The organism is Virgibacillus natechei, assembly GCF_026013645.1.
GTDB lineage: Bacteria > Bacillota > Bacilli > Bacillales > Amphibacillaceae > Virgibacillus_L > Virgibacillus_L natechei.
The window spans coordinates 2,825,901-3,748,646 of the sequence record NZ_CP110224.1; the positions used below are offsets into that span (position 1 = coordinate 2,825,901).

General features: G+C 39.3%; 812 protein-coding genes, 40 pseudogenes, 11 riboswitches and 1 other annotated feature (2 of these 864 running past the window's edge). Of the genes and pseudogenes, 243 read left to right on the forward strand and 609 right to left on the reverse strand.

Features of this window, described 5'->3' with window-relative positions:
- Both OLD84_RS14530 and OLD84_RS14535 read right to left on the reverse strand, forming a co-directional pair.
- Positions 1–676, reverse strand: partial view of a 2-keto-4-pentenoate hydratase gene (locus OLD84_RS14530; protein ID WP_209464297.1) — the 5' portion only. Its footprint begins 119 nt before the window's first position; the window shows 676 of its 795 coding nt (coding positions 1–676); the start codon lies at positions 674–676; the stop codon falls past the left edge of the window.
- Between the two features lie 11 nt (positions 677–687).
- Positions 688–2,145 carry an aldehyde dehydrogenase gene (locus OLD84_RS14535; RefSeq protein ID WP_264917217.1) on the reverse strand — a complete coding sequence of 486 codons (1,458 nt, stop codon included), beginning with the start codon at positions 2,143–2,145 and terminating at the stop codon, positions 688–690.
- A gap of 214 nt (positions 2,146–2,359) precedes the next feature.
- Here OLD84_RS14535 and OLD84_RS14540 point away from each other — a divergent pair.
- Positions 2,360–2,838: pseudogene (locus OLD84_RS14540) on the forward strand (IS5/IS1182 family transposase); the annotation flags it as partial.
- Positions 2,839–3,176: 338 nt separating this feature from the next.
- Here the strand turns inward: OLD84_RS14540 and OLD84_RS14545 are convergent.
- From OLD84_RS14545 to OLD84_RS14575, 7 genes are all read right to left on the reverse strand, one after another.
- Positions 3,177–3,644 carry a RidA family protein gene (locus OLD84_RS14545; protein WP_209464734.1) on the reverse strand — a complete coding sequence of 156 codons (468 nt, stop codon included), beginning with the start codon at positions 3,642–3,644 and terminating at the stop codon, positions 3,177–3,179.
- Between the two features lie 1,260 nt (positions 3,645–4,904).
- The gene (locus OLD84_RS14550; RefSeq protein ID WP_209464733.1) at positions 4,905–5,141 is read right to left on the reverse strand and encodes a ferredoxin family protein; all 237 of its coding nucleotides are present in this window, start codon (positions 5,139–5,141) and stop codon (positions 4,905–4,907) included.
- 70 nt (positions 5,142–5,211) lie between these two features.
- Positions 5,212–6,228 (reverse strand): amidohydrolase family protein, encoded by a 1,017-nt coding sequence (locus OLD84_RS14555; protein WP_209464732.1) that lies wholly within the window; start codon positions 6,226–6,228, stop codon positions 5,212–5,214.
- Positions 6,229–6,298: 70 nt separating this feature from the next.
- The gene (locus OLD84_RS14560) at positions 6,299–7,306 is read right to left on the reverse strand and encodes a VOC family protein (RefSeq protein ID WP_209464731.1); all 1,008 of its coding nucleotides are present in this window, start codon (positions 7,304–7,306) and stop codon (positions 6,299–6,301) included.
- A gap of 25 nt (positions 7,307–7,331) precedes the next feature.
- On the reverse strand, positions 7,332–8,399 hold the full coding sequence (locus OLD84_RS14565; RefSeq protein WP_209464730.1) for an NAD(P)/FAD-dependent oxidoreductase: 1,068 nt from the start codon (positions 8,397–8,399) through the stop codon (positions 7,332–7,334).
- A gap of 37 nt (positions 8,400–8,436) precedes the next feature.
- Positions 8,437–8,925, reverse strand: a complete 489-nt coding sequence (locus OLD84_RS14570; RefSeq protein ID WP_209464729.1) for an aromatic-ring-hydroxylating dioxygenase subunit beta — start codon at positions 8,923–8,925, stop codon at positions 8,437–8,439.
- Complete coding sequence (locus OLD84_RS14575; protein ID WP_209464728.1) at positions 8,922–10,205, reverse strand: aromatic ring-hydroxylating oxygenase subunit alpha; 1,284 nt, start codon at positions 10,203–10,205, stop codon at positions 8,922–8,924. Before OLD84_RS14575 ends, OLD84_RS14570 begins: the two co-directional genes overlap by 4 nt.
- A 417-nt stretch (positions 10,206–10,622) precedes the next feature.
- Here OLD84_RS14575 and OLD84_RS14580 point away from each other — a divergent pair, with 417 nt between their 5' ends.
- Positions 10,623–11,507: a LysR family transcriptional regulator gene (locus OLD84_RS14580; protein WP_209464727.1), complete on the forward strand. Its 885-nt coding sequence runs from the start codon at positions 10,623–10,625 to the stop codon at positions 11,505–11,507.
- Positions 11,508–11,694: 187 nt separating this feature from the next.
- On the opposite strand, the gene OLD84_RS14585 is transcribed toward OLD84_RS14580, so the two are convergent.
- From OLD84_RS14585 to OLD84_RS14600, 4 genes are all read right to left on the reverse strand, one after another.
- Positions 11,695–12,963, reverse strand: coding sequence for a TRAP transporter large permease (locus OLD84_RS14585; protein ID WP_209464726.1), 1,269 nt, complete (start codon positions 12,961–12,963; stop codon positions 11,695–11,697).
- Positions 12,964–13,449, reverse strand: coding sequence for a TRAP transporter small permease (locus tag OLD84_RS14590; protein WP_209464725.1), 486 nt, complete (start codon positions 13,447–13,449; stop codon positions 12,964–12,966). It lies immediately after the preceding gene.
- A gap of 117 nt (positions 13,450–13,566) precedes the next feature.
- A complete protein-coding gene (locus OLD84_RS14595) occupies positions 13,567–14,634 on the reverse strand; it encodes a TRAP transporter substrate-binding protein (protein ID WP_209464724.1) in 1,068 nt (355 codons plus the stop codon).
- A 543-nt stretch (positions 14,635–15,177) separates the two neighbouring features.
- Positions 15,178–16,380: a 4-hydroxybenzoate 3-monooxygenase gene (locus OLD84_RS14600; RefSeq protein WP_209464723.1), complete on the reverse strand. Its 1,203-nt coding sequence runs from the start codon at positions 16,378–16,380 to the stop codon at positions 15,178–15,180.
- Between the two features lie 345 nt (positions 16,381–16,725).
- Here OLD84_RS14600 and OLD84_RS14605 point away from each other — a divergent pair, with 345 nt between their 5' ends.
- Complete coding sequence (locus OLD84_RS14605) at positions 16,726–17,661, forward strand: amidohydrolase family protein (protein ID WP_209464722.1); 936 nt, start codon at positions 16,726–16,728, stop codon at positions 17,659–17,661.
- A 418-nt stretch (positions 17,662–18,079) separates the two neighbouring features.
- On the opposite strand, the gene OLD84_RS14610 is transcribed toward OLD84_RS14605, so the two are convergent.
- The 3 genes from OLD84_RS14610 to OLD84_RS14620 all read right to left on the reverse strand — a co-directional run bounded on the left by OLD84_RS14610 (position 18,080) and on the right by OLD84_RS14620 (position 20,600).
- Entirely contained in the window at positions 18,080–18,745 is a 666-nt protein-coding gene (locus OLD84_RS14610; RefSeq protein WP_209464736.1) for a VOC family protein, read from the reverse strand.
- Positions 18,729–19,673 carry a ketopantoate reductase family protein gene (locus OLD84_RS14615; protein WP_209464721.1) on the reverse strand — a complete coding sequence of 315 codons (945 nt, stop codon included), beginning with the start codon at positions 19,671–19,673 and terminating at the stop codon, positions 18,729–18,731. The genes OLD84_RS14610 and OLD84_RS14615 overlap by 17 nt, the downstream gene beginning before the upstream one ends.
- Positions 19,674–20,078: 405 nt before the next feature.
- Positions 20,079–20,600 carry an aldehyde dehydrogenase family protein gene (locus OLD84_RS14620; protein ID WP_209464735.1) on the reverse strand — a complete coding sequence of 174 codons (522 nt, stop codon included), beginning with the start codon at positions 20,598–20,600 and terminating at the stop codon, positions 20,079–20,081.
- 200 nt (positions 20,601–20,800) lie between these two features.
- On the opposite strand from OLD84_RS14620, the pseudogene OLD84_RS14625 reads away from it, so the two are divergent.
- A pseudogene (locus OLD84_RS14625) lies at positions 20,801–21,994 on the forward strand (transposase).
- A gap of 251 nt (positions 21,995–22,245) precedes the next feature.
- Here OLD84_RS14625 and OLD84_RS14630 read toward each other — a convergent pair.
- From OLD84_RS14630 to OLD84_RS14660, 7 genes are all read right to left on the reverse strand, one after another.
- Positions 22,246–23,715 (reverse strand): aldehyde dehydrogenase family protein, encoded by a 1,470-nt coding sequence (locus tag OLD84_RS14630; protein ID WP_209464720.1) that lies wholly within the window; start codon positions 23,713–23,715, stop codon positions 22,246–22,248.
- A gap of 97 nt (positions 23,716–23,812) precedes the next feature.
- The gene (locus tag OLD84_RS14635; protein WP_245301709.1) at positions 23,813–23,950 is read right to left on the reverse strand and encodes a hypothetical protein; all 138 of its coding nucleotides are present in this window, start codon (positions 23,948–23,950) and stop codon (positions 23,813–23,815) included.
- A 684-nt stretch (positions 23,951–24,634) separates the two neighbouring features.
- Positions 24,635–25,630 (reverse strand): catechol 2,3-dioxygenase, encoded by a 996-nt coding sequence (locus tag OLD84_RS14640; protein ID WP_209464719.1) that lies wholly within the window; start codon positions 25,628–25,630, stop codon positions 24,635–24,637.
- Between the two features lie 320 nt (positions 25,631–25,950).
- On the reverse strand, positions 25,951–26,142 hold the full coding sequence (locus tag OLD84_RS14645) for a 4-oxalocrotonate tautomerase (RefSeq protein WP_209464299.1): 192 nt from the start codon (positions 26,140–26,142) through the stop codon (positions 25,951–25,953).
- Between the two features lie 107 nt (positions 26,143–26,249).
- A complete protein-coding gene (locus OLD84_RS14650) occupies positions 26,250–27,035 on the reverse strand; it encodes a 2-keto-4-pentenoate hydratase (RefSeq protein ID WP_209464718.1) in 786 nt (261 codons plus the stop codon).
- 13 nt (positions 27,036–27,048) lie between these two features.
- Positions 27,049–27,843 carry a 2-keto-4-pentenoate hydratase gene (locus OLD84_RS14655; RefSeq protein WP_209464717.1) on the reverse strand — a complete coding sequence of 265 codons (795 nt, stop codon included), beginning with the start codon at positions 27,841–27,843 and terminating at the stop codon, positions 27,049–27,051.
- Between the two features lie 11 nt (positions 27,844–27,854).
- Positions 27,855–29,312, reverse strand: a complete 1,458-nt coding sequence (locus tag OLD84_RS14660) for an aldehyde dehydrogenase (RefSeq protein ID WP_264917218.1) — start codon at positions 29,310–29,312, stop codon at positions 27,855–27,857.
- Positions 29,313–29,612: 300 nt separating this feature from the next.
- On the opposite strand from OLD84_RS14660, the gene OLD84_RS14665 reads away from it, so the two are divergent.
- Positions 29,613–30,404, forward strand: a complete 792-nt coding sequence (locus OLD84_RS14665) for an IclR family transcriptional regulator (protein WP_245301656.1) — start codon at positions 29,613–29,615, stop codon at positions 30,402–30,404.
- A 411-nt stretch (positions 30,405–30,815) separates the two neighbouring features.
- On the opposite strand, the gene OLD84_RS14670 is transcribed toward OLD84_RS14665, so the two are convergent.
- The 9 genes from OLD84_RS14670 to OLD84_RS14710 all read right to left on the reverse strand — a co-directional run bounded on the left by OLD84_RS14670 (position 30,816) and on the right by OLD84_RS14710 (position 41,273).
- The gene (locus tag OLD84_RS14670; RefSeq protein ID WP_209464221.1) at positions 30,816–31,790 is read right to left on the reverse strand and encodes an NAD(P)H-dependent flavin oxidoreductase; all 975 of its coding nucleotides are present in this window, start codon (positions 31,788–31,790) and stop codon (positions 30,816–30,818) included.
- A 226-nt stretch (positions 31,791–32,016) separates the two neighbouring features.
- Positions 32,017–32,997: an MBL fold metallo-hydrolase gene (locus tag OLD84_RS14675; RefSeq protein ID WP_209464220.1), complete on the reverse strand. Its 981-nt coding sequence runs from the start codon at positions 32,995–32,997 to the stop codon at positions 32,017–32,019.
- A gap of 210 nt (positions 32,998–33,207) precedes the next feature.
- Entirely contained in the window at positions 33,208–34,620 is a 1,413-nt protein-coding gene (locus OLD84_RS14680) for a hypothetical protein (protein ID WP_209464219.1), read from the reverse strand.
- Between the two features lie 432 nt (positions 34,621–35,052).
- On the reverse strand, positions 35,053–36,645 hold the full coding sequence (locus tag OLD84_RS14685; RefSeq protein ID WP_209464226.1) for a long-chain-fatty-acid--CoA ligase: 1,593 nt from the start codon (positions 36,643–36,645) through the stop codon (positions 35,053–35,055).
- Positions 36,646–36,756: 111 nt separating this feature from the next.
- Entirely contained in the window at positions 36,757–37,536 is a 780-nt protein-coding gene (locus tag OLD84_RS14690; RefSeq protein WP_209464218.1) for a putative hydro-lyase, read from the reverse strand.
- Positions 37,537–37,582: 46 nt separating this feature from the next.
- Positions 37,583–38,545, reverse strand: a complete 963-nt coding sequence (locus OLD84_RS14695; RefSeq protein ID WP_209464217.1) for a 5-oxoprolinase subunit C family protein — start codon at positions 38,543–38,545, stop codon at positions 37,583–37,585.
- 1 nt (position 38,546) lies between these two features.
- Positions 38,547–39,311 (reverse strand): LamB/YcsF family protein, encoded by a 765-nt coding sequence (locus tag OLD84_RS14700; protein WP_209464216.1) that lies wholly within the window; start codon positions 39,309–39,311, stop codon positions 38,547–38,549.
- Positions 39,312–39,338: 27 nt separating this feature from the next.
- Positions 39,339–40,064 (reverse strand): 5-oxoprolinase subunit PxpB, encoded by a 726-nt coding sequence (gene pxpB / locus OLD84_RS14705; protein ID WP_209464215.1) that lies wholly within the window; start codon positions 40,062–40,064, stop codon positions 39,339–39,341.
- 51 nt (positions 40,065–40,115) lie between these two features.
- Positions 40,116–41,273, reverse strand: coding sequence for an NRAMP family divalent metal transporter (locus OLD84_RS14710; protein ID WP_209464225.1), 1,158 nt, complete (start codon positions 41,271–41,273; stop codon positions 40,116–40,118).
- A gap of 289 nt (positions 41,274–41,562) precedes the next feature.
- Between OLD84_RS14710 and OLD84_RS14715 the strand changes: the two genes are divergently transcribed.
- Together OLD84_RS14715 and OLD84_RS14720 are read left to right on the forward strand one after the other, a co-directional pair.
- Complete coding sequence (locus OLD84_RS14715; protein WP_209464214.1) at positions 41,563–42,012, forward strand: SRPBCC family protein; 450 nt, start codon at positions 41,563–41,565, stop codon at positions 42,010–42,012.
- An 89-nt stretch (positions 42,013–42,101) separates the two neighbouring features.
- Complete coding sequence (locus OLD84_RS14720) at positions 42,102–43,490, forward strand: tetratricopeptide repeat protein (RefSeq protein WP_209464213.1); 1,389 nt, start codon at positions 42,102–42,104, stop codon at positions 43,488–43,490.
- A gap of 32 nt (positions 43,491–43,522) precedes the next feature.
- Here OLD84_RS14720 and OLD84_RS14725 read toward each other — a convergent pair whose 3' ends face one another.
- The 4 genes from OLD84_RS14725 to OLD84_RS14740 all read right to left on the reverse strand — a co-directional run bounded on the left by OLD84_RS14725 (position 43,523) and on the right by OLD84_RS14740 (position 47,634).
- Entirely contained in the window at positions 43,523–44,056 is a 534-nt protein-coding gene (locus OLD84_RS14725) for a GNAT family N-acetyltransferase (RefSeq protein WP_209464212.1), read from the reverse strand.
- Complete coding sequence (locus OLD84_RS14730) at positions 44,056–45,120, reverse strand: AbrB family transcriptional regulator (protein WP_209464211.1); 1,065 nt, start codon at positions 45,118–45,120, stop codon at positions 44,056–44,058. Before OLD84_RS14730 ends, OLD84_RS14725 begins: the two co-directional genes overlap by 1 nt.
- Before the next feature lie 320 nt (positions 45,121–45,440).
- Positions 45,441–47,357 (reverse strand): zinc ribbon domain-containing protein, encoded by a 1,917-nt coding sequence (locus OLD84_RS14735; protein WP_209464210.1) that lies wholly within the window; start codon positions 47,355–47,357, stop codon positions 45,441–45,443.
- Positions 47,358–47,433: 76 nt separating this feature from the next.
- Positions 47,434–47,634, reverse strand: a complete 201-nt coding sequence (locus OLD84_RS14740) for a superinfection immunity protein (protein WP_245301654.1) — start codon at positions 47,632–47,634, stop codon at positions 47,434–47,436.
- A gap of 291 nt (positions 47,635–47,925) precedes the next feature.
- On the opposite strand from OLD84_RS14740, the gene OLD84_RS14745 reads away from it, so the two are divergent.
- From OLD84_RS14745 to OLD84_RS14765, 5 genes are all read left to right on the forward strand, one after another.
- The gene (locus OLD84_RS14745) at positions 47,926–49,368 is read left to right on the forward strand and encodes a TcaA NTF2-like domain-containing protein (RefSeq protein WP_209464208.1); all 1,443 of its coding nucleotides are present in this window, start codon (positions 47,926–47,928) and stop codon (positions 49,366–49,368) included.
- A 20-nt stretch (positions 49,369–49,388) separates the two neighbouring features.
- Positions 49,389–50,195, forward strand: coding sequence for a hypothetical protein (locus tag OLD84_RS14750; RefSeq protein ID WP_209464207.1), 807 nt, complete (start codon positions 49,389–49,391; stop codon positions 50,193–50,195).
- Positions 50,196–50,476: 281 nt separating this feature from the next.
- Positions 50,477–50,899, forward strand: coding sequence for a hypothetical protein (locus OLD84_RS14755; protein WP_209464206.1), 423 nt, complete (start codon positions 50,477–50,479; stop codon positions 50,897–50,899).
- Between the two features lie 298 nt (positions 50,900–51,197).
- The gene (locus OLD84_RS14760) at positions 51,198–51,893 is read left to right on the forward strand and encodes a hypothetical protein (protein ID WP_209464205.1); all 696 of its coding nucleotides are present in this window, start codon (positions 51,198–51,200) and stop codon (positions 51,891–51,893) included.
- Between the two features lie 95 nt (positions 51,894–51,988).
- The gene (locus OLD84_RS14765) at positions 51,989–52,354 is read left to right on the forward strand and encodes a thiol-disulfide oxidoreductase DCC family protein (RefSeq protein WP_209464204.1); all 366 of its coding nucleotides are present in this window, start codon (positions 51,989–51,991) and stop codon (positions 52,352–52,354) included.
- Between the two features lie 207 nt (positions 52,355–52,561).
- Here OLD84_RS14765 and OLD84_RS14770 read toward each other — a convergent pair whose 3' ends face one another.
- The 7 genes from OLD84_RS14770 to OLD84_RS14800 form a co-directional block, all read right to left on the reverse strand.
- A complete protein-coding gene (locus tag OLD84_RS14770; protein WP_245301653.1) occupies positions 52,562–54,076 on the reverse strand; it encodes a sodium:solute symporter family protein in 1,515 nt (504 codons plus the stop codon).
- Between the two features lie 154 nt (positions 54,077–54,230).
- Positions 54,231–55,601: an LLM class flavin-dependent oxidoreductase gene (locus tag OLD84_RS14775; RefSeq protein ID WP_209464202.1), complete on the reverse strand. Its 1,371-nt coding sequence runs from the start codon at positions 55,599–55,601 to the stop codon at positions 54,231–54,233.
- 45 nt (positions 55,602–55,646) lie between these two features.
- Positions 55,647–56,315 (reverse strand): carboxymuconolactone decarboxylase family protein, encoded by a 669-nt coding sequence (locus OLD84_RS14780; protein ID WP_209464201.1) that lies wholly within the window; start codon positions 56,313–56,315, stop codon positions 55,647–55,649.
- A gap of 197 nt (positions 56,316–56,512) precedes the next feature.
- Positions 56,513–56,624, reverse strand: a riboswitch (SAM riboswitch).
- Positions 56,625–56,798: 174 nt separating this feature from the next.
- Positions 56,799–58,214 carry an APC family permease gene (locus tag OLD84_RS14785; RefSeq protein WP_209464200.1) on the reverse strand — a complete coding sequence of 472 codons (1,416 nt, stop codon included), beginning with the start codon at positions 58,212–58,214 and terminating at the stop codon, positions 56,799–56,801.
- 574 nt (positions 58,215–58,788) lie between these two features.
- Entirely contained in the window at positions 58,789–59,682 is an 894-nt protein-coding gene (locus OLD84_RS14790) for a cation diffusion facilitator family transporter (protein WP_209464199.1), read from the reverse strand.
- A gap of 11 nt (positions 59,683–59,693) precedes the next feature.
- Positions 59,694–59,996 (reverse strand): ArsR/SmtB family transcription factor, encoded by a 303-nt coding sequence (locus OLD84_RS14795; RefSeq protein WP_209464198.1) that lies wholly within the window; start codon positions 59,994–59,996, stop codon positions 59,694–59,696.
- Between the two features lie 202 nt (positions 59,997–60,198).
- Positions 60,199–60,807, reverse strand: coding sequence for a transglutaminase-like domain-containing protein (locus tag OLD84_RS14800; RefSeq protein ID WP_209464197.1), 609 nt, complete (start codon positions 60,805–60,807; stop codon positions 60,199–60,201).
- Positions 60,808–61,131: 324 nt separating this feature from the next.
- On the opposite strand from OLD84_RS14800, the gene coaW reads away from it, so the two are divergent.
- Entirely contained in the window at positions 61,132–61,935 is an 804-nt protein-coding gene (coaW, locus tag OLD84_RS14805; protein ID WP_209464196.1) for a type II pantothenate kinase, read from the forward strand.
- Positions 61,936–62,341: 406 nt separating this feature from the next.
- Here coaW and queE read toward each other — a convergent pair whose 3' ends face one another.
- Genes queE through queC form a run of 3 tightly spaced genes read right to left on the reverse strand, consistent with a single transcriptional unit; the run spans position 62,342 to position 64,157 of the window.
- Positions 62,342–63,064 carry a 7-carboxy-7-deazaguanine synthase QueE gene (gene queE / locus OLD84_RS14815; protein WP_209464195.1) on the reverse strand — a complete coding sequence of 241 codons (723 nt, stop codon included), beginning with the start codon at positions 63,062–63,064 and terminating at the stop codon, positions 62,342–62,344.
- On the reverse strand, positions 63,064–63,498 hold the full coding sequence (queD, locus tag OLD84_RS14820) for a 6-carboxytetrahydropterin synthase QueD (RefSeq protein ID WP_209464194.1): 435 nt from the start codon (positions 63,496–63,498) through the stop codon (positions 63,064–63,066). The genes queE and queD overlap by 1 nt, the downstream gene beginning before the upstream one ends.
- Positions 63,495–64,157, reverse strand: coding sequence for a 7-cyano-7-deazaguanine synthase QueC (queC, locus tag OLD84_RS14825; RefSeq protein WP_209464193.1), 663 nt, complete (start codon positions 64,155–64,157; stop codon positions 63,495–63,497). The genes queD and queC overlap by 4 nt, the downstream gene beginning before the upstream one ends.
- 167 nt (positions 64,158–64,324) lie before the next feature.
- Positions 64,325–64,369, reverse strand: a riboswitch (PreQ1 riboswitch).
- A 173-nt stretch (positions 64,370–64,542) separates the two neighbouring features.
- On the opposite strand from queC, the gene OLD84_RS14830 reads away from it, so the two are divergent.
- Entirely contained in the window at positions 64,543–65,061 is a 519-nt protein-coding gene (locus OLD84_RS14830) for a YbaK/EbsC family protein (RefSeq protein ID WP_209464192.1), read from the forward strand.
- 157 nt (positions 65,062–65,218) lie between these two features.
- Here the strand turns inward: OLD84_RS14830 and OLD84_RS14835 are convergent, their stop codons facing one another.
- Complete coding sequence (locus OLD84_RS14835) at positions 65,219–65,605, reverse strand: DUF3006 domain-containing protein (RefSeq protein ID WP_209464191.1); 387 nt, start codon at positions 65,603–65,605, stop codon at positions 65,219–65,221.
- A 275-nt stretch (positions 65,606–65,880) separates the two neighbouring features.
- Here OLD84_RS14835 and OLD84_RS14840 point away from each other — a divergent pair, with 275 nt between their 5' ends.
- From OLD84_RS14840 to OLD84_RS14860, 5 genes are all read left to right on the forward strand, one after another.
- Positions 65,881–67,185 carry an MBL fold metallo-hydrolase gene (locus OLD84_RS14840; RefSeq protein ID WP_264917219.1) on the forward strand — a complete coding sequence of 435 codons (1,305 nt, stop codon included), beginning with the start codon at positions 65,881–65,883 and terminating at the stop codon, positions 67,183–67,185.
- Between the two features lie 3 nt (positions 67,186–67,188).
- Positions 67,189–67,452: a DUF3006 domain-containing protein gene (locus OLD84_RS14845; RefSeq protein WP_209464190.1), complete on the forward strand. Its 264-nt coding sequence runs from the start codon at positions 67,189–67,191 to the stop codon at positions 67,450–67,452.
- Between the two features lie 330 nt (positions 67,453–67,782).
- On the forward strand, positions 67,783–68,214 hold the full coding sequence (locus tag OLD84_RS14850) for a MarR family winged helix-turn-helix transcriptional regulator (RefSeq protein ID WP_209464189.1): 432 nt from the start codon (positions 67,783–67,785) through the stop codon (positions 68,212–68,214).
- Positions 68,211–69,410 (forward strand): MFS transporter, encoded by a 1,200-nt coding sequence (locus OLD84_RS14855; RefSeq protein WP_209464188.1) that lies wholly within the window; start codon positions 68,211–68,213, stop codon positions 69,408–69,410. Before OLD84_RS14850 ends, OLD84_RS14855 begins: the two co-directional genes overlap by 4 nt.
- A gap of 224 nt (positions 69,411–69,634) precedes the next feature.
- Positions 69,635–70,900 carry a GTPase family protein gene (locus tag OLD84_RS14860; protein ID WP_209464187.1) on the forward strand — a complete coding sequence of 422 codons (1,266 nt, stop codon included), beginning with the start codon at positions 69,635–69,637 and terminating at the stop codon, positions 70,898–70,900.
- A gap of 207 nt (positions 70,901–71,107) precedes the next feature.
- Here the strand turns inward: OLD84_RS14860 and OLD84_RS19480 are convergent, their stop codons facing one another.
- The 4 genes from OLD84_RS19480 to purU form a co-directional block, all read right to left on the reverse strand.
- Entirely contained in the window at positions 71,108–71,185 is a 78-nt protein-coding gene (locus tag OLD84_RS19480; RefSeq protein ID WP_390337027.1) for a putative holin-like toxin, read from the reverse strand.
- Positions 71,186–71,379: 194 nt separating this feature from the next.
- Positions 71,380–71,796 carry a helix-turn-helix domain-containing protein gene (locus tag OLD84_RS14865; protein WP_209464186.1) on the reverse strand — a complete coding sequence of 139 codons (417 nt, stop codon included), beginning with the start codon at positions 71,794–71,796 and terminating at the stop codon, positions 71,380–71,382.
- Between the two features lie 766 nt (positions 71,797–72,562).
- A complete protein-coding gene (locus tag OLD84_RS14870; protein WP_209464185.1) occupies positions 72,563–74,098 on the reverse strand; it encodes a Na+/H+ antiporter NhaC family protein in 1,536 nt (511 codons plus the stop codon).
- A gap of 818 nt (positions 74,099–74,916) precedes the next feature.
- Entirely contained in the window at positions 74,917–75,816 is a 900-nt protein-coding gene (gene purU, locus OLD84_RS14875; protein ID WP_209464184.1) for a formyltetrahydrofolate deformylase, read from the reverse strand.
- Between the two features lie 257 nt (positions 75,817–76,073).
- Here purU and OLD84_RS14880 point away from each other — a divergent pair, with 257 nt between their 5' ends.
- From OLD84_RS14880 to OLD84_RS14895, 4 genes are all read left to right on the forward strand, one after another.
- A complete protein-coding gene (locus tag OLD84_RS14880; RefSeq protein ID WP_209464183.1) occupies positions 76,074–76,352 on the forward strand; it encodes a hypothetical protein in 279 nt (92 codons plus the stop codon).
- 125 nt (positions 76,353–76,477) lie between these two features.
- A complete protein-coding gene (locus OLD84_RS14885) occupies positions 76,478–78,121 on the forward strand; it encodes an ATP-binding protein (RefSeq protein WP_209464182.1) in 1,644 nt (547 codons plus the stop codon).
- Positions 78,122–78,137: 16 nt separating this feature from the next.
- A complete protein-coding gene (locus OLD84_RS14890; RefSeq protein ID WP_209464181.1) occupies positions 78,138–78,845 on the forward strand; it encodes a response regulator in 708 nt (235 codons plus the stop codon).
- A 181-nt stretch (positions 78,846–79,026) separates the two neighbouring features.
- Entirely contained in the window at positions 79,027–80,364 is a 1,338-nt protein-coding gene (locus OLD84_RS14895) for a CitMHS family transporter (RefSeq protein WP_209464180.1), read from the forward strand.
- A gap of 122 nt (positions 80,365–80,486) precedes the next feature.
- On the opposite strand, the gene OLD84_RS14900 is transcribed toward OLD84_RS14895, so the two are convergent.
- Positions 80,487–80,774 (reverse strand): DUF4190 domain-containing protein, encoded by a 288-nt coding sequence (locus tag OLD84_RS14900; protein ID WP_245301651.1) that lies wholly within the window; start codon positions 80,772–80,774, stop codon positions 80,487–80,489.
- 750 nt (positions 80,775–81,524) lie between these two features.
- On the opposite strand from OLD84_RS14900, the gene OLD84_RS14905 reads away from it, so the two are divergent.
- On the forward strand, positions 81,525–82,082 hold the full coding sequence (locus tag OLD84_RS14905) for a biotin transporter BioY (RefSeq protein WP_209464178.1): 558 nt from the start codon (positions 81,525–81,527) through the stop codon (positions 82,080–82,082).
- A gap of 148 nt (positions 82,083–82,230) precedes the next feature.
- Here OLD84_RS14905 and ptsG read toward each other — a convergent pair whose 3' ends face one another.
- On the reverse strand, positions 82,231–84,279 hold the full coding sequence (gene ptsG / locus OLD84_RS14910) for a glucose-specific PTS transporter subunit IIBC (RefSeq protein WP_209464177.1): 2,049 nt from the start codon (positions 84,277–84,279) through the stop codon (positions 82,231–82,233).
- A 164-nt stretch (positions 84,280–84,443) separates the two neighbouring features.
- Positions 84,444–85,286, reverse strand: coding sequence for a glucose PTS transporter transcription antiterminator GlcT (glcT, locus tag OLD84_RS14915; protein ID WP_209464176.1), 843 nt, complete (start codon positions 85,284–85,286; stop codon positions 84,444–84,446).
- A 362-nt stretch (positions 85,287–85,648) separates the two neighbouring features.
- Between glcT and OLD84_RS14920 the strand changes: the two genes are divergently transcribed.
- Positions 85,649–85,909, forward strand: coding sequence for a holin (locus OLD84_RS14920; RefSeq protein WP_209464175.1), 261 nt, complete (start codon positions 85,649–85,651; stop codon positions 85,907–85,909).
- A gap of 269 nt (positions 85,910–86,178) precedes the next feature.
- Here the strand turns inward: OLD84_RS14920 and OLD84_RS14925 are convergent, their stop codons facing one another.
- The 3 genes from OLD84_RS14925 to dcuS all read right to left on the reverse strand — a co-directional run bounded on the left by OLD84_RS14925 (position 86,179) and on the right by dcuS (position 90,304).
- Positions 86,179–87,855, reverse strand: a complete 1,677-nt coding sequence (locus tag OLD84_RS14925) for an SLC13 family permease (protein ID WP_209464174.1) — start codon at positions 87,853–87,855, stop codon at positions 86,179–86,181.
- 122 nt (positions 87,856–87,977) lie between these two features.
- Positions 87,978–88,700, reverse strand: a complete 723-nt coding sequence (locus tag OLD84_RS14930; protein WP_209464173.1) for a response regulator — start codon at positions 88,698–88,700, stop codon at positions 87,978–87,980.
- On the reverse strand, positions 88,697–90,304 hold the full coding sequence (dcuS, locus tag OLD84_RS14935; RefSeq protein ID WP_209464172.1) for a DcuS/MalK family sensor histidine kinase: 1,608 nt from the start codon (positions 90,302–90,304) through the stop codon (positions 88,697–88,699). The genes OLD84_RS14930 and dcuS overlap by 4 nt, the downstream gene beginning before the upstream one ends.
- A gap of 382 nt (positions 90,305–90,686) precedes the next feature.
- Between dcuS and OLD84_RS14940 the strand changes: the two genes are divergently transcribed.
- A complete protein-coding gene (locus OLD84_RS14940; protein WP_209464171.1) occupies positions 90,687–91,907 on the forward strand; it encodes an EAL domain-containing protein in 1,221 nt (406 codons plus the stop codon).
- A 371-nt stretch (positions 91,908–92,278) separates the two neighbouring features.
- A complete protein-coding gene (locus tag OLD84_RS14945; RefSeq protein ID WP_319961333.1) occupies positions 92,279–93,097 on the forward strand; it encodes a YkvI family membrane protein in 819 nt (272 codons plus the stop codon).
- Between the two features lie 463 nt (positions 93,098–93,560).
- Here OLD84_RS14945 and OLD84_RS14950 read toward each other — a convergent pair whose 3' ends face one another.
- On the reverse strand, positions 93,561–94,574 hold the full coding sequence (locus tag OLD84_RS14950) for an NADP-dependent oxidoreductase (protein ID WP_209464170.1): 1,014 nt from the start codon (positions 94,572–94,574) through the stop codon (positions 93,561–93,563).
- Positions 94,575–94,871: 297 nt separating this feature from the next.
- On the reverse strand, positions 94,872–95,321 hold the full coding sequence (locus tag OLD84_RS14955; RefSeq protein WP_209464169.1) for a GNAT family N-acetyltransferase: 450 nt from the start codon (positions 95,319–95,321) through the stop codon (positions 94,872–94,874).
- 256 nt (positions 95,322–95,577) lie between these two features.
- Between OLD84_RS14955 and OLD84_RS14960 the strand changes: the two genes are divergently transcribed.
- Together OLD84_RS14960 and OLD84_RS14965 are read left to right on the forward strand one after the other, a co-directional pair.
- Positions 95,578–96,567: a TIGR00341 family protein gene (locus OLD84_RS14960; protein WP_209464168.1), complete on the forward strand. Its 990-nt coding sequence runs from the start codon at positions 95,578–95,580 to the stop codon at positions 96,565–96,567.
- Between the two features lie 126 nt (positions 96,568–96,693).
- The gene (locus tag OLD84_RS14965) at positions 96,694–97,116 is read left to right on the forward strand and encodes a DUF3908 family protein (RefSeq protein ID WP_209464167.1); all 423 of its coding nucleotides are present in this window, start codon (positions 96,694–96,696) and stop codon (positions 97,114–97,116) included.
- A 109-nt stretch (positions 97,117–97,225) separates the two neighbouring features.
- On the opposite strand, the gene OLD84_RS14970 is transcribed toward OLD84_RS14965, so the two are convergent.
- Positions 97,226–97,780, reverse strand: a complete 555-nt coding sequence (locus OLD84_RS14970; RefSeq protein ID WP_209464166.1) for a transposase — start codon at positions 97,778–97,780, stop codon at positions 97,226–97,228.
- Positions 97,781–98,101: 321 nt separating this feature from the next.
- On the opposite strand from OLD84_RS14970, the gene OLD84_RS14975 reads away from it, so the two are divergent.
- The 3 genes from OLD84_RS14975 (at position 98,102) to OLD84_RS14985 (ending at position 101,585) form a co-directional block, all read left to right on the forward strand.
- A complete protein-coding gene (locus OLD84_RS14975) occupies positions 98,102–98,632 on the forward strand; it encodes a hypothetical protein (RefSeq protein ID WP_245301650.1) in 531 nt (176 codons plus the stop codon).
- A gap of 814 nt (positions 98,633–99,446) precedes the next feature.
- Positions 99,447–100,676, forward strand: a complete 1,230-nt coding sequence (locus tag OLD84_RS14980; protein ID WP_264917220.1) for an IS4 family transposase — start codon at positions 99,447–99,449, stop codon at positions 100,674–100,676.
- A gap of 294 nt (positions 100,677–100,970) precedes the next feature.
- Positions 100,971–101,585 carry a hypothetical protein gene (locus OLD84_RS14985; RefSeq protein ID WP_209464461.1) on the forward strand — a complete coding sequence of 205 codons (615 nt, stop codon included), beginning with the start codon at positions 100,971–100,973 and terminating at the stop codon, positions 101,583–101,585.
- Positions 101,586–101,627: 42 nt separating this feature from the next.
- Here the strand turns inward: OLD84_RS14985 and OLD84_RS14990 are convergent, their stop codons facing one another.
- Positions 101,628–102,092, reverse strand: a complete 465-nt coding sequence (locus OLD84_RS14990) for a VanZ family protein (protein WP_209464460.1) — start codon at positions 102,090–102,092, stop codon at positions 101,628–101,630.
- A 166-nt stretch (positions 102,093–102,258) separates the two neighbouring features.
- Here OLD84_RS14990 and OLD84_RS14995 point away from each other — a divergent pair, with 166 nt between their 5' ends.
- Positions 102,259–103,572, forward strand: coding sequence for a lysine N(6)-hydroxylase/L-ornithine N(5)-oxygenase family protein (locus OLD84_RS14995; protein WP_209464459.1), 1,314 nt, complete (start codon positions 102,259–102,261; stop codon positions 103,570–103,572).
- A 452-nt stretch (positions 103,573–104,024) separates the two neighbouring features.
- Here OLD84_RS14995 and OLD84_RS15000 read toward each other — a convergent pair whose 3' ends face one another.
- Positions 104,025–104,498 carry a hypothetical protein gene (locus OLD84_RS15000; RefSeq protein ID WP_209464458.1) on the reverse strand — a complete coding sequence of 158 codons (474 nt, stop codon included), beginning with the start codon at positions 104,496–104,498 and terminating at the stop codon, positions 104,025–104,027.
- Between the two features lie 575 nt (positions 104,499–105,073).
- On the opposite strand from OLD84_RS15000, the gene OLD84_RS15005 reads away from it, so the two are divergent.
- The 5 genes from OLD84_RS15005 (at position 105,074) to OLD84_RS15025 (ending at position 110,610) form a co-directional block, all read left to right on the forward strand.
- Positions 105,074–105,349 (forward strand): hypothetical protein, encoded by a 276-nt coding sequence (locus OLD84_RS15005; protein WP_209464457.1) that lies wholly within the window; start codon positions 105,074–105,076, stop codon positions 105,347–105,349.
- A 412-nt stretch (positions 105,350–105,761) separates the two neighbouring features.
- The gene (locus tag OLD84_RS15010) at positions 105,762–106,106 is read left to right on the forward strand and encodes a hypothetical protein (protein WP_209464456.1); all 345 of its coding nucleotides are present in this window, start codon (positions 105,762–105,764) and stop codon (positions 106,104–106,106) included.
- Positions 106,107–106,172: 66 nt separating this feature from the next.
- Positions 106,173–106,805 carry a gluconate 2-dehydrogenase subunit 3 family protein gene (locus OLD84_RS15015; RefSeq protein ID WP_209464455.1) on the forward strand — a complete coding sequence of 211 codons (633 nt, stop codon included), beginning with the start codon at positions 106,173–106,175 and terminating at the stop codon, positions 106,803–106,805.
- A 258-nt stretch (positions 106,806–107,063) separates the two neighbouring features.
- Complete coding sequence (locus OLD84_RS15020) at positions 107,064–108,770, forward strand: GMC family oxidoreductase N-terminal domain-containing protein (RefSeq protein WP_209464454.1); 1,707 nt, start codon at positions 107,064–107,066, stop codon at positions 108,768–108,770.
- A 133-nt stretch (positions 108,771–108,903) separates the two neighbouring features.
- Positions 108,904–110,610, forward strand: a complete 1,707-nt coding sequence (locus OLD84_RS15025) for a GMC family oxidoreductase N-terminal domain-containing protein (RefSeq protein WP_209464453.1) — start codon at positions 108,904–108,906, stop codon at positions 110,608–110,610.
- A gap of 433 nt (positions 110,611–111,043) precedes the next feature.
- Here OLD84_RS15025 and OLD84_RS15030 read toward each other — a convergent pair whose 3' ends face one another.
- The gene (locus OLD84_RS15030; RefSeq protein ID WP_209464452.1) at positions 111,044–112,189 is read right to left on the reverse strand and encodes a dicarboxylate/amino acid:cation symporter; all 1,146 of its coding nucleotides are present in this window, start codon (positions 112,187–112,189) and stop codon (positions 111,044–111,046) included.
- Positions 112,190–112,968: 779 nt separating this feature from the next.
- Positions 112,969–113,067: pseudogene (locus OLD84_RS15035) on the reverse strand (family 1 glycosylhydrolase); the annotation flags it as partial.
- A 268-nt stretch (positions 113,068–113,335) separates the two neighbouring features.
- Here OLD84_RS15035 and OLD84_RS15040 point away from each other — a divergent pair.
- The 5 genes from OLD84_RS15040 to OLD84_RS15055 all read left to right on the forward strand — a co-directional run bounded on the left by OLD84_RS15040 (position 113,336) and on the right by OLD84_RS15055 (position 117,954).
- Positions 113,336–113,845, forward strand: a complete 510-nt coding sequence (locus tag OLD84_RS15040; protein ID WP_209464451.1) for a methylated-DNA--[protein]-cysteine S-methyltransferase — start codon at positions 113,336–113,338, stop codon at positions 113,843–113,845.
- A gap of 229 nt (positions 113,846–114,074) precedes the next feature.
- The gene (locus OLD84_RS19340; protein WP_319961344.1) at positions 114,075–114,497 is read left to right on the forward strand and encodes a hypothetical protein; all 423 of its coding nucleotides are present in this window, start codon (positions 114,075–114,077) and stop codon (positions 114,495–114,497) included.
- Between the two features lie 65 nt (positions 114,498–114,562).
- Positions 114,563–114,898 (forward strand): hypothetical protein, encoded by a 336-nt coding sequence (locus OLD84_RS19345; RefSeq protein ID WP_319961345.1) that lies wholly within the window; start codon positions 114,563–114,565, stop codon positions 114,896–114,898.
- A gap of 45 nt (positions 114,899–114,943) precedes the next feature.
- The gene (gene tnpB / locus OLD84_RS15050) at positions 114,944–116,116 is read left to right on the forward strand and encodes an IS200/IS605 family element RNA-guided endonuclease TnpB (protein ID WP_209464450.1); all 1,173 of its coding nucleotides are present in this window, start codon (positions 114,944–114,946) and stop codon (positions 116,114–116,116) included.
- 134 nt (positions 116,117–116,250) lie between these two features.
- Positions 116,251–117,954 carry a transglutaminase domain-containing protein gene (locus OLD84_RS15055; RefSeq protein WP_209464449.1) on the forward strand — a complete coding sequence of 568 codons (1,704 nt, stop codon included), beginning with the start codon at positions 116,251–116,253 and terminating at the stop codon, positions 117,952–117,954.
- Positions 117,955–118,086: 132 nt separating this feature from the next.
- Here OLD84_RS15055 and OLD84_RS15060 read toward each other — a convergent pair whose 3' ends face one another.
- From OLD84_RS15060 to OLD84_RS15095, 7 genes and pseudogenes are all read right to left on the reverse strand, one after another.
- Positions 118,087–118,911, reverse strand: coding sequence for an alpha/beta fold hydrolase (locus OLD84_RS15060; protein WP_209464448.1), 825 nt, complete (start codon positions 118,909–118,911; stop codon positions 118,087–118,089).
- 378 nt (positions 118,912–119,289) lie between these two features.
- Positions 119,290–120,642, reverse strand: coding sequence for a tripartite tricarboxylate transporter permease (locus OLD84_RS15065; protein WP_209464447.1), 1,353 nt, complete (start codon positions 120,640–120,642; stop codon positions 119,290–119,292).
- 3 nt (positions 120,643–120,645) lie between these two features.
- Positions 120,646–120,882, reverse strand: a complete 237-nt coding sequence (locus tag OLD84_RS15070) for a hypothetical protein (protein ID WP_209464446.1) — start codon at positions 120,880–120,882, stop codon at positions 120,646–120,648.
- 117 nt (positions 120,883–120,999) lie between these two features.
- Positions 121,000–121,493: pseudogene (locus tag OLD84_RS19485) on the reverse strand (hypothetical protein).
- Positions 121,494–121,807: 314 nt separating this feature from the next.
- Positions 121,808–123,355 (reverse strand): BCCT family transporter, encoded by a 1,548-nt coding sequence (locus OLD84_RS15085; RefSeq protein WP_209464445.1) that lies wholly within the window; start codon positions 123,353–123,355, stop codon positions 121,808–121,810.
- Positions 123,356–123,728: 373 nt separating this feature from the next.
- The gene (locus OLD84_RS15090; protein WP_209464444.1) at positions 123,729–123,953 is read right to left on the reverse strand and encodes a hypothetical protein; all 225 of its coding nucleotides are present in this window, start codon (positions 123,951–123,953) and stop codon (positions 123,729–123,731) included.
- Positions 123,954–124,031: 78 nt separating this feature from the next.
- Positions 124,032–124,373 carry an ASCH domain-containing protein gene (locus tag OLD84_RS15095; protein WP_209464443.1) on the reverse strand — a complete coding sequence of 114 codons (342 nt, stop codon included), beginning with the start codon at positions 124,371–124,373 and terminating at the stop codon, positions 124,032–124,034.
- A gap of 158 nt (positions 124,374–124,531) precedes the next feature.
- On the opposite strand from OLD84_RS15095, the gene menC (OLD84_RS15100) reads away from it, so the two are divergent.
- Complete coding sequence (gene menC, locus OLD84_RS15100) at positions 124,532–125,641, forward strand: o-succinylbenzoate synthase (protein ID WP_264917499.1); 1,110 nt, start codon at positions 124,532–124,534, stop codon at positions 125,639–125,641.
- Positions 125,642–126,311: 670 nt separating this feature from the next.
- Here the strand turns inward: menC (OLD84_RS15100) and OLD84_RS15105 are convergent.
- From OLD84_RS15105 to OLD84_RS15125, 5 genes are all read right to left on the reverse strand, one after another.
- Entirely contained in the window at positions 126,312–127,292 is a 981-nt protein-coding gene (locus OLD84_RS15105; protein WP_209464442.1) for a carbohydrate kinase family protein, read from the reverse strand.
- Between the two features lie 72 nt (positions 127,293–127,364).
- Positions 127,365–127,859, reverse strand: coding sequence for a PTS sugar transporter subunit IIA (locus OLD84_RS15110; protein ID WP_209464441.1), 495 nt, complete (start codon positions 127,857–127,859; stop codon positions 127,365–127,367).
- Positions 127,860–127,883: 24 nt separating this feature from the next.
- Complete coding sequence (locus OLD84_RS15115) at positions 127,884–129,332, reverse strand: glycoside hydrolase family 32 protein (protein WP_209464440.1); 1,449 nt, start codon at positions 129,330–129,332, stop codon at positions 127,884–127,886.
- Positions 129,333–129,358: 26 nt separating this feature from the next.
- Entirely contained in the window at positions 129,359–130,774 is a 1,416-nt protein-coding gene (locus OLD84_RS15120; protein WP_209464439.1) for a sucrose-specific PTS transporter subunit IIBC, read from the reverse strand.
- Between the two features lie 166 nt (positions 130,775–130,940).
- Positions 130,941–131,927: a LacI family DNA-binding transcriptional regulator gene (locus OLD84_RS15125; protein ID WP_209464438.1), complete on the reverse strand. Its 987-nt coding sequence runs from the start codon at positions 131,925–131,927 to the stop codon at positions 130,941–130,943.
- 121 nt (positions 131,928–132,048) lie between these two features.
- Positions 132,049–132,093, forward strand: a riboswitch (PreQ1 riboswitch).
- A gap of 8 nt (positions 132,094–132,101) precedes the next feature.
- Between OLD84_RS15125 and OLD84_RS15130 the strand changes: the two genes are divergently transcribed.
- Entirely contained in the window at positions 132,102–132,587 is a 486-nt protein-coding gene (locus tag OLD84_RS15130) for a QueT transporter family protein (RefSeq protein WP_209464437.1), read from the forward strand.
- 211 nt (positions 132,588–132,798) lie between these two features.
- Here the strand turns inward: OLD84_RS15130 and OLD84_RS15135 are convergent, their stop codons facing one another.
- From OLD84_RS15135 to OLD84_RS15150, 4 genes are all read right to left on the reverse strand, one after another.
- On the reverse strand, positions 132,799–134,178 hold the full coding sequence (locus OLD84_RS15135) for a DHA2 family efflux MFS transporter permease subunit (protein WP_406724068.1): 1,380 nt from the start codon (positions 134,176–134,178) through the stop codon (positions 132,799–132,801).
- An 813-nt stretch (positions 134,179–134,991) separates the two neighbouring features.
- Positions 134,992–135,309 (reverse strand): TM2 domain-containing protein, encoded by a 318-nt coding sequence (locus OLD84_RS15140; protein ID WP_209464436.1) that lies wholly within the window; start codon positions 135,307–135,309, stop codon positions 134,992–134,994.
- Between the two features lie 684 nt (positions 135,310–135,993).
- Positions 135,994–137,370 (reverse strand): LLM class flavin-dependent oxidoreductase, encoded by a 1,377-nt coding sequence (locus OLD84_RS15145; protein ID WP_209464435.1) that lies wholly within the window; start codon positions 137,368–137,370, stop codon positions 135,994–135,996.
- Between the two features lie 67 nt (positions 137,371–137,437).
- Complete coding sequence (locus tag OLD84_RS15150) at positions 137,438–138,646, reverse strand: acyl-CoA dehydrogenase family protein (RefSeq protein WP_209464434.1); 1,209 nt, start codon at positions 138,644–138,646, stop codon at positions 137,438–137,440.
- A gap of 294 nt (positions 138,647–138,940) precedes the next feature.
- Positions 138,941–139,052: riboswitch (SAM riboswitch) on the reverse strand.
- Between the two features lie 363 nt (positions 139,053–139,415).
- On the opposite strand from OLD84_RS15150, the gene OLD84_RS15155 reads away from it, so the two are divergent.
- The 4 genes from OLD84_RS15155 to OLD84_RS15170 all read left to right on the forward strand — a co-directional run bounded on the left by OLD84_RS15155 (position 139,416) and on the right by OLD84_RS15170 (position 143,273).
- Positions 139,416–139,820: a DoxX family protein gene (locus OLD84_RS15155; protein ID WP_209464433.1), complete on the forward strand. Its 405-nt coding sequence runs from the start codon at positions 139,416–139,418 to the stop codon at positions 139,818–139,820.
- A gap of 303 nt (positions 139,821–140,123) precedes the next feature.
- Positions 140,124–140,230: riboswitch (SAM riboswitch) on the forward strand.
- 491 nt (positions 140,231–140,721) lie between these two features.
- A complete protein-coding gene (locus tag OLD84_RS15160; protein ID WP_209464432.1) occupies positions 140,722–141,555 on the forward strand; it encodes a MetQ/NlpA family ABC transporter substrate-binding protein in 834 nt (277 codons plus the stop codon).
- Positions 141,556–142,611, forward strand: a complete 1,056-nt coding sequence (locus tag OLD84_RS15165; RefSeq protein WP_209464431.1) for a methionine ABC transporter ATP-binding protein — start codon at positions 141,556–141,558, stop codon at positions 142,609–142,611.
- Complete coding sequence (locus OLD84_RS15170) at positions 142,608–143,273, forward strand: methionine ABC transporter permease (RefSeq protein ID WP_390337014.1); 666 nt, start codon at positions 142,608–142,610, stop codon at positions 143,271–143,273. The genes OLD84_RS15165 and OLD84_RS15170 overlap by 4 nt, the downstream gene beginning before the upstream one ends.
- 375 nt (positions 143,274–143,648) lie before the next feature.
- Here OLD84_RS15170 and OLD84_RS15175 read toward each other — a convergent pair whose 3' ends face one another.
- The 3 genes from OLD84_RS15175 to OLD84_RS15185 all read right to left on the reverse strand — a co-directional run bounded on the left by OLD84_RS15175 (position 143,649) and on the right by OLD84_RS15185 (position 147,320).
- On the reverse strand, positions 143,649–144,872 hold the full coding sequence (locus OLD84_RS15175) for a Zn-dependent hydrolase (protein WP_209464430.1): 1,224 nt from the start codon (positions 144,870–144,872) through the stop codon (positions 143,649–143,651).
- 47 nt (positions 144,873–144,919) lie between these two features.
- On the reverse strand, positions 144,920–146,113 hold the full coding sequence (locus tag OLD84_RS15180) for a hypothetical protein (RefSeq protein ID WP_209464429.1): 1,194 nt from the start codon (positions 146,111–146,113) through the stop codon (positions 144,920–144,922).
- Between the two features lie 373 nt (positions 146,114–146,486).
- Positions 146,487–147,320 carry an MBL fold metallo-hydrolase gene (locus OLD84_RS15185; protein ID WP_264917500.1) on the reverse strand — a complete coding sequence of 278 codons (834 nt, stop codon included), beginning with the start codon at positions 147,318–147,320 and terminating at the stop codon, positions 146,487–146,489.
- Between the two features lie 445 nt (positions 147,321–147,765).
- On the opposite strand from OLD84_RS15185, the gene OLD84_RS15190 reads away from it, so the two are divergent.
- The 3 genes from OLD84_RS15190 to OLD84_RS15200 all read left to right on the forward strand — a co-directional run bounded on the left by OLD84_RS15190 (position 147,766) and on the right by OLD84_RS15200 (position 151,654).
- Positions 147,766–148,566 (forward strand): N-acetylmuramoyl-L-alanine amidase, encoded by an 801-nt coding sequence (locus OLD84_RS15190; RefSeq protein WP_209464428.1) that lies wholly within the window; start codon positions 147,766–147,768, stop codon positions 148,564–148,566.
- A 618-nt stretch (positions 148,567–149,184) separates the two neighbouring features.
- Entirely contained in the window at positions 149,185–149,853 is a 669-nt protein-coding gene (locus OLD84_RS15195) for a hypothetical protein (RefSeq protein WP_209464427.1), read from the forward strand.
- Positions 149,846–151,654, forward strand: coding sequence for a hypothetical protein (locus tag OLD84_RS15200; RefSeq protein ID WP_209464426.1), 1,809 nt, complete (start codon positions 149,846–149,848; stop codon positions 151,652–151,654). Before OLD84_RS15195 ends, OLD84_RS15200 begins: the two co-directional genes overlap by 8 nt.
- A 141-nt stretch (positions 151,655–151,795) precedes the next feature.
- Here the strand turns inward: OLD84_RS15200 and OLD84_RS15205 are convergent, their stop codons facing one another.
- The 6 genes from OLD84_RS15205 to OLD84_RS15230 all read right to left on the reverse strand — a co-directional run bounded on the left by OLD84_RS15205 (position 151,796) and on the right by OLD84_RS15230 (position 161,974).
- The gene (locus OLD84_RS15205) at positions 151,796–153,538 is read right to left on the reverse strand and encodes a hypothetical protein (protein WP_209464425.1); all 1,743 of its coding nucleotides are present in this window, start codon (positions 153,536–153,538) and stop codon (positions 151,796–151,798) included.
- Between the two features lie 188 nt (positions 153,539–153,726).
- A complete protein-coding gene (locus OLD84_RS15210) occupies positions 153,727–154,338 on the reverse strand; it encodes a hypothetical protein (protein ID WP_209464424.1) in 612 nt (203 codons plus the stop codon).
- A gap of 55 nt (positions 154,339–154,393) precedes the next feature.
- Positions 154,394–154,654 (reverse strand): DUF4282 domain-containing protein, encoded by a 261-nt coding sequence (locus tag OLD84_RS15215; RefSeq protein ID WP_209464423.1) that lies wholly within the window; start codon positions 154,652–154,654, stop codon positions 154,394–154,396.
- Between the two features lie 129 nt (positions 154,655–154,783).
- Positions 154,784–156,106, reverse strand: a complete 1,323-nt coding sequence (locus OLD84_RS15220) for a hypothetical protein (protein WP_209464422.1) — start codon at positions 156,104–156,106, stop codon at positions 154,784–154,786.
- Positions 156,107–156,542: 436 nt separating this feature from the next.
- Complete coding sequence (locus OLD84_RS15225; protein WP_209464421.1) at positions 156,543–160,901, reverse strand: AAA domain-containing protein; 4,359 nt, start codon at positions 160,899–160,901, stop codon at positions 156,543–156,545.
- A 503-nt stretch (positions 160,902–161,404) separates the two neighbouring features.
- Entirely contained in the window at positions 161,405–161,974 is a 570-nt protein-coding gene (locus tag OLD84_RS15230; protein WP_245301676.1) for a GmrSD restriction endonuclease domain-containing protein, read from the reverse strand.
- 164 nt (positions 161,975–162,138) lie between these two features.
- Here OLD84_RS15230 and istA point away from each other — a divergent pair, with 164 nt between their 5' ends.
- A complete protein-coding gene (gene istA / locus OLD84_RS15235) occupies positions 162,139–163,617 on the forward strand; it encodes an IS21 family transposase (RefSeq protein WP_264917223.1) in 1,479 nt (492 codons plus the stop codon).
- A complete protein-coding gene (gene istB / locus OLD84_RS15240) occupies positions 163,610–164,338 on the forward strand; it encodes an IS21-like element helper ATPase IstB (RefSeq protein WP_264917224.1) in 729 nt (242 codons plus the stop codon). Before istA ends, istB begins: the two co-directional genes overlap by 8 nt.
- Here istB and OLD84_RS15245 read toward each other — a convergent pair.
- From OLD84_RS15245 to OLD84_RS15260, 4 genes are all read right to left on the reverse strand, one after another.
- Positions 164,333–165,646: a DUF262 domain-containing protein gene (locus OLD84_RS15245; protein ID WP_264917225.1), complete on the reverse strand. Its 1,314-nt coding sequence runs from the start codon at positions 165,644–165,646 to the stop codon at positions 164,333–164,335. The two genes, istB and OLD84_RS15245, sit on opposite strands and share 6 nt — an antisense overlap.
- 684 nt (positions 165,647–166,330) lie before the next feature.
- Positions 166,331–166,735 (reverse strand): hypothetical protein, encoded by a 405-nt coding sequence (locus OLD84_RS15250; protein ID WP_209464737.1) that lies wholly within the window; start codon positions 166,733–166,735, stop codon positions 166,331–166,333.
- A gap of 148 nt (positions 166,736–166,883) precedes the next feature.
- The gene (locus OLD84_RS15255; protein ID WP_209464738.1) at positions 166,884–167,324 is read right to left on the reverse strand and encodes a hypothetical protein; all 441 of its coding nucleotides are present in this window, start codon (positions 167,322–167,324) and stop codon (positions 166,884–166,886) included.
- Between the two features lie 393 nt (positions 167,325–167,717).
- A complete protein-coding gene (locus tag OLD84_RS15260) occupies positions 167,718–167,906 on the reverse strand; it encodes a hypothetical protein (RefSeq protein ID WP_209464739.1) in 189 nt (62 codons plus the stop codon).
- A gap of 629 nt (positions 167,907–168,535) precedes the next feature.
- Here OLD84_RS15260 and OLD84_RS15265 point away from each other — a divergent pair.
- Positions 168,536–171,058 carry a YheC/YheD family protein gene (locus OLD84_RS15265; RefSeq protein WP_209464740.1) on the forward strand — a complete coding sequence of 841 codons (2,523 nt, stop codon included), beginning with the start codon at positions 168,536–168,538 and terminating at the stop codon, positions 171,056–171,058.
- A gap of 1,118 nt (positions 171,059–172,176) precedes the next feature.
- On the opposite strand, the gene OLD84_RS15270 is transcribed toward OLD84_RS15265, so the two are convergent.
- The 4 genes and pseudogenes from OLD84_RS15270 to hag all read right to left on the reverse strand — a co-directional run bounded on the left by OLD84_RS15270 (position 172,177) and on the right by hag (position 175,755).
- Entirely contained in the window at positions 172,177–173,478 is a 1,302-nt protein-coding gene (locus OLD84_RS15270) for a PD-(D/E)XK nuclease family protein (protein ID WP_209464741.1), read from the reverse strand.
- Between the two features lie 88 nt (positions 173,479–173,566).
- Positions 173,567–174,058, reverse strand: coding sequence for a hypothetical protein (locus OLD84_RS15275; protein ID WP_209464742.1), 492 nt, complete (start codon positions 174,056–174,058; stop codon positions 173,567–173,569).
- A 458-nt stretch (positions 174,059–174,516) separates the two neighbouring features.
- A pseudogene (locus OLD84_RS15280) lies at positions 174,517–174,630 on the reverse strand (flagellin); the annotation flags it as partial.
- Between the two features lie 345 nt (positions 174,631–174,975).
- Complete coding sequence (gene hag, locus OLD84_RS15285; protein ID WP_209464743.1) at positions 174,976–175,755, reverse strand: flagellin Hag; 780 nt, start codon at positions 175,753–175,755, stop codon at positions 174,976–174,978.
- Positions 175,756–176,121: 366 nt separating this feature from the next.
- Between hag and OLD84_RS15290 the strand changes: the two genes are divergently transcribed.
- Both OLD84_RS15290 and OLD84_RS15295 read left to right on the forward strand, forming a co-directional pair.
- The gene (locus OLD84_RS15290; protein ID WP_264917226.1) at positions 176,122–176,469 is read left to right on the forward strand and encodes a transposase; all 348 of its coding nucleotides are present in this window, start codon (positions 176,122–176,124) and stop codon (positions 176,467–176,469) included.
- 23 nt (positions 176,470–176,492) lie between these two features.
- Entirely contained in the window at positions 176,493–177,335 is an 843-nt protein-coding gene (locus OLD84_RS15295; protein WP_264917501.1) for an IS3 family transposase, read from the forward strand.
- Between the two features lie 232 nt (positions 177,336–177,567).
- Here the strand turns inward: OLD84_RS15295 and OLD84_RS15300 are convergent.
- A pseudogene (locus tag OLD84_RS15300) lies at positions 177,568–177,654 on the reverse strand (SEC-C metal-binding domain-containing protein); the annotation flags it as partial.
- Between the two features lie 262 nt (positions 177,655–177,916).
- On the opposite strand from OLD84_RS15300, the gene OLD84_RS15305 reads away from it, so the two are divergent.
- On the forward strand, positions 177,917–178,249 hold the full coding sequence (locus OLD84_RS15305) for a coiled-coil domain-containing protein (RefSeq protein ID WP_209463917.1): 333 nt from the start codon (positions 177,917–177,919) through the stop codon (positions 178,247–178,249).
- A gap of 790 nt (positions 178,250–179,039) precedes the next feature.
- On the opposite strand, the gene OLD84_RS15310 is transcribed toward OLD84_RS15305, so the two are convergent.
- From OLD84_RS15310 to OLD84_RS15345, 8 genes are all read right to left on the reverse strand, one after another.
- Positions 179,040–180,461 carry an RNA-binding domain-containing protein gene (locus OLD84_RS15310; protein WP_209463916.1) on the reverse strand — a complete coding sequence of 474 codons (1,422 nt, stop codon included), beginning with the start codon at positions 180,459–180,461 and terminating at the stop codon, positions 179,040–179,042.
- Positions 180,462–180,774: 313 nt separating this feature from the next.
- Positions 180,775–181,350: a DUF4256 domain-containing protein gene (locus tag OLD84_RS15315; RefSeq protein WP_209463915.1), complete on the reverse strand. Its 576-nt coding sequence runs from the start codon at positions 181,348–181,350 to the stop codon at positions 180,775–180,777.
- A gap of 76 nt (positions 181,351–181,426) precedes the next feature.
- Entirely contained in the window at positions 181,427–181,828 is a 402-nt protein-coding gene (locus OLD84_RS15320; protein ID WP_209463914.1) for a VOC family protein, read from the reverse strand.
- Between the two features lie 94 nt (positions 181,829–181,922).
- Positions 181,923–183,623, reverse strand: a complete 1,701-nt coding sequence (locus OLD84_RS15325; RefSeq protein WP_209463913.1) for a DUF6612 family protein — start codon at positions 183,621–183,623, stop codon at positions 181,923–181,925.
- Between the two features lie 368 nt (positions 183,624–183,991).
- Positions 183,992–185,062 (reverse strand): HD-GYP domain-containing protein, encoded by a 1,071-nt coding sequence (locus OLD84_RS15330; RefSeq protein ID WP_209463912.1) that lies wholly within the window; start codon positions 185,060–185,062, stop codon positions 183,992–183,994.
- 183 nt (positions 185,063–185,245) lie between these two features.
- Entirely contained in the window at positions 185,246–185,593 is a 348-nt protein-coding gene (locus OLD84_RS15335) for a hypothetical protein (RefSeq protein WP_209463911.1), read from the reverse strand.
- A gap of 403 nt (positions 185,594–185,996) precedes the next feature.
- Positions 185,997–186,875 (reverse strand): ribokinase, encoded by an 879-nt coding sequence (gene rbsK, locus OLD84_RS15340; RefSeq protein WP_209463910.1) that lies wholly within the window; start codon positions 186,873–186,875, stop codon positions 185,997–185,999.
- Between the two features lie 704 nt (positions 186,876–187,579).
- A complete protein-coding gene (locus OLD84_RS15345; protein ID WP_209463909.1) occupies positions 187,580–188,401 on the reverse strand; it encodes a polysaccharide deacetylase family protein in 822 nt (273 codons plus the stop codon).
- Positions 188,402–188,857: 456 nt separating this feature from the next.
- Between OLD84_RS15345 and OLD84_RS15350 the strand changes: the two genes are divergently transcribed.
- The gene (locus tag OLD84_RS15350) at positions 188,858–189,697 is read left to right on the forward strand and encodes a malate synthase (protein ID WP_209463908.1); all 840 of its coding nucleotides are present in this window, start codon (positions 188,858–188,860) and stop codon (positions 189,695–189,697) included.
- Between the two features lie 429 nt (positions 189,698–190,126).
- Here the strand turns inward: OLD84_RS15350 and OLD84_RS15355 are convergent, their stop codons facing one another.
- The 5 genes from OLD84_RS15355 to OLD84_RS15375 are packed head-to-tail and all read right to left on the reverse strand — an operon-like array spanning position 190,127 to position 194,687.
- On the reverse strand, positions 190,127–191,359 hold the full coding sequence (locus OLD84_RS15355) for an NAD(P)/FAD-dependent oxidoreductase (protein ID WP_245301632.1): 1,233 nt from the start codon (positions 191,357–191,359) through the stop codon (positions 190,127–190,129).
- Positions 191,346–191,696 carry a Rieske (2Fe-2S) protein gene (locus OLD84_RS15360; RefSeq protein WP_209463907.1) on the reverse strand — a complete coding sequence of 117 codons (351 nt, stop codon included), beginning with the start codon at positions 191,694–191,696 and terminating at the stop codon, positions 191,346–191,348. Before OLD84_RS15360 ends, OLD84_RS15355 begins: the two co-directional genes overlap by 14 nt.
- Positions 191,697–191,756: 60 nt before the next feature.
- Entirely contained in the window at positions 191,757–193,220 is a 1,464-nt protein-coding gene (gene betB / locus OLD84_RS15365; RefSeq protein WP_209463906.1) for a betaine-aldehyde dehydrogenase, read from the reverse strand.
- 28 nt (positions 193,221–193,248) lie between these two features.
- Positions 193,249–193,605 (reverse strand): Rieske (2Fe-2S) protein, encoded by a 357-nt coding sequence (locus tag OLD84_RS15370; RefSeq protein WP_209463905.1) that lies wholly within the window; start codon positions 193,603–193,605, stop codon positions 193,249–193,251.
- Positions 193,605–194,687, reverse strand: a complete 1,083-nt coding sequence (locus tag OLD84_RS15375; protein ID WP_209463904.1) for an amidohydrolase family protein — start codon at positions 194,685–194,687, stop codon at positions 193,605–193,607. Before OLD84_RS15375 ends, OLD84_RS15370 begins: the two co-directional genes overlap by 1 nt.
- A gap of 468 nt (positions 194,688–195,155) precedes the next feature.
- Here OLD84_RS15375 and OLD84_RS15380 point away from each other — a divergent pair, with 468 nt between their 5' ends.
- Positions 195,156–196,052, forward strand: a complete 897-nt coding sequence (locus tag OLD84_RS15380; RefSeq protein WP_209463903.1) for a glycine betaine ABC transporter substrate-binding protein — start codon at positions 195,156–195,158, stop codon at positions 196,050–196,052.
- Between the two features lie 176 nt (positions 196,053–196,228).
- On the opposite strand, the gene OLD84_RS15385 is transcribed toward OLD84_RS15380, so the two are convergent.
- Positions 196,229–197,071, reverse strand: coding sequence for an SAM hydrolase/SAM-dependent halogenase family protein (locus OLD84_RS15385; protein WP_209463902.1), 843 nt, complete (start codon positions 197,069–197,071; stop codon positions 196,229–196,231).
- A gap of 186 nt (positions 197,072–197,257) precedes the next feature.
- Positions 197,258–197,527: a binding site (T-box leader), on the reverse strand.
- A gap of 140 nt (positions 197,528–197,667) precedes the next feature.
- Positions 197,668–198,405 carry a type II toxin-antitoxin system prevent-host-death family antitoxin gene (locus tag OLD84_RS15390; protein WP_209463901.1) on the reverse strand — a complete coding sequence of 246 codons (738 nt, stop codon included), beginning with the start codon at positions 198,403–198,405 and terminating at the stop codon, positions 197,668–197,670.
- An 816-nt stretch (positions 198,406–199,221) separates the two neighbouring features.
- Between OLD84_RS15390 and OLD84_RS15395 the strand changes: the two genes are divergently transcribed.
- Both OLD84_RS15395 and OLD84_RS19490 read left to right on the forward strand, forming a co-directional pair.
- Entirely contained in the window at positions 199,222–199,458 is a 237-nt protein-coding gene (locus OLD84_RS15395; protein ID WP_209463900.1) for a hypothetical protein, read from the forward strand.
- Between the two features lie 394 nt (positions 199,459–199,852).
- Entirely contained in the window at positions 199,853–200,143 is a 291-nt protein-coding gene (locus tag OLD84_RS19490) for an Abi family protein (RefSeq protein ID WP_406724882.1), read from the forward strand.
- Positions 200,144–200,407: 264 nt separating this feature from the next.
- Here the strand turns inward: OLD84_RS19490 and OLD84_RS15400 are convergent, their stop codons facing one another.
- From OLD84_RS15400 to betB (OLD84_RS15410), 3 genes are all read right to left on the reverse strand, one after another.
- Entirely contained in the window at positions 200,408–200,671 is a 264-nt protein-coding gene (locus OLD84_RS15400; RefSeq protein ID WP_209463898.1) for a carbon-nitrogen hydrolase family protein, read from the reverse strand.
- Positions 200,672–201,016: 345 nt separating this feature from the next.
- Positions 201,017–202,699 carry a choline dehydrogenase gene (gene betA / locus OLD84_RS15405; protein WP_209463923.1) on the reverse strand — a complete coding sequence of 561 codons (1,683 nt, stop codon included), beginning with the start codon at positions 202,697–202,699 and terminating at the stop codon, positions 201,017–201,019.
- Positions 202,700–202,785: 86 nt separating this feature from the next.
- Positions 202,786–204,243, reverse strand: coding sequence for a betaine-aldehyde dehydrogenase (betB, locus tag OLD84_RS15410; protein WP_209463922.1), 1,458 nt, complete (start codon positions 204,241–204,243; stop codon positions 202,786–202,788).
- A 214-nt stretch (positions 204,244–204,457) separates the two neighbouring features.
- Here betB (OLD84_RS15410) and cudC point away from each other — a divergent pair, with 214 nt between their 5' ends.
- Both cudC and OLD84_RS15420 read left to right on the forward strand, forming a co-directional pair.
- The gene (gene cudC / locus OLD84_RS15415; protein ID WP_209463897.1) at positions 204,458–205,033 is read left to right on the forward strand and encodes a choline uptake/conversion transcriptional regulator CudC; all 576 of its coding nucleotides are present in this window, start codon (positions 204,458–204,460) and stop codon (positions 205,031–205,033) included.
- A gap of 488 nt (positions 205,034–205,521) precedes the next feature.
- Positions 205,522–206,427 carry a glycine betaine ABC transporter substrate-binding protein gene (locus OLD84_RS15420; protein ID WP_209463896.1) on the forward strand — a complete coding sequence of 302 codons (906 nt, stop codon included), beginning with the start codon at positions 205,522–205,524 and terminating at the stop codon, positions 206,425–206,427.
- A gap of 499 nt (positions 206,428–206,926) precedes the next feature.
- On the opposite strand, the gene OLD84_RS15425 is transcribed toward OLD84_RS15420, so the two are convergent.
- The 10 genes and pseudogenes from OLD84_RS15425 to OLD84_RS15465 form a co-directional block, all read right to left on the reverse strand.
- Positions 206,927–207,247: a type II toxin-antitoxin system RelE/ParE family toxin gene (locus OLD84_RS15425; protein ID WP_209463895.1), complete on the reverse strand. Its 321-nt coding sequence runs from the start codon at positions 207,245–207,247 to the stop codon at positions 206,927–206,929.
- A complete protein-coding gene (locus OLD84_RS15430; protein ID WP_209463894.1) occupies positions 207,234–207,500 on the reverse strand; it encodes a type II toxin-antitoxin system Phd/YefM family antitoxin in 267 nt (88 codons plus the stop codon). Before OLD84_RS15430 ends, OLD84_RS15425 begins: the two co-directional genes overlap by 14 nt.
- Before the next feature lie 208 nt (positions 207,501–207,708).
- On the reverse strand, positions 207,709–207,873 hold the full coding sequence (locus OLD84_RS15435; protein WP_209463921.1) for a sigma factor: 165 nt from the start codon (positions 207,871–207,873) through the stop codon (positions 207,709–207,711).
- 930 nt (positions 207,874–208,803) lie between these two features.
- Positions 208,804–210,303: a malate dehydrogenase (quinone) gene (mqo, locus tag OLD84_RS15440; protein ID WP_209463893.1), complete on the reverse strand. Its 1,500-nt coding sequence runs from the start codon at positions 210,301–210,303 to the stop codon at positions 208,804–208,806.
- 21 nt (positions 210,304–210,324) lie between these two features.
- Positions 210,325–211,050, reverse strand: coding sequence for a FadR/GntR family transcriptional regulator (locus OLD84_RS15445; protein ID WP_209463892.1), 726 nt, complete (start codon positions 211,048–211,050; stop codon positions 210,325–210,327).
- A gap of 84 nt (positions 211,051–211,134) precedes the next feature.
- Positions 211,135–211,455, reverse strand: a pseudogene (locus OLD84_RS19495) (L-lactate permease); the annotation flags it as partial.
- On the reverse strand, positions 211,424–211,732 hold the full coding sequence (locus OLD84_RS19500) for an L-lactate permease (protein ID WP_406724087.1): 309 nt from the start codon (positions 211,730–211,732) through the stop codon (positions 211,424–211,426). The pseudogene OLD84_RS19495 and the gene OLD84_RS19500, both read right to left, overlap by 32 nt.
- Positions 211,733–212,088: 356 nt before the next feature.
- Positions 212,089–212,283: a hypothetical protein gene (locus OLD84_RS15455; protein WP_209463891.1), complete on the reverse strand. Its 195-nt coding sequence runs from the start codon at positions 212,281–212,283 to the stop codon at positions 212,089–212,091.
- Between the two features lie 50 nt (positions 212,284–212,333).
- Entirely contained in the window at positions 212,334–213,827 is a 1,494-nt protein-coding gene (locus OLD84_RS15460) for a xylulokinase (RefSeq protein ID WP_209463890.1), read from the reverse strand.
- A 2-nt stretch (positions 213,828–213,829) separates the two neighbouring features.
- On the reverse strand, positions 213,830–214,084 hold the full coding sequence (locus OLD84_RS15465) for a hypothetical protein (protein ID WP_209463889.1): 255 nt from the start codon (positions 214,082–214,084) through the stop codon (positions 213,830–213,832).
- A 315-nt stretch (positions 214,085–214,399) separates the two neighbouring features.
- Here OLD84_RS15465 and OLD84_RS15470 point away from each other — a divergent pair, with 315 nt between their 5' ends.
- Positions 214,400–215,530 (forward strand): NADH-dependent flavin oxidoreductase, encoded by a 1,131-nt coding sequence (locus OLD84_RS15470; protein WP_209463888.1) that lies wholly within the window; start codon positions 214,400–214,402, stop codon positions 215,528–215,530.
- A 149-nt stretch (positions 215,531–215,679) separates the two neighbouring features.
- On the opposite strand, the gene OLD84_RS15475 is transcribed toward OLD84_RS15470, so the two are convergent.
- Positions 215,680–216,501, reverse strand: coding sequence for a glycerophosphodiester phosphodiesterase (locus OLD84_RS15475; protein WP_209463887.1), 822 nt, complete (start codon positions 216,499–216,501; stop codon positions 215,680–215,682).
- Between the two features lie 199 nt (positions 216,502–216,700).
- Positions 216,701–216,982: pseudogene (locus tag OLD84_RS15480) on the reverse strand (endonuclease); the annotation flags it as partial.
- Positions 216,983–217,033: 51 nt separating this feature from the next.
- Between OLD84_RS15480 and OLD84_RS15485 the strand changes: the two are divergent.
- The 6 genes from OLD84_RS15485 (at position 217,034) to OLD84_RS15510 (ending at position 223,502) form a co-directional block, all read left to right on the forward strand.
- The gene (locus OLD84_RS15485) at positions 217,034–217,624 is read left to right on the forward strand and encodes a helix-turn-helix domain-containing protein (RefSeq protein WP_264917227.1); all 591 of its coding nucleotides are present in this window, start codon (positions 217,034–217,036) and stop codon (positions 217,622–217,624) included.
- A complete protein-coding gene (locus OLD84_RS15490; RefSeq protein ID WP_209463885.1) occupies positions 217,582–217,785 on the forward strand; it encodes a DUF2187 family protein in 204 nt (67 codons plus the stop codon). The genes OLD84_RS15485 and OLD84_RS15490 overlap by 43 nt, the downstream gene beginning before the upstream one ends.
- Before the next feature lie 193 nt (positions 217,786–217,978).
- Positions 217,979–219,307, forward strand: a complete 1,329-nt coding sequence (locus tag OLD84_RS15495; RefSeq protein ID WP_209463884.1) for a S8 family peptidase — start codon at positions 217,979–217,981, stop codon at positions 219,305–219,307.
- Between the two features lie 158 nt (positions 219,308–219,465).
- Positions 219,466–220,797: an N-acetylmuramoyl-L-alanine amidase gene (locus OLD84_RS15500; RefSeq protein WP_209463883.1), complete on the forward strand. Its 1,332-nt coding sequence runs from the start codon at positions 219,466–219,468 to the stop codon at positions 220,795–220,797.
- Between the two features lie 315 nt (positions 220,798–221,112).
- Entirely contained in the window at positions 221,113–222,468 is a 1,356-nt protein-coding gene (locus tag OLD84_RS15505; protein ID WP_209463882.1) for an amidohydrolase family protein, read from the forward strand.
- 761 nt (positions 222,469–223,229) lie between these two features.
- The gene (locus OLD84_RS15510; protein WP_209463881.1) at positions 223,230–223,502 is read left to right on the forward strand and encodes an MFS transporter; all 273 of its coding nucleotides are present in this window, start codon (positions 223,230–223,232) and stop codon (positions 223,500–223,502) included.
- A gap of 237 nt (positions 223,503–223,739) precedes the next feature.
- On the opposite strand, the gene OLD84_RS15515 is transcribed toward OLD84_RS15510, so the two are convergent.
- Positions 223,740–224,099 carry a small nuclear ribonucleoprotein gene (locus tag OLD84_RS15515; protein ID WP_264917228.1) on the reverse strand — a complete coding sequence of 120 codons (360 nt, stop codon included), beginning with the start codon at positions 224,097–224,099 and terminating at the stop codon, positions 223,740–223,742.
- 179 nt (positions 224,100–224,278) lie between these two features.
- Between OLD84_RS15515 and OLD84_RS19505 the strand changes: the two are divergent.
- A pseudogene (locus OLD84_RS19505) lies at positions 224,279–224,332 on the forward strand (SipW-dependent-type signal peptide-containing protein); the annotation flags it as partial.
- Between the two features lie 149 nt (positions 224,333–224,481).
- On the opposite strand, the gene OLD84_RS15520 reads toward OLD84_RS19505, so the two are convergent.
- From OLD84_RS15520 to OLD84_RS15565, 10 genes and pseudogenes are all read right to left on the reverse strand, one after another.
- On the reverse strand, positions 224,482–224,604 hold the full coding sequence (locus tag OLD84_RS15520) for a hypothetical protein (protein WP_264917229.1): 123 nt from the start codon (positions 224,602–224,604) through the stop codon (positions 224,482–224,484).
- 12 nt (positions 224,605–224,616) lie between these two features.
- The gene (locus OLD84_RS15525; protein WP_342589364.1) at positions 224,617–224,808 is read right to left on the reverse strand and encodes a sigma factor; all 192 of its coding nucleotides are present in this window, start codon (positions 224,806–224,808) and stop codon (positions 224,617–224,619) included.
- A gap of 7 nt (positions 224,809–224,815) precedes the next feature.
- The gene (locus tag OLD84_RS15530; RefSeq protein ID WP_209463880.1) at positions 224,816–224,956 is read right to left on the reverse strand and encodes a hypothetical protein; all 141 of its coding nucleotides are present in this window, start codon (positions 224,954–224,956) and stop codon (positions 224,816–224,818) included.
- 281 nt (positions 224,957–225,237) lie between these two features.
- Positions 225,238–225,429 (reverse strand): annotated as a pseudogene (locus OLD84_RS15535) (GDP-mannose 4,6-dehydratase); the annotation flags it as partial.
- Positions 225,430–226,182: 753 nt separating this feature from the next.
- On the reverse strand, positions 226,183–226,518 hold the full coding sequence (locus OLD84_RS15540; RefSeq protein ID WP_209463879.1) for an AtuA-related protein: 336 nt from the start codon (positions 226,516–226,518) through the stop codon (positions 226,183–226,185).
- Complete coding sequence (locus tag OLD84_RS15545) at positions 226,482–227,822, reverse strand: acyclic terpene utilization AtuA family protein (RefSeq protein ID WP_209463878.1); 1,341 nt, start codon at positions 227,820–227,822, stop codon at positions 226,482–226,484. Before OLD84_RS15545 ends, OLD84_RS15540 begins: the two co-directional genes overlap by 37 nt.
- A gap of 37 nt (positions 227,823–227,859) precedes the next feature.
- Positions 227,860–229,179, reverse strand: coding sequence for a CitMHS family transporter (locus OLD84_RS15550; protein ID WP_209463877.1), 1,320 nt, complete (start codon positions 229,177–229,179; stop codon positions 227,860–227,862).
- 189 nt (positions 229,180–229,368) lie between these two features.
- Positions 229,369–230,736: a sigma-54 interaction domain-containing protein gene (locus tag OLD84_RS15555; RefSeq protein WP_245301630.1), complete on the reverse strand. Its 1,368-nt coding sequence runs from the start codon at positions 230,734–230,736 to the stop codon at positions 229,369–229,371.
- Between the two features lie 413 nt (positions 230,737–231,149).
- Positions 231,150–232,562, reverse strand: coding sequence for a YfcC family protein (locus tag OLD84_RS15560; protein ID WP_209463876.1), 1,413 nt, complete (start codon positions 232,560–232,562; stop codon positions 231,150–231,152).
- Between the two features lie 177 nt (positions 232,563–232,739).
- Positions 232,740–233,864, reverse strand: a complete 1,125-nt coding sequence (locus OLD84_RS15565) for a M20 peptidase aminoacylase family protein (RefSeq protein WP_209463875.1) — start codon at positions 233,862–233,864, stop codon at positions 232,740–232,742.
- A 340-nt stretch (positions 233,865–234,204) separates the two neighbouring features.
- Here OLD84_RS15565 and OLD84_RS15570 point away from each other — a divergent pair, with 340 nt between their 5' ends.
- From OLD84_RS15570 to OLD84_RS15590, 5 genes are all read left to right on the forward strand, one after another.
- A complete protein-coding gene (locus OLD84_RS15570) occupies positions 234,205–235,047 on the forward strand; it encodes a MurR/RpiR family transcriptional regulator (protein ID WP_209463874.1) in 843 nt (280 codons plus the stop codon).
- A 186-nt stretch (positions 235,048–235,233) separates the two neighbouring features.
- Positions 235,234–236,028: a GNAT family N-acetyltransferase gene (locus OLD84_RS15575; RefSeq protein WP_209463873.1), complete on the forward strand. Its 795-nt coding sequence runs from the start codon at positions 235,234–235,236 to the stop codon at positions 236,026–236,028.
- A gap of 18 nt (positions 236,029–236,046) precedes the next feature.
- A complete protein-coding gene (gene menC / locus OLD84_RS15580; protein WP_209463918.1) occupies positions 236,047–237,156 on the forward strand; it encodes an o-succinylbenzoate synthase in 1,110 nt (369 codons plus the stop codon).
- Positions 237,157–237,249: 93 nt separating this feature from the next.
- Positions 237,250–238,335, forward strand: a complete 1,086-nt coding sequence (locus tag OLD84_RS15585; protein ID WP_209463872.1) for a YkvI family membrane protein — start codon at positions 237,250–237,252, stop codon at positions 238,333–238,335.
- Positions 238,336–238,396: 61 nt separating this feature from the next.
- Entirely contained in the window at positions 238,397–238,615 is a 219-nt protein-coding gene (locus tag OLD84_RS15590) for a beta family protein (protein WP_264917502.1), read from the forward strand.
- Here the strand turns inward: OLD84_RS15590 and OLD84_RS15595 are convergent.
- The gene (locus OLD84_RS15595; protein WP_209463870.1) at positions 238,610–239,179 is read right to left on the reverse strand and encodes a sce7726 family protein; all 570 of its coding nucleotides are present in this window, start codon (positions 239,177–239,179) and stop codon (positions 238,610–238,612) included. The two genes, OLD84_RS15590 and OLD84_RS15595, sit on opposite strands and share 6 nt — an antisense overlap.
- Positions 239,180–240,016: 837 nt before the next feature.
- On the opposite strand from OLD84_RS15595, the gene OLD84_RS15600 reads away from it, so the two are divergent.
- Positions 240,017–240,793 carry an SDR family NAD(P)-dependent oxidoreductase gene (locus OLD84_RS15600; protein WP_209463869.1) on the forward strand — a complete coding sequence of 259 codons (777 nt, stop codon included), beginning with the start codon at positions 240,017–240,019 and terminating at the stop codon, positions 240,791–240,793.
- 238 nt (positions 240,794–241,031) lie between these two features.
- Here the strand turns inward: OLD84_RS15600 and OLD84_RS15605 are convergent, their stop codons facing one another.
- The 11 genes from OLD84_RS15605 to OLD84_RS15655 form a co-directional block, all read right to left on the reverse strand.
- Complete coding sequence (locus tag OLD84_RS15605) at positions 241,032–241,247, reverse strand: hypothetical protein (protein WP_209463868.1); 216 nt, start codon at positions 241,245–241,247, stop codon at positions 241,032–241,034.
- A 261-nt stretch (positions 241,248–241,508) separates the two neighbouring features.
- Positions 241,509–241,715: a sigma factor gene (locus tag OLD84_RS15610; protein ID WP_264917503.1), complete on the reverse strand. Its 207-nt coding sequence runs from the start codon at positions 241,713–241,715 to the stop codon at positions 241,509–241,511.
- Between the two features lie 840 nt (positions 241,716–242,555).
- The gene (locus tag OLD84_RS15615; RefSeq protein ID WP_209463866.1) at positions 242,556–243,149 is read right to left on the reverse strand and encodes a hypothetical protein; all 594 of its coding nucleotides are present in this window, start codon (positions 243,147–243,149) and stop codon (positions 242,556–242,558) included.
- Positions 243,150–243,295: 146 nt separating this feature from the next.
- Positions 243,296–243,979, reverse strand: a complete 684-nt coding sequence (locus OLD84_RS15620) for a DUF4145 domain-containing protein (RefSeq protein ID WP_209463865.1) — start codon at positions 243,977–243,979, stop codon at positions 243,296–243,298.
- Positions 243,980–244,090: 111 nt separating this feature from the next.
- Complete coding sequence (locus OLD84_RS15625; RefSeq protein WP_209463864.1) at positions 244,091–245,773, reverse strand: UvrD-helicase domain-containing protein; 1,683 nt, start codon at positions 245,771–245,773, stop codon at positions 244,091–244,093.
- Entirely contained in the window at positions 245,758–247,824 is a 2,067-nt protein-coding gene (locus OLD84_RS15630; RefSeq protein ID WP_209463863.1) for an ATP-dependent nuclease, read from the reverse strand. The genes OLD84_RS15625 and OLD84_RS15630 overlap by 16 nt, the downstream gene beginning before the upstream one ends.
- A gap of 596 nt (positions 247,825–248,420) precedes the next feature.
- Entirely contained in the window at positions 248,421–249,347 is a 927-nt protein-coding gene (locus OLD84_RS15635) for a DnaD domain protein (protein WP_245301633.1), read from the reverse strand.
- 230 nt (positions 249,348–249,577) lie between these two features.
- On the reverse strand, positions 249,578–249,823 hold the full coding sequence (locus OLD84_RS15640; protein ID WP_209463861.1) for a sigma factor: 246 nt from the start codon (positions 249,821–249,823) through the stop codon (positions 249,578–249,580).
- A gap of 506 nt (positions 249,824–250,329) precedes the next feature.
- Complete coding sequence (locus OLD84_RS15645; protein ID WP_209463860.1) at positions 250,330–250,890, reverse strand: sigma-70 family RNA polymerase sigma factor; 561 nt, start codon at positions 250,888–250,890, stop codon at positions 250,330–250,332.
- 696 nt (positions 250,891–251,586) lie between these two features.
- The gene (locus tag OLD84_RS15650) at positions 251,587–252,150 is read right to left on the reverse strand and encodes a sigma-70 family RNA polymerase sigma factor (RefSeq protein ID WP_209463859.1); all 564 of its coding nucleotides are present in this window, start codon (positions 252,148–252,150) and stop codon (positions 251,587–251,589) included.
- 677 nt (positions 252,151–252,827) lie between these two features.
- Positions 252,828–253,430: a hypothetical protein gene (locus OLD84_RS15655; protein WP_209463858.1), complete on the reverse strand. Its 603-nt coding sequence runs from the start codon at positions 253,428–253,430 to the stop codon at positions 252,828–252,830.
- Between the two features lie 299 nt (positions 253,431–253,729).
- On the opposite strand from OLD84_RS15655, the pseudogene OLD84_RS15660 reads away from it, so the two are divergent.
- A pseudogene (locus tag OLD84_RS15660) lies at positions 253,730–253,948 on the forward strand (transposase); the annotation flags it as partial.
- 188 nt (positions 253,949–254,136) lie between these two features.
- Here OLD84_RS15660 and OLD84_RS15665 read toward each other — a convergent pair.
- The 11 genes and pseudogenes from OLD84_RS15665 to OLD84_RS15715 form a co-directional block, all read right to left on the reverse strand.
- Positions 254,137–255,135 carry a bacteriophage abortive infection AbiH family protein gene (locus OLD84_RS15665; RefSeq protein WP_209463857.1) on the reverse strand — a complete coding sequence of 333 codons (999 nt, stop codon included), beginning with the start codon at positions 255,133–255,135 and terminating at the stop codon, positions 254,137–254,139.
- Positions 255,136–255,507: 372 nt separating this feature from the next.
- On the reverse strand, positions 255,508–256,449 hold the full coding sequence (locus OLD84_RS15670) for an Abi family protein (protein WP_209463856.1): 942 nt from the start codon (positions 256,447–256,449) through the stop codon (positions 255,508–255,510).
- Between the two features lie 719 nt (positions 256,450–257,168).
- Positions 257,169–258,014, reverse strand: a complete 846-nt coding sequence (locus OLD84_RS15675) for an IS3 family transposase (RefSeq protein WP_319962306.1) — start codon at positions 258,012–258,014, stop codon at positions 257,169–257,171.
- 20 nt (positions 258,015–258,034) lie between these two features.
- Positions 258,035–258,382, reverse strand: coding sequence for a transposase (locus OLD84_RS15680; protein WP_264917226.1), 348 nt, complete (start codon positions 258,380–258,382; stop codon positions 258,035–258,037).
- A 116-nt stretch (positions 258,383–258,498) separates the two neighbouring features.
- Positions 258,499–258,897, reverse strand: a complete 399-nt coding sequence (locus tag OLD84_RS15685) for a hypothetical protein (protein WP_209464744.1) — start codon at positions 258,895–258,897, stop codon at positions 258,499–258,501.
- Between the two features lie 190 nt (positions 258,898–259,087).
- On the reverse strand, positions 259,088–259,264 hold the full coding sequence (locus OLD84_RS15690) for a HEPN domain-containing protein (protein ID WP_209464745.1): 177 nt from the start codon (positions 259,262–259,264) through the stop codon (positions 259,088–259,090).
- 21 nt (positions 259,265–259,285) lie between these two features.
- A complete protein-coding gene (locus OLD84_RS15695; protein WP_264917510.1) occupies positions 259,286–259,474 on the reverse strand; it encodes a hypothetical protein in 189 nt (62 codons plus the stop codon).
- A gap of 42 nt (positions 259,475–259,516) precedes the next feature.
- Positions 259,517–259,783 (reverse strand): annotated as a pseudogene (locus OLD84_RS15700) (transposase); the annotation flags it as partial.
- 416 nt (positions 259,784–260,199) lie between these two features.
- Positions 260,200–261,489, reverse strand: a complete 1,290-nt coding sequence (locus OLD84_RS15705) for a GntP family permease (protein WP_209464747.1) — start codon at positions 261,487–261,489, stop codon at positions 260,200–260,202.
- A 100-nt stretch (positions 261,490–261,589) separates the two neighbouring features.
- Positions 261,590–263,101 (reverse strand): CoA-acylating methylmalonate-semialdehyde dehydrogenase, encoded by a 1,512-nt coding sequence (locus OLD84_RS15710; RefSeq protein ID WP_209464748.1) that lies wholly within the window; start codon positions 263,099–263,101, stop codon positions 261,590–261,592.
- 62 nt (positions 263,102–263,163) lie between these two features.
- Positions 263,164–264,060: an NAD(P)-dependent oxidoreductase gene (locus tag OLD84_RS15715; protein ID WP_209464749.1), complete on the reverse strand. Its 897-nt coding sequence runs from the start codon at positions 264,058–264,060 to the stop codon at positions 263,164–263,166.
- A 326-nt stretch (positions 264,061–264,386) separates the two neighbouring features.
- Here OLD84_RS15715 and OLD84_RS15720 point away from each other — a divergent pair, with 326 nt between their 5' ends.
- Complete coding sequence (locus tag OLD84_RS15720; protein WP_209464750.1) at positions 264,387–264,992, forward strand: TetR/AcrR family transcriptional regulator; 606 nt, start codon at positions 264,387–264,389, stop codon at positions 264,990–264,992.
- A gap of 667 nt (positions 264,993–265,659) precedes the next feature.
- Here OLD84_RS15720 and OLD84_RS15725 read toward each other — a convergent pair.
- The 3 genes from OLD84_RS15725 to OLD84_RS15735 form a co-directional block, all read right to left on the reverse strand.
- A complete protein-coding gene (locus OLD84_RS15725) occupies positions 265,660–266,214 on the reverse strand; it encodes a hypothetical protein (RefSeq protein WP_209464751.1) in 555 nt (184 codons plus the stop codon).
- Positions 266,215–267,174: 960 nt separating this feature from the next.
- Positions 267,175–267,606 carry an IS200/IS605 family transposase gene (tnpA, locus tag OLD84_RS15730; RefSeq protein ID WP_209464752.1) on the reverse strand — a complete coding sequence of 144 codons (432 nt, stop codon included), beginning with the start codon at positions 267,604–267,606 and terminating at the stop codon, positions 267,175–267,177.
- A 1,053-nt stretch (positions 267,607–268,659) separates the two neighbouring features.
- Positions 268,660–269,430, reverse strand: coding sequence for an SDR family NAD(P)-dependent oxidoreductase (locus OLD84_RS15735; protein WP_209464753.1), 771 nt, complete (start codon positions 269,428–269,430; stop codon positions 268,660–268,662).
- A 560-nt stretch (positions 269,431–269,990) separates the two neighbouring features.
- On the opposite strand from OLD84_RS15735, the gene OLD84_RS15740 reads away from it, so the two are divergent.
- Together OLD84_RS15740 and OLD84_RS15745 are read left to right on the forward strand one after the other, a co-directional pair.
- Positions 269,991–270,338 carry a transposase gene (locus OLD84_RS15740; protein WP_264917226.1) on the forward strand — a complete coding sequence of 116 codons (348 nt, stop codon included), beginning with the start codon at positions 269,991–269,993 and terminating at the stop codon, positions 270,336–270,338.
- A 23-nt stretch (positions 270,339–270,361) separates the two neighbouring features.
- Positions 270,362–271,204, forward strand: coding sequence for an IS3 family transposase (locus tag OLD84_RS15745; RefSeq protein WP_264917501.1), 843 nt, complete (start codon positions 270,362–270,364; stop codon positions 271,202–271,204).
- 36 nt (positions 271,205–271,240) lie between these two features.
- On the opposite strand, the gene OLD84_RS15750 is transcribed toward OLD84_RS15745, so the two are convergent.
- The gene (locus OLD84_RS15750; protein WP_209462393.1) at positions 271,241–271,471 is read right to left on the reverse strand and encodes a hypothetical protein; all 231 of its coding nucleotides are present in this window, start codon (positions 271,469–271,471) and stop codon (positions 271,241–271,243) included.
- 699 nt (positions 271,472–272,170) lie between these two features.
- On the opposite strand from OLD84_RS15750, the gene OLD84_RS15755 reads away from it, so the two are divergent.
- Both OLD84_RS15755 and OLD84_RS15760 read left to right on the forward strand, forming a co-directional pair.
- On the forward strand, positions 272,171–272,488 hold the full coding sequence (locus tag OLD84_RS15755) for a hypothetical protein (protein ID WP_209462394.1): 318 nt from the start codon (positions 272,171–272,173) through the stop codon (positions 272,486–272,488).
- A 216-nt stretch (positions 272,489–272,704) separates the two neighbouring features.
- Complete coding sequence (locus tag OLD84_RS15760) at positions 272,705–273,091, forward strand: integrase core domain-containing protein (RefSeq protein WP_390336675.1); 387 nt, start codon at positions 272,705–272,707, stop codon at positions 273,089–273,091.
- A 55-nt stretch (positions 273,092–273,146) separates the two neighbouring features.
- On the opposite strand, the pseudogene OLD84_RS15765 reads toward OLD84_RS15760, so the two are convergent.
- The 19 genes and pseudogenes from OLD84_RS15765 to OLD84_RS15855 all read right to left on the reverse strand — a co-directional run.
- A pseudogene (locus tag OLD84_RS15765) lies at positions 273,147–273,511 on the reverse strand (NAD-dependent epimerase/dehydratase family protein); the annotation flags it as partial.
- Positions 273,512–273,793: 282 nt separating this feature from the next.
- Complete coding sequence (locus tag OLD84_RS15770) at positions 273,794–274,519, reverse strand: 7-cyano-7-deazaguanine synthase (protein ID WP_209462397.1); 726 nt, start codon at positions 274,517–274,519, stop codon at positions 273,794–273,796.
- A 195-nt stretch (positions 274,520–274,714) separates the two neighbouring features.
- Positions 274,715–275,706 (reverse strand): annotated as a pseudogene (locus tag OLD84_RS15775) (NAD-dependent epimerase/dehydratase family protein).
- A gap of 185 nt (positions 275,707–275,891) precedes the next feature.
- Positions 275,892–276,986, reverse strand: a complete 1,095-nt coding sequence (locus tag OLD84_RS15780) for a glycosyltransferase family 4 protein (RefSeq protein ID WP_209462398.1) — start codon at positions 276,984–276,986, stop codon at positions 275,892–275,894.
- Complete coding sequence (locus OLD84_RS15785) at positions 276,983–277,855, reverse strand: NAD-dependent epimerase/dehydratase family protein (RefSeq protein ID WP_209462399.1); 873 nt, start codon at positions 277,853–277,855, stop codon at positions 276,983–276,985. The genes OLD84_RS15780 and OLD84_RS15785 overlap by 4 nt, the downstream gene beginning before the upstream one ends.
- Positions 277,852–278,493 carry a sugar transferase gene (locus tag OLD84_RS15790; protein ID WP_209462400.1) on the reverse strand — a complete coding sequence of 214 codons (642 nt, stop codon included), beginning with the start codon at positions 278,491–278,493 and terminating at the stop codon, positions 277,852–277,854. Before OLD84_RS15790 ends, OLD84_RS15785 begins: the two co-directional genes overlap by 4 nt.
- Positions 278,494–279,061: 568 nt before the next feature.
- Positions 279,062–280,342, reverse strand: a complete 1,281-nt coding sequence (locus OLD84_RS15795) for a nucleotide sugar dehydrogenase (RefSeq protein WP_209462566.1) — start codon at positions 280,340–280,342, stop codon at positions 279,062–279,064.
- Positions 280,342–281,355: an NAD-dependent epimerase gene (locus OLD84_RS15800; protein ID WP_209462401.1), complete on the reverse strand. Its 1,014-nt coding sequence runs from the start codon at positions 281,353–281,355 to the stop codon at positions 280,342–280,344. Before OLD84_RS15800 ends, OLD84_RS15795 begins: the two co-directional genes overlap by 1 nt.
- A 12-nt stretch (positions 281,356–281,367) precedes the next feature.
- Positions 281,368–282,483 (reverse strand): glycosyltransferase family 4 protein, encoded by a 1,116-nt coding sequence (locus OLD84_RS15805; RefSeq protein WP_209462402.1) that lies wholly within the window; start codon positions 282,481–282,483, stop codon positions 281,368–281,370.
- 404 nt (positions 282,484–282,887) lie between these two features.
- Complete coding sequence (locus OLD84_RS15810; RefSeq protein ID WP_209462403.1) at positions 282,888–283,922, reverse strand: hypothetical protein; 1,035 nt, start codon at positions 283,920–283,922, stop codon at positions 282,888–282,890.
- A gap of 4 nt (positions 283,923–283,926) precedes the next feature.
- A complete protein-coding gene (locus tag OLD84_RS15815; protein ID WP_209462404.1) occupies positions 283,927–285,351 on the reverse strand; it encodes an oligosaccharide flippase family protein in 1,425 nt (474 codons plus the stop codon).
- A gap of 214 nt (positions 285,352–285,565) precedes the next feature.
- The gene (locus OLD84_RS15820; protein WP_209462405.1) at positions 285,566–286,900 is read right to left on the reverse strand and encodes a hypothetical protein; all 1,335 of its coding nucleotides are present in this window, start codon (positions 286,898–286,900) and stop codon (positions 285,566–285,568) included.
- 294 nt (positions 286,901–287,194) lie between these two features.
- On the reverse strand, positions 287,195–289,021 hold the full coding sequence (locus tag OLD84_RS15825) for a polysaccharide biosynthesis protein (protein ID WP_209462406.1): 1,827 nt from the start codon (positions 289,019–289,021) through the stop codon (positions 287,195–287,197).
- A gap of 52 nt (positions 289,022–289,073) precedes the next feature.
- Positions 289,074–289,679 carry a response regulator transcription factor gene (locus OLD84_RS15830; RefSeq protein WP_209462407.1) on the reverse strand — a complete coding sequence of 202 codons (606 nt, stop codon included), beginning with the start codon at positions 289,677–289,679 and terminating at the stop codon, positions 289,074–289,076.
- 183 nt (positions 289,680–289,862) lie between these two features.
- Positions 289,863–290,528 (reverse strand): response regulator, encoded by a 666-nt coding sequence (locus OLD84_RS15835; protein WP_209462408.1) that lies wholly within the window; start codon positions 290,526–290,528, stop codon positions 289,863–289,865.
- A gap of 494 nt (positions 290,529–291,022) precedes the next feature.
- Positions 291,023–291,787, reverse strand: coding sequence for a tyrosine-protein phosphatase (locus OLD84_RS15840; RefSeq protein WP_209462409.1), 765 nt, complete (start codon positions 291,785–291,787; stop codon positions 291,023–291,025).
- A gap of 392 nt (positions 291,788–292,179) precedes the next feature.
- Positions 292,180–292,944 (reverse strand): tyrosine-protein phosphatase, encoded by a 765-nt coding sequence (locus OLD84_RS15845; RefSeq protein ID WP_209462410.1) that lies wholly within the window; start codon positions 292,942–292,944, stop codon positions 292,180–292,182.
- 643 nt (positions 292,945–293,587) lie between these two features.
- Entirely contained in the window at positions 293,588–294,286 is a 699-nt protein-coding gene (locus OLD84_RS15850; protein ID WP_209462567.1) for a CpsD/CapB family tyrosine-protein kinase, read from the reverse strand.
- Positions 294,261–295,025, reverse strand: a complete 765-nt coding sequence (locus OLD84_RS15855) for a YveK family protein (protein ID WP_209462411.1) — start codon at positions 295,023–295,025, stop codon at positions 294,261–294,263. Before OLD84_RS15855 ends, OLD84_RS15850 begins: the two co-directional genes overlap by 26 nt.
- Before the next feature lie 284 nt (positions 295,026–295,309).
- Between OLD84_RS15855 and OLD84_RS15860 the strand changes: the two genes are divergently transcribed.
- The 9 genes from OLD84_RS15860 to OLD84_RS15900 all read left to right on the forward strand — a co-directional run bounded on the left by OLD84_RS15860 (position 295,310) and on the right by OLD84_RS15900 (position 304,486).
- Positions 295,310–296,392, forward strand: coding sequence for a C40 family peptidase (locus OLD84_RS15860; protein WP_209462412.1), 1,083 nt, complete (start codon positions 295,310–295,312; stop codon positions 296,390–296,392).
- Between the two features lie 530 nt (positions 296,393–296,922).
- Positions 296,923–297,639, forward strand: coding sequence for an Rpn family recombination-promoting nuclease/putative transposase (locus OLD84_RS15865; RefSeq protein ID WP_209462413.1), 717 nt, complete (start codon positions 296,923–296,925; stop codon positions 297,637–297,639).
- On the forward strand, positions 297,636–297,959 hold the full coding sequence (locus tag OLD84_RS15870) for a hypothetical protein (RefSeq protein ID WP_209462414.1): 324 nt from the start codon (positions 297,636–297,638) through the stop codon (positions 297,957–297,959). Before OLD84_RS15865 ends, OLD84_RS15870 begins: the two co-directional genes overlap by 4 nt.
- A 345-nt stretch (positions 297,960–298,304) precedes the next feature.
- Positions 298,305–298,466 carry a hypothetical protein gene (locus OLD84_RS15875; protein ID WP_209462415.1) on the forward strand — a complete coding sequence of 54 codons (162 nt, stop codon included), beginning with the start codon at positions 298,305–298,307 and terminating at the stop codon, positions 298,464–298,466.
- Positions 298,467–299,285: 819 nt separating this feature from the next.
- A complete protein-coding gene (locus OLD84_RS15880; RefSeq protein ID WP_209462416.1) occupies positions 299,286–300,446 on the forward strand; it encodes a sensor histidine kinase in 1,161 nt (386 codons plus the stop codon).
- Positions 300,424–301,056, forward strand: a complete 633-nt coding sequence (locus OLD84_RS15885; protein ID WP_209462417.1) for a response regulator — start codon at positions 300,424–300,426, stop codon at positions 301,054–301,056. The genes OLD84_RS15880 and OLD84_RS15885 overlap by 23 nt, the downstream gene beginning before the upstream one ends.
- Positions 301,057–301,180: 124 nt before the next feature.
- A complete protein-coding gene (locus tag OLD84_RS15890; protein ID WP_209462418.1) occupies positions 301,181–302,113 on the forward strand; it encodes an ABC transporter ATP-binding protein in 933 nt (310 codons plus the stop codon).
- A gap of 13 nt (positions 302,114–302,126) precedes the next feature.
- Complete coding sequence (locus tag OLD84_RS15895) at positions 302,127–303,386, forward strand: ABC transporter permease (RefSeq protein WP_209462419.1); 1,260 nt, start codon at positions 302,127–302,129, stop codon at positions 303,384–303,386.
- Positions 303,386–304,486: an ABC transporter permease gene (locus OLD84_RS15900; RefSeq protein WP_209462420.1), complete on the forward strand. Its 1,101-nt coding sequence runs from the start codon at positions 303,386–303,388 to the stop codon at positions 304,484–304,486. The genes OLD84_RS15895 and OLD84_RS15900 overlap by 1 nt, the downstream gene beginning before the upstream one ends.
- A gap of 575 nt (positions 304,487–305,061) precedes the next feature.
- Here OLD84_RS15900 and OLD84_RS15905 read toward each other — a convergent pair.
- A complete protein-coding gene (locus tag OLD84_RS15905; protein ID WP_209462421.1) occupies positions 305,062–306,018 on the reverse strand; it encodes an NERD domain-containing protein in 957 nt (318 codons plus the stop codon).
- Between the two features lie 7 nt (positions 306,019–306,025).
- Positions 306,026–306,190, reverse strand: coding sequence for a hypothetical protein (locus tag OLD84_RS15910; protein WP_209462422.1), 165 nt, complete (start codon positions 306,188–306,190; stop codon positions 306,026–306,028).
- Positions 306,191–306,531: 341 nt separating this feature from the next.
- Between OLD84_RS15910 and OLD84_RS15915 the strand changes: the two genes are divergently transcribed.
- Positions 306,532–306,762, forward strand: coding sequence for a hypothetical protein (locus tag OLD84_RS15915; RefSeq protein ID WP_209462423.1), 231 nt, complete (start codon positions 306,532–306,534; stop codon positions 306,760–306,762).
- A gap of 120 nt (positions 306,763–306,882) precedes the next feature.
- Here OLD84_RS15915 and OLD84_RS15920 read toward each other — a convergent pair whose 3' ends face one another.
- From OLD84_RS15920 to OLD84_RS15940, 5 genes are all read right to left on the reverse strand, one after another.
- Entirely contained in the window at positions 306,883–307,512 is a 630-nt protein-coding gene (locus OLD84_RS15920; protein ID WP_209462424.1) for an SGNH/GDSL hydrolase family protein, read from the reverse strand.
- A gap of 306 nt (positions 307,513–307,818) precedes the next feature.
- Entirely contained in the window at positions 307,819–309,195 is a 1,377-nt protein-coding gene (locus OLD84_RS15925) for an alkaline phosphatase (RefSeq protein WP_209462425.1), read from the reverse strand.
- Between the two features lie 1,142 nt (positions 309,196–310,337).
- Positions 310,338–311,276, reverse strand: coding sequence for a nuclease-related domain-containing protein (locus tag OLD84_RS15930; RefSeq protein WP_209462426.1), 939 nt, complete (start codon positions 311,274–311,276; stop codon positions 310,338–310,340).
- 802 nt (positions 311,277–312,078) lie between these two features.
- Entirely contained in the window at positions 312,079–312,615 is a 537-nt protein-coding gene (locus tag OLD84_RS15935; RefSeq protein ID WP_209462427.1) for a transcription repressor NadR, read from the reverse strand.
- A 126-nt stretch (positions 312,616–312,741) separates the two neighbouring features.
- Positions 312,742–313,881, reverse strand: a complete 1,140-nt coding sequence (locus OLD84_RS15940; RefSeq protein WP_209462428.1) for an IscS subfamily cysteine desulfurase — start codon at positions 313,879–313,881, stop codon at positions 312,742–312,744.
- 326 nt (positions 313,882–314,207) lie between these two features.
- On the opposite strand from OLD84_RS15940, the gene nadC reads away from it, so the two are divergent.
- From nadC to OLD84_RS15960, 4 genes are all read left to right on the forward strand, one after another.
- On the forward strand, positions 314,208–315,038 hold the full coding sequence (gene nadC, locus OLD84_RS15945; RefSeq protein ID WP_209462429.1) for a carboxylating nicotinate-nucleotide diphosphorylase: 831 nt from the start codon (positions 314,208–314,210) through the stop codon (positions 315,036–315,038).
- Positions 315,039–315,104: 66 nt separating this feature from the next.
- Positions 315,105–316,217 (forward strand): quinolinate synthase NadA, encoded by a 1,113-nt coding sequence (gene nadA / locus OLD84_RS15950; protein ID WP_209462430.1) that lies wholly within the window; start codon positions 315,105–315,107, stop codon positions 316,215–316,217.
- Between the two features lie 751 nt (positions 316,218–316,968).
- The gene (locus tag OLD84_RS15955) at positions 316,969–317,886 is read left to right on the forward strand and encodes a DUF2628 domain-containing protein (protein WP_209462431.1); all 918 of its coding nucleotides are present in this window, start codon (positions 316,969–316,971) and stop codon (positions 317,884–317,886) included.
- 96 nt (positions 317,887–317,982) lie between these two features.
- Entirely contained in the window at positions 317,983–318,378 is a 396-nt protein-coding gene (locus OLD84_RS15960; protein WP_209462432.1) for a secondary thiamine-phosphate synthase enzyme YjbQ, read from the forward strand.
- Between the two features lie 379 nt (positions 318,379–318,757).
- Here the strand turns inward: OLD84_RS15960 and OLD84_RS15965 are convergent, their stop codons facing one another.
- The 8 genes and pseudogenes from OLD84_RS15965 to OLD84_RS15995 form a co-directional block, all read right to left on the reverse strand.
- Positions 318,758–319,612, reverse strand: a complete 855-nt coding sequence (locus tag OLD84_RS15965; protein ID WP_209462433.1) for an ROK family protein — start codon at positions 319,610–319,612, stop codon at positions 318,758–318,760.
- Between the two features lie 79 nt (positions 319,613–319,691).
- Positions 319,692–320,648 carry a mannose-6-phosphate isomerase, class I gene (gene manA / locus OLD84_RS15970; protein WP_209462434.1) on the reverse strand — a complete coding sequence of 319 codons (957 nt, stop codon included), beginning with the start codon at positions 320,646–320,648 and terminating at the stop codon, positions 319,692–319,694.
- Between the two features lie 92 nt (positions 320,649–320,740).
- On the reverse strand, positions 320,741–322,672 hold the full coding sequence (locus OLD84_RS15975) for a BglG family transcription antiterminator (protein WP_209462435.1): 1,932 nt from the start codon (positions 322,670–322,672) through the stop codon (positions 320,741–320,743).
- A gap of 174 nt (positions 322,673–322,846) precedes the next feature.
- Positions 322,847–322,979, reverse strand: a pseudogene (locus tag OLD84_RS19510) (hypothetical protein); the annotation flags it as partial.
- Between the two features lie 83 nt (positions 322,980–323,062).
- The gene (locus tag OLD84_RS15980; RefSeq protein ID WP_209462436.1) at positions 323,063–324,451 is read right to left on the reverse strand and encodes a glycoside hydrolase family 1 protein; all 1,389 of its coding nucleotides are present in this window, start codon (positions 324,449–324,451) and stop codon (positions 323,063–323,065) included.
- A 13-nt stretch (positions 324,452–324,464) separates the two neighbouring features.
- Entirely contained in the window at positions 324,465–324,770 is a 306-nt protein-coding gene (locus OLD84_RS15985) for a PTS sugar transporter subunit IIA (protein ID WP_209462437.1), read from the reverse strand.
- A 74-nt stretch (positions 324,771–324,844) separates the two neighbouring features.
- Entirely contained in the window at positions 324,845–326,131 is a 1,287-nt protein-coding gene (gene celB / locus OLD84_RS15990) for a PTS cellobiose transporter subunit IIC (RefSeq protein ID WP_209462438.1), read from the reverse strand.
- Positions 326,132–326,175: 44 nt separating this feature from the next.
- Positions 326,176–326,484 (reverse strand): PTS sugar transporter subunit IIB, encoded by a 309-nt coding sequence (locus OLD84_RS15995; protein WP_209462439.1) that lies wholly within the window; start codon positions 326,482–326,484, stop codon positions 326,176–326,178.
- A gap of 174 nt (positions 326,485–326,658) precedes the next feature.
- On the opposite strand from OLD84_RS15995, the pseudogene OLD84_RS16000 reads away from it, so the two are divergent.
- Positions 326,659–326,908: pseudogene (locus OLD84_RS16000) on the forward strand (IS5/IS1182 family transposase); the annotation flags it as partial.
- A gap of 211 nt (positions 326,909–327,119) precedes the next feature.
- Here the strand turns inward: OLD84_RS16000 and OLD84_RS16005 are convergent.
- From OLD84_RS16005 to OLD84_RS16045, 9 genes are all read right to left on the reverse strand, one after another.
- Positions 327,120–328,202 carry a Gfo/Idh/MocA family protein gene (locus OLD84_RS16005; protein WP_209462440.1) on the reverse strand — a complete coding sequence of 361 codons (1,083 nt, stop codon included), beginning with the start codon at positions 328,200–328,202 and terminating at the stop codon, positions 327,120–327,122.
- A 206-nt stretch (positions 328,203–328,408) separates the two neighbouring features.
- Entirely contained in the window at positions 328,409–328,678 is a 270-nt protein-coding gene (locus OLD84_RS16010) for an LUD domain-containing protein (protein WP_245301500.1), read from the reverse strand.
- A 66-nt stretch (positions 328,679–328,744) separates the two neighbouring features.
- Positions 328,745–329,515, reverse strand: coding sequence for a DeoR/GlpR family DNA-binding transcription regulator (locus OLD84_RS16015; protein WP_209462441.1), 771 nt, complete (start codon positions 329,513–329,515; stop codon positions 328,745–328,747).
- 89 nt (positions 329,516–329,604) lie between these two features.
- Positions 329,605–331,668 (reverse strand): bifunctional aldolase/short-chain dehydrogenase, encoded by a 2,064-nt coding sequence (locus OLD84_RS16020; protein WP_209462442.1) that lies wholly within the window; start codon positions 331,666–331,668, stop codon positions 329,605–329,607.
- 122 nt (positions 331,669–331,790) lie between these two features.
- Positions 331,791–333,047 (reverse strand): L-rhamnose isomerase, encoded by a 1,257-nt coding sequence (gene rhaA / locus OLD84_RS16025; RefSeq protein WP_209462443.1) that lies wholly within the window; start codon positions 333,045–333,047, stop codon positions 331,791–331,793.
- Positions 333,044–334,468: a rhamnulokinase gene (rhaB, locus tag OLD84_RS16030; RefSeq protein WP_209462444.1), complete on the reverse strand. Its 1,425-nt coding sequence runs from the start codon at positions 334,466–334,468 to the stop codon at positions 333,044–333,046. The genes rhaA and rhaB overlap by 4 nt, the downstream gene beginning before the upstream one ends.
- 119 nt (positions 334,469–334,587) lie before the next feature.
- Positions 334,588–334,902 carry an L-rhamnose mutarotase gene (rhaM, locus tag OLD84_RS16035; protein ID WP_209462445.1) on the reverse strand — a complete coding sequence of 105 codons (315 nt, stop codon included), beginning with the start codon at positions 334,900–334,902 and terminating at the stop codon, positions 334,588–334,590.
- A 310-nt stretch (positions 334,903–335,212) separates the two neighbouring features.
- Positions 335,213–336,028: an AraC family transcriptional regulator gene (locus OLD84_RS16040; RefSeq protein WP_245301501.1), complete on the reverse strand. Its 816-nt coding sequence runs from the start codon at positions 336,026–336,028 to the stop codon at positions 335,213–335,215.
- 81 nt (positions 336,029–336,109) lie between these two features.
- Positions 336,110–337,255, reverse strand: coding sequence for a glycerate kinase (locus OLD84_RS16045; RefSeq protein WP_209462446.1), 1,146 nt, complete (start codon positions 337,253–337,255; stop codon positions 336,110–336,112).
- Between the two features lie 177 nt (positions 337,256–337,432).
- On the opposite strand from OLD84_RS16045, the gene OLD84_RS16050 reads away from it, so the two are divergent.
- Entirely contained in the window at positions 337,433–338,617 is a 1,185-nt protein-coding gene (locus tag OLD84_RS16050) for a Gfo/Idh/MocA family protein (protein ID WP_209462447.1), read from the forward strand.
- Positions 338,618–338,669: 52 nt separating this feature from the next.
- Here the strand turns inward: OLD84_RS16050 and OLD84_RS16055 are convergent, their stop codons facing one another.
- The 4 genes from OLD84_RS16055 to OLD84_RS16070 form a co-directional block, all read right to left on the reverse strand.
- Complete coding sequence (locus OLD84_RS16055; protein ID WP_209462569.1) at positions 338,670–340,691, reverse strand: beta-galactosidase; 2,022 nt, start codon at positions 340,689–340,691, stop codon at positions 338,670–338,672.
- Between the two features lie 79 nt (positions 340,692–340,770).
- Complete coding sequence (locus OLD84_RS16060) at positions 340,771–341,595, reverse strand: sugar phosphate isomerase/epimerase family protein (RefSeq protein WP_209462448.1); 825 nt, start codon at positions 341,593–341,595, stop codon at positions 340,771–340,773.
- A gap of 74 nt (positions 341,596–341,669) precedes the next feature.
- Complete coding sequence (locus tag OLD84_RS16065; protein ID WP_209462570.1) at positions 341,670–342,842, reverse strand: dihydrodipicolinate synthase family protein; 1,173 nt, start codon at positions 342,840–342,842, stop codon at positions 341,670–341,672.
- A 14-nt stretch (positions 342,843–342,856) separates the two neighbouring features.
- Entirely contained in the window at positions 342,857–344,005 is a 1,149-nt protein-coding gene (locus OLD84_RS16070) for a Gfo/Idh/MocA family protein (RefSeq protein WP_209462449.1), read from the reverse strand.
- A gap of 338 nt (positions 344,006–344,343) precedes the next feature.
- Between OLD84_RS16070 and OLD84_RS16075 the strand changes: the two genes are divergently transcribed.
- The 3 genes from OLD84_RS16075 to OLD84_RS16085 are packed head-to-tail and all read left to right on the forward strand — an operon-like array spanning position 344,344 to position 347,182.
- Complete coding sequence (locus OLD84_RS16075; RefSeq protein ID WP_209462450.1) at positions 344,344–345,348, forward strand: TRAP transporter substrate-binding protein; 1,005 nt, start codon at positions 344,344–344,346, stop codon at positions 345,346–345,348.
- Between the two features lie 22 nt (positions 345,349–345,370).
- Positions 345,371–345,859: a TRAP transporter small permease gene (locus OLD84_RS16080; RefSeq protein ID WP_209462451.1), complete on the forward strand. Its 489-nt coding sequence runs from the start codon at positions 345,371–345,373 to the stop codon at positions 345,857–345,859.
- A gap of 24 nt (positions 345,860–345,883) precedes the next feature.
- Entirely contained in the window at positions 345,884–347,182 is a 1,299-nt protein-coding gene (locus OLD84_RS16085) for a TRAP transporter large permease (RefSeq protein WP_209462452.1), read from the forward strand.
- Positions 347,183–347,320: 138 nt separating this feature from the next.
- Here OLD84_RS16085 and OLD84_RS16090 read toward each other — a convergent pair whose 3' ends face one another.
- The 8 genes from OLD84_RS16090 to OLD84_RS16125 form a co-directional block, all read right to left on the reverse strand.
- Positions 347,321–349,192: a DUF2264 domain-containing protein gene (locus tag OLD84_RS16090; protein WP_209462453.1), complete on the reverse strand. Its 1,872-nt coding sequence runs from the start codon at positions 349,190–349,192 to the stop codon at positions 347,321–347,323.
- A 29-nt stretch (positions 349,193–349,221) separates the two neighbouring features.
- Positions 349,222–351,060 (reverse strand): heparinase II/III family protein, encoded by a 1,839-nt coding sequence (locus OLD84_RS16095; protein WP_209462454.1) that lies wholly within the window; start codon positions 351,058–351,060, stop codon positions 349,222–349,224.
- Between the two features lie 116 nt (positions 351,061–351,176).
- Entirely contained in the window at positions 351,177–352,535 is a 1,359-nt protein-coding gene (locus OLD84_RS16100) for an ABC transporter substrate-binding protein (RefSeq protein ID WP_209462455.1), read from the reverse strand.
- A 119-nt stretch (positions 352,536–352,654) separates the two neighbouring features.
- Complete coding sequence (locus tag OLD84_RS16105) at positions 352,655–353,488, reverse strand: carbohydrate ABC transporter permease (protein WP_209462456.1); 834 nt, start codon at positions 353,486–353,488, stop codon at positions 352,655–352,657.
- Between the two features lie 12 nt (positions 353,489–353,500).
- Positions 353,501–354,424: a carbohydrate ABC transporter permease gene (locus OLD84_RS16110; protein ID WP_209462457.1), complete on the reverse strand. Its 924-nt coding sequence runs from the start codon at positions 354,422–354,424 to the stop codon at positions 353,501–353,503.
- Between the two features lie 94 nt (positions 354,425–354,518).
- Positions 354,519–355,160 (reverse strand): YesL family protein, encoded by a 642-nt coding sequence (locus OLD84_RS16115; RefSeq protein ID WP_209462458.1) that lies wholly within the window; start codon positions 355,158–355,160, stop codon positions 354,519–354,521.
- Positions 355,161–355,757: 597 nt separating this feature from the next.
- Positions 355,758–359,765: a glycoside hydrolase family 30 protein gene (locus OLD84_RS16120; RefSeq protein WP_209462459.1), complete on the reverse strand. Its 4,008-nt coding sequence runs from the start codon at positions 359,763–359,765 to the stop codon at positions 355,758–355,760.
- 531 nt (positions 359,766–360,296) lie between these two features.
- The gene (locus OLD84_RS16125) at positions 360,297–361,067 is read right to left on the reverse strand and encodes a sugar phosphate isomerase/epimerase family protein (protein WP_209462460.1); all 771 of its coding nucleotides are present in this window, start codon (positions 361,065–361,067) and stop codon (positions 360,297–360,299) included.
- 348 nt (positions 361,068–361,415) lie between these two features.
- Between OLD84_RS16125 and OLD84_RS16130 the strand changes: the two genes are divergently transcribed.
- From OLD84_RS16130 to OLD84_RS16145, 4 genes are read left to right on the forward strand one after another with little or no spacing between them, the layout of a single operon-like run.
- Positions 361,416–362,600, forward strand: coding sequence for a galactokinase (locus OLD84_RS16130; protein WP_209462461.1), 1,185 nt, complete (start codon positions 361,416–361,418; stop codon positions 362,598–362,600).
- Positions 362,597–363,598: a UDP-glucose 4-epimerase GalE gene (gene galE / locus OLD84_RS16135; RefSeq protein ID WP_209462462.1), complete on the forward strand. Its 1,002-nt coding sequence runs from the start codon at positions 362,597–362,599 to the stop codon at positions 363,596–363,598. The genes OLD84_RS16130 and galE overlap by 4 nt, the downstream gene beginning before the upstream one ends.
- On the forward strand, positions 363,598–365,076 hold the full coding sequence (gene galT, locus OLD84_RS16140; protein WP_209462571.1) for a UDP-glucose--hexose-1-phosphate uridylyltransferase: 1,479 nt from the start codon (positions 363,598–363,600) through the stop codon (positions 365,074–365,076). The genes galE and galT overlap by 1 nt, the downstream gene beginning before the upstream one ends.
- A 9-nt stretch (positions 365,077–365,085) precedes the next feature.
- Complete coding sequence (locus tag OLD84_RS16145; protein ID WP_209462463.1) at positions 365,086–366,132, forward strand: aldose epimerase family protein; 1,047 nt, start codon at positions 365,086–365,088, stop codon at positions 366,130–366,132.
- 98 nt (positions 366,133–366,230) lie between these two features.
- On the opposite strand, the gene OLD84_RS16150 is transcribed toward OLD84_RS16145, so the two are convergent.
- The 3 genes from OLD84_RS16150 to OLD84_RS16160 form a co-directional block, all read right to left on the reverse strand.
- The gene (locus tag OLD84_RS16150) at positions 366,231–367,403 is read right to left on the reverse strand and encodes an ROK family transcriptional regulator (protein WP_209462464.1); all 1,173 of its coding nucleotides are present in this window, start codon (positions 367,401–367,403) and stop codon (positions 366,231–366,233) included.
- 87 nt (positions 367,404–367,490) lie between these two features.
- Entirely contained in the window at positions 367,491–368,282 is a 792-nt protein-coding gene (locus tag OLD84_RS16155; protein WP_209462465.1) for an SDR family oxidoreductase, read from the reverse strand.
- Between the two features lie 255 nt (positions 368,283–368,537).
- Positions 368,538–368,945, reverse strand: a complete 408-nt coding sequence (locus OLD84_RS16160) for a hypothetical protein (RefSeq protein ID WP_209462466.1) — start codon at positions 368,943–368,945, stop codon at positions 368,538–368,540.
- A gap of 64 nt (positions 368,946–369,009) precedes the next feature.
- On the opposite strand from OLD84_RS16160, the pseudogene OLD84_RS19515 reads away from it, so the two are divergent.
- Positions 369,010–369,264, forward strand: a pseudogene (locus OLD84_RS19515) (transposase); the annotation flags it as partial.
- Between the two features lie 112 nt (positions 369,265–369,376).
- Here OLD84_RS19515 and OLD84_RS16165 read toward each other — a convergent pair.
- The 31 genes and pseudogenes from OLD84_RS16165 to OLD84_RS16310 form a co-directional block, all read right to left on the reverse strand.
- Entirely contained in the window at positions 369,377–370,030 is a 654-nt protein-coding gene (locus OLD84_RS16165) for a response regulator (protein WP_209462467.1), read from the reverse strand.
- The gene (locus OLD84_RS16170; protein ID WP_209462468.1) at positions 370,020–371,234 is read right to left on the reverse strand and encodes a sensor histidine kinase; all 1,215 of its coding nucleotides are present in this window, start codon (positions 371,232–371,234) and stop codon (positions 370,020–370,022) included. Before OLD84_RS16170 ends, OLD84_RS16165 begins: the two co-directional genes overlap by 11 nt.
- A gap of 191 nt (positions 371,235–371,425) precedes the next feature.
- Complete coding sequence (locus OLD84_RS16175; protein WP_209462469.1) at positions 371,426–372,091, reverse strand: FAD-binding protein; 666 nt, start codon at positions 372,089–372,091, stop codon at positions 371,426–371,428.
- Positions 372,092–372,164: 73 nt separating this feature from the next.
- Positions 372,165–372,296: an FAD-binding protein gene (locus OLD84_RS19520; protein WP_209462470.1), complete on the reverse strand. Its 132-nt coding sequence runs from the start codon at positions 372,294–372,296 to the stop codon at positions 372,165–372,167.
- Positions 372,287–372,712, reverse strand: coding sequence for a hypothetical protein (locus tag OLD84_RS16180; protein WP_209462471.1), 426 nt, complete (start codon positions 372,710–372,712; stop codon positions 372,287–372,289). The genes OLD84_RS19520 and OLD84_RS16180 overlap by 10 nt, the downstream gene beginning before the upstream one ends.
- Positions 372,713–372,726: 14 nt before the next feature.
- Positions 372,727–372,984: an FAD-binding protein gene (locus tag OLD84_RS16185; RefSeq protein WP_209462472.1), complete on the reverse strand. Its 258-nt coding sequence runs from the start codon at positions 372,982–372,984 to the stop codon at positions 372,727–372,729.
- A 288-nt stretch (positions 372,985–373,272) separates the two neighbouring features.
- Positions 373,273–373,515 carry a ferredoxin gene (locus tag OLD84_RS16190; protein ID WP_209462473.1) on the reverse strand — a complete coding sequence of 81 codons (243 nt, stop codon included), beginning with the start codon at positions 373,513–373,515 and terminating at the stop codon, positions 373,273–373,275.
- Between the two features lie 18 nt (positions 373,516–373,533).
- The gene (locus tag OLD84_RS16195) at positions 373,534–374,508 is read right to left on the reverse strand and encodes an NAD(P)/FAD-dependent oxidoreductase (RefSeq protein ID WP_209462573.1); all 975 of its coding nucleotides are present in this window, start codon (positions 374,506–374,508) and stop codon (positions 373,534–373,536) included.
- 83 nt (positions 374,509–374,591) lie between these two features.
- Positions 374,592–374,825 (reverse strand): annotated as a pseudogene (locus tag OLD84_RS16200) (SDR family oxidoreductase); the annotation flags it as partial.
- Between the two features lie 330 nt (positions 374,826–375,155).
- The gene (locus tag OLD84_RS16205; RefSeq protein ID WP_209462475.1) at positions 375,156–375,320 is read right to left on the reverse strand and encodes an SDR family NAD(P)-dependent oxidoreductase; all 165 of its coding nucleotides are present in this window, start codon (positions 375,318–375,320) and stop codon (positions 375,156–375,158) included.
- Between the two features lie 21 nt (positions 375,321–375,341).
- The gene (locus tag OLD84_RS16210) at positions 375,342–376,604 is read right to left on the reverse strand and encodes a cytochrome P450 family protein (RefSeq protein WP_209462476.1); all 1,263 of its coding nucleotides are present in this window, start codon (positions 376,602–376,604) and stop codon (positions 375,342–375,344) included.
- A gap of 371 nt (positions 376,605–376,975) precedes the next feature.
- Positions 376,976–377,134 (reverse strand): hypothetical protein, encoded by a 159-nt coding sequence (locus OLD84_RS16215; RefSeq protein WP_209462477.1) that lies wholly within the window; start codon positions 377,132–377,134, stop codon positions 376,976–376,978.
- 178 nt (positions 377,135–377,312) lie between these two features.
- Entirely contained in the window at positions 377,313–377,510 is a 198-nt protein-coding gene (locus OLD84_RS16220) for a hypothetical protein (RefSeq protein ID WP_209462478.1), read from the reverse strand.
- A 96-nt stretch (positions 377,511–377,606) separates the two neighbouring features.
- Positions 377,607–378,770, reverse strand: coding sequence for a family 43 glycosylhydrolase (locus OLD84_RS16225; RefSeq protein ID WP_209462479.1), 1,164 nt, complete (start codon positions 378,768–378,770; stop codon positions 377,607–377,609).
- Between the two features lie 16 nt (positions 378,771–378,786).
- On the reverse strand, positions 378,787–380,001 hold the full coding sequence (locus OLD84_RS16230; protein WP_209462480.1) for a sn-glycerol-1-phosphate dehydrogenase: 1,215 nt from the start codon (positions 379,999–380,001) through the stop codon (positions 378,787–378,789).
- A gap of 29 nt (positions 380,002–380,030) precedes the next feature.
- The gene (locus OLD84_RS16235; RefSeq protein ID WP_209462481.1) at positions 380,031–381,821 is read right to left on the reverse strand and encodes a glycoside hydrolase family 127 protein; all 1,791 of its coding nucleotides are present in this window, start codon (positions 381,819–381,821) and stop codon (positions 380,031–380,033) included.
- 30 nt (positions 381,822–381,851) lie between these two features.
- Positions 381,852–383,336, reverse strand: a complete 1,485-nt coding sequence (locus tag OLD84_RS16240; protein ID WP_209462482.1) for an alpha-N-arabinofuranosidase — start codon at positions 383,334–383,336, stop codon at positions 381,852–381,854.
- A 69-nt stretch (positions 383,337–383,405) separates the two neighbouring features.
- The gene (locus OLD84_RS16245; RefSeq protein ID WP_209462483.1) at positions 383,406–384,041 is read right to left on the reverse strand and encodes a YesL family protein; all 636 of its coding nucleotides are present in this window, start codon (positions 384,039–384,041) and stop codon (positions 383,406–383,408) included.
- Between the two features lie 116 nt (positions 384,042–384,157).
- Positions 384,158–385,000, reverse strand: coding sequence for a carbohydrate ABC transporter permease (locus tag OLD84_RS16250; RefSeq protein ID WP_209462484.1), 843 nt, complete (start codon positions 384,998–385,000; stop codon positions 384,158–384,160).
- Entirely contained in the window at positions 385,001–385,933 is a 933-nt protein-coding gene (locus OLD84_RS16255; RefSeq protein WP_209462485.1) for a carbohydrate ABC transporter permease, read from the reverse strand. It lies immediately after the preceding gene.
- 69 nt (positions 385,934–386,002) lie between these two features.
- A complete protein-coding gene (arfA, locus tag OLD84_RS16260; RefSeq protein WP_209462486.1) occupies positions 386,003–387,514 on the reverse strand; it encodes an arabinosylfuranosidase ArfA in 1,512 nt (503 codons plus the stop codon).
- A 169-nt stretch (positions 387,515–387,683) separates the two neighbouring features.
- The gene (locus OLD84_RS16265) at positions 387,684–389,021 is read right to left on the reverse strand and encodes an ABC transporter substrate-binding protein (RefSeq protein ID WP_209462487.1); all 1,338 of its coding nucleotides are present in this window, start codon (positions 389,019–389,021) and stop codon (positions 387,684–387,686) included.
- Positions 389,022–389,343: 322 nt separating this feature from the next.
- Positions 389,344–390,414: an arabinan endo-1,5-alpha-L-arabinosidase gene (locus OLD84_RS16270; RefSeq protein ID WP_245301502.1), complete on the reverse strand. Its 1,071-nt coding sequence runs from the start codon at positions 390,412–390,414 to the stop codon at positions 389,344–389,346.
- A gap of 495 nt (positions 390,415–390,909) precedes the next feature.
- Positions 390,910–392,067, reverse strand: a complete 1,158-nt coding sequence (mmsB, locus tag OLD84_RS16275; protein ID WP_209462488.1) for a multiple monosaccharide ABC transporter permease — start codon at positions 392,065–392,067, stop codon at positions 390,910–390,912.
- A 3-nt stretch (positions 392,068–392,070) separates the two neighbouring features.
- On the reverse strand, positions 392,071–393,606 hold the full coding sequence (gene mmsA / locus OLD84_RS16280; protein ID WP_209462489.1) for a multiple monosaccharide ABC transporter ATP-binding protein: 1,536 nt from the start codon (positions 393,604–393,606) through the stop codon (positions 392,071–392,073).
- A gap of 83 nt (positions 393,607–393,689) precedes the next feature.
- Positions 393,690–394,769: a multiple monosaccharide ABC transporter substrate-binding protein gene (chvE, locus tag OLD84_RS16285; protein WP_209462490.1), complete on the reverse strand. Its 1,080-nt coding sequence runs from the start codon at positions 394,767–394,769 to the stop codon at positions 393,690–393,692.
- A gap of 252 nt (positions 394,770–395,021) precedes the next feature.
- Positions 395,022–395,285: a substrate-binding domain-containing protein gene (locus tag OLD84_RS16290; RefSeq protein ID WP_264917232.1), complete on the reverse strand. Its 264-nt coding sequence runs from the start codon at positions 395,283–395,285 to the stop codon at positions 395,022–395,024.
- A gap of 107 nt (positions 395,286–395,392) precedes the next feature.
- Positions 395,393–395,818: a hypothetical protein gene (locus OLD84_RS16295; protein WP_209462491.1), complete on the reverse strand. Its 426-nt coding sequence runs from the start codon at positions 395,816–395,818 to the stop codon at positions 395,393–395,395.
- A gap of 82 nt (positions 395,819–395,900) precedes the next feature.
- Positions 395,901–396,746: a carbohydrate ABC transporter permease gene (locus tag OLD84_RS16300; protein WP_209462576.1), complete on the reverse strand. Its 846-nt coding sequence runs from the start codon at positions 396,744–396,746 to the stop codon at positions 395,901–395,903.
- A 48-nt stretch (positions 396,747–396,794) separates the two neighbouring features.
- Positions 396,795–397,673: a carbohydrate ABC transporter permease gene (locus OLD84_RS16305; protein WP_209462492.1), complete on the reverse strand. Its 879-nt coding sequence runs from the start codon at positions 397,671–397,673 to the stop codon at positions 396,795–396,797.
- A 64-nt stretch (positions 397,674–397,737) separates the two neighbouring features.
- Positions 397,738–398,991, reverse strand: coding sequence for an extracellular solute-binding protein (locus tag OLD84_RS16310; protein WP_209462493.1), 1,254 nt, complete (start codon positions 398,989–398,991; stop codon positions 397,738–397,740).
- A gap of 336 nt (positions 398,992–399,327) precedes the next feature.
- On the opposite strand from OLD84_RS16310, the pseudogene OLD84_RS19575 reads away from it, so the two are divergent.
- Positions 399,328–399,552 (forward strand): annotated as a pseudogene (locus OLD84_RS19575) (transposase); the annotation flags it as partial.
- 691 nt (positions 399,553–400,243) lie between these two features.
- On the opposite strand, the pseudogene OLD84_RS19525 reads toward OLD84_RS19575, so the two are convergent.
- The 10 genes and pseudogenes from OLD84_RS19525 to xylA (OLD84_RS16355) all read right to left on the reverse strand — a co-directional run.
- Positions 400,244–400,303: pseudogene (locus OLD84_RS19525) on the reverse strand (IS200/IS605 family transposase); the annotation flags it as partial.
- A 55-nt stretch (positions 400,304–400,358) separates the two neighbouring features.
- Positions 400,359–400,598, reverse strand: coding sequence for an IS200/IS605 family transposase (gene tnpA / locus OLD84_RS16315; RefSeq protein WP_209462494.1), 240 nt, complete (start codon positions 400,596–400,598; stop codon positions 400,359–400,361).
- Between the two features lie 214 nt (positions 400,599–400,812).
- Entirely contained in the window at positions 400,813–401,943 is a 1,131-nt protein-coding gene (locus OLD84_RS16320; protein WP_209462495.1) for a GntR family transcriptional regulator, read from the reverse strand.
- 170 nt (positions 401,944–402,113) lie between these two features.
- Positions 402,114–403,577 (reverse strand): L-arabinose isomerase, encoded by a 1,464-nt coding sequence (gene araA, locus OLD84_RS16325; protein WP_209462496.1) that lies wholly within the window; start codon positions 403,575–403,577, stop codon positions 402,114–402,116.
- Positions 403,578–403,603: 26 nt separating this feature from the next.
- Positions 403,604–405,274, reverse strand: coding sequence for a ribulokinase (locus OLD84_RS16330; RefSeq protein WP_209462497.1), 1,671 nt, complete (start codon positions 405,272–405,274; stop codon positions 403,604–403,606).
- A gap of 12 nt (positions 405,275–405,286) precedes the next feature.
- Positions 405,287–405,985 (reverse strand): L-ribulose-5-phosphate 4-epimerase, encoded by a 699-nt coding sequence (gene araD / locus OLD84_RS16335; RefSeq protein ID WP_319961430.1) that lies wholly within the window; start codon positions 405,983–405,985, stop codon positions 405,287–405,289.
- A 246-nt stretch (positions 405,986–406,231) separates the two neighbouring features.
- On the reverse strand, positions 406,232–407,215 hold the full coding sequence (locus tag OLD84_RS16340) for an aldo/keto reductase (RefSeq protein ID WP_209462498.1): 984 nt from the start codon (positions 407,213–407,215) through the stop codon (positions 406,232–406,234).
- Between the two features lie 99 nt (positions 407,216–407,314).
- The gene (locus OLD84_RS16345; RefSeq protein ID WP_209462499.1) at positions 407,315–408,739 is read right to left on the reverse strand and encodes an endo-1,4-beta-xylanase; all 1,425 of its coding nucleotides are present in this window, start codon (positions 408,737–408,739) and stop codon (positions 407,315–407,317) included.
- Positions 408,740–408,873: 134 nt separating this feature from the next.
- The gene (xylB, locus tag OLD84_RS16350) at positions 408,874–410,373 is read right to left on the reverse strand and encodes a xylulokinase (protein ID WP_209462500.1); all 1,500 of its coding nucleotides are present in this window, start codon (positions 410,371–410,373) and stop codon (positions 408,874–408,876) included.
- Between the two features lie 24 nt (positions 410,374–410,397).
- Positions 410,398–411,723 (reverse strand): xylose isomerase, encoded by a 1,326-nt coding sequence (gene xylA / locus OLD84_RS16355; RefSeq protein WP_209462501.1) that lies wholly within the window; start codon positions 411,721–411,723, stop codon positions 410,398–410,400.
- Positions 411,724–412,096: 373 nt separating this feature from the next.
- Here xylA (OLD84_RS16355) and OLD84_RS16360 point away from each other — a divergent pair, with 373 nt between their 5' ends.
- Positions 412,097–412,705 carry a YesL family protein gene (locus OLD84_RS16360; RefSeq protein ID WP_209462502.1) on the forward strand — a complete coding sequence of 203 codons (609 nt, stop codon included), beginning with the start codon at positions 412,097–412,099 and terminating at the stop codon, positions 412,703–412,705.
- Between the two features lie 26 nt (positions 412,706–412,731).
- On the opposite strand, the gene OLD84_RS16365 is transcribed toward OLD84_RS16360, so the two are convergent.
- The 3 genes from OLD84_RS16365 to OLD84_RS16375 form a co-directional block, all read right to left on the reverse strand.
- Entirely contained in the window at positions 412,732–413,553 is an 822-nt protein-coding gene (locus OLD84_RS16365) for a carbohydrate ABC transporter permease (RefSeq protein WP_209462503.1), read from the reverse strand.
- 15 nt (positions 413,554–413,568) lie between these two features.
- Positions 413,569–414,447 (reverse strand): carbohydrate ABC transporter permease, encoded by an 879-nt coding sequence (locus OLD84_RS16370; RefSeq protein WP_209462504.1) that lies wholly within the window; start codon positions 414,445–414,447, stop codon positions 413,569–413,571.
- A 194-nt stretch (positions 414,448–414,641) separates the two neighbouring features.
- Positions 414,642–415,961, reverse strand: a complete 1,320-nt coding sequence (locus OLD84_RS16375) for an extracellular solute-binding protein (protein ID WP_209462505.1) — start codon at positions 415,959–415,961, stop codon at positions 414,642–414,644.
- 152 nt (positions 415,962–416,113) lie between these two features.
- Between OLD84_RS16375 and OLD84_RS16380 the strand changes: the two genes are divergently transcribed.
- Both OLD84_RS16380 and OLD84_RS16385 read left to right on the forward strand, forming a co-directional pair.
- Positions 416,114–417,304: an ROK family transcriptional regulator gene (locus tag OLD84_RS16380; protein ID WP_209462506.1), complete on the forward strand. Its 1,191-nt coding sequence runs from the start codon at positions 416,114–416,116 to the stop codon at positions 417,302–417,304.
- A gap of 110 nt (positions 417,305–417,414) precedes the next feature.
- Positions 417,415–419,022 carry a glycoside hydrolase family 43 protein gene (locus OLD84_RS16385; RefSeq protein WP_209462507.1) on the forward strand — a complete coding sequence of 536 codons (1,608 nt, stop codon included), beginning with the start codon at positions 417,415–417,417 and terminating at the stop codon, positions 419,020–419,022.
- A 119-nt stretch (positions 419,023–419,141) separates the two neighbouring features.
- On the opposite strand, the gene OLD84_RS16390 is transcribed toward OLD84_RS16385, so the two are convergent.
- From OLD84_RS16390 to xylA (OLD84_RS16425), 8 genes are all read right to left on the reverse strand, one after another.
- Complete coding sequence (locus OLD84_RS16390; RefSeq protein WP_209462508.1) at positions 419,142–420,047, reverse strand: dienelactone hydrolase family protein; 906 nt, start codon at positions 420,045–420,047, stop codon at positions 419,142–419,144.
- A gap of 569 nt (positions 420,048–420,616) precedes the next feature.
- Positions 420,617–421,978 carry an MATE family efflux transporter gene (locus OLD84_RS16395; protein ID WP_245301504.1) on the reverse strand — a complete coding sequence of 454 codons (1,362 nt, stop codon included), beginning with the start codon at positions 421,976–421,978 and terminating at the stop codon, positions 420,617–420,619.
- Between the two features lie 244 nt (positions 421,979–422,222).
- Positions 422,223–423,389 carry a Gfo/Idh/MocA family protein gene (locus OLD84_RS16400; RefSeq protein WP_245301505.1) on the reverse strand — a complete coding sequence of 389 codons (1,167 nt, stop codon included), beginning with the start codon at positions 423,387–423,389 and terminating at the stop codon, positions 422,223–422,225.
- Entirely contained in the window at positions 423,383–424,501 is a 1,119-nt protein-coding gene (locus OLD84_RS16405; protein WP_209462509.1) for a Gfo/Idh/MocA family protein, read from the reverse strand. The genes OLD84_RS16400 and OLD84_RS16405 overlap by 7 nt, the downstream gene beginning before the upstream one ends.
- Before the next feature lie 500 nt (positions 424,502–425,001).
- Positions 425,002–425,652: a ThuA domain-containing protein gene (locus tag OLD84_RS16410; protein ID WP_209462510.1), complete on the reverse strand. Its 651-nt coding sequence runs from the start codon at positions 425,650–425,652 to the stop codon at positions 425,002–425,004.
- 384 nt (positions 425,653–426,036) lie between these two features.
- Positions 426,037–427,434 (reverse strand): MFS transporter, encoded by a 1,398-nt coding sequence (locus tag OLD84_RS16415; protein WP_209462511.1) that lies wholly within the window; start codon positions 427,432–427,434, stop codon positions 426,037–426,039.
- Between the two features lie 245 nt (positions 427,435–427,679).
- A complete protein-coding gene (gene xylB, locus OLD84_RS16420; protein ID WP_209462512.1) occupies positions 427,680–429,179 on the reverse strand; it encodes a xylulokinase in 1,500 nt (499 codons plus the stop codon).
- 26 nt (positions 429,180–429,205) lie between these two features.
- Complete coding sequence (gene xylA / locus OLD84_RS16425) at positions 429,206–430,531, reverse strand: xylose isomerase (RefSeq protein ID WP_209462513.1); 1,326 nt, start codon at positions 430,529–430,531, stop codon at positions 429,206–429,208.
- A 295-nt stretch (positions 430,532–430,826) separates the two neighbouring features.
- Here xylA (OLD84_RS16425) and OLD84_RS16430 point away from each other — a divergent pair, with 295 nt between their 5' ends.
- On the forward strand, positions 430,827–432,014 hold the full coding sequence (locus tag OLD84_RS16430; protein WP_209462514.1) for an ROK family protein: 1,188 nt from the start codon (positions 430,827–430,829) through the stop codon (positions 432,012–432,014).
- A gap of 192 nt (positions 432,015–432,206) precedes the next feature.
- Here OLD84_RS16430 and OLD84_RS16435 read toward each other — a convergent pair whose 3' ends face one another.
- The 12 genes from OLD84_RS16435 to OLD84_RS16490 form a co-directional block, all read right to left on the reverse strand.
- The gene (locus OLD84_RS16435) at positions 432,207–432,866 is read right to left on the reverse strand and encodes a bifunctional 4-hydroxy-2-oxoglutarate aldolase/2-dehydro-3-deoxy-phosphogluconate aldolase (RefSeq protein ID WP_319961443.1); all 660 of its coding nucleotides are present in this window, start codon (positions 432,864–432,866) and stop codon (positions 432,207–432,209) included.
- 13 nt (positions 432,867–432,879) lie between these two features.
- A complete protein-coding gene (locus tag OLD84_RS16440) occupies positions 432,880–433,818 on the reverse strand; it encodes a sugar kinase (RefSeq protein WP_209462515.1) in 939 nt (312 codons plus the stop codon).
- Between the two features lie 13 nt (positions 433,819–433,831).
- A complete protein-coding gene (locus OLD84_RS16445) occupies positions 433,832–434,680 on the reverse strand; it encodes an SDR family oxidoreductase (RefSeq protein ID WP_209462516.1) in 849 nt (282 codons plus the stop codon).
- Entirely contained in the window at positions 434,667–435,752 is a 1,086-nt protein-coding gene (gene uxuA / locus OLD84_RS16450) for a mannonate dehydratase (protein ID WP_209462517.1), read from the reverse strand. Before uxuA ends, OLD84_RS16445 begins: the two co-directional genes overlap by 14 nt.
- A gap of 39 nt (positions 435,753–435,791) precedes the next feature.
- Positions 435,792–436,193: a VOC family protein gene (locus OLD84_RS16455; RefSeq protein ID WP_209462518.1), complete on the reverse strand. Its 402-nt coding sequence runs from the start codon at positions 436,191–436,193 to the stop codon at positions 435,792–435,794.
- A 16-nt stretch (positions 436,194–436,209) separates the two neighbouring features.
- Positions 436,210–437,310, reverse strand: coding sequence for a Gfo/Idh/MocA family protein (locus OLD84_RS16460; RefSeq protein WP_209462519.1), 1,101 nt, complete (start codon positions 437,308–437,310; stop codon positions 436,210–436,212).
- A 65-nt stretch (positions 437,311–437,375) separates the two neighbouring features.
- Positions 437,376–438,515, reverse strand: a complete 1,140-nt coding sequence (locus OLD84_RS16465; RefSeq protein ID WP_209462520.1) for a Gfo/Idh/MocA family protein — start codon at positions 438,513–438,515, stop codon at positions 437,376–437,378.
- Between the two features lie 105 nt (positions 438,516–438,620).
- A complete protein-coding gene (locus OLD84_RS16470) occupies positions 438,621–439,682 on the reverse strand; it encodes an endo-1,4-beta-xylanase (RefSeq protein WP_209462521.1) in 1,062 nt (353 codons plus the stop codon).
- 48 nt (positions 439,683–439,730) lie between these two features.
- Positions 439,731–441,239, reverse strand: a complete 1,509-nt coding sequence (locus OLD84_RS16475; RefSeq protein WP_209462522.1) for a GH39 family glycosyl hydrolase — start codon at positions 441,237–441,239, stop codon at positions 439,731–439,733.
- Between the two features lie 42 nt (positions 441,240–441,281).
- Complete coding sequence (locus tag OLD84_RS16480; protein WP_209462523.1) at positions 441,282–442,160, reverse strand: carbohydrate ABC transporter permease; 879 nt, start codon at positions 442,158–442,160, stop codon at positions 441,282–441,284.
- A 12-nt stretch (positions 442,161–442,172) separates the two neighbouring features.
- Positions 442,173–443,033 (reverse strand): ABC transporter permease, encoded by an 861-nt coding sequence (locus OLD84_RS16485; RefSeq protein WP_245301510.1) that lies wholly within the window; start codon positions 443,031–443,033, stop codon positions 442,173–442,175.
- Between the two features lie 208 nt (positions 443,034–443,241).
- Entirely contained in the window at positions 443,242–444,882 is a 1,641-nt protein-coding gene (locus OLD84_RS16490; RefSeq protein WP_209462525.1) for an extracellular solute-binding protein, read from the reverse strand.
- 650 nt (positions 444,883–445,532) lie between these two features.
- Here OLD84_RS16490 and OLD84_RS16495 point away from each other — a divergent pair.
- Positions 445,533–446,147, forward strand: coding sequence for a YesL family protein (locus OLD84_RS16495; protein WP_209462526.1), 615 nt, complete (start codon positions 445,533–445,535; stop codon positions 446,145–446,147).
- Between the two features lie 41 nt (positions 446,148–446,188).
- Here OLD84_RS16495 and OLD84_RS16500 read toward each other — a convergent pair whose 3' ends face one another.
- From OLD84_RS16500 to OLD84_RS19355, 4 genes are all read right to left on the reverse strand, one after another.
- A complete protein-coding gene (locus OLD84_RS16500) occupies positions 446,189–448,288 on the reverse strand; it encodes an alpha-glucuronidase family glycosyl hydrolase (protein WP_209462527.1) in 2,100 nt (699 codons plus the stop codon).
- 30 nt (positions 448,289–448,318) lie between these two features.
- The gene (locus tag OLD84_RS16505) at positions 448,319–449,011 is read right to left on the reverse strand and encodes a GntR family transcriptional regulator (protein ID WP_264917233.1); all 693 of its coding nucleotides are present in this window, start codon (positions 449,009–449,011) and stop codon (positions 448,319–448,321) included.
- Between the two features lie 611 nt (positions 449,012–449,622).
- The gene (locus OLD84_RS19350) at positions 449,623–449,754 is read right to left on the reverse strand and encodes a hypothetical protein (protein ID WP_319962310.1); all 132 of its coding nucleotides are present in this window, start codon (positions 449,752–449,754) and stop codon (positions 449,623–449,625) included.
- A 9-nt stretch (positions 449,755–449,763) separates the two neighbouring features.
- On the reverse strand, positions 449,764–449,916 hold the full coding sequence (locus tag OLD84_RS19355) for a hypothetical protein (RefSeq protein WP_319961450.1): 153 nt from the start codon (positions 449,914–449,916) through the stop codon (positions 449,764–449,766).
- A gap of 446 nt (positions 449,917–450,362) precedes the next feature.
- Here OLD84_RS19355 and OLD84_RS16515 point away from each other — a divergent pair, with 446 nt between their 5' ends.
- A complete protein-coding gene (locus OLD84_RS16515) occupies positions 450,363–451,448 on the forward strand; it encodes a glycosyltransferase family 2 protein (RefSeq protein WP_209462528.1) in 1,086 nt (361 codons plus the stop codon).
- 15 nt (positions 451,449–451,463) lie between these two features.
- Here OLD84_RS16515 and OLD84_RS16520 read toward each other — a convergent pair whose 3' ends face one another.
- A complete protein-coding gene (locus OLD84_RS16520) occupies positions 451,464–451,943 on the reverse strand; it encodes a hypothetical protein (RefSeq protein ID WP_209462529.1) in 480 nt (159 codons plus the stop codon).
- A 68-nt stretch (positions 451,944–452,011) separates the two neighbouring features.
- Positions 452,012–452,395 carry an alpha-helical endospore appendage domain-containing protein gene (locus OLD84_RS16525; RefSeq protein WP_209462530.1) on the reverse strand — a complete coding sequence of 128 codons (384 nt, stop codon included), beginning with the start codon at positions 452,393–452,395 and terminating at the stop codon, positions 452,012–452,014.
- A 239-nt stretch (positions 452,396–452,634) separates the two neighbouring features.
- Between OLD84_RS16525 and OLD84_RS16530 the strand changes: the two genes are divergently transcribed.
- A complete protein-coding gene (locus OLD84_RS16530; protein WP_209462531.1) occupies positions 452,635–453,996 on the forward strand; it encodes a collagen-like protein in 1,362 nt (453 codons plus the stop codon).
- Positions 453,997–454,419: 423 nt separating this feature from the next.
- Here OLD84_RS16530 and OLD84_RS16535 read toward each other — a convergent pair whose 3' ends face one another.
- Positions 454,420–454,536: a putative holin-like toxin gene (locus OLD84_RS16535; protein WP_245301506.1), complete on the reverse strand. Its 117-nt coding sequence runs from the start codon at positions 454,534–454,536 to the stop codon at positions 454,420–454,422.
- A gap of 367 nt (positions 454,537–454,903) precedes the next feature.
- On the opposite strand from OLD84_RS16535, the gene OLD84_RS16540 reads away from it, so the two are divergent.
- Positions 454,904–455,167, forward strand: coding sequence for a ribbon-helix-helix domain-containing protein (locus OLD84_RS16540; protein WP_209462532.1), 264 nt, complete (start codon positions 454,904–454,906; stop codon positions 455,165–455,167).
- The gene (locus tag OLD84_RS16545) at positions 455,157–455,564 is read left to right on the forward strand and encodes a type II toxin-antitoxin system VapC family toxin (protein ID WP_209462533.1); all 408 of its coding nucleotides are present in this window, start codon (positions 455,157–455,159) and stop codon (positions 455,562–455,564) included. Before OLD84_RS16540 ends, OLD84_RS16545 begins: the two co-directional genes overlap by 11 nt.
- 102 nt (positions 455,565–455,666) lie before the next feature.
- Here the strand turns inward: OLD84_RS16545 and OLD84_RS16550 are convergent, their stop codons facing one another.
- The 10 genes and pseudogenes from OLD84_RS16550 to OLD84_RS16595 all read right to left on the reverse strand — a co-directional run bounded on the left by OLD84_RS16550 (position 455,667) and on the right by OLD84_RS16595 (position 467,090).
- Positions 455,667–456,218: a GNAT family N-acetyltransferase gene (locus OLD84_RS16550; RefSeq protein ID WP_209462534.1), complete on the reverse strand. Its 552-nt coding sequence runs from the start codon at positions 456,216–456,218 to the stop codon at positions 455,667–455,669.
- A 423-nt stretch (positions 456,219–456,641) separates the two neighbouring features.
- A complete protein-coding gene (locus OLD84_RS16555) occupies positions 456,642–457,610 on the reverse strand; it encodes a sugar phosphate isomerase/epimerase family protein (protein ID WP_209462535.1) in 969 nt (322 codons plus the stop codon).
- A complete protein-coding gene (locus tag OLD84_RS16560; RefSeq protein WP_209462536.1) occupies positions 457,607–458,659 on the reverse strand; it encodes a Gfo/Idh/MocA family protein in 1,053 nt (350 codons plus the stop codon). Before OLD84_RS16560 ends, OLD84_RS16555 begins: the two co-directional genes overlap by 4 nt.
- Before the next feature lies 1 nt (position 458,660).
- Entirely contained in the window at positions 458,661–459,674 is a 1,014-nt protein-coding gene (locus OLD84_RS16565) for a Gfo/Idh/MocA family protein (protein ID WP_209462537.1), read from the reverse strand.
- A gap of 14 nt (positions 459,675–459,688) precedes the next feature.
- Positions 459,689–460,407: pseudogene (locus tag OLD84_RS16570) on the reverse strand (ThuA domain-containing protein).
- Between the two features lie 28 nt (positions 460,408–460,435).
- The gene (locus OLD84_RS16575; RefSeq protein ID WP_209462538.1) at positions 460,436–462,109 is read right to left on the reverse strand and encodes a glycoside hydrolase family 13 protein; all 1,674 of its coding nucleotides are present in this window, start codon (positions 462,107–462,109) and stop codon (positions 460,436–460,438) included.
- Positions 462,110–462,277: 168 nt separating this feature from the next.
- Entirely contained in the window at positions 462,278–463,297 is a 1,020-nt protein-coding gene (locus tag OLD84_RS16580) for a LacI family DNA-binding transcriptional regulator (RefSeq protein ID WP_209462582.1), read from the reverse strand.
- A gap of 244 nt (positions 463,298–463,541) precedes the next feature.
- Positions 463,542–464,384, reverse strand: a complete 843-nt coding sequence (locus OLD84_RS16585) for a sugar ABC transporter permease (RefSeq protein ID WP_209462583.1) — start codon at positions 464,382–464,384, stop codon at positions 463,542–463,544.
- A 5-nt stretch (positions 464,385–464,389) separates the two neighbouring features.
- A complete protein-coding gene (locus OLD84_RS16590; RefSeq protein WP_209462539.1) occupies positions 464,390–465,691 on the reverse strand; it encodes a carbohydrate ABC transporter permease in 1,302 nt (433 codons plus the stop codon).
- A 124-nt stretch (positions 465,692–465,815) separates the two neighbouring features.
- Complete coding sequence (locus tag OLD84_RS16595) at positions 465,816–467,090, reverse strand: sugar ABC transporter substrate-binding protein (RefSeq protein WP_209462540.1); 1,275 nt, start codon at positions 467,088–467,090, stop codon at positions 465,816–465,818.
- 253 nt (positions 467,091–467,343) lie between these two features.
- On the opposite strand from OLD84_RS16595, the gene OLD84_RS16600 reads away from it, so the two are divergent.
- Entirely contained in the window at positions 467,344–469,110 is a 1,767-nt protein-coding gene (locus OLD84_RS16600; RefSeq protein WP_209462541.1) for an alpha-glycosidase, read from the forward strand.
- Between the two features lie 177 nt (positions 469,111–469,287).
- Here OLD84_RS16600 and OLD84_RS16605 read toward each other — a convergent pair whose 3' ends face one another.
- The 4 genes from OLD84_RS16605 to OLD84_RS16620 are packed head-to-tail and all read right to left on the reverse strand — an operon-like array spanning position 469,288 to position 474,460.
- Positions 469,288–470,448, reverse strand: coding sequence for a mannitol-1-phosphate 5-dehydrogenase (locus OLD84_RS16605; protein WP_209462542.1), 1,161 nt, complete (start codon positions 470,446–470,448; stop codon positions 469,288–469,290).
- The gene (locus OLD84_RS16610; protein WP_209462543.1) at positions 470,449–470,889 is read right to left on the reverse strand and encodes a PTS mannitol transporter subunit IIA; all 441 of its coding nucleotides are present in this window, start codon (positions 470,887–470,889) and stop codon (positions 470,449–470,451) included.
- Positions 470,890–470,905: 16 nt separating this feature from the next.
- Positions 470,906–473,014, reverse strand: coding sequence for a BglG family transcription antiterminator (locus tag OLD84_RS16615; protein WP_264917234.1), 2,109 nt, complete (start codon positions 473,012–473,014; stop codon positions 470,906–470,908).
- A 3-nt stretch (positions 473,015–473,017) separates the two neighbouring features.
- Positions 473,018–474,460: a PTS mannitol transporter subunit IIBC gene (locus tag OLD84_RS16620; protein ID WP_209462545.1), complete on the reverse strand. Its 1,443-nt coding sequence runs from the start codon at positions 474,458–474,460 to the stop codon at positions 473,018–473,020.
- Positions 474,461–475,006: 546 nt separating this feature from the next.
- Between OLD84_RS16620 and OLD84_RS16625 the strand changes: the two genes are divergently transcribed.
- A complete protein-coding gene (locus OLD84_RS16625; protein WP_209462546.1) occupies positions 475,007–475,384 on the forward strand; it encodes a hypothetical protein in 378 nt (125 codons plus the stop codon).
- 275 nt (positions 475,385–475,659) lie between these two features.
- Positions 475,660–477,612, forward strand: coding sequence for an SEC-C metal-binding domain-containing protein (locus OLD84_RS16630; RefSeq protein ID WP_209462547.1), 1,953 nt, complete (start codon positions 475,660–475,662; stop codon positions 477,610–477,612).
- A gap of 184 nt (positions 477,613–477,796) precedes the next feature.
- Here the strand turns inward: OLD84_RS16630 and OLD84_RS16635 are convergent, their stop codons facing one another.
- The 3 genes from OLD84_RS16635 to OLD84_RS16645 form a co-directional block, all read right to left on the reverse strand.
- The gene (locus OLD84_RS16635; RefSeq protein WP_209462584.1) at positions 477,797–478,777 is read right to left on the reverse strand and encodes a tRNA dihydrouridine synthase; all 981 of its coding nucleotides are present in this window, start codon (positions 478,775–478,777) and stop codon (positions 477,797–477,799) included.
- A 341-nt stretch (positions 478,778–479,118) separates the two neighbouring features.
- Positions 479,119–480,354, reverse strand: coding sequence for an Nramp family divalent metal transporter (locus tag OLD84_RS16640; RefSeq protein WP_209462548.1), 1,236 nt, complete (start codon positions 480,352–480,354; stop codon positions 479,119–479,121).
- A 128-nt stretch (positions 480,355–480,482) separates the two neighbouring features.
- Positions 480,483–480,785: a hypothetical protein gene (locus OLD84_RS16645; RefSeq protein ID WP_209462549.1), complete on the reverse strand. Its 303-nt coding sequence runs from the start codon at positions 480,783–480,785 to the stop codon at positions 480,483–480,485.
- A gap of 580 nt (positions 480,786–481,365) precedes the next feature.
- Between OLD84_RS16645 and OLD84_RS16650 the strand changes: the two genes are divergently transcribed.
- The 4 genes from OLD84_RS16650 to OLD84_RS16665 all read left to right on the forward strand — a co-directional run bounded on the left by OLD84_RS16650 (position 481,366) and on the right by OLD84_RS16665 (position 485,455).
- Complete coding sequence (locus tag OLD84_RS16650; RefSeq protein ID WP_209462550.1) at positions 481,366–482,289, forward strand: carbohydrate ABC transporter permease; 924 nt, start codon at positions 481,366–481,368, stop codon at positions 482,287–482,289.
- The gene (locus tag OLD84_RS16655) at positions 482,286–483,104 is read left to right on the forward strand and encodes a carbohydrate ABC transporter permease (RefSeq protein WP_209462551.1); all 819 of its coding nucleotides are present in this window, start codon (positions 482,286–482,288) and stop codon (positions 483,102–483,104) included. Before OLD84_RS16650 ends, OLD84_RS16655 begins: the two co-directional genes overlap by 4 nt.
- Before the next feature lie 19 nt (positions 483,105–483,123).
- Complete coding sequence (locus OLD84_RS16660) at positions 483,124–484,443, forward strand: ABC transporter substrate-binding protein (RefSeq protein ID WP_209462552.1); 1,320 nt, start codon at positions 483,124–483,126, stop codon at positions 484,441–484,443.
- A 94-nt stretch (positions 484,444–484,537) separates the two neighbouring features.
- The gene (locus tag OLD84_RS16665; RefSeq protein ID WP_209462553.1) at positions 484,538–485,455 is read left to right on the forward strand and encodes a glycerophosphodiester phosphodiesterase; all 918 of its coding nucleotides are present in this window, start codon (positions 484,538–484,540) and stop codon (positions 485,453–485,455) included.
- Between the two features lie 128 nt (positions 485,456–485,583).
- On the opposite strand, the gene hxlB is transcribed toward OLD84_RS16665, so the two are convergent.
- The 6 genes from hxlB to OLD84_RS16695 all read right to left on the reverse strand — a co-directional run bounded on the left by hxlB (position 485,584) and on the right by OLD84_RS16695 (position 489,220).
- Positions 485,584–486,141, reverse strand: coding sequence for a 6-phospho-3-hexuloisomerase (gene hxlB / locus OLD84_RS16670; protein WP_209462554.1), 558 nt, complete (start codon positions 486,139–486,141; stop codon positions 485,584–485,586).
- Positions 486,142–486,143: 2 nt separating this feature from the next.
- Positions 486,144–486,785 (reverse strand): 3-hexulose-6-phosphate synthase, encoded by a 642-nt coding sequence (gene hxlA, locus OLD84_RS16675; RefSeq protein WP_209462555.1) that lies wholly within the window; start codon positions 486,783–486,785, stop codon positions 486,144–486,146.
- Between the two features lie 212 nt (positions 486,786–486,997).
- Positions 486,998–487,369, reverse strand: a complete 372-nt coding sequence (locus OLD84_RS16680; protein ID WP_209462556.1) for a winged helix-turn-helix transcriptional regulator — start codon at positions 487,367–487,369, stop codon at positions 486,998–487,000.
- A 525-nt stretch (positions 487,370–487,894) separates the two neighbouring features.
- Positions 487,895–488,029 carry a YvrJ family protein gene (locus OLD84_RS16685; RefSeq protein WP_209462557.1) on the reverse strand — a complete coding sequence of 45 codons (135 nt, stop codon included), beginning with the start codon at positions 488,027–488,029 and terminating at the stop codon, positions 487,895–487,897.
- A 690-nt stretch (positions 488,030–488,719) separates the two neighbouring features.
- Positions 488,720–488,938: a DUF2922 domain-containing protein gene (locus OLD84_RS16690; protein ID WP_209462558.1), complete on the reverse strand. Its 219-nt coding sequence runs from the start codon at positions 488,936–488,938 to the stop codon at positions 488,720–488,722.
- Between the two features lie 45 nt (positions 488,939–488,983).
- Positions 488,984–489,220 carry a DUF1659 domain-containing protein gene (locus OLD84_RS16695; RefSeq protein WP_209462559.1) on the reverse strand — a complete coding sequence of 79 codons (237 nt, stop codon included), beginning with the start codon at positions 489,218–489,220 and terminating at the stop codon, positions 488,984–488,986.
- Between the two features lie 234 nt (positions 489,221–489,454).
- On the opposite strand from OLD84_RS16695, the gene OLD84_RS16700 reads away from it, so the two are divergent.
- The 3 genes from OLD84_RS16700 (at position 489,455) to OLD84_RS16710 (ending at position 492,358) form a co-directional block, all read left to right on the forward strand.
- Complete coding sequence (locus OLD84_RS16700) at positions 489,455–490,477, forward strand: LCP family protein (protein WP_209462560.1); 1,023 nt, start codon at positions 489,455–489,457, stop codon at positions 490,475–490,477.
- A 204-nt stretch (positions 490,478–490,681) separates the two neighbouring features.
- Positions 490,682–491,080 carry a glycerol-3-phosphate cytidylyltransferase gene (gene tagD, locus OLD84_RS16705; RefSeq protein WP_209462561.1) on the forward strand — a complete coding sequence of 133 codons (399 nt, stop codon included), beginning with the start codon at positions 490,682–490,684 and terminating at the stop codon, positions 491,078–491,080.
- 234 nt (positions 491,081–491,314) lie between these two features.
- Positions 491,315–492,358, forward strand: a complete 1,044-nt coding sequence (locus OLD84_RS16710) for an LCP family protein (protein WP_209462562.1) — start codon at positions 491,315–491,317, stop codon at positions 492,356–492,358.
- A 50-nt stretch (positions 492,359–492,408) separates the two neighbouring features.
- On the opposite strand, the gene OLD84_RS16715 is transcribed toward OLD84_RS16710, so the two are convergent.
- Both OLD84_RS16715 and OLD84_RS16720 read right to left on the reverse strand, forming a co-directional pair.
- Entirely contained in the window at positions 492,409–493,494 is a 1,086-nt protein-coding gene (locus tag OLD84_RS16715) for a glycosyltransferase family 4 protein (protein WP_209462563.1), read from the reverse strand.
- Positions 493,495–493,690: 196 nt separating this feature from the next.
- Complete coding sequence (locus OLD84_RS16720; RefSeq protein ID WP_264917235.1) at positions 493,691–497,188, reverse strand: peptidoglycan-binding protein; 3,498 nt, start codon at positions 497,186–497,188, stop codon at positions 493,691–493,693.
- Positions 497,189–497,804: 616 nt separating this feature from the next.
- Here OLD84_RS16720 and OLD84_RS19530 point away from each other — a divergent pair.
- A pseudogene (locus tag OLD84_RS19530) lies at positions 497,805–498,498 on the forward strand (YheC/YheD family protein).
- 67 nt (positions 498,499–498,565) lie between these two features.
- Here the strand turns inward: OLD84_RS19530 and OLD84_RS16735 are convergent.
- The 17 genes from OLD84_RS16735 to galU all read right to left on the reverse strand — a co-directional run bounded on the left by OLD84_RS16735 (position 498,566) and on the right by galU (position 524,102).
- The gene (locus OLD84_RS16735) at positions 498,566–501,631 is read right to left on the reverse strand and encodes a peptidoglycan-binding protein (protein WP_264917236.1); all 3,066 of its coding nucleotides are present in this window, start codon (positions 501,629–501,631) and stop codon (positions 498,566–498,568) included.
- A 202-nt stretch (positions 501,632–501,833) separates the two neighbouring features.
- Positions 501,834–503,594 carry an acylphosphatase gene (locus tag OLD84_RS16740; protein WP_209464519.1) on the reverse strand — a complete coding sequence of 587 codons (1,761 nt, stop codon included), beginning with the start codon at positions 503,592–503,594 and terminating at the stop codon, positions 501,834–501,836.
- Positions 503,595–503,874: 280 nt separating this feature from the next.
- Entirely contained in the window at positions 503,875–505,464 is a 1,590-nt protein-coding gene (locus OLD84_RS16745; protein WP_209464520.1) for an acylphosphatase, read from the reverse strand.
- Between the two features lie 177 nt (positions 505,465–505,641).
- Positions 505,642–507,252 carry an ATP-grasp domain-containing protein gene (locus OLD84_RS16750; protein ID WP_209464521.1) on the reverse strand — a complete coding sequence of 537 codons (1,611 nt, stop codon included), beginning with the start codon at positions 507,250–507,252 and terminating at the stop codon, positions 505,642–505,644.
- A 58-nt stretch (positions 507,253–507,310) separates the two neighbouring features.
- A complete protein-coding gene (locus tag OLD84_RS16755; RefSeq protein ID WP_209464522.1) occupies positions 507,311–508,189 on the reverse strand; it encodes an acylphosphatase in 879 nt (292 codons plus the stop codon).
- Positions 508,190–508,215: 26 nt separating this feature from the next.
- Positions 508,216–508,914 carry an ATP-binding protein gene (locus tag OLD84_RS16760; protein WP_209464523.1) on the reverse strand — a complete coding sequence of 233 codons (699 nt, stop codon included), beginning with the start codon at positions 508,912–508,914 and terminating at the stop codon, positions 508,216–508,218.
- 42 nt (positions 508,915–508,956) lie between these two features.
- Positions 508,957–510,588: an acylphosphatase gene (locus OLD84_RS16765; RefSeq protein WP_209464524.1), complete on the reverse strand. Its 1,632-nt coding sequence runs from the start codon at positions 510,586–510,588 to the stop codon at positions 508,957–508,959.
- Between the two features lie 39 nt (positions 510,589–510,627).
- On the reverse strand, positions 510,628–512,076 hold the full coding sequence (locus OLD84_RS16770; RefSeq protein WP_264917237.1) for an ATP-grasp fold amidoligase family protein: 1,449 nt from the start codon (positions 512,074–512,076) through the stop codon (positions 510,628–510,630).
- A gap of 1 nt (position 512,077) precedes the next feature.
- Positions 512,078–514,216, reverse strand: coding sequence for a glycosyltransferase family 2 protein (locus tag OLD84_RS16775; RefSeq protein ID WP_209464526.1), 2,139 nt, complete (start codon positions 514,214–514,216; stop codon positions 512,078–512,080).
- Positions 514,209–516,179 carry a glycosyltransferase family 2 protein gene (locus tag OLD84_RS16780; RefSeq protein ID WP_209464527.1) on the reverse strand — a complete coding sequence of 657 codons (1,971 nt, stop codon included), beginning with the start codon at positions 516,177–516,179 and terminating at the stop codon, positions 514,209–514,211. The genes OLD84_RS16775 and OLD84_RS16780 overlap by 8 nt, the downstream gene beginning before the upstream one ends.
- 28 nt (positions 516,180–516,207) lie before the next feature.
- Positions 516,208–517,815: an ABC transporter ATP-binding protein gene (locus OLD84_RS16785; RefSeq protein WP_209464528.1), complete on the reverse strand. Its 1,608-nt coding sequence runs from the start codon at positions 517,813–517,815 to the stop codon at positions 516,208–516,210.
- Positions 517,787–518,569: an ABC transporter permease gene (locus OLD84_RS16790; protein ID WP_209464529.1), complete on the reverse strand. Its 783-nt coding sequence runs from the start codon at positions 518,567–518,569 to the stop codon at positions 517,787–517,789. Before OLD84_RS16790 ends, OLD84_RS16785 begins: the two co-directional genes overlap by 29 nt.
- 57 nt (positions 518,570–518,626) lie before the next feature.
- Positions 518,627–519,403: a glycosyltransferase family 2 protein gene (locus OLD84_RS16795; protein WP_209464530.1), complete on the reverse strand. Its 777-nt coding sequence runs from the start codon at positions 519,401–519,403 to the stop codon at positions 518,627–518,629.
- Between the two features lies 1 nt (position 519,404).
- Positions 519,405–520,553 (reverse strand): glycosyltransferase, encoded by a 1,149-nt coding sequence (locus tag OLD84_RS16800; RefSeq protein ID WP_209464531.1) that lies wholly within the window; start codon positions 520,551–520,553, stop codon positions 519,405–519,407.
- A gap of 18 nt (positions 520,554–520,571) precedes the next feature.
- Positions 520,572–521,702, reverse strand: a complete 1,131-nt coding sequence (locus OLD84_RS16805) for a glycosyltransferase (protein WP_209464532.1) — start codon at positions 521,700–521,702, stop codon at positions 520,572–520,574.
- A 195-nt stretch (positions 521,703–521,897) separates the two neighbouring features.
- The gene (locus tag OLD84_RS16810) at positions 521,898–523,205 is read right to left on the reverse strand and encodes a UDP-glucose dehydrogenase family protein (RefSeq protein WP_209464533.1); all 1,308 of its coding nucleotides are present in this window, start codon (positions 523,203–523,205) and stop codon (positions 521,898–521,900) included.
- A 12-nt stretch (positions 523,206–523,217) separates the two neighbouring features.
- On the reverse strand, positions 523,218–524,102 hold the full coding sequence (gene galU / locus OLD84_RS16815) for a UTP--glucose-1-phosphate uridylyltransferase GalU (protein WP_245301689.1): 885 nt from the start codon (positions 524,100–524,102) through the stop codon (positions 523,218–523,220).
- Positions 524,103–524,286: 184 nt separating this feature from the next.
- On the opposite strand from galU, the gene OLD84_RS16820 reads away from it, so the two are divergent.
- Positions 524,287–525,600 carry a nucleotide sugar dehydrogenase gene (locus tag OLD84_RS16820; protein WP_209464534.1) on the forward strand — a complete coding sequence of 438 codons (1,314 nt, stop codon included), beginning with the start codon at positions 524,287–524,289 and terminating at the stop codon, positions 525,598–525,600.
- A gap of 267 nt (positions 525,601–525,867) precedes the next feature.
- Here OLD84_RS16820 and OLD84_RS16825 read toward each other — a convergent pair whose 3' ends face one another.
- From OLD84_RS16825 to OLD84_RS19365, 4 genes are all read right to left on the reverse strand, one after another.
- Positions 525,868–527,505 carry an aryl-sulfate sulfotransferase gene (locus OLD84_RS16825; protein WP_209464535.1) on the reverse strand — a complete coding sequence of 546 codons (1,638 nt, stop codon included), beginning with the start codon at positions 527,503–527,505 and terminating at the stop codon, positions 525,868–525,870.
- Between the two features lie 404 nt (positions 527,506–527,909).
- Positions 527,910–528,860, reverse strand: coding sequence for a hypothetical protein (locus OLD84_RS16830; RefSeq protein ID WP_209464536.1), 951 nt, complete (start codon positions 528,858–528,860; stop codon positions 527,910–527,912).
- A gap of 559 nt (positions 528,861–529,419) precedes the next feature.
- On the reverse strand, positions 529,420–530,586 hold the full coding sequence (locus tag OLD84_RS16835; RefSeq protein ID WP_245301690.1) for a YeiH family protein: 1,167 nt from the start codon (positions 530,584–530,586) through the stop codon (positions 529,420–529,422).
- Positions 530,587–531,084: 498 nt separating this feature from the next.
- Positions 531,085–534,234, reverse strand: coding sequence for a S8 family serine peptidase (locus OLD84_RS19365; protein ID WP_209464537.1), 3,150 nt, complete (start codon positions 534,232–534,234; stop codon positions 531,085–531,087).
- Between the two features lie 635 nt (positions 534,235–534,869).
- Here OLD84_RS19365 and OLD84_RS16850 point away from each other — a divergent pair.
- Positions 534,870–535,316 carry a flavodoxin domain-containing protein gene (locus OLD84_RS16850; protein WP_209464538.1) on the forward strand — a complete coding sequence of 149 codons (447 nt, stop codon included), beginning with the start codon at positions 534,870–534,872 and terminating at the stop codon, positions 535,314–535,316.
- Positions 535,317–535,637: 321 nt separating this feature from the next.
- On the opposite strand, the gene OLD84_RS19535 is transcribed toward OLD84_RS16850, so the two are convergent.
- Positions 535,638–535,829: a PIN domain-containing protein gene (locus OLD84_RS19535; RefSeq protein WP_390336652.1), complete on the reverse strand. Its 192-nt coding sequence runs from the start codon at positions 535,827–535,829 to the stop codon at positions 535,638–535,640.
- Between the two features lie 240 nt (positions 535,830–536,069).
- Between OLD84_RS19535 and OLD84_RS16855 the strand changes: the two genes are divergently transcribed.
- Positions 536,070–537,104, forward strand: a complete 1,035-nt coding sequence (locus OLD84_RS16855; RefSeq protein ID WP_245301691.1) for a dipeptidase — start codon at positions 536,070–536,072, stop codon at positions 537,102–537,104.
- Between the two features lie 192 nt (positions 537,105–537,296).
- Here OLD84_RS16855 and OLD84_RS16860 read toward each other — a convergent pair whose 3' ends face one another.
- The 3 genes from OLD84_RS16860 to OLD84_RS16870 form a co-directional block, all read right to left on the reverse strand.
- The gene (locus OLD84_RS16860; RefSeq protein WP_209464539.1) at positions 537,297–537,491 is read right to left on the reverse strand and encodes a hypothetical protein; all 195 of its coding nucleotides are present in this window, start codon (positions 537,489–537,491) and stop codon (positions 537,297–537,299) included.
- A gap of 64 nt (positions 537,492–537,555) precedes the next feature.
- Positions 537,556–538,305: an HIRAN domain-containing protein gene (locus OLD84_RS16865; RefSeq protein WP_209464540.1), complete on the reverse strand. Its 750-nt coding sequence runs from the start codon at positions 538,303–538,305 to the stop codon at positions 537,556–537,558.
- Positions 538,302–539,078 (reverse strand): HipA domain-containing protein, encoded by a 777-nt coding sequence (locus OLD84_RS16870; protein WP_319962312.1) that lies wholly within the window; start codon positions 539,076–539,078, stop codon positions 538,302–538,304. Before OLD84_RS16870 ends, OLD84_RS16865 begins: the two co-directional genes overlap by 4 nt.
- Positions 539,079–539,601: 523 nt before the next feature.
- Between OLD84_RS16870 and OLD84_RS16875 the strand changes: the two genes are divergently transcribed.
- Complete coding sequence (locus tag OLD84_RS16875; RefSeq protein ID WP_209464541.1) at positions 539,602–540,207, forward strand: hypothetical protein; 606 nt, start codon at positions 539,602–539,604, stop codon at positions 540,205–540,207.
- Between the two features lie 188 nt (positions 540,208–540,395).
- Here the strand turns inward: OLD84_RS16875 and OLD84_RS16880 are convergent, their stop codons facing one another.
- Positions 540,396–541,481, reverse strand: coding sequence for a glycosyltransferase family 4 protein (locus tag OLD84_RS16880; RefSeq protein WP_209464542.1), 1,086 nt, complete (start codon positions 541,479–541,481; stop codon positions 540,396–540,398).
- Positions 541,482–541,719: 238 nt separating this feature from the next.
- Positions 541,720–541,829: riboswitch (TPP riboswitch) on the forward strand.
- Positions 541,830–541,929: 100 nt separating this feature from the next.
- Here OLD84_RS16880 and OLD84_RS16885 point away from each other — a divergent pair.
- The 3 genes from OLD84_RS16885 to OLD84_RS16895 are packed head-to-tail and all read left to right on the forward strand — an operon-like array spanning position 541,930 to position 544,473.
- Complete coding sequence (locus OLD84_RS16885) at positions 541,930–542,931, forward strand: ABC transporter substrate-binding protein (protein WP_209464543.1); 1,002 nt, start codon at positions 541,930–541,932, stop codon at positions 542,929–542,931.
- 52 nt (positions 542,932–542,983) lie between these two features.
- Complete coding sequence (locus OLD84_RS16890) at positions 542,984–543,748, forward strand: ABC transporter permease (protein WP_209464544.1); 765 nt, start codon at positions 542,984–542,986, stop codon at positions 543,746–543,748.
- Positions 543,745–544,473, forward strand: coding sequence for an ABC transporter ATP-binding protein (locus OLD84_RS16895; protein ID WP_209464545.1), 729 nt, complete (start codon positions 543,745–543,747; stop codon positions 544,471–544,473). Before OLD84_RS16890 ends, OLD84_RS16895 begins: the two co-directional genes overlap by 4 nt.
- A gap of 197 nt (positions 544,474–544,670) precedes the next feature.
- Here OLD84_RS16895 and OLD84_RS19370 read toward each other — a convergent pair whose 3' ends face one another.
- From OLD84_RS19370 to OLD84_RS16910, 3 genes and pseudogenes are all read right to left on the reverse strand, one after another.
- Positions 544,671–544,832 (reverse strand): hypothetical protein, encoded by a 162-nt coding sequence (locus tag OLD84_RS19370; RefSeq protein ID WP_319961477.1) that lies wholly within the window; start codon positions 544,830–544,832, stop codon positions 544,671–544,673.
- A gap of 368 nt (positions 544,833–545,200) precedes the next feature.
- Complete coding sequence (locus OLD84_RS16905; protein WP_209464546.1) at positions 545,201–545,380, reverse strand: hypothetical protein; 180 nt, start codon at positions 545,378–545,380, stop codon at positions 545,201–545,203.
- A 124-nt stretch (positions 545,381–545,504) separates the two neighbouring features.
- A pseudogene (locus OLD84_RS16910) lies at positions 545,505–546,414 on the reverse strand (PhzF family phenazine biosynthesis protein).
- A gap of 625 nt (positions 546,415–547,039) precedes the next feature.
- On the opposite strand from OLD84_RS16910, the gene OLD84_RS16915 reads away from it, so the two are divergent.
- The 5 genes and pseudogenes from OLD84_RS16915 to OLD84_RS16935 all read left to right on the forward strand — a co-directional run bounded on the left by OLD84_RS16915 (position 547,040) and on the right by OLD84_RS16935 (position 551,031).
- On the forward strand, positions 547,040–547,444 hold the full coding sequence (locus OLD84_RS16915) for a hypothetical protein (protein WP_209464547.1): 405 nt from the start codon (positions 547,040–547,042) through the stop codon (positions 547,442–547,444).
- Between the two features lie 159 nt (positions 547,445–547,603).
- Positions 547,604–548,347 carry a threonine/serine exporter family protein gene (locus OLD84_RS16920; RefSeq protein ID WP_209464548.1) on the forward strand — a complete coding sequence of 248 codons (744 nt, stop codon included), beginning with the start codon at positions 547,604–547,606 and terminating at the stop codon, positions 548,345–548,347.
- An 18-nt stretch (positions 548,348–548,365) separates the two neighbouring features.
- Positions 548,366–548,806 (forward strand): annotated as a pseudogene (locus OLD84_RS16925) (threonine/serine exporter family protein); the annotation flags it as partial.
- Between the two features lie 102 nt (positions 548,807–548,908).
- Positions 548,909–550,387, forward strand: coding sequence for a glucose-6-phosphate dehydrogenase (gene zwf, locus OLD84_RS16930; RefSeq protein WP_390336651.1), 1,479 nt, complete (start codon positions 548,909–548,911; stop codon positions 550,385–550,387).
- A 20-nt stretch (positions 550,388–550,407) separates the two neighbouring features.
- A complete protein-coding gene (locus OLD84_RS16935) occupies positions 550,408–551,031 on the forward strand; it encodes a cyclase family protein (RefSeq protein ID WP_209464551.1) in 624 nt (207 codons plus the stop codon).
- Between the two features lie 1,064 nt (positions 551,032–552,095).
- Here OLD84_RS16935 and OLD84_RS16940 read toward each other — a convergent pair.
- From OLD84_RS16940 to OLD84_RS17040, 21 genes are all read right to left on the reverse strand, one after another.
- Entirely contained in the window at positions 552,096–552,413 is a 318-nt protein-coding gene (locus tag OLD84_RS16940) for a hypothetical protein (protein WP_209464693.1), read from the reverse strand.
- Positions 552,414–552,795: 382 nt separating this feature from the next.
- Positions 552,796–555,858: an efflux RND transporter permease subunit gene (locus OLD84_RS16945; RefSeq protein WP_209464694.1), complete on the reverse strand. Its 3,063-nt coding sequence runs from the start codon at positions 555,856–555,858 to the stop codon at positions 552,796–552,798.
- Positions 555,859–555,861: 3 nt separating this feature from the next.
- Complete coding sequence (locus OLD84_RS16950) at positions 555,862–556,743, reverse strand: efflux RND transporter periplasmic adaptor subunit (RefSeq protein ID WP_209464695.1); 882 nt, start codon at positions 556,741–556,743, stop codon at positions 555,862–555,864.
- A 28-nt stretch (positions 556,744–556,771) separates the two neighbouring features.
- Positions 556,772–557,650, reverse strand: coding sequence for a TetR/AcrR family transcriptional regulator (locus OLD84_RS16955; RefSeq protein ID WP_209464696.1), 879 nt, complete (start codon positions 557,648–557,650; stop codon positions 556,772–556,774).
- Positions 557,651–557,920: 270 nt separating this feature from the next.
- On the reverse strand, positions 557,921–558,412 hold the full coding sequence (locus OLD84_RS16960) for a competence protein ComK (RefSeq protein ID WP_209464697.1): 492 nt from the start codon (positions 558,410–558,412) through the stop codon (positions 557,921–557,923).
- A 1,209-nt stretch (positions 558,413–559,621) separates the two neighbouring features.
- Entirely contained in the window at positions 559,622–559,915 is a 294-nt protein-coding gene (locus OLD84_RS16965; RefSeq protein ID WP_209464698.1) for a hypothetical protein, read from the reverse strand.
- A 126-nt stretch (positions 559,916–560,041) separates the two neighbouring features.
- A complete protein-coding gene (gene fabZ / locus OLD84_RS16970) occupies positions 560,042–560,464 on the reverse strand; it encodes a 3-hydroxyacyl-ACP dehydratase FabZ (RefSeq protein ID WP_209464699.1) in 423 nt (140 codons plus the stop codon).
- 115 nt (positions 560,465–560,579) lie between these two features.
- Positions 560,580–560,918, reverse strand: a complete 339-nt coding sequence (locus tag OLD84_RS16975; RefSeq protein WP_209464700.1) for a DNA-directed RNA polymerase subunit beta — start codon at positions 560,916–560,918, stop codon at positions 560,580–560,582.
- A gap of 80 nt (positions 560,919–560,998) precedes the next feature.
- A complete protein-coding gene (locus tag OLD84_RS16980; RefSeq protein WP_209464701.1) occupies positions 560,999–561,832 on the reverse strand; it encodes a flagellar hook-basal body protein in 834 nt (277 codons plus the stop codon).
- A gap of 14 nt (positions 561,833–561,846) precedes the next feature.
- The gene (locus tag OLD84_RS16985; RefSeq protein WP_209464702.1) at positions 561,847–562,653 is read right to left on the reverse strand and encodes a flagellar hook-basal body protein; all 807 of its coding nucleotides are present in this window, start codon (positions 562,651–562,653) and stop codon (positions 561,847–561,849) included.
- 170 nt (positions 562,654–562,823) lie between these two features.
- Positions 562,824–563,825, reverse strand: a complete 1,002-nt coding sequence (gene mreB / locus OLD84_RS16990; RefSeq protein WP_209464703.1) for a rod shape-determining protein — start codon at positions 563,823–563,825, stop codon at positions 562,824–562,826.
- Between the two features lie 926 nt (positions 563,826–564,751).
- Positions 564,752–565,036 carry a sporulation transcriptional regulator SpoIIID gene (gene spoIIID, locus OLD84_RS16995; protein ID WP_264917238.1) on the reverse strand — a complete coding sequence of 95 codons (285 nt, stop codon included), beginning with the start codon at positions 565,034–565,036 and terminating at the stop codon, positions 564,752–564,754.
- 562 nt (positions 565,037–565,598) lie between these two features.
- Entirely contained in the window at positions 565,599–566,612 is a 1,014-nt protein-coding gene (locus OLD84_RS17000) for an AimR family lysis-lysogeny pheromone receptor (protein WP_209464705.1), read from the reverse strand.
- Between the two features lie 307 nt (positions 566,613–566,919).
- The gene (locus tag OLD84_RS17005) at positions 566,920–567,798 is read right to left on the reverse strand and encodes a stage II sporulation protein SpoIIQ (RefSeq protein WP_209464706.1); all 879 of its coding nucleotides are present in this window, start codon (positions 567,796–567,798) and stop codon (positions 566,920–566,922) included.
- Between the two features lie 254 nt (positions 567,799–568,052).
- Positions 568,053–569,234, reverse strand: coding sequence for a stage II sporulation protein D (gene spoIID, locus OLD84_RS17010; RefSeq protein ID WP_245301708.1), 1,182 nt, complete (start codon positions 569,232–569,234; stop codon positions 568,053–568,055).
- A gap of 186 nt (positions 569,235–569,420) precedes the next feature.
- Positions 569,421–570,386 (reverse strand): ABC transporter ATP-binding protein, encoded by a 966-nt coding sequence (locus tag OLD84_RS17015; protein WP_209464707.1) that lies wholly within the window; start codon positions 570,384–570,386, stop codon positions 569,421–569,423.
- A gap of 1,051 nt (positions 570,387–571,437) precedes the next feature.
- Positions 571,438–572,355, reverse strand: a complete 918-nt coding sequence (locus OLD84_RS17020; protein ID WP_209464708.1) for a S66 peptidase family protein — start codon at positions 572,353–572,355, stop codon at positions 571,438–571,440.
- Between the two features lie 143 nt (positions 572,356–572,498).
- The gene (locus tag OLD84_RS17025) at positions 572,499–574,172 is read right to left on the reverse strand and encodes a peptide ABC transporter substrate-binding protein (protein ID WP_209464709.1); all 1,674 of its coding nucleotides are present in this window, start codon (positions 574,170–574,172) and stop codon (positions 572,499–572,501) included.
- A gap of 499 nt (positions 574,173–574,671) precedes the next feature.
- On the reverse strand, positions 574,672–575,682 hold the full coding sequence (locus tag OLD84_RS17030) for an ABC transporter ATP-binding protein (protein WP_209464710.1): 1,011 nt from the start codon (positions 575,680–575,682) through the stop codon (positions 574,672–574,674).
- Positions 575,683–575,690: 8 nt separating this feature from the next.
- Entirely contained in the window at positions 575,691–576,647 is a 957-nt protein-coding gene (locus OLD84_RS17035) for an ABC transporter permease (RefSeq protein WP_209464711.1), read from the reverse strand.
- Position 576,648: 1 nt separating this feature from the next.
- Complete coding sequence (locus tag OLD84_RS17040; RefSeq protein ID WP_209464712.1) at positions 576,649–577,581, reverse strand: ABC transporter permease; 933 nt, start codon at positions 577,579–577,581, stop codon at positions 576,649–576,651.
- Positions 577,582–578,478: 897 nt separating this feature from the next.
- Here OLD84_RS17040 and OLD84_RS17045 point away from each other — a divergent pair.
- Complete coding sequence (locus tag OLD84_RS17045) at positions 578,479–580,548, forward strand: glycoside hydrolase domain-containing protein (protein ID WP_209464713.1); 2,070 nt, start codon at positions 578,479–578,481, stop codon at positions 580,546–580,548.
- On the opposite strand, the pseudogene OLD84_RS17050 reads toward OLD84_RS17045, so the two are convergent.
- From OLD84_RS17050 to OLD84_RS17060, 3 genes and pseudogenes are all read right to left on the reverse strand, one after another.
- Positions 580,524–581,408: pseudogene (locus tag OLD84_RS17050) on the reverse strand (IS3 family transposase); the annotation flags it as partial. The gene OLD84_RS17045 and the pseudogene OLD84_RS17050 sit on opposite strands and share 25 nt — an antisense overlap.
- Positions 581,354–581,917: a transposase gene (locus tag OLD84_RS17055; RefSeq protein WP_264917239.1), complete on the reverse strand. Its 564-nt coding sequence runs from the start codon at positions 581,915–581,917 to the stop codon at positions 581,354–581,356. The pseudogene OLD84_RS17050 and the gene OLD84_RS17055, both read right to left, overlap by 55 nt.
- Before the next feature lie 75 nt (positions 581,918–581,992).
- The gene (locus OLD84_RS17060; protein ID WP_209463051.1) at positions 581,993–582,541 is read right to left on the reverse strand and encodes a hypothetical protein; all 549 of its coding nucleotides are present in this window, start codon (positions 582,539–582,541) and stop codon (positions 581,993–581,995) included.
- A 191-nt stretch (positions 582,542–582,732) separates the two neighbouring features.
- Here OLD84_RS17060 and OLD84_RS19580 point away from each other — a divergent pair.
- Positions 582,733–582,964: pseudogene (locus OLD84_RS19580) on the forward strand (IS4 family transposase); the annotation flags it as partial.
- Positions 582,965–583,333: 369 nt separating this feature from the next.
- Here the strand turns inward: OLD84_RS19580 and OLD84_RS17065 are convergent.
- The 17 genes from OLD84_RS17065 to OLD84_RS17145 all read right to left on the reverse strand — a co-directional run bounded on the left by OLD84_RS17065 (position 583,334) and on the right by OLD84_RS17145 (position 599,184).
- Positions 583,334–583,876 (reverse strand): DUF6241 domain-containing protein, encoded by a 543-nt coding sequence (locus OLD84_RS17065; RefSeq protein WP_209463050.1) that lies wholly within the window; start codon positions 583,874–583,876, stop codon positions 583,334–583,336.
- A 119-nt stretch (positions 583,877–583,995) separates the two neighbouring features.
- Positions 583,996–584,346: a hypothetical protein gene (locus OLD84_RS17070; protein WP_209463049.1), complete on the reverse strand. Its 351-nt coding sequence runs from the start codon at positions 584,344–584,346 to the stop codon at positions 583,996–583,998.
- A gap of 290 nt (positions 584,347–584,636) precedes the next feature.
- Positions 584,637–584,882: a hypothetical protein gene (locus OLD84_RS17075; RefSeq protein ID WP_264917240.1), complete on the reverse strand. Its 246-nt coding sequence runs from the start codon at positions 584,880–584,882 to the stop codon at positions 584,637–584,639.
- Positions 584,883–585,280: 398 nt separating this feature from the next.
- Positions 585,281–586,609 (reverse strand): UDP-N-acetylglucosamine 1-carboxyvinyltransferase, encoded by a 1,329-nt coding sequence (murA, locus tag OLD84_RS17080; protein WP_209463047.1) that lies wholly within the window; start codon positions 586,607–586,609, stop codon positions 585,281–585,283.
- Positions 586,610–586,643: 34 nt separating this feature from the next.
- Positions 586,644–587,360, reverse strand: a complete 717-nt coding sequence (locus OLD84_RS17085) for a YwmB family TATA-box binding protein (RefSeq protein WP_209463046.1) — start codon at positions 587,358–587,360, stop codon at positions 586,644–586,646.
- A 272-nt stretch (positions 587,361–587,632) separates the two neighbouring features.
- Positions 587,633–587,869 (reverse strand): DUF1146 family protein, encoded by a 237-nt coding sequence (locus OLD84_RS17090; RefSeq protein ID WP_209463045.1) that lies wholly within the window; start codon positions 587,867–587,869, stop codon positions 587,633–587,635.
- 180 nt (positions 587,870–588,049) lie between these two features.
- Positions 588,050–588,445, reverse strand: coding sequence for a F0F1 ATP synthase subunit epsilon (locus OLD84_RS17095; RefSeq protein WP_209463044.1), 396 nt, complete (start codon positions 588,443–588,445; stop codon positions 588,050–588,052).
- 144 nt (positions 588,446–588,589) lie between these two features.
- Positions 588,590–589,999: a F0F1 ATP synthase subunit beta gene (gene atpD, locus OLD84_RS17100; protein ID WP_209463043.1), complete on the reverse strand. Its 1,410-nt coding sequence runs from the start codon at positions 589,997–589,999 to the stop codon at positions 588,590–588,592.
- 42 nt (positions 590,000–590,041) lie between these two features.
- A complete protein-coding gene (atpG, locus tag OLD84_RS17105) occupies positions 590,042–590,905 on the reverse strand; it encodes an ATP synthase F1 subunit gamma (RefSeq protein ID WP_209463042.1) in 864 nt (287 codons plus the stop codon).
- 95 nt (positions 590,906–591,000) lie between these two features.
- Positions 591,001–592,515, reverse strand: a complete 1,515-nt coding sequence (gene atpA / locus OLD84_RS17110; RefSeq protein WP_209463041.1) for a F0F1 ATP synthase subunit alpha — start codon at positions 592,513–592,515, stop codon at positions 591,001–591,003.
- Positions 592,516–592,536: 21 nt separating this feature from the next.
- Positions 592,537–593,079 carry a F0F1 ATP synthase subunit delta gene (locus OLD84_RS17115; protein WP_209463040.1) on the reverse strand — a complete coding sequence of 181 codons (543 nt, stop codon included), beginning with the start codon at positions 593,077–593,079 and terminating at the stop codon, positions 592,537–592,539.
- Positions 593,076–593,582 (reverse strand): F0F1 ATP synthase subunit B, encoded by a 507-nt coding sequence (gene atpF / locus OLD84_RS17120; protein ID WP_245301555.1) that lies wholly within the window; start codon positions 593,580–593,582, stop codon positions 593,076–593,078. Before atpF ends, OLD84_RS17115 begins: the two co-directional genes overlap by 4 nt.
- Positions 593,583–593,735: 153 nt before the next feature.
- A complete protein-coding gene (gene atpE / locus OLD84_RS17125) occupies positions 593,736–593,942 on the reverse strand; it encodes a F0F1 ATP synthase subunit C (RefSeq protein ID WP_209463038.1) in 207 nt (68 codons plus the stop codon).
- Positions 593,943–593,986: 44 nt separating this feature from the next.
- The gene (gene atpB, locus OLD84_RS17130) at positions 593,987–594,715 is read right to left on the reverse strand and encodes a F0F1 ATP synthase subunit A (RefSeq protein ID WP_209463037.1); all 729 of its coding nucleotides are present in this window, start codon (positions 594,713–594,715) and stop codon (positions 593,987–593,989) included.
- A gap of 33 nt (positions 594,716–594,748) precedes the next feature.
- Positions 594,749–595,144: an ATP synthase subunit I gene (locus OLD84_RS17135; RefSeq protein WP_319961492.1), complete on the reverse strand. Its 396-nt coding sequence runs from the start codon at positions 595,142–595,144 to the stop codon at positions 594,749–594,751.
- Between the two features lie 434 nt (positions 595,145–595,578).
- Positions 595,579–597,765, reverse strand: a complete 2,187-nt coding sequence (locus OLD84_RS17140; RefSeq protein WP_209463036.1) for a S8 family serine peptidase — start codon at positions 597,763–597,765, stop codon at positions 595,579–595,581.
- Between the two features lie 834 nt (positions 597,766–598,599).
- Positions 598,600–599,184, reverse strand: a complete 585-nt coding sequence (locus tag OLD84_RS17145; protein WP_209463035.1) for a TetR/AcrR family transcriptional regulator — start codon at positions 599,182–599,184, stop codon at positions 598,600–598,602.
- A gap of 250 nt (positions 599,185–599,434) precedes the next feature.
- Between OLD84_RS17145 and OLD84_RS17150 the strand changes: the two genes are divergently transcribed.
- Positions 599,435–599,773: a DMT family transporter gene (locus OLD84_RS17150; RefSeq protein ID WP_209463057.1), complete on the forward strand. Its 339-nt coding sequence runs from the start codon at positions 599,435–599,437 to the stop codon at positions 599,771–599,773.
- Positions 599,770–600,087 (forward strand): DMT family transporter, encoded by a 318-nt coding sequence (locus tag OLD84_RS17155; protein WP_209463034.1) that lies wholly within the window; start codon positions 599,770–599,772, stop codon positions 600,085–600,087. The genes OLD84_RS17150 and OLD84_RS17155 overlap by 4 nt, the downstream gene beginning before the upstream one ends.
- 90 nt (positions 600,088–600,177) lie before the next feature.
- Here the strand turns inward: OLD84_RS17155 and upp are convergent, their stop codons facing one another.
- The 38 genes from upp to OLD84_RS17345 form a co-directional block, all read right to left on the reverse strand.
- On the reverse strand, positions 600,178–600,807 hold the full coding sequence (gene upp / locus OLD84_RS17160) for a uracil phosphoribosyltransferase (protein WP_209463033.1): 630 nt from the start codon (positions 600,805–600,807) through the stop codon (positions 600,178–600,180).
- Between the two features lie 253 nt (positions 600,808–601,060).
- The gene (locus tag OLD84_RS17165; RefSeq protein ID WP_209463032.1) at positions 601,061–602,296 is read right to left on the reverse strand and encodes a serine hydroxymethyltransferase; all 1,236 of its coding nucleotides are present in this window, start codon (positions 602,294–602,296) and stop codon (positions 601,061–601,063) included.
- 70 nt (positions 602,297–602,366) lie between these two features.
- Positions 602,367–602,948 carry a TIGR01440 family protein gene (locus OLD84_RS17170; protein ID WP_209463031.1) on the reverse strand — a complete coding sequence of 194 codons (582 nt, stop codon included), beginning with the start codon at positions 602,946–602,948 and terminating at the stop codon, positions 602,367–602,369.
- A 108-nt stretch (positions 602,949–603,056) separates the two neighbouring features.
- Complete coding sequence (locus OLD84_RS17175; RefSeq protein ID WP_209463030.1) at positions 603,057–603,665, reverse strand: low molecular weight protein arginine phosphatase; 609 nt, start codon at positions 603,663–603,665, stop codon at positions 603,057–603,059.
- Between the two features lie 462 nt (positions 603,666–604,127).
- Complete coding sequence (locus tag OLD84_RS17180) at positions 604,128–604,682, reverse strand: manganese efflux pump MntP (RefSeq protein ID WP_209463029.1); 555 nt, start codon at positions 604,680–604,682, stop codon at positions 604,128–604,130.
- Between the two features lie 63 nt (positions 604,683–604,745).
- Positions 604,746–605,783, reverse strand: a complete 1,038-nt coding sequence (locus OLD84_RS17185; protein WP_209463028.1) for an L-threonylcarbamoyladenylate synthase — start codon at positions 605,781–605,783, stop codon at positions 604,746–604,748.
- Positions 605,784–606,373: 590 nt separating this feature from the next.
- On the reverse strand, positions 606,374–606,775 hold the full coding sequence (locus OLD84_RS17190; RefSeq protein ID WP_209463027.1) for a GNAT family N-acetyltransferase: 402 nt from the start codon (positions 606,773–606,775) through the stop codon (positions 606,374–606,376).
- Between the two features lie 69 nt (positions 606,776–606,844).
- Positions 606,845–607,477 carry a stage II sporulation protein R gene (gene spoIIR, locus OLD84_RS17195; protein WP_264917506.1) on the reverse strand — a complete coding sequence of 211 codons (633 nt, stop codon included), beginning with the start codon at positions 607,475–607,477 and terminating at the stop codon, positions 606,845–606,847.
- A gap of 410 nt (positions 607,478–607,887) precedes the next feature.
- A complete protein-coding gene (gene prmC / locus OLD84_RS17200; RefSeq protein WP_319961497.1) occupies positions 607,888–608,757 on the reverse strand; it encodes a peptide chain release factor N(5)-glutamine methyltransferase in 870 nt (289 codons plus the stop codon).
- Positions 608,750–609,820 carry a peptide chain release factor 1 gene (gene prfA / locus OLD84_RS17205; RefSeq protein ID WP_209463024.1) on the reverse strand — a complete coding sequence of 357 codons (1,071 nt, stop codon included), beginning with the start codon at positions 609,818–609,820 and terminating at the stop codon, positions 608,750–608,752. Before prfA ends, prmC begins: the two co-directional genes overlap by 8 nt.
- Positions 609,821–609,957: 137 nt before the next feature.
- Positions 609,958–610,383, reverse strand: coding sequence for a hypothetical protein (locus OLD84_RS17210; protein WP_209463023.1), 426 nt, complete (start codon positions 610,381–610,383; stop codon positions 609,958–609,960).
- Positions 610,384–610,638: 255 nt separating this feature from the next.
- Positions 610,639–610,797 (reverse strand): hypothetical protein, encoded by a 159-nt coding sequence (locus OLD84_RS17215; RefSeq protein ID WP_245301546.1) that lies wholly within the window; start codon positions 610,795–610,797, stop codon positions 610,639–610,641.
- A gap of 33 nt (positions 610,798–610,830) precedes the next feature.
- Positions 610,831–611,004, reverse strand: a complete 174-nt coding sequence (locus OLD84_RS17220) for a Fe3+ hydroxamate ABC transporter substrate-binding protein (protein ID WP_209463022.1) — start codon at positions 611,002–611,004, stop codon at positions 610,831–610,833.
- Positions 611,005–611,335: 331 nt separating this feature from the next.
- Entirely contained in the window at positions 611,336–611,959 is a 624-nt protein-coding gene (locus tag OLD84_RS17225) for a thymidine kinase (RefSeq protein WP_209463021.1), read from the reverse strand.
- Positions 611,960–612,659: 700 nt separating this feature from the next.
- The gene (locus OLD84_RS17230; protein ID WP_209463020.1) at positions 612,660–612,905 is read right to left on the reverse strand and encodes a type B 50S ribosomal protein L31; all 246 of its coding nucleotides are present in this window, start codon (positions 612,903–612,905) and stop codon (positions 612,660–612,662) included.
- Between the two features lie 712 nt (positions 612,906–613,617).
- On the reverse strand, positions 613,618–614,094 hold the full coding sequence (locus OLD84_RS17235) for an SRPBCC family protein (RefSeq protein ID WP_209463019.1): 477 nt from the start codon (positions 614,092–614,094) through the stop codon (positions 613,618–613,620).
- Between the two features lie 98 nt (positions 614,095–614,192).
- Positions 614,193–614,939, reverse strand: coding sequence for an SDR family NAD(P)-dependent oxidoreductase (locus OLD84_RS17240; protein WP_209463018.1), 747 nt, complete (start codon positions 614,937–614,939; stop codon positions 614,193–614,195).
- Positions 614,940–615,089: 150 nt separating this feature from the next.
- Positions 615,090–615,551: a GNAT family N-acetyltransferase gene (locus OLD84_RS17245; protein ID WP_209463017.1), complete on the reverse strand. Its 462-nt coding sequence runs from the start codon at positions 615,549–615,551 to the stop codon at positions 615,090–615,092.
- A 70-nt stretch (positions 615,552–615,621) separates the two neighbouring features.
- Complete coding sequence (locus OLD84_RS17250; protein WP_209463016.1) at positions 615,622–616,086, reverse strand: GNAT family N-acetyltransferase; 465 nt, start codon at positions 616,084–616,086, stop codon at positions 615,622–615,624.
- Positions 616,087–616,659: 573 nt separating this feature from the next.
- Complete coding sequence (locus tag OLD84_RS17255) at positions 616,660–617,661, reverse strand: LLM class flavin-dependent oxidoreductase (RefSeq protein WP_209463015.1); 1,002 nt, start codon at positions 617,659–617,661, stop codon at positions 616,660–616,662.
- 329 nt (positions 617,662–617,990) lie between these two features.
- Positions 617,991–619,271, reverse strand: a complete 1,281-nt coding sequence (gene rho, locus OLD84_RS17260) for a transcription termination factor Rho (protein ID WP_209463014.1) — start codon at positions 619,269–619,271, stop codon at positions 617,991–617,993.
- 546 nt (positions 619,272–619,817) lie between these two features.
- On the reverse strand, positions 619,818–620,780 hold the full coding sequence (gene glpX, locus OLD84_RS17265) for a class II fructose-bisphosphatase (protein WP_209463013.1): 963 nt from the start codon (positions 620,778–620,780) through the stop codon (positions 619,818–619,820).
- 110 nt (positions 620,781–620,890) lie between these two features.
- Entirely contained in the window at positions 620,891–622,180 is a 1,290-nt protein-coding gene (locus OLD84_RS17270) for a UDP-N-acetylglucosamine 1-carboxyvinyltransferase (protein WP_209463012.1), read from the reverse strand.
- 321 nt (positions 622,181–622,501) lie between these two features.
- The gene (gene fsa / locus OLD84_RS17275) at positions 622,502–623,143 is read right to left on the reverse strand and encodes a fructose-6-phosphate aldolase (RefSeq protein ID WP_209463011.1); all 642 of its coding nucleotides are present in this window, start codon (positions 623,141–623,143) and stop codon (positions 622,502–622,504) included.
- A 99-nt stretch (positions 623,144–623,242) separates the two neighbouring features.
- The gene (fba, locus tag OLD84_RS17280) at positions 623,243–624,106 is read right to left on the reverse strand and encodes a class II fructose-1,6-bisphosphate aldolase (RefSeq protein ID WP_209463010.1); all 864 of its coding nucleotides are present in this window, start codon (positions 624,104–624,106) and stop codon (positions 623,243–623,245) included.
- Between the two features lie 100 nt (positions 624,107–624,206).
- Complete coding sequence (locus OLD84_RS17285; RefSeq protein WP_209463009.1) at positions 624,207–624,566, reverse strand: response regulator; 360 nt, start codon at positions 624,564–624,566, stop codon at positions 624,207–624,209.
- Between the two features lie 781 nt (positions 624,567–625,347).
- On the reverse strand, positions 625,348–626,964 hold the full coding sequence (locus OLD84_RS17290; RefSeq protein ID WP_209463008.1) for a CTP synthase: 1,617 nt from the start codon (positions 626,962–626,964) through the stop codon (positions 625,348–625,350).
- A gap of 281 nt (positions 626,965–627,245) precedes the next feature.
- Positions 627,246–627,758: a DNA-directed RNA polymerase subunit delta gene (gene rpoE / locus OLD84_RS17295; protein WP_209463007.1), complete on the reverse strand. Its 513-nt coding sequence runs from the start codon at positions 627,756–627,758 to the stop codon at positions 627,246–627,248.
- 780 nt (positions 627,759–628,538) lie between these two features.
- On the reverse strand, positions 628,539–631,781 hold the full coding sequence (icmF, locus tag OLD84_RS17300) for a fused isobutyryl-CoA mutase/GTPase IcmF (protein ID WP_209463006.1): 3,243 nt from the start codon (positions 631,779–631,781) through the stop codon (positions 628,539–628,541).
- Positions 631,782–631,881: 100 nt separating this feature from the next.
- The gene (locus OLD84_RS17305) at positions 631,882–632,526 is read right to left on the reverse strand and encodes a TetR/AcrR family transcriptional regulator (protein WP_209463005.1); all 645 of its coding nucleotides are present in this window, start codon (positions 632,524–632,526) and stop codon (positions 631,882–631,884) included.
- Positions 632,527–632,531: 5 nt separating this feature from the next.
- On the reverse strand, positions 632,532–633,467 hold the full coding sequence (gene meaB, locus OLD84_RS17310; protein ID WP_209463004.1) for a methylmalonyl Co-A mutase-associated GTPase MeaB: 936 nt from the start codon (positions 633,465–633,467) through the stop codon (positions 632,532–632,534).
- Between the two features lie 109 nt (positions 633,468–633,576).
- Positions 633,577–634,716 (reverse strand): acyl-CoA dehydrogenase, encoded by a 1,140-nt coding sequence (locus tag OLD84_RS17315; RefSeq protein WP_209463003.1) that lies wholly within the window; start codon positions 634,714–634,716, stop codon positions 633,577–633,579.
- Positions 634,717–634,730: 14 nt separating this feature from the next.
- Positions 634,731–635,867, reverse strand: coding sequence for an acyl-CoA dehydrogenase (locus tag OLD84_RS17320; protein WP_209463002.1), 1,137 nt, complete (start codon positions 635,865–635,867; stop codon positions 634,731–634,733).
- 53 nt (positions 635,868–635,920) lie between these two features.
- A complete protein-coding gene (locus OLD84_RS17325) occupies positions 635,921–636,772 on the reverse strand; it encodes a 3-hydroxybutyryl-CoA dehydrogenase (RefSeq protein WP_209463001.1) in 852 nt (283 codons plus the stop codon).
- 168 nt (positions 636,773–636,940) lie between these two features.
- The gene (locus tag OLD84_RS17330; RefSeq protein WP_209463000.1) at positions 636,941–638,131 is read right to left on the reverse strand and encodes an acetyl-CoA C-acetyltransferase; all 1,191 of its coding nucleotides are present in this window, start codon (positions 638,129–638,131) and stop codon (positions 636,941–636,943) included.
- A 161-nt stretch (positions 638,132–638,292) separates the two neighbouring features.
- Positions 638,293–640,401: a (Fe-S)-binding protein gene (locus tag OLD84_RS17335; protein ID WP_209462999.1), complete on the reverse strand. Its 2,109-nt coding sequence runs from the start codon at positions 640,399–640,401 to the stop codon at positions 638,293–638,295.
- 805 nt (positions 640,402–641,206) lie between these two features.
- A complete protein-coding gene (gene argS / locus OLD84_RS17340; RefSeq protein WP_209462998.1) occupies positions 641,207–642,877 on the reverse strand; it encodes an arginine--tRNA ligase in 1,671 nt (556 codons plus the stop codon).
- Positions 642,877–643,317, reverse strand: a complete 441-nt coding sequence (locus OLD84_RS17345; protein WP_209462997.1) for a YwiB family protein — start codon at positions 643,315–643,317, stop codon at positions 642,877–642,879. Before OLD84_RS17345 ends, argS begins: the two co-directional genes overlap by 1 nt.
- 150 nt (positions 643,318–643,467) lie before the next feature.
- Here OLD84_RS17345 and OLD84_RS17350 point away from each other — a divergent pair, with 150 nt between their 5' ends.
- Positions 643,468–645,501 (forward strand): transglycosylase domain-containing protein, encoded by a 2,034-nt coding sequence (locus tag OLD84_RS17350; protein ID WP_209462996.1) that lies wholly within the window; start codon positions 643,468–643,470, stop codon positions 645,499–645,501.
- 242 nt (positions 645,502–645,743) lie between these two features.
- Here OLD84_RS17350 and OLD84_RS17355 read toward each other — a convergent pair whose 3' ends face one another.
- The 3 genes from OLD84_RS17355 to OLD84_RS17365 form a co-directional block, all read right to left on the reverse strand.
- Positions 645,744–646,256: a YwhD family protein gene (locus tag OLD84_RS17355; RefSeq protein WP_209462995.1), complete on the reverse strand. Its 513-nt coding sequence runs from the start codon at positions 646,254–646,256 to the stop codon at positions 645,744–645,746.
- Positions 646,257–646,327: 71 nt separating this feature from the next.
- On the reverse strand, positions 646,328–646,822 hold the full coding sequence (locus tag OLD84_RS17360) for a YwgA family protein (RefSeq protein ID WP_209462994.1): 495 nt from the start codon (positions 646,820–646,822) through the stop codon (positions 646,328–646,330).
- A complete protein-coding gene (locus OLD84_RS17365) occupies positions 646,812–648,131 on the reverse strand; it encodes an HD domain-containing protein (protein ID WP_209462993.1) in 1,320 nt (439 codons plus the stop codon). The genes OLD84_RS17360 and OLD84_RS17365 overlap by 11 nt, the downstream gene beginning before the upstream one ends.
- An 87-nt stretch (positions 648,132–648,218) precedes the next feature.
- On the opposite strand from OLD84_RS17365, the gene OLD84_RS17370 reads away from it, so the two are divergent.
- A complete protein-coding gene (locus tag OLD84_RS17370; RefSeq protein WP_209462992.1) occupies positions 648,219–649,070 on the forward strand; it encodes a lipoate--protein ligase family protein in 852 nt (283 codons plus the stop codon).
- 232 nt (positions 649,071–649,302) lie between these two features.
- A complete protein-coding gene (locus OLD84_RS17375) occupies positions 649,303–650,052 on the forward strand; it encodes a hypothetical protein (protein WP_209462991.1) in 750 nt (249 codons plus the stop codon).
- 136 nt (positions 650,053–650,188) lie between these two features.
- Here OLD84_RS17375 and pta read toward each other — a convergent pair whose 3' ends face one another.
- Positions 650,189–651,160 carry a phosphate acetyltransferase gene (gene pta / locus OLD84_RS17380; protein ID WP_209462990.1) on the reverse strand — a complete coding sequence of 324 codons (972 nt, stop codon included), beginning with the start codon at positions 651,158–651,160 and terminating at the stop codon, positions 650,189–650,191.
- A gap of 226 nt (positions 651,161–651,386) precedes the next feature.
- Between pta and hemQ the strand changes: the two genes are divergently transcribed.
- From hemQ to OLD84_RS17395, 3 genes are all read left to right on the forward strand, one after another.
- Positions 651,387–652,136 (forward strand): hydrogen peroxide-dependent heme synthase, encoded by a 750-nt coding sequence (gene hemQ, locus OLD84_RS17385; protein WP_209462989.1) that lies wholly within the window; start codon positions 651,387–651,389, stop codon positions 652,134–652,136.
- Positions 652,137–652,471: 335 nt separating this feature from the next.
- The gene (gene gerQ / locus OLD84_RS17390) at positions 652,472–652,969 is read left to right on the forward strand and encodes a spore coat protein GerQ (RefSeq protein ID WP_209462988.1); all 498 of its coding nucleotides are present in this window, start codon (positions 652,472–652,474) and stop codon (positions 652,967–652,969) included.
- A gap of 123 nt (positions 652,970–653,092) precedes the next feature.
- The gene (locus tag OLD84_RS17395) at positions 653,093–653,344 is read left to right on the forward strand and encodes a hypothetical protein (RefSeq protein ID WP_209462987.1); all 252 of its coding nucleotides are present in this window, start codon (positions 653,093–653,095) and stop codon (positions 653,342–653,344) included.
- 2 nt (positions 653,345–653,346) lie between these two features.
- Here the strand turns inward: OLD84_RS17395 and OLD84_RS17400 are convergent, their stop codons facing one another.
- The 5 genes from OLD84_RS17400 to OLD84_RS17420 form a co-directional block, all read right to left on the reverse strand.
- Complete coding sequence (locus tag OLD84_RS17400; protein ID WP_209462986.1) at positions 653,347–653,718, reverse strand: DUF423 domain-containing protein; 372 nt, start codon at positions 653,716–653,718, stop codon at positions 653,347–653,349.
- A gap of 646 nt (positions 653,719–654,364) precedes the next feature.
- On the reverse strand, positions 654,365–654,676 hold the full coding sequence (locus OLD84_RS17405) for a DUF5327 family protein (RefSeq protein WP_209462985.1): 312 nt from the start codon (positions 654,674–654,676) through the stop codon (positions 654,365–654,367).
- Positions 654,677–654,793: 117 nt separating this feature from the next.
- Positions 654,794–654,949 (reverse strand): hypothetical protein, encoded by a 156-nt coding sequence (locus OLD84_RS17410; RefSeq protein WP_209462984.1) that lies wholly within the window; start codon positions 654,947–654,949, stop codon positions 654,794–654,796.
- A gap of 221 nt (positions 654,950–655,170) precedes the next feature.
- Positions 655,171–655,473: a phasin family protein gene (locus tag OLD84_RS17415; protein ID WP_245301545.1), complete on the reverse strand. Its 303-nt coding sequence runs from the start codon at positions 655,471–655,473 to the stop codon at positions 655,171–655,173.
- A complete protein-coding gene (locus OLD84_RS17420; RefSeq protein WP_245301544.1) occupies positions 655,473–657,128 on the reverse strand; it encodes an ABC1 kinase family protein in 1,656 nt (551 codons plus the stop codon). Before OLD84_RS17420 ends, OLD84_RS17415 begins: the two co-directional genes overlap by 1 nt.
- Positions 657,129–657,318: 190 nt before the next feature.
- On the opposite strand from OLD84_RS17420, the gene OLD84_RS17425 reads away from it, so the two are divergent.
- Positions 657,319–658,668 (forward strand): YjiH family protein, encoded by a 1,350-nt coding sequence (locus OLD84_RS17425; RefSeq protein WP_209462983.1) that lies wholly within the window; start codon positions 657,319–657,321, stop codon positions 658,666–658,668.
- Positions 658,669–659,359: 691 nt separating this feature from the next.
- Here the strand turns inward: OLD84_RS17425 and OLD84_RS17430 are convergent.
- The 3 genes from OLD84_RS17430 to ku all read right to left on the reverse strand — a co-directional run bounded on the left by OLD84_RS17430 (position 659,360) and on the right by ku (position 662,934).
- Positions 659,360–660,187 carry a sugar nucleotide-binding protein gene (locus OLD84_RS17430; protein WP_209462982.1) on the reverse strand — a complete coding sequence of 276 codons (828 nt, stop codon included), beginning with the start codon at positions 660,185–660,187 and terminating at the stop codon, positions 659,360–659,362.
- Between the two features lie 39 nt (positions 660,188–660,226).
- The gene (locus OLD84_RS17435; protein ID WP_209462981.1) at positions 660,227–661,231 is read right to left on the reverse strand and encodes an acyltransferase family protein; all 1,005 of its coding nucleotides are present in this window, start codon (positions 661,229–661,231) and stop codon (positions 660,227–660,229) included.
- Between the two features lie 848 nt (positions 661,232–662,079).
- Positions 662,080–662,934 (reverse strand): non-homologous end joining protein Ku, encoded by an 855-nt coding sequence (ku, locus tag OLD84_RS17440; protein ID WP_209462980.1) that lies wholly within the window; start codon positions 662,932–662,934, stop codon positions 662,080–662,082.
- Positions 662,935–663,047: 113 nt separating this feature from the next.
- On the opposite strand from ku, the gene OLD84_RS17445 reads away from it, so the two are divergent.
- Positions 663,048–664,862 (forward strand): DNA ligase D, encoded by a 1,815-nt coding sequence (locus OLD84_RS17445; protein ID WP_209462979.1) that lies wholly within the window; start codon positions 663,048–663,050, stop codon positions 664,860–664,862.
- 57 nt (positions 664,863–664,919) lie between these two features.
- Here the strand turns inward: OLD84_RS17445 and OLD84_RS17450 are convergent, their stop codons facing one another.
- The 17 genes and pseudogenes from OLD84_RS17450 to OLD84_RS17530 form a co-directional block, all read right to left on the reverse strand.
- On the reverse strand, positions 664,920–665,069 hold the full coding sequence (locus OLD84_RS17450; protein WP_209462978.1) for a hypothetical protein: 150 nt from the start codon (positions 665,067–665,069) through the stop codon (positions 664,920–664,922).
- A 27-nt stretch (positions 665,070–665,096) separates the two neighbouring features.
- The gene (locus OLD84_RS17455) at positions 665,097–665,537 is read right to left on the reverse strand and encodes an OsmC family protein (RefSeq protein WP_209462977.1); all 441 of its coding nucleotides are present in this window, start codon (positions 665,535–665,537) and stop codon (positions 665,097–665,099) included.
- A gap of 36 nt (positions 665,538–665,573) precedes the next feature.
- Positions 665,574–666,746, reverse strand: coding sequence for a chromate efflux transporter (gene chrA, locus OLD84_RS17460; RefSeq protein ID WP_209462976.1), 1,173 nt, complete (start codon positions 666,744–666,746; stop codon positions 665,574–665,576).
- Between the two features lie 136 nt (positions 666,747–666,882).
- The gene (locus OLD84_RS17465; protein ID WP_209462975.1) at positions 666,883–668,277 is read right to left on the reverse strand and encodes an L-cystine transporter; all 1,395 of its coding nucleotides are present in this window, start codon (positions 668,275–668,277) and stop codon (positions 666,883–666,885) included.
- Between the two features lie 262 nt (positions 668,278–668,539).
- Positions 668,540–668,975, reverse strand: a pseudogene (locus OLD84_RS17470) (OsmC family protein).
- 96 nt (positions 668,976–669,071) lie between these two features.
- Positions 669,072–669,845 carry an acyl-[acyl-carrier-protein] thioesterase gene (locus OLD84_RS17475; protein ID WP_209462974.1) on the reverse strand — a complete coding sequence of 258 codons (774 nt, stop codon included), beginning with the start codon at positions 669,843–669,845 and terminating at the stop codon, positions 669,072–669,074.
- Between the two features lie 130 nt (positions 669,846–669,975).
- Complete coding sequence (locus OLD84_RS17480) at positions 669,976–670,674, reverse strand: ABC transporter permease (protein ID WP_209462973.1); 699 nt, start codon at positions 670,672–670,674, stop codon at positions 669,976–669,978.
- Entirely contained in the window at positions 670,674–671,522 is an 849-nt protein-coding gene (locus tag OLD84_RS17485) for an ABC transporter ATP-binding protein (protein WP_209462972.1), read from the reverse strand. The genes OLD84_RS17480 and OLD84_RS17485 overlap by 1 nt, the downstream gene beginning before the upstream one ends.
- A gap of 167 nt (positions 671,523–671,689) precedes the next feature.
- A complete protein-coding gene (locus tag OLD84_RS17490; RefSeq protein ID WP_209462971.1) occupies positions 671,690–672,634 on the reverse strand; it encodes a response regulator transcription factor in 945 nt (314 codons plus the stop codon).
- A gap of 363 nt (positions 672,635–672,997) precedes the next feature.
- Complete coding sequence (locus tag OLD84_RS17495; RefSeq protein ID WP_209462970.1) at positions 672,998–674,920, reverse strand: FtsX-like permease family protein; 1,923 nt, start codon at positions 674,918–674,920, stop codon at positions 672,998–673,000.
- The gene (locus OLD84_RS17500; RefSeq protein WP_209462969.1) at positions 674,910–675,668 is read right to left on the reverse strand and encodes an ABC transporter ATP-binding protein; all 759 of its coding nucleotides are present in this window, start codon (positions 675,666–675,668) and stop codon (positions 674,910–674,912) included. The genes OLD84_RS17495 and OLD84_RS17500 overlap by 11 nt, the downstream gene beginning before the upstream one ends.
- Before the next feature lie 100 nt (positions 675,669–675,768).
- Entirely contained in the window at positions 675,769–676,761 is a 993-nt protein-coding gene (locus OLD84_RS17505) for a sensor histidine kinase (protein WP_209462968.1), read from the reverse strand.
- 5 nt (positions 676,762–676,766) lie between these two features.
- On the reverse strand, positions 676,767–677,444 hold the full coding sequence (locus OLD84_RS17510) for a response regulator transcription factor (RefSeq protein ID WP_209462967.1): 678 nt from the start codon (positions 677,442–677,444) through the stop codon (positions 676,767–676,769).
- A 525-nt stretch (positions 677,445–677,969) separates the two neighbouring features.
- Positions 677,970–678,498: pseudogene (locus tag OLD84_RS19540) on the reverse strand (DUF488 domain-containing protein).
- A gap of 314 nt (positions 678,499–678,812) precedes the next feature.
- Positions 678,813–679,085 (reverse strand): 4a-hydroxytetrahydrobiopterin dehydratase, encoded by a 273-nt coding sequence (locus tag OLD84_RS17520; protein WP_209462966.1) that lies wholly within the window; start codon positions 679,083–679,085, stop codon positions 678,813–678,815.
- A gap of 794 nt (positions 679,086–679,879) precedes the next feature.
- Positions 679,880–680,653: a TerC family protein gene (locus OLD84_RS17525; protein WP_209462965.1), complete on the reverse strand. Its 774-nt coding sequence runs from the start codon at positions 680,651–680,653 to the stop codon at positions 679,880–679,882.
- Positions 680,654–680,957: 304 nt separating this feature from the next.
- The gene (locus OLD84_RS17530; protein WP_209462964.1) at positions 680,958–682,706 is read right to left on the reverse strand and encodes a phospho-sugar mutase; all 1,749 of its coding nucleotides are present in this window, start codon (positions 682,704–682,706) and stop codon (positions 680,958–680,960) included.
- Between the two features lie 171 nt (positions 682,707–682,877).
- Here OLD84_RS17530 and OLD84_RS17535 point away from each other — a divergent pair, with 171 nt between their 5' ends.
- A complete protein-coding gene (locus OLD84_RS17535; protein WP_319961528.1) occupies positions 682,878–683,981 on the forward strand; it encodes an AI-2E family transporter in 1,104 nt (367 codons plus the stop codon).
- A 21-nt stretch (positions 683,982–684,002) separates the two neighbouring features.
- Entirely contained in the window at positions 684,003–684,194 is a 192-nt protein-coding gene (locus OLD84_RS17540; RefSeq protein ID WP_209462962.1) for an SE1832 family protein, read from the forward strand.
- A 26-nt stretch (positions 684,195–684,220) separates the two neighbouring features.
- Here the strand turns inward: OLD84_RS17540 and OLD84_RS17545 are convergent, their stop codons facing one another.
- The gene (locus tag OLD84_RS17545) at positions 684,221–686,068 is read right to left on the reverse strand and encodes a cation:proton antiporter (protein WP_209462961.1); all 1,848 of its coding nucleotides are present in this window, start codon (positions 686,066–686,068) and stop codon (positions 684,221–684,223) included.
- A 399-nt stretch (positions 686,069–686,467) separates the two neighbouring features.
- Between OLD84_RS17545 and brnQ the strand changes: the two genes are divergently transcribed.
- Positions 686,468–687,769: a branched-chain amino acid transport system II carrier protein gene (gene brnQ / locus OLD84_RS17550; RefSeq protein WP_209462960.1), complete on the forward strand. Its 1,302-nt coding sequence runs from the start codon at positions 686,468–686,470 to the stop codon at positions 687,767–687,769.
- Positions 687,770–688,335: 566 nt separating this feature from the next.
- Positions 688,336–690,489 (forward strand): DNA helicase RecQ, encoded by a 2,154-nt coding sequence (gene recQ / locus OLD84_RS17555; protein ID WP_209462959.1) that lies wholly within the window; start codon positions 688,336–688,338, stop codon positions 690,487–690,489.
- A 925-nt stretch (positions 690,490–691,414) separates the two neighbouring features.
- Here the strand turns inward: recQ and OLD84_RS17560 are convergent.
- The 5 genes from OLD84_RS17560 to OLD84_RS19385 form a co-directional block, all read right to left on the reverse strand.
- Positions 691,415–691,768 (reverse strand): GNAT family N-acetyltransferase, encoded by a 354-nt coding sequence (locus OLD84_RS17560; RefSeq protein WP_209462958.1) that lies wholly within the window; start codon positions 691,766–691,768, stop codon positions 691,415–691,417.
- Positions 691,769–692,018: 250 nt separating this feature from the next.
- The gene (locus OLD84_RS17565) at positions 692,019–692,336 is read right to left on the reverse strand and encodes a GNAT family N-acetyltransferase (protein ID WP_209463054.1); all 318 of its coding nucleotides are present in this window, start codon (positions 692,334–692,336) and stop codon (positions 692,019–692,021) included.
- Positions 692,321–693,292, reverse strand: a complete 972-nt coding sequence (locus tag OLD84_RS17570) for a C45 family autoproteolytic acyltransferase/hydrolase (protein WP_209462957.1) — start codon at positions 693,290–693,292, stop codon at positions 692,321–692,323. The genes OLD84_RS17565 and OLD84_RS17570 overlap by 16 nt, the downstream gene beginning before the upstream one ends.
- A 120-nt stretch (positions 693,293–693,412) precedes the next feature.
- Positions 693,413–693,727 (reverse strand): GNAT family N-acetyltransferase, encoded by a 315-nt coding sequence (locus OLD84_RS19380; protein WP_319961531.1) that lies wholly within the window; start codon positions 693,725–693,727, stop codon positions 693,413–693,415.
- Positions 693,696–693,986 carry a hypothetical protein gene (locus OLD84_RS19385; protein ID WP_319961533.1) on the reverse strand — a complete coding sequence of 97 codons (291 nt, stop codon included), beginning with the start codon at positions 693,984–693,986 and terminating at the stop codon, positions 693,696–693,698. Before OLD84_RS19385 ends, OLD84_RS19380 begins: the two co-directional genes overlap by 32 nt.
- A gap of 707 nt (positions 693,987–694,693) precedes the next feature.
- On the opposite strand from OLD84_RS19385, the pseudogene OLD84_RS17580 reads away from it, so the two are divergent.
- A pseudogene (locus OLD84_RS17580) lies at positions 694,694–696,095 on the forward strand (purine-cytosine permease family protein).
- Between the two features lie 40 nt (positions 696,096–696,135).
- On the opposite strand, the gene OLD84_RS17585 reads toward OLD84_RS17580, so the two are convergent.
- Both OLD84_RS17585 and OLD84_RS17590 read right to left on the reverse strand, forming a co-directional pair.
- The gene (locus tag OLD84_RS17585; protein ID WP_209462956.1) at positions 696,136–697,170 is read right to left on the reverse strand and encodes a S66 family peptidase; all 1,035 of its coding nucleotides are present in this window, start codon (positions 697,168–697,170) and stop codon (positions 696,136–696,138) included.
- Positions 697,171–697,221: 51 nt separating this feature from the next.
- Complete coding sequence (locus OLD84_RS17590; protein WP_209462955.1) at positions 697,222–697,974, reverse strand: GNAT family N-acetyltransferase; 753 nt, start codon at positions 697,972–697,974, stop codon at positions 697,222–697,224.
- Positions 697,975–698,110: 136 nt separating this feature from the next.
- On the opposite strand from OLD84_RS17590, the gene OLD84_RS17595 reads away from it, so the two are divergent.
- Positions 698,111–699,340 (forward strand): Zn-dependent hydrolase, encoded by a 1,230-nt coding sequence (locus tag OLD84_RS17595; RefSeq protein WP_209462954.1) that lies wholly within the window; start codon positions 698,111–698,113, stop codon positions 699,338–699,340.
- Positions 699,341–699,464: 124 nt separating this feature from the next.
- On the opposite strand, the gene OLD84_RS17600 is transcribed toward OLD84_RS17595, so the two are convergent.
- The 9 genes from OLD84_RS17600 to OLD84_RS17640 form a co-directional block, all read right to left on the reverse strand.
- The gene (locus OLD84_RS17600) at positions 699,465–700,691 is read right to left on the reverse strand and encodes a CynX/NimT family MFS transporter (protein WP_209462953.1); all 1,227 of its coding nucleotides are present in this window, start codon (positions 700,689–700,691) and stop codon (positions 699,465–699,467) included.
- A 207-nt stretch (positions 700,692–700,898) separates the two neighbouring features.
- On the reverse strand, positions 700,899–701,906 hold the full coding sequence (locus OLD84_RS17605; protein ID WP_209462952.1) for a ketoacyl-ACP synthase III: 1,008 nt from the start codon (positions 701,904–701,906) through the stop codon (positions 700,899–700,901).
- Between the two features lie 139 nt (positions 701,907–702,045).
- Positions 702,046–702,489, reverse strand: a complete 444-nt coding sequence (locus OLD84_RS19545; protein WP_390336769.1) for a DUF4269 domain-containing protein — start codon at positions 702,487–702,489, stop codon at positions 702,046–702,048.
- Positions 702,490–702,519: 30 nt separating this feature from the next.
- Positions 702,520–702,927 carry an NUDIX hydrolase gene (locus OLD84_RS17615; protein ID WP_209462951.1) on the reverse strand — a complete coding sequence of 136 codons (408 nt, stop codon included), beginning with the start codon at positions 702,925–702,927 and terminating at the stop codon, positions 702,520–702,522.
- 287 nt (positions 702,928–703,214) lie between these two features.
- A complete protein-coding gene (locus OLD84_RS17620; RefSeq protein ID WP_209462950.1) occupies positions 703,215–703,664 on the reverse strand; it encodes an SgcJ/EcaC family oxidoreductase in 450 nt (149 codons plus the stop codon).
- Positions 703,665–703,868: 204 nt separating this feature from the next.
- Positions 703,869–704,219, reverse strand: a complete 351-nt coding sequence (locus OLD84_RS17625; RefSeq protein ID WP_209462949.1) for a DUF2200 domain-containing protein — start codon at positions 704,217–704,219, stop codon at positions 703,869–703,871.
- Between the two features lie 376 nt (positions 704,220–704,595).
- On the reverse strand, positions 704,596–705,183 hold the full coding sequence (locus OLD84_RS17630) for a class I SAM-dependent methyltransferase (protein WP_245301542.1): 588 nt from the start codon (positions 705,181–705,183) through the stop codon (positions 704,596–704,598).
- Between the two features lie 4 nt (positions 705,184–705,187).
- The gene (locus OLD84_RS17635) at positions 705,188–705,628 is read right to left on the reverse strand and encodes an Rrf2 family transcriptional regulator (protein WP_209462948.1); all 441 of its coding nucleotides are present in this window, start codon (positions 705,626–705,628) and stop codon (positions 705,188–705,190) included.
- Between the two features lie 167 nt (positions 705,629–705,795).
- On the reverse strand, positions 705,796–707,034 hold the full coding sequence (locus tag OLD84_RS17640) for an aminopeptidase (RefSeq protein ID WP_209462947.1): 1,239 nt from the start codon (positions 707,032–707,034) through the stop codon (positions 705,796–705,798).
- 217 nt (positions 707,035–707,251) lie between these two features.
- Between OLD84_RS17640 and OLD84_RS17645 the strand changes: the two genes are divergently transcribed.
- Positions 707,252–707,590: a winged helix-turn-helix transcriptional regulator gene (locus OLD84_RS17645; RefSeq protein WP_280953288.1), complete on the forward strand. Its 339-nt coding sequence runs from the start codon at positions 707,252–707,254 to the stop codon at positions 707,588–707,590.
- A gap of 23 nt (positions 707,591–707,613) precedes the next feature.
- Here OLD84_RS17645 and hutG read toward each other — a convergent pair whose 3' ends face one another.
- From hutG to megL, 8 genes are all read right to left on the reverse strand, one after another.
- Positions 707,614–708,567, reverse strand: coding sequence for a formimidoylglutamase (gene hutG / locus OLD84_RS17650; RefSeq protein ID WP_209462945.1), 954 nt, complete (start codon positions 708,565–708,567; stop codon positions 707,614–707,616).
- Positions 708,564–709,817, reverse strand: coding sequence for an imidazolonepropionase (gene hutI / locus OLD84_RS17655; protein WP_209462944.1), 1,254 nt, complete (start codon positions 709,815–709,817; stop codon positions 708,564–708,566). The genes hutG and hutI overlap by 4 nt, the downstream gene beginning before the upstream one ends.
- A gap of 5 nt (positions 709,818–709,822) precedes the next feature.
- Positions 709,823–711,469 (reverse strand): urocanate hydratase, encoded by a 1,647-nt coding sequence (gene hutU / locus OLD84_RS17660; protein ID WP_209462943.1) that lies wholly within the window; start codon positions 711,467–711,469, stop codon positions 709,823–709,825.
- 5 nt (positions 711,470–711,474) lie between these two features.
- Positions 711,475–712,971 (reverse strand): histidine ammonia-lyase, encoded by a 1,497-nt coding sequence (hutH, locus tag OLD84_RS17665; RefSeq protein WP_209462942.1) that lies wholly within the window; start codon positions 712,969–712,971, stop codon positions 711,475–711,477.
- A 338-nt stretch (positions 712,972–713,309) separates the two neighbouring features.
- Positions 713,310–713,525 carry a hypothetical protein gene (locus OLD84_RS17670; RefSeq protein WP_209462941.1) on the reverse strand — a complete coding sequence of 72 codons (216 nt, stop codon included), beginning with the start codon at positions 713,523–713,525 and terminating at the stop codon, positions 713,310–713,312.
- 148 nt (positions 713,526–713,673) lie between these two features.
- Positions 713,674–714,201, reverse strand: coding sequence for an acyl-CoA thioesterase (locus tag OLD84_RS17675; protein WP_209462940.1), 528 nt, complete (start codon positions 714,199–714,201; stop codon positions 713,674–713,676).
- 56 nt (positions 714,202–714,257) lie between these two features.
- Positions 714,258–715,700: a cardiolipin synthase gene (gene cls / locus OLD84_RS17680; RefSeq protein WP_209462939.1), complete on the reverse strand. Its 1,443-nt coding sequence runs from the start codon at positions 715,698–715,700 to the stop codon at positions 714,258–714,260.
- 186 nt (positions 715,701–715,886) lie between these two features.
- The gene (megL, locus tag OLD84_RS17685; protein ID WP_209462938.1) at positions 715,887–717,071 is read right to left on the reverse strand and encodes a methionine gamma-lyase; all 1,185 of its coding nucleotides are present in this window, start codon (positions 717,069–717,071) and stop codon (positions 715,887–715,889) included.
- 167 nt (positions 717,072–717,238) lie between these two features.
- On the opposite strand from megL, the gene rarD reads away from it, so the two are divergent.
- The 5 genes from rarD (at position 717,239) to OLD84_RS17710 (ending at position 723,231) form a co-directional block, all read left to right on the forward strand.
- Positions 717,239–718,135, forward strand: a complete 897-nt coding sequence (gene rarD / locus OLD84_RS17690) for an EamA family transporter RarD (protein ID WP_209462937.1) — start codon at positions 717,239–717,241, stop codon at positions 718,133–718,135.
- Positions 718,136–718,798: 663 nt separating this feature from the next.
- A riboswitch (SAM riboswitch) is annotated at positions 718,799–718,918 on the forward strand.
- 112 nt (positions 718,919–719,030) lie between these two features.
- Complete coding sequence (locus OLD84_RS17695; RefSeq protein ID WP_209462936.1) at positions 719,031–720,749, forward strand: O-acetylhomoserine aminocarboxypropyltransferase/cysteine synthase family protein; 1,719 nt, start codon at positions 719,031–719,033, stop codon at positions 720,747–720,749.
- Positions 720,750–721,105: 356 nt separating this feature from the next.
- Positions 721,106–722,017 carry a GDSL-type esterase/lipase family protein gene (locus OLD84_RS17700; protein WP_209462935.1) on the forward strand — a complete coding sequence of 304 codons (912 nt, stop codon included), beginning with the start codon at positions 721,106–721,108 and terminating at the stop codon, positions 722,015–722,017.
- Between the two features lie 5 nt (positions 722,018–722,022).
- Positions 722,023–722,658, forward strand: coding sequence for a YpmS family protein (locus OLD84_RS17705; RefSeq protein ID WP_209462934.1), 636 nt, complete (start codon positions 722,023–722,025; stop codon positions 722,656–722,658).
- A 162-nt stretch (positions 722,659–722,820) separates the two neighbouring features.
- A complete protein-coding gene (locus OLD84_RS17710) occupies positions 722,821–723,231 on the forward strand; it encodes an RDD family protein (protein WP_209462933.1) in 411 nt (136 codons plus the stop codon).
- A gap of 165 nt (positions 723,232–723,396) precedes the next feature.
- On the opposite strand, the gene OLD84_RS17715 is transcribed toward OLD84_RS17710, so the two are convergent.
- Positions 723,397–724,026 (reverse strand): hypothetical protein, encoded by a 630-nt coding sequence (locus tag OLD84_RS17715; RefSeq protein WP_209462932.1) that lies wholly within the window; start codon positions 724,024–724,026, stop codon positions 723,397–723,399.
- Between the two features lie 233 nt (positions 724,027–724,259).
- Here OLD84_RS17715 and OLD84_RS17720 point away from each other — a divergent pair, with 233 nt between their 5' ends.
- The 4 genes and pseudogenes from OLD84_RS17720 to OLD84_RS17735 all read left to right on the forward strand — a co-directional run.
- Positions 724,260–725,882 (forward strand): ABC-F family ATP-binding cassette domain-containing protein, encoded by a 1,623-nt coding sequence (locus tag OLD84_RS17720; protein ID WP_209462931.1) that lies wholly within the window; start codon positions 724,260–724,262, stop codon positions 725,880–725,882.
- Between the two features lie 153 nt (positions 725,883–726,035).
- A pseudogene (locus OLD84_RS17725) lies at positions 726,036–726,297 on the forward strand (NUDIX hydrolase); the annotation flags it as partial.
- A gap of 213 nt (positions 726,298–726,510) precedes the next feature.
- On the forward strand, positions 726,511–727,074 hold the full coding sequence (locus OLD84_RS17730; RefSeq protein ID WP_264917241.1) for a helix-turn-helix domain-containing protein: 564 nt from the start codon (positions 726,511–726,513) through the stop codon (positions 727,072–727,074).
- Positions 727,020–727,904: pseudogene (locus OLD84_RS17735) on the forward strand (IS3 family transposase); the annotation flags it as partial. The gene OLD84_RS17730 and the pseudogene OLD84_RS17735, both read left to right, overlap by 55 nt.
- Before the next feature lie 179 nt (positions 727,905–728,083).
- Here the strand turns inward: OLD84_RS17735 and OLD84_RS17740 are convergent.
- Both OLD84_RS17740 and OLD84_RS17745 read right to left on the reverse strand, forming a co-directional pair.
- The gene (locus tag OLD84_RS17740; RefSeq protein ID WP_209464027.1) at positions 728,084–729,043 is read right to left on the reverse strand and encodes an L-threonine 3-dehydrogenase; all 960 of its coding nucleotides are present in this window, start codon (positions 729,041–729,043) and stop codon (positions 728,084–728,086) included.
- A gap of 36 nt (positions 729,044–729,079) precedes the next feature.
- The gene (locus OLD84_RS17745; RefSeq protein ID WP_209464028.1) at positions 729,080–730,270 is read right to left on the reverse strand and encodes a glycine C-acetyltransferase; all 1,191 of its coding nucleotides are present in this window, start codon (positions 730,268–730,270) and stop codon (positions 729,080–729,082) included.
- 246 nt (positions 730,271–730,516) lie between these two features.
- Here OLD84_RS17745 and OLD84_RS17750 point away from each other — a divergent pair, with 246 nt between their 5' ends.
- Complete coding sequence (locus OLD84_RS17750) at positions 730,517–730,648, forward strand: hypothetical protein (protein WP_264917242.1); 132 nt, start codon at positions 730,517–730,519, stop codon at positions 730,646–730,648.
- 145 nt (positions 730,649–730,793) lie between these two features.
- Here the strand turns inward: OLD84_RS17750 and OLD84_RS17755 are convergent, their stop codons facing one another.
- Both OLD84_RS17755 and OLD84_RS17760 read right to left on the reverse strand, forming a co-directional pair.
- Positions 730,794–731,603: a 3D domain-containing protein gene (locus OLD84_RS17755; RefSeq protein ID WP_209464029.1), complete on the reverse strand. Its 810-nt coding sequence runs from the start codon at positions 731,601–731,603 to the stop codon at positions 730,794–730,796.
- A 443-nt stretch (positions 731,604–732,046) separates the two neighbouring features.
- Positions 732,047–732,922 carry a DUF1002 domain-containing protein gene (locus OLD84_RS17760; RefSeq protein WP_209464030.1) on the reverse strand — a complete coding sequence of 292 codons (876 nt, stop codon included), beginning with the start codon at positions 732,920–732,922 and terminating at the stop codon, positions 732,047–732,049.
- Positions 732,923–733,838: 916 nt separating this feature from the next.
- Between OLD84_RS17760 and OLD84_RS17765 the strand changes: the two genes are divergently transcribed.
- Both OLD84_RS17765 and OLD84_RS17770 read left to right on the forward strand, forming a co-directional pair.
- Positions 733,839–735,044 (forward strand): MFS transporter, encoded by a 1,206-nt coding sequence (locus OLD84_RS17765; protein ID WP_209464031.1) that lies wholly within the window; start codon positions 733,839–733,841, stop codon positions 735,042–735,044.
- Positions 735,045–735,208: 164 nt separating this feature from the next.
- On the forward strand, positions 735,209–735,454 hold the full coding sequence (locus OLD84_RS17770) for a YuzB family protein (RefSeq protein ID WP_209464032.1): 246 nt from the start codon (positions 735,209–735,211) through the stop codon (positions 735,452–735,454).
- Between the two features lie 131 nt (positions 735,455–735,585).
- Here OLD84_RS17770 and OLD84_RS17775 read toward each other — a convergent pair whose 3' ends face one another.
- Genes OLD84_RS17775 through OLD84_RS17795 form a run of 5 tightly spaced genes read right to left on the reverse strand, consistent with a single transcriptional unit; the run spans position 735,586 to position 739,608 of the window.
- The gene (locus OLD84_RS17775; RefSeq protein ID WP_209464033.1) at positions 735,586–736,755 is read right to left on the reverse strand and encodes an iron-containing alcohol dehydrogenase; all 1,170 of its coding nucleotides are present in this window, start codon (positions 736,753–736,755) and stop codon (positions 735,586–735,588) included.
- A 14-nt stretch (positions 736,756–736,769) separates the two neighbouring features.
- A complete protein-coding gene (locus OLD84_RS17780) occupies positions 736,770–737,147 on the reverse strand; it encodes a RidA family protein (RefSeq protein ID WP_209464034.1) in 378 nt (125 codons plus the stop codon).
- 38 nt (positions 737,148–737,185) lie between these two features.
- Positions 737,186–737,812: a lysozyme family protein gene (locus OLD84_RS17785; RefSeq protein WP_209464035.1), complete on the reverse strand. Its 627-nt coding sequence runs from the start codon at positions 737,810–737,812 to the stop codon at positions 737,186–737,188.
- 6 nt (positions 737,813–737,818) lie between these two features.
- Entirely contained in the window at positions 737,819–738,250 is a 432-nt protein-coding gene (locus tag OLD84_RS17790; protein WP_209464036.1) for a hypothetical protein, read from the reverse strand.
- 11 nt (positions 738,251–738,261) lie between these two features.
- The gene (locus tag OLD84_RS17795; protein ID WP_209464037.1) at positions 738,262–739,608 is read right to left on the reverse strand and encodes an MATE family efflux transporter; all 1,347 of its coding nucleotides are present in this window, start codon (positions 739,606–739,608) and stop codon (positions 738,262–738,264) included.
- Between the two features lie 154 nt (positions 739,609–739,762).
- Between OLD84_RS17795 and OLD84_RS17800 the strand changes: the two genes are divergently transcribed.
- Positions 739,763–741,382 (forward strand): long-chain fatty acid--CoA ligase, encoded by a 1,620-nt coding sequence (locus OLD84_RS17800; RefSeq protein WP_209464038.1) that lies wholly within the window; start codon positions 739,763–739,765, stop codon positions 741,380–741,382.
- A 199-nt stretch (positions 741,383–741,581) separates the two neighbouring features.
- Here the strand turns inward: OLD84_RS17800 and OLD84_RS17805 are convergent, their stop codons facing one another.
- Positions 741,582–743,216 (reverse strand): glutathione ABC transporter substrate-binding protein, encoded by a 1,635-nt coding sequence (locus tag OLD84_RS17805; RefSeq protein ID WP_209464039.1) that lies wholly within the window; start codon positions 743,214–743,216, stop codon positions 741,582–741,584.
- A 385-nt stretch (positions 743,217–743,601) separates the two neighbouring features.
- On the opposite strand from OLD84_RS17805, the gene OLD84_RS17810 reads away from it, so the two are divergent.
- The 4 genes from OLD84_RS17810 to OLD84_RS17825 are packed head-to-tail and all read left to right on the forward strand — an operon-like array spanning position 743,602 to position 747,535.
- Positions 743,602–744,504 (forward strand): ABC transporter permease, encoded by a 903-nt coding sequence (locus OLD84_RS17810; RefSeq protein ID WP_209464040.1) that lies wholly within the window; start codon positions 743,602–743,604, stop codon positions 744,502–744,504.
- Positions 744,505–744,521: 17 nt separating this feature from the next.
- On the forward strand, positions 744,522–745,478 hold the full coding sequence (locus tag OLD84_RS17815) for an ABC transporter permease (protein WP_209464041.1): 957 nt from the start codon (positions 744,522–744,524) through the stop codon (positions 745,476–745,478).
- A 40-nt stretch (positions 745,479–745,518) separates the two neighbouring features.
- Positions 745,519–746,553, forward strand: coding sequence for an ABC transporter ATP-binding protein (locus tag OLD84_RS17820; protein ID WP_209464042.1), 1,035 nt, complete (start codon positions 745,519–745,521; stop codon positions 746,551–746,553).
- Positions 746,525–747,535 carry an ABC transporter ATP-binding protein gene (locus OLD84_RS17825; RefSeq protein WP_209464043.1) on the forward strand — a complete coding sequence of 337 codons (1,011 nt, stop codon included), beginning with the start codon at positions 746,525–746,527 and terminating at the stop codon, positions 747,533–747,535. Before OLD84_RS17820 ends, OLD84_RS17825 begins: the two co-directional genes overlap by 29 nt.
- Positions 747,536–747,832: 297 nt before the next feature.
- On the opposite strand, the gene OLD84_RS17830 is transcribed toward OLD84_RS17825, so the two are convergent.
- The 9 genes from OLD84_RS17830 to OLD84_RS17870 all read right to left on the reverse strand — a co-directional run bounded on the left by OLD84_RS17830 (position 747,833) and on the right by OLD84_RS17870 (position 759,252).
- Entirely contained in the window at positions 747,833–749,998 is a 2,166-nt protein-coding gene (locus OLD84_RS17830) for a TRAP transporter permease (protein WP_209464044.1), read from the reverse strand.
- A 24-nt stretch (positions 749,999–750,022) separates the two neighbouring features.
- Positions 750,023–750,556, reverse strand: a complete 534-nt coding sequence (locus OLD84_RS17835) for a DUF1850 domain-containing protein (RefSeq protein WP_209464045.1) — start codon at positions 750,554–750,556, stop codon at positions 750,023–750,025.
- Entirely contained in the window at positions 750,556–751,572 is a 1,017-nt protein-coding gene (locus OLD84_RS17840) for a TAXI family TRAP transporter solute-binding subunit (RefSeq protein ID WP_209464046.1), read from the reverse strand. The genes OLD84_RS17835 and OLD84_RS17840 overlap by 1 nt, the downstream gene beginning before the upstream one ends.
- A gap of 314 nt (positions 751,573–751,886) precedes the next feature.
- Positions 751,887–752,207, reverse strand: coding sequence for a hypothetical protein (locus OLD84_RS17845; protein ID WP_209464047.1), 321 nt, complete (start codon positions 752,205–752,207; stop codon positions 751,887–751,889).
- A gap of 158 nt (positions 752,208–752,365) precedes the next feature.
- Positions 752,366–755,539: a DEAD/DEAH box helicase gene (locus OLD84_RS17850; RefSeq protein WP_209464048.1), complete on the reverse strand. Its 3,174-nt coding sequence runs from the start codon at positions 755,537–755,539 to the stop codon at positions 752,366–752,368.
- 218 nt (positions 755,540–755,757) lie between these two features.
- Positions 755,758–756,951, reverse strand: coding sequence for an MFS transporter (locus OLD84_RS17855; protein ID WP_209464049.1), 1,194 nt, complete (start codon positions 756,949–756,951; stop codon positions 755,758–755,760).
- 204 nt (positions 756,952–757,155) lie between these two features.
- Positions 757,156–757,872, reverse strand: coding sequence for a sulfite exporter TauE/SafE family protein (locus OLD84_RS17860; RefSeq protein ID WP_209464050.1), 717 nt, complete (start codon positions 757,870–757,872; stop codon positions 757,156–757,158).
- 90 nt (positions 757,873–757,962) lie between these two features.
- Positions 757,963–758,595 carry a superoxide dismutase family protein gene (locus OLD84_RS17865; RefSeq protein WP_209464051.1) on the reverse strand — a complete coding sequence of 211 codons (633 nt, stop codon included), beginning with the start codon at positions 758,593–758,595 and terminating at the stop codon, positions 757,963–757,965.
- A gap of 384 nt (positions 758,596–758,979) precedes the next feature.
- Complete coding sequence (locus OLD84_RS17870) at positions 758,980–759,252, reverse strand: histidine phosphatase family protein (protein ID WP_319962313.1); 273 nt, start codon at positions 759,250–759,252, stop codon at positions 758,980–758,982.
- 94 nt (positions 759,253–759,346) lie between these two features.
- Between OLD84_RS17870 and OLD84_RS17875 the strand changes: the two genes are divergently transcribed.
- Complete coding sequence (locus OLD84_RS17875; protein WP_209464053.1) at positions 759,347–759,739, forward strand: class I SAM-dependent methyltransferase; 393 nt, start codon at positions 759,347–759,349, stop codon at positions 759,737–759,739.
- Between the two features lie 192 nt (positions 759,740–759,931).
- Here the strand turns inward: OLD84_RS17875 and OLD84_RS17880 are convergent.
- Both OLD84_RS17880 and OLD84_RS17885 read right to left on the reverse strand, forming a co-directional pair.
- A pseudogene (locus OLD84_RS17880) lies at positions 759,932–760,086 on the reverse strand (asparagine synthase).
- A gap of 105 nt (positions 760,087–760,191) precedes the next feature.
- Entirely contained in the window at positions 760,192–760,521 is a 330-nt protein-coding gene (locus OLD84_RS17885) for a DUF378 domain-containing protein (protein ID WP_209464054.1), read from the reverse strand.
- 216 nt (positions 760,522–760,737) lie between these two features.
- Between OLD84_RS17885 and OLD84_RS17890 the strand changes: the two genes are divergently transcribed.
- Positions 760,738–761,667: an AEC family transporter gene (locus OLD84_RS17890; protein ID WP_209464055.1), complete on the forward strand. Its 930-nt coding sequence runs from the start codon at positions 760,738–760,740 to the stop codon at positions 761,665–761,667.
- A gap of 73 nt (positions 761,668–761,740) precedes the next feature.
- Positions 761,741–762,154, forward strand: coding sequence for a YugN family protein (locus tag OLD84_RS17895; RefSeq protein ID WP_209464056.1), 414 nt, complete (start codon positions 761,741–761,743; stop codon positions 762,152–762,154).
- 63 nt (positions 762,155–762,217) lie between these two features.
- On the opposite strand, the gene OLD84_RS17900 is transcribed toward OLD84_RS17895, so the two are convergent.
- Positions 762,218–762,742, reverse strand: a complete 525-nt coding sequence (locus OLD84_RS17900; protein WP_209464057.1) for a DoxX family protein — start codon at positions 762,740–762,742, stop codon at positions 762,218–762,220.
- A gap of 291 nt (positions 762,743–763,033) precedes the next feature.
- On the opposite strand from OLD84_RS17900, the gene OLD84_RS17905 reads away from it, so the two are divergent.
- The 7 genes from OLD84_RS17905 to OLD84_RS17935 all read left to right on the forward strand — a co-directional run bounded on the left by OLD84_RS17905 (position 763,034) and on the right by OLD84_RS17935 (position 769,749).
- Positions 763,034–763,756: a hypothetical protein gene (locus tag OLD84_RS17905; protein WP_209464058.1), complete on the forward strand. Its 723-nt coding sequence runs from the start codon at positions 763,034–763,036 to the stop codon at positions 763,754–763,756.
- 30 nt (positions 763,757–763,786) lie between these two features.
- A complete protein-coding gene (locus tag OLD84_RS17910; RefSeq protein ID WP_209464059.1) occupies positions 763,787–764,179 on the forward strand; it encodes a GntR family transcriptional regulator in 393 nt (130 codons plus the stop codon).
- 2 nt (positions 764,180–764,181) lie between these two features.
- Positions 764,182–765,060: an ATP-binding cassette domain-containing protein gene (locus OLD84_RS17915; RefSeq protein WP_209464060.1), complete on the forward strand. Its 879-nt coding sequence runs from the start codon at positions 764,182–764,184 to the stop codon at positions 765,058–765,060.
- Between the two features lie 92 nt (positions 765,061–765,152).
- Entirely contained in the window at positions 765,153–765,914 is a 762-nt protein-coding gene (locus OLD84_RS17920; protein WP_209464061.1) for a MerR family transcriptional regulator, read from the forward strand.
- A gap of 207 nt (positions 765,915–766,121) precedes the next feature.
- Positions 766,122–767,054: an ABC transporter ATP-binding protein gene (locus OLD84_RS17925; RefSeq protein WP_209464062.1), complete on the forward strand. Its 933-nt coding sequence runs from the start codon at positions 766,122–766,124 to the stop codon at positions 767,052–767,054.
- Positions 767,047–768,288 (forward strand): ABC transporter permease, encoded by a 1,242-nt coding sequence (locus OLD84_RS17930; protein WP_209464063.1) that lies wholly within the window; start codon positions 767,047–767,049, stop codon positions 768,286–768,288. The genes OLD84_RS17925 and OLD84_RS17930 overlap by 8 nt, the downstream gene beginning before the upstream one ends.
- 327 nt (positions 768,289–768,615) lie before the next feature.
- Positions 768,616–769,749 carry an N-acetylmuramoyl-L-alanine amidase family protein gene (locus OLD84_RS17935; protein WP_209464064.1) on the forward strand — a complete coding sequence of 378 codons (1,134 nt, stop codon included), beginning with the start codon at positions 768,616–768,618 and terminating at the stop codon, positions 769,747–769,749.
- 120 nt (positions 769,750–769,869) lie between these two features.
- Here OLD84_RS17935 and OLD84_RS17940 read toward each other — a convergent pair whose 3' ends face one another.
- Complete coding sequence (locus OLD84_RS17940; protein WP_209464065.1) at positions 769,870–770,055, reverse strand: hypothetical protein; 186 nt, start codon at positions 770,053–770,055, stop codon at positions 769,870–769,872.
- Positions 770,056–770,243: 188 nt separating this feature from the next.
- On the opposite strand from OLD84_RS17940, the gene OLD84_RS17945 reads away from it, so the two are divergent.
- Positions 770,244–770,708 carry a YndM family protein gene (locus OLD84_RS17945; protein WP_209464066.1) on the forward strand — a complete coding sequence of 155 codons (465 nt, stop codon included), beginning with the start codon at positions 770,244–770,246 and terminating at the stop codon, positions 770,706–770,708.
- An 84-nt stretch (positions 770,709–770,792) separates the two neighbouring features.
- On the opposite strand, the gene OLD84_RS17950 is transcribed toward OLD84_RS17945, so the two are convergent.
- The 3 genes from OLD84_RS17950 to OLD84_RS17960 are packed head-to-tail and all read right to left on the reverse strand — an operon-like array spanning position 770,793 to position 772,983.
- A complete protein-coding gene (locus OLD84_RS17950) occupies positions 770,793–771,215 on the reverse strand; it encodes a DUF1801 domain-containing protein (protein ID WP_209464067.1) in 423 nt (140 codons plus the stop codon).
- 33 nt (positions 771,216–771,248) lie between these two features.
- Entirely contained in the window at positions 771,249–772,430 is a 1,182-nt protein-coding gene (locus tag OLD84_RS17955; RefSeq protein WP_319961557.1) for a DUF4349 domain-containing protein, read from the reverse strand.
- A gap of 10 nt (positions 772,431–772,440) precedes the next feature.
- A complete protein-coding gene (locus OLD84_RS17960) occupies positions 772,441–772,983 on the reverse strand; it encodes an MFS transporter (RefSeq protein WP_319961559.1) in 543 nt (180 codons plus the stop codon).
- Between the two features lie 252 nt (positions 772,984–773,235).
- On the opposite strand from OLD84_RS17960, the pseudogene OLD84_RS17965 reads away from it, so the two are divergent.
- The 3 genes and pseudogenes from OLD84_RS17965 (at position 773,236) to OLD84_RS17975 (ending at position 775,800) form a co-directional block, all read left to right on the forward strand.
- Positions 773,236–774,591, forward strand: a pseudogene (locus tag OLD84_RS17965) (transposase).
- Between the two features lie 171 nt (positions 774,592–774,762).
- On the forward strand, positions 774,763–775,182 hold the full coding sequence (locus OLD84_RS17970) for a hypothetical protein (protein ID WP_209464068.1): 420 nt from the start codon (positions 774,763–774,765) through the stop codon (positions 775,180–775,182).
- Between the two features lie 33 nt (positions 775,183–775,215).
- Positions 775,216–775,800, forward strand: coding sequence for a VanZ family protein (locus OLD84_RS17975; RefSeq protein WP_209464069.1), 585 nt, complete (start codon positions 775,216–775,218; stop codon positions 775,798–775,800).
- Positions 775,801–776,000: 200 nt separating this feature from the next.
- Here OLD84_RS17975 and OLD84_RS17980 read toward each other — a convergent pair whose 3' ends face one another.
- The 3 genes from OLD84_RS17980 to OLD84_RS17990 are packed head-to-tail and all read right to left on the reverse strand — an operon-like array spanning position 776,001 to position 776,635.
- A complete protein-coding gene (locus OLD84_RS17980) occupies positions 776,001–776,144 on the reverse strand; it encodes a hypothetical protein (protein WP_209464070.1) in 144 nt (47 codons plus the stop codon).
- The gene (locus OLD84_RS17985; RefSeq protein WP_209464071.1) at positions 776,119–776,313 is read right to left on the reverse strand and encodes a hypothetical protein; all 195 of its coding nucleotides are present in this window, start codon (positions 776,311–776,313) and stop codon (positions 776,119–776,121) included. Before OLD84_RS17985 ends, OLD84_RS17980 begins: the two co-directional genes overlap by 26 nt.
- A gap of 1 nt (position 776,314) precedes the next feature.
- Positions 776,315–776,635, reverse strand: coding sequence for a helix-turn-helix domain-containing protein (locus OLD84_RS17990; RefSeq protein WP_245301643.1), 321 nt, complete (start codon positions 776,633–776,635; stop codon positions 776,315–776,317).
- 177 nt (positions 776,636–776,812) lie between these two features.
- Between OLD84_RS17990 and OLD84_RS17995 the strand changes: the two are divergent.
- Positions 776,813–778,168, forward strand: a pseudogene (locus OLD84_RS17995) (IS1182 family transposase).
- Positions 778,169–778,339: 171 nt separating this feature from the next.
- Positions 778,340–778,675, forward strand: coding sequence for a hypothetical protein (locus tag OLD84_RS18000; protein ID WP_209464072.1), 336 nt, complete (start codon positions 778,340–778,342; stop codon positions 778,673–778,675).
- 44 nt (positions 778,676–778,719) lie between these two features.
- Here the strand turns inward: OLD84_RS18000 and OLD84_RS18005 are convergent, their stop codons facing one another.
- The 7 genes from OLD84_RS18005 to OLD84_RS18035 all read right to left on the reverse strand — a co-directional run bounded on the left by OLD84_RS18005 (position 778,720) and on the right by OLD84_RS18035 (position 784,436).
- Entirely contained in the window at positions 778,720–779,028 is a 309-nt protein-coding gene (locus tag OLD84_RS18005) for a hypothetical protein (protein WP_209464073.1), read from the reverse strand.
- A gap of 255 nt (positions 779,029–779,283) precedes the next feature.
- Positions 779,284–779,961 (reverse strand): DUF1129 family protein, encoded by a 678-nt coding sequence (locus OLD84_RS18010; protein WP_209464074.1) that lies wholly within the window; start codon positions 779,959–779,961, stop codon positions 779,284–779,286.
- A 1-nt stretch (position 779,962) separates the two neighbouring features.
- Positions 779,963–780,286, reverse strand: coding sequence for a PadR family transcriptional regulator (locus OLD84_RS18015; RefSeq protein ID WP_209464075.1), 324 nt, complete (start codon positions 780,284–780,286; stop codon positions 779,963–779,965).
- Between the two features lie 117 nt (positions 780,287–780,403).
- Positions 780,404–780,736, reverse strand: coding sequence for a hypothetical protein (locus OLD84_RS18020; RefSeq protein ID WP_209464076.1), 333 nt, complete (start codon positions 780,734–780,736; stop codon positions 780,404–780,406).
- A gap of 10 nt (positions 780,737–780,746) precedes the next feature.
- Positions 780,747–781,790 carry a ribonucleotide-diphosphate reductase subunit beta gene (locus OLD84_RS18025; protein WP_209464077.1) on the reverse strand — a complete coding sequence of 348 codons (1,044 nt, stop codon included), beginning with the start codon at positions 781,788–781,790 and terminating at the stop codon, positions 780,747–780,749.
- Complete coding sequence (locus tag OLD84_RS18030; RefSeq protein ID WP_209464078.1) at positions 781,771–782,205, reverse strand: flavodoxin; 435 nt, start codon at positions 782,203–782,205, stop codon at positions 781,771–781,773. Before OLD84_RS18030 ends, OLD84_RS18025 begins: the two co-directional genes overlap by 20 nt.
- Positions 782,202–784,436 carry a ribonucleoside-diphosphate reductase subunit alpha gene (locus OLD84_RS18035; RefSeq protein WP_209464079.1) on the reverse strand — a complete coding sequence of 745 codons (2,235 nt, stop codon included), beginning with the start codon at positions 784,434–784,436 and terminating at the stop codon, positions 782,202–782,204. The genes OLD84_RS18030 and OLD84_RS18035 overlap by 4 nt, the downstream gene beginning before the upstream one ends.
- A 362-nt stretch (positions 784,437–784,798) precedes the next feature.
- Positions 784,799–784,991: riboswitch (cobalamin riboswitch) on the reverse strand.
- A gap of 361 nt (positions 784,992–785,352) precedes the next feature.
- Between OLD84_RS18035 and gdhA the strand changes: the two genes are divergently transcribed.
- Both gdhA and OLD84_RS18045 read left to right on the forward strand, forming a co-directional pair.
- Positions 785,353–786,729, forward strand: a complete 1,377-nt coding sequence (gene gdhA, locus OLD84_RS18040; protein WP_390336982.1) for an NADP-specific glutamate dehydrogenase — start codon at positions 785,353–785,355, stop codon at positions 786,727–786,729.
- A 478-nt stretch (positions 786,730–787,207) separates the two neighbouring features.
- Entirely contained in the window at positions 787,208–788,776 is a 1,569-nt protein-coding gene (locus tag OLD84_RS18045; protein WP_209464095.1) for a BCCT family transporter, read from the forward strand.
- Positions 788,777–789,035: 259 nt separating this feature from the next.
- Here OLD84_RS18045 and OLD84_RS18050 read toward each other — a convergent pair whose 3' ends face one another.
- From OLD84_RS18050 to OLD84_RS18100, 12 genes and pseudogenes are all read right to left on the reverse strand, one after another.
- Positions 789,036–789,686 carry a DUF421 domain-containing protein gene (locus OLD84_RS18050; protein ID WP_209464081.1) on the reverse strand — a complete coding sequence of 217 codons (651 nt, stop codon included), beginning with the start codon at positions 789,684–789,686 and terminating at the stop codon, positions 789,036–789,038.
- 110 nt (positions 789,687–789,796) lie between these two features.
- A complete protein-coding gene (locus OLD84_RS18055) occupies positions 789,797–790,105 on the reverse strand; it encodes a hypothetical protein (protein ID WP_209464082.1) in 309 nt (102 codons plus the stop codon).
- Between the two features lie 308 nt (positions 790,106–790,413).
- Complete coding sequence (locus OLD84_RS18060; RefSeq protein ID WP_209464083.1) at positions 790,414–790,683, reverse strand: hypothetical protein; 270 nt, start codon at positions 790,681–790,683, stop codon at positions 790,414–790,416.
- A 10-nt stretch (positions 790,684–790,693) separates the two neighbouring features.
- On the reverse strand, positions 790,694–791,374 hold the full coding sequence (locus tag OLD84_RS18065) for a hypothetical protein (protein ID WP_209464084.1): 681 nt from the start codon (positions 791,372–791,374) through the stop codon (positions 790,694–790,696).
- Positions 791,375–791,652: 278 nt separating this feature from the next.
- A pseudogene (locus OLD84_RS19585) lies at positions 791,653–791,980 on the reverse strand (IS91 family transposase); the annotation flags it as partial.
- A gap of 188 nt (positions 791,981–792,168) precedes the next feature.
- Complete coding sequence (locus OLD84_RS18070) at positions 792,169–793,662, reverse strand: Mur ligase family protein (RefSeq protein WP_209464085.1); 1,494 nt, start codon at positions 793,660–793,662, stop codon at positions 792,169–792,171.
- A gap of 800 nt (positions 793,663–794,462) precedes the next feature.
- The gene (locus tag OLD84_RS18075) at positions 794,463–794,624 is read right to left on the reverse strand and encodes a hypothetical protein (protein WP_209464086.1); all 162 of its coding nucleotides are present in this window, start codon (positions 794,622–794,624) and stop codon (positions 794,463–794,465) included.
- 102 nt (positions 794,625–794,726) lie between these two features.
- Positions 794,727–795,116, reverse strand: coding sequence for a hypothetical protein (locus OLD84_RS18080; RefSeq protein ID WP_245301644.1), 390 nt, complete (start codon positions 795,114–795,116; stop codon positions 794,727–794,729).
- A 1,135-nt stretch (positions 795,117–796,251) separates the two neighbouring features.
- The gene (locus OLD84_RS18085) at positions 796,252–796,812 is read right to left on the reverse strand and encodes a hypothetical protein (protein WP_209464087.1); all 561 of its coding nucleotides are present in this window, start codon (positions 796,810–796,812) and stop codon (positions 796,252–796,254) included.
- A gap of 349 nt (positions 796,813–797,161) precedes the next feature.
- A complete protein-coding gene (locus OLD84_RS18090) occupies positions 797,162–797,707 on the reverse strand; it encodes a hypothetical protein (protein WP_209464088.1) in 546 nt (181 codons plus the stop codon).
- 9 nt (positions 797,708–797,716) lie between these two features.
- Positions 797,717–798,904, reverse strand: a complete 1,188-nt coding sequence (locus OLD84_RS18095) for a ParM/StbA family protein (RefSeq protein ID WP_209464089.1) — start codon at positions 798,902–798,904, stop codon at positions 797,717–797,719.
- Positions 798,905–799,204: 300 nt separating this feature from the next.
- Positions 799,205–801,253 carry a catalase gene (locus tag OLD84_RS18100; protein ID WP_209464090.1) on the reverse strand — a complete coding sequence of 683 codons (2,049 nt, stop codon included), beginning with the start codon at positions 801,251–801,253 and terminating at the stop codon, positions 799,205–799,207.
- 67 nt (positions 801,254–801,320) lie between these two features.
- Here OLD84_RS18100 and OLD84_RS18105 point away from each other — a divergent pair, with 67 nt between their 5' ends.
- Entirely contained in the window at positions 801,321–801,515 is a 195-nt protein-coding gene (locus tag OLD84_RS18105; RefSeq protein ID WP_209464091.1) for a hypothetical protein, read from the forward strand.
- A gap of 16 nt (positions 801,516–801,531) precedes the next feature.
- Here OLD84_RS18105 and rlmN read toward each other — a convergent pair whose 3' ends face one another.
- Positions 801,532–802,602 carry a dual-specificity RNA methyltransferase RlmN gene (gene rlmN, locus OLD84_RS18110; RefSeq protein WP_209464092.1) on the reverse strand — a complete coding sequence of 357 codons (1,071 nt, stop codon included), beginning with the start codon at positions 802,600–802,602 and terminating at the stop codon, positions 801,532–801,534.
- A 218-nt stretch (positions 802,603–802,820) separates the two neighbouring features.
- Here rlmN and OLD84_RS18115 point away from each other — a divergent pair, with 218 nt between their 5' ends.
- On the forward strand, positions 802,821–803,837 hold the full coding sequence (locus OLD84_RS18115; RefSeq protein WP_209464093.1) for an LLM class flavin-dependent oxidoreductase: 1,017 nt from the start codon (positions 802,821–802,823) through the stop codon (positions 803,835–803,837).
- Positions 803,838–803,895: 58 nt separating this feature from the next.
- Here the strand turns inward: OLD84_RS18115 and OLD84_RS18120 are convergent.
- The 8 genes and pseudogenes from OLD84_RS18120 to OLD84_RS18155 form a co-directional block, all read right to left on the reverse strand.
- Positions 803,896–804,780, reverse strand: a pseudogene (locus OLD84_RS18120) (IS3 family transposase); the annotation flags it as partial.
- On the reverse strand, positions 804,726–805,289 hold the full coding sequence (locus OLD84_RS18125) for a transposase (RefSeq protein ID WP_319961569.1): 564 nt from the start codon (positions 805,287–805,289) through the stop codon (positions 804,726–804,728). The pseudogene OLD84_RS18120 and the gene OLD84_RS18125, both read right to left, overlap by 55 nt.
- Positions 805,290–805,364: 75 nt before the next feature.
- On the reverse strand, positions 805,365–806,153 hold the full coding sequence (locus OLD84_RS18130) for an ion transporter (protein WP_209463410.1): 789 nt from the start codon (positions 806,151–806,153) through the stop codon (positions 805,365–805,367).
- 130 nt (positions 806,154–806,283) lie between these two features.
- The gene (locus OLD84_RS18135) at positions 806,284–807,540 is read right to left on the reverse strand and encodes a CYP152 family fatty-acid peroxygenase CypC (protein ID WP_209463409.1); all 1,257 of its coding nucleotides are present in this window, start codon (positions 807,538–807,540) and stop codon (positions 806,284–806,286) included.
- Between the two features lie 319 nt (positions 807,541–807,859).
- Positions 807,860–808,471 (reverse strand): NAD(P)H:quinone oxidoreductase, encoded by a 612-nt coding sequence (wrbA, locus tag OLD84_RS18140; protein WP_209463408.1) that lies wholly within the window; start codon positions 808,469–808,471, stop codon positions 807,860–807,862.
- Between the two features lie 89 nt (positions 808,472–808,560).
- Complete coding sequence (locus OLD84_RS18145) at positions 808,561–809,001, reverse strand: small multi-drug export protein (protein ID WP_209463407.1); 441 nt, start codon at positions 808,999–809,001, stop codon at positions 808,561–808,563.
- Between the two features lie 288 nt (positions 809,002–809,289).
- Positions 809,290–810,075 carry a carbon-nitrogen family hydrolase gene (locus tag OLD84_RS18150; protein ID WP_209463406.1) on the reverse strand — a complete coding sequence of 262 codons (786 nt, stop codon included), beginning with the start codon at positions 810,073–810,075 and terminating at the stop codon, positions 809,290–809,292.
- Between the two features lie 709 nt (positions 810,076–810,784).
- The gene (locus tag OLD84_RS18155) at positions 810,785–810,985 is read right to left on the reverse strand and encodes a DUF3231 family protein (protein ID WP_209463405.1); all 201 of its coding nucleotides are present in this window, start codon (positions 810,983–810,985) and stop codon (positions 810,785–810,787) included.
- 120 nt (positions 810,986–811,105) lie between these two features.
- On the opposite strand from OLD84_RS18155, the gene OLD84_RS18160 reads away from it, so the two are divergent.
- A complete protein-coding gene (locus OLD84_RS18160) occupies positions 811,106–812,167 on the forward strand; it encodes an NAD(P)/FAD-dependent oxidoreductase (RefSeq protein ID WP_209463404.1) in 1,062 nt (353 codons plus the stop codon).
- A 331-nt stretch (positions 812,168–812,498) separates the two neighbouring features.
- Here the strand turns inward: OLD84_RS18160 and OLD84_RS18165 are convergent, their stop codons facing one another.
- Both OLD84_RS18165 and OLD84_RS18170 read right to left on the reverse strand, forming a co-directional pair.
- A complete protein-coding gene (locus tag OLD84_RS18165; RefSeq protein ID WP_209463403.1) occupies positions 812,499–813,209 on the reverse strand; it encodes a hypothetical protein in 711 nt (236 codons plus the stop codon).
- Between the two features lie 220 nt (positions 813,210–813,429).
- Positions 813,430–813,843 (reverse strand): MarR family winged helix-turn-helix transcriptional regulator, encoded by a 414-nt coding sequence (locus OLD84_RS18170; RefSeq protein WP_209463402.1) that lies wholly within the window; start codon positions 813,841–813,843, stop codon positions 813,430–813,432.
- A gap of 158 nt (positions 813,844–814,001) precedes the next feature.
- Here OLD84_RS18170 and OLD84_RS18175 point away from each other — a divergent pair, with 158 nt between their 5' ends.
- On the forward strand, positions 814,002–815,048 hold the full coding sequence (locus OLD84_RS18175; RefSeq protein WP_209463401.1) for an NADH:flavin oxidoreductase/NADH oxidase: 1,047 nt from the start codon (positions 814,002–814,004) through the stop codon (positions 815,046–815,048).
- 224 nt (positions 815,049–815,272) lie between these two features.
- On the opposite strand, the gene plsY is transcribed toward OLD84_RS18175, so the two are convergent.
- From plsY to aroD, 11 genes and pseudogenes are all read right to left on the reverse strand, one after another.
- On the reverse strand, positions 815,273–815,896 hold the full coding sequence (gene plsY, locus OLD84_RS18180; protein WP_209463400.1) for a glycerol-3-phosphate 1-O-acyltransferase PlsY: 624 nt from the start codon (positions 815,894–815,896) through the stop codon (positions 815,273–815,275).
- Between the two features lie 91 nt (positions 815,897–815,987).
- Positions 815,988–816,335: a hypothetical protein gene (locus tag OLD84_RS18185; protein ID WP_209463399.1), complete on the reverse strand. Its 348-nt coding sequence runs from the start codon at positions 816,333–816,335 to the stop codon at positions 815,988–815,990.
- A 343-nt stretch (positions 816,336–816,678) separates the two neighbouring features.
- Positions 816,679–817,200, reverse strand: a complete 522-nt coding sequence (locus tag OLD84_RS18195; protein WP_209463417.1) for a nucleotidyltransferase family protein — start codon at positions 817,198–817,200, stop codon at positions 816,679–816,681.
- A gap of 216 nt (positions 817,201–817,416) precedes the next feature.
- Entirely contained in the window at positions 817,417–817,566 is a 150-nt protein-coding gene (locus tag OLD84_RS18200) for a hypothetical protein (protein ID WP_209463398.1), read from the reverse strand.
- 99 nt (positions 817,567–817,665) lie between these two features.
- The gene (gene chrA, locus OLD84_RS18205) at positions 817,666–818,847 is read right to left on the reverse strand and encodes a chromate efflux transporter (protein ID WP_209463397.1); all 1,182 of its coding nucleotides are present in this window, start codon (positions 818,845–818,847) and stop codon (positions 817,666–817,668) included.
- 15 nt (positions 818,848–818,862) lie between these two features.
- Positions 818,863–818,963, reverse strand: a pseudogene (locus tag OLD84_RS18210) (PadR family transcriptional regulator); the annotation flags it as partial.
- A 69-nt stretch (positions 818,964–819,032) separates the two neighbouring features.
- On the reverse strand, positions 819,033–819,632 hold the full coding sequence (locus OLD84_RS18215; RefSeq protein ID WP_209463396.1) for a response regulator transcription factor: 600 nt from the start codon (positions 819,630–819,632) through the stop codon (positions 819,033–819,035).
- A complete protein-coding gene (locus tag OLD84_RS18220; RefSeq protein ID WP_209463395.1) occupies positions 819,629–820,768 on the reverse strand; it encodes a sensor histidine kinase in 1,140 nt (379 codons plus the stop codon). Before OLD84_RS18220 ends, OLD84_RS18215 begins: the two co-directional genes overlap by 4 nt.
- A 347-nt stretch (positions 820,769–821,115) precedes the next feature.
- A complete protein-coding gene (locus tag OLD84_RS18225) occupies positions 821,116–822,168 on the reverse strand; it encodes a Delta(5) desaturase DesA (RefSeq protein WP_209463394.1) in 1,053 nt (350 codons plus the stop codon).
- A gap of 243 nt (positions 822,169–822,411) precedes the next feature.
- A complete protein-coding gene (locus OLD84_RS18230; RefSeq protein WP_209463393.1) occupies positions 822,412–823,545 on the reverse strand; it encodes an MFS transporter in 1,134 nt (377 codons plus the stop codon).
- Positions 823,546–823,763: 218 nt separating this feature from the next.
- The gene (aroD, locus tag OLD84_RS18235) at positions 823,764–824,522 is read right to left on the reverse strand and encodes a type I 3-dehydroquinate dehydratase (RefSeq protein WP_209463392.1); all 759 of its coding nucleotides are present in this window, start codon (positions 824,520–824,522) and stop codon (positions 823,764–823,766) included.
- 256 nt (positions 824,523–824,778) lie between these two features.
- Here aroD and OLD84_RS18240 point away from each other — a divergent pair, with 256 nt between their 5' ends.
- From OLD84_RS18240 to OLD84_RS18270, 7 genes are all read left to right on the forward strand, one after another.
- Positions 824,779–825,414, forward strand: coding sequence for an NUDIX hydrolase (locus tag OLD84_RS18240; RefSeq protein ID WP_209463391.1), 636 nt, complete (start codon positions 824,779–824,781; stop codon positions 825,412–825,414).
- A 424-nt stretch (positions 825,415–825,838) separates the two neighbouring features.
- Entirely contained in the window at positions 825,839–826,798 is a 960-nt protein-coding gene (locus OLD84_RS18245) for a PstS family phosphate ABC transporter substrate-binding protein (RefSeq protein WP_209463390.1), read from the forward strand.
- Positions 826,799–826,896: 98 nt separating this feature from the next.
- Positions 826,897–827,844, forward strand: a complete 948-nt coding sequence (gene pstC, locus OLD84_RS18250; protein WP_209463389.1) for a phosphate ABC transporter permease subunit PstC — start codon at positions 826,897–826,899, stop codon at positions 827,842–827,844.
- Position 827,845: 1 nt separating this feature from the next.
- Positions 827,846–828,730, forward strand: a complete 885-nt coding sequence (gene pstA / locus OLD84_RS18255; protein WP_209463388.1) for a phosphate ABC transporter permease PstA — start codon at positions 827,846–827,848, stop codon at positions 828,728–828,730.
- 26 nt (positions 828,731–828,756) lie between these two features.
- A complete protein-coding gene (pstB, locus tag OLD84_RS18260; RefSeq protein ID WP_209463387.1) occupies positions 828,757–829,581 on the forward strand; it encodes a phosphate ABC transporter ATP-binding protein PstB in 825 nt (274 codons plus the stop codon).
- Between the two features lie 380 nt (positions 829,582–829,961).
- Positions 829,962–830,510: a hypothetical protein gene (locus OLD84_RS18265; RefSeq protein ID WP_209463386.1), complete on the forward strand. Its 549-nt coding sequence runs from the start codon at positions 829,962–829,964 to the stop codon at positions 830,508–830,510.
- 96 nt (positions 830,511–830,606) lie between these two features.
- Positions 830,607–830,744 carry a hypothetical protein gene (locus OLD84_RS18270; protein WP_209463385.1) on the forward strand — a complete coding sequence of 46 codons (138 nt, stop codon included), beginning with the start codon at positions 830,607–830,609 and terminating at the stop codon, positions 830,742–830,744.
- A 54-nt stretch (positions 830,745–830,798) separates the two neighbouring features.
- Here OLD84_RS18270 and OLD84_RS18275 read toward each other — a convergent pair whose 3' ends face one another.
- The 7 genes from OLD84_RS18275 to OLD84_RS18305 form a co-directional block, all read right to left on the reverse strand.
- Entirely contained in the window at positions 830,799–831,962 is a 1,164-nt protein-coding gene (locus tag OLD84_RS18275) for a toxic anion resistance protein (RefSeq protein ID WP_209463384.1), read from the reverse strand.
- Positions 831,959–832,603: a 5-bromo-4-chloroindolyl phosphate hydrolysis family protein gene (locus OLD84_RS18280; RefSeq protein ID WP_209463383.1), complete on the reverse strand. Its 645-nt coding sequence runs from the start codon at positions 832,601–832,603 to the stop codon at positions 831,959–831,961. Before OLD84_RS18280 ends, OLD84_RS18275 begins: the two co-directional genes overlap by 4 nt.
- 660 nt (positions 832,604–833,263) lie before the next feature.
- Positions 833,264–833,908 (reverse strand): SDR family oxidoreductase, encoded by a 645-nt coding sequence (locus OLD84_RS18285; protein WP_209463382.1) that lies wholly within the window; start codon positions 833,906–833,908, stop codon positions 833,264–833,266.
- A 147-nt stretch (positions 833,909–834,055) separates the two neighbouring features.
- Complete coding sequence (locus tag OLD84_RS18290) at positions 834,056–834,391, reverse strand: MGMT family protein (protein ID WP_209463381.1); 336 nt, start codon at positions 834,389–834,391, stop codon at positions 834,056–834,058.
- A 514-nt stretch (positions 834,392–834,905) separates the two neighbouring features.
- On the reverse strand, positions 834,906–836,420 hold the full coding sequence (locus tag OLD84_RS18295) for a succinyl-CoA:acetate CoA-transferase ScpC (RefSeq protein WP_209463380.1): 1,515 nt from the start codon (positions 836,418–836,420) through the stop codon (positions 834,906–834,908).
- A 130-nt stretch (positions 836,421–836,550) separates the two neighbouring features.
- On the reverse strand, positions 836,551–837,195 hold the full coding sequence (locus OLD84_RS18300) for a LytTR family DNA-binding domain-containing protein (RefSeq protein ID WP_209463379.1): 645 nt from the start codon (positions 837,193–837,195) through the stop codon (positions 836,551–836,553).
- Positions 837,196–837,234: 39 nt separating this feature from the next.
- Positions 837,235–838,485, reverse strand: coding sequence for a winged helix-turn-helix domain-containing protein (locus OLD84_RS18305; RefSeq protein ID WP_209463378.1), 1,251 nt, complete (start codon positions 838,483–838,485; stop codon positions 837,235–837,237).
- Between the two features lie 163 nt (positions 838,486–838,648).
- Here OLD84_RS18305 and OLD84_RS18310 point away from each other — a divergent pair, with 163 nt between their 5' ends.
- From OLD84_RS18310 to OLD84_RS18335, 6 genes are all read left to right on the forward strand, one after another.
- The gene (locus OLD84_RS18310; RefSeq protein WP_319961582.1) at positions 838,649–840,115 is read left to right on the forward strand and encodes a flavin monoamine oxidase family protein; all 1,467 of its coding nucleotides are present in this window, start codon (positions 838,649–838,651) and stop codon (positions 840,113–840,115) included.
- 139 nt (positions 840,116–840,254) lie between these two features.
- Positions 840,255–840,806, forward strand: a complete 552-nt coding sequence (locus tag OLD84_RS18315; protein ID WP_209463377.1) for a hypothetical protein — start codon at positions 840,255–840,257, stop codon at positions 840,804–840,806.
- A 116-nt stretch (positions 840,807–840,922) separates the two neighbouring features.
- Complete coding sequence (locus OLD84_RS18320; RefSeq protein WP_209463376.1) at positions 840,923–842,140, forward strand: DUF418 domain-containing protein; 1,218 nt, start codon at positions 840,923–840,925, stop codon at positions 842,138–842,140.
- A 406-nt stretch (positions 842,141–842,546) separates the two neighbouring features.
- Positions 842,547–843,308 carry a transposase gene (locus OLD84_RS18325; RefSeq protein ID WP_209463375.1) on the forward strand — a complete coding sequence of 254 codons (762 nt, stop codon included), beginning with the start codon at positions 842,547–842,549 and terminating at the stop codon, positions 843,306–843,308.
- Between the two features lie 196 nt (positions 843,309–843,504).
- Positions 843,505–844,950 carry a potassium/proton antiporter gene (locus OLD84_RS18330; RefSeq protein ID WP_209463374.1) on the forward strand — a complete coding sequence of 482 codons (1,446 nt, stop codon included), beginning with the start codon at positions 843,505–843,507 and terminating at the stop codon, positions 844,948–844,950.
- Positions 844,951–845,115: 165 nt separating this feature from the next.
- Complete coding sequence (locus tag OLD84_RS18335; protein ID WP_209463373.1) at positions 845,116–846,588, forward strand: flavin monoamine oxidase family protein; 1,473 nt, start codon at positions 845,116–845,118, stop codon at positions 846,586–846,588.
- A 53-nt stretch (positions 846,589–846,641) separates the two neighbouring features.
- On the opposite strand, the gene OLD84_RS18340 is transcribed toward OLD84_RS18335, so the two are convergent.
- The 4 genes from OLD84_RS18340 to OLD84_RS18355 all read right to left on the reverse strand — a co-directional run bounded on the left by OLD84_RS18340 (position 846,642) and on the right by OLD84_RS18355 (position 849,623).
- Positions 846,642–847,295, reverse strand: coding sequence for a ribonuclease H family protein (locus OLD84_RS18340; protein WP_209463372.1), 654 nt, complete (start codon positions 847,293–847,295; stop codon positions 846,642–846,644).
- A gap of 65 nt (positions 847,296–847,360) precedes the next feature.
- Positions 847,361–847,510, reverse strand: coding sequence for a small acid-soluble spore protein O (sspO, locus tag OLD84_RS18345; protein WP_209463371.1), 150 nt, complete (start codon positions 847,508–847,510; stop codon positions 847,361–847,363).
- Positions 847,511–847,618: 108 nt separating this feature from the next.
- Positions 847,619–848,794, reverse strand: a complete 1,176-nt coding sequence (locus OLD84_RS18350) for a hydroxymethylglutaryl-CoA synthase (protein ID WP_209463370.1) — start codon at positions 848,792–848,794, stop codon at positions 847,619–847,621.
- 472 nt (positions 848,795–849,266) lie between these two features.
- On the reverse strand, positions 849,267–849,623 hold the full coding sequence (locus OLD84_RS18355; RefSeq protein ID WP_209463369.1) for a hypothetical protein: 357 nt from the start codon (positions 849,621–849,623) through the stop codon (positions 849,267–849,269).
- 444 nt (positions 849,624–850,067) lie between these two features.
- Here OLD84_RS18355 and OLD84_RS18360 point away from each other — a divergent pair, with 444 nt between their 5' ends.
- The 3 genes from OLD84_RS18360 (at position 850,068) to OLD84_RS18370 (ending at position 852,924) form a co-directional block, all read left to right on the forward strand.
- Complete coding sequence (locus OLD84_RS18360) at positions 850,068–851,453, forward strand: class II fumarate hydratase (RefSeq protein WP_209463368.1); 1,386 nt, start codon at positions 850,068–850,070, stop codon at positions 851,451–851,453.
- Between the two features lie 140 nt (positions 851,454–851,593).
- Positions 851,594–852,382 carry an N-acetylmuramoyl-L-alanine amidase gene (locus OLD84_RS18365; RefSeq protein ID WP_209463367.1) on the forward strand — a complete coding sequence of 263 codons (789 nt, stop codon included), beginning with the start codon at positions 851,594–851,596 and terminating at the stop codon, positions 852,380–852,382.
- A gap of 83 nt (positions 852,383–852,465) precedes the next feature.
- Positions 852,466–852,924, forward strand: a complete 459-nt coding sequence (locus OLD84_RS18370; protein ID WP_209463366.1) for a YndM family protein — start codon at positions 852,466–852,468, stop codon at positions 852,922–852,924.
- Positions 852,925–853,435: 511 nt separating this feature from the next.
- On the opposite strand, the gene OLD84_RS18375 is transcribed toward OLD84_RS18370, so the two are convergent.
- The 8 genes from OLD84_RS18375 to OLD84_RS18410 all read right to left on the reverse strand — a co-directional run bounded on the left by OLD84_RS18375 (position 853,436) and on the right by OLD84_RS18410 (position 860,838).
- Positions 853,436–854,125 (reverse strand): LrgB family protein, encoded by a 690-nt coding sequence (locus tag OLD84_RS18375; RefSeq protein WP_209463365.1) that lies wholly within the window; start codon positions 854,123–854,125, stop codon positions 853,436–853,438.
- Entirely contained in the window at positions 854,118–854,489 is a 372-nt protein-coding gene (locus OLD84_RS18380) for a CidA/LrgA family protein (protein WP_209463364.1), read from the reverse strand. Before OLD84_RS18380 ends, OLD84_RS18375 begins: the two co-directional genes overlap by 8 nt.
- 137 nt (positions 854,490–854,626) lie before the next feature.
- Positions 854,627–854,764: a hypothetical protein gene (locus OLD84_RS18385; RefSeq protein ID WP_209463363.1), complete on the reverse strand. Its 138-nt coding sequence runs from the start codon at positions 854,762–854,764 to the stop codon at positions 854,627–854,629.
- Between the two features lie 394 nt (positions 854,765–855,158).
- Positions 855,159–856,193, reverse strand: coding sequence for a Gfo/Idh/MocA family protein (locus OLD84_RS18390; protein WP_209463362.1), 1,035 nt, complete (start codon positions 856,191–856,193; stop codon positions 855,159–855,161).
- Positions 856,194–856,204: 11 nt separating this feature from the next.
- Positions 856,205–857,185, reverse strand: a complete 981-nt coding sequence (locus tag OLD84_RS18395) for an ABC transporter permease (RefSeq protein WP_245301584.1) — start codon at positions 857,183–857,185, stop codon at positions 856,205–856,207.
- Positions 857,166–858,692, reverse strand: a complete 1,527-nt coding sequence (locus tag OLD84_RS18400; RefSeq protein ID WP_209463361.1) for a sugar ABC transporter ATP-binding protein — start codon at positions 858,690–858,692, stop codon at positions 857,166–857,168. The genes OLD84_RS18395 and OLD84_RS18400 overlap by 20 nt, the downstream gene beginning before the upstream one ends.
- 71 nt (positions 858,693–858,763) lie before the next feature.
- Positions 858,764–859,726 carry a substrate-binding domain-containing protein gene (locus tag OLD84_RS18405; RefSeq protein WP_342589360.1) on the reverse strand — a complete coding sequence of 321 codons (963 nt, stop codon included), beginning with the start codon at positions 859,724–859,726 and terminating at the stop codon, positions 858,764–858,766.
- A 122-nt stretch (positions 859,727–859,848) separates the two neighbouring features.
- Positions 859,849–860,838 carry a LacI family DNA-binding transcriptional regulator gene (locus tag OLD84_RS18410; protein ID WP_209463360.1) on the reverse strand — a complete coding sequence of 330 codons (990 nt, stop codon included), beginning with the start codon at positions 860,836–860,838 and terminating at the stop codon, positions 859,849–859,851.
- A 208-nt stretch (positions 860,839–861,046) separates the two neighbouring features.
- On the opposite strand from OLD84_RS18410, the gene OLD84_RS18415 reads away from it, so the two are divergent.
- The gene (locus OLD84_RS18415; protein WP_209463359.1) at positions 861,047–862,015 is read left to right on the forward strand and encodes a sugar phosphate isomerase/epimerase family protein; all 969 of its coding nucleotides are present in this window, start codon (positions 861,047–861,049) and stop codon (positions 862,013–862,015) included.
- A gap of 325 nt (positions 862,016–862,340) precedes the next feature.
- Here the strand turns inward: OLD84_RS18415 and OLD84_RS18420 are convergent, their stop codons facing one another.
- Positions 862,341–862,799 (reverse strand): hypothetical protein, encoded by a 459-nt coding sequence (locus tag OLD84_RS18420; protein ID WP_209463358.1) that lies wholly within the window; start codon positions 862,797–862,799, stop codon positions 862,341–862,343.
- Between the two features lie 5 nt (positions 862,800–862,804).
- Positions 862,805–863,593, reverse strand: coding sequence for a hypothetical protein (locus tag OLD84_RS18425; protein WP_209463357.1), 789 nt, complete (start codon positions 863,591–863,593; stop codon positions 862,805–862,807).
- Between the two features lie 185 nt (positions 863,594–863,778).
- On the opposite strand from OLD84_RS18425, the gene OLD84_RS18430 reads away from it, so the two are divergent.
- Complete coding sequence (locus OLD84_RS18430) at positions 863,779–864,297, forward strand: CBO0543 family protein (protein ID WP_280953316.1); 519 nt, start codon at positions 863,779–863,781, stop codon at positions 864,295–864,297.
- A 51-nt stretch (positions 864,298–864,348) separates the two neighbouring features.
- On the opposite strand, the gene metA is transcribed toward OLD84_RS18430, so the two are convergent.
- Together metA and OLD84_RS18440 are read right to left on the reverse strand one after the other, a co-directional pair.
- On the reverse strand, positions 864,349–865,257 hold the full coding sequence (gene metA / locus OLD84_RS18435; protein ID WP_209463413.1) for a homoserine O-acetyltransferase MetA: 909 nt from the start codon (positions 865,255–865,257) through the stop codon (positions 864,349–864,351).
- Between the two features lie 84 nt (positions 865,258–865,341).
- On the reverse strand, positions 865,342–866,457 hold the full coding sequence (locus OLD84_RS18440) for a 5-methyltetrahydropteroyltriglutamate--homocysteine S-methyltransferase (protein ID WP_209463355.1): 1,116 nt from the start codon (positions 866,455–866,457) through the stop codon (positions 865,342–865,344).
- A gap of 65 nt (positions 866,458–866,522) precedes the next feature.
- A riboswitch (SAM riboswitch) is annotated at positions 866,523–866,628 on the reverse strand.
- A 63-nt stretch (positions 866,629–866,691) separates the two neighbouring features.
- Between OLD84_RS18440 and OLD84_RS18445 the strand changes: the two are divergent.
- A pseudogene (locus OLD84_RS18445) lies at positions 866,692–866,946 on the forward strand (SDR family oxidoreductase); the annotation flags it as partial.
- Positions 866,947–866,971: 25 nt separating this feature from the next.
- On the opposite strand, the gene OLD84_RS18450 reads toward OLD84_RS18445, so the two are convergent.
- Both OLD84_RS18450 and OLD84_RS18455 read right to left on the reverse strand, forming a co-directional pair.
- Positions 866,972–867,493, reverse strand: coding sequence for a D-glycero-alpha-D-manno-heptose-1,7-bisphosphate 7-phosphatase (locus tag OLD84_RS18450; protein WP_209463353.1), 522 nt, complete (start codon positions 867,491–867,493; stop codon positions 866,972–866,974).
- Positions 867,494–867,532: 39 nt separating this feature from the next.
- Positions 867,533–867,955 carry a pyridoxamine 5'-phosphate oxidase family protein gene (locus OLD84_RS18455; RefSeq protein ID WP_209463352.1) on the reverse strand — a complete coding sequence of 141 codons (423 nt, stop codon included), beginning with the start codon at positions 867,953–867,955 and terminating at the stop codon, positions 867,533–867,535.
- 181 nt (positions 867,956–868,136) lie between these two features.
- Between OLD84_RS18455 and ggt the strand changes: the two genes are divergently transcribed.
- Positions 868,137–869,786, forward strand: coding sequence for a gamma-glutamyltransferase (gene ggt / locus OLD84_RS18460; RefSeq protein WP_209463351.1), 1,650 nt, complete (start codon positions 868,137–868,139; stop codon positions 869,784–869,786).
- Positions 869,787–869,822: 36 nt separating this feature from the next.
- The gene (locus OLD84_RS18465) at positions 869,823–871,430 is read left to right on the forward strand and encodes an L-lactate permease (protein WP_209463350.1); all 1,608 of its coding nucleotides are present in this window, start codon (positions 869,823–869,825) and stop codon (positions 871,428–871,430) included.
- Positions 871,431–871,677: 247 nt separating this feature from the next.
- Here OLD84_RS18465 and OLD84_RS18470 read toward each other — a convergent pair whose 3' ends face one another.
- Positions 871,678–874,581, reverse strand: coding sequence for a DEAD/DEAH box helicase (locus OLD84_RS18470; protein ID WP_209463349.1), 2,904 nt, complete (start codon positions 874,579–874,581; stop codon positions 871,678–871,680).
- A 118-nt stretch (positions 874,582–874,699) separates the two neighbouring features.
- Complete coding sequence (locus OLD84_RS18475; RefSeq protein WP_209463348.1) at positions 874,700–875,098, reverse strand: (deoxy)nucleoside triphosphate pyrophosphohydrolase; 399 nt, start codon at positions 875,096–875,098, stop codon at positions 874,700–874,702.
- Positions 875,099–875,291: 193 nt separating this feature from the next.
- Between OLD84_RS18475 and OLD84_RS18480 the strand changes: the two genes are divergently transcribed.
- From OLD84_RS18480 to OLD84_RS18495, 4 genes are all read left to right on the forward strand, one after another.
- The gene (locus tag OLD84_RS18480) at positions 875,292–875,552 is read left to right on the forward strand and encodes a PDDEXK family nuclease (protein WP_209463347.1); all 261 of its coding nucleotides are present in this window, start codon (positions 875,292–875,294) and stop codon (positions 875,550–875,552) included.
- A gap of 118 nt (positions 875,553–875,670) precedes the next feature.
- On the forward strand, positions 875,671–876,801 hold the full coding sequence (locus OLD84_RS18485) for a glycerate kinase (RefSeq protein ID WP_209463346.1): 1,131 nt from the start codon (positions 875,671–875,673) through the stop codon (positions 876,799–876,801).
- 169 nt (positions 876,802–876,970) lie between these two features.
- The gene (iadA, locus tag OLD84_RS18490) at positions 876,971–878,122 is read left to right on the forward strand and encodes a beta-aspartyl-peptidase (protein WP_209463345.1); all 1,152 of its coding nucleotides are present in this window, start codon (positions 876,971–876,973) and stop codon (positions 878,120–878,122) included.
- A gap of 163 nt (positions 878,123–878,285) precedes the next feature.
- Entirely contained in the window at positions 878,286–878,405 is a 120-nt protein-coding gene (locus OLD84_RS18495; RefSeq protein ID WP_209463344.1) for a DUF4023 family protein, read from the forward strand.
- 91 nt (positions 878,406–878,496) lie between these two features.
- On the opposite strand, the gene OLD84_RS18500 is transcribed toward OLD84_RS18495, so the two are convergent.
- From OLD84_RS18500 to OLD84_RS18525, 6 genes are all read right to left on the reverse strand, one after another.
- Positions 878,497–880,098 carry a glutathione ABC transporter substrate-binding protein gene (locus OLD84_RS18500; protein ID WP_209463343.1) on the reverse strand — a complete coding sequence of 534 codons (1,602 nt, stop codon included), beginning with the start codon at positions 880,096–880,098 and terminating at the stop codon, positions 878,497–878,499.
- A gap of 411 nt (positions 880,099–880,509) precedes the next feature.
- Complete coding sequence (locus OLD84_RS18505; protein WP_209463342.1) at positions 880,510–881,385, reverse strand: Cof-type HAD-IIB family hydrolase; 876 nt, start codon at positions 881,383–881,385, stop codon at positions 880,510–880,512.
- An 822-nt stretch (positions 881,386–882,207) separates the two neighbouring features.
- Positions 882,208–882,762 carry an NADPH-dependent FMN reductase gene (locus OLD84_RS18510; RefSeq protein ID WP_209463341.1) on the reverse strand — a complete coding sequence of 185 codons (555 nt, stop codon included), beginning with the start codon at positions 882,760–882,762 and terminating at the stop codon, positions 882,208–882,210.
- Positions 882,763–883,095: 333 nt separating this feature from the next.
- Complete coding sequence (locus OLD84_RS18515) at positions 883,096–883,380, reverse strand: hypothetical protein (protein ID WP_209463340.1); 285 nt, start codon at positions 883,378–883,380, stop codon at positions 883,096–883,098.
- A gap of 48 nt (positions 883,381–883,428) precedes the next feature.
- Entirely contained in the window at positions 883,429–883,839 is a 411-nt protein-coding gene (gene spx, locus OLD84_RS18520; RefSeq protein WP_209463339.1) for a transcriptional regulator Spx, read from the reverse strand.
- Between the two features lie 69 nt (positions 883,840–883,908).
- Positions 883,909–884,535 carry a TetR/AcrR family transcriptional regulator gene (locus tag OLD84_RS18525; RefSeq protein ID WP_209463338.1) on the reverse strand — a complete coding sequence of 209 codons (627 nt, stop codon included), beginning with the start codon at positions 884,533–884,535 and terminating at the stop codon, positions 883,909–883,911.
- Between the two features lie 482 nt (positions 884,536–885,017).
- Between OLD84_RS18525 and OLD84_RS18530 the strand changes: the two genes are divergently transcribed.
- Positions 885,018–885,722: an NAD-dependent protein deacylase gene (locus tag OLD84_RS18530; RefSeq protein ID WP_209463337.1), complete on the forward strand. Its 705-nt coding sequence runs from the start codon at positions 885,018–885,020 to the stop codon at positions 885,720–885,722.
- A 71-nt stretch (positions 885,723–885,793) separates the two neighbouring features.
- On the opposite strand, the gene OLD84_RS18535 is transcribed toward OLD84_RS18530, so the two are convergent.
- The 4 genes from OLD84_RS18535 to OLD84_RS18550 all read right to left on the reverse strand — a co-directional run bounded on the left by OLD84_RS18535 (position 885,794) and on the right by OLD84_RS18550 (position 889,625).
- Positions 885,794–887,017 (reverse strand): hemolysin family protein, encoded by a 1,224-nt coding sequence (locus OLD84_RS18535; RefSeq protein WP_209463336.1) that lies wholly within the window; start codon positions 887,015–887,017, stop codon positions 885,794–885,796.
- A gap of 147 nt (positions 887,018–887,164) precedes the next feature.
- Positions 887,165–887,584 (reverse strand): arsenate reductase (thioredoxin), encoded by a 420-nt coding sequence (arsC, locus tag OLD84_RS18540; RefSeq protein ID WP_209463335.1) that lies wholly within the window; start codon positions 887,582–887,584, stop codon positions 887,165–887,167.
- A gap of 380 nt (positions 887,585–887,964) precedes the next feature.
- Positions 887,965–889,263, reverse strand: a complete 1,299-nt coding sequence (locus OLD84_RS18545) for an arsenic transporter (protein WP_390336832.1) — start codon at positions 889,261–889,263, stop codon at positions 887,965–887,967.
- A gap of 17 nt (positions 889,264–889,280) precedes the next feature.
- On the reverse strand, positions 889,281–889,625 hold the full coding sequence (locus tag OLD84_RS18550) for an ArsR/SmtB family transcription factor (RefSeq protein WP_209463333.1): 345 nt from the start codon (positions 889,623–889,625) through the stop codon (positions 889,281–889,283).
- Between the two features lie 168 nt (positions 889,626–889,793).
- On the opposite strand from OLD84_RS18550, the gene OLD84_RS18555 reads away from it, so the two are divergent.
- Positions 889,794–889,997 (forward strand): H-type small acid-soluble spore protein, encoded by a 204-nt coding sequence (locus tag OLD84_RS18555; RefSeq protein WP_209463332.1) that lies wholly within the window; start codon positions 889,794–889,796, stop codon positions 889,995–889,997.
- A gap of 61 nt (positions 889,998–890,058) precedes the next feature.
- Here the strand turns inward: OLD84_RS18555 and OLD84_RS18560 are convergent, their stop codons facing one another.
- On the reverse strand, positions 890,059–890,775 hold the full coding sequence (locus OLD84_RS18560; protein WP_209463331.1) for a hypothetical protein: 717 nt from the start codon (positions 890,773–890,775) through the stop codon (positions 890,059–890,061).
- A gap of 191 nt (positions 890,776–890,966) precedes the next feature.
- Here OLD84_RS18560 and OLD84_RS18565 point away from each other — a divergent pair, with 191 nt between their 5' ends.
- The 5 genes from OLD84_RS18565 to OLD84_RS18585 all read left to right on the forward strand — a co-directional run bounded on the left by OLD84_RS18565 (position 890,967) and on the right by OLD84_RS18585 (position 894,518).
- On the forward strand, positions 890,967–891,266 hold the full coding sequence (locus OLD84_RS18565; protein WP_209463330.1) for a YfzA family protein: 300 nt from the start codon (positions 890,967–890,969) through the stop codon (positions 891,264–891,266).
- Between the two features lie 27 nt (positions 891,267–891,293).
- Entirely contained in the window at positions 891,294–891,665 is a 372-nt protein-coding gene (locus OLD84_RS18570) for a GntR family transcriptional regulator (RefSeq protein WP_209463329.1), read from the forward strand.
- A gap of 5 nt (positions 891,666–891,670) precedes the next feature.
- Positions 891,671–892,537 carry an ABC transporter ATP-binding protein gene (locus OLD84_RS18575; protein WP_209463328.1) on the forward strand — a complete coding sequence of 289 codons (867 nt, stop codon included), beginning with the start codon at positions 891,671–891,673 and terminating at the stop codon, positions 892,535–892,537.
- Positions 892,530–893,135, forward strand: coding sequence for an ABC-2 transporter permease (locus tag OLD84_RS18580; protein ID WP_209463327.1), 606 nt, complete (start codon positions 892,530–892,532; stop codon positions 893,133–893,135). Before OLD84_RS18575 ends, OLD84_RS18580 begins: the two co-directional genes overlap by 8 nt.
- Before the next feature lie 150 nt (positions 893,136–893,285).
- The gene (locus tag OLD84_RS18585) at positions 893,286–894,518 is read left to right on the forward strand and encodes a dicarboxylate/amino acid:cation symporter (RefSeq protein WP_209463326.1); all 1,233 of its coding nucleotides are present in this window, start codon (positions 893,286–893,288) and stop codon (positions 894,516–894,518) included.
- 66 nt (positions 894,519–894,584) lie between these two features.
- Here the strand turns inward: OLD84_RS18585 and OLD84_RS18590 are convergent, their stop codons facing one another.
- The 6 genes from OLD84_RS18590 to OLD84_RS18610 form a co-directional block, all read right to left on the reverse strand.
- Positions 894,585–894,890: a hypothetical protein gene (locus OLD84_RS18590; RefSeq protein ID WP_209463325.1), complete on the reverse strand. Its 306-nt coding sequence runs from the start codon at positions 894,888–894,890 to the stop codon at positions 894,585–894,587.
- On the reverse strand, positions 894,856–895,260 hold the full coding sequence (locus tag OLD84_RS18595; protein ID WP_209463324.1) for a retropepsin-like aspartic protease: 405 nt from the start codon (positions 895,258–895,260) through the stop codon (positions 894,856–894,858). Before OLD84_RS18595 ends, OLD84_RS18590 begins: the two co-directional genes overlap by 35 nt.
- A complete protein-coding gene (locus OLD84_RS18600) occupies positions 895,257–895,514 on the reverse strand; it encodes a hypothetical protein (protein WP_209463323.1) in 258 nt (85 codons plus the stop codon). Before OLD84_RS18600 ends, OLD84_RS18595 begins: the two co-directional genes overlap by 4 nt.
- A gap of 102 nt (positions 895,515–895,616) precedes the next feature.
- Positions 895,617–895,721 carry a hypothetical protein gene (locus tag OLD84_RS19550; RefSeq protein ID WP_390336835.1) on the reverse strand — a complete coding sequence of 35 codons (105 nt, stop codon included), beginning with the start codon at positions 895,719–895,721 and terminating at the stop codon, positions 895,617–895,619.
- Between the two features lie 135 nt (positions 895,722–895,856).
- Positions 895,857–896,453, reverse strand: coding sequence for a YpjP family protein (locus tag OLD84_RS18605; protein WP_209463322.1), 597 nt, complete (start codon positions 896,451–896,453; stop codon positions 895,857–895,859).
- Positions 896,454–897,163: 710 nt separating this feature from the next.
- The gene (locus OLD84_RS18610; protein WP_209463321.1) at positions 897,164–898,585 is read right to left on the reverse strand and encodes a SpoVR family protein; all 1,422 of its coding nucleotides are present in this window, start codon (positions 898,583–898,585) and stop codon (positions 897,164–897,166) included.
- Between the two features lie 194 nt (positions 898,586–898,779).
- Here OLD84_RS18610 and OLD84_RS18615 point away from each other — a divergent pair, with 194 nt between their 5' ends.
- Complete coding sequence (locus tag OLD84_RS18615) at positions 898,780–899,169, forward strand: protein YmzB (protein WP_209463320.1); 390 nt, start codon at positions 898,780–898,782, stop codon at positions 899,167–899,169.
- Here the strand turns inward: OLD84_RS18615 and yhbH are convergent.
- The 3 genes from yhbH to OLD84_RS18630 all read right to left on the reverse strand — a co-directional run bounded on the left by yhbH (position 899,166) and on the right by OLD84_RS18630 (position 902,738).
- Positions 899,166–900,335, reverse strand: coding sequence for a sporulation protein YhbH (gene yhbH, locus OLD84_RS18620; RefSeq protein WP_209463319.1), 1,170 nt, complete (start codon positions 900,333–900,335; stop codon positions 899,166–899,168). The genes OLD84_RS18615 and yhbH overlap by 4 nt on opposite strands.
- 110 nt (positions 900,336–900,445) lie before the next feature.
- Positions 900,446–902,344, reverse strand: a complete 1,899-nt coding sequence (locus tag OLD84_RS18625) for a PrkA family serine protein kinase (RefSeq protein ID WP_209463412.1) — start codon at positions 902,342–902,344, stop codon at positions 900,446–900,448.
- Between the two features lie 253 nt (positions 902,345–902,597).
- Positions 902,598–902,738, reverse strand: a complete 141-nt coding sequence (locus OLD84_RS18630; protein WP_209463318.1) for a hypothetical protein — start codon at positions 902,736–902,738, stop codon at positions 902,598–902,600.
- On the opposite strand from OLD84_RS18630, the gene OLD84_RS18635 reads away from it, so the two are divergent.
- Both OLD84_RS18635 and OLD84_RS18640 read left to right on the forward strand, forming a co-directional pair.
- The gene (locus OLD84_RS18635; RefSeq protein ID WP_209463317.1) at positions 902,718–904,382 is read left to right on the forward strand and encodes an alpha/beta hydrolase; all 1,665 of its coding nucleotides are present in this window, start codon (positions 902,718–902,720) and stop codon (positions 904,380–904,382) included. The two genes, OLD84_RS18630 and OLD84_RS18635, sit on opposite strands and share 21 nt — an antisense overlap.
- Before the next feature lie 17 nt (positions 904,383–904,399).
- Positions 904,400–904,603: a hypothetical protein gene (locus tag OLD84_RS18640; protein WP_264917243.1), complete on the forward strand. Its 204-nt coding sequence runs from the start codon at positions 904,400–904,402 to the stop codon at positions 904,601–904,603.
- Positions 904,604–904,624: 21 nt separating this feature from the next.
- On the opposite strand, the gene OLD84_RS18645 is transcribed toward OLD84_RS18640, so the two are convergent.
- The gene (locus OLD84_RS18645; protein WP_209463316.1) at positions 904,625–905,488 is read right to left on the reverse strand and encodes a DUF421 domain-containing protein; all 864 of its coding nucleotides are present in this window, start codon (positions 905,486–905,488) and stop codon (positions 904,625–904,627) included.
- Between the two features lie 110 nt (positions 905,489–905,598).
- On the opposite strand from OLD84_RS18645, the gene OLD84_RS18650 reads away from it, so the two are divergent.
- Entirely contained in the window at positions 905,599–905,946 is a 348-nt protein-coding gene (locus OLD84_RS18650) for a DUF4363 family protein (protein WP_209463315.1), read from the forward strand.
- Between the two features lie 70 nt (positions 905,947–906,016).
- Here the strand turns inward: OLD84_RS18650 and OLD84_RS18655 are convergent, their stop codons facing one another.
- On the reverse strand, positions 906,017–907,216 hold the full coding sequence (locus OLD84_RS18655) for a phosphoglycerate dehydrogenase (protein WP_209463314.1): 1,200 nt from the start codon (positions 907,214–907,216) through the stop codon (positions 906,017–906,019).
- 15 nt (positions 907,217–907,231) lie between these two features.
- Positions 907,232–908,314, reverse strand: a complete 1,083-nt coding sequence (serC, locus tag OLD84_RS18660) for a 3-phosphoserine/phosphohydroxythreonine transaminase (RefSeq protein ID WP_209463313.1) — start codon at positions 908,312–908,314, stop codon at positions 907,232–907,234.
- A 734-nt stretch (positions 908,315–909,048) separates the two neighbouring features.
- A riboswitch (glycine riboswitch) is annotated at positions 909,049–909,129 on the reverse strand.
- Positions 909,130–909,253: 124 nt separating this feature from the next.
- Positions 909,254–909,333, reverse strand: a riboswitch (ZMP/ZTP riboswitch).
- Positions 909,334–909,611: 278 nt separating this feature from the next.
- Between serC and OLD84_RS18665 the strand changes: the two genes are divergently transcribed.
- Complete coding sequence (locus OLD84_RS18665; RefSeq protein ID WP_209463312.1) at positions 909,612–910,655, forward strand: C45 family autoproteolytic acyltransferase/hydrolase; 1,044 nt, start codon at positions 909,612–909,614, stop codon at positions 910,653–910,655.
- A gap of 92 nt (positions 910,656–910,747) precedes the next feature.
- Here the strand turns inward: OLD84_RS18665 and OLD84_RS18670 are convergent, their stop codons facing one another.
- The 3 genes and pseudogenes from OLD84_RS18670 to OLD84_RS19555 form a co-directional block, all read right to left on the reverse strand.
- Positions 910,748–911,323 (reverse strand): hypothetical protein, encoded by a 576-nt coding sequence (locus OLD84_RS18670; protein WP_209463311.1) that lies wholly within the window; start codon positions 911,321–911,323, stop codon positions 910,748–910,750.
- Positions 911,324–911,367: 44 nt separating this feature from the next.
- On the reverse strand, positions 911,368–911,631 hold the full coding sequence (locus OLD84_RS18675; RefSeq protein WP_209463310.1) for a hypothetical protein: 264 nt from the start codon (positions 911,629–911,631) through the stop codon (positions 911,368–911,370).
- 294 nt (positions 911,632–911,925) lie between these two features.
- Positions 911,926–912,003 (reverse strand): annotated as a pseudogene (locus tag OLD84_RS19555) (hypothetical protein); the annotation flags it as partial.
- A 744-nt stretch (positions 912,004–912,747) separates the two neighbouring features.
- Here OLD84_RS19555 and ahpC point away from each other — a divergent pair.
- From ahpC to OLD84_RS18690, 3 genes are read left to right on the forward strand one after another with little or no spacing between them, the layout of a single operon-like run.
- The gene (gene ahpC, locus OLD84_RS18680) at positions 912,748–913,317 is read left to right on the forward strand and encodes an alkyl hydroperoxide reductase subunit C (protein ID WP_209463309.1); all 570 of its coding nucleotides are present in this window, start codon (positions 912,748–912,750) and stop codon (positions 913,315–913,317) included.
- Between the two features lie 14 nt (positions 913,318–913,331).
- Positions 913,332–914,882 (forward strand): alkyl hydroperoxide reductase subunit F, encoded by a 1,551-nt coding sequence (gene ahpF / locus OLD84_RS18685; protein WP_245301581.1) that lies wholly within the window; start codon positions 913,332–913,334, stop codon positions 914,880–914,882.
- A 46-nt stretch (positions 914,883–914,928) separates the two neighbouring features.
- Entirely contained in the window at positions 914,929–915,297 is a 369-nt protein-coding gene (locus OLD84_RS18690) for a hypothetical protein (protein WP_264917244.1), read from the forward strand.
- A 111-nt stretch (positions 915,298–915,408) separates the two neighbouring features.
- Here OLD84_RS18690 and OLD84_RS18695 read toward each other — a convergent pair whose 3' ends face one another.
- Positions 915,409–916,407, reverse strand: a complete 999-nt coding sequence (locus OLD84_RS18695) for a virulence RhuM family protein (protein WP_209463307.1) — start codon at positions 916,405–916,407, stop codon at positions 915,409–915,411.
- 241 nt (positions 916,408–916,648) lie between these two features.
- Between OLD84_RS18695 and OLD84_RS18700 the strand changes: the two are divergent.
- A pseudogene (locus tag OLD84_RS18700) lies at positions 916,649–917,511 on the forward strand (spr1629 family repressor/antitoxin); the annotation flags it as partial.
- Between the two features lie 364 nt (positions 917,512–917,875).
- The gene (locus OLD84_RS18705; RefSeq protein ID WP_209463306.1) at positions 917,876–919,399 is read left to right on the forward strand and encodes an AbgT family transporter; all 1,524 of its coding nucleotides are present in this window, start codon (positions 917,876–917,878) and stop codon (positions 919,397–919,399) included.
- Positions 919,400–920,269: 870 nt separating this feature from the next.
- On the opposite strand, the gene hprK is transcribed toward OLD84_RS18705, so the two are convergent.
- On the reverse strand, positions 920,270–921,184 hold the full coding sequence (gene hprK / locus OLD84_RS18710; protein WP_209464783.1) for an HPr(Ser) kinase/phosphatase: 915 nt from the start codon (positions 921,182–921,184) through the stop codon (positions 920,270–920,272).
- Positions 921,185–921,525: 341 nt separating this feature from the next.
- On the opposite strand from hprK, the gene OLD84_RS19560 reads away from it, so the two are divergent.
- The gene (locus OLD84_RS19560) at positions 921,526–921,606 is read left to right on the forward strand and encodes a putative holin-like toxin (protein WP_390336843.1); all 81 of its coding nucleotides are present in this window, start codon (positions 921,526–921,528) and stop codon (positions 921,604–921,606) included.
- Between the two features lie 490 nt (positions 921,607–922,096).
- Here the strand turns inward: OLD84_RS19560 and OLD84_RS18715 are convergent, their stop codons facing one another.
- Positions 922,097–922,222, reverse strand: coding sequence for a hypothetical protein (locus tag OLD84_RS18715; RefSeq protein WP_264917245.1), 126 nt, complete (start codon positions 922,220–922,222; stop codon positions 922,097–922,099).
- A 308-nt stretch (positions 922,223–922,530) separates the two neighbouring features.
- Here OLD84_RS18715 and OLD84_RS18720 point away from each other — a divergent pair, with 308 nt between their 5' ends.
- A protein-coding gene (locus OLD84_RS18720) for a hypothetical protein (protein WP_209464782.1) crosses the window boundary here: on the forward strand, positions 922,531–922,746 show its 5' portion. It continues 15 nt past the right edge of the window; the window shows 216 of its 231 coding nt (coding positions 1–216); the start codon lies at positions 922,531–922,533; the stop codon falls past the right edge of the window.

The following is a 922,746-nucleotide window of genomic DNA, read 5'->3' on the forward strand; positions in this document are numbered from 1 at the left end:
TTAATGTAATCCCGTAGTTTGCTAGTTTATTAGCCAACCAGGCAACGCATTTTGCTGGGTCTCCTAATGCCGCTGCGCCAACACCAGTGTTTTGCAGGACATCATTTTTGTAGAGCACCATTCCCATTTGCTTTAAGTCTACGTCTGCAATTTTTTTGGGGTTTCCACCAAGTACATATAATCCGGATGAAGCATTATCTGCAACCGTATCCGCTAATGTGATCTTCCAATCTTTAATGCGACTGTCTATAATTTCAAGCGCTGGAACAACTGCATCCGTTGCTTTTAATACATCTAATGACGTTACATTTGGTCCAACTAAATCGTCTTTCAAAATAAAGGCAATTTCACCTTCTACTTTTGGCTGCAGGACACGATCTGTTGAAACTGTTCCTCCATTTTCAACGCTCATCTGATCTAATAAATGTCCATAATCTGGTTCACCTACACCTAACGCTTCTTGCATTACTTTAGATGTTAAGCCAATCTTTTTCCCTGTAACCCGTTGCCCGCTATTCACCTTTTGTTCGATCGTGTGTAACTGTACGTGATAAGCGTCATCAACGGAGAGTTCAGGATCCAGCCCTGTAATTGGCTGAACCCCTTCCTTTTTACTCCAAGCATCGGCTAAATGCTTCGCATGACTTACCGTTTTCGGTGTGTGTTCGGTTTTCATTTAAGATCCTCCTACATTTTGAGCGTAATATTTGTTAATTCCGAGTAGAAATCAAAACTATGAGCTCCACCTTCGCGACCAATACCACTATGTTTCATCCCGCCGAATGGTGTGCGTAAATCACGTAGGAACCATGTGTTAACCCAAACGATACCAGCTTCGATTTGTCTGCTGAAACCAGTGGCGCGTTTAACATTACTCGTCCATAAACTTGCACTTAAACCGTAATGTGTATCATTTACTTGTTCCAGTACTTCTTCTTCTGTATCAAAAGGAACAACGGTTACAACTGGTCCAAAGATTTCTTCGCGTACACATCTTGAATCTTTTCCTAAACCTGTAATAATTGTTGGTTCCACGAAAAAGCCTTTGTCAAATCCTTCAGCAGCTTTACCACCTGTCAAGAATGTTCCACCTTCTTCTTTCGCAATATCCAAGTAGCCAAGCACTTTATTATAGTGTTCTTCACTAACTAATGCGCCAACCTTTGTATCTGCATCGAACGGATCACCGACAACTAATTCTTTTGCTTTTGCTGAAAATCGCTCCAGAAATTCATCGTAAATCGGACGCTCCACATAAATTCTTGAACCACATAGACAAACTTCGCCTTGATTAATGAAACTAGAACGAACGGTTGTCTCAATCATGTCTTCCATGTCAGCATCTGCGAAAATAACGTTTGGATTTTTGCCACCAAGTTCAAAGGACAGTTTTTTCAATGTTGGTGCTGCAGCCTTCATAATTTCAGTTCCTGTTACCGTTTCACCAGTAAAGGCAATCGCATCGACATCTTCATGGGAAGAAAGAGCTGCTCCTGTATCACCAAATCCATGAACCATGTTTACCACACCATCTGGTACACCGGCATCCTTACAAATTTGTCCCAGTATGGTCGCTGTTATTGGTGTCACTTCAGATGGCTTCATCACAGCCGTATTACCCGCCGCAAGCGCTGGAGCCAACTTCCACGTCATAAGAAATAATGGTAAGTTCCATGGATTAATGAGCCCCACAACACCCACTGGACGACGAATAGCATAATGGATAGCTAAATCATCTTGCTCATAAGCTTCTGTTCCTACTGATGTCATATAGTCAGCAAAGAAATAGAAATTATTCGCTGCACGATCGATATCAACATTCGTGGAAAGCCATAATGGTTTGCCTGTATCCAAGGATTCAAGTCTCGCCAATTCATCTTTTCTTTCCAAGATCAAATCACCAATTTTACGAATGATGTTGGAGCGCTTTCGTAAAGGCATATTTGCCCATTCACCTTTGAGTGCTTTTCTGGCAACACTTACTGCTTGATCAACCTCTTCTTTTCCGCCCTCTGCAATATTTCCTAATACCTCTTCTGTTGCTGGATTCACGTTTTCAAACGTTTTTCCATTGGTTGATTGTACATATTCTCCATTAATGAAATGCGAACAATTCATTACATCCTGTTTCGTTTCGGTTTGCATAGAGAAAACCTCCTTGTATTTTTGGAAACGCATACATTATTTCCGATGTATATAAAGTGTATTTCTACTTCATCAACATATTATAAATACGATTTGGAGACTTTAAAAGGCATTTATTCCTATATGCGCAACAAAATAAAAAATTAAAGTTAATACGGTCGGAATATTCAGTGATAATTTTAATTCTATTTTTTGCCAAAAAGACAAACCCTAAATTGCGGAAGGCTTTATTATGAATCACATCGTCGCTATTGACGCAACCCATTTAAAAGCACGTGATCAGGCTCCACCAAAAGAAGAAAAATCAAAACCTGAGCCGAGAAAATGCAGGCGAAAATCCAAAGAAGAGCGTGAACAATAGCTTATCGAACAAAGCAGAAAAAGAAGCGAACCTTCCACTTTACGAAAAGAAAATAGAAGCTCAGTTAGATGTGCCTTTAAACGAGTTATGTGCTGGAGAACCTCAAGACCTAAAGTAGGGTGTGAAAAAGAACAGTGAAGGAAAGAACCTCGTATGGTTTGGATATAAAGGACACTTAGCAATTGGCAAATCAAGTCAATATATTTTGCAGTCTCTCTTTTCGTTTTGCAGTCTGAATGACGGAAAGGCAGCTTCCCATTGTTAAAAGGTATCGTGAACGTCTATCCTTATCTTCATTGAACTACCAAACAACATGTATCGGTTATAACTACTTTATGCTAAATCAAATTCCGAAATCAAACGTAAGGCATTTCAGGGAAGTATCCACCAAATCAGGAGTCGGCAAAGGTTGAAAAAGGGAAGAAGTAATTAACACCGCATTTCCACTTGATCAACCTTCACCTAGCTCTCCTTTAGCAATAAGAACTGCCTCTACATTTTGCTTACATAAATAGTAGGCACACGAAAAGATCAATAACTCCTCCACCAATTATGGCGACTTTCTTCACGAAGGAAAAACCATCTTCCTTGTCATTATTCATGAATTAATGTATACAAAGAGATTAAACAATATTAAACTATAATTCAGCTAGAGAAAATTTACCTTTCATTACTCTGGTTTTAATTCTACAATCATTTCAATTTCTACTGGCATACTAAATGGTAGCTCATTAGTTCCAACACCTGTACGTGCATGCTTACCATTCTCACCAAAAATCTGTTCTAATAATTGAGAAGCCCCATTAACTACATAAGGCTGTTCATTAAACCCAGGTGCGCTATTAACAAATGCTAATACTTTTACGACCTTATTTATACGATCTAGATTACCAAGGTGATCCTTTAAAACAGCTAGTAAATTAATCATCGTTTGCCTAGCAGCTTTAGATCCTTCCTCTATTGTCAATTCCTTTCCTAATTTTCCTGTGTACATAAATTCACCATTTACTTTACAATCATTACCTGATGTGTAAACCAAATTACCTGTAGTGACTGCATGAATAAATGAAGCGGGAGGTGCGGAAACCTCTGGAAGCTCAATTCCTAATTCTTTTAATCGTTTATCAATGACTGACATTAAATCACTCTTTCTCTTATCTTTATTAAAAATTTTCTTGATTAACTAGATTTTGTTGCTTAAGTGTTCTCACTCAAACCTGCTGTTTTTTCAAGATACTTTTAATGTGCCCGATTAGTTTAGTACAGTATTAATAAATTCTCTTAATTATTGAAAATAAGATTTGGTAAGAATGTTACAACTTGCGGAAATGCAACAAAAATGATTAGCCAGAATATAATGGCATATAGGAATGGCCAGATCCCCTTAAAGGTAGATTCCAGCGGAAGATCTTTAGCTACACCTTTAAAATAAACACACTAGCGTTACATTAATAAGTTCTAGTTGTCAAATGGTAAAATATGGGTTATATTTATACTTGCTGATTACAATCAACATTCAGTTTTTTACCCATTTTTACTTTGAAGAAAAAAAGACAACAGAACTCTTTAAGTAGTCCTTCATCCATTTTTATTTATATAACTGTTTAATTAATCGGGTCGTAGGTTAGATCATCTAAATGCGAAACATCTACTGATCCACTATTAAGTTGCCATATACAGATAGTCTGTATTAAAAAACAGATTTCCAAAGTTATTTTGATTCTCGTAAGTGCAAGAGTGCAACGAATGAGGTGGTTCGTTTTGAAACCCCAACAGGTGAGCCAACACAATTAAATTGGAAAGAAAACATTAGGTATATAACGCTAGATGGTGAAATATTTATGAGAATGTCGGTGTGCTTTCACTTTCCTGTTTGAGTTTTCGAACATTTCATTTATCTATCTCCAAATCTATTTATGCAGTAGGAAGATATATCCTAACTGCCAAGCTGCAAATGTGCTCCTCACCCCATCTAACCTCACAGTGTAAGAGCCGGTCTCTTTTCAATTAACACCGAATAGCTTTGAAATAAATTCCATACTAGCACCACCTTTAATGTATTATACCACAGGTTAGAAAAGATATAATAGTGCTACTTCAAATGATCCCTCAAATTCTACAATTAAAAAACAACAAACAAAAAACACCCATCACCATCACTATGATAAAGTAATAACAAAATCATAGCCGGGTGATCAGATGTTTAATCAATGTAGTATCGTTCAACAGATTCTATCCATTCCCTTAAATCCTGGAATCCAAATCCTTGTCCACCATTACTTCAGGAAATCGCAAATCTACCAAGCGAGCTCCCTACTTTAGAAAACTTGGTTGTCACCAAGGTTTTCGGTGACAGCCTTAGTTGCACTTATGCAGTAAGAAATATGGATATATTTTCTTAACTGCCAAAAAAGCTCTCAGCCTTTTCCAGATATACTTCTTGTGCAGGATTTAAATCATGCTCATCCACGATTGCATCGACTGGACAAGCAGCTACGCAAGCACCGCAATCAATACATGTGTCTGGATCAATAAAAAATTGGTCGGGTCCCTCTACGATACAGTCGACCGGACAAATACTAACACATTCTCCTGATTTTTCACTAAGACACGGTTCCGTTATAACAAATGCCAAGGTTATCCTCTCCTTTTATTCTTGTTGTATGCGTATCTTTCACTAGTATTCTACCTATCTATTTACGTTTCTACATATATTCTTCTTTATCCAAATTTAAAAATTGTAACGCATTAAGACCATGGATTTGGTTCTTTTCATCGTCATTTAGTGTTGTTAATCGATCAACAACTTTTCCAGATGGAGCTTCACGTAATAAAAAAGGATAGTCAGAACCAGCTATTATTTGGTCCACTCCAAACCGGTCAATCATAAATTGCAAGTTGTTTTCATCGTAAACAAGTGAATCATAATAAAGTAATTTCGCATAGTGACTAGGTGGATTCTCGGTCTTTCTTATATGGGGCCACACATTCCAGCCCTTGTCCATTCGTGGTAATAAATACGGCAGAGCCCCACCACCATGCGCAAAACATATTTTTAAATTCGTATATTTGTCTAACATTCCACTCATAATAATACTTCCTGCTGCTAATGCAGTTTCGGAAGGCATTCCGACCATATACATGAAGTTATGGCGCGGCATTCGTTCGCCTCCTAATGTTTCCCAAGGATGAACAAACAATGGAACTCCCTGTTCATTTGCAGCCTGAAAAAAAGGTTCGAGTTCTGGATCGTCTAAATTCTTACCGTTCACATTACTACCTATTTGAATCCCTTTTAAGCCTAATTCATTAACTAATCGTTCCATTTCCTTTATTGCAATATCAACATCTTGCAGGGGAACGGTACCTAAACCAATAAACCTTTTTGGATGTTCTTTTGTGATCGATGCAATAAAATCATTTTGGAATCTTGCTAGCTCTAACCCTTGTTCAGGCTCTGACCAGTAGCTGAATGTAACGGGAATAGGTGATAATACTTGGATATCAATTCCTTCATTATCCATATCTTCCAAGCGCTTTTCTGTATCCCATGCTTGATCCGTTATTTCTCTAAATTTCTTTCCCTTTATCATGATATTGGCGCCACAGTCACATGTTTTCTCTAAACTAGGCCAACGATCATCACCATATTTTTCGGCTAAGTTTAAAAATTCCTCTGAAATAATATGCGTATGAAAATCAATTTTTAAGTTACGTTGCACGAATGAACTCTCCTAGCATTCCTATTTTTTAATGAGAGATAGACGACTTATATCGTCTACCTCTTCCGCGTTATTCACCAATTTTCGCGCCATAGGTGAAATAAGATTCCGGTGGTGTACTTCCCCACATTTCTAGTCCTAATTGACCGATTTCTGGTCCCCATTCAATTGGTTCCCAATCTGGTGAGAAAATCAGGAATCCACCAGTCCAAATTTCTACTCGATGGCCAGAAGGCTCAAAGACATAGATGAATTGTGCACCACTTGTTCCATGCTTACCAGGACCCCACTCAATTTCAATATCATTTTCTGCCATGATATTTGCTGCACGAATAAGTTCATCTGGAGAATCCAGGTAATAGGCTAAATGATGGAAAGATGCACCATCTTGATTGGCGTTTCTCATGAGTGCCATTTCGTGTGCAATATTCGTTCTACTCAACCATGAACCTAGGCGTACATCTTCTTTATTCTGAATATAATAACGATGATGAATACCTAGCAGATCGGTCCACCATTGTTGTTCTTTTTTCACATCATTAACCATCATATTAACATGATCAAAACGACGAGGTGAAACGCCTTTAAAGCTATATTTACTTGGATGGCTCGGTAATTTTGACTGCAATTTCGGATCATTCGTTTCAAATAATTCTTTTTCCCAATATAGTTCAACCGGGAATCCAGAAGGGGATTTAAAATGAATCGCATCGCCTAAAGCTCGCTTCTGTCCACCTGCTACCCATATAAAGTCAATATTCATTTCTTTTAATTGCTTTTCGAATAGCTTTAGTGACTCCTCCGTGCTTACACGCCAACCCATACGATTTACTTCAGATACATTCGATTCTCTTAATACCAGCGTATAATCATCAAAATCCTGCCATGCTCGTAAGTAAGCGCGGTCCCCATCTCTTTCTGTTAATACGAGTCCCATTACTTCTGTAAAAAACCATAACGATTTTTCGAAATGTGTGACACTAATTTCTACATGACCGATATGCGCTACGGTTCGTAAATGTTTTTCTAACCTCTCCTGTGCGGTTTCTTGATTTAAGATTTCTTTTTCTGTTTTCATGATTGATAGCCTCCATATTTAATTTTTAGTAGACAACTTCTTTTTCCTTACTTTCTTTCTTAACTGCCTTTTCTTTCTTCTCTTTCTTTTCCTTCTTATTCTCTTCCCTACTCATAATAGACGTACTATGAGCAGTGTGTAAGGAGGCTTTTGGATCCATGTAGACGATCGCATTACTTACTGCAATCGGAGCTTCGCCAAAGCCAGTTGCCATTAATTTAACCTTGCCTTCATAGGTAGATATATCCCCAACGGCATAGATACCAGGTACAGTCGTTTCAGCTTTCGAGTTTGTTAGAATGCAATTGTTCTTTATTTCCAATCCCCAGTTATTAATGGGTCCTAAATTGGATATAAAACCATAATTCACGATATAGTCATCCGCTTTAAGTTCCATATTCTCATCGCCTTTTGCTTTTTTAAGCGTTACGTTTTCAATTTTATCCTCCCCCATTATTTCAGTTGGAATATATGGGGTTAAGACATCAACCGAAGATTCCTCCATTAATTTCACACTATAATCATGGGCCCTGAATCGATCCCTTCGATGGACAATGGAGACGTTTGACGCTATATTCTCTAACATTAAAGCCCAGTCTACGGCTGAATCGCCGCCACCAAAAACAACGACATCCCTATTTTTAAAATCAGTTAAATTTTCGATACGATAATGCAGGTTCTTTCCTTCGAATTGATCTTCATTATCCAAATTCATGGTTCTTGGTTTGAAGGCTCCGTTCCCTGCAGTAATAATAATGGTTTTCGAATAATGGGTTTGCGTACTTGTTTTTATCGTAAAAATATCGTCTTCCTTTGTTACATCCATTACTTCTTCATTTAAGCAAACATCATTCTCGAATTGATCCATTTGTTTAATCAGTCCATCTACCAAATCACTTGCTTTTATCTTTGGAAACCCAGCTACATCATAAACAAATTTATCCGGATATAATGCTGCAAGCTGACCGCCTAATTCTGGTAAACTCTCAATAATTTTCACACTTTTTTGACGCATACCTGCATAAAAAGCAGTAAATAAACCAGCAGGGCCTCCACCTATAATGGTCATATCGTATACTTCGCTTTCATTCATACTTCCAGCCACCACCTTTCAATCTTGATAGATTACGCTATAGAATCAAACTAATTTTTCCATGCGGTCTCAGGCTATCTAGATGTAAGACAACCTTTTTACTTTTTATCTTAAGTTCACCATTCTGTAGGACGAGTTCATACGTATGTTTTCCAATGAACGTGTCCATGACTTCTCTTTTCGTTCGGTGTATTGTAAAATTACACTCCACTGTGATGACATCTGAATCCAAATTACTGACCAATATATTATTATAATTATGGACCGTGGTAGAGTGTGGATACTCGACATGGGCCTCTTTCTTTAATAATCTTTCTGCACGTTCCTGGAGTCGCGCTCGATTATCATGCGAAATGAATAAAGATTTTGTTGGATCAGCTTCCGGATCACCTAAAGGTGGTACGGTGTAGGTACCATCATCCGTAAATAGTGCAGGCCATTCCATTAATCTCCACTCATCTAATATTTTTGCTTCCGTATAAAGAAAATCAACCACATCTTGACGTGTTAACGTAGTTACAGTCATCGTTGAGCGACCTCCTTCTCCTTGTTCAATGATTCTTGGATTCTAGCATTATACTGTCTCCAGAAATTCCTCATTTGGACCTCATCTGTTGCCATTGCATTCCCTGCTCCTCTTACCATGCCTTTGGAAATATCGTTCCACTCAACTTCTTCGTTATTGTTATAAGCTTCTTGACATAATTCTAATGCTTCATTATCATCTGGAGTCGCAAAGCCACCTGGGCCTAAAAACTCTAGGAAGTTATCATTTCTTGCCATCCGATGCGTCTCTTCTTCTCCCTTAGGTGCTAGTGAATAGCCGGATACTTCCATGTAACCAGGAGATGTCGGATAAAATGTTCTTGCCGTCACAGCCATAATATCGTTAATTACCAGGTTAGGAAATATTACAATGTTACGGTTATAGTTGGCTATTCGGTCCGCACGTTCCTCGCCATACCGATCAGCAAGTTTAACCTTCATTCGCTCCATATCTTGCTTCAATTCGTCATCCCAAATAGGCGTCCATTGTGCAACCGGCCTTCCCCAAGGAGCTATATATTCTATAACAGCATGACCGTTATCGAGTTCCACGCCTTCTCCTTCTAATTTCACATTCTTTAATTCGGGATCTTGGGCTTGCTTAATATCAAAATACGTTTTATGCGTAGGCATTCCATGATATAAGTCAACACTGTTTTCAGCTAACAACTTCCAATTCGCTCTTACGCTATATTCCTGCACGCCACCTTGTGCTTCTAACCCATATTCTGATTGATCTACTACAAGGTCAATATATTCTTTCGCATTTCCTAAATATTCATCTAATGAAATAGCATCTTCGTCAAAATTCACAAATACAAACCCACGATAGTTCTCTACTCGTTTAACCGCTTTCATATTCTTCGTACCTTCAGCGTTAAAATCTTCAGGAAAACCATCCTTCCCAGGCATGCCTACCAACTCACCATCATTTTTAAAACTCCAAGCATGGTAAAAACAACGGAAAACTCTTGAATTTCCTTCATTTTCTCTGGCAATTAGTGCACCGCGATGTGGGCATGTATTGAATAGTGCCCGAATTTCGCCATCCTGACTACGTACAAATAATAAATTACGCCCGCCTACTTTTTTGCGTTTATAATCGCCTAATTCCGCTATCTCTGTGTCATGACCAATAAATAACCAACACTTATTAAAAATTTCTGCTCGTTCTCTTGCTAACATTTCTCTATCTGTAAATACACTTCTATTAACAAGAAATTCACTTTTTTCTACGTTGTCACGTATAAATTGATCCATTTGATACCCTCCATTTTATAATTAAATCGTTCATAGTAATGTTTCCTATCAGTTTTCACTTATCGGCTTATTTTCCAATTGGAGTTCCTTCAATTACTTCAACACAATGTAACCACTTACATTATGTAGTAGAATCCCCCCTTACTGATAGTCGAATAATTAATAGTTGGTTTAACTCTTTTCTTACCATTCATTATAAGTGCCCTATTCGTTAAATACCAATTGAAAAAAATTTTGATATTTGAAGAATTCCAAAAAAATATTTATACACACTTTTTCGAATATAATTTATAATTCAGCCCTTCTGTTACTTTAGTTGACATTACGCTGTTTTTTGACCTATTATTGAATGGCATTTATTAAGGGGATCACCTTAAGTAATCGATTTTAATAAAAGCACATTCAGGAGGTAATAACATGAATGAAAGTCAGTTACAAACCTTTCTTACTGTAGCCAAATATAAGAGTTATTCAAAAGCTGCAGTTATTCTTAATGTTACGCAACCAACCATCACATCACGAATAAAAGCATTAGAAGACATCCTACAATGTGAACTTTTTAAAAGAATTGGACATGAAATCTTCTTAACAAAAGAAGGGAATATGTTTATCGATTATGCGAATAATATTTTAATATATATTACACATTCAAAAGAAATTACAAACATGGTTAAAGACCCCGTCATAAAAGTCGGTTTCTCCCCTGGATACGCTTATTCCTTTATTATAGAACTTCTGAAAACGATTAAATCAACTGGCGATATCGATATTCAAGTAATAGAAGGCCATGATTCCGTAAGTTTAAATGAAAGGGTTTTATCAGGTGAAATTGACTTAATTTTTAGTAGAGATGTTCTATCAAACAACCAAAACCTTATTTCAGAATATCTATTTGATAATAATCTGGTGCTTGTACTGCCAGCAAATCATCATTTATGTGAAAAACAAACGCTTCAAATAGATGACTTAAATGGGGAGTCGATTATAAGTTATAGCAGAAATTCCTCCTTATGGAAGTTAATTGATGAACAACTCATTCGTGCACAAAATATAACCCGAATAGATGTCGATAATAATGAAATGCTTTTAAAGGCTGTTGCCAATGAGATAGGAATTGGGATTATACCTGAACTAGGTATTGACACAAGGTATGAAACGGAAGTAGAAATCCGGGAAATAAGTAACATTTATAACATCCCGAATAAGGTTTACGTCCAATACCGCAAAAATCCCCAAATAGAAAGCCTTGCAAAAAAGATCATTTACTCCATTATCCAACATAAGTATTCAGGGTTCTATTGAGGAGTGTGGGACGGGACCGTTCCTTGTCCTTTATAATGAATCTAAAGTGAAAAGAAGAATTTATTTCTGAAATAAAAGAAGGTGCTCAGCTTATTTCTGAACACCTCGGCTATTTTACGTTTAATTGAACTTCAAAACACCACATGATCTGATCCGGTTTAAAAAGTTTATATTTCGACATTTACACCTACAACCAAAGAGGGAACATTACGATATAAGGGAAAAGTACCATTAAAACTAAAGCAATAAGTAATGCTAAAATAAGGTACATTGATTGGTAAGAAACCTTTAACAATGGTACTTTTACTATATCCGTTGTTACTAGCAAAGTTTGTCCAAATGGTGGTGTACACATACCAATTGCAGTATTAACAATAACCAACACCCCAAAATAAACAGGATCTATCCCCATTGTTTCAATTACTGGTAAAAACATTGGCACAACAATCACGATAATCGCAATTGTATCTACAAACATACCAAATACCAAGAGAATGAGATTAATGATAAGAAGTGTAATTAGCGCGCTGTCACTAATATTCATAAAACCGGATACGATCATACTAGGAATGTTTTCATATGCCAGAACATATGCCAATAAATAGGCATTTGCAATAATGAACATAATTGTCGCTGTTGTTTTTGCTGAATTAAAAATCACTGTTCCTAATTCCTTGAATTTTAGTTCGCGATAAACGAACATTCCTATAATAACAGCATAAACAACTGCAACCACCCCAGATTCCGTTGGTGTAAATATACCTAAAAAAACCCCACCAATTAAGATGATCGGTGTTCCAAGTGCCCAAAAAGCATTTACGAGCGCTTTACCAAAATCTTTTATTTCAAAAGGTTTTCCGCTTCCTTTATAGCCTCTTTTTCTAGAAATTAAGTAGACTCCACCAAGCATGACGCCTCCTACGATGATACCTGCTGGAATTCCAGCAGTGTATAAGTCTGAAATGGAAGATCCGGAGAGGCTCCCATATACAATTAATGTTATACTTGGAGGTATAATTGCTCCTAATGGACTTGCGGTTGAAACGACGGACGCTGCGAAATCCTTGTCATATCCCTTATTCACCATTGCAGGTATCATAAGTGATGACAAAGCTGCTGCAGTTGCAACCGCACTCCCAGAGATAGCTGCAAAGAATACACAGCCCAGAATGGTTACCATTGCCAAACCACCTGTAGTACGTCCTATAAGTGAATTTGCTAAATTAATGATTCGTTGGGCAAGTCCCCCGGTCAACATCAGATTGCCAGCAAGAATAAAGAAAGGGATCGCCATTAAAGCAGAGTTATTTACCCCTGTGAAAAGCTGCTGAATGATAATCATAGGATTGATATCCGCGAGTATAATATAAACCATTGAGGAGAGGCCTATTGTAAACCCTAAGGGAACTCCTAATAGAAATAATAGTACAATTAGAACAAAAAATAATATTATCATTTACTCGTTGCCTCCTTTTTCTGCATGACGATCTTTGCCAATTCTGGCGATCAAGTGGATAATCATGATAGCTGCAGAAATAGGTAATACTGCATATACAATTCCCATAGATATTACCATATTCGATGAGGTCTGCGGTCCGACTACTTCGAGTGTGTCTAAACCAAATTTCACAAGAATCCCAGCATATAAAAGCATAGCAATCCACTGAAAAGGTGCAAACCATTTTCTTAAAGAGGGTTTCCATTCTTCAAATATAGAGACAGTGATATGGCTTTTGTCCCTAACTGCCAAAGCTGCCCCCAAAAATATCATTGCAATCATTAAAAACCTTGCTAGTTCATCTGTCCAGACTGCTCCACCCTCAAATACCGAACGTGCAATAATCTGTACGGTTAATATAACCGTCATAACTGATAAGAAAATTGTAATGAGGTTGCGTACAATTAGATCAATCCAATAACTGATTTTTTCTACAATACCCATACTCTGTCACCTCTTTTTCTATTGAGGGTATTTTTTATATAGCAGGATTTTTTATTTAAAGCAGCCGCTACTTCGTAATAGAATGAAATGTTTTCCTATATTCATCAAAATTATTTGTTATTCTGTCATACCTAAAATTTCGCTTAACAGGTCAGTCCCATGTTGGTCAGTCCAATTTTGATAAATGCCTTCCACTTTTTCTTTAAATAGATCTAAATCCAATTCATTAATTTCCATCCCTTTTTCTTCCAAAACATTCTCATATTCCGCTTCATTTTCTTCGTTTTCTTTATTTATTTCTGTCAGCACTTCTTCACTGGCTTCAAGTATTGCAACTTGAGCATCTTCTGGCAAAGATTCAAAACGATCTTTACTGCCCATTAGGAAAGCGAATGCAAAATTGATGCCTGTCTTAGATACATGGCTGTTGACGTCATTAATATTCTCATCGTCATTAATATCCATCGTATTTTCCTGGCCATCAATTGCACCTTGTTCGAGTGCGGTATATGCGTCACCAAAATTCATACTCTGCGGGCTTGCTCCTAGAGCTTCATACGCCTCTATGTAGATAGGGCTTTCACTTACACGGACGGTAAGGCCATTGAAGTCATCAAGGCTCTCAATAGGTCCAGTTGACGTGGAAACATGTCTGAAACCCCTGGCCATTAGACCAAATGTTTTTAGATTCACTTCTTCTGTTATGGCACGATACTTATCTTCCGTCTCAGTACCTATAAATTCATTTACATGATCCCATCCATCAAAGAGATAGGGTAAATCCAATACAGATGTTTCAGGAGCAAAACCTGATACGGCCGGACCAGTAATCATGCCTAAATCAAGTGTTCCAAACTGCATTGCTTCTAGTAATTCTCTATCTGTTCCCAATTGACGAAATGGGTAAATTTCTATTTGTACCTTTCCATCTGTTTTTTCTGCTACAAGCTCTTTAAACCGAAGTGATGCAGTATGGTAATTGGTTGATTCCGGTGTTTGATGCCCTAATCGAAGTGTTATAACATCCCCATCTTCTCTTATCTGAGGATCTTGACTAACATTAGCTGCTACAGGATTACCTGCTGCTTCGCTTGTTGTTTCTATATTAGGGTTTGAATATCCCCCGCAAGCCGACAGAAATAGGAAAAGAGAGAAAATAGCTGCTAAAAGAATTCTTTGTGGCATAATCTCATTCCTTCCTACATTTTATTACCTTTACTTTAAATTGTAATAATTCATCTATATCTAAATATCCGAATGAATAGTCAAATATCTGATTTAAACGATTAAACGTTGTTCATTAATCAACCACTCTATTTGCGCCTATCGAAAATTTCTGGATTAGCGATTACAAAAGTACCATATCAATCCTTAGACCAATGCGTTGACACACCGTACTGTGGATCCGTTCCTTATCCTGTAAATTTTTGTTTAATGATAGACAGGTTTGAGAGTATTCTCTGGAAGAGATGTTTTTTGTAAAGTTCATTCATTTTAGAGTGAAACGGTAAAACATCATTTCAGATAATTAATGGTTAATCTTATATAGTTTTATAGACAGGATAAAGGTTTTCATTAAGCAAAAGTGTCTCCTTATACTTATCTCCAGGTAATATAGTGAATTATTATTCAGTGAAGGTACCACTTCCTCCCTCACTGAATATGCTGCTTTCAAAATCTCGCGCTGGGGGGATTACTTTCCATGCGATAGTTATGATAAGACCTCTTCTATTTATGTGCTCCACTGGCCACCCTTGGTATGTCAACTTTTAGATCAGCGTAATTTTCAGCTATCGTACTTGAAGCAGCAGTTGATGAAGATATATGCTCCAATTCAGCAAGCTGGACGCCATGCTCAAAAGTTGTTTTCTGATGATTGTGATGAAGTAAATTAGTCATTTGACTAGCAAACCTTTGTGCTTTCCAGCCACGACGAACACAAGCGTCCGAGTATTGATCAAGTAATACATCACTATTCGTTTCATAAAAATGCTTTAATCCTTCTGCTAGTACCTGTACATCACCAATTGCAAGGTTCATTCCTTTTGCCCCCGTTGGTGGAACAATATGAGCGGCATCTCCCGCAATATAAAGACGACCATATTGCATCGTTTCACACATAAAACTCCTCATGGTAACTATGTTTTTTTGGGTGATCGGACCCTCTTCCAAAGTCCAGCCATCTAAATCAACTCTCGCGTGAAGTTCAGACCAAATCCGCTCATCCGACCAGTTGCTGATATCATCAGATGGATCAACCTGCAGATAATAGCGTTGTACATTTGGTGACCGTGTACTAAGTAAAGCAAACCCACGCTCGTGATACGTATAAATTAATTCATCACTTGCTGGTGGAGTTTCTGTTAAAATACCTAACCATCCAAATGGGGGAGTATACTCCGATTCGTGTAAATACTCTTTTGGAATTGCTTTTCTACTTGGTCCGTGATATCCATCACACCCAGCAATAAAATCGCACACTAATTCTTGATTTTCTCCATTATGTTGGAAACAAATTTTGGGTTCCGTTGTATCAATATCATGCAAACTTACATTATCTGCATTAAACAGAATCTTGCCCCCCACTTCCAATCTTGCCGAAATTAAATCTTTGAGAACTTCATGTTGCGGATAAATCATAATTTCTTTTCCACCTGTAAGTTTTTCAAAATCAATCCTGTGACGCTTTCCACTAAACTGAAACTCAATTCCTTTATGGGGCTGTCCTAATTCCATCATCCGGTCCCCAACACCTGTTTCATTCAATAAATCGATCGTCCCCTGTTCCAATACTCCAGCGCGAACTGTGTTCTCAACCTGCTCCCTTGATTTTCTTTCAATGATAACGGAATCAATTCCTTGTAAATGTAATAAATGTGACAGCATAAGCCCTGCAGGACCTGCACCAATAATCCCTACTTTTGTACGCATATATGAGCATCTCCCTTATAATTTGTTTTAATTTGATCAATAGCATTAGATGTATTCTAATTTCCTCGGTAGACTGACCATTAATAAAGTGTAAGTTACCGACTATTTCCCCCCTTAACCTAATTTGCAAACGCTTTCTATTCTTGCTAAAAAAATATAAGATGAAGAATGTTTATATTATTAATTTATCAGCACATATTTAATATCTCAATCCTTAAATTCCTCTATATGAAACTATGGGCTTTTTATTTCTAAAAATTCATATAAGATTGAAATATAGAGTTAATGATTTGACATATGTCTGGAACTGTCTGGCATTTGTTAAGGAAGGGGAGAGGACAATTTATGTTCGACTTGCATACACATTTTATACCCAATGATGTTTTATCTTGGCTTAGAGAAAACAAAAAAAAGGTTAATGCGAAATGGGTGACAAAATTTGATGACAAGCATGAATTCTTGGTAGTCAATGAAAAATGGGGGTTTGAATTAAAGCCTGCCTTTTATGATTTTTCAGTATTCAAACAGGAATCAGCATTAGCAGGAATTACACATTCCGTTATTTCACCGATTCCTCAATTATTCATGTATGATTTTGATGACGGCATTACATCAGAGGTTTCGCAAGTCTACAATTCTTCATTGGTTAAGTTAGTAAATGATTCACCTGATACAATTTCTGCTTTAGGAACTTTACCACTGACAAATCCAGAACAAGCTGCAAGCACACTGAATAAAGCGATGCATCAAGGATTAAAGGGTGCTATCATTGGGCCTGGGCTAGATGACAAGCCACTTTCAGACGAATTTTTTACACCTTTATTTGAAGAAGCCAACAGACTGAAGGCTATTTTATTCATTCACCCACTTTTAAGTACGGACCCACGAATAAAGTCAAAAAAAATGCCGAATCTTATTGGGGTCCCTTGGGAAACCACGGTTTGTGCAACCGATATTCTGTTAAGTGGTTTAATTGACAAGTATCCTGATGTAAGAATTCTATTCGCTCATGGTGGGGGGTTCCTTCCCTATCAAATTGGCAGGCTTGATAAAGGATATGAGCAGTGGGATCAGGTCTCATCCAACTTACAGGCGCCACCATCAGAATACTTAAAAAGGTTCTGGTATGATTCCGCTTTATGGAATCAGGAAAGTTTAGAGTTTTTAACTAAAACTGTTGGCGAAAATCGCGTAGTACCTGGGTCCGACTTTCCCTTTGATTTAAGTGTTTGGCCACCGGAATCTAAGACTGATAGAGGTGTTCATTCTCTGTTGGGATAGTTTAAAGGATTAGTGGGAAATATGCTTAGTCCATACTTTAAAACCTCTAGGTTGATAGCCATATAAAAGAATTTATGCGTTAATAGAGATTAAAGACTTTGTTAGAAATTATTTCAACACAATGGACAATGGAAAAGGCTTTCTTTCTAAGTTTATTTAGAAAGAAAGCCTTTTATTAGCCCTTGTTCAATTCTTCCAAATAAAAGAGCACACTACACATCATCTATCATTGTTTATATACTTTCTAACATGTTCTTGTATTTGTCTGTCATATCTAAACTATTCTGTTGTTGGAATGGAGCAATCTGCTTACTAGCTTTTACCTTTTCATCCTTTTTACTTAACACGTTTATAACGCCTAGCAGTTAGCAGGATGTTCTAGTACAGCTACACCAGCTCTTAATGTGTCAAAAAGGTTTTATTTAATGGTTTGTTTTACAGGTTGCACACTTGGAGTCCCGTAATTATAAAAACTTTCCGGAAGTCTTGGTTCGAACCATATCGAGCTTTTTTCAAGGTCTGATTTATTGGAAACATCCCATACAACTGTTTCCCAATCCGGATCAAAGATGAGATACCCCGAATCTCCAAAAAGCTCTATACGATTACCACCAGGTTCGTAAATATATAAAAAATATGCTTGGGTCGTCCCATGTTTACCAGGCCCCATCTCGATTTCAATCCCGTAATCGGCACAAAGATCTGCAATGTCAAACAAATGCTGCGGATATCCGTACCAAAAAGCCACGTGATGAAGTCGACCCTTTTGTCCGGAGGCATCACGTACCATGGCAATTTCATGAACGAGATTGGACACACTTAACCATGCCCCTATTTGAGTTTTTTCTTCACCCAGTTTTAATTCTCTCAGATTGAAGCCGAGTTCATTTTGCAAGAAATTTTGATTGGGCTCAACATCGGAAGCCATGATGTTGACATGATCAAGACGTCGTGTCGGTACTCCTCTTAAAGGGCGTTTTTGAGGGCGATTTTTTAGTAAGCTCTTTTCCCTCGAGGGAACGTTACAGTACTCAACATCCCATAAGATTTCAAATAGGTTCTTTAGTTTATTCAGTATCTGTATTTAGTTTTTGCATATTATACGTATTTTCAATTGTACAGATTAAGTCATACAATGCCTCAGTATATGGAACCTCCATATTTACTTCTTGAGCCTTTTTAACAATTCCACCGTTAATAAATTCATTTTCTGTTTTTCTTTTATTAATAATATCTGCAGACATGGATGTAAAATGGTCTTTATGAAATTCAATTGATTCTGTTAAACTATTTATTACTGTTTCCTCTGAAGCAGCTACGCCGTGAGCATTTGCAACTGCAACAGCTTCTTTTGCAATTGTATAAGCAAGATATTTCCCTTGTTCTGTAACAGCCATTCCCCCACATGGTATTCTGCACACAGCTGTGGTTGCATTAATTGCAGCATTAAAAGCAACTTTTTCCCAAATAGATACCATTACATCTGGAGCAATTTGACTATTTAGACCTGCATCTTGAAGTGCGTCATTAATGATATACAGCATTTTATTTTCTTCGCCATTTGCGGACATAATTTTTGTATATCCTGAACCATGTGAACTGATATGTCCTATTCCCTTGACATCACTTGGATAATTTGTAACCCCGGCAATAATATGATCGTGTGGAACATATTCACTGATTAATTCGATATTCCCTAATCCATTTTGAAGAGTTAGCACATGAGTGTCTTTACCCAAGAATTTTTTTGCCGACTCTAAAGCAGATCTTGAATAGATTGCTTTTGTAAGTAAAATGGCCAAATCTACTTCTTCATTTATATCTTCTGCAAATGCAGCCTTGATAGGAATCAAATGATCTCCATCATCACCTTCTAGATATAAACCTTGGTTATTTAGTTTTTCTATAACAGCTGGAACAACATCAACCATCGTAATATCATAACCGTGCAGTGCTAATCTGCTTCCAAAAAGCATTCCCATTGCACCGGAACCAATAACTACTATTTTCACAAAGAACCCTCCTATGTAATAACAATAAAGTTATTTACTCTTGAAGTATCAAACCCGCATAAAACCGTTCTAAATTTAAATCAAACACAAAGATGAATTTTAAGAATAATGGTAGTGAAGTTGTTTAAAAGGTAATATTTAAACAGCTTTATTGTCATTCAACAATATTTTTCTATTTTCATTTTAATAAAGAATGTTTTTGATAAATCATGATAAGTTGATCTAAATTCTGGCTACAGCAACCTGTATCATTTCTTTTCTCATTTGAAGGATCCTGCGTTCTAATTCATCTATCTCTGTAAATATCATACAAATTCCCACAATTACCCATTATCTTCAACTATTCATCTTTTAAACGTCTTTATTTGTTTTGAAACACCTTTATTAAACAACGTTACGCCTATACTAATCCATTTCAAAAAAGATATTTTCTTTCTTCTTTTGAACGGAAATCCATTTTACAGTTGTAAATTCTTCTAAAGCCCATTCGTCATTATAGTGCTCAAGACCTGAAGCCTTTTCGCCGCCAAATGGCATTGTTTCCTCATCCTTTACCGTTTGCTCATTAACATGTGTCATACCACTTTCTACCTTTCTAGCAAATGATATTCCTTTTTCTAAATCAGTTGTAAATACGGCAGAACTTAGTCCAAACTCAGTATCATTTGCTAATTCAAGAGCTTCTTCTTCAGTATCAAAAGAGATAGCGGAAAGGGCCTGTCCGAATATTTCTTCCTTTGCAATCGTAGAATTATTGGTCACATTTGTAAGGACGTAAGGAGTTATTACATTTCCTACCCGTTCTCCTTCTAACGCAACAGTCGCTCCTTCTTTCTTTGCTGTTTCAATTAAATTCTGAATTCTTTTTATCTGTTTTTCATTAATAACAGGTCCATTGATAACATCTTCAAAATGCTCCTTGTATATTTTATCTTACTCTAAATACAACTTTAATCATTTTGTAGAAAGGTCAGTCAAATCATTAATGAACTATTCATTGGAATGAATTTCATAATCCCTATCCCTTGTGCCCCAATGGGTTTGAGACATAAAAAAGGAAGTACCTCCCCAAATCTTGTATAATGGTAGTTAACACACAACCAAAAAAGATTGGAAGAATACTTCCTATGACCATTATACGACAACCAAGCTTATTTGGCATCCAAGAACTTTATGAGATGGAACCTACCCAACGTTATGATCGATTATTTCTGCGATAGACTTGGATGCTATCTACCATGAAATAACAAAAAATCACGACTTGGTGCACCATAGAACTAAATTATTCAGCAATGATTATTTCTATCTTTGTACGAATTGTGGAGCGTATCCCAACCATTAAAGACCACATTAAGCGTCTGAATGATGATTTGGTATTTAAACTAAATTGTGGGTTTCTTGTGTCTGACCATACTCCCTCTGAAGCTGCCTATTCTCGTCTATTAACCAAGCTTAGTGACTCTAACGTTTTAGAGAAAGTACAAGGAAGAGCGTGATCAATGGTTAGTTGAACAGGCGGAAAAAGAAGCCAATCTTCCCCTTTACAAAAAGAAAATAGAAGCGCAATTAGATGTCCCGTTAGCCAAATTACGTGCTGAAGTTCCTCAACACCCCAAGTGGGGTGTTAAAAGGAACAGTGAAGGGAAAAATGTTTTTTGGTATGGCTACAAAGGTCACTTAGCTGTTAGTACATCAAGTCAATACATTTTACAGTCCCTTTTTTCTTCAGGCAGTCTGAATGACGGAAAGGCAGCAATTCCATTATTAAAGGGTGTTGACGAATGCTTATCTCTTCCATCTTTGCGCTATCAGACCATGGATGCTGGCTATGACTACGATCCGATATACGAGCAAGTACATCGAATGGGAAATCAATCTGTCATCGCTTATAATAAGAAAAATGAAGGGGAGCCCATTGGATTTGATAAACATTTCGCCCCGACCTGTTTTCGAGAGCGAGAGCATTCCTATCGTTATGACAGTTTTGATGCCAAATATGAACATTGAAATATACAAGCCCAAAAGAATGTAGTGAATGTCCCTTAGCTACCGAAGATATCTGCCAAAAAGTTTATAAAGTGAAAATCACAAACGACCTTCGTAGATATACAGCACCAGCTCGTGGATCAAAAGCATCGAAAAACATTTTTAAACGTCGCAGTTCTGTTGAACGCGTAAATGGGTATCTCAAGGAATATTTTCAACTGAATAACGTTTGTTATCGAACTGAAAAACGTGCAAAAGTTCATTTCGACATTGTAACATTAGTTTATAATGCATCAAGATTAGCAAGTGATCGAATTGATTTACTGTTAAACTAGCAACAAGTCGCTTAAGTAATTTTCTTAAAAATAATAATTTAAAATTCTGCAGGTCTGTGTACTTTTAAAAAGAGAAATTATGAAATAGATTCATTGATATAATTTTTTAATTAGATGTTATAGTTGTTTTTACATATGATCCATATTTAAAGTACAAATCCTGGAGTCCATCGTTTTTTGAGTTTATATTTCGTCCAGGTAACCCATTTCCATGTTGAATTATATTAATTTGACTTATAGATAATAAGGCTTTAAAAAGGAAACACACGATCTTCTTTTTGAACAGAAATCCATTTCATCGTTGTAAACTCATCCAGGACCCACTCTCCACCAAATCGACCAATACCCGAATCTTTTACCCCACCGAAAGGAACTGTCGGTTCGTCATTAACGGTTTGATCATTAACGTGAGTCATTCCACTTTCGACTTGTTTGGCGAATTCTTCTCCCCTTGCAAGATCACTAGTGAAAATCGCTGAACTTAATCCGTATTCCGTATCATTTGCTAACTGAATTCCCTCTTCATCAGAATCAAACGGAATTAGAGTAGCAAGAGGACCAAAAATCTCACTTTGGGCAATCGTCATGTCATTGGTCACGTTTGTAAAGACAAATGGGGTAATCACATTACCTGCTCGTTTCCCTTCCAGTGAAACAAGAGCCCCTTCTTTCTTAGCGGTTTCTATCAAACCCATAATAGTTTCAATTTGTTTTTCATTCGCAATTGGACCAATTATATTTTTAGAATCTTTCGGATCCCCATAAGGGAGTTCAGAAGCCCTTTTTGTGAATTTTTCTGCGAATTCATCGTAAATGTCTCGATGAACTAAAATTCGGTTCACAATCATACAAATTTGTCCTTGATGAACGAACTTCCCGAATATTGCTGCATTCACAGCCTGGTCTACATCGGCATCCTTCAACACAACAAACGGGCTATTACCTCCTAATTCCAAAGCCACTCGTTTTAAATGTTTTCCAGCTAATGAGCCAATATGACGGCCAACCTCTGTCGATCCAGTAAAAGATATAAACTTTGGAATCGGATGTTCCACAAAATAATCACCAGTCTCCGAAGAACTAGTTATAATCAAATTAAAAACACCCGCCGGTAACCCTGCCAATTCAAAGACTTTAGCAATCACGCCACCGCCGGTGATCGCAGTTTGCAAAGCAGGTTTGTGAACTACTGCATTCCCTGCCGCAATCGCAGTAACAACAGATCGCATCGATAGATTGAGAGGAAAATTAAACGGACTGATGACGCTCATCACACCAATAGGGAAACGATAAATTCTATTTTCTTTCCCTGGAATAGCAGATGGTTCTGTTTTCGGTTCCATTCTGTGGGGAAACGTTTTCGCTTCATTCATAATATCCAAAGTAAGCTGAACCTCTAGATTTCCTTTCAACACGGTTCCTCCAGCTTCACGTGCAATGATATCAACAATTTCCTTTTTGTTTTCCTCCATAATACGTATAGCTCTTTCCAGGACATCCACTTTTTCTTCTTTGGATGTTATTGCCCATTTTTTCTGGGCTCTTTTTGCCGAGTTATAAGCCTCATCTACATCTTCTTTACTTGCTAGTACAACTTTTGCAAATTCACTATTGTCAAATGGGTCTTCAATCGTCGCAACTTTCCCTGAAGTACCTTCTTTCCATTTCCCACCGATAAATTGTTTGTTTACACCTTCAAAAACTTTTGCCTTTGTTGTCATCCTCGACATTCCTTTCTTTTATTTTATTCGTATACAAAATCAGGCCATTCAATTGGTAAACTTAGTTCGGCCCCATCATGAACCGCTCCCTCTCTTTTCATCCTCTCCCCGATGCCGGTATTTTCATGGATCCTACTGTATCACTTTCCAGTACTCCGGCTCGAAGGACCTGTTCACGCGTATATTTTTCGAGTATCACAGATTCGATCCCTTGAAGATGCAATAGATTTGACAATATTAACCCTCCTTGATTCATTATCCATTTTCATCTTTCTTCTTGTAACACACTCTATTGTTAACGTTTTCAAAGTCATGAAAAAGGATTTATAATTAATTATGCTACATATTTTGTGAAAGAAAAGTCACCAATTCCCCTATGAGCAAAAATTTTTAATTCTTTTAATAATATAGCCTAAAAGCACAATTGATTTGTTCATTTTAATTTCAAAGGGGCGTAAAGACGCCCCTTTCCTCCGGTCTGAGTATTGCAGGTTCTATTTACCAAGAGTTGGGCTAACTTAACAAATTTTACTTTAAATCAAGATTATCTACCTAATTCCTTTGCACTCTTCCCACCAATGCCCCAGTGTGTTTTTAGAATTTCCGTAATGATCACACGTGCATTTTCTTTAGTGCATTCAATGACTCACTAACCGTATCGGCGACATTTTTTATTAATGCATTAATTTTCTCTTGTGTTCAACCTTTCATCATTTGTATATTAACTAGCAGCAAGAACCCCGTCCCTTCAATTTATTCCTAATTCTTAAAGCGATACATCATCTAAACCATTTATATATAGCGCTTACAAACGTAATACTCTAATAACCTAGGCTGACCAGAATCCTCCCTATTCACAAGTCTCGAATTGACATAATATTCTTATGAATAAACATCAGCCTAATCTGTCAACAAGGTTTTATTCAATGGTTTGTTTTACAGGTTGCACACTTGGAGTCCCGTAATTATAAAAACTTTCTGGAAGTCTTGGTCCGAACCATATCGAGCTTTTTTCAAGGTCTGATTTATTGGAAACATCCCATACGACTGTTTCCCAATCCGGATCAAAGATGAGATACCCCGAATCTCCAAAAAGCTCTATACGATTACCACCAGGTTCGTAAATATATAAAAAGTACGCTTGGGTCGTCCCATGTTTACCAGGTCCCATCTCTATTTCTATCCCGTAATCAGCACAAAGATCTGCAATATCAAATAAATGCTGCGGATAACCGTACCAAAAAGCCACGTGATGAAGTCGACCCTTTTGTCCGGTGGCATCGCGAACCATGGCAATTTCATGAACGAGATTGGACACACTTAACCATGCTCCTATTTGGGTTTTTCCTTCACCCAATTTTAATTCCCTCAGATTGAACCCGAGTTCATTCTGTAAAAAATTTTGATTGGGCTCAACATCAGAAGCCATGATGTTAACATGATCAAGACGTCTTGTCGGTACTCCTCTTAAAGGGCGTCTTTGAGGGCGGTTTTTTAATAAGCTTTTTTCTTCCGATGGGGCCTTGTAATAATCAACATCCCACAATAGTTCAAATTGATGCCCATCTGGCGAAAGGAACTGATAAGCAGGTCCATGCCCTCTATCGCCTTCAATCCACCCCTGTCCAACACCAGCTTCCTCCAGGGACATTGCAGATTCTTCCAATGCCTCAGGTGAAGATGTCCTCCAAGCAATGTGACCTAATCCGGCATGTGACGCCTCAGTAACTTTGAGTGAATGATGGTAAAAATCTTCGTATGCTCGCAGATAAACAGATTGCCCTTTACGCTCCGTTTCCGTTAAACCCAAAATTTCCTTAAAAAACCACAATGTTTCCTCCAATTTTGGCGTTAACAGTTCCACGTGTGCTAATTGAGCTACAGGTGGTTTTTCTAATCTAGATCTTGTTCTCATTTTTCGGTCTCCCCTTTTCAGAATAGTAGTTCCCTTCACTATCTTTTTCCCCAGAAGCACTAACCTCTTCGCCAAAGGCTTGGTGCCCCCACTTTATTAGTTGGATAAATTCAAAAATGCAATCGCTTCCAATTAAACTTAAAAAATTAAACAAAAGTTCTATAGAAAGATTAATAATAGTATATAGGTTCAGTTAAGTTATTAAAAGATAACAATTCCTCTATACGGAATCATCAGAAAATTTATTGAATTTTTTAGAACGAGGAAGACCTTCATGAAAGAATCTTCCTCATCTATCTTTCTGTGACCACCCAACCATATTACTTCCCTAATTTCTTTGCTGATGTTCCCCCAATGGCCCAGTGTGTTTTTGGCACCTCATCCACAATGACGCGTACATTTTCTTTTGGTGCATCGAGTGATTCACTAACTGCATTGGTCACATTTTCCATCATTGCCTCAATTTTTTCAGGAGATCTTCCTTCCATAATTTGCACATTGATAAGTGGCACGTATTTCACTCCCTCTATTATTCTTTAATTAGAAAACTTGGCATTCACCAAGCCTTTCGGAGAATGCCTTAGTTGCACTTATGCAAATAGGAAAGTTTTATGGTTTCCTATTTGCCGAAAAAGGATACTTCGCCAAGACCACCATATTTGGCTTGGACAAAATCACCAGGAGACAGTCGAACTGCTGCTGTGATTCCACCGGATAAAATGGGCTGTCCTGCTTTTACTTTTTCTCCCTTTTTGTGGAGCATATTAGCAAGTCTTGCAACTGACTTGGCTGGATGCTCGAGTACAGCGGCACCAGCTCCGAGTGATTGAATTTCTCCGTTAATGGATAACGTTACACCAACGACATCCAATTCTAATTCCTCTGGCTTTCTCAAATACGTTCCAAACACTGCCCCTGCTGCAGAAGTGTTATCCGCAATAACATCTGGCAACGTAAAATTGAAATTTTCATAACGGCTATCAATGATCTCAATAGCTGGAAAAACATATTCCGTAGCTCGTAATACATCAAGCGTCGTAATGCCTGGCCCTTCCAAATCTCTTCCTAAAATAAACCCAATTTCTGGTTCTACTTTTGGATGGATATAATCAGAGATGGCAATGGAATCTCCCTCTTCAACAACCATATTGTCGAATACATAGCCGTATATGGGATCATCCACATCCATTTGTTTCATTTTGGCCTCACTGGTAATCCCCATCTTTGGCCCGATGATTTTATGACCTGCTTCCAATTTTTGACGAATCAGCTCTTCTTGAACGAGATACGACTCCTCAATGGAAAGCTCCGGATATAACTCTGAAGTAATTTTTATTATTTCCCGTTTTTCTTTTTCTGCATTGTGCACATAATTTGCAAGTTCTTTGATTTTATTTTTATCCAAGTCGTTCCCCTCCTTATTCTGCGAATGAAATATGTACGTCACCTATGTCGGCAAACTTTGCATAAAAATGATCCCCAGGCTCTGCTTCCATGGCACCCGATAGTGCTCCAGATAGAATGACCTCACCAGCTTTTAATGTAATCCCGTAGGTTGCTAGTTTATTAGCCAACCAGGCAACGCATTTTGCTGGGTCTCCTAAAGCCGCTGCACCAACACCAGTGTTTTGCAGGACATCATTTTTGTAAAGCACCATTCCCATTTGCTTTAAGTCTACGTCTGCAATTTTTTTGGGGTTTCCACCAAGTACATATAACCCGGATGAAGCATTATCTGCAACCGTATCCGCTAATGTGATTTTCCAATCTTTAATGCGACTGTCTATAATTTCAAGCGCTGGAACCACTGCATCCGTTGCTTTTAATACATCTAATGACGTTACATTTGGTCCAACTAAATCGTCTTTCAAAATAAAGGCAATTTCACCTTCTACTTTTGGCTGCAGGACACGATCTGTTGAAACTGTTCCTCCATTTTCAACGCTCATCTGATCTAATAAATGTCCATAATCTGGTTCACCTACACCTAACGCTTCTTGCATTACTTTAGATGTTAAGCCAATCTTTTTCCCTGTAACCCGTTGCCCGCTATTCACCTTTTGTTCGATCGTGTGTAACTGTACGTAATAAGCGTCATCAACGGAGAGTTCAGGATCCAGCCCTGTAATTGGCTGAACCCCTTCCTTTTTACTCCAAGCATCGGCTAAATGCTTCGCATGACTTACCGTTTTCGTTGTGTATTCGGTTTTCATTTAAGATCCTCCTACATTTTAAGCGTAATATTTGTTAATTCCGAGTAGAAATCAAAACTATGAGCTCCACCTTCGCGGCCAATACCACTATGTTTCATGCCGCCGAATGGTGTGCGTAAATCACGTAGGAACCATGTGTTAACCCAAACGATACCAGCTTCGATTTGTCTACTGAAACCAGTAGCACGCTTGACATTACTCGTCCATAGACTTGCACTTAAACCATAGTGTGTATCATTGACTTGTTCCAGTACTTCTTCTTCTGTATCAAAAGGAACAACGGTTACAACTGGGCCAAAGATTTCTTCGCGTACACATCTTGCATCTTTTCCTAAACCTGTAATAATCGTTGGTTCCACGAAAAAGCCTTTGTCAAATCCTTCAGCAGCCTTACCGCCTGTCAAGAATGTTCCACCTTCTTCTTTCGCAAGATCCAAGTAGCCAAGCACTTTATTATAGTGTTCTTCACTAACTAATGCGCCAACCTTTGTATCTGCATCGAACGGATCACCGACAACTAATTCTTTTGCTTTTGCTGAAAATCGCTCCAGAAATTCATCGTAAATCGGGCGCTCCACATAAATTCTTGAACCACACAGACAAACTTCGCCTTGATTAATGAAACTAGAACGAACGGTTGTCTCAATCATGTCTTCCATGTCAGCATCTGCGAAAATAACGTTTGGATTTTTGCCACCAAGTTCAAAGGACAGTTTTTTCAATGTTGGTGCTGCAGCCTTCATAATTTCAGTTCCTGTTACCGTTTCACCAGTAAAAGCAATCGCATCGACATCTTCATGGGAAGAAAGAGCTGCTCCTGTATCACCAAATCCATGAACCATGTTTACCACACCATCTGGTACACCGGCATCCTTACAAATTTGTCCCAGTATGGTCGCTGTTATTGGTGTCACTTCAGATGGCTTCATCACAGCCGTATTACCCGCCGCAAGCGCTGGAGCCAACTTCCACGTCATAAGAAATAATGGTAAGTTCCATGGATTAATGAGCCCCACAACACCCACTGGACGACGAATAGCATAATGGATAGCTAAATCATCTTGCTCATAAGCTTCTGTTCCTACTGATGTCATATAGTCAGCAAAGAAATAGAAATTATTCGCTGCACGATCGATATCAACATTCGTGGAAAGCCATAATGGTTTGCCTGTATCCAAGGATTCAAGTCTCGCCAATTCATCTTTTCTTTCCAAGATCAAATCACCAATTTTACGAATGATGTTGGAGCGCTTTCGTAAAGGCATATTTGCCCATTCACCTTTGAGTGCTTTTCTGGCAACACTTACTGCCTGATCAACCTCTTCTTTTCCGCCCTCTGCAATATTTCCTAATACCTCTTCTGTTGCTGGATTCACGTTTTCAAACGTTTTTCCATTGGTTGATTGTACATATTCTCCATTAATGAAATGCGAACAATTCATTACATCCTGTTTCGTTTCGGTTTGCATAGAGAAAACCTCCTTGTATTTTTTCGGAAACGTATACATTATTTCCGATGTATATATAAAGTGAATTTTCTGCTGAACGCATTCCTGCTTCATCAGCATATTTTCATTATAAATACGATGCAGAAACTTTAAAAGGTTATAGTTCCTATATGTGCAACAAAATAAAAATTTCTCACAATAATTTTTTATTTGCTCTTTAGAAAGCGATAACAATGGTATATACTTAATATATTATTACAAATTAAACGTTCCATTTTTATGTTCCTTTATACAGAACACATTTTAGAAGAGGTGAATGAAATGGCAAAGAAAAAAAGCGAACCACAGATTCTTTCTTCGGTTACGAATGCATTACGCATTCTAAAAAGTTTTTCTACATTTGAACCAACAAAAAAGGTAGGCGAGCTAGCTGAATCATTAGGTTTAGCGAAAAGTACCGTCAGCCGGCTACTTTCAACACTCGCCAGTGAAGGATTTGTTATAAAAGATCCGGAAACTCAAGCGTATCGTTTAGGGATATCCGTGCTCACGCTTGCAGGAATTGTTACGAACGATTTAGACATTCATAAAGAAGCCGCTCCTGTCCTGCATAAATTAGTAAATGATACAGGTGAAACGACACATTTAGCTGTCATGGACGGCCTTGACACCATTTATATTCATAAAGAGGAATGCTATCATCCTGTTCGTATCTTAACGCACCTTGGGAGAAGGAACCCCTCGTACTGTACGAGTTCAGGAAAAGTTCTACTTGCTTACAGTGACGATCATATTGTAGAAGATATCATTAATAAGGGGTTAGTTTCCTATACAAAGAATAGCATTACCGATCCTGACCTACTTCGAAGTGAACTAGAAATGGTACGCGAAAAAAAGTACGCAGTCAGCACAGAGGAGTTAACAGAAGGAACGAAATCAGTTGCTGCACCCATACGAGATTATACAGGAAAAGTGGTTAGTGCCATTACCGTTGTTGGACCAATCCAGCGCATGAAAGAGTATAAAATACGTGATATAGCAAAAAAAGTTAGCGAAGCAGGAAAAGAAGCCTCCGAACGACTGGGATATGATGAAAGATTTTTTAGCAGATAGAGGGACAGGAACCTTGTCCCCCGCTTGTTCACGCGAGAGCAGGAGGAGTGGGCTTTAATGGGACAACCGGAATTTTTGCGATAAAAAGACCCCTGAACCTCGGGTGTCACTAAAGCTCATGGGGGTCTACCTGTGCTGGGTTGATTGTCCAGAAGAATGAAGTCGCGTCCTCGACTTGACAGTGCTGTCGATCGATCTGGTGCTGTTGGTGCTCGAGCGAGCGGGAGGATGGTTCAATCGAGCATCAGACGTTTCTACTCGAGCGAGAGGAAATTCAACTCGAGCGCCAGGGATAATTTTGAAAACCGTTGCTCGACCTGAGGGTGCTGGTGGCTCGAGCGTGCGAGCAAAAAGACCTCAAAACCTGAGGTCTTTTTGCTTATCAGGGGGACAAGGAACCTGTCCCTATGTCTATGTCCCATCTTTCCCTGCAACCTTAGCTTTTGCCTCATCATACGATACCTGCAGTTCGTCAACTATCTCGGAAACAGTTTGGATCTTATTTATTGAGCCAATACCTTGTCCTGCCCCCCATATATCTTTCCAAGCTTTTGCTTTTGAATCATTTAATTCATTAAAATTTATTTCTTTCTTCTTCTCAAGATTAGCAGGATCCATTCCTGAATGAACGATACTTGGAATAAGATAATTGGCATTCACTCCGCTAAACGCATCCGTATAAATAATATCTTCTATTGAAGAATCAACTGTCATCTCTTTATATGTATCGACTGCGGCACTTTCTATTGCTGGAATAAACCGTGAACCCATATAGGCAAAGTCAGCCCCTAGTACCTCTGTTGCCAGAATGTCTTCACCTTTTGATAGCGCTCCTGCCAATGCGATTGGACCATCCCAAAACTCCCGGACCTCATGCAGGAAAGCGATTGGATTGAGAGTACCAGCATGCCCACCAGCTCCTGCTGATACCAGGACCAAGCCATCTGTTCCTTTTTCAATCGCCTTTTTCGCAAATTTAATATTGATGACATCAGAGAAAACGATGCCGCCATATTCATGTACAACTTCAACAACACTACTTGGATCCCCAAGCGATGTGATCACAATTGGCGGTTGATATTTGCTAATCAGGTTGAGATCTTCCTTATAACGCTTGTTAGAGCGATGTGTTATAAAGTTGATTCCCCACGGCGCGATTTTTTTATGAGGATTTTCTTTTTTTGCTTCTTCTAATTCCGAATTAATCTGCTCCATCCAATCTTCCAAAATATCACCAGTTCGTGCATTCAAAGCTGGAAAAGTTCCAATGATGCCTGACTCGCATCCCCTGATAATCATCTTAGGACTGGAAACTATAAACATTGGTGCCATTATAACTGGGAGATTGATCGAATTTTTTATCTCCGCCATTTTTTCTTTTGACATGTGAATTTCCCCTTTTCACTTTTTTACCATTATATCATTTATTCTGAAATTTCGTTAGGGGCTATCTACTTTCTGTGTTTGTTCCGCGCTCGTGGGCGGGTGTTCCACGGTCACTTGTTTTTAACCCGCGTTCATGTGCGGTTGTTCCGTGATCACGCACGTTTGTCCAGCGCTCGTGGACGGACGTCCAGCGGTCATACGCATTTGTTCCTACGTTTTCACCTGTTCAATCTCCACTAACACCATACTCCCAAATGCCATCTTTTTCCCGCTTCTCTACCTCACCCAATCCTTCCAGCCTATCCAAATGCCCAACAATCTCTGACATTACCAATGAAAATTCAATGTCATACGTTTTCTTATAATATTCTTTAGCAACTCGAGCGGCTGTACAAGGTTGGATTCTCGCGATAACATCTTTTATCTTCTTTGATTTCCTTTCTATTCCGTGCAATCTTTCTTCAATAAGCACAGCGGGATCATCCACGATTTCTCCGTGTCCTGGGTAGACGGTAGTCAATGCATACAATTGGCATTTTTTCAGTGCATTTTCATATTGTTGTAATGTATACAGTCTTCTTCCTTCTCCATCAGGTTCGATCAAGGCATTACTGGAGATGTGTTCAACCAGGTGATCGCCTGCTAAACATATACCGGTTTTCGGATGATACAGCGCAATATGATCCGGCCAATGTCCAGGCGTTTCAATCACCTGAAAACCATCCAGACTGTCACCCTCTTTTAATGGCGTAATTTTAACCTGTATGGATTGAGATTTATTTTCCGTTGCCCGCCTTTTTAATAGCTCTACTTGTTTTTCCCCTCGTTCGCCGCATCCCATTTCTGCATAAAACGATTGGAAAAATGCAATACGCTTCATTAAATAAGCTTCATTTCGTTGCAACCGAACGATCGCATCTGGATGTGCATAAACCCGTACATCATGTAGATCCAGTATTCGATTAACTAACCCGGTATGATCCTGATGGCTATGCGTGAGAATAATTTTATCTATATCCTTCAATTTAAAGTTATTCTTCTGTAATACATCATTAAAATAATCCCAGCATTTCTGTGAATCTACCCCTGCATCTATTAGCATCAACGTCCCCTGATTTTTCACAAGGTAAAAATTAAATGTCGCTAAGCTCGATGAAGTTGGTACGATGATCGGGTAAATTACTGGGAAATCATGTTTGCCGCTCACGTTAATTCCTCCCATTCTTGTATATGGTCTGGTTGAGTATAAAAAAATCCAGAATAATTATTCTGAATATTACTAGACTGAGGTTATTTGTGCAAGCTGAATTCATTGGGATGCTGGTGTGAAAGTGGAAACGATTTGGTCTAAGAACTAGTTACGTGACTCATCAATCAAAACGAGTGGACGCTCATGAACGTCCACTCGTTTTGTCATTTACCATACCTGAACCATTAGCTGCACATAAATCTGAACCATTACATAAAGCGCGACCGAATACTTCCAATTAAATTTTATCCCATTTTTAATGAGACTTAGACCATTATTGCCGCTTAAAACAATCACAGGCATAATCAATGGTGACAACATAATTGAAATGGCGCTTCCTGATGTTACGGTTAAGACAATCAACTCTGGTGGATAGGGAAGGGATAGATTTCCTAATATCCCACCGATCAACACCATGACGGTCAATGGACCCAGTCCGAAAAATGCTAGAATAATAACCATAAATGGTAGGAAATATAACACATTAATAAATGGTAGCGTCTCTTGCAACATGTAAATACCATCCACAACGAAAGGCGCAAATCCAGTCTGGTTTAAAGCAGAAATCATCATGCCTGCGCCTAGCATGACAGAAAGCTGATAGGATTGCCTGATCATGTCTGTTTTCACATATGTTTTGGCATCTTTCTTCAATTGTTTGGTTCTTTTTTTCACTAGGTGGTATACACCTATCCAAAGCACAACGACCAGAGGTATGAGCACAAGAAGCTCTACTGCTAGGATCGAATGTAATAGAAAAATGGTTCCAAATAACGAAATAAATAAGATGGCAAACTCGAGCACCCTTTTATTCCTTTGTTTCACGTCTGTTGTTTGACTTATTACCTCATCGATCTCCGTCCGTAAGCCAGCTGTTAAATCAACCCCGTACTTCTTTTCTTCAAAGCGAGAAAAAACAACGGCCAATATAACCCCGAAAATCGAAACTCCTAACCCCTGTAAAATAGAGATCCAAAGGGAAGCATTCATTGCTTCCACCACAAATATAAAACTTGGAATACTCAACACCCACATGGTTGAAAGAGCAAATCCGCGCAAGACTGATGTTCCTTTAAAATTTTCCCATGCTTCTCCCTTTTCATTCTTTAACACCATATTCTCAAATTGATACATCATCGGTATGGAACCAAAGTTCAAAAAATAAGCGATAATCTGCGTAAACGAAAGCATGCCAAAATAGAATTTACGGCTTGTGTTCAGTAATTTATTTCCAAATCCCATGATCGCTTCCATATAAGGTTCTTCTCTCAACACCCAGCTGATCATTGGTATAACAACTAGCAAGCCGATCATTTCGCGCATTTGCAACAGACCACTTAATATCCCATCTACAATCGACCCATTCGAAAAGATCAAAATGGCTATCCCTACCAAAAAGAGCGTAAAGGGTAATTTGATTCTTCTAATCGTAAACGTGATTACAGCAAATAAAAATAGAAAGAAACCACTAATGGATAAGAATAATAGTAATATCTCTCTTTCATAAAAATAGGTAATAAAATGTAAAAGTGCATAAATCGTAATGGAAATTCTTAATCCCCATTTGATACGTGCGTTCATGTGTATTAGCTCCTAATTCGTTCTACTATATCTATATTGTTAGGCGCGGGATATTATTCAAGATCATCCAACAGATGCGGTTAATCCGAATATGTGATACCAATCATATCCCTTACTCATCACTGCCAACATTAAACTATTTTATCATATGTTTACGAAGACTGATAGGCGGTTATATTCTATTGTTTGTGAACATAAAAAGTGCTAGCTCCGATGCGATAAAACTTGCATGGAAGCTAGCAATTATTGATATATCTTACTTGGTTATCAGCGATATACTATCAGATTGTGTTCAGAAATAAGACCAGGCTATTTTTTACATAAACTCTCTGATGCAGCTACCGAACGGGGAAAAAACTATGGGCTTTCTAGTTCAAAAAGTCTGTAACATATCAAAAATAATGCTAGCAGACTCTCATCTTATATATCCTATCAATTCACTTTCTTCGATCCGTCCCAGTACATCTCCCGCAAACGGAATTTTTGTAGCTTACCTGTTGCTGTTTTTGGTAAAGAATCCACGAACTCAATTGCCTTTGGTGCTTTAAAATGCGCCATCTCATCCCGACAATATGCAATAATTGCCTCTTCGGTAACATTCGCCTCGGGATACAACACGACAATTGCCTTGGGTACCTCTCCCCATTTTTCATCCGGTATGGCAATGACTGCTGTCTCCATTATATCGGGATGTTTATACAGTACACCTTCCACTTCAGTAGAAGAAACATTTTCACCACCAGAAATGATCATATCCTTGGCACGATCCCGTATTTCAATATAGCCATCAGGATAGGTAACAGCCAAATCACCGGTATAGAACCACCCATCCTTGATTGATTCTGCTGTCTTTTCGGGGTCCTTATAATAGCCCTCCATCACAACGTTTCCACGGGTAATGATTTCACCTAGTTCTTCTCCATTCCAGTTGACCTCTTGCCCGTCTTGTTGGACAACTTTTGTTTCGCCGTTAAAGGCCAGCTCGATTCCTTGCCTTACTTTAATCGTTGCCTGTTCATCTGCCGATTCCAAATCGAATTCCTTTCTCCACTCATTATAAAGTATGAAAGGAGAGGTTTCCGTCAGGCCATACACATGAATCATATTTAATCCGAGTATTTTCTGTGCTTTTTGTATAAGAGCCGCGGCTGGAGGTGCTCCCGCTGTAGCCATACGTGGCGTCGTTTTAATAGTTGTTTGCTTGGCTTTTGGCTCATTCACAAGCATATTAACCACAGTTGGTGCGCCACATAATAAACTGATATTTTGTTTTTCAAATAAATCGAGAATATGTGGCGGATCCACTTTCCTCAAGCAGACATGGGTTCCGCCTGCCGCTGTAATAGCCCATACACCTCCCCATCCATTCGCATGAAACATTGGCAATGTATGCAGGTAGACATCATCATTACTGACACCGAGATGATACATAAAATTAGCCGCGTTGAGGTAATTACTGCGATGGGTCAGCATTACGCCTTTTGGTTTTGAAGTCGTTCCACTTGTATAATTTAACGTTAGAAGCTGATTCTCATCAATTTCAACCTCAGGTGGTGATGCATTCTCAGGAATATTTTGCAGGAATGCCTCATAATCCAATCCTTGTAAATCCGTCTCCTGTCCTTCTACAGATACAATAATAATTTCTTCTAAAGAAAGCTTGTCTTCTATTTCCTTAATCGGACCACTAAACGCTTCGTCAACAATCAGCATTTTCGCATCACTGTGCTTAATAATATATTCCATATCCTCTGCTGTTATCCGATAATTCAAAGGGACCATTACAGCACCAAGCTGACAGATTCCATAGAAACTTTCGAGCATATAGTGGGTGTTTGGCAGCATTACTGCAACATGATCACCTTGACGGATATCCGCTTCATGTAACGCAATCGAAAGCTGGTCTGTCCGTTGACCAAATTCCTTATATGTAAACTGCTTGTCTTCATCGATGACTGCTGTCTTTTCCGAGTAGTATTTTACAGCTCGGCGTTTCCAGTCAAGTGGGGTCAAATTGGCAAAAATAGAAAACAACTCCTTTTTAATTTTTGTTATAAATATTCTGTTATTTTAAAAGATATCGTTTACAATTAAAATAGTAATCTAATTGATTGCTACTTGCAAGTAGAATATATTTTATAACACAGCTTGCTCTTCTTCTGTCATATCCGTAATCAGCATATGCCCAGGCGCATGTGTTATTACAATATCTGGTTTACTATCCATTACAACAGCTTGGGGTGTTACACCACATGCCCAGAACACTGGTACTTCGCCTTCGTGTATAGTAACAGCATCTCCATAATCAGGTTTGCCTAAATCTGTAATTCCGATTGCATCCGGATCACCAATATGAACAGGGGCACCATGAACACTCGGAAATCGTGATGTGATCTGTACAGCCCGTATTGCCTCTGCTGGTTTCATCGGTCTCATCGAAACGACCATTGGACCGTTGAATATGCCAGAGGATTCACATGGAATATTCGTGCGGTACATCGATACGTTTCGCTCTTCTTCTATATAACGAAGCGGGATTCCGTTATCTTGAAGCGCTTTTTCAAACGTAAAACTGCATCCAATTAAAAAGGAAACGAAATCATCACGCCAATAGCTGGATATATCCGTTTCTTCTTTTACCATTTTACCATTTTGATAAATACGGTATTTCGGGACATCCGTCCGCAAATCAGCACCTGCCGCAATCTTAGAAGGGGTTGGAGATCCTGCATCTGTTACTTCGAGTAGCGGGCAGGATTTTGGATTACGAACACAAAATAAGAGAAAGTCAAAAGCATATTTCTTAGGCAGGATTACTAGATTAGCTTGCGTATATCCTGAGGCCAAACCCGTCGTCGGTTTTGACCATTCACCCATACGTATGGATTTTCTAACCTGCTCTACATCTTCATTCATTTTGTTTCCTCCCTCTATATAATTCGTTTTTCTTAAATTCGCTCCTTTATTTATAAGCACCCACACTCAGAATCCGCAACAACTTCTCCTGCTGCACATACAACGCTTGTGCCTCTTCAACGCTTATAGCTGCAAATTGGATTTTCGTCCCTGGAAGGGATTGAACCACATGTGGCAGATCTATAGAAATAACCGTAGCAATCCTTGTATACCCGCCTGTCGTTTGACGGTCGGCGAGCAAGATAATCGGTTCTCCATTTGCCGGTACTTGAATCGTCCCTGGAAAAACAGCATCTGATATAATATCCGCACCGAACACATGAGATAGTTTCGGTCCAGTCAGTCGATACCCCATACGATCTGATTTTGTTGTTACCTGATAGCTTTCGGAGAGAAAAGTTTGTGTACTTTGCTCATCAAAAGCCTTGTGATCAGGTCCTAATACAACTCTTATTTTTCCGTCTGCCTTGTAATTCGGGATCATTCCAGGAGATAAAGAAAGCCCTGAACGCCTTTTTAATGAAGCCTCCAAATAATTGCCGCTATTTAAGCGATCGCCTTTTTGTAAATTCCTGCCGTGAAAACCTCCCAATTCCGCTTTGGTATAGGTTGCTCTACTTCCCATAACAATCGGCGTATCCACACCGCCTGCCACAGTTATATAAGCATAGCCTCCGTCTTTTGATTGACCGAATTGTAATGTTTGTCCAGCTTTTACAAAAATAGATGTCCATAATGGGATTTCCAATCCGTCAAGTTTTGGTGACAAATCCGCCCCGCAAATTGCCAGAACAGTATCCTTGATAATACGAAGTTCCGGCCCCATGATGACGATTTCCAGCCCTGCTGCCGCGCGCGGGTTGCCAACTAAACTATTTCCGACCTGGAGCGCAAAATCATCCATTGCTCCTGATACCACGACGCCATACTGCTGAAAACCCGTACGTCCTAAGTCTTGAACAGAAGTGGCAAGTCCTGGTTTTATTACTTCAAACACCGTGTTTACCATATTAAGTCCCTACTCTTCTTATTTCTATACCTTGTTTCCTTAATCCATCACGTAATTGCTTTACAAATTCCAGTGACTTGTCCTCATCTCCGTGCACACAAACCGTATCAGCTTTAATCGGTATATCAGATCCGTCCACCGTCTCTACTTTTCCTTCTGTTACCATGCGAATCACACGACTTACCGCTTCGCCGGGATCTTCAATCATCGCATTTGCTTCTGTTCTTGTTGTCAGCGATCCATCTGGTTGATAGGTTCGGTCTGCAAACACTTCCTCTGCTACACGCAATCCTACCTTTTTCCCCATTTTCACGAGTTGACCACCAGATAAACCGAATAAAATGAGACTCGGATTGATATCATACACAGCTTGTGCAATAACATGTGCCATTTCTTTATCTTGACTTGCCATATTAAATAAAGCACCATGCGGTTTCACGTGATTGATTTCGTTATTATATAAGTGAGCAAAGGTCTGTACAGCTCCAACTTGATAGATTATAAGGTTATATAATTCATCCGAACTTACGGTCATCGGTCTACGTCCAAAGCCGATTAGATCCTGCAGACCTGGGTGTGCTCCCAATCCGACCTTGTTTTCGATTGCTTGTTTTACCGTATGATGAATGACATTATGATCACCAGCGTGGTAACCACAGGCAATATTAGCGGAAGATATGTATTGCATTATTAAATCATCCTGCCCAATTTTATAAGCACCGTAGCTTTCTCCTAGATCCGTATTTAAATCGATATAATTTGTCATCTAAAACCTCTCCCCTAATGAATGTGCTTATTTCTCCTGTAACGTCTCGGTATGAGGGGTGAAACTTCCATTTTGCACGTTTTGTTCAATAGTTTTATATTCCTCCATTGATACTGGGAAAAACCGAATATAATTTCCAGCCTGTAATAAAATGGGTGAAGCGCTGGTTGGGTCATACAATTTTAATGGCGTTCTCCCGATAAGCTGCCATCCTCCTGGCGTTTCCATTGAATAGATGCCTGTTTGTTGATCCGCTATTCCGACCGATCCTGGTGTGATAGCTGGGCGTGGTTCAGAAAGCCTGGGCGTGGCAATTTCATCCGACATCCCGCCTAAATACGGGAACCCTGGTGTGAAACCTATCATATAAATTAAATAATCTTTATTCGAATGGATGGAGATGACGTCACGTTCATCCAATCCATTTTGTTCTGCTACCGTTAGAAGGTCAGGTCCCATTTCTCCTCCGTAACACACTGGAATATGTATGACCTCTGCCGCAGGTAAATCTGTATGATAAATCTTATCCTTCATACCGAGTACACGTTGCTTCAAGATATCATATGAAATAACATACGGATCATAAAAAATCGAAATTGCCGTATAGGTCGGCAGCCATTCTACAACACCAGTGATTCTTTCTTTTTCAAGAAGCATGCAGAAAATCCTGACCTGCTGATTCGTGTCGGGAGAGATCGTTTCGCCAAATTGTATACGTAATCCCCTGTCCCCGACCGTGCTTACTTCAAACATAAAATCCCCACCTGAAATGAAATTAAATACGTGATTGAAGCATACCTCTAGTTAAAATAATTGCGGTACCATCGACATTAATGTATTTATCCCTAAATACGTCGTCATGACAACGATTATCGCACCGAAAACGGTTAACCAAATCGGATGTTTATAATCTCCGACGATTTTCTTATTATGGGCAGCTAACAAAATTGAACCAAGCGTTAATGGTAAAATCAGGCCGTTTACCGCACCTGCAAGAACGAGAAGCGTAACTGGCTCTCCCAAAAATGCGAATACAAGTGTGGAAAATAAAATAAAACTAATAATCCAAATTTTACTGTATTCCTCAATCTTCTTATGGAACGATTTCAGGAATGACACGGATGTATATGCTGCACCGATAACGGATGTAATCCCCGCCACCCATAATACCATGCCAAAGATAAGGTAGCCTGCTGTACCAGCTGCATGCTGAAAGACAGAAGCTGCGGGATTAGTTGGATCAAGCGCAACCCCAGCAGAAACAACACCAAGAACAGCCAGAAACAGAAAAATCCGAACAATCGAAGCAACCAAAATGCCGAATACGGATGCTCTCGTCACTTCTTTTACATTTTCTTCACCCGATATTCCTGCATCTAAAAGCCTGTGACCACCTGAAAATGTAATATAGCCACCAACCGTTCCACCTACAATTGTGATTATTGCATAAAAATCGATCTCTAAAGGAATTACCGTGCGATGTAATGCTTCTCCCATAGGTGGGTCACTTACAATCATCACATAACCTATCAAAAGGATCATAACACTTCCAAGCACATATACCATACGATCCATTGCTGCCCCTGCTTCTTTTGATAAGAAAATAAAAATACAAATGGCAGCCGTTATGACAGCACCAATTCTGGGATCAATTCCAAATAATACATTCGTCCCAAGTCCTGCACCACCAATATTGCCAATGTTAAACGCTAGTCCCCCAATTACAATAAAAAAAGCGACCACGAAGCCTAATCCCGGAAGTACAGCATTTGCAATATCCTGTCCATACTTTTTGGAAACAGCGATAATGCGCCAAACATTCAATTGAGCTCCAATATCCAGCATAATGGAAGCCAAAATGACAAAACCAAAACTCGCTAATAACGTTTCCGTAAACACTGCCGTTTGTGTTAAAAAACCAGGGCCAACTGCAGATGTTGCCATCAGGAATGCTGAACCCATTATTGTTCTCGCTCGCCTTTTTGTACCTTGATGTGTTAAGGCCTCATTCGTTGACCCCTTTTTTTCATTTGCCATGTCATTACTCCTCTACTATATAATACCAGACATCTTGTATAGTTTTCACAGAAACGGTAACCAATTATTCAGGTTAAATGCGAATGGTCAATATAATACGTTTATACACTAATTAGGATGAAAGTTAAATAATAGAATTGATAATGCTTGTCTCTCCCCCCATAATTGACGTATAATTTAATTAATAGATTTTATGTATGAAGGAGGCCTTCCAATGCCAAGCGGAACGCACACTACAGAATTAACAATTCCTATCGAACAAATCTGGGAATTCGTTCGTGATATGAATAAGTGGGCGCCATTAGTACCTGGTTATATCGATCACGACATTTTAAATGATAGCCAGTCCACATGGACATTCCATGTTGATCTGGGTATTCTTCACCGAAAAATAAGCCTGAAGATAGATATTACAAAATGGCAGAAACCAACAAAGGTAACATTTGACTTAACGGGATTGAATGAGAAGTTCTCAGGAAATGGATATTTCGAAGCACAAACAATAGATGAATCAACGACTAAAATGACAGGGAACCTTGATATTACTGCAAAAGGTATGAAAGGCTCTGTGATCAATCCAGTCTTAAAATCTTACGTCCCAAATATGACGGAAGAATTAACAGAAGCAATCGCAAATACACTGAAGGAACAAGACGTAAGTTAAACCCAGCATACGAGATAGGTTCCGAAGTATGAAATTCGGGGAAATGGAATGGCCATGGTACAATGAATAGGAAAGAGGGGGAATTATCGATGAAAGAGACACAATTTCAAGCTCAAATAAAGAAAAAGAATTTCACTCTAACTGCAGAACAGGTCGTACTATATAAACAAAGCAAAATAATAAAAGCAATAGATGAACAGGCTAATGATTACTATTTATTCTTTTATAAAGATTATTTCTTAACCGGAGCAAAAGCAGATGCAGTTAATATAACCGCTGACACCTATGTTCATCGCGCATTTACGAACGGTATTGTCTACAAAGGGTCGCACCCATTAGCTCAACACTTAATCCGACAGCAAAAAAACTTTCCTTTTCTTCATGTTGAACCCATGATTAAAAAAGTACAAGAAACCTTTTCTCCAATCGAAACCACCCTTATCCATACGTTCTTTGATTCTTTCATGTCCGTTGATTCCATTAAACAATCACTCAAAGATACATTCAAACGTTACCAGCGAAACGGCCAAACATTTGCAGCATATCAAGTGTTAAACGTTTATTTAAACTATGATCCGACAGATCGTTTTGCAATGGATATGTTTAATGGACCGCAATTTAAACAATATAAAGAAACCTATAAGGATTTGGAAAAGTTATCGAAAAAGGATCCTATTCAATTCGAGTCACTATGTTTTGATAACTTATACCAGGACACGGAAACAGGTATACTTCTTGAATTATATATGGAGCAGAATCGCTGGATGGATGAGCTTGCGATACGAATAAACGTGCTGAAGCATTCCTTTTCGCAAGCTAACTTTACCTCTATTCAAACGATGCTTCAGCACCTGCCTAGTGAAGAACAAATGAAGCTATTACAGGAAATCAATCAATCTTCCAACCACCCTATCGTGCAAGAGGCTTTTATAACCAATCTACTCGCATCCGGAAAACCAAATGACATGGTTACGTTCATTCTTACAACCGATATCCTACCAAAAGAGGAACAATTAGCGACGTTGATCACACAACTTGAACAAGCCGATTATAACCATATGGCTTCTTTTTTCACGACTTCCAATAAGCGACTGCTCAACCTTAGTAACAACAACCCACAAACACTAGAGAGACTGGTTTTTCCATTTGTTTCATCCTTTCTCCAAGATTATGAGTTTAGCGAAATTCTCGATTGGTTCGCTCCCTTTCATGAAGCAGCTTTCCACCTTCCCGTTGAACAGAAACTCGTAAAAATGCAAACATTGGCTGACGATCCTGATCGGCAATTTGAGCTTGGTGAATTATATATTCACTTTAACCAATTAGAGAAATCAATTGATTGCTTTAAATGGAAAGTGGAGCTAAATCCACAAGCTTTTGAATCTGTAAAATATTTAGCTAAAATAAATAATGAATTAAATTACCAAGAAGAAGCTGCCGCCTATCAGCAGTTGCTGATCCAAATGCAGAAAAGTTAGTAGTAGAAAAGTTGACATTCGCTGTGTGATTTCTACCGAACAAATTCATGCTTTTTTACATAATAATAACGCTTCAAGCGATCATCTTGTGGGTAGGTTGATACAAAAGCAAGTTCATACCCGTTTTTCTTATATAGGTGGTGCTGTTTATCATTCGCCTCCCATGTAGCACTTACGATAAATGGCTTTTTAAAATAAGTTTTATTCATTCGATGCACTTCTTTGTACATAGAAGTGGCAACCCCTCTATCTCTATACGGAGGCGCTACTATAATAGTTTCGATTTTCAGGTTAGGCGAATAATGGATCATCTCTCCTTTTGCGTCATCCTCTCGTAAATGGAAGAGTCCGGCTATGTGATTCGTTTCGTCATCAATAGCTAACAACATAGAGCTATCAGGCTTGAAATAATGAGCCATCTTCTCCCGAATGGTGTTCCCTTTTTCCCATGTCCATACCGATAATTTGGGGGTAAATTCGTGCTCGACCCTCACCAAAAGATCCGTTATTTCTTCTTTTTTACCAAACGTTTCATATCGATGGATGTATGCATATGACAATCCCATCACGACACCTCCTTCCCTTCACGCTTTCTGTTAAACCACCATTTCAAGAAAGGTGGCACACCAATCACAATTACCAAAATCCGCATTAGTTGCAGGGCGCTTACAATAGCTGGATCTCCACCGACCGTATATGCCGTTAAAACCATCTCAATCAACCCACCTGGAGCAAGACTTAGAATCGCTGTTGGATAATCTAATGACGTAACATTTGCTAATAAAATGGCCAGACCAAACGAGGTGATGATGAGAATGATGGCTAAACCGAAATAAATAAAACAATATTTTCCGCCTAATTTCAAATCACGAAATAAAATATTTTTCCCTAGACTCGCACCAACTACTATTTGAGCAGCATTCATTAATACAGGAGGAACGACGCCCAATTCTGCTGGGCTAACATTCAAAATAGCTGTCAGTAAAAGCGCGCCAATAATGATTCCTGCAGGGATTTTATGACGAATGTATAACGCCCCTACTATTGGAATAATAAACCATAAATAATTCCACAACTCGACATTCGCCGCTTCTGTAACCATTTGATTCGATGCCTGTTGACCACCTTCTATAAATACAAACATCATGAAAGCTGGGACTGTAAAAAGCACCGTAATAAGTCGTATGGTCTGAAAAATAACAACCAATCCAGCGTTGGCATTCATATCCCTGCTGGCAATCGCCATTTCAGTCAGCCCACCCGGAATAATGGAGAAAACGCTAGTAACCTTATCTACATTGACCCACCTGGAAACAAGAACGCCAAGCAAAATACTTAGTAAAATAAGCACACAGGTAAATAAAATATATGGGATGAAGTAGGGTAAGATCGTTTGGAATGTTTCTGCTGTAAAATATAAACCAAAATAAATCCCTAAAATAACGAATCCCGTATTTCGTATGGAAATCGGGATAAGCGCTTCTCGATTTGTAATACCTTGCCACAGCATGATAAACGTTACCGCCCCTAATACCCATGGTAGAGGAAAATTTGCCAGATAAAATAAAAAGCCGCCCAGAAATGCTACTAGTCCTGTTTCGATTAATCTTGGTATTTGTCTGAATGTCATGTGGAAGACTCCTTAATCTTATAAGCTATTATACATGAAATAATGTATCAGCTGCTCAAAAGGCTACTTCTAGTTTATCAGTTGCCGGCTCTTATTTGAAGGGCAGAAACAGGTATCATGAGGGATTAAGGCATGAACAACCATTCCTATAGATCTTCCATTTCCTCATGCTTAAACTCCACTTCAACCATCCCCGCCGAATGCGACTGCGTAAGGCTGAAAATGAAAAATTACCGCATCCTCCCTTCGTACAAAATCAGAAAAGTTTTCAACATCCCATAATAATACTTTCTCATCAAACCTCTCCCCCTCTAAAACGATCACTCAATCGTACTCAAAGACACACCATCGCCATCTTCTTCAACCGTATATGTCCAGGTGTAATCATTCACTTCCTCTTCCCCGCTGGCATAAATTTCCTTGATTGTTTCATCTGTGGTTACTAACCACCGCCCGTTCGTTTCTTCAATCGTTGTAACAGTAGCGTTCAACACCTCTTGTGTCATGCCAGCTTCATCAAGGCGTTCAACTAAATCAGTTTGCATCTCATCTAACTCACTTCCGTCTTTTATATATGGACGAACCTTGTCATAATCATTGGTATTAATTGCCTCAACCAATTGATAAACATAGTTTAGGGTTACTTCCTCAACGTTTGAGTCCGCATCTTCATCAGCTTCATGTAATATCGCCGCACTTGCGACTTCACTATCCTGTTCTTCTGCTTCCTCACCCTGAACGGTATAGAGATCTGAATGAACTTCTAAGTCAACAGGTGCTACCAGATCCATATTTCGAACTTGGCTTTTATCATATACGGCCCAATCATCTTCATATAAAAATTCATATCGATAAAAATCTGATTGCTCATTGGCGTCTTTATCGGTATTATCCGCGTATTGCGATACAAGAGTTTCCTCTCTGACAAGTACGCTTAAAACATAATTCCCATCGACAAATTCAAGCTCGGTATTCTCCGTATCCATTTGCATCCCGAGCATTTGCTTATCATGAAAAGCGTCGCTATCTATATGATGGTAGTTAAATTCCTCCTCATAACTCTCCAATAAATTACTGGATAAATAATCCACATGAGAAATATCGTTTTCCTGCCAGCCTACTAAATAACCATCAACATAATGCTGTAATGCTTCGTCTATCGTTCCCTGCAGCTCCTCATCAATCATAAAAGATACCGGAACAGTGCGATCGGTAATCTCATGATTCGGTGTTGTCATCGTGCCCCATGGAAAATCCATTTCAACTGCCAACGCCGTTGTTCCGTCTAATGTTACCGGGCCAAATTCCGCATCAGATGAAATAGTAAAGTCAACTTCCTCATCATTCACAATAAGTCGGCTTTCCAGATCTCCTAAAGAAGGTACATCGAATTGAACATAACTAGCATCCAGATTTAAATTAACACTTTCTCCAGCATGCATTAATGTAACCTGTTCTTCCTTTACCAAATCGATCAATTCTGTTTCGCTCACTGCTTTAAATGTATGAATGCCCGGTACTAATGGCCCCAGTTCATAGCTATAATCCTTAGAATCGGCCTCTGCAACTTCTTCCTCTCCGGAAAATAACACCGTCCCATTAACATTCGTACCAAGCGTCACATATACAGGCTCAACCAACAGTTCATATGTATCATAAAATAAAAAGCCATCTCCCTCTTGCAACATCACCATTTCATTGTTTTCTGAAGAAAAGAATTGCACTATCGCCTCCTCCTTTTTCAAGGGTCGCTCCTCCCCTTCATGTAACCATTCAGCTTGATCTTGCAAAGAATCAAGAATACGCCGTGCAACTTCAGGATCTTCTTCCAAATAAGCCAAAAATCCTTCTACATCTGATCCGTCTATTTCTTCATCCGATTCGTAAAATGATAACGTACTGGCAAGCTTTCCAGCATCCCCTTCGTGAATCGCATCTGTAAAATTATTAATCAATCGTTCCTGTGACGTGAAATGTGCTCCAATAAAATACAAGCAAATGAACAAAACTACTATCCATGAAGCTATTATCCGATTTCGCTTTTGTTTTCTGGACACTGGTTTTTTAGGTACAGATCGCTGGTCTTTATCGGATACACTAGCCTTTTTCTCTGGTTCAAAATTAGAGGAAGCGCTCTCCTTTTTCAACGAGTTAGCAGTTAAAGACGCCCCACAGTTCATACAAAATTTTAAATCATGATTTTCTACTTCCTGCCCACATTCTTTGCAAAATTTCATAGAATCCCCCCTATATGTACAACGCTTCTAATCAGAAAAACCTCTTAAGAACTCTTAAGAGGTTATAAAATTGAAACTATGCTTCTTCTTTTTTGACTGCCCATACTAGAGACACAACCCAACCTACCAATGACCAGCCTAAAAATAGATTCAAAACAAAAATTGAATTAAAGTTCGTCTGTTTGCGAACTTTAGCTACGATTGAAGGAGCGAAATAAACTCCAACTGCAATAAGTATTAGTATTAGTCCAATTAATAAAACGAGTAACTCTCCCAATGTTATCATTCTCCTATTCTTTTTTATTTTCGAACATAAAACAACGAACTTCGTGTATTCACCTACCTTTCTATTTTTGGATACAAAACTTCTCCTATGTAATTTTCGGCAAATCATGATGTTTGGTAGTTTTTGTTAACCAGTAAAATAGTACCAATCCAAAAGAATCATGTCAATATATACTGAAGATTTTTCAAAATACCCCTTCCAAAAATTACTTCTTTTGCTATAATATACAAGTGTAGGTAATTAGGCATGGTTGAATTTTCTTAAAAAGGGAGGGATAAGGGAATGAATTATTGTACAGCATGTGGAACGAAACTGACTGCAGATCAACATTTTTGTACCGAGTGTGGTGTAAAGCAATCACCAGCTGAAGATCATACAATTGCCGGCAAAACGACTCCTGAAAACGTACCAACACAACCTGTAGAGCAGCAGACTCGGAGTGACCGTCAACCAAGAAAACCAATGACCAAACGCACAAAAATCTTGATCGGTTTAGCCACCGGAATTATTCTATTACTTTTTGGAACCCATCAGTTTTTGTCATCCTATTTTGATCCGATGAAAGATCTACAGGCTATCGATAGTACTGTGTCTGGGAATGACATCGATGCATTCATAAATCACGTGAATGTTGTCGAATCTGCAATCCTGGATGAGGAAAGTTATTTTCACTATATACGAGATAATGAATGGGATGGAGCGAGAGAGCAATATGTACAGATTTTGGATGATCAGGAGGAGAATCCTTCGCCACTGGATCAAACAATTCACAGCAGAGATGGCGAAAAACTTTTTACCGTTAAGACGGAGCCACTGGTTTTCGGACTTTATAGCACGTATTCATTAGAGGCAATCCCGACAAAACTGACTGTATCATCATCCATGAAAGATACAGAGATCACCGTTTCGGATAAGTCAGAAACGATCCAAGCAGAAGAACCAGAAGAATTTGCTAACATCTACCCTGGTACATACACAATTTCAGGTGCTGCGCAGAATGATTTTGGATCGTTCACCTACGAAAATACGATGATCATCCATGCAGCTGCAGAGCACAATCAAGCCATAGAATTCGCGACCAATACATTTGGTTTTAACACAAACATGCCAGAAGCCACTCTTTTTGTTAATGGAAATGATACCGAATTATCTTTAAACGAACTTGATCAATTAGGACCTTTTCCAGAAGATAGCGACATCGAAATGTATGCGGAGTGGGAAAATTCAGCTGGTACAATGATCCAATCCGAAACCGTAACACCTGAAGACAGCAGTATGTTTGGTGGAATTTCATTTTATTTCGATGAAGCTGATTTGCAAGAAGAAACGGAGCTAGCTTCAGCGGAAATAGAAAATGATGATGCAGGAGAAATGGTCCTGGATTTTCGAGATGCCTATGAAGATGCAGTAAATAATAAAGACTTCAATTCCATTGAACCATTCCTGAAAAGCGGCAGTGAAGTGGATGACGAATTGCGTACATACATCGGCGACCTACAAGATACAGACTATCACTATGACTTTACATCAAATGAAATTTTAGATGTTGAGGATGTCGATGAATCTACCGTTGAAGTAACAACGAACGAATTATTTACATTTACCAACCACCTCGATGATGTAACGGATTATGACCGTGAAAAAGTTTACACGGTCATCATGGAAGATGAAACATACAAAATCACGGAAATTACGTACGAGGAGACAAATCGAGATAGACAATAGGGACAAAGGGGAGTTTTATCATGCTAGTATGTTCGAGTTGTAGCGAGAATCAAGAGTCAGGGAAATTCTGTGGCAATTGTGGGGGAAGTTTACAACCTGCCCAAGGTGACAATCAGCAACAGGGAGAAATAAATGCTGGTACAGAACAATTTGCTGCCACCGCTGCTAAATCTCAGCCTGCACCACAAGTGGAGCCGCAAGCACAACAAACAACGGAAACGATAAAGAATGGACTTCGTGACTATTGGGCTTATGCTCTAGGGTTAATAAAAAACCCAACTGATTCCTTCCGTTCAGGGGAGGATCACTTTATAAATGGGCTCGTTACGATGGCCTTATATGCATTGGCTTTCTCACTAAGTATTTACTTTTTTATTTCGAATTCATTTATGGGGCCACTCGATCCATCGTTCTTTGAATTCAATTTCAAATTTACTTTAGCAATTGTTGCTTTCTTGGCAATCACTTTCGGAATTACATTTGCCATAACGAGGCTAGCCAAGAGCCAAGAATTATTTAAAACAGTCATTTCTCAGTACGGAGGATTACTTGTACCGTTTACTGCATTAAATATTGTCGCAGTAATTGGCGGTTTGGCCGGGTCTCCATTTTTAGTATTTGCGCCATTGGCTGTTTCATCTATTTTCACATTTCTATTTATACCAGTTTTGTATGTTTTCGAAAAATCATCACAAGTTAACAATCAAGGACAAAAAATCTATTTTAGCCTGATTACCTTACTTTTTATTGGTTTAGGTTTCTATATCCTCGGCGAGGTAATCATATCAAGTATATTATCAGATCTTACAAATAGATTTCCGTTTTAAAAATGTAGCATTCCACAAGTTCGGAGCAGCACAGAAAAACCACCGTCCACTTCCCAAGGTGTGCGGTGGTTTTCTTTATAAAAAGCATAATCTCAAATGTTATACCCAACGAGTTGTAATCACTTTTTTACGTGTGTAAAACTAGAGTCCATCTTTTCCATTCGCATGCAAATACACGAAAAGAATCCTCATGCTACCAGAATTCAGTTGATCTTTTCTATTAAAATGGTAAGTAAAATTTATTTAGTAATAGGTAACAAGCACATCGCAGGTACATACTTATGAAAGGGTGTATTATCATCGCTGAAAATGAATTGAAACTAAATTTAAATTTAGAAGATATCAAACTGGTAAATCTATCGACTGAACGGAAAAAAGATGGTGGCAAGATAGATAGAACGAATCACATTGAAATACTTGAATTTAACAAAGAACGGAACCAAATAGTTGTAGAATATACAGAAAATGTAACTGGAGCGTTAGAATTAAACTTGGCGATAGAAGCCATTTTTTCAGTCGAGGCTGAAAAGGATTTAACTGCAACACAATTGGAAGAGATTGTTAAAAAAGGGGATATCGATCATTTGGCTTACCCCCTATTAACAGAATCTACGCAAATCACTTCGTTTATAACAGGGAAAGTTCTAGGTATACCGACCATTTTCCCTCCTGTATTGGAAGATGAGACGGTTGAGGATAAATAGTCGCCATCGTAATTAAATTTAAGCTGTTAGACCTTATATAAGGTCTAACAGTTTTTTTCATATAGGAAGCATGGGGACGATTCGCTTGCTCCCTTCGCCAACCAACCAAATAAATGAATAGGACAAATTGCCCAATACATACGTATATATCAGGAGACTGCCGATGTGGTAAGGCGGGTAGCCAGGATCGCTGCTGGGATTTTGGGTATGCTTATCGGATTTGCTGTAGGGGAAGTTATTACTATTACTAGAGGAAGCAAAAGCCCCATTCCATGCTTCCTCCTGAGGGAGCGTTTCGATGAAAAATTTCTTCAAAAGCAACAAGCTATGGATGGTTATAAGCGCGCTTTTTTTAGTATCAATTGCTTTCACTGGAGTTTTTGCATCGGCGAGCACAAAGATAAATGAGGAAAAAGTGAGCTATAATGATCTGGTTGCTATGATTAGCGAACTGGAAACAAACATAAGCGAACTTGAGGAGGAGGAAGCTGAGGAGCAAGATAAACTCGCAGAAAAACAATCAGAAGTTAAAGCCATGCAATCCGAGGTTGAGGAAGCAACTGCGATGATCGGTGAAAAGGAGAAAATACAAGGGGAAATTGATAGCCTGCAGGGAGATTTTGATGAGAAACAGACGGAGCTTGAGGAAAATTTAGATGAGAAGGAAACAGAATTAGACGAAATAACTGTGAACATTGAAAAGAAGCAATCGGAACTGGAGCAGCTAGAGACAGGTATTGCCAAGAAGAAAGAGGATCCAATTGAGCTCATTTCAGGGACTTTTATTGTTGGTTCTGATGTACCGCCCGGGCGTTATCAAGCGACGAATGTAGGTCAAGGCTCTAATTTTGTCGTATATAGTTCTAGTGGATCACTCAAGGTCAATACGATACTTGGTGATGACTGGGGCAGTGGTGATCACGTGTTTTTTGCTGAAGAGGGGGATCAAATTGAAACAGCAGCACCAGTTCAACTGATCCCAGTAGAGGAATAATCCGAAATTGTTATTAGGGGACTGCTTTAGCAATTATATGCTATACTATACCATTAGAAGAAGACTCTATCTCGATCTAAAAAGGAGACCTTCCCATGGATAAACATATCGTGTTTTACGATGCAGAATGTCCCCTATGTCGAGCTGTAAAAGCTGTATTGCAAAAGCTTGACTGGCTGGGTAAAATCAACTGGGCACCTTTGCAAGAAGTCAACGAGGAGACAAGGGAAAGAATCAATCGTTACAAAAATATGTACGATGAAATTTATATGTACACTAGAGATAAGAAAGTTCTGACAGGCTATTATACCATACGAAAAATTCTATTCCTTCTGCCCGTCACAATCCCTCTGGCCGTATTGATGCATCTGCCGTTCGCTAAAAATATTGGCGACCCCGCTTATCGCTTTATTTCGAAGCGACGGTATCGGTGGTTTGGACGCGTGCCGTATTCGCGATGAGTTTGGAGTAATGTCGCTTTACCGGGGTGAATTTTATCAAACGAAAACTATTCGTCCCTATACAAAATTAAATGCACAGTAAACGAATAGTTTCTAGTTAACTTGCGATTTTTACCATTAAGCGGATGTTCAAAGTCACCACACGCAATGGAGAATTTATTTGTTAAACTGCTTTTAATTAGGTACCTTTTGGAAGCAACCTCCTCCTTATCTAGCGTGTCGCTTCAAATAATAGGTTTTCTTTTGTTTTTCTAAATACGGAGCCAGGACGCTGATGAATATCATGGCGGTATAGCCCAACAGCGAACTGTAAAACATTGCTTCAAACACCTGTTCATTAATCCCTGTTCCTACTAGAAAAATAAAACAAGTTGGCCCCAACACTACGGATGCCAATGCACCTGTACGATGCGCTTTTTTCCAAAAATAGCTTAGCGTAATGGGCGCCGCGATCCCACTTAGGATTGCTGAGGTGCCAATTTGAGCTAACAACGCCAGCGAATCTGGTCTATCAATAGACATGTATAACGAGACTCCACCAATAACGATCAGTGAAATCCGTGACACACGTACGGATTTTTGATCCAAATTTTTTATAGAAGTATCTTTATTTTTGTAAAGAATCGGAACCACGAGCACTTTATAAAGATCGTTACCAATGCTTGTTGTCATGCCAAGATACAGACTATCTGTCGTGGATAAGATAGCTGAAACAATTCCTACAAGCAGCAATATTACTAGAATGGTAGGAAAAACCTCCATTATATAAGCTGGTACCGCACTGTCGGGAGTTGACAGATTTGGGACCGTAATACGTGCAGCCATACCGGCAAATACAGAAAACGTTGATAGTACAAATAAAGTTATTCCAGAAGACAACGTAAACTTACGTAAATCCTCTTTTTTCTCTACAGTTAGCACTTTATTCATCAGATGGGGAAGGAGAGCAAAACTGAATAACAGCCATTGAATGGATAAAATAGCAAATACACTGTGAAACGGGCCGTCCTGTGAAGTAGAAGCCAGCATACTTCCGTCGATTGCACCCATCTGCGTTTGCAAGTTGCCTAAAACATTCCATCCCCCTCCAATGGACCATAACATTGAAATAAACAATAGAACGGAAATAACTGACATGACCATCCCTTGTATGCCATCCGTGATCAACTGTGCAAAAGCACCTCCCATACTCACGTATACAATAGTTATGGTTACTCCTATAATTATTCCCCACGTGTATGGAATCCCAATAATTGTTTCAAACATGGTCGCTAAACCAACATTTTGAGCAACAATGTAGTAAATGTTGAATAAAATCAACACAGCAACAATTACCTGTAATGCCTTACTTTGATATCGAATCCCCAGCCATTGTGGTAACGTGAGGCTACCTTCCTTTTTTTGCCCCTGCTCCCAGAACGTTTTGGCAAAAAGAAGCAAGCCTATCCATGAGACACCAAAGCATCCCAGTGAATACCAAAGAACCGGTGCACCATATGTATATGCCCACCCAGGCACACCTATAAACAGATTTGCACTTGCATAGCTTGCCCCGAAACTGATTCCAACAATCCAGGGGCTCACCTTTCCTTTCGCGATAGCAAATCCTTTCATCGATTTGCTATGAACGGAACCTCGCTTTCCTAGCCAAGTCGTTAACAGAAAATATCCAAACAACGCTCCTAAAACTAGCCATGCTAATGTATTATTATCATCCAGCATCAACTTTTCCCGCCTTTTTGTTTTTGTTTTGGGTAGATTTTATTCCATATTACCAATCCCACAAGCCAAAATATGACGATGGCAATCCAATAAACTGTAAACATAATATCCTCCATTTCTTACTGATTGGTAGACTCTAACTTTACCAATTATTTCATTGAACAACGCCAACCCTTTTCGCAGGATGATTATCCGGCAGATGGACATTTCCTTTTCCAAACATATTTTCTCTTAAGGTCTTTCCTTCATATTCCTGTCGGTAGATACCCCGCTTCTGCAATTCAGGCACTACATGGTCAACAAACTCACGATAGGTACCTGGTGAATAGGCTTGGGCAATCGTAAACCCATCCACATCCCCTTCTTTCGACCACTCCTCCATACGATCCGCAATTTGTTCCGGCGTTCCGACAAATTTTACGGTACCATTTCCTAGCCCATGATTTTTGACGGCTTCTCGTAGGGTCCATTTTTTATTCGGGTCTTTTGTATATAGATCCAAATTTCCCTGAACCGCCTCTGTGTCCATATCCTCAATGAATTGATCTGGATCATATTTGGAAAAATCAATCCCCGTATGACCCGATAGAAGTGATGCTGTACCTTCAAAGCTGACATGATTGGTCAAATCTTCATATTTCATATAAGCGTCTTCTTCCGTGGATCCAATAATCGGCAGAATCAACTGGGAAACGAGTACATCCTCAGGTTTCCTTCCCTGTTCCTGCGTTCGTTTTCGTATGTCTGCAACATATGCTTTCAACGCTTCTAGTGAATGATTTTTTGTGAAAACTGCTTCGGCATGTTTGGCCGCGAAATCTCTTCCTTTTGGCGAAGCTCCTGCCTGGAATAATACCGGCGTACGCTGTGGTGACGGCTCTACCAGATGCGGGCCTGGCACATTGAAAAACTCGCCTTCATGGTCGATCAAATGTACTTTATCCGGATCTGCAAAGGTATCCTTTTCTTTATCAGAAACAACGGCATCGTTTTCCCAGCTATGCTCCCATAATTTATAGACAACATTCAGAAATTCATCCGCACGGTCGTAGCGGAGCTCCTTAGGAAGACGGCTCGTAAGCCCCAGATTGACTGCTTCGCTTTCCAGATAGGATGTCACTACATTCCATGCGACCCTCCCCCCAGTTAAATGGTCAAGCGTCGACAACTGACGTGCCAGTGCGTAAGGCTGTGCATATGTAGCGGAAATCGTAGGCGCAAAGCCCAGATTTTCCGTGACGGCTGCCATTGCGGAAATAGGAATTAATGGATCATGTGCTGGAAGCTGGACGGCATGCCGGGCAGCCGCATCATGACTTCCTCCGTATACGCTATAGGTCCCGAGTACATCCGCTATAAAGAGCGCATCAAATTTACCACGTTCTAAGATCTTGGCTGTTTCTGTCCAGTAAGCTAAACGGTTGTGATTTGCACCTTGATCCTTTTCATGCTTCCACAATCCCATGGAATGCGGGGAAGGTGAATTTTGAATAAATCCATTCAAATGAATTTGTTTTGTCATCATGCAAAACTCCTTTTTACTCGTTTTTGTTTCAGGCTAGTAGAAACGTTATTTCTCATCGTAAGCATTTAGTGCGTTGACGCTATGTGCAAAGGCAGATCCGGCTTTTAACGCAACTGCCACAAAAATGGCTTCAGAGATTTCTTCCAGACTCGCGCCTGTTTTCTTCGCGTTTTTCGTATGCAGGTCGATGCAATAGGCACAACCTGTCGCATGAGCGGACGCTACTGCTATCAGTTCGTTTTCCTTTTCCGTCAACTTCCCGGCTTTGATTGCCTTTTGGTCAAAATTCGCAAACGCCTTGAATGTTTCCCCGTTCAATTCGCCAAATTCCTTCAGGCGGTTAAAGTAGGAAGCTTTATATAATTCATCATCGCCTTGTCCATCAAACGCATTCAATGCATTAACGCCATGAGCAGCTGCTGAACCTGCTTTCAATGCCGTTGCAACGAAAATAGCTTCGCTCACTTCTTCTTTATCAGCTTCATTTTTCTTCGCATTCCCAACATGCAGATCGATGCAATACGGGCATCCGGTAATGTGCGCGACTGCTATTGCAATCAATTCCTTCAATTTGACGGATAATTCCCCGTCCGCCAATGCCTTGTCATTAAAGGCGAAAAAGGTCTCAAACGCCTCCGGTGCATACTCCTTCAATTCCGTAACCCGACCAAAATAAGATTTCTTATATAAGCTTTCTGTGTTTGTTATACCCAATGTTTTCTCCTCCTGAAATTTAATAGTTTTTTTAAATGGTAGATCCGTACTGTTCTTGAGCACACCTCCTACAATTAATATGAATTTTCTTATGCGTTTACTTGGTTTAAGGGATAGATGTACGAAGAATTCATCTTGTACTTATTTTAAAGCCAAAAAACCTCTCCCGATGAGGAAGAGGTTAAATTTCTACACAATTCTCATCTTTCAAGCGAATGCTTGCTGGAATTAGCACCTAGTTACTTATGTTGAACATAACGGTTGCTGCGGGATCACAGGACCAGTTCCTCCCCCGACTCTTGATAAGGAAATATCATATTTAATTTTTAAGATTTCTATACATCATATCGGACACTGAAAAAACTGTCAAGAAAGAATTATGTGTTTTTTACGATTAATGGGCATAATAAGAAAAATAATTCAAACGACCTAATTGTCAAATTATATACGAATTTAGGCACTCTTTTGCTACGAAAACTGCTGTTATTTGTGTTTCACTACACGATCAATCTCACTCCTCATATTCTGATCAGCATTTTCTTTGCCATACTTAGAAATAGAGAAGTTATAGAGGATGATACCTAAGATGACCCATGCAATTATAATAACCCACTCATAAGGCCAAAGAAGTGCTGACGGCATTCCAGGCATATAAAGTAACGTTACGCCACCCGCCATGAATACGGCAAGCCAGCCAATGACCGTACCACCTCGGACTCGGAAGGGACGTTTCATGTCTGGATCTTTTTTACGTAAAATAATAAAGGATATTGCGACCATTAACCATGCTACTACCAGTCCAATTCCACCCGCATCAACCAACCATACAAGCGCTGGGCGTCCGAATAAAGGAGCAATCGTAGTCAAAGCAGCGATCAATAGAATTGCTTTATATGGTGTATTATATTTCGGATGCAACTCTCCCAACGATTTAGGAAGCATACCCGCTCTAGCAAGTGCATAAATCGCACGGCTACCCCCAACATAGAAACCAATCCAGCTTGTCAATATCCCGCCAATACCACCTAATACAAGAATGTTTCCCATCAACTGACTGTTGCCAAAAGCGGTTACCATTGCATCGGCTGTCACGAGTTCAGAATTATGAAGTGCAGCAGGTTCCATCACACGTGAAACACCAAATATGACTGCTATATACCATAAAACGGCAAGCACAACGGAGACAATTAATAGCTGTCCAATTCTTTTCCTGGGTAAATTAATTTCCTCTGCAGCTTGCGGAATGACATCGAATCCCACAAACATAAACGGTGTCATAATCACGACTGTTAACATTCCTGCCATTCCATTTACAAATAATGGCTCCATCGTTTGCATACTTCCAGCAGCTGTACTACCTGTGATCAATAGTAAACCAGCTATAATAATTAATAGAGTGAAAATAAACGTAATGGCTGTGGACAGCTTAATTCCACGATAATTAATCCAAGCAATAAGAATAGAGCCTAGTATACCGACACCCGCCCAAGTGACCGTAACATCCCACCCTGCTACTGTGTATAAATAACCCTGACTATAATTCGGGATCAAATATTCAAAAACAGTTGGCAGTGCTACCGCTTCAAAAGCTATAACCGATACATAGCCTAGTACAATCGCCCATGTTGCGATGAACGAGGCAACCCTGCCCATGGCTTTATACGTATAGACATGTTCTCCCCCTGCAAGTGGAAGTGCAGAAGCTAACTCCGCATATGTGAGGCCTACCAATATAACGAGAATCCCACCAATCACAAAAGCTAGGATAGCCCCTAATGAACCAGCCTCTGTTATCCATAGTCCGGTTGTTACAACCCAGCCCCAACCAATCATTGCACCAAATGCAAGCGCTAGTGTATCCTTTCTTCCCAATATTTTCTTTAATTTTTGATCGCTCATTTATTTACCTCCCATTCAGATTAATGAATTTCGATTAATAAAAAGCCTGATCAACTTTACACCACCTCATTTTTATTATTTTCAGTTTCACCCTATAGAAAAGTGTATTAAGAATGAAGCATGAAAATGTTTTATTTATCAGATAAGTATGAAAATAATCCCCCACTCTTTAAGTGCAGCCTTTGACTTACTCCTCACTGTTTCCGCAAAGCCAAGTTTTCTAATCCGAGCCCTTCAAAGACATTTTCAAAGACATTTTCAAAGGCAAAAAAACAGATTTATAGACTGAAGTATCGTACTTCCATCTATAAATCTGGTGAGTTTAATCTGTAATTCTGTTTTTTGATTTGGCCTGGGAAATCTTTTTGCGGACCTGCAAATGATCCAATTTATAGCCGTTATTACCCGGGAAATAATTATCAAATCATGTCAGTTCTTGGATTTTTCATTAGAAGAATTGCATTCGCCAAGTCTTTAAGCATGAAGCGGCACCATGTTAGTTTCCAATCTACTTAGAAAACAAACGAAATGTACAGAAGATCTTTTCAGACCTTCTGTGACAGCTTTTATGCAATCAATGGCACCTCGTTTTACATTCCCAATCGGTCCCCTCTATTTGAATCGTGGCGTGAGAAAGGTTGAATTTTTCCTGCAAAAGATTCGTCGACTTCCGTAATAGTTCATCTCGATTTGTTTCTGTATCAACGACAAGGTGTCCACTGAATGCGGGGAAGTCTGACGTGATGGACCAAACGTGAAGATCATGAACCGCTAGGACATTTGGAAGTGTCAGCAATTGTTCTTCAATACGTGCTAAAGAAATGCTCGCTGGTTTGCCTTCCATCAGTACATGGATGGCATTTTTCGAGATGCGAAACCCTGTAAAAAGGATGATCAGGGATACGATCATACTTATAATTGGGTCGGCGTACATCCAGTCAAAGAAGATCATAAGAAGTCCAGATATAAGAACGCCAATCGTACTGAGAATATCTCCCAGAACGTGGAGAAATGCCCCTTGTATGTTTAAGTTTCCTTTCACATCGCCCCCGTGCAGGAAAACCCCGGCGATTATCAGATTGATGACGATTGCAATGCTTGCTGTGATAAGAACCCCACCCCCTGCTACTTCCGGAGGTGAAATGAAACGTTCCATAGCGTGCCAGATGACAAAAGCAGAAATCCCAATAAGAATAACGCCATTCGCAAGAGCTGCAAGAATCTCAATTCGCTTGTATCCGAACGTCTTACTTTTACTTGCCGCACGTTCTCCAAATTTAAACGCTAAAAGTGCGAGACCAATCGCAAAGAAATCACTTAACATATGCGTGGCATCAGCGAGCAATGCTAAGCTATTCGTTAAGATGCCGCCAATCACTTCTATGCTCATTAGTATGGCAATGAGTACGAGAGCGATTAACAGTACTTTTTTGTTACCCGTGTGATGATGGTGATGGTCGTGTGACATGTAAAACCCTCCTATTCATGTCTCGCATGGTTAATCATTTGCTCTAACACCTCAAGAACGTGCTCATCCTCTGGGGAATAATATATCGAGGTCCCTTCTCTTCTAGACTTTACAAGTCGCAAGTTTTTTAAAAAACGCAACTGATGCGACACCGTCGACTGACCGAGCGACAACTGCTCAACAATCGTATTCACCGAACACTCGCCCTCAGAAAGTAAATGCAAAATACGAATTCGCGTCGGATCAGACAACGCTTTAAATGTCTGTGATACAAGGAAAACCGTCTCTTCATCTAGTTTCAAAATATCCTCCACCTTACATGATTAGTTGATCATATATTAACACAATATAAATCATAACGAAAGCAATAAAGGATAGTAAAACATGAACCGGTTCAGTTTCAAGGGAGAAAAGTGCTAATAACAGTATAAATAGTAAGCAAAAAAGCACAGATTATTTCTGTGCTTTTTTAAAGGTAAAATTATTTCTTCTATAATTGCGCCCTTAACAGAACAACTATAAATATTCTGGCAAATGATGCTTATACATTTCGACCGCATCTGTATGCTCTTTTAAAACGGCAAGTGTTTTTGGGTGTGGTTTTGCGTAAATGATCGGGTAATCTTTTTCATCTTTATCTTCATCAGTCCTAAAAGCTAACAATTCTTCATCAGTTGAAAATTGAGCATCAATTCCTTTTTTATTTCCACGAGCATCTACTCGAATCCATTTATTAAGCGTTTTTAGAAAAATGGCATTTAGAGCATGGATACAATAACCCTTTTCGGGTGTATCAAAGAGCATTAAGCGTTGATAACAAAAGCCCGTTGGAATATTTTGCGAACGTAACAAAGCAGCAAGTAAATGGGACTTTGCATAACAAATACCTTCATTATAAGCCAAGGTATCTGAAGCTTCACAAGTAACCCTGGTGCCTTGAATATCCCACGAATGAAGGATTTCATCTCTGACAAATTCGAACGCAATCTTAGCTTTCTCTACTTCTGTTTGAGAACGATCAAAAAGTTCAGCAATTTTCTTCTGAACGATTGGTTGGGAATAGTTAACCTCATTGGAGTCAAGTAAATAGTCATTCATTTCCTCAGACTCACAAACCATATTCATAGCTTAACACCCTCCGATTATGTATATTTATTTATATTTCTGTTTAATTATACATATATATGCGACTTTTTCAAGGCGTTTACAATTTCTACTAAACAATTAGTTTGTTGCATACTGATTCTTTATTTTTTTTAAATTGACGAGTTTTTTATGTTTTCTCCCCATAACTGAACCCGATAGTAAAGCATAATAGTTTTTTAAACGGACAATTAGAAAATTGATTCAACTAGGAAAAGTACACTTTATAATTGTTAAAAAAGGCTGTTTACAGTATCATTTTCATATAATATCAACCAATTATCCCAAACGGATGGAGATGAATATATGGTAAAACGAATTGGAATTGATGCAGGTGGTTCACTTATAAAAGTCGCCTATGAAGAGCGCGGACAGATGCATGTTAAAACCTATTCCAATGAGGAAATGGATCGGCTCCTCAATTGGTTACAGGTCATCTCTCCAGACGCCGTTCTCTATTTAACCGGCGGAAAAAGTGGTTATTTGCGAAGTGTTGTAAAGCAATCCAATCACCAAGTTGACGAATTTGAAGCAACAGCAGAAGGGACGCGCTTTTTATTAAAACAGGAAAAGAATATTTTTGATGATGATTTCATTTTGGTCAGTATCGGTACAGGAACATCTATTTTTTCCGTCACCAAACAGGCACATGAGCGATTGCTTGGAAGCGGAATTGGCGGTGGAACACTGATGGGACTTGGTCATCTCATTACAGGGAAAAGTGATTTTCCTGAGCTAGTTAACCTCGCTAAAGAAGGAAGTTATGCCAACAGTGATTTACTGGTCAAGGACATCTACGCACCAAATAAGCCGCCGATTTCAGGCGATCTAACTGCAGCAAATTTTGGCAAAGCGCATCTAAATAAGGAAGCTACAGAAGCCGATCACATGGAAAGCCTGGTCAAATTAATCGGTGAAACGCTCATTTTGCTTTCCACCCAGGCAGCCGCAACGCAACAAGTAGAAAAAATTGTATTTATCGGAAGTACGTTAAACGGTAACGAGCCACTGAATAATGTGTTAAACGGGTTTCAGGATATGTTGCCATATGAACCGATTTTTCTGGAGAAAGGTGCTTACGCAGGGGCGATTGGGGCATTGATGGTGTAACAAAATAGATGGAAGCAATACCTTTGATAATCAAGAGTAGAAGGATTAAAAGAAACAAATGAGCGATTAACAGAACGTATTTTATCTAAACAAGATCGTGTCATTCTTGACTTTGACTCATCTGTAAACACAGTTTTTGGCAATCAAGGAGGGGCGGAAGTAGGATATAACCCTGTGCATCCTGGAAAGAAAAAGTATGCATCCCCCAAATCAGTAATTTAACAAATCCTGCATAGAGTCCTTCTGAGCATAAGCATGCATTCATTTCAAATGGCAAAGATGTTCTGCGATCTCAGGCATCACATAAAAAGCCATCACCTACACAAATGTAAGTGATGGCTTTTTAAGATTGCCTTCTGATTACTAGTTTTCCAGTACGATGAGCGCACACTGAGTGCTTCATACATCATACCCCCCGCTTATTCCCCCATAAATACGTATGTAGCTGCGGGAGAACTCGCACATCTTTCAATACGCTGCTTTCCATTACTTGATCAATTAATCTTTCATATTTATCTAGTAAATGACCCACTAAATTTTCATTATTGTCTGTCTCTATTTCATCATTTCCAACCTGAAGATAGAGTGTAACAGCTGGGTACCGAAGATGCAGGTTCGTTGCATAATGCAAATCATCTTGGTCAAAAATAACAACCTTTAAGCTGAAATCCCCTTGTTGTTCCTGTTGCAAGGATTCGATAATGAAATCAAGTGTGTCAAAATTTGTTTTCATTCCTGAACTTGGTGGTTTTGGTGAAAGGGTCAGGTCATCAATTTTCGTAAACCAGTCCTGCCATCTGCTACCTTGCGTTTCCAAGGCAACTTTTATCTGATGATCATGCAGTAAATCCACCAATTCATCAATTTGTCTCAGTAAGCCGGGATTACCACCTGATAACGTTACATGTCCAAAGTGGTCGCCACCTTTTTCTAGTAAGGCATCCCGTATTTCTTCCGGTTCCATCATTTGAATTGCATCTTTTTCAGATCCATCCCATGTAAACTTCGAATCACACCACGAGCAGGAATAATCACAACCAGCCGTTCGGACAAACATGGTCTTTCTTCCAATCACCATTCCTTCTCCCTGAATGGTGGGGCCAAATATTTCCAGTACAGGTAGCTTCATTATTTTCCTACCTCCTTCGGCCGATAAATACAATAACTAGTCGGGGTTTCCCTTAGATAGACCTGCAAGCAAACCGGCTGATTCGTTAGTGTGTCTAAATATTCCTGAATGATTTCATAAATCGTACGGGCAACAACTTCAGTCGTCGGAAAAAGTTCAGCATGATCATCGGAAAATGCGGGATCCTGATTCAATGTTTCATGGTCAAATCGTTTGTGAATGAGATTCTTAATAGCTTTAAAATTTACTAGAAATCCAGTATCATCCAACTTGTCTCCAACAATAGTGATGTTGGTAAAATAGGTATGCCCATGCGTCACCTTGCACTTCCCGGCATCTTCATGCGGAATGTAGTGAGCTGCGGCAAAGTGAAAATCCTTGTTTAACTCATAGGCATAGGAATGCGGGGATACGGGATAAATTTGTTGCATCATTCTGCTGTCACCCCGGCTTTCTTTTTTTCATAGTTTTCTAGACCGCGGCTGCGTAAGTTACAAGACGGACAATCCCCGCATCCGCTATCTATCACCCCGTTATAGCAAGTCAGCGTACGACTTTTCACAAATTCAAATGCATCTAATTGATCACTAAGCTCCCATACTTGGGATTTATCCAACCACATCAAAGGGGTGTGAATCACAAATTTATCATCCATCGACAAGTTTAAGGTCACATTCATTGACTTAATAAAGTCATCACGGCAATCTGGATAGCCACTAAAGTCTGCCTCGCTGACGCCTGTGATCACATGCTTGGCATCGATTTGTTTGGCCAATACACCTGCAAATGATAGAAATAATAAATTTCTGCCAGGGACAAACGTCGACGGCAACCCGTCTCCCTCCGTGATTTCCATGTCATCCCTCGTCAATGCATTTGGTGCTAATTGATTGAGCAAAGACATATCTAGTTCATGCTGTTTCACACCTAATGTTTCGCAGATTTCCCGTGCACAATCCAACTCAGCAATATGCCGCTGTCCATATTGAAAAGTAACAGCCTCAACATGATCAAATTTTTCCAGTGCCCAAAATAAACAGGTGGTACTATCCTGTCCGCCACTGAACACCACAACAGCCTTTTTATTATCCATTGTATTTCCCCTCTCTTTACTCGAAAAAGAAGAGGTCGCTATATTTCCATCTTATAAAACTTGGTAATCGCCAAGCCTTTAATGGCGATTGTGTTAGCACTTATGGAGTAGGAAGTTTTTATACACTCCTACTGCAAAAAAAAACAACACAAAGAAAGACGTGTTGTTGTCTCCTAGTTTTTTATAGAGGGATGGTTACGAACCTCTCCTGCAAACCTGCAGTTTACTTTTTGATTTGTAGCTCTATCTTAACATAATTAACATGAATTCGTTTGATTTACTTCGCTAAAGACTATAGACTTTTTATAAGCAAAATTTCATTCAATGGGGGTTTACTTCCTGTTAAACTGCGATAACAATTAACTAGTGAAAGGGATGATTAGAAATGTCATTCGAAAGTGTAAGACAACATTTTAAACAGTGGAATCGAGATGGAGATGTCATGGAGTTTCGTTCCATGAGTGCTACCGTCGATCAGGCAGCTGATACAATTGGTGTCATTCCTGCACAAATTGCAAAAACGCTATCATTCAGAGGAGAAGAAGACAAGGCCATCTTAGTTGTCACAGCTGGGGATGCCAAAGTTGATAATAAAAAATTCCGCCATGTCTTTCACCATAAAGCGCGTATGCTTTCTCCCAACGAAGTTCTGGAACAAACAGGACATGCCATCGGTGGCGTTTGTCCATTCGGATTAGCAAATGACCTAGATGTCTATCTGGATATCTCGATGAAACGCTTTGAAACATTATATCCTGCCTGTGGGAGTACGAACTCTGCAATTAAACTAACCTGTGATGAATTGTTTCATTATTCATTTGCTAAAGAATGGGTCGATGTTTGTAAGGGATGGGAGGAAGAACAACTCAAGGAAACCGCGGCAATTGATCACGATGAACGTTGAAGTTATGTAGGAAATCAATACAAGGTGGTATCTAAAGTGAGGGCTTCGTTTGAGTATAGACGTTTCGGGAACATGCGGAAGAACCTCTGTTTTATAGTCTGTCACTGTTCGCCCTATTCGACAAAAACCGGGAAGTGACAGGCACCTGTTCCACCCACTAATTCTCCCGCAATTTTTCCATCAATGCCTTTATACGCTCATCTTGTTCCTTAGTCAACTTCCAGTCAATGGAAATAATCTTAAAATTTCCATCCTCTATTTTCATAAGGAACCATGTATTAACCTTACTGCCAATTGGCAAATCCTGCCTTGGTACAATCAGTTCCTCATTCAAATCCTCAATAAGTATAACCGCTTTATTCCCCTCAAACCTATCAATCATCCCCCTTGTTTTCATCGGTTGGTCCGTGATCTCGTGCAAGTTTTCCACAGCGCTACCTGCGACACCTCTTTGGACGTTACTTGTTTCACCGGTTCCAGCGTACATGGTAACTATTGCTAGTAGAAACGATACAGCTATCATAATCGCAATAACATATTTCATGAGCAATCTCCTCAAGTATTTTTCCCAGTATCTCAGTAATTTGTAAAAAAAGCACATTGGTAAAATAGCGAAATGAGTAGACTAGATCAATTGAAATTTTAATTTCCAACCGGGGAAAATTGTAAAATACGGCCCCTTATCCAGCCAAAAATTCTTTTTTACATCTTTTGATATTCATTTGACTACAATCACGTCAATTCAATTCCATCTAGCTATTTTCATTCAATTTTGATAACCTAAAAAGAGATAATAGCTATTTATTGGGGGCCGTTTGAGTGAATAAGCGTTTTTTACTGTTAATGATCATTTTAGTTATGTTTTTAGTAGCTTGTGGTCAAGGAACAGACCAAGATACACAAGGTAAGGCTAATGAAGCAAATACAGTTGATAGCCATTCGGAATCAGAATCATCAGATCGAGATAAAGTAATCCAGGAAGAAAGTGAATCAGAGGAGAGCGGATCTTCAGACGAAGAAACAGAAACAGCTTCCGAGACGAACGCAGAAGAAAGGTACACTGAATCTTTAACGGATTTAACCGTTCATTACATTGATGCGGGTCAGGCGGATGCGACCCTTTTTCAGTATACGGATCAAGAAGAGACGTACAACATCCTATATGATACGGGAGACTGGAACGCCAATGATGTGGTCAACTACTTAGGCTCACAGGATATTTCATCTATCGACTTGATTATTGGTACCCATCCACATGCTGATCATATCGGCCAATTGGCGGAAATTGTACATACATACGATACGGGTGAGGTGTGGATGTCTGGAAATGAAAGTACCTCGCAAACATTTCAAACTGCAATTGAGGCCGTCCTTTCAAGCGATGCGGACTACCATGAGCCAAGGACCGGGGAGGAATTCGAAATTGGCCCCATGAAAATAGAGGTGCTCCACCCTAGTAGCATTTCTGGTAATTTAAACGAAGAATCCGTCTCTTTACGCTTCACATACGGGGATGTGCGCTTTTTATTTACTGGAGATGCTGGTAAAAGTGATGAGTTGGAAATGATGAATAGTGAGATGGATGTACAAGCAGATATTTTACGGCTTGGACACCATGGTTCGGACACCTCGAGTGATCCTGCATTTATTGATGCAGTAGACCCATCCACCGCGATTTACAGTGCAGGAGCTACTAATAGCTATGGACATCCCAGTGCCAGTGTTGTTTCCCTCATTCAAGATGCGGGAATTGATTTATATGGGACTGATGTGAATGGAACCATTATTGTTACCACAGATGGCAATGATTATCATATCGAAACAAACGAAGACGGCACGATTAGTCCGGAGAGTACTGGATCATCAAACAGCTCTGATTCAGACCAAAGTGAAACGAACGAAGCGAATACAGAAAGTGAATCAACAACTGATTCCTGCATGGATATTAATGATGCTTCTATCGATGAAGTTCAGGAAATCACCCACATCGGACCAGCTAGAGCACAAGATTTGATTGACCTGAGGCCTTTCGATTCTGTAGATGACCTCGATTCGATTAATGGGTTAGGTCCTGCACGAATTTCCGATATAAAAGATGAGGGAATAGCATGTATAGGAGGTTAGAAAATGAAAGGTATACTTGACCGATTTGAAGATAATCAAAAAGCAGTCATCCTCCTCGAAGAAATAAACGAAGAATGGATTGCTTCTATAGAAAACTTACCAGACGGAAGTGAAGAAGGAACAGCTTTTCATATTGAAAAAGTGGATGGGGAGTTTCAAATAATTGCTATTGATCATGAATCGACCCGCGATAAAGCGCAGCAGTCATCCGATTTGATGGAAAAGCTGCGAGCGAAAAGTAAAGGAAGTAAGTTTAGGAAGAAATAGACTGACTTAGATAAATCTACAATAGACTTAATAGTTGATATCACTGCATTAGCTTATTAACAAAGAATCTACTCTTTATTCACAAGAGTAGATTCTTTGTTATTCTGAAAATACTTCCTCCCCGTTTTTCAGGGCAACTGGACGAGCCTTACTACTTATATCCTTACAAAAAACAAAAACTGTATGCGAATTGCGTTTTTCCCCTTTAATCAGACCAAGCCCCATTCGACAAAAACCGGGAAGTGACAGGCACCTCTTTACAAACTGATTCAAGAGCTGTAAGATAGATGCATGTTATTTACCTAGCTAAGTATTAGGATGTGTATAAAAATGAGTGAGATAAACAATCGGGATTTAATCCACACCTTAAATCAGCGATTCCGTTTTATAGGAAAAGAATTGAATAGCCGTCTTCGTGACCATGGGTTATATGCTTCCCAGTGGTCAATTATTTTTTGTATTGATCAATTTGGTCCGATGACGCAAACCGAAATATGGAAATATTTAAATATAGAAGCTCCAACGGTAACACGTACCCTTTCCCGCATGGAAGAAAGCGGGTGGATTGTGAGAATTCAAGGAAAGGACAAAAGAGAGCGCCTCATAGAATTGACAGAAGAAGCGAGTCGCAACATAAAACCTATTCAACAATCGGTGGATGAATTTGACCAGGAAATCTTGGCCGGTTTATCCGCAGAAGAAAAGATACAGCTACACCAGTTATTACAAAAGATTAAACGATCAGGAGATCATGCACAGTGAATAATCAAGAAAAAATTTGGACCAAAAGCTTTATCAGTATATCAATAACTCAATTTTTAATTTTCGTCGCCTTTTATACGTTATTAACAACCCTGCCTATCTTCGTCATAAATGACCTTGGCGGTACCGAGGCTAAAGGTGGATTACTCATAACGGCGATGTTACTATCTGCAATCCTTGTTCGACCTTTTTCCGCTACTATATTAGATCGAATAGGTAAGAAAAATGGGCTTATCATTAGTGTTTCTATTTTTGCAGCAACCATGTTTCTCTATATATGGATGGATGCCTTTATACCGCTGTTGGTATTACGATTCTTTCATGGGTTATCATTTGGTTTCGTCACTACAGCAACCGGGGCTATTGCGGCAGATATCATACCATCAAAAAGGCGCGGAGCTGGACTTGGCTACTTTGCAATGGCAATGAACGTAGCCGTTGTTATCGGGCCTTTCATTGGTTTAATGATGTTACAATATGTAACATTCCAAACGCTGTTCATCTTTTTAAGTATCCTAATGCTTGTTGCGGTGGTCAGTACGTTAAGTATCCATGTACCACCTATAGATACCCAGGTCGTTACACCGAGAGGCTTACAACAACTGAAGTTACGTAATTTAGTAGAGATGAAGGCATTACCTATTGCATTGATTAGTAGTTTAATATCTTTAGCTTATGCAAGTATCATGTCATTTATCCCCGTATACGCCGATTCACTTGGGCTTGCATCCACAGCCAGTTATTTCTTTTTCGTGTTTGCCGTGGTTATGTTGCTATCAAGACCTTCTTTAGGGAAAGCATTCGATACACGTGGTCCAAAATTTGTCATATTACCATGTTTATTTATATTTTCAATTGGGCTCGTAGTATTGAGCTTTACCAGTACGTCCTGGATGTTACTTGTCGCAGCTGGCTTAATTGGATTAGGATACGGTTCCTTATTACCTAGCTTTCAAACGATGGCCATTCAGGCTGCCCCACCGTCTAGAAGTGCTCATGCAACCTCAACATTCTTCATATTCTATGATTCAGGGATTGCTGCTGGTTCATTTGTATGGGGACTTGTCGTAGCAGGTTACGGATTCCCGCAACTTTACATGCTATGTGCTGCAGTCGTATTGGTCGTGATGCTTCTATTTAACCTTTATCATGCAAAAAGGGTTAAATCAAAGCCAGCCAGCAATCAGGGGAGCTAAGTGAAAAAAAACGGCCTCACGATTAAGGTAATAGAAAATGAAGGACGAACGTACGCAAAGATATGCTCATACGTTCCTGTACAAATAACCTCCCCTTCGATGCCCATGAATAGCTAGAACTAACGTCCACTACCCAATTCTGTTATAGTGTACATGACACAACGTTTCCATTAGAATAAAAATTAATCATCGTAGACCACTACCTGCAAATGGAGGGAAATGAAATGAGCGATCATAAACAAGATACTTACGGACAGATGCAAGATCTACTGAAATATATCGATGAAGGGCTACAGAAGGCGAAAATCCCTGAAAAAGTGAAGGGAAAAATAGCGGAGGAGCTTGAAGAATTAAAATCCTTCATTGTAGACGCACGGCCAGCGCGCATTGCAATTGTAGGGAGAAGAGGTGCTGGAAAGTCAAGTTTAATTAACGCCATATTCGGTGAAGTCCGAGCAGAAGTTGGGGACGTGAAAGCGCGAACGGGTGCTGGAAAGTGGCATGCTTATGCCTCTGATTCCGGAACACTCGAAATTATGGATACACGCGGTTTAGGAGAAGCCGATCAACCAGAAGAGGCAATCACACAACATTCTGCGGTAGAAGAAGTCGAGGCATCCATTAAGGAGAAATGTCCAGACGCCATTCTTTTCCTTAGCAAAGCAAAAGAAGTAAGTTCGCGCATAGACGAAGATATGATGCAGCTGCAACAATTGAAACAGTCGGTAAAAGCCTATCATGACTACGATATACCCGTCATTGGAGTCGTTACACAAGTGGACGAGCTCAGCCCCAAATCTGTAGATAAACCCCCTTTTGATCACGAAATTAAACAAAAAAACATCGAAGAGGCCGAATCTGTTCTAGATGCAAAATTGAATGAAATGGCCGCAACACCTGTAAAAATCATCTCGGTATCGGCCTACTTCGAAATCGAGGATAACGTGATCACCTATGACAGCAGATGGAATATTGATATACTGATCGATTACCTGGTCGAGCAATTGCCCAATGATGCACAAATGATTCTCGCCAAGTTAGCGAAGGTGAAATCCGTCCAAAAAAAGTTAGCGCGCAGGATTGGGAAAAATGTTTCCGGAATAACCGGACTGATCGGTGCTAACCCAATTCCGCTAGCAGATCTTCCTGTCATTACTGGAATGCAAATGGCGATGATCAGTTCCATCGCATTGGTCGGCGGGAAAAGGGCAAAGAAAAAAGACTTAAAAGAGTTTCTCGGCGCCTTAGGACTCAACCTCGCTGCTGGATTTGCTTTTCGGCAGGTAGCTCGTCAACTCGTCCGAATATTCCCAGGTGCAGGCAGCGTCATATCGGGTTTCATTGCATCGTCAGGAACATATGCATTATCAGAAGCATCAATTGCCTACTTTATCGATGAAAAATCAGTCGGTAGCGTGAAAAAAATTTACCATGATAAATATGAGGAAAAGCGAAAAACGAAGGAATTAGAGAAGGGAACGGACCAATAATCAACAGTTGGGGGTATCTTCATAACGAAAATGCCACCGCCTTTTTCTTAGGTACTAAAAGCTACTTACTTGCATACTATAAAAAAGAGGCCGCTCACGCTTGTGCTGCTACACGAGCGGACAACAACAGGAGCCCTTCCTCAGGGCGGAACACCTACAGTTCTTTTCAGAGAATAACGACCCTAGTTGCTTGCAGGCATAGGGTCGTTATTTTTTTGATTTGACAATACCGACCATTAATGTCCCAAACGATATCATTAGAATCAGGGTTTCAAATACGGTCATCCGGTCTCCCCCCTTCTAAACGCTTTAGTCAGGAGATGAACCGTCACCCATGAAAGGCTTTTCCAGTTTCAGTTCTTGATTGATTTACCTGATACATAATGTCTTTGATTTGTTCGTATAGCTATTATTATACTTTAGGATATGGGCTTACCAGCTTGTCCTATTCCAGTTATTTCAAAAAAGTTAAATTATTTTTATTCCTCTTCCAAATAAATGCATTGATGCAAAGGCGGGCTACCGAGCACCAGCCAAATTTTAATGAACAGTTCCAATCGTGGCTGCGACACATTATTAAATATTTTGCTTACATTTGGGGGTTTCATATTCAGTTGATCCGCAACATCTTTGATATAGATATTCTTCTGTTTGGCTATTTCTTTGAATCGATTCTTGATTACAGGTTGATTATGGTTTTCCACAAGAGGATGAACTGCATCAAAATGCTTGATCTGTTCGATTTTATCCACAATACTTCCAACAATAAAGTCTTCTATTTCATAATCGTCCCTTCTGTTCTTATCCCGATGACGATTAATTAAATTTTCCAATTCTGTGATTTCGTTGATTTGCTCATATGTTTCCTCATTCAACTGGATTATCACTTCTTTCATGTATAAATCACCTCACTTTTGGTAAATGTATTATGGAAAGGATGATACAATTGATAAAACATAATGATAAAGAAGATGTAATTGACGTGATCCACGAAACATTTGATAAAGGCAAAAACGATAAGTAATAATTCTAAAAAGAGCGAGACTGCGTTTATGCTTCCCACCGAATTTGTTGTTTTTGACACATAATCTATAGAATGCGACGTAACTAGTGTTTGCTATAATCGCCGTTCGGGATCGCTCCGGGCGGATGCTTTCCGCGGGCACGGCCTCAGTCTCCTCGAGAAAACCACTCTGCGGGGTCTTCAGACTCGTGCTATTCCCGCAGGAGTCACCGCCCTTCGCTCAACCGAACTGGTGAGGTGGTCCGATGTTTTGAATATTGGTTACTAATGCAAATTAGCCGCAGTAACCGGAATACTAGCGTAGGAAATACATGGAGACTCCTGCGGGAGGAAAGGCATCGGTGAGACCCCGAAATGCGGTAGCATGAGGGGACTCACCAGCCGCCCGCGGAAAGCGAAATGTATTTCCGTAGCGGGGTAAAGTCTCATCCTTCATCTCAAGTTATGTCGTCTTTTATATCAACTCCGTAGGTTTATAAGCAATAACACTTATGAAAAGAGCCAAATTATTAGACTCCTCTTATTACATATTCCGTTTCCCTTTCTAAAATGTCAAAAGAGAAGCTACTGATCGGATGAACTACAAAAGTTCATTGGGCCAGTAGCTTTTACATGTTTTTCTTCATATACTTTCAAACTCATCCCACTTCTCCAAATTTTTTCTCATGCCGATTGCCCAAATAACGAAGTAAGAAGAATTGAACAACGATACCGACAATTAATAAAATGATACTGCTACCAATCAACGAGTACAGTAGATACATGACACCTGCAATCCCAGCAGGTACTAATGCGTATGGGATCTGTGTATTAACGTGAGCAATGTGATCCGATTCAGAGAAAATAGATGCCATTACCGTTGTATCAGAAATTGGTGAGACATGGTCGCCGAAAATTGCCCCGGCAAAAATCGCTCCGATAACGATAGGTATTAATTCCTCTCCCCCCATCGTATAAGCTAGCGGGATCGCAATAGGCGTCAAAATCGACATTGTGCCCCAAGACGTACCTGTTGCAAAAGAAATAAACATGCTGATAGCAAAAACCAAAAATGGTATAAGCGCTGTTGTCATCCATCCTTCTGTCGCACTTACCACGAACTCCGCAGTACCAAGTTCTGCTGTTACCGTTCCAATCGACCAAGCCAACACGATAATAATAAGTGCTGGCAACATGGTACGAATACCACCAAGCAACGTATCCTCACACTTTTTCAGGCCCATACCTTGCACAAGCGCAAGAATGATCCCTACCGTCGTCATTGCAAAAGCACCCCATGTTAATGCAACAGAAACATCCGTATCGGCAAGCGCGTCCATCATTGATTTCCCTGTTGCTCCACCACCTGAATACCATAACCCCCATATACTGACGGAAATAAGTGTTACCAGCGGAAGAATAAAATTCCAAACACTTCCCTCTTTCTGGAATGGTTCCCCCAAATCCTGCTCAACCGAAGATAATGGCGTTGATCCATCTGGTATCAGTTTTCCGGTTGTATGTGCACGATGTTCTGCTTTTGCCATTGGACCAAAATCCTTGCCCGCTATAATCATAGGTACGGCTAAGAGACAAAGAATAGCGTAAAAATTCCATGGAATAGATTGCAAAAAGACAAAATACGGTTCCATACCTACAATACTAAGGCTGGCAAAGGCTGCCGCAATTAATGATACTTGAAAACCGATCCAGTCTGAAACAGGTCCGATTGTTGCCATTGGAGCAGCTGTCGAGTCAATCACGTAGGATAATTTTTCTCTTGAAATTTTGTGTTTTTTGGTGATATCTTTTGTCGCGTTTCCAACGATGACAGAGTTGACGTAATCATTGAAGAAAATAAGAATACCTAAGAAATATGGTAAAAACAGTACCCGCTTCTTTGTGGTTAATCTCTTTTGTAATATTTTTATAAGACCTTCCGAGCCGCCTGTCTTAAACATAAACGCAGCTCCGGTTCCCAGTAGCGCTGTCATGACAAGAAAACGAGCATTCCATGGATCAACCATCACATCCTTCATCCATGTGAACGTTTGCCCTACCGCTTCAAATGGATTACCGCCCGCCGCGATTAAACCACCAACCCAAATACTGATGAAAAGTGAAAACAAAACACGCTTGGTAATAATGGCCATCACCACCGCTACAATCGGCGGTACAATCGATAATATGTCCATGCGTATCCAACCCCCTTTTTCATTTTTTTATTACCGTTAAATAAGCATGTCCACACACAACAGTCGAATTCGCCCTCTACTTTACCTGTAAAGAATTTAAATTTGTAGATTGATAATAAATGTATGCATCTTTAGTAAATAATAGTACTTCCACCTCTTTTAACGTTAGAAAACTTGGCATTCACAAAGCTTTACACTTACACAAAGAACAAAAGCGCAAGTGCCCGTTTAGCAACGTACAAACTGCGCCCGCGCATCGCGGGTGGTTCAACATTGCCACGCAAAGTGGCGGTTTTAGTTGAACCTCCACTACGCAATGAGATAAAGGAAACATGCCCCTTCATAGGGGTATGCCGACGCCTGAGCGCAAGCCCGGTTTTAGTCGGCCTTCCTTAAGCCTAGGGAGTCGATGCCCGCTTTCACCACAAGGGTATAAGTGCGACTTTACTTCTGCCTACGCCTCCGGCTTGGCAATCAGTAAGTCTTCTTTTCACCCACAGGGTATAAGTGCGACTTTACTTCTGCCTACGCCTCCGGCTTGGCAATCAGTAAGTCTTCTTTTCACCCACAGGGTATAAGTGCGACTTTACTTCTGCCTACGCCTCCGGCTTGGCAATCAGTAAGTCTTCTTTATCGTAGTGGAGGAGTGTGAAGTTTGATAGTTGCTGGGCGCTGGGCGCTGGAGCTGGACGTGGCTATTCCAGTATATAAGTTATCCCCAGCATTTAAATTTTATAGTTTCCTATGCAACGAAAAAAAGTCCTTCTTTAAAAGTAAAGAATGGACTTTTTTGTAGCTATTAAATTGGTAATCCAAAATTAAAACACAATCGTCTTATTCCCCTCCACAATAATTCGATCATCCAGATGCCATTTAACAGAACGTGTGAGGACACTTCGTTCAATGGATTGCCCTGTTTTTTTCATGGCGTCCACATTATCACGATGATCCACTCGGTCGATATCCTGTTCGATGATCGGGCCTTCGTCGAGATCATTCGTGACATAATGGGACGTTGCACCAATCATTTTCACACCTCGATCAAAGGCGCGTTCATATGGTTTCGCACCAATAAACGCTGGCAGAAAGGAATGGTGAATATTAATGATACGATGTTGATAATCTTCTACAAATGTCGGTGAGAGAATTTGCATATAACGTGCCAGAACAATCACATCTATCTCATATTTCTCCAGCAATTCCTTCTGCTCTTCCTCCACCTGCTTCCGAATGTCCCGATTTGATGGAATGTAATAAAATGGAATGCCTAGTGATTCCACCATGTCCCTTGCCGTTTCATGATTGCTGATAACAACCGCAATATTTGCCATTATATTCCCGCTTTGGAATTCCCACAAAAGCTCAAGTAGGCAATGTGGTTCTTTGGAGACGAATACAGCCATGTTTTTGATTTCACGCACATACATAATCTTCCAGTCCAAATTAAATTTTTCGGCTACGGAAAGAAAATTCTCCTCCAACTGACTTCCCTTCTCATTTAGACCGTCACATTCAAACTCAATTCGTATAAAGAAATTCCCGCCCATGGGATCCATGGTATATTGATCCGACTCGATAATATTCGCCCCATATCCATAAAGGAATTGAGAGACTGCTGCGACAATTCCTGGTTGATCAGGGCAATTGATTAAAAGACGCGCTCTATTTTTATTTCTAGCTTTAAATGTTTGTATTTTTTCTTCGATATATTTATTCATATTCGCTTCCCTCTTCATATTAATTTACTAATACTTTATGTGAATTGAAAGACAAGGTCAAGTTTTAGGGAGCATCAACTGATCGCATTAGATTTTATGTGTTGTCAACAGTGGGCTAAACTATGAAAATTGAATTGTTTCGTGCCTTTAACCATGAAGAACACCTCGAATCAATGCTATGATAAACGGGAGATATAAAGTATCCCTGGTAAAAGCGGGAAAATAAAACAACCCCTAAAAATGAAAGGAACGTACATATGTTACAAAAAATGAGATCATATAGCCAGCTTTTCGTTGCAAAGAAATCGTTGAAGACACTTTTAAAAACGAATCGGGTAGAAACGGAACAAATGATGAAAACCTATCATGAAGCACTCGTGGACAATAACCAGTTAAATGAGGATTTAACAGAAGCATCCGTTCCAGCACAAAACAAGCTTTCCAAACAATTAATAGAGTCCTTTGTGGAGCTCCGTGATCATCGTAATGAAGAAGGTTTCTACACGCAAGTAGCAAAGCATTGGGTGGAAAAATAAGGATAAGGTGTCTGACTACATCAGCGTGGTCAGACACCTGTTTTATTAGAAGTCTCCAATTTCGTTCCCTATTAAATATGTTATAATTATTCACTAGCAATTCCATCGATGGAGGAGAATGGACCATGATTCAATTTCAGAAAAGTGATATAAAAAAACACCAGCTTAAACCGACCGTACGCTTTAATTTGAAAATGAAAATGATTCTCCTGATCGGGATTCTCATTCTCGCCATCATTACTTTTATCGGAATTTTTCTCCATCATTTCCTTTCCGATACATTAGAAGCAGAAATGGGTGATCAAGCATTAAATGTTGCCGAAACGGTGTCTCACATTCCTGAACTAGTCGCGGCATTTGAAGCAGACGATCCTGCTTCCATCATTCAACCCACCATTGCCCCTATACAGGATGCGACTGAAGCTGAGTTCATTGTTGTCGGAAATACGGAAGAAGTTCGTTATGCACATCCCGATGAGGAGGAAATTGGTAAAAAGATGGTAGGTGGTGACAATGAAAGAGCTTTGCTGAACGGGGAATCCTATACGTCAAAAGCGACTGGAACATTAGGTGATTCTCTACGTGCGAAAGTACCAATTTTTCTGGACGGGGAAATCGTAGGTGTCGTTTCTGTCGGATTTCTAGTTAATGACGTCCAAAGCCTTATCGCAGATTACAGTAAGGAAATATGGATTGTTTTATTCCTAATTGGTGGGGTCGGTATATTGGGCGCTATCTTGGTTACGACTTATATAAAAAGAGTTTTATTTGGGATGGAGCCAGAGGAAATCGCCCACGTATTGTTTCAAAAAGAAACCATCCTTCAGTCCACACATGAAGGCATTATCGCGGTGAATCAAGACGGATTCGTCACCATGATGAATGCTACTGCCCAGCAGTTACTATTTAATCAAGAAATAAATCAAACGAACTATATAGGAACGCCGGTGCAGAACATTCTTCCTTCTTCAAAATTGCAAGAGGTCTTAACTACTGGAAACAGTCAATACGACAAAGAAAGCATATTCGGTCAGAATGTTTTTCTTACAAACACGGTCCCGATCTATTATGAAAGTGAGCTAATCGGTGCTGTGTCCACGTTTCGTAATAAGACCGAAATTGAATCATTAACGAAGGAATTAACCCATGTACGACAATATGCTAACGCCTTACGTGCGCAAACGCATGAGTTTTCAAATAAACTTTATACGATATTAGGTTTATTATATTTAGATAAGAAGGAAGAAGTCGTGGACTTGATTCAAACGGAAAGCAAAAATCAGCAAGAGTGGATTCGTGTCTTGATTGATAAAGTGTCCGACCCGTTACTGAGTGGGCTTTTACTTGGAAAATTAAACCAAGCAGAAGAATTACAAGTAAATTTGTTCATCGATCCAGACAGTCACCTGGAGCGTTCCCTCAGCAATGAAAAGGCCCGAGCACTGTTAACTGCTGTAGGAAACCTTATCGATAATGCCATGGATGCAATAAAAGAAAACCCTCCTTCAAACCGTAATGTATCCCTATTCTTTACAGATGCCGGAAATGACATTATTTTTGAAATAGAAGATTCAGGAACAGGGATTTGTGAAGCAGATTCCTTTAAAATATTTGAAAAGGGCTTTTCGATGAAAGATGGTTCAGACCGTGGTATCGGATTATCAATAACGAAACAAATCATTTCCAGTATCGATGGCTCCTTTTATTTGGAAGAAGCAGGTGATCTTGGTGGCGCCTACTTTGTCATTGCGATACCGAAAGACGAATAATAGAGGAGGAATCGACATGCATGAATCGATCCATGTTTTAATTGTGGAAGACGATTTTCGTATTGCGGAGATCAATCGACAGCTTGTAGACCAGGTTGATGGATTTCATACCGTGAATACCGTAAAAACAGCTGAAGAAACGTTGGTATTTTTAGAAAAAGGAACAAACCTGCCACACTTAATTTTATTGGATATTTACGTTCCGGATAGTATCGGATTACATTTATTTTGGGAAATAAGGAAGCATTATCACGAGATTGATATTATCATCTTAACAGCAGCAAAAGAAGTAACAACGATTCAAGAAACCTTAAAGGGAGGCATTTATGATTATATGGTTAAGCCTGTCGATATTGACCGGCTAGAGCAGACGTTGACAAACTACCGGGAACAAGTCCGCATCTTATCATCCAAGGACCAATTTGACCAAGAGGAGATTGATCAGCTTATACGTCCGTCAAAACCGTCAATCAAGCGTGATGCTCCAATCAAAAACCTCCCCAAAGGAATTGATGATATCACCCTTACTAAAGTTAATGCCGTTTTAAAGGAGAAAGGGAAGGGTGGTGTAACGGCACTGGAAGCAAGTAAACATATAGGTTTAAATCGCTCTACAGCAAGGCGATACCTGGAATACCTGGTTTCCGTTGAAGAAGTATATGCTGAACTTAGCTACGGCGATGTTGGCAGACCAGAGCGAAAATATATAGCGTCATCAAAATGAACAAAACACCCATAAAGATTAATAAACCGATTATATGCATAATCTTCTTTCCCAAATCCCTCTGTGATATATTACAAAATATATTAACTTAAAAAGAGGGATCTTTTATTTTTAATAGAGTTTGTATCCGTTTACAATTCCCTGTTTTCATTAAAAAGACGAATAATAGAAAGGAGATAGTATGCTAAGTTTAATTGGTTTAATTACAATTGTGACGATTGTTTTATTACTTATAAGTGGGAAGGTTTCTCCTATTGTAGCGCTTATCGTGGTTCCGATTATCGGAGCCCTCGTAGCTGGATTTAACCCAGTAGAAATTGGCGCTTTTTTCGAAGTTGGAATTGATTCAGTATTTGGTATTGTTATTATGTTTATTTTTGCAATACTCTTCTTTGGAATCATGCAGGATACAGGAATGTTCGATCCCATGATAACTAAAATGGTTTCGGTCTCCCGTGGTAATATCATTGCTGTCGCTGTAGGAACAGTTATTGTTGCCGCTATTGCACACTTGGACGGTTCAGGTGCTTCTACGTTCCTGATCACAATTCCAGCCTTACTCCCTTTGTATAAACGGTTGAAAATGAGCCCCTACTTACTTCTGTTACTAATCGGAATGAGTGCGAGCATCATGAACATGGTTCCTTGGGGAGGGCCTGTAGGTAGAACCAGTGCAATCCTCGGTATGGATCCTACAGAAATCTGGAGACAACTTATCCCAATACAGATTATTTCCTTTGTCCTGTTAATTGGTTTAGCTATTCTCTTAGGATTCCGTGAAAAACGTCGAATTAAAAAAACGGCGCCACAGGAATCAACGTTACCAGTTGAGGAAGAAGCTATGGAAGAAGCTGCTGCTTCATTAGAGGCTGAACCATTAGAAAAGGACAATTCATTAACTCGTCCAAAACTTTTATGGGTCAATCTATTATTAACATTAGGGGTCATAAGCGTATTAGTATGGGGAGGTATCCCTGCAGGGTTCGCATTTATGATTGGAGTTAGTATTGCCCTACCACTTAACTATCCGAATGTAGGGGACCAAATGGCTCGTATTAAAGAACATTCACCAAACGCACTCCTTATGGCAGCTATTATTCTAGCAGCTGGGTCCTTTTTAGGTATACTGGAAGGTACTTTAATGCTGGACGCACTTGCAGAAGACCTGGTAACGATTTTACCAGCCTTTATTATTCCTTATTTACATATTGTAATTGGTGTATTTGGTGTTCCTTTTGATTTATTACTTAGTACAGATGCTTATTACTTCGCCTTGCTTCCGATTGTAGAAGGAGTCGTTACAAGTTACGGCGTATCCTCTATATCTGCGGCATTTGCCATGATCATAGGTAACGTTATCGGAACCTTCGTCAGTCCTTTTTCACCAGCTCTGTGGCTTGCACTCGGAATGGCAGGACTTGAAATGGGAAAACATATTCGCTATTCCTTTTTTTGGATGTGGGGTTTTTCCGTTCTTCTATTATTCATTGCGATACTCATAGGTGTCGTTACCGTATGATAAGAGGCTGTAGGTTAGCCTACCTGAAAGTTATTACTGCTTGGAAAAGAAACTTCCGCTCGACCAAAAGCCCAAAAGACTCGTTCTTTTGGGCTTTTGTTTTATTCATTTAAATGGAACACTTAAACACTAAACATAATTCCTAAAATCAATAAGAAAAATAGTATAATTGCATAAATAGCCGTACCTACAATTCCACAGACTAATCCTGCTATTGCGAGTCCTCTACCATCGTGGTTGAATTCTTTTATTTCTTTTAGAGACTTAGCTGCAAAGACAATTGCAATAATCCCTAATATGAACCCAATATATGGGATAATGATGGATGTGATCCCTAATACTAATGCCGCTATTGATTTTCCATTAAATTTATTATTATTACTGTTTAGTTCGTTTGGTTCTACAGACATGCAAACACCTCCTCTTATTAGCAAACTTGGCATTCATTAAAGGGATTCTTAGAATAAGTTCTTTGCTGTGTTAGGCAGTTAATTCTTACTGCATAAGTGTAGGCTTTGGCTATCACCATAAAAAGCGTGGCGATAAGCCAAGTTTTCGAAAAACCCTTATGCTTTGGAGTACAAGCCTTTCGGAGAATGCCAAGTTTGCCTAAAAAAGCCTCTCTGCAACGTGTACAGAAAAGGCTTTTCACTTATAAAAATTATAACACAAACGTTGTAATTATAGTATATTCCGATGACTTGTTACATATTACTTTTGCCAATTCGAACGGGAATGCCTTCTTCTTCATCAAAAGCAACCCCTTTATATTCGTCAAACACAGAATAATCATTATAGAACACACATGCATCCTGTGTTAATGGATCCAGCAACTTTACTTATAAGAACAAAAGCGCAAGCGCCCGTTTAGCAACGTACAAACTGGAGCACTCCACAATGAGATAAAGGAAACACGACGAACGAAGTAAGTCGATGTTGACTTATCGTAGTGGAGGAGTGTGAAGTTTGATAGTTGCTGGGCGCTGGAGCTGGACGTGGCTATTCCAGTGTATAAGTTATCCACAGCTTTTAAATTCTATAGTTTCCTGGTGTAATAAAAAATTTTCTAGAATATTGACAACTTGATCGATTTTGCTATAAACTATGATTGTCAACCAAATAATAATGAGGTTAACAAAAGAGAGGGGACTTCATACATAATGTCAGAATCTAGTTATAAATTACGCATGATGATTATTACAGCACTCTTCGCGGCTATTATCGGGATCTTAGCACAAGTAACCATCCCATTACCGCTTGTCCCAATTACAGGCCAAACACTAGCACTTGGGCTCGCAGCGACTATCTTGGGATCCAAATACGGCACGATCTCTGTCATCCTTTATGTGATTATTGGAGCAATTGGTGTACCTGTTTTTTCACACATGCAAGCTGGATTAGGTGTGGTATTCGGGCCTACTGGTGGTTTTATAATTGGTTTTGCACCAGCAGCATTTGTTATCGGTTACTACCTGGAAAAAACGAATTTCACTATCTTAAACGCGGTTATTGCAAACGTGATTGGTATGTTAATTGCATTATTATTTGGCACCGTTTGGTTGAAGTTCATCGCAAGTCTTACATGGCCTGCAGCTTTTGCTAGTGGATTTGCTCCATTTATAATCGTTGGACTGCTCAAAGCCTTTCTTGCAGCCTGGATTGGAATTGTCGTTCGAAACCGCCTAGCATCGGCGGACCTATTATATACCAGAGCCTAACGAAGTATTAGATGTCGGGGTAATCATTCGAGGATCATTTCTCGTCTTCCACTAGGATATACCAAACAAAAAAAATGCCAGGACACCATGATCCCTTCATGAGTGTCCTGACAATATATTCACGGGAGTAACAAGCTCTATAAAGACCCTACTCCACCGTCACAATCCCTTCTTCGCTTCGTTTCACTACACCTTGTTTTTCCAACTTAACTTGGCTTTCACTTAAATTCGTGAACACAATTGGTGTAATCGTTGAAGCTGCATTTGCTTGAATATAATCCAAGTCCGCTTGTAATAAAGGTTGTCCAGCTTTCACCGTATCACCCTCATCAACAAATACTTCGAATCCTTTTCCTTCTAGTTTAACGGTTTCGATACCGACATGGATGAGTATTTCCTTGCCACCTTCGGACTGTATTCCAATGGCATGTTTCGTTGGGAATACATTAACGATCTTTCCGTTCACCGGTGAAACAACCAAACCTTCTTCCGGAATGACAGCAAAACCGTCTCCCATCATTTTTCCAGCAAAGACATCATCCGGAACTTCCGTAATAGGTACGATTTTCCCTTGAATTGGTGAAACAATCGTATCCGTGCTTCCCTCATTTTGCAAGCTATCAGGATTCACTTCTTCTATTTGCTGCTTCACTTCTTCTTCCAGATTTGGCTCGACCCGACGCGGTGATTTACCTGAAATAATATCCTCCATTTGACCTTTTATTGTTTCCGAACGTGGACCGAATATTGCTTGAATATTATCGCCTACCTCAAGCACACCAGCGGCACCAAGGTTTTTCAGCTCGTCTTTATTCACATCTTTTATCGTATTCACAGATACGCGTAAACGGGTGATACATGCATCTAGATGGGCAATGTTTTCTTGTCCCCCCATTGCTTCTAACACATTATATGGTAGGTCCCCAGCCTCGCCCTTCGATGCTTCTTGATCATCTGCTGTTTTTTCACGGCCAGGTGTCATCAAGTTAAACTTCTTAATAAAGAATCTGAAAATGAAATAATAAATAACCGCAAACATGAGTCCTAATATAATGGTAATATACCATGCTTCTTGGCCTGGTAAGATACCGAATAATACAAAGTCAATCGCACCACCCGAGAATGTATAACCGATATTCACACTGAAGTACGTCATTAATACAAATGAAAGTCCATCCAAAACAGCGTGAATCAAGAACAGGACTGGCGATATAAACATAAATAAGAACTCAAGCGGTTCCGTAATTCCGGTTAAAAAGGATGTTAAAGCTGCAGAACCTAATAGACCCGCAACAACCTTTTTCTTTTCCGGTCGTGCCGTATGATACATCGCTAGCGCAGCTGCTGGTAAGCCAAACATCATAATCGGGAATTCACCGGCCATAAAGTTACCAGCAGTTATTTCAACGCCATCTCTCAATTGTTGAAAGAAAATCGTCATATCCCCACGAACGATTTCACCAGCTACTGACGTGTACGTACCAAACTCATACCAGAAAGGCGCATGGAAAATATGATGCAATCCGAATGGAATGAGTAATCGTTTTATAAATCCGAAGAAAAAGACGGCTATATACGTCCCCTCTTCAATCAACCAGTAGGACGCGCTGTTCATCGCTTCTTGAACCGGAGGCCAGATAAATAATAACAAAAGTCCGACGACAAATGACATTGCCGCTGTGGCAATTGGTACAAAACGTTTTCCAGCAAAAAAACCTAAGAATGTAGGCATCTCAATATTATGGAATTTTTTAAAGCAATAGGCAGCGATCAGACCAACTATAATCCCGCCAAATACCCCTGTTTGCAATGTATCAATCCCTAAGACAGATGCAAATCCAGGATCTGCTTCGGTCACTTCCGGTGTGACGCCAAGCCAGGAACCCATCACCTGGTTCAGTACTAAATAACCAACGATAGCAGCAAGTCCTGCCGCTCCGTCTGCCACCAACCCAATCGCTATACCAACAGCAAAGATTAGCGGCAAGTTGTCAAATATAACACCACCCGAATCTTCCATCACGGTTGCAACTAACTGAATCCAGTCCGCTTCTAAGAACGGAAGATACCCAAGCATCGTTTCCTGTTGCGCCGCATTACCAAACCCTAGTAAAAGCCCAGCTGCAGGCAATAACGCCACGGGTAGCATCAATGCTTTTCCGATTTTTTGCAGCTCGCCAAAAGCTTTTTTAAACATGTTTCCATTCACTCCCTCTTATTTTCTAGCAAACAGCTCGATAACAACAAAAAAAATCAGACATGAGCAGAATAATAAATACAACAAGATAGAGTTTTATCCCTTTTCTTGTTCCTTTATCTTCTCTACTCATGCCTGATCGAATCAGTTACACGCTGCGTGAACTATTCATATTTCGTTGTTAATCGCTGAAGGTGCATCGTTAAATAAACAGCTTCAGCATTATATACTGGTTTTTTTAATGTTTGCTGCATGATCTTAATCAACTTCCAAGAAAGATTATAACATACCGGGTATTCCTTTTTCAATAGTGCTACGATTTTTTCTGGTTCTTCTACCTTTTCCTCTTTCAACACCCGTTCAATGGTATAGCGAATATGTCGGACAAGCCGGATGTAATGAATACTATCCCTTTGGATCATTATATCTAATTGAGATTCAATGGTTTCCGTTAATCGTTTTACTAATTGCGAATACTTGTTAATGTCAGAAATAGCCATATTCGTCATCGCAGCATGCACATGCAATGCAATAAAACCCACTTCCCCTTCTGGTAAATCAATGTCCAACGAATGGTTGATAAAGTCAACAACCTCTGCAGCAATTTCATATTCAAAAGGATACAGCGCTTTCGTTTCCGTCAGAAAAGGATTTCTTATCTCCATTCCTTTCATTAATCGGGTGACTGCAAAAAGGATATGGTCGGTTAACGCTACATGAGCCTGTTCATTCAGCGTCACATCCGACTTACTTCTGATCATCTCAATAGAACTGATAATGGTATTTAATATATTCTCCTCGATTTGAGGCAATAGTTCTTTATAGTATTCTTGCTCTTTTTCATTACGCAAGACAAACATTTTTTCAACAGAATTTTCACGAATCAACTCATCTTTCTTCTTGTTAAACCCAATACCTTTACCGATCAACACTACTTCCCCATCTTGATGGTCTATTGCAATTAACACATTGTTATTTAAAACCTTATTCACAATAAATGTATCCAATTTCGTCTACTCCTTACTATTATACACGTTATTAGAGTATACCATTTTTATTTTCACAAAAACACTGATAGAAAAAGAAAAGCCTCGATTGCGAAAAAACCACATATACCATAGAATCTCAAATTATGATCAATCTAGTAGACAAAGGCCTTTTTTAATAGATACTCTCACAAAAACCGCCACCTCTTTATGATTCATTCATAAAATAAAGGAATAGGAGGTGATAGAATATCAGGACTTCTAGCTGTGTTCATGAACTGAGAATGTGGCGATACCATGTGGATACGCAGAAGAAATTCACGACTTTACAATGGCTTTCTCTCGGGAGTTATTCTCATGGCTATTGCAGAGAGGTGAGGTAGATGAACGAAATATTGATGTTAGCAACATTAGCAGCACCAGTCACTAACGCTTTAATTCAAGCAGTCAAAATGGCGGTGGTAATTAATAAACGGTTCACCCCACTAATGGCAGCCGTAATCGGTGTTGGCTTAGGTGCAGCAGCATTCTTTGTGGATGCTGGGATAGTAGAAAGAATGTGGGCAGGCGGAATCAGCGGACTAGCATCCGTAGGGTTATTTGAATTAGGTAAATACCCGACGGAGCGCATAGACAATGAGTAATTCATTAATCCGAGATTCATAGTCATGATGCAGTACAGGATGCGAATCTCGTCCTAATTGAACGCTTTGTTTAATTAGCCACTACACATCAATTTCATCGTAGTTTAACAGGTAGCCCATCATGAACCCCCACCTCAAAAATGGCGTTACGACGAAGTTTTAGATGGTGGTTTCCTATCTGCAAAAAATCTGGGTAACGATTCTTATTTCCTAAGCAAACTATAAAGGCCATCCTCTACTGAGAATGGCCTTTATAGTTTCTATTAAAATTAAAATCCGGACGGGACTTCTAGTAAGTTTATGTCCCACGCAACTGGTAGGTAGAAATAAACGGCTGCTACGATTAATAAAATCGCAATAATATTGAGCCAAAAACCGTTTTTAACCATTTCCTTTATCGTAAGCTTTCCGGTAGCGAAAATAATCGCGTTCGGTGGTGTCCCTACAGGAAGCATGAATGCACAGTTTGCAGCCATCGCACATGAGACCATTAGTGCATACGGGTGGATGTTCATTGCCACTGCGAGCGAAGCTACTACTGGTATAATCATCGTTCCTGTCGCTGTATTTGATGTAACTTCGGTCAAGAATAATACAACAGCAGTTGCTACGAGTACAATGATAACGAAGTGCATGCCATCAAGAAATGTCAGCTGGTCCCCAACCCAATCGGAGAGCCCTGTCTCGGTAAAACCGGCTGCAATCGCAAGTCCGCCCCCGAATAAGATGAGAATCCCCCAAGGAATCTCCTTGGAATCGCTCCACTCCATTAATTTGCTACCTTCCACATTTTTTGCTGGAATCATGAATAGCATAATCGTTGCCGCCATTGCGATCATTCCATCACTAATGCCTGGAACGCCAACGATATTTTCCCAAATGAACGTTCGTGTAATCCACATAAAAGCAGCAAATAGAAAGACTGCCAAGACACTTTTTTCTTCATAGGTTATTGTTCCAAGTCCTTTTCTTTCTTGACTAATTTGTTCTTTCCCGCCTGGTAGTTCACTAAAATTCACTTTATAAACGACTCGTGTAAGATAAAGCCAGACAAGCGGTATCATGATAATAACAAGTGGAACACCGAACACCATCCAACCTGCAAACGATATTTCGGTACCGTACATTTCGCCAACAGTCGCTGCAAGGATACTGAGTGGTGGTGTCCCAATCAATGTCCCGAGTCCACCAATGGTTCCGGCGTAGCCAATCCCGAATATAATGGCTTTTTCAAATTTGGGTATCTCCGAAGCATGTCCTCCCTGTTTCAAGGATTGAGATGCCTGGTAGACAATCGCCAAGCCAATTGGAATCATCATCATCGTCGCAGCAGTGTTGGAAACCCACATCGACAGAAAAGCTGTGGCTACCATGAATCCTAATATAATTTTCTGTGGGGTTGTCCCAATTAATGAAATAATTGCCAATGCGATACGCTTATGCAAATTCCATTTTTCCATTGCAGTTGCGATAAAGAATCCACCAAGAAATAAGAATATAATATCATTGCCATAAGATGAAACAACCGTATCTCCATCCAATGCTCCAGTTATAGGAAGCAAAATAATGGGCAAGAGCGATGTGACCGGAATTGGAACTGCTTCTGTTACCCACCATGTCGCAATCCATAGGGTCGATGCAAGTACAGCACGCGCACCTGCATTTAAATCAGCTGGATTAAAAAATAATAATGTCAATAGGAACAGCAGTGGTCCCAGTATTAAGCCCACTAATTGAGCTTTTGTATAAGCCGGCTTCTTCTCGTTCCCATTTCCAGAAGGCCCGCCTGAATTGGCAGTTGCAGAACTGTTATCCTTTTGTTTTGTCGAACGATCTTGATTTGATTTTCCCGCATTTCTAAATGTTGAAAGGGTTATCAAATTTTTCGTATTCTTATGTGACTTCCAAAGGCCTCTCCACATTGTTGTTATCGATCCTTGTTCCATATTGTTAACCCATCCTCCTCTGTTGTAAGCGGTTTCTACATAATATAATGGATAAATTGTGACTTGTGCACCTTTCGTAAGTAACGAAAGACTTTTGTAACTAAAATAAACGACGAAGGATATTAATCCTCCGTCGCCATCAGCGAGTAGATACTATTCATACGATCCGGTTTTACCTGATAAAGATGTAATGGTCGCCCGGTTGCCTGATAGGTTACCTCTATTTTCAAAACGTCTACCTGTACCAGGTAATTCAAATATTTATTTACAGATACGCGTGATATACCAGTTTCAGCTGCTAGGTCACCCGCAGAAAACCTGTGTTTCTCCCACTTGGCAATTTGTTTTGCAATTCGGGAAAAGGTTAATGCGGTAAAACCTTTCGGAAGGTCAAATGATCTTAATTCAGGACGTTCGCTTTTCAAAAGAAATGCATCCAACGCTTCCTGTGGCACCTCACTGTCTGCTTTCATCAGGTCAAACCTTTGCTTATACTGCAACAGTGCCTTCTGAAATCGCTCGAAATCAAACGGTTTAATTAAATAATCAACCGCACCATAATGCAAAGCACGCGTGATCGATGTATGATCATTAGCAGCTGTTATAACAATCACATCAACATTCCATCCGCTTTCCCGCAAATTCACAAGCATATCAAGCCCATTCTTATCTGCCATATAGACATCCAGTAAAATAAGATCCACATCATGATTGGCTAAAAAATCCCAGCCTGATGGAATGTCCTGAATCACCTCCAGGACCGTGAATCCGTCCACCCTTTCCAGGTAAACCCGGTTAAACTTAGCCACCATCGGGTCATCTTCCATAATTAATACATGTATCATACGTCTTCACCTTCATAAGGAATGACGAGATCAAAAACCGTACCTTCACCCTTTTCAGATGAAAGTTCTAGTGTTCCTCCCCATTCATCCAATTTTTGTTTTGCCAAAAATAAACCGTAACCGCGATGATCACCCTTTGTGGATTTCCCTTTTTCAAAAACAGTTTCCATTTCAGACGGAGCTAACCCAGGCCCATTATCTTGAATAGAAACATACATCTGTTTATTTATGTAGTTAATCGTAATCATCACATATTTATTCGTTTGATTGGCCATCGCTTCATTCGCATTTTCTAGTATGTTACCAATTACGGTTGTGATAACATCCATTTTTTCCTTTTTAATCAATAAAGGTAAGGCCTTTTCCCCATTCAATTCGATTGTCACATTATTTTCTCTGAGTTGACTCAGTTTGTTTAAAATATACCCAGCCAGGACGGGATCTTTTACAAGGCGTGAAACGGGTTCCGTCGCTTGTTGATGGTCTGGGGTAATTGTCTTAATATAGGTTTGCAACTCCTCATACGATTCAGTCTCAATCATAGCGGATAGGACATGCAACTGATTCATGAATTCATGCGTCTGTCCACGGAGGGTTTCCGCATAGGTCTTCGCATTGGTTAATTGTGCTGCCAATGAGGTAAGTTCCGACTTATCTCGAAATGTTGCAATAGCGCCCACCATTTGATCATTTAATTCAACTGGCCTTTTATTCACGACAATATCAATACCATGAAGCCGTTGTTCCTGATCGTATTCTATTTTCTCATTAAGCAGTACCTCTCTTAAACGAGAAGGCGGCAAGTACGCATCCACCTGTTGACCGGTGGGATCTCCCGCTAAGCCAGCCCGTTGAAAAATCTCTAGAGCAGCGTGATTAGCGACCACAATTTCTTCTTTTTCGTTAACCGCAATAATTCCTTCCCTTACAGACGCTAGCATGGCTCCTCTCTCCTGTAGCAGATGAGCAATTTCTCTTGGTTCAAGGCCATGCATCGTACGTTTAACCCTGCGTGCCAGAAAAACTGCACCAATTACACCAATCACGAGTCCGGCACCCGTCCCTAAATAGATCATACGCTGATTGGTGATAACGGCACCTTCTACCTCATCTAGCAAAATACCTACAGATACCACGCCCACCTGCTCTTCTCGGTCCCATATCGGCACAAATGCACGCAGCGATTCACCCAGTGTCCCTTCTGCTACAGACGTATAGTGTTCCCCTTGAAACGCTCTGTCTTCATCATCCCCTACAAAGTATTCCCCAATCCGTTCCTCGACTGGATGCGACTGCCGCAAACGTTCGCTGTCCATAACGACAATGTATGCAACATTCGTATCCTCCTGCACCGATTTCGTATAGGCTTGGATCTCGGCTGTATGCATCTCATCCGTCAACCCTTCAATAACCAATGGTGACCGGCTAACACTATGGGCAATATCCATCGTCTTTTCTGCCTGACTTTCACGCACCGTTTCGGCTGTTTCACCTGCTATTAGAATGCCCGTCACTGCCAATGCTATAATTAAAACCACACCAATTAGCAATGTAATCCACGTTTGAAGTCTGACCGTTTTTCTGTTTTCAAAAAAATGTCTCATTAGACGCTGCTCCTCCGAGTTTTTCCTTCATTCTACTCGGACAAGCTTATCAAGAATCCCCCCGCCAAACAACTCTCGTTTATTATTGGGCAGGTTTTTAAAACTTCGCAGTTGATAGCACGTCCTGTGCATCGAAGGCTGAGGCCGCGCCCGCGGAAAGCATCCGCCCGGAGCGATCCCGAACGACGTTTATAGCAAATACTTATAGAAACAGTCGTCTTTTATAGATTTTGTGTCAAAAACAAACAATCTTTTAAAAAACCACTCTTCTACACTATATCCAGAAAGACTTCCTAGACTAACCGATCATAATTCCAAGCGTGACAGATAAACGTATTATACGCTATTATAATAGGTAGAATGTAAGTGGAGGTGTGCAGAAGTGGATCCATTAGATATCATGCTAGACTCAGAAAAAGTCATACCCTATTATCAGCCCATCATAAGTGCTGACACACAATTAGTCTCTGGCTATGAAGTAAGGGCACATTTTTTAGAAAATGAAAGGAACGCACAACAGCTCGATTGGTTTTTTGAGGACACCTCTATACCTCATGATTTTCACCTTGAACTGAATAATTGGATCCATGCTAAAGCGGTTAAAGCCTTTTTGATGACAGATCAATCGACGAATTTATTTCTACATTATGATGCCAGGCTGCTACTCAACGATAATGCTGACACATTACTAGCGCTTTTGTATGCTTATAAAGAACAAGGGCTAGATTTCACAAGAATTATCATCGAACTCAAAGAACCCTTCATTAAAAATCAATTAGATGATTTCCGCCCATTATTTTCCTACATTAAAACGTTGGGAATTCGAATAGCCTTGGACGACGTTGGGAAAAAGAATGGAAACCTTGATCATTTAGCTATTTTGAAACCGAATATTGTGAAAGTCGATGCAGGGTTTTTGAAAGATGACTTATTACCGCATTTGCATCGCGACGTACATCACTCTCTCACCATGCTGTCACGTACAATAGGAGCAGCTTTACTATTTAAGAATATTTCATCCTATAACCAATTGAATTACGCATGGCGAAATGGCGGACGATATTATCAAGGCGCTTATATAAAACGGATTGGACCCGATTTCGTCGAGCCTGATGGTGCGAAAGAGAAAATCAAAACAGATTTTCAACACTTCATTACATTTGAACGTAAGAAAATGACAGCCCAAATGGAATTAACCAATTTGATCAACAAACAATTCACGACAACACTAAGCACCATCACATCGAGCGACCCTTATGACGACATCATCCTTGCTGCCGCCCACGCTTGCGATCGCTTCGTCTTCCGGGTATATATATGTAATGAAGAAGGAATTCAATTATCTTCCAATGCGGATAAAAATAAAGATGGGGAATGGGAGCTTACGCACGAAAGCAGGCAAAAAAACTGGAGCTGGCGGCCCTATTTCTTTGAAAATATTGTTCGAATGAATATCGAGAAAAAAGGAATCTTATCCGATTTATATACAGATATAGAAAAGGACGAGCAAATAAAAACATTTTCTTACCCAATTACAGACACGCTATATATTTTTCTAGATGTACCATTTGATTACCTGTATGAACAAGAAGGACTGTTGTGATGGTGAAGCGGATGTGCTCGTTTTCGGGGACAATATTTGTTAATTAGGGAACCGATCGATTGTTTACAGCTAGCAATCTATTAGGTGAATGAGCGGTCACTTGCTTGCATGAGGACGGCAATCGACTGAATCTGATAGCCAGTGCAGCAAGGCTGGCACTCCCATTATGCACCGTTCACAGGAAGTTAGCTAATGCTATATATCCTGCTAACGCATATGTAAGGATGCATTTTTTGTAAGCAATCAACGGATAACGCAAGCGCTAATATTTTGTGTTTTGAAAATTGAACTTACAACGAAAATAATGTATCCTAAATAGATTGGCTAATACTATTATATATCCTATTACGACAAAATTATCGGAGGACATCATGAGGAAAGTCTTACAAATTGGGAGCGCTTTTATCGGAATCATTGTGGGTGCGGGATTTGCATCTGGACAAGAGATCTTGCAATATTTTACTAGTTTTGGTTATATCGGAATTTTAGGAGGTATCGTCGCTACAGCATTGTTCGCCTATATCGGCATGATTTTGGCCAAACTCGGTAGCAGATTGCAAGCTACATCACATAGGGGCGCAATATATAAAATCAGTGGTCGCTTTCTTGGCACCATCATTGATTATATCATTATTTTCACACTGTTCGGTGTAGGTGTAGTCATGCTTGCAGGTGGCGGTTCGATCTTGAATCAGCAGTTTGGATTACCGGCATTTGTCGGCAGCATGATCATGACGATTCTTGTACTACTTACGGTCATGCTGAATGTCAGTCGGGTCGTTAAAGTTATTGGAAGCATCACCCCTTTTCTGATTCTAGCAGTTATTATTCTATCCATCTACAACCTTGTCACAGTGGATGCGTCATTTGCATCACTTGATTCTGTTGCGAGAGAACATCCCTCAGCAACACCGAACTGGTTTCTTTCAGCGATTAATTACGTGTCATTTAATATCGCAGTTGGGGTATCCATGACACTTGTCATGGGAGGGAATGAAAAGAACGAAAAAACCGCTGCATGGGGAGGACTTATTGGAGGTCTGGGAATTGGTATATTGATACTTATAAGTCACCTCACCATCTTTTCTCAAGTTGACGTGGCTGGAACCTATGAAATGCCAATGTTAAGTATAGCGGATAGTCTTCTCCCAGGTACGGGACTTCTTTACTCATTATTCTATTTGGTATGATATTCAATACTGCTACAAGCATGTTCTACTCATTCGGGGCACGCTTTACCAAAATAGAAACTACCAAATTCAAGGTATTCTCGCTTTTTGCAGGGATAATAGGATTTGCATTAAGCTTCGTCGGTTTTACAGAGCTTGTTGCTTTGTTCTATCCACTTATTGGCTATCTCGGACTCGTACTAATCGGCGTACTGATTTATACATCCTTCAGAATGCCAGCTAAAACGAAGGAAAGAGATTAGGGAGGTGCCTGTCACTTCCCGGTTTTTGTCGAATGATTTTCTCAAGGGAGTGACAGGCAGGCACTGTTACGCGTTTATCTTATCCTTAATAGATTGGAGCTTCGGTTTTGTTTTATAGACAGCGGATCCTGGTGAGCACATAACATACTCGGTAGGAACAGCTGAACGAACACGGAACGAAAGCGCGACCCCATTGTAATCAGGAATCGCGCTCTCCACCATTATTCAATCTCAGATACTTTCACAATTGCTTTTCCTAAGTTTGCGCCTTGGAAGAGGTCAAGAAAGGCCTCAATTGTTTGATCGAATCCTTCTGTTACGGTTTCTTCATATTGTATTTTCCCTTCCTGATACCATCCTGCTAGCGCTTGTGAGCCTTCTTTGAACCCGGAGGCATAATCCCCAACGGTGAATCCTTGCATCAATGCACTCGTTTTAATCAAGTAGCCTTGAACACGCAGTCCCTTATCCGCTTCTTTATTATTATAAGCCGAAATCGCTCCGCACACAGGGATACGTGCGAATTTATTTAGTAGTGGCAGTACGGCCTCCCCGATTTCACCACCAACATTTTCAAAGTACACATCAATTCCATCTGGGCATGTATTACGAAGTGCAGTTCCCACGTCCTCTGTTTTATAATTTATTGCTGCATCAAATCCGAGCTCCTTTTTAAGGTAAGCAATTTTTTCATCCGAACCTGCAATCCCAACGACGTGAGCACCTTTTACCTTGGCGATTTGCCCGACAACTGAACCAACAGCACCTGCTGCGCCTGATACAACAACTGTTTCCCCTTCTTGCGGCTTCCCGATATCCAAGAGTCCAAAATAAGCGGTTAGCCCTGTCATGCCTAATACACTTAAGTAGGCAGAAGCTGGCGCGAGCTTCGTATCAATTTTACGAATTTCAGATTCTTTTGCCACTGAATATTCCTGCCAGCCGAGTGAGCCTGTAACGACATCATTTTTCTCAAACTTCGGCGATTTTGATTGGACAACTTGACCAACCACACCACTGGTAATGACGGAGTCCAGCTCGAATGGTGCAACATAAGATTTCGCATCATTCATTCTCCCTCTAAGGTAAGGATCAACCGAGATATAGGTTGTCTTAACAAGTACTTCCCCTTCCTCCGGCTCACCAACCGGTACATGAGCAAATTCGAAATCCTCTTTTGATGGTGTACCAACTGGCCTTCTCACAAGTTTAATTTGTTTTTGCATACGAATCATCCTCTCCCCTGGGAAGGTGCCTTGGGAAGGTGCCTGTCACTTCCCGAATTTTGTCGACGAATCAGGCCCCTAAAATTTATTTTTTAAGAAAACTGAGCATTTGTTAAAGGGATTCTTATGAAAGCGTTCTGTGCTTTCTTAGGCAGCTAATTCTTACTGCATAAGTGCGGGCTTTGTCTATCGCCATTAAAAGATTGGCGATAAGCCAAGTTTTCTAAAAACCCTTATGCTTTGGAGTGCAAGCCTTGAGACAATGCCTTAGTTGCGCTTATGCGAATAGGAAATTTTTATACTTTTCTATTTTTCCATGAAAACGAAAACCGTGTCTTCAAAATCGAGCTTCTCTGTTTTATATCTTTTATAACCAAGTTTTTCATACAAAGCGATATTTTTTGTTGAAAGGCTTCCAGTGAATAGTCTATAGATTACATCAGTGAAATATGTTTCGATTTCCTCCATTAAAATTCTCGCAATACCTCGGTTTTGATAATCTGGATGTACCATGAGTCTGTTCACATGACATTCCCCATTCTCTTCATAGGCTCTAACGGAACCAACAACTTTTCCATCTTCAACATATTTTAGTACCACATTTTTTTCAAATGACGCCATGGTTGATGTAATTTCCTCTTTTAATGGCATAATTTCATAATCATTGTATATTGCCGCTTCACTGAGAAAAGCGCGCTTTTGTAAATCTAATATGTCACTTGCATCTTCCTGCCTAGCTCGTTCAACCGTTGCCAATAACCATCTTCCTCTCCAGTGTGTATTTACGCTTCCTTTCATTCTACACGTATTAGGAAATGGGATGCAATTTTGGTGGTTGGGAACAATAAGGCGACATGTGTTACTTACCCAGTAGAACACCTTTTAGAGTCTAGAGGCATACAGTTCGCTAGCCCGATTCGTTCTGTATGTGCCGAGTGATTTTCGTTCGATTCGACACAATATGACATAAACCGGGAAGTGACAGGCACCAAAAGCGAGAGAGGGATGCAGTATGGCTTTACAGTTGCTTGAAATTTATGCCCAAAAGCAGTTATTTGATATCGAAAGTATTCAGCGTGAATTTTCTGTTGTCTCCTATTGGATTGCTGATGAAACAGAAGAAAAGAGGCATACGCGAATTCTTGTAGAGACCAGTGATTCAGAAGAAATTCTTAATTATTTTGAAGAGCTAATTGGTGATGCGGACGCTTATCAGGTCATGTTATTGCCTGTAAAAACATACCTTCCTCGAGAGGAGGATGAAGAAGAGAACGATGAAAGCAAAGAAAAGGAACTGCAACGAGCTAGCAGGCATGAATTATATACAGCGGTTGAGGAGTCAAGTAAGATGAGTATCAGTTATATGTGGTTTATCTTTTTTTCCGCCGTTGTTGCTACGGGTGGAATTATAAAGAACAGTCCTGCCATCGTTATTGGAGCAATGGTGATTGCCCCTATTATTGGGCCAGTAACTGCTGTTTCATTCGCTTCTATTCTCGGGGATTTCAAGTTAATACGCAAAGCTACATATACATCTTTATTTGGTATCGGACTTCCTATATTTGTTGCTGCTTTATTTGGATTTTTCTTCAATCCGCCTATTTACAGTGATGAATTTCTCGCACGTACAGACGTTCAAATTATCGATGTTATTGTGGCGCTCGCTGCTGGTGCTGCTGGGGCACTTTCCTTTGTTAAACGGAATGAAGGAGCACTTGTGGGGGTAATGGTTTCGGTCGCTTTACTACCACCAGCTGTCGTATTTGGTATGACGCTTGGTGCAGGTGATTGGGAAGCAGCGATCGTCCCATTTATTCTAACACTGGTTAATGTTAATTCAATCCTCCTCTCTGCTGTCGTCGTTTTTTGGTTAAGTGGCATTAAACCAGTAAACTGGCAAGAATTACAACAGGCTGATAGCTCGCGTAAGTATTCGCTCTTGTTTATTTCCATCATATGTATTGTACTTATCACGGCGATCATTTTTATAAACTTCGTTTGATGTATTGTAAGGGTTAGGAGTCCTCCCCCTCTTCAGTTCGACAAAAAGTGATAAAAAGCGGGAAGTGACAGGCACCCCAAACAACGATATAATGGATGTTAAGAAAGTATAGGGGAGTGGAATGTGATGACCGAAGTGAACTTTGATTTTTTTACAAATTTGACCAATAGTGCCGATATTTCAGAAAGAGAACGATATAAGCCTTTAGTAGATATCATTAATACGTATATCGGAATAGAAAACATAGAAATATTTTACCCGAAATTTTTATTTGTTAATGATAGGAAATTAATGATTTTCGTTTTCCAACAAGAACAGGTTAGTGTCATAAAAGAAGTAGAAGATACTACTATTTCTTTAACCACCTTTAAATATAACAATTTAAAGGTAAGTGAAATTTATTATACTGGAGCCGAAGAGCCCGTAACATTAAAACTTGATTTCAACACTGGCGAATTCTTTCGACTAAACAACCAAACAGATACAAACAATACATGGACGGATCATTTTAAAAATAAAATTACAGCTATTTATAAATTAATAACATAAGGGTCGGTGCCTGTCACTTCCCGGTTTTTGTCGAAACCAAGAAGTGACAGGTGCACGGGCTGAATCCACCCTGTTTTATGGCCAATTGTATCTCCGGTAAAAACAGTTGTTAATCAGTGTCCCTTTTCTCCTCGACAAACTCCCGATATTGCCACTGCTTCTCCTTTACACTTCCCGAAAAGCAATCCAGAACAGTGCCCACCTCTAACAAGTAATTATCCTTGGAATTCAAGTAAAACTGGTAGCTACTCCAGGCGTAACTTTCTGGTCTTGGCACCATACCCGCTTCCATAGGGTTAAGATGAATATAACGGCTCACTTCCAACATGTCTTCTTGAGAATAAATGATTTTGGCAAAAAATCGCTTCTCAAACACATGCCCTGTTATGCCATTTTTCGTATTATAATAATCAGCATATCGTTTGTTTAGGAGCGACATCACTTTAGAAATGGGTTGGTTCTGGGAACGAATTTGTAGGTGAAAGTGGTTAGTCATTAAGCAATAGGAAGCAAGTTCAAATGGAATTTTCTCATTGATTGACGCTAGCATTTGAAGAAAGATAGTATAATCATACTCGTCTTTGAAAAGGAATTCACGCCGATTACCGCGGCTAATAACATGGTAAAACGAATCAGGAACCCAAATACGTTTCTTTCTAGGCAATAGCATCACCCCCTTTTTTGTGTTTTGTATTCTTGTAACTAGAAGATCAATCTCAGATTATATCGTTCACGGCAGAAAATCAAGATCGTATATTGCCATTTTACATTCACAAAATCCTCGCAACTAGAGGGGAAACGGAATTTTGTCTCCTATTTTGAAACAAAAATGAAAGAATCCGAGGGGGAGTGCCTGTCACTTCCCGTTTTTTGTCGAATATATACGTTTTAGGTTTAGTAGGTAAATAGTCTTAATCCGAGCACAAACTTGACTACATATGGTAATATTATGGTGTTCATTATATATTTCATAGGAGGAATTTTTTTGAAAAAACTAGTGTTTATCATGATAAGTTTCCTATTTATTTTAACTGCATGTGGTGAAGATAATGCTGTAGAAGTCACACTTCCAGCTTCGTTCATGGAAGCAGAAGAAATAGATATCGATTCGTTAACTGCTGATAGTGAAGAATCTGGAATTGAAGATGTAACCGAAAATAGCGATGGATCGGTTTCGTATGAAATGTCGGGATCCAAGCATGAGGAAATGATGACGGAGATTGAAAGCGAAGTCAACAACTCTATTGAAGAGATCGCGGACAACGAAGAATATGCTTCCATTCAAGATATAACTTCCAGCAACTCATTTTCTGAGTTTACCATGCTCGTAGATCAAGAGACATTCGAAAATAGTTTTGACGGATTTGCAGCAATGGCCCTTGGTGTCAGTGGTATGTTCTACCAATTATTTGATGGCACAGATGCAGATGACTATGCCGTGACCATCTCTATAGAAAATGCTGACACTGGTGAAGTTTTTGATACGCTCCATTATCCAGAAGACCTAGACGGCTAAATTGCAGAACAAAAGCGCAAGCGCCCGTTTAGCAACGTACAAACTGCGCTCAGCGCTGCGAGTGGTTCAACGTTGCCACGCAAAGTGGCGGTTTTAGTTGAACTTCCACTGCCACAATGAGATTAGATGAACTTGACTTATCTCCAATAATGGAGAAAGTCAAAGTGAATCTTATGCTTGGAAAGCGAAAAGGAAACATGCCCCATCATAGGGGTATGCCGACGCCTGAGCGCAAGCCCGGTTTTAGTCGGCCTTCCTTAAAACAAGTGAGTCGATGTTGACTTTCACCACAGGGCATAAGTGCGACTAAGCATCTGGCAGAGCCAATCGGCAAGTCTTCTTTTCACCCACAGGGCATAAGTGCGACTTTACTTCTGCCTACGCCTCCGGCTTGGCAATCAGTAAGTCTTCTTTTCACCCACAGGGTATAAGTGCGACTTTACTTCTGCCTACGCCTCCGGCTTGGCAATCAGTAAGTCTTCTTTTCACCCACAGGGTATAAGTGCGACTTTACTTCTGCCTACGCCTCCGGCTTGGCAATCAGTAAGTCTTCTTTATCGTAGTGGAGGTGTGTGAAGTTTGATAGTTGCTGGGCGCTGGAGCTGGACGTGGCTATTCCAGTGTATAAGTTATCCACAGCTTTTAAATTCTATAGTTTCCCACTAGCGTTGCATAAACTTTTCATACAAAAGTCAAGCGATTTATTTAGTTGAAAATTAAGAGTAATGGTAATTTTCACTTTAAAAATGCATAAAAAAACCTTATAATTAGGGTATGGTAGTCCTGTCCAAATCCCTAATTATAAGGAGCAACCATGGACAATAATACCATAAAAACTGTATTCAAGGAATACATTCATCCATTAGATTCAAAAGTAATTCAAAAAATGATTGACCACGTCGGGCTTGATAAGTATGTCAAAAAGTTCGATGTACTGGCATATACGAAAACTTTTATCTATGCACAACTAAAAGAACTAGATAATCTTCAGCGAGTAAGTGACACGATTAAACGTCAGAAAACAGTTCAAAGATTAGTGGGCATAGAAAGTATTAATAAATCACAACTTTCCCGAAAAAATAGGGAGATCCCACACGAAATGTTTGAGGTAATCCTCCATCATTTAATTCAAAAACTGCATCATACACTTGGACCGAGAATGGTAAGCAAAGAACTTGGAAAGCTTCATCTGATTGATTCATCAACCATTTCAATGTGTCTGAGTCAATATGAGTGGGCAGATTTTCGAGATACAAAAGCTGGGGTGAAGATGCATACCTCCATTTCCTTTTGCGATGATCTTTCTTACCCAAATAAAGTTATTCTTACACCGGCAAGACCTGCAGATGAAACACAGCTGGATGCATTGATTGTGCCGGATAAAAACGTGCTTCATGTATGGGATCGAGGCTATTTCAACTTTGATAAATTTGACGATTACTCGAAAAATAATATTCGTTTTGCTACACGCATTAAAAAGAATACGGTGGTACATGTAATCGAAGAATTACCCGTTGACAGTTCTTCTCCAATCACCCGTCATGCCATCGTGAAAATGGGAAACATGAAAAAACCAGTTCAATTAGTAGAAACACGAGACAGTGAAGGAAATCAAATTAGAATTGTGTGTAATGATGCGAAACTGAGTGCACAGGAAATCAGTGATATTTATCGTAATCGCTGGCAAATTGAACTTTTTTTCAAATGGGTAAAGCAACATCTCATTATCAAAAAGTTGTATGGAAAAAGTGAAAATGCCGTATATAACCAACTATACTTAGCTATGATTGTGTTCTGCTTAACGCTTTTGATGAAAAACAAAATAGGCTATAAAGGTACACTTATGCAAATGCTTCACTGGATTAGTGATTGCTGGTCTAAATCAATGACAACTTTTATTTCCAACGTATTCAAGGCACCTGAACGCACATCCAGTGGAAGACGACGGCAAGAGCACGAAAAAATCTTTGAAGAAACCTTAGCACAATACGAATCTGGAGATGTTTTGCACTTAGATGATCAACTATATGATCCAATTATTTAATGAATAGTATATAAAATTCAGAAAATGGATGAAGGGCTACCTTTAGCGCCTATTGTCTTTTTTTCATAAATAAAACAAAGTATATATCAGAAAATTGAGATATCCGTTATTGGGCCTGAAATTTAATAGTTGACTTTTTCAAAACTTTTTTATGCAACGCTAGTGATAGTTTCCTATACAACAACGAAAAGTTACCCATACGGATGACTTTTCGTTTTGTTTTTTTGGGGGACCCTAAGAATTGAACGGAACCTTTGTATGTGACAGTACCACGAAAACAAGGAGGCAATAACAATGGATGTTTGGTATGTGAGTTTTGGGTCAAACATTTTCCAAGAGCGATTTTTGTGCTATATAAATGGGGATCGGCCACATGGGTCCACTAAGAAAGAGACAGGTTGCGAGGATAAGACTCCTCCAAAGGCTAGTGAAAAAGTCGAGCTTGCTTATCCCCTCTATTTCTCGAAGGAACGAAGCAAATGGGGAGAAGGCGGCGTTGCTTTCATCGGTCACGAAACGATGAACAACACCATGACGATTGGCAGAAAGTATTTAATTACAGATGAACAGTTTATCGAAGTCGTCGCACAGGAAAATAACCAATATGACCTGGATATTGATCTGCATGACGTGATCGAAAAAGGACACAAAAGCGTCAACTCAGGTTGGTACGGCCGATTAGTATATTTAGGTGATAAAGATGGCTATCCCATGTTTACATTCACAAGCAATCAACCTATAGATGACACGACGTTCACCAAACCATCTGCAGCATATTTATCAACCATTACAAGTGGATTGCTGGAGCTCGGACTAAGCAAAGATGGCATTGTCGAGTATTTTCTTAATAAAAATGGAATAGAAGAAAATTTTACGAAGGAAGCATTAACGCATTACCTATTTTCATAGAAAAGCGCAGTGGCTGACTTCCACTACGTTCGACAAAATGCGCTAAAAACCGGGAAGTGACAGGCACCTACCTACCCGAGCTACTAGCCAATACACGCCAATTCCTACAGCGGTTCCGGCGGTATCGATGAGCACGTCTCTTACTTCCCCGCTTCTTCCGGGGATAAATAGCTGGTGCACTTCGTCTGAGATAGCATAGAGTACACCTATCAAAAGCGCCGTTATCATGCACCTATATCCACGCATACCGCTTCTCCTTAAGGCGTTCATGACAAGTATCCCAAGTACCAAATAGGCAAAGAAATGTGCATTTTTCCTCACGAAATGGTTAAGGTTACTTAAATCTAGATTTAAATTCGGAGCCATGCTCTCAACTGTTGTGATGATCGTGTTTGTTATTCCTGTACTCAGTTCGTTCGACTGGGTTGCTGGTTGATGGGAAAAGTAAAACAGTAACCCCATCCAAAGACCAACAGCAGCCCAGGAAATCGTTTTTTTAAATGGCATTATATGTAGTTCCTTTCTCGGTGCCTGTCACTTCCCGAGTTTTGTTATATTTTGTCGAATGTATTCCAACTCTTAGTATAAAGGGTACGCTGTACAGGCGCCACATATTTTTCTCATAAAACGGGTATAGTAAGAAAAACCAATATTACAGAGGGAAGTGGAATAGATGTCGAGAGAATTATACGATATTATTGGAATTGGTATAGGGCCTTATAACCTCGGATTAGCGGCTCTTCTTGAGAAAACACCTGAACTTGATGGTGTCTTTTTCGATAAAACTTCGAAGTTTGAATGGCACCCGGGAATGTTAATGGAGCGAATGAATTTGACAACCCCTTTTATAGGAGATCTTGTTACGTTTGCTGATCCAACTAGCAAGTTCACTTATCTCAACTATTTACACGAACATAATCGCCTTTACCAGTTCTATTTCTTCAGCAAGTTTGAAGTCCCCCGTCTGGAATATAACGATTACTTACAATGGGGCGTAGGTCAATTAAAACCGTTGCACTTCGGTTATGAAGTAGTAGACGTTATCGACCATAAAACAGCAAAGCAGCCTCATTATGAGGTGATCGTGGAAGACACTTCGACCAAAACTCGAACCGCTTACTTCACAAAAAATATAGTGATGGGGACTGGTAGTGAACCGATGATATTGGACGCGATGGAAGACCAGCCACAGGAAGATGTATTACATACGAGTCGATACATGTACGAAAAAGATAACTTGATTCAGTCTCCTCATATTACGGTAGTGGGCTCTGGGCAGAGTGCCATAGAAGTTTTCCTAGATTTGCTGAAGGAACAGGAAAATAAAGAATTTCAACTAACGTTATTCACACGCTCAAGCGGACTGTTTCAGTTGGAAGATGCCAAATTGGGCCAGGAAATGTTTTCGCCTGATTTTGTGGATTATTTCCATTCGCTTGATTTTCAGCAGCGCAATGACACCTTGGAAACGTTAGGAACACTGAGAAAAGGAATTAATCCAGATACATTAAAGGAATTATACGATACGCTTTATCATAAATCGATCGGGAAAAAGAAAGCGCCAGTGACGATCCAGCCAAATACAGAAGTAAAGGATATAAGTAAAAATAAGGACACGTATAGCTTGCAATGTCACCAGTGGCAAAAAGAAAATACATTTGATTATGAAACGAATAAAGTTATCTTAGCAACAGGTTATAAACCACATATTCCTACATGGTTCTATGATCGTTTTGAAGAGGAAGTGGAATGGGAAGACGACAAGCGTTATAAAGTTACCAGGGATCATCAACTCATATTCAACGATCAACGAAATCACCATTTCTTTACCTTAACAAATTTGGAGCATTCTCATGGTACAGAAGCCACAAATTTAGGTTTATCCGTTCAAAGAAACGTGCAAATCATCAACTTGCTTGCCGGACGAGAAGTATATCAAAACAAACGAAACACCATCTTTCAGCAGTTTGAAATGGAAAAAGATTGAGGGCGCTCGAAGCTGAATTACAGGAACCTTAATCGAATTTAGCATAAATAAGTGAAACGCAATAAAAAGCTGCTAGATCGAATCATGTTAAAAAAACACATTAGATCTAACAGCTTCTATAATATAATTCGACAAAACCCGGGAAGTGACAGGCACTTCTAGCTAACAGGCACTTCTAGCTAACAACAGGCTCTCCTAGCTAATCCTTTTTCTGGAAAATTGGTATATTTTTTATGAGAAAGAGCAGGATTGCGGCAACTCCTAAAAACACAGTAAGGTCTAAAAAAATGTTATTCTCTATGTTTAATAGGTAGAAGATGAGCCGATTCATTATACTGCTAAATAAAAGCAGTGTAAGCCCATAGATAAAATAACCCATTAAATTAATGTTGCGAATTGCATTTCCCATGTTACATACACACCTCGATTTAAATGGTTTTCTCTATATTGTATTAACCCCAAATATCACATGCTACTTGGGTAGCAGAATTATAGTACTTGTAATTATCACATAACCAGTTTACACCATAATCCAACAATCCTTCAATCAGCCATCCAGCAACTGCACCAGCCAAGAATGCTGCAACAACAGCAGGCCATGCTTGCGTGGTGAGATCTCCTTGCTTCACATCATAAAGCAATCCTTGTTGGTTCATCGTTAGTTTCTCGAAATTTTGTTGAAGTTGCGCAATCGTTTCGCTAGCAACTCCATCTTTTATCGCACGATCTTTATCGAAAAAATAGATTCCTTCCGCCTTATCCTTTTCAACGTATTCAATTAATTGCATAGCGGCATTTTTTTCCTCTTCAGCTGCATCTTGCGCATTTGCAGCTGATACAGCAGGGGTAACAAGAAGAATTAGCATGGACATGATTAACAATAAAGTAACAGGTTTTACAAGTTTACTTTCCATCATACTTTCCATCTGAACATCCCCTTTTTGTTTTTATAATCTGCTACAGTAGACTATATCACTTTAACCCCCTTCGTAGACTTTATTTAGCAAAAACAGGAAAAAATTCCTATTAACTAAAATGGCACTCCTGTAGCTTGATCACGTCAGCGACAGTTCCTTTACATTTTGAATTATTTTACGCTTTTATTTTTCAATCAAGCCTTTCGACGGGATGAAAAATCATCACTAGCTATTCCTCCTTATTAGTCATGGTGCTTTCTGCATACGTATACCTAAAAACGACAACACCCATGAAATGAAGCAACCTTGACTTCATTATTATCTTCTTTAGACGATCAGGCGTCTGCAAAATAAAATGATTATGGATCTAAGCTTTCTCTATAACAAAATTATTCTAGTGAAACTTAGTTTTTCCTCTTCATTTACACATCAATTTACTAGTTATTTGATTAAAAATGATATTTTTACATGATTACATACAGGAAAATTCAATCTTAAAGCTTAAGAATGGAGATTCATACAATTGCACCGCCTATTAAAACGTGGTATATTTTATTAATATCTATTGAAGGAAGGAGGCTATAATGATGAGCGACCAACTACTTCAGCAACTTGTGGATGAAATAAAAGACATTAAAGTTAGCATGGCTACAAAACACGACCTCGAGTCCTTTGCTACAAAAGATTACATTGACCAAGTAGAAACGAGGCTAAGCGAAAAAATCGACCGTAACTCTAATCAAATAGTTCGAAATACGGAGCACTTAAATGACCTATCTGAAAGCAGAAAGCGTCATGATAAAATTTTGGAGATCCTTTCTTTACGCTCTATTGAACAGGAAGGCGCGCTTAAAAGTTAGGACATGTTTTCTATGAAACCTTTTTGATTGTATATCCTCCATTCATTTAAAAGAGTCATTTCACCATTCTAAACAACTTAGACAATCCCATCATTAGACTTATTAATCTACCAATTAAAACCACATAAATGTCAAAAGGAGCCCTTTTTAAATAAAGGGCTCCTTCTTTACTTAGGCCAGGCGCCTGTCACTTCCCGATTTTTAGCCCATTTTATCGAAAATATGATGAGCCACAGGTCTGACTCAATCCATATGTACATTAATCGGATAGTACAACTTCCTCTAATTGATTTTACTCGACAGGAATACGTAATTCCCAAACGCGATTCCAGGTAAATCGGCGATTATACAATTAGTAGCATAATACAACCCCTCTATTACATACGTTTGGTTAAGAAAGGACTGAAGGCCAATGAGTGCTGCGTTCCAAGAGTTGCATCCCATACATTATATATATATTAACTTAGGTAGCATAGAACCATTACTCAAAGACTCAGAACCCCCTAAAAAGCAGTTACAGCATGATAAAATGAAAGGTGGAAACAATGCCTTAACTCTACCGGAAGTCGTATTTGATGAAGTAACAGGCAAATATCTAGTTGTCGGTGGGTATACATCATTTTACACATACCACACTACGTATCATGCTAATACACTCATCCCTTGCAAGATTTCCTATTCATTAACCGAAAATGAAAGGTACCTCGTCACGATCGATTGGTTAATAGAAAATAATGCACATGATTTATATACCTGACTGATTCGACAAAAAACGGGAAGTGACAGGCACCCAAAAAGGAACAGGCACCCAAAAAGGAGGTGAATGATTATTACTCAATCTCAAGCGTATATAGAGGCAACTTTCCAGGCTCTTACGGATGCTATACTCCCATCCACGCCGCAATACGGTTATGAGTATCCGTACAGCGCTTCGGATATGGGGGTTTATCAATTTGTTATTTATGCGTTGGATCACTACATTTCGGTTCAGCGACAACTATATCACACCATTATACCTCTCGCTTATCCTACAGCAATGATGTTAGATACCGCAGCAATACAGCTCGTGAATACACATCAAGTCCAAGCCTCTCCGCAAAGTTTTTTTCCAGGGGGACGAATGTTTTCTTGTCTTTCGCGGCAAGACCGAATTCGAGTGTTAGCTACACTAGAAAATCTAAACCTCGACCTTTATTTGTTGCCATCCCCTTATCAAAATAATGGCGGATTGATCAAACATATGACAGATGCACTGAACCGCTTTTCCATGCTAGGTTATTATTCCGAGTGGCCAGCGTATGGCTCTACACGTTTACTTCCACCAGAGAATCGACGACTCGAATTTTTCCCTTTAAATTGGCAGCTGATTGGTTATCCTGGTGTTTCATTGGGTTACCGTGATTTCCGTGGTTTTTTATTAAGCTATAAACAGGTAAAAGCTGCTGAAGCAAATTAGCTTTACTGTTTTAGCGGTTGTTCAAAAAGTCGGGCAAAAATGACACATCGAGCTTTCGACGCACAATTTTTTCGGTGGGGCGAGCATTCACGCGCAGCCCCAGGAAGGCTGCGACCCCATGCCGCCCCAGTTCTTTTTATCCTTCTTTTTGAACGTGCACTTTAAGGAAAATAGTATAAGAAAAATCAAAAGCTTTCGCCACTAATTCTCGGCGATGAGCCAAGAATTTTAAAAAACAGGCAGAAATGAGGATGAATAATGCAGATAGATTCTGATGTGATTGTTATTGGAGCTGGTGGAGGCGGCCCCGTTATTGCCAAAGAGCTTGGAGAATTAGGAATCGATGTATTGGTGCTTGAAGCTGGTCCTTGGTATGGAAATAAAAAATGGCCTGAACCGAATAAAAACCGTGGAGAGGCAAAAGAAAGTTCCAACCCCAACGATTTGGATGGTGCCCTCTATCGCAAACAGCTGACAAGACTTGAAGATGATATGAATGATTTAGTTACTGGTAAGTTCCGTTGGGGATCGGCTGACCGCAGACGCACACCTTGGTATCGCAACATCCCTGATCCCGCATTACTTTGGCAAAGTGCTGGCATCGGGGGGTCTACCATTCATTACTATGCCAACTCACTAAGGGCATTTCCCCATGCGATTGATAACGAGTGGCCGATTCGTTATAAGGAACTCGTCCCCTATTATGAAAAAGTGGAAAAAACATTACCAGTTGAATTTGCGCCAACAACATCGAAAGAAGCACTTTTTTATTACGGGGCCGAAAAGGCAGGATTTAGCCTTAATAAAACATTAGATGCAACGAGCCCTGGGTACCGTCCACAACCGAATGCAATTTTGCCACCGAATGAACATCTTATGGATCCAGCGTATTCTTTAGAAGAATTAAGTCATATGGAGGGTTGTACATTAAGTGGTCATTGCGGGCAAGGATGTCCATATGGGCCAACGCTTGAAAAAATGGCGAAACGCTCAACCAATGTCAGTTATGTTCCCCTGGCAATGAAGACAGGTAATGTGACGTTTAGGCCAAATACATTTGTCACGAAGGTAGTAACAGAGCATGGTGACAAGCGAGGTCAGCGCGCGGCAGGAGTCCAAATACGGGATACATGGACAGGTGAAACCGAAGAATTGCGCGCGAAAGTTATCGTGATGGCGGCAGGCTGTATTGAAACACCACGCCTTTGGTTGAACTCTGTATTACCTCATAATGACTGGGTAGGGCGCGGTATGACCACCCATTATATGGATACGGTAACAGGAACTTTTGATGAGCAAACATTAATGGAGATTTTAGGTAGCCCATCCGTTAATCCATTTGTTGGGCATACTTCAGGCGCACGGCTTGATTATCCCGGACTCGGTATGATTGAAAATCTTGGAGAAAGCCCGGGTCTGTCCGCTATGCAACTTTTCGGCTTCAGTCAATATGGCTATAACAGCCTTCGCGGGTCTGATTCAAGTTTATGGGAGCAACGCGGAAGACTCGTTGGTTCCGAACTGGAAGAAGCCATGGACGGCTACAGAAAATCACTCACACTTTTAATCGTCACCGATGACGAGGTAGATTATCAAAACAGAGTCGAGCTCGATTCCAATATTAAAGATGAACATGGACCGGTTCCGTTCGTACATTATACACCAACTGAAAAATCAATAAAGAGGAGAGAGGAATTAGTAAAAGTCGCCACAAATATGTTACGGCAATCAGGTGCGAATGAAATCCACCGAAGTGACCTGCCACCAAATTATTACATCCACATACACAGCACGATGCGGATGGGCTTTGTCGTTGACTCGTCTTGCGAAGCTTATCAGGTGGAAGGACTCTACATTGCCGACAATAGTGCTGATTATAATGGCCTTGGGGGACCTAACCCAACCTTGACGACACAAGCGCTCGCCACAAGGACTGCAGAACATTTAGCCAATAAATATTTTTAGCAGATAAGGAAGTTTTCCTATTCTGCAACTAAGGCTTGGTGATAAACCACGTTTTGTAAAAATAATTGTACGTAGGGGAACCGTGCACTCACCGATTCCTGATCGACAAATTTTATTAAAAGGAGGAATATGAATGTCTTCAGATGCAGACGTCATAATCATCGGAGCTGGCGCTGGAGGTGCGGTTGCTGCTAAGGAGTTAGGTGAATATGGACTCAACGTTCTTGTTCTTGAAGCTGGTCCTTGGTATGGGAATAAACAGTGGGAAGAGCCGAACCAGCAGCGTGGGCCAGTCAGTAGTTCACGTGCATCTGACTTAGATGTTAACCTCTTACGGAGGCAATATAATAGATATGAAAAATCCATGAACGATTTTCTTACTGGCCGTTTCCGCTGGGGTTCTGCGGATCGCCGCCAGTCCGTGTGGCATCGAGATATCCCTGAAAACGGGATGGCTTGGCAAGCTTCAGGTGTAGGTGGGTCAACACAACATTACTGGGCAAACTCACCCCGAGCCTTTGCTTCGGCAGTTGAAAAATGGCCCATTTCTTACCAGGAATTAGTTCCTTATTACGAAAAGGTAGAGGCGACACTGCCCGTTCAATTTGCCCCTACCACTTCAAAAGAGGAATTGTTTTACTACGGATCCAAAAAGGCGGGATGGTCCTTCATTGATACCTTAAATCCTACTTCTCCCGGTTACCGTCCACAACCCAATGCCATCTTACCTCCTAACGAACACTTGATGGACCCTTCTGTTAGCATGGAGCAATTATCACACATGGAAGGATGTACACTAGCCGGTCATTGCATCAATGGTTGTCCATACGGATCATCAGTGGACAAAGTGGCCAAACGTGCGACTAATGTCAGCTATGTCCCTCTAGCTCTCAAAACGGGAAATGTAGAAATTCGTCCCAACACATTTACGACGAAAATTTTAACCGACAATGATCCAGTGGAAGGGGTCAGGGCTTGTGGCGTGCAGTTCAGAGATACATGGACAGGAGAAATAGGAGAATTGTACGGAAAAACCATTGTCATGGCAGGAGGAAGTATCGAAAACCCAAGACTTTGGCTTAATTCAGATTTACCTCATAACGAATGGGTCGGGCGTGGGTTAACGAATAATTATTGGGATTGGGTTACTGGTGTTTTTGACGAAAAGGACCTCGTAAGTATATTAGGCCATCCTAACGTAAATCCATTTGTCGGCCATACATCAGCTGCCAGGTTGGATTATCCAGGACTGGGAGCAATCCAACCATCCGGAATCAGCCCTGGTTTATTTTCTGGTTTAGCCTTTGGTTTCAGTCAAAGTGACTATACTACTGGGCAAAATCCATCTCCTGAAACACCCTGGGATTTACAGGGAAAAGTTGTAGGGAATGAATTAAAAGAATGGATGGACCATTACCGAAACATGTTAAGTTTCTTAATCCTAACGGATGATCAACCAGATAAAAGGAATGGTGTAACCGTTGATCCTTTCATTAAAGATGAGCATGGGCCAGTTCCTGTCATTCAGTACACGCCTAGCAAGCAAGATACGAAGAAGCGAAATGAGTTAGTCAAAATCACAACAGATATTTTACGTAAAGCTGGAGCGAAGAAGGTTCACCGCTCGGATTGGCCTGCTAACTTCTTTGCCCATATCCTAACCACCATGCGAATGGGCTTTGTTGTAGACACGAATTGTGAAGCGTACCAAGTAAAACGGCTTTTCATCGCTGACTCTAGTGTCGAGCCGGGTAGCGCTGGAGGAGTGAACCCTACGTTGACTGCTCAAGCGTTAGCGACACGAACAGCAGAAAAATTGGTGAATAAATACTTTAGTTGAAGCTGGTGAAAGCAAAAGCGCAAGCGCCCGTTTAGCAATGTACAAACTGGAGCACTCCGCAATGAGATTAGATGAACTTGACTTATCGCCAGTAGTGGCGAAAGTCAAAGTGAATCTTATGCTTGGAAAGCGAAAAGGAAACACGACAAACGAAGTGAGTCGATGTTGACTTTCACCACAAGGGTATAAGTGCGACTAAGCCTCTGGCAGAGCCAATCGGCAAGTCTTCTTTATCGTAGTGGAGGGGTGTGAAGTTTGATAGTTGCTGGGCGCTGGAGCTGGACGTGGATATTCTGGTAACCAAGTTATTCACAGCATTTAAATTCTATAGTTTCCTATGCAGAAACAAACGATCCCCTCACCATTCGTGAGGAGATCGTTGCGGTATACCTGATTCGACAAAAACCGGGAAGTGACAGGCACCTAATTCATTCTATTTTTTATTCATCATCTTATCAACGATTAAAGCAATCGCTCCATCTCCGGTTACGTTTGCAGCTGTACCTAAGCTATCCTGGGCCATATACAAGCCGATCATTAAGCCTAAAGCTGTTTCATCGAAGCCAAGCATGGTCGTTAATAAACCTAATGCAGCGATGACCGCACCACCAGGGACACCAGGTGCAGCAATCATAATGATTCCTAGCGTTATAATAAATGGTAACATCATCCCGAACGTAGGCATTGATAAGTCATTTGAGAGTACCATGACAGCTACTGAACAAAGGACAAGTGTAATCGTGCTTCCAGATAAATGAATCGTTGCAGACAAAGGAACCGCAGAATCTGCTACCCCGTCACTGACATCATTCTTTTTCGATTGTCTAACGGTAACTGGAATCGTCGCAGCACTTGACATCGTCCCGAGGCCTGTAAAGTAAGCTGGCAACATCGTTTTTAAAGCTGAAAAAGGATTTCTGCCGATGAAAGCACCTGCAGCTGTAAACAAGATCGTTATCCATACCCAATGAACCGCTACAGCTAAGACCAATACGAGTCCAAATGCCCTTAACGTATCTAAGACTGTTCCGTCAGCAGCAAGTTCTGCGAATATACTTCCAATATAAAATGGCAAAATGGGAATGATAATCTTCCATATCATTCTTTCTATAATCTCTTTTCCTTCGTCGAAAAAGGACTTTAATGTGGGGCTGTTCAGTCTTGTGATACCAATACCAAATACAAATGCGGCTACTAATGCTGTCATGACACCTGTAATCGGGTCAATGGTAAATTCAAAAAAAGGCTCAAACCCTGCTGCTTCCTCTGCAGCACCACCACTTTGGCCAGCTAGCATTGGTATAAAGATAAGAGCAACAATAAACGCTAAAATACCCGCAAGTATGGTTGAAGAGTAAGCAATAAGAGAAGTTAAACCAAGCATTTTTCCTGATTGCTTTCCAAAACTGGCAATACCACTAACAATAAAAAAGATAATAATAAGTGGAATCGTGAACTCGAGAAATTGTCCAAAAATCTCTTTAAACGTAACGATAATTCTAGTTATAAATTCAGGTACAATCAAACCAACGACAATCCCGATCACAATCCCAAGAGCCAACTTCATAATTAATCTCATTTTTAATCCCCCTCCCCCTCTATAATATACAATATGACTTTATCACACGGGCTAGTCCAAAACAAGGGAATTTTTCTACTCATTGGATTATACAGATAACTTTTAATTGTAGGTACTCCCGACACGTTGCCTCAATTCGGTTGGTCGAGTGTGAACGCGCTGTCCGAGGATGTGCCGAATTGAGCCTAAGTCGCTCGAATGAGGCAATCTCCCGCTCGCTCGAGCACCAGCACTCCTAAGTCGAGCGAGAGGATGGCCAGGTCGAGCGCCACCTCTATGAGTTCGAGCACCAGACTTCAAAATTGTCACTACCGCTCGAGTGGGGCACCTACTCGCTCGAGTAGAAGCTTTCGCCGCTCGAGTGAGGCAATCTCCCGCTCGCTCGAGCACCAGCACTCCTAAGTCGAGCAAGAGGATGGCCAGGTCGAGCGCCACCTCTATGAGTTCGAGCACCAACTTCAAAATTGTCACTACCGCTTGAGTGGGGCACCCACTCGTTCGAGTAGAAGCTTCCGCCGCTCGAGTGAGGCAATCTCCCGCTCGCTCGAGCACCATTTTGCGATATACTGTTTAAATTCTTGATCATATCGTCTACTTATTGAGGACACGCTCCAGTTCATTAATGATTTTATTTACTACATTCTCTCTATTGCCTGTCCACTTTTAAGTCTAATTCTAGGCTCTCCCTGATTTGGCCACAAAACCCCACAACTACAAAAAATGCTTGAAAATAAAAAGGAAAGCCCCATCAATGAGAGCTTCCCTTTTTAATAGATTTATTATAGATTTTCACCATTATTTCCGATCACGTTTTTGTACCAGTAGAAGGCGTCTTTGCGACTTTTAGCTAATGTACCATTCCCCTCGTCACCTTTTTCTTCCTATCTGTAAAAAAAGACCTTTCCCCTTTCGCATGGTAAAATAAAAGTAGAGGAACTTATGGTTCAACTAAAAATTATAAAATAATGGATGAATAATCGCATGTTATATGTGAAAATAAGAAGATATAGAATTCGTACCATTTGCACCGTGTGCCCAAAAGTGTGAATGGGATGATGCCGTTGGAATAGCTGCAACTTGTTCGAATGGATAAGGCGATGTATTACTTTAGACATACTGAAAAACTGCCAAAAAAGAGGTGCTTACATGACATACAATAAAGAAGCATATTACGGACACATCAATACCCGCGGCTGGTCGCTCTATATAGCAGCAACGGACAAGGGACTTTGCTTTGTCGGTTCGCAAAATGAGGATCTTGATGAGATGAAGGATTGGTTTGCGAAAAAAAGACCCAAAGCAACACTGGTTGAAGATTGGGATAAAGTAGCAACCTACGAGAAAGAATTAGTGGAATACTTTAATGGCGAGCGCCAATCCTTTGATTTACCGGTAGACTTCATAGGCACAAATTTTCAGGAAGCAATTTGGACAGAGCTGCAAAACATCCCATACGGTGAAAAGCGCACCTACACAGATATAGCTAAAAACATCGATAGGCCCAGCTCGGTGCGTGCTGTTGGGACGGCGATCGGTGCAAATCCTGTGATGATCGTTGTACCATGCCACCGGGTTGTTGGGAAAAATGGAAAAATGACAGGTTTTCGCGGCGGCATTCCCATGAAAGAAAGCTTACTGGGACTGGAAAGTAGTTGATGGATAGAACACGCTAAAATTAGCGCAGGTTACGACACATCCCAGTACGAGGAAAATATCAATGAGCAGCCAGATCCAAAGAAAAATCAGAGGTATCCAATCAATTAATAGCCAGGTAGTTCCCCCCATCCGAATAGACCAAACATATCGACTATTTTAAAAAATATGTTGACTTTTCCAAAAAATAAATAGAAACTGAGATTAGATTAATGATGGGGTGGATGAACGGATGGATCTGATTCTTACATATCAATGGGAAATATTTGTTGCAGCAGAAGTGTTATCACTGATTGCACTTCTGCTCTTCGGCGTCGTTCGTTATTTATTAGGCAAACAAAGGCAGAGTTTACTTTTTCTTCTTGCTTTTCTCGTACTATTGATGCTTGAGGCATTGCTGGCAATCTTGATTTACTGGGAAACTGGGGAAATTTCAACCTTCCAGATTATCATCACCATTTTTGTGATTTATGCATGTACGTTTGGCATAGTTGATTTCATGAAATTGGATCGCTGGATGCGAAAGAAAATTGGTGCTTGGCGTGGTGTGGATCTTTTAACAGAGAAAGACCATCGTGTCATAAAAAGGAATAAGGATCCAAAGTTTATGGTTAGAAAACTTGGCATTTACCAAGCCTTTCGGTTAATGCCTTAGTTGCACTTATGCAGTAAGAAAGTTTTTATACTTTCTTACTGCCGAAAAAATACCGCTGGAGCGCTATGGTGCACTTCATTGTATTTGTTGGCTTGCAGGCCATTTTTTGGGTGTACGGGACGGATAGCTTGGATGAAATGCTCGTATATGTAACAGATCTCTCATGGATCGAGGCGGGGACTGCAGCCGAATCGCCATACGCAAATGAAACGATTTACGGTATTTCCATGGTGTGGGGAATCGTTTTTATCGTTGATTTTATCAGAAACAGGCGAGAAAACTCCCTCTTCAAGCGTGCGAAGGGCATAGCCCAATGGAAAGGGGGAGATGAATCACCTTCGGACGAGGGTTGGCTTTTGCCATCCAAATTGTCCGAAAAACACATCGAACAAACGTTTTAATATGCTCTTTCATTTGATACAATGGACATGAGGAGGTGAAAGTCAATGAAAGTAAAAAAAGCGTTTAATTTCCGCATCTATCCAAATAAAAACCAAGTAACTTTAATAAATAAGACGATTGGCTGCGCTCGTTTTGTCTATAACTATTTTGCAGGAAAACAAAAAGAGAAAGACGCTTACTGGTATATTGTGAATGAAATGGTGCAAAACGGGCAACTCCTTCAAAATAATTGGAAGGGAGCGTTTTTCAATAAAAACGCGTCTATCAAAGCGGTTCGGAAATTAAAGAAAAACTATCCATTTCTAAAAGAAGTTGATAGTATTGCACTTCAAAAATCAGTTGAAAACGTGAATGATTCCTATGCTCGTTATTACAAGAAACAGAACAGTGAACCTCGTTTTAAATCAAAGAAGAATCCTGTTCAATCGTATACAACGAAATATGTAAATGAAAATATTGCAGTTTTGGATAAACATATTAAACTGCCAAAGCTAGGGAACGTTCGTTTTGCCAAAAGTCGTGAAGTGGAAGGTCGCCTTATGAATGTAACTGTCAGACGTAAGCCTTCAGGTAAATACTTTGTTTCGATATTAGTCGAGACCGAAGTCGGGCACCATGAAAAGACAAGTTCATCCGTAGGAATCGATGTAGGATTAAAAGATTTTGCAACACTTTCAAATGGAACAGTATATGAAAACCCCAAATTTTTCCGCACATTAGAAGAGAAGCTGGCAACATCTCAGGTGATTCTGTCAAGGCGACAAATCGGCTCAGCTAATTGGAATAAACAAAGAAGAAAAGTGGCTCTACTTCACGAAAAAATCGCTAATGCAAGAAAAGATATGTTAGATAAGATTTCAACCGAGATAGTCAAAAACCACGACATCATCGGGATTGAAGATTTGTCTATAAAAAATATGTTAAAAAATCACAATCTTGCAAAATCTATTAGCGAAGTGTCATGGTCACAATTCAGAACCATGCTTGAATATAAAGCTAATTGGTACGGTAAACGGGTAGTTGCTGTTGCTAAAAACTTTCCATCAAGTCAACTATGTTCAAATTGTGGTCACAAAAACAAAGACGTTAAAAATCTCGCTTTGCGTGAATGGACTTGTGAAATATGTAAATGCCATCACCAAAGAGATATTAATGCAAGTATCAATCTTCGTAATGAAGCATTACGATTAACCGCAGGAACTGCGGGGATAGCCTAATTCATAACTGATCGATAGGTTGGTGTTCTTAGGAATCCCCCACTTCAAGCAACCCATAAGGGTGGTAAGAGGGGGTAGTTCAATTATTCATGGTCGTATACCTTATTTCCATCTAATTCGGGGGGATAAATTTTATGAAACAGACGAAGCTATTGTTCGCCATTATTTCTTTTATTATTATTTTAACAAGCTGCTCGGAAGACAAGACAGAGGAAACAACTGAATCAGAATCAGAAGCAGAAACGGAAACGAACGAGGAACAGCAAGCACAATCAGAAGTGGAAGCGGTTGATGCAACGGCTATCCAGCTCAGTCAATACGCATCTGAGATCGATTTCTCTCTAGATAAACCTGCCCATGATGGGATTGAGGCAGAAACAACACTAGATATCGAAGGAAGTTTGGGGCAGTTTGGAGAATTAAATAAGGATCACCTTTGGGTGGTGCTAACAGCCAAAGAAGCAATTGAAGACCTCGATACAGATGAATTCCATTATTTTATTCCACTTGATGAGGATGCATTTTCGCACGGCTTAAACTTACATCATGGCGAGGGGGAGTACGAGGTATCGGTCAGAGCTCCAAGTAATGATCCAAATGAAGAAGACCGTTATTATGATGTTGCGAGTTTTGCCGTCGTTAATCAGGATAAGGACATCCAACGAGAAATAGAATATACGGAATATGGCGTGGCCAACGATATCCAGTTAACAAGCCCAACACTGGGGCTAGAGGAACATGATGCGAGCGTGTCTATAGAAGGAACGGTCCCAGATGATTATGCGGGAGAAAGGGTGCTTGTACAGGTGGATAAGGACAATGAAAACAGGCAAATCACGCTTCCTGTTGAAGATAATGCTTTTTCCGGAGATGTGCCTCTATTTTTTGGAGAAGGAGTCCATTCCATTCGTGTTCAGGGATATAATGAGGAAGATGAATTATTTTATGATTCTGCCTCATTCTACGCAGACAATCAAACAGCTATGGCGTTTGCGGAAATGGAAACATTCACCTCCTATACGGAACGTGGAGTGACGCTTCATGAACCAACATGGCAGCAAGAAGCGGTTCAACATGACTTAGCATACAGTATTTCCGGGGAAATTAATCCAGATCTTACCGGTGCGGAGGACATCACGCATGTGATCGTGACCGTGAATAAACCAGAGGAAGATGTAGAATCTGGATACCTTATTCCAGTTGAAAATTACCAGTTTGATGGTGAGGCCTTTTTCCGCTTTGGTCCCGGCGATTATGAAGTGATCGTCAATGTACCCGAATTGGAGCAGCATGATCAATCCATGTTTTATTTCGAAGGGGTGGCAAAAGTAAATCATCAGGTGGAGGATATTTCCGATGAGCGCGCGTTACTGCCTGCAAGAGGCATTGAATCTGATCATCCGGCCATTATTCAACAAGCAGAAGAGATTACCGCGGGGCTTGAGAATGATCGGGATAAGGCCAAAGCAGTCTATGAATTCGTGGCAAAACATGTAGCTTATGACGTGCCCAAAGCAGAGAACGACATGTTTAATCTAGGTGACAGCGCGCTCACGACACTGGAATCCGGGGTCGGCATCTGTCAGGATTATGCGTTTCTCGCAACCGCATTGCTAAGAGCACTCGGCATGGAGGCTAATTTTATCGAAGGTTTTGCCGGTGAGCGTCATGCATGGGTCGAAGTGATGGCGGATGGTGACTGGCTCGTAATGGATCCAACATGGGGTGCAGGCTACGTTCAAGACGGAGAATTTCACGCGCAGTATAATGAAGATTACTTTGACCCTGAGCAAGCTTTTTTTGAAGAGACGCATCAGCGGGACGGGATTATGTATTGAGGGAAATTGTAAGCGAATAAAATGAATCGAGTAGTTTGAGGTCACTAACCCCCTACTACTCGATTTTTATATTAATAATTATCTATTGCTTATTCCATCCATAACAATGTTTTGTACTTGATTACCAAGAAATCAAGTGCTCTTTTTCAAAAACTGATCAACAATGCCATTGAACTTATCACCATATTCCCAGAACATCATATGTCCGCCTAGTACTTCTATTTTTGTCCCTGGATAAACGCTCTTTATATAGGATGCTGCCGTTTCCGCCCAATGCTCAGCAACTATAGTTAATGTGGGTACTGATTGACTTGCTGACGTTGCAATTTCTCGATAATCGGCAAACATACCTGATGCAAAAAGATTCCCGGCAATGTAGTATGGCGTTTTTAAAGATTGGTCTACCAGCCAGTTTAATTCATCCGCTTGCAATTCCCGTTGTACCATAACTTGTGTACTATAATCAGTGAAAAACTCCCGTTGCCCCTCAGGACTTCGCAAATACGTATTGTAAATGGCCGCGATCTCATCAAGATCCCCTTCGACCCAATCTCCCTCATTGACAGATAATGATTTCGGGGGCATATCAATCAAAACTAATGATTTGATATCGGTAATCCCATGTTGTTTGATGTACTCCCAAATGGTAAAACAGCCAAAGGACCAGCCAACCAGTGTTACATTTTTCAGATTTAATGTTTGTACCACACTGGCCAAATCCTCCCCATGTGTCACATAATCATTACCATACGGTGTAACGGTTGACCTCCCATGACTTCGTGGATCAATCACAATAACGCGATTCTCTTTTGAAAAATACGCTACTTGTTTATCGAAAACTTCCGTTGTAAATGTAAATCCTGGGATAAAGATGATTGGATCGCCTGTGCCAATGTCCTGGATGAATAGTTCAATACCAGGGGTAACTTCGATATATTTACCGCCTTTACTTGACATAGTATCAGCTCCTTAGGGAAAATGTTTATTCATTTATATTTAAAAGTAAATAAAGAACTTGGCTCTAAAATAAAAACCTGCTTCTTGTACCTCATTATCTCATATACCCCTAAAGATTGTAAGAAAAATTATTGAAATTTATTGAAATTTGACTTATTTTGAAGTCAAACTATATGTAGGTTACAGCAGTTAATTTATACATAGTCCGATTTTTAGTAGGCTCAGCAATAACATACAATATAAAACTACTACGAACACATAAAATGTTCATGAATAGTGTCGCACTATATAGAGGAAAAAATGCCTAAAGCAACACTAGTTAATGACAACAGCCATGCAAAGTCCCTAATGTACTATCTAAATGGTGACCTGGTACACCTAACTTAAAAGCCCGAGAAGCCAAGGTGCAGCGTAGAGAACCATGAACATGACGCCGTAATTTACACCGTTTTTATGCAGTAAACCAGATACGATTGCGATCAAGATGACGCCAAAGATGTTGATCAGTCCTGCATCCATGAAGGCAAGCATAACGACAAGTCCAGCAAAAAGCCCAATCAACGCTTCATGAGGGACGAGTTTGAATACAAATGCAGAAATCTGACCAGCATATTTAATCATTACAAAATAGGTAATAAATAAGGCAATGCTTGCACCGAGAATAGTGGCGGTCATTATTTCACCGATAGAAAGCATATGATGGATATTATGCTCCGGTGTGAATACAGGTGGAGCATTAAACAATCCGGCTGCAGGTCCGATTGCCGTCGGTGACAAAGGTAACCCAATTGCAATTAAAGGAATGAGCGTTCCAGAAATATAAGCTGCATTTGTTAATCCATCCATTGTTGAAATTGCTCTCGATGCTCTTTGCACAGGATCTTTAATATGTCTTGTTAAAAATTCCCCTAAAAACACGCTCATACCTACTGGCGTAAGAAAGAAGGTAACAGAACCTAAGAAACTACCAAGTGCAGCGGAACCTGATTCTTTTTTTGTTAAAACCTTAAATGGATTTGGAATTCCTTTTTCTTTCTTGGATGCTTTTAAACGAATTTCCTTATTTCCCAGTCTCGGAGTGTTTTGGCGATTCTCTTTATTTAAAAGTTTAAATAGCGTAAATGCAATGGGTCCGATTGTTATTCCTAAAAAGAAAGAAACAAAAACCGTCTCATCTGCCGGGATCACATCTAATCCCCAGTATAGATGTCTGAGACCTTGAATCAGCAATGCAAACGGTACAATCATAGCAAGTGATAGAATTTTGTTCTTGGTCAGTAATGCTAAGAAGACCGCTCCAAAGAAAAAAATAAGTCCAGCATACTCACTAATTGTATCCGCATATGGAAGAATTAAATTAGCGATCAGAAAACTAGCAGGTATGGCAATTAATGTCCCAATTACAGATCCGGACGACATCTTTTTAATACTGACATCTGGCATTCCATGCGCTTTCAATACCATGGCATGCTCAACCATTGGCGCAGCCATCACACCGCCTGGTATACCGGCAACAGCAACCGGAATGGAATCAGTTAGTTTTTTTGCGACAATAGCAGAAATAAAGAAAGCCAAAATAACGTATGGTGACAGCCCTAAAAGCGCAAGTGCGATGGTGACTGGCGCTAGTACTGCGGTCTCATCGGTTCCTGGAGCGACTCCAATAATGGTGTAAACGACTGCCCCGCCAATGCTTGCGAGAATCATTTGTAAAATAATCATCATATCCATGGTTTATTCATCCCCGTCCATTTTTGAAATCGTCCGTTTTGGTTTAATAATAATACTGCTACTAATAAATCCGACCACCCCACCTATTAACCCTATAATTAACGGCTGCGGAGCGTCGCCTGGGGCCAAAATATACCCTCCAAGTGCAAAAGAGATACAAAGTGCCATTGCAATCCCAAGATCTTTAAGTTTCACATTGTCTCCCCAAATTTCAACGTAATTTTTGTTTTCTTCGCCCAAAGTACCACCTCCAGTTTTTCATTTTTCCTAATTTGACGGACAGTTGACACAATACATCCTATCATATGACCATTTGCACGCGCTCGTTCTATGCATACCAAGGATAAAGTTCATCGCTTAGCGTCTTAGCGAATAATTATGCTGAGTGACTTCTACAAAATGTTTTATATCATCAAAGCGGAATCTCTCCTCTTTAGCGGCAAGTTCCATTACCTTATCAATCTGCTCGTCTCTTGCGCCGGCCATGTATGCCATGTTTCTGGCATGTAATCTCATATGTCCTTTTTGAATACCCTCACCAGCCAATGCTTTGATGCCTGCGAAGTTCTGAGCTAAGCCTGTTGATGCAATAATTCCTGCTAGGCGTTCCGCTGTCTCCACTTGTAAAATTTTAGTTGCCAATTTAGCAACAGGTGTGATTGTGTGGCACCACCAATTATACCGACAGCCATTGGAATTTCAATGGTTCCAATAAGCGCATTGTTTTCTCCACATTCCCATTGTGTTAAGCTACGGTAGCTTCCGGTGATAGAAGCATAGGCATGGGCACCTGCTTCTATCGCTCTCGTATCATTTCCAGTTGCAAGCACAACGGCAGAAATCCCGTTCATAACCCCATTATTATGCGTCGCGGCCCGATATGAATCTGCAACTGTAAATTCAAAATAACATCCCCTGTTTAAACACAATTGACGAACCTATCCCATGATGCCTTTGCTTTTAAATTAAATAGTTGGATTCACATTCATTTCAAAAATTATTGGTGTTCTTATATATTTTACATTTCCCCTTAACTCAGGCCACACGTATAAACTTGCTAGTGGACCAATCAGGCAAAAGCTACTATGTAAAATAAGGTGCAGCGCAATCATTACTAGCGCTACACCTTAAGTGCCTAATTATTTTCCAAACTACTTCTTCATTTCTATTTCTTATTATTTTCTGGAATAATAGACTGTTCCCTAGCAAGCGCCTTACTTACTCGCGGAGCGGTCCAAAATGTCGTTAACATTAACAAGGATACCGGAACTGCTGTAACAACAATAAAGGATTGCAGGGATTCAACACTATCTTCCCCGATCGTTAGAAGGACAGTCGCTACAAGCCCCATAATTAACACCCAGAATACACGCAAGGCTTTAGATGGATTGCCATTCCCCGTAATCGCCATTGAAATTGTCAGGGACATGGAATCAGTTGTTGTAAGAACGAAAACAATGGTTGCCAACAGGAATAGAAACCCTAAAATTGTTCCAAACGGCAACTGTTCCGCAATGGCGATCATTGCTGCTGGCGGACCATCACTGCTTAGTGCATCGGAAATAGAACCTGGGTTTTTAAGCTCATTGAAAATCCCAGCCCCTCCAACTACTGTAAACCAGAATGTCGCTACAACAGGTGCAATGACCGCAACCGTCGTAACAAGCTCTCGAATCGTACGACCGCGAGAAATACGACTCACAAACATAGCCATCATCGGCCCATAACCAATGAACCAGGCAAAGAAGAATACAGTCCATGCTCCAAGCCAAGCTTCATCACTACGGTAGGTGCTCATTGAAAAGAAATTCTGTACATACAACCCAAATGATTCTAAATACGAATCAAAAATAAACAAACCTGGGCCAAGTATAAGAACAGCCACCATCAATAATAGCGCCAAGATAACATTATAGGTACTTAACAGCTTAATACCTTTATGAATTCCAGTAGCCGCAGAAATTGCAGCTGCTATGACAATTACAGCAATGATGGTGCATTGAATCAATACATTATTAGGTATTCCTAATAATGCACTCATCCCATAACCGGCCTGTAAACCAAGAAATCCGATTGGACCGATTGTACCAGCTGCAACCGATATAATGGAAAATGTATCCACAAATGTACCGAGTGCACTTCTTTTTGCAATCTTATCCCCAAAAATCGGATAAAGTAATGACCGCGGCTTCAAAGGTGCACCACGATGATAATGGGAATACATTAACACGATGGTACCAAGCGTTCCAAGAAGCGCCCATGAAAGAAAGCCCCAATCAACAAAACTTGTCGCAAGTGCGGGCGCAACTGCTTCCATCGTACCTGCCTCTATACCAGGAAAATGCGGTGGTACCGTCAAAAAGTGACTCAATGGTTCGGCCGCAGCCCAAAACACACCACCCGCTGCCAGTAATGTGCACATAATGATGGAAAGCCATTGAAAATAGCCAAGCTCTGGTTTATCCAGTTTCCCCAAACGGATCTTTCCAAATTTGGAAAACCCCAGAAACAATGCTATTAAAAAAGTACCCATCACCAAGAACTGATAAATCGAACCAAAATATTTTACCGAAAAGCCAAATAAATAATCTACCATAAGTGTAACCAAATCCTGGTTGATCAATGCGAAGATTACAAAGGCCAACAATGCACCCCCACTGAGAAACAGAACGGGCTTATCAATTGATTGATCATTCTTGCTTAATTTCTTCAAAATCGTTCCTCCTATAACACAAAAAAACTCACATACTCATGCACTAACCGCCGGTATCTTTACAGCGATCATTCGTATGTGAGAATTAAAAAGCATTTTAAATTTGCATACAGCGTAATAGATTACATCTTTTGAAAGGATGTGTCAAGGGGTGAAAGATACGTTATCCTGCAGTATATCTGATACTCATTCTGGAGATTGGAAGTTAGCCCCTGCTTTGATGATGGCTTAAGTTTATCGCAGTTTAACGGGCAGTAATCCAATGTAAAAAATACCCACTTGGAACACCAATGAGCATTTTTTAAAAAATGTTTGAAATAGTATATATTACAAATTGGAGCATGAATAACACCCCACATTTACGAATTAGGGATTAATCCACGTGTGTACAACAGCAATCATCCCCTAAGATTGTATTAACCTTCACGGAGCCAGCTAGCATTATACACAAAAAAGTTTGTTCCCTGCCTATAGATAGCGACCTGGCAGGCACATCAGAACCAACAATGTAAACACCTGATAATAATTCGACTACTCCCACTTCTTTCTGGGCAATTCCATTTTCTATTTTTCCTAACGCAGCTTGATTGGTCTCCATTTCCCATTTTCAATTAGTAGAAATTTTACTCATCCAGTAATTTTCCAGGCACCTTTCAAAAACGGCACCCCCTCTATATTATTCTGTACGCTCATACTCATGAACCCAAACCTTCATATCGGGTTCCCATGTCATACCAGGATGGATGGATAATATAGCCTGCTTATATGCTTCAACATTTTCGTACCCTTCCTGCATGGCATCTTGATCTGTCACTTCTCCAAGCATTTGTGCATACACATTTTTCACAACGATTTTTACCCCTTTAAGCGTCATCACCTCATCAATATCTGCGTAACGGCCATTTCGGCGGGTTGCTGTTTTTTCCCCATTAATTACTTTTTCAACATCCGCATCAACGGTCACAAGTTTTTCAATCGTACACGTTTTTGGTGGAAGTGTGTTATTCTGATCAGTCACGTAAGTCTCTCCTCTCTGTTTGTGGTACTATATTCAGTATAAAGGCTGGTCATTTACAATGCTATTATAGTCAATTATTTTACCCATATTAACACATACCATTCGACAAAAACCGGGAAGTGACAGGCACCTAAAAAGTGGAGGTTTTGAATTTGGCGATTTCAATTAAACAGATAAAATTACGTAAATTAAATATGCGGTTACTAAATCCATTTAGAACAAGTTTTGGCACAATGCAAGATAAAGAATTTTATATAACAGAAGCGATTGATACACATGGGAATAGCGGATTTGGTGAATCAGTTGCCTTTACTAGTCCTTGGTATACCGAAGAAACGGTACAAACCAACGTACATGTCATGGAAGATTTTTTAATAAAAATTCTGCAGGAAAATAAAATAAACCATCCGGATGACGTGTCCAAGCTCTTTGAACCAATTAAACGAAACAATATGGCGAAAGCAGCTTTAGAGGGGGCTGTTTGGGATCTGTATGCTAAGGGTAAAAACATCCCTTTGGCAACGGCACTCGGTGGAGAGAAAAAAGAAATAGATGTCGGTATCAGCATTGGTATTCAGCCAAAGGTAAAAGACCTTTTAAACGTGATTGATGACTATGTTCATGCAGGCTATAAGCGTATTAAAATAAAGATTAAACCAGGCTGGGATGTGGATGTTTTACGTGCGGTTCGCGAACAGTTTCCAGATACGCCAATCATGGCAGATGCGAATTCAGCGTATACCTTAGCAGATATCGAGCATTTGCAACAACTGGATGACCTGAACTTGACCATGATTGAGCAACCTTTGGCACATGATGATATTGTTGACCATGCCAAGCTTCAAGCTGTCATGAAGACACCGATCTGTCTGGATGAAAGCATTCACTCTCTGGATGATACACGAAAAGCGATCCAGCTAGGAAGCTGTCAAATTATTAATATAAAAATTGGACGTGTTGGTGGACTTACCGAGGCGAAACGCATTCATGATTACTGCCTGCAGCATGGCGTTGACGTCTGGTGTGGTGGTATGCTTGAAGCTGGTGTTGGACGCGCACATAATATTGCATTAACAACATTGTCTGGGTTTACGTTACCAGGTGACACGGCAGGTTCCTCGAGATACTGGGAAAAAGATATTATTACACCTGAGGCCACCGTGGAAAATGGATTAATTAAAGTGCCAAATAAGCCTGGGATTGGTTATGAAATGGATGAAGAAGCTTTAGAAGCATTTACTGTTTCCGAAAAGGTGTTTGATTTTTAGGTTAGGAGCAAAATACTTCTTTTTTACGAAAATTTCAGGAAATGAATGAAAAAAAGGAATAAGGATGAAGGACAGTTTTCCAACATGACGTATAAAGAGTCGTTCGTTCCATTAGAAAACGAACGACTCTTTAATTTAAGTATCTAATGGAATGAAGTATATATCCTCTAGAGAATTTTCCCTTAAAAGAAAAGCATCTTAAGCCATATAATCGATAGAGAAAGAAATTACATTATGGGTCACCACTAAAATATATGGTTGATATTAGTGAATAAATAGGCTAATAAGACTAGCTAGCGGAGGAAAAACACGGAGACTCCTGTGGGAAAGCGCAGTGCAGACCTGAGCAGGAAAAAAGTGAACTTCTTTTTTTCGAGGTGGCTGAGCTCAAGCCCACGGAAAGCCTAGTGTTTTTCCGCAGCGGCACTATAATTCATCATTACACCTAGTTTGTCAACCATAGATTTTGGTGAAGAGCCTATATTATTGATGTTTTTTTGTTGCACAGAACCAAGTAATACAAGCTGTTCATACAGACAAAGCAAATGATTATGAGGATAACATACCCCATCCATACTATTCTTACATGAAAGCAGATGTTTAATGGAAGAGATCAATATTCTTTAGGCAGAAATGTTTTAATGAAATCCCCTTTCTTTAATAAGGGTAGCTATTTCATAAAGTTGCTCGATAAAGAAACTTCCTCCAGAGATGGCAAAGCTGTCAATGAACCAACCTTTGTGCAGACTTGTGCTCCGACAACATTTGCAAAATACACAGCCTCCTGCAGAAAATCAAAATCGCCATGTAAATCGCCATGATCTCCCTTTAACCTTTTTGAAAATTGATAAAGCACAGCCCCAATAAAGGCATCACCTGCTCCTGTTGAATCAATGGATTTCACAGATTTACTTGGGACAAGCTTCTCCTTCTTACCATTAGATATGACAGATCCCTTTTTGCCCAGTGTGACGGAAACGATACCAGCTCCTAGCTGATGAAGTGCATCAATTCCCTTATACGTATCCTGTTCAGTAGTGATGATTTCTAATTCCTCTACGCTCACTTTGACAAAATCAGCATAGGAAATGGCTTGCTTTGAACGCTCGATAAATCCATCTTCATTCCCTTTCCACAAATGTCCCCGGTAATTTGGATCGAAGGAAACAAATTTCTTCTTGTCCTTTGCCTGACGCATTATTTCAAAATACGCTTCCTTCAACGCACCATCCAGAAGTGCTGTTGCTGAGCCAAAATGAAGCACCTCGGAATGAAGCAGTCCATCAACAGGCAATTCTTCCAACTGAAGATTTCTATCAGCTCCACGATTAAATTGGAAATCCCGCTCTCCATCTGCTTCTAGGGATACAAAAGCCATCGTTGTCGGCAAGCTTTCATCTCTTAATACGAAGGATGTGTCTACATCATATTGCTTGAGTGTTTCGATCAAAAACGTCCCAAAAGCATCATTCCCGACCTTCCCCACCATGGAAGAAGCCCCTCCTAGCTTGGCGATTGCTGTAGCTACATTTGCTGGCGCACCCCCAGCCATCCTCTTAAAATTTTCTCCATCCTTTAAGGCAACATCTACGTCCGTACAGAACATATCGATCAATAATTCACCAACGCAGCATACATTTACTTCACTCATTATTTCGCCCTCCAAGTTTTTTTAAAATTACAAAGGAAAGCCTGTCACCCTAACAAGCTTTCCCACACCCATCTATTTCTTTACAATAACTATTTCATCCTGTCCGGCAGTAACTTCTTTTTTGTCTTCGACGGAGATTTCACTCATATCATCCGTATTTGTGACAATTATTGGGGTAACCGTGTCTTTCGCTTTTTCCCCAATCACCTGAAGATCAAAGGTAATCAGCTTATCGCCCTGTTTGATGCGGTCACCTTCACCGACATGTGCGGTGAAGCCTTCCCCCTCCAGGCTTACGGTCTCCAGTCCAATGTGTATCATGATTTCCGCACCATTATCAGCCATGATTCCAACTGCATGCTTTGTCGGAAATACTTGCACGATCTTGCCATCAATCGGTGCAACAACTTCCCCGTTTGACGGTTTCACTGCCACACCATCACCCATCATTTTTTGTGAAAAAACCGGATCAGGCACATCTTCCAATGCCACTAACACTCCACTTACTGGAGCAACTAGTGAAATATCTGTTACTTCTTCTTTTTTCTTGAAAAGTTTTCCAAACATTATCTCAACTCCAATTTAAGTAAATTAATCGTCAATTCCTTTTCCTAAATTCCATTTCGCTACATCCAACTGAACCGTTCCATTGTAAGCAGAAAATGTAATTCCCTCAGCTTCCGGATGATCGAACACCCTTGATGTAAAAACTTCTTCACCACCATTAACAAAAATTTCAACGGAGGAAGTATCTTTAAAGATACGAATAGCTGCTACATGTTCCAGCTGACAATGCCTACGTTCGACTTCCTCTGTTCCATCAAGACTTGCTCTTTCAAACGTGAATACTTTTGTCTTTGTATCATAGACGATTCTGCTTGCCTCACCGATCCCGACAGTAAAACGATCCGCATTTAAATCGTTTACGGTTAATTCCAATTCAAATACATTCCCGTAAATTTCAGGTAGCTCCATGTTGTCTTCAATTGTTACATCTTCAAACCGGATCTCATCCGAACGCAGACTGTAAAGTTCTCCTACAGGTCGCTGCAATAATTTATCGTTCTTCCATTCCAGCTCTCTCGGAATCGTTAATGCATGAATCCACTCATGCTTTACGGTTGGCTGGATTACAGTTTCTTCAGCGTTTCCCATCCAACCAATTAAGATTCTTCGACCTATTTCATCTTCCATCGTTTGGGGTGCATAGAAGTCAAACCCACGATCCAGTTCCACAAACGAATCATGATTGAAACTAATGGCCTCATAATCAACCGAACCGGCAAAATACCCTGATTGATAGATATTATTAAACACATATCCATTGGCCGAAAGACCTTGTGGGCAAACAACTAAAATATCCTTCCCATCTAACGTAAATAAGTCCGGGCATTCCCACATATATCCAAACGCTTCAAGACTAGCATCACCGCTTTCAATTAACGGACCTTGGAAATGCCATGTCTCCAGATCAGAAGAAGTATATACAACTACCGCTCCCTGGATTTTTTCTGTTTGGGCTCCAATTACCATGTACCACTTATCCGTTTCATAAAACACTTTCGGATCACGGAAATGTGCAGTATACCCTTCTGGGACATGAATCACAGGTCCTTTTTTCTCAAAATGGATGCCATCATCTGATATGGCCAAACATTGATAGGACTTTCGATGTCCCTCTTCATCTTTTACATTCCCTGTATAGAAAACATACAATCTATCATTAAAGACAACCGCACTGCCTGAATAACAGCCATTCTTGTCATACCACATGTCAGGAGCGAGTGCGACAGGAGCTTCCTTCCAAGAAATGAGATCATCTGAGATATAATGTCCCCAGAATTTGGCCCCATGTTCTGGCTCAAAGGGATTCCACTGGTAGAAAACGTGGTACTGCCCCTTGTAAAACACAAAACCATTGGGGTCATTCAACAGTCCAACAGGTGGCATAATATGATAACGCAGACGATAGGGATCACTTGCTACTACTTCCTTATATTCATCGATTCTGTCGTAAACATTCTTAAATTTTTCCAACATATACGAACTCCTATATGAAGACAAGCTTAGGTAAGCCCATCATGTTTATTTTTTTCTTTCAATTGCTTATCTGAAAAACCAAACAGCCATGTCAGCGCAAATGCAACACCAATCGCAATCACGTTAACGAGCAGGTATTGAAGAATTTGTCCATCCAGGTATAACAGTGTTCCAGGAATAACGGTAATCGCCATACCTGTACCTTTTAATCCCATAATAGAAGCCGCAAAACCACCTACTGCACCACCAATCAGCCCCATGAAAAATGGTCTGACATATCTAAGGTTCACACCGAAAATCGCCGGTTCTGTAATCCCCAGAAATGCGGATATGGCAGACGGAAAAGACAATGCTTTCAGTTTTTTCGATTTCGTTTTCATTGCAACTGCAAGCGTTGCCCCACCCTGTGCAGCGGTAGATGCGGTAACAATAGCATTGAATGGGTTATTCCCAAAGCTTTCAAGTAATTGAATTTCCAATAAGTTGAAAATATGATGAACACCAGTGATTACAATAAGTTGATGGAAAAAGCCAATCAACAGACCTGCCAGGCCAAACGGCAGCTCCAATACAGAAACAGTTCCGACTAAAATATAATCTTCTACCACATGGAAAATCGGTCCAATTACAAATAGTGCTGCAGTAATCATAATAAGCAATGTCAGAAATGGTGTCACAATTAAATCTAATGATTCCGGTACTCGTTTGCGAATCTGTTTTTCGAGTTTAGCCCCGATAATACCGGCAATAAATGCTGGCAATACGGATCCTTGGTAACCGACAACCGGGATAAATCCGAAGAATACCAGCGGATCGGCACCTTCCGCCACGCCCCATGCATTTGGCAAGACTGGACTAACAAGCATCAATCCGAGTACAACACCAATAATCGGTGTTCCACCAAACACACGAAATGTTGACCATGCAACCAATGCTGGTAGGAACACAAACGCTGTATCTGTTAATATTTCCGTGAATAACAGGAAGTTATCGGAAATATCAGCTGGCGTCAGACCAAACAAAGCGAGTACCTGTTCCTGCATCACCAGACCACGTAGACCCATGAACAACCCTGTCGCAACAAGTACAGGAATGATTGGAACAAAGACATCACCTAATGTGCGAATCGAACGTTGCAACCTGTTCCCCTTTTTCGTGGTATCTTCTTTCTGCTCTTCCTTTGAAACACTGTTTACTTCGAGTTTCTCAACTTCTTCATATACCCGATTAACTGTCCCGGTCCCAAAAATAACCTGATATTGACCAGAATTAAAAAAAGCACCTTTTACTTTATCGAGGTCTTCTACCTTATCTTTATTAATTTTTTCTTCATCATTTACAATAAATCTCAAACGCGTGGCACAATGTGTCACAGAAGAGATATTGTCCTTACCACCAATAGCTTCAATCAGATCCTTTGCAACCTTCTTGTTTTCGGACATGTTACTTCACTCCCTGCCTTTTCTGTATGATTGTGGTATCGATCCCATATTGTTTAAAAAATAATTTCTAATTCAGAAATGGAATCGATCCCATATTAGATAAAATGTTTATAAACCGATACATATTGGATGAAAAAGATGCGATGTGGTATCGATTCCACATTCATCATACACTATTTCGGATGATGAGTCTATAATCCAGAATTATTTTTTCCTGTATTTTTTGTGAATAAATACGTGCTAAAATTTGTTTCGCAGCCTCTGTACCAGCCTTTTCATTTTGGTAATCAATAGTTGTTAGCGGTGGATCAATATATTGCGACATTTCGGATGCACCTATTCCGGCGATCGCCATAGCCTCTGGAATTTGGATACCTTGCTTTTTCAAATAACTCATCGCCCCAATTGCCAACCTGTCCGTTACGGCAATGGTCGCTGTAGGTTGGTGCTGGGAATCCGTGATAATCCGCTCCATCGACGCATGTCCCGAATCAATATCGAAAATCCCCTGCTGGATCCAATCTTTTTCAACCGGTAGAAGACGTGACTCCATCTCATCAAAAAATCCCTTCTTACGCAGGTAACCTACTGCATGATCGGTTTCATTCACACCAATAAAAGCAATTTTTACATGCCCTTTGCTTATGAGAAAGGAAGTTAATTCTCTGGCCGCATGATAATCGTCATAGCTGACACACATCGCTTCTTCCGACTCCTGACCAACGATCACAACCGGGATATCTACTTGCTTTATTTTTTTAATTAATTTCGGTTCCGTATTTGTCGCAATCAGAATAATTCCGTCCACCTGCCGCATTTTCAGCAAATCCAAATACTCCAATTCCTTATCCTTATCCAAGTTCGTATTGGTAAGCAAAATCTGGTAACCATGCTTTTCCAATTCCTTCCCCAATCCGGTTACAATCCTGCTTGGAGTCTCTGTTTGAATCGTCGGCAAAATCACCCCGATGACCTTTGTCTTCTTCGTTCGGAGAGATTTCGCATATTCACTGGGAACATACCCTGTTTCCTCAATGACCTTCTCCACCCGTTCCCTTGCATCTTCACTGACATAACCAGAATTATTTAACACCCTGGAAACCGTTGAACGGGATACATTCGCCATTTGAGCTATATCTTTTATCGTTACCAACGCCATCTCCTCCAAACTAATAATCTATATCTACAGTATAGAGGAAATTGGACGGTGTTTCATGCAGGAAGCATTTCCATGCTTCCGTTTTTCGCAAATCTATTTTATACCAGTTTCTATGCTTCACGTGGTTCGAGAGCATCCCACGAAAAAAAACTAAGGAGAGGTTTAAAAATGAAAGCACACACTTTAGTGATAAACGGTTTGTTAGCGGCATTATATATCGCTGTTTCGGTAGTTATTCAACCTTTTGGATTTACGAATGTTCAGTTTCGTATTTCCGAGATGTTTAACCACCTCATTGTTTTTAATAAGAAATACTTTTTCGGGATTGTTTTAGGTGTATTTTTAACCAATTTACTACTTTCACCATTAGGTATTTATGATCTTATATTTGGGGTTGCGCACTCGACTATTTCATTATCCATTATCATATTACTGGCACGTTTTATTAAAAATATTTGGATCTTACTGATTGCCAATACACTGGTGTTTTCATTCAATATGTTTATCATTGCAATTGAACTCAATCTAGCATTGGCATTGCCATTTCTATTCACGTGGTTGACAACAGCTGCCGGAGAACTGGTTGTCATGGCTCTTGGAATACCCATTATGTATGCATTAAACAAGCGGGTACATTTTGATAAACTTATCTAATTTTAAGAACATGAGGACGCGTCTTTTGCTTGCCCGCTTAGCCCTTGGGAAGCATCCCCGTGCTTCCGTACACAAAAGTCCTAATTTCTCTTTAGCGAGAAATTAGGACTAAGTCATTTCACAAACGAAACCTCTGGGGACAAGGAACCTGTCCCCTCGTCCCAATTGGCAGTATTCGACAAAAACCGGGAAGTGACAGGCACCCCCCTCTCTATTCTTGCTCATCCTTAAGCATAAGTGACAGTAATCCGCCAATTAGGGAAATCACGCTCATGACAATAAATGCATATTTCATTCCCCAAAATGTAGCTACCTCATAGGGTTGGTCCATCTGATTAGTCGTAATGCTGATAATAGTCGTCAGCAGAATAACGCCAAAAGCCAAGCCGAACTGTCGAACCGTATTTCCGATTGCCGAGGCATGAGAGATTTCGGATGTTTGTAAACTATTAAATCCTAATGTAACAAGCGGCATCATGGTTAATCCAATCCCCATCATAAATATGCAAAAATAAAACATGATGAGATAGGGTGAGCCATCCGCTCCCAAAATACTGAACAACATACTGGATAACAATATCAACAAGAATCCGAATATAATAATGCGCCGTCCCCCGTATTTATCAAATAAATTACCAGCAACTAACGACATAACAGAAAGTATGATCGTCCCAGGTACTAATACAAAGCCCGATAGAAATGCACTTGTCCCTAATACCTCCTGAGAAAACATGGGAAGTATGGTTTCCATCGACAATAACAACATAGCAACAACAAAAACAAGGATCGTTGATATAGCAAACATCTTTTTCCTAAAAACAAACAAATTAAGTAGAGGTGGATCTATTGTCAGTTGCCTTCTCACAAAAAAGGCGAGCATGACAATACCTAATACAATCGTTGTGATGACACTCCAATGTGAAAACCCTAAAACGCTGATATTGCTCATTCCAAATATTAAACTAGAAAAACCAATACCTGCGAGAATGATAGAAAACAGATCCAACTTAGATTCACGCTGCTCCGTGACATTTCTCATGAAACCATGAGCAAGGACAAGTATGGCGAGCGATAAGAAAAGCATGATCCAAAAAAGCGCCCTCCAGTTATAGATATCAATAATAATTCCGGATAGAGAAGGGGCTGAGGCCGGGGCAACATTCACAACTAAACCTAATAACCCCAATGCAAACCCTCTTTTTTCAAATGGAAAGACGCCCAGTAAAATCGTTTGAACCAGCGGGACCATTATCCCTGCACCTACTGCCTGAATGACTCTTGATATAATTAATACAATAAAATTAGGCGCAAGAAGAGCGATAACCGTTCCAATAACAAAAAAAACCAGTGAAAAAATCACCAGAAACCGAGCGGAATATGTATCCGATAAATACCCTGTCATCGGAATGAACACAACAGTCGTTAATAAAAATGCGGTTGTTAACCACTGTACCTGCGTCGCATTAATCGAAAACTCCTGCATAAGGGTAGGATAAGCTGTAATTAACAAAAACTGACTAAACGTAAACAAAAAAGTAGTAGCTAACACAATGACAATGATTGTTTTATTTGATGATTCATTATAAGCCATTAGATTTTCCTTCCCTCCTAAAAGGATGACATAACCCCCGAGAAATATTACCTGTAAGGCGAAGAACATCGTCTGCATATCCGTGAGCATCACACGAAAGCCTATAGAAAAAGGAAGCAAGAAAACCATCCACCCTCGAGAAGGTTACACATCATTTTACACCTATCAGCTATCATAACAATCTTCTTACCCTTTTGTAAGAGTTATTATTCATGGAAAGAAGGTAAAAGGTATCTACTCACGCTGGATTGGATGATGAACCTCTGTCGTTCATCGTCTTAAAATAGTGAAAATGCCCGCGAGCGCGGGATAAACATGGAAGAGCGCGGAACGAATGCCCGTGACCGCGGGATCAACATGCGGGAGCGCAGGACGAATGGCTGCGTACGCGGGATGAACAGGCGGGTGCACGGGGCAAATGACTGCGAGCGCGGGATGAACAGGCGGGAGCGCGGTACGAATGACTGCGTGCGCGGGATAAACAGCGGGAGCGCAGTACGAATGACTGCGAACGCGGGATGAGCAGGCGGGAGCGCGGTACGAATGACTGCGAGCACGGGATGAGAGGAACAGAATGGGTTGTTTGGAGCAGGTGAAAGGAACGGACCCAATACTTTTTGGTCCGTTCCCTTTTGATTTTGCGCCTTCTTAAATTCATACAAAAATGGCTCCAACCAAATATGGAACCACTTTTTTTGCTTTAGATTTCATTGTAAGACAAATTCATAACGTCTCTATATTAAAAAATGCACACTTACATAAAGGGTGTACACCTGATGTACATGTAGACCCTTTACATCACAATATTTATATTTAGTTAACAGTTTTATCCTTGTACATGATTTTCACTTTTTCAATTACTTCTCTTTCCAGCAGTGCTGTTTTCGTTTCTAATCTCTTGCCTATAATAAATAGATCAATAAGTGTCCATAATCCAAAACCACCTAATGTTAAAGTCATTCCAATTGCATAGCCAATATCGCCTAAGTAATATCTGTGTCCACCGATTCCACCTGTAAAAAACCATAATACATACATAATTGCTTTATTCTTTCCTCTTCTTTCAACTTCTGCATCAACCATGGATAGTTGTTCTGCATTCAAATCTCTCTTTAAAACCAAATTGTCCAATACTATTACCTCCTAATTAGATTCAGTTAGTTAATTTCTTTGATAAAACTTAATGTAGATCTACTATGAATACTTTTCCGATATAGGTAGACCCGATATAAATTCTACAGTCCCCCCCTCCCCTGAGCAAGTATGCCTATATCAAATGTATAAAACAACCATAAAGATTCGGATATAGTGATTATATCGAAAATAAGCTGCACAATAATATGTATACCTAGCTATTGTCATTCTTTTATTTTATCATTGAATTCATCTGCCGTTATTTCCGTATAAACGTTCAATAAGTCACCTCCACTCCACTATATTTAAAACCCATTTTACTTCCAATTTTATAAGTAAATAGTACCATAATATAGATAGTAATGAAAGACTATTTTGAAAAGGAAGGTTTTGAGCAATGAACAAGATGACGTGCTCAAGGTACCTTTATAGCCTATTTATCCGCAACTCCTTCAAACACTGCCTCACGAAAAATGCCATAGATTAGGATTCTTGAGTTGTATGAGCATCTCCCTTTACCTTCGAGGCGCTTCTCGTTCTGTGTTTCTACATATCGTTTTACTTCGTAACCTGTACAAATTCACATAATAGAGGAACGTTCTACGCTAAAGGCGCGGAACAATACAACTGCTCATCGCAAATAGAAGAAGGCAGTACCCACTGCCTTCCTCTAATTAGCTATTAAACAAACTGGTTTTCTTTCGTAAAATAGTGACGATACTGGGCTGCTGGATGACGTTCATTGACTTTATCCCTTCCAAATAATCTGGAACGAAGCGTCCGAGCTGTATTATCATGCGCTTTTACTAAACCGCGCTCCCTCAAGACAGGTATCACTTTATCAATAAATTCCGTATACGAACTCGGAATAAAAGCATTCATTACATTAATACCTGAAACCCCAGCATCTAACCATTTGGCTAACTCGTCGGCAATTTGCTCCGGTGTTCCAACGATACGAGTATTTTTCGTGTGATGCGCTGCTAAATCTGCCAGCGTCGGCGTTCTATCCGGAATTCCCTGTGCTACCCACTTGAACATACTTCGAACCCCTTCTGTCTCTATATCTTCAAGCGGTGTATCTAGATCCCACTCACCAAAGTCGATTCCCATACCGCCTCCCATATGCGCAATCATCATCTTTAAATCCGTCACTTCCTCCAATTGCCTACTCTTCTCCCATGCTTCTTCCTCCGTATCCCCGATGACAAAGGAAAGCCCTTGGAAAAATTGAATATCTTCTTTGGCGCGACCGTTTCTTGCTACGATATCCGTCATTTCATTAATTAATGCTTTCGCAACTTCAGGATTTGGTGTTGCAATAAAAACTGCTTCGGCATGTTTTGCTGCAAATTCTTTTCCTCTTGTAGAAGCACCTGCTTGAAAAAGCAGTGGTGTACGTTGCGGAGAAGGAGATACGAGATGAGGTCCTTCTACGCGATAATGCTTGCCTTCATGATGAATTTTATGCACATGTTCTGGATCGGAGTAAATTCCAGTTTCCCGGTCTTTTTTTAGTGCTTCATCGTCCCATGAACCTTCCCATAATTTATATAACACATCTACATATTCATCCACGGTATCATACCGTTCATCGTGAGAAACGAGTCCATCGTGACCTAGATTTTTAAATCCATTATCTGAAGAGCCCGTAACAATATTCCAGGCAATCCGCCCTTTGGAAATCTGATCTAACGTTGATAGTTGTCTGGCAAAGCTGAAAGGTGGCTGTTGGTAATTATTTGCTGTGACAGCAAGGCCAAGCCGATTGGTATTCGCTGCTAATGCGGATGCTAATACTACCGGATCATTACTTGGAATTTGTAACCCGTTTCGAACGTGGAAATCCCATCCACCCTCATAGTCACCATACAAGCCAATCACATCTGCCAAAAAGAGAGCATCAAACCCCCCTTCTTCTAACTTTTTTGCAAGGGAAACCCATAACTCCAATTGGCCAAAATCCCTTTGCTGTCCCTCAGGTTGTTTCCATGTACCATGAGTAATATGTGAAGCTGTATTCATAACAAATGCTGTTAATGACAATGTATTTCCCATATTGATTACGCTCCCTTTTCAAATAATTTTTCTTCGCATATCCCTTGTATTCCTTCTAGAAAAAGAATTAAAAATAGGCTGAATCAGGTAATAACTCATTGTTGATATAATAATCCCCTATGGCCCTTGCTTTATATAGCGTTGGATTATGAGAAGCTAGTGTACGAATATTACGCCAATGACGATCTAAGTTAGCAGATTGTATCGTGGCAGAAGCACCACCAACTTCAAATAGTAAAGTTGCCGCTTTAAATGCCAATTCCTCAATCGCTACTTTTACTTGAGATCCCCTTAAGGCTGCGTTATGTTCTGCAGCACTATCCGGATATTCACTTGCATCATCTACACTTTTTGCTGCCGCTAGTACCATTGCTTCCGCCGCAAAAGCAAAGCTTGATAATTGACCAACGACTTGCTGTAGCTGAACATCCTGCTTCAAATCATTGGTATTGCCGTGAAAAAAAGAACGTTTTCTTTTATGGATTAAATCCGTTGCATCGGTGACAATGTTTCTTACTATACCCGCAATAATCGCTTGCAGGTAAAGATGCGGCACAGGAGCATATTGCCCTTTTTTCTGGCGATCCGTAAAGGTTTCATTTGCCTCAACCACGACATTTTCGAAAATGGTTGTTCCGCTGCCTGTCATTTTTTGACCAATTCCATCCCAATCATCCAGTACGGTTACCCCTTCTCTAGAAACTGGTACAATTAATAAAGTTGGTGAACCATGAAGCATGGCTTTAACTTCTGTATAATCTGAATAATAGGTACCGGTTGTGAAGATTTTTTCCCCATTTAATAAGTAGTGATCTCCTTCTTTGGTAAGCTTCGTATCATATTCGTAACCTCCAGCTTGATGTTTCGAGTTTTCCGTATATGCGTTGCCTATAATTGCACCATTACCTACCGCTTCTACTATTTTCTTTCGAAGCGGTGTCTCCGGCGATTGTAATAAACTTTCTACCGTCATGAAATGCGCACGGATAATATGCGCGACATCTGGGTCAGCTTCCGCAATTCTAATCACTGCCGTAAATAAATCTACAAAGGATGACCCAGCCCCTCCAGCGTTTTTCGGCAATCGAATGGCACCGAGGCGAAATTCTTTTATTAATTGGACGCCTTTAAAAGGATGTTGTCTCCCTTCCTCGTTGCTCCTCTTTTTAAAATCAGCCGCAATATCACTTATTAGTTGATCAAAGGCTTTCGAATGAATATCCGGAACAGTTACATTTTCTTCCTTTTCTCCTGTCACTACCGATGAATTACTCATTTGTAATCCTCCTTTATATCTTATTGAAAAAAGTATCTGGCCTTTCGCAGCGTACATGATGTTAAAACCATCTACACTAGCTTTATTGATCCATTGCCCCTCGTATCAGCTACTTTTTCCGGTTACCCAACTGCAACACGACAACACCACCGACGCCAGCTCATTTAGCGACCGCTTCAATGGTTCTTTGCTTGTTTGGCGCTTTAGCTTATAGTCATCAATGAAATAGTAGCTCCAATAAGAAAACCCCCTTTTCTAATAGCTTGAGAAAAGAGGGTTGCATGTTCTACTCCGCTCTTATTTCTCAAGAAAATAAATTTTCTTGCTGGATGTAGCACCTTTCTGACAAAGTCAGAGGTTGCTGAAGCGTCAACGGGCCAATTCCCTCGACTTCTCTGAATAAGAATATTTAAAATATTTAATTGTGTTTCATTATAGGTTCAACGATTTTCATTGTCAACACCTTTTTTCTAGTAAGTTGATTTGTTTAGTCGGGATAATTGATGTAAATGATGATCGGAGTAGGTTTTATAAACAACAAGAAGTCCTGTAGAAATTTCTAACCACAGGACTGCTTTGCAAAAGGAAGCACGAGAACCCTCGCACTATGGCTCCAATTATGAGCTTCTTCAATATTTACCCGCAATCTCCTCATGATGCAATATTTAACAATTAACCCATCTATTCTTATCTGATTTCTTGACCCTAATCACTAATTAATTTACACTAAGTATCGTAAAGTAATTATAAGGAAAGGGGCAATAAAAACATGACAAAAAGTGAAATTGGTCAAGCTATTTTACGGGTCGTTTTTGGTTTTATTTTCTTCGCGCACGGCCTGGATAAATTTCAAGGGGGGATAGCTAATACGGCAGGATTCTTTGATAGTCTTGGCGTTCCTGGATTCCTTGCTTATGTGGTTGCGGTTATCGAACTACTCGGCGGGATCGCCATGATTCTTGGAATTGGTACACGAATCGTTGCCGGATTATTTACAGTTATTATGCTGGGAGCGATTTTATTTGCAAATTTACCTGGTGGACTGTTAGGAAACGAAGAATTACCAGGATTTGAACTTGACCTTATTCTACTATCCATATCGATTTATTTCCTATTGAGTGATCGGTTTTCTCTAGCATTGGATAACAAATTATCCCGTTCAATAGAAAATTAAATGATTAAGGGAACAAATGATTTTATCGTTTGTTCCCTTTTTATTGTGTGCCTGTTATGGGTACAGACTTTAAGATGCACCCATGACAGGCACACAATAAAGTCCCAGTTAAACAAAGAACTTAATAAATACGTATTATTCCCCCCGTAGATCCTTGTCCAGACGCGACTTTAGGAGGAATGACTTCCCGAATAGCAGTGGAACGATGTAATCCTGCTCATTCTAAATTTATTTTTACCTATATTCTGAAAAGTGTGTTGACAATACCAATTATTAGTATTAACATGAGTAACAACTTAATAATTCTTATCCAGAGAAGTCGAGGGTTCTGGCCCAATGACACTTCAGCAACCATTGACGAAAGTCGAAAAGGTGCTAATTCCAGCAAAATTATTTTTGGGAGATAAGAGTGGAGCCGTGTATTCACCCCTCTTTTCTCTTATGGAAAAGGGGGTTTTTTAGGTTCAGATTTGAATGAGTTATCACATACACCTAGACATACATAAACCTAAAACCAAGTAATCAGATCTATTTAATACTTTTAAAAAATCACTTATAACTATGTCTGGGTTGAAAGTAGTTTGAACAGGGCTTGGAATAAGAAAGGATTGTACCCATGAAAAGTAGTAAATCTATACAAATTCTAACTATCTATCTTGGTATCGTTTAATGAGGAAGAGGCAAATGCACTTAGGATCATTTTCACCATGTCGCCCCTAAATTGCAAAACCGTGGTCTTTTCCGAACAGACTATGAAGGAAATACACTCAGGGGCCACCTCGACTTAGATTATCCAAACGTTGCATTAAGACAAATGTTTAAATGCAACTATAAGAGAATGTGAGATAACCAATTCCACTCACTAAAAAATATCAAAAGGGAAACGTAAAGGAGTGTAAAAATGAACAAAAAGTTATTAATGATAGTTATATTACTTATCCTTTCATTCATTACTGGCTGCGCGAGTTCAGAAGCATCCGGAAACAAGGAAGAACAAACAATAAAAATTGGCGTTACTGGAGGCGTTCCAGAGGCGGTTACCAATATTGTGAAAGATGAAGCTAAAAAAGAAGGGATTAATCTGGAAGTTATAACCTTTAACGATTGGATTACACCAAATCGCTCTCTTGATAATGAAGAAATAGATTTGAATATGTTCCAAACAAAGCAATTTTTAGGACAATATGTAAAAGACCATACAGCACCTTTCGTAGCATTAGGCTCAACTTATTATAGTTCGTTTGGTATTCACTCTGAAAAGCATAAACATGTCGATGAAATTCCAGATGATGCTACATTAGGGATAGTAAATGACCCTATAAATCAATGGCGATCTTTGCTGCTCTATGAAGAAGCTGGATTAATTAAGGTAAAGCGTACTGATGGTTTATTAACATTACAGGATATTGAAGCAAATCCCAAGAACCTCACATTTAAGGAAATAGAGGGTCCCTTAATGGTACGTACCCTTAGTAGCATTGATGCAGGTCTAGTAAGTAATTCATATGTCATTGATCAAGGCCTGGATCCAACGGAAGAAGCTATCTATTTAGAGAGTGGGAATGAGTTTCCAATGGTCGTAGCTGCAAAAGAAAAAGATAAGGACAATCCAGATTATAAAAGAATAACAGAATTATACCATTCCGATGCAGTAAAACAATTTATTGAAGAAAGGTACAAGGATGCCATTACCCTAACTGATGATCCATTTCAACTTGATGAGGAGGGGATGTAAATGATTGAGTTAAAAAATATAAACAAGAGCTTTGGAGTTGGAAAAACAGAAATTGAAGCAGTAAAAAATATAAATATTCATGTAGGAAAAGGGGAAATTTTTGGAGTGATTGGCTTTAGTGGAGCAGGAAAAAGCACGTTGCTCCGGATGGTCAACCTTCTTGAAAAGCCAACTAGTGGCGAGGTAAATATTAATGGTAAAAATCTTTTAAGATTAAATGAAAAGGAATTGGGAAACACGAGGAAAAAGATTGGTATCATCTTTCAACAGTTTAACCTACTTTCTTCTTATAATGTGTTTGATAACGTAGCCGAAATTCTTCGTATGAATCGCGTGCCGAAGAAGGAAATACAACAAAAAGTGGAAGAGTTACTTGCTCTTGTCGGATTAGATGATAAATCAAAGCAATACCCTGCCCAATTATCTGGTGGACAAAAACAACGAGTTGGTATCGCTCGAGCTTTAGCGATGGACCCGGAAATCCTATTATGTGATGAAGCAACTTCTGCTTTGGATCCGCAAACGACTGATTCGATTCTAGAATTGTTATTAAGTATTAATAAAAAGCTAGGTTTAACTATCGTTCTTATAACACATGAAATGGAGGTCATCAAAAAAACGTGTGATCGTGTGGCTGTTATGGATAAAGGGGAAGTGATTGAGCAAGGATCTGTTCTTGATATTTTTAGCCATCCTCAACAAGTAACCACGAAAAACTTTTTGCGGAATCTGTATGACGATACGATCACTGAAGAAATGATGGAGAATTTACAGGGATTTGGTCATTCCTATATTTTACGTTTAGCTTTCCGAGGCGATTCAGCTTTAGATCCTGTCCTTCATGTCATTTCATCTAAGTATTCAGTCGTCACAAATATTGTACATGGTTCAATTAATTATTTAAAAGGGATTCCATTAGGGATTTTAATGGTTCATATTTCTGGGGATTATGACCAGATGAAGCAAGCAATAACTTATTTAAACGACACGGTATACCATGCCGAAGTAAGTTTGGAAATTAATCAAAATCAAAAACGTGAGGGGGTATTACAATGATGAATCGATCGGATGAACTGATCACGTTATTTTCGTTGTCTTTATATGAAACAACCCTAATGGTAATCATTCCACTTGTTATTGCAACAATTATTGGTATACCGTTAGGCGTTCTACTTGTCATAACAAGGCCTAATCACCTTAGTCCAAACAAATGGTTGTTTCATATTTTAAATACAATTATTAATATCATTCGGTCGGTTCCATTTATTATCCTAATGCTAGCTATTATTCCATTTACCGAATTGATTGTAGGCACATCCATCGGAATTCAGGGAGCAATTGTCCCTCTTATTGTTTACATCGCTCCATATATTGCTAGACTTATTGAAACAACGCTACTTGAAGTAGATCATGGTATTATTGAAGCTTATCGGGGGATGGGCGCTTCCCGTACACAAATTGTCACTCGTATAATCATAAGAGAAGCACGACCTGGAATTTTACTTTGTATGACAATTGCCCTCATTGGTTTAATTGGTGCTACAGCCATGGCAGGGGTAATTGGAGCAGGAGGACTCGGTGACCTAGCTCTTAGGTATGGCTATCAACAATGGGATTTACCCGTCATGTTCGGTACAGTTATCATTTTAATTGTACTCGTTCAAATTGTTCAAACCCTTGGAAATTATGCTGCAAAGAAAATGAAGAAAACGGCATAATTAAAACTTCATTCAGTGGGAGTGAATGCAGCTTTGTATGTACAGCCGGTTAAAGCAAAAGGGGTATACGATAAGTAGAAAATCATATCCTAAAAAAACCGAATGGTATTCAGTTTAAGGGCGCAGATCATATTGTACGTAGGAATCACTCTAATGCTTGGCTAGGCCATAGAGTGGTTCCTTTTTGTACGTTTATATCTTTTAAGTGCTAAACAAAGGCTGGCTTCAGCGATTTCCTCAGCCTGTCCAGCGCAACATATGCGGTATTATTTGGTTGAGGGCGGAACCCGCTTACAGAAGAAATATTAACAATAGACCCACCACCACCTTGCTCAATCAGGATAAGGTACCTGCTCTGCGTCCTCGGTCTAAACCTTACTCCTCTGTCAATTTCTTCGCTGCTTCATATAATACCGTAGCACCACGGGCTAAATCTTCTGTACTTGTGAATTCGTCTGGGGAATGGCTGATCCCATCTTTACTTGGCACCAAAATTAGTCCCACATCCGTAACATCGGACAGGACCATTGCATCGTGGCCAGCCCCACTTTTCATCGTAGAATGAGGAACATCCAAATCATCACTTACTTCTGCAAGCAAGGAACGAATAGCTGGATTTAAGGCTTTTGGCTCGATATATAATGATTGTTCTACGGACGTTTGAATACCATTTCCATTATAGGAAGCGACTAATTCTTTCACCTTATTAACCACGTTCAAGACCTTTTCCGCCTTACCCGAACGAATATCTACTGTGAAGTAAACGTTATCTGGTATAACATTCGCACCATTTGGCGAAACTTGAACGCGACCGACCGTTGTAACCGTACCATCGCCTTCATCGATTGCAAATTGCGGAAGCTTCGAAATGATAGTGGTAGCCGTAATCAATGCATCTGAGCGGCGATCCATTGGCGTTGTTCCTGCATGACCAGCGATCCCTTTTATTGTGACTTCCAATTGGGTCAATCCCACAATCGATTGTACAACCCCAATTGGTACGTTACTTTCTTCTAAAAGAGGCCCTTGTTCAATGTGCATTTCCAAAAATGCCTTCATTGTCGAAGGATCACGGTAGACAGGTTTGGAAGCATCCAATCCAGCATTCGACATTGCTTCGGTTACAGAAATGCCATCACGATCCTTTTGATTTTTAAAATCCGCTTCATCAATCGAACCGACAATTCCTCTAGACCCCATAAGGCCACTGAAACGAGAACTTTCTTCTTCAATCATCGCAATGATTTCCAGTGGATATTTCGGTGTTATGTTATTTTCCTTAAATAATGCCGCTACTTCCAGACCTACAACAACACCGGCCGTCCCATCATAAGCCCCACCATTTGGCACACTATCAAAGTGGGATCCAACAATAACACTTGGCCCATCTTTTAAGGTTCCTTCTAATTTTCCAAAGATATTTCCTATCCCATCTTCTCGAACAAATAGACCATATTCTTCCATTTGTTCTTTTATATACTCGCGAGCTTGTAAATCTTCTTTGCTATACGTAAGCCTTGTCACGCCGTTTCCAGGTGTCGCTGTAAATGCACGAAGATCTTGAATATGGTTTTCGATACGCTTTTTGCTCATTGACATTCTATTCTAACCTCCATTTAAATTTTGTTTTTTCTCTAAAGACCACCTTACAAGAACTCAACAAGCACCCCTGCTAGGACAACCGAAACAATTGTTACAGTGACGAATCCACCGACCAACATTGGTGGCAACATATGGCTGGTCAGGATTTCCCTTTCTTCCTCATCATCAGATAATGAATGAATGACTTCATTGGTAATAATATAGTCAGCTGGGAATCCGTACAAGGCTGTTAACGATACTGCAAATGCCATTTCCTTACTTACTTTTAGTATTTTTCCGGCAATAAATGAAAAAACATACATACCAGCTACACCAAGTACAATGCTTCCGATGAGAATAAAGATGATATCCATCATCATACTTGGTGTTGCATTTTTTAGCCCATCAAGAATATACAACATCAGTACAAGCATAGCTAAACCGAAACCATTTGCTTTTTGTAATACTTGCTTTTCTAGAAAACCAACATGTGCTGCAACAACCCCAAATATCAAACAGAGTACAAGTGGACTGATGGATACAACAGGTTCCAATAGAGTTGATACAAGATAGGCTAAATAACTAACAACTGCCAACCGAAAGAATTTAAAGTAACTAGTATTGTATTTTCCCGGTAAATTTTTGAAAAGCTTTAGCTCTGTTTCTTCTGGCTCTACCGTTTCTGCAGTTGCTGCCATTTCCTTCTTAGCTAAATTCCCATTACGATATAACCCAAGAAGTCGCTTCCCTTCTTTCTTTAACATTAATGATGTTAACGGATAGCCTGCAAAACCTTGCATCACGTACACAACAATAGCAAACACGGACAAGCTCACAAGCCCTGCATCTGCTGCACCTTCTGACATAATTAATGCAGAAACCAACCCACCAACCAATGGCGGAATTGCTACAATTACCGTTTCAATTCCAAACAATAGTGTTCCAATACTTAATAGAATAACGATAGCACCTAATATTCCAGAAAGTGCAATAACGACCGTTTTCCATTGCTGTTTCAATTCATCTAAAGACAGCAATGTTCCCATATTCGTGATTAATAAATACATCATCATTGTCGCTACAACGGGCGGTACCCCTGCAGTAGCAACGATTTCTGTGGGGAAGAACGTCCAGTAACCCAATAGAAATAGAATCGCCGCAATAAAGATGGATGGCACCCAAGCTTTCGTCCTTACAGCGATAAAATCTCCTATAAATAGAATAAAAACAATAATAACTAATGCTAGCATTTGTGACATATGATCCCCACCATTTCCCTCTCTAATTAATACAACATATTATAGCAACTAAGCTCTTTAATTGAAAGAACATTTTCATTCTATTAAATTAAATGTAATTTTAATTATTGTATTATTCGTTTCACTTGAAAAAGGGGGATTTATACGTTTGTTATCTCCTCGTTCGACAATGTAATGCGTTGCTACTAGCAGTTCCTGGATGCACTTGGGAGAATCGTTTTTAAAAGGGAATTACAGTTCTGTTTATTGGAACAAAAAACACCTACCAGTCTCGGTAAGTGCATGTACTTGGGTTTGCAGTTTAATTTTCCATTCTAGCTTTTTGATATTTGTTCTTCTTCATCTAAAATGCATTGATCTCTCCCCAGATAGTTTACCCTGAATAACCATTCACAAAAAACGCTATTGTTTCGACTTCCATTTCGTTTAATTCCCTTCTCAAATACTTGGACAGTTCTGCAGCTATCGACTTGTAGTCCCCGTTATATTTTTCTGTAAAGTAACCTATCTTTTTTAACAATTGGAGAAAAGCTTGGAATTCCGACTTGTTTAACGGTTCGTTGTGATGAGACAGGAAAACAATTTCCGCATCGTATTCTTCCATTCGCTCAATAAGTTTGAGCGTTATGTCAATCGTATAATTCCATTTGTCAGCGTAAAGATTTGCATACAGACAATCTCCCAGAAAAAGTACTTTCTCCTCTGGAATATAGATGATACTAGAATCATTTGAGTGATCGCCACCTACATGTTCGATGACACAGGTAAGTCCGCCTAAATTCAACTTCATTCGCGTTTCAAATTGGATATCCGGATCTAGCAAGGTAATATCCCGATCATTTCCCAACTCCTTCTTGATGGCATCTGCACAAAACGGAATTTCTAAGCCTGCTTTCACACGTTGATCTAGCGGGCCATCTTCCCATGACAATTCCTGTAATTGTTTAATTCCGTTATACGTCATCTTGTTGGAAATAATTGGAATTTTCATTTCACTCATGCCAAATACATGATCCCAGTGCCAATGCGTCAACACGAGCCAGTTCCCCTTAACAGACCGCTCCTCCAGTTGATCAAGAAACAATTTTGCATGACTGGAAGAATTTCCAGCATCAATGAGTACTGTTTTTTCGTCACCTACAACCGCCCCCAGAATAGGACGATCCGTTTCCTGGTATGGTGGTAAATAATATATCCGGTTAGAAATTTGTTTTAATTACTGCATACCTATTCCCCTGACTAGATTTATTTTAAGGCTGAACCCATATTAAAAATATGTTTATCTAAAGACTTCCTCCATAAGACTATTATAATTCGTCGTTGATTTATTTAAAATCCCTTAAGGATATCAAAATTTTATTGGCCATATCCTTCTTGAAGGGGCGTATTGATTGTTTTATAAAATGCTTTTGATATAGAAGTACTAGCTTCAATAGTAACAAAATAATCAAGACCTGCGTTATTTCCCTTCACATTATCTCCTACCAAACCCTCATTCGACAAAAATCACCAAATACCGGGAAGTGACAGGCACCTCCAGATATGACAAACATGGATTTGTTGAGAATTGGAGATGTTTGTCCAAATCAATTTCGGTTTGTTTCATATCATATTAACGTATTAGAGATTTAATAGATATGGAGGAAACATGAATGAAACTTTATCTAGATCCTGGACACGGTGGTTCAGACCCAGGAGCACAAGGCAATGGAATCAATGAAAAGGATATCGTTTTAGATATTGCGCGTCACTTACGGGATATTCTATCTAGTGATTATAAAAATGTTGACGTGATGATGAGTCGTTCAAATGATAGAACGAAAGGCCTGCAGGAGCGAACGAATGAGGCTAACTCATGGGGTGCAGATTATTATTTGTCCATTCATTGTAATGCCTTTAATGGCTCTGCCCAAGGATATGAAGATTATATTCACAGCAGCCTATCTGATTCTTCTCAGACCGCAGCTTATCAGGATATAATGCATGATGAAATTACCAACGTAAATGAATTAAGGAACCGTGGCCAGAAAAAAGCAAATTTCCATGTATTACGGGAAACAGCGATGTCAGCACTTTTAACAGAGAATGGCTTTATTGATAACGAGCATGATGCAGCATTGTTAAAAAGCCCATCATGGCGCCGGGAAGTTGCTCAAGGTCATGTGAATGGCTTAGCAAGAGCATTTAATCTGGAGCGCAAACAAGATGACCCCAGCACTATTTTTAGGATCATCGCCGGTTCTTTTGAGGCAAGAGCCAACGCAAATGAACGCGTAGCTTTCCTGAGCTCAGAGGGTATCGACGCTTTTGTTGATTCCATTACTATTTCCGGTAAGCTATGGCATCGAGTGCAGGCAGGTGCCTTCTCAACTCGTGAAAACGCTGAAAATCACCTGAATACAGTTAAAAATGCTGGAATAGAAGACGCTTATATTGTAAGTGAAAGCAGTTAATAGGTGACAGTCCTTGCCTGAATGTTGTTATTGGGAAGAAGGCGACTGAGTGCGTAAGAAGTTTGAAATAGTAACTTCGGGAACAGTTACAGTGAATCCTTCCTGGACATCTATACGTGGCCTATTTTTAGGTCACGTTATTTTTACTTTAGGGTTGGTTAGACTGGTCATCAATAAGCAAAAGCAAGTGCAAGCTATTAAAGCCATTGCTGTGCTATGATAATTTCCCCATCATGCTTTTAAAATCTTTAGTCATAGAACTGGGCAATGGAGGTAATTTAAACTGTGTATTTTATGTACCAGCAACCTTTAACTGTATTCTTTTTAGGTCAAAAACATCTATCCTCTTATTTGGTATGTCGAGGCTCAATCCCTTCAACCGCAGTTTACGGCTCACTAGCTAACTGTTTACACTTAAAGATAAAATTTACCCTCTATCCTCCAAAAATCGCTACGAGTGAGCGGCTAACTCTCGCTCAACGAAAACCCCACCCGCTATATGTTACGACCTAAGCTTGGTCGCTCTGACAGGCAACCCCTGGATCATTGACTATTCTGTTAAAAAATGGTACTTTATACCCTGGCAATAATTATCATAAAAGAAAGGTGGGAACTACGATGAGTAGGAATAAGGTATTACTTTTAGGTCTTATGACTTTATTACTTTTATTAACAGCTTGCGGTAATATGACGTTAGAGCTTGATAATGACGGATCGGGCCAAGTTCATATGGAAATTCCTAACACTGGAATGATTTCAGCAGGAGAAATTGAAAATGGATTAGAAAGACAGTTTAGTGATGAGGAATCTGTGGGAGATTTATCTATTAATGAAAATGAAGAGATGATTGAAGCCAGTTTTCAATTTGAGGATGTTAGCAGTGTAGATTCTAATGCTTATCTGATTCCAGTAGCTGACTATGTTATTTCGGATGATTCTCGTTTAGAATCGCTTGAAATGATTGAGGAAGATGTCGAATTCAATGAAGATAGCTCAGGAATTTTAGTAAGAATCCCGGGTGGTTTGAATGACTTTAATCAAGCAAGGGTACTCTTGCCGGGAGATGTCGCTGCACATTCTGAAGGTGTTAAAATCATAGAAGAAGACACGATTGAGGTGTCCTCCAGTGGTGATGTTTATGTTGTTTATGATCCCAATGCAGGTATAGGAGCATTAGCATGGGGATTAATTATTATCATCCCTGTTTCTGGTGCTATTTTCTACTATATGCGTAAGAAAAATAGTGAGAGTTCTAAGGTAGAGGAAGAAGGTGCTACTCATGCGTAAAATGGTTTTTATTGCGATGTTCAGTAGTTTGTTGCTGATTACGGCTTGTTCATCATCAGATGGGGATTTCCGTGAACATATCGAGAATGCGAATGACATGATGAATGAAATGGAATATGAAGATGCAATCAGTATTTTGTCTAATGTAGAAGAGAATGTGTTACCAGGCGATACATATGAAGCTGGTCGGATGGATTTAGTTGAAGGGTTAAAAAGTGAAGCACAATATATGTCCGATCATATTGTTGAGTTAGAAGAAAGATACGAAGCATCCATGTCTGTTTTTGAAGAAACACAGGCAAGTGACAGTCAAAATGTTGAGTTATATAGTGAAGCTATTAACACATTAGATCAAACGATTGAAAGCTTTAATGATATGACTCAGTTAGACATGTATCAGGAGCTCACTGCTGCCAGAGAAGAGATAATTAGTGAAATCGAGGATGGTTGGCTACCTTCACTAGAAGAAGGTATAGATGGCAGCTTAGAATCACAAGACTTCGCTGGTGCTGAAAATCAGTTAAACGATATGCAAAGCTTACATCAAACATTCCCAGATCAAGTGACAGAAAATGTCCTGACTCAATATGAGGAGAAAGTAACAGAAGAACAAGAGGCCTTTGTTTATGTTCCTGAACAAGCATATCAGTGGAATGAGATTATTACTGAAAATGATGAGGGTTCAATTGAAATTGAAGGAATTAGGGATACGGGTGATTCGATTGAGGTCATCATTTCCTTTCAAGGTTACTATCATACGCTAAGTGATGACATCGCTTTATCTCTGGACGTTATCCTTTCTAATGGAGATACTTTAACTGGATCTGGTCATAATCCAAGGTTATTAGAAGATAAAACGGTGAAAACATATAGTTATTCGCACTCTGATGACTATCAAATAGACGATATAGTCCGTTTCAATGCTGAACTTCCTTTTGTACAAGAGGACGCAATTCAGGTAGATTTTGATGGCGTAGATGAAACGGAAATGTACGAAATTCCAGGGGTGGAGTCGATTAAAGAATTGCATCGACCAGAATGGACCATTGAAACTGATGAATTCGAAGTGGTAATCGACAGGTTCAATGTAGATGATTACGATATTGAAATTAGTGGATTGGTTAAAACTACTGAAGACGTTGTCGTTAATGACCTTTCGACAGCTTATTTACCATTTACTAAAGAAAGAAGCACTCTAGGCCGTGGTATATTTGGTTCTACACAAGAATCTGAACTATATGAGGGAACAGATAAAGAGTTTGAATTAAACTATTCTTTTGATCAACCTATAACAGAATATCACGATTATATTGATTTGCATCTATATAATCAAGATGTTTTAGTTGACCTTAAGAACGGTGAAATTTTCGATAAATCTGAACCAACATTTATAGAAGATCTAAATAAAAATACGAATACAACGATTGGCTATGATGGATCCGATCAAAAAGAATTAATTAACCAATCCGGAGATCGAGCAGCAGTTGATTCTATTATTCTAACAACTTCTAGAACTTCTAACATCTATCACTTATCCGAACGATTTGATAAATTTACTACAACGGCACACGTTCATCAAGATCATAGTGGCCTGGATTACGGGACTACTGAGTTAACTATTTATGCTTTGGAAGGCGATGAGGAAGAAGAATTATATTCAACAACAATTGAAGAAGATCATGAAGCGACTGATATTGAAGTCGATGTCAGTGATGTGGTTGAGATAAAAATTGAAACTAGTCAGAATCGCGGTTCTGAAGGTAGGCAACAAATTATTTTAGAAGAACCTATGGTAGAGTAAAAGCTAATGAAGTTAAAACCGCTGAAATAGTTAAGCTATTTCAGCGGTTTTTTTGCTCGTATAATATTAGATGTAGAATTACCTTCTGAAGCAACGAGATCTAATCAGGAAGCATGAGAACCGTTCCCATGCTTCCTCTCCCTATTTATCCTCATTCGTTGTATATGCTAACTCTTTATTTTCTTGAGTTAGTTCAGATAACTTCTCCTTACCTGCAGCTACTTCGTTAATGGCATAAATAGATTGTATTGCGTTTCCATCTTTATTAGAGGCTGATGATGCGATTAATTCTCTTTCATCCAGGAATTCTCTCATTTGATCAACCAAATGATTCTTCAACTCATCTGCCTTGTTCATGCTAAGAATATACCGCGGACGGTCTAGCGTATTAACACCTGAACGAGCTTGTGTACTTGTTACAATCTCTGTAACGAGAAACCAGGAACTATATGAAGTTCTGACTACTGTATTTTCGCTGCGAGTCGAGTCTGTTATCGCCATACCTACTGACAATTTAGATTCAGAATACGTTCCCTCTCCTTGAAATTGGATAAGATGACTTCTAAATTGCATTTCTCCCCAGTACAAATGCGCAAAAGTCAGTAATGAATTCCCCGATACATACAATACAACAGGATAGAAAATGCCATTAAAGAGACTAATAGTACTTACATCTCCAGCACCATTTTGATTAATGAAGAACAAAAGCACAGCAGCTAATATAACAAAGCTATGGCCAACAATAGCCACGCCCAGCCGACTTTTTTCTAATAAAGGCGGATAAGAAACTTTCTCATAAATGGGCTGAATTTCTTGAATGGTATCACCACTAAAACTCCCTTTATCCATGCTACCTTCCATATTTAAGTTTGGATTTAACTCTCGATAAATCCGATTTGGAATTTCTTTATATCGTAAATCTGCCATTTCCATATCCAACGCTCTGAAAAAGTCTTTCGGATGAACGTTTTCTTGCCAATGCTCCCTGAACTCTGACACCTCTGTAACAGGATCAGCGACTTTTGTTCTAAAATGTGCAAGCGCTAAGCCCGCTGCACAAACAACAATAATGATAAAGAAAAAGCTAAAAAGAGCCAAAGTAGGATTAAAGGGTGCCTCCGGGAAGCTAAACCCTTGTCTCAGCAGCAATTCTGCAATAGCTGGTACCAATACAGCAAGTGCAATGACCCAGACCAGTTGGGAGTTCTTACCTGAACCTGAATTTTTATCCGTTGCCTTATTTACAGTTAAAGGATAGGCTGTCCACAATGCTAATAAAAAAACACATAATGCTATACCTAACCAATCGGAAAAAGAGGATTCTGTTAGTAATGTAAGTCCGACCGTTCCTGATAACAAAGCCATGAAATAAACAATTAAACCTATGATAGAATATCCGGTATTTTGAACTAATATATGTAAATAATTACGCATAGATAATGGCAAAAAAATAAATTTTGGATAAATACTATAAACCATACGATCAAACAATGTCACAGGTTCATGAAAAGTAAGGTTTTTCCTACCCATCATCATTTGTTCAATTTGTTGAGAATTATAATACACATCAGATTCCTTTGTATGCTTTTCACTACGAGCCATATTTTTAGATAGACTCGCAGGGACTCCCCTTCCAACATAAAATCTCGATATTTTTATTAGGCCTTTGGTTACAAAATGCACGCCACCTGTTAACAAAAGCAGGCTAACAGCTAAACTGAACCAACCAGCAGCTACTCCATTTTCAATTATTTGCTCCCGTAGATTAATGATGGATATGGCGCCAACTATCAATATAATGATCCCACTTATTAAATATAATAACCCTTCCTGTTTAAATGGATTTTTTATTTCTGGTGCATCTGACCCATAATGAAACGCCAACTGTACCCTCTCCCTTTCAAAATATTTTCATAATAAAACCTATTAATTGAAATTTAATTCTATAACCAATGAAGTTTTTCACTGGGGTACTAGCTAATCTTTATCATAGACAAATTATCCAGCCAATTTGAGAATAGCGCCATATTACTGGCGCTTTTTAAATTAATTCTAATATGAATCGTTAAATTTTAATTTTCAACTGGCTTGATATCATCGCTTTCTATAGAAAATACTGCTTTTCCATCCGATACTTTTGTTTCTAATTCAAAATAATGCGTATCTGAATCAGAATCCGTTATATCAAACACCGCAACTCCGGTTAACTCATCGTAAACCCAATCATCTATATTATTTAAATTCATATTTACAATAGGCTCATATTCATTCCCATTGGTATCTTTTAATGACATAAGACGTTGATATACTTCGAAGTTATCTTCTTTTTGATGTTTTGCTCTGATCTCGAGAGCTAGATATATTCCGTCTCCTTCAGCTTGAAAACCTACAACTTGTGAATAATCTATATACTGTGCACCTTCCACAATAACGATATATCCGTCATTGAAATTTGCTCCTTCTCCTAACTCAAGCTCTACCTCTCCACTCTCTTCTACATCTATAAGAGTGGGCCCTTGTTCTTCAGGCTCTTCTGTTTCTTCAATGTTACCCGAATCTGTATTTGTATCGACACCACTAGGACCTGCTTCAACCTCATCTTCTCCACCGCAAGCAGCCATTACTATCATTAGGGTGATTGCCATAAAAATTAACGTTAAATTCCTTTTTGTACCATTAAACACAAAAATACCTCTAAATTTTTATCCAATATAATATTTAAAATCTATTCAGTACGGATCATCTATCCAATTTATCAAGCTTTTGATTCATATCGTTCAACGACTCATGAATTTTAAAGATTACAATTAATAATTCACAATAAATACGTACCATAAGCGGTCCAAAAGCAATCAAAATAAGTCCGATAATTACTGAAAAACCACCATCAAACATCATTAACAATCCTGGTAACACAGATATAGCTACACCTAACCAAAATACAATCTTAATAAGTGTTGGCGTTAACATTTTGTTGAAACTAATAAACTCTTCAAACATTTAAATTCTCCTTTACTATTATAATAGGTATAATAACTTTTAATTTTGCATTTAAGGAAGCATGGAGGTCACAGCATGCTTTTTATCCCTCTTCGGTCTAAAATACACCTCTATTGATTTGCATATTACCTATTCCACCTTCTGTTCTGTTTCATATGTTCCAGAAAAAAAGGTTCCCATTCCACCAATCTTTGTACAACCGTTAGTGTCTACAACTTCAATCTGCCCGCCTTCTAACATCATTTCCAACTTACAATCGAACTCTTCATTATAGAATTCTGCCTCATTTCCCGAAACGGAAGCAGTTCCTTCTATAAAACTCGTACGATCTCTTGCCCGTACATCAAAATCAAAATCAAACGAATCATCCGTCACGTTGGAAATGTTCATGGTTCCTTCAAAAGGCTCCCCATTTCTGTACCAAGTGCCACTCCATTCTTCAGTATCTGGGGATTCCTGAACTGATTCTTTTTCTTCGTTTTGTTGTGTCTCCGCTTCTTCAGCTTCTTCGGTTACCTGATCTGATTCCTTTTCCGAATTCTGTTCTGTCTCATCTTCCGGATCTTCTATCACAGGCATCTCCTCTTGCTGCTCCTCTTCAGTCCCGTTTGATTCTTCTATTTCATTTTCGTTATTACCCTCCTCATCAGGATTGTTATATGTATCTCCTAAACTCATATTAATCGAACCATCTTTCACATTGTATGCACTGTGAAAGCCACTTTCATTCTTAATGATAATGAACCTTTCTCCGCCTATTTCTGTTTCATCTACAAGTTCCATCTCTTTAATTTCACCTGTTTCATAGTCTCGGAAAGCGTTCTGCAAATCATCAAATGTCAAATCTAGCGGTTCTTCATCCGGATCTATACGGTGATATTCATCTAACTTCCAATTCTCCCCTTCCATCTTAAAATGCCATTCATTTGTCCATCCATGATGAATTAGGGCTTCACTACCAAGCGTCATACTGGTTGCTTGAAAACGATCTTCCGACTGATCCATTATCTCAATGTTTATTTGCGTATCTGTTTCCATGAATACTCCATATGTATCACAACCACAGAAATAAGAACGTAACAAGTGCTCTACCTGTTGATCCAAGCCATTGTCGGTCATCAATTCAGTAAGGGATTCTCTTACTATAGCAAAAGCAGCCTGAAATTCCTCACCCTCATTCTCTATATCCATTGACCATTCCTGCTGAGTCCATTCAAGATAATTCTCATCGTGAATTTGACTCATGATTCTATGTATTTCCTTCACATTCTCTTCCATGATTTGTTGTACTTCTTCTACCTCTAACTCAGCTGTTTCTTCCTCCTGTTCTTCATGCGTACTTTCCTCGTCTTGATTTTCATTCTGAGCCTCATTTGCATCTACATCTTCATTGCATGCTGATAGTAGCAATACCAATAGAAACAATAGAAGCAAATTAGATTTTTTGAGCATTTCTATCCCCCACATCAAATTTTTTAACGGGTATATAGTACCATATCAGGAAAAAAGATCCAATTAATTAACCTTATATTCATTAAAGTATGATTACTTTGTACTCATAGATTTGTACTTCGTAATATATGCTTACCTGTTTGGCCTTCTTCACAAAGCATAGAAATCTAAATTAGATACGTTCAATAAATAAAGCACCTGTCCATTATCAAGTGGGCAGGTGCTTACAATGTTAAGCACGCATAGGCAATTACTACCTTAACTAATTTTATTGGTTGTTCGTATTGCCTTTATTCAGGAACATACTTCTTATGTTAATACTAGGGGGTTAGAGATTAGATATTTTTAGTATTCTTTATCACGGATCACGCACCGCCCCCCCTTGCTTCAAAACTCTTCATCCCCTGGGACAAGGAACCTGTCCCCATGTCCCCCACTATCCGCCTGGCTGTATTCCCATCTCATCTAATTTCTTCCACAATGGTTCAAGTGCTTTTTCCCGGTCTAGATAAAACTGACTGCCACGAATTCTCCAGAACGTCCATCCAACCCGTTCGAGCACACGTTGTCGTTCAATATCCTCTTCCCATTTATCAAGGCCATGCCATCTGTCGCCATCACATTCGACAGCTAGGCGATTACGCATGCCTTCAACAACGAGGTCAATTCGTTTTCCTAACGTTCCTACTTTTACCTGTGGAATAACTCTGTAGCCTCGGGCTTTAATCAGTCGGAAAACATCTTCTTCAAATTTCGAATCAAATTCATCCTGCACCTCATCGATTTCTTGCTGTACGCGATATGGTTCTTTGCAATACTGTAATAGTCTGTACCGGGCACATTCGGGATTTAAGTCATTTAATTCGACAGAGTGAAATAACAACATTTGATCCCGTGCACGGCTTGCTGCAACATTAAATCGTTGGTAAGCGGATCGACCTGTCATCGGGCCAATTCGCATATTAGGTGCTGCAACGAGCGACATGAATATGACATCCCGTTCGTCTCCCTGGAAGGAGTAAGCATCTCCACAAATGATCTGTCTATTGATCATCTCTTCTTCACCGATTGCTTCGCGTAATTTATTCTCAATAATATTCGCTTGATCATAGCCTTGGAGCGAAATAACACCAAATGTTTTGTTCGCATATTGTTCCTCTTTACAAAGGCGGGCAATTTCTTCAACGATTGCTTCTGCCTCTGGCTCATTGATTGCCTTTTTACTATCTTCTTTCCGATATCCGTCTGCTACACGAATGGCCTTCACCGGTGGATCCAGGGCTTCATTTCCAAGTGGGAGACGAAGTGGGTCAATCATGCCCCCATACATGAAGTCATTCGAAAATTGAATGATCTCAGGAACACAGCGGAAATGTTCTTTCAAAATAATTTTACTGTCAAACACCCGGCTTGCCGTATCATAGAGACTGGTTTTCATCTCGAATTGTAATTTGTTTGGAATATTGTTGAGATAGCGATCAATTAAACCATGCGTTTCACCGATATCTGTTCCAACGCTTTCCGGACTAATCTGGTTATCGTCACCAACAATAACCGCCTTCTTCCCGCGTAGTAGGGCGCTCAGTGAGAACAGGTTACTTTGCGAACTTTCATCGACAATAACGACATCAAACTGATCTGCCGTTAAATCCAAATTCTCAATGACACTCTTGATTGGCATGATCCATACAGGGATCGCTCCTCGGGCCGTTGCCATTTCTTTACTCGCTTCTTTCCTATAGACATTGGCATATTTACCAGTACCTTTTCCAACTCGTTGGATCGCCTTTAACCAGGCAAAAAGACTTCGTTTCTGTTCCTTTGTCGTTCTTTCAATTTGCGATTTCCATGTAGATGTTGCCACGAGTTGTTTAATTATTTTAGACTCGTTGTTGGTCTCCAGTTGTAGGTCTTCCTCTAGCTTTTCGATCGTTGATTTGCTTTCGATATCCTCAATCCATGTGGAAAGTTTCTTCCATTTCCAGGCAAGTCTTAAATCTTCAGGAGGATACATTGCCTCGCCTTGACCACCTTGCTCTTCCAATTGTTCCAACCAAAGGGGTGCCATTTTTTCAATCTTTTCATGTAATTCTTTGTATCGATGGAAGCTTTCGTTTAGTTCTTCCAATCGCTTCAATTCATTCCACGATTCTTTCCATAAAGCGACGTCTTTTTCGTGACAAGCTGTTAGTAAAGCATCAACTATTTCCATATTCCCCGATTTCGCATTTGCCTGGGCGAGGGTATCCGTTGTTGTATTGAAAATGGTATTCGCCTGTTTTAACTGCTGCTGATAATAAATAGCCGTTAATCCATTCTTAAGTGTCGTAAACCATTCCATGGAGTCCCACTGCGGTTTCCTCGGAATAACAATTTCATCTCTTATCCCGTCTAATTCATGGATAATATCCTTTTCCCATCGGACCATTTGCCCCATATCATCTAGTAATTGTTTTACTGTTGTCGTCATTCTTTTTTGGTTTTCATCAATCGTTGGCCCTTGATATTCATTCATCGTTCGATTCCATTTTAGGACAAGCTTCTGAATGAGAATGTTCCCATCCGTATATTTCAGTATTTTTTCTACATCCTGTTTATGACGGATTTCGAGTCCATTGATCTTACATTGTTCAAAGATGTAGCTGTACTTACGCCCTAAAATATTTTTAAACATCCAGCCGATCGATTTATTGTCTTCCAGCCGTTGTTTAATGACTTCCAGGTCTTCTTTAAGTATGGTATGGTTCACATTTTCAGGTATCACAATTTCTTCGGCAATGAGGTCGCTATCTATTGCTTCTATTTGTCTGACTTCATCATACACATTTTTGTGAAAATCAGACCAATTATCTTGCCTCTCTGCGTCTCCTAATATTTCCTTAAGCAAAAGGGAACGCCAGGTTTCCTCTTGAATCACAGCTAGTTTTCTCATTGATTTTTCAACCAGTTTTACTTTTTCTTCTATATTAAAATGGTACGTTAAGTCCTTAACATCCCAATCCGAAATTACATTTTCATAAGGTTTGAGATCTTGTTCGGTAGATTTAACTTGAGATACTGCTTTTTCAAAAACATCTGGCTGCACAATATCACGCGTTGCTAATTGATTTTTTGATAATAATTTGCGGTCCTCACCCTTAATAATTCCGTGTAGCTTGAAGAATTCCTTCGTTTCATCCTCATGAAGCGGAAAGTCATCGTTTAATGTAATTCTATCTGGAATCCATCCATGCGTAGAATTTTCATTCAACCATTTCGAAGCTTCCAGTGGGGTATACGTTTCTGACTCGATCGTTATGGGTGTGTTTTCCGCTTCCGCTGTTTGATTAATCTCCGTATTTATTCGAGCAATATTTCGTTTCGTCTGATCCAGTTCCTTTTCCAGCCCTTGAATATTTTTCTCCAAGGTTTCAGGTTGCTGGCTATCTAGGTTTTCTGCAATAAATTTAATCGAATCCTCAATTTCTTTTACCGAGCGGGAATCGCCACCTAAAACACTGACAACTAGCGCACGTATTTCCTCTGGTATCTTGTCACGGAGCACTTGCAATGCCCGCTCTTTTTCACTTGTAACCAATACGCGTTTCCCATGCGCCAATAAATGACTAATTAGATTGGCAATCGTATGGCTTTTCCCAGTTCCTGGTGGTCCCTGAACAAGTACACCATCGTTATTTGATAATTTTGTTGCGATTAGCTTTTGTGCATTATTGGTTGGCAGTGGAAATAAAAGTTGTTCACCAACCCCTTGCCATTCTTTCTTTGTGGTACGACCTGATTCAGCTTCTGGTTCTGGTTGCGATTCCACTTCTCCATTAGCCGTTAATAGTTTAATTGAATTTGGAACGGGATATCCGTTTTCAACTTTTTCAATAGCAGTTTCTAATTCCTTTTGCCACAGACGATTGCCGCTTTTTCTTAGGAAAATAGCCGGTGTATAGGTAATCAATGGATTGTTGGTGATGCTTGGTTTCCCTGTTTGCTTTATGTACGATCCATAGGGACTGATGGTGTGTGCGATTTCTTTAAAGAAAGGCTCCATGGAATCTACATTCCACGGATCTAGGTCCGCTTCCTTCACTTGCCCTTCCATTTCCATAATTCGCGACATATTCGGAACATCATTTGTTGGCAACATATCTGTTTCCAGTTCTGTTCCCTTGGTTGTTGGAATGAGGGCAAAAAGTCCTCTCTTCGGTTGAAATTGCAACTCTAATTTGGTAACGAGTACATGACGTTGTATCTTCTCACCATTTACCTGCCAATTCAACAATCCGTGTCCCCAAGCAATTTCAATATCATCCATTTCACGCTGCAATTGTTGGTGGGTCGCAAATAGCTGGTCATACACCTTCTGTATTTCTAATTTCGGCCTCATTTCCTTCGCCCAAGGTCTCCATTTCTCCTCCAGCCACTCCTCAAACTTGGAAACTCTCTCTTCATCGTCTGTAAATTTTTCAAAAATTTCTTGCCCATTATCCTGATCGATTCCTTTGTAAATCTGGACTACTTTAATAGGCTCTGTACTAGGTTTATCCCAATGCTTTACCCATTCACTGATTGCTACCGGTGGCGTGGGAGCGGATGTTATCTTTTGTTTATGTACTTCCAACCAAGCATCTTCTACTTCTCCCCCACCCCCAACATAGCATCCTTGTAAATTCGGGAAATCTTGTACCCACCAGACCTTCTCATACTGCTGTACACTTAAAATCGTTTTCTCATTTAGATTTTTTACAGCAAGTAAATACTCAAAAATCTTGGCAACATCTGTCGTTTCTGCTACTTCGGACATACAATCCCTTCCTTTTGTCTGTATTTCTATTGTATATGAAACCCTTTAGCTATTTTAAAATCGGACACTTTTATTTCTATATGTAATACCATCTAATTAGTACTTATTAGCTACGTAATATAGTTTAATTTTAGCATAGATGTAAGGTTATACCTATAATGGAATGTCGAATTTTGGATTAATAAAGTGAAGGATGGGGAAGGTTTCACCGTTTGGTAAAATAATTCACATGTAAGCAGAAGTAAAACTTCATTCAGTATGGGGGGCGAGCGAGTATCTACGCACAGCCCCAGGATGTATCGTAGTTAGTCGATTGGCCCGTAAAACTGCAATAAAAATGGGGTGAGCAAGTATTATTGCCCACCCTCTTCTTTCAGGTTCTTATTTCATATTTTTCTGTTGGATAAAAGATAATTTCTTTCTAACAGTCATTGTGACAGACAAGGCTAACCCTAAATTAGCAATTCACTTTTAATTAATAGGCACCCCACCTACCATGATCCTCAAAATTCCTTAATCTTATCTACATTCCAAATTTGCTTAGCAATTTCCCCGTATAGCTTTTGTCTTTCCGTTAAATCATTATTATCAAACTCATCATATGATTTAAAAGGTAAATCATTGTTGTTAGCGTATCTCAAGAATCCTGGGTTTTGCTGGTAACAATTCTTATGAAGAGATTTAGCTAAGTAATTTTGTCCGAAATACTGTTCAACCTTCTCAGCGTATTCTTTATCACCATAACTTTGATTAATACTTCTAGGCAGTAAAAGAAGTCCACCGATATGATTACGACGTTTTTGGAACTCTGTTTCATTATCAAATTCATTCATATAACGTTCGTATTTATTAGCCCAGATATGTTCAATCTGAAAGGGATTTTTCGATTCCTTTGTTACATACATTTCAAATTTTGAGTCGAATCCACTTTCTACTTCAATATGATGTGTAATGCGAGCAAGTAAATAATGAACGTATCTTTTATTTTGCTGATGCAGATAAAAGGTTTCTATATTATCTAACTTGTTAATTTCATTTGCCTTGTCTTTAAATATTACCTTTAACTCGTTCAAGTCTTTGTCTCGGATTTCTTTAGTGTTTAATGCATAATAAAAGTACAGAGTATTGCAACCAAAATGTTAGAAGGTTGTACAAATAAAAAAGGCTTGCCAACCCTAACAAAATACCCTACCGTTAATAGTGACTAAACAAATTAATGGTGGAGGTAAGTGAAAGGATGCTAGCAATGCCTGAAGTTAATCATATCAAAAATTTACGTAATAATAAATCACTATCAATTAATGAAATAGTAAAACGAACCGGTTTTGCTTGGAAAACCGTTAAGAAATACGCGGATGAAGATCAATTACCCGAGGAAAAAACACCATTTAAAAAGGGTATGATGCATGAAGAAAAATGGGGAGAAATTGTATCTGACTGGCTAATGGAGGACCAAGCACTTAAAAAGAAATTGCGAAGGAATAATAAGAATATATTTAAACAATTACAGCAATTAAATTTCCCAGGTTCTTACCGAACCGTTTGTAACTTTATCGCTGAATGGAAAGACAAAATGTTAGATGAAACTGACACAGTAAAAGAGGAATATGACAGGTTAACACATCCCCCAGCGGAAGCACAGATAGACTTTGGAGTTACAGAAGTTGTACATGAAGGGAAAGTAAAAGATATCCATTGTCTGATTTTGAGTTTCCCCTTTAGTAATGGAGGCTTTGTAACACCATTGCCAGCAGAAAATCAAGAGTGCTTTTTGGAAGGTATTAAACTACTTTTTGCACAAGTCGGCTTTGTTCCGAGGGAATTACGGTTAGATAATCTATCAGCAGCCGTTGTAAAGGCTAGAGGTCATGGTCAGGAAACCATTTTCACTGATGGTTTTCAACGATTTGCCAGTCACTATGGATTTGAGCCAATAGCCTGTAATCCAAGAAAGGGAAACGAAAAAGGGCATGTAGAAAATAAGGTTGGTTACGTTCGATATAATTTCTTTACGCCGTCACCGGTTGTTCAGGATTTGACGCACTTGCGTGAGTTATTGTTCAAACATTGTCAGGATGATCATTTAAGAATGCATTATAAAAAGGGAATTTGTATCGCTGATCTCATAAAGGAAGAAAAGAAATATGGTCTCGCATTACCTGAGAAAGAGTATCCAGTATTTAATAAAACGCTGGTTTCGGCTAATAAATATGGTGAGGTAAGAATTGATGGAAAGGAAATCCACATACCGAATAGTTATCACTATACACAATTGTACGTAATTAAGTACTGGGATGACTTTAAAGTGGTCTCTCCGCAAGGAGAAATGCTTTATAAGGGACCTAGACCATATATGAATCGATCTAGAGAAATTCCATGGCAATCCATTTTGAAAAATTGGATGAGGAAACCAAGATCAATTACCTATTCTAGATACTTCCCATATCTTCCAGGAAGAATCGCGCATCATTTGAATAGTGAATCAATGAAACTCAGAAAAGAACGTGCCGACTGGTTACAGAGTTTAATAATAAAATACAGTATGCAAGAAATAGATGAGCGTTTCTATGAATTGTTACCAGTAGATGATAAAGAAAATGGAAATGAATCATTACATGATTCGATTGCACATCCGTATAATGTAAATTGGAGTATCTACGACTCCCTTCAACCTTTAAACCATTCGTTGAAAGGAGAGGAAGTAGAGAATGTCTAATTTGATTAGAGAGAAATGCAAATCGTTACGTTTAGCATATGTTGCAGACATATATGAGCAGATTCCCTTCGAGAATCCTAAGCAGTATATCTCGGCTTTATTACAACAGGAATTAGAACATAGAGAGGTAGCTAAAGGAGAGCGTTTGATCAAAAAGGCGAAATTCATGAATGAAAAAGAATTAGAGGATTACCGGTGGAGTGAACATATTCGTTTCCCTCCACAATTGGATAGAGAAAGTCTCGAATCACTATATTTTATCGATAAAAAAGAGAATCTAATTTTAACAGGTGCACCTGGGACTGGAAAGTCTCATCTGGTTACAGCGCTTGGGCGGAAGGCATGTAGATCTGGATATGAAGTCCGTTTCTATCGAGTGGCTGATTTGGTAGAACTACTTGAAAAATCTTGGAGAGAAGGGCGCTTTCAAGCCTTACGCAACAGGTTTAATAAAGTAGATATGGTTATTTTAGACGAGATGGGATATGTTCCATTTAGTAAGGAAGGCGCTGAATTATTATTCCAATTGATATCTGATTGGTATGAGAGGTCTAGCCTTGTGATTACCTCCAATTTGGAATTTAGTCAATGGAATAGAATATTTGTAGACGCACGTTTAACAGCTGCATTAGTGGATCGAGTTATTCACCACGCACACATTTTGAGCTTTACTGGAGATAGTTATCGCGTCACACATGCGCTTTCGAATCATCAATCATAATAAAATATGGGCTGGCAAAGTTCTAACCTTTTCATTGCAATCTTGTAACCTTTTAGGTTGCAAAACACATTTAGTTAGATTATACATTGTATATGCAAGTGATGAATAGTTTAACGTAGAAAATGAAATAGAACGGTTAACAATCAACATATCAATATAGTAGGATACTAAGTTAATTTTCTTGTTTACCATCTCTTGTGTGTCGGTCACTTTTAATGGTGATAGTAACAAATGGTACTGATGAGTAAAGTTATTATGGCTATTGTAATAAACATATTCCAAACCCTTTGTATAAGTAGCAGCAGCATTTAAAATAGTTAGGTATTGCTTGGAATAAAAATCGAATTGCTTCGTAACGAATGCTTCAAAATCTTGACTGCTTTTTAAGGATAACATTTCTTTATTATCTCGAACCCATTTGTGATAAGCAGTAGCAACCTTCTCAAAATCTTTGTTTTCTTTATCTTTCCCACTATTACGTATGCTTTGAGCATATTTGCCTCGAAACCAATGTTTGAAAAAGTCAACTTCCTCCCCTTTTCCTTGTTCAATTAGTTCCAAGATCCTTCTTTTCCATAATTCATTTGCTTTCTCTTTTGCTCGCTGGTCCTTTACATTTGCTAATAAATAACCTTTCAACATATCAGTAGGACTGAGGCTTAACCCTCTGTCGTTCATCGTCTCAAAAATCGTATAGGCGTCTTCATCATTGTCAGCTTCTATATGTACTAGCAGCACTTTATGTAGCATCCAATCTATAAAATAGGGCAACACATTACCTTGCAAATCTTCCGGGAAATACTCCACTATATCATCATAACGTGCTCCTATGGTCTGAACAGACTCTGAATCACTTCTTTCAAAATCAAATGGTTGGTTGTTAAACAATGCTTCCATACAAGGAGTGCGCTCTTCTACATCTATGTTAAAAGACCTTTCTCCAAACTTTTCGGAAAAGATGAGTTCACTTATATTTACGTTTCTATCACTACTTTGCTTTTGTAAGTTATGGAGAAAAACTAAAATTAAAGAAATAGATGTCAAGCGCTGCTGACCATCAATAATATATTTTTTACCTTGTCTGTTACTAATCACAATAGATCCCAGAAAATAGTTTTCATAATTTTCGACTTCACTTGGCTCATGTGTAGATTGGAAATTATTAAGAAATTTCTTCGATAAATCCTCGAGTAATTCACGAATATTTTTAGTTTCCCAACGATATTCTCTTTGATAAAAACCGATTCCATATTTAGTATTGGTTAACGTTTCTTGAATACTTCTCGAACGAGCTTCTATTTCACTCACTTTTATTTCCTCCCCATAAAGGCATTTTTAAACATTACTTTTCACAATAATTACCATTATATTATCATATCTATATATCTAGCTTATATCATTTTGTTCTTGAACCATCAATAGAATGGTCTGAATAAGTAACATGTAAATACCAAGTGTCAATCCCCCACTATTTTAATGCAATAAAGTAGTGGGGGACTGACACTTCTTCTATGACTGTTCATCTTATCTAAATCTTTCATCTGCTAATTGTCTATCAATAATCTCAGGTGGCTTAACGAACAAGTTCATTATGATCTAAATCCTCTTCCACCATCATGCAGGCGGATAATAGTCTATCTTCTACTTTCAGCATCGCCTATGTGCTCAAAACTCCGCAGATCCGGTTCCATCTATCCGTAATACTCAGACACGAAGTTCTCGATCCACTACCCTCCACCAACATCCGATTCTTCGTAAAAACTTAAAAGTAAGGATTACTTCTTTTTAACAAACGATCATTAAAAATGATATTAGTTCTATACCATAACACATTAGATAAACTAGTAATTTTTGTAAGCAGTGGGGACTGACACCAGGTTTCGCTTGTGATTCATCTTTGCTAAGTATAAACGCATTTTCTTTTTAGTGTGCAGGATACTTTTTTTGAGAAGACAATGATAGATTTTTTGAAGATAGCATGGAATTCTCTCTTTATATCGACTTGTCCCTTAGAAAGTTTTTGAAAGTGGCAGACGCCTCGATCCCTTTTAGAAATTCACTTAATCTATTATAAGCGGAAATTGGATCTATTTTTGAGGGGTTTTTTTCTGGTGGTTTTCCGTGAGCTACCCAATTTCTATACGTATATATTTGTTTAACCATTCCTGCTAATTCTTTATTATTAGATCTACTAAATAAATCAATAATATCAGTGAAACGTCCATATTCGGCTTGCTTAATAGTATAATCCCTTAATTTTAAAATAACTTCATCTTCTATTTCTGGGGTCATTTGACTTTCCACTATTTCCTTCAAGTATAGTATTAACGTTTGTTCAAAAATAGAAACGAAGGAAACGATAGTCAGATCATTTAATTCGATTGTGGCAGTGTCCAATAGTTTATTGGTTTCTCCTAATTCTTTGGATATCAATAAACTTTTAGCGGAACTACTTCGGGATTTTTATTAATTAGATATTTCATTGTCTTTTGGGTATCTAATGAAACTTTATACCATTCCATGACTGCATCTAACTCTTTCGTAATCATAATAAGTCCTCTAGTATCTTTTCAAAATTCTCTTTTGTAAAATCGGTGAATTTACCATGATCTGTTTCTTTTCTGTATACCCACTCCCGATCATCAAGATAAAGGACAATATATTTAGCATAAGAAGATATGATATCAATTCTTCCTTTAGCCCCTATGATAAGACGCCCAATAGGTTGTATCTCTATTTCCTCTTTCTCAATTGCTAATACCAGTGATGGTGCATCATATAATCCCAGATGTTCTTCTTGTAACATTATACGCTTTTCCTTAATATCGATCATTCTATCTTCCTGGGCAGTATGAAGCCAAGCCTCGATTTGATTCATAAAAAGCTTTACTTGTTGTAACCAATCACTTTTAATATGATTCCAATTTACTTCATCCTGCTGATTTTCATCCTTCTTCTTTTTCAGAAAATCCGAAAAACCTGACATATAAATACCTCCTTCTTATTTTTGGGAATGCAACTGTTTGATTGTTTTTGTTTATGGTGAATTTAATTTTTACATAGAAATGAATGATGGGATATGTAGAAGGCTTTAAATCTAGATAGCTAGACCTACTTTTATTATAGTGCAACCTTCATGTAAAAGTGTGCCTTTCCTGAAACAAAAGCCGAGATTGCAAACATACTTGAAACTTTGAAGCTACGGTTTAAATAATTATAACCGCTGGACAATTGTCCAAAAAACGCATGGAGTCGTGCAGAAATCGTTGGTTTAATACTTTCCCATTCAAAAAGATTAGTAAGTATCGCAGTTGTTTGCAACATTTTTTTGGTTTATCTATTAATTGATTGATTTTAAATTTAGCTTCTACAATTGAAATCATAAAACCACTTCCGCCCGCTCCCAGCATTTAATACAAAGTATATCAATGATTTTTTGCTCTTCTTCATCTCTTACACGTGTACGAAGAAGTCTTTCTGATGGTTGATTTCTAATCACTGTTCGTTCTGCTTCGGGCTTGATTGTATCTATCCATTCTATGAGGTCATTCAAATTTATTTTCTTCAAATCATTCACCGCGAGATAATGTTATATGAAGATTTCATCGTCATGCTCAAGATTTACCTCTTAGGACATATATATGTTTATTAAGTAGTAATGCCTTTCATTACAATTATAATGAAAGGCATTACATAATACAATGTAAGACTTATTATTCAAAAAAAGAATGAAGACAACGTGAAGGATATTAATCAAAAATATAGGGAAACGAGATCTACTCCTAATACCTCTCAATTCTTCAATAGTTCTTGTTAAATCTATTACTTCATCTTCATTGGTGTAAATATCCACTTTATTTCAGATTCACATTAGCACAGTAATAGAAGCTACAAGAATCAATGGAATTAACTTCCTCTAGTATTGCTCATTCTAGTTATTTCACTTTAGCGCTTAAAAGTGGTGGGGGACAGGCACCTGATCTTATAATTTAATTTTAGCATAGATGTACGGTTATACCTATAACGGAATGTCGAATTTTGGATTGGCGGTGAGGTTGTACGTTTTTATAGGTTCCTAACCGTTAAAATCACATCTCTCCTCCAAAATCACCCAAATCCTACACTACTCCTTCAATTTCCTTGTATTTATCCGATAATAATACTATACGTCTATTAGATTACTAAGGAGTGTCCCCAATGACCGTGTTAGAAGATAAGCAGCTTAAACAAGTGCTAAATATCATGGAAACTTTGCTGGAAGCTACAGAGCATTTTTCTACGTTGATAAAGAAAAAGGAATTAAATCAGAGTGTATATATATTGAGTTCGATTGTTAATGGGTTCGAAGCAGTAGACCAGATTTTGGCTTCAACACAATCAACAAAAGGAAAAGCAGAAGGGGAAAAAATTGAGAGGAGTATCAATTTAATTACAAAGCAATTGGAACAAGGCAATTTCTTAAAGGTATCTGAAATCGTACAATTCTCGCTGATGCCTCAACTCCGAAAATGGAAGCAAACATTTGAAAGCAATAGAAATATTGAACAAAAGCAAAGTGTAACAATAGGAGTCTATTTATGCCCTACTAACCCACGTAAAGCATACACTGAGGCAAGAATTAATGCATTAGTAAATGAAGCGGAACGGCAAGAGGTTAATTTACTTTTCTTCTCCTCAGATGATGTCGATTTTGATAAGAAGCAGGTAACAGCAGATGTATTTGATAATGATGAATGGCAGCGAGTGACCGGCCCATTTCCTGATGTCATCAATAATATAGGATCAAAGTCTCGCATGCAGTACTCTCGTACAGAAAGAAAGCTTAGAAGAGAAATTCCATTTACAAGCTTTTCCATTGGTAATAAGCTTCATCTACCTAGAAAATTAGCTAAATCGGGAAAGTTTGCCGAGTTGTTAGTGGGATTTAAAATTGCTTCAGATGAAACAATTATTCATGACTTTTTAAACAAATACGGAACCGCTGTTTTCAAGCCTTTAAGAGGGAGGAAAGGAGAAAACATTTATTTTGTTAAGAAAAAAGGCAATCGCTATTCTTTTTTAGAGCATAAAAAGGAGCAAATTCTTAGCCGCGAAAAGTTCGAAAAATGGATTCGTGAGGTCATTTTAAGGAAAAAAAACAGCTATATGGTACAACGTTATATTGAATGCCGTACAAAAGATGAAGAACCCTATGATATTCGAGCACATGTCCAAAAAGATGGGGAAGGAAAATGGCAGTTAACAAGAATATATCCACGTATCGGGCACAAAAAAAGTATTCTCAGTAACGTTAGTCAAGGCGGAAGAACAGAAGAACTCGGAACATTATTTGCTAATGAATTTGGAGATTCATCTAAGCAATATGAATCAGACATACGCAAGCTTTCCATGGATCTTACATGGCATGTTGACAAATTATATGGATTAGCATTGGATGAGCTAGGTCTTGACTTGGCAATTGATAAAAATGGTCGTTTCTGGCTTCATGAAGTAAATACAGGCCCACAGTCCACTCATCATGAAGGGGACAGAGCGATAAACACAATAGCCTATGCTGAATACATTGCCAATAACGGGCTATTCTTTACAAATGAATTTGATAAAAAACTAAATGTAAAAGGACAATTTAATGCGCAAAACACTGATTTACCATGGGCTAATTTAGATGACTGCCTATGCATCAGTATGTTGGTAAATCAAAACGAAATTAATAACTTAACAATTGCTTGTGCTTACGTTGCCTACTATGAAAATAAACATTTTTATTATTTTTCACCAAAAGATATCGATTATGATGAGATGCTCATTAGAGGTTATTTTTATGAAAATAAGCAATGGGTGCCTAAAGTGGTTGAATATCCAGATGTTATTTATGATCGACTTCGATTAAGGGGAATAAAGGGGTATACGAAGGTATACGAGGAACTACAAGATATTCCGTTTACAAACGAATTTTATGGAAATTCGATAAGTAAACTAGAAGTTTATGATAAACTGCAAGCGACAAAAGAACTTGACGATACCATTATCCCATATCAAAAAGTTCATCGGGTAAGGGACATTTTTCATTATATTGAACATTATGGAGAAGTGATTCTTAAACCTGACGTCGGTTCTTTCGCAAAGGGTGTTCATTTTATATCAAAGTCTACAATTGATGATTACTTTGTAGCGGAAGGTGAAAATGAGTCCCACTACAATGAAATGATGCTTACTCAATATCTAAGAGATTTGCTCAAAAAAGGAACCTTTATTGTACAAAAATATATAGAAACACGAACAAAAGAGGGGCAACCGTTTGATATTAGAGTACACATGATGAAAGACGGAAATGGTGAGTGGTCATCTGTAGAAAGCTACCCTAGAGTTGGTATCAATCATGCTGCTGTTTTAGTTGCCAGTAAAGGCGGTTATATGAGCAAACTGTCCGGTTTTTTAGAGAGAAACTATGGAAAGAAAAATGTCGCGTATATTGAGCAGCTAATAGAGAGCTTATCTGAAAAAATCACTTACTCATTTGAAGGTCTATATGAAGAAAATTTAGGTGAAGTGGCTTTAGACTTGGCCATAGACAAAGAAATGCAACTGAGTCTTATTGAGGTTAATGTCAATAAGCCTGGCATTAATTACTATGAATTTGATGTAGCACAACATGCCATTCCGTACGCTATTTATTTGGCTGAAGAGCAAGAGGTTTTGAATAAGGTGGAGTATGATTAGTGAGGATTTTACAAATGACTTTCATCAATTAAAAATTAATTGATTTGGTAAGAACCATCGGTAATGTGTCCGATGGTTCTTACATCACATATTTGCTTTTAACCATGTAATTACCCGATCTTGATCAAGTTTCCCTCTACCATTTTTTGTTCTGCTTATCCGGTGAAAATTCACCTTCTTGTCTTTTTTTATGTAGATTCTACCTTCTTTACCAAACGGAAACTCATTTATAGTAACTCCTGATCGAGTCTCTACCGTATTGGGTCTTACTTTTGATATATGTAGATCATAGGAATAGTTTAAATTGACAATAGCAGCTTCTACTTTAAGACGATCTGAAGGAATGAGAGTAAAAAAATCACGAAAAAACGCAGGACTAAATACGCTTTCCTTATAGAGAATATTGAAGCGCGGTTCATATTCTTCTTCTAAGATTTTGAGTGCCTCGGCTGATATTTCAGCAGGCGCTCCTTGAAATTCTTTTTGAATAGCTAAGTCGACTTGTTAAAGCAAAGAGACAAACAAAGAAGAAAACGAAAGAAATTTAATAAGAATCATTTGATTATTATTGCTTTTAGGCCGTGTGCTTACTAACAAGTATTTATGTGCTATGTCACTAGCTTTGTTTATATACACTGTTAAAGATACAATTAACTAAGAAAAGAGGTGTAATTATAATGCAATTTACTGTAGAACTCTTAACGAAGGAAATTAGCCATCCCGTATATCCTTTCGAACTACACATAAGATCTTCAAAAGATGAAAAGCCTATAAAAGGTGAATTTAATTTTCATACATGTACACTCAAGTATAACTTAAAGGAATGGGATAGAATAATTAACAGATCTGCGCTTAATGGAGCTATAAGACGAGATATTACGGACTGCGTCAACCAGTATATTTGTACTGAAGCAAGAGTCCTCTAGCCAATACTAAAGATCTTTTCAAGTCTCTTAGCTATTCTTTTAGATGTGAATTTTCATAAAAATGTAAACAGAAGTCACGATCAACCGACCGTGACTTCTGTCATGTTTGTTATTGAAAGAGTTGCAATACTCCCTGATGCTGTTGATTCGCCTGTGTGGCTATGGGTCTGACCAGGTCTGACACCAATAGCTCTAATACCTCTTCAATTCTTCAATCGTTCTTTTTAAATCTATTATTCCCTCTTCATTGGTTTGAATATAGTCTTTTCGCTGAGCAATGGTCATTGTTTTACCGTTTCCTAACCTTGCTGGTTTCTGAAGTTTTAGGTTTTGTTCGTTCGATTCCCGCAATACTTCTTTCATGGCTGCTTGTCTTCGTGCCCGCTTATTAGCTTCACCTTCTATTTTTATTTTGATACAGAGCTTATCCTGTTCCAGCTGCAAGTACCAGCCGTTTCTTAGCGAGCTACACCAGAAACCCCAGAATCCCTTCCTAGGATTGGATACTTTCCCCCAACCTCCATCAATATGTTTTTGAACTTCCTGGTAAAATCCCTGCCATTGATTTGCGCCCCATGTCGTGATAGGCTTTTTTCTAAAAGCAGCAATGCTATCCTCCAGTTTTTGTAAATGACGATAATAATCAAGGAAGATCGGATTTTTTACACCATTTGCTTTTCCCCTTTTCAATACTTCAAGCATCATCCTTCGCTTAAATGGAACATAGCATGCTTTTTCAACCGAACGGTAATGGCTCTGATCAGCTATTTTATAGTAGATCGGTAATTGAATTAGTTCTGGAAATGCCTTCTCCACTGCTTTTCGGTAACGCACCAGCTGGTTAGAATGATTTTTGGTATTGGTTTTATCTTCAATCAACACGGCATATGTGTCATTGATAATAGCTAGAATATCAAGTTCTTTGAACTGACGCTTTATTTTTATAGACTTTATATCAGGAACAGGAATGTTATGTCTATTAAAAATGACAGCAAGAAAATCAATCGCTGCTTCATGTAATGACCTGTCTAATGAACGATAAGGCTTCTCGCTCCAGGACATGAACCAACACAGGAATGCGTCTTGTGACAACTCACTTGTTGCAAACTCAAACAGGTTTGGTGTGTCAATATCAGCAACGCGGATGTCGCGGGCAATTTCAAGTAGTTTCTCGATATCATGATTGCCTGTATAGTCCTCCCAGTTCTCTAAAGCAGTCAACTCCTCCACATGCACTGGAGGGTGTAATAACGCTTCACCTACATCAAAAATTCTCCCTTCTTGATTTGGATATGCTAATAACAATCGGTCTTCACCTTGTTGTGCAATTACTTCAGGGACAAGTTCAATACGCTTCATGTAGCCACACTTTTCCTCACATATTAGGGCAGGGTAAGCGTCAATTTCTATTCCACCATCTTCTGTTTCGGTGATATCCTCCCAGGCATCCTCTATTAAATTAGCTCCGCAGTGTGGGCAGGTCTCTGTGTACATTTTTGGTTTCCTCCTTAGTAGTGTAGAGGTTTGAGTTGGGGGACTTATTAATTTTTTAGAGTCTTTTGGTTGTATACCCCATCCTTCTTTATTTAAAATATTGTAAGAGGCTATTAAAAGTATATGTAAAGTTATTTATTTCGCTAGATTTGGTCATGTTACCAAAGTAAAATATATTATATGCTGCCAGTAAGGTCTTAACATCACTGGAATTACTGGATGTAACAAACATTCCAATTCTATGAAAATTTTGATTAACACCCCGCTCTGTATCAAAACAAACGCCTAACCATTCTCTCCCTATTTGTTTCGTTAGATTCTCCTTATTATAATTTTTGCATTCAATTGTTAACGGAATATCAAATCCTGTAACATTAAATCCTTTCCCTTTATTTCTAGCATCATTTGCTTGCTTACATTCAATAATACTTATATCAATTTCATGGCCAACTGAAGAACGACCATTCACTTCGATACCTAAATGCAATTCCAATTTTCTACCTGATATTTTATTAGTTATTTTCTTTTTTCTAAAGCCATCACGAAGCGCTCGAATAACTTGCAAAATATCATCATCCAATTGTTTTCACCGCCTTAAATAGTTTTAAATGAAAAGGCTCCGGAATATGTTGATCCGAAGCCTTTAATAAAATTGAAAAATTTATTGCAATAACTGCAATACTCCCTGTGGTTGTTGGTTGGCTTGCTTTGCCGCTACATCTTTCAATCGTAGAATAGACTATATCTTCACCCTTCAACTTCAAAGGGGCTGGGCACTTCGAATGATGCTTTCATCACCCTACGAATCTCATTGCCATAGTATTCACGTTAGGCAGTGCATTCTAGTCGTTGAACCTTCACCAGGCTTTCGCCACAGGTGCTTGGCTGCTGATTGTCCATTGTTTCATTGTTTTGTTTTTCAAACCTTCACGTCTGCCGTTTCCAGCTACGTTGTGGTACAAAACACTTTAGGATGTTCCAGCAATTCACCCAGTTATTCTCTAACCCGTTACCAGATTAGACGCCCTTCCCATCAAATTACTGCAGAAGTTGTAAAACTCCTTGAGGCATTTGTTGGGATTGAGCTAACATTGATTGTGATGCTTGTGAAAGGATATTGTTCTTCGTGAACTCCATCATTTCTGCCGCCATCGTGCGGCCATTTGCTTTAACAAATGACTAGACTATATCTTCACCCTCTATACTCTAGTAGGGGCCGGGCACTTCGGATTCAGAGGTCCAAGCTGTTCCTCTTTCACCTACGAATTTCATCACCATGGCATGTGCGTTAGGTGGTTTATTCTAGTCGTTGAACCTTCGCCAGGCTTTCGCCACAGGCGCTTGGTTGCTGATTGCCCAATCCTTCTTCTTTTTAATTCCTTCACGCTTGCCATTTCCAGCTACGTTGTGGAGAAGAAAGCTCTAAGGGGTTTCCAGCAATTCACCCGGTCGTACTCACTAACCGTTACCAGTTAGGACGACTGTGACTTTTACTGCTTATGCAGCAGCTAAGTCATAATCAACGTCACGAATACGAGATTCTGCAGCAGTTAAGTTTTCTGCAGAAGCTCCAAGGTTGTTAATTGTGTGATCTAGACGGTTTTGTGTAGCACCTAGATTAGAACGCTGGCTTGATACAGTGGTGATTGCATCATCGATTAAGCCAAGTGCATTATCGAATGCACCTTCTTCTTCAGCAAAATTAGTTACATCAATTGAGCCTTCATCTCCACTATACAATTCTAAACCTTCAGCTGACATATCACCAATATTAACTCTTAATTGTTGTTCTTCGTTTGCACCAATTTGGAATACGAGTTCAGTTTGACCTTCTCCAAAGTCACCTGTTAACAAATCTTTTCCGTTAAACTGAGTACGGTCAGAGATACCTTGGCTATCATCTGTTCCACCTAACTCTTCAACTAAGGCATCAATTTCATCTTGAATGGCTTGTAAGTCATCCGAATCTTGTGTACCATCGTTACCTGCCTGAACTGTCAATTCACGTACTCTTTGGAGAATTGAATGTGTCTCATTCAATGCACCTTCAGCAGTTTGGATTAGAGAAATACCGTCTTGCGCATTCTTAGATGCCATTTCCAATCCATTAATCTGTCCACGCATTTTTTCAGAGATTGCTAGACCAGCAGCATCGTCCCCGGCCTTGTTAATTCCAAGTCCTGAAGAAAGTTTTTCTAGAGATCCTTGTACCGCATTGTTGTTGCTTTCCATTTGTCGATGTGTGTTTAACGCCGAAATATTACTGTTAATAATCATAATTTCCTTACCTCCATGTTTTGTATTCTAGCAAGTCACATCCATTTGGCTTGCATGCATTCCTCATGTTATGGCCATAACATTTCTTCATCATGATGATGTACTACTTATATCGGCACGATTAAAGAAAGGTTAAATGTTTTTTCGAAAAATATATGTAACACTAAAAAACTCGGGGGACGGAAGGACAGGTTCATTGTCCCCTTTACAGAAGCAATAAGTAAAAATGGCAATTGTACGTTTGATCATAGATCTAATAAAACCAAAGCATGTCTTTTTCTAAGTCCTCGGAGTCTGTGAGATTATCCCCTTATAGTAGACACACTGAAAATGAGGGTGTTACGTTGCCTATAGGAGTGATGAATCGTGACTAAACAAAAACGGTATTCCAAAGAATTTAAAAATAAAGTAGTTCAATATTACAATGATAACCCTGGACTCGGTTATCTTAGCCTGGCGAGATTCTTTGATATTTCTTCTGATGAGAGCGTTAGACGTTGGGTGAAAGAAAAGCAATCAAGAGGTGATGAAGCCTTTACACCTATACCTAAAAACACGAATACCAAAAAGAAGAACACAAAAAGAAAAACGAACGAAATCTCTACAGATCGGTGGGAAGATCCGCAGGAAAGCAATGAACGAATTGCTTTCTTAGAAGCGGAGAATGCTTATTTAAAAAAGTTAATTGCCTTAAGGAAGGGGGATTCCGATTAAAAAAGAATCAACGTTATGAGATCATTGAAGAACTAACATCCACTTTCAGTGTTACAGGCCTTTGTATCATCGCTTCTGTATCAAGAAGTGGTTTTTATAAATGGCGGAACAGGCAAAACCAATCTCTTACGAGGAAACAGAAGGAAGATGAACATATAAAAGATTTAATCGTTCATTTTGATCATTTATTTAATCACACATACGGCTATCCACGATTAACGGAAGAAATAAATGATATTCATTTTAAAAAAGTGAATCATAAACGTGTCTATCGATTACAAAAACAACTAGGAATTCAAGCTCAAATATTTAAGAAAAAGGTACGGTATAAGCATGAAGGATATAAAGCCCAGAATGTATTAAATCGGGATTTCCGAGCGAAGAAGCCATTTGAGAAATGGGTAACGGATATCACATATTTATCAACAGGTATCACACGATTGTATCTTTCAACCATTTTAGACCTTTGTACAAAAGAAGTCGTGAGCTATCATGTCAGTGAACATAATGATAATGACCTTGTGGTCCAAACCCTTAACAAAGCTTTAGAAAAAGGTAGTGTAGATGGAACGATGATTCATAGTGACCAGGGACATCAATATACGTCTCACGCCTACACAAACCTTCTAGAAGAAAACGATATGGTTAAGAGCATGTCACGAAAAGCTAACTGTTGGGATAACGCCCCAATTGAGAGTTTTTTTGGACGTTTGAAGGAAGAATCTATGCGCATACATAAACCAAAAACAAAACAAGAAATACGCCGGGTAATTGATGATTATATGGATCTCTATAATCACCGCCGGCGCCAGAAGAAATTAGGCGGTCAAGCACCTATCAACTATAAACATACAATAGCAGCTTGACCCTCGCCTATTAGTGTCTACTTGACAGGGGTATGCTTACTGACCCTCGCTGCTCTAGTTATTTATCATTCAGTACGATCACTTATGAATATCAAAAAAACAAAGACCAACCGCATGAGCGTACTATCCTCCCCCCTCCTTTAAGATAAACGTATCCTTGTATTCGGAACTGGAGATTCGTTCGAGAAGCCTTCCACCCTTCCGTTTCTTTTGCAAGATTTCGTATGCTATACTACGCCCCACAGCACTTCTTATATTTTTTCCCACTGCCACATGGACATGGGTCATTGCGACCGACCTTTTGACGGGGGGACGGAGGGACAGGTTCATTGTCCCAATACAGAAGCAATAAGGAAGTCCTCGGGTTCAAATCCTCGCTGCTCTACAGCGTTATCAACTCCAAAAGCACTTTCTTTTTAGATTATATTTTGATTTATTATCGATCTCCGCCTTTCTTTAAGCAGGTTTAAGCAGGGTGGAATTCTATCATCTTTCTAGGAAATACGAGATTTCTATCATTCGACAATACCCATAGCCCAAACGATTTAAATGAGGTATAATAGTTGAAAGGAGGTGAGAAGATGACCCAGGATGAACTTAACCATATAGATAAACGTTTTGATAGGTTAGAAGGAATGATTGGCCAGTTAATTAATACTGTAGACACAATAATGGAGGAACAGACCTCTATGAAAAGTGATATTACTTCTGTGAAAGATGAACAAGCTACTATGAAAAGTGATCTCACTTCTATGAAAGATGAGCAAGCTACTATGAAAAGTGAAAGTGAAACACGACACGCGGAAGTCATGGAGCTATTAAATGCATATAAAGCAGACAATGACCTTCTATGGGATAGAACCACCAAAAATGAGCGGGAGATTGGGATTGTAAAAAAGCTATACGGATTTTAATGATTCGCTAAACTAAAATCTTCCTTCCTTTTATTCTACTATTTCCTTTCACAGATAACTTCACAGATTTTTTCAAATTAATTTTATCCCCGTTATTATGCCTCTGATTAATCAGTTCGCTACTATAACGGGGGGACGTAGGGACAGGTTCATTGTCCCCCATTACAGCAGCAATAAGTGAAAATGGCAATTGTACTTTTGCTCATAGATGTAATAAAATCCTACCCATCCATATTTCTGAGAAATCAGAAACATCATAACAAAATCATGTTCAGACAGCAAAAATAAGCTGAGTGCTTCATAAACTCAGCTAGCCCACCTATTTTGATGTTTCTATCGACCTTCCACATGACCTTTCCTCCGTAAATGATCAAGACCTACCGCAACAACAATCCCTATTACATTTGCGCATATATCGTATATATCTGTATCACTGCCAAAGAAAACCTGTAACCGACTATAATAATAGGTACCAAAATGAAGTATCAATCTTATTTACGGAAGTTTGCCTTCGATTCTCCAACTTCAAATACAGACTTCGATATCATTAGTCTCAAGCCTTTTAAAGGCTGGGCTATTACCTCGACTTCTTTATCTTTTCTGAAGGATGCATCCGACTAATAAAATACTTTTCATCAACCAATACTCAGCAAGCCTGTTTTTCTCCAACTTTGAATTGGTACCTTAAATCGATCGTGATAATTAGGTGAGTTCTAAATTGTTTTCCCACAAGTGAATTGTTCTGGTATCTGGAACACCATAAAAAACACCAGCCTTAAATCCTAAAACCCTATCTGTTAGCAGTCTGGTATTTTTGCTTTGGACTTGTGGGTTTATCTGGTATGGTTAATTTTATTAAACCACCTTTAATTAAAGGATTTATAACATTCGCTCTAAAATACCTCTTACTCTTAATCCCCAGAAATTCCTGAATTTCACTTCGGCTTTTAGGGTTTTGGCAGAACTCTAAAATTTCTTTAGTTCTATCGTCTTGGTCACTAACTTGATCACCAGCTTGGTCACCAGCTTGGTCACTATTCCTAGGGATCAAAGGAATAATCGTTTTGAAAACATCACCTTCAATAAAAGCGGGATCCGCTCCAGAATAGACTTTATTGTATTTATAAATATTTCTAACACCGGAACCAAGCTCATCCACCCTGCCTATCTCTTTAAAAAACTTGGCAATTGTTGGATTTTTAGGGAAAGGCGAAAAGTTAGCTGGGTCAATGATTCCATTGCCATGTGGTTTATTGCTATTCTCAACAAATACTCTTTCTTTTTCAATAACAAGCTTTGCGGGGAAAGGGTTTGAAAACTCACGGTGAACAAGTATATTCGATACTACTTCCCTGAAAATAGTGTCCCTTAGACTTACCCTCTGGTCTTTTTCTAAATAAAATTTGTCATTAAGATGTTTGGCGATAAACTGCATGAGTCTTTCATAACTATCAACCAAATTCGTTCTGATATCATCTCTGTCATCATACCGGTCAATATCATCCCTTCGTAAAATTGCATCCGTTCTATAATGTGGGAGGGCCGATATAATTAAATCATCTTTCCCAAGAAGTAATATGGCTGCTAAGGTAATTCCTTCCTTACCACTTTGTAAATCCTTTAAATAGAGCCCTGCGCTCTTTAGAAGTTCCAGATCATCCATCAACTTCCACGGATGATTTGTTCTTTGGTTCTCTGCTAACTTTCTAACTTTTATAAAAAGATCGCTTTTCAAATCCGATAACTCTGCAAAAGGAAAAATGCGGTTTTCTGAATAGGTTCCCTGCTTCCTCATATACATTGCTGAAACTTGATTCGTATTATCAGTAATATCTAAATCCCCATCTTCGTTTCGATCAAATATTTTACCATTACACCGATGAACTTGTGAGCTTTCTGGGACAAAGATATAAAGTATACGTTTTTTCCCAATTTTAATTTCTTCAACTGATAAATAGAAAGTCGGGCTAATCTTTTGGGGGTTGTTCATGGATGTCACAAAGTCTTTTTTCACCTTTTCAATTGCATCTTCATTGACTCCTGTAATTTTCCCATCATCGGCAACACCAAGAAAAAGATGTCCGCCATTCCGATTTAGAAATGCACAAACCGATTCAAAAACATCCTTATTTAATTTTTCACTACTTTGTTTAAACTCCGTAATTATGCTTTCGCCATCGCGTAGAAAGTTTTGTAACTTCTTCATTGTCATGTACATCAACATCCCACTTTAGTTTCTAAATGCGCACACCTGTCCCAATCATTATTATGCATTTTAAGCCATTTATATTCAATTAAACCCCTTATTCGCATTATAGTACTTACAACTATACATCCTTATCGTATTTAATTCGATCAAACATATTAAAACCCTTTATTTTTTCATTCTAATACCCTTATATCTATTCAGTTCCGATGTTGTCGACTCAAAATAAGATTACTCACGAGTTGAATATAGAAAGAAAAGTTCCAACGATTATCGCATAGATACCAGATACAAGCAGGACAATGCTGTCTATGAAAATTCACACCCTTAGCGAGCCACGGAATCCTCTGACACCATAGTAGGAGGACGCACCGTTGTGATATACGAAGACATGTCCGAAACGATAATCGCAAAAAAGGGCACCGCCGAGTTCTCTAATATCAGCAGGGGTTTGCACCCAACTCGACGTTTTCGTATCGAAATTCCCCAGTTTCTGCAACGCTCGATATTCTTCTTCCGTTAACAGTTCGATGCCCATCGCAGTTGCCATATCGATAGCGTTATTTTCTGGCTTATATTTTTTCCTTGACTCCAGCCCCGCAAGGTCATAACAAACACTTCTGCGACCTTTAGGACTTTCCGCTGAACAATCATAAAAAATGTATTCGCCCTCCCTTTCATCAAACCCGACAACATCCGGTTCACCGCCAGTTCTTTCCATTTCATGGAGCGAGCCCAGTTTTTCAGGATTCGTATCCAGCTTTGCTTGAACTTCATCCCACTCAAGACCTTGATGGCGGTTCATATTTTTCTCAAAACGGGCTTTCAATGCGTTAAGTAATGCTTCACGTTGTTCTTGTGACAACTCCTTATTGATTTCATCTCTCTTTGTCATGTTCTTTCCCTCCAATGGGTTACGTATATTTATATCCTAATAAATCATTGAACGAATGGCGTAGATCCCGATTACATCATCTACTCGGAAGATTCAGTTGCCAGGAAACACCAAACCGATCATTTAACCAACCAAACTTCTTGCTGAACCCATAGTCATCTAGCGGCATGAGTGCTTGTCCATCCATCAGGAGCTTTTCATAAAGATTGTTGATCTCCGCTTCCGAATCACACGTGATAAAGATGGAAAACGAAGGGGTAAAGGTAAACTCATGCTTCACATTACTGTCCATACACATGAATTCTTGCCCCTTTAAAGAAAATATCGCATGCATCACGGTACCTTCATCCCCAGCTTCATTTGCTCCGTAACGAGTTATGCTTGTAATACCCGAATCCTCCGTAAGTGATAGGTAATAATTCATCGCTTCTTCTGCCTTACCATCTTCAAACATTAAAAATGGGGTAACCTTTTCCATGATAGATCAATCCCTTCTCCTGTTTTTCTTAAGTCTAACACATGTGACTGCTAAAATATGCTGCTTGGCATTATAGGTGCCTGTACCTGTGTCCTTAATCCACTTCCTCTATAGTTTCGCCATCTACATGCACTCGATACCATTGTGGTGTCCTGCTTGTTGTTGCTTTTGTATAATACAAATACTCATCAATGATATACATGATAGAAACTTCCCCATCGTCTAATTTATCGTTTTCACCCGTATCGACATTATACCTATACAGACTGCTGTCATCCTCTACATTTCGATAAAAAATAAGATTGTCATCTGCGTTAAATCCATAGCTCGCTGTCTCTGTCAATTGTTCGGTTTGCCCATTATCCAAGCTGAACCGATAGATATAATCATCATCCGCACTTTCATAATAAAGCCAGCCGTCTGAAACAAAGAAAAACCTTGCATGAACCCCTCCAAACATAACAGGCTCCGCTTCTGTATCACCGAGATTGAGATCAAGATACGAGATGTTTCCAGGGTATTCCGTTTGGAAAATTAAATACCCTTGGGATACGGTGAATTGAAAGGCATTATCCAGTAACTGCTCACGGTCCGTTAAATCTGTGCGCATCCGATAGACGGCTTTTTCCGCATCTGGTTCATACGTAACGGGTATAAAGTATATCCAGTCATCAACGACAATTAAGTTTTCAGTGTATGTTTCGGTGATTTGTTCCCGCTCTGATCCGTCCGTTTTCATCCTGTAGGCTTTACTATCCTCCATTCTATCGATGAAAAAAAGCCAATCACCTATCACATTGATGTGGGATACATCATTTTCGAGTAGCTGTTCTCTCTCACTGCCATCCTCTTTTTGCTTATGTAAACCTTTCCCTCTATTGGAAAAATAAATCCATTCATCATCCGTTGCCCAATGCCCGTCATACATTAAATTAGCACTGGAATTACCAAGCTCTTCGTCCATAACTTCCGGAACATGTTCCTCTCTTTCCTTTTCCCGCTCTTCCTCCATGATTTCCATGTGTTCCTGGAAAGTCACAGCTGATTCTATTTCTTCCTCCGGGATAGGAACATCATCCAATTCATTGTAATTGGAAAAGGACATTTCAATCGTTTCAGATAATTCAGTAGGATTACCCGAATCAGCATAATCATAATTCAACACATAGTCCAGATTCATTTCTTTCACATGGAAATCTTCTTGATCCACGGTGAGGCTAACATGTAAATCGATTATGTCACTGCGATCCAAATAAAGGTCGCTTATAGATTGTTCCATTGGGTCTGTTATGACAAAATAAGGGTATAATGAAGAAAAAAATGCTTGCTCCTCTTCCTGTTCGATCATATATTCATAGGTGTAATCATCCTCATCATCGCTAACCTTTAATTGATCAAACCTGGAATGAAGTGCTTCTAATCCATCCAGTAAATGGTCAGGCTCCTCATCGTTCTCTGATTTAAATAAGAAGTCTGGTGCTGTAAAATCTTCATAATAAACCATATCCTCTATGTAATACGACTTCATTTCTCTCCGTTGTCCCATCACTTCCATGTCTCTTTGAATAGAAGCGCGGAATGGGGTGACAAGTCTTTCCCCTTGAATATCGAATACAGCTTCATTATCAAATCCATCTATCTGTTCCGATGTAATCTCAAAAGAATAACTCTCCACCTCGCTCATTTCTTCCATGGTTCGCTCCAATATCTCCTCATGTGTGAGGTCTTCCTGTATAGTTGTACATCCCATAAGGAATAGGATTGTTGCCATGATCGTCCACGATTTTAATTTCATTCCATTCCCCTTTCAGCTTTTACGTTAGCATGAAAACATTTTAACATAAATTTGGAGGTAGAGGTGCCTGTCACTTCCCGGTTTTTAGCGTTTTTTGTCGAAATGTTAGAGGTACTTGCTATTACCTCCATGTCGGTCTAATTCTACTTATTAGCAATGATGCTTTTTACTCAACAGAAGATGAAAGAACTAGCCTCTTTCCTTGATAGAACACCAAAAAATAAAAGCTTTCCTGAACTAATATGCAAATGGTTTCGCACACTCGTTCAGGAAAGTCTAAGAATTTATATTCGATGGGAATAACCCCTTGTTAAAAGAATTGCTATTTGAATCAATTGTTATGACACACTTTTATAACTCCTTTTTCATTAAAAGCGGATTATCTTTTTAATTTTTACCGATCGATCGAGCGGCATTTCAATTCGATTCGACTTGTACCTATCTTCGAGAACAGGGTAAAATGGCACTTTATCATTTGTATCGATAACTTTTGCATGAATCCCAGTTGTTAGTTCTACGATGGCATTCAAGGGAAAAATATCTAACATTCTAAAAAAGGTGTAAAAGTAATAATCTTCTACCATTTTACATTCTTTCAGTAGTATTGTCTCCGCAACTGTAGAGCCATATGCATGACGATAGGGACGTGCCATCATTAACGCAGAATACACGTCTACTATAGCTAATGCCTTTATCTCTTCTTTGATTTCGGCATTTTTAAGTCCTTCTGGGTACCCACTTCCCTCAACCCGTTCGTGGTGAGATTTTGCTAAATTAGCCACGTATTCGGGGAAATCTTGTTGCTTTAAAATTTTATATCCATAAATAGTATGATTTTTTACTGTTTCGTATTCTTGCTGGCTTAATTTAGATGATTTGTCCAAAATGCTTTTCGGTATTTCTAATTTCCCCACATCATGCAGTAAACATCCAATTGCAAACTGCTCAATATCATCAATTTTTAATTTTTTAGCGAATAATGTGCCTAATATAAAGACGTCAAATGAATGTTGATAGGTATTATAATCCCAGTCTTTTAATTTTTCTAGTAATTTATAAATCTTTCCAGTAGACATAAATTTTATAAATAGACCCTCTAACCATTGGTAATCAACGGCGTCATTCAGGGCAAACCCATAACGATATTCCTGGCCTATCTTTAGCAAGTTATTAAAGAAATCATTTTTAATTTCCGATACACTGGGTACAGAATCAGGAGAGTTGTTCACAACGTTTGTTTCTTGCTCATTTTCGTCACTTACATGATGTTCATCCTGAGCACTACGAATGTCAACAGATGGAATATCCCATTGTCTTAATTTTGAAATTACTGCTTTGGTTAAAGAAGTCCCACTTTTTAAAACTAGCGTTCCCCCTCTAAAGAGGTCATTTTTTAATACGTCCCCTTCTTGTAAGTCCTTGACATTAACAACAGTCATGCTTCACACCCCCATTGATTTTTTGAATATAAATTGTCTGATTATGTCTATAATACCATTAAAGCGGACTACTATATAGGGGTATTTTACTATTCGAGCGGGGGACATAGGGACAGGTTCATTGTCCCATTACAGCAGCGATAAGTGAAGATAGAATTGCACGTTTGATCATAGATGTTGAAATTAAAAGAACAATGGAATGTATAGAAAAACACCTAGTATAATCATTGTAATAAGGAGCAAAATACTTTTCCAGCGTTTTCTTCTCCAGAACAATAGTGAAACGATGATGCTCTGCACAAATATGAACGTTGCCCCTATGATGACCATCCAAATAGAGCCGATGAAGGTTCCTAACACATTGATGAGGATCCCAACAGGCATTAAAGCGAGCCCAATTATCGCGGTAGGGCTACTTTTAATTCGTTCTAAAATTTTTTTACGTTCCGACTCGGAATATTCATCGTATTCAACGAGCGCAAACCATCCGGTGAGTATAACAATCGCACCTAATACCGACATCGATCCCATGTAAAAAACCTCCTTTTTCCATTATTTTAACCAACCCCTGATCAAATGAAACGTCATCTGCTTATAGTCATTCGGAAAATGGGACGTAGGGACATGGGACGTAGGGGACGTAGGGACAGGTTCATTGTCCCCCCCATTACTACAGCAGCGATAAATGAAGATAGCCTTACACTTTTGATCTACAACCCCAATATTTAGCCATCATACTCCTCTTCAAAAAAGTAAACACCAGATCCCAACCAACTCACAGTACTGGGGTTTATGTGTTTACAAATTAGTCTATAAACTCTTTTAGTCAATACTTTTTACCGTTACTCGTTACTCTTATCCCGATACTTTCAAATACTTCAATCCGTTTTTCAGCTCTTAAAACGAGGCTGCAAAAGAGCCACCCCCGCGCTTTCTACCTAATAAACTTCTCCACCTCTCGGCTTGTAGGCATGCCTCCCTGTGCCCCAACTTTTGTCACGGAAAGTGCCGCTGCCGCATTCGCAAATTGAACCGCTTCATCGATAGGCAGTCCACTTCCAAGACACGCGGCGAGTGCTCCGTTAAATGTATCACCCGCCCCGGTTGTGTCTTTTACCTCTACATGAAAGCCCTGCACAAACTGATCGGCTCCATCATCATAAAACGCCACCCCTTCATCACCTTTTGTAATAATTAACTTTTCCCGTATCGAATCAAAGAGCGAATCATTTTTCATCGCCTCCACTTCAATTTCATTTGGTGTAAAAAATGCACTTTCCGTTAATATATCATCTGGCAATGACTGATAGGGTGCAGGGTTTACGACAACTGGAACATCATATTCCCCGGCGATTTTCAGCGTACGAGCGACCGTCTCCATCGGTATCTCTAACTGCATTAATACCACATCACTGTGTTTAATCAGTTCGTGGTGCTTGTCTACTAATTCTGGCAATACATGGTTATTTGCACCTGCTGCAACAATGATGCGATTATCATTTTCAGACAAAATAATAGTTGCGATCCCGGTTGCTGCCTCGTGCGTCATTGTGATTCCTTCCGCGTTAATTCCTTCACCTTTAAGATGGTCTAACAGTGTGACACCAAATGCATCATCACCAACAGCACCAATCATGTTCACATTCGCTCCAACCCTTGCTGCCGCTACAGCTTGATTGGCACCTTTTCCTCCAGGATATGTAGCGAAAGGACCCCCGAGAATTGTTTCCCCTTGTTCCGGCATTTTCTCTGTAGAAATCGTTAAATCCATATTAATACTTCCAACGACACAAACGGTAGATTCTTTTTTCATGCTATTACCTCTCAAAAAATAGTATCGTATTTCTCGTTGTTCTTGTTTTTTTGGATAACCGTATATGTAAAAAGAAAACGATCACACTACCTATTTTATCATATTTGGGAAGGATGGGGACGGTTCTTTAAGGGGACAATCGGAAGTTTTGCGATAAAAAGGACCACCCGAACATTGATGTCGTTCATGTTCAGGTGGTCCTTTTGCTCGCTCCCTTAGGTTTTGCAACATACTCTCTCTATGTAAATATTAACCAACCTAATTTTTAACGTCCTTCATTATCCCCGAATAAATCATCCAAAAAACGAGGAATAACAGACATAAGCAGAAAAAAGAAGCAAAAATAGATTAGACTTTATGGAAATTTCATCGTGCACAGCTTGATGAATAGCTAAGTACGGGAAGGTCTTAAATAGAGGTTCCAGCCTAATTATTTTGTAGACAAAATCTAAAATTGCAGTGGAGTTGATTTTGGAGAGGTTCATTAGAATAGACACCGCTGGGACAAGGAACCTGTCCCTGCGTCCCTAGTTGCTATTACTCTAGCATTCTTCGACAAAAACCGGGAAGTGACAGGCACCCAGAACTTTAAAATTTTTTACGTTCCGGCTTACTACATATTAATTAGTCTGCCTAGCCGTAAAATGGACAGATCTTGCTCGATAAAATCAAACACGTATCCAAGAAGTGACAGGAAACAGAATTTACTCCAGGTCTTGGTCGGCTAACTGTACGAATTCAAATCCTGATGCTTTTAATTTTTCCACCGCAGCACGTACACCTTGAGCGGTACCACTACTGGGCTGGTTCATGTGCAATAGTGCAATGGATCCCGCCTCCGCATTGAGTAAAGCTTGTTCGACTTGTGTAGCAGAAAAGGTCGCTCCCGCATCTCCTAAAATATCAAAGTTGACAACTTCATATCCCAGCGCATTTGCAAGTTCCACAGCGACTTCATCGTAAAACGCCGTACCTGACCGAAAGAGCTTCATATCACGCCCCGTAATTTCCTTTACAGTTTCATGGTTATCCATAATCTCAGCAAACACTTCTTCAGCTGAAGCTGTACCCGGAATGTCCCAAGCTTCGCTGCCGTCAACAGAAAGCGGAGCGTGTGTTGTCCCGTGATTTTCGATTTGAAAAAGTGGATCGTCTACCAATTCCAAAAAAATCTCCTTATTTGCTGATATCCACCGTTGATTCACGAATAATGTTGCTGGAACTTCTGCTTCGCGTAAAAATTCAATCAACGCTTCATCATATCCATTTCCTAAATCGCCTCCACATGCGTCAAATGTCAAAGCGATCTCGTTCTCTTCCGTGATGAAGCGATTCTTTACTCCAGTAACATTCTCTCCCCACTCACTCGGCTCCCGATCAAACTTCGCTAAATCTAACTCCGGCTCAGAGACTTCTTTAAAATTCACATTCCTCACTTTTTCATTCATGTTATCCGGTTCCGAAATATTACCTTCACCACAAGCTGCAAGAAACAAAAAACTTATAAACACAAAAATATACTTCATTTGAATAACCCCATATCATTGCATTTGTTATAAAAAAATATTGTGGTTGCCGTCCTAATGATTGCTTTCATTGTTAAGAATAAAAATTACAACTACGGGAAGTATTTTGCAAGAAGCGCAACAACCAACCAACCTCACAATATTCCAGTTGCTATTTCATTTTATCATATGCTATTACTCTAGCATTCTTCGACAAAAACCGGGAAGTGACAGGCACCCAGAGTGATCACTTTTATATTAAAACAAATAATTATACGATAACAAAACCACCATTGTCAACCATAAAATTGCATTTTTTTAGATTATATGATATTCTTAAATTAGAATAGTTTTGAAACAGTTTTCGATAATCGTGCGCAACTTCTTCCAGACAGTTTGAGTGCGGTTTTTTAATTTGAAAACTATTTTTGTTGTCAAAGTCAACATCTAAATATTTTATCTAAGGAGCGTGGGTTAGTGAATTTAATTAATGAAGAAATAACTCATAAAGTCTTTGGTGAAGGAAATATCGTGGATCAGGATGCATCTTTCATTACTATTGAATTTAATAATGATACTAAAAAATTTGTTTACCCTAATGCTTTTGGGAAATTTATCACACTAAATGACCAGAACACTGCAAAATCTTTGAAGAAAATCCTTTCGAAAAGAGAAATAGAAGAAGAAGCCCTTGAAAGAAAACGTCAAGAAGAAAAAGAGCAGCAGGCGCTTGAACGTCGGCATAGGGAAAAACTGAAGAACAATAGAATTCATGAAAGCTCACAAATTGTTTTCTGGCTGGACGAAGAAGAGCAACAAAATGTATTTACCGACTGGCAAGTATTTACTGGCAAGGTCCAAAGCGGAAAAAGTAAAGGTCAGCCAAACAGAGCAACTCGGGTGAGTACGAACAGCGCAGGTCTTCTGACTGCAAGAGAGCCGGATCAAGCCGAAACAGAAAGACGGATTCTCGGCCTCTACATGGTAAATGAAACGTTTGCCGGCAATCTTAGCGATGATGGAATGATCCCATCCCATGCAGCGTTTAGAATCGAGCTCACGGATCAAGAAGCGGAGAAAATGCTCTTCTGGAATTATTATATCAATAAGAGCTACCCTAATCGAACGAAATGGAATTCTGGTAAATATCGTTATTTTGATAATGTTTGGACTGCTCAAATCTTAAAAGATATCATTGCATTAAAAACGGATGAAGCGCAAATCAAAGAATCTAAAAAGTTTCTGGAATACTTCTGTCAAATGAATGCCCTTGACATGAATAACATCCCAGAAGCGAACGGAGCTCTAAAACAATAAAAATGAGATGATATATTCAGGTGGTGACCCCCATGGGTGGGACGTAGGGACAGGTTCATTGTCCCATTACAGACTGCCATAAACTGGGTGGTCTTTTTTTCAGGACATGCAGCCGTTTGTTCCGCGCACAGGCATCCGCTTCCCGCGCTTGTAATGATGTGTTCCACTATCAGAGCATCTCATCCCGCGTTCGCTGGTGTTTGTTCCGCGCGCAGGCCGACTAGTCCAGCGTTCAGAACATTTCATTCAGCGGCTGCGTACCAAGCATACTCATTCGACAAAAACCGCCAAAATTCGGGTGGTGACAGGCACCAAATCAATGAGAAACGTAAGTGTCAAATAATCCCCACCTTTATATAGGCCGGGATTATATTCTGCACCTCGGTTCAACGGACGATCATACTGCCGCACCATTTATACCTGCAATCACTAAACTTTTTTCAAAGCTATACCCTCATCCGCCAAAGCCTCCACATCTATCACTCTTTGCCGCTGTACCATCCGTCTTACAGGCAAAGCATTTTTCGGTTGGTTGGAAAGGAACGCGGCCCTAACGATATTCTGATCATCCAGATAGAAAACCGTAAATGCATTCGATTCTATCGACCCTCGTAAAACAGTTTTGGCCCATCTTTTTGCATGCCCGAAATATTGGAACCGGGTACTGTATTGATCTGACCAAAAGTACGGGGTGTACGTATAAGGTGTGGATTGCGGATGTATTATGTTCCACGAGACTGTCTTGGCATGGTTTACGGCATGATCCCAATGTTCAATATGAATGGGCGCGCCCTGGTATGGCCATGACGTACAATCCCCTACCGCATAAATATCAGAGATCGATGTCTCGCCATATTCATTAACAGCATAACCCCCTTCTGCCTCTAATTGCGGATGGGCCACCCCCGTATTCGGTGTCACTCCCACACCTATCATGACAGCCTGGCACGGAATGCGCCTGCCTCCTGCTGTTACTACTTCTTCGACTTTCGCCTCCCCGTTAAACTGCGTGACAGCGTCCTCTGTAATCACTTCAACACCGTTACGTCGATGCAAATCCAGAAAAGACGCTGATACTTGCCTCCCAAAAATATTTTCCATCGGGGAAGCGGATCTTTCCACAATCGTAACGTCGATTCCCATCTCGCTCATAGAGGAGGCAAGTTCGGCTCCGATAAAACCAGCACCAATAATAACGGCCTGCTCCACATCTTGCATATAGTTTTTAATGGCTAGCGCATCATCCATCCTTCGTAAATAAAAAATACCTTCCAGATCATCTCCCGGTATGGACAATGTTCGTAAGCTTGATCCAGTCGCAAGTATCAGTTTATCCCATTCATAGGAAGGACCATTTTTCGTATCGAGGGTTTTACGGTCGGGATCGATTCCTGTCACCTCAACACCTAGATTCAAGTCAATATCTAATTTTTCATAAATGGCAGGTTCACGCAATAAAATACCTGCATCATCGGTCTCCCCCTTCATCCACTCCTTTGACAAAGGCGGACGGTCATAAGGCATCTGTCTGTCGCTGTCCATCAGCACAATCCGCCCTTGATAACCTTCTTTTCGCAAGCTTTCAGCGGCATTTACCCCTGCAATTCCAGCTCCGATAATTATCGTTATATCTCTATCAGACAAGCCATCAGCTCCCTTCATAGTTGACCCACACGGATCCGTCGTACTCGATAGCTTTATAGACACGGAGCGGTTTATCTGCCGGACCTTCCAGCACGGAACCGTCACGGATATCGAAACAGGCAAAGTGCAACGGACACGTTAGACAGTTTCCATCCAACTCACCGTCGACCAGCTCGGAATAGGCATGTGTACATATCCCCTCAACAGCATAAACCTTCCCTTCTCCCCGGCCGACCACGATCGTCTCTTCACCTGTTTTACATTCAATCAAATCATCTTCTTCAAGCTCTGAACTTGAGCACACATAAATATAAGCGTCGTCTAAAACGGGATTCTCCCCCTCTGAATGTTGCATTGTTATCACCCTCTGAGTTTCATTCTTTATTTCACTTGTTTGCCAAAAAATGTATTTACGTTAAAACCAGTTAACTGGCTCAGGCTTCAAATTTTGGAAAATATGCTTGGTTTCCTGATATTCCTCCAGCCCCGTTTTGCCAAGTTCACGGCCGATTCCGGACTGTTTATAGCCGCCCCATGGTGCTTGCGGGAAGTACAGGTTCACATCGTTAATCCAGACCGTGCCCATTCGCATTTTCCTTACGCAGCGCTCGGCTTTGGCAATGTCATTTGTGAAAACACCGCCGGATAGCCCATAAATAGAATCGTTAGCAAGACGGACGGCCTCTTCTTCGGTTGTAAATTTTTCCACCGTAATAACCGGACCGAAGCCTTCATCCTGCACAACACGCATCTCCGTCGTGCAATTGGTCAATACAGTCGGTAGGTAGAAAAATCCATTTTGCAGCTCCGGATCGTCAGGACGACCGCCGCCGACTGCGACCGTTGCACCTTCCTGCTTGCCGGTTTCAACATAATTACTCACTTTATTTAACTGTTCCTCTGAAATCAGCGGCCCCATTTGGGTTGATTTATCAAACCCGCTGCCAAGCTTGATTTTCTTCACACGATCGACAAGCGCATTGATAAAATCATCATGAATGCTTTCTTCCACAATCAGGCGGGTGCCAGCTGAACAGATTTGTCCAGCATGGAAAAATACTGCGTTCATCGCCTGATCAACAGCTGTATCAAATGCCGCATCGGCAAAGACAATATTCGGATTTTTCCCGCCAAGTTCCAGTGCCAGAATTTTCACATTGGAACTGGCTGCCTGCATAATCTTCTTGCCGGTTTCAATCCCGCCTGTAAATGAAATCAGATCGACATCGTCATTCGCTGATAGTTCCGCCCCAACTCTAGCGCCGGACCCGAGCACCAAGTTGACAACACCAGGTGGAACGCCAGCTTCTTCCATTAATTCGAAAATTTTCACCGACGTAAGTGGCGTAATTTCACTTGGCTTCATGACAAGTGTGTTACCCGCCGCCAGAGCTGGAGCCAATTTCCATGACGCCTGGAGCAATGGGTAGTTCCATGGTGTTATCTGGCCGCAGACGCCGACAGGTTCATGGACCACCCTGCTGGTTGAATTTGGAATAGGGGAATCGATCATCTCGCCGCCGTCCTTGTCGGCCATTTCAGCAAAGTAACGAAAAACACCTGCAATATCATCCATATCTCCGCGACTTTCCTCTACTGTTTTACCCGTGTCGAGTGATTCAAGCTCCGCCAACTCCGCGTGGTCACGCTCGATCAAATCGGCAATACCATGAACAATCTTACCACGCCTTATTGCGGGGATTGAAGGCCACTCCGCTTGGTCAAAAGCCTCCCGAGCAGCCGCAATCGCTAATTTCACGTCTACCTCATTGCCTTCCGTCGCCGTTGCAATGACTTCTTGATTGTAAGGATTTATAATATCCCTTGTTTCTTTGGAACTAGCTTCCATCCATTCGCCGTTAATAAACATCTTTTTCATACGTTCACCTCACGCATCCTTCAGCTACTTATTTATATACAACCACCTGATCGTCCTCAATCGCGACTTGGAAACTGCGTAATTTTTTGTCAGGTTCCGCCAGCATAACACCATCATTTTTAATGTCATATTCGAGCGCATGCCACGGGCAACGGAGGATTTCACCATCTTTAATATATTCATAGTTGCCATGAATATCTGTACGTTTTGTATCACCACATAAGATACCTTCTGAAAGCGGGGCGCCCTGGTGCAGACATCGATTGGCAAATGCGTAAAATTCACCGTCTTTCGTGCGACAAACAACGATCGGGATCTTCCCTAATGTAGCACTTCTCATCTTACCGGGATGAATATCTTCTTTTTCACACACAACTTCTCTCATTATTTCACACTCCCTGCTGGTTGCGGCAATTTAGGGTAGGCAGCTCGCGCATTTTCGGAATAAATTTTTTCCTCCAACGCCTCGTCTAATTTAGGAAGCGCCTCTAGTGGGGAATCATAATCCCAATGTGGATAATCTGTTGCAAAACAAATCATATCCTCCGACCCCATTTGATCCACAAATTGCATAAATTCTTTCTGGCTTAATTCTTCAACGGGTTGGGTTGTAAAACGGACATGTTCCTGAATGATGCGACTGGGCATCCGTTTCACCCAAGGAATTTCGTGGCGAAGTTCCTTATACTGTTGATCCATCTTTTTCATTAGATGCGGGACATGCGTGAATCCACCCTCAATCATAATTAGGTGCAAGCCAGGGAATTTATCAAATACACCGTTAAACACCATGTTGGAGACTTGAATCATATGCGCCGTTGGCAACATCGTATGCCACTCGATAAAATAACGCGGCCAGCCCCCGAAATGAGTAGGTGGCTCATTATGGTGCATACCAATTGATAAATTGTGGCGCTCCGCTGCTTCGTAAATTGGATGATAGTACGGATCCCCCCACGAGCGGGTGTCAATTGGCAGCAATATTTGCACCATTTTAGGATGGGACCCGACCCGTTCTATCTCACGAACCGCTTGTTGTGGCTCCTGTGCCGCAATATGAACGGAACCATATAAACGGCTATCCTTTTCCAGCCAGTTTTCAATTTGCCAATCGTTATAGGCGCTCGCTAAAGCAGTCGCCATTTCATACCAGCCGTGCATGGACGACGGAGATGGGTCTAAGGCGCCGCTTAAAATGCCGTATTCATGCCCTTCCGCATCAAGTAGTTGTTTTTGCATAAAGCCGAGATCCGTTCCTGCCGCTCCCCCGTCCGGTGTTACAGCATCTGCGCGGTCTACACCAGCCACCGTTGGCTGCGTATACGGCATATGTTTTTCCTGCACCCAGTGGTTATCTTCTATATATCGTCTCCATGGATTATCCAAGTAAGGAAGAAGATCCGAATAAGTTACCCGTTCATGGATATCTGTGTCGATGATACGACGTTGTTTCCGCCTCTTCGGCATAAAATCACTCCTATATTTATTCAGTAAAAAATCAATAAATTGAATTGGTATATCCATGCGCATGGATTAATTACAGTCTACAAAAGCCGCTGATGACTGACAAACCCGATTTCATCAACTGAGTGACTTCAGTGAAGCTCAGTGCGCTTCAGTGCACTTCAGTGAACAAATTACTCCAAAATTGCACATGAAAATAATTCCCCAAATCGATATGATAGGTTTACAGCGAAAAATATAATGAAAAATCTAAAAACAAACACAATACATAATAAATCAGATCGGTTCGCATTTCTTTCACTGAACCTCACTGAGCTTCACTGAGCAAGCACGATGCACGAGATCGACCGAGAATGCCGGTAATCGACTTTGCATTTTCCTTTTTTCTGATTTATCCTACTTGTTGTTCAACAAATTGTGGTACCACATGTAATCAGAGAAAACCATTTACAGAAAGGATGATATAACACCATGATTTCATTATCAAAAAAATGGGGTATCCTCGTAAGTATTAGTATTGTATTACTATTGGTGGGATGCCAAGAAGAAACCAGTGGTAACGCTGCAGAAGAAACGAATGATGCAGCTGAAATTGAGGAAATTGTCGGAATTGAGCCAGGATCAGGGACGATGAATATCGCCGAAGAGACAATGGAAGAATACGACTTAAGTGTTGAACTGACCCCAAGTTCGGAAGCAGCCATGCTATCGGAATTGGAACGTGCGATAGAAAGCCAAGAACCGATTGTTGTCACGCTTTGGCAACCACACTGGTCGTTTAGAGAACATGACTTGAAATTTTTAGAGGATCCAAAAGAAACACTTGGTGCATCCGAAAATATACATACGATGGTCAGAGAAGGCCTTGAGGATGAACAGATTTCAGCTTACCAATTATTGGACAACTTTTACTGGGAAATAGAAGACATGAATAAGGTTATGTCAAACTTTAGAGACGATGATGTTGAACCGCGTGAAGCAGCCGCGGAATGGATCGAAAACAATCGGGATGAAGTTGACGCTTGGATTGAAGATATCGAAGCCGTTGAAGATGAGACAATCGAGCTGGCCTACGTTAATTGGGATACAGAAACCGCATCAACGAATGTCGTTGCGCTTGTTCTTGAAGAATTGGGCTACGATGTCGAGTTGACGATGGTTGATATGGGTGTCGCATTTCAAGCCCTCTCCAGTGGCGATGTTGATGGTATGTTAATTGCCTGGCTCCCTGTGGGCGCAGCTTCCTATTATGAAGAGTATCAAGACGAAATCGTCGACTTGGGCCCGAATTTGGAGGGCGCACAACAAGGCTTTGTTGTACCAGAATATATGGATATTGACAGTATTGAAGATTTACCGACTAATTAAGGTGTTATAAAAGACTACCCATTTAAGATGGGTAGTCTTTATTTTAGGACATGCAGCCATTTGTTCCGCGCGCAGGCCGACTAGTCCAGCGTTCAGAACATTTCATTCAGCGGCTGCGTACCAAGCATACTCATTCGACAAAAACCGCCAAAACTCGGGTGGTGACAGGCACCCAATCACCCCGCCTTCCGAATAATAATCCGCCAATTAGCTCCAGTTTCGATATGATATGCTTTTGCAAAGGAACCTTGGTTAATGGCTACACCCAAATTATCTAATGAATTAACATATAATAACGGTTCACCAAGGTGGCTATCAGCAAAGGAACGTCCATATGTCATACTATTTTTGTATACTTGCCTTCGATTATTTGCAATGGTAACTTCAAACGAATCACCATATTCTATAATAGCTTCATTAAATAATTCTCTGCTTATATTTGTCCATAAATTACCAAATTGAACATCCAATATATCGATATTGCCATAGATAACGCCACCTTCCATAAAAGCCTCGGGTTTGGTTAATGCAATAATATCACCCGCATCGATGGAAGGCCCCACTTTTTCAAAGGTAATGACACCTGAAGCCAATCGTGCTCCTGTATATGCATAAACATCACGGCCATGAAATGTATATGATTCGCCTGATCTCGGCAACCGGTTCATTTTCTCATCAATTACCCTTGCTTCCTTAATGCCGATCGATTCTTTAATATGGGTAAGTGTCCCGTTATCGGGTGTTACAATATATTGATTATCAACGGTCCTCGCGACAACGCTTCGTCTTGAACTTCCAACCCCTGGATCGACCACGGAAATAAATACAGTTTCTTCTGGCCAATAGGCTATTGTCTGATAAAGCCGGTAAGATGCCTCCCAGATATTATATTGCGGGATGTCATGTGTAAGATCGAATATTCGAAGCGATGATTCCACAGAAATAGCCACCCCATACATTGCACTAACCGCACCGTCACTAGTCCCAAAATCTGTTTGAATTACTAAATTCCTACTCATGTAAACCCTCCTAATTTTTGTGTAGCTTATCATTCGTTGATGAGGCTGGTTTTATGAATCATTAGAAAACTTGGTGTCACCAAGCCTTTAGGTGACAACCTTAGTTGCACTTATGCAGTAAGAAAGTAGTTATACTTTCTTAACTGCCTAAAAAACAAAAAAACCACGCCATATCGAAATAATATCGATAAGGACGTGGTTGGATTAACGTGGTACCACCTTATTTCACCATATACTCACATATATGGTCTCATCAAGTACGAAAGCATTAAACTTTTATACTTTGGTATTGATAACGAGTACCAAATCTCGTCGGAACCTACTAATATCGATCGATACTTTCAGCACGAAGCTCAGAGGCCATTGTTCAGATTCATACCTTCGCTTCTTTTCAGCTACCGAAGCTCTCTGTGGAAAAAATATGTGAATCTTACTTTTCCTCGTCAACGCTTGTAATAAATGACGTTCAAATGAATGTATTTGTGAATTGATGTTATTATACGTAATAGGAGCATAAAAAGCAAATGGTATAAAGTGCCCGCATCCAAATCAGTTGTAACAACTGTAACTCCTTATTTTACTAATAAAAGCCCGCACTACTTAAATATCCGCCCAAGCTCCACAGAAAGTCCTTCGAAAAGAAATGATTTTGCAGTCTCGGGTGGTTTGCACATGACAGTTTGTTTGATTTCGCGGTCCCGAAACTGATAAATGATTACTTTCTTTTCAGATGGATCTACAATCCAATACTCGCCGACGCCACATTCCATATAAAGGTCCAGCTTCTTGACCAGATCCTTGCCTTGTGTACATTCTGATAAGATTTCAACCACAAGAGATGGAACCCCCGTATAATAGTCCTGGTCGTTCAGATGATCATCCAAATCGCAAATGATCATTAAATCGGGTTGCACAACATTGGTATTATCTTGGTTTGGCCGCTTGAGATGAATATCATAGGGTGCTGTAAACGGCGTGCATGAACTGCCTTGAAAATGATTAAAGAAGTTACCAAACAACATGCCAGCAGCGTATTGATGTCCTGTCCTGGGCGAGGCAAGTAAATAAATCTTTCCGTCAATATATTCATACCGGTTCTCTTCATTGCGCGTTAATTCCTGAAATTCCTCATACGTCGCCTTTTTTGGTTTCGTATGATAAGGCATAGGCATTTCCTTCACGATACTTTCCTGCAATGTTGCCTCAGTGTTTCCCTTTATCTGTTGCAATTTCGCAATCTCGATACCGTTTTTGGTGACGATGACTTCCTCTTTTGCCGCAAACAGCAAATATTTTCCAAAGTTATTCTGCAATTCGGTTGAACTGACGATCATATTTCTGCACCTGCCATCAGAGATATTAGCTAAATTAGCTAAGATAATTATAGCTGAATGACACGGTTTAGGCAACGTTTTCATTTCCCGTCTCAGCAAAATATTTAAACCAGCTTCGGGCTATATCATATATCGATAGTTAGTTTAGTTATTTTGTAACTAGATTCAGAACAAAAGCGCAAGCGCCCGTTTAGCAACGTACAAACTGCGCCCGCGCATCGCGGGTGGTTCAACGTTGCCACGTAAAGTGGCGGTTTTAGTTGAACTTCCACTGCCGCAATGAGATAAAGGAAACACGACGAACGAAGGGAGTCGATGTTGACTTTCACCACAAGGGTATAAGTGCGACTAAGCCTCTGGCAGAGCCAATCGGCAAGTCTTCTTTATCGTAGTGGAGGAGTGTGAAGTTTGATAGTTGCTGGGCGCTGGAGCTGGACGTGGATATTTCGGCAAATAAGTTATCCACAGCTTCTAAAATCTATAGTTTCCTGTGCAACAAGAAAAATAGCTGCGGTCGGTCAGTAGTTGTAGCCGCAGCAACTATTACAAAAGAGATCCAATGTGATGACTCCCTCTAGAGTGTTCATTTTTTTATTTAGCAGAAACTGTCCATTTTAGTTTAGCAACTATACATAGAAACAGGAGAGGATTACGACCTGTCTGACCCAATACCGCATGTTTTCATGCCATAAATTGGGTAATCCATACGTTTAACCTACACAAATAAAAATGATAAAATTACATCCATGAAGAAGCTTCGGTCGAATTTATGGTTATACTGGTAAGAAAAGCTATGGAAAAAGGAGCAAATGATTAATGGAAAAGAACAGATTAAAAGCGCAAATGATCGAAACGGTGGAGAACCAAATTGAGATAAATGATCCTAAGTCTACAAATGACACATTCAACAGGTTAAAGAAAGCAGGTTATGCAGAAGTCAAAGCCAAAGAAATGATTGCGTCAGTGTTGTTTGAAGAGATGGCTTACATTTTGAAAAATAAGGTTCCCTTTGATGAAAAAAGGTATACGGAGAAGTTGAATGATTTGAATTAGTAAACGAAACAGTCTAAAGTATGCAAGTTATTATCAGCTGTGAGGAGTGATTATCTTTTCGGTATGTAGCCAGAAGAAACCGTACCATTTCAAATGAGTTTTAGGAAGCATAGGGACGGTTATTTTCACATGCTGAATATATATTCACACAACTTATTTTATCATACATTTTTATTTTGGAACGCAACAATTTTCTCTGATTTCAATCGCGCATTCAAGGAATCAAATGCTGTTACCACAATATAATTAAACATCATACAACTACAATACTCCATAAATTGCTCCACTATCATTTGCTCGAGTTCTTCACACTGATATTCTTCCTTTATAACAATACTGTTATAAAGATTTATTTCTAATGAAGAATCAAAGTAGACTTGCTATATCGCCTGAAATGTACATACAAAATACTACAATTGAGGAAATATATAGCCTGTTTACATTTGACCGAGAACTAAGAAACTTATTTTTAAAGTATCTACTAATCTTCGAAAACAGTATGAAGTCTAAAGTTTCTTATCGATTTAGCGAAAAATTTAAAGAGCCTCATGCTTATCTTCTCTGGAACAGTTACTCCAGTTCAAACTTAAACCAGGTACTAAATCTTATTGCTATAATATCAAATAAAATCAAACATAAGTCTTCCGATAAAAATAACAATTCTATTAAACATTATGGGATTTGATGTAAATTGGAATACTTATTTTTAAACAAAAAACATCTGCCCTCATTGCCTAGCAATATAGTGCGTTTCTTAAATGTGGCTATATTTATCTGTAGTTAACTGAGCGGGTGACCAACTCCATAGATGTTGAAAAGGAGAGGCTTTGCGCGAGTTGATCACCTCCAAAGCTCTTCCAATAAAAATCGACATTATCACTCCCGTTAAATATACATGAAAAGATACCCCTTACCTAACGTCTGAAACCATCAACCTAAACACCCCTACTCATCCCTTTCTCATTCTTCTGCTTTTTTCATTAACCTTCAATTGAAAAACATCTGGTCTTGAATAATGTCCCACTACATAAAAATCAAAGTTTCTTTCGGCAATCTTATCAAGGTCCAAATCAGCATAAATGATTTTTTCCTTTCCAAATACGGGCTCTGCCAGATAATCGCCAAGCGAATCAACAATGCAGCTACCACCCCTGGTTAACTCATCTGGTAAAATAGCAAATTTATCACTTTCAGTTATTTCATCTGGGTACATATTTTACGTCGAATATTCATTACATGAAAGAACAAAACCTGACCCTAAAATTCCAGAAAGAAATCTAGATACAAAATAGGCTATCTCGCCTATACTACGTTCTTCTTTCGCTAGAAGCGAGGCACGATCAATCGTATTAAGTAATTCTTTTGTTTTTACATGAAATGCTGTTTTACTTTGCTCTGTATTTACAAAAAAGTCCCTTGAGTGCCTAAACACTCAAGGGGCTTTTGATCCTTTTATGAAAAAATAAGGGCTTCAACATTTAAACACAAACCTGCTAAAAAAGCTCCCGTATCACATCGTTTCAACGTCTATTTCTACGCTGCTGTGGTGTGAATTTTTTCAAGCATGTACGGCTTCTTCCTTAGACTTATCTTTTTCATGACGGTAGAAGTCCACTTTTTCAGGTGCAAGGGCTTCACGTCCAATTATTAAATCGGCGGCTTTTTCCGCTAACATCAGCACCGGTGCGTGGATATTGCCGTTCGTAATGTAAGGCATCGCAGACGCATCGACTACGCGTAGATTAGCAACGCCGTGAACCTTCATGGTGTCTGGATCAACGACGGCCATGGGATCCGAATCCGGCCCCATTTTTGCTGTACAGCATGGATGAAGCGCTGTTTCCGCATCGCGCTTTACCCAATCCAGTATCTCTTCATCCGTTTCCACAGAAGGACCTGGAGAGATTTCTCCGGCGTTATAAGCGGACAGAGATGGTTTCGAAATGATCTCTCTTGTTCGACGTACAGCCTCTACCCATTCCCGGCGATCCTGCTCGGTCGATAGATAGTTATATACCATGCTTGGATGTTCCGCTGGATTTTTAGAGCGTATTTTAAGCGATCCGCGAGAGTCGGAATACATAGGACCCACATGCACTTGGAATCCGTGCGCTGTTTTGGCCTTTTTCCCATCATACCGTACGGCTAGCGGCAGGAAATGATACATTATGTTCGGGTAATCCACATCATCATTCGACCGAATAAATCCGCCACCTTCGAAATGACTGCTGGCAGCGGGGCCTTTCCGTCCAAGTATCCACTGTAAGCCAATCCAAGGCATTTTTAACTTGTTTAAGCTAGGCTGCTCGGAAACAGGTAGTGGACAGGCATGTTGAATATAAGCCTCAAGATGGTCTTGCAGATTTTCTCCGACTCCCGGAAGATCCATTACGGGGTCTATGCCTAGTGAACGGAGGTGTTCTGCGTCGCCGATACCGGAAAGCTGAAGCAATTGTGGGGTATTAATCGCCCCTCCCGCAAGAATGACTTCCCCTGCAGCTACAACATGTTCTTTCTTATGCCGCGTGAAGGTGACACCAGTCGCTTTTTTGCCAGACATGTTCACACCGGTGACAAATGCCTGCGTCAAAACAGTCAGATTTTCCCGCTTCATGGCCGGGCGCAAATAGGCACGGGAAGCGGATACGCGTCTTCCATTATAGATATGCCTGTCGAATGGCCCGAACCCTTCTTGCTGATAACTGTTCACATCCGATGTTCGTGGATAACCCGCTTGTTCCGCCGCTTCAAAAAAAGCGCCGAATAACGGATTCACAGCTGGTCCACGGGTTAATGTAATCGGTCCGTCATGACCACGAAGATCATCATTTGGGGAGTCCACCGCATTTTCCAGGCGCTTGAAGTACGGCAGACAATGCGCAAAGTCCCATTTTTCCATCCCTGGGTCCGCCCCCCAGCGTTCATAATCCATTGGGTTGCCACGTTGATAAATCATGCCATTAATCGAGCTCGAACCACCCAGCACCTTCCCTCTAGCGTGACCGACACGGCGCCCATCCATATACGGTTCAGGGTCCGTTTTATAAATCCAGTCATACAAGGGGTTCCCTGCTGGAAACATCAATGCGGCTGGCATCTGGATAAACAGATCCCATGGATAATCACTTCGTCCGGCTTCTAAAACCAAAACACTTTTTGAACCATCCGCACTCAATCGGTTTCCCAGAATGGATCCCGCACTGCCACTTCCCACAATGATATAATCATAAGATTGATTCATTTCTAATTCCTCCTTCAAACACTTCTTATCAGCATTACGTGTAAAATACTGCTGAATAATCATCCGTTGTACGTTCTATACCTTATTTAGCCAAACCAATTCACTGGTCCCGGCTTGAGATTTTGATAAATATGTTTCGTTTCGGTGTATTCCTCCAGGCCGACTTTACCGAGCTCACGGCCGATACCAGACTGTTTATAACCGCCCCACGGTGCCTGAGGGAAATAAAAATTAACCTCGTTAATCCAAACCGTACCCATTCGCATTTTTTTCACGCAGCGTTCAGCTTTGCCAATGTCATTGGTAAAAACACCGCCAGAGAGACCATAAATAGAGTCATTCGCCAGTTTTACCGCTTCATCTTCACTGGAAAATGTTTCCACGGTGATGACCGGGCCGAACCCTTCTTCTTGCACCACATCCATATCGGTCGTGCAGTCGGTCAAAACAGTCGGCAGGTAGAAAAATCCGTCATTCAATTCTGGATCGTCCGGACGCTCGCCTCCTACCGCGACGGTTGCCCCTTCTTTTCGTCCTGTTTCCACGTAACGCCTCACTTTGTTTAAATGTTCCGCTGAAATTAAAGGTCCCATTTGGGTTGTTTCATCAAATCCGTCTCCAAGCTTAATTTTGCGGACGCGCTCCACCAGTTCTTTGACTAACGCATCATGAATACTTTCTTCCACGATCAGCCGCGTACCTGCTGAACAGACTTGGCCGGCATGAAAGAAAACGGCATTCATCGCCTGATCGACAGCGGTCTCGAAATCGGCATCCGCGAATACGATATTGGGATTTTTGCCACCGAGTTCAAGGGCGATGTTTTTCATATTGGAACTGGCTGCCTGCATAATACGTTTGCCAGTTTCAATGCCGCCTGTAAACGATATCAGATCCACATCCTGATGAGCAGAAAGTTCGGCACCTACCGTATTTCCCGAACCGAGCACTAAGTTAACAACACCCCGTGGAACACCTGCCTCTTCCATTAATTCGAATACCTTAACCGATGAAAGCGGCGTGATTTCACTCGGTTTCATAATGAGCGTATTCCCGGCAACAAGCGCTGGCGCTAATTTCCATGATGCCTGCAGGAGCGGATAGTTCCATGGTGTAATCTGACCGCATACCCCAACAGGTTCACGAACAACCCTGCTTGTGGCATTGGCAATCGGCGGATCCAGTGTTTCAGCCCCATCTTTATCCGCTAATTCCGCGTAATAACGGAAAACAGCTGTAATATCATCCATATCGCCACGGCTTTCTTCCAGTGTTTTCCCCGTATCAAGCGATTCAAGCTCTGCTAATTCCGCTTTGTCCCGCTGGATAAAATCAGCTATTGTTTGAACAATTTTGCCTCGATCGGTTGCAGGCGTCTGCGGCCACGGTCCATGGTCAAATGCATGACGTGCTGCAGCTATAGCTTCTTGCATATCTGCTACCTGTCCTTCAGTTGCTTTGGCAATGACCGCTTGATTATAGGGATTGATAATGTCTCGGGTCTGTCCACTCCGGGCCTCGACCCATTCTCCATTGATAAACATTTTGCTTCTATACAATAGTAATTTCTCCCTTATGTTAATTATATTAAATACGTTTTAAATAAACTTAACAAACTTAATTTAGCATGCTTTTTTAAATTTGTAAACCCATTGACATTATCACCTTGTAAGTTATAGTAAAACTATATATTAAAGTTATCTGAAACGTATTTAATTCTTAAAATAAAATAATTATTAAAGAAAGTAGGTTATCCATATGGAACACAACCCTAAAATCTTGAATCAGGCGTCTGCCGCGGAAAAAATCAACCAAGCCGAAAACAATATGATCAATACCATTGCCGAAACGATGGACCTTTATGGGGTGACATCCTCAGTCGGGCGTTTATATGCTACATTATATTTTCAGCACGAACCGATGACCCTGGATGGAATGAAAGATAAACTCGGGATGAGCAAACCAAGCATGAGTACCTCCGTACGAAAACTCCAAGACATCGACATTGTCCAGAAAGTATGGCAAAAAGGCACAAGAAAGGATTATTTTGTTGCCGAGAAGGATTATTTTCAATACTTTAAGAAATTTTTCTGCAAAAAATGGGAACGTGAAACCAACATGTTTCTTGGCAGCATTGATTACGCACAAAAACAGTTGGCTGAAGTATTGGACCAATCCGATATTGAGGAGCACTTGCAACAAAAAGCCCAATTAGATTACGATCAATTGGAAGAAGCCAGAAAATATTACCATTGGTTGCAGCGACTGATCCGATCCATTGAGTCAAATGAAATCTATGACTACCTTCCGAAAGAAATGCCAGACGACGTATAAAGTGAAACTCACGTTCAGTGGAGTTTTCAACGCAAAGGACGTGCTAATGCAGGCGTTATCCCAGGACGAGACGGTTTTAAGCCTGCCTTCCCCCCACTGCATGCTAGTTGAACAGAATCAGAAATTTACGGGCTGTTTATGCCCCCACCACCTGAGTTTTTAGTTTTCTCGGGCTTAAAGGTGGGGGTATTACAGCCCGTTCATACGTTATAAAAACCTCATCCTACTTTTTTTATATGATTATCACGGTCATGCCTCGGCGACAGATCATGTTCGGACGCATTTTTTCCATAAAATGATTGCAGGGCTTGACATATAATTAGCTTTTGTTACGATACAACTATGTTAATTTTATTAAATATATTCTAAACAAAGTTAACGATGAGGAGTGAGATTTATGACGTACGGATGACGCAAACAGGGTTAAGGCAGCACGATAGTTACTCAGATGGTTAATCCTATTACATGTAGAAAGGTGGATACATACGATGAATTTTAATAAAAAAGGTACTTTTATTATTCTATTACTAAGTTTGATCATGTTACTGGCAGCATGCAGTAACCCCGGTGAATCAAGCGATGCAACTACAGACGAAAATAATGCAGGTACGGACAATGACGATCCCATCACCATTGGACAGATTAATTGGCCGGAAAATATTGCAGTGACAAATATGTGGAAAGTTATCCTGGAAGATGAGGGTTATAACGTAGACTTAACCCTTGCTGATATGGGAGTGCAGATGGCTTCTGTTGCTGATGGCAGCCTGGATGTTTCGCCAGAAGTTTGGTTACCCGTACAAGACAAATCGTATTATGAAGAATATAAAGACCAAGCTGAATTTGCAGAAGACCCTTGGTACGATAACGGTATTGTTGGATTAGCGGTTCCGGAGTATATGGATGACATCAATAGCATTGAAGATTTGAATGACAACAAAGATAAATTTAATGGCGAGATTATAGGATTTGAACCCGGAGCAGGAACAATGGAAGTCACACATGATGTGATCAATGACTATGATCTTGATCTTGAACTAGTCGAGAGTAGTGAAGCCGCCATGATTCAAACCATTCGCGCAGCGGTGGATAACGAAGAACCGATTGTGGCCCCACTATGGCAACCGCATTATATATTTTCCGAAGTCGATATGAAGTTTTTGGACGATCCACAAAACACATATGGAGAAACGGAAGAAATATTTATGGCCACCCGTGATGGATTTGAGTCGGACTATGAAGATGTCTATAAATGGATGACTAACTGGGAATTAAATGATGATGAACTAGGAAGCTTAATGCTTGACGTACAGGAAGAAGAAGAAAACCCCATAGAAGGTGCAAAAAAATGGGTGGAAGAGAATCAAGATGTCATTGACGAGTGGAAGGAATAACGAGCAACGGACAGAAGACAGTGATCGTCTGCCTTTTCTCCTCTCTCTCTATCTATCATGATGAAGCAGACAGCTAACCTTTTTGGTAATCTGTTTGCTAAATAATTGCAGCAAAATGGGAAAAATATTAGCCCCTCTATTCACGATAGAGGGGCTTTTACATGCATACACGAGGTCAGGGGTAAGCACTTTGAGGAAAGGAAATTTCTGAAAGATGAAAAGCCTATAAAATGGAATCACCCGCTCCGCAAATCAATAATCACACCTAATTAATTACAGATACCCTATAATATGTAGCCACATAACCACTAGTATAATAATTTAGCAGCTACATTATTTCAGGAAGGATAGGGATGGAGTGGCACTGGATTAATTTGATAATTTGAAACATTCAGCAGCGTCTGTAGGTATATGAATCAGAAAAAAAGATAAGTCCAAAGATGCTTTATAAAATTCATTGACTTCGTACAAAAAGTGACTCGCCTAAACAGAGAACAACTTAAATAAGGTCTTGATATTTTCTTCTTCTGTACAAAACGCGCATAACGACAATATGTTTTGCGTCTTCATTGATCAAATGAAAAACAGTGTAGTTCTCAACGACGAGCTTACGGTAACCTTTATTTTTTAAAATTTCATCCCTTACGAAGCTACAGGAAAACGGGAAATTATTTAGTCTCATAACATTCGATTCTATTTTTTCCATAAGGTTATCAGCTGCCTCTTCATTATAAAGGTCATTAGCAATATAACCATAAATTTCATCTAAATCTTCATATGCCTTTGGGGTGATTTTAATTTTATAGCTATTTTCTTCCATGTTTCTTCTTTAGATTCTTAAAGACTTCTTCTCCCTCTAAAAGTTCTTCTCCATTTTTAATTTGTGCTTCTGCCTCGGCTAGTTTTTGGTATAATTCCAGTTCCCCTAAAGAACTTTCGTAAGTTTCCATACTCATAACAACCAAATCTCCATAACCATCCTTCGTGATAAAAACTGGTTCCTTGGTTTGGTGACACAGCTCAGAAATATCCGTTGTATTTCTCAAATCCTTTATCGGACGAATTTCAGGCAAACATACCATCTCCCTCTTCCGTTATTATGACTTATTTATAGCATTATTATGTTAAAATAACAATCACAGTAATCACCCTTATATCAATCTGACTACCCCCATCCCCAAGCTCTACACATCCTCCTGCCACTCACTATATGTCATCTATCACAAAATTTTCTTTTTCTATTGATAAAACTTCACTTTCATCGAAAATAAATATTCACTTTTAATTTCTTTCTACCATGCTAGCTAAAGGACCTTTATCCGGCTGGTATTTCTCATAGGCATTCCACATTGCAACTAGACCTTCTGTGTAAAAATCCTGATGTGGATCTCTGATATTTAATCGATGAATATAATAATGAATCCTGCGCTCATTCTGCTTGAAAATTTCTTCGAATGTTACGTTGTCTTTACCCTTTTATAAAATCCCCCTCGTCTAAAAAGCACTGCTGCTTCATAGAATATCTCTTTTTAATTACTATCGTATCGGAGGTTATTTGATGGCATGAACCTGATAATTTCTCATGCGACCTTCTGGGAGTTCTTACAATAGTAATATATTTATGTTATAGAGCAATTGTTTGTAAAAGTAAATAATTATACGCTATCAACCTACTAGGTATGCATAAAATACAGTGTCTGACCCCAGAATCCTCTCTATTGAAATAAAAATGTACTATCTACTATTACCTTTGTCCACTCTCTTTTTTCTTAATTGCGTATGCTGAATATGAAAGGAGAGGTAAGCTATGTGCTATCACAACCAATGTAAAAAGAGACACGAAGAACATTGTAAATGTTGCTGTCACATGAAGAAAGCGCATCATCATGATTGGTGTAAAGAAAGTAATAACCGATATCATGACAAATGCCAGGAAAATCGTTACGATAGTCAATGCAGAAAATCTAAACACTCTAAGAAGCAATTCTGTCATTGTTGTAACAGATATTACTAAAAATAAGCCCTCACATTAAAGTGGGGGCTTATGATTTGTATTCTTCCACGGCTTTTCCTCAAAATTTATATCCACAGCATTCTCACCATACATATAGCTTTCTATAAACGTACAATAGCAGCTTGACCCTCGCCTATTAGTGTCTACTTGACAGAGGTATGCTTACTTACCCCAATAGCACGCTTTGTCTGATTGGTATTTCTCATAAGCACTCCACATCGCGACCAGACCTTATGTGTAAAATTCTTGATGTGGATCTCTCGTGTCATAGTATTTTCGATCTGGTCGTATCATAGTGTGTTATAAAACATGTCGGTTAAAAAAATTTGAATGAAACAATGATGTACGCTTAATTTGATAAATCAAGATTTAACATTGTTATGTTCCAGAGCAAGGTAATGGGAACTAGATTTCTGTACCTTTTCCAGAAGCTGGATGTTTTCTGCCAAGGACTCCTCAAAAGAAGGTATCATTTCTTTTATTTTGGGCTTCCATGTTTCTATATGTTCTGGGAAATTCTCGCGTAAGACGTCTAACATAATAGCCACAGAAGTAGAGGCACCCGGAGATTCGCCTAATAATGCCACGATAGAATGATCCTCGGATTGAACAATTTCCGTGCCGAATTGGATATATCCTCGGCCTGAATGATTCGTATCTTTAATGATCTGTACACGCTTTCCAGCAACTACAAGATCCCAATCTTCGTCCTTTGCATCAGGTACATATTTTCGTAACGCTTGCATCCGGTCCTCTTTTTTCATTAGCATCTGTTGAATGGAATATTTAACCAAAGGGATATTTTTTATACCAGCAGCCAACATCGTTAACACGTTATTTGGCTTAATAGAATTTAAAAGATCTAAATTAGAACCATTCTTCAGAAACTTAGGTCCTATAGCAGCAAACGGTCCAAATAATAGGCTGTCCTTATCACCATGATATCGTCTATCAAGGTGTGGTACAGTCATGGGAGGCGTACCAGGAGGCTCTTTTCCATAAACCTTAGCTTCATGTTGTTCAACTATTTCTGGATTGCTACAAACCAAAAATGCACCACTGATTGGAAAGCCACCAATCTGTTTGCTTTCCGGAATCTTTGTTTTTTGTAATAGAGGAATTGCGTTTCCACCAGCTCCAAGAAAGACAAAATCTGCTATATGAGACTCAAGCGTATTGTTTTTAAAATTACGAACTATTACTTCCCATTTACCGTCATTTTGACGATGAAATTTAGTAACAGTTGAATTGTAATGAATTTCTATATTATCTTCTTTCTCTAAATTATTCGCTAGTTTTCGAGTAAGCTCACCAAAATTGACATCGGTTCCCGAATCTACTTTTGTTCCTGCAATAGGCGTTTCTGACGTGCGCCCCGCCGTCACTAGAGGAACCCACTTTTCTAATTCCCCGGGGGACTCGGTAAATTCCATTTCTTTAAACATTGGAAGGTATGATAATGCTTCAAATCGCCTACGTAAAAAATCTACGTTGTCTTCCCCCTGCACAAAACTTATATGAGGTAATGCACGGATAAATGCTTGAGGGTTTTGAATTTTCTTCTCTTTTACTAAATAAGACCAAAATTGCTTGGAAATTTCAAATTTTTCATTTATCTCTACTGCTTTACTAGAATCGATAGAGCCGTCTTCTTTTTCAACTGTATAATTTAACTCACATAATGCTGCATGTCCAGTTCCAGCATTATTCCATTCGTTTGTACTTTCCTTACCAGCACCATCCAGCTTTTCAAACAGTTTAATATTCCAATTTGGCTCTAATTTTTGTAAAAATGTTCCTAAGGTAGTACTCATCACACCAGCGCCTATTAGAATAACATCCTTTTTTTTCTGCTCGTTCATTGTCTAACTCCTTTCTATCCCTTAATCCTCTTGTTCTTCGATCTGTTTAAACAGCAACTCTTCCACGTTTGCTAAATGATCATACATATACTTATCCGCATTATCCGACTGCCTTGATTTGATTGCTTCATAGATTAATTGGTGCTCCGTAAAGAGCTTATCCGCCCCTCCCTCGGAATACAATAATAACCGACGTGTTTCTCTGATTGTCTCCGTCATGATTTCCGACACACTTCCCATCAGGTAAATTAGCATCTGATTATGGGTGGCCTTGGCAATCGCCAGGTGGAAGCCGAGATCAGCCTTTTCCGCCAACTCTTCATTTCCTTTGGTATCTTTCATCTCTTCCAGCGACTTTTCAATCTCTAGTAGATCTTCCTCCTGGTGATTCGCAGCAGCAAGACTAGCTGTTCCCACTTCGAGTATTTTACGAACCTGGTAAAGTTCCTTCACGTCTTCCAGCTTCATTAAAAAGGCAGAAGTTACGGGAAGTGTGAATTTAGAGGCATCAAATTCCTTCACATATGTTCCTTCGCCCTGCCGCATTTCCACAAGTCCCATAGTCCGAAGTCCACTGAGCGCTTCCCTGATCGCCGAGCGGCCGACATCGAAGTTCTTTGCTAGCTGTTCCACTGACTCTAGTTTATCCCCTGGGCTCAATTGACCGCTCTTGATCATGTCTATCAGGTTATCTGCAACCTCTTCATAAATTTTTTTCGTTCGAATAGGTTTATATTTATAGTCCATGCTTTTCATCTCCTCGTCATCAGAAACCATTTTACTGGAAATAACTAGGGTTGAAAAGATAACCCACCAAGCATTGGATCATTCTTAAAGAAGATTCATCAGAATGAAGCCACCAATCCCGGCAAGTACTCCATAAAGCAAAGCAGGCCCCAATGTTTTCCGGATCACATTTCCTTCTTCTCCCTCTATCCCGACAACTGCACTTGCTGCCACGACATTATGGACACAAATCATGTTTCCTGCACCAGCCCTGACAAGTTGGGAAGCCAGAACAATGTTCACATTCATCCCAGTCGCCTCCGCGATATTATACTGTACGGGAGAAAAGGTGAGCGTAGATACCGTTGCACTGCCGGTGATAAACGATCCCAGCTCACCGAGGAACGGTGCCACGAAAATCCACACTTTGAAATCCTTCGTTAATACGATCCACTGCCCCTGTGTTTCTGAGTGTATTCAGTAAAATTAGTGCTCCAAACAAGATTAATAGAATCGTTAGTGTCTTATGTACGCCTTGGAAAATCGAGGATACTACAACCTGACCTTCCATCCCCCAAACAGTAATCGCTAACAAAATAACGATAACAGAACTTATGGACATCCCTTTAATCGCCGGCATTCGTAATAATACCAGTAGGATAAAGGGAGCAATAACGGCACTAAGTGCCACTAGCATCAACATCTAATCTCCCCTTTTGTCTTTTTCGATCATTCCCTTCAAACAGTTCAAATCACTTCTATGTAATAAGGTCATCAGATGACCTTATTACATATATTAGACACTTCCATTGTCAATTGCAAGCCCTTTCTTATATCTCATTAAAGATATTAGGTTATAGAGTGTCTTCTGTACCTGCTTAAACGCGTGATGAAAACTGTTTATCACACCCGTACAATTGCAGGTTGCAGCTTGGAGATTGTTAACAGGAAAGCAATTCTTTTTTTATACCAATTGCCTTCCAAAATCGTGAATAAAAAACTTCCCTTAATAACGTACAAATCACCTTGCACACTATTTCAGGAAGTATAGAATTACTATTAAACTTCTGTCTCTATTTGAGTAGCAACTCTTGATTTTATTTCATTCTCAATTGGTGTTAATAAGTCAACTTCGGTCTCTGAAGAAGATAAAGAAACAACTAACGAATACCTTATCCTACTATCCCATTTCTTAAAAGAATGGCGTTCTCTCCACCATCCAATTACCGAATAGATTCCAATTGCTCTTCTCATTATCTTCTCTGCATTGTTAAATCAAAATAATAGATCCCACCAACACTAGCTTAGTCATAAATTCCTTTTAAATTAGGATACAACTTCAAATACTGTTGATAGGTTCCTTCATAAACCTCATGTTTTACCATATCAGGCTCATACATCTCAGCTTCTACAGGTACTAAAAATTGTTTAGAAAAGTCATTATAACTTTCAGACCACCCAAGACTTACAAAGGCAGAAGAAGAGATACCTAATGCGGGCATATATTCACTGTCTATTGGCACTCTTACTGGGCGACCTATAACATCTGCTAATATCTGACACCAAGCGGAGCTTTTTGAACCCCCTCCAATTAATGTTAGTAGACCTTCACTCCCTTGATTTGTGATTAGATCAATTAACTGCTTGTATGAATAACATATCCCTTCTATAACAGCTCTAGCCATATCACTTTTCTTCGTTTTTGGTCCGATTCCCCAGAATGCACCTTTTGCATCCGTATCACTAACTGGACACCTCTCCCCATTTAAATAAGGAAGAAATAATAAACCGTTGCTACCAGCCGGAATGGTTTCTACTAATGCGTCGAATTCCTCGTACTTATTATCCGTCCCCTCATTTGCAAACGTCTCCACAGCCCATTTATGCACATTTCCTGCATTCAGTACTGGTGCAATGCTGATATTCAAACTTTCCGGGAGATGGGCCAAATTAAAAATAGTATTGATCCCTTTGTTTTGCTTATTACTATCCTGTACAATAGCTGCCCATCCGGTAGTCCCAATATAAAAATAGGTGTCTCCATGATTAACCGCTGCTGCCCCCATAGTGGAGGCACCTGCATCTCCACTTCCACACAAAACAGGTGTAGACTCTAATAATCCAGTTTCTTCCGCAGCTGCTTTTGAGACATAACCGACTATTTCTTCTGAACTGTATACCTTAGGTAATTGGTTTCCGCTCAATCCGAATGTTTCTAAGATTTCTGGAATCCAATCTCGAGTATTTAAGCTCATCATTCCTGTCGTTGTAGCAGTTGTTGGATCCGTAACAAAAGCATTTGTCAATTTGTAAACAGCATAATCCTTCGAACTAAAAACAAAGCATTGTGTCTCATCAAAGACCTCTACATTGTTTTCTTTTAACCAAAGCAACTTAGCTAGAGGGGTTGATGAACGAATTGTATTTCCAGTTTTATCGTGAATAGTCGGCAGCTTTTTCATGATATACGCTGCCTCTTGCTCAGAACGGGTATCTGAATATAGGATGGCTCTTTGATTTGGGTACGTTGATGAAATTGAAATAACATCTTCCATTTGGCCAGAAAATGTAAGGGTAACAATTTGTTTTGGATTTAATTTTAATTCCGACCACCATTTTTGGGTAATCTCCTTAACCCCTTGCCACCAATCAGTAGGGCTTTGTTCAATTTCTCCATTTTCGCCATAATAGGTATCTAATAATATACTATACTCACCTATAATAGTAGCCTGATTGTTCACTAAAACCCCTTTAATAGCCGTCGTGCCTATATCAAAAGCACCAACATATTCCTCCATAATCACTCCACCTCCCCAATTTTTGCAGTTGTTAATTCTTGAATGAAACTCACTAGATCCTCATTCCTCCCTTTCTCTACAATACCACCAATTTTGCTTCCTACAACCATACCGTCATAATCTGATAAATAAACCTGCTTAGCTAAACTTCCAACTGATCGTACAACACCTAAATGCACACCATTTAACACATGAAAATCTAATGCATACCCTTCTTTCCATTCACCTGTTAATTCAATTGGACTTATCCATTTCATTATTAGTTCTCTCAATTTTAGCACAACACTGGTCATTCATATAACTTTAATTACGTATGTGGCCGAAATGAGTTTAATAGATAATTATGCCTGTATAATCATATTCTACATCCTTAGATAACCCTTTATTTTTGGTGAGTTCTGTTTATTCATTTCTCCTAGAAGGGCTGCGTACGTACAATTATAGCGAACGTTTAAGAGATCTTCGTATACACGTAGTGGATGTCTGCCCTCAGTTGCCTAGAGCTAATTGTTTAACAAACGTAACTCACTTTATTACAATAATAATGTCGCTAAAAAACGAGGAGGACAAAAATGAACGCTAACTATAAAACATTATTAGAACCTTATCCATTATCAAATGACGTGGAATTAAAAAATAGAATAATCATGGCACCAATGACAAACTTTTCATCGAATCCGGATGGTTCCGTTACAGAAGCAGAAGTGAATTATTACGCACGGCGTTCGAAAGGCGTGGGGGCAGTAATTACAGCATGTGCCTATGTAACTCCTAGCGGGAAAGGGTTCCCAGGTGAATTCGGCAGTGACCGCGATGAGCTTATCCCCAGCCTAAGACAATTAGCCAGCGGGATTAAAAATCAGGGAGCCAAAGCCATTTTGCAGATTTTCCATGGGGGAAGAATGTGTGCCCCAGACCTTGTTCCAAATGGGGAAATTGTAAGTGCGAGCAATATTCCGGCTGAAAACGGCGCAACAGCTGGCGTGGAACCTCGTGCATTAACGGAAACTGAGATCAACGAAATCATTGAGGCATTTGGAGAGTCCACACGTCGGGCGATCGAAGCAGGTTTTGATGGGGTTGAAATTCACGGAGCAAATGGGTACCTCATCCAACAATTTTTCTCCCCTCACTCCAATCGCCGCGATGATCAGTTTGGAGGAAATGTGCAAGAACGCATGACATTTCCATTGGCGGTTGTTGATAAAGTGCAACAGGTTGTAAATGAACATGCAAAAGAGCCGTTCGTTGTTGGGTATCGTTTTTCACCGGAAGAACCGGAAACAACTGGCATTACGATGGGTGATACTCTCCAATTGGTCGATGTGTTAACGGAGAAGGGACTAGATTATCTGCATGTATCCCTAGGCGAATTCTGGTCTAAAGCAAGAAGGAAAGCTGACACAACGAAGACACGTGTGGAGCTGCTTTTAGAAAAAATTCATAACCGCGTCCCATTAATCGGTGTAGGTTCCATCTATTCTGCTGATCAAGCGCGTGAAGCATTCCAGACCGGAGTCGCATTCCTAGCGCTTGGAAGAGAATTAATTATCGATCCAGACTGGGTACAAAAGATAGAAGCAGGAAAAGAAGATGAAATTAATACCTTAGTAGACGTCAACAAACAAGCGGAATTAGAGGTACCAGATCCATTATGGAAAGCTATTACAACTACGCCAGGTTGGTTCCCAGGAGTGGAATAAACAGGAAGTAGTTGGATAAAAAGAAGCGCATGTATACCTGTTACTATAAGGTATACATGTGCTTTTATTTTCCAAAGAAGGAAGCGCAAATAGCTTCCAATCTCAGCTGAATTTTCTTACCCTTCTCTTATCACTAGGCCAGATTCTCCTCAGTTCCCGGGATGGTCATAAACATACTCCGGAAAATCAGTGACGATACCGTCAACTTCGTGTTCTGCCAACCTATCTGCCTGTTCTTGTGATCTTACGGTATAGGCCCAGATTTCCATTTCGGCTGCATGAACGCGCTCAACCAGTTCATCTGTTACTGCATTCATATTCGGATTAAAATAATCTGCATAGCTGGCAAATGCTGCTAACTGCTCATCGGTAACGACTGCTGCCTGAAGCCCAAGCAGTACACCATGTGGAATATTTGGTACCAATTCTTTTGATGTTTGAACTGATTCATGATTAAACGATTGAATGATAACTTTATTATTATTCGGTTTATGCATATTGCGTTCTATTAAAGCATCGGCAACTTTTTCCTCGATACCCGGATATAGCCCTGGTGATTTCAATTCAATCAAAATACCAATCTTTCCACGATAAGCATCAATGATTTCTTCAAAAGTCGGGATCTGTTCCCCCGCAAATTCCTCACCAAACCAGCTGCCAGCATCCAATTGCTGTATTTCTTCCAGCGTATAATCACCAACAGCGCCCGTTCCATTTGTGGTTCGGTTTACTGTAGTATCATGAATGGCAACCAATTCCCCATCCTTCGTCATTTGCACATCGATTTCAATGTAGTCAGCTTTCATCTCAAAAGCTTTGTCAAACGCAACCATCGTATTTTCAGGCGTATGCCCCGAAGCACCCCGATGTGCCACATTGGTAATCTCCTGCCCATTTGCAGCAAGTACAGGAACCGTGAACAGGCTCAAAAAAAGACTCGTCATGAAAAAAATAGAAAGAATACGCTTCATAAATAAAATCTCCCTTCCTAGTAGTTACCTATTATTATAAAGAAAGACTATTAAGTTAGAGTGAAGAAAAAGATAAATCTATGTAAGGAAAACTACTAGGTTCGTAGGAAGCCGAAAGTCCCCTATCCCTTTTTAAAAGAACAAAAGAGGAATCAGGGAATCATTCCCCAGTTCCTCATTAGCTCCTTACCTTCTGATTATAATCCGCAAAGTCATGATACGTATAATTGCTCCTAATTGAATTGCAAACAGGTTCGCAGGTAAATAAATGATGCAGATCACCACGCATCGGCTCCTGTTCATTAAACCACGATTGTGGCATAACCGGGTGGTGCCTGTCACTGTTCCTCTGTTCGCTTTCCAGTGTCTGTATTGGTTCACCGCTCCCCTTCGTAACAAAATTACTTATTTTTTCCACATTTATCACGTATTCATTCCAATCTCTTTCTTTACTATGAGGGGGAAAGGGTATCAATGGCATCGAGAAGAAATGAATGCTAACAATGACAAAAAAAGAAAGACGGTGAGTATATTGGAATTGTTAAGTATCAACGGGTTATGCCTCATCATTGGTGTCACAGAAAAAACGGCAAAAAATTGGATTGAGGAATTTAGTACTCATATCCCGAAAACGACAGAACTGGGTATGACCTATTATCACCCTGAAGCGATTGACACTTTAAAATTTATTAAAACATGTAAGAATAAAAACTATCAGACACCGAAAATTAGGGAAATGCTAGCAAATAATATTTCTCCTATCACAATGCAGAGAACGATAGAAGATGTACAACGGTCACTAGAGCAAGAAAATTACAAGGAAAACCTTTTAACAGTGATGCAGACAATCGAAAAGACCATATCCAATGTCGCTGATCAGGAAAAATCGATAAAATCCTTACAAGAACAGTACTATGAACAAAACAAGCGAATCAAAGATGTGGACAAACAGGCAAAAGAAATAAATGATTTAAAACAAGAAATCAAAGCTTTAAAGCAAAAACTTACACCAGCAAAAGAATATGAAGAAAAAAAGGAATCTTTCGCAAAGCTTTTTAAACAACAAAAGGAGGATAACCATTGTTTCAACCAGATAATAACAAAGCTAAACCAGGGGATCTAGTCGAATTTAAAAGAGAAGATTTGCTTCTAACGGGAAAGGTATTACCATCTAATTGTAAGAATAGTATTATCGTTGAAATATCATCAGAAAATGATCTGGAAGCCATTAATTACAGTCACCCTAACACGGTAGTATCCCATAAAAAATACAGGATTAGATAACAAAAACCTTGAGAGGATATATCTTCTCAAGGTTTTTGTTATCTAAAGAAGCATGGGGGAGGTTCTCTCACTTCCACCTTTTTTTACCAGTCTATTAGTCTACTAGACAAGCGCCTTTTTTAACTATCACTCCTACAAACACCGCCATTCTCTCTTTAAATCTTCATAGCTTGAGAGTAAAGGAGGTGATAGAATGTTAGGATTTTCCATGATTGAACTTACAAGAAACAATAGTAATAGATTTGACAAGGAAATGCGCCAAAGACTAGTCAATTTATATAAGCCCTTTCGCCGTACTCCTTGTTTTTTACACCGTCCACTAGAAAAGATGTTGAAAAAGTCGAAGAAGTATCCTGTAATCATTGAGTTTGAAGAAAATGAAGTCAATTTGGCATCAAAAAAAGTCCATGAACTGGTTAAGTCTGAATTCAGATCTAAGATAGCGCACGATTTTCACAGCACATGCAGCTGTTCAGCGGTTGTAACTGCGTCCACAATTGAAAAACTCATGAACGACGGTGATTGTCACATTAAAAAGATATATTATGATCGAGAAGTCACTGCTTTGTTGGATGTTGCTTCTCCATCTATTCATGCCGATCAGGTGAATGAACAGGGTCTAACTGGAACGGATATCAATATTGCGGTCCTCGATACAGGCGTTCACCCGCACCAGGATTTAACACAATCAACGAACCGAATTATTGCCTTTAAAGATTTTGTTAACAACCAAACTGAACCTTATGACGATAATGGGCATGGAACGCATTGCGTGGGCGATGCGGCAGGTAACGGATTTTCATCAGACGGGAAATACCGCGGACCTGCTCCAGAAGCTGGTGTTATTGGCGTAAAGGTACTCGACAAGATGGGATCAGGATCTCTTTCCACGATTGTCTCTGGTATTCAATGGTGTATCGACAATAAAGAAGAGCACCAAATCGATGTAATTTCCTTATCTTTAGGAGCAACTGCTGATGAGTCTGACTGTAATGACCCACTTGTTCAAGCTGTAGAAGCAGCATGGGAAAGCGGTATTGTCGTTTGTGTAGCTGCCGGAAATTCGGGGCCTGATCAACGAACGATCGCTACCCCTGGCATCAGTTCAAGGGTCGTAACCGTCGGGGCAATCGATGATCAAAATACGATTGAGCGTTCAGATGACGAAATAGCACCTTTTTCAAGCCGTGGGCCTGCATGTGGGGTAGAAGCGAAGCCGGATTTATTAGCTCCAGGGGTAAACATTATTTCCCTTAGAGCTCCAGGATCTTTCCTAGACAAAACAAATAAGGCAAGTCTAGTCGAAAACGATTATTTCTCTTTGTCAGGGACATCAATGGCGACACCGATCTGTGCTGGAGTAGCTGCTCTTGTTCTTCAGGCTTATCCAGAATATACCCCTGATCAGGTGAAGCAACAACTGCTTCAAAGTGCGAGCGATTTAGGATTGCCGCCGTATGATCAAGGCTCGGGATATTTGGATGCTGCAGAAGCTGTCCCATTAGATGACAGCGGACAATAAGGTTAAGCTGGCTCCACTTTAGTTCAATACAAGAAAAACCTATAGGTCAAACGAGAAAGGAGGTGTTGTGTTCACAAAACAAAACCGGACAGCAAAACCAGGCTATTAATAATTTTGCATGTGTTAGGAAAAAATAAAAAATAAAAGAGGGAGATTTATTGTTTAAATTATATTTAGATCCAGGGCATGGCGGTTCTGATTCAGGTGCTACCGGAAACGGCCTACAGGAGAAAAACATTGTACTCGATATCGCGTTACGTATCCGGGACATTCTAAACAATGAATATAATAACATTGAAGTGAATATGAGCAGAACAACGGACACCTATGTAAGTTTAGATCAACGGACCAATGAAGCTAATTCCTGGAACGCAGACTATTTTCTATCCGTTCACTGCAATGCTTTTAATGGTTCGGCACAGGGGTATGAGGATTATATTTATAGTGGATTATCTGACTCCTCCCCTACTGCTCAATACCGGGATATCATGCATGATGAAATCATAGCTGTGAATGAATTAACCAACCGTGGGAAGAAAAAGGCAAATTTCCACGTGTTGAGGGAATCCTTTATGTCTGCTCTTTTAACGGAAAATGGTTTTATTGATCATTCAGGTGATTCAGCGAAATTGGCTGATGCCACATATCGTCAACAAGTCGCCCGTGGTCATGTAAATGGTCTGGAACGTGCCTTTAACCTTGAAAAATCAGCATCGGATACACTGTATAAGGTGATTGCCGGCTCTTTCCAGGACAGAGAAAATGCAGAAGAAAGAGTAGCTTACCTTGATTCCAATGGTATCCCATCTTTTTTACATGAAACCACGATAACTGGTGACACATGGTATCGCGTTCAGGCAGGCGCTTATAGTAGTCGAAGTAATGCAGAAGAACGCCTTACAGCAGTGAAAGAGTTAGGGATTGAAGATGCGTATATTTTAGAGGATCAAGGTGAGTCTGAAGTGACGGGGTATGCGATCGCAGGTTCTGTAGTTCTATCTCCACAACAAATGGATCAGTTTGTTCGAACCGTTAATCCTGATGCCCCCGCGTTAGGAACCTATTATTTAACCTTTGGCCAATATTATGGTCTTAGGGGCGATGTCACATTTGCTCAAGCCCTTCATGAAACGGATTATTTCCGCTTTACGGGTGTAGTCGACGAGGAACAAAATAATTTTGCGGGAATTGGTGCTACAGGCCCAGATAACCCAGGAGCAAGTTTTGATACACCGGAAGATGGGGTCCTGGCACATATTCAGCATTTGTATGCTTATGCTTCTACTGAATCATTACCAGACCAGTACCCTTTAGTTGATCCTCGTTTTGACCTTGTTGAGCGAGGAAGTGCAGTGATATGGGTAGATTTAAATGGAAAGTGGGCAGTTCCCGGTGATCAATATGCCCAAATGATTTTAGGTCTATATGAAAACATCGTGAACACAAGTATAGATCAATTACAGAATATCCTTGAACAAATAAGTATCTAAACGGAAAAACCCCGAAAATCCTTTATAATCGATAGAAATTTGAGGTTTTTCTATCCATATTTTTCATGCGCATAAGATAAAATGTGATAGACGATCGTTGAAACCTTTATCTTGTAGAAAATCGCTAAACTATAAAATAGTTGTTGTTTTAAACCCTATAAAATAATATAATATTATTTTATAGGGTTTAAAAAATTGTGATGCGAGAAGATGATGTTCAAAGGAAATCATGAATGAAGTTTTACTTTCTTAGTAGGACAACAGATTGATTGTAAGCGTTACCTAATCGTTCTGAGTTTTGGAGGGAATTAATAGATGAATAGAAAAGTGTTTAAAAATGGTATTGTATTAACGATTGATCAGTCCATAGGTAATTTTACTAAGGCGGACGTATTAGTAGAAGGTTCAAAAATTGTTGAAGTAAAACCAAATATTGAAGTATCAGATTGTGAAATTATCGATGCCTCCAATATGATTGTCATGCCGGGGCTAGTTGACACACATAGACACACATGGGAATCCTTAGTAAGAAACATTGGTACGGATTGGTCGTTACAAAAATATCTAGCAAGTATTTACTATGGAAATATTGGTTCGTTAAGAAGACCGCAAGATGACTATATTGCTAATTTATTAGGCGCATTAGAAGCACTTGATTCAGGTGTTACTACTTTATTAGACTCGAGTATGATAATGTCAAATGATCATACAGAAGAAATGATTCGTGGATTACAGGAATCTGGAGTACGTGGGGTCTTTGCTCATGGGTGCCCTGGCGATGAAGAATATTGGAACAGGGAAAGCATGTTAGATAATGGTGAAGATGCAAGAAGGATAAAGGAAAAACACTTCTCTTCCGAAGACCAATTACTGACAATGGGGCTTGCAATTCGAGGCCCTGAATTTTCATCATGGGATACATCTGTGAAGGAAATTCAATTGGCACGTGAATTGGGGGTTGTGTGCACCATGCATTTAGGTTTTGGCACATGGGGATCAATTGATCGTTCCATTGAAAAGTTAAATAAAGCTGGACTATTAGGTCCTGACTTAAATTTTGTCCACATGAATGCAGTAAGTCCAGAGGAAATGAGAATGATTGCAGCAAATGGCGGTTCTATTTCCGTAACTCCAGAAATCGAAATGATGATGGGACATGGATATCCGGCAACTGGATTATGTCTTGAAAATGGAGTGCGACCTACAATTGGTGTAGACGTCGTTACATCGACTGGTGGAGATATGTTTGCCCAAATGAAATTTGCACTTCAAGCAGAACGTGCGAGAGTAAATGGTAATTTAATTGCAAGCGGAGAAATGCCTGAGCCGTTGCACATTTCCGCAAATGATATGTTAGAATTTGCAACAATAGATGGTGCTAAGGCTTTAATGCTTGAGGATAAAGTTGGTTCGTTAACGCCGGGTAAAAAGGCTGATATCATTATGGTTCGTACAAGTGATTTAAATATATTCCCTGTGAATGATCCTGTTGGTACGGTTGTACAATGTACACATACAGGTAACGTAGATTCCGTTTTTGTAGATGGCAAAGCGATTAAACGAAATGGGGAGATGGTTGGTATTGATCTTGATAAGATTCGTAAACAAGCGATTGAAAGTAGAAATGCAATTTTAGAAAAATACGGAATGCCTGATAATGTAGTTGTGTGATATAAATCAATAATTGGCAACTGGCAATTAAGGTTCGAGTGTCCTACCGACTAGCGACTTAGAACATTTGGCTTGCTGTGCGATTCGGAGTACAAAATAAAAAACAGGCGCACAGCCTGTTTTATCCGGTTTGACCTTTATTCTTTTGAATTTTGTTGTCGTGGGAGCGTTAAGAAACAGACGGGAACGTAGAGTTATCGACTGTTTTAGATCACAGCGAGATAAACCATATTGTAAGATAGCGTACTTTGCTATCTGACAGATTGGTAATAGACCCTTGCGGCAACCTCTTATCGCCATGTGTTTTTGTTTCTAATAAATCTAGGAATCCATTTTGATCAATCTTGTTTCTTTAAATACCACGACTGGTCAAGAAAAAACCGCGGCAATACAACGGATAAATAGGATAAGTTTATCGATGGCCTAAAGGAGGCAAGCACTTTTTACGAGATTGTGCTCCAACATTCTATAATGTACAATTATCCGAAATGATACAGTGGCCACAATATCTACAGTAATTATTGGTATGATAGGCTTGATTACCTGTTGAAACCCTTCCTTAGTTTTTCAAGACCAATAATGCCCACAGAGTCTCCACGTTAAGTTCTTAAACACTTATCTGAAAGAGACCATTCAAAAATAATAATCTTAGATGTTTTAAACTCATTATGGTTCCTATTTTAATGTAAATCTCTTATTGTATCTTTAACATTTTAGTTATACAATCGAACAATTTCAGGCATCCGTAAGTGAAGCTGGTCTTGCTTCGGGTATTTGGTCTAGTTCGCTTTATTCAAGGTGTTGCTTATGGGGTTGCTACTACTGCTAGAATTAGTGCTGTAATGGACATGATTCCAGATTCTAAGCGTGGGGAAGGGACTGGTTATTTTGCATTAAGTACTACAATTGTAACAGCAGTTGGCCCATTCTTATGCCATCTTATTACTCAAAATGCGGACTATGAAATGATATTTACTACTTGTACAGGTTTTTTGTATAAGTTTACTAATTATACTATTTGCAAAGGTCCCTGAAGCTGACATTACAGATGAACAATTAGAATCAATGAAAAAAGGAGTAAGATTACAAGATTTCTTTGAGAAAAAAATCATTTTGGCAATGCATGCTAAGACCTTTCTATCAATCTGTCTCCTATAATAATTGAACATAAAAATAGTACCGTTAGGAAACGGTACTGATCGTTAGACATCTTTATTTATAATAATCATTTATTTATTAACAAATCCTATCGAATTAAGGTTAATCCCCCTTTAATAATAAGGGTATGGATAAGGATAATAAGGATACGGAGACGGAGCAATATAAGGTAATAAGGCTAAAGCAGCTAAGGTAGCTAACGGAAAATTTCGACGTCTAAAACGTCGGAATCTTCTTCTAGGACGACCAAATCCGCCATAATATTGTCGAATATCCGATTCATTCTCAATTTCTCGCTCCATTACATCCTCACCAGCTAACACGGTAATACTATCCATATCTACATTTTCAATAATACCATCAATAGTACTTCCATCTGTCATCGTTAATACCACATGATAATTCATGTGTTTTCTGCACTCATCATACAAATTCCTGGAATCGTTATGGTAATCATGATTTTCTACATTCACTTTTTTATCTCATCTCCTTTCAACTACATGATATTCACCTAGAAGAAGGACGTTACACTTTATAAGCAATAAGTTGTTGACTGCACTCTATTGTTCGGCAATCCATACTTCATCGCTAATTGAATCATCTCCTCCCTTTTCTAAATTAGGTATGGGTGTTGCAACTGCAGTATTAGGATTTAGTTGGCGGAGGTACGTTTGCTTATTTTAGTGACGCAGATTACCAGTGCTAGCAGTAGCGAGTCCTAGGCCCAGTTTTTTCTTTATACTCATTGTAAAATTCCTCCTTCATTTTTATTATTTAAATAGACTGCGTAAAAAGCGTTCTTATCCCAATTTGAAAATCTCACCTTTTACATTACAGGATCGGGATCCCATTACGCTAGAATGCAGCTGCTTCCAAATCAGACATCCCTCGTACTTCAGCGAAAACATACGTTTCTCCTTCAGGGGTTAATCCATCTTTAAATTTTCCATTTTTACATTTCCAATGGATTATACACATGTTGAGGCATTCTCACAGGTCCTGATTCTTTTCCCGGAGCAAATCGATCAAATGATTACGGATCATAACATTGAAGTACGTGGCGAAGGGATCTTCATCGGGGGGAGGATACATTTCATATGCCATCATCATGGCACGAAGGCCTTCCTGGTAAAACTCCTGATGCGGATCTTGCATACGCAATTGACGGAGATGGTACTGCACCCGTCTTTCACGCCGTATTCATTAATCTTCTCTTTGCAAGTCTTTCCCAGCCTTTTACCGCATCAATTGTAACACCTTCACGCGCGGCGATTTCCTTTATCGGCATGTCCGTCAAAACATGGTATTCCATCCATTTCCACTGATCCACCGTTAGCATCCCCTATCTAATCTCCACAGAAGGAATTATAGGGTCAAACGGGAGGAAAAGTAAGGGTCGTTAACGCACCTCATACTTCCGAAGGGACAATTACTAAGGAAGCAAAAGAACCGTCCCCATGCTTTGGCGGAGTATTCCCATCGTAAAACTATCCATGCCATAAGAAGTAACGATTTAACGTAAACCGCTAAATCGTTACTGGTTTAACAAATACTAGTTCTTACAACCGTCTTTGTCACACGTGATTCTTCATGGGAAGTCACCCAGTCTTGCGGGCTATCCCTAGTAAAGCAGCGAAGTCCCGTTGTTGAGATTTCGTATAAATGACTATATGTATGCGCCATTAACTTATTGGATTTCTTCGTTGCTGCATATAAACTGACAGGATGATTGACTTCATCAGACATTGAGAATGGCATCTTTACGTTTGCACCATACACCGAACTTGATAATGCATAAATAACGGGATGCCTCCAAAATATTCATGAAACCCTGGTATTTGGTTGGGGGTCTGACACCAGAATCCATTTATATTTCTCAACCAGAAAAAGCCGTTAATGGATATACTGAGTTGAAACTGCCCACTGAAACATCTTGTCCAATAGAACAGTTATAATGAATTAAATTAAAATCGTCTACCTGTCTCTAATTATCTAACTCTGTTTCAAATCCTTATCTAATTCTGGGTCTATTATCTCATATATTCTGGTAAATTGTAAGAATTATTGTCATAATTTATCGAAATTTAAATTTTGATATAAAGTGGCCGCACCATCTATTTAATCTTTAAATTTATTTTTATTAATGTTACAGTGACACGCTTAGTTCCTACTGATAAGGCAGTGCCTTTGAATCGTAATTATCACCCACTCATTCTTTAATAACATAACCATTCAATAGGAATGATGCTAACAATTCATATTTAGAGATTGTAGTGGGAGACTGCTCGGATGATGATACTTGTCATGTATGAATACCGTTACAAAATCTTCATAAATAAAAAACACTGTATACGATCAACCTATTAGATAGGCATCGTATACAGTGTTTTCTTATAATAGATTGTCATTTTATTGCTTGTCAATCTAATAATACTCCCTATACCTCTCCACAAACTTCCCTAACCCTTCATCGATAGAAGTTGTCGATTCAAACCAGTTACATCCTTCAATTCATCAATATCTCCATATGTCGCTTAAATTTCCTCAGGCAATGAATCACTCAATCTCCATCTCCAACAATGCACTGCTTAACGTCTTTCCATGTGTATCCATCGCAAGCGAGGTTGTAACTCCTCCTAACAAGCTTTGATAACAGACGAAGTTGAATGCATTAATATTAGGTAATTCGTAACGCACGACATCGCCCTTTATTATATCTTGCAAATGATTCTTCACTGCTTCAGGGGTAACTTTTTCTCTAAGCCAGTCGTAGTCAGTTTCCTCATAAGGAATCAGAGAAAGGTTTACAATATCTCCTTTATCCCCTGCGCGGCTGTGCGCAACTTCAAATAGTTTCAATTGCCCTCTCCCCCTTCTTTCTCGCGCTTCCATTCCTTCAAATGTACCTGTGCGGTAACCTTTTCTCTTTCGATGAAAGTGGATAAAACACCAATGGACTCGGAAACCTTTTTCCTGGCTCCTCCCCCGGCAGCTGGTCCATTTAGATAGAGAGCTTCCACTTCTTCACCAATCAATTTTGCCTTTTCTTTTGATTGATGATATCCTGCCGCCCTCAGTCTGATTTCGTATGGAACTACTTCACTAAAACTTGTACGATGAACAGATGATAAACCAATAAAATCGACTCTCAGATCTGTTATGTCAGGAACCAGGTGCTCCTTCAAAACTTCCTCAGCCATTTCCGCTTTTTCCAAGGCATGCGATCCTGCATAGGAAATTTCCCCTTCTCCTAAAAATCCTGCATGATAGCCTACGGAAACCTTCAACGTCTTTGGCCGCTCCTTACCAGACCCATTCGTTACTTTTACTTGGTCCTTTCTGGTCTCTTCCAAGTGCACACCTGTAAAATCAACAATCGCATCAGGAGTCATATACGCTTTTGGATCATGTATTTCGTATATTAATTGTTCTTTCACTGTTCTTAAGTCAATCACTCCACCTGTTCCCTCTACTTTGGAAATAACTGAACTTCCATCTGAATCAATCGTGGCAAAAGGAAACCCGATATTGTTCAGGTTCTCCACCTTTTTTCTATATCCATCTGCAAAATAACCGCCACTCACCTGACTGGAACACTCAAGCAGATGCCCTGTGACCAGACCCTGGCCTAACTTTTCATATTCATCCGCTCCCCAATTAAAATGATACATTTGTGGAGCAAGGAATAGTGATGGATCTGCAACCCTCCCAGTAATAATGATGTTAGCATCCGTCTCCAGAGCCGGAATTATTGCATCAGCCCCAAGATAAGCATTTGCGGAAACGATAGAATCATAGTCGGAAATCGATACATTATTTTCTAAGGCAGGAGATTTTAAGTCAATATCATCTAGCACGTCATCCCCGGTAACAGCTGCGATTTTACATGGAATATCTAATAGTTTGGCAATTTCAAGTGTTTTCTGTGCTGCTCCTACCGGATTTGCTGCACCCATGTTTGTAATTAACCTGACATTATTTTCAACCGCAAGTGGAAGCAGTTTTTTCATTCTTTTTTCCAGTAATGGATCATATCCCTCATTGTCATCAGCCCGTTTACGTTGCTGTGCTAAAGCAATCGTTCGTTCTGCCAGACATTCCAAAACGAGGTAATCCAGATTTGCATGTTTTACTAATGTTTCTGCAGGTTCTATACGATCACCGGAAAAACCTGCGCCTGAACCAATTCTCAGCATACTCCTCAGTCCTTCCTTCTATTAATTTATTGCTCCTTTACAAAACGCCTATTATTATGGCGACAGTTGCCATCACTGCAGTAATACCAAATGCGAGAGGAATGGCTTTTTTCTGTAAATCTCCTAAGTCTACTCCTGCCAAACCTATCAGCAAGAACGTAGATCCAGTCAGCGGACTCATTGCAAAACCGGTAGTCATTTGTCCCAATAAAGCTGCTCTTGCCATGGTTTCAGGCATGATCCCGAAAGCTTCTCCTGTTGCACCTAAGACAGGCATCACTCCAAAATAGAAAGAATCCGGATCAAACAAGAGACTAAGCGGCATAGAGAGGTAGGCTAATACGATAGGCAAACCTTGTCCCCAATCACTTGGAAATGCGCCTGCTGCTGTATTTGCCATGGCATCAATCATCCCCGTCCCAGCCAGGATTCCTGTAAAAATCCCAGCAGAAAAAATAACCGAAGACGTATAGATTGCCCCCTTGGCATGTGCTTCAATTCGTTCCTGCTGCATTGCCACCTCGCGATAATTCAACATTAATGCAAGAGGCACACCAATGACAAATGGCACAGCCAACGGAACGACATTCATAACCAGCACGACAATCACCGCTATTGTTAAGAGTAGATTGGGGATAATCATTTTAGGTCGCTGTAGCTTTTCCTTCTCTGAATCCTGGACTGGATCATCAAACGAATCCAGCTCCTCCAGCCTTTCACTATCTGCTGCCGCTTCCTGGAAACCTGATCGTTTTCGCTCTTGTTTCCCCAACCAGAAAGCTGCAAGTAAAACACAAATTAAACCAACAACCTGCACCGGAAGCATCGGAGCGTATAATTCAACTACATCCATGTTTAACGCTGCGGCTGCCCTTAGTGTCGGCCCTCCCCATGGTACGATGTTCATCGTTCCGGCACTCAGTGCAGCGATAACCGCAAGTGTCAGGGGACTCATATTCAGCGCTTTGTATATAGGAAGCAAAGCGGATATGGTAATTAAAAACGTACTGGATCCAGAGCCATCCAAATGGGAAGCCATTGCTATAATGGCTGTACCGACGGCAATTTTAACTGGATCCCCTTTTGCATACTTGATAACCCCTTTAATCAGTGGGTTGAATAATCCCGCATCAAACATAATACCAAAGAAAAGGATGGCAAACGTAATCATAATACCGGTCATCGCAATACCGGCTATCCCCTCACCCATAAATTCACCAATTTCGGAGATACCAAAACCTGCAATTAACGCAACAGCCAAAGGAATAACAACCAATGCAAAGTGAATAGATGTTTTCTTTGATAACACTAAATACAATAAGACCCCAATGATTAAAAATCCATAAAACGCCAGCATAACTTACCCTCCCCCTTTAAATTATATATGCAAATTTTATGCCAACATAAAAAAGCCTTAGGTAAAGGCTTCGCAAACATAGAACTTCTAAAAAATTAGAAGTAATTAAATAAAACTGTAGATAGACTCATTTGTATGCGGTTGCATATCTATTCTATAAAACTGGAATCCGTTTCTAGATTTTTAGAATTACACCTCCAGTTTATTATAAAGAGTAGCTAGAGAAATTCCTAACCTGTCAGCAGCTTTCTTCTTTCCTTTCAGTGTATCGCCGTATATTTGTATGGTCTCCCAGATAATCTCCTGTTCTATATTTCGTATCATTTCTTTCAAGGTTTGCTGTTGGGGAATACTTGTCTTAGAAACATGATGATAGATTACTTCCGGTAAATTTTCCAACTCAATAAATGTTGTCTCAGTCATACTAAGCGCATATTGTACAGAATGTATCAGTTCTCGTGCGTTACCTGGCCAATCATACTGCTTAAGCACACGCATTACGTCTTCTTTGAGGCGAACCGCTGATCCGCCAGCCTGTTCCTTTTCGATCACATAATCGATATACAAAGGTATATCTTCTTTCCGATCCCTTAATGGTGGGACAGAAATCGGTATTCCGCTTAAACGATAATACAGATCTTCTCGAAAACGATCTTTTTCCACTAGCCTCACAAGATCTTTATTGGTTGCTGCAATTATCTTGATATTAATTTCCTTTTCCATCAGACCACCCACTTTACGGACACTTCTCTCCTGCAGGACGCGAAGAAGCTTTGCCTGAAGGTCATAGGGCATGTCTCCTATCTCATCTAAAAAGAGTGTCCCATGATCAGCCAATTCAAAAAGACCGACCTTTCCTCCTTTTTTGGAACTTGTAAAAGAACCTTCCTCATAGCCAAATAGTTCGCTCTCAAGTAGAGAAGAAGGAATCGCGGCACAATTAATCGGGATAAAAGGTAAAGATGCTCGGTCACTTTCATTATGTAAGGCATGTGCAAACAATTCCTTCCCCGTACCGCTCTCCCCCTGAATCAGAATATTGAGATTGCTATGAGCCGCCTTTTTTGCCAGTTCTATCGTAGACCTCAAACCGCCTTCTCTTCCAATAATGTTCTCAAATGTATACTTCGCCCGGTTTATAGTCCCCACAGCTTTTTCTAGTCTGGCTATCCTTTCCTGACTTCGATGTAGCTCCCTTGTTAAATAGTGAACTTCATTTAAGCTTTTACAAACCGACACTGCACCTACAATTTCTTCACCTTTATATACAGGTGCCGTATCAATAATGTATTCAACTTCCCCTTCTTTTCGATAAACTCCTTCCCGGCGCTTACCGTCTTTTAAAGCATTTGGTAAAACTGCACCCTTTCGTACTTCTGCCAAGGGCTGACCGACAATATCCGCTTCTTTGACACCAGTTATATTCGTATATTCTTTATTTACAAACTGGACGACTCCTTCTACATCGATTACCAGAATTCCATCATTAATAGAATCTATCATTTCTTCAATCCAGTCTATATAATTTCTTCCATCACTTCCTGGTATGACAGTCAATAGGACCACCCTTATTATAATAAATTTTCTGATTATTTATATCTTATCATCTATTATTTTGACTAGGCAAGTTTTATTGGATTTGGATGTACTAAAGCTAATGAGGACATTGTTTTATAACATTCTATGGTAGAATCACACTCACTGTGAAATTTATAATTACCGACATAGACCCTCTTATCCCACGTATGTATAATGATTCTACTGATACGCTCGTTCTCCACATGATCCCCCGAGGGTGGGTGGGGCCTGACACCAATGTCCTAAAGACTAAGCTATTGCCCAGCATTTATAGCGATTTCTTAGGGGTTGCACTGACGCAGGTAGATCTCACCAAGAGCAGTAGTTATATGGAAGAGAATGAAGGGGAATAGTATGCACCTATACTACTCCCCCAAATATCAACCGCTCTCTTAAAAAGGTCCATACCCCGTTAAGGTAGCAAAACCTACAGCAATGGCCCCAACAGCGACCCACATCAATGCTAATGGAAGAACAAACCTAGCCCATTTTGTCCACTGCACGCCTCCTACCGCTAAAACCGCCATAAGCACACCAGATGTAGGAGTAATGATATTCGTAAACCCATCTCCCAGTTTTAAAATGAGTACCCCGGTTTGTCTTGTTAAGCCTAATAGATCAACAATTGGAACCATTAATGGCATAATTATGGCAGCTTGACCTGTACCAGAGGTGACCAATAGATTAAATAGCAAATTAAATGCAAATAGCAATTGGCCACCTACAAAAAGGGAAGTTGATTCTAACGGAACGAGTGCACCATGAACAATGGTATCAAGAATATTACCCTGTTCCAGAACAACAATAACTGCTCTTGCAACCCCCACGACCAAAGCTCCATAAACGAGTGATCTTGCTCCATCCATAAATGTGCTGATAAATTGATTCGGTGTTATTCTTGCTATGAGGGCAACAACTACTCCCATTATCAAAAATATTGCAGCAAGCTCATTTATACTCCATCCATAGTTAAAAGCACCGTATACAAAAAAGATAATAAATACGAAGAACGTCGACACGATCAATTTTTGTTTTCTAGTAAAATTTGCATCTTTCACTTGCCCTGCCGATTCATCATTATTATCCGTAAACAGCCTGTCCCCCATCAACGATTTTGACGGATCATTTTTAACTTTTTTCGCATAAAAATTAATGTATGTAATCGTGATTATAAGAAGCGTTATAAATATAACAATACGCAGCGTTATACCAGAAAATAATGGCAACTCGGCGATAGATTGGCCTAAACCAAGTATAGTAGGATCAAATACCCCGGCAACCATTCCCGCATAGTACCCTAAATACACCGTTGCTACACCAACGATCGCATCCAGATTAAGCGAACGTGCCAGCGCTATACCAATCGGGATAAATGCGATAACAGCATTGGCGGCAACACCCATGGTAGCTAATATACCAAATATAGCAGAGACAGACATAATCAATAGCATATAACGCCCTTTTGTTTTTACAATTAAGGCATTAATACCAGTATTAATGGACCCTGTCGAATTAATAATGGCCACGATACCGCCGATGGTAAATATTAGAAATATAATATTCGCTGACTCAACCAGTCCTAATTGTACGGACCTAAATAGATCCAGTAAATTAGTGGGATTTGCCTCCACGGTTGAATAACTATCCGGAACAACCTGTGTTACATTATCAAAAGTCTCTCTTTCATAGGTGCCAGCGGGTATGAAATATGTCGCAACCGCGGCGAGAAACACAATGCTAAAAATAATAATAAAAGCATCAGGCATCACAAAACGCCTTTTGGAACTACTTTCTTTTTTCTTCAATACATTCTTCCTCCCTCTAGAAATTTAGATTTACTTAAAAAGGTCAGACCTTCCTGAAGTTAAGCATAAAATGCCCTCTGATCTCTTGCTTCAGGCATTTACGCTTTTGATTATGCGGTAGTATATGCAATCGCAATGATCATGCAGATTCCACACATTTGATGTAGGGTCTATTTTCTATAATGAATACACATTCTTAACTGCCTTATACAAAATATCGGTTCCATTTTGTAATGCTTTTTCATCGAAGGTCATATTCGGATGATGTAATCCAGGTTTTAAGTCACATCCGATCCCTAACATTGTTGCTTTTAAGGAAGGCTTCTTAATGGTGTAATAATGAAAATCATCACCACCAGGTGTAATTAATGGCTCGTCCAGCCCTTCTTCTCCCAGCGTGTCCACAATAGCCCCGCGCACCATGTCTATCGCATCATCATTTAATTTAGCCGCAGCAATCTCTCCAATAAGGTTTATTGCTATATCCACATCATATAAATCTTTAAGGGCATCCATAATATTATTAACTTTTGTGTCTAGCCTTTCCATTTCTTCATTCGTTTGTGCCCTGATATCCAATGAAAAAGATGCATTGCCGGGAATAATGTTCGTACTTTCTCCTCCGGCCTGGAATGCGGTCATTTTAGCAGAATGCGGAACGAGCGGATCAATATGGATTTGCTTCAACATGTTTACGATCTGAGCACCAATTTCGATAGCATTATGATTGAGATGTGGCCGCGCCCCGTGAGCATCCTCACCTCGGATTACACCACTATACATTCTAGTAGCTCCATGGACGATGACTGGCGTGGCATGCCCCATTTCTGCTTCCTGCACCGGCCTTAGATGGACACCAAATAAATAATCAACATCATCTACAACATTTTTTTCTACCATTTTTAAAGCACCGGATCCTTTTTCCTCTGCCGGCTGAAAAATAAATCGGACAGCTACCTTTTCAGCTAAGTCCTTCTCCTGTTCAAGCCGCCATAATAGACCTAAAACCATAGACATGTGCGCGTCATGACCACACGAATGGTTTGCTTGAAATTCCCCATTTACTTCTTGCCATAACGCGTCAATATCCGCTCGTACAGCCACTACTGGTAAACCTGCATTAAAATTACCAAAGTCCCCTACGACACCCGTACAATCATCAAACGTTCTGACAGTACACCCACTTTCCTTTAAAATACCTTCAATATAACTCGTAGTCTGTACCTCTTTCCAACTAATCTCTGCATTGTTATGCAAATGATGAAACGTATCCATAACCCGTTGTTCGATAGTATTATTCATTACTCTTCGCCATCCTTATCCAATATTTAGAAGTGAACCGATAATATACGGAAGATAATAACACATACGTCTCTCGATAATCAATTTTTGGGATGGAAGGGAGGAAGCGTGGGACGGTTCTTTTTCTTCCTGTTTCTGATAAACATGGAAGCAGGAGAAGAACCTTCCACGTGCTTCCAATTGTAATAGCAAGTATTGATAAAATAAACAAATTATGATAGAATCAATTAAATTTACGAAGTATTTACTTTTTTTAAAAATAAAAAGAAGCGTTTGCTTTATTCTTATTACATTGCTAAGAAGGATTAATCTGCATGCTGTCTAATAATGGGGGATCGGGATGGAACGTATTTATCAGAAGATATACGAACAGCAATCAACTTTTTCGAAAAATTTACAGAAGATTTCAGCACATTTCTATGACGACCCTAAAACATTTGCTATCTATTCCGCGGCTGAAGCAGCAAAAGTAATAGGTGTCAGTGAAACGACAGTGATTCGTTTTTGTCAAAAACTAAATTACAAGGGATATAGCGCACTCCAGAAAGAGGTTCAGCACCATCTTTTTCAGAAAAGCAGTTTATCTGATTATGTGGAAGCTAAAGCAGTGGATGACAAAACAAGTGAACCAATCAAAAGCTTAATGGAACATGATAGACATTCCATTCAAAAGGTGATGGAGCAAATACCGGAAATGCATCTGGAAAAAACCGTTAAGAAACTAGCCAATTCTGATCACGTGTTAATCGCAGGGGCTAGATCCTCCCACGCTTTAGCAAGCTGGTTTGCCTTTTCGTTGGATCTGATAGTAGGGAATACACGTTTTTATCAGCCGAATGTCGACGATGTGTTATTACGAATCAGTGAATTGACGGAGCAAAGTGTGTTTGTTGCTTTTTCATTTCATCGGTATGCAGCAGATACGATACATATTGCAAAGCTTGCTAAACAACGGGGGGCCTTTGTGATTACTTTCACGGATTCGCCGATTTCACCAATTACGAATCATGCCAGCCTTGTTTTACCTTTACAATTAAATGTGAAATCAACACTCGACGCAGCACCAGCCATATTGTCATTAACAAACAGTATTACATCAGCTGTCTCATTGGCAAAACCGGATCAATTTCAAAAACGGGCGAAGCTTTTCGATTCGATCGATGGGCAAGACTTTTTCGCATAAAATGTTTGGGGAGGAGTTTCGTTATGAAATCTGCAATTGAAAAATGAACACCTTATCTTCATAGAAGTTTTTCTCGCTTACATACCAATCCTGAAATAAGTGGAATGGACTACAGCTTATATTCATTCCTTATTCGAAACTCAGGATTTGAGTTATACAACGTTTGAAAATAGGAGGAAGCGGAATATGGACAACTTGGTTATTCGCACACTTACAACAATGGAAGAATTGCACCATATGAAAGAAGTGGAAACAGCTGTCTGGCAGATGTCTCCGCTTCCAGTACATCAGACATTTACTGCAATAAATAACGGCGGCATTATCCTGGGAGCATTTGATGGGAAGACGATGATTGGCTTTTTATATAGCTTTGCAGGTTTCGATGGGCATGTTCCTTATTTATGTTCTCATATGCTTGGGATCTTACCAGCCTATCGAACAGCTGGTCTTGGTGTGAAAATGAAGTTAAAGCAGGCGGAACTTGCGCGAAACATGGGGTATCAAATGATTACATGGACATTCGATCCGCTCGAAAGTCGAAATGCCTATCTGAATTTACATAAACTCGGAGCAACCGGATCCATATATAAAGAAAATTACTATGGATCAATGACAGATGAACTTAATCAAGGATTGCCAACTGATCGTATTCATATTAAATGGGATATAAATAAAAATCATACAGCTAGTAACATCCCCTTTACGAAAGAAAAGTTATTACTGGATACGTCCCCAAAAGGCTCCCCGTTGATTACAGATATCTTTTATTCAAATCCATTCAAAACAGCTGAAGACCTCTATATGGCTATACCTAGTAATTTTCAGGAAATAAAGCAAGCGGATTTTCAATTAGCTAAAAAATGGCGTATGGAAACAAGGAAAGTCTTTCAAGCCCTTTTCGAAAACGGCTATCAGGCAAGAGATCTTATAAAGGGCCATACCGGGAAATTAAATTATTATGCTTTTACACATAAAAAATAGGAGGTTTTGGGTTTGACAATTCCAATCAAACAAATAAAATTACGTAAATTAAACATGCGGTTAAAAGACCCATTTACAACAAGTTTTGGCACCATGGAAGATAAAGAATTTTATATAACAGAAGCGATTGATACACATGGGAACAGTGGATTTGGTGAATCAGTTGCCTTTACAAGTCCATGGTATAGCGAAGAAACGGTGAAAACCAACTTACATGTCATGGAAGATTTTTTAATAAAAATTCTACAAGAAAATAACATAAACCATCCGGATGACGTGTCCAAGCTTTTTGAGCCAATTAAACGAAACAATATGGCTAAGGCAGCTTTAGAGGGGGCTATCTGGGATCTGTATGCTAAGGGTGAGAATATCTCTTTGGCAACGGCACTCGGTGGAGAGAAAAAGGAAATTGATGTCGGTATCAGCATTGGTATTCAGCCAACGGTAAAAGACCTTTTACATACGATTGGTGACTATGTTCATGCAGGATATAAGCGTATTAAAATAAAGATTAAACCAGGCTGGGATGTGGATGTTTTACGTGCGGTTCGCGAACAATTTCCGGATACGCCAATCATGGCGGATGCGAATTCAGCTTACACCTTAGCAGATATCAGCCATTTGCAACAACTGGATGACCTGAACTTGACCATGATTGAGCAGCCTTTGGCACATGATGATATTGTTGACCATGCCAAACTACAAGCTGTCATGGCGACACCGATTTGCTTGGACGAAAGTATTCACTCACTGGAAGACACAAAAAAAGCGATCCAGCTCGGAAGCTGTAAAATTATTAATATAAAAATTGGACGAGTTGGTGGACTTACCGAGGCGAAACGCATTCATGATTACTGCCTGGAGAATGGTATTGACGTTTGGTGTGGCGGCATGCTTGAAGCCGGTGTGGGCCGCGCACATAATATTGCACTAACAACACTGTCCGGGTTTACTTTACCAGGTGACACTGCAGGCTCCGCGAGATATTGGGAAAAAGATATTATTAAACCTGAGGTCACCGTGGAAAATGGATTAATTACAGTGCCAAATAAACCAGGAATCGGTTATGAAATGGATGAAGACGCATTAGAAGCATTTACCGTTTCCGAGAAAATATTTGATTTTTAGGAAGCCCGGTTGGGCGGGAAGCATGGACGGTTCTTTTGCTTCCTTCTTCCCGATAAATTGTCTTAACATTATAATTATAAAGGGAGTCGTTGGATGAAAAAAAGTTTACAAATCGCAGGTGCATACATTGGGCTTATTATTGGCGCAGGTTTTGCATCCGGACAGGAAGTACTTCAGTTTTTTACAAGCTTTGGTTGGTATAGCCTAGTTGGGACGGCTATAGCAACATTTTTATTTGCCTTTTTAGGTATGCAAATCATGCAACTTGGCTCCCGTTTACAAACAACATCACATAAAGAAGTCATCTATAACATATGTGGCAGGTATATTGGGGCAGGGGTAGACATCTTGGTGATCTTCTTCCTGTTTGGGGTAGCCGCTGTGATGATCGCAGGTAGTGGCTCCATTTTTCAACAGCAATTTGGCATATCACCAATGATCGGTGCTTTTTTCCTTACATTATTGGTTATCGCAACCCTATGCTTAAATGTGAAAAATGTCATTTCTATTATTAGTATGATTACACCATTGCTGCTTCTAGCAATCTTTATCATTACCATTTATTCCATATTTACAAGTAGTGCAAGCTTAGAAGAACTGGATTCGATCGCTACCTCGCAACCATCTGGTGCGCCAAATTGGCTTGTGGGTGGACTGTTGTATGTGTCCTATAATATTGCAGCAGGTATTTCCATGTTAACAGTCGTTGGTGGTACGGTAAAAAACGAAAAGATTGCCAGCCGCGGTGGCTTATTAGGCGGCCTTGGTCTTGGGATATTGCTCTTTTTAATTAATTTAGGATTATTTATGAATGCGGATAAGATCCAGAATGCGGATATGCCGACATTGTTTCTAGCTACTGAACTATCGCCAATTGTCGGGGGTCTTATGTCAATCGCCCTCCTTGGTATGATTTTCAATACGGCTGTTGGCATGTTATATGCTTTCACGGTTCGCTTTGTAAAACCAGAAACACCAAGATTTAAAATAAGTGTGACTGTTATTAGTTTGCTTGCTTTTGGGGCTAGTTTTATTGGATTCACTACATTAGTAGGATCTGTTTATCCAATTACTGGATATTTAGGTTTTGTTTTGATCTTGGCCATTCTTGTTTCTTGGATAAAGATAAGGAAAAAAGGTAATATAAATAATGACTGGGATGATAAAAAGGCACTTTGATCTAGGGATTAGGAAGCATGGGCACAGTTCTCTTGCTTCCGGATCATAAGACGATTACTATATTGGAAAGTCGACATTATTGGAAAACGATGGTGTTAAAACAATTCAAGATGTTTGTCAGGAGATAGGAAATAGCGATGTATATAAAAATCCTGATTTTTCTGCGGGAGATAGAGCCATCAATGATTGTGCTGAAGGTAATCTAGAAATTACGAATCATCCAAAGCCAATAGAATTCGGTATAAACCACCATATTGAATTGACTGCAAGACAATTATAGGTCTGGCCTCCAATTTTCCCGGGTTTTTAATGAACGATATACATGTTCCCTGATAATGTTGACATCAGCTTCTTTTGAAAAAATTTCAAGAAGCTGGTGTTTTTTTATTTTTTTCATTTTCTTCGGGTATCCTAATACATCAATTAATCCTTCTAGATCTTTTTTCCATAGTAAACGAAGTAGAATATCTTTATCCTGGGAATCATGTTTTCTGCCTTTTCTTTTTTCAATTAAACGCATTCCATCAGAACTAATTACTTTTATTCCCCACCACTTGGGTACTGTTTCACATATTGGTTTGTAATATTTTCTAGATGATACAATCGTCATACGCTCAAACAATTTATTATAATACGCCATTTGCCTTGGAAGTCTTTCCAGCGTATCAAGGTCGCTTTTAATTTCATAACCATGAATAATTCCGTTAACAACAGCTACATCAACCCTAGACTTGCCATTATTAATACCTAATTCATTGATTATTCGAGTATCTGGATCATTATCATACTGAGAATGAAGTTCTTTGATTAGTAGACTTCTTACCCCTGTATCATTTAAGAGCATTTTTGTCACCTCAAATATATTATTATCAATAATCCATAATTTTTCAAGTCTTGTCCTGCTTTTAGGCAAAATAATAATATAGTATTGTTATATTATCCACTACTACCCTAAATGTGTTTCACTTCTAGGGGCCTGCACTTCCGCTGATAGCATGATACCATCCAGTAATGTACTCCCCTATATATTCAGCTAGCTATACAGCCGCCTTTTTACCGGCTCATCCTTCAGACACTCTCCCACGCAACTTCCGCCGAACCGCTTCCACAGAACCCCCCCTCCTGCTCTGCAATCTCCTTCACGGACATGTCCTCGATCACGAAATACGTCATACGGTTACGAATCGTATAGTTGATGTGGATCTCTGATGTTTAATCGGTGAATGTGGTAATGAATCCTTCTTTCATTTTGCTTGAAAATTTCTTCAGATGTTACGTTGTCTTTACCCATTTATAGAATCTCCCCTCGTCTAAAAAGCACTGCTGCTTCATAGAACATCTCTTTTTCATTACTATCGTATCGAAAGTTGATTTGGTGGCATGAACTTGAAAATTCCTTCATGCCACCTTCTGGTAGTTTGGTGACAATAGTAATATAATTATAGTTCAGAACAAATATTCGTAATTGTAAAGCGTTTTCTTAAAATATTTTGGAAAGATTACCCTGCTCTATCTTCCTTCCGATTGTAATAGTGAAGGAGATTAGTTAAATCAACGAAAACATCAAATCAAATAATTTGTAACCAATTCATTTATTCGATACGCTTTTATTAATGGTTCTTTAATAATAATCATCAACGAGTCCTATTGTTATGGGAACCTATGAAAGGAGAGAAGTTTCATGCAACTAGAAGGTAAAAGAATTATTATAACTGGTGGTGCGAGTGGAATGGCGGCTGCAACAGTGCGCACTTATGTAAAAGAGGGTGCAATTGTAGCTTCCCTGGACATAAACGATGAACTCGGTGAACAGGTAGTACAAGAGGCAAATGAGATAGGCCCTGGTAAGGCTACTTACTTCCACTGCAATATCGCTGATCGTGCAGAAGTTAAAGCAACTTTTGAAAAAGCTACCAAAGAACTAGGCGGTTTAGATGTGCTAGCACACGTTGCAGCGGTTCAAAAGGGAATACCTGCAGCAGAAATTACGGATGAAGATTACGATTTCTTAATGAATATCAATATTCGGGGTACGATAAACACGAACCAGGAAGCATTCAATGCAATGCGTGATCAAGGGAACGGAGTTATTATAAACTATGGCTCTATTTCGGGAATAAGAAAAGAAGCAGGGGCGGCCCTCTATTCTGCTTCCAAAGGAGCAGTAATGTCTTGGACACGGAGTATTGCTGCGGAGTGGGGACCTTATGGAATCCGTGTTAATGCAGTTCTTCCTGCGATCAATACACCGATGTACGAAGAAGCGCGGGCTAACATGACACCTGAACAGCTTGCTGAAAACGATGCAGAAAACAAACGTGAAATTGCACTCGGTGGTAAATATGGAGACCCGGATGAAGATCTCGGTCCAGTAATGATTTTCCTTGCAAGTAATGGCTCGAAATTTATAACTGGTCAGTTACTTCCGGTTGATGGTGGACAAGCTGCTGTTAGATAATATGAATGGTTAAGGATAGTAAACTCTGGTTAGAGTGTATACTATCCTTTTATATATGCCCGAATTCCGTTATAAAAAAGTGAGATTTTATCATATCCATCTAACATCATTGGTATTTCACTATAATACATTACCCCTATTAATCTTCTAAAACTAAGATGCATACAAAATAATGTCTTATTTTCTGACGCAAGGCTTTCCTGTTTGCCAAAACAAGCGGTTCACCAAAATCGTTCACCTAGTTGGTTTGCTCATCAGCAACGTAAGAGCTGATTAACCCGAAATTGTCCTGGTAGAATACAATCGCGTCTGTTGATGTTGCATTGTTTCGTTTCTGTTTTAGTTCGTTTAAATAATGCGTCAGCACTGCAGTCAGCCGTTCCTCATCTAAAAGCGGCACTCGGAATAGTGTATATAGTTTCCCTCTACTCCTATAATCGAAAGAAGTGCCCACTAGGTGTCTTCTTTCTTAAAAAAATTGTAGATTCATGTAAAATTTACTACCAAAAAAGAGCTGCTCTTACAAATGGCACACAGACCATTCCTACGAACAGCTCTTCTAGTACACTTAAATACTTTGCAGCACCAAATCTTTAAACCCCGTATTCATCAATCTTCTCTGCGCCAGTCTTGCCCAGCCTTTCACCGCATCAATTGTGACACATTATCGTGCGGCTATTTCCTTTATCGGCAGGTCCCTATTGCGCCAGCGATTTCAACTCTCATGGCTTTTCGTTTCTTCGTGGTAAAAATATTCGTCATGATCTTTATCGAGCCTATTCTTTCGCATCAAATCGATGATACGATTGCGGATCATATAGTTGAAGTACGTTCCAAATGAACCTTTGTCCGGCTGATACGTTTGATAAGCATCCCACATCGCACAAAGACCTTCCTGGTAGAATTCCTTCGAATGATAAATCTACATACTGCTTTCTCACTTGGATTCGTTCCATTCTAGAAGCTAGCTTCCCATGTAGTACTATATAGACTAGGTCTATTTTATTATACTATATGCTTCACATGAAGGAAAGTTAATTATTTGAAATTTATTGCAATTCGAGAATGTCAGCAGAATAATAATAGGCTACTACCACTTTGCTAGATTTAAATATTTTCACCTATATTCATGCGCATCTTTTTAAAAAAACTCCTTTGAGCTGTGGTTGAAAAAAGAAACGAGAAAGACAAAAATCTGCCGGATATATCATATCATCGGCAGATTTTTAATGTGCTGTTTATTTTAATAGACATACTTTCATTCCCTTTCAACTACTCCCACCCAGTCTTCATGAAGAAAGGATAACGCTTTATGATTTCCCCATACGTGCCAGAATCCTTAATGGCCAAGCAATTCTCAATATCTAAACAACGGGAATGTGTAATGGTATTGATAACATCCACAACGACGCGATCCTTTTTGCGATAATAGGAGTAGCATTCTGGGCATCTAATTAGATGATCGTTCAGCTAGAGCATATTGAGAAAATTGCTTTTGCTTTAGAAATTGAAGATATTAATGAAATAATTACACTTAAGAAGATAACTCATGATAATGAATGAAAGGAGTTGTCAGTCATTTTATTCTTAGAAATATTCAACAAAAAGAATTCAATATGATCTTAGAGTTCGCCTACTCCGTCCATATTTGAAATTGGACGCTTAATAAAGAATAATAATATTAGCTATTAAATATAGGGCTTCTCAACCTGTCTATTAACACCTATGTAAAGCAATAGCGGGCTAACACCGTTTCCCCTTACTAAAAGTCCTGCCGAAAAACAAAATTCAAAAAATCCCTTCCAAGGTTATTCTTGCTATAATGAAAGTCCTGCAAATTTGCTTTTGCACCAGAAACCATCGCTGTACTTTCATACTGTTCTCTGATGAGATTATTATAGGCTAATTGGCGTAATGATCGCAGTATATATTCTTTTCCAATCCCTTTACCTTGAAAAAAGTCGAGGATGTCTACTTTAAAATTCAAATTATTATAATTGTATGCATAAATTTGCTGCAATACGGTTAGATCAAAATAAGTTAAATGCTCAAGCGTCTGAAAATGCCCATCAGATTCATCAAAGTCAATGTCTTCCATAGCGAGGGATATAGTTGCATTTTTCCATGCTACCAACTTTTTTCTATTACGCTCTCTTGCAACCTGGTCTATAATATAATAAAAACGCCCTTCAAGTTCTTCGCTATTGCCAATAACTTTTAAACTCTCATTACTCTTATTCAATTCTGCAAAATATTTTTCAACATTGGATCGCCTAAAAGCCTGATAGCTATTTACAACTATAGATATGCCATTAGCGGCAAGTCCTGTTAAGCTTGAGATTTGTAATAGATCCATATACTCACATCCTCATAATTCATGAAATCCGTAAAGACCTTCACTACTAGTATATTCGAATCTCCTTAAAAAGGTATTATAGAGAAACTGTAATTCCAGCTAAATGACACTCCCTACTCCCAAAACGATTGAATAAAAAGATTGCTTCATATTGTAGAACCAGTTTGTTGATCCATTTCTTCTAGTCTCTTCTGTGCATTATTTATTTTTTCTGGTAGAGTATAAACATAATCTAGTATGGTTTTAGTGAAATCAATTAGTAGCAACACGGTTTGTGTATCAAATTCCACTCCGTCTGCATGCGCTGCTGAATTACCTTCTTTTCTTAAAATATATGATATTTCATTAATTATTGGAGGTAATATCTTCTCATTCTCCAAAAATTTCAGCTTTTCAAAAAGGTCCTTTCCTTTTGCTTCTTTATGTTTACACATTCTTTCTAAAGTTCTTCTTAATGCGAGAACACAAATCGCACCATCTAAGTTCTTAACCTTTAATGCAGCTGAAAATGCATCACTAACGCCATTTGGTATATATTTATTATCGTTGTTTATAGTAGGATAGATTATTTTTTCTTCTACAATGCGGGCACCAGAAGGATGAAACTCTTCACTATTGGATGTCGCTAATTCAAGAGTTACTTCTTTGCAAACTGGACAAATATACATCATCCACCACTTAGTTAAAGAGACAACATGTACCGGCCTTTCATAAGAAAAACGATAATCCCATATTTCATCATCATCTGTATATTTATATTCTGCTACAGATTTCATTGATGTTTTATTACCACAATGATAACAAGTAAGAATTTTTTCATTAGCTTCCATATAATTAACTCCTAACGATACTTTACATTACTTTATAGTCATTTTTGTTAAGATTTTAAATGAATACTATAGCACAAAAATTTATTCCAGAAATGAAAATTTAAAAGTCTTTCAAACGTCCATAATTGTAAATAAATCATTCAGCTCACTTTTTGCTCCTTCTGTTATTTTAGGAATATTAATATACAAATTTTTCTTTGCCCTGCTGCAAGCAACATAATAGACTCTTTGCTCCTCGATGTCTTCAATCTCACTATTTAACAAAAAGCCCAAATCTCTTTTTTCGTTATACTTTCCGTTTCTTCCATTCACAACGACTAATACATTGTCAAATTCACTTCCTTTAGCTTTGTGGATAGTACGATGTAAAGTATCATCCTCCAAAATATTCACGCACATTGAGATATCTGAATAAATATGTTCTTTATAGAATTTTTCTATCTCTGAAGATGTTTTTCCCTTCTTACTTTCTCTTATTTCAGGGAAATTGAAACATTCCATATTGACTATTTTTTTATAGAGCTCCCAAAGCGCGCTATCTTTATACTCATTATAATCATTTGTTAACTCTTTAATTACTTTTAATGCAGTCTGCTGCCCATTAAAATCATCTGTATTTTTTAGATGTCTGCTCAATTCTCTTATAGAATCTTTGTAATGCGCTAACCTTGCATATTCTATCGATTTTATAATTGATATAAATGCTTTTCTCCTCGGATTACTGCTATCCACAAAAACACTTTCAATAGCTCCCCATCTTTCATCCTTATTATATTTTTTATTTTTCCTTAAGGAATTTGCCATAGGATTTGAATATGAAAGAGAAGCAACTTCCTCGTCTAATTCCATTTTTATTTTCAACAGTGCCTCTAAAGGGTCTCCTATAATTATAACTGGATCTCTACCGACCTTGCCTTCGGGGTTTCTCTGTGTAATATCATTCCTTACCTTATTCAAAACCTTTATAATATTTTCTGTGCTTCTATGGTTATCTTCCATATTATAAGAAAACATTCCCGGTAAATGGAAGTTATTGAACTGTTTAACATCAGCCCCCTGAAATTCATATATTGATTGTGCCTTATCACCGATAACCCCAACCGTAGTTTCTTTTTCTGCAATCAATTTTATTATTTCTGTTTGAATAGGATTTGTATCTTGAAATTCATCAATAAAAAAGTATGGGAATTTTGATCGTATTATCCTAAGAGCCTTATCAGAAGAATTTAGAATTTCCCAAGCAAAAGCTAATACATCTTCATAATGAATTATCCCCTTCTCCCAAAAAAATTGTTTATATTTAAATAAACTGTTGTGATAGTCTTTATTCCTGTTTCTGAGAGACAATTTACAAGTAGATCCATTTACCTCCCAGTAAATTTTTTTCATTTCGTCCTCTTTTACATATTTTTTACTAAGGTTCGTTTTTATAAAATATCCTCTCGAAACTATATGTTCAAAGGGAGCATCTAATTTTTCAAGATCAACCTCATATTTCTGATTAATCAAGTATAAATAAGGCTTAACAATATGTGTGAAAAGCAGACTATGAATAGTGCTGACTTCTATATGGTCTATTTCATCACCCAATCTTTGTATAATAGTTTTAACACCTACATTTGTATATGTTATGCAGGCGATTTTCCTAATGCGTCCCAACTTATTAGAATTATGTAGGACATTTTTAATGTGGTTAATTAAAAATTTAGTTTTCCCAGCGCCAGGACCAGCTGAAACTTTAAAATGTTTGTTTATATTAATTTCAGATTTAGATGTAATTATTTGCATATCCATTTTACCGCTTCCCCAATATATTCTGGAACTTTAAAATTAGCTTTATTGCCTTTGTTAAAATTTTCCTCTAGGGCTTGAGCTAATTCATAAGCATTTTCACCTTTATCAATAGAATTCAAATATCTAGCAGCAAGTAAGTGTTTTTTGTCATCTGATTTTTCATATTGCAGAATACTTTTTGCGATCCTTTTATTCTCATCCCCTTGGTTGCCAAGTAATTTTATCATATCTTCAAGTGAGCCCCCTTCCTTATATGTATCAAATAAAGAATCCAGTTCCTTTGCATTACTAATAGAATTGGTCAAGATCACCTTACACTCTGGGTTTTCATAAGCTAAGCCATACTCAAATGTTTTTCCTTGCCCCTCGACTTGGGAAACACACACGATATTATCGTGTGAACTCTGACCATTACTCAGTCCATATTTACCTACTAAATTATTTGAACAAGACTTATAAGAATAATGCTCCGTGTCAATATCGAGTTCGAAAGGATAGCATTTTGTAAAACTTCCTTTGTCATGTTTTTTTCTAAGAGGATCTAAATCTGTAATACAAGCTACCCTCTTATGAATTGAATTCTGTTTAGTAGAATCAAATAATTTAAGAAAATGTTCAAAATATCTGCCACCTATATTTATTACAGATATATGACTATCCTCTAAATCACAATCCACATATCGAGCAAATGTGGACATAGTTAACTGTTCTGTTATTCCTTCTACCAAAATAATACCTTTCGCAAACAACATGTCTGACTTTGTAGCGTCTAAAAACCTTTCTACATAATCTTTTGACTTTTTATCTTCTTCTCCAAAAACTCTTCCTAAATAGGCGACATTTAAACTGTAGTCTTGCTTTCTATGAAAGCAAATAATTTCATCTAGACCTACAGCTGCAGTAATATTAGGTGAGTGAGTTGTAATAAAGATTTGTCTAGCTTTTCCTTCAGAATTATTTTTAAGGAATTTTAAAAATTTATATTGCATTGCCGGATGCAAATGAGCTTCAGGTTCCTCAATTGCCAATACTGGAAACACCTTTGCATTACTTCCAAGATAATAACCCGATGCATCTTTTTGCATCTTCGCTAGAAGGAGTGACATATAAATTAAATTATTATACCCCAGTCCATTATGTGTAGCAGGTATTTTTACACCAGTTTGATATTTAACAATTAATCTTAATGCAGCATATAGTTCCGAATCCAATATATGCCCATCAAAGTCGGGCTCAGCATTTCCAAACGAAGCACCTGTTTCGTTCGCGTACCTAAGCATCTCTATCTTTCCTTGTTTCATCCTCCCTCTTAAAGTATCTATTAAACTTTTGGCATCTTTGGAAAAGTCCATTTTTAATTTATTTATCTCTGCTTGTTGCTCTTGCTTTTCCATTGATTCATCATTTTTTATTTCATAATCCATAAAGAAGTCAATTACTTCTCTTAGAAGCGTGTTTCTTCCTGTGAATAAATCTCTCTCCACATCTCTAATTGCATCTAAAAACTGATAATCAATTTTCCTCAATGCTTCCGAATCAGCTACTCTTTTAAGTTTAGGATTGCCACCATATATATTACTTCTATATTTCCTTAAAAAATTATGTTCAATTGTTCTCCAGTACTCTTCACTGTCTGTCGAAGAAATTTCACTCATTACTTTCTTATATTCTTCTACCTCTTTCTCTGGCAGATAGAAGTCATATGTTAACTGGGCTTTATAAGGGGATTCGAGATTAGTTAACCATGTAGAAACAGTAACTAAATCCTCCGAGAACTCGGGCTCACTGTCTGACTCAGAAAATGATACAGTGATAGAAACCTTAGGAGGCTTTTGCTTCAAATCGTCTATACTTATATTTTTATTAAAGTCATCTATAAGTAATTTTTTTGAACTACCAACGTCTAATACTAACTCTAATGCTCTAAGTAAATTAGATTTGCCTGAGTTATTATGCCCTATAATTACATTGACACCTTCATTAAATTCTATTACATTATTAGACCCACCAAAATTACGAAAATTTTCTATATTTATTTCAGATATGAACATCTTTTCACTCCTTATTGTAATACATAAATTAAAACGCATACAAATTCTATTTCTATAAATATGTAAGCAATAGTAGTTTTCATTTTTATATACCAGCCAAATTCCCAGCCTTAGTTTTATATCGATTCTCCAATTGTAATTCAAGTAATAGTTTCAAATTTTTATATACAAGTACCAAATACTTATTTTTATAAAAAATTTTATATGTCTATTTTACCACAAATAAGATTTATTTTAGATAGAATTAATCAAAATGGTAGTTAGTTTAATCTACTCTGAAGTTAATCAAATAATATAAACTTTAATCTGCATGGTGTATAAATAACCAATATTGCCTTCGGTACACTCTTTATTTATTTAATATTGTCTTTCCCCATATTTTAAAAACTGTCCTACCTACGGTAGGCAGTCTTTCTAATTGTCCCCAAAACAACGGAGATTCCTGATCCTGCTGATACTCTAGTTCTCTGCAGGATCTCCTCAACAATGAAATCCTCGAGAAAGTACAAAAACAAAGACAAAGACAAAAAACCCAACATTCCAAGCATCATTCCCATCCCACAAAACCCACCAAAATCCAAGATGCGACCACACCCCTACCCAACACTACCAACCTTCCCCTTACTCGCATACTCCTCCAACAATCTCTTCACCTCCGCGCGCTCTGCTTCCGTATCACGTTCCGATTTATTCGCCTTTTCCTGTTCTCGTTTCCGCTTCTCTTCCCGCTTCTGCTCCTTAAACCAATCAGGCACAATTTCACGCGACTCTGCCCTAAAAGTCCCGCCACGCTGCTTTTTTGCCTGCTGCTCCCTGCGAAATGCTACTTCTTCTGCAGATGCTTGGTCAACGGTTGTGATGCCTTTTTTAACCCAGGCTTGAAGGATGCCTTTGACGTATCCCCAACTTGCTTTTCCTCGCTCTAGGGCTCGTTTCATGGCATCCAAAATAAGGGGTTCGCCTAAATCGGTTACCCAGTTAATTAGCTCATCAGCAACGTACGGGCTGATCAATCCGAAATTGTCCTGATAAAATGCAATCGCGCCTGTTGTTGCTACTGTATTGTTTTGTTTCTTTTTTGTTTTAGTTCGTTTAAATAATGCGTCAACACTGCAGTCCGGATTGCCGCTCAAACTGTCGCTCACCTTGTGGGTCGCTCTGTCGTCAACACTGTCGTCAGCCGCTTCCGTGTCGCTCGTATTGTCGTCCACATGACCCCCAGAACCAGACCCCTGCCCACCTGAAAGCAACGAGATTATTTCATAACGTGCTGCCTTATTTCCACCTTGCGAGTCAAAACGAATATAGCCCTTATCCTGCAGTTCCGCTCGTGCTCTTTTAAATGTACTCTCGGTTAAAGCAGATTTCGCACACAGTAGCGATACGGCTACGGTGAATTCTTTCATCCAACCGGCCCTATTATTCACATGCATGAGTACATGCCATAGATTTGCTGCTGATGCTGAAAGTGGATTTGTTTCCTGTTGATTGTGAAATGCATTTAATTCTTTTATGTAATTCATTTTCCCCAACCCTTTCCATCTCCTAAATTTTCACACGTCAAACGCCCGCTTCTAAAAAGCGCCTTTTGTTTAGGAAAGACGCCCAACCATAGATTTTCAAAGCCTTTTTCTATCCCATAACACTATCAAACGAACACGAATTAACGAATCAACGTCGACGTACCTTGAATTCATGCCCGCTTCAGCTTGCAGCATTTGCCAGTAATAAAACAACGCACGTCGAAGCAGTCTCACAGATCCTGATTCTTTTCCCAGAGCAAATCGATCAAACGATTACGGATCATAACGTTAAAATACGTAGCGAAGGGACCTTCATCGGGGTGATACGTTTCATATGCCATCATCATGGCACGAAGGCCTTCCTGATAAAATTCCTGATGCGGGTCTTGAATACGCAGTTGACGGAGGTGGTACTGAATCCGTCTTTCATTCTGTTTAAAAATCTCCTCAAAACTAAATTGTTTTTTCTTATTCATTTTTCTCCTCTTTCTCGAGAAGCCACTTTTACACTATACAACGTTTTTCTACGTTCATTCGCACACCATTATCACAAAACAATGTTGATTTGGACGACACGCTCTAGGCTGGAAATCCCGAATCATATCGGGGATAAAGTGATGAAAAGCATGCGAAACCTAATGTAGAAGGGAATATAGGGTGACAATCAGATAACTTCCTGATAGCTTATCTGGTATAAAGAAAAAGTCTCCTCATCTAAAAATGGCACTCGGAATAGTGTATATAGTTTCCCTCTACTCCTATAATCGAAAGAAGTCCCCACTTAGGTGTCTTCTTTTTTAGAAAACTTGGTATTCGCCAAGTCTTTCGGAGAATTCCTTAGTTGCACTTATGCAAATAGGAAAGTTTTATGCTTTCCTATTTGCGAAAAAAATTATAAATTCATGTAAAATTCACTACAAAAAAAGAGCTGCTCGTACAAATGTCATACAGACCATTCATACAAGCAGCTCATCTAGTACACCTACATACTATCCAACACCAAATCTTTAAACGCCGTATTCATCAATCTTCGTTTCGCTAGTCTTGCCCAACCTTTCACCGCATTAATCGAGACACCCTCACGCGTAGCGATTTCCTTTATCGGCATGTCCAGTAAAATATAATAATGCATCCATTTCCATTGATTGACCGTTAGCATACCTTTCACTTGCTCCCATAGATAGGCATCATCTATTGGGATCCCCATTAAGTCAAGCGCAGGCAGGTCTCTATCCCGCCAACGATTTCCACTTTCATAGCGTTTCGTTTCTTCGTGGTAAAAGAATGTATCATGATCTCTATCAAGCCTATTCTTTCGCATCAAATCGATGATACGATTGCGAATCATATAGTTGAAGTACGTTCCCATTGACCCTTTGTCCAGCTGATATGTTTGATACGCTTCCCACATCGCATAAAGCCCTTCCTGGTAGAATTCCTCATGATGATCGGTAATACGTAAATCGTGGAGCTGGTAATAAATCCTTGCCTCATTCTGTTCAACTACCTCTTCAAATGATAAACCTAAATACTGCTTTCTCACTTGTATTCGTTTCCATTCTAGAAGCTAGCCTCTCGTGTAGTACTATATAGTCTAGGTCTATTGTACTATACGTTTCACATGAGGCAAAGTTGGTTATATGAATCGCCAACAAATAATGTGACAAAATAGTGACAGACTGACCAACACTTTGCTAGATTTAAATATTTTTACCTATTCATACGCATCTTTTTAACAAAACTCCTTTGAGCTGTGGCAAGAAATCAATCAAACGAGAAAAACAAAAATCTGCCGGATATATCATATCATCGGCAGATTTTTTAATGTGCTGTTTATTTTAATAGACGTAATTTTCATTCCCTTTCAACTACTCCCACCCACTCTTCATGAAGAAAGGATAACGTTTTATGATTCCCCCATACGTGCCAGAATCCTTAATGGCCAAGCAATTCTCAATATCTAAACAACGGGTATGTGTAATGGTATTTATAACATCCACAACGACGCGATCTTTTTGCGATAATAGGAGTGGCATTCTGGGCATCTAATTAAATTCATAAATGATCATCACCTCTCTCCTAACCGGGTATACTCTTTATCGTTTTCCGCGAATACTTCCTATACTTTATTATACACGAATACCGACACTAGTAAATAGAATTTTAGAAAAATTCACCACACTAGAGTACCCTCTGCACCATTCCTTAAAACAAACTACCCTATCAAAATCACCATCTATCAAATCAATTCCAACTTCTTTTCAGACACTCTCCCACGCAGCTTCCGCCTCACTTCCTTGCCCCAACTCTTCACCGCTTCCACAGAAACGCCCTCCTGCTCGGCAATCTCCTTCACGGACATGTCCTCTATCACGAAATACGTCACCCATTTCCACTGATTGTCCGACAGCCCGGTGCGTACTTCCTTCCAAAATTCCAAATCATACAACGTGCTCTCAGACTCAGCCACTTTCATCACCGGATATGTCGCCCCACCACTCCGATAATGATTGCCATCATCCATTCTCGTTTTCTGTTCCTGCTTGTAAAGCTCCAGATTTTCCTGCTGCTTATTCTCTTTACGCATCAAATCAATCATACGATTGCGAATCGTATAGTTAAAATAGGTTGCCATTGGCCCTTTGTCTGGCTGGTATTTCTCATAGGCATTCCACATCGCAACTAGACCTTCTGTGTAAAATTCTTGATGCGGATCTCTGATGTTTAATCGGTGAATATAATAATGAATCCTGCGCTCATTTTGCTTGAAAATTTCTTCGAATGTTACGTTGTCTTTACTCATTTATAAAATCTCCCCTCGTCTAAAAAGCACTGCTTAATAGAACATCTCTTTTTAATTACTATCGTATCGAAAGTTGATTTGGTGGCATGAAAGCGGAAAAATATTTTCATACGACCTTCTGGGAGTTTGTTGACAATAGTAATTATATTTATAGTATAGAACAATTGTTCTTATAAGTAAAGGATTATTCTCGAACGCTCGTATAATAAAAATCACTGTACACTATCAACCTATTAGGCATGCATAGAATACAGTGATTTCTTATAATAGATCTTCTATTGCTTATCAATCTCATAATACTCCTATACCATTCCACAAACTTCTCTAATCCTTGATCAATGGTCGTAGAGGGGTCAAATAACCCTGTTACATCCTTTAATTCATCAATATCTGCATATGTTGCTTGTGCACATTCAATTAACAAAGAATGGTTTAAGCTAACATAAAATCAATGCTTAAATACTACAAATCAATAATTAACAACTAAATCCATTTGTTCACTTAAGCACATTAACGTGGCGGGGTCTGCCCAGAATCCCTAAAATTGTAAAAAAGATGGATTGATTTGAAAAGTATTTGATTTTTTCAGTAATCTTCTTGAATAATACGGGTTTTTACAATATTATTTTTCGTAATAAACATAATAAGAATCAATACGATAGGAAGACAAAGACATCTTAACGAGACAACTGTTCAATTAGTTTGTTCATATTGTTTTGCAATACGCTGACCTTATTTATTATTGTTGATTTATTTTCATCGGAAAGGATACTGGGGTCCTCCAGAAATAAACAATCGGTCAATTTATCACAATTGGTCTGAACTTTTTTAACGTAATTTTTGATTTGCTTCTCAACGTAAGCTTGACGTGTGCTTTCCTCCAAGAAAGTTTTTGTTTCTTTATTGATTTCATCTATATCTGAAGAAAGCTCCTTTTGAAAGTTTTTCACCTGTCTGACTATCTTCTCTAATTCTCTCTGTCTTAAATTGTATTTCTCCTTAAGTTTCTTTAAGGAATCTTCAAGTTGTCTATTTTCCAATTTGGATATGTGATCAATTTTATTAACTCTTTTTTTCTCAATCGGAATTATTTGCATATTGGACTGACGTTTTATTTGTTCTTCCTCAGGTAAAAAAATAAATGACCCAAAATGAACCGCTTCAGATGCTAATAGCTGCTGCTTTTCAAGTATGACAGAAGCCCTTCCAATAAATTCTTCCCTATCTTGTTCAGAAACATTATCTCCTATATTCCGCAAGCTGAACTCTTTTTTATCCATAACTAATCCCCCCTCCTAAGTTGTATTATGCTAGGGGATTGTCCTATTCCGATTGAATTATTAATGCTAAAAAATTTTACAACGAAACGATTATTATTTAGCGGGGGGATTCTCAATTTTGTAAAATTCAGACCCAGTGAACCGGAAATATAAATAGCTCCGTTTGCGATTAGTTTCTCCCCGAATCTTATCAAAAATAAAACCACTGCCATAACCGCAGCGGCCAAGATTTCTATCTATAGTTAAATTAGCTTTGTCGTAACGTGACGGGGGTACGCTTACTGACCCCTGAGTCACAAGCACGCAGGTCCAAAGCCTGGAAAACCATTTTCAAACAGCGTACGGCCGTTGAACGAGTCAACGCATATCTCAAGGAATTCTTTCGGCTTAACAATGTTCGTTATCGCACGGGAAAACGTGCAAAAATTCATTTTGACATGGTAACGCTTATTTACTATGCTTCAAAACTGTCTGCAGACCGTATGAATGCGCAATTGAATCAGCAACAAGCTGCATGATTTCTGTTTTTAAAAATACAATTTTGGAATTCTGTAGGTCTTTGTATTTTTAAAAAGAGCAATAAGAAATTGACTCTAAATACCACAAATCAATAATTAACAACTAAACCCATTTGTTCACTTTAGCACATTAACGTGGCGAGGGGCTAACACCTGAATCCTTATGAATAACTCATAAAAGCAGCCTTCTATTTGAGCTGGAACATTTTTATATTGTGTTTTGGAATACTCATCATTTCTGCAAATTTATTAATTCTTTCTTTGTCTGCTTCACTATACCAGCTAACATTCCATTTTAACTGATCGCTTGCTACATGATTTCTTATAATCTCTTTAAAATAGGGATGATCAACTGGTGCGAGCGAGTGTCCTATAACATATATTTCTCTTACATTTTTTAGTCTTCTAAAATATTTAGCATGTTTCGCCATCACTTCTTCTGTTTTCTTTCTTGTGTCATCAAAATAACCTTCAATGGTTCCTGCTGCATGATCGGCTGCATAATATCTGATTGGATTTTTCCAATTGCCTTGGTCGTCTTCACTTTGAAAATAATGCAGATATGTCAAACTATCACTTCGATGTATCCCAGTTTTGTGTTGGCGATACCAATCAACAAAATTTTGATCTGTATCACTACCAGAACCAAGAATAATTTGATTGTTACGTTCTCTCCGATCACCATGAATGTACAAAATGTTTTCACTTGCAATACTGTAGAGGGTTTCTAAAAACTCAGTATAATTAAAATTAATATACAAAGCATCCTTATTAAGGATTTCAGCGCAAGATTCCTCTTTTCCATTCAACGTTTTTAATGTTTTAATCCATTGTTTAAAACGATAAGGTAAATTATCAGTAATATCTGAAATAATTTGTGTTCCATATTCTATGGCAGCAAAATAATCCGCATATGAAAAATCATCATCTTCTTCATCAAATGTATCCATCATAATATCCAAATTAGCATCTACGGATTCCATCAGCATTTCACGTGAAAGAAAGGCTAAATTATTTTCAAAATCACCCCAAAAGTTCTCACACTCAAAATACATTTCTAAGTCATCATTTATGTATTTATTACGTTTTTTAAGAAAATCCCGAAATTCATAATAACTAGATTTCACACCATGATATAAGTCAAAACCATTGCCGATTATAAATAAAGTAGTTGGTTCTTTGTTCATACTCTAACAAACGCTCCTCTTAGAAGACAAAAAATATTTTGTAAGGAATCCATCCATCTTTTTATGAATTGCCTCATCTCATTTCTTAATTATTCCCCAGGTAAATACATATCTTTTGAAATAATGCCAGTTTGCACTAAAGAAGCTTCACCACCATGGTTGGGGGGCTAAGCCAATAGCCACCTATTTTATTATAGACTGGACATTCAACGATATCGGCAAAAATCAGGAAGTGACAGACATCCATTCTAATCATATAAAAAGCACCCGCCATTAATGACAGGTGCTTGCACGATAAACTTAAGCGAAGTATGACCCCGCCATTGCAAACCGGGCGAACCGATTTTTTCCTTAAATGAAATACTACACTAATTAACTTACGAAGTCAATCAGTTTTTTAAAGTATTTATACACTGCAATTAAGGAATCTTGATTATTATATGCATTTCCCAACCGTTTCGTGCGTTCCAATAATTTCCTGAGATCCCTATACCGTGCAGTTTTAATACCTTCACTGTTGATATAAGTATAATGAACATAAATAAGTACAGTTAAGTCATGCACCTTTCGATTAGACAGCCTTTTCTTCCTCGCTTGAGGTGACAACTCTTTAATCTTTTTTGTGAAACTGGTAATAGGCTTTATAACCTTTTGAGGAGCAATCTGCCTATTTTTTGTTATGTCCATCAAGATAGGACTATTGTGAGCAGCTGTGTTACGTATGTTTTTCACATACCTTAATACTTGATGTATTTCTTTGTATGCAGGTGGCTCGTTTTTCCGACAATAATAATATTCCACAAACTTTACGAAACCACCAAAGGTCATAACTTCAAATAATACCCAAATAGGCGGATTTTTATGATGCTTTACATATAATCCATAATTATAATGACTTTCTTTATTTAAAGCTTTCATATAATACTCAATAGAACTATTATCATGCGCTAAATAATCAGTTACAATGCTATAGCCATCTTCAGTAGAGTCATTAGTTATATCCGTAAGTATTTGTGTTTTAACTATATGCTCTATATCTAAACACATTTGTAATACTAAATAACGAAGTCGCATATCAATGGTGGCAAGGTCTTGCAATAGTTTAAAATCCAAATTTACATACTTATCATATTTATTTTTTTCAAAGTTCTTTCTGTAAGCTGTGAGTTTATAAAAGTAATTTGATGTTTGAAGAATGTCCTTAGCTTCTTGTTTAGTAATTAGTTCAAATTTAACATTCTTTTGATTTAAATGTTCGATCATTTCATCAAAGCTTAATTTCCTTTTTAAAATTTTTTGTGTACTTTGTTCCATCCAGTTCACCTCCCACTTAAATATGAGCTAGTCTATAATTATCATATCTTAAGGAGATAGAATTGGAAAGGCATATTCTTTTACTGTTCTCATAAATATGTTAATTTCCTGATTTCTATCATGCAATATCGATGCTATGCTCTCACTTTGTATTTTATTAAAGAACAGCACGGGTGATCCAACCATCAAACCCCTTCGCGGCATACTTGCCTTATCGTTCTCGAGAATATCTAATAGATGTTACATCTACCAATCACACCTCACCTACCCCCTGATATTGAGCCTGTGAATGTGGTAGTGAATCCTTCTCTCACTCTGCTCTCCTCGAATGTTACATTGCCTTTACCCATTTATAAAATCTCCCCTCGTCTAAAAAGCTTTGCTTAATAGAACATCTCTTTTTAATTACTATCGTATCGAAAGTTGATTTGGTGGCATGAAAAAGGAAACTATTTTCATGCCACCTTCTGGGAGTTTGCTGACAATAGTAATTATATTTACATCATAGAACAATTGTTCTAATAAGTAAAGGATTATTCTCGAACGCTCATATAATAAAATCACTGTACACTATCAACCTATTAGGTATGCATAGAATACAGTGATTTCTTATACTAAATAAACTTCTAGTTTACCCCACTTTTTAGCCACACTTTAGCAAATTAACGTGGCAGGGTCAGTAAGCATACCCCTGTCAAGTAGACACTAATAGGCGAGGGTCAAGCTGCTATTGTATGTTTATAGTTGATAGGTGCTTGACCGCCTAATTTCTTCTGGCGCCGGCGGTGATTATAGAGATCCATATAATCATCAATTACCCGGCGTATTTCTTGTTTTGTTTTTGGTTTATGTATGCGCATAGATTCTTCCTTCAAACGTCCAAAAAAACTCTCAATTGGGGCGTTATCCCAACAGTTAGCTTTTCGTGACATGCTCTTAACCATATCGTTTTCTTCTAGAAGGTTTGTGTAGGCGTGAGACGTATATTGATGTCCCTGGTCACTATGAATCATCGTTCCATCTACACTACCTTTTTCTAAAGCTTTGTTAAGGGTTTGGACCACAAGGTCATTATCATTATGTTCACTGACATGATAGCTCACGACTTCTTTTGTACAAAGGTCTAAAATGGTTGAAAGATACAATCGTGTGATACCTGTTGATAAATATGTGATATCCGTTACCCATTTCTCAAATGGCTTCTTCGCTCGGAAATCCCGATTTAATACATTCTGGGCTTTATATCCTTCATGCTTATACCGTACCTTTTTCTTAAATATTTGAGCTTGAATTCCTAGTTGTTTTTGTAATCGATAGACACGTTTATGATTCACTTTTTTAAAATGAATATCATTTATTTCTTCCGTTAATCGTGGATAGCCGTATGTGTGATTAAATAAATGATCAAAATGAACGATTAAATCTTTTATATGTTCATCTTCCTTCTGTTTCCTCGTAAGAGATTGGTTTTGCCTGTTCCGCCATTTATAAAAACCACTTCTTGATACAGAAGCGATGATACAAAGGCCTGTAACACTGAAAGTGGATGTTAGTTCTTCAATGATCTCATAACGTTGATTCTTTTTTAATCGGAATCCCCCTTCCTTAAGGCAATTAACTTTTTTAAATAAGCATTCTCCGCTTCTAAGAAAGCAATTCGTTCATTGCTTTCCTGCGGATCTTCCCACCGATCTGTAGAGATTTCGTTCGTTTTTCTTTTTGTGTTCTTCTTTTTGGTATTCGTGTTTTTAGGTATAGGTGTAAAGGCTTCATCACCTCTTGATTGCTTTTCTTTCACCCAACGTCTAACGCTCTCATCAGAAGAAATATCAAAGAATCTCGCCAGGCTAAGATAACCGAGTCCAGGGTTATCATTGTAATATTGAACTACTTTATTTTTAAATTCTTTGGAATACCGTTTTTGTTTAGTCACGATTCATCACTCCTATAGGCAACGTAACACCCTCATTTTCAGTGTGTCTACTATAAGGGGATAATCTCACTGACACCAAAACCTCCGAGAATCCTGTGTCTAAAATAGAAGAACGTTTACTGCATTCTATAGATATACGCATCTTCAATATAATGATTATTTATTGTGTTTCTTGAACATCTTATACCTGCGATACTTTCTACACCAGTCTGAATAGTAGTACCAATATCTTTTATTAATTCGTGAAAAGGACTAACTACTGAAATATTATCTAATGTAATCGTAAAGTTTTCTTCTTCCTTCTTTAGTATATTTATAACTTTATATATACCCTCATATGCTTTCTTTGGACCTGAATGATCAACTTTCTCAGATGCAATAATTAATCTCCAACTGTCCCTTTCTGTATCAAATAACCACAATGCGGAGTGGACAGCAAAATTTTCATTATCCAACGCCAATATGAGATTTTCACCATTTCTGAAATCGTTTTCTACCAATGTTCTTTTATCCACCTGAAGACCCCCTCACTTGGATCACTGACTGCCTCAAAAATATTTTCTGCTTCTTCATTCGTATGTTTCGTATATCGATCTTTTTCAGACCAATCCTTGACTACTGACCAGTTAATTTCAATTTGCTCAGGGCGGGTTGCCCCAATTACTCCTAGAAGTCTTGTTAAATCATGTGTGTAAATTTTATCGACTATTTTTTTATCCGGGAAATCATGTTCTCTTGTATTCTTTGCAATCCAAGCTTAAGTACACATTCTATAACATACCCTGATAAATAATATGTCCCATCATAACATTTGTTTTCCAATAATACTTTTGCTTCCTTTAATCTAATTTCTGCAATTTCTTTTAACTCTTTTCTATTCATAATACCCTCCCTCTAATCATACTATAATTCCTGAGCTTTCCCAACTGCACCAACCTTCTCCGGCGCCGAAAAATAAGATAATATCTTCTTTGATGTCACGTGCGGATTACCTTCCTCTGTCACGTATGCCCGGTAACTGCTCCAGCGATAATCTTTAGGTATGCTAACCATTTCCGCTTCTACCGGATTCAGATGGATATATCTGCTCACTTCAAGTTGATATTCTTTTGTTTCGATAAGTTCGGCTCCGTATCGCCCTTGAAAAACATGTCCGACGAGTCGGTGACGTTTGTTAAAATTAGGGCATAGGATGAACCTGAGCATTTTCATAATGTGTTTGATGTGATGTGTGGTGGTTTCTAGTTGGAGGTGAATATGGTTTGTCATGAGGCAGTATGCATGAAGATGGAAGGTATACAGAACCCGAGTTTGTTCCAGCAATTCCAAATAGGATTTTCGGTCTATGTCATCATAGAAAAGTGCGGACCTTCTGTTGCCACGGTTGGTAATGTGATACAAGTTGCCATCCTTTCACATCCTTTAATAGAATGAAATACTGTGAATTAAAGATAAGCTATCTTCAAATTAAAGTCAAGAACATAAGTTCGCTACTAAAAAGGTTAAAATGAAATTATCAGCGTGTAATTTCTGTTAAAGTATGGTTTTAGGGCAATTGCAAAGAATAAAATGGAAAAATAATGAAAAAAGGGTATAGTAAATTTCAATTTTAACTTTTTTATTTTTTTAAAACCACTATGTTAAACCAAATTCTATAAGTGATACATAAAAAAACCACCCTTTAACAAAGAATGGTTTAAATGCTTAAATACCACAATCAATAATTAACAATTATATCCAATTTTTCACTTAAGCACATTAACGTGTTGGGAGTCTGGTCTGACCCCGGATACTCAAGAAGAACAAGCGACACATAATCAATAAATACCGATGCTTGCAAGTAAAATAGCTGGTATTAATGCTAATATTGGAAATACGATTGCTACTACTGCAATATCCCTGTAAGACTGTTTATGTGTTAAACCTGTTACAATCAATATCGTAATAATTGCTCCATTATGTGGCAGTGCGTCCAAACCGCCAGAGGCAATCGAAGCAATTCGGTGAAAAGCTTCTGGGTTAATCCCAGCTGATATAGCGATTTCATTATACTGCTGCCCTAAGGCTTCCATAGTGATACCTAATCCTCCTGATGCTGAACCGGTTGCTCCGGATAATATATTTGAAGCAACCGCCATAGAAATAAGCGGGTTCCCTTCTATTCCCAGAACATAGTCACTTAACTTCTGAAATCCTGGCACTGCTTGTACAACAGTTCCAAAGCCAACTGCTGCAGAAGTATTAATCATTGCCATTACCGAATCAGATGCTCCCTGGTTAAACGATGGAATGAAACCTTTGACTTTGTTTAGTGAAAATATAATAATTATCAAGATACCGATTAATAAACTGACAACAATATCCAGCTGAATAACGTTAAGCGCAACAATTACGGATAGTAGAGGAAGTAAAGAAATGATGATAGGAGGTGCATTTTTTTTCACTTCCTTACTTAGATCCTTGTCTTTTCCTGACTCCTCAAATTCATAACCTAATTGTTTTAATTTCTTTTCCCTGCTTAGAAGGTATAGAATTGATCCTCCTCCCATCACAAGTGATGCGGAAAGTCCCATAATGGGTGCAGCAGCGGCAGTCGTGTTGAAATATTCAGTTGGTATGAGATTTTGAATCTGCGGTGTACCAGGAAGTGCCGTCATCGCAAAGGACATCATCCCTGCTGTAATTGTACCCGGCATCAGTCTTCTTGGAATATTGGCTTGTCTAAACATATTTACTGCCAGCGGATAGACAGCAAATACAACAACGAACACACTTATACCACCATAAGCTAAAACTGCTGAAGCCATAACCACACCAATAATTGCCTGTTTATCACCAAAAACTTTAATGATATTTTGGGCTACGGATTGAGCCATACCGCTGAACTCCATTAATTTACCGAAAATTGCTCCCAACAGAAATACAGGGAACCAACTCTTTGTAAAATCTACAAAACCTTGCATATATACATTAGTATAAGCATCTAACAAGTCAAGTCCACCAAATAGCGCCACAACGCCGGCGCAAATCGGTGCAATCCAGATAATTGACCATCCACGGTAAGCCAGAACGATTAACAGAACTAATCCTAAAACGATCCCTGCCATTAGTTCACCTCCATTTGTTTACATGAATCTTGTTAGGTTAAAATCTAGTTAACTATAAACGTATATGTAAAAGATAGGGCCATTTTCATGACCCTTTTTATTAACTAGTAGGAAAATTAAAGTTCGTTTCATCAGAATCGTCCAGTTCAAACCATCTTTCAGATACTGTTTTTGTTTTGGTAAAGAATCGCGCGGTATCCGGTCCAAACATCTGACCTTCTCCAAAACGTGAATCTTTCCAACCGCCGAAGTTATGGTAGCCAACAGGGATAGGAATAGGCACGTTTACACCAACCATACCCACTTCAATTTCCTGGGTAAATCTACGGGCATCTCGGCCGCTGTTGGTAAATACCGCCACACCATTGCCATACTGATGATCGTTGATTAAGTTTATCGCTTCATCAATTGAACCAACCTCAATGATTGGACGAGCTGGACCAAACACTTCTTCTTTGTACATATTCATATCAGGAGTGATATTATCTAGTAACGTAGCACCAAGATAAAATCCTTCTTTGTTCTCAACATCAGGGTTTCTACCATCTACTACAATATTAGCTCCTTCATTGACCGCGTCATCAATTGCATCTAAAATGCCCTGTTTTGCTTCCGCACTAATGACTGCTCCGAAGTCTGCAGTTTCATCTTCATACGAACCAGCTCTTAGATTTTTCACTTTTTCTTTTAATTTGTCCGTGAATACTGCTGCTGTCTCTTTTCCAACTGGCATTGCTACAGAAATTGCCATACAACGTTGTGATGCTGAACCGTAAGCTGCACCTAGAAACGAATCAACTGCTTTATCAAGATCTGCATCCGGCATAATAACCATGTGGTTTTTCCCACCACCAAAGGCATTTACTCGTTTATGATGCTTGGTACCTGTTTCGTGGATCATTTCTGCTATTTTCGTAGAACCTACAAAGCTTATCGCTTGGATATCTTTATGTGTAATGATGGCATTCACCGTATCTTTATCACCATTTACCACGTTCCAAATGCCAGCAGGTAAACCAGCCTTCTCCCATAGTTCTGAGATTAAAAGAGCAGAATGTGGAACTTTTTCAGATGGCTTTAAGATCATTGCATTCCCCACAGCTACAGCCATCACACTCATTGCGAGCGGTACCATAACTGGGAAATTAAATGGAGATATACATGTTACAACGCCTAGTGGTTGTTTCATCGAATAAGCATTTATGTCTCCACCAACATTTACAGAATGCTCGCCTTTAAGTATTTGTGGTGCCCCAATTGCTAAATCAACCGATTCGATTCCTCTGCTTACTTCTCCCTTTGCATCAGGAATCGTTTTACCGTTTTCCTTCCCTAACACCCGTGCTAATTCTTCCGTATTTTCTACTAATAATTGGCGGAACTTAAATAGTACTTCAACCCTTTTTCCTACAGAAGTTTTTGCCCATTTTGCAGCAGCCTTTTTTGCTAATTGTATCGCCCCGTCCACTTCTTCATCTGAAGCATAAGGAACAGTAGCTATTTTTTGCCCGTTAGATGGGCTATATACATAACCATACTTATCGTTCTCCCCTTTTACTTTTTCGCCATTGATATAATGTGATACTTCTTCTAAAGTCGACATTTTATCCATTCCTCCTTTATCGATTTTATAAAAATACTGCATGGAACACATTCTTTGAAGCTATCAAAAAACTATTTAACTGGTTCTCCCTTTTGTTCGGTTAACATAAGGTATACGGATGACATATCTTTATCCGCGTATCCGTCTATATTATCTTCCAAATAATTTACCAGTGATTCGCCAAGTGGTAATTTTGCTCCATACAAGTTTGAAACATGATTTGCCAGTTTAATATCTTTAAAGAGAAGTGCAGTCGTAAAAGCTCCTTTGTAGTATTCATTTTCGGCGATGAAATTTTTGTAATTCCGTGTAAATATGCCGCTTTGCCCTGAACTTACATTCACAATGTCATAGACTACATCGTGATCCAACTTTACAGCATCTGCGATCGCCAAAGCTTCTGCCATTGCTTGGGTATGGATGCCAGCCATTAAATTATTTATTAATTTGACAATAGTTCCTAATCCATGATCTTCCCCAACATGGAAGATGTTTTTCCCTATCCCTTCAAAATAGGGCCTGGCATCGTTAAAGGTCTCTTTGTTTCCTCCAACCATTACACTTAAGCTAGCTGCCTCTGCTCCCGATACACTTCCACTAACTGGGGCAGCAAGGTATTGAATACCTTTTTCCAACGCTGCATTCGCCACTTTTTTATTCATTTCTGGAGACACGGTACTTAAGTCAATTAGTGTTAAAGGTGCTCCGCCGTTTGCTATTAAACCCTCACTACCTAAATAAACAGTCTCTACTACTTGTGGGGTTGGCAGACTGGTAAAAATAACATTTACATCATCAGGCAGGGGCGCAGAGACAAAGCCAATTTCCCCTCCAATTTCAGCGAACCTTTCTTCACTTTCCCTATTTACATCCATTCCATAAACTGTATAGCCAGCTTTCAATAAATTGCTTGCCATTGGAAAGCCCATATTCCCTAAACCTATAAACCCTACTTTCTTCGTGTTCATTATGCTCCCTCCTTTAAATCGCTTTCATAAATAAAGAAAGCGTTACCATAATTTGCAATTTAATCAGTTCCCATGGCGGATAAATATAAATGGACCAACCATAGAAAACTTGTGAGCCACTATTCATATACAAAACAACTAGTTACCTTCTTGCCTTATCCCCCCTTATTGCTACATTTATTTCACATACTAAAGTCAGATACCTCGGTCACTTAAATAGAATAATAAATGCAAATCTTCAAATAGTCAAGTCTAAAAATTAATTTCAGTTCCATATTTTAAAAGTATTATGCTATCCTTAATATAGAAAAAAGGAGGCACCAATCATGTCTGGGATGACAACGAGAAAGTTAAAAGCCCTTGAAACCAAAAAAGCGCTTTTGGAAACTGGTCTAGAACTTTTTAACAAGAAAGGGTTTGATAACGTTACAGTGGACGAAATTGCAAAAACTTGTAACGTGTCTAAAGGCGCCTTTTATGTACATTTCAAAACGAAATATGATATTTTCAATGAAAAATTTAAAGATATTGATGATTTTTATTCTACATTCTTGGATAAAATCCCTAAAAATATTAGTGCACGTGAAAAAATTCTTACATTTTTTGAAGCGCAGATGGTATATCTCCGGGATAATCTAGGGAAAGATTTAATTCGAACTGTTTACATGAATGCTATGTCACTCACTATCGACAAAAATCATTATTTAGCTAATCCGGAAAGAAATCTTTATCAAATTATCTATTCTTTTGTCCAAGAAGGCATTGATAATAAAGAGTTTAAGGAAGGAATAGCATCGGAACAAGCATCCAAATTAATTACCAGGTGTATGCGCGGCACGATCTATGATTGGATGATTTTTGGAGATGATCTTGACCTTACTCAAGAAATAACCGATTTTACATCTGCTGTTATGGATGGTTTAAAAAGGTAAAAGTAAAATGCAAAGCATTATTAAAAAACCCCCTTCTGCTACTAACTCAAACGAGTTTTGGTAAAAGAGGGGGACGAAAAAAATCCTATTATCTCGCTTGTTACATATAATAGCTCTTACCGAATGAACTATGTTCAACTATTGCGATAATCTAAAAGCAGAAGACACTTTTAAGCGTCTTCTGCTTACTCTGTTACTGTTCAATACACCCTTTCAATCAATCACCAGGTATATACTGAAACACCATTTAACAAGAATGGCATCTTTACGTTTGCACCATATTCGGAACTAGATGATGTATAGATTAAATGCTCCACCTCATGATACTTCCAATATGAAGGCCTCTATCAAACTAGAGCATTATGAAACTACGGAATAAGAGGAATCAAAGATTAATTTAACCACCTCTGATTCCTCTTATTTAAAAAACTGCTACAAATTACACCCACCTAGTAGTAATAACCTTCTTCCGCGTATAAAAGTTAAGTCCACGTGGTGGGGGTCTGACACCAGAATTTCCTTATATTACCTAGCGCTGTACAGTTTTGATCTAGAATTTTCTTGGATAGGTAATATCCGATAGGGCTTGTTACTCCAATAGGATTTTAATTTAACAAAACAGGGAAAATACCAGACACCTCTAATCATAAGCCCTCTTAGAGTAGAGTTATAATATTGCTCCGTTATTTCTTAAATTTGACATAATTTCTGGATTGTCATTTTCAACACTATAAAAAAATACTTCATCTACGTAATTTTCAATATCCCATTCTCTTATACTCCACTCATTTGTAGTGATTAATATTATTTTACTTGATTTACTATTATTTAGATGATTCAAAAAATTGTTATACCTTTTGGGGTTATCTAACACTAATTGAACAGGATAAAACAAAGCGAAAGTACTTTCATTACCTCTAGGATTAGCTGCTGTATGAGTTACATAACTATTTATATTAACAGTCATTTTTCCTAGACTATAATTAGTTGTCGATTTAACAGTATTAGTTAACAGATTTTTGCCAAAAGCTCGATTGATATGATCTGATATATCGGACATAGAACTTGTTCTTATAATACCCTTGTCAAATTCTTTATTTAAACAAGAAATAACTACCCTTACCTTAGCATCATTATCATAACCTCTTACCAATAGTAATTTTTTATTTTTATCACGTAAAAAATCCATTACATTTTTAATAGCCTTTTGTTTATCAGTCATAATAACTCCCCTTTTAGGAATATTCCTGTCATGGGAAACAAATACCTTTCAATTCGGTTCAATGATCTCAACGATGATATCTATATGTTTATCGTGATATAATCTTCTTTCATTATACTCTAGAATATAACAACACTCAACATCTTTTCTGCATATTTAGGTAATTACAAAGTAAATCCAACAATATTTGACTCTTGATATTAAAAAAAGGTTCGGGGGCAAAAACCTTGGATAGCACATCCATCCATGGATAATGAATGACCGTATGTTGGGGTGGAAGGAGGATTTGCTTGATTGAACAGTTAAGAGAGCAACATATACTAACGAGGTAGAAGAGGTTGGGGAGATACTTGCGACAACCGCAACAACAATTCCTACTACATTAGCACCTACATCGTATATATCTGCTCCCCTAAAAAAGAAAGCCTGTAAAATCTCCGTAAATATGGCATAGGTATTGGTGCGAAAATAACAAAAGTTATCAAAATCAGGCGGCCGTGTAAACGTAAAACTTATATCAACGTTACCAAAGAGTGCATTAACGTCTTTTGTACATGTTGCAGTAAAAATAAAGATCATCCATAAAATGACTAAAGCGACCACAATATTACGACGCCCAGATTTTATTGTTATTATGGATGGACCGGTTACACCTTCTTTAATTTAATAAAAGAGGGTGATAATTAATGCAGAATATAATAATCTTACTAATAGTATTAATTATTGTTTTAAAATTAATTTAGTCTAACAGCAGTAGAAATGACTTTGATAGAATGACCGTAGTGAGTGAAGTATTTATGTTTTGCTCATTACGATAATTAAATAATAATATATAAGCTTAAACGACCACCTGCTAAAGCAGGTGGATTTGGACATAAATGTCGGCGACTAAAGTCGCTTTTCAGGCTGAAGTCCTGCTCAAAGTCCTTAAGCTAAAGCATATTCAAAATTTGACTAAACTCATTCTTCAATCTTGAATATGTCGTCCTTGCCTTCATTGAATTGATTGGCTATATAATTTCTTATTATCTCATCTGTTACCGTTCCAACTGTGGCGCAAAAGTATCCTCTTGCCCACAAATGCTGACCCCAATAGCGCTTTTTGAGTTCTGGAAATTCATCCTGTAATAATCTTGATAATCTCCCTTTTAGATACTGCAAAACTTTACTTGGAGCAATACTTGGCGGGCAGGATAACAATAAGTGAATATGGTCTTTACCGACACTTCCTTGCAAAATTGTAATTCCTCTTGCTTCACAACCCTGTCTAATCAATTCCCTTGTCCTTACTGCTATGTGCCCCCGCAATACCTTATATCTATATTTTGTTACCCATATTACGTGATACTTGATATCATACACTGCATGACCACTTTTTCGATATCCGTCCATACTAATCACCTCATACTTCAAGTATGAACATTTAAGGATAAGGCTAAAAGCGGATACCGTCTAAAGACGGTGGAGTTAGACCACGTATTTGTAAGTTACATAGGTAACATAGGATGATTCTTGTTTTAATGGAAAGGTCTTGTGGAGAGAAATCTCTACAGGACTTTTCTTTTTGCTTTCTCATTTATCTAACGAAATATAAAAAGGGAAGGAGTCTGTATATTGGTTTTGTTTCGCCAACTGGATTTTGAGAACCCCAGGTGTCAGAACCATTGTGCATAAGCCATCCATCCTCCCACTTCCTAGAAGAATTAAAAGCAGAGAACAGAAAGGCACAATACCCCATGGAAACAACAAATTCACTGAAAGTTCTTTCTGAACTCCTATAGAGACCCTGAACTTTGGCAACCACTCAAATATCGACTATCTACGAACCAATAGAAATGGGGGTATTATCTAAGGTTTACATCCTGCAAATAAAAGAGTATTTGCGAGTTTATCAAATCTATATAGGGGAGTTATATATTAATTATTCACTGCGTCGTCTAATGTTCCAACTGTACATCACCCAGGTTGCCGGTAATGTCTCATTTTGACTCCTTCATGATTCGTAAGTCAACAGCCTGATGCCGATCTGACCCTAATACGCCTACCCCCACTTTATCACATTAACGTGGCGGGGGTCTGTAAGCCTACCACAGACTCCCGCATCATGTTTCACTGGATTATCTTGCTTATGGTAAGGAACTTCAACAGCGTAAAGAAGAACAGGAAAAGCAGAAAGCCTTCAACAACTGCATCGATGCCTTTCACACATATGAGATAGATACTTCCATCCTTATGAGAAAGGAAAAATCCCCTTGATATTAGCAAAGGAAGATTTAATATATTTGATAAAGAACCCGGAATGGACGGTGGAGCAGAGAATACGGGAATAGGGAGAGATCCACTGTCCCTATCCCCACTCGAAACAGAAAAAAGGAGGAGTTTTACCCCTCTTTTTCCTAACTTATTTTTGCCGTAACTCCGAAGCCCCACCGTCTTCTTTTAAAATTAAACAGACTGGGCGCCTTGTCCTCCGTCAATTCGATAGTAGGATCCGCTTATAAATGAAGCCTTATCTGACGCTAAGAACACCATTAAATCTGCAATCTCTTCTGCTGTTGCATAGCGATTCATTGGTACAGTAGATGCAAATTGTTCTCTTGCTTCCTCTGAGCTTTCACCTGTTGCATTCTTTTCAATTGATTTCATCATTTCTGTATCTACACCTGATGGAGCCACGGCATTCACACGTACGCCGTATTCTGACATCTCCATAGAGGCCGATTTATTTAATCCGATAACCGCGTGTTTCGATGCAATATACGCACTCATTCCTGGTGCACCTAATAAGCCGCCATTCGATGCAGTGTTAACAACAGCGCCGCTTTTCTGCTCCTTCATCACTTCCAGCACATATTTCAATCCAAAGAATACGCCCATCGTATTAACATCAAGTACATTTCTGAAATTCTCCTCCGTTTGCTCTGTGATCGTAGCAAAATCTCCATTAATTCCTGCGTTATTAATGAAAACATCAATATGTCCAAAATAATCTTTTGTTTTTTCTACGTATTCTTTCACTTCATTTTCTTTCGCTACATTCGCTGTCAGCAATAATTTCTCTTTTGCTTCAATAGACTCCGCTGCTTTTTCTAATGCATCCTTTTTCAAATCAACTAAAGCTAGTTTAGCCCCTTCTTTAGCAAATGCTCTTGCCGCTTCGACAGCAATGCCTCCAGCAGCACCTGTAATTAATACTACTTTGTCGTCAAATTGCATGATCGCTCTCTCCTTCTACGCTGTGATTGCTTTTAACAGCTCTCCATATCAGTATTTCACATTAATAAAGATACTATTAAAAGTGACAAATATATGTAATTAAATTTATTTTAATTACATATAAATTTTACCGCTTTTTGTTAAAAATTTCTAATAAAATGCTTTTATAGTGGATATATGATTTAAAGGAAACCAGCAAAACAAGCGATGGGATATTATCAGATCCACAGACTGAACCTCCATTATTATTTATGGAAAATTAATCATGTAGAGATTGACATTTAATGCTATATAATGTTGCTATGGGAAAACAGCGCTTCAGCCTATGATTAATTTAGTTTCGGGGGCTTTCAAAAACAAAACCACTGCCATAACCGCAGCGGCCAAGATTTCTATCTATAGTTAAATTAGCTTTGTCGGAAAAGAATTCTGCTTATTGGCAGGAAATAGACTTCATTTTGAATGACAATTTAATATGGCGGGGGGGTCTGTGAGATTATCCCCTTATAGTAGACACACTGAAAATGAGGGTGTTACGTTGCCTATAGGAGTGATGAATCGTGACTAAACAAAAACGGTATTCCAAAGAATTTAAAAATAAAGTAGTTCAATATTACAATGATAACCCTGGACTCGGTTATCTTAGCCTGGCGAGATTCTTTGATATTTCTTCTGATGAGAGCGTTAGACGTTGGGTGAAAGAAAAGCAATCAAGAGGTGATGAAGCCTTTACACCTATACCTAAAAACACGAATACCAAAAAGAAGAACACAAAAAGAAAAACGAACGAAATCTCTACAGATCGGTGGGAAGATCCGCAGGAAAGCAATGAACGAATTGCTTTCTTAGAAGCGGAGAATGCTTATTTAAAAAAGTTAATTGCCTTAAGGAAGGGGGATTCCGATTAAAAAAGAATCAACGTTATGAGATCATTGAAGAACTAACATCCACTTTCAGTGTTACAGGCCTTTGTATCATCGCTTCTGTATCAAGAAGTGGTTTTTATAAATGGCGGAACAGGCAAAACCAATCTCTTACGAGGAAACAGAAGGAAGATGAACATATAAAAGATTTAATCGTTCATTTTGATCATTTATTTAATCACACATACGGCTATCCACGATTAACGGAAGAAATAAATGATATTCATTTTAAAAAAGTGAATCATAAACGTGTCTATCGATTACAAAAACAACTAGGCATTCAAGCTCAAATATTTAAGAAAAAGGTACGGTATAAGCATGAAGGATATAAAGCCCAGAATGTATTAAATCGGGATTTCCGAGCGAAGAAGCCATTTGAGAAATGGGTAACGGATATCACATATTTATCAACAGGTATCACACGATTGTATCTTTCAACCATTTTAGACCTTTGTACAAAAGAAGTCGTGAGCTATCATGTCAGTGAACATAATGATAATGACCTTGTGGTCCAAACCCTTAACAAAGCTTTAGAAAAAGGTAGTGTAGATGGAACGATGATTCATAGTGACCAGGGACATCAATATACGTCTCACGCCTACACAAACCTTCTAGAAGAAAACGATATGGTTAAGAGCATGTCACGAAAAGCTAACTGTTGGGATAACGCCCCAATTGAGAGTTTTTTTGGACGTTTGAAGGAAGAATCTATGCGCATACATAAACCAAAAACAAAACAAGAAATACGCCGGGTAATTGATGATTATATGGATCTCTATAATCACCGCCGGCGCCAGAAGAAATTAGGCGGTCAAGCGCCTATCAACTATAAACATACAATAGCAGCTTGACCCTCGCCTATTAGTGTCTACTTGACAGGGGTACGCTTACTGACACCAGAACCCAAGCGCATATTCCTCTGTTAACCAATCCGATACAATTTCTCCCCACTTTTCTTCATACATCATTCCTCTCTTTTTCGATTCTCTTTCCTTCGGTAACTGATACTTCTTCACCCTTTCCCAACAAAAACCAGTACGTTTTACAATCTCGTTGATCGATAGTGATTTAATATTCCTTAATTTTTTGATATGATTAATTTCAGGCATTGCCAGCATTCCTTTCATTACTCCCATCATTAACAGTTTAGTCGCTATTAACGATAGGGTTTTTGGATCGGGCTGGCAAGCCTTTTTTATTTGTGCAACCTTCTAAGATTTTGGTTGCAATACTCTCTACTTTTATTATGCACTTAACAAGCATGAAGGTGTGCAATTATCAATAGCAATCCACTAGCTTTCAATCGGTAATGGTTTTAGATTGGTTATAATAAATCATAACCTCCTACTCTACCCCATAATACTCCCTATACCACTCCACAAACTTCTCTAAGCCTTGATCAATAGTCGTAGTAGATTCATAACCCTGTTACTATCCGTCAGTTCATCAATATCTGCGTAGATTGCTTGTACGTCTCCTGGTTGCATAGATAAAAATTCTTTCTGTGCTTCGGTATCTTTAAGCTAACATAAACTCAATGCCTAAATACTACAAATTAATAATTAACAACTAAATCATTTTGTTCACTTTAGAATATTAAGGTGGTGGGGGTCTTACACCAGAATCTCCTATCAGTTTCCCATGGCTGCATATGTAGAGTGTACGTATTCGAATTCTATTGGATAAACACCTTGCTTCCATACCAAGGTGTTTATCCAGTATCTTATGCATCTCCACTTTTTTACTAAATTTTATAAAAACTAGGGTGACAGGCACTCAATCAAATGGTATTATGATAGGAAAGTGAGGTCGATGATATGAATTCAGATAAAAGGGTAGTTTTTCCAAATGAAATGCTAGAAAACAGGCAAATCGAAACAACAATTTTCACACCTGCAAATGATGTTTATGGAGTTGCAGTGCTTTCTGAAAAAGCAGGTGCTACTATCATTTTGCGATTGTATCAATTAGTCGTAGACGCGGATTATACATATCAGCCGGTACAAGAATTGACCGCCTTTAGCTTTGGAAGTCGATCGGAGCTTGATTCTTTTCTGGATAGGCTTCCGGAGATAAGTGGGCTGGAGATGTTGATGCTTTTGAACCCTTTACCAGGGGATGGCCCTGTTAATTGATTTTATTCGGCGTATTATGTGCTTGAGAAATACGTGATCGTTAAGAGGCGATGACCCTTGTACACATAATACGCCTGATAAAACCTTATCTACAAAAAGAAAACCGCGAGAATGAACATCTGCAAGCTGTCCTGGAAGAATTTAAACACAGAAGGCAGAAAGGAACAATACCCCATTGGAAACAACACATTCACTGAAAGTCCATTCTGAACTTCTGTGGAGACCCTATACTTTGGTAACCACTCAAATATCCAATTAGTAATGACAACATTAAATGAAGCAATAAAAAAAGGAGATGTGAGTAATATCTTAATCCATAGCGATCAGGGAAATCAATTCACTTCTCACGAATACACAAATTATCTACAATCAAATCAAATGATAAAAAGCATGTCTAGAAGAGGCAATTGTTGGGATAATGCGCCAATCGAAAGTTTCTTTGGTCGTCTCAAAGAAGAATCTGTCCGCATCCAGAAACCTCGCACAATAGCACAGCTTTACAAAACGATAGAATGGTACATGAACTTCTATAACAATAAAAGAAGACAAAAGGGTTTAGGTTCAAAAGCACCTACACAATATCAACAAAGTTCAGCTGCCTGACCCAAAACCTTCAGTGTCTACTTGACAGGGGTACGCTTACTGACCCCAGAATCTAAAACCCAGTTACATTCGTCAATTCATCAATATCTGCGTATGTAGCTTGTACGTCCCCTGGTTGCATTGGTAAAAATTCTTTCTTTGCTTCGATACCAAGGTGTTTCTCGTTTTGAATAAAGTCCATCAGCTTCACTGGTTGGTTGTTACCGATATTGTACAGTTTATAGGGTGCATAGCTTGAGCTTGGATCCGGGTTCTCTTTATTCCAAGATGCATTTGCTTTTGGTGGATGGTCTAATAACCGAACAATACCATCAACGACATCATCTATATAGGTGAAATCTCGCATCATTTCTCCGTTGTTAAACACCTTGGTCGTCTTGCCTGCAACGATGTTCTTGTAAACGAATAATACGCCATATCCGTAAGATATTGAATTGCACTTTAACACTTTAAAGCAGTGGGGGACTGACCCCGTTGTTTGTAATTTCTTTTAAAATATGGTTTTGGAGCAATTGCAAAGGATAAAATGGAAAAATGAATGAAAAAGGTATAGTAAATTTCAATTTTAATTATTTTATTTAGCTTAAATACTACAAATCAATAATTAACAACTAAATCCATTTGTTCACTTTAGCACATTAACGTGGCGGGGGCTGACCGGTCATACCCCAGAATTCCATGCTCTAATGTTCCAACTATGCTCTAACGCAAAACTTTTCTTCTCACTTTTGACGCAAATTGTATGGCTTTATTTTTCAAAGTCGGCTTAGGTACTCTTCTACCCATGCCCTCTTCCCTAGTGTAGATACAAGGATTACAAAATCCACAAGGTTTATTATTGATTGGACTATGACAGAACCAAGTTTCTTCCATAATATCGGCAAATCCAAATTTCATAGAATTTTGTTCCATCTCTAACTTTGTTAATTGCAGTAAAGGAAAATTATATCTACTGAATATTTTAAGACTCTCAATTGAAGGGTTATCTTTTAAAGTATAAAAAACATCAATACCATCATCTTTCTTCACAATGTCATCCTTTACAAAACCATATACAGTATCATCAATGTGAACAGATAATTCCAGTCCTTTTATATCTTCACTATCTGCAAATCTAGCAAGCCAATCGTATTGTCCACCTAAATGTGACATGTCAGCTAAGATTCTATAATTACGTGTAATCTCTTCGTTTGGAGGAATGTCTTTAATATTAATATTTATAGTCGGCTTGATTCTATCTTTTGCTTCTGGATCTTTAACTTCAATCATTTGTTTTATTTTTTCCATAGCTTCGATTTCAAAATCAGTGGATACTCTGTCTGTATCCATTACATAATAAGGTTGTATTTTTCTTTTTTTATTTAAAACCAAATCTAATACCCTGTACGTAGAATCCCAGCCACTTGTCCATAATATATTATATTCCATTGTTTAGCACTTCCCTCAATAAAATACTACCTTCTATTCTAACATCACTTTCATGAATAAACCCAAATATTTGGCGGAAAAATTCTTGGCCAAACTTGATATGATCCATAGGCATAGTTGCTCCCCATAATTCCGGGAATCAATATTATAAAATCATTCAAACTATATCTCTCCATCAATATATACACTTCTAGTTTACCCATAATACTCCCTATACCACTCCACAAACTTCTTCAACCCCTCGTCAATAGTCGTAGTAGGTTTAAACCCAGTTACATCCGTCAATTCATCAATGTCTGCGTATGTTGCTTGTACGTCCCCTGGTTGCATTGGCAAAAATTATTTCTTTGCTTCGATACCGAGGTGTTTCTCCAACGTTTGAATAAATTCCATTAGCTTCACTGGTTGGTTGTTACCGATATTGTACAGTTTATAGGGTGCATAGCTTGAGCTTGGATCCGGGTTCTCTTTATCCCAAGATGCATTTGCTTTGGGTGGATGGTCTAATAACCGTGTAATGCCGTCAACGATATCATCGATATGGGTAAAGTCTCATATCATTTCCCCGTTGTGAAACACCTTAATCGTCCTGCCTTCAACGATGTTCTTCGTAAACGAATAATATGCCATATCCGGATGACCATGCGTTCCATAGACCGTGAAGAATCGAAGTCCTGTTATTGGGATGTTATATAAGTGACTATATGTGTGCGCCATTAACTCATTTGAATTCTTCGTTGCTGCATATAAGCTGACTGGGTGATTAACTTCATCACTCGTTGAGAATGGAATCTTTACGTTTGCACCATATACCGAACTAGATGATGCATAGATTAAATGCTTAACGTCATTATAACGAGATGCCTCCAAAATATTCATGAACCCTTGAATGTTGGAATCAATATAGGCATGAGGATTTTCCAGACTGTAACGAACTCCTGCTTGCGCTGCTAGATTAATAACCACTTCAATATATCTTCCTGATCAAAACAATAATTCAATGCCCCCACAGTCAGCCAAATCTTCTTCATAAAACACCAAAGAATCGAATAGACATAGAACCTTCAAACCATCTCGTTTTAATTGATTACGTTGTCGTAATCAATTACCTGATGCCTCTTTTCTAACAAGCGTTTTGAAAGGTGCATATCTATGAAACTGGCAGCACCATAGACTAATATATCCATCAAAACATAGATTTTTTAAATTTTTAATTAAGTCCATATCATATTATAATCAGAAAAGACACTTCAACATACAATACTTTAAATTGGCGGGAGTCTGACACCAGTAATCCTGTTCTCTAGTCCAATTATTGAGACTTTTTCACTCCGATTTATAATATTTTCATATAAATTCATTACCATTCTCCCTAATTAGCTATATTTTCTATTTCATTTAAATAAGAACTAACAACTTTTTTCCTGTCAAATTCATTTTCAACTTTATTTCTTGCTAAAATTCCCATAGTCTCTTGCTCGTTATAAGTAAGATCAATAAATTTATTAATAGCTTCAACTAAACTATCAACATTTTTCGGTTCTAGCCCAAACCCTGTGACACCATCATCAAATGTTTCTTCACAACCTGGAATTGAAGAAGCTATAATCGGCCTTCCCATGGATGCAGATTCTAGTAGGACATTCGCCATACCTTCATGATAAGACGGTAGTATTACAGCATTGCAATCTTCTATAAACTCTTTCACATTGTTTTGAACTCCATGGAATTTAATAATATCCAAGTTCACTAATTCATTAGCTTTGTCAGTATAATCTTCCTCATAAAAACCAACTGCTTCGAATTCAATATTTTTATTACTTTCCTTAATAATTTTTGCAGCTTCAGCTAACTCTTCAATACCCTTTTCTTTCATAATCCTTCCTATAAAAAGAATTTTCAACTTCTCTCTTTCCTCAGGGTATTTCTTTAACGAAAACTCTTCAAGATTAACACCAGACCCTGGAACTAACTTATGTGAATGATTTGTAATTTTATGCTGTTGAAAGAAATGCATGTTTTCTTTGTTCTGAAAAAAGAGTGAATGGATATCTTTAAAAGCATATTTATATAGTAATAATAAAACGTTTTGCATTAATCCTTTTTTCTCTAAGGCTGTACCTAGTCCTGTAATAGTAGCTATATAAGGAGTTCTTAAGGATTTACAAGCTATCCCTCCATAAATATTAGGTTTTATCGTATAACTTAAAACCACATCTGGCATAACTCTTTTTATGATTTTTCTATACTCTGATATTAATTTAAAATCACTAATTATATTTGTTCCATGCCGTTCAATAGTTGTTTCTATATACTCACACCCCATTTCTATCAAATAATCAATTTTTTTTCCGTAGGGCGAAGATACGTAAACTTTATAATTATCTCTTAATAATTGTTGAACCAATTCTTTTCTAAAGTTATAAATAACCACATCATGATTTACTAAAATAAGAACTTTTTTCATACCTTTTCTCTCTCCAACTCTGTAGCAGCTATCGACTCTCTCAAATCCCTAATCCGGTAACCCTCTTTATATTCACTCATACTCTTCTCATAAACCATATTACCAAACACCTTATTAATAACCCCTATTTTCGTTCCTGTAAGCTTTAGAATGGGATTGAATATTTTCGTAAGTCTTATTTTCTTCCCATGCACATCCGCAATCAATTTCACCATTTCACTAGTCTTCACATAGTCACTATTTTGCGGGAAGAATAATCCACTTTCTTCATTCTCCATCATCAGCCTAATGAGCTCACAAAGGTTATCAATATGAAGCATGCTACGTTCATTATCAATGTCAGGAAATACAGGAAGTTTCCTAGCTGCTTTTGCCAGTTTTGGATAATTCCCTTTTGAGCCCTTCCCATAAATCATAGGAGGTCTGAGAATAGCAACCTTAAAATCATCGTTTTCTAGCGGCTTTATGCCTTCTTCTGCTTTAAGCTTGCTATTCCCATAAAAATTGCTTGGAGTTGGAACTGTATTTTTATCTATTACTCTTTTATCACTCGTACTGTCACCATAGACGATAATACTACTCATGAAGATAAACTGATTAACGCCTTCATTCTTCGCTTTCTCTGCAATTTCTATCGTAAGGTCTCGATTTACTTTATAATAGTTATCTTCCATTTTTGGATCTGTAGAAACGTGTGCTATCCCCGCCGCATGAAACACAACATCATACACGGAGAAGTCTTTTTCCTTCCAAGCGTCATCCCTAACACTAATAGCCTTAACAGAATATCTATCAGGGCTGTCTTCCAACCATTTTGCTAGGCTTCTACCTATATAGCTGTTAGCCCCTGTGATCAGGATTTCCTTCATTTTGATTCGGTCTCCTTACCTTGCTCTTGCATCGTAGAAGCAGATTCCTTCTCCCCAGTGCCACCTTCAGCAACACCGTCACGCTTAACAACACTCACCAACGTTCCAAAGAAACACTTCACATCCATCCGGAGAGACATTTTGTCTACATATTCACCGTCTAACTTAGCCTTCACGTCAATAGGAAGTTCATCTCTACCATTTATCTGTGCCCAACCGGTAAGGCCGGGTGGTACATTGTTTGCCCCATAGCTATCTCTTTCTTCTATTAGATCATACTGATTCCAGAGTGCTGGTCTTGGACCGATAATACACATCTGCCCAACAAAGATGTTCCAGATTTGCGGGAGTTCATCTAAGCTGGTTTTTCTTAAGAATTTCCCCATCCATGTGATATATTGTTCCGGATTCTCAAGAAGATGTGTTGGTGTATCTTTCGGTGTATCTATTTTCATAGTACGGAACTTCAGCATATTAAAATGTGTCTTACGAAAACCAATCCGTTTTTGTTTAAAAAGGACAGGCCCTTTTGAATCTAGCTTAATTCCTATGATTAAAATAAGAAAGATTGGTGATAACACCAGCAGTCCGATGAAAGAAAGTACGGTATCTATTAATCTTTTAAATTTCATATACATACTTTAACACTCCTTGGAGGTTAGTTGGTTCGTACTGAATTGGAATGGATGTCTTTTCCAACAAACTACGAACCCACTAATTAATTGCTCAACATAGCTGAGTGCCTCCGTTAAAATATATGGAGGCATCGCCTGTTATTATTCTTGGTTGATAGTCATTTACAGTTATAATTAACTCTGCACCACGTTATCTTCTATCCTTTAAAGGCTACCAACCGAATGATGTTCAGCCCAAAATTCCTTTATCTATTCAGCATAGATTAAATCCATCTAATTATCTAAGTAGCTCTACCTTCACTAACTTTAGTAAATCTATCAATTATATAATTAACATTTTCATTATTATCTGATAGACGGCTTGAACTGACCGATTGTGTCCTCAGCTTTTAGTTGAACAAAGCTTATGACTTTAAGTGTTCTGTCCAACTAAGTGTAACCTATCCATTGTAAAATCTAATGTAGTTATGTGTAGGACTTTTTTGTCATCTCAGACACTCCAGATTTATATCAATAATGATTTGTCTACATAGATGATGTATATTTTATTAATTCCTTACAACTTATTAAATCATAATCTTAACAAAGATATATCTCTTAATGAATCATTTCTTTTTAGTCTGCTTTTAACATCAAACACAATGCCTTTACCATGTTTCAACAAGTGATCAAACATTGCCCATCCCTCTTCTAAATAAACTTCATGAGGAACAGCAAAAACTGCTGCATCCGCAGGTTTTAATTCTTTATAAGATATTAAATCAATTCCATATTCTTCATATGCTTCTCCGCTATTAGCGTGAGCATCGGTGATTTGTACATTAATGCCAAATTCCTCTAATTCTGTCACAATATCTATTACTCTAGTGTTACGCAAATCTGGCACATTTTCTTTAAACGTAAATCCAAGTACAGTAACAGTTGAGCCTTGAACGGGCATATTTTTCTTAATCATTTGTTTAATTAGCGATGTGGCAATAAACTTACCGACATTATCATTCGTTTTTCTTCCTGCTAGTATAACTTCAGGGTGATGTCCAATTTTTTCTGCTTTATGTGTTAGATAATAAGGATCCACACCTATACAGTGTCCACCAACTAACCCTGGTGAAAAGTTTAGGAAATTCCACTTTGTTCCTGCAGCAGCTAATACATCTGCCGTATCTATATTAAGCTTCTCAAAGATTACAGATAGCTCATTCATAAGCGAAATATTTAAATCACGCTGTGTATTCTCAATGACCTTTGCAGCTTCTGCTACTTTTATAGAGCTCGCTTTATGAACGCCAGCATCAACAACATCTTCGTACACACTAGCTACAATATCCAATACTTCTTCGTTTTGCCCAGAGACCACTTTTGTAATTGTTTTAAATGTATGCACTTTATCTCCTGGATTGATTCTTTCTGGGGAATACCCAACATAGAAATCTTCTCCGCATGTCATACCAGATACCTTCTCTAAAACTGGTACACAATCATCTTCGGTTGCCCCAGGGTATACAGTAGATTCATAGACAACGATTGTTCCTTTGGCAATATTGCTTCCCACTGTTTCTGACGCTTTTAACAGGGGTGTTAAATCTGGTTGTTTGTTTTCTGTAATAGGTGTAGGAACAGCAACAATAATAAAATCTGCTTGTTTTAAATCTGATGGATCTGCCGTAAAGGTAATTGAAGTAGCTTTTAAATCTTCTTCTGTAACTTCATTTGTTATATCTATTCCATTGTTTAGTCCATCTATTCGATTTTGATTGATATCAAATCCGATAACTTCTTGTTCTTTGCCAAATTCTACAGCAACTGGTAGGCCTACATAACCAAGACCAACTACTGCTATTTTACGTTTAATCATAATTTCACCTCGTAATAATCAAGATACCAATCAATAAATTTATTTACGCCTTCTTGAATGGTCGTCTTTGGTTTAAAATCAATATCCCTAAACAAATCTTCCACATTTGCATATGTCTCTGGCACATCACCAGGTTGTAGCGGCAAGAAGTTTTTCTTAGCCGTTTTACCAAGTTTATTTTCGATTGCCTCAATAAAATCCATTAGCCTTACAGGACTGTTGTTTCCAATGTTGTACACTTTGTAGGGCGCATAACTGCTTCCAGGATTCGGATTTGCACCAGACCATTCTGGATTCGGTTGAGCTGGTCTTTTTGTTAATCTAGCAATGCTTTCAACAATATCATCAACATATGTGAAATCTCGCATCATCTTTCCATAGTTATACACATCAATTGGTTCGTCGTTTACAATTGCCTTTGTGAATAAGAATAACGCCATATCTGGACGACCCCAGGGACCGTAAACAGTGAAGAAACGTAAACCAGTTGTCGGCAAACCATATAAATGACTATACGTATGTGCGAATAGTTCATTAGACTTTTTAGTGGCTGCATACAAGCTCAATGGATGATCAATGTTATCATTCGTTGAAAATGGCTTGGACGTATTTGCCCCATATACAGAACTCGATGAAGCATAAATTAAATGTTCTACTTTATAATGACGACATGCTTCAAGTATGTTAGTAAAGCCAACGACGTTTGAGTTAACATATGCATGCGGGTTTTCGAGACTATAACGAACCCCTGCCTGTGCAGCTAAATTAATTACTATTTCTGGTTTATATTGTTCAAAAGCCTTATTGATGATTTCCAAGTCTTCTAAATCTGTTTTTACAAATGTGAAATTATCATTATCTAATTGACTTAATCTATCTTCTTTTAATTGTGGGTCATAGTAATCGTTTATGTTATCTATTCCGATTACTTCGTGACCTTCAGCAAGTAAACGTTTGGATAGGTGTGAACCTATGAATCCAGCTGAACCTGTTACTAATACTTTTTTCATACCCTACACCGCCTATAAATTATATAATTCTTCAAATTGCTTTGTGACTTTGTGAATATCAAAATTTTCGATAACCCTTTGACGGGCTATTGAACCCAGATGTTCTCTTTCATTATCAGGAAGATGTAATAAATCAAGTATGCTTTTGGACAAGGCATCAGAATCCTTACTAGGAACAACCTTTCCAGTATCTCCAACTATATAGGCAGAATCTCCAACATCTGTCACCACACAAGGTGTCTCACATGCCATCGCTTCCCCTATAACATTTGGAAATCCCTCGCCACTAGAAGAAGAAGTAAGGATATCCGCACCTGACATTATTGTAGGAATGTCATCTCTTATTCCTAGTAGACTAACATTGTTGAGTAGATCATATTTCTTTACTAAATCCATTAGTTCCATATTTTTTTCGTCAATATTTGTGCCTACTAAAACTGCATGAAACTTAATTCCCTGCTGTTTTACTTTATTTAATGCTTTAATAAAGTTTTGATAATCCTTTAAAATACTCCAACGTCCAACATGTGCTATATATGGAATATCACTCTTTCTTCCTATGATTTTGCTTAATTTTAGTTTAGCCTCTACATCCTTACTAAACTGATTTAATTCAAAACCATTTGGAATAACAAGTAAGTTCTCATCAAAAAAACCAAACTCTTCATGGACTTCTTTAGCCTTAGTAGAACAACTAACAATCGTATCAACTTTCTTTGACAGCTTTGCATTAATTTTCGCTATTATTATTGTAGATTTCTTATTTAACTTTGGATCTAAATTACTTCTTCTGATTCCCCAAATTAACTTTTCAACCTTGGAAAATTTAAATAAAATATATCCAAGTAAATCTGCATGATACATCCAAGTTTGAATTATATCAGTATTTTTAATATGCCTTTTTGCTAATTTAAACTTAAAGCTCGGTATACCTTTTTTCATATTTAAGCTGATTACTTCGAACCCTAAATTGCGTATCTTTTCACCATAAACCCCATCATCCATCATAGAAATAACATTTACATCATACTTATCTTTATCAATATGCTTTAATAATTTATAAAGCATTGTTTCAGCTCCGCCCATATTTAGACCCGTAATAATATGGGTGATTTTAATTTTTTGCATTTAATCACTTCACTCATTTTACTATTTTAAAGTTTTTTCCTTACCATTTGATAACCTTTTTTAGGAATAACTGATATTAAATTGGATTTTATCCTTAATATTTTTCTTATATATTGTTTCATTTCTTACATTATATTTTAAAGCATCGAAAGGACTGTCAACCAACTATTGTCATATCAATTTTTCACTTTCAGTAGTTGGTTTTGTCCAAAACCCACGGATTTTTTAAGCCTTTTAGTCCACATGTTATTTTATAGATGAAAGTTTAATTTTCATCTACCTTTTAAACCATTTTTTTGGTAGTCCATTTCGTTAGGGGAGATGGTTTATCTTTGACAACAACTATATTATATTTCTTATATTCCAAAATTCACATCGGGAAAGACACTAATATATGGGGATATTTAACAATCCCTATATCCACTTAATCCTTCTATTAATAATTCAATCCTCAAATTATTACAACCGTTTCGTGTAAAATTTCCTTCTTCAAAAACCCACCCCCCGTTAAATAGATATCTTCCCACTTTATTATCTACTATCAGTTGAGCGTCTGTAGATGTACCAAACATTACTTGTAATTCATTTATATAATAATTACCCTCATAATCTTCGAATATATCAAAACACATACTTTCTAATTGCAATTTGTCCGACCATTCTTTAACTAAATTTAGTAAGTCACTTTTCACATGGCCCCATCCTTTATTTAACGATCCGCTATGGAACCCTTTTTCATCTTCCAATTTCTTATGGCCAAAAAAACTATCTCCTATTCTAATAACCCGCCATTCATTTTTAATTTTTACATACGATTGTATATGAATAACACCAGATGAATTGCTACTTTTCGGTAAAAATTGCTTCTTAGAATCTAAAAATATTTTATATGGATAGAGCTTAGCTTTCAAAGAGTTTTTAATAGACTTTATGCTATTATATTTTCTAATTTTGTTATTTAATAAAAATGACCTTCGTATTACCCTTAATAACTGCTGTCTCCTGCTTATTATTTTAACTCCAATAGCACCACTCCCACTATCTTCTTTTATAACTACAGGAAGTCTACACTTTTTTCCGTATTCTACCGCTTGTTGGTAATTATAAAATGAATGAGATTCAATATGTGGAAGATTATTAACCTTATAATAATCGTGCATTGTTATTTTTGATTCATACATAATTATCGAGTCTAAACTAGGTAACGATTTACCCTTTAACATATCTTTTAATAGAAATAACCGCTTCATAAATAGGCTTTTCCATTCATCTGGAAATGATGGGGGATAAATTAAATACCCATCATAATCCTTTTCTAAATAACTATCCCATTCATCAGCCATTAAATCAATAAAATCATATTCAATATCCAGGTCTTTAAATGCATTTATTATGTTTTCACGTTTTCTTTCTGGTGTAATAATTACTCCAATTTTCATGTTCTCACCTTTTCGCTATCTTATTCATGACTAACTCTCTTATATTTAGTGAATTCATTATAAAACTTAATAATATATAAACAAAACAACCCGCTAACACTTTACTAACTAATGCCAGCAAGCTATTTTCAAAAGTAATATTGATGATGAATAGATACATTATAGTTGATGACGTTACGACCTTAAGGAAGTCCCACCAGGGAAATGGAACTCGGTAATTTTTTATACTATAATATGCACTTATCAGCATTGCTACAAAAAAAGATATTGTAGTTGCTAAAGCCGCTCCTTCAATTCCATATTTATTTAACATGTAAATATTTAAAATTACATTAAGTATTACAGCTGTTAACACTGGATAAAAAAAGTATTTAGTCTTAGCAGAGATTTGTAATGTTAAATCAAAATAATAGCTTTTCAACCCGTGGAATAGTGAAGCAAGAATTATTAAGTTCATCAAATTATTAGAGACAGAAAATTCCTCTCCAATTATTATACCTGTAAACTCATTTAATATAGTTGCCAAACCAAAACAAGCTGGAATAGATATAAAAAGCAATAGCTTCGAATAATACTTAAATTGTCTCTTTCCCGCTTCCTCACCGTCTGTCTTGATTATCTTAAGTATTAAAGGGAAACTTGCTAAAGATAGTGACATCATAATCATATAAATCAAATTATGAATTAAATCGAAACCAACTGTATAATTACCATTTTCCTCTAGTCCTAATATAAATGAAATCATAATCTTATCTATATTTTGTAATGCTACACTTAAAGCAAAGGAAAGTGTTATTGGTAACCCGTACTTAAGGAGACCCTTTTGAGTAGTTTTATTAGATATGATTGATAAACCTACAATTTTACTACCTAATCTTCTTCCAAAGAATAGGATTCCTAAAAATAGTCCAAAAATAGATCCTAATAATAGACCTGTCACCCCTCCACCATAATAAATCAATATAGTAGATACGATAACAACCGTTAGGGATTTAATAACACTTACATTAGCAACTACTGTCGGTTTTAGAATAGTTCTGAAATAAACAATAAGCATCTCAAAAATAGAAAGTAGGGTTATTAATATATAACCAATAAAAACATACCAAACATTTAATGAAATAAAATAAAGGACAAACGCAGTAATAATAGTCGGTATCCCTAGTAGTAGCAAAGTAATAATATGGGACTTTATTATCGATCCTATAAACGAATTAATATTTTCACGATCGTTATAAAATCTAATAAAACTTGATCTTATCCATTGAAAAAAAAGTATATTAACTAAACCAGTAATAACGGTGATTAATGAAAATAAGCCATAATCATCTGGATTAACTAGTCTGGTATAAATGCTGACGCCAACAATACTTACTATTGCGGGTGTTAATTTACCTAAGAAATAAATGACAGAGTGCTTTATTAACACAATTTCACAACCTACTTTAACTAAATATAATAAGAGATACCATTTTATAAGACGAACCTATTTTATCCCTTTTGAATAGGTGTCTACAAATATACTTTTAGCGGAATATCAAGTTTCTAAATGTAGCTTAATACTCAACTATTCTCATCTAAGATTTAATTGGTTTTACCGTTGCATGATAGATTTTAATTTAAGTGTTCTATTCAATACTATATTAAGTAAATTTTTGGATGCTCCTAATAATCGCTTTAACAAAAACAGGCATAGCTAATATCAAAATCAAACCATAACCAATTAAATGATGTCTTACCGCTGTTCCCCAATTAACCGTTCCAAGAGACCATAATAATTCCATTAAAATAAACAGAATCATTACTTGATATAAAGATGTTTTCTTTATCTCTTCATTTTTCCTCAAATAATTTATTGCAGCAAAAAGCAATATAAGCCTAAATATATTTTCTATCATCGCGTATATATCTAGTACAGATGATATTTGCCATGGAAAGGGTGCTATCATATAGCTAATGAACACTACCGGTGCTGTGAGTACTACCGTAAAAATATTACTAGTATTAAGCTCAACCCCATATTGTGCTCTCGAATCCAAAGCTATTCCACCATCTCTATAATCATCAATGTAAGATGTTATGTCTCCCTTTAAAATCGCATCACTGGCTTGGGTTGAAATGCCAACGATATTTAGTAATCCGATAAACAATACAAGTGCTATACCACTTAATATCACCTTAATTAATAAATTTTTAACTCTAAGATTAGTTGTTAGTATTTTATTAAAGTAGATTATTAAAATGGCAAATGTAAATACTAATAATCCATTATGAAGCATTCCTAATATAAAAATTGAAATAATAAACTTTATAAATAGGATGAAGCTAAATTTATTGCTTTCGATCGCCTTAATAAAATAATATATAGACATTAAGAAAAATAAAATTTGATATGGTTCTCTCATTGTTATTGAGGTATATATAAGCATACTTGGTAATAATCCAAATAGATAAACTAGAGGAGTATTGTATGTTGAACCATATAATTTTTCGGCTATCTTAAGCAAATACCTTACTGATAAGACAAAAGCAAATATTGACAACATTTCTCCACTAAATTTTGAAACACCAATAAAATTAAACACAAGCGCTAAATAGTTTGTATATAATTCTGAACCAGTATTTATTAAATCTATACCCGTATTATATTGCGAAATAAAGGATGCATTTTTAAAGAATCCAATTGCATCTGCCCCGGCACCATATATAGTAAAAAAGTTATTATTTATTAACGATATAGTTACTTTTAAAAAAAACACAACTAACATTGCTACCATAGTATTTATATTTTCAACAAAAACCTTTTGAGTAAAAATGTATATCAGGATCAGAAAAATTAATACAACACCAAACCAATCTTCTGGTGTAGCAAGTATTAATAGAATAAATGGAACTATTAATATAAAATAAGTAAATATATTTTTGTAATTCAATACTTTATTGGGTGGATTCATTTCAAGTCTCATTCCTATTTTCATATCTTCTAATTCTCAATAGCGTTTAATGTCTTCCCATAAAAACAATTCCTCATCTGCGGTATAGGCTGATAATTTAGTCGTGATTGGGCAAGCTATAGATGTTGCCTCGTCGACATTTTTCGTGCCGATGACATTCTTTTTCACCGCTTCATGTAGATTATATTACATTAATAGTACATGTATTGTGCTACCGCTTGATAGATGAACTGTGGTTTATATTTTTCTACAATCAAAGATGCTTCCACATCCCCGATAACTGGGTTTGTCCGTCACTCGGCAAGGCGTCCTCTGTAGCTACGACTCTTTCACTGCTAACAATGTCTGCTCCATATATACAATTTTCATCAATGCATCTTTCAGTTCTTCCAGTGCGTAACTGTCAAACCGATCGATCAAGTCAACGAGAACGTCCGGATCGACCGCAACCGTACGTCCAACATAAATTTTCTCATACACTTCTCCAGGCAGCACTTCATCCTCCCCAAGGAGTTCTTCGTACATCTTTTCCCCTGGTCTTATCCCTGCGAATTCTATTGGAATCTCGTCTTCCGTATAGCCTGATAGTTTAATAAGGTTGTGAGCTAGATCGACAATTTTAACAGGGTCTCCCATGTCGAGGACGAATATTTCGCCGCCTTTCGCTAGGGTTCCTGCCTGGATGACGAGCCGGGATGCTTCTGGGATCGTCATGAAGTAGCGTGTCATTTCCGGGTCGGTAACGGTGACTGGTCCGCCTTTTTCAATTTGCTTCTTAAATAGCGGGATCACACTGCCCCGGCTTCCGAGCACGTTGCCAAATCGTACGGCAACGAATTTTGTCTTGCTGCGGCTTGCTAGGTCTTGAACCACCATCTCCGCGATACGTTTGGTTGCGCCCATCACATTGGTCGGATTAACTGCTTTGTCGGTGGATACGAGTACGAATTTCTGTACACCGAATGTGTCGGCCGCTTCTGCGACATTTTTCGTGCCGATGATATTATTTTTAACGGCTTCGTGTGCGTTTATTTCCATTAATGGGACATGCTTATGTGCTGCTGCATGGTAGATAATTGCCGGTTGATGCGTTTTGACAACTTCAAACATGCGCATGCGGTCCTGCACGTCACCGATTACGGGAATAATCTCTGTTTCGCTGTCGCTATAGAGACTCCGTAGTTCCATATTGATGGTATAAATGCTGAATTCCCCGTGGCCGACGAGCACGATTTTCTTCGGCGTGAATCGCATAAGCTGACGGGTAATTTCCGAGCCGATGGATCCACCTGCACCGGTCACCATCACGGTCGTGCCTGTCACATAGTCGGATATCGCATTGATATCGAGCTCGACCGGTTCACGTCCGAGCAAATCTTCTACTTCCACATTTTTCAGGTGGCTGACGGATATTTTCCCTGTCATGAGATCCTCAATTTTCGGAATCATTTGCACCTTGGCCTTTGTCTTATTACATTGTACGACAATTTTCTCAAGCGAGCCATTTTTCATCGAAGGAATGGCGATGACAATGTGTTCGATTTCTGCATCTCGGACGATTTCGGGTATATCTTTTACCGTCCCTAATACAGGTAGATTATATAATTGCATTTTCTGCTTGTTCTGATTATCATCTGCGAATCCTACGGGGAGCAATTCGGCATTGTTTTCATTTTTCAGTTGACGTGCAATCATCGCACCCGCTGCACCCGCGCCTACGATAAGGGTTCGTTTTTGTTTGTTTTGCCTCGTTATGTATCGATCCCGGTAAATGCGCCACGCAAAGCGTGAGCCACCGATTAAGATAATATGTAACATCCACGTCACAAGGAGTGCTCGCCGGTACAGGGCAAAGTCATTCACGAAATACATGACAACCCCTGCAGCCAAAACCGATAATGTAATGGCCTGAACAATCGAGACTAATTCGCCTACGCTCGCATAGGCCCATACTTTGTTATAAAGCTTGTAAATCGCCGCAAATAAGTGATGAAAGATTAATAGAGCAATAGCGCTAATGATGATTGCGGACATGTTTATAGCGGATGTGAATGGGAACACAATCCAAGAAGCGATAAATATGGCGGTACTGACGATTAAAGAGTCCAAAATGACAAGTAACGTCAGTCTCTTCCGGTAGTCCATGAGGGGCTTACCTCCTTTCGTTGCTGCTGTGTTGCGTAAATGTAAATCTAGTTTATCGTAACATATCCTTGAAATTTTTAATAACGGTCTTTCGGTGTTTTGTGCCTAATTTCCTGTAAATATGACTAATATGTACTTTTGCTGTTCCCTCACCAACCTCCGCCAGTGTGGCTATCTCTTTATTTCGGAGACCTAGCATCATGAAGTAGGCGATAATTTGCTCTTTCGTTGTTAGCACGATGCCGTTTTTTTGTAATTGATAGGCAAATACTTCCATATTAATGTCACTCATTTTGGTGAGTTGCCTTTTAAACGGCTGTATAAATGCGGTTGGTAGCACATAATGCCCTTCCCTGATCGATCGCAATGTTTCAGCGATCTCTTCCTGATGCTTTTCTGTTTTTAGGATGAGACTGTCCATCCCCGCTTCCAAAAGCTTCAATACCGGAAGGTCGAAGGGGTCTTCGGTGAGTACGATGACCTGATTCTGTTCTTTTAACAGATTGATCGCTGTCGTTGCTTCACTGGGCAAGAATGGATCAATGTCAATCAGAACTATATCCTCACCTGCCCATTCCTCAAGTGCCAACCTATAATTACGATACCCCGTAACGTACATGTCTTCCTGTTCATTCAGGAGATGGATAACACGATTCATAAATGAACTCTTCGTAATACAAAATATAGTAACCATGCATAGTTGACCGCCTATCTTTGATGTTTATTCACATATGTATGTAAAAAGCGCACTTCTTTTATAATACTAAATACCCAGTCATATTTATAGTTACTTTTGTCGAATTAAGTCATGGATTTTGTTTGGCGATCCAATTAAATCCATTTAGTAGTCGGGGTGGACCAATCCGTTCAGGTATTCGATCACATCCTTACGAGTATTTAAATTTATTTTCGTATAAATGATACTGATATAATTCTTGATCGTACCCTCGCTAAGAAAGAGTCTTTGTGCGATCTCTCTATTTGTCGCTTCCTTCATGACGAGGGAAACAATGTCAATTTCCCTATCAGATAATCGAATATTTCGATTTTTTAATTCCCTAGCGAGTTGCTCTTTCTTGTTGTACTGGAATCCCTGGATCTTGCTTGCTAGGATCTTCGCTGCTTTGCCAGAAATGACTACTTGGTCATGATAGGCATCGCGAACGGCAGAAATCAAATGCTCCGCATCCAGACTCTTTAATAAGAAACCATCCGCCCCTGCAATGAACCCCGCAACAATCAGATCCTCTTCCGCAAAGGTGGTGAGTAGAACACATTTCACATTCGGATAATTGTCTTTGAGATGTGTCGTCGTTACGATACCGTCGACATGCGGCATGTGAATATCCATTAAGATAACATCCGCCTCCACCTGGTTCATGAGTGTAACGGCTTCTTTCCCATTAGAAGCCATACCCACCACTTCCATGTCGTCCATACGCTCAATTAACGCCTTGACACCTTCACTAAAAAGCCGCTGATCCTCGACCAATAACACCTTGATCATAGCTAATTGCCCCTTATGATTTAACTTCATTCGATTCTTTTTTTCTGTCTCTCTGTCTGTAAATAGTGTAACGTTAAAGATATACAATATAAAGTATACCCTTATTTGATTGTAGTAGCCGTTCGAACTAGCGAATCGCGATGATTTTTGGGGCGCGGGCTGCCTGTTCGGGGAGGCTGTCTCCCGATCTGGGGCGACTCTCTCCCGTTTCGGGCCGCAGGCTCCCGATTTGGGCGTGCTGTCTCCTGATTTGGAGGTGTTCTCTCCCGATTTGGAGCAACTGTCTCCCGGTTTCCAGGTCTAACTAGTTGGCCTTTTATTTAATAAGGACTAACTTGTTTGTAGCGCGCTGCTCAGGTGGCGCTCTCCCGATTCAGGGGTGCTGTCTCCCGTTTTTCGAGGCACGATCTCCCGTTTTAGGGCGACCCTCTCCCGATTCGGGGCGACGCTCTCCCAATTCGAAGCTACTCTCTCCCGTTCCAACAACGTTGCTGCTAGAATAGGCCTAAGAATTTCTTTTTCTTTACTAATTCGGGTTCCATTTTATTTACGTTCATGTTGTCAATAAGCAATTGACTGTTTTCGTGGAACATGTAGAAATAGTCGGTGCCATGATTGTTGTTTATATCATGGAAGGCATCTGCCATCACAAATCCACGTGATGTGGTATTATGTGCGTCAGATGCGATGAAGTGTGTTAGGTTTGCTTCGATTAGCTGGTTAGAGAATTTTTGTATGCTCTTCCCGAATTTGCCAACAACGCTTCCTGCGGTCACTTGTGTTAATGCCCCTTTTCGCACGAAATCATAGAGTCTGCCAGGGTGTTCTAGGAGCTCTTGATTTCGTTCAGGATGCACGATGACTGGTGTATAGCCCGCAACTTGAATATCGAATAGCATTTGCTTCGCGTATCTTGGAACATGACTCGATGCAAATTCGATAAATAAATATTTCGTATAATTTAATGGAAGAATTTCTCCATTCTCCATATCCTCAAGTATGTCCCCGTTTATTCGTACCTCTTGACCGGGTAATACCGTGAGTGGGATATCTTCGTTTGCGAGTAATTCATTTAAAATAGATACATTGGTTACGATCATGCTCCGGTCATTTTCGAATTGTCCATTACGATGATGCGGCGTCGCAATAATCGTATCGATACCTTGATCGACAGCCGCTTTTGCCATCGCAACACTATCCGCTTCTGTCTGCGCGCCATCATCCACACCGGGCAATATATGACTGTGAATATCGATCATGTGCATCACTTCCTGTAGTTTAGTTAGTCATGGTATGTCGCAATGTAAATTAGACTAATTATAATTATACATATTTCGGAAATACTTTTCAATTTTCTTACTTACCGCAATTTTACGAGCCGCTATTCTTCCCGGAATCGCTAAACGCGTTTGGAGGAGGGCTTGGGCGTTCTGCGGTCGTGGTAGTTTGTTCCGCGGCCATGGCTGTTCGTTCCGCGATTAGAGCGCACCGTCCAGCGGTAGCGGCAATTCGTTCAGCGCACATGGCTGTTTGTTCCTCGGCCAAGGCAGTCCGTTCAGCGCTCAGGCCCAACCATCCAGCGCCGCCTGCGAAATTTTGCAGTTAGTTCCGATCATGACAAAGGGGACAATGTCCCTTGTCCCCTTCGCCCCTAGGTGCGGATGATTTTCCGTCCTTTGATTCGGGATGGTGTATCTACGGTGATGGATAAGTCATCTACAATTGCTTTGCTGTTTTGCTGAAGTTGGTATACTTTTCCGGCTCCGAATTGCTTCTCCATAACGCGATAGGCATCTTTCAGATAATAGGTGCGCTTCTTCGGGTCGTGTGCGTCGGAGGCGACAAAATGGGTCAGTTGTGCGCCAATCAATTGGTGGGTGAACTTCTGAAGCTTTCTCCCCCTCTTACCAGCAACACTCGCTGCCGTCACTTGGGTCAGCGCGCCATTTGATACTAATTGGTGGAGCAAATCAGGGTTTGTCCTGATCATTTCATTGCGCTCAGGATGCACAATAATCGGTTGATATCCGGCAATTTGCACCTCGAATTGAAGCTGCGTGATATACTGGGGCACGTGATCATCTGGTAATTCGATAAAGATATAATTGCTTGTCGCATTTAGCGGGAGTAATTCCCCACTTTTTAAATCTTGTACCATCTCTCCATAAATACGCGTCTCCTGCCCAGGTAGGATCGTAAGCGGAATTTGTTCATGCCTTAATTTTCCATTCACAAATGCCACCACGCCCTGAATATCTTCGGCTTTATTGATGTATGTCCCGTTCTTATGATGTGGTGTAGCAATGATATGTGTAATCCCCTCTTCAACAGCTTGTTCAGCCATTTTCAGCGTTTGGGGGAGTGATTTCGAGCCATCATCCAACCCAGGCAATATATGACAATGGATGTCAATCATACGTTCACCTCTTTGCATTACATTTTCTAACTTGCCACATTAATCCTAATCCACACCATGCTACCTTTTACATTGATTTTACCCGGACGCATGTTCATCCACTTTTTCAAAGAATCCCTTTAAGAATGCCACGTTTGTTTTGTGATAGGCTCTTTTATGATGGTGGATTTCCGCTGCGTACAGTCGCTTTCCGCGGGCACGGCTTTGCCCTGGCAAAGGGTATGTCGACGTTGTTCGCAAAGAACGGTTTTAGTCGACCTTCCTTAGCATAGCATCCGGGGTCTTCGGACACGTGCTTTCCCGCAGGAGTCGACTGTACTCCGCTCCAATCAACTGCCGTAAGAGAGCATGGTTATGCTTATTATATAATAATCAAGCAATTTTGATGAAATTACAAAGCACCCACCAGCGGAGGAAATACACGGAGACTCCTGCGGGAACAGTGGCCAGAGTGAGACCCCGCAGAACGGAGTTCGAGGAGGCTCACGGGTCACCCGCGGAAAGCGGAGTGTATTTCCGTAGCGGTATTACGTCGCATTCTATAAATCTTATACCAAAAACAACAGCCTTCTAAGATAAGTGTCAAATTTTGTAAATTAGCTGTGTAAAAGACTCCCTGCTCTCGTTTGCAAGGAGTCCTGTTTTAATTTGTTCCGTAGTAATAATAGTAGTTAGATGCTTTTTTCTCCCGATCATTGAGCACCGTACCGAGCAATTTCGCATGCGCTGGCTCTAATGCTTCTTTAGCTTTCTCAGCTGGTTCATACTCTGTAACATTACTCCTGATAACCAAGATGGAGCCATCAACGATATCGGCAAGAATTTGTGCGTCGGTCACCGCTAGTACAGGCGGCGTGTCGAAAATAACCAGGTCATAAGACATCGTTGCTTCTTTTAACAAAGATTGCATTTTGCGAGAACCCAGTAATTCAGATGGATTCGGCGGAATAGGCCCACATGAAATGACATCTAAATTTTCCATTTCGGTACGATTGACCGTTTCCTCGAGTGCATGCTCCCCAACCAAAATATTACTCAAACCCCTTAAATTATCAAGGCGGAATGTGTAATGAGCAGTTGGCTTTCTCAAATCAGCATCGATAAGCAGTACTTTCTTCCCTTGTTGCGCGTAGACAACAGCTAGATTCGCCGTTGTCATCGACTTTCCCTCGCCAGGACCTGATGACGTGACGATCATCGATTTTAAATCATTATCAACCGAGGCAAACTGTAAATTCGTTCGAACCGTACGATATTGCTCCGACACAGGCGATTTTGGATTCAACTTCGTAATCAAATGCCTCATTTTATTTGGTCTAGACTGATTCTTTCTTCGCGCCATCATAATCCCTCCTATTCGATTTATCGGCTTGGAAAGTAAAATGATCGCCCCGAACTTCCGAATCATTAATATGAGAAATCACACCAAGTACTGGTAGTTCCAAGCGCTTCTCAATATCATCTTCGGTCGTAATGGTGTTATCTAGGTATTCCAGTAGAAACGCTAATCCAACACCTACCATCCCGCCCAGCACAATCGCAATCGCAATGTTAAGCGGAGGATTCGGTGCAACTGGCGATGGACTTTCGCTCAGTTCAGCTTCTGATAGCACGCTAACATTATCGACATGCATAATCTCAGGTATTTCATTTTCAAAAACTTCCACGGTTGTATTGGCAATAGCAACAGCTTCTGCAGGATCCTCATCGGTTGCTGTAACCGTTACGACCTGCGAATTCTCCTCACTTGCAACTTGGATTTTATCGCCTAGCTGTGAGACAGATAGACTTGATCCTAATTCCGCGATAACTTCATCTAAAATAGCAGGACTATTTATAATTACATTATATGTATCTATTATTTCCGTATTCGATAAATTATCATTCACATTGTATTCCATTGCCGGATCCTGCTGTCCTTCACTTACGATAAACTGTGAGCTAGATTCGTACGTTGGCGTTAATACAAAATAACTAACAACCGCCGCGATTAAAGCTGCTCCCAAAACGAATGCTATAATGAGCATCAAACGCTTCTTAATAACGTCATATATCTCCTTCAAGGAAATAGTTTCTTCCATGGTGGTACCTCCATATCCCTATTAATCTAAATTTCACACACGTATAACCCTTACATCATTAGTTCGACATTACATTCGGAATTATAACACAAGAAAGGGAAATACCATACCACTTTTTAGAAAAACCATGAAATTTGACCTAGAAAATGGGGGTTGGACAATTTTATATTACAAATACATTACACTTCCGTTACAAAGTGACTATTAACCTATTAAATTCCATTAATTACATATATACTTTTGTTACAACTAAAAAAATTGTAGAAACTAGGGGGATAACGAGAGTGGCTAATAAGAAAATACTTATGTCGGTTACTGCAAGCGCAGCAATTGCTTCGGCAATTTTTGCAGCAGAAGAGGTAGAAGCATCGTCGTACACAGTTCAAAGCGGAGATTCACTATGGTCAATCGCGCAACAACATAACACCAGTGTTTCCCAGTTAAACTCTATCAACAACCTGTCCAGTGATTTAATTTTCCCGAACCAGGTTATTCAAACGGGCGGATCGTCATCATCATCGTCGGCCTCTGATTCTAGTAATAATAGCAGCAATTCATCTACATATACCGTAAAAAGCGGGGACACCCTAAGCGGAATCGCATCCGATCACGGCATATCACTATCTAAATTAATGGACTTGAATGGGCTTGATACAACACTCATCCATCCAGGAAATGAATTCAAAGTGAGCGAAGGCTCTAGTGGCGGATCTAGCTCTGGTTCGAGCGGTGATTCTAGTTCTGGAAGCGGATCTGTTGGTTCGTCAACCGTTTACACCGTTAAATCAGGCGACACCCTTTCCCAAATCGGAGCAGAACACGGCGTTAGTGTCGCGAACTTGAGGAACTGGAATAACTTAAGCTCAGACTTAATCACAATCGGCCAGAAATTGAATATCAACGGATCTTCAGGATCTGGTTCAGGTTCGAATTCCGGATCTAGCGGAAGCGGCAATAGCAGTGGTGGCGGATCGAACGAATCACCATCAGCAGACGTCGACTACAACGTGGATCAACTGATCAGCGCAGCTAAAGCGCAAATGGGCACCCCCTACGTATGGGGCGGATCCACAACAAACGGATTCGACTGTAGCGGATTCATCCACTATGCATACAATCAAGCAGGCATGGATATCACCCGCACGAACACCCAAGGCTACTATGACCGATCATACGACGTGAGCAACCCGCAAGTAGGCGACCTCGTATTCTTTGAAGGCACCTACAAAGCAGGCATCTCCCACATGGGAATCTATCTCGGCGGCGGAGACTTCATCCACGCAGGCTCCTCCACCGGCGTAACGATCGCAAACGTTAATAATTCCTACTGGAGCAGCCATTTTGAAGGGTATAAACGGTTTTATTAAGAGGCACTTGATTAATTAAGGGCCGGTTGGATTGAAGATAGGTTAATAGAATGCAGGTTACAGGAACTCCAGCGAGGCTGGGGTTCTTTTTTTGATGTGGGACTGCTGTTCGGTCGGGGGTCTGTCTCCCGGTTTGGTGGCGCTGTCTCCCGGTTGGGGCGCGCTGTCTCCCGGTTTGACGGCGCTGTCTCCCGATTCGGACGCGTGGTCTCCCGAGTTAGCGCGGTTCTCTCCCGTTTTCGAGGCGCTGTCTCCCAAGTTACTTCTCATTCGATACGAACTTAACGATTTTACTAGTTGGCACTTCGTTAATGAAGGGCCGGTTATAGGGAAAAGAAAATTAAAGGTCGCGTCTCCGCCTTGAGTGGCGGTGTTCTCTCCCGTTTTGAGGGCGCTGTCTCCCGATCTTGGTTCGCGTGCTCCCACCCACCCTCGCAAGTCATCACAATATTTCCACACCACAGGATACACCCCACTTTTCATCCGAAAATATGATATACTAAAGGTAACTAAATAATGGGGTGATTCTTATGCGATCAACATTACTGAAACGTATACCGCTTGAACGATTAATGGATCTAAAAATCGACTACGCATTCAAACAGCTTTTTGGCAATGAGAAAAATAAAAATATCACGGTTGTTTTTCTGAATGCTATTCTACAGAAAACAGGGCGGGATCGCATCAAAGACATCTCATTTTCCAACACGGAATCCAGTCCTGAATATGTCGATGATAAACAGTCCAGATTGGATTTGTTAGTTGTTACAGATGCCAATGAATGGATTAATGTAGAAATTCAATTCACCAATAAATACGATATGATTAAGCGCTCGATCTACTACTGGGGAAAGGTATACCAGGAACGGTTTCAAAAAAAGATGACTTATGGACAATTACAACCAGTAATAGCTATCAATATTCTGAATTTTGATTTATTTGACCAAACGGATCGCTTTCACACGTCATATCACTTATATGAAGACGAAGAAAAATTTAAATTGACCAATGTCATGGAATTTCATTTTATAGAAATGTCAAAGCTAATAAGAGATTGGAAACTAGATAAACTAAACCCATGGGATGACGTTTTGGCCAGATGGTTGTTAATGCTCGGCATGGTAGACCGCCGAAACGGCAAAGTCTACGATGACAAAATAATAAAAGGATGGCAGACTAAAACCGCCACGTCCTGTGGCAACGTCTGCAGAACCCACCTCATGTGGGCCCGAGGAGAATCGCCATGAAAGACGAAACATTGCGTTCTGCCCTTCAAGACTGGGAAAAAATTAGCGCTACACAAGAACAATACCTTGCTTACGAGGCGCGTGCTAAGCGCATTATAGATGAAGAAGCAGCCCAGCGTGAAGCCGAACTGCGGGTGCAGGAAGCTGAAGAAAAGGTTGCAGAAGCAGAGCAAAAAGCTACAAAAGCAGTGCAAAAGACAGAAGAGAGAATTGCTCGTGAACTTTTATCGAAGGGCTCGGACATTGAATTCGTTGCTGGAGCTACAGGGATTGATAAAGAGCGAGTCATTGAAATTAAAAGGGAGATGCAGTTACCATGACTTCTCTTGATGAAGCAGCCTATGAACGCAAACTTAGATCTGCCTTGGTTCAGGAAAGCGCTCTTCCAGTGTCGCGGTACTGTCTCCCAATTTGAATGTGCTCTCACTCACTCCACAGGCATAACCAAACGTGAGCATATAGAACGGTCTACCATACACTATAATTAAATAAAGAGAGCGTGATTTCTATGGCCTTTAACGAACATCCGAAACGGCCGGTTGCTAAACAAACCAGAAGTGAACGTAGAGAAGAGTTAATGCGGTTTTATCGGAACAGATAAAGGGAACTGCATATATAAACTAATCAATTATTATATAGCTCATTTAGACGATGGGGGTGCGCCTGTGAATAAAGAAGAATGGAGAAGTGCGTTTATCAGTAACATTCAAAATACGAATTGGAAAGAAAAGTCGTTTTCGGTCAAAAAAGTACAATTTGATGGCCCGGAAAGCACACTGCGTCGATTAGCTCCGGAGATTCTACGCATATTAAAAAAACCCTATTAAATAGGGTTTTTTTACCTGTACATATACTTTTTTAGATTAAAATTCTTTTTTTCAACTTTGAATCCCTTTGAGTAGCTATACACATACAAGGTACTGGATTACACCATAATAGATGGTGGAGATAGTGCAAATCCGACATAATTAACAATTCTATCTGTTTTATCTTTAAAGTTTTACTTGTAATGTTATAAGGATATTATACAATAGAGGTGTAGTAGGTTAACCTACTTTAGTAAAGGTTCTAGTTCGAACGCCATATAAGGTCGAAAAGAGAGCACACACGGTTTGGTCACCGTAGTGGAAATGCTCTCTTTTTTTGTTTAAATTCGTATTTTAAGCCCGTTTTAATTCTCATTCGATACGAACGTAACGATTATTACTAGTTGGCACTTCGTTAATTAAGAGCCGGTTATGGAGAAAAGGAGAATTAAAGGAAGGTCGCGGCTCTGCTTGAGTGGCGGCGTTCTATCCCGATTTGAGGGTGCTGTCTCCTGGTTTGGACGTGCGCTCTCCCGTTTCGACTGCACTCCCTCCCGATTCAGACTCTCTCTCCCGATTCGACGGCACTCCCTCCCGATTCAGACTCGCCCTCCCCCAATATGCTACATTCGTTATGATATGTAATTACGGGCTTGGCAGAATAAGGTACAATAAGGTGAGAATACGCTTTTATAAAGTGAAATTTTACGTCATACAACTGTTTTCAGTGGGACGTGCGTGCATGTACGCGCAGCGCAGGACGTGCTGTTTTTAGTCGAGCTTCCAAACTGGAAGAGTAAAACAGATTAAAAAAACACACCGGAGGAAAGGGTGAGCAGTATGCGGGCATATTGGGTATGGCTCTTATTACATATTATTGTCTGGCCATTTGCGATGGTTTATTTCAATCAACATATAGAACAATTGACCGTGCGATTATTTGGCGTGGCATTGTATTTTGTGATTTTCTTTATCATGCCACTTGTCGAACGAAAGTCCAACGTTGTCGTGGTGCTCATGAGTGTTCATGCTGCTATTGCAACGCTTACCTTATTTCCTGAGGCAAATGGAGCGTTTAATCCTTACCTCATCCTTGTCCTATCCTTACTAATTGGATCGGGGTTTTATCATTTGTCCTTAAAACTTGGGATGATTATTGGGGTAATTGGTGTGGTAGGTTTAGTAGTAGCTGTTTTGTATTCGAATCTTTTGCCATTATCACAATTTTTTATTGCCATTTATATGAGCTTCCTATTTGCCGCACTGGTACTTTATAAGAAAACAAAGGATCGTACAGAAGATATAGATGCCAGGTACGATGCACTTCTCAGTGAATACCGGAAATTAAAAAGGCAACTTGTTTCAGAGGAGGAAATAGCGAGACAGGAAGAGCGTATTCTAATCGGCCATGAAATCCATGATTCTGTGGGACATAAGCTTACTGCTCTGATCATGCAGCTGGAAGGATTTCGTTTGAAAGCCTCCGAACAAGAAAGGGAACAAGTGAAATCCTTGAAAGAGCTCGCTAATTCAAGTTTGGAGGAAACGAGAAATGCAGTGAAATCGCTAAAGTCCAGGGAAACAGGAGGACTTCCTGGCATTTTGCGTTTAATACGTAAACTGGAAATGGAAAGCTTTATTCGAATCCATTTTTCTGTGAAGCATGGTGCGTTTACGGTTTTACTAACCGGCGAGCAGTCCTTCGTGATCTATCGTTCTGTTCAAGAAGCATTGACAAATATTATGAAGCACAGCAATGCCAGGGAAGCGGCGGTTATGTTTGAAGCACCTGGAGGGACTATTTTTCGTTTTGAAATCAGTAATCCAATAGCAGATAATAGAAAGTATCAGGAGGGATTTGGTATCTCTTCCATGCGGGAGCGATTAGAAAAATTTGGCGGCAATCTTGAAGTCTTTAAAACAGAGGAGCAATTTATTGTTAGAGGCTTCTTGAAAATTGCCGATACGGGGGATAAAGATGATACGGATACTACTGGCTGAAGATCAGGTGATGGTGAGGCAAGGGTTAAAATTGATGATTGAAACGGATGAGGAATTGCAGGTGACAGGCGAAGCGGATAATGGCAAGGAAGCAATTTCCCTTTGTGAGAAACAGGCGTTTGATCTGGTTATCCTGGACATTCGTATGCCTGTAATGGATGGAATCGAAGCAGCCAAAGTTATTCAATCCCGATGGCCAAAAACGAAGATGTTGATCCTAACGACGTTTGATGATAATCACTATGTGCTCGAAATGTTAAAAATAGGTGTCAGTGGGTACATCTTGAAAAATGGAGATACTGATTCCTTACTTCGGTCCATCCGAAGTGCTTTGACTGGAGGGCTGGCCATTGAAGAACAGGTGGCTGCTAACGTGATGCCCGAATTATTAAAGCGCGGGGAACCTAATGAGCCTGATCCATCTTTAACGCCACGTGAAAGAGGAATATTAACGTGTATTGGAGAAGGGCTTAGCAATGACGAAATTGCAGAAAGACTTGCATTATCCGTAGGAACGGTAAAAAATAATACGAGTCAGATTCTTCATAAATTGGAATTAAGGGATCGGACGCAGCTCGCTATCTATGCCATTCGCCATAACCTCGTATGAATGGAAAAAGAATGATTAACGTAATGGTTATAATAAAAATTCGTGACTGGAGACAGTGGTGACACTGTTTCTTTTTTAGTATGCTAAATGATGAAAGCTCGTAATGACGAAGGAGTGGGACGTAATGCTTGAAACGATCAATCTTAGTAAAAATTTTAAAAATAAAAAGGCTGTTGACGAAGTGGATATTTATTTAGATGAAGGTGAATCCGTTGGTCTGTTGGGGCCAAATGGAGCTGGTAAATCAACAACGATTTCCATGATATCTTCTTTGTTAAAACCGACGTCGGGTGATGTGAAATTAGATGGCAAGAGCATCATCAAGGATCCAACTGAAATCAGAAAAATCCTTGGCGTTGTACCACAGGAAATCGCCTTATATGAAGAACTTTCTGCCTATGAAAATCTAAAATTCTTTGGAGAAATCTATAACGTCAAAAAGGATGTTCTGGAGCAACGCATTCAGAATGTAATGGAAATGGTCGGATTGAAAGAGCGGCAAAAAGATCTTATCAAAACATTCTCAGGCGGTATGAAAAGAAGGGTTAACATTGCGGCAGCATTACTGCATCAGCCGAAGTTTCTTATTCTTGATGAACCAACTGTTGGCATTGACCCACAATCAAGAAACCATATTTTGGAGACGATTCGCAAATTAAATGACGAACAGGAAACGACCATTCTTTATACGAGTCATTACATGGAAGAGGTTGAACAATTGTGTAACCGTGTCTACATTATGGATCATGGAAAAGTAATCGCTTCTGGCAGTAAATCGGAATTATTAAGTATTTTATCAAGTGAGGATACGATACAGGTACAACTTAGCGAACCAAGTGATCCATTAATAGAGAAGATTAAAGCATTTGGCTCTGTTCGTCAGGTGGATGAAACAAACGAAGGTATTCGTATTATTTCAAAAAAGGGCAGTAACATTTTAAATGCATTAGTACATGCTGCAGAAGAAGAAGGTATTGAAGTAACACATTATCAAATGGAAACACCAAGTCTTGAAGATGTTTTCCTACATTTAACCGGGAAAACGTTAAGAGATTAAAGGAGATAAAAAGATGGGCTCATTTTTTAAAAAAGATCTATTAGTATTTTGGAGAGATCGTAAAGAGATTTTTGCATCACTAACGCTCCCTATTGCACTTATTCTTGTATTAAACATTGCTTTCTCTGGTTTATTAGATGAGGAAGCAGAATCGGTGGATATAGATGTGGCTATTGTACAGGAAGACAATGAATCGATCGGAATGGAACAGTTTGAAGAGAAGGTAAATGAAATGGATGTACCTTCTGCTGAAAAAGAAGCACTGCTTGCTCAATCGGCGCAAATTTCGCCAGCTGGTCTTATAAATGATTACGTTAATGACCCGGAAATGAGGGAATTTGTTAGCTCGCAGCAATTACGTAACGAAGAAGCAACAGAATTGGTTGAAGAAGGGAAACTGGATGCGTTCATTACGATTCCAGAAGGGTTCACGTACAGTGTGTTATCTTCCATGTTACTTGGAGAAGATCCTGAAAAATCCCTCATGATAAACGTGGAAGAAGAATCAACGGAAGTCCAAGTACTTGAGAATATGGTTACAAATTATATGGACACCCTTAATTACCAGTTCGCACTTGGTAGTACCGTAGAGGCTGATATGGCTGAACCGGAATTACCAGAAGGAAGCAGAGAAAACGTAGAAGGAGTCGAATCCTATACGATGCCGCAGTATTTTACAGTTGCGATTTCGGCCCTGTTTTGCTTATTTATTGCCTCAACCGTTGCGATGAAAGCAATCACAGAAAAAAGAGAGCATGTATTTAATCGAATCCTATTGACTAATAGTAAGCCATTTCATTATTTAATGGGAAAAATAGCATCAACTTTTTTCATGTCATGGATCCAACTGTTGCTCACATTTACGATTACCCAATTGATCATGGATGTGTTTTCAGGAATGGGTTTCGAGTTTTGGATAGGAACCTTTATCGTACTAACTGTCTATTCGATCGCAGTTAGTGGATTAGCTGCCCTGTTTATACCGATTACACTACGATTGGAAGACCCGAATGCAGCGAATGGTATTTTCATGATGATTATCATGGGAATGGGGATGCTCGGGGGAAGCTTCTTTCCACTTGATTTTCTTCCCGAATGGATACAGAGAATTGGAGCATGGACACCAAATGGTCTCACGCAGGTAACCCTATTAGAGTGGGTGCAGTTTGGATCTTTTGTGGGTTTAATTATACCAGTTATGTTGCTTCTGGGATTTTTTATCATCTGTCTCATTATTGGTATGTTCCTATTTCCTAGAAGGGAGAGCGTATAATGTTTCCAGTTTTTAAAGCACAATTGAAAAAAGATATACGAAAACCATTAACCATCATCCTATTTATTGTTGCCAGCATTGTCGCTACACTCCTGTTTGGAGGTAGCACCCAGCAAAGCGAAACGACCGTAGCCATTTTCAGCAGCGGACCTAACGCTGTGGAATTTGAAGAAAAATGGGAAGGTTTACTGAATCATATGGAATCTGTAACTTTTGTTATTACAGATGAAGAAAAAGCACGTGAGGATGTGGTTGAAGGAAGGCGCGATGTTGCCGTTCAGGTCATGGATAATGATTATCGACTGGTCACCTCCTCCACTATGCCTCAGGTAGAAATGATCGAACAGCAAGTGCATGAGGTATTTACCAAAGAAGCACAACTTACAGCAGCTGCAGGTAATCAGAATACGGATGAATTGCGAAATGAGCTACATCGTTATATGGAAGACCCGCCATTACAGGTTCAGACACAGTCCCTGCAGGAAGAGAATATCCAAAATTATGATATGGCCATTCAGTTATTGTTCGGTTTCACCCTTTTTAGCACAATGTTCATTATTGGATTTAAAGTCAATGGAATCACCTCAGATAAGGTGAGTGGGGTATGGGATCGCATGATTTTATCCGCTGTCAGTAAAACAAGTATGTACGCTGGACATCTGATTTATAGTTTTTGTATTGGTTTTTTTCAGATATTCATTGTGTTTCTCCTCTTTCACTATGCCTTTGGCTATGATTTAGGAAACTTTAATATGATAGTGACCATTGCAAGTATTTATACGCTGAGTATGGTCAGCCTAGCTATGTTATTTGCTGGAATATTCCGGACACCAGAACAATTTAATAATATTTTCTCTTCCGTGATTCCAATTGTTCCAATCATCAGCGGCATATACATGCCACCAGGCACCATCAGTAATCCCATTCTATTATTTATTGCAGACCTTTTCCCACTGACCCATGCAGTGGAAGCCATGACGGATGTTGCTCTTTATAATGCAAGCTGGAATGACATTGCTTTACCAATTGCCCTCATGCTTATAATCGGCGTTGTATACATGGGCATAGGAGTTAACATGGTGGAACGGAGAAAGGGATAGAATGATAAAAGATGCAAAACGTTAACAAAAGGCTCGCCTAACAAAGGCGGCCTTTTTCTATTGCTAAACATGCAAATACTGTAATAGCGGACTTTTTAAAAGCATACTCGGAATATCGCACGCAGGCTTTAATGGAGGGGAGATCGATTCAGGGTGGGGCTTCCTGATTTGGGGGCGGTTTTTTGATTTGGTGGGGTCTGTCTCCCGAATTGGGGGTGCTGTCTACCGATTTGGGCGTGCTGTCTACCGATTAGGCGGGCCCTCTCCCGTTTCGGGCGGACTGTCTCCCGAATTACTTCTCATTTGATAGGAACTTAACGATTTTACTAGTTGGCACTTTGTTAATGAAGGGCCGGTTATAGGGAAGAGAAAATTAAAGGTCACGTCTCCGCTTGAATGGCGGCGTTCTCTCCCGATTTGGGCGTGCTGTCTCCCGTTTCGGATGCGCCCCCTCCCGATTCGACTGCGCCGTCTCCCGATTTGGATGACTTCTCTCCCGGTTCGGCGTGCTCTCTCCCGATTCAACCACTCGCTCTCCCGTTAACCGGATTTTCATTAATTAAATAAGATCAAATCTACTTTTCAATCCATCTCCGCCGACCCTCATCATAAAATAACCCATACTCTCTCAACAGCCGTGTCGCTACATTTTTGGCGTTGAATTTTAAAAAGCGCATACACTCCGAATTTGTAATCCATGGGGTCACGAATAGAAGATAAGCTGCCAAGGCAGGCTTGTGTGCATCACGAAATTTCTTTTTACATTTATAACATTTCCACCCGCTGTGCACGCGCTTGATCCCTAGCACACCGCAATCCGGACACTCTACTCCTGGTAGTAAATCCGCACTTTTTATTCCATGCATCGTCATAATATCCATATCGAATTCCGTGGATTCTTTCGATATTGCATGTCCCATTTTTCTATTCTGGAAGGTAGCACCGCTAGCAAGCTGCGTATTCACATCCATTATTTTTTTAGGGATATTCGCTCCGTGTGCAACTACCTTAGCGATTATCTCTTTATCTCCTTCTACTTTAATGATGGTGCTTGGGTCACTGATCGCAATGAAATAATAAATGGGAATGTTAGGGAGGTTTCGCTCTAGAAGCCATTGTTGAAGGTTCGATTGTTGGAGTTCGACTTGGGTAATGGGGTGACTGAAACCCATTTCAACTTTCCCATCGTCGCGGGTGAATTGATCGAAGGTGGTATCAAAAATAATCGTACCGTTATAATTTTTCACATCGACAATATAAATCGCCTGCTGCGTTATAACAAGGTTGTCCATTTGAAAGGTCCGGCCCTGCACCTGCAGACAAACATCCTGTAGAATCGTGAATTCAGGAGGCAATGTCTCAAGATGATAATCTACCTGCAGCTCGCCCTTATAGCCTTTCTTCCTTTTGTTGTACTCGTGTTGCATGTCTGGTAAACGCGGGAAATTTATGTGTAACCGTGGAAGAAGTAATTCGTATTTTTTTAGGATAAGTGGTTTGGTTCGTTTTTTCATAACCTTATTCGTAATCATTTATTTTTCACTCCCGATAGGTGATTTTTTTTCTATCTTTCATCTTCCATAATATGAAGACTGATTCTGTTACTTCTTCCCACGTAATATCATCCGCGTACCTATACATTTTTCGAAACCGCTGCCATGATTTATATAGTACTTCACTTGATAATTCCGAACGATAATCCATAAAAATTAGCCTCCTTTTTGCATTTATACACTTATTATATTCCATACGTGCATGAAAGCAAAGGTTCTTTGAATGTATACGTTTATTTTGCTGACCTATTTCATCATGTTCTGTAAAATAGTATAGCTTCACAACTTATATTGTCAAAAACCAGAAAATCAATAATGTGCTCCTTTTAAAAGTTAAGATAAGCGTTTTTGGTTAACTTTTTTAATTTTTAAGGATAATATAATGGGTAAAATTAAAAATTAGGGGCTATCTAACTAATTTTGCAAATGTCATACTATGTTCGCATGTTCTTTTGCTATACTTAAGACACTAATAATAGCGGAGGTGGAGACATGCAACGGGAAGATCAAATCATTGATATGCTGGAGGGAATCCTGAGTAAGTTGGACGAGCGTAGTAAATCTGTTGAAAATCATAGCTTTAGAGATGGGAATAGGGAACCTGCTGAGAAGAACGACGGCATTTTAAAAGATTTAGCTACACAAATAGAACTTTTGCGTGAAGATGTATGGCAAAACAGGGTTGATATACATCGAATAAAAAATAAATTAGGAATCAAGTAAAGTTTTGTTATTTTGACATTGAGGTCGAAGCAAAATCTCTCCCGTTTCCGTGACGCTCTCTCCCGATTCGGGATAGCGCTCTCCCGGCTCAGAGCGCTACTCTTCCGGGTCCGGACGTCCTCACTCCGTTCCCATAATATCCTTCACCGCTTTCAGCCAGGTTGCGGCCATTAGCATATCGCCAGTCGAATTCATATGTACACCGTCTATTGTGAGTTTATATCCTTTATCCGCGTGCAAATAATTGATAAAAGCCTCGTGAGTACGCACAATCGTTGCATCAAATTTGTCAGCCATTTGATGAATGACCTCCACATATTCTTTCAATGTTTCGTTGCCAATACTATTAGCCTCCTCCTCAATGACTGTCGGCTCCATCAGCACAATAGCAGCATTCGTATGATCACGAACCTGTGCTAGTAAATCCTCGTAAATTTGCCCAAATTTATCTGGATAGATTTGCTCCATTTTCGGCTCATCCAAACGACGCCATACATCGTTGATACCAATGGATATTGTTAGCACATCCGGATTCCAGTCGATAACGTCCGCCTGCCACCTCGAAGCTAAATCACTAATTCTGTTTGCACTGATCCCATTATTCACAATTTCTGGAGATTGATGCGGATAGGCCGTTTTAAGATAATCATGGATAAGCCTTACATAACCTGTACCAATCTGCTCAGAATCTGTCCGTTTTCCTGATTCGGTTATACTGTCACCGATAAAAAGAATGCGTTTACTCGGCATATTCTCACCTCATTTTTCATAATTATAAAGTTAATTTTTACCTATTGCAATACTTGGCTCCTGCGTGGAGGAGGACTGGGTGGCTTATTGAGTGATTTTGAAGTGCTGTTACCGGTTCGGGGCGGCTCTCTCCCGATTCGACGCTCCGCTCTCCCGATTCAGGGCGGTCCTGTCCCGTTTTCGAGGTGCTGTCTCCCGTTTTGACGCTTCTCCCTCCCGGTTCGGTGCCGCTGTCTCCCGTTTCAAGCCCAATCAAAAAGAGCCTCCCCTTCAAGGCAAGCTCCATCTATTGACAACTACATGAGATTATTCTCCCAATTCAACACCCAATGCCTCAGCCATAATTTTCGGCAAATCGGTATTATCCAGATAGCCTGAAAATTCATCAGCTTCCGGGCCGTACGCGTAGACCGGAATATCGACGCCGGTGTGGTTCGTGCTTGTCCAGCCGATGAGTGCTCGGTCACTAATTATTGTGTTGATCGCCATGGCAGCATCGTCTGCTTCTTGTATTGTTTGTACTTCTGCTTCGGATAGCTCAAAGTCTGTGTATCTTTCCATAACTTCATTAACATTGGAGCGATCCTCATTTAGCTCTGAAGCCATGTGATCACCTGTTGCTGTGACATTTTTAAGAACAGAAGGGTTGATGTTCATATCAGGATTTTCACCTGTACCAACTGTCATGCCGCCTGTTTCATGGTCTCCGCCGACAACAACGAGCGTCTCGCCATCTTCTTCCGCGAATGCGATTGCTTCTTCTACAGCTGCTTCAAAAGCTGCAGTGTCTTGCATGGCCCACGCCGCATCATTATCATGGCCCGCCCAGTCGATCTGGCTGCCTTCCACCATCAGGAAAAATCCATCTTCATTTCCTTCCAAATTGCCAATTGCGCTTTCTGTCATTTCAGCAAGGCTAGGCTCTTCGGTATCAGCCCGGTGCATTTCAGGTGCAAGTGCATCATCTGCAAAAAGGCCAAGCAATTTTTCCCCGTCTTCGATATCAATCTCTGAATCTAGCAAAGCATCCCGTGTTTCCACAAATTCATAGTTTTGCTCTTCTGCTTGTTCGATCAAATTATCCGATTCCTGGTTGCCGGCTTCCGATTCAGGCAAGAAGTTATTTTTCCCACCGCCAAGCAGTACATCCACCTCGTTTGCAAGGAGTTGTGGCGCAATTGCTGTCTCATTATTGCGGTCATCCACATGAGCGGCAAAAGATGCCGGCGTTGCATGCGTAATGGTAGATGTCGCAACTAATCCGGATGCCATTCCCTCGTCCTGAGATGCTTCCAGAATCGTCTCGAGCTCGTTTCCTTCTGGATCAAGGCCGATCACGCCATTATTGGTTTTGTTTCCCGTCGCCATCGCCGTTCCCGCAGCCGCAGAATCCGTAATGCTAGAATCAGCGGAATAAGTAGTAAACATTCCTTTCATATGCTCATCCCAAACCGCATCTTCTCCTTTGTACATGCGGTAATTGGTCGCATAATCGGCATTAAAACCGTCCGGAATCATATAAATTATATTTTCTACCTTTTGATTCCCATTTCCGTTGCCATTTCCGTTCCCAGGTCCACCAGGTTGACCAGCCCAATCTGGTGGTCCAGCCCAGTCTGGAGGCCCACCCGCAGTAAATAACAGTCCCGCACTCAGTGCAACAGCCCCAACTCTTTTAAACATCCAATCTCTCCTCTCCATTTTTTGATGCAAGACAAGCATAACGCATGAATATTAAGAAGAGATTAATATAGAGTTAATTATCAGTTAATTTTCATAATTCTAAATAACTACTACTTAAGGAGGGATAATACTTTATTGTGATTGCAGCAGAATTTCTAATCACATGAGGCTTGGTTGTTCCATTCATTTATTGAGAGCTGGGGTCCTGTCTTGATTTAGACTGGGGTCCCCCGTTTCGAGGTGACGCTCTCCCGTTTTGACACCGCTCCCTCCCAAATTACTTCTCACTTGATGCGAACTTAAGGATTTTACTAGTTGGCACTTAGTTAATGAAGGGCCGGTTATAGGGAAAAAGAAAATTCAAGCGTGGACTCTATGCTTGAGTAACGGATCTATCCCGAATTCATGCACTCTCTCCCGATTGGGTGCGACTCTGATGATGAACGTTCCAGGTGATGTGCATGATCCAGTTCATGAGGCGACCTAGCGGCTGTGACGTCGCTCGACCTGGAGGTGCTGGTGCTCGAGCGAGCGGGAGATTGCTTCAATCGAGCAACAGGAGCTTCTACTCGAGCGAGAGCGAGTCTTATTCGATCGGCAGTGACGATTTTGAAGGTTGGCGCTCGACCTGGGGATGCTAGTGCTCGTCCCTAGGATGCCGGTGCTCGACCTAGAGGTGCTGGTGCTCGAGCGAGCGGGAGATTGTTTCAATCGAGCAACAGGAGCTTCTACTCGAGCGAGAGCGAGTCTTATTCGATCGGTAGCGATGATTTTGAAGGTTGCCGCTCGACCTGGGGATGCTAGTGCTCGTCCCTAGGATGCCGGTGCTCGACCTAGAGGTGCTGGTGCTCGAGCGAGCGGGAGATTGCTTCAATCGAGCAACAGGAGCTTCTACTCGAGCGAGAGCGAGTCTTATTCGATCGGTAGCGATGATTTTGAAGGTTGGCGCTCGACCTGGGAAGGGCGGTGCTCGAGCTGAACATCCGCCCGCTCGACCTGGGGATGCTAGTGCTCGACTCTGGGGTGCTCTCGCTCGACCTAAAAAGGCTGACGCGCGGCACGATGGATCTCGCTCTCAAACTCTTTCCCGCTCCAGTTAGCAATCCACCAATTTTCTACTAATCTTTGCACGCCGCTTAAAATCACTTTTCCCAGCGCCGTCGCTTTGCGTTATAAACCAATTTGGATTTTTTCAATAGCCTGGTTACTATGTTTCTGGATTCAACCTGAAGCCACCATCTACACTCCGAATTCGTTATCCATGTATTTCCAAGTAGCATATAATCATTGAGCGTTTGTTCATGCGCATGAGGTGAACGGTGATTACATTTCCTGCATCGCCAATTGTTATAAATCCGCTCCATGCCCAACACCCTGCACGCCGGACACTGTACACCCGGAAGCAGGTCACTCATTTTCACATCATGCCGCTTCATGATGTCAATATCATAGTCCAAGCATTCCTTCCGTATCATCGTTCCAATTGTACGATCCTGCAATGCAGCATGCGCCGGGAGTTGCTTGTTGAGCTCCAATATTTTCCTTGGAATATGTGCCCCGTGAGCAACCACCTTGGAAATTTCCTCTCTATCTCCTTCTACTTTAATGATCGTGCTTGGATCACTGATTGCAATAAAGGAATAAATCGGGATGCTGGGAATTTTTTTCTCTTGAAGCCATTGTTGAAGATGAAGCCGTTGGAGTTCTGCCTGCGATATAGGATGACTGAATCCTGTTTCCGATTCACCATTGTCGCGAGTAAATTGATCGAGGATGGTGTCAAAAATAAGCGTGCCCTGAAAATTTTTCACTTCCACTTTGAACATCGCGCTTTGTGTAATAATGAGATTATCTATCTGAAATGTCCTGCCCTGAACCTTGAGGCATACATCGTGAAGAATCAGAAACGGATGAGACAAAATCTGCTCAAGATGATAATCAACCTGCAGTTCTCCCTCGTATCCTTTCTTACTTTTTTGGTATTCCTGTTGCACATCCTTAAAACGTGGAAAATTCCGCTTCAAATACACCATGAGGATTTCATATTTTTTAAGTACAAGAGGTTTCTTCCGTCCTTTCATAATGTTTAACTCCTTTTATTTAAAGTACTGGGGGATCCTTCAGAGTATAATTGCAATTTGTTAATTATGCAATTATCAAAAAATAGAAAATACCGAAACAAAACAGACTAAAATAAGCTTTTTAAACCACCTTATTTAATTTTACACATACTATCACACGGAAAAATGTAAAATTGATTGTATTCTATTTAATTTTACATCTTTCTGGAGGTGTTGGCGCTCGACCTAGAAGTGCTGATGCGCGAGCGAGAGAGGGAGTTTTTAAGCCTGGCGCTCGACCTGGAGGTGCTCTTGCTCGACCTAGAGGGGCTGGTGCTCGACCTGAAGATCCTCCCGCGCGAGCGAGCGGGAGGATGGTTTACTCGAGCGGGACAGCGACTCACTCGAGCGACAGGAGATTCTATTCGAGCGAAAGAGGGAGTTTTTAAGCTTGGTGCTCGACCCAGAGGTGGTCTTGCTCGACCTGGAGGGGCTGGTGCTCGTCCCTGGGATGCTCCCGCTCGACCTAAAGAGGCTCCCGCTCGACCCGACACGCTCCTCTCCTGGTTCCGTTCCGCTAAAATTACTTCTCACTCGATGCGAACTTAACGATTTTACTAGTTAGCACTTAGTTAATAAAGGGCCGGTTATAGGGAAAAAGAAAATTTAAGTGTAGACGCTCGGTTCGGGGCTGAGCTCACCCGTTTCGATGTGCGCTATCCCGATTTGAGGCGGCTGCCTCCCGTTTCGACGTGCTCTCCCGATTCAGTGCAGTTCTCTCCCGATTCGAAGCCCCCTCTCCCGATCCTCCCCCCCATACCATTCACTGCAACAGTATTCCTTTCGCTTCCAAATCGCGACAGGCTGCTTCGATCTTGTCCATGGAATCAGCCTCCAGTGTATGGAGGTGGATTCCGTTCGTTAATTCCAGCAAATAGGCTGCATTGGTTTCATTTACGCGTTGAATAAATTGATCGACTTCCTTACGATTGCTGACTCGGACTGATGCGGTTAGATCACCATATACGCCGTGTTCGATGATCACATTAGAAACTCTCACCCCGTGATCGACGATGGTCGTAAGCTCTTCCCATGTTTGTTCAGATGTATGATTACAGGCAATGATATGGCGATAGACCGCTTCTTCAGATTCCTGTTTCAAATAGATGTATCCTTGACTTGTAGCAACGATCGGTTCATCTTTTGCTTTTAAGAGGGAAACGTCCTGCACAATAACCTGCCTACTTACATTCGCCTCTGCCGCAAAGGATTTTCCAGTAATGGGATCAGCACTCTCTTTCAATCGTTCTAAAATAAGGGCACGGCGGTCCGCACCTGAAATTTTACGATCATCTTTCATTTAGAATCCTCCTTTCTTTCGGTGAAAATTTTATTATCGTTCAATGAGCAGGCTGTGCGTCATAAATTCCCGATTTCTCACTCAATGGCGCTTATGGACACACAAGCAACAATTCCCCTATTCACACTAAACACGAACTCCCTCTCCAAAATAAGCTCCTAGCACTTCACGAAATACCGCTGCCGTTTGATCGATGTCCTCCATGGTTACCTGTTTGCCAAAGGACAGGCGAATAAATTGCTTTGCTTCTGCATCCGTTCTGCCTAATGCTTTGATCGTTCGGGAGGGTTCTTGTTTTCCAACTTGACAGGCACTGCCAGTCGAGATCGCGACACCGTGGCGGTTGCACTCAAGCATCGTATATTGCCCCTCTACGTTAGCGATCCGAAGGCCTAGAATATGGGGCAGAAAATGCGTTTCATCTCCTTCAACCGTAATCATCGAAGGTAGAGATGCCATCAATTTCGCTCGCAATTCAGTAATACGTTCTCCTTCCTTCATGATAGCATCACAGACTGCTTTTGCGGAAGTCACAAATGCTGCGATCCCTGGCACATTTACCGTCCCTGGGCGGAATCCCGATTCATGCGTTGTATGTGGGATTTGCGGCTGCCATTTGACTTTAGGATCGATATAGGCTGCCCCCACCCCTTTTGGCCCGTAAATTTTATGGCTGGATAGGGATAGACTATCCAGTTTAAACTGCCTCAAATCGATCGGGATTTTTCCAAACGTTTGGACACAATCTGCGTGGAATAGGATATTGTTTTCCTGTAATAGATTGCCTATCGCTTCAATCGGCTGCACCGTGCCAATCTCCCCGTTCGCATGGTGAATCGATGCGAGGATGGTCGTTTCCCTGATCGCGTCCTCAACGTCATCGACCGCAAGTCTGCCGCTATCATCCACTGGCAAATACGTCACGTCAAATCCTTCCCCTTCCATTTTCTTAAAAAAATGATCCACCGAGGAATGCTCGGTGGCTGTCGTAATCAGATGATTCCCTTTTTCCTTATGTGCATCAATCAGCGAGCTTAATGCCAGGCTATTCGCTTCTGATCCGCCGCTCGTAAAATAAATCCCTTCTTTTGCGCCGTGAAGCAAATTTGCCAATTCCTCCCGACATGTCTCCAACAATTGAAATGCATCTGAACCAGCATCGTGCAAGCTGTTCGCATTCCCGAAAAAAGATTTTGAAACCTTTGTATACACGTCTAAAGCCTCATCTGAGATTGGTGTTGTCGCCGCATAATCTAAGTAAATCATAACAGCACTCCTGTCTATTTTTTAAAAATTTTATATAAAAGTCTTGTTTTTAGTTTAATAGTATGTAAATATAGGTGTCAAGACACATGTATATGTATTGCAAAATAAAGGAGTTATCATGATGACTGCAAACGCCATTATTATCAGTGGTAGCGGTATTGCTGCACGAACAGTGGTGATAAATGAAGTGCGGCTAAGAATGTGATTTTTTTCACAAGGAAGACAGGAATTCCTATTTGGCGCTAGGAGAAATTGCTGCCGCTGTTGACCTGATGACCACTTGACCGATCATTACGAAGCTAAACGACAGGAGGTATCTCACGTACATGAACAAAATCAAATTACGAACAGCGCTGCAATCTTTTTTAATCGAAGATATTGGAGACGCTGATCGAACAAGTACCGCTATCTTCCCCCCAGATCAATTAGGAAAAGGAATATTTTTAGCAAAAGAGGAAGGAATTATAGCTGGATTAGCACTCATCGAGGAGTCCTATCACTTACTCGACCCAACAATAGAAGTGGAGATATTTTATAAAGACGGCGACCAGGTATATCCGGGGGATGAGATTGCCACGGTAAGCGGCCCAATCCTGTGCATCCTGTCAGGGGAACGCGTCATTCTCAACCTGATCCAGCGCATGAGCGGAATTGCAAGCATGACTAAAAAATGTGCGGAAACGTTAAACGATGACACCATCGAGATTTGTGATACACGAAAAACGTCACCGGGCCTGCGAATGTTTGAAAAGTATGCTGTAACCGCGGGAGGCGGGAAAAATCACCGCTTCGGACTCTATGACGGGATCATGATCAAGGATAATCATATCGCCTTTTGCGGATCGATTTCAAAAGCGGTCCGAGCAGCGCGTCAACATAGTGGTCACATGACAATGATCGAAGTGGAAGCAGAAACAAAAGCGCAAGTTATAGAAGCCGTTGAGGCAAATGCCGATCGTATTATGTTTGATAATCGAAATCCCGATGAAGTGAAAGAACTTGCTACCTATGTCCCGAAGCATATTGTCACCGAGGCATCCGGAGGTATTACCTTAGATAATCTAACAACCTATCAACACACCGGCGTGGATTATATCTCCCTCGGCTTCATCACCCATTCCATAAAAGCACTGGATATCAGTTTGAACATTGATTAAAAGGGTGGCTGTAGAAGTCAGGAGAAATTTTAAGAAAAACGAATTGTATAGTGGGAGGAAATAAAAATGAGTTTATTAAAAATGATCCAAAACACGGAAAATCAAATGATGCCAGATCATTACAAAAACCTATCTACAGAAGAAATGGAAAACCGCGTGTGGCAGTTAAAGGATAAATTTGGGGATAAACTTTTTATTCCAGGCCATCATTATCAAAAAGATGAAGTCATCCAGTTCGCAGATGTAACCGGCGACTCCCTACAACTCGCCCAAGTAGCAGCAGATAACACGGATGCCGCATACATCGTGTTTTGCGGTGTTCATTTTATGGCAGAAACGGCAGATATTTTAACAAAAAAGGAGCAAAAAGTTATTTTGCCGGATATGCGCGCAGGCTGTTCCATGGCAGACATGGCCAACATCACCCAAACCGAACGCGGCTGGAAGGAAATGCAAGACACATTCGGCGACACAATCGTTCCCTTAACATACGTCAACTCGACCGCAGCAATCAAATCATTCGTCGGAGAAAATGGCGGCGCAACCGTCACATCCTCCAACGCGAAAAAGATGCTGGAATGGGCTTTCACACAAAAAGAGCGCATCCTATTTTTACCAGATCAGCATTTAGGAAGAAACACAGCCTATGATCTCGGCGTCCCACTGGAAAACATGGCCGTCTGGAATCCCATTACAGATACATTCGAATATGACGGCGACGACCTGCAAAACGTACAGGTCATCTTATGGAAAGGACACTGTTCCGTACACGAAAATTTTACCGAAAGCAACATCAACCATATTCGTAAAACAAAACCAGCAACCAACATCATTGTCCACCCGGAATGCTCACGAGAAGTCGTAGCCAGATCAGACTACGCCGGCTCAACAAAATATATTATCGAAACTATCTCGAATGCGGCACCCGGCACCGAATGGGCGGTCGGTACAGAAATGAACCTCGTCAACCGACTCACCAAGCAACACCTGGACAAAGATGTCTTTTCATTAAATCCAATGATGTGCCCATGCCTAACCATGAACCGAATCGATTTAGCCCACCTCCTATGGTCACTAGAAACCATCGAAAAAGGAGAAATCATCAACCAAATCAAAGTAGAACCCGAAGTGGCTAAATGGTCAGTAAAGGCGCTCGATCGTATGTTGGAAAGAGTGTAGAGATTGGGGAGCGCGGCTGGGAGCGCTGTGCCGGTTTGGGGTGGTGCTCCCTCCCGATTTGGGGCGGATGTCTCCCGGTTTAGGTGCGCTGTCCCGATTTGGCGGTGCTGTCGCTCGAGTGAGGCATTCTCCCGCTTGATCGAGCGACAGAAGTCCAAGGTCGAGCCCCAGCCTTCAAAATTGTCACTGCCGATCGAATGAGATACTTTCTCGCTCGAGTAGATGCTTCTGTCGCTCGAGTGAGGCATTCTCCCACTCGATCGAGCGACAGAAGTCCAAGGTCGAGCGAGAGGATGGCCAGATCGAGCGCCACCGCTCCAAGATCGAGCCCCAGCCTTCAAAATTGTCACTGCCGATCGAATGAGATACTTTCTCGCTCGAGTGAGGCGTTCTCCCGCTCGATCGAGCGACAGAAGTCCAAGGTCGAGCGAGAGGATGGCCAGATCGAGCGCCCCCCCTCCAAGGTCGAGCCCCAGCCTTCAAAATTGTCACTGCCGATCGAATGAGATACTTTCTCGCTCGAGTAGATGCTTCTGTCGCTCGAGTGAGGCAATCTCCCGCTTGCCCGAGCACCATTTTTGCAATATACTGTTTAAAATTCTTGATCATATCGTTTACTCATTTAGGACACGCTCCATTTCATTGATGATTTTATTATAGTACATCCAAGGCCAAGCGACTCCTCCTAACCACCTATTCACTTTTCCATAAATAACTGTATAATAATGGATATAGAGGGAGGTGAATGAAAATGTACTGTTCGAATTGTGGAAAAGAAATTGATCCAAATGGCCGTTTTTGCACACATTGTAGTCATCCTTTACATACAGAACATGACTATCAGGCGGCAGCGATTGAATCCGACACGCCAGATGATGTGATTTTCGAGGAAGACATGCGCCTATTTGTCGGGAAAAACAGTGCGTATTACGATAGAAAATGGCAGAAAGCGGAAGAAAAAAATGGCGTCTCCTTTAATTTTGCAGCTTTCTTTTTATCAATACTTTGGCTTGGTTACAGGAAAATGTATACGTTCGTTTTTTACATAGCAATCCTATTTCTAGGCATTGACCTGGTATTATATTTTATTGGATATGAATACGAATTTGCGAGAATTGACCCTATTGATCAAGGAATCAACATAGGTGTAGCTGTAACAATTGGACTGTATGGCAATCATTTATACAAAAAAGAAGCCGAAAAACGCGTACAATCGATCCAAAATACAACGACCACAGCAGGTGAAAAAGAGAAGCAATTAAAGGAAAAAGGCGGCAAAGTCTGGTATGGCCCCATTCTTGCATTCCTGATTATAATCGTTGTTTATGTCATACCAACCCTGTTTATACCAGTAAATGTAAATGCGGTTGATGAAGCCAGATACAGCTCATTTTATGAGTATCCTGATGTTGAAATCGGCGTCATGTTCGATTCTGTTTTCGATAATGGCGAGTGGCATCACGTAGAAGAGCGTGACACATATGACATCGTGGAATACACCGGCATCGACGCCCAAAATTATGATATAGCCATTCAATTTCAAATCTTTGCAGATAGTGATGCATTCGAAGTGTTTTCAGTCACAATGGACGGCATGGAATTAGATGTATTTGACATCAATCTATTCCTAGAAAATGTATTCACCGAATATGATAGGCTTTATTATTAGGAAATTAATCTCCTGCTGATTGCCAGCGGGAGATTTTATTAATTGTTTATTTTTAGTAAGATGAAGGAAAGGACATTTTAGAAAGGATGAAACCCATTGGAGAAATTATTCAATTTAAAAACAAACCATCACTCCGAAATGACAGATATTACATCAACCATTGAAAACTGGATTAGACAAGAAGGCGTGAAGGACGGCATTTTAGTGGTCACCTCCCTGCACACCACCGCCGGTATCACGGTTAATGAAGACGCCGATCCCGACGTGAAAACAGATATGCTAATGCGGCTTGATGAGGTCTATCCATGGCATCACACAAAGGATAAACACGGCGAAGGAAACACAGCAGCCCACCTAAAAACAAGTACCGTAGGACATGCCCAAACACTAGTCATTTCAGGCGGCAAGCTTGTTCTAGGTACATGGCAAGGCGTCTATTTTTGTGAGTTTGACGGACCACGGCAGCGGAAATTTCATGTGAAGGTGGTTTAGAGGAGATTATGCGGGGGCTTTCTGGAGTGACGCTCGATTCGGGGCTGGGCTCTCCTGATTTCGGGGTGCTGTCTCCCGAATTCGTGGCTCTCTCCCGATTCGGTGTGGCTGTCTCCCGGTTTCGAGGCTCCCTCTACCGATTTGGTGTGGCTGCCTCCCGATTCAACCTGCCTCTCCCCGCTTAATAATCTCCATGTACTTTTCAATTTTTCGCGACACCACGAATTGTAATGTAAAAGTAATTTCAGGATTACGAAGTGTTGCCTTGATTTCTCTTTTGATATAACGTAATTGTAAAAATTAATATTTGACTGATAATCAATGCGTAAAAATCCTTTGGTTCTCACCCAAAAAAGTCAGACCAGGCATTTACTATACCTCACTCACCAAACGTCAATGCCAACGCACCTTTCACGCCTTGCTCATCCGCAAGTCCCGGAGCGACAATGAATTCACTTCGACTCCCGATCTCCACATATCCGTTCACTAACTCCAGAACCTTCTCCCGAATCAGCGGGTACAAGTTTTCCTGCTTCATCACACCACCGCCAAGAATAATCATTTCCGGTGACAAAATCATCGTATAATTCACAATCGCCTGCGCAAGATAATAGGCTTCTAGTTCCCATACTTCCTCTTTATCCGAAAGAGATACACCTTTTTGCCCATATCGTTTTTCAATCGCAGTACCTGAAGCCAGGCCTTCTAAACATGCCCCGTGATAAGGACAGCTTCCTGCAAATGTATCATCCTCCCTTTGTTGCACAAAAATATGCCCCATCTCAGGATGATTTTTGCCTATGTATGTTTTCCCGTCCTGTACAAATCCAGCACCAATCCCTGTTCCAACTGTGATATATAAGCAACTTTTTACATCACTGGCTACACCATATTTATACTCGCCCAACGCCGCAGCATTGACATCCGTATCTAAATAAACTGGAACTTGAAAAGCGCGCTTTAAATTTCCCAAAAGATCATAGTGCTTCCATTTTGTTTTTGGTGTATTTAAAATCGTTCCATATGTTTCACTGTCTACGTCCAAATCAATCGGGCCAAAACTCCCCACACCTAAAGCCTCAATTGAATAGGTGTTGAAAAATTCCCGCACCGCTTTTATTGTTTCCTCCGGATCAACAGTTGGTAGGCTTATCTTATTGATGATCCTACCAGAATCATCGCCCACCGCACATACAAATTTTGTTCCACCTGCTTCGATTCCACCTAATAACATCTCTTCCCCTCCTTAGAAAACTGGCATTCTTTCCTACCTTCGTTGCACTTATACAGAAAGAAATATGAATATACCTTCTTTACTGCCAAGAAACCACAAACTCCGCTTCTCCAACAAGTTCATACGTCTTCACACTATAAGGCAAAATAAAGTGACTTCCCTTCTCAATACCGAAACGTTTTCCAGCAACTGTAATTTCAGCATTCCCTTCTATTACACTAACCTGTAAAAAGTCCGCATTTAGTTGCTTTGAAACCTTGCCGTTCAGCTGCCAATGCGAAACACTAAAATAGTTTTCCTCCACCAGCTTTTTCTCTGTTAAATCCTCTACTACGGCTACAACTGACTCTGTATCTGCCGGCAGATGAGGCACTGTCGTCACCTGTTTTGCCCGATCTAAATGCAATTCTCGCTTATTTCCGGCTGCATCCGTTCGCTCGTAGTCATACACGCGATAGGTTATATCAGAGCTTTGCTGTATTTCCAGAATAACAATTCCTTTACCAATGGCGTGGATCGTGCCACTTGGAACGTAAAAAAAGTCGCCCGCTTGTACGGTTACACGCTTTAGTAATGCATCCCACTTGCCAGCATCCATCATCTGCTCTAATTCCTCCCGAGACTCCGCATGATGCCCCAAAACAATTTCCGCATCCGCCTCGGCACTTAGCACGTACCAGCACTCCGTTTTCCCATAAGGCTGCCCCTCAACGTCACATGCAAAGGAATCATTGGGGTGCACTTGTACAGATAAATCGTCATTCGCATCCAACATTTTGACCAGCAATGGGTATTCCTCATTCGTGCCAGCTTTTTTATTAAATAGCTCTCCATGCTCATTCCAAGCGTCAGCCAGCGTTTTACCTTCCAGCAGCCCGTTCGTAATAACACTTGCCCCGTTGGGATGTGCGGAAATAACCCATGCCTCCCCTGTTTTTTCGAATAGAATATCGTAGTTGTATTCGGTTTGCAGCTTTTGCCCGCCCCAGATTCGCTCCTGGAATACTGGTTTCAAAAAAATTGGTTCATTGTCCATTTTTTTCCTCCGTTCTACTTTCACATACCCTTTTGTGTATAACTAAATATACCATATAAACGCATAATAGAGAGCCTATACTATTCAGCTCTCTATTTCATCATTACATGAATAAACTCTTCATATGTTTTCGCCTTTATCAATTTCTGAACCATTGAGGCGCTATCAATCACATTTCCCAGCAAATCATACATCTCCTGTAGATCTTCCGTGCTATTTTTCTTAATACTAAGCACACATATAAATTGTACCGACTTATCCCCCCATTCAATAGGCTTATCCAATGTGCATATTGCAAGAAATGTTTCTTCTGATTTAGGTGTTATGGGATGAGGAACTGCGACCAAGTTGCCAAATGATGTTGGTGCGATTTGCTCTCGTTCATAGATCGATTCCAAGAACGTTTTGTCCACTAAGCCTTTTTCTACTAATTGTTCATGCATAAATGCTAAAGCTTCTTCTTTCGTATGAATGTTTTTTCTTAGATACAAGAGGTCTTTTTGAAACAAATCCGTTATGCTTTTCTGGCTATCCATCACAAATTGATTTATTTTTTCCAGGTCATGATCCCCTAATATCGCATTAACCTCAATTACCGGAACTGTCAACTCTTCCGGGATTGGAATGGAGCTAACGATAAAATCAATTTCATTTAAATTATAGTTATCAAGCTTGTAATACTCGGTAGTCCCAACCACATCCATTTCTGTTGTGAATTTGGACTTTAGCTTATAATAGATCAATTGGGCAGTACCTAACCCAGATGCGCACACAATTAAGCATCGTTTCGGACCTGATTTTAATTTCTGCCTCTCGATCGCCGCTCCAATATGGAGAGAGAGGTACCCAATTTCATTTTCATCAAATCTCGTTCCCGCATGTGCTTCAATCGCCATTCCAGCTAAAATTCCTGCTTCAAAAGCAAGCGGGTAATTCTTTTTAATATCCTGGAGCATCGGGTTTCTTACATTCATTCCATACCTGTATCGATTAATGGCAGGCTTTAAGTGTAGACCTAGACCAATGATTAATTCCTTATCCTGCTTGATTCCTAGATTGAATTCTTGTTCTACTTTATCCAGTGCAAGCATCACCAGCTGATAAATATCATCGTCCATTGCTTCCACAATTTCATCTGTCGCATTTGCTTTAGATAGCAGTTTTGTCCCCAATAAATGAATGGCAATATAAGCAATTTCTGCTTGGGGAAACGCCACGTGAAACGTATTTTCCACTTCTTGAACAATCTTTTTTGCTACTTCATATTCTTTTTGATCCGTAATTTGCTTCAAATCCGTTTGATACAAGGTCACATGGTAGCCACTTTTAATCCGTTTATAGGCAATCCCAATGTGAATCAGAAGGTTATTTATCGCTATATCGGATAAGGTGATTTCATTTTCCTTCACCTGTTTCATGATGATCGCCAAAATAAAGTCCAGTTCTTTTTGGCCTAGGGTCGACAGATGAGTCTCTGTCAAACGTTGACTCGCCTCATCTTCCCGGTCAAATATATATTCTGCCATACAAAAACGGAGCTTAAGCTCACTACCCTTTACCTTTAAACCATAATTGGGTAGCGATTCCAAACCGATATCGTATTCACTGAGTATATGCTTCACTTGTTTTAAATCATTTTGAATTGTTGATCTACTTACATAGACTTCATCCGCTAAATCATCAAGCTTTACAAATCCTTCACTCAGCAGCAAGCGCTTAATGACATAAGCTATTCGATCTTCCGGGGATTTTGGTATCATGCTAGCACTCGTCACTTCTTCTTTAAATACAGATTTTAAGAACGTACGAAACTTTTGATCATCATGAATTGCTAATTGATACCCATGTCCCATAACAGTATCAATTGTTGCACCGTTCTCTGAAAGCAACTCATTTACGCGCTTCACATCTTCCCTTGTGGTACGTGACGTGACCTTATTTATGTTCCCCAGGTATTTTCCTGTTAATGGGGCCTGTTCAGCCATCAGTTCACCTAAAATTGTTCTCATTCTGGAGTTCAACATACAGCCTATCTCCTTATCAACACACATCTTTCTATTTTTTGAAAAAGGGCTCTGATTTAAACAAACCAGAGCCCTTAGAAAACTTGGTTGTCACCAAGCTTTTGGGTGACAAACTTAGTTGCACTTATGCAGTAAGAAAGTATTTTTTACTTTCTTATCTGCCGAAAAATTAAATTACTCTTGACACATGAAACTGTGTAGATAGTCTTTGTGAGCTTCTCAGCATTTCATTCAGTACTTCTTTTGCAATCGTATCTGAAGGAACTAATGGATTAATCGTCATGGCAAGTAGCGCTTTTGGGTAATCATTCCCGTAGGAGACGTGTATTCAGGCTGCTACTTTACGTTATTCGTATGCTTCTTACAAGATTCTTGTAGAAATCAGCTTAGTTAAAATCCATTACTTTCAGAAACAGCTTTTATCCAATGCGCACTTTTCTTCGGTGTTCGTTTCTGTGTTTCCAGATCAACAGAGAAGAATCCATATCTATTCTTATATGCATTCATCCATGACCAGTTATCCATAAATGCCCATAGATGATAGCCTTTTGCATTACATCCTTCTTCGATTGCTTTATGCAACCACTTCAAATGCTCACTTATAAATTCAATACGATAGTCATCCTGGATTTCTCCATCTTGGATAAATCGGCCTTCGTCTTGAACGCCCATCCCATTTTCTGAAATAAAGGATTCGATATTCCCATAATTTTCTTTTAGGTTAATCATAATATCGTAAATGCCTTTTTCGTAAATTTCCCAACCACGATATTTATTCATTTTTCTTCCAGGCATTTCATAATTATCAAAGAACCAGTCTGGCATAAATGGACCATATGGATTTGGAAGATGTTCTTTGGCCTTTACGCGGCGAGGCTGGTAATAGTTCACACCAAGAAGCTCTGCTGTGTTTGCTTTTAACAGCTCCTTATCACCATCATGTGTAACTGGTAATTGGCCATGCTCCCTTAAAATTTCAATTAACTCCTCCGGATATTCTCCCAATACAGATGGGTCTAAGAAACTGCGGTTAAAAAATAAATCCGTTATGCGCGATGCTCTAAGATCAGCAGGGTTCTGACTTCTCGGATACGATGGTGTTAAATTTAAGATAATACCAATTTTCCCATCCTTGAAATTAAATGTGCGGTACGCTTCAACTCCCTTTGCATGGGCAATCATTGTATTATAAGCTACTTGGGTTGCCCGTTTTGCATCAACCACGTTTGGATAATGAAAATCGTAAAGATAGCCTCCTTCTACTGGAACAATTGGTTCGTTGAAAGTAAACCATTTCGTCACGCGATCACCGAACAGGCGGAAACATTCCGTAGCATACGTTTTATAGGCTTCAACTACTTCTCTACTTTCCCATCCACCCTCATTTTGCAATTCCAGTGGCATATCAAAGTGGAATAAATTAACAAATGGTTCAATACCTTGCGCAAGTAATTCATCAATCACGTTATTATAAAATTCTACCGCTTCTGGATTAACCTCACCACGGCCACCAGGGATTAAACGGGACCAGGAGATGGACATGCGGAATGTATTATGACCAATGTCTTTCATTAATTGGATATCTTCTTTATACGAATGATAAAAACCAGACGTAGTTTCAGGACCGACATTTTCAAAGAAGCGATTTGGTTCTGTTTCATACCAGTAATCCCAAATATTCTTCCCCTTACCTCCTTCGTTCGCTGCGCCTTCTATTTGTGTGGCTGAAGTTGCGCTTCCCCACCAAAAATCTTTTGGAAACTTATAATCTACTGTCATGAATATACCTCCATTATTTATTTCTGTAAATTTCAATGATTTCAATGGCCAAATCTCGTACCGTCATCGAAGTCATTAGGTGGTCTTGTGAGTGAATCAAAATTACATTAATCGCAGACCCTTCACCACTTGCTTCTTCTTGAAGTAGATTGGTTTGGTAGCCATGCGCCTTGCCTAATTCTTCGCCTGCTGATTCAATCAACTTATCCGCTTCATCAAAATTCCCTTCTTTTGCTTCTTGTATTGCTTCCATTGCACTCGATTTACCATTTCCAGCATATAAAATAATCTGGAAAGCTACTTCTGTCATTTTGTCCATCTGTCCATCACCCCTGAAGTTTTCAGTAATAGCCCCGGAAATGATGCTGATACGAGGCTATTACCTATATTTGATTATTTAGCACTTTTTTCTGATTCGTAGTAGTTTTTATCCAGTAATTTCAGGAACGGCCACCAAATTGCCATGACGACAAGTATATTCACAAGTTGCAATACAGCACCTTGCCATGCATTACCTGTAGCTAAGAATCCATTCAAAATCGGTGGTGTTGTCCATGGAACGATAATCCCAGCGGGTGGTGGCACTAATCCGGTTACCATTGACGTGTACGTTATAACGGTTGCAACAACAGGTGCTAAGATCCATGGGATGAGAACTAATGGATTCATAATGATAGGCAACCCAAATATAATTGGTTCGTTTACGTTGAATAATCCGGCCGGGGCACCCAATCTACCAATTTCCTTAAGCTGTCTACTTTTTCCAATAATAAAGATTAGAAGAATAACAGACAGTGTCATCCCTGATCCACCACTACCAACAAGAAATGAATCAATAAATTGCTTGGTTATAATGTTTGGTAACTCTGTACCTGCTTGAAATGCTTGTAGGTTTTGGTCGTTTAACGCATACCAGATCGGATCCATCACGGAGTTTGTAATGATTTGTCCATGTAATCCAAAGAACCAAAAGACCTGTGTCAACAATACTATAATGATTGTGGCAGTTAAACCACTACCTAGTGCTGTTAGCGGTTCTTGAATTATTGTATAAATAAAGTTCTGTACGGTATCAAATGGTGTATAACTAAATATAATGCGAACTAATATAAATGCAGTAAGTGTCATCGTGATTGGAATTAATGCACTGAATGATCGTGACACTGCCTCCGGAACACCAGCTGGCATCTTAATTGTCCAATTCTTTTGCACAAAAAATCGGTATAGCTCAGCTGCAATGAAAGCGGTGAAAATCCCTAGAAACATTCCTTCTGCACCAAGACTTGAAGTTGGAATAACACCGGAGACCCCTTCCAGTACCTGTGGGGTTAAAATGAGGAAGGCCGCAAATGCAACGACACCCCCGTAAATGGCTTCCCCGCCATAATGCTGGGTTAACTTATAACCTATCCCAATAATTACAAATGTTCCCATGATACCCAACGTTGCATCTGAAGCTGGTCCCAAAGCACTTTGATAGGCTGCAAATGCTTCCTCACCTATCATTCGATCAAGGAATGGAAAGTTTGCTAAAACAACAAATATGGAACCAAAAATAATTAATGGTAATGCAACCATGAACCCATCACGTAAAGCAGTTAAATAACGGTTGTTATTTAATTTTTCAGCAATAGGCATTAGGATATTCTCTAATAATTGCATGAATTTACTATCATTCATTTCTCTCTCCCCTTTCTAAAATACTTCCCTATGAAACTCCCTTATTACTCACCTATTAATTCGATAGCTTTATTCAACACTGCTTCCCCATCTGCTCGTCCATATGCTACTGGATCGATGACATCTAATGGAATACCTACTTCTTCCGCTACCTTCGAATACTTCTTCTTCATGAATCTCATTTGCGGACCAATCAATAAAACGTCCGCCCTTTCCATTTCACTTGGTGCTTTATCCTGAGCCACAGCCCAAATTTCAGCCTCAATTCCCTTTTCCTCAGCTGCCTCCTCCATTTTTCTCACTAAAATACTTGTAGACATCCCTGATGCACATGCTAATAATATACGTTTCATCTATAACCCCTCCTCGGTTTTGTTGTATGACTTGATGTTATATTCTTATTATAGATGATAAGCGCTTTCATCTACACACATTGTTCTTCCGTTAGGTGGCGGAAGTGATTAAGCGCTTACATTAAAATTTATATATATCCCGATGTGATATTTATTACCTAAGAAGTTGTATCGAAAGAAGGATGCTATAAGCCTAGTGCTAAATCAAAGTCCTATTCGGTAAGTGTTAAATCAGAAGAACATCAACACAAAAAGAATTTCAAGATAGTGAGGCATTTAAGAAAGAAAGTTATACCATTGAAGCAAAGAATAGCGAACTAAAACATAGACACATAATTTATAGTTTTCCTCATCTTCGGATCTCAATCGCATGCACATGCAAGAGGCATTAGTTGTTTTCACCGTTAATATCAAACGAATATGAAACTCATGGAATAAAAGATGTACTACAATCCCGCCTCATTTGAAAAAACGGTTCAGTTTAGAGAAATTCATTCTAAACTGAACCGTTTTTATTTTATATTTTTTTAAACTTTGTTTTAACGTCAGTTCTTCAGTAGCCTCATCATGAGCTAGTCTTTTTTTAAAATGTTCTTGAGCAGGGTACACTCAATCAACATGTTCCCCATTATTGATTAGCGTTCTATTTCAATCTGAATGGCTTGTTCTTGTGCTTCAATACATAAAGTTGCCGCCCGAAAGGCATGTTCTTGCGTCATAGCATTTTCTGTACCATTTAAGCAATCCAAAATAAACGCTCCAAAGAAAGGAAAACCAACTTTGCCGGATAACTCGAAGTGTTTCTCCCCTTCATGATTCACCAGGTACAAGTTGTCAGGAGAGGAACTGCGTGCAATATCAATGTATTTCCTCACTTCAATATAACCTTCTGTCCCAAGAATCAACACACGACCATCTCCCCAAGTCCCCAGTCCATCAGGTGTGAGCCAATCGACACGGAAATAGAAAGTGGCCCCATTATCAGCGACTAAGGTAGCATCGCCAAAATCTTGAAACTCCGGGTGATCTTTAAATGTATAGTTACCAACTTTACTATGCAGTACTTGTGCATCCTTCGCATTTGTATAATGTAAGAACTGTTCAATCTGGTGACTGCCAATGTCGCAAAGAATACCACCAAAACGCTCGGGATCAAAAAACCAATCCGGTCTGTTATTCGCATTCGCTCGGTGTGGGCCGGTTCCAATCACCTGGACAACCTTTCCAATGGCACCTTCTTCAATAAGTTGCCCAGCAAAGACAGCGCTTTCAACGTGCAACCTCTCACTATAATAGATTCCCCATTTTAGTCCTGTTTCTTCTGTCTTTTGTTTAGCCTGTTCTACCTGTTCTATTTTTGTGAATGCAGGTTTAGCTGTAAAGTAATGTTTTCCATGATCGAGAACTTTTAAGCCAAGGGTTCCTCTCTCTGAAGGTATATTCGCACTCGCGACCAAACTTATTTCCTCGTTTTTCAAAACTTCTTGTTCTGAAGAAGCTATTGAAACGCCTGAAAAAGTCTCACAAAACCTTTTTACCTTCTCAGGATCTGGATCGTAGACGGACACTAATTCACCGCCTGCTTCTATCAATCCATTACACATTCCATAAATGTGACCATGATCCAAACCGATAGCTGCAAAGAGGAACTCCCCCTTCTCTACTACTTTGTTGACGTTTCCTTTAGGAGCATCATTCATTCCATTATTTTTATTCATTTTACTGTCCCCTTCTATCGCTTCCAATATTAATTGGTTGCACGTCTCTATGGTGTCATTAAAGAATCGATATGTTGTTCCACAAGATCACCCAGAAAACCTATTAATTAAGGTACAATCTTACTCAGAAAGAGTTATGCTTACGATTATTTTTCAAGGTGTAAAATCGTTCTTCCACTACGATATAAGTAGCCTTAATCGAACCATCAACACCAACAACCATTTATTTCAATATCCGCACTGTTACTGGGGCCTGTAATAAAATTCACACATAAAACGACTTCCTTCTCGCTTTCAATGTGTTGGTGGATTTTTCTAGTTGCTTGCGACATACGAGGAACAAATGTACTTTTTGAAATGATAGAAATAAAAGCCGCAGGCAACAAACATACAGATCTACCTTTTTTCGTTTCCACTAAAAAGGACTCCCTTTCCTGAATCGGCTCATGTACGATCACTAAATGTAATGCCTCCATCGGCTTTCTCTGCTAAACGGATATCTCATTTCCATTTTAAAAAATACTTCTAACAACCATGGTGTCTTATTCTGTAAATACTTTAATTAAATGTAGTGACTTTTCTTCTAATTGTTTAACAACGTTCTGATCGATCTTACTATCTGTAATAATATGGTCAATAACATCCAAACTCTTTAGATGTGAAAAGGCCTGCACACCAAACTTACTGTGATCGATCATAATAAAGACCTGATCAGCACTTTCAATCATTTTTGTCTTAATTCTCGCCTGCCGTTCATCTGATTCACTAATCCCCCGGTCTACATGCAGACCCTTGCAGGAAATAAATGCTTTACCCACATGGTACGCATCAAATGATGACTCCGCTAATGGGCCAACATAAGACAGGGACTTCGTTAGCAACGTTCCACCTGTTGACATAACGGTAATTTGTTTTTTTGAACTTAATTCCATTGCTACTTTCATGGAGTTTGTTAGTACGGTTAGAGCGATATCCGGTAAGGCTCTGGCCATATACCAAGCTGTGGTACTGGCATCTAAAATCACTTTGTCTCCTTCTACTACTTGCTTAATTGCTTCGAGAGCTATTTCATTTTTTTCTTTAACGTTTGTTATTTCCCTTTCAGAATAAGGAATTTCCAGGGAGTCTGAGGGGGTAGTGCTAATAGCTCCACCATGGCTTCTGGATAATTTCTTCTCCACTTCTAATTTTTCCAAGTCTCTACGAATTGTTTCCTCGGTAACGGAAAAAAGCTGACTTAATTCATTTACTCGTACACTTTTTTTCTCATTTACTAATTTCACTATTTTTTGTTGTCTTTCTGCAACCAGCATATGCTTAACCTTCCTTCTAATCTTAGATAGCTATCCTATTATTTTACAATAGATTCCCTGCAGGTAACAGGGAATCTATTCGTCATCTATTATCTAGTAAACGCAGCCGCAACCCCACCATCAACCGTAACCATGCAGCCAGTCGTTTTTGCTGCCTTGGATGATGATAAGAATGCAATCGAATCAGCAATATCTTCTGGTAAGATATTTACATTTAATATCGTTCTCTTACGATAGTGCTCTTCTAAATCACCTTCACCAATTCCATAAGATGATGCTCTTTCTTTTTTCCACTGTGAATCCCAGATTTTCGATCCACGAATAACAGCATCTGGTAATACGGAGTTTACACGAATTCCATGTTCCCCGCCATCTGCAGCAATGGTTCTGGCCAGGTGTACTTCTGCCGCTTTAGCAGTACTATAGGCTGCTGCGTTTTTACCAGCATAAATCGAGTTTTTCGATCCTACAAATACCATACTACCACCAATTTCCTGATCCTTCATTAACTTAAATGCTTCTCTTGCAACAAGGAAGTATCCTGTGACTAAAACATTCATATTTAGGTTCCATTTATCAAGCGTGGTCTCTTCAAAAGGGCTTGAACTTGCTAAACCAGCATTATTAACAATGATATCTAATCCACCATATGTAAGCGCTGATGACTGGATTGCAGCTATTACTTCTTCTTCCTTCGTAACATCCATTTTTACTGCTAAGGCTCGGTTTTCGCCATATTGTTCATTCATTTCAGCAGCTTGTTGTTGTGCTCCTTCTAAATTAATATCTGCAACAACGACATGTGCACCTTCCGATAAAAGGCGTTTGCATGTTGCACTACCAATTCCTCCAGCTCCACCCGTTACAAATGCAACGTGACGTGAGAATTCTGCTTCTGGTGGGGCTAAGCTTAATTTATAAAGTTCCAGTGGCCAGTATTCAATCGCGAATGATTCTGCTTCATTTAATGATACAAAGTCCCCTAGAATCGTTGAACCTCTCATAACGGATACTGCCCGGTGATACAGTGATTCACTTACATTAGCAGCAGACCAGCTTTTCCCTGTATTAATCATGCCAATTCCCGGGATAAGTAAGACTCGTGGTACTGCCTCTACCATCTTGTCACCTTCTGATTTATTACGGTTAAAGTAGGAAATATACGTTTCTTTAAAGGCGGCAATTCCTGCTTGCACGCGTTCAATCAATTGATTGACATCTTGACTTGCTGGATCCCACTCTACGAACAATGGCGCTCTCTTTGTGTGCACCAAATGATCCGGACATGCAGCACCTACTTGTGATAGCTCTTTCGCATCTTTACTATTCACAAAAGATAGAATGTTTTCACTGTCATCGTTCGTGACGATCATCTTTTTATCTTCACTTACCTCCCCGCGAATAACAGGTAATACGGATGCGAGAATCGTTTTTCTTTCATCAGAAGTTAAAGAATCATACTTTGATCCACCGAATAATTCTTTTCCTTCTGCTTTATTTTCAAGATAATCCTCCGCTTCCTGAATAACGGAAATCGTATTATCATAACTTTCCTTGGAAGTTTCTCCCCAAGTAACGAGCCCATGTTTCTCCATAATAACGAGTTCAGCGTTCGGATTCGCCTTCACTCCTTCTGCAATCATTTTAGAAAGCTTGAATCCTGGTCGTACGTAAGGAACCCATACATATCGATCTCCGTAAATTTCCTTGGCTATCTCAGGTCCATTGGTAGCACAAGCAATGCTAATGATCGCATCCGGATGGGTATGATCCACATGCTTGTAAGGCAAAAAGGCATGTAAGAGTGTTTCTATTGATGAACGGGGATGTTTAGCGTCTATCATACAATGCGCTAAATAATCCACCATTTCTTCATCTGTCATATCCTCTCTTTCCATTAATGGCCTAATGTCTTCCATTCTTAACCCGGTGAAATTTTTCTCTTTCATTGTCGCAAGGTCAGAACCACTACCCTTTACCCACATCACTTCCACTTCATTCCCTCGGAAGTCCGTTTCTGTGGATTTCGTTGAGGTATTTCCTCCACCCCAGTTAGCTACTGATCTATCCTGGCCTAGTAAATTAGAACGATATACTAGTTCATTTAAACCGTTTTTAAAGGTTGAATTATTATCCCATCTGTTTTTCACCATTTATAAACCCTCCTGTAATTCCATCTAGAAATAAGCTTAACATATTTCTGTTTACTTTTGAATACTTTTGATTTTGTTTATTTTTGCATTCGAAAACGGATAAGAGAGAACAGCTATGAAAATTAAATTCTCTTTGATAAAACGGCATCTTCGTAACTTTTCACTTCATCCAACCATGTCTCGCCCACTGGTACACCCATTTTTTCACAATAGTAATTCCAGATGGCTCCAAATGGATAGGTTTTGAATTCCTCCATTAGTGCCAGCCTTTCTGTGAAATTACCGTCTTCTTGTAGTTGTTTCATATATTCATTTGGTGTAAGCATCGCATACAGCAATGATTTAATCATATTTCGCGTGCCAATCGTCCATGCGGCAACACGGTTAATACTAGCATCGAAAAAATCAAGCCCAATAGAGACTTTATCTAGTGCATCATTTCGAACAATCTCCAAACCTATTTCACGTAGCTCATCATCTAAAATAACAACATGATCACTATCCCATCGGACGGGTCTGGATACATGTAAAGCCAATTTATCACTATATAGAAGCATCGCTGAAATTTTATTCGACACTACTTCCGTCGGGTGATAGTGACCAGTATCTAGTAAACATAACTTATTATTTTTTAAAGCATATCCCATATAAAATTCATGCGAACCAACGACATAAGCTTCCGAGCCAATTCCGAATAATTTACTTTCGACTGCATCTTCATTGTATTTTTCATCAATTTCAACTGCATAAATTTCATCAAGTGACTCTTTCAGCCTTTTTCTTGGAGTTAATCGATCACTCGGTATATCTTTATAGCCATCAGGTATCCAAATATTGGTTAATGCCGGTGTACCCAGCTCTTTACCGAAGTATGCGGCTATCTTACGACTTGCGATACAATGCCTGATCCAAAAATCTCTAATCGATTTATCCGGATGCGCTAATGTGAAACCGTCATCTGATTTTTCGTGGGAAAATAAAGTAGGATTAAAATCTAAGCCAAGTTCATTCTCTTTTGCCCAATTAACCCAGTTTTCGAAATGCTTTGGTTCTAATTGATCCCTTTCCACAACTTCGCCGTTTGTTTCTCCATAAATAGCATGTAAATTTACTCGATGTTTACCTGGAATGAGGGAAAGTGCTTTTTCCAGATCACTTCTTAGTTCATCAGGTGTCGTTGCTTTACCTGGATAGTTTCCTGTAACATCAATTCCACCTGATAGTTCTTGTTGATTTGTTTCAAAGCCCACAACATCATCGCCTTGCCAACAATGAATGGAAATAGGCACGTCTTGCAGTTTCTCTAATACCTCTTCAACATTGATGCCCCATTTTTCATACTGCTTTTTTGCTGTCTGATAATCTTCTTGAATGCTCATCTTAATCCCTCCACTTTCTTTTTACTCGTATATTTTTCCAATTCAAAGGAATTCTTAATTATATTTCTCGCTTCCTTTAGTCCTTTTATTTCATCTAAGGTGATTAATTGGGAGACAACGTTCCCTATTGCTGTAGCTTCGACTGGACCCGCTAGCACTTCTTTCTTCGTTGTATCCGCTATTAATTGATTTAACATTTCGTTCTGCGCCCCGCCGCCAATCACATTAATTGTTTGGAAATCCTTCTCATAAACTTCTTCAATCTGATTGATTGCCGTTTGATAACTGACAGCTAAACTATCAAATACACATTTTGCCACCTGGCCTGGGTTCTGGGGAATGGATTGAGCCGTTTCCGCGCAATACGTTTGAATCTCCTCAATCATATTTTCCGGTTTAAGAAATCTATCGTCATCAACATTAACTTTCGAATGAAAGTCTATTTCCTGATTAGCCAATCCAACGAATTCTGCGAATGAATAGGTATTATGATAATTTCTCTTCACTTCCTGTATCATCCAAAGACCCATAATATTCTTCAAGAAACGAAAGCGGTAATCAAATCCACCTTCATTTGTGAAATTGTAATCCAATGCCTTCGTAACACAAATCGGGAAGTTATTTTCCACCCCAATTAAGGACCACGTCCCTGAACTAATATAGATCGTATCATCTGCTTCAGGTACTGAAACAACAGCCGATCCTGTATCATGAGTAGCCGGCAACAGCACGTTCATGTCGAAACCAAATTCCTTAACGAGTTCCGCCTTTAGGTTACCCAGTGATGATGTAGGTGGTAGAATTTCCTGGAACATATCCTTATTTATTCCTAATTGGTCTAATAGATCCTTATCCCACTTTTTCGTAAAAGCGTTAACCAATTGTGTGGTGGTTGCGTTTGTATATTCGTTTGCTTTTACCCCTGACAGCAGATAATTCAAATAGTCTGGGATCATGAGAAACGTTTTCGCCTTTTCTAAAATTTCAGGATTGCTTTTTTTGAGTGCATGTAATTGATAAATAGTGTTGAACTTTTGAAATTGAATTCCCGTTTCAAGGTACAATCGTTCTTTGCTAATATGAGTAAAAACTTCTTCCATCATTCCATCTGTTCTCGAATCACGGTAAGCGACAGCATCTGTAAGTAACGCATCATTTTCATCCAACAAGACAAAGTCAACAGCCCATGTGTCGATGCCTATACTTTCAGGTTTAAGCCCTTGTTCACGACACGCATGAATGCCTTTTTTAATTTCTTTGAACAGTGATTCTAAATCCCAACAAAAGTGATCGCCCTTTTTCATAATCGTGTTCTCAAAACGATGGACCTCTTTCAGTTTTAATTTTTCATTTTCTACATAACCAGCAACTAACTTTCCACTTGAGGCTCCGATGTCTATTGCCAGACTGCATTTGTTCATAGATATCCTCCCCCTCTGAATTCATTTTACTATACGATGATTGCCCACTATCGCACGAACGATTAGCGCTGTCTCGTGAAATTATTACCCTATTTTCCCTATGCTTATTGTCATGTTCTCTAATCAAGATGAAATACTTGTTTTAATTCCTTAGAAACTGGGCTGTTATCAGGATTTGTCTCCATTACAGGTTCCATAAATGACCACCATTTTTGATTTATTTCTGTTGAAGCCATTTTCTCCCATGTCTCTTCATCCTCAATCTCTACATAACCAAATAGCTTGCTAGTTTCTTCATCTAAAAAAATAGAATAATTAGTGGCACCATGTCTATGTAATTCATCCACCATTTCAGGCCAAATTTCATTATGACGCTTCTCATATTCTTCATGCTTATCCGGGTAAACGTTCATCACAACTGCCTTTCTAATCATTTAATTCATCCTTTCCTATGATTTTATAAGAAAAATGTTATCGGTTACATTTGATGTTATTAATCCATATTTTATACGTAACTTATTAGTAAGTCAACACAAAACCACATAAAAACATGCTTTATATTTGGTTTTATTTTTGTTTTAAACCTGATTAAATTGAATTTACGGTCTCAATTTTAAAGTACTAAAAAATATCGATAAATAACTACCCCTCCTTCTAGTTATCATCGATATTTAAAATGGTCTTGTAATGATTCGTTCTTTATCACCTAAGAAATTCCTTCTCTTACCAATAGGCTTTCCAAAATCAAAGAGACTTATATTGAGCTCGAAAACGGTTTGGGGAAAGATTTGTATAATTTTTAAAGGTTCGATAAAAAGTAGCTAGCGACTCGAAGCCTACTTCAAAACAAATCGAAGCGATATCTTTATCTGTCTCAAGAAGCATCTTTTTCGTTAACTCTAGTCTTACCTCTGTTAGATATTGTATAGGCGTTATGTTATATTGTTCTTTAAAAATATGATTGATATGCCTCATACTCATTCCTAATTTCATAGAGATATCCCTGGTATTAATCATTTCAAAATAATGCGTATCTATATATTTACGTAGTCGTTCTGCTCGTAGCGTGTTGGCATCCAACATTTTAGGTTCCTCTTGTGAATTTGCTAGAATAAGCAATAATTCCGATAGATATATTTTCATTCCCAACCTGTTTATCGGGTTCCCTAAGGACTGTTCATAAAGCATTTTTCGTAATAGTTGCCTTATTTCTCCCGCTTGAAATAAATTCAACTCAATCAATTGGGAAAAATCGAAATAGTTGTTAATTATTTCTTCCTGAAACTCAGTATCCAGATCATTAACTTCAAATTCCAGCGTCAATACTGTCATTTTTGAATTGGCAACAATGGAGTGGTTGGAAAAAGGTGTTATAAAAGCAACATTATCTTGATTAAAATCAAACTCTTTTTCATTTAACGTGACTTTTCCCTCGTCTTTTAGAACGTAAAGAATTTGGTATATCTGATGGTGATGCTTTTGTACTGTACCGCCTTCCATATGTTTGTTTTCTTTTAAGTGAATGCCATGCAAATTTAAGCTATTCGTACCCTTGTTCAAATTATAATCCTCCTGATTGTAAATCTTCGTTTCATTATAAAAATCTCTATTCTCTGTCTAATTCTTAGACTAACATCATTATTATCTCTCTAGAAGTGTATGGTCTCTTATGGAAGCTACTAATTGAATGACCTGCTTCGTCTGTTCATATAACATGATGTTTGCTTGATCCATACATTCCTCCAGTGAGTGTGGCTGGTTAATGATGGAGAAACAACCAGAAAACTGATCACGTAATTTATTTAAATCTCCGGTAAGACTACCCGAAATTAAAATAACCGGTATGCTGTGTTTTTTGGCAAGCGATGCTATATAGCCTGGTGCCTTTCCGAATAATGTTTGTTCATCACTTTGGCCCTCACCAGTAATTACTAAATCAGCTTTTTTTACAGCTTGTTCGATATTCATCGCATTTGCTAACAGTTGGGCACCAGATACTAAATGTGCCTCCATCGCTAGTAGAGCAAAACCAACGCCCCCTGCTGCACCAGATCCTGAAATTTCCTTCATTGGCTTATTGAGCGCAGCTTCCACTAAGTCTCCAAAATGATTTAATGCCTCGTCATACTCAACCACTTGTTTTTTGGTCGCTCCTTTTTGCGGTGCGAAAATTTCGCTTGCCCCTTGTTCCCCGCATAATGGATTGCTAACGTCACAAGCAACCTTTATATCACTTTTTGCTAGTCTTGCATCCAATTTTGTAAAACTTACTTTTTTGACATGCTTTAAATCTTTACCAAACGCACCTATTTCTTCCCTATTTTCATCCCATGCCTTCATTCCTAACGCAAGCAGCATACCTAAACCACCATCATTCGTGGCGCTACCGCCAAGCGAAATCACGAAAGAAGTACACCCTTTGTTCAATGCATCGATCATTACCTCTCCTACTCCAAAAGATGTGGTATAGTCAGGGTTTCGTTCATCCACTGGAACTTGTATTAAGCCTGCAATAGTTGCAAATTCAATGATGGCTGTTTTTGAGTTAACGATGGCATAATTTGTGCTTATTTTTTTTCCAAGTGGTCCTGTGCATGTAATAGGAATATTTTCACCATCCATGGATGTCAATAGAGCCTGTAGTGTTCCTTCTCCACCATCTGCCATTGGCTTCATGATAACATGATGATTCCTATTCACTTCTAAAATTGCGTTTTTCATTATTTCAGATACTTGTATCGAAGTTAAACTTCCTTTATATGAATCTGGTGCTAGAACTATATTCATAATGGTCTCCTTTACTAATCTCTGGAATTAAAAATGAATTCCATCTGTATTTTAGAAATCTACTGAATATATTATTATCTTATGATATATTGAATAGTATATTAATACTACATTTTTAAAAATTATAATAGGTTCTATTCTGTTATTATGCCCTATTAAAGAAGGAGTACAATGCTGATGACTAAAAAAGTATCTATATTATTAGTAGGTATGAGTGGTTATGGAAACGTGTATCTAAACGAATTATTAACAAAGAAAAATAGAAGCGCATCCTTGGTAGGAGTAGTAGATATAAACCCCAAACGGTCTGATTATTATGAAGAAATTATAAATAGAGACATTCCAATATATGAATCTATGAATGAATTTTATCGTACAAATAAAAGCGATTTAGCAATTATCTCTACCCCAATCCACCTACATATGGAACAATCTTGTTATGCCATGAATCATGGAAGCAATGTGCTTTGTGAAAAACCAATGAGTGCTAATCCAGAAGATGTTCAAAGCATGATTGATACACGTGACAAAACTGGAAAATTTTTAGCGGTCGGTTTTAATTGGTCCTTTACGCCATCCGTGCAACAATTGAAAAAGGATATATTGAGCGGCGAATTCGGTAAAGTAAAACGCTTAAAGAGTATTGCTTTATGGCCTCGCAGCCTCGATTACTTCAATCGTTCCAATTGGGCGGGTAAAAAGTATAGCTCTACAGGTGACATGATATTTGATAGCGTTGCCAATAATGCTACTGCTCACTTTTTACATCATCTATTATATGTGACTGGGAATACAGTAGACACTAGTGCTCAAATCAAAAATGTTACAGCCGAGTTATATCGAACAAACGCGATAGAAACATTTGATACTTCTGCCGTTAAGGTGCAAACGACATCAAATATCGACATTTATTATTATGCTACACATGCAGTGAAAGAAACGAGAGAACCTCAATTTGTAATAGAATGCGAAAATGCCGTTATCCATTATGAATCAGGATATGAAGACAGCACGATTATAGCATACTGGAAAGACGGGACAAAAAAAGTATACGGCGATCCAGAAAACGAACATCTTGCTAAATTAGATGTCTGCATACATGCTATTCAACAAGATAATCAGCAAATTCTATGTGGCTCAGAGGCTGCTTCTGCACATGTGAACTGTATCTACGCAATGCATCAATCTGTACCTGAAGCCCCATACTTTCCCAAGCATTTGACGAACTATGAGAATAACCAGAAATTATATTGGATTGATGGTTTAGCTGATACACTACTCACATGCTTTGAAAATTGGCGTTTACCAAGTGATCAAAATGTAGAATGGAGCAAGAAAGGCAAAACCATCGAATTCAACTAACATGAAATGCCTTATAAAAAAGTGTCAATGTATTTGACACTTTTTTAGTTAGTTATTCTAATATCATTACCTCTTTGGGTTCTATGGTTACGGTTCCTGTCATAACCTTTTGCGTTAATGCATCTTTCTTTTCTTTATCACCTAAATGAAAGTCACGCTTTTCGTCACTGTGGTTCAACACAAATAAATAACTATTTCCATCCTTCACACGGTTAGACACTTCAATACCAGCGTCAGCTTCCAACAGTGGGTGAATGCCTTTTTCTTCACAAAGGTTAGCGGCAAAATCTTCTAGGAAATCCTCATCTGGACTTGATGCAATATACCAGGCCTCGCCACTTCCAAAACAGTTTTTCGTTACGACAGGCATCCCTTGATAAAAATCAGTCCCGTATTCAGCTACTACTTCTGCTCCTTCTGAATGAATCAAGTCAAAAAGTATATTGCATTCATAGTCGCCTTCTAAGTTACCATGTCTTTCTTTCATAACCATTCTGTTTTTCTGGTCTGGATGTAATGCATCAATTTCTTCGGACCAGATCCCAAGCAGGTTTCTTAATTCTCCTGGGTAACCGCCTAACGTCACTAAATCGCTTTCATTTACAATTCCACTAAAGAATGTTGTTACAAATGTACCTCCATTATGAACGAAGGCCTCTAATTTTTGGGCGTAATTCTCTTTTACCATATAAAGTACTGGTGCTATTACGATATCGTACTTCGTCAGATCATCCTCCACACCAATCATATCTACTTGAATGTGTTGCTTATAAAAAGCATTATAAAACTTATGCACTTCTTTTACATAATCTAAAGCGATAGATGGTCCACTTGATAAATCGATAGCCCATCGATTTTCCCAATCAAATACGATAGCAACTTTTGCTGGAATGCGAGCGTCTACTAATTTGCCAGATAGTTGTTGTAACTCTTCTCCTAGTTTCGCCGTCTCTCTAAATACACGGGTGTTTTCATGCCCTACATGTTCAATAACCGCGCCGTGATACTTTTCTGTGGCACCAATGGACCGGCGTAATTGGAAAAACAGCACAGTATCCGCACCATGTGCTATGGATTGGTAGCTCCATAACCGCATTACACCCGGACGCTTCAGCGCATTATAGTCCTGCCAATTCTGTTGACTTGGCGTTTGTTCCATAAGCATAAATGGCTGGCCGTTCTTTACTCCTCTCATTAAATCATGGGTCATTGCAGTCATACTTTCAGGTGTATCGATAGACGGATAGTTATCCCAGGAAACAACATCCATTTCTTTCGCCCATTTAAAATAATCAAGTTCTTGATATAGTCCCATCAAATTTGTAGTGATCGGTATTTCAGGTGTATGTGGACGAATAGCATCTCTTTCTAATTTAAAACTTTCTAACAGACTATCAGACTGGAACCTGCGATAATCGAGCGATATGCCTTGAAAGTTTGTGTTATTAGCTCCCCATTCCTCACTTAATTCATTTGGTGGAACGATCTCATCCCATTCATAAAAGGTATGCCCCCAAAAAGGAGTGTTCCATACTTTATTCACTGCCTCTATTGTAACGTAACGTTCCTTTAGCCATTCACGAAATGCTTCAGCACATTGATCACAATAACAGTACCCACCATATTCATTATTGACATGCCAAACGAGGACAGCCGGATGATCTTTGTAGAGTTCGGCTAATTTTCCAGCCATTCGTTCTGAATATGTTCGATACGTTGGACTGTTCGGACAAGAATTATGTCTTCCGCCAAACTTTCTTTTTCTTCCATTGAAATCAACCCTTAGCACATCAGGATACTTTTTTGCCATCCATGCTGGGTGTGCTGCCGTACTTGTTCCCAAACAAGTATAAATCCCATTCTCATATAATCGATCAATCGTTGCATCAAGTGCTTCAAAATGGTACGTATTTTCATCCGGCTGATTTAACGCCCAACTAAAAACATTTAGTGTTGCAACATCTATTCCCGCAAGTTTAAACATACGAACATCTTCATCCCAAACTTCCTCATCCCATTGTTCGGGATTATAGTCTCCTCCATACCAGATCTTTGGTAGTTTTTCATTAAACATCATTTTCCCACCTTTGTGATTTAATGTAAAAATTATAGAAACAGAAAGTGGCTGACAAGATTCTCGTCAGCCCCTAGTATCATACATGTTCCACAAAACGTTCCTTTATCAAAGAAAGTACTTCATCACCGGGTGTGTCCCACAATGCTTGATTCATGATTTCCACTTCTATTGGACCGTGATAGCCCGCTTGTTCAACCGCTTGTCTAATACGGCGAATTTCAATCACACCGTCACCCATCATGTGGCGCGCTTTAAATGTATCTGTTATTGGTACAGACCAATCAGACACATGGAATCCTAGAATACGTCCTTTGGCACGCTCTATTTGATTATATAAATCAGGATCCCACCAAACATGAAACACGTCTACGACAACGCCAACTTGGTTCGCATTATATTTTTCAGCCATTTTGTTCGCCTGACCTAAACTCACAACAACAGATCGATCTGCGGCATACATGGGGTGAAGTGGTTCGATTCCCAATTTGACCCCGTAAGATTCAGCGAAGGGAACTAGTTGTTCGATACCTTCTTCCACCCATTTTCGTGATGTATGAATATCACGATCTGGCGCTGACCCACAAACCAATACTAAGACATCCGTACCTAATTCTGCCGCTTCCTCAACAGCACGGCGGTTATCATCCAAGCTTTTTTGACGTTGCTCGGCTGTAACAGCAGGAAACATGCCACCACGACATAAACTGGAAAGTTTTAATCCAGAATCTGTGATAATCTTTTTGCTTTCGGAAAGCCCGATTTCATCAATCTTATGACGCCATAACGAAATCCATGGTATATCGGCTTTTACACAACCATCAACAGCTTCTTTCAGACTCCAATATTCTGTTGTAATCTGATTTAAGCTGAGATTTTCCAATAATGGTTTTTCTGTTGCCATTTTTAAACCTCCCTTAAGTTGTACTATATTTTAATGAGGGGAAGAATCCCCTCAAATTGGTGATGCTACCTTTATTAAAATTGCTTAACCCCTGCTTGTGCTAAAACAATTTTCATTCTCTCAACGGCAAGTTCAGGATTTCGTAGTAATCCGGCTTCATCTGCCATGACGAATAGCTCAGAGAGATGGACAATAGAGCGTTGTCCCTCTGCCCCGCCAATCATACGAAAATGAGGCTGATGACCGTTTAGATACGCCATAAATACAACACCTGTTTTGTATGCGTATGTTGGTTTTTGAAAAATATGACGTGCTAACGGAACTGTTTTATCCAAGATAGAATGATAACGCTCGAAATCGTCTTTATCTAGTGCATGCATGGCTGCAGCTGCTGCAGGTGCAATGGCATCAAATATTCCAAGTAGTGCATGACTATATCCTTGTTCGTCTCCACGAATGAGGTCTGGATAATTAAAATCATCACCTGTGTACATTTTGACACTATCAGGAAGCAGGCGTCTCATTTGAATTTCCCGTTGATCATCCAACAATGACACTTTAATGCCGTCGATCTTGGCTTCATTTTCTTTAATGACACGTAGGCATACTTCCATCGCTTTATCGATGTTTTCATGGCCCCAATATCCTTTTAATGCTGGATCGAACATATCGCCTAACCAGTGTAATATCACAGGCTGAAAAACCTTGCCTAATATATTTCTATATACCCGCTCATAATCTTCAGGATTTTTGGCACAGGCTGCTAAAGCTCGACTTGCCATTAAAATGATTTGGCCACCTTCATTTTCGACAAATTCGCATTGCTCTTCATAAGCCGCCTCTACTTCTTCAATGGACAAATCAGGTCGTGGTGTTAGGTGATCAGTGCCAGCACCACAGGCGATTTTTCCATTTACAGCTTTCGCTTCTTTCATGGAGCGACTGATTAATTGTTGTGCATGACTCCAATTCAATCCCATGCCACGTTGTGCGGTATCCATTGCCTCTGCAACACCTAAACCTTGTGACCATAAATAGTGACGGTATTGCATCGTAGCGTCCCAATCGATTTGACTATCATTAATCGGATCCGTACCTGCAAATGGATCACTGACAACATGTGCAGCTGAAAAAACAATGCGTTTCTTAAATTGTTTTTCTTCTGAAACCTCTAACGACACGGCTTCCTTTGGCTGATAAGTATATAATTCTCCACCTTTTTTTGGTAATTTTAATGCTTGAACCAACATAATCCCTCCATTTAATTTAACTCAGGTACATCTACCCAACGTCGTTCTTCCCATGATTGAAGTGCCAATTCCGAGAGTTGTGTTCCTTTGGCCCCTTCCATTAAATCTAAATCATACGGCTCATCTGCCACGACATGTTTTAAGAACATTTCCCATTGCACTTTAAATGCATTATCAAACTCCTGATTAGCAGGTACATCCTGCCATTGTGATTCAAAATCGAATGGATTTGGAATGTCCGGATTCCAGGTTGGCTTAGGTGTATTCACACGATGCTGAACCTTACAATCTCTCAATCCAGCAACTGCACTTCCTTCTGTTCCATCCACTTGTACAGTTAAAAGATCATCACGGTTTACGCGAACAGCCCAAGAAGAATTTGCTTGCACGATAATTCCATTTTCCAGTTCAAATGTCCCGTATGCAGCATCGTCAGCTGTAGCCTTATACTTTTCACCATTTTCATCAACACGCTCTTCAATATGCGTAGCCCCTATATTAGACACGGATTTAATCTGTCCGAAGAGGTGATGAATAACATAACGCCAGTGCGCGTACATATCAGAAATGATTCCACCGCCATCTTCTTTGCGGTAATTCCATGATGGGCGCTGGCCTTCCTGCCAATCTCCTTCAAATACCCAATAACCGAATTCCATACGTACACTTAAAATGTCACCGAAGAAACCTGAATCTATTAATCTCTTTAATTTTAGAAGCCCCGGCAAGTATAATTTGTCCTGTACCACTCCGTTTTTCACGCCTGCCTTATCTGCAAGTCTTGCTAATTCCACCGATTCTTCCAGACTTGTAGCTGTTGGTTTTTCACAATAAATATGTTTGCCTGCCTCAATAGCCCGACGTATTCCTTCCGCTCTACGCACGGTCGTTTGCGAGTCAAAATAAATTTCATTGTAATCATCGGCTAATGCTTCTTCGACATTTGTAGTCCAGCGAGATAGATTATGGGCTTCTGCTAACTCTTGCAATCTATTTTCACGTCTTCCAACAAGAATCGGATCAGGCATAATTTTATCCCCATTGGCAAGTTCAATTCCTCCTTGCTCGCGAATAGCCACTATAGAACGAATTAGATGTTGATTTGTTCCCATACGGCCAGTAACACCATTCATGATAATTCCAATTTTTTTGATTGACATGTTTTATTCCCCTTCCAGTTTGTTTATTTCATAAACCTATGGTATCGCTTTATTTTCGTGCTGTCTTATAAAACCATGCATATTATTCTCAAATTCGGAAGTACTTTTTCTTGTTTCATATGTTTTCATATTATGACTTCCACCAAATAATAATACAATTCCAACATTGTTTTATATTTGTTTACTTGTTATTTATTGTTTTTTGGTTGACTTTATATTTGTATTATTTTAAAATATAATGAAAACGTTAACACATAACAAAATTCTCACAATTATTTTTGAAATAGTTCACCATCACTGAAACTGATTCTAAAGAATGATTACACGGAGGAGATAAAATGAAACGAAATACCTTTGTACTACTCACCTGCTTATTACTATTCGGAATTGTATCCGGTTGCAGTAATATATCAAAAGCAGAAGATAAAGAAGTTTTACGATTCGCTTATGCCAGTAACAGTCAACCTGTTATAGATGCAATGAATGAATTCGGAAGATTACTAGCGGAAAAAACAAATGGTCAACTTGACGTGGAATATTTTCCTGATGGCCAACTAGGAGGGGAAAGAGAACTTATCGAATTAACACAAACCGATGCAACCGACATTACAAAAGTAAGTGGATCTGCATTGGAAGGGTTCTCAAATCAATATTCTATTTTTGGAATCCCGTATTTGTTTGATAGTGAAGACCATTATTATCAAGTACTGGAAAATAGTGAAATAATGGATCCGATCTATCAATCAACAGAAGATGTAGGTTTAACCGGATTAACATACTATGATTCCGGAGCAAGAAACTTTTACATGACAGATGGACCTGTGGAAACACCTGATGATTTACAAGGGAAAAATATAAGAGTAATGCAAAGTGAAACAGCTATAGAAATGATTGAATTATTAGGCGGCTCACCTACACCAATGGGAAGTGATGAAGTATATACGTCATTACAGCAAGGGATTATTGATGGAGCAGAAAATAATGAATTTGTATTAGATACTGCAGGACATGGTGATGTGGCTAAATATTACTCGTATGATGAACATACAAGAGTTCCTGACATTATTGTTATGAATAAAGAAACATTAGATAGTTTAACAGAGCAACAGAGGGAAGCTGTTTTTGAATCGGCAGAAGAATCAACAGCATTTCAAAAAGAAGTTTGGCGTGAGGCCGTTGAAAATGAGAAAGAAATAGCTGCAGAAGAGCATGGTGTCGAATATAACGAGGTGGATAAGAAACCATTTCAAGACGCTGTACAGCCAATCCATGAAGAGTTTCAAAAAGATGAAGAATTCAGTGAAGTTTATGAAGCAATCCGAAATTTAGCTGAAAATGAGTGATTCAATAGGGGGGATTTAAATAATGGAACATACAAAGAAATATGTTGATAAGACACTTGAAATTATAACGGTTACCTTGTTCCTATTAATGACAGCGGTTGCAACATGGCAGGTTCTAAGCCGTTATATATTACAGAGTCCAAGTACTACGACAGAAGAGTTTATTAGATTTAGTCTGATTTGGCTTTCCATGTTAGCAGCAGCCTATGTCGTAGGTAAGAAAAGTCATATTGCGATTACGCTTCTCAGTAATAAATTGAAACACACGAAGAAACTAGTATTAGACACAGTGATTCAATGTAGTTTCCTAGTTTTTGCAGCTGTTATTATGGTTTATGGAGGAATAAGAGCTGTTTCGCTTACAATGGCACAGATTTCTCCTTCCCTGAGTTTACCAATGGGACTCGTATACTTAGCTTTACCGGTGGCAGGAATATTAATAATTTTTTATAGCTGCTGTAATATAATGGAACTTTTGGATGAGAAAAACAAGTTTAACGAAGAAAACTAAATAAACAAAAGTAGGTGAAATAATATGGTAGTAGAAGCCAGTCTGATTTTAGTTATTGTATTTGCTATTTTATTAGCAGTAGGCATACCTATTGCTATAAGTATAGCAATAGCTTCATTAGCTACGGTTATGTTAGTATTACCTTTTGACATTGCCGTTTTTACATCAGCACAAAACATGGTATCAAGTTTAGATAGTTTTTCACTAGTAGCTGTACCATTTTTTATGTTATCGGGTATCATTATGAACCATGGAGGGATTGCCAGTAAACTAATTGATTTCGCTAAGTTATTTGGTGGGAGAATCCACGGTTCATTAGCGCATACGAATATAATTGGAAATGGACTTTTTGGATCTATTTCTAGTTCTGCAATTGCCGCCTCTACAGCAATCGGTGGTGTTATGGTGCCGTCTCAAGTAAATGAAGGTTATGATAGAAAATTTGCTGCAGCAGTCAATATCGCATCAGCTCCTGCTGGGATGGTAATACCTCCTAGTACTGGATTTATTATCTTTTCTTTAATAAGTGGTGGAACCTCTATTGCAGCTTTATTCATGGGTGGACTTGTCATAGGTATACTATGGATATTAGCTGTTATGGTAGTAGCATATGTAATAGCCAAAAAGAGAAACTATCCAATAGCACCAAAGGCTAAAAATGAAAATGCGAAAAAAATAATACTTGACGCGATACCAAGTCTATTGTTGATTGTTATTGTCATTGGAGGCATACTTACAGGAATCTTTACAGCGATAGAAGCATCCGCAATATGTGTTGTTTATTCATTATTTTTAGCTCTTATTTATTATAAGACGCTTACCATTAAGCAATTACCAAATGTTGTTATCCATGCCGTTGAATTAACGGGAGTCATCATGTTGTTAATAGCAGCTTCATCTTTAATGACATTTGCGATGGCAATAACCGGGATGCCAGATGCTTTAAGTAATTTAGTATTAAATATTTCAGAAAATCCAATCATTATATTATTAATTATTAATCTTGTATTATTACTTGTTGGTACCGTTATGGATGTTGCGCCTGCTATATTAATTTTTACACCGATATTTTTACCTATAGCTGAGGGCATCGGTTTAGATCCAGTACACTTTGGTATATTCTTCATCCTAAACTTGTGTATCGGTACAATAACGCCACCTGTTGGAACCGGATTATTTGTAGGTTCTAGTATAGGTAAGGTGAAGATAGAAGAAGTAATAAAACCCCTTCTTCCTTTCTATGCAGCAATTTTCGCATTATTAATGCTCGTAACATATGTTCCACAAATAAGTTTGTTTTTGCCTAACTTATTGGATTTATAAGAATTGATTTGTTCAAACCAAAAGCAACCTGTGGAACGTATGAATTCCACAGGTTGCTTTTTGATTATATAGCGATTGATTTCCACAATTAAATTCTAGGATAATTATCCTCCAGTTCATGTCATTTCTTAACAAATTCTATTTTATTACAGCTTTCATATCCTTTTGAAATCTAATATGTTCTCCATTTTCTGAATGTACGATGATCTTATCATTTACAATCTCAACCTTAGGAGGTGTATTCCACTTTCCTGTATCCAAACCTGGTTCCCCAAAAACAGCTGACACAAGCCAATGGACACCTTGGTTTATCTCATTGGTTACAGTAGGAATTACGGTACGAGAATGGATGAGATTCGTATTTGAATTTGGATAAATTAATTTTGGTTTACCATTTCCATATATGCTTCTTATTCCACTAACACCCCATGGAAACCTGGCGAGCGTATTCATTTCGTTCTGAACCTTATCGATAGCCTGATTTTCGAAATATTCATTCTCCAATCCTAAGGCAAATCCGCCTTCTGCTGTATCTAAATATCTTTCTGTGACAATGCGATGAATCCGTATATGCCAAGGAGATCCAGGTATTATCCACGTATTCACTTCCACATCGAACCATGGCATCCATTTTGAATGAATGATACTTCCTTCTATTTTTGTTTCCTCACTTTTCCTCTTTACTCTATAAATATTATCGCCTTCACTTAAAGCAAGCATGGAATCAAAAGCCCCTTGTTCCAGCCCCCATTCCGCTCTTGGCACACTAAAACCAAAGAAGTTTGAATACGCGAATTTCTCATATTTAGCTGACGTATGTGCATGATTATTCGTTGACAGATGACCCGAATTAAACGCTACAACATGATTCTTTTCTTCCTGTCTGTACAATACTAGATGCGGAGAATGTTGTACCGACTTTTCATGTAAGGGCGGGAGCGGTAGTTCTTCTGATTGCCAAAATGGATGTTCCTTCGTAAGCGCTAAAATCAGAAATGTTTTTAAAGCCCAATACGGTGATCCTGAAGAATTGTAACCTTCCCCCATAATAAGGTTTGGATATCGATAACCAACTGTTAAACTACCATCACGTTTAAAAATTGGCTGTTGAAACCACCAACGTAAATTATTTAGTATAAGTCCTTTCATAACACCATATGAAAATGAACCCTCTACTTCGGCAAATACCATAGCACTCCAAAATGCAGATTGTGCAAACCGGTACGTCAGACTTCTGCCATACGGAATTGCTGACCCATCTTTTGCAAACCAATAAACAAACTGATCAGCGAACATACTCGCTCTGTCTTTATAACGTTTTGCCCGTTCTGGATCATCATCTTTCATTAACTTTGCATAAAAGAGGCTATAGTAATGGATAGCAAAAGGAATATAGTAATCCACGTGCGCATTTACCCCATCAGCATACCAGCCATCGCCTAGATAAAACTGTTCGATTCTGTCTAAATCTTTTTCCATTCTTTGTGCATCATACGATTCCCCAATTTTTTTCAAACCCAAATTTACTAATACTCGGAAGAATAGCCAGTTACAATCATGGACAGGATGGTCATTAACTTGTTGCAACCAAGTAGTTAAATTATCTTTTTCTTCTTTACTTAGTGGATCCCAGATCTTGTCTGGTATGAGTGCCAAGGCAACCCCAAATGCAGCCATCTCAACGATTCTCTGATCATAGTCATTTATTTCTCCCCAATATTCTTCATGTAATGGGTTCGTTCCGTTTTTTATACCTTCAAGATGCAAGTCCCACAAATCATAATCTTCTCCGCCTGCTAACAGGGGGACAAGCCCCCATAACAATCTGGAGAAACCTTCCATCTCTGCAACGGAATCAGGGAACGAAGCACTTGTATTTCCTATGTGCAATTTCGCAAAACCTTTGCTATAAAATGGCCTTACAGGATCACCAATTTGTTTTAAAGCTTGTTCTACATCCCTTTTTGTCTGAAGTTTATTATTCTTAATCGGTAAATCAGCTGTTCTCACTATTTATACCTCCCGCACAATACATTTAGTTACTCGAATTCAAAATCAAGCTGTACGTGCATGTTCTTTTCTGGTTTTCTCACCAAAAAGTCAAGTGCAATATTATTTTCAACTTCCCCAAAATGGTTCGTGAATTCAAATTTATTTATTTTCAGTTGTAACTTTTCTTGGTCAAACTTTATTTTTAACTTACTACTCCCTTCAAGAAGGAGGAAACCAGGTTCTTCCTTTATTAAAAGAGGTGGAATGATTATCCGTTCTATTATAGACTCAGGTTGGTCATCGAATATATACGTATCCAATAACGTAAGAGTTGGCTCATTTGTTTTTTTCCACCTATATTCTCTAGCTAATTGGTGTAAACTTTCTACCGCATATCCTTTTGTCATATCAATACAAAATCGTTCTTCTCTTTCATTTAGTGTTACATTCTCAACAGTTGAATAATGCGAGCTACCATCCCGTTGATAGTGATGATTGATTATCGGAACAGAATGCCCTTGAGAACCATTTCCAACAAAAGAATACCTGTTAGAAGCAAAGTAATCTTTATTGTACAATCCATTTCCTAAATCTTTTAAGAAAATCTCATTGCCTCCATAAAGTAAAAAGTGACCGATATCATTATGATTATGCGGTTCATCGTTATGCCCACCTTTTGCAGCAAATACGTAAGGATGACCTTTTTCCGTTAAATGTCTTGAAATAAGCCATTGGGATTCATTAAGATAGTATGTTGCATTGCTCCAAGGTCTTCCTGCAAGTTCTGGATCAAACCACAGTAAATTTCTAAATGCTGGAGCCCACCTGCTAGTATGATCTTCTTTATAATATGCACGTAGTTCATATTCAGGTGTCTCAAAATCGTTATACATATGCGCCAAATAATGACTAAGCCCTAAAGGAATCGTAGCTGTGGGAGAAGCATCAGAAAAATTAACCACTCTTTCTTTATTCAAAAAAATCTTTTGTTGAAAAAGCGCAATCTGATGTACTTTTTCTAAATCAAATGTATTTATATTTCCATCTGTTCGCTTCTTTAATAAATCAGAAAAATAAACATAATAGCCAAAACCATATTGCCAGTACCCATAACCTTCCAAACATGTCCCATCATGTGTGAAACCATCTAAATAATAATTCATGGTACGGAGTACGCGTTCTATTACAATGGAAAGTTCTTTATTATCTTCAAATAAATGTAACGCTATTGCGCCTATTGAACCTGCACAAACTGCAGCCCAATTATGGGTAGCTGTTTCCCAATGGAACGTAGTTGTTCGATACGGCACCATAATCCGTTGATCAATCTCTTGATGTATTCGTTTTTTTAATAATGGGTCCAATAAATCTTCCGTTAATCGCAAAATTTCACTTAACGTAAACCCAGTTTCTGCTGCAAATAAGTCGATCGTATGATGCGTTGTCTTTTCTTGAAACGGAAAAGGTCTATGATATGAAGTTTCATTATCATCATTTAAATGTGCCGGTAGACACCACGTATACTCATTACAAATAGACCAAATAATATTTTCAAATTCTTCCAGATATGAAGGGTTATCTTTTTCAAGCACACTCATAAGGGTGAACGTATTCAAACGCCTTCTTTTGGCAAAATAGACTTCTTCATATTCTTTTCTTGAGCCAGTCTCATGAAACAGTTTAAACAATGAATACGATAACGTCTCTTGTGGTTCTTCAAGCAGTCTCTTTGCTTCTTCCCTAATTTCATCAACCTGTTGTTTGTACTGCGTTTGAGTATTTAGCTTTTCCAGCCAATCGTATTGTTCTTGTTTCGTTGTAAATAATAATGAACGATTACATTGATCACTATTTTCCAAGATGGTTTGTATTTCTATCTGATTCATACGGTCCTCCTAGAGATTTCCATGATACGGTTGTTTTCAGTTTTCTCTAATTAGATATGACATACTGCAAAAAAGGGAATAGTATAAGCTACTCCCCCCTGCAGTTTTTCTCGTCTTTATTGATTTTCAGAAATAATTTCTTCTACTTTTTCTTCTGCGTTATCGATTGTTTCATCAATATCTTGTTCATCATATATTAAACTTTCATACTCATCACTAACAGCATTGAAGACTTCTGCTTGATAGGAAGATGGTTCCACTATTTTAGAAGCTTGTGAGTTTGTTATTACATTAATTAGTGATTCCTTATCTACCTTTTCTGGATTGTTTGTTTCGGCAAGAATATCATCGATAATTCCAGCTAATTCACTATCATCTATTTCATTCCAAGATGGTATATTTGCCCCTTGTGCAAGTTGCCCTTCTGTTGTATACCATCTTATAAAGTCATAAGCAGCTTCCTTGTTCTCTGAATTTGCAGCTAAAGACATAAAGTCAGTCGTAACTGGCGTATATCCACCTTCACCATCAGCTTCATTTTTGGGATATGGCGCTACTGCTATATCAAAATCTAATGGAAATTGATCCGTTCCTCCTAACTCCGTGTTCATCCAGCTTCCAATTAGCAATGTACTCGTATTTTGTTGAAATAATTGCTGTCTATAATCAAGTTGTGAAGACAAAATCTCTGTATAAGGTGTTGCTGACTCATCCACTTTTTCCATTTCATAGCGCAATTCTAACGTTTCACGGAATAAAGGATCATCAAGATTGGAACTTCCATCCGCATTTAAATAGGAAGTATCTTCTGGTTTACTAGCAAGGTGTAATGATAGATATTCCATCCACGAGCCATTTTGAGGACCATGAAAATACGTCCCGTAATGATCCTCAGTCGTTAAATCCTTGGCATATTGTTGAAATTCATCCCATGTCCAGTCTGTTGGAACTTCCAGCCCTGCTTCATCTAGATGATCCTTATTTAAGATAACATACCATGGATTGAACTTACCTGGAAGGGCATGGTATTCGCCACCTATTGTTGTATCAACTTTGTATTCTTCAGTTACTTCATAACCTTCTTCTTCAATAAATTCATCCAGAGGTGCAGTTAACCCTAAATCGACACGTTGTGAATAACTAGCTGGATCTGGAAACATTATGACATCCATTTCTTCACCAGAAGAAGCTGCTAAGTCAAAATTTTGAAGTGCTTCTTGTGTATCTCCACTCTCACTCAAAATGATTAAATTAACTTCTATATCCGGATGAGCATCTTCGAATGCAGCAATTGTTTCATCCCAATTATAGGTAGCTTCATTTCCATGTGTATGAACATTGATCGTAACAGGATCATCATCGCCGTTACCGTCATCTGAATCATCACTTGCGCTTCCACTATCTTCGGCGCACCCTATTATGAAAACACTGAGAGTAAGAATACTAATAATAAGAAACCAACGTTTATTTTTCATAAAAATTACCTCCTAGTTTTAATTTAACTCTTTCTATTCCTTATCCCTTTCCATAAACTATTCATTTCTCTTAAAATACCCCCTCTCCAACGTTTATAATTTATATAAAGGTTAGTTTACTAACCTTTAACGCCTCCTAATGCAATACCATCAATAACTTGTCTTTGACCAATAATAAATACGATCAATAATGGAATAATTGCCGAGACAGCTGCAGCCATAGTCAGTGCGTAAAACTGCCCGTTAATGGTTGCGAATTTCTCCATTGCTAGCTGGATGGTGTAAAGAGAATCTGTACGAAGGAATATTAATGGATTCATATAATCATTCCATGTCCAGATGAATCTCAATATTGCATATGTTGCTATAGCTGGACGGACAATCGGCATAGCGATTGAAAAGAAAATCCGGAAATGACCTGCTCCATCCATCTTTGCAGCGTCAATATAATCATCCTGTATACCCATGAAAAATTGTCTTAACATAAAGGTTCCAAGCGCACTAAAGCTTCCAATTAAAACCAACCCTAAGTGGGTGTCAAATAAACCTACACCTCTATACAAAAGAAATTGGGGTACTATACTAGCTTGCGGCGGAACCATATATGTAGCTAAAACGACTAAGAACAACATAGAGGCTGCCCCAAATTTCACCTTAGAAAAGCCATAAGCTGCTAGTGCGGATACGATTACCGATACTACCGTCGTCATTACTGCTACTTTAATAGAGTTCCAGTAATATAGATAAAAAGGATCATTACCAAACCAAACCTCTTGATAATTAGCAAACCCATTCGTTCTAGTTGGTATCCATTCTATAGGATAATTAAAAACATCTATTTCAAGTTTAAAAGAAGTTGTTATCATCCAAATAAATGGAGATATAAATATCACACTAATAATACCCATAATTATAGTAATAACTATTTTGCGAGTATTTAATGAATTTTTCATGTTGCCACCTCCTTAATAATTGACCCATTTTTTCTGGCCTACCCATTGGATGATCGTTATTATAAAAACAACGATGAATAATACTAGTGCAATAGCCGAAGAGTATCCGATGTCCAGTTCCTCGAAAGCGGTTTCATATAGAAGCCAAACAAGAACATTTGTAGAGTCAACAGGGCCGCCTTGTGTAAGTACTGATATGATATCAAACACTTTAAATGTTGATATTATACCCGTTATTAATAGGAATAAAGTTGTCGGTGAAACCATTGGGATCGTAATATTCCTAAATTTCTGCCAGGCATTTGCTCCGTCCAAATCAGCAGATTCATATAATTCTTTAGATATGGACTGAAGTCCTGCTATATAAATAATTAAATTAAACCCAATTGATATCCAAATATGAATAACCATAATGGAAATTAAAGCGAAATTAGGATCAGATAACCATGTAGGTGGATTTTCTATTCCTAACGAGATTAATGTTTGATTAATAGGACCTTGAGCAGGATTAAACAGTACCTGCCATACTACTGCAACCGCAACCACACTAGAAACGTATGGTATAAAGAAGGCTATTTTAAAATAGCTTTTAAGGTATACATTTCTATCAATTAATACAGCGAAAACCAATGCTATTATCATGGTTATTGGTACAGTAAGTATAAAAATTAAATTATTTATTAAAGATTTAAAAAATACTTCGTCTCCCAGTAGTTTCCTAAAGTTATCAAAACCTGCCCACTCTATTTGACTAATACCGGTAACAAAGTTCCAGTCTGAAAAGCTAAGTATAAATGTTGCTAAAACAGGATATATGACAAATACTGTTAATCCTAACAGCATCGGAGAAACAAATAAAATTCCCGCTAATTTCTCATCTTTTATCTTTGGTTTTCTTTGCTTTATTTGTTTATTCTCTTTTTTACTAAAGACCATTGGATGCACCTCGCTTATTCGTTATCACTATGATAGTGATGTCAACGTATTTTTAAATTTTTAGATTTAAAACTATAATCTACACCTATGAATACTAGCTCTTATTTGCTAGATTAACTTGTTTTCTTTGGATTTTTAAAAAAGAGTGATTTGCAAAATACATAACTAACCACGATAATACGTTAACACTAAAAAATGGGATGACTGCAGGGAATGAAATAGCAAGAAACCATAGCGTGAAAATACTTAGTACTAGTAATGCGCTAGATATTGGACTAAAAACCATTATAAAAAAGGCATTCTTAATCGTTTGTCTTATTGTAATATCGTAATGCACATACACTGGAAAAACATAGAGCAATGTTAATACATAAACGAGTGCCATCATAATTAAAGGGAAGAACAGATATCCTGCATACGTATTCTCAACTGTAAAAACAAAAAGTAAATCAATATACAAAATAAATCCTATAACAGCGAAAATCACCCCTAGTTTATTGCTCTTTATAAATTCTGTTTTGTAAGTCTCCCAAAATAATGGAAACATTCGTCTATTCGTATCACCCATAATCCACTTTCGAATAATTGTAAACATAGCAATCGTTGCTGGAAAAATACCAAAGATACCTAAACCCAAAACCATAAATAAAAACCATAATACATTAAGATATGCAAATTTCACTATCCATTCACACATTGTATTGAATCCATTCATAAAGCCTGCATTATTATTCATATTTTATCACTACCTATATTGATTTTTATGATATTGTCGTTGTGCTTTAAGTCTAAGCTCTTTCACATTCATCCGTGGTGTAACAACCATACCCAAACATGCTTTCATCATATGTATTCGCTTTCAAATCACTCTTACCATTTTTTAACTTCATGTTAAGGTAATAATTAATCAAAATAGAATTAATTAAGTTAATTAACTAACTAGATTATAAATGGTAACCACTTATTTGTCAATTTATTTCTAATACTTTTAATATGTAAATAATACTCCCCGTTCTCCCCCTACCTAAAAGAGTAAGGTTCTTGATATATTGGCACGAACCCCTCTTGCCATACTATTGTTTTCTTCTAGTTGAATGTTTACTGGAAGTTTCATTCACGTGCAATCTTTGAGAGAACAAAGGAAGGAAAAACTGGGACAAGCAGATTCTTCTACTTATGTCCCAGACCCAACAATTGATTGTAAAAGCTCCTTCGCATTACTTTTATATTTTGAAATTTCCAAAGGTGAACTAGTGAGCTAGACTTTCCAAAGAATGGATGCTAAACAATTATCCTCTATATGTGATCGATCAATATCGCTCACTTCATTACATTATATCTCCGTTAACCCTTCTACAGCTTCCTGTAGGGATGTTTCAGCAGCATCAGCTTCTTCTTGAGTGCTTTGTGGATTTTTTAATATCTTTTTTGCGTCTTGTCGTGCTGAATGGAATCTTTTCCAGCTTTTCTTCGTATATTTTTTATGGTCTTTATTTTCATGTGCATCATACAGTTGCTCCAGGTCTGCTTTATCTGATCCAATTAATCCTTCTGCAGCTAAACGTAAGGCTATTTCTGCAGCATATACATCCACTAGAGTACTTTGTGGATTTTGTAATACCTTTTTTGCGTCTTGTCGTGCTGAATGGAATCTTTTCCAGCTTTGCTTTGTATATTTTTTATGGTCTTTATCTTCATGTGCATCGTACAATTGTTGCAATTCTGTTTTATCAGCTTGAATTTCACTTTCTCCTGTAATGACATCTATACCATCAAAAGTAAGCGTACCTCTTTTGAGCACAATTTTAGCTGTATGTTCGGTATTTTCAAGTCCCCAAAGGTGATAAGAGGTTTGTCTGTCTCCTTTAGAATCAACTCTATAATCCTCTTGAATTAATTGATCATCGATATACACGTCAACTAAGGCATCCGGAGTCGCTCCCAATAAATTAAAACCAGATCCTTCAAAATTAAAGATCAAGCTATCGTTAGCACTATCTTGATCAGGTGTGCTGTAAATATTGACACCTCGATAATCCATATACTCCTCTTCTTGTTGATTGTCTTTCAGTGAAACTTTCAACGTATGCTGTCCTTCTTCCAAGCCTCTTACAGCATATCTCAACCCAGTATCAGAATCTACATAATGGTCTCCCACATCTTCGCCATTCAGTTCGAAATTATAGGCTGATTGATCTCCTGTCCCTGACAGATAATCGATGCCAGTACCTGTAAAGTTAATCAAAATATACGGGGTATCATCAAAACTCGCCCAGGCATTCGTATTATTTGCGCCCCAAGTTTGGCCATTCTCTCTGTACGCATACACTGTATTTTCTTCATTTTCTACTTCTGAATCCTCTGCTATTGCAACAAATTCATTTGGTGCTAATGTTGTAACCGTTTTTACAGGCACATCATCATTCGTTTCTATTTCTGCTTTAGTCAAGCTTATAAAATCTTCGGTTGCTACAACTTCAAGTGTATGTTCTTTTTCTTCAAGATTTTCCACTGAATACACCATTTGTTCTATACTGCTGTTATTCAGATAATTCGCTTCATCGACTAATTCTCCATTTAAATAGATATCTGCTGTTCCATTTGACGGGTTAGTTTCACCAAACAGCCGTATTTCATTACCCTTGAAGTTGATTTCAAAGGAGGCTTCGTCAGATGCTGATCCCCAGGCATTTACATTATTTGATGACCAGTTTCCAGTATAGTGTACTCTGTTCAACGTCCCTTGTTCCCCGGTTGAATCATCGTGTTCGACAGTTATTCCGTTCCATACAGGGAAATCTGTGCTCGCAGTCATTTGCGTACGGTTATTATGCGCATATCCCGCTTGTGTGTATTCCCAATCACCAACATACCCAATTATATTCCATTGGTCCGTGTTGTTTAGAGCTTCTTCTTCTGTCTCGAACCTCTTACCTTGCGCACTGTCAAATTTCTCAGAATCATACGCGTATCCGTCAATTGGATCCACTCGTAAGTTATCGTAAAGGGTTTCATAATAACCGGACCCAAGCACAACTCTTCCCGCCATTACAGTCGAATCCTCGTCAGTATAACTAGCAATTTCTTCATCGTTCAGATAAAATGTAAAGACATTATCTTTGGCTTCAAACGCTAAGTTATTCCAAACCTCGTTATCGAAATCCTCAATCGTTCCTTCTTCTACAACGTTTCCAAGTTTAAGAATTTCATAGCTCCCATCTGCATACAAACGTGCATTGTAAGGAGCATAGGAATCTGCTCCACCGGCTTTCACTTGACGTACACCTATTAAGGCATAATTACTTCTGTCTTCTGCTTCAGGTGTATGCGTATCTAGTAGAAAGTCATAAGAAACTTTATAATTCACCCAGCGATAATCACCGAATTTGGTATGAGGGTTACTGTTATTCGCTGATCCATCTGTTCCGCCCCAAACTGACCAATCTGCTCCAATAATGTCAGGACTGATTTTTTGTTGCAACATATTTCCTCGTTTTTCCGCTTCCGGAATATCTCTTTCATTACGTTCAAAACTTCCACTAGTTACCGGTTTAGTTGCTTCTTTTACAACTTCAAACGCGCCACGTTGGTCCGTAGTATATCGTGGTGTGCCTCCGCGGCGGTCAACATAATCTTGTCCATTTTCATCAACTGGATATTCATCGTATTCAAAGTCATCAGTATATGGCAAAGGCAAAATTGTATCTTCAGATAAATCAACCGGTTCTGATTGATATTCAAAGCCTTCAACCTCAGATTCCTTATCCAATGTTGAAATGGTCACAAGTGAATAAGGGTTCACTTCTATCTGATACTCACCATCTTCTGGTGTGATTTTGTCAATGTTTTTAAACCAGTTGGCATCATAATTTTCTCCGTCATCTGGTCCGCGTGTTTCCCAAACATATACTGGCACATTCTCTTTTCCATTCAGATTTTCAGTTTCAATCGTATAGTTGCGTGTATCGCTTGTGTTATTTGCAAATACAGTAGTATAGTCATCCGTTTCTGGATCTTTTAATGTCATATAATTATGGGTACTCGTATCGACATCAACACCGCCATCCATGAAATCACCATCACTATAAGTCGCATCTTGAACATACATCCATCTCTCATTTTCCTCTGTTAACGGATCATCATAACCGACAAAATTCATAATATGACGGACTCCTTGTAATCCACCATCTACTTCATAAAATCCAGACCATGGGGTAAACGCATTAATCAAGTGTTTGGGACTATATGAAGAACCTTGATAAAAGGCTCCAACAGAAGGTTGAAAATCAAATGTAACTGCATTAAGCGGATTGTCTCCTGCTCCTTCCCATGAATACATTGAAATAATACGTGAAGTTACATCAATAATTCCATATCGTCCTCCGAGCCCTTCATAATCTGGCTCCATATTATTACGATAACGGGCATTAATCATTGGGGAAACCCCCTCAGAAGACCAAATTTCTTTTGGCTCTTTTCCATTATCAATCAATTTATTTTGCAATTGCGTTAGTTCATCTGAACCAGTTAGGCCATAATGGGTACTAATTACATCAATTTCATCAATTAAATCCTCATTATCTAGGAGTGTACGGCTAATTGTTTCTGTATCCCGATAGCCCTCTCCACCAACAAGTTTAATAGCCTTATAGTCTTCCTCATAATTTGGCTCTTCTTTAATTTTAGAAGTAAAGTATTTCAGCCATTCAACTTCACTTCTATAATTTCCACGTTGCGCTCTTTCGTTTTGAGAAATCCCAACATAATCCAACTTGAATCCATACGCTTCATCAACAGCGTCGATGGTCTGTTTATACCACTGATAGCGGTTTTCATAGTTTCCCTCTGCAGCACCTTCCCACGTCCATCGTGGTTCACCCCAACGCAAAATTTCTGTTGTAATATTTTCGTTAATGGATTTGGCATCAGCAGCAAATTGGAACCCTGCTCCTCTTACAACATTAGCTGGTTCATCAGAATACCGCATTGTTGAAGGTTCAGTTCCTGAAGATGAATCAACATCGGCTCCTAACTCAACTTTTACATGTGCGAGTCCGGCACCTGTGTCTGGGTTAAATAGTTCATTCATTATTTCCCAATATGCTTGTGGATTCTCTTCTTTGTAATCTAACATCAAACGAGATGTGTTATTAGCAGATACTGTTCCAAATCCTTTAAAACGGTTATATTCATCTACGTTGTTTCCATCAATTGTAATTGTTTTTGTGTTATCGTCAGCTTTCGTTTCATTTCCTATCATAAAGGCAGTTAAACCTACTACCATGAAAGCAACAGCTAAATATCCGATACCCTTTTTAAATATCTTTATTTTATTTACCACTTTTGTGATCTTCCTCCTTTATAAAATGATGTTCTATTTACTTTTAAGCGATACACTCTCTATGAACTCTTTAATCACTTGTCTCCTATCTTTTTGTTGGAATTTTCAATCCGATACTTTCTTCAGCCCATGGGCACCTTTTTGGAATAAATGTTCATATACAATGCTGTTGGTTTTCTCCTGCTACCATGATTTTCACCTCCCTTAAAGCTAAAGCTCCTTTTCCAATGCATATCCTCTATATATGCGCTTTCATTTTATGTCCAAATTTCTCCTTTTGTATCTCAAATAATGATTTCCATGTCTTAAAAAAGAATTTCTATTTGCCACTTTAGGGAGTACAGTGGGTATATTAAGACATGTGCTACATTACGATACGTGCTTCCACTAGCCATTCCTGCAATTTCCACTTCCACAAACGGGCTTCTGCGATGATACTTCTTTAGCTCTATCCATTCATCAAAGGGGTAATGAGGGCCTTATTTTCAATTATGCATCAAAGTATGTGTGAACCCTCGCATTAATAAACTACTAATTGATATTATAGCTTTCCACCAAGCCTTTTAATGTTTTAGCATCCTCTAAGAATTGGTTCTCATCATCTTCCTTTACAAATTCGATTAATATATATCGATTTGCCTTTAGATTTTTCAATTGATTAAGATACTGGCTCCACTCCTCCCTTCCTTCTCTAAAAGGAAGTCTATCTCCCACAGTCCATTGAAACGCATGTACATGCGTTAACCAAGGAATTAACTCATCAATACTATCCAATCTTTGCTTTATGGATTGTCCTTCAGCTGGTTGCCAATATAAATTTACATATGGATGATCTATTTCTCTCATAAGATTTGCAGCACTTTCTTTTGTGTCTGTCAACGTATTCCCATGGTATTCAAGATTAATAGATATATTTTTTTGCTCAGCCAGTGTAGCTACTGTTCTTGCCTCCTTTACCACACCCTGTCTATAGTTCTCATTACCCTTTTTTGATCCCTGTCCACCAGCCCAGACACGAATAGATGGAGCCTTTAGATGTACTGCCGTTTCTAGTATTTCTTCAAATGAGTCCTTATTTTTCTCGTATTCACCTACTCTATAATAGGATCCATAGGAAACCACCTCCAAACCCGCCTGTTCTGTTAACTTAGCAACGTTAGATGCTTGATTAAATTCTCCAGGTGGAACATGTATATCGCTCCCCCACTCAATGCCTTCCAGCCCTGCTTTTGACGTTAGTTCAATAACCACTTCAACTGACAATTTTCTAAAAGTTACCGAACATACCCCAGTCTTATACATATCAATTCCTCCCATATCATGTATTTATAAATTTGAAAGCTGATATCCTTTATTAAATCTTGATACATAAAAATGTTGACGACTTTCTTAATCATAACCCTGTTACTCACTGCAATATATTTACTTAAACTTTGTTATTGGTATTTAGATCGTTAATTTAGTTGCCTGCCTAGAGAAAAATAAAACGTTTTTGTCGCCTTTTCCGGTAGGCATCACCCTCCCCTATTGCACATCACAAAAAAACATAGTAAACTAAACTTGATTAATTAAATTAATTAATATTATAGTATCTTATTTATACGTCCTTAGCAACAAATATTAACAAATAAGTAACAAAGGAGAGAGATAATGACAGCTCATCAATTAAAGCAATCATTTCAAAAAATATTCAAAACCACGGAGGTACCACAAACCTTCTTTGCCCCAGGCCGCATCAACCTAATCGGCGAACACACGGATTACAACGGAGGTAACGTCTTCCCTGCATCCATATCATTTGGAACTTATGCACTTGGTCGAAAGCGTTCAGACCAGAAATTACGCTTTTATTCCATGAATTTTCCGCAAGCGGGAATCATCGAGTGTGATTTATCTAATTTAGATTACAACGAGGCGCATGACTGGGCCAATTATCCGAAGGGAATGCTCCTCTATTTACAGAAAGCAGGGTATGAATTTCCTCATGGCGCAGATATCCTATTTCACGGCAACATACCAAATGGCGCGGGTCTCTCCTCTTCGGCTTCTATTGAAATGGCTACTGGCGTCTTATTGGAAGGTCTTTTCGATTTGGAGATTGACCGCATCCGCATGATTCAGCTTGGGCAAAAAGTTGAAAACGAGTACATCGGTGTAAACAGTGGAATTATGGATCAATTTGCGATTGGCATGGGAAAGAAAGATCATGCTATTTTATTAAACTGTCAGACGTTGGACTACGAATATGCACCACTAGGTTTAAAGGATCATGTCATCCAAATTATCAATACCAATAAACAACGGACATTGGCAGGATCAAAATATAACGAACGGCGTGAACAATGCGACCGAGCGCTAATCGATTTACAGGCGAAGCTTTCGATAAACAGTCTGGGAGATTTAACAAAAGAGGAATTTGATCAGCACAAGCATCTTATCAAAGACGAAACAAATCAAAAACGTGCCAAGCACGCTGTTTACGAAAATGTACGCACATTGGAAGCTCTAGAGAAATTACGCGAAGATGACTTAGAAGCTTTTGGAAAACTCATGAACGAATCACATCTCTCACTAAAACAGGATTATGAAGTGACGGGAATGGAGCTCGATACCATCATTCAAGCTGCATGGGATCAGGAAGGTGTACTGGGAGCCCGCATGACAGGTGCTGGATTCGGCGGATGTGCAATTGCAATTGTAGAGAAAGATAAAGTAGAAGATTTCAAGAAAAACGTCAACGCCTTCTATCATAAGGCGGTTGGTTATGATGCTACATTTTACACCGCAACAATTGGCGATGGTGCGAAGGAAACTACTGAGGGAGTGGTAAAATGAGTGTACTCGTGTTAGGAGGTGCTGGTTATATCGGCTCACATGCCGTTTATCAGTTAATTGATCAGGGAGAAAACGTCGTGGTCATTGATAACCTGGAAACTGGTCACAAAGAAGCAGTTCATCCAAATGCAACATTTTATAAAGGAGACATTCGGCATACCGATTTTCTCCGCGAGGTATTCGAGCATGAAACAATAGATGCTGTTATTCATTTTGCAGCCCAATCCCTTGTTGGTGAATCCATGGAAAAACCGCTTCAATACTTTGATAATAATGTTTATGGTACACAGGTTTTGCTACAGGTCATGGTTGAACATAACGTGAAATATATCGTATTCTCCTCTACGGCAGCAACCTACGGGGAACCAGAGTCAGTACCAATTACAGAAACAATGCCAACCAATCCAACCAGCACTTACGGTGAAACAAAGCTGACAATGGAAAAATTGATGAAATGGACGCAAACAGCTCATGGGATCACGTTCGTTTCCCTGCGCTATTTCAATGTGGCTGGGGCTAGGGAGTCTGCAGAAATCGGTGAGGATCATCGACCGGAAACCCATCTTGTTCCGATTATTTTACAGGCGGCTCTTGGACAGCGCTCGCATATCACCATTTTCGGAGAGGATTATAACACGGCAGATGGTACGTGCATCCGGGATTATGTCCATGTGGAAGACCTCATCGAGGCACACCTACTGGCCTTGAACTATTTACAAAATGGTGGTAATAGCGATATTTTCAATCTTGGGAGCAATCAAGGTTTTTCGGTGAAGGAAATGATCGATACAGCAAGAAAAGTAACGGATAAAGAAATCCCGGCTCAAAGCGGAGAACGGCGTGCAGGCGACCCAGGTACCTTGATTGCCAGTTCCGAAAAGGCAAAAAGAATATTAGGCTGGAACCCAACGCGGACTTCGATTACAAAAATCATGGAAGACGCTTGGAAGTGGCATACAACGGATCCAAACGGCTACGGGAAGGACGTGGAAAAATGATGATTTACCAACATATCAGTGGACTGATTCAAAAGGCAATTGAAACAGAGCTCATCGATCAAACGGATCAGATTTATGTGCGCAATCAAGTAATGAGCCTTTTACATCTGGAATCTTTTCCGGAAAAAGTGCCCTATAAAACGAATGATTCCATTCCAAATCTTTTAGAAAAAATAATCGCCTATGCGGTGGAAAATGACGTCATTGAAGATGTTTTCGATGATAAAGAGATTCTCACTGCAACGATCATGAATTGCTTTCTTGCACGTCCATCCGTTATAAATGAGACGTTTCATAAAAAATATAAACAGTCCCCCCAAGCGGCAACGGATTATTTTTATAATTTAAGCAAAAATAGCAACTACATCCAGATGAATCGAATAGCAACTAACATCCATTTCAAAGCAGAGACCGCTTATGGTGAAATGGATATAACGATAAATTTATCGAAACCTGAGAAAGATCCAGAGCAGATCAGACGCGAACGCGAAAAGAAGGAACAGATCGATTATCCATTATGTGTTTTATGTGTCGAGAATGAAGGATACGTAGGGCGGACTGGCTATCCGGCGCGTGCAAACCATCGCGTCATCCATGTTCCATTAAACGGAGAAAACTGGTACCTGCAATATTCTCCATATGTTTATTATAATGAACACAGCATCGTACTTGCTGAAGAACACCGGGACATGAAAATAGATAAGGACGCATTTGAACGACTGCTTACGTTCACGGATCAATTTCCACATTATTTTATCGGGTCCAATGCGGATCTGCCGATTGTCGGTGGATCGATTTTGAGTCATGATCATTATCAGGCAGGCCATTATGAATTTGCGATGGCACGAGCTACCGATGCATTTTCCTTTACGCTGGAGAAATTTCCTGACGTAAAAGCATCTGTTTTAAAGTGGCCGATGTCCGTCATACGACTCCGAAGCGGGGAGAAAGATCAACTCCTTCAAACAGCTGATCATATTTTACAAACATGGAAAGGGTATTCAGACGATGACGCTGACATAAGCGCGTTTACCGACGATACACCGCATAACACGATTACACCTATCGCCCGGATACGTGATGGCATGTATGAACTTGATCTTGTGTTACGTAATAATCGAACATCAGAAGCGCATCCATCAGGAATTTTCCACCCACATGCTGATGTGCATCACATTAAAAAGGAAAACATCGGGCTGATTGAGGTATTGGGACTTGCTGTTTTACCGGCGAGACTCAAAGATGAATTAGCTGAAATCAAGCAATTTTTACTTGGTCAATCAAATGACGTTGCTGCCTATCATCAAGAATGGGCGGACCAAATCAAACACGAATATGCTACCCTTTCAAATCCTGGACAGGTTGATGATATAATGGAAAAGGAGCTCGGGAAAAAATTTGCCCGTGTACTCGAAGACGCGGGTGTGTTTAAAGAACAAGCAGCCTTCGAGCGATTTATTAAGACATTAGATGAGTAGGTGGATGAAATGGACATAAATACGAGAGAGATTTCAGGTAAATGGCAGGAATACACACTAAAAAACGATCACGGTATGACAGTCAGTGTGCTTAATTATGGGGGAATCATTACAAAAATCATCGTTCCAGACCGTAATGGAAAGATGGAAAATGTTGTTCTCGGCTATAAAGACTATGCTAACTACGAAACGAATCCTAATTTTTTCGGTGCATTAATTGGCCCAGTTGCAGGAAGAATTCAAGACGCCTCGTTTGAGCTAACCGGGAAAACGTATGCCTTAGAAGCGAATGATGGGGATAATCATCTTCACGGGGGATCAACTGGATTCCATCAAGTAATATGGGAGGTAGAACCTTTTGAGACGGATCGTACTGTTGGATTGAAGTTGTCACATAAAAGGGGAAATGGAGAAGGCGGTTACCCTGGCAATTTGGATGTTCAGGTCACGTATACCTTAAATAATGCTAACCAGCTTAAACTTGATTACAGTGCAGCGAGTGATCAAACGACCGCCGTTACATTAACCAATCATTCCTACTTTAATTTAAGTGGGGATTTGAAAAATACGGTCCATAACCACCATGTGACGATGGATAGCGGGAAATTTGTCGAACTGGATGAGGAATTAATTCCGACTGGGGAGTGGCGCGAAGTTACTGGATCATCCTTTGATTTTCGCAATGGCCGTCCACTTCATGATGGATTCCATGATGATGCAGAGCAAAATAAAAATGCTGGAAATGGCTATGATCATTATTTTATGTTTGATGAAGAACAAGAACAAAACGTGATTGTCCGGCATTCGGATTCTGGACGGAAATTGACTGTTAAAACCGATCAGCCAGGCATGGTCATGTATACCTCAAACACCTTGGAAGACGGGCTGGAGTTAGCCGAAGGTTTGTCCGAGAAACATTTAGGCGTGTGTTTTGAAACGCAGGCGTCTCCAGCATCCTTGCATCACGAAGGCTTTCCGAGTGTGATGTTAGAAGGTGGATCAACATATAATAAACGAACGTTGTTTTCTTTTGGAGTGGAAAACGAAATGAAATAACTTTGTCACTTGTCGATATTTCCCGGGAAATGATGAAACATGTACTGCTAAAAAAGCTGAGCATCTGTTGTTCGTAACAGGTGCTCAGCTTTTTGTATTTATACAGGATCAAATAACTCGACCAATAATAGGGATACCGCACCTAATAAGGTTGCATCATCACCAAGCTTTGTGACCGTAACACTCGTTTGTTTCGCTTCCTGTGTCAGTGCTTGCTGATCAATCGTTTGTTTAATTGCAGGTAGGATGAATTTTTCACCTTTCATCACCCCTCCACCTAGGACAATTTCACTCGGGTTAATGAGATGAATTAAATTCGTTAAACCAACGCCGATTGCCTGCCCCGTTTCTTGCAGAATATGAATATAGGATTCATTCCCATTTTGAGCTAATTCATGTACGCGCTGTCCTGTTAGTGTGCCCGATTCAATCTCGTCGTCTACTTGATGACGCGCCCTTTTCGCCACAGCCTCCCCACTAGCGAACGTTTGCAGGCAACCACGATTGCCACACTCACAAATAGCCCCATTCATATCAATGGTCATATGGCCAATTTCACCAGCAATATCCTGCGCGCCATGGTACAGTTTTCCATTGATCACAACGCCCGAACCAACGCCACGACCAATATTGACAGCAACCATACTCTCCAGATCACCATGCCCGCCAAACCAAGATTCACCAAGTGCCATTGCCCGCGCGTCATTCTCCACTTTTATAATTACATTAAACGCTTCTTCGAGCTCAGCCTTGATCGGGATATCGCTTAAATCTAGGTTTGGTGCAATAAGTGACGTACCTGTTTCTACATCAACAACCCCGTGCATAGCCACACCAATTCCGATAACTTTTTCTTTATCTGTCGTTGATGATTGTAAAATTTTATTGATATTTTCTTTTAAAATTGTGATGAATTGATCATTTGTAATTGGTTTTCTTAGCTTGCTTGACGTTCGCTCAAATACTTTTCCTGATAAGTCAGTAAGAATGCATTCGACTTTTTCCGGGCCAGCATCTACTCCAATAACATAGAATGCATCACTATTGATGAGAAGCATCGTTGGCTTTCGTCCACCTTTTGAGTCTCCAAGGTCACTTTCCCTTACGATCCCTTGCTCAAGCAGTTCTTTTACAATACTACTCACTGTGGGTGGCGTAAGTTCTGTTTCTTTTGCAATTTGAGCTCTGGAAATGGGTTCAGATTTACGTATCTTATTGAGGATATTTGATTTATTTACCGATTTCATTAACTGGAATGTGCCACGCTGCATTGAACTTCCTCCGTTTAACTTTTTATATATAGTTTTATTATAACATAATTAGTTAAGTTAATTTAGAGGATAAAATGCGAATGCTTATTATTTCAGCAAAGACTCCGCACCATCAATATATAATTCTGTCCCAGTTATATGACTTGATTCATTAGAAGCTAAAAAGTGAACTAAATCTGCTACCTGTTCAGGACTGCCAGCACCATGTTCTAAGGGCTGACTTCCTTCTGGATATTCTACAGGGATTTCAATGTTCTTAAGTTTTTGTTTATCTGGATGGGTATTCTCACCGATATTCGTTTCAATTGCCCCAGGGCAGATGATATTGACCCTAATTCGATACTCTGCCAATTCCAAGGCGGCCATCTTGCCAAAAGCCATTTGTCCAGCTTTTGAAGAACTGTATGCCGTCATTCCAAAACCTGTAAACGTTCTATTTCCGTTAATGGAACTTGTTATCACGATGCTTCCTCCACTTTCCTTCATATGTGGGATAGCATATTTCGCGGTCAGGAACGTGCTTTTTAAATTGGTTGTTAATGTTTGGTCCCAATCATCAGGAGTGAGATCCTCAATAGGAGCAACCCGGCCGTTAATACCAGCGTTCACGAACACAAAGTCTAAACGTCCCCACTTCTCAACAACTTTTTGAATACTAGCTTCTACCTCTTGGGGGTTTGATACATCTGTATCTGAGATTATTGCTTCCTCACCATTATTTTCGATCTCTTGTTTTACAGTGTCAGCATTTTCCTCTTTTAAGTCGATCAGTCCTACTTTCGCTCCTGACTTTGCCAGTCTAAGTGCAGAAGCTCTACCGATACCGGAAGCCGCCCCGGTTACTATCGCTACTTTATTTTCCAGCTTATGGTCTGTCATTGTTATACCTCCTATTTTAGCTGATAGTATAACCTTTTTGTGGAGAGGATATGTAGAAGGCCGCTATACTCTTCTGTTCTGAGTTTTTTATCGTTTGTCCAAGTGAACCGAAAGAAGGTGTACCATCTGTTTTCCAAAAAATAACGTCTCGTATGAGTCGCCCATTTAATGTCTTCCTACATTTTCACCGGAATATTTAATGTTGTTGATGGTAAACCTTCAACTGATACCTTGACTGTGGCCTCACCAACTTCATCAAAGGCTCTTACAAGCAAAGGCTCTTACAACAGCCAATAACTTTCCATTTAAAGATGTGAATTTTCCCGTTTTATAATTTTCTGTGGTCTTGCGTTTCCCTGTGCCAAAAGCGGCTAACTTCGCATCCCCATATACAGCTATTTCCGCTTTTAAATCTGCAGTCGGTACCAACCCTGCCTCTGCATCAATAATTTCTATTTCTGCAAAAATAAGCGACTGTCCATCGGCTTTTAACTCTTTTTTATCTGGTACGATACGAATCCCTTTTGGACGGCCAGCGGTTGTTACGACATCTCTCGAAATTTCCTTACCATCTAAATAGCTAATTGCCTCTAATGTACCTTGTTCATAAGATAATTCAAAGCTTGCAGTTAATCGTTGTTCTCTACCAGCAGGAAAGCGCAAAGACGCAGCTTTAGTTCAATACCTTTGAACGGTCAAATAACCATTAGAATTAGAAACAGTAAAAATATTTCACACAGATCGTGGTTCTGAATTTAAGAATGTAGGGATCGATGAGCTATTAAGTGAATATGACATTAAACGCTCTCTAAGCGATAAAGAAAGCCCCTATAATAATGCGGTGTCAGAATCGACATTTAAGATACTAAAAACCGAATTAATAAATGACATGCACTTTGAAACCCTTGAACAGCTATCTCTTGAATTTTTTGATTATGTCAATTGGTATAATAATATTAGAACGCACAGCACGCTTGGTTAGGAAAGTCCAGTAACATACCGAAACTTAGCCCTTTAAATAAATGTTTGTTTTTAGTGTTGACATACCAATTTTATTTTATTTTATTTTATTAGAGATTCATGCACTCTATTCATTATGGTGTTATATACCCTCTCTTTATTGAATGTGATACAGCTTCTGCCCTTGAATCTACACCTAGCTTATTATAAATGTTAGTTAAATGGAATTTTACAGTCCGTTCGGCAATTCCAAATTTAATTGCAACTTCTTTATTTCTATGTCCATCACATACAGCTTGTAAAATAGATATTTCTTTTTCTGTTAACAATGTATAATAAGTATCCGCTCGATTATTAGATTTTTTTTCTTTGTCACTTTCCTGGAAAAGCTTTTCCATTATTTCGGGTTGTATCAGAGTTTCTCCTCTATAAGCCGCTTCAATTGTCCTAAACAAATGATCTCTATTTGTATCTTTTAATAAATACCCCTTCGCTCCTAGCTTCATCCCTTTTATCATTAATTCATCTTCATTATACGTTGTTAGAATAATTATAGGGATATTAATATCTCGTTGTCTTAGCTGTTGCATGGTTTCTAACCCACTTACCACCGGCATTTTCAGATCCAATAAAATCACGTCTGGTTTTTGCTTGTCTATGAATTCCATAGCTTCTTTCCCATTCTGTGCTTCATCAATAACTTCAAAAGCTTCATTAGTTTCTAAAATTAATTTTAATCCTTCTCTAACAACTAAGTGATCATCCACAATTAATATTTTAATATTCATCACAGTCACCTTTCTGATTTAATGGTATTACTATTTTTATAGTTGTGCCAAATTTCTGGTTACTATCGACATTCACAACCCCACCTAGAATCCTTACTCGTTCATAAATCCCTAATAACCCATAATGTCCGCTTGTTTCACCAATATAATCAGCATCAAAACCTACACCATTGTCATAGATCCTAATACATAAGTCATCATTTGTAGCATAAATATTTAATTGCACTAAGTTGGCATGTGCATGTTTAGCAATATTCGTTAAACATTCTCTTATTATGTAGATACCATGTTTTTTTAATAAGTCCGCCAATGGTGGAATTGCTTCTATTGAATTATTTACTTTTATAGAGGTGGCCTCTTTAAATTTACTTATTTCTTTTTCTGCCTCTTGTACAAACGTCTGCTCCGATAGCGATTTAGAACGCAAATCGTCAATCGCTTCTCTCGCATCTTTCAACGTTGTTCTTGCTTGTTTCATCGATTCTAGTAATATTTGCTTTGACTTTTCGTTATTTCCTTGGCCTATGTATACATCAATTGCTTCTAATTTCATAATTAACCCAGCTAGCCCTTGGGCCATCGTATCATGCAGATCACGTGCTAGACGCTTTCTTTCGTTTCTAATTGTCAGTTCTTCTATCTTTTGATTAGCATTTTCTAGTTGATTTATGTAATATTGCATACGTCTCCATGCGTTTATTTCTTTCACATGTAAAATCGAGTAAAAAACAGCAATAGCCACAATAAAAAACAAAATAGGTATAAAAATACGTAATTCATGTGCACCATAATTTACCACAATAGCTACAGTATAAAAAATATATAGAATAATAACTGCTGAAAATACTTTAAATGAACTTTTAAATAAATGTATACTTTCTGAAATCAATATTGGTAACAGTCCCACCAATACAATCGGCGAGCCATGTGGTAGGAGAAACGCAGAAATAAAAATAATACAGGATTGTGTAAAAAAGTAATACCAAGAATATTTTCTTTTTGAAGAATTTGAAAGCCGATAGAGCAAAATATGTAAAACCATCAAGATTAAAAAAATGGAAGATAAAACAAACAACACTTCTCCTATTGATTGTAACAATAAGGTTGCTACTGTTACTAATAAAATCCAAAACAATAGCCTGACACGATAAACGTTAAGTGTTTTTGGCTGATCGTCAAATAAAAATAACTTATCATAGTCCATATACTACATAGCCTCTTTTCCATAATTAACTCTAGTCTATCTTATAATGTAGATTCTTCAACTAAAAATCAAATTCTTTTTTGGCTTCTATATTCTGAACTTACTAAATTTAAAAAAGTGAAACTTATGGATATAAATAGAATGATAACTAGTTAATTCTGTAGGCTTTATTCGCAATTCATAAGTTGTTCTTAATATGCATTGCAGAAAATGTATCCAAAGACAGTCGTAGGTCCTAATGTTGAACCAGGACCAGGATAAACATCTCCCATAACGGAAGCTGAACAATTACCGGTCGCATAGAGACCCTTAAGAGGTTGCCCATCTTTCATTGCTTGCCTATGTTCGTTTGCAAGGATCCATCCTTTAGTACCTAAGTCACCAGGATAAATTTTACAAGCATAGAATGGTGGTTTCTCAATGGTACCTAAGTTAGGTTTCCTATATGTCGGATCACCATAATAACTATCATAGACGGAATTACCTCTCCCATAACCCTCATCTATTCCTTTTTTTGCATATTTATTAAACGTTGAAACTGTTGTTTTTAGTCCATCTATATCTATGTTACATTTATTTCCTATAGCTTTTTTGGGTGTCATTCGAGGGAGCATTTCACCGAACAAATATTTGTTGCGATCTCGACTTTCTAAAATCAACCATGAATGAATTGCCTTTCCATTTTGTTTTTGTCTATCTAAAATGGCATGACCTGCATCAACATACGAATCTGATTCATTCATATATCTTTCGCCTGTTTGATCAACAATGATACTATGTGGCATTGACCTTTCATAAACTATAAATTTTCTTGCTCCATTCTCGTCTAATGTAGAAGGCCCCCCACCAAGCATCATTAAGTAGTTCTGTATCTAGGTTATATTTTTGAGCAATTAATAAGGTATCCCCTGTATTATCTTCACTTCCGGATTACCAATCAGCTCCTATATGATGGTACTTTTCCCTTAAAGTTTGATTCCGTTCAAAACCTCCACTAGCTAAAATGACCGCTTTACTGTTTATAGTAAATGATTCACCATTTTTATCGACCTTTACGCCCACAACCTTGTCGTTTTCGTTAACATGTCTTTTAATGGTGTTGATAACCAGACAGGCGCTTTTAAATAGTTAACGATCTTCATTAGACTCGCTACTAAACCAGCACCAATAGAAAGTGGTTTTTCCCTTTTTATTTTATGTTTGAAACCATTTATAAACATACCTACAACTGTAGTAAAATCTTGAAAATTTGTAAACGCTTTAGGTAATGAGGTAACCTTTACTCCCGAATAAAGTGGAATTGGTGCCTCCAATCCCCCAATACGGAAGTTTTCAGCCATTTCTCCTAGTTTTCTGGCATCAAAAATCTCCGCTTCAAGTGAACGACCAATTTTTCCATCAGGTTTTTCTGGATAATTGTCAGGATACTTCATTCCCGGAACCCATTTGATACCTTTTTCTTCTAAAAATTTAACCATTTCATGTCCATTTTCTACATACCCTTTTTTTTCTCGTAAGAAGAAGCTGAACCTTTATAGTTAATAACCACTTCCATATAAATAAGAGCCTCTTCTTCACTGTCTTGTAACCCCTCTTGTTTAGATACGTGATTGTTAGGAATCCATAGACCGCCACCTGATAACGCAGAAGTACCTCCCCAAACGTCACTCTTTTCAATCAACAATGTATTTAGATTATTAGAAGCAGAAGTAATTGCTGCAACTAATCCTCCTGCACCACTGCCAACCACAACAATTGGCTCATAAGTCTTATTAATAAACTCATGAGCCTACCACAAAATTGCTTTAGTCTAACAAAAACATCTATTAGTAAGGGATAAAGAAATCATTTGAATAGTAATAATAGGAAGCTATTATCCTCTGATAGAAAATGTCAATTCGCTCATGAATCTTCCTTTTAACAGATGTATTATTACTCACTATTTCTAGCCGCTTAATTTCAATCACTAAATAGTTCATATCGCACTGAGACCTTTATAACCCTCTCTAAATCCTTTAAAAATCATTAAAGCATCTACTCAATCATATTTTGATTCAAACGGTTGGCTTGAAACTTGTATGGACTCAGATGGACAGCCCTCAAAAGCATCCTCCATATCTTCCCAAAACTCATCTGAGATGGGACTAGTTCCCTTATTATTATCTAGGGTCACGTATGCAATCCCTTCGTCATTTACATCATAAATATCTGGAGCAACATCCGCACATGCTCCGCAAGCTATACATGTTTCTTGATTAACTTTTGTGTACTTAGCTGTCATATCTTCCTCCCTCACCTACTATTTGGCTTCCATTAAACTTGTACTGTGCATGGGTTGAACCCTCGAATTTGGTTCTATAAAGACTTTTGCATTACTCACTGCAGTTGCTGCTTCCCCAAATCCAGTTGCAATCAGATTTATTTTTCCATCGCAAGTACATATATCTCCCGCAGCATATATTCCTTCTATATTTGTTTCTAATTTTGAATTTACGACAATAGAATTTTTTTCTATTTCAAGCTTCCAACTTTTTATTGGACCTAATGAAGAAACAAATCCATAATTAACTAAGACATCGTCTGCATTAATAATCTTCATTTCGTTACCCTTTACTTGTTTTAAAATCACTTTTTCTAATGATTGTTCACCATCGAATTTTGCCGGAACAAAAGGCGTAACTAACTCAAGAGTTGATTGTTTTAATTTCTCTACACTATGCTCATGAGCCCGAAACTTATCACGTCGGTGTACAAGTGTTACGTTTTTGGCAATAGGCTCTAACATTAATGCCCAGTCAACTGCAGAATCACCACCTCCAAAAACAACCACTTCTTTATTTGCAAAACGTTGCATATCTTTTACATAATAATGAACATTATCCATTAATTCATATTCAGTCACATCAATTGGTAATTTCCTTGGTTCGAAAGCTCCATTCCCAGCTGTGATAATAATAGATTTTGTATAATGTGTTTCATTATCTGTTCGTAATATAAAATAATTATCTATTTTCTCGACTTCTTCTACAGTTTCTCCGAGGCAAATATCAATTTTGTCTTGAAATATATCCATTTGCTGTTTTAAGTTATCCACTAGATTTTGGGCAGATATTTTCGGAAAACCTGCAATATCATAAATAAATTTCTCTGGATACAATGCTGCAAGTTGACCACCAAGTTGTGGCAGGCTTTCAATGATTTTTACAGAAGAGTTTCGCATGCCACCATAAAATGCAGCAAACATTCCAGTAGGACCACCACCAATAATTGTCATATCTACTACTTTATCATTCAATTCATGTCCACCCTCTTATCTTTATTGAGTTCTTTTATTTCTGTTAATCTACTATGTTTTTGCTAATGGGAACTCCAACCACCATCAACAATCAATTCTTCGCCAGTAACAAATTGAGATTCATCTGATGCTAAATACAAGTAAGCATAAGCAATATCATTTGCATTTTCAGCATGAGGTGGTAATGGGATTTGGTTAGTGAATGCCTTTCCAAGTTGTTCTTGTGTTGTCACACTATGTTTCTTAGCGGCACCTGTGTAAATAGCACCTGGATACACGGAGTTCACACGAATATTATCCTTGGCATAATTTTAGATAAAGAGCGAACTCCTCCTTTTGCAGCTCAATATGCTGCTCCATTGTCAGAACCACCCACATTGCTGCTAATGACACACAATTAATAATGGAACCATGTCCTGATTCTTGCATATAAGGGGATAACGGTCTTCATTCCTAACCATACAGATGTGAGGTTTAAATTGATTGTTTTATTCCAACCTTCTAAATTCTCCTCTAGTAAACTGTTGTGAAAAGAAACCCAGCATTATTGAATAAAAAGTCAACAGTATTAAACTCTTTGATCACTTATTCTACCACTAAACTCCAGTTATCTTCTGAAGTTACATCTAATTTAGTTGTATAAATATTCTCACTAACCTTTGAAACTTCTTACTGGCAATATCTGTAACAACAACTTTTGCTCCTTTATTATAAAATAATTCAACAGCTGCTAATCCCATACCACTTGCTGCATCTGTAATGATAACAACTTTATTGTCCAATCTACCCATAATTAATCCTACATATCAGTATTATTTAAACGTAACAGGCAGAGAAGATAAACCTTGGGCTGCCAATTTAAATTGCCATTTGATATCCCCACGTGGGATACTTAACTGAATGTCTGGCATTCGTTCTAGTAGTGTTGTAAATGCGATATCTCCTTCCAATCGTGCAAGTGGTGCACCTAAACACATATGAACACCCTGTCCGAAAGCGACATGACGTTTTACGTCGCGCGTTAAGTCTAATTCTTCTGAATCGCTATAAACATTGCCGTCTCGATTGGCTGACTTTAATAATGGAAAAAGTACATCTCCTTTTTTGATTGTTTGACCTCCGAGGACTAAATCTTTTTTTGCATAACGCGGACCAGCAGTCGTAGAAGGACCGTGGTAACGTAATAATTCCTCGACCGCATTTGAGATTAAGCTCTTATCTTTTTTAAGCATCTCTAATTGATCTGGATGATCTAATAAAATGAGCGTCCCTGTTGATATCAAGTTGGTTGTCGTTTCATGTCCGGCAAATATTAGTAATTGCACTAATGATAATAGCTCTTTTTCATCTAGTTTATCACCGTCTTCTTCTAAACTAATTAATTCACTTATTAAATCATTTGCTGGCTGCTTTCGTTTCTCTGCAATTAATTGAGTAAAGTATTCGGTAAAGGATGCTAAACTTTCTTTAACTTCATCATCTAATCGGCCTACGCCCAATCCTGTAGCTATCGCTTCTGACCATTGATAAATTTGTTCTTGTTGTGATGCGGGGACTCCAACCATGTAGGAAATTACTTTAATTGGTAGTTTATATGCATAATCTGTGACTATATCCATTTCACCTTTGTCTTGAACTTGTTCAAGCAATTCGTCTGCAATTTCCTGAACAGTTGGACGAAGATTTTCCATATATTTCGGAGTGAAAACTTTAGAAACTAAGCGTCGCAATCTACGATGGTCTGGTTCATCAAGCGCATTCAATGAATTTGCTAGGAAAAGTTGTGATCCTGTATCATCCGTTGTATTTGTTAAAGATTGTTTTATACTATTATCTTCATTAATATTTGATGGATCTACACAAAATAACGATTGATCTTTCAATACTTTCTTTACCTCGTCCAATTGTGTAACAATCCATGTTTGTTGATCAGCATCCCCCACCTGCATTGGGATTGGTCTAACTGCTCCTTTCTCACGTAGTTCTGAAAATACATAAAAGGGATCAAAATCGCTCCTGCCTCCTAAAACTTTTAAGACTTCTTCTTCCGGTGCTATTGGATATGTTTGTTTCATTGAACATCTTCCTTTCTCCATTAAGAATTTTTAACAACAATACCTTAGAATTAATAATAACAAACTAGTTATAAAACCATAACGTCCAAAAGGGCAATATACACTTGCCCAATATATCTAATTTATAACTAGTTCTTTTTGACAGGTAATTGATATAAGTTTTAGACGTGTTCGATCCTTTAATGAAGTGATTGATAAAAAACAAGTGGTTCCGTTAACTGTTTATAGATTGTTGGGACCACTTGTTTTTACATTAGGGATCTGTTTTCTTAATTCTTCCGACATCTTCGCTAAATGAGATGCAGCCCTTCCTCTGTGCTAACCAATTGTTCTTCTGAAGAAGCAGCAATGCCAGTTGTTTTTGTTGTTGATTAATTTGCAGTTTTGGATACTTCTGTAACTGATGTATTGACATTCTCCATAATTTGAGACATTCTTTTGGATAATGCAGTAAGTAGTTGCGTTTCTTGATCGACATCTTCTACTGCATCTAAAATACTTTCAAAGTTTTTACCTCTCTTTTCAACCATTTCCAAACCTTCTGTCACTTGCTCTTTGTTTCGTCTGGCCATTTCTAAAAATTGCTGAATATTTTGTTACGTAGAATTTTACTAACCTCGTGATTTCATCTGCAGCATTACCCGATTATGGTGAACCCTATTGTCAAGACACATTTTTTAAAATTAAGGTGGGCAGAACGTTTTTGATCTACCAATAATTCAGAGTAAGGGACACTCTTTTGCGGACAACTGTAGAGTTCTTGCTACCTAAATTGCTTGATACCCATCTATGAACATAAGTTTCATTATCAACAATATCTGTTTCATATTGGAGTTGCTCATCTACAAGTTCTTGAATTTTTTCCTCTGACTTCATTACTGGTTCCGGGCATCCTTTACAACTCATTTTTTCTCATCCTCTAAATTAACTATTTTACTGCCTATTAAAAAAACCATCATGTGAACAATACATACACGATGGTTTTAATATAATTTGTCAACATTATTCAACAGTAATTGTTGCAGTAATCTTCTGTTTTGCGTTTTTTATCGTTTGTCCAGGTGAACCGAAATAAGGTGTACCATCTGTCTTCCAAAACATTTGTTGCACGCGCGCATGCCGATTATGATCGTATAATGGGTTGCCTTCAATCCCTTTATACGGACGGGCATGATAAACAAGCAGATCTGTAACACCATCCTCAGCTACCGTAAAACTATTGTGACCTGGTCCATACTCTTTTGTTTCTTCATTCGAAACAAAAACAGGCTCTTTTGATTTTGTCCATGATTTTGGATTTAACAAGTCACTATCTTCATCAGCAGATAATAAGCCCATTACATAGCGATCATCTGTGGCACTTGCGGAAAAAGCTACAAAGACTTTCCCATTACGTTTAATCACAGCTGCACCTTCATTCACATAAAAACCTTCTTGTTCCCAATTAAATTCTGGTGTTGATAATACGACCTGCTCCCCTTTGATTGTCCATGGGTTACTCATTTCCGCGATGTAAAGGTTTGAAATAGTGTCATAATCAACCTTCTGTGCCCAGATTAGATATCGTTTGCCTTTGTGCTCAAAAGTAGTAGCATCTAAGGAAAAACTTTGGAAATCGGTATTAATTTGCCCTTTTTCCACCCATTCACCTTCAAATGGATCCTCGGAACTGTTCTCCAACACATATGGACGAATAGCCCACACATCATCTCTGTCTCCCGCTGCATAATGAATATACCATTTACCATCAATAAAATGGAGTTCTGGTGCCCATATATGTATGGACATAATCCCACTACCCCGTTTTCTCCACACCGCTTTTTCTTCCGCATTTGCAAGTTCTTTTATTGTTTTTGCTCTTCGCAGTATTATACGATCATATTCAGGATAAGAGCCTGTGAAATAATAATATCCATCCGTGTGTTTGTAGATATATGGATCTGCCCTCTGTTCAATTAAAGGGTTTGGGTACTCATACGTTTTAATTTTTCCTTCAACAGTAACCTTTCCAGGCTCAGCAAATAGTTCAGAATGAGGCTTATCCCATAATACTTGTAGTTCTGTATGGACACCATTATTCAATTCAGCTGATACTTGATTCGGCATTTGTGGAGGGACTCCTATTTTGGTTGTTAGTTCTATCTTTTCTACGCTCTTTATATTCATCTATGCTTCCCCTTTCTTAGAATGATAGTTTTTCTATAGGATATTTAAAATCCTCCTGTTTAAATTGATTAGCTAAAAATAGTCCAGTACACCTATCCCTTAAATGAAAAGCCTCATTTAAACTTAGCGAAACTAACGAATGTTCAATATTCAATTCCTCAGGTGTAGTGGGTCCTGCTACCGTTTTCAATAAATCTTTTATCTGTTGCGATGAAGGTAATTCCTTCATCATTTGTTTTATTTGCTCCCAATTTGTTGTAAAACTTTCTAGATATCTAGAATCAGTTGACATAAGGTCTGGATCTATATCGGTGATTATTTGTTTATATAGATCAATGATAATAGTTGTGGCAACTCCAACCTTTGCTCCATGTAGCAATTGTTTAGCATCTTTTTTTAATAAATCCATTTCCCAATAATGGGATAAGTGATGCTCACTTCCTGAAGCTGGTCTAGAGAAGTCCAACACAAGCATGACAAGACCTGACTCAATTAAAGCTTGCATCAGAATTTTTATTCCTTTATCTTCTCTTTTTGCTATTTCTTGAACACTATGAATACAATTGTCTAATGATCTCCTAGTTAAATCTGCTGCCAATTGGTTATATGGTTCTTTTCCTATTAAACTGGAAATTTCCCAATCTAATAGAGACGTATATTTCCCTATAATGTCACCAAATCCTGCTGCAGTCATCTCGCGCGGAGCATCTTTAATAATATCGATATCCGCGAATACTGCAACAGGGGAGGCAGTTTGAATGGTTTTCTTTACACCTTGAAAGATTAAAGGAGCTCCTTTAGACGTATAACCATCGACAGAAGCCGCAGTAGGAACAGAAATAAACGGAATAGACATTTTAAAGCTAGCAAAACGGACTATATCGTGAATAGTTCCTGAACCTACAGCTAAAATAACATCTGCACTATTCGGAATCTCCACAAGAAATTGAATTAAGGTACGTTCATCTGCAATTACTTCTCCATATTTATTCGGAGCTAATTCCACAATGGTAAGACGAAAATCATTCCTAGATAGTATATGTTCAATTTTATTTCCAGCTGCTTTTCTTGTATTTTCATCAACAACAAGAACGATATTTTTATATTCATGTGAAATTAAGTACGATGGAATTTTATCTATCGCATTTTTTTCAATATTTAATTCTGGAAGAGTGACTTCTTCTATATTAAGTTGTTTTACAAGTTTTTTGATATCTTCAGGTATGCTCATTATATATCCCCAACGTTTTTTATTTTTCTCTACTCAGCACTATCATTCCTGATATCCCAATACAACGTATATCGCTGATGGTGTAACTTATAAAATGGTATCAGCGTTACATTTACATTACCAGGCTGACCAACAGGATCCGTTTTAAAAGTTAACGGAGAACCTTGTTCAGGGGTTATCCATTTATTTACATCCATTCGATCTGTTAAAAGGGTTGGGACATCTATTAATGGATAATCATTTAGTGCTTGATGATCAGCTACAATATCAGTTTCCGGAAAGTTTTCTTTTCCTAACGCTCCCGCCATAACAAGGGGGCCGTACATTATAACTTGTTTTTTCGGATCATCTTTTGATTTGTATGTGTATAGTTCCATAGGTAGTTTGATTTTAACGCTATCGCCAGTAACCCATCTTCTCTTGATTATCAAGTACCCATTCTCTACTCTAGAGTAATGTTCATTTCCATTAACAGAAGCAATTACTTCTCCCTTTGCCCATTGAGGTATTCGAACATGAATAGGTAATGTTTCATTGTTCCCCTTTGTTATGATCAATTTTGTCTCTTGTGATTCTGGAAATGAAGTTTCTTGCCTTAACTTCATGTTTTTATCTTCCATATTAATTTCAGAAGCAATAAATAAATTCACATATAATTTTCCCTGTTCCTGATAATAGATGTTCCTTGTATAACGGGCTGGATTTTCCATCCCTGATCCTGTACAGCACCAAAATGAGTTATCTGGTGTACAATACACTTTAAAATGCCCCGGCTGGGTCGAAACGAAATACGTTTTCATTCCTGTATCAGGATCTTGTGATGGCAGAATATGATTGTAAAGCGCCTTTTCATAGTATTCCATATATTCTGCCTTAGGGAACCAATGAAACAAATGCTCCGTAAGTTTAAGCATATTATAAGTATTACATGTCTCTGCAGTTGTAATTCCAAGCTCTTCTTCATTTTCAGACCCAAAATGTTCGCCAATACTATTTCCACCGATAACATAAGAACGGTAATTCGTTACTTGTTTCCAAAAGAAATCAGCCAAGTCTTTATATTTCTTCTCACCAGTAATATCGTATATTTTTGCTGCTCCGATCACCTTAGGGATTTGTGTATTCGCGTGTTTCCCTTCAAGATCATCGATACCTTCCGATAAAGGAGTTAATATGGCATGGTGGCAAAAACGTTTAGCAAGGTCTAAGTATTCTTTGTTATTAGTCAAAATATAGACGTCTGCCATTACTTCATTCATCCCACCGTGCTCACAGATCAACATTTTTTCAAATTGTTCATCAGTAAGATTTCCTAACCCATTTTTTGCCCAATTAGCAAGTATTAGCACAATATCTAATGCTTTTCTATTGCCAGTATATTTATAAGTATCGATTAGACCAGCAAATATTTTATGGATACTATACCAAGGAACCCAAGAGCCACCCAAGCTAAAATTATCTACTTGAAAATCCCCATTAAAAACATTATCAAAGCAGGTACGAGGAAAACCACTTACATAACCTTTTGGTTCAGAGTACTGTATATTTCCTAACTCATCAATTGCATAATCAAGCTTTTGTTTTAATTCAGTATTCCATGTGGTGGCATACATGCTTGCAGCCGCTGAAAGCCAATGTCCGATTGAATGGCCTGCAATCTCCTCTTTCTCCCACCCGCCATAACGTGGCTTTTTAGGAGCTTGATCATTCGCCTCATAGCACGGTGCCACGAGTCTATCAATATCCAAATAGTGCAGGTATTCTTCTCCTTTTTCCTGTGATTGCTTAAAAATACCATTAAGAAGATTCACGTTATCCATTATCTACTCCTCATTTTGAGTCAAATTTAGTTAGGATTCTATTGATATTAGTGTTACTGATTTCGAAGGCAATGAGATATCAAGGGTTTGGCCGTTCCATTTATAATCTTTAAAATCAACAGGCTCAACTGCCTCTGGACTTTCGAACGTATTTCGATCATTCATATTGTCAGAAGTTAAAACTCTTCCTGATATTTTACTTGGATCTGCAATTCCACGTAAGTCTAAGCTTATATCTGCACCTGAATCTTTATCCAAATTACACAAGCTTATATTTATTTTACCCTCTTCATCCTTAGAAGCTGATACGCTCAGTTGGGATATAGAACCATTATTAATGGTGCCTGTGTTAACATCTATAGCTAGTTTCTTAGCATCTTGGTGTACTTTATACATTTCAAACACATGATAGGTTGGGGTTAATATCATTTTAGATCCCTCAGTTAAAATCATTGCTTGCAATACATTTACCGTTTGAGCAATATTCGCCATTTGTACACGATCACTATGATCATTAAATATATTTAAAGATATTCCGGCTACCAGGGCATCACGAATGGTGTTCTGCTGATAAAGAAATCCTGGATTTGTTCCTGGCTCCACATCAAACCAAGTCCCCCACTCGTCAATAATCATTCCAATTCGTTTGTCTGGATCATATTTATCCATTAGAGTTCCATGTTTTCGAATTAGTTCATCTATATGGAGTGCTTTTTTCATGGTAATGTTCCATTCATCCTCCGAAAAGTTGGTTGCTGACCCCTTTCCTTCCCAAAAATCTCCAGGAATAGTGTAGTAATGTAAGCTTAGTCCATCCATAAAGTCAGATGCTTCTCGCATTAATGTTTCTGTCCAGTTGTAGTCATCTATATTAGCACCGCCTGCAATTTTATAAATCTTATTTTCCCCGTAATTACGTACATAAGTCTGGTAACGTCGATAAAGGTCTGCATAATATTGTGGACGCATGTTCCCACCACAGCCCCAATTTTCGTTACCTACCCCAAAATAGGTTAATTGCCATGGCTCTTCTTTTCCGTTTTCTTTGCGCCAATTGGCCATAGGTGACTCACCGTCAAATGTGATGTATTCCACCCATTCAGACATTTCCTGTACGGTGCCACTGCCTACATTTCCACCAATATATGGCTCTGCACCGAGCATCTCACAAAGCATCATAAATTCATGGGTTCCGAAGTGGTTGTTCTCCAACACACCGCCCCAATGCGTATTTACCATTTGCTTTCTATCTTCGCGCTTACCTACTCCATCCTTCCAATGATATTCATCAGCAAAACAACCTCCAGGCCATCTTAAAACCGGGATATCTAGTTTCTTTAATGCTTCTAATACATCATTACGTATCCCTCTGGTGTTAGGAATGGAAGACTCTTCACCAACCCAAATACCTTCATAAATAGACCTGCCAAGATGTTCAGCAAAATGTCCATAAATATTTTTGTTAATCGTCCCTTGTTCAATATCAGTATTTATTACTACATTGCTTTTTTTCATTATTACACCTCGTTATTCGTATATTTTTGAATTACAATGAAACAATTCCCATATAAACCTAGTAAAGACTCACAGATTTTTTTCACTTATAGATCTGTTATCTAACTTTGAAAATACATGCATCGATAGCCAAATCCATACCAATGAACAAATGCTAAAAGTATAAAAAGGGATCAAAACAGGGAGTTCAAGGGATAAATAAAGCACTGAAAATATAACGATCACTTTTGCAATAGAAATATGTATCTTTGTTAAACCTATAACCAGTGCATTTTTAAGATGCCGCATAATACTTGCTTGATAATAGGCCAACAACGGAAATGTCCAGATAACAGTTAAGATATACATAAAAATCACAATATAAAAAGCGAACGGAACAATAAATATTACTTCGCCTTGAGATGCCGCAAGGAGACGATAATTAAAATAAAGCACCAAACCGATCAATGCAAACAACCACCCTAGCAAATTTGCGGAAATAAATTCCTGACGATATATACTTTTAAAAGACTTCCATATTTTTATATCTTGCTGTCCACCTATCCATTTTCTAGATATATTTAAAGTGGCAACTGTTGCTGGAAATACGCCTGCAACAAACAAACCAAATATCGAAAAAACTATCCAAAGGAAATTTAAAAAGGCTAATTTTGTAACCCAGTGCATAATTTTATCTAGTGATGTCACTACTCCATTAGCATTCAACTTTCCACCTCTCCTTTATCATCCAGTTTCGTTTTTGGCATAAATAATAATTTAACAATAAGCCCCTAGTTTTCTCAGAATGTCATACGAAAAAGCTTGACGTAGTAATAAGATAATTATCCTTTGACCCCTCCGGTTGTAAGTCCTGCCACAAAATAACGTTGGAAGATGATAAACAATATCATAATAGGAATGATGGTCATTACTGATCCAGCAATCAATACATCATAATTATTTCCATAAGGTGTCAATAAGGTTGCCAGTCCGATAGGCAACGTAAACATGTCATTTGAACGTAATACAAGTAGAGGCCAGAGAAAATTGTTCCAGCTTGTAAGCCCTTGTAAGATCGCCATTGCTGCTAGCGATGGCCCCATTAATGGCAACATGATCTTAAAGAATATACCATATTCTGTACTACCATCAATTCTCGCTGCATCCATTAACTGTTTCGGCAGACCTAAAGCATATTGTCTAAAGAAAAACACTGCTACTGGAGCAACAATTAAAGGTAATACCACTGCCAGATAGGTATCAATAATTTGGGTACTAACCATTAATTGATAAAGTGGTAACATTAAGATTTCAAACGGTACCATAAGAATCAACAGAACGAGGATAAAAAAGAAATTTCTTCCTTTAAAATCATAAACTGCCAATGCATACCCAACCATTGATGAAAAAAACAAAGACGTAACAATTGTAACAGCTGAGATAATTAAACTATTTCCATACCAAGTCCAATATTCTGAGGCTTGAGTAAAGATATAAGTATAGTTATCTAGGGTTAACCGACTAAAATCAATACTAAAACTAATTCCATCCTGCATTAAATCGGCAGAAGGTCTGAATGATGAAATTAATAAGCTAATTATCGGAAATAAAGCAATCAGACAAATTATTACAAAGCCTATATTTGCTATCCATTTTAAGAGTTTAATTTTTCCTTTCTCATCCATCTATTCATCACCCCTTTTAAAGGTTCCAGTAAGCAGTAGATAAATGATACTGATTATAAATATGATTATCATTAATGCAACCCCGATTGCTGCACCAAATCCCATATCATTTTGTCCAATACCTTGTTGGTAAATATAACCTACTACAGTTAAACCTATATTCCCTGGAGAACTTGCTTCCCAAAATACAAAACTTTCTTCAAACATTCTGAAGCCATTAATGATGGTAATAGTACTAACAAATATAATAATTGGTTTCACACTTGGGATAGTAACAAATTTTAATTTCTGCCATGCGGATGCTCCATCAATTTCTGCCGCTTCATATAATTCTCCGGGTACATTTTGCAATGCTGCCAGAAAATACAACATATTAACTCCTATCCAACGCCATGAACCAAGGATAACCATTAAGAACATAGCGGACCAGGCATTATAGCGCCACTCAACAGAATCAATTCCAAACCAATTGATAATTTGGTTTGCAACAGCAGTATCTTGTTCCCCGAACATTAATCTAAAGATCATCCCCCCTACAATCGTGGAGGTTAAGGCAGGAATAAAAAGAGATGCACGAAATATAGTTTTGAATCTAACAAATTTAGAATTTAGAAATATTGCCAAAAACAAAGGAACTATAGTGAGAACTAATACCGTTAAAATTACATAGATTGTTGTATTCGAAAGTGCTGTGTAAAATGTAGAGTTAGTTAATCTTGAATAATTTTCTAACCCAATAAATTCAACTTGACCTGGTAATATACTTTGAAAACTCATGATAATACCTTGCACGGCTGGATATAAAGTAAGAACCAAAAATGAAAGTATGAAAGGTGAAACAAAAATATAAGGAACTATATTTTTAGAGTTTAATAATTTCATCAGTTTATTCGGTTGTTTACCTACAGGTTTAGTGCCATTAATTTCTGGCATCCAATTTCCTCCTCGCTATTATTTATTAAAATCAGCGGTATGAATCGTATCAGGAAGTTACTTATCAATTTACATTTTTTTCATACGAATTACATTCCACGATGATTTCAATAATTCAGCCTCTAAAACACCATTTTGCAAAGAGGACTTGCCATTATTATGCGGTACTACTGATTCTTTCACTGCAGTATTTACAGCTTTCAAATCATCATTTTCCATGACAATATGTTCTGCTACTTTGTATCCCGCAAAGCTTCTCACATCTGCCGTTAAAGTGATCGCATCCTCTAGATTTTTATTTACCATAAAAATAGTTACTTCTTCTTTTTCTTCATTATAAACAGCTGCACTATCAATATAAGGTACGTCTGTAAAATCTTTGCTATCATACTTTGGAGAAGAAAGAATTGGCTGTAAGGAAACCCCTCTGCCATATAAAGAAGCATGCATGTATGGATAAAAAATTGTTTGTTTCCAAGAACGTCCATTATTTTCTGTCATAATCGGAGCAATAACGTTAACGAGTTGAGCTAGACAAGCCATTTTTACACGATCAGCATGTTGTAAAAATGTAATAAGCATGCTTCCGACTAATAAGGCATCCTCAAAGTTATAAACATCTTCTAATTGTGGAGGAGCGATACTCCATGGTTCGATTTTCGTATCGGCATTGTTAGAATGGTACCAGACATTCCACTCATCGAAACTAAGATTAATTGTCTTATTACTGCGGTGTTTTGCTTTAATATAATCGCAAGTCGAAGTAACAGTTTTGATAAAATGGTCCATATCCATATTATTTGCAAGATAATTTGCAGAATCATTCGTCCTGTTACCATAATATTGATGAAGCGATATATAATCTATTTCCTCATATGCAATATCAAGCGTGGTTGCCTCGTATTCAGGAAAAGTTGGCATACCTGTATTTGAACTACCACATGCTACCAGTTCAATAGTTGGATCCACCAATTTCATTGCTTTACCAGTTTCCTTTGCTATTCTGCCATATTCATAAGCTGTTTTTTGACCTACTTGCCAAGGCCCATCCATTTCGTTTCCAAGACACCAAGTCTTAATATTATGAGGCTGTTCGTACCCATGCGACTTTCTTAGGTCGCTCCAATATGTACCACCTGGGTGATTTGTATATTCAACAAGGTTTCTCGCTGCATCTATTCCTCTAGTTCCAAGATTGACAGCCATCATGACGTCAGCATTTACCTTTTTTGCCCAATCAGCAAATTCATTTGTACCGACTTCATTTGTTTCAATCGTACGCCATGCAAGTTCAAGTCTACGTGGTCTGTCTATCTTCGGCCCTATGCCATCTTCCCAATTATAGGCAGACACCATATTTCCTCCTGGATAACGTACAATTGGAACATCCAGTTCTTTTACAAGTTCAATGACATCTTTACGAAATCCTTGTTCATCTGATAAAGGATGATTTGGCTCATAAATACCTCCGTAAACAGCTCTTCCTAGGTGTTCAATAAAGGAACCATAAATACGGTCATCTACTTTAGCGATTTCATTGTTTTTATCGAGAGTCAACTTTGCGTTTAATTTTTTTTCCATTTCACAGTACACTCCTTCACTCATTCTCTTTAACTAGTAAATCCTTTTGAAGCGTATCTATTTAAATTTCTAATTATAAATAAATTCTCTTCCTTAATCGACTTTGCTTGGATTATAAAAATAGAAAGCAAGCACGTTTATTTCCTTGCTTTCTATTTTTAATTATCTATTACTCTTGCATTTCTTTAATTTTATCAGCCGCTTGTTCTAAGGCTTCCTCAGGACTCTGCGAATCATTACGCAAAACATCATTCGTAGTATTCGTATGATACTCATCTATTACATCTGGAGTATTCTCTGTTATATTTAGCACATTAATTTCTTCCCTGACTTCAAGTAATATATCAAAAATATTATCACTGAAATAATCATAGTAAATATTATCTTCTCTTATTTCGTCACTTTCCCATGTATCCCAGCGAGGCGGGTCAAATCCAAGTACTTTCCATAAGTTTATATTTCCTTCTTCCGATATTTTTGCTTCAGCTAAAAATTCTTTAGCTAAATCTCCATTCTCAGATTCTTTCGTTACAACTGTGCCTGTACCACCCATACCCGCAGAGCGATTTCCTCCTTCTTCCCATGCTGGCATTGGGCGAATAGCCATTTTACCTTCAAGGTCAGGCATACTATCAATAAATCTTCCCATATACCAAATTGGCGCTAAAACACTTGCTGCACCTCCATCATTCATATACCCGTAAAATTCTTCTGATTGATTCATTCCACCTGGAGTTAGTTCAGCAATTTCGTGTTCATAGACTGCATCATGCAAGAATTGAAGTGTTTCGGCGTTTACTTCATTATCTAATATAACTTCTCCATTCTCATCAAAAGCATCAGATTCTTGTTGAGAAATCATTGGCCATAAATCCATCAACCAGTCTTCGGTACCTACATTCCACATCATCGAATCGGTATTTTCTGTTACCTTCATTCCAGCTTCTATATAATCATCCCAAGTTACTATAGAGTCAATATCCACACCTGCTTCATCCATTATTTCTGTATTATAATACATAACCGTCGCCCCTACATGAGTAGGTATACCATAATAATTCCCATCTTGTGCATAAAGGTCAAAACGCGTTTCTACGGATTGATCTAAAACTGGTTCAACATATTCATTCATTGGTTCTAATGCCACTTCTCCTTGTAAATAGTTTGCAAATTGACCAGCTTCTATATCTGCGATATCAGGTCCACCTTGCCCTGATTGAATTGCAAGTAGAAGATTATTGTGCATTTGCTCAAATGGATATGTTTCTGCTACCAACTGAATTGGTCTATCGGGATGTTCCTCATTCCATCGTTCAGCAGCATCGCTATAAAGGTCTATATGCTGACCAACAAATGTCCACAAAGTGATTTCAGTTGCATCTTCGATTTCTTCGCCGATAACTTCTACCTCTTCTGCTTCACCAGAGGCATCGTCATCACCTCCGCAAGCTGCAAGCACTAAGGCAATAATTCCAATAAACAACATTAATAAACTCTTATTTTTCATTTCACTACCCCCCATATGTTTTTAAGCGTTTTCAACAATAAATACTAAAAATACTAAAAATATTAAAAAAACAATATGTTCGCCTCACCCCCCAGGATCTTTAAAGGAATTACGTGTTAACTGTTAACGCATACATAAACTTTTATAAAATAATAAATAAACATATAATAAGGCATAGCATCTTATTGTTCCATATGTTTTTAGAAATATCTTTCTCATTTAAAATAGTACCATTCGCCTATTTAGTTGTCAATAAGTTTTTGTTAAATAACAAAAAAGTTATACGTACCAGATTTATTATCTATCAAACTTGTTAATTAAACTAGAAAAAATATGGCCAGCCATCTTCCCAATACATACTTCTTATCTGCATCCGAATCACACCATTGGCATCTCTGTCATAGTAGTGATGAACCATATAATACTTTCCACGATCTTTCAGAATATCCTGTCCACCAGGGCCAATTTGATTAGAGTGACTGGAAAGAACTACTTCGCCTCCCCCTTTAGTTAGAGGAACTCCATCTTTGTCTACATAAGGCCCTGTTACATTTTCTGAACGCCCAATAGCTACCTTATATGTGCTATCTAAACCCGCACAACATTGATCCCATGAAGTTACTAGATAGTAATATTTCCCCTTTTTAAAAATTGTTGGTGCTTCAATGGTATTATGCTCCGTTGTCTTTTCACGGCTCGCTATTGTATATACTGGACCTATTGGTTCTGTCATGTTTTCCAGTTCCTGTAATTGAATGCCGCTAAAGTGCGATCCAAATACCATCCACCATTTTCCCTTATCCTTAAATACCGTTGGATCTATTGCGTTGTAATCCGCTTCACCAGGCTTTGAAGTTAAAACAGGGCCTAAGTCTTCCCAGCTATCAATATCACCAGGCTTATTGGATTTCGCAACACCTATAGCAGAATTATTCGTTCCAAAAATGGATGCCGAATAATATAAGTAAAATGTATTACCTTTTTTCACCACATGAGGCGCCCACAAATGTTCAATATTATAGTCCTCGACCCATTCAGGAACAGGAATTTCTCCAATAGCTTCCCATGATCCTCCTATAGTTTCTGTTGATTTTCGAAGATAAATTCCTCCAGGGTTAGAAGTATCTCGTGCCATACCAGTTGACACAACATAGTAAGTGTTACCGTCCTTAAAGATCGATGGGTCATGCACTGGATCATCAATTTCTCCTTCTACATAGTCCCCAATTTCTCCAGTCATCGGTACTGTACCTTCGGGCGGGGCGTTATTCGATGGTTCTTTAACTTTTGCCTCTCCCCTTTCTTGATAATTTGAAAATAACAAAAACCCTACTATCATTACAGTTACAATCGACCATACGCCTCTTTTCATAAACTTTACCTTGGCAATCATTGTGCATTCCCCTTTCATATTGAGTAATACTTTCACTTCTATTAAGCGCTTTTATATTAAGAGTCAACCTAACATGTACTTACATATGTGTCAATGCCAATAAGGAAGTTATTTATTTTGAAGCTATTAATGTAATGGTCCTTTGGCATAATCTACGTTATATTATCAAAGCTATGTTCTAAACCCCTTTTATTATAGTTGGCTCTGATAAACCAGTCCCGTCTGCTATAATCACTTTTTTCATTTTCTATCGCTTAGACAACATTAAAAGACACCTCACTCGTTCATATAAGAACAAAAAAATTTTAACTCGTACTAATAAGATATTACGTTCATTATAAAATTAACATACTCATAGGAGCGATCTGAATGACTAAAAATGTAAAAACAATATCTTATCCTTCATGCTTTAGTTAATACCTCTTACCATATCCGTCACCATTAACACGCGTTGCATCAAAGTTACATACACATTGGTTAGATTTGATTGCTTACTTATTTATTTTTACTTAATACATCAAAAGCTACAGCACCTAATAATACAAGGCCTTTGATAGCTTGCTGCCAATCAATCCCTATACCCATGATGGACATTCCATTATTTAACACACCCATAACTAAGGCACCTATTACAGCTCCAATTACTGTTCCAACACCGCCAGCCATTGAAGCCCCTCCAATCACTGCTGCAGCAATTGCGTCAAGTTCGAACAGGTTACCAGCTTGTGGTGTTGCAGCATTTAATCTACCAGCAAAAACAATACCCGCTAGTGCAGATAAGGCTCCCATATTAACAAATACCCAGAACTTCATTTTTTTCGTTTTAACACCTGATAACTGTGCAGCATTCGTGTTACCACCAACAGCATAAATATGTCTACCAGTGACTGTTTTGTTCATAATAAATGTATATCCAACTATTAGTACCAATAAAATGATTAATACGTAAGGGATTCCTGCGTATTGCGCTAATACGTAAGTAAATAAGTTAATTAAACCAAGAAACAAAACAATCTTAACTATAAATATAGGAAAAGCCGTTGTGTTAAAGTTATATTTCTTATCTGTTCGTCGTAGATTCAACTCGTTAAGTATAAATAAAATTGATACTACTAAACCGATCAAAACAGTAAATACATCAATCTCTCCTCCACCAAATAAGTCAGGCAAGAAAGAAGAGCTCAAACTTCGGAAACTTTCAGGAAATGGAGCTAGCGTTTGTCCGCCTAACACTACCAATGTCAGACCTCGGAAAATTAACATTCCACCCAATGTAACAATAAATGCTGGAATATTTACATAGGCAACCCAAAAACCTTGCCATGCTCCTATAATAGCTCCTATAACTAAACATAGTAATATTGCCAGATATACTGGTAAATCATAGGTTACTAACAATACACCTGCTACCGCTCCTATAAACGCAGCTACAGAACCAACTGATAAATCAATTTCTCCTGTAATTATAACCAGCATCATACCAATTGCTAATATAATAATATAGCTGTTTTGCATAATTATATTCGTTATATTTAATGGTGTTAATAGAATTCCACCCGTTAAAATCTGAAATAAAATGGTAATACCAACTAACGCAATAATCATTCCGAATTTTCTCATGTTATTACTAACGAACTGTTTAATACCATCCATTGTTTACGACCTCCTGCTTTGCGTCATATATTTCATTAATGATTCTTGGTTTGCAACACTTATATCGTGATCTCCTGTAATTTCACCTTCACTAAGCGTATATATGCGATCACACATACCCAATAATTCAGGTAGTTCGGATGAAATCAAAATAATACTCTTCCCTTGCTCAGCAAGTTCGTTAATAACTTTATAGATTTCTAGTTTAGCTCCAACGTCTATTCCCCGGGTTGGCTCGTCTAATATTAAAATATCTGGATCAGTATATATCCACTTTCCTAACACTACCTTTTGTTGATTCCCCCCACTTAGGTTTACAGTTTTCTGTTGAATACTAGGAGTTTTAATATTAATTTTAGATTTAAGCATTTCTGCATCTATGGCTTCCTTATTTGAATCGACAATATTTTTTTTCGATAATTCATTTAAATTCGCTAGCGTTAAATTATCTTTAACACTATCAATTAGAATCAAACCATATTCTTTTCGATTCTCAGATACATAGGCGATGCCATGTTCAATTGCCTGACTTACATTATGAAAAGTAACTTCTTTACCCTCTTTAAAAAGTTGACCTGAAATTTTTCTGCCATAGGACTTCCCAAACACACTCATTGCCAATTCTGTTCTTCCTGCCCCCATTAAACCAGCTATACCAACAATCTCTCCTCGTTTAACATTTATATTAACATTGTTTAATACTTGCCTTTCAGCGTCTTGTGCATGATATACAGACCAGTCTTTTATTTCAAAAACAACTTCATCTTTACTATTGTTTTTACGTTCTGGGTATAAATTTGATAAGTCACGCCCAACCATATCTTTGATTATTTTATTCTCGGTAACTTTATCTTTCTTAATAGAATATGTATTAACTGTTTGCCCATCGCGAATTACCGTTATGCTATCTGCCACCTTAAAAAGTTCGTTTAATTTATGGGAAATCATAATAGACGTCATGCCTTGTTTCTTGAATTCTAGTAATAGCTGTAAAAGATTTTCACTATCTTCTTCATTTAAAGCAGCTGTTGGTTCATCCAAAATTAATAGTTTTACTTCTTTAGATAGCGCCTTAGCAATTTCCACTAATTGTTGTTGACCTACTCCGATGTTTTTGATTTTCTCTTGAGGATCTACCTTCAGACCAACTTTACCTAGCAACTCTCTTGTATCCATAATTGTTTTATTCCAATTAATAATACCTTTCTTCGCATTCTCATTTCCTAAAAATATATTTTCTGCAATCGATAAATCAGGGATCAAAGCAAGCTCTTGATGAATAATAACAATACCTAAATCCTCACTTCCATTAATACTTTTAAATTCACATCTATTTTCCTGAAAAACAATATCCCCAGCGTATGTCCCATATGGATGCACGCCACTTAACACTTTCATTAAAGTTGACTTTCCTGCACCATTTTCACCTATAAGTGCATGTATTTCACCTTCATCAACTTTAAAGTTTACATCTTCTAATGCTTTAACACCTGGAAATGTTTTTGTTATTCCTTTCATTTCCAAAATTGTCGCTGCCATTGTTATCACACCTTCTTTAATGAAAATAAGTGGGATGATTTAGCGCTTTCATTATGCTAAATCATCCATGTTAATGTTTAATATTACTGTAGTTGGTCTTCTGTATAATAACCTGAATCTATAAGCTCTTCTTCATAATTATCGATATCTACAGAAATTGGTTCTAATAAGTTAGATGGAACCACTTTCTCTCCATTTTCGTATGTTTCTGTATCATTTACTTCAGGTTCTTCGTCATTAAGTATTGAGTCTGTCATATCAACCGCACTTTCAGCTAACTTTCTTGTATCTTTAAATATTGTTTGTGTTTGTTCACCAGCAATAATAGATTTGATGGATGATAATTCTGCGTCTTGTCCAGTAACAATTGGCATTGAATTAGAATCTGAACCATAACCCACTGCTTTTAATGAGGAAATTACTCCTCTACTTATACCATCAAAGGGTGAGTAAACCACATCTATTTCTTCACTGGAATAATGGGCACTTAATAAGTTATCCATACGTTCTTGCGCCTCAGCTCCGTCCCATCTTAGTGTTGCACCTTGTTCGAAATCAGTCTGGTCACTTTGAACTACTAATTGACCTTCATCGATATACGACTGAAGTACTGACATTGCACCATCCCAGTAGAAATACGCATTGTTATCATCTGGTGATCCAGCAAAAAGTTCAATATTAAACGGACCTTCTCCATCTGCTAATTCTAATTCCTCTTCAATGTATTGACCCTGTAGCTCTCCAACTTTAAAGTTATCAAATGTTGCATAATAACTAACATGATCACTGTTCATAATTAAACGATCATATGCAATCACTGGGATTTCCTGGTTTTCTGCTTGTTCTAATACTTCTGTCAGTGCTTCTCCATCAATAGATGCAATAACAAGGGCATCTACACCCCTGGTTATCATGTTTTCGATTTGTGAAACTTGGTTTTCAACAACGTCTTCTGCGTATTGTAAATCAACTTCATAACCTAATTCTTCAAATTCGCTTTCCATGTTCTCTCCATCAAGCACCCATCTTTCAGAGGATTGTGTAGGCATAGCTATTCCCACTGTTTCGCTATCCCCTCCACCTTCACTACTAGCATCATCACTGCACCCTACTATTACAATAGCAAGTATTATAATAGAGACAATCCAACTAAATTTCTTCATTTCTTTTCCCCCTAAATTGTAATTATACAAAAAATAATAGATAACGCTTTCATGCAAACGTAAATTTTTTTATTTTGCATAATAACAAAAAATCATGCGTACAACATGCATACCATTTAATATCATCTTATACGTACAATTATTATAAAACAGTTCTACTCACTTTGCAATAATAGTTTAAAATTATTTGAAAATTCTATATAAAAAAATGTCATCTTATATATCAAAGTAAGATGACAATTGAAGTAACTTTTATTTTACTTTATCTCTCGTCGATTTTATCAAATCTAAAACTGTATTTGCTGCAGCGTCTCCCTTTTCACTTTTTGGATGCTCGATGGAAGTTAATTTAACCTCTGATACGTCTGCTAAAAAAGAATCATCATACCCAACAATAGATATATCTTGAGGTACCTGTATATTGTCCGTTCGCAATATATCGAGTAACTTCATTGCGAGTTCATAATTATAACAAACCAACCCCGTAATCGAGTTGTTCTTTACAGCTAATACCACATTCTTCTGATCTATTTGTAATAATTTATCTTTTTATTTATCAACTATTCAAATAATTTAATATTAAAATTAATACATAGATTTAGCACTAATCATATTTTAGTTAGCTATGTAATTATTGCTTTAATATGCATTTTTGATAAATTTACTGCTTTATTTTTTGATAAGTAAATAACAAATGCAATCAAAAATATTACAAATCCTATAATGTCCATAGAAAATAATTGGACTATTCCCCATATAAAAATCCAAATTAATACTTTGTATTGAATGATATTATCCTGCATTTTTAATGCAACAAGGAAGTTCACGATGGAACCCACGAACATGAATAAACCGAATGTTAATATCACTCTCGATAGATTATCTATCAATTGCGTTCCTGTTATCATCAAATTAAAATCAGCGTTTTGTAGCTGTTGAGCGCCTTCTTTATTGAACCATGTGTTATAACTAAAAATTGTTAAAAGAGAGGTGAATAGGTTCCAAATCGATCCAATTATTAACAATTTCCTTTCCAAACCTCTGTTCATTTTTGATTCCTCACCTTTTCAAACAGATTTTTTCCTGGGAAGTACTACCAAATAATCTGCCCCCATATCTTAAACTGGTTTCTTATCCTTTAATACCAGAACTCAAGTCCAGTGACTGTACAAAGTACTTTTGTGCGAAGAAAAATAATAACATTGTTGGAATTACAGCTAATAATGCCGAACCCATTAATTGTCCAATCATACTATAATTACCATAAACATCTTGTAGCAAAAGCAATCCAGCTGTAACAGGCATTTTTTCCACATCCGTATAAACGATAACTGGCCAGAGAAAATCATTCCATGATCCTGTAAATGAAAATAAAGCACACACAATTAAAACTGGCTTAATCATTGGTAAAATTATCTTGTAGTATATTTTAAAATCACTCGCACCATCTATACGTGCTGATTCATCCAAATCCTTCGGTATCCCTTTCATAAACTGTCTAACTAAAAATATATTCCCCATTCCTGCTAATCCTGGAACTATCATTGCCCAAGGTGTGTTAACCCAACCTAACGTATCGATAATTTTATAAGAAGGAATTAAATTTACAACATTAGGAAAGAAAGAAATACCTAGTAATGTAAAAAATAATACATCTCTTCCTTTAAACTTCATACGAGAATAACCATATGCTGTAACTGAAATAACAACAAGCACTAAGAATGTATGTGTAGTTGAGATGAATATGGAGTTCCATATCCAACGTAAAATAGGTGCTGTTGATGTATCACTCAAAACTGCAGCGTAGTTTTCAATTACCCAGTTAACGGGTAATAGTCTAAAACCAGTGGAAACGACTTCTGTTTGAGAGCGAAATGATGTAGCAATACCAAATATAAGGGGAATAATCCAAATCAAACAAACAACGATTAAAAATAGATAAGCTAGATATTTTGATATATTAATTTTTTTAAAAATTTAGTCATCCCTTCCTTTCTTGAATCCATTCCTAATAAGCATCGTTATCTATGAAGCATTACGGCTCATCAAGTAAAACTGCAAAGCTGAGACTACCAAAATAACTAATCCTAACATTACTGCCATTGCTGATGCTATTCCTGCTATTGATTCTCCATGACTAAATGCCAAGTCACGAATATACATCATCAAAACAGTGGTACTCTGTCCCGGCCCCCCCTGTGTCATCATTAACGGTTGAGCAAACACATTAAAGGAACCAGCTGTTGTCATCACCATTGTATAAATTAATGGGAAACGGATAGATGGCAATGTTATATTAAAGAATTTTCTTATTTTTCCCGCCCCATCAATTTCTGCTGATTCGTACAAATCTTTAGAGACACCATTAATAGAAGCGCGGTATATAATCATATTTCCGCCAATACCAGCCCATGTAGTAATTACAAAAATTGTAATCCAAGCATATGGTTGGGTCGATGCCCAAACAGTATCAGATCCAAATAAATTATTAACTACTCCTAATTGTCTATTAAATATCAAAGACCAAAGAAGTGTTGCTGCTGAGATGGAGATCAATCCGGGAATATATACAATTGACTGAAAAACATTTTTCATTCTCAAGTCTTTATGCTCCAATGAAACAGCAATTAATAATGGAAGAATAATCATTACTGGAACACTAATACCTACAAATATAAGAGTATTTTTCATACCATTATAAAATTCACTGGAGAAAGACGACTCTTTATTAAAGAGTATTGTTCTATAGTTATCCAAACCTACCCATACCGGGTCACTTACTAAATTCCATTGTGTAAATGAAGCATAAATTCCATATAACGATGGTATTAATATAAATACAACAAATAAAATTATATGGGGTCCTATAAAGAATGCAGGTGCTAATTTATTTTTATTGTACAATACTACGACCTCCTATGAATCAAAGTAATGCGTCAATATTAAAACACATTACTTTTTATTCTATCTATTCATCCTCTATTTCAATATTTTCTATTTCTAATGACCCTTCAACAACTCTATCCTCAGCGAAATTTTGCATAGCCTCTAATCCTTGATCAAGATCCATTTCACCATGGATTATTTCTGGCAAATATTCATCCAAAGCTTCTTGAATATATGGATAATACAGATCTGTATAAATGTATAAAGAATCCTCTTGTTCTTCGCTAGAAGTAAAGAACGATTGCATATAGTTGTCATAATCAGGGCTTTCAATCACATCAACACTTGCTACATTTTGTCCAGCCTCTGCCCATTCGATCGAATTTTGCCGTACATACTCTAAGAATTCACCAATTCCTTCTTCTTTTTCGTCATTTCTTTCTTCATTTTCTAACATAGAAAACAAGTGTGCAGAAGATCTATTATGGAATGTATCAGATTCAAATGCATAGGTATTTGTTACACCGAAGTTCAAATTTTCAACTTGTGCATGCGCTGTTGAACTCCAGGTTCCATCCGTTGAGAATAGTACATTTCCTGATTGGAACATTAAGAAGCCATCTTCACCATAAGGGGTCATCAATCCAGTATCTGCGATTGATTTAATCGTTTCAATCGCTTGTTTCATTTCAGGTGTATTAATGGCTGGTCCATTTTCATCTTGGATTTCCCCCCCAAGATTTTGAATCTGCGCTAAAACTACCCAACTAATTAACGCATCATTTACGACATAATCTCCCTCTTCTAGTTGACCTTCTAGAGATAATATTTCATCGAAAGTAACTACATCATCATCCAAAAAGTGCTCCACCCCATATTTAGCAAGCAAATCTTCATTATAATACATAGCACTACCATGAATATCTAGTGGAATAGTATACTGTGTACCATCTATAATTCCTGCATCCCAACCTTCCGCTAAGTAATTTTCTGGTTTCAATTCTGGCTGCGCATCAATAATACCTGTCATTGGTTCCAGTAAACCTTGTTGAGCAAAACTTTGGATACGATCAGCATGGATAATTGCTAAATCAGGTATATCACTACCAGAATTCATTACAGTGTACATTTTTGTATACATATCAGACGTTACAATATGTTCTACTTCAAACTCTGGATCTGTTTCATTGTAATCTTCTGTAATCTGATTCATGTAAGCACCATCCTCACCTGTTAACGGTGTCCAAAACTCAATCGTGTATTCATCGTTACTACATCCCGCTAATATAAGTAGGGTAAGGGAAAACAACGTAATAAGTATTGATATTTTTTTCATTATATAAGCCCCCAACTTCTTAATTTATTAATCTTGAACCTTCCAAATACGCCATCAACACTTTTTGTTAGCGCTTGCATTAATGAGTATATATCACCTCGCACTTTCAAAATAAATTAGCAACAGATTTTATTGTGTAATAACACATATGAACAAGTTGCTATTTTTGATCAATAATCAACAAAATTATACGTATGAGTTTTTCTGGTTAAATTATAATATACTTTTATTATTTTGGCAATAATTTTTTTATTCTAATATTAAATCGATATTTAATATTAGAATAAAAAACAATAAACAACAAAAGTTATTTACAAAAACACCCATCATTTCTGAATGTATTTCGACGAATGGGGTAACTGGGCAACCCGATCTCAACTAGAACCCATAATCAGATTAGCCAAGTCTAAAGACGGGTACCTTAAGATGGTTCAAAACTAAAATGACCAATGTCTTACTTGAAGGGATAAATAGTCTCGTTCAAGCTGATAAAAGTAAAGCCCGTGGATAGCAGATAATTTTATTGCCATGATCTACGCAACAGTTAACAAGCTAAATTGATTGTTGAATACTGACTTGGCTTGTTCCTTCGTTTACTTGCCGACAATCCCTTAGATACCTTATAGGTATCTAAGGTAGTAGCAAACAAGGAATGATAGATTCAACTTCGCACTAGTAAATTACTTTTTCATTACTAAATAGCGATGAGCCAACTTTGGTGTTGACCGTAATAGGATACTTGTTCTCACTCATTTATTTGCTATTTTATTTCATATCTACAGTAAATTATCTCTATATTTCTACACTGACCTGTGTTGACATACAGGTCTAAATCCTGACCTGGTGGGAAACTCGATCGGTACTCATGGATACTCCATCGATTAATACAGAGGGAAATTCCTGACGAACAAATAATAGAGTTTGTTGGAAAGTAATACCTGGGAAATGAGGCAGATTCGGCTAACCGTAAATCATCTAACTAGATATATTGTGAAGTGTATAAAACAATAGCGGGTTTCATGGACTTTTAAACTGCTGCGAAGGGCAAAGTCTGTACCTTTAATGGGGGGGCTATAACGACCACCTGCTAAGGTGGATTTGGACATGAATGTCGACGACTAAACTCGTTACTCAGGCTAAAATCCTGCTTAAAGTCCTTAAGCTGAAGCTAAATTGAAATTTGACTTAACTCATTCCTCAATTCTAAATATGTCTTCCTTACCTTTATTGAATTGATTGGCTATATAATTTCTTATGTAACAGTACCAACTGTGGCGTAAAAGTATCCTCTTGCCCACAAATGCTGACCCCAATAGCGCTTCTTGAGTTTTAGAAGTTCATCCTGTAATAATCTTGATGACTAACTTTTAGATACTGCGAATTCTAATTGGAGCAATACTTGGCGGGCAGGATAACAATAAGTGAATATGATCTTTACCGACACTTCCTTGCAAAATTGTAATACCTCTTGCTTCACAACCTTGCCAGATCAATTCTCTGGTTATTTTTGCTATATGTCCTCGTAACACCGTGTATCTATATTTTGTTATCCATATTACATACTTGATATCATACACTGCATGACCACTTTTTCGATATCCGCCCATACTATTCACCTCACACTTCAAGTATGGACATTTAAGGATAAGACTAAAAGCGGATACTTCTAAAGACGGTGGAGTTAGGCCACGCATTTGTAAGGTAAAAGGACAACAGAGATAGGAACCCTATACAAAAAGCATGTTTCTAAGATAAAGTTATTTTAAAAGAAATACTGTCCAAAATTCGGAGGTAAACTCCAGTTTAATGAAATAGGGTTTTTTAAGAAGTAACCTTCGATTCACTTATATCTCTCGTCGATTTTCTAATGGTAAGGTTTGGTGCGTATACAGTAGAATTACCATTGAAATCCTCTTCACTTTTTCCATTATTTTTCGATTGTATCAAATCTAAAATTGTATTTGCCGCAGCTTCTCCCATTTCACTTTTTGGATGCTCGATGGTAGTTAATTTAACCTCTGATACTTCTGCTAAAAAAGAATCGTCATACCCTACAATAGATATGTCTTCGGGTACTTGTATATTGTCCGTTCGTAATATATCGAGTAACTTCATTGCGAGTTCATCATTATAGCAAACCAACCCCGTAATAGCGTTGTTCTTTACAGCTAATACCTTTTTTAATTCATCCATGGGCTTTGTATTTTTTTCCTCTGTATTATACGTGATAATATTACTTGGATTTATGGCTATCTTATTTTTTCGATGAGCTTTTAGAAATCCCTTCATTCGCTTTGTACCTTGCGTATCATCTGTTTTAAAAAATCCAATTAAATTTTCGTGCCCGAGTTTAATTAAATGATCCGTTTGTAAAAATCCACCTTTTTCATCATCCATCACAATACTGATAGGTTCTAATTCGTCATAATATGCATTAATCATAATATAAGGAATGGAAAGACGCTCTAGATTTAAATAATAGTTAATATTTGGATTCGAATACCCACTTTTAGTTGGCTCAACAATAACACCATCAAATTTCTGTGAAAGAATTTTTTCTAAAATCCTTCTTTCATTGTTTTGGTCATTATTGGTACTAAAAATACTAACCTGGTATCCTTCTTCACTAAGGCGAGATTCTGCCCCTCTTATAATAGAAGGAAATATATAATCTGAAATATATGTTGTGATAATAGCAATATTCTTTTGATTACCTACAACTTGATTATTATTAATTTTGCTTCTATCTGCACAAAAAGTTCCAGAGCCCTGTTCTTTGTACAGCCATCCTTCTGTTACAAGGTCCCCAATTGCAAGACGTACGGTATGACGACTTACGCTAAATTCTTTCATTAGTTCACTTTCCGAACTGATCTTTTGGTGAGGAGTATAGGTCCCCTCTATAATTTTTGATTTAATGGCTTGCCTTACTGTATTATATTTTGTTGTCAAAATAACACCTCAACTCATATGAATCATGATTTTTAAATTTAATCATCCGTATGAGTTAGCATATCATAATATAACATATTTTACACATATACTATTTTGAAAAAAGAAGAGGTCGCCTCACTGGCAAACCTCTGTTATAAATGCATCCTATATTGTATTTTTTCAACAACCTACTTCAACTCATTTCGCAACTGCCTAACTTTCGTATCCTTATCAATCACGATACATTCAATTCCTGTCATATCCGCAAAATCATATAACTGATCTGTAGTTACTTCAAAAGAGAATACCGTATGATGTGCACCACCGGCATAGATCCATGATTCGGTTGCTTCACTTAATGACGGCTCAGGCTTCCATAATACTTTGGCAACTGGCAAGTTAGGCGTTTCCTCTGTTGCTTGTTCAGCTTCTACTTCATTTACAATAAGTCGATAGTATCCACCTAATTCAACCAATGAAGCTACAACTGCATCTCCACCACGGCCGTCAAATACTAAACGTGCAGGATCCGCTTTATCACCCATTGATAAAGGATTCACCACAATCTTAGGTTTGGTCGCAGTAATCGTTGGGCAAATTTCTAGCATATGTGACCCTAAAATCATTTCATTTCCCGGCTCTAAATGGTACGTATAGTCCTCCATAAAGGATGTACCTTTATTATCAGCAATAACTTTCATCATTCGTAGTAATGCCGCGGTTCTCCAGTCACCTTCCCCCGCAAATCCATACCCTTCCGCCATTAAACGCTGTGCAGCTAATCCTGGCAATTGTTTCATGCCGTGCAAATCTTCAAAGTTGGTGGTAAACGCATTATAATTTCGCTCCGATAAAAATGCTTTTAGTCCTAATTCAATTCGTGCCTGTTCCATGATCGAATTCCTTACCTGTCCTGGTTCATTTGCTTCAGCAGGTAATTCATATAGCTCACTATATTCGTTGTATAACCTCTCTACCTCAGCATCTGATATAGAGTCTATTACCTCTACTAAATCACCAATTCCATAGTAATCTACTGTCCAGCCGAATTTAATTTGTGCTTCTATTTTATCCCCATCGGTAACTGCAACATTACGCATGTTATCACCAAATCGGGCAACTCTTATGTTTGTTCCTTCGGTTACAGCTACTGCGGTTTGCATCCAGTCACCAATTTTGGTTGTTACATCAGCGTTTTCCCAGTGCCCCACGACTACCTTACGTGGCACTTCCATACGTGTTGTAATAAAACCAAATTCACGATCCCCGTGTGCGGATTGATTTAAGTTCATGAAATCCATGTCAATATCTTTCCATGGAATATCGCGATTAAATTGTGTATGCAAATGCAATAATGGTTTTTGTAACGCATTAAGCCCGGATATCCAGATTTTAGCAGGTGAAAATGTGTGCATCCATGTGATCACACCTGCACAATTTTCATCACTGTTTGCTTCTAGCATTAATTGTTGAATATCCGTTGCATTGGTTAAAACCTTTTTAAAAACAATTTCAAATGGTAGATTTCCGTTCTCATTTAGTTTTTTCGTAATTTGTTTGGAATGATCTTCTACTTCTTGCAGTGCTTCTTCCCCGTATAAGTGCTGACTTCCTGTCACGAACCAAAATTCATAAGGTTTCATTGTTAACATATGTGTTCCTCCTACAATTGCAGTTATTATTTCGTTGTTGATCGAATTGCTTTCAAGCGCTTCATGACATTATTTTCACCACGTCCAAAATAATCATGGAGCGTTGAATATTCCTGATATAATTTTTCATAGATCGCTACATTTTCTGGAATAGGTTTGATGACTTCATCTTTTATTCGGGCCATCTTTTTTGTAGCATCTAATATCGTATCGTATCCACCGCGCGAGGATCCTGCAGCCACTGAACCAAACATGGCAGCACCTAAAGCAGGTGTTTGGTAAGAATCCGCTACTTTAATTACTCTATTTGTGACATCTGCATAAATTTGCATTAACAGTTTGTTTTTATGTGGCAATCCACCACAAACATAGAGCTCATTTACGTCCAGACCATTATTGTGAAATGCATCCACGATCTCGCGTGTACCAAATGCAGTTGCTTCAAGTAGTGCTCGATATATTTCTTCAGGCTTTGTTTGTAACGTCATCCCCATTAGCATTCCGGTTAAATCTGTATCTACGAGTACGGAACGATTCCCATTCCACCAGTCAAGTGCCAATAATCCAGTTTCACCTGGTTGATAGGCAGATGCTTTTTGTTCAAGTAATTGGTGTATATTAACACCTTTTTCATCCGCTTCTTTTTTAATATATTTTGGAACTGCTTGATCAACATACCATGCGAAAATGTCGCCTACTGCTGACTGCCCTGCTTCATAGCCGTAAAACCCTGGAATAATGCCATCTTCCACAACACCACACATTCCTTCCACTTGTTTTTCCTCTTTTCCTAAAAGCAAGGAGCAAATAGATGTACCCATTGTCATGACTAATTTACCAGGTTCAGCAACGCCCATTGCAGGAACGGATACATGTGCATCCACATTCCCAACGGAAATAGCCGTTCCAACATTTAGCCCTGTAAGATGAGCCATTTCATCTGTAAGTTCTCCTGCTTTGGTACCTAATGGAACAATCTCACCACGTAGCTTCGTTTCCGCTACGTTTTCCAGACGCGGGTCCAGTGATTTGAAAAATTCATTACTTGGATAGCCGTCTTTTTTATGCCAAATCGACTTATAACCTGCCGTACAGCTATTACGCACGAAATTATTTGTTAACTGTGAAGTAACCCAGTCCGTCGCTTCTACAAAACGGTCCGCTTTTTCATAAATAGCTGGCGCTTCATTCAAAATCTGCCATATTTTTGCGATCATCCATTCCGAAGATAATTTACCTCCATATCGGGGCAAGAAGTCTTCTCCCCTTTGTTCAGCAATTTCATTTATTTTATTCGCTTCGTCTTGTGCTGCATGATGTTTCCATAACTTAACCCAACTGTGTGGATTATCTTTTAATTCAGGATCATTGGATAAAGGCTTCCCATTTTCATCTATAGGTAGCATGGTACACGCGGTAAAGTCAATTCCGAGTCCAATAATAGCGTTTGGATTGACGCCTGTTTCCTTTAGTACTGCGGGAATAGAATTTCCTAAAACTTCTATATAATCCTGAGGATGCTGTAAGGCCCATTCATAGCCAAGTTCAATTTCAGATTCAGGTAGTTTTTCATCAATAACACCATGTTTATATGGCGTTACATGATCGGCTATTTCTTTACCATTCTCCAATGATACTAAAACGGCTCTGCCTGATTCCGTTCCATAGTCCACTCCGATAGCATACTTTTCTGTCACGTCGATTCCTCCTTAATTCTGTTGTCCATAATAAGCTTTTGAACCATGTTTTCTAAGATAATGTTTATCCAAAAGCACCTGATCCATTGCTGAAATATTCGGGTTCAACTGATAGGTTTGCAGCCCCATCTTAGCTATTTCTTCTAATACAACTGCATTATGAACCGCTTCGTTCGGATCCTTTCCCCATGTAAATGGAGCATGGCTATGAACGAGAACACCTGGTATGTGATTTGGATCTAGATCTCGATCTTGGAATGTCTCCGCAATAACATTTCCTGTTTCAAGCTCATACGCACCATTTATTTCTGCCTCTGTCATTTCTCTCGTGCAAGGAACCGTTCCATAAAAATAATCAGCATGTGTTGTGCCTAGTGACGGTATACCTTTTCCAGCCTGTGCCCAACTTGTTGCGCCTGGTGCATGGGTATGCACAACTCCACCGATTTCAGGGAATTTTTTATATAATACAATATGTGTTGGGGTATCAGAGGAAGGATTCAAATTACCTTCAACTGTGTTCCCATCAAAATCAACGACAACCATATCTTCCTTTTTCAACGCATCATAAGACACTCCACTTGGTTTAATAACAATGAGGTTATCAGACCTGCTGACACCGCTTACATTCCCCCACGTAAACGTCACTAAATGATGCTTAGGTAATGCCAAATTTGCTTCTAATACTTTTTGTTTCAAATCATCCAACACTTTCATCTCCCCCTTTTGATCATATACGTATAACTTAAATATATAACTCTATAATAATATAAATTGTACGTACAATCAATAGTTAGTTATATGTTGTATGTCAAAAAGAAAAGAAGCTCACTCATATGATTACACATGAAGGCTTCTTTTTTGCTATTTGGATATTTTTAGGTGTTTTTAAAAAAGGGGGGATCCTTACTGTGAGCTCATTATCTCTGCCTCATGAAATTCAACTTGCTAATCCTCTTAATAAGCTCCTCTAATATAAGGGTGAACTTCCGTCTGATAAAAATCTTTTAACCGCTCTTTTTCCTCACTGCTATAGTCTTTAACATTTAAAGCTTGTAAATTATCTTCAACTTGCTCTACGTTTCGAAAGCCTGGAATAACACTCGTGACTGCCTCTTGTTCGATGATCCACTTAAGGGCAGCTCTTGTTTTATTCCCTCTTCCTTCTGAAATCCATTCCAGCTTCTCACTAAGCGCTACGCCTTTTTCAAATTCCAGACCGCCGAACGTTTCGCCAACATTAAATGCCTCTCCATTACGGTTAAAATTACGGTGATCATCTGCTTCAAACATAGAATCCTCCTTGAACTTCCCTGTCAACAATCCACTTGCCAACGGCACTCTTGCAAGAATACCTACGTCCTTTTCCATTGCTTTTGGAAATAATTCTTCCAATGGTTTTTGCCGGAGGATATTAAAAATAACCTGAAGCGCGCTTGCATTTGTGTGTTCGAGACAGAATAATCCTTCCTCTACCGTTTCAACACTTACACCATAATGCCGGATTTTCCCTTCCGCTTTTAACATTTCTAAGGCCTCAAATACCTCTCCATCCTGTAATATCTTCAATGGTGGACAGTGAATTTGAAACAGATCAATCTGCTCTCGGTTTAGTCGTTTCAGGCTATTTTCGCAATACGCCCTGACACTTTTCATGGAGTAGTTCGCTGGATCATGAATATCCCCTGCACGGCAAAACTTCGTAGCTATGTGAATAGAGGCTTCTTTCCCCTTTGTTGCTTTAGCTAATAGCTCTTCACTATGACCGTCACCATATACATCCGAGGTATCAAAGGAATTGACACCGCTATCCATGGCTCTATCTAATCCTTTTAAGGCTTCCTTATCATTCACTTTCCCCCATGCGCCACCAATCGCCCATGTACCAAAACTTAATTCACTGATATTCAGGTCTGTATTTCCTAGTTTGTTATACTTCATTTGTTTCATCTCCCTTTGAATAATATATAACGAAGCACCAGCTAAAAAGCTGGTGCTTCACTATTTCAATTATTTCGATTTCTTTCTGTAGAAAGCATCCTATTCTCGCTTGGAAATTAGATATGCAGCATTTTGGTTTAAAATGTTATAGGCATAATCTGTAATAAACGATTGTTCTTTCCTTTGATCTAATTTATCTGTGAATTTCTCTATATGTTGTATAACTTTTTCTTGTTGTCCTTTTTCGTCAAAATGAGCAGCCGTTTGCAATTGTGCTTGCAAGGAACGTGCAGCGCCATAGTTTGCAAACTCGCCATCCTGTTCCAGTTCTCCAATTAGCCCGTTCATTCCATGTACGGTGTATCCCATCATCTCCCAATAAGCGGGTTTTACATTAAAGTCCGGATCGAAGACAAATGGAGCATCTTTTCCAACGCCATCATTATACTCTTCTGCACGATCATCCAGCCATGTATGGTCGTCAGCAATTCCCCAGAACGTCACATTACTAATTTCATCATTCAGTTCCTCGTATAACTCAAATAACTGATCGTAACGGGTTGCTTGGTCATAAAGAACACCACTCATGACGATTTCATCATACGATGGGAATGCCGGAGTTGGCGGCCATCCGTAGAGACTGACATCTAACTCGGTAATGTGATTATCTAAGCCAAGACTAGCGAATTGATCAATAGAATCCTTCATTTCATCAAGCGTAGGCCAATCAAGTTGAATATGCGCCTGATGCCCAACACCGTCAATTGGGACACCTTGGTCAAGCATGTCCTCTACCAAATTATAGAGATGCGTCTTCTTTGGTTCTACCTCGGTATTAAAATCATTGATAAATAATTGTGCATCGTCGCCAGCATGTTCCCTTGCTGTTTCAAATGCCTTGTTAATGTAGTCTGTTCCCGTAATTTGATACCATGCAGATTCACGTAAGCCTTGATCATTAGCAGCATCCGGGTCAATTACTTCATTGACAACATCCCACGCATCTACTTCATCCCTATAACGCTTCACCACGGTCTCAACATGATTTTCTAAGCGTTCAAGTAATAGCTCCTTATTTTCTTCCCGTTGGTTAGGGTCTGTTTCGTCAACCATTTCATTCCCTTCCTCATCTAAGAAAAACCAGTCTGGTACTTGACTGTGCCAAATAAGGGTGTGAAAACGTAAATCCATATCATTTTCTTTCGCAAAATTGACGATTTTATCTGCCTCTGTAAAATCGAATTCTCCCTCTTCCGGCTGAATACTGATCGGCTTCATTACATTCTCTGCAACAATACTGTTATAGTGACGTTTTAAAATCTCACCATGTGTTCCTTCCAGTTGATATGGTTCAACCGCCGCACCCATTGCAAAGGAATCCTCGAATCGATCCTTCATGGCTGGCACCTCTAATGCGCTAATCGGCTCCTTTTCCGGCTCAGCATAGGTGACGCTACCTCCAACTGGTAACACTAACAATGCAACTAATCCTGCTACCATAGACTTTTGAAAAATTTTTCCCATCCAAATTCCCCTTTCTAAAGAATTGTTGTTCTATATGCTAAATAAATGAAACCCCTTTCATTTATGCATAACATTATATAATAGAAATCCCACGTCCTGTACATCGTATCAGGACGTGAGTCTTTCTCTAGCTGTTATTTCCGATATTCCAAAAGTTTCTCATTCAATTCTTTCGTCTGCCCATAGACTTTCTGATATAAGGTGAATAATTTTTTATACAAATCCACACTATCTCTATTTGGCGTAAATACGTTATCTTCCTGTAAAAATTCATCTGCACAGTCCTGCAGGGAGTCAAACCATCCACAGCCATAAGCCGCCAGCATCGCCGCTCCCATTCCAGGCCCTTGCTCACTAGTTTGTTTGACGACATTCGCATCAAAAATGTCAGCCTGCATCTGCAACCAGTCTTCATTTTTCGCGCCACCGCCAGTTGACACAATCGTATCAATGGTCTTTCCATTTTTCCTGAAAATGTCTATCGATTCATTTAAGGAAAATGTGATTCCTTCCATGACCGCTCGAACAAAATCAGGCCTCTTGTGTGAGCCATCCATCCCGATGAAACTAGCACGAATAGATGCATCCGCATGGGGGGTTCTTTCCCCTGCCACATACGGCGTAAATAATAAGCCATTCGAACCGATCGGAACGGTATCTACAGCTGCAACGAAATCTTCAAAGGATTCGTCACCCGCAAAAACATCTTTAAACCAACTAAGGCTATAACCCGCTGCGAGCGTTACGCCCATCGTATAAAATGCATCCGGTGCACCATGATTAAAATAATGCACTTTCCCCTGAAAATCTTTTTCATTACTAGATTCATAAGACAAAACAACACCAGAGGTCCCGGTACTGACTAATGTTTTCCCGTCTTCTAGAATGCCTGAACCAATTGCTCCACAGGCATTATCCGCTCCACCAGCGAAAACACGTGTCGTATTCGCAAGACCAGTAGCCTCAGCAATTTCAGGTGTTGGCTTCCCTACTTCCGCGGATGATTCCACTAATGGCGGACAAATTGCCACGTCGATATCGAGCGAATCACATAATTCCTCACTCCATTTTTTCTCTGTCACATTAAGTAACAACGTACCAGCTGCATCCGAATATTCCATCTGTAGCTCGCCAGTCAATTTGTAGCGTAAATAATCTTTAGGTAAAACGAATTTATCTGCTTTCGCGTATACCTCCGGCTCATGCTCCCTTACCCATAATAATTTCGGTAGGGTGAAGCCTTCCAATGCTGGGTTCTTTGTTATTTCTAGCAAACGTTCTTCTCCAATGACATCATAAATTTCCTGGCATTGCGCCGTTGTGCGCGTGTCATTCCACAGAATGGCATTGCGTAAGACTTCATTGCGATCATCAAGCAAGACCAAGCCATGCATTTGTCCGGAAAAACTAATTCCTTCAATGTCAGCTGGGTCACCGTTAAAACGTTTCAGGAGATCAGACATCCCGGCAACCGTCTGATCCACCCAATCTTTCGGATCCTGTTCACTGAATCCTGTTTTCTCTTGCATGAGTGATAATGGCTTTGATACAACATGAGCCACTTCGCCATGTTGATCAACGAGTAAAATTTTAACCGCACTCGTTCCTAAATCGACACCCATTACGTATTTCATAGCGACACCTCTCAAGTAAATACTTTATTCCCCTGCATATTCTCTTAACAAATACTGATTAATCGTAGCTTTAATTCTTTCCAAACGACCGGATTGATTGTTAATTTCATTTAGTCCCAGTGCGTGTTGCTCCAATTTATGAAAATCTGATTTTCCTTCCACAATATCCAAACCAATTCCTTCGGTGTAGCTCTTATAACGGTCATCAATAATGCCTTCTAGCACGTTATCGTCAATCAATTTTTGCGCAACTCTTAATCCTACTGCATAGCTATCCATTCCAGCGATATGGGCATGAAATAAATCTTCTGGATCAAAGGAACCACGACGAACTTTCGCGTCAAAGTTCAATCCACCTCGACCAAGTCCACCATTTTTGATGATTTCATACATCGCTAGAACGCTAGAGGATAAGTCTGTCGGGAACTCATCTGTATCCCAACCTAGTAATGTATCCCCTTGGTTTGCATCCACGGAACCCAATGTATTTGTGATACGTGCATAATGTAATTCGTGCTCAAATGTGTGCCCAGCTAACGTTGCATGGTTTGCTTCAATATTAAATTTAAAGTGATCCTGTAGATCGTAATTTTGCAAGAAAGCAAAGCCAGTTGCCACATCAAAGTCATAGGCATGTTTCATCGGCTCTTTTGGTTTTGGTTCAATGAGAAATTGCGCATCATTGCCAATTTCCTTCGCATAATCTACCGCCATATGATAGAAACGGCCCAGGTTATCCATCTCTAGCTTCATATCAGTGTTTAACAGGGTTTCATACCCTTCACGACCGCCCCAGAACACATAGTTTTCGCCACCTAGCTCCTTACTAATTTCAAGTCCTTTTTTCACTTTTGCGGCAGAATAGGCAAACACATCCGCATTATTGGAAGAAGCAGCACCATGAACGAAACGAGGGTGCGTAAAGTTATTCGCCGTATTCCAGAGCAACTTTGTTTTACTGTCTTTCATGTAATCTTTCATCATGCTTACGATCGTATCCAGATTTTCATTTGATTCTTTTAAATTACGTCCTTCTGGGGCAATATCAACGTCATGGAAGCAGAAAAATGGTACATCAAGTTTTTCAAATAACTCAAACGCTGCTTCTACACGCGCTTTAGCTAAGTCCATTCCTTGATACTTATCCCATGGACGAATGGCAGTGCCAACACCAAATGGATCGGATAAATCTTCTGTAAATGTATGCCAGTAAGCTACACCAAAACGAAGGTATTCCTCCATCGTTTTCCCGCCGATTTTTTCCTCGGGATTATAAAATTTGAATGCGTATGGGTTTGTCGATCTTGCACCTTCGTATTTGATTTTGTTGATGTTGTTAAAATATGTCATGTTATTCCTCCTACATTAGTAATTTATGAGTACCTATAAAATGCTTTATCATTACGATTGCTCCTAAACAACTTACTAATCAATGCTAAATATCTAGTTATCCTCTATAATAAAAAATGTATTCTTATTATCTGGGTTCTTCACCAAAATCTATGGTTACTAGGTGTAATAGTGCTCGCTATGGAAAAACACTACGCTTTCCGTGGGCTTGAGCTCAGCCTCCTCGGAAAAAAGGAGTTCCCTTTTTTCCTGTGGGGTCTTCCCACTGCGCTTTCCCACAGGAGTCTCCGTGTTTTTCCTCCGCTAGCTAGTCTTATTATCCTATTTATTCACTAATGTTTTTAGTGTTGACCCATTATCTGGAGGAAAATTTATGAGCCAAACATTATATAATATACTAGAATGGATCACCCGTTTTGCCTACATCAATATATTATGGGTGTTCTTCACCTTAGTTGGGGGAGTAATTTTTGGGTTAATCCCCTCCACAACTGCTTTATTTGCCGTTATTCGACAATGGCTGAAAGGCAATTCCAACACCCCCGTTTTTAAATCCTTTTGGGCGTACTACAAAAGTGATTTTCTAAAAAGTAACCGATTAGCTATTTTTATTTACATTTGCACCATTATTATTGGATATAATCTCATTTTCCTACAAGCACAGTTGGATCATACCATTACGTGGACATCTGTCCCACTATTGGCGGGAATGTTACTATTTTTATTAGTCTTATTTTATATCTTCCCAGTATTTGCTCACTATGATGTCAAGGTAACGAAAGTAATTAAAAATGCTTTCCTGACAATGTTAGTGAGCCCTATCCATACCTTTTTAATGATCATTTGTCTCGTATCTTTTTATGTTATCGTTACGTTCATTCCTGCGCTATTTTTTATATTCGGAGCCAGTTTTTATGCATTTATAACCATGTGGACTGCTTTACAAGCCTTCCATAAAATAGATAAAAGGGCTGGGAATTAATGGTTCATAAGGCTGGTCATTTTCTACTAGCCTTTTACCGCACTAGATGAAATACCTTCCACCACTTTGTTACTAAAGAAGAGAAATGCTAACAAAATCGGTAATACACTTATTACCAATGTAGCACCAATCGCTCCCCAATCTGTCATATATTGCCCGACAAAGTTTTGAATACCTACTGTTAGCGTCTTATATTTATCAGAACTAATGAAGGTATTTACGAATACAAACTCATTCCAATTATAGATCATGTTTATAATCGCAGTCGTCGAAAGAACTGGCGTAGTCATCGGTAGTATAATTCTAAAAAATAGCCGATGTAAAGATGCCCCATCAATAATGGCTGCTTCCTCAATTTCACGTGGCAGCGTATAATAGAAACCAAGCAATATCATCATCGTAATCGGTAAATTATATGCCGTATACGTGATAACAATCGACCAAGGATTATCTATTAAATTAATCGTATTAAACATGTCAAATAGCGGAATCAAGGCTGAATGGATGGGGATCATTAGTCCAACCATAAATAAACCTAATACTAATTTGCTCAACTTCCAATTCATTCTCGTAATAACAAACGTTGCCATACTAGCAACTAGTAGTGTCAGTAAAACAGCTATTCCTGTAATCCATACACTGTTGAAAAAATAGACTCCGATACCACTTTCCCATACTTTTAAATAGTTCTCCCATCTAATTTCCTGTGGAAGAGCAAAAGGAGACTCGGCAAATATTTCGCGATTATCTTTTAAGGAGAAAAGAACCAGCCAAATAATAGGAAAGATTTGAAAAACCGCTACAATTGCTAAGCAGGCATAGAGTAAAAAGTATCCTATACGTCCCATGTGACGAACCTCCCTTTAATATTGAATTTCTTCTTTTGTAGCCGTAAGTTTACGTACAATGTACGTGACGATAAGTGTGATGATCAACATAAGGAATGCTATCGCACTACCATAACCAAAATCATTATTGGCAAAAGCAAGTTTATACATGTAGGAAGCCATAACTTCACTTGCTCCATTAGGTCCTCCGCCCGTCATTACATAAATGAGATCAAAGTATTTCAGTGATCCCACAATTGCTAGCACAATCGTTACCTTCACGATACTCATGATTAATGGTAACTTGATTCTAAATGCAATCTGAAGAGGAGAAGCACCATCTATTCTTGCCGCTTCAATAATAGATTCTGGTATATTTTTCAATGCTGCATAATAAATAAGGATATAAAACCCTGCATACTGCCATATAATAGGAATAAAGATGGAGTATAAGACGATGTTCGTATCTGCAAGCCATAATGGTGGATTTTCTACACCGAATGTAGCAAGAATCGTATTCAACACCCCGTTAGACGGGTCATAAATTTTAATCCATAACTGCGCAATAGCTACCGAAGATAGTAGCATTGGAATTAAGTAGATTTTCCTTAAAACATCAGAACCTTTAATTTTGGAAGCCAATATCATGGAAACCGCCAAGTAAATAATTAAGCTCAAGGTAGAAAAGAGTGCAAGGAGAAAAGAATGCAATGCACTATCCCAAAAATTAGCATCTTGTATAGCGACAATGTAATTATCCAACCCTAGAAACTCCATTGCACCAATTCCATCCCACTCCATCAGGCCATAATAGCCTGTTAAAAGTAATGGGATGAATATTAAAACACTAACTAAAAAAAGTGCTGGGAATATATAAAGAGCGATGAACCATTTATTCGACATTACCTTATTCATATTTGTTTCACCCCATATTTCTATGATTGGAAAAGGACAGTCCCTATCAGGACATGTCCTTCTTTTTTTGCAGATAAGAAAGTGTAATACCCTCCTATCTGCATTAAGTACAGGTTTTGGCACTAGCCATTAGGCTCAACCAATACCCGTTTTCTCTTTTATCTCTGGTACGTCTATCTATCTAGCTGTTTTCGTTATTCATTTGAAAGTGCTTCTTCATGCTGTTCAGCAAATTCTTCTGGTGTTATTTCCATTCCAAATAAGGACTGGATTAAATCAAGATGTGTATCAGCAACACCTGCGCTCATTTGAACATCCGCATAGAGAGTCAAATTACTTGCCTCATTTAAATCATCCAACACATCCACATACATGTCTGGTAGATCCAATGTTTCCCCATCAACTGTAGTTGCTGGAATAACTCCGGCTTCTGTAACTGCCATTTCTCCCCATTGCTCAACAAAATATGAGGCAAATTCTTTCGATTCTTCTTGTACATCTGAATTTTCACCAACAAACAAGCCTACTCCTGGTCCGCCGACAAAACTATCTTCATCTCCCTGTCCATCTACAGTAGGAAATTTAAAGTAGCCAACGGAGTCTCTGAATTCCTGTGGTACATCTTCGTTTGTTGTAAAGTTTGGTAGATCCCACGTAGCAATCATGTACATTGCAGCCTGATCATTCATAAACATACTCTTTGCTTCTTCATCTGCTAGACCATTAAAGCCGCTTATGAAAGAATCATTTTCTACCATGTTTTGTGTCTCTTCTGCTGCTTGAATTAAAGCATCGTGTTCAAAAGAACCTGTTCTGTCAATTGCATCATTTAATACATCTGCGCCACCAATACGGTCAGCAAAGTACATATACCACATGGAACCGGTCCATCGGTCTCTATTTCCTAAAGCAATTGGTTCTTCCCCATTTTCACTTAATGTATCAACCACTTGTTCTAATTCCTCATAAGTTTCTGGTTCCTCTAGATTATATTCATCAAAAATAGTCTGATTGTAAAATACGTATGAGGTATTCAATTCCAGAGGTAGTCCATACGTACTACCATCCACCTCAAAAGATTCGGCAGTTCCTGCTATGAACTGATCCCCAAGTCCATCTTCCATAAGGTCGTCTAAAGGCGCAAATTTGTCTCCGTCAACAAACGGATCCAAATAGCCCGCTGCCCAAGTCATTCCTACATCAGGCAATTCATCTCCTGCAGATAGAACCGTCATTTGGTCCTTATACTGCTCATTGCTCAATACCTGCAAATCAATCTCGATACCTTCATTCTCTGCTTCAAAATCATCTATGATATCGTTTACAATTCTGTGATGCTCTGCAGAACTTCCTTCCGGCCATAGATGCATAAATTCAACCGTTGAAGTTTCTCCCGTATTTTCTGCACCTGTGTCGGAATTTGCAGTTTCATCCTCTGAATCTGCGCATCCTGCTGCTATCAGCATGACTGCTAAAAGCGAAATAATTAAGGTAACCGCTTTCTTTTTAATCATGATTGACCCTCCATTTTTAATAGATTCTGAAACCGACGACTGCCAGCTTCAAATGTAGAATAGCACACAAAACATCGTTTGTCCAGTGGATAAACAATGTTTTGTGTGATACAATAAAAATCAAGATATGATAGAAAGTGACGTGTGTACCTATGGAAATGAATCGAACTTGGAATCAGCACGTGGTCAAAAAAGAAAACAAATCACTGGTTCTGGAAACAATTATTGGATGCTCACCAATTTCACGTGCAGATATTGCTAATCAAACAGGGCTAAATAAAGGAACCGTCTCCTCTCTCGTCAATGAATTGCATCAAGAACAACTTATTTATGAATCGGGGCCAGGTGTATCAAGTGGTGGAAGAAGACCTGTCATGCTTCTATTTAAGCAAGAAGCTGGTTATTCAATTGGTATTTATATTGGGGTTAATTATATTCTTGGGATATTAACGGATCTACAAGGTGAAATTTATCATGAAAGAACAATTAAATTTAACCAACTAACTTATGAGGAAATAACGAATGAATTATTTCAGGTGATAGACTCCTTAATTTCTGCTATGCCTCCAAGTCATTACGGTATTGTAGGTATTGGCATCGGGGTTCCCGGAATCATAAGTACAGACGGTCAAATTCTACTTGCACCCAATCTTAATTGGAAAAACAAAAATTTAAAAGGTCTATTAGAAGACCACTATCATCTACCTGTCCATATTGAAAACGAAGCGAATGCAGGTGCATACGGCGAAAAAAGGTTTGGTGCAGGCAAAGATTCCGACAATATTATTTATGTCAGTGTTGGCATCGGAATCGGTGTTGGCCTGATATTAAACGGTGAACTGTATAAGGGAATTAATGGTTTATCCGGGGAATTAGGTCATATGACGATCGAAATTGACGGTCTAAAATGCCGCTGTGGTGACCAAGGATGTTGGGAATTGTATGCATCCGAACAAGCATTAATTAAAAATGCTGAACAAAAGCTTCCTACAGAACTCCATTCAAATGAAGACATTACACTTGAAAATTTATTACGTCTCTCAGAGAGTGGGAATATGGACACGATGAGGTTATTCGAAGAAATTGGAATGTATTTAGGGATTGGTATTAATAACATTATCAATATCTTTAATCCCGAACAAATCATTATAGGTAACCGTTTAGCTTCCTCTGAGAAATGGCTGAAAGGAGCCATGGAGGATAAGCTGAAACCTAGTACATTCTCTACACACCATAAAGATTTAACGATTGATTTTTCATCGTTATCTACTCATTCAAGTGCTATGGGAGTAGCAGCTTTTGCCGTAGAAAGTTTTTTAATTCATAACCAACAAACACATTAAAGACCCCTCCTTTCATGTAATAGGGTTCTTTAACAGAGGCTTGTAAGCGTTTAATAAGCATATAATTCATAGTAAGATTATATGAAAAAAATAGATAGAGGTGGATAAATATGACAACGATTCAAAATCCAATTTTAACAGGCTTTCACCCAGACCCAAGTATTTGTCGTGCAGGTGAAGACTATTACATTGCCGTTTCAACCTTCGAATGGTTTCCAGGTGTTGGAATCTACCATTCAAAGGATTTAAAAAACTGGCGACTCGTTTCCAGACCGCTTAACCGTGTAAGCCAATTAAACATGAAGGGTAATCCCGATTCCGGTGGTGTATGGGCACCTCAGCTTTCCTATCATGATGGTAAGTTTTGGCTCATTTATTCCGATGTAAAAGTTGTAAACGGAGAGTGGAAAGACTCGCATAACTACCTTGTAACATGTGACACCATTGACGGCGAATGGTCTGAACCTGTTTATTTAAACAGTTCAGGATTTGACCCGTCCCTGTTCCATGATGAGGATGGAAAGAAATATTTACTAAATATGTTGTGGGATAACCGCGTAGGAAATCATAGTTTTTATGGCATTGTCATGCAAGAATATAGTCCTACTGAACAAAAAATGATTGGGAAACCCGAAGTTATCTTTAAAGGAACGGATATAAAACTAACAGAAGCTCCTCATCTATATAGACTTAATGGGTATTATTATCTTTTAACTGCAGAGGGCGGTACAAAATATGAGCACGCTGCTACGATTGCTCGCTCAACCGATCTAAGAGGACCTTATGAAGTACATCCTGATAATCCGTTACTTACATCATGGCCGAATCCGAGAAATCCACTTCAAAAAGCTGGACATGCATCCATCATTCAAACCCATACAGATGAGTGGTTTTTGGTTCACTTAACAGGAAGGCCATTGCCTAAGGAAGGGCAACCGGTACTCGATCCAAGAGGCTACTGTCCGCTCGGCAGAGAAACTGCCATCCAGCGATTGGAATGGAAGAACGATTGGCCATATATTGTTGGCGGCAACGAACCTTCGCTTGAAATAGAGGGACCAACTATAGATGAAGTAAAGTGGGAGAAAGATTTTGATGAAAAAGATGACTTTAATTCAGAGAAGCTGAATCATCATTTTCAATCCCTGCGTATTCCATTAGGTGAAGATATACTGTCGCTTTCTGATAACCCGGGACATTTGCGTCTCTATGGAAAAGAATCCTTAACATCAAAATTCACGCAAGCCTATGTAGCGAGACGTTGGCAGCATTTTAATTTCACTGCCGAAACAAAAGTTGCCTTTAATCCGGAATCATTCCAACAAGCTGCGGGCTTAGTGAACTATTACAATACAGAAAACTGGACCGCTTTACAGGTTACTTGGCATGAAGAAAAAGGAAGAATTCTAGATTTAACAACGTGTGATAACTTTACGTTTGACCAACCACTGAAAGGAAACGAAATTGTCATCCCGGATCATGTGGAATACGTTTATCTTCGGGTAGATGTGAAGACAAATAATTACCAGTATGCTTACTCATTTGATGGTGATAACTGGACAGACATACCTGTTGAATTGTATTCTTATAAACTATCTGATGATTATATTCATGGCGGCGGATTCTTTACAGGCGCGTTTGTAGGAATGCAATGCCAGGATACGTCCGGTCGAAATATTCCAGCTGATTTTGATTACTTTGTTTATAAGGAAGACTAATATAATGCATGTTCAAACACATGAATTTCCACTATGGGAATTCATGTGTTATTTTATTCTTATCACAAGCTTTGATGTACCAAAGTGAATTATCGGTACGTTCCTCTAAGAAAGTAAAACTATAACCATTTCTCTAGAAAACCTTTTACCTCGAATCTCATCTCAGCTGTTTCTGCATGTCCTATATTATAACGAAATAACTTCCATGCCTCCGGTTTTCCTGCCTGAAGGTAGACTTCTTTCATTTGTTCGTCAATTTTATCAAGACCTTTAGTAGGCACTAATGGATCATGACTCCCAGCAAGACTTAAATGCGGACGGGGTGCTATGAGTGCATTAATTTCAGAAGTCGTAAAATGCTTTAACAAGTTTGGTACATAAAAATAAATTCCATGGCGATCAAGACGTCTTTCTTCTATTAATGTATGAAAATCCACTAAACCACAAATATCCACACATACGTTTAAGCGGGTATCTAGTGCGGCAAGCCACCATGACATAGCACTTCCCATCGAAATCCCCATTGTACCAAGTCTGCTTTCGTCCACGTCCGAGCGGGATGTTACATAGTCGATGGCACGTAAGCTATCATAAACCATCATTCCCCATAGTACTTGACCTGACCACAACATTTCTTTAAAAAGCTCGCTTTCCGTCCTTTCGCTTCTGCTTCCAAATCCCCATGCATCGATACTAAATACAGCATACCCCATATTTGTTAGTTCTTGGGCGTAGGAAGGTTCTTGTAAATAGGTATTCCCTTGAATTAGTTCATCTTTTCCAAGCTGGTAATTCCCACCGTGTGAATGATTAAAGATAATGGTTGGAAAGGGGCCTTTTTTATTACGTGGTCGTACAAAATAAGCGGGGACTGGATCAACCCCGTTGAAATCGAATATCCATGATTCTATTATATAGTGAGTATTCCCTTCTTCCCCTACCTTACGCGATGAAATAGGTTGTGACCTTGGTGGTAAATCACCAAGCAAGTTATATAATTGTATCCTGCGACTTTCTACTCCCATTCTTACATCTCCTTTTTATAAGGCTGTTTTCGTTTTTGACACAAAATCTCTAAAAGACGACGTAACTACTGTTTGTTATAAGTATTTACTATAAACTCCGTTCGGGATCGCTCCGGGCAGATGCTTTCCGCGGGCACGGCCTTAGCCTCCTCGAGAAAAGCACTCTGCGGGGTCTTCGGACACGTGCTGTTCCCGCAGGAGTCACCGCCCTCCGCTCACCCGAACTGGTGAGGCGGTTCGAGATTTTGAATATTGATTACTAATGCAATTTAGCGGCAGTAACCGGAACACTCAGCGGAGGAAACACATGAAGACTCCTGCGGGAGGAAAGGCCTAGGTGAGACCCCGGAGTGCGTTAGCACGAGGAGGCTCACCAGCCGCCCGCGGAAAGCGAAATGTGTTTCCGTAGCGAATTCCTGCTCTCAACCAGCGTTTGCAAAAGAATTTTCACTACGTCGTCTTTTATATCAACTCCGACGATTTAAAGGTAACCATTCTTACGAAAAGAGTTTTTATAAAGACATGAGTACACTTATTGCAAAGAAATATTACGCTGCTTTTTCAGGTAACTAAGCGCCGCTATGTGCAGGTTTTGTTTGTTCCACCAACACTTTTTCCTCCCATTTTCGACTGCGCCAGCGAAAGAACATGAGTATTCCACGGAGCCATTCATCAATTACCATCGCTATCCAAATCCCGATTAATCCATAACCCAAATAAACGCCTAAAAGATACGCTAGCGGCACACTAATCCCCCACATAGAGATAACACCCATTATTACTGGAAATTTTGCATCCCCTGCAGCTCTTAACGCACTAATTATTACTAGATTCATTGTTTTTCCAGGCTCCATAATGACCCCGATAAATAGTAAAGCAACTCCTACAGAGATAATCTCTTCTTCATTTGTAAAAATTCGCAGTACGTATTCCCCTGAAAAAGCAAGGATGGTTCCAACTGTCAAGGCTATTATCAACGCAACCTTTAACCCTCGATACATCTGATGGTACGCTTCCTCCCGTTTTCCTGCACCTACAAGTTGCCCGATGTAAATTTGCATCCCTTTCGACATCGCCATAGAGAACACGGTCATTAGTGCCATCAGATTTTGCGTATATACATTCGTTGTTAGTGCCGTTGCACCTAATAACGTAATAAACACGGTGATCATAAGTTGGCTTGTATTATGAGATAGGTGCTCCCCTGCAGCTGGAACGCCTATGTTCATTATCTTTTTCACGTAGTCTAATTTCAGCTTAATAAAATCATTCCAGTTCAGTTTTATGTCTAATCGGCGGTATAGAATGAGAAATAACACAAGCATAGCTAATGTACGACATGCTGCTGTTGAAATGGCTACACCCGTAACACCGAGTTGGGGGACACCTAGTTCACCAAAGATAAATAGATAGTTGCCAATGATATTAAGGATGTTCATTCCAAGTACGACTAACATAACATCCTTCGTGTATCCCTTTGCTTCGAGCACGGAAGATATCGTCAAAACCATCGCTTGCGTAAAAAGCGTTCCACCAACGATCAACATATATATGTTTGCGTACTCTAACAATTCAGCAGACAAATTAAACAGGTGTAAAAATGGATACCGAAAGAGGACAACAAGTAAACTTATTAAGATACCGAACAAAAGATTGATAACAATGGCGTTGGCAATTGTAATACTAATATCCTTTGGCTTCTTCGCACCTACAAATTGGGCAACAACGACACCAGACCCCATTGCAGTAAAATTAAATAAGACAAACGTGAATACCATAATTTGATTCACGACACCAATCGCTGCTACCGCATCATCAGATACGAAACTTAACATGAATACATCTGCAAACCTCATGAATGTATGCAAAAACACTTCGATAAAAAGAGGCCATGTTATCGCAAATAAGGTAAGTTTTTTTGATGCTGACATGCTTTTATTTATCCGAGGCATATACACTCCGATCCCTTCCCTAAAGCCAATCTCGTATTAGATGCTCACTTCAGATCGTTCCTTGCCTCCACAGGTTCTCACATATTGTTTTTTATTTGATTTTGACAGATTTGAGGAGGTACTTCCTTTTTTTATCCCTTAAGATAACGACCTTTGATATGGATTCATCTGCCAAAAATATACACCAGCTAAAAAAGCTGGTGTTCGCATCTGTTACTAGACACTATACGTTTACCCACTGTTTGGTTTCAGCAGATTCTTCAATAGCCGCTAGAATTTGTTGATTTTTTACACCGTCTTCAAAGTTCGGTGCTGGTTGATAATTCTCTGCAATTCCATTAAGAAACTCATGCACCAAATGAATGAATGTATGCTCATAACCAATAATGTGTCCTGCTGGCCAATAAGCCTCCGTATATGGATGTAATTCTTCCGTACAATTTATCAATCGAAACCCCTGTAGACCTGGTTCATCATCCGTAAAATAAACTTCCAGATTATTCATATTTTCCATGTCCCAACGAATCGAACCTTTTTCTCCATTAATTTCAAATTTATTTTTGTTTCGATTACCGCCTGCAAATCGGCTTGCCTCAAATGTTCCCAGGGCCCCGTTCTCAAATCGGGTTAAAAATGCTACAGCATCATCAACCGTAACTTCTCCTAAGGTACGATTATCAGATGTAGCATTCAGGCCACCAGACATTTCTCCAACTGGACGTTCCTTGATGAAGGTTTCCATCATCGCAACCACTTCTTTAAACTCGCCAACTAAAAAACGAGCCAAGTCAATACTATGTGCACCAATGTCACCTAGCGCTCCAGATCCGGAGACTTCTTTCTTTAAACGCCACACAAGTGGAAACGATGGATCCATGATAAAATCTTGTAAGTAGTTGGCTCGGAAGTGGTATATCTTCCCTAACCGCCCCTCATCGAGTAACTTTTTTGTGAATTGGACTGCTGGAGCAAACCGGTAGTTATGACAGATCATATGGGTCACGTTATTTTTTTGGACTGCATCATACATTTGCTCTGCTTCTTCCACCGTTAGAGCAAGTGGCTTTTCTGTAATAATATGTTTGCCAGCCTCGGCCGCTGCTATGGCAATTTCGGCATGCGTATGATTCGGTGTAACAATGTCAATAACATCAATATCATCTCGCTCAATCAAACGGCGCCAATCTGTTTCATACGATTCCCATCCCATTTTATCAGCTGCTTCTTTGACTCCTGCTTCATTCCTACCAGCAATTGCTTTTTGTATTGGTTTTATTTTTGGATCAAAGTAAAACGGTAAATCGCGATACGCGTGACTATGTGCTTTTCCCATGAATTGATAGCCGACCATACCAATTCTAATTTCTTTTTGATTTACATTCACTACCATTCACCGACCTTTTCTTTAAAATTTTCTTGGTTAATACCCACTGGAAGCGGGGTAGGCTGTACACACGTACTAGCCAATTCATAATGTTGATTTGTTTCTGAAGCATCATAAAAACCTTGCATGATATCTAACACATGGTAGGCAAGCTCCCCTTCTGCTCTAGGCACTTTACCTGCTAAAATTGCATGAGCCATCTCTGCGACACCTAGTCCCCTGCTATTATCCGTAAAACCATGTGTAAGTGGAATGTCACTCCAACCATCATGGTCATGTCTACGAAGATATACGGGCCCGCCAAATGTGTTCGGGTCTGGAACACTGAGGCTGCCTTCTGTTCCATGAATTTCAATTTTGGGTAATTGATGATGCCACGTATCATAACTCGTAATGATAGAGGCTACTGCACCATTGTAAAAATCTAGTACACCATTAATCTGAGAAGGCGTCTCTACCTTAATTTTTTCGCCATACTTTGGCTTACTTGTAATCGTTCTTTCCGGAAATGTAATCGTTGTTGACCCTGTTACACGTTTGACCGGTCCCATAAGCGAAAGGAGAGCCGTTATATAGTAAGGCCCCATATCAAACATCGGCCCACCGCCTTTTTTATAAAAAAAGTCTGGATTCGGATGCCATACCTCATGTCCATGATGCATCATAAATGCAGTTGCAGCAACAGGATCCCCGATCCATCCATCGTCAATTAATTTTCGGCTTGTTTGCAACCCACCGCCTAAAAAGGTATCCGGTGCATTTCCAACAAAAAGCCCTTTCGCTTTTGCAAGCTTTAGTACTTGTTGAGCTTCCTCGCGCGTTGCTGCAAGGGGTTTTTCTCCGTACACATGCTTCCCAGATTCGAGTGCTGTTAAAGCAATCTTTGCATGTTCGCTAGGGATGGTAAGATTGATTACCATATCAATTTCTGGATCTGCCATAAGCGCTTCCGTCGAATAAGCTTTGGCTATATCGAATGTTTCTGCTTTTTCTCTTGCCCGATCTAGTTCCAAGTCTGCGCATGCTACTATATCAAAGACATCAAACCGTTTAGCATTTTTAAAATATATATCACTTATATTCCCACAGCCTACTACCCCTACTTTTATTTTTCCCATAGTACCCTTCCCATTCTTTTTAAAATTCTAAAGGCTATTTTCTAAAAAATTGTTGTTTTAGCATACCGCTACGGAAATACACTCCGCTTTCCGCGGGTGACCCGTGAGCCTCCTTGAACTCCGTTCTGCGGGGTCTCACTCTGGCCACTGTTCCCGCAGGAGTCTCCATGTATTTCCTTCGCTGGTAAGATGCGTTACAACTTCATCAAAATTGCTTGATTATAGCCATGCACTTTTATGATGGTTGATTGGAGCGGAGGACCGTTGACTCCTGCGGGAACAAAAGTTTTCGGTGGGACGAGTAATCGCAGTCCCAGCCCCAGCACGTGCCTTAAAACCCCGCAGGACTATCCTAAGGAGGCTGAGGCCGTGCCCGCGGAAAACAACGGTCCGCAGCAGAAAGAAACCAACTGGTTCGTCGCAGTTTATATCAACTCTCTCAGAAAGCAACAATACTTACGAAAAGAGCCATTCTAAAGCGGATGTTCTAAAACGTTTTTTTATCTACTAGCCCATACGAAGCCTTTTCGTAACAACTCAATAACTTCTGGCATTCTAACAATGTCTGCAACATGTCCTAACGAGCAGTAATAGACATTACCCTTTCCCCATTTTTTCGTCCAAACTACCGGCATATCGACCTCACCGTTTGGTTGGTGATCACCATCTGCTACTGGAAACTTGGTTGTTGCATGCACCTTTACCACAGGATCCACATGCATATAATATTGTTCCGAAACCACCGTAAAATCTTCCATTCCCTCCGTAAGCGGATGATCCGGGTCATGAATATGTACATTGTAGGTGATGCCATCATCTCCTGGATGTGCTACCCACTGGCCTCCCACCATGAATTGGTAATCGGTTTCCCACCGAAAAGAATCACCTAAACCACCATGTAAACCAGCTAGACCAGATCCATTTGCGACTGCATCAATCAGTGGCTGCAATTGCTCTTTCGTAATTGTACCTTGTGTCCAGTTCGGCACAATCAGATCATAAGCATTCAGGTCATCTTCCTCTAATGTCGTTAGTGTATCCGTAACTTTCACATCAAAATTTTCTTTCTGAAGAATTCCAGCTAAAATATGAGCAACTTCTTCTGGTTCATGCCCTTCCCATCCACCCTGGAATATTAATGCTTTTTTCATCAAAATCATCTCCTAATAGATTAGATTTAGTAGGATTTCTGTTATTCTACGAAAATCACCAAACAATTTTCACCCGTGGAATCCCAATGATTGCGTAGGTTCCAAAGATTCAATCATTTTTCAAAAAATCTTGGCGCCGTATATCTTCCCCTCCCGTCATGATATGTAACTGCTTACAAAACAGTATACCAATAAATACAGAGTTAGTCTATCGGTTGAACTAAGTATTCAATATGCAGGTTAAGAAAGAAATGGGAGGAAAATGAGCGTAAACCTTACTTAAACTTTCCTTCCATCTTTGCTATAAAACCCCCACCTCAAATAGAAATCGAGTGGGGGTCACTATCCTATTCTCACCATCACATTACAAAAATGAATCTTCTATTACAGATTTTTCGTACGCGCTTCTCCAACGTAACCATTCTCAATATCTTCTTTTACTTTAGGGATGAATTTCTCATAGTTTAATAAGGCTACTGTAATAAACATAAGAATAACGGTGGCTAGTGGAAAGTATATCATCATTGTCTTCATTGCTATTGTTGCACCATCCGTTTGCATAGTTGCACCAGCTACATATCCACCAATTGCAAGTGACCAACCTACCAAGGCCGAAGTGATCCCTTGTCCAATCTTCATTCCAGCACTTGTTAAACTAAATACAGAACCTTGAACAGGTACACCTGATTTCCAATATACCAAGTCCCCAACGTCAGCTACGATAGCGGTTAGAGCCCCTTGTAACGGCACCAAACCTATAGCGTTTATAATCAACCCAATTACTAAAAATGTGACGTTTTCAGAAGAAAATATCATGATAACATAAGCAATTACGGAAACAATCAATCCAGCATTTACACTCTTTTTAATTCCAAATTTACCAACAAACTTTGGAGCAAAGAATAAACCAATGATCATTGGTAACAATGCTGCTACACTTAAAACACCCATCAGATCAGGATTATCCAAAACATACGTTGCATAATAAACTCTTATCCCATTCTCTGTCTGTCTTAAGTACCATAATAAATACAAAACAAATGTCAAAATAAAGTATTTGTTCGTAATTAAGACCTTCACAATTGGTAGAAAAGCAGTTTTTTCTTCTTTATTTTTCTTTTCTGCAACATTCCTTTCTTTAACAAACCACCCTGTGGCCATTAACGGTATTGCACATAATAGCGCATACAATGCTGCCACAAAAGTCCAACCTTGCTGCCCACCACCAAACGCATCTACTAACAGAACTGTAAATGTATTAATAGATAATACAGCAACGTTAGCAAAGATAAAACGAATACTTCCTAGTGATACACGATCTTTTTTATCATTTGTCATAAAGGAAGTCAGAGATGAATACGCCACATTATTAGCAGTGTAAAAGAGTGCCGAAATTAAAAAGTATATTAAAAACACATAGACAATTTTACCTGTTTGACCGAAAGAACTCGGTACATTAAATAACATAAATGTTAAAATACCTAAGATAGGTGCAGTCCAAAACACCCATGGCTTTGCCTTGCCCATTTTTGCTTTTGTATTGTCAACTACTTTCCCCATGTACAAATCCGTAAATCCATCAGCAACACGGGAAATTAAAATAAGCGTACCAATAATCCCGGCACCAATGCCTGCTGTATCGGTCATATAAATCGTAATAAATGAAGCGATAAAGGTCCAACTATAATTCGCTCCAAAATCACCTAAACCAAAAGTAAGCTTTTCATTCATTGTTAGTTTCTGTGTTTTCTTATAATTCCTCTCTTGTTGTGCACTTTCCATATGTCACCCACCTAGATGTAATATTTCATAAGGTCTATCATAAAAGCGCTTAATTAAAGGCTGTTTTTCTTAAAGGTTGGGACTGGGACTGCGCTTACGCGTCCCAGGACGTGACGTTTTAGTCGATCTGCCCGTTAAACTGAGATAAATTCAATGAACTGATTAATCGCTTCCAAGATTAAAAATTCATCATTAGAAAGTCCGTGCCAAGAACATTCCCTTAAAATTTAGCATTCTATTACATGCTAATTTCTATAGTTCATCAACTGTTTGTTTAGCGTCAATGTTAATGGGAAAACTTCTTGATAGAATTTAAATATAGCTTTATAGTTTTCCACATTATCTTTAATAGGATAATAAACTTCATCTTCTTTAATAAATGTTTGAGCACAATCTTGAAGTGTTCCAAACCAACCACAGCCATATGCAGCTAACATCGCAGCACCCATTCCCGGGCCTTGTTCACTTGATAATTTAATAATTTTCGCATTAAATATATCCGCCTGCATTTGAAGCCAGTTTTCGTTTTTCGCTCCACCACCAATTGAGACGACAGTGTCAATGGTTTTTCCATTTTCCCGGAATATTTCTACGGACTCATTTAATGAAAATGTAATCCCTTCCAACACAGCTCGAGTAAAATGTTTCATTTCATGGGAGGCATCCATTCCAATAAAGCTTCCACGTATGTTTGCATCGACATGTGGTGTTCGCTCTCCAACAATGTATGGAGTGAATAGCAATCCATTCGAGCCTATGGGTGCCGTATTTACATCAGCTAGTAGTTCTTCAAAATCGATATCCTTTGCAAAAACATCTTTAAACCATGACAGACTATATCCTGCAGCGAGCGTTACGCCCATCGTATAAAACGCATCCGGTGCACCATGATTAAAATAATGCACTTTCCCCTGAAAATCCTTATCACCGCTTGCTTCATAAGACAGGACAACACCTGACGTACCAATACTTGCAAGTGTTTTTCCTTCTTCTAATATTCCGGATCCTATTGCTCCACATGCATTGTCTGCGCCACCAGCAAACACGCGTGTAAAAGGATTCATTCCAGTCATCTCAGCAACTTCAGCAGTGATTGTTCCGACTTCATCAGATGAATCAACTAAAGGTGGACAAATATCAGGATTTATATCAAGCAACGCACAGATTTCTTTGCTCCATTCTTTTTCTTTTACATTTAGTAATAATGTGCCTGCAGCGTCGGAGTACTCCATATGCAACATGCCAGTTAGTTTATAACGGACATAATCTTTTGGTAACATAAATGTTTGAGCTTTGTTGAATATTTCCGGTTCATTGTTTTTCACCCAAAGGATTTTAGGTAATGTAAATCCCTCTAGTGCGATATTTTTGGTGATATCCAGTAAATGGTCTTTCCCAACACGATCATAAATTTCTTCACACTCTTTTGTCGTACGTGTGTCATTCCAAAGAATCGCATTTCTTAATACTTCTTTGTTCTCATCAAGTAAAACCAAGCTATGCATTTGGCCAGAAAAACTGATCCCCTCTATATCGTCAGGGTTCCCTTCAAATTGATGGAGCAGATCAGACAATCCTTTCATTGTCTGATCGACCCAATCATTGGGATCCTGTTCGCTATATCCAGTCTTTTCCTGGAATAATGGGTAGTCTCTGGCAACTTCCTTCGTTACTTCACCGTCTTGATTAACTAATAAAACCTTGACGGCACTTGTCCCCAAATCCACTCCGATGACATATTTCATAGCAAACCCTCTCCTGTACCTAACTATTATTCCCCTGCGTATTCTCTCAACAAATACTGATTAATCGTAGCTTTAATTCTTTCCAAACGACCGGATTGATTGGTAATTTCATTTAGTCCCAGCGCGTGCTGCTCCAATTTGTGGAAATCTGATTTTCCTTCCACAATATCCAAACCAATTCCTTCGGTGTAGCTCTTATAACGGTCATCAATAATGCCTTCTAGCACGTTATCATCTATCAACTTCTGAGCCACGCGAAGACCTACTGCATAGCTATCCATTCCAGCGATATGGGCATGAAATAAATCTTCTGGATCAAAGGAACCACGGCGAACTTTCGCGTCAAAGTTCAATCCACCTCGACCAAGTCCACCATTTTTGATGATTTCATACATCGCTAGAACGCTAGAGGATAAGTCTGTAGGGAACTCATCTGTATCCCAACCTAGTAATGTATCCCCTTGGTTTGCATCTACAGAACCTAATGTATTCGTTATTCGGGCATAATGTAATTCATGCTCAAATGTGTGCCCAGCTAATGTTGCATGGTTCGCTTCAATATTAAATTTAAAATGATCCTGTAGATCATAATTTTGCAAGAACGCAAAACCAGTTGCCACATCAAAATCATAAGCATGTTTCATCGGCTCTTTTGGTTTTGGTTCAATGAGAAATTGCACATCATTGCCAATCTCTTTCGCATAATCAACTGCCATATGATAGAAACGGCCCAGGTTATCCATCTCTAGCTTCATATCAGTGTTTAACAGGGTTTCATACCCTTCACGACCACCCCAGAACACATAGTTTTCGCCACCTAGCTCCTTACTAATTTCAAGTCCTTTTTTCACTTTTGCGGCAGAATAGGCAAACACATCCGCATTATTGGAAGAAGCAGCACCATGAACGAAACGAGGGTGCGTAAAGTTATTCGCCGTATTCCAGAGCAACTTGGTTTTACTATCTTTCATGTAATCTTTCATCATGCTTACAATCGTATCCAGGTTTTCGTTTGATTCTTTTAAATTATTTCCTTCTGGTGCTATATCAACGTCATGGAAGCAGAAGAACGGTACATCAAGTTTTTCGAATAACTCAAACGCTGCTTCAACCCGAGCTTTAGCTAGGTCCATCCCTTGATACTTATCCCACGGACGAATAGCAGTACCGACACCAAATGGGTCGGATAAATCTTCTGTAAATGTATGCCAGTAAGCTACACCAAAACGAAGGTATTCCTCCATCGTTTTCCCGCCAATTTTTTCCTCGGGATTATAAAATTTGAATGCGTATGGGTTTGTCGATCTTGCACCTTCGTATTTGATTTTGTCTATATTTGAAAAATAACTCATATCATTATATCTCCTCTCGAATAAATACGGATTGACCCCAAAAGGGACCGTTTATGAACAATAACTTTGTTTAACTTATAAACTAAGTTTAACTTTTAGTGCAAACGTTGTCAAATACTTATAGCATTTTTAACGTAATGAATGTATAATTAGTGTCAATACATGCTCGAATTCAACTGAAATAGATACCTTTATTACAATTCTTTTATGCAATGGGTAAACAATCTTACATCAAAAACAACCTAATTATAAGCTGACGAGAATTCAATATATCAATTATTTAAGGAGAAGCTACATGAAAACAATTCAAACTGGCGATCAGAACCTAATAAAACAAATAAATAAGTCCGTTGTCTTTAAATTAATTGAAGAAAAAGGACCTGTATCTCGTGCACATATTTCTAAAAGTACCGGTTTAAATAAGGCAACTGTTTCAACCATGGTAGCAGAACTAATTAATGACTCGTTTGTATATGAAATAACATCTGATCAATCAAGTGGTGGCAGAAAACCAGTAATGCTCTATTTTAATAATCATGCTGGCTACACGATTGGTATCGACCTGGGAGTAAATTATATTTTGGGAGTTCTGACAGATTTAAAGGGTAATATCATAGGAGAAATAAATAGAGATTTGCATGATATTGAATTTGATTATGTAATCGAAAATTTAACATCCGTTATAGAATTATTATTGAAAAAAGCACCTGAAAGCACCTACGGGGTTGTCGGAATCAGTATCGGTGTTCCCGGAAACGTGGATAAAGAGGATACAATTCTTTTTGCTCCAAATCTTAAATGGAAACAAGTAGATTTAAAACAAGTAATGGAAGATAGATTTCATATTCCTACAACGATAGAAAATGAAGCCAATGCAGGTTCACACGGCGAGCGATTATATGGAGCAGGAAAAAACGTCCCCAACCTAATCTATGTCAGCATCGGCGTCGGTATTGGTACAGGAATTATTATTAATCATAATCTGTATACCGGTGCAAGTGGTATATCAGGTGAGATGGGCCATTTCACGATTGAGGCGAATGGAAAAAAATGCTCCTGTGGTAGCCGTGGATGCTGGGAATTATATGCTTCTGAAAGCGCGCTATTTATAGATGCTAAAACACACGACCTGTTAAACGATGAAAATGAAATAGATTTAGGGTATCTGATCAGCGAGGCACAAATGGGGAATACTGACGTGCTACAGATGTTAAATAAATTAGGTGAAAATATCGGTATTGGGCTAACAAATATCATCAATATATTCAATCCAGAAATTATTGTTATCGGAAATCGTATTGCCCAATTCGAAAATTGGATCGCGAATCCAATCGACCATGTTCTGGAGGAACGACTTTCGACTTATCATAATGAGAATACAGAAATACGCTTTTCAAAATTGGGCAAGCGTTCAAGTGCGATTGGTGCAGCAACCTTTTCAACATCAAAGTTCTTATCGGATAAAAGACTATATATAGGATAACTTTCAATGGGTAGGTTTGCACTCGAATAATGCGTTTACTAGCAGTGAATATAAAGCAGTATGGCCGATTAAACTTTTTCGCGTCAATTGTCCATTGCACAATCAAGACAGAAGGGGTGATTAACCCCTTCCCACCTCTTAATCTACTACTAACTACAGCCTGTCAGATAGCTTGCATTTTGATATATTCTACTATTTTTTCATTTCTCGAGCGGTTTTAACAGTAGACACATACTCCTTAGCCATTGCAGTCAGTTTAGCATAATCCTCTTCTAAAACAGCCTTCCTATCAACTAAATTTCCTCCTGCACCGATTGCTATTGCGCCTGCTTTAATAAAATCTGCTGCATTATGAGCGTCTACTCCTCCAGTCGGAATGATCGGTATATGGGGTAGAGGACCTTTTACATTTTTTATGAATTCTAGTCCTCCAACAGAAGCTGGAAAAACTTTCACGATATCTGCACCCCATTCAATAGCTTCAACCATTTCCGTCGGTGTCATCACTCCTGGAATACTTACTTTTCCATGTCTACGTGTCGCCTGAATAACTTCCTTCTTTAAAATAGGACTAACAATAAATTGAGCCCCACTTCCTATTGCACGTTCTGCTGACATTTCATCTAGCACCGTACCAGCACCGATGATGGCACGATCTTGAAATTCGGTAGTTAAATCTTCTATCATAATTAGGGGGTCATCACCATCAAGGGTTACTTCTAATGCATGAACCCCACCTTCTATCAGACTTTCAGCTACCTTCATTATTTTTTCCTTTGGTATATTTCTAATGACAGCAACAACGCCATTTTCTGTTAAACGATTGATTAATTCTAGTTTTGCTAGCATCATCTAATCCTCCCATTTACCGCAATATTTCTTTAGTATCGGGAGCGATTTGTGACCAATAAGGATACCCTTCTACATCTCCTGTAACTGTCAAGGCATGTGCACCAACTTGGTTCCCCAATTCTACTGCCTCCCGATAGCCTCTACCTCGAATTAACCCAGATAAAAAACCTGCCGCAAATCCATCTCCTGCTCCTGCTGTATCCATAACTTTTGAAACTTTTTCACCTGTTATGTAGGCGCTATCATCTTTTGTAGCAAAGTAAGCCCCTGCTTCTCCTCGTTTCACTACAACAACTTTTGTGTCACCTTGTAAAAGAGATGAAGCAATTTCCCCCGTGGACTTTTCACCCGTTAGCAGTGTGCCTTCTTCTAATCCCGGTAGCACAATATCACATCTTCTTGCAATGTCTCCCAATACTACTGTTGCTTCTTCTTTTGACCAAAGTTTCAAACGTATATTTGGGTCAAACACAACGGTTTGTTTATTTTCTTTAGCGATGTCTATCACCTTATAAATTGTCCTTCTACAAGATTCACTTATTGCTGGTGTAATTCCTGTTAAATGAATAAATTTTGCCTTGGAGAGATAGTTCTCATCCACATTTTCAGGTGTCATTTGACTTGCCGCTGAGCCTTTTCGGTAATAATAAATTTTTGGATCCTGCCCTGGATTGATTTCCTTAAAAAATACAGACGTAGGGAAGTGTTTATCAAATCGAACTGCTGAGGTATCTACACCTTCTCCTCGTATATAATTTCGAACATACAACCCAAACTCATCATCACCTAAGTGGCTTATCCACCCTGTTTGATGACCAAGTCGAGAAAGTGCAATAGCTACATTTGATTCTGCTCCACCAATTGTTTTGTGAAACGTATTAGTAAAACGAAGTGGACCACTTGTATGTGGTGTGAACAGAACCATCGATTCACCTATTGTAATCAAATCCATCGATAAACCTCCTTTACACTCCGGAATAAGCCATAAATCCTCCGTCGACTGGAATTGTTGTTCCGGTAACAAAGCCGGACATCTTTTCATCCGCTAGCCATAAAAGGGTTCCTAATAAATCTTCCGGGTCACCAAATCGTTTCATTGGTGTCTGTGACATAATTTTATCGGATCGTTCCGTAAGTGATCCATCCGTGTTAGTTAATAAATCTTTATTTTGCTCTGTCAAAAAGAAGCCGGGAGCAATCGCATTTACACGAATTCCGACATCCGCCATATGAACAGCCAACCATTGTGTCACATTATCAATCCCTGCCTTTGCTGCACTATATGCAGGAACTTTTGTCATCGGAGATGGTGCACTCATGGATGACATATTAATAATCGTTGCACCTTTTCGATTGACCATTTTTTTAGAAAAAATCTGTGATGGGATAATGGTTCCAACCAAATTTAAGTTCATGACATGCTGAAATCCTTCTGTCGTCATGTCAAAGAATGTTAATAGATCCTTATTTTCCAGATCCTCAGGCTTGAGGGTTTCATTTGTTGTTGTCCCTTCAGGGTGATTTCCGCCAGCCCCATTGATTAAAATATTACAAACACCAAATTTGTTGGTAATGGTTTCTTCTGCTTCTTCCACGCTCTCTTTATCCAACACATCACAAGCAAGGGCAATGGCTTCTCCGCCAGCATTTAAAATATCCTGTTCTACTAATCTTCCTTTTTCGACTTGGCGATTTAAAATAGCCACCTTTACCCCTTGTTTACCTAATTCCCTTGCCATAGCGCTACACAGAACCCCACTCCCCCCTGTGATAACAGCTACTTTTCCTTGTAAATTTTCATTAATTGGTAACATGATATGTCTCCTTTCCTGCACGAACTAAACTATCCCAAATGCCCCATAAATACATAATACCTAAACCACGGTCATAAAAGCCATAACCAGGTCTGCATTCTTCGTCCCAAATTTGTCTTCCGTGGTCAGGCCTTACGTAACCAGTAAATCCTTCCTCATGTAAGGCTTTTACTATTTCGTAAATATCAATTGTTCCATCAGAAGTGCGATGCGAAGTTTCAATGAAATCACCATTTCCAAATGTCTTTGCGTTTCGAATATGGGCAAAATGGATCCTATCGGAAAATTCCCTTACCATCTCGGCAACATTATTGTCTGCATTTACTCCAAATGAACCACTGCATAGAGTTAGCCCGTTATACGGATTATCTACAAGGCCTAGCAATCGTCTAATATCCGCTTTATTCTTCATAATTCTTGGCAATCCAAATACAGAGAACGGTGGGTCATCTGGGTGGATAGCCATTTTAATATCATATTGTGCTGCTATGGGAATGATTTTTTCTAAAAAGTACTGTAAATGATCCCATAAATCTTCTTCTGTTATGCCTTCATATTGCTTAAATAGTTCTGTTAAATATTTTAACCGTTCTGGTTCCCACCCTGGCATACTATAATTTTTATTCAGTGATATTTCCTTGACCAGCTTCATCGGATCGATATTTTCAATGATGCTTTTTTCAAAGAAAAGGGATGTTGAGCCATCTTCATGTTCCTTGTATAAATCGGTACGTACCCAGTCGAACACGGGCATAAAGTTATAACAAATAACTTTCACACCAGCACTAGCTAAGTTTTTAATTGTTGTACGATAGTTTTCAATATATTTATCCCTAGTAGGAAGCCCTAATTTTATATCTTCATGAATGTTAACACTTTCTACCACATCCATATTTAATCCATGGCTGTCTGCTTGCTTTCTAATTTCACTTATTTTATCCAGTGGCCATACTTCACCCGCTGGGATATCATGGAGTGCCCAAGCCACCCCCTCTAGCCCCGGTATTTGTTTCATATGATGTAAAGGAACTTGGTCATTTCCTTCCCCAAACCAACGAAGTACCATTTTCATTTTTCTAATCCTCCTCCAGTTACCTACATGACATCCGATTCATTCGTTATTATTTAACCCCTCCTGATCGACATTAAATTCTATTAAATTATTATCTGGATCTGCGCAAAATATTTGAGCAAACCCACTCTTGCTATTTGGCTTTTCCATAACTTTTATACCACTACGCGTTAGGTGGTCTAATGTTTGATCGTAATCACGGACGCGTATGGCAAAATGGCCATCCTTTGATTCGATCTGTTGATTATTTCGAAGTGTTCCAGCGTCCTTATGAACAATCAAATGAAGCTGCTGATCGCCGATCCTGTACCATGCCCCGGGAAAGTCAAATGCAGGGCGTTCTATCTCTTGAAAACCGAGGATCCTACCATAAAAATCCTTTGCCTTTTCCAAATTAGTAACGGATAAGCTAACATGGTGGAAATTCTCTATTACAATCAACTCAAGTCCCCCTCATTTATTTATTCATGATGGACTGACCTTCTGTTTCGATCTGAATCGCTTGTTCTTGTGCTTCAATACATAACGTTGCTGCTTTAAATGCATGTTCTTGCGTCATTGCATTTTCTGTACCATTTAGACAGTCCAGAATAAACGCTCCGAAGAAAGGAAAGCCTACCTTCCCTGACAACTGGAAATGCTTTTCCCCTTCGTGATTTACCAAATACAAGTTATTCGAATAGGAACTGCGTCCAATGTCAATGTATTTCCGCACTTCAATGTAACCTTTTGTCCCAAGAATCAACACACGACCATCTCCCCAAGTCCCCAGTCCATCAGGGGTGAGCCAATCGACACGGAAATAGAAAGTGGCACCATTGTCAGCTACTAAGGTAGCATCGCCAAAATCTTGAAACTCCGGGTGATCTTTAAGCGTATAATTACCAACTTTACTATGAAGTACTTTTGCATCCTTCGCATTTGTATAATGTAAAAACTGTTCAATTTGATGGCTGCCAATATCGCAAAGAATACCACCATAACGTTCGGGATCAAAAAACCAATCCGGTCTGCTATTCGCATTCGCTCGGTGTGGACCGGTGCCAATCACCTGAACAACATTTCCAATAGCACCTTCTTCAATAAGCTGCCCGGCAAAAACAGCGCTTTCAACATGCAGCCGCTCACTATAATAGATTCCCCATTTTAGTCCTGTTTCTTTTGTCTTTTGTTCCGCCTGCTGCACCTGTTCTTTTCTAGTGAATGCTGGTTTATCTGTAAAGTAATGTTTTCCATGATCTAGCACCTTTAAGCCAAGTGGGGCTCGTTCTGAAGGTATATTCGCACTGGCGACCAACTTTATATCTGGATTTTCTAAAATTTCTTGTTCAGAAGAGACGGCCTTAACTCCAGGATAGATCTCAGAAAACTTTTTTACCTTTTCAGGATCTGGATCGTAGACAGAAACTAATTCCCCGCCTGCCTCTATCAATCCATTACACATTCCATAAATGTGACCATGATCCAAACCGATAGCTGCGAAAAGGAATTCTCCCTTTTCCACTACTTTGTTGACCTTTCCTTTAGGAGCATAATTCATTCCATCATTTCTATTCATTCCACTGTCCCCTCTTTCCATTATTTTTCATTGCATATCTAAACGTACGATCACTAGTAACGATCTCAAGTTGTAATGGTATTCTCACCGAAGTTATCTATCGTGTTTTTCTTTTCATAAAAATGTTTCGCGTTTTTTAATATGCTTTCTCTTGTATAAAAAGCACTTTCTTCATTCAATGGAAGCTTTACCGTCTTCCCGAGAGTTGCCGACTCGTAAATGGCCATAATAATCTCTAAGGTTTTACGTCCTTGAACCCCATCTATAAGAACCTCTTTGTTTGCTTCAATAGCCGTTAATACATCATAAACTTGCCCAGCATGCCCCTCATATTTTACGTCAGGTTGCTTATCGTAAACGTGCTGAATTTTTTCCTCTAGTTCATAATCTTCTTCTGGAAATCCATTTTCTTTTGACTTAGAAGCTTTTAATTTCCATGGAGTGGACACTCGTGCATTTTCCCCTTGGAAAGTCAATTGTTGTTCTTCTCCATGATGAACAGCAGAACTCGTAATCTGCGCCAAGCTTCCATTACTATAGCGGCCAATGGCTATGGATAAATCTTCGACCTCTGCGTTATCATGTGCCACATTGCTTGTTACAGCTGTTATTTCAGATGGCATCCCATTCATCCATTGGAAAATATCTATATGGTGAACAGCGTGATTCAACGTACAACCACCACCTTCTTTCTCCCATGTTCCTCTCCACCATAAGTCATAATAGCTGTGACCCCTCCACCAAAAAGAGTCAACCTGCGTATGAACGATCGGTCCCATAAGTTTAGTGTCTAAGACATGTTTCAGCTTCATCATCGAATTACGAAAACGGTTTTGAGCTACTACCGACAGTGTTTTTCCATTTCTTTCAGCAGCTTCATTCATTACATCACATTCTTTTAAGGATGAAGCCATTGGTTTTTCAACTAGCACGTGTTTCCCAGCATTTAAAAAATCGACAGCTATTTCTGCATGTGTATAAGGTGGTGTACATATGGAAACCAAGTCGATATCCGTACGGTTTAACAATTCCTTATAATCTTTTGCTATAGCTGCTGTAAGTTTAAAATCACCTTTTACCTTTTCTGCCTTCTCAGAATAAACATCACATAAGGCAGTAATTTGGCATTTATCAGAAAACGCTTGATAGGCATTTATGTGTGATGGCGCTATTGCCCCTGTTCCTATAACCGCTACATTAATCATGGGTTACACTCCTTTTTTCACCAAAATTCCTTGTTTAATGTGGCTACAAATTAAATAAAACATTTAACGTGATATAATTAGTATGGTAGATAAATGCATAAAGGTTTACCATTCCATTGGTTCTACACGATTATTTTCATCTTTTGGTAATTGGGAGGGGTCAACAATTCCCCAGTAAGCATATTTGGGTTTCAATTGCTCATCAAAAATCAACGGTAAGTTACGTCTTGTAATTGGAAATGTTTTTAGCCATGTATGGTCGTCTGCAATTCCCCATGTAACAACTGCACTAATATTTTGCTGTTTTTCTTTAAAAACCTCAAATATTTCCTTATACTTGTAGCCTTGCTTCACTAGGTTTTCATCTGGAATCGTTTCATACTTATCCGTACTATTACTGTAAACACTCACATCCAGTTCTGTAACTTGGTTATCTAAACCTAATTCGCTAAACAGATCGATGGTGTCTCTAATGACACTCGCAGTTGGCCAATCGATATTTATATGCATTTGATGACCAACTCCATCAATTGGTACGTCCTTCACTAACAACTCTTTCACTACATTATAGAAAGCTTCCCGTTTGTCTGGCTTATTTGTATTAAAATCATTGATATATAATTTAGCGTCTTTACCAGCTACTTCACGTGTAATGCGAAAAGCTTTTTCGATAAATTCAATTCCTGTAATTTCATACCACTTACTGCGTCTATGGCCATTTGATTCTTCCGGGTCGATCACTTCATTCACAACGTCCCATGAATCAACATCCTCTTTATAACGGCCAACAACTGCGCGTATATGATTGTCTAATCGATCAAGCAGCAACTTCTTATTTTCAGGTGTAGCTGTCATCTCATTTCCATCTTTATCCTTAAAGAACCAAGCAGCGGTTTGGTTATGCCATACAAGTGTATGAAAACGAATTTTCATGTGATTATCTTTTGCGAAGGCAATCACTCTATCAGCCTCTTCCCAATTATATTGTCCTTCTACTGGTTGAATTTCTTCTGGTTTCATACAATTTTCTGCAACAATACAATTGAAGTGTTTCTTCAATAGATCTGCATGTGACCCACTAATTTGCGAAGGCGTTATTGCAGCGCCAATTGAGAAAAAACCATCTAATGTATCATGTAAAGCTTGGATATCTTTCCCTTTATTCATATTAAGAATCATTCCCCCAAACGTATTAATGTGCAACTTTAAATCACTTTACGAATAAGACGTAATCAAACTGTCATCCAACCCGATATAAGAATCAGTTTCATCCTTAATTGGAGTAAATTCAATCAATGTAATTTCATTTTTCGTTAATTGGATTTTTATAGCAATCCTTCCGTTTTCACTTTTGGTTCTCGAAGTTCGTATGAATGGCTGGGCAGCTTGTTTTAATGTTTCAACCTTTTCTTTACTTGGAAATCTCGGACGCCCCATTTGCTTCCACACTTCCCAGGGATTTGCATTACCTTCATCCACTGTTTGCCTCTTTACAAAGTAGTCATCCCCAGAAACATGTAGTGTATATTCCAGTTCCTTTTCGAACCCCTCTCCCTTTTCTGTTACCAAATTCCATGCAACAAGGGCAATTGTGCCGTCTTTTCTTCTTGTAACTAGCGTTTTATCATCACGGTAAAGCTGTTCTTCACCTAGCGCGTTAAAAAATGAAAATAAATGGAAGGTTGGTTTTAAGATATCATTCCATGCAATTAATCCAAAACCTCCATGAAATTGGGCTCTTGGTACATCCCTTTCTTCAAAGACATCACTGAATGTCCAATAGGAAAAGGAATCAACATAATCTCCGCCTTCACTAAGAATGCGTGCAAGGTAAGCTGCATTAAGCACCGTATCATGTACCGGATTTATTGGGCTATATGATGAATTGTATTCTGTGATATGAAGCGGTAAATCCGGGTACGGAGACGCATCAATCATCCCTCTTATTTTCCTGAATTCTTCCAGCATTTTTGTATTATCTGCTAAGTCCTGATAATAATAATCTGGAGTTACTTTATGAGGCTGTTTGGACGTATATGCGTGTCTGGAAACAAAATCAACCGGTACATCTTCATCCTCGCAAAAATGCAGGAAATCATCGATCCATTCATCTGTCCCCCCACAGATAGCTGGGCCTCCTACTTGTATATTGGAATGCACTTCCTTGATCGCATCTACCGTAACTTTATATAACTTAAAATATTCTTCTTTATTAGCATCCTTCCAAAAATTCACTAGATTAGGCTCGTTCCAAATTTCAAAAGGCCACTTCTCTACCTCTGCTTCCCCGTATCTTTCAATAAAATGGGAAACAACTTCCTTTATCAGTTCACTCCACTTGCCATAATCATTTGGAGGTGTAATATTGCCTTTCCAAGTAAAAAGAGTGTCCTTTCCAGAAGCTAATAATTCTGGCATAAAACCGATCTCTACAAATGGGCGAATACCAATCTCCTGATAGCTATCGAAAATTTTATCAATATAGGTGAAATTATAGAATGGTCTTTTTTCGCCATCTACCTCTATTTCACGATAGATCCCAACATCATCATGCAGAAGACCATGGCCTCTTATATAATCGAACCCAATCTTTTCTTGTGCTATCTTCAAGTGATCTACATACTCCTTCTGTAAAGCAAGTCCTAACCTGCCACTACCGATGCATAACTTCCAATTTTTATTGAATTTTGTATCGGTAGTTTCCTGAACTTCTATTTTTGTCATCGCTTAAGTCACCCTTTTTCATTTATCCAAATTGGATCTAATTTATTCTTTCTCCGAACCTAGGACAATCCCTTTAACAAAATATTTCTGTATAAATGGATAGACTACCAACATTGGTAATGCGGTGATAAAGATCTGGGCTGCTTCCACTGTTCGCTGTGATAAATTACGTAATGTTTCAGCATCCACCACATTCGTTAAATCTTTTCGAACTACAATGGACTGTAAAAATGTCTGTAACGGATAGTTTGCTTCATCCGTCATATAAATCAACCCATCAAACCATTGATTCCAGTGAAACACCATCGTAAACAGTGATACCGTGGCAATTGCCGGTACTGATATTGGCAGGTATATTTTCAAGAATATCTTAATATGCCCTGCCCCATCGATGAATGCAGATTCCTCCAATGACTTAGGTACAGATGTACGGAAGAAGTTTAATAGTAAAATCAGATTAAACGTATTAACGGCTGTAGGAAGCACAAGCGCCCATATTGTATCTGTAAGTCCTAAACTCGTCACAAGAATGTACGTAGGAACCAAGCCACCATTAAACAACATGGTAAAAACAAAGAACCATATATAAAGTTTTCTTCCTTTAAACTCACTGTCATTTTTCGATAATGAATAGGCAGCACATAACATAACACCCATAGATATTGCCGTTCCTAAAATCACACGTAAAACTGCAATGCCGAAAGCTCTGAGAAAATTGTTATTTCCTATCGTCTTTTCATAGGCTTCAAGTGTAAAATCAATTGGCCATAATGTTACAATATTGGCGGACGCTGCTGCGCTCCCACTTAAAGAAACAGCCAAAATATGCAGGAGTGGCAAAATACATAATATTGCAGCTAACGTTAGAAAGATATAGTTAAATATAGTGAATATCCTATATGTTTTTGTTTTGTAAATCATCGTATTTCCCTCCTAAAATATTCTCCATCCTGCGTATCTATAAGCTAATCGATAGCCAATAACAATCAAAACTAAACTAATAGCAGATTTAAATAAACCAACTGCTGCCCCATAGCTAAAATCACCGTTTACTAACCCTATACGATACACATAAGTATCTATAATATCACCAGATTCATATACCAATGGATTATAAAGGTTAAAGATTTGATCAAAACCAGCATTTAATATATTTCCTAATGATAATGTTCCAACCACGATAATAATCGGTAACATTGCTGGCAAGGTAATATAAAGTGTTTGCTTCCACCTGTTCGCTCCATCAATAACAGCTGCCTCATATAAATTAGGGTTAACAGCTGTAATCGCTGCCAAAAATACAATCGTGTTAAATCCTGTTTCCTTCCAAATATCCGTAATAACTACAGTAGAGCGAAACCAGTCATTACTACCGAGAAAAAATATGGGGTCAATACCGAATACACCCAAAACCATATTAACTAGACCACCCTCAGGCGATAATATATCGATTAATATACCGCCTAAAATTACCCAAGAAAGAAAGTACGGCAAGTAAATAATCGTTTGAATGGTCCGCTTAAATGCCATTTTATATACTTCATTGAGTAATAAAGCAACTGTAATCGGAACCACTAACCCGGTAATCAATTTTAATACGGATATAACCAGCGTATTCCATATTACCTGTCTCGCATAATCAAATTCAAACATGGTTCTAAAGTGTTCCAGCCCGACCCATTCAGACTCAAAAAAACCCAGCCATGGCTTGTAATCTTGAAAAGCCATTATTATTCCACCCATGGGACCATATTGGAAAATAAGACTTAATATCACACCAGGTATCAATAACATATGTAAAGGCCATGTATTTTTTAAGTTCCATTTTTGCTTTTTCTTAGGTTGCTTTTTATGCTTGGTTTTCTTTGTATGCGTGGGGCTGTCTTCTACAACTAAATTCTTAGCCTCCATGAACGTTTCCTCCTATTCTAAAAGATAAGGAAGGAGCGAACTCCCCTATTTGAAAAGTTCGCACCTTGTAGATTATAGAACGACGTAACTATTATTCTTGTACGGATTCATACCACTCATTTACCTCTTCCGTCATTTGATCTCCACCCGAACTCTTCCATTCTTCGACAAAGTCATCAAAAGCATCTAAAGGTTGATTTCCATAAACAATATTAGCAAATAATTCCAATTCCAATCTCTCCAGATTTTCCATGCTGGATTCCATTGTTTCCGTAGGTGCGCCAGTAAAGCCATTTTCGATACGAATATCATTCTGGCTATTTACAATAGCTGCCGCTTCAATATATTCCGGTTTATTGTTTGCAAGATTTGCTTCATATGCACTTTCAGGTTCTCTATCTGTCTCATGGAATTCTTCGAGCAAATCATACATATCATAAGGAATCGTTGGAACATTTGTTGGCAATAAATACCTGCCTGGATCCACTTTGTCTTCACCAGTTTCCTCTTCAATTGAACCTGCATCGTATACTGGTTCATCATCTACCATGATGTAATCGTACCCTTCAAATAATCCATCTTCGAAATATTCCGATTCCCCGAAGGTATATCCATAAATGGCATCTAAATATTCGAAGAACTTATCCATGTGCTCAAATTCGCTGCTGAAAAGGAAAGACCCTGTTGACAGCGATTCACCTTTTCGTCCAGCTTGGCCATCCATACCACTTGGAAGTGGATAAGGTTTTACCTCAGCCTCTGGTACGTTTTGGAACACATCACCGATAGGATAATCAAATGCCCACGGTGGTGCAGCCATAAGTCCAGATTGTCCAGAAACAAAGCTCTCTTGTGCTTGATCTGCTGGTTCAATAGCAATTTCCTGCGAAATATACCCCTTCTCCAACCATTCCTTAATCTTAGCCAAGCCTTCTTTCATATTGGGCTGGATAGAACCATACACAAGTGACCCGTCTTCTGCCTCGCTCCACAGACCAGGGGAATAATCACCAAATGCACCAAATATAAAACTTGTATCACCTATATTTGTCCTGCCGAAACCGACATCTCCAGCTGAAAGCGTCATGCCTAATGTATCATCTGAACCATTTCCATCAGGATCCTCATTAACAAATATATCCATTACATTTTCTAATTCTTCAATAGTTTCAGGTGCTTCTAAATCAAATTCATCAAGCCAATCCTGACGAACCCATAACAAGGTATCAGATCCGTTCCCTCCTGAAAACCTTGGGATTCCGAAACGTTGACCATCCTCATCAGTAGCTTCATAGAAAGCTTCTGGGAATTGTTCAAATAATTCTTTTAGTCTAGGAGAAGCATGTTCTTCGATTGCATCATCAATTGGCATCACTCTGCCTGATTCAATCAAGTCTGCAATCATCTGCCCATCCGTCACCTGGAAGACATCCGGTAAAGGCTCATTTGCAGACATACCTAAACGCATTTGTTGATTGTATTGTTCATCATTCGGCCTGGTCCAAACAGTATCAAAATGAATACCTAATTCTTCCTCAGCCCATTCTGTTACAACATTGTCGTTAACATCTTCGCCATCTTTAAACACGGTACCATCATCAAGTGTACGAACTGTGGTAATGTTTGTTAAACCATTTTCTTCAGACTCCGCGTCTGATTCTTCTGTACAAGCTGCTAAAATAATCATTGCAATCATTGTGATTCCGAGTAAAACAAATGGTTTTTTGAGCATTTCTTTATCCTCCTTTTTGGTTAAGAAAATTCACTATAGTCCCGTGGTTACCCCTCCTAACTTATACCTTATAATCAGTTGAAATAATTGGTTTTATCTCATCGCTCCTTCCCATTTGTATAATCGATGAATTATTGGTATCGCTTTCAATAATTCGTTTAACATCACTCGAATACGGAGGAATAACCTATTTAAATATTTGTTCAATACTTGGATGGTAAAAGATGATATAATCTACCTTCCTATTCTATTAGAAACTTGGTTGTCACCAAGCCTTTAGGTGATAGCCTTAGTTGCACTTATGCAGTAAGAATGTTTTTATACTTTCTTAACTGCTAAACATAAAATTTCTTAAAGATTCAACTTATACAAATTTTCTCCTGGTTTTGTCAGCGTAATAAAATCTGTTTAGGATAAATGCATCCCCCCTCCATTCAAGATTACAGGTTACACTAGTATGGTATAAGTGGCAACAATCTACCTTTACAACTTTTTCACTGCTTATAAGGAATGTTGTATGTTACTATTTTAATTATACTAGTATGTTAGTAATATTATAACTTAATTATTTTTAATTTCAACAATAAATTGAAAATTGTTGAAACATTTTTTATGGTAAACTACTTATAAAACTACTACGAGGTGATAACATGATAGAAAGAGAAGGTTTTTTAGGCGGGTTATACACCATTATGGAATGGATTACTCGCATCGCATACGTTAATATATTATGGATCGTATTTACTTTTTTAGGCTTATTTATTTTAGGAGTGGCTCCTGCAACCGTTTCGATGTTTACGATAACGAGGAAATGGGTGAAAGGAAATACGGATAGCAAAATTTTCGTTACGTTTTGGGATACATATAAAACTGAGTTTGTTCGATCAAATGTATTATTATGGCCGTTAATCATCATTGGTTATATTTTGTATATTGATTTTCAATATCTAACATACGTTGAAGGGTATTTATTCCTTGTGATGTTATTTATTTTCATCAATGTAACAATCATTTATTTAATTACTTTGCTATACATATTCCCAGTATATGTTAATTTTCAATACAGTTTGGTACAAAACTATAAATATGCTTTTATGATTGGGATATCAAAACCGTTAATTACGATATCGATGGTTGTTTCATTAACGCTTATTGGTTTACTCATGGAACAATTTCTCGGTCTCATACCGTTTTTCTTGGCATCTTCTGTAAGTTTAATACTTATGTGGTTTGCTAATCGAGCATTTGTAAGAATGAAACAATAAAGGGAGCCTCCTGCTTTTGCAGTGCCCCTTTATTGTTTAGATTAATAGATTGTTCTGTTTTTGTTATCCGAAATACCAGATTTCCTATAGAAGTATGTGTTAATTTTATCACGCCAGTCTGTTGCGTTTTTTAATTGGAGATAAAGTCTTTCTTTTACATTTTCAAATATCCTGTTATCGATGCTTCCCACCAATTTATCCCATTTGTAAATGAAATCCTCAACTTCCTCTACACCTTTAAAATGCGTGTTATAGATATGTTGAATGACTGTTTCGCCCGATTTTAGGACATGCGTATATGGAACATGATGGAAAAATAACAGAAGTTCATCTGGACATGAGTCCAGTGAGTTATACCATTCAACGTTTGGCGGGAAATATTGAGATGTATATCCTGTTCCTGTTTCCACTGTGCGGTCCACACCAATTCCATCGCGGTCTGCGAAATGATAGGTCCCCCATGCAGAATATTCATAGCCATCGATGTTTGGGCCATAATGATGTCCAGGATTTACCATCCAGCCTATTCCAAGTGGAACCGTATAATTTTCATATGTTTTCCACGAGTTAAGTAAAATATATTCGATATTTTCTACGACTAACGGATCATGACCGAATGTTAAGTGGATCCAATCTCTCGTAATCTCTTCTGTTGTCAGGTCTGGGTTCCATGTAAGTCGTCCAAATCCATAGAGATTTGCTTGAGCTAATGTGTTACCGGTCCAGTTGATATCATTACCAATATTAGATACTGCAGCAATCCCGCTGTTAGAATTGTTGTAAGTCGTTCCACCGGCAATATTTTTTATTTTCGTTCCTTCCCCTTTTGCATAGGTATCAAAATCCAAGATTTCTTTCCATTGAGGAATTAAATAACAAACATCTTTTTGCTGTCCGGTATATTCTTGGGCTACCTGAAGCTCCAGAAGTTGATTTGTTTTCTTCAATGCACCTAATAACGGTGACACCGGTTCTCTAACCTGAAAATCCATTGGTCCATTTTTGATTTGTAAAATAACATTATCTAAAAATTGTCCATCTATCGGTTTAAAGTTATCATAAGCCGCTCGCGCTCTATCAGTACTTCTGTCACGCCAATCCTGCAAGTTATTGTAAACAAAACAACGCCATATCAAAATACCATTAAACGGTTTTAGTGCTTCAGCCAACACATTTGCTCCATCAGCATGATCCCTATCATAGGAAAACGGCCCTGGTCGATTTTCTGAATCTGCCTTCACAATAAATCCACCAAAGTCTGGGATGTACTGATAAATTTCTTCTACCTTCTTTTTCCACCATGCTCTGACTTTTTCATCTAAAGGGTCAGCGGTATCTAAGTTACCCAATGCTATCGGACTAGCATAGTTTATACTTAAAAATAAAGTAATGCCATAAGCCCTGAATATATTTGCTACCCTTTCTACTTTAGGTAAATATTGCTTCGAAATCAGGTTGGTTTCGACATCCCAAACGTTGACATTATTAATGGAAATAGCATTAAGACCTGTCGAAGATAAAAGTCTCGCATAATCCTTAATACGCTCTAAATCCTCAGAGAAATCGTTTTCATAATAAAATATGGATTTACCTGAGTAACCGCGTTCAATCGTCCCATCTATATTGTCCCATTGATTCATCATTCTAAATTGATTTTTTGGAGCGTCGACTATATCCAGTGAATGAATGGGTTTTCTGCTCTGTATGAGACGGAGCAAATGATAGGTTGCATAAAGAATACCTTTATCCGTTTTTCCTATTAACAGAATTTTCTTCTCCCCGTTATCATTCGGAGTTGTTTTTAGTACATATCCTTCATTATTTAGGTCACCAAACAATTCAGGTGACATGCCATAATCTTCTATCCAAATATCCTGATACGTACCAAGTATAATGGAAGCAGTTTGTAAAGAATCAACATTAACAGTTGGCGCTACATCCAACATTGATTCAATCCCATCTGATAATTCTTTTATTGCAGAATTGGTAATGCTCGTATCTCCCGCCACACCTATAGCAGAGAACCATGAGCGATATTCCTCATCCATTCTTTTGTCCTCAATTTTGCTATATTGTAACCATGCACGGTAACCTTTCACATTATTTAACGTTTGTTCATTTTTTATAGCATTTTCTAGCATACTTCCATCCCTCCATGCGCTTATTATGTGCTACTTAAAATAACTTGAATAATGTAATTTAAGTTCTTCTTTTTCAAAGTTTACCAAATTTAAATGTTCTATAATTAATTTTTCTGCAAGGTCTTGTTCTCCATTAGAAATAAAATTAAATAACTCTTTGTGCTGCGTTACGACAACATTCCAATCCGGATTGGAAGCCAATCTTAATACGCGTAATCTATCAAAATGACTATTCATTTGCCTAATTAACTTCCATGTTCTAATTTTATTGCATCCCTCAAATAGCAGACGATGAAATTCCTCATCAAGCTCAAACAAGCGGTGGTGAGATCCTTTTTTCAGACATAGTTCCTGCATTGTAATATTGGTTTCCAATTGGAAAAGCTGGTCTTCTCCAAATTCCTTACACGCCTCTCTCACGATCGCTCTTTCAACATTTTCTCTAACAAACCTGCCTTCTTCTACAAGTTCTAAATCTATTTCTGCAACAATTGATCCCTTTTGGGGATATATACCTATTAACTCTTCTTGTGCAAGCATTAAAAATGCCTCTCTTGCTGGTGTTCGGCTTACGTTTAATTCAATCGCAATTTCATTTTCAGATATTTTAGTTCCTGGTTCTAATTCCCATTCAATAATTCTTTTCTTAAGTGTGTTGTATACAAAATCTCTTGTGGAACCTGTTATACGTGGTTGTGATTGTGTTTTAGATATTTGATACACCTCATTTCTATTTTACTAAATTACGGGATTCTAATTTGACTAGTATGTTAGTGTAATATCATTATAAGTATAATTTAATTTTATTTCAACTTATTTATTTTTATTTTTGTAGGCGTATTCTTTTTTGAAATGAAAATAAGATTTAGACAGATATATATACACAAGCATGGATGAAAATGTCATCGATTCAAAATCCACTTTAGCAGGGTTTAACCCATTTGTCGTGTTGGTGATGATTATATTTTCATGGTGGGTTTTTGCGGGAGGGGTTGTAAGAATGCAAGATACATTCAGTAGGATACCTTCTTGATTTTGATTATAAAGCGGATGAAAGCGAGCCAAAGGACTTCATAAGTTGTCAGTATAACAAACATATTTTATACTATACTTAATACTAGGTACCAATCAGCTTTAACTACCTGGCACCGGCAACAACAAACTGCATAAGAGCAGTTGACTGGAAATTCAATAGGCATTGTCTAAGAAGTAATCGCGACCTAGGTGGGGCGATTACTTCTTTAACCGGATAAACGACAATGGTTACAATTAAAGTTAAGGTAGCTACTAGGGTAATGCTGAATTGTGCTACAAGACTTGATGGTAGAATGTTGTCATCCTCCCCCCATCATGATTTGTATTAAATCATTAGTCGGCGGCGTTGCAAAGACAGGTACATTCCGATACAGCCCATGAACAACCGGCAGTGCTCCGATGTGATCCGCATGTGCGTGGGTAACAAGGATAGCATCTGGCTACCCTAGATCTTCCATCATCCCAAGCATTGGCAAAACATTTTCCCCTTGCATGCGCATGCCTGCATCTATAATCACACTTGCATTATCGAATTGTATATGTAGGCAAGAGGCACCAATTTCATTTCCTCCGCCAAGTACCGTTACTTTCATTGGAAAACTCCTTTCTCACGTATGTGGCTCGGATAATTTATTTTCTATTATAGCGGATTGGAGGGTTTTATGTCATACTTATGGTGTGGGTGGAAAATTGGGCCCACATAAAATCAAATCAAATCCAATAATTATTGAAATTAAAATACTTGAGGTAGCTTTAATGACAGAACAACTTACTTACCTGCAACCGTAAATGAAAGCGTTGTTATTGTTCGTTCCTTTGATTGCTTCATCTCCAATCGCCCCCGTTCGTATTATAAGGTCAGCCAGTCATTTCTGGTTGACCTATTTTTAATAAATTTTATTGAAGCATTCACTGTCAGTACATTCCAATCAGAATCGCGTTCCATACTGGGCTACAGCTAACTACAGTGAGTGAGTATAGAAACTTTCTTAGAACGGGGCACATATATTATTTTATATGAAATGTTAGGAGGGTGACAATGCAGCAGATTAGTGCATGCATGATTGTGAAAGATGAAGCAGATATATTGGAAGAAACGTTAGATAGCATAAAAGAAGCCTGTGATGAGATTATTATTGTTGATACGGGATCAACGGATAACACCAAGGAAATAGCAAAAAAATATACAGACCGTGTGTATGATTTTGAATGGGTTGATGATTTTTCCGCTGCAAGGAATACGGCATACAGTTATGCAACAAAAGATTATATATTTTTTATGGATGCAGATGATTATTTGCCGAAAGAAGAGCGAAAAAAACTATTGCAATTAAAAGAGAACTTGGATGATTCCGTAGATGCTGTAACCATCTTTACGGTACTGAGCGTTGATGAATTTGGCAATCCTGCATTTAAATATAGAAGACACCGGCTGAGTAAACGAAGCAATAATTTTAAATGGCACGGGACTGTACACGAATATTTGGCGATTAGCGGTACTATTCTTCATTCGGATATTGCGGTTTATCACCGAGTCCCAAATAAGAAAAAGCGTACTGATAAGAAACACCGCAACTTAAAGATTTATGAAAATCAGTTGCAGAATGGGGAAGTTTTCTCACCGAGGGATATGTTCTATTATGCAAATGAACTAAAAGATCACGCAGAATTTGAAAAAGCGATTAAACGATATAATCAATTCCTAGATTCAAAAAAAGGGTGGATAGAGGATAATATAAGAGCTTGTATTTATTTGGCTGATTGTTACATGTGTTTAGGAAACCATCAGAGAGAAGTGGAATCACTGACAAGATCGTTTGTATATGATACCCCAAGGCCGGAAGTTTCCTGCAGGCTTGGTGATATGTATAAAATTATAAATATGTATGATAAAGCCATTCTGTGGTATCGGCTGGCGATAGAGGTGGATGTCAGTGATTCGTTAGGCTTTCAATTGGAGCAATATTCCACATGGTATCCACATTTGCAAAGCTGTGTGTGCTACTGGCAGATAGGAAACAAGGAACTTGCGTATAAGCATCATCTGAAAGCAAAAGAATATCGGCAGCATGATAAGCGTATTCAGTATAATGAACAATTTTTTACAAACACAGGGAATGAGTAAAATCCCTGTGTTTTATTATTCATAAAAACCTTGTAATAAAATTGAATTTATCCAGGGCTTAGCCGGTACTGGATTTTTAATAATAATCCGAACATGATTGTTGGAGAGGTATCTTGAAAGCTGATCCAGAAGCTGCGTACATTGTTGCTTATCCGAATAACGGACAAAGTTATGCCTTTTAATATAAAATGTTAATTCCGAAATCAAGTTCTCCATTTCATTTATTTCTCCATCCATACTATTGTTTGAATCAGCATCCTTCTGATTTTCCAACCATAGATCCCGCCAGTAAAGATGCATAACCATTTTCTCTATGAGATTTAATGATACAATCAGCTGCTGTTCGGCATACTTTTTATCAGCTGGAAGACTTGGGCAAAATGCCATCGTTTGCACGTATGATAGGAGCATTTGAAACAGGGTGTTGAAAAATTTCATATATTCTTTTTCACTTTGTTTAAACAATGAATATGAAGATCGCTGGGACGGAGACATATTTATCATCTCCTTAGAAATTAAGAATTTTTATTGGAAAGATCACCGCTTGTAAGTTGATCTAATTTTTAACAATTGCATTCCTTTGATTGACGTGTTTGTTTCTTGCAACAATCCGAATGATCTGTCTCTGTTTCTTTACATGGATCGCATTTCTTTTCACAGCATGCTTTTTTGTCTAACGTAACAGCATCCTCCAATTTAAAATGAAGTAATATTTGTGATTTGACAACGGTCCGAAGCGTTTTATTAAGACTGTCATTTATTTCAATAAAATCATCCAGGCTTTCATTATCTTTTTTAAGAAATGATTGTAACTTTTCTCCTTCCGCATTTAGTATATGCGAAAGGCTTATCTCTTCTAATGCAATCGATGACAATAATAATTCAATTGTTTTGCAGCGATCTAATGAAATTTCAGGGTTCATGTCTGGAATCTTTGGCATTGACATAATTGAATTCACCACACAATTCCTAAGTTTTTAATCCATTCATACCTTTTCTGAATGTCTATAATTGTATTTATATTATGTTCGCCTATGCATACAGTTACAAAAATAATTGCATCGCTCCACATTTTAATAAATAAAAGGTTTTTACTGTAAAAAGGAATTATTGTGTATACATTCATGCGTGCTGATGAATAAGCTGAAATGAGTTGTTTAATTAAGAAATGAAAAGAGGTGTTTGTATGTCACAATCAAATATTCCAGATATAAATCCTGATATTACGCTAAACCGCGAGGATGTTATCAATTTATTATTAGCGTCCATTGCAATGGAAGAACTCAGTTTAGCTCATATAGTAAATGCAGAAGGTGAAAAATTACAATATGTATTGGGAACAATACCTGGATTAGATGAAGCTGCAACACTCGATGAAATTTTACAAGTAAACGATAACGTTCAAGATATGCTTTCAACGGTCATTAAAAAAGAACTGCTTTTAGATAATAAATTAAATCAAGTAACAAAAATCATTCCAGATGGTTCTACCGGCGTGACGGGTCCAACTGGCCCTGCGGGAGCTACCGGACCAACTGGGCCTGCCGGTGCTACTGGACCGACTGGACCTACCGGAGAACTTGTACCAGGGGATCCTCTGTTTAATGTATTGGGTGGAGGAGGAACTGCGACTGTTGGTGTGGGTGAAGACCTTATCTTTGTTTCAGATACGCTTGATATTAATGTAAGCGATCAATCGGCAGTTGTATCGCTTGAAACAACTGCCGAAGCAGGACCAACGGGTGCTACAGGGCCAACTGGGCCAATCGGGGAAACGGGACCAATAGGGCCGACCGGCGACACGGGTGAAGTGGGACCGACCGGGCCGACTGGAGATACGGGCGAAATGGGACCAATAGGGCCGACCGGAGATACGGGTGAAATAGGACCAACTGGGCCGACCGGAGATACGGGCGAAGTGGGACCAACTGGGCCGGCTGGCGACACGGGTGAAGTGGGACCGACCGGGCCGACTGGAGATACGGGCGAAATGGGACCGACCGGGCCGACCGGAGATACGGGCGAAATTGGGCCAACCGGGCCAACCGGCGCCACGGGACCGAATGTAGCAACAACAGGTTTTTCTGCAAGAAGGACCCCTACCACGCTTGCAACTACTAACCAGCTTGGAGATTGGACGGTAAGTAGCCCTAACTTTAGCAGCGAAAGCTTTAATCCAACAACAGGTGATTTTACGGTTCCTGAATCAGGAAGGTATGCTATAAAGGCGATTGTAAGCTATACGACAACAGCTGCCATTTCCGTTTCACTTGGTACCGGAATAGATCCTTCTTTTGTGATCAGGAGGACATCCCCAACTACAACTGATCTTATAACCGGTCTATTTCCGCTACTAAATGTTAACGTATTAGTGCTTTCATTAAGAGCGATTCTTGGAAATTCGTCGGTCACATTGACTGGTGATGTAGAATTGAACGAAGGTGATGTCATCGGACTGTTCTATGAATCAGATGGTCTGAACATTAATTTAAACCTTGGTGGAACAACAGACAGCGCAACCGTTTGGTCAATCCACCGAATAACTTAAAATGAGTTGTGTTTTTGAAAGAAAAAACAGGTGTTCAGAAAGGAAGACTGGATACCTGTTTTTACGTATGCTTGCATTTTTAGATTCATTGAAGAGTTTGAAACATCATAATGTAGCAAAAAATACTATTCGAACGAGTTGGTGAATCCAATATTTCATCACAGCTAAAAGAAACTTCCTACTCATTTTGGGACACACTCTGAAAATCCCGCGATGAGTGCAACGTCTTTTAGGTGGACAACCGCATTTTACTTCCTTTACATTTTGCAATAACCAAAAAATTGACAGTATAATAAATATATTTTATACTATACTTAATAATAAAGTACCGAGTAGCATTAACTACCCGGTACTGGCAACTACAAACTGCATAAAGAGCAGTTGGCCGTGTTTACCTAAATTTAAGTAACTGCTAGCCTTTGGTCAGGAGCGGTTACTTTTTTTTATCAGGTAAACGACAATTGTCACATTCAAAGTCAAATTAACAATTTGGAGTAATCCAAACTGAGCTAATAGACTTAGCGTTTCATATGTCGTCATTCCCTGCCATCTCCTCTCATGGGGACTTAATGATGAGGATATGGCCAACCGCTCACAACACCTATGGCCTTGCTATTGTTATTTTACCATATAATTTCATAGAATAGTAGCAATAACAAGAATAAATGTTCGATATGTTGATTAAAACCTTCTTCCCCCCTTTTTCAATTTACCTAAATACAATAAATCCCTCATATGTTTCGCTTTTCAAATTCTAAACCATAGTAGCTATCGAAAAATTCACCCATATAGGTTCGAAATTTCGGATAAAGAACAATCTAATTCGCTTCGTGTAAACACTCGAAATATTTCCAACTTGACTCACCTACACACCTTTTATATAATATATGTGTAGGAGGCGTTCGATATGGCAGATCCAATGAAAAGAAAACAATTTCATATGTCGAAGGAAGATGATAAGCTTTTAAAAGACCTGGCTCAAAGCAAAGGAATGTCGGAAGCTGAGGTTGTAAGGGAAGCTGTTCAAGAATATGCTGCAAAAAATTCGCAACAACTAAACCCACTTCTTGAGATGGCAAAAGAAGCAGAGCAACATACGGTTGATTCAGCCAATGATTTGTCGGTGAACCATGATCGTTATTTAAGGGAGATCCATGAAAATGAAGAATAATAGATGTTTTGTGGACACGAGTGCGCTGATTGCACTTAATCATGCTGGAGATCAAAAACACGCCGCTTCACGTGAGATTTCCTTAAAATTAAAAGACAACCAACTGATGATCTCCGACGCAGTAATAAACGAGACCTATAACATCTTAAGATATCGACTCGGATTCCAAAAGGCTGCTTATTTTCTAAAAATGGTTCTGCGCGACAATACATTTATCATTGTTGACGTGACACCATCCATAAGAGCAGATACCCTTCAACTTCTTGAGCAATATAACGATCATAAGATTTCTTATTGTGATGCGCTAAGTGTAGCGATAATGAAAGAACGTCAAATCCATAAAATCTTTTCATTTGATTATCATTTTACAATAATGGGTGTGGAAGTTGTTCAGTAATAGGATGCACCAGTTAAAATTACGAGTTTGGCAGCCTGCATTGTCATCAACGGTTCATGTAAAATCGGATGGAGCCGAAACAACCCGCCTGTCCAGCCAGTTCTACGTAATAATTTTTCTATTTAAGGTCTTTTCCATTAACTCCCAAGCTTCATGGTGGCTTGGATCTGTGAGATAAGGTTCAAATCCGTAGTTCAAGTACATATTGATAGCCTGATAACTCGTCGTCTGGGATGTGAGATAAGCCTTTGAATGATAGTTGGCCAAAATTCCCATAGACGCACTAAGTAATGGTTTTGAAAGTTTTTTTCCTTGATTTTCTGGGACAACGCCTACCCAATGTATTCTGCCCGATATTTCGCCATCACCATTTAAGTCGCCATACCACGCTGTTGTTGTTGCGATCGCTTCTCCATCTGTATTCTCAATGAATAGACAACGCTGATACATTTCATTCCTATATGGTTCGAATTCTTTATTAAAGCGTTCTAACGCTGTCTTCTCATCTTTAAATTCACCTACACTTGTTTCAATTCTAGCCCAGGTATGTTCGTCACCTTCACCAAATAACCTCATTTGAAATCCAGTTGGGAGGGAATATTCAGGAATATCCAACAAATCTTTCCTCACCATTTTCAGCGGAATTCTCTTCACTAAAACCATCTCCTTATCATAAACATTGCTATGTTTAAATCATTTTCATTCATTATTCATTATTCATTACCATATTGTGTGATAAACACCTAATTCAGGTCATTTATTTCCTATTATTAATAAGCTTTGTCAGCGACTGCTTTTGCAGTAGTTTCTTTATATTTTAAAGCTTTTTCTTTTAAATGACTAGCAACATCATTACTTGAACGATCAAAGGAATTAACAATATAATAAGTTTATTTTATACTAGAAAGCCTCGTATGTCGTTCATAAAATATCTATCTACAAAAAACATTAGAAACTTGGCTTTTGCCAAGCCTTTATGGCAAAGGCCGTAGTTGCACTTATGCAGTAAGAAAGTAGTTATACTTTCTTAACTGCTAAAAAGACCGGACACCAAACAAGTATCCAGTCTTATAAGATTCAAACCCACCACATATCCCCAGCACTTTCTGCAATATTCACCCGCTTCAAATTCCTTACAGCTTGATTAAATCCTTCATCGACAGACATAATCGGATCTTCATGCTCAATACTGACAACATAATCATAACCGTACGTTCTGAGTGCACTAATAATATTCGACCACTCTTGGCTGCTGTGGCCATAACCCACGGAGCGGAACGTCCAGGCGCGGCTTTGCACCGCAGCATAAGGTTGCATATCCGTTAAGCCGTACATATTCACATTATCCTGGTCGATATATGTATCCTTCGCATGGAAATGGTGGATTGCATTTTCCTTGCCGAGAATTTTGATCGCCGCAACCGGATCGATGCCTTGCCACCAGAGATGGCTCGGATCCAGATTGGCGCCGACTGCATCATTTGTGGCCTCACGCAATTTCAGCATCGTGTAGGGAGTATGTACCAGAAAGCCTGCATGTGGTTCAATCCCAATTTTCACACCATGATCCTTGGCAAATTGCCCTGCTTCCTTCCAATAAGGAATCAATTTTTCCTCCCATTGCCACTTCAAAATATCGGAGTACTCCGTAGGCCATGGCGTTACTGGCCAGTTCGGATATTTCGAATCGTCATTTGATCCAGGCACGCCAGAAAATGTATTAACGACAGACACATTCATTAATGCTGCCAAACGAACAGTTTTCACAAACGTATCATGTGCTTCTTTCGCATGCGCCTTGTCTGGAGAAATTGGGTTGTCATGACAGCTGAATGCGCTTATCGTCAGTCCACGTGATTCTATTTTTTCCATATATTCTTTTCGCTTGTCTTCGCTTTCCAAAAGTTCATCCAAATTACAGTGCGCGTTTCCAGGATTTCCTCCAGTGCCAATTTCCACTGCTTCAAGACCTGCATTCTTTACATAGTCGAGCATTTCTTCAAACGTTTTTTCTGCAAATAAAACGGTAAATACGCCTAATTTCATATTGAATCACTCCTTAATTTCACACTTGTTCCTTTTTCACTGCTTGCGTAAATGGCTTCGATAATTTTTGTTACATTTCGTGCCTGTTCCGGTTTAACAAGTAATGCCGTTTCACCAAGGCAACTTTCCACAAAATTCTGCGCCTGTCTAAGTCCCGCGTTTTCTTCACTATAATCGAGCTCTGCCGTTGTGGTCATCATCTTCCCATGCCTTGACTGGTAAAGTTCATAAGGATAGACGTTCAAACCGCCCGCTGCACCTGAAATACTAAGGTGCTGTGCGTCCTCTTTAATGTTCGCCGCCCAGGAGCACTCGAACTGAAGGGAAATGTCATTTTCAAATTTGATGTATGCCGAAACATGATCATCAACTTCAAAGGTCTCATGGTCAAAAGCACCCCAGTCGTTAACCTGATTGGGTGACCTGCTCAAGGTGTTATAAGTAGTTCCCATCACTTCAACAGGTTCCGGATCGCCTAAGAGCCACATAGATAAATCAAGTAGATGGCAGCCATAATCGATCAAGCTTCCTCCACCCTGCAAGTCTTTATTGGTAAAAACACCCCATCCCGGCACTTTTCGCCGGCGCATGGCTTGTGCTCTTGTGACAAGCGGTGCACCGATTTCATCAGCTTTGACCGCCTGCTTTGCTACTTGACCAGCCTCTGTAAATCGATAATGATAGGCAATCGATAGCAGTTTATTCGATTTCTGGGATGCTTCGATCATTGCTTCACATTCTTCTGTCGTAATTGCCATCGGTTTTTCACACAACACATGCACGCCCGCCTCCATTGCCGCAATGGCAATTTCCGCATGAAACTTATTTGGTGTACAAATCGTCACAGCATCAACTTCGGTAAATAATGCATTATAATTTTTAAAAACATGTGGTATCTCGAAACGCTCCGCAACTTCAATCGCACGGTCATGATTCCTATCATGTACCGCCGTAATTTCTACTTTTTCCTTTATGTTCAGATAGGCGGGAATATGCCGTTGCTGTGCAATCCCACCCGCTCCGATGATGCCCATTTTCAACTTATTCATATTATACCTCTTTTTTCGTTGACTCGATTGCTGCTAAAATAACTTCCAATGATTTCTTACCTTCTTCCCCGTTAATTAGGGGATCTTGATCTTGAAGAATCGATTCCACAAAATGGTCAATCACATTGGTGTTCGTTTGGCCACCTTCGTCATTGGACTGAATACCGCCCAACTCATAATGGACAACTTCACCATTTGTATACTGCGCAACGAGTGAATAATCGGGGTGATCCTCTAACCGCAATGTTGCATTTTCCCCGTAAATAATCGTTGAATTGTCTTCTTTTGCTGTATACGCCCAGCTTGCTGCCAGCGTTCCAACAATACCATTTTCCGATTTCAAAATAAGAACCGCATTGTCATCGACATCGGCATTTTCTTTTGCGGAAGTTTCAATAAACCCTGCTACGTCCGTGAATTCTTCATTTAATAGATACCGGAGCAAGTCTGCTTTGTGAACACCCAAATCCCCCATCGCACCAATGAATGCCTGGTCTTTTTTAAAAAACCAACTTCTTGCTCCATCCGCGCTCCAGCCTTCCGGGCCGCCATGGCCAAATGTTGTACGAAAGCTGTAGATTTTTCCTAATTCCCCTTGTTCAATGAGTTGCTTAGCCTTTTGATGAGAAGGGACAAATCGCTGGTTATGTCCGATCATTAATTTCTTATCGTTTTTCCTTGCTGCTTCAATCATTTGATCTGCTTCTTCGCGTGAGGTTGCCATCGGTTTTTCGCAAAGCACATGACAACCAGCATTTAGTGCCGCAATTGATACCGGTGCATGCAGGTAATTTGGTAGGCAAACACTTACCGCATCTATCGTTTCCTCTGCAAGTAATTGTTCATATTTGGTGTAGGCTGTTGCCTCATATAACGCGGCAGCCTCACTTGCTCTTTCCTCTACACGATCACATACGGCAACAATTTCCACGTTGCTATTGTTTTGATATTCAGGTAAATGCCTGTTCTTCGCGATACTTCCACACCCGATAACGGCGATACGTAATGTTGACATATTCATCTGCTCCTTTACTTCTTTGCTATTTTTTCTATCGGCTCAGCGTTTCCACGTGTCGGTGACGGCGTATTCGTATTAGCCGCCCACTTCACACCGTTTTTGATTACTTGTTGAATTTCTTGATTGTGATAGGTTGGATACGTCTCATGCCCGGGACGGAAATAAAAAATCTTCCCCTGGCCTCGTTTAAACGTGGCCCGCTCCGAAACACCTCGCCGCCTTCAAACCAGCTGATAAAAATCAACTCATCGGGCGTAGGGATATCAAAGTGCTCCCCATACATTTCCTCTTTTTCAAGCTCGATATATTCGCTCAAGCCCTCGGTGATCGGATGTGTCGGATCAACCACCCAAAGCCGCTCTTTTTCATCTGCTTCACGCCATTTCAGGTCACACCCCGTGCCCATTAGCTTGGTGAATGGTTTGGAAAAATGCCCGGAATGCAGAACGACTAGTCCCATTCCATTCCATACGCGTGCTTTTACTTTTTCCGCAATCTCATCCTTTACTTCATCATGTGCTTTATGCCCCCACCATACAAGGACATCGGTTTCTTCTAAAACTTTATCCGTTAAACCATGATCCAGCTCATCCAGCGTTGCAGTCGTGAGGTCATGCCCTTCTTCCTTTAAAAATGCCGCAATTGCACCATGGATGCCTTCTGGGTAATTCTCTGCTACAACTGAATTGGTTTTTTCATGGCGGTTTTCATTCCAGACGGTTATTTTCATGATAAACGCTCCTTTTTCGTTTAAGCGGTTAATCTACTGTATAAACTCTAGCTTCATAAGGTTTTAATAGAATTTCGTTACTAGCTCTTTCTGAATCAACTTCATAATTGCTTAAAATCACTTCCGAGGATTTACTTTGGGAAATATCAGGAAAGATGAACGATGTCTCTTCAGCAAAAAGGTTCGCGATCACAATTACCTTTTCATTATCCAGCGTTCTTGTATACGCAAAAATTTTATCATGGTCTTCTAAAATAAGTTCATAGTCTCCATATACGAGGACGGCGTTTTCTTTTCTAAGCTTAATCATTCGCTTGTAATAGTTGTAAATAGAATCAGGATCGTTCAATGATTGTTCCACATTAATTTCTTTAAAGTTAGGGTTTACTTTCAACCATGGGGTATCGCTAGTCGTAAATCCTGCGTTTTCATCATGGTTCCACTGCATCGGGGTTCTAGAATTATCCCGGCCATTTTTCCAGATGACCTCCATGATTTCCTGATGCGGCTTGCCTTCTTCGCGTTCATTATTATACAAATTCTTGATGGAAACGTCATTGTAATCATCAATCGAATCAAACTGTACATTCGTCATCCCAATTTCCTGCCCTTGGTAAATAAACGGTGTCCCTTGCATGAGAAAATACATCGTCGCAAGGCATTTCGCCGACTCCACTCTCCATACTTCATCATTTCCCCATGTTGATACCGAACGGGGCTGATCATGATTTTCCAAAAATAACGCGTTCCAACCAACACCATCCAACCCTTTTTGCCATTTCGTCAATGTTTGCTTCAATGCATGGATGTCCAGTCCTCCAGTTGTACTATTTCCCCAGAGATCCAAATGCTCGAATTGAAAAATCATATTGAATGTCCCATTCGCCTCGCCAACCCAATCCTCTGCTTCCTCGACATCGACGCCATTCGCTTCACCAACAGTCATAATGTCATAATGATCAAAGGTTTCATGCTTTAATTCTTGTAAAAATTGCTGGATACCAGGTCGATTCATATGCCCATTAAATGATGGTACATATTTTTTATTATCCGGGTTAGGCAAGTCAGGATATCCGTTCTCTTTTTTTATATGGGAGATAGCATCAACGCGGAAGCCATCGATTCCTTTATCCAACCACCAGTTGACCATTTCATACAAATCGTTTCTAACTGCTGGATTTTCCCAATTTAGATCAGGTTGTTTGCGTGAAAAGACGTGCATGTAATATTCGTTCGTTTTAGCATCATATTCCCAAGCTGAGCCACCAAAAATGGACTCCCAATTATTCGGCTCCTTGCCGTCTTTTTTTCCTTCTTGCCAAAGATAATAATCTCTGTATGGATTGCCCTTTGAAGAACGTGACTCTATAAACCAAGGATGTTCATCAGACGTATGGTTGATGACTAGATCCATAATGAGTTTCATTCCACGAGTGTGGACTTCTTCTAGCAATTGATCAAAATCCTCCATGGTGCCAAATTCATCCATGATCCCCTTATAGTCGCTTATATCATATCCGTTGTCATCATTTGGTGAAGAGTAAATTGGACTTACCCACACAACATCGACTCCCAAATTTTTCAAATAATCCAACTTGGAAATTATTCCTTGGATGTCACCAATCCCATCCCCATTAGAGTCCATAAAACTCCGTGGGTAGATTTGATAGGCTATTGCTTCCTTCCACCATATTTTATTCATAATTGCCCTCCTTACACTATTCATTGCTGTTTTTTTGTTTTAATTTTACCTAAACGATAGACCTAGAAAGGATCTAAACGCTTGTTTCTATGAAAAAGAGATTATAATCCCGCTTCTTGAAAAACCAACTTATAATTACACATTATTATCAGTAATATATTTTATGTTTCAATTTTTCTTACCCACAGAGTCACGATAGACAATATTATGTGGAATAATTATCCGTTTCGCCGGTTCGTCTTCATTTACCGTTTTTTCAATTAACGCTTTTGCTGATTGCGCACCTAATTCATAAATCTTAATATCTACTGTTGTTAATGATGGCTGTGTAATTTCTGATAGATAGACATTATTAAAACTAACCAATGAAATATCCCGGGGAACATTGTACGCGAGTTCCTCTAACATACTTAACACACCAAGACCGATCAGATCATCACTAACAACTATTCCAGTTGGTGGGCTCTCTAATAAAAATAAACGTTCAACCGCCCCGCGTCCACCCGATTCTAAAAATTCTGTATGAATCTTATATTCTTCGGAATTTTTGAGGTTCGCATCCGTTAATGCTGCTTCATAACCAGCTTCACGGTCTATTGTTACGAATAAATCATTTGCTCCACCAATAAAGGCAATTTTTTCGTGACCTTGTTCAATCAAGCTATTTGTAATGTCTTTCCCCGCCTGGTAGTTGTCATTATCGACGTGTGTAATCTCATTGGTATATTCATATGGCTTTCCTACAATGACAAAGGGAAAATTCTGCTTATGTAAAAATTCCGTAACCCGATCATCTACTCGGGAGTAGAGCAGAATGACGCCATCTATATAGCTACCATGCACCATTCGTTGTACCTCTTCAAAAATCTCCTTCTCCGATTCACCAGTAGACAAAAACATTGAATAATGCATTTTATGAATAACCGAGCTGATACCTCGTAATACTTCTGGAAAAAAGGGATTTTGCAAGGCCTTATCTGCTGGAGAAGGTATGATAACACCTATGGACTTTGTTGATTTGGCAACCAGATTTCTTGCATTAACATTAGGATGATAACCCATTTCCTTCATTATCTTTCGCACTTTTTTCTTCGTTTCAGCACCTATTCTTGGATTATCTGCAATTACTCTGGATACAGTAGAAGGTGATACACCACTCTTTTTGGCTACATCTTTAATAGTTACTATTTTTAAATCCCCCTTTTTACGCTTGATTTATTTTTGAATGCTATAATAATTCCAGTCTAATTTCTTCATTTATCATAACATCATGCTATGCTCATCTCAGTTCAATCACTTATATTATATTTCCTAAGAAAAGTTTCTCCCCTATTTAGAATAGGGGAGGCCAACTGATAAGATTACAGCCATTACAGCTGGCCACCTTAGATAAATATGTTTCTCCTATTCCCGTCTAAAAGGTACATTTTATTTATCCTTTTGTTGCGCCCGATGTCAAACCTGATATCAAATAACGCTGTAACAATAGGAATACAAGTGCAATCGGGATCGCAATCAGAATAGATCCTGCGGCAAAACGCGTGAAATTGGTGGAAAACTGGTCATTTATAAAATTAAACAGACCCAGTGCCAATGTGAAATTTTCCGGACTGCTTAACACGATACGTGGCAAAAGAAAGTCCATAAATGGTGCCATGAAATTAAATAAAGCAACAACAGCTAAAATTGGTTTCGCCAGTGGCAACATAATGCTCCAAAACACTCGTAAGTGACCTGCACCATCAATTTTTGCTGACTCATCCAGTTCTTTTGGAATCGTATCGAAATAACCTTTCACAAGCCATGCATTAAATGGTATCTGTCCCCCAAGATAAATGAGCAAAAGTCCCCACAACGAATCTGTTAGACCGATTGTATTTAAAAGAATATAAAGGGCAACCATCCCCATTAATGCTGGAAACATTTGCAAAAGCAAGAACATATATAATCCATACTTCCGACCGACAAATTTGTATCTCGAAAATGCATAAGCTATAAGCGAAGTTATAACAACCGATCCTAACGCATTTAGTGAAGCAACAAGCATACTATTTTTATACCAGATTAAGTAATCGCTGTCAGGACTGGTGAAAAGCCATTTATAGTGTTCTAATGTCGGGTTTTCAGGAAATAAATCCGTAACAAGCATGTTCGTTCCAGGATTTAAGCTCATCATGATTGTCCAGAATAAAGGATACCCAATAATAATGAACATGAAAAGAATAAACAGATATATGAACGTCACTTCAATATTTGATTTGGTTTTAGGTTTCATAGCCATTAGTAACGTTCCTCCTCTTTAAATGCTGCCGTTTTCCTGAATTGGAAGAAAGCAAAAATGGAAATAACCAATCCCATGATTATGGTGATGGCAGCAGCCATATTATAGTTGTTTGTTTCAAATGTTAACTTGTAGACCCATGAAATCAGAATATCGGTCCCGCCGGCGTTTTGTCCACGAACCGCCGGATTCCCTTCGTTAAACAAGTATATAATATTGAAGTTATTAAAGTTTTGTGCGTACTGCATAATCAATAGTGGTGCTGTTGCAAAAAGCAAGTGTGGCATCGTAATATGTTGAAACTTTTGCCAACGTGTCCCACCATCAACATCTGCCGCTTCATACATATCCTGCGGCACGCTTTGCAGAACTCCAGTAAATAATGCAAAAACAAACGGAAATCCCAACCATGTCTGAATCATAATCAAGGCTGTCTTTGCCCAAAAAGGGTCAGATAACCAGGGGATCATAATATTTAAATGGGAAAGGAGATCACGATTAATGGCTCCGAAAGTAGGATTAAACAAAGCAGAAAATATAAGAATGGAAACAAACGCCGGTATAGCCCACGGCAAAATCAACACCGTGCGAATCGATCGTTTGAATTTAATCCGTTTGTCGTTTACAAGCAAAGCCAGGAACAATCCTAGAACAATTTGTAGCGATGTCGCAATAACAGTCCAGACAATCGTCCATGTGAATACACTAAAAAATGTATCTTTCCATATATCTATTGTGACTAGCGACTTAAAGTTATCAAAACCTACCCAACTCAATAGATTCCTTGGCGGTGAATTGTATTGATTATAATCCGTAAATGCCAAAGCTAACATAAATAATAACGGTAAAACGACAATAAACACTAACATAACAAGCCCCGGTAGAATCATATAGTACGGAAAACCACGGCTGTAGAAATCTGCAATGCCTTGCAGTAAAGTTGGCTTTGACTTGCCTTGTTCACGAGCAATCGCATCGCCTCTTGCATCTTTAATATTAAAAATATAGATCGCAATTCCAAAGATCAGAACAATCAGGGAAATAAGACCCTGTAGCAGTAATTGGACTGAGTGATGTTCTTGCGGTACGGTACCAAGTGTAACTATTCCCCAAAGTCCAATATCAATATAATCCCATGTTGTGACCAAAAAAGAAACGGACAGGATTAGAAATATAAATCCTTTTAATATACGCCGATTATAAAATTGACCCAATCCTGGAAACAGAACCGATAGCAATGTAGCTATATTCCGGGGTTGGGTGAGGCCGCCTTTTTTGTGGCGTTTCTTCTTTTGGGCCATAAGCGTCTCCTCCTAAACAATACGTTCTATAAGTTATTGTAGCCAACAGTATGTTCTAACAGTTTTGTTTAATCGGTATAGGAAGGTGACCCCTCCATATACCGATTACTGTTATTTCCTACTATTATTGATTTGCCCCGGATGCCTCGATTTGATCGTGGATCGTCTGTACAGTTTCTGTCAATACTTCATCCACCGTTTCCCCCCTGGATATAAAATCCAGTGCATCGTTAATCGGATCCCATATTTGCTGCACGGCCGGATCACTTGGCATTGGTTCGCCATATTCAGTTTGTTCAGCAAATGCAGAGAAAATTTCGTCATCCGCAATGACAGGGTCTTCCAAAGCATCATCGCGCGGTGGCATTTCACCCGCGACATCATAATAATGCATGCTATTTTCTTTGTTAGTAATAAACGCCATCAAGTCCTGCGCCCACTCTTTATTTTCCGAGTAGTAAGACATCATGTATGATTTTACCCCTACAAAAGAATTCGGGTGTTCCCCATTATCGAGGACAGGCATCGGAACAGCTCCTAAATCGTCCCCCAACGCTTCTGCAAAGTCACGAACCATCCATGGGCCATTCAGCACCGTGGAAACTTTCCCTTCTTGAAAAAGGCCATTCATGATATCTGGCGTCAGATCTTGCGGGATATAGCCATCTTCATACCAAGACTGAACAAGTTCCCCACCTTCTACCGCTCCTTCGTTGTCAAGACCGATATCGGAAATGTCATAGTTTCCATCCTCGTTGGCAAATACATATGATCCATATCCAGCAAAAAACGGGTACACATAATAGAAATTATCGGCTTCCATTAAAAATCCAAATTCATCATTACTAGCATTTGTATCACTTTCGGCAATGTTCATGATATCTTCCATGGATTCTGGTTCACTGTCAACTAATGATTTATTGTAAAACATAGTATAGGTTTCAATAACAGCAGGGTAGCCCCAATATTCTCCTTCATAAGTAACAGCCTCAAGCGACGTATCCGTATATTCCGATTCCACGTCATCTAAATCAATTGGGTCAACCAATCCGCGTATCACCAAATCACCGATCCGGTCATGTGGTTGAAAAATAACGTCTGGGCCATTACCTGCTGGCCCTTCAACATCAAGACTCTCAATTTGATCTAGCATATCGATAGGTGTAAGTTCAACATCAATTCCTGTTTCTTCCGTATATTTATCCGTGATTTCTTCAACAGCCTGTTCTTGATTTTCTTCGGCATTCACCCATAGTTTGAGTGCGTCAGGTTTTTCCGGCATTTCTCCGGTATTTTCACCTGCTTGTTCCTCAGATTGATCTGCTTCATCGGGGCCACATGCTACAAGCAAACCGCCTAAAAACAGAACAATAATAAACATCCAAATCCACTTTTTCATGTCATTAACCTCCCATTTTAAATAAAATCTGTGAAAACGTTTGCGCATAACGTTATACTTGATTATACACTGTTTAAAAATATTCGCAACCTTGAATTTAATTTTTATAAACATTTATTTATCAGTTTATAAAACGCTTACAATATTTTTATATAAATGGTACAATAAAAATATTAGTATTAATTAGGACTTCTTTATAATTTAATAGAACCATATTTATGCAATCGTTTTATCAAAAAAGGAGGTATATGTTTTGTTAAAAGAAGCCATTTATCATCGACCGAAAAACAACTTCGCCTATGCGTACAATGAACAAACTTTGCACATACGTTTACGAACAAAAAAAGCTGATGTCCCTTACGTCAATCTAATATATGGCGATCCTTACGATTGGGATGAAACCGATTGGCAGGCCCAACGTAAACCTATGGAATTAGAGATCACAGATAATTTGTTTGACTACTGGATAGCCGAAATAGCACCACCTTATCGTCGACTTCGTTACGGTTTTGAACTGTTTAGCGAAAATGAAACATTGGTTTATACCGAAAAAGGATTTTTCAATGAAGCTCCTATCGATGATACTGGCTATTATTTTTGCTTTCCGTACTTGAATGAAGCTGATGTTTTCAAGGCACCTGACTGGGTGAAGAATACTATTTGGTACCAAATCTTCCCTGAACGATTCGCAAACGGGAACACAAACCTGAATCCACATGGCACCCTTCCTTGGGCATCAACTGAACCAACGCGCACCAATTTTTTTGGCGGTGATTTTCAAGGAATTATCAATCATCTTGATCATTTGGTTGATCTCGGAATAAATGGAATCTATTTAACACCGATTTTCAAAGCCTATTCCAATCACAAATACGACACTATAGACTATATGGAAATTGACCCACAATTTGGTGACAAGAACACATTCAAAAAACTTGTACAAAAGTGCCATGATAAAGGAATTCGTGTGATGCTCGATGCTGTATTCAACCATAGCGGATACTACTTCCCTCCTTTTCAGGATGTCTTGGAGAAGGACGAGGCTTCAACTTATAAAGATTGGTTTCATATCAGAGAATTTCCAATAAAAACAGAACCAAAGCCTAACTTTGACTCCTTTGCATTTACATCACATATGCCAAAGTTAAATACCAAAAACCCTGAAGTAAAGGCATACTTGCTTGACGTTGCAACTTATTGGATAAAAGAATTCGACATTGACGGCTGGAGACTGGACGTTGCCAATGAGGTTGATCATCAATTTTGGAGAGATTTCCGAACAGCCGTAAAGACGGTAAAGCCGGATGCTTATATTTTAGGAGAAATCTGGCATGATTCAATGCCTTGGTTGCAAGGAGATCAGTTTGATGCTGTCATGAATTACCCATTTACCATGGCGTCACTTGATTATTTGGCAGACCAAAAAATAACCGCAAAACAATTTGCCAATCAAATGGTGAATGTGCTCTCTTCTTATCCGAAAAATGTAAATGAAGTAGCGTTTAATTTGCTTGGTAGCCACGATACCGCGCGTGTTCTAACGTTGTGTGAGAATGATAAACAAAGGGCCAAATTATTATATGTACTACAACTATCGTTCATGGGAACACCTTGTATATATTACGGCGATGAAATAGGCATGACAGGCGGAAATGACCCCGCATGTCGCAAATGCATGGTTTGGGATAAAGCAGCACAGGACTTAGACTTAAAATCATTTATAAAAAAAATAATCCTGTTACGAAAAACGGAAGCTGCGTTTGGCAATTACGGAGAGTTCTCATTTGTGGAAGCCAATGAGGATACAAACCATTTAATTTATTCAAAAAAGAATACCGATGATACGATTTTTATTGGTATTAACCCTTCAGATCGTTCTGTGCAAATGACTGTAGATGGTAGCTTTCAACATAAACAGGCCAAAAATCTATGGACCGGATACGAAATGGAATTAAAAGCGGATTCATTGATTATGAAACTGGAAGCAAATAGCTTTTTGATTGTTAAGGTTTCGGATTAACCAACAAATTACTTGCAGACACAATAAACTAACAGCCACAACTAACCGTGAATCTTTCTTAAAGGCATCACGCAAATAACAGGCACTTCCAGAAAAATTCCCCCTCAGAGAGTTCATTCAATCTGAGAGGGAATTCTCTTCTTTTTTAGTTGTGTCCATAATGTTCTCCTGAAATCACTACCTACGCCATTCGCCAATCCTATCCACTTCCTCCAACACAGCACCAATCAACGTACTACCAGCTGCCAATCCCGAAACCGACTGCAGCACCTTTTCAACGCCATCTTCCTGAATCATTTGCTGCAATTCAACCGCTTCTGCGTCCTGCTCGTTCCCAAACTGCAACGCGGCTGCGATTGTTTTGGCAAGGTAAGTTGGCTTCTTCCCTGTTACTTCCATATAAGCGCTGGCTGGACGAATGAGGCGGTCACGCGGTCCAAGCTTGCGAATTGGGCCTCGTCCAACTCTGGTTACTTCGTCTGAAATATAAGGGTTCATAAATCGGTTCATGATGGTGTTAATATACGTTTGATGTTCTTCTCGATCAAAATGATACGTTTGAATAAGTGCTTCTCCTGACTCGGATAATGCACCTTTGATGATTTCCTGCACCTGAGGCTCATCCATTGCGTCTGCAATTGTCTCGCATCCCATATAGTGTCCGATATACGCTACTGCCGAATGGCCTGTATTGACCGTGAATAATTTTCGCTCAATATAAGGTGTTAAGTCCTGAACATAGGTGATGCCCTCAATCGCTGGGGTTTGGCCTTTGATGCCTATTTCCTCCACTAACCATTCATAATACGGCTCAACAGATACTTCCAGCAGATCATCATTAACCTGGTTCGGAACGATTCGATCAACTGCTGCATTTGGGAAGCCAATCAATGCATCGCATGACGCTTGCTCATCTGATGCAAGATGCTCGTAGACCTTTTCCTTTAAAATCGAACTTCCCCCTATCATGTTCTCGCAAGCAATAATATTTAATGGCTGCTTATTTGATTTCACGCGTTCCCGCAAGCCTTCTGCTATTAGTTCTGCGATCACAGGTAAAATATTCGGGCCAACAGCTGTTGTCAGTATTGCAGCATTTTTAATAGCTTCCACAACGCTAGCGGCATCCGTAACGCTGTTAATTCCTGAAACATGTTGCACATTGTGTTTCTCACTATTTTCAGAAGCCAAAATAACGTTGTACTGCTTATTTTCGTTTAAAGCTTGAATAACTTCCGCATTCACATCTATAAATGTTGTATGATAATTTGCCTGGTGAAGCAGGGAACCGATAAAACCACGACCGATATTCCCTGCACCAAAATGTACTGCCTCCATTTAGCTCACCTCATCAAACAAACGTATAATTTCCTCTTTTGATTGTGCTCCAACGATTTTTTCGATGTTCTCCTCTTCCGAACATACGATAGCAATTTTTGATAGGACTTCTAAATGTTCGTCCCCTTTACCAGCAATGCCGATAAGCACTTTTACGATATTTCCATCACCAAAATCGACGCCTTCTGGTACGGTCACGATAGAAAGTCCCGTTTCCAGAACAGCCACCTTCGCGTCTTCCGTTCCGTGTGGGATGGCAACATTATTCCCCATAAATGTAGACGTCACTTCTTCTCTTTCTAGCATTTTCCCTACATAGGATTCTTCCACATACCCGTTATCAACTAGGATTTCGCCCGTGTAACGAATCGCTTCCTCTTTCTCAGCTAGTGTTGATACGTTTAGATGGATATTGTCTTTACTTAAAATTTCTTTTGTCATAACTTGATGCACTCCTTCAGTGAATTAGTTTCTTCTCATTTAAAAATGAATAAAATTGGTCAGTCAGGAAGTTCTTGATTTTCGCTTCGTCCCCTGACTCGAATCGTTTTATGCTTTCTTTTCCTTGGATAACGATACTACTTAAATAACTTAAAACCTCTAGCATTTCCGGGTGTGCATCTTCAGGTGCAAGCATGAGCAACATTCGGTTCATCGTCATGTCTTCTCCGTCCATCCCTGCGACAATTAAGGACTCGTTTAGTGCATGGATCGTGAAGCTTGGCACAAAAACATGAGCAGATCGTGTGTGATAAAGCGCCAATGACGTACCTGGGATGCCTAGACCACTTACCTGTTCCCTGTTTTGCAGCTCACGAAAAACGGTATCTCTATCCTCTATCATTTGGCTTTTTTCCAATTGCATACAGACCGAACGTAAAATGGCTGCCACATTTTGTTTGGCTGCCATTTCTTCCATGTAAAAGGCATTTAATACATCTAAAATCACCTTCGAGTAATGCTGCATTGCTTCCAACTGTAGGATAAAGTCTGTGTTTTGCTCTTCGTCCCGGTCATGTTTTGCCTCGTTTGGCTTGTAGGTAAGTTTCTTTTTTCTTATGGCTTTTTTAATACGTTCTACTTCATCTTTCGTTAGCATTGGGGACGTAACAACGTACTCCTCGTCCAACCCTTTTAACGGAATGGTCGACACAATAATATCATAGGCCCCCGTATCTGAATCCCCCAGATCAAACAGGGATTTATTATCTACCTGTTTAACCTCTGGGAAACGCTGCATGAGCTTCGTGGCTAGAATTTTTGCCGTTCCAATTCCACTGGAACAAATCACAAGTGCGTGTAAATCAGCGTCCTTTTCCCCGTGCAACAAGACAGATGCAAAGTGAAGCACAAGATAACCGATTTCGTCTTTCGGCAATGCTACATCTGGGAAAATGTCTCTTGCGCCTTGTTCGATCAGATAAAAGAGGTCCGCGTAGTCTCTTGTGATTTCATCTATCATTGGATTCTTGATATTCATGCCTTGCTTTAAGCGATAAATCGTTGGCTTCAAATGGGTCACCAAATCATTCAATAGCGCTGTGTTATCGGTCAGATCCGTATCCAATTGTGTACTAATATACTGAATTAATGCTTTCGCTTGATAGGCAACATCCATACTGGAATCTTCTAGCATAAAATGGTGATCACTACGCAATTTAGCACCCAACAAATGCATCGTAATATAGCCTATTTCATCTTCTGGTATTTCCATATCGAATGCCATTTCAAGATCCTGAATCAGCTTTTTTGCAATTGCATATTCATGTGTTTCTTCCATTTGCTTTAAATATACGGGGTCAAATTCAATGGTATCCCCTTTTTGCAATCGTTCTATTGCCAATGCCAGGTGAACGACGAGCCCTACATGCGCACTGTCCGCTAATTCATGTTGTAAGTGGGTCCTCGTTTGTTCTACTTTTTGCTCAATCAAGACGAGTTTCTCTGGATTGACTAAACCAAGTAATCGATTCGAAATACTATTTAATTGCGGCTTTGATTTTTTTTGGATGTTTTCTTTTATCAGGGAGACGAATTCAAATGGATCTACATATTTGCTGATTAAATTACTGATTGCAGCCCGTTTATTCCGTTCCTCTCCCTCTACTTTAACGCCAAATCCTCTTTTTCGTATCAGGAAAAGGTGATGGGACGTGAGCGGTTCTTCCAGCTCATCAAGGTCATGACTAATGGTCGCAACCGTCACGCCAAGTTCACTTGCCAGCGCGTATAATTTAATGGGCTCATTTGTCTCCAGCAATGCCGATAAAATAACGGCCTGTCGTTCATTTGGTGTGAATTCCAAAGATGGCATTTTTGTAAGAGCCATCTCCAGTTGCTGCAAGTCCTGGCTGTCCCCAATAATGCGGACGCCGACCCCAGCCTTCTTTGCTAATTCCAGGTTATAATCAAACAGTGTTTTTTCACTATTTTTCAAGTCTCGGTGAATCGTTCGGGTGCTGACTTCAAGCTCAGCACCCAGCTCTTTCACCGTTATGCCTTCCGGGTACTTGATTAAAAGCTCGATTACTTTTCGCTCACGACCAGCAATATACAAACGGTTCACCCTTTATTTCTTAAGACGTTCAACCAACTCTTCATACGCCGGACTGTTTAAGAAATTTTCCACCGAAATATGCTCAGCAGTCGGTAATTTCGCTTTTGCACGATCCGTTAAATCTTTATGGGTAATAATGATATCCGCATCATCTGGTATGTTGTTAATCGCGGTATTGGTAACAAAAATATCAATATCCGCTTTTTTAAATTTATTTTTTAACAACGATGATCCCATTGCACTTGAACCCATACCCGCATCACAGGCGAAAATTACTTTTTCTACTTCATCAGCGGTCTTTTCCTCCACAGCTTCCGCGTCTTTTTCAAATTGAGCTTCTTCCGCATCTTGCGTTAAAGTGGAAGATACAGCACTTTGATTGCCCTTCATTTCTTCCATTTGCCCAGTAGCGGATGACAAATCATCATCCTCCTGCTTACTTGTTTTCAAAATAAACCCTGCTATCACAAATGAGACGGCTGCAGCAACGATGACACCAAGGATCGTGCCAAGATAATTACCTTGTGGCGTCAGAGCTAGTAAAGCAAAAATACTTCCAGGTGATGCTGGAGCTACTAATCCTGCGTCAAATAGCACGAATGTGAACACCCCACTTACACCACCACCGATTGCAGCTAAAATTAATGTTGGCTTCATTAAAATGTATGGGAAATAGATCTCGTGAATCCCACCAAAGAATTGAATAATTGAAGCACCAGATGCGGAGCTTTTCGACATCCCTGTACCAAAAACAGCAAAGGCAAGGAGAATACCAAAACCTGGACCAGGATTTGCTTCTAATAGGAACAAAATTGATTTCCCTACCTCAGAAGCTTGCTCAGCCCCGATCGGACTTAATATCCCGTGGTTAATTGCATTATTTAAAAATAAGATCTTCGCCGGTTCAATAATGATATTTGCAAGTGGCAATAATCCAGCAGCAACAATCACTTCAACCCCAGCAGCTAGCAGATTATTAAGTGCCTCTACAAGCGGGCTAACGCCAAACAAAGAAAAACATGCTAAAATCGCACCAAGAATACCAGCCGAGAAATTATTGTAAAGCATTTCAAATCCGGATTTAACTTTATCCTGGAACCGCTCGTCGATCTTCTTCATTAAGTAACCAGCCAACGGACCCATAATCATAGCCCCTAAAAACATCGGTATATCCGCACCGACAATAACACCCATCGTAGCCGTGGCACCAACCACTCCACCACGTAGGTCGTGGACCATCCGACCGCCAGTAAAACCAATTAATAGTGGCAGCAGGAAATAAAGCATCGGATCAACTAATTCCGCCAAACTCTCATTCGGCCACCAGCCATCAGGTATAAATAAAGCTGTAATAATACCCCAAGCAATAAATGCCCCGATATTCGGCATAATCATTCCACTTAAGTAACTACCAAAACGCTGTACCTTCGCTCGAAAACCTTTCTTCTCTGACATGATAAAACACCTCTTCATTCTATTTGAAATTCATTATAGTGCGTGTTCATTTCTACTACCTCTAGTATATACGCTGACATTTGACTCCTCAATTACTTAAAAACACTCATTTGTCGCGAGGGATGTTGACATTATTTAATAAGTGCGTTTGGAGGTGCTGGTGCTCGAGCGATGGGGGCTCTTACTCGAGCGGGAGGCTCGTCCTCGGTATGCCGGCGCTCGACATTGGGGTGCTGGTGCTCGAGCGAGCGGGAAAGTGCTCACTCGAGCGGTGGGAGCTCTTACTTGAGCGGCAGCTTGTCTCACTCGAGCAGTGGGAGCTCTTACTCGAGCGGTAGCTTGTCTCACTCGAGCAGTGGGAGCTCTTACTCGAGCGGTAGCTTATCTCACTCGAGCGGAAGCTATGCCAGCGCTCGACCCTGGGGTACTGGTGCTCGATCCCAGGCACTTTATCTTTTAAATGTAAAACGATTCACCTGTAATATTTCCCTACTTTTAGCAATATGATTCAGTATAACGGCATAACGCTTTTTCGGGAGGGATAGGATGATCACTGGCGACATGCTTGCTCGATATTATGAACTTAATAAAAAGAAAAAAGAAATCGATACGGAGATGAAACAACTAAAGGAGACGTTTCATACGTATTTCGATGACCAAGTGGGAGCTAACACAAAAGGAGTAATCACTGATGGAGGATTCAAACTGCAAAGGCAAATACGCAAATCAGAAAAGTATAAGGAAGAAATAACCGTCAACCGCTTAGAGGAATTGAAGATGAATGATCTGGTACAAGTCGTGAAAAAGCCAGATAGTGAAAAGATCAAGGCAGCAATTGATCTGGGTTTACTAGCCAATGAGGACCTGGAAGACTGCAGATTAACCACCTTCTCTGCAGCCATTTCTGTTAAAGAGGAAAGCTAAGATGTGGATATGATGCCTGTCCCTCGCTACGCTAATGCGGTAGAGCGATGAGGGACAGGCATCTTTTTCGCGAATCTGGAGACAGAACACATTCGACACAAATTGACATAATTCGGGAAGTGACAGGCACCTCCCCGCAACAGGCACCTCCCCGCACGAGGCACCTCCCCGCACGCGCATCTCCCTCCACATGCGCAGGCACCCCCCCTCTTGAATACGCGACCTTTTTCCCTCATAATAAGATATAATTATTCAAATTTATGAGGTGGTTGTTTATGAGTAAAACCGGTAGAAATGATCCTTGTCCATGTGGAAGCGGGAAAAAGTATAAGAAATGTTGTGGGGCTTCGAATGTGGTTGAAATGGGTATGGGACGATATAACACTGAATTGGAGCGCCTTCGCAACACCCTCATCGCTTTTGCCATATATGAGCATGAATTTGATCTGGAGAAAATCATCGATAAATATCCACAACCAGCACTGCTTCATGACGATGAGTTGATGGATACGTATATGACAGGACTAACTCCTTGGATGATCGTGAACGCACCTATTTTTGCTAATGATCAAACGATATATGACGTGTTTAATAAGAAAGAGCAATCAAAAATCAAGCATACTAGAATAAAGAACACGTTTGAAGAATGGGGTAACAGCAAGCCATCTATTTACGAGATTTTATCAACCGATCAGCAAGCAAACAAAAAAGCAACACTACAAGATGTATTAACAAATGAAACATATGACATTGCATTAGATGAAGAGAATGATTTCGAGGAAGTCAATCTGGTCACTGGGATACTAGTTCCCTATATCGATCATCACCAGTTCCTTTTTCCAATGATTGAACTGCCCAGCGATAGTAAAGAAAAAGTCATCGATTTGGCTAAAAATTATATGGATGGGGCTGGAGACGCGGGCCTTGCAGTAGACTTCCCTGACTTTTTAGGCGAAGCACTAGCGATCCAAGCAAATACAATAGAACTGGAATGGGACAACCCCACTCACGAATTGGTCGCCAATCATTTTGAAAACCATATGCGTGCCAAAGGATTCGACGATAAAATGATCTCGGCAGGCGTTCTTCTCTGGAATATTTATTGTGAAAAAGCAAATCCATCTTTTAGAAAACTTGGACCTTCCGCAGCGGCCATTGACTACCTCATCCACCATACGCTGGTCCCAGATACAATTGTCACGCAAAGCCAGCTAGCAAAAGAATATGAGACATCAGCCGGTTCCATATCAAAAATGGTAAAAAGAATAGAAAAAGAGCTAGATGAGGAGATGGAACATCTTTTTCATGAAATGATCGAGGAAGGAATTCTTGACGAGGAAGCAGTGGATTCCTTTGATGAAGACATACTTAGCAATAATAACATGAATATGGAAAAAACCATGCGTGACCTTCAAAATGCCCTGGAAGGACAAAATTTCGATTCAGAAGAGGAAGTACAGCCATTTATGGATGAGCTAATGAAAAACCAGGAATTGCCGTCCCCCGTTTCCTCCTCTCCACGCGACCTGGCACAGGACAAGCTATATGAGGCGCAAGTGGAAAAGGGAGCTAAACGAAGAAAGCTGATTAAAGAAGCATTAGACATTTATCCAAACAGCCCGGATGCCTACTTACTGATGGCAGCAGATACCAGTTCGATGAATGAGCAGCATAGCCTTTTCCACCAAGCGCTCCTTGCTGGAGAAAAAGATTTGGGTAAAGACTTTTTCAAAGAAAACAAAGGCCATTTCTGGCTGATGATCGAAACGAGGCCCTACATGCGGGCAAAAGCCGATTATGCAACAGTCCAGTACAACCTAGGTGATAAAGAATCGGCGATGGAGCATTACGAGGAATTACTGGAATTGAATCCAAATGATAACCAGGGAATCCGTTACCAATTATTACGCATTTACTTGGAAGAAGAAAAATATGTACCAGCCAAACATTTAATCAAGCAATATGAAAAAGAGCAATCAGCAAATTTCCTTTTTAATGAGGCGTTATTACACTATCGTACAAACGGGATCACTCCCAAAACAAAAGCCTTACTAAAAAAAGCAACGGAGCAAAACCCGTATGTAAAAGACTATTTGCTTGATAAAAAGCCAATTCCAAGACACAGCCAGGACTTTATGGGAATTGGCGACGAAAGTGAAGCGATTGTGTATGCACAAGAACATATACATCTGTGGAAGGAAGCACAAGCATTGTTGAAGGAATTATGATATAGGGTCTGTCCTCATCACGTTAAAGCAGGAGCGTGGCGAGGGGCAGATCCTTTTTTTATAACGGGAGAGAGGCACTCCAAACCGGGATTAAAAGGCGCCTGTCCCTCGCTACACTAATGCGGTAGAGCGATGAGGAACAGGCACCTTTTTTAGACCGATACACATTCGACATAAATTGACATTACTCGGGAAGTGACAGGCACTTCTTCGACTCAAAGTTATCAAGCAATGCACGCACTTCATCTGTTGACTCTGTGCTCATCAATTGATTCCTTAATTCACTCGCTCCTCTAAACCTGCGAACATATATCTTAAAAAAGCGACGAAGAGGCCTGAACGGACGAGGTTCTAATACTGAATATTTATCATGTAGATCAAGGTGCAATCTTAAGAGATCAAGCATTTCCTTACTACTATGATCTTTGGGCTGCTTTTCAAAGGCAAATGGATTTTTAAAAATACCACGCCCTATCATAACTCCATCAATACCGTACTCACGAACGAGCTTCAAGCCAGTCTGGCGGTCAGGGATATCCCCATTGATCGTCAAAAGTGTATCTGGTGCCACCTCATCACGAAGTTTCTTAATCTCCGGTATTAGTTCCCAGTGTGCATCTACTTTGCTCATTTCCTTTTTTGTACGCAGATGAATGGAAAGATTAACAATGTCTTGTTGCAATAGGTGTGTTAACCAGTCGCGCCATTCGTCTACATTCGTGTAACCAAGCCGTGTCTTCACACTTACGGGCAACCCTCCTGCTTTTGCTGCTTGTATTAGTTCTGCTGCAACTTCTGGACGACGGATCAGACCGCAGCCCTTCCCTTTTGTGGCCACATTAGGTACAGGACAGCCCATATTGATATCCAGACCACTAAACCCTTGTTTCGCCATACCGATACTCATTTCCCGAAAGTGTTCAGGATTATCACCCCATATATGGGCAACAATTGGTTGTTCATCCTCTGTAAAAGTCAAACGCCCACGCACGCTATGTTGCGCCTCTGGGTGACAATAACTTTCCGAGTTTGTAAACTCTGTAAAAAACACATCAGGTCTGGCTGCCGCGCTCACTACATGGCGAAAAGCAACATTCGTCACATCTTCCATAGGTGCTAGTATAAAAAATGGTCGTGGTAAATCACGCCAAAAGTTATCTTTCATATTCAACTTCAAAATCCTTTCATTATGGGATAACATGTCAAACCTTATCCCAAAATTAAAAGCAAGAATATCTTTGCCTCTTTTATACTTATACCATGCTTAAGCACTTTTTATCAAATCGAATCGGGTTTTGTATGTTCCGTATTTTATCAGTTGAAAAATGTTTTTTCGCCAGGGACAGGGGGACAGGAGCACTGTCCCCCCATTCATCTGATTCTGGGACAATAAACCTGTCCCTCTGTCCCCCGAAACGGAAGAGCGATGAGGGACAGCCACTTTTTTAAGACAGATACATATTCGACATAAATTGACATAATTCGGGAAGTGACAGGCACTTTCCCCTATCCAATAAAGTCGCCAATCGCCGTAATTAAGCTATGCGTCCCCAGCCCCAAACAAATAATTACAATAATGCTACCGGCCACATTTACTTTTAAAGAGTTTCTATAGTTGCCAAGCAATTTTTTATTGTTCATAATGACCATGATTAAAATGGCAATACCTGGCAGGAGAATGCCATTTAGTGCCTGGGCGAAAAGAAGTACCTCCAATGGCTCAAAATTAAGTATGAAGGAAAGGATACCAATCAGAATAACGGAGCCAAATACGGTTTTGAAACGCCAATTTTTCATTCCATTTTCCCATTTCAGCATACTGCTTGCTACCATTGCCGCACCAAGAGCGGAGGCAGTCGTGGAAGAGAAACCAGCTGAAAAAATGCCAATCGCTAGAAATGTTTCAGCCCAACTACCTAAAAGCGGTTCCAATTGCAAGGCTAGATCGGCAACTGTTTCTACCTCCACGCCCCGCATTAACGTGCCGGAAGTAATCAGAACAGCTGCTGTGATTAAGCCGCCCACTCCGATCGTTATAAAAATATCCCAACGCGAATCCTTTAAATGGGAGGGTTTATTCCATTTTTCCTGTACAGATGAAGAGTGAATGAATAAATTATATGGCACCACGGTCGTACCAATCAGCGCAATAATCGTGATAATCGAACCAGGAGGCATGGAAGGAGCAAATACCCCTGAAAAAATTCCTGCAAGATCCGGTTTTGCCACAATCATGGTTGTGATAAATACAATACTCATAATGATAACAAGGACAATCATTAATTTTTCAACTAATTTGTAACTGCCGCTTATGCCGAGCAGCAATACAATGATTCCTACAATGGGGCCGATGACATTTATCGACCATCCTGTCAATGTGGCGATACCAAGTGATGTTCCATTCAAATCGCCACTCATATAAGCAGCACATCCGATGAATATGGACATCAGGACAAAACCCATGACCGAGTATTTTAAAATCAGATTTTCAAATTGGTCGCGTATTGCTGCCCCCAGTCCTTTTTGTGCAATGATTCCCAGCCGAGCTACCATCATCTGCAACACCATCGTCGTAATAACGGAAAAGACAACTGCCCATAAAAGTGCATACCCGTACGAGGCACCTGCCTGCGTTGCTGTCGTGATTGTGCCAGGTCCGATAAACGATGCTGATATAATCGCGCTTGGACCTATTATCTTCAATTTTTCTTTAAATGACTTTTTCTGTGTTGATTGAGACATGGCCTCCACCACCTAAATTAAATAATATAGTAGAGGATTCCCTTCTCTCTTCCTTTTAAACAAACAAGGCGGTCTGCCCCTCGCTACGCTAAAGTGTTAGCGTGGTGAGGAACAGACCCCAAAATATACTACTCTATCATCCACTCATAGTCCATCGTGTCGCTATCTATGCTGATTTTCACAGTAAATCCCGCCCCATTTTGATACGCATCAAATACATTACCGCTTACCTCGTACAAGTTATCGCCTATCTCTTCAATCTCAGTCATCTCAAACGATGAATATTCCAATGTAAACTCATTAGGCTCAGCGAATTCCGATTCCAGAACGCTGATTGCCTCCTCGTAGAGCTCCTCATCGCTCATCGTTTCCCCACAGGCCATCAGAAACAATAGAAAAAACGACGCGAGACCTACTTTAATCATCCTCATAAAGCAAAACTCCTTAACTTTTTTGTACAACAATCTGGTTTGAAACTAATGATTTACATCTATGTTCAACCCGCGTTGTGAAAGATCAGGATAGCGTATGAATAGCGACTTGGAATGGTGAATAGATTTGGGGGACTGTTCCCCGCTACGATAAAGCATTCGACATAAACCGGGAAGTGACAGGCACCAATTTCGGAACGGGCACCAAATTCCCGAAACGGGAGAGCGCGGCACCGAATCGGTATGGAAACGCCAGAAATAATGCTGCAATCAAAATAAGTAGTGTTTATTTCAAATTATTAAAATTAATAAATAATTAACAGTATATTAATCTTCTCTCAATATTCATACGCTATACTTGCTTTGCACCGAAAAAGGGAGAGGGTAAATTGAAGTTAAATAACCTGGTAGTGCTAAAAGGACATGCCTCTTTTTTCCTGATTCGACATAAACCGGGAAGTGACAGGCACCAAATTCGAAGTTCGAACCAATTTCGGGACGGGCACCAAGTTCTGATTCTATTGGGGGTGGTCCAGGCATATCTTTATACAGATAGCGCTAAAGGGGGGATTAAGATTTGATGAAAAGGGGTTCTCAAGTAGTTACAAAACCCAATAAAACCGCTCATCACCGGGAAAAGAAATTATTTGGAACTGGAATCTTGTATTTGCTACCTGCTTTAATCCTTTTAGGTGTGTTTTTATTCTATCCTATCTTTCGAACATTGTATTTTAGTTTTTTTGAACTTAGTGGCGGTGGTGTTGTTGAGGGTTTCATTGGTTGGGCACACTATGCTGATTTAATTCAATCATCGGAGTTTAGAAAAAGTATGGTGGCAACACTTTTATTCGTACTTTATACCGTGCCCGCTGAGATTATCATTGCCTTATTTTTAGCTCTCCTTGCGAATGAAAAATTAAGGGGCATTGGATTCTTTAGAACAATATTTGCATCTACATTAGGGGTATCGATCGCAGCTGGGGCAAGTATTTTCTTATTCTTATTCCACCCTTCATTAGGTGTGTTAAACAATATGCTAGAAGTCTTTGGAATAAACGGCGTAGACTGGCTGACAAATTCTAGGTGGGCTTTAGTCTCTGTTGCGATCACGACCGTATGGATGCATCTGGGAATAAATTTCATTATTTTACTTGGCGGCCTACAAAATATTTCACGGGAATTATATGAAAGTGCAGATATCGATGGAGCAGGATATTGGTCAAAGTTATTTAAAATTACAATCCCATTGCTTTCTCCTGTACTGTTTTTTGTTCTTATCATTGCAGTGATTGGGTCATTCCAGACATTTGGTCAAATTGATCTCTTAACAGGAGGAGGACCTGCTGGCGCAACGAATATTATTGTGTATTCCATTTATCAAGAAGCATTTTCTTATGGTAACTTCGGCTATGCAAGTGCACAGGCTATTATATTATTTCTAATCATTTTAATCGTCACCATCTTTCAGTTCAAATACGGGGAGAAGAAGGTGCATTACCAATGATGAAAAAAGTCTTACTCTATACCCTGTTGTTTTTCTCAGCACTCGTTCTTTTCTTCCCGCTCCTATATGCTGTTTCTGCCAGTTTTATGCAGCCACAAGATATCTATGCTGGGAATTTGCTTCCATCTTCTCTATCATCTATAAATTTTGATGCTTATAGGGATGTTTTTAATAGAATACCGTTATTTCATTATCTAACCGTTAGTTTTACCATGTCTTCCATTGTCATGATTGGGCAATTGATTGTCTGTAGCCTATCTGCATATGCATTTGCCTTTATCCCTTTTAAAGGTAGAGATTTAATTTTTTTCATATTTTTAGCTACCATGTTAATCCCTTGGGAAGCTACGGTTATCCCTAACTTCTTAACGATTTTAAATTTGGAATGGCTGAATACGTATCAAGGTTTAACGTTTCCATTTTTCGCTCTACCATTTGGCATCTTTTTACTAAGGCAACACTTTCTAACAATACCGAAAGAATTATGGGAGTCAGCGCAAATGGATGGGTGTTCCAGATTTCGTTATTATTTGAGATTTGTATTACCATTATCAAAAACTTCTTTAAGTGCTCTAGGAATATATGGATTTCTAACAACGTGGAATCAGTACCTGTGGCCATTATTAGTCACAAACGAGGATAGCGTTCGTCCTGTGCAGATTGGGCTTAAAATGTTAATTGCAAACGAAAGCTCTTCCTCTTGGAATATGGTCATGGCTGCGGTTGTAGCGATTCTTATACCTACTCTCCTTATCTTATTTGTCGGTTTGAAATACATTAGAGAAGGACTTACTGCAGGTGCACTTAAAGGATAATAAAACGAGGAGGCTTTACATGAAAAAGTTTATAACCGGCTTAGCCATGCTATTGGTATTCTCTCTTATTTTGGTAGCTTGTAGTAATAATGGTGATGAGGACGACAGCAGTTCAGATACAGCTAACGGAGAAAAAACAGACATCACATTTTGGCATGCGATGAGCGGAAGTAATGGCGAGGCTTTAGAAGACATTGTAGATGGCTTTAATGAACAGTCAGACGATGTCAATGTCGAAGCAATTTATCAAGGAAGCTACGATGACTCGTTAACGCAATTACGAGCAGTAGGTGGTTCAGATGAAGCGCCTGCGATTGTACAGGTATTTGAAATTGGTACCAAGTACATGAGTGAAAGTGGATTTATTACACCCATGCAGGAATTTATTGATGCAGACGACTTCGATACGGATGTTTTAGAACCAAATATTCTCTCTTACTATGAATTAGATGATCAACTGTACTCCATGCCTTTTAACACATCAAATGCGGTTATGTTTTATAATAAAGACATGTTTGATGAGGTTGGATTAGATCCAGAAAATCCACCAAACAGTTTCAGCGAAATGAAAGATGCGTCTGAGCAGATCACGAATAATGCAGATGATGCGTATGGCTTTACAATGGCTACAATTGGATGGTTCTTTGAACAATTGATGGCCAACCAAGGTGCGCTTTATTTAGATAATGATAATGGGCGCTCCGGAGATGCAACAGAGGCGTTGGTCAACGCTGAAGAAGGATTAAATATTTTTAATTGGTTAAATGAAATGAATGAAGCAGGGACATTTACGAACTATGGAAGTAACTGGGAAGATCCCCGTGGTCCTTTCTTTGCTGAACAAGTAGGCATGTACCTTGATTCGACAGCTAATACAGCTGAAGTAATTCAGAATTCACCATTCGAGGTAGGCACAGCATTCTTACCAGTTGCTGACGGGATGGATCCCGAAGGCGTAATTGTAGGTGGGGCATCCTTATGGATAACCAATCAAGTTCCTGATGAAGACCAAGAAGCTGCATGGGAATTTATTAAATATACGACAGAATCAGATGTTCAAGCAGAATGGGCAGCAGCGACAGGTTATTTCCCTATTACGCCAGCAGCATACGATGAACAAACATTGCTTGATGTTTATGAAGAAAATCCACAGTTCACAACTGCTGTCGATCAACTCGAGAGTACCACGCAGGATCCAGCAACTGCAGGAGCTTTAACTGAGGTACTACCTGAAGCCAGAACAATTATTGAAACAGCACTCGGGGAAATGTATGAAGGAAGAGATCCACAAGAAGCTCTTGATGATGCTGCTTCTAAAATTAATGATGCACTAGAGTGAATAGGATGTTTTTCTAACAACTCGAAAATTATAAACGAACGAAAGTCTTGCTGATAACGGTAAGGCTTTCGTGCTTTCTCGAGGTGATCTTGATATGAAAAAAATGCTGCTTACAGTTTTTTTATTAAGCTTTGCTATTGTGGGTTGTACGGATCAAACAACTGTCGATACGGACGAGAACGGGAACGATGAATTAAATAAAGTAGATGCAAATGATGAGGATTTATTGTCCCCAAACACCGTATTGAACATCGCGCATCGCGGCGCTTCAGGTCACGCGCCTGAACACACGATTCCATCTTATGAAACGGCCGAGGAAATGGTTGGTGATTATATCGAGATCGACTTACAGATGACGAATGATGGTGAATTAATTGCCATGCATGATGCCGATGTCTCTCGTACAACGAATGAGGAGGGATTGGTTCATAATTTTTCACTGGATGAAATTAAAGCATTTGATGCAGGTACGTGGTTTAATGAGAAAAATCCTGAACGCGCTCAACCTGTTTTCAGTAATGTATCCATTCCGACATTAGAAGAAATCATAGAAAGATTTGGACCCGATTCCAATTATTATATTGAAACCAAAACACCTGAAAAATATCCTGGGATGATAGAGGAATTAATCTCTCTTTTAGAGAAGCAGCAATTTATCGGTCCAAACGCACGAAAAGGAAAAGTTATTATACAATCATTTAGTGAGGATGGGTTACAAGAAGTCAGTCAATTAGACCCCTCTATCCCCCTCATTCAGTTAATCAGCTATAACGACACTGCTTCTATTACGAATGATCAAATGGAGGAAATAAAAGATTACGCGATTGGTATAGGGGCAAATTATGAGCATTTAACGGAAGAATATGTTGCAAAAGTTCGAGATGCCGGGCTCTTACTGCACGCCTATACTGTAAACGAAGAAGACGATATGAAGCAGCTAATTGAATGGGGAGTGACTGGCATATTTACTGATTATCCAGATCGGTTAAGTGGGGTATTGGATGGGGTTTGATCCTCACTGCGCTAAAGCATTCGACATAAACCGGGAAGTGACAGGCACCGAATTCGATTTGCAGGCTTAAAAAATGCATGAAAATTGCCCCGCGCAGTTGGTCACTGACGCGGGACAATTTCAACATATTATTCTAAATTTGCATGCCGACCGTACATCGTCTCTCCATCCATACCCTTTTTCTCCATAAAGCGTAAAATGGTAGCGTCATAAACAAGTAAGAGCGCTTGCTCGAAAAGGGAGGCCATCGGTTGGATGGAAGTGTTTCCCTTTTCAGATTTAGCTTGGGCAGGTATTTCAACCGTAATATCTGCCATTTTCCCCATCGTTGAATCAGGTGAAACCGTAACGAGCACAACTTTTGCTCCGATTTTTTTTGCCTTTTCAACCATCGGTACAAGGCTTTTTGTTTCACCAGAACCGGAACCTATGATAAAAATATCCTCTGCTTCCAGGTTCGGTGTGACGGTTTCGCCTACGACATACGGATCAAGTCCGACATGCATCATTCGCATCGCAAAGGATTTGGCCATTAAACCGGATCTCCCGGCACCAGTGACGAACACCTTTTTCGCTTCGAGAATGCCATCCACTAGTTGTTCTGTTTCATCGTTCCTAATTAATGCAGTAGTACGCTGTAGTTCTTTCAGGATTTCGTCTGTATAACGCACTGTCTTAGGCTGCATGATTATACCGTCGCTGCATCTTTCATTTGTTTTTGTATTTCAGCAGCTACAGCTTTTTTATCATCCTGATTAGCAATTCCACCACCTACAATAATCAAGTCAGGTTGTGCTTTAATTACTTCAGGAATTGTTTCTAATTTTATACCACCTGCTACGGCAGTCTTTGTGTTTTTAACTACATTTTTAATCGTAGTCAATTGGCTGAATGGCGTAACGCCAACTGCTTGCAAGTCGTATCCTGTGTGGACACAGATATAATCAACACCTAGTGCGTCTACTTCTTTCGCGCGCTGCTCGATGTCTGTAACATTAATCATATCAACAAGAATTTCAGAACCCTGTTTTTTTGCTTCTTCCACAGCACCTTTAATTGTCTCATCATCTGTAGCCCCAAGTACTGTAACAATACTTGCTCCCGCTTGAGATGCATTCATCACTTCGTAACCGCCGGCGTCCATGATCTTCGTATCTGCAAGAACTGCCAAAGATGGAAAAGCATCTTTCATTGCTTTTACCGCATGATGACCTTCTTGATTGATGATCGGTGTGCCGATTTCAACAACATCGATATGCGCTTCTACCTCTTTAACTACCTCAATTGCTTCTGGAATATTAACTAAGTCTAATGCTAATTGTAATTTCATAGATGATATCTCCCTTTCCTTCATTATTTAACCTAAATTTATTGTACTACCTGAGTTATTGAAAAGATAGTACGCACTTTATTCTCACATAGTGCTAAAAAGTATACTGTCAAAACAATACTGGCTTGCAGAGACACTGGAGTTTGCTTCATGTTAAATGATTGAACGAAAAAAACCATGCAGCGTCATTTGCTTTGCATGGTTTGGAAAAATTAGTTGTTCACGGTTATTTCAGCATCCTCGTCCAGTTGTTCCTCAACGAAGGTCTTGTATTCCATTCCCCAACTGTACATAGATTCAAGAATCGGCATTAACGATTTACCACGGTCTGTCAATGAATATTCCACTTTTGGCGGTACAACAGGATACACTTCGCGATGAATAATAAAATCGGATTCAAGTTCACGGAGCTGGTTCACAAGCATACGTTGGGTGATTCCGGGCATCAGCCTTTTCAATGCATTAAATCGCTGCGTCCCCACTTTGCCCAAATGCCATAAAATGAGCATCTTCCATTTACCGCCGATAACAGCAAGCGTTAATTCCTTTTCGCAATTAAATTCTCTTGCACAAATGCGTCCCATCGTTTTCATCCTTTCTTGACAGTATTTTTTTTAAGACTATGTGCTAAAAAGTATGTACTTATAATAAACAATTGTACATGTAACACTAGAAGTTATACAAGTGTGACAATTGGATAATACGATAATACCACCGTCAACATTTATACGGAAAATTCGGTTAACTCCGTTTACCAGTGTATTTGAAAAACATGTGCGCAACTATTAACTGGTATTTAAGACCATAGGAAATTGATAAAACAGCATTCAGAAGATTAAGCTGGGTAGCGTCAACTACCGAGTACTGGCAACTACAGTCCGCTTGAAAGAGCAGCTGGCTTCCCTTGCTGTGCTAACTAAAAGAAGTAATCGCTGATCTTAGTTAGGGAGCGGTTACTTCTTTTTGTTCAGGCAGACGACAATAGTTAGATAATAGAAAGTGTAGAAAAACAGGAGCCTGTTCCTCTGTCCGTAAATGTTATTTATTAACAGCTTTGCATCGGTTTATAAAAAATCGGTTCTCTGCATAAAACAGAAAACCGACTTTTTTCATTTCATTTTCTCCGGCAATGCGTGGATCGATTCAATTAACAGGTTGAGTTTCCCTTCAATGCGATGCAGCAAATAAAATGTCACCGCGATGGGAAATCCGACTTCTGTAAAGAATGATACCCAGGTTTCCATTGGTGGTTCCTCCTTTCTGGTGATTGGTGTGATTTGCTTCAATTGGTGAGACGCTCTTCCGGGTCGAGCGAGAGGTGTCGGCGCTCGAGTGAGGTGCTCCCCTGCTCGAGTAAGAGCTCCTGGCGCTCGAGTGAGCACCATCCCGCTCGCTCGAGCATCAACATACCTAGATCGAGCACCAAAACCCCGAGGACGAGCGCCAGAATCGCTGTCGCTCGGGTAAGGCACTCCCCCGCTCGAGTAAGAGCTCCTGGCGCTCGAATGAGTACCATCCCGCTCGCTCGAGCATCAACATACCTAGATCGAGCACCAAAACCCCGAGGACGAGCGCCAGAATCGCTGTCGCTCGGGTAAGGCACTTCCCCGCTCGAGTGAGAGATCCTGGCGCTCGAATGAGCACCATCCCGCTCGCTCGAGCACCAGCATACCTAGATCGAGCACCAAAACCCCGAGGACGAGCGCCAGAATCGCTGTCGCTCGGGTAAGGCACTCCCCCGCTCGAGTAAGAGCTCCCGGCGCTCGAATGAGCACCATCCCGCTCGCTCGAGCACCAGCTCCACCGGATCGAGCACCAACATCCCAAGAACGAGCACCACCCTCTCCACCACTACGACAGCGCACCAAACTCTCATCTGCCAAAAACAGACCAGTGGGCGAGCCGCTGGTCTGTTCTGCAGGTGACGATTATTATTATAAGCCTAAATCGATATCCTCCACATTGCGTTCTACGATACGGGCGCTGTGTTTTTGGACGATGTCTCCGCCTGTTGATGTGAAGGCATTTTGTGTCAAAATTTCATCCATTGCAGCATGTACTGCTTCCGGATCAGCGGGTTCAACTGGATGATCTAATGAATACGTGACGACTCTTCCGTCTTCGTTAAGAAATTTCAGCTCAATCTTTTTCATGATCTAACCTCCCTCCTTTCTTTATTAAATTTTTCCCTTTAAAAATTAATCTTCGCCCGCGGCCTCTCTAAGTTCGGAGTTATCCCGGCGTTCAATGATATAAAGGGAAAGCTCTTGTAATGCTGAGATTGATTGTGCGATTGTTAACAGTTGTTCAGGCGTTGCTTCCGTTTTGACATTATTGAAGCTTTTGTACTTATAAATCGGATCGCCTGTTATCGTGTCGTTACCTTCGTAAAGGACCAAACGCAGCGTCGAACTGATCATATCTGCTACTGCCATGTTTATCACCTCCTTCACCCATACAATCGAATAGGAAGTGAAGATAGGGGCAAACATAGTAGAAAATTTTCCAAAGAGGGACGAGGGGACAGGAACAGTGTCCCCCATTCATCTGGTTCTGGGACAAGTAACCTGTCCCTCTGTCCCTTCTTCCAAAAATGAGCACATTATCCTATACCTTTTCCTGCATTATCTGTAAAATATGGTATAAGATAATCATGAGGGGTTTATGCAATGGCCAAACAGCGAAAGCACAATCGAATGTTTTCAATCAAAAAAGCACTTTTATATAGTAGTGTGATTCTCATTTTCCTTATTGGAATCGGTGTTGGTTATGCCGTTTATCTCTTTGATCGAACGTCCGATACGATAACCGAATCCCATGAGGAGCTAGGTCGTGAAGATGATCGGTCATCGCTCCGTGACGACATGGTCGATCCAGTGGAGGATAATGTTTCGATCCTTTTTATGGGCGTGGATAGTAGTGAACACCGTGGTAATGATGATCATAGTCTCTCGGACGCGTTGCTGCTCGCGACATTCAATAAAGAGGACAGTAACGTTAAATTATTGAGCATACCCAGAGATTCTTATGTACGTGTACCCGAATTAGGCTATCATACGAAAATTAACCATGCGCATGCGTTCGGTGGACCTAGTGCAACCATTGAAACGGTGGAAGAATTCTTGGAACTTCCTGTGGATTACTTCGTGCGGATGAATTTTGAAGGATTTATCGAAGTGGTTGACTCTTTAGATGGCATACCGTTTGATGTTCCCTATGAATTCACCGAATCGGACTCGAACGATAATAGGGACGCTATTCACTTATATCCTGGTGAGCAAATGTTAAATGGAGAAGAAGCATTGGCACTGGCCCGCACGCGAGATAATGACAATGACATCGAACGCGGGAAGCGACAGCAGGAAATAATGGAATCGATTGCCAAAAAAGCGACATCAGCGTCGTCCGTTCTAAAATTAGACGAATTAATCACAGCAGTCGGCTCCAATATGGCTACCAATTTGAATTTTAGTGAAATACGTAGCTTTTTTTCCTATGGTTTAGATGAACAATTCGCCATTGAAACGGTCAACCTCGAAGGTACTGGTGGCTATATGGAAGACGGCGTCTGGTATTATCAAGTCGATGAAGCAAGCAGGGTGCAAATTCAGGATGAACTTCGTGAGCATTTGAATTTACCTTCCATTAATGGAGTTAATGATTTCGCGGAGGATGAGGTATCCTATTACTAATCAATGGCTAGTGTCCACTAGCCTATTTTTTCATATAAAGGAAATTTATCTAAAGGGGTATCGCAGTGCCAACATATGCAACCCACGTCGCGCGGTCCGAACTACACATTTTTTCATGTAAGGTATAATCTGTTGAAAAATGATAATGTATTAACTCCTATATCATGTTATACTATAAAATAACGAATAATTGGAGGGGCGTCAATGAAGAAAATTATCACATATGGAACCTTTGACTTCATTCATAGGGGTCATATAAATATTCTTCGCCGCGCACAAGATTTGGGTGATCATTTAATTGTCGGCCTTTCTACTGATAAATTTAACATGACTAAAGGAAAACAGGCATATCATAATTATGAAGACAGAAAATTAATAATCGACGCTATTAGCTATGTGGACCAAGTTATCCCTGAATATACTTGGGATCAAAAAATCACAGATGTCATAACCCATGATATCGATACTTTCGTTATGGGTGATGATTGGAAAGGCGAATTCGACTTCTTAAAAGCTTATTGTGAAGTGGTTTACCTCCCTCGAACGAAAGGGATTTCCAGTTCAGCAATAAGAAATAGCAGGTTACATTCACGAAATGATTAATTTTTATTTGAAAATTTGGCTTATCGCCCAATCTTTATGGCGAATAACCTTAGCCCGCAATGATGCAGTAGGAAGCTTTCCTTTCTACTAAATCTATATTTCTTACAAAATTGTAATCTAAATTTAATTTACTATCCTAGCATTTCGTAGTAGAATATAAGTTGGTTTTGCATCTTAACTTTGACCTTATGTGCAAAAAGTGTCATATATTGCAAATTAAAGGAGATATTAGTCATGGATAGGCATAATCCAGAACAAACTCGAACCGTTAAACGAAAACGTAGAAGAAAAATTCGTAAAAGAGCCTTTTTTATTCTCATACCATTAATAGCACTTTTAGGTGTATCCATTTACGGGGGGTACTTATATATTAAAGCAGATTCCGTATTATCCGATTCCTATGAAGATGATGGAAGAGATAAATCCGCTCTAAGAGATGCGCAAGTTGACCCCACCGAGGATAATGTCTCGATCCTCATTATGGGTATTGACGAGAATGATACACGAGACAATGCAGAAAGTGCACTTACCGATGCGCTTATGTTAGCAACACTCAATAAAGAAGACAATACCGTTAATATTGTCAGCATTCCCCGGGATTCTTATGTGCATATTCCAGAAGTTGGCTATGAAGACAAAATAAATCACGCACATTCATTTGGTGGAACAAAAGCAACCGTTGAAACCGTTGAAAATCTACTTGATATCCCAGTTGATTATAACGTCAAAGTGAACTTCAATGGGTTTGTTGAAATAGTTGATGCGCTAGATGGGATTGAAGTAGAAGTACCGTACACGTTCTCCGAATCCAATTCCACGGACCAAGGCGAAGATATTCATCTAGTAGAAGGTGAACAAACCTTAGACGGGGAAGAAGCTCTTGCATTGGCCCGTACAAGAAAGCTAGATAATGATATTGAGCGTGGGAAGAGACAGCAGGACATTATAACAGCCATGATGGATAAAGCAATTTCTGTAAATTCCTTATTAAATTATGGGGATATCCTTGACGCAGTTGGCGATAACATGTCTACGAATCTAACATTCGGTGAAATGAAAAGTTTTATTTCGTACGCAACAAATGATAATGACTTGGATATAGAAACACACACACTAAAAGGAACGGATTACCAACCAGGGTCCACGTATTACTGGCAACTCGATCAATTCGCACTAGGTGAAACCCAGTCCATGTTAAAAAATCATCTGGACATCGCAGAGCCTACAACAGTTGAACAAAAAGAAAGTGAAAATGCATCTGGTTCAGACCCGTATTAATCATTCATTAAAAAACTGCTAGTCCAAATTGGGACTAGCAGTTTTTTGTATTACTTCATTTTATCCAAATTCCTAATTCCTATTAATCTACGGAAACCATCCAGCAATGGTTGACGATTATAAACCGTAACACCGGCAATCTCAGCGATTAACTGGATTCCAATAATGATCACACCAAATATAACGAGCGACGTCAGCAATGTGGCACTGTTAAAGATGATCGCCATGCCGCCGAAGAACACACTGAATGCATAGATGATCAAGACAGACCCTCGATGCGAGTACCCCATATTCATTAGCTGATAATGAATATGCTGCTTGTCCGCTGTAGCAATTCCTTGGTGATTCATCGTACGGCGAATAATGGCCAGTGTCGTATCAAACACAGGAACCGCGATGACGATAATCGGCACAATGAAGCTAAAGAAGGCCACGTTTTTAAACAATCCTAGCATGGCAACAATGGCTATCGAATAACCCAAGAACAATGCACCCGTATCCCCCATGAAAATCTTCGCCGGATGGAAATTATGAAATAGAAACCCAATACAGCTTCCTATTAGAATAATGGATAGATAAACAACGACAATCTGATAATCTATAATTGCCATTGCAAGAATACTAGCCAGCCCAATTGCGGAAACACCAGCAGCTAATCCATCCAGACCATCAATCAAATTAATCGCATTCGAAGCAGCCACAATCCACAGTACCGTAAGAAGAATTCCAAATTCCCCCATATAAACCGTACCCGCAAATGGAATCGTCAAATTTTCAATAACCAGACCTGATGACACAACAACAAGCGCAGCAGCAACTTGTCCAGCAAGCTTGTACAATGCCCTTAGTTCAAACATATCATCCAGCAGACCCGTAAGAACCATTATGAATGCCCCTATAATAATCGCATTCATCTGCTCTTGCATCGGCTGCAAATACATAAACCCGGCAGCAGCACCTATGAAAATAGCTATTCCACCCATACTAGGCTTCTCCCCATTATGGGACTTTCTATTATTATCTGGTTTATCAACCACTTTTAATCTATTTGATAGTTTAATAATGAGCGGAGTAACAAGTAACGTTGCCAGACAAGATATAATAAAAGCGATAACCAACTCACTTATATTCCACATAAACACACCTACTCCATTTTAGTTGAAATCGAATTCACATTCTCATTTATTTTATCATACTTTGGGAAAATGTATATAAGGATGTTGTTGTTCTTTTTACTTTTTTGTGGAGGGTTAAACATTTGGTGGGTGGTTTTGATGGTAAATAAAAAATAGCCTAGTCTCTATAAAAGGGACTAGGCTAGTAGGTATTTTATTACTTATATTGTGGTACATCTAAATACAAATTAGATATTCCTAAATCTTGATATAGATTATACATGGAAAATATTTGTTTTGATGCCCACCCGATATCTGTTGCATATTGGTGTGAAGCTGTCCCATTCGCTGCCATGGCTGCTGGGTTCCAACGCATACTATACAACGTATTTTGACCAGCTTTAATATAGCTATCACCTATAAACTGCGCCCCGCCAACGATGGCTTCATCTGGACTAAACCAGCCTTCTTCATACGCACGAAATGCACCACCTTGATGGGCATTACCATCTACTGCTCCTATACCAAACATATTGTACGTTGTCTCTATGTCTGTCAAATTATCTTTGTTATTTGATGTGACTAAGACTAAGTCACCAGATGGGTTTTTTCCAACTTCAACTCCGTTAGCTAAAGCTGAACCCCCATTCCCTGTTTCTAAACGGGCATGGGATACAAGATACACATCACTAACGCCATGGATACTACCAGCATCAATAAAGGCTTGTCCTTGATTCTCAAGGATTCCTTTACCATTTAAATAAATATCTAACTCTGTTGCAGTAGCATTACTATTTCTAGCAAGATCCAGGAATTGAAATCTTTCCCTCTCATTACTCAAGAAGTTAGTTGGATCTAATTGATACAAGACATCATTCGAACTAGCATTTACCCATTGATGGTTCTCTGTATATTCAATTTGATACCAACCACCGACTTCGTTTAATATAGTAACTTCGGTTCCTTCACTAAGTTGACCAACTTCCCAATAATTTGTACCAGGACCACCTCTTACATTTAAGGTATTAGCAGTAACCTTATTGTTATCGTCAATATATGTTTTGGAAACATATGTATCGTATTCGTTATCTGTTTGAGGATTTGCTCCCATTTGTATTGCTAATGCTTCTTCTAGAGTTAAATCATATTGTGTGGTATTAATTTCTTCAGACCCTACTGCTTCTAGAAGAGTAACGAATGTTATTTCGTCTACGATACCATTTACTTCAAGTCCGTAAGCTTTCTGGAAATCCTCTACAACGCTTACTGTCACACTGCCATAGTACTGACTTGGATCTGACCAATTCGCAAAGCCTAAAGTAGTTAAATCTTCTTTCAGTTTTACGATTGGGTCACCTCTATCTCCACTTTGATATGGTGGTGATAAGATTTCTGCGATTTTATCCCGAGTCGCAGTATCCGCAATACCCGTTACTGGCAAGTCGTAATAGTCTTGGAAATTCTCTACTACGCCTACTGTCACACTTCCATAGTATTGACTTGGACTTGACCAATTCGCAAAGCCTAGGGCTGTTAAATCTTCTTTTAATTCTACGATGTGCTCACCACTATCGCCATCTTGATAATGCGGATCCTGGGTTAGAGCTTCCTCTATTGTCGCTAATGTGTTAGCACCAGCTATACCGTCGACTGTCAAACCGTAAGCTCTCTGGAAATCCTCTATGACGCCTGCTGTTACATTCCCATAGTATTGACTCGGATTAGACCAGCCTGCAAAGCCTAACTCTACCAAGTCTTCCTTCAGTTTTATGACTGGGTCACCTCTATCTCCACTTTGATACGGTGGTGACAGAACGTCTGCAATTTTATCCCGGGTTGCAGTATCCGCAATACCCGTTACTGGCAAGTCGTAATAGTCTTGGAAATCCTCTACTACGCCTACTGTCACACTTCCATAGTATTGACTTGGACTTGACCAATTCGCAAAGCCTAGGGCTGTTAAATCTTCTTTTAATTCTACGATGTGCTCACCACTATCGCCATCTTGATAATGCGGATCCTGGGTTAGAGCTTCCTCTATTGTCGCTAATGTGTTAGCACCAGCTATACCGTCGACTGTCAAACCGTAAGCTCTCTGGAAATCCTCTATGACGCCTGCTGTTACATTCCCATAGTATTGACTCGGATTAGACCAGCCTGCAAAGCCTAACTCTACCAAGTCTTCCTTCAGTTTTATGACTGGGTCACCTCTATCTCCACTTTGATACGGTGGTGACAGAACGTCTGCAATTTTATCCCGGGTTGCAGTATCCGCAATACCCGTTACTGGCAAGTCGTAATAGTCTTGGAAATCCTCTACTACGCCTACTGTCACACTTCCATAGTATTGACTTGGACTTGACCAATTCGCAAAGCCTAGGGCTGTTAAATCTTCTTTTAATTCTACGATGTGCTCACCACTATCGCCATCTTGATAACGCGGATCCTGGGTTAGAGCTTCCTCTATTGTCGCTAATGTGTTAGCACCAGCTATACCGTCGACTGTCAAACCGTAAGCTCTCTGGAAATCCTCTATGACGCCTGCTGTTACATTCCCATAGTATTGACTCGGATTAGACCAGCCTGCAAAGCCTAACTCTACCAAGTCTTCCTTCAGTTTTATGACTGGGTCACCTCTATCTCCACTTTGATACGGTGGTGACAGAACGTCTGCAATTTTATCCCGGGTTGCAGTATCCGCAATACCCGTTACTGGCAAGTCGTAATAGTCTTGGAAATTCTCTACTACGCCTACTGTCACACTTCCATAGTATTGACTTGGACTTGACCAATTCGCAAAACCTAGGGCTGTTAAATCTTCTTTTAATTCTACGATGTGCTCACCACTATCGCCATCTTGATAACGCGGATCCTGGATTAGAGCTTCCTCTATTGTCGCTAATGTGTTAGCACCAGCTATACCGTCGACTGTCAAACCGTAAGCTCTCTGGAAATCCTCTATGACGCCTGCTGTTACATTCCCATAGTATTGACTCGGATTAGACCAGCCTGCAAAGCCTAACTCTACCAAGTCTTCCTTCAGTTTTATGACTGGGTCACCTCTATCTCCACTTTGATACGGTGGTGACAGAACGTCTGCAATTTTATCCCGGGTTGCAGTATCCGCAATACCCGTTACTGGCAAGTCGTAATAGTCTTGGAAATTCTCTACTACGCCTACTGTCACACTTCCATAGTATTGACTTGGACTTGACCAATTCGCAAAACCTAGGGCTGTTAAATCTTCTTTTAATTCTACGATGTGCTTACCACTATCGCCATCTTGATAGAGTGATTTTTCGGCGTTAGTATTCACGCTTCTTACTTCGTTAGCTTGCTCTTCCGAAACTTTAGTCTCTTCATCTACCTTACCATCAGAATCATTGGACTCTCCAGTAGTATCTTCACCTATACTATTTTCTAAGTCTGATGTTGATTTTTCTTCTTGTTCATTACTCTCTACTTCATTTTCCGATGTTTCTTCTTTTTTAGCTTCAACTGAGTCATCTGTTGTGTGATCAGATGTTCTCTCACCTTCTTCTTGACTTACCCCTTCTTCGCCTTCCAATTCCACTTCTGCTTGTTCACCGGTATCTTCTTCTGTGACTCCTATATCGCCTGGTGGAACATCTTCGGTTGCTTCTGCTAAATGTGGACTAAAGTGGAATAGAGAAAATACTAATAAGAGTAGAATAATAGAATTTCTTACCTTCACTTTAGTTTCACCCCCTGTCATTATATTTTATTACTATTATAGTATCGGTTATTACAGAGGTTATTTCAATAGAGTTTGGTAGATTTTACAATTATTTTGCAAATATATGTCTGTTTTTGTCATTTTAATTAAAAATAATAACATTATCTTCATTTTTACAGTTTAATATATTCCTTATGATATAATACCTTAATTTAGGAATAACTAATGTTTAAAATAGATATTACTAGGAAATATTATAAAAGTATTATCTTATATTACCCTGGAGTTAATTAAATTGAGGAGAGTGCGAAATGCTAATTGGCTTTATGAGGAATAACCGTAAACCGTTTCAGATGGTAAGGTTATTAGCAAAATCCAGTAAATATTACAATATTGATATAATATATTTTAGTGTAGCTGATGTAAATATTGAGGATAAAACCATAAATGGAAAAATGCTTATAAATAATAAATGGGTTACTAAAGAGGTTCCGTACCACCATTTATTGATATTTCGCCCTATTGTTTTAAACATGAAAAAGTCTATCAGTTTTTAAAAGAAAACAGCATATTGTCAGTAACAGAAAAAATAGGTACTAAAGATTATGTATATAAAAAAATTAAAGAAGAAGGTGTGTTTTCTCACCTGATCATACCTACAGGTGAATGCTCTGACTTTGATGATTTCCGTTCCTTTCTTCAACAGCATACCCAAGTTATTTTAAAACCAAAGAATGGAGTAAAAGGGAAAAATATATACATGGTTTCTATTACCGAAAAAAGCTATACATTAAGCTATCACCAAAATGAAGAGTATGTTTCTAAAAAAGGACTAAGAGATTTTTTTTATGATTTCATACGTGATAAACAATACATTCAGCAAAAATATATTAATTCCAGAAATAAAGCCGAAGATCCTTTTGACTGCCGTATTCGCCTTGAAAAGAACGGCAAAGGAAGATGGGAAGTAGCTGTATATCTCATTAGGATTGGCACGAATCAAAAGGTTACTTCAAACACTTCCCAGCGGCAGTGTGAGTAAACTAGTGCCGTTCTTAAAAACGAATTTCGGGGACAAGATGCCGTCAATTGAAGCTTCAATCAAACAGGTTGCTAAAACTTTGCCTTATAAATTGGAAAGTATATTCGACCAACAGTTTGGTTCATTAGGGTTGGATATTGGTATTGGTAAAAATGGTGATCTTTATTTATTTGAAGTAGAAACTGGGCCAGGAACTGAATTTGGCACGGGGCAAATTGCAATGATAAAAGCAGACTATTATAAATACATTCGTAATAAATTAGAGAAAAAAGAGAGCATTTATTAAGTAACTTTGACTTCTTAAAAAACAGAGATGAGCCACATGAGAGCCCATCTCTTAAACGTAACTTATTCTATCTTTTCCCTAAATCAAAGGAATGCGCTATTGCATCAGCTGTAATTTCACCAAGCCAATCACGGTAATTATCTTGCTTTAATAAAGTATTTTCTACAGTATTATCTATAAACAAATACTCTAATAAAATAGCAGACATATGAGTGTTTCGTAATACACTGAAGTTAGCTTCTTTCGTTCCTCGATCAGTTACACCTAATTCATTAATTAAATATTGATGCATTTGATTTTGTTTTTCGCTTGTATTACTTGATACACCGCCATTATATATATAACTTTCAAAACCGCTTGCAGATCCATTAAAGGCATTATTATGGATACTGACGAAGTAATCAGCGCCCCAGCCATTAGCCATTTCTGCTCTATCTTCCAGCTCTATAAATGTATCTGTTTCGCGTGAAAGTTTTACATCTACACCTAAGTATTGGTTTTCTAATACATTTGCGGCTTCTAATGCTATGTCAAGGACAACATTTTTCTCTAGTAATCCATACCCTATGCCACCTGAATCACGGCCACCATGGCCTGGATCTAGGAAGATTTTAACTATGTTATCTTCTATAGTATTTAGTGTTGTCTGATCAGCGATCCCCGTCACAGGTAAACCATAGGAAGCTTGAAAATCCTCTACTACGCCTGCTGTCACACTTCCATAGAATTGAGTTGGATTTGACCAATTCGCAAAACCTAATACAGTTAAATCTTCTTTCAATTTTACGACAGAATCACCTTTATCCCCATTTTGATATGGTGGTAGAGCTTCCGCAATTTTATCTAGCGTCGCAGAATCCGCAATACCTGTTACTGACAGATTGTAATAGTCTTGGAAATCCTCTACTACGCCTGCTGTTACGCTGCCATAGTATTGGCTCGGACTAGACCAATTCGCAAAGCCGAGTGCAGTTAAATCTTCTTTTAACTCTACGATATGCTCACCACTATCGCCATCTTGATAACGCGGATCTTGGGATAATGCTTCCTCTATAGTAGTTAATGTATTAGCATCGGCTATACCGTCGACTGTCAGATCATAAGCTTCCTGGAAGTCCTCTACCACGTTAGCTGTTATGCTGCCATAGTATTGACTCGGGGTAGACCAGCTTGCAAAGCCTAACTCTACCAAATCTTCTTTCAGTTTTACAACTGGGGCACCTCTATCTCCACTTTGGTACGGTGGTGACAAAACATCTGCAATTTTATCCCGAGTTGTAGAATCTGCAATACCTGTTATTGGTAGGTTGTAATAATCTTGGAGATCCTCTACAACGTCTGCTGTTATACTGCCATAGTTTTGACTTGGGCTAGACCAATTTGCAAAGCCGAGTGCAGTTAAATCTTCTTTTAACTCTACGATATGCTCACCACTATCGCCATCCTGATAGCGCGGGTCCTGGGTTAGTACTTCCTCTATTTTCGCTAATGTGTTAGCCCCGGCTATACCGTCGACTGTCAAACTGTAAGCTCCTTGGAAATCCTCTACGACGTCTGCTGTTACATTCCCATAGTATTGACTCGGATTAGACCAACTTGCAAAGCCTAGTTCTACCAAGTCTTCTTTCAGTTTTACGACTGGGTCACCTCTATCTCCACTTTGATACGGTGGTGACAGAACGTCTGCAATTTTATCCCGAGTTGTAGAATCTGCAATACCTGTTATTGGTAGGTTGTAATAATCTTGGAGATCCTCTACAACGTCTGCTGTTATACTGCCATAGTATTGGCTCGGACTAGACCAATTCGCAAAGCCGAGTGCAGTTAAATCTTCTTTTAACTCTACGATATGCTCACCACTATCGCCATCTTGATAACGCGGATCTTGGGATAATGCTTCCTCTATAGTAGTTAATGTATTAGCATCGGCTATACCGTCGACTGTCAGATCATAAGCTTCCTGGAAGTCCTCTACCACGTTAGCTGTTATGCTGCCATAGTATTGACTCGGGGTAGACCAGCTTGCAAAGCCTAACTCTACCAAATCTTCTTTCAGTTTTACAACTGGGGCACCTCTATCTCCACTTTGGTACGGTGGTGACAAAACATCTGCAATTTTATCCCGAGTTGTAGAATCTGCAATACCTGTTATTGGTAGGTTGTAATAATCTTGGAGATCCTCTACAACGTCTGCTGTTATACTGCCATAGTTTTGACTTGGGCTAGACCAATTTGCAAAGCCGAGTGCAGTTAAATCTTCTTTTAACTCTACGATATGCTCACCACTATCGCCATCCTGATAGCGCGGGTCCTGGGTTAGTACTTCCTCTATTTTCGCTAATGTGTTAGCCCCGGCTATACCGTCGACTGTCAAACTGTAAGCTCCTTGGAAATCCTCTACGACGTCTGCTGTTACATTCCCATAGTATTGACTCGGATTAGACCAACTTGCAAAGCCTAGTTCTACCAAGTCTTCTTTCAGTTTTACGACTGGGTCACCTCTATCTCCACTTTGATACGGTGGTGACAGAACGTCTGCAATTTTATCCTGGGTTGCAGTATCCGCAATACCTGTTACAGGCAAGTCGTAATAGTCTTGAAAATCCTCTACAACACCTGCTGTTACACTGCCATAGTGTTGGCTTGGACTAGACCAATTTGCAAAGCCTAGTGTAGTTAAGTCTTCTTTTAAATCTAATAAGTGTTGGCCACTATCACCATCTTGATAGAGTGGTGTTCCGGCGTTAATATTGTTTTTCAGGATTCTTGCTTCGTTAGCTTGCCCTTCCGAATCCTCAGTCTCTTCATCTACCCCACTATCAGAATCATTGTGCTCTCCAGTAGTATCTTCATCTGTACTATTTTCTGATTCTGATTTTGGTTTTTCTTCCTGTTCAGTACTTTCTACTTCATTATCCGGTATTTCTTCTTTTTTAGCTTCACCTGATTCACCTGTTGTCTGATCAGATGTTCCTTCACCTTCTAATTCCACTTCTCCTTGTTCACCGGTATTTTCTTCTGTGGCTTCTACATCGCCTGGTGGTACACCCTCGGTTGCTATTGCTACGTGTGGACTAAAGTGGAATAAGGAAAATACTAATAAGAATAGAATCATAGAATTTCTTACCTTCACCTTAGTTTCACCTCCCTATTGTTATATTTTTACTACCATTATAGTATCGGTTATTATACGAGTTAATTCAATAGATTTTGTTGAATCCCATATGAATTTGTGATTTTTTGACGTTTGAGAAGAAATGATACTAAAAAGAGATAAGCAGTTTTTATCAGCTCACCTCTTAGGTAATTTGTATTTATAGAACCGGAAACGATTATTATCTTTTTCGATTAATTAAACTTGTGATTTTTCTTAATGGTTTAGTAATTCGCCATGAACGGCTCTTTTGAATCGTTAAATATTTCTGTTCAAAGAACTTAATTTCTTGTACTGCATCCTTTTTCTCTTCTTCTAATTTTTTCTTTTCTTTAACAACATTATCCTTTTCTTTCTTTATCTTCACTTTTTGTCGTTTAAATGTTTCTTTTTCGCGTTTTAGCCTTGAAATATCTTGATTGAGACTTTCTATTCTATCTTCCACTTCTTGTTTTTGTTTTTTTAATTTATTATTTGACTTTTTTTCACTATTCAATGCAGCTTTAAGTTCAGCTTTTGATTCCCTTTGAATTTCAAATCCAATTTTCACTGGTTTTTCCCAAGGATATTCTTCAACTTTATTCACTTTTGCATCCGCTGGCCCTTGATAGCATATATCTTTGAAATTATCTACCTTATCTTTGTCTGTACTTGCAACTACCACCATTGTTTTTCCATATTCGATTCTTTTTGTATAACCGTGCAATTGATATTGTAAAGCCTTCTTTCTTACCCAAGCTTTGTAACCTACTCCTGTTATTTCTCCATAGACAATATACTTTTTGCCATATGTTTTTTCTAATGAAGGAGGAGGTAAAACCTTCAACTGCTTCGTTGATATATTATTAAGTGGTGCTAATAAACTGTCAAAATCGAAATAAAGATTTGTCTTTCTTGAATTTATTGTTTCAGGAAAATAATAATCAATTATTGGCTTTATTACATCACGAGCTTCTCCTTCCATTGGAAATAGATGTAGACCTAACATAGGCTTAGTGTTAATTTCAATTATAACTCCAGAGTTATTTTCCTTATCAACAATCATATCTAATCCACATATATCTAAACCTGGGACCGCCTGAGACGCCCTACTAGCCATATCTCTTAATTCATTAGTCAACTGATCGGTTACATCAATCGGGTCCCCACCTGTAGAAACATTACTCTTGCTTCTTAGAAAAATTCTTTCCCCATCTTTTGGTATGCTTTCTAATTGATAACCTAGAGACTGAATTGAATTTAATACCTCTTTATCAATCTTAATAGTTTTTTTAGAAAGATTTGGATTAATCTTTTTCTCTTTATTTTTTAATGTTATTAACTCCTCAATGGTTTTTTTTCCATTTCCCGTCACATTTGCTGGAATTCTATTGACAGCACCTATTACTTCCCCATTAATAAGTAAAATGCGGTATTCTACCCCTGGTATATACTTCTCTACTATCACGTCTTGATAATTAAGGTCGTCACGTACATGAATTAAAGACTCTTTTAATTCTTCTTCGGAATTTATATTGGAGAATACTCCTTTTCCAGCATTTAAATTTGTGGGTTTTAGAACGACAGGGTATCCCATCCGTTTTGCATAGCTTAAAATTTCCGTGATGCTACAAATTACTTCAAATCTCTTTCCTTCTGGCACAGAAACTCCCGCTTTTGTTAAATACCTTTTTGTTTCATCCTTATTCTCACATATTTTATCTGCTTCATTCGATAATTTATCTCCTTTAGATCCTTCAAATTTACTTTCTCTTCCCTTAAAATTTAAAGAATATCGGACTAACACTTTATTATCCATGTTGTCAATGTTAAAAAAGTTTATCGTTATACCTCGTCTCCATGCTTCCAATGCAATAAAATACATACTAAGTTTATTTCCATACCCTTCTACAGGGACAGCGTATTGTAAATGTTTAAACCAATTTACGTTCTGCTTTGCCATTTTAAACCATCTCCAATTCAGCAATCTTATAGGAATAATTATTATTCCTATCGTTTTTGATAGCTTTGGTCTTTTTATTTAGAAAAAAAGGACTCGTATTTATACGTGTCCACAACAGCTTAACATTATCATTCCGAGACAGATCACTCTCATTAACATTTACAAAACTCCGGATCCTTATCCAAACTAAAAGTACCTACCTATTTCACATATATATTCTTAATTTATATATAAATTAAGGGTATTACTAAATAATTTAAACTAAACTTTACTAGCCCTTTTATTTGGACCTTATAAACCTTTTCACTATATCTAATACATTCCTTAGAGGGGACGTGTACCTCCATAGTCTACTACCTTTTATCTGGCTATATCTTTTTCTGAAAAAATCTCTTTCTTTTTCAATCTCTTCTTTTTCCTTTTCGATTTGCTTAACTTCTTCAATAGTTAAACTTCTATTGATTTCAAATCCTATCTTTATTGGTGAATGCCAATCCTGTTCAACAACTTCTGTAACTTGGGATTTTTTATTACCTTCTAAACAAATACTTTTAAATTCACTTACTTCTTTTTCATCTGTTGATGCAACTACTACAGAAATATCACCATTTCCCAGGTCTTCTGCAAATCCATGCATACGACTTAGTAATGCCTGCCTTTTAATCCATACTTTATACCCTACGTTTTGCACTTTTCCAGATATAATATATTTTTTTGCATATACCTTACCTACGGGAAGTGAAGACACCTCAACGGTTGTTGCTGTTCTGTTTTCCAAAGGTTCCAATATACTATTAAAGTCAAAATAAAGATCAGATCTATCAATATCTTTCGTCTCAGGGAAATAATAATCAACTATTTCTTTAGGTAGATCCCGAGGTTTCCCTTGTACTGGGAATAAATGACCACCTAGACCTGGCTTAGTATTAGCCTCTATAATTACTCCTGAATCATTTTCACTATTAACAATCATATCCATCCCACTTACAGTTAATCCAGGTATCGCGTTCGTGCCATCTATCGCAATTTGTTTTAATTCAGGTGATAACACATCAGTCAAGTCTACAGAGTCTCCTCCTGTAGAAAGATTACTGGTTAACCTCAAAGGTACAACTTCACCTTCTTTAGGTACACTTTTTAAGGTATAGTTATTTGAATGAAGCAAATCAATTACTGTTTTATCAATTTTTATATTCCTACTTTTTAAATGAGGATTTGCTTTCCGTTCATTATTTTTATTTCTTACTAATTCTCTAATCGTATCAACCCCATTACCGATTACATTTGCCGGAACTCTGTTAAGAGCGCCAACAACCTTATTATCAACGACAACAACCCGGTATTCATTTCCAGCTACATAAGTTTCTACCATAACCTCTAGATAATCTAGTTCATAACGAACATAATTTAAAGCATCTTTAAAAGCGTCTAAACTATGAATATTAGAGAAGACACCTTTGCCCCCATTTGCATTTATTGGTTTTAATACTAAAGGGAACCCCAGTTCATTTGCGTAATCTATTATTTCTTTATCCTCGACATCTTCAGAAAAACTTTTCCCTTTTGGTATTGGAACACCAGCTTTTGATAGATATTCTTTTGTGAGATATTTGTCGTCACAAATTTCGTAGGCCAAATCTGTAATCTTATCGCCTTTAGATGACTCAAACCGATGCTCTTTATCTTCGGAGCTAAGTGAGTATCTGATTTTTAATTTATTTTCAGGATTGTCAATGGTATAAAACTTTAGCTTAAGCCCTCTTCTCCAACCTTCCAAAGCTATTGTATACATGCTTAATTTCTTACCATATCCAGTAACTGGTACCGCATTTTTAAGATGCGGCAACCATTTAACTTCAGTTCCCTCCATCGCTCTTTCCTCCTAAAATGTCTACTTCAATCTTACATAATTTATATATAATCTCGATTAAGAAGCTAACTACTTTTAAACTAACATCAACTATTTCCTATATAACAGGACATTACACGCTAAGATTAACAGATCTATTTCAGAATTTAAATTCCAATTATTACCATCATAGCATTGTTAGCGTGACCTCACTTCTCTTATTTTACCTCCTAAATAACGAAGAGGTGATGTTAATTTCCAAATACGGCTTTTCTGAACCATTTTTATTCTATTTCCAATCCGATTTTGTTCTTTTTCAACCAACTTAAGCTCTTTTTTTATGTCCTGTATCTTAATTTCCAACTCTCTAACACTCATAGAGTTATATTCATTCATTAGTTCAAAGCCTATCTTGATTGGAAGTTTCCAATCTTCTTCGGAAATACTCGAAATTTGAGATTGTAGTATTTTGTGATTTAGTATAGTCAAAAATTCGTCAGCATCTGCCTGGGTCTCGCCAGCTATTACAACTTCTATATTCTCATCATCAATCCTTCTAATAAAGCCATTTAAATTACTTTCAAACACTTTTCTTTGAAGCCATTGATGATATCGTATAGGTTCTATATCACCTGAAATTAAATACCTTTTTGCTACAAGTTTCTTATTAATGAGTGGTGCAACTACTACCTCTCTTGTCGTTCCACCTGCTAAAGTATCTTGAATACTTCTAAAGTCAAAATAAACATTTGCATCCTCAGTAGATATTCCTTTTGTTTCAGGAAAATAAAAATCAATAATTTTTTTTGGTATATCCTTTGCTTTACCCTCCACAGGGAATAAATGGGATCCTATACCGGGTCTAGTATTAAGTTCTAGTACCATGCTTGTATCATTTTCTTTATTAATTATCATATCAACACCGCAATGCGTTAATCCTGGTATAGCTTTCACTGCATTAATTGCAATACCTCTTTGTTCAGTTGTTAGTTCTGAAGTAACTTCTATGGGGTCTCCCCCAGTTGTGATGTTGCTGGTTTTTCTAAGGAAAATTCTTTCTCCTGCTTTAGGTATGCTATCCAAGCTATACCCTGCAGCTTGAATTAGCTTTTTGACTTCCGAATCAACTTTTATAGGCCGAAAATATAAATGGGGAATATTCTTTCTAAATTGGTTTTTAGCTTCAATTAATTTATTAATTGTATTTATGCCATCTCCAACTACATTGGCAGATCTTCTTTGTACGGCTCCTATAACCTTGCCTTCAAGCACGTAAACGCGTACCTCATCTCCCATTACAAATTGCTCAACCACTACATTTTTAAATCCCAACTCATTTCGATTATAAGCCAACGCATTCTTTAGTTCTGTGTTAGTTTTAATATTGACGATTACTCCTTTACCACCGTAACCATCAATTGGTTTTAACACTACTGGAAAGTTAATTGATTGCCCAAATTTAATTATTTCTTCTTCTGTTTTATCTGAATCAAATCCTCTTCCCTGGGGTACTGGTATTCCAGAATTATTTAAGCGCATTTTTGTCAAACTCTTGTCGTCACAGATTGTAATTGCCTCAACAGAATTCTTATCCCCACCAGCGCCATCAAAATGATGAACTCTATCTTTATAACTCAAGGAGTATTGAATATCAGGTTTATTGTTGTTATTATATTTATAAAACTTTAGGTTTAATCCTCTTCTCCATCCTTCTAAAGCTATTGTATACATACTAATCCTATTTCTTTGTGCTTCAATAGGTATTGTATTTATAAGATGTGGTAACCAACCTTTTTGAGTATATCCCACTAAAATACTTCCTTCCAATTCTTTTAAAAATGTTTAACGGATTTCCAATGCACCCATTCTAATCACGTTTAAATGTTTTAACAACATTACGTAATGGCAAAGTATATCTCCAACTTTTACTTTGTTCAATACTATCTAATTTTTTCTTTGTTTGTTTTTTTTGGTGAACCAACTCTTTATTTTTTTCCTTTTCTGCATTAAGTTTCTTTCTCACTTTCTTTATATGTGAAGATGTATTTCTTATTTCAAAACCCATTTTAACAGGTTTATTCCATTCCTCTTCGTCAACTGTTTTTACGTTCATTTTTTTTGGTGTGTCTTCCTTAATTGTATCTATAAACTGTTGGACTCGTTCTTTATCTCCAGCTACCACAATAAAAACATTTTTGTTTTTAAGATTTTTCACATAACCATTTAACCTTCTGTCAACCGCTCTATCATAAACCCATTTCCTAAAACCGACTCGCTGTACTTTTCCTGAAACTGTCATTTTTTTAATTACCGAATTTTCACTTGGCATCGGTGGTACAACAACTTCTTCTACAACTCCACTTTTAAGAAATTTTACAATGCTTTCATAATTAAAGTAAAATTTGCTAATTTCATTTTTAGTATTATCACAAATAGACTCAGGGAAATAATAATCAACTATTGCCTTTGAAATATTTCTTGCTTTCCCCACTACAGGAAATAAGCTACCGCCAATATTTGGTCTAGAGTTAAGTTCGAGCACATAATTGGTTCCCTTTTCTCTGTCAATCATTATATCCACACCACAAACCGGTAACTCTGGTAGAGCCTTTACTGCTTTAACAGCAACACACTTGTCTTCCGGTGTTAATTCGTCAGTTACTTCCACTGTGTCTGCTCCAGCAGAAGCAATAGTACTTTCATTTAAAAATACTCTTTCCCCCTTATTTAGAATTGTTTCTAGCAAATAGTCTTTTTCCCTAAGAAATTCTTTCATCTCAGCATTAATTTTAATTTGAGAACCGCCAACATGTGGGTTTTTTTCCTGTTACTGTTTTTTAGTTCTATTAATTCCTTTATTGTATGTTTCCCATCTCCAATAACATTAGCAGCAATTCTTTTAAATGCGCTTACTACTTGATCTCCAACAACAAATAACCGGGTATCTTCTCCAGTAACTTGCTGCTCAACAATAATTTCCTTATAGCCCTTATTCCCGCGTAAATGCTTCAAATTTTCGGAAAATGTTTCTTCATCATAAATATTAGTGGTTACACCGATCCCCAAACTTGCACTTACAGGCTTAATTACTAATGGGTATTCAAGGGTTTTAGCATAATTAATAATTTCATCATCCTCATTTTCCCCACTAAAACTTCTTCCTTGAGGAGTAGGTATATCCGCTTTTAACAAATAATCTTTAGTATTTTTTTTGCTTCTAGTGATGTTTCTTGTTTCTTTTGGAACAAATTCCGCTAAAGATAATTGAAATTTTATTTCTCTTTCTTCATTACTTAATGAATATCTAATTTTCACTCGATTTTTAATATATTTCTTAAAAAACTTTAATTTTAACCCTCGTTTCCATCCCTCTAATGCGACAGAAAACATCGTTGCGTTAGCGCCATAGGCACTTTCAGGTACTATTTCTATAAGTTGATCCAGTGATTTATCTTCTATACCTTTCATCATAATCATTCCTTTTTCAGAAAATAGTATTTACTTAGGGAGCTTTTAGGAACGAAACAAGCTTTTAACAGCACCGGTGAATTTTCTAACTAGGTAAGTGCTCTTCCATATACGGCTATTTAACATATTCTCATATTGTCGGTCAATAAATTTCTTCTCTTTTTTTGCTTGGATTAATTCTTCTTGGAGTTTTTTTATATTAACTACGAGTTCTTTGCTTTCCTCTTGTATATCAAATCCTAATTTAACCGGTTTATCCCAAATATCCTCGTTAATTCGTACCACTTCAGCTAAATTAGTTTCGTGAATAGTATCTTTAAATTGGTTCACTGATAATTCATCAAATCCTGCAATTATTACTTCAATATCATTATTATCAAGTTTATTTATAAAACCTATCAAGTTTTGCTCTATAGCTTGTATTCGGAGCCAGTGATGATATTCAAGGGTTTGCACATCTCCGGAAACCGTATATTTTTTTCCAAAAAAATTCTTTTGTTGAAGAGATACTACTTCAGTTATTACAGCTGTTTTATTAGCTAAAGGTGACAATGCTTCTCTTAAGTCAAAATAAACCTTTGGTATTATTTTGGGGGTGTTTTTTGTTCCTGGAAAATAATAATCTATAATTGCAGCAGGAATATTACGCGGCTCACCTTTCATAGGATATAAAAGAGATCCTATCTGTGCTGTTGGATTGAGCTCCAGCACGACTCCAGATTCTTCGACAGGTTTATTGGAATGTACAATAAGATCGACAGCTCCGTGATTTAAACCAGGCACTGCATACAGTGCCTTAACTGCAGTGTCCTTGATTGCTATGGGCAATTCATCTAAAACGTCTATCGGGTCACCGCCTAAGGAAATATTACTCTTTTCACTTAGGTAAATTTGTTCATCTTTTTTCAGTATACTATTTATGGTATATCCTGTTTTGTCAATAATATTTTCCGTCTCATAACCTATATTAATCGGGCAACTGATAAGGCGGGGATTCATACTTCTTTCTTCATTTTTATTGGCTATTAATGTCTCTATAGAACTTATTCCATCCCCGACAACGTTAGCAGGAATTCTATTTATTGCACCTACTACCTTATTATCTACAACATAAATACGATATTCTTTTCCTGGAATGTATTGTTCTACTATCACGTCTTTATACTTTAGTTCGGACCGTACATAAGTAAGAGCATAATCCAAGTCTTTATCACTTTGAATATTTGTAACTATACCTCTACCAAAGCTTCCGTCAGTCGGTTTAATTACAACCGGATAGCCTATAGAAGAAACATAATTTCGAATAACATCGTCTGGCTGATCCTCTTCAAATTGCTTCCCTTGCGGAACAGGCACACCTTTCTTCTGCAATTCTTGCTTCGTTAGTTCCTTATCTTTTCCAATATCCACCGCTTCATTACTTACTTTATCCCCTCTAGTTCTGAAGAAATAATGTGTTTTCTCTTTAGAACTAAGCGAAAAAAGCTGACCAGGTTTATCGACAAACCATGTATTCATTTCACTGAATTTTTCGGAATCCTTTACATGCCATCTGAGTTTTAGACCCCTTCTCCAACCTTCAAGGGAAACTGCATAAGCATCAAGTAAATTACCATGGGCATCTGAAACAATTTCACTGGATAGATGCGGCAGCCACTCTGTGTTATTCTCTTCCATCGGATTTTCCTCCTAAAACGCTGGTCCATTCTTTATAATTTATTTAGTAAGACTTTCAATAAACGTTTTGTATTCTTCAAACTGTTTCCCATTCAATAAATCATTCGTTAGGCGTCCCTGTGCTTCTATGAAATAGTCCCCCAACCACTGATCGGTGAGTTGATCAAAGTCATCGTAGTTTCCCGGCTTTGGTGTGAATTCTCCGAATACCAAACCATCAGCTGACCTCAGGAAATCTATTCGTATAAATGGGGCTGGTATTTTAGCACTGATGGATGAAGCGAGCTCGATCTCGTCTGCTGAAATGCCTTTACCTTTAAATAGATCTTCATCATACTTGCCTGTTCGAATATGCTCACCCGTAGTGGTCCACCAACAGTATTTCATTTCCGGAACACGAGTGATTTCCAATATGATTCCAACTTTTCCATAGAAACAGTAGAATTTTATATCACTTGCAGGACGTTTCTCCTGTTTATTTTCAAAAATAAGCTCTTCGATAAACCATTCATCATTCATTACCCAGTCTGACGTGAGGTCTGTCTTCATCGTTTCAATAAGGGAATCCCAGCTGTCAATCGTTTTCGATCGCTTTATATCTATTATATCATTTAATGAATAGACAAGATATACACCACGAGAACCAGCGCCATCCGCTGGTTTTATGACAATACCTTCTTCTTTAGGAATTTCCGTGTGCTTATATTTTTTATCTGAAGTCCATGGTTTTCTTACACCAAGCCTGTCCATGAATGTATAGGCGTCTTGCTTTTCATCCAATACCCATTCCGGCAAGGATTCTGTCAATTGTTTTTGTCTGATCCGCATATTTAGGCTTGCTCGGAAAGAAGCGGCTTGTTTTAATGGGATACTTTCATCATCTAACCCTGCTCGCATCATAAATTCAGGGATTTCTTCTATTTTTAATCCTGAAAGTATGTTCGAGTAGATCAAGTTTCGGTATTCCGTTTTTTCATTCATAAACAGTCTGGCTGCGTAATGTAATGCATGGGTATAATTGGTCTCTTGTTGTTTCTTCTTTTGAACCGCTTCATCTATAAAGCCCATTAGTTTTCCTTCATCTTTTGTATCTTTCATGACCTCGTGTACTTGATTGCTATCCAGTTTGCGGTCATCGAACATGGCCTCATTTAATTGTTCTCTTGTTGCGTACAGTTCTTTTTGTGTTTCCTGAAGATTTGCTTCCAGTTCTTTAATATATTGTTTGCTTTCTGCTGTTTTTGAAAAAAGTTTATTCCATTTTCGTAATGGCTTTGAATATCTCCATGTACTGCTGTTATCTATTTGTTTGGTTTTCTTTTCATGGGTTTTTCTTTCTTTTTCTGCCTTTGTTATCGCAGCTTCTTTATTGATTAGTAATTTTACTAATTCCTGCTCTTTTTCATGTTCTGACTGGTGTGGAGGCTGTGATGAATGATCTTCATCTTGCTTTTCCTGCTCATTATTCACTTCGTTATTTGTCGTCACGTCAACCACCCCCTTTTGCATCACTTTGTACGTATGGGTTATCGTCCACGAACCAATTTTCTAGCTGTGAGGCGTATGCTTCCCTATCTGTAACTGCATCTGCCCAATTGTCACTGGCTAGTTTAATCGATTTTAACTCCCTTGTATGGTATTTCTTCAGTGTTTCTCGTATCTGTAGGTTTAATGGATACCATTTCCCTCTTTTGCCAAAATAAGCCACGAGATGACGTGCGCACCGTCTCAGGTTGTACCCGTTTGGTGGTTGATCCACGACTACTCGAACCATCCTTGGAGCCACATTCGGAATGTACGTTTGCTGTTCCTGCAAGATTTGCGGATGTTTAACAATGAGAATATCGCAAGTAATATGCTCGCCATAAACGAGCAATGGAACGTTGTTTGCATCCATCGCTTCCCGTAGTTGCGGATTTAGCTCTTCTTGCATCGAAAAATCATACCTTGCCATTTGGATGAGGCCTGTACGGAGTCCCATTTTGGTTTGTGTTTTCATTTCTTCAATGGTAGATAAATGAGTTTCGTCTGCCAATCTAAAATCAGAGACAATCACGACATCAAAGTGGCGACTTCCGGATGGCTTGATTTCCCGGTTCGTCCACATCGGTTCAGGTACCGGAAAAGGTCTTCTCCCTTGAGGATAAGAATAATGTAATGTATCCGCCTTTTGATGATATTGCCTGTGCACTTCCGCATATTCTTTGCGTACGCCCTTTAAAAATCCATTATAGCCAAACGCTGAGCTTCCTGTAAGGGAACCCATCGACTGTCTCGGGAATGATAATGGGCCGGTTTTAAGATCGATCATACTTTTTTCACCGAAAACAGCTATTATACGGCGTTTGAATTCACTATCTGCAGCAAATCGGACACTGTCCCAGTATCCAATTTCTTCTGTTACAGGAACACGCCTGAACATGAGGGAAGACATATTGGAAAAAATATAATTTCCCGGTGTCCCCCTGCGATAGACTTTAAGTTCTTCCGTTAATCGTGTTTGTTCTGAAGTGTTTGCGATGATTTGTTTGTTTTTTATTAAATGCTTGACTTGTGTTTCAATTTTTTCTGCATGGGACCAATCATCTGCATCATTGATCGTTACAAACTCACCAGTTGCTGCTTTCAGCGCAATATTACGAGCAACATATGGACCACTATTAACTGGTGTTGTCAATAGTTTTACTCTGGAGTCTTTTTTCATGTATGCCTTTATTACATCCACTGTATTATCAAGGCTGCAATCATCGACGACAAGTAGCTCAAGATTTTGCCAGGTTTGTGACAGCATAGACTCAATCGCTGTTCCTATCCCCTTTTCGGCATTGTATGCAGGGATAATAACAGATACTTTCGGTCCTTCTTCTAGAGTTTTGCCTATAGACTTTGTTGTGAGATCTTCATAAGTTGCCGTTTCTTCTTCGCTTGAAGCAAAAAAAACTGGTTGAATGCCATATACGTCCAAGGATTTATTCATCCATTTCACGCGTTCTTTCAGTGTTTCCTCTAGGTTAGCTGCTGCCAAATATAAATCCGGATGCTTTTGCAGTGCTAATGCTGCTTTTATAACGCGTTTTCCCGCCTCTATTTCATGCAACCTATCAAGGCATTCCGCTTTTATGATGGCTGCTTTTCTTAGATAATCCTGATCTTTTCCCCCACTAATTGCGGCAGGAATATATTCCAGAGCTTGACGCGCACCATCCTTGGTGTATTTATTGGCATGCCATAAGGTGAGTTCCCAGGCGATTGCTTGTTTGACATATCGACTTTCTGTTTCTTTATATAAACTTTCCAGATCAGTTAAAACTTTCTCCGTAAATCCTAAATCATATAGTTGGTATTTATATTTTTTTAATTGATTTGCTGCTTTTTTTCGTTTGTATGATTTACTATAGACTTGTTTTATATTTCTTCTTCCGAGCATATAAGCGACAGTTGCTCTTATGGAACTTTTAAATTTTTTTGGCAATCCCATAAGACGCCAAATTTTGCTTTGTTTAACAGCATTAAAGGATCCCTGCATTTCGTTTAATTTTTTTCTCGACGTTTCATTTTGTGCTTCTTTTTCTTTAAGTTCGTTGTCTAATTTAGTTAGTCGATCCTTCAAGTCGGCAGTCCTATTCATAATTACCAGCTCTATTCTGCCAGTTCTCATCAGCCAAATTGATAGCCTTGAGTTCATCTTGATGATTTGTAATTAACGATTCTCGGATGCTTGAATGTAATGGATACCAGATTCCGGGGTTGTCAAAATATGCCTCCAACTGGCTAAGACAGTGTTCCACGTTGTAAAATCTCTTTTCTCCTTGTGTTGGCAATTGATTTACGATCACATGGATATTGCCTGCATCTACCTGAGGGATATATTGTTGCCAATCCTCCAGAACAACCGGGTTTATAATATGCAGGTCCTTCGTGGTGATTTTCTCCCCATAGACAACCATTTGGATTTGATCACCATCAAGTAAATTTCGCACATCTTTATCGATAGTATTTTCTATGTCTAAATCATACTGGTACATTTGAATTAATCCGAGACGAATGCCCGCTGCTTTCTGCCTTTGTATTTCTTCGATCACCGTAGAATTTTCTTCTAAGATTCGAAAATCAGAAGCAATAATTGCGTCAAAAGACCGTCTGCCTGAAGGCTTGTTCTCCCTATTTGGCCACATTGGTTCAGGTACTGGGAATGGCCGTTCATCTTGAGGATACGGGTAGTAAAACGTGTCAGTACGAGCATGATGAAATTCAAGACTTTCTACATATTCCTTGCGTACTCCCATGAAAAATCCATTATAGCCAAATGCTGAACTGCCAGTTAAGGAGGCTACCGACTGCCTTGGCAATGATAATGGTCCAGTGTTCAAATCAACGTAGCTATTTTTTCCGAAAGCCTTGATCAGGCGGCGCTTAAATTCACCATCTGCAGCAAAACGAACACTGTCCCAGGATCCAAGCTCTTGGACGACTGGTTCACGCCGGAACATTAAGGAGGACATATTAGGGAATATATAGATTCCTGGCGTTCCTCTGCGGTATAATTTCAGGTCTTCGGTTAACCTCGCGTGTTCGGAGGTGTTTGCTATTGTCTCCTTGTTCTCTATTAAATGGGTGACCTGTTTTTCAATTTTTTCTGCATGGGACCAATCATCTGCATCATTGACCGTTACATATTCTCCAGTTGCCTCTTTTAATGCGATATTTCTGGCTACATAAGGCCCGCTGTTTGTTGGGGTTGAAAGAAATATGACCCTGGAATCCTTTTGACTGTATTCTTTAATCACTTCTGCAGTGTTATCCGGGCTACAGTCATCTACCGCCAGCAGTTCGATATTCTGCCACGTTTGGTTCAGAATGGATTCAATGGCAATACGGACTCCTGATTCTGCATTAAAAGCTGGTAATATCACAGATACTTTTGGTCCTTCTTCTATTTTCTTATCTATCGGCTCTGTTTTTAAATCGTCATAGGTTACCGTTTCATTGTTTGTTGAAAATAGAATAGGTTGAATGTTATAGACGTTTAATGCTTGGTTGATCCATTCTACACGTTCATCTATGCTTTCTTCCAAGTTTGCTGCTGCCATATACAAGTCGGGATGCTTTTGATTTTCCAGAGATTTTGTGATAATACGTTTTCCTTCTTCGATTTCATGTAGCATTTCGTGGCATTCTGCTTTTAAAATTGCTGCTTTTCTTAACTGGTTCTGGTCTTTTTCTCCGTCGATTGAAGGATCAATATATTCAAGCGCTTGACGTGCCCCGTCCTTGGTATATTTATTAGCATGCCATAATGTGAGTTCCCATGCAGCAAGTCGCTTCATATAAGAATCTCGACTTGCGGAATAGACCGTCTCCAACTCCGTGAGTCCTCTTTCAGTAAATCCAAGATTATAGAGGTGGTGTTTTATCCGTTTCAGCTTTTGCCTTTGGGCTTGTTTTTTGCCATTTTTCGTGATTTGCTTTAATTTTTCCTTCTGTTTGTCTGTAAACAAATTGGAAAGGAATGCTTTCTGTTTTTCAGACAGAAAAGTATATAAAAACCAATCCATTGAGCCGGTAATCATCTTCTTTATTAGACGAAACAATACCTCACCACCTACGTAAAATCTGCCGTTAACTGTCTTTTACTTTCTTTTTAACTTTTCCTTTTTTCTTGACACCCTGTGACTCTCTGTATTTATCTACAGCTTCCTCGGCACTTCCATCAAAGCGAACTTGTCCTTGTTCCATCCAGATGGCACGCGTACATATCTGCTCAACAAAGCTCATACTATGTGTGACGATGATAACAGCTTTGGCACGCTCCATCATATCCTGGATTCGTTCACTCGCCTTTTGCCTAAAAGCCATATCCCCGGTGGATAGTGCTTCATCAATGATAAATATATCCGGTTTTAAAATGGCAGCAATACTGAAACCAAGTCTTGACTTCATACCACTGGAATAGTCTTTCACCGGTTTATCAATTGATTTTTCTAAGCCGGAGAATTCCACGATTTCATCATAGTTTTTTGCGATCCTCTTTTTGGGAATTCCTAAGAGCAGTGCATTTAAATAAATATTGTCATGTCCAGTCAACTGCGCATTAAATCCGGTCCCATAACCAAGCAGAGCAGAAGTTTCTCCATTAATTTCGATTTGTCCCTCGTCAGGTGCAAGGATTCTTGTTAACACCTTACATAATGTACTTTTGCCTGCACCGTTGTGGCCAATGATTCCTACAACTTCGCCTTCTTTTACGTCAAAGTTGACATCTTTCAGCGCCCAGAACGTGCCGGTATTCAATTTATAGGAAATACCGACATTTTCTGCTTTAACGACCGTGTTACCCGTTTGGACTGTCTCTGTTTTCTCCAATTGCAGATTACGCTGTTTTCTTGGGGGTAGTGGAGGAACCGTTGCTTTATAATTCTCAATGATCTCTTTTGGATCACCAACTTCTCGGACAACGCCTCTGTCCAGCCAAATTAATCTGTCACAATTCCGCTCAGCGTAGCGTAGACTGTGGGTTACGATAATAACCATTTTCGCTTGCTTTACGAGTTCCTTCATTTTTTCGGATGCTTTTTTACTGAACTTCGCATCACCCGTATTTAATGCTTCATCCAGAATCAATATTTCCGGTTGCAAATGGGCAGCAACACTAAAACCTAGTCTTGCTTTCATCCCACTGGAATAATACTTCATCGGCTGGTCAATAAATTCGCCAAGATCGGAGAATTCGTGGATTTTATCAATATAACGGTTGATCAATTCCTTATCAATACCCAGCATCATTCCATTTAAGTAGACGTTATCGCGTCCGGTTAATTCCTTATTAAAGCCCATACCTAAGGAAAATAATGCAGTTACATTGCCGTCTACCTTCATTTCCCCTTGATCTTCACGAAGGATGCCTGCAATGATTTTACTAAGAGTTGTCTTTCCGGCACCATTCGAACCGATAATCCCGAGAATTTCACCCTGATGCCCTATAAAGTTAATATCCTTCAGCGGCCATATCGTTTCATCCTTATCTTTCTTGCCTTTTTTCTTAAACAAATCGAAAACAAGTGATTTATAGTCATCTTTTTTGGCCCCGAAGGACACCCCTATGTTTTTCGCTTTGATCACATCGGTATTGGTGGACTTGCTCTTTGTTTGTTCTTCTTGATTCGACACGTTAAAAACCCTCTTTTTTATAGTTGATGGTTTATAATGCTTTGATGATCTTGTGTTCATTTTTACTATAGTGACGTAGTATTAAAATTCCAGCGATTACAGAAATAATTAAAATAGTAAATAGCCCTATAAAATCCGGACTGTTTTGGTTCATAAGCACATCTCTATAAGCAGTTACGATAATGGCGATCGGATTAATATCCACGACCCAGCCATATTCTGGAGGCAAGCGTCCACCTGCCCAAATAATCGGTGATGCATAGAAAAATATCCGTGTTACGTAGGTAAGTACGTTGTCAATATCTCGAATAAACACCGTAATATAGCCTAAAAACAGCCCCACTGCTAATAAGAATACTAATTGAACGAGTATGATCAGCGGTAGATAAATGATGTTCCAGTCCGGCATGACCCCATATATTGCTAAAAATATGGCAACCACGATTAAACCGAATGCAAAGTTAAACATCTGTGAAATCGTGAAAGAGAGCGGAAACAGCGCTTTAGGCATGTACACCTGATTAATAATCGAACTATATCGTAAAATCGATTTGGAAGATGAGCCGACTGTCGAACTAATCATGCGCCATGCGACTAGCCCAATAACAAGGAATAACGGATAATTCTCCACATCATCGCCTCTACCTAATATAACAACAACTAAAAAGTAGTATACAAGCACATTCAACAGCGGATCCAGCAACCACCAAAAATAGCCCAAGTAGCTGTTTCTATGTTCCGCTTTTAATCCGGATTTCACGAGAAAATATAATAAGTCTTTTCGTTTTAGCATTTCCTGCAAATAAGTTTTCATAGATACAAATGACACCGCCTGTTTCTAACTATGACGCTACTAGTAGATTTTAATTTATTACTTTATTTTTCGAATGATTATATTTTTAACTGATTTAAATGCGTAGTTGGAAAAGTACCAAATACTTTTCCATAAACTTTGTTTTTCTATATGTCGGTATACGTTCCAATTTTGTCTTGCTGCTTTGAGTTTATTACTGGAAATGGAGTTCTCAACCAATCTGTATTTTGCCAGTACTTCTGGTAACCCGTAAGCTAGAAACCCTCTCTTTGTAAGGGTCAGCCAGAGTACATAATCCTGTCTTGTTCGGATATTGACCATTTCCACCTTGCCGATTTTATCTGTATCCAACATTACTGTCAAACAGCCAATAATACAATACTTCATTAGGTCATCATAATCGACATATTGTGGTGTATCGGTGACGGCCTTCGTTTCCGTGCCGTCTTCCTGGACGATGACATATTTCGTAAATGAAAAGGCAATGTCTTTTTCCTGCATAAATCGCAGCTGTTTCTCCAATTTATCCGCCGTCCACAGATCGTCACTGTCCAAAAAAGCGAAATAGCGTCCCTTCGCTGCCTCCATTGCTGTATTACGCGCAATAGCTGATCCGCTGTTTTCTTCAAGCTTTATCAATTTTATTCTATCGTCTTGTTCTTGATAGCCTTTAATATATTCCACTGTTCTATCCATGGAACGATCATCAACGAGGATCATCTCCCAATTGGAATAGGTTTGCCTCAGAGCAGATTCAATCGTTTGGCTTATGAATTTCTCTGCGTTATAAGCAGGGGTGATGATTGAAATTAAAGGGTTTTGTTTATTTTCCAATTTACTCAGCCCGATCCTTTTGCATGCTTTGATTTGTCAATTGATCATACCATGTAATCAGCTTGTTTTCTTCTGTATGCCAATTCAAGTATTTCATAACAGCTTTCCTTCCATTTTCGCCCATACGCTTTGCCACGTCTTGGTTATTTCTCAAGTATTCAATAGCTTGTTTAATTTCGGATTCGTCATACGGATCAACAGCGATCCCACATTCATATGTTTCCACAAATTCTTTCCATACAGGAAAATTAGAACATATAATAGGAAGTCCTGCATTCATATACTCAAAAAACTTCGTCAGTTCCTTTTTCATGTAATGCTCCGTTGGTGGGAATAGAGCTATCCCGGCCAGCCAATTACGGCTGAGATATCTTGCTTCCATGTCTTCTTTTTCAATAAAACGGTCGATTCCTTCTATCTCCAGATTGTCCTTTTTATTCCCGGCAACTGCATACATTTCATCTGCTAAGTCACTTGGACATTTTCCGACAAAATGGACGGAAACCGATTCGTCAATAAGCGGAATTTTCGCATGAATAAGCGCACCCCTAACGTGGGATACGTTACCAGTATACAACAATTTATCTTCTAATGGCGCGTCATTACGATTGTGATTTATAAAATTTTCATTAATCGTCGGGTAGTTTAATATACATTTTCCCCTTGGATAGATATCTTTATAATACTTTTCTGCTAGGCAAAGTTCCATTTCCCTGGAAAAAAACTTCTCCATATACTTGTACGTTGATGCTATTACTTTTTTAACGGGGGTAGACATATATTCTTTTTGCATAATGCTTGTAACATAATCTTCATGGATATCATAAATAACGACATTGTTTTTCCTTTTTAACAACCATGCGGCCGGCAGTAACTCCGGATCATGAAAATGATAGACATCAGCATCTAGGGTCTTCGCCTTTTTATATGCCTCAATCGTCCCGAAAATCATGCGTTTAAATCTACTTGTATATGTTTTGACAGGTATATGTTTTATTGGTTTATCTTGTGCAGTTTCCGTGTCAACTTGTGCGATCAGCGTTACGTCAAGGCCCGCATTGTATAGGGACAGGCATTCTTTATGATAAATCCGTGGGTCATACGGGTGATGTACGGTTGTCAGATGTACCACTCGTTTAGGAGCAGTCATACTCCATCATCTCCTGCTTCATTTTTCTATTTGATCAATCGTTTGATTAAAGGCTTCCTCGTACTGTTTAACGATCTTTTTCGCATTAAATTCGTTTGCACGACCCAAACCTTTATCAATGATCTGGGCTGTTTGTTCTTCATTTAAGTTAAGAATTTCATTTATTTTCGCAGCCATTTCTTCTGCGTTTCCAACCTCACACATCCGGCCAAATTCTCCGTAATTTAACACTTCCTGCGCCCCTGGTTTGCAATTCGTGGAAACGACAGGAACCCCTGTGGCTAAAGCTTCGGCTAATACATGACCGAACCCTTCACGCTTCGATGATAATACAAACACATCTGCCTGCTTAAAATAAATATAAGGATTTTGCTGAAAGCCGATGAAATGAACCTTGTCCAGAACGTTTTGATTATACGCTGTCCTTTTTAAGTCTTCTTCCAGTTCACCCTCGCCAAGGATTACTAATTTAGCAGTGATTCGCTCGTTTACTTTTGCAAATGCACGGATTAATGTTTCATGATCTTTGTCTTTTACGAGCCTTCCAGCTGTGATTATAATTTTCGCATCTTCTTCTTTGAAAATAGCTTGATGTTCATTCGCTACTTCCTCGTGTTCTATATTCTTTTTGATACTGTCTAAATCAACTGGATTATAGATGACTTTGATTTTTTTTGGTTTAATTTTATAGCGTTTAATGATATTTTCTTTTACGCCCTCTGATAAGGCAATAACTTTGCTGGATAGTTTATACAGCATTCCATAGGCAAGCAATTTCATATTTTCTGAAGGGCTTCCACCTAAATAAGCCGCCTCCCGAACGATGTTTTTTGCACCAGTAAAAGAAAATAAATTTGCCAAGATAGCAATCGTATTATAATTTGGAATCGTGCTAAATACGATCGCTGCTTTTTCTTCTCTTATCACCTTCGCTAAGGGAAAAATTGCTGATCTCAGGCGTTTTGTATCCAATTTAATAAACGTCACATCTGATTTTATATACTCTTCATACGAGCCATTATAATTTAATGTCACCAAAATTGGTGTAAATTTTGTTCGGTCTAAATTATTAATAATATTAAGCAGGGTCCTTGCTGCACCGCCAGCACCCATTTGATATATAAAAAATAGCACTTTTTTCTTTTCCATCGTATGCAGCCTTCCCTTACGCTATTAGCGATCAATACTAAGGGGCATTATACCATAGCACAATGAATAAATAAATTGTCGAAATGGTTACAAAAGTAGGAGGTGGGGTGGAGGTCTGGGTGTGGCGCGCGGAACGAACAGCTACGCCACCAATCCAAAAAAGGGATTCAGCACCAAAGCCAAATCCCTTCTATACTATCCATTAACCGTCGGCCGTCCAATCGAATGATACTCCACACCGCTTCCCGCCGCGCCTTCTAATTCAAAACAGTTCCTGCCGTCAAAAATCACGGCATTTGTCATGTGTTTTTTATAATGCTCTAATGGAAATGCTTTAATTTCCTTCCATTCCGTGAGAATAATAGTGATATCTGCATCTTCAACTGCTTCCTCTATACTGGATGTGTAGTTGATTTGCTCGGGTAAAATCTTTTTCGCATTGTCTGATGCGACAGGGTCATAGGCATTTACAATGGCGCCTTCAACCAGAAGCTTTTCTGTGACTAGGATAGATGGGGCTTCGCGCATGTCATCGGTGTTTGGTTTGAAAGCCAATCCTAATACTGCAACTTTTTTCCCTTTTATCGTTTCATAGCGTTCCAGGATTTTATCAACTAAGATTCCTCTTTGTCGGTCATTGGATTCCACGACATTTTCCAGTATTGGCATATCGTACGCTGCATCTTTACCTATAGAGATGATGGCTCTTGTATCTTTCGGGAAACAGGAGCCGCCATATCCGATGCCTGCATTCAAGAAGGCATTGCCGATTCGTGCATCCATTCCCATGCCTTTGGCAACATGATCGATATTGGCTCCGATCTTTTCTGATAAGTTTGCCATTTCGTTAATAAAACTGATCTTCGTTGCGAGAAATGCATTTGAAGCATATTTAATCATTTCTGCACTTCTTAGATCTGTTTTTACAATAGGGAGATTAAAATCCGCGTTTGCTTTTTCCAGTGTCTGTAATGCTTCTTCATCATCTGAACCTATAACGATTCGATCCGCGTTAAATGTATCGTGTACTGCTGAACCCTGACGTAAAAATTCTGGGTTTGAGGCGATTTTTACGGTAATATTTTTTTCCAAATTCGTTTCAATTTTATCTTTTATATATTCATTTGTGCCAACTGGTACGGTGCTTTTTGTAACGATAACAACATCATTGGCAAGGTCCCTGGCAATTGATTCACAAGCGGTGTTAATATAGGTTAAATCAGCAGATCCATCTTCTCCCTGAGGCGTTCCAACGGCAATATAAACCAAGCTTTTATCAGAGAGTCCGGTTTTATAATCGGTCGTGAAATGCAAATTACCGTTTTCTATATTTTTTTGGAGAAGTTCGGTTAAACCATCCTCGTAAATGGGGCTGATACCCTGTTTCAATGTAGCTACTTTGTCTTCATCGATATCAATACATGTCACATTATTTCCTAATTCAGACAGGCAACCCCCAGTCACCAGCCCTACATATCCTGTTCCAATTACGGCTATTTCCATCTTGGGTGCCTCCTATTTCTCTAATTTTGCTAACGTTTTTTTCATGTAGGCTTTGATATCGTCATGCAGGTCTTCACGATTTAACGCAAAATCAATAGTGGCCTGGACAAATCCTAGCTTACCGCCAATATCATAACGTTCACCTGTGAAATTGTATGCCAGTACCTGCTCCTGCTCATTTAACGTCTCAATGGCATCCGTTAATTGTATTTCATTGTCTTTTCCAGGTTCCTGATTTTCGAGAATATCAAAAATCGCTGGCGAAAGTACATACCTTCCCATAATAGCTAAATTTGATGGTGCTTTGTCCTTTGCAGGTTTTTCGACTAGCGAGTCAATTGCTCGAATGGAAGGGCCGTAATCTTTCGTCGTTAGTGGTTTTATAATACCGTATTTCGAGACATCTTCCATTGGTACGTCATGTACCCCTATTACAGATGACTGATGTTCATCATAAACACCAATTAATTGTTTTAGGCATGGCTCGTCCGCCTCCACAATGTCGTCACCAAGGAGCACAGCAAACGGTTCATTTCCGACAAAACTATGTGCACATGCAATCGCGTGTCCAAGGCCTTTCGGTTCCTTTTGCCTTATATAATGTATGTTCGCTAAGTTAGAAATGGATTGCACCATCTCCAGCATTTCCTGTTTGTCTTTTTGGGCAAGTTTTTCTTCCAGTTCATAGGATATATCGAAATGGTCTTCGATTGCCCGCTTGCCTCGTCCAGAAATAATAATTATATCTTCTATTCCAGAAGCAACCGCTTCTTCGACAATATATTGAATTGTTGGTTTATCTACAATTGGAAGCATTTCCTTTGGTTGTGCTTTCGTAGCAGGCAAAAAACGTGTTCCTAATCCAGCAGCTGGAATGATTGCTTTTCTTACCTTCATAATCGCTATCTCCTTCGTTACTAGTTTAACGTTCGACATTTTTCAGATTCTATTTGTAAGTTTATCATACGGCTAATCTCTATCCAATTTTTATTGATGTGCAAAACGCACGTAAAAATTGTATAATGGATATTAGTGTACATGAGACTAAATATCTTGATAAAAGGAAGAAGGCATCGATACCATGAGTTTGTTTACAAAATTACAATCAAAAGAAGAAAAAATAGCTGTAATCGGTTTAGGATATGTTGGTCTGCCATTGGCTGTTGAATTCGCCAAAAAGTATAAAGTGGTCGGCTATGACGTGAATAGGGATAAATTGGATAAATATTTAAGCGGTGTCGATATAACCGATGAAGTTGGGGATGAGACCGTACGCAATACGACCATGGAATTTTCAAGTGATGAAAATGACTTACAAGCGAGTAAATTTCATGTGGTGGCAGTTCCGACACCTATTAATACAGATAAAACACCAAATTTAAACCCGGTTATTGGTGCCAGCGAAACAGTTGGACGGAATTTAACCAAGGGCTCTATCGTTGTATACGAGTCGACGGTTTATCCGGGAACCACAGAAGAAATTTGTATCCCAATACTTGAAAAGGAATCCGGCTTGACTTTTGGAACGGATTTTAAAGTTGGCTATTCCCCAGAACGAATCAATCCAGGTGATAAAGTGAACACCTTAACCCGTATCACGAAGATTGTTTCCGGATCAGATGAAGAATCGCTTGAAGAAATCGCAGCGGTGTATGATTCGATTATCGAAGTTGGGGTCCATAAGGCGGAATCCATCAAAGTAGCAGAAGCGGCAAAAGTCATCGAGAATTCACAACGGGATATTAATATTGCGTTTATGAACGAGCTTTCGATGGTATTTAATAAAATGGATATTAGTACCAACGCTGTGTTGGAAGCTGCTGGGACGAAATGGAACTTCTTGAAATTCACCCCTGGGCTGGTAGGCGGACACTGCATTGGTGTGGATCCATATTACTTTACGTATAAAGCGGAACAGCTTGGATATCACTCCCAAATCATTCTCTCAGGACGAAAAATTAATGACGATATGGGTAAGTATATTGCCAGTAATGTTATTAAAAAAATGATTAAGGCAAAACAAGGAATCGACGGGGCTAGAGTTGGTGTCTTAGGCATGACTTTCAAGGAAAATGTTGGGGATGTACGTAATACGAGGGTTATCGATATTATTAACGAATTGCAAGAATACGGTGTTGAAATTGTCGTACATGATCCGCTAGCAGATCCGGACGCAGTTTATGATGAATTTAATATTCGTCTGGCTGACCAGGAGGAATTAAATGAACTGGACTGTGTCGTGTTAGCAGTTCCACACGATGAATATAAGGAAATGTACGATTTAGATGTACTGGATAGCATGTATAAGGATGATCGAAAAGTTCTTATTGATGTGAAAACTGTTTTTGATAAAAGAACATCTGAATCGAGAGGTTATCATTATTGGAGTTTGTAGACTTTTTGAAAAGAGATCTCGTCTGAGACGGAGATCTCTTTTTTTGTTGGGGGAAGAGCGGGTTGTTAAGCGGACTAAGCCGGTCGTCCGGCGGGGGCTGGCAGTCGTTCCGCGGCCGGAGAGTTTTGTCCAGCGCTCGAAGCTGTATGTCCCGCGACCAGAGGTTTCGTCCAGCGTTCGCTGTTGTTTGTCCCGCGGCCAGAACAGGTCATCCAGCGTTCTGAGCGTCATCCCCGATCATCAGTTAACCAAGAAGCGACAGCCCCCCTAGCTATCTTCTTCTGGATACAAAGACATTCGTTCCGCGCGATAGGCTTGCCTGCTTTCCCCTTGTTCAAAGCCTGATATGACTATTTCATAGACCACTTCAGCATTGTCTTCACCAGTTACTTCTACGATTCTACTTATTCTTGCATCCTCATCCTCTTCAACCTCGATATGTCCGGATGTGATGAGACGGTTGCCTGTATTATAAAGATAATCTGCATCACCGACGATATTAGAGTAGAAGGATGTCCCACGTTCTTCCCCATAGGACCAGACTTCCTCCACCGTTTTTTCTTCCTCATTGATCCGGTATTGAATAGCTCGGCTGTAGTCCCCACTAACATCCTCATCAGCCCGTATTATAGACATGTTATTATCAAAAAGCAGGTAATCATTTGTGTTATCGTTACCATCCTGATCAGGCATGAGCATTATTGCGTGCGGGGCCCCAGGGAATTTTACATCATTCACAGGTTCCAGCAAATATTGCTCAAATTCCTCAGGCCATTCTTCGTGTGCCGCTAATAACCACTTGATCTCTCCATCAGGGTAAGACATTTTCATGTTTAGATCCTGATGCCGACTTGTAATGAGCAACGTGTTATCTGACTCATCAAATGCCACTGTATTTTGATGAAACCAATCGCCATCTTCAGCATTAACGCTATCGTATTCTTCGTAAAATGATGCTGGAAAAATATCCCTAAAACTAAAGTTTCGAACTGTTTCACCCGTTTCGCGGTCAATCTCTGTCATTTCGTCTTCAACATAATCCGAGTCTGTATCATGTGTTGTCGCAAGCAAATTACCGTTTGGAAATTCAATCACATCATGATGCACGACATTTGTCGCATCATATTCACCTATGTCAACAAGATAGGAATTAAATACTTTCCCCAACATATCCATTTCCAATATTTCGTTATACTGATCCTGGCCTTCTTCTTTGGTGAGATATAATACATTTCCATTGTCTAATCGTTTAAAAAGGTGTGAGTTCCATAATGATGAATACCACCGAACATCTGCGTTATGATCAACGGCGTAAACATAACGTGTACTTGGAATGATGAATGTTAATCCTTCTTCCATTTTTTCTGGGGCGGTTTCAACTAGTTCCGTCGTTAAGAAATCGTCCGGAAATCCCTCTGTTTGCATAGAGACTTCTGTGGTTATTGTTTCCCCACCTTCATTGGTCGCTTCCAAGATGACGGTATTCTCATGATCTGCATATAGCCCTAAAACTGGAATTTCATGTGCAGTTTGATATTCTTCAAATGTTTTTTCCATATCACCATTGCTGTCTTTACCTTCCACGGTCATGCTTATCTGCATGGATTCCTCTGTTTCAAACTTCACCAACGCTGTTAGAGGCGCAACTTCATAAGGATCAACCTTTACAAAAGGATCTTCGAAGGAATAAGTTCCTTCGTTGTAATTCGCAAGTATCTCCTCTTCCATTTTTGTTTGTTCAAACATTCTTCTTTCATCTTTATATGAAAATTGTGTAGCATTCGGATCTGGTTCTGGGTTAAATTCAGCTGTTGTAGTTTCGCTATCCATTGTTACATATACAACAAAAGCTAATACAATAATTGCAGCGGACCCTGCTAGATAAATAAAACTTCTTTTTTTCATATACCCTCCATTGTTTTATATCCTAGAATTTAAAAGTATTATAGCATTTATATAGTACCACTGAAACGGCGATTTCAGAAATAAAATTAAGCTCTAATTAAAAGGAGATCGCAGTCTTAGACCAACGGGTTCAGTTTTGGGAGAGAAAAATGCTAATAACAGTAGAAATGACTTACAAATTAGCGTATAATTCGTTAACCAATTTAACACAACCAACAAAGACGCTTAGAATTTAATCTAATCTAAGCGTCTTTTGAAGTAATAATTGCTTATTAAACTAAAGCAGATTAGCTTAATACACTTTTTCCTTATGTATAACCATTGCAGTATTCCATTTAATTTATCTATCATATCTTTTTCCTTTTATATGAAAACGAGACCTAATAATGGCCTGTCTTTTAAAATCATTCTTGCATAGTAGGATGTTCATACCATTCAATTGCAAGGTTTGGTATATTCTCTTCAACAATGTATTTATTTTCCGGGTTTATATTCTCTAGAGTATTGTTATCATAATTACCCCTTATGACTACAGATAATTCTTCATTACCATATTGATCGACTAATGGTAATTCCGCCATCAATGTTATATCAATAAAATTATAATCCAACTCTTTAAGCTCAAAGAGTATATTAGACATAGTTCTATAAATACCGCTTTTCACCGAATTTAAAGTCAAATTATCTCTTCCTTCGAATGTTACAGATACAAATGTTTCTGTGCCTGTAGTAATAATAATGTCTTTAATCTTCGCGTTTGTTCCTCTGATTGCATTCTCTATTTCTTCCTCCGGAGTTAATTCCTGTTCTTCTTCAGCTTGTTTCTCTGCTTCCTCCTGCTCAAGCCGCTCTTCCTCTGCTTGTTTCTCTGCTTCCTCCTGCTCAAGCCGCTCTTCCTCTGCTTGTTTCTCCGCTTCCTCCTGCTCAAGCCGCTCTTCCTCTGCTTGTTTCTCTGCTTCCTCCTGCTCACGCTGTTCTTCCTCAGCTTGTTCCTCTGCTTCCTCCTGCTCAAGCCGCTCTTTCTCTGCTTGTTTCTCTGCTTCCTCCTGCTCAAGCTGTTCTTCCTCAACTTGTTCCTCTGCTTCCTCCTGCTCAAGCCGCTCTTTCTCAGCTGCATTCTCCGCTCGTACTTCATCTGTTTGGTATGCCAAATCTTTTTCAGTTTCTTCGTCAGAACCACGGTTTATAATTAATAATAAAATAAAAAATGCAGTAATAACCCATTTAGGCTTCTTACCCCATTCCGAATATCTCCACATTAAATAAAGACCAACTGGAAAAAATAATATAAGGAATAAAACTATGATCCAAGCTTTTCCTTTATTTTCATTCCAACTATTAATAATTCTATTCACGGAATCCCTTCTTTCTTGCTGTACTTAGTGGGCACTCTTTCTCCATCCATTGAATCACCTCAACCCCTATAATTTCTCTAACCAAATATTTTACCATCTTTTTTCAATGTTTTATAAAATCCCTTCTTCAACAATTCTTCACATACTAATATAAATATTTTAGCATAAAACACCAATACTACTAGAAAAACCAACAATGATTGATTTGGGTTTATTATTCCAAATAACAATGAAAAAAGGATTACGAAATGCTATGTGATTTGAAATCCTAATTATTGTTTTATTTAATGTTTTCTCTCCTATAACAGAACCCATTAGTCTCAGTCTAAGATCCCTTTTTTATTTGAGGGATTTGTCCCTGTTGGCAGATCCCTTTTTTCACATTTAGCATTTTATTCGGCGTTCTGAGCGTGGCGTCCAGAGCTCACAGCCATTTGTTCCGCGATCAGAGCATCGCGTCCAGCGTTCGCACCGATTCATCCCGCGGTCAACTCTACTCCCTATTCTTAATCTCGATCTCCTCATTTCCAGTTACCAGGTAACCAATTTCCTGGAAACATCAAACTCTTACAAACCCACCAAATAAAGAAATCAGCACAACACTCACAATACCTACTGCTACTGCCGCTGTAAATCCAATATAAAATGGTTTGATTCCGATACCTTTAAACATCTTAAAGTTCGTGGTCAATCCGACGCCTGCCATGGCCATGCCAAGGAGGTAGGTAGTTCCAAATGAGCTGAGATTGGAATAGATACGCTCCCAAGTATCTCCCCCGAACAATCCAAAAGCTAGATTCTCATTTTCCAACGTTGCATCACCGATGGTCCGTACAACGGAAAGAAGCAAAAAACCGATAACAAATAAAGGGATAAACTTATACCATTTCGGCAATGTAACCTCCCCATCAGCATTCTCCATACCCTTCCTTCCTGTATTTTTAAAAAACAAATAGGACACGAATGGGATAATAGCGATGATAAATAAATTTCTGGTTAATTTTGTAACCGTGGCTATCTCAACTACCGCCTGCGTCTGGAAAAACTGATCATAGATTAATGCAGCCCCCGTTACCTGTGCAGTATCATGAATGGCTGTTCCTAAGAATAAACCTGCTTTAATCGGGTCATCCGCAAATAAGAAATTGGCCAAAAAAGGATACAGCATCATTCCCGTTAACCCGAATATCGTGATGTTAGCAACGGCATAGGAAATTTCGTTTTCCTTTGCTTTGATAACAGGAGCGGTGGCCATAATCGCAGTTACCCCGCAAATGCCAGTTCCACATGCAATTAACGTTCCCAGACGGGCAGACTGTTTCATTTTATTCGTCAAATACAATGTTAGAAACAGTCCCGCCGAAATACATGCAACGATAAGAGGAATCCCAAATGCCCCAAGCTTCAATGCTTCCATTAAACTCAACCTAAGCCCCAGCAGGATGATCCCAGCCCGCAGCATATATTTTACGGAAAAAGAAATCCCTTTCGTAAAAACATCCGACAAACTGACTGAATTACGAATAATAATTCCAATAATAATAGCGACAAAGATTCCGGAAACTGGTGTCTGACTTCCTTCCGACAGCAGTCCCATCCAAATCATCAAATTTCCAATCAGCTCAGCGCCATAAATTCCAATCAACATCACAACAAAACAGAGAAGCACGCCGGGCAGTATTCTTACCAAAAAAGAGACTTCATTTTTTTCCCTTGCTTTCTCCAAGTTATCAACCCCCTTCCATAATTATTTCACATATACAAAAATCGTTTCATTGTTTCTCTTCATCCCTAATTTAAGAATAATAGATAGCGAAGAAAACAGGAAATAAGAAATTTTAATACATTTCATAAGTATTCTTTATAATAGCCCTAATTTTTTGCTTCGTAGCAGTAGATTTAATCATCATCGAAATAGTATTTTGTCCAGCGTTCAATGCGTGTCGTCCAGCGCTCACAACAGTTTGTTCCGCGGCTAGAGCACCTCATCCCGCGCTCGCAGCTGTTTGTTCCGCGATCAGGGTGATGGGTATATTTAGTCAGTTTAACTCGAGAAGGACAGTGTCTGTCATCACTGCGCAGCTTTTTTTTAGAAAACTTAGCTTATCGCCAAGCTTTATGGCGATAGCCTTAGTTGCACTTATGCAGTAAGAAAGTTTTTATACTTTCTTATCTGCCAAAAAAAATCAGCCAGCACCTTTTATCAGGTACCGGCTGATTTCAGCTAGTTGTTTCCTCTCCCATTATTGCCATTGTTTCCATTTCCGTTGCCATTATTATTACCTGGTCCTCTTGGTGGTCCGGCTACATAACCTTCCATTTCATTACCGGCATGGTCAACTACTTTAACAGTTACCATTGTGCTTGGATGCACATCGGTCAGTGTATATTCTTTTTCTTCAGTAATCGGTGCATCAAGAGCCGGCTCTCCGTTCAGGAAGATTTCCCAGGATGCAACCCCGCTTCCGCCCTCATTGTCCGATACTTCGATGTATACTTCCCGGTCACTGCGGCTAAATTCAGCTTCTGCTTCCGGCTCGGTCGTATCCAATATTACTGGCAGGGTCAGGGACTGGGCTTCGGCATCTGCAAAATCAATCACAGCCTCGGCTTCCAGATAATACTGGCCTTCTGGCGCTATTTCCCCATCGATCGTGCCATCCCATGTGCGATCAGGCAGCAGGGAATATGAAGGTGCCAGTCCGCCATCAAAATAGTTCTTGCGCAGGAACGTTTCCTCGGTTAATGTCCGCACGACGTTTTCATCCTCATCGAGCACGTTAAAGGTCGCCTCTTTCGCGTTTCTCAAGAAAGAGAGAATGAGTATCGCATCATCCTGCACGCCATCTCCATTTGGAGAAAAGGCAATGTCTTCTGGATTAATCTCCTCGGTTACTGGGTCAGCGCCAAGGAAACCATAGCTTCCTTCGCCAAGATCGGTACCCACTCCGGTCGAGCCATAGAAGGTCGTAGGATCCCACATTGGCGTATCAAAGATTGGCGCACTGTCCCAACCTCCTTTAAAGCCGACATAAGGCACGTTTAACTCAGGGTTCGTGTCTGTCGGGTCCGTCAATGTAACAAACCCTTCCAGCCAGTAGCCATTGGTAAATATGTCTTTTAGTGATGCATCCATACTGCTGACATCAAGGCTCACGGTGAATGTAGCTGAATCATTTGCCGGCACTTCAATCGTGCTGGAAGGCTCTCCATCCACTGAAGCCAAATCTCCCAGATCCATCGCCCCAAATTCGTTTGGTGCGACTACAAGGACACCCGCATCCACTGGTGTATCTGTCTGCACATTTGTATCGACTTCATAGCTTACTGCTTCGTCTGAGAAGTTTTCTGCTGTCAGTTCAAAGCTGACCTGATTTTCCGTTACTTCTTTCAATGCAACTTTTGCCTCACCGGATTCCGAATTGGTTACCATAACTGGTGTGGACAATGCGGCATGAAGCTGCATCAGTCCAGCGCCCTGACGGCGAGGGGAGACAAGTTCTCCATCAAACTCTACCTTTTTCGATGTATTTAGCATTAGGTTTTTTGCCAAGTTGACGCGGTCGGTGTTTTCATAGCCAAATTCGCTATCAACACGCTCAAGAACCAAGGCGCCACCGCCGGAAACATGTGGTGCTGCCATGGAAGTACCACTCATCAGGCCGTATTCATCGTCATTCAATGTAGATAAAATTTGCCCGCCTGGTGCGGTGATCTCTGGTTTAAAATCAAGATTCGGTGTTAGGCCCCATGAAGTGAAGGCACTCATTTTACCAGCATCCGGGTTATCAATGGTTGATTGATTGCCGGCAAATTCCAGTGTAACAGCTTGTCCATTTTTCACTGCTTCCGCTAGCCTGTCGCCATCATTCTTCAGCATAAACAGCTGCGGGATGGTGATGCTTGGATCTGTCGCCATATTGACAATGCCGTCGGTATTATTATAAATGATAACCCCAGCTGCTCCGGCATTTTGTGCATTCATAGATTTTTCAATAAAGTCCAATTCGCCGCGTTGCACAAGTACATATTTTCCTTCCGCGTCCTGGCCTTCATAGTCTTCTGGAGCGCCAATACCCGCTTCGATCACTTCAAAATCCTTTTGCTCGACTTCTTCCGGATGGACATTGCCGGCTGACAGGAATGCTGCCGCGTTAGGATCTCCATCAATCTCATATTCTACTGCATCAACTTCCATAAAATCATTTTCATAGGATGCCACTTGCAGTGAATCATAGGATAGACCTGGTGAGCCGCTCACGCCATAATCCGGATTGGATGCGTAAGGGTAGAAAAATCCGTCCCCGAACAGCGCGGAATTCCCGGCAGAGATCGACATAAGCACGCCATTGTCGACTGCTCTTGTGACTGCTTCCTGCTCTGGTGAATCCGGATTAACAAAACCTGCTGTTGAACCAAGGCTCATATTCAGCACATCTGCCCCCAGCTTGATCGAATCATCTATGGCTTTTATGTAAATGTCGCCATATGTTGACTGCATTTCCGGGTCATTTCCGAAGACTTTCAGTGCAAGCAACTGGGCTTCCGGTGCAATTCCCAGAATACCGCCATTGTCTTCATCGCCATTTGCCCCGACCGTTCCACCAACATGCATGCCGTGATAGTTTGCGGCAGAATGGATTTCCCGTATTTCATCGTTCTCATCCATGTAGTTGTAGCCATATGGTACTTTTTCGGTATAAAATTTTCCAGGCAAACCCTCTTCTTCTACTGTTTCATTCACAAATTCCTCGGTTAACGCTGCAGATTCGCTGTCAGAGACCACCATGTCCTGGTGGCTCGGGTCAATGCCTGTATCAATGATACCGACAACCATGCCTTCCCCTGTGTTGCCATAATCACGCCACGCTTTTTGTGCTTCCACAAGTTCTTTACTGTATTTCATTTCCGGCTCTGCATCTGGCCGTTCATACTTGTTGACTCGATGTACTATTTTAACTTGAGAAATTTCCTCGATTTTTTCAATATCTTCCTGTTTCACATCGGCACTGAAGCCATTCACAACAGCGCTAAATTCTTCATGATACTCAGCGGCAATCCCTTTGCCATTCATTTCATCCTTTACCGCATTTTGCGTGGCAATCGCCGCCCGCTCCAGCCCGGTTTTTTCTGGCTTGTCCATACGCTTATACATGATTCCGCGTTGGGTTGCTTTTTCAACCGGGGCTTCCTCTTCCATTTCCACTACGACCCGGACTTCCTCATTCGGGTCCTCCGTTTCTTTCAGCTCATCGGTGCTGAGCTCCGGCTTGCTGTCCTGCCCCGGCACCGTCTTCACCATGGCATTTGCATAAGAAAAATTACTAAATATTAGCAAAATAGTCGCCAGTACAATCGCAGTTCTTTTCAACATACCTTTCCCCCTCCTATTTTTTTACTAGATTTTTACTAGATTCCTTGCCCCAAATCCTCCTCTCTATTATAAGTTTTTTTAGACTTAATTTTCTGACTCTATTAATTTTACGAGAGTTCCCATTATTCCAACAGTGCCAAATGACACGGGTAAAAAGTTTGATATGTGCTATAAATTACGTCTTTTTTTGATAGGATACTGCAGGATGGGGGTTGGTGCGACATGGTGGGATGAGAATGCATGGCTGGTTTGTGGGAGAATTCGTGGTTATTTTTGGTGGGTAGGTCGAGTTACTAGATTTGAGATGCGGATGTGGTCTCCGTTCCGCCCGGCGCTCATAGTAGTTCGTTCCGCGGACGGAGCGTGTCGTTCAGCGGTTGCAGCTGTTTATCCTGCGAAATGAACGTTCCGTCCAGCGCTCACAACAGTTTGTTCCGCGGTCAGAGCGTCCCGTCCAGCGTACGACTTTACTCCCTATTCTTAATCTCGATCTCCTCATTTGGCTTTTAAATGATAGGGAGATCATGGAAAATTCGGGAAGTTACGGCACCCCGACCAATCCGTCTTAATTGAAAACGATTCTCATTAAGATGTATACTATAGGTAGGTTTTCACTTGAAGGAGATGGTTAGTAAATGGCTAGAATTCTAGTACTATACGCGAGCTTGACAGGCAGCACAGAAATGATGGCAGAGGCAATCGTTGAGCATATACAAGATCGCCATGATACAGTCCTAAAAACATTCGATTTCGATCCGATCGAGGCGAAAGAATTGAAGGCTTTTGATGGAATATTGATTGGCTCCTACTCATGGGATGATGACATTCCATTTGAAGTGGATGGATTCCACGATGATATGGATGAAGTCGACTTAACAGGGAAGCTGGTCGGGGTATTTGGCTCATGTGACTCCTATTACGATATATACGGCCCAGCACTTGACACGATGGCTATGAAGGCAGAAAAACAAAATGGAAAAGTCTATGAAGAAAAATTAAAAATAGAGCTCGAACCTGATAATAAAGATATCGAGCATTGCAAGCAGTTTGCGGATGGATTCTTGAGTGAATTGACGAAATAAGGTTCATTGGAGTGTACTTCGTTCAGCGATTACAGCTGTTCGTTCAGCGGTCACAGGCGTTTGTTCCACGGTAAGGGCGATTCTTCCCGCTGTCACAGACGTTTGTTCCGCGGCCAAAGCGACTCATTCCGCGTACGACTCTACTCTCTAAACTTGATCTCCGCGTTGCTGATTTCATCAACATAGAAGGAAGTCCCTGTTTTAGTGGTGACTTTCTTGATCGAGAAGTGGCACGCCAAAAGATGACATAAAAAAACACCCCACAATTCAATGTGAAGTGCTTGTTTTTTATCTCAATCTTATATTAAAATCCCAAATACTCTAAATAATCTGTGGAGTATAGCAATCGAATGGTGTGTTTTCCAAATCTAAAATTCCACCCTTTTTATCTAATGTGATTATATGAGTGGCATTAGATGAATATGCAGCTTCCACAAACATTTGATCATCAGGATCATTAATATTCTCTATATTAGTTCTGTCCAGCCCTCTAGTGTTAATTGACTTACCCAATTGAAGAATTCAGTTATTATTATTAGCGTATCTCTCGTCTCAACATCAGGGAGTCATAGCCACCCAATATTTCAAATTCGAAATTTACCTTATATATTCGACATATTATGACAAAAAACGGGAAGTGACAGGCACCCGATCAATCTTTTCACTTCTTTTTCTTCTTTGAATATGATTCAATTAACAAATACTACATACTATAGAAGGAATGAAATTTTCATTTGTTAGGAGGATAAGCGAATGAGCACAGAAACCACTAAACAATTAATAGATGAAATACACGCGGAAGCAATTACGATTGATGCGCACTTTGACCTTCTTTTTGACGTGGCTGCGCAGCGAGAACTGGGGAGAACACAGGTAATTGAAACCGACCATCTTCCCCATTTCACTAAAGGTTCGTGGGATGTTATTGTGTCTTCCATTTTTCTAGATAATAGCCAGTTGCCTGAAATGGCACTGCATAAGGCGTTAGACCAGGTCAGGTCTCTATATGCTGAGATTGAGGAATCGCCGGATAAGATCATGTTATGCAAAAATGTGCAAGATATTAAGCAGGCGAAGCAAAGTGGAAAAGTTGGGATTATGCTTTCATTTGAAGGCGTCGAACCGCTCCACAGTGACGTAAATCTCGTTCGTGTATTTTATGAATTAGGGGTTCGAATGATCGGACTCACGTGGAGCAGAAGAAATGCGGCTGGTGACGGCTGTGCATTCAACTTCACGACACGTCAAGCTACGGGTGGTTTATCCGATTTTGGTCTATCTGTGATTGCTGAAGCGGAGAGACTCGGAATGATTATGGATGTCACGCACATTAATGATGAGGGATTTCAAGATATTATCGCCTCTTCCCATCAACCCGTGATTGCTTCTCATTCCAATGCACGAGAGATCGCTGAGACACCGCGGAATTTGACGGATGAACAATTACGGCAAGTTGCGAAGTCTGGTGGCGTTGCCGGAATTAACGCAATTAGCACGATCGCTTCTATAAAACCAGAGGAAGCTACAATAGAAAAGTTAGTCGACCATATTGAACACATGACCACGATCGTTGGTGTTGATCATATTGGTATCGGTCTGGATTTATGTGACATGTTGAATAAATATATCGTACTTGGAAAAAAACGAAAAGCATTTGATATTCTAAAGGATCACGGGAAGTTAGAGGACCTAACACATGCACTGTTAGAGAGAGGTTTTGAAAAGGAATCCATATTAAAGATTTACGGTCAAAATATGTTGCGTGTGTATGATGAAATCCTTTCCTAGATGGTAGGAAAGAATGGATCAAGTAAAACTTCATTACGATAAAACCGAAAAGTGACAGGTATCCAAAAGGAGCCTGTCACTTTGAATTGGGATTTATAATTATGGAACTTCGCATTCGACATATTATGACAAAAACCGGGAAGTGACAGGCACTTCTCCTAAAGTCTAAAATTCAATATCAGCAAATTCTTCCTAATTCAGATCATGTGGGATGGCTTTCTCAACCATAAGATTACGTAATGTAGTTATTGTTACTGAAACATCGAAATCCAGCATCTCTTCTCCATCGTGATCAGCTTTAAGATAGAGGACGTTTCGAACGACATATGCACATTCTTCAGTCTGCCAATGTATATCCTTTTTTAACATAGTTGGTTCATTTTTCATTGTTTGAACCTCCCTGTTTTACGGTATGCATTGCATTCATCCCTTCTATGATTTGGACTAGGATTTACATTTGCATCATGGGTTCTAATTCATGGGAGGCTGAGCCTGTCAATGTTGGTATTTCACATTCGAAATCTACCTTTAGCCACCAATGCGGTGTTGATTTTTCATTAATATAAGTGACAGTTGCTATAGGCACCGCTCCCTCTTCCATTAAAGAGAAGATGGCTTTACTATAAAAGGCAGGAATATAGCCAATTTTTTCCTCATTGTATTTGTACACTGCAACAGCATTAGAATCATACTCATTTAAAGGTTCTTGCTTCAGTTTTAATTTCTCATTTAAAGTCAATAAAGAAGACCAATCCTCTGGCAAATTTTGATATCGCATTCCGTGAATAAAAAAGTTTGAATGTAATTTACCATCACCTGTATGACGAAGAGGTTGCTCAAAGGAATATGAGTCATTGGCTAACCGTCCCCTAGTCTGTTTTAAAACATCCATTTTAGAAGCATTCTCATCCAAACCTAAGTCTAATAAAATCGCCTTAAAATCTAAACGGTCCGCAGATGGTAATCGATGATCAAAAGTTGGAAATAATTTTTTAGATACATACGTTTTTTCCTTATCAGGGAATGCTGGGTGTAACATATAACCATTTTCTAAAGCATCCTTTAATTTACGGTAACCCTGTTCTTGATTTGTATAAACAAACTCATAGTACCCATTATAGTAAGAAAGTGTTCCTATATGATAAAACAATCGTTGACTTTCATTTTGCCAGACGACAAGAAGTGTTTGTACATCACTCATTGCTCTTCCTCCCTTCCTAACCATTCTAGAATTTTTCTTTTTCGAAATGGTATTATATGTAATAGCCATTTCATCTGTGCTTGACTTAATATATTTAAGGAATTAATGAACTGAGAATATTCTTCCATGTCAAAAGTAATTAGATTTTGAATACTTCTTTCACATTCCTCCGGAAAATGTTTATTGATATATACTAATAAATCCTTTCCCTTTACACTTTTTCGTTCAAATAAACCTGCTTTTAACTTTGTATTTTTTGTGTATTTATTCATTGCTGGATCTGTAACCATCGTCATTAATTTCTCATCCGTAAATCTCCAACCTAATGAAGCGCCATTATCGTATATTGGAGAGAATTTAACATCTCCATCATTGAAGAACAAAAGCATCCAATTATAAGGGTGCCTATCTTGATTACCAATAAGAATATCAAAAATCTGCATGTTAATAAAATCAGATTTTATTAGTTCCCAATATTTAAAATGCTGAATCATCCTGAAACCAGCGTCAATCAGATCATTATTTATTAATGATGATTCTTGTAATTCCTCATACTCCACTAGATTAGCTAATAGAGCGCCGCCTTCACTATTCATATCAGCACGGTTCTCTTTAACAAAATTCTTAAGGAGACAACCCCTCCTGCCTTTTCTAGTAACCATTTCAACTTTCATCATTTGTAATCCCAAAATATTTCCGATCCTAGATGCTATTAATTCAGTAATGTCCTCCCATGAAGTACCAAGTTCAACTTCCCTTGGGTATTTAATTATATAACCCGTCTGGTGACATTATTTCTTCTTTTTCTAACGTACTCTTACCACCGTATCCTAAAAGATCCCACTCACTGATATCTTTATACACAAATAATCGTCCTTCTTATATCATAATATGTATATTTTAACACATACCATTCACAATACACATTTTATTTGTTTAAGATTTCTGATAGCTCATATTAAATCTATGACTTAAACCACTATTAGAAACTTGGCTGTCACCAAGCCTTTAGGTGACAGCCTTAGTTGCACTTATGCAGTAAGAATGTTTTTATATTTCCTTAACTGCAAACTCACAACTAGCAGATCCTATAAAAAGAGTATTTAGCGACGCTCAGCACCGAGTAGTGCCGTTCATCTGCATTTTACCTAACTTACCAACTATTGGTCGTTTGACGCCAATAAACAGAAAAATTAAAGGCACTTCTCCTACTATATTCTGAGTATCCATGTTAAACTAAAGTGCATGAATTAACGAAAAAGAATAAATAATCTTAATAATCCTAAGGAGAATCTCATGTTAATTTCTACAATGACTTTAGGCTGGATTGGAGTTTTACTATTTTTAACAATTATTTTCACAGTTCAAAAAATGATGAAAAATAATGAATTTGCCTTTATACATATATTAATGGCATTGATGTATGCAATGTGGCTACCTTTACCATTGGCGTTAAATCAATTACTAAATTCGGAGATTCTACAAGTAGGTACTATATTTGGCTTCGTATATTTAATTATGTTAGTGATCACAATGGCGCTCCAAACAGGTCATATTACATATTTAGTAAAACATAATGATGATAAATCAATTACAGATGAACAAGGGAATTATATGATGGCAACATTATCTAATCCGTTTGAATCATTGTTAGGTGTTTTCAAGTGTATTTGGGCAATCTTTTTAGGAATCACTTTCTGGAATAGTGGCGAAATGGTAATGGCAGGTCTTATGTTTTTATTCAGTTTATTACTTTTTTATTATTTAGTGATATTGCTGGATAAAAGCTTAGTAAAACGAATTAAGTTATTTTCAAAGGTAAAACCAAACCCGTATATAATTAATCTTGAAACATTATTTTTCTTCATCATTTTGATGAGTTATATTTCCTTTAATGCTTGAAGGGATATTCTGATGTGAAATGACAGAAAAGTGACAGGCACCCAAAAGGAGCCTGTCACTTTGATTTAGGATTTATAATTGCACATAGGGTCTCATTCATGTGAAGCAGCACTTTCAAAGTTGACATTTCGCATTCGACATATTATGACAAAAACCGGGAAGTGACAGGCACTTATTCACGATCCCATTTATTCACGGTCTCTACTCTTCTTCATTTTCCATAATAGTTTTCGTAACCTATCGACTACTGGTCGTTTGCCGCCCATTACGACACCTGCTAGTTCGGCAAATATATGTAATAACACGAGTACAAAGGCTGTTACGATAAGTGCGGTTGTGATCGTTCCAAAGGAAAATAGAATGGCTAATCCACCGAATAGGGCGCTGAAGGCGTAGATGATCAGGACTGCTTTTCGGTGGCTGTACCCGCCGGCTATCAATTGATAATGGAGGTGCTTGTTATCAGCGATCATGATGCTCTCTTTATTATAAGCTCTTCGTACGATGGCTAACAGTGTGTCAAATATCGGTACCGCTAAAATGACAACTGGTATGATGAAGCCGAATAGTGCGATGTTTTTAAATAGACCAAGCATGGAAACGACTGCAATCATGTAGCCTAAAAAATTGGACCCTGTATCGCCCATATAGATTTTTGCGGGGTAAAAATTGTGGTATAAAAACCCGATATTTGCCCCGATTAAGACGATGCATAAATACGCGACCATCATTTGCGTGTCGATGAGCGCCATAATAAAAATACTGGCTAAAGCAAAGGTGGATACCCCTGTTGCCAAGCCGTCCAATCCATCGATGAGATTGATCGCATTGGTGATCCCAACGACCCATAGTACGGTAATGAGAACACTGAAGAAACCAAGATCAATCATACCGATAAATGGCAAGGTAATGCGTTCAATGATTAACCCCGACGAAATTAGAAAAGATGCAGCAATAAGTTGCCCAGTAAGCTTGACGACAGGCCTGATGCTATAGCGATCATCGAGTGCGCCTGTTACGAGGATAACAATTGCTCCAAGCAAAATTTCCGGTAAATGTTCATGAGCTGGCTGTAAATATAGCGCACCTAAAAAAGCACCAATAAAGATGGCTATTCCACCTAGTCTCGGTGTAACTTCTGTATGTATTTTCCTTCTATTTGGCAGATCAACTGCTCTGAGTTTAATCGCCATTTTTTTTACGGGATAGGTTACAAGTAACGTCGCTACTAATGCAATTAGAAACGCGATAAATAGTTCGACATAATTAAACATAGAGTTCTCCTAAAATTCGTGATGACTATCAGCGATGTTATCGTTTATGATCTTCCTCCGATTATAGCGAATACGTACATACATATGCAAATTTAACTTTATTCGACAACATCAGATCATCCTTGTGCCCATTCTTCGAAAAGCGCTTTACATCTCCGCTTATTCTGTGGCATACTATTTTTTAACGTGTTATAATGTTCGCAGGTTCAAAAGTTTTTTTGATCCGATACAATAATTTTCATTCATGTAGGGGGGCCGGTTTTGCTGGCTGAGACTGTATCCGTAAGATACTGACCCTTGGAACCTGATCTGGTTGGTGCCAGCGGAGGGAACATAGTCATATTTTACACGAGATGATGATGTTTATTCCCATGCGCTAAGGGCTAACCTTTGGCGCATTTTTTATATGGTTGAAAAACAGCGGTTTATTTAATGGGGAGGAAGAAAAATGAAGAAGTTATATTTTACATTCGTAGCACTATTATTGGTTGTTCTCGCGGCTTGTGGGGATGGTGGTGGACAATCTGATGGCGAAGGAAATGACCTAACACCTGTTTCTTTTGCGCTGGACTGGACGCCGAATACAAACCACACTGGGATTTATGTCGCGAAGGAAAAGGGTTATTTTGCAGAACAAGGATTAGATGTTGAAATTATGTTACCTGGTGAAGCTGGAGCAAATCAACTGATTGCATCAGGTGAGGCTGATTTCGGTGTAAGTTATCAAGAACGTATCACACAAGCACGTGCGGAAGGGTTACCACTCGTTTCCATTGCAGCTGTTATTCAACATAATACGGCTGGTTATATGTCACCGGTTGATAAAGATATTACAGAACCTGCTGATTTTGAAGGCCGTATTTACGGTGGTCTTGGCACCCCTCTTGAAGAGGCGAACATGGAGACGATTATGAACCAGGAAAACGCTGCTATTGATCAAGTAGATTTCATCAACATTGGCGATGCGGACTTTTTCACTGCTGTACAACGTGATGTCGATTTCTCCACTGTTTATTATGGCTGGACAGGGATTGAAGCAGAATTAAGAGAAGAAGAAATGAACATGGTCTACCTTCGAGATTTTGCGAACGAGCTCGATTTATATACACCAATTCTAGCAACGAGTGAAGCAATGATCGAAACGGACACGGAAACTGTTGAGGCATTTGTACATGCTGCAACACAAGGCTATGAGGATGCCATTGAAAAGCCAGAGGAATCCGCTGAAATCTTAATCGAACAGGAGTCAGATCTAGATCCGGATTTGGTTTATAGTAGTCAGGAATGGATATCTCCAAGATACCAGGATGACGCGGAAAATTGGGGTGTACAAGAGGCATCGAGGTGGGAAGATTATGCTGATTGGATGTTTGAAAATGGGATAATTGACGAGGAAGTGGAAGCAGGAGATGCATTTACCAATGATTTCTTACCGCATAAAGCAGAATAAGGGGCGTTGTTAACATGGGGATGACGATGGATACATTAACGGGGAAATACCGATGAAAAACATGTTGAAAAGAGGATGGCGGCCGCTGATTGCCATCCTTATCTTTATTGGCTTCTGGCAGCTCGTCACCATTGTTTTTGACATAGAGGACTGGATACTTCCTGCTCCAACCGACATCGTTCTCGAGGGAAGAGATGTTTTACCCGACTTTCTTCCTCATTTCTATGCAACGCTAACGTTATCTGTTTCGGGACTTCTTATTGGAGCGACAATTGGCTTGGTCATAGCCGCCCTTTTACATCTTTTACCACGTGTACGGGAAACGTTTTATCCATTTTTAATTTTATCCCAGAACGTGCCGACTATTGTACTTGCACCATTGCTCGTCATTTGGTTCGGATTTGGCTCCCTACCGAAATTAATCGTTATTACGTTGGCTTGTTTTTTCCCAGTCGCCGTTTCTGCTATAGGCGGATTCCAGCAGACCAACCGGGAATTGCTTCATTATATGAAAATGATGGGTGCGAGCAAATCACAGCTATTCTGGAAATTGGAATTACCACACGCCCTGCCTGCTATTTTTTCTGGTTTAAAAATAGCAGGCACCTACAGCGTGATGGCTGCCGTTATATCGGAATGGCTTGGAGCGCAAGAAGGAATTGGTGTGTTTATGACATTAGCTACTTCCTCTTACCGGACACCTCGTGTGTTTGTAGCGATCATCGTTGTGATGTTGCTCAGTTTAGCTATTTTCGGGCTCATTATTTTACTGGAGAGACTCCTGATACGATGGCAAAAGAAAGGAGAACAACGATGAATCTTTCTATAAGGGATGTCAGCAAATCCTTTGGGGATAAACAAATACTAGATAGTCTTTCATTTGATGTAGCGGACGGAGAATTCGTATCCTTAATTGGGCCCTCTGGAAGCGGAAAAAGTACATTGTTCAGCTTAATTGGTGGATTATTAGCACCTGACAGTGGTGACATATGGATGAACGAAGAACGGATAACGAATAAAAGCGGTACTATTAGCTACATGCCGCAGCAACCTTCCCTTTTCCCGTGGCGTACCATCATGCAAAACGTACTGCTTGGCCAGGAACTCAACGGCCAAAAGGAAACAGACCGCGCCATGGAGATGCTAGAAAAAGCTGGACTTGGTGACGTTACCCATGCCTATCCACACGAACTATCCGGTGGCATGAAGCAGCGCGTCGCCTTTATTCGCGCGCTGTTAAGTCCGCAAGCCTTTATGTGCTTGGACGAGCCATTCTCTGCGCTTGATGATTTCACAAGGATGGATATGCAAAAATGGCTTCTAACCACTTGGGAAGAAAATCAGCAATCCGTACTATTTATCACCCATAACATTGAGGAAGCACTGTTTTTATCAGACAAAATTATTATTCTATCAAGCAATCCTGCCCACATAAAAAAAGAGATTTCGATCCCTTTTTCAAGACCGAGGGATGAAGCTATTATGCTCACACCTGAATTTCTGGACTGGAAGAGGTATGTACTGGATATAGCTTTGAATTGAGGCTATATTTTACATTGAATAAAAAGAATCCATTTAAGAAAACTTGGCAGATGATTCTAATGTTATCAAGCTATTAAATCACAAAAGAGAACCCTTTTTCTTTTTTAGGTTCTCTTTAATCGTTTCTGTCCATTCGAAACTGCTTTAAATCAATTGTAAATTCTGCCTTCATTAACAAGTCTAAAAGTAACCCGTATTTATGCTTGATTTTCAAGGTAGTCGAATCTCCTTAATCCAACATCTTGACGGATTTCAAGTACAATACTCTCATTGGCGGTATGGTAAACCAACTCATCGCCTTTTGATTTCAACAGTTCTTTTGTTGCCAAGTGATCTGATACTGGCGTAATTACAGCCACATCTTCAATAAATTCTTACTCATTTTTTATGCGAGACGATAACACTTTTAATTTAACAAATTGATTTGGGTATAAATTTCTAACCTCTGACCATTCCATGCTTATCACGCCCCTTTACTTCATTTGCTCTATCTACATAATAACATAATATTCAAAAAGTAAATATTAAGGAAATAAAGGTTAGTTCCCAAAAAGGTCGACTCCGTACAAAAAAAGATTCTTAAGCACAATATATAGTGTTTATTAAACCATGACATCCGCCATATATTGTATATAATTGCTTGATCTGACCTTTTTGGGTGAGAGCCATTGCCATAATTTATCGTCGTTGTTCCATTAAAGTAGCATATCAAGTTCTAATTAAATTTTCACGTTTGTTTTCGCTTTTTTATTTGAGCATTCAGGTTAAGGTAGATACCATACCCTCCTGCTATGATTAGAAATAGTTGACCATAACCAAAATTTAGATTAAGCCAATAAGCGAATAGCATTAAGAAGATGATCACGATAAATATGATGATAATAATATTTCGATAATATTTATTCATTGTTAGCCTCCTTATGCATTTATCTAATGTAACAATTGCACCAGTTATCGTAAGGACACTTCTTCACAAAGTCGCCAAGCTTTATGCCGATAAGCCAAGTTGCACTTATGCAGTAAGAAAGTTTTTATGCTTTCTTATCTGCTAAAATAATATCAAAATCTTTAACACGGACAGCATTTCCAGTAATTTGTACATCATAAGATTCACCCGTTTTAGAAACCTGCACTTCTACCCGACCGTCTTTTTCAATTTCATGCCCCTGCTCAACGAGAAGAGTTAGTGATTCTTTGAAATTGTTACTTATGTATTTAGCATAAAAAGAACCCATTACCCCTGAAGCAGTACCTGTTACTGCATCCTCAACAGTGCCTGAATACGGTGAAGAGAAATGTCGAGCATGCATGTCAGCATCAGAGTCATAAGTTTCTGTACAAAATGGATGAACAGATGATTTAGGCATTTCCTTCAAAATAGCAGGAAAATCTTTATTATTTGGTTTCATTTTTTTAAAAGCATCTATGTTTTTTATTGGGATTAATAATGTCCAAGTACCTGTACTTCCATATAGAATTGGTAAATTATCTTCAATGTCGGTTTCTTCTAATCCTATCGAGTTAGCTAAATCTCTTTTTGAACCTTTGAATTCTGCAAATTTTGGTGATGCCTGGTTCATCGTTATAGAAATTTCCTTTTCAGAAGTCGAATTAATCGTTATAGGCAAAATTCCTGCCCTTGTTTCAATTGTTAAGTCTTTTTTTTTCACCTAATAGTCCTTTCGTTTTTAACGCATAAACTGTTGCCATTGTTGCATGGCCACACAAATCCATTTCGTGACCTGGTGTAAAAAAACGCATTTTAAGGTCTGCCACTTTTGATTGAACCGGAAAAGCCGTTTCGTTAAATCCTACTTTGAAAGCAATTTCTTGCATCTGTGCATCTGTTAATTCATCCCCGTTTAAAACTACTCCCGCTGGATTTCCCTTATCAGACTCTTTACTAAACGCATCGTAATGATAAACCTTTACGGACTTCACCATACATTCCCCCAATGTCGTATTAAAATCATCTTGTAATATTACCATTTACTACTAATTTCTTATTCCATTAAACTGCGACTTTAGCAAGAACAAAAGCGCAAGCGCCCGTTTAGCGACGTACGGACTGGACTGAGCCGGAGGAGATAAAGGAAACACGGCGACGAAAGGAGCCGATGTTGACTTTCACCACAAGGGTATAAGTGCGACTAAGCCTCTGGCGGAGCCAATCGGCAAGTCTTCTTTATCGTACGGAGGTGAAGGAAGTCGCGCTAGTCGCTGGGCGCCGGAGCTGGACGTGGCTATTCCAGTATATAAGTTATCCACAGCATTTAAATTCTATAGTTTCCTATGCAAAAATAAATTATTAAGAAACGCACCAGATAAGCCAATTTTTATACACTACTTTCCTTTTCCTAACCGCCGTTTATGTACATTTCAATTATTTTTATAAATTCAGTATACACGGTGCTCTTTCATTAAGTAAGTCCTTTTACAACGAAACAACCCTTTAGATCAAAAGTTCAACGGGGCAGAGGGCCAAGTTAGGCAGGCGTATTGGATTGAGCAATGGTTAGGCATGTGGTAAAATGATGGTCAGTTCATATGAAGGGGTCGTTTCGTGATGATGGCATACATTTTTGTTGTTGCAGCCGTTTTGGCTGTGATTCCTATTTTATTTCTTTTTAAAAAGAATTTAGAGAAATTGAAGGAAGATCCTACACAGGTTAATAAGGTGCAAATTAACTTTATGATCGGTGTTGCGGTTAGTGAAATCATTCCAATTTTATTAATGGTTTATGGATTTATCGAATTGAGCCCCGTAGAAGAAGTAAGTGAATTGTACATACCTGGCTTTATTATCCTTCTATTTATGGGGATGGCTGTCTTCTTTATTAACTCACAAAGACGCGTCGATGTAGAGGATCATGCTAGAAATACGGTTAATTCCTTTGCAACGATTAGTATCGCGCTCGTGAATGCCATTCCGATTATGGCGCTTGTCGGGATTTTCATGATGGCACCATGATCGATGGACAGTTCTCGATTTGGGGGCTGTTTTTTCTACCGTGTGATTTGATGCCCAAGGAACATCTGTCATCGCAGGTTTTCGTGCAATAGGAGGGCCATTTTTCACCCCCTAAATGGCTTATCTCTTAAAATGGTGGTTGGAAAGTGAGGTCGTGCTATGACGAAAGATGTGTCGACTGCAAAAGTATGTTTGCTTGCAGGGAAAATCATGCTTAAAAGTGGAGCAGAGACGTATCGCGTGGAGGATACGATGAATCGAATCGCTGCTTTTTATGGTCTTGAAAATGCGCAAAGCTATGCGACGCCAACTGGGGTTAATTTTTCCGTGGATTTTTCAGCGTACACGAATTTCATGCGAATCACGACACGCTCGACGGATCTACATAAAATAGCAGAAGTGAATCGTGTTTCTAGAAAGATTACGGCTGGGAAGTTGGAAGTGGATGAAGCATTCATGATGTTGGAACGTATTGAGCATGCTAAATTAACATTTCCCGCATGGATGCAGATCATCGCAGCCGCGTTTGTGAGCGGAGCTTTTTCTATCATGTTTGGCGGAACCTGGCCTGATTTCATACCTGCTTTTATTGCTGGCGGTGCTGGATTTTCAGGGATGATTGGTTTTGATAAACTGGTCAATATTCGCTTCATTTCTGAGTTTTTCGGAGCCTTCGTTATCGGATTACTTGCTGTTTTGTTTATTAGCATTGGATTCGGATCAGAACTGGACAATATAATTATTGGTGCGGTAATGCCTCTGGTACCTGGGCTCCATATCACCAATGCTGTTCGTGATCTGATGGCTGGACATTTGGTAGCTGGTCTTTCCAAAGGAGTGGAGGCGCTGTTGACGGCTTTTGCAATTGGTGCCGGTGTAGCTGTTATCGTTGGATTTCTTTAGGTCAGGAGGAGGAGCGAGAACATGACAATTATAACGCAACTCGTTATGAGCTTTATAGCTGCCGCTGGGTTCGGTATTTTATTTAACGCGCCTCGGCAAGCCCTGATTCAATGTGGGCTTACCGGGATGTCTGGTTGGATTTTATATTACACATTAACCAGTGTTGGGTTGGAAGCTGTTCCTGCGACAATCTTTGCGGCTATGCTTGTTGCGGTCTTGAGCCAAATTTGCGCAAAGCTGTTTAAAACCCCCGTTATTATTTTTAATGTGTCTGGCATTATCCCGCTCGTACCTGGTGGAATTGCGTATGATGCGATGCACCATTTTGTCCAAAATGATTACTATAATGCCGTACAATTGTCCGCACAAGTCATGCTGTTGGCAGGAGCTATCGCGATGGGGTTGGTTTTTTCTGAAGCAGGGAATCAAATTGTGAGGAAAATTATCGCAAAAGTTTAGATGATATCCTCCACCTCCATTTTCAAAGTGGAGATTTTACTTGTTCGTTTAACTACGGTAGAATAAAATCATTGTATCTATTTCGAAATGAGGGAATTTCTATTGAATAATCAACAAAATCCAAAAGCAATTATCGTTATTTTCGGAGCAACAGGGGATTTGGCGAAACGTAAACTATTCCCTTCTATATATCGTCTTTATCAGAGCGGTAAAATTAGTGAAGACTTTGCTGTGATTGGTCTTGCGCGTAGATCGTGGAGCAATGAAATTTTACGCGATAAAGTAGGTGAATCGATTGAAGATGCATTCTCTTCCAGAGAAGATTTGGAACATTTCAAATCACATTTTTATTATCAGTCGTTTGATGTTACTGACTCCGGTTCCTATCAGGGGTTAAATGACTTAATCCTGGAATTGGAGGGCATGTACCATACAGAAGGCAACCGAATTTTTTACCTTGCAATGGCGCCAGAATTTTTTGGAACGATTGCGATTAACTTGAAAACATATTGCCTTAAAGATAATGCTGGCTGGGCAAGGCTTGTTATCGAGAAACCGTTTGGACATGATTTACCATCTGCTCAACTTCTCAATAACCAAATTCGTGAAGCATTTGATGAGGATCAAATTTATCGAATCGATCATTATTTAGGGAAAGAGATGGTGCAAAATATCGAAGTCATTCGTTTTGCAAATGGGATATTTGAGCATCTATGGAACAACCGGTTTATTTCAAACATTCAGGTCACTTCCAGCGAATCGCTCGGAGTCGAGGATCGTGCACGTTATTACGATCATTCGGGAGCAACTCGGGACATGGTACAAAACCATATGCTGCAAATGGTTGCGCTACTCGCCATGGAGCCACCAATTAAGCTAACCACCGATGAAATCCGTTCTGAGAAAATCAAGGCGCTTCGTGCAATCCGTCCCATCAAAAGCGACGAAGTGGATGAATCCTTCGTACGTGGTCAATATGACGATGGTGTTTTAAACGGTGAACAGTTACACGGTTACCGGGAAGAAGCAGAGGAATTAGCGAATTCAAATACAGAAACATATGTAGCCGGTAAAATAATGATTGATAACTTTCGCTGGGCTGGTATTCCTTTTTATATTCGAACAGGCAAACGTATGGCCGAAAAATCGATCAATATCGTGGTCGAATTTAAGGATATACCGATGAATTTATATCACCAGGATGAATCGGACAGAAACCCCAATTTATTGGTCATTAATATTCAGCCCAATGAGGGAATTACGCTATATTTAAATGCGAAGAAAACAGGCCATGGTTCTGTTGCTCAGCCGATTCAGCTTTCCTATAATAATAATGGTGCACATAGCATCAATACACCAGAAGCATATGAAAAACTTTTGTATGACTGCATGCTGGGGGATGCGACAAACTTCACACACTGGGACGAGGTTGCTTATTCATGGTCCTATATTGATTCGATTTTACAAGCGTGGGAGAAGAAAGAGCCAGATTTCCCAAATTATGCTTCCGGATCCATGGGACCGAAAGAAGCGGACGAATTACTAGAAAAGAATGGTCACCATTGGTGGTCGATTACGTAAATCAAAGGAGTGTTTTTTAGATGAAGATGTATGACGTTACAGCAACTATTTTTGAAGGAATGCCTACTTATAAAAACAAGCAGGAGAAACAGCCAAAGTTAAACACCGTTACAAATGGACACGTAACGGAATCACGTATGGATATCGACCTTCACACTGGAACACATATCGATTCCCCCCTACACATGATCAATGACGGGGATACAATGGAAACTATTCAAATGGAAGATTTGGTTCGACAGGCAAAGCTATTTGACCTAACACATGTGGAAGATCGAATTACAAAGAAGGATATTGAAGGATTTTCAATTGAAAAAGATGATTTCGTCCTTTTTCAAACAAAAAATTCTTTTGAAGGTGCGTCAGATTATGAATTCATTTTCGTTGCGGAAGATGCCGCAAGCTACCTTGCTGAGATCGGCATCACAGGAGTAGGCGTGGATGGCCTTGGAATTGAGCGAAGCCAGGAAGGACATCCGACACACCGTTCGCTTTTTCAACATAACGTGATTGTTATAGAAGGATTACGTTTAGCGGAAGTTCCAGAAGGCGAATACTTCATGGTTGCAGCTCCCCTTAAATTAGAAGGAACAGATGCAGCACCAGCACGCATATTGCTTTTTGAAGGATTGTCAGTAACATAATGGAATAGAGTTATGAGAAAGGCGCCGCTGGATCGCGGCAGCCTTTTTTTATTGCATAGGAAACTACAGAATTTAAAAGCTGTGGATAAAACTTATACACTGGAATAGCCACGTCCAGCTCCAGCGCCCAGCAACTATCAAACTTCACACTCCTCCACTACGATAAAGAAGACTTACTGATTGCCAAGCCGGAGGCGTAGGCAGAAGTAAAGTCGCACTTATGCCCTGTGGGTGAAAAGAAGACTTGCCGATTGGCTCTGCCAGAGGCTTAGTCGCACTTATACCCTTGTGGTGAAAGTCAACATCTACTCACTTGTCTTAAGGAAGGCCGACTAAAACCGGGCTTTGCGCCCAACGCCGGCATACCCCTATGAAGGGGCATGTTTCCTTTATCTCATTGCGGAGTGGAAGTTCAACTAAAACCGCCACTTTGCGTGGCAACGTTGAACCACCCGCAGCGCTGAGCGCAGTTTGTACGTTGCTAAACGGGCGCTTGCGCTTTTGTTCTTTTCGTTAGGGTGGGCCTCTCCCGATTTAGCGCTTCTTAGAGTGAGACTTAAAAATGGATACGTAATAGAGAGAATGTACTATAATAAAATCATCCATGAAATGGAGCGTGTCCTCATAAGTAGACGATATGATCAAGAATTTTAAACAGTATATTGGTGCTCGAGCGAGCGGGAGATTGCCTCACTCGAGCGACAGAAGCATCTACTCGAGCCAGAAGGTGTCTCATTCGATCGGCAGTGACAATTTTGAAGGCTGGGGATCGAACTTGGAGAGGTGGCGCTCGATCTAGCCATCCTCTCGCTCGACCTTGGACTCCTGGTGCTCGAGCGAGCGGGAGATTGCCTCACTCGAGCGACAGAAGCATCTACTCGAGCCAGAAGGTGTCTCATTCGATCGGCAGTGACAATTTTGAAGGCTGAGGATCGAACTTGGAGAGGTGGCGCTCGATCTAGCCATCCTCTCGCTCGACCTTGGACTTCTGGTGCTCGAGCGAGCGGGAGACTGCCTCACTCGAGCGACAGTCGCTCTCCCGTTTAAGACCATTCCCTCCCGATTCAGTCATTCAATATGACCCTCCTCGGTTCAGGATCGGGTCGCGACGCTGTTAGGAATAATACGATAGCTGTTATGATATGCATGATCATCCCAACAAGTGGAATCCATGCTATGACCGACGTTATAACCCCCAAAATACTACCGGCAGTTGTTCCCCTATCCCTATGTGTAAGAATCCATGTAACGATATGAAGAAACAGCATGACAATAAGGGGCGTCCATGCCTGACTTAATATATAAATTCCACCTAAAAATGGAATACCAAGCAACGCTTCCAACACGCCAGTAATCCATCTCATCACCCTTGATAAAGACATATTATCTCCTCCGAAAAATTAAAATAAATCCATATTATACTATTCCCTATAGGTGAAAAATAACACATTACTGTTTAGGATATGGGAGAGAAATTTAGTAGAAAATGGTAAAGGTAAACAAAATAATTCTATTTCACTAATGGGTTTTACTCCTATGAAAACAAACCATTTTCATCATTATTGGTGAAAATTCCATTCTTGATGACTGTCCGTTAAACTGCGATAAAATTCACTTCTGGCAGATATAATGACCACACAAGTATATACATTCCCTCGGGCAAAAAAAATCAGGAGTCAATTAGCAACTAATTGACTCCTGTAAAAGGAATTTTTCTCGACCTCACGCACGCCCTTTACGGTACGTGAGGAGCTTTTTCAAAACTTATGCTTCTTCTTTTTTCTTACGTTTTCCCGTTATTTTTTGTGATAAATCATCAAACATGGAGTACACAACTGGTATAAGCACTAGTGTAAAGATACTTGAAACACTGAGTCCAAATATAATGGTTACGGCTAAAGGCTGCTGTAATTCTGCGCCTTCTCCTAATGCAAGTGCAATTGGAATCATTGCTAATACAGTTGTTAATGTCATCATTAGAATCGGTCGCAACCTGGTGCGTCCTGCTTCGATAATTGCTTCATATCTGTCCATGCCATTTCGTCTGAGTATATTCATGTAGTCTACGAGTACGATCGAGTTATTAACGACAATACCGGCAAGCATGATTACCCCCATTAAGGCCACTACACTCAGCGGCAACCCTGTAACGAACAGGCCGATCATAACACCAACCACGGTTGCTGGCAATGCGAACATAATGATTAATGGAAATAGGAAGTTTTCAAACTGAATTGCCATAACAGCATAAACTAGGAATATCGAGAAAACCAGTGCTAATGCTAGTTCTGTGAAAGATTCAGCCATATCCTCTGCCTGGCCTCCAATTTCATAGCTATATCCTTCTGGCAAGCTCATGTTTGCAAGTTCATCTTCAACATCCGAAACAACACTGCCTAGATCACGTCCAGTGATATCACTGGATATATTGGATTGTGGTTGCTGATTCTCGCGTGTCAATGCTACAGGTCCTTGCACTTCATTAAATGAAGCAACTTCCTCAAGCGGTATGGTACTACCTGTTTGAGATTGAATATTCATGTCCTGCAAATCACGGATTGTACTGCGTTCGTCTTCTGGATATAACATCGTTACATCTATCTCTTGCCCTTCTTCACTTATTTGCGTGACAACCTGACCTGTGAATTTCGTTTGAACTTGACCTAAGATCTGTTCTTGGTTTAATCCATACATTGCCGCCTGATCATCATCGATTTCGATGTTCATCTGCGGAACACCTTCAGCCGCACCCGTTTCTGGATTAAAGACACCTTCTACTGTATCTATCCTGTTCACTACCTGATCCGATAATTCACGTAACACGTCATGTTCTGGACCATTTAACTGAATCTGAATCGGGTTCCCCATGTCCATGTCACTCATCTCACTAACGGTGATTTCGGCCCCTACAATCCCTTGAAGGTCTTCATCTACTTCTTGAACAAATTCAGAAGTTGTTTGATCTCGTTCTCCTGCGGGGACTAACAGTATCGTATAAGAGGCTGTATTTGCACTTCCCCCCATCATGCCGCCACCGCCATAGCTAACAAAATTGGTTTCAATTATGTCTCCATAGCCTTGGATTTCTTCTTCTACTTGCTCAATCTTAGCTTCCATGTATTCCGCTGAATTTCCAGGAACAGTCTCTACTCGGATTTGCATTTGCCCTTCATCTGAACCTGGAATCAATTCAGCACCGATAAGCGGGGTTAATGCCAAGCTTCCTGCAATTGCAAGAACTGTTCCTGCAATCGTTGTCTTCCTGTGGTGAAGCGCCCATTCCAGCACAACTTGATATTTATCCCTCAGCCATTCCAGAAAACGGTCGAACCAATAACGACGACCATTATTCTCCATTGCTTTCGTTAACAATTTCGATGAAAGCATTGGTACGAGTGTAATCGCTGCAGCAAGCGACGTTATTAAGGCAAACGACACAGCTAAAGCAAGTGGTGTAAATAGATCTGATGCAATTCCTTCCACATAGATGATTGGTAGAAATACGACTAATGTTGTTGTGGTAGATGCAATTACTGCTGGTGCCAGTTCTGAGGCGCCTTTAATTGCTGATTCAACTGCACCATAACCACGTTTCCTATACGTATCAATATGTTCTATAATAACAATCGCACTATCGACCATCATCCCTATCCCTAGTGCTAATCCACCCAACGTTAATACATTTAACGTTTGACCAGAGAAATACAATAAAGCAAATGTCGAGACAAGTGCGATCGGAATCGAAACTCCAACTACAAGTGTCGCTCGAACACTTTTTAAGAATAGGAGCAGAACAAATATAGCTATAGCTCCTGCTATTAAAATATTTTGTATAACGGAATCAATGGACATTTCAATGAATTCAGATGTATCCATAACCATTTCCAAATTCACATCTGAAACCATATCCTCATTTAATTCATCCATTCCGTCCCGAATTACTTCTGCAACACCAACTGTATTGGCATCTGAATTCTTCATGATGGATAAAACAATGGATTGTTCCCCGTTTACAAGTGTTGTTTCAGAGGTTTCCTTAACTGTCTCGTTAACCTCTGCAATATCTTCTACATAAACAGTTGTTTCTGTTTCTGTTTGAATAATCGTTCGTTCGATATCCTCGAGCGATTCAAACTCACCTGTCACACGCATTTGAAGATCTTTATCGCCTCTTTCTACATTCCCCACAGAAGCTGATTGATTCGAACTGTTCAGTGCCTGTGCAATTACTTGCTCCGAGACACCGTATTGTTGTAGTTTTTCTGGATCAAGAACGAGTTGAACTTCGCTCTCTCTACCGCCTTCAACCGTTACAGAAGCCACACCTTCCTGACGTTCAAAGTATGGAACAATGTCATCATTGGCAACATCAGTTAACGCTTCCGTATCTCCCCCAGTTAAACCTAGTGTGACAATAGGCATTTGATCTGGATTGAACCGCATAATATTCGGGTCGCCGGCCTGATCTGGTAGCATTGCTCCCACTTGATCGACACTTTCACGAACATCGAGTAATGCTTGATCTAAATCTGTCCCACTGCTGAACATCAACATGACAAGTGATGAACCGGATTGGGATTGGGACTGAACGGTTTCAATCCCTTCGACCGAGCTAACCGCCGCTTCAATTGGCTCACTAACTAAACTTTCCACGTCCTGTGGTGCTGCCTCGCCATAAGATGTTGCGACAACAGCTATAGGTAGCTCAATTTCCGGAAATAGGTCAACAGCTAAATCACGAACACTTACTAAACCAAATGCTATAATAGCTAATGCAAGTATAATTACGCCAACAGGACGTTTTACGGATGTTTTTACAAGCTTCAAAATTTATTCTCCTTCCACCACATCGACTACTCCACCATCAGTGAGTACCATATGTCCATCAACAACGACTTCATCACCTTCTTGCATGTCGTCAGATTCTATCGCTGTTTCATCTGTTTGTGATTCTTGGATGGTTACCGTTGTTTGAACTGCTTCCATGTCATCATTTACGACATATACATAGGCTTCGTCATCTTCTTCGACGATTGCTTGAGTTGGAACAATAACTGTATCTTCTACCCTGTTTTCAGGAACAGCGACTCTTGCAATCATCCCAGCTAAAAGATTTCCATCTTCATTATCTAGGGTTCCTTCTACCGGATATAGCCCTGTATCATCTGGCATTTTGTTAACTGCCGTAATTTCTGTCTCGTATTCATTATCGTTGACCATCGTAGTCAAGCTGTCTTCTATTGAAAAAAGAGATTGAACATTAGCTGTCACAGAAAACGCTACTGACATTGTGTCAAAATCAGCAATAATCGCAAGCGGATCTTCATTACTTATCATATCTCCTTCATTCGCTTCTAAATTTGTAATCTCACCTGCTGCTGCAGCAGTGATATCTTGGTTGCCAGCAGCCGTCGTAATTGTCGCTATAAGGTCATCCTCTTCTACTTGATCACCGGTTTCGACCTCTATCGTATCGATTTCACCTGGATTTTCAACCATAACTGGGTTGGTGCTTGCTGGTGATGTTCTTCCATAAATCGATCTCTCTATTACTAAATCACCTTCAGAAGCTTCAGCTGTTTCAACCAATGTCTCTGCCGCTTCCCCATTTTCATCTGCGCTTTCATTCCCGTTTTCATCTTCTTCCTCCATACACGCAGCAAGAAATGCCATCATTAAGATTACGGTTAGACTAATAAGTAATTTTCTCATCCTTGTTCTCCTCTCCCATTCATACAATTTAAACTAATAGCTCGACATCTAATAGTTCGGCAATTTGTTCAGATTCTTCTCTTAGTTCTGGAATTCGGGTGAAATGGGACAGTAACCCTTGTATCACTACAGGTTGGGCTTCCTTTTTCACCGCTTCTTTTTCAATAGCAGAAGCTACTTCCTCAAGCTGTTCTACTGTTGCAGAATCCAGATCTAATGCTCGGATTTTTTCCTTTGCGCTTTCCAATTGTGTGGACAGCATTGTTTCCACTGTTTGATTTTGCATGAGATATTCTAATGGAATCGCTGTCGTTGTAACGGCCGATTCTTCATTGGATGCAAGCATTCCATAAACAACATCATTCAACCTGCGAACAAGAAATCCACTCAGCTTATCACTGCTTATATGTACATCATCAACGATGATCCATTTTAAATAGCTACTTAACAACCCCTCAAACTGAATGACCGCATCTACGATTAAATCATTGACTTGATCACCATAGATATTCTGGATATTATCCTTCATCCAATGGAAATTCTCCATTTTGAACTGTTTCATAACCTTATCTGTATGGTCACCAATTGAGATGCTTTCCCGTAGATGAATAATAATAAAATCTTTATAGCTGTAGATATATTCAATAAGAATGCCGATTTGTTTTTCTAGGCTTTTCTCTGGGGGATGATTCTCTTGCTTCACTTTTTCGTAACGCCTTTCAAGCTGTTTTTTAAAATCCAGGTACGCTGTTGCAAGGAACTCCTCTTTCGATTGGAAATATAAGTAAAATGCACCTTTGGAAACGCCAGCTTCTTTCGCGATTTCCTGGATGGATGTGTTATGGTAGCCTTTTGCTGCTACTAATTTCACACCTGATTTAATGAGACTCATTTTCTTATCGTTCATTGTTTACACCTAATTTCATTCAATGCTTCTTACGTTAGAAAACTTGGCTGCCGCCTCGTCTTTCCAGAGATTAGAAGGCAGGGGCCGGATTGGTAGAATTCGTGAAATAGCCAGTTTCGCTGTCTCCCTCTACCTGCTTAAAAAATCGTCATGTTCGAATGACTAACCGGTCAGTCATTCGAACATGATTTATGACACTTCCTCATTATACACAGGCAAAACCTACATGACAAGTAATATTTCAATCTAATGAGGTTGGACAGTCATGAGCTAGTTAGTTAATGAAAAACCTTTGAATATTTTATCCCTGTTATAATCTACAATTACTTCACTCGTCCGTTTGTATTGTAAATCAATTGTTTTTACCGAAGCATTTATGTATATTCCAGTGTCGTCATGAAATCCAATATATGCCTTGTGGTCACGTTGCTCATAAAATTTTATATGATGATATGCTAGCCATACACAATCCTTATTTTTAATAGACGCTGTTGGCATCATATATATCCCTTTATTAGCTGGGTCCACTGGAATAGGTAACTTGCTTGCAGATTTTAAAATACGTTTTACCCCCTTTTTTCTCCCTGCTAAATCCGATCCGTATAGGAGACAGTTATAATTTAGAATCTGTTCGATTTTATAATTGGAAGGTTTCTTTTTGTTCCCTTCTATTATTAACGTACGGTAATAACCAGTCTCTTTGGTCATAATTGCTTTTGTGTCCTGTGAAATGGTATAAATGGATGACCTTCTCTTTCCCATCCCTGTTTCCTCCCTGCACCCCATTCTCATTTATCGCAGTTTAAATTGAGTTAGACGTGGGGAGAATAATCCCCCTGAATGAAGTATTATTTTATAGTTCTATTTTACTATTTCTAGCGATTAATACCAAATTTTAAGTGTATTTTTTCTGGCAATTATGAAAGAATCAAACTTTCCTATTTGCTCACTGGCTAAAACCGTCACGTCCTGGGTCTGTGCGTAAAGCTCCCCCACCGAAAATTTGTGCGTTGTAAGTGCGGGCGAATGTATTCCTCCAAACGGCTTGGTGAATTCCAAGTTTCCTATTTTAGGATTAAGGGTATATGAATAATATCGTTTGGCTGTTTTCTAAAAGATTGGACTGCGATTACTCGTCCCATCGAAAAGAATTGTTGTTTTTAACGCAAAATTTATAAAAGACGACATAACTTGAAATTTAAGTTGACGCTTTTTAAACCGCTGCGGAAATACACTACGCGCACCTTAGGGTGACCCGTGAGCCTCCTCGAACTCCGTTCTGCGGGGTCTCACTCTGGCCACTGTTCCCGCAGGAGTCTCCGTGTATTTCCTTCGCTGGTAAGATGCTTTTCAACTTCATCAAAATTGCTTGATTATATACTAAACATAGCCATGAACTATTATGATGGTTGATTGGAGCGGAGGACCGTTGACTCCTGCGGGAACAATGGTTTTCGGTGGGGCGAGCATTTACGCGCAGCCCCAGCACGAGTCTGAAGACCCCGCAGGACTATCCTAAGGAAGGCCGACTAAAATCGTCCTTTGCGGACAACGTCGGCATACCCCTTGCCGGGGCAAGGAGGCTGAAGCCGTGCCCGCGGAAAGCAACGGTCCGCAGCGGAAAGAAACCCAGCGGTCTGTCGTCTTTTTTATCTACTGCGACATAGTTAAAAGCGACAATACTTACCTACGAAAAGAGCCTAAAGACTTAATCACAAATAGGAGGATTTCAAATGGCTGCAAAAGATAAGAAGAATGAAACAGCAAAAAATACGGAAAAAGGGTCACAGCTGCAATCCGAGCAAATGGAAAAAGCACAAGGAAATGAGAATGAGAAAGAATCAGATGATTAGAGAACGTTTACTTCATCACTTGAATGGTTCGTCATTTACATTTCAATCATAACTAAAAGCAGAACGACCAACTATTATGCGGTCGTTCTGCTTTTTCTTTTAGATTAAGATGTACTACTTACTGATTACCTTGTCCACCTGGCTCGTCTTCATCATCATACAGGTTATCATCTGGTTCTTCTAAATCATCTGTGTCATTAATACCTGTTCCATTACCATTATTATCGTCGCCTTCACCATCCATGCCGCCGTTTCCATCCATGCCTCCATCATCTTGCATACCACCATTTTCCTCTTGATCTAATGGAGCATCATCTTCTGCTGGATCCATATCATCACCTGTTCCACAGGCTGCGACTAGGGATAATGCTAATATCGGTGCACCAAATTTCAATAAGATCTTTCTTTTCATAAAGATTTCCTCCTTTGTTGGTCGTTAATCGCTGTCGCCATTAGCTTAACCATTTACAAAGAAGTGATACTTATTTTTTCCTCTTTTTAAAGAATTTTTTAGTATGTCAAGTGTTCTCGTTTCGAATTATTGAATGGCAAACATTATTTCTGCCTCACAAGCTACTTCGCCGTCTACTGTTGCAATTCCTTTGCCTTTTCCAATCGGACCTTTTATACGCGTGATTTCTACTTCCAACTTAAGCTGGTCTCCTGGTTTTACTTGTCGTTTAAAGCGGCACTTATCAACACCTGCCAAAAAGCCTAACTTCCCTTCATTTTCTTCCATACCAAGTACAGAAATCGCACCGACTTGCGCAAGGGCTTCTATAATTAGCACACCAGGCATTACTGCATAATCTGGAAAATGCCCTTGAAAGAATGGTTCATTAACCGTTACATTTTTCAGACCTACAACTCGTTTTCCTTCTTCTAGCTCTGTTACTTTATCCACTAATAAAAACGGATAGCGATGCGGTATAACCTCTTTTATCTGTTCACTGTCCATCATAATACTTGTCCTCCTTGAAATAGGTCAATTTGTCTCCATTATAGCAGATATGTTTCGTTTTAAGCGAAGCGTCTAACACAAAGAAGCATCTCCCTCGTCGTTAAGTGAGATGCTTCTAATTTACATTCCCTATTACAATATCGATTAAATGTTGCCACGTATCTACATCTAATGCATCAATGGGATTCCCGTCCCCAATCACACCATATCCAATCATTAATCCTGCTATCAGGGCTCCTGCAGCAATTATAACGATAACGATAATGCGAAGCCAGATTGGAAATATACGCCGCCTCGGTAATTTGTTTTGCTCTTTTTCTTCTTTTTGTTTTTGCTTTTGTTCTTTTCGCGTTTGGCTTTCGGAATCGACTTGTTCATCCTCAATAGGGTCTTGTTCTTTTTTAGATTGTTTATACGCTTTTCTAGATTGGTATTCTGATTCGTTTTTAGGCATCACATATTTCTCCTTCATTCCTGACAGAATAATGGAATATATGATACGGTTACTTGTAGAATCATTTTATTCCATTGATTTTACCTTAGCTGATTAATTAAGCCCTTCATTTCATCTCCGATTGAGATTGTTTGTGCATTAAATTGATAAGAACGTTGGGCTGTAATGAGATCTGTCATTTGTTTTGAAACATCTACGTTCGAGCGCTCCAGTGCATTACTTTGTATTACGTCTATAGTTGGGTCTGTCGCTTGAATAATTTCATCCATCTCGAATCCAAGTTCCGCTAAGTCAGGTAATTGAAAGTTATTGTCTCCAGTAGCTTCAAGCAATTGCGGCCGTATTACTTCGACTATATCTAGTTCTCCAACAACTTCTGTTTGATCACCACGTCCGACCATAATTTGTCCATTTGCCTGAATATCAATCGAGTCAAAACCATCCTCCATTACAATTGGCCCGGTTTGTCCAAGTACGGGGTTGCCATCACTCGTTGTCAACATTACATCCTCGGTATCATTAACTGGACTTAAATGAAAAGAACCATCTCTTGTATACCGTATGACCTCACCATCGTTTTCAGTATCTTGTATTTGATAGAAATAATTATCTCCACGCAACGCTGTATCTAGCGCGCGTCCTGTTTCCGTAATTGTCCCACTGGTGAAATCAAGATTCGCTGTACCTAGTTTAGCTCCAGATCCAACACGAATTCCTTCAGGGGTTAAGCGATTTCCCTCATTTTCAGGGTCGCCTGATACATTATTAATTTGTTGGAATAATAGGGAAGAGAATTCAGCTTCACGACTTTTATAACCTGTTGTCTGGCTATTAGCCATATTATTACCAATCAGATCAAGCTTATGTTGTAGCTGGTCCATTGTTACTGCAGCTTGTATCATCATTCTTGACATTCAATCAACCCTTCCTAGCCTAACTGACCGATTTCACTAACAGCTTTGCCCATATTTTCATCATAAGCACGTAGGACACGCTGATTCGTTTCAAAGATACGATGGGACTGCATCATTTGTGTCATGGTTTGTTGTGCATTAACATTTGATTGCTCAAGTGATCCTTGCTGTACTTGAAAGGTAGTACCAACGGGTATTGCACCCGTATCTCCAGTAAACAATCCATTTCCTTCTTTTGTTAATTCATTAGCATCCGGTGCATAGGTAATACCAAGCGGGAAATCTCCACCTTCCGCTTGTACGATGCCATCTTCCGTAACGGTGAACTCCATCCCATTTGTTTGAATAGAATCTCCCATTTCATCTAAAACATAATACCCTTCATCCGTAACAAGAAACCCTTCTCCATCAACGGTGAAATTTCCATTTCGTGTATAACGAACGTCTCCATCTTCATTTTGCACGGTAAAAAACAGGTTGCCTGTCTCATCTGGTAATTCGCCATTCACAAGCGCCAGATCTGTTGCATTGCCCGTTTCCCGAACGTCACCCTGTCCGTGATTTGGCATTGTTTCCTGCAGATAGACCCCCGTATTCAATGAACCAATTGGATCCTGAACGGGTAGGTTCAATCCTCCATTTGATGTAGGAATCGTGCTTGATCCAATTTTATGCAACAACATCTCTGGAAATGCGCGCATGGTTGTTTGATCCGCCTTGTAACCTGGCGTCTCGGCATTGGCAATATTATTTGACAAAGCCTCCTGCTGTCGTTGTTGAGAAATCATGCCACTGGCAGCTGTATGAAAACCTCTTAACATAACGTTTCCCTCCTCACATAACGAAATACGGTTTACCCGCAGTTTAGCGGGCGTGACACCCTGAATGAAATTTTACTTTATGTCCGTGAATCTCTTTATGTATTGGTTCAGAATGTAATCATCGTCACACCCTGAACGCTGAACTATGCGTTTAACATTTTTGATAGATCCTAACCAATCATTTTACGATCAATCTTATCGATATTCTCAAGCATAATTCCTGTTCCTTTTGCAACACAATTCAATGGTTCTTCAGACATAAACACAGGAACCTTTAGCTCCTCTGCTAATAGATGATCAATACCATGAATGAGGGCTCCACCGCCTGTTATAATAACACCACGATCAATAATGTCCGCAGACAGTTCTGGTGGTGTGTGTTCAAGCACCGTTTTAGCTGCTTGAATGATTAACGCGATAGATTCCTCTAGTGCTTTTTGGAGTTCTTTCGAATGCACGGTAATCGTACGCGGAAGTCCATTCACCATATCACGTCCGCGAATATCCATTTGCTCATGACGGGAATCTTTGAAAACCGTTGCTACGTTCCGCTTCAGCTCCTCAGCAGTGCGCTCTCCAATAAGCAATTTGTATTCCTTCTTAATATATTGAAGAATTTCTGCATCAAATTTATCCCCAGCCATTTTTATGGATTCCGAGGTAACAATATTCCCCATGGAGAGGACGGCTACATCTGTTGTCCCGCCACCGATATCAACGACCATATTACCGCTCGGCTGAAAGATCTCCATGCCTGCTCCAATCGCCGCTACTTTCGGTTCTTCTTCAAGGTAAATTTTCTTACCTCCAGATTTCTCTGCTGCTTCCTTAATTGCTTTTTGCTCTACTTTCGTTACATTCGTTGGGCAACATATAAGCATCTTCGGCTTTGAAAGAAAACCACGAACATTAATTTTATTTATAAAATGTTTTAACATCGCTTCTGTTACATCAAAGTCAGCAATTACTCCATCCTTCAACGGACGAATAGCCTCAATATTTCCCGGTGTACGCCCCACCATACGATGTGCAGCGGTCCCAACTTCTAGAACTTTTCCAGTGTTGCGATCCATGGCCACGACTGATGGTTCATCTAAAACAATTCCCTTACCTTTAACATGAATAAGAACATTTGCTGTTCCGAGGTCAATTCCAATATCTCTAGAAAACATGAACCTAGATCCTCCTAGCGTAAGTACTATCTTGCATCAGTTATGAAAACATAATGCTCCTAATAATGTATTTTACCACAAACTTCTACAATTAACTGTATATTTCCCGAAAATTTTTATACAAATTAAAAGGCGTTACCACACACTTGTACGACACTGTTTGAACGTGGGATAGATTGAAGCAGTTTTGCGATTGTAGCATGTTGATGACAATTAAGGTGATATTCACGTTAGTGTCGCTTTCACAGGTGGGCTGGGCAATGATTTTGGCTTTCGGGTGATAGTAGGGTTAGACTTAAAAGTGGATACGCAATAGAGAGAATGTACTAAATAAAATTATCAATGAAATGGAGCCTGTCCTCAATAAGTAGACGATAGGTTCAAGAATTTAAACAGTATATTGCTCGAGCGAGCGGGAGATTGGCTCATTCGAGCGACAGAAGCTTCTACTCGAGCGAGAAGGTGCCTCATTCGATCGGCAGTGATAATTTTGAAGGCTGGGGCTCGAACTTGGGGGGGGTCGCTCGTACAGGCCATCCTCTCGCTCGGCTTAGGAGTGCTGGCGCTCGAGCGAGAGGGAGATTCTCAGTTAACAACATGTCACCATCCCCCTCTGATTAATTAGAATTTCAATCACTTGATGTGTACAGAAAACAAACCAAAGCGTAGCATCCTAATTTGCTACGCTTTGGTCCGCTTCCTTATGTTTTTACAACCCGAATACTTCCATTCACCACCCCCTTTATCGCAGTTTAACGTGCAGATCGGCTAAATACGACGCGTCCTAGGGCTGCGCGTAAATGCTCGCCCCTCTGAGAACTTTTGTACGCCTACCCCCCCACTAAGTGAAGTTTTACTTTATTCTAGCTCCCTATCATTTGTTAGCGTTTTATTAAGGGATCTTGACAGCCATATTGCCGGATCTTTCATCCAACCGGTTTCGGTTCATCCTCCTCTTCTTGTGGATTTAATCTGTATTTTTTTCTCGTTGCTTCACCTCCCCGTAGATGACGGATTGATTTATGATGTTCTAAAATGCTTTTTACTTCATTCGCTAGCTCAGGGTTTATTTCTGGTAATCGTTCTGTTAAATCTTTGTGGACTGTGCTCTTAGAAACACCAAATTCTTTTGCTATCAGTCGGACTGTTTTTCTCGACTCTACGACATATTTCCCTATCCTGATAGTCCTTTCTTTGATGTAATCATGCACACCGTTCGCCTCCCTATGTTGGATTTCCGAGGTGTAATTTGAGACAAGGTGTAAATTGCTGTGGCTCATTTTTCTTTCTAATTTCTGCTGCGCAACGATGTCAAATATGTATGCTTTCAAATAGGCTTAGAAGGATGTTCAAAACACTAAAAAAGTATTTTATGAATTTACCCCTGATTGGCTCGACCTATATTCCTTTGTTAACGAAATGTTCTGTGATTTTTATGTAAAATTCATTATAGAGGGATGTATTTGGCCTGATTTCAAAGATGCCACACAAGCTCTCACCTCAGACATTTCTGATTGCTTGGTTTGTAATATTTTATTAACAGAGTGACAGGTTTATGATTAAAATTAGATCTTTATCAAATTGGACAGGATGTATTTTTCCTAATCGTCCAAATATGGTTATAAATACCTGTTTTCGCCTAATAAACAGTCCCAGCGAAAGCCGAATTGTAATTGGAGCGCTGCATGTAATCGACCTGCCCATTAAACGCTCATAACGAAACATCATTTCTGAAGAAGAAAAGAAGCTGTTTCGAAAAACAGCTTCTTGCATCTATACACGCATTCGTCTTAATGCTCTAAGTGGTAACTTGGAGAAAAAGTAATCACTTCTCTCTTCAATAAAAGAATGGTATGACCGAGTTAATATCTCCTTGTCCTGCTTGGCTACCCCCATATAATAAAGCGCAAATGGACTATCGGTAGATAATTCGTTCAGCATCTCAACAGCATTACTGTAATTTCCTTTTACTATTTCAATATGTGCCAGTTCGCTTTTATCAGCAGTTGAAATTTGATCCACTTTATTAAAATTTGCTGCTAAAAAAGGGATGTTAAAGTTTTCTAATGCATGAATTTTATTCGTTAAGTTATGTTTCTTAGCTATTTTTAATGCTTCTTTAAGATGGTGCATTCCCTGAAAATACGTGTCAAATGTATAAGATAAGCCTAAACTATTATGTATATCTACTTTTAGCCCTTCACTACATGTTTGGTTCAATGCCCGGTAAGCATACTTTCTTGCCATAATAACTTCATTTCTTAACAAATAATAAGTCAATAGCATCTGGTTAAGCCTCGTTTCAAAAAAAGGCACCAATGTCCTATCTTCTATCGCATCAAAATGACGCTTATAACTTTCTAAAAAGTTGCCAATTTTACTATATTGGTTCATATTATAGTAGGCAGTTAATTTAATAAATTCGATCATACAATTTAACTCAGGTTCATTGGTCTTGACCTTTTCTACCCTTTGCAAAATTTCATTTGGCGTGTACCGCTTAAATTTTTGATCAAGGGTTATTTGATAAACTTCAGCACAGAGGCGATGCGACATATTTTCAGATTGCTTCTTTACGTTGATTAAGTGCTGCAAATCATCATAGAATTCATTCATATATAGAAATTCCATGCTTATTTTTCTAATCGTAGTGGAGCTAGATTCCATACAATAGTTACGTATTTGTTCTATAGCTTTTTTCGTATCCTTTTCTTGTGACAGTGCATCTATAGCCTTTTTTATGATCCTTTCATCCTGGTTTGGTAGAATGATAGTAGATTCAGTCATACAAAAATCCTCTTTTCATGATAATAATTGAGTTTGAAATGAAATATATAGGCATAATGAATTAATTTCTTTAATAAAAATTCCATCTCTTCTATATTTTTCAAAACTATAATCATCATAGCATACTTCCATTTAATAAAAAGTACTATCGTTCGACAAATTTTGTTGTTTGTTATAGTTTACTGAATTTAGAAACCTAATTAATCATAACTTTATTAGGATAAATTATATGTGAGCTCAAAATCATAAGACGAAAAAACTCCCCAACCACTAGGTTAGAGAGTTTCTATTCGTTTCGCCTATTTACTTAGGCTCCTTCTGACATATCGGATGAATCGGTTGTTTCTTCGTCTAGGTCATCATCTTCTACATCAGATTCTTCGTCTTCTGAGTCTGCGTCTTCATCTTCACCTGTATCTTCTTCCTCTGTAGCTTCAGACTCTTCTTCTGTAGCCTCTGACTCTTCACTTGCTTCAGACTCTTCTTCTGTAACACTATCCAAACTTGCTACCGGTTGATTGAAAAAGGATTCTGGATTAACTTCATTGCCATCTTTTCGTAGCTCGAAGTGAACATGCGTTCCGTTATCCTGTCCGAATAAATTGTTACCAGCTGTACCAATAAGATCTCCTTGTTCAACATCAGCTCCAGCTTGAACTTCTACTTCACCCAAGCTTGCATAATAGGTCATGACGTCATTGTCATGTGACATCGATACAACATTGCCAAGGAGTGGATCTTCTTTTACCTCTGTAACCGTTCCACTTAAGGATGCTACTACATCAAACGTCTCAGCATCAGCGGAAGCAATATCAAGACCTGTGCTTTGGTAAAAGCGGTTGTTATAAAGCACCAGTGCATTCTCCTGATCCTCTTGTTCTGCGTTGTAGTCATAGAATTTAGTTACGATTTCTGCTTGATCTTGATCTACTACCGGCATTTCAATATTCTCTTGCTGATCCACAACTGGTTCTGCGTCCTCATCATCCAGCGTTGGGACATAGTCTTCACTTTCTTGCTCTTCTTGCTCGTCCATTGCATCCGGCATTTGGTTATCCAGATTTTGATACCACACCACAACCGATAAAAGGAGGGCAGCAACAGTCAAATATACTGCTGGAAAAAACCACTTCTTCCGGAAAATACGACTCCACTTATTTGAAGCCCCTTTGTTTTCTTCTTTCATAAGATCATCACCTCAACAACCATTCTGATCAGAAATGAGAAGATCTATACATAATACGTAAAATATTTTTGGTTTTTACGAATTATTTAAAGAAAGTAGGGGAAAGTGAGGGGTTATACGCTCAGGGCGAGCCATGATGGTTTCTTATCTACTTAGAAAACTTGGCTGTCATCAATCCTTGAAGTGACAGCCTTAGTTGCACTTATGCAGAATGTGTTTATCCTTTTATTAACTGCCAAAAAAACAAACCCTCGTTAGCTTGCCACGAGGGTTGGTGCTGTATCATCAACGGTACTAATCTCCACATCTTTATAATAATAGTTCACAATGTCCAGGTAATCTTCTCCTTCTTCAGCCATCCCATTTGCTCCATATTGACTCATTCCAATTCCATGGCCATAACCTTTAGTCGTGAAAATCAAATGGTCGTCTTTTTGCTCTACTGTGAAATCACTTGATTGTAATTCAAATTGTTCTCGTATTTCCCTTCCTGAAAAATGATTTCCGTCAATCCCCATGTCACTGACACGTTCACTTTCTGTTCTGGTTATTTCGATGGCAACAGCATCATTATTCGGAAGGTCAATTTGCAGCTCATTTTCTATCTCATCAATTGAAAATATTTCTTGATCCAAAAATTTAGGCGATTCTTCATCCCATGGGCTTTCAACACTTCTTAAATAAGGAAGCTCATCCTCCCAGTATTCTTCAGAGTTTTCCGTAAAACCATTACTCGTTGAAAAGTAGGCGGGTGTAATTGGTGCATCACTGTGGGTTAAGATTTCTCCCTCCGTAGCAGCGACAGCTTCTTTAGCCTTTTTCATTAGCTCGTTATATTCATCACCATATATCTCTTTTAATTCCGTTTCATCTTTATAAACCTGATGTTGAACGGTATCCGTCACATCAAAATCATCTGTATCCGAATAAAGTATATGATCGACTACGTACGTTCTTGCAGCAAGTGCTTGAGCTTTTAATGCTTCTATTTCAAATTCCAATGGCATTTCGGATGCAACCACCCCTGCAATATAATCTTCCAGTGGTACATCTTCGACTGTCTGCGAAATGTCTCGCATGACAGCTACAGAGAATGGCGATTCGACTACTTCCTCTTGCTGTTCTGGATCATTTTCAACAATATTGGCTTCCGTTTGATTATCTGTTCCAAAAGGAATCACAATTAGAGTTGGTATTACAAGAATTAGCATGAGTAAAGTTGATAATGTAATTGCTGCAGGAAGCTTCCATTTGCTCGTTGTTTTTTTAAAATATTTCGGTTTCTTATGCTTTAATAATGCAAACTTCTTAAAATTACTTTTCTGCATACTGGGATCTTCTTTTTTCTGCTTCATTTTAATTTGTTTAAGGCTTGTTGATTTCTTCTTTTTCCATCCTTGAGGCATCGTTTTACTGCTATACTTGTGTTTTTTCATGGACTCCTCCTTTTGCTATTTTTGTTAAAATAAAATATCGGCTGCTAATCTGGAGAAGTTATGTCTAGCTTCCCTACTATAAAATCTATACAGAAACAGTGAACAATAGAACATGAAATTTTTAAAAAGGATTATTGCTATAGATTAACATGTATCGTTTCTTTTTAAACAAATTCCTTCGTTTTTCTATTCCGTATCATACAAGTGACAGGCTACGTAGTGATCTTGTTCCACTTCCATCCAAACAGGCGTTTTAACTGAACACACTTCCATGGCTGCTGGACAGCGCGTCCGAAATACACAGCCACTTGGCGGGTCTATCGGGCTTGGAAGATCGCCCTCGAGAATGATTCGTTCTCTATTATCCTCCATATCAGGATCTGGGATAGGGATTGCAGATAGTAGGGCTTGCGTATATGGATGCAATGGATTTTCATAGAGTTGCTCACTGCCCGCAAGCTCAACCATGTTTCCTAAATACATTACCCCAATACGATCTGAAATTTGCTTCACCATGGATAGATCATGGGCAATGAATAAATAGGTTAGCCCTTTTTCTACTTGCAGCTCTTTTAGTAGATTTACGACTTGGGCTTGAACCGATACGTCTAATGCCGAAATTGGTTCATCAGCAATTATAAATTCCGGATTCAATGCCAGCGCACGAGCAATCCCAATCCGCTGACGCTGGCCACCACTAAATTCATGGGGATATCGATTGGCATGATCTCGATGGAGACCAACCTCTTCTAATAACTGGTGAACCCTCGTTTGCAGTTCCTGTTTATTTTTATAGATGCCATGCACTTCCATCGGCTCTGAGATTACTTCCTTAACCGTTGAGCGTGGATTGAGGGATGCATAAGGATCCTGGAAAATCATTTGCATATTACGATAAAAGTTAAATTTCTGCTTTACATCCAATTTATGAACATTTTCCCCATTATAGATAACATCTCCAGCCGTTTTTTCATAAAGCCCCATAACGGTTCGGCCAATTGTAGATTTCCCACACCCGGATTCGCCAACAAGACCAAATGTTTCTCCTTTATTAATATGAAACGTCACGTCATTTACGGCTTGCAAGTTCTTCCCTTTTCCTACTTGAAAGTATTTTTTCAGATTGCTTACTTGTAAGATTTTTTCATTCATTATAATTTCCCCTCTGCAATTTGCTAGTAGCGTCTTGCTATACAACGCGCTTTTTCATATAATGAGCCTTTAATGGGACCATTTCTATCCCCTTAACTGTCTACGGGGCCTGAAGGTGCTGACCCGAGGGTACTGGCGCTCGTCCTCGAGGTGCTGGCGCTCGACCCGAGGGTACTGGCGCTCGACCCGAGGGTACTGGCGCTCGACCCGAGGGTACTGGCGCTCGAGCGAGTAGGAGAGCGACTCACTCGAGCGACTAGGGCTTCTAATCGAGCGGAAGAGGGAGATTTTAAGATCGGCGCTCGACCTGGGGGTGCTGCCGCTCGTCCTCGAGGTTCTGGTGCTCGACTCGAGGGTGCTGCCGCTCGAGCGAGTAGGAGAGCGACTCACTCGAGCGACTAGGGCTTCTAATCGAGCGGAAGAGGGAGATTTTAAGATCGGCGCTCGACCTGGGGGTGCTGCCGCTCGTCCTCGAGGTTCTGGTGCTCGACCCGAGGGTGCTGCCGCTCGAGCGAGCAGGAGAGCGACTCACTCGAGCGACTGGGGCTTCTACTCGAGCGATCTGTTCCTCTCCTGGTTCCGTTCCGCTAATATACTTCTCATCAATGCGAACTGAACGATTTTACTAGTTGGCATTTAGTTAATTAAGGGCTGGTTATAGGAAAAAGAAAAATTCAAGCGTGACTCGCCCGTTTCCGCGCGCATCCGAATCTAAACCTCCACATTTTAGCATTCCCATCATAACGGGAAACTTCATTCGATGGGGATTACGACGTACCTGAGTCGTAAAATCCCATGCTGATTCCGGCGATGATGTCCATATTGTTTCTAGTTAAATAGCTGTCACCACATAGAAATTAATCAAACGTTTGATTAATCATTTTATCCAACTTCCTTCTTTGCTTTCGCGGTAGCTTGGTTGCACCGTTTTATCACAGTTTAACGGGTTCCAATCATGAATGGAAACTTCACCAATAAAAATGAAGAACATATGTAGGGCGCCCATCCCTGGCCTGCGATTACGTTATACCATCATCCTACTTCCTTGTCCTTACCTGACACCCGGTTCGATGACTAATGACTTTCCAATAGTAGATAACTGCGCCTTCACACCTAATGGGACAGTGAAATGAGGAAGACAATGACCTATTTTAAACCCCTTCATCACTGGGCAACCCAAGTCTTGAAAATAGTGGACAAATACTTGCTCCAGTGTTAAGGAGACGTCTACAGTCGGTTCCGCTTCGGAAAAATCACCGATCACAATACCTGCTGCATCCGCAAGTTTCCCTGCTAGTTTTAGTTGGTTCAGCATTCCATCAACGCGGTATGGTTCTTCTCCGATGTCCTCTAGCAAAAGTAATTTCCCTAATGTATCAATTTCATAGGGGGTACCAATCGAACTAGCTAGTAATGATAGGTTCCCACCAACAAGTTCCCCTTCTGCATAGCCTGAAGCAAGCACGTCTAATGAAGAGATGGCTTCCGAATAATGTAATGCTGTTGGTTCAAAAAGCTGGTTGAACATCGAAGCAGAAAGGTAATCGAAATTCTCCTTTGCAATATCTGAAGCAAGCATTGGACCGTGGAATGTGACGAGACCGGTTGCTTGTCGAATGGCAGTGTGTAAATACGTTATATCACTATACCCCCAGATAATTTTCGGATTACTCCTGATTAAATGATAGTCAATATTCGCTGCAAGGCGAGCTGTCCCATAACCACCTCGGGCAAAAATAATTGCTTTTATTTCTGGATTAGCTATCATGTCATGTATATCAGCAAGGCGTTCCTTATCCGATCCGGCTAAGTAGCCATAAATTTTATCAATATGCTTACCCAGTTTTACGTGGAGGCCCATTTTTTTAAAAAACGGGATAGCCTTCTGCACTTTTTCTGGATTTGGTGTGCCGGCTGGCGCTATAACACCGATCGTGTCTCCTTTTTGTAACCTCGATGGGTATATCATGATGAAACCCTCCTTGATTGCTTTTCAACTTATGGCAGGCTGGTGGTGACAAGTTGGGGCGAGACCTTCATCCGCTCCCCACGTTTCTATTAAAAAACCGGCCCATATACACCATGTACATGTATATGAGCCAATAACTTTATTTATTCTTTCTCTGCATATTTTAGATCTGCATAGCCTACTGGATGACGCAGGATACCGGTTACGCCATCTGCTTCAATGAATACTTGATTATAGTAGCGAAGCGGCAGGATCGGCATTTCCTCTGCTAACAATTCCTCCGCCTCGTACATAAGCTCCCAGCGCTGATCTTCGTCTGCTTCTGCTTTCACGTCCGCAATTAATTGATCATATTCTTCATTTGACCAGTCCGTACGATTCATGGACGAGTCTGTTATAAAGCTTTCCAGGAAGTTTACAGGATCACCATAATCAAATAGGAATGAACTACGTGAGAATTGATGCTCTAAATTTTGCTGATCTTCTAAGAAAACGTTCCATTCTGTATTTTCCAAGGTTACATCAATACCCAGGTTCTCACTTAGCATGCTTTGCATGGTTTCAGCAATCGATTTATTAAGGTCACTGGTGTTATAAGATAATGTTACGGCTGGAAGTTCCGCGTAGCCTTCTTCCTCCATGCCTTCTTCAAGTAATTCGGTTGCCTCTTCTGGATTCGTTGCTACAAGATCGCCATTCCGATCACGAAAATCCTCCCCTGATGGGTTTGTAAATCCAGGAGACACGAACCCATATGCAGGTTCTACTTCGTTTTTCACAACATAATCTGCAATATCCTGACGGTCTACTGCTAATGCAAATGCTTTTCTAATCTTTTCATTTTGAAAAGGTTCTTCTTCTACGTTAAACCGAAAGAATTCCAATCCACCCATCTCATCGATCGCGACATTATCCCCGTCAATTAGATCATCGGACATTTCTGCCGGGATACTTGCAACATCAAGCTCATTTGTTTCAAACATTTGGTACTGGGTATTTGTATCATTGACCATTGACCAATGTACGCCATCAAGACTGACGGTATCTGCATCCCAATACGTATCATTTTTTGCAAAAACCATTTCACTGTCATGATCCCAAGACTCAAGCATAAATGGTCCGTTTGAGACAAACGATTCTGCTTCAGCGTGCCAATCTGGATTCTCCTCTGCTACCTGCTCATTAATTGGGAAAAATGCAGGATTGGTTATAACATGCAGGAAGAAGCCAGTTGGATCCTCAAGCACCACTTCAAATGTTTTGTCGTCAACAGCCGTTACACCAACATCTTCTGCAGACGCCTCACCACTATTAAAATCTTCCCCATTTTCAACGAAATAGGCTAGGAATGCTGCCGGGGAACCTGTTTCTGGATCCAATAACTGCTGCCATGCAAAGACAAAGTCGTCTGCTACAACAGGGTCACCATTTGACCAATTCGCATCCTCGCGTAGATAAAACGTGTAGACTGTTCCATCATCGGAGACATCCCAGTCTTCAGCCATGGCCGCTTCAGGTGTGTGATCCTCCCCTAGACGCGTCAGTCCTTCCATCAAGTTGTTTAATGGTAGCCACGAATTTTCATCAAACCCAATTGGCGGATTAAACGATGTCGGCTCTTCCCCATTATTAAGACGAAGAATATTATCCCCATCTTGTTCTTCTGTTACATCTTCCCCATTATCCTCTGTTTCTTCTGCTGTACTATCGCCTTCACTATCATTTTCCGTCTCTTCCCCTGCTCCTTCATTTGCTGTACAGGCGGCTAAAACCATAATCGTTAAGACCACAAATAAAAATAATAAAAACTTTTTCATATCCCTTTCCTCCCTTGATGTGCATTGCCCGTTAACCCTTACTATTTAACGGATGTAAAGATTATTTTTTTGACACAAAATCTATAGAAGACGACGTAAGTTGAAATTAAGAGTGATACTTTTTATACTCGCTACGGAAATACATTCCGCTTTCCGCGGGCGGCTGGTAAGCCTCCTCGTGCTCGTCGTGTTGCAAGTGATTTCGAGAAGCAGCACTCCTCGCAAAAAAGATTGCTAACGCACTCCGGGGTCTCACCTAGGCCTTTCCTCCCGCCGGAGTCTCCATGTATTTCCTCCGCTGGGTGTTCCGGTTACTGCCGCTAAGTAATCAATATTCAAAACATCCAACCACCTCACCAGTTCGGATGAGCGATGGACGGTAACTCCTGCGGGAACAATTGTTTTCGGTGGGACGAGTAAACGCAGTCCCACTACTTATGAAAAGGACTAAATGTTAATAAAAAATCAGACTCTTGATCTTATACTTTCCGCCAAAATGTCAATTTATATTGACGGTGACAGGATCCGAAAACGGTTTAGCTCGTTCATCCTGCAACCAGCAATCGACGCTATGTGTATCACTTAGTTGGTAATTTTCTGGATAAACTTTTTCACACACCTCCATGGCGAATGAACATCTAGCTGTAAATGGACACGCCTTGGGAGGTGAAAATAAATCTGGTGGTGTTCCTTCAATAGGTGTCAACGCCTCACCCTTAACGTCAAGGCGTGGAACGGACATTAATAATCCTTGTGTATAGGGATGCTTTGGTTGATAAAAAACCTCCCGTCTCGTTCCTTCCTCAATTATTTTTCCTGCATACATCACTACAATTCGATCTGCAATTTTTGCAACAACGCCTAAATCATGCGTGATTAGAATAATTGATACACCTGTAGCCGCTTGGATTTTTTCAAAAAGCTCTAAAATTTGTGCCTGAATCGTTACATCCAAGGCTGTCGTAGGCTCATCCGCTATTAATAATTCCGGTTCGCAGATCAACGCGATAGCTATTACAACACGTTGACGCATTCCTCCACTGAACTGGTGGGGATATTGCTTCAAACGCTCTTCTGGATTCGGTATACCGACTAAATCCAGCATTTCAAGCGCTCGCCGCTTCGCATCATTACCAGATATAGCTTGATGTTGCCTTAAACCTTCCATTAGCTGCGTACCAATTGTCAGTGTCGGATTTAATGCAGTCATCGGATCCTGGAAGATCATCGAGATATCCACACCTCGAATAGATCGCATCTGTTTCTCGGTAAACGTCGTTAAATCTTTTTCATGAAACGAGATAGACCCATTTGTAATTTTTCCTGGTGGGTCAGGAATGAGTCGCATAATCGCATTGGCTGTGACGCTTTTTCCGCAGCCTGATTCCCCTACGATTGCGAGCGTTTCCCCTTTATTTAAATAAAAGTCAACGCCGCGTACTGCTTTTACCGTCCCGCCATACGTTGTAAATGCAACATGTAGATCACGTACTTCGAGAATTTTATCCATGGCATCACCTACTTCCTTAATTTCGGATCAAGTGCATCTTGAAGTCCATCACCTAGGACATTAAAAGCAAACATGGTAAATGAAATAAAAAATGCTGGAAAAAATAATGTCCACCAATTCCCAGATAGAATGGCTCCTAATGAATCATTTGCCATCACTCCCCAACTTGCATGCGGGGATTGTACACCAAGCCCCAAAAAGCTCAAAAATGCTTCTGCAAAAATAGCTGTTGGCACCGTTAGTGTCATTTGTACAATAATGGGACCCATTGCATTCGGAAGTAAATTTTTCCGAATAACTCTAGGGGTTTTGGTCCCAAATGATTTGGATGCGAGAACAAATTCGTAATTTTTTATCTGAAGCACCTGTCCCCGCACAATTCGGGCCATACCTACCCACCCCGTAACGCTTAATGCAATAATGATGGTTGCTAAACTTGGACCTAAAACCACCAGCAATAAAATAACAACCAATAAATAGGGAAGACCATATAAAATTTCAATAATGCGCATCATGATGCCGTCTGTACGACCACCTTTGTAACCAGCAACCCCACCACAGATAATGCCAACAGTGACATCAATTAAGGCTGCCATCAGGCCGACAAATAACGATATCCGAGCACCAAACCATGTTCTCGTAAATACATCTCGCCCTGCATTATCTGTTCCAAACCAATGTTCCATAGATGGAGGCTGATACTGATTAGGCAAATTTTGCTGGTTTACTTCATGTGGTGAAATAACCGGACCAAAGATAGCCATGAATAAGAGCAATACAAGGAAAATCAATCCTGCCATTGCCAGTTTATTCTTCATCAGGCGTTTCCATGCATCCTCCCAATAGGACAAGGAAGGTCTGGAAACTGTTTCAGAAGTTTCCTTACCTTTTTGTTTCTTTTTAAACCAATCATCAGGTATTTCAGTCGGAGAATGGCGTGCTTTAAAATTATTGGAAGATTTCATGCTATTCTCCTCCCTTTTTATTCATTTTAATGCGGGGATCTAAAATTCCATATGCTACATCTACAAGAAACAGCGTAATAATAAGGAATGCACTATAAAATACAGTCGTACCCATAATGACCGGGTAATCCCTCTGGTTAATGCTTTCTACAAAATACTTGCCCATTCCAGGAATGGCGAAGATTTCTTCAATTACAAAGGTCCCTGTTAAAATACTTGCAAGCAATGTCCCCATTATGGTAACTACAGGCATTAAGGCGTTCCGGAGGGCATGTTTGATGATAATTTTCCATGGAGAGAGCCCTTTTGCTCGCGCCATTTTTATGTAATCCTGTGTCAGGACTTCTAACATAGTTGACCTCGTCAGCCTAGCAATGATTGCCATTGGACTTGTTGCCAGTGCAATAATCGGAAGAATCATATGGGCAGGACTTGACCATGTAGCTGCTGGTAACATATTTAAATTAACTGCCAATTGCTGAATCAGTAAGGTTGCTAATACAAAGTTTGGTATGGAGATCCCGATTACTGCAAGACTCATCGCTAAATAATCCACAATCCCGTTATGTCGGAGGGCAGCTATGATTCCCAAAATAATCCCTGAAACAACAGCCACCATAATGGTGAGGATACCTAATTCAAAAGAAATGGGAAATCCACGCTCTAATAAATCATTTACCGACTGGTTTGGCTGCTTTATTGATGGCCCAAAATCAAAGGTTACGATCGACTTTAGATATAGAAAATACTGAATATGGTAGGGTTCATCAAGATTGTAATGGGCTTCTAAATTAGCTTGTACCGTTTCATTGGTTGCTCGTTCACTATTAAAGGGCGAACCCGGGATTGAAACCATTAAAACGAATGTTAACGTTACAATAATCCACAAGGTCACAATCATGATGAGTAATCGTTTTATAATATACCGAAGCATGACTTCCCCCCATTTCAGCTTATTTTAACGCAGAAGAACGGTTGGCAATCCAACTACCCTGTCCACATCAACAGCCGTATATTGCTTACCCCCTACTTAAGTATATTTAAGATTATTGGTTTTATTAACATTATTTTAATTTAGGCTATCTTAAAGTTAGTTGTTTATAATTTTATATTAAAACAAACGTTCTATAATAGAAGGATAAATAGTGAGGTTGGTGATGATCTAATCCTGATCAAGTCAACATTTTTAAGGAAAAAGAAGGAATTCATCAAATCTTGTCGAATAATGAATTAGGACTGGAGGAGAAAAAGAATGAAAAAAGTTATCAACGGGGGTATATATAAAGTAAACTATAAATGAAGAGATTAATCTTTAGTTACAGTTAATCTCTTTTTGCTCTAATAAATAATTAAGTAGTTGAAATAGATAATAGTAATAAGGGAAATGTAGTGGAAGAGTTGCTTTAGCGTAAAGCCAGCCACATGCTCCCCTGAATAAAGGCATCCACCTAACCAGTGGATGCCTTTTTTGTTTCTTTACTTTAGACAACAAAAGCATTAATCGGAAGGATAAAGGAGGACCGTTGACTCCTGCTCAGAATACATGTCTGAAGACCCCGCAGAACTATTATGCACTTTTGAGTATGAGGAAGAAATCTCTCTGTGACTTTATGCTATATGGGGACACGGCCTCTTTTGTTCCGTTTTATAAAAAACTATCAGCAACAGCTAATTAGAGATGGTTTTACATTCGTATCGACGTATATTTCGCTCATCCTTACAATTCATAGGACCGCGGCTCAAATTTAATATTACAAATATAGTTTGACATATTACAAACATATGTTCTATAATGTTGATGTAACTAACATTTGGGGAGGAATTGAACTATATGGACGAAATGGTATTAGAAGTACAAAAGTGGTTGAACGAAACTTACACAGGAAGGATTGGTTATACACCTATACCTGAAGACGGACAAACAGGAAACACAACTGTGGATGCCTTAATCATCGGACTTCAATATGAAATAGGAATAGCTTTTCCTGTGCCTAATTTTGGGCCAAGTACAAAAGAAAGATTTCCTGGGTTATCTAAACAAGAAAGTAATGAAGCGCCAACAAATCTAAACATGATTCTCCAAGGTGGATTTTGGTGTAAAGGGTACAATCCAGGTGGATTTACAGGTAATTTCTTTGAAGCTACAGAGGATAAAGTAAGGGAATTTGAGAGTGACGTTGGTTTAAATCCAACTGGATATGTAGATGCAAAATTGATGGAGGCAATATTAAATACTGATGGTTTTAGGCAGGCAGGTGGATACCCACCATATATTAGAACAATGCAGCAACTTCTAAATAAAGATTATAACCAGTACTTTGATTATATCCCAACAAATGGTAACTATGAAAGAAAAACCAACAAAGCTATTATCTACGCTCTACAGCATGAAATTGGAATTGGAGATATTGCGAATGGTAATTATGGACCTAGTACAGAAGCGAACACTCCAACTCTAACACCTGGTAACGAAAATAGAGAACAGAACAGGGTGCTCCAATTTGCGTTAGCAGCTAATGGATATTATCAATCAAGTTTATATGATGGTAATTACGGTAGTGCTGTAGAATCTGCAGTTCGTGAATTTCAAGAATTTATGACATTACCTGTAATAGGAATAGCTGATATGGCGACTATTAAACAGCTTCTTACAAGTAATGGATGGACAGGGAGAAGTGCTTCTGCATGTGACGCATCAACCATTGTTGACCGTCCAAAAGCTCAAACCTTAGTAGATCACGGATATGAAATTATAGGACGCTATCTAACTGGAACAGTTGGAGGAACTCGTTCAAAAGCAATGACTCATACAGAACTGGAGATACTTGAAGAATATGGGATTAGGGTGTTCCCAATTTACCAAGACGGAGGATACTATCCCGAGTACTTCAATCATGGCCGAGGATATAGTGATGGATATAGAGCAATTGAAGCAGCTGATAGACTCGGTTTCCCTCACGGAACAACTATATATTTTGCAGTAGATTTTGATGCATATGATTTCCAGGTACAAGATCGCATCCTTCCTTATTTAAGAGGAGTCAGACAAGCCCTTGATTCTACAGCTGGTGAAGCCGGAATCTCTAGATATGAGTTAGGAGTTTACGGTCCAAGAAACATCTGCATTCAGGCTGCAGGTGATTCAGGAGTTAGAGCTACGTATAGTTTTGTTGCAAACATGTCAACAGGATTTAGTGGGAATTTAGGGTATCCCATGCCAACAAATTGGTCTTTCAGCCAGTTTTACGAATATACAATTACATCTGGGCCTGACTCTAGCACAATCGGGATTGATAAAAATGACTATTCAGGAAGAGACACTGGTGTAAGTAGCGTTAATCCTCCTTCTGAAGGGGACCATTTAAGAGACAAATTATACGATGAAATGATGGATTTAGGTAGTTCTTTACCTAGTTTCTTTATAGACCCAGATGTTTTTGGAACGACTTTTGCCTTCAATCAGGAAATTCCAGTATTCGAGAGTCTATTCTATAGCATTTCGCTAGAAGCTCAAATAAATTACTCTATTGGAGGAGAAGATGCAACATATATTACGGTCTCTGATGGAGAGATTGGCTATGACCTCGAAGATATAATTAATTCAGAAGAATTTTTTGGAAGGTTAAGCGCCTCTAGACGATTGGAATACGAGGAGCAACTTAGTGACTTATCTGCTACGATTGGAAATGGGTATATTGAATTTACAGCTTATATGGATGGCATGCAGAATGTAACTAAAATTACTGCGTACAAAGATGATATTCGTATAGACGAACAAAACAAAGTAAGTTTGGCAGTATCAGTTATTTTTGAAGTAATCTCGGGTAATACTCCTAGTCCAGAATTTGGTGGTTACCCCCAAAAGTTAGAGTTTTATTATGCAGCTGATTGGATGGATTGAGTTCGGTACTCAACTGGACTCAATCCATCCATTTTTTCTTTTGAACGTTCATGATTGTACCAGTAGATATATTCTTCAATCCGTCTTTTTAATTCTTCATAGCTTACTAATTCTTCCCCATAATACATTTCTTGCTTTAAAATGCCAAAGAAATTCTCTATCGGCGCATTATCTGCGCAGTTTGCTTTGCGTGACATACTTTGAAATACGTTGTTCTTTTTTAATGTTCTCACCCATTGATTGTGCTGATAGTGCCAACCTTGATCAGAATGGATGGTGGTCCGATAGGTTGCACGACTTTTTATTATCTCTATCGTTTCTTTTAAAGGTTTCATGACAAGATCTAATGTTGGACGTTTCTTGATTTCAAACGCAATAATTTCTCGGTTATAAAGATCAAGAATTGGATTTAAATATAATTTCTCTTCGCCTAGACATTTGAATTCCGTAATGTCGGTTACTAATTTTTGAAGGGGGATTGGTGTGCTGAAACGACGTGCTAGTCGGTTTTTCGCTACTTTCCCTACGTTCCCTTTGTAGGAATTGTATTTACGGGATTTGCGCATAAACTTTACACATTTTAACCCCAATTCTTGCATCAGGCGATACACTTTTTTATGATTAATACAATGTCCTAATTTCTTTAATTCTTTCGTAATTCGTTTATATCCATAACGTTCATGAAACTTCTTAAACAGGTTTGTAATGAGTTCTTTTAGTTCTGTTTCCGAATCTTCTTTCTCAAAGTTTTTGACATGGTAGTGATAGGTTGCTTCAGGAATATCCACTGCTACGAGAATATCCTTTAATCTGAATCCTTCTTGTTTGAGCTCGAATGCCAGCTTTGCTTGAACTTTTCGTGGAAGGCATTCGGATTTTCCCGAAAAGCTTTTAGCTTTTTTAGATACGCGTTTTCTAGCCTTAGTAGTTCATTCTCATGTTTCAACTCTTCTTCACGCGTTAAATTCTTCTCGTCTTTCTTCTTAGGTTTATTGTGTTTCTTAGACATAGAAGGTCGCCCCTTTGATTTTGGTATCAGGCCTTCTATTCCTTGTTCATTAAATACTTTCATCCAATGGTTAATTAATGAAGGATTGTTCAATTTAAATTGATCAGCAGTTTCCTGATAAGAAGCACCTGTCTCTAACATAAATTGTACAGTATCTAATTTAAATTGAACAGAGTATGCTTCTTTCCTTTTTCTTCGTTTTAATCCCTCCATCCCTTGAGTTTTATAGGCTCTTACCCAATCTTGTAATGGTGTTTGAGAAGGCATATTGTATTTTTTTGCCAATAATTTATATCCCAGATTCCCATGCAAATACTCAGTGACAAGTTTAATTTTAAATTCTTCACTATATTTAGCCATAAAAACACCCCCGAAAGTTAGATTTTTCTACTCTAACTTTCGGGGGTCAGTACCAAACCTATGCTCTTTTTTTATTCAATATTTTTTATTTTTTTGAACTAACCCTCTATCTTTAAGAAATTTATCTAGTTTCTCTGATTGCTCCCCAGCTATTAAATGATAGGTAAGTCTACTTTTATTAATATAAATAAAGAAGTGATCTTCGTCCCTGTTATAAAAATCAAATTCAACCCATTTAGTGGTCATATTTCTTTCCCTTTTTGTGTCGTTAGGAAGATACGTTACATGAATTTCATCCTCATCCAGAATAGCATTATATTCTCCTAAAACCCCCGTATACTTTGAAGTTAATGTTTTATTGATATTTTTTATAGCATCTTTTTTATGTTCTCTCAGAGCAGGAATGGGACAAGAAATCAAGAGAATAAGAACCAAGAGTAAGTAAGAGAGTACTCCTCCTTCAAATATTTTATGGAGAGGGAAAGCAACAATTAATGATACTACTAAAACTGAAAGAAGGGTCCATATTTGCCCTTTTTTTATATTTGGGCTTAAATCATAGTAATTCTCTGCGAATTTTTGGACATCCCCTTCATTCTTAACATAGTTCAATTCAATTTCCATATATAATCCCCTTATTATAAATTATTAACTGTCGCAGATTAAAAACACCATCTGTATAACCTGCAGCACCATCCGATAGCTCTTGGATTATGTTCCTTGACAACATACCATATTAAAAAGAAAAAAACACCTCAACTTTTGGTATAGTTTAATTAACTAGAAAAACTACCAATAGCTAGGTGCATATTACTATGATAGCGAATAATGACCTGAATAATCAACTACCAAATGCATTAAAATCAACATTTAATGAACTCAATTCTAAAACACCTTAGGTACGCAGGAATCACGAAAGGTCCTGGCTTTACTTGTGCCTATATATTTAAGTTGATTTTCTGTCTCCTCTTCGAAGAAGGGGAAAATTGGCTTCTAAAGGGACAAAAATCCGATGAGTTACCTGAAAAGAATACGATATATCGTTACTAATCCCAAGTATAATGTATCATCATCTATCCTAACCTGAGCTCTTTTACAATGTCATCCAGGTGATCACGCGCATTAGTTGAATGATAAAAATGTTTATCTGTATTACGGAAATCTCTTTAATACTCGCAGGTTCTCCATCTCTCTTCATTCAGTGCACACGTAGCACCGCGTAGAACAGAAATTAAGACACATAGAGAAGAATGTCCACTCCAAGATATAGATATCCACATCTATAAATTAACGATTCTAAGATATGAATAATGAAATTACTGTGGTAAGGAAATTCAGCTACCCTTGTATCATAATTTGACATTGATATAAATGTCAATATTAATTATGAAACCACCATTAAGTAAGGATAGTTACTTATTCTTCCGTTATCTCTTTAGTATTTTGAATGTATTCCATTTCCTCTGCTTCGCTTAAAATCCCTGTTGCTTTTCCAGTTGTTGGTTCACCTCGAGATTCATAAACTAAATTATGTTCTTTATCTATTTCAGAAAAATCGTTTTCCTTCCATCTTTCCAAAATGTTTCGAAATTCTGCTTCTCCTTCTAAATTAACCAACGTTTTGTCTAATCCTTCTAAAAGCCAATTGACTCGTTCATCTGTTATTTGATAGAATCCCCATTTGTTATCTGCATCGACTTTCTGGTGAGACATATAATGAATATAATCATTAAAATTTTTATCTGATAAATCTTTTTGCTGTATATAACCACCAAATGGATTTTCTTCTTTTTCCTCATCACTATTAGCGTTATTTTTTACTTGCTGAACCTGTTTTTCATCTATTGAATCCGCAGATGTTATTGCACTTGAACCAATGGAATAAATTGAAACTGTAATTCCTATTGCAGATGCAATACCTAATGAAGTTAGTGTAAATATTTTAAGCGTCTTTCTCATTTTATCCCCTCCTTTTTAATGATTTTCTTAGTTGAATTATAGATATGTTTATCTTTATTTTCAAGTAATCATATTACATAAAAAGTTGGACGGACAAATAAATGTCCGTCCTAAAACAATTAATACCACCAAAGACTACTAAGCATATTACCTTTGTAATTTTCGTACGTTCCCCAATAAAAATAAACGACAACTCTTAAATCCTTATTACGTTGTGCAATACCTGAAAAGTACCTGTTAGATGGGCTGTTTTGGCTGACATAACCAGACCGATTAGCGAAAGTCCCCCAGCTTCCATTAATATTTCTTTGTAAATGCATTTCCCAAAGAATCTCAAAATCTGGTTCGCTTGTAACACCTCCAGAGTTGCTAATATTAGTCGAGGTTGTTAAGTCCACACTAACTGTAGAACCAACAGGAGTAACACATAATCGTGCACTCGTTATCGCCCAAGTATCACCATAAGTCACCCATCTTAAATCTCCATTTCTGCAAGTTGTAATAAAAAATCTCTCCTTTATACTATTTTACAAAACTAAAAATACACTTAACTATTAATAGCTTAAATGATATTAATAATATTAGCAAAACATTTATGGGATTTATTGGAAATAATATTAAAAATAAATTACTGACCACATAAGGGAAAACACTGTGGTAGGGTCAAAATTTTATACTTTCTTATCTTTTTTTAAACCGAGTAGGCGTAGCTATTACTGACTACGCCTACTCGGTTAGTGCAAATTAAGTACAAATTAATTTACCATGCAGTAAGTCCTGATTCACCATTTTTGGAAATATAGCTTGAAATCCAAGCAAAACCTAGTGCTGCAATACTAGCTACAATGATTGCACCTGCACCTGTAGCAGCAATTAAAGCGATTGCTCTGCTCCATGTAAGTCCGCCATTAACCAGCCTCACAAGAATAGTAGAAATAGCTGCTACAGCTGGAGTAGAAATACCAAAGGTAAGGAAAGGTACGCAGCAGAAAACAACCAAGCGCATATGTCCCAGTTTGAGGTTTTATTCCATGTTAAATTACGATACAACTATAATTTTTCAAGAACAAAAGCGCAATCGCCCGGTTAGCAACGTACAAACTGGAGCATTCCGCAATGAGATAAAGGAAACACGACGAACGAAGTGAGTCGATGTTGACTTTCACCACAAGGGTATAAGTGCGACTAAGCCTCTGGCGGAGCCAATCGGCAAGTCTTCTTTATCGTAGTGGAGGAGTGTGAAGTTTGATAGTTGCTGGGCGCTGGAGCTGGACGTGGCTATTCCAGTGTATAAGTTATCCACAGCTTTTAAATTCTATAGTACGCTATGCAATCAAAAAACAGATGACACATTTTCCATGCACCATCTGTTTCAGTTCTTATATTTATTATTGTTTTTATCGATTACGATAATTCTGCTATAATTTCATCATCTGCTTTTTCTACGTGTACAAACGGTTTTACTACATCCCCGTCATCATTAACGCGCGTTATATCTGCGCCTAATGCTGCTAATTTTTCTGCTAAATTAACATAACCACGGTCAAGATGCTTTAGTTCTGTAACGCGTGTGTAGCCATCTGCACGTAATCCAGCCAGAATTAATGCAGCCGCTGCACGTAAATCTGTTGCAGCTACTTCAGCACCTTGTAATTCGCTAGGTCCCTCGATAATTACACTGCGTCCTTCAATTTTCATTTTCGCATTCATGCGACGGAATTCTTCTACATGCATAAAGCGGTTTTCAAAAACCGTCTCTGTAATGACACTCGTTCCATTTGCACTCAACATTAAAGCCATCATTTGTGATTGCATATCGGTTGGAAAGCCTGGATGCGGAAGTGTTTTAATATCGGTAGCTTGCAATTCTTTTGGCCCGATAACACGAACTCCTTCCCCTTCTTCTTTGATCGAAACATTCATTTCTTCTAGCTTCGAAATAACAGAGCGTAGATGTTCTGTTTCTACATTATCAATTAAAACATTTCCACCAGTAATCGCTGCAGCAACCATAAATGTTCCTGCTTCCACGCGGTCTGGAATAATTGGGTGTTCAATTCCTCTTAACTTTTCAACACCTTCTATGCGAATGGTTTCTGTTCCTGCTCCAACAATTTTAGCGCCCATTTTATTTAAGAAGTTTGCTAAATCCACTATTTCTGGTTCTTTCGCACAATTTTCGATGGTTGTTTTTCCATCTGCTAACGAAGCTGCCATCATGATATTTTCAGTTGCACCAACGCTTGGCATATCTAAATAAATTTTTGCACCTTTAAGACGCCCATCTACATTAGCTTCGACAAAACCATTGCCAACATGGACGTGAGCTCCCATTGCTTCAAATCCTTTTAAGTGTAAATCAATCGGACGTGATCCTATTGCGCACCCTCCTGGCATTGCAACCTTTGCATGGCCATAGCGGGCTAGTAACGGCCCTAATACCAATACGGATGCGCGCATCTTACGCACATATTCGAATGGGGCTTCCGTTTCTAACTTTTTTGAAGCATCAACTACTACTGTATTATTATCAAAATGTACGTCTGCATTCATATTTCTTAAAACTTCATTAATTGTATATACATCCGCTAGAACAGGGACATCTTTAATTATACTTTTCCCTTCACTTGCTATAAGGCTTGCTGCAATGACTGGGAGCACTGCGTTTTTCGCACCCTCCACTTTTACGGTACCATTCAGCTGGTGTCCGCCTCTTACGATGATTTTCTCCATATTCGAATTCTCCTCTAGATACAATTTCATAATATTAATATTCATTTATTAGCATAGGTGTGCCTATCGTGTATGTGTGATTTCCATTTTCGTTCTCTACTACAGCAATTTGTACGTTCATTGGTATGTCTTCAATCATGATTTTTTGGGACCATAATGGTGTATACCCATATATAATCTTTTCATGCATTGAATTATTTATTGTGTCGATTTGTGTCTCCATATACTTAAGGCTTAAACGCTCAGCTAAATCGTTTAAGAAATTATCACTTTCTAGTATATCACCATTCTTAGTTGTCAGACAAGCAAATAGTTCTGCTAAATCCGTAAAATATTTCTCTTTCATGGAATTCACTAATACATGATAATTTTCTTTCACAGAAGGGTTCCAATTTGTACCTTTTACTACAGCAATTAGTTCTGCATGATACATGTCATCGTGCGGAATGATCACATTATAGCTTTCGGAAATACCCTCACGTTTAGGGGTACTCTCAAATAAATAGTTTATACTGTTTTCCGTTTCTGTAACAGTGACTATATGACTATTTTTCAATTCCTCCATTATTTTCTCAAGTTGATCTCTATCCATGGTTTCTTTTAATGTAACTTCCCATTCATCTATTGTTAAACCGCTGTCCGTTACAGCTGATGCCAAATTAATAAGTTCATCAGATTGAATAGCTCCAACCTCCGTATCTGTTGTTATAAATAATATTAGTAATAAACCAATAAGTGCCATTTTCCTCATAGAAAAATCCCCCTCATGAAACTATAGATACCTATAGTATGAGCAGGGATTCTAGTAAATAAACGATACAAATTACGACAATTACTAGATTGCTAGTTGTTCGGACTAACAGAAATAACCATTTCATAGAAAACTTGGCTTATCACCAGGGTTATGGCGGGTAGTCTTCGTGCACGTATGCAGCAAGAAAGTTTATCTTTTAGTATGAAAACGAATCGATTTGATGATAGATAATGGCTCGCTTAAGGCGAACCATGTTGGTTCCTATCTAGTTAAAAAAGATACAATAGATCTCTTGACCATTGTAATATTTCAAGGAAAAATCGACTTACACCAGAACCAATAACGATTGTGATAAATAACAATAAGATTCTAGCTTCTACGACACGATCTTTACGAATTAGCGGATCAAAGTTGATTGATACAACCACCCGCCATGTGAGGGAAATAAAAATTATATGTGAGATTATACTTACAACTGCTAATTGACCAATTCCGATATCAATCATTAAAACCACCTTACATGTTGTGAACTAGTTATAACTTTGCCATTTGCGAACCTAAATGTCAATGGATTAAACATAGACTAAGAATCGACTTTTATCCATTCATTTCCCAGGAAATATCGACATTATCTGTATCCATAAAAAATCTCTCCCAACATTTTGTCGCGAGAGATTTTTATATCATTACTGACCGACACTTATTCGGTTTATTGCTCGTTTGAGTGCTAATTCTGCCCGTTGGAAGTCAATATCGTCCTGTTTAGTCTGTAGACGGTTTTCTGCACGTGTTTTGGCTTCCTCTGCACGCTTGACATCGATATCAGAAGGTTTTTCAGCAGTCTGTGCAAGAATTGTCACTTTCTCTGATTTTACCTCCATGAATCCACCGTTAACAGCTAGTTGCACCGTATCGTTACCACTTTTCAAGCGTACAGCGCTAATTGATAAGGGAGCGACTAGTGGAACATGCCCTGGTAAAATACCAAGCTCTCCAACTTCTGATTTACAGCTAACCATTTCAAAACTATCTTCCATTATTGGGCCATCAGGAGTAACAACACTCACCGTTAGTGTTTTCAATGTAACCCCTCCTCGGACTGGTATGAAGTAGCTGCAAATAATCTAACATGCAGCAGTGTGCTAGATAAAGTTGTAAAGTAATCATGTTGCACGTATCACACTACAATTTTATCAGTACATCGCTTCTACCACTTGTATCCTTTATTATTCCATGCCTTTTGCCTTTTCTACTACGTCTTCAATACGTCCTACTAAGCGGAATGCATCCTCTGGAATATCATCATGTTTACCATCCAGAATTTCTCTGAAACCTTTTATCGTTTCTGCTACTGGTACATACGAACCTTTTTGACCAGTAAACTGCTCAGCTACGTGGAAGTTTTGCGATAAGAAGAACCGAAGTCGACGCGCACGGGACACCGTAAGCTTATCCTCGTCACCCAACTCGTCCATACCTAATATAGCAATAATATCCTGTAATTCTTTATATTTCTGTAGTGTTTGCTGAACTTCAGTCGCTACTTGATAATGCTCGTCTCCTACATTTTCAGGATCCAATGCCCGTGATGTAGAGCCCAGCGGATCCACTGCAGGGTAGATACCTTCTTCAGACAAGCTACGATCCAAGTTTGTTGTTGCATCAAGGTGAGCGAATGTTGTCGCAGGTGCCGGGTCTGTATAGTCATCGGCAGGTACATAAATAGCCTGGATGGATGTTACAGAACCTTTATCAGTCGATGTAATACGCTCTTGTAGTTGTCCCATTTCTGTTGCAAGGGTTGGCTGATAACCAACAGCAGATGGCATACGACCAAGAAGTGCGGAAACTTCCGTACCTGCCTGCGTGAAACGATAAATATTATCGATAAAGAGAAGCACATCTGATCCTTTTTCGTCACGGAAATACTCAGCCATTGTAAGTCCTGTTAATGCAACACGAAAACGCGCACCAGGGGGCTCATTCATCTGACCGAATACCATAGCAGTTTTGTTAATAACACCGGAGTCTTTCATTTCATAGTAAAGGTCATTCCCCTCACGTGTACGCTCACCAACACCAGCGAACACGGAAAGACCACCATGCTCCAGTGCAATATTATTGATTAATTCCTGGATTAAAACCGTTTTCCCAACACCGGCTCCTCCAAATAATCCAATCTTACCACCTTTAATATAGGGTGCCAATAAATCGACAACCTTAATACCTGTTTCCAGAATTTCTGTCTCTGTTGACAGGTTCTCAAATTTAGGTGCTTCCCGGTGAATTGGATCCCGGCGCACGTCAGCTGACAATGGTTCATCAAGGTCGATATTTTCACCCAGCAGGTTGAAAACCCGGCCTAACGTGACATCTCCTACTGGAACGGAAATCGGATTACCTGTATTTTCTGCTGCCATTCCACGCGTGACACCGTCTGTGGAAGACATCGCAATTGTACGTACACTATTATCACCCAGGTGCAGTGCTACTTCCAGTGTAAGATCAATTTCTTCCTGTCCTTCACTTGCTTGCGCCCGAACAGTTAAGGCGTTATTAATATCCGGGAGCTGTCCCTCATCGAATTTCACATCAACGACAGGTCCCGTCACTTGTGTTACATGTCCTTTGCTCAATGATTTCCCTCCTAACTAACTTTCGAAAGTGATCCGTGAAAACTACTCCAGTGCAGCAACTCCACCAGTAATTTCAGTGATTTCTTGTGTAATTGCTCCCTGGCGAGCACGGTTATAGGCTAATTCCAAGTCATCGATAAGCTCATCTGCATTATCAGTTGCACTGTTCATTGCCGTCCTCCGCGCAGCATGTTCACTCGCTTTACTGTCCAACAATGCACCGAATATTAAGCTTTCGGCGTATTGCGGTAAGAGTACTTCCAGAATTTGTTTCTGATCCGGTTCATATTCATACTCACTATTTGATCCAGTTTGTTCTTCCTGTATATCTGTAATAGGCAGTATCCTGTTTGTGGTAACTTGCTGGGAAATTGCACTTACATAGTGATTATAAAAAATGCTTAATTCGTCAATTTCCTGATCACTGTACATGCGCACTGTATCCGAAGCAAGTTCTTTAATATCTGCAAAATCCGGCTGATCTGCTACACCAATGATACTTCTGGCTATTGGCATATTTCGTTTTTTGCAAAACTCATAAGCCATGCGCCCTACTGCAATTACCGTGTATTCGTCTGTCGAATTATGCTTTTCTTGAACCGTCTCATATAGATGCCTTAATACACTACTATTATACGCACCCGCTAAACCGCGGTCAGAAGTAATTACAATATACCCTGTCTTTTTAACATCACGATGCTCTAACATGGGATGACTGACATCCGTATCCTCAGCTGCAATATTTGCAACAACTTCCTGTATCTTAGCACTATATGGTATAAATGATTTTGCATTTTGTTCTGCTTTACTCATTTTAGAGGCGGATACCATTTCCATTGCAGATGTGATTTGTTTTGTTTTCTTTGTCGAATCCATCCGACCTTTAATATCTCTAATTGACGCCAAGCTTTTTCACCGTCCTTCCTGTGACAGGCCAGAGGTTAGAAGTCAGAAATCGGATTACCCTGGCTCTTATATCCTTATCTTTTTTATGACGATTTTCATTTATTATTGCTTGGTAGAAACGTTTTCTTAAATGTTTCTACAGCATCGTCCATATCGCTTGTTTCTGGAAGTTTACCGGTTTCACGGATGGATGATAGTAATTCTTTACGATTGCTGTCCAACCAAACATGGAATTCAGATTCAAAACGGGTGATATCCTCAACCGGTACATCATCCAGATGGCCTTTGGTTAATGCATAGATGATCATCACCTGTTTTTCAACAGCTATCGGTTGATGCAGTCCTTGTTTAAGGATTTCAACAGTACGTTGACCACGCCCTAATTTTGCCAGCGTTGATTTATCCAGGTCTGAACCAAATTGCGAGAATGCCTCCAGTTCGCGGAAGGATGCCAAGTCTAGACGTAACGTTCCTGCAACCTTTTTCATCGCTTTAATTTGTGCAGATCCACCTACACGTGATACCGAAAGCCCCGCGTTAATCGCCGGACGAACACCGGAGAAGAATAAGTCTGATTGCAGGAAGATCTGTCCATCGGTTATGGAGATTACGTTTGTTGGGATATAGGCAGAAATATCGCCTGCTTGTGTTTCAACAAATGGTAGTGCAGTTAAGGATCCGCCACCTAATGTGTCGTTTAATTTTGCTGCACGCTCCAGTAAACGGGAGTGTATATAGAAAACATCACCTGGGAATGCTTCACGGCCTGGTGGACGACGAAGAAGCAAGGATAGTTCACGATATGCTGCTGCCTGCTTCGACAAGTCATCAAATACGACGACAACATGTTTGCCGTTATACATAAACTCTTCACCCATGGCTGTACCAGCATATGGTGCCATATATAATAATGGTGCCGGGTCTGATGCTCCAGCTGACACAACGATTGTCTTATCCAATACCCCGTAACGACGGAAGGTTTCCACAGTGCTTCTGACCGTTGACTCCTTTTGTCCAATCGCTACATAAATACAAAGCATATCCTCGTCTTTCTGGTTAATAATCGTATCAACGGCCACCGTTGTTTTCCCTGTTTGACGATCTCCGATAATAAGTTCACGCTGACCGCGTCCAATTGGTACCAGTGCATCGATTGCTTTAATACCGGTTTGTAATGGTTCATCAACCGATTGACGATCCATAACACTTGGTGCCGCTCCTTCCATTGGACGTGTTCCTGTTGTTTCAACCTGGCCTTTTCCGTCGATTGGCTGTCCAAGCGGGTTAACCACTCGTCCAAGCAAATTTTCTCCAACAGGTACTTGCATAATACGGCCTGTACGACGAACTTCATCGCCTTCTTTAATATCTGTATACGGGCCTAATATAACAATACCTACGTTGCTTTCTTCTAGGTTTTGTGCCAAGCCCATAACGCCACTTGAAAACTCAACAAGTTCTTGGGCCATGATATTATCAAGACCGTGAGCACGAGCAATACCGTCCCCAACTTCAATAACTGTTCCAATATCTGTTACTTCAATATCTGTATCAAAATTTTCGATTTGTTGCTTAATCAATGTACTAATTTCTTCAGCTTTCATGCTCATACCATTTCACCCCTATCATCATTAATTTGCAGTTACAATATCCCGCTTTATACGATCCAGTTTTCCACTCACGGAACCATCTATGATCTTATTCCCTATCCGGATCTTAATCCCGCCGATAATGGAAGGGTCGACAACATTATTTAACTTAAACTTATTTTTGGAGTAGCGCTTTACAAGTGTTTGTTCAAGTTGTTGACGTTCCGCTTCTGATAATTCGCGAACAGAATATACGGTTGCTTCTGCAGTTCCTTGTGCATCATTTACCAGTTGAACAAAATGATCAATAATGGATGGAATGATCTCAGTGCGCCTGCGATCCACAAGCAATTTAATTGTATTTAACGCATCTGTAGACAGGCCTGCAAATGCTTCAACTAAAAGCTCTTTTTTCCTTTCATTATTAATACGAGGATGCTTTAGGAATGTAAAAAGTTGTTCGTTGCCTTGGAAAACTTCATGAACAATGTTTAATTCTTGATGTAATTGCTCTAAAATAGCCTTTTCTTCACCGAGTTGAAAAAGAGCATCTGCGTAACGTTTGGCTACTACTGCTTCACTCATCGCTCTTCTCCTATCTCTTTAATGTATTCATTAATCAATGCTTCCTGATCCTGTTCACTGATTTCTTTTTCTATGACCTTACTTGCAATAAGTACAGATAACGATGAAACTTTATCTTGCAATGCTTGAAGTGCCTGCTCTTTTTCATTTTGAATATCATCTTGAGCCGCTTGTTTAATACGTTCTGCTTCTAAACGAGCCGATTCAACAATATCCTGCTCTTGTTTAACACCAGCATTTTTAGCATCTTCTATCATTTTTTGTGCTTCTTGTTTTGTTTGATGTAACTGATCACTTGCCTCTTTAGCGGCAATTTCAGCCTCGGCGCGACTTTTCTCAGCAGATTCTATTTCTCCTGCTACATAGTTTTCACGCTTTTCCATCACATTCATTACAGGTCCCCAAGCGAATTTCTTTAACAAAAAAAGCAATAATAGAAAGAAGAATAATTGTACTGCCATATCTCCTATTCTTAATCCACCTACTGTTGCTCCAATTGTCATAAAGTCAGTATATAAATGCACCGTTCTCACTCCTTTCACGGTCACGATATCGAAGTATTCTAAAGTGTCTTTTCGTCATAACTACATAAAGCAATGGCGAAGATTCTTGTGAATGAACTCCGCCATCTCATCTTATTAATTCAGGGACATTATTTAGATAATCATAAATGCGATAACTGCTGCGATGATTGGGATCGCCTCAACTAGTGCTGCACCGATTAACATTGTCGTTTGAAGTGCACCACGTACCTCTGGTTGACGTGCGATACTTTCTACTGTTTTACTTACGATCATCCCGTTACCAAGACCTGCACCTAATGCTGCTAGTCCAATTGCTATTGCTGCTGCTAATGCTTCCATGAAAATTTCCTCCTTTTATAGTAAACCTTGTTATATGTTATTAATTAATGGTCACTGCTCACTTTATGAGACATATAGACCATTGTTAACATCGTAAAGATAAATGCCTGGATGGCACCAATAAATAAACTAAATCCTTGCCATACCATTAATGGAATCGGCGCGGCAATGAGTCCAAATATGCCACCTGTCGTTCCTAGTCCTACGAGAAGAATCAGTAAAACTTCACCTGCATAGATATTTCCGAATAAACGTAAGCCTAACGTTAATGTGTTTGTGAATTCCTCAATAATTTTAAATGGCAACATAATTGGTACAGGACTGACATACTCTTTCAAATACGCCTTTGTTCCTTTTGTTTTTACACCATAATAATGTGTTAATAAGACCACCATTGCAGATAGGGTTAATGTTAACGTCGCATCGGCAGTTGGTGATTTCCACCATAAATCTTGGCCTACAAAGCCCAATGTTGCAACACCCACAAGGTTACTAATCAATATGTACGTAATTAACGTAAGGCCTAGCGGAAGGAATATCTTCCCTGTTTTCCAGTCCATTGTGTCGTTAATTATACCCTTCACAAAGTCAATTAGCCACTCCACGAAATTTTGCATCCCTGTTGGTTTCATTTGAAGGTTCCTGCTTGCCCATAAAAAGAAGAAGAACACTATAGCTGAAACAATAGGAATCATCATCACATTGGACAAGTTAAAGCTAAGCCAAGAAATCCCAAACACATTTTCAACAACTGGATTTGTATGATGGTCCAAATTCATCACCTCTCTTTTATATTTTCACTATATTTAGTTGCGGCTGCCACGCTTTCGACTGCGTATGTACGTATGAATAATAAGATCTGCCATCATTATAATATAATAAGATACCAGCCCGACAACCACAGCAATAATATGAAAGTGTTCTTCAAATCGAAGCGCGATTAAGGTAACTAGCATTGCTGCGGCCAATCTTGACAATGTTCCAATCCCCGCTCTTGTTTTGTTATCTTCTATCGATTGTGCGAACTGCCCCATTTTCCGCTGAAGAAGCCATAGGTTATAAGCACTTGCTGCAGTACCTAATAAAAGGCCTTGAAAAATACGCGGATATGGTGCGAAACCTACTGCAAGTACCAAGATTGCGAGAAGATAGAGCATCCATTTACGTTGGCGCGCTGTCATTGCTTCATATTCTTTCATCATGTTATAAATCTCCTTCAACTACTGACGAACACCCTGTTAAAAGAGGTGATCAGCATGCATAAAAAACTTGGCATACACCAAGCACCACAGATGAGAACATTCCTTTCTTATACTTGAAGTGACGTATAACGAATGAATTACTAAATAGGGGCTTGTCTAGTTGTTGCTGTTCCTGTCTTCATAATTTACCGGCAAAATCTACTAACCTAAATACGTATTAACAGCTCGAGTGTGTATCTTCAGGACGCTTACAAGTTTTCTACAACAATAAAAAACAAAAACTGCACCATACTGAAAACCTTATCATCCCATACTATGAAAGTTTACAATATGGTCTCTCTGTTGTCAATTGCTATGGGTAACTATTATTTGAAAAAAATAACTAGTATTATTTAATGCAAATTAATCGTTTTTAGATCTAAATTACTGGTGAATCATTCTGTTATCTCGATATATAAATTGGTTTGGTAACTTTCATATCTCCCGTCTTCTAATTGAACCGTTACTTGTGCCAGATAATGACCAGGATCGGCAACCTCTGACTCCTCTAGTTCTCCTTCGTTCATGCCAACCGCAAGATCATCTGTCTGTAATAAGTTAGCCTTAAACATCAGCGTGTCTGGATCATATAAATCCACCTGCACTTGTTCTGCTGGTTCTGTGACATACAAACTATATAAAAACGTATCATCAGAAAACGGTTTTAACGCGAATTCAAACCCTGTTGCCTTCGGATTATCTGCCGTTTGATTTACAAAAAGATAAGGTAGATGAAACGATTGATCGCTCTGGTTTAAAGTAAGCCACCCCTGATGAATTCCTTCATTTATTTGTGTTGTGTTCATGCTTACTTCAATTGGTATTGTTTTGGTTTCGTTTTCATCCACTGTAAATGTTTGTGGGAGATTCCAGGTTAAACCTTGTTCTTTTTTGGGTATTTCAAACGAATAGGTCTGTTGTTGATTCGTCGTATTTTCAATTTCTACCTCAATCGTTTTAGCCTCTTTATGGGATGTTATTTTCCCAAACGATAGGAGGGGATCGGTAATGATCGTAGTTGTGTCAATTGCCTCTTGAGGCTGAATCCCTCCCATTCCCTGCATGATTGGCTCACTTGGATACGATTCTTCTGTCTCCATTCGAAGTGCCGTCGTTTTTAATGCCCCGAAAATTTGCTCGTTCGTCCAGTTTGGTTTTGCTTCTTTAAGTAGCGCAACAGCACCAGCAACGTGTGGCGCTGCCATACTTGTTCCCTGTAGTTGCTGATACCCATCCGGTACGGTGCTCACAATATTCGTACCCGGAGCAAGCAGATCTGGTTTAATGTCCCAGTTCACGGTTACAGGCCCCCGTGAGCTAAATTCAGCGACACCACTCTCGGTCTCTTCATAAGCCGTTTCCAGTTGTAAAGATTCTTTTTGAATCTGCTCATGCAACCATTTGCCGTCTTCATTTGTAATTGCCGCTACCGGAACCTGTAGTGGATAATTTTCATGTTCAACCATGCCTTCAAACAATCCTTCTTCATTATTAGCTATTAATACAGCAATAGCTCCTTTATCCTCCGCTTGTTTTGCTTTATCGTATAGAGGAACGTCGTCACGCTCTAACAACACGATTTTTCCGTGAAAATTGGCTTCTTTTTCCACTCCATTTACAATTTGGTATGCTGTTTCCAAGTCCCATGGTGGCGCTCCCATCATCGGCACAAGTTGAATCGCCTTGTCAGCTTGTGCATCATATAAAAAGGGGATACGTTGCGGGGAACTGGAGGCACCTATCGATAGAGCATTTGAGGCGGTTGCAGGAGAACCTACTGTCCAATTCTCTGGACCATCATTTCCGTTTGCTAGAACGACAGAGATACCAAGGTCGGCAGCACGATTGACAGCCTTACTGGTTGGATAATCGGGACCATTAACGGCGTTACCTAGTGATAAATTCATCACATCCATCCCATCTTCCACCGCTTGTTCCATCGCTGCGATAACTTGAATAGATGTACCAGAACCACCAGGGCCAAGTGCACGGTAGGCGTGAATTTCTGCATCTGGAGCGACTCCTTGCAACTCCCCATTAGCCGCAATTATTCCTGCCACATGTGTGCCATGAACAGTTGGAATACCTTGATCTGGGGTTGTTTCCATCGGATCATTATCCAGATCAACCAAATCATACCCACCTTGATAGTTTCCTTCTAGATCTGGATGATTATAGTCAATGCCTGTATCCACTACCCCCACCTTTACACCTTTTCCTGTATAGGAGGTGTTGTTCAAAGCAGAAGGAAGAACCTGATCCACCTCCGCGTCTGCTTGAATGGTAGAAGTAGTTTCAATTGCTTCATAGGTTTGAACTGCGTGGATGCCTTTAATAAATTCCAGGGATTCCATTTTATCAAGTTTATCAGGAGCACCTTGTAGCGCCAAACCATTGAACAGTTTATTATAAGTTGCAACAACATCAACGAACGGATGGTATACCTCTAAATATTCTTTATGTTCGACCGGATCCCCTTCTACTTCAACGATAACCGATTGCATATCTTTCTCTGAAGCTTGTGTTGGTATGAAGAGAAGTATTACTGCGAAAAATGTCAAGATGGAAAGAAAATAGCGCATGGTGAGGAATGCTCCTTTTTTCTTCTTAGCTTTTGGAAAATGTGGGAGAATATGCATCGGGGTTGTAGTCAAGCTGGGTTTTATTTATTGGCTGTTTTAAAGGTTGTTGTTTTTGACACAAAAGATATAGAAGACGACGCAAGTGGTTGTTGATTTCCGCTGTGGACCGTTGCTTTCCGCGGGCACGGCTTCAGCCTTCGACGCACAGGACGTGCTAGTGCAGGTGTTGCGACAGGACGTCGCGAACTTAACCTGCCTCGAGAAACCCACTCTGCGGGGTCTTCAGACACGTGCTGTTCCCGCAGGAGTCAACGGTCCACAGCTCCAATCAACCATTGGAAAAGTGCAGGCATTTGCTTAAATTAATCAAACCATATATTTTTAGCAGCAGAGAAACACAACACCCAGCGGAGGAAACACATGAAGACTCCTGCGGGAGGAAGGCATAGGTGAGACCCCGCAGTGCGTAGCACGAGGAGGCTCACCAGCCGCCCGCGGAAAGCGAAATGTGTTTCCGTAGCGCATCCCTGCTCTCAACCAGCGTTTGCAAAAGAATTGTCACTTGCGTCATCTTTTATATCAACCACGAAGATTTAAAAGCAACAATTGTTTTCGGTGGGACGAGTAAGCGCAGTTCCAATACTTACGAAAAGAGCCTATTTTTAAAAGAAAAGTCCGTTATTCCCTCTAGTTCTCCCTCTCCATCTTTTGTAATTTAAACGGGCTCGGCTTTTTCATGAGCCAATTCAGAAATATGATATAATCATTTCTAAATTTAGATGACGATTGGCTTACCAATAGAAGCACCTCTGATCCTATAATTATATTTTTCAGCTACCTTGATACTCCCCGCCAAAACACGATCCACGCTCCTTCCAAACGCTCCTGAAAGTCTTCATCTTGATAGTAAAAGCTTTCCGTAAACGAACCATCCATTAAAATATAAAAGCCTGCTCTGAATACAGAAAATGAATCCACATTAAATACGCCTTCCCTTCTTCCCTGCTCAAAAAAATTCATTAATAGCTGATCAATTTTCGCATCTCCTGATTGCCCAAGCTTTTTTAAATCTTCCGTAAGTGATGCAGGCGGAAATAACATGAATCGTTTATACATCACTCCCTTATGTTTTTGATGAATAAAATCCGTGATATCGGTTAAAACAATATATATTCGATCTTTGACGGCCTTCTCCTGATGTGCGTTCGCACTGGTCATCATTACCTCTGTCGACTCTTCCATAACCTTTTTAGCTACTGTCAGATATAATTCGTCTTTACCGGAAAAGTGATTATAGAGTGATGGCTTCTGAATACCAACAGCCCCGGCGATATGTGCAAGTGTTGTGCCCTCATACCCACGTTTGGCAAATGATGAAAGTGCTGCTTGGATGATTCTGTCGCGTGTCGTTTTTGGCATTGCCAATAGCCTCCTTCATTTCACAAATCTATAAGAAAATAAATGCTTCGAAAACTTGGCTTTGCTAAGCTTTTACAGCAAAGCCTTAGTTGCACTTATGCAGATTAAGAAAGTTTTATACTCTGTATCTGCTAAAAAACGGATTGCCCATACTATTACCACATGATATAATAACTAAATATTAACTACCGTTAGTTAATATTTATTTTATTTATAATTCTATCAAAAGAAGAGGTGTTTGCAAATGAATATGAAGTGGCTACTCGTTCTTATTGCCTCTGCCTTTGAGGTAGGTTGGGCAACTGGACTTAAATATGCAAATGATGCGCTCACATGGACCTTAACAGGAATTGCGGTTGTTATCAGCTTTTGGCTACTCCTTAAAGCAGCGACTTCTCTTCCTACAAGTACGGCTTATGCTGTTTTTGCTGGTTTGGGAACCGTCGGCACAGTGATTGTGGATATGGTCTTTTTCAATGCTTCTATTAACATCTGGATGCTCGCATTTGTTGTACTTCTACTTGTTGGAGTCATCGGTTTGAAAACAGTAACGGGCGATGAGACATCAGAAAGGGGCGTGCACTCATGAATTGGTTTGTACTCATTGTAGCAGGTCTCTTTGAAGTTGTTGGTGTTACCGGCATGCAAAGGATTGCAAAAGGGGAAAAGAAATCAGGTTTCCCTATTCTTATAGTGGGGTTCCTTATTAGTTTTACTCTACTATCCATTGCTATGGAAACTATTCCACTCGGTGTTGCTTACGCCGTCTGGACAGGAATGGGAACCGTGGGAAGCGCGATTGTAGGTATGATTTTTTACAATGAATCGACTGATCGCCTGCGTCTGATGTTCATGGGTATGGTGATCGTAGCTGTCGTAGGACTAAGGCTTGTTTCAGCTTAAACGGATCATGGGGAAGCAAGTAGACAGTTCTCTTTTACTTTTTAAAAAAAGAAGCAAGAGAACCGTCGTCCCACTGCTTCTTTCTAAAATCTATTTTGTCCCAAATAAACGGTCACCTGCATCACCAAGGCCAGGGACAATATACCCTTTTTCATCCAGCTTATCATCCATTGCACCTAAATAAATATCAACATCAGGATGATCTTGTTTAATGACTTCAACGCCTTCCGGTGCAGCGACTAAACACATCAGACGAATATTTCCTGCACCACGTTTTTTCAGGGAATGGATTGCGTCATTTGCGGAACCCCCTGTTGCTAGCATTGGATCCAAGACAATTAATTCACGTTCAGAAATATCAGATGGCAATTTAATATAGTATTCATGCGGAGTGAGCGTTTCCGGGTCACGATACAATCCAACATGTCCTACTTTTGCTGCTGGAAGAAGGTTCAACATACCGTCAACCATCCCAAGGCCAGCGCGCAAAATTGGAATAAGCCCGATTTTTTTACCAGCTAAAACTTGCGTCGTTGCTTCTGTTACTGGCGTTTCTGTTGTTGCTTCCTGAAGCGGAAGGTTTCGTGTGATTTCAAAAGCCATTAACATGGAAACTTCGTCAACAAGCTCGCGGAATTCCTTTGTTCCTGTGTTTTTATCTCTTATGTACGTTAATTTATGTTGAATTAACGGATGATCGAGTACGAAAACATTTCCCATTTGCGAGATCACTCCTTTTATTTTTATATCTCTAAAATTGTACTAATAATACAAGCTGCTTTCAAGGTAAATTGTGTGCATGCGAATAAAATGTTTCTGAATCTGCGGTTAAATAATGGTTTGTACTGATAAAACACCTATTAGAAACCTAGCTCTTGCCAGGCCTTTACGGCAAAAGCCAATGCCCACACTTATGTAGATAAGAAAGTTTTTGCCAAAAAAAGGATGCCCCCGACTGGAGCATCCTTTTTATTTATGCAAATAATGGAAATTTACTTGTTAGTTCCTTCACTCGATCTGCTGCTTCTTTTAATTTCGCTTCATCTTTATGGTTTTTCAACGTTAGGGATATAATTGCAGCGATTTCTTTCATTTCGTTTTCACCAAATCCACGAGTGGTTACAGCTGCAGTTCCTATGCGTAGGCCACTTGTTACAAATGGGCTTTCGGTGTCAAAAGGAATCGTATTTTTATTTGCTGTGATACCAATTTCGTCCAACACGTTTTCAGCTACTTTCCCAGTTAGATCAAGCGGCGTGACATCAAGGAGTAATAAATGATTATCCGTTCCACCTGAAACGATACGAACGCCATTTTTTTCTAATTCATCGTTTAACACACTAGCATTTTTTATAATTTGTTTGGCATATGTTTTAAAGTCAGGAGATAAAGCTTCCTTAAAAGCTGTTGCCTTGGCAGCAATAACATGCATCAATGGGCCGCCTTGCATGCCAGGGAATACCGATTTATCAATTTTCTTCGCGTATTCTTCTTTACATAAAATCACACCACCACGAGGTCCGCGCAATGTTTTATGTGTTGTTGTTGTAACAAAATCAGCGTGCGGTACTGGGTTTTGATGCTCTCCCGCTGCTATAAGCCCGGCAATGTGAGCCATATCAACCATCAAATAGGCGCCAACTTCGTCCGCAATTTCACGAAATTTCGCAAAATCAATTTCTCTGGAGTAGGCACTCGCACCTACTACAAGCAATTTTGGCTGTACTTCTTTTGCTTTTTCCAATACGGCATCATAATCAAGTTGCTCGGTTTCTTTATCAACACCATAATCCTCGAAGTTATACAGTTTCCCACTAAAGTTCACAGGACTCCCGTGTGTTAAGTGGCCACCATGATTTAAATTCATTCCTAAAACCGTATCACCATAGTCCAATACTGTAAAATAAACAGCCATATTCGCTTGAGCTCCTGAATGGGGTTGTACGTTTGCATGATCTGCACCGAAAAGTTCTTTTACGCGATCTCGAGCTAAATTTTCAACGACATCTACATGCTCACATCCACCATAATACCTTTTTCCAGGGTAGCCTTCTGCATATTTATTCGTTAATTCAGATCCCATCGCTTCCATCACTGCTTCTGATACAAAGTTCTCCGAAGCGATTAGCTCAATTTTCTCTAACTGACGCGCCTTTTCTGCTTGCATTGCTGTGAATAATTCCTGATCTGCTTGTTTTACATGTTCCATGATAAAAGCCTCCTATGTAGTTAAAAATATGTAGAAAATAATTTCAGTATGCCTACGTTGTTCACCCAACCTATTCGGTTTCGCAGCTATCATTTGTTTTAGTCGTTTCATAGTTTGCACGTTTGCCTCCGATTAACTTCGGACGCGTACGTGCTGCTCTTATGCGCGCATTGCCAACCCATCTTTGTTCAAAATGTAATGGAACAGCTACCTGTTTTAGATGCATCCCAATCATCGTTTCCCCAATATCAATTCCTGCGCTTGCTTCTACATTTTCAACGACGACTGGATCTTCTATATGGTTATACGCATATGTCGCCATCGAACCACCTGCGCCTGGTACTGGAATAACGGACACTTCTTCCAGTTTGCTGGCCTGCATCGTTTCGCGTTCCATGACGATGCAGCGATTTAAATGTTCACAGCATTGAAAAACAAGCTGGATACCAGTATGCTGCTGCAACTGTTTTAGTTCATTAAATACAACAGCTGCAACCTCTTGACTACCGGATGTCCCAATATTTTCACCGGTGATCTCACTTGTCGAACAACCAATAACAAAAATATCTCCTTCACGTAAATAGGATCCACTCACCCATTCACGAACGATAGCTTGCATATCCTGATGTATATCTTGGTTGAAACCTGTCATGTAAAACCACCCCACTCGTTTTTTAACCATACAAACATTTTCGATTGTCGGTGCCTGGTCCCAAACAGCTGCATGTACTTCTTCTATTCCTGCTTTATGATCGCTTCCCTAGTACTGATCTATTTTTTTCTGTAATAAATCAATATATTTGTCCAGTTCTGTCAACGTTTCCCGGTAGGTTGTTAGGTCACCTCCAAATGGATCAGAAATATCATAATTGATAAGATTAGCTTCCAATTCCTGAATATATTTCACATCGTCACGTAGATGCTCAACAAGTTGCTGATCCAATTTCGTATTATCCACCTTATGCTGATTCTCCTGGATAAATATGGAGCGTTTTTCTTCAAAATTAGAATAAGCCTGTTTAAGTTCATCCCATATTTTTTTGTCCGTTTCGGATACATATTCCTTTAACGTAAAATATTTATCTTGAAAATTCGGATATTCCATAATAAGGGATTGCTTATGCTGGGTGGTCATCGTCAAAATAAGATCTGCTGCGTGTAACTCTTTATGCGTTACCGGTTGGGAAAGGTGATTCATCGTTATATTCTTCTTCTGTAACGCATCCATCGCAAATTGATTTATACGCTGATTTTTTCCAGCAAAAATTCCGGCAGACTGGACCTCTACCTCAGGCATCTTATCTCTAACAAGCGCTTCAGCCATCGGACTCCGGCACGTATTCCCTGTACAGACAAACAATATCTTCATATGCGATCCTCCATTATAATTCTCTATCTTAGATAATATCATAAATACGGGAACATGTCAGAGGAATCGAAGAAGACATTAAAGTATTATTCTGAATAGATCAGATGTCAGCTTAAGCTTAAGGCCATGATCCCTACATGGAGGAGATTGGGTTCCTATCTATGAACAAAAGCGCAATCGCCCGGTTAGCAACGTACAAACTGGAGCATTCCGCAATGAGATAAAGGAAACACGACGAACGAAGGGAGTCGATGTTGACTTATCGTAGTGGAGGAGTGTGAAGTTTGATAGTTGCTGGGCGCTGGAGCTGGACGTGGCTATTCCAGTGTATAAGTTATCCACAGCTTTTAAATTCTATAGTTTCCTGCAACAAAAAAACAGTAGATTTTATACTGTGTAAAATCAACTGCTTTTTTATCATTCGTTTTAGCAAAAGGGTGTTTTGTCGGTAGCAAAAAGAGCCTAGCCAAATAACAAAGTCAGCCCAAATCCACAAAGGATACTTCCACCCAATACTTCGCTATAGACACCCAGAATGGTATGTACTTTTTTTCCTACTAACATCCCAGTCCATGCGAGGAATGTACTCATTGTGCCAAATAGGAATAAGGCAAGTGCTGTTTCTACTCCGGATAAACCAAGGCTTAGTCCAACTGAAAAACTATCAATACTTACGCTAAAAGATAAGATATATAGCCCAAAACCAATTGGTTGTATCACTTTTTTCGCTTTATAAACAAATCCAGAAAAAAGCATTTGAGCACCAATACCAAATAAGATGATCCCACCCAGAACGGATGTCAATTCGCCAATTCGCGTTGAAATTACATGGCCAAGAATGATACCCGCAAACGGCATTAAAAAATGGAATAAGCCAATGACAAGCCCGATTAAAGCAATTCGTTTGAGCCGAATCCGCTGCATACCAATCCCGAGACACACAGAAAAGGCGTCCATTCCTAAGGCAAGAGCCATAAATAATAGGGAGGCAAATTCAGCTATATAAAAACTTGGCATCCAACTACTCCCCCCTCGGACATGCTTATAGAATATATGCATGTCCGAAGGGGAATATGATTGCTATGTAAGCGAGTCTCTTTTATAGACAGTTGCTGCTTTTTTTAACCGGTTCATGATCGCTTCGCCAATCCCCTCTTCCGAAAAGGTTTCACATAGTATAATATCAACATCGCCTTCTTTAAAAGTCCGTAATCCTTCATATAAATTGGCTGCGATCTCGTGTGAATCCTCACCGAGTGAAATGATTTCATCTGCTTCTAGTAACGCACCTGTTTTCGTACTAGAAAGCACACCGATCCGGCAATTTTTCTTTCGCTCTCCATCGATGACTTGCTGCAAGTTAGCTGGCGTTCCTTCCACAAGCCATAATGGAATATCTGGTGAATAGTGTTTGTATTTCATCCCTGGTGATGTCGGTTGTTCGTTTGCATTTACAAGTGCAGGATCGATCATGATTGTCCCTACAACCTTTTCCAATTGTTCTTTCGTTATGCCACCTGGCCTGAGAATAATTGGGATTTCCTTCGTACAATCAATGACAGTGGACTCTACCCCAACACCTGTAGCCCCGCCGTCCAATAATCCGGACACCTTTCCATTTAAATCAGCCCAGACATGAGCAGCTGTTGTTGGGCTAGGTTTTCCAGATATATTTGCACTTGGAGCTGCGATTGGAATATCGCATATCTGTAGTAATTGTTGTGCCACGGGATGATCAGGCATTCGTACCGCAATTGTGGACAAGCCAGCCGTTACATTGCTCGCACATACACCATTACTTGGTAATACAAACGTTAAAGGGCCAGGTGCAAATGCATCAATTAAGTTGTCCACAAACGCCGGCAACTTTTCCACAATCCTTGTTAATTGCTCTTTATTAGCGACATGAGCAATTAACGGATTATCCTGCGGCCGCCCTTTTGCCTGAAAAATGTTAGATACAGCTGCTTCACTGGTTGCATCTGCCCCTAAACCGTATACTGTTTCCGTGGGAAAGGCTACAGTAGAGCCGCTTGTTAAGAGGGCTGCCGCTTCAGCAATTGCTGCTCTATTATATCGATCATTATTATTTTTTAAATTCCAACGTGTCGTTTCCATCGCGCACTCCCTCTTTTCTATCCTATATTTTAGTCGATACAGCTGTTTTTCGCAAAAGGAAAAATGAACAAAAGCGCAAGCGCCCGTTTAGCAACGTACAAACTGCGCCCGCGCATCGCGGGTGGTTCAACGTTGCCACGCAAAGTGGCGGTTTTAGTTGAACCTCTACTGCCACAATGAGATAAAGGAAACATGCCCCTTCATAGGGGTATGCCGACGTTGGGCGCAAAGCCCGGTTTTAGTCGGCCTTCCTTAAGACAAGGGAGTAGATGTTGACTTTCACCACAAGGGTATAAGTGCGACTAATCCTCTGGCAGAGCCAATCGGCAAGTCTTCTTTATCGTAGTGGAGGAGTGTGAAGTTTGATAGTTGCTGGGCGCTGGAGCTGGACGTGGATATTTCGGTAACTAAGTTATCCACAGCTTTTAAATTCTATAGTTTGCTATGCAACAAAAAAGCCCGCAGAATATTATCCACAGGCTAAACACTTCATGTACTTGTTTTCATTGTTTATCATTCATACTTATGCACATAATCGTCCGTTTACCAACAAGTTGTCAACAAGAGAATGTGTATAATGTGAATACTTGTTAAGAAACACTGTAAAACCACCAATTCCCTTCTCTTGATTCATCCTTATCAACAAAATTTCCTTCTTGTTGTGGATGAAATTGTAGCGATTCCAATATTATATCCACAACAGGCTGATGACTGTGCACATATACGGTTTTCGCCTGTTGTTCTTTTGCCAAATTCAAAATCGTTTCCAGTAATACTGGCAATTTAGCAGCTTCGGATTTTGTAATATACAGTTGTTTTAGCCAATAGATATAATCATCCATCGCCTCTAAAACAAAGCATCCTTCTATCTGATCTTGTACCTCGACGACGTAACCCATCTGCAGTAAACTATCTCCATTTACTGTCTGATTATTTTTTAAAAAATGATCTAATTTTTCCTCCGATACACGATTAGCTTGGATTAAGTTCATCCTTTTCACCTCTATTGTTTTTGATAGTCTCTTACTCGTTTCTATCATTCTATGCATGAATAAACGACCCTATGACCAATCAAACCATTCAAATAGAAAAAATTTCACTTCTGCTGATTCTTCTTCTGTTTCCTCTGTTTCTTCTGCTTCTGCTGTTTCATCCGTTTCCTCTGCAGCTACACTCGTTCCATTGGAAAAGTCCAGGAAACATAAAGGCGGGAAAAGCACGCACCACCAATTGGAACCCTCACCTTCTCCAATCGTAATTAACACTGCTTCATACTCTCCTGCCGGGTATAAAAAGTCACCATACAATTTCATTGGGAAAGATACATTGGACCCATATTCCACATCAAAATCATTTGTTACATTTTCTTCCTTTAGAACACGCTCAATAATGCCTTCGATTTCCGGGATACGTGCTTCTATTAAACTTCTCGCTTCTTCGATATCCGTAATATACTTCACCCATTCCGTAATTTCTTCATTCACACGATCACGTACGAGATTTTTTAATGCTTGATCTTCCTCATTATCACTATTTGCTAGAATCCGCAGACGAATCGCTTCATCTGGAATGACTTGATAATCATATTGTGAATCCTCTTGCTCAGGCTCTAAAGATTGCTCACTCACTCCTGTTGTTGGCATCGAGAAAAATAGTAAAAAGAATATAAATGCAAAAAATACTAGTTTATTAATCATTTTGGTTCCCCTCTCCATCTGATCTATCATCAGTATGGTCAGGAGTAAATGAATTTAAACTAGTATTCTAGTAAAGGTTATTCAAAAAGTCACCAAATGATAAGCGGCGAATCTCTTCGTTGGCGCAGAGGAGCTTCTACTAAGACCGCCCACGTCCTGTGGGCAACGTAGAAGTCAACACTTCCTGTGCAAGTCCGCTACTCACGTATTAAAAGCATACGCTCTATTCCTTGGAAAAGAAAGTCGCTTTTCCTGCGTGCGATGCAGGTTCGAGGAAGCTTTCCTTAGTGCTCAAAACTACGCCTCCTCGACCTTCGACGCACAGGACGTGCTAGTGTCGCCATTGTCACAGGACGTGACGTACTTAGGAGACCTTGCTTCTAATTCGGGAACTTTTTGAACACGCACTAATAATTTATTTTTGCTGTTAGGATTCGGTCTTTTTTATTTATATCTTTTAACGTTTCCACCTGACTCTTTGGAAAAACATGTTTCATAAGTTCATTTACGGTATCACGTTGCTGATAGCCAATTTCAAATGCGATAAAACCCTCTTCGTTTAGAACCTCAGGCAACTGTTCTATGATTTTCCGATATGCAGCTAAGCCATTTTCTTCCGCAAATAATGCGAGTTTCGGATCAAAGGTTTTCACCGTATCTGAAAGATGCACCTCATCAGACTTTGCAATGTAGGGTGGATTGGATACGATAAGATCAGGACGAATAGCGTGATTGATCAACGGTTGCAGGAAATCCCCTTGTAAAAAGGTAACCGATGCATCGAGATGCGCTGCGTTTTCGGAAGCTATTTTCAATGCCTCTTCTGAAATGTCCGTGGCATAAACATTCGCGTTTGGTAACTCCAATGCGAGTGTTATGGCAATAATACCGCTCCCTGTACCAATATCAACGATGGTCGGATGCGTCTCTTTATTTTGCTTGGTTACGTTTATTACGTGTTGCACGAGCTCTTCTGTTTCTGGCCTCGGGATAAGCACCTGCTCATTTACCTGAAATTCTCGTCCGTAAAACGATTCAACTCCCGTAAGATGCTGAACCGGAACCCCTGTCTCGGCATGTTTTTCAATAGCCGCATTAAACGGTTCCAACACAAGTTCTGGAACCGGGTCCTGCATCAGCATGTGAAATTTAGAACGCGATACTTGTAAATGATGCTGCAATAGAATTTCTGCCACTTTCGCTTCTCGATTATGATTTTCTAAAAAAAGAGAAGCCCGCTTGAGGACTTCATATTGTTTTATACTCAAATTATTCACCTATTTGTTCCATCTTCTTTGTTTGTTCTTCCAATAGTAAGGCGTCAACAAATTCATTCAGTTTACCTTGCAAAATTTGATCAAGGCGTTGAATCGTTAACCCGATTCGATGATCGGTCACACGATTTTGTGGGAAGTTATACGTACGAATCCGCTCCGAACGGTCCCCAGTACCCACTGCTGATTTTCTCGTTTCATCATATTCATCCTGTGCTTCTTGTTGGTACATATCATAAATGCGCGCTCGCAAGATCTTCATCGCCTTTTCTTTGTTCTTGATTTGCGATTTTTCATCCTGAATGGAAACAACGACACCTGTTGGATCATGAGTCAAACGCACGGCAGACATCGTCGTGTTAACGCTTTGCCCACCAGGTCCACTTGAAGCGAACGTATCAACACGGATATCTTTCTCATGAATATCGACTTCTACATCCTCCGCCTCAGGCAGCACAGCCACTGTCGCTGTTGATGTATGAATCCTACCACCAGATTCCGTCTCGGGAACACGTTGAACACGATGCGCACCATTTTCATATTTTAATTTCGAATAGGCACCCGTTCCACTGACCATAATAACGATTTCCTTGTATCCGCCAACACCTGTCGAGCTGGCTTCCATTACTTCTGTCTTCCAGCCATATTGCTCAGCAAAACGGGAATACATACGATATAAGTCTCCAGCAAATAATGCAGCCTCATCGCCTCCAGCTGCACCACGAATTTCCATAAACACGTTTTTATCATCATTTGGATCTTTTGGAAGAAGCAATACCCTCAATTTTTCTTCGAGTTCTTCCTTGGATTTTGTAAGATCAGTGATTTCAGACTTCACCATTTCTTCCATCTCGTCGTCCATGTTTTCTTCCTGCATCGCTTTCGCATCTTTTAACTGCGACGTTACATCCTTATATTCAGCATAAGCCTGCACAACATCTTCCAAGTCTGATTGTTCCTTCGAATATTCACGTAGTTTACTTGTATCATTTATAATTTCCGGATCACTAAGCATTTCATTTAATTTATTATAACGATCTTCTAACGTTTGTAAACGTTCTAACATAACGTACACCTCATTTCGATTAACAGTATAATTATAATATACTGAGGCGTGTAGGTCAAAATCTAACCAGTGATAGCGTGAGAATGGGCTTAGCGGCGGTCGAGCCGATTTGCGGTGCTCATTGAAGCGATTCGGCACTAGCGTGATTCGACTAATTCAAAAGATTCCTCGTTATCATCCCAATTAACTTCAACATTAACGATCATATCTTCCCTCATAATCGCTCCAGTTCCACCACCTCTTGATGTAAATTCTTTATCAGATACAGGTTCATCAAACGTTATTGATGAAATCCCTTCACCAGTTGTCCCTCGTGTGAATTTATAGTCTAGTTGTTCCATTGAAGCTAGTTCTGCCAACTCTCCTTTATATGTTAATTTGAATACATAGTCACTTTCACTTGAATAGGTATTTACATCATCCGCATCTTTTCCCCATACTTCTTCAGCTTCATATTCTAACTCTGCCGACCAATAGTCCCCACCTCCTGTAAAGAGGTAACGATGCTCCGTCACCTCTTCATCGGTAGAACAGGCACTTATTAACCCTGTAAATAGTAGCAATAGAATTATTCTCTTGAATTTGAAAACCCCCTCTCCTACTATTTATATTTCTTATTACACGAAACTGTGTCATTAATTGGCCAAGTATGCATGAGTAAAGAACCAGTAATCGTGTTATTGGATTTTCAATTTAATAAACCGTTCGCTAATAAACCCATTAATATCCCAACAATAATTAGCGGTCTTTTACCTTCTACAAAAGGGGTTGGAAAAAGGCGTCAACTATTTTTTGGTAACCAAAGGGCAATATTGAAGTTATGAATAACCGATTACGATAGAAAAGGTTACCAAAAATCTGAATTTTTTAAGCGTAATTTCTCCTCTTTTATAGGCAATATTTAATACTTTAATCATGGAATAAACCGTTATAAAAATTATTATAGCTGAAAAAATACTAATTAAGATTACTTCCATTTTTGACCTCCTTTCACTTTAGATTAATATGCATTATTCTGTTTTACGACTAAAACATTCTTCACATATGAATTTGCCTTCATTTCTCAAATATGCTTTTATCTCAGTAAATCCTTTCCTCTTGGGATAACGCATTTTTACAAAAACAACATCTTCACCCTTAATTTCTTTTTCACAAATCGTGCATTTAGGTTTTTCCCATAGCATTATTTAATCACCACCAAGTAACTTTTCATTTTATAAACTTTATTATCAACTACCTGCTCACATTCGTATAATTTTTCACAATATTTAATTGTATGATAACATAAATAAACAGAAGAAAGGAGCTGATGTTGACTTTCACCACAAGGGTATAAGTGCGAATAAGCCTCTGGCAGAGCCAATCGGCAAGTCTTCTTTATCGTACGGAGGTGAAGGAAGTCGCGCTAGTCGCTGGGCGCTGGAGCTGGACGTGGATATTTCGGTAACTAAGTTATCCACAGCTTTTAAATTCTATAGTTTCCTGCAAACAAAAAAGAGTACCCTTGAGGCACTCTTATTTCGGTAATTTAGCTAAACTATTTAGTATGATTTTATTACTTGGTTTGTTTGGGACTTCATGGTGGTGCCGACATCTCGGCTCGTAAGATTCAGATGCGCCAACTAGTATGATTGGATCATCATAGGATGCTGGCTTACCATCAATTAAGCGTTGTGTTCTACTAGCTGGAGATCCGCATGATGGGCAAATTGCATTAAGTTTTGTGACGGATTCACTTAGTGCCATTAGAGCTGGCATTGCTCCAAATGGCTCCCCACGAAAATCGGTGTCTAACCCTGCAGCTATTACACGTATGCCTTGATTTGCGAGCTCCGTAGCGACTTCTATAATATTTTCATCAAAAAACTGAACTTCATCTATTCCAACGAGGTCTACGCGCTCGTTAATATTCTCCAAAATTTTATCAGAACTGTTTACAGGGCGGGCTACTGTGGACGTGCCATTATGTGACACAACGGATTCGTCTTCAAACCTGTTATCAATCACAGGTTTAAATACCCTTACAGACAAATTCCCGTATGTTGCTCTGCGTACACGACGGATTAATTCTTCCGATTTTCCTGAAAACATGCTTCCGCAGATTACTTCTAGCCAACCATTTTGTTTCATCAGATTCATGAGTAGGGTGCTCCCTTCAGGCATTATACATTACTACTTTATGATATGTATCTTGATTAGTTTACCACTAATCTCAACATTATTAACCCATTTTTAGAGGTTGTTCAAAAAGTCCGGTAAAAATGACACATCGCAGGGGAACTTTTGCTAAAACCGCCCACGTCCTGTGGGCAACGCAGAAGTCACCACATCCTGTGGAAGCTCGTTGGCTTGCTTTTCCGTTGTTCACGTATTAATTGCATACGTTCCACTACTCAAGGCTATGCCGCCTCGAACTTCTCGGTCCTTTTTATCCTCCTTTTTGAACACGCACTTTTATCTATTTTAATTAGAACGTGGCATTCGTTAAAGGGACTCTTAGAGAGCGTTCGTTGCTGTGTAAGGCAGTTACTGCATAAGTGCAACTTAAAGCCATGTTGGTTCCTATTTTCCAAGTAAAAAAAGGCAAAATATAGACGTTTTGCCTTTTTTGTTCATCATTATTTTTTAATGGATTCATACGAAACTCATGTTGCATCATTCCAGTTCCGTTGTAAGGTGATCCATCGACTTGTGATAGATACTGGAAGAACCAGCAAAATCCACCTTTTCCCTTTACTAGAATAGTTCGACGCTGCAACACAATGTCGCAACGTCGAATTATCATATGGATTTTCGGACATCATTTTACGTATCATGCCGATTCATAATCCACTTCGCTTTAGTTCATGTTATATTTTTTCTTAAATCGGTCAACACGTCCACCGACTCTATCAGCTTTTTGTTTTCCTGTGTAAAATGGGTGTGAATCTGAACTAATTTCAACACGGATTAACGGGTATGAATTACCGTCTTCCCACTCAATTGTTTCTTCTGAGCTTTTTGTTGAACCAGTTAAGAATTTAAAATCTGAACTTGTATCAAGAAATACTACTTTTCTGTATTCCGGATGAATTTCCTTTTTCATGTCTTTCCACTCCTTTTTGCCCTGAACCCCTTGTGAACAGAGTTATTGTAAGAGACGTCACAGGCACTACACCTTATCTAAACTCACATAAAATTATTATAACAGCCTGTTGATTTGATTGCAATAGGATAGAAATATTTACCGAAAAGCTTCACTATTAGAGGTTGTTCAAAAAAGTCCGGTTAAAATGACATATCGAAGGGACTTCTACTTAAACCGCCTACGTCAATAGATACCGTAGAAGTCACCACAACACTGCTAGAATCCCATTGGAACCGAAAACCATTGTGCGTTGAAAGTTCGAGGCAGCATAGTTTCGAGCACAAAGGGAACGTGTTCTTCTTTTCCAAGGAGCGGTTAACGGGTTTACTTGTGAGGTGCAAAACAAAATTGCCTGGAAAAATTGCCAAAGAATATAAAACTAAAAATTGTTACACCTAGCCCCATTTTGCATTAATTATTTATTAGATTGTTATTTTTTCCCGGACATCTTCCAAAACTTCGATATCTATTCTACTGTTTCTTTAATATAATCACGGCAGGAGTCAGGAAAACGAACAGAATGGAGTTCCCAAAAACCAGCCAACCCATCTATAGGGAAAATTGAGCTTTTTTACTTCATAAAAGCACCCTTATATGCAATAAGTTCCTTTCTTGAATTTCTATACCACACCTTTGATAGTCTCTAAAGTATAATTTTCATAATATTCATCTAATTGGAATCAAATGCTTTCCGATAAAATCCCCTTAACTCTGCTCCATTATCTGGCCATTCAAGCGGCTGTTCGTTAACCATCATCCCCAATGCATCAAGACAGCGATGCCATCCCGCAGCTGTTGCGGCTGCCCAAGACCGGTCATTAAACGTATGCTCAAATGTCATTCGGCATCCATCGGGGGTGCTTTGCAATTCGATTCGAAGCAAATCATCAACCTCACGAAAAGCAAAAACTACAGGCGGCTCGAATGCAGTAATCACTCCTTCATACTTCGTTCCTTCTCCATCATCAAAGTGAATTTTTCCACCCTCTTGGAGATCCATCTCTTCCGTTGCAAACGGATACCACTTGGTAAAGTAATCAGAATCCGTTACGCAGCGAAAAACCCTCTCAGGTTTATGTGCAAAAAAACGCTCAAATTGCAAAACACAACGACCATCTCTTTCATGTAACTTTCCATATTTATTCATTTTTTTCTCCTTCCATTTTATTTTTTTATTTGAATATTAACATCAGCAAAAAGGTTTATCTTAAACAGTATGGCCCTCTTAAGAAATACGAGCGCTGCTTATCCTTCTTCAGTCCCTAATGTCATACCACCATCAACGACAATTTCTGTTCCCGTGCAATATGAACTTTCATCAGAAGCAAGGAATGCTACAGCCCGCGCAATTTCAAGCGGCTGCCCGATACGCCCCAGAGGAACCGAATTATAAAAATCCGGAACACCTTCACCTTGGGTGGCCATTTCTGTTTCGATTCCGCCCGGATGGACCATATTAACCCGGATTCCCTTTTGTCCCAATTCAATAGCTGCTGCTTTAGACATCGCAACAACGGACGCTTTTGTGGCAGCATAGGCTGAAGAATTACCAATTGGGGCAAACGCAGAGATCGATAAATTGTTTATAATAGAACCTTTTTGCTGTTTTTCCATATGCGGAATAACTGCTTGCATTCCCCGAAATACTCCGAGCTGATTCACATTAATCAACTGTTGATAATCATCTATAGTTATGTTAATGAATGGTTTACGTTTTAGAACTCCGGCATTATTAACGAGCACATCGATTTTACCGAATTTGTCCATAACCAAATCCACAGCTGCTTTCCACTGTGATTCCTTTGTGACATCCAACTGCACCGGATATGCGCGCTCTTCACCTATAGCCAGTGCCACTTCCTGAGCCTTGGCATAATTCCGGGCACCAACCACCACAATGCCACCTAATGAGGCAAGATGGTCAGCGATAGCTTTTCCCTGACCACGATTGGCACCAGTAATAAGGATTACTTGTTTTTTTAAGTCAGGCATACTCTTTCTCTCCTTAGTCATTGTCTTATGATATTCTAACATACAATGGCCAAATACTGCGTTTATTATTATGGCTCTTCAACACCATAAATGATTGTAATTATTCACAGTCTATTTCTGACTTAACCCTTAACGCAACAATAAGATATTTTATAAATAACCCTTCATCCTAATTACTTTTCCATCAACTTCTGGACCAACTTCTTCCATTCCATTTTTATGATAAAACTTAATCGCAGCTGAATTTGATGGGGCAACTCTTAGGTGATACTCACTAACTTTATTGTTATCAAAGAATTGCTTCGCATAGTTGTGTAATTCTTTTCCTTTACCCTTTCCACGCATTTCAGGTACTAAGTAATACAGATTTATATATCCAATTTCTTTACCTTCGAATTCACGAATGGTTAATTCCAGTTGTCCTATATATTTACCGTCTTCTTCAACTAAAACAAAGCCTTTTGAAAGATCTTTTATTTTTTCATCTAACCAATGTAGATATTCCTCTTCACCAAATCCCGAAGTATCTCCAAAGCTAACTTTAAAAGAGTCTTTCCGAAATTCAACTACTTTATCTCGATGTTTCTTTATTTCAATTTCCTTGAACTTCACTTCATCACCCCTTATAAAACCTCTTCTTTAACAAAGCCCTGTTTCACAAGAGCACGATTTAGATGAAGAACTAAAGTTCTTTCTTCATCGAAGCAACCTTGATATTTATACCGTTTGGTTTATGCACAACCTCTTCGTCATACACAACATAACCTATGGAACTATATAGCTGCATGTTCTTAGGTACTGTCATACGAACCTTGCACAGTATTGTAGATACACCAAATTTATTTGCATAGTCCTCTAAAGATTTTAATATCTTTTTCCCGATTCCTTCTCCTTGTTTTTCAGGAATGACTGACAAACGATAAAAATATAAACTCTCATTTTTTAATTGAAATCGGACCATACCGACTGGATTATTTTCTTCATATGCAATCAATGATTTTTCCCCTTTTTTAAAAGCGTCAGAAACCGACTGAACAGTTTCTTCTAAAGCGCTTGGAGGAATTTCATTCTTATATTCCATAAATGCCTTAATCATTAAATTATGAATTATAGGTGCATCTGAAGATATTGTAGAATTTATTACCATATTTCCCCTCCTCTTGATGTAATAGTTATACATTTAGAATTATTTTATACAAAATAAAATTATTAAACAATACTGAACCAAATAATATTATCGAGTCTCCATTTAACAATAATTTCTTCTTGTGTTAAATTGCTCCGTTAGCTTAAGTACATTTTTCACAATCTCCAATCATTTAGCTTAACATGATAAAGCTAATTTTTTAGATCAATATCCAGACTGGTTAAAAACGAACATCACCCTAACAAAAATCCTAGTATTTGAGTATTGATAAATAGAATAATAATTTATAGAACAAAGGCACAAGCGCCCGTTTAGCGACGTACGGACTGGACTGAGCCGGAGGAGATAAAGGAAACACGGCGACGAAAGAAGCCGATGTTGACTTATCGCACGGAGGTGAAGGAAGTCGCGCTAGGCGCTGGACGCTGGAGCCGGACGTGGCTATTCCAGTGACTGAATTATCCATAGTATTCAAATTTTATAATTTCCTATGCAATGAAGAAAAGAGCCTAAATAGGCTCTTTTCTTAAATATCATAGGATCAACAGTCAATTGGAATGGTAATAACCCAATTTAGAACCATAGATCAGCAAGCATTTTCATCGACCTTTTCCTGTCTTCCGGGTCGTAGGTGTATGTCACAACAATTAGTTCATCAGCCCCGCTGCGTTCCGTAAACTCTTCCAATTTCTTACGTACTGTTTCCGGAGAGCCGACCGCTTTGATGCTGAACATTGATTCCATACGTGCTCTTTCCTGTTCTGTTCCTAATTCGTCAGGATCCACTGGTGGTTGCATGAGGCGCTGTTTTCCAGTTTGCATATCCAATAACATGTTCTGTGTCGTGGTCCAAAGTCTCTCCGCTTCCTCATCCGTTGGAGCAACGAGGACATTAATCCCAGCCATTACATAAGGTTCTTCAATTTGTGCCGTTGGTGCAGTTGACTTGAATGTCGAACGATACAGATCAATCTTCTCCTCGTAATTGTCCGGTGTGAAATGAGAGGCAATGGAATAAGGTAAACCCAGTTGACCAGCAATCGAGGCGCCATTCATACTTGAACCTAAAACCCACATGGGTACATTCGTGCCTGTCCCTACATTGGAAGTTACAGGTACACTATGCCCCAAGCCCTCCTCACTAAACCATCCAGTGAGATCAAGAATAGAGTTAGCAAAAGATTGTGGGTCACTACCGGAATGAGTTAAGAGCTGAGCCGTCTGGGCATCGGTGCCTGGAGCCCGTCCGAGACCTAGATCAATCCGATCAGGAAACAATTGTGCAATGGTGCCAAAGCTCTCGGCCACCTGTAGCGGAGAATGGTTGGGCAGCATAATCCCGCCAGAGCCAACACGAATTCTTTTCGTCACATTTGCAGCCAGACCAATCAAGTTGGAAGTTGCCATGGATGCCAAATTTATCGAGTTATGGTGCTCTGCAAACCAGAGTCTCTTAAACCCGAGCTTATCTACCAGTTGAGCCGCTTCTAAGGCTTCCTCCAGTGCTTCTTTTTTCGTTTGACCTTCTGATATACTGACAAGATCAAGTACGTTTAATGGGATATGTTTGGTCATTTTTATTCACCTCTATATTATTTTTCTGTATCGTCTACTGACTTCATCCTACATAGTATTTTAGCAGGTAACCTTCTTCTTCTAAATTTATTAGCATACTAGTAAAATTTTACTAAGGAAGTTATTTTCCAAAAAGGAGTTGGCTTTATCTTGTTATTAATTCAATTCCCTTGAACCAAAACTTTTCTAAACTAATGCAACTTAACTTCCATTGGATCAATATAAAAAGAACCTCAATTATTAGATTATGTCTAATAATTGAGGTTTGGTTTGAATGGATATATCCTCTAATTTAATCTTTTTAGTAATAAGGTGAATCCGTTAACCTACTACCTCTTTGTTCCTTTACGTTTCATTTCCTCGTCCATTTGCTGGAAAAATTCCTCATTTGTCTTAGATGCTTTTAATCGTCTTAGGAAGCGTTCGAGGAACTCATTTGAATCCTGCATTGTTTTACGAATTGCCCACATTTTATCAAGTTTGGATTTCTCAACGAGCAATTCTTCTTTACGGGTACTGGAACGTAAGATATCAATTGCTGGAAAGATTCGGCGTTCTGCCAGATTACGGTCCAGGTGCAATTCCATGTTTCCTGTTCCTTTGAATTCCTCATAAATGACGTCATCCATCCGCGAGCCTGTATCTACTAATGCTGTCGCCAGGATGGTAAAGCTTCCGCCCTCTTCAATGTTACGTGCTGCACCAAAGAACCGTTTTGGACGGTGAAAAGCTGCCGGATCAATACCACCGGATAAAGTACGACCGCTCGGCGGAATAACTAAGTTGTATGCACGAGCTAACCTTGTAATACTATCCATTAAGACAATAACGTCACGTTTATGCTCAACTAAACGCATTGCTCGTTCCAATACTAGTTCTGATACTTTGATATGGCTTTCTGGAACCTCGTCAAACGTTGAACTTACAACGTCAACATCAGGATGGACGGATCGTTCAATGTCTGTAACTTCTTCTGGTCGCTCATCAACAAGTAAAATGATCAGTTTTGAATCTGGGTGATTTTTTGAAACGCTGTTAGCAATTTCTTTCAACAGCATTGTTTTACCAGCTTTTGGCGGCGCAACAATTAATCCACGCTGCCCAAATCCGACTGGAGTCATCAAATCGATAATGCGTGATGATACCTTTCTATCTTCTGTTTCCAAACGCATCAAACGGTCGGGATACAATGGTGTCAATGCAGGATAATGGACACGCTCCTTGGATGTGTCTGGATCCATACCGTTTACAGCATCCACATGCAACAGCCCATAATAGCGTTCATTTTCTTTTGGTGGGCGAACTTTACCCGAAACTTTATCCCCATTACGGAGGTCAAACCTACGAATTTGTGAGGCAGAAATATAAATATCCTCTGCACTCGGAGAGTAATTAATTGGTCTTAGAAAACCAAATCCTTCTGATGGAATAATTTCCAGTACCCCATCCATAAATAAAAAACCATCTTGTTCAGCTTGTCCTTTTAAAATAGCAAATATGAGTTCTCTTTTTGTTAATTTTGAGTAATAGGATACTTTGTATTCTTTTGCTAATGCATATATTTCCTTTAATGTTAATGTCTCTAAATGAGAGATTGTTAATGCAGCCATTCAATCACCACGCCTACTATTTATTTTTATATTTTTTTACTTAAATCACACAAAGTTTATCGCTTTTTAACGGGCAAGGTCACCCAAATACGGCACAACCTTGAAAGGAATGCCGTTTTTCCTGCATGCGATATTATTCTGAGAGGTCTACCTTGTCAATCGCAACGCCGACATTAGCATGTCCTTGCTCCGAATGAATGCAATTTCTTTTATAAGGATTTATAAAAAAACCAGGGTTCTAACTATTTCTTGGCGCTATGCCAAGCTTTTCTAATAAAGATTTAGTAATCTTTTATGGTAGGTTTTTTCTTACAGAATTGAAGAATTATCGGAAGCTAGAATAGAAGATCGGTTTATTTAGAAAACTTGTTTAAGTATACATTATCATAACCAAGTTAGATATGTAGTAAACACATACTATGTTACGCTTTTACACACCAATATTCAACTCTATTTTAAAATTTCTAATAGAATTTTTAATAGAATTAGGAAGCCATCGACTATGATGGCTTCCTCTTCTATATATTTCCAGTGCTTTTTCAACATTTACATGACAAGATTAGGTTTCTTCTTTAAGCTGTGTTCTCCATCAACGAAACGAACTGTTCCGCTTTTCGCCCGCATAACGACCGTCTGTGTTGTGGCTTTTGAACCTTTATATTGAATGCCTTTCAATAATTCGCCGTCCGTTATCCCCGTTGCAGCAAAAATTGCATCATCACCACTACAGAAATCATCCATGTAAAACACTTTATTCATATCTGTTATTCCCATCGTCTTACAGCGTTCTATTTCCTCGTCCTTTTCTGGATAAAGTTTGCCTTGAATCTCGCCACCTAAACATTTCAAAGCGGCCGCAGCAATTACACCTTCAGGAGCGCCACCGATTCCAATTAGAATATCTACACCAGTATCATCAAAAGCTGTATTCATTGCACCTGCAACATCGCCATCCGGAATTAATTTGATTCTTGCACCCGCTGCACGGATTTCCTCAATTAATTCTTTATGACGTGGGCGATTCAATACCGTTACGACAACATCTTCTATATCTTTATTTTTAGCTTTTGCTACTGCACGTAGATTATCATAGGTGGAAGCATTGATGTCCACCTTGCCTACTGCTTTTGGTCCTACTGCAATTTTTTTCATGTACATATCAGGTGCGTGTAATAATGTCTTTTCATCAGCAATCGCAATGACGGATAAGGCATTCCATGATCCCTGAGCTACAATGCTTGTTCCTTCTACAGGGTCAACAGCAACATCTACACCTGGGCCGTCACCAGTACCAAGTTTTTCACCTATATACAACATAGGTGCTTCATCCATTTCTCCTTCGCCAATAACGACTGTACCTTGCATCGGAATTGTATTAAAAACGTCCCGCATCGCCGTAGTTGCAGCATCATCTGCTTCTTCTTTTTGGCCTCTCCCCATCCAACGGGCCGACTTTAATGCAGCAGCCTCGGTAACGCGAACTAATTCCATTGTTAAACTTCTCTCCATTATTTTCCCTCTCCCTCTTCAATAAATAACCTCATCCCAAAAGGATTATTTATATAATTAAGGTGGAAGTGAGCTCCTTAGAGATGTAGTTAGAACAGCACTTTAAATGATTATGAATTTTGAAATTGTACAATCTCTTGATCGGTCATTTCTTCTCGCCAAACATTTGCACCGAGGTCGAGTAATTTCTCTGTAATTTTTTCATAACCTCGATCAATATGTTCAAGACCTGTTATTTCTGTTATACCTTCAGCCATTAATCCCGCGATGATAAGGGAGGCGCCAGCACGTAAATCGGAGGCTTTTACTTTTGCGCCCTCCAGCTGGGTTGAACCAGACACGATTGCTGATCCACCTTCCACTTTTATCGTTGCGTTCATACGCCTTAATTCATCAATATGCTTTAGACGAGCTGCATAGATTGTGTCTGTAATAACACCTGTATCCGCTGCCTTTGTTAATAATGTAGTAAAGGGCTGCTGAAGATCTGTTGGAAACCCTGGGTAAACCAATGTTTTCACATCTACACTCTTCAGCTGTCTGCTAGGAATGATTCTGAGCTGTTCGTCTTTTTCCTCTATAGACACACCCATCTCACGTAATTTTGCTAATAATGATTCTATATGCAGTGAGATTACATTATCGATAATTACTTCTTTCCCTTGCGCTGCTGCTGCTATAGCATAGGTTCCGGCTTCGATGCGATCCGGAATAATAGTATGTGTACAACCATGTAATTCAGGAACACCTTCAATACGAATGACGTCCGTTCCTACCCCTTTGATTTTTGCTCCCATGTTTGTTAACAATGTAGCTACATCAATAATTTCAGGCTCTTTTGCAGCGTTTTCAATGGTTGTTTTTCCTTTTGCCTTAACTGCAGCAAGCATGATATTAATCGTCGCTCCAACACTAACAACATCCATGTATATTCGGGCGCCTCTAAGCTCTTCTGCTCGCAGGTAAATGGCTCCCTGTTCATTTGTAACTTCAGCACCCAAAGCTTCAAATCCTTTAATATGCTGATCAATTGGACGCGGCCCTAAATAACATCCACCAGGAAGACCAATAACGGCTTTGTTAAATTTACCCAACATTGCACCCATGAAATAATAAGAAGCGCGTAACTTCTGTACCTTCCCATTCGGTAATGGCATAGGGATCATATCCTCAGGGTTAATCGTAACAGTTTGGCTGTCTTGCCACGAGACCGATCCACCAATTTCCTCCAATAAATCTCCGAGTGTAGAAGCATCAGAAATTTCCGGAAGGCCTTCGATGGTCACATCAGAATCAGCTAGTATTGCAGCTGGCAATAAGGCAACCGCACTATTTTTTGCGCCACTTATTCGTACCTGGCCATTTAATAGATGACCACCTTCAATTAACATTTTTTGCATGTAAGAAACCCCACTTTTTGATGTACTGGATAAGTAAAGCTAATGATGAACCAACCTCGCGTGCATAAGCAGCGACCCTTCTAATTCAAGGACGTTTTACTGATGGCAGCTTACTTACACTGATATGAAAGTATAACTTTTTTTGGGAAATCAGTATAAGTGCAACTAAGGCTTGGCGATAAGCCAAGTTTTCTAAAAGCTTTACTTTAGGCGAATGTCCTTAGTTCGCACTTATACAGTAGGAAAGTTTATCTTTCCTATCTGCCAAGTCCATGCACCCTTTTTTATTTAGGTTGTGCAATATTTCCAATTTCATACGCTTTATTTTTGTTTATTCCAGTCTGAAAGGAATTTTTCAATTCCTTGATCCGTTAATGGATGTTTCACTAGTTGACCGATCACTTTCATCGGAATCGTTGAAATATGTGCCCCGTTCACTGCAGCATCTGTGACATGCAGTGGGTGTCTAATCGATGCAGCAATAATTTCTGAATGGATATTATGTCGGTCAAAGATGGCTGAAATCGTCGCTATCAAATCCATCCCGTCTTGGCCAATATCATCTAATCGCCCTAAAAATGGAGATACATAAGATGCGCCTGCCCGTGCTGCCAGGAGCGCCTGATTCGCATTAAAAATTAACGTTACATTCGTTTTGATGTTAAGATCACTTAATGCTTTTACTGCCTTAAGTCCTTCAAGCGTCATTGGAACTTTAACCGTTATATTTTCTGCAATCGCAGCTAGTTCCTTACCTTCACTGATCATTCCCTCAGCATCTTCCGCAATTACTTCTGCACTGACAGAACCTGAAACTTCCTTTGTAATCTCACCTAAACGTTCATGAAAGGATACACCTTCTTTTGCTACCAGGCTTGGGTTTGTTGTCACCCCTGATAGAATACCAAGTTCATTAGCTGTTCGTATCTCATCAATATTTGCTGAGTCAATAAAAAATTTCATATACGTGAGCCTCGCTTCCCTATGTAAATTTTTAGAGATTATGGCATTCGCCATTAAATGTTTGGTGAATGCCAATTTTTCTAATTTAACTAGATATGCTTATGCTTGCTTTGTTGAACCAAATTCACGCATTTTGCCTTTAACAGTTTCGATAATTGCCTCGGTACCAGGTCCTAAGTATTTACGTGGATCATATAGATCTGGTTTCGCGTCCAATGCTTTACGAACAGCGTCTGCTTGTGCCATTTGACTTTCCGTATTTACATTAATTTTCGCAGAACCCAAAGAAATTGCACGTTGAATATCATTCGTTGGAATTCCAGTGCCACCATGTAAAACCAATGGAACATCGACCAAGTTCATAATTTCTTCCATACGGTCAAAACCTAAGTTCGGCTCCCCTTTGTATGGACCATGTACAGAACCAAGTGCCGGTGCAAACACATCAACATTTGTCTCTTTAACTAATCGTTCGCATTCACTCGGAATTGCGTATGCTGCTTCTGCATCATCTACAATGATATCATCTTCTTGTCCACCGACGCGACCTAACTCTGCTTCAACCGATACGCCATGAATATGTGCCAATTCCACCACTTTTTTTGTAATTGCAATATTGTCATCCAAAGGCTCGTGTGATGCATCGATCATTACAGATGTAAAGCCTGCATGAATTGCCTCTGCCGCTTTTTCAAAACTTGAACCATGATCCAAATGTATAGCCACTGGAACCGTTGTACCATACGAATCCATTAGCGCTTTAACCATAGCTACAACAACATTAAAACCACCCATGTATTTCGCAGCACCCTCAGAAACACCTAAAATAACTGGTGATTGTTCTTCTTCAGCCGCTTTCAGAATTGCTTGTGCATATTCCATATTATTTAAATTAAACTGTCCCACCGCATATTGATTTTCTTTTCCTTTTTCCAGCATCTCTTTCATCGATACTAATGGCAAGCTATATCCTCCTCTAAGATGACTTATTCACCTTTGTCTTTAATTTTAACTACACTATAAGAATACCAATTTGCGACTAAAGGCGCAACACCTGAATGAATTATCCTATTAATGACCTCACTCGTTTGACCATTTCTTGTACATCAAACGGCTTTAAGACGACAGCTTTTACTAAACGTTGTCTTTCTACTTCCTCTCTAATAGACTCTTCTAACCCGCTTATAAGTATCGTTGGAATTTTTATATTATCCTTTTCCAATTTCTGCACGACTTCGACACCAGTAAAAATTGGCAATCTATAATCCATTATAATTAAACTGAAAAAATAAAGTTGAATAATTTCTAACGCTTCTTTACCGGTCGAGGCTGTGCTTACCTGATACCCTTCACTTGTGAGAAGATCGGTTAATAGTAAACGGATGCCAGCTTGATCATCCACTACTAAGATTCTCTTTTTCATAACATAATGCTCCCCCCTTCACATCAATTATTTCTCCTCCTTGTAAATTGTCCTGCTACTTAATTTCTATATAATTATGTAAAAACCTGCCAAAATATGAAATATGTTTCGATTATCGTTCTATTAAAATGACATTTTTTTAAAAATAATTAAGGTTGTTTTCTAAAAAATTGATGTTTTTGGCGTAATATTTATAAAAGACGAAGTAACTTGAAATTTAGGTTGATGCTTTTTAAACCGCTGCGGAAATACACTCCGCTTTCCGCGGGTGACCCGTGAGCCTCCTTGCCCCGGCAAGGGGTATGCCGACGTTGCCCGCAAAGGGCGGTTTTAGTTGGCCTTCATCATTTAACGCACTGCGGGGTCTCACTCTGGCCACTGTTCCCGCAGGAGTCTCCGTGTATTTCCTTCGCTGGTAAGATGCTTTTCAACTTCATCAAAATTGCTTGATTATATACTAAACATAGCCATGCACTATTATGATAGTTGATTGGAGCGAAGGACAGTCGACTCCTGCGGGAAAAGCACGAGTCTGAAGACCCCGCAGCGGCGGTCTTCCGCGGGGAGGCTGAAGCCGTGCCCGCGGAAAGCGACTGACCGGAGCGGAAATCAACAAGCACTTACGTCGTCTTTTATATCAATTTGCGAAGAATTAAAAGCAACAAAGGTTTTCGGTGGGGCGAGTAATCGCAGTCCCAATGCTTACGAAAAGAGCTATAATGAAAAAACCCTGAATGAAGGGTGCACTTCTAAAAGGAACCTTTCATTCAGGGTATAGAACTTACTTTTTATTATTTGCTTTATGGGTAACGGAAGCACTGATAAAGCCTTCAAATAAAGGTTGTGCTCTTGTTGGTCGTGATTTGAATTCTGGATGGAATTGGCTTGCTACAAACCAAGGATGATCCTGTAGCTCAATCGTTTCTACCAACCGACCATCCGGACTTGTACCTGAAAATAATAAACCGTTCGTTGTCATTTGTTCACTATAATCATTATTAAATTCATAACGATGACGATGACGTTCTTCAATCGTATCTGCTCCACCATATGCTGCTTTTGTTTTTGTACCGTCTTGTAATTTGCAAGGATACACACCAAGTCTTAATGTGCCACCTAGATCAGAAATCTCTTTTTGTTCTGGTAATAAATCAATGACTGGATGCGGTGTATTTGGATCAATTTCAGCTGAATGAGCCCCTTTAAGCCCAAGTACATTTCGGGCAAATTCAACGGTTGCAAGTTGCATGCCAAGGCATATACCAAGGAATGGAATCTTGTTTTCACGTGCATAACGTATGGCATCGATTTTTCCTTCTATTCCACGATCACCAAATCCTCCTGGAACAAGTATTCCATCCACATGAGCTAATTCCTTGTGTATCGATTCTTTATCCAATTCCTCTGAGTTAATCCAGTGAATATTAATTTCTGTGTCATACGGGTAACCTGCGTGCTTCAATGATTCTGCCACTGAAAGATAAGCATCTGGTAATTCCACATATTTTCCTACAAGACCGATATCAATTTTCTTGGAAAGGTTGCGCACTTTATTCACAAGATCCTTCCATTCTTTCATATCTGCTGATTTGCAATCCAATCCAAAATGGTCACACGTTAATTGATCTAGGTTCTGTTCTTGCAGGGAAATCGGCACTTGATAGAGCGTATCAGCATCCTGCATCTCGATTACCGCTTGCTCATTGATGTCACAGAAAAGGGCAATTTTTTCTTTCATCCCTTTACTAATCTCATGTTCTGTACGTAACACAATGACATCTGGCTGAATACCTAATGAACGCAATTCTTTCACGCTATGCTGAGTTGGTTTTGTTTTCATTTCACCAGCTGCTTTAATATGCGGCACCAGTGTACAATGGATGTACATCACACTATCTCTGCCAACATCGTTCTTAATCTGACGAATAGCTTCAAGGAATGGAAGCGATTCAATATCACCTACTGTACCACCGATCTCTGTTATCACTACATCTGCTTTTGTAGCTTCTCCTGCACGAAAGACCTGTTCCTTAATTTCATTTGTAATATGAGGGATAACCTGAACGGTGCCGCCTAAATAATCACCGCGTCGTTCTTTTCGGATCACACTCGAATAGACTTTCCCTGTTGTTATATTGCTATATTTATTTAAATTTATGTCAATAAATCGCTCGTAATGCCCTAAATCCAGATCGGTTTCTGCTCCGTCCTCTGTTACAAAAACTTCACCATGCTGATATGGACTCATGGTTCCTGGATCCACATTGATATAAGGATCAAACTTCTGGATCGTTACCTTTAGTCCGCGATTTTTCAATAAACGGCCTAATGACGCTGCTGTTATACCCTTCCCCAAGGAAGAAACAACCCCGCCTGTAACAAAAATATACTTCGTCACAACTCATCCCTCTTTCTTCAATATGCTTTTATATAATCGTATAGAGGTTGCTCTTAAATTACCAAATGAAAAGCGACCTAGTAGTTTCTAACCCCAGTTATGCCGCTTCGACCTCTTCATTCGGCAACTTTTGAACACTCACTTATAATGTGCAAAAACATGGAAAATAATAAAAGCGCCTCCCCATGTAGTATGGGGAAACGCTTTGGTCTGCCGAAATTTAAGTGCCCAATACGAATTGTACTTCAATTGGCTTTAAAAAGTCAAGCTGTCTTTTACGTCTACTTTTCATCCATATCATCATCAACTTTTACTTCCTCGGTAATGGCTTCTTCTTCTTCTGGATCAACAGGATCAGCTTCCTTCAAGGCCTGATCCATTTCCTCCTCATCGACCATATCTGTGACTGCTTCATCAATAAGGTCCACGTCCTGTTCTGCTTCCTCTTCCTTTTCTTTTTTAGTTTTTGTTTTCTTTGTTTTTGTTACTTTTGCCTTTTTCTTTTTCTTTGGAGCTGCTGTCACTTCTTCATCCATCTGTTCGACTGGATACCAACGTTTCAGCCCCCACATGTTTTGACCAATCGTAATAAAGCGCCCATCTACATTTAAATCCGTATAGAACTGTGCAATGTTTTCTTTTTTTTCTTCCGCAGAGAATTCCTTCAATTCTGCTACTCTGTCGAAAATCTCATTATAACTAAGTGCTTTCTTTACATCCAATAACTCAGAAGTAGCCAATTCAATCATTGCCATTTCTTTTATTTGTGCTTTGGTATATTCCTTCAAGCTCACGGTACCGCGCTCCCTTTACTTATATAATAAGGCTTTTGCCTACTTTAACCTTGTTTCTAAAACTTACTCTAGTATCTAACAATTATTACAGTTTAGCGGGCAGGCCGACTAAACCACGCATACGTCAATCGCAACTCCAACATTTACACGTCCAATGCGTTCATTAATTCCAACTGAATAAAGATTTACTTTATCATAGTTGCACCTGTATTAAAACCATATCTTACATTATAAACAAAATTCAGTTGAATATGCTAGTTAGAAAACTTGGCAGTCGTTAAAGTGTGTGTTCAAAAAGGTGGATAAAAAGGACCGCGTCGGCTAAAGTCGCAGGCGTCCTACCTGCAACGCCGACACTAGCACGTCCTGTGCGTCGAAAGTTCGAGGCGGCGTAGCTTTGAGCACTAAGGAAAGCTTCCTCGAACCTGCATCGCACGCAGGAAAAGCGAGCCAACGAGCTTCCACAGGATGTGGTGACTTCTGCGTTGCCCCCAGGACGTGGGCGATTTTAGCAGAAGTTCCCCTTCGATGTGTCATTTATACCGGACTTTTTGAACATCCTCTTAAAGGGGTTCTTAGAAAGCGTTGTTTTTGTTAGGTAGCGAAACTTCCTTCCTACTTGCTTAGAAAACTTGGTTGTCACCAAGCCTTTAGGTGACAGTCCTTAGTTGCACTTATGCAGTAAGAAAGTAGTTATACTTTCTTAACTGCCAAAAAAGATGAGAAAACCGAAATGTTTTCTCATCTTGTTATAATATACCACGCTACCCTGGTTATCCCTTACATGTTTCTTCGATATTGTCCACCTACTTCGTAGAGTGCGTTTGTAATTTGACCTAGACTTGCTACTTTGACTGTTTCCATCAACTCTGTAAAAATGTTTCCGCCTGAGGCTGCTACTTCTTTCAAGCGAATTAATCCAGCTTCGACATCGTCTTTATTTGTATGTTGAAACGTATGCAGCTCCTTAATTTGATGTTCCTTCTCTTCTGTTGAAGCTCTTGCCAGTTCCATAGATTCGGTTTGATCCTCTGCTGATTCGTTTGGATTCAGGTAGGTGTTCACACCGACGATCGGTAATTCCCCTGAATGTTTTTTGCCTTCGTAGTACATGGATTCTTCTTGAATTTTACCACGTTGGTATTGGCGCTCCATCGCACCAAGCACACCGCCGCGGTCATTCATTTTTTCAAACTCCTGCAGCACCGCCTCTTCGACCAGATCTGTTAACTCCTCCACAATAAACGATCCTTGCAGGGCATTTTCATTTTTCATTAATCCAAATTCCTTGCTAACAATCATTTGAATGGCCATTGCCCGACGAACAGATTCCTCTGTAGGAGTTGTGATTGCTTCGTCATAAGAATTCGTATGCAAGGAATTTGTATTGTCTTGAATGGCCAATAATGCCTGTAGGGTGGTGCGGATATCATTAAACTGAATTTCTTGTGAGTGGAGCGAACGTCCAGATGTTTGAACATGATACTTTAGCTTCTGACTGCGTTCATTTGCTCCATATTTATCACGCATGGCTGTTGCCCATATACGACGCGCTACACGGCCGATTACCGTGTATTCGGGATCAAGTCCATTTGAGAAGAAGAAGGACAGGTTTTGCGCAAATTTATTCACGTCCATTCCTCTGCTTAAATAATACTCGACATACGTAAACCCATTTGCCAGTGTGAAGGCAAGCTGTGTGATCGGGTTCGCACCGGCTTCCGCAATGTGGTAACCAGAAATCGATACAGAGTAATAATTGCGCACATCTTTATCGATAAAATACTGCTGAATATCACCCATCATTCGAAGGGCAAATTCGGTTGAGAAGATACATGTATTTTGTCCTTGATCCTCTTTTAAAATGTCTGCTTGAACCGTTCCACGTACAACTGACACTGTATCATCCTTGATTTTTTCATATTCCTGTTGGCTCGGTTCGCGATCGTTCTCTTCTTTAAACTTCTTGAGTTGCTGATCGATTGCCGTATTGAAAAACATGGCTAAAATAATTGGGGCAGGTCCATTAATCGTCATCGACACAGATGTTGTTGGATTGATTAAATCAAAACCATCATATAATTTTTTCATATCATCCAACGTACAAATGTTCACACCACTTTCGCCGACTTTCCCATAAATATCTGGACGTGGTGCCGGATCCTCCCCGTACAATGTTACCGAATCAAATGCCGTTGATAACCGCTTGGCATCTCCATCCTGTGATAAATAATGAAAACGACGATTCGTACGTTCAGGTGTCCCTTCCCCTGCGAACTGGCGAGTTGGATCTTCACCCTTACGTTTAAACGGGAAAACACCTGCTGTAAATGGGAACGACCCTGGTACATTTTCTTTTAACAACCAGGTCAATCGCTCGCCCCAGTCGGTAAAATTCGGGAAAGCTACTTTAGGTATTTTCGTTCCTGAAATAGACTCTGTGATCGTATCCATTTCGATTTCTTTCCCTCGTATTGAGAAAGTCATTTTATCTTGACTATAACTTTCCTTCGTCTCGTCCCAGGTCTCAAGTAGCTTTTTGACTTTGGGATCAAGCTCTTCCTGATACTGATCAAACGTTTGATCAATTATGTTCAAGGCATGTTGATCGTCCACGACTTCTTTTGTTCCATCTAGTTGAAAGAGTTTCCGCGCTATATTGCTTTGTTTTTCCGTGTATTCATGATAGTTCCGTATATGTGTAGCAATTTCGCGTAAATAATGACGGCGTTCATTTGTAATAATCATATTTTGCTTTTGGGAAATTGCATTTCGATTAAATCCAACCTCATCCGTCCAGCTGAATCTTTCATTCAATGAATCTACGACAGAGGCAAATAAAGCATTCATTCCAGCATCATTAAATTGGCTTGCGATTGTACCGAATACAGGGAATTTCTCCTTATCTTGTTTGAACAGCATATGGCTTCGTTCATACTGTTTACGTACTTGAGTTAACGAATCCTCCGAGCCTTTTTGTTCAAATTTATTAATAACAATGAAATCTGCATAATCAATCATATCGATTTTTTCAAGCTGAGAAGGAGCACCGAATTCAGCTGTCATCACATACATCGATAAATCTGTAATATCAGCAATCGCCGCATCACCCTGACCAATTCCACTTGTTTCAATAATAATGAAGTCATAGCCAGAAGCACGAACAACATCAAGTACATCATGAATAGATTTGGAGAGCTCACTACGTGAATCACGCGTTGCCAGTGAGCGCATAAACACACGGTCTGTGAAAATAGCATTCATACGAATACGGTCACCAAGCAGTGCACCACCTGTTTTCTTTTTTGTTGGATCTATGGAAATAATGGCTACTTTTTTATCTGGAATCTCATTCATAAAGCGACGAATCAACTCATCGGTTAACGAACTTTTTCCAGACCCTCCTGTTCCTGTAATACCTAATACAGGTGTATTTTTAGGTGTCTTCTCGCGTAAAGACTCGATTACATTCTGTTTTTCATCTGGGTCAATTTCATCGTTTTCCATGTAGCTGATGAATTTTGCTATAGACTTACGATCCCCTTGTCCGAGTTGCTCCTGATCCTTTTTCACATCAATCGGTGGGATAAAGTCACATTCCTCAATGACACGATTTATCATTCCTTGAAGTCCTAAATCACGACCATCTTCAGGGGAAAATATCCAGTACACCCCATAGTCATGAAGCTCCTTGATTTCACGGTGGATAATTGTTCCACCGCCACCTCCAACAACCTTAATATGATCTGCATCAAGTTCCTTTAATAGATCAATCATGTATTTAAAATATTCAACATGCCCACCTTGGTAAGACGATATCGCAATGCCTTGCACATCTTCTTGAATGGCGGCATGAACCACTTCTTCTACAGAACGATTATGACCTAAATGAATAACTTCTGCACCACTTGCTTGCATAATTCTGCGCATAATATTAATCGACGCATCATGCCCATCAAACAAACTTGTAGCCGTTACAAAACGAACAGGATTTACCGGTTTATAAATTTGTGCATGTTCCATAAATCAAGCTCCTCCCAACTTAAAGTGCATGTTTTTTAAAGTGCGTGTTCAAAAAGTCATTTTCAGCAGACTTTTCGAACATCCTCTTAAAGCGATTTCATTATTTATTGATGTTCCAATCAGATGACGTGCTATCAATCGCCAATCCTTTTAAAAGATAATGTATTTGTCTATCAATATAGGTTTCAAGGGTGAACTCCTTTTGTAGTATCCAACGTCTGAACCCCCACATTTGACCTTGAATAAAAATATTATTGGCTAATAGGTCTGCATCCAATTTAGAAATGTCGATCGGTAGGCAAGTGACAATAACACGTTCCAGCATACGAACCATGTCGCGTTCTTTTCGTAATACATAATCCTTGGATTCTTCTTTCAGCGACTTTACTTCCTGATACAATATAAGTACTTCCTCCTGCATGTCATCCATTAAACGAAAATAAGATTCTACCACGGAAACAAAGTTTTCAATAGACGGATGTTCTAAATCAATTTTCGCTTCCAGCCGGTCACGGACCTGATGGTGAATCGCATCAACAACGAGAAATAAAACATCCTCCTTTGTCCGAATATATTCATATAATGTACCGATGCTAAAGCCGGATTCTCTTGCAATTTCCCTTGTTGTCGTACGGTGAAAACCTTTTTCCTTAAAAAGCGTAATCGCTCCTTGAACGATTTGGCTGCGCCGTTTTTCTATTAGTTCCTGATCTTTTACAGAGGAAAGGATTTGGTCTTGTTTCATTTAACTTAGCTCCCCTCTTCCTTTTTCCATTTTTCGAACCAGTCACTTGCTAATTGATAAGGATCGCTCGTTGCTTCAATGGAAGGCAATTCTGCGTTATTATCGATAAAATACTTTACATCACGCCAAATTTCTTCACGAATAAGCTCGTATACTTCAAGCTCCTGTTGTCGGATGCGGCGATTTTCTCCTTCAGCAGTGCTGTATAGGTAGTCATAATGTTCTTTCATTTTTTCCCATAATTTGTCAATTCCCTTATTCTCTGTTGTAATCGTTTTGACGATGGCTGTTTCATGTTTCTCTGTAGCCGTCATCATAACCAGTTCCCTTAAAAGGGATTTCAATTTGCCAAAGCCTGGAAGGTCTGCCTTATTGATGATAAATAAATCGGCAATTTCCATAATCCCAGCTTTGAATATCTGCAAAACATCTCCACTGTTTGGTGTGAGCATCACAGCTGTGGTATCAACAATTTTCATGATATCAAGTTCCGATTGCCCAACACCAACCGTTTCCACGATTACAACATCAAATCCATATGCATCACACACACGGATCGCATCTTTTGTAGCTCGCGCCAAGCCACCTAAGCTTCCACGTGTCGCCATGCTGCGGATGTATACACCATCATCTGTGAAATGCTGATTCATACGGACCCGGTCCCCGAGTAATGCACCACCACTGAACGGGCTCGTCGGATCAACCGCAATGATCGCGACTGTTTTACCTTCATCGCGTATATGGGTGACCAAGCGATTTACCAGTGAGCTTTTCCCAGCTCCAGGTGATCCCGTAATTCCGACATAGCGCGCACCCTTTTTCAGCGAAAAAACATCACTGAGTAACTGGAGCTTTTCCGGATGATCATTTTCAATCATCGTAATTGCCCTAGCTAATGCGCGTATCTCTTTGTTCTGCATCCGTTGAACAATTTCGTGCATGACTTACACCCTTTCTACAATTTGACGCGAGGCTCTCCCGATTCGGCGGTACTGTCTCCCGGTTCGGTGCGCGGCTCTCCCGTTCCGAGTACTACTGCTACTCCACTCGCTATTTCGTCACCATTCTTCCAATAACCATACGTTGAATTTCATTTGTTCCTTCATAAATTTGGGTGATTTTCGCATCACGCATGTAGCGCTCTACGGGATAATCTTTCGTGTACCCATATCCGCCAAATACTTGGACTGCTTCTACTGTAATCCGCATCGCTGCATCTCCTGCGAATAATTTTGACATTGCAGATGCTTTTCCGTACGGTTTCCCTTGAGACTCTAGCCAAGCCGCCTGGTATGTCAGTAGACGTGAAGCCTCAATTTCTGTTGCCATATCTGCTAGCTTAAATGATATGCCTTGATTGTTCGCAATTGGTTTTCCGAATTGTTCCCGCTCTTTTGCATAATTTACAGATGCATCAAGTGCTCCTTGCGCAATTCCAAGTGCTTGTGATGCAATTCCGTTACGACCACCGTCAAGTGTCGTCATGGCTATTTTAAAGCCTTCTCCTTCAGCGCCGAGCATATTTTCCTTCGGGATACGGCAATTTTCAAATATGAGTTCTGTTGTTGGAGACGAACGAATTCCTAGCTTCTTCTCTTTTTTACCAAAGGTGAACCCCTCCGTTCCTTTTTCAACGATAAATCCACTAATTCCTTTATGTTTTGCATCGGCATCTGTTTTTGCAAATACAATATATATATCTGCAACACCACCATTGGTAATCCAGACTTTGCTTCCATTCAATATGTAGTCGTCCCCGTCTTCTTTGGCTGTTGTTTTCATTGCTACAACGTCACTGCCTGCTCCTGGCTCAGATAATGCATAGGCACCAAGTGCTTCTCCGGTAGCTAGACGAGATAGAAAGTTTTTCTTTTGTGCTTCTGTCCCGTACGTATACAACGGCCAACTTGCCAAGGATATATGCGCGGAGAGTGTTACACCTGTTGAGGCACACACGCGTGATAATTCCTCCACCGCAATACAATAACTCACATAATCGGAGCCAATTCCACCATATTCTTCTGGCCACGGGATTCCAGTTAATCCAAGTTCTGCCATCTTATCAAAAATTCCACGATCAAACCTTTCTTCCTCATCACGTTCTGCTGCCGTTGGTTCAACATCATTTACTGCAAAATCACGAACCATTTTACGCAACATTTCTTGTTCATCTGTTAATTGGAAATCCATAACGCTTCATCTCCTTAATCTTTTAGTAGGTTTTTTGCAATTACAATATGTTGGATTTCATTCGTTCCTTCATAAATCTCGGTAACTTTTGCATCTCGGAAAAATCGCTCTGCTGGATAATCTTCTGTATAACCATATCCACCGTATATTTGTACTGCCTCAATCGCTGCGTTCATCGCTGTTTTTGATGCATACATTTTTGCCATGGATGCCTCTTTACTACATGGTAGATCACGCTCAGCCATTGATGCAACATTATAGACTAATAGTTTTGCCGCTTCGACCTCTGTTGCCATATCTGCCAGTTTAAATGATATTCCTTGATTATTCGCAATTGGTTTGCCGAATTGTTCACGTTCTTTTGCATAGGCTATCGCATGTTCCAATGCTGCCTCGCCAATTCCTAGCGCTTGTGCGGCAATACCGATCCTTCCGACGTTCAGGTTAGCCATGGCAACGTTGAATCCATCCCCTTCATTTCCAAGAAGTTGCTCCTTGGGTATAACACATTGGTCAAAATTCAATTGAACCGTGCTTGAGCCATGTAGTCCCATTTTCTTTTCCTTTTTACCAATGACGAGTCCAGGTGTGTCTTTTTCCACAATGAATCCACTAATACCTTTTGGACCTTCACCCGTACGAGCAAATGTAATGTATGTATCTGCCATACCACCATTCGTAATGAATACTTTTGATCCATTTAAAATATAATGATCGCCGTCTTTCTTCGCTGTGGTCTTCATGCTCGCGACGTCAGAACCAGCTCCAGGTTCCGTTACAGCAAAAGCACCTAGGTATTCACCAGAAGCAAGCTTTGGTAAATAGTGATCCTTTTGATCCTCGGTTCCAAACTTAAGTATTGGATTTGTCCCAACAGATGTGTGTACAGATAAAATAACACCCAGTGTCGCACTTACTTTAGCTAGCTCGTTTATCGCAAGAATATAGGACGTATAATCCATGCCACTTCCGCCATACTTTTCAGGTATAGGAATCCCCATTAATCCAAGTTCACCCATCTTTTGAATAATTTCTTCTGGAAAGCGATCTTCCTGCTCCATTCGTTCCACTTCTTGTGCAACTTCTTTCTGGGCAAAATCTCGAACCATTTTACGCATCATTTCTTGCTCTTCTGTAAAATAAATATTCACCAGAGGTTGCTCTCCCTTCGTAAGTCATGTTTGTTATTATCTGTTAGAGGTTGTTAGTCATATAGGTAGAAACCTCGGCCGGATTTTTTCCCTAGCCAGCCTGCTTTTACATAGTTCCTGAGTAATGGACATGGGCGATATTTACTGTCGCCGAATCCGTCATGCAATACTTCCATGATGTAAAGACATGTATCCAGTCCAATAAAATCAGCTAAGGTTAGCGGTCCCATTGGATGATTCGTACCTAACTTCATGACTGTATCAATGTCTTCACGTGATGCAACGCCTTCGTGAAGCGTGAAAATAGCCTCATTGATCATCGGCATCAGAATACGATTGGATACAAATCCTGGAAAGTCTTCCACTTCTACTGGCGTTTTACTTAAATGGGTTGTCATCGTTTCAATCGCACCATAGGTTTCATCACTCGTTTGCAGTCCACGAATAATTTCCACCAGCTTCATTACTGGCACAGGGTTCATAAAATGCATGCCAATTACCTGATCCGCCCGCTTCGTTGCTGCGGCAATTTCTGTGATTGGGAGTGATGATGTGTTCGATGCTAATATCGCATGCTTTGGTGCCACCTCATCCAGTTCACCAAATACCTTTCTTTTCACGTCCATATTTTCAACAACAGCTTCAATCACCAGATCACACGACTCCGCATCCTTTAATTGTGAAGATGGCGTAAGTCGATTTAATGTATCCGATTTACTTTGAGCGGTTATTCTCTCTTTTTCAACGGCGCGCGTTAATATTTTGTCAATATTCTTCATTCCTTTATCAAGGTCGTCTTCATTCCTATCATTTACTAGCACATCAAATCCAGCTTGAGCACAAACCTGGGCAATTCCTGCTCCCATTTGTCCAGCACCGATGACCATCACTTTTTGTATTGCCATTAGTTGAATTCCTCCTTTGTTAGTTGGTCCTTTTCGCTTTACCTTTTGCGGCTGTCAAGAGGTGGATAAGGTATCGCCTTACCCCTTGCACCAGCACACCGGAAACGTCGTCTTATAGTTTAAGAGCCGTCCCCGAATGTGCGAGCGCACTGGTATCCGGGCGCGCTTCTATTCCTTAGGCACTTCGATTAACACAGCATCGCCCTGGCCACCGCCACTGCATATGGCTGCAATGCCTAGACCACCGCCGCGTCTTTTTAATTCGTAGATTAATGTTAAAATAATACGTGCCCCGCTTGCACCAATTGGGTGACCCAATGCGACTGCCCCGCCATTCACATTAACTTTCTCATTATCAATGCCGGCAATTTTCCCACTGGCCAATGAGACAGCTGCGAATGCTTCATTGATTTCAAATAAGTCAATTTCATCTTTGGCATGACCTGTTTTTTCCAATAATTTATTGATCACCAAGCCAGGTGTTTGTGGGAAATCTTTCGCTTCTACTGCTACTTCTGCATGACCAATCACTGTTGCCATCGGTGTCTTTCCTATTTCTGCAGCTTTTTCATCCGACATAACAACAAATGCACAGGCGCCGTCGTTAATTCCAGGTGCATTCCCCGCTGTAATCGTACCGTTGGGATCAAATGCTGGACGTAATTTTGCTAGTGTCTCTGGTGTTGTGTCCTTACGCGGTGCTTCATCCGTGTTAACAACGACTGGATCTCCTTTACGTTGCTTCACTTCCAATGGCGTAATTTCTTCCGCAAATTTCCCATCTTCAATCGCTTGGATTGCACGACTATGACTGCGAGCAGACCATTCATCCTGTGCTTCTCTTGTCAATTCGTATGCTTCCGCTGTTGAATTTCCATAATTACCCATATGAACCCCTTGAAACGAACAAGTTAATCCATCATGTACCATCATGTCTTTCACCGTTTTGTCACCCATCCGATTTCCCCAACGTGCATCTGGCAGAAAATAAGGTGCATTGCTCATGCTTTCCATTCCACCAGCTACAATTACCTCTTCATCACCTAAACGAATGAGCTGATCTGCCAATGTCACACTGCGTAAACCAGATGCACAGACCTTATTGATCGTTTCCGTTTTAACATCCCATGGAATACCTGCTTTTCGAGCTGCTTGACGTGACGGAATTTGTCCTTGGCCACCCTGGAGGACCGCCCCCATAATTACTTCATCAATTTGCTCCCCGCCTTCTAGTCCAGCACGGCGTAAAGCCTCTTCGATTGCTTTCCCCCCAAGATCGGATGCTGTAAATGGCTTTAGACTTCCTCCAAATTTCCCAAATGGTGTTCTTGCCCCTGAAACGATAACCGTTTTTCTCATGAATAACCGCTCCTTCTTTTTATTGGTAACGCTTTCCTATTATTCTATCATACATTCTAAACGATTTAATCATACCATTTGATTGAACGCTCGCTCAATTTATTTTCCAGAAAAGATTGCTAATGCCACTTATGACGCTAGCAATCTTTTCTGAATCTATTCTATGCTGTTTGTGCGTGTTCTTCTACGAAAACGGATAATGCTAGAATTTCTGCAACGTCCATTGTGCTGATATCTTCTTCAACGTCTTTTGCTTTTGTTCCATCACTTAACATCGTTAGACAGAATGGACATGCACTTGAGATCATCGTCGGTTCAACTTCCATTGCTTGTTCCGTACGCGCTTCATTAATACGGTTGCCAGTCGTATCTTCTGACCACATTAGTCCTCCACCTGCTCCACAGCACATTCCGTTCTCTTTGCTGCGTTTCATTTCAACCAGGTCCAGTCCAGGAATTGATTTTAAGATCTCCCTCGGTGGATCATATACGCCATTATATCTACCTAAGTAACAAGAATCATGGTAGGTTAATCGTTGGTTAATTTCCCGTTGTGGTTCTAGCTTTCCATTCATGACAAGGTCGTACATTAATTGCGTATGATGGTAAACCTCGGCTTCATAACCAAAATCCGGATATTCGTTCTTGAAAATATTATATGCGTGTGGATCGATAGTAACAATCTTTTTCACATTATTTTTTTCAAATTCTTTAATGTTTTTCTCCGCGATTTCCTGGAATAAAAACTCATTTCCGATACGACGAGCTGTATCGCCTGAATTTGCTTCTTTGTTCCCTAATATTGCAAAGCTAACGCCAGCTTTATTCATTAGTTTCGCAAACGCAATTGCAATTTTTTGACTGCGGCTGTCATATGCACCCATTGAACTTACCCAAAACAGATATTCGAAATCTTTATCTTCTTTTTGCAGTTCTTTTACTGTTGGGATATGAACAGACTCATCAATGTCACGCCATTTAATACGGTCTTTTTTGGATAGTCCCCAAGGATTTCCTTGACGCTCAATATTCATTACCGCACGTTGTGCATCAGGATCCATTTTACCTTCTGTCATGACAAGGTAACGACGCATATCAATAATTTGACCAACATGTTCATTGCTTACAGGACAAGCATCTTCACATGCGCGGCAAGTGGTACATCCGCTCAGTTCTTCTTCTGTAATAACGTCGCCAATTAAACTTGCAGATTGTACAGTTGCTGCTGCTTCGTTTGAACCGCTTGCTTGATTTCCTTGCGATCCCGAGAAGGCATATGCCGGAACCCATGGTGACTTCCCTGTTATGGCACCACCTTTTTCTGTTAAGTGGTCACGAACCTTAACCATGATATCCATCGGCGACAGCATTTTACCAGTTCCAGATGCTGGACAGACGTCCGTACAACGTCCACATTCTACACAGGCATAGAAATCAAGCATTTGATTCTGATCAAAGTCTTCTACTTTCCCAACACCGAATGAAATTTCTTCTTCACTTTCTTCATCGACTTCATCCATATTAAAATCGATTGTCTTTAATTTTCCTGGGACAGGTTTGCTAATAAATACGTTAATAGGTGCTGCAATTAAATGTGCGTGCTTCGATTGCGGTATATAGACTAAAAATGCAAGTATGGTAATGGTGTGTATCCACCAAGCCACAAAAAATGTAACCATTGCAACCGTTGGTGACATCCAGCCAAAAGCAAATGCTATTGAACTAGCAACTGGTTCGGTCCATGTGGTAGCTTCTCCATGCCAAATCATACCCATACCGTTTCCTATTAGTACGGACACCATCAAGGTTCCGATAAATATTAATACAACACCAGCTTTAAATCCACGTTTTAAACGGACAAGTTTTTCCACATAACGACGATAGAATGCCCAAACTACTGCTGCTAGAATCGTCAACGTTACAATTTCCTGGAAAAACACAAAGCCAGGATAGAAAATACCAAATGGTAAGTGATTACCTGGTGATAACCCTTTCACGAAAAAATCTATCGCACCAAATTGTACAAGAATAAAGCCATAAAACATCATGACGTGAATGATACCTGATTTTTTATCCTTTAAAAGCTTTGATTGTCCAAAAACTATGGTAACCACTCTACGTATTCGTTCTTTGAGTGCCCATTCAAACTCCGTTTTTTGACCAAGTCTAATATAGGAAACTCTTGTCGCTACAACTTTAGCGAATAAGTATAACGCGTAACTTGTTATGGCTATAAACGCCAACCAGTTAATCAACAAAAATGTATCCATCCGTGCTCCCCCTTTTAATCTAGTTTAACCGAAAATGATAACGATTGCATTTTTCGGAAAATAAAATATACATCTATAGTAAACGATGAATGATCATTCAGTCAACCTAATTTTAGGAATGTTTAACGAGTTACACAGGATTTCGAGATTCGATAACAGATCCGAATTGATTGGAGCGGTGAATTTGTTATCCAATCTCTTTCCTCTGAAAAGTTACTTTTATTATAGCGTGCATTCAATGAGGATAAACAGACCGATTTAGCCATGACACGTAACGATACTTTGTCGAAGGTCCTCACTCGTTGTGTCATTTGGCTCTTTTCGTAAATATTATTGCTTTTAAACCTTCGTAGTTGTTATAAAATTCGACGTAACTGCTATGTTGATTTCCGCTCCGGGCAGTCGCTTTCCGCGGGCACGGCTTTGCCCTGGCAAAGGGTATGTCGACGTTGTTCGCAAAGAACGGTTTTAGTCGACCTTCCTTAGGAGAGTCTTGTGGGGTCTTCAGACTCGTGCTTTTCCCGCAGGAGTCGACTGCCCGGAGCTCCAATCAACCACCGGAAGAGTGCAAGCATTTGTTTAAATTAATCAAACAATATATTTTTAGAAGCAGAAAAACACAACACCCAGCGGAGGAAATACATGGAGACTCCGGCGGGAGGAAAGGCCTAGGCGAGACCCCGGAGTGCGTTAGCACGAGGAGGCTCACCAGCCGCCCGCGGAAAGCGGAATGTATTTCCGTAGCGAGTATAAAAAGCATCACTCTAGCCTGTCATTTCACCAAACTTTGGGACGTCCTATTCGTTTACATTTTTTCAGGTGCTGAAACGCCAAGTAATCCTAGTGCATTGTGCAGTGTAATGCGTACAGATTTCATAAGCGCAATGCGTGCTTGCGTTTGTTCTCTGTTGCTATCATCCAGTACTTTTTCCGCGTTATAGAAGCTATGCAGTAAGGTTGCCAGGTCAAAGACGTATTGCGTAATTTTGTGTGGCGTGTGTTTCTGTGCAGCATCCGCTACCGTTTGCGGGAATTCACCGAGTTTCTTTAGAAGATCTATTTCTTTCTCAGCAGTTAGCAGTGTCGCGTCATAATCTCCATCTACCTGAAACCCTTTGCTCTCCGCTTGCTTTAACATCGTACAAATTCTCGCATGTGCATATTGCACATAATATACAGGGTTATCATTGGTTTCAGAACGAGCTAAATCCATATCAAAGTCGAGTTGCGAGTCATTGGAACGCGCCATGAAAAAGTAGCGGGTCGCATCAATACCAACTTCATCCATTAGTTCACGCAAGGAAACAGCATTTCCTGAACGTTTGCTCATCTTCTGTTTTTCACCTTTTTCAAACAGATTGACCATTTGAATAATCTTCACATCAAATTGTTCTACGGGATAACCTAGTGCTTGAATCGCCGCACGCATTCTTGGGACGTATCCATGATGATCCGCTCCCCATACATTTATAATCTTATCAAAACCTCTGTCTAGTTTATTTTGATGATAAGCAATATCTGGTGTTAGATACGTATAATTACCGTCCTGTTTTATAAGTACTCGGTCTTTATCATCACCAAATTCACTTGAGCGGAACCACGTAGCTCCGTCTTTCTCGTATGTGTAATTCCCTTCATCCAATACCTTTAACGTATCTTTTATCTTGTCTTCTTTATATAAAGACATTTCAGAGAACCAATTGTCAAACTGAACACCGAACGCTGCCAGATCTTCTTCAATTCCACCCAGTGCAGCCTTCAATCCATATTCCTTAAAAAATTCCAACCGCTCTACATCTTCTGCATCTGCCCATTTATCGCCATATTCGGTGGCTAACGTTTTACCGATTTCGATAATATCTTTCCCTCGATAACCGTTTTCTGGCATTTCCACATCTTTATCCAACGCCTGTAAGTAACGAGCCTCGACGGATAGGGCTAGGTTATCAATTTGATTACCAGCGTCATTGATATAATATTCACGTTCCACATTATAACCAGCCGCTGCAAAAACATTGCATAATACATCACCAAAAGCCGCGCCTCGTGCATGGCCAAGGTGCAGTTCGCCTGTAGGGTTAACAGAGACAAATTCAACCTGAACCTTCTCCCCTTTACCGGTATTGGTTTGCCCGTAAGTATCGGCACCTTGTAAGATAGTAGGAATAACATCACCGAGAAAATCATTTTTCATAAAAAAGTTAATGAATCCAGGCCCTGCAATTTCCACTTTTTCAATCGAAGCTTTGGATTGGTCCAAATGTTCTACAATATCATCCGCAATTTGACGAGGTGCTTTTTTTGCAATGCGTGCAAGCTGCATCGCGATATTGGTCGCAAAATCACCATGCGCTTTATCTTTTGGTTTTTCTAATAGGATTGTAGGCAGTTCCTCAGCTGTTGCAAGCTCTGCTTGAATGACGGAATGAGCTATTTGTTGCTTCAATGTATCTTCTGTTTGTTCCAAGACGTTCATTACGAACCCTCCTCCATAAATGTTAATGCAAGTTCATGCTTTCGTTCTTCCTGTCCGTTTAATTTTACGCTGTAGGAAATCCCTAAATATCCGTTATCTGTTTCATATAACGGCTGATAGTTAATGGAATTTGTATATGTTTCCATATGAATGACTCCATACGGGTGCTTGTAGACATTTTCAGTCGTTTGGTTGGGGAGAAACTGTTGGTTCATTTTGACCTCACCCGTCCGCTTGATATTTACCTTTCCACTTTGTATCGTGAGTAGATTTTTGGTCGTCACGTTCTCTTCCTCTGTTTCTTCCTCAAATATAATCACATCAAGATTACCTTTTTGATAAAGCGTTCCAGGATGTTTTATCGTATTGTACTCCATTTGCCCATTGTCTTCAATGGTCGTACGGAGTTCTACCTCGACAGGTATTTCTTGTGAACTCATATTATCGCTCCTGCTTCCGAAATAATCATATATTGTCTTATTATAGCGATAAATGTGGGATGGACGCTACCATTTTTTTAAAATAAGTTTATTTATCTTTATCTTTTCCCATAATGTGAGTAATGCAGACATATATTGGAGCTAATCATTATGAGAAAGAATTTCATGAAACGGAAAATGAACCGATTTATTTTCAAAATAGGAATAGGTACTTTTATATTGATTATTAGCTGTGTATTAGGTATCTATTTTATCAGTTTTCTATTAGGTCCACCAGAATTAACGAACGAACAGAATACGGTTTACTATAGCAATAATGGTGAAATCATTGGCGAAGAACAGGGAACAGAAAACAGGCATTGGATAGATTTAGAAGATATGTCTGAGGAATTCATCCATGCAACATTATTGATCGAGGACCAGCATTTCTATAACCATATTGGGTTTGATTTCAGGCGCATTACCCGGGCTGTATTACGTAATATTCAATCGATGTCTCTAAAAGAAGGTGCAAGTACAGTAACGCAACAGTACGCACGAAATTTATTTTTATCACATGATAAAACATGGTCACGGAAATTAAAAGAAGCCTTTTATACCATTCGACTGGAGATGTTTTATTCAAAGGACGAGATCTTAGAAGGTTACTTAAATACCATCTATTTTGGTCATGGTGCATATGGAATCGAAACAGCCAGTGACCACTTCTTTCATAAATCTGCTAAGGAATTATCCCTAGCTGAATCTGCTATGTTAGCAGCAATACCGAATGGGCCGACCTATTTTTCTCCTCTAAACAATGAAACGAATGCGACGAATCGTCAAAATCAGATCTTGGGTCTCATGCACGCTGAAGATCTGATCAGCGAGCAGGATTACCAAGCTGCGACAGAAGAGGTGCTCGTTTATTCTGAACAAACGGAGCGAAACACAGATTCGATTGGCCCCCATTTCCAAGATACCGTTCTAAAAGAAGCTGCAGCTATTTTAGAGCTTGATGCTGAATTCATTCGGTCTGGTGGATTTCAAATACATACAACACTGGATGTTGATCAACAAAATCATCTGGAAAACCAAATTCAATCGGAAATGGATACGGATAGCGATATTGAGATTGGAGCCATGGCAATGAATCCTGATACAGGAGCCATACAGGCTTTGGCCGGAGGAAAAGCTTATGAATCAAGTAGTTTTAACCGAGCAATAGATGCCAAACGGATGCCGGCATCTACCTTTAAGCCTTTTTTATATTACGCTGCTCTTCATCATGGATACACGCCCAGCACCATGCTAACGAGCAAGCCAACTGAATTTGTGCTTGAAGATGGTGAGGTTTATCAGCCAAGCAACTTCAATGATAACTATGCAAATGAACCAATTACACTCGCACAAGCATTAGCATTATCGGACAATGTCTATGCCGTGAAAACAAATATGTTTTTAGGTGCCCAGACATTAGTTGATACGGCCAGGGAATTTGGCTTTACCAGTGACTTACCAGCTGTTCCATCACTTGCACTTGGAACTGCTACTGTTTCCGTTGAAGAAATGGTTAAGGGTTATGGAATGCTGGCTAACGGTGGCCACGAAATTTCCAGTCATACCATTGATAAAATAATGGATCGGGACGGAGAAATCGTTTTTGAAAAGGACAACGAGGAAAACGAACCAGTGCTTGATCCACAGAAGGCTTTTATTTTAACGCACCTATTAACGGGAATGTTTGATTCAGAATTAGACGGTTACATGCCTGTCACGGGATCCCCTATTGTAGATGACCTTACACGAACGTATGCTGGAAAGTCTGGTACGACAAATTCTGATAGCTGGATGATTGGGTACAGTCCATCACTCGTTACAGGAGTATGGACAGGCTATGACGATAATCGAAACATGGAAATTGTCGCAGAATCCGCCTATGCACGAAGTATATGGAGTGCATTTATGGAGGCAACCCATGAAGGAATGGAACAGGAAAGCTTTCATATCCCTTCCGGCGTAGTGGGTGTTCCGATTGACCCTGAAACAGGTCATCGAGCGACGCCTGATTGCAATTCAAGTCGGGTCATGTATTTTGAAGTAGGGACAGAACCTCAGAGCTTTTGTTCCGAGCACCATCATGAAAACCAGGAAAATGAAGATGAACGGGGTATCTTTGAGCAATGGTTTGAGCTGTTTTATTAGCATGTTTTAGAAAAAATTGGCTTATCACCAAGTCTTCGTTCCGTATGCAAATAGAGTAGTTTCCTATGAAGCCAAAAAAAGAGGCCGACAATCAAGCTAAACGCTGATTGTCGGCTTCCTTTTTGTCCTAGTAATACATGAGTAAGCCCATGTATTAACATTTTACAAAGTTTTACTAGAAATCACAAGATATCTGCAAATGATTCATTAATTAGACACAAATTAGTCATGATTTAAAGAATTTACTCTGGTAATGCTTGCTTTAATTCATCGGTTGAATTGGCCCACATTTCCTCATTAAATTCAACAAGAAAATCCTTTAGTAATTTTTTCGACTGGTCATCCATATGCTCTACAATGATTTTCCCTTTCAATGATTTTTCCATATGGGTAACGTGCTGTGGCATTGATTTATAAGCGCGTTTTATCGAACGATCAACTACGAATTCACTACCCGCTACACCAGCGTAAAAAGGGCCATTTTCATTACGTTCTACATTGACCCAAACGAACCAATACAATGTACCATTTGGAACTTCATCACGGTCTGGAACTACCTTTACACGTCGTTCCACTTTGCTGCGCGCATGCATAACGTCCATATCTACATACGCCTCACCTTCCGTTGGGCTAATAATAACGGGTGACATGTTCTCTAGACTAACGGTGCCTGCACCATAACCACCATGTCCATCTGTTGAGTCATCTTTTATAATGGTAAAGGCGTTTTTCTTTTTCGGTTCATCTAAACTCATAGCAGGAATCCTCCTCAAATTTCAGTTTTTTTCATTGTAGCATACGTGCCTAAGCTATTCACATATTGACTCTAGTGTTTCACTTTTTTGATGAAATTTAAAGCATCCTGCATTTCCTCATCCGTGTATTGCTGCTTCGGTTTAATAGCATGTACTTTTTCTATCGTTTCATGTACAGGCAAATCTTCAAAATAAAGCATGGTTGCAACAAGTTCTAAAAACCTGGACGTACGATTTTGCAACATTTCCACCTGCTCAGAAATATCGGGCATATCTACATGAAATTGATCCAAAAACGCCTCGCCTGCAGGATTGATTGTATACTGATATTGAGAATAGTTGCTTTTATCCTGTTTCTCTTCGCCGATAAAACCTAAATTGCAAAGTTCTTCAATCCGCAATGTTAACTCCTCCGAATAGGGGCCATAGAAATGGAAATGATATTTTTCTTCAAAAGGTACATGGCTTTTCTGTAAAATATAGATCATTTTTTGCATTTTTTTCCTACCCGTAACCTCTTTTGCCACTGAAAAAAACTGCATCAACCTCGCATGATTAGTCATCATTTTCTATCTCTCCCCGTTCATTCAGAATTTCTTTAATTCGCCGCTTCATACGTTCATCGCTCAGCCCATCCAATAAATCCTTTGGAAAATAAAGTTTGTGATCGGTGCGTTTTTTCCCTGAAATAGCATCCACAATATCCGAGTTTCTGGATAACTCTTTTAATTCATCATTTGGCATTTGTAGGTGTATGGGCAGACGCTCTTCTTCCTCTCCTGGACGGTAAAAATCATACGGAAGATCGGACGAAGAATCGACAACCAAATAATACTCCGGATCAATACCAGCATGCTGAAATAGCTGATAAAGTTCCTTCCACTCTTGCATCTGCATATTTGGGTTAAATTCAATATATTTAAATAGTCGGCGATTCATAAATCGTTCGCATAAATCGCGTAAAATCCCATCTGCTTCCTCCTGCCACATTTGGAAATAGTAATGTACAATGGTTTCATCTAGCTTGAGGTATTCTTCAAGTGTCACATTTCCCGTGAAAAAAGACAGAAAATGTGTCGGCTCAAGCTTAAAAATATAATCATCCGCTTCATATAAATGCTTCGCACGGTGTAAAATTCGTGATAAAATCACTTCTGCACTTCTCGTCACCGGATGAAAATATACTTGCCAATACATTTGGTAACGACTCATGATATAGTCCTCCACCGCGTGCATACCCGTCGATTTAATAACCACTTGATCATCAATCGGACGCATGACTCGTAAAATTCGTTCCATATCAAAATGCCCATAGCTTACACCAGTGAAATAAGCGTCACGTTGTAAATAATCCATTCGATCGGCATCGATCTGGCTTGAAATGAGGCTGACAACTAATTTGTCTTCATATGTCTTGGCAATCACATCTGCCACTTTTTGTGCAAAACCTGTACTTACACGCTCCAGCACTTTATTAACCTTTGTTTCGCCTAAAATGATACGTTGTGTAAAGTCCTCATGATCCAATTTAAAAACATTTTCAAAGGAATGCGAAAATGGACCATGTCCCAAATCATGCAACAGTGCTGCACATAAACTAAGCAGGCGCTCGTCCTCATTCCAATGAGGCCGATCCTCGAAATTGTGAATGATTCGCCTCACAATCTCATAAACGCCAAGTGAATGATTGAACCGGCTGTGTTCCGCGCCATGGAATGTGTAATTCGTTGTGCCAAGCTGCTTAATTCGGCGTAGACGCTGGAATTCTGGCGTGGCAATCAGATCCCAGATAACTCGATCTTTTACGTGAACATACCGATGGACAGGATCCTTAAACACTTTTTCCTCATTTAATTGTTCATCTTTATATGCCATCTATTTCTCATCCCGTTTCTTTATAGACCTTTTTATTTAGTATATAATAGATGAACAAATGAAAAAAGAAATTACAAGGAGTTCATTATGAAAAATTGGAAAGAAATCATTAGCCATACAACATTTCGGTACCTTGATCACTCAAATAAAAATAATTTTCATCAGGAAGCATACACCGCATTAACATCTTTTGCCGTGGATGATGCATTAGTACTTTCTGTCAGCGATAAGAAAACACCTCCTGCCATCCGTTTATGGGTCCATCCGGATACCATTGTTCTAGGAATACCGGACGCGCGACTTCCTTATGTTGAAGAAGGCATTAAACTGCTTAGCGAGCAAGGACATCATGTAGTCGTTCGAAATTCTGGTGGCCTTGCGGTTGCACTGGACGCAGGTGTTTTAAATATTTCACTTATTTTATCCGGTGTGAAACATATTTCCATTTATGACTGCTATGAAGCGATGGTCAGCTTTGTGCAATATATGCTGCGTGACGTAACGGATGAGATTGAAGCCTATGAAATTATTGGCTCCTACTGTCCGGGTGATTATGATTTAAGTATTAATGGAAAAAAATTCGCCGGCATATCCCAGCGCCGTATAAAAGACGGTGCTTCCATACAAATTTATTTGGACGTGGAAGGAAACAGCCAGGAACGTGCTGCCTTATTACGTGATTTTTATACTGTTAGTAAACAAAATGAAGAGACAAAATTCGACTATCCAACCGTGAATCCGGAAGTCATGGCTTCCCTATCCGAATTATTAGGAGAGCATATCACGGTGGAAGATATGAAAAAGCGTGTCTATCATGCTTTGGATGATTTTAGTGAGGAGATTGTCCAGACTAATTTTTCGGAGGATGAACTGGCAGCATTTGAAAAACGGCTGGAGCAAATGAAGAAGCGGAATGAGCGTATTGCTGGGATGCAATAGTACATGGTTGGTGCGACAATATAGTAAGAGCGTGTTTTGATCATTTTTTTCAAAACACGCTCTTTTTAATTGATCATTTATCAAGTAATAACGTTTAATCCAGCACGATAAAGGATATATCTTGCTAGTAGTAGCGTTGAAAGATGAGCATCTATCGAGTAAATGCTTTTCTTTTTGGACAAGTTTCATACCATTGAATAACGAAACGACGCAAAAGAAAGGAGCGTTTATATTGTTTGGACTATTTGACTTATTGCGGTTAGTTATGGCTGCTCTTGTTATTTTACCTATTACAGCAATTATCCGGGAAAGCGGCTATTACATTGCAGCTACTTTACTTGGAGCAAAGGAAAAAAAGCTTATTGTCGGGAGCGGGCCTACCCTGTTCACATTGCCGACTATAGAGGTTCGCCGCTATTTTTTCATGTATAGCTGGATGGAATATGAAGAATTGCATCCAAGTAATCGATTTTGGCATGGCATTATTTATGTCTCCCCTATTTTTGGTCCATTACTTCTCGGTATACTTATTAATACACTGTTGGCACAGGAAGTACTTCCAAACAATATGTTCTGGGACACATTTATGTATTATATATTTTACTATATCTTTTTTGATTTGATCCCTGTTTACCTACCAGATGGACAACCGACAAATGGGCGGGCGATATTTGACTTGATTTGGCGTGGAGAACGATCGGACTTCGTCAAGAAAGCGTACGAAGAGGAATCCCGTGAAAGTGAAGAAGAACAAGGCTATACAGAAACACAAGAAGAAACGATTAATCGTCGGGATAGAGATGAACAAGAGCGCAGCGATCATACAAGATATGAGTCGGATAGTGAGACCCAGGGGCAATCCCATGAAAAGGAAGAAAGAAAAGGCTTTACAGATGCACAAGAAGAAACCATTAAAAGGCGGGATAGAGATGAACAGGAGCGAAGTGATCATACAAACCCTGAATCAGATAATAAAGATTGAAAAACTGGATAGTCGATGGAAAAGTATAGCAACCTCTTCTAAAAGGCAATGAAATTTTATTGCTATTATTTCTCTCCATATTAAAAGCTTGCAAAGGAGCCATTTAACCTCCTTTGCAAGCTTTTTCACCTATCCCTTATTCCGCTTGCGCCGCTGTTATCAGCGCTAATTTAAATACGTCATCTGCACTACATCCGCGTGATAGATCATTCACCGGCTTATTCAATCCCTGTAAAACCGGGCCTACCGCTTCATATCCTCCTAAGCGCTGGGCAATTTTATAGCCGATATTCCCAGCTTCCAGACTAGGGAAAATAAAGGTATTCGCATCCCCATTCAGAACAGAATCAGGAGCTTTTTTCTCTGCAACACTTGGGACAATTGCTGCATCAAATTGAAATTCACCATCAATAACAAGGGATGGATTTTTTTCCTTGGCAATTTGTAATGCTTCTGTTACCTTATCGGTTTCCGCTGATTTTGCCGAGCCTTTTGTTGAAAAGCTTAGCATGGCTATGCGTGGATCGACATCAAATAATTCAGCGGTAACAGCACTTTCAACTGCTATTTCTGCAAGGTCTTGGGCTTCTGGTGTAATATTAATTGCGCAATCAGCAAATACATATTTTTCATCGTCACGAACCATCACAAAAACACCAGATGTTTTCTTGATACCTTCTTTTGTTTTTATAATTTGCAATGCAGGACGAACCGTGTCGGCAGTAGAGCTTGTTGCACCACTTACTAGCCCATCTGCCTGATTGAGATATACAAGCATGGTTCCAAAATAGTTTGCGTCAAGTAGAATTTTTCTAGCGTCTTCCTCTGTTGCCTTTCCTTTACGTCTATCCACGAACGTTTCAACCATTAGGTCAAACTCTGGGAAGTTTTTCGGATCCATTAATTTACAAGAAGATATATCTACACCTAATTCTTCTGCCTTTTGTTTAATACTAGTGTTATCACCTATTAAAATTGGTGTTAGAATCCCTGCTGCGCTTAGTTGACTTGCTGCAGTTAAGATACGCTCATCTGTACCTTCAGGAAAAACGACCGACTTATTTTGCATGGTTACTTTTTCTTTTAATTGATCAAATAATTGACTCATTTTTAAAAACCCTCCTGCTTGTCTATACTTAAATAATAGCTGATTTCATACATGAATTAAAGCAATGCCCCCTTGCCAGCCAGGGAATTTTGACAGTCTAATGACAAATATGGAGCTTTCATGCTTTTCACGATTTTATGAGAAACCTCGTATAAGATTAGATTACCCCATTTATGATAGACTAAAAACATGCGAGGAATATTTTAAATATAAAGGAGCGATTATAATGGTTGAGGCAGTAGAAACCATGGATGGCTGGTATAGCCTACATGATTTACGAAGCATCGATTGGAATTCATGGAAATTAGCATCTGAAGAAGAGCGCAAAGAAGCAATTGATGGATTTAATGAGCTGCTAGCAAAATGGGAAGCCGTTGAAGAAGAAAAACAAGGAAGTCATGTCCTTTATAAAGTTGTGGGACAAAAAGCTGATTTAATCTTCATGTTTTTACGACCAACAATGGATGAATTAACCGACATCGAAACAGAATTTAATAAATCAAAATTTGCTGAGTTCTTACTTCCAGCACATTCTTATGTTTCTGTCGTTGAGCTTTCCAAATACCAACCGCAAAAAGATGGCGTTGACCCTGAAACATTGCCGGAAACGCAAGAACGATTGAAACCCATCCTTCCAAAATGGGAGCATATTTGCTTTTATCCGATGGATAGACGACGTGTAGGCGAGGAAAATTGGTATACATTAGAAAAGAGCACTCGCGGTAAATTGCTCTATGAACATAGTAAAACCGGCCGTCAGTATGCTGGGAAAGTGAAACAGGTTATTACTGGCTCCATCGGCTTGGATGACTGGGAGTGGGGCGTAACATTATTTGCCCATGACCCGCTGCAATTTAAGAAAATCGTTTATGAAATGCGCTTTGATGAAGTATCCTCACGTTATGGTGAATTTGGAGAATTTTTCATTGGCAATCATTTGCCAAGAGAACAGATTGAAGCTTATTTGAAGGTATAATACCGAGGTTCATTCGTGTTCGCATCACAGCAACAGCACGGCATCCTAAAGACTTTCTGCACATAAGATGCAGAAAGTCTTTTTTATTTGTCATCATTTCCGTGACAGTAGCATACACATAATTAATGAACTTAGGCACCGGGATTGAGGCAGAAATAAGGAGTATTTATAACCGTAGTTACACCAACCTTTTATAAGCTAGGTTAAATCGTATAGAAGGTGTTATCGACATTCTCGCAAGAAAAATAAGAACCAGTAGATAAACGAAGCAAATCAATGTGCCATATCCTAATGAATGCCCTACCGTCTATTAATTACAACCAGGAGGTTTTATAATGAGTGACAATCAAGAAAATACAAATAACCCGAATCAGCAGTATCCTAACCCCTACCAACCTTATCCGTACTACTATTACCCACAAGCATCCCCAGCTTATTATCCCGCTTATTATGCTAGACAGGAAGCTGCACAACAGCAACAGCAGCTACAACAGCAACAACAAGCTCAAGCCCAGCAAGCTCCCGCTAATGGTGTGGAAGGCATGCTTCCGCTCGAACAGTCTTACATCGAAAATATCCTGCGACTAAATCGTGGCAAGCGCGTTTCCGTTTATATGACATTTGAAGAAAATGAACAATGGAATGCACAGATTTTCAAAGGTGTTATTGAAGCTGCCGGGAGGGATCATATAATCATAAGTGATCCACAAACAGGAAAACGATACTTGCTACTTATGGTATACCTTGATTATGTTGTCTTTGAAGATGAAATCGAATATGAATATCCTTTAGCTGCCGGAAGTGGGCAATTCACAAACCAGCCCCCACGTTAAGAAGGGGGATCACCTTATAAGTCGAGAAAGCCAAACCAAAAAGGATGACACATTTTCCCTAGCTTGTGTCATCCTTTTCTCCCATTATGTAAATCGTACAACCAATCTATAAGGAGCGATTATATGCGACATCCTCACGACAAATTTATTCGCATCGAATTAATTTCACTTGCATTCGTCGTTTTAATCGGTCTAATTGCGCTCATCCAAGGCTTTATACTACTTCTATTTCTTGGCTTCTATCTGCTAGCACTCGGTTTATTCTGTAATGCATTAATTGAATCCTATTCGCATCGTACCGTACAAGCTGGTAAACAATTGCTCCGTTCCATCTTGATTATTGTATTCACGACGTTTCTATTTTTTCAACTGTAGCACTATAAATACCTTATTACAGCTGTCCCCAGTAAAATCCAGCCGATTAAAAATGCCAATCCACCAATTGGAGTAATCATTGCAAATGTTTTGATTGCGGTAAGCGAATAGATATAAAGACTGCCAGAAAACAAAACAATCCCAGCAAAGAACATCCATCCAGCCCAAATGGCCCCACCGCTAGTAAACTTCGCTAACAGTAGACCCGTTACAAGTAATGCCATGGTGTGAAACATTTGATAAAGCACTGCCTTATCCCATGTTTTCAATGCACTTTCTGACACCCTTCCCTCTAGCCCGTGTGCACCGAATGCCCCTAAGGCCACGGCTATAAAACCATTTATAATACCAAAAAGTAAAAAAAGCTTCGTCATTCGTAAACACCTCCTTCATTAAGGTTCTTTTCGTAAGTATTGGGACTGCGCTTACTCGTCCCACCGAAAACCTTTGTTGTTTTTAAAACGTCGCAGTTGATATAAAGTGCGACGCAGTAACTATTCCTTTGCAAACGCTGGTTGAGAGCAGGGATTCGCTACGGAAACACATTTCGCTTTCCGCGGGCGGCTGGTGAGCCTCCTCGTGCTACGCACTGTGGGGTCTCACCGAGGCCTTTTCTCCCGCAGGAGTCTTCATGTGTTTCCTTCGCTGGTTCAGATACTCCCGCAATTTCATCAAAACACTTATATTACTTAATTATATAACAAACATAGCCATATACTCTTATGAAGGCTGATTGGAGCGGAGTACAGTCGACTCCTGCGGGAACAAGGGTTTTCGGTGGGGCGAGCATTTACGCGCAGTCCCAGCACGAATCTGAAGACCCCGCAGCAGCGGTTTCCTGCGAGGCAGGTTAAGTTCGCGACCTCCTGTCTCAACACCTGCACTAGCACTTCCGGTGCGTCGAAGGCTGAAGCCGTGCCCGCGGAAAGCGACTGTACGCAGCGGAAATCAACCTGGTAGTTACGTCATCTTTTATATCTTTTGTGTCAAAAGCAAAAATCTTTTATAAAACAGCCTTCATTAAAAATCAAAAATAGAATTTCCATTAGCTATATCATGATCAATCGTTGATTTTTTAAATTTATCCGGATTCGATTTTACTTCACTTTCCTGCTTGCCGATCATTGCCTTCATTTCCTCTGTAGAGATACTTTCAGTCGGACTTTTAGCTTCATTCGTAGATTCAGAAGCATCATCTTCCAACAGTAAGTCACAAAGCAGACGGACATTTTCAATATGTTTTAGCCATTTATCTTGCTTATGATTCTGCTCTTTTGCTTGGTTTAATTCACTTATCATTTTCTGAATAACCTTATCGTTTCCTACCGCCACCTGCGATCTCTCCTTCTATATGACCATATGTATCTAACACCATATTATAGCATGATTTTTTCCACGACAAATTTAAAAGTCTTGGAAATATTCCAAGACTCTCCTCTATCACACTCATTATACCTGGTGCTGGGGAGAACACTCCATACCTTCTCCCAATTCCTCCTTCGTATAACGCTCATACATCCATTTCAAGAATTCTACTTCATTGTTTTGTAGCTGCCTACCTAGATTCTCTTTTGTATCCTCACATACCTGTAAAAAGCTTATCATAGCGTTAAGATCCCCCTATATGGTATATCCTGGATTTCTATTCCCCCTATTATATCGCTATTTGTCTGAAGTTTCAATAACAAACTTGATAATAATAAGAATTTACAGAATATTATCTTCTTTGACATTTCCTTTTACAGAATATGACAAACTTAATCCCTTCTCTCTTCTTCACCCTATAAAAAAGTGAACCGCTATCGACCCGGTCCACTTTTTTACATTTACTTTTCATGTAACTTTTCTTCCAGTTCGGTAATTCGAGCTCTCAGTTCATTAATATCTTCTTTTGTCGCTAGCCCTAAATCTTTTGCTATTCCGTTTGTTTGCTCATATTGCTTGGTACTCCACTCGTCTTTTTTCATTTCACCTTTGTTGACAAAATCATTCATCACTGACTTTGCCTGATCCACGGTTAGCTCATTCTTATCAACTAACTCCTTGAGCTTGCTGTCTAGCTTTTCTTTCCCACTAACTGCAGCACCAAGTCCTAATAAAAATCCTTTTTTAAGTGTATCACCCATCATTAAACACCTCCCTTATTTGCGGATCGAATCATTCGATAATGTTTAAATAAACTAATACTCATGATAGTCGTGAATACAACAATTAGCACCAACGCAATTACGATTATATTTGTTACGTTCAGGAAATAACCTAATACAGTTAATCCTGCCCCTACTACTATTATGATAAAACTAATCACTTCTAAAAGTAAATAAAAGTGATGCTTTAGCTGGAGCTGGTGTTTTTTCTTGTCCCACTCCCTGTCCCTATCACCACTTTCCAGGTAGCTTACAACTGCATTAGGTACCGACAATAGGGGACTTGTCATGTCTTTCACTTTTTGTTTATAGATGGATTCAAAGAGATTTTTTTTGCCAAACCATTGCTTAATTTTTGGCTTCATCCATTCTTCAATATCCATATCCGGATAAAGCTTAAATAGTATGCCAATTACAATCGAGATTGCCCTTCCGAAATAGGCATAATTTGCAGGTAATTGGATGGGTTGTTCTTTAATAAAAGCACTTATTTCATTTGTAACTTTTGAAATGGTTGCTGCATCCATATCCTTTAATGATCCACTTTCATACATTTCAATTGCATCTGTTAAGGTTTTTTTTAGTTTCTCTTTATCGGCATTCGGCAGCAGGAAATTCATTTCCTCCAGCGTATCCATTACGATATCATAATCATCGATAATGAATCCTTGGACGAGCAGTTTAAAATTTTCTGTGTCCGCTTTACGCAATTCACCTACCATACCAAAATCAATAATCGAGATGGTGCCATCCGTTTGTACTAAAATATTACCACTATGTGGATCTGCATGGAAAGTACCTGGGTTCAGAAACTGATCAATATAAAAATCAAACAGCGTCTTCGTGACATCTTCTGTATTAATGTTATATTTATTCATATAATCATAATCTGTTATTTTTCCTCCATCCATCCAGTCCATGACGAGCACCTTACTTGTACATAAACGCTCGTAAAAAGTTGGAATAGCAACAGAATCATAAGCTTGATAACGTTCTTTGAAATAATTCCCATATTCTAATTCCTGTTCAAAGTCCAGTTCCCGGTCCATTACACGTATAAGTTCGTGATACAGTTCTTTCAAGTTCGCATGTTTACCTAATGAAGTGAAAACGGATAGAATCCAGAACACCATTCGTAATGCAACAAAATCTTTGCGAAAAATATCCTCGACCCTATAGCGTTGAATTTTTACAGCAACAGCAGATTTATCCTTTAACCTTGCATAATACACTTCACCAATTGAAGCAGAAGCAATGGAAGATTCACTTATGTCCAAAAGTTGCTCATCAATCTTGGTGCCCCATTCTTTCTCTAACAATGACTTGGCATAATCAAATGACATTGGTGGCACCTGGTCTACTAAACCAGACAGCTCTTTGATAAATACATCTGGCATAATATCGGTTCTTGTACTTAAAAATTGGCCAACTTTTACAAGTACGCCACCTAGCCTAATTGCTTTGATTCGATATTCTTTCGCCATCTCCATTAATAGGTTATTCCATTTTTCCTTTGTCTTCTTATCCCACACACCATGGCGAAAGTTGAAAAAGTAAATTTTTGAAATAAATGTAATAACCATCCAAACGATGACGATATAACGATAAATAAAATTATATTTCAATGAATCCTTCAATTTAACACCTCATCAACCTGTACCCTCATACAAAAGAGAGTTAAACTCATTTTACTACAATACTTTATTCAATGCGAATAAGTATTACATTTCATTCCAAATGTATAAATATACATTTTCTATTGGACTTTTATACATTTTCACTTATAATAATAAACGAACGAACTATTTTATAAGGTGGCTATCTCTTATGAGAATCAACAATTATACTGCGATGGATCATTTAAAATTTATTATACCATCCCTACTTGGTATCTTTTTATTTATGACGCCAATACAAACAGGTGATGGACTTACGATTCCAATTGCTGTATTAGCAAATTGGATACAAGATATCTTGGCGGGGCAACTATCTGCTATTATGATGATTATAATCGTTCTTACAGCTGTGATGACGATGATTGCTAGATTTATAGGACCAAACGCGTTTGCTAGAACTCCCTTTTTCCAAAGCCTTTTTTATACAAGCTGGTTTTGGACAATAACGAGAGTCCTTGCGGGTCTATTCGCTATTATGGTCTTCTTCCAATTAGGGCCAGAAGCCGTACATGGTCCAGATACAGGACAAATGCTCCTGGATGACTTGCTGCATGTATTATTTGCTGTCTTTTTATTCGCTGGACTATTTTTACCATTATTGATGAATTTTGGTTTACTAGAATTATTTGGAACGTTAATGACCAAGGTAATGAGGCCTTTGTTCAAACTACCAGGTCGTGCATCGATTGATTCCTTAGCATCTTGGATTGGGGACGGGACGATTGGGGTTCTACTGTCAAGTAAGCAATATGAAGCAGGCTATTACACGAAACGGGAAGCTGCTGTTATCGGGACAACGTTCTCCGTCGTGTCGATTACATTCAGCTTAGTTATTATTGCTGAGGTTGGACTTGAGCATATGTTTGTGCCTTTCTACTTAACTGTACTTGCGGCGGGTGGTGTAGCTGCATTTATAATGCCACGGATTCCACCATTATCTAAAAAAACGAATACGTATATTGATGACAATGCTCAAGGTATCGCAGAAGAAATTCCCAAAGAGTATAATGTGCTTACATTTGGCTATAGCAAAGCACTAGAACGCAGTAAAAAGGAAACTAGTGTTAACCGTTTTTTCAAAGAGGGCGGGAAAAATATTCTAGATATGTGGATGGGTGTAGCTCCAATTGTTATGGCGTTTGGTTTAGTGGCATTAATTGTTGCTGAAAATACACCTCTATTTCAATGGCTCGGCCTACCATTCGTACCACTACTTGAACTGATGCAGGTTCCGGAAGCAGCAGCGGCATCTGAAACGATATTAATTGGTTTTGCGGACATGTTCCTACCAGCTATTTTTGCTTCTTCTATTGAAGCAGAAATCACACGTTTCATCATTGCAGCTTTATCCGTTTCACAATTAATCTATATGTCAGAAGTCGGTGGCCTGTTATTAGGGTCGAAAGTTCCAGTATCGTTCAAAGATCTAGTTGTTATTTTCCTACTACGAACCATTATTACGTTGCCAATCATTACATTGATTGCGCATATGATATTTTAAAAAAACATGCGGCTTCTCTTATAGAGAGCCGCATGTTTTTTTATTAGGCTCTCTTCGTAAGTGTTGATTTTAAAATTCGCGAAATTTGATATAAAAGACGACGTAGTGAAAAATCTTTTGCAAACGCTAGTTGAGAGCAGGGATTCGCTACGGAAACACATTTCGCTTTCCGCGGGCGGCTGGTGAGCCTTCGACGCACAGGACGTGCTAGTGCAGGTGTTGCGACAGGACGTCGCGAACTTAACCTGCCTCGTGCTACGCACTGCGGGGTCTCACCGATGCCTTTCCTCCCGCAGGAGTCTTCATGTGTTTCCTCCGCTGATATTCCAGTTACTACCGCTAAATTGCATTAATAATCAATAGTCAAAACATCGAAATACCTCAACAGTTCGGGTGAGCAAAGGGCGGTGACTCCGGCAGGAACAAATATTTCCGTGAGGCGAGTAATTACAGCCCCAGAAGGAAGGTCGACTAATCTTTGCGAACAACGTCGACATACCCTTTGCCAGGGCAAGGCCGTGCCCGCGGAAAGCATCCGCCCAGAGCGATCCCGAACGGCGATTATAGCAAATACTTATAGCAAACAGTAGTTACGTCGTCTTTTATAGATTTTACGTCAAAAAACAGCAATTCTTTTTGGTGGGACGAATAACCGAAGTCCCAATCTATTAAATAATCAGCCTGTAACGTTTTACCTGAAATTCTGGTTTACTGTTTTGGTGATTTTTTCCGTAATTAACGATGTGTCTTTTGGTATTTCCTGATCTGCTTCTTCATATTCAGAATCTTTTTCTACTAGGTTGGAATGATAACCAAATTGATCTGCTATACCACTCATAAATTCATAGAAGCTTCGTTTCTCAGATGGGCCTACATTGAAAATGCCTATGATATCCTTTTCCAGCATTTCTACGATAACATTCGCCAAATCTTCTACATGTACAAACGTCCGAATTAAATCATCACGAAACGCAATTGGTTGTCCTGAATCTAATTGACGGAACAATTTTTCTGTGCGCTCATCCATCTTCCCAGCTTGATTCTCACCGTAAACAGGACCGACTCTGAGTATGACATAGTTTGATAGTTCATTAAGAATAAATCGCTCAGCCTTTACTTTTGCATTTGTATAGGTGCTAAATAGATGATCATTAGGTAATGTCGATAACGGATCTTCCTCCACATACGGCCCTTTGCCAGCACTATAGACGAAATCAGATGAAATATAAATCAGCTTCGTAGCTGGAGTTAAATGTGTTATTAAATGCAATAATCCCTGGTCCGTCAACACATGTTCATTTGGCCCATTCATAACGGACCAAATAACCACGTCAGGGCTTTCCTTTTTGAAAAAATCAGAGAAAGACTCCGGTTCATTTATATCCAGTTTATACAAGTTATCAAATATGGGATTGTGATCCAAATACGTTCCACTAACCTCGAAATCTTCCATACTTTCTAACGATTTATAAACGGATGTCCCTACATAACCACTTGCTCCAAATACACATACTTTCATGATTAACACCTTCCCTCGGCATATAGCCTTAAGATTATGTTACGCTGATTTCTTGCTTGTTTTCCTACTATATTCTTTTTTAATGATGGAAGCCTTTCCTTCAATAACTGGTTGCGCTATACCAACTAAAGGCTTACTGGATAAAATAAATACAATAACACCAGAAATTGCTGCAAGACCAAATACATCAAATACATGATTTACTTCAAATAGATCGGTTGCACGGAAAGCCTGAATGAAAAACCCATGTAATAAATAGATATATAGTGTTCGTGATCCAATACTCGTGAACCAACTGTTGCGCTGTGGAACCCAGGCCAAAACACTAATTACCATCAGACCCGCAATAATATAAAAAATAAGACGAGCGAATCCTCCAAATGCAGTCAAACCTAAATCACCATATGACTGAGAGCCAAGTAGCCATCCTGTGTCAATCGTTGGAAGATAGTAGATAGCTGCCGCGAGTGCTGGCATCATAATGAGTGAGCTTATCTTTACGCGTTTGCTTTTTAATCCCATCACTTGTTTTTCTGTAATAAAGTAACCAATCAGGAAAAACGGAAAAAATACAAACGTGCGTGATATACTGAATGAGTGCCCAATTCCACCAAAATAGCCTACAAGTAACCCCAATTGAATCGCAATCATAATACTCAATCCAACAGGAATTTTCTTAAACCAGTAAAGTAATATATGCCAACTAAACAAACTGATTAGAAACCATAAAGACCAATGCGGATAAAACAACCCTTGCCAACCTTCTTGACCAATCAAGAAGTAAAACCCAGAATATAGCAATTGAAATAAAATATATGGAACTACTAGTTTTTTTGCTAAATTCAGGATATAATCCTTATTCCCGAAACCTTTCGCAAAGAAACCTGCTAATAAAATAAATGCTGGCATGTGAAAGGTATAAATCCACATGTAAAGTGTATTCATCCCTCTCGACCCATCTACAAAAGGTTGAATGATGTGTCCAAAAACAACGAGGAAAATCAATAATAATCTTGCATTATCAAAAAACGGATTTCTTTTCATTTATACTCATCCCTTTTACGTTCAAATCTGTTTTCATTTTTAGAAAACAGCCATGTTCAAAAAATCATGCACTAACCATTCTAACCGTTTCCGCAAAAAAATACGTCTATTTGCGCTCAAGTTCATCGATTTGTTAGGGAACTGTAAAAGGAATGAAAAAACTTTTTAACATTGTCAGTTGACTTTCTAAAGATTGCTTTTTGGCACAATTTCTATAAAAGGCGACAACATAACTACCAGGTTGACTTCCGCTACGTACAGTAGCTTTCCGCGGGCACGGCTTTGCCCTGGCAAAGGGTATGTCGACGTTGTTCGCAAAGAACGGTTTTAGTCGACCTTCCTTAGGATAGTCCTGCGGGGTCTTCAGACTCGTGCTGGGGCTGCGCATAAATGCTCGCCCCACCGAAAACCATTGTTCCCGCAGGAGTCGACTGTACTCCGCTCCAATCAACCTTCTTAAGAGTGCAAGCATTTGTTTAAATTAATCAAACAATATATTTTTAGAAGCAGAAAAACACAACACACAGCGGAGGAAACACATGAAGACTCCTGTGGGAGGAAAGGCCTCGGTGAGACCCCACAGTGCGTTAAATGATGAAGGCCAACTAAAACCGCCCTTTGCGGGCAACGTCGGCATACCCCTTACCGGGGCAAGGAGGCTCACCAGCCGCCCACGGAAAGCGAAATGTGTTTACGTAGCGAATCCCTGCTCTCAACCAGCGTTTGCAAAGAAAATGTCACTTCGGCGTCTTTTACATCAACTGCGAAGATTTAAAAGCAACAGCACTTAAGAAAAGGGCCAAAGTGTATGACAACACATAACGAAACATGACCGACACACAGGAAGCTTATGTCGCTTTCTTTTTCTTCGTGGTTGTGGATTTTGTTTTTTTCTTTGGTTGCGTTGGCTTAGTTTTGTTTGACTTAGCTTTATCAAGCGAAGCCTCAAGCGCTCCCATTAAATCGGTAGTATTATCAGGAGTTGGCTTCTCTTTCGCAGTGGTTGTGGTCGTTGTCTCTTCGTTGTTTTTCTTGTCTTCAATTAACTCAAGCAAGGACGCGCGGTAATCGTCCGTATATTTCTCCGGATCAAATTCCGTTGTTAATTGGTCAATAAGCATTTTAGCTGTATCTAATTCTTTATCGGCTGTTGTTATCTCCTCCGGAACGTTTGGAACATCCTTTACTTTTCGGACTTCATCCGGATAATGAATTGTTTCAGCTATTAATGTATTTTCATATACACGAATGATCACTAACTGTTCCTTCGACCGAATTACCATCTTTGCCACACCGATTTTCCCAGTGTCTTTTAAGGAATTACGTAATAACCCATATGCTTTGTCTCCTCCATCGTTAGGGGATAGAAAGTAACTTTTTTCAAAGTAAATCGGATCAATCTCTTCCAACTTTACAAAATCCATAATTTCTACAGCTTTATCGGCCTGTTCTTTTTGTAGTTCTTTCAATTCCTCTTCTTCTAAAATCACAAATTGATTTTTTGCATATTCATATGCTTTAACGATCTCATCATTTTCAATTTCCCTATCACAATTCGGGCATGTCTTTTCATATTTAACTGGGGTTTCACATTCTTTATGCAATTGGCGCATTTTAACATCTTTATTTTCCGTTGCAGCATGCATTTTCACAGGAATATTTACAAGTCCGAAACTAACCGTACCCTTCCACATTGTATGCATCTTTTAACGCCTCCTTTTTTCCTATAGTTTGTCGAGGTCTTTCATTTTTTATCCTATAGACTGGTTATTTTCCATAAAATGAGCCATGTTAAATAAGGGAGGAGATGTGTGGAATGGAAGTAATGAAGCCCATTGTTAGATCGGAAACACTCGCTGGAAATGACTGGTTATATGAAGTGAAATATGACGGTTTTCGCTGTGTTTTACATTGGGAAGAAACTGGTAATATTCGCCTTATCAGCAGAAATAACAAAGATTTAACGGATCACTTTCCAGAAATTATGGAAGCCTGTGTGAAAAATGAATCGCTAGTGCATTCATCTCTTCCACTTAAGCTTGATGGAGAACTATGCGTGTTAAACAATTCCTTTCAAGCTAACTTCTCTGCTATTCAAAAGAGAGGTCGTTTGAAAAATAAAGAATCGATTCGTCGCGCTGCTAATACAAGACCTGCCAGCTTTTTGGCCTTTGATCTGCTACATTACAAAGGAACGGATTACAAAAAGGAAACCTATCAACAACGGAAATCAATGCTTGATGAATTTTTCGCTATAATAAACCTGGGGGGACGTATCGGTTTCATCGAAGCTTATGATGATGCAGAGACTTTAGGGGGAATTGTTTTTGACTTTCAGGCGGAGGGCATGATTGCTAAACGAAAAGAGAGTATTTATCATCATGGAAAAGACCACCATGACTGGTTCAAGATTAAAAACTGGCGAACGATTCACGGATTTCTCACGCACTATAATCCGGAAAATGATTATTTCACTGTTTGTATTTATGAGGGTGAACATATAAAAGTAATCGGGAAATGTAAGCATGGACTTGATTCTGAAGCCTTTCAGACGTTAAAAAAGCTTTTCACAACAAAAGGAGAGAAACAAGATGGAGGCTACACACTTCCTCCTGCAATTTGTGCTTCGATTCATACCCTAGATTTTTATAAAGCACAACTACGCGAGCCGGAATTTGTTTCCCTTTTGCCATCTGTTAGAGCTGAAGATTGTACGGTTGAACGGTTAAACATCGATATCAATATGTTTCCAAACACCGTGCAACTTTCCAATACGGAAAAACTATTTTGGCCAGATAAAGGGCTCACAAAAGGAGACTTGCTTGTTTACATACGCAGAATCGCACCCTACATGCTTCCTTTTTTAAAGGGACGCGCGTTAACCATCATCCGAGCACCTGACGGGGTGAAGGAAGAGCACTTTTTCCAAAAGCACCTCCCGGATTATGCACCTTCCTTTATCAGTCGGTTAGAAATCAATGATGAAAAGGTTATTGTATGTGAAGATTTGGATGCCCTTATCTGGTTTGCCAATCATGGTGCAGTGGAATATCATATTCCTTTTCAAACGATTGAACATGATTTTCCCAGTGAAATTGTTTTTGACTTGGATCCCCCTAATAGAGAGAACTTTGACTTAGCTATTCAAGCCGCTCGTATCATTAAAACGATGCTTGACGACTTGGAACTTGTCTCTTTTGTTAAAACATCTGGAAACAAAGGACTGCAAATCCACATTCCCATTTCTACTGGGGTCATGTCTTACGATGAAACGGCAATCTTTACGCAAGCCATTGCCCAGACCGTTGAGAATGCTTATCCAGAACATTTTACAACAGAGAGATTGAAAAAAAATCGAAATGGCCGCTTATACATCGACTACCTTCAGCACGCAAAAGACAAAACATTAATAGCACCTTATTCTCCACGAAAAACAGATGAAGGGACGATAGCTGCCCCAGTATTTTGGGAAGAAGTTGAAGAAGGATTGCGCCCTGAACAATTTACCATTGAAAATGCAGTGGAGCGTGTGCATCTATTAGGGTGCCCCTTTGCGAAATACGTTGAGGTAGGAAAAGAGCAGAAACTGGATAACGTGTTGGCACTTGTGCGGGGTTCAGACAAGGATTGAGCAGATTGATATTAAAATAGCCACTCTCATTTAGAGCAGCCATTCTACTTGATCAACTTATATAAATTGGAGCAAAACGCCTAATAAAATACCCAAGGCCAGACCGGTTAATAGGCGTTTTGTAAAGGATACTTTTTTTACCTGCATCCATATAAGCAAGCCAATAATTACTACGATTACTACGATATTTAACAACATTGAATCCACTTCTTTTCCTCCCACGTTCAAAAAGATTTATTTAATCGTTGCTTCGAGCTCTAATTCCACATTCCCTTGAATCGCTCGGGAAATCATGCAACTTTTTTCGGCTTTTTCAACTAATTTTTCTATTCTTTTACGGTCTCCTGCTGGTGCACCACCCTGAAGAATGACAGTTGGTTTATGAATGATTTTTTCATACGTGAATACTCCATTCGTGACGTCGACAATGCCTTCGGATTCTAGCGACATCTCTTTCAATGGTAATTCAGCCCGTTCGATCATAGCTGCCAATGTAATAATATAGCAAGTAGCAGCAGCTCCTAACAGCATTTCATCTGGGTTCGTACCGACGCCGGGTCCGTCCATTTCAGTTGGAATGGAGATTTTTGTTTGTAAATTGCCTGCGTCGATATAGCCCTCACTATTTCTTCCGCCTGGCCATGATGCTTTTAAATGAAAATGTTCTGTTGCCATAGAATCACCTCTAATAGAATATATGATATACCACGGTTATACAAAAAGTAAATGAATTAACTCGCCAAGAATAACACCAACAATCACAACCATCCATGCAGGTGTCTTCCAGAAGTGAAGGAGCGCGAATAAAATTGCTGCAAATCCAAAATGCGCACCACTCATAATACCACTTGTAAATACTGGATTATAAAATGCCGCAAGTAAAATACCAACCACACTTGCATTAACACCAGTTAGAATCCCTTGAAAACTAGAGCGCTTACGCAGTTCACTTAAAAACGGCAGTGCACCAACGATTAATAAAAATGATGGCAGAAAGATGCCTACTGTAGCAACAATCGCACCTATCACTCCGTTGATCATCGTTCCTAAATAAGCCGCAAATGTGAACAATGGTCCTGGAACTGCCTGTGCCATCCCGTACCCTGCCATAAATTCTCCACTCTTTATCAATCCGTTTGGCACGACTTCCTGTTCCAACAGAGGCAAGACAACATGTCCGCCACCAAAAACGATGGAACCAACACGGAAGAATATATCAAAAATGTTCAAGTATGTATTCGAAAGGGCTTGCGCTATAATTGGAAGCCCAATTAGTAATGCAACCAAAATAGACAATGAAATGATCCCTTGTTTTTTCGTAATCGAGACGGAAAAAGACTGTACATTTGGTTCTGCATTTTTTGAAAACATATAAAACCCTATAATTGCAGCACCGATAATAATTGAAATCTGTACGATGGCTGATGGAAATAAGAGCATAATTAAAGCTGCTACTAGTGCTATTGCAATCCGTGGTCGGTCTGGTGTGAGCTTTTTACCCAACCCTAATACCGCATGGGCAACAATTGCCACAGCAACGACCTTCAGACTTGCAATCCAGGTTGCATCCCCCAGTGCAAAAGACTGGTAGAGCAAAGCAAATAATACAAGAACAATTACAGATGGAATCGTAAATCCTAACCATGAGACGACACCACCCCACATTCCACCGCGCAACATCCCAATGGCAATTCCCACCTGACTGCTAGCAGGACCAGGGAGAAATTGGCAGATGGCAATTATATCTGCATAGGTTTTATCATCCAGCCATTTTCGTTTATCGACATATTCATCTTTAAAATAGCCTAAATGAGCAACAGGGCCTCCAAAAGATGTGAGACCGAGTCTTAAAGAAGTGCCTAAAATTTCTAATAAAGATCGCAATTTTCCGTGATTACCTCCTTATTTATCGTTCCTTTTACGGTATCATAGTTTTATTTCTATTACCTTACATTTACATAAATTTAACTCTTTCTTACCTACCCAAAAAGAGCCGCCCCCTTAGGAGCGACTACCTCTCTTACAACGAAGAACTTTCTTCTATTGCATTTTTATCATTAAATGTTTTTGTATCAAATCGCTTTAAAATTCGCGATGTTAATGTTCCAGAAACCATCGATCCATTGACGTTAAGCGCTGTACGACCCATGTCGATGAGTGCTTCGATGGAAATTAACAGTCCTGCTAATGCTACAGGCAAGTTCATGGATGAGAGTACGATCAAGGCAGCAAATGTTGCGCCGCCCCCAACACCTGCGACACCAAATGAACTAATACCAATAATTAATACCAATTGAACGATAAATGCTGGCGAAAGTGGATCGATACCTACGGTTGGTGCGATCATCACTGCTAACATCGCCGGATAAATTCCCGCACATCCGTTTTGACCCATCGTAGCGCCAAATGAAGCTGACATGTTTGCGACTCCCTGATCAACACCTAGCGACCTTTTCTGTGCCTGAATATTTAATGGAATTGTTCCTGCACTTGAGCGTGATGTGAAAGCAAATCCTAATACCGGCATCACTTTTTTCAAAAATGTCAGCGGATTTAAACCGAATAAACCCACAAGGATTAAATGAAGGACAAACATAATAAATAAGGCTACATAAGAAGCAATCACAAATTTACCCAGTTCCATGATTCCTGCTACATCTGTGGTTGCTACCATATTTGCCATTAAAGCCAAGACTCCGAATGGCGCCAAGCGCAAGATAAGTGTTACAATGCGCATCACGACACCATAAAAGGCATTGACAATTTTCGTAAACATTTCTGCCTGCTCCGGATTTTTCCTACGTAATCCAAGCACAGCTATCCCTACGATCATGGAAAATATCACAACTGCAATGACCGATGTCGAGCGTTCCCCTGTCATATCCAAAAATATGTTTGATGGAATGAAATTAAGGATTCGCTGTGGTGTTGATTGTTCCTCCACATCTCCTAGTGTCGTTTCAAGCATTGTAGCTCGTTCTTCTTCTGGTTGCCCTGCTTCAATTTCCTCGGCACTCAAATCAAATACTGTTGCTGTTCCAATACCGATTAAAGCCGCAACCATGGTTGTCGTAATAAGTATACCAATGATCCAAGCAGACATTTTGCCCAGTTCAGCCGTTTTCTCCAAATTAATGATAGATTGAATGATTGATACCATGACCAGTGGAATTACAATCATCATCAGCAGGCTAATGTAACCACTGCCGACAATACTATACCATTCCGTTGTTTCTGCTAACACATTTGAGTCAACACCATAGATTGCCTGTAATATACCTCCAAGTACAATTCCTAAACCCAAACCGGTGAATACGCGTTTTGTAAATGAAAAATGCTGCTTCTGCATCCAAATTAGTAGTCCAATGATTGCTAATAAAACCGCGATATTTAATAAAATATAAATGACTTCCATTTCCTCTCTCCTCCTTATCAATTGGACAGTTGTGTGCCCTTGCATATAACATTGACCCATTATATGCAAAAAATCTTTTATCGTTCATGTATATAATTCCGATAAAATTAGTATGACTAATATAAGATATAATGATTTAAGGGAAGTGTCAAGGAAATGATTTACATTAGAAATTTGGCTATACTTGATGCTTCATGGCGGGCGGATTCTATCAATTTTTTTCATAAAAATAGGCTCCATCTTGTGTAGAGCCCTTAATTCTTTATCCAATATTCGCTTGAAGTCCAATTTCCACGTTTCCTTGGATCGCCCGGGAAATCATACAGTTTTTCTCCGCTTTTTCAACGAGTTTTCCAAGTTTTTTATAATCTGCTTCTTGTGCGCCTTCTTTGAGGTTCACTGTCGGCTTATGAATGATTTTTTTATACGTAAATACACCATTCGTCACGTCCACAATGCCCTCAGACTCAAGCGCCATCTCTTTCAATGATAAATCAGCCCGTTCGATCATAGCTGCCAATGTAATAAAATAGCAAGTAGCTGCAGCTCCTAACAGCATTTCATCTGGTGCCAATCCCAGGTCCGTCCATTTCAGTTGGAATGGACATTTTTGTCTGTAAATTGCCTGCATCGATATAGCCCTCACTTGTTCTTCCGCCCGGCCATGCTACTTTTAAATGAAAATACTCTTCTGCCATAGGATATCACCTCTTGTTTATTCTAGCGTAATCGAGTGTTGGATAAAAAGGAAATGGATTATCTCGGTATGAATGAAAATGATTAACGGGGAAAAATCAGTCCTTTTTCCTCCCGTTAATCTCCCTAATTTCCACTTGCGCCTTAAAAACGACCTTCTGATTATTTTCGTTTATGCCCTCAATATGAACTAATCCTGCGTTCGTGTCTGAAATTCCATTTTTTAATATAATCGTTTCTCCTGGTAATGCCTCATGATTAAAGTTCACTTCAATGGCTTTTGTTTCATGGGTTTGATGATCTTCCAACGGGAAACAATCCAGCATGTAGTCCACATATTTTGAGTTGTTCAAATGACCATTAAAATCAATATCACTGTAGCCAATTACTTTGTGGTACGCCGTTTGCATTGATTCCAGACTCTTTAGTTTTTTTAGTTTATAATCAATGGCACGCTCTTCCATAATTGATGGATATTCGAGTGAAATATGGGAAGCCCTTTTTAATTTTCTTTCCTCTAGGTCCATAATCACCCAGACAGATACTGCTCGAATAATAGGAGCACCTTCCTGATCATGAACAATAAAATCACGCTCGAACTCCAGTTTTCCAGGTTCCTGTGGCCATGTTTCAATTGAAATTTCTTCATCCCACGCCGGCATCCGGCCGATTTCCACCCGTATCCGCATGAGAATCCAAGCAACACCATAATTTTTTGCTAAGTCATCAATACCTGCACCAAGATTCGCTGAAGAAAGACTGGCTACTTCCTGAAAATAACTGAATAATGTACTTAGTTTTAATTTCTTTTTAAAATCAACATCGCGTAAGTCAATATGATAGTTTTTCTTGTAAAGTATATCATTTTGCATGGTTATAGCTCCTCCTATTTCCATTCTATCATGCGAGATCTGTCGCTCACTACGCTAATGCTTTAATGTGGTGAGGAACAGACCCCATAGTGCTCACATTCTTACGCAAGATTTCAGTGTTTTTAATCATCTAATCATCCGTCATCGTCTTTCTAAAACAAACGTACATAAACACTGCTGCAGCAACCACCCAAATAGCAATTATCCCTAGCGGCAGCCAGGAGGTGGTATCATGTATTTCAATTCCCTGCATAATTGGGAAGGTATCAAAAATTTGAATGGCAATACTCTCTTCATCCAACCCGAGCATCCCAATCATCGGTGTAAAACCGAACAGGAACATGACCGGCATGAGGTAGACTGAAGTTGCAGCAATTGACTTTGTGAAGAGACCAATACCGATTCCAAGCAATAGAAAGAACAAAAACAGCAATAGTAATCCAAGAATGACTCTGAAGTTCAGGAATGGCTCAATATCTATAATCACTAGTGACACAATCAGGGATATGAAAGTTATAAGTCCGGTCACTAAACTTTTTCCGATAATAATATCCATCATGGATGCAGGTGACTGAATGAGTCCACGCAATGTCTTCTTTTCATTTTCTTCAGCCATCATTGTCATTATGGTGCTTGACGTTACCGCCGAATATGTTGTCCCTACAATAACATAGATAAGGAAAATAGGGATCTCTTCATTTCCTCCACCAATCCGAGTATACAGGAGTGCCAATACGATTGGAATCACTGGCATCATCAAAAGCATCATATTTTTCATAAAGTCTTTTATATCTTTTTCGAATATGGCAGATATGCGTCGAATGTGCATTATACAAGCTCCTTTCCGGTCACTTTTAAAAAGATTTGGCCAAGGGTTGGATTGTCCGTGTGCATTGCTTTCACTTTCCCGTTTGCAATTAATTCTTTGATTTGATCAGCATTTTCGGCTTCATTTTCAATAACCAATTTTTCGCCGGCGAATGTTTCCACATGAAAAGCATGGGTGGAATATTTGTAGCGAAGTGCATTTGGACTGTCCAGTTCCTGTAGTTCACCACTGTGCAAAAATGCGACGCGGTCACATAACGCAGTTGCCTCTTCCATATTATGCGTGGACAAGAAAATCGTGGTCCCGGCTTCATTGAGTTTTTGTAGCCCGCGATGGATATCTGCCATATTCCCTGGATCCAATGCAGATGTTGGTTCGTCCAGAAAGACGAGATCAGGTTTATGCATCAATGCTTTTGCTAGCAGTACGCGCTGCTTCATCCCTTTTGACAGCTTCGAAACCGTTTGGGAACTCACGTCTCGCAAATTAACCTCACGCAGTATCACATCGATTTGATTAAGTGGCGCATCATATAATTTACAAAATAATTTCAAGTTATCATAGACGGTCAGACGCTCATACAACGAACTATTATCCGATAATATCCCAATTTTGGATTTGAAATCAGACGTTCCAAATTGCTTTGAATCAACACCGAGAACTGTCACTAAACCGGCTGTTTGACCGAGTTCCCCAGTTAGGATTTTAATGGTTGTTGTTTTGCCTGATCCACTTGGTCCAAGCAGCCCGAATATTTCACCTCTATTCACGTTGAAACTGACACCTTTTATGGCCGGATTTTGGCCAAAAATTTTTCGCATTCCTGTTACTTCAATTGCATTTTCCAACCTGAAAACCTCCTTATGTGTTCTACATTCATCCTAATGAAAAATACTGCTGGTTGCAGTCATATCAGGGGGGAATGTACCATAAGGAGGTTCAAATGTACTGGATTGAAGTTTAAGAACACCTGTAAATGCCATACGGTTGCACTGCTTAAGTTAAACTGTACTTATTACAGGCTGAATTTCTCCTGGATATCCTGAATTTTGGTCCGTGACAGTGGAATTGTCGATTGTAATTTGTTGTCAATTCGAAGTGAATATGTATTTTTTGACCATGTAATGATTTCACGCACCTTTTGCAAATTCACAATATAGGATCTGTGGCAGCGGTAAAATCCATAAACTCCCAATTTCTTTTCCATTTCTCCGAGTGTGGAGTCCATCGCATAGGATTGATCATTGATGACGATCATAGCCTTTCCGTCTTGACTCTCGATATAGTCAATTTCCGGAGGGTCAAATAAAATCATTTTATCATCCACTTTTACTGGAATCTTGAATAAATTTGTGGTCATCGGTGGGGCGGAACTATCCGTGGTCGCTTGTTCTTCCCCCTCGTCGACTTCAATTTGTTGGATGCCTTTTTCCTGCAGTTTGTATGCCACCTCTCCAAGCAAGAGTGCATGTTCCATATTGGATACCAAAACAAGCACCGGGATGGAACTATCTTTGATCTTTTCAATCATACGGATAAACGTATTGGTTGTTCTGATATCAATGCCATGAATAGGCTCAAGGAATACCATTGGATAGCCGCCGCTCATATAATACCTGGCAAAATGGACCCGGCGAGCTTCAGATTCAGAGCATTTATAGACCGGGGTTTTTGCACAGGTCTGCAGTTCAAACAATACGAGAATTTCGGGAATAGGTATTTTGCAGCCAAACCATTTTTGATAAAAGATGATATTCTCTTCCACTGTCAGGCGTTCATATAAACCATCCTGCAGGTCAAAAACGGGAATCTTACCGTTATTTCGGAGGACCTTGACCAGTTCAGCCTGCATGTCCGTATCACTGTAAATGGATGTTGCATGGAAATCTTCAATGGTAAGGGAAAATGATGGGAGATGTTCACTGTCTATCATTTCATTGTCTATTATAAAATGTGCCATTAGCAAAGCTCCTGTTCAAGAAATCATTTAATCACAAATGTAGTATATCATGAAGTGGTTGGGAAGGGATTTTTAATCAGGATTAAGAGGAGCCTGTCCCCACTACACTAACTCGTTAATGTGGTGAGGGATAGGGGCTTATTATACATCTGTATTAGGTTTATTGATGCCAATGTTTTTCTTGAATAAAACGGCGACTTATCCGATGTCCGGGCAGTCATACTCGAAACGGACGACAGTCTTTCCATAATCAACAAGAAATCAGGGGAGGATAATATAGAAAAAGAACCCCCGCTATTCAGCGAAGTCAAAAGGTAAAAAATTGCTCCGCTCATCATTCAAATGAAACGGAGCAATCTTACTTTACATACTTTCTTTAACCACTTTCTTATAGTACATCAGTGATATAAGTGCGAATACTGAATATAAAATAATATATGCACCCATTACAGTCAGCATCGGTGTCCACATTTCACTGCCAAATAAAAACCATCCTGCATTAACCGCGAAATATGTGTGCAGCAGGCCGATAAGCAATGGTACACCAAATGTGACAACCATCTTGATTGTTAGACCCTTTACAATTTCTTTTTCAGAGAAACCAAGTTTCCTCAGGACATTATAGCTGCCCCTCTCGTCTTCACTTTCCCCAATCTGCTTGAAGTAGAGGATACATCCGGATGTCAGCAGGAATGCAAATCCGACAAACCCGATGACAAACATCAGCATCCCTGTGCCCTGTATCTGATTGGTATACTGATTGATTTTCGATTCGAATGCTGGATTGTTTTCTTCATCCATCATTTCGAAAATTGCCTGACTGTCTTCCCCGGTAATATCAATCGCAAAACTTTCCTGGGGCTGCGCTGTTTCTTCGTCATAGTTATGGTTGTCTTCGAGTGTGCTGTACACCTCACTGGAAACCACTGCCTGAGGGGAACCGAAACTGACATGAGATGGCAGTATAGCATCCTCACCTGCATCCACCAGCTCAAGTGTATGTTCATAATCATCATCAACCAGCGTCACAGGATGGTTAAGGTCGAAGCCAATGTATGAATCCATAAAGTTCGGAATCCCTGTAATGACCAGTTCATTTTCACCGACTTCAAATCCATCGACATTTTCTTCACTTACAATACTCAGATATAATTCAGAACTCATCCCTTCCGGCGTTTCCATATCTACCGTGATGGCCTCACCTTTCGCATCATAGGTAATCGTCGGGATATTCACTGTTTCATGTTCAATGCCATTGTCATCCAGCAGATCACTGTAGAACTGCATATCCCCTTCTTCATAAAAAATGTAATCATTTGGAACAGAAGTATCGACAGAATGTCCCACTGAGTAATAGGAGATATAGGAAAGTGACATCATCCCCATACTGAGTGCACTGATCACACTGATTAGAGTTAGTAGGAATGCATTGGACTTCATCTTGAACATGATGCTGGTGAGCGACAGTACATCATTCACATTAACGTGACCATTTTTGGATTTTCTGATCATATTCAGAACGAATGCGACAGAAAACTTAAATGTAATATAAGTACCGGCGATGGTCAGGAAAAGGACCCCAAACATCAACAGGAAGAATAAAGCCCCGAAATCAATCATGTTGGCTGACAGCCAGTAACCTGAAATGATCATCGCCAGACCCAGAATGCCAAGTATTATAGTACCTGCTCCCAACCCTCTGTAGTTTGATTCACTGGACTGGTCAAGCGTAAGCATTTTAATGAGACGTGTTCGTTTCAAAAAGATGAAGTTCTGTGCCATCAACAGCGCAAATATGAATACGAATAGTATGGCTGTCTGGATGACCGCTTCCATTGAAAAGCTCATCCCTACAGAAAGTTCTATCTGCATCATCCTGAGTAAGATCATGAGCAGGATACGAGACACTAGAAACCCAAAAGCAATACCGATGATCAGGCTGCCAAAGTAAATGACCGCATTTTCCAATATAAGTATCCTGAATATTTTCCCGCGCGTCAGCCCGATCAGCTGAAACAGTGCAAGCTCCCTGTTTCTTCTTTTCAGGAAAATTGAGTTGGCGAACATGACGAACGTAACAATGATGACAACCAACAGCACTGACCCGACGATAAATCCGGTGGTCCTCAAGTCACTGGATGTCAATTCTTTTGCAGCACTCTCATCCTGAGACATAAGTACTAATGAGAAATAGAGTACAACACCGAATACAAGGGCAAATATATACAACGTATAGTTCTTCAGGTTCTTGAAGAAGTTTTTCAGAATTATGGAATTAAGACTCAACGCCGACACCACCAAGCACACTCTGGGTATTCATGATTTCCTTGTAATAGTCTTCCTGCGAACGCTCACCTTTTCTGAGCATTGAATAGACAAGACCGTCCTTCAGGAAAATGACCCTGCCCGAATAACTCGCAGCAGTGGCGTCATGGGTCACCATCATAATTGTTGAGTTACTTTTGCTGTTCAACTGCTGCAGTTTCCTGAGCAGGTTGCTGGCGGATTTGGAATCCAGCGCCCCTGTCGGCTCATCGGCAAATATGATTTTCGGCTGATGGATGAATGCTCGTGCGGCACTTGTACGTTGCTGCTGCCCGCCGGAAATTTCACTCGGATATTTACCCTTTAATTCGTAGATTCCAAGCTCGCCTGCAACGAGTTCAAATTGTTTTTCAACATCCGCCTTCTTCATATTTCTGATTGAAAGCGGCAGTAATATATTTTCTTTTACAGTCAACGTGTCGAGCAGATTATATTCTTGGAACATAAAACCGAGATCATTCTTCCTGAAATCGGCAAGCTTTTTATCTTTTAGATTTGTAATATCCTGTCCTTCCATAAAAATATGACCGCTTGTCACTCTGTCGATGGAGCTCAGCACATTCAGCAATGTCGTTTTCCCTGAACCGGATGCGCCCATAATCGAAACGAATTCTCCCTGTTCAATATTGAGATCAATTCCTTTTAATACTTCAGTTCTGTTCAGTCTGTTGCCATATGATTTTTTAATATCTTTTGCTTCAAGAATCATAACGATACCTCCGTTGTTGTTATATCCTTATCTTACGCCTTTGCTTCTTCTGTTTCGTTTGATTCTTGTGACATATGCACAAGACCATGTGACATTTTTGTCACATGGTCTTCATCTCCTGAAATTCATTCTTTTTAGGGAATGTAAGAATTATTGTGGTCCCCTCCCCATATCGGGATTTAACACCTATCACGATGTCCATTGCATCCGCCACTTCTTTCGTAAGATACATCCCCATACCCGTTGCTTCCCTGTCTCCATGGTCACTGGTGGAAGTAAAACCTGCTTCAAATATCCTTGGAACATCTTCAGCTCTGATCCCTCTTCCGGCGTCTGATATTTCAAGCTCCAGCCATCCTTCCCTCAAATAGCTGGATATTGTAATGTCGCTGTCCCCAGAGTATTTGACGCTGTTGCCAATGATCTGATCCACCATAAAGGAGAACCACTTCAAATCTGTCTCTATATGGGTGACATGCAGATCCATATCGAACCCTACCCCTTTTTCAATACAGATTGCCCTCAATTTTCTGATAGTATTTGAAATGACATTTTCAATCTCAACACTTTCAATATATAGATCGTTGCTGATGTTCGTGAGTCTTTTCTCATAAAGCATTTCATTCAGCGCGGCATCCAGCCTAAGCCATTCCTCTTCCATCCCTGACCTTTCCTTTTTATCCAGATCATCTATCTTCAATTTCATCGTGGTCATCGGCATTTTCATATCGTGTATCCATCTTGTCAGTTCATCCAGATTTTCTTCTGTCTTTTTGGATTCACTTTCCAGCATGTCATTGTGATATTTCTTCATAACTGATAGTTGAGCATCCAGCCTTTTCTGATAAGGAGTCGCAGGAGCCGGCAGACTGTCCGTTTCATCAATTCTTTCAATATTCATTAACTCTCGTCTGTAGTTTCTGCCCCTGAAAAAATCCCACATAAGGAATAAAGACAAAATAACCGTATTGATGATAAAGATATATATCACGGAGAGGATCGGGATTTCGGTATCCAAAATCCCAAGTAACAGGATTGAAAGATTAAACACGATAAAAAGGATCATCCATGGCAACGTTTGTCTGATATACATGAACCTCACTCCTTAAGCATATAACCGAGGCCTGTTTTGGTAATGATTGCATCTTTCAGGTCTATACCTTCAAGCTTTTTCCTGATCCTGGTCACATTCACAGTCAATGTGTTGTCGCTAATGAATCTGGAATCATCCCACAGTTGTTCAATGAGCGCTTCCCTCGTTACTGCCTGATTAATATTATGGATCAGGACAGATAATATGAATGATTCATTTTTGGTCAGATGAATTTCGTCGTCATTTCTCATGACGGTCAGCTTTTTAAAGTCAAACACTGCATCCCTGAATCTGACAACGTCAATATCCTGATTCTGATACTGATAGACACGTCTCAGCAATGCCTGCACTTTCGCAACGAGCACATCAAAATTAAAGGGTTTCTGAATATAATCGTCACTGCCCATCTGCATACTCATCACCATATCTGTCGGATGGTTCCTGGATGACAGAAAGATGATCGGGAGGCTTGAAATATCCCGGATACGTCGACACCAGTAAAAACCATCGTATTTGGGCAACGTAATATCGATAATGACCAAATCCGGTTCAATATTGATAAAATCATTTAATATATTTCCAAAGTCAGTGACCCCGTGCACACTGTAATCCCATTCTTCCAGCCTTGCCTTAAGCTCATTAAAAAGTGGCATATCATCTTCGATTATAAAAATTTTTGACATATTCCACCGTCCAGTCTTTATGTATAAAAATATCCTGTTCCCATTATAAAGGAAACTAGATATTTTGTATGCTTTCACAAAATTTAATTCATAAAATCCATTTGGGTCTGCCGTTTGCAGCAAACATGCTGTCCATCTGTAGCTTTAAAATAAAGATTGATCAAAACGGATTCTCCATTCGTGAAATCATATAAAATTTTATAAAATAATTTGATCATTTTCTACTGTTAATTTCTAACCATCGTGCTCATTTCTCAAAGATTATTTAATAAGCTAGATCTTAAACAGAACGAAACTAAATTATTTTTTATGTTAACAATTCAATCCTTTTATAAAGACTTCCAGAATCATTTCCTAACTGCTTAGGATTGCATAAGCATTACTTTTAATACTAAAACATCCTTATAATTAGGACATGGTAGTCTTTAACCAACTACATCTAATTATAAGGACTGTCTTGAATTGGTTTTATAGCAGTTTTCATACTGTCTTAGTTGTTTTCAGGTAGTATAAGTGATTACCCATTTATTGCCTATCCAATATCTCTTTCAACACTCTTGCCTGATTATGCTCCTCATCCTTTGCAGCAAATAACAAGGTAACATTTTTATCATGTTCTTTTGTAATTTCTTTAAGTTTCGCCAATTCTTCCTGCTGTTCGCCGTTTTCTAGCTCTTCCTTGTATCTTTTTTTAAACTCCTCATATTTATCCGGATCATGACCAAACCATTTTCGCAGGTCATTGGATGGTCCGGCTTCTTTCATCCAATGATCCAATTTTGCATCCTCTTTTGACACGCTTTCTAGGCCACACACGATCAACCAATACGCGTACACCATCATTGTCCCTAGCTTCTTTTTCATAAATTCTTTTTATTTCTACTGGCATTTGAAATTCCTCCCTCTTATACAGTACCCAATACAGGAACAAAAGCGTAAGCGCCCATTTAGCAACGTACAAACTGCGCCCGCACATCGCGGGTGGTTCAACGTTGCCACGCAAAGTGGCGGTTTTAGTTGAACTTCCACTGCCACAATGAGATAAAGGAAACATGCCCCATCATAGGGGTATGCCGACGTTGGGCGCAAAGCCCGGTTTTAGTCGGCCTTCCTTAAGCCTAGTGAGTCGATGTTGACTTTCACCACAAGGGTATAAGTGCGACTAAGCCTCTGGCAGAGCCAATCGGCAAGTCTTCTTTATCGTAGTGGAGGAGTGTGAAGTTTGATAGTTGCTGGGCGCTGGAGCTGGACGTGGCTTTTCCAGTATATAAATTATCCACAGCATTTAAATTCTATAATTTCCTATGCGAAAAAAAGTAAGCAACCAACGCTTTTTTCATGCGATGATTGCTTAAAGGGGTTAGATATCTACAGCTTTTCAATCTTCTCGGCAAGACTGAAATCTTTGTTGGTGATGCCGTCTTCATCGTGCGTACGAACTGACAAGGTTACCTTATTGTACTGGATGACAATATCAGGGTGGTGGTCAGCTTCCTCCGCCAACTCACCCACGTTGTTTACAAACGTCAGCGATGCTTTAAAATCGGCAAGTTTATACGTTTTAGTCAGATAATCGTTCCTGTACTCCCAGCCGAGCACTTGATTGAGGTTTGTTTGAATTTGCTTTTCATTCAATACCATGCTTATACCTCCTTATAGTTCAGACTTCCCCCAAACCTCCATAGCTTAAACCGCATTTTATGAAACCGAAATTACTCGTTAGATTCCAAGGATCGGGTTATTTTTTAATAGTAAACGAGGCATTGTCTTTTCCTGTAACGGCTACAATTATGACCATTTATGATCATTCTAAATGATGGATTAAAATCGGGTTAAAGAAACGAAAAGGACAAAATAACATTAGCATCTTCGTTAATAATACTAATGTTAAATACATACAATTTATAAATGATATAAAAGTTTCGGTATAATAATTTATTATTTTAACTATTTTGCACTCGAATATTTTTGTGATAATATTATTTTCAAAAGTAAAAGGAGTAATTATCAACAATAATAAAAGTTATACAGTCTTGGTAACCTATCATTGGGATCAACCTTCCTTCCATATCCTCATAGGATTCCCACTTATGCGCAGCCACAAAAACTTTCATTAATGCATCTACAGAAAGCTTGTCATACTCATAGTTTAAGAGTGGACATGAAAACATTTGTGTAGGTAAAACGGAAAGCATTGACTGATTAACTGTTTATGACCTAGACTTTTATTTTGAAAATAAAAGCTCCTTTGTAGAAGTTTTGAGAACAAGTAGTATGGTCACACTTTTAATAGGAGAATTTTTTAATTATTGTAAACTTATAACACCTTAAAACTACTATTTGAAAATTTTTATTACACATGCGCAAGACCAACAGGCTACCCCCTCCGCTACGCTAATGTAGTGAGGGACAGACCTGGACAGATCCCATTATGTTCATGATTTATCTTTACCTGCTTTCAGACCTGAAGCAAACCACCCCACAACAGCTATTCCAATCAATACGCCATAGAAGAAAACTTTCCACCAGGTTGATTCAGGGAAGTCATGCGGGATCCACAGAACATCTGGATGCGCAAGCACGATTACGGTCAGCTTCACACCGACCCACCCTACAATTGCAAAGGCCGCAATCTCAAGTCCTGGACGTTTATAAAGCAGTTCAACAAATAGATTAGCTGCAAACCGCATAATAATTAGTCCAATCATTCCGCCTGCAAATACAACAGCAAACTGTCCTGTATCCAAACTTCCTATCGTTCCAAGGCCTGTCGGTGGAAGAGCTACAGCTAAAGCTACTGCAGCAAGAATAGAGTCCACTGCGAATGCCAAGTCGGCAAATTCCACTTTAACAACCGTCATCCAAAAACCACTACCAGCCTTTTCTTTTCGCTGATCCTCCTCTGAATCTACTTTAGGCTTAGGCTTAAATTTATCATATAAATTTTTAAACGAAATAAACAATAGATACGCTGCTCCCAAAGCTTGAACTTGCCATACATCAACAAGAAACGAGATGATAAATAAGGAACCGAGTCGCAGAACGAATGCTCCCGCCAATCCATAAAATAAAGCGCGCTTTCGTTGTTTTTCTGGAAGATGTTTAACCATGATTGCTAAAACCAATGCATTATCTGCTGCCAACAGCCCTTCAATACCGACTAAAATGACCAAGACCCATAAGTACTCTATCAATAACTCTACTTCCATGTTTATTCTCCTTATAAAAAAATGGTCCTACCAACCGATAAGAACCATCTTAGAAAACTTGGTTGTCACCAAGCCTTTAGGTGACAACCCTAGTTGCACTTATGCAGTAAGAAAGTTTTTATACTTTCTTAACTGCAAAAAAAGACCCTTACCAGTTAGTGGTAAAGGTCTCGCAAACAACAACAGTTGCCAATTAAGCCGGAGAAATAATCTCGTAATGACGACGTTAATTGTACAGCTACTCCCCTTTAGGAATATTATTCTATTACCTTAAGTAAACTCCTTTTTGCGTAAAATGTCAAATCTATTTTTCACTAAAAGATCGTATCTCATGAATGATCTGATCCATGTCCTCTTTTAAGGAAGCTAGTTTTTGCTCGCTATCCGCGGACGTTTCACCGCGCACACCATAATAGCATTTGATCTTCGGTTCTGTTCCTGATGGACGTAAGCAAACCCAACTATCCTGTTCTAAAACAAATTTCATCATGTTTTCATTTGGCAGCTGGATTGCTTCTTTTTTAGCCCCTTCATTCAGTAAGGTGCGTTCACCTACCTCATAATCTTCTATTTGCTCAACCTTAACCCCTGCTATTTCTGTTAAAGGATTATGACGAATTTCATCCATAATAGTAGCTATTTGGTCAGATCCTTCTTTCCCTTTCAGTGTTAAGGAAGACATCCCTTCTAAATAATAGCCGTGTTTAACATACAAATCACTTAATGCATCCAGTAAGGTCTTCCCTTGTTTTTCCCAGTAATATGCCATTTCACAAGCCATAACAGCTGCTTGTACAGCATCTTTGTCACGAGCAAAGCTACTAATTAAATACCCGTAACTTTCTTCAAAACCAAAAACAAATGTTTCCCCGGTTGCGTCAAATTGGCGGATTTTCTCCCCAATATACTTAAAGCCTGTTAAGGTATCTATTGTTTCCACGTTATACGAATCGGCAATTGCCCGTCCCAGTTCCGTTGTTACGACTGTTTTAAGCATACGAGCTGTTTTTAATACGATTGGATCGCTATGAGCTAAGTTATAATCGAGTAACAATGCTCCCAATTGGTTCCCCGTTAAAACTTGATAGTCGCCTGAACTATTTTTCACCGCTACACCTAAACGATCCCCGTCTGGATCTGTTGCAAGTAAAATCGATGCATTACTTTTCTGTCCTTGCTTAATCGCATATGTAAAAGCTTGATGCTCTTCCGGATTTGGCGATTCCACTGTTGAAAACTCCGGATCTGGTTTCACTTGTTCTTCAACAACATCTACGTGTGAGAAATTTAATTGTTCCAGCCCTTTCATCACGAGGTTATTTGCCGTTCCGTGCAAAGGCGTAAAAACAATTGGTAACCCTTTGTCCTGCTTCTGTTCTTCAGGTTCCATTCTTGAAATTCGCTGTAATTCCACCAAATAGGCATTATCAATCTCGTCATTTATCCAATGTAACAATTCTCTTTCTTCCATTTCTTCTTGTTCCATAACTGGGACAGTTAATTCATTTTCGGTTTCTTCGATAGCCTCAATAATTTCGGTGGCCTCATCGGGTGTAATTTGACCGCCATCTTCGTTATATACCTTAAAGCCGTTGTATTCTGGTGGGTTATGACTTGCCGTAATCATGATACCCGCCACCGTACCAAGATGTCGTACTGCATAAGATAAAAGTGGCGTTGGGCGAATGGCATCAAATACACTTGCTTTTATACCATAAGCACCTAGGACTGTTGCAGCTTCTATTGCAAACTCCTGGGACATATACCTTGAATCATATGCGATAACGACACCTCGGTCCTTTACATTTACTCGATTCGCAAGTAAGTAGTTTGCCAGACCATTCACTGCCTTTCTCACTGTATAAATGTTCATCCGGTTGGTACCAGCTCCTAACACACCACGCATGCCGCCAGTTCCAAAGGTCAACTCTTTATAGAAGGCATCCTCTAGCTCCACTTTATGATCCTTTATTTTTTCTAATTCGCTTTTAAGGGACGGATCAAGCTTTTGAAACGAATCCCACTTTTGATAGACATTCTTCCAACTACTCATAATAAATGTATCCTCCAAATTATATAGATGGTGAAATTTTAGCATACTTTCGCATAATATTCTATGGGAGGGTTTAACGAAGTAATTTTAAGGTAAAAATAGGATAAGCGTACTTCCTATTCTGGTAAATAAAGGTTAGAATAGATTATACATAATTAATGAAAGAAAGTTGTGATATGCTTGTCTCAAAAACGATGGTTCCAAATAATGGTTTTCTTTATTTTACTATTTCTATTAATCTGGTTGATTTCGCTTACAGATTTTATCTTTATTCCTGTGCTACAAATTCTGGGGGCTATCGCTTTTCCAATGATTGGAGCTGGGCTTCTTTTTTATTTAACAAAACCAATCACCCAACTATTAGAAAAGTATAAAATCAATCGTGTCGTCTCTATTATTCTTGTGTTTCTACTTATAATCGTGCTCATCACCTTATTTATCTTTTATATATGGCCGATTGCGCAACGACAGATTTACAATTTAATTAATGCAGCTCCATCCATGTTTAAAATGGTGGAGGATTTTATTACGTATTGGCAGACGAATTATTCAGAAATTCCGGATCAAGTCATTACCTCAATTAATGACTTTATAGACGATATCCCAGGTCACCTTGAAAGTATTATAAATAATCTTTTCGGCTTTATTGGAAGCTTTATTGGGCAGGTATTCACAATTGTTGCTGGATTCGTGCTTATTCCTTTCTTTCTTTTCTTTATGTTAAAGGATGGGGAGAAATTAGCTCCTTTTATAACTAAAATTTTTGATGAAAAAAAAGCAAAGAATATTCGAAGTCTATTAAGTAAGGTAGATCATGTATTAGGTTCATTTATTCAAGGACAACTGATTGTTAGCTTTTGTGTGGGTATATTATTATTAATTGGCTACCTTATTATCGGATTAGAATATGCATTGGCGCTTTCCCTGTTTGCCATGTTAATGAATGTTATCCCCTATTTAGGACCATTTATTGCTGTAGCACCAGCATTAATTGTTGGAGCAATTCAAGATCCTACAAATCTCATTTGGGTTTCGTTAATCATGATAATTGCCCAGCAAATTGAAAGTACGTTGATTTCACCTAATGTAATGGGGCAAGTGTTAGATCTACACCCCTTAACCATCATAGTCGTAATCTTGGCTGCAGGAAGCCTTGCAGGGATTGTAGGTATCTTGTTTGCTGTACCATTCTATGCTACGCTAAAAACAATTATTGTTCATTTTTATGAGACCTATACGGAATCCAAGAAAAATAAAAAGGATGCTCTTATTTAACTATAATTTGGGGGGATATGTGTGACTAAATTAGAATTACAAGCAACATTGGATGAATTGAAATCCGATTACGCCCGTATCCAAGGTGATATGGATAAATTAGAATATGTAAAAGGAAGGGTTTCATCTGCGGAGGGACAATTAATTCGACTGGAAAAAGAAATTTCTGATACCAATCGACAACTTGACGAAATGAATGAAGAAAAAGCATGAAGCCATAGACGGCTTCATGCTTTTTCCTAACCATTATTTCGTTGGGTTTCTAGTTTCTCTTTCATTTTCTCTTGTTCTTTATCTGGAGGTGTTAAGCTTACAATCGTATCACCTACTGCAGGCACCGTTCGCATTTCTTCTGAATAGAATTTAAGCTGCCCGGATGGTTTAACCAAATACAACAACACCGTCGTATCTGCCTTATCCGCTAAATAGGTTTTATAATTGTATTGTGCTGTAAGCTTTGTTTGACGAAATACAAACCCAGCCTCAAGCTTTTCATTTAGAATATCCATTGGAAGCTTCTTATCAAATAATACTCTTCCTCCTACTTTCGATACAACTCCACTGGAATATCCATTTTCCAATTGTGTATACGGACTTATTTTAAATACATTTGTGCGACCATACTCAGGTATAAATGTTGTACATACCAACGAATTATGGGCGTGGTCGTCTGTCATCGTAATCAAATATTCATATGGCATGGTATCTAAGTTATATTCTGTCTGTTCTGAAAGCATGCTGCCATGATAAAACGGAACACCTGCTTTGCGAGCTAGGCGTAATTTATTCCACGATGAATCAGTAATAATAACCGGAATTTTAGATTTAGCTAATGACTTCGCAAGTTCTACTGTGAATGGATTACTGCCTACAATTAATGTACCTGGATTTCCTTCCATCGATAAACCAAGTTTCCTAGCAAGCCATCCAATAGAAAAACCATGTGCCACAACCGTAAAAAACACAAGCGCGAACGTAAGTGATGTCAAAATAGAGGCATCTGCGTAGCCTGCATCTAATAGTACTGTTGCAAAGTAACCAGAAACGGTTAATGCTACAATTCCTCTTGGAGCAATCCACCCGATTAATACTTTTTCATTGATCGATAAACTGGTACCGATTGTCGATAAGAAAATGGACAATGGCCGTACAATAAACATCATCAATAATACATATCCAATAATATTCGGACTTAATACTTGGAGTAATGTTTCCACTTCTAGTGACGCTGTTAGCATAATAAATATAGCTGATATTAATAGAACAGAGATGTTCTCCTTAAAGTGACGCATATCAGATATCGAGCTAACACCCATATTCGCTAGCGTAATACCCATTGCTGTCACCGACAGAAGACCAGTTTCATGCATAATTAAATCTGCACCAGTGAAACAGAAAATGACAACAACCACTACTGCTGGAGATTTCAAGAATTCTGGAATATGACCCGTTTCAAACATCCAGCCAAGTCCTTTACCACAAGCCCAACCAAAGATACCGGCAAATATAGATGCAGCAAAGAATAATAGTAGGGCAGCCCCATCTGGATCATTAGCAGTAATATAGACAATAATTTCAAAGGCAAAGACTGCTAATAGTGCACCGATTGGGTCAACAATAATACCCTCCCATTTTAATACCTTTGCGGGTCTCGGTTTTAACTTTGACTGACGTAGTAAAGGCATGATAACAGTTGGGCCTGTTACGATAAATAACCCACCGATAACAAATGCAACTGGCCATGACAAACCAGCTATATAATGAGCAGTTAGTGAGCCAAGAATCCAAGCAATAAATGCACCAACTGTAGAGATTCTAAAAACCGGTTTCCCCAGCCCTCTTAGTTCTTTAAAACTTAAATTGAGACTTCCTTCAAAAAGGATAAGCGCCACAGCCGCGGATATAAGCGGACTATATAAAGGACCAAAATTTTCTTCGGGATTAATAAGACCAAAAATTGGACCAATCAATAACCCCGTAATCGACATCGCTACAATTGCTGGTATACGATAACGCCAAGCTAACCATTGCGAACCAATCCCTAATAGGCCAATAAGTGTTATTTCAAACAAAAGTGATGATACCATTTGAGACCCCCCCTTACTGAGTAAATATAGAGACATTCTATAGGTGAACGGTCATAATGTAAACTGTTTTTTTGAAAAAGATTATTGTCTTATTTTGTTGAATTATAAGGTAAATGCGCAAAAGACGCGTTGACAACTTCTATTGGTATTGTTATGCTAAATTTTGTTTCTTTTGAGAAAGTAAAGTGTGTCAATGGATACGCTTTCTGTTATCTGATAATTTGATCAACTTGCATTTAAGATATATCGAAGGATATGTACGTGTACCACACGTTCGTAATAACAAAAACTCGGCATTTGCTATGCTTTTTGGCAAATGTCAAAGCCTGCACTTATGCACATGGGAATATTTTGTACTTTCCCATGTGCCAAAAAATGATATTCGGGGGACTAGTCAACATGAAAAAGGACGTATTCATCATCGGATTTATGCTATTTGCATTATTTTTTGGAGCTGGTAACTTAATTTATCCGCCTACGCTCGGGATTGATTCAGGAACTTCCTATTGGATGGCTATTAGTGGATTTATCATAACAGGGGTTGGACTTCCAATACTGGCAGTAGCAGCAACTTCCTTTGTGAAGAATGACGCTAGAGAATTAGCCGATAGGGTTCATCCATTATTTGGACTCATCTTCACTTCTATCGTTTATCTTGCTATCGCACCTTTTTTCGGTATACCACGTGCAGCAACGGTAGGATATGAAATGAGTATAGAACCATTTTTGGGCGGGGGTTCTACTGTTGCATTGTTTATCTTTACAGCGATATTCTTTATTTTTGTATTCATCGTTAGCTTAAATCCGTCCCAAATGGTTGATCATATTGGTCAATACCTGACACCGCTATTATTACTGGCAATCGTAGCTCTAAGCATCGGAGGGATTTTGGTATTGAACACACCATTATCCACACCATCACCAACGTATGAATCATCTCCATTTTTCACAGGTTTTGTTGAAGGGTATTTAACAATGGATGCCATCGCAGCGCTGGCTTTCGGTATCGTTGTCGTAAATGCTTTTAAAGATCGCGGGATTACATCAAGACACAATCTGGTAAAAGCAACCTTAAAAGCAGGAATTGTAGCGGGTGTGGGTTTAACAGCTGTTTATACATTTCTTGGCTGGCTCGGAACGCAAATGACGGCGCAGGATTCATTTACCAATGGTGGAGAAATTTTATCCGCTGCGGCAAACGTAATATTCGGAAATTTTGGAGCGTTACTCCTTGGCATCATTGTTACATTGGCATGTTTTACTACATCTGTGGGGCTTGTCGTAGCAGCTGGCCAATTTTTCACCAAAATCACCCGTTTTTCGTATAAATGGATTATTTCGATCGTGACGCTTGTAAGTTTTCTCATTTCCAATCAAGGGCTGGATACGATTATAAGCTTCTCTGTTCCAGTACTTACCTTTATTTACCCAATAGCTATTGTACTCATTCTGCTTACATTTATGCACAAATTATTTGGCGGGGAAACTGGTGTTTATCGTGGAGCCATACTGCTTACAGCCATCGTTAGTTTATATGATGGATTGGTGGCATTTGGTTTAGAGATGCCGACAATAGCAAGTTTTATGGAAAAATTGCCGTTTTTTGAACTTGGTTTAGGATGGCTTGTACCTGCTGTAATTGGAGGATTGATTGGGTTGATGGTTTCGAGAAATAAAGGCGATTTGAACACGGATTCTTAAAAGGTAGAAATCGGGATCGTTCACGCTTGATAGCTGTCTAATTCACGGACATATTGATTAAATATTTGGAAACACCTACAAATGTCCGTGAAATTCAACTAAATCCGAGGAAGTATCACCTGAATGTTCGAAGGGGGCTATCGAGTCAACCTGAATACGCCCGGCAGTTCAGAAAACACCGATCGAATTATCAAAGCATTACTCTTTTCTACTGGATCATTGACCGAACCTCGAAATACGGACCCTATTCATTCAATTCCTCAACCAAGGCCCGTCCTGCTACTGGGAGTCCATACGCGCAAGCCCAGGACGTACCGTATTTAGTCAACCTCACATTAAATTACAATTTATTTTATACTATTATAAATTTTTAGTCAATAATATAGCTAGTTTTAAACCACAATCAATATAAAATACGATGTTTGTCTATGTTGACTATTAGAAAACTTAGCATTTACCAAGCCTTTCGGTGAATACCAGAGCCCGTACTTATAAACAGGTAACTTTTCCTATCTGCCAAGCAAAAAAATGTGTTACTATTAATCTATGAAAAGGAGGTGCAACAGATGACTGTAAAAGAAGAAAAAATTCTGCAAACCTATTTTGGCTACGAATCGTTTCGCCCCGGGCAAAAAGAAACAATCGACCACATATCACAATTAAATAACACACTTGCTGTTATGCCAACGGGCGGCGGCAAATCCTTATGCTACCAAATTCCTGGCTTATCTTTGGATGGGACAGCAATCATTATCTCCCCGTTAATTTCACTTATGAAAGACCAGGTGGATGCTCTTTATTCATACGGAATTCCTGCTACATATATTAATAGCTCCCTATCAACAAGTGAACAGCAAACACGACTAAAGGACATTGCTGCAAATCGCTATAAATTTGTTTATGTTGCACCCGAGCGTTTTGAATCGATGGCATTTGTAAATACGATTAAAAATATTCCGCTTGCACTTGTAGCTTTTGATGAAGCACATTGTATTTCACAATGGGGACACGATTTTAGACCAAGCTACCGTTCCATCGTCCCTAATTTGAAAAAATTATCGAATATCCCAGTTTTTGTCGCATTGACTGCCACGGCAACAGAAGAAGTTATTTCAGACATCAAAAATTTGTTGCATATTGAAACAAATCATGTCGTCAATACGGGATTCGAGCGAAAAAATTTATCTTTTCACATTGTAAAAGGAAAGGATAAATCAACGTATGTGCGTTCTTTTTTAGAGGAACATAAAGACGAGTCGGGAATTATTTATACCTCAACAAGAAAGCAAGCTGATTCTCTATACGAACAGCTTACGAAACGTGGTGTTACAGTTGCGAAATACCATGCCGGTTTATCCGAGGATGAACGTAAACAAGCACAAGCTGCCTTCATTCATGATGAAAAATCTATCATGATCGCGACCAATGCTTTCGGGATGGGAATCGATAAATCGAATGTACGATATGTTATCCATTACGCCATGCCAATGAATATTGAATCCTATTATCAGGAGGCTGGAAGAGCTGGTCGTGACGGAGAACCGAGTGATTGTATTCTTTTATTCTCCCCACAGGACATTCAATTACAGAAATTTTTAATCGAACAGTCACTAATGGATGATGCTTCTAAACAACAGGAATACCGTAAATTACAGGCCATGATTAATTACTGTCATACCCATGGCTGTTTAACAACACAAATTCTGGATTACTTTAACGACACGGTCACACACGAAACATGTGGACGCTGCAGTAATTGTGTGGAACGTCAGGAACGAACGGATATTACCGAAGAAGCACAGATGATCCTGTCTTGCGTCAAGCGGATGGGCGAACGCTTTGGTGTTGGAATGACCGCCAAAGTGTTAAAAGGGTCCAAGGACAAAAAGATAAAGGATTTTCGCTTAGACCAGATTTCTACTTATGGCATATTGTCTGCTTATACGGAAAAGGGCTTGACAGAATGGATCCATTTTCTAATTGCGGAACAATTACTCGCAACGGAAGAAGGAAAGTTTCCGACTTTAAAATTGAATCAAAATTCGATAGAGGTACTAAAAGGAAAGCATTCTGTCTGGATGTTTACTGCCCCCATTCCTGTTAGTGAAGAAGCTGACTATCAAGAGACTTTATTCAACGAATTACGGGCATTACGAAAGCAAATGGCTGACGAGAAAAATGTTCCACCATATGTGTTATTTTCCGATGTAACATTAAAGGAATTAAGCCGTTATTTTCCAGTAACAAAGGAAGATATGCTGGAAATCAAGGGTATTGGAGAGAAGAAATATGACCAATACGGGGAGGCATTCCTAGCTGTAATCCAGAAATGGCGAGAGAACAATCCCGACGTGAAGAAGAAGATTCGAATCGCTGATACACCAGCGCCAGCACCTAAACCGAAGCAGCGGAAAACGGATGACGACAGACCTAGCCATATGGTGAGCTATCAGATGTTTCAATCTGGTAAAACCCTTAAAGATATTACAGTCATTCGGGAGTTTTCCCAGCAAACAATTGAAAATCATCTTTTTAAAGCATTCAAGGAAGGATACCCAATCGCATGGGGAATCTTTTTTAATGAGGAAGAGGAAGCTGCTGTCATGGCAGCACGTGAAGAAATCGATGAGCCACGGTTGAGGCCATTGAAAGAGGCATTGCCTGAGGAGTATAATTATACGATGATTAAGGCTGTTTTGGTTAAGAATGAGTTGATGTAGCGTGAAGATCTGCGTGTACTCGATGCTTTCAGTTTAGTAAACTTGGTTGTCACCAAGCCTTTAGGTGACAGCCTTAGTTGCACTTATGCAGTAAGAAAGTTTTTAATAAAACCTTCTACTGTTTCCATTTCATACGTTCTGAAAGAACTGTTTGAGCATACTACGAACGTTATTCGTTTTTTTGTACGTCAGAAAGTATATTTAAGAATGAATTTAGATCAGAGGCGAACAGTGACCAGTAATTGTCACACCCCAGTTTTTGTCGAATTATATTCCATGTAAAAAGCAGTGCTTTTACGCTTTCGCTCAGATTACGGGTTCGTAAATAGTTCTAATCATCACAAATAACATAGATGTAGTTATATTTTATGTTATAATATTTGTATCAATAGATTGGCTTCACATGAGGGGTTAAGGTGGCACTGTCGTCCTGTCGGTAGTCTTAAGTTGGAGACTTCCAAGGGGGGAGGTGACGCCTATGGATTTTGAAAGCGTTTTGACGTTAATGATATCCTTTGGGATGTTAATAGCGTTCATAATGGCTGATAAAAACCATAAAAAATAACCCCTCACACTACTTTAGCAGGTATCTGAGGGATTATTTTCCTGATGCCGCCTGACCCCTCTTGATGGGGTTCAGTCTATTGTGACCGTTCCATGTACCAGCATGGGCGGTCTTTTTAATTATATGTCTTTCTATGGATAGTATACCCTAATTATAGACCACAAAACAACTTTTTTCACTTGAATTACCACTTCTATTCGCTTTCACTTGTTGAATAATTTCTATAACCTTCTTCCAGTTTGCCCATTAACCTTCAATAGATTCTTGCTTCGTTTCTCCTAGATCTTTCAATTGCAATTTTCCGTCTTCTGACGAAATATGTTGAACAACAATCCATTTATCACTTTGCTTTGATTTGCATCATGGTTCAAGTATTTTAACCATCTTCACAATTTCTTCTTCATATCCTAGGTGCTTATAAAAATTAATTGCATTATCATTCGCCTTGAATACATCTAAAACGAGCTGTTTACATCCTTTATCTAAACACCACTTCTCTGCTTTATCCATTAACATCTTCCCTTTTCCTTTACCTTCACCTGTACTTGTTACTGCAATCGCTGAAATATATACTACCATATCACTTGTGAAGTAATCCCTGCCTTCATTCAATTCTATATATCCTAGAAACTCACCATCATACTCAACCACAAAAATATCTGATTCACTTGACGAGACAGAGTTTGTGGATAACGCTAATTGTTTTTGTTCCATATCCTCTCGGATCCTATATTCCATAAATTGAATATCACTAAAACGATCAGATAGATTGATTATACTGTACTGCCTTTATCCTTTTCCTGATACGGCCTAATATGCATATGTCTTCAATCCTTTATAAATATTTGTCGTATTTGAAAGTACCGTTATTTCTACTCGCACAAAGTTAAAAACGCATTCTTGAGGAGAGAGTGACCCTTCTCAAAAAGAAAAGGCACTATAATTCATTTCACTTTTGCGCCCTTTAATTCAACAAGCGGAACCTTTTATTTGTCCATAGATAATAAACAAAATTTAACTTTTGACCATCCATCTCGAATTCTTCATCACTGGATTCTATATATTCAAAACCGTTATTCTCCAAAACTTTTTGAGACGCTATATTATTGGTTGTTGTTTTTGCTTCAATCTGTTTTATATCCAGGTCTGTTACTAATTCCATCAATAATTTCAATGCTCTTTTAGCGACACCTTTGCCAGTATGTACTTGACCCACCCTGTAGCCTAAATGACCAATTTTCCGAGATTCATCGATATCAACTATATTTACTCTCCCCAGAATAGTACCATTATCAAATCTATCTCAAGAACACGACCATTTGCTATGGCAGTCAATACTTTTTGTTCGTCAAACAGATAGGCAAATGTATGAAGTGTACCAAAAAAGTTATCATAGTCATCAAAAAACATTGGTGAATTGGGATCTCGAAACTTATCAAACATCTCTTCTCCAGTGCGGTGATCCATTTTAGCTTGATCTAAATGGTCCAAACGTTCAGAAGTGTTCCCGGCTGTACGGTTATATGTATCCATTCGGGCATGTTGAAAATGATTCGTACATAATAGCGTATGTTGATCATGACGGACTTTAACTTCGACAGAAGATGCCTCTACAACAGCTATTTGACCACTTGCATCACCTATTGAGTAATTGTAACTCCACGAATGTGGCAATTCCTTTATTAATTGGATAGCCTCATCCGTTGTTTGGCATGTGTCCAACACAATCCTTAGAACACTCCCTGCACTTAGCCCCTTTCTCGAATGCGTATGATTAACAAAATGAAAGCCGATAGTCAGTCCTTTTTCATTCACCCCTTCATGCCTACCCAACATATGCAAACTGTAGCCAACACTCGCATAAGCCTCCTGTGGGTTAATTATTGCTAACCGATTATCATAACTATCAGGTGAAAAATCATAATTTCGAACATAATATTTTGGCGTGACTACTGCAGAGCAACCCATTCCTTTTAGTTTTGGAATATCGTACCCACTAAATAGAGACAATGCTTTTTTATAAGGAATATTTAATGATTTTGTTAACCCTTTCATTTCATCAAGAAGGTGTGGAGCAAATTGATGGAAGATATCTTCGGCAGCACACACATCAATATTTTCATTGATAATAGGCTCAAATTTTTCCACCAGTGAAGCGGGAATGTTGTCTCCCTGATTATAGCCAATTTCATGCGACGAGCCTTTTTGTTGATCTATTACTACTTCGAAGTATGGCAAATGTAAGCACTCCTTATTTTTCGTTATAAAAGTTCATTCTGCATATTCCTGAATAATCCATTTTATTCCACAAAATAGTCCAATTTTGGAAAAGGTTACTTCGTGGTAAGCGCGCCTAGGCTAACTCCAAATAAGTCTCCTAAATTCCATCAACCAACAATCCCGGTATTCTCCCTCGTGAAATTCGTGTTTAGGAAGTATTTTCACCTTGGTAAAGCCACACTTTTCGTAACATTTAAGTGCCCTCTTATTCGTAATTTGCGGGTCCATCACTACCCGATCAACTTGTTTGTGTTGCATTAAAAAATCCACCATTGACTTTACAAGTAATGTTCCAATTCCTCTATTCCAGTACTCTGTTTCGCCAATAAATTGGTCAATTCCATAGATGTTTTCGGTTTCATCATAACCGTAAGTTGCTCTGGTTTTTTTCATCTAACTGATAATATTGTATGTATCCGATCTCTACTTCTTTGTACATAACCATACAGCTAAGCCCATTATTTTTCTGATTATAAAATTTCTTATTAACTATTTCTATATCAAAAGGATTGTCTCTTCCCTCATAGAATTCAAGCACCAATGGGTTTGAAAGCCACTTTGCCAGTAAATGATTATCTTTTGTGAGTAGCTGACGGATTTTCAAATTCCCTTTTTCAAATATCAATTGAAATACATCCCCCCATGGAAGCAAAAGAACCGTCCCCGTGTTTCCTAACTTTTATTATAACTAATATTCACTCAGACATGAAGAGATAAGCGATTTATTTAAGGGTCAACACTAAAATCTACCGTTGATATTAGTGAATAAATATGGTAATAAAACTAGCTAGCGGAGGAAAAACACGGGACTCCTCGAAAATACAAACCAATTTTCTTCGTGCGATGCAAATGCTGCCGTAGCCTTCCTTGTCCTGTGGGAAAGTGCAGTGGGAAGACCCCGCAAGAAAAAAAGCGAACTTCTTTTTTCTGAGGCAGGTTAAGTTCGCGACGTCCTGTCGCAACACCTGCACTAGCACGTCCTGTGCGTCGAAGGCTGAGCTCAAGCCCACGGAAAGCGTAGTGTTTTTCCGCAGCGGTACTATAATTCAAAATTACACCTAGTTTGTCAACCATATATTTTGGTGAAGAGCCTTATTTAATTAACCTCTTTTAGGTGTTAATGTTCTTTAGAAATTCACACATCTAAAGCTTAGACAACCATCCCTAAGATAGAAACAGTATTCCAGAGATAGGTAGATTTTTATGCGGTCTTATTGCCAAAGACGCAGGGTAATCCCATTTGATAACTCTATATACTATTGATATATTAAATATCGGCAGCAGCGGATTGTGAATAAACACACATATTTCGGAGGGTCCACTGTGTGAAATGGTTAACAAGAAAGGGAGATGATACATATGGGATCTGTTAAAACTGCAGATCAAAAAGTTAACGAGGAAATGGATGAAGATTATTCATTAGATAGAGTCCCTCGCGACAAAAGGAACATGGGCTGGATTAGTATTACAAATATTACTTTTGGTATTGCAACAGCAATATTTTACTTTCAAAAGGGGAAGTGTTATGGCGCTTTCATTCGGTGCAATTAATGCTATTATATCCGCTATTTATGCCATTATTGTTGCCGGTATCCTAGGAACATTCATTGCTTATTTATCTGCCAAGTCTGGAATGAATGTTAACTTATTATCACGTGGCGGCGGGTTTGGCTATATTGGCGCCTCGTTGACCTCATTTATTTATGCTACAAATTTTATAATGTATTGTGCGCTGGAAGGTTTAATACTCGTAGCTGCTGTCCACGAATTTTTTCCTGTTATCCCTCAATGGGTACTAATTATTTTCTTTGGTTCGATCGTTATCCCTTTAAACTGGTTTGGGATCAAGCAATTGGATAAATTGCAAAAATGGTCGTTGCCGCTGTTCGGCATTTTTTTAATTGCAGCAATTATTATGGCTGCAAACACGCCTTCCGTTTATGGAGACAGCTTTTGGACGTATATGCCTGAGGGCGTTCAAGTCGGAGGAACAGCTTTATTACTTTGTATCGGAATGCAGCACGGTATTATGGGGCTGACACCACTGCTCGCTTCAGATTATGCTCGCTTTCTTAAACCAAAAGATACGAAGATAGGAATATTTGCAATTGGATTTATCCCGCAGATTTTCTGTTTTGGAGTCATGGGCGGCCTTGGGATATGGTTTGGTGTTCGCCTAGGGGAGCCGAATCCAGGTGTCTATATTGTATTACTCCTAGGTATTTTTGGAGTCTTGTTTACGATGATAACGCAAGTAAGAATTAATATTACGAATATATATAGCGGGTCGTTATCCCTGTCCAGCTTCTTTGAAAATATTTTTAAATTCAAACCTGGCCGCCGCTTTTGGGTTGTCGTTACAGGTGTTGCTGCGATTATTTTAATGCTGGCCGGTATCGTCAATCATTTGGAGGCAGCCATGACGTTCCAGGGAGTCTTCTTAATGACCTGGGCAGCAATTTTAGTCACGGACGCCATCATCGTCAAAAGAATATTGAAGATTGGACCTGGTTATTATGAGGCCAGACAACAGAATTTGTATAAATGGAATCCTGTGGGAGTCGTTGCTTTAGTTGTGGCAAGCGGCTTAGGTACGGTTGCGGCATTAGGCTATATGGGAACATTCCTGCAAAGTACTGCCGCGTTTTTCGCAGCAGTTCTAGCAGCTGTAATCACCGTGATTTTAGCTGTTTCTACAAAAGGAAAATATTATATCAAAAGAAAAAACAACGATGTTGCGAAAGAAGATTATGTCGCATAAGTGGAAGAAAGGGGAAGTATGGGGACGGACCCCGTGCTTCCTATTCCACACCACTTTCCAATATCGAGAAAGTTCCCTTCGCACAATCAACCTCCGCCATTGCACCATATGGCAAAATAAACTTCGGTTCCGTATGCCCGAAATTCAAGTTATAAAGAATCGGCAAATCTTCTAAGTTGTATTCCTTCATAACGCTTAAAATTTCTTCTTTGTATGCCTCGTAATATTTCTCATCATGCGGCTTACCAAAAATGACTGCCTTTGCTTTGTGCAAAATGCCCTGCGCGGCGTAATTCCGCAGCCAATATTTCATAAATGCAGGTTCCGCCTCTTCCTCCGATGTTTCAAAGAAAAGAATGCTGTCATTCCAATCGTTTTTTTCAGGCCAAAGTTCTGTACCTTTCGCAAACTCCAGCACATCGATACAACCACCAATCAGACGTCCTTGTACGACACTTGTTGAGCCTTGAATCACTTCATATCCAGTATTTTGCTGCATCGTTCGCCGCTTGTATTTATTCGCTTCATCCCATTCCAAATACTCACTCGTCCATTCCTTAGCTGGCTGAATTTCACCAATCGCATTACTGGAGAATAGCGTCCGCTTCACCATTTCTACCGTATAGGAATCCATTTCCACATTTTCAGCAAAATCACTTAAAATCGCTGGCCCATAAAAGGAAGACACTCCTGCTTTAAGGCAAAACAAATGAGAAATAGTCACATCGGAATATCCCATGAAAATTTTTGGATTGCTGCGAATGACATCAAAATCAATATAAGGAAGTAATCGGATACTGTCATCCCCTCCAATATTTGAGAAGATTCCTTTAATTTCCTCATCCTTAAATGCCGTCATCAGATCGTCCGCACGGGCTTTTGGATGCTCATAAAGATAGGCAGCACCGTTCAAACTGTTCGGCATCGGGACGACCTCAAGGCCAAAGACTTCTTCCAATCTCTTTACGCCTTGTTCATATCGCCATTTAATTTCTGGCTCACCAGCTCCTCCCCAAGAAGGGCTTACAGTCGCTACTTTATCTCCCGGTTGCAATTTCTTTGGCTTTATTGACATTCGATCACCACTTTCTAGTTTTTTGGACGTACGAGGGCGTTCCTATACTTCCTAAATCTTTTGTACCTCATTCTGAAACCCAAGATAATGATAGTTTTGCTTCATGTACATTTCTCTGGCGGTATCTTCCCCATCTGCAACTAGGATCACCGTTTTATCAGGATAAGTGTCCATCACAAATTTTTGCAACCTACTGCCGATGCCCTTTTTTTGAAATGCCTCGACAACAGTTAAGTTATCAATTTCCGCGGTTTTGTCCGTTGTAATGACATCTACATATCCTGCAGGGTTTCCTTTATAAAATGCAAGAACCCTCATAATGCGAGATTCTTCTTTGAATTGACGTTTGGCCAGATCCATTTTTGCTCTTGCAAATTCACTTCCAAATCCTAAATCTTGCTTGTATTGAAGGTCAAGATAGGTTTCGAAGTTCTTGTCTGTCACAATCTGAATATCGATATCCGGCTGATCCTCCACTTCTGGAAATTGGTCAGGTTGAATTCCGTATAATTCCAAGAAACCATTTTCATATCCTGAATCATTCAAGTAATCCACTAACTCCCTTTCAAGTTGCATGTTCTCAGGGAAACAAAACTTCACATGTTTTTGACCTTGTCGCAAATGAAATTCCCTTAAATATTTTTCTGCCTTTTTCAATTCCGTTAATGAAGGCTGCTTTTTAAAATCTATAAAATTACTATCGTACCTGATTAGCATTTCCGGATAATGATAGTGTCTGTACAGATCATTTTCAGCTACTATATTTCCTAGTATGTAAATATCATCGAATGTTATCTGTTTCATTGCTGATCCCTTCCCCCATTGCTTCCTTTTTCATTTTCTATATTATATCATAGGGAAAAGAAGAAGACTTTTTTGATTTTAGAAAGTATTGTTGTATTAACAGCACACATCGTCACAAACAAACGGAGGGATTAACGTGAAAGCAAATAGTGACCGCATTGAAAAACATATACATGACTTGAGTAAATATACAGCCACACCCAATCAAGGTGTTACCAGGCTGACCTACAGCAAGGAAGACTTACAAGCCCGAAATTTTATAAAAGAAAAAATGAAAGAATACGGCCTTGATGTTCGGGAAGATGGGCTTGGCAATATTTTTGGAAAATTGGAAGGGTCCAAGACAGATGCTCCAAGTGTCCTTGTCGGTTCCCATTTTGATAGTGTGCCGCATGGCGGGGCTTACGATGGAACAGGCGGTGTTGTAGCAGGACTTGAGGTGGCAGCACTTTTTAAGGAAAATAACCTTACACCCACATATCCATTAGAAATTATAGCTATGATTGAAGAAGAGGGATCACGCTTTGGCGGTGGATTGATGGGCTCCAGGGGGGTTACAGGTACTACTGATGCAGCAGAACTAAATCAGACGAAGGACAAAGATGGCGTCTCGGTAGCCGAAGCAATGCGGGATATCGGATTAGATCCAACGCTTCCGAAACAAAGAGATCCACAGACGATAAAAGCTTTTCTGGAAATGCATATTGAACAAGGACCAATTCTTGAAGAAAAAGACATCTCAATCGGTGTTGTCGAATCCATTGTTGGACTGACCCAATTAGAAGTGACAATAGAAGGTCAGGCTGGTCATGCAGGTACGACACCAATGGACCGCCGTTTGGATGCTTTGGTCACCGCAGCAGATATTATCTCCAAGCTGCCTGCAATTGCAAAAGATGAAGGAGAAGGAACTGTTATTACAGTAGGAAGACATGAAGTATTCCCGAATGGAGCCAATGTCATTCCAGAAAAAGTTGTTTTTTCCGTGGATATACGTTCTGGAAAGGAAGAACATATGCGAAGCGCTATCCAGAAAACAAAAGATGTCGTCGCTTCCTTCGAAGGGCAAGGCATTCATACATCGGTTGAACAGCCGCTATATATGCAACCCAAAGCATTGAATCAAGATATCCATTCGCTTCTGAAAACAGCTTGCAATCAATTGGATATTTCATACCTAAACATGAATAGTGGAGCTGGGCACGATGCGATGGTCTTTTCTGATGTAACAGACATCGGTTTGATCTTTGTCCCAAGTAAGGACGGGATCAGCCATTCTCCGGAAGAATGGACAGATGCAAGGGACCTTGCTAATGGTGTGGATGTATTATATAACGCTGCCAAGGAATTGACGGAAGCAACATAAATCATTTTAGAGGAATTTGGAAAAGATCGACAGCATTCTTTGATGTTGTAGATCTTTTTTCATGTATGACCCCTTATAGGTCTCTAGACGGTTTCGACAAATTTCGGGTGGTGACAGGCACCACCTACCTTGACATATCCTCAAATTCATCTGAAATGGTCCGGTTTCTGCCGGCTCCGTACCCTGTGATTGTCATGGCAATGATGACAATTATCAATATGATCAATGGGAGCTGCCATCCATTCGCGACATCACGCAGATACCCCATTAGAATCGGCCCGATGGCGGCAAGAAAGTACCCTAATGCCTGTGCCATCCCGGATAACTCTGCGGCCTGCCGAGGACCTGCGGCGCGCATCCCCAAAAAGGCGAGCGCCAATGGAAATAAACTGCCCGTGGCTATGCCAAGCAGTGTGACACTTGCTATCATGATGACATAAATTTCACTAAATAAGAGTCCGATACTACCAAGAAGTGCGAGCAGACAAATCCCTACCGTTAATGTGCTTTGTGACTTCAGCTTTCCGGCGATCACAGGAAGCAGAAATCCAAATGGAAGCCCAACAAACTGAGAATAGGACAGCATCCAGCCTGCAGCGTTTGTTGAGATACCACTTCCTTGTACAATTTCCGGGAGCCATGCGATCACAACATAATATAAAAATGCCTGCAACCCAAGGAATACGGCAACCTGCCATGCAAGTCGCGATCGCCACATCCGGGTATCGTTGGCTGCTATGTATTGCACCTTTACCTCATTAGCAGACCTGCGCTGTTTAAAAAAGTAACCCCATATAGCAACACCCATGAGTGCTGGTATTAACCAAACAGCCAGTGACAGCTCCCAACCTAAACCATCCATGTTCGCTAACGGCACACTGACACCCGATGCAAGCGCAGCAACCAGTCCCATGGCGGTTGAATAAACACCTGTCATGAGCGGAACCCGGTTCGGGAAGCGTTCTTTAAGTACACCGGGCAAAAGCACATTGGCAACAGCGATTCCGAGGCCAATCAATAGTGTCCCACCAAAAAGGAAAACAGCCATTGGAACTAAACGCAGGACTATACCTACCGCAAGTGTGATCATACCGCCAATTAACACGATTTCATTCGTGTACTTATTTCCCAGCCACGGCGCAACAGGAGACATCACAGCAAACCCGATTAAGGGAAGACTTGTCAAAATACCAATGCTCCAGCTGGCCAGTCCGAGATCATCTTGGATCATACCAACAAGCGGACCAACCGCAGTAATAGCCGGACGGAGATTAAAGGAAATGATAATAATACCAGCAACAAGAAGGATTTGATTATACCGTCTCATATCCTCAAATTTATAAATACCCATCTGACAACATACTCCTTTTTCCTGATAACGGGTATAGTAGCCTTTTTAGACTTATATTATACTTTGGAAGGTGGATTGGCAAATGAGAAACATGGGGAGGGTTTTTCGTGGTTTCTATCTAGCAAAGAGAAATTAAATTAGGACGCAAATCTTTACTAAGGAAATGCGCCCGTTAATTTAACTAGGATGTTTCACAAACCTTTTTCTTTACAATGGTGTAGGAGCATTAATTTGTTCGTCCAAATTTAATTCTAAAAGTTGTCCTGCATAAACCAAACCAGCACCGAAACCATGCATAAGAACCCTCTCTCCATTTTTAACTTTTCCCTCACGGATTCCAAGATCAAGGGCTAATGGGATAGTTGCAGCTGAAGTATTTCCAAAGTTGACAAGGCTATAAAGTGTTTTATCCATCGGGTACTCTAATTTTTCGCAAATCGGTTCTATTAACCGTAAATTAGCACTATGAGGGATAAACCAATCAACATTTTCTAAACTTGTTTGAGTGTTTTCTAGAATTCGTCTTATACTTTCAGGAATATTCCTTACAACCCATCGAAAAACCTCTCTACCATTTTGAACAAGATATTGCGTATCGACCAACTCAATTCCATTGACTTTTTGCGATAGCCCGGAGCGGTATACATGCTGCGCTCCTCGTCCATCACTCCCTAAATCGAATCCGATGAAATCTTTTGATTGCTCGTCTCTTTCAACTAATACTGCACCAGCACCATCACCAAATAGAATACTTGTACTTCTATCGGTATAGTCCGTTATTTTTGATAGTGTATCCGCACCAATAACAAGTATCTTTTTGTGGAGTCCAGATGCAATATAAGTATGTGCTGTGTGTAATCCGTAAACAAACCCTGCACAGGCTGCACTTAAGTCAACAGCTCCTGTTTGGGATATATTCAATTGGTTTTGAACGATACTTGCGACAGATGGAAATGGGAAATCTGGTGTGCTTGTCGCTACAAGAATCATATCTACATCATCGACTTTTTTATTATATCTTTGCATTAAATCTTTTACAGCAAAAACACATAAATCACTTGTAAATTCATCAGGACGGCTAATTCTTCTTTCATGGATTCCAGTTCGTTGAACAATCCACTTATTATTTGTTTGAACCATTTGCTCGAGTTCAGCATTTGTCAATTTCTTCTCTGGTACATATGTGCCAATGGCTGTTATTCTTGCCCCTGTCATACATTCACCCCACGTTTTAATTTAATTAGTAATTACTATTATTACCTGGTACTAATTATAACATGTAAAATAATTCTCACAATACGTTATTCCACTATCTTGGCCTAAAAAGTAAAACAGACACTAAACCTTATACAAGTTAAGCGCCCGCTTGCGGAAGATTATGAAGTTTGTTTCTCACTCCGTGGATCTTAAAATAATATTCTAGTGCACACCCAACAAGATATGCCAGCAATGAAATTATTATTATAGAACTTGGTAAACCTTGAATTAACTTATTGTTTATAACAAATAATGCAACGATTAACCCTTTCAAACCAAGGACCCGTTCTTCAAAATAATCTAAATCTTGTACTTCCATAACAATATCTAGGTCTGATCCTAATACATCTATACCGATGGGCAGAGTTCCGCACAGAACTGGATTGTATGTACTTAAATCATTACAAATATTCAGCTCCTTGATAGCTAAATAAGCTTTTTGCTGCTTTTCATTACCCATTTGCAATCCCTCAAATAAATGAATCAACTTAGCACCTTCCTCATCTGAAAGCATATAATCTTTAAGGCATTTATTGTTCAAAATGAACTCCTTTTAATTGTGTAAGCACTCTTAATTTTGATATGTATAAGGGATGGACTGTCCGATAAGTTTCTCTACACCATTTACATGGTATGGCATTAATTCATTCGCTTTTTCACCCTTTAACCATTGAATATTGGTTATTTCTTCTGGATTTAATATATGAGCATTCCCTTCTTTCACAGCTGCATTAAATGTAAAAAATATTGCATGATTGCCAGACTCCTTAAAAAATGCCTCATTAATAGCCGCTATACCTTTTGCTTCTATCCACAAGCCTGTCTCTTCATAAACTTCACGAACTAATGCCATTTCAAGTGTCTCAATTGCTTCAACTGCTCCACCAGGTAAGCTCCAACTTTTCCCCTCATTCTCAACCATAAGAATTTCACCTAAATGATTTTGTATTATTGCATAGACTACGTCGACCCTTTTCATAAAATCACCTTCATACTTTCTTTAATAGATTGTAAGTCAGCAAAACATATCCCAATAACAGGAAGCCTCTAACACACCTACAATCAAGGTCTTCCTTATTATTATCATAATTTCACAAAATTTAATTCCGCAAATGACTTACTGGCTTATTTTTTGACAAGGACAAGCCCCCGCATATTAAAGGAAGCATGAAGACGGTTCTCATGCTTCCTTTAAAAGATAAATTAGGACGAAAATCCTTACTAAGGAAATGCACCGCCCTGTTCACCGAGGCTCCGACGTTTCAGTTATTTAATTAATCGCCTTAACTCGTCTGTCATTTGCTCGACTAATTCAGGTCTCCCATGAAATTGAGCGGGAGTATTTTGAAAGAGCTCAATTTGCCAATCATTATCTTTTTTAACTGCAACCAGGGTTTGATGGGCGTTTACCGAGGGGTCAATATCTGTTTTTCCAGGCGGAATCATCCCTGCAATAGCTTGTAACATTGCGGCATCAGTTCCCAATGCTCGTATATCTTTAACTTTAGTTACAAAAGGAGGAGTAGGATGGTTTTCAAAGATAGGTTTGAGGTGCGATAAGATTTCCTCTCGTCCTATCACCTTACTTCCATCAAACCCAATTTGGATTCCTTGTTCTGCAAATTGTTCAGCCATTCCCTTTGCATCACGTTTGTTCCATGCATCTATTAGTTTTTGATAAAGACTTTTAATTTCATCTTGAAATGAGGTGTTCATGTTCTGCGCCTCCTTGAAATTTAAATATATTCTTTCCAACGCTTTCTTAAGTTATCACATTCAACTTCCCTGTATTCAGCCTTATGGCCCTTAAAAGTAAAAATGGGCGCTACGTCTATTTCGGATCCGCGATCAATTATTGGAGATAAGACGTATTCCCTGCAATGTATATATAAATGGAATCGATGCTTCCGTTTTAAATTATTATTTCCGCAAAATCTTCTCCATCGCTTTTCCCTTTGCTAACTCATCGATTAGCTTATCCAAATAGCGAATTTCCTGCATCGTTGGTTCTTCGATATCTTCCACTCGGACGCCGCAGATTACACCTTTAATTAAAGCCCGCGTGGAATTCAATTGGGGAGCTTCCGCAAAGAAGGTCTCAAAGTCTGTCTGTTTTTCCAGTTGTCCTTCTAACTCTTCCTGGCTATATCCTGTCAACCAACGGGTGATTTCATCGACTTCTGCTTTTGTACGCCCTTTTTTCTCTGCTTTCGAAATATAGTGGGGATAGACCTTTGCGACACTCATTGTATAAATCTTATGTTTTGTCATGATACATGCTCCCTTCATTATTCTTTTAATGCATAACATCTTTATCGTCACTCGTCGAAAGTTCGAGGCGGCGTATCTTTGAGTAGCGGACTTCCACAGGATGTCGTGACTTCTGCGTTGCCCACAGGACGTGGGCGGTTTAGTAGAAGTTCCCCTTGTAATTAATACGTGAGCAAACGTCCTAGCACGCAGGAAAAGTAAACCAACGAGCTTCTCGCGTGTTGTGGTGACTTCTGTGTTGGCTATTGACGTGGGCGGCCTTAGCAGAAGTTCCCTTCGATGTGTCATTTTTACCGGACTTTTTAAACATCCTCTTAAATAAACATATCATAATCTGTTCGAATGTTCATCCATATGATAAACCAATTCAATATACTTATTGTTGCTTCTGGGCGATTAAAACGTACATCGAATCTGTTGGATAACGTTTCTTAATTACATCAAATCCTGCTTTATTTAATTCTTGTTCCATGTTGGTTGAGGAAATTCTTGGGTGATTAGGATTTGGGGTTTCCTCCTCTTCTAATTCAACACATGCAAGGTAGCCCTTTACATTAAGCATTTGGTTGATTAACTGTAATGTCTCCGATAAAGGTTTTATTTCATGAAGGACTAACGAAGCTAACACAATATCAATAGAATTGGCTGATAATGGTAAATCCTGCATTTCTCCTTGAATTGTTCGAACATTTTCAAGTTCCTCATTAGTTGCCTTAGCATATGCAATTTCCAATATATTGGGGTCTATATCAAGTGCATACACCATTCCATCGGTTACTTTCGCAGCCGGTATCGTTAAGAAACCTGTCCCTGCACCTATATCTAAAATAGTATCGTTACTCTTAATAGGAAGTAGTTTCAGTAGATTTTCTGGGGAAAATTCCTCTCTTCTTTTCATGCTGTCTAGATATTCTACCTTTTTATTGAAATTGCCCATATGATTTGATTCGCTATTCTTTTTCATATTCTTAATTCTCCTTTTTAATTTGTTCTTCCTTTTCTATTGGTAATAACATTTCTTCCATCTTATTGGCAATATCGATGATAAATTTATGATCTAAGTCGTCTTTCATGTTTTGTTCAGCCTCTGTCATCACATTTTCAATCATGCAGCCTTCGTTTTGATCCATGGAGCAATGAAATAAATTGGAATCCCCCTCTACTGTTTTTATTACATCTAGAAATGAGATTTCATCTTTCGGTTTAGAAACTTTATATCCCCCTTTAGCCCCTGGTGTTGACTCAACTAACCCACCTTTGGCAAGTTTCGTTAATATCTTTGACAGATAGGTTGGTGAAAGATTTTGCATTTCTGCCAAGCGTTGAACACCTATTGTACTTCCTTTAGGTAAGGTAACTAAATACACCATTGTGTGCAATGCGTAGTTAGTGGCTTTTGAGTATTTCATGATTTCCTCCTTCATTCATAACATTAAAGATATTAAAGACTCATGTTATCTATAATTAGATTAGCACTCCCTAAAACACATGTCAACGAGGGTATTCTAAATTAGTTGATAGGCTAATACATTTAAAAAGGAAGCATGAGAATCCTCCCCATGCTTCCTTCCCTACCTTATTTCACATCCAAAGCCCAGGTCCCATTCCGGAACACTGCTTCCGTTGTTCCATCTTCTTTTACACCGTCAATATCCAATTCCTCTGACCCAATCATGAAGTCAACGTGTGACAAGCTGTCATTAACGCCGTGCTGATCGAGCTGCTCATCGTCCATTGCCGCCCCGTCTTTCATATTTGTTGGATATGCTTTTCCAAGCGCGATATGGCAAGATGCATTTTCATCAAACAGCGTGTTGTAAAAGATTAATCCGGATTGAGACACAGGAGATTCATGTGGTACAAGTGCTACTTCACCTAGTCTGCGCGCGCCTTCGTCAGAATCGAGCAAGTGTTTCAGTGTGTCTTCCCCTTGCTCTGCTTTGTAGTCAACGACCTTTCCGTCTTTGAATGTTAGGCTGAAGTTGTCGATTAGACTACCGCTATAGTTCAATGGTTTCGTACTTGAAACGGTCCCATTCACCCCATATTTATGCGGCATGGAGAACACTTCTTCTGTCGGCATGTTTGGGTTAAAAGTTACGCCGCCTTCGGTTTGGGCAGAACCACCCTTCCAAAGATGTCCTTCAGGTAACTCCATCTCCAGTTCTGTTCCAGGTGCTTTGAAAACCAATTTCTTGTAGTTCTTCTCATTTAGAATTCCACGTGCTTTTTCTAACGTTTTATTATGATCACCCCATGCTTGAATTGGATCGTCCTGATCAACGCGAACAATTTTCACAATGGCGTCCCATAATCCTTCTACTGCATCTTCACGTGATCGATCTGGGAAAACTTTTTGAGCCCAGTCGCCCGTTGGGATTGAAATGATTGACCAAGCAATCCGGTCATTCATGGTATAACTACGAAAGTTCTTCATTGCCTGCGCTGCAGCTTTATTTGCTTTAGCAACACGTGTTGGATCAATGTCCTTTAATAAATCCGGATTCGTGGACCGAATATTCAATATAGCTGCTCCATCTTCAGCAAAACTGTCGTGGAGTTGTACTTTCCAGTCTGGATAATCAGCGATCACCTCGTCTGGAGCATTTTCATATTTCAAGAGGGTCAATTCATCGTCAACCCAATTAATATGTACGTCTTTTGCACCTAATTCATAAGCCTTCCTCACGACAACTTTCGTAAAGTCAGCTCCTTCAATTGGGGCATTAATCATTAATGCTTGGTTCTTTTGTAAGTTAACACCAGTCTCTAACGCCAACTGTGCATACTTTTCTTTCGTTTTTTGACTTGCCATATCATTGACCTCCAACATTAATTATTTTCTTTGATTTATTATTTCACATAATGAACGAAATTGCCAAAAAATTATCAGGATAACTTGACAAACACTTGTACCCATTTACGTCATACCATGTATATGTTAAGATTAGATTAGTTAGTTACTTTAGGTAATCAATGTCCACAACCCTTTCTAACAAGGCATACTGATGAAGTAGAGTGAGGTGATGATCATGGAGAAATTATGCCCGCGTTTTGAAAAAGCTATGGGACTTATTAGTACACGTTGGGTTGGACTAATCCTGTTTGATTTGTTAAAAGGTACAAAACGCTTTTCTGAAATGGAAGCTGATTTACCTATTAGCGGTAGACTACTCTCTGATCGACTGAAAATGCTCGAAAAAGAAGGTATCGTCAAACGAAATATATATTCCGAATTCCCTGTCCGTATCGAATACTCACTATCTGATAAGGGCAATGAGTTGGAGCCTGTTATTAAGGCTATCCAGTTCTGGGCGGATGAACATATACCCCCAGAAGAGACAGATGATACAGATGAACAACGTGTATAATAATTAGTTAAGGGCTGTTTTCCTCACAGCCCTTTTTCTGTTTTCCCTTTCATAAACTGAAGCATTACATATGCCGCCACTCGACTTGTCATGTTACGAAAATCAATCGTTGGATCAATTTCCACCACATCCATTGCTCTTACTTTCTCCTGTTTTGCTGCGAATAACACCCCATCAAGTAATGTTTTACTATCCATGCCTCCAGGTCCGATTGCTGGACATCCAGGTGCATATGCTTGATCAAGCACATCCATATCAATGGACAAATAGATAACATCCACCTTTTCAGCTAACCGATTAATCTCTCTTTGCAATAGTTCAGTTACACCGACAGCATCTACATCCCCCATCGTATAAACACCGACACCATGTTCCATTGCGTAATCTGCATAAGCAGCAGCGTTCATAAAATCACGAATACCCATTTGCACAAGATGTTCCCCATCAATAATTTCATCTTCCAACAAACGCCTAAATGGTGTTCCATTTGTCGGTCCGCCGTCCGCTGTATTACGCAAATCATGGTGGGCATCGAATTGTATGACACCGACAGTCTGCTTCTCGGCAAAAGCTTTGATCGAGGCGTAACTAATCGAATGATCGCCACCTAATAGCATCCAGTTTTTTGCTGCATCCGTTGCGAATACGTCAGATAGCCCTTCCACGATCCGGTCCTGATTTCCAATAACATCGGTCGGATTCATATAAATATCGCCAAAATCAAGAATACCATCCGTCAGCTCCATTCCCGATTCACCAGCGTATGTCGTATAACTTTGCAGTGCTGCTCGAATCGTATCTGGAGCAAAAGATGCACCAGAATGGCTAATCGAAGGCTTGGAAAGTGGAACGCCGACGACAGCAAACGCCCTTTCCTTGCCAGGCTCCCAGTCTTCAAGCAATTCTTTGGCCTTTGTTGTATGACGATCATGAAAAATAGCTTTCCCTGCAGGTTTCAAGTGGCGTAATTCATTCATCGAATCGGCTGCCTTTCATATAAGACATCTCCATTCTTCATAACCGTTTTTGCATGATTAACCCCGTAGTGATACGGGATATACATATAATTTGGGGCATCCCAAATGACAACATCTGCTCTCCGCCCAATTGCAATCGTACCAGCTTCACTACCTCTTCCAATCGCATGCGCTGCATTTATCGTAACCGCATGCCAAATTTCCTCAGCAGATAACTTTAATTTCAATGCGGCAATCGACATAATGAGTTGCAAATTTTCCGTTACAGAACTCCCAGGATTAAAATCTGTCGAAATTGCAATTGCAGCACCAGCATCCACCATTTCTCGAGCTCGTGAATAAGTATCTTTTCCAAGGTAAAAGCTCGTTCCTGGCAAAATGACACCAATCGTGTCTGAAGCAGCAAGTTGCTTTATCCCATCGTCTGACGTGACAGCAAGATGATCTCCACTAATTGCTCCCATTTCAACAGCAAGCTCTGTTCCGCCAAGTGGATCAATTTCATCAGCATGCATTTTTATCCCGAACCCTTTATCCTTTGCCTTTTGTAAATACCGTCTCGATTGATCCACTGTAAACACTGCCGTTTCGGTAAAAATATCAACAAATTCGGCAAGGTTTTCTTCTTTTATTTCAGCAAATAATTCACCCATCAAATCAAGAAATGCTTCTGGGTCTTGCTTGTATTCAGGTGGGATTGCATGTGCCCCTAAAAAGGTGGAAACGAGATCAAGTGGATGCGCTTCTCCTGCTGCTTTTGCCACTTTCAGTTGCTTTAATTCAGTATCCTTATCAAGCCCATAGCCACTCTTTGCTTCAACAGTTGTGATCCCATGCATCGCCATTCGATCTAAATGAAATAGAGCCTTTTTCAGTAATGCAGCATAAGATGTTTGCTTTGTCGCGTTTACCGTAGCTAAAATTCCTCCGCCCTGTTTGAGAATGTCTAGATATGGCACACCTTGCTGCTTTAGTGCCATTTCCTTTTCCCGGGAACCGCCAAAAACGAGATGGGTATGTGATTCAACAAGACCAGGTGTGACGAGTCTCCCTTCTGCATCAATGGTTTGATGAGATGTTAGGTCAGCTGCATCATCTGCCATGCCAATCCATTCTATTTTCCCAGCCTTTATCCCAATCGCCGCATTTTCAAGTATGTTTAAATCATTCATAGCCCTGCCTTTAACCGGTCCTTGCTTATCCATTGTTAGTAACTGGCCAATATTTGTTATCACTGTATCTACTTGCATACCTGTCACCCTTTCTGTTTTTTCATGGGAATGGTAATATCATTTTTTGCTGCAAAATCCTCCGCTTCCTCGTAACCTGCGTCAACATGCCGAACCACTCCCATCCCAGGGTCTGTTGTTAAGACACGCTCTAGTCGTTCTTTTGCCAAGTCCGTTCCGTCAGCGACGATCACCATTCCTGCATGCATCGAGTACCCCATTCCAACACCTCCTCCATGATGGAAGGATACCCATGACCCCCCTGCCGCCGTGTTTAGTAATGCATTTAAAACAGCCCAATCTGCTACTGCATCACTGCCATCCTTCATTCCTTCTGTTTCCCGATTTGGCGACGAGACCGATCCGCTATCTAAATGATCTCGACCAATAACAATCGGGGCTTTCAATTCCTCATTACGAACTAATTCATTGATTGCTATCCCTAACCTCACACGTTCGCCGTAGCCTAGCCAGCAAATTCTAGCAGGTAATCCCTGAAACGAAATTTGGTCACGAGCCATATCAATCCAACGAATTAAGGCTTCATTTTCTGGAAAGAGATCTTTGATTAGTTGATCTGTCCGGTATATATCCTCAGGATCCCCAGACAGTGCAACCCAGCGAAACGGTCCTTTTCCTTCTGTGAATAATGGACGAATGTAGGCAGGGACAAATCCTGGAAAATCAAATGCCTGCTCAACTCCTGCATCACTAGCGACTTGCCTAATATTATTTCCGTAATCAAAAACAATGGAATCCCTTTCCTGATAGAGAAGCATTGCTTTTACATGTTTTGCCATGCTTTGTTTGGAAAGCTGTGTGTATAACACTGGATTATTTTCCCTTAATATTTCTGCCTGCTTAACCGAGTAGCCCACAGGTACATAGCCATTAAGCGGATCATGCGCAGATGTTTGGTCTGTAACGATGTCGATCTGAATATCCTTTGTTAGTAGCTCATGGTGTACTTCAGCTGCATTTCCTAAAAGGGCTATCGACAATGCCTCCCCCTTTTTCTTCGCATCCTTAGCTAGTCTAATAGCTTCATCGATATCCGACGCCATGACATCACAATAGTCAGTTTGAATTCGCTTATCGATACGACCTTTATCCACTTCAACCGCAATAACAACACCTTCATTCATCGTTACAGCAAGCGGTTGTGCACCGCCCATCCCTCCCAGTCCAGCTGTCAATGTGATGGTGGATTTCAGGGAACCATTAAAATGTTTCGTTGCGAGCGCTGAAAAGGTTTCATACGTTCCTTGTAAAATCCCTTGCGTGCCAATATAAATCCAGCTACCTGCCGTCATTTGGCCGTACATCATGAGACCTTTTTGATCAAGCTCATGAAAGTGTTCCCATGTCGCCCACTTTGGAACCAAAACAGAATTAGAAAGCAATACGCGTGGTGCATGCTTATGCGTCTTAAAAACACCAACAGGTTTCCCAGATTGAATGAGCATGGTTTCATCACTTTCCAGTTCACGTAACGTGTCGACAATGGCATGAAAAGCATCCCAATTTCTTGCTGCTTTTCCAATCCCACCATATACCACAAGCGCGTCAGGATTTTCTGCTACTTCTGGATCCAGGTTATTGTAAAGCATCCTGAGTACCGCTTCCTGTTCCCAACCCTTGCACTCCAGTTCTTGACCTTGTTTTGCTTTCATTTTTTTCACCTTTGAAGCTCACTCCCCTCGTTATTTTTCAACCAATTCACCAGCCTCTCTATATCCGTCGCAAACACACGATCCTTTGTGATGCTGGGCACAACGTCGCGTGCCTTTTCATATAACCCTCTTGTAGCGGACGCCATGTTCTCCACGCCTCGATACTCCACTGCCTGCATCGCACAAATCAGTTCGATCGCCACGACATGTCGCGTATTTTCTAGCATCTGTAAGGCATGCCGAGCGGCGATTGTCCCCATACTGACATGATCCTCTTGATTGGCCGATGATGGAATGGAATCAACACTTGCTGGATGTGCTAGTGTTTTATTTTCAGAGACGAGTGAGGCTGCACTGTATTGCATAATCATCGCACCCGATTCCAGTCCGGGATTTGGACTTAGAAATGCAGGCAAATCATTTAGCTGCGGATTTACTAATCGTTCAATTCTTCTCTCTGCAATATTCGCTGTTTCGGCAATACCCAGTTTCACGAAATCCATCGCAAATGCAATCGGCTGTCCGTGAAAATTTCCACCAGATATGATTTTATGTTCTTCGGAAAAGATGAGCGGGTTATCGGTTACCGCATTCATTTCTATTTCCAGCTTTTCCTTTACATATAATGCCGTTTGCCAACTCGCCCCTAGTACTTGTGGGATACACCGAAGCGAATAAGCATCTTGCACACGTTGCTCTCCTTGTCTAGTTGTTAGCTTGCTATCCTGCAAATGAAACCTCATTCTTTCTGCCACATCGATTTGTTCCTGATGGCCACGGATCTGATGGACGTCAGCATCAAATGCATCAATAATTCCATGTAAACCTTCCATTGTCATGGCAGCTATTTTTTCACTTTGGTAAAGGAGTTTTTTCATTTCCAGGTACAGAATCACACCGACCGCAGTCATTGCTTGCGTCCCGTTAATTAAGGCAAGACCTTCCTTCGCTTTTAATACGAGCGGTTCAATGTTCTCCTCGGCCAAAGCATCCATCGCGCTTATCCGATTCCCTTTATAAACTACCTCCCCTTCCCCTAACAAACCTGATGCCAAGTGAGATAAAGGCGCCAGATCCCCACTCGCACCAAGCGACCCTTGTTGCGGAACAACTGGGTGAATGCCAGCATTTAAAAATGAAATTAACTGATCGATCAATACCGGACGTATGCCTGAATAGCCTTGTAATAACGCATTTGCACGAAGCAACAACATCGCCCGGCTGACTTTTTCGGAAAAAGGATCACCAATACCACATGCATGTGAATGAATCAGATTCAACTGCAATTCATCTAAATCCTTATCCTCAATAATGACATCACTAAATTTACCAAAACCTGTATTTATTCCATACATTGTTTTCTTATCTGCAAGCATTGCTTCTACTGTATTTCTATTTGTTTGTACGTTGACTACTGCCTCATCAGCCAATGTCACAGGTTCCCCCTCTAAAACAACCTGCTCCACTTCATTCAACGTTAATGTTTGACCTAAAATAACCACCTACACACCTCCATAGCACCGCTTTATCATAATAAAGCAGACAAAGTAAAAAGAGGCTATGGTTGATTAAACCATGCCTCCTATATCTTTCCTATCAATGAATCGATGTCGCTGTTTTCGATGCAAAAACATGTGATCACCTCAGATAATAGTAGAAAACTTGAATTGCCGCCAAGCTTTATGCGAATGTTGTCCTAGCCCACACTTACGATGCCCTGATGTTTTCCAGTGGGGCTTTACTTCCCACTACGATAAATTTGTTTATATTCTTATTATAAACACATTCTATTGGAAATTCAACATATTTTCAGATAATTTAGGTTACAGAAAAACGAATTTCATCCCTCCAACTTCAATACTGTTTCATTTTCTTTGAAATTATTGCTTCCACCATCATATAAAAAGTCCTGAATAAGTAAGTAAACCATTGCTCCAATTAGTATAACGATTGCAAGGAGCACCGTCGTGAAAAGGGTTATAAGAGCTACTTTCAATGCTTTAAAACCTTTCGGACCTAGCCATGTAATTAGCTTATCTTTCGCGTTTTCAATCATAAATGAATACTCCTTCATACGTTAATTCAGCCGAACATTATACACTATTTACTTAGAAAATTTGGTTGTTACCAAGCCTTTAGGTAACAGCCAAAAGAAAAAAGCTATCGTAATAGCTTTTTTCACTTCTTATTTGCATCATGGATTCTTATCTTTCCCGATCCCACGGAAATCCAGTGCCGAATAATTCAGCTAATTCCTTGGATTGATCCCTTCGTTCTCTACGATGTTTTGCACGTTCAGGAGCCTGTTCATGAAGCATTTTTTCATGCTCTGCCTCTGGGTAAACACCTGGGACAGGGGTTGGCTTTCCTTCGTCATCTATCGCAACAAACGTTGTAAAAGCAGTTGTACAGACTTTTCGCTCTCCTGTCAGCAGATTTTCTGTAACGGCCTTTATAAAGACTTCCATCGATGTATTGTGTGTCCAGGTTACAAAAGCTTCCAAACAAATGGAATCTCCTTCTTTTACTGGCGCCAAAAAATCTACAGAATCTGTTGATGCGGTAACAACGAGCTTTCTGGAGTGTCTTACAGCAGCTATTGCTGCCACATCATCTATATAGGCCATTAATTTTCCTCCGAACAATGTACCATGACTATTCGTATCCGGTGGCAGGACATGTGATGTTTTTACTGTTAACGATTCCCAACAAGGCTTTTTTTCTGCTTCCATGTTATGTTCCTCCTATATATAAGGTGATATAAGTAGTTTTACCCCAAATATTATAATTATAATATGGGGGAAATTAAGTGAGAAACCGATTCTTTGAAACGAATCCCCAATGAACGTTTACTATATAACTTTGGTGTCATTTGTGTCGATAACAATATATCCTCATTAAACAAGTCAACCAATCGTTGTGTCACTTCTTTATCATATAAAAAGGCATTTATTTCAAAATTTAAACGGAAACTTCGTACGTCAATATTGGCTGTACCAACAGAGGAAATGTTGCCATCTACTACAATTGTTTTGGCGTGCAGGAACCCATTCTGATAAATATAAACGTCAGCACCTGCTTTTAGCAAATCACCAACAGAGGATAAGGTTGCCCAATACACAAATGGATGATCCGGTTTATTCGGAATCATTAATTTCACATCAACACCTGATGCTGCTGCAATTCGAAGTGCATCTCTTAAGCTTTCATCCGGAATAAAGTAAGGTGTTTGAATATAAATATAGTCCTTTGCTTCCATAATCATTTTGATATAGCCTTGTTTTATTTGTTCCAACTCCGAATCTGGGCCGCTTGATACAATTTGAATCCCTACATCACCAGATGGAACTGCATCATAAAAACGTTCTTCATATAAAATATCATTTCGTGATGCTTGATTCCAATCCAAGATAAACCTTGTTTGCATATTGCGAACAGCATCCCCATATATACGCAGATGTGTATCACGCCAGTATCCAAATTTTTTCTTTTTTCCAAGGTATTCGTCACCTATGTTAAAGCCACCGATATAGCCTACCTTCCCGTCAATAATTGCCAATTTTCGATGGTTCCGGTAATTAATTTTAAAATTTAACTTAGCTATCTTCGGTGGAAAAAACGCTTCCACCAAGATGCCCACACTTCGCAAGCGTTTAATGCTTTTGCTTTTTAATGATCGTGAACCCATATCATCATAAAGAATACGAACCTCTACACCTTCCTTAGCCTTTTTTATCAGCTCATCTGCAATACGCTGTCCCAATTGATCGTCTCTAATTATGTAATATAACAAATGAATATGATTCGTTGCATGCTGAATATCCTGGATGAGTGCATCAAATTTAGCTGCACCATCGGTATAGATGTCAACATCATTATCATGGGTGAAAATGGCGTCATCATTTCGTAAATGTAAATAAAAAAGATTCTCGTATTTAGCTATTTCTTCATGCTTGTACTTGAAACTCCCTTCTCTAAGGGCACGCATCTGATAATCCACAGCACTTTTTACGCCTAATCTACTTTTCGTATCCCATGTGAAAATACGCTTGTTACTTATTGGTCTTCCAAAAATTAAATAAAATATAAATCCTGCAATTGGGATGAATAGCAATACCATTAACCAGGCCCAGACAGAGCTGGCATTCTTTTTTTCTAGAAATATGATAGAAAAACCTAAAATGATATTAAAAATAATGATAAATCCTAATAAAAACGTATATGCTTCCATATAAAGTCACCTCTCAAAAGCCACATTCCTTCTTCATTTACTACTTATCATAGCATAAAATTAGGCTTTACATTGCATTCATTTTCTAATGTAAATACATTAACGTATTTTATGCTTCCCTAATTTGACAAAAGAAAACACACCTATAAACGAAAATGTATAGGCATGTTTATAATAGTAGAATTTTTATAATAAATTTAAAGCCTGGTCTAGATCCTCCCAAATATCTTCCCACGCCTCTAGTCCGACTGATAAGCGAATTAGCTCATCCGTTATCCTCATTTCTTGGCGTGCCTCTTCTGGAACAACTGCGTGGGTCATCGATGCTGGGTGTTGGATTAATGTCTCGGCATCCCCAAGACTTACAGCAATTTTTAAAAACGATAATTTATTTAGGAATTGTTGTGCTTCTACTTTTCCACCATGAATTTCAAATGAAATCAATCCCCCACCACGCTTCATTTGCTTCTCTCGAATTGGATAATCCGGATGGCTTTCATCACCTGGATAGTAAACGTTGGCTACTTTTGAATGATTACGTAGTTTTTCAAAGATTTTCTCTGCATTATCACAATGCCTATCCATGCGAATGGGGAGTGTTTTTAGCCCTCTTAATAAAAGCCAGGCATCAAACGGAGAAATAATCCCGCCCATATCCTTTTGCGTTGTCATGGCAACCGAATCAAGAAAATCTTTTTTACCAGCAACCAAACCTGCGACAACATCACCATGTCCGCCGATGTACTTTGTCGCACTATGAACAACCACATCACATCCCTGTTCAAGGGGACGCTGTAAATATGGAGAGGAGAACGTATTGTCAACAACAACGGGAATATTATATTCCCTCGCCACCTCTGCAACCATCTGCAAATCAATTAATTTCATTGTCGGATTTATCGGTGTTTCTACATATATACAAGTTGTTTCAGGTTTGATCCGTAAGCGAATTCCCTCTTTTGATTCCATTGCGGAAAAGTCATGTGTAATATTGTATTTATCATTCATCATGGTTAATAAACCAAATGTGCAGCCATACAAACCCGAAGAGCACAATACATGATCACCTGTTTTGGTTAAGGCAATTAATACAGCAGATACAGCGGCCATCCCTGAACCGAAGGCAAGTCCTCGTTCTCCCTTTTCCAGTGCCGCTATCCTTTCTCCCAAAACTGTGACCGTTGGATTTCCCAGGCGAGAATATGCATATCCCTCTTCTTCTCCTGCAAAACGGCGCTCCCCTTGTTCTGCTGATTCAAATGTATAAGTGGATGTTTGAAATAATGGTGTGGCAAGACTTCCAAGCATCTTCTGAGAATCATACCCTTCATGAATAACCGTTGTTTCAAAACGTTTATGCTTTTTTGACATAGAAAACGACCCCCATTCGCGAATTCTTCTCCATAGCATTCTACATCCTACTATAATCTATAAAACTAATTTTTGAAAGCGTTTTCTAATAATCAAAAAAAATGCTGCTTAATTGCTTTACTCAACTATTCCTTCTAAACTAAATCTATTTAGGTGAGGGGGATCATATGAATAACAATCAAACTAGAAATGGAATTATCGTTACAATCGCGGCATATTTATTATGGGGATTTCTGCCAATCTATTGGAAGCTAGTCGAAGAGGTCCCAGCCGGCGAAATATTGGCACATCGGATTGTCTGGTCATTTATATTAATGATCGGCATTGTCCTGATTTTACGCAAATGGACTCCTTTCATACAAGAATGCTTTATCATTTTCAAAAACAGGAAAAGACTGCTTGGCATAACACTCGCCTCTCTTTTTATTAGTTTAAACTGGCTAACTTTTATATGGGCGGTTAATAGCGATCATGTTATTCAAGCAAGTTTGGGGTATTATATTAATCCGCTTATTAGTATTGTACTCGGTATTGTTGTACTAAAAGAAAGTGTCACAAGAAGACAAGTCGTCTCTTTTATTTTTGCAGGTATCGGTGTATTATACTTAACGTTTAGTTTTGGAGTTTTTCCATGGGTTTCACTACTTCTAGCACTTACTTTTGGGGTCTATGGACTACTTAAGAAAATGGTTAATGTCAGTGCGATATATGGTTTAACCATCGAAACAATGATTATAACACCAATCGCTGCTATTTATTTATTTTCAATACCAGAGCGTTCGGTTACATCCAGTTCTTTGATTTCACCTGAAAATTTGTTATTGATTGGAGCTGGAGTTGCTACTGCAGTACCGTTGCTGTTATTTGCAAGTGGGGCTAAGAAAATCCCATTAGCTATGGTAGGCTTCCTGCAATACATTGCTCCGACGATCATGCTGATTCTTGGTGTGTTTTTATACAATGAACCATTTACATCCGCACATATTGTTGCATTTCTTTTCATTTGGTCTGCCTTATTCATTTATATGGGATCTACATACAGGCGTCCAATGCGGCATTCTTAGAGAATATGTGCGTGGTTATAAATGCGACGCAGTGACAATTCATTTGCAAACGCTGGTTGAGAGCAGAGATTCGCTACGGAAACACATTTCGCTTTCCGCGGGCGGCTGGTGAGCCTCCTTGTGCTACGCACTGCGGGGTCTCACCGAGGCCTTTCCTCCCGCAGGAGTCTTCATGTGTTTCCTCCGCTGGGTGTTCCGGTTACTGTCGCTAAATTGCATTCGTAATCAATATTCAAAACATCCAACCACCTCACCAGTTCGTGTGAGCGAAGAGCAGTGACTCCTGCGGGAACAAATGTTTTCGGTGGGGCGAGCATTTACGCGCAGTCCCAAAGGTTTTCGGTGGACGAGTAAGCGCAGTCCCAGCCCCAGCACGTGTCCGAAAACCCCGCAGGACTATCCTAAGGAAGGTCGACTAAAACCGTTCTTTGCGAACAACGTCGACCCACCCTTTGCCAGGACAAGACCGTGCTCGCGGAAAGCATCCGCCCGGAGCGATCCCAAACGGCGTTTATAACAAATACTTATAGCAAACAGTAGTTACGTCGTCTTCTATAGACTGTGCGTCAAAACAACTATTTTTAGAAAACAGCATTATTTTCTAAAAGTGGTTGACAAATGAATGATTGAATACTATACTATTCAGTAATTTACAAATTCAATCTCTTATCAAGAGTGGCGGAGGGATTAGGCCCTGTGATGCCCGGCAACCAACAAAGCAAGCTAATTTGCTTTTTTAGGTGCTAAATCCTACAGATCAACCATTGATCTGGAAGATAAGAGGAGGTTCGGTTACATATACGCCCTCTTCTTAGGAAGAGGGTTTTTTCATTCATCTCCCTCTCCACAGTACGACAGCGTAAAAATCTATAAAAAACTCAAGGAGGAATTATTCATGTCTAACTTTCATCTTCACAATCCAGAAACCACTTTACTTCACGGTGGACAAGAACCGGACCCAACTACTGGATCGAGGGCCGTTCCTATTCATCAAACAACATCATACGTATTTCGCGATACGGAACACGCTCAAAATTTATTTGGGTTAGCAGAGCCAGGGAACATCTATAGCCGTATTATGAATCCGACTGTTGACGCTTTTGAAAAACGCGTGGCAGAACTTGAGGACGGGATTGGTGCTGTAGCAACTTCATCTGGTATGGCCGCAATCACACTATCCATCTTAAATATTGCCAGTACAGGTGATGAAATAATTGCTGACAGTAATCTATATGGTGGTACGTATAATCTTTTCGCAAATACATTGCCACGTTACGGCATTAACGTAAAATTTGTGGATGGAACGGATCCGGAAGCAATTAAAGCAGCAATTACAGATCATACAAAAGCTATTTTTGGAGAAATTATTACGAACCCTAGCCTGAATGTATTTGACGTGGAAACAGTTGGTAAAATCGCTCATGAAAACAATCTCCCGTTGATTATTGATAATACCTTTGCACCATATATTACAAAGCCGCTCACGTGGGGTGCTGACATTGTTGTTCATTCCGCAACAAAATGGATTGGCGGACATGGCACAACAATAGGTGGTATCGTCGTAGACGGTGGCAGGTTTGATTGGAGTAACGGTCGATTCCCTGGTTTTACGGATCCTGACGAAAGCTATAACGGCCTTCGTTACGCAGACCTGGGATCAGCAGCTTTTGGGACAAAACTCCGGGTGCAGCTACTGCGTGATATCGGTGCATCTCTCAGTCCACAAAACGCATTCTTATTACTCCAAGGTTTAGAGACCTTGCATTTACGTATGGATCGTCATAACAATAATGCAAAAGAGGTCGCAGCGTATTTACAAAAGCATCCAGCTGTAGAATGGGTTAATTTTCCTGGGCTCGAAGATCATCCATCCCACCAGTTAGCTAAAAAATACTTTGCTGACGGTTTTGGTTCCGTGATTACTTTTGGTATTCAAGGCGGCCGTGATGCTGGAAGAAAGTTGATTGATAATGTAACGCTCTGGTCCCATGTTGCTAATGTAGGTGATGCGAAATCGTTGATTATTCATCCTGCATCAACAACACATCAGCAGTTAAGTCCAGAAGAATTGAAACAAAGTGGTACCACGGAAGAATTAGTCCGCTTATCCATCGGCATTGAATCCACATCGGATATTTTAGCTGATTTAGATCAGGCAATTGCCACAGCTGTTAACCAGCCTGCTCAATTCGAAGCAACCGAAGAAGATACCATTAAATGGTTACTTTCCTCTCCATTTGATCGGAAAGATGGAGCAGTCCGGAAAAAGGTAATTGCTACTGCAGTTCGTGCAGGTGATAGAATTGGAGAAAATGCGAAAAAGTTGGAAGCATTAGGGTTTAACGTTATTACAATTAATGAAGATACAAAACTGGATGACAGTGTTGCAAATGAAGTTGATGCACTATTGTTGGGCAATCTGCAACTGCCACAATCTACACTTGACGAATTTGTTAATAAACAAGGGAAAATTGTATGGTCTGAAGATGCTAATAACCAGACACTCATTAACGCAAAATCTGCAGGCCTAACGGTTATTTCAAACAAAGATCCTTATGAAGAAGCAATCCGAATTCGAAATAACCATACAGTAAATGTTCCTGTAGAAGTATAAAAAAAGGGGGAGGAGATGATCCTCTCTCTATTTTTTCATGTGGATTTTTCACATGATAATAGCATGTCGCAGCTTGTTGATTTTCACCATACAAATTTTTTAGGTTTACCTTTTTTCATAACGGGAAATAGGATATATGTTATGATTATATATCGCCTTTTATTAAGGCGATTTTTTAGTATGATTACAATGTGGAAGGCGTATATTAAGATAAGCACCAAAATCATTTAGATGTACGTCCCACGTTCTCCAATAAAACATTTACATTACCATTAAGAAATACTTTCGAAATCACTTCATACATGAGACAATTTATTACGTTGATGTATATAATATAACAACCTAGGTGTGGTAGCATGAAAAAGAAAAATTTTATAATTGCTTTTATCGTTTTTCTAATTGGAGCGGGTATTTTTATTTGGATAAATCAATCATCCGCAAACCTTAATAATATTGCGATTCCTGAAGACGAGCAAACGGCATTACAGCAACACGAAGAAGAAGAGGAACATATAGAAGAAGAAACCGATAATACAGATGAATCGCAGGAAGAAGAAGAAAATACCGAAGAAAATCAGTTCTCAACCATTTTTACAGAAGCTGTTCAAGGCACGATTGATTTCTTTACCAATGGAGATTCACATGTCGTTGCTATTGGTGATTCCCTCACACAAGGAGTTGGAGCCAGCCATGAGCAAGGAGGCTATGTCGGAATATTGGATCGCACAATCAACGCGGAGGATCAAATTGTTTCGTTTGATAATTTTGGAATACGTGGTAACCGGTCTGACCAGCTATTGGAACGCTTGGATAATCCAGAACTTTCTACAGCTATTGAAGACGCAGACACCGTATTAATAACCATCGGGGCAAACGACATTATGAAAGTGGTCAGAGAAAATTTCACGAACTTAAATATTGAAGATTTCGCAGAGGAACGAAATATTTATGAAGAAACACTGGATCAAATATTTACTAAAATAAAAAACATAAATCCAAATACAGAAATTTACTTATTAGGCTTTTATAATCCTTGGGATGAATATTTTCAAGATATTGAAGAACTGGGTATAATCGTTGAAGAATGGAATAATACGGGAAATTCATTTGCAGAGGAAAATGAAGATATAACTTTTATTCCTATGGTGGATGTATTTGAAAATGCAGAAGAACATTTATTCGCAGATGATAATTTTCATCCAAATGATCTTGGCTATCAACGTATGGCAAGTAGAGTATTGGATTATTTGACTAACCAAGAAGGATGAGCGCCATGACAGAAAGAAAAGAGTTTCATCAAAATAAAAGTAAATGGAAACGATTATTTTATGGGTTATTAATCTTTAATATCGCTTTCCTCCTAATCATCACTGCGCTCATTTTCTGGCCGGTTTCGCAAACAACCTACCCATCAAGCGATCAGCAGGATGAACAGGAAAGCTCCGAGTTTACTGTTCGAACAACAAAAGAGAATTTAAACGACTTGGTCAACGCCTATATCGATCAGGCATTAGTAAATACGAGTCATCAATATAGTATTTCCTTTGAAGAAGATGTCGAATTGGTTGGAGAGTTACCTGTTTTTTCTACTACCGTCCCTCTCTCTGCTCATTTAGAGCCGATTGTACAGGATAACGGGGATCTCGTTTTAGAACTACGATCCATTTCATTAGGGTTATTGGAATTACCGAATCAACGCATCATGGGATATATGGAAACACATCTGCCAATGCCCGAATGGGTCAGCATCAACCCACAAGATGAAGAAATTTATGTTGCTGTTACGGACATAGATGTAAGAAGTAACTTTGAAGTTAGTGTGGAGAATCTGGATCTAGAAGCCAATAACCTGGCATTTAATATCCGTATTCCGTATCGCACCTTAGGCATTGATCCAATAGAAGATTAATGATAAATGCTAACATTTGACTAGCACCCCGAATACATGTAAACACTGGTGGAAACCATTACGAGCTACGGTAGCTTATCTTAAAGTTTTGTAGGTATAGTTAGTAGGGTATATAGGAGTACGGAAGAAGTGGTTTAAGAAAAAAAGATGAGGTGATTAATATTGTCTGATTTTGGAGGATTTTGGATTCGGTTTGTAGGTCTTATTCTTGATAGCATTCTTATAAGTAGCTTAATTTTTTTGGCTATTGCTATTTTCAATTTGGATACGGCAAGCCAAGCGGTGCAAACAGGTGAAGGAATAGCAAGCCTGTTATATTTCATATTGGTTCCAGCACTTTGGTATGGCTATACCATCGGTAAACGCATCGTTGGGATTCGAATTGCGAAAACGGATGGTACGAAGGTTACCATTGGCACGATGTTGCTTCGTTATTTTGTTGGCGGTCTTGTATATAGTCTTTCACTTGGCCTTGCATTCATCGTATCTGTTTTCATGGTAGCTATACGTGAAGACAAACGAGCGATTCATGATTTCATCGCGGGCACTTATGTGACTTATAAGAAAGCGTGAACCAACTTAATTTGTTAGAAGACCTGGCATTCGTTACTTAATTTTGCTGAACTAAAACGATCACATGATTATTTTAGTTCAGCTTTTTTTACTGATATATTTCCCCGCTAGTATAGTTTCCTATGCAATAAAAAAAGAACCTATACAACTAGTGTATAGTTCTTTTTATCTGATGACAAATTGTTTTACCTTTGTAGATAATAATATTAAAAATGATTGCTTCGGCAATGTTTGTTCATCCTCTTGCCTTATTTCCTCCGTGTTCATGACATCATAAGGGTAATCCCCAAGTTTCCCTTGATAGATCAACTGCATACCATCATGTGTTCTTAGATCGGTTGGTGTGATAAAACAGGTTGGCTTTGATAGTTGAAATGCTTCTATATCTCGTAAAACCCTTACTACAAATTCAGAACAAAATAATGCATTCTTGCGATTAAACTCAATTTGCAATAGAACCCCAATAAGACCAATAAAATTATATTTATAATTGTCTTTTTCCATTTCTATTTCTTTAATATTACGTATAACAGATGCGCAATCCGCTTCTGTAATCGTGTAACTGTAAATAGCACAATTCGACTTCTTTAAAAAATCACTGCGAATATCTTCCTTTACAAAGCCACCAATAAATGGATTTTTGGGTTGTTTACGCCCAAAGCTATATACCTCTTGTAATTCAGGGTCAAAACCAATCGAAACATGATTTAATGATTGATTTGTACAGTAATTTATTGCTTTTGACAGATATGTTCCTGTGTCCGTAAAAAGAAAATAAATTGTTCTATCTCCCATGAGATCCCCCCTCCACGACCCCTATTTAATCATGATACTTCATTTTCACACATTGTTATTAAAAAATACAGTATTTTTTAAAAAAGGATGTTAGATCAATTATATACGCTGTTATCTATTACATTGTTCAGCCCCATCCCTGATGATAAACCAGTATACGTTGACGAAACTGCTTTGATACCGTAAACTTGTAAGAAGTATATTTATTTTTTAATGGAGGAATTTCACAATCAATGATAAATGTTTCTAATGTAAGTTTACAATATGGCGATAAGAAGTTATTTGAAGATGTTAATTTAAAATTCACCCCTGGTAACTGCTATGGACTAATTGGTGCAAACGGCGCTGGAAAATCCACTTTTCTTAATGTGCTATCGGGTGAAGTAGAGCCGCAATCTGGACACATTTCTTTATCCCCAGGTGAAAGACTTGCTGTATTGAAGCAGGATCACTTTGCTTATGAGGAATATGAAGTTCTGGAAACCGTCTTAATGGGTCATGAAGATTTATATAAAGTGAAGCAAGAAAAAGATGCAATCTATATGAAACCTGACTTCTCAGAAGAAGACGGCATGCGTGCTGCTGAGCTAGAAGGTGAATTCGCTGAGATGAACGGTTGGGAAGCCGAATCAGATGCTGCAGTGTTATTAAAAGGTCTAGGAATCGATGAATCCCTCCATACGGAAAAAATGAGTGAGTTAACAGAAGGCCAAAAGGTCAAAATATTACTAGCCCAAGCTTTATTCGGCAGTCCTGATATTTTATTACTGGACGAACCGACAAACGGTCTGGATATTCAAGCCATTCAGTGGTTGGAAGAATTTCTCATCAACTTTGAAAACACAGTCATCGTCGTTTCCCACGATAGGCACTTTTTAAATAAAGTATGCACACACATTGCTGATGTTGACTATGGGAAAATTCAAATTTTTGTCGGGAACTATGACTTCTGGTATGAGTCAAGCCAACTTGCTTCCAGAATGGCACAGGAATCCAACAAGAAAAAGGAAGAGAAAATTAAAGAACTGCAAGCTTTCGTTGCTCGGTTTAGCGCCAATGCCTCGAAATCCAAACAGGCAACATCACGTAAGAAATTACTGGATAGTATCACGCTTGATGATATTAAACCGTCATCACGTAAGTATCCTTATATCGCTTTTACACCTGAGCGGGAAATCGGCAATGACTTATTACGTGTTGAAGGTTTAACCAAAACCATTAACGGTAAAAAAGTACTGGATAATGTGAGCTTTATCATGAACAAAGATGATAAAATCGCATTTGTTGGAAAAAATGACATTGCCAAAACGACACTATTTAAAATTATAATGGGTGAAATGGAGCCAGATGCTGGCACCTATAAATGGGGCGTAACAACATCTCAATCCTATTTCCCTAGAGATAATAGCGCATTCTTTGAAAACAATGACATGCCATTAGTTGAGTGGCTTCGTCAATATTCTCCAGAAGATCAGACCGAAACATTTTTACGCGGTTTTCTTGGAAGAATGTTGTTTTCTGGTGAAGAAGCACTGAAGAAAGCAAATGTGCTATCAGGTGGCGAGAAAGTTCGTTGTATGCTATCAAAAATGATGCTCAGCAATGCGAATGTGCTCGTACTGGATGAACCAACAAACCATTTAGATTTGGAGTCCATTCAATCGTTAAATAATGGCTTAATCAAATTTACAGGGTCGATTCTGTTTACGTCACATGACCATCAATTCATCGAAAGTGTCTCGAATCGTTTAATCGAGATCACGCCAAATGGCATTGTAGATAAAGAAATAAGCTATAACGAATATATAAATGACAACAAGCTACAGAAACAGTTAGAAGAAATGCATGCTAGTTAATGGAAAAGAGCGCTATCCTGGTGGGATAGCGCTTTTTTGATTGTGGTGTTTTTTAAGGAAATACGAAGTAGAGAGCTTGCTGATTTTGTACCATAACAGCATGACTACGCGCGGTCGATTGAATAATTTCATGAAGTGGTCAGGTTGAAGAAGCGGGAAACAAAAGAGGAATCGGGTATAGATTTTGAGATCATAAAGTTTTGTGGAATATTTCAAAACGTTAAGCGCTCTATAACGAACACCCTTTTTTTAGGAAAACCAATAGGAGGAGAATTAACAACCAGTCCTGAAAGCTTGGAAGTAGGTTATTTTCCAATTAATAAAGCATTGGAGATGGTAACCGTGAAAAATTTCAGGCAGAGAAGTAGAGTATTGTTTAAACGAAAATATACAACCTTTTTGTATTGAGTTTTAATGTGGTTAACGCAAAACTGGAGGGTGTTGGCAGGAAATTTGAATCAACGAATGAATCAAGAATTAATGAGACAGAATTTATGTTAGACAAAGTAAATAAAATGGAAAAAGAAATTTATAATTTTTAAAAAATAGACTAGGAGTACTTAGATAAGGATGCGGTACTGACCCCCGAAAGTTAGAGTAGAAAAATCTAACTTTCGGGGGTGTTTTTATGGCTAAATATAGTGAAGAATTTAAAATTAAACTTGTCACTGAGTATTTGCATGGGAATCTGGGATATAAATTATTGGCAAAAAAATACAATATGCCTTCTCAAACACCATTACAAGATTGGGTAAGAGCCTATAAAACTCAAGGGATGGAGGGGTTAAAACGAAGAAAAAGGAAAGAAGCATACTCTGTTCAATTTAAATTAGATACTGTACAATTTATGTTAGAGACAGGTGCTTCTTATCAGGAAACTGCTGATCAATTTAAATTGAACAATCCTTCATTAATTAACCATTGGATGAAAGTATTTAATGAACAAGGAATAGAAGGCCTGAGACCAAAATCAAAGGGGCGACCTTCTATGTCTAAGAAACACAATAAACCTAAGAAGAAAGACGAGAAGAATTTAACGCGTGAAGAAGAGTTGAAACATGAGAATGAACTACTAAGGCTAGAAAACGCGTATCTAAAAAAGCTAAAAGCTTTTCGGGAAAATCCGAATGCCTTCCACGAAAAGTTCAAGCAAAGCTGGCATTCGAGCTCAAACAAGAAGGATTCAGATTAAAGGATATTCTCGTAGCAGTGGATATTCCTGAAGCAACCTATCACTACCATGTCAAAAACTTTGAGAAAGAAGATTCGGAAACAGAACTAAAAGAACTCATTACAAACCTGTTTAAGAAGTTTCATGAACGTTATGGATATAAACGAATTACGAAAGAATTAAAGAAATTAGGACATTGTATTAATCATAAAAAAGTGTATCGCCTGATGCAAGAATTGGGGTTAAAATGTGTAAAGTTTATGCGCAAATCCCGTAAATACAATTCCTACAAAGGGAACGTAGGGAAAGTAGCGAAAAACCGACTAGCACGTCGTTTCAGCACACCAATCCCCCTTCAAAAATTAGTAACCGACATTACGGAATTCAAATGTCTAGGCGAAGAGAAATTATATTTAAATCCAATTCTTGATCTTTATAACCGAGAAATTATTGCGTTTGAAATCAAGAAACGTCCAACATTTGATCTTGTCATGAAACCTTTAAAAGAAACGATAGAGATAATAAAAAGTCGTGCAACCTATCGGACCACCATCCATTCTGATCAAGGTTGGCACTATCAGCACAATCAATGGGTGAGAACATTAAAAAAGAACAACGTATTTCAAAGTATGTCACGCAAAGCAACCTGCGCAGATAATGCGCCGATAGAGAATTTCTTTGGGATTTTAAAGCAAGAAATGTATTATGGGGAAGAATTAGTAAGCTATGAAGAATTAAAAAGACGGATTGAAGAATATATCTACTGGTACAATCATGAACGTTCAAAAGAAAAAATGGATGGATTGAGTCCAGTTGAGTACCGAACTCAATCCATCCAATCAGCTGCATAATAAAACTCTAACTTTTGGGGGTAACCACCTGCGCACTCTTTTTTCTTGTACAGGATAGATTTACCTATTCGACAGCTACAGTTACCATTCGGTTGTCAGTTATCATCGTTCATGCCAAATTTATCAGCGCTCCCCACATTCACCACCCATCTCTCCCACACCAAAAAACGCCCCTTCCACTAAAAGAGAGCGTCCTTCACATTAATTTTCCCCGCCACTTTTTCCAGCATTTCTTTCGTCATCTTATCCATATCATACTTCGCCTTAAACCCCCACTCATCTCTTGCGGCGGAAGAATCGATGCTATTTGGCCAGCTGTCTGCAATCTGCTGTCTAATTGGGTCAACGTTATAGAACAATTCAAATTCCGGAATATGCTTTTGAATGGCATATTTAAAGTCCTCTGGTGTTGCGGATATTGCTGTAATATTAAATGCATTACGATGCACGAGCTTGCTTGGGTCTGCTTCCATCAACTCGATAATGGCATCCAGGGCATCTGGCATATACATCATGTCCATACACGTATCCTCGCCAATATAAGAAGTATATGCTTGTGTTTTAATTGCTTCATAGTAAATCTCGACGGCATAATCCGTTGTCCCGCCACCTGGAGACGTCACATGTGAAATTAACCCTGGGTACCTGACACCACGTGTATCTAGTCCATAGCGATAATGATAATAATCACAAAGTAATTCACCAGCTACTTTGTTAACGCCATACATCGTAGTTGGACGTTGTAATGAATCCTGTGGTGTATTATCCTTCGGTGTTGACGGTCCAAACGCCCCAATAGAGCTCGGTGTGAAAAATTGCAAATCAAGTTCCCGGGACACCTCCAGTGCATTAACAAGACCCCCCATATTTAAATCCCATGCTACTTTAGGCATCGCTTCTGCATTTGCAGATAATAGTGCAGCTAAATGCATAATGGTATCGACATTATGTTCCTTAGCTACGGAAAATAATCGACCCGAGTCTGTGACATCAACGACTTCAAACGGAACTTCTTCCGCTTCATCCCCTTTTCGTATATCTGTTGCAATCACATTCGACATTCCATACGTTTCTCGTAATTTCCCCACAAGCTCTGAACCTATTTGGCCTCGAGCCCCTGTAACTAAAATCTTCTTCATATTTTAAGTCCCCTTTAAGCCTTCTGAATAACATGCTTAAATGAAGCCCATTTCCTTCCCAATTTTTTCGTAACTAGCAATAGCCTCGTCAAGCATACCCTTCGTGTGTTCTGCTGTTGGCATGTTACGAACACGCCCCGTTCCACGCGGCACAGTTGGAAATACGATTGCCTTCGCATAAACGCCTTCCTCATATAAACGTTTACTGAACTTTTGTGTTTCCTTTTCATCACCAATAATAACTGGGGTAATTGGCGTTTCACTATTTCCTATATCAAAGCCTAATTCTTTCAATCCTTCTTTTAAGTAATTACTGTTTTTCCATAGCTTTTCATTCAAATCTGTACTTTCCATTAGTAGCTCAATTGCTTTCGTACTTGAAATGGCGTCTGCTGGTGAAACTGCAGTAGAAAACAGAAATGGACGTGAGCGTACTTTCAGCCAATCAATAAGATTTTCTTTCCCAGCTACATACCCACCGATAACGCCGATTGCTTTGGACAATGTTCCCATTTGCATATCAACTTTATCCTGCAGGCCGAAATGTTTTACGGTACCAGCACCTTTTCCAAGCACCCCAGATCCATGTGCATCATCTACATAGGTAATTAGGTCAAATTCTTCTGCGATATCAACTATTTCTGGAAGCTTTGCAACATCACCATCCATGGAGAACACACCATCTGTTATAACCATTACTTTATTATATTGGCCGGATTCCACTGCTTCTTTCGCTTTTTGGCGAAGGTCATCCATATCCGAGTGATTGACACGAATGATTTTAGCTTTAGATAGACGGCAGCCATCAATAATGGACGCATGATTTAATTCATCGGAAAGAATTGCATCATTTTTATCCATGACTGCAGAAATTGCTGCCATATTACAGTTAAATCCGGACTGATAGGATATAGCCGCTTCTGTTCCTTTAAATGCTGCAAGCTTTTTTTCTAAATCAATATGAATATCCAATGTGCCATTTATCGTACGAACCGCTCCTGCTCCAACACCATATGAATCAATAGCATCTTTTGCCACCTTCTTTAGACGATCGTCAGTTGTAAGACCTAAGTAGTTATTTGATGAAAGATTAATTGATTTCTTCCCGTCAATTGTGATCATTGCCCCATTAGCACCTTGAACGGAATCAATTTCATTATATAGTCCTCGTTTTTTTAAGTCGGTAATATTTTCATTTAAAAAAGTATCCAACACTTTACTAGTCATATTTTTATTTCCCTCCAACATGTAAGCGCTTTACTTATAGTTTAACATAAAAAACGTGGATTGTTACCCGAAATAAATGTACGAAACGTAATAATACCATTTTCGTTAACTCATTCACTTTTAGAAAACTTGGCTTATTATTTCTATGTTTGCAAGATTTACATGTACTTTTTCAGAAAAATAGATGGTGATTTTCTACTATTTTTATTATACTATTTATAGAGAGTAAAAGTTGGAGGCATAGAAATGAAAAAATCACTAATCGCATTATTTATCGTAATTATTTCAGCTATTGGAATTATAGGTTATACGCAACCCTTTGATGGGCCAAATGAAGTTATTGAAGAAAACAACCACTCTACGACAATCAAGTCGTAGATTTAAATATAAAAGTTTATAGAAGGCAAAAAAAGGAAAGTATCTTATTAATAGATACTTTCCTTTTACTATATTTTTATCGTAGTTTAACGGGCAGTAAAACCCGAACTGAATGACGTTTTACTTTATCTTCAGGATGTAACTATTACTCTACTATTGTTACATCCACTGTTTGTACACCCCAGTCATAAGCTTCATCTTTAGACGGGACGTGAACATCAATTTTGTTACCATTAATTGCGCTACCTACATCTCCAGCTACAGCATAGCCATAACCTTCAACATATACTTCAGAACCAAGCGGAATAACATTTGGGTCAACAGCAATTACTTTTTCATTCGGATTTTCATTTAAATCAATTCCTGTTGATGTAACACCAGAACATCCTTCACACCCAGCTGTATATGCTGTTGCAGAAACGGAAAGGGTCTTCCCCTCTGTTTCTTGCGCTGTATGATTTACTTCTTGAGTTGATTCACTTTCAGCTGCAGTATCCTGTGTTTCTGGCTCACTTGACTGCTCACTGTCTGATTGTGAACGTTCGTTAGTTGTTTCATTAGATGTTGTTGCTTCAGGTACATCGTCCTGTTCAACGTTTGCACCTTCAATCGTTAACTCTTGTGCGATACTAATGATATCAGATGTAAGATCATTCGATTCTTTTAAATCCTCTACAGTTACATCGAATTCATTACTAATACTGATTAGTGTATCGCCTTCTTTTACTATATATGTCTCATCGTTATTAATAGATATTGTTTGTTTTGGGTGAATTACAGTAGATTTTAGTTCATTTATATCTATTAAATCATCAACGGTAGTTTGGTATTGGTCTGCGATGTCCCAGAGGTTGTCCCCTTGTTTTACCTCATGGTCTTCTTCTGCTGCAACACTTGTTGCAGCTGTGCCAGCAATGATAATTCCTGCTGATACTGCGGCTACTAATTTTTTCATTAGTAATCCCTCCTTTAATTTCTGACAAAGCCTATAGTATCATACGGCTACAGACAATGCAGTTACAAGACTTTTAAAAGTCTGTTACAAGGATTACCAAAAAGGAGAGATTTTATTACATTTGTCATCGTTTTGATATAAAAGTCGGATTAACCTAGATTTTATAATACAAAAGTAATAGAAAGAGAGTTTTATAATACTAAAAACCCCAAGCGCTGGATCATCCATCACTTGGGGTTTTAATTCATTTTACAATGAACCCATTTTATAATTCTAGTTCTTCACCAAAATCTATGGTTGATAAACTAGGTGTAATAACTGCCCGCTGCGGAAAAACACTACACTTTCCCACTGGAGTCTCCGTGTTTTTCCTCCGCTAGCTAGTCTTATTATCATATTTATTCACTAATATCGACCATAGATTTTAGTGTTGAGCCATAATTCTAGTTAAATAAACCTCTGAAAAAATTACCTATGGATTGGAAGAAATCTCTTACCTGGTCCCAGAATCCTTCATCCAAATTTAATTGATCAATTTGATCCCTAACAGTGGAGGCAATGTCTTCTAGCTGATTTCTAACTTGATCGAAGTTGATGTTCAAATCTTGCATTTGATCAAATAGGTCTACCAACCTTTGTCGATCTGCTTCATCTAAAGAGATTTCTAGATTCTCCAATTGTTCCTCGACAATTTGTTGTACATCTTCTCTTGTTGCTGGATCTTGATCAGCAATCATTTGTTTAATTTCTGATAATAACTCACTTACTTTTTCTTGAGATACTCCATCTTCTTCCGCAAGATCTGTTGCTACATTAAGCTCTTCATTCGCAAGTTCCATCCGTTCCTTATCAAGTTCTTCGCCTTCAACATCATACGCTTTGTAGATTCCTGTTAAGGCTGAATGCCCCGTTACGGCAACAGGTGAAGCAACATCTACCGTTGCATTCTCTACACCTGCTGTTAACAACGCATTTGCATACATCTCATTTGCAACTTCTGTAATATTATCAGGAGTGACAATGTTTACCGTTAACCCTGCGCCACTTTCTTCTAGGGTTATTTTAGCGGATGAGTACATATTAGAATCAGGATTGCCATTAATAAAGTCAGCGTAGTCCTGTCCGGTTACATCATATTCTTCAACTGCATCTGAATCTGTTATTTCTAAAATGTCACGAACTTCAGCTCGCTGATCCTCTGTTAATTGTTCTCCGTAAACGATAATATTAGCTGAGGTAGCTTGAACAGGTGTTGACATCCCTGTAATTAAACCCACTACTAACAGGAACAAAAATGCTATCTTTAACTGATATTTCATATATTATTACCCCTTTTAAGATTATTTTACTTCATCATTCTAATGCTAGCTTACTTAACCTGGCAATCGCAGCCACGTATGCTACTTGGAAAATTGGCATTCATAAAAGGGATTCGAAGAAAGCATTCTTGCTTTGTCACCCTATCTGCCAAGAAAAACACAAACCCTAATCAATCTTATTATAACCTCTAACCATATATACGACAATATTTACTTTTTTATTTGGGCTCTTTTCGAAAGTATTATTGCTTTTAAATTTTCGAAGTTGATATAAAAGACGACGTAACTGTTTTCTAAAAGTATTTTCTATAATCGCCGTTCGGGATCGCTCCAGGCGGATGCTTTCCGCGGGCACGGCTTCAGCCTCCTTGCCCTGGCAAAGGGTATGTAGACGTTGTTCGTAAAGAACGGTTTTAGTCGACCTTCCTTAGGATAGTCCTCCGGAGTCTTCAGACACGTGCTGGGGCTGGGGCTGGGGCTGCGCTTACTCGCCCCACCGAAAACATTTGTTCCCGCAGGAATCAACAGCCCTCCGCTCCAATCAACCATCATAAAAGTGCTGGCTGTCATGTTACAGTGTTCATACTAGCGGAGGAAATACACGGAGACTCCTGCGGGAACAGTGGCCAGAGTGAGACCCCGCAGAACGGAGTTCGAGGAGGCTCACGGGTCACCCGCGGAAAGCGGAGTGTATTTCCGTAGCGGTATTACGTCGCATTCTATAGAAATTGTATCAAAAACACCACCCTTAAGAAAACAGCCTTTATTCGTTACAATTGGCTAATACTTATAAGCAAAATACTTTCGTTTTTTAGTCAAATCAGATATATTTAGGGTAACGAAATAAATTTCAAGAAAGAAGGGCATCACAATTACTAATCAAGAAGAGCAACTTGCGAAACGCAATTTAGCCATCATGTGGTTGGCTAACTTTTTTATTGCTGGAAGTATGACCATGGTAATTCCCTTTATCTCCTTATATATTGATTCACTCGGCAATTTCTCTGAAAGCTACGTACAGACATGGTCAGGTTTTACGTTTGGTATTACTTTTGTAACTGCTTTTTTAGTTTCCCCTATTTGGGGTCGTATAGGTGACAAATACGGCAGGAAAAAAATCTTAATTTTCTCCGCTTTCGGAATTGGTCTATCTGTTTTTTTTATGGGGTTTGCCACATCAGTATGGCAGCTTTTTATTTTGCGACTCATAATGGGAGTTGCAACTGGATTTATTCCAATGTCTCAAGCTTTCATCTCCACACAAACGCCACAAAAAATCGCCGGAAGAGTACTGGGAACCCTTCAGACTGGCAGTATAACCGGGGCATTAATGGGACCATTACTTGGTGGAGTACTGGCAGATACATTCGGCTATGCAAGCACATTTAAATGGGTTTCGGTCACGGTATTCCTATCTGCACTCATTGTCTTATTTGGTATAAAAGAAATGAAATTAAAATTATCTGACGATGCAAGCGATTATAAGTCCTATTCCAGTAAAGAAGTGATAAAATATATCATTCAAAAACCAGTATTACTTGTTGTAATGCTTATTTCTGCACTCGTCCAAATTGCACATTTTAGTATACAGCCAATTTTATCTTTGTTCGTTGCAGAAATACATGGGCCGGCCAATATTGCATTTTTCTCTGGCCTCGCCTTTTCCGCAGCAGGGCTTGGGAATTTATTAATGACTAGAAACTGGGGAAAGCTTGGGGATCGAACTGGCTATATTAGAATATTAATCATTCTACTGTTCGCAGCTGGACTCGTCTACTTTCCTGGTGCCTTTGTTACAAGTATTTGGCAATTGGTTATTTTACGATTTTTACTTGGGGTAGCTATTGGTGGGATTATTCCAGTTCGTATCGCGTATATCAGGCAGGAAGCCCCAATATCCATGCAAGGTGAAGTGCTTGGTTATAACACAAGCCTACGCTTTCTAGGAAATATTATCGGCCCTGCAATGGGTGGTATGCTCGCTGGACTCTTCGGATTCTCCGTCGTCTTCTTTATAACTAGTGGGTTGCTTATATTGAGTGGTTCCATCTTGTTAATCGTATGGTATAAACATGAATATGCATCAAAAAAATCTCCAAGCTTATCTACACATTCACAATAGGCGAAAGCTATTAACCATATGCTGAATGTCATTGATAAACTTGGGGAGACTATTGAGACATCATGAATGCTGAAGGATTGATTTGTTCGTCTAATTATGTTAAAAATAATAGAGCCTTTTAAAAGGCTTCTTTTGAACTCAAGTAATAGAAAGAAAGTGATTCAATGGGAATAGTCGTTGTTGAGGTTTGTGACGGAAATGCAATCACTACAGTTAATATAGAAGAAATTATCGAAGCAGAATTTCCAGAAGTGGCTGTGCTAATGAATGAATGCCTATCATTTTGTGGCTTATGCCGCGTAAAACCATATGCATTAGTTAACAATAAACGCGTTTTCGGTAACACACCTGAAGATTGTTTAGCTAAAATAAAAGAAGCAATAAAAGAAGAACTGGCTGTTTATCAATAATTGCCAGTTCTTCTTTTATTGTAAGGATAAAACGTAGGCTCATGCCATAAATTGACAATAATTTTCGACAAGTATTTCCTGGGAAATACTTGTCGAAATTTGTTTTTAAAATTCAATAGACAAGCACAATCTTAAAGGCTTGCTTTAAAAATAGCTATTGAATCTTCTTTTGTTAATGTTTTAAAATTACCGAACTGAGGTCTGGCGATCACCGTTTTATCTGCCATTTGCTCAATGGTGCTTTCATCAATTTTATAATCGGCTAATGTTGCAGGTGCCTCGATACGATCCCAGAATTGGCGTAACGTATTGATTCCCTCGAGTCCTGCTTCATAGTCGGTTTTACCAGAAGCATCTACGTCAAATACACGTACTGCAAGTTGCTTAAAACGAGCAGCATTTTCTTCATTCAATACATGCTTCATCCAATTCGGGAATAATATAGCCAATCCCCCACCATGCGGAATATCATGTACTGCTGATACGGCATGCTCTAAATTATGTGTTGCCCAGTCTCCGCGAAAACCCATGCTTAGCATGTCATTTAAAGCAAGCGTTCCACTCAACATCACGGTTTCGCGATGCTCGTAATTTTCCAAATCGTCAAGTAATTTCGGAGCCGTTTCGATAACGGTTCTCAAGATGGATTCACAAAACCGATCTTGAATCGGCGTATTTGTTGCTAAGTGGAAATAATGCTCCAGTACGTGTGACATAATATCCACCACGCCATAAACAGTTTGGTCTTGCGGAACGGAGAACGTATTTGCTGGATCAAGAATCGAAAATGCAGGACTTGTATAGGGTGATCCCCAGCCATGCTTTTCATTCGTATCCCAGTTTGTAATGACAGAGCCTCGATTCATTTCGGATCCAGTTGCTGCATGTGTTAATACCGTTCCGAATGGCAGTGCATCTGTCGCTTTTTCCTTCTTCGTTACAATGTCCCACATATCAACATCTGTTTTTGCACCTGTTGCAATGGCTTTCGTACAGTCAATCGTACTTCCGCCACCAATAGCCAACAAGAATTCTACACCTTCATTTTTACAAATTTCAACACCTCTACGAACGGTGGAGATGCGAGGATTAGGTTCCACACCTGAAAGTTCAACTACCTGTGCATCTATTTCTGCTAGTTTTTCCAGCACATTGTCATAAATGCCATTGCGTTTTATGCTTCCACCACCATAAACAATCAGCACCTTTTTTCCATGCTTGTTAACTTCTTTTGGAAGAGCATCTAACTGCCCTTTTCCAAAAATTAATTTTGTTGGATTATAATAAGTGAAATTTTCCACATTAAACCTTCCTTCTATTTTGTATATACAACTGCATCCATTTCAACGAGCAGATCCTTTGGCAAACGACTTACTTCAACCGTTGCTCTCGCTGGATAAGGCTCACTTAAATAAGCTCCGTAAATATCATTGACGGTTGCAAAATCATCCATTGAACTTAAATAAATTGTAAATTTAACGACTTGTGAAAAATCAGTTCCCGCTTCCGTAAGAATGGTTTTTAAGTTCTTCATTACTTGTTCGGTTTGTTTTTCAATCCCCTCGACTACCTCAGAAGTTGCAGGGTTAATTCCAATTTGTCCGGAAACATAAATAAAATCACCTGCTTGAATGGCTTGCGAATACGGCCCCAGTGCTGCTGGTGCGTTTTCTGTAAAGATTTCTTTTACCATTATAATTCCTCCTTTACTTATTTACCTTATTGTATCATTTATTCAGTCCCTTTTGCTGCCAAAACATCCCTATATTCCATCACAGACTGCAGATAGAAAATATCACCATAGCAGGCATCTAATTCCTCTGATTCTTCACGTATGCAGCGGTAATCTGATTGATTTGGCACTTTTTGATACATCTCTTGCGAAAATGCAATCGCTGTTTCTTGTGAATAACTGCCCGAATGTTCACGAACATAATCAATAAATCCACTACCATAATTATAAGACTGAACCGCCAATTCAAGATCTCCACCTGCCACGTCTAGGTTTTTAGAGAAGTAGTAGATTCCTTGTTTAATAGATAACATCGGATCCTCGATACACTCCCTCTCTCCGCAATAACTCTCAGAAGCTTGCATGGGGTCATTTCCTCTCCCGCCAGATTCCTGCATCATCATCCCCAAAATTACATCGACATATTTCCCTACGTCGTATTGATCCGCGTAATCTTCGACAATTGGGCGATAGTTTTCTACATCTTTACTAATCGCAGGTTGTTCTGCGGTACTTGTTGGCTTTTCATAAGATAATAATGAAATTCCCACAAATAGACTACAAAGAAGAATCGTAATCATTGCTGTCTTTTTTAACGTATCTCTATGTTTTTTCTTCCATTTCATCTCTATCTAATCCTTCTTCCTTTTCATCAAAACAATCAACACACCAACGAACATTCCGAAAATAAGATGTGCGATCATCCAGTAAAGAAATGCAGCAAGATCTGTTATAGCTGGCGTCCTAACGGAGAAAGTAGTCGTTACAAAAAGCAATCCACCTATTAGGAGATTTGCTAAAATATACGGATACATTTTTCTATTCATCTTCCATTTATCAAACACACCGTAAAGAATGATAACTAGTGCTACAGACACCAAAATGTGTAACAGAAATTCAACAAATTCACTCATCTGCCAATCTTGTATAATCGGAAAATAATCCACATTTAATAAAAGTACGTAGACTGGTATATTCATCAGTTGTTCAACAACCTTAAGAAATCCTCCCATTACCACTCCGGAGAAAATCCCGATCGCTGCTAGTTTTACGAATAATTGCATGGATGTCCCACCTATTGTCTTTCCTTGGCAAACAATTCTTTCTCACGCCATTTACCGAATCGATAATATAGATACGCAAATAAACTACTAAATAAGAAACTGCTTCCCATTCCAAGTGCAATCCCCGTTTCACCGAAAAAGTGTGAAAAAAGAGCAGTGAATGGATAACGCAACACCCAGAAAGAGATAATATTTAGCACAAGGACCTGATACATCGCCCCCGCAGCACGAACAATTCCATTAAGTATAAAATTAATTCCGAGAAACGGATAACACAATGCAACAATTTGTAAGTAACGTGTTCCAAATTGAACGGCTTCCTCATCATTAATAAATAACCTAACCCCATGCTCCGCAAACAGAACCACTATAATTCCTATACACAGCATAACAGAAAAATTATATAAGATTCCATATTTAGTAATACTGCTCACTCTCGACCAATTCCGAATTCCAATATTCTGTCCTGCCATACTACTAACAGAAATACCTAAAGCCTGTGCTGGTAGCATGATAAGGCTATCTAAGCGCTGTGCCGCACTGAAGCCTGCAACTACCCCACCCCCAAACGTTGTGACCACCGTCATAATAGCTGCTGATCCTGCAGAGATGACAGCCATTTGCAGCCCAGATGGTATACCGAGGTTTAAAATCAAGCCAACTTCGGATCTTGACGGCAAGCTAGGCATGCTGAATGGAGCTAATTTGTGATATAATACATAAATTAACCCATATAAAAATGCAGTACCTTGCGATATAATTGTTGCATACGCTGCTCCTTCGACACCTAAATTAAGCACAGCAATAAATAAGGGATTCATGACAATATTCATGATGACTGCAAGCAAGACAAAACGTAATGGCGTTTTACTATCTCCAAGTGCACGAAGCACCGTACTAATGAAGTTATAACCAAATAAAAATAGGATGCCTAGAAAGTTTATTTGTAAATAAGACTTCGCTTGATCCATCATACTATCCGGTGTACCCATTAAAGCAAGAAGCTGTTCAGAAAATAGGAAGCCAATCGTTCCAAGTGAAATTGACATAACCGTTAAAATCACCACAAAGGCGTTCAAGTATCGCTTTAAACCTGCTTCGTTGTCCTGACCTTTTTGCTGGGACAATATCGTCAATGCTGCATTATTTAAGCCAATAACAAAGGAAAGCACAGTAAAAATAATCATACTTGAAATCGATACAGCACCTAACGCATCTGCCCCAAGCAAATTACCAACCCATAAACTATCTGCGAATTGGTATGACGTTTGTAAAAGACTTGTAAGCATAACGGGACCAGAAAAAACAATTAACTGCCTCAGTATATTTCCTTCTGTAAAATCATGTTGTTTCTGCAATAATGTCAACCCTTTCTCTTCATTCCAATTCTTCTATTCTATCATCAAATTAATAAATACTCGAATAATTATTATTTAATCTTTCAAATTATTCAAATTATATGATATCATTGGAACATGCTTTTAAACATTTTAAAGGGGATGGTTTTTAATTATGATGAATGCACCATTAACAGTAGGATCAATGCTGGAACATGCCGAGAAGTTTTTCCCGAAAAAACAAGTCATTTCGCAAACCCATGACAAACTCCACTACCTCAACTACAAAGAAATTGGACAACGCACCCGCCGATTGATGAGTGTATTAGATGAGCTTGGCGCACAGAAAGGCGATCGAATTGGCACATTAGCCTGGAATCATCACAGGCATCTCGAAATCTATTTCGGTGCACCTGGAATAGGCGCTGTGTTACACACAATCAATATCCGACTATCACCTGAACATATTATTCATATCATTAACCACGCAGAAGATAAGATCCTTTTCATTGATGAGGATGTCTTGCCTCTAATAGAAAAAATTAAAGATCACCTTAAAACAGTCGAGGCATTTGTTGTAATGACCGACAAAAATGAACTCCCTGAATCTGGACTGAATCCATTATACTCCTATGAAGAATTGCTTAATACCGGTGATCCATCTTACCCATTTATAGAAGCAATCGATGAAAATGAGCCTGCTGGACTGTGCTACACATCTGCTACAACCGGTAAACCAAAAGGAATACTCTATTCACATCGCGGTATCGTATTACACAGCTACGCATTAGGTTTAGCCGATTCTGCTGGTGTTTCGGAATCGGATGTCGCCATGCCTGTCGTACCACAGTTCCATGTGAATGCTTGGGGGATGCCATTTGCCAGTACATGGTTTGGTACTACACAAGTAATGCCAGGACCACGATTCACACCAAAGCGCATCGCAGAATTCATTGAAAAATTTGGCGTTACCATAACAGCTGGTGTCCCAACTATTTGGCTAGGCTTATTACGTGAATTAGAGCAAACAGAGTACGATACATCTAGTTTGCGCGCTGTGCTTTGCGGAGGTTCAGCAGCACCACTCGGCATCATAAAAGCATTTGAAGAAAAACATAACATTCCATTTTACCATGCGTATGGTGCAACGGAGACAACACCACTTGTGACGGTTTCCCGATTGAAGAGCTATCAGCAGGATTTAAGTAGTGAAGAGAAACTGGAAGAACGAGCCCGACAAGGAATTTTGGTTCCAGGTCTGCAAATGAAGGTTATGGGATCGGATGGTGAAGCCAAATGGAATGACGAAGAAATGGGCGAATTACTTCTGCGCGGACCATGGATTGCAAGTGAATATTACAAGGATGATCGAAGCGAGAGTGCTTTTGTCGACGGATGGTTTCATACAGGAGATGTTGTAACCGTAGACGCCGAAGGAACCATTAAAATCGTTGATCGTACGAATGATTTAATTAAAAGCGGGGGCGAATGGATTTCATCGGTCGATATTGAAAACGCCATCATGGCGCATGAGGCCGTTTTTGAGGCAAGCGTTGTCGCAATCCCGGATGCGGAGTGGCAGGAGCGCCCAATCGCCTGTGTTGTTTTAAACGAAGGAGCATCCAAGGATAAGATGAAAGAAGAATTAATCGAATTCCTACGTCCACAATTTGCAAAGTTCTGGCTGCCAGATGATATACTTTTCTTTGATGAGATTCCAAAAACGTCTGTAGGGAAGTTTCTAAAACGTCAATTACGTGAACAAGTGAAGGAGCAATATAATTTGCAAGACTAGAAGAATGAAAAAAGAACCAGCCATACGCAAGGACACCGTCCCCATGTCGTATGGCTGGTTCTTTTCTAGGCAGCGGGTCTTGCGGGTGATTTTATCCGCGGGCCTTATCAATCACATGTGCGAATCTTCGTCTGCTATAAGGACTGAAGGATCAAATAGAAAACAGCCCCCAATGATGAGGACTGTTTCTAATTACATTCTATTCTTCAATATAAACATCTTTAAGTTGTAAGATTTGTGTTGGTAGCAACTCAAATCCTTTTACTTCATCACGTACACTTAGTAAGAATTCTTGGTGGTGTAGATAAAGCATTGGTGCAATGTCTACTAACAATTCTTGTGCTTCACTATAAATTTCTTCTCGATCTTCTGGATCCGCTGCTTGACGGCCTTCTTCTAAGAGTGCATCGAGTTCATCGTTTTCAGTGAATGTACGATTACCTGGCTCCCCAACGTTGTCAGAGTGGAACAGTGGGTGCATCGAGTAATCTGCATCACCTGTTGCAGTTGACCAACCCAGAACAAACATGTCATGCTCACCATTTGCAGTTTGGTCTAGATAAGCACCCCATTCAAGAATTTCTACTTCTACTTCAATACCAATTTCCTCAAGCTGTGCTTGAACATTTGTTGCTGCGTCGATACGTTCACGTTGATCGTTCGTCCAAAGCGTTGTAGAGAAACCATCTTCGTACCCTGCTTCAGCTAAAAGATCTTCCGCTTCTTCCAGGTTATGCTCAATACCAGATACACTGTCATCATAACCGAATACATCTGGCGGTATAGGCCCAATAGCAGGAATACCAACGCCATCATAGATACCATCAATAATTTGATCTTTATCTATAGCCATGGATACAGCCTGACGAACACGCTCATCATCAAATGGCTCTTTTTCCATATTAAAACCAATATAAGATAAACTCACACTTCCTTGGTCATGTACGTGCGCGCCATCTTCAGCTTCAATTTGTCCAATATCAGATGGGCTGAGCGGGTTAGCAATATGTGTGTCGCCTGTTGTAATCTCAGCAACTCGTGTTAGGTCTTCACCTACCACCTTAAATGTTACGGTATCAAGTAAAGCTTGGCCGTCCCAATAATCTTCATTATTTGTCAAACGAACATACTCACCTGCGTTCCATTCATCAAATTCAAAGTAGCCAGTACCTATCGGATTCTGGTTAATTACACTTCCTGGCTCTTCGCCTTCTTCCATCGCCTCATAATCTGCTTCAACTTGTTCCAAAGCAACCATGGCACCACCACTATGTGCAAGGTGTGCTGGGAGTGGGGAGAACGGATATTCAGTTGTGAATTGAACCGTATAATCGTCTACCACTTCGATATCGGTAACCATTTCATATAAAAACGCGCGTGGGGAAGCCACATCAGGATCCATAATACGTTCTATATTTGCTTTAACAACTTCTGCATTAAATTCTGAACCATCATGGAAAGTTACACCTTCTTGTAGATCGAACTCCCATACATCATCCTCAACAGCTTCCCAACTTTCTGCAAGGCTTGGTTGAAGTTCCATGTCCATATCTTGTTTCACCAAGGTTTCGTATATGTTTGCCTGTACATCACTGGAAGGCACATCATTGGAACCAGCTGGATCTAATGAAACAACATCAGACTGATTAGCGATCACTAAATCGCCACCTTCGCCTGCTGCATCATCTTCACCAGCGTCTCCGCCGTCTGTTGCTTCTTCACCATTATCATCCGTTGAACCGTTTTCATCAGGTTCACTTGCGCATGCCATTAAGACAATGCTGAGCATCACCATTATCGCTATTAATAACAGTGAATTTTTAGACATTTTCATCCTTTTTACCCCCTAAAATTATGTATATTCTTGACTATTGTACTAGTCTAAGTTGTAAGTATAATATAAACCATCTTTTAACAAAACACAAGATGATTTACAATTTTTTTAATCTTTTCATTAAATGTACGATTCTTCTGCCTAAAATAATATATTTCAAACCGAGCGTTGCTATTACTAATTTGAATGGTTTATTGTAAAATTTTCATATTGTCATATATTTTATTCGTGATATAATCTATCAAGATACCATTTATAATGTCAGAAACATCCGAATTATGGCTGACTTTATGTAGAAAACGACGACTTTCGACATGATTCTATATGTCTAGTCAATCTTTTCTAAAAATGTGTGAATACTTTGTCTAGAAAGGAAGTACAAGCTATGAGTCAAGAGACACAAAAAATAGACAATTCTAAAACTGCAACTGAGCCGCCTAAAACCCGGTTTAAAAATTTAAAAATTGTTTATAACAAAATCAAACAAAATAAAGCTGCGATGATCGGTGGTATTTTAATACTTTTTTTTATAATTGTCGCAATAGTCGGTCCGTATTTAACAACAAATACGCCGGAATCACAAGACCTTGTAAACAAACTAGCCCCGCCTTCAGCTGAGAATTGGTTTGGTACTGATAGTTTTGGCCGTGATATTTTCACCCGTATTATATATGGTATGTCTCTAACCCTGTACATAGGTTTTGCATCTGTAGCATTAGGTGCTACGGCGGGCGTAATACTTGGACTTATTTCTGGTTATTACGGCAGACGTACGGATTCTATTATTATGAGAATAATGGATGTACTGTTAGCTTTCCCTGGTATTCTGTTAGCTCTAGCTATTGTTAGTGTGCTAGGTGGTAGTTTGGAAAATGTCATTCTTGCAGTTGCCATATCCTCGATTCCAGTTTTCGCAAGGATTGTTCGTGGATCTACGCTTTCAGTGAAGAACCTTGAATACATAGATGCCATGAAATCACTAGGTGCAAGTGATACCCGTATTATTTTTAAACATATATTTCCAAATGTTACATCGCCAATTATCGTTCAGGCTACTTTAAGTATTGCTACAGCTGTAATATCAGCAAGTGGACTTTCATTCCTTGGACTTGGTGCTCAGCCACCAACACCGGAATGGGGAGCTATGCTGGCAGACGGACGAAACTACTTATATAATGCCTGGCACGTTGCATTCTTTCCAGGTGTTATGATTGTTGCAGTAGTTCTAGCATTTAACATTCTTGGTGATGGATTAAGAGATGCACTTGATCCGAAGATAAAAGAGTAGAAAGGGGTGCAACTAAAATGTTTAAATTTATTATAAGACGTCTTATCCAAACCATTCCGGTTTTAATCGGAGTTTCCATTCTAGTGTTTAGTTTAATGCACCTGATTCCTGGTAATCCTGCTCAAATTATGGCAGGTGAGAGTGCACCAACAGAAACAGTAGAAAATATAGAGGAACGTTTAGGTTTAAATGATCCTTTACCCGTACAGTATTTCAGTTATGTTTCAAATGCCGTTCAAGGGGATTTAGGAAACTCCATTCGATCAGGTCGACCCGTTACGGATGAAATCGGTGGGCGATTTTGGGTAACCGTAGAGCTCGCAATTTATAGTACCGTCCTAAGTGTTTTTATGGGGTTAATAGCCGGAATTATATCTGCTACAAGAAAGTACTCGTTTGCTGACACGTTCCTTATGATCGTTGCTTTATTCGGACTTTCCATGCCTAACTTCTGGTTAGGATTAATGTTAATACAATGGTTTGCGATTGGTATTGATTTGCCAAGCTGGGTGCCATTTTTAAATGATACAGCATGGTTTTCACCATCCGGTTGGGGAAATATTTCACAAATCATCTTACCTGTGATCACACTGGGAACAGCTGGCGCGGCAGTAATTGCGCGCATGACTCGTTCTAGTATGCTGGATGTTATTGATCAGGATTACATTCGTACAGCAAGAGCAAAAGGCGTTAAAGAACGAACCGTCGTTTACCGTCATGCACTAAAAAACGCGCTGATTCCTGTTGTTACAGTAGTAGGATTGCAATTCGGTACGCTTCTCGGTGGCACCGTCTTAACGGAAACTGTTTTTGCGATTAATGGTATGGGTAAATTAATTATTGACTCCATCAATGCTAGGGACTTCCCAATCGTCCAAGGTTCCATACTTGTAGTAGCTGCATTGTTCGTGTTGGTAAACTTACTCGTTGATATAACCTATCGCCTCTTAAACAAGCGAATTGATTTTGATTAATCCAATGGTAATATAGAATGATATGGAAGGTGAATGTGCTATGACAAATGAGAATAATTTACTAGAATTAAAAGATCTGCAGACATCTTTCTTCACGAAAGACATAGAGGTCAAAGCTGTTGATGGCGTAACATTTTCCCTTCCAAAAGGGAAAACGCTTGGCGTCGTAGGTGAGTCTGGGTCTGGGAAAAGTATAACATCTCTTTCCATACTCCGCCTCATCGATGAACCTGGTGAAATTGTTGGTGGAGAGATAAATTTTAAAGGAGAAAACCTTCTCGACAAGAAAGAAACAGAAATGAGAAAAATACGTGGTAATGAAATTTCTATGATCTTTCAGGAACCCATGACTTCCTTAAACCCTACTTACACAGTGGGACAGCAAATTAATGAATCCTATATGATACACCAAGGCCTAGGAAAAAAAGAAGCTAGAGAGCGCTCTATTGAGATGTTAGAACTTGTAGGTATCCCTTCACCTAAAAAAAGAATTGACCAATACCCACATGAACTTTCAGGTGGTATGAGACAAAGGGTAATGATCGCGATGGCGCTTGCATGTAACCCTGACCTTTTAGTAGCGGATGAACCTACAACGGCACTTGATGTAACGATACAAGCGCAAATTCTTGATTTGATAAAAGATTTACAAGAACGACTAGATATGGGGGTACTATTTATCACCCATGATCTAGGTGTTGTTGCTGAAACATGTGATTATGTTGCAGTAATGTACGGTGGACAAATAGTAGAATACGAAGATGTAAAAACACTCTTTAATAATCCAAAGCATCCATATACAGTTGGGTTACTTAACTCTATTCCTCCAAATGATCACGATATTGAAGGGGATCTACCAGTTATTAGAGGTTCTGTACCAAGTCCAGCTGATATGCCAGAAGGGTGCCGCTTTGCACCACGTTGTCCATTTGCGACAGATCTATGCAGAGAAAAATTACCAGAACTAGAAACAGATGAACATGGCAATCAAATTCGCTGTTGGATTTATACAGACGAATGGGATGGCGATCCGGAGGTGAATGTTGATGACGAAAGAACTTCTAAAAGTTACTGATCTAGAACAACACTTCCCGATTAAAGGGGGGATACTAGGTCGAACAGTAAATCATGTGAAAGCAGTTGACGGTGTTACTTTTTCTATTTATGAAGGTGAGACAGTAAGTATTGTGGGTGAGTCTGGTTGTGGTAAATCCACTACTGGACGTGCAGTTCTTAGACTTGATGAACCAACGAGTGGTGAAGTAGAATTCGACGGAGAAGATCTGCTCTCCTTTAACAAAAAGAAAATGAACGAAACACGTAAAAATATGCAGGCGATTTTTCAGGATCCATATGCATCAATCAACCCCCGTCAAACGGTACGTCAAGTATTAAAAGAGGCAATGCAAATCCAAAACGTTACACCAAAAGACGAGCAAGATGAACGAGTGATTGAGCTTATGGCAACGGTTGGCCTAGGAGCTCATCAGGCAGATCGCTTACCACATGAATTTAGTGGTGGACAACGGCAAAGAATCGGCATTGCTCGTGCATTATCTGTTAACCCACAGCTTATTATTGCTGATGAAGCAGTGTCCGCTTTAGATGTATCCGTTCAGGCACAAGTAATTAACTTGTTGAAAAAATTACAACGTGACTTTGATTTAACCTATCTCTTTATTTCTCATGATCTTGGTGTCGTACGTCATATATCAGACCGTGTTATCGTGATGTATTTAGGGAAGATCGTGGAGATTGCAGACAAAAAGTCATTGTTCTCAAACGCACATCATCCCTACACGAAGGCTTTGTTATCTGCCATTCCAAGTACGGATACAGAATCAAAAAAAGAAAGAATTACCCTAAAAGGTGATGTTCCGTCACCAATTAATCCACCAACAGGGTGCCGATTCCATACACGTTGTCCATTTGCAACGGATAAATGTGTTAATGAGGTTCCTGAACTACGTAACACGGATGGCATGGCTGATGGGCATCAAGCTGCCTGCCATTATATGGAGGAAATAATTTCAGGTGAACATCAACCTACGAAGTAACAAAAGCTAAAAAGCGCTCTCGCAATATAGCGAGAGCGCTTTTTTTTGATTTCATTTTATCTATCGTAGTTTAACGGGCATGTCGACTAAATACGACACGTCCTTGAAAAAGAAAACCGCTTTTTCTGCGTGTGACGTTTTTCAGGAAAGACTTTTTTGTCCTGGGACTGCGCGTAAATGCTCGTCCCAGCGAAAAGATCTGTGACAACGTCTGCACTAACTTGTCCTGTGCGTCAAAGCCTCCATTGATTGAAGTTTTATTTCATCCGTCATCTAACCATCCTCGATAGATTTATATCAAGCACTTTTTAATTCTTGTTTATTACCCCTTTTAGACTTCCTCCATTGAATAACAACAATAAGGCCAAAAATAGCTATTCCTAATATATCTGTCCATATGTCAGCATTTAGTAAGACAAGAGCAGCCGCGACAGCAAGAATCCGCTCTGTCCATCCGAATTTAGTAAATAAATAGCTTTGTATGAATGTGGACCATGCTATTATTCCAATAAATGCAGTAGCCACACTTATAGTTATCTGGAAGGCCGTAGCTGTATCGTCTTGCAATATTAGCATAGGATTTAAAACAAATGCATATGGAAGTAACAGTGCACCCATATCGAATTTAAAGCCTTGAATTCCGGTTTGTACCGGATCTGATTTAGCTATACCGGATGTCGCATATGCTGGTAAGTTAATAGGCGGCGTGTCATCAGCCAATATACCGTAGTAAAACACAAATAGATGTGCTGCTAAAACTGGAACGCCAACTTGAATTAACGCAGGTGCCATAACAGCTGCCAAGACAATATAGGTTGCTGTTGTAGGCAAGCCTAGACCCATAATAATACAAGCCACCATTGTAAATACTAAAACAAGAATTAGTTCATTGTTTGCTAGTCCAATAATCAAGCTTGAAAAAGTCGGCCCCAAACCAGTCATTGTGACTACACCAGTTAATATACCTGCAGTCGCACAAGCTGCCACTACACTCAAGGAATTTTTAGCACCAAGTTCCAGTGCTGAGATGATCTCTCGTAAACCAAATTTGGTTTGTTTTTCCGATTTCACCTTCCTACCTAAAGCATACCATATTAAAGCAAATAATAGAGAACCAGCTGATACCATTGTTACATATTCGTTTAGTCCAAATAGTAAATGGGCTGCATATGCCCCACCAATGAATAGCAATGCAACTAGGAATCCTGCACCAAAATTCTTTTGCATGCGATAAGAGAATAACGAAATTGAGATGGCCCCTATAATTGCCATGAATGAAGCCATAATTGGTGTGAAACGCATTATTAATAATACGATAATTGCAACAATCGGCAACAGTAAGTAACCTCGACCAGCAATAACTCTTAGTGGAGAAACCAGATCTTTTCTTGGAATCCCTTTTAGATTAAACTTACTAGCTTCCAAGTGCACCATAAACAATATCGCAGTATACGTAAGCAAGGCAGGAATTGCTGCTGAGGCTGCAATTTCAAGGTAAGGAATGCCCGTAAAATCCGCCATAATAAAGGCCGCAGCACCCATAACTGGAGGGAGTAATTGCCCGCTTGATGAAGCAGCTACTTCTACACCACCCGCAACTTTAGGTCGAAACCCTGTCTTTTTCATTAGTGGTATCGTAAATGTACCTGTTGTAACTGCGTTTGCCACAGAACTTCCAGAAATAGATCCCATCATACCTGAAGATATAACAGCAGCCTTGGCTGGTCCACCTTTAAATGAACCTACTAAAGAAACTGCTAAATCAATGAACATCCGTCCTGCTCCTGTAATTTCCAGAAAAGCACCGAATAAAATGAAGATAAACACATATTGTGCTGAAACAGTTATTGGTGTTCCAAAAATCCCTTCATTTGATAAGAACATAAATTCCGCTATTTCGTTCCATGAAAATCCAAAATGATTTAGAACATCAGGTAAAATAGCATTCCCACCAAGGGTACTAGGCAAATAGGTATCCCCGAGCCATGCGTAAAGCATAAATACAGCTGCAATAATCACTAACGGTTTTCCAACCACGCGTCTTGTTGCTTCTAACACAAGCAAAATCGCAATAAATGACATGGTTGTATCCATCGTATTCGGGTTTCCAACTTTACCAACCAAATCAGCTGATATCGTTACAATATAAATACCTACTGAAGCACCCATTATAGCGAATATGATATCATACCATGGGATGCTCTTTTGTCCGAGCTTCTTCTTATATGGAAAGATCAGAAATATAAGCATTAATGCAAAACCTAGATGGATTGCATTCTGTTGCATCCGTGGTAGCATATCAATGCCAGCTGTATATAGATGAAACAATGACATACTAACAGCAAGTATTAGAGTGATCATTGCCATCCAACCAAACAAGGTTCGATCACTGCCCTCTAACTCGTCCAAGTGTTTGTTCACTTCTTTATGATCGACTTCTTTATCTATGTTTGAGTTAGCCATAAAGGCTTCCCTCCTGTTGCTTCGCTAGATTTTATTCCACCAGTAGATGAATAGACTTTCCTCTTCAACCGTTAGAGAAAATGTTTCTCCTACAAATGGTTCTTTTGATAGATTCCATTCCTTGTCATCAATTGTAAGGATCTGATCAGACATTTCTACTGGATGAAATGATATTTCAGTGAATACTTGATTCATATTATCAATTACATAAAAACCATCTTCCATTCGATCTGTAGCTCCTGGAGGGGCTTCTGTTTCAATTCCTGCACCAAAACTGCAATTCCAGCTTTCCATTAATACCATTTCATGTTGATCATTCACTTCTAATTTTTCAATAATGGGGCATCTGACAACTGAATGGATATATTCTGACGTGAAAGTTGTATCGGCATCTACGCGCTCCGAAATTAGAATGTTCTCTTCCTCGTCAATCGCATACATGATAGGAACATCTAATAGAAACAAATAAATGCCGATAGCAATTAGTATGCCCAAACCCAGTAACCAACCAAGCCTGCCATTAGACAGACTCGGTTTGATTGATAAAAATTTTCTCATTAGTCTACAGAGATACCCTCTTCTTCAAAATATCTAGCTACACCAGGATGTAAATCAATAGACATTCCTTCGGTTGCTGTTTCTAATGTCATATCTGCTCCACGAGCATGTGCATCCTCTAATTCAGATTGATTTTCAAATAACGCTTTTGTCATGTTGTAAGCTGTTTCTTCTGGTACCTCACTATCAATAACTAGAATAGCCATGACAGCTACTGTTTGAATATCTTCTTCCTGTCCATAATCAGCATATTCCTCACCAGAAATTGTGCGTTCAGTATAATAGGAATACTCAGATGTTAAGGTATCAATAAGATCATCACTCAGTGAGACGACACGAATATCTCTATTAGCACCTAACTCTTGAATAGCTGCTGTTGGCGAGCCTGCAACAATGAAGGCAGCATCGATCGTATCGTTCTGCATTCCTTGTGAAGCATCTCCAAACCCTAGAAATTCAGCTGTAATATCATCATACGTAAGTCCTGCTGCTTCAAGCACCTGATTTGCATTCGCTTCCGCACCACTTCCCTGATCACCAACTGCCACGTTTTTCCCTTCTAGATCTTCTATTGTTTCAATATCGCTATCTGCTGGCGTAACAAGTTGAATATCTTCTGGATATAATGAAGTCATGCCAGCAATATTTTCAATTGGTTCACCCTCAAAATCAGCTAACGTTTCTCCATTTACCGCGTAATATGCAATGTCATTCTGTACTAATGCTAATTGGTAGTCCCCAGCTCCCATTTCCTGCGCATTAGCTACAGATGCCCCTGTGGAAACTGCATTCGTACCTGATACGCCTTCAACGCCTTCGAATACCTGCTGAGCCATGGCTACCCCAAGTGGGTAATAGGTACCACTAGTACCACCAGTTCCGATTGTTAAGCGTACATCACCATTTGATGATTCCCCATCATCATCGCCCGATTCTTCTTCCTGGGCACTACCACAAGCTGCGAGTAATAATACAATAAACAATAAAGCTGTTAATTTAAGATTTTTCAATTTCAAAAAATCTCCCCCTTTGTAGTTATACAGTTTATAACTCTATTATACTGTAGTTAAATTTTAACCGCTTTCATAAAAATGTCAAGTCACAGTGGAAAATTATAAATCTATATACCCATAAGCATCCCTTTATTAAGAATTTTAAAATTATTTTGACCACTAAAATATATTGAGTTGAATATATTTTCTTACCGTTAAAGTCGAAGGATTCTAGGAAATGAAACTGCTATAAATGGGCTGAATCGCATCCTTTTGCTATGAAAATGGAGGAAGTAAAAAAGGCCAGACGATAGCGCGCACGTCTGGCCTAATTTTATTCAATCTCTACTCCTATATCCTTTGCTGTCACTTAACACTTGCATCGCTTCCTCATAATCGGATTCATCTACTTGTCCTTCCAGTAAATGCGTAAGCGAATCATCCGTCATGTCTTCATCACCTTGCTCGTCCATCGAGCCTATAACTCCTGCATTCGTAGAAGTAGTCCCTAAATTAAACAATGGCACAACGATTCTGTTTTGTTCTGCTTCTGGTATTTCATCAACAAAAAGGTCAGAAACCCGTAACCGCTGAAGGCTGGCGTGTGCGGACTCCGCATCATTTTCTGATTTAAAATAGGCGAGAATACTTTTTGTCATGTAAACACATCCTTTCTATCAAATTTTTTATATGATTCCCTATTTCGCTAAATACAAACCGTATTACGCTGGATTAGACGTTGCTGACTGGTAGATAGACCTTTGCCAAGGTATAAAAAAGAGAGGGTTCCGTTAATCACCTGGAACCCTCTCTCCTATTATATACTCAACAACTCTCTCACATCATCTTCACTCAGGCTGGAAAGCATTGTTTCACCAGGCTGAATGACTTGATCAATGAGCTCACGCTTTTTCTGTTGCAGATCGTATATTTTCTCTTCAATCGTACCTTCTGTAACGAGGCGAATCACCTGGACTACGTTTTTCTGTCCGAACCGATGAGCGCGCCCTGTTGCTTGGTCTTCAACTGCTGGATTCCACCATAGATCATAAAGGATGACTGTATCTGCACCCGTAAGGTTTAAACCAGTACCTCCTGCTTTTAAGGAAATCAGAAAAACACTATTCTCCCCATTGTTAAAGCGTTCACTCATTTCAACACGTTCTTGTGAAGGCGTCCCTCCGTGCAGATAGAAATAATCGATACCTTCTTGTTTTAACTTTTCAATAATTATTTCATGCATACTAGTAAATTGTGAAAAGATAAGCATCCGTTTTCCATTGTCTATCGCATTCCGTACCGTGTCCATCAGCTGTTCAAGTTTACCGGAATAACCCTGGTAATTTTCAATAAACAATGATGGATGGCAACAAATTTGGCGCAGACGAGTTAATCCTGCTAAGATTTTCATGCGGTTTTGGTTAAAGCCGCTTTCAGCCATCGACTGACTTGCCTCCTGTTGGACTTGGCGCAAGTAGCCCACATATAAATCCTTTTGATCATTTGTTAACTCCGAAACGCTAACGGATTCAATTTTATCAGGCAGTTCTTTTAATACTTCATTTTTCAAACGACGTAATATAAACGGCTTTGTCATCGTTGCTATCTTTTCATGAGATAGCTGTTTAAAATTCCGTTGACTTGGCATGAGTCCTGGCAATATGACTTGAAAAATGGCCCATAATTCTTCAATTGAATTTTCAATTGGCGTCCCACTTAACGCAAACCGTCGCCCTGCCCTTATCTCCCGAATGGCCTGTGACGTTTTTGTAGCATAGTTCTTAATAAACTGTGCTTCATCTAAAATTAACGTCTGAAAAGTCAGTTCACGGTACAGCTCAATATCTTGTCGCAACGTTGCATACGACGTAATCCATACATCCATACCTGTCAGTTCAGCAATTTTCTGCTTGCGTTCTATCGGTGAACCCGTAAGGATCGCGACATTCAAGTCTGGAGCGAATTTATGAAATTCATTTTTCCAGTTATACACAACAGAAGATGGAGCAACAACCAAATGCGGATGATCACTAGGCTCTGATGCTATATATGCGATACTTTGTAAGGTTTTACCGAGTCCCATATCATCAGCCAAAATACCACCTAAATGATAATTACTTAATGATTTAAACCATTGAAAGCCCGTTTCCTGATAGTTACGTAATGAACCCTGCAGGTTTTCTGGCAGTTCGTAAACCTGATCCTCTGGTGACTTCAAATGATTCAATAATTTGCGGAATGATGGATCATAGTTCTTGTTCGTTTCAATCAACTCATCAATTTGCGTCCCACGGAAGACTGGCATATGAACATTTCCGTCCTGCAAATCATCCTTTTTTATCTCAAAATCATGGAAAAATTGCTGCATCGAGGAGAATTCCTCACCTTCCAGCGATAGCAATGCCCCGCTTTGCATGCGATAATAGCGTTTCTTCTCAATGACAGCTTCTATAATCTGATTTATCTCTGAATCGTCAACCCCATCAATATCAAAGCCAATTTCCAAAAGATTGGAGGATGATTCCAGATTCACGCTCGTACTTGGCATCGGGTTATTTTCCACAATTAGGTTACGGATATCTGATGTTAAAAATAACTCTACTTGCTCATCAAGCAACGGCAAAACATTGTAGAGAAATTTATAAATTTCTTCCTCATCTGCTTCTATATAAAGTTCTTTTCCATTATAATGAAAATTAGCATGTTCGATTAAGCTCATAATTTGCTGTTCTTTCTCTACATCACGAATGATAATAACATCGTTTTGTTTGCGGCCACTAAAAGGGTCTACCAGTTGATCACCATAATGGTATTCCAATCTCCCCGTGATCAAATCTGCTTTCATTTCCAGGTACATTTTTGCTCGTAGGGGAACTTGAATAATTTCTTCGGCTACTTTTTTGGCTATCTCCACGTCCCCGACTTTTTTCAATGTAGGAAGAACTTCTGATAAAAACGTGTCTGCCTGGGTTTGATTAATCGGAAGCTGCAAGTCATTCATCCCAAATTCACTAATTTCTTCAAGCACTGGGATTTGTTCTTTTTTTGGAAAGTAAAAAGTTCCCTGGTAGAACAACATTTCATATGGCTTAAAATAGGTTGCGTCACCTATTTCCTCCATCGTTAGCATCAAGTCATTACGATCATTTTTTGTTAAAGCAAATTGAAATGGTAATGCCTCTTCTTCCAAAGTTACAGGATTATACTGTTTATCCCGGGTTTCAGCAGTGAAGTCCCGCTCCACCAGTTTTTCAAAAAGTTCTCGGATAACTAAAGGCGGAATGACGATAGATCGCTTATCACTTACATTTCCCTGGTTATAATAAAACGTATAACCATTGTATATTTGCTCGTTTTTCAAAATCGAATAAAGCAATTCAAAAATAGAAAGGTCCTGTTGGAGGAAGTAGTGTGTTTCTGGATTATAAGTAAACGTTTTCGTGAAGTAGTGTTCATTTCCTTGCAAAACATTTCCCAGAAAATCATACGCATCTTTAACAACAAACCGCCTTTTTTCACCTGCTTTTAATTCAATCAACAAATTTTTGTCGAACGACCATTTGCAATAAAATTCCACATGCATCGGTACTTTTTCAGGTAAAATTTCAGTTGTGGTGCTTGGCTGTTGAATAGAGGTTAAAGCACTAATAAAACGATTTGCTATCTGGTAATCATAATTTGAAAATGCAGGAGCGCTCCCTCCGGACTCCCTATTTGCGACACTAATTAGGGTTGCAGCAATATGTTTACAGGATCCAAACGTCTCAAATGCCGGACAGGTACAATATGTTTCAACTGACCCATTGGCAAAACCCTTCATATTAAGTTCAACAAAATAGTTTTCCGATCCATGAACAGTAGCTGTCCATAACTGGTTATTAATATCATAAAGAAGATCACTTACTTTATCACGTTTAAAATAGTCCAATCCACGCTTATAAATAATATTTGGAAATAATTTTTGGATGTTGAAATCGCTAATTCTTTTCAATATTCTGTAACCCACTTTCTACAGTCTCGTTATACTTATTATAAACGAGAAGCGTTCGTTTTTAAACCAATGAATCTCTAACCAGGATTGGAGATCTAGCAATATATTATACGCATAAATTTATTAAAAGAGCGGAATGAGGGATGGGGTGTTTTGGATTTACTTTGTGTTTTTTCATGTTAGTGAAAATTCCCCAAGCAAAGTTACCCTTATTAGACTTATGCACCAGCGTTCTTCCGGGCTTTTACTAACAGGTAGGTATACAGAATAATCGAAAGCAAGACAAACCCTGCTGACGTTACGTATATCGAACCATAACCAAAAACAGAAGCAAGCTGACCAAAGACAATAGCGCCAAGACCAATTCCTAAATCGAAGAACGAGAAAAAAGTTGCATTTGCCATTCCCTTTCTGTTATTTGGTGCTTTCTCAACAGACCAAGCCTGTAAAGCCGGTTGCACACTGCCAAACCCCAGACCATAAAAGCCAGCAGCCACAAGCATTACCGCCGTGCTAGGGAGCCACGACAACAAAAGCATCGCAATAAAAATGAGTGATGCTCCAGGTAAAAATACATAAATATGTCCCCTCTTGTCATAAATCCTCCCGGCAAATGTTCTCGATATCATTAAAAAGATTGCATAAACGAGGAAGTATAGTTGAATGCCCGCTACATCTTGTTCTATCGCATAGAGTGGTAGGAATGTAGCGATCCCACCAAATGTTGTTGTAATGAAAAATAACAGCAATGATGGTTGCAAGGCGGTTTTTTCAAAAATATCAAATTTAACCGTTGTCGTTTTTTGCTCGGATTTCTCTACTTTTTTATAACGTATTTGCGAAGAAAAAATGAGTGCAATTAATCCAAATGCGGCACAAATTAAAAATAACTGTGTAAAGGAAATACTGCCCACCAACGTAAGTCCAAGTGCTGGCCCAAACGCAAGTGCAAGATTTCCGGACAGACCGAAATAGCCCATTCCTTCGCCACGGCGCTTAGGTGGTATCAAGTCGGTGGCAATCGTTCCACCCGCTGTTGTAGAAAACCCCCAACCAATACCTTGCACGATACGGACCGCAAATAATAGACCGATGCTTGCTATGAAGGCATATGTACCGATCGAAAGTACAAAAATAGCCAAACCCGTCATATACACAAATGCCCTGCCCTTTGATTCAAGCGCATGCCCAGCATAAGGTCGAAACAATAAAGCAGAGAATGTAAAAATACCAACAACCACCCCAACTAATTGGTCACTGCCACCTAGATCCTTCAAGAATAAAGGAATCGTTGGGAGCGTCATCTGGAATCCCAAAAACACAAAGAAATTAGCTAGACAAATAAACACAAAATCACGCGTCCAAATCTTATCGACTTTCGGCGCACTTTGCGTGTTTGGTTGCGAACTCATTTAAGACTCCCTTTCCTTCGTCACTCGAAATATATTATACATGAGTGGGGGATCTTTTGGAAGGTTATGGGCTTACTTGAGGTGGTTGTTGTAATTGTTCAGCGCTCGGGACGTTTGGTTCCGCGATCAGGAGGCGCTGTTCAGCGATCAGGGCGGGGTGTCCCGCGTTCCGGGTGCCGACCAGCGTTCGAGGATCCATCGGCCTCAAATTTGCTGTATCAACAAATAAATACCACTGAAAAACAACAATACATATGTCAGCAACCGAAAGAATCGCTGATTAATCCGCTTAAACATTACCTGCCCCAGTACTAATCCGATTATGACAAGCGGTAGACCCGCTACACTAGATAGCCAGATTTCTTTTGATGTACCTGCAAAACTAACTTGAATAAGTAAGCTCACAAAATAGACGAACAAATAAAAAGCCAATATCGTGCCACGTAGTTTTTCCTTCGTTGTATTCGTTCCTGAAAAATATAATAAGACAGGCGGGCCAGGCATACCTATACTAGTTGTAAGTCCACCCGCAACTCCGCCAATCGTCACATCCCGTCTCATTGTTTGTGCTATGCGAAAGTTAAGAACCAATAATAAACTAAGCAGTAAAATCAGAACACCTACACCGAGTTTTAATAACGTCATATCCATTACCAAAAATACGACTATACCTATCGGCAGGCCAACTATACTTCCATGTACCAATCGCTTCACCATACCCACATCAATGTCTTTTCTGATTTTCATGATTAGGGAACAGGAAATAACAAGGGACAAGATCAAGTTAATTTGTACCGCTTCGCGAGGGTCGAACAATAATAACAGAAACGGTGTTGCTACAATTGAAAATCCGAACCCAGTACTTGTTTGTAAAATAGAAGCAATTAAAATAATAAAACTGAATAATAGAAATGAATCCAATGAACACACCTACAATTTTTAAGCAATAACGTACATTTTACCATAATTAAAACTGCCCAGGAATTAATCCTAGGCAGTTTTATAATAACCTTATTCTTCAATCGTTCCGCAAGCAATACGATCTCCGGCATCACCAGCTGGATCTGTTTCATAATCATCCTCTTCAGCGTGGATCATTAGTGATGTCCCGCCATTTGAATACAGTGAATTATCCTCACCCTTATTTAAGGTCACCATTTCTGCAGTTACCTCTTCATCAACGGTACCATCTTCGTTCACTTCTATATTAGGTAAATCCCCCGCATGCGGGCCGTCTGGGTTATCGAATCCGTGGCTCGCTTCAGTAGGATTAAAATGTCCTCCAGCTGATTCAAAGTCTGATTGTTCACATTCAGCATTTTCATGTATGTGAAATCCGTGCTTTCCTTCTGGTAAGTCAGACCCTTCCAGTTTAATCGTTACACCTGTATCTGCTTCGGTTAGGGTTGCGGTTGCTACTACCGTCCCATCATCTCCGCCTAGTGAAACTAATTTCTCTTCTTCTTCAGTAGCACTGTTTTGTTCTCCGTCCGTATCTGTAGTACCTCCGTCGGCTCCCTCTTCCTGTCCTTGCTCCGTTCGATCTTCTTGATTTTCGCTTCCCTGTCCCTCTTCTTCTCCAGTACAGGCACTTATGATAACGGCTAAAGTGAGCACAAATACAGTCATCATCCAACGCTTCATTTAACGTTTCTCCCTTCTAAGTAAGTTACTGGTATTTTTCACGTAACGGGAGATATTTAAACATTCATATGAAAACAGCTTTGTAGAGTGATTATAGTGCGTATTAAAAATTTTTATTACTGAGTTTTAGAAAAGTTGATCAGTTCCCCCCTTATATATGAAAAATGGAGAACTTGTAAAAAAATATCCGAATGATGATATTGTACCCTTGAATAAAAATGCTGAATCTTAATGCAGACGCATCAACTTCTTTGTAATTTAATTTTTTACCTATCCCATATTCTTGCTACTTCTTTTAATTTCGCTTTATCAAAAACTAGTTTATAAATATCCGGCATATCAAGTTCTCTCCAAAACTTAAAACCATTTTTTTATCAAAGTAGTTCATAATTTAACCATTATATTACCGTGTGTACCTACGGCTATGTTTTTACCTTCATAATTGTCTAATACCTTTAAAGTTGCCTTAACACCCATATTTTGTGCGATAACATTGGATTCCCCACCATCCCAGCAAAAGGTTTCTTCTTCCCATACTTTTGTTATTGCTAAATCAAAATCCTCGACAGGACCTTCAGACAATTTCCGTTCTTTAAAATCACTCTTAATTATAACTTCTTTACCAATAATTTGAGAAACTCCTTCAACTGTTTGAATTGCCCTTTTTTATGGACTTGAAATGACATAACTAATATTTTATTTCTCAAGTGTTTGAGTAATTCTATGTAGGTGGCGGAAGGAGCTGATTAAATTGACGATCAATTTCCATAATCCAGATAACAAAGACAGTTATTCAACCCGAAAGGCAGACACTAGTTGGCATGATACAATTAAGAAGATGATCGATATGCAGGATATTCATTATGCAGTGGATGTAAGTTGTGGAGGTGGTATCTATTCAAGAGCCTTAACTGATATGGGAGTTGCTGCTGTGACTGGTGTTGATTTTTCAAGGACGATGATTGAGGAACCATCCTTATCCAAGATAGGACCCCTTTTGACTGCTTGCTGGGTGGAGGCAATGATCCAGTTGCACCTAGAATCAGTATTTTCATTTTTATTACTCCATCAACTAACAATTTATTTGATAAAACGGAATACTCTGTTTTTAATGTTTCTTATTCTACTAGATGTTTCAATATAAAGCATGAATCCTTAATGCAGTAGCATATTATCATATCCATTAAATGGGTTGGAAACACCTTTATAATAAATGGCTGAAGATCAGCATCTACGATCCACACGTGCAAATTAACCCGGGTGGTGAGGCACACCCGAGTTCCTATTTCCAAACGTCTGAGGCAGTGAGCTTTTACGACAGCCTCATTTGAAATTTCTAATTGCGGTGTTGAACGAGGTCAATTTTAGCTAATACGACGTGTGCTAATCCGAAACCAAATACGGTGTTTAAACCATTTTATTGAAACCAGGCTTTTGTTTTAATCCATAGCCTGTAGCGGTTACGGCAGTGCGTAATTCAGTTGGAATCATACCTTCATGAATAATTCATCGTAATTTCCCTCCACAACGTTTTGATGTTTAAACACCAGCAATTATACGATTGTATATCTAAGATGGAATATCCAAATCCGGCATTTATAAATCTCTATCCTTTTCAGGGAAGTCTCTGGAAGAATCGTTTAAATTAGATGCATCTGTTTCATCACTAAATTCTGTACCATAATTTAATTTCCTGGATTCTCTTCCCCGATCATTGCCATGTTCAGTTTCATCCATTGGCTCAAATAATAATGTCAGGCAGAACAAGGCACTAATTCCAACAAGTGTATACACTACTCTTGACAATGCTGCTTCTTGTCCACCAAACAGCGATGCGACTAAGTCCCATTGAAATAATCCAATCAGTCCCCAATTAATACCACCGATTATTAATAATGCTAACGCAATACGTTGAACTGTTCTCAAGGTTACACCTCCTATTTCTAAAAGCGCAATATGAACTACGTCTATTACGCCCATTTTATTGACACAACTTTTTTATTACAGCCCTTCCATAAGAAAATTCGGGCATGCGCTTATTGTTTGTGTTACTGGCCATTTCATACAATTTTTTTGGAAACACGGGTGAAAGAAACCTTTTGAAGCACTTGATCATATACTAACCGATAGTTGGGAGGTTATATGATGGGGGTCTTTGTACAGGAGATGCTCCAGCTCTACCTTATTGCGGTGGTGGGGTTTACAGTAAGAAAAACAAAAATACTTAATGAAGAGGCGAATCATGTACTGACACAGCTGATCTTATATATTACATTACCCGCTCTCATTTTATTCTCATTGAATATTCAATTTTCCTTTGCTTTGTTAGGAGATTTTTTATGGTTGATGTTGATGTCTGCCTATATCCTTCTATTGTCCATTTTTTTAGCTAGTTGGATGCGGAAGCGATCACAGCTTTCAACAAATAAGAAAAGTGTGTACGAGGGTCTTATTATTTTTGGCAATCAGGGATATATTGGCTACGCTGTCGTTTTTGCCGTTTTTGGGGAGCAGGGAATCGTTTATTTAACGATGTTTAATATCGTATACTTTATTCTCATATGGATCTATGGTATTTACTTATTTACCAGGGATACAGTTGCAATTGAGTGGAAAAAAATCTTCCTGAATCCGGGAGTTCTTTTCACATCGATCGGATTGATCATTTTCTTTCTCCCAATTAGCTTGCCTGTTATGCTTGCAAATACCCTGGAGAGTGTTGGAAAAATGACGATTCCGCTATCCATGATTTTAATGGGCAGCTTAATCGCGAATGTAAGTTTCAAAGACATCCTATTTTTATTAAAAGATAAATACATATGGAAATCTGCCATGGCGAAGCTGCTCTTTATCCCGCTATTACTACTACCTTTTGCTGCATTCTCTATACCATTTAGCCTATTTGCGGTTGCCTTTCTTGTTGCAGGAATGCCATCAGCTCCTACGATGTCGCTTTATGCGCAGAAATTCGGAGGCGATGCCCTTTTTGCTTCCTTGGGCGTATTAGTATCCAGTCTGTTATGTGCTTTTAGTATCCCATTGCTTTACTTTATTTTGTATCTCTTATACTAATTTGGTATGTGTTATATCTTACTTGTTCATACTATTCACAAAGACCTTTCACACAGGACAGGAGTGAGTATAAGTGATTGAACTAAAAACAGCTATTGAAGGAAAGAAAACATACTTCGGACAAATGAGAAAATTACTTAAGCCTATGGGTTACACGTTGTGTGGGAACTGGGAGTATGACAGAGCCTTTTTCGACGGATTATTATGGAGAGATGCTGGCGAGACGATTTACATAAGAATTCCATTTCACGTCTTAGACGGAGAACTGGATAACGATGACACCTATATAGAGTTTGGAACACCCTTCGTAATTAAACATGTCGTTCATATCGGCTTAGATAGGGATGCTGATTCATTACTTCTCACTGCAGCAGGGGGACTAAATCAGTTTCAGGAACCGATTGATAGAGATGGCTACATAAAAGACAAAAATGAATGGGAAAAAAGCGGTGAACAGGCTATAGAATATATCATGGATCATATTTAAGAGAAGCGGTTATATTAAAAAAGAGCTAAACCTCTTGAGATCAGGCCAGCCCTTTTATTTTACCTATGCAACAACCGTTTCCTCGTTTTCTTGTTTGTTCGTTTTTTTTGTCGCTGTTATTTTGCTCTTCAAGAAAGGAAGAACCCATCTGTCTAAGCCATACCTACCTGCATTATAACCTGCAACCATTAGGAATACAGTGATAATAACCATTTGCGCGTTTGTACTTACGGTGCCACTGAATAGGAATGCGAAGTTCATGGTGATACCCATTAGTGCTGAGAAGTTTGTAAAGATACCTAGGATCAGTGCGATACCTACTAGCAATTCGCCCCACATAACCATTCCTGTAAATAAGCCGGCATTTGGTAAAGCCATTGTTTCTAAAAAGGTTCCCCACCATGCCTGAACAGTTGCACCTTCACCAGTTGAATTAGCAATTGCCCCTTGGATAAATCCACCTGCGTCAAATTCTCCTCCAACAATTTTTCCATAGCCACTTGTGAGCCATTGATACCCAATATAAATTCTTAAGAAAGCTAATACGCCTGCAAAAATTTTATTATTGCGAATGAAGTTCATAATCATAATTTCCATCTCCTTATAATTTTATCTTGTTCATTATTTCACAATATATTGTAAATGTGTTTCTTTATTACAATTACATCATACCATGGTTTTTATATAGTGAAAATAACTTTGTTCAGTATTTCACAATTTGTTAATAAAGTTGTGGCTAAAATGTGAACATATATTAGACCCTCTTACATTTAAAATTCTAAATCCATTTTTAAAATACCCTTGACTTCTAACAAAGTTCTTTTATACTGTTTATATACACATACACAGCAGAACAGTTCAAAAGGAGGACACCACACCATGCGAGACTGGAAGCAAGCATACTGGCTAGCTAAATTTGAATGGAAGTCTTCGATAAAGGCATTTATATGGACTTTTCTATTCTTTACGGTCATTGCACTATTTTTCTTAGAGTCATTTAGCGCTTATTTAGATAATGATTATGTTGGATTTGATGTCCTTTTTATCATTCTGTTTGCTCTGGCTCCTTCATGGTTGAGATCTAAAGAATTCCAAATCCAGAAGATCAGTGGGGAATTATGGGCCTCACCATCCTTAATTATGTTAACACAGTTACCTCTTTCGAAAAATGTAGTAACAAAAAGCAGATTCATCGTTTATTTTGCCTATGCCTTTCCATATCAGCTTTTAATGCTCATTGCACTATATGTGGTCAATCCTGAATTCCAAGTGATGATGTCACCTGTGTCGCACATTGCCTTTGCTATCATTTGGCTCGCGTTTGGGGTCTACGTTGGTTTCATCATGCCTGTAAGTGATTCAGGAGATAGAGCAAATACGAAAATTGTAACGTTTTACAGTATCGTACTTATCATCGGTGGGATTGGAATACTTACCTTCTTTCACTTTATTTTTGGTTACGGGTTTGTTTATTGGACTGTTATGTTGTCCCAGAATTGGCCGCTGTTATCATCTGTCATTTCCATCGTACTTGCATTCCTTGGATTCAATTACTGGCAGCGTTATATGAAAAGAAATATCGATAAATTAGATTACCTCTAATGGGCCATTTCACAGAAAGGGGTGAGTACCGTGGAACTGCCAATTCGTCTTTCCAAGGATTCTAGAGAGCCAATCTATCACCAAATCGAAAAACAGATAAAAGCACTGATTGTCGGTGGACATCTTCTGGCAGGTACGCCACTACCTTCGATTCGAGTGCTTTCCAAGGATCTGGAAATCAGTGTAATTACGATCAGACGCGCCTATCAAAATTTGGAACACCAGGAATTTATACGAACAAACCAAGGTAAAGGTACCTTTGTTGCAGAAATTGAAAATTCGCTGAAACAACAAGTGAAAATATCCTCTGTCTATGAAGCAATAGAAAAGGCAGTGGAAACAGCGCTTCATTATGATTATTCAAGTGATCAAATTGAGAAGGTTTTTCACGATGTATTAATGAGGTATAAGAAAGGAGAGTAACCATGGATAGCTTTGTTGAAATCAACGAACTACAGAAACAAATAGATGATTTCCATCTCGGGCCGATTAATGTAACGGTTGAACCTGGAACGATAACGGCCTTAGTCGGAAATAATGGATCTGGTAAAAGCTCTTTGTTAAAACTCATGATGAACCTTGCTAAACCTGATACGGGAAACACTACGATTTTCGGAAAAAAAGTTTCAAGCGAAAATGAAAGCTGGAAGAGCCACGTTTCCTACCAACCGCAAACAGTGATTGGATGGAATGCATATACAGGTAAAACGTTAAAAAATTTAATATCTGCATTATATCCTAACTGGGATGAAGTAGCATTCAACCATATGGTAGACCTTTTCGATATCCCGTTAAATAAACAGTTTGGTAAATTATCACAAGGTGTCCAGCAGAAACTGAGCCTTGCCTTAACGATTCCAAGAAATACACCCTTATTATTGCTAGATGAACCAACATCCTTCATGGATATTCCTTCTAAAAAACATCTAACAGACATATTAGTGGATTGGATGGATCAGGGAGATCGCGCAATTATCATGGCAAGCCATCAATCTGCAGATATGATGAAACTTGCAGACTACTTATCCGTAATAAGAAGTGGTGAATGGATTGGGAATTTTGAAAAAGAGGCATTGACCGAGACATTTAAACGTTATTGGGTGAGCAATTCCCTTCCAGCAGCGCATATACCAGGTGAAGTTTCCCGGGGAGATCAGCAAATCATATCGAATCAGCCTGAAGCAACGGAAAATTATTTCCTGGAAAATAATTTGGAGTGGGCAAATCGGACGGCACTGGATTTGGAAGATATTATTACGCTGTTGCTACAGCGGAAGCACGGGGACGGTTCTTTTGCTTCTTAAAATTAAATATCTTGAGGAAGCATAAGACCCGTTTTGTGCTTGCGCTTACCGTTACGTTATGCCTTATGCTCTATATATAAGGAGCTGATAAAATGTATACAATTAGTGAATTCGGAATGAAAACTGGTATCTCAACGAGAACACTGCGCTTTTATGAGGAAATTGGATTGCTCTATCCGAGTGAACGCAACGCGAGTGGTCATCGTCTTTACGGACTTTCGGAACTAGCCACGCTGCAACAAATTCAATCGTTAAAATTCATCGGTTATTCACTTCAGGAAATTAAGTATTTTCTTGAAGAAAGAGGTGCATCAATGGACCATTTAGAATCTTCACTTCCCCTACAAAAGAAGCTGTTAATGGAGAAACGAGATGAGTTGAACCAGGCAATTGATTCGATCGATTATGTGCAGGGATTGCTGGAGGATGGACATTCGATGACATGGAGGCACTTAAGTTCCTTGCTCCAAAGTATTGAATGTGAAGAGGATCAAAAAGAATGGATGAAGGAGTATTTCTCTGAAGATTTCGCTCAGCAGTACTTTGACCTTACGAAAGAACAGCGTCAAGAGCTTGATAAAGATTGGATGTTGATCTTAGCAGACGTAAAAAAGCTAATAAACGACAACGTGCCAGCACATGCTCCTGAAGCGAAACAAGTAGTCTTTCGCATGCTCAAACTTCTCTCAAAATCCATGCCAAAAGAGGAATTGCTCACTTATATGAAAGAAGTTGAACACACAGTCGAATCAGGCAAGATGGATGACTTTAATTTCCCAAGCTTCTGGACACCGGAGGAAGAAACATATATAGAAGAAGTGATGAAAGCCATAGAACAAGAGATGAAAGCGTAGTGATTGAAAACAGATGGGAGGCATGATTATTTCTACTGATCTATATTACTTTTACCATAAGAAACCCCTTTAGACAAGTTACATCCAAAGGGGCAAAAACAATGCAACTTTTATAAACAGTCAAATTTTATTTCAAACCCACAATTGGATGGAGAATTTTTAACAAGAAACGATATCGTTCGACCAAATTAGAAAGGGGCAAAACGTATGGAAACAATGTTATCCGTAGAAAAGTTAGGAAAATCATTTAAAGACAAACAGGTTATCTCAGATATATCCTTTGATGTACGAAAAGGAGAAATCATGGCTATCCTGGGGCCAAATGGAGCCGGGAAATCAACGACAATTCGAAATATCATGGGGATCATGTACCCAGATGCGGGCACGATTACCTTTCAAAACAACGCGGCACAAGAAATTCCGCGCCACAAAATTGGCTATTTGCCGGAAGAACGCGGGCTATACAAAAATGTAAAAGTAATGGATATCTTACTTTATTTAGCAGAGCTCAAGGACTATCCACTTGATAAGGCAAAAGAGCGTGCACTTGACTATTTGAAAAAATTCGACCTAGAAGGCAAAGATAACGTCTCGGTTGAAGAACTTTCCAAAGGGATGGGGCAAAAAGTTCAGTTTATCGCATCGGTCATACATGAACCAGAGTTGCTTATTTTGGATGAACCTTTTTCTGGACTCGATCCAGTTAGTCAGGAATTATTCAAACAAGAGATTCGCAATCTAGCGAACAATGGTACAGCTATACTTCTGTCATCCCATCAAATGAACCTGGTTGAAGAAATGGCTGACAGATTGTTTATGATGCATCAAGGCCAAAAAGTGATCCATGGGACGATGGATGATGTGAAAACCCAATATGCGAATTTCAAATGTACCATTCGCGGGGAAAATGACCTTGGTGAGCTCGAACGTCTGCCGGAAGTACAGCGTGTGGAGCAAAAGGAAGAAACAGCTATTCTTTATTTATCCAACGATGTACAGCCATCCATTTGGTTGAAAAGTCTTCCGGATCACGTAGTCATTCAAGAATTATCGATTGATCGTATTTCTCTGCATGAAATATTTATTGATATTGCAACAAACAGGAAGTTAATAAAGGAGGAAGGTGAGATAAATGCGTAACACGATGAAGGTTGCTAAATGGGAAGTTAAACGTAATTTAAAAAACAAATCGTATATTATTGGTTTATTCTTAACACCAGCAATTTTCCTGTTTTTCTTTATGATGCCGACTATTTTTGGCGGATCGGATGAGGAGGAAGAAGTATCAACATCCGTTCTCGTTCATGATCAGCTCGGTGTATACGAGGAAATCCAACAAGCTAGTGGGCAAGCTGATTTGGACTGGGAATTACAGCAGACAGATATAGATGAAACCAATGTAAGTGGTGAATTAGAAAATAGCGAAAACACAGCTTATGTATTTATTGATGATCGCGCTCTAGAAGAGGGTGTCGTTCCAGTCTATACGAGTGAAGAAATCGATCCATTTTTTATCAATCAAGTTACCATGTTGGAAGCACCAATCCAAGCGATACAACTGGAACAGTTAGGGTTAACCGATGAGGAAATGGCAGTCGTTTCTAGTGGTGTCGTATTTGAGGAGACATCACCAGAAAGTGTTGATGGTGCAGGGGAAGAACCTACCGAAGCAGGAATGCCTGAGGAAATGCTGGAACGCCTTGTACCGGGAGCATTTGCAGGAGCTATCATGCTTTCTATTGTATTTACGGGTATGGCAATCTTTCAAAGTGCTTCTCAAGAAAAGAAAGATAAAATTGCTGAGATCATTCTATCATCCCTAACACCAGGAGAATTAATGCAAGGAAAGATCTTTGGTTATTTCATATTAGGGCTGATTCAGGTTGCGGTTTTGGTTGTATTCGTCTTGCCAGTTATCGTATGGCAAGTAGATATGCCGATTATGGAATATCTATTTGTACCTGAACTACTGTTGCTGATTGCTATCGCTATTTTAGGCTATCTCTTGTTTGCATCAATCTTCGTTGGAATCGGTGCAACGATGGCTGATGTATCAACTGCAGGAAACTTTCAGGGCATGGTTATGATGCTTCCGTTCTTACCATTTATCTTTATCGGGCCCGTATTAAGTGACCCAAATGGTTTGGCAGCACAAATCGGCACTTATATTCCATTCACCTCCCCTGGTGTTTTACTGCTTCGCCTATCGACGATGGAGGAATGGCCATGGGTAGAAATCATTATTGCTTTAGCTATTTTAGTTGTCAGTGTCTGGATCTTCATGAAACTGGCAGGCAAAATATTCAAGACAGGGATTTTACTGTACGGGAAAAATGCTACACCAGGTGAGATTTGGAAGTGGATTCGCGCGTAGTAGTTTTCAATTATTACCATATAATCACAAAATGCTCCGTACCAACGAGTCTTTTGTAATTTGAAAATATATATCTCAGTTCATCGAGCTGAGATATTTTTCAATCGTTACTCCTATTAAGCAACCTTTATTATTAGATTTCCCACAATTCCTCTATCTATCGAAGTAGCAAATCGTTTACCTTTTCCTAGGTCGAAAAATATCCTTCTACCAATGTCTAGGTCATTCGAATGATTTTATCAAAAAATAGTTTAGATTCTACTTGTTCAGGCTATTAATTAGTATTATTATATATTTAGACTTCGTTTCACATCAAAGGAGGCGCATATGAAGTTTATACGATATTTTACGGTTGGAATTGGGTTCTTGCTATTTTTAGTTTTATATTTTCCAACTACAGGATTAGCAGAGAATGGAGATACGTATGAAGTAGGGAACGATTTACTTAATGTTCGTAGTGAACCTGCAGCAGGGTCAGAAATCATTGGTACGTTAAGGGAAGGAGATCAAATTGTAGCCTTTCAAGAGAAATTTGGTTGGATCCAGACCTATTATGGTGGAGAGGTGGTTTGGATTGCTAAGCATCATTTAATTCCGGTTAGTAGTTCTGGTCAAAATAGTAATGCTACTGCTGAGGCCGAAGTTACATCCGAAATGATTACCGTTACCGCAGAAAGTGTTAATATCCGCTCAGGGCCTGGAAAAAACTATTCAAGAATCGGCTCAACAGTAGCTGGTGATACATATAATGTAATAGAAACTGCTGGAGATTGGCATAACGTTTCTTTATCAAACGGATCCACTGGATGGGTTGCGACATGGTTAACGAATTCGGGAGAAGCTGCCAGTGAGCCAACAAATACATCATCAAATAATGATTCAAATGAAACTGCACAGCAGAAAACATCATCTAATGGATCACTTGAGGGCTATACTATCGTCCTTGATCCTGGTCATGGAGGAAATGATCCAGGGGCAATCGGACTTAACAATGTATATGAAAAAGACTTAACAATGTCCACAACTGAAAAAGTCGAACAGCAATTACTTGATGCTGGTGCAGATGTTACGTTAACAAGAACTGGGGATTCGTTTATTTCGCTTGATGAGCGAGCCCACATCAGTAACCAAACAAACACAGATGCTTTCATCAGCCTGCATTATGATGCCTTTCCAATCATGTCTGTAAATGGTGTGAGCACCTATTTCCAATCGAATGGAGCGGATTATACTTTAGCACAAGAACTTCACACTTCATTAGCATCTGCTACCCAGTTGCAAGATAGAGGGGTTATGGAGGGGAATTATCGCGTTTTACGTCATAATAACGCCCCATCTGTCGTAATGGAATTAGGTTTTATAACAAATCAACGCGACCTTGCAACCGTTCAAACAGCAGATTACCAAAATCAAGTAGCTCAAGCTATTAAAGCTGGGTTGAATAACTATTTTAATAATTAATTAGAAAAAAGCTGTCCAATCTGATTGGGCAGCTTTTGATGATAACAAATTCATTTTTATGTGAGACGGTAGCTACGTAAAGCGGAGCCATGTTGATTTTTCATATGAATGAAGTACAACCTAGTGCAGCCATTTTCCTGACTTTGTTTTTACTTTCTTCGTCTTTGTATCTGGCTTTTCATTCATATTTTCAAGTGCGCCCTGCTGAAACTTGAAATGAACATACAACTCATGCATAATCTCTTCCGTCGATACATTATCTGGTAAATCTTTAATCAATTGAATGACTTCTTCTTTTGTATTCAACACAATCTTCCCCTTATATCCTTTTTACATCCTATATAATAGTATAGATCAAAATCAGTTCAGATTCTACTTGTGACGATGAGTTTGACTAAGTAATTCTTAAGTATTCCGGACCATTACGTATATTCCACCAAAAAATTCAAATACTATCCTAGACAGACATTTTACTGTAGAAAGGACATTTCGTAATGAGACATATAACAGCGTTAGTCATTAAGTTCATCATTGTTGCTACTGTGCTTTTCTCCATTTTGACGATCTTCGAAGTAGTCAATCTTACAGAAATATTCTTGAGTAGTATACTCGTCACCGGTCTAGCTTACGTTATTGGGGATTTATTTATACTACCAAGATCCGGAAATGCCGTTGCATCCATAGCTGACTTTTTTCTTGCTACTGGTTCCGTGTGGTTACTAAACTTTATTTTTATCGGACAAGCTGCTGGAACCTTTCCGGTATTTGCGGCTTCCGCCTTTGCGGGGTTCTTAATTGCACTGTGTGAAGCCTTGTTCCATATCTACATGAAAGAAAGCGTACTTGAGGATACAGAAACAGATAACCAACGTAATACAACACCCACTCATTTGCAGACAGAGTTCTCAAGGGAAAATAACATCCATGATATAAAAAAGAGAAGAAATAGGAAAAAGTGAAACGGGGGGACATAGGGACAGGTTCATTGTCCCAGCACCAGATGAAAGGGGACAGTGTTCCTGTCCCCTCGTCCCTCTTTCAGGTTACTGATCCGGATAGGTTTCGCTCAAAAATGCAACCGATTGATGGATTAACGCTTTTAACACATCAACATCAATATCAGCTACTTTATTGATATACACACAGGCCTTGCCTGTCGTATGTTTTCCAAAGTCCTTTAATAGTTCCGCTCGTTTCTTGTCCCCTGTTGCAAAGTACAGGCTGATTTTTGCCTTTCGTGGTGAAAATCCAACCAGCGGCGCATCGCCTTCGTGGCCAGATTCATATTTATAATGATAGGCGCCGAATCCAATGATACTCGCGCCCCACATTTTCGCTTTATAGCCTGTTGCTTCGGTAAAAATATCTACTAATTTATATGCATCTTCGCGTTTTTTAGGATTTTCAACTGTTTCAATAAACGCCATGACACTGCTGTCGTTTTCTTTTGTTTTTAGTTCGTACATTTTTAGACTCCTCATGTAAATTATATTAAAAAATCAATTCTCTTGCCTATCCTTTTTTATCTTCCTATAAATCAGAAATCCACCCAGACCGACGATCCCCAATATAACAAGTACCGGTAAGCTTCCAACAAAGAAGACAAAAAGTCCCGAAAAGAAGGAGATAACTGCGTTGATACTTTTCATAAATTGCTGTTTCGTCTGCTCCCAGGTGTTTAACTCGTCACCGGCTATCGAGACATTATTTTCTTCAATATGGATGGTAACCGTTGCAAGATCCGTTCTATTTTCCAAATAATTCATTCGGCCTGTGATTTCCTCAATCTCGCCTTGGACGTTTGCCAAATCATCTGAAATAGCTAGCAGATCCTCTGTTGCTTCTGCTTCTTCCATAAACGATAGTAGCCTCTCCTCCACGACTTGTTGCGATTCCAGGCGTGATTCCAAATCAATATACTCTTCTGTCACGTCCTGACCGGAAACCGAACTTTCCACAACCTTGCTGCTACCATCCTCTACGATTTGAATAAACTCTTGAAACTGCTCTTGAGGAATCCGTGCGGTTATCTGTCCATTCGTTGAATCTTCATCCGTACCCTCTTGCATCGTGGAGTCCACAATATAGCCACCCCGATCGGCAACTTCGGTCTGGATATCATTTACAGCTTGTTGATACTCTTGTACCTCAATACGGAGATTGGCTGTGTAAATTACTTTTCGGTCTATTTGGCTACCATCTTCTGCTTGGGTTGAATTTTCCTCTTGAGACTCTTCGCCCTCCTGCTGCGCGCGATCCGCTTCGTCCATGTTAGTCATCGAATTACTGCTGTCATCTGCTGAAAATTCCTCTGTCTCCATTGTAACATCATTTGCTGATTCACTATCTTCCTCATCGCTGCAGGCTACTGTGAAGATGCTTATACTTATCAAAATCATAATGAACAGGACTTTTCTCATTTTTAACCCCTCCCGAAAATACTTCCTTTTTCCCGGTAAAAATATAAAGGCAACCAACACAACTGCTATAACCAACATTCCAAACGCTAACGTCATGATCGTGATCCGCAGTGGTATGATATCTGCTGTCACGCCAACGCCTAGAACAAAAACAATTTGAAAAAGACTTTGCAGCAATTGGAATATACTTGTCACTCTTCCCATTAATTCTGTAGGTACATTATTTTGGTAAAAGCTCATAATGCCTGCATTTAAAAACACGTTAAAGATCCTAAAATCGTAAATCCGAATGCAATGGATAGAAACGACCATGAAAAAGTGTTGTTGCTACAGAGCTCATCAGTATAAGTGTCCCACCAATAGCCGGTCCGATGATAAAAGCTCCAGACGTTGTAAATGATTGGATGGAATTATACCGCTTCCGCATATGTCTTGGAATTAACTGTGTGATGTAGGTCGTGGATGAAGGTGTAAAGAATGCCTTGGCGATACTCAAAAAAATCAAAATCAGGTAAACGAATCCAATGTTAGGAGCAAAAGGAATTAAAAATATGAAAAATGCCCTTGCTAGGTAGGTGACGATCATGATTTTCCTTTTGCTTCGATAATCGATGAAACTCCCCGTCCAAAATTTAGTCAGGATATTCACAGCTGGACCGATAATCCACAAACCAGCCACTGCCGCTGCAGAACCAGTCATCTGAAACACCAAAATATTAATGGCAACCAAATAGATAAAGTCACCTATTCCAGCAATTCCAACAGAGGTTAATAGCAAAACAGGTTCCTTCCAATTGGCCAATTTGGTTTTCATAAGCTGCCTTTCCTTTCTCCCTATAAGCCCGGTTTTGTTGTTATATACTTATTCCATGCAGAGCCTTGGAATTCCTTTAAAATAGAGGAATTCTTTATGGAGGGATTAGAATAACTAAAAAGTTGAATGAATTTCATAATTCTTAGCCCTTGTGCCCCAATGGGTTCGAGACACAAAAAAGGAAGTACCTCCCCAAATCTAGTATAATGGCAGTTGACAGAAAACCAAAAAAAGACTGGAGGAGTACTCCCTGTGACTATTATACGACAAACTAGCTTATTTGGCATCCAAGAATTATATGATATGGAACCTACCTATCGGTATGAAGAGATTATTTCTGCTATAGATTTGGATATGATTCACCATGAAGTAAACAAAAAATCCCGGCTTGGTGCACCAGAAGAACTGAATTATGCAGCGATGATTATTTCTATTTTTATCCGATATGTTGAGCGTATCCCAACAATTAAAGATTTGATTAAACGTCTGAATGATGATTTTGTTTTCAAACTGAACTGCGGGTTTCTTGTTTCTGACAATACGCCCTCTGAAGCTTCCTATTCTCGACTTTTAACGAAACTGAGTGAATTGACTGTTTTAGAGAAAGTTCAAGAAAAGGTTTTGCTTCAAGCGACTGCAGAGGGATTCATTATCGATGATACGGTCGCTATTGACGCGACCCATTTTGAAGCTCGTGACCAAGCACCACCAAAAGAGGAAAAGTCTAAAGCTGAACCTAAGAAACGAGGGCGCAAATCCAAGGAAGAGCGTGGCCAATGGTTAGTTGAACAGGCGGAAAAAGAAGCCAATCTGCCCCTCTACGAAAAGAAAATAGAAGCGCAATTGGATGTCCCGTTAGCCAAATTGCGTGCTGAAGTTCCTCAACACCCCAAGTGGGGTGTAAAAAAGAACAGCGAAGGGAAAAATGTTTTTTTGTATGGCTACAAAGGTCACTTAGCTGTTGGTACATCAAGTCAATACATTTTGCAGTCCCTTTTTTCTTCTGGCAGTCTGAATGACGGAAGGCAGCAATTCCATTATTAAAGGGTGTCGATGAATGCCTATCTCTTCCATCTTTACGTTATCAGACCATGGATGCTGGCTATGACTACGATCCTATATACGAGCAAGTGCATCGAATGGGGCAGCAATCTATCATTGCTTACAATAAGAAAAATGAAAGAGAACCTATTGGTTTTGATAAACACTTTGCCCCAACTTGTTTTCGGGAGCATTCCTATCGTTATGACAGTTTTGACGCAAAATATGAAACATTGAAATATACAAGTCCAAAAGAATGTAGTGAATGTCCCTTAGCTACCGAAGGTATCTGCCAAAAGGTTTATAAAGTAAAGATAACTACAGACCTCCGAAGATATACTGCACCAGCTCGTGGCTCAAAAGCTTGGAAAAAATCTATTCAAACGTCGTTCCGCTGTGGAGCGTGTCAATGGGTATCTTAAGGAATCCTTTCAACTCAACAATGTTCGGTATCGAACAGGAAAACGCGCCAAAATACATTTTGACATCGTAACACTTATTTATAACGCATCAAAATTAGCCAGTGACCGTATCAATTTAATGTTAAACCAGCAACAAGCAGCTTAAAGTAAGTTTTAAAAAATAAATTTTTAAAATTCTGCAGGTCTTTGTATTTTTTAAAAAGAGCAATTATGAAATTGATTCAAATAACTAAATTTTAAATTTTTTTACAGGAGAAAGTAAAAAAATGTAGAAATGTAGAATTATACTAATGTCACAACTAAAGGAGGAGTTATTATGAAACAAAAAGGATTTACAATAATTATTCTGGGGGCTTTGTTATTTTTATTTGCAATACCAGCTTACGCTGCAAGCAATTCGTTTTCATTCACTATGGAACATCGTGTAGTAGACGGGAGTGCAAATGGTGAGTTTATGACATTAAGCAGAGGGTCAGCGGCTTTGAGCGGAAGTCACTATATTTCAAGTAGCAAAAGCGGAGCTGGAGGCCCTAACCAAATAGCTTATCAGTTATGCAATCAAACTTCTGGAAATTGCTTTGGAATTATAAGGTCTACACCTAGAGATGACGGTTTAAGAAGATCATTTAATGGTACCTATACTGGACTTGGTGGTGGCACAAGTTATTATCTAATGATTTATAGAGGTGCTAATGACGGACATACTATTAGCGGATCTGGTACAGTCAGAAATTAAAAATATTTCTTTATTAAAGTGAGGACTTTCAACATGGTATACTTCTTCAGTGGATGGTTTTTGTATATATTTTTACTTATATACTTATTGATTTGCGCTTATTTTAAGCTAATAAACAAAAAAAGTTGGACTTACATTAGTTTCTTTACTATATTTTATATTTATTTGTATTATGTAATAGATCTAACACAATTTCCTATTTATGTAAATGATGATCAAAGAGAATTTTTGGGTGGACAGAATGTTTGGCGTGACTTAAATTTAATACCTTTTTATGAAGGGATTACTAAAGAAGGTATATTAAATGTCATAATGTTTTTACCTATGGGTGTGGCATTACCTTTTTTATTAAAGGCTAATATCGTAAAAGTTTTTACAGTAAGTTTAGCTTTTTCAGTACTAATCGAATTAAGTCAACTGGCAGTGGCTCTCTATGCTGGATATACTTTTAGAGTAGTTGATGTTAATGATGTAATTATGAATGTTTTTGGCGCTGTAGTCGGGTATTTAATATTATTTAAATTATTTAAACTTATCTACAAATGGGCTAAAAATAAGTTCTCAATAGAATCAGATGGTAATTCATTTCTTATTCACATTGACAAGTCTGTATCTTAAAATATATAGAAAACCCGACCTATGACTGGTCGGTTTTTTCTATAATACGTATTTACTTATTAGATCCTCCAAAACACCTTCATCCTTCTTCACACTCTTGTTTTGCATGTTCTGACAAGACAAATGCGAAACAGTATTATTCACATCTATGCTAACGGCATCATTAGTCTGTATCTCCATTTTGCAGATTGGACAAGTCATTATTTAAAAATCCTTCTCATTGCTCTACCCGTTGCTTTACCAGCTACACGCCTTCCAATTCTTCTGCCTATTCTATTTTTGCGAACAGCGTCCACATCATTCCAGATGCGTAACGTTTTATATATTTTCGATTTCAGACTCACTACGTTCACCCTCCTTATATTCTTCTTGCAACCATCTTAATAAAGGCAATCCTTCTAGTGTTCCATCTCCTTTTATGATTTGGCTATAATTTATTGAAAGTACATATAAGATTAAATCAGCCATTTCATACTCACTATCTAATGATTTCAATCGCTCAAAATTTGTCATGTTACCCCTCCTTGTTTAGTTTGTTTTTATCAATAACCCACGTTTTCCCGATCTTCTTAGCTTCAATTTTACCCGAAGCACAATAATTTTTTATGGTTCCAGGAGAAAGTCCTAAAATTCTAGCAGCTTCCTCAACACCAATTATATCTTCTAAAGAATTATGTTTCTCGATATAGTAAGAAAAATCATCCGCAAATTCGCTTATTGAGTCCATACAAACCCTTGAAAATTCTGAATCTGATTGTTTTTCATGATCCATTTTTACCCTGTTGATCGACGACATTACTACCTCGTATTTTTTAACCAATTCATTTTTATTCATCTTATACCCCCCAATCTTTATTATGCGTTATCGCATGTCAACACCTTATGAGTGAATTTCATAATTCATAGCCCTTGTGTCCCAAAGGGTTTGAAACACGAAAAAGGAAGTACCTCCCCAAGTCTTGTATAATGGTAGTTGACAAAACATCCAAAAAAGACTGGAGGAATACTCCCTATGACCATTATACGACAAACAAGCTTATTTGGCATCCAAGAATTATATGAGATGGAACCTACCCATCGTTACGAATCGATTATTTCTGCGATAGATCTAGATATGATTTATCATGAAATAACCAAGAAATCCCAGCTTGGTGCACCAGAAGAACTGAACCATGCAGCGATGATTATCTCTATATTTATTCGATACGTAGAACGTATCCCAACAATCAAAGACCTAATTAAACGTCTGAATGATGATTTTATTTTTAAGCTGAATTGCGGGTTTCTTGTTTCTGATAATACCCCATCTGAAGCATCCTATTCTCGACTTTTAACGAAACTTGGTGAGTTAACTGTCCTAGAGAAAGCACAGGAAAAAGTTGTGCTTCAGGCGATCTCAGAGGGATTCATTATGGATGACACGGTAGCTATTGACGCAACTCATTTTGAAGCTCGTGACCAAGCACCATCAAAAGAAGGAAAACCAAAACCTGAACCCAAGAAGCGTGGGCGTAAATCCAAGGAAGAGCGAGAACAATGGCTAGCTGAACAAGCAGAATATGAAGCCAATCTTCCTCTTTATGAAAAGAAAATAGAAGCCCAGTTGGATGTTCCGTTAGACGAATTACGAGCTAAAGTCCCTCAACACCCCAAATGGGGTGTGAAAAAGAATAGCGAAGGAAAAAACCTCGCATGGTTTGGTTACAAGGGACATTTAGCTGTTGGTACATCTAGTCAATATATTTTACAGTCTCTATTTTCGTCTGGCAGTCTGAATGATGGGAAGGCAGCTATCCCGTTATTAAAGGGTATTGATGAATGTCTGTCCCTTCCATTTTTGCACTATCAGACAATGGATGCCGGCTATGACTATGACCCCATTTACATACAGGTACATTGAATGGGGCAGCAATCTGTCATTGCTTATAACAAGAAAAATGAAGGAGAGCCCATTGGCTTTGATAAGCACTTTGCGCCCACTTGTTTTCGAGAGCACTCCTATCGTTACGACAGTTTTGATGACAAATATGAAACCTTAAAATACACAAGTCCAAAAGAATGTAGTGAATGTCCCTTAGCTGCCGAAGGTATCTGTCAAAAGGTTTATAAAGTAAAGATAACCACAGATCTTCGAAGATATACTGCACCAGCTCGTGGGTCAAAAGCTTGGAAAAGACTATTTAAACGTCGCTCCGCTGTGGAGCGGGTCAATGGGTATCTTAAGGAATTCTTTCAACTCAACAATGTTCGTTATCGAACTGGAAAACGCGCAAAAATTCATTTTGACATCGTAACACTTGTTTATAACGCTTCAAAATTAGCCAGTGACCGTATCAATTTATTGTTAAACCAGCAACAAGCTGCTTAAAGTAAGTTTTAAAAAATAAATATTTAAAATTCTGCAGGTCTTTGTATTTTTTAAAAAGAGCAATTATGAAATTGATTCAGTTAATAAAAAAATAACATAAGTTGTATTAAGATCACACGCTGCCATGTATTATTAATTGAAAGAAGAACAAGAAGGAGGAATAACAATCTTATGAAAACAATACTCCTTATGCTTCCCTTACTTTTCGTACTTGGTGGATGTGCAGGTAATTCAAATGATGTCTCCGACGATGAAAATGTAACAGATTATAGTAGTTACTCTGGTACAGTGATTGAACTAAATGAAGAAAGCGATGGCAAGAGAATTCTGGTACAAGAGGCTGAAGATGAAGATTACAAGAAGTTAACATTTAATATCCCAACTGAGATTAACGATGAGGTTCAACTTGATGACGAGGTAACAATTTACTATGATGTAGACTCAGCTATAGGAGAGTCCGATCCTCCTATACTAATTGGAAAAATACTTCGATTGGAGATTCACTAGGATGCGAACGGCCCCAATCAGTATTAACAAAGAGAAGTGCTTAATCAGCACTTCTCTTGTTGCGGGACATAGGGACAGGTTAATTGTCCTAGCACCAGATGAACCAGGGGACAGTGTTCCTGTCCCTTCTGTCCCACCAAAGCAAACCAAAAGAAAAATGAAGAAGCATCATTCCCGATAATGTTTGGTAAAAATTCATCTCTTAGATTAAAATAACTTTTTGGCCATTCAGAACCTTTTATGCAGTTTTCTATAGTGTTTATTAGCAAATGTTTATTAAAATCATCTAAGATAAACTCCGCAAATTCTTGATATCCTGATACCACTAGTGATTCATCTAATCTTGTTTCCATTTTATACCTCATTTAAACGTCTTTTTACTAAATTATATCATATTTTCCTATCAAAATTTAAAATTTTGCATAGAATTATATTTATTTTGAAAACAATAAAAAAGGAAATAGTTACATATACTTCACCCTGTTTCCGAAAGGTGCTTTTAGTAATTACTACTCTTGACAAAGCATTAGTAACAGACTTCAACCTCTAAATTTGACCCAGACGTTTAGCCCCGCCTCTCATTGTCCTTTTATAATTATTAAGATAACCTAACTATTAATCTTTCTCACCCTTCGTGCTACAAAAAACAATACAATTCCAAGCAGTAATGTTACATAAAACGAAATCTGCACAGTCGGGCCAAAGTCAGGTGTGACAAAGATAACCAGCATAAACACACCCATCGCAATAATACCAATGAGACCAGACAAAAGGAATTCCGCTACTTTATTAATCCTTTTAAAACTAGACCAGCGAATATATTTAACAACAAAATATAGTAGTACAAATGCTACAACGATTTTTAGCAAGGTTTTGAAGGCTAAGGACCCCAAATAGTAGGTTTCTGTTAACGGTTCTATATCAAGCACATAATAACTAAACAGTTTAATAATTCCGTTGAGAAAAGCGATGCTAGCTAGAAAATACAACACACCCATTGCGAAATACTGCATGCGTTCCTTCGTTACCATTTTAGGAAGTTCTCCAATTATTTCGTCCGCATATTTCTTCGGCTCCTGTCCAAATACATCCTTCGCCGTTGTTCCTTCTTCCTGTGCCTCCACTAAATGATCTAGTAATTCTGTTAGAATTTCTTCCGTTTCCTGTTCGGATTTATCATAGGAGAGGCGCACATAAACCAGCATATCCTCATAATACTCCTTGTTTTCTTTCGTTAGCTCTTTTCGTTTTTCATTATTGATTTGAATCAACTCTTCTGCATTCATACTATCCCTCCTTATGTAATAAACGGTCTACCGGCGCCTTGAGCCCTTCCCAGTTTACTTTAAAGTCATCTAGAGCCTCTGCGCCCTCATCTGTCAGATAGTAATACTTCCGGTTTGGACCGGTCGATGACTTTTTCATTTCTCCCCTAATCAGCTTTTCTTTTTGCAGCCGTAACAAAATGGGATAAATGGATCCTTCACTAACAGAAAGTCCGTAATCCTGAAGCTTCAACGATAATTCATAACCGTATACAGTCTGACGTTCGACTACCGCGAGAATGCAACCCTCCAATATTCCTTTTAACAACTGACTTCGTATCGACAAAAACTCACCTACTTTGTATTGCAATATAGATATGAAAAAATTAGTCCACTTTCATGTATCTTGTAATACAATATAGCATATCAAAAAAACAACTAACTTGCAATACAATATAGAGAATCATGAATTGTGGATATGTTGTGGATAATATACTTGTGGGTAATTATAGAGAAAAAAATCGACATCATGCAGATTTTCTATTGAGAATAGGTTTAGATTGGCGAAATGCCGTTGTCTGAGTGCCCTCAAAAGGCTGATGCCCGGACCCGATATAGCATCGTTTGTGTGGCTCTCTCCCGATTCGGTGTAGCGCTCTCCCGGTTTACGCCCCTTCTTTCCCGATTTGGTGCGCAGCTCTCCCGATTCAGCCCAGCCCTCTCCCGTTTCGACGCGCCTCGCCCTTCCCAAACACAAAAAAGCAGAGACAATCAGCCTAACGCCAATCATCTCCACCCCAATACTCCTACAGATCATCAAACCCATTCAAATCACTTGTCTTCGTATACTGCCTGGACTTTTGTTCAAAGAAATCCGTTTTCGTCCCGTCAAAGTTATCCACATATGCACGGATCCATTTCATTGGATTATCCACATGTTGTGGATAAATTTCCTCCAGTCCCATCATTCGAAGCATTTTATTTGCCCGGTATTTGATATAGCCTGCCATTTCTTCAAGATCGATGCCTTCCACATCTGCCAATACATAGTTTGACCACTCGATTTCCAGCTCAACCGATTCCTGAAAATGGGCATAGACCCAATCCGTAAATTCACCTGTATTATACTCCGGATTTTCACCCAATGTTGCACGGAAAAGTTCTCCGATAAAACGTCCGTGCTCGAGTTCATCACGGTTAATATAGCTGATCATTGTTGATGTACCGACCATCTTATTGTGCCGTGCTAAATTATAGAAAAACGCAAAGCCGGAATAGAAGAACATCCCCTCCAGCAACGATGTATACACAAGCGTCTTCAGAATATTTTCTATCGTTGGTTCTTCAACGAACGCATTGTATTGCTTGATCAGATTTTCATTTCGCTTCAGCAGCACAGGGTCTTTTCTCCCAAGCTGGAAGGATTCATTTTGCTCATCCAGCGATACGACGGATGAAAGGACATAGGAGTAGCTCTCATTATGCACTGCTTCCTGCTGGGCCATGACTGCCATAATCGATTGTACCGATGCATCAGTTGAATAAAGGGATAATAGCAGTGCCGTCCTCGTTTGTGGCCCGTCCAATGTGGATAACAAGCCAATTATTTTCAAATAGGCCTCCTGCTCCGATTCCGTCAACATAGAAAACTGCTTCACATCACTGGACATGTTGACTTCATCCGCCTGCCAGTAATTACCCACAAGCCGCTTATACATTTTATACCAATGTGGATAAGCTATATCATTCCAGTTCAAAATTCCACTCGACTTACCCCCAAACAAACCTGTTGATTTATTTGGATTACGCGGTTCCAACGTTTTCGCTTTCTCAAGCATAGCTCTTGGCATCCTGCAACACTCCTTCTACCCATTCATCTATTCTTTCTTCCTGACTTCCTCGAGGGGATTGTTCAATTTTCAAACCATTCCACCTGCTATGGTAAAATCGCGCAAGTTTATCCACAGCCCTGCAAAATAATTCATCCCCGCCAAATTGAGTATCCCCTGTTCCGAATACAGCAACATGATTCGGTTTATAACCAACTTCCAGGACAAAATCTTTCACCTCGTCCGGTGTCGCACCCCTATCCCACGTGAATGTTCCGAGAAAAATATAATCATAAAACGCGGGATCTACTGGGGCATCGATACCGATTTGATGCCGATCCACAGATAGATTCTCGCCCTTTAGTTTCGTCTCAATATGATTCGCTACTTCCTCCGTATTTCCGCTATATGATAAATAAGCAATTAAGGTCCTCAACTTTCACACCACTCACATTCTTCGACTTCATTTGCTGTTGAACGAACATAATACGTCGTCTTCAATCCTTCCCTCCATGCCTGCAGATGGACATCCAAAAGTACAGAGGCTCGGATTGTGTTCGGTACATAAATATTAAACGAAATACTTTGATCGATATGCTTTTGACGTGCCGCATTTTGCCTTACCGACCAGCGCTGATCGACAATGTAAGCAGAACGACGGTAGATCTCGTATGTTTGATGATTCAAATCAGGTGCGGTTGTTGGTATTTTAAAATCCTTCTTTTCCTCATTGTAAAAAGGCTTAAAAATAGGATCGATACTTGCTGTTGACCCAGCAATCATGGAGGTGCTCGAGTTAGGTGCCACCGCCATTAAATAACCATTGCGCATCCCATTTTCTTTCACTTGTTCTTTTAAAGCCATCCATTTATCATCGGTATACCCTTTCTGTGTAAAATAACTTCCATCACTCCATTTGCTGCCTTCAAACGCCGGATAGTTCCCTTTTTCCTTACTTAATTCCATGCTGTTTTTTATCGTCAAATAGGCGATTTTTTCATACAATTCATCCGCAAATGTAACGGATTCTTCGCTTTCCCATTTTACATTTTTCAAGGCTAATAGATGATGCCAGCCAAAGGTTCCAAGTCCAATTGCACGGTATTTCTGATTGGTTAATTGCGTTTGCTTAATCGGCAACGTGTTAATGTCGATCACATTATCCAGCATACGTACCTGAATTTTGATCAGTCGTTCTAGTACATTATCAGGAACAGCTTTTCCTAGATTAATTGAGCTCAAGTTACAAACAACATAGTCACCTGTTTTATACTTTTTAACGATCGTATCTTCATTTTCAATAAATTCCTCGATAAATTCGCTTGGTGATTGATTCTGTGTGATTTCCGTACATAGATTGGAACAATAGATCATTCCGTTATGCGGATTGCTGTTCTGTCGATTCACCTCATCACGGTAAAACATGAATGGTGTCCCGGATTCGAGCTGTGACTTCATGATTCGTTTCATGAGATCAATTGCCGGAACGCTTTTTTTAGTTAGGAGATCCGATTGCACGCATTCCTCATACTTCCTGCGCCACTGTCCGCCCCCTTTTTCCTCATCATAAAAGTTTTCCAGCGAATAGCCCATTACTTCTCTCACTTCATGCGGATCAAATAAATACCAATCCTCGCGTTTTTCTACTTTTTCCATAAAGTAATCCGGCAGCGTAACCCCGGTAAATATATCATGGGCGCGCATGCGGTCATCCCCGTTATTTAATTTCAAATCAAGAAACGGCTCAATATCCATATGCCATACATCTAAATAGATCGCAATAGCACCTTTTCTTGTCCCAAGTTGATCCACACTTACCGCTGTATTATTCAACTGTTTAATCCATGGCACAACACCGCTAGACATCCCTTTAAATCCCTTGATCGAGCTCCCTCGACTACGGATTTTGCCCATGTAAACGCCAATGCCTCCACCGTTTTTTGAGAGTCGCGCAATGTCGGTATTACTATCATAGATCGATTGCAAGCTGTCATCCACGGTATCGATGAAGCAACTGGACAACTGCCCATGCGTTTTTCCGGCATTTGTAAGCGTTGGAGTGGCGACAGTCATGTACAGGTTGCTAAGAGCCCAATATGCTTCGGTAACAAGCTGCGTACGCTCAGATTCAGACTCATCCTGCATGAGATGCATCGCGATAATCATCCAGCGTTCCTGTGGCAATTCATATGTATTTTTCGCGTGGTCGGTTGCCAAATACCTCGTTGCCATGGAGTATAGCCCCAAATAGTCAAAGAGTAGGTCATTTTTAGGATTAATTTGTTCAGCAAAATAATCAATTTCCTCCTTCCTATATATATCTAGTAAATGACTGGTGTAAATACCTTCTTCCGTAAGCTTATTAATTAATTCATAAAAATTTCCATACTTCATATCAGAAGCATATTGCCGATTTTCTCCCGCCTTCCGATACAATTCTTTTACATATATTCTGCTTGCCAGATACGTCCATTCTGTATTGGCTTCATCCACGTTTTCAAGGGCGTTTTTGATTAGAATTCCAGCCGCTTTTCCAGGCTCAGTATCAGGTTGGATTGCTTTTAGTGATTTTTCTTTATAATTTGTTGTGTTGATGGATAAATTTTCTGCTGCTTCATTTATGATTTGAACGATTTGCTCCTCATTACTAGCTACCTCTGTTATCATTATAGATTGACTCTCCTTTTTTAATCGTATGTAATATGTAAATTGATTGATCCATTTAAAAATATAGAACAAAAGCGCAAGCGCCCGTTTAGCAACGTACAAACTGGAGCACTTCGCAATGAGATAAAGGAAACACGACGAACGAAGTGAGTCGATGTTGACTTATCGTAGTGGAGGAGTGTGAAGTTTGATAGTTGCTGGGCGCTGGAGCTGGACGTGGATATTTCGGCAAATAAGTTATCCACAGCTTTTAAATTCTATAGTTTCCTATGCAACTAAAAAACCGTCCACCCCTAGGATGAACGGCAACGAACAACAGAAGTATACACTTCCATTGCCTCACCTTCTCACACCCCGGAGAAATGACACTTCAAGCTATGGCAGGTCTCCTGACTTGTGCTTCTACCTACTAGAGTCCTTCCCGTACTATTGCCAAACAGCATACAATACAGTGGTTTACTCGGTCGTCCACACGAACAGTTGCGGGGGCAGTTCCAGCTTTGACCTGGATTCCCTTTTCAGACAGTTGTTGTCACCTTAGCTCGAATCACTATATATAGTGAAATACTTTATAAATTAATCAATATATTGCACTTATACACTATCATATTACGTAGCTAAATTCAATATAAGAAAATTCATTTATTATATTGCGTTTCAAAACCCCTTCTATGAAGGCATTTATTATGCACTTATCTCTTATTGATATTGTTTTCATCTATTTTTAATATTGTTACGATCAATCACTTCCTTTATGATTAATTAACATTAATGATTTTTTCGTAGCACGTCCTGAGCGTTGTAAGTGTGGGCTTTGGCAATTTGCCTTAGGGTTTGCATTTCAAACTATAAAGCTTTCTAAGATTTTTTCACTATCATAATAACGGGAGGTAACGATGCCATTATGGTTATTTCAATGAAAGAAAAAAACAGTACAAACAACAAGCAAATTGTCCAAGATTATTTAAATGAGGTATATGAAACTGTAGTAGTACGTAATCCTAACGAAGCGGAATTCCACCAAGCTGTATCCTTAATCTTCAAATCCCTTATCCCTATCCTAGAGAAATATCCCATCTACATGGAAAAAGGTATTCTAGAGCAACTGATTGAACCTGAGCGCGTCATTTCATTTCGTGTTCCGTGGGTGGACGATGAAGGAAAGGTAAATGTGAATCGGGGATTTCGAGTGCAGTTTAATAGTGCGCTTGGGCCATATAAAGGTGGGTTACGTTTTCATCCATCCGTTAATTTAAGTATTGTAAAGTTCCTTGGTCTGCAGCAGATTTTCAAGAATTCTCTTACAGGACAACAGATCGGCGGCGGTAAAGGCGGAGCTGATTTTGATCCTAAAGGTAAATCCGATAATGAAATCATGCGTTTTTGCCAAAGCTTTATGACGGAACTAGCAAAATATATCGGGCCAGATACAGACATACCTGCTGGTGATGTCGGTGTTGGTTCCAAAGAGATTGGCTATATGTTCGGCCAGTACAAAAAAATGCGGTCTAGCTTTGAAGCTGGTGTGTTAACTGGAAAAGGATTGGGCTATGGTGGTAGTCTAGCGAGAAAAGAAGCTACTGGATATGGCACGATTTATTTTGTGCAGGCCATGTTGAAAGACAGAGGACAATCGCTTGATGGCAGTACGGTCGTTGTATCAGGGTCAGGAAATGTATCAATCTATGCCATCGAAAAGGCTATGCAGCTGGGAGCGAACGTTGTGGCATGCAGTGACTCCAATGGCTATATTTATGATGAGAATGGTATTGACCTTGACACGGTAAAAAATATTAAAGAAGAGAATAATGGTCGTATTACTGAATATATTGATAAACATCCTGGCGCTACCTATGTTGAAGGTTGTACGGATATTTGGAACGTCCCCTGCGACATCGCACTCCCATGTGCTACTCAAAATGAGATTGATGAGGATGCAGCTAAGAAACTTGTCGAAAATGGGGTAAAAGCAGTTGCGGAAGGGGCAAATATGCCTTCAGCTACTGAAGCCATTAATGTGTTTTTAGACAATAAAATTCTATTCGGCCCAGCAAAGGCTGTAAATGCGGGTGGAGTTGCGGTTTCTTCTCTAGAAATGTCACAGAACAGCATGCGAATGTCTTGGAGTTTCGAGGAAGTCGATGCAAAATTACAGGACATTATGCAAACGATCTATGAAAACTGTGTAGAGGCTTCTGAAGCGTTTGACTGTCCAGGTGATTTCGTTACTGGTGCTAATATCGCAGGATTTAAAAAAGTTGCCGACGCAATGCTGGAACAGGGTGTCGTTTAATAGGTAATTGATGCATGCAGGATTTGACTCCTGCATGCATTTTTGATTTCAACATTCAGTAAGTGAACAGAACTATTTGATTTATGAACATCCTCTAACAGTGCGTACTCAAATACCTACTCAACTGCTATTTTCACCTTATCCCGGTCACACGCTCGACCTCTTCAGGAGTTTCATCAAGGGTATGTGCTTCAGCCATTTTTTCCACCAACGTCATTGCTTTTTCAATTAAAAGCAATGGCGTTTTTTTGCACCTCATCTTAAGAAAACTTGGCTTATCACCAAGCTTTTTCCTTAGCCTGAACTTATGCAGTAAACGAGTTTCTATACTTATCCAAAAAGAAACATTATATAGGTGTTTTTGAGCATACTAACGTCAGAAGACAAGATACAAGATTCTAATTTAGAGCATGCGTTACGTTTCCTACATGTAATTACAGGAAACGAAGAATCCAACAATGAAAGGATTGTTTTATCTATGAATACAAAATTAATTGATTGGCCCACATTTATTGGGGCATTAGTTGTTTTATTAAGTGTAACCATTCCTCTTATTTTATTCCCAGAGGCTGGTGCTGAAGTTATCAACATGGCCAATACGTTTATGACCGGAAACTTCGGTGTTCTATATATGATAATGGGCTTATTAGCATTCGTCTTTCTTATTTATGTAGCCTTTAGCAAGAATGGGAAAATTAAATTAGGTAACAAAGACGATGAAAAGGAATTCGGTAACCTTTCATGGGCTGGAATGTTGTTCGCAGCTGGCATTGGCTCCAGTATCCTATACTGGGCAATGATCGAGTGGGCCTACTATTATCAAGGTCCACCATTTGGTGTTACGCCAGAATCGAATGAAGCGATCGAATGGGCGTCTACATATGGCATTTTCCATTGGGGGCCAATCGCATGGGCGATTTATACATTACCTGCATTACCGATTGCTTATTTTTATTATGTGCGAAAGAAGCCGGTACTTAAGATTAGTGAAGCAGTACGACCCGTATTAGGAAAACTTGTTGATGGACCGCTTGGTGTGATTATTGATGTTTTGTTCATATTTGGATTAATGGGCGGGGCTGGGACGACGTTAGCACTTGGAACACCGATGATCGCAGAAGGTGTCCATCATTTAACAGGAATACCAGTGACACTTGGCCTTCAAGCAGGGATCATGCTATTATGCACACTCATATTTGCCGTTAGTGCGTATTCTGGTTTGCGAAAAGGGATTAAAGTGTTAAGTGATATTAATTTATGGTTAGCGCTTTTTATTCTACTCTTTATCTTCGTATTTGGACCTACTATTTTCATTAGTGATACAACACTTTCAAGTATTGGAACCCTTGCTGATAACTTTTTTCGAATGGCTACATGGCTTGAACCACTTGGCAATCTAGCCGGATTTACGCAGACAGGTTTTCCAGAATCATGGACCGTTTTCTACTGGGCATGGTGGCTTGTCTATGCACCCTTTGTTGGGCTATTTGTCGCACGTATTTCCCGAGGGCGCACCATCCAGGAGATGATCTTTGGGACCATGATTTATGGAACGATCGGCAGTATATTGTTCTTTGGAATTATGGGTAACTTTGGGCTATATTTACAGCTGTCAGGGACGTTTGATGTTATTAGTCATATGGATGAATTCGGTGCGCCTGCCGCTATCATAGCCATAGTGAACCAATTACCGATGGGGAGTATTATGGTAGGTCTATTCACCATCCTTGCTATCATATTTTTGGCAACAACATTCGATTCTTCATCGTTCATTCTTGCTTCAGTTGTGCAAAAAGAAATTCAAAGCGAACCAATGCGCTGGAATCGACTGTTCTGGGCATTTACATTATGTTTTTTGCCATTGGTTCTTCTATTTATTGGAGGCTTAGAAACACTCCAGACGGCAAGTATCGTTGCCGGTTTTCCGATTATATTTATCATGGCCTTACTTGCTTGGTCCTTCATGAAAGCATCCAGTACGGATATCAAAGAAACCAATAATTACAAATCACCAACGATCCATATTAACCGTAAAGAAAAGAAGTAAAAAAATGGTGTTCCATTGGAACACCATTTTTATTTTCATTTGTCCGCAAACAGGAAAGCTGTCCTGAGGATTGAAGAACAAAAGCCCCTTGATTGGAAGGATCCTTAAACCAAGGAAGACTATCTAATGTTGTTATCGGTCTGTTAATAAGTCAAAAGAGTTGGATGACAATTCATCAACCAAAAATCGTGATAGGTTATTTAACGCTTAAGCGAAGACGGACGCTATTCTGATCCCCATCGATTCGTTAATGTTTGAATTACCTTAAATGTTTTGGTGGTACATTTTTATGCGTTTTTCGCTTTACTTCTGCAAATAAATCTTCCTGTTCACTTGAAGCAAGGGGTTGATTATTTACTTGATTCTGTTGATTTGGGTTTGGAAGTTCCATATGAAGTTCGATTTGGTCGAGCGTTTCCTGGACTGTATTTTTCAGTTGCTGTAATTCTTTCTTCGTCACAGCCTGTGCTTCCGGTTTTAATGTATAACCTACTTGTCCATTTGGCTCGAGTGTCGCCCATTGCACATCACTTATACGTGCCACACTTTGTTGACGTAATTTCATCTCCAGCTGATCCGCCGTTATTCTTAGTTTCTTTAATTCTTTCTCCTGTAATACGCCATTTTCTATTACAATTTTTGACTTGCCGGTAATTAAGGTTTCAATAAAATCCACTTTGACTTGCAGGACCTCAAGGATGAATAGAGTCATGACTAGAATTGCACCAACACCAAATGTCACCCAGATATTTTCCCCCGCAACCGGCTGAATAAACAAAGAACCAATCCCAATCATAATAACGGTTTGTGTAAGCGTCATTTGCGAAATAGACTTCCTTCCAGCCATTCGTAAAATAAATGTTCCACCTATAATAATAGCTACAGCCTTCCAAATCCAATCAAATTCCATATCCAAGCAAGCTCCTCTTTTTAAGGTTTATAAGCATAGTTTGACTTATAGGCTTGGCATTATGCATTGATTGGCGAAAACAGAATCAGGCATTTATTTTCGGACGTCAACTACTCGATCGTATTTGTCTTGGGTGGTTGTTTGCCTGAATTTCGAAACCGAATCACACCGGCACTTAATAGAAGGAACGAACTTGCCACTAACACACCGATTCCTAGTAATGGTTGAATGGAGCTGTTATTCAATACGGTTGCCAATTCGCCGTTTGTTATTTTACCTGCATTCAAATACGTAAAGGGCAGGAAATGAGAAACTTCTGAAACACTGGACATGGTCGTTAAAAAATATCCACCCGCCGTGGCAAGTGCCGTTTGGATAAAGGTAGCTACCGTGTTCTGTGTAAAAAGAGAAAAGAACAAAGAGAGCGTCATTAAAAACAATAAAGATGCTAATAATAAAAGCCCTGTTACTGTTAAGTATTCTCACACAAACGCTCTCCTGCTGTTTTGGTACTTGAAGAAGTGCCCTCGAAAGATGCTCCCGTACCTAAAGAGGCATGCAAAGCTAGTGAAATGTCCGTGAGTGGCCTTCTCTAAGACCTTTTCATCTTTTTTGACGATTTTTGGTACTTGAGAGGCGCTCTCAAGAAGTTATAGTCTAAGGGGCGTATCTTTGGATTGTTACAAGGATTAAAGATTACCGAAGAAAAAATCTCCGGTAATCTTTTTTAAATTATATTGGCCAAGTTCATAACTGACCATATAAATAGGATCAACAAAATTGAAAATGTTAACAAAGTAATTGGTACATTAATTTTTTTATTTATCCTTTTTTTAAGATAAATTTCTAAAGGCATTATTACTATAAGCGTAACTGCCAATAAAAATGGAATTACTAAATCATTATTTTTGCGTGCTAAAAAACCCGATGCAAATATTAACATAAATATAGTAATCATGTAGCCTGCTATTTTAATTTTCGTGATGTTATTTTTCATATTCATTCACCTAACGTATACTATATTCACTTGACCATTCCGTCCCTATATAATTTGTGTAATCTGGATATTCGTAAAAAGTAGAGCGATCCATCCCTTTCATATTATAAGAATCGTCGTATCTATAGTATTTATCAACCTTAATCCATACTTCTGGCAGATTTTTCGATACTATGTTCCCTACTATAGCTATTAATGCTGAGGCAACCCATCCTACACCCAGTGCGAGTGCAATTAGTCCTGCCGCAGTTGAAACGTCACTTCCTATATTACTTACGCTTGTATATTCTGTTTGGTAATTATTCCAATCCCCTTCAGAGGCTCCACCTCCGCCAGGATCAACATTCTGTATTGCAAGTCGTTCTGTTAAATCTTGAGTAATTTGTTCATCACTTTCAATTACTTTTTTATCATTAACCCAAACATCACCTTGAAGGTCTTTCTTCATATTATAGTTTTGCCCATTCTTACCCGTAGCTTTAGCTTCTATTTCGCCATCGGAATTCTCTTCAATCACGAGTTTCTCTGTGCTCCCATTTTCCCAAGTGAAATGATAAATATTCTCCCCTTCTTCACCCTTTAATTCTTCTACCTCAAGTGTTTGTCCATTAATCACATAGACTTCTTTATCAGCACCGATATTATTCTGATTTTGTGCTGAAATTGGAGCTGATAATTGCGCAAACACCATTAGCACAATTATTAAAATTGATAATCTCTTGCATGAATCTCATGTAACTCCTCCCTTTTTAAATCCTCTAGTCACATAATTATACATAAATAGTTTAAATTCCTTCCTATTTATTAAAAAAAATTAAATTTTTGGATTAGATTATGTAAAAGGGTTTATGAGGAATATAATTTAAAATATTATAACAATTAAGGTTTCGATATAATATACTCACATTTTCACACACCGAGATGAGCAGGTACGCTTTGGTTTCAGATAATTCGATAAGAAAAACCGGGCAAAAATGGTTTCAGGAAAGGGCGATGGACTAAGAATATATCACGTAATCCCTCATCAATCGTAAATATGACATGCCGATGGTTAGCTTGTAAGACATCTTCTGTTAGCAGACGGCTCCATTCTTCACTCTCCCCAAGGGAAATTTTCGAACATCATGGCAGTCCTCGCAAACAAAGAGTTTAAATCCATTTTTCGGACCCCGAAGTCACGAAACCTCTCCACCTCCTTGATGACTACTGGCCGGATCTTGTCTCCATGTTTCTTTTTAAATGACTCCCAATGCTGATGCTTATCAAAGAAAACTCGTTTCAAAATGTTTTTCTCCATATATTAAAGATACCATGGTAAAAAACACTGTGTGGTAGGGTCAATATTTTATACTTTCTTATCTTTTTAGAAAAACTGGCATCCCTAAGCCCTTCAGAGAATGCCAGAGCCTGCGCTTATGCAATAAGAAAGTTTTTATCTACAAAAAAAGCACTCCCTTCATATTGAAGGAGTGCTTTTACTTTATCTTATTTCACTTTCACATCTGCTTGATGGATTTTATCCAGCACAACGCCTGCACCATAATCCATCCCTTGGCAACCTGCTAATAAAATAAGGTCATCATCTATTGCTCTATGTAGCGAGTCCTCTACCGCATCAGGTAATTCATCATACAAATGAACTTCTATATTCGCTTCGGCCATGACATCCATAAATGCATCCAATTCCGCCTCTGTAACTTTATCTTTTCCAGTTGTATGAGCGATGCTTTTTGTTGCGATTATTTCACTTAACCCAAGCTCAGCTGCCCATCCAGCGAGGACTTCTGCATTCTCCCTATTAATCGCTGCACCTCTTTGTCCTCGAATCGCATATACAACGTGAAGTTTATTATAATTCATAAAGTTCAGTGTTTGCAAGGTTACATTAATGTTTCCAGGATTCGCAAAGTGATCATCTACAACCTTGAATTTGTCTTCGTATATAAATTCAAACCTTCTTGGAACACCATTAAACTCCTTCATCGCATCCTGGATCGTTTGAATGGAAACACCATTAAGCAAGCCAATGATAATTGCTGTCATCGAATTATAGACCGAGTGGAGCCCAGGAACGCCCAATTCTACGTCAAACTGAGTAGGCTGATATTCTATATCATCCACTTTAAAGGGTTTTAATATCTCAAATGTGAATTTTGCTCTTCCAGAAGATAGATCCAAATCCTTGCACCTTATTGTTCCCTTCTCATTGTTAATTCCAAAAGAGATTACTTGGGCTTGTGTTTGGTCAACAAGTGAAGCTGAGTAGGTGTCATCGAGGTTCAATACGGCATGGCTATTTTCAGATGCATTTCTAATGAGACTGGATTTCACCTCAAAATATTTTTCAAAGGAACCATGTGTATCAACGTGTTCCTGACTGATGTTATTTAGGGCAACAATGTCATAATCAACTGCTTCCACACGATACATTTCAAGCGCAGCAGAAGAAACTTCCATGCTTACATGGGAAACATCGTTATGTACCATCTCATTTAAAAAGTATTGTAAGTCCAATGATTCAGGGGTTGTCAGTTCTGATGGGATGGAAGTATCCCCGTTTTTAATGGAGACTGTTCCAATTAACCCGGTTTTAAGTGCTTCCTTTTCCAGAATAGCATTCGCCATATAGGAAGTTGTCGTCTTTCCATTCGTAGCTGTAATTCCAATCATTTTCATTTTCGTCGAAGGTTGGTCGTAATAGGCAGCACCAAGTCGTGCTAATGCCACTCTACTATTTTCGACAAGGAATTGCGGTATAGCTACATCCTCCTGAATTTCTTCTACGATGGCAACTTTGGCACCCCTTTTAGCTGCGTCAGCAAGGTAATTATGGCCATCCGTCTTATAGCCCCTGATACAGACAAATAGATGGCCTTCTGTCACTTCCTGTGAATGATAAGAAACACCTGCTATTTCAATATTTGTTGATGTTGGATTATTTAATAATGGAATTGATTTGATTAATTGATTTAATTTCATTCTCTTACCTCCTGCTAACTTATCCAGTTCCCTTTTACATAAATCTCATTATACTATTCGTATGTACGTACCTTAATTATATCCCAAAATAAAAAAATTTAATATAAATTTACTTTTATACAGTGATCTATTCCCTAAAAACCTACGGCAGTAAACGCACTTTTAATAAGAAGAACCCACTTCAGGGAGTGGGTTCTCCTTATTATAAATTTGTAACTGACTGTAAATTGGTCATTTCGTTTTTACAACATTTACCAGATAAACGAATGGTTTAGTTAACAAGGATCTCCATAGCATCAACACAAAAGGCAGCTATTTCATTACTCCATTCGATACAGGAAAGTTCTGTACACCCTCCACAACACAAGTGCAACCTTCATTATAAATATAATTTTTAATAATAGCTTCTACATCAGAAAATTGAACCAGTTTGTCTGCTTTATAATTATAGATAGTTCTCATGTCGCCACAGGACCCATAGCCCCGAGTACTCCAAGCTTTTTGCTCTCCATATTATTCACCTGCTTTGTCAAATCGTTTGCGATGTTCATGATCGTTTGAGAACTTTGCCAAGAACTATATTGTATAGGCAAAGAAATTGCATATAAGGCTGAATTCCATATTCACCAGTTATTAAACTATAAATTGAACCTGAAACCAATGCAATGGCCAAAACACCTATTATTATGTTCAGCGTCAACTAACAAAACTCCCCCATATTGTTTCATTACACATAATGCCCATTAGAGCAATAGCGGGCGCAACATTATTCCAGATAGGCGCCCTATATTAAATAAATACTAAGTATTATTTTTCTTCTCATTTTCGAATTCGTCACCTCTTTTTTCAAGCCTTACAATTCCTTCTTTTAAATCATTTGTTGGTGCTGCAACTCTGTTTGCTGCTATCTTAATAACCGATACTATAGCTATAATAAAAACAATAAAGCCTACTACAAACAATAAAAATTACATCCATAAATCATCTCCCTTTCTTCTCCAATCTGACTCGATAAATGAATATGTTATGCGCCCGATTGTTGAAGGAGAATTAAATAAAAATTTCTATGATAAAGCAATAATTAAACATAATATGAAAGCAACACCTGACAATGGTGTCATAGTATGTCTTTCTTTCTTACTCTGAGATATTAAGTTGGCTAAAGTCATTAAACCGAGGGAAATTATAATAATCCATACCAATATATTTGTAGGTAAAAAGTCTAAACCATTTAAAACATTAGTATGTTTCAGGAAAACAAGACCCATAAATAAGAGAATCAAAGCACTAACAGCACTCACAACACGCAATTTTTTAGGTAATATCTTATAATACCCCCCTAATGTAAATTCACCAAAAGGATAACCGAGTGTAAGCAAGACTTGAAAAATTGCAAGGGACACAAACATAATCGCCACGATGATTGAAGATATATAGACAAAATCGATTTCCATTACATTACCTCCTCTTCAAAATACATTATTCAAGATAATGGCCCGTTTCTTGAATGTATTATCAAAAAATCGTCAGCAATAGGTAAGCGTTTGAAGTTATCTCCAGCTTTTCCCCTGCTCCACACGGAACGTGCAAGTTTCCCCGCATTCCGCGCTCCATCTAACTGAATCTACTAGATGATAAGTTCCTCGTTACCTTCAAGCAAGAAGGCCATCGCCTAAATGCCTTTTGCTTGAAAGCTCGCACTGTGGAAAATCCCACGTTCCTACCCGATCGGTGTCATTCACTTGAAGAAAATAATCGTTCTAATTCGTTAGACTTGGGGCTGTTCCTCCACTCCCATTACAGAAGATTCCTAGGTCGTACCCCTACCTTCACAAGAGTAAATGCATTTCAGTTAATCCCTTATAGCAAACGTTTCAGATGACAGTCTTTGTTTCAACGTCTCTTGCTTCCTAAGTCCCTTACAACGTAGCTATCCGTTCTAGACGTAGGTGCTTCCTTTAAGCCTGCGAGCTAGATACCACCATTGTTTGGTATAGCGAATTTCAGAGGGCCAAGTTTTACTCTTCACCATTCGCCCCATCGTTGGATGGGCCATAGCTTTACACTATGTTCAAACTTTAGACCCTTAATTTCGGAAGTTTGACAGTTCCTTTAGAGAGGAACATTCTCACCGTATCAAGTTTTTCAGCCATCCGGCATATCAGTTGGCATACCTTTTCCATCGGAATGGCTTTAGCTTTCCTTCTGCCGACTCTACCTGTGCTTCGAACCCCATGAACTGTCCTTCATGACGCACGCAGGAATCTTGATGGGATAGTTTCAGAAAACATGGCTTCCTCATTCCTATCCTCTGTTGTAAAGTTGAAATTTACTTTATAAATTTCCAGTGTTTTCATGCCGAAGGCATTTATCACAGAACTTGTCGCGCTGCCTCGTTTGCTGAATATCCATAAATTAACTTTTTTCGTTAATTTAAAAACATCCCTTTTCAAATCATATATTTATTTTAACATAAATATTCAGAATATAATGTTAAATAAAGAAGGAATTACGATTAAAAACTGGTATTACCTTGGATATATGATGAAGACCAGCCTATGCAACTTTATGCTTAAAGAAACCCAAGCATCAATGTGCTTGAGTTTCTTCATCAACCGGATTCCCCATTATGTCTACCTCAATATCCTTAGCACTTCCATTAAAATGCTCTAATAGTTCATGCAAAATATCATGGACTTGGTTATCATAAACCCGATCATTTGGCTCTGGCGGATTATCCTGCTTGATCGCCTTATCTATAAGATCAATGGCTCTTTGCAATTTATCTTCCTTTTCACCTTCATATACGATCATCTCCAAATTTTCTTTCGCACCATTCAGCATACTTCGTCTCACTTCATGATTTAAGGGTTCACCACCTGTATCAAATGTCTGATTTAATGTTGCAGATGCACTGAGGCTATGTGCCAAATAGAGGCGACTATTTGATATATATTCTTCTGAATTTGCATTTCCACCAACGGTCAATTCTCTTATAGGAGCGTCCTCTTCTCTTGTGTCTTCCTTTTCCGCATTTGCATCCTTTTGTAGATTTCCTTGATCTTCGGTCGCTCTTTGTTCAAGTACCATGAAAGCTACTAGGGTAGACAATACAGTTGATATACCAAGTGCTATCATTATTTTTCTCATGCAATCCCCTTTCATAAATATGGCTGTTTTTGATGATAACACACGTTTAACGGTATTTATATCAAGTCTTATTATTTTTATGGGTATTTACAATTGTAAAAGTTACAGACAAAAAAGGCAGCCTATAAATATAATCCGCCTTCTCTCGCTTGATAGTAAAATGAGTCAATCAAGATATGCACAAGGCCATGGCAGGGTGGTTACTGCGCATTTATCGCGATTAGCACATCATATCCAAGATATACCACGTATTAACCTATTTATATTTCGAAAAATTAATGCTTTAGAGGATTATTTAGTAATCAAAAAAGCTGGTTCAAAAGGTCTCAAACCTCCAGAACCAGCTTTTCTATTTATTCATACTCGACAAAAAGTCACCCAATGGATCCTCATCTTCCTCATTCTCTTCTTCCTCTTCTTGTTGCTCATGCAGGTCATTTTGTAATGCACCAAGATCTACATCATCGAGTGAGTCATCCATGGGCACTTCCTGTTCCTGCTTGTCTTCTTCACTAGCCGCGACCTCTTCTTGCAGGTAAAGTGCTTCATCAATATCACTCGTATTACTATTTAATGAGGCCAGCAGCGTGGTCGCACGCATTGGGTCATTTAATAATTGGTAGAGAATCGTTCCAATTAGCGCTTCTGAATGCTCATGCTTCAGCCAGCTTTTCTGTTCTTTCGTAAGCTGTTTTGGCATCGGAATCGTGATCGTTTCCCGTTCTTTGGAATAGGTTTCGTTCACACCCTTTAAGACATACTGAGCAATTTCACTGGAAAAATTCCGCCGTTCTGTTTCTTTCAGCTTCTGCAATTGTTTTAAAAGATAATCTGGTGTATCAGAGGGGACACGAAATGTAATCGATTGTCCCCGCTCTATACTTTTTTTAGACATCCTCTCACCCTATTTAGCTTCCGTCGTTGCTTGTTCTTCCTTGCTGGTATCCTTACTGTTGTCTTTGGTCGATTTTTTGACGAAATCCGTAATTAGCTTATAATACGCATTTGCCATCATCCAGATGCTCTCATTTTCATCTTCAAAGAATTCAATATTAAAGCCGTCCATCTTGTTGTTAAGTGCTTTGATATAATCCTTCAATACGGTAGATCCACCACCGACAAAATAGCAGATTTCCGATTGGGAGTTTTTTTGCCAAACATTTCTTAGGAAACGGTATTCCTTCTTCGCAAGTTCCAATAAAATATTGTCCGTTATCTCATGGATATTTGTTCTACTACCTTTCACCATGATATGATTCCGGTCATTTTTCCGAGTGATGATATCGACAACATCGCGGCGGCTATCCAACTCAACGCCATGTTTGGATCGAATTTCCTCTCGAATCGCCTCAAGTGATTCTGAAACACCGAGATTAAACCCTTGCGCTTTATCATCATCCACATTACGATTTCTAATCACAGCAATATCTGTTGATAGTCCGCCAATATCCTGAATTAAAATTTGCTTGTCAATCAGGTCTTTATTTATCACTTTAAGGTCATTATCCATAATTAAATTCACATAAGCTGCAAAGCCCTCTGGATAGACTTTTACCTCATCAAATTTAATATTTATCTTCTTGCCTTGGTGTTTTGGCGTTACTAAAAATTCCACTTGATGGACGGAGCCCAACAGCTGAGAACGGTAGCCCACATCTTTTCCTTCCTTCACTTCACGCAATGGAAGCCCTGTTCCAAGTGTGTAATTGGCATCAATTACATCATTTTTCGATACGCTGAATGCTTCACTTGTAACGGCGTCCAGTGCGATGGACGCAAAAAGCATAACCAGTGTCTGATCCTCTTCCGATTTACTGCCCCCAGGATCTAGCTCTGTTGAGTTACTGCTCTTCGTTGCCAAATTACCAACACGGTAGACAGCATTATTTTCTTCCAGGGCCGGGGAATGTACACGGATATGGATATTATCCAGTACATCCTTCTCATCTAAGTCTTCAATTCCAATTACTGGGCGATCCTCCATATCAGGTGCTATTACGTTTGGTATGTACAGTTCGTTTTCCAGCTTGCCAAAATTTCCTTTTAAAGCATCATTTCCAACATCCACTGCCGCGATTCTTGATTTACTCATGTAACATTACTCCTCTCAAAAAATAGGTACTACTACTAGATTAATAGTTTTGCAGCAAATAATCAATCAGACTTTTGATGTATGCTATTTTGTTTACTTGTTTTCAAAATGCATTCATTGCCAAATCAATATGTAAACAGTTTTGTATACAAGAATACTTTTTTGTATTCTTTTGTGTACAATCTGAACACAAGTAAACAATTATGTATACTTGGGTGTTTACTTCAACCTATCACTTAGAAAACGCTCGACTGGCAAAAAAAGAGACAAGAGCATCACCTCTCATCTCTTCCCATATTATTAAACAACTTCTCGATTCCAATGTCTGTGTGCAGCAATTGCCTCTGTAAATTGGTCGACAAATTTCTGGTTATTGTCATTAACTACGACACCTGGGCTCGTTAGCATAATATTTTCCTCTAACCATTTCTTCCCGTCATGTGTAGCTCCGATTGGTTTGTAGTGTTTGAATGCTTCTTTCAGAAAATAGGTCGTGTCCTTATGGAAAGCTTTACTTTCGACACTCCCACCAACAATATAGAGGGCATCATATAACACTGAATCGGTGGTAGAAAACGTATGGTCAACCATCATATCCACGCTATTTTCCCCGGTTACAACGCCCTGCTTTTCACTAATAACTTCATACACAATACCTTTTGCCTGCAATCCGTGTAAGATATCCTTCACTTCAGCGTCCTTAAAACCATTGTTCATGATAACCCCTACTTTACGAGTAGCAGGTATTTTTGTTGTGTTTGCCTGACTAAGAGCTGGTGAGGCCTTGGTCACATTGGATCCTCCATTGCTTGGTGGTGTTGCTCCAACGTTTGTTGCAAATGCAGTCGCCATTTTTAAATCAACATGGCTAAACATTTCGACAACCTGCTGCCTGACATTCATGCTTTTCACTTTTCCAACCTCAAAGCTGAACGCATCAATAATATGCTGTTTTTCAGTTGCGCTCATACTATTCCAAAACAGCTTTGCCTGAGAAAAGTGATCTTTAAAGCTCTCACTCCTAGCCTGCACTTTGTAGCTATCCATTTTCTCCTCATAATGGACAAACCCACCCTCTTGCGCAGTAGATGTGGCTGGTGTGTTATTTGCAAGCGAATTATTACGATAGGATACTTTTCCTTTGTTAATCGTCTGTCTGCCATAACCATCGCGCTGGTTATTATGGAAAGGACACACAGGGCGGTTAATCGGAAGTTCATGAAAATTTGGCCCACCCAGTCGAATTAACTGGGTATCCGTATAGGAAAATAAACGCCCCTGCAACAAAGGATCATTGGAAAAGTCAATTCCTGGAACAACATTCCCAGGGTGAAATGCTACTTGTTCTGTTTCGGCAAAGAAGTTATCTGGATTACGGTTCAATGTAAGTTTGCCGATAATTTTCAGCGGCACATCTTCCTCTGGCCAAAGCTTCGTCGCGTCCAGAATATCGAAATCAAAGGCGAACTCATCCTTCTCTTCAATGATTTGTACCCCTAATTCATATTCCGGATAATTTCCCTGCTCAATCGCATCATACAAATCACGCCGATTGAAATCAGTATCTTTACCAGCTACCTTTTGTGCCTCATCCCAGACAAATGAATGAACGCCAAGTACTGGCACCCAATGGAATTTAACAAAATGCGCTTTACCTTGATCGTTAACAAATCGAAACGTATTGATGCCAAACCCTTGCATCATTCGAAAGCTTCTAGGCAAGGCACGGTCTGACATCAGCCACATGACCTGGTGCGCTGACTCCTGGTTGTTTGCTACCCAATCCCAAAACGTATCATGCGCCCCAGTTGCCTGTGGAATCTCATTATGTGGTTCCGGCTTGATTGCGTGCACAATATCAGGAAATTTAATGCTATCTTGAATGAAGAACACAGGCATATTATTGGCTACCAAATCATAATTTCCTTCCTCTGTAAAAAACTTTGTCGCAAAGCCCCGCACATCCCGAACAATATCTGATGAGCCACGAAAACCTACCACGGTCGAAAAACGAGTAAATACTGGTGTCTTCGTTCCAGGTGTTTGCAAAAAGTTAGCTTTCGTATATGGTTTCATGGACTCATATAGTTCAAATTCTCCGTGCGCAGCAGAACCACGCGCATGTACAACTCGCTCTGGTATTCGTTCATGATCAAAATGCATGATTTTTTCCCGAAAATGAAAATCCTCCATCAGGGTCGGGCCACGTTCACCTGCTTTTAAGGAAAACTCATCCTCCGATACTTTAAGCCCTTGATTTGTCGTCAACTTCTTATTCGAATCATCTACCTTAAACTGTTCCAATTGCTCCTGTTTCTTGTTCTCATTTCCTTTGTTCTCATCACTCATTGAAACACCTCTTTCAACAGATAATTTTACATTTATTATCTTACCCAAAGAGGTCAATTTTATTAGTATGCCTTTATCGATAATCATGACCATAAAGAACGAAGGGTTTATATTTGTATTAATCGGTGCAGCAAGCCTGATTCTATCTGAAGAAATTACTGGCTTACAATGGGCAGGAATCTTATTAATCGTTGGCGCTATTTGCCTAAATGAAGTTGGGAATGCACGAATGCATTATCATTTGAAAAAACCCGCACCATAATATGGCGCGGGTTTTACTATACAACTTTCTTTTTCTTCTTAATTTGTTTACTACGTAACTGACCACAAGCAGCGTCAATATCTGCTCCATTCTCCCAGCGTACACCTGCATTAATCCCATTCTCTTTGAGCGTTTCAAAGAAAGCCTGAATCGCTGTGGATTCACTTCTCGCGTATTGATCATGCTCCGAGACCGAATTATACGGAATTAAATTTACATAAGCAAGGTGGCGGTGGTTATATAATAGCTTCGAAAGCTGAGCCGCTTCCTCCTCATGGTCGTTTACATCCTTCAACATAATATACTCATATGTGATACGTCGATTTGTTTTTTCCAGGTAATAATCAACAGATTTCATCAGTTTTTCAATTGGAAATGCCTTGTTAATCTTCATAATCCTTGAACGCAACTCATTAGTTGGCGCATGGATCGAAATCGCCAAATTCACCTGGATGCCTGTATCGGCAAACTCATATATTTTATGGGCAAGGCCGCTTGTTGAAACAGTAATATGTCTGGCTCCAATATTAAGCCCTCTGTCATCATTGACGACATAGAGGAAGTCCATTAGATTGTTAAAGTTATCAAATGGCTCACCAATACCCATAACAACAATATGGCTCACTCGCTCGTCGTTACCTTGTTCGTCAAGGTGGCGTTGCACGGTCATAATCTGTTCAACAATCTCACCACTTGTAAGGTCGCGGTTTTTTGTCAGCAGCCCGCTCGCACAAAATGTACAGCCAATATTACAGCCAACTTGTGTCGTTACACATACACTCAAACCATAATTAAAGCGCATTAGTACGGTTTCAATTAAGTTTCCATCTGCCAATTTTAATAGAAATTTGATTGTTCCATCCTCAGATTCCTGCCTAATTTCTTCCCCAAGTGTATGTGGGATAAAATTTTCTTCTAATAATGAAATGGTTTCCTGATTTACATTTTTCATCTCCGAGAAACTTGTGACACGCTTCTTGTAAAGCCAATTCCAAACCTGATCAGCTCGGAATTTCTTTTGCCCATTATCCGTGAGCCACTCCACTAATTTATCGTATGTTAGTCCATAAATGGATATTTTACTCATTATTTGTACCCTCATTTCGAAACTTTACATTTTACTATCTTACATCATACTTCATGTAGGGCTGTGAGGCAAATGAAGTTCAACGATTATTTTTAATACAACTGAGGGAAGTTTTACTTTATAACGTCCATCAGTCAATCAAGCTTATAATTGGACGCTAACTTGTAAAAAACGTATCATTTCATATAATAGCAAGTATCATGAAGGAGTGAATCAATTTGACATCCAGCAATACAAAAACATTTAATAATATACCACTATCTGTTCTCGACCTTGCACCTATCGTTGAGGGAAGTAATCCAACTGAGTCCTTTAAAAGCAGTGTAGAACTTGCGCAACACGTTGAAAAGTGTGGATTTCATCGCTTCTGGTTAGCTGAGCATCATAACATGCCAGGTATTGCCAGTTCTGCAACATCTGTACTTATCGGCCATATTGCGGGTGCTACCAATCATATGCGCGTTGGTGCTGGCGGAATTATGCTACCTAACCACGCAACGCTTGTAATTGCAGAACAGTTCGGTACACTCGAATCCATTTACCCTGAGCGCATTGATCTCGGCCTAGGACGAGCGCCAGGAAGTGACCAAGCAACTGCTTACGCATTGCGTCGTACATTAAATATGGGACCAGAAGACTTCCCTATGCAAGTCAACGAATTACAGGATTACTTTTCAGATGAACCAACGTCTCGTGTGAAAGCTGTGCCTGGTCAAGGTCTTGACATTCCCATTTGGCTGCTTGGCTCAAGCGACTTTAGCGCAAGACTCGCAGCACAAAAGGGGTTATATTTCTCTTTTGCCAGCCACTTTGCACCAGGATATACCATCCCTGCATTGAAAATTTATCGTGATAACTTTCAGCCTTCAGATACACTCGAAAAACCATATGCCATGGTTGGTGTCAATGTGATCGCAGCTGATACAAATGAGCGAGCAGAATGGCTAGCAACCAGCCTTCAACAGCAATTTTTAACCATGCAAAAGGGGCAGTCTACGAAACTATTACCACCGATTGAAAATATTGAAGAAGTGTGGTCACCAATGGAGTTGTCAGCCATTGAACAAACCCTAGATCCTCGAACAACCATTATAGGGGACCCGGAAACCGTCAGACGCGGACTCGAAAGGTTCCAGGAAGAAACACAAGCAGATGAAATCATCATCAACTCACAAATTTTTAATCTAGAAGATAGGAAGAGATCTTTTGAGATTGTTGCAGGGTTGATGGACTAGAGAAAGTATAGGAGCCGCGATTTGCAGAAGGTGGTTACCCCCAAAAGTTAGAGTTTTATTATGCAGCTGATTGGATGGATTGAGTTCGGTACTCAACTGGACTCAATCCATCCATTTTTTCTTTTGAACGTTCATGATTGTACCAGTAGATATATTCTTCAATCCGTCTTTTTAATTCTTCATAGCTTACTAATTCTTCCCCATAATACATTTCTTGCTTTAAAATCCCAAAGAAATTCTCTATCGGCGCATTATCTGCGCAGGTTGCTTTGCGTGACATACTTTGAAATACGTTGTTCTTTTTTAATGTTCTCACCCATTGATTGTGCTGATAGTGCCAACCTTGATCAGAATGGATGGTGGTCCGATAGGTTGCACGACTTTTTATTATCTCTATCGTTTCTTTTAAAGGTTTCATGACAAGATCTAATGTTGGACGTTTCTTGATTTCAAACGCAATAATTTCTCGGTTATAAAGATCAAGAATTGGATTTAAATATAATTTCTCTTCGCCTAGACATTTGAATTCCGTAATGTCGGTTACTAATTTTTGAAGGGGGATTGGTGTGCTGAAACGACGTGCTAGTCGGTTTTTCGCTACTTTCCCTACGTTCCCTTTGTAGGAATTGTATTTACGGGATTTGCGCATAAACTTTACACATTTTAACCCCAATTCTTGCATCAGGCGATACACTTTTTTATGATTAATACAATGTCCTAATTTCTTTAATTCTTTCGTAATTCGTTTATATCCATAACGTTCATGAAACTTCTTAAACAGGTTTGTAATGAGTTCTTTTAGTTCTGTTTCCGAATCTTCTTTCTCAAAGTTTTTGACATGGTAGTGATAGGTTGCTTCAGGAATATCCACTGCTACGAGAATATCCTTTAATCTGAATCCTTCTTGTTTGAGCTCGAATGCCAGCTTTGCTTGAACTTTTCGTGGAAGGCATTCGGATTTTCCCGAAAAGCTTTTAGCTTTTTTAGATACGCGTTTTCTAGCCTTAGTAGTTCATTCTCATGTTTCAACTCTTCTTCACGCGTTAAATTCTTCTCGTCTTTCTTCTTAGGTTTATTGTGTTTCTTAGACATAGAAGGTCGCCCCTTTGATTTTGGTCTCAGGCCTTCTATTCCTTGTTCATTAAATACTTTCATCCAATGGTTAATTAATGAAGGATTGTTCAATTTAAATTGATCAGCAGTTTCCTGATAAGAAGCACCTGTCTCTAACATAAATTGTACAGTATCTAATTTAAATTGAACAGAGTATGCTTCTTTCCTTTTTCTTCGTTTTAAACCCTCCATCCCTTGAGTTTTAGAGGCTCTTACCCAATCTTGTAATGGTGTTTGAGAAGGCATATTGTATTTTTTTTCCAATAATTTATATCCCAGATTCCCATGCAAATACTCAGTGACAAGTTTAATTTTAAATTCTTCACTATATTTAGCCATAAAAACACCCCCGAAAGTTAGATTTTTCTACTCTAACTTTCGGGGGTCAGTACCGAATCGTGGCTCTTTTTATATTTATTTCGATTCCTTTTCAAGCAATTGTTTAATTTCCTGCATTTCCTTCTGCATTTCAGCAAGCTTCAAATCTGTAGGCGAAGGACTATCCTCTCGATGAGCCTCTTCTACATTGTTTACAATAACACCAACGAGCAAGTTAATGATAACAAAGGACCCAATCATAATGAAGGATACAAAGTACCACCAGGACGTGGGATCTTCAGCTAAAATCGGCCGCATTACTCCACTTGCCCAGGATTCTAACGTTACAACCTGAAAAAGGGTTAATAATGATCCATGTAAGCTGCCAAAATATTCAGGGGCGATCGATTGATACAACATGGTCCCAATAACCGCATAAATATAGAAGAAAATACTAAGTAATAAAAAAACGGTGCCCATGGATGGAATTGTTTTTAAAAGAGCATTCACCATTACCCTTAGTGAAGGAATAACCGAAACAGCACGCAACACACGGAGAACTCGTAATATCCTTAATACCGTCACATAATGGGATCCAACTAAAACATGCCCACTAGCAACAATTATAAAATCAAACAAGCTCCACGGATCCTTAAAAAATGTCCCTAGCGATTTGCTTCCTATTAATCGAATAATGATTTCAACCGTAAATATCCAGAGCAATACCTGATCAGCTATAAAGATCCAATTAGAAAAGTTTTCAGCGAAAAAGGAATATGTCTCTAACCCTACCAGAATCGCATTAATCAGGATTAAAACAATAATTGCGTTTATGAAAAAAGGATGCTCAGCAACCTGAGCACATTTTTGTCTAAACTTATTCATAAAACCATATACCCTCCTTTCCCATGTATATTTTACTTGTTTTTATAGTGCCTGTCACTTCCCGGTTTTTGTCGGAAATTGTCAAAATGTAAAAAATCCACGATTAGATCGTGGATTTTCAATGTCTATGCTATTTTCTTCTCACATGTTGTATAACAAACCGACTCCGCGGAATCGACGGCATTCTAACCATGCTATAATTCAAGTCTTGCGGTGGCACGTCATACGTTATGCGCTTCGTTAGAAATTCCAGACTTGTTTTCATAGCTTCAACCGTCACCCATTCACCAGCACAACGGTGTCCGATATCATATTCGCCCCCACCTTGAGGGATAAAATCAAAAGGACTGCCACTCCAATTTCCGAATCGCTCTGGCCTGAATGTATCTGGATTATCCCATAAATCCGGGCTGTGATTTGTTCCATAAATATCAAGAAGAACCAACGTCCCTTGCTTAAACTTGTATCCATTCCACGTAAAATCTTTTCGTACCCTAGCACCAGTAAAGGGGCCAAAAGGGTAAAACCTGCGAATTTCCTGGACAAACATCTGACTGTATTCCCCATCATCTTCTACCAGTTTCTTACCTGTCTCAGGGTATTGATGTAATGCCAAAGCACCAAACGTAATGTACCTTGCAATCGCAACAATTGGACGTATTATATTAATCAGTTCTACTGCGGCTGTTTTCAAATTCAATAAATTACCGTTTAAATCACGATGCCAGCTCATTGCATATAACGCCGTTTCTTCAGGTGCTTGCATTTTGCCTGAACGAACCTGTTCGATAATATATTTGATCCATTTTTCCGTTCGATTTCTTGCTGTTCTCCCTTGCCAGTGTCTCGGACCTACAGCTCCAAACGCGTCGATCATCGCTGCAAGGTCATTCGAACGCAGCTTTAACTCCTTTGCCCACAAAGGCACCCCAGCCCATTGGCATGCTACCCTGCACATGATTTTCTCGCCCTCTTCAAAAAGCTCTACCTTATGCATGTTTTCCCATTTTCGTGTGGCAATTTCCCACTGCTCAACAGTTAGGTTGTGAAGTACCTTCAGCCTCTGTGATGTCATTAGTGACATGAAAAGCTGTTTTCGGTGTTGGTGGGCTGCACCGTCCATTCCTTGCACTCCGCCTACGCCAAACAGGGACTTTTGGATTCTCATTGGTGCTGCTCCCTTTCGCTGAAATAACGCATTATCATAAAGAAGAGCACCCGCTTCTTCACCACTAATACAAATTGCCTTCTGACCAAGCAATCGGGTTTGAAAGATAGTTGATTGAAAGTAACGTAATCTATTTGGAATAAAATTGTAGCCCTCAGTCATTAATTTAATACTGTTATCAAGGCCTTTTTCTTTAGGGATTGTGTTCGTTGTTGCCATCGCTTGAGCAACTCCTTTTATAATTCAGCTTTTCATTAGCTTTCCCATGATACGGTTTTAACAAACAATGAATAAGAGGATTTTTGATCAGCTGGTGGGCAACATTCGGAAAGAGCCTGAGACTATTCAGGTGAAGCAACAACATAAACTTCATCTGAATACATAAAAGCTGACCAGAATTACTTCAGATCAGCTATCATAGGGTAAATTCATTCAGTGGGTAGTTGTGAAGTACAATTATTTTCGATGGGCCGAGCATTTACACGCATTCCAAAGATATACCGTATTAAATCGACCTTCCCTAAACTGCGATAAACTATTAATTTCCAGCTTTCACACGTGCTGCGATATCTAGGACGCGTTTTGCTTGATGCTTAACCGCTTCCTGCACATCCTCTGTCATTTTTCCGTCTTCTCCCTGTGTTACGCTTGTTCCGTATGGATTACCACCAGCAGTAGAAATGGATTCATCCGAGTAACCTGGTGGCACAATGATGGCACCCCAATGCATCATCGATGTGTATAAAGCTAGGATCGTAGCTTCTTGCCCACCATGTGAATTTGCTGCAGACGTCATACCACTTACTACTTTGTTCACTGTTTTACCAGATCCCCACAGACCACCCTGCATATCGATAAATTGCTTCATTTGTGCAGGTAAATTACCAAAACGTGTTGGCATACTAAAGATGATCGCATCAGCCCACTCAAGATCTTCAGAAGTGGCCTCAGGTACAACATCTTTTGTTGCTTCAAAATGTTCTTTCCATCCCGGGTTTGAGGCGATTGCTTCTTCTGGAGCAAGTTCAGGTGCCCTGACCACTTTTACTTCAGCACCATTTTCCTTCGCACTTTCTTCAGCCCATTTTGCCATCTGGTGGTTATTACCTGTTGAGCTATAATAAATTACTGCTAACTTCACATCTGCCATTATTTTAAACTCCTCTATAGTAATTTTTAAAAACACTATAATTAAGTTCCCCTGACAGAACATATTTTATTCTATTTAACTTAGGTCATTTATAGAAATAAATCTAACCCTAAATCAGTTGCAATACCAAAGATAAGGGACCAAACCCCAATACTAATGGTCATCCATACCATAACTTTCATTTTCTGCGTACCTAAAGACATCCCAACAAATGTGGCAATATGTGTTCCAATTAAAATCGGTCCTAGAAGTGCGAGTCCTGGGAGACCATATTTTTCCCAAATCTTTTTACCGCGCACGGATCGCTGGGAGGGTGTTTTTCCTTTTTTCTTTGCTCGTTTAGCGTACCATGCCTTTAATTTATCGAACCCGACAGCGATGGGAATCACCGTGATCAAGTTTCCTATAAAAGCTAAAAGTATAACCCAAAAAGGAGATAAACCACCGATAATACCCAATGGAATAACCAAAGCAATTTCAAACCATGGGATCGCAGCCCCCAGAAACACTAACGCGTATTCGTAAAACATGATACCCCTCCTCCACATTTGCGCATGATAAAAGGTAAGCAACTACTCTTTATACAGAGGTCACTTACCACATATATTTAATATCCATTACTTCAATTTTATATCTTTTTTTCTCATAAGTCACTCAACAAACCTTATAGATTGCTGTTTTATCACAGTTTAATGGGCAGGTCGACTATCGGTACGCCTTGGGACTGCGCGTGAATGCTCGCCCCATCGAAAACATTTGGGATTGCGCGTAATCATCCACCCTTGTGCATTCGAAACACCATGGAATGAAGGTTTACATTAATATAAATGAGGTACTCGATTTGAAAATATAGGTACAGCCTTTCTAATCTCAGAAACAGTATCGAGCGCAAGTGATTCCACTATTGTTTCCTCTTTTGTTTCACTTCCAGTCCTTAAAGGATTACCGGTAGGGTCAATAATCATGGAAGATCCTCCAAAGTCCACCCCGTTGTAACTTCCGATACGATTACTTGAAACAACATACATTTGATTTTCAATCGCACGAGCAACTTGTAATGTCTTCCAATGCTCAATTCTTACTGCCGGCCATTCTGCAACAACATACATAATCTGTGCATCTTGAAGTGCTAAGCTTCTAGCTAATTCTGGAAAACGAAGATCATAACAAATAATTAGTCCCATTTTCACACCATCTAATTCAAAAGTCGTTACCTTCTCTTGTCCGCCAGTCAAATAACGGGGTTCATCTAACATCGGAACGAGATGAATTTTGTCATACTCATTCACTACGACGCCCTGGCGATCCACAACAATGGATGTATTATAAATGCCTTCTCCTTTATAATTCGCAAATGACCCACCAATTATATTAACATGGTAGGTGATGGCCATATCACTTAGAAACGAAGTAGTAGGTTCAGCGTCCACATCGGCAAGCTCCTTTAATTCGGAAAGCGTATACCCTGTCGTCCACATCTCTGGTAGTACGATTACATCAGGTTGCGCTGCTTCCGCTGTTTGCTTTATCCATTGCCTAACATTTTCCCTGTTTTTCTTAGGGTCTCCCGCTACAATATCCATTTGATAAACGGCATGTTTCATATTACGTCCCCCTCCAATTAACAGTTTTTCACTCGGTTACCGAATCAACCGTACACGCAGCTTATACTTTTACAAATAAATGCTTCTTGGTTTATTGTACTCCTTTTAGCCTCTCATGTAATCCATTATTAAGTTATATTCCGAATTTAGCGAGTAAAGAATTAAATTTGCAGAACAAAAGCGCAAGCGCCCGTTTAGCAACGTACAAACTGCGCCCGCGCATCGCGGGTGGTTCAACGTTGCCACGCAAAGTGGCGGTTTTAGTTGAACTTCCACCCCGAAATGAGATTAGATGAACTTGACTTATCTCCAATAATGGAGAAAGTCAAAGTGAATCTTATGCTTGGAAAGCGAAAAGGAAACATGCCCCTTCATAGGGGTATGCCGACGCCTGAGCGCAAGCCCGGTTTTAGTCGGCCTTCCTTAAGCCTAGTGAGTAGATGTTGACTTTCACCACAAGGGTATAAGTGCGACTAAGCCTCTGGCGGAGCCAATCGGCAAGTCTTCTTTATCGTAGTGGAGGAGTGTGAAGTTTGATAGTTGCTGGGCGCTGGAGCTGGACGTGGATATTTCGGTAACTAAGTTATCCACAACATTTAAATTCTATAGTTTCCTATGCCATTAGAAAACTTGGCATTTACCAAGCCGTTCGGTTAATGCCTTATCTGCAAAAAAAAGAGTAGACTATCATTAGCCCACTCTACCTGTTCTATTTGTCTTTAGCGTTATGCTGATGAAGTGGAGGATGTACCAACCAACCTTTATCTTTGTTAAGTTGAAGAAACTTGCCACCAAGTGTTGCACACTGTGTGTGGAATTGCCCGAACATCATAATAATATCTTCCCGAATGGATTCCCCCATCATTACATTGTAAATTTTACCTAACATTTTTTGTGAACATTTGCACATAAGGGAATATAAAAGATTTCACAGCTTTTGGTAGTTTAATCGACAAATATTTGATACTCTTTAATGTGAGGAATAAAGAGAGCGTTTTACATATATTGATTAAGCACTGGGGGTTATTATGTGAAAAGACTAGTCGTTTTAGGCGGAGGATATGGCGGAATTAACGCTATTTTAGGTTTATTGGACCATCAGTTACCTGAAGATGTACATATAACAATAGTTGATCGAAATCCATACCACTCATTAAAAACAGAATTCTTCACGATTGCTGCAGGTACTTCTGCGGAGAAAGATGTCCGTATTGAATTTCCTAAAGATAACCGTGTTCACTATGAGTATGGCGAAATCACAAAAATTGATTCTGAAAATCAACAAATTATACTTACTGCCAAAAAAGATCCAATCCCATACGATTACTTACTAATTGGGTTAGGATGTGAAGATAATTATCACGGAGTAGAAGGGGCAGCAGAATTCACAGAAAGTGTTCAAACATTTGCTAAAGCAAGAAAAACCGGACTAGCAGTTGGAAATTTAAAGGCGTATGGAAAAGTTACTATTGTTGGTGCCGGTCTAAGCGGAATTGAAGTTGCTTCTGAAATAAGAGAGAGTAGACCAGACTTGAACATTAGAATACTCGATCGCGGATCATCTGTGTTGAAAGCGTTTGATACGAAGATTCAGGAGTATGTGGCCGAATGGTTTGTCAAGAATGATGTCGACGTATTGCACCACTCTATTGTGGAATATGTGGAGAAAGAGGGCGTATGTAATAAAGGTGTATGCTATATGGATGACGTTACCATTTGGACAGCAGGTGTACGCCCCAATTATTTAGTTCGGGAGTTACCATTTGAAAAGGATGATCAGGAAAAAATCATTGTAAATGACTTTTACCAAGTTCCTGAACAACCAAATGTGTATGTAGTTGGCGATTGTGTATCCTCCATTCATTCTCCAAGTGCCCAACTCGCGGGTCAACAAGGCGAACAAATTGCTGACGTATTATTGGCTGTATTGAAAGATAAAGAACCTTCGAAGCCGAAAGAAATAAAGCTTAGAGGAACGCTTGGATCTCTAGGAAAATCAGATGGATTTGGCAACATGATGCAAAAATCTGTAACAGGATACCTACCTAGACTCGCCAAATCGGGAGTACTGTGGTTGAATAAACGGCATTAGGAGAAATAGTATTAGATAAGAAGAGCCATGATCTCAAGTGAGATTGTGGCTCTTTTAAAATTTACATAAAATTAACCTGCTCTTAGTACTCCGTTAATCAAAATATTGTACACTGTAATTAGAAATTAACACAGCTTATCCGGAGGTGTACCATGCGATTGCTTGCTAAAGTAAGTGTTTGTCTTGGAGCTGTCCTTTTATATATGTTCTAACTAGAATGATGACAATTGAATGATTCTATAATACCCTTAGGGCTCTTGAATGGTAAACAAGCACCCTCCCCCTAATTTGACAAATTATGGCCAAATCCTAGCGGTGCCTGTCACTGTTCCTATTTATCAAATGGAAATAGTTGTTGTTTTTTTGCCTGTTCTGCGTGATCTGTGATTATTTCATCAAAAATTTCTTGTTTATCTTTATCTTTTGTATTGATACGTAATTGTTCAGCGGATTGAATCAGTTTCACTTCTTGGATTTCTTTATGAACGTCACGCAGTTCTCTATCCTCTGTTTCAATTCCCAATATTGTTGCTTCGTGCTTGACTGATGTTTCAAAAACTTCTTTGCTAATTGTTTCAATATCTTTTCCTTCAGTCGATATACCTAATTCATCCGCTCGTTGATGTACCCTTGCTTCCTGGACTTCTTTAGCCAACTCTTCTGGCTCTTTCCCATCCGTGCCGATACGCATTTCTTCGGCCTTTTCCATAACTTTTCGATGATGTATTTCTTTTGCAAGCTCTTTGAACTCTTTCCCCTCTGTTTCAATCCCCAATTCTGCTGCCGCTTGGTTTATGCTAGCTTCCGACACTTCTTTTCTTAAGGTCTCTGCATCTTTTCCTTCTGCTTCAACACCAAGTTCCTCTGCTTTATACTTTAGAAATGCCTCACTTTTGAAAAAGTCGGCCTTCCCATGAGCCTTCTTATGATCCTTCTCTTCTGACTTCCATACCTCATCATGGGAATCAGCGGAAACCGAATCCTGCCACATAATTCCGAGTGATAGCACCATTGCAACCAGTATTAATAAACCCTTTTTCATCTGTAACCATCCTTCCCGTTGTGAAAATCACTTTAGTTCATAGCATTTCCAATCATGGCTAAGAAATGAATAAAAAATGAAAAAGAGTAGGATTTTATTCAAAAAAAGCGCTCCAAAAAAACTTCTAAATCTGGCCTTGCAATATAGGGCGCTATTCCCTTATTCAAGAATTTGCGTCCGTATCTTGAATAGTCTCATTCTGCTATTAGCTGAAGTCCTTCTAATCAAATAAGTCCTTAATCTTATTAATGTCTTTTTCGCTTAATTGTTTATTCAGCGTGTTATTAAGCAACGACAACATTTCTTCTGCTAGTCGTTCCCCTTCTTCTGAAAGTAAAACATCAACGGAGCGCTTATCCTTCTCATCGGTCGTACGCTCGATCAATGACTCTCCTCGATATTTTTCCATCCTTGATACTAGTCGAGACAATGCGCTATGACTCAGACCGACCTTTGGGAGCAGATCTGATAAACGCATTTTCTTTTCGTCCGTTTGTGCAAGGAAGTATAACAAATAAAATTCATTAATGCCCAATTGAAATTGATGATGTAACGTATAGTCCATGGCTTTCAATAGGCGATCATGATATTTCGTAAGGTTAATCCAGGTTGCAAACAACTCATTATCGTTCATATTTATAACCCTTTCCGATTCAATGTATTGACACAATTATAGCATACCGTTTAATATATGTATGCGCAAGCAAATAAATGAATCAGTGTTAAAGTGTATGCACTATCCTTAATTTTATTTTATATGCATGCACAAGCAAATAGCCAGGAGGTATTACAATGAATAATTTATTCACCCCCTATTCCATCAAAAATTTAGAGTTAAAAAACCGCATCGTCATGTCACCGATGTGCCAGTATTCCGTTGACAAAGAAGATGGCGCTCCAAACGATTGGCATTTCGTACACTATATTTCTAGAGCTGTCGGTGGAACAGGGTTAATTATCATGGAAATGACGAGTGTAACACCCGAGGGTCGAATTACGAATGGTGACCTGGGCCTTTGGTCAGATCACCAAATTCCAGAATATCAACGAATCATCAATGAGATTCACAAACACAGCGCTAAGGTCGGCATTCAAATTGCACATGCGGGACGCAAGGCTGAAGATGCTGCCCAACCTGTTGGTGCTTCCGACATTCCTGTAGAGGTTCTGCCGGAAGAAACGATGAATGGTGAACTTAAATCTCCAAGAGCTTTAACAAAACAAGAAGTTCAAGAAACTGTTCAACAGTTTAAGGAAGCTACGGAACGAGCCGTTAAAGCAGGGTTTGACACGATTGAGTTACACGGTGCTCACGGTTATCTATTGCATCAATTTATGTCACCAAGCAGCAACAACCGCGCCGATGAATATGGAAAAGACTTAGCACTTTTTGGAGAAGAAGTCGTTAGAGCAGTTAAAAGTGTGATGCCTAAAGCGATGCCTCTCATTATGCGGATGTCTGCAATTGAATACGTGGACGATGGCTATGATTTATCGCATTCGATAAAAATGGCTAACCGTTTTAAAGAAGCAGGCGTGGATCTTTTCCATGTATCCAGTGGTGGTGAAGGTCCTCCAGGAAAAAGCAAACCGAAAAATACCCCGGGGTATCAAGTACCTTTCGCACGTGAATTTAAAGAGAAACTAGGTCTTCCGGTCATTGCCGTTGGAAAATTAAGCGATCCTGCCCTTGCAGAAGCAACGATCTCCAATGGAGATGCTGAACTTGTAGCTATTGCACGAGGCATGCTCAATGATCCTTACTGGGGATTACACGCAGAAAAAACATTAACTCGTAAAGTAAATCCTCCTTTTCAATACGCAAGGGGAATACGATAAAAAGGGCTTCCCTAATGTAAGCCTTTTTTATTAAACCAATTTACATAGCCCTCATTAAACGTGCTTTGGTTTATTTTCTTCTACGGAAACATTTAGTTTGATCTTGCTCTTCAATTATCGTGGCCCTATTGCGGCACATATTTATTCGGTTATCGCGCCCGATCGTATTGCTTAACTAATTCCAATTTTTAATATTTTGACGGCATCATTAATGTTGCTAAACATCAAAAAGTAATTTTATTTTCTGTTCCTAAAAGCAGCCTTTGTATATTTTCCATATGTCTAAAAAGAACCATAAGTGCCATTAGACAGGCAAATATATTAAAATATAAGGTATGCCCAAAAACAGGAATAAATGAAATAGCCACAATAAGCATTGTAGCACATATGGTGCCTAAAGAAACATAACGTGTTAAAGCTACTATTATCACAAAAAAGCCAAGGCATAAAAGGGCTATAACCCAGTCAATCATAAACAGCACAGCCACTGCTGTCAGTGCTCCCTTTCCCCCTTTAAACCTAAAATATACCGGCCAGTTATGCCCTATAACCGCTCCTGCTCCTGCCACTAAAAGGCTTACGGAATCCACCGCCCCTCCCGAATAAAAGTAAACGCCAAGTAACAAGCCTATATAACAAGCGATCATCCCTTTTAATATATCTCCCACAAGAACAAATACCGCAGCAGATTTCCCAAGCACCCTTAAAGTATTGGTAAGCCCGGCGCTTTTGCTTCCGTGGCATCTTATGTCCTTACCGCATATTTTCCCTACAATCACTGCTGTATTAAGGCTACCTAAAAGGTAGCCCACAGCTAAGGCTGCAAAAAGCTTTAAAATATCAATCATCACTTTTCTCCCTAGGAGTTATTAATTTTACTTTCATTTACTTCTTCATCCAAATAAAATCTTAGAAACACAGACGATCGAGTTTCATCTTTCATTTCATAACCCCGTGAATGTGTTTTCTATAAATGTAGAGTGACGAGATTGCTCCAACTAATATTGAGATTATAATAGGCAAAAACATATACTGTCTATAAAATTCCGATTCACTTGGTACAAAGAGAAGAAAAAAGACAAGTGAAAACAATAATGAATAGAACATATGTTCTCCGACACGAGATTTAAGCAACAATGTATGATCATCGCCATTTCGTATCTTCTTCATATATATTCCATAAATAATCAATGAACCTAAGCCCACTATTGTCCCGATCACGATGAATAAAATAAAATTCTCGGAGCTATGTGCCAGGAAATCATCCATTCGGTTAAATATAAACATAAAAATCCATCCTTATTATTTTATATCCTTCGTACACTTTCTGTTTATCAAAATGTCACACTTGCTACAAAAGTGGTTGGAGAAACCCATCAAATATTTTTTGGTAACCAAAGGGCAAAATTGAAGTTACCAATAAACCTATTAAAATAGAAGAGGTTACCAAAACTCTACGTTTTCGAGGCGTTATTTCTTCTCTTTTATAGGCGATGTTTAATACTTTGATCATAGAATACACCGTGATAAAAATTATGATAGCTGAAAATATACTAATTAAAATTACGTCCATTTCCGAACCCCTTTCACCCAATCATGTAACTTACCTACAATTAAGCACAGGAAGGGTTTAGCCTAATGCATAAAACACCTTTATTTCAATCCAAGTTGATTTCCAATTCTTTTTTGTAATGCGGGCTTCGTAAATCTGCAGACGTTGCTTATCCTCTTTAAAAAATGAAGTAGGCTTTACCTCTAAATTGACAAGATCACTAATTCCACAAGGGGCTATTAATATCACATTATCTGTTTCATCTAATTTTACTCCTATAGCTGTCGCTGTTTCTGGAAACTTAGAAATAGCATCAACTGAAGAAGAATAAGGAGGAATATTGTTATTAATATGCATTCTGGCTTCATTTTTCACAGACCAGGGAGTGTTAGGCATAAGATTCATAAGCGTTTCTTCAAGTTTCTTTTCCTCTAATTCATTACTATTTATAGGTTCGAAATAAATGACATCAATATCCGCGATCGGTGTTCTTTCACTGAAATTATGTAATGTATCCCATACTTTTGAACGAACAAATCCAGCACATATCCACCAATCAGGTAAATTCAATGATTTTGCTGATCGTAATATATCCATCATCCATTTATCTTCTTTAATAAGTGAAATAATTTTTTCTTTATCGATTACTATAAAAACCACTCCTTATCCTTCTTCAACGAAACTTAACTACTTTAAGTACATTCATTCACATTATCTATATTCATTTTAACACAAATATTCGGAATTACTTGCAAAAATCGATTCTCCAAAAAATAAAAAGCGATGTGAGCTCATGCACCACACCGCTAATCGATCTTATTCATCTTTCTTACTGATATACTCGTTCGGTTCCTGCCCGTCTATGGTATTGCTGTTTTTATATTGACTTTTTCGCCCGTTACGGCGTTCCCCGCTTTGTTCATTTTTCTTAAACATATTGTTGAATTCCTTTCCTTTGTTGACCATATTTATCAGAACCCCTTTATACAAGATTAAGGGTTAGTTTTTGATTTTAAAGGGTTTTTATACATAAAGGAAAAGTGTTATGAGATCACTAAACATGGGCTATATATACGCTATCAACAATCCACCAATCGCACCTGTCACCACAATAATCCACGGCGGGAGCTTCCAGTAAACCAACATACTGAACAAAATTGCTGCCAGTGCAAAATCGATTGCACTATGAATCGAACTGGTCCAAATTGGGTTGTAAAGTGCAGCGATTAAGATACCTACAACGGAAGCATTTACTCCTATCAGAGCACCCTTTATTTTCGGATTGCTACGTAAGGCATCCCAAAATGGCAATGTACCTAATAGGAGAAGGAATGCAGGCAGGAAGATTGCGAATGTCGCAAAAAGACCACCTTGCCAGCCGTTAATGACTGCGCCAATATATGCCGCAAACGTAAATAATGGCCCGGGAACTGCCTGAGCGGCACCGTATCCTGCTAAAAACTCCTGTTCACTTAGCCATCCTGCAGGAACAAATTCCTGTTCTAATAAAGGCAAGACGACATGTCCTCCCCCAAATACAAGCGAACCAGAGCGATAGAAGCTATCAAATAAAGCAACCCATTCGATTGACGTAAGATTTCGTAGTATCGGAAGTAATAAGAGTAATCCAAAAAATAACGTTAAACTAATATAACCTATACGACGTGAAATAGGAAAATGGGAAATGGATTGTTCCTCCTGTTTGGTTTGCTGACGATAAACAAGAAAACCGATAACCCCAGCCAGTAAGATAACACCAATCTGTGTGTACGCTGTTTGCCATAGTAATGTAACGATTAGCGCAAATAATGCAATTGTTTTTCTTTGCAGATCAGGCGTTAACTTTTGGGCCATACCTAAAACTGCATGGGCAACAACGACTACAGCAACTATTTTCAATCCATTAATCCATCCTGCATCTTCTATATTGAACGTATGGAGAAGGGAAGCGAAAATAATAAGTGCAATGACGGATGGCAGTGTAAAGCCTAGAAAGGAAATAATTCCTCCAACTATTCCTCCACGCATAATACCGATACCAATTCCGACCTGACTGCTAGCAGGCCCAGGGAGGAACTGACAGAGCGCAACCAAGTCTGCATAGCCTTTTTCGTCCATCCACTTTCGTCTGCGGATATACTCTTCGTGAAAGTATCCTAAGTGTGCAATAGGTCCACCAAATGAAGTTAGCCCCAGTCTGGTAGAAACGATTAAGATTTCCAACCATGTTTTCAGTTTTTTATTCATGGTTACACCGCCCATCTAATCTTTTATTTCTTTAAATAATTCATAGGCTTTTGCTCGGGCTTGTTCAAGAATTTCTTCCCCTTGATCGTTGCTGTATAATACTTTCTTAAAGTACCATGTTCTATTTTGCTATTCAATAGCTTTTACAAAACTTTACATTGAATCAATATTTTTTCCTTATCCCCTCACTTAAACCAGCCCTTCTCCTTAAACTTCGAGATGGCTTCAATCCGGTTGCTCACATCAAGCTTATCCAAAATTACGGAAACATAATTACGAACAGTTCCATTCGTAATAAAAAGCCGGTTTGCAATTTGTTTTGTCGTTTTGCCGTCAGCAATTAGTTTAATGACCTGCTCCTCCCGCTCTGTAAGTGGACTTCCATTATCAAATGCCATATCAACCAATTCCGGAGCATAAATTTTTCTGCCATCCATAATTGTGCGAATGGAACTTGCCAATTCTTCACTTGGGCTGTCTTTAAGCAGGTAGCCACTTACCCCGGCATTTCTTGCACGTTCAAAATATCCTGTTCGTGCAAAGGTGGTTAGCACAATCACTTTACACGGATCATCCTTCAATTCCTCCGCTGCGTCCAGTCCACTTTTAAGTGGCATTTCAATGTCCATGATACAGATATCAGGCTGTTCTCGCTTTACCACAGCAAGTGCCTCCTCGCCGTTCCTAGCTTTGCCGACAACTTTCATATCTTCTTCCAAATCAAGGATAGACCCAAGCGCGCCAAGTAGCATACGTTGGTCTTCCACAATCACGATGCGGATCAAGACAATTCCTCCTCTTCCATTTGTTGAATAACATGTGGCACATGAATGGTCAGGGTGGTACCCTGTGACGACTCAATCGTTAAGCTCCCGTTCACAAATTCCAATCGTTCTTTTATGCCCTGGAGACCGTTCTCTTGAAAAGCCATTTGCTCCGGGATACCAATTCCATCATCTTTTACTTGGAGAACCAGCTCGGTAGAAGATTGCATGATTGATACTCGGCACGCGGTTGCTTGACTGTGCTTGACAACATTCGTTACAGCTTCTTTCAGACACATACTCAACACATTTTCGGTTAATAGTGGGGTATTGGTAAGCTCCGGACTTCCATCCAAATGAAAGTCAATCTGTGCAGCCTGCAAAATTTGCTGGATACGGATCATTTCATCTTGCAATTTTTTCCCCTTCATATCTGAAACCATTTCACGCACTTCTTTTAACGCGGTTCTTGCCGTCTGGCGGATGTCTTTTAATTCCGATTTGACTGTTTCAGGATTTGCTTCGACTAATTTTCCGGCTAAATCACTTTTCAACCCAATAAGAGAAAGCTTTTGCCCCAATGTATCATGAAGGTCACGTGCAATCCGTTGACGCTCCTCTACAACAACTAATTGCGAAATCTTTTTATTTGCATCTTCTAATTGATCCTCTAATCTTTCACGCTTGTTCCGATTGTATAACGTAAATGGCAACAATATCACACCAACTACCGTGATAATAATAAATGGCAGCTGGGAAAAGAAAAATTCATTCTGTGTGTAAAATGCAGTTCCAACAGCACTGATCGTAGTAACAAGATGAACCACATACAGGGAGATAAACCCACCTTTATGCTGAATATTCCCTATGTAAAAAGCTAGAAATAATGCAAAATAAACATACCCTAAAAATATTGTCATCACAATACTTATCATCATATTTATGCTAACGGATAAATATACGGTCCACGTCCAGTCCTGTGCTAGAAAAGAGACCCTGTATATTGTGAAAAAGGATAAAATCATCACAATACCAAAGATTATTTCCAACATTCCCGACGAACGAAACACAAAATAGAATGGTAATACGCAAAATATTATCCAGGCATAGGCACTGAGCCCAGTGTTTTTCGGGATGATGTGATACCAATTATGCATGACGGGTCTCCTTCCTTTTTCACAAATTATTTCGATAGGACGAGCATTTACGCGCAGTCCCAAATGTTTCCGGTGGGGCGAGCATTTACGCGCAGCCCCAAATGTTTCCGGTGGGACGAGCATTTACGCGCAGTCCCAGGACGTCCGCATTTAGTCGACCTGCCCATTAAACTACTGTAAATTCCGAGCGTCTATACAAGTATACTTAGAAATCTGGCATTCGCCAAGTCATTATCGTGAATGCCTTTGGTGCACTTATGCGAATGGGAAAGTTATTGTGCTTTCATTTTATCAAAAATACGACCATCCAATACTGTTCGTTGGATGGTCGCTTTTTCATAACGTATTTATTTTTCCTGAAAGCTCGATGGCCGTTGCCCCAGGTCCAGATTTAGTTTTCTTTTTTTTAACAGATCTTTAATTTCTTTAAAACTTACAAACGTTTTATTCGTCTCATCATACAGCCTGAAACGAATCGATTTTAAACTAGATGCTAGTGTAATGGTTGTTGCTTGTTGTAATGGTGGAGTTGATTCATGTGCTGTTTCCAGGTTATAATTCGGCACTCTGGGACTGAGGTGATGAACATGATGATAACCGATATTGCCGGTTAACCACTCTATTACTTTTGGTAGCTTATAATAGGAACTTCCATCAACAGCAGCTTTTACAAAATCCCACTCATCCTCATTTTCAAAGTAAGAATCCTCGAACTGGTGCTGGACATAAAATAGCCATATCCCAGCGGCACCCGCTATAAATAGAATCGGCAATTGAATGATTAAGAAAGCCTGCCAGCCGATTGCCCAAATCAAAAGTCCATATATAACCGCAACCGATGCATTGATCAAGTACGTATTCAATCGTTCTTTTCGTTTTGCTCCTTTACGATTGAAACGATTCGATATGAGGAAAAGGTAAATCGGGCCTAAACCGAACATAACAATGGGAGTTCGATACAGACGATAAGCTAACCTGCCCCAAAAAGATGCTTCTACATATTCATCAACTGTCATCACCCATACATCCCCTGTACCACGCTTGTCTAAATTACTACTCGTCGCATGATGGATCGCATGACTCCTTTTCCATTTTTCAAAAGCGAATAATGTAATAATCCCGGTAATCGTACCAACTACCCGATTCGCCTTACCACTTTTGAAAAAAGAACCGTGTGTGCAATCATGGAAAATAATAAAGGTTCGAACGACAAACCCTGCCGCTATCACTGATAAGGCTAAGCTTAGCCATATTGAGATGGACAAGCTTTGGTATGCAAGAAACCATATCAGGATAAACGGGATTATTGTATTGATTAGCTGAATGATACTAGCCTTCATATCTGAATTCGCAAAAGGTGTGACACTTTTTCTTAATTGAGCTTGTTTTTGTTTACTCATATAACTTACACCCTCCAAGATAGGAAATTTCTTATGATTAAATATCTCTATCTTTATCATAGGGATAAATTTAAATTTTAAACAGACACAAACGTCAAGGATAGAGTATGACAAGTGTCATATAGGTAGGTGCCTGTCACTTCCCGGTTTTTGGCGCTTTTTGTCGAATCCACAAATGTTCATATACATAAAAATAGGTGCTTAACAGACATCCTGCTAAGCACCTATTTACGATTCGGACGATTATTTCTTCCGGCCTGACATAACAAGTAAAACGACGCCAATTCCCAGTATAATGGCTGCACTTGATGTAAATGGGAGTCCAAACATTTCAGCTGTTGCTCCGGATATAGTGGACCCAACTACCGATCCAAGAGAGAAAAAGGCGTAAAAGATACCATATGCTTTCCCACGATTAACTTTCGTGGAAACCTCTGAAACGATTTGATTCATCGAAGGAAATATAAGCGCAAATCCAACACCGTAAATGACCATTAATAAAATACCTACCCACAAAATGGCTATAAAATTCAAGAAGAAATGTACCAACCCAATAATAACCAGTCCTGTGATTACTAAATTAATAGGAGGAAGTTTTTCATAAATTCGATTAACCGGACTTAAAAAGATGATGATTGCAACAATCCCAAATGTACTTAAAAGCATCCCAGTTGTAGCGGAGTCTAGCCCCATTTCATCAACTTTTAAAGGCAGTGCAAACGCCAATGTTCCATTACTTATCATTAATCCAAAGGCTGCGAGAGATGCCTGTATCAGCAATGGCTCTTTTAGAAGTGGCAAAAAATGCTTTAAAGCAACTTTGTTTCTTTCACGAGAAGTAAAAGATTCTTCAACGAATTTCACTAATAATACGGAAGTGATAAGGAATAGTACCGCCACTAACCAGAATACATAGTCAATCTGGGCTCTAGCGGCCATAATACCACCAACGGCCGGCCCAATAATCGCCGCTATACCAATACAACCACCGGTCCAGGCCATTGCCTTGCCTCTTGATCCTTTCTTAGTCTGATCTCCCACATAAGCAAATGCTGCTGGAATCAAAACACCTCCGGCAATCCCATGAAGCAGCCGAATAACAAAAAGCTGTTCACCTGTCTGTGCAAATGGATAAAAGAATAGAATAAATGCACCACTTAGCATCCCTGCAAGCAGGACTTTCTTACGACCAAATCTATCAATAAAATGACCACCAAATATATTACCAGCCATATTAGTAAGCGAGTAAATCGCAACAATTGATCCCGCCAAAAAATGCGAAGCACCTAATTCAAGTGCATATGGCGTAATAATCGGCAGTTGAATAAATGTATCTAAAAATGAAACCATAATAATAAAATATAGAACTATCGTCATCCTAAAATCCCTCTCTTTCCTTCCCTATTATACATCACGAAAAGTATAAATTCGCTGGATAAAATTCAACAAATTTTAGAATGCGAATTACATGTTTAGAAAATGTGGCATTCGTTGCTTTTTCTACTCGCACTCGCTATCGGCAATAAAAAACGTATGTCAGGCTCGAAAGACCTGACATACGCATCATGTTCATAATGATTCATTCACTGAGCTAGTTATTTCCAATCGCCAACCGTTTCCTGTGTCATTTCAATTATCTGCTTCAATTTATCTATTGGGATTTGCCCTGGTGCAGAGCGTTGCACGCCTATGCCAAATGTCATGATTGACCCATACGCCCAGCCTACTATTCTACTCAAACTACCGATGTCCCCCATTGACATTGTTATAATAGGTATACGTAAATCGTCATCCATTTCTTTTGTTACGTTAAGTAATAGTAACACATCATCTTTATGCTCAGGCATGACAGCTACTTTAGCAATATCAGCACCGTAAGATTCAGACTTTATTGCTTGTTGCATGATGGTTTCGTTCTCCGGTGTAAAATCAAAGTTATGATAAGATAAGATTAATTTTTTATTATGGGACTTTGATATTCTTCGTAGTTCCTTAATATGCTCAGGATCATTGGATACTTCAAAGTCAATACTATTAACAGCTGGGCTTTTACATAGCTCACTTAATAAATGAACCTTTTCATCCTCTGTTAGCGAAATTTTTTGCCCACCTTCCCGTTCAGAACGAATAGTAACAATCATAGGCTTGTTACTAATAGAGGAAATTTCCTCCGCTATCATTAAAACATAATTGACATGATGAATGTCTTTTAGGAAATCTGCGCGCCACTCAATTACGTCTGGTTGTTTCGGAATAACAGTGTTCAGCTCATCACGTATTTCTTCTTTGTTTTTTCCGGTTAGAGACGTACATATATAAGGCGGTTTTTTATGTGTGAAAATATCCATTGTCATCGAAAGGTAACTCCTTTTTTTAGCAGTAAGAAAGTATAAACTTCCTCCTGTATAAGTGCGGGCTTGGGAACTCGCCATTAAAGGCTTGACGAATGCCAAATCTTCTAATCTATCTACATTACACTAATGTTATCATTATCGTAACTTGGATTTCTTATTATTGCAATAATTATAAGCCGATTTAGTTCTGAATTTCTAACAATATAGTAGAATAGAGTATAGTAGAATTTGTATGTTGTTATATGGAGGTGATGGGATGAACCTATCAAGCATTACTAAAAAATTGCAGAATAGAAGTCCCTCTATTCTTGGGCAAGATGAACTTCAGAAGTCCGCCATACTGCTCCCACTTATTCAAGTGGATAATGAAACGCATATTTTATTTGAAGTTAGGTCGATGAAAATGCGTAGACAACCAGGTGATATTTGTTTCCCTGGTGGCAAAATTGATAAAGCCGACAAGACCCCTAAACACGCTGCAATCCGGGAAACCACAGAAGAATTAGGGATTGATGAATCTGCTATTGGGGATGTTATTCCACTTGATTATATCGTGCATGACGCTGGGCGAATGATCTATCCATTTATCGGCACCCTTAAAAACGTTGAAAAAATCACGCCAAGCGAAGCTGAAGTAGAAGAAATTTTCACTGTTCCACTGGACTATTTCCTCCGAACAAAACCGGATATCCATAAAGTTGATATCAAAATCGAACCTGATAAAGATTTTCCATTTGATTTAATTGTTGGTGGCAAAAATTACAACTGGCATGCACGTCAAATCGATGAAATCTTTTATAAATATGATGGAAAAGTCATTTGGGGATTAACAGCAAAAATACTAAGGCACTTTTTAAGCTTACTGGACAAAGACAATAACGATATCAAGTAACACTATGTTTATCAATTATGAGCCAAAGGACTGGATCCGATTTATTTATACTCGGATCCAGTCCTTTTTTTGATAAGAACGTTTGAAACGTTCCTATCTGCTCACTGGCTAAAACTGTCACGTCCTGGGGCTGCGCGTAAATGTTCGCCCCACCGAAAACATTTGGGACTGCGCGTAAATGCTCATCCCACCGCAACCATTTGTGCGTCGTAAGTGGGCGTTGGCATGCACCTAAAGGCTTGGTCAATACCGGTTTTTTCAAAAAGTATAGAGTGAAATACAAGCTTCAACCCTCTTCACGTCTCCCTTCTTGTAAAATTAACACTATCTTTACACTATCTACATACTGACTTAACATTCACCTATTATACTAGCAAATGAGGGTGGACATCGCCCAAAAATAATTAAGGGGAGGACATTATTTATGAGTTTCAAGAAGGTTTCGTTTTTTCTAGTAGTAGTAACCATGGCAGTTCTAATCGCAGCTTGTGGGGGAACAAGTGCAGAAGAAGGTTCAGATGAAAGTTCAGAAGAATTCGGTGATAACGTGGTTATAGATGGATCAGGAACGGTTTATCCTTTAATGTCCCGATTAGCTGAGGAGTACATGGTAAATGAACAACCAGACGTATCTGTTGAAGTAAGTCGTGCAGGTACAAGCGCTGGATTTGATAGATTTCTAGAAGAAGACGGCACAGACTTTAATGATGCTTCACGTCCAATTGCAGAAGATGAACAAGCGGCTGCAGAAGAACTTGGATTTGAACCAATGGAGTTAAAGGTAGCCTTAGATGGCTTAACGATGGTTATCCATCCTGATAATGACTGGGCAACTGAAATGACGGAACAAGAGGTTATTGACATTTTCCTTGCAGATAGTGATGTTACTACCTGGGATGACGTTAATTCTGAATGGCCTGATGAAGAAATCAGCAAAATGGGGCCAAATGAAAACCACGGTACGTATGAATTCTTTTATGAAGAAATTTTAAATGAACAAGATTTGGATCAAAATACGAATCTGCAGCAAGAATATTCAACACTGGTTAACTTAGTCGGAGAAGACGTAAATGGGATTGCATTCTTTGGCTTTGGTTACTACGTAAATAACCAAGATGACCTGCAGGCTGTAAGCATTGATTTCGGGGACGGGCCGGTGGAACCATCACTAGACACAATTGATGAAGAAGGTGACTACGCTGACTTTACTCGCCCTGTATTCACGTACTTAAATGTTGAGAATGCTAAGGAAAAACCACAGGTATTAGACTACGCTTTATATATTGTAAATAACGCAAATGACTTTGCTGGAGAAACTGGATTCGCACCAATTCCTGAAGATGAAATTCAAGAATTAGCTGAAGAATTAGAAGCGCTTCAATAATAGTACTAGATTCTTATAACAGAGGCAACTAAGGTGGGGGGGCTTGAACGCACTCCCGTCTTATTGTCCTTTACAAAGCCTGAAAGGAGCTCCGAAAATTGGCAGCAAACAGCGAAAGTAACCGTGTAAATGTCAAGGAAATGATTAACAAAAATAAAAACGGGAAAAACATGTCCAATCTAACGGACGCTGTTGTTCCAGCGATCCTATTCATGATTGCATTGATCTCCGTACTTACAACAATCGGTATCATTTACACGTTATTATCTGAGGCAATCGAATTTTTTAGGCGGGTACCTATTTGGGATTTCTTTACGGGCACAGTGCTGCGGCCATTAAGCCAGAACCCAGAGTTCGGTATATTACCTCTAATAAACGGAACCATCATTTCTTCTCTAATAGCAATCTTTGTAGCAGGACCTATCGGCATTATGACAGCTGTTTATTTGAGTGAATATGCGACAGACAAATTAAGAAGAACATTAAAACCTATGCTCGAAATACTGGCAGGTATCCCTACAATTGTTTATGGATTTTTCGCATTTACATTTGTCACACCAGTAATAAGAGCTATTTTTCCAGCAGTTGAAGCAACGAACATCCTTAGCCCAGGCCTTATAATGGGAGTTATGATTATTCCAATGATTGCATCGCTTTCTGAAGATGCTATGACATCCGTACCAAACTCAATGCGTGAAGGCGCGCTTGCTTTAGGCGCTACCAAACTCGAAATTACATTCAAGGTCGTTATTCCAGCAGCTCTGTCGGGAATTATCTCTTCCTTCGTGCTAGGTATTTCCCGGGCAATCGGGGAAACAATGATTGTCACTATTGCTAGTGGAAGCTCCAAGAATTTCACGTTTGACATCACGCAATCGATGCAAACGATGACCGCGTATATCGTTGAAGTAGCTGGTGGGGACGCGCCTGCCGGGTCGACGATCTATTACAGTTTATACGCTGTCGCTCTAACATTATTTGTTTTTACGCTCATGATGAATCTACTTGCAAGGTATGTCTCTCGTAAATTCAGGGAGGAATATTAATATGAAATATGTTGATGCATCACTAGTTAAAAAGAGACTAAACACGAGGCTACTAAAAAACAGCCTATTTAAATCACTGTTTTTCCTAGCCACATTATTCGGTCTTGTGGTCCTCGCTGTCTTAATCATTCGTGTGGTGACACAAGGCATTGGGTGGATCGATTGGAACTTTCTTACAGGAAGATTATCAACGGATGCTGATCGTGCCGGCATTATGGGGCCCCTACTTGGAACGTCCTGGTTAATGCTTGTCGTTATTCCGGTTACGTTGTTTTTAGGAGTCGGTACAGCCATTTACCTGGAATTATATGCAAAAAAAGGAAAGTTACAGTCCATCATTGCAACAAACATCTCAAACCTGGCGGGTGTGCCCTCCATTGTTTATGGACTATTAGGGCTAACCGTCTTCGTCCGGGCAATGGACTTTGGAAATGTCGTATTAGCCGGTGGTCTGACCCTGTCCCTGCTCGTACTTCCTATTGTCATTGTTTCAGCGCAGGAAGCAATCCGGGCAGTTCCAGACCATTTAAGTGAAGCATCTTACGGAATGGGAGCTACCAAATGGCAAACGGTTAAGAACATCCTATTACCTACAGCATTACCTGGTATTTTAACCGGAGCAATATTAGCACTGTCCCGCGCCATCGGGGAAACAGCTCCACTGACGGTGCTTGGAATTCCAGCGCTATTACTTCCCTTCCCGGAAGGACTATTTGACACATTTACAGCACTACCAATGCAGATTTACTATTGGACATTAGACTCGTCCCTTGTTGATGAATATGCATATTTGGCATCTGCAACCATTATCATATTGCTCGTATTAATGTTCCTGTTGAACGCTATTGCCGTATTTATAAGAAATAAGTTTCAGCATCGGTATTAATTTTATAAAAGGAGTGTTGAAAAATTATGAGCCCAGTATTAGAACAGAAAGTAGAGCTAAAATTAGTAGGTACGGAGGATTCCACGGATCTGAATAAAAAAAGCGTCTATGACACCAATGACCTAAACCTATGGTATGGTGATACGCACGCATTAAAAGATATTAATTTGTCTATCTATGAAAAGGAAGTAACAGCAATTATCGGGCCTTCAGGCTGCGGAAAGTCCACGTTTATCAAGACATTAAATCGCATGGTGGAACTCGTCCCGAGCGTTCGAACAAGTGGGAATATAACGTATAAGGACAAAAACATTCTCGATAAGTCCTTTAAAGTAGAGGACTTACGAACACGAGTGGGAATGGTCTTTCAAAAGCCGAACCCTTTTCCAAAATCCATTTACGACAATATTGCATACGGCCCGAAAATCCACGGCATCCGGAATAAGAAAATTTTAGATGAAATTGTCGAACAAAGCCTTCGCCGTGCTTCCATCTGGGATGAGGTAAAAGATCGACTGCATGAAAATGCATACGGGCTTTCAGGCGGGCAACAGCAACGTCTATGTATTGCTCGTTGCTTAGCCATAGAGCCTGAAGTTATTTTAATGGATGAACCGACATCCTCCCTTGACCCGAAGTCTACACTACGAATTGAAGAGCTTGTTCAGGATCTTAAAAAAGAATATTCCATTATCATTGTTACACACAACATGCAGCAGGCTGCCCGCATCTCAGATAAAACAGCCTTCTTCTTACATGGAGAAGTGATTGAATTTGATAAAACAGATACGATTTTTAATAATCCAGTTGACAGTCGTACAGAGGATTATATTTCTGGGAGATTTGGGTAAGAGAGGATTACATTTCTGCCGGTTACGCTACCTACCACAAACATTAAAGAATAACGAAAAATGACTATCAATTTGCTGCATGCTAATTTGATGGTCTTTTTTTGTTGGTTTATTCGAAATTTTGGTTAACTATTTATTGAAACTGTAATTTAATTTTTTCCACAAACTTTAGGTAACAATAGACAATGTAAGTCTACATTTTAACCTACCATTTCGTATGCTAATTGGCATACATAAAAATATCGATAAATTGGTAATGCTCTATTACCCTTGATTTTGCAATCTGTTCTGAATATTTATGTTAAAATAAATATAGATATTGTGAATAGTTATCGTAATTTAAAATAAGCAGGATAGTTATTCAAGCAGGGGGATTGAAAATGGAAATAATAGGAACTAACAATGACATCAATTTTGCCGTTACCAATCAGTTTGATAGCAAATATCTTAATCCTATAATTTTGAATTTACTATATAAAGCAAACAACGATTGGGATGATTATAATGAGCTATACCATTGTTGTCAATTAATTGAAAACATTAACAGAAATAATAATATGGAAGTGGATTACCATGTAATGATCAAGGATAAAAATTATATAGGGATTGCTCTGGTAAGTAGAGGATCAATCGACTTTAATTCGTTTTTTAAACAACCTATCTTAGTAAGTGAAAATACAAATGAAATACTAATATTTAATTATTTTCATATCTGCCAAGAAGGAAGAGGAAACGGAGAAAGATGGTTAAAAGAAATAATTATGCCCTATTATAACTTTAAGAAGTATAAGGCAATTTATTTGAAATCAAGTCATCCAAAATCATTTTCGCTGTATAGTCGTTTAGGTGTCGAAATAGGAAGTTATGAAAATAATAGTGATAATCATCTGATGTCAAGAAAAGGAAAGATCTTTAAGATCCCCCTTTAAAAAGTGGTGTACAGTTGGAGGAATGAGCCTCCCAAACATTGCACAAACTATCTCTTAGTGAGAAACATCATTTGATATAACTGGGAGGTAGAAACGTTGCAGAAAAACAAAAAGAAGGAAAAAGCCACGATCGTTTCCAATGAGGCCGTTCACGGCAAACCCCATCTTGATATAGATCGTACGATTAATATAGGCGCATTAGATAATCATGTTCATCGCAAAGATAAACTATAAAAGAACAGAAGCTTGGACAATAAGACATTGCCCAAGCTTTTTGTGTGCGCTCCACTACTTCAATTCAAGCAGCTTCCCTTTCAACTCATTTTCCATCGTGGCTAATTCTTTTTCTGCTTGCTGGCGTTTCTCTCTTCCTTCTGATTGAATCTGCATGGTTTCTTCAATGGTCGTGACCAAATCTTCCTGCGTTTTCTTTAATGTTTCAATATCGACAAGGCCGCGCTCATTTTCCTTTGCCGTTTCAATGGAATTGGTTTTCAGCATTTCTGAATTTCTTTCGAGTAATTCATTCGTTGTATTGGACACCTGTTTCTGCGCTTCAACCGCATGTCGCTGGCGAATAAGTGTGAGTGCAATTGCTATTTGGTTCTTCCATAACGGGATCGCAGTCAAGATAGATGATTGAATTTTTTCGACCAATGCCTGGTTCGTATTTTGGATGAGGCGAATTTGCGGCGCACTTTGTGTGGTGATTTGCCTGCTTAATTTCAAATCATGCATACGTTTATCAAGTCGCTCGACAAATTGCATTTTATCGTTTACCTCCTGAACATCCATCTGATCCTGACTCTGTTCCGCTTGTTGCTTCAGCTTTGGAATGGATTTATTCTCCAGTTCCTCCAGTTTCACTTCACCCGCAGCAATGTATATATTTAACGCCTCGAAATAGTCTTTGTTTTTATCAAACACTTCTTGAAGCGTGTCGTTATCCTTTGTTAATGCACTTTTATAATGATCCAGTTTGACACTGATTCGATCAATTTGCGCACCCGTTTTTTGATGTTTTGAGAGAACTTCATTTACCGACCCTTGCACTTTTCCAAAAATACGGGATAATAGACCTCGCTTCTCCGACCGCAATTCTTCTGGATTTACTTGCTCCAATTTTTTCATTAAATCTTCCAGTATCGCGCCAATTTCTCCGACATCATTATGTTGGAGGTGCTCTAGCATCGAATGGGAAAAGTTCAGCAGTTTGTTCTGAGCCTCTGTTCCAAATTGAGTAATAGCCTGGTAGTTATCTGAATCAATCTGTTCTGCCAACTGAATGGCTTTTTGCCTGCTTCCTTCATCCAATAAATCAAACTGCCTTTGTGGCTTGTCCCGTTCATCTGGGACGTTCGTAGCTTGTGTGGCATTTTCAGTATTACCAAACGGATTTGACAGTAAATCTTCTATTTCTTTAGGTCGTTTCTGTTCAGTTTGATCATTCATTTTAAAGGCCTCCTGTCAGGTTTTTTCCATCTGTTTATAGATTGCTTAGCCACATCCAGTTCAAAATCCAATGTATTCAAGTCATCATTTAGCATGATTTGCAAGTCTTTTTTTACCGTTTCATTCATGATCGCTATCGTATGACGGGTGTTCTCTAATGACTTGTCCATCTCATTGGTTTTCGATGGCTGCTCGGATAGATAAGCATACTTTTCGGTTAATGCTACAAGGGAATCCAAATGTTCATAGTAAAAGGCTTCTGCTTTATAAAAGCGCTTCGGCTCCTTTTTTGTGTTCGAGTAAATCTTTCGTACCGTGACCAGAATTTCAAAATTTTGCTTTGCATGCCCGAAACTACCAACTTTCCGTAATGACCGATTCAGGCGTGTTATCTTTTCTTTTGCTTCCTTCAAGTTTTTATCAATATATTTATACTCGCTACGACTGAGACCATTTTCTCGCCGATAGCGAAAATTCGTAAGCTGTTTCATGGAAATATAGACAGCAACACCACTGATCATGGCATATAGAGTAGCCATCCAGATTGTCTGATCCAAGGCCAACAGACTAATCAGCCCTATCAATACAACTACAGAAGTAGCGGACATCGTTCGTAATACAAATTGAAGAAATGCTTTCATATCTCCCAGCTCCTATATTAGATCGTAATTAGATCGAAAAAATTCACACCTTATAGTCCGTGTTCAAAAAGGAGGATAAAAAGGACCGCGTCGGCTAAAGTCACAGGCGTCCTGCCTGTAACGCCGACACTAGCACGTCCTGTGCGTCGAAAGTTCGAGGCGGCGTAGCTTTGAGTACCGGGCTTTTTGAACATCCTCTTATATACGATAAAAGTCGACAAAAGGTTTCACCTTTATTGTAAGGGAGAAACAGACCTGATGCAAAGCAGAAAGAAAAAAACGATCGATAAAGTAGAGCTTCATTCAGTGGGGGTTTGTTGTCCGTTAAACTGCGATAAATAAACAAAAGCGCAAGCGCCGGTTTAGCAACGTACAAACTGGAGCACTTCGCAATGAGATAAAGGAAACACGACGAACGAAGGGAGTCGATGTTGACTTTCACCACAAGGGTATAAGTGCGACTTTACTTCTGCCTACGCCTGCCGGCTTGGCAATCAGTAAGTCTTCTTTATCGTAGTGGAGGAGTGTGAAGTTTGATAGTTGCTGGGCGCTGGAGCTGGACGTGGCTATTCCAGTATATAAGTTATCCACTGCATTTAAATTTTATAGTTTCCTATGCATAAACAAAGGCAAACAGCAGCACTGTTTGCCTTTGTTTATTTATACGTTTTTCAAAGCTTCTGCAATCTCCGTCTCGCCTGAAATGAGGTCAAATGCGCGCTTTTGCGTGTTTTCCTCGGTTAAGGCTGATATAGCTGTTCGTGCAACGTCCTCACGTGGAATGTCACCTCTGCTCAAGCTATCTGCTACTGCAATTTTTCCAGTGCCCGGTTCGTTTAAAAGGCCACCCGGTCGGAGGATCGTATAGTTTAAATTGCTTGCTTCTAGCATTCTATCTGCATAATGCTTGGCTGCCGAATAATGGGCAATCTTTTCCGGCCAATTTTCTCTGTTATTGGACTGGATCGCGCTAATCATGATAAAACGTTTCGCTCCAACTTGCTCTGCGGCTTCCACAGATTTAACTGCACCATCAAGATCGATTAAAATGGTTTTATCCGCTCCCGTACTACCCCCGGATCCAGCTGTAAATATAACCGCATCACAACCTTTGGCTGCTTCTGTAATTCCGTCCACACTGCCTTCCAGGTTCGTCACAACGGCTTCTATACCAGACTCTTTTAAGGTCTCTGCCTGTTCAATTTTGCGTACCATTGCTTTAACTGTATGATCATTACTGCTTTGCAGTTGATCGACGATATGTTTCCCAATTTGTCCGTTTGCACCAATTACAAGAACTTTCACGTGGCATATCTCCTTTTATATTGGTCTATATTTTCAATTATTTCACAATAGTAACCCCCTATCAAGCAAAGGGTTTCGAATAAGGCTGTTTTCTAAAAGACTGAAACTGGGACTGCACTTACTCGTCCCAACGAAAAGAGCCTTCAATTAAGGAGTATCTCCTTCATCTAAAATCACATCCGGATGAAATTGGTACGTACCCAAATCCACGTTTCCTGTCTCGCTAACCTCTATGCCTTCATCCTCCAGCATCGACTTCTGATTCATGATTCCTTCCTCACTTTTCAACGCAATCTGCCCCTTCACGTTAATGACACGATGCCATGGCAAGTCATGTTTTCGGCTCATGGAATGTAGAATGCGAACGACCTGACGTGCCGCGCGTGGGCTACCCGCAGCACGGGCCACTTGCCCATATGTCATCACCAGTCCTTCGGGGATTTGCTGGAGTACTGTAATGACGTTCTCTGTGAATGGTTTCATATCTTCAAACTCCTACTTGGTCTATGTATACAGGATAACCTTCCTATCTATTATATCTTGATGTGAATCCAGCGCAATCCCCCCCTAGGTAAAATCCGATAACCAAAAAGGAACAAAAGCGCAAGCGCCCGTTTAGCAACGTACAAACTGCGCCCGCACATCGCGGGTGGTTCAACGTTGCCACGCAAAGTGGCGGTTTTAGTTGAACTTCCACTGCCGCAATGAGATAAAGGAAACACGACGAACGAAGCGAGTCGATGTTGACTTTCACCACAAGGGTATAAGTGCGACTAAGCCTCTGGCAGAGCCAATCGGCAAGTCTTCTTTATCGTAGTGGAGGAGTGTGAAGTTTGATAGTTGCTGGGCGCTGGAGCTGGACGTGGCTATTCCAGTGTATAAGTTATCCACAGCTTTTAAATTCTATAGTTTCCTGGTGTACGAGTAAAAGCCGATTTCCCCTCTCCAGAAAGAAAATCGGCTCTCGTGGATCTGTCCAGGACAGCCCCTACATTATCTACTTCTGTTCTACTAGCGTTCGCATCGTTCCTTTTTCTGCAAAATTTGTATGCCAGGATAGTGCCTTTTCAAGCACATGTGGTGTCTGCCCTCCGCGTTCGAGTGCTTCTTGGTAATAGTCCCATAATTGACCGCGATAGGAAGGATGCGCACAATTTTCAATAATCATTGGCACACGCTCCCTTGGCGCAAGCCCCCGTAAATCTGCATAACCTTGCTCTGTAACTACAATATCCACATCATGTTCCGTATGGTCGATATGAGAAGCAAATGGAACGATACTTGAAATGTCCCCACCTTTTGCAATCGATTTCGTTACGAAAATAGCCAAGCGCGCATTCCGGGCAAAGTCTCCTGAACCACCAATGCCGTTCATCATTTTTGTCCCGCTCACATGCGTGGAATTCACATTTCCGTAAATATCAAACTCCAATGCGGTATTGATGGAAATCAAACCAAGCCTGCGGATAATTTCCGGATGGTTTGACATTTCCTGTGGACGCATAATCAATTTGTCACGATATTTTTCAAAATTGCTGAATACCTGATTCATTTTGTCTTCTGAAAGCGTGATCGAACAGCAGGAAGCATGCTTTACCTTTCCTGCATCGATTAAATCAAACACAGCATCCTGCAGTACCTCGGAATATACCTCCAGGTCCTTAAACTCTGACCCCACCATGCCATGGAGCACCGCGTTAGCTACAGATCCGATACCTGATTGTAATGGTGCAAGCTGCTTAGTTAATCTGCCGGAATCAATCTCACTACGCAAAAAGTCCAGCAAATGATCAGCCATTATTTTCGTTTCTTCATCTGGTGCCGTGATCGTTGACGGTGAGTCCAGCTGGTTGGTAAAAACAATCCCCTGTACTTTCTCCCAGTCAACTGAAATTCCTTTTTGACCAATTCGCTCATGCCCTCTTGTTAATGGAATTGGCGCACGATTTCCTTGCTTACCAGGGCTGTATAAGTCATGCATCCCTTCCAGTAACTCCGATTGTGCCAAATTAATTTCAACAATAATGGATTTCGCATTTTCCGCAAATGCCAGCGAGTTTCCAATGGATGTTGACGGAATAATCACGCCATCCTCTTTAATCGAAATCGCTTCCAAAATCGCGTAATCAACAGTCTCCAGTACATCTCCGCGCAGTAATTCAGCGGTATGTGATAAATGGTGATCCACAAATAAATGCCCGCCTGTATTTATTTCTTTTCTCATTGTTGCATCCGCCTGGAACGGCAACCGTTTATTGATGATACCGGCTTCTGCAAAAAGTTTATCAATATCAGATCCCATGGATGCCCCTGTATACATGTTCACTTTAAAATCTTCTCCATTATTCGCTCGCTTTACAAGAGCTGTTGGCACTGCCTTCGCATCACCTGCACGTGTAAAACCACTCAACCCCAAATTCATTCCATCATGAATCCAGGATGCTGCTTCCTCTGCTGTAACAACCCGGTCATGAAGGCGAGAATCTTTAATCCGATTATTTTTATTCTCCATGCTCATCCCTCTTTCATAATGTGTGTAACACCCATTATAAAGTAAACGCTTACTTATTTGCGTTTTTATGAGGGAAAAAGCGAATAGCTGTTTGAAACAGAAAATTTTATGTTTCAAACAGCATATCCACTCAAAAGTCCAATAGTTTTCTAAAATAACTTGAATAGGATTGACTGACGGGAATTTGGTCTCCATTATTCATTTTTAAAATAAAGGTGGAATGGGTATCTGGAAAAATGTCATCAATATGGGTAACATTGACGATAAATGAGCGGTGACAGCGGATAAACAACTCGCTTGGCAAAATGTACTCAAATTCCTGTAACGTTTTATTATGTACTCCCCAATAATCATCAGCAATTACGTTGGTTTTCCGTTCCTTTACCTCTAAATACGTTACCTGATCGAAGGGGATCGGCTTCCATCCGTCATCTGACTTTACCGTCACAACCGATTTTCCCTTCGTAAAAGCAGGATATATCGCCAGAACGCAGCCCTCCAGCTTCCCATCATAATGAAACGGCACAGCCATCCCATGATAAGGGACACCAAGTACATTGCGGTTGATGAATTCTGACACCTTTTGTTCGGTCGATAATGCTTTATATGCAAGCGTACTTTCTTTTATTGGATCTCCTGCACGAATCTTTAAGTCAATTCGCTTGCTAGGTCGGTAATAAATATATTCAATCGTATTGGTCACAGCAATCGATATCTCATCCGAAAAAAGCTCACCAATAACATCTAAGAGCGCTCCAATCGTTAGTTTCTCCATCCTAATCTCCTTTCCAGTTGTGGGGGTGGCTGTCTCGCGCTACGCTAAAGTGATATAGCGATGGGGGACAGCCCCCTCTGGCTCCATCCGTTCTATCATGATATCACTTGCATGGTGAAATGCTGCAAAAGCCTCCAGTGCTTGTCCTATGTTTTTCCGAAGGTGGGGCGTTACCTTAACCTCAGGTTCTAGCTGCAGCAAGCGAATATGCAGTCGATTGTTCTCTCTATCTAATCCAGGGTCTAGCCGGCCAATCAAACGGTCACCGGCTAGAATTGGCATGGCATAATAACCATAGCGACGTTTGACCTTTGGTGTGTATACCTCCCATTTGTAGGTGAAGTCAAAAAGATCGACTAATCGCTCCCGGCGCCAGAGTAAGTTATCCAGTGGTGGAAGAAATCGGATTGGTGCCTCGTCTGTCGAAAACGCTTGAACATTTCGTTCATGTTCTTTTAACCTATCAAGGTCTGTGGCCAATATGAAATAGGGCCGGCGAACGCCCTCCATTTCCAATGGGATAACCTTTCCTGAATCAACACGTTTCGTGATGGCCGCGCGACGTTCCTTAGCGCTTAACTTTTGCCAACCGAATCGAGCGTCCCCGGTATCAAACACACGATATGCTCGCAGGTATTTTTCTAAAAGTGCTTCACTGGATGTAGTTTCGTCCGTCATTTCAGCTTCTTCCAACAACTCCGGTGGTATGGTACGTGCTGTAAGATCAAAGAACCGCTCGCTGCCCTCTCTTCTGACGACCCGTATCTTCCCTATGTCTAGAAGCAGATTTAAGGCACGGGACGTTGCTTTGGTTTTGGGTATTTTGTTATCCCACCCACCACGAACACGCTCTGTAGAACGGAAGGCCCGGGAAGGAAGCGAACCCTCCACCTGTAATCTTTCCAGCACATCACGCACAGCAGGTTCAAGTTTATCCAGTTCCGCTTGTGACCGCGTTCGAAATCGACTTCGCGTTGCTTCAAATATCAGATAATCCTCCATTGGAATCGTACAAGCTGCATTCGCCCAATACTCAAATAATTGCCCTTGAGATAACAGCTCATTTAGCATTCCAGACTGGTAACCAGGAATTCGCGCTGCCAGCACAAGATGCTGATTACGCTCCACAGAGGCAATGGGATCAAGTTGAACACATTCCAGTTGCCGAATCATCTGTGACGTGCTTTCCAAAACAGAGCGATGTCCGGTATCATCACCAGGAGAAAGAAGGTGTTGGGTTTCCAGTAAAAAGCGACGAACAGCAAGTCGGCTTACATGGAAGGCTTTCATAGGTATCTCCACCTTATGTTAATTAGTAAGTTGTCTCTATTGTTCATTATATCGTATGGGGGCTGTTCCGCGCTACGCTAAAGTGATAAAGCGGTGAGGGGCAGGCTCCTCCATGCATATCCTACCATCTATTTTCATAATGTAAAAAAAAGGAGGTAAGCATTTGCATAGACATTCCGTATCTTCACTCACGTATCCTGATGATATGCTCGCCATTATAAGAAACGGATTAAACAGAAGCACCTCGCCGAAAAAAATAATTATTGCAGGAGCTGGCATGTCTGGACTTGTGGCCGCATCCTTATTGAAACAAGCTGGACATAGCGTCACCATCCTGGAAGGAAACAACCGCTTAGGAGGAAGAGTCTTCACCATTAGACAGCCATTCACCCAGGGAAATTATTTAGATGCAGGGGCGATGCGAATACCCGACGACCATTTCCTCGTAGCTGAATATATTCGCCGCTTCCATCTCCGCACCAATCGTTTTATCAACACTTCGCCGCATGATTTAATCTTTGTTAATAACGTACGAACCACACTTGCATCTTATGATCAGAACCCAGATATAATAGAATTCCCGGTTAAGAACTGGGAAAAAGGAAAAACAGCGACAGAACTCTTTCTCTTAGCAGTACAACCCTTTATCGACCTCTACTCAACCAGCAGCCCTGAGCAACAAGATCAATTAGAAAAACAATATGATCGTTATTCCATGCAGGATTTTTTGCGTTATAACCCGATAGGTCCTTCCTTGTCAGTGAATGCAATCAGTGAGATCAATGTGATATTTGGAATTGAAGGGCTAACGGCGCTTTCTTTCGTTGATATTTTAAAAATTATTCTCCCTATTTTTGATACGGACGCTGCATTTTATGAAGTTACAGGTGGCAATGACCAAATTCCATTAGCCTTTCTGCCAGAGCTTTATAAAGACATTTTGTATGGCGAAAAGGTGGAAAAAATTATACAAAACGAGGCAGATATACGTGTTATAACAAAAAACCAGTTCACTCAGGAGTCGCATGAATTTTCAGGAGACTTTGCTATCACCACGATTCCCTTTCCTGTATTCCAATTGATCGATGTCGTTCCCTATCATTCTATTTCCTTTAAGAAACGGCAGGCGATCCGCGAGCTTAAAAATGTATCCGCGATAAAGGTCGGAATTGAATTCAAACACCGTTTCTGGGAGAGGTTTCAGATGGGCAATAGTGTGTCAGATTTACCCATAAGAGCTACCTACATCCCTAGTCATCAGATTGGCAGTAAAGGACCGGGTGTGCTTCTGGCAAGCTATAGCTGGGGGCAAAACGCGTTGTTGTGGAATGGATTGGCGAAAGAAGACATCATTTATTATGTACTGGAGGACTTGGCAAAAATTTATGGGGATCAAGTTTACCACGAATATTTGCAAGGTGTAGTAATTAATTGGAGCCAGGATCCCTTCTCCACTGGGTGCTTCACCATGTACGCCCCGGGACAGGAAACCGACTTTGCAGACTCTATTCCCCGTCCTGAAGGAAGGCTGCATTTCGCTGGAGAGCACACATCGTCCTTTCACGGATGGATTGAAGGAGCGATTGAATCCGGAATCCGCGCGGCTTATGAGGTAAACAAGAGGACATAGTGCTCGGGACAGGGGGACAGGTTTCTTGTCCCCCTGCTATAAAATAATGGTTTAAGAAAAGGAGAATTTATATTAAAATAAGTAATATAATTCTGAAATAACTACACATAAGCAGGTAATCCAAAACGGAGGTACCTAAATGAACACACTCATTGATTTCTTATTACAATTCGGTGATTTATTTCTTATTGGAAATGCAATTATTCTTTTAACATTTTTCCTGAGCTTATTGTTCAAAAAAAGAAGTACACTCATTGTTGCGGTGGCTATAGTAGTCGTTGGAACCATCTTTATCGTTTATCAATCAAAATATACAACTTTTCAAGAGCTTGTTTCCAACCAAATTAATGAAGAAAATACGGTTCGAGACATTTCCATCACGATTAATGATCTTTCCAGCGATATACCAGAGAGAAAAGCGAGTGTAACCATAGGAGATGAGGAAATTACCGAACGTATTTTAGAGGATTTTTCAGAAGTAGAGCTCCGTGAAGACCAAGAAGCTCGTCCTATTGATAGAAAATATCGAATAAGCATTCGTACGACCAATGAGATTGAAGAAAATGTATTAAAAACAGACAGTTTCACGTTGAGCGTGAACGATAATTACATCGATGACTATGAAATAATTAGTGAGACTGATCATTTAAAAACAATTGAATCCCTTGTTGAAAGTGAGGAAGCCGATTAGGAGATCGGGACAGGGGGACAGGTTCCTTGTCCCCCTTTCATAAATCCGACTCGACTGGCAATCCAAGATAGGTTATACTACAATTGGAAAATTATGCTGTTAAGGTGGGAACTGTTATGCGACCAAATACGATTGCACCGCATGAACGCATTCATTCGCTTGATATAATACGGGGGTTAGCCTTATTTGGCATTCTGTTGGCCAATATGGTTGCGTTTAAAACACTTACTTTTACGGATATAGAAGTTTTCCTTAATGGAGCCACGCTACCCGAGAGCACCTTAAATGCAGGTGTTACCTTATTCACAGAGTTTTTTATCGTGGGAAAGTTCTATCCCATGTTTTCATTGCTATTTGGTCTTGGTTTCTATATTTTCTACCAACGATTAGAAGCTCAAGCGTTTTCCCCTAGAGCGGTTTTCTATAGAAGATTAGTCTTTCTGCTCGTGCTCGGACTTTTTCATCTCTTTTTTATTTGGAGTGGCGATATTTTGCATGTGTATGCGATCACCGGTTTCTTATTACCATTCTTCTTTCATCGTGCTGGAAAAACGATTGTTTTTTGGATTGTCGGGCTATTGCTAGTCACCTCACTAGTGACAGGAGCCTTTATAATGCTTAGCGGCTTTGGCCTGCAATACAGCATGGATGAAGGGATGATGAGTGCAGCCGAAATGAAACAAGAGACGGAGGCTGGCTCGGCAATCATGCGTAGTGGTAGCCTGGGTGAAATCCTGTCGTTCCGGATTACAAACGAGGCTTTGCCAGTCCTCATGCAGGTTTTGTTTGTTGTCCCTTCCATTTTGCCGCTTTTTCTGATCGGTTTATATATGGGTAAGAATCAAATGTTTCATGACGTTGAAAAAAATTTAAAGAAATGGAAGGTTCTGTGCCTAGTCGGCCTCATCGTCGGCATTCCTTTGACATTTCTCGGAGTAGCTATTTCCTATCATGGGCTTGGCCTGCCTGCTTATCTGACGCAAGGAATCTATCAAGGTATCAACATGGTTTCGGGGCCATTTCTGATGCTGTTCTATGTATCGGCAGTAGTCCTACTTTTGCGCAATGGGAAAATACAACAACTGTTCATGCCCTTTGCTTCAGTAGGTCGGATGGCGCTGACCAATTATTTACTTCAGTCCCTCATCGCTGTTGGCATATTCTATGGCTATGGAGCAGGTCTTTTTGGCCAAGTATCTAGCAGCGTAGCTTTTCTCATCGCTCTCGTTATCTATATTCTTCAAGTCTTTGTAAGCCATTTTTATTTAAAGCGATTTAAACAAGGGCCGATGGAGAGCTTGTGGCGTAATTGGACGTATGCCAAGGGGGCGTAGGGACAGGAACCTCGTCCCCCTTGTTCATAAATGAATAATGTGAATACCGAAATAGGGTTTGAATTAGCCAGTTTTATTAAGGTTTATAAACCTAATTTGGATTTAATGGCAGGGAGCCATTTTGTTATTGATTAGAAACACTCTATCCATTTAGGTGCTGGGACAGGGAACCTGTCCCTATGTCCCCCTGTATGTAAAATACTATAAAATTAACTTTCACCCCGCTGGTTGCAATGAGACTTTCCAATTTCATGATAATAAGGCAAATGAATTTACATTTTCAATATAGGGAGCATCTAAAAAATCCATTTTAGTGTGAATGGGTGTTCTTGACCTTTAAATCTAAATAGCTTATCTTGTAATTGTTAGAAAGGTGTGAAAATATTGGTTTTGAGGTGATTCATATATGCCAAGAAAAGCAAGAAGGGCTAGCCGTAATGGAATCTATCATATTATGTTGAGAGGAGTAAATAGACAAACTATATTTGAAGATGATGAAGACAGATTAAGGCTTTTAGAAACGATAAAAAGGTTTAAAAATATAAGTAAAATTAAGATTTATTCATACTGTTTAATGGATAATCATGTTCACTTATTGATAAAAGAGACTGAAGAGACAGTGTCAAAGGCTATTCAAAGGATTAGCTCAAGTTATGTATATTGGTACAACAACAAGTATGAGCGTTCTGGGCATTTATTTCAGGATAGATTTAAAAGTGAAAATGTAGAGACTATCTCTTACTTTTTAACCGTTTTACGCTATATACACCATAACCCCCTAAAAGCCGGTCTAGAGAACAGTGTATTCGACTGTAAATGGACAAGCATGAATGAGTATTTAGATCCTACAAACGTAGTTGATATTGATTTTGCGCTCCAATTATTTTCCTCAAACAGAAGCAAAGCCATCCAACTATTCACCGATTATATGCAAGAGTCTAATGATGATCAATGTTTAGATGATCACTTAAAAGTGAAAACATCAGATAGTGAAGTAAGAAGTCATTTGGTTGCATTGGGGATTCCAAATAATAGTATATTGCAGCAGATGGAAAAGAAAAACAGAGATGAAATTATTTCCAAACTAAAAGGAATGAATGGTGTATCTGTTAGACAATTATCAAGAATAATAGGAATATCGAAAAGTGTTATCGATCGCGTTCGCTAAATTTACAGGGAACAACCCAGTCTTTCAGTTTACCTGGGACAAGGTACCTGTCCCTATGTCCCTCATAGGAATATCGAAAAGTGTTATCGATCGCGTTCGCTAAATTTACAGGGAATAGCCCAGTCTTTCAGTTTACCTGGGACAAGGTGCCTGTCCCTATGTCCCACTAAATGTTTTTCGGGAAGGATTGTTGATTTTGAATATAGATATTGAGACCCTAATATTTTTACTTGCATTCATGTTGCTCATTGGCGTATTTGCCACGAAATTCTCTTCTCGACTTGGTTTGCCTGCACTTGTATTATTCCTGTTAGCGGGCATGTTGCTTAATAACTTTCTATACTTTGATAATGTTGAGCTTACCCAATTCATCGGAATCATGGCGTTGATTATTATTCTATTTGACGGGGGTTCACAGACGGAATGGAAGAGTATTCGCCCCGTTCTTGGAGCAGCAGGTACTTTAGCTACATTAGGAGTCTTGATCACCTCTGCCGTAACTGGGTTAGCTGCCGTATACATCCTGGACTTCAGCCTATTAGAAGGGATGCTTCTGGGTGCTATCGTTGGCTCAACAGATGCTGCAGCTGTGTTTGCCGTTTTAGGTAATAAAAACTTTAAGAAACGGTTAACTGCTACTTTGGAAGCAGAATCCGGTTCCAATGACCCAATGGCTGTCTTTTTAACGGTTGCCTTAATTGAGTTGATTCAAATACCAGATGCTTCTATTTGGTCCACTGTCGGCAGTTTCTTTATTCAAATGGGACTAGGACTTGCGCTTGGGTTACTACTTGGAAAAGTTACCGTACTGATAATTAATCATATTAAACTCGACACATACGGTTTATATCCGGTTTTTGCTATGGGTTTTGCCATTCTCACCTACGCTTTAACCGACTTTCTAGGTGGTAGCGGACTCCTAGCAGTCTATGTAATGGCTGTCTTTGTGGGGAATAGTGACTTAACATACCGATTCTCAATTTTACGTTTCAATGAAGGTTTTGCCTGGATGATGCAAATCGTTATGTTTACCTTAATGGGGTTGCTCGTCTTCCCTAGCCAAATACTTGACGTCTTCTGGCAGGGCATCCTCCTAGCCGTCATCTTAATGTTTATCGCACGTCCCATCGCTGTCTTTATTAGCATGGCATTCATGAAGTATACCTTTAATCAAAAGGTGTTTATTTCCTGGGCAGGGCTTAAGGGCGCTGTACCGATCGTGTTATCCATATACCCTGTTATGGCAGGTGTGGAAAATAGTGGCGTCATTTTTAATGCGGTCTTTTTCGTTGTCTTGATTTCCGCCTTGACACAAGGTAGTACACTATCATGGCTTGCAACCAAGTTAGGATTAACAGACAACGATGACAAGGATGCAAATACGAGTATGGAGTTAATTAACCTAGGAGAAACAGATTCAGAAATTATGCAGGTGAAAATAACGAAGCAATCACCAGCTATTGGCACTTCCTTGACCGACCTAAAATTACCCGATAATACATTGATTATCGGCATTACTAGGGAAAGAAAGTTAATAACACCAACTGGAAATTCTGTCATAGAAAATGGGGATACCTTGTATGTACTAAGTGACAAAGAAGACAGAAAGAAGGCGAAAGAAGTGCTAGTGAAAAGCAGGTAAAAAGAGAGACGAAGACGATAACAATTAAGCCAGCTAACAGCCCAGGGTCTCCGTTCACCTGAGACAAGGAACCTGTCCCTATGTCCCATTCCGGTTGATTTCTGGGTAGATAGTCGTAACATATCATGCCTCAACACCTCATATTATAACAAGGGAGGTGGAGATATGAATAGTTATTCAGCGAGCGCTTCCTCGCTTGCTTATCCTGATGATATGCTCCCTATTATAAAAAATGGGTTAAGACAAAGCAGTTCTTTGAAAAAAGTAATTATTGTAGGGGCTGGAATGGCTGGGTTAGTGGCAGCATCTTTATTGAAACAAGCTGGACATAACGTTACGATTCTTGAAGGAAACAATCGCATTGGCGGAAGAATTCTCACAATAAGACAACCATTTTTCCAAGGGAATTACTTAGACGTAGGAGCCATGCGATTACCAGATAATCATGTTCTCCTATCCGAATACATTCGTCATTTTAAACTGCGTACAAATCCATTTATTCAACCCTCGCCAAATGATTTAACATTTGCTAACAACAAGCTGACCACCCGTTCAACTTATGAGCAGAATCCTGATATATTGGGATTTCCATTACAGGGATGGGAGAAAGGAAAAACAGCGGCTGAACTTTTCTTCCTAGCAGTCCAACCCTATATCGATCTATATTCCACTAGCACACCCAAGCAACAAGCAGAATTAAGAAAAAAATATGATCATTATTCCATACGAAACTTTTTACGACATAACCCACTAGGACCATCCTTATCCGCAAACGCCATCCGTAAAATTAATGTACTATTTGGTATTAGCGGAATAACAGAGCATTCTTTTGTTGATGCCTTAACCGTTATTCTCCCGATTATTACGCAAGAGACATTTTATGAACTTAGCGGTGGGAATGACTCCCTCCCTTTCTCTTTCTTGCCAGCGCTTTATAACGACATTTTATACGGGCAAAAGGTAGAAAAAATAATACAAAAAGAAAAAGAGGTAAGTCTTATAACAAAAGATCGGGTAACTGGAGATTTACATGAATTTTCAGGTGATTTTTCCGTGATCACTGTTCCCTTCTCCTTATTTAAGTTCATCGACGTCGTTCCTCATCACTCTATTTCTTCTAAGAAATGGCGAGCCATTCGAGAACTCAACTATGTTCCAGCTGTAAAAATTGGAATAGAATTCAAACATCGTTTTTGGGAGTACGATCAAGTAGGTAATAGCACGTCAGACCTTCCGATACAGTTTTCGATTACGCCTAGTCCAACGAATGGAAGTCACGAATCAGGCGTACTTCTTGCCAGCTATAGTTGGGGGCAGGATGCTATGTTATGGAATAGTTTAGCGAAGGAAGACATTATTCGTTATGTTCTTAAAGACCTAGCAAATGTATATGGGAAGCAGGTTTACGATGAATACTTACAGGCGGTATCATTCAATTGGAGCCAAAACCCTTTCTCTGCGGGGTGCTTTACCTTGTACACCCCTGGTCAGGAGACTGCTTTTGGCGACAGCATTCCACGGCCTGAAGGGAGGCTACACTTCGCAGGTGAACACGCTTCTTCCTTTCATGGGTGGGTCGAAGGAGCTATTGAATCTGGCATCCGTGCAGCTTATGACGTGAATACGATACGGGAATAATCGCCCGTGCACTTCCCGAGGACTTCCACCATTATCCGTAATAAGTATTCGCTCTATTGTTCCTTCGTACTTATGATTTCAATTCCATTTAAGGATTGGGAAGCTAATTGATCGGCTTCCTGATTGTTTTTTCGTGGAATTCGTTTGTATGTTGGGTTGATTCCTAATCGGTCTAGTTTACGTTCAATTCGTTCTATCCATTTCAGTAAACTGTCTTCATAACACACCCATTCCTCGTCCAATTGATTGATAACAACCTTAGAGTCACCAGCAAATGTGACGGCTATATGATGAACGCCTAAGCATTCTAATTCTTGTACACCGAGATGAATGGCAGCATATTCTGCTTCGTTATTGTTGTCCATCTCCTCGATTAATGCATTTCTACGCAGTCGAAAAGATTTGTTATTTTGTTCATAATAAATCACACAACCTAATCCAGATTTCTTTGTTTTTGGATCAAAACCACCATCAAAATAAACCATCACGTTATGAGGTTCTGTTTGAATTTCCTCCATCATTTTCTTAAGTTCCTTCAACGTCCATGTATTTCCATAGCTATCGATAAAGGCGACATGTTTCGTTCGCCCTGTCTTATTTAAATCGTCAGCTATCACGATTGCTTCTTCTGCAGCCATTACGTCTGAGCTAAATGTTGTGCCTAATCCTTTGGGTGTCTGATACATGAACTCTATTCTGACTTCCATCTTTCTACCACCCTTACTTAAATTGTATGAGGGGGGAATGATATCAAGTCACTCCCCCTACACGATCACTGTCGTTTTTTCGTTTTCTTGTTATTTAATTTTTCATTTTCTGTTAGAGGTTCATTTGCCATCTCATGATCAAAATCCTTCGGTAATTTCTTTCTAACAGCTTGTTCATCGCTAACGCCATTATCATTTTTCCTTCTTTTTCCCATATAAAAACACCTCCACTCGTTTAGGTTGGCTAGAATAGGTGGTTTATATGTATCGGCCGAGACGTAAAAGCGCTGAGAAGACACCTCTTCCCAGCGCTCATCAAACGCTTATTTATTTCGTTTATTCACATATTGACGCTGGTCAGCTGTTATTCCTGCTAAACAAATTGTCGCTGGATCGTTGTCAATATCCAGTTCCATGGTTGATCCATCCATTGGCAACGTATCTTCATAAGTCTCTTCATATTCGGAAACCGATACTGCTGTTCGAGATTGGAATAGTTCCGTATGGTTATCGACGTATAAATGATCCCTATAATTTGGTTGCAGAATACCTGTAAAGAATTCCCCTACGGCTCCAGAACCATAGCTGAATAAACCGATTCTTGAACCAGCTTTTAAATCTTCTTTGTTCTCAAGCAGGGACAGTACGCTTAAATACAAGGAACCAGTATAAATATTTCCAACAATTCTGTTATACTTGGCGCTAAATGTATAGTTTTCTTCTAGACGCTCTTTGTCATTATCTGAACCTTCATCCCAAATCGTTCGTAAGGCTTTGAGCCCCATTTTTGTATATGGTAAATGGTAACAAATGGCATCAAAATCTTTTAGCCCCAGACCTGACTTCTCTTTGAATTGGCCCCATACTTTTGAAAAGAATGCAATGTACTGTTCATTTGATAATTTTCCGTCAACAAACGCTTTATCCGAATAGACTGGACGCCAAAAGTCCATAATATCAGAGGTGAAATAGGCACTTTTATCTTCCAACGCCATAATAGTAGGATCTGCACTCATCAATAATGCAACCGCTCCTGCTCCTTGCGTTGCTTCCCCCGAGGTATTCAAGCCATATCTCGCAATATCCGAACCTAATACCAATACCTTACTTTCTGGATTCAATGCAATATGACCTTTTGCCATTTGAATACCTGCAGTGGCTCCATAACAAGCCTGCTTCACCTCAATGGTCCGAGCTTGTGGGTTCAATCCTAATAATTCGTGGACATAAACCCCTGCAGATTTAGAACTATCGACGCCTGTCTCTGTTCCAAAAATAACAAAGTCAATCTTGTCCTTATCTTCTTCATCTAAAATCTCCAATGCTGCATTCGCTGCTAGCGTAACGGAATCCTGTGTGATTGGAGCAATCGCCATCTTTTCCTGACCAATACCGACCGTGAATTTTCCAGGGTCTATATCTCTTGCTACAGCTAATTCGTTCATATCAACATATAGATGTGGTGTATAAAATCCTATCTTATCAATTCCAATTTTCAACGTTATTCCTCTTTTCTCACCATATATTTTACATATGCACAGCGAATTCATTCCTTAGAAAACTTGGCTTTTGTTAAAGGGATTCTTAAAAAGCGTTCTTCGCTTTGTTAGAATCTCTTATGCTTTGGAGTGCAAGCCTTTATGGCACAGGCCTTAATTGCACTTATGCAGTTAAGAAAGTAGTTATACTTTCTTAACTGCCAAACAATACATAACTGTTTCTCACTAGGTAAAATATTGCACAAAAATACACTCAATACTATAAATGATAATATAATCTTACACTAAAAACAATTAAGAGAAAGCAAAAGTGGTTTGTTTTTAGGATATTAGAAAACTTGGCTTATCGCCAAGCTTTTGACGTTAGCCTTAGTTGCAATAGGAAACCAACAGAAGCTCCTGGGTTAATTAACTTTGACAAATAAGAAACAAGCATCTGCTTTTTAGTAGATGCTTGTTTCTTTTAACCAATTCAGTCTTCATTTTGACTTAACTGTTTTCTGAGCTGCTTGTTTTCCTCTTCTAACCTGTCCATGTACGCACGCTGCTCGTTTGCCTTGAGGGCGTCCTCAGCCCCAACTTTAGTTATAAATCCATAGATGAGAAAAACAAGCGGAAGCCACGTAAGAACACTCCATTCAAAGAAAAAAGAAAAAGGAAACACAATAATAGCAAGTATATAATAAACCTTAGACTGACCAATATCGATGGACCAAACGTCTGTATAAGCGTTTCGTTTGTACGCCAAAATGTAAAAAATATGTTTAACAATAGCGATGAACAAAATAATATAAGTACTTAAAACAACGAAATGAACCACTGTAGACAACCAATGTTTCAGCCCCAAACCGTTTTATTCGTTTGATGCCTTACATCCTAAGAAAGAGAAGTTGAATGAATAAAAACAAATAGGTCCGCTCTTTTTTTAATTTCTTTCTATAATCCGTTCACGCTTGCATTTTCTACAGTAATTGGAAGGAATTCGATAGGGGAAGAGGTCCAAGGATGAAGTTGGTTTAATGAGAATGGTGCGTCCAAATTTTGCCCCAAAGGATATGGCGAGCACTAAAGGTATCAGCTAAAAAGATTCGCCCCGTACAAAAAGAAGTGCTATCTTACTCGATTATAAGTGGCTTGAAAGAACAAAGAAATTGCAACCTTCCTAGATACTGCCATAGATGCTGCCAAATAAAGGTTCTTATACAAAAGCCCGCAATGGACAATATAAAGAAAATACGACGCGTCTACTATTTTTCAAGAGGAGAGATATAAAATGAACTCTGCTACGCAATATCGTACCGAAAAAGATCCAATGGGACGAATTTTAGTTCCTAAGACAGCTTATTATGGGCCTCAAACGCAGCGTGCTGTAGAAAATTTCCAGATTAGTGGGTTGCGCCTACCACGATCGTTTATTAAAGCACAGGGGATAATAAAGGCTTCCGCTGCAACCGCCAACATGAATCTCGGAATGCTCGAGCGTGATATAGGACAAGCCATTGTACAAGCTTCTGAGGAAGTCATAGAAGGAAAATGGGATAATCATTTTGTAGTTGATGTGTATCAAGCCGGAGCAGGAACATCACAGAACATGAATGCCAATGAGGTCATAGCAAATCGAGCGTCCGAAATTTTAACTGGTTCATTAGAATCTTATAAAGTACATGCTAACGACCATGTAAATATGGCGCAATCAACCAATGATACCTTTCCTGCCGCTATTCATATCGCAGCTTTGGAAAACATGGAGCACAGACTTCTTCCAGCTATCTCCAACTTACAAAAAGAACTAGAAAGAAAGTCAGAAGCGTTTATGCCTATTTTGAAAAGTGGCCGAACCCACTTACACGATGCTGTTCCAATCCGATTGGGACAAGAATTCGCAGGGTATGCGCAAACAATAGAATCTGTATATCATCAGATCGAAGCAACCCTTGATCCATTTTATGAAATTGGTTTAGGTGGAAATGCAATTGGTACGATTATCAACACGCATCCTGATTATCCACAAACAGTGATTGCAGAAATTGCAAATCGCACAAATTTCCCTTTCCGCCAACCAGCAAGCATGTTCAGCTATATGCAAAACAGAAATGCTCCGATTCGTTCCATACTAGCATTAAAAGAACTTGCCGTTCATTTAATAAAAATCACAAGTGACTTGCGTTTGCTGGCCTCAGGCCCCAGAACAGGAATTACAGAAATCTCACTACCGAATGCTCAACCTGGCTCAACGATTATGCCTGGTAAAGTAAATCCAGCTATCTTAGAGATGACGCATATGGTATGTTGCCAAATCATTGGGTACGAAGAAGCAATAGCTACAGCAGGAATGGCTAGCCAATTGGAAATTAATGTGATGTCTCCAGTAATCGCTCATACCTTGCTGGAATCAATTGAAATCCTATCCAACGCTATCCCGACGCTTACCACAAAATGCGTCAGCGGCATAGAGGCAAACGAAGTAATCTGCAAGGATTGGATGGAATCAAGTCTGTCTGTGGTCACGGGCTTAAGTCCACTTTTTGGATACGATTTAGCTTCAGACATTGGCGGAGCAGCAGACGATAAAGATATAACCATAGAACAAGAGCTTGAAGAAAGAGGGTTACTAACAGAAGATGTGAGAAATCTAATTGACCCTAGAGGAATGGTTTAATACGGATTAACCTCCATGAAATAACACCCCCAGAATTTTGTTTTGTTTCGATTGTAGTTGTAAGGAAAGGTGACAGTTTGTAAGGATTCTTTCACCTGACTTTTATCGCAATAGAAACCAAAACATGGAGGGAATAATGTATGAAACTTTATTTAGATCCAGGGCACGGCGGCACAGACCCAGGGGGACAAGGTAATGGAATGAAGGAAAAAGATATTGTTTTGGATATCGCACGTCGAATACGCAAGCTTTTGAATCAAGATTATGAAAACGTTGAAATTAGGATGAGTCGTACAGATGACAGCAGTAAATCCTTATCTCAACGGACAGACGAGGCTAACTCTTGGGGTGCGGATTATTTTTTATCTATTCATTGTAATGCTTTCAATGGTTCTGCTCAAGGATATGAGGACTATATCCACAGCAGCTTGTCCGATTCCTCTCAGACTGCTGATTTTCAGGCTATTATGCACAATGAAATCACAGAAATAAATCAATTGAGCAACCGAGGAAAGAAAAAGGCAAATTTTCATGTTCTACGCGAAACTTCCATGTCGGCACTTTTAACAGAAAATGGATTTATTGATAACGAGAATGATGCTGCATTATTGATGAATCCGTCATGGCGTCAGGAAGTAGCTAAGGGGCATGTATTTGGTTTGGCAAGCGCTTTTAACCTAGAGCGTAATTCGGATGATTCTCCCGCAATTTTCAAGGTGATTGCTGGTTCTTTTAAATCAAAAGATAACGCAGAAAACCGCGTATATTTCCTGCAAACGAAAGACATCGATGCATTTGTACATGCTGCTTCTCGTGAGCAATGGTATCGTGTTCAAGCAGGAGCATTCTCAACACTTGAAAATGCAAAAAGACATGTCACGACACTTCAAAACATCGGGATAGAAGACGCTTATGTTAGCACGGATTAATACGATTTTCCTCTGAATAGTTACAGAATAGATGTATACGGATAGAGATTCTGTAAATTATAAACCTAAAGGAGGAGTATTAATTGAATCATTTTAGATTATTCGCCGTTAAGTTTATTGGATCCTTGCTCTTATTGTATCTAATACTCAGTTTTGGTTACGGCGTGACCTTTGGTAGCGTCTTTCTCATCACATTAGTACTAAGTCTCAGTTATATTGGTGATGCCTTTCTATTGCCTCGATTAAATAATACGCTTGGAACCATTGGCGATTTTGTATTTGCCTTTCTGGTCATTTATTTTATGGGTGTCGGGCTCACAACTGGAATGGAATGGTTTACGGCTTCATTAATTGCTGCGATTGGAATAGGCGTATTTGAATATTTCTTTCATAAATATGTTCAAAACGAATTCGATGATGCGCATAAAAATGAAAGAACACCAAATCGTAACCTTGAAGCACAAACAGAAGCTTCTAAAGAGACACACCCTTTTAACTCCGAGTATCTAGATGTAGACCCAGAAGATTTCGACAGAAGGTAAGAACAAAAGCGCAAGCGCCCGTTTAGCAACGTACGGACTGCGCCCGCGCATCGCGGGTGGTTCAACGTTGCCACGCAAAGTGGCGGTTTTAGTTGAACTTCCACTCCGCAATGAGATTAGATGAACTTGACTTATCGCCAGTAGTGGCGAAAGTCAAAGTGAATCTTATGCTTGGAAAGCGAAAAGGAAACATGCCCCTTCATAGGGGTATGCCGACGCCTGAGCGCAAGCCCGGTTTTAGTCGGCCTTCCTTAAGCCTAGTGAGCCGATGTTGACTTTCACCACAAGGGTATAAGTGCGACTTTACTTCTGCCTACGCCTGCCGGCTTGGCAATCAGTAAGTCTTCTTTATCGTACGGAGGTGAAGGAAGTCGCGCTAGTTGCTGGGCGCTGGAGCTGGACGTAGCTACTCCAGTATATAAGTTATCCCCAGCGTTTAAATTCTATAGTTTCCTATGTCATCAGAGAAGCCTGTATCACATATACGTTGATACAGGTTTCTTTCATATCCTTACATCAACAACATCACGAGCCACGGTGCAATAATCGAGACCGTTACTGCACTTACCACCATGGCGATCGTGCTCACCGAACCTTCCAGGTGACTGCGCTCTATTGCTGATGCTGTTCCAATTCCGTGACTAGCACTTCCTAAGCCAACACCTCGCCCAAGGTAGTGCGTAATTCCGCAATACTTGAAAACAAATGAACTAACAAAGACCCCACCGATACCAGCAATCATAACAAATATAGCAGCCAGTGATTCTGATCCCTCTAACGTACCTGAAATGTCCATCGCTACCGGGGTAGTTGCATTTTTGGGTGTCAGTGAGTAAATGATTTCTTCTTCAAACCCCGCCCACTTTGCAAGTAACACACCTGTAGAGACGCCTACAACTGCTCCGACACTCGTTCCACTGAGAATTGGCACCGTTAACTTCTTCAATGTTTCGTAATGCCGATAAAGCGGATAAGCTAATGCTACTACCGCAGGGCCAAGCAATTGATTGATCCAATCGCCGCCAATCATGTATGTTTCATAAGGTATATTAAAGATAAGTAAAATCACCACAATGACAATTGTTCCTGTAATAGCCGGCATCGTAAACGTATATCCCCATTTTATATGTAGGAGTCGTAATACGAGATAAATAGATACCGTACCACCAATTGCCGCTAATCCAATTAGAAAATCAATCATGGTCCAACTCCTTCGTGCGAACGAGCAACTGCGTAATATAACCTGACGTAGCCATGACCATCATTGTACTCACCAAAGCAATAATAACAAGCAGAAATCCCCAACCAGCAAACAAATAAAAATAATTGATGATCCCAACCGTGACAGGGATGTAAAACAATGTTAAGTGATTGATAAAAAATCGCGCACCTTCCTCAACCCACGTGACCTTTACTATCCCAGTCATCAATAAAATAAAAAGGAGAACCATTCCAATCACACTTCCAGGTATTAAAAGATCAAACGCACGCTGTATCCAACTACCTAGTTCATAAATGACGTATAATACTGCGATATGAATTATTGCCTTCATGACCTTAAGCATATAAATCACTCCAATACATGCAACAATTATAGCAAAGATTGGGTTTGTCTGAGGAGAAATCGCGAAAAAGATTTTTAAGATGAAGAAAACCGAACAGTATGAGGAGATACTGTTCGGCAGGTAAGGTAACTACTATTTTATGCAACAGTTGACATTCTTTTCTTATTTTTCATTGCAACTATCAATAGTACAATAATGATTCCTATTCCATCCGTAATGGTCTCCGGTATAATCAGCATGAACGCTCCAGCACCTAGGGTTTCGTGAGACAGCATGTAAATTCGTCTTAAGGAAGCCTTCTAAGGCTGAGCTAAGTCCAATAATTCCGACCAGAGACGTAATAGCAATTATAATTATTTCCATCACCGGTGAGAATTCCGTCGCAGTAACCGCTATATCTGTTGTATCGATCATTAACATAGCCGCATTGTAAACAAATAGATATGGAATGAAAAATCCTGCCCAATGATAATTTTAATGCATCGAAACTCCTTGGTATAAAGGTGCTACAAGTCCTTCCTTTATTGCTTCTAAGGAAATGTCAGTAGCTTTCTGTTGTTAATACTTCAAACCATCCAATTTATCGAGAAACATTTCTTTAATTGAAAAACACTTTTATAACTTCCTTCCACTAATTGATTTAATTCTAAAAATGAAGGTTATTTGAGTTTAAATAGTAACAACTTTATTGGTTTCTGCCGCTTCCATCACGCCCAGGATCACTTTTAACGAAAGTAACGCATCCTGTCCAGACACAATTGGTTCTGTATCAAGACGTACACAATCAATAAAAGCATCGATTACACCTGTGTTTGTCTGGGAATCGTTCGTTTGGATCGATTCCAATTTATAGTTAATCTGTTCACCATCTTTGGTGAACACTTCTAATTGATAAGTAGAATTATGATAGATTTTTAGTATACCCTTTTCACAGTAGATAATCGTGCTATTGTCTTCTTGACCGTAATAGGTCCATGAAAAGGAAGCTGTACCTAGGCGCCCTTGATTGGTCTTTAAACTACAGACAACGTTATCGCATACTTCTATAGGTTCACCATTTTCATCAACTTTGTCTAAAGCCGCTTGAAAGGCACTTACTTGCTCAATCTGATCATCTAATAAATAATGTATTAGATCCAACTTATGAATACCCAAATCACCAACTACACCAAATCCTGACCTATCTTTCTTAAAGAACCATGTTGAATTTGTTTTATTCACCCCCCAATACTCTGGCCCCTGATGACCAAAAGTGGTTTGAAACGTGAGCACATTTCCAAGTTCTTTATTTTCAATTATTTCCTTCGCTTTTTGATGCGCACGGGTGAATCGCTGATTATGATCAACCATTAATTTTCTGCCTGATTCCTTTTGTGCATCCACTACTTGATTTGCGTGTTCAATCGTCAATGATATAGGCTTTTCGCACAAGACATGCTTTCCACTTTTCAATGCCTTCGTTGAAAATAGGTGATGGTTTTCATTTGATGAACAATCACTGATAACCTCAATTTCCGGATCAGCCAATAATTTATCAACACTTTTTGCCACGCTTCCACCAAATAGAGTTGCCAGTTCTTCTGCCCGTTCTAAATTCCTGTCATAAAAAACAATTTCACTCACATATGGATTCGCTCTATATTCGGGTGCATGGCGAAACTTGGCGATAGACCCACATCCGATGATACCAGCTTTTATATCCAATTAGACCCCTCCTATACTCTTTTTTGGAATAAAACCGCAATGACTATAATTAACCCTTTCACAAACCCTTGAAGGTGTGGAGAAACATTCATTAGATTCATCATGTTATTTAGAATTCCTAATATGAGTACACCAAATACCGTCCCGATAATCTTACCTCGTCCTCCAGTCATTCTAGTACCACCAATAATGACAGCGGCAATCGCATCTAGCTCATAGGCCATTCCAGAGCTGGATGAAGAAATGGAGTTCAAACGAGATGTTTCGACAATAGCAGCCACACTTACGAGTAAACCAGCTAAACCATAAACACCCAATTTCACGCGATCCACTCGTATTCCTGACAAGAGAGCAGCTTTCTCATTACTCCCAATTGCATATACATAACGTCCGAAACGCGTCTTATGCATTAATATATATACAAACACTGTCATTACTACGAAAACTATAATTGGATATCGGATACCCCATAAGTCATTATTTGCAATAGCGCTAAAATCTTCTACCTCACCAGACATACTTCCACCATCAGCAATATACAAGGCAATGGATCTTGCTGCCGCCATCATCCCTAACGTGGCAATAAATGAGGCAATTCTCCCTTTGGCGACCATTAAGCCATTTAATAATCCTGCAAATGACCCTACAATAAATGCCGTTAAAAGTGCTACCAAAATATTTCCTGTAGCATTTAAGGCGATAACCATTATGACACCCACTAAAGCCAGGACAGAACCAACAGATAAATCAATTCCCCCTGAAAGCATAATAACTGTCATGCCTAATGCAATGATTCCTATGATGGAAACTTGCATTAATATATTCATCTGGTTACCGATATCCAGAAATCTGGGACTCATAACTGATGCCACTATATAAATAATTAAGAATGCAATCACGACACTATATTCTGACCATAACCAAGAAAGGCGGCTGCTCATAAAAGATTTCTTTTTACGTTCCTCTGATGGTTTAGGTTGTGTATTCGGCAATGTTCTCGCCCTCCTTTTTTGAACCTGTTGCGTAACTCATAATCTCATCCTCGGTTGCATCTTCACCATTAAATCTTGCAGTTACTTCCCCTTGATACATCACATTTATTCGATGACAGATCTTTCGTACTTCTGGAGCTTCTGAGGATAGAATAATAACCGCCTTGCCTTGTTCCGCCAACGAAACGATATGTTGATATATCTCCCGTTTCGCTCCAACATCAATTCCCTGGGTAGGGTTATCAAAGATAATAATATCTGTATTGACCTCAAGCCATTTTGCGATAACCACTTTCTGCTGGTTTCCCCCGCTTAGCTTGTCAATTGTAACCTGTGGGTTATGGACTTTAATGTTTAGCATTTTCTGGTAATAATCAAATTTCTTACGCTCAACTTTACCCTGGAGAAGACCTGATTTTTCAAAGTTCCCCATAGAAGATAAGCTCATATTGTGAATAACACTTATATCTTTAATAATTGCATTTTCTTTTCTATCTTTTGGTACGAGACCGACACCCGCTTTTAACGCTTTCTTCGGGTGATTTATTTTTGCAATTTGATCATTGATTTTTACCTCACCAGTGTATCGATTTCGATAACCAAATAGACTTTCGAAAAGTTCGGTTCTCCCATCACCAGCTAATCCAGTGAATCCTAAGATTTCCCCTTTATGAACGGTGAAATTAATATTTTTAAACAACCCTTCACTTGAAAGGTTTTTAACCTCTAATGCTACGGGTCCAAATACATGATCCTGAACAAAGCGTTCCTCTGATATGGATTTTCCAACCATAAGCTTCGTGAGTGCATCCAGACTTTGCTCCTTCATATCCCCAGTCCCAACGACCTGCCCATCGCGTAGCACTGTATAACGGTCACAAACTTCCTCTATTTCCTTCAATTTATGGGAGATATAAATGACAGATATACCAGAACCCTTGAGGTTTTTCATTAATCCGAATAAACGTTCTACCTCATGCTCAGCCAGTGCAGACGTGGGTTCATCCATGATAATAAGCGTAGATTTATGTAGTAGTGCTTTTGAAATTTCAATCAATTGTTTATAGGAAGTATCCAGTTCACGAACATACTCTTTAGGGTCAATATCCACACCTAATGTTGCTAGAATTTCATTCGTCTGCTTGCACATTTCCTCTTCTCTAACTATCCCTAGTTTATTTCGCAATTCGAAGCCGAGAAACATATTCTCATAGACCCGCAGATCAGAAACCACATTTAATTCCTGATGGATAAAACTAACACCATACTTTTGAGACACCCTCGGGTTCGTCATTTTTACTTCATTTCCATCAATTGAAATCTTGCCTTTATCTGATTCAATAACGCCACCGAGTATGTTCATTAATGTCGATTTCCCTGCACCATTTTCACCAAGCAAAGCATGTATTTCCCCATACTCCACCTGAAGTGATACATCGTTAAGGACCGGGACACCGTTAAATGACTTATTTATTGACTCCATTTTCATAAATGGATTTGTAGACATAACATAGCCTCTCCTTTTAATAAAAGGGGAAATGCAATAACTGCTTTCCCTATTGCATTTCCTTAATCTAATTAGAATTTCGAATCTGGATCATAGTGTTCATCAACATTGTCCGAATTTACTTCAGTAGCTTCCAATATAACTTCTTCCTCTTCTGGATCTGATCCATCAGCTATATCAGCAGCAACCTTTATACCATCTTCAATCATAGCCGGCGAGTAAAGGAATGTCGCTGAAATCAAACCACCATCTTGGATGTCTTCAAAGATATCTTTGCCACCCCCAGCACCTGTTACAAATTGAATATCTTCACGTCCTGCTTCATTAATAGCTTGCACAACTCCTACAGCCATACCATCATCCTGTGTGAATACAGCATCAATTTCCGGTTGTGATTGCAAAATATTTTCCATCACTTCTAACGATGTCTCTGTTGAGAAATCCCCATCTTGAGAAGCCACAATTTCTAAACCATCTTCTCCATCCATTGCTTCTTGAAAACCTGAACCACGTTGTTCAGTCACGGAGTTAGGTGGACCTGTAATTTCTACAACTTTTCCGTTACCATTTAACTGATCAACAAAATACTCCCCAGCATTTATCCCAATACCTTCATTGTCACCTTTTACCACAACATCAGCAGCATCATTTTCAAGCTCACGGTCAACCACTACCAACGGAATACCTGCATCTTTTACATTCTGGCCAACTGGCGATAATGCCGCAGATTCAATTGGAAGCAGAACAATAACATCTACATCCTGATTAATTAGATCATCCACATCGTTTGCTTGTGAATTTGGATCTTCCGCATTAGTCATGACATAATCAATACCTTCATTTTCCTGAATTTCCTGCGCTTGATTTTCGGCATTGTCAATCAATGCCCCCATCCATCCATGTGTAGCTGATGGCAGGGAAATTCCTATTGTCAAATTGCCGTCCCCACTCGCATCTTCGTCACCACAAGCGGTCAAAATTAATGCCGTCATCACCGCTATACTCAAAACTAATAGTTTCTTCAAAAACTTCACCCCTTTGTTTTTTGTAAAAAAGCTCCCCTCGAATGTAATCGATTACATTTACATCTAAGGCCAGCGCTCTACTATTAAACCAGTTTACTATTTTAATAACAGAGCGCTAATCTTAGTTGTATTTATCCTGAGGTTGATTCGCGAATTACCAACTCGTGCTCAAGCACAACACTCTCTACTGTTTCACCTTTTATCTTATTCATTAGCATCTTTGCAGCTATCGTACCCATCTGATACATCGGTTGCCCAATGGTCGTCAAGGTAGGATGTGTCATGTTGGAAAAATCAATCTTATCAAACCCTACAATTGCTATATCATTTGGTACTTGCAATCCATTGCTATTGATTTCTTTCAATGCTCCAATTGCCAATAAATCAGATACAGCAAAAACCGCAGTTGGACGGTCCTTAAGGCTTAATATCTTCTTCATTGCATGCTGTCCATACTCAAAACCAAGTTCATCCGCACGGCAAACATAATCTTCATTTATTGAAATAGAATGCTCTTCTAATGCTTTTTGGTATCCCTTTTTTCGTTGCCTTGCATATAAAAACTTATCATCTGAATTCATTAATGCAATTTTCTCATGACCTATACTAATTAAATGCTTCACAGCCCGGTAGGCTGCCTCTTCATTATCAATCGTCACATAAGGGATTCCACTATTAGGGGCATATTCACTACACTGAATGATGGCATGTGTTTTGGACAACTCGGTCAACGTCTCCATATTTACAGCCGGATCCATTGATATAATTCCATCAGCCATTTTCTTTTTGACTAAGTCAAAGTATATATTCTCCCTTGCTGGATTTGAATCTGTCTCACATAAAAGAATGTTATAATTATGGCTTAATGCTGTACTTTCAATCCCTTTAATTATTTCAAAATAAAATGGATTTGATATCTTCGGTATTAGTATCAAAAGTATTCTGCTTTCTGAATTTCGCAAATTTCTACCAAGCATGCTCGGCTCATAATTCATCTTTTTTATCGCATCTTCTACTTTTATCCTTGTTTTGGTTGTTACGGTATCTTGTTCATTTAAGACTCTTGAGACTGTTGCGACGGAAACACCTGCTTCTCTTGCAACCTGCTGTATATTTGCCATGTTTTTATGTCCTTCTCTCTATAAACCATTAAACACCCTTTTTGTAATCGATTACATTATAATGATAATATATTCTTATTTATCTGTCAATACATGAAAAATATTTAAGTAAATGGTTGATTTAATACACTAAGTTATATATTGTTAATAATGTAATGGATTACAAGACTTTATTTTCTGATTATTATAATGAAGGGGGTTTCTAAAATTGAAATTAGGAGTTTTTACAGTACTATTCGCTGATAAACAACTTGATGATATGTTACGCTATGTTTCTTCAAAAGGATTAGAGGCCGTTGAATTAGGTACGGGAGGTTTCCCAGGCGATGCTCACTGCAAAGTGGATGAACTACTAAATGATGACAATGCTTTACAGCAATTTAAGCAAAAAGTTGATGAACATGGATTAATGATAAGTGCACTAAGTTGTCATGCAAATGCGCTTCACCCACAAAATAAAATTGCTCAACCAGCAGATGAACTGTTGGATAAAACCATACGACTTGCATCCAAATTAGGTGTATCTGTGGTTAATACATTTTCTGGTTGTCCAGGTGACCATGAAGGAGCTCTATATCCGAACTGGCCTGTCAGCCCTTGGCCTCATGATTTTCAAGAAGTACTAAAGTGGCAATGGGAAAAGAAACTAATTCCATATTGGAAAGAAAAAAACGATCTAGCAGAAGCACATAATGTAAAAATCGGCTTAGAACTTCATGGTGGATTTTCTGTCCATACGCCAGCTACGATGTTACGACTACGCGAGGCATGTGGGCCAGCGATTGGAGCAAATCTAGACCCAAGCCATATGTGGTGGCAAGGAATAGATCCAGTAGAGTCCATTAAAATACTTGGACGTGAAAATGCGATTCACCATTTTCATGCAAAAGATACGATTATTGACCAACAAAATATGAATAGAAATGGGCTGACTGATATGACTGATTACGAAGAAATGCATAACCGCGCATGGTATTTCAGAACGGTCGGTTTCGGACATGACACAAAGACTTGGGCAGATATTATCAGCACATTACGATTAATGAATTATGATCATGCCGTGAGTATTGAACATGAGGATGGACTAATGTCGATTGATGAAGGCTTTACAAAAGCGGTCGAAAACTTAAAACCCGTTATGGTCAAAGAATCCGTTGGAGAGATGTGGTGGAACTAGCACTAATCATTATCGATATCCAGATGTTTCCAGTAGATTACCTCTGGATATCGATATTTTTACAATAGTAGTGGGTGGATACCCTTCCCTAGCCATGCAGCGGCAAATCCAAATAGAGATTCCGAAATTGTTGCGGGAAAACAATTGATTCTACCGCCTCAACAGCTCCTTCTAAATTGCATAAAGGATGTAGACCAGCTACTATTACCTTACCATTTGCCACTAAATCTACTTTTTCACCTTAACAATAAGCAACCTTTATACTCCCTAGTAAAAAAGTTAACCACATTGATAAGTGGGTTGCTAATTAGAAAGAATCCTTATGTCACTTCACCTTCGCAACACCCAGCGCAAGATGCTCCCAAAGTATATTTTCTATTAACTCACCTTGTATTTCTTCACAATCAACAATTAAAATGACTTCAGGGGATTTTCCTCTTGAAAGTCTTTTTCGTTTTTTAAAAACTTTTTCTGTTAACAGTCGAATGGCAAACCCTATCATAAATCCAATAAACCCAAAAATAAGTCCCCAAAAAATTGGTCCCCATGCTAATTCGAATCCTATACTGGCTCCGACAACGGAAAGCGCTGTTCCAAGTGCCACTCCAATATCGATTAGTGTCGTACCATCTGCAGTATGTATGGTATCAAATAACCTGCGCTCTTCCGTTCGATTATCCAGTGGTACTGCATAGATACTTTCTTTGTTAACTCCCTTTTTTTCCAAGGTTGATATAGCCATTTCTAAGTAAATATCATTATCAAACGTTGAATATAATTGCATATTTATCACTTCACTTTTTGTCCTTTTAGGATTCTAAAATCTGGATTTTGGTAATTGTCCTTTAAAAATCTCCGTTGTTCTCTTTCATAAAGCTTATTATTTTCAACCGTATTCATGTAAGCATCATAAATGGCAAAACCGTATGTTGAAGGTAACATGAGGAACCATTGACCATTTAAAACAGAAGTGGCCTGTTGAACTTCTCCTAGATATAATAAAACGACCGCTTCCAAAATATGTGAAAAATAAAAGAAGATAACCACCCAGGAAATTATAAAAAAGGCTGTAACAATACGATGAATATAAAGTTGTCCAAGTCCAGGTACAAATAGTGACCATATAGCTGCCATCACAGGATTTCTTTTATCCAAGTAGTTTATTTCCAAAGACCCAATGCTAAATGTATTAAAAGAATGCTCCTCTCGATCTGCCAATATGTACACCTTATTCATATCTACCGTCGTTCGATAACTATCCCAAATTCCAAAAAAATACACAGGCAAATATACTAAAAGCCACCTCGTATCCAGTACATCAATTGCCATATCAATGTTACCTTGAAACGAATAAATGATAGCCCAGTTAACATTCGACTGTATATTAACAATCACTTCCCAAATAAATAATACAAACCCGCGAAGGTATTTCGATAAAAGAAGATGACCGAATCCCGGAAAAGCCGCACTCCACCAAGCAATAGTATAAGGATTTCTTAAATGAATCTGCGTGGTACCCAGAACACTAACATGTGCTACATACCGTCTAGCAGTATTTCTATTCGTGTAATTATTCATTTAAGGCCCCCTATACTTTTTTCGTTTAGCTTCCTTCTAGTTAGAGTTTCCACAAACCATGGTTTTATCCGAGTCAACTAATCGTAATGAACCATGTATATTTTTATATAAAACACAAATCATAAGAGTTCTATATCACAAATAAAATTGGTTAAAATGGGAAGGAAGTTTTCCGTTTGAATGAAATGATTGAAACACAACAAACATACGGTCAACTACACATACAGCATTTCTTTGAGACGATTATTTTTACTTATCAATGGTGGCTTTTACTAGTTGTCAGCATTGGTTTATGGGTGATATGGGCACTTTTAGTGGATAAAAGAAGGTTGAACGCCATCTTGCTTGTCGGTTTATTGGTCAGCTTAATGGCGCTAGCATTTGATGAAATTGGGATTTTATTAGCTTTATGGGCTTATGACTACTACCTCGTTCCCTTCACAAGTAAGTTATACCCCGTTGATCTCGCCATCGTCCCCGTATTTTTCATGTTATTATACCAATACGTAAGGGCGTGGAAACCCTATTTACTTGTGCTCACATTGTTAACTTTGTTTGCAGTTATCGTAGCTGAACCACTCTTTGTCGCATTAGATATTTACATTTTACTTGTATGGGAACATTGGTATTCTGCCCCTATTTACATACTGATGGGTATTTTTGTTAAATGGCTGGTTGATAAAGTTGTGGGGGAAAAGCGTTAATTTTAAAAGGGGAGTGTCTCACTAAGCTGAGACACTCCCCTTTTTATCATGCTAATCCCATTGATACGGGGTTTGCTGATATACGTAGTAGTTAAGCCAATTCGAAAAAAGCAGATGTGTATGGGATCGCCACGTGTTTGGTGGTCGTTCATTTACATCATCATTAGGAAAATAATTTTCCGGCATGCTGGTATCCAGCCCTTTATGAAGATCACGTGCATATTCCTCAGCAAGTGTTGTTGCGTCATACTCCAAGTGACCCGTAATCATGATGTGTTTTGCATCATTGGACATAATGATAAATGCTCCCACCTCCTCCGAAGAAGAAAGTAAGAACAAGCGAGGATCATTTGCAATTTCCTCCATTGAAACCGTTGTATATCTTGAATGTGGGGCATGGAATACTTCATCAAATCCACGGACAAGTTTAATTTTTGGATCGGCTACACGATGTTTGTAAATGCCAAATGTTTTTTCTGGAAGCTCATATTTACCAATCCCATAATGATAATATAAGGAGGCCTGAGCACCCCAGCAAATGTTTAAAACAGAGGTCACATTCTGTTTCGTCCACGCCATAATTTCCGTTAACTCTTCCCAATAATCCACATCTTCAAATGGTAAGTGCTCAATAGGTGCCCCTGTAATAATCATTCCATCATAACGGTGATTTTTAACATCTTCAAACGTTGTGTAAAATGTATTCAAATGAGATCTACTTACGTTTTTAGATTCATGTGTCGTCATCCGAAGGAACGTGATATTCACCTGTAATGGTGTGTTCCCTAATAATCGCAGAAGCTGTAATTCGGTCGTTTCCTTATCTGGCATTAAATTTAAAATAAGTATATTAAGTGGACGAATGTCTTGGTTCTTAGCCCGATTTTCATCCATCACAAAGATTTTCTCCTGTTTTAACACTTCCGTTGCAGGCAACTCTCTCGATATATTGATTGGCACTAAGATTTCTCCCTCCTGCATTCCTATTCTTCCTAAAGAAACCTGCAATCATTAACTGCGATTTCTCTGAAATTTGGTGCCCGCTTATTGCCACACTTCTTCAGAAATTTCCACAATATGGCGGATTTTATCCCATTGCTGATCTTCCGTTAAATCATTACCCTCTTCAGTTGAAGCAAATCCACATTGCGGACTAAGACATAGATTATCATAGGATAGATATCCAGCCGCTTCGGCAATTCGCTCTTTTACCAGGTCTTTATTTTCCAGCTCAGCAAATTTGGATGTAACTAAACCTAGTACAACATGCAGATCGTCCCTGTTTACAAATTTCAGCGGTTCAAATCCGCCTGAACGCCCGTCGTCAAATTCCAGAAAAAGCCCGTCAACATGCAGTCCACCGAATATCGTTTCGGATGCCTTATCATACGAACCTGAACTAAAATAATGGGAACGATAATTGCCCCGGCAGATATGCATGGTAACCAGAAGGTCATCCGGACGATCGGCTATCGATTCATTGATAGCACGTTTGCATAATTTTTGCAGTTCGGCAGGCTCATACCCTTTCGCGCGAATCGATTGTTCCCCCTCTTCCGATAAAAAGGAAGCCCATGATGTATCATCAAGCTGTATATAACGGCATCCTGCATCATAAAAAGCCTGAATCGCTTTTTTATAAGCAGTCGTTAAATCTCCCAACAGTTCCTCGATATCACCATAAACCTCATTATCAATTCCCGCCCGAACCAGGAGCATATTAGGACTTGGAATGGACTGCTTGGCAACATGATCATCGCCTACCTCCCCTTGCAAAAATCGGAAATGATCCAGAAATGGATGATCTTCATTAAAATCAACCTTGCCTGTTACACGAATCGCACGGGCTTTTGTTTCAATGCCATCAAACTTCAATCCAGTGTCTGATTCGAATCCTTCCACACCTACCAGACTTTCCAAAAAGTCAAAATGCCACCAGGAACGGCGGAACTCCCCATCCGTAATTGACTTAAGTCCAGTCTTCTTCTGTTTTTCAACAAGTTTGGTTATTTCTTCATCTTCAATGGTACGCAGCTGCTGGGCAGAAATTTCTCCATTTGTCTTTTGAGCTCTCGCTTGTTTAAGACGTTCCGGTCTTAGAAAGCTACCCACATGATCTGCTTTAAATGGTGCCTTGCGATCTAATTTTGTTGTTGTCATTGTATCCGCTCCTTTTAATCAAAAAAGCCCCTTCGATTAAGAAGAGGCATTATCATGCGATCATCTTCTTATCTCCCAAGTTTCATCAACTTGCTAGAAGTAGCACCTTGTTATCATAACAGGTTGCTGAAGCGTCATCGGGCTTAGTCCCTCTGCCTCTCTTAATAAGAATGTTACTGAATTGTTTGAAATTACTATACCAATGATAGTAGCATTTTTATAGATAAATAGCAAGGGAAGCATAACGTAAGCATCAATGCCATTGCACCAGGTGCGATTATGACCGCGATGGTGGAAGGATCCTTGAAACAAATGGGCGGAGATAATTGGGAAGAAGCTGGCAGAGAATTTGTCAGTGTTAACCCGATGAAACGATTTGGTCAACCAGAAGAAGTTGGACGTTTGGTTGCCTTCTTATTATCACAGGAATCGCGATTCATCAATGCAACCGTCATTCCCATTGATGGCGGACAATCCTCACAATATTAATGACGAAGGGTGGCACGCCTATGTGTCACCCTTTTGATTTTGCAAATGAAATAAGATCCGCAAAGTCCATATCTGCATCAACTGAGCTTTCTTCACGATCGCCTACAAGAACGGTACGTACCCCTGCTCTCTTGCCTGCTTCTATATCGGGTTCACGATCCCCTACCATATAACTTTTCTCTAAATCAATTGCATGTTTTTCCGCCAGATCCAAAATCATTTGTGGCTTTGGTTTACGACATGCACAATTTGCACGCGGCTTGTGGGGACAATAACGGATGTCATCAATCGTTGCACCATATGTGGCTAGATCATCTTTCATTTTTTTATGTACCTTTTTCAAAGCCGACTCTTCCATGAATCCGAGTCCAATTCCACCTTGATTGGTTACAACAAAAACCTTAAACCCCAAATCATTGAACCGCCTTATAGCTTGACCGACACCATCCAGTAAATGGAAGTCCTTGGGCTTGTTCACGAACTTCACCCGATTGGTGAGTACTTCATTGATTACACCATCGCGGTCTAGGAACATCGCTCGATTCATATCATCACCTTCAAATAAGCATACTCATTTCTTGGTCTATTAAAACTCCAATTCCTTTGGAGCTTCACCTTGTTTATTCATCACCCGGATGGCGGTTGGATTAATCTCCAATAAGACAAGTTCTGGATCCTCCGGGCCATCAAAATAAAGTTTCATCTTGTCATTCCACAGCTCCTTTTTCAGTTCTTCCGAATTATTTAAGGAAACCTTCCCTTCATATTCCACATATTCATCGCCAAATCCCTCACCCTCGTATCCGAGCAGAATATGAGTGAAAGGATTCGCTTCCGTTTCCTCTGCCTTATCCGTTTCCTTGCTCGTTAACGTATAGAGTTTCAACCCTTCACTGAAAAATGTCATGTACCTTGAATGGGGTTTATTATTCTTCACTGTTGCCATTGGCCCAACATAGTTGCTTTTTAGAATTTCTTCAACGGTTGCTTTGATCTCCTGTTGACTCATTTATATGCACTCCTTTTTTATTGCTGGTGAAAATAGTATTCCTTCCATCTTGAAAAATAAACATCTCTCTGACTTCAAGGATGAAGCACGAGGACGATTCTCGGTTCCTAAGTTTATCTTATAAAATAAATGGGAAGAAAATAAATTATGAACGTTAAATCAGAGAAATAGGAGGTATATTTTGGGACTACAAAATGGAAAAAATGATTCGTTCTTAGATACAGGCAGGCCTGTAGTGGAAGGGAAGAATGGAGCCGTCACTTCTCCTCATTATTTAGCTACGCAAACGGGGAAGAGGATTCTTGATCAAGGTGGCCATGCGGTAGAAGCAGCTATCGCAGTTAATTCTGTGCTTTGTGTGGTTATTCCGCATATGGCAGGGTTAGGAGGAGATTTATTTGCGTTAGTCTGGGATCAGCATGAAAAAGAAGTCAAATCTTTAAATGGAAGCGGGAAGTCTGGAAGTCAAGTAAACCGAGAAGTCTATAAACAAAAGGGGCTTAACGAGATCCCAGAGCGTGGGCCATTAGCGGTGAATACTGTCCCAGGAACTGTAGACGGATGGTGGAGCCTTCACCAGCATTACGGTAAGTTAGAGTGGTCATTGCTATTTGAAGATGCTATTCACTATGCCAAAGAAGGTTTTCCAATTACAGAAAAGACAAGTAGCTATGTCCAAGAAAAAGCCGATTTATTAAATGAACAACCGGAGACGGCGAATGTGTTTTTTAAAAATGGACGTCCGATTTTATCAGGTGAGCTTCTCGTCCAACCTAATTTAGCATGGGCTTTTGAACAAATTTCCAAAGAGGGTAGAGATGCCTTTTATAAAGGGGATATCGCAGACAAAATTATCGCCTCTATGGAAAAGCATGATGGATTAATGGTGAAAGAAGATTTTACCAATCATACAGTTGAGTGGGAAGACCCGATATCAACAAATTACAGAGGATATGAAATCTATCAAGTAAAACCAAATACGCAAGGCATTGCTGTATTAATGATGTTAAACATGCTAGAAAAGTATGATTTGACTTCGATTGGTGATGGCACTCCAGATTATTATCACCTAATGGCAGAAGTAGCCAAACTAAAATTCCGTTTTCGAGATGAATGGGTCACCGATTCACAATCTATTGATTTACCCTACGACACCCTCTTATCTAAGTCATTCTCATCTGAAGTTAATGAACATTTTTCTTGGAATAATATATTTCGCCCAGAGGAGTTGGAAGAGCTCCCAAAAGTTAAAGGAAGCCGTGACACCGCCTACCTGAGTGTTGTTGATAAGGAAGGGAACAGCATTTCTTTAATTCAAAGTATTTTTCATGAATTTGGCTCTGGATTTATGCCAGAGGGCGTTGGCTTCTTTTTACAAAATCGGGGCTCCCATTTTAGTTTAGATCCAAATCATCCAAATTCTTTAGAACCAAATAAGCGTACGTTTCATACAATCATTCCTGGCATGGCACTGAAGGATGGTAAGCCTTATATGTTATTCGGAGCTATGGGAGGAGAAGGACAACCTCAAACGCAATGTGCCATGCTTACTAGGGTAATAGACTTTGGCTATAACATACAACAGGCAATAGAAGCACCACGTTGGTTATACGGTAAAACATGGGGAGAAGATAGTTCCTCATTTAATTTAGAAGGTAGAGTAACAAGTGAAATAATTGATGATTTGAAGAAGCGTGGGCATGAGATTGAAATGGTAGAGAATTATTCGCAAACAATGGGCCATGCACAAGGGGTTGTCATTGATCACAAAAGAGGAGTGTATAGTGCTGGAGCAGACCTGCGCGGTGATGGAATTGCCTTGTGCTGGTAAGTAATAGTTATAAAAGTTAGCTTGGAGGATTTGATAATGGATAACAATTTACCGGTCGATTTATTACATTGGTCTTTAGCGATCTTACCATTGGTACTGCTTCTGCTTATGCTAGTTGTTTTCAAATGGTCTGGTGGTAGATCAGGTTGGATCGCTATGGCTATTGCGACATTAATCGGTTTTTTCATGTACGAAGCTCCCTTGGATAACCTGGCTGTTGGATTTGGAAAAGGGCTTTGGGAGGCATTTTTTATACTATTGGTTGTGTGGTTTGCTTTATTACTTTACCACGCCACAGATGAATCTGGCTCATTTAAAGTCATAAGGGAGAAAATACAAGATCATAGCCAAAATTATTTATTTATTGTACTTGGTTTTGGTTGGGTGTTTGCTTCTTTTCTCCAAGGTGTAGCTGGATTTGGAGTACCTATTGCAGTAGTAGCTCCCCTTTTACTAGGAATAGGCGTTAAGCCTGTTGCTGCAATTATCATTCCTTTAATTGGCCATGCCTGGGCAAATATGTTCGGAACACTAGGTGTGGGCTGGATCGCAACTGTAAATACGGTACAAATTGATAATGAGGCATTGACACTTATACTTACAGGAATACTGTTGTGGATACCGAATATAATAGGTGGGCTCATGATTTGCTGGCTGTTTGCAAGATGGAAAGGTATAAAAGAGGGTTTCCTAGCTGTGATTATTATTTCGCTTATTCATGGTGGAGGCCAACTTGCCATCGTCGCATTCAACCCTGAACTTAGCACATTTATACCGGCTATTCTGGCCGTAGGTGCACTTTTTCTACTGTCTAAACGCAAACAATATAGTGAAAAATCAGAGCTTGAGGATGAAACAGACATTCTTTACGACACGGATTCTAAGGAAGAAGGAAAGCCTGACATATCACTTCATAAGGCCTTTATGCCGTATTATGTTTTAACAGGTTTGAGTGTTGTGTTTCTTGGGATACAACCAATACAAAACTTTTTGGATCAATTTCAATTTGGCTTTTCTTTCCCAGCGGTGGAAACGGGATACGGATTTGAAATGGAGGCTGAAGACCCTTACTCCCCTATTGCTCCGTTGACACATCCAGGCTTCTATTTACTCGTATCATTTATTTTTGCTTACTTTTGGTACAAGTACTTAGGCCTAAGTCATAAGAATACGGCTAAAAATATATTTTCCGGTATGAAGGAGAATGCTTTAGGGGCGTCACTCGCGATAACAGGATTTTTAACGATGACAATGATTATGGAAAATTCAGGTCAAACAAATGTACTTGCACTTGGAATTGCAGACGTTTCACCACCTGCTGTTTATGTGGCCTTAGCAAACGTAATGGGAATCATTGGTGCATTTATGACTTCATCGAACACCTCATCCAATGTGCTTTTCGCTCCGTTACATGGATCAGTTGTGAATTCGATGGAAAGTTTATCAATGTCACTAGTGATTGCCGCACAGTCAACTGGTGGAGCTATCGGTAATGTTATTTCACCAGCCAGCATTGTCCTAGGAACCAGTACAACGAATATTCTAGGAAGGGAATCCGAAGTGTATAAAGTTACACTTACGTTCGTACTAATCGCAGGTGTTCTAGTATCTGGAGTAGCTGTATTGATGCACTATATCATTTGATAAACTGTGTAGTAGGCCTGACTTAACCTGTGCAGGTACAAAGAAATAACCATCGATGAAGCATGGCGAATCTGCTATGTTTCACCGATTAGGTAGCTAGGAAAGTTTATATTTTAGCATGAAAATAAATCCATTTTCATGCTAAGTGATTGCTATGAGAAGCTAAGACATTGAAAACGAGAGCAGTATTCTGCTCTCGTTTGTCTATAGTGCGTGTTTTTAAGCGGGGATGAAGGGGATGAAAGGATCAGTTATCATGTTTCCCATCCACAATATAATGATAAAGCTTATTATTCACCGGCTGCTCCATCACCATATTCATATGAACAACTGGAATTTCTTTCCCTTCCTTATCTTCCATCGTATCTTGTTGAACCGTATTTTTATCAGGCAAAACTTGACCTAAATAATAAAACCCACTTCCTTCGTCATCATCTTTTTTAGTGAAGAAGTGCAGGTCAATATTATTTTCTTCTGCATGAATAATTTTTTTAACTTCTGCAGATTTTAAGGTTCTATTACTTCTCGTATACCATTTAAAAACATCTGGACTGAGGAGTTCATCTCCATAATTAACACTAGATTCTACCTCGCTATTTTTATGGTACGTAACAAATATCGGGCACGTCTGATGTTTTGGTTTGTAACCATACATGGTTGAACTCTCATCACTATCCCAGTTTAACAGTTTACAAGCATCTTTTCTCGAATACTTTTCATATAAAGTAAGCTGCTGACTACATTGATATTTCTCGCTTTTTTTTCTTGCAGTTAGCAAAATATCTTTTATCATATGATTGAAATGTTCATTTGAATTTAATTTTTCCTTTATTTTTCCATTAAACACGTACGTATTGTCTTCCTGCTTCGTTACGATCGCCTCTTCCCCATACTTCACCTGATCAGGTTGTGTAAAGAAAGATAGATCCAGCACGCGACCGACAGATTGAATTGTTGCGTCATCTATACGACATTTAGCTTCACTCAAATGATCAAGATATTCATCATGATCAACTGCGCCACGTTGCAGTAACAGCTCCAACAAAATAAGCTCATGCTTACGCTTTCCATTCAACACTTCTGATGACAGCATTGTTAGCACCCTATTTTCATAGTCAGTAATGCTCGAAACTTCTTCTTTCATCTTTATTAAAAATTGATGATAATTTTTATGCTTACCTGTAATAACAACTGGATCAATAGAATTATTTGTTACAAAATCATACATATAGGGTGTTTTTCCAATTCTATTCTTTAATTCCACAAATGCCTCTTTTAAAATTTTCATTGCTGTAAGGTTGCTGTTATTAATCGACTTAAAGATTTGCTTTTTAGCTATTTCCTCAAAATTAATGGTTGAAACACCTTTAATATAACTTGTTTCCAGTGTACGTCTACGTATATTGTCTTTGTTTTGAGATTTATCTCCTGAAAGGGCTACTGGAATGAGGTAGTTATTTTTATAATTACCAATAAAATCAATGACCGTGACGAAGTCTTTTGAATCATGCTTACGGAGGCCACGACCTAGCTGTTGAATAAAAACGATACTAGATTGCGTTTGCCTTAGCATAACTACTTGATTGATACTCGGAATATCAATCCCCTCATTAAAAATATCCACGGTTAAAATATAATCAAGCGCGCCATTCTCTAATCGGTTTACTTGTTGTATTCTTTCTTCTTGGGCATTATCTCCAGTTAACGCAACCGTACGATATCCTTTATTATTTAATGCCACAGATAATCTTTTTGCTTCTTCTTTTTTACTGCAGAAAATTAATCCTTTTACTCTTTCTCCTGAAAAGCCATAGTAATCAACCTTTTCAATGATATGATTGACGCGATCTTCGGTAACCAGGTTTGATAAGATAGTTGCGTCATCTATTACTTCACCATTATATTCAAGATCCGTGACCCCAAAATAGTGAAAAGGAGTTAGCATGTTTTCTTCAAGTGCTTCCTGCAACCGAATTTCGTATGCAATATGGTAGTCAAATAGCTCATAGATATTAAAATCATCTGTACGTTCAGGTGTAGCAGTCATTCCCATTAAAAACACTGGATTAAAATAATCAATGACGCGCTGATAGGACGTAGCACCTGCTTTATGTACCTCATCAATTAAAATATAATCAAACTCTTCCGGATCAAAATGGTTTAAGTTTTCCTCTTTTGAAATAGTCTGGATAGTAGCAAACAAATACTTAGCATCTGTTTGCTTACTTGAACCTGATAAAATTCCATAATCGATGTCGCGACCACCAAGAACCCTTTGGAAGTCCATTTTTGCTTTATTTAATATTTGCTCACGATGAACGATAAAGAGTGTTTTCTTCGGTGCAAACCGTCTCACATCAAACGCAGATAGATATGTCTTGCCAGTCCCTGTAGCTGAAATAACCAAACCTTTTTGATGACCAGCTTCTCGAACTGCTTGTATTTGTTGCAGGGCATCCTGCTGCATCTTATTTGGTTTAATTTCCAATGCATCCTTAATAGAATTGGTATTATATTCAGCTGGCATTTCTACTACTCTATCTGCTGCATTAAAATCTAATGGTTGATATGTCTTTTCATATTGATATACCCATTCATCATTTAATGGTTGAGCCGCCTCCCAGACATCTTCAAACTGATTTTTAAAGTGATGGATAACTTCTCCGTCTTCATGCGAAGTAAGTTTTACATTCCATTCATAGTTTACTTTTAATGCCTGTGCAGTTAGATTCGAACTTCCCACAATTAAAGAATAATAGTCTCCATGATTAAATATATAACCCTTCGCATGGAATCCTTGCATATCCGCTAATCTCACTTCTACATTTGTAATTTTCATCAGTTCTTTAAACACTTTAGGTTGATTAAAATTTAAGAATGTAGATGTTAAAATACGACCATGTATCCCTCTTTTTTTAAGATCTAAAAAATGGGATTTTAACGTAGCTAGTCCACTTTCGGTGATAAATGCAACAGAAAAAATAAAAGACTTACTTGTTTCGAGTTCTTCCAGTAATGGATTTAAAACGTTCTCATTTTGTTTCGTATCATTAACTAACAACTTCGGTGAAAACCTACTTGATTCTTTATATTTTTGATCGATAAATCCTTTATGTAAAGACGCTTCTAAATTTTGAATGAAATTCTCCATGTTAACCACCAATCATTACCGATAGATACACGCCAATCTTACTATTCTCTAGTTAGTCTATCAAATTATTTGTTACTATTAAAAAGCCACTCACCCAGTTGCAAGTGGCTAAATATTTCTATGAGATTAAATCAGTAGATAGCTTTTCTATGGCCGGAATATCCGCTGGTGCCCAATCAAGGGTTGAAAGTTCACTTGGTGGCAGCCATTTTATTTCTTTATGTTCTGTTAAAATAGGTTCACCCTCAATTAGTGTACAATAATATGTCGTTAAATGGACGACCCCGAAATCATATTCATAAACGGTATACTCTACTTGTTCACCAACTTCTATTTTACAATGCATCTCTTCACTAACTTCACGTTTTAATGCATCTTTAGCTGTTTCCTCTTTTTCAATTTTACCACCAGGAAATTCCCATTTATAAGCTAAGGTTTTAGTTTGCCCTCTTTGTGCACATAATATTTTATTGTTTTCAATAATTACTGCTCCGACGACGTGTATATCTTTTTTCATGGTATGCCTCCTCTATATACTTTTAACCTTCAAAATGCTCTTGAATTAGACTTTCAAGCATTTTGACTTCTCCGTCCATGTACCTGATTTCCACCATAATTAATAGAAGTTCAATCTATCTGTTAGGGACCACCGAAAATTCATGATACGATATATTAAAATCTAAATTTTCTATAATCAGGGTAGGGATGCAATGCGTAATAAAAAATTAGACAAAGAATCCTTAAACAGCATTATAAATAATTTTAAAACCTTTTACAGGGATAAATTTGCTACCAAACATATGAGAAATACAGCTCAACTAACAAGTTTAAAAGAATTTAACTATGATCATTTTCTTGATAAATACAAAACAAAATTCCTTAATAATAATGATGATACGTTAAGTATAGCAAAATCTTTAATTTATCAACAAATTTTAGGCCAATCAGTTAACATACTATTTGAGCAGTGATTTCAAGAACATTATAAAATAATTTTCAAGGACTTTTTATCACCTATTCCTGGAATCGACATTGAATTTATGGACAAACTCGATGGGAGAACAAGTTTTGACGAAGGAGGACTCTACCATGAATATTATAGTAGCACCAGACTCATTCAAAGGAAGCTTAACATCCATTCAAGCCGCGACAACCATGAGACGAGCCATTCACTCGATCAATCACAAAGACAACGTTATCTCCAAACCTATGGCTGATGGCGGTGAAGGAACAGTTGACGCACTCCAATCCTCATCAGACGGGGAACAAATAACACTTTCCTGTACCGGTCCATTGGGCGAAAAAATCGAAACCTATTATGCGATAATCGATGGCAACACAGCTGTGATTGAAGTCGCAAACATAGCCGGCCTTGTCCAGGTAACGGAGCAGGAGCGAAATCCAGATACGACCACAACGTATGGCCTTGGAGAAGTTATCCGCGGGGCATTGGATCGTGGCTGTACTTCTTTCATTATTGGACTTGGTGGTAGCGCAACGAATGACGGTGGACTTGGTATGTTGCGCGCGCTCGGAATGAAAGCATGGGATGATAACGGACAGGAAATTGGTATTTTCGGTAAAGACATACGAAAAATAAATAAAGTTAGCTTCGATAAGATAGACCGGCGATTAAGTGCCGTTTCGATAAAAGTAGCTTGTGATGTGGAAAACCCTCTCTATGGAAATAATGGTGCAAGTGCGGTTTACGGGCCGCAAAAAGGAGCAACAAGGGAGCAGGTAGTAGCTTACGATAAAGCCTTCGAACGTTTTGCTTTGATTATTGAAAGACAACATGGCGAAAAGTATCACGACGTGGCAGGAGCAGGAGCTGCTGGGGGACTCGGTTTCGCTTTGCTGATCCTCGGCGCTAAACTCGTCTCAGGTGCAGAGCTAGTCGCAGAAGCCGCTAATCTAAAACAGGTGATCAAGCAAGCTGACCTTGTGATTACCGGTGAAGGTCAAAGTGATGAACAAACCTTATACGGGAAGGCTCCAGGGTATATCGCAAATTTGGCGAACGCATACCATGTTCCAGCCATCTTAGTTTCTGGTTCACTTACAGGCGATCAAGATAAGCTCCGCAGTCAGTTCCAAGGTTGCTTTTCGATTATCACTAGTCCGATGACGATTCAAGAGTGTATGGAACAGGCAGAAGAACTTCTGTTTAATCAAACGAAACAAGTCATGCATTTCATTCATGCTATGCAAAATAAATAGACAGCACGAATTGGATGTTAGCTTACAGAATATCCAAGCTCGCCAAATTTCAAACGCTCGACCGTCTAATTGTTAGATAATGATTTTCTCCAGCAATGGATATGCTAAACTAGCAATATCACTAATTTTCATATTAGTATGACTTAATCTTGTTAAAAGGAGTCCTAAAATGATTACACTGATTAAAAATGGTGAGGTATATTCTCCAGATTACCTCGGAAAGCAATCCATCTTAGTTTTCGGAGATGAAATTGTAAAAATAGATGAAGTTGATGAGGATAAGCTACTTGATATTGGGTTAGATGTGACCATTATTGATGCGGAAAACGCCATTGTAACACCTGGTCTCATTGATCCACATGTTCACTTAATTGGTGGCGGAGGTGAAGGCGGGTTTGCCACAAGAACACCGGAGATACAATTGAGTGATATCATAAATTCTGGCATCACCACCGTTGTGGGATTATTAGGAACGGATGGAACAACCAGACATATGACCTCCCTATTAGCCAAAGCAAGGGGGCTAGAGGAAGAGGGGCTGACTACTTATATTTATTCTGGAAATTATCATGTTCCAACACCTTTCATTACGTCCTCTATAAAAGATGATGTGATCCTTATTGATAAAGTAATTGGGGCTGGCGAGATTGCCATTTCGGATTCAAGGTCGGCTCAGCCTTCCCTTCATGAATTAGCCAAACTAGTGTCAGAAGCAAGAATAGGTGGTTTATTAAGTGGAAAAGCAGGGGTAACCCATTTTCACGTTGGTCCTGGAAAAGAAAAGCTCTCCCTATTGCATCAACTTATAGACAACTATGAAATTCCACCTTCCAAGCTTTATGCAACACATATTAATCGAAGTAAGGAATTAATCGATGATGCGATCTCACTTAGCAAAAAGGGATCCTTCGTTGACATTACTGCTGGAGATGAGACTGGAGAATTGATTCTTTATTTTAAAAATAACGGAGGCGATCTAAACCAATTAACGCTGTCTTCGGATGGAAATGGGAGTTTACCCAAGTTTAATCTAGAAGGAGAATTAATCGGTTTCGGGATTGCAAGTCCAAAAACATTGTATCAACAAGTCATTTCTGCTGTAATCGATTATCATGTTCCGCTTTCAGAAGCGCTATCCTTCGTAACAAGTAACACTGCTGAAGCATTGAATCTTCCTAAAAAAGGACAATTAAGAGAACACGGAGATGCAGATATACTAATACTGGATAGAGATACGTTACAAATTGAACACGCATTTGCTAAAGGAAAGCAAATGATTATGAACAAAGAGACGATCGTAAAAGGTACGTTTGAAATATAATACGTTATCGCAGTATAACAGGCAGTAAAACCCCCACTGAATGAAATTTTACTTTATCATTCATGGAACTGTTGAACCTGCTACATAGCATGATTACATGCATTTTTGCATCTCCAATTGGGTAAACTATACATAATGTTGCTCAGCCAAGGAGGGTTAGCGAATGGAAAGCACAGAAGCATTTGTAAGGAAATTTCAAGAAACCAAGAAGAAAGATGAGCTGAATAGAGCGAAACAAGGTAGTCGTAATCGATCAGATAGATTACCAAGTAAGCGACATTAATCCCAATTGTTCACCACAACTGCAATAAGCTGCATAAGCAGATAAAAGCCAAGCTCACATACCGCGAGCCTGGCTTTTACCATTCAACTTATTAATTTAATGTAACATCCTGTAATTGATACAAACCTGATGCATCTGCCCAGAATCCTTCTACATTATCTCGATGAGCCATAATATGTGCTGGGTGATACAAGAATGCCATTGGTGCTTGTTCGTTCAAGTACTCCGTTGCTTCAACATATAACTCCAATCGAGTATCTTCATCTTGCTCCACACGTGCTTCATGTAGCATTTCGTCAAATGTTTCATCTTCCATAAATGATCGATTACCTGTTGCTCCAACGTTATGGGAGTGGAACATCATATGCAATGGGTAATCTGCGTCAGCTGTCCCTAGAGAAAGCCCTAGAATAAACATTTCGTGTTCTCCATTAGCCGTGCTATCTAAATAAGCTCCCCATTCAACAATTTCGATAGAAGCATCGATACCAATTTCGGCTAATTCATTCTGTGTATATGTTGCAATATCAATACGCTCTTGAGAGTCATTTGTCCATATCTCTGTTTCAAAGCCATCTTCATAGCCTGCTTCAGCTAATAAATCTTTTGCTTCTTCAATATCATATTCATGTGCTTCTACATCTTCACTATAACCAAATTGTGTTTCGTTGATTGGTCCTACAGCTTCTTCACCAGTTCCTTCCAAAATTCCCTCAATCATAGCCTCTCTATCAACTACTTTTGAAATAGCTTGACGAACTAATGGATCATCGAATGGTTCTTTTTGCATATTAAATCCAAGGTATGTGATACTCGCTGCATCTCGCATGTAAACATGCGCTTCCTCTGCATTTTCTATTTGACCCATATCACTTGCTGTTAGTGGATCAATAATATGCGAATCTCCAGTCTCCATCTCCGCCACACGGGTTAGATCCTCAGGTACCACTTTAAATGTAACAGTATCTACATTAGCGTTGTCACCCCAATAGTCTTCATTATTTGCAAGAACAATTTCTGCACCAGGGTCCCAACTTTCAAATTCAAACATTCCTGTCCCTACTGGATTTTCGTTAACATACGCACCATGTTGTTCGCCCTCTTCTACAGCTGCATAATCGGCTTCAATGATTTCTGGACTAAGTATACTGGAAGCATAATGAGCAAAATGTGCTGGAAGAGGCGCAAAAGGATCCTCTGTTACTAATTGAACTGTATGATCATCCACGACAATAACTTCTTCTATAAGATCAAATAGAACAGCACGCGGTGAGGCAAGTTCCTCATCCAAAATTCGTTCGACATTCATTTTTACGACTTCTGCATTGAATTCAGATCCGTCATGAAACGTCACGCCTTCCTCAAGCTCAAACTCCCATACGTCATCTTCTATTGCTTCCCAATCCTTGGCAAGAAGAGGCTCTAGTTCCATATCTTCATCAAATTTCAATAACGTTTCATAAATATTGATTTGAATATTACCCGACGGAACATCACTTGATGTATGTGGGTCTAGTGATGCAGCATCTGACCCTGTCCCTATAATTAAATCGTCACCTGCTTCTTCTGCACTATCACCCTCAGTTTCTGCTTCGCCGCTAGCCTCTTCATCGTCAGGCTCACTAGCACAAGCTATCAATGCAACCGACAATGCTAATAATAATACCAAAATCTTGAATGGATTTTCCTTCATGATGTTTCCCCCTTATATAAATGTGTATAATTTGATGAATTTTGTGAAAAATTTGATTAAAATTGTACGTATCACTTTTTTCGACAATTCTTTCATCTAGTAAAGTTTAGTATACCATATAAGATATCAAAGTATATTAAAAATTCTTAACGTGCAATAAAATAAGCCTAAAGACCTAATTTTAATATAACTTCTACCAAACAGACGATAAAAACCCCTAATTATCCAATCTAACAAAATAAAAGACTTATACATCCATTTCACAAATGGTTATAAGTCTTTTTTTATGGAATTACTCTTGGTCATTTTTATTTCATTGGAATGCCGTGGCGATAAGCCAGTCAATTCCCCACTTTTATTGAGAACGCGTTGGTAGGGTTTGAGGTTCTTTGGCTCGAGTCAGGCTTGGATTCACACTCTTTTCTCAGCTATTTCTTCTAGCATTTCTTCAATAGCTGCCGCCACGCCGTGCTCACCGTTTGCTTTTGTTGTATAGTCGCACATTTCCTTTATCTCCTTCTCTGCGTTTCCCATCGCAACACCACGTCCAGCCATTTTCAACATGCTCGAATCATTGAAATTGTCACCAATTGCCATGACATCTTTCATTTGAATTCCCATGCTCGCTGCAAGCCCCTCGAGGGCAATACCTTTCTGTGCATTTGGATGATTGAATTCAAGATTTATCTCGCCTGAAGACGTCACCACAACTCTATCATTATCCTTAAATTGGTTACGCACATTTATCAATTTATCCTTTTTCATCGAAAAACCTAATATCTTATAGATCTCAAGATTTTCCAAAGCGTAAATTTCATTATAATTTTCAATGAAGGTAACCGATTCCTCCTGTAAGCGATTCTTAGCACCTTCGCGAATTTCTGCCTCCGATAGATTTGGATTAGCGGATTGCATCACATCAACCATCACTTCTACAAAATACTCCCTGCTCGTCGAATAGATACCATGATTTGTAAAAAATTCGATATACATATCCGTTGCCTGACAAGACCGTTGAATGTCCTTGGCAACTTCCAAATCTAACCCCACACTTCGTATTAACTTATTACCTACCTCATATGTCCTCGCTCCATTCAGACAAATAAACGGACAATTTATCTCCGCATTCTGAAGCGGTTTGTTTGCAGCACCGTAAGATCTTCCAGTTGCAACAACAAATTTTACTCCCAAATCCATGGCCTTTTTTATGGCCTCTGCATTCTCTGCACTTATTTCACCTTGTTCATCTAAAAGTGTTCCATCTAAATCGGATGCAATTAATTTCATTATTTTCTCCTATCTATAAAACAGCCCACGTTCCTTTAACTAAAGCAGGCTGTATAAAAATTAATTTGGAAAAACTATTTTCGATACTTTTATTGCTTGGTTAAATGCTAAAACGAAACGGTACCTGCACGCAACCGCGTTACCAGCATCCCCTTTCTTTCCAATTCTCAGCAAGGTAGCTTTAATCCTAAAGCTCTTTGCATCAGTATTGTTGTTTTTAAAATTTCGCAGTTGGTAGAAACTGCGGCGTACCCGTTGGGTTTCTTTTCGCTACGGACCGTTGCTTTCCGCGGGCACGGCTTTGCCCTGGCAAAGGGTATGTCGACGTTGTTCGCAAAGAACGGTTTTAGTCGACCTTCCTTAGGATATTCATGCGGGGTCTTCAGACACGTGCTATTCCCGCAGGAGTCAACGGTCCTCCGCTCCAATCAACCATCATAAAAGTGGATGACTATGTTAGTCATACAATCAAGCAATTTTGATGAAGTTACAACGCACCCTACCAGCGGAGGAAATACACGGAGACTCCTGCGGGAACAGTGGCCAGAGTGAGACCCCGCAGAACGGAGTTCGAGGAGGCTCACGGGTCACCCGCGGAAAGCGTAGTGTATTTCCGTAGCGGTATTACGTCGCATTCTATGGTTCTCACCCAAAAAGGTAAGTTCAGACAATTGCATACAATATATGATGAATATTATGGTTTATCAAACACTATATATTGTGCTTCTGAAGATTTTTTTGTACGGAGTCGACCTTTTTGGGAACTAACCATTCTATAGATATTGTGCCAAAAACAAACAATCTTTTAAAAAACAGCCAACCCTAAAAAGATTCTGTTTCCATTTCCCCTATTCTGCCACTCATATTTACAACATCATGGGCGAGTTTATGAAGTCGTGACAAAATTTGTTCATCAACTATTTCTTTTTTATCGTTAAAGTACGTTTCCTCTATAAAAACATACTGTGGTAAAATCATTGCTTTCATATACGAAAGAATAGGTTTTAATTGATGTTCCATTACTAAATGATGCTTGGCAGATCCAGCGGTTGAAACGATTCCTACTGTTTTGTTGGTTATTGCATCAATTGGAAGTAAATCAAATAAATTCTTCAGTGTCCCAGGAATAGATGCCTGGTAAATCGGTGTTCCAATTATTAATGCATCTGAGGTGACAATTTTATTGATTAATGCTTTCGTTTCATCTGAATAATCCTGATAAGCTCGCCCATCACAAAATTCCATTTGGTATGTTTTTAAATCGACTAATTCAACTTCTATGTTCGTATAATTCTCCTTGATATTATTTAAAACCTTCTCTACCGTAATTTTTGTTTTTGATCCAACGATAGAACCGGCAATTCCTATGACCTTCATTCCATTCACCCCGTATTTTTATCTTCACGATATATCGCGTGCACGTGAGTTTCTCACTTGTATTCAATCCTATCTAGTTTAACTGATTTCCCGGCTAAAATCTTTCTTCCTGCTTGCACCGAACTGGCCAGTGTATCATTACCAATTTTTAGGATAAAAACTAGCATTAATCGTTATTCCTTTGATATTTTTTTAGAAAACTTGGCATTTACCAAGCCTTTCGGTTAATGCCTTAGTTGCACTTATGCAGTAAGAAAGTTTTTATACTTTCTTATCTGCGGACAAAATAAAACTTCATTCAGTAGAGAGTGTTCTCCCCCACTGAATGAAGTTCTACTTTATATGTGTCTTATATGCCTCGACAAACTCATGCGGTGAGCTTTTCACAGTGTAAGGGAATACCCCCTTATTGGTGTGTACATAAAGGATTCCGCCGCCATCTCCGCCAATGGAATGATACGATATATCTAATACTTCATGTATAAGAAATTCGCGATGCTTCGTTACAATTTTTTCATCGTATAAATAGATTGTACGTTCTTGTTCAATGTCGACTTGTTCTAGGCTGTTTACTTCCCTTTCGACCTTAAAATACGGTTGTTCAGCTAACAAATACACATGATCCCTCCGGATTTATCAATCTTGCTTTTCATTTCGCCTCAATTTTCATCCTTCTGCCAGTCTAAGGTGGTTCTTTTGCCACTGTAACCACTGATAATCCCGGGTTTTTCTCGGTAGAAATTGACGAATGTCTTCCTCATGGTAGCCAATTTGTATTCTTTTTTCGTCCATAATAATTGGACTCTTCAATAACCCTGGGTGCTTATTAATTAACTGTAGTAATTGCTGTAGAGGAAGTGTATCCAGGTCTAAATTAAGATCCTTGTACGTATTGGATCTTGTCGCAATAATTTCATCTGTTCCATCCAGTGTCATACGAAGGACATCATGAAGTTCATTAACGGTTAAAGGATTTTTTAAGATATGTCTCTCCACATAAGATATTCCGTGTTTTGTTAACCATTGCTTAGCTTTTCTAGTCGATGAACATGGTGCTCCATATACCATTACACTCATTTATCATACCCCACTATTAGTAAATTATTTTAAGGCAATCGTTGTTGATACCTTATTATTTCGTATTTCCTATTTCTGTTCAACTGGCTTGTATAGCCCATTTTTTAAAAGGTTCATTTCTTTCTGATAATTTTCCATCGCTTGTTCATCTGATAAATTTTTGGCGAATTTCTCTACAAAGTTACGGAAAATAACCGAGGTAATTATTTGCATGATATAGAATAACTCTTCTTCCTCTAAAATATTCAAATTCTGCTTATTAATTAGTTGGCTAATTTCCTTGCGTTGTTCGGTGGAGTCCGTGTCATTGAAGATTCTCGTGAATGCATCGTCAATTTTATCCGTCATATTTAACATGGCATTTTTCATGAAGTTGAGGTCTTCCTCTGTTGTTGGTTCTTGCAGTGTTAATCGAAACATTTCCGTCATCGCATCAAATAAATCACCCTCATATTTTTTCAGGAGAAACACAAAATTTGCTCTGCGTGCCTTGGTTTGGGCATCTAATATATAGAAAAAAGCATCATCTTTATTCTCAAAGTACTGATAAAAACTTCCTCGTGGTATTCCTGCCAGATTCACAATATTGGTTATCGAAGCTTTATATAATGGCGCCCTTGAAAATTCCTGCTTGGCTGCATGTATCAATGTTAGTTTCTTACTCTCAGGTAGGTTATAAAACGTTCGTTTAGGCACTTTCTTTCCTCCGGTTCTTTAAAAGTGACACAATGTCATTGTTACTGTTTTTTATTTTATATGACAACGTGTCACATGTCAATCCACTTAGGCCTGTTGTTGCCATATGTTGAATTTTTGTCACTTTTAAATCGTTTTTTCGAATACGCGAGAGACCCCAACCTCAAGGATGTGAAGGCCGAGAACTCAGACTAGGATAGCTTCACCTATCTCTATTGTTCAACTGAATACAATTTTTTAAACAACAATTTACTATTAGTGCGTGTTCAAAAGGAGGATAAATAGGACCGCGTCGGTTAAGTTCACCACGTCCTGGGAATGCGCGTAAATGCTCGCCCCACCGAAAACATTTGTGGCAACACCGACACTAGCACGTTTTAGCAGAAGATCCCCTACGATGTGTCATTTTTACCGGACTTTTTGAACATCACCTATTATGGTATAATGAGAACAAGGGTTTCAGTGAGACCAAGGAGGAAATTATGCTAAAAAAATGGTTGAATGAATCAAACTATACAGTCGTTTATACAGGAGCAGGCATGTCAACAGAAAGTGGATTGCCTGACTTTCGATCTGCAGGTAATGGATTATGGAATAAAAAAGATCCAAGCAAAATAGCAAGCACGGATGCATTAAACCATAATGTCACGGAATTTATAGATTTTTATCGAGATAGAGTCCTTGGTGTGAAGGATTATAAGCCACATATTGGGCATGATATCTTGGCCAAATGGGAAAGAGAGGGGCTCATCCAGTCAATCATTACTCAAAATGTAGATGGATTTCATCAGCGTGCAGGGAGTAACCAGGTTGCGGAGTTACACGGTACATTGCAAAATCTGCATTGTCAGTCATGTGGGAAAGTCTACAGCAGTGAAGAATATATCAACCGGGATTATTATTGCAGCTGTGGCGGTATATTGCGTCCATCTATTATCTTATTTGGCGAATCCTTACCAGAAGACGCCTTTCAATTTGCGCACAAAGAATCTGTAAAAGCTGATTTATTTATCGTATTAGGTTCATCTTTAAGCGTAACACCAGCAAACCATTTCCCACTTATCGCAAAAGAAAATGGAGCAAAATTAGTAATTATCAATATGGAAGAAACCGATTTTGATATTTACGCAGATGAAGTGATAAACGACAAGGAAATTGGAAAAATCTTAGAAGAACTAGACACGTGAAAAAGCACCTGTCTCTTTTCTTCATTCCACTATTTAATAACGGGGTAGCTATTTAGCATTTAGCTTCCCCATTATTTCTTCACGATCTGAACCCGTTTTATCGTTCTTCCTTCGACTTCCAGAATCCTAAAATCCAGATCATACTTCTCCAGTATTTCACCCTCCTCAGGGAAGTGATTTAACTCTTTTAACAGGTAACCATTTAAAACATCTTCCTCTTCCGGAATTTTTGTGAGAAAGATTGAATTTAATCGATGAAGCGGAATTTTCCCATCACAAATTATTTCTTTATCTGTGACTTTTTCCACGAGCGTATCATTTGCATGATCCATTTCGTCTTCAATTTCCAAGCCAATCATAGACTCGATTATATCCTCATGTGTGAGTACGCCTTCCGTTCCACCGTACTCATCCAATACAACCGCCATATGCTTCTTCTCTTGAGTCATTTTCCGGAAAACCCACTCAATTGAATGAAATTCATAGACAACCATCGGATCCATGTCACTAAAAGATTGAAGCGACTTTTCTGGTTTGATCGACCAGGACAGCAGGTATTTGGAATGAAAAATCCCAACAAGTACATCCATATTTCCTTTATAAATTGGGTACCTTGTGTACGGATTCTGAATGGCTATATTTCTCGCCTCTTCATAATCAGCTGTATGCGGAAGGGCTACCAATTCGACCCGTGGTGTTTTCATTACATCTTTCACATCTAAATTATAAAAATCAAGTACGCCTTTAATATGATAGGATTCTTCCCGTTTAAAAACCCCTTCTGTTCTGGCTACCTCAACCATGGACCGTATTTCCGCTTTAGACACAGAAGCATTGTTCTCCTGCCCCTTGGAGAGCAGACGAATGATAAACCCTGTCATCCCGTTAAGTAAAAGCGTCAGCGGCTTTAAGATAAACATGACACCCCGAATAACAGGGTGAACAAGAAAGGAGATGCGTTCAGGAAATGCAGCAGCTACTGACTTTGGAATTACTTCGGAGAAGATGATAATCGCTACTGTCAAAATGGCTGAAGCAAGTGCCACATTAAATCCATATTCAACTGCTAGCATCGTAACAAGTGTTGGCAGCACGATGTTGGAGACATTGTTACTGATTAATATAGCAGTAATAAACTCCTCCGGCTTAGACACCACTTTTAATAGCTTCCCGGCTTTTTTATCTTGATTGTCAGCTCTTGTTTGAAGCTTCATTTTGTTCGTTGCCGTTAATGCTGTTTCACTGCCTGAAAAGAAAAATGAGACGAATAGTAATAGGATGATCGCTATGATCACGAGCGTGTTCCTCCTTGAATATTTAACCTAAACTCCTTTTAGTTTATACATAACTTCAATATTAATGAGTTTTTTAGAAAAATTGGAGGGACAGGGGGACAGGTTCATTGTCCCAGCGCGAGCCGGCATGTTGGACAAGGGGGCCCACTATTCACCCGTTTCCGCAAAGCTTTTTATCCGCTCGCCGATTTCATCACGCACTCGCTGGAATACTTGCCATTTTTCCACATCTGTTCCTTCAGCTCTGGCCGGATCCTCAAATCCCCAATGCTCTCGCTTTACTTGAGGAGGCGTCACCGGACATTTATCAGCTGCATCAGCACAAAGCGTGACAGCTAAAGTAGCGTTATTTAAAACTTCTGCATCAATCGTTTCTGATTTTTGACCCGAAATATCGATGCCCGCTTCACGCATCACTTTCACCGCATTAGGGTTTAAGCCATGCGCTTCAATACCTGCACTTCTAACATCCCAGTCCTCACCTAGATACTCTTTCGCCCAACCTTCAGCCATTTGACTTCTGCAGGAATTACCAGTACATAAGAAATAGATTGTTTTTTTAGCCATTATTACATTCTCCTTTTTTATGTAGTCTGTTTTCGTTTTGACACAAAATCTATGTGACGTTACTTACCGCTACGGAAATACACTACGCTGATATGAACATTGCAATATACTTCATTTTATCACATAATAGTCATGCACTTTATGATGGTTGATTGGAGCGGAGAACAGTCGACTCCTGCGGGAACAATGTTTTTCGGTGGGGCGAGCATTTACGCGCAGCCCCAGCACGTGTCTGAAGACCCCGCAGCGGTGGTCTTCCGCGAGGAGGCTGAAGCCGTGCCCGCGGAAAGCGACTGTACGCAGCGAAAATCAACCTGGCAGGTACATCGCAGTTTATATCAATTCCGAATTTAAAAGCAACAATACTTATGAAAAGAGCCTTACGTAAATAATAAGGTCAGATACAATCCCAAGAGTGTGAAAAGCAGGATTGGTACTGTTACAATAATACCTGTTTTAAAATACGTCCCCCACGAAATTTTAACCCCTTTTTGTGATAAAACATGGAGCCATACTAAGGTGGCCAAGGAACCGATCGGGGTTATTTTCGGCCCTAAATCTGAACCAACCACATTCGCATAGACAAGCGCTTCGCGAATAACACCGGACGTATCCGTTTCTGCGATCGCCAAGGCATCAATCATAACCGTTGGCATATTATTCATAATGGATGAGAGAAACGCTGCAATAAAGCCCATCACAAACGTAGCAATAAATAAGCCCTGTTCAGCTGCTGCCTGGATAACAGTAGCTAACGCATCTGTAAGCCCGGCATTTCCCAGTCCGTATACCACCACATACATCCCGATCGAGAAAAAAACGATATCCCATGGTGCTCCTTTAATAACCGCTTTGGTATCAACGGCCTTACTCTTTCTGGCCATCATTACAAAGAATATCGCTACAATACCTGCCACGATTGAAACTGGGACTTGGATGAATTCACTTAAAAAATAGCCAACAAGCAATACACCAAGCACATACCAGGAAAGACGGAACATTTTTGGATCCTTAATGGCTTCTTTCGGTTCACTTAACTTCGATAGATCATATGTTTTCGGGATACTTTTTCGAAAATAAAGGAATAATACGAGAATCGTTGCCGTCAATGAAAAGAGATTCGGGATCATCATTCGTGATGCATATTCCACAAACCCGATATCAAAAAAGTCTGCTGATACAATATTAACAAGGTTACTCACCACAAACGGCAAGGACGTAGTATCTGCTATAAATCCACTTGCCATGATAAACGGAAAGATCATCTTCTCACTAAAGTTCAAATTACGAACCATTGCAAGAACAATCGGTGTAAGGATCAATGCCGCTCCATCATTTGCGAAAAGCGCAGCCACAACAGCACCTAAAAGACTAATATAGACGAACATTTTTATTCCATTTCCATTTGCAATCCTCGCCATATGAAGCGCTGCCCATTCAAATAATCCAATTTCATCCAATATTAAGGAGATAAGGATAATAGCTACAAAGGCTAAAGTTGCGTTCCAAACAATTCCGGTTACTTCGATGACATCATTAAATCCCACCACACCTACGAGTAAGGCGATAACAGCACCGCCAATTGCGGACCAGCCGATTGATAACCCTCTCGGTTGCCAAATAACGAGAATTAGTGTTACTAAGAAAATAAAAACTGCTAGTACTACTGATAAAGACAAAACCATTTACCCCCAATTTAACAACAAGAAATCCGTGTCCCCTGTTCATCCAGTTCTTTTAATTTAAATGTCTGATCCGGCAGTTGCTGAAGTAGCGCTTGAACAAACGGATAAGATGCATGATTTGTATTGATCGAGTAAAAGATCCATCGTCCTCTCCTATCTTCTATAACCAATCCGATATCTTTCAATTTACGGAGATGTTGACTGATGGAAGGTTGACTCATTTTAAAAATATCCACAAATTCGCAAACACAGCACTCCTGAATCGTAAGTATTTTCATCATGGTTAAGCGCGTTTTATCTCCTAATAACTTCAAAATAGTAGCCGCCTGATCCATTTCAATTTCTGTTTTTAACATGATGAACACCTCCATTTTTTCTTTTATAACCATATAAGAATATGCTTATATGTTCAAGAGAAAAGGGACAGTGTCCCTGCCCCGCGAAATGGGTTTTGCTTCCTCGTATAGTTGCTAAGCCATAGCGAAAAATAAGATATATCCTTTTACAAAGGGGGATTATATCTTATGGACAAACAAAAAGCAGAGGAAATACTGGATTCCTATGTAATGATCAACGTTAATTACCATGGTATACCCGTATATATACAAGCATTAAATGCCGACGATGAAACAGCAACTGTTTTTCCGCTTGATGAAATGGATCATGAACAGGTAGTGGATTTGAATGGGCTAAGAGAAGTGGAACTAGGGAATGTAAATAAGGAATAAATGAACAGATAAGCTCGATAAAACATTTAACCCAACCGATACATTCGGTTGGGTTTCTCTTCTAGTCGGAATCCTTTTCCTGCTTCCGGTTCGTCATAAAAAATGTCATGGGCTGATCCGATCCACTCATTAATTGGTTCACATAAGAAGAGGTGAGGTGATAACCATCCTCCATTTTTTCTGCCAAAAAATTGGTTCGCTCGAAAAGAATGGAGCGAAAGTGATCAAGCTGCCGCACGACTTTCTCCATTAACGCTTCCTGGTTTTCCAGTCGGCTTAACACTTCTTCATTGCTATTCTCCTGATTCGAAATTTCTTCGACCATCTGTTTTTGCAGGGCGGTCTGTTCATCCATTTTCACAGATAACTGCTCGTTTGACAGCCCATACGTTTCCAGTTGGTTTTCAACTGCTTGCTGTGATTGCCTCATCCTGTTAATTTGCTCCATGAATTCCTGTTCGGACACATTTTCATTTTCTAATTTTTGTAGCCGCTCCAACACCTGACCTTCCAACTTTTCCTGCTGCAAATTCATTTCCTTCAGTTCATTTAAACGGCCACCCACTTCCTGCCATCTACCCGTCTGCACGATTCCTTGCTGTTCCTGCAGATTTTTCAATCCATGGAACGAGCGATGTAGTGCTTGATTTACTTTTTGCTGCTCCTCAATCATTTCAGCCATATGGTTTCGTATGAAAATACCCTGATTTGGTTCATTAATCACGGTATTATTTTTAAAGATATCCGTATGATTATCCTGATTGATATACAATCCCATTTGATATTACACCCCTTACCTACATTACTGCTACTATCCTATGCAATTTTTTAGGTATGCGGGACAATTGCACAGATGAATTGGTTTAAGGTATCTGTAAAATTTTCTAGTTGCACAATTCTTTTCATGTGTATATAATGTGCATATAGTATATATACATTATATAAAAAGGGCGGGTGAGCAGTACGCAAATGTCAGACACTAAAAAAACACCTAAGCTAGCAAGACGCTGGATCATCACTATTGGTATATTTCTTATCGTCCAATTAATCTTTTTCGTCGTTGATGGCACTTTTCTGGAGCCAAACATTAACGATAGCGGCAACTTAGGCGCCAGGCTGGGAAGATGGATTTTGGACTCTAGGCTCTTTACAGAATGGATTACCCCTTACGCTTATCCATTTTTTAATTTGTGCGTGACAATTCACGTCATTGCTATACTAATTCAAGCCGTACAGGACATTTTTTTTAGAATGTTTTCTAAAAAATAGACAAAAAAATAAAGAAGAGGGATTGGTATGCAAATCATTATTTCCAACAGTTCAAAGGAGCCAATTTATGAACAAATTACGAATCAAATTAAAGCTTCTATTTTAACAGGTGAATTACAGGAGGGGGCGTCTCTACCTTCTATACGTCAACTCGCAAAAGATTTAAAAATTAGTGTGATAACGACGAAGCGTGCCTATGAGGAATTGGAGAAGGCGGGCTTTATCTATTCCATTGTCGGAAAAGGTTCTTTCGTCGCGGAACAAAATTTTGAGGTCATGAGAGAGAAGAAACTGAAGGTCATTGAGGAGCAGCTTAGTGCGGTCATAACGAACAGTAGAGAAATTGGACTGTCACTTGATGAATTACAGCAATTATTGAAGATTTTATACGAGGAGTGAAAGGAATGGACAATGTGGTTGAATTAAACAACGTAACGAAAAATTTCAAAGGGTTTTCCGTTAAAAATATTGATTTACAACTGAAGAAAGGTTTCGTAACGGGATTCATTGGAGCAAACGGTGCTGGCAAGTCGACAACAATAAAAATGATGATGAATCTATTAAGGCCGGATTCCGGGGAAGTTAAGCTTTTCGGATTGGACTACAAGACCCATGAGAAGGAAATCAAGGAGCGTATTGGGTTTGTATACGATGGCAATGTATTTTTTGAAGGGCTGAACTTAAAAGATATAAAACGCATTGTTGGACCAGCATACAAACACTGGGATGATGGATTATTTTATCACTATGTGGAGCAATTCGATTTACCGCTAAATAAGGCGATGAAGACTTTGTCAAAAGGGATGCAAATGAAGGCATCATTGGCGATCGCCCTGTCCCATCATGCAGAGCTGATCATTATGGATGAGCCGACAGCAGGCTTAGACCCTATTTTTAGACGAGAGCTGTTGGATCTCCTGCAGGAATTAATGATTGATGGGAATCGTACCATTTTCTTCTCTACGCATATTACAACAGATTTAAATCGTATCGCAGATTATATTGCTTTTATAAATAGAGGGAAATTAATATTTAATCAGTCCATTCACGACGTAGCTGAAAACTATGCGCTCGTTAAAGGAGGCATGGATCTCTTGGATAGAGACACGGAAAAGGACTTTCTCCATGTTCATCGTGCACCAACAGGCTTTGAAGCATTAACGGATAATATTCAATCAGTCAAAAGTACATTTGGAGATTCGATTGTGATTGAACAAGCATCATTGGAAGATATTATGTATTACTTGAAAGGGGACATACACCATGTTTAATTTGATCCGACGTGATGTCATATTACAGAAATGGCTACTTTTAACCTTTATTCCTGTTATCGTATTCTTTGTTATTATGGACTCCCATCCGGTTTTGACTTTTCTCGTTGCCAGTGTTTTTATTCCGTTTAATGCATTTGCTTACGATGAAAAAGCAGAGACGAATATTTTGTTAAATTCCTTACCTTATACACGGAAGGAAATTATCGCATCACGCTACTTTGGTGCTATTGTTTATATGATTTTAGCTATTGGGGTGACAAGTCTGGCATTATTTGTTTCGAGTACACCTTTTGCGATTCAAGATATTGCCATTGCTATTGGTTTATTCCTGCTGTTTGCTTCATTCACCTTTCCGCTGTTTTATATATTTAAGCCAGGCTATATTTTTTATGTTGTTCTCATTAGTTTTCTTCTATTAGCAGGCATAGGACCACCTATTGTGCTGTTTTTGGCAGAGAATTTAACAGCAATTACTGATTTTATTTACAGTTTATCCATCCCGGTTATATATACGGGAGCAGCGGTGATTGTTATATTCTTCTATGCTGTTTCCTGGGGAGTTACCACGATCATTTATCAGCGAAAAGCGTTCTAAGATTTTGAACTAGAAGAAAAGCTATCCTTTTGACACTTAGACCCCTATACTGTATCTTAGAAAATATTAATCATACTATTTTCATAAGAATAAAATACTATTTGAATTAATAACCTATACCAAGAACTCTACAGGGGGAGGAGTCCATTAATGAGGAGAATCTGGAGAGGCTACATCAATGCTTCACTTATTTTGAAAATTACGATTGCTTTAATTCTAGGCGTTATTGTCGGGCTTATCTTTGGTCAAGATGCAGCAGTTTTAGCACCATTTGGTGATCTTTTACTTCGTTTGCTTACATTTCTTATTATTCCGCTTATTTTATTCACGTTAATCGTCGGGGTAAACCAAACGAATATCAGTAACCTGGGTCGCATGGGTGGAAAAGTATTTCTCTATTACCTGCTAACTTCAGCTTTAGCTATTACCGTCGGATTAGCTGTTGCTAGTATCTTTTCCCCGGGAACTGGGATGACACTTGATACAAATCAGGAATTCGATGTACCGGATAACCCTGGTATTATTAGCGTTCTGTTGAATATTGTTCCTGAAAATATTGTGACTGCCTTCAGCGAACTAAATCTGCTCGGGATCATTTTCACTGCACTTGCTTTCGGGATTGCAATAGCTGCTTTGAGGTCTTCGAAAGAACATAACGAGATCGGCGAACATGTCTATAAAGTCATTTATGGACTAAATGAAGCGACTTTAAACATCATGAAGGTCATCCTACAATATGTTCCAATTGGGATTTTTGCCATCATCGCAGAAACAGTCGGTAATCAAGGTATGGATACCTTATTATCACTGGGGAGTATGGTTGGTGTCCTCTATATTGCATTAATTGTACAGGTCGGCTTTTATATTATTTTTATGCTATTTTCTAAAGTACCACTGAAAACGTTTTTCACTCATGCACGCACACCGATGATCACCGCTTTCGTTACCCAAAGCAGTTCGGGGACATTGCCCCTGACATTGAATGCGGCAAGAAACATGGGTTTGTCAAAAAGTCTCTATGGATTCAGTCTGCCGCTGGGTGCAACGGTAAACATGGATGGAGCAGCGATGCGTATTGCCGTATCGGCCGTATTTGCTGCCAACATTATTGGGGATCCATTGACTTTTGCGGAGATGCTACAAGTCGTATTGGTCGGAACATTGGCTTCTATTGGAACAGCTGGCGTCCCGGGAGCAGGCATCGTTATGATTGCCACCGTATTCGTCCAGCTAGGCCTGCCAATGGAAGCAGTCGCCTTACTCACCGCAGTCGATGCACTGATTGGAATGGGTTGCACAGCCCTGAATATTACCGGCGACCTTACTGGTACATCGATTATTGATAAATCGGAAAGGAAGAAGGAGCAGCGAAGTGTGAATTGAAGAGGTGTATCGAAGGTAAGAAATAAGAACCCACTCTTTTCGGCCATCTGGGCGAATGAGGGGTTCTTATTTCATAAGGCCTAATGTTGCTGCTTCCTCTGAGGAATTTCTTTTCTTATATTCCTGAGTTAAGATCATTTCAGCTATTTCATCTGGAGAAAAAGTACCACCATATGGCTGATCAAGAAATGAACGTATTTCCCTATCGTATTTTGAAAGTAAATATTCAGCGTTATCATCAGCTTGCGATTGTGATCCAATATCATAATAAACATAAAGTTCTTTTAAACTGTTTAGGATGAAACCTTCCATTTCTAAAAATTCTTTGTTTGTATGATTATTTCTTATTTGGGTCACCTCCGTTATTTCCATAAACCATCATCTTTCTTGTATCGATAACCAAGTTTGAATTACTGATAAAATCAAACCCCAGGATCCCGTCGATATCCATTCCATAGTCCATATTTCCAATTTCAACTTGAAAGTTTTCTAAATTAAATCTTTCAAAATAAATCTTATCCAAATGCTTTGTATAAACATACTCTACTCCGCCTATTCCTCTTATTCTTTTAACAACATCGTTGCTTTCCGGAAAGACTCCAATCGACCTAACTATATCAGAATTAAATATTGATCCTGCTGAACCAGTATCCAAAAGAACATTATCCAAAAATAGTTCTTTTCCACTAAACTCTATTTTAATTTGTACAAAAGGAAGCCCATACCACATGTTTATTTTCATCTAGGCCCTCTAATCCCTGCATACTTCTCCTCTGCAACAAGCTCTTCACGTGATGTATGGAAAAAGCAGTACTCTTTATGCGGATCTTCTTTGTGTAACGCTTCATACCGATGCATCGCGTTAATAGAATCTTGGAATCGGTCTACAACAATAACTTCATCAATATATCGTTTTCCTTGTTTTGAGTGTGCCTTGGTTGCTTCAAGCACAACCCACTCGTTAGGGAACCTCTCTTGCACTTCATCCCAGCGCATATTATACCTCTCCTTTAGTCATAACCTACTATTATTTTACCATAGAAGTTTAAATATTTAAATTAGTTTAGTCCCATGCTCTATACCCAATCCCTACTTTGTTCAACGCACTATACTGCATGCAAATTCTGTTTTCAGGCTTTTTTCGATGGAATATGATACAAAAAGGCAGAACCATTCCAACGGTTTCATTAAAAGATATACCATATCCGCAGAGCTCTTTGTTTTGATGTGCTTACTAATTGGATAGCCCTATTTATCATAAATAGAGTCATGCTCATTTTTTCTTCCTCTAACGATAAAGTTACTAAAAAAGCACCAGCTACCTGGCGCTTTTCGCATTCATGCCATCCACTTTGGTGGCATATTTTTATCCCAATAAATTTCCCCGATTAAGTGATGCTTTTCAAAGCTATCATCGCTTAAATGATAGTGAAAATTAAACCAGTACCCTTCCAATGGGCGATTCTCACGTCTAACGTGAAATTTTGCAATATCTTGTTCCTTGTGATAATCGTGGATGTTAAAAATTCTTTCTCCCTCACCTGAAGCAGGGTGTTCTGTAATACCGTAATATTCAAGCTTGTCCTGTCCCGCTTCTGCAAGGATCCCCTCAAGTACTTCTTCCATTTTAGGTAAAATCATTTCTGTAAAATCATCATCTACTTGGTTTACAATTCGTGGTCCTAATTTAGTTAGCGTCTGTTCTTTTGCTTTTTCTGTCATCGCACGGATAAAGTAATCATCATCTGGTTCAAGTGTAACATCTATCTCATCAACTTCATCGGCTATTGAAACAGCGTTAGCAACACTTTCGTCGGAATCTTCACGCCCCTTATGTTCCTCTGTTTCGGTTGGCAAAAGGACGGAGGGTGTATACATTCCAAGTGTCATAATCGTAATAAGAACAACGGCTGTTTTCCTCATCCACATCTTCATAAAAATTTCCCCTCATCGTGTACTTATCTAAATTTTACCACGTTAAAGAAGAAAGTCTATAATTTTTCTAATTTTACATTAAGTTGTAACACAATGGTAATATTTTTGAAAAAAGGCTGTTTCCTAAAAGGTAGTTATTTTTGGCACAAAATCTATAAAAGACGACGTAGTGACAATTCTTATGCAAACGCTGGTTGAGAGCAGGGATTCGCTCCGGAAATACATTCCGCTTTCCGCGGGCGGCTGATGAGCCTCCTCGTGCTAACGCACTCAGGGGTCTCACCTAGGCCTTTCCTCCCGCTGGAGTCTCCATGTATTTCCTTCGCTGGTATTCCGGTTACTGCTGCTAAATTGCATTAGCAATCTATTCAAAACATCGAACCACCTCACCAGTTCGGGTGAGCGAAGGGCGGTGACTCCTGCGGGAACAGCACGTGTCCGAAGACCCCGCAGAGCGGTTTTCTCGAGGAGGCTGAGGCCGTGCCCGCGGAAAGCATCCGCCCAGAGCGATCCCGAACGGCGTTTATAGCAAATACTTATAGAAAACAGTCACGTCGTCTTTTACATCAACTACGAATTTTTAAAAGCAACAATTGTTTTCCGGTGGGACGAGTAACCGCAGTCCCAGTCCCAACGCTTACGAAAAGTGCCTGAATAAAAAAAGAGCAGGAGATAATGATTATACGATCGCCCTACTCTAGCAAATCATTTTACGATTGCCGCCGATGTACCTTATCTCCGTTGCATGTATAAACGACCTGCTTGCCCTCTACAACAGTTTCCATATGGACTTGGCGCCCCCATAATTGATGGAGATAGGGAAGTACGTTTTCTAAATAAGGAAGATCAAGTTCTGTACCTTCATAGCCATGCGTTAAATAGAGCTCCCCGTTCCGCAAATAATCGCCATCCGCAACTGTTATATATGGAAATCCCCCATTCACCCGCATAGAAACAAGCTGATCTCTTACGTTTTCATAATCTTTATCGGAAACCTTATATTCCCTTCCTTGTTTTTCAAATAAATACATATCTTCCCGCTGCACCAGTTCTTTTGTTAAATAATTTCTGATAAATGAAATGTCTGACTCGATTTCTCGCACTTCAAATATTTTCTCCCTGCCTGAACCTGGCTTAACACCTAATTCTCGCATTTCTTTCGTTGGATTGTTGTAACGCTCCTCAATATCTTCATACATTTTTAATCCTAGATAGTATGGATTGATTTGCTGTTTGGAAGGCTGCACAACACCTGAATTTAATTTTGCGAATTCGATCGTTTCATCAGATGTTAAATCAAGCTCCCTGACAATTTTTTGATGCCAATACGATGCCCAACCTTCGTTCATGATTTTCGTCTCCAACTGTGGCCAGAAATACTGCATTTCCTCTCGCATCATCGTTAAGATATCACGTTGCCAATCTTCCAGTTCGCGACTGAACTCTTCTACAAATAATAAAAGGTCTTTCTCTGGAGATGGCGGGAATTTCTTGTTCTTTTTTTTCTTTTTCGGCTTTTTATCCGTAGGTGTTTCATCTAGTTCCCATAAATCATCATATGGCGTTTTTACACTGGAAACTTTTTCCTCCTCCTCATCATCCTCTTGTTCATAGGCCGTTAACTTGGGCCTCACAATCGATGGGTCAATATGTTCCTGAATAGCCAGAACAGCATCTAAAAAACGTTCCACTTCATCTTTTCCATATGTTTGCTCATATGTTGCTATTCGTTCTGCAGTTGCCGTCATACTCTCCACCATGTCTCGCCTTGTATTGGAAAACCGAATATTACGTTTGAAAAAGTCACTATGGGCAAGCACGTGGGCAATAATTAGCTTGTTTTGGATAAGACTATTTGTATCAAGTAAAAAAGCATAGCAAGGATTTGAATTAATAACAAGCTCATATATTTGACTCAATCCGAGGTCATAATGCAACTTCATTTTGTGAAACTGTTTTCCAAAACTCCAATGCGTAAACCGAGTCGGCATGCCATATGCACCGAACGTATAAACAATATCGGCCGGACATATTTCATAGCGCATCGGATAAAAATCAAGTCCAAATCCAGCTGCAATTTCCGTTATCTCGTCAATTGCATGGTTAAGTGCCTTTGTTTCCGACAATTTCATCCCTCCATGTCTGCTTTTTATAGTTTATGAAGCAAATCGGCATTCATGAACCGAACGCAAACCGAACAGTGACAGGCACGCCCCGAGTGTTGCGCGCGGGTACCACCAAAACGAATGGATTACCATTTTTTCCATTTCAAAGCGCTGTATGATTGCATAAGTAATGGAAACTTTAAGTAGGAGGAGGGATTATCATGAAAGACGATTTCATATCCATTGACAAATTCAATACACTCATACATCAGTGGAACGGTTATACGATTAAAATAACAAAACATGAACTGGATGACAGAGATCAAACGGTGATGGAGTTACAAAATATATCTTATGCCACAAACCATCAACGTCTTGATGATTATCAACCAATGCACGTACTTTTACTGGATGGAAGAGGGGAAACCGAAACAACAACGAATACCTTCCAACCTCTTCCTACTCCAACCTACGAAATTCCTATTCAAGATAATTCATTATATGAGTTTAACGGTTCCAGGTTTATCATCACAACAGAACGAGCAGTTTATAAGATTGAGCGCACAACGAATAGCGGTAAAAGCACTCCCTATTTTGATAAATATCTTTAAACCGTAGCAGCTTGTTTCTTGAAAAAGCTCTTCATGGCATGGTAGACATCCTGTTTTTCTTTCAGGATATAATGGCGGAATTTTGGATCTTCGATATCTTTATATGCGCCCATTAAGGTGGACGGACGGTTATATCCATTCACCTCTCCATAGCCAAACATGCTAGAAACATCCATAATTTGATCAACCAGCTTTAAACATTTTTTATTATCAGATGTTATATTCTCACCATCTGAAAAGTGAAAAGGATAGATATTATAGCGCAGTGGATCATACTTCTCATCAATTAGCTCGAGCGCTTTGTAATAAGCCGATGAACATCTTGTTCCTCCGCTTTCTCCTTTTGAGAAAAAGGCTTCCTCCGTTACAACTTTCGCTTCTGTATGATGCGCAATAAATTCAATTTCCACCGTCTCGTATTTGGATCGCAGGAACTTTGTCATCCAGAAAAAGAAGCTCCTGGCGATATATTTTTCAAAATTACCCATGGAAGCACTGGTATCCATCATCGCAAGAACAACCGCTTTGGATTCAGGTTTTCTCACATCATTCCACGTTTTAAATCGTAAATCATCATTATGAATGGGAGCTATTTTTGCTTTCCCATCTGTTGCATTTCTTTTTAATGCGCTTAAAATTGTTCGCTTTTTATCAATATTACCCATTAGACCCTTTTTGCGGACATCATTAAATTCTATATGTTCCGTTGTGATTTCTGCTTGTTCTTTTTGCTGTAAATTAGGTAGTTCCAACTCATTAAATAGAACTTTCTCTAACTCAGCTAATGATACCTCTTGCTCGTAATAATCACTACCAGGTTGATCGCCAGCTTCTTTGCCGCTTCCATCTCCGCTTTGTCCTTTTTGATCTGGTTCCCTAGCAACGACATCACCTACTTCACTATCCCCACTTCCTTGGCCAACATGCTTAGATTTATCATAGTTATAACGAATTTTGTACTCATCGAGTGATCGAATGGGAATTTTGATTACATCGCGACCGTTTGACATAATAATATTCTCTTCACTAACTAAATCGGGTAAATTATTTTTGATAGCATCCTTTACTTTATCTGAATGACGCTGTTGATCTTGGTAACCTTTACGATGGAGGGACCAGTTTTCCTTGGAGACAACAAAATTTCTACTTTCTTCCTTATCCTGCATTCCATCCCCACCTTTATCTTTTTCTTTATACTATGCAAGCTGCAAAGAGTAATTACCCCTAATTTAAGATATTAAAATAACAAGGCTAACGAATTAGCCTTGTTATTTTTTTAGCGATTGAGTAAACTTCCAACATAGCGCAATAATTCGTTGGCCGAAATAGAGTTATACCCATATTCATCAATTAAGCGGGCAATCACTTCATTTACCTTCTTAAGCTGAGACTCGTCTGGTGTTTTGGATGTTGTGGTGATCTTCACAACATCTTTTAAATCTGCAAATAGTTTACTTTGGATTGCTTCTCGCAAGCGCTCGTGCGAATTATAATCAAAACGCTTACCTTTTCTAGCATAGGCGGAAATACGAATAAGAATTTCTTCTCTAAAAGCCTTCTTGGCATTTTCCGAGATCCCGATTTGCTCCTCAATCGAACGCATCAATTTTTCGTCTGGGTTCAGTTCCTCACCGGTTAATGGGTCTTTTAATTTGTTCTTATTACAATAAGCTTCAACATTATCAAGGTAGTTATCCATTAACGTTTTTGCTGACTCCTCATACGAATACACGAATGCTTTTTGAACTTCTTTCTTCGCAATTTCATCATACTCTTTTCGTGCCACAGAAATATAGTTCATATAATTTTCCTTATCTTCCTGTGAAATAGATGGATGTTGCTCCAGTCCATCTTTTAATGAACGTAATACATCTAGGGCATTGATCGAAGGAATATCTTTACTAATAATCGTCGATGAAATCCTGTTAATGACATAACGCGGATCAATCCCATTCATCCCTTCATCAGGGAATTCATTCTTTAATTCTTCTACATCAACCTGGTTAAATTCTTCTATATTTTCCCCGTCATACATTCGCATTTTCTTGACGTTATCAATTCCTTGCTTCTTGGAATTCTCCAACCTGGTCAAAATGGAGAAAATAGCAGCTGCCCTAAGTGCATGTGGCGCAATATGAACATGACCCATATCACTTTCCCCGATCATTTTTTCATAAATGCGCTCTTCTTGACTGACCCTGAGGTTATAAGGAATTGGCATCACAATAATTCTGGAATGCAGTGCTTCATTCTTCTTATTTGCAATAAACGAACGATACTCTGTCTCATTCGTATGCGCTACAATTAGTTCATCAGCGGAAATAAGCGCAAACCTGCCCGCCTTAAAATTACCCTCTTGCGTCAATGATAATAAATGCCAAAGAAACTTCTCATCACATTTAAGCATTTCCTGAAACTCCATCATCCCGCGATTCGCCTTATTCAATTCACCATCAAATCGGTAGGCACGTGGATCCGATTCAGAACCATATTCAGCAATCGTCGAAAAGTCAATACTTCCCGTTAAATCAGCGATATCCTGCGATTTTGGATCAGACGGGGTAAACGTACCAATACCAACACGCCTATCTTCAGAGAAGAAAATACGTTCGACCTCTACATCTTCAATACGCCCCCCATACTCCTGCTCAAGCCGCATTGCATTCAACGGTGACAAACTTCCCTCGATGCGAATCCCATATTCCTCGTAAAAATCATCACGCAAATGCTCAGGAATCAGATGTAGCGGATCTTCATGCATCGGGCATCCCTTAATAGCATAAACCGCCCCTTCATCTGTTCTGGAAAATTGCTCAAGGCCACGTTTTAACATGGTTACAATGGTTGATTTACCACCACTAACAGGACCCATTAATAATAAAATTCGCTTACGGACATCTAGTCGTCTTGCGGCAGGGTGAAAGTATTCCTCCACAAGTCTTTCAATTGCGTCTTCAAGCCCAAATATGTCGTCCCCAAAGAATGAGTACATTTTTTTCCCATCTTTTTCAATTAAACCGGAGTTTTTAATCATATTATAAACGCGTGAATGGGCTGTTTGGGCAACTTCTGGCCTTTCCTTCACAATTCCTATAAAATCCGCAAATGTTCCTTCCCACTTTAAGCGTCCTTCTTCTTCCCGATGGTTTTTTACTTTATTTAATATATCCGTAATACTCCCTCCATCCTATCTCGCAATTTATACATATTATGCAAGGAGGGCGTTTAAAATGCCCTTTCAGATTAGCTCATTTATTTCTTGCTTAAAAGAATTGAAGCTCCTGTAGTTTGTACATTGTTTTGTATTTAACGTAAATTCTTTTTTGCTGTACCGTTTTACCTGATTTAAAATAAATGCAGCTATTTGTGAGTATTTATGTAAAAGAAGAGGCAATATAAAATAGAACTTCATGCAGTGTGAAATTAATTTAGCCCATTGTTGGTGAAATTGCATTCATAATTGGCTCCGGCGTTAACTGCAATAAAAATGAGACTGTATTAACGATAATTGTTGTTCTTAGAAACATATTAATAAGGAGTAAATCGATATGGTACGTTCCCCAAAGCATGATAGACGACTCCATTTGTTCAAAGCTGGATTAGTTACCGCTAATGGGGTCTCCATCTTAATTGGAATCATATATGTAACAACTTCCAACTCTCATAGCATGTGGAATATTTTTGGAGCACTTCTTTTATTAACCTTTTTAGGAAACGTGCTCGTGACCTTAGCAGCAAGTAAACAACATACAGTAGACTTTATCTATTTAATTCTAACCATCGTTAGCATGCTTATCATTCCGAATATGAATAGAGCGGTTTCTATTGATGTAACAAATATGCAGTCACGTAGTTTTCTTTCCATTTTCCTGATATTTTCCCTGCTCCTATTAGGTGGTGCTATAGCCATCCAAAAATTACGTTATCATGCAAGGCCAATATATTTACCTGATAACGAACATTTGCAGAAGATCAGCCGTTCAAAAACGGTGTGGAAGTTTATACTCGTGGGTTTATTATTGATCATTCTCTTACTGGGCATCTACCTTTCTAACCAGTTATTGGTTGGCAGAAGTAGAGATCTGGTTGAAATTTTCTTTCCACAGTACTCCCTGTTTTTCGGAATCATCTTTCTTACGGTAAGCATACTCATCGTAAAAATTTTCCCCAACAGTTCGAAAGTGATTAAGTTCTTTGTGATTGTTAGTGGCATTACGCTCTCGGCGATTTTAAGTTTGCCATTGTTAACGACACCATTCACTTATTACAATGCTAATTCTGCTTATATAGAGGCATTTGATTCAGATCCAAACGACTTCATACCTGAGGAGGAACAAAAACACTTCTTACAGACATCTTTTTCACTAGCCGATTACTTCTTTGGAGCTGCATCGGGAGCTTACAGGGTTGAAGAAGATATTCTTTATTACGAGGGGACGGTAGGTGTCGACCAAGGAATTTTGCTTCATTTTGATGCCTATATGCCACCTGCTGATCAAGGTAATTTACCAGGAAACAACGCTGTATTGGTGAGAATCCATGGGGGAGGCTGGACGGCTGGTGATAAAGGTTCCTCGAACGGTGCTCAGGTGAATAAATATTTTGCAAATCAGGGGTACGTTGTGTTTGACGTTCAATATGGACTGAGTCACGAACAAAAGCTTTTTGAGTTTTCCAAGGTCCCCGAAAATATGGTTGCTGGTTTCACCATTGATGACATGGTTCGCCACCTCGGACTGTTTACAGACTATTTAGCTGAACATCGTACGGAATATGGTGCAAATTTAGATTCTGTATTTATTTCCGGCGGTTCTGCAGGTGGGCAATTAGCAACTGCAGTTGGACTAGGTTTAGCACATGGGGATTATGATTACTTAAATCCAGCGTTAAATGTGAAAGGGATCATTCCCATTTACCCTGCTAATGGATTGCCAGAAGTTGTTGAAATAGAAGGGTCAGATGAGCTCACGGATCCATCCCTTTTAGTAACAGAAGACAGCCCACCTGCTTTAATCTATCACGGCAAACACGACGGGGTTGTCGATCAGTCCGTTGCAATCGCATTCGATCAAACCTATGAGGAACATGGAAACCCTCATTCAGCTTTAATACTTTTTCCTTTCGCTGGACATTCCAGTAACGGCTATTTCCCAGGCTACTATAATCAAGTATTTATGTACTATATGGAACGGTTTATGTATCAATTTAAATAGGGTTGGGTTGGGTTGGGTTGGGTTGGGTTGGGTTGGGTTGGGTTGGGTTGGGTTGGGTTGGGTTGGGTTGGGTTGGGTTGGGTTGGGTTGGGTTGGGTTGGGTTAGGTTAGGTTCAGTAGTTAAGAAAAGAGGAAAACAGCAGGATAATGAAACCTGCTGTTATGTGATTGTTTTTGAGGAGTTGTATATTCAGCTGTTCGTAACATTTTCAGCCTGTTGAAACCGGCTTATTAAGTCATCATTACTCTTTTAAATATACAGACATATCCTCCATCAGCTGATCCATCTGTTTGGCATATTCGTTATACATTTTCTTGGCTTCTTTATTATCTGTTTGCAAGGAGAAATTAACTAAATTAGACTGAAGTTGTTTGATATTTGCTGCTAGTAATAGCTGGTCCTTTATTTTTGAACTTTTAATGTTATCATCATAAAGGTCCACATACACATTTCCCATTGAATCGATTTGAGCCAAAAAAACATCGGAGAAATCCGTTGCGCCTTGCTTTTTGACCTCTTCTAACAGCCATTCTTTTGTATAGCCATAGTCATTCATTGTTTTTTCTAATAAATTCCCATCTACTACCGTAATGCAAGGAGGACGTTCTGTTTGGACATCCATACCTACATCTGTTGGCGTTAATGGCTCAAGCTCACGCCTCTTCATTACGGAAAGTTCTCCGTCTTTTTCCAAGATTGCTGACTCTATATCGGAAATCTTAAAAAAACCTTGTCTTCTAAGAAGGACCATCAATTCATCAACTGTTAAGGTTTCCTTTTTTAAATTTTCTTCAAGAATTTTTCCATTCTTTATTAGGGTAACGGAATCACCTTCCATAAGATCCCGGAAACGATTCGATTTTAATTCCAGTTTAGAAAGAATGATCGGGATAATTGTCCAGATAAGCATCGCCAAAATAAAATTAGACATTCTAACATGCGGATCAAATGTCATTTTTGCAGCAATACTACCAATACTAATTCCTACAATATAATCATAATAGGTAAGTTGGGTAATGTGCCTTTTTCCCATCATTCTTGTTAAAACAAACATTAATACGAATGCGGATAAGCCTCTTATTAAAACATATACGGATTCGGCCATGGTTTTCTCCCTCTACTATCATTAAAATATGTACTATTTATACATTATTGGGCAAACTTATGGTAACCCATACTCAATTGAAGAAAATACTTAAAAGGCGGGATGTTAAAATGCCATTCAAATTCATTATGGCCTTACTCCTATTATTAATTACAAGTACTGGTTGTGATTTACTTAAAACTGAAAAAGATGATTTATTAATTCGTTCCGTTACGGAGATTGAAGATCAAATCGACCAAGAAGAATGGGATAAAGCTATTTCTGATATTCATGATTTTCAAGAGCTGTATGATAGCCGTAAATGGAAATTACAACTTTTAGGGGAACTTGAGGATTATAAACAAATTGAATTAGAAATCCTTGGTCTGCAACAAAGTCTAAAGGAAGAGGATTTCATGGAAGCCAAAATTGGTGTAGGTCATATTAAACACCGGCTAAACATGATTTATAACATGTGAATGACGGGCTGTGGACTATGTAAACCCAATGCTTATCTAATAAGCATTGGGCTCAGCATTAACGTAAGATCTATATAACTCTTACAGTAACAATATCTCGGGTCCGCTTAATTTCTTCCTCCAAGCTAGAAACAACCGCTTCATCTATTTCATTTTCAATATCAACCATCGTATACGCGTAATCTCCACGGCTTCTGTTAATCATATCCGCGATATTCAAGTTGTTATTCGAGATCGCAGTCGTAATTTGTCCAACCATATGTGGAACATTGTAATGGAAAACGGTCACCCGGCGTTTCCCTGTGTAAGGAATAGAAGCATCCGGAAAATTCACAGCATTTTTGATGTTCCCCGTTTCAAGAAATTCCTTTACTTGGCGCGTTGCCATAATCGCACAATTTTCCTCCGATTCTTTCGTGGAGGCACCGAGATGCGGAATTGGAACTGTATTTTTCATATTCAACACATTCTCATTCGGAAAATCAGTAATATATTTACCAACACGCTCACTTTCTAAAGCCTCGGCCATATCTTGTTCATGGATAAGCCCATCTCTAGAAAAATTGAAAATATGAACGCCAGGTTTCATTAATTTAAACGTTTCCGCATGGAACATACCCCTCGTATCATCCGTTAAAGGAACATGTACGGTAATATAATCAGCCTCTGCAAAAACCTCTTCCATCGACATGGCCCGCTCGATGTTACGAGACAGCTCCCAAGCTGTATTTATAGAAATAAATGGATCAAATCCAATAACATCCATATCCAGGTCAAGCGCATCGTTTGCTACAAGCGCACCAACAGCACCAAGACCAATGACACCTAATTTTTTCCCTTTTATTTCGCTTCCTACTAATTGTTTCTTCCCTGCTTCTACAAGATTTGGAACTTGGTCTCCTTCCCCTTGTAATGTTTTCACCCATTCTACGCCGGAAAATAAATTACGTGATGATGCCATTAATGACGTTATGACGAGTTCCTTGACAGCATTTGCATTGGCACCAGGCGTATTAAAAACTGCAATACCCCGTTCCGTGCATGTATCGACCGGAATATTATTCACACCTGCTCCAGCACGTGCAATTGCCTTTACATTTTCATGGATTTCCATCTCATGCATATTAAAACTACGAACCACAATCGCATCTGGATGGTCACTGTCATTGTCAATCGTGTAATCATCTTTTTTAAATACAGCTAGCCCACTTTCTGCAATATGATTTAACGTTTTGATCGTTTTCACTTTGTCTAGCGTTAATGTGCTCATTCTTTCTCCTCTTTTCTATCTATGTTTATTTTCAAAATCTTTTATAAATGTAACCAACTCCTGAACACCTTCTACTGGCATGGCATTATAAATGCTAGCACGCATGCCCCCAACAGAACGATGGCCTTTTAATGTCTCAAGTCCTCTCGCTTGTGCTTCCTTGATAAAAGCTGCATCTACATCAGCAGAATTGGAAAGAAAAGGAATATTCATCAATGAACGGCTATCTTTTCGTACTGGTGATTGAAATAGGTTAGATTCCTCAAGCGCATCATATAAAAGGTTTGCTTTTTCCCTATTTATTTTTTCCATTTCCCGCAAGCCCCCACGTTCCTTTAACCATTCAAATACGAGCTTCGCCATATATACCCCATATGTAGGCGGCGTATTATACAGTGAGCCACTTTCACTATGCGTTTTATAGTTAAGCATAGCGGGGCAATTTTCGGGTGCATGGCCAATTAAATCTTCTCGAATAATAACAAGTGTCAAGCCAGCGGGAGCGATATTCTTCTGAGCTCCAGCATAAATCAAACCAAATTTCGAAACATCGATTTCCTCAGATAATATATTGGAAGACATATCTGCTACAAGTGGTACATCACCTGTATCCGGAATCTTTGCGTAGGTGGTTCCTTCAATTGTGTTATTTGTTGTGATATGCACATAATCCGCTTGCCTGTCAATCATGGTTCTGTCGACATCAGGAATAGAGGTGAAGTTCGCTTCTTCTGATGATGCAATGACACGAATATCACCGAATTTCTTCGCTTCTTTAATCGCTTTCTGTGACCAGGATCCGGTATTAACGTAGTCCGCTTTTCCACTTTTAGTCAGCAGATTCATCGGTATCATAGCAAATTGCTGCGATGCCCCTCCTTGAAGGAAAAGTACTTTATACTCTTTTGGAATCCCCATTAATTCGCGCAGCAACTGTTCTGCTTCTGTAATAATATCCATAAACAAACCTGACCGGTGACTTAATTCCATCACAGACATTCCTGAATTTCTATAATTCACTAACTCTTCTTGAGCCTTCTCTAATACTTCAAGCGGAAGCATAGATGGCCCCGCAGAGAAATTAAACACTCTTTTCACATCATCACATCCTTTATTTTAGGCTGTTTTCTAAAAGATTGTTGTTTTGACACAAAGGATATAAAAGACGAAGCAGTGACAATTCCTTTGCAAACGCTGGTTGAGAGCAAGGATTCGCTCCGGAAACACATTTCGCTTTCCGCGGGCGGCTGGTGAGCCTCCTCGTGCTAACGCACTCCGGGGTCTCACCTAGGCCTTTCCTCCCGCGCCGAACAGGACGTTCAAGTGTCGGCGTTGGTCACAATGGTTTGCGGTGGGGCGAGCATTTACGCGCAGCCCCAGGACGTGACCACTCTTAGCCGACCAGGAGTCTTCATGTGTTTCCTCCGCTGGGTGTTCCGTTTACAAAATATAGAACCATCTCATCAGTTCGGTTGAGCGAAGGGCGGTGGCTCCTGCGCGAATAGCACGTGTCCGAAGGCCCCACAGCAATATTCCAAGGAAGGTCGACTAATACCGTTCTTTGCGAACAACGTCGACATACCCTTTGCCAGGGCAAGGCCGTGCCGGCGGAAAGCATCCGCCCGGAACGATCCCGAACGGCGATTATAGCAACTACTTATACAAATAGTAGTTACGTCGTCTTTTTATATCAACTCCGAAGATGTATAACCAACAATACTTATGAAAAAAGCCTTAATTTAAATCTTACTGACTACAACAGCTATAAAAAAAGAGACTGGGCCCCAGGGCTCCAATCTCATCAGCATTAAAAGATATAACAAATACACATTTGTTATTCTTCTGTCCTTTTGCCTGAGATTGTGAACCCGTCGGCGTTGCAATGTGCTTGCATCCTCTCCAGAAGCTGCTCCTGTTATAGTGTTACCCACAACAATCATAGCTTTTTTCTATTCTATTTTTACATGTAAAATACGTTTGATTCCCAACTCATCGCCCCCCTAATAACGCAAAGAGGCAAGGGGAATATACACCCCTTACCTCTGCCCAGGCGAACGACTATTGATACCATGTGCTCCCTCGCGGTTATTCCGCGTTCGCCAGTTACACATGGCCTTTATTGGTTAATATTCAATGTAATTATAGTAACAAAATCTTCGATAATCTTCAAGTGATAATGGTTGGTTTTTTAAAAGATGGCAAATGGAGCAGTTTTCTTTCCACAGAAGAGCTGAAAGGTGCTATAATGGCCTTCACGCAACATGAAACACACTGACAATAGCGAAATTTAGAAAACTTGATTGTCACCAAGCTTTTGGGTGACAACCAAAGCCCGCACTTATGCAGTAAGAAAGTATTTTATACTTTCTTATCTGCCAAAAGAGGAATGAATAGAATGAAACAATTTTACAGTGATGTCATCCAATATCGAGGTACCCATTATGAGTTCGGTTATTTTCAAGGTGAGCTTTTAAGAGATTCGCCTATTTTACCTAACCGTGAAAATCAATGGGGTCCAAAGAAAGACCGGCACTTTTTAATCGATCCCGAGAAGTATAAAAAGATCATGACAAAATTTGCGCCAGCGATACTAAATGAAATCCGTGGACTTGCCGATGCACTTAATATGGATATGGAAGAGGCGTTTCGTTTATTTGGTGGTTATTACCTGGAATATACCCGGAGCGGATGTTCCATTTTTGCCGACTCTAATTTCATGGTCCGTAATTACGATAGTCACCCTAAAGGATACGAAGGACGTTATATGCTATTTGAGCCGACAGATCAAGGATATGCATTTATCGGACCGTCCATGCAAATCACTGGGCGAATTGATGGAATGAACGAAAAAGGCCTTGTGATGGGGTATAATTTCACGCATAGCAAAAAATCAGGAGATGGGTTTCTGTGCAATATGATTGGTCGCCTCATTTTAGAGACTTGCAGCAGCGCGAGTGAGGCAATTTCCTTACTTAAAGAAATTCCACACAGACATTCCTTTAGTTATGTTCTTTTAGATCCCACTGGAGAATCCTATGTAGTTGAAGCTTCTCCAAGAAAAGTCGAAGTACGGAAATCCAATGTATGTACGAACCATTTTCATTTGCTGGACGCGGAAAATCGTTACCGTCAGGATGAAACACGTCATCGGGAAAAAAACATACAAAAGCAACAACAGCATGCTACGAACCCTTATGAAGCTTTCAAAGTGATGAACGATCCTGATTACGGCGTTTTTTCAAATAAATACGATGCAGCATCCGGGACGATTCACACGTCAACTTACTTTCCAAAAGAATTGAAAGCATGGTTCGTAATCGGTCCAGATCGGAAACCGGTAATTTTCGACTTTTCCAAGTGGCTTCGGGGTAACAATGTTAACATCAAACGGATTAAAGGCGAACTTGATTATCCATTGCCGTTTGTAAATATGGAATAGACATAATCTTTCATTCATTGAGGAATTACACTTCTATATAAACGGATTGGATAATTGTCCTTCTCCCCAGGTTCACGAAGCTCGTATTTGTATTAAATAGTTGAAATTATATAAACCAGAAGGAAGAAAAATAATAAAAATCCGAGCACGACCCCTATAACGATAGATAGAAAATATGTCTTCCATGTGTAGCCTTTCAAATCGGACTCTGAGGTAGCCTTATCAACTTTCCTGAAGTGCAGGAGAAGACTGATGTTAACTACAATAATAGCAGTTATGGCAACAGTAAACATGAAAATATAATCTAATTGAAATACAACATCTTCCGAATTCCAATGTAAATAATATTGCAAGAACATGAAAGCACTTAAGATAAAATTCCAAATATAGCCCGTTTTCCGCTGTTTGCGCCATTCTTTTCCCATTTTCTGTTTTTCATAGATTGCTACCTGTTCAAAAATAGAGATGAATCTTTTTGTGGATTCCCCCTTTAACAAACCTATAACTGCTTGCAACAGTAGAAAAACCCCAAGAAACAGAAATAGAACGGAAAGTGATACATCAAAAATAAGAATGATAAAGAAGAAGAGTATTAGAAATAGTAGTACCAGACCATTTGTAATAACTATTTGATTCGTTCTCATTCTTTTTAAAGCAATCGGCTCCATATACTTCTCCCTCCTGTTTATACGCATCATTATAGTGAATTAATTTATTTAATACTGTTGCTGTGTTTTGTGAATTTTTTTGGAATAAAATAAGCAATTGTGGCAGAAAGAAAAGCAATAAATAATGTATAAAAAAAGGAGCTACTTGAACTTCCTTGCATAACAACTTCGTCAGGTAAATTAGCGCTCATATTCCAGACCTCTTCTATATCTGGAGTATATGTAATTGTAAGAATAATTCCGGATAAAACTTGGAATAGTGAAAATAGTAATACAAAACTAATGGCAAAAATAATATAACTTTTCATTGTTAACACCCCTTGTTATTCTTTACGTTTGATTATCTTTTCTTCCATTACCCTGCTGCGCTGAACAAGCCCTGTTTTTCAAGAAGATCATTCCAATAATTTTGAGTCAGCTTCTGTTACGTATATCCATCGAATCTTAAAAAGAAGTACCATCATAATAGAATTTCCCTTAGAAATTATGTGGTTGCCATTTTACTGCAAAGTCAGACTCAGAGCAATATAATTTCTAGGTAATTCATTTCCCACCATTGTATTTCTCTGTATCTAAAAAAGACCTTTGGAGGATGATTATAATTAAAGATCAAACTTTTCATTTTCACACATGCGACGAATAGTTTGTTCACTTAATCCTAATCTTTTTGCAACTTCATTAGGCTTGTAGTATTATTTTTTACCACGTTCAATGCTAACAATGGGCTGTATAGGTTCTCTGCTTTGTTAGGCAGCTAATTCTTACTGCATCAGTGCAACTAAGTCTATCGCCATAAAACGATTGGCGATAAGCCAAGTTTTCTAAAAACCCTTATACTCTAAAGTGCAAGTCTTTGTGTAAAATAGTAGAAAGCAGCTTATAAAATATGCTAAGATAAAGAAATTCGCATAATTATACATACGTCAGTTGTTAGATGGGATTTGGAATTCCTATATAAGGAAATTCACACATGTCGGGCTATTGGGTTACATTTTTCGAATTGCTCCACATAGCAAGTCTGTCTTCCTCTGTAATTGTTCTGTCCGTCTGGTTGCAACACTACCATCTTCAGGAATCCCCTAGTGACCTCCATCGGTTTATAAATCACAATTCTGATTATACTTTATATTTCAAAGATAATGACTAATTGATAATATAAATAGTAATTGAGAATTAAACGTACCCTTTAATCCTTTTTTAAAATTTACCAATGTAACATTTGATCAAGCATGTCATAACAACTTTTCAAAAACAAAACAAAATGAAACAGCTATTCTTGACAATAATCATATTCCATGTGATTATTAGTATTGGATTAGAATTATTATAATTAGCCACAAAACGTAAAGTGTTATAAGTGGAGACGGTATGGTCAAACTAATTATGTATAAGTTCTAAAAAACCACTTAGGAGGAAGATTAATTATGTCTCAAATTGGAAAAGAATTACAACCATTTAAAGCACAAGCTTACAATAGCGGTAACGGTGAGTTTATCGAGATTACCGACGAATACTTAAAAGGACAGTGGAATATCGTTTGCTTTTACCCTGCAGACTTTTCATTCGTGTGTCCTACTGAACTTGAAGATCTTCAAAAACAATACGCAACCCTGAAAGACCTTGGCGTTGAAGTGTATTCCGTTTCAACAGATACACATTTCGTCCATAAGGCATGGCACGATCACTCAGATGCTATTAGCACTCTCGAATATATTATGATCGGTGACCCTTCACAAACAATTACCCGTAATTTCGATGTACTGGATGAAGAAGCAGGTCTTGCACAACGCGGTACATTCATCATTGATCCGGATGGTGTTATACAAGCAGCTGAGATTAATGCAGACGGCATCGGCCGTGATGCAAGTACACTTGTCGGCAAGGTTAAAGCGGCACAGTATGTACGCGAGAACCCAGGCGAAGTTTGCCCAGCAAATTGGGAAGAAGGTTCCGAAACACTTAAACCAAGCCTTGATCTTGTAGGTAAAATTTAAGGAGTGAATCAATCATGCTAGATAAAGAATTGAAGGCACAATTAGAGCAATATCTTCAAATGATGGAAGGCGATGTGCTACTCAAAGTAAGTGCTGGGTCTGACGATGTTTCCCGTGACATGACGGAACTAGTAGATGAGCTAGCTAGCATGTCATCTAAAATTAAGGTGGAGACTACTGAGCTTGAAAGAACACCGAGCTTTAGTGTAAATCGAGTCGGAGAAGACACTGGAGTAACTTTTGCTGGTATCCCGCTTGGACATGAATTCACTTCATTAGTATTGGCTCTCTTGCAAGTAAGTGGTAGACCGCCTAAAGTTGACCAGAAGTTAATCGACCAAATTAAAAACCTGGAAGGTAAACATCACTTTGAATCTTATATCAGCCTGACTTGCCAGAACTGTCCGGAAGTTGTACAGGCACTGAATATCATGAGTGTTTTAAACCCTAACATTTCACATACAATGATTGACGGTGCGGCATTTAAAGAAGAGGCAGAAAGCAAAAACATCATGGCAGTACCGACTGTGTTCCTGAATGGGGAATCATTTGGCGGCGGCCGAATGACAACAGAAGAAATCCTTGCCAAGATGGGCAGTGGACCAGATGCTTCCGAGTTTAAAGATAAAGATCCGTATGATGTACTCGTTATCGGAGGCGGACCAGCGAGCGCAAGTGCTGCAATCTATGCAGCTCGTAAAGGCATTCGTACAGGCATTGTTGCTGAGCGCTTCGGCGGTCAAGTCAACGACACAGCAGGTATTGAAAACTTTATCAGTGTCAAGCGTACCGAAGGCCCTAAATTCGTAGCAAGCCTTGAGGAACATGTGAAAGACTATGACATTGACGTGATGAACTTGCAGCGCGCCAAGCGTATAGAGAAAAAGGATATGGTCGAAATTGAACTGGAAAACGGTGCCGTTCTAAAAGGAAAATCCGTTATCCTTTCAACAGGTGCTCGTTGGCGTCAAATTGGCGTTCCTGGTGAGGAAGAATTCAGGAATAAAGGTGTAGCATACTGTCCGCACTGTGATGGACCGTTGTTTGAAGGAAAAGACGTCTCTGTTATTGGTGGAGGAAATTCAGGTATTGAGGCAGCAATTGACCTTGCAGGAATTGTAAAGCATGTAACCGTTCTTGAATTTGCGTCAGAGTTAAAAGCTGACTCTGTACTGCAGGACCGCCTTTTCAGTCTACCGAATGTCACTGTCCTGACAAATGCACAGACAAAAGAAATTACCGGAAAAGACAACGTAAATGGTATCACTTATACAGAGCGTGATACAGGAACAGAACACCATATTGAATTACAAGGCGTATTTGTCCAGATCGGCCTTCTGCCAAATACAAGTTGGTTAGGCGACACCGTTGAACGAAACAAATTCGGTGAGATCATTGTCGATAAAAATGGCGCAACAAACGTGCCTGGCGTGTTTGCTGCAGGAGACTGTACCGATGATCCGAACAAACAGATCATTATTTCTATGGGATCCGGCGCAAATGCAGCTCTAAGTTCATTCGATTACCTCATCCGAAATCAAGTGAAAGAACCAAGCTTAACCTAATACGAAGAATGTTTGAAAGTCACTGCGGTCCCTTACTGGTAGCGCAGTGACTTTTTATATAGATTTATTTTATCCAATGACGAAGAATACACCCTTTACAACTGCAGAGCTTATACACTATACCAGACACCATCCGCCTATAGATCGTTCACTTTTATTACAGCGTTACGTCTGCAGCAAATTCCCAAAAGAATTAACACAAATCAAGGCTCCACCTGCACTGGTGATTCCACTTGGGAAGGTGGTTGAACAGCTAATCTTCAAGCTAGCCGAAGAACGGAAGCTGCCCAATCATACTTATTTAACTGGTTTCCCCCATCCGTCCGGAGCAAATGTACATCGCGTAAAGCAATTCCAGCAACAAAAGCAGCAGCTTCGTGAAAAAGTGAAGGTGTGGGGTGATGGGAGAGAATGAAAATTGCTGGGCTAGGCAAATATGTTTGCCCCCTTCATTGATCGCATCAGATTCTGGTGCCTGGCCCAAGCAAAACCTTTTTCATAATTCTGCGGGCTTCATAGGTGAAAATTATTTCTTTAAATTATTATTTTTGATATATCTCTCAAAATCACCATCATCTGTATTTTTCTCTATTCGATGTTGATTAAATGTTTCATAATCCTGAATGGCTATCTTCTCAGCAACAGATTTCGAAACCTTTCCAGGATTACGAAGGATTTCACGTTCATCGAAATCTAAGAACGCATCAATTCTTTCCTTCCAGTCTTTCATATACATTGGCCTTTTTCGTTCTGCTTGATCTTCTGCATAGTCTAAATACCTTGTAACAATACGATTGAGAGACCTTAGTTCCTTTTCAGTTAGGTAATTTTTGGCGGTAGTTACATCGCTTTTACGTAGTTTATCACCCTTCCAAGATGTGAGTCCCATATTTTTATCTTCTGCATTTGCTCTATCTGCTATAAGCTCAGCAGCGGTTTGACCATGTATTGCGAAGTGAAGTTTATTTTGAACAGTAGCAAAAAAATCCCCAGTGATTTCTGCTTTTGAATCATAGTCTACGGCAGTCGCATATATGCCAGTAATCTTTTGATAGAACCGCTTCTCTGATGCGCGAATATCACGAATTCGCTCAAGTAATTCGTCGAAGTAATCTTGTCCGAAGTTCCTCATTTCTTTCAAACGGTTATCATCCATTGTAAACCCTTTAATAAGATATTCATTCAAACGGTCGGTAGCCCACTGACGAAACTGTGTACCCCGGTGAGAACGAACTCGGTAGCCGATTGCGATAATCATTTCGAGGTTGTAAAATGACACTTCGCGTTCAATCTCTCTTTTGCCTTCCGTTTGAACTATTCGGTTTTTCCGAATAGATGCCGATTCATGAAGTTCACCTTCTGCATATATATTTTTAATATGCTCGTTAATCGTATTTACTCCCTTTTGAAACAACTCCGCAATGGCCTTTTGTGTCATCCAAACTGTTTCATTTTCTAAACGAACATCTATTTTTGTATTTCCATCTTCTGTTTGATAGATTAAGATGTCTGTTTCATTTTGCATCACATAATCGCTCCTTAGGCACTTATTTGTCTATGATTATACCATGTTATAAACTTTAGTAGCATCTAAACTTGCCACTTCATCATTCAAAACCTTATGATAGAGAAACAGACAACTTTAAAGGCCTTTCTATGAAAAAACAAATTGACTTATACTTGTTTGCTCGTTAGCAAAATAATTTATTCTCGGCCAGATGAAGAAAATAAATAAACTTTCTATTTTAGATAAGGGGGGGAGCGTTATGTTTATTGGTGAAAACTTAACTAACCTTCGCATCATGAAAGGGCTTTCGCGAAAACAACTCTCTGAGAAGTTAGGTATAACAGAACAGGCGATTTGGCAATACGAAAATAATTATACATCACCCAAAATGGAAATTGTTAATGAACTAAAATCTATCTTTCAAGTGAAAGCCAAATATTTTTATAAAAAAGACGTACTTCATCGATATTTAACACAGAAAATATACCAGTAATGAACATTGCATATCGTTCAAAAGTAATGAATGTTATCTCTAAAACCCAAGCGGAAGCTAAGCATATAGCGTTTCTAGATAGCTTTGTTAACTATGTAACGGCTAAAGTTGCTTATCCTACACAAAAAATTATTCAACTAAGAAATGAAGTAATTAATTACCTAAATACTTCTAATAAAAATAGAGAAACGCAAATAAAGGAAGTAGCAAAGCTAGCACGTCGGGAATTAAACTTTCATAATGATACAAATGATGAGCTTATGTTTTTAGTCGAAAAAAGTGGTGTGTTTATTTTTGAAAAGGCAATCGGTGAGGAAATTGATGCTTACAGTTTGTGGACGAAACAGGAGCGACCGTATATCATTTTAGGGAACTTGAAACAATCAGCGGTACGGAGAAATTTTGATATTGCACATGAACTCGGCCACCTGTTGCTTCATTACCTAGTTGAATTTACCAGTTTGGATAAAAAGGAACATAAGGAGATTGAGAATGAAGCCAATCAGTTCACAAGCGCATTCCTTCTGCCTGAAGAATCATTTTTAACCGATATGCAAACTGTTGCCCGTATAACGAATCCAGATGCATATATGGATCTAAAACAGAAATGGAAAACATCATTGCAAGTTTAGCTATGCGCGAAGCAACAGCCTTACGTTATAGCAAATCAATGCTTGGATATTTTACGTGACAAAGCCTTTTTCTTGTCACAACCCTATATATCCAGTTTTCAAAGAACAACTTGTACAATATTACTCGCCTAAAAACGATAAAATCTTCTCCTGGGCTTTATTTGGACTAGAAGTTGGTTTCTTGTTGTAACCTGCAATATCTATTAAATTTACACGATGAGATAAAGCCTTATGAATATTAATTTCTCCACTAATCCCACGTCACACAGCTATACACACACCTACTAAACACCATTCTTGCTCAAACTTTACTATTTTGATAGGATTAATTCATCTACGACATGAAAAGGGTGATAGCCTCATGACCACACAAACCGATACGGCAAAAAATACAAAGCTTACCAAGTTTTTAAACGGAATTGAAAAGGTCGGGAATAAACTTCCGGATCCGTTTATGCTTTTCATCGTTTTAGCCGTTATAGTCATCATTGCATCCTGGATTATATCTTCGTTTGGTGTTTCCTTTATTCAGCCAGGAGAGAATGAAGAGATTGCCATAAACAGTCTTGTTTCAGCAGAAGGCCTGCAATATATGCTCACATCCATGATCGACAACTTTGTTGGGTTCACGCCACTCGGAATCGTGCTCACCATGATGTTGGGGATAGGACTGGCAAATAAAGTTGGTTTATTGGAGACGTTTATCAAAAATACAATTCTACAGGCACCGAAGCAACTTGTAACCTATGCTGTTATTTTTACAGGGATCTTGGGGAATCTTGCTGCTGATGCGGCTTTTATTATCGTTCCGCCACTTGCTGCAATGGTGTTTTACAATGTAGGGCGTCACCCGTTGGCAGGGCTTGCTGCAGGTTTTGCCGGAGTCGGTTCGGGGTTTACCGCTAATATCATCGTGACCAATACAGATGCGGTACTATCCGGTATCTCAGCAGAAGTAATGGGAGCATTAAACACGAATGTGACCGTTACACCGGTTGATAACTATTTTTTCATGATTGCTTCCACCCTTTTATTAACCGTAACAGGCGCATTGATTACGGAAAAAATCGTGGAACCACGACTCGGAAAATACCAAGGAAATGTAGATAAAGAATTTGAGCCTACAAAACCAATTGAAAAGCGGGCATTACGAAATGCCGCGATTGCAGCGATCGGTTATATTAGTCTCTTGTTACTTGTTCTCTTTTTACCATCTTCACCACTCCGAAGTGAAGATGGTGGGATGATCCCTTCACCATTTCTAGATGGGATTGTGCCAATTATTATGCTGTTTTTTGTTAGCACCGCCGTGGCCTACGGGATCACCACGAAAAAAATTGAAAACTCCCGCTCCATTGCTAAAATGATGGGCGAGGCAATCAAGGATATGTCCGGCTTTATCGTGCTAGTTTTTGCAGTGGCACAATTTATTGCGTATTTCGAATGGACAAATATCGGCTCATGGCTTGCCGTGAGCGGGGCGGCATTTCTAGAATCTGCCGACATGACAGGACTTGGTATTGTTATTGCATTTATCTTGTTGACCGCTCTTTTGAATTTACTTATTTTTAGCGGATCAGCTCTATGGGCAATAGAAGCACCTGTTTTCCTACAGATGTTTTATTTTCTAGGTTACCACCCAGCCTTCATTCAGGCAGCTTACCGGGTTGCTGATTCATCAACCAGTGTTATTACGCCGATGAACCCTTATTTTATTATTGTCCTAGCTTTTATGCAGGAATACGATAAAAAAGCAGGTTTAGGAACATTAATGGCTTTAATGCTGCCATACAGCCTCGCGTTTCTTACGGTATGGATTTTGTTACTGTTGGCATTTGTATTCCTGGGAATCCCGTTTGGGCCGGGAATTGGCGTTTATTTATAAAGGACTTGGAAAAGCCTCCTCAACTGAGGAAGGCTTTTTGTTTTTGGATTCGGCGTTTGGTGGTGCTTTCTCCTAAGTTGGTGACGCTGTCGCTCGATTTGGACTACTCTGTCGCTCGAGTGGGGCATCCTCCCGCTCGTTCGAGCACCAGCACTCCTAACTCGAGCGAGAGGATGGCCAGGTCGAGCGCCACCTCTCTGAGTTCGAGCACCAACCTTCAAAATTGTCACTACCGCTCGAGTGATGCACCCGCTCGCTCGAGTAGAAGCTTCTGCCGCTCGAGTGATGCAATCTCCCACTCGCTCGAGCACAAGCACTCCTAAGTCGAGCGAGAGGATGGCCAAGTCGAGCGCCACCTCTCTGAGTTCGAGCACCAACCTTCAAAATTGTCACTACCGCTCGAGTGGGGCACCCGCTCGCTCGAGTAGAAGCTTTTGCCGCTCGAGTGATGCAATCTCCCACTCGCTCGAGCACCAGCACTCCTAAGTCGAGCGAGAGGATGGCCAGGTCGAGCGCCACCTCTCTGAGTTCGAGCACCAACCTTTAAAATTGTCACTACCGCTCGAGTGATGCACCCGCTCGCTCGAGTAGAAGCTTCTGCCGCTCGAGTGAGGCAATCTCCCACTCGCTCGAGCACCAGCACTCCTAAGTCGAGCGAGAGGATGGCCAGGTCGAGCGCCACCTCTCTGAGTTCGAGCACCAACCTTTAAAATTGTCACTACCGCTCGAGTGATGCACCCGCTCGCTCGAGTAGAAGCTTCTGCCGCTCGAGTGAGGCAATCTCCCACTCGCTCGAGCACCATTTTGCGATATACTGTTTCAATTCTTGATCATATCGTCTACTTATTGATCAAATACAGCTAGCTGACTTCATTCATCCGACTCTTCAATCCTATTCATAAATTCCTCCGCGGCGCTGTACCCCTGCTGCTGTAGGTACCAGTTGTTTGCTGCCGCTTCAATCAGGCCAGCCACATCCCTGCCTGGTTGGAGTTGAATTTCAATATGAGGAATAGGGACACCCATATAATCCGTATTTTCCGTTTCCATCTCCAACTCATTATTCAAGGAATGCTTCTCCCATTTCGTCAGTTCGATATCCAGGGCAATCCTCGTCTCTTCCTGAAAAGCCTTCCTTCCATACATTCGGGAAACATTTAATAATCCAATGCTTCGTAGCGCAAGAAACTCCTTGTTTTTCTCATTATGCGTACCAAGGACCGTTTGATGGCTCAGCTTTTTCAAAACAACAATGTCATCTGCTACAAGCCGATGTCCTCTCCCAATTAAGGTATGAGCTGTTTCACTTTTCCCCACACCAGACTCGCCGCGCAGGAGTATTCCGATTCCATACACATTCAGGCAGACGCCATGTACGGCAATTTCCGGCGCCAAGGACCTTGTTAAATAGCCATCGACCTTAGCAATAAAATCCGTTGTCGTTTCAGCTGTTCGTAGCAAAGGAATCTTTTCTTTTGTACAATATTGTTTCAAATAGGTCAGGCCCTTCTGTCCGCCTGTTACGATAAAACAAGGCGGATGATAATGGACAACATTACCAATTCTCTGCTCCCGCTCCTCAGGACCTAGCTGATGCAAATAATTAATTTCCTTTTTCCCGAGTATTTGAACACGTTCCATTGGGAAAAAATCAAAATAGCCAATGAACTCCAGACCGGGCCGATGTGTCTTTAGTTTCGTAATCGGTCGATCCAATTGATCTTCCCCAGCCAAAATTTCTAAAGAAAATTCACGTACTAAATCCGCAACCTGATTTGATTTCACTTCACCTACACTCCATCTCCCATTGTATTCCAATCCTCAAGGCGAACCTGTATAGGGATTCACATGTGTAACATGTATAACAAACATATGGGTACGTTTCTTCTAGTGTAACAAAAGCAACGGCCAGCATATACTATTAATGCTTTTGCTATAAATAACTCGAGTTGCAATGCTAATCATTCAAAGATTACACAAAATGTAAATCAACTTGAAGGGTGGTTTTTTCTTTAGGACAATTTTTTACGGAATCTCTTTTTGAATGATTAATTATGATATACTTAAGTAAGTGTATAAGGCTTTCATGGGTGGTGGCTCACTCCCTGTAAAGGGGGTGATAAGATATGACGGTATTTGAAACAATGTTGATTACGATTTCTTTTGGAAGTCTAGTCGTTGCAATTCTGTCAAATCAAAAAAAATAACCCACCCATAGCCTGACAAGCATTTTTGGGTTGGTTACTTTTTCTGTAATTACTCTGATAAATGTGAGTCGCCCCCTTGAAGGGCTATTACACTAAGGCTGAATGGTGTTACTAGCACCGTTCAGCCTTTATTTATTTTATGTGCTTCTATTCATAAGTATACCCGATTTTTGAGAAATGTAAAATACTTTAATCAATCCAAGCACTGGTGATGTTATCAAGAGGGATATTCTTCTCCTCAATAGATACAAATTGATTCAACACATCGTTCTTTTTAAGGTGATTCTGTGAACGAGGAATTGAAGCAACTTGCACAAGATTTCATCTTCCTTCCTTTTGTATTAAAGGTGTTCCAAAAGGGTGAAAAATAATTTAATGAATTTAAAACATCCAACGTTTATATTCGTTATGTTAGATGCAGTTACTGAAAGTATACAAAAAGACATAATAGCCACAAAATAGCAGTTTAACACAACGTATCATTTAGATCTTAAAAAACACGGAACTTCTGTAATAGCTGATAAAACAACCCCTTATACTTCATATCAAGTAGACCAGCAATGAAAAAGAGGATCATCATAATTACAATTGGTTTCTTTTTAGAAATCTGCTTCACAAGGTCACCTCCATTTCTCTATTAGGGACAAAAGAGCGACAACCTTTCATTCATTTGTACTACAAATAAGATAGCATTAGTACGTTTATCAACTCTAATACGTATTAGTATAGCAATACAAATTCCCTAAATCATTTATTACCTCAATTAAATGATGTCGTCCATGGTTACTCTTTCTTAAGAAATAAAATAAGAAAATTAATAAAATTTCCATTTTATCTACTCATATGAGATAATAATGATGGTAAAGGCATTTTGTAAATAGACTTAGGATCATTAGCTTAACAAACGAAAGGAAGCTGATATCAATGGGAAAAATTACAAAAGTAGTCGGTGTAGCCGGAGCAGTTGCCGGAGCGGCATATCTGTCGAAAAGCGAGAATCGTCAGAAGGTAAAAGGGCAATTAGATAAAACAGTGAAGAAGGTCAATTCATCCTATGCTAAAAATTCAGGGAAGCCTTCGGACATAGATGACGCCAAAATGGTGGATGAAGGCGCCATGACAAGTGTACAGTATTATAAT

Coding starts and splice junctions, on each gene's coding strand:
- OLD84_RS15105 (WP_209464442.1), bottom strand. CDS start 127,292: ATGAGTGAAGTAAATGTATGCTGCGTTGGTGAATTATTGATCGATATG.
- OLD84_RS16075 (WP_209462450.1), top strand. CDS start 344,344: ATGAAACGAAATACCTTTGTACTACTCACCTGCTTATTACTATTCGGA.
- OLD84_RS16395 (WP_245301504.1), bottom strand. CDS start 421,978: ATGTCAGCATCAAAAAAACTTACCTTATTTGCGATAACATGGCCTCTT.
- OLD84_RS15055 (WP_209464449.1), top strand. CDS start 116,251: ATGAAACAGACGAAGCTATTGTTCGCCATTATTTCTTTTATTATTATT.
- OLD84_RS17585 (WP_209462956.1), bottom strand. CDS start 697,170: ATGTCAATAAAGCCAAAGAAATTGCAACCGGGAGATAAAGTAGCGACT.
- OLD84_RS16760 (WP_209464523.1), bottom strand. CDS start 508,914: ATGATGAAAGGTATAGAAGATAAATCACTGGATCAACTTATAGAAATA.
- araA (WP_209462496.1), bottom strand. CDS start 403,577: ATGTTAACAATGAAACCTTATGAATTTTGGTTCGTGACAGGAAGTCAG.
- OLD84_RS16470 (WP_209462521.1), bottom strand. CDS start 439,682: ATGAATAAAGGGAAAGATATCCAAGCTTTACATGATACATTAGATGGT.
- OLD84_RS17040 (WP_209464712.1), bottom strand. CDS start 577,581: ATGCTTCGGTATATTATAAAACGATTACTCATCATGATTGTGACCTTG.
- OLD84_RS18035 (WP_209464079.1), bottom strand. CDS start 784,436: ATGATAACAGAGGTAGCTAGTAATGAGGAGCAAATCGTTCAAATCATA.
- OLD84_RS15005 (WP_209464457.1), top strand. CDS start 105,074: ATGATGAGCGACCAACTACTTCAGCAACTTGTGGATGAAATAAAAGAC.
- OLD84_RS17400 (WP_209462986.1), bottom strand. CDS start 653,718: ATGACGAAGCTTTTTTTACTTTTTGGTATTATAAATGGTTTTATAGCC.
- OLD84_RS17150 (WP_209463057.1), top strand. CDS start 599,435: ATGAAGTGGCTACTCGTTCTTATTGCCTCTGCCTTTGAGGTAGGTTGG.
- OLD84_RS16095 (WP_209462454.1), bottom strand. CDS start 351,060: ATGAATCAGATAGAAATACAAACCATCTTGGAAAATAGTGATCAATGT.
- OLD84_RS15445 (WP_209463892.1), bottom strand. CDS start 211,050: ATGGACTATAAATATAAACCTATTCGAACGAAAAAAATTTATGAAGAG.
- OLD84_RS16935 (WP_209464551.1), top strand. CDS start 550,408: ATGAAGATGTATGACGTTACAGCAACTATTTTTGAAGGAATGCCTACT.
- spoIID (WP_245301708.1), bottom strand. CDS start 569,234: ATGAAAAAACACAAGTATAGCAGTAAAACGATGCCTCAAGGATGGAAA.
- OLD84_RS15965 (WP_209462433.1), bottom strand. CDS start 319,612: ATGTTATTAGGTGGAATCGAAGCAGGTGGAACAAAATTTGTATGTGCG.
- OLD84_RS16195 (WP_209462573.1), bottom strand. CDS start 374,508: ATGACAATTATTGGTGGTGGTCCTACTGGAATGTTTGCTGCATTTTAT.
- OLD84_RS14630 (WP_209464720.1), bottom strand. CDS start 23,715: ATGACAACAAAGGCAAAAGTTTTTGAAGGTGTAAACAAACAATTTATC.
- OLD84_RS15455 (WP_209463891.1), bottom strand. CDS start 212,283: ATGAGAAGAGCAATTGGAATCTATTCGGTAATTGGATGGTGGAGAGAA.
- ku (WP_209462980.1), bottom strand. CDS start 662,934: ATGCATACAATGTGGAAGGGTACGGTTAGTTTCGGACTTGTAAATATT.
- OLD84_RS17715 (WP_209462932.1), bottom strand. CDS start 724,026: ATGGGAGATAGAACAATTTATTTTCTTTTTACGGACACAGGAACATAT.
- gerQ (WP_209462988.1), top strand. CDS start 652,472: ATGAGTGACAATCAAGAAAATACAAATAACCCGAATCAGCAGTATCCT.
- OLD84_RS17165 (WP_209463032.1), bottom strand. CDS start 602,296: ATGGAACATGTAAAACAAGCAGATCAGGAATTATTCACAGCAATGCAA.
- OLD84_RS16255 (WP_209462485.1), bottom strand. CDS start 385,933: ATGCCAGAAATTAATGGCACTAAACCTGTAGGTAAACAACCGAATAAA.
- OLD84_RS17345 (WP_209462997.1), bottom strand. CDS start 643,317: ATGAGTTCACAAGAAATACCTGTCGAGGTAGAACTCCGTACGACCATT.
- OLD84_RS18500 (WP_209463343.1), bottom strand. CDS start 880,098: ATGAAGGAAAATCCATTCAAGATTTTGGTATTATTATTAGCATTGTCG.
- OLD84_RS16800 (WP_209464531.1), bottom strand. CDS start 520,553: ATGACTGCTCCTAAACGAGTGGTACATCTGACAACCGTACATCACCCG.
- OLD84_RS16610 (WP_209462543.1), bottom strand. CDS start 470,889: ATGACAAAAGAAATTTTAAGTAAAGACAATATCCATCTAAACGTATCA.
- OLD84_RS18050 (WP_209464081.1), bottom strand. CDS start 789,686: ATGGAATTTGATTGGATTTGGAAGGCTGTAGCTATTATTATAGGTGGA.
- OLD84_RS17235 (WP_209463019.1), bottom strand. CDS start 614,094: ATGAATAAATATGGAAAGTTACATGAAAGAGATGGTCGTTGTGTTTTG.
- OLD84_RS18275 (WP_209463384.1), bottom strand. CDS start 831,962: ATGAATGATCAAACTGAACAGAAACGACCTAAAGAAATAGAAGATTTA.
- arsC (WP_209463335.1), bottom strand. CDS start 887,584: ATGGCTAAAAAAACAATCTATTTCTTATGTACTGGTAATTCCTGCAGA.
- OLD84_RS14830 (WP_209464192.1), top strand. CDS start 64,543: ATGTCATTCGAAAGTGTAAGACAACATTTTAAACAGTGGAATCGAGAT.
- OLD84_RS18025 (WP_209464077.1), bottom strand. CDS start 781,790: ATGCCAAGAGCTATGCTTGAGAAAGCGAAAACGTTGGAACCGCGTAAT.
- OLD84_RS17620 (WP_209462950.1), bottom strand. CDS start 703,664: ATGAACACCTCATTTCAAGATGAAATTAAAAGTCTTTATCAAAAACTA.
- OLD84_RS15165 (WP_209464431.1), top strand. CDS start 141,556: ATGATTGAGTTAAAAAATATAAACAAGAGCTTTGGAGTTGGAAAAACA.
- OLD84_RS16010 (WP_245301500.1), bottom strand. CDS start 328,678: ATGGAGGCATTACATTTAGTGATCGTACATGAGCCGATTCAGGAAAGG.
- OLD84_RS15615 (WP_209463866.1), bottom strand. CDS start 243,149: ATGGATCTATTACAAATCTCAAGCTTAACAGGACTTGCCGCTAATGGC.
- OLD84_RS16105 (WP_209462456.1), bottom strand. CDS start 353,488: ATGAAAAATTCATTAAATACTCGCAAAATAGTTATTACTATAATTATG.
- OLD84_RS18570 (WP_209463329.1), top strand. CDS start 891,294: ATGCAAATCATTATTTCCAACAGTTCAAAGGAGCCAATTTATGAACAA.
- OLD84_RS19345 (WP_319961345.1), top strand. CDS start 114,563: ATGGTGCACTTCATTGTATTTGTTGGCTTGCAGGCCATTTTTTGGGTG.
- OLD84_RS17845 (WP_209464047.1), bottom strand. CDS start 752,207: ATGACAAAAAGTATTCTCGCCTATTTTAAATCAGAAAATGATGCGGAG.
- OLD84_RS18705 (WP_209463306.1), top strand. CDS start 917,876: ATGACCACACAAACCGATACGGCAAAAAATACAAAGCTTACCAAGTTT.
- OLD84_RS18530 (WP_209463337.1), top strand. CDS start 885,018: ATGCTAAAAAAATGGTTGAATGAATCAAACTATACAGTCGTTTATACA.
- OLD84_RS17215 (WP_245301546.1), bottom strand. CDS start 610,797: ATGGAAGTAATCTTAATTAGTATTTTTTCAGCTATAATAATTTTTATA.
- OLD84_RS18595 (WP_209463324.1), bottom strand. CDS start 895,260: ATGAAAATAAACATGTGGTATGGGCTTCCTTTTGTACAAATTAAAATA.
- OLD84_RS16295 (WP_209462491.1), bottom strand. CDS start 395,818: ATGAACAGAGGTTTGGAAAGGAAATTGTTAATAATTGGATCGATTTGG.
- OLD84_RS17180 (WP_209463029.1), bottom strand. CDS start 604,682: ATGCCAAGTTTTTATATAGCTGAATTTGCCTCCCTATTATTTATGGCT.
- OLD84_RS17035 (WP_209464711.1), bottom strand. CDS start 576,647: ATGAAATCTTCCAATAATTTTAAAGCACGCCATTCTCCGACTGAAATA.
- OLD84_RS19550 (WP_390336835.1), bottom strand. CDS start 895,721: ATGGTATATCTTTTAATGAAACCGTTGGAATGGTTCTGCCTTTTTGTA.
- OLD84_RS15460 (WP_209463890.1), bottom strand. CDS start 213,827: ATGGAGGAATATGTTGGTGCTTTTGATATAGGCACGACGGCTATTAAA.
- OLD84_RS18670 (WP_209463311.1), bottom strand. CDS start 911,323: ATGGAGCCGATTGCTTTAAAAAGAATGAGAACGAATCAAATAGTTATT.
- OLD84_RS17920 (WP_209464061.1), top strand. CDS start 765,153: ATGTATACAATTAGTGAATTCGGAATGAAAACTGGTATCTCAACGAGA.
- OLD84_RS14950 (WP_209464170.1), bottom strand. CDS start 94,574: ATGATTCGTATGCAAAAACAAATTAAACTTGTGAGAAGGCCAGTTGGT.
- OLD84_RS15780 (WP_209462398.1), bottom strand. CDS start 276,986: ATGAAAAAAGTTCTTATTTTAGTAAATCATGATGTGGTTATTTATAAC.
- tnpA (WP_209462494.1), bottom strand. CDS start 400,598: ATGGGCGGATATCGAAAAAGTGGTCATGCAGTGTATGATATCAAGTAT.
- OLD84_RS17000 (WP_209464705.1), bottom strand. CDS start 566,612: ATGACTGAATCTACTATCATTCTACCAAACCAGGATGAAAGGATCATA.
- OLD84_RS14660 (WP_264917218.1), bottom strand. CDS start 29,312: ATGCAAACCGAAACGAAACAGGATGTAATGAATTGTTCGCATTTCATT.
- OLD84_RS16635 (WP_209462584.1), bottom strand. CDS start 478,777: ATGAAAGATAACTTTTGGCGTGATTTACCACGACCATTTTTTATACTA.
- OLD84_RS17530 (WP_209462964.1), bottom strand. CDS start 682,706: ATGAGTAGTTGGAAGAATGTCTATCAAAAGTGGGATTCGTTTCAAAAG.
- OLD84_RS17045 (WP_209464713.1), top strand. CDS start 578,479: ATGGACGAAATGGTATTAGAAGTACAAAAGTGGTTGAACGAAACTTAC.
- OLD84_RS16905 (WP_209464546.1), bottom strand. CDS start 545,380: ATGAATAAATATTATCGAAATATTATTATCATCATATTTATCGTGATC.
- OLD84_RS16175 (WP_209462469.1), bottom strand. CDS start 372,091: ATGATGCTTGGTGGGGGGCCTTCTACATTAGACGAGAATGGAGCAAGA.
- OLD84_RS16920 (WP_209464548.1), top strand. CDS start 547,604: ATGACGAAAGATGTGTCGACTGCAAAAGTATGTTTGCTTGCAGGGAAA.
- OLD84_RS18510 (WP_209463341.1), bottom strand. CDS start 882,762: ATGAAGGTCATAGGAATTGCCGGTTCTATCGTTGGATCAAAAACAAAA.
- OLD84_RS14765 (WP_209464204.1), top strand. CDS start 51,989: ATGGATAAACATATCGTGTTTTACGATGCAGAATGTCCCCTATGTCGA.
- OLD84_RS16435 (WP_319961443.1), bottom strand. CDS start 432,866: ATGATGCTAGCAAAACTAGAATTAATCAATCGTTTAACAGAAAATGGC.
- OLD84_RS14595 (WP_209464724.1), bottom strand. CDS start 14,634: ATGCCACAAAGAATTCTTTTAGCAGCTATTTTCTCTCTTTTCCTATTT.
- OLD84_RS17250 (WP_209463016.1), bottom strand. CDS start 616,086: ATGGTAATAAATTCTACAATATCTTCAGATGCACCTATAATTCATAAT.
- OLD84_RS14700 (WP_209464216.1), bottom strand. CDS start 39,311: ATGACAAATTATATCGATTTAAATACGGATCTAGGAGAAAGCTACGGT.
- OLD84_RS17705 (WP_209462934.1), top strand. CDS start 722,023: ATGACAGAAAGAAAAGAGTTTCATCAAAATAAAAGTAAATGGAAACGA.
- pta (WP_209462990.1), bottom strand. CDS start 651,160: ATGAGTCAATTATTTGATCAATTAAAAGAAAAAGTAACCATGCAAAAT.
- OLD84_RS17190 (WP_209463027.1), bottom strand. CDS start 606,775: ATGAACTTAATCCAAGCTAATCGTGTATCGGAGGAAAAATTAGATCAT.
- OLD84_RS16860 (WP_209464539.1), bottom strand. CDS start 537,491: ATGAAAAATGAACCAACTATGTTAAAAAAGGATATACATTGGCAGACT.
- OLD84_RS16695 (WP_209462559.1), bottom strand. CDS start 489,220: ATGGCAGTAGCAGATATGATCAGTTCGACGCTGCGTTTGGTCCTTTAC.
- OLD84_RS18130 (WP_209463410.1), bottom strand. CDS start 806,153: ATGAATAAGTTTAGACAAAAATGTGCTCAGGTTGCTGAGCATCCTTTT.
- OLD84_RS14905 (WP_209464178.1), top strand. CDS start 81,525: ATGTCAGAATCTAGTTATAAATTACGCATGATGATTATTACAGCACTC.
- OLD84_RS18200 (WP_209463398.1), bottom strand. CDS start 817,566: ATGGTCAACAAAGGAAAGGAATTCAACAATATGTTTAAGAAAAATGAA.
- OLD84_RS16535 (WP_245301506.1), bottom strand. CDS start 454,536: ATGACGACATATGAAACGCTAAGTCTATTAGCTCAGTTTGGATTACTC.
- OLD84_RS15565 (WP_209463875.1), bottom strand. CDS start 233,864: ATGAATAATACTATCGAACAACGGGTTATGGATACGTTTCATCATTTG.
- OLD84_RS16985 (WP_209464702.1), bottom strand. CDS start 562,653: ATGTTAAGAGGTTTTCATACAGCTGCCAGTGGCATGATTTCTCAACAA.
- OLD84_RS18245 (WP_209463390.1), top strand. CDS start 825,839: ATGAGTTTCAAGAAGGTTTCGTTTTTTCTAGTAGTAGTAACCATGGCA.
- OLD84_RS16530 (WP_209462531.1), top strand. CDS start 452,635: ATGTCACAATCAAATATTCCAGATATAAATCCTGATATTACGCTAAAC.
- OLD84_RS15550 (WP_209463877.1), bottom strand. CDS start 229,179: ATGCTGGCGTTTTATGGATTTTTAATCATTGGGGTCTTATTGTATTTA.
- OLD84_RS14860 (WP_209464187.1), top strand. CDS start 69,635: ATGAGCGATCATAAACAAGATACTTACGGACAGATGCAAGATCTACTG.
- OLD84_RS16180 (WP_209462471.1), bottom strand. CDS start 372,712: ATGGTTAAATTTTTAGAAGAAAAAGGTATCAAATGGGTTCCGGGAATG.
- OLD84_RS19355 (WP_319961450.1), bottom strand. CDS start 449,916: ATGAAAGTAACGGTACTTGGCGGAGGAAATGAAATTGGTGCCTCTTGC.
- OLD84_RS17720 (WP_209462931.1), top strand. CDS start 724,260: ATGATAAATGTTTCTAATGTAAGTTTACAATATGGCGATAAGAAGTTA.
- OLD84_RS15655 (WP_209463858.1), bottom strand. CDS start 253,430: ATGGATAAAAAAGAGTTCAGCTTGCGGAATATAGGAGATAATGTTTCT.
- OLD84_RS15175 (WP_209464430.1), bottom strand. CDS start 144,872: ATGTCAATGAGCAAAAAGCGTATCGAAAACCATATTCAAGATCTTCGT.
- OLD84_RS15650 (WP_209463859.1), bottom strand. CDS start 252,150: ATGAGTAAAGACAACGTAACATTCGAAGAAATTTTCAAGCAAAATGAG.
- OLD84_RS18325 (WP_209463375.1), top strand. CDS start 842,547: ATGCCAAGAAAAGCAAGAAGGGCTAGCCGTAATGGAATCTATCATATT.
- OLD84_RS15855 (WP_209462411.1), bottom strand. CDS start 295,025: ATGGAAGAAACTATTTCCTTGAAGGAGATATATGACGTTATTAAGAAG.
- OLD84_RS15625 (WP_209463864.1), bottom strand. CDS start 245,773: ATGGATATGCAAATAATTACATCTAAATCTGAAATTAATATAAACAAA.
- OLD84_RS17030 (WP_209464710.1), bottom strand. CDS start 575,682: ATGGATAAAATTCTCGAAGTACGTGATCTACATGTTGCATTTACAACG.
- OLD84_RS17360 (WP_209462994.1), bottom strand. CDS start 646,822: ATGATGACTAATCATGCGAGGTTGATGCAGTTTTTTTCAGTGGCAAAA.
- OLD84_RS15935 (WP_209462427.1), bottom strand. CDS start 312,615: ATGAAAGATGATCGTAAAATTTCAGGTGCGGACCGCCGTGCCCTTATT.
- OLD84_RS18580 (WP_209463327.1), top strand. CDS start 892,530: ATGTTTAATTTGATCCGACGTGATGTCATATTACAGAAATGGCTACTT.
- OLD84_RS16485 (WP_245301510.1), bottom strand. CDS start 443,033: ATGTTATTGATACCTGGTGTGATATTAAGTCTTATTTTCCAATATGGT.
- OLD84_RS14725 (WP_209464212.1), bottom strand. CDS start 44,056: ATGGGATTGTCATATGCATACATCCATCGATATGAAACGTTTGGTAAA.
- OLD84_RS17945 (WP_209464066.1), top strand. CDS start 770,244: ATGAGACATATAACAGCGTTAGTCATTAAGTTCATCATTGTTGCTACT.
- OLD84_RS18060 (WP_209464083.1), bottom strand. CDS start 790,683: ATGAAAAATAACATCACGAAAATTAAAATAGCAGGCTACATGATTACT.
- OLD84_RS17465 (WP_209462975.1), bottom strand. CDS start 668,277: ATGGAAGTCATTTATATTTTATTAAATATCGCGGTTTTATTAGCAATC.
- rhaB (WP_209462444.1), bottom strand. CDS start 334,468: ATGAACAAATGCAGTCTGGCAATAGACATCGGAGCCTCAAGTGGAAAG.
- OLD84_RS18440 (WP_209463355.1), bottom strand. CDS start 866,457: ATGACAACAACAAAATTAGATCGCAAGGCACCATTTAAAGCAGATCAT.
- rbsK (WP_209463910.1), bottom strand. CDS start 186,875: ATGAAAAAAGAATCTACCGTTTGTGTCGTTGGAAGTATTAATATGGAT.
- OLD84_RS16050 (WP_209462447.1), top strand. CDS start 337,433: ATGACTAAAAAAGTATCTATATTATTAGTAGGTATGAGTGGTTATGGA.
- OLD84_RS15345 (WP_209463909.1), bottom strand. CDS start 188,401: ATGAAGTATATTTTTGTGTTTATAAGTTTTTTGTTTCTTGCAGCTTGT.
- OLD84_RS17600 (WP_209462953.1), bottom strand. CDS start 700,691: ATGGGTATTTATAAATTTGAGGATATGAGACGGTATAATCAAATCCTT.
- OLD84_RS17015 (WP_209464707.1), bottom strand. CDS start 570,386: ATGAATGAAAAAATCTTACAAGTAAGCAATCTGAAAAAATACTTTCAA.
- OLD84_RS16660 (WP_209462552.1), top strand. CDS start 483,124: ATGAAAAAGTTTATAACCGGCTTAGCCATGCTATTGGTATTCTCTCTT.
- OLD84_RS18450 (WP_209463353.1), bottom strand. CDS start 867,493: ATGAATCGAGCGATGTTCCTAGACCGCGATGGTGTAATCAATGAAGTA.
- OLD84_RS19500 (WP_406724087.1), bottom strand. CDS start 211,732: ATGTTGATGCTAGTGGCACTTAGTGCCGTTATTGCTCCCTTTATCCTA.
- OLD84_RS16495 (WP_209462526.1), top strand. CDS start 445,533: ATGATAGAAAGAGAAGGTTTTTTAGGCGGGTTATACACCATTATGGAA.
- OLD84_RS15495 (WP_209463884.1), top strand. CDS start 217,979: ATGTTAGGATTTTCCATGATTGAACTTACAAGAAACAATAGTAATAGA.
- OLD84_RS16170 (WP_209462468.1), bottom strand. CDS start 371,234: ATGGACTATGATAAGTTATTTTTATTTGACGATCAGCCAAAAACACTT.
- OLD84_RS14850 (WP_209464189.1), top strand. CDS start 67,783: ATGAGTGAGATAAACAATCGGGATTTAATCCACACCTTAAATCAGCGA.
- OLD84_RS16825 (WP_209464535.1), bottom strand. CDS start 527,505: ATGAAAAAAAGAAGTTTTATTTATCTAGCAGGGTCCGCTGCAATTATT.
- OLD84_RS15355 (WP_245301632.1), bottom strand. CDS start 191,359: ATGAAGGGAGCTGATGGCTTGTCTGATAGAGATATAACGATAATTATC.
- OLD84_RS18290 (WP_209463381.1), bottom strand. CDS start 834,391: ATGAAACCATTCACAGAGAACGTCATTACAGTACTCCAGCAAATCCCC.
- OLD84_RS14575 (WP_209464728.1), bottom strand. CDS start 10,205: ATGGATCAATTTATACGTGACAACGTAGAAAAAAGTGAATTTCTTGTT.
- OLD84_RS15995 (WP_209462439.1), bottom strand. CDS start 326,484: ATGAAACGTATATTATTAGCATGTGCATCAGGGATGTCTACAAGTATT.
- hutG (WP_209462945.1), bottom strand. CDS start 708,567: ATGAATGAATTACGCCACTTGAAACCTGCAGGGAAAGCTATTTTTCAT.
- mqo (WP_209463893.1), bottom strand. CDS start 210,303: ATGAACGAGCAGAAAAAAAAGGATGTTATTCTAATAGGCGCTGGTGTG.
- OLD84_RS18380 (WP_209463364.1), bottom strand. CDS start 854,489: ATGCTTAAGGTCATGAAGGCAATAATTCATATCGCAGTATTATACGTC.
- OLD84_RS18065 (WP_209464084.1), bottom strand. CDS start 791,374: ATGGTGTTTGCGCAATTATCAGCTCCAATTTCAGCACAAAATCAGAAT.
- OLD84_RS15020 (WP_209464454.1), top strand. CDS start 107,064: ATGCAGATAGATTCTGATGTGATTGTTATTGGAGCTGGTGGAGGCGGC.
- OLD84_RS16605 (WP_209462542.1), bottom strand. CDS start 470,448: ATGGAGGCAGTACATTTTGGTGCAGGGAATATCGGTCGTGGTTTTATC.
- OLD84_RS16665 (WP_209462553.1), top strand. CDS start 484,538: ATGAAAAAAATGCTGCTTACAGTTTTTTTATTAAGCTTTGCTATTGTG.
- atpA (WP_209463041.1), bottom strand. CDS start 592,515: ATGAGCATGAAAGCTGAAGAAATTAGTACATTGATTAAGCAACAAATC.
- OLD84_RS14665 (WP_245301656.1), top strand. CDS start 29,613: ATGGCAAAGAAAAAAAGCGAACCACAGATTCTTTCTTCGGTTACGAAT.
- OLD84_RS18150 (WP_209463406.1), bottom strand. CDS start 810,075: ATGAAACATGCCGTTTATCAAATGGATATTGTAGCGGGAGACCCTAAG.
- OLD84_RS16740 (WP_209464519.1), bottom strand. CDS start 503,594: ATGGCAAAGCAGAACGTAAATTGGTTTAAACATTTACAATACGCTGTC.
- OLD84_RS16190 (WP_209462473.1), bottom strand. CDS start 373,515: ATGACAGCTAAGTACACAAAAGTTAATCAAGAAACATGTATAGCTTGC.
- brnQ (WP_209462960.1), top strand. CDS start 686,468: ATGAAAAAGGACGTATTCATCATCGGATTTATGCTATTTGCATTATTT.
- chvE (WP_209462490.1), bottom strand. CDS start 394,769: ATGAAGAAATTTAGTTGGATTGTCTCTATTATAATACTTGCTATTGTA.
- OLD84_RS16110 (WP_209462457.1), bottom strand. CDS start 354,424: ATGGTCTTTAGTAAAAAAGAGAATAAACAAATAAAGCAAAGAAAACCA.
- OLD84_RS16055 (WP_209462569.1), bottom strand. CDS start 340,691: ATGTTTAATGAAAAACTACCAAAGATCTGGTATGGAGGAGACTATAAT.
- OLD84_RS15475 (WP_209463887.1), bottom strand. CDS start 216,501: ATGAAGCGTATTCTTTCTATTTTTTTCATGACGAGTCTTTTTTTGAGC.
- OLD84_RS16340 (WP_209462498.1), bottom strand. CDS start 407,215: ATGAAGTATAACAAACTAGGAAATACAGACCTGAATATCAGTGAATTA.
- OLD84_RS14605 (WP_209464722.1), top strand. CDS start 16,726: ATGTTCGACTTGCATACACATTTTATACCCAATGATGTTTTATCTTGG.
- OLD84_RS18125 (WP_319961569.1), bottom strand. CDS start 805,289: ATGGCTAAATATAGTGAAGAATTTAAAATTAAACTTGTCACTGAGTAT.
- OLD84_RS17305 (WP_209463005.1), bottom strand. CDS start 632,526: ATGAAACAAGACCAAATCCTTTCCTCTGTAAAAGATCAGGAACTAATA.
- OLD84_RS18650 (WP_209463315.1), top strand. CDS start 905,599: ATGCCATTCAAATTCATTATGGCCTTACTCCTATTATTAATTACAAGT.
- queE (WP_209464195.1), bottom strand. CDS start 63,064: ATGAAGCTACCTGTACTGGAAATATTTGGCCCCACCATTCAGGGAGAA.
- OLD84_RS17445 (WP_209462979.1), top strand. CDS start 663,048: ATGGAAGTAATGAAGCCCATTGTTAGATCGGAAACACTCGCTGGAAAT.
- OLD84_RS14835 (WP_209464191.1), bottom strand. CDS start 65,605: ATGAAATATGTTATTGCGATTATGATAGCTGTATCGTTTCTACTAGCA.
- queD (WP_209464194.1), bottom strand. CDS start 63,498: ATGATGCAACAAATTTATCCCGTATCCCCGCATTCCTATGCCTATGAG.
- OLD84_RS18600 (WP_209463323.1), bottom strand. CDS start 895,514: ATGCGCTGGGATGAAGTGCAAGAGAGGTTCCCTAACGAGTGGGTTGTG.
- OLD84_RS14680 (WP_209464219.1), bottom strand. CDS start 34,620: ATGAACGCACGTATCAAATGGGGATTAAGAATTTCCATTACGATTTAT.
- OLD84_RS18105 (WP_209464091.1), top strand. CDS start 801,321: ATGCCTTTATCGATAATCATGACCATAAAGAACGAAGGGTTTATATTT.
- OLD84_RS17480 (WP_209462973.1), bottom strand. CDS start 670,674: ATGCACATTCGACGCATATCTGCCATATTCGAAAAAGATATAAAAGAC.
- OLD84_RS17825 (WP_209464043.1), top strand. CDS start 746,525: ATGACGAAAGAACTTCTAAAAGTTACTGATCTAGAACAACACTTCCCG.
- OLD84_RS16810 (WP_209464533.1), bottom strand. CDS start 523,205: ATGGAAATAGCCGTAATTGGAACAGGATATGTAGGGCTGGTGACTGGG.
- OLD84_RS15390 (WP_209463901.1), bottom strand. CDS start 198,405: ATGATCGTCAGTTCAACCGAATTGCAGAATAACTTTGGAAAATATTTG.
- OLD84_RS16015 (WP_209462441.1), bottom strand. CDS start 329,515: ATGCTGGTTGCAGAAAGACAACAAAAAATAGTGAAATTAGTAAATGAG.
- OLD84_RS16685 (WP_209462557.1), bottom strand. CDS start 488,029: ATGGAAACCTGGGTATCATTCTTTACAGAAGTCGGATTTCCCATCGCG.
- OLD84_RS17155 (WP_209463034.1), top strand. CDS start 599,770: ATGAATTGGTTTGTACTCATTGTAGCAGGTCTCTTTGAAGTTGTTGGT.
- fabZ (WP_209464699.1), bottom strand. CDS start 560,464: ATGATGGACAGTGAACAGATAAAAGAGGTTATACCGCATCGCTATCCG.
- rhaA (WP_209462443.1), bottom strand. CDS start 333,047: ATGAGCATTCAAGAAGATTATCAGACAGCAAAAAAGCAGTATGAAAAA.
- OLD84_RS16060 (WP_209462448.1), bottom strand. CDS start 341,595: ATGGCAACAGAAAAACCATTATTGGAAAATCTCAGCTTAAATCAGATT.
- OLD84_RS17185 (WP_209463028.1), bottom strand. CDS start 605,783: ATGGAAACGACACGTTGGAATTTAAAAAATAATAATGATCGATATAAT.
- manA (WP_209462434.1), bottom strand. CDS start 320,648: ATGGACAATGAACCAATTTTTTTGAAACCAGTATTCCAGGAGCGAATC.
- OLD84_RS15720 (WP_209464750.1), top strand. CDS start 264,387: ATGTCTGGGATGACAACGAGAAAGTTAAAAGCCCTTGAAACCAAAAAA.
- mreB (WP_209464703.1), bottom strand. CDS start 563,825: ATGTTTTCTAGAGATATTGGAATTGACCTCGGAACAGCAAATGTTCTT.
- OLD84_RS16445 (WP_209462516.1), bottom strand. CDS start 434,680: ATGTTACCAATTAATGAAAATTTACAAGGAAAAGTAGCTGTTATCACA.
- OLD84_RS18070 (WP_209464085.1), bottom strand. CDS start 793,662: ATGAAATTAAATCAATTAATCAAATCAATTCCATTATTAAATAATCCA.
- OLD84_RS15385 (WP_209463902.1), bottom strand. CDS start 197,071: ATGAGTAGGAATTTAGTAATTCAAACAGATTTTGGGACTAGTGACGGT.
- OLD84_RS15155 (WP_209464433.1), top strand. CDS start 139,416: ATGACAAAAAGTGAAATTGGTCAAGCTATTTTACGGGTCGTTTTTGGT.
- yhbH (WP_209463319.1), bottom strand. CDS start 900,335: ATGCAGGATAAGGAAGAAAGTAGAAATTTTGTTGTCTCCAAGGAAAAC.
- OLD84_RS15985 (WP_209462437.1), bottom strand. CDS start 324,770: ATGGACAAAATGACAGAAGTAGCTTTCCAGATTATTTTATATGCTGGA.
- OLD84_RS17745 (WP_209464028.1), bottom strand. CDS start 730,270: ATGACTAGTAAAGTGTTGGATACTTTTTTAAATGAAAATATTACCGAC.
- OLD84_RS17760 (WP_209464030.1), bottom strand. CDS start 732,922: ATGAAATATCAGTTAAAGATAGCATTTTTGTTCCTGTTAGTAGTGGGT.
- OLD84_RS15180 (WP_209464429.1), bottom strand. CDS start 146,113: ATGTCACAAATGCTAGCATTAGTTATTATTGTTTTTATTCTATTTATA.
- betB (WP_209463906.1), bottom strand. CDS start 193,220: ATGAAAAAGATGTTTATTAACGGCGAATGGATGGAAGCTAGTTCCAAA.
- OLD84_RS18135 (WP_209463409.1), bottom strand. CDS start 807,540: ATGGCAACAACGAACACAATCCCTAAAGAAAAAGGCCTTGATAACAGT.
- OLD84_RS18295 (WP_209463380.1), bottom strand. CDS start 836,420: ATGGAGAATAAAAATAATCGGATTAAAGATTCTCGCCTTCATGACCGG.
- OLD84_RS14925 (WP_209464174.1), bottom strand. CDS start 87,855: ATGGAACAAGGATCGATAACAACAATGTGGAGAGGCCTTTGGAAGTCA.
- OLD84_RS15750 (WP_209462393.1), bottom strand. CDS start 271,471: ATGCTGGCAATGCCTGAAATTAATCATATCAAAAAATTAAGGAATATT.
- OLD84_RS15315 (WP_209463915.1), bottom strand. CDS start 181,350: ATGACAAAGAGAGATGAAATCAATAAGGAGTTGTCACAAGAACAACGT.
- OLD84_RS15845 (WP_209462410.1), bottom strand. CDS start 292,944: ATGATTGACATCCATTGTCATATATTGCCTGGGTTGGATGATGGCTCG.
- OLD84_RS15715 (WP_209464749.1), bottom strand. CDS start 264,060: ATGAACACGAAGAAAGTAGGGTTTATAGGTTTAGGGAATATGGGCTTT.
- OLD84_RS16895 (WP_209464545.1), top strand. CDS start 543,745: ATGAATCTTTCTATAAGGGATGTCAGCAAATCCTTTGGGGATAAACAA.
- OLD84_RS16005 (WP_209462440.1), bottom strand. CDS start 328,202: ATGAATAAAAATAATGGAATGAATGATGCTCCTAAAGGAAACGTCAAC.
- OLD84_RS16950 (WP_209464695.1), bottom strand. CDS start 556,743: ATGAGAAAATTACTTATTAGTCTAACCGTAATCTTAATGATGGCATTT.
- OLD84_RS15880 (WP_209462416.1), top strand. CDS start 299,286: ATGCGGGCATATTGGGTATGGCTCTTATTACATATTATTGTCTGGCCA.
- pstA (WP_209463388.1), top strand. CDS start 827,846: ATGAAATATGTTGATGCATCACTAGTTAAAAAGAGACTAAACACGAGG.
- uxuA (WP_209462517.1), bottom strand. CDS start 435,752: ATGAAAATGGTACTTCGTTGGTTTGGGGAAGGAAATGACCAAGTTCCT.
- OLD84_RS17285 (WP_209463009.1), bottom strand. CDS start 624,566: ATGAAAAAGAGAATCTTAGTAGTGGATGATCAAGCTGGCATCCGTTTA.
- istA (WP_264917223.1), top strand. CDS start 162,139: ATGCTAGCAATGCCTGAAGTTAATCATATCAAAAATTTACGTAATAAT.
- hxlB (WP_209462554.1), bottom strand. CDS start 486,141: ATGCAGCCTAAGACAGTGCGTTATACAGACGAAATCCTGAAAGAACTA.
- ahpC (WP_209463309.1), top strand. CDS start 912,748: ATGTCTCAAATTGGAAAAGAATTACAACCATTTAAAGCACAAGCTTAC.
- OLD84_RS16715 (WP_209462563.1), bottom strand. CDS start 493,494: ATGTGGAATATAAGTGAGTTGGTTATCGCTTTTATTATATCTTGTCTG.
- OLD84_RS15540 (WP_209463879.1), bottom strand. CDS start 226,518: ATGGAAGCGCGAGAAAGAAGGGGGAGAGGGCAATTGAAACTATTTGAA.
- OLD84_RS16700 (WP_209462560.1), top strand. CDS start 489,455: ATGGCCAAACAGCGAAAGCACAATCGAATGTTTTCAATCAAAAAAGCA.
- OLD84_RS18420 (WP_209463358.1), bottom strand. CDS start 862,799: ATGCAATTATATTCAACGTTTGATAATGATATTTACTTAGAAATGGCT.
- OLD84_RS15040 (WP_209464451.1), top strand. CDS start 113,336: ATGACATACAATAAAGAAGCATATTACGGACACATCAATACCCGCGGC.
- OLD84_RS15060 (WP_209464448.1), bottom strand. CDS start 118,911: ATGTCAAGTAAAGGCGGTAAATATATCGAAGTTACCCCTGGTATTGAA.
- OLD84_RS16205 (WP_209462475.1), bottom strand. CDS start 375,320: ATGGGTAGATTGGACAATAAAGTTGTTATCATTACAGATGCAGCAAGT.
- OLD84_RS16850 (WP_209464538.1), top strand. CDS start 534,870: ATGGCTAGAATTCTAGTACTATACGCGAGCTTGACAGGCAGCACAGAA.
- OLD84_RS17510 (WP_209462967.1), bottom strand. CDS start 677,444: ATGTCAAAAATTTTTATAATCGAAGATGATATGCCACTTTTTAATGAG.
- OLD84_RS15915 (WP_209462423.1), top strand. CDS start 306,532: ATGCAACGGGAAGATCAAATCATTGATATGCTGGAGGGAATCCTGAGT.
- OLD84_RS18430 (WP_280953316.1), top strand. CDS start 863,779: ATGATTGAAACACAACAAACATACGGTCAACTACACATACAGCATTTC.
- OLD84_RS16235 (WP_209462481.1), bottom strand. CDS start 381,821: ATGGATAACGTGAATCTTCTTAATGGTATTTTTAAGCAATCACAGGAA.
- OLD84_RS16645 (WP_209462549.1), bottom strand. CDS start 480,785: ATGAGGATGATTAAAGTAGGTCTCGCGTCGTTTTTTCTATTGTTTCTG.
- mmsA (WP_209462489.1), bottom strand. CDS start 393,606: ATGGCAGCGACAATTTTGGAAATGAAAGGAATAACAAAAACATTTCCA.
- OLD84_RS17810 (WP_209464040.1), top strand. CDS start 743,602: ATGAGTCAAGAGACACAAAAAATAGACAATTCTAAAACTGCAACTGAG.
- OLD84_RS14885 (WP_209464182.1), top strand. CDS start 76,478: ATGATTCAATTTCAGAAAAGTGATATAAAAAAACACCAGCTTAAACCG.
- OLD84_RS16520 (WP_209462529.1), bottom strand. CDS start 451,943: ATGTCTCCGTCCCAGCGATCTTCATATTCATTGTTTAAACAAAGTGAA.
- OLD84_RS16625 (WP_209462546.1), top strand. CDS start 475,007: ATGATCACTGGCGACATGCTTGCTCGATATTATGAACTTAATAAAAAG.
- OLD84_RS17395 (WP_209462987.1), top strand. CDS start 653,093: ATGCGACATCCTCACGACAAATTTATTCGCATCGAATTAATTTCACTT.
- OLD84_RS15160 (WP_209464432.1), top strand. CDS start 140,722: ATGAACAAAAAGTTATTAATGATAGTTATATTACTTATCCTTTCATTC.
- OLD84_RS14730 (WP_209464211.1), bottom strand. CDS start 45,120: ATGACATTCAGACAAATACCAAGATTAATCGAAACAGGACTAGTAGCA.
- OLD84_RS14570 (WP_209464729.1), bottom strand. CDS start 8,925: ATGACTGTAACTACGTTAACACGTCAAGATGTGGTTGATTTTCTTTAT.
- OLD84_RS18230 (WP_209463393.1), bottom strand. CDS start 823,545: ATGACGATAGTTCTATATTTTATTATTATGGTTTCATTTTTAGATACA.
- OLD84_RS16710 (WP_209462562.1), top strand. CDS start 491,315: ATGGATAGGCATAATCCAGAACAAACTCGAACCGTTAAACGAAAACGT.
- OLD84_RS18505 (WP_209463342.1), bottom strand. CDS start 881,385: ATGAAATTAATTGCATCCGATTTAGATGGAACACTTTTAGATGAACAA.
- OLD84_RS17005 (WP_209464706.1), bottom strand. CDS start 567,798: ATGAAAGAAGAAAACAAAGGGGCTTCAAATAAGTGGAGTCGTATTTTC.
- atpF (WP_245301555.1), bottom strand. CDS start 593,582: ATGACAATTGGAGCAACAGTAGGTGGATTAAGAATAGGAGATATGGCA.
- OLD84_RS15130 (WP_209464437.1), top strand. CDS start 132,102: ATGAAAGCACACACTTTAGTGATAAACGGTTTGTTAGCGGCATTATAT.
- OLD84_RS16525 (WP_209462530.1), bottom strand. CDS start 452,395: ATGTCAATGCCAAAGATTCCAGACATGAACCCTGAAATTTCATTAGAT.
- OLD84_RS15955 (WP_209462431.1), top strand. CDS start 316,969: ATGTACTGTTCGAATTGTGGAAAAGAAATTGATCCAAATGGCCGTTTT.
- OLD84_RS15810 (WP_209462403.1), bottom strand. CDS start 283,922: ATGAAAATTGGAGTAATTATTACACCAGAAAGAAAACGTGAAAACATA.
- OLD84_RS15630 (WP_209463863.1), bottom strand. CDS start 247,824: ATGTTCATATCTGAAATAAATATAGAAAATTTTCGTAATTTTGGTGGG.
- OLD84_RS15270 (WP_209464741.1), bottom strand. CDS start 173,478: ATGTACACAGAGACCTGCCCACACTGCGGAGCTAATTTAATAGAGGAT.
- OLD84_RS16880 (WP_209464542.1), bottom strand. CDS start 541,481: ATGTTTAATTATGTCGAACTATTTATCGCGTTTCTAATTGCATTAGTA.
- OLD84_RS18090 (WP_209464088.1), bottom strand. CDS start 797,707: ATGTCTAAAAAAAGTATAGAGCGGGGACAATCGATTACATTTCGTGTC.
- coaW (WP_209464196.1), top strand. CDS start 61,132: ATGGTAAAACGAATTGGAATTGATGCAGGTGGTTCACTTATAAAAGTC.
- OLD84_RS17820 (WP_209464042.1), top strand. CDS start 745,519: ATGACAAATGAGAATAATTTACTAGAATTAAAAGATCTGCAGACATCT.
- OLD84_RS14895 (WP_209464180.1), top strand. CDS start 79,027: ATGCTAAGTTTAATTGGTTTAATTACAATTGTGACGATTGTTTTATTA.
- OLD84_RS18145 (WP_209463407.1), bottom strand. CDS start 809,001: ATGTTTTACGAATACGCGTTAGTGTTTCTGGGGGCTGCGATCCCATGG.
- OLD84_RS16590 (WP_209462539.1), bottom strand. CDS start 465,691: ATGGCCCAAAAGAAGAAACGCCACAAAAAAGGCGGCCTCACCCAACCC.
- icmF (WP_209463006.1), bottom strand. CDS start 631,781: ATGGAACATGCACAAATTTATAAACCGGTAAATCCTGTTCGTTTTGTA.
- OLD84_RS15225 (WP_209464421.1), bottom strand. CDS start 160,901: ATGTCCGAAGTAGCAGAAACGACAGATGTTGCCAAGATTTTTGAGTAT.
- OLD84_RS16430 (WP_209462514.1), top strand. CDS start 430,827: ATGAAAACAATTCAAACTGGCGATCAGAACCTAATAAAACAAATAAAT.
- rho (WP_209463014.1), bottom strand. CDS start 619,271: ATGGCTGCATTAACAATCTCTCATTTAGAGACATTAACATTAAAGGAA.
- OLD84_RS17750 (WP_264917242.1), top strand. CDS start 730,517: ATGAAAAAATCACTAATCGCATTATTTATCGTAATTATTTCAGCTATT.
- murA (WP_209463047.1), bottom strand. CDS start 586,609: ATGGAGAAAATCATCGTAAGAGGCGGACACCAGCTGAATGGTACCGTA.
- OLD84_RS16640 (WP_209462548.1), bottom strand. CDS start 480,354: ATGTCTCAATCAACACAGAAAAAGTCATTTAAAGAAAAATTGAAGATA.
- OLD84_RS16785 (WP_209464528.1), bottom strand. CDS start 517,815: ATGAACACAAGATCATCAAAGCATTATAAACCATCAACTATAAAAAAG.
- megL (WP_209462938.1), bottom strand. CDS start 717,071: ATGTCAAAAAAGCATAAACGTTTTGAAACAACGGTTATTCATGAAGGG.
- OLD84_RS14670 (WP_209464221.1), bottom strand. CDS start 31,790: ATGTCAAAAGAAAAAATGGCGGAGATAAAAAATTCGATCAATCTCCCA.
- OLD84_RS19380 (WP_319961531.1), bottom strand. CDS start 693,727: ATGAAAAAAACCAGAGCAACTTACGGTTATGATGAAACCGAAAACATC.
- OLD84_RS17675 (WP_209462940.1), bottom strand. CDS start 714,201: ATGGAAGCAGAAAAAAAGCCTTGTTGGGAATCGTTAACAGTAAAAACA.
- OLD84_RS16225 (WP_209462479.1), bottom strand. CDS start 378,770: ATGAATATAAAGAGCGTAGAAAAGATAGAACTAACAACCAAAATAGGA.
- OLD84_RS16115 (WP_209462458.1), bottom strand. CDS start 355,160: ATGAATAATAATGCAGGCTTTATGAATGGATTCAATACAATGTGTGAA.
- betA (WP_209463923.1), bottom strand. CDS start 202,699: ATGAATCAATCTTATGATTATATCATTGTGGGAAGTGGCAGTGCGGGA.
- aroD (WP_209463392.1), bottom strand. CDS start 824,522: ATGACAATGGATATTTTCACACATAAAAAACCGCCTTATATATGTACG.
- OLD84_RS15380 (WP_209463903.1), top strand. CDS start 195,156: ATGATTTCATTATCAAAAAAATGGGGTATCCTCGTAAGTATTAGTATT.
- OLD84_RS16475 (WP_209462522.1), bottom strand. CDS start 441,239: ATGACAAAAATAGAAGTTCAGGAAACTACCGATACAAAATTCAATAAA.
- OLD84_RS16265 (WP_209462487.1), bottom strand. CDS start 389,021: ATGAAAAATAAGAGTTTATTAATGTTGTTTATTGGAATTATTGCCTTA.
- OLD84_RS16865 (WP_209464540.1), bottom strand. CDS start 538,305: ATGAGTGATGTACAAACACTTCTTGTCGTCTGGCAAAATGAAAGTCAA.
- OLD84_RS14995 (WP_209464459.1), top strand. CDS start 102,259: ATGTCGAGAGAATTATACGATATTATTGGAATTGGTATAGGGCCTTAT.
- OLD84_RS18195 (WP_209463417.1), bottom strand. CDS start 817,200: ATGATGGATATATTACGATCAGCAAAATCATTGAATTTACCTGATTGG.
- OLD84_RS15360 (WP_209463907.1), bottom strand. CDS start 191,696: ATGCAACATTCAGAGGGGGAGAATCCCGTTTTAGACGACGCTTATATT.
- OLD84_RS15025 (WP_209464453.1), top strand. CDS start 108,904: ATGTCTTCAGATGCAGACGTCATAATCATCGGAGCTGGCGCTGGAGGT.
- OLD84_RS14640 (WP_209464719.1), bottom strand. CDS start 25,630: ATGAGAACAAGATCTAGATTAGAAAAACCACCTGTAGCTCAATTAGCA.
- OLD84_RS17140 (WP_209463036.1), bottom strand. CDS start 597,765: ATGCGCTATTTTCTTTCCATCTTGACATTTTTCGCAGTAATACTTCTC.
- OLD84_RS14745 (WP_209464208.1), top strand. CDS start 47,926: ATGAATTATTGTACAGCATGTGGAACGAAACTGACTGCAGATCAACAT.
- OLD84_RS17740 (WP_209464027.1), bottom strand. CDS start 729,043: ATGAAGAAGATTTTAGTTACAGGGGCTCGAGGCCAAATAGGTTCAGAG.
- OLD84_RS15375 (WP_209463904.1), bottom strand. CDS start 194,687: ATGCCGAAGAGGCGGAAACAACGTCGTATCATCGACACAGATATCCAT.
- OLD84_RS16960 (WP_209464697.1), bottom strand. CDS start 558,412: ATGGGAAAGAGAAGGTCATCCATTTATACCATTTCACAGGACACAAAA.
- OLD84_RS16410 (WP_209462510.1), bottom strand. CDS start 425,652: ATGAAAAAAGCATTAATATTCCAGGGTGGATGGGAAGGGCATGAACCA.
- OLD84_RS17435 (WP_209462981.1), bottom strand. CDS start 661,231: ATGAAAAGAAATCCGTTTTTTGATAATGCAAGATTATTATTGATTTTC.
- OLD84_RS18485 (WP_209463346.1), top strand. CDS start 875,671: ATGAATATTATAGTAGCACCAGACTCATTCAAAGGAAGCTTAACATCC.
- OLD84_RS16215 (WP_209462477.1), bottom strand. CDS start 377,134: ATGGTTGAAAAGAGAGGTAAAAACTTTGAAAGTATTTTAGATGCAGTA.
- xylB (WP_209462500.1), bottom strand. CDS start 410,373: ATGAAATACGTAATGGGTGTCGATTTAGGAACGAGTGCGGTTAAAATT.
- OLD84_RS18005 (WP_209464073.1), bottom strand. CDS start 779,028: ATGGAAACAAGATTAGATGAATCACTAGTGGTATCAGGATATCAAGAA.
- OLD84_RS15170 (WP_390337014.1), top strand. CDS start 142,608: ATGATGAATCGATCGGATGAACTGATCACGTTATTTTCGTTGTCTTTA.
- OLD84_RS16975 (WP_209464700.1), bottom strand. CDS start 560,918: ATGCCTAAAAACGAATCAGAATACCAATCTAGAAAAGCGTATAAACAA.
- ahpF (WP_245301581.1), top strand. CDS start 913,332: ATGCTAGATAAAGAATTGAAGGCACAATTAGAGCAATATCTTCAAATG.
- OLD84_RS17985 (WP_209464071.1), bottom strand. CDS start 776,313: ATGACAAATTTTGAGCGATTGAAATCATTAGATAGTGAGTATGAAATG.
- OLD84_RS16125 (WP_209462460.1), bottom strand. CDS start 361,067: ATGTATAAGACTGGGGTATGTTCGGTAACTTTTAGAAAATTGTCAGTT.
- OLD84_RS16595 (WP_209462540.1), bottom strand. CDS start 467,090: ATGAAAAAGTGGATTTGGATGTTTATTATTGTTCTGTTTTTAGGCGGT.
- OLD84_RS16270 (WP_245301502.1), bottom strand. CDS start 390,414: ATGATTGCCAAGGTAAAGTTTATGAAAAGAGGCGTATGGTCGATTGTA.
- OLD84_RS15425 (WP_209463895.1), bottom strand. CDS start 207,247: ATGGAAGAAAATAGCTATAAAATTAAAATCACCCCAAAGGCATATGAA.
- OLD84_RS18695 (WP_209463307.1), bottom strand. CDS start 916,407: ATGCAAAATGAAACAGACATCTTAATCTATCAAACAGAAGATGGAAAT.
- OLD84_RS15850 (WP_209462567.1), bottom strand. CDS start 294,286: ATGGCGCGAAGAAAGAATCAGTCTAGACCAAATAAAATGAGGCATTTG.
- OLD84_RS18185 (WP_209463399.1), bottom strand. CDS start 816,335: ATGTTTATATTTAACCGAATGGATGATTTCCTGGCACATAGCTCCGAG.
- OLD84_RS16940 (WP_209464693.1), bottom strand. CDS start 552,413: ATGTCTTTATCAAGGGTGATGAGATGGATTACTGGCGTGTTGGAAGCG.
- OLD84_RS17890 (WP_209464055.1), top strand. CDS start 760,738: ATGATGGGGGTCTTTGTACAGGAGATGCTCCAGCTCTACCTTATTGCG.
- gdhA (WP_390336982.1), top strand. CDS start 785,353: ATGAAAGAAAAAAACAGTACAAACAACAAGCAAATTGTCCAAGATTAT.
- OLD84_RS18385 (WP_209463363.1), bottom strand. CDS start 854,764: ATGCTGTCTCACGAAACCCTAGGTGCTGGAGCGTTCATGCTGATTATA.
- OLD84_RS17225 (WP_209463021.1), bottom strand. CDS start 611,959: ATGAATCTGATGAAACAAAATGGTTGGCTAGAAGTAATCTGCGGAAGC.
- OLD84_RS17415 (WP_245301545.1), bottom strand. CDS start 655,473: ATGATGGGTGATACACTTAAAAAAGGATTTTTATTAGGACTTGGTGCT.
- fsa (WP_209463011.1), bottom strand. CDS start 623,143: ATGAAATTTTTTATTGACTCAGCAAATATTGATGAGATACGAACAGCT.
- OLD84_RS17835 (WP_209464045.1), bottom strand. CDS start 750,556: ATGAGAAAATTTTTATCAATCAAACCGAGTCTGTCTAATGGCAGGCTT.
- OLD84_RS15150 (WP_209464434.1), bottom strand. CDS start 138,646: ATGAGTAATTCATCGGTAGTGACAGGAGAAAAGGAAGAAAATGTAACT.
- OLD84_RS15930 (WP_209462426.1), bottom strand. CDS start 311,276: ATGAAAGGACGGAAGAAACCTCTTGTACTTAAAAAATATGAAATCCTC.
- OLD84_RS14880 (WP_209464183.1), top strand. CDS start 76,074: ATGTTACAAAAAATGAGATCATATAGCCAGCTTTTCGTTGCAAAGAAA.
- OLD84_RS16345 (WP_209462499.1), bottom strand. CDS start 408,739: ATGGGAAAAATTTTTCAAAAGTCTATGGTAGCAGGATTAGTTGCATTG.
- OLD84_RS17635 (WP_209462948.1), bottom strand. CDS start 705,628: ATGAAATACTCAAAAGCCACTAACTACGCATTGCACACAATGGTGTAT.
- OLD84_RS18465 (WP_209463350.1), top strand. CDS start 869,823: ATGGATAACAATTTACCGGTCGATTTATTACATTGGTCTTTAGCGATC.
- OLD84_RS16490 (WP_209462525.1), bottom strand. CDS start 444,882: ATGCTCAAAAAACCATTTGTTTTACTCGGAATCACAATGATTGCAATG.
- OLD84_RS17115 (WP_209463040.1), bottom strand. CDS start 593,079: ATGAGTGAAGCAGTAGTAGCCAAACGTTACGCAGATGCTCTTTTTCAA.
- OLD84_RS17330 (WP_209463000.1), bottom strand. CDS start 638,131: ATGAGAAAAACGGTTATCGTTTCAGGGGCAAGAACACCATTTGGGAAA.
- OLD84_RS18455 (WP_209463352.1), bottom strand. CDS start 867,955: ATGAGTCAACAGGAGATCAAAGCAACCGTTGAAGAAATTCTAAAAAGC.
- OLD84_RS16415 (WP_209462511.1), bottom strand. CDS start 427,434: ATGGAAAGTGCACAACAAGAGAGGAATTATAAGAAAACACAGAAACTA.
- sspO (WP_209463371.1), bottom strand. CDS start 847,510: ATGGGAAAAAGAAGGAAAAATGATAATGGCGTTAGCGATGAACAAGCT.
- OLD84_RS17315 (WP_209463003.1), bottom strand. CDS start 634,716: ATGGATTTCCAATTAACAGATGAACAAGAAATGTTGCGTAAAATGGTT.
- hemQ (WP_209462989.1), top strand. CDS start 651,387: ATGGTTGAGGCAGTAGAAACCATGGATGGCTGGTATAGCCTACATGAT.
- OLD84_RS18400 (WP_209463361.1), bottom strand. CDS start 858,692: ATGTCTACAAATCCATTTATGAAAATGGAGTCAATAAATAAGTCATTT.
- OLD84_RS15120 (WP_209464439.1), bottom strand. CDS start 130,774: ATGTCCGAAAACAAGAAGGTTGCAAAGGATCTGATTGAAGCTATTGGT.
- OLD84_RS17560 (WP_209462958.1), bottom strand. CDS start 691,768: ATGGAACAAAAACAATTAGCGTTATCCACAAACTCTGTCTCGTCAAGT.
- pxpB (WP_209464215.1), bottom strand. CDS start 40,064: ATGTTTGAAGTAAGCACGGTCGGGGACAGGGGATTACGTATACAATTT.
- OLD84_RS15395 (WP_209463900.1), top strand. CDS start 199,222: ATGGAAAAGAACAGATTAAAAGCGCAAATGATCGAAACGGTGGAGAAC.
- OLD84_RS14890 (WP_209464181.1), top strand. CDS start 78,138: ATGCATGAATCGATCCATGTTTTAATTGTGGAAGACGATTTTCGTATT.
- OLD84_RS16240 (WP_209462482.1), bottom strand. CDS start 383,336: ATGAAAAAAAGCAATGTAGTAATAAATACTGATATTGAACAAGGGACG.
- OLD84_RS19340 (WP_319961344.1), top strand. CDS start 114,075: ATGGATCTGATTCTTACATATCAATGGGAAATATTTGTTGCAGCAGAA.
- OLD84_RS18170 (WP_209463402.1), bottom strand. CDS start 813,843: ATGAACGATAATGAGTTGTTTGCAACCTGGATTAACCTTACGAAATAT.
- OLD84_RS15805 (WP_209462402.1), bottom strand. CDS start 282,483: ATGCAAAAAATTAAAATCACCCATATTATTACGGGTCTAAATATGGGC.
- OLD84_RS17590 (WP_209462955.1), bottom strand. CDS start 697,974: ATGAAACAGATAACATTCGATGATATTTACATACTAGGAAATATAGTA.
- OLD84_RS15770 (WP_209462397.1), bottom strand. CDS start 274,519: ATGGAATATAATATATTATGGACAAGTGGCTGGGATTCTACGTACAGG.
- OLD84_RS16365 (WP_209462503.1), bottom strand. CDS start 413,553: ATGGGACGTATAGGATACTTTTTACTCTATGCCTGCTTAGCAATTGTA.
- OLD84_RS17230 (WP_209463020.1), bottom strand. CDS start 612,905: ATGAAAAAGGAAATTCATCCGGAATACAGAAAAGTAGTATTTCTTGAT.
- OLD84_RS16630 (WP_209462547.1), top strand. CDS start 475,660: ATGAGTAAAACCGGTAGAAATGATCCTTGTCCATGTGGAAGCGGGAAA.
- OLD84_RS18615 (WP_209463320.1), top strand. CDS start 898,780: ATGAAAGACGATTTCATATCCATTGACAAATTCAATACACTCATACAT.
- OLD84_RS18550 (WP_209463333.1), bottom strand. CDS start 889,625: ATGTTAAAAACAGAAATTGAAATGGATCAGGCGGCTACTATTTTGAAG.
- OLD84_RS17765 (WP_209464031.1), top strand. CDS start 733,839: ATGTGGTTGGCTAACTTTTTTATTGCTGGAAGTATGACCATGGTAATT.
- OLD84_RS17060 (WP_209463051.1), bottom strand. CDS start 582,541: ATGGAAATTGAATTGAACTATGTTAAGAATGAAGGGGATGTCCAAAAA.
- OLD84_RS18360 (WP_209463368.1), top strand. CDS start 850,068: ATGAACTCTGCTACGCAATATCGTACCGAAAAAGATCCAATGGGACGA.
- OLD84_RS15010 (WP_209464456.1), top strand. CDS start 105,762: ATGAGTGCTGCGTTCCAAGAGTTGCATCCCATACATTATATATATATT.
- OLD84_RS18225 (WP_209463394.1), bottom strand. CDS start 822,168: ATGAGTAAACAAAAACAAGCTCAATTAAGAAAAAGTGTCACACCTTTT.
- OLD84_RS17755 (WP_209464029.1), bottom strand. CDS start 731,603: ATGAAAAAATTAGTAGCCGCAGTATCAGCAGGAATTATCATTGCTGGC.
- OLD84_RS16500 (WP_209462527.1), bottom strand. CDS start 448,288: ATGCTAGAAAATGCTATAAAAAATGAACAAACGTTAAATAATGTGAAA.
- OLD84_RS16020 (WP_209462442.1), bottom strand. CDS start 331,668: ATGGTGAAAAACAGATGGGATAATAATTCAACCTTTAAAAACGGTTTA.
- OLD84_RS17950 (WP_209464067.1), bottom strand. CDS start 771,215: ATGTACGAACTAAAAACAAAAGAAAACGACAGCAGTGTCATGGCGTTT.
- atpE (WP_209463038.1), bottom strand. CDS start 593,942: ATGGAAGCATTAGCAGCAGCAATAGCAATTGGACTAGCAGCATTAGGT.
- OLD84_RS17505 (WP_209462968.1), bottom strand. CDS start 676,761: ATGTATATCAGACAAACGTTGCCATGGATGATCCTTTTTATCGTGTTT.
- OLD84_RS17605 (WP_209462952.1), bottom strand. CDS start 701,906: ATGACAGGGGCAAGAATAACAGCCATTGGCACATATGTACCAGAGAAG.
- OLD84_RS17135 (WP_319961492.1), bottom strand. CDS start 595,144: ATGATGAAAGAATATGAAGCAATGACAGCGCGCCAACGTAAATGGATG.
- OLD84_RS16165 (WP_209462467.1), bottom strand. CDS start 370,030: ATGAATATTAAAATATTAATTGTGGATGATCACTTAGTTGTTAGAGAA.
- OLD84_RS15135 (WP_406724068.1), bottom strand. CDS start 134,178: ATGGCTTATAATGAATCATCAAATAAAACAATCATTGTCATTGTGTTA.
- OLD84_RS18000 (WP_209464072.1), top strand. CDS start 778,340: ATGAAAACAATACTCCTTATGCTTCCCTTACTTTTCGTACTTGGTGGA.
- arfA (WP_209462486.1), bottom strand. CDS start 387,514: ATGGAAAAAAAATTAAACGCAAAGTTGACTCTCGATAAAAACAATGAA.
- OLD84_RS15755 (WP_209462394.1), top strand. CDS start 272,171: ATGAATTCAGATAAAAGGGTAGTTTTTCCAAATGAAATGCTAGAAAAC.
- OLD84_RS14900 (WP_245301651.1), bottom strand. CDS start 80,774: ATGTCTGTAGAACCAAACGAACTAAACAGTAATAATAATAAATTTAAT.
- argS (WP_209462998.1), bottom strand. CDS start 642,877: ATGAACGTCTTGGAACAAACAGAAGATACATTGAAGCAACAAATAGCT.
- OLD84_RS18645 (WP_209463316.1), bottom strand. CDS start 905,488: ATGGCCGAATCCGTATATGTTTTAATAAGAGGCTTATCCGCATTCGTA.
- OLD84_RS16080 (WP_209462451.1), top strand. CDS start 345,371: ATGGAACATACAAAGAAATATGTTGATAAGACACTTGAAATTATAACG.
- OLD84_RS17490 (WP_209462971.1), bottom strand. CDS start 672,634: ATGGCACATTTTATAATAGACAATGAAATGATAGACAGTGAACATCTC.
- OLD84_RS17055 (WP_264917239.1), bottom strand. CDS start 581,917: ATGGCTAAATATAGTGAAGAATTTAAAATTAAACTTGTCACTGAGTAT.
- OLD84_RS14760 (WP_209464205.1), top strand. CDS start 51,198: ATGAAAAATTTCTTCAAAAGCAACAAGCTATGGATGGTTATAAGCGCG.
- OLD84_RS17970 (WP_209464068.1), top strand. CDS start 774,763: ATGAAACAAAAAGGATTTACAATAATTATTCTGGGGGCTTTGTTATTT.
- OLD84_RS14720 (WP_209464213.1), top strand. CDS start 42,102: ATGAAAGAGACACAATTTCAAGCTCAAATAAAGAAAAAGAATTTCACT.
- OLD84_RS18220 (WP_209463395.1), bottom strand. CDS start 820,768: ATGCATAATTGGTATCACATCATCCCGAAAAACACTGGGCTCAGTGCC.
- OLD84_RS16130 (WP_209462461.1), top strand. CDS start 361,416: ATGACAGCTCATCAATTAAAGCAATCATTTCAAAAAATATTCAAAACC.
- OLD84_RS17350 (WP_209462996.1), top strand. CDS start 643,468: ATGAGAAAGAATTTCATGAAACGGAAAATGAACCGATTTATTTTCAAA.
- OLD84_RS16515 (WP_209462528.1), top strand. CDS start 450,363: ATGCAGCAGATTAGTGCATGCATGATTGTGAAAGATGAAGCAGATATA.
- OLD84_RS16150 (WP_209462464.1), bottom strand. CDS start 367,403: ATGCAGCGTGGCACATTCCAGTTAATGAAATCGGTAAATAAATCAAAT.
- OLD84_RS18340 (WP_209463372.1), bottom strand. CDS start 847,295: ATGGAAGTCAGAATAGAGTTCATGTATCAGACACCCAAAGGATTAGGC.
- OLD84_RS18655 (WP_209463314.1), bottom strand. CDS start 907,216: ATGAGCACATTAACGCTAGACAAAGTGAAAACGATCAAAACGTTAAAT.
- OLD84_RS15940 (WP_209462428.1), bottom strand. CDS start 313,881: ATGATTTACTTAGATTATGCGGCGACAACACCAATCTCAGATGAGGCT.
- OLD84_RS16620 (WP_209462545.1), bottom strand. CDS start 474,460: ATGTCAGAGAAGAAAGGTTTTCGAGCGAAGGTACAGCGTTTTGGTAGT.
- OLD84_RS16310 (WP_209462493.1), bottom strand. CDS start 398,991: ATGAAAAAAATATCAATACTTATTACGTTGTTTTCCCTTACCCTACTT.
- prfA (WP_209463024.1), bottom strand. CDS start 609,820: ATGTTAGAACGTTTACAAACGTTAGAAGATCGTTATAATAAATTAAAT.
- OLD84_RS17915 (WP_209464060.1), top strand. CDS start 764,182: ATGGATAGCTTTGTTGAAATCAACGAACTACAGAAACAAATAGATGAT.
- OLD84_RS16045 (WP_209462446.1), bottom strand. CDS start 337,255: ATGAATATAGTTCTAGCACCAGATTCATATAAAGGAAGTTTAACTTCG.
- OLD84_RS16465 (WP_209462520.1), bottom strand. CDS start 438,515: ATGATTAATGTAGCGGTTATAGGAACAGGGGCAATAGCGCCATCACAC.
- cudC (WP_209463897.1), top strand. CDS start 204,458: ATGGAACACAACCCTAAAATCTTGAATCAGGCGTCTGCCGCGGAAAAA.
- OLD84_RS15905 (WP_209462421.1), bottom strand. CDS start 306,018: ATGATTACGAATAAGGTTATGAAAAAACGAACCAAACCACTTATCCTA.
- OLD84_RS15705 (WP_209464747.1), bottom strand. CDS start 261,489: ATGGCAGGGATCGTTTTAGGATTAGTTCTGTTAATCGTTCTGGCTTAC.
- OLD84_RS17935 (WP_209464064.1), top strand. CDS start 768,616: ATGAAGTTTATACGATATTTTACGGTTGGAATTGGGTTCTTGCTATTT.
- OLD84_RS15835 (WP_209462408.1), bottom strand. CDS start 290,528: ATGATCAAGGTGTTATTGGTCGAGGATCAGCGGCTTTTTAGTGAAGGT.
- OLD84_RS15670 (WP_209463856.1), bottom strand. CDS start 256,449: ATGGAACAAAGTACACAAAAAATTTTAAAAAGGAAATTAAGCTTTGAT.
- queC (WP_209464193.1), bottom strand. CDS start 64,157: ATGGATAATAAAAAGGCTGTTGTGGTGTTCAGTGGCGGACAGGATAGT.
- OLD84_RS17695 (WP_209462936.1), top strand. CDS start 719,031: ATGTCTAACTTTCATCTTCACAATCCAGAAACCACTTTACTTCACGGT.
- OLD84_RS18605 (WP_209463322.1), bottom strand. CDS start 896,453: ATGAAGATGTGGATGAGGAAAACAGCCGTTGTTCTTATTACGATTATG.
- OLD84_RS14985 (WP_209464461.1), top strand. CDS start 100,971: ATGGATGTTTGGTATGTGAGTTTTGGGTCAAACATTTTCCAAGAGCGA.
- OLD84_RS17145 (WP_209463035.1), bottom strand. CDS start 599,184: ATGCCAAAAACGACACGCGACAGAATCATCCAAGCAGCACTTTCATCA.
- OLD84_RS14800 (WP_209464197.1), bottom strand. CDS start 60,807: ATGAATATGGTTTGTGAGTCTGAGGAAATGAATGACTATTTACTTGAC.
- OLD84_RS17020 (WP_209464708.1), bottom strand. CDS start 572,355: ATGATATACCCATCGAGGTTACAAAAAGGAGACACGATCGGTGTTATA.
- nadA (WP_209462430.1), top strand. CDS start 315,105: ATGAGTTTATTAAAAATGATCCAAAACACGGAAAATCAAATGATGCCA.
- OLD84_RS15370 (WP_209463905.1), bottom strand. CDS start 193,605: ATGAGAGAAGTTGTGTGTGAAAAAGAAGATATTCATCCCGGTAAGATG.
- OLD84_RS15000 (WP_209464458.1), bottom strand. CDS start 104,498: ATGGAAAGTATGATGGAAAGTAAACTTGTAAAACCTGTTACTTTATTG.
- hag (WP_209464743.1), bottom strand. CDS start 175,755: ATGATTATTAACAGTAATATTTCGGCGTTAAACACACATCGACAAATG.
- OLD84_RS17865 (WP_209464051.1), bottom strand. CDS start 758,595: ATGAAGCGTTGGATGATGACTGTATTTGTGCTCACTTTAGCCGTTATC.
- rarD (WP_209462937.1), top strand. CDS start 717,239: ATGAATAACAATCAAACTAGAAATGGAATTATCGTTACAATCGCGGCA.
- tagD (WP_209462561.1), top strand. CDS start 490,682: ATGAAGAAAATTATCACATATGGAACCTTTGACTTCATTCATAGGGGT.
- xylA (WP_209462501.1), bottom strand. CDS start 411,723: ATGACATATTTTAACAACATCAACAAAATCAAATACGAAGGTGCAAGA.
- OLD84_RS14695 (WP_209464217.1), bottom strand. CDS start 38,545: ATGGTAAACACGGTGTTTGAAGTAATAAAACCAGGACTTGCCACTTCT.
- OLD84_RS18175 (WP_209463401.1), top strand. CDS start 814,002: ATGAATAATTTATTCACCCCCTATTCCATCAAAAATTTAGAGTTAAAA.
- OLD84_RS18565 (WP_209463330.1), top strand. CDS start 890,967: ATGTCAGACACTAAAAAAACACCTAAGCTAGCAAGACGCTGGATCATC.
- xylA (WP_209462513.1), bottom strand. CDS start 430,531: ATGAGTTATTTTTCAAATATAGACAAAATCAAATACGAAGGTGCAAGA.
- OLD84_RS14865 (WP_209464186.1), bottom strand. CDS start 71,796: ATGAAAGAAGTGATAATCCAGTTGAATGAGGAAACATATGAGCAAATC.
- OLD84_RS15190 (WP_209464428.1), top strand. CDS start 147,766: ATGAAACTTTATCTAGATCCTGGACACGGTGGTTCAGACCCAGGAGCA.
- OLD84_RS18610 (WP_209463321.1), bottom strand. CDS start 898,585: ATGAAATTGTCGGAAACAAAGGCACTTAACCATGCAATTGACGAGATA.
- OLD84_RS18085 (WP_209464087.1), bottom strand. CDS start 796,812: ATGAGAAAAATAATGATAGCACTTGGTATATCAACTGTATTGTCTACC.
- OLD84_RS16650 (WP_209462550.1), top strand. CDS start 481,366: ATGAAAAGGGGTTCTCAAGTAGTTACAAAACCCAATAAAACCGCTCAT.
- OLD84_RS14750 (WP_209464207.1), top strand. CDS start 49,389: ATGCTAGTATGTTCGAGTTGTAGCGAGAATCAAGAGTCAGGGAAATTC.
- OLD84_RS15975 (WP_209462435.1), bottom strand. CDS start 322,672: ATGTTGAACTCCAGAATGAGAACAATTTTAGGTGAACTGATGGCTGAA.
- OLD84_RS14715 (WP_209464214.1), top strand. CDS start 41,563: ATGCCAAGCGGAACGCACACTACAGAATTAACAATTCCTATCGAACAA.
- OLD84_RS18675 (WP_209463310.1), bottom strand. CDS start 911,631: ATGAAAAGTTATATTATTTTTGCCATTAGTTTTGTATTACTATTTTCA.
- OLD84_RS15520 (WP_264917229.1), bottom strand. CDS start 224,604: ATGTGTATAATCCATTGGAAATGTAAAAATGGAAAATTTAAAGATGGA.
- OLD84_RS15215 (WP_209464423.1), bottom strand. CDS start 154,654: ATGTTTGAAGAGTTTATTAGTTTCAACAAAATGTTAACGCCAACACTT.
- OLD84_RS15310 (WP_209463916.1), bottom strand. CDS start 180,461: ATGACAATGAAGAAGTTACAAAACTTTCTACGCGATGGCGAAAGCATA.
- OLD84_RS15465 (WP_209463889.1), bottom strand. CDS start 214,084: ATGAAATGGATAAGTCCAATTGAATTAACAGGTGAATGGAAAGAAGGG.
- OLD84_RS15330 (WP_209463912.1), bottom strand. CDS start 185,062: ATGACTGTTGTTAATGTCAAGGACTTACAAGAAGGGGACGTATTAAAA.
- OLD84_RS18560 (WP_209463331.1), bottom strand. CDS start 890,775: ATGGGATTGTATATCAATCAGGATAATCATACGGATATCTTTAAAAAT.
- OLD84_RS15325 (WP_209463913.1), bottom strand. CDS start 183,623: ATGAAATTAAAATCGTGGACGATCATGGCAACAATCCTATTCCTTATG.
- OLD84_RS17520 (WP_209462966.1), bottom strand. CDS start 679,085: ATGGTATTGAATGAAAAGCAAATTCAAACAAACCTCAATCAAGTGCTC.
- OLD84_RS17255 (WP_209463015.1), bottom strand. CDS start 617,661: ATGACCAAACATATCCCATTAAACGTACTTGATCTTGTCAGTATATCA.
- OLD84_RS16545 (WP_209462533.1), top strand. CDS start 455,157: ATGAAGAATAATAGATGTTTTGTGGACACGAGTGCGCTGATTGCACTT.
- OLD84_RS17800 (WP_209464038.1), top strand. CDS start 739,763: ATGATGAATGCACCATTAACAGTAGGATCAATGCTGGAACATGCCGAG.
- OLD84_RS16775 (WP_209464526.1), bottom strand. CDS start 514,216: ATGAATAGGACTGCCGACTTGAAGGATCGACTAACTAAATTAGACAAC.
- OLD84_RS16575 (WP_209462538.1), bottom strand. CDS start 462,109: ATGAATAAAATATGGTGGAAGGAAGCAATAGCCTATCAAATCTACCCA.
- OLD84_RS18335 (WP_209463373.1), top strand. CDS start 845,116: ATGAATAGTTATTCAGCGAGCGCTTCCTCGCTTGCTTATCCTGATGAT.
- OLD84_RS14545 (WP_209464734.1), bottom strand. CDS start 3,644: ATGTCAGTCATTGATAAACGATTAAAAGAATTAGGAATTGAGCTTCCA.
- OLD84_RS17670 (WP_209462941.1), bottom strand. CDS start 713,525: ATGATTGAAAACGCGAAAGATAAGCTAATTACATGGCTAGGTCCGAAA.
- OLD84_RS15200 (WP_209464426.1), top strand. CDS start 149,846: ATGCGTAAAATGGTTTTTATTGCGATGTTCAGTAGTTTGTTGCTGATT.
- wrbA (WP_209463408.1), bottom strand. CDS start 808,471: ATGGCAGATGTGAAGTTAGCAGTAATTTATTATAGCTCAACAGGTAAT.
- OLD84_RS16230 (WP_209462480.1), bottom strand. CDS start 380,001: ATGAGCATACCTGAAGATATCAAAAAACTTGTAAAACAACTTAATATA.
- OLD84_RS16155 (WP_209462465.1), bottom strand. CDS start 368,282: ATGACAGACCATAAGCTGGAAAATAAAGTAGCGATAGTAACCGGGGCG.
- OLD84_RS19365 (WP_209464537.1), bottom strand. CDS start 534,234: ATGTTGAAAAGAACTGCGATTGTACTGGCGACTATTTTGCTAATATTT.
- OLD84_RS18010 (WP_209464074.1), bottom strand. CDS start 779,961: ATGAATGCAGAAGAGTTGATTCAAATCAATAATGAAAAACGAAAAGAG.
- OLD84_RS16790 (WP_209464529.1), bottom strand. CDS start 518,569: ATGAAAACTTATTTGCAGGAAATGCTAAAACGAAAAGACTTATTATAT.
- spx (WP_209463339.1), bottom strand. CDS start 883,839: ATGAGTGTAATGGTATATGGAGCACCATGTTCATCGACTAGAAAAGCT.
- OLD84_RS15800 (WP_209462401.1), bottom strand. CDS start 281,355: ATGAAAAAAGTATTAGTAACAGGTTCAGCTGGATTCATAGGTTCACAC.
- OLD84_RS15725 (WP_209464751.1), bottom strand. CDS start 266,214: ATGACTGATAAACAAAAGGCTATTAAAAATGTAATGGATTTTTTACGT.
- OLD84_RS15305 (WP_209463917.1), top strand. CDS start 177,917: ATGACCCAGGATGAACTTAACCATATAGATAAACGTTTTGATAGGTTA.
- OLD84_RS16980 (WP_209464701.1), bottom strand. CDS start 561,832: ATGTCAAGAATGATGATACAAGCTGCAGTAACAATGGACCAGCTACAA.
- OLD84_RS18315 (WP_209463377.1), top strand. CDS start 840,255: ATGAACACACTCATTGATTTCTTATTACAATTCGGTGATTTATTTCTT.
- OLD84_RS14980 (WP_264917220.1), top strand. CDS start 99,447: ATGGACAATAATACCATAAAAACTGTATTCAAGGAATACATTCATCCA.
- OLD84_RS15505 (WP_209463882.1), top strand. CDS start 221,113: ATGAATAGAAAAGTGTTTAAAAATGGTATTGTATTAACGATTGATCAG.
- OLD84_RS18080 (WP_245301644.1), bottom strand. CDS start 795,116: ATGGAAATCGATTTTGTCTATATATCTTCAATCATCGTGGCGATTATG.
- OLD84_RS18155 (WP_209463405.1), bottom strand. CDS start 810,985: ATGTGCAAATGTTCACAAAAAATGTTAGGTAAAATTTACAATGTAATG.
- OLD84_RS17645 (WP_280953288.1), top strand. CDS start 707,252: ATGGAGAAATTATGCCCGCGTTTTGAAAAAGCTATGGGACTTATTAGT.
- OLD84_RS14535 (WP_264917217.1), bottom strand. CDS start 2,145: ATGCAAACCGAAACGAAACAGGATGTAATGAATTGTTCGCATTTCATT.
- mmsB (WP_209462488.1), bottom strand. CDS start 392,067: ATGGATGGTATTAAACAGTTCGTTAGTAATAACATGAGAAAATTCGGA.
- OLD84_RS14710 (WP_209464225.1), bottom strand. CDS start 41,273: ATGGGTTCAGCATTCCTGATGGCAACATCTGCAGTTGGCCCTGGTTTT.
- OLD84_RS16100 (WP_209462455.1), bottom strand. CDS start 352,535: ATGAAAAATAAACGTTGGTTTCTTATTATTAGTATTCTTACTCTCAGT.
- OLD84_RS14790 (WP_209464199.1), bottom strand. CDS start 59,682: ATGTCACACGACCATCACCATCATCACACGGGTAACAAAAAAGTACTG.
- OLD84_RS16560 (WP_209462536.1), bottom strand. CDS start 458,659: ATGAATAAGTTGAAAATGGGCATCATCGGAGCGGGTGGGATTGCACAG.
- OLD84_RS16085 (WP_209462452.1), top strand. CDS start 345,884: ATGGTAGTAGAAGCCAGTCTGATTTTAGTTATTGTATTTGCTATTTTA.
- xylB (WP_209462512.1), bottom strand. CDS start 429,179: ATGAAATATGTCATCGGAGTGGATTTGGGGACAAGTGCCGTCAAGGTT.
- OLD84_RS17960 (WP_319961559.1), bottom strand. CDS start 772,983: ATGAAAACCAAATTGGCCAATTGGAAGGAACCTGTTTTGCTATTAACC.
- OLD84_RS14785 (WP_209464200.1), bottom strand. CDS start 58,214: ATGAGCGATCAAAAATTAAAGAAAATATTGGGAAGAAAGGATACACTA.
- OLD84_RS15665 (WP_209463857.1), bottom strand. CDS start 255,135: ATGAACAAAGAACCAACTACTTTATTTATAATCGGCAATGGTTTTGAC.
- OLD84_RS17370 (WP_209462992.1), top strand. CDS start 648,219: ATGAAAAATTGGAAAGAAATCATTAGCCATACAACATTTCGGTACCTT.
- tnpA (WP_209464752.1), bottom strand. CDS start 267,606: ATGGACGGATATCGAAAAAGTGGTCATGCAGTGTATGATATCAAGTAT.
- OLD84_RS15830 (WP_209462407.1), bottom strand. CDS start 289,679: ATGAATCGTGTTATCCATCTCCTGAATGAACAGGAAGACATGTACGTT.
- OLD84_RS17905 (WP_209464058.1), top strand. CDS start 763,034: ATGCGAGACTGGAAGCAAGCATACTGGCTAGCTAAATTTGAATGGAAG.
- OLD84_RS16385 (WP_209462507.1), top strand. CDS start 417,415: ATGACAACGATTCAAAATCCAATTTTAACAGGCTTTCACCCAGACCCA.
- OLD84_RS15620 (WP_209463865.1), bottom strand. CDS start 243,979: ATGGAAGCTAATGAAAAAATTCTTACTTGTTATCATTGTGGTAATAAA.
- OLD84_RS15545 (WP_209463878.1), bottom strand. CDS start 227,822: ATGCTGAGAATTGGTTCAGGCGCAGGTTTTTCCGGTGATCGTATAGAA.
- OLD84_RS17640 (WP_209462947.1), bottom strand. CDS start 707,034: ATGGCAAGTCAAAAAACGAAAGAAAAGTATGCACAGTTGGCGTTAGAG.
- plsY (WP_209463400.1), bottom strand. CDS start 815,896: ATGATTGATATTTTAAAGCTTTTTGCAGCCTTAGCTGTGGGCTACCTT.
- OLD84_RS15320 (WP_209463914.1), bottom strand. CDS start 181,828: ATGGAAAAGGTTACCCCATTTTTAATGTTTGAAGATGGTAAGGCAGAA.
- OLD84_RS15030 (WP_209464452.1), bottom strand. CDS start 112,189: ATGAGATTAATTATGAAGTTGGCTCTTGGGATTGTGATCGGGATTGTC.
- OLD84_RS14870 (WP_209464185.1), bottom strand. CDS start 74,098: ATGGACATATTATCGATTGTACCGCCGATTGTAGCGGTGGTGATGGCC.
- OLD84_RS18425 (WP_209463357.1), bottom strand. CDS start 863,593: ATGAATAATTACACGAATAGAAATACTGCTAGACGGTATGTAGCACAT.
- OLD84_RS17805 (WP_209464039.1), bottom strand. CDS start 743,216: ATGAAAATGTCTAAAAATTCACTGTTATTAATAGCGATAATGGTGATG.
- galT (WP_209462571.1), top strand. CDS start 363,598: ATGATTTACCAACATATCAGTGGACTGATTCAAAAGGCAATTGAAACA.
- chrA (WP_209463397.1), bottom strand. CDS start 818,847: ATGAATAAAAAACTGAAAACATGGTTGGAAATCTTAATCGTTTCTACC.
- OLD84_RS19480 (WP_390337027.1), bottom strand. CDS start 71,185: ATGACCGTATTTGAAACCCTGATTCTAATGATATCGTTTGGGACATTA.
- OLD84_RS18480 (WP_209463347.1), top strand. CDS start 875,292: ATGCGTAATAAAAAATTAGACAAAGAATCCTTAAACAGCATTATAAAT.
- OLD84_RS16405 (WP_209462509.1), bottom strand. CDS start 424,501: ATGGGAAAAATAAAAGTAGGGGTAGTAGGCTGTGGGAATATAAGTGAT.
- galU (WP_245301689.1), bottom strand. CDS start 524,102: ATGAAGGTAAGAAAAGCAATCATTCCAGCTGCTGGATTAGGAACACGT.
- OLD84_RS17410 (WP_209462984.1), bottom strand. CDS start 654,949: ATGATAAGCTTTTTACAGGTATGTGAGGATACAAAAGAGAATCTAGGT.
- purU (WP_209464184.1), bottom strand. CDS start 75,816: ATGAATAAATATATCGAAGAAAAAATACAAACATTTAAAGCTAGAAAT.
- OLD84_RS15470 (WP_209463888.1), top strand. CDS start 214,400: ATGAACGCTAACTATAAAACATTATTAGAACCTTATCCATTATCAAAT.
- OLD84_RS15335 (WP_209463911.1), bottom strand. CDS start 185,593: ATGGGATCGATGTCGGTATTAGGTGCGATTGTTATACTCACCGGATGG.
- OLD84_RS17355 (WP_209462995.1), bottom strand. CDS start 646,256: ATGAGTTTAGATGAACCGAAAAAGAAAAACGCCTTTACCATTATAAAA.
- OLD84_RS14965 (WP_209464167.1), top strand. CDS start 96,694: ATGACCGAAGTGAACTTTGATTTTTTTACAAATTTGACCAATAGTGCC.
- OLD84_RS16375 (WP_209462505.1), bottom strand. CDS start 415,961: ATGATTAAAAAGAAAGCGGTTACCTTAATTATTTCGCTTTTAGCAGTC.
- OLD84_RS15265 (WP_209464740.1), top strand. CDS start 168,536: ATGACCGTGTTAGAAGATAAGCAGCTTAAACAAGTGCTAAATATCATG.
- OLD84_RS18100 (WP_209464090.1), bottom strand. CDS start 801,253: ATGAGTGATGAGAACAAAGGAAATGAGAACAAGAAACAGGAGCAATTG.
- OLD84_RS15015 (WP_209464455.1), top strand. CDS start 106,173: ATGATTATTACTCAATCTCAAGCGTATATAGAGGCAACTTTCCAGGCT.
- galE (WP_209462462.1), top strand. CDS start 362,597: ATGAGTGTACTCGTGTTAGGAGGTGCTGGTTATATCGGCTCACATGCC.
- rlmN (WP_209464092.1), bottom strand. CDS start 802,602: ATGAGTAAAATATCCATTTATGGACTAACATACGATAAATTAGTGGAG.
- OLD84_RS15920 (WP_209462424.1), bottom strand. CDS start 307,512: ATGCCGAGTAAACGCATTCTTTTTATCGGTGACAGTATAACCGAATCA.
- OLD84_RS15895 (WP_209462419.1), top strand. CDS start 302,127: ATGGGCTCATTTTTTAAAAAAGATCTATTAGTATTTTGGAGAGATCGT.
- OLD84_RS14580 (WP_209464727.1), top strand. CDS start 10,623: ATGAATGAAAGTCAGTTACAAACCTTTCTTACTGTAGCCAAATATAAG.
- glpX (WP_209463013.1), bottom strand. CDS start 620,780: ATGGAGAGAAGTTTAACAATGGAATTAGTTCGCGTTACCGAGGCTGCT.
- OLD84_RS18365 (WP_209463367.1), top strand. CDS start 851,594: ATGAAACTTTATTTAGATCCAGGGCACGGCGGCACAGACCCAGGGGGA.
- OLD84_RS15195 (WP_209464427.1), top strand. CDS start 149,185: ATGAGTAGGAATAAGGTATTACTTTTAGGTCTTATGACTTTATTACTT.
- iadA (WP_209463345.1), top strand. CDS start 876,971: ATGATTACACTGATTAAAAATGGTGAGGTATATTCTCCAGATTACCTC.
- OLD84_RS17430 (WP_209462982.1), bottom strand. CDS start 660,187: ATGAAAGTATGTGTATTTGGAGCAAGTGGTTATGTAGGGACATCCGTT.
- OLD84_RS16460 (WP_209462519.1), bottom strand. CDS start 437,310: ATGAATAGAAATGATGGAATGAATTATGCTCCTAAAGGAAAGGTCAAC.
- ptsG (WP_209464177.1), bottom strand. CDS start 84,279: ATGTTTAAAAAAGCTTTTGGCGAGCTGCAAAAAATCGGAAAAGCATTG.
- OLD84_RS17085 (WP_209463046.1), bottom strand. CDS start 587,360: ATGAGGAAAATGGCACTTATTGGTTTATTACTAATATTATTTATAACA.
- OLD84_RS15420 (WP_209463896.1), top strand. CDS start 205,522: ATGAATTTTAATAAAAAAGGTACTTTTATTATTCTATTACTAAGTTTG.
- OLD84_RS14920 (WP_209464175.1), top strand. CDS start 85,649: ATGAACGAAATATTGATGTTAGCAACATTAGCAGCACCAGTCACTAAC.
- betB (WP_209463922.1), bottom strand. CDS start 204,243: ATGTTTATCAATGGAGAATGGGTCGAGGCCCGGAGTGGACAGACCCGA.
- OLD84_RS15925 (WP_209462425.1), bottom strand. CDS start 309,195: ATGTTTAAAAGAGTTGGGGCTGTTGCACTGAGTGCGGGACTGTTATTT.
- OLD84_RS15400 (WP_209463898.1), bottom strand. CDS start 200,671: ATGTACCCAGATGAAATAACTGAAAGTGATAAATTTGCTATTTTACCA.
- OLD84_RS17365 (WP_209462993.1), bottom strand. CDS start 648,131: ATGGCATATAAAGATGAACAATTAAATGAGGAAAAAGTGTTTAAGGAT.
- OLD84_RS15825 (WP_209462406.1), bottom strand. CDS start 289,021: ATGGACTACCGGAAGAGACTGACGTTACTTGTCATTTTGGACTCTTTA.
- OLD84_RS17025 (WP_209464709.1), bottom strand. CDS start 574,172: ATGAAAAAGTTTTTATTATTTTTATTTGTGGTCTTAACGATTATGGTT.
- OLD84_RS16655 (WP_209462551.1), top strand. CDS start 482,286: ATGATGAAAAAAGTCTTACTCTATACCCTGTTGTTTTTCTCAGCACTC.
- OLD84_RS15900 (WP_209462420.1), top strand. CDS start 303,386: ATGTTTCCAGTTTTTAAAGCACAATTGAAAAAAGATATACGAAAACCA.
- OLD84_RS18265 (WP_209463386.1), top strand. CDS start 829,962: ATGGAAATAATAGGAACTAACAATGACATCAATTTTGCCGTTACCAAT.
- OLD84_RS18320 (WP_209463376.1), top strand. CDS start 840,923: ATGCGACCAAATACGATTGCACCGCATGAACGCATTCATTCGCTTGAT.
- OLD84_RS15575 (WP_209463873.1), top strand. CDS start 235,234: ATGGACAACTTGGTTATTCGCACACTTACAACAATGGAAGAATTGCAC.
- OLD84_RS17780 (WP_209464034.1), bottom strand. CDS start 737,147: ATGGTAAAAGAAATCTTTACAGAAAACGCACCAGCAGCACTGGGGCCG.
- OLD84_RS14960 (WP_209464168.1), top strand. CDS start 95,578: ATGGCTTTACAGTTGCTTGAAATTTATGCCCAAAAGCAGTTATTTGAT.
- OLD84_RS18300 (WP_209463379.1), bottom strand. CDS start 837,195: ATGGAGAAACTAACGATTGGAGCGCTCTTAGATGTTATTGGTGAGCTT.
- OLD84_RS14590 (WP_209464725.1), bottom strand. CDS start 13,449: ATGGGTATTGTAGAAAAAATCAGTTATTGGATTGATCTAATTGTACGC.
- upp (WP_209463033.1), bottom strand. CDS start 600,807: ATGGGAAATGTTTTCGTACTCGATCATCCGTTAATTCAACATAAATTA.
- OLD84_RS17325 (WP_209463001.1), bottom strand. CDS start 636,772: ATGGCAATACAAAAAGTGATGGTCATCGGTGCTGGACAAATGGGAGCA.
- OLD84_RS17425 (WP_209462983.1), top strand. CDS start 657,319: ATGAGAATCAACAATTATACTGCGATGGATCATTTAAAATTTATTATA.
- hxlA (WP_209462555.1), bottom strand. CDS start 486,785: ATGAAATTACAATTAGCATTAGACTTAGTTAATATTCCAGAAGCAATT.
- OLD84_RS15735 (WP_209464753.1), bottom strand. CDS start 269,430: ATGCAATTTGACGACAAAGTAGTATTAATTACAGGTGCTGCTGGAGGC.
- rhaM (WP_209462445.1), bottom strand. CDS start 334,902: ATGATTAGAAAGGCAGTTGTGATGAACGTTTACCCGGATAAGCATGAA.
- OLD84_RS17625 (WP_209462949.1), bottom strand. CDS start 704,219: ATGACAAAACATAAGATTTATACAATGAGTGTCGCAAAGGTCTATCCC.
- OLD84_RS16875 (WP_209464541.1), top strand. CDS start 539,602: ATGTTAATTTCTACAATGACTTTAGGCTGGATTGGAGTTTTACTATTT.
- OLD84_RS17500 (WP_209462969.1), bottom strand. CDS start 675,668: ATGATTCTTGAAGCAAAAGATATTAAAAAATCATATGGCAACAGACTG.
- OLD84_RS18635 (WP_209463317.1), top strand. CDS start 902,718: ATGGTACGTTCCCCAAAGCATGATAGACGACTCCATTTGTTCAAAGCT.
- OLD84_RS15600 (WP_209463869.1), top strand. CDS start 240,017: ATGCAACTAGAAGGTAAAAGAATTATTATAACTGGTGGTGCGAGTGGA.
- hutI (WP_209462944.1), bottom strand. CDS start 709,817: ATGCAAGTAGATACAGTGATAACAAATATTGGCCAGTTACTAACAATG.
- OLD84_RS15585 (WP_209463872.1), top strand. CDS start 237,250: ATGAAAAAAAGTTTACAAATCGCAGGTGCATACATTGGGCTTATTATT.
- OLD84_RS15640 (WP_209463861.1), bottom strand. CDS start 249,823: ATGAATAAGAAAAAACAATTTAGTTTTGAGGAGATTTTTAAACAGAAT.
- OLD84_RS16360 (WP_209462502.1), top strand. CDS start 412,097: ATGAGCCAAACATTATATAATATACTAGAATGGATCACCCGTTTTGCC.
- OLD84_RS17075 (WP_264917240.1), bottom strand. CDS start 584,882: ATGCGCTTGGTTGTTTTCTGCTGCGTACCTTTCCTTACCTTTGGTATT.
- OLD84_RS15870 (WP_209462414.1), top strand. CDS start 297,636: ATGAAAGACGAAACATTGCGTTCTGCCCTTCAAGACTGGGAAAAAATT.
- OLD84_RS15065 (WP_209464447.1), bottom strand. CDS start 120,642: ATGGATATGATGATTATTTTACAAATGATTCTCGCAAGCATTGGCGGG.
- OLD84_RS17975 (WP_209464069.1), top strand. CDS start 775,216: ATGGTATACTTCTTCAGTGGATGGTTTTTGTATATATTTTTACTTATA.
- OLD84_RS17700 (WP_209462935.1), top strand. CDS start 721,106: ATGAAAAAGAAAAATTTTATAATTGCTTTTATCGTTTTTCTAATTGGA.
- OLD84_RS17335 (WP_209462999.1), bottom strand. CDS start 640,401: ATGGATACATTTTTGTTGATTAACTGGTTGGCGTTTATAGCCATAACA.
- OLD84_RS15145 (WP_209464435.1), bottom strand. CDS start 137,370: ATGGGAAATACATTGTCATTAACAGCATTTGTTATGAATACAGCTTCA.
- OLD84_RS15865 (WP_209462413.1), top strand. CDS start 296,923: ATGCGATCAACATTACTGAAACGTATACCGCTTGAACGATTAATGGAT.
- OLD84_RS18240 (WP_209463391.1), top strand. CDS start 824,779: ATGAACCTATCAAGCATTACTAAAAAATTGCAGAATAGAAGTCCCTCT.
- OLD84_RS17630 (WP_245301542.1), bottom strand. CDS start 705,183: ATGAAAAAGAATAGCGAATCAAATCATATGGGCAATTTCAATAAAAAG.
- OLD84_RS15115 (WP_209464440.1), bottom strand. CDS start 129,332: ATGTTGGAAAAATTTAAGAATGTTTACGACAGAATCGATGAATATAAG.
- OLD84_RS14600 (WP_209464723.1), bottom strand. CDS start 16,380: ATGCGTACAAAAGTAGGGATTATTGGTGCAGGTCCTGCAGGGCTTATG.
- OLD84_RS14755 (WP_209464206.1), top strand. CDS start 50,477: ATGAAAGGGTGTATTATCATCGCTGAAAATGAATTGAAACTAAATTTA.
- OLD84_RS18375 (WP_209463365.1), bottom strand. CDS start 854,125: ATGATTGATTTTCTAATTGGATTAGCGGCAATTGGTGGTACGGTATCT.
- pstB (WP_209463387.1), top strand. CDS start 828,757: ATGAGCCCAGTATTAGAACAGAAAGTAGAGCTAAAATTAGTAGGTACG.
- OLD84_RS16765 (WP_209464524.1), bottom strand. CDS start 510,588: ATGGAAGAGAATAACACAGAGTGGCTGCCGCATCTATCCAGTGAAATT.
- OLD84_RS18410 (WP_209463360.1), bottom strand. CDS start 860,838: ATGGCAAATATACAGCAGGTTGCAAGAGAAGCAGGTGTTTCCGTCGCA.
- OLD84_RS15910 (WP_209462422.1), bottom strand. CDS start 306,190: ATGGATTATCGTTCGGAATTATCAAGTGAAGTACTATATAAATCATGG.
- OLD84_RS15710 (WP_209464748.1), bottom strand. CDS start 263,101: ATGGATAAAATGTCGACTTTAGAAGAAGTATCACATTATATCAATGGC.
- tnpB (WP_209464450.1), top strand. CDS start 114,944: ATGAAAGTAAAAAAAGCGTTTAATTTCCGCATCTATCCAAATAAAAAC.
- celB (WP_209462438.1), bottom strand. CDS start 326,131: ATGAATGATAGTAAATTCATGCAATTATTAGAGAATATCCTAATGCCT.
- OLD84_RS14585 (WP_209464726.1), bottom strand. CDS start 12,963: ATGATAATATTATTTTTTGTTCTAATTGTACTATTATTTCTATTAGGA.
- OLD84_RS18575 (WP_209463328.1), top strand. CDS start 891,671: ATGGACAATGTGGTTGAATTAAACAACGTAACGAAAAATTTCAAAGGG.
- OLD84_RS16680 (WP_209462556.1), bottom strand. CDS start 487,369: ATGGGACGCATTTGTGCAAGAGAATTTAATTGCGAAAAGGAATTAACG.
- OLD84_RS14565 (WP_209464730.1), bottom strand. CDS start 8,399: ATGAATGAAAGCGAAGTATACGATATGACCATTATAGGTGGAGGCCCT.
- OLD84_RS15840 (WP_209462409.1), bottom strand. CDS start 291,787: ATGATCGATATTCACAGTCATATATTGCCCGGTGTGGATGATGGCGCG.
- OLD84_RS15885 (WP_209462417.1), top strand. CDS start 300,424: ATGATACGGATACTACTGGCTGAAGATCAGGTGATGGTGAGGCAAGGG.
- OLD84_RS15820 (WP_209462405.1), bottom strand. CDS start 286,900: ATGAAAATAGGAATGAGACTTGAAATGAATCCACCCAATAAAGTATTG.
- cls (WP_209462939.1), bottom strand. CDS start 715,700: ATGGAAGCATATACGTTTTTATTAGGATTTATCATTATTTTTAATATC.
- OLD84_RS15570 (WP_209463874.1), top strand. CDS start 234,205: ATGGAACGTATTTATCAGAAGATATACGAACAGCAATCAACTTTTTCG.
- OLD84_RS16885 (WP_209464543.1), top strand. CDS start 541,930: ATGAAGAAGTTATATTTTACATTCGTAGCACTATTATTGGTTGTTCTC.
- istB (WP_264917224.1), top strand. CDS start 163,610: ATGTCTAATTTGATTAGAGAGAAATGCAAATCGTTACGTTTAGCATAT.
- OLD84_RS15635 (WP_245301633.1), bottom strand. CDS start 249,347: ATGAATTACATAAAAGAATTAAATGCATTTCACAATCAACAGGAAACA.
- OLD84_RS17170 (WP_209463031.1), bottom strand. CDS start 602,948: ATGACAGGTTTCAACCAAGATATACATCAGGATATGCAAGCTATCGTT.
- OLD84_RS16220 (WP_209462478.1), bottom strand. CDS start 377,510: ATGAGTTGTAAAGGATGCCCGGAACCAGTAATGAAGTCAGAGGAAAAA.
- OLD84_RS17175 (WP_209463030.1), bottom strand. CDS start 603,665: ATGAAGATATTGTTTGTCTGTACAGGGAATACGTGCCGGAGTCCGATG.
- OLD84_RS18590 (WP_209463325.1), bottom strand. CDS start 894,890: ATGGAAATAACGGAGGTGACCCAAATAAGAAATAATCATACAAACAAA.
- OLD84_RS18475 (WP_209463348.1), bottom strand. CDS start 875,098: ATGAAAAAAGATATACACGTCGTCGGAGCAGTAATTATTGAAAACAAT.
- OLD84_RS17525 (WP_209462965.1), bottom strand. CDS start 680,653: ATGGAAGTAGAGTTATTGATAGAGTACTTATGGGTCTTGGTCATTTTA.
- OLD84_RS15890 (WP_209462418.1), top strand. CDS start 301,181: ATGCTTGAAACGATCAATCTTAGTAAAAATTTTAAAAATAAAAAGGCT.
- OLD84_RS16565 (WP_209462537.1), bottom strand. CDS start 459,674: ATGTCAACATTACGTATCGCCGTTATCGGGTGTGGAAGTATCGCGAAG.
- OLD84_RS17220 (WP_209463022.1), bottom strand. CDS start 611,004: ATGCTATGGGAAAAACCTAAATGCACGATTTGTGAAAAAGAAATTAAG.
- OLD84_RS17770 (WP_209464032.1), top strand. CDS start 735,209: ATGGGAATAGTCGTTGTTGAGGTTTGTGACGGAAATGCAATCACTACA.
- OLD84_RS17065 (WP_209463050.1), bottom strand. CDS start 583,876: ATGAGAAAGACGCTTAAAATATTTACACTAACTTCATTAGGTATTGCA.
- OLD84_RS18470 (WP_209463349.1), bottom strand. CDS start 874,581: ATGGAGAATTTCATTCAAAATTTAGAAGCGTCTTTACATAAAGGATTT.
- OLD84_RS15690 (WP_209464745.1), bottom strand. CDS start 259,264: ATGAATAGAAAAGAGTTAAAAGAAATTGCAGAAATTAGATTAAAGGAA.
- OLD84_RS16070 (WP_209462449.1), bottom strand. CDS start 344,005: ATGTCAATCAAAAAAATTGGAATTATCATGAATGGTGTTACTGGCCGT.
- OLD84_RS16370 (WP_209462504.1), bottom strand. CDS start 414,447: ATGAATAAGGTAATGTCGAATAAATGGTTCATCGCTCTTTATATATTC.
- OLD84_RS15595 (WP_209463870.1), bottom strand. CDS start 239,179: ATGCTCTTAAATGATACAGGGGTAAGAAGTCTACTAATCAAAGAACTT.
- OLD84_RS15255 (WP_209464738.1), bottom strand. CDS start 167,324: ATGTCAGGTTTTTCGGATTTTCTGAAAAAGAAGAAGGATGAAAATCAG.
- OLD84_RS17785 (WP_209464035.1), bottom strand. CDS start 737,812: ATGAAATGGAAGAAAAAACATAGAGATACGTTAAAAAAGACAGCAATG.
- OLD84_RS19560 (WP_390336843.1), top strand. CDS start 921,526: ATGACGGTATTTGAAACAATGTTGATTACGATTTCTTTTGGAAGTCTA.
- OLD84_RS18045 (WP_209464095.1), top strand. CDS start 787,208: ATGAATACAAAATTAATTGATTGGCCCACATTTATTGGGGCATTAGTT.
- OLD84_RS17455 (WP_209462977.1), bottom strand. CDS start 665,537: ATGGCAACAGAACATTTTCATTTAAAAGCATCATGGCCAGGCGGAAGA.
- OLD84_RS17830 (WP_209464044.1), bottom strand. CDS start 749,998: ATGGCTAACTCAAACATAGATAAAGAAGTCGATCATAAAGAAGTGAAC.
- OLD84_RS16955 (WP_209464696.1), bottom strand. CDS start 557,650: ATGAACGATAAGAAAATGAGTCTCATTAAATCAGGTGTGAAATTAGTA.
- OLD84_RS14690 (WP_209464218.1), bottom strand. CDS start 37,536: ATGAATGAAGATGTAGAGCAGGTTAGAAAATCCATACGTATGGGTGAA.
- OLD84_RS17615 (WP_209462951.1), bottom strand. CDS start 702,927: ATGAAAAGGGTCGACGTAGTCTATGCAATAATACAAAATCATTTAGGT.
- OLD84_RS17790 (WP_209464036.1), bottom strand. CDS start 738,250: ATGCAATTATTCGTAAAACTAGCAGCGATCGGGATTTTCTCCGGAGTG.
- OLD84_RS18555 (WP_209463332.1), top strand. CDS start 889,794: ATGGACAAACAAAAAGCAGAGGAAATACTGGATTCCTATGTAATGATC.
- OLD84_RS15790 (WP_209462400.1), bottom strand. CDS start 278,493: ATGTATATGAAATTTAAAAGATTAATAGATACCGTACTTTCTTTCATC.
- OLD84_RS17475 (WP_209462974.1), bottom strand. CDS start 669,845: ATGCAAAATGATATACTTTACAAGAAAAACTATCATATTGACTTACGC.
- OLD84_RS15785 (WP_209462399.1), bottom strand. CDS start 277,855: ATGAAGGAAATCCTGATCACAGGGGCTAACAGCTATATAGGTAGAAGC.
- OLD84_RS16250 (WP_209462484.1), bottom strand. CDS start 385,000: ATGGATGAGAAAGGAAAAATTAAACTCTTAAAATGGATAGCAAATATA.
- OLD84_RS16400 (WP_245301505.1), bottom strand. CDS start 423,389: ATGGTAGTGAATGTAAATCAAAAAGAAATTAGAATTGGTATGGTCGGC.
- OLD84_RS14560 (WP_209464731.1), bottom strand. CDS start 7,306: ATGAAAACAGAAAAAGAAATCTTAAATCAAGAAACCGCACAGGAGAGG.
- OLD84_RS18280 (WP_209463383.1), bottom strand. CDS start 832,603: ATGAAAGCATTTCTTCAATTTGTATTACGAACGATGTCCGCTACTTCT.
- OLD84_RS16390 (WP_209462508.1), bottom strand. CDS start 420,047: ATGGGAGTAGAAAGTCGCAGGATACAATTATATAACTTGCTTGGTGAT.
- OLD84_RS18165 (WP_209463403.1), bottom strand. CDS start 813,209: ATGAAAAAGGGTTTATTAATACTGGTTGCAATGGTGCTATCACTCGGA.
- OLD84_RS17815 (WP_209464041.1), top strand. CDS start 744,522: ATGTTTAAATTTATTATAAGACGTCTTATCCAAACCATTCCGGTTTTA.
- meaB (WP_209463004.1), bottom strand. CDS start 633,467: ATGCACGAAATTGTTCAACGGATGCAGAACAAAGAGATACGCGCATTA.
- OLD84_RS16540 (WP_209462532.1), top strand. CDS start 454,904: ATGGCAGATCCAATGAAAAGAAAACAATTTCATATGTCGAAGGAAGAT.
- OLD84_RS14770 (WP_245301653.1), bottom strand. CDS start 54,076: ATGCTGGATGATAATAATACATTAGCATGGCTAGTTTTAGGAGCGTTG.
- OLD84_RS16585 (WP_209462583.1), bottom strand. CDS start 464,384: ATGAAACCTAAAACCAAATCAAATATTGAAGTGACGTTCATATATCTG.
- OLD84_RS17930 (WP_209464063.1), top strand. CDS start 767,047: ATGCGTAACACGATGAAGGTTGCTAAATGGGAAGTTAAACGTAATTTA.
- OLD84_RS16805 (WP_209464532.1), bottom strand. CDS start 521,702: ATGGAAAAGAAAAAAGTGCTATTTTTTATATATCAAATGGGTGCTGGC.
- OLD84_RS17545 (WP_209462961.1), bottom strand. CDS start 686,068: ATGGTATCATCACTTTTGTTTGAAATAACACTTATTGGCCTATTAGGG.
- OLD84_RS16965 (WP_209464698.1), bottom strand. CDS start 559,915: ATGAAAAGAAAGATCTTATTGAAATTTGGTGCACCGATATTAGCATTA.
- OLD84_RS17270 (WP_209463012.1), bottom strand. CDS start 622,180: ATGCAAAAAATGTTAATTGAAGGTGGTCATCTATTAAATGGCCAGGTA.
- OLD84_RS16380 (WP_209462506.1), top strand. CDS start 416,114: ATGGAAATGAATCGAACTTGGAATCAGCACGTGGTCAAAAAAGAAAAC.
- nadC (WP_209462429.1), top strand. CDS start 314,208: ATGAACAAAATCAAATTACGAACAGCGCTGCAATCTTTTTTAATCGAA.
- OLD84_RS16855 (WP_245301691.1), top strand. CDS start 536,070: ATGAGCACAGAAACCACTAAACAATTAATAGATGAAATACACGCGGAA.
- OLD84_RS16745 (WP_209464520.1), bottom strand. CDS start 505,464: ATGGAGGGAACTGAAGTTAAATGGTTGCCGCATCTTAAAAATGCGGTA.
- OLD84_RS17925 (WP_209464062.1), top strand. CDS start 766,122: ATGGAAACAATGTTATCCGTAGAAAAGTTAGGAAAATCATTTAAAGAC.
- OLD84_RS18305 (WP_209463378.1), bottom strand. CDS start 838,485: ATGAAAGCCTTCCATGTAAGCCGACTTGCTGTTCGTCGCTTTTTACTG.
- OLD84_RS19490 (WP_406724882.1), top strand. CDS start 199,853: ATGTACATACAAAATACTACAATTGAGGAAATATATAGCCTGTTTACA.
- OLD84_RS15980 (WP_209462436.1), bottom strand. CDS start 324,451: ATGACAGTAGATTATAAGTTTCCAAAAGATTTTTGGTGGGGAAGCGCA.
- OLD84_RS15090 (WP_209464444.1), bottom strand. CDS start 123,953: ATGGAGACCAATCAAGCTGCGTTAGGAAAAATAGAAAATGGAATTGCC.
- OLD84_RS18585 (WP_209463326.1), top strand. CDS start 893,286: ATGAGGAGAATCTGGAGAGGCTACATCAATGCTTCACTTATTTTGAAA.
- OLD84_RS17855 (WP_209464049.1), bottom strand. CDS start 756,951: ATGAGTTCGCAACCAAACACGCAAAGTGCGCCGAAAGTCGATAAGATT.
- OLD84_RS17090 (WP_209463045.1), bottom strand. CDS start 587,869: ATGATTGATATCGGAATTGGTCAATTAGCAGTTGTAAGTATAATCTCA.
- OLD84_RS14945 (WP_319961333.1), top strand. CDS start 92,279: ATGAGGAAAGTCTTACAAATTGGGAGCGCTTTTATCGGAATCATTGTG.
- OLD84_RS16690 (WP_209462558.1), bottom strand. CDS start 488,938: ATGAAAAAGATTGAGCTGAAATTTCTTAACGAAGACGGAAGAGTCGTC.
- OLD84_RS14990 (WP_209464460.1), bottom strand. CDS start 102,092: ATGCCATTTAAAAAAACGATTTCCTGGGCTGCTGTTGGTCTTTGGATG.
- OLD84_RS17990 (WP_245301643.1), bottom strand. CDS start 776,635: ATGAATAAAAATGAATTGGTTAAAAAATACGAGGTAGTAATGTCGTCG.
- OLD84_RS14775 (WP_209464202.1), bottom strand. CDS start 55,601: ATGATGACAAAACAAATTCATTTGAATGGATTTATTCAAAATTCACCT.
- hutU (WP_209462943.1), bottom strand. CDS start 711,469: ATGAAAGCAAAACAAGGTCAAGAACTGGAGTGCAAGGGTTGGGAACAG.
- recQ (WP_209462959.1), top strand. CDS start 688,336: ATGACTGTAAAAGAAGAAAAAATTCTGCAAACCTATTTTGGCTACGAA.
- OLD84_RS18495 (WP_209463344.1), top strand. CDS start 878,286: ATGGAAAGCACAGAAGCATTTGTAAGGAAATTTCAAGAAACCAAGAAG.
- OLD84_RS18665 (WP_209463312.1), top strand. CDS start 909,612: ATGAAACAATTTTACAGTGATGTCATCCAATATCGAGGTACCCATTAT.
- OLD84_RS17900 (WP_209464057.1), bottom strand. CDS start 762,742: ATGATTATGAACTTCATTCGCAATAATAAAATTTTTGCAGGCGTATTA.
- OLD84_RS16915 (WP_209464547.1), top strand. CDS start 547,040: ATGATGGCATACATTTTTGTTGTTGCAGCCGTTTTGGCTGTGATTCCT.
- OLD84_RS14845 (WP_209464190.1), top strand. CDS start 67,189: ATGAAAGGTATACTTGACCGATTTGAAGATAATCAAAAAGCAGTCATC.
- OLD84_RS15110 (WP_209464441.1), bottom strand. CDS start 127,859: ATGTTTGGAAAACTTTTCAAGAAAAAAGAAGAAGTAACAGATATTTCA.
- OLD84_RS16145 (WP_209462463.1), top strand. CDS start 365,086: ATGGACATAAATACGAGAGAGATTTCAGGTAAATGGCAGGAATACACA.
- OLD84_RS14735 (WP_209464210.1), bottom strand. CDS start 47,357: ATGAAATTTTGCAAAGAATGTGGGCAGGAAGTAGAAAATCATGATTTA.
- OLD84_RS16210 (WP_209462476.1), bottom strand. CDS start 376,604: ATGAAACAAACATATCCAATAGCACCGGAAGAAGAAGTCTTAAAAGTT.
- dcuS (WP_209464172.1), bottom strand. CDS start 90,304: ATGAGACATTTTTTTGAAAACAGAAAAACGGTCAGACTTCAAACGTGG.
- OLD84_RS16440 (WP_209462515.1), bottom strand. CDS start 433,818: ATGGATTTGATTACAATAGGTGAATCGATGGTTCTGTTCACACCACAT.
- OLD84_RS14930 (WP_209464173.1), bottom strand. CDS start 88,700: ATGATACATGTATTAATTATGGAAGATGACCCGATGGTGGCTAAGTTT.
- OLD84_RS15220 (WP_209464422.1), bottom strand. CDS start 156,106: ATGCTCAAAAAATCTAATTTGCTTCTATTGTTTCTATTGGTATTGCTA.
- OLD84_RS17730 (WP_264917241.1), top strand. CDS start 726,511: ATGGCTAAATATAGTGAAGAATTTAAAATTAAACTTGTCACTGAGTAT.
- OLD84_RS14655 (WP_209464717.1), bottom strand. CDS start 27,843: ATGAAAACCGAATACACAACGAAAACGGTAAGTCATGCGAAGCATTTA.
- OLD84_RS16555 (WP_209462535.1), bottom strand. CDS start 457,610: ATGAAATTAGGCGTATTTACCGTTTTATTTGCAGAAAAAACGTTTGAA.
- OLD84_RS18630 (WP_209463318.1), bottom strand. CDS start 902,738: ATGCTTTGGGGAACGTACCATATCGATTTACTCCTTATTAATATGTTT.
- OLD84_RS16480 (WP_209462523.1), bottom strand. CDS start 442,160: ATGATTTACAAAACAAAAACATATAGGATATTCACTATATTTAACTAT.
- OLD84_RS16820 (WP_209464534.1), top strand. CDS start 524,287: ATGAGTTTGTTTACAAAATTACAATCAAAAGAAGAAAAAATAGCTGTA.
- OLD84_RS17240 (WP_209463018.1), bottom strand. CDS start 614,939: ATGCCTGACTTAAAAAAACAAGTAATCCTTATTACTGGTGCCAATCGT.
- OLD84_RS18095 (WP_209464089.1), bottom strand. CDS start 798,904: ATGAGTAAATCAAGAATCGCGGCAGTGGATGTTGGAAATGATGCTTTA.
- OLD84_RS16890 (WP_209464544.1), top strand. CDS start 542,984: ATGAAAAACATGTTGAAAAGAGGATGGCGGCCGCTGATTGCCATCCTT.